This window comes from Chryseobacterium endalhagicum (assembly GCF_016745235.1).
In the GTDB taxonomy this organism is placed as follows: domain Bacteria; phylum Bacteroidota; class Bacteroidia; order Flavobacteriales; family Weeksellaceae; genus Chryseobacterium; species Chryseobacterium endalhagicum.
Window position 1 is genome coordinate 403699 of sequence record NZ_JAELVM010000002.1, and the last position, 810797, is coordinate 1214495.

Sequence of the window (810797 nt, forward strand, 5' to 3'; positions counted from 1 at the left end):
GGGCCAGTTGAAGAAAGACAGAGATACCGCTTCTCTAGGTTTGGGGGTAATGTATCAGAATTACTTTACAAATACTCCTTTAGCGACAAAAACCCTATATGACCTTGTAGATGTAAAACCTGAGGAAAAAGTAATGCTTCAGGCTCTGTATGAAATATTTGCAATGAATTATCTGAAGAATCCGCAGGCTTCGGAAAGAGCCAAACAGATTCTTCTGACGGATTATCCTTATACCTCGTATGCAGAATTTGCAAGAAATCCTAAGAACAATTCATTCGTAAAATCATCTGAGGATGTAGAAAACGAATACAAAAAAGCATACGCCCTGTATGAATCCGAGAAATTCGGGGAGAGCAGGGATATTATAGACCAGACGGTTCAGAAGTTTCCTAAAGACGCACTAATTCCTAAATTCCATTTGCTGAATGCTTTTAATACGGGAAAAACAAGCGGAAAAGAAGTCATGATCCTTCAACTTGAACAGATCGCACTGAATTATTCCAAAACCCCTGAAGGCATCAAGGCCAAAGAAATGCTGAACTACCTGAAAAGTGAACTTTCATTCCAGGCCACAGACAATAAAGGAAATGCCGTTCCCCAACAGCCGGGAGCGCCTGTACAGCCCGTACAGAACCAAAATAACGGTATTCCCCAGAACCCGCCTGTAAATGATAAAAACAATCAGCTGCAGCAGTTCATTCAGGATGCACAGCCTGATAAAAAATCGGATAGCAAACAGAAGAGGCTGGAAAAACCGAAACAAAGAATTCCTGACGCTCCTGAACCGTCTAAATAAAATAAAAAAGCGAAGATTATTCTTCGCTTTTCTTTTTCTTTACTCCGTGGAAATCCTTGAGATAAAATGGTTCAAAATAGGCAATGTCTTCAAAATCTTTCTGACCTATCTTTTCAACCGTTTTTTTGATCAGGTATTGGGCAGAAGGGTAGATATCATCCCTGAAATCTGCATCAGGAAGGCTCAGAATCTCCTTTGCTTTCTTCGCTCCGTCTCCCACAAAAATTACTTTTTTATCTTTAAATTCTTCAAAAGAAGTTTCATCTAAAATTTTAGCCTCGGTGGCAGATAGTTCTTTTCCTGTATTTCCGTCGTAAACGGCCGTATAAACCTCCATTCTCCTCGCATCGATCAATGGCACTATAAAGTCGTAGTTCTTTCCCAGAAAAGGCTCTATCATGCTTTCCAGGGAATTCACAGCGGTAAGCGGTACTTTAAGGCCGTAGCAGAAACCTTTTGCGGATGCCGCTCCGATTCTCAGTCCGGTATAAGAACCCGGTCCTTTTCCTAATGAAACAGCCTCAATATCCTTCATGGTAAGGCCTGCCCCTTCCAATGCCCATTCTACATAGGTATGAAGACTTTCAGACTGTTTGTAGTTGTCTGAAACTTCTTCACAAAGGCATAAAAGCTTTTCATCATCTGAAACAGCTACAGAGCAGTTTTTGGAGGAGGTTTCCAGATATAATATTTTCATTTTCTTATTTTAAGCTAATCTGCAAAATCGCGGAAAGGCAAAATTGCTTTAAATTCATGCAAATTTATGGCTTTATTTCGACACTCTGCCTGCTCCAGAGTTTCCATCCGCTATTCTTTTTTATCCAGATCTCCAGCAAAGCCAGATTCATTTCAAAATCCTGGTTTTTATAGGTTCCCGCGACTTTTATTTTCCTTCTGATGCTGGCTGTATTTTTATATTTTTTGAATTCGGAAAGCTCTGTCTGATGAATATCCTTGTAGATCACCTTTTTGGATGAAAAATCTTTTTTGAAATCTTCAAAGTTCTGAACCCAGCCGTTGGAGTGCCCAAAAGACACATCCGGAGCCAGCATTTCAACGATCTTTTCATCATTCTGCTGTAAATAATGATCCAGAGTTTTAATACTTTCAAACAGCTTACCTTCTTTTTGAAAAGTCTCTGCATTCTGGGCATTCCAGAAAGTAAATGAAAGCAGCAGGAAGAAAAGGGATAGCTTTTTCACCTTATTTTCTGTAAATGGTTCTCGGCTCGCTCTGGGCACTCGGATAAATGGTCATATCTGAAACCATAACGTGCTTCGGAGCATTCACACAGTAAGCGATGGCATCTGCAATATCTTCCGCCTTCAAAGCATCATATCCGGCGTATACCGTAGCAGCTCTTTCACTGTCTCCTTTGAACCTTACCAGAGAGAAATCTGTTTCCACGGCACCGGGCTGGATATTGGTTACCTTGATCCCAAATTCTGTAAGCTCAAGGCGCATTCCGTCTGAAATTACATCAACTGCTTTTTTAGTTGCACAGTATACCGTTCCGTTGGCATAAGTTTGTCTTGCTGCCACTGAACTAATGTTTACAATATGTCCTGTATGACGGCCTTTCATGGATGGAATAATCATTTTGGATACATAGAGAAGTCCTTTTACATTTCCATCTATCATAGAATCCCAATCATCTGACTTTCCGGAAGAAAGAGGATCCAATCCGTGAGCATTCCCTGCATTATTGATTAAAACGTCGATATTCTTCCATTCTTCAGGAAGAGAATTGATGGCGCTCTCAACTTCTTCAAGATTCCTTACATCAAATATCAAACTAAATATTTCGGTATATTGAGAAAGCTCAGCTTTTAAAGATTCCAGAACTTCATTTCTTCTTCCACAGATGATTACCCTGTTTCCCTGTCTGGCTAAAAGTTCTGCTGTAGATTTTCCTATTCCGGACGTGGCTCCGGTGATGAGTATTGTTTTCATAATTTCTTTTTAATGTAGCAATGTATCAGTCTACCAATGTAACAATAACAAGATTCTGCATTTCAGCATTGTTATACTGGTACATTATCAAATTGGTACATTTTAATTAGTTTGCGTCTAAAGCTTCAAAAGCGTCGGTTATATGTTCAATAATCAACTTCTTTTTATCATCAGGAAGAACGGAGATAATATCAAATCTTACTTCATTATTCCTGTTAAACTCTTCAAGATAATGGTTGGCCGCGGAAACAATAGATTTGATCTTCGTTTTGGTAACGGCTTCCTGAGGCAGCATAAAAGCATCCGTAGAGCGGGCTTTTACTTCCACAACGATCAGCAGATTATCTTTTTCAGCAATAATATCGATCTCAGCTTTTTGAAAACGGAAGTTCCTGACTAAGATTGTATAGCCATTTTTCGATAGAAAATCTACCGCTAAATCTTCTGCTATTTTTCCAAAATCATTATGACCTGCCATTTTTTTGAGTTTAAGAGTGGAGCGTTTGAGGGTTGGAGCGTGTGTATTATTTTATATATTAAAACTCAATCTTAACCTTATCCTTAACCTGCATTTTCACTGTTCCGCCAATGATCAAAGGACTGTTATCTTTAATATGGCCATTCGGAAACCCGAAAACGGCTGGGAACTTATATTTTGAAATCCGGTCCGAGATCAGTTTATAGGCAAATTCATCGAAGCTTTCTTCGTAGCTTTTATTCTCTTTTTCATCGCCCATATTGGTCATTCCACCGATGATCAGTCCTTTTATTTTTTTGAAAACACCGGCTAATTCCAAACTCATGATCATACGGTCCAGGGCATAAAAGTTTTCCCCGATATCTTCAATGAATAAGATTTTATCTTTGAAGTCAAAAGAATATGGGGTTCCCAAAAGCGCATAGATCAGGGCTAAATTACCTCCCACCAGCTCGCCTTCAATATTCCCTTTCTTATTCAATTCGTGAGGTTTTAAAGCATATTTTGGAGCTTTTCCTTTTAAGATATCAAAGATCAGGTCATAGCTCTCATCCGTTACCCCGAAACTTGATGTTTTCATCGTCTGTCCGTGGATAGAAGCAAACCCTTTCTTTAACAAATAGCTTTGAATAACCGTATTATCAGAGTAGCCGATATACCATTTAGGATTTTCTGTAAAGTTTTTCAGTTTTAAATGCTGAATCAGATGCTGGCATCCGTAGCCTCCTCTGGAAGCCCAGACTGCCGAAATATCCTTATCATTTAAAGCCCAGTTGATATCTTTTAATCTTTCCTGTTCTGTTCCTGCATAATTATACCCGTTTGAATATCTGGTATAGAGATGTTCGCCCAATACCGGCTCAAAACCTCTGTTTTTAATCATTTCTATTCCCTTTTCAAGTTGGGAAACATCTACAGCTCCGGCAGGGGAGATCACAGCTATTTTCGCTCCTTTTTTAAGAGCTTTTGGAAAGATCATTTTTTTCATTCTGTTTTTTGTCCTGTTTTTTGATACTTGATTTCTTTTTTCTCAGCTTCTTCTAGACGCCTGTCGAACTGGTTAAATTTCTTATAGCTCTGCAGGAAAATAAAGAAACTGAAAACAATAAGAATCCCGCCTACAACCCTTCTGATCTGGTTGGCGAGTTTCTGGGTAAGTTTATCGTGAAATTGTTTGGCAAGGAAAATTTTGGCGAGATCGATACATAAATACGTAGCGATTACTATCCCTATGTAGAGCAGGAAACTGCTGGTATCAGGGTACTGGTTCCGTACGGAGATCACCGTTACCAGCCAGAAAAGAATCACGCCTACATTTAAAAGATTGAAGAAAAAACCATTAAAAAACGTTTTGATATAGTTTTGGCCAATGATTCTTTCTTCACCGGGCATATGCATTTTGGTCTTGGTGACCATCATGACAATCCCGTATACAAAAATAAGGATAGAGGTGATCCTGTAAAATCCGGGATGCTTGTCTATCAGGGTTACAATATCTGCACTTGCATAATACGCAGCAACAATGCATAAAAGATCTGCCGTAATGACTCCAAGGTCCAGTGCCAGAGCATGTCTTGGGCCGCGTGAGAAACTGGTTTCAATTAAAAGGAAAAAAATAGGTCCTATAAAAACCAGGCTCAGCATAAATCCTAAGACAACGGCAGAAAGTACAAGTTCAAACATTCAGTAGTATTTTAAATGAAAAAAATTCATCCCATTTATACAAAGTTATACTTTATGATTTAATTAATCAACAATCTTAAAGTCCAACTGCTTCTGAATAAGGTTTGCTTTTACTACTTTGATCTGAACCTGATCTCCCAGCTGATATCTTTTTCCGGTTCTGTTTCCATACACCGCATGGGTTTTTCCGTCATAGGAATAAGAATCATCTACAAGATCTCTCAATTTGATCAGACCTTCTGCACCATTTTCAGGGATCTCCACCCAGAATCCAAATTCTGCAACACCTGAAATCACACCGCTGAAGGTTTCCCCAAGATGTTTCTCCATAAACTTCACCTGCATGAACTTAATGGAATCTCTTTCTGCATCGGCAGCAAGTCTTTCCATAGCACTGCAGTGTTTCGCTTTGTCTTCCAGCTCTTGCTTGCTCGGTGATTTGCCTCCATCAAGATAATGCTGTAAAAGACGGTGGGCAAGAAGGTCAGGATAACGTCTGATAGGAGAGGTAAAGTGGCTGTAGTACTCAAAACCTAAACCATAGTGGCCGATAGGTTCTGTAGAATACACTGCTTTGCTCATACTTCTCATGGCCAGCGTTTCAATCATATTTTCTTCTCCTTTACCTTTCACATCATGCAAAAGATTATTCAGAGATTCTGCTACTTTTTTAGTGTTGTCCAGATTCATTTTATACCCGAATGTGGATACAAAATCTCTCAAAGCTTCCAGTTTTGCCGGGTCCGGATCATCGTGCACCCTGTAAATAAAGGTATTATTTGAAATACTTCCTTTCTGGGTCAATGATACAAATTCGGACACTTTTTTATTGGCTAAAAGCATGAATTCTTCGATCAGGTGGTTGGAATCTTTGCTTATTTTAAAGTAAACGCCAATAGGTTCACTATTTTCATCCAGATTGAATCTTACTTCACTTCTGTCAAAAGTAATCGCTCCGTTTCTGATACGCTGTTCACGCATGATTTTGGCCAGCTTATCCAGGGTATTGATTTCTTCTGCAAGATCTCCCTCTCCCGTTTCTATACGTTCCTGGGCTTCTTCATAAGTAAATCTTCTGTCTGAATGAATCACTGTTCTTCCGAACCACTGTTTCTGGATCTCCGCATTGTCATTCAGCTGGAATACTGCTGAGAATGTATATTTATCTTCATTCGGACGTAGGGAGCAGACATCGTTACTCAAAACTTCCGGAAGCATGGGAACCACACGGTCTACAAGATATACGGAAGTTGCTCTTTTGTAAGCTTCATCGTCCAGGATTGTTCCCGGAACCACATAATGGGAAACATCTGCAATGTGAACCCCGATTTCCCAGTTTCCGTTTTCCAGTTTTCTTATGGAAAGGGCATCATCAAAATCTTTCGCATCCTTAGGGTCGATGGTGAATGTACAGATATCACGCATATCCCAGCGTTTTGCCGCTTCTTCATCCGTAATTCTTCTGTCTATTTTATCTGCATCCAGTTCCACTTCCTGTGGAAACTCATAAGGAAGACCATATTCTGCAAGAATAGAGTGGATCTCAGTTTCATGTTCACCCGGAGCACCCAATACTTGGATGATTTCTCCTTCAGGATTTTTGTCTCCCGGCTTCCATTCTGTCATTTTCACAATCACTTTATCACCGTTTTCAGCACCTCCGAATTTATTTCTTGGAATAAAAATATCCGTATTGATTGATTTTTTATCACAGACTACAAATCCAAAATCTTTGTGGGTAACCAGCTGAAATGTTCCTACAAACTCCGTTCTTGTTCTTTCAAGAACTTCCAATACAGAACCTTCCAGTTTCTTCCCTTTGAAGTGGTAGGTAATGATCAGAACTTTATCGCCCTGAAGCGCATCTTTCACATTTTTGGAATGAATAAAGATGTCATCTTCTACGCCTTCTACACTTACATAAGCGTTACCGGACTGGTTAAAATCAATCGTTCCTGTCAGGGTTCCTGCAATTTTCAGATTGACGATATATTTTCCTTTTTCCACTTCTTTGATCTTCTCAGAACCCTGAAGCTTGTGAAGCGCCTGGATCACCTGCTCTCTCTGACGTGGATTCTTATAATCTATTCCGTCTGCGATCTGCTTATAATTATAGATCTTCGACGCATTAGCATTCATGAAACGCAGGATCTGTCTTCCGATCTCTATCAGTTTCTGATCGTTTTTATGACTTATATATTTACCTTTTCTTGGCATTTTAATATTATTTAATTGTTATTAATTGTAATAATCTGAATCTGAAATTTAAGTAACTCCTCAATCTTTATGTTTAAGATTTTTTCAGGAGCTCTGTTTTAATTTAGGATCTGAATCCTGTTTCAGAAAGTATATTATTACATCTTTTTTAAGTCTGCATTCATTCAGCTGCAGAGCTTTGACCTTTCAGTTTTACATTTCTTTATTAGTCCTACAGCATCAATTTTCCTTCCAAATTATTTACAATGGAAACCTTAGTCTGTATAAAATTACTATAAATATGGAGAAGAGGGGAGAAAAACCTTTTATTAAATATCTTTTAAATATTTCAGGCCTGGTATGGAAATAATAGAATGGTAATTTCTATTAGCTGATGCAAATGTACAAAATAAAAAATAAATAAGGCCCGTAATTTGATTTACAGGCCTTTATATATTTAGCATACAGCAATTTTATCTACTCTGTTCTGGTGTCTGCCACCTTCAAAGTCTGTGGACAGGAACTTTTCAGCAATTTCTATCGCTACCTCTTTAGAGATAAATCTTGCCGGCATGGAGATCATATTCGCGTCATTGTGCTGTCTCGCCAGTACCGCAATCTCCGGCATCCAGCAAAGTGCACATCTGATCTTCTGATGTTTGTTTGCCGTAATCTGAACCCCGTTTCCGCTTCCGCAGATCAATATTCCCAGCTCGTTCTCTCCGTTTTCCACAGAGGTTGCAGCAGGGTGTACAAAGTCCGGATAATCCACACTGTCTGTGGAAAACGTGCCAAAATCCTGAACATCAAATCGTTCTGAAAGAAAGTTCTTAACAATCTCCTTATACTCATAGCCTGCATGGTCTGCAGCAATAGCTATTTTTCTTTTCATAATACTTCTATTAGGTCTTTTTAGATTTTATTTCATGACAAAGGTAAGAATAATAACAAAGTCTGTGAATTGTTCGGGAGTAAATTGTGAAAAGCTATGTGAATAAGTGTGGAAAACTTTTCCCAACTTTCTATTTTTAAAGATGAATTTATTTCGTAATGGGAAATAGGTTTGAAAATTTTAACCACAATTTTCAAAATCTTTTCTCCACTTAATCCAAAGTTTTTCCATAAAAAAATTACTAATAACGGGTTTGTGGGAAAGTTACTCACATCTGTTGGTAAGTCTGTGAAAAAGCAGATTTACAATATTTTACAATGTGAATTAAATATGAATTGAATAAAAATTATTTGTTACCAATTATTTCATTAAAACTTATCCCCGAAACTAACAATACTCAACAACAACTACATTATTCTTTTTTTTAAAGAGAGAAGAATTGTTGATTAGTGGGTGATTGGGGTTGGGGAAAGTTTTCCCAAAACTTTTGTTTTAATGGTTCCGTTCAAAATGTTTAAAAGCTTACATTTGTGAAACGAAAATTCAAGGATACTTATGAAAACAATCAATGATTTCAATTTTAAAGACAAGAAGGCTCTGGTAAGAGTGGACTTTAATGTTCCGCAGGATGATCAGCTTAAGGTGAGCGACAATACAAGAATCACAGCTGTGAAACCTACGGTTGAAAAAATTCTTAATGACGGAGGTTCTGTGATCTTAATGACGCATCTGGGAAGGCCGAAAGGGGAGGTGAAAGATGAGTTTTCTCTTAAGCATATCGTAGATGAAGTTTCCAGCGTTCTTGGAAAGGAAGTGAAGTTTGTAGACGAATGTATCGGAGAGAAGGCAGAAAAGGCCGCTTCTGAGCTTCAGCCGGGAGAAATCTTATTGCTGGAGAACCTGCGTTTTCATAACGAAGAGGAAAAAGGGGATGAAGGATTTGCACAGCAGCTGGCCAAGCTTGGTGACGCTTATGTGAATGACGCTTTTGGTACAGCACACAGAGCACATGCCTCCACCGCTGTGATTGCCAATTATTTTGAATCAACTAAATTTTTCGGTTTATTGATGGCTAAAGAGCTTCAGGCTATTGAAAAAGTTTTGAAAAAAGGTGAAAAGCCTGTAACTGCGATACTTGGAGGTTCAAAAGTTTCAACTAAAATTACCATTATAGAAAATATCCTTCCTGCCATCGATAATCTGATCATTGGAGGCGGTATGGCATTCACTTTTATTAAGGCTTTAGGCGGTAAAATTGGAAATTCATTGGTAGAAGAGGATAAGCTTCCTTTAGCTCTTGAAATTTTAGGAAAAGCAAAAGAAAATAAAGTGAAAGTATATCTTCCTTCTGATGCTATCATTGCGGAAGCTTTCAATAATGATGCAGAAAGAAAAGAAGCGGATATCTATGCAATTCCTGAAGGATGGATGGGACTGGACGCCGGACATAAATCAAGAGATCAGTTCAACGATGTTTTGCTAAATTCTAGAACGATTCTTTGGAATGGACCTATCGGAGTTTTTGAAATGTCAAACTTTGCAGGAGGTACTGTTGCTTTGGGAGAGAGTATTGCTGAAGCTACAAAATTAGGTGCTTTCTCTTTAGTAGGAGGAGGAGACAGTGTTGCTTTCGTAAAGCAGTTCGGTTATGATGACAAAGTGAGTTATGTTTCTACCGGAGGGGGAGCGATGCTTGAAAGTCTTGAAGGACTGGAGCTTCCTGGAGTTGCTGCTATTAATAAATAATTATACATTATATAAAAAGTAAAATGCCCATCTTGCGAAAAAGATGGGCATTCTTATTTTAGTTATGGTTAATTAACATAGGCTACATAAGCTTCTTTAACTACACCTCCTAAGTACTGGTTTTTTGCAAAAAATGTATAATCTATCCAGAAATATCCATTATCCGCCCACGCAGAACCCCAAGAATTTTGTATCTTGAAAGCCTGTTTATTATCATCATAGCCTACGACACATATAGCGTGTCCACCAAGAACTTTGCCTGAACGTTTTTTCAATATCCATCCTGTATTTTTAAGATTTTTGAATTCTTCATCTACCGTAATACCTATGACTATTGGAAGATTTGCACTTAAAAGGTTTTTAATGTTTGTAATATTTGAATTACTTACTGTTGACCAGCTTACTAGTTTATGGCTACTTGCAGCATTTTTTTGAGAAACACTAGGTTGAGTACTACATTCAGTATCATTGTAAGGCATTTCTGTTAAGCTGCAGACACCTTGATTTTTGATTAGTTTCAATCCATCACTTGTATAGGATCCATTTGCGCAAGCACCCTGCTTGATTTGATTGTACACATATTCAGGACTTCTTGGTTGTGTTACTCCTTTAAAATTAGATTCCAAAATACTGGTTGCTGCATAGGCTGTTGCCCATGCAACACAGGATCCTTCATTTCCTTGATCTCCGATAGCTGGCTGACCGCTTACAAAATAACTTGATGGTAATACTTTGGAAGTATTTCCTTTATACTTTGTTATTAAAGCATCTACATCTGCTTTTTCAAAAGAAGAGTAGGTAGATTCATCAACAAAATTGGCACCCAGGGAACCAATAGACTGAGCTTCTTGATTTGGCTGTTGATTATCTATTTCTTCATCATTTTTTGAACATGAAGCTAATGAGAGCATTACTAATGCCATTGAAATAATTTTTAAATTTTTCATAAATTGTTTTTTGTTTGGTTTAACATTAGTAAAAATACAGTTATTTGGGTTGTTTGCAATAGTATTCGTAAAATAATCGATTATCGTTTGTTTATTTGTTTTAATTTATTTAATTTATTTATTATATATTTAGTTTTGTATTATTTTTTTTTGTTTTTTTTAATTTTACATGAAATGGGTGGTTTTTAAAGTTTAATAATCATAGAATTATTTTTGTTTTTAATTTTAGAGAGAATGGAGTAGGGTTATTTTATTTTTTGTCAGTTTCAACTTTTATATCATAGCTTAAATATCAAAAATAAAACCCGGGAAAATTCTCCGGGTTTTTGTTTTTTATGTTGAAATAGGTGAAAATTGGCCTTCAGAAATGGCTCAAAAATCGATTTTCTATCTTTTTTCGATAATGTATATCAAACTTGAAAATTCGTTGGAAAAAAGCGCCTTTACGTTAGAAATCGTTCCGTAGATGACCGCTTTCAGCCAAAAAAGAGGCGATTTTTTGTATTTTTCGCTCAACATGGAGATGTAAAATGAATCAAGGACCAATGGTTTGATTTTTCTCATTTTCCAATCGGGTTTCTTTGAAATTAAATTTTCCATACCATTTTTAGAGAAATGATAAATATGTCTCGGTACATCGTAGGCTGCCCAATATTCTTTGTAATGTTTTGCATCATAGGAGGTAGGGTTGGGAACGGCAATAATGAGAAGTCCTTTGTCTTTTAATTTCCCGTGAAATATTTCGAGCATTTCATCCTGGTTCTCTACATGTTCAAAAACATGCCATAAAGTAATAGCATCCAGACTTTGATCTGGAATGTTTTGTATAGTATCGAGAACCTGTGCTTTGGTTATTTTACTAAGTGCAGCTTTTCTGGCATCGGCATCAGGTTCAAAACCAAAAGTCTCAAAATCATTTTCAATATACTTTACAAATTCTCCTGCACCGCATCCGTAATCCAGAACTTTGGCTCCTTTTTTTATCCTGTCTGCCAAAATATTTTTCTTGTACTGCAGATTAAAGGACTGTAAGAATTTATAAAGTTTTTCTTTAAAACTTCCGGAATCCTGATGGTGGGAAATGTAATCTTCGCTTTCATAATATCTGGAAATATTGGATGGAATAGGGGAGGTTTTAAAAACTCCTTTTGTCTCCGTTTCTTTTATTTCAAATATTTCCTGTGAAAGAAAATGATCCTTTATTCTCATTTGAATTGATATCTTGATATTTTAAAAATAAAGTATTCAGTGATTATTTTTAACGCACATAAATACCTTAATTTTTGCTTTTAATTTACAAATGTTTCACGTGAAACATTTTTGATTTAACGCCCTAAATAGACCAGTAAAACGTTTATATCAGCCGGAGAAACACCACTGATTCTACCCGCCTGAGCAATAGTTTTCGGTCTTACATTAGACATTTTCTGTTTTGCTTCTGCAGAAAGGCTGGAAAGGCTTTTATAATCAAAGTCTTCCGGAATTTTTATGTTTTCCAAACGGTTAAGCTTAGCTACATTCTCCTTTTCTTTTTCTATATAACCTTTATACTTGATATTGATTTCTGCCTGTTCTCTGATTTCATCATCATATTTGGATGAAAATTCTTTGATTGCCTCAATTTCGTCAAGCTTTTCTAATGTGATATTAGGTCTTGTAAGGAATTGTGCTGCTTTATAAGCCTGATCTACCGGATTGCTTTCTGATTTTTCAAGAATAGGATTGATCATTCCAGGTTTTAAAGAAGTTTCTCTTAAAAATCCTTCAAGTTCCTGACTTTCAGATACTTTGGTTTCTACTTTTCTTAATCTGTCTTCTTTAGCTAATCCTAAATCAAATGCTTTTTTCGTCAGTCTGATATCGGCATTATCCTGTCTCAGTAATAATCTGTATTCTGCACGGGATGTGAACATTCTGTAAGGCTCTTCAGTTCCTTTTGTAATCAGATCATCAATCAGTACGCCGATATAGGCTTCATCTCTGTTTAAGATGAAATCTTCTTTTTCATGAACCTTATTATGAGCATTGATACCGGCAATTAATCCCTGTCCCGCTGCTTCTTCATATCCTGTGGTTCCGTTAATCTGGCCCGCGAAATATAAATTATCAATTAATTTGGTTTCTAAAGTATGTTTTAGCTGGGTAGGAGGGAAGTAATCATACTCAATAGCATAGCCCGGACGGAAAACTTTTACATTTTCAAATCCTGGAATCTGTTTCATTGCTTTGATCTGTACATCTTCCGGAAGCGAAGAACTGAAGCCGTTTACATAGATTTCAACAGTTTTCCAGCCTTCGGGTTCTACGAAAAGCTGATGTCTTGTTCTTTCTGCAAAACGGTTGATTTTATCTTCAATACTAGGGCAGTATCTTGGTCCTAAACTTTGAATGGTTCCGTTGAACATTGGGCTTCTGTCAAAACCTTCGCGTAAAATATCGTGTACTGTTTCGTTGGTATATACAATGTGACAGCTTAACTGTTTTGTTAATTTAGGCGTATCCGTGTAGCTGAACTTCTGAGGTTTTTCATCTCCTTTCTGTTCTTCCATTTTAGAATAATCAAGGCTTCTTCCGTCTACACGGGGAGGAGTTCCTGTTTTCATTCTTCCTGCTTCGAAACCTAAACTTACCAATTGTTCTGTAATTCCGAATGCTCTGGGTTCGCCCATTCTTCCGCCGCCTAATTGTTTATCTCCAACGTGGATTAATCCGTTAAGAAATGTACCGTTGGTAAGAACTACGGATTTAGCTTTTATTTCAATTCCTAAAGAAGTAACCACTCCGGTTACCTTATTATTTTCTACAATAAGCTGCTTCACCATATCCTGAAAGAAATCAAGATTGGGTGTATTTTCTAATGCCAATCTCCATTCTTCTGCAAAAAGCATTCTGTCATTTTGAGTTCTTGGAGACCACATCGCTGGTCCTTTTGAAAGGTTGAGCATTTTGAACTGAATGGCAGATTTGTCAGCTATAATTCCGGAGTATCCTCCCATAGCATCAATCTCTCTTACGATCTGTCCTTTTGCGATTCCTCCCATTGCCGGGTTGCAGCTCATCTGTCCGATGGTCTGCATATTCATTGTAACAAGCAGGGTTTTTGAACCAAGATTGGCCGCTGCGGCTGCAGCTTCACAACCTGCATGTCCGGCACCTACTACGATTACGTCATATATTTCTGAAATCATTTTCTATTGCTTATTTAAAGCCTTTAATATTACTATTTTCCATGAATGTTTCACGTGAAACATTTTTAGAGAATGCGCTACAGGTGAGCTTTCATTGTGGCTATGATTGAACACTTTACGGATTGCCCTTTAAGTGATTCTTCAATTTGCTAAGGGTTTGATTCCTTAAATTTAGCCAGGTATACATCTTCCATTCTGCGCATCTCTTTCTCTTCTTCTTCCGTCTTATCCTTGTATCCTGCGAGGTGAAGAATACCATGGGCAAGCACCCTTTTTAATTCTTCTTCGTAATCTCTGGATAGAGTAGAAGCGTTGTCCGAAATTCGCTGCAAAGATACGAAAATCTCCCCGCTTATTGTTTTCCCTTTTACATAATCGAAAGTGATGATATCGGTATAATAATCATGCTGCAGATAATCCTGATTGATCTTCAAAAGATATTCGTCATCGCAGAAAATATAATTGATTTCGCCTATTTTTTTTCCTTCTGAAAGAATGATATCTTCCAGCCATTTTTGATAATCTGTGTTTACAGATTCCTGTAAGTTTTCGTAAAAGAATTGTATCATTGTATTAAAACCAGTGTCCTAAAATAACACTGAATATGCCTTTTTGATTGTTTTTAAGTGAGTGGCTGAAGTTGACTTTAATCTGCCCGAAAGGAGATTTGTACCCTGCCGTCAATCCTACTGAGCTAAAATTTACTTTAACCGCATCTTCAAAGTTAATATCATCTGAGAGATTGGCAAAGCTGAAATTTCCGCTTAAAAAGTAGTTTTTATTGAATTTAAACTGAACATCATTAGAAATCAGGACGACATTATTGGTGTTGAGCTGGGCAAAATAGAAACCTCCGAAGCTTTTAAAATTAACCAGATTCTGTTCAAAGATACCACCAAGTCTGTACTGGTAAAATTCCGGAAGATTATCGCCGATTGTGATTCCACCGTACAAGTTCAGACGGTAGGTGAATTGCTTCGACAGGGGAATATTAAGCCTGATATCTGCTTTCACCTGTATAATCCTTTTTTCAACCTCGGATTTTAAAAGATCGACCACTTTTCCTTCTGCATTGATGTAAATACCTCTGGAAGGGAAGTCTTTGTCATTTTGAGTATCGCTCTTCAGGAATACATATGGATTAAGGAAACGCATGTATCTTTTATTTAAACCATTGATTTCAGCTCCGAAATAATCATGGCTGATCCCGCCTCCGATGGCAAATTTATCTCTCCATACAGACTGTATAAAGGCTTCATTCCTGAACCATTCCCATTTATCTACTACATTATTGTCAATATTCTTAATATCAAAGCTCATCCCCGAAGAATAGATCCCGAAGCCCGGAATATAGCCGTTATCGATAAAATAGTTCAGATAATATCTTGGTTTATCACCTACCACCACATCAAGCGATAGATTTGAATTTTTAAATAGAAGGCGCTTTCCTGAATAATTCAGCAGCAATCCCGTTTTGAAGACTTCATCATAATGCAGTCCGACCTTTAAAAAATGGCGGGCTTCATCTTCAGTGACATAAAGTTTGAGATAATTCGCATTATTTTCCGGAATAATGTCATAATTGATGAAACGGTAATTATTGGTGGCAACCAGTTTATCTATTTTTTTATTAATAGAACCGTAAGTCTGCATAGAAGGGAGGCGGAGTCCCATTTTCCCAAGAACGTAGTTTTTACCGTAAATACGGCCTCCATCTAAGGAAATGCTGTCAATCTTATATACGTTGGAATATATTGGATTTATGCGCTCTCTAAGACGGTCAAATGACCGTTTCGGGAGCTGATCGAGTATTTGGGTGTATTTCATCCCTTCCACATAGCCGCTGTCCAGAATTTTCTTCTTTTCATCGTAGCTGGTGGCGGTCATGCCTTTCAGGTTTGGTTTAATGTTGATGTCCGTGTATTTGTACTGTTTTCGGGTATCTCTTTTGATTCCGAAATCAATAACCTGGTTAAGAATTGAAATAATATTGCTTAAATCCTCTCTTTTCGATAAATCCTGGTTAAGATCCACCCCGATGACGATATCGATTCCTTTGTCCTTTAACGGCTTTGAAGGATAATTTACCGTCATGGCACCGTCAATATAAATACTGTCGCCAATTTTTACAGGATCCATCAGGGAAGGGAAGGCGGAACTGGCCATAATGGACTGTACCAGATCTCCCTTCTCGAAAATTTCCATATTGCCGCTTTCCAGATTGGTAGCTACACACATAAATGGAATGGGCAGTTTGGAAAAATCATCAATATTGGAAACATTTTTGAAAAGCTCTTTCAGAAGATAAACATTTCTCTGGCCTGAGCTGATAGAAGAGGGAAGGGATATTTTTCCGTTTTTTAAAGGGATGGATAAAAGATATTTATCTACGGATTTATTGAAGAAAGAAGTTTCCTGTCTGGATTTCGGATCCATAATCAGGGAATAGAAATCCGTATCCATGACAATCTTCTCTATTTCTTTTCCCGAATACCCGGATGCATACAGTCCGCCTACAATGGCGCCCATACTGGTTCCGGAAATATAATCGACTTTTACTCCCAGGGAATCCAACACTTTCAGTACTCCGACATGTGAAAATCCCTTGGCACCGCCACCGGCAAGTGAAAGACCGATTCTTGGATTTTTTGGTATGACGAGATCCTTTTTCACTTGGGAATGGATCATCAGAAGTTGGAATACGAAGAGAAGGATCAGGAGTTTTCTCATAGCTAGTCTTTTATATAAATCCGTTTCACCCGGGGCGAAATGGAGGTTAACACTTCATAGGTTATGGTTTTGCAGTAGCCTGCGAATTCTTTTAAACTTGGTTTTGCATTAAAAACGGTGACGGTATCACCTTCTTTTACATTGGGGATGTGGTCTATATTAATCATCATCATGTCCATGCAGATATTTCCGACAATAGGAGCTAATGTTTTGTTGATGCCTACATTTCCCACCTGATTTCCGATCAGTCTTGGAATTCCATCTGCATAGCCTACGGGAATCGTAGCGATCTTCGCGGAATGATCAGGTTTGTATTTTCTGCTGTAGCCTACAGATTCTCCGGTTGCTACAGTAGATATCTGTGAAATTACGGTTTTAAAACTAACTACAGACTGCAGCTGCTTCTGTATTTCACTATTTGGTGATTCTCCAAGCATTCCTATTCCGATTCTTACCATATCATACTGATGCTTTGTGTAGCTGGTAATTCCGGAAGAATTGAGAATATGGCGGATAGGAGTGTAGCCCAGTTTTTCAATCAGATCGCAGGAATTTTTTTCAAAAGTTTCGATCTGCATCAAAGTGAATTCCCTTTCTCCAGGTACATCAGAAGAAGATAAATGACTGAAAAGACTTTGAACTCTTAAGTTTTTCTGTTTTAAAGTGTCAGCGAGCTGATCCAGTTCAAAATCTTTAAAACCAAGACGGTGCATTCCCGTTTCAAGCTTGATGTGAACAGGATATTTTTTATCATTCCCTGATTTCTGTAGAGCTTCATAGAATAATTCCAAAACCCTGAAACTGTAAATTTCCGGCTCTAAATTATATTCTATGATGGTTTCATAACTGTGCTGCTCAGGATTCATCACCACAATAGGAGTGGTGATTCCTTTTTTTCGCAGTTCCACACCTTCGTCTGCATAGGCCACACCAAGATAATCAATATGGTGATGCTGCAGGAATTCGGAAACTTCGTAACTGCCCAGTCCATAAGCGTTCGCCTTGACCATGGCCATCATTTTTGTTCCCGGTTTCAGTACGGATTTATGATAATTGATATTATGGAGTATCGCATTCAGATTGACTTCCAGAACGGTATCATGCTTTCGGAGTTCAAGAATATCTTTCAGTTTTTCAATCTCAAATTTCCTTGCTCCTTTAAGCAGAATAATCTGATTTTCAATTTCTGTAAGATGTTTACTGTCAATTAATTCCTGAGTATTGACGAAAGTAGAAGTTTTAGCATTAAATAATTCACTAAACTTTGATATTTCATCGCCGATCAGGAAGACAGAATCAAATTTCTGGTCGTTTACCAGCTCAGAAACTTCCTCATAAAGTTCCTGAGAATTGGAATTTACCCCTACAATATCCGTTAATACTAAGGATTTCTTAGATTTTTTATATTCATTTAAAAACTGAAGAGCAGTTTTCAGGGAGTCCAGATCCAGGTTAAAAGAATCGTTGATCACGATATTATTTTTGATTCCTTCAATCGCTTCCAGACGCATTTCCACGGCTTTCAGAGAATTCACCTTATCGATGATCTTCTGATTATCAATATTCAGTTCCTTCAAAACGGTGATCAAAGCCAGAGCATTCGTTAAAGTTGCTTCGTCCCGCTGATGAACAGGAAAGGAAATTTCTTCATCAAAATAAACAACCGTGATCTTTTCATCCTTAGAAACACCTTCTTTGATGAAGACCTGATTGTTGTTTTTAAGACCGTAGGAAATTAATTTTTTACCTGAATACAGGTCCTGTATTTTTTTGTCTACCAATGAGTTGTCACCATTGTAAATAACGGTTTCAGAATTCTTAAAAAGCTTGATTTTTTCATTAATAAGCTCTTCCTCAGATTCAAAGTTCGCGGCATGGGCATTTCCGATATGAGTCAGCAGGCCGATCCGGGGATGGAATATATTTTCCAGTTTTTCCATTTCGTGCGGCTTTGAAATTCCCACCTCAAAAATTCCAAGCTCATGCGAGCTGTTGATTTGAAGTAGAGAGAGGGGAAGGCCGATCTGAGAATTAAAACTCTTCGGACTTTTTACTGTTGGAAATTCATTCCAAAGGCATTGGTAAAGCCATTCTTTTAAAATCGTTTTTCCATTGCTGCCTGTAATTCCTACAGACTTCAGATGGGAATTTTCGAAATGGTATTTTGCCAGCTTCTGAAGAAATTCAACCGAATTCTCTACAAGGACCCATGTTATATTTTCAAACTGCGGATGCTGATGCTCTGAAATGATCACACCAATACCGCGATCTATGGCAGATTCAATGAATTTCTCACCGGAATTTTTGTGCGTATTGATCGCTATAAATGCCGTATTCTTCGTTGAATAAATAATCCTGCTGTCGAACGCTATATTTCTGATCACTAAATCATAATCACCAATGACTTCTGCACCGGTGATTTCTGCAATTTGTTTTACTGTATAATTCATTGATACCTCCTGCTTATTTTGAATAAACGGCCCATCAGCCATTTTACCTTTCTAAAAACTGTTTATTTTTTCTTCTTTAAAAGCACTTCGTCTATAAAAACACGGCGGCTTACTGCCTCATAGCTTTCAGTTTCACCCAGTTCTACCAGATTATTTCCCTGAGAAATCCTCATGGAATAGTTGGCCAGGTTACCCGTTCTCTTGCAAATAGCATGCACTTTTGTAACGTATTCCGCGGTAGCCATCAGGTTGGGCATCGGCCCGAAAGGACGTCCCAGAAAATCCATATCCAGTCCGGCTACCACCACTCTCACGCCGCTGTTGGCAAGCTGGTTGGCGATATCTACAATGCTTTCGTCAAAAAACTGTGCTTCATCTATTCCCACTACATCGCAGTTAGAAGCCAGCAGAAGGATCTCATTAGGATTGTCTACTGCTGTACTGCGGATTTTGTTCTGATTATGAGAAACCACGTCCTCTTCAGAATATCGTGTATCCAGTCTCGGTTTAAAAATTTCCACGTTCTGTCCCGCCATTTCTGCTCTGCGCAATCTTCGGATCAGCTCTTCGGTTTTTCCCGAGAACATAGAGCCACAAATAACTTCCATCCAACCACTTTGTTTGGAATGATTAATTGTATTTTCTAAAAACATTTGTTAAATTAGCCGTATATTTTTAAGATCAAAAGTAAGCAATTTTAATAAGATTCTTATTATGCAGAACATCCAAGATTTAAAGGAAAAAATTTTTTTTGAATCCAAAAATATCATCGATATTTTGGAGAAAATAAACAATGTAGACGAATTACTTTCCAAGCAGGATCTTGTAGATGAGCTTGCGAACAGGATCTCTTTTTTAAGGCTTCTGGAGAAAAATATAGAGTATTTTGTGACGGATCATTCGCCGCAGAATTCAGAAAATCAGTTTGTTTCCCTAAGTTCGGACGACGGGCATGAATCGCATCATGAAGTAACGGAAGAAGAAGCGATCTTCAATAATGAGTTTAATGAGATCGATGAAAATGAAGGTGAAAATTTTGCTGCAACATCAGTAGAGGAGGAGGAAAAATTCAACCATCAGCTTGATGAGATCGTGGAAAATGAATTCCATGAAAATATAGTAAGCTTTGCCGAAGAAAACTTTGGTCAGGATCAGGATAAAAGTGTTCAGGCACAGGCGTTGGATAACGTTACCGAAGAAGAAGTGGTTTTCAATAACCAGCTGAATGAAATTGATGAGAATGAATCTTTCAATCCTGCTGAAAAAGTATTAAGCTTCGTAGATGAAGAAAGAATTCTTGCCGATGCCGAGCCGGATAACGATGAAGATCTTAATGAAGATTTATTCGTTGATGAAGTAACCGAAGAAGAAGCTGTTTTTAATAACCAACTCAATGAAATTGATGAAGATGAAGACAAGGTTTCACATGAAACAGACTATGCTGTAACTGATCTTGAAAGCAAAGAACCTGAGTCTCCGGTAAAAGAACAGACGGAAAGAATTCCAAGTATTTTTGATACGGAAATGCTGGAAGATGAAATCCTGATTGAGGAAAACGAAGAACAGTTTGTAGTATCCAATGCTGCGATAGAGCAGGGAGAAATGCTTACCGAAACATCCAATGTGGAAAGCATCCTAAGCGAAATAAAACACGATTTTCCTTCGGAAGAAAAAGAAACAATCCTTGCTGAAGTACACGACAGAAGAAAAATCGTGGAAATAGACAAACCTCTTCCCGAGACAGAAAAAGAAAAGCCTGCTTCCGATGAAAGCTTTGAAGATCTGGATGCTTACCAGCAGGAGAAAAAAATAAAACTGGCCAATATCAAAGGATTGAAGGCTGTGCAGACCCTTTTTGATGATGATCCTCTGGAAAGAGAGATCCCTAAGGAAAAGCCTGCTTCTGAAGTAAAAGAAGAAACGGGAAGCATTCTGAAAACAAACATCCCTACCAACTTCATGGAGGCTGATAAGGTAAAACCTGAGTTCAGGCTGGATCTTAATGACAGGATAGCCTTTTCAAAAATGCTGTTTGGAGGAAGCCAGTCCGATCTTAACGAGACGGTTTCCCGACTGAACGGATTCAGAAATCTGGAAGAAGCCAAAGAATATCTCAGCGATCTTTATTATGAAAGAAAGTGGAGTAAAGTAGATGAATATGCCCAGAGACTCTGGATATTGGTAGAAAATAAATTTTTATAATTTTGAGCGGAATCTTATATTTTGTTCCCACACCGGTCGGGAACTTAGAAGATATGACCTTCAGGGCCATTAAAGTCCTTAAGGAAGTTGATTATATTTTATGTGAAGACACGAGGACTTCAGGAATACTTTTGAAGCATTACGAGATCTCAAAACCCTTAAAATCCTATCACCTTCACAACGAGCACCAAGCCACTGAAAAAGTGATCGGTGATCTTAAAAACGGGCAGAATATTGCCATCATTACCGATGCAGGAACTCCCGGAATTTCAGATCCCGGCTATCTTTTAGCCAAAGCAGGATCTGATAACAACATCGAAATGATCTGCCTTCCCGGGGCAACGGCCTTAATTCCGGCACTTGTAGTTTCCGGGCTTCCCAATAACGAGTTTCTGTTTGCAGGATTCCTTCCGCAGAAAAAAGGAAGACAGACAAAGCTGAAACAGCTGGCAGAAGAGAAAAAAACCATTGTTTTGTACGAAAGTCCGCATAAGATCAATACTACATTGGAGCAGATCAAGGAATTCTTCGGGGAAGAAACCAAAGCCAGCCTGAGCAGGGAAATTTCCAAAAAATTTGAAGAAACCAAGCGCGGGACTATCAACGAATTAATTGAATTTTCCAAAAGCAAGACTTTAAAGGGAGAAATTGTTCTTATCGTAAATAATTCTATTTAAAATTCATTGAGAAATCTAGTTTTCGCACTGTGTTCATCAGTGTGTATGGCCCAGACCAACCAATATACCAAGATTCTTCTGTCGAAAAAGACAGGCATGAATGTTCATTCCTATTCAGAAGGATACGGAACAGCCTACGATTCCAAAAGCAATAAAGGAAGTATTGTAGATTCACTGGGCAATATTACGTTTGAATCTGCCGGCAGCATTTCGCATATTTTCAAAAACCGGTTCATTCTCACTTCCAGGGAATCTCCATCCAAAACCAAATCTGCCATCATTGATGAGAAAGGGAATCAGGTGCTTCCTTTTGAGAACCAGAGTTTTAATACTCCATGGCTGAGTGAAGAGCGGATCATCTCTTCAAAAGAAGGGAAAGAAGCGGTTTATGACTATAATGGAAAGGAGATTATTCCTTATTCGGATCAGATTCATTTTGCGGGAAAAAACCGTTTTTTTGTGTTGAATGATAAAGTCTGGAGTTTATATGATCTGGATGGAAAAAAAGTCAGTACGAGGGAATTTAAAGAAGATTATCCGTTTGAGAATGGCAGGGCTTTGATCATCAATGAAGATCATCAGAGTGAAATCATTGGGAAAGACGGGCAGACACTGCATAAATTTTCAACCCAGATCTACAGTTTAGCTTCTTATCCATATCTCATCACGAAAAATAAAATAACCGGCAAATACGGGCTCGTTGATACTAATGAAAACCTTCTTGCTGAGGAGATTTTTGATGATGCCGCACCGGAATATTTTGGCGCTAAAGAATACGTTTATCTCAGAAAAAAAGGAAAGGCAACTATTTTTAACAAAAAAGACGGCAAGCTTTATCCGAACAGTTTTAAATATTTAACGCCTTTATTTAATGATCTTTTCAGCGTTTACAGTGACAAATCAAAGAAAAGCGGTATTGTAAATCTTCAGGGAGAAATTATTGTTCCCCAGGAATATGATTTTATTCAGAATTTCAGCATTTCAGGGAAGGATTTTATTTATCTTAAAAATGAGAAAGAGGAAAAATTTCTGGATAAAGGCCTGAAGAATATTCTGGAGGAGAACACACAGATCATCGCTTTTTATCCCGATCAGCTGATTATAAAAAAACAGGAGAATTATTACACGTTTTCCGTAACGGACGGATCTGTTTCGGTGATGAAGGATATTGTTTCCATCAAAGAACAGGAGCCGCATTTCTTCAATATTTTCAATCTGTATTCCAAACCTGTGGTGTGCAGAAACAGCAGTAATCTGTACGGAATAATGGATGAGAAAGGGAAGGAGATTGTTCCTTTTATCTATGATGATATTATTGCATTTGAGAACTCGGAAAATGAAATTGTAGTAAAGAAACAGGACAGGTATGGCGTTTCAAATTTTCAGAATGAACCTCTGAAAGATATTATTTATGATAAATATTTCTGGCAGAAGGAAGTTCTGAGACTGGATAAGGACAAAAAAACTGATATTCTTTACTTTACGAGATTCAGGAATAAGGGCAGCCGTCTTTAGAATATGATAAAAAACAGAGAAAAAGTTTAACTAATTTAATGATTTGGAATGCATTGAATAACAATTTATAATATCTTTGCGGACTGCTTAATTAGTATAAAATTAAATATGCTAAATTGCCGTTTTTTAAAAGACGGAAGTATTTACTAAGAATATAATTATCAAGAGATATGATGAAACTATTAGAAGGAAAAGTAGCACTTATTACCGGAGCTACAAGAGGAATCGGAAAGAAAATCGCTGAAATGTACGCTGAACAGGGTGCAAAAGTAGCATTTACCTATGCCGGCTCTGTAGAAAAAGCTCAGGCATTGGAAGCGGCTTTAAGTTCTGTAACCCAGATCAAAGGATATCAGTCTGATGCATCAGATTATGACGCAGCTCAAAAGTTAATTGATGATGTAATGGCAGAGTTCGGAAAAATTGATATTCTGATCAACAATGCGGGAATCACAAGAGACAACCTGCTGTTGAGAATGACCAAAGAAGACTGGGATCAGGTAATGAGAATCAATCTGGATTCTGTATTTAACCTTACCAAAGCGGTGATCAAGCCGATGATGAAAGCTAAATCAGGATCTATTATCAATATGACCTCTGTAGTGGGAATCAGCGGGAACCCCGGACAGTCCAATTACGCAGCTTCCAAGGCCGGAGTGATCGGATTCACAAAATCTATCGCACTGGAATTAGGATCAAGAAATATCAGATGTAACGCTATTGCACCAGGATTCACTGAAACTGAAATGACTGCCGATCTGGATGAAAAAACACTTCAGGCATGGAGAGACAGAATTCCTATGAAGAGAGCAGGGCAAACCAGTGATGTTGCCAATGCCTGCATATTCCTGGGAAGCGAGATGGCCTCTTACATTACAGGACAAACCCTGAACGTAGACGGCGGAATGCTGACTTAAGATAAACTTATTAAAGATCTTTGTTATTTTTAAACCAGAAGAATTTAAGTAATGAAGTAAAGTTGAGATCAATCATTCTGATTTTTAAGGCTTTGGTTCTTAAATCAAAACTCAGTTTAATAATCTTAAAAACTTCAATGCTCTTAATGGTTCAAAAATAAGTTCTATAAATCAAAGCCTGCTGTACAATAGCTGTACAGCAGGCTTTTTATAAAGTTCAAAAAAATCTGCCCAATCTGCAAAATCAGCGTGAGCTTCAATTCTTTAGTCTTTGAAAATCTGGTTTTCCTGCTCCTGAACCCTGATGAAAGTAGTTCTCTTAGATAGTTCTTTCAGTTTGGAAGCCCCTACATACGTACACGTAGAACGTACGCCTCCCAAAATATCTTTCACGGTATCTGAAACAGGTCCTTTGTAAGCCGCCTTTACGGTTTTTCCTTCTGAAGCACGGTATTCTGCCACTCCTCCGGAATGCTTATCCATCGCTGTTTTTGAGCTCATACCATAAAACAGCCGGTATTTTTTACCGTTTTCTTCAATCATTTCGCCGCCACTTTCATCATGTCCGGCAAACATACCGCCCAGCATCACGAAATCTGCGCCTCCGCCAAAAGCTTTAGCGACATCTCCGGGAACCTTACAGCCTCCGTCCGCAATAATGTGGCCGCCTAAACCGTGTGCAGCATCAGAGCATTCAATAATAGCTGAAAGCTGAGGATATCCGACACCCGTTTTTACCCTGGTTGTACATACAGACCCGGGCCCGATGCCTACTTTGATAATATCTGCACCTACAAGAAGGAGTTCTTCCACCATTTCTCCGGTCACTACATTCCCTGCCATGATGATCTTATCCGGGAAATTGGCCCTTGCTTTCTTCACAAATCCAACGAAATGCTCAGAATAACCATTCGCTACATCTATGCAGAGAAACTCAATTTTTGGGTGCTTTTCGAGGATCAGTCTGAGTTTTTCCTCATCAGCTTTCCCGGTACCTGTACTTAAAGCGATATATTGATAGATGCTTTCAGGCTGGCTGTCCAGAAACCGGCTCCATTCATCAGGAGTATAATGTTTGTGAACTGCCGTAATGATCTTGTCTTTGGCCAGTTCTACCGCCATTTCAAAAGTTCCTACCGTATCCATATTGGCTGCGATCAAGGGAACACCGCTCCATTTCTTTTTGGTATGCCTGAATGTGAATTCTCTTTCGAGATTTACTTCCGAACGGGATTTTAATGTAGAACGTTTGGGACGGAACATTACATCCTTGAATCCAAGCTTTATATCATATTCTATTCTCATAATCTGGAAAAAATTAATAAGAATAAATGTAGGGAAAAGTTTCAAGGGAAAAACGAAAACGGAAGGTTTTATAGATTTTTTAACCTGGAGGTTGAAAAGGGTTTGGAAGAGGGAAGCGGGGAGAGGGAAGTTCCGGGAGGATTCAGAATAAATAGCTCACATTTCTTACAAATTTCTACCACTATAAATCATACAATAAAACATAATCATCTGTGAAAATCTGTGGTTTTATACTCCTTATTTCCCACCGATTTTTCATATAGTACAGATGTTTGCATAATTTTTTTGCATTATTATTCAGTAGGAACGGGCTTTAGCCCGTTTAAAATTTTAACAGCATGAAAAAGGCTTTAGCCAAAATCTGAAATTTACCGCATTATTTCTCCACAGATGCCTCAGATTTTAATTTTTTTTGAAACATTAAGAGCATTGAAGTTTTTAAGATCATTAAGCAGAGCTTCGCTTTTAAGGATTAGGGCTAAAAAAATCTTTAGATTTTCTCTTAACTATCCTTACCTCCTTCATAACTCTTAATGTTTCAAAAAATATACGCAATCATCTGTGAAAATCTGCGAAATCTGTGGTTAAAAGAAAATACAAAACCACAAAAGGCACAAAAGTTTTTAAACACTTTAATTATTTTTAAGTTTAAAGTATTGAGAATAAAGAAGTACACCTAAATTTAAAAAAAATCAGAGATTTTATGATATGATTTGAAACATTAAGAGCATTGAAGTTTTTAAGATCATTAAGCAGAGCTTCGCTTTTAAGGATTAGGGCTAAAAAAATCTTTAGATTTTCTCTTAACTATCCTTACCTCCTTCATAGTTCTTAATGTTTCAAAAAAATATACGCAATCATCCGTGAAAATCTGTGTAATCAGTGGTTAAAAAGAAAAGAATCAAAATATAAAATGAAAAAGGCGGAAAAATCAACTTTTCACGCCCCATAAATTTATTTTTCCTCTATGCATAAAGCCGAGCTTTTCATACAGTATTTTAGCCCCGGTATTGCTTTCCGCCACATGAAGGAAAGGTGTTTTCCCGTCCTCAAAGATCTTCCCGGAAACAAAAGCCACCAGCTGTTTGGCCAGGCCTTTTCCAAGATGATCCGTATCCGTGATCACAGCGCTTACCTCCGTCATATCATTCATCTGCATTCTTTCCCCTGTAACTGCTGCTAATTTTCCGTCTTTAAAAATCCCGAAATAACGCCCCAGCTCAGGAGTTCTGGCCTTAAAATAATACGGATAGAACTTCATTACAAATGCCATAAGCTCTTTCTGATTTTCTTCTTTCAGCTCCACAATTTCCTCTGTAAGATCAATCTGAACAGGGGTTTCCAGAACATACTGATCGCACACTAGCCTGGATAGGTCCGTTTTAAAATCTCCCAGATCAGGTTTTGCACCGAAAATCAGAAAGTCATTGCAGATTTTAGCGTATTCTGTGATGGCTTTTTCTGTGGAAAGCTCTGCCGCACCGCCAAAAGAGGCGACTTCAGGGTTATAAAATTTCGTGTCCCCAAAATTGAAGCAGAACTTTTCATGATATTCATTAAGTGAATGATAAACAGGATTGTCTAGCTTTTCGTACATCAGTCAAAATTCATTACTTCCTCCAGGGTTTTCATGTATTCGTAAGCGGTAAGATCGAACTTTACAGGAACAATGGAAATATATCCGTTGGCCAGTGCCGTTTCATCAGCATCTTCAGATTCATCCATATTGTTGAAATATCCCGTCAGCCAGTAGTATTTTTTTCCGTGCGGATTCACTCTTTCGTCAAAGCTTTCTTCCCATTTTGCATTGGCCTGTTTGCAGACTTTTATGCCTTTTATTTCCCCTGTGGTAAGTTTAGGAATATTGACGTTCAGTACAATTCCTTTAGGCATAGGGTTTTCAAGGGTTCTTCTTACAATATTCTGAATGTGTTCCTTTGCCTGGGTGAAATCTGCCTCCCAGCTGAAATCCAGCAGTGAAAATCCAATCGCAGGAATGCCTTCCACACCCGCTTCTACAGCTGCAGACATAGTCCCGGAGTAAATCACATTGATCGAAGAATTCGCCCCATGATTGATCCCGGAAACCACAATATCGGGTCTTCTTGTCAGGATCTTATCCAGAGCCATCTTTACACAGTCTACAGGCGTTCCGCTGCATGAAAAATCCGTTTGCGGGCCGTCAAGCGTTACTTCTTCGTAGCTTAAGGTAGAATTAATGGTAATGGCGTGGCCTTTTCCACTTTGGGGAGAGTTGGGTGCAACGACGATAACATCTCCTATTTCGTTCATAAATTGTATAAGGTTTCTGATACCAGGTGCTGTGATCCCATCGTCATTAGTTACCAGAATAAGCGGTCTTTCCATAAAAAGTTTAATTTTAAAAGGTATTTTGGCTTCAATTGCCGTTTGAAAACTCCTCTTTTGTCTATCCGGACAATGAAGAAAAAGTTTCCACACCTCAAATTTAGCTAAAAAGTTTTGAAGATAAATGCAATTCAAAAAATATAAGTTGGGCCTGAATATCCTTTTGGAAATTCTGTAATTTTCTGAATGATAAGAACTTTTCAGCAAATCAAATTGGACTTTGCAACAATGTATAATATCATTTCATTGCAGAAATTTGTATCATTAAATTAAAAAAATGAAAACACAGAATAATAAAGAATTTATACTTTTCACCGCAGGTTCGGATTTTGTGGCTTTGCACAAATTTAAATGCCAACAAAAACATGGAGAATTTTATCAATAAAAAAAGTAATCGCGTTGAGTTAACCGTCATTAATCCTACTGAAAAATAAATATATTTAATCCTATCAAAAACTTACCAGAAATATTGGAAGTAAAACATAAACCTGATGAAAAGATTTAAAAGGATAACAAAAGGAGTAATAGTCTTTCTTTTATGCATAATGGCAGTATTGGCAGTCGTTACTTATTTTTATATGAAACAGCCTCAGTTCGGGGCTTTACCGGAAGGAGAAAGATTAGAAAGGATAAAAAAATCTGCTCATTATAAAGACGGAAAATTCAGAAATCTTGTAGAAAAACCAACGCTGTCGGAAGGTTACAGCTTCACGGGAGAAATCTGGGAAGCCATTACCAAAAAATTTCCAAGAACAGAACCGGTGGATGTACTGCCATCGGTAAAAACTGACCTGAAAGCTATTTCAAGGGACAGAAATGTGATCGTCTGGTTTGGGCATTCATCCTTCTTTTTACAGGTTAATGGAGTCCGGATTCTGGTAGATCCGGTCTTCAGCGGACGGATTTTTCCACTTCCCGGAAAACCGGATGCCTACAAAGGAACAGATATTTACTCTGTTGAAGACATGCCGGAGATCGATTATATGCTGCTTTCCCACGATCATTATGATCATCTGGATTATGAAACCGCAAAAGCTTTGCAGCCAAAGGTAAAATATGTGGTCTGCGGTCTGGGTGCCGGAGCCCATTACGAAAAATGGGGCTATACCGGACAACAGATTATTGAAAAAGACTGGGGAGAGCAGGTAGATGTGAAACCGGGCTTCACGATCTTTGCAGAAAATACCCATCATGAGAGTGGAAGAGGATTTAAAGGTTCTCAGGCTTTGTGGCTTTCATTTTACATACAGTCGCCGGGAATGAATGTGTATTACAGCGGAGACGGCGGGTACAGCAGCCGTTTTAAAGAGATTGCTGAAAAGCATCCGCCGATTGACTGGGCAATTATGGAATGCGGCCAGTACAACAAAGCATGGCAATCTGTACACGAGCTGCCCGAAGAAGTGGCAAAGGCTACTGCAGAACTGAAAGCCAAAAATCTGCTTCCGGTACATCATTCCAAATTCACACTCGGAAAACATCCATGGGACGAACCTTTGAAAGAAATTACCAGATATTCCCAGGATAAAAATTACAGACTGGCTACCCCGATGATCGGAGAAGTGGTTAATCTGGACGACAGCACGCAGGTTTTCAAACAGTGGTGGAAAAATATAAAATAACAGATCGTGGAGTTATTTAAAATAATGCTCTTTTGCGTTGGCTTAAAGGATGAGTAACCATTTGATTATTAATTAGGTATTTAGAATTTTAATAAATCAATGATACCACGTCCGGCTGCTTTTAGTAAAAAACATTTAAAACTAGTCGATAATTGTAAATAAGGTATTAAATTTGATAGTTTGTAACAGCGAATTATTTGCTGCTACTAATTGTAGTATATATTTAAAAAAAATCAATAAATAAAGACAGTTTATGTGGAAAAATTTCAAACTGAATAAATTTTTACTCCTAATTCCATTGACAAGTCTAATGTTTTGTTTCAACTCGCCAAAGAATGATGACGAAAAGATGCAGACGATCATGGTGAGCGTAAAGAATACACTTTCTTATTTACATTACAGCCCGAAACCTATCAATGATGCCTATTCAAAGGATGTTTACAAGCACTATTTTGAACTGGTGGATCCGGCTAAAAGATACTTTCTCCAGTCTGATATGGACGAATTCAGCAAGCATGAAACAAAGCTTGATGACTACATCAGCCAGGGAGATCTTATATTTTATAAAACAACCATTGACAGGCTTTATCAAAGGGTAGATGAGATCGATAAAATTACCCAGGATATTTTCAGCAAGCCTATCAATCTTCAGGAAGATGAAACCTATGTTTTTGAACCTAAGCTGAAAAAAGCGCCTCTGAATAAGCAGGAACAGTACAATGAATGGAGAAAATACATTAAATACTACATTCTGCAGGAAATAGAATCCATGAACAGCAAAGAAGAAGCTCAAAAAGAGAAGAAAGATTCTGTTCAGAAATACAAATTAAAGGATACTATTAAACTTCAGGTGCTTACTCAGGATCAGAAGGTTAAGAAAGCCACTGATGAAGTGAAAGACCTTGTAAAAGATACCTTTACCCGATTCAAAAAGAGAAAGAAAATGGATTGGTTTACGGTTTATATGAATGCCTATACAGAAGTATTCGATCCGCATACCAACTATTATTCTCCAAAGGATAAGGAAGATTTTGATACCCAGTTTACAGGAAAAGTAATCGGTATCGGAGCGATCATTCAGGAGAAAAAAGGAAACCTTTATCTGGGGGCTCTTACGATAGGTGCTCCGGCATGGAAATCTAAGCAGCTGAGTGAAGGAGATAAAATTTTAAAAGTAAAATCCAAGCCTAAAGATGACGCTGTAAATGTGGTAGGAATGCTTTCTGATGAAGCCGTAAGACTGATCAGAGGTGAAAAAGGAACTCCGGTAACATTAACGGTTCAGAAAAAAGACGGAACCATTAAAGACGTAACGATGATCCGTGAAGAAGTAGCTATTGAAGATACTTTTGCAAGAAGTATCGTAGTGAACTCCCCGAATGGAAAGAAATACGGATTTATCAACCTTCCAAGCTTCAACGCTGATTTTGAGAATGCTAAAGGAAGAAATGCTTCTGATGATATTAAAGCAGAAATCATTAAGCTTAAAGAACAGAATATTGAAGGAATCGTTTTAGATCTAAGAAATAACGGAGGAGGATCGCTGACGGAAGTTGGGGATATCATGGGACTTTTCATGGATGCCGGACCTTACGTACAGGTGAAAGACGGAAACGGAAAAATCCAGACCTTAAAAAATAAAAATGAAACCCCTATCTGGACTGGTCCGTTGGTGATTATGCAGAACGAGCTTTCGGCATCAGCGTCTGAGATCCTTGCGGGTGTAATGCAGGATTATGGAAGAGCAATGATCATTGGTTCTCCGCAGTCTTTCGGAAAAGGAACCGTACAGACTTTTGTAGACCTGAACAGATTCTTAAATACAGAAGATGATTTCGGATCTTTAAAACTGACGATTCAGAAGTTCTACAGGGTAACCGGTGAATCTACTCAGAGAAAAGGGATTGTTTCAGATATTCAGATGAAAGACTTCTTTACCTATGCAGAAGTAGGAGAACGATATGATGATTTTGCATTGGCTTGGGACAAGATTCCAGGGACAAAATTCGAGAAACTGAATTATTTCAACATTCAGGCGCTTGAAAAAGCAAGTGCCGACAGAATGTCTAAAAACAGCAATTATCAGCTTCTTCTGGAATCTGCACAATGGAGAGAAAAACTGGATAAAGAGGAAAGCATTACGCTTAACATCAATAAATTCAATGAACTGATGAAGCAGAGAAAAACTCAGATCGAGAAGTTCAAAGCTTTAACCAAATTTGAGAACGGTCTTAAGTTCATGATGTATCCAAGTGAGCTTGAAAGAGAGAAAAAAGACGAAGCTTTCAAGAAAAAATCCGAAATGTGGATCAAAAACCTTAAAAAAGATCCATACCTGCAGGAAGCCATGAATATCGTTTCCGATATGGGAACAAAATCATAAAACAAAAAACCGCTGATGAAAATCAGCGGTTTTTTTATTTCAGTCAACGAAGAGAATATACAAATAAGTTTCCATATTTGGAAACTTATTTGTATATTTGGGAAAAACACAATGAGATATTTTGAGACCATTTTTTTAGAAGAGGTCATGGATTTTCTGGACAGCCTCGATAAAAAATCAGTAAGAAAAATAATTTACAATATTGATTTGGCTGAACAGACGAATGATCCGCGGCTCTTTAAAAAACTGAGTGGAGAGATCTGGGAATTCAGAACAAAATATTCAGGAAATCAATACAGATTACTGGCATTTTGGGATAAAAGGAATAACGAAAATACCATAGTAATTGCTACCCATGCATTTATTAAAAAAGACAGTAAAGTCCCAAAGAAAGAATTGGAAAAAGCAGAAAAAACAAGAGAAAAATATCTGAAATAGTTATGGCAAAGAGAGAAACCAAAAAATATACTCTGGCTGATATAAAAGATCGTTACATCGGCAAAGAAGAAAGTGAAGAGAGACAACAATACGAATATGAACTTAGAATGGATGTATTGGGACATCTCATAAAAGCTGCACGGAAAGAAAGAAAACTTACCCAGCTTGAACTGGGAGAATTGGTTGGAGTACAAAAAGCTCAGATCTCCAAAATCGAAAATAACATAACGAATGCGACAATCGCTACGGTATTAAAAATATTTGATGCTCTGGATGCAGATCTTAAGTTCAGTGTAAAGCTGGAAGGAAAAAATTTAGAAGCAGAATTACATTAAAAAAGAAAAAAGGAGCCGAATGCGGCTCCTTTTTTATGTAAAATTGTTGTGAACGTTCCTTTATTTTATCTCCACACATCCCACTCTTCCTCCGGCATTTCCGGTCGGCTGGGTATGGAAATCATCGGCTGCGGCATGTACAATAAGACCTTTTCCGATAATATTTTTAGATTCATCTGTACAGCTAAGACACCATTTCGTGGTTTTGAAAGTCAGTACAGCTTTTCCGCCTGCATCAGCAGTAAGGTTTCCTATATCTCCCATATGGAAGTGCTCCGCGCCCCATTTTCCGTGGTCGTCTTTCGCAGGATTCCAGTGTCCGCCTGTAGAAGTTCCATCCGCGGCAGAACAGTCTCCTTTTTCATGGATATGTACAGCATGGATACCGGGAGTAAGATTCGTTACCTCAAGTTTCATAACGACCTCGTCTCCTTTCTGGGTGAACTTTGCCGTTCCGCCCGTTTGCGTTCCACTCTTAGCGTTAACAGAGTACGTTTTTGTAGTGCAGCACGAAGCTGCTAAAAATGCACAACCCGCCAGTAATGCTAATGTTTGTCCTTTCATTTTTAAATGATTTAAAGTGATATTTACGATAAATTTATAAAACATTTTCCGAAAGACTTTATGATTTCAATCCTTTTTTCCAAAACAGCAACATATGACAAGTGAAATATAGCGGATCTTGATACCTTTACCGATTATCATTCATTAAAAATGGAAGAACATAAAAAAAGAATCATAAAAGCAATCAGATATATTGATCATCACCTTGATGCGGATCTTTCCCTGGAAAATATTTCAGAAATAGCCATGTATTCTCCCTTCCATTTTCACAGGATTTTTAAGCTCATTACCCGCGAAACCCTCCAGAACTATATCATCAGGAAGAAAATTGAAAAAAGTGCCTTTTACCTGGCTGTAAAGAAAGAAATGGAGATCAAAGAGATTTATCTGGATCTTGGGTTCTCTAATCATTCCGTTTTCAGCAAAACCTTTAAAAAATACTATGGAATGCCGCCTTCTGCCTTCAGGAATTCTGCTCCGGAAACCTTTCACAGGATTTTACAGATAGACCGCAAGAACGGACAAACGGATACCGTTTTCAGCCAGTACATTTGCCATGTAGAAAACCTGTTAAACTGGACAAAAATGAATTTAAAAATTGAAGTAAAAGAACTGCCGGAAATGAATCTTGCAGCAGTAATGAGCCTCGGTCTTGCTCAAGTGGAGCCTTCTTATAATCTCCTGATAGAATGGGCAGAAAAGAAACAATTATTTCCAGCACAAAACGTCAAAATGATCTCCGTCTATCATGACAGCTTTAAAGTAACACCGCCTGATAAGGTCAGAATCCATGCGTGCATGCTTCTGGATGAAAAGCTTAATGGGCAAAATGGGTTGATTTTCTCAGAAACCATTGATGCCGGAAAGTTTATCGCGGGAAGAGGAGAAGTGACCCTTCAGGACTTTGAACAATGCTGGGTATCCCTGTTTTTATGGATGAATGAACACCATTATTCCATGAGAAAAGCATTCCCGTTTGAAATCTATCATTCCAATTTTAAAGAACATCCGGAAGGTAAAATGATCGTGGATTTCTGTATCCCGGTTCATTAATTTCCCCATTCAGCAGCCAAAGTATGCCTTTCAGTAAAATTTATTTTAAAGAAAGGCATATTCCGTATTATTTTTGATCCGAAAATTAACCCCATGAAAACACAAGGAAAAAAGCTTTTATTACTGATCTCTTTTTTGACCTTTATTGCAGGATATTCGCAGGTAAAGATCTCAGGAAAAGTCACTTTTAAAAGCAAAGGCATCAACGAAATCAATGTCACCTTAAAAGACACTTATGATGGCGCAACAACCGATGCACAGGGAAACTTCTCTTTTGAAACATCAGAGAAAGGAAACCATATCCTGACCTTTACCCATCCGAAATATCAGGATGTAGAAAAAGCAATTGTTATTGACAATCAGAATATTAATATCAACGCAGAACTTAAAGAACAGATCAGCGAGATCGATGCGGTAGTCGTTTCTGCAGGTTCCATAGAGGCAAGTGATAAGAAAAGAGCTACAGCTTTGTTAACGCCAATTGATATTTACACCACAGCAGGCGCAGACGGACAGATCTCTTCAGCCTTAAATTATCTTCCCGGCGTTCAGAAAGTAGGAGAGTCGGAAGGTCTTTTCATCCGGGGAGGAACAGGAACGGAAGCCAAGATTTTTATGGATGGAAGCTTAATTAACAACTATTTCTCGAACTCAGTTCCGGGAATTGCAGGAAGAGACCGCTTCAACACATCTCTTTTCAAAGGAAATATTTTTTCAAGCGGAGGATATTCTGCTTTGTATGGTCAGGCGCTTTCAGGGGCACTGATGTTGGAAAGCGTGGATCTTCCGGACCAGAGTTCTTATGATTTTGGAATTTCACCCATCTTTTTGAGTGCCGGATTTCAGAAACTGGGAGAAGACAAAAATCACTCTTTTGGGGCTACTTTGGGCTATTCACTGCTGAGCCTTATGCAGAATGTTTTTAATTTTAATACGGATTTTATTGATGCTCCGCAGGGTTTAAACGGTGATTTTAACTTTAGAATTAAAACAAAATCAGGCGGATTTTTCAAATATTACGGAATGTATGACTCCAACAAAATGGGGGTAAAAACGGAAAGCCTGGAACCGGAATATGATTTTGCACTGATAAGACTGAAAGGGAAAAATACCTACCATAATCTCTCTTTTAAACAGAAATTCGGGAAATACCTGCTGAATGCCGGAACTTCTTATTCCTACAACAGATCCGATCTTAATTTTTCGAAAGAAGTCAATGATAAAGAGTCAGATCCATCCCAGCTTTTAACGGAAGGGAATTATATTAATTTTAAAGCTGTTTTAGAGCGGAAGATAAATAAAATAAGTGCGGTAAGAGCCGGTTTTGAACTGAATAACACCAATGAAAAACTGAATTTTACAGAAGTACAAAAGAATTATCAAGACCTGATTTCTTCAGTGTTTGCAGAAACAGATCTGGGTTTCAGTAATGCATTGTCTGCAAAAGTAGGGGTAAGGGCAGAGCACTCATCCTTTTTAGGAAAAAGCAATATCGCCCCGCGTTTTGCACTGGCTTACCGTCTGGCCAAAGACTGGACCTCTTCTCTGGCGTACGGATTGTTTTATCAGAATCCTGAAAGCAGATACATCAATGGACCGGCAGATCTGGATTTTCAGAAATCGCAGCATTATATTTTTCAGGTTCAAAGAGCATCAGAAGGAAGAAGCCTGCGTTTTGAAGCCTTTTATAAAAAATATGACCAGTTGATTAAGACATTCAATATCACGCCGGATAATCAGCAGAATCAGCAGATACAGACTGCTTTGAACAACAGCGGTTATGGATACGCCAAAGGGTTGGAGCTTTTCTGGAGAGATAAAAAGACCTTTGAAAATATAGATTACTGGATCAGCTATTCATTTCTTGATTCCAAAAGAGATTTTACCAATTATCCTGTAAGCCTGAAGCCGAATTTTGCATCTGCACATACCCTTTCTGCCGTGGCCAAAAGATTTATTCCGGAATGGAAACTTGGGGTCAACTTATCCTACACCTATGCAAAAGGACGTCCTTACTACGATATTGCCACGAAAACGGAGAACAGCAGGGTGATCAATTACATCAGAAATGAAGGAACGCTGAAAGATTATAATGCCTTAAATATCAGTTTCAATTACCTTCCGAACCTTGGAAAGAAAGATGCGAAAGCGTTTACCGTTCTTGTTCTCAGCATTTCCAATGTGTTAGGATCTAAAAATGTCTACGGCTACAATTTCTCAATGGATGGAACGAGAAGCTCATCAGTCGTTCCACCGGTCAATACCTTTGTATTTGTGGGAGCCTTCATCAGCTTTGGAGTAGACAGGACCCAGGATGCCATCAACAATAATTTATAAAAATAACAGAGGATTGTTCCAAAATATATAACTTCGAACCGATAATAAACTAACTTCAAAAAATTGATATAATGAAAAAATACCTATTAAGTTTTGCTTTAGCTTTTATGAGCTTAACAGCTTTCGCACAGGCAGATTACGAAAAAGTAATGACCGAAAAGATCGCAAAAACGGAAACATGTAAAACCCCGGAAGAATTCCAGACTCTGGCCAATGATTTCCAGAGAATCGGGAGCAAAGAAAGTTCAAAGTGGCTTCCTCCGTACTACGCTGCATTCTCTCAGATTCAGAAAGGGAGACTCATGATGAGAAACGGAAATATGCAGGCTCTGGATGAAATTGCCGGAGAAGCGGACAAATATCTGGCTTCGGCTCAAAATCTTGCGGGAGCGGACAATGCAGAGATTCACTTACTGAGAAAAATGGCAGCTTCTTTAAGAATGATGGTCAATCCGGCTCAGCGTTATATGACAGACGGAGCTAAGGCTACAGAAGAAATGGCTATTGCCGAAAAACTGGATCCATCTAATCCGAGAGTGGCACTGATCAAAGCGGAAGATATTTATTTTACCCCTGAACAGTATGGCGGAAGTAAAACCAAAGGCCTGGAAATGTTCAAAGAGGCGGTTAAAAAGTTTGATAATTACAAACCGAAATCAGCTTTAGACCCGAACTGGGGAAGAGCGGAAGCGGAATATTTCATGAGTATGCCGGCAAAATAACAAGAAACATCAACCTTCCTTAGCCGGAAGGTTTTTTTATTCCATTCGGGAAGGAAAATCAGCCTCTCAGTAAAAAATAATTTTCGATACCTTTAATAAAAACTAATTTTGAGCCAAGAAATCTGATCATGAAACGTAAGGGATTTATAATTTTACTCTGGGTATCGCTGGGAACGGCACTGTTTTTCTTTTTGTTTTTTACAAAAGAGAAGAACTTCCATAATTTTCTGATCACGCTGATGATCTCTACCATGTATTCCTTTGTTCTCGGCTTCGGAAATGCCCTGATCAACGACTTTCTCAACAAGAAGTTTCCCTGGTCCGAAACCAGAGGAATAAGAGCTGTTTTAAGCGTTGTATCTATTATTATCGGGAATTTTATCCTGGTTTATTTCTGTAACTATATGAATTATGTAGTGATCCAGAAAGTGGCAACCGCCGAAACTTTTTTTTCCAAGGAATACGGAACCACCAATTGGTTTATGATCAATATTGCTCTTCTGATATCCGCATTTCTCCATGCCAAAAGTTTTATGGAGGAGCTGAAAAAAACATCCAGAAAGGAAGTGGTGGAGCAGAAGCTGATCGCAAAATCTGCCAATGCCCAGTTTGAAAGCCTTAAAAACCAGCTGGACCCGCATTTTCTTTTTAATTCTTTAAATGTACTGAGTTCTCTGATTGATGAAAATCCTAATCAGGCGCAGAAGTTTACCGCTTCAATGTCAAAGATTTACAGGTATGTACTTGAACAGAAAGATAAAGAGCTGGTCACGGTAGAAGATGAGATCGAATTTGCAAAAACGTATTGTGATCTTTTAAAAACAAGATTCGAAGACAGCGTAGATTTTATTTTTGATGTAAAAAAAGAAGATTACAGGCGATATGTTGTGCCATTGTCCCTTCAACTTTTGCTGGAAAACTGTATCAAGCACAATTTTGCTACCTCTTCAAAACCGCTGGTCATTAAAATATTTTCAGATCAGGATACGCTGTGCATTGAAAATAACCTTCAGGCAAGAGAGCAGATGAAAGAAAGCGCAGGAATAGGTCTCGCCAATATTGTGCAGCGGTATGCTTTACTGACCAAAAAGAATGTTTTCATTGAAAAATCTGAGGATTATTTTAAAGTAAAAGTTCCGATCCTATCTGATAAGCCTAGCAGTATCAACGTGAAAGCTGATAGCGACGACGGGTCTTATGAGAATGCTAAAAAAAGGGTAAAAGAACTCAAAAGCTTCTACGGAAACCTGATTTCATACTGTACAGTGATCCCGTTTTTGATCATTGTGAACCTCCTGACGTCACCAAACAACCTTTGGTTCTATTTTCCTATGCTGGGATGGGGAGTTGGGGTTGCGTCCCATGCATTTCAGGTTTTCGGTGTTGGAGAATCCTGGAAAGAGAGAAAGATCCGTGAAATAATGGACAAACAAAAAAACAGAAAATAATGGAAACTTATGACGAAAACGACATCCGCTACCAGCAGGCCAAAAGGCAGGTTGAACGGCTGAGAGGATTTTACGCCCACTTATTTACTTATGTTGCGGTGAATGCCATGATTGTTCTCTACAATTATAATGAATTAGAGCCCGGAGAAAGCTATTTTCAGTTCAAAAACTTCTTTACGGCTACGTTCTGGGGGATTGGGCTGGTTGCACACGCGATAGTCGCTTTTTTACCGAATCTGAGCTTCATTAAAAATTGGGAGGAAAAAGAGATCAGGAGGTTGATGGAGAAGAAGGCGCGGAAAAGCAAAAAAGCAAAATAGAAAAGTCAAAATGGCTTCCGTCCAAAATATTTTCGCCTGACAGCACAACTAAAAACCAAAACATATGACCTCTTTACAAATTCTTTTCTTCATCTCAATGGCCGCCTGGTTTCTCACAGAAATCTTCTATAAAAACATGCTGAAATCCGGAAAAGAAGATAAAAAAGATAAGGATAAATCAACACTGAATATTTTATGGATGGCGATCCCGTTTTCCATTGCAGCTTCAGTAGCAGTATCTTATATGACGACATTTCCCATGACTGATGAAACCTGGATTTTATATGCAGGTGAAGTTCTTATTTTAACCGGGATTATTTTCAGATTTATCATCATCAGATCTCTGGGGAAATATTTTACCGTAGATGTGACGATCAAGCAGGATCATAAGATCAAGAAAGAGGGATTTTACAAATACGTAAGACATCCGTCCTATACATTTTCCCTTTTAACCTCCTTAGGATTAGGACTGTATCTCAATAACTGGCTGTCACTGCTTCTGGCTTTCCTGCCGCCGTTCTTAGCTTTTCTGTACCGGATTAAAATTGAGGAACAGGCTCTTGTGGAACAATTCGGGGCAGAGTATCTGGAATACAGAAAAAAAACAAAAAAACTCATCCCATTTTTATACTGATTACAAGACTTTACTATAAACCCTTTTCTAGTACAATCATCTGCGAAAATCTGTGGAATCCGTGGTGAAAAAAAACCACAAAAGCCACAAAAGTTTTTTACACTTTAGTTATTTTAAGTTTAAAAGGATTGTAAATAAGAAGTACACTTAAGTTTTAAAAAAATCAGAGATTGTTATGATGATATTTGAAACATTAAGTAATATTAAGTTTTTAAGATCAATAAGTTGAGCTTCGTTTTTAGAACCAGAGCTTAGAATAAATCTTTAGATTTTGTCTTAACAATCCTTATCTCCTTCACAAAACTTAATGTTTCAAAAAAATATCCTCAATCATCCGCGAAATCCGTGAGATCTGCGGGAAATAAAAACCTGTTGGTTCTTCGCAAAGGCGCAAGATTATTCTAAATACTATCTGTTTTAAGGCGCGAGGATTTTATCTGCGATAAAATTGAATGCTGTTAAATTTTCCAGCCTTAAAAGTTTAGCTAAAGCCTTTGATTTTCTTGAGCCTTAGCGTTTCTCCAAAAAAACAAAAACCATTAAACCATACTTTTTACCATTCAGCAATCATAATCTACGGTTCGGTCATATAAAGTTGAAAGAGGGCATATTTCTAAGTTACCTTTGATTCAACAAAATGACAAACTCATCTTTATAAAATAAAAATTATGGAAACTACATCATTCAACAAAGAAGCACACGCTTACAGAAAAGCATCAAGAAGAGTAAAAGAGTTGAAAGGATTCTACGGAAACCTTACTTCATACTGCCTGGTTATCCCGTTTTTAGTGGTACTGAACCTTATCACATCGCCTCAGCACCTATGGTTTTACTGGCCTATGCTGGGATGGGGAGTAGGAATTGTAGCGCATGGGATCAGCGTTTTCGGGATCGGAAAAGAATGGGAAGAAAGAAAGATCAGAGAGCTTATGGATGAGGACAGAAAAAATACAAAAACTTTATAATAACTTAAAAACACTTTATTAATCATGGATTACAACAGCGCACAGGAAAGAGTGAACCAACTTAAGAAATTCTATAAAAACCTTATGTGGTTCGGAATCGTAGCCGGAATTATATTTTTTGATGATATTTTCGACGAAGGGAAAATTAATTTCTCATTGTTTGACGGATCCATTATTCTGATGATATGGGGAATCATCTTAACCATAAAAGCGGTAAAACTGTTCCTATTTGATTCAGAATGGGAAAAGGATATTATTGAAAGAGAAATGAGAAAAGGGAAAAAGAATATTGATTTTTAATCTGACCGTTTTTTATCTATTTTTATTCCGGACTAAAACTGTAACTCAATGATCAAAACTGTCATTATCGAAGATGAAAAACCTGCTTCAAGGAAACTGGAAAGAATGCTGAGTAATTTCCCTGAAATAGAGGTAGTTGCTAAAATTGAATCCGTAGAAGAAGGTGTGGCCTGGTTTTCTGAAAATGAACATCCGCAGCTCATCTTTTCTGACATTGTTCTGGGGGACGGCCTGTCTTTCGATATCTTTGAAAAAATACCGACCAAGGGATTCATCATTTATACCACTGCTTTTGACCAGTATACGCTGAAAGCATTTAAGCTGAACAGCATTGATTATCTTCTAAAACCTATTCTGGAGGAAGATCTTTCCGGAGCGGTTGAAAAATTTAAATCCTTTATACCTGCCAATAATATGACGGGTTCGGAGGATATCAAGCAACTGATCAGAAAGGAAAAATCTACACTTTCCAGGGTTTTGGTTAAGATCGGGTACAATCTGAAAATTGTACAGACACATGAAATAAGCTGCTTCTTCAGTGAAAATAAGATTGTTTATCTTCAGACGGAAGACCGTATTTATCCTTCAGATTTCACTTTGGACGAGCTGGAAGACGTTCTGGATGAAAAGAAATTTTTCCGCGTAAACAGACAGTTTATCATCAATTCAGATTACATCAGCAATATCCATACATCACCGTATTACAAAGTGGATATGGTATTCCAGCCGAAAGAAGAAATCACAGTCAGCCGTGACCGCGTGAAGGATTTTAAAGAATGGCTGGTGGGCTAGGGAGATAGATTTTAGATGTCAGACATCAGACGTCAGATTTCAGACAGTCAGTTACGAGGTGGGTTGGCAATGGTGACTTCGGGAGCCTCAGCCACCATATATTTGTCGTTCATTTAATAACTTCAAATTTACACCCCAAACTCTCAAACTCAAAAACCCGAAACATCGCACCCCGCATCCCGGAACTCATCACTCATAATTTATCACTCATCACTTTCCAAAACCTCGAACCGGAACTACCTGTAATCTATCCTGTTAGACTCTGTGTCTTCAAGCTGTTTTATAATAGATTTCGGAATCTCATCGCTGTCGATCGGGAAGCTGATGGAGTCAGAAATAAATGTTTTCCGGTCTGCTTTCTGGAAAATCTCGAACAGGGCAATAGGCTCCTGATTAAAACTGATACATGTACTTATAAAATGCACCTCATGGAGCTTATATTCTGGATTTTTAAGCTTTTCCTTGAGATCTTTTATCCTTGAGATAAAATGCCGCTGCCGGATGAAGGTATTGCTGTTCATAATGATGAATACATAATCCGAATACGCTGTTACTTTGCCGAAATACTTGTGATGGTCGCCGCCGCTTCGCTCGATGAAATATTCTCCTGTGGTTTCAGATTTGTAGATCTCCATGGCAGAACGCCAGATACGCTCTTCCCCGGCCTTAAGCGGAGTTTCAGGAAGATTTCTGTTATAAGAATACCAGCAGCCTGCCAAACGGTCTAAAAGAGCTGTATTCTGCTTCACATTATTCATGTCTATTCTAAGATCATTGAAATTGAATGATTCCGTGTTGGAATTAATAAAATCAATATAATTGGAGTAGCCTAAAACTTTGACAATCTGACTTAATTTTGCGAGATTGGGCCTGCTCAATACAGCATTTTCATTCTGATGAAATCTTTTTAGCTTATTGATAATCAGATGTTCATAAAGGTAATTGGAGCCCAGCAAATCAGGTTCTTTTTTTATTCCCTTCTCAGCATAATCATTCCCGATCAGTTCATTAAGCTCTGCACTGATGTATGACCATTCCGTCTTTGTAACATCTTCCCAGCGGTTCTTCTTCAGAAAGTGCTGGCTTAGGAAATTCATCAGTTTCTCGAGATGAAGAATATCTTCTTTTTTCATTCCATTAATTTGTAAGACTAATATAAGATTTTTATACATCCAAATGAGATTTAAGAAAGACTTTTATATTTTAAAATCAAATGATATTTGAGTAGAAAAATAAAAGTTAACACAATGGAAACAACAATCTTATTAAAAGACGAAATCCTTTGGAAACGAATTCAGAATTTTTCATTGGATGCTTCAGATGCTGCCTTTCCTTTTTCTAAAAAGCTGGCCAAAGAAGAGCGTTGGACTTTGGATTTTACCCAAAAAGCGATCCAGGAGTACAAAAAATTTATCTATCTCTGCTGTATGCTTCCCAATGGCGCTTCTCCAAGCGAAACAGTAGATAAAGTATGGCATATGCACTTAATTTACACCCAGAACTACTGGGAAGAATTCTGCCCCAATATCTTAAAACGAAATCTTCATCACCATCCTTCAAAAGGAGGCGTTTCTGAGAAAAAGAAACATCAGGACTGGCATCATGACACCTTGCATCATTATAAGGAAATCTTTCAGCAGGAGGCACCGGAAGATATCTGGAAAGATCGGATAAAGAAAAATGATCAGCTGACGTTCTGGAAAAAGGGACTTAAATTCCTTGCACTGGGCTGTCTCTTATTTCTGGTGTATTCCTGCTCAGGAGGGATTTTAGGAGGGGTGATCATCACTATTTCATGGATCATTGGCTTCTTCGTCTTCATGGGCTTTATATCATGGATTTTCGGAGGAAATATCAACAAAGAGCAGGATAAAAATGTCAGCAGCAATTCCGATGGAGGCTCAGGCTGCAGCAGCGGCTCCAGTTGTGGAGGCGGTGGCAGCTGTGGAGGCGGATGCGGAGGAGGTTGTGGCGGATGCGGAGGTTAAAAAATAAAAACTATGAAAAAAATATTGTTCTACTCAGTCCCGGTAATAATAAGCATAATCTGGCTTATTCTTACCCAGCAGACCTGTAACCCGATCTCAATCAAAGGTCCTGAATTCCTGAAGTTTTATTTAATTCTTGTGCTGGGTTTCTATGCTTCGGTAATGATTCTGAAATCTTTTAAAGAAAACAGTTCCAAGATAATCCTTTACTTTATGATTCTCATTCTTTTGCTGGGCATTGTAAAACTGATAAAAGGGTTAATCATAGGAAAGCCGGTCGGATATCTTGTTATGATATTGATGGTCGAAGGCATTATCCTTCTATGGCAAGCAGGTTTACCATCCAATACCAAACATAAGCAGATTTAAAAACAATACCATGACCAGGAAATTCACAGAAGTTGAGAAAAATATTTTATACAAAAATATTCCTTTGCAGAAGCAGGGCCATGCCGTAGGATGGGAAACGGTTTTGTTTATTATCCTGACTATACTCATGTTTGGGTTTGGAATTAAAATAATCCTGTTTGATTATAATCCGTTTTTTGATGATGAAAAAGAGACTCTGGGCTCTTTTCTCTATTTTATGGCGGCGTTTATTCCTATAGGTGCCGGATCTTTTGTAAGCGTTGCGGTTTTATTTATGCTCGTAAAAAATATGATTTTGTATCCGAAATATGGAAAATATGCAGTGGAAAAGTCATTTGATGTGGCAGAGATTGAGATTATTCAGGGAAAAGGATCCGAAGATTTTATCATCCGGATTTTCAATACCGGATGCGGGAAAACAGAAATAAAAATCGATCTGAAGATCGCCGTAGAATCCTCTTTAAAAGATAATTTTCTCAACGAAATTGAAAAATACAGAGTCAAAGATTCTGAAAACATCCATATTCCGTTCATGAAAGTCCTTCATATTCTTGAAACGAAACCGTTTTCAGGAATGGTATATTTAAAATTAAGTGATTTTTCTACCGATACGAAACTGGATTCCAGCCAGCTGATCTATTCTTACGATGTCTTTTTCAAAACAAAATATAATGTAGTCTCCAGTTTGAAAACAAAGGAACCTCTTTTTATAAATTTCTACGGAGATCATTTTGAAAAAGAAATCAATTTTACAATGAACGATGTGGAAAGTAAAATAACCTACTATTTTATTGAAGATCATTTGCTTTAAATAGTGCTGTCTTGGCTGATCCAGACCAAAAACAGACCAAAAAATAACCCCAAAACAAATGCTTCGGGGTTTATTGATATAATTAAAATGATCTAATTTTTCTGTTTTTCATTGTTATATCTGCGGATCATCGCCGAAGTTACAACAGCAAAAATAAGGGATAATGCAATGCTTGTACTTTCCTGATGTACAATGACCTGATAAAGATTAAAGCCAAAAACGGCACCTGCAAAAGCTATTAAAATTTGATTCACAAAAGCATACTGGTTTTTTGAAGTCGTTTTCATAGTGATATTTTTTATTGTTATTTACTGAGTAAGTCTAACAAGTCAAAATACGTTACAGAAAACTTTCAAAATTTTTTATTTATGAAATCACGCCGCTTCCAATCAGCTCTTCACCGATATACCAGGCGGCAAACTGTCCTTCTGCAATGGCAGACTGAGGCTGATCAAACTCAATATAAGATGCATCCTCAAACTGGTAAATAACCGCTTTTTCCAAGGCCTGTCTGTATCTGAACCTGGCCATTACTTCCATTGATGTTCCGTTTTCCAGTTTCATATCTTCACGCACCCAATGTACTTCTGAAGCATCCATTTTCAGGGCTTTTTTGTGCAGTCCCGGAGAACTGTGGCCTTCACCCACAAAAATAATGTTGTTTTCCATGTCTCTGGAGATGATAAAACAGCTTTCTTTATGGCCTCCTATACCAAGCCCTTTGCTTTGTCCGATCGTGAAAAACTGGGCACCCTGATGCTTTCCGATCACTTTTCCGTCGGATTTTTTATAATTGATTTTCCTTGATAAAAATTCCAGTTCTTCCTGTTTTGAAGAAAATTCAGGCTTTTCCACTGAAAATAGCGGAGAATCTTTGAAAATTTCCACAATTTCTCCTTCTTTGGGAACCAGCTGCTGCTGCAAAAACTGGGGAAGACTTACCTTTCCGATGAAGCACAGTCCCTGAGAATCTTTTTTATCAGCCGTCACAAGCCCGATTTCTTTTGCAATTTCCCTTACCTGCGGCTTGGTGAGTGCACCAATTGGGAATAACGCTTTTGATAACTGATCCTGGCTCAGCTGACAAAGGAAATAAGACTGGTCTTTATTGTTGTCTTTTCCGGCCAGAAGATGGAAAATTTCCTTTCCGTTTTCGTCAAATGTTGAGTTCACCTGTGCATAATGTCCTGTGGCCACTTTATCAGCGCCCAAAGACATGGCTGTCTTCATGAAAACATCAAATTTAACTTCTCTGTTGCATAAAACATCAGGATTCGGAGTTCTTCCTTTCTGATATTCATCGAACATATAATCTACGATGCGCTCTTTGTAAAGCTCACTCATATCGATCACCTGAAAAGGAATTCCCAGCTTCTGGGCTACCATCAGGGCATCATTGCTGTCCTCAATCCACGGACATTCATCTTCAAGCGTCACCGAAGCATCATTCCAGTTTCTCATAAACAAAGCCACCACTTCATGGCCTTGCTGTTGCAGCAAATATGCTGTAACACTGGAGTCTACACCTCCGGATAATCCTACTACTACTTTCATTGTATTTCAATTTTACGAAACTCTTAACGGGAGTTCTTAGTTTGACCCGGCAAAAATACAACTAAATAAATTCGTAAAAAAACCATAATTTTAAGCATCGATAAAAACAATATTAATATGAAAAAGTTTATTATTCCTTTATTTATACTGATTTCGGGATCCCTATTTTCTCAGGTTTCAATTGGTGCTTCACCGGAAAATAACAACCGCTGGACTTTCGGAGGGGGAATCGGAGTGGGCTTCGGAAGCCAGAGCTCTTTTTATTTACAGGCTTCTCCCAGAGTAGGTTACAAGCTTACTGAAGACCTTGAAGGAGGGGTCGTGGGAAGTGTTTCCTGGCAGACTTCAGATTACTACCGTTCAACCATGTTTGGGGTGGGACCGTTTCTGAATTATTATATCGCAAGAACTTTTTATGTAAGTGCAAACTTCCAGCATTATTTTATCAATTATAAAGACAAATATTACGATTATAAAATGAATGAGGAGGAAAGTGCTTTATACCTTGGAGGTGGCTATATGCAGAGAATCGGGAATAATTCTTTTATGCAGCTGGGATTGATGTATAATGTGCTTTGGAAAGAGAACTCCAGTATATTCTCCAGCGGTCTCGTTCCGAATATAGGCTTTGTAGTAGGGCTTTAACTTTTATTTCCCACGGATCTCACGGATTTACACAGATAATTGCGTTTTATTTATGCAGATATTTATTTCAATGATATTATGCTAAATTTCCTGCTGGAGATAGCGGGCATTAATCTGTGGTTAAAATAAAAATATCAATAGGAACGGGCTTTAGCCCGTTTTATTTTTGCCTATATTCGGAACGGCTTTAGCCAAAACCTTAGAAAAACAAAAAAAGCACCGGAATTTCCGGTGCTTTCATTATAATGATATTATTTGTTTAAGACTGAGAAGATTTTTCAATCGTTTTCTTCGGCTTTGAAGTCTTTCCGATCAGTCCGTCTTTAGTTTCATTGAGATCAAGAACCACAGTTTCTCCTTCATTCAATTGCTTGTTCACCAGCATTTCTGCCAATAAGTCTTCAATATATTTCTGGATCGCTCTTTTCAATGGTCTTGCTCCGAAATCTTTATCCCATCCTTTTTCAGAAATAAAGTTTTTCGCATCTTCAGTTAAATCTACTTTATATCCTAATTTTTCAAGTCGGCCATAAAGTTTGTTCAGTTCGATGTCAATAATTCTCTTGATATCATCCTGTACAAGAGAGTTGAAGATCACAATATCGTCAATTCTGTTTAAGAATTCCGGGGCAAATGCTTTTTTAAGGGCATTTTCAATTGTACTTCTTGCTCTTGTATCTGAAGTTGTTTTCTTCGCTGAAGTTCCGAAACCTACACCATCTCCGAAGTCTTTAAGATCTCTTGTTCCGATGTTTGAAGTAAGGATGATAATCGTATTTCTAAAGTCGATTTTTCTTCCTAAACTGTCTGTAACGTGACCTTCATCCAGAATCTGCAACAGGATATTGAATACATCAGGGTGAGCTTTCTCGATCTCATCCAGAAGAACCACAGCATAAGGTTTTCTTCTTACCGCTTCCGTTAATTGTCCGCCTTCTTCGTATCCTACGTATCCCGGAGGCGCACCAACCAATCTTGAAACCGCAAATTTTTCCATGTATTCACTCATGTCAATTCGGATCAGAGACTCATCAGATTCGAAAAGCTCTCTTGCCATTACTTTGGCAAGCTCGGTTTTACCAACCCCGGTGGTTCCAAGGAAGATAAAGGTACCAATTGGACGGTTCGGATCTTTAAGACCAGCTCTGTTTCTCTGAATGGCTTTCACCACTTTCTTCACAGCGTCTTCCTGACCGATTACTTTTCCGTTCAGTTTATCATCCATCTGAGCGAGTTTATCAAGCTCATTTTTACCGACTTTGGTTACCGGAACGCCGCTCATCATAGAAACCACTTCCGCTACATTTTCTTCCGTTACGGTTTCTTTTTTCTCTTTTACATCTTTATCCCACTTATCCTGGGCAGCATTCAGTTCCATCTGAAGACGTTCTTCTTCATCTTTCAGCTTTCTGGCTTCAAGATAATCCTGAGCTTTTACGGCTTTCTGCTTCATTTCTTTGATATCCTCGATTTTTTTCTCAAAATCAATGATCTCAGTAGGAACTTTCATATTCTTGATATACACCCTTGAACCTGCTTCATCCATGGCATCAATAGCCTTGTCCGGTAAGAAACGGTCTGTAATATATCTCGATGTCAGGTTCACACACGCCAGAATTGCTTCCGGAGTATACACTACATTGTGGTGCTCTTCATACTTATCTTTAATCTGGTTCAGGATCTGAATGGTTTCCTCAATATTGGTAGGTTCTACCATTACTTTCTGGAATCTTCTTTCCAAAGCGCCGTCCTTCTCGATGTACTGACGGTACTCATCCAGCGTAGTAGCCCCGATGCATTGAATTTCACCTCTTGCCAGGGCCGGTTTGAACATATTGGATGCATCCAGACTTCCTGTAGAACTTCCTGCACCTACAATGGTGTGAAGCTCATCAATGAACAGGATGACATCTCTGTTTTTCTCCAGCTCCGTCATGATGGCCTTCATTCTTTCTTCAAACTGACCACGGTATTTCGTTCCGGCCACTAAACTGGCCAGATCCAGTGTGATCACACGTTTTCCGTAAAGAACTCTGGACACTTTCTTCTGCTGAATTCTTAAAGCCAGTCCTTCTGCAATGGCAGATTTACCAACTCCCGGTTCACCAATAAGAAGAGGGTTGTTTTTCTTTCTTCGTGATAAGATCTGAGAAACACGTTCAATTTCTTTTTCACGGCCAATTACAGGATCCAGTTTTCCGTCTCTTGCCAAAGAAGTCAGGTCCCTGCCAAAGTTATCCAGTGTAGGAGTTTTACTTTTTGCAGAACCCAGATTTCCGGAAGGCTTCCTCATCTGCTCAAATTCCTCTCTGTCATCGTCATCATCATAAGCACTGTTTTGTGGTGCCTGCCCGGAATTTTTAAGCATCGTCTGGTATTCTTTTGAAACTCCTTCATAATCGATGTCGTAAGCTCCCAGAATATTTGAAGTAGGGTCCTCATATTTATAAAGAATGCCTAAAAGCAGATGAACGGTATTAATTTCATTGCTTTTATACTGTCTGCATTCCAGTTCTGCACGCTTGATGGCATGATCTGCCATCTTCGTGAAGGAAATATTGGTAACCTCTTCAGAAATAGGATTTAGACTCGCTGTATTTAAAGTTTCAATTTTTCTTCTGATTTGTGTTAAATCCGCATTAAGGTTTTGAAGGATTTCTTTTGCAGAGTTTTCTGTTTTTATAATACCTAAAAGTAGATGTTCTGTATTGAGAAATTCACTTTTCAGCCTTTTAGCTTCGCTTTTGCTTTGTTTGAACACCTGGCTCAAACCTTGTGAAAACTTATAGTCCATAATATATCTCATTAGAATAAAAAGCAACAGCGCCATTTATTCATTATCTAAATTACAAATATTTTACCAAAAATCAATTAATGACTTTATGGCAGAAAAAATTTTATTATCTTATTGAAAATGATTAAGTTTGTGATCCTTTAAAATTTTCCCATGAATCCCGAAATTACTACTTATATCGGATATTCCGCTTCAGTTTTCATTGTACTGAGCTTCATACTGAAAGATATAAGAAAAATCAGAATTGTCAATATGATAGGCTGTATCTGCTTTGTCATTTATGGCATTTTTAATGGTTTGCTGTGGCCGGTTATCATTCCGAACGGACTGATCTGCCTTATTCAGGTCTATCATTTGCTGGCTGGAAAGAAAGCATAATGAGGAAAAAGATCATTACCTCTGCTTTCAGTAATTTATATACGGATCAGCGTATAGAAAAGGTTTGCCGGACCCTTTATGAGAACGGATATCAGCTCGAACTGATTGGTAATGACTGGAATGGCGCAGAAAATATGGAACGGCCTTACCCATTTTCCAGAATACATTTAATCTCTAAAAGTTTAAAGACCGCTTATTTTGAATTTAACTGGAAGCTGTATCAGCAGTTAAAAAAGAAAGCGGATCAGCATACTATTCTTCATGCCAATGATATAGATGCGCTGCTTCCCAATTATCTGATCGCTAAAAAACTGAATATTCCTTTGGTTTTTGACAGTCATGAAATTTTTTCAGAAATGCCTGCAATTCAAGGCAAAATGTCACAAAAATTGTGGAGATCACTAGAAAAAAAGATTGTTCCCCAGATAAAATTGATGATCACGGCAAGCGAAAGCTATGCAAAATGGTTCCAAAAGAAGTACGGAGTACATCCTGTTGTGGTCCAAAATGCACAGAGAAAGCTGGATTTTGAGATGCAGATTCCTGATAATAACCCAAAAATATTTTTATATCAGGGAGCGATTAATCCTTTCCGGGGGATTGATAAGGCTATTCTGGCGATGCATCATCTTGACGGGGTGATTTTAAAAATAGCAGGGGACGGGCCCAGAAAAAAAGAATATGAAGATCTTGTCATTAAAGAAAACCTTGAACAGAAAGTACAGTTTTTAGGAAAATTAAAACCGGATGATCTGAGGAATATTACATTAACGGCCGATGCCGGAATGAGTATCGAAGAAAATGGAGGCGACAGCTACCTGTATTCACTTCCAAACAAGGTTCTGGACTGTATCCAATGCCGGGTTCCGCTGGTACTTTCGGATCTTCCGGAGATGCGGAACATCAAAAATCAGTTTGATATAGGAGAGATTATTAAAGATCATCAGCCGGAAAATATTGCACAAGCAGTAAAAAAAGTTTTGAGCAAGGGGAGAACGGGCTATCTGGAAGAACTTGAAAAAGCCTCGGAATTTCTCTGCTGGGAAAATGAGGAAATAAAACTGCTGAAAGTTTTTGAAAAAGCATCAGAATAAATAATCTTTACAAAAATGGTTATCTTTGCATTAAAATTTGTTAAAAAACATGACCATTAAGGAAAAACAGCAGGATATAATCGACGAATTTGCGTTTCTTGATGACTGGGAACAGAAGTATGAATACATTATAGATCTTGGGAAAGAGCTGAAGGGCCTTCCTGAGGACAGAAAGACAGATGATAATCTAATCAAGGGCTGCCAGAGTAAAGTTTGGATTGATGCCGAATTCAAAGAGGGTAAGCTTTTTTTTGATGCCGACTCGGATGGAATTCTTCCCAAAGGAATTGTTTCTCTGTTGGTAAGTATTTACAGCGGTCATTCTACACAGGAAATTCTGGATTCTGATTTTGAATTCATCGGAGAAATAGGACTTCAGGAATTTCTTTCGCCGTCCAGAGCAAACGGATTAATGGCGATGACCAAACAAATCAAGTTTTACGCAGTTGCCTACCAGCTAAAATCTTAGCCGTGACCAGAATTTTAGCATATCGTTTTTCAGCTTTCGGCGATGTCGCAATGACGGCTCCTGTCTTCAGAGAATTTCTGGAGCAAAATCCTGATGTGGAAATTGTCATGGTTTCCAGAAAGAATTTTGAGGGCTTATTTGCTGATATTCCGAATGTTACATTTAAAGGAATTAATCTTGATGAATATAAAGGCTTCTTCGGACTGAGAAGACTGGCCAATGAACTGATCAAGGAATTTAATCCGGATCTTATAGCGAATCTCCACGATGTGATCCGGACCAAAATCCTGGATAAAATCTACAGAAGAAAAGGGCTGAAAGTTTTTAAGATAAACAAAGGAAAAGAAGAAAAAGAAGAACTTACGGACGTCTGGAATCTTCATAAAGTACAGCTAAAGAAAACGGTTGAGCGCTATGCCGATGTTTTCAGGGCAATGGGCTTCAAAGTTGAACTTTCTCACAAACTGAGACCTGTTACTGCACAAAAATCAGGAATTGGTCTGGCTCCTTTTGCACAGCACAAAGGAAAAATGCTTCCTTTGGAAAAATCTTATGAGCTGGCCAGAATTTTAGCACAGAAATATACCATATACTTTTTCGGAGGCGGGAAGAAAGAGACGGAAACCCTGGAAAAATGGGCCAGTGAAATTCCGAATACCGAAAGTCTTTCCGGAAAATTAAACCTTTCCGAAGAGCTCCGTAAAATCTCAGAGCTGGAATTAATGATCTCTATGGATTCTGCCAATATGCACCTTGCAAGCCTTATGGGAACCCGCTGTGTATCGGTTTGGGGAGCAACGCATCCGTTTGCCGGATTTTTAGGCTTTGGCCAGAGTGAAGATGATGTGGTTCAGGTGAAAGACCTTACCTGCAGGCCATGTTCTGTTTTTGGGGACAAGGAATGCTACCGTGGGGACTGGGCGTGTCTTGAAGAACTGAGTGTCCGGAAGATTGTTGAAAAAATCCAATTATAATGTTGCTGTCAGTATGTATTCCTGTATACAATTTTGATGTCCGCGGACTTGTTTCCGATTTAAAAAAGGAGATCGGAAGTAATGGAATCGATGCTGAGATTATTTTGATTGATGATGCCTCGGATGAAAGCTATAAAAACAGTCATCAAATTCTTCAAAATGAGGTTAAAAACTTCATTTTTCTTGAAAAAAACATCGGAAGATCCAGAATACGGAATCTTTTTCAAAAATACGCATCCGGGAAATATCTGCTTTTTCTGGATTGTGATGGGAAAATTACTTCAAAAAATTTCCTGAAAAATTATACAGACTTTATTCAGAAACATCCTGAAACCGATGCTATTTATGGCGGAAGAAATGTTTCGGCATCTGCACCGGATGATGAACATTATCTAAGATGGAAGTTTTCTGTTGAACGGGAGAATCTGCCGCTTGATTTCCGTTTGAATAAACCTTATTTAAGTTTTCAGACCAATAATTTTGTCATCAAAAAAGAGGTTTTTGAAAAAGTGTATTTCAATCCTGCTTTTCAAAAATATGGGTATGAAGATCTTCTTTTTGCCATGGATCTGAAATCTGAAAAAATAAAAATTGACCATATTGACAACCCAATACTGAATAACGATCTGGAAACCAACAGTATTTATCTTGGTAAGGTAGGGGAGTCTGTAGAAAGCCTGGCTGCCATGCTGAAAGATAAAAATCTGGCGGCAAAACTATCAGAAGTAAAATTGGTGCGTCTCTACAATAAACTTCTTTTTAAGCCTTTATTTGGATTGTTTTTAGGGGATCTGACTTTGGAGACCTTAAAGAGAAAATTATCAATGAGAGGGGTTAATTTGTGGTATCTTGATCTGTATAAGCTGGGGCTTCTTCTGAAAAATATGAAATAATATTCTTTTTTGTATTCTGATATATTCAAACAAAAAAATCTCCCAGTTTCCTGAGAGATTTTGTGGGCCCTGAGGGATTCGAACCCCCGACCCTCTGGGTGTAAACCAGATGCTCTGAACCAACTGAGCTAAGAGCCCTGAAATTTTTTTAAAGGCTTCAGTATCCTTTTTTGTGGGTCCTGAGGGATTCGAACCCCCGACCCTCTGGGTGTAAACCAGATGCTCTGAACCAACTGAGCTAAGAACCCTCTATACTTATATTCTCGTTTAGAGTGGTGCAAATATACGACTTATTCGGAAAACTCCAAATTTTTTTCTAAAAATTCTCCAACTACAAAGTTACTTCCGCCTATAAAAATCATTTCTTCGTTTGTACATCGCTCTTTTGCAGAAAGATACGCTTCCTGTACAGAATTGAAAATTTTATAGGAAATTTTTGCTTCCTGGAGCAGATTTTCATAATCTTCCGGATGTCTTCCCCTATGGATGGAGGGTTTTGCAAAATAAAATTCGGAATTTTCAGGAAGAAGAGTCATCACTTCATCAATCTTTTTATCATTCACAAATCCCAGAATAACGTGCTTGTGACGGTCAATGGAATTCAGCTGTGAAAATACATACTCAAGTCCGGCCTGATTGTGCCCGGTATCGCAGATTGTAAGCGGATCTTTTGAAAATTCAAACCAGCGGCCGATAAAGCCTGTATTTTGATGAACATGCAGCAGTCCTTTTTCAACATTTTCATCAGAAACAGAAACGTTTAATTTTCTTAATTGCTCAATCAATGCCAGCACAACCCGGATGTTTTTCTGCTGGTAATTTCCTTTCAGATCAGAAACAAGACTGGTGCTGATTGCTGTAGCGTTGATAAAAGGAGCATTTTCAACAGCCGCTTTCTGTATGATGATATTTTTTACCGAATCATTTTCGTCTCCGGAAATTACCGGAACAGAAGGTTTGATGATCCCTGCTTTTTCTGCCGCAATCTGCTCAATAGTATCTCCTAAAACATTCTGATGGTCCAGCTGTACATTGGTGATAGCAGCAACGAGAGGTGTAATGATATTCGTTGAATCCAGTCTTCCTCCAAGTCCTACTTCAATGATGGCAAAATCTACCTCTTGCTGGTAAAAATATTCAAAAGCCATGATGGTGGTAAACTCAAAAAAGGAAGGAAGGATATCTTCGGGAAGGGTTTTTAGTTTCCGGATAAAATTAAAAACAAAGTCTTTATCACAGTTTTTTCCGTTCACTTTGATTCTTTCGGTAAAATCTATCAGGTGCGGAGAATTGTACAGACCTACTTTATAGCCAGCTTCCTGAAGTACGGATGCCAGCATATTACTGGAAGACCCTTTTCCGTTCGTTCCTCCAATGTGGATGCATTGTATCTTTTCCTGGGGATTTCCAAAGAAGTCACAAAGTTTTGTAATATTGTCTAATCCCGGTTTATAGGCCTTCAGGCCATCGATCTGATAGTTGGGAGCCTGCACGAACAGCCAGTCTACAGCTTCCTGATATTGTCCATTTGTCATGATGCAAAATTCATAAAAGTTTTTTAAAAAGAAATATTAATTTTTAAAACTGTAACTTTTTTATATTTGGCTCGTCTAATATTGAAAATTATTAATATGAAAAAAGTTTGGATTATCGTTTTTGGATTAAGTTGTCTGGGACTAAGCGCTCAGAAAAAATGGTCCTTAAGAGAATGTGTAGACTATGCGGTAGAGCATAATCTCCAGGTCATCCAAAATCAATACTCTAAACAGATCCAGGATTCTAACCTAAAAATGGCCAGAAAAGAATATCTGCCTTCTGTATCAGCCGGAATGTCCAACTCTGTGAGTTTCGGGCAGCTTCCATTGGGTACGGGAAGTATCAGGAATGACAGGTTCAATAACAGTGCGAACGTGGGAACAGATGTTCTGATTTACAATAACGGAAGACTGGAAAAAAACATCAGAAAGATTCAGTTTGATGTAGAAGCCAGCCAATATGATATAGAAACCATCAAAAATGATATTTCTCTTCAGATTGCACAGCAGTACCTTACGGTTCTCCTGAATAAGGAAATTGTAAAGATCTCGCAAAGTGCTGTAGAAAATGCCCAGAAACAATACGACAGGGCAAAAATAACTACTCAGGTAGGAACTACTGCACAGACGATTCTTGCCGAGGCTGAAGCAGCACTGGCAAGGGAAAAGCAAAACCTTAAAACCGCAGAGATCAATGTAGGAAGAGCTTTATTTGCTATCGTTCAGCTTTTACAGCTTCCTGAATATAAAGGATTTGATGTAGAAGATGTGGCGGTAGGAGAAACACTGCCTTCCCAGCTTAAATCCGTTGATGATGTTCTGGCTACGGCTTATGAGAACCAGCCGCAGATAAAAGCCGCAGAAAGCAGAATCCACTCTGCTGAAGCGCAGACGGAAGTAACCAGAACTGGATTCTGGCCGACATTGACCGCAAGCGCAGGCCTTTCTTCGTTCTATAACAATATGCTTAATAAAAGCTATGACCAGCTGGGGAATATTGTGAATGATCCCTCTTTTTTCCGGCAGTATAAAGATAATTTCGGACAGAATGTAGGGCTTTCCCTGAACGTACCTATTTTCAATAAAGGAATTACAAGATTGCAGGTAGAGCAGTCTAAAATTAACCAGAGTGTGGCCAAAAATACGTTGGAGCAGCAGAAAAATACGGTAAGACAGAATGTTCAGAAAGCCCAGTTTGATGCTGATGCCAATTATGAAACATTCCTTTCTGCAGTGGAAACGGAGAAAAGTACGAAACTCGCCTTGGAATTTGCTGATAAGAGCTATACAGCAGGAAGGTCTACGATCTATGATGTGAATGTCGCCCGAAATAATTATGCAAATGCTCAGGGATCAGTGGCTCAGGCAAAATATAATTATCTTTTCAGTCTTAAACTGCTGAATTTCTATTCGGGAATTCCATTAACTTTGTAAAATGTCTATTCAGTCATTAGAAAAATACTTACCTCAAAATACATTAAAATACCTAAGGGTTTGGTTTGCAGATTACTTTATTCACATTAAAGTTACACGCAGCCGCAATTCCAAACTGGGAGATTACAGAAAACTTCCTGATAACTCCCATGAAATAACGGTGAATTCAACATTGACTCCGCCGCTTTTTTTCTTTGTGCTTACGCATGAGCTGGCTCATCTGATCGCCTTTGAAAAATACGGACGGAGAATATCGCCGCATGGCAACGAATGGAAAGAAACCTTCAGAAATATGCTTCTGGAAAGTATTGAAATCTATGACGAAGATCTGAGGCCCATCATCATCCGGTTTTCAAAATCTCCGAAAGCCAATTTCATGGCCAGCCCGGATCTTGTAAGATATTTTCATACTGAGAAAGAAGACGATAGACTGAATTTTATAGAAGAACTTCAAAAAGGAGAATTTTTTATATATCGGAACGAGAAGTATTTATTAGAAGGTCTGATTAAAAAAAACTATCTTTGTAAGAATCTGGCTACGGGAAGGAAGTATTCTTTCAAGCCTCTGGCTAGGGTTGAAAAATGTAGGCAAGAATGTTAAAATCAGATAGATACTGTGTTATTATGGCAGGAGGAATCGGGAGCCGGTTCTGGCCTATGAGTACACAGAAATTTCCAAAACAGTTTCAGGATATTTTAGGAACCGGGCGTACGATGATTCAGCAGACTTATGACAGAATCAGCCGTATCATTCCTAAAGAGCAGATATTCGTCATCACGAATAAAGAATACGTTGCGCTTTCCCACCAGCAGCTTCCGGAAATTCCTGAAGAAAATATTGTGGGCGAACCTCTGATGAAAAATACAGCGGCTTGTAATCTGTATATGGCCAACAAGATTGCTGAGATTAATCCGGATGCAACCATGGTTGTACTTCCGGCAGATCATTTGATCTTAAAAGAAGATATATTCCTGGAGAAAGTAGAACTTGCTTTCGATCTTGCAGCGAAGAATGATTATCTGGTAACCCTGGGAATTACGCCTACAAGGCCTGATACCGGATACGGATACATTCAGTTTGTAGAAAAGAAAGGTTCAGATTATTTCAAAGTAAAAACCTTTACGGAAAAACCCATCCTTGAAATCGCTCAGAGCTTCCTGGAAAGTGGGGATTTCCTGTGGAATGCAGGGATATTTATCTGGAATGTGAAAAGTATCCACCATGCATTTGAGCTTTATCTTCCGGAGATGATGCAGCATTTCATGGCCTGCGAATATAATTCTGCAAAGGAAAACAGCTGCATCGAAACGATCTACCCAAAGGTTCAGAAAATTTCTATCGACAACGGAATCCTTGAAAAAGCAAAAAATGTGTACGTAATTCCATCGGATCTGGGTTGGAGTGACCTGGGAACATGGACTTCGGTATATGAAAATACAGAAAAAGATAAAGATGGAAATGCCGTAAAACTGAAGCATTTCCTGAATTACAATTCTAAAGGAAATATTATCCGCCTGAAAAACAATAACAAGGCTGTTATCATCGACGGACTTGAAGATTTTATTGTGGTAGACACGGATAAAGCACTGCTGATATGTCCCAGAGACAACGATCAGCTGATCAAAGACTATGTTCTTGAGCTGAAAAGTTTCAAGAAAGGAGATAAATTCATGTAAAATAGGGGTATCTTTCTACTGATTTTTGAATTATGATGAAAACCGCCATACGATCTGCAACGCTTATATTTCTTCTTCTGGGATTCTTAGGATACGCTCAGAAAAAGAAAAATTTTTCCGGTATTCCCAATATCTTACAGCAGATTATTCCCAATGACAGGGTAGATTCCTGGGTGCTGGTTCATAACAGCTACGGAAAAAATCAGGAGATTAAAATATCAGGGGGGAAAACGGATTATGTTCCACAGTTTTCAGGATTTGATCTGTTTCCGGAAGAGGACAGCTTTTACTACATCGCATATGCTGCAGGGGGAAAAATAAACTATGTTACAGATCTTGAAGGTCTCAGGAAGTTTGTAGGGAAAGCAGACAATGCAGAAGAAGCGGCGATCATACTGACTGCTGACGGATATATGGTAGATGAGGAATTTAAGGATGTTGCAGGAAATTATTATGAAGATGCAGCCCATTATTATCTTGATCTGGGAAAGCTTACTTCCAAAGAATGTCCTTACCAGAAAACGCATTTTACTTTAACGGTAAATAAGGCTACAGGCGCTGTTTCCAATGCAAAGGACAACGGCACCTATATTGAGCTTTACAATAAAAAATGCCCCAATAATCCACGGCTTTTAAAAATTCAGAAAAAAGAAGAACCAAAAGATGAGCCTAAAAAACCAGCCAAACGAAAATAACGTTTACGAAACAGAACGACTGATCCTTCAGCCGATGTCTCCGGAAGACAAAGACTTTATTTTTGATCTTTACAACAGACCCAGCTTTATCAAATACATTGGAGACCGTAATATCAAATCGGTTGCTGATGCGGAGAACTATATCAGAAACAGGTTTATGGAGCAGTTCGAAAGATTAGGCTACGGAAACTTCCTGGTGGTTACTAAAGATACGGGTGAAAAAATAGGAGGTGTAGGAATCTTTGAAAGGGAAGGACTGGATGTGGTGGATATAGGATTTTCCCTGCTGGAAGAATTTGAAGGCAAAGGATATGCCTATGAAGCAGCCCTGAAAGTAAAATCGATTGGGATGGACAAATTTGGACTGAAAAAGATCTCTGCCATCACTTCAAAAGATAATTTCCCTTCCCAGAAACTGATTCAGAAACTAGGACTTGAATTCAAACACTACGTTACTCTTCCGGATGATGATGAAGAGCTGATGTATTTTGAAACGAAATAAATTTTAGTCTCGGAAGTCCGAAGCCGGAAGAGAGAAGCTATTGAGATCGACGTATAGCTGCAACACCAACTTTATCGTTTTTTAAGTCTACGTTATCATAGTCTATGATGACCCTTTAAAATAATGCCCGATGGTACTTCCATCATCGCTCTTCCGGCTTCCAACCCTTTAACCTATCCCTCCAGAATCTGTTCTGCCGCTGTTTTGGACGTTACCTTCTCTATCACTCTTGTGCAGATCCCTTTTTCATCAAAAATAAAGGTGGTTCTTACAATGCCCATATAGGTTTTTCCGAATGTTTTCTTTTCCTGCCACACCCCGAATTTCTCAATCACATCGTGGTTTTCGTCGGCAATAAGGTCATAAGGAAATGCAAATTTACTGTGAAAGTTCTTCTGCTTCTTTACCGTGTCTCCGCTTACGCCAAGCAGCTGGAATCCGGCTTTTTTAAGCTTCGTATAGTTGTCGCTCAGGTTGCAGGCTTCCACGGTACAGGTAGGCGTATTGGCCTGAGGGTAAAAGAACACGACTAATTTCTTTCCGATCAGCTTTGATGAGGTTACGGTTTCCCTGTCCTGATTTGTTCCTTCAAATTCAGGTAATTTATCTCCAACTTTCAGCATAATGATTTAATTTTGTTCAAATTTAATGGTTACATGACAAAAAAGCAAAGAGCGGAGCTCGTTCAGATAGAATTGGATAAATTATATCCTACCACACCCATTCCGCTGGATCATACCGATCCTTACACCCTTATGGTAGCTGTCGCACTTTCTGCACAGACCACGGATAAAAAAGTAAACCAGGTAACTCCCGATCTTTTCGCTGTGGCAGGAACTCCGCAAAGAATGGCCAAACTTGAAGAATTTCAGATCAAAGAACTGATCAAAGAAATCGGGCTTTCCAATACCAAGGCTAAAAACCTTAAAAGAATGGCTGAACTTTTACTGGAAAGACATGACGGTATTGTTCCCCAGACCTATGAAGAACTGGAAGCACTGCCGGGAGTAGGTCATAAAACGGCTTCTGTGGTAATGAGCCAGGGCTTTGGATTTCCTGCTTTTCCGGTGGATACGCACATTCACAGGCTGATGACACTGTGGAAGCTTACTTCCGGGAAAAACGTCGTGGAAACCGAGAAAGATGCTAAAGCCATATTTCCTGAAGAAGTCTGGAACAAGCTTCACCTGCAGATTATTTTCTACGGAAGAGAGTATTCCCCGGCGAGAGGGAAAGGAGAGAAGGATTTCATTACTAAAATGCTGTTCGAAAAATAGGTAAAGAAAGTCAGATATCCAGCAGCCTTCTGTGATAATTAATCTGTCCGAGATGATAATCCAGATGCGTGATCAGATGGATCAGAAAGTATCCGGTCGTCATTTTATCTTCAAAAACAACAAGAGGATATTCTTTTTCGAGGTCTTCTGGAGTGAGCCGGCTGAGAACCTGATCAACCATTGTCGTGGTGGCTTCTGCCATGGCTAAAAGTTCAGTTTGGGGAATATCTTTCAGTGAAAACTCCAGCTCCCTGTTTCTGACATAGCCGGTTTTTCCCAGTTCTGCCCCAATAAAGTGGTTAAGATTTCCAACCAGATGAAGGCAGAGATTGCCCGCAGAATTGGCGATATTCTGATCTGTTTTCCAGATTGCTTCTTCATTCCGGTAAGAGGCTATTTCTGCTTTTAACTTATTTAAATCTCTGCTGTAGAGAGATCTCAGGCTTTCTATGATCATATTAATTGGATTAAATTAGATAAAAAAAGATGGGACATTAAAATTAATCATCCCATCTCTATTATTTTTATTTTTTTTAAATAAATTATTTCTGATTCTTCGCCCAAAGCTCCATCTTCCTGTTCAGAACATCAAGAGGAAGGCATCCCTGGCTTAAGATTTCATCATGGAAACTCGCCAGATTGAATTTACTTCCAAGCTGTTTCTGATACTGATCTCTCAACTCACGGATTCTTAAAGACCCTATTTTATAGCCTAAAGCCTGGCCAGGCATGGCCATATATCGTTCCACTTCAGCCGTAGCACTGGCTTCATCATAGGAAATATTGCTCAGGAAATATTTTATCGCTTCTTCTCTGCTCATGGTTCCGGTATGAATTCCTGTATCAACCACCAGTCTTACCGCTCTCAGCATCTGATCACTCAGATAACCCATTTTCTGGTAAGGATCTGTATAAAGACCAAACTCTGGCCCTAAGGTTTCACAATAATGCGCCCAGCCTTCGCCATACGCTCCGAACCAGCCAAATCTCATGAATTTCGGAAGTTTTGTATTCTCCTGCTGCAGGGAAACCTGATAATGGTGTCCCGGAATAGCCTCATGAAGGAAAAGAGACTCCATTCCGGAAGTTACATTGAACTGGGAAGGATCAGGAAGAGGCATATAGAATATTCCCGGTCTTTTTCCGTCCGGAGTTCCCTGGATATATTCTGCACTGGCGCTTGCTTCTCTGAATTTTTCCGTCTGTCTGATCTCAAACTTGGTTTTTGGCGTCACGCTGAACATCGTTTTCAGCTTCGGGGTGATCTTCGCCAGGATCCCGTTGAAACCGTTCAGAACCTCTTTAGAAGTCTTGTAAGGCATTGCTTTAGGATCTGTTTTCACAAAATTGATGAACTCTTCAAGGGTTCCTGAAAATCCTAACTGCTGTTTTACTTTTTCCATTTCGGCGCGGAGCATAGCCACCTGCTGCTGTCCGATCTTATTGATCTCTTCAGGGGTCTTCTTGGTGGTTGTCCAGCTTTTTGCGTAATATCTGTAAATTTCGTTTCCGTTTGGAAGGCTGCTGTAACCGTCTGTTTCTCTAGCTTTTGGTAGATATTCTTTCTCTAAAAATGTTCCCATTTTGGTATAGGCAGGAATGATCTTTTTGGTGATCGTTTCTGCATATAATGCTGAAAATTTATCTTTCTGGGCTTTTGTAAAGTCTTTCGGGAACTTTTTTATTGGACCGTAGAAAATATTTTTGTCCATGTCCGTGGTCGTGATCTCTTCCGCTTTCATCTGAGGAATCATTTTGATCACCAGTTTCTTAGGAAGAACCACTTTATTGTTGATCCCTTCCCGGAAATTGTCTGCTGCAGCATTCATCCAGTCCGGAAATTTCTCCATTCTCTTCAGCCAGTCGCTGTAGTCTTTTTCTGTTTTGAAAGGCTGGCTTCCTTCTCCGCTCCCATACAGCGGGAAATTCAGAGGAAGACCTCCGAACTGGGTAAAAGGAATGTATTCAGGGTGATAGGCGTAGGCCTCAATTTTATCTTTTAAAGTATAATCCAGGACATCGTAAACCACTTTATCTTCATCTGAAAGAGCTTTATAGTCAACGCTTTCCAGCTGCTTCTGCACAGAATTGTAAAAGGCGATCTCTCCGGAAATAAAATCCTTGTCGATATTGATCGGAAGCTGGTCGTTATATCTTATATCTCCCTGAGAAGTAGCCTCTAAAGGATACAGTTTAAGATACTGCTCATAATAATTGGCTGCAATAGAATCCAGATTCGTTGGAGTCACCTTCGTGAGCGGGGAATCAGATTTTTTGCAGGAAGCCAGGCCAATCACCAGTCCTACGGCTAAAATACCTTTTGATACAATATTTTTCATTTTCAGAATCTTTATAACAGCAAAAGTAAGTATTATTGCATATACAGAATAATCAATCATAATGATTTAAAAAAATAATTTTGAAAATATTTTCAACTTTGAATCAATTTTTTATCTTTGTCTAAAACGTTTAACAATCATATTATTACAGCTCTTTTTTAAGAAATAATGAAAGGGATTTTAAAAATTTACCATCCGGAGGAGACCCTAAAATACAATATTAGAAATACTTATTGTAAAGCGGTCTACAGCAACCAGCAACATTTTTTAGAGGTTGAAATTATAACGGATGACAGTTTGGATCATGTAGATGATGATTCATTACAGTACAACTTTCCGCAGCTTTCACTTGAAATTTTTGATTTTCCTATTGAATCAAAAGAAATCGAGGGAAAAACCATTAAGATCAGCGATTCTGATGAAGAAACCTACACAGAAGTAGACTTATTCGATGATGATGATGCCTTTATCTATGATAATGAACTTCTCTTTGAGAAAAACGAAGAAGGTGAGCTTCAGGTGATCTGGAAAGGAACAATCGACGATTTCTATACAGGATCCGATACGCCGATCCCATTCCGTTTAAAATGCGAATTTAAGCAGGACGATATCAATATAGACGAGGACTAACCGTTTCTCATCATTTTTGTATCAGATTTCTTTTCAAATTTACTTTTGGAAAGAAATTTGCTGTCTTCCAATCATAACAAACTTTAAGTTGTTTTTAAGCATTTTTTAAGAGAGCAATTCATAATATTCCACTACATTTGTCGTTAAATTTTTATAAAAATTCACATTAATGCTGTTAACGGAACTTACTCAGATTTTATTTGCACAAATTACTGCACCGGCAGTGGCAACAGACGATTTAGAATTTTCATTTTGGAAGATTATGTTCCATGGAGGAGCTTTCGCCAAAATAGTAATGTTTATTGTTTTAGCGTTAGGGGTGTTTTCACTATACCTGTTTTTTGAACGTTTTTTCTTTATTAAAAGGCTGACGTCTAAAACAGACTCCAATTTCATGGAAAATATTCAGGATTTTATCAAAGAAGGAAAGATAGAATCCGCAGCAGATTACTGCAAAAGACAGAACTCCCCGGAAGGAAGAATTCTGGAGAAAGGAATTTCCCGACTGGGAAGACCGGTTTCTGATATTGTAAGTGCCATGGAATCCCAGGCGCAGGTAGAAGTAGCCAATATGGAGAAAAACCTGAACCTTCTGGCGGTAGTGCCAAGTATTGCACCAATGCTGGGGCTTTTGGGGACGGTTATCGGGATGATTATTGCGTTCTTTAACCTTTCGCATGCGACAGGGTCTTTCTCACCAAAGACACTTTCAGAAGGTATTTATACCGCATTGGGACAGACGGCGGTAGGTTTGGCAGTGGCTATTCCTGCTAACTTTTTCTACAATATCCTTTTAACAAGAATTGACAGATTTGTACTGAAAGCTCAGAATATGTCCGGAGAATTTTTAGACCTGATCAATAAACCTTTATAATCTTTTTTATGAAATCGTATGGAGCGGTTCCATCTGACCATTAAAAAAAAGTAAAAAGAAACAGATGAAAATTCAAAGAAGAAATAAAGCGAATCCCGAATTCAGTCTGGCCGCGATGACCGATGTTATCCTGCTGATGCTGATATTCTTTATGATCACTTCATCGGCCGCCAATCAGAGCGCGATTGATGTAAAGTTGCCAAAAGCGGGAGCGGTAGAAGATAATATTCCCAATCCGCTGACGGTAAGTATCAAGCCGGACGGATCTTATTTTGTAGATGATAATCCGGTTACCAGAGAACAGCTGGAATCCATAATCGTCAGTAAATTAACAGGGCAGACGAATAAATCTTTTACCATTCGTGCAGATGAAAATACAATGCATAAAGATGTTGTCTTTGTGATGGAGATTGCCGAAAAGAATAAATTTAATATTGCCATTGCAACCGTTAAAGATAAATAATGCCTCCGGTTTTGCCGGAAAGAATCATTTTTAAGATGAAAAGTTATTCAGTAAACAAAAACGAACAAAACAGAGATAGGATAAAAAGTGCAGTGCTTTCTATCCTTATCTGGTCTGGAATTTTGCTTTTTGTTTTTTTATATAAACTGAAACCTGAACTGGATAAAGAACCGGAAGTAATGACTACAATGCTTGTTAATTTCGGGGACAACAGGAATGGGAACGGTATTGAAGAACCGGCAGACCAGCCCGGAAGTCTGGCCGCTGCTACGGAAGAAGTAACGCCCGAGCCGGCCGAAACACCGGTTCCTGAAACCAAAACGGTCATAAAACCAGAGCCAGAACCGGAACCGAAGAAAACCGAGGTAAAAGAAAAGGTGATTACAGGAAACAATTCCAAAACCAGCGTTCCTAAGAAAGAAGAATCCAAAAAGACCAATAATAAAGCGGCCACCAGCACAAGTGCCTCAAAAAGCACTAAAAAATCCGGAGCCACAACGGCTAATTCCAAAACCGGAAACGGTGACGGAAAAGGAACTGCAGCCATCGGAAACCTGATCAGGGGAAGAGGAACAAAAGCCGGAAGTCAGGGAACAGGCACAGGAATAGGAAATGCAGGAGATCCTTTGGGCGGTGATGGAAACGGCGACAGCAAAGTAGGAATCGACAGAAAGCTGACAGGATATATTCCCGGAACCATGGGCAGAGGCGGATCGCAGCCATCCCACAGCTGTACCGCAGGCGGATCTATCACCATTGCTTACACAGTAGACAAAGCAGGGAATGTAGTTTCTGCACGAAGAGCGGGAGGCGTTTCAGATCCGTGTGTAGCCTCTACATCGGTAGCCTGGGTAAAAAAATATGTGAAAGCTGAAAAAGCAAGCACATCCTCCACCGGATCTTATAAAATTACCTTCTAAACAGACAAAAGCACTTTATTCAAGTGCTTTTTTTATTTCATTAATTCTGTTGATCACGGGTAATGCGAAAATACCGCTGGTCTGGAGATAGAGTTCGTAGAACGTTTTTGCCTTATCAAGGAAATCATTGTTCTGAGCCTGCCTGCCTGTAAAGTAGAAAAGGTTACCCAGCATTTCATAATAATCTTTGTGGTCCCTTTCCTGTCTTTCGTTGACGATTTCTATAATTTCTTCTTTTGTTTTTAAGGAAAGGGTCGTAAAGTCAAATTTGAAAATATCTTTCATCAAAGACTCAAAGTCCAATTCTTTCTGCATTAAACTTTCTTCAGGTTTGTCTAAAATCAGTTTTTCTAATGCTTGAGTTAACTGGCGTATTAATCTTAGGGTGAATTCTTTATCTGTGATCATTTTTTTTGTTTAAAGTTTAAGGTTCGATGTTTAAAGTTAACGGTGGCTTCGGGAGCCTCAGCCACCCGGAAGATTTAGTCGTGGCTTTTTAGTATGTCCTATTATTTGATATTTTTATTTAGCTCGTTTATTGATGCGGCGTTTGGTGGCTGAGGTTCTCGAAGCCACCAAACCTCTGTACAATTTAAGCAAAAAACAAATACGCGAGCGCAATAGAAGTAATAACCCCTACCAAATCTGCCAGAAGCATGGCAATTACCGTGTATCTGGTATTCTTTACGGCTACGGCTCCAAAGTATACTGCAATGACGTAGAACGTCGTATCTGAGCTTCCCTGAAGAACTGCGGCTAATTTCCCCTGGAAACTGTCTGCCCCGAATGTAGCCATGGTATCCACCATCATTCCTCTGGCTCCTGATCCGGAAAGAGGCTTGATGAGTGCGGTAGGAAGGCCGTCTACAAATCTTGGGTCAAATCCGGCAGTATTGGCGACCCATTTCATGCCGTCAATGATCACGTCAAAAACGCCGGAAGTTCTCAGCAATGAGATGGCTATCAGCATTCCTACCAGATAAGGGATGATTTTCACGCAGGTGGTAAATCCTTCTTTGGCGCCGTCGATGAAAGCATCAAATACATTGATTTTCTTATAAACCGCACCAAGAACAATGGCTAAAAAGATAAAGAGAATCAGTCCGTTACTTAAAATTTTACTGAAAGTATCCAGTTCATCTTTGCTTAATTTGGTCAAATACAAGACAAGCAAAGCAATAACAGCGGAAATTCCTCCTACATAAGCAATGACTACCGGACGCAGCAGATTGATCTTCTGATACAATGAAACGATGATCATTGCGGCTAAAGTGGCTGCAAATGTGGCGATCATGCACGGAAGGAAAATATCGGTCGGTGTTTTTGAACCCATAGAAGCCCTGATGGCGATGATAGACACCGGAATAAGTGTCATTCCGCCGGCGTGAAGACACAGAAACATAATCTGTGAATTGCTGGCGGTATCTTTATTGGGATTTAAAGTCTGTAAACTTTCCATTGCCTTTAAACCGAATGGAGTAGCGGCATTGTCAAGCCCCAGAAGGTTCGCACTGAAATTCATCAGCATATGTCCGAAAGCCGGATGGTTTTTAGGAATATCGGGAAATAATTTCGAGAAAAAAGGCTGGATAAAACGGCTTAAAAGATTAATTCCGCCCGCTTTTTCAGCGATACTCATGAATCCCATGAACAGGGTCATGATTCCGATCAGGCCAATACAGATTTTTACGGCGGTTTCGGAGGTTCCGATAACACCGTCTGCTTCCTGAACCCGGTAAACTTTTACGTTTTGTTTTAAAGAATCTGTTTTGTAATGAATCCTGCTGTCTGCAAAATCATTTTTTTTCATCAGGCTGTCCCTTACTACCGGGGTAAGGGCATTCATCGGCTGTGAAGCAACCTGAACCGTGTCACCGCCTTTTCCTACCACCATATCATTAAAGATGGTTTTGTAGTGGTCTGACGAAATGTATTTAATACTGGCAATGGCAATGGCGATAATGATAAAAGCCGACCAAATTCTGCTGAGGACCATTTAATTTTATTTTGGATTTTAAATGTAGTGAAAATTACTAAAAGTGTATGGAAAAAGAGGGACAGACAAAAGCAGGAATTTTATTTAAGATTTCCTCCCATACAGCTTTGGGTTTTACTTTGCCATTTTCTTTAATCTGTTTGCTGTTTCCGGCTTAATTTCCCCTGAATAGTTGAGCTGTGATACATCCTTGTTTGTGAGAAGGTTGTAGAAAATGCAGGCATTGAAAAATGCACCCGTTTTATTGGGATGGCTATCATCTTCCAACAGTTCAATATCCGGATATTTTGTCATGACTTCATAAAATTTTTCGCTGTTTTTAGATTGAATTAAATCATTTTTGGATGCCAGTAAGCTGTAGCCTTCAGAAATTAATTTTTGATGCTGCACAGGATCTTTAATCACTGGTGAACAGGATGTTGATCCGGGAACTAGTTTTGATGGATAGCAGTATTCCTGCGGATAATTTTTCTTCCCTGCCCATGTGCTGAATACTATAAATTTACAGGCCGGATTGGAAACTAATTTCTTTATGGTTTGTATGGCATGATCGATATCCTGATCTCTGTATTCCGGAATTAAAACATTCACTGTTCCGGTCTGCATAATAATTACATCCCAGTTTCTTTCCGCAATCATTTTCTCTGTTTCTGTAGTTTCGGAGCCGGTCTTTTCCCGAACATTGATCCCGTTTTCATTCCGGGAGACAATGATATGTTCAAGATGATCCGACAAAGACATTCCTGGAAAAGTACTTTGATAGATCTTAAAATTCTGATCGGTTTCGTTCAATAGGGCTTGAAGCATTTTTGGCATATCATGAAAATAGGTTAAACTATTTCCAATAAAAAGAACATTTGTTTCTTTGCCAGTTCTTAAATTTTGAGATTTACAGAATGAAGAACAAAGTATAAGTATTACGATCAGTGTATGCCTCATAACATGATGATTTAATGCTCAATATAAATATTTTGTGAGTACGGGCTATACATCTTATGAAGATTAAATAACATAAACGTCCTGCATTACTCTGTAGAAATATTGTTATTTTTCATCCAGATAAACAAGATGCCCCTTAAAATCATCGTCTAAGCTTTTTAACACCTTTGCATCATCCATCTTTTTGGCCAGGCTGTCGATGAAAAAGTTCTTCTCAAAAAACTGGCGGTGGATTCCCGGAAGAAGTTCCATGAAATATTCCATGCCTATTTTATTGTTGTGAAGATCCATTTTGGTTTCCAAAGGTTCGTTGGGGAAAAGCTCTTCATGCATGTCTGTCAGTCTTTTGCAGAAGTCCAGTGCTTTTTGGGGCGAAGAGACCTTGCAGCAGTACATCATAATGAAACAGCACCATAAAGCATGTCTGAATGCATTTCCAATCCCGTTGTTGGACGCTGTTTTGGGGAATTTTTTCTGCGCGATGGCAAAGGCCTGTACCGTGGCATGAAAGCTCAGTATGGCAAAAAGAGGATGGGGAAGGAGCAGTGACAAAAGACGCATGATCTTTTTCAGGCTCATGCTTCGGATGGTATTAAAAAATATCTTAAAAGTCCTCATAAATAAAAATCTCTCCCTAATTAGAGAGAGATTGTATAGTGTTTGTTACAGATCTTATGCTTTTACAGCTAATAAATTAACTGTTTTGGCTACTGTATCTTTAATTTCAGTTCTTTTTACGATGAAATCTACAAATCCTTTTTCCTGTAAGAATTCAGAGGTCTGGAAGCCTTCCGGAAGATCTCTTCCGATCGTTTCACGGATTACTCTTGGCCCGGCAAAACCGATCAATGCTCCCGGCTCAGCCATGATAATATCTGCTGTCATCGCAAAAGAAGCGGTAATTCCTCCAAAAGTAGGGTCACACAGATAAGCGATGTAAAGAAGTCCTGCTTCAGAAAGCTGGGCAAGTTTAGCCTGTACTTTGGCAAGCTGCATCAGAGAGTAGGTGGCTTCCTGCATTCTCGCTCCTCCGGACTGACAGATGATCATGTACGGAAGTTTATTGGCGATACAGTAATCTACAGCTCTTCTGATTTTTTCACCCATTACAGAACCTAAAGAACCACCGATGAAAGCGAAATCCATACATGAAACCACCATTTCAGTTCCTTTTACGGTTCCTACTGCATTTCTGATAGAGTCTGTAAGTTTTGTCTTGGCTTTTACTTCCTTTAAACGGTCTTTATAAGGTTTTGTATCCTTGAAATTCAAGATATCAATACTTTCAACATTGGCATCCAGTTCAGTGAATTTACCTTCGTCAAAAAGGATCTCAAAAAATTCTGCACTTCCTATTCTTACATGAAATCCGTCTTCAGGAGAAACGTAGCTGTTTCTTCTCAGTTCATCATGCTCCACGACTTTTCCTGATGGAGTCTGATGCCAAAGACCTTTGGGAACATCCTTTTTTTCATCAGTAGAGGTGGTAATGTTTTTTGCTTTTCTTTTAAACCAGTCGAATGCCATTTTGTTTGTATTAATGTATCATGTAAAAGGTAAAATGTATAAAGCCAAAAGCATTAAATCTATTTTGTACTTTATACATTCTACTTTTTACAAAAAATTATTTAAGTGTATTTACGTTATTTAAGTCTTCAAACGCCTGAACCAGTCTTGTAGAGAAAGTTTCCTCACCTTTTCTTACCCAAACTCTTGGATCGTAGAATTTTTTGTTCGGTTTTTCTTCTCCTTCCGGGTTTCCGATCTGAGCTCTTAAATAATCGATATTGTTAACCATATAATCTCTAACCCCTTCCGTGTAAGCGAACTGAAGGTCAGTATCAATATTCATTTTAATTACTCCGTAGTCGATAGCTTCTCTGATCTCTTCTAAAGTAGATCCTGAACCTCCGTGGAATACAAAGTTAATCGGCTTGTCAGCTGTTCCGAATTTCTCCTGAATGAATTTCTGAGAGTTGTCAAGGATTTTCGGGGTAAGAACCACGTTTCCTGGTTTGTAAACTCCGTGTACGTTACCGAATGCCGCAGCAATCGTAAAGTTTTCAGAAATAGCTTTTAATTTTTCATACGTATAAGCTACATCTTCCGGCTGTGTATATAGTTTTGAGTTGTCAACGTCTGAGTTGTCTACACCGTCTTCTTCACCACCTGTAACTCCGATTTCCACTTCAAGCGTCATTTTAAGCTTAGCCATTCTTTCGAAATACTGGGAAGAGATTTCAATGTTTTCCTCCAAAGGCTCCTCAGAAAGGTCAAGCATGTGAGAAGAATAAAGTGATTTTCCGGTTTGTCTGAAGAATTCTTCGTTAGCATCCATCAGTCCGTCTATCCAAGGCAGTAATTTCTTAGCGCAGTGGTCTGTGTGTAAAATTACAGTAGCTCCGTAAGCTTCTGCCAGCGTGTGGATGTGTTTTGCTCCGGCGATAGCTCCTAAAATAGCTGATTTCTGGCCGTCGTTATTCAATCCTTTTCCTGCGTTGAAAGCAGCTCCGCCGTTTGAAAACTGGATGATTACAGGAGAGTTTAGTTTCGCTGCGGTTTCCATTACAGCATTTACATTGCTTGAACCAATTACGTTTACTGCAGGCAGTGCAAATTTGTTTTCTTTAGCATACTGAAAAATATCAGTAACTAATTGACCTGTGGCAACTCCTGCCGGAAAAATTCTGCTCATGTTTTACTTTTTATTTTAAATTATTAGGCGTTTTTAAAATTCCTGTAAAGGTAATCATTTTTGAGGAATTACTAATTTCTTTTGTCCCTGCCCCAAAGCAGCTTCTGACGGATCGTTTCGTAGAAGCTTAAGTGGTTCGGCTGAACCAGAAGGATCTGAAAATCGGCCTTTTTGATGATAATTTCTTTGTAGGTTTCTATATGAACCAGTCTCGAGTCCAGTGAAAGAGAATATTGAGGCACTCTGCTCTCCACTTTAAATTTTATTTCTACCCTGTCATTCACTACCAAAGGTCTCACATTCAGGTTGTGGGGAGCGATAGGCGTAATGACGAAATTTTCGTTGTTCGGAGAAATAATCGGTCCGCCACAGCTTAATGAATAAGCCGTAGATCCTGTAGGGGTGGAAACAATAACGCCGTCTCCCCAGAAAACATTCAGAAACTCATCGTTGATATAAGAGTCTACAGTAATCATGGAAGTCGTTTCTTTTCTTGAAACGGTTACGTCATTCAACGCGTAAGGGAAAAAATCGCCGGATCTTGGTGAAACCACTTCAATCACAGCACGCCGGCTTGTTTTCACATCTCCTTTCAGAATGGCATCGAGTTCTTTGAAAGCTTCTTCTTTGGTAAAGCTGGCCAGAAATCCTAATCTTCCGGTATTTACCCCTACAATCGGGATCTCAAGGTCTTCAATGAAAGTCAGGGAATTTACGATGGTTCCATCGCCCCCGAAAGTAAAAAAAAGATCTACTTCCTTATCCAGAAGGTCCTGTTTGCTGTTGAAGGTTTCAAATATTTTTGAGAACTGAAGAGCTTCGGCCATTTCATCATACAGAACAGATTTTACGCCCCGGGTTTCAAGTTCTGAAATAAACTTGCTTAAATATAAAAAAGTATCGAGGTCTTTTTTCTGAGAATATATGGCTGCCTTCATGTTATATTTCTATGAATTTTTGGAAAAATCCGAACCGGTCATTAAACAGGTCTGATTTTTCATCAGAATAGTATTTTTGAACAATCCTGTAATCGTACCGGTCAAAAGTAGCGTCTATCGAGGACAGATTTTCATTGCTGATCTTAATGGTCACCTGAATGACTTCGTCTGACATTAAAGTGATGAATCCACCGTAGAATTTCGAGTTATTGCTTTCTACGATATTGGCGATCTCCGTCATCGAATATCTCCTGGTAGGCGTTTCTACCGTAAGGATAGCTCCGCTTTCTGAAAATAGAGGATACCGGGAAAGATTCTGAAAAATATCTTCACAGGTGATATAGCCCAGATACTTTTCATTTTTGTTGATCACCGGGATCACATTGGCGTTAAAAGTATAGAACAGACGGATGCTGTCCATAATATTATTGTCTTCCAGAATGGCGAAACGCTCGATCTGGTGTTCAAGATCTTTTAAGGTGCCTTCCCCTTCATACAGGAAATCTTCAGCGATGGCTCCGTAGAAATGATGGGATTTTTTAATGAAAATATGGGAATATCCAAAGTCATCTAATGTATTCCTAGCTGATTCTATGGAGTCAGTCAGGCTAAAACATGGAAAGTCTTTTGAGATATAATCCTTGATAAACATTGTGCTAATTTATAAAAAATTAAACGAAACTTTTCTCCAAAACATCACTTTTTTTCCGGAAAAATAAAAAAAATGATGTTAAAATTTGTTTGTAAAGAAAAAAAAGGTACCTTTGTCGCCTTTCATTTTTACTTTTTATTAGATTTATTTCAAACTGCACTGTCTTTTAAGGACATATGCAGTTTTTTTATTTTAGGGCTTTGGCAAACTCCCACATCACAATTCCTCCGCATACGCTTACATTCAGAGAGTGCTTGGTTCCCAGCTGCGGAATCTCAAGAAATGTATCGATATTGGGAAGCGCCTCATCACTTATTCCTTCCACTTCATTTCCTAAAATCAATGCATATTTCTTTGATTTGTCTATGCTGAAATCAGTAATCATCACACTGTCTGTGGTCTGTTCGATTCCTATGATCTCATAGCCGCGGCTTTTATAATCACTGATGGCTGTATTGATGTCGCTTTCGTGGCCCCAGTCCACACTTTCTGTAGCGCCCAGTGCTGCTTTATGGATCTCGCGGTGAGGGGGTTGCGGCGTAATACCGCAAAGAATAATTTTTTCGATCAGAAAAGCATCCGCCGTTCTGAAAGATGCCCCTACATTATGCATGCTTCTGAGATTGTCTAAAATAATGACCAATGGAATTTTCTCAACTTTCTTAAATGTTTCTACATCTATTCTGTTCAGTTCTTCCAGTTTTAATTTCTGTACCAATTGTTTTATTTTGTTGAGATTAATTTTCCGTCTCTGTAGATTTCCGTTTTTTCAACGCCTCCGTCTTCACGGTAATGAACCCGGGTTCCGTTCCACTTATCGTTCGCGAATTCTGTTTCACGCTGTACTTTTCCTGATGGGTAAAGGGCTTTCCATTTTCCTACAGCCAGTCCGTTGTCATACTGTCCGATCTGTTTTACAGATTTTCCGTCTTCATGATACAGCTTGGTTTCACCATGCAGTTTGCCCATTCTGTAATTGGAAACTTCAGTTATTTTTCCTGCAGGAGAGTAAAAAGTAGCGAGCGAGCTGTCATCATATACATTTTTCTCTCCATTTCTGAAGGTTTCTTTGGAGGTCAGAACGCCATTTCTGTCATAATAAGACCATTCTTTTGCTTTATGGCCTTTTTTATTTTCCCCTTTAGCCTGTACCTTCCCGTTATCATAATAATAGACCGCTTCTCCTTCTATTTTCCCCTTTTTCCATTCCACGACCTGTTTTACCTGTCCGTTTTCGTAGAAATCTTTACAGGATCCCTCCTGAAGTCCGTCTTTATATCCGCATGGTTTTTGCGCTAAGGCCCACGATGTTGCGGAAAACAATAGCAGAAAAATGTATTTCATAGATTTTTTTATTTCAAATATAAGTATTTTGCTATTTTTGAAATAAAAATATCACATGAAAAAAATATCCGCTTTACTGCTGTTGGTATTCGCTTTTGTATTTTCAAAGGCACAGAATACCTATTATCCGCAGGCTTTTTTTGATAAGAAAATGGCCAGGGAGATGCTTAGTTTCGGAAATTCTACCATAGAAGGAGTGGCTTCTACCAAACAGAAAAACAATTGGGGGATCAAACCTTTACTGGGAGCAAAACATTATGCACCCAAAGGAACGGTAGTGATGCTTTTTCCTGTAACGTCTTATTTTGATGAGTTTTACAGCATGAGGAGAAAGTATGAGAACAAAAAAACCACTGTGTATATGTCTGAAGATGCATTTAAATACAGATTAGAAGCTTTAACAGACGATTATGGACGGTTTAAATTCGAAAAATTAAAACCCGGAAAATACTATCTGGAAACCATTGTGAATTTTACAGCAACGGCCAGCTACCAGCAGCAGACCGGAAGATCCGATGCGTATAACGGATATGGCGGTTATATGTATTCCACGCCGATATACAGTACGTTTTTCTACGGATATTCCGCAGCAAACAGGGAAAGTAAATTTGTAGAAATAAAACAGGACGGAGAAATAAAAGAAATCAACCTTTAAGGTTGATTTTTTACTTTTTCAGACCCATGATCTGATGGACGCTTTTTTCAATATTCTGAGCCAGCGCTTCCATCGGAATATCATTTTCATCATTGTTGAAAGGGTCTTCAATTTCTTCAGCAATCAGTTCCAGACTCATCAATACGTAATAAACAAATACGGTAAGCGGGATCATCAGAAGTCCGATGGTAATAACGTAGGCGACAGGCAGCGCCATGACATATAAAATAATGAATTTCTTTACAAAAGACGAGTAAGAATAGGGGATAGGTGTATTTTTAATTCTCTCGCAGCCTCCGCATACATCCAGAAACCCGGATAGCTGGGTGTCAAGATAAAGCATTTCAATATCCGATATCTTTCCTTCCTTTTTCAGCTGGTTCAGTTTATGGGTCAAAAGAATGACAATTTCACTGGGGCCATGATGTTTAAGAGACTTTTCAATTTCGGAATAATCTTCATCCAAAGCCAGCCTTGTAGACTCCTGGGAAAGATGTTTGGCCAGGAAATGCGGGAAATATTTTAAATACCGGGCGATCTGCTCAGCATTTTGACGGTCGTCACCCAAAATAGCATTAATCTTTACAGCGAAATTCCGGGTGTCGTTCACCAGTTTTCCCCAAAGTTTTCGTCCTTCCCACCATCGGTCATAAGCCGTATTCGTCCTGAAAACCAGTAACAGAGAAAGCACAAAACCCAGCAGGGAATGGATCATTCCTACATTGCTCACGCCTGATTTTGTGGTAAGATGGAGATATTCCACTTCCAGATACTGGATACCCCACGAATACAGTCCCACAAGGATCATTGTTGGAAAAAGGATCTTCATCGTATCGCTTTGGTGCATACTGAAAAGGATCTTCAGGAAATGTTTCGTGTTATAGGCTCTCATAAATCGGCTTGGTCTTACAAATATAATTTTTTCATTTGAGCCATGCTTTATCTGGAAGCTTAAAATAATTTTAAAAAATGGCGAAAAGGCTGATGGCTGAATTTGAAAGAGGTTCAATAATTAAGTTTCTTGAAAATCTTTTATCTTTTTGTAGTTTATTATTTTTTTCACCACAGATTTCGCGGATTTTCACAGATGATTGTGCCTATTTTTTTGAAACATTAAGATCTGTGAAGGAGATAAGGAAAGTTAAGAGAAAATCTAAAGATTCTTTTAGCTCTGTTTCTTAAAGCGAAGCTCAGCTTAATAATCTTAAAATCTTAATCTCTCTTAATGGTTCAAGTATTATCTATAAAAATCTCCGATTTTTAGCCTTATGTGTACTTCTTATTCTCAATATTTTAAACTAAAAAAAACTAAAGTGTTTAAAAACTTTTGTCCCTTTTGTGGTTTAAATCATTCTCCCGAAGTCCCGTTACCATTTTTTAATTTTCCCAGATTTCAAAAAAACACTATTTTTATTTCACACTAAATAATAAATTAAGATGATCCTCGAAAACGTAGATGTAGTCCACGATATCAGTAAAGAAGATTTTCAAAAGAATTATTTCAAAAAACATAAGCCGCTTTTGATTAAAAATTTTGCGGCCCGATGGGATGCATTCGACAAATGGAACCTGGCATACATCCGTGAAAAGGCAGGCGATCAGGATGTTCCTTTATACGACAATAAACCAGCCGATGCTTCCAAAAGCTCAGATGCCCCGGTGACGAATATGAAAATGAAAGAATATATAGACAGGATCAAAAGCGGACCTTCCGATCTTCGTATTTTCTTCTACATCATTACAGACAGGCTTCCGGAACTGCTGAAAAACTTCACGTATCCAGACCTGGGAATTAAATTTTTTAAAAGGCTCCCGACTCTTTTCTTCGGGGGAAGTGAAGCACATGTTTTAATGCATTATGATGTGGATCTCGGGGATTTTCTTCATATCCATTTTGAAGGTAAAAAAAGAATACTGCTATTCGACCAGAAACAATCTGCGTTCTTATATAAAGTACCGCTTTCTGTTCATACCGTTTACGATATAGATTATGAAAACCCGGATTACGAAAAGTTTCCGGCTTTACAGTACGCGAAAGGTTACGAGATTTTCATGGAGCACGGAGATGCACTGTTTATTCCGGGAGCATTCTGGCATTTCAACAGATATCTTGAGCCTGGTTTTTCACTGTCATTAAGAGCGCTTCCAAACAAACCGAATGTGTTTGCCAATATGCTGTATCATGTTTTCATCATGAGGTATACAGATAAACTTCTGCGTAAGCTTTTTAAAGCTAAGTGGGTGAATTACAAGCAGAAGTGGGCGTATGAGAAAGGGGCGGAGGCTTTTGAAAAGAAGAGAAAACCGGAAAAGATGTAAGTGGCAGGAAGCCTGAAGAGGGAGGCTGGAAGTTACTTTCTCTCCTGGTACTTCTTGCTGTGATTGTCATTCAAGATGATAAATGTTGGAAAGACAAACGCTAAAAAAGTTAATTAAGAAAATATTCAGTAGTTCCGCCGAACTTCCGACACCCATCTTCCATCTTATTCATTAATAAGTCCAAAAATCTTGGCATCCACAAATTTCCCTTTTTCAAAAAAATAATCACGCAGAATTCCTTCATCTTTAAAGTTTAAAGAATGTAAAAGTTTCTCCGAAGCAATATTCGCAGGATCTGTAAAGGCATCAATACGGTGAAGTCTCATGCTTTCGAATCCATAGATAAGAATAGGAAGAATCGCTTCTTTCATATAGGAATTCCTCCAGAATTTGGGATTCAGTTCATAGCCGATCTCTGCCCGGAAATGTTCAGGAAACCAGTTGTGGTATCCGCAGGTTCCTATGACCTTTTTTTCAGATTTCAGTTCCAGTGCCCAGCGGAATCCTTTTCCTTTCTCGAATTCATTATTAAAATATTTGATGATATTTTGGGCATCTTCCAATGTTTTGAAGGTTTCGAGGTCATAATATTCCATCACCTGATCCTGAGAAAAATATTCGAAGAGATCTTCTGCATCATGGGAATTCAACTGTCTTAAAATAAGTCTTTCAGTTTCTAAAACCGGGTAGATCATAGATTTTATTTTACTGAAAAATACGATAAATATTTTGTTCTGAACAGCATAAGTTAGCTGAACTAAAGTTAAGAAGTGTGAATAGTGAATTTTGCTTCGCAAGTGAATAGTGAATTTTTTGAGTAGATGTGAGATTTTTAGGCTCAGGCGCGGGCTAAGATTGAAAAATATCAATGGACAATTTTGCTTTGCAGGTGAAATGTGAAAGCCCTCTAACTCAAAGATCAGATTCAAATAACTCATCACTCATAATTTATAACTCGTCACTTCCCGAAACTTCAAACTCCTCAATCTTAATTTTCTTAACCTGAACTCAGGTTATTTTAATTAAATTTGGGGCTCATTTTTTATTATGGCTAAAACGAAGAAGGAAACTCCGCTCATGACGCAGTACAATACCATCAAGGCAAAATACCCTGATGCGTTGCTGCTGTTCCGGGTTGGGGATTTTTATGAAACTTTTGGACAGGATGCGGTGAAAACATCCCAGATCCTTGGTATTGTTCTTACCAAAAGGGCTAATGGAGAAGGCCATATAGAGCTGGCTGGCTTCCCGCACCATTCGGTAGATTCCTATCTTCCGAAACTGGTAAGAGCAGGAATGAGAGTCGCCATCTGCGATCAGCTGGAAGACCCCAAAATGGTGAAAGGTATCGTAAAAAGAGGTGTTACAGAGCTTGTAACTCCCGGGGTAACGTTTAATGACCAGGTGCTTAATTCAAAAAAGAATAATTTCCTTCTATCCCTTCATAAAGAAAAAGAAAAGTACGGAATTGCTCTGGTAGATGTTTCTACCGGTGAATTTCTGGTAAGCGAGGGAAATCTGGATAAAATCCTTCATATTATTACCACTTTTGATCCGAGCGAAATTGTATTTCAGAGAAGTGTTCAATTGCCGGAACAGCTAAAAAATAAAAGTGCCTTTAAGCTTGAAGACTGGGCTTTCCAGTATAATTTTGCTTACGAAAAACTGACCTCACATTTTAAAACCAAGTCTTTAAAAGGTTTTGGAATTGAAAATCTTCCGTTGGCCATTACCGCTGCCGGAGCTATTTTCGCTTACCTTGTGGAAGATACCCACCACAATCTGCTTGCTCATATCACCAAGCTTCAGATTATTCCTCAGGAAGATTATCTGATGATGGATAATTTTACCCTGAGAAACCTTGAAATCGTTTATCCAAGCAATCCACAAGGGAAATCTCTTTTGGATATCATTGATAAAACCTCTACCCCAATGGGAGGGAGGCTGTTGAGGAGAAGAATTATTCTTCCCTTAAAATCTGTGGACGAGATCATGAGAAGGCTTTCCCTGATTGATTTTCTGAATGAAAACGACCAGCTGAAATATGAAATCTGCCAATTGTTGAAATCTATTTCCGATCTGGACCGTCTGATGGGGAAACTGGCCGCAGAAAAAATATCCCCGAAAGAATTAGGATATCTGCGCCAAAGTTTGATCAATATTCATCAGATTAAAGCGTTACTTCATCCGCATGCCGATGTGATGGCCTGGCTGGAGCCTTTATTTGATATGGATGAGCTGATTAAATTTTTACAAAATCATCTGAATGAAGAGCTTCCGGTGAATATTTCAAAGGGGAATATCATTAAACAAGGTATTTCTGAAGAGCTGGACAGGCTGAGAGGTCTTCAGAACAAAGGCCGCGGCTTCCTGGATGAAATGTGTCAGAGAGAAATTGAACGAACAGGAATTTCAAGCCTTAAAATTGATTTTAATAACGTTTTCGGGTATTATATAGAAGTAAGAAATGCTCATAAAGATAAAGTTCCGGCTGACTGGCTGAGAAAGCAGACCCTCGTGAATGCAGAACGCTATATTACCGAAGAGCTGAAAGAATACGAAAGCCAGATCTTAGGCGCTGAAGAGAAAATAAGCGTGCTGGAAAACGAACTCTACAGAAACGTCTGTGCTGAAACCATGGTTTATATGGACCAGATTCAGGGAAATTCCAATATTATTGCACAGCTTGATGTAGCTGCCGGACTTTCCGAACTGGCTGTTTCTGAAAGCTATACGAAGCCTGTTCTTAATCAGGGTTATGCGATAGATTTAAAAGAAGCAAGACATCCGATTATTGAAAACGCACTTCCGTTAGGAGAAAAATACATTCCGAATGATATCTTTTTAGATAAAGATTCCCAGCAGATCATCATGGTTACGGGGCCGAACATGGCCGGTAAATCTGCAATTCTTCGTCAAACCGCTATTGTGTGTCTTCTGGCTCAGATCGGAAGCTTTGTGCCTGCAAAATATGCTGAAATAGGAGTTTTGGATAAGATTTTCACAAGAGTGGGAGCGACGGATAATATTTCTGCCGGAGAATCGACTTTCATGGTGGAAATGAATGAAGCTGCAAATATTCTGAACAATATTTCTGAACGCAGCCTGATCCTTTTAGATGAAATCGGCCGTGGAACGTCCACATACGACGGGGTTTCCATCGCCTGGGCTATCGCAGAATACCTTCACCAGCATCCTACACAGGCCAAAACCCTTTTCGCAACCCATTATCACGAGCTGAACGAAATGACCGTGAATTTTGAAAGGGTAAAGAACTTCCATGTTTCCATCCAGGAAAATAAAGGAAATATCATCTTCCTGAGGAAGCTTGTTCCGGGCGGCAGTGAGCACAGCTTTGGTATTCATGTGGCTAAACTGGCGGGAATGCCTGTAAAAGTGGTCAACAGAGCCAATGAGATCCTGAAAACCCTTGAAGCAAGCCGCTCACAGACCAGCAGTACTTCGGAAAGCATTAAAAGGGTGACCGAAGAAAATATGCAGCTTTCTTTTTTCCAGCTGGACGATCCTGTTCTGGAAAATATCCGGGAAGAGCTGACGAAAATAGACATCAATACATTGACCCCGATAGAAGCTTTAATGAAGCTGAATTCGATAAAAAAAATGATTGGAGGGTAGTTTTTGGTTAGGTTGGAGAGTTTTGGGAAGTTATGAGTTATAAATGATGAGTTATGAGTGATGAGTTTTGGGGTGCGGGTTTGGGATTGTCTGAAATCTGATGTCTTGTGTCTGATATCTCTCCAGAAATTCACCTTTCCCAATCTCAGTCTTAACCTAATATCTTAAACCGAGCTCAGGTTATTCTACATTGAAGTTGAAGGAAACAGGAAATGAAACTAAAGAATTCACCCGCATTCCTTTTCTTTGTGCAGGTTTCCAGCGGGTTTTTATTTTTTCCAGTGCGGTTTTCATCTCTGCTTTAAGATTATTGCTTGCCGTCTGAACAAAAATATCTGCTATCTTTCCTGTATCGTTAATGATGATGTAAACGGTTCCCCAATGAATAAAATCTGTCAGATTATAAGGGTCCACTGTTTCATAAATCTTTTGTTTTAAGGCTTTTATACCACCCGGAAATTCTGCCGGCTGATCGGGTTGAAAGACAACTTTTTCTAAATTCATTTTCCCTACAACATCCTTTGGCGCATCATGTACAGAAACTCCTTTATAGGGATCCGGAAGTTTTCTGTCTGCAGGATAGCCCGGAGCAGGAGGAAGTTGAGAGGTATTGTCTGTACTGGTCTCCTGGCTTTTTATGAAAATGTGAAAGCAGGCAAAAAGTAAAATAAAAGTTTTATTCATTTTTTAATTTGATGTAAAATAAAGAAAAAATTTGATTAAAAATAGATACGGGTTGGAGAGTTGGAGGGTTTTAGAGTTTTCGGGTTTTGAAAAGTTATAAGTTATAAATGATGAGTTTTAAGTTACTGGTATTGGGTTGTCTGAAATCTGATGTCTGAAATCTGCTCAGAAATTTACTATTCACATGACAATTGACGTTCCCCAATCTCAGCCTTAACCTAGAGATCTGATGTCTTGTCTCTCATATCTCCCTCCAAAATTCACCTTTCCCGATCTCAGATAAAGTCATTCTGAAGCATAAAAAAATGACTGAAATGGATTCCAGTCATTGAGTTTTAGTATGGTGATTAACAGCAGTAGCCGTCTTTGCCTCTTGGGCCGATGATCATGAAATGGCTGGGTACCCCTCTGAGTTTACACAGGCCTTCAGCACATGAAGCACCTCCGTTGATTTCCTTTAGCTCTTTTTTCGTGAGCTTTCTGCTTTGAATGTTAGAATTTTTCATACATTTTTAGATTAATGGTGATCAATTCTTAACAGCACGGTCCGTCCTGAATTCCATATACTCCGTATTGCTCTTCACCTGTTGCCGGGTCAAAGCAGCTCACCACTCTTGGGCACACTGGTCTTGCTCCACCGCTGATGTTCTTTAGCTCTTTTTTAGTCAGCTTTTTAAGCTGAATGTTTGATTTTTTCATAATAATTTTGTTTTGATTGTATGCTAATTTACATTTAATTTCTTATAATTCAATAGATTGTGATTAATAAAATAGTGTTAAAATTCTCATTGATATTTGGAGGGAACGAAATTGAATAAGGATTGATACAGATAGAAAAGTACTCTTTGTTGAGGTTTTCAGCTTCAATTAAAGCCTGTTTTTTCTAAATAATAAAAAGCATTTAACTATTTCCCCGGCTTTTTATCCAACCCAATACCAGATAAGAGTCCATTCCGGATTTAAATGATAATTAATGACTATTTTTGAATATGAAGAATGTATTGACCCTATTAACTGTATTTCTGTGTTTTACGGCGTTTACTGCCCAGCAGACAGATGTGCCATCCATGAAATATGAAGACCTTGAAAAACGTATTCAGAAGGAGAGTGATAAGCTGCTGGTCGTTAATTTCTGGTCTACCACCTGTGCGCCATGCGTGAAAGAACTTCCGGATTTTATGGAGATCAATAATAAATTTAAGGATCATCCGAAATATAAAATGATCCTCGTTTCCCTGGACAGGCTGGTGGATAAGCCAAGGGTAATGAAGTTTATCAAAAATAAAAATCTTACTGCAGAAGTCATTTTACTGGACGATATCAAAAGAATGAACACCTGGATTCCAAGATTTGAGAAAAACTGGGACGGGAATATCCCGGTAACAATTTTCTATAAAAACGGCGAAAAAGTACATTTCAACGATGGCGAAATGAGTAAAGAAGACCTGGAAAAGACAATCAACAATAACTTACAATAAAATAAATATGAAAAACCTGAAAATTTTAATGGCGGTATTCATTGCCGGGCTGGGATTGTTAAGCTTCACAGCAGCAGATCATGATAAGAACAACCCTCAGAAAGTAAATGCTTCCGCCCCTGCAAAAGGATATGAAGTAGGCGATGCAGCCGCAGATTTTAAGCTGAAAAATATTGACGGAAAAATGGTTTCTTTAAGTGATTTTAAAAGTGCCAGAGGATTTATCGTGGTCTTCACCTGCAACCACTGTCCGTATGCCAAAAAGTATGAGGACAGAATCGTGGAACTGGATAAGAAATTCAAAGATCAGGGCTATCCGGTCATTGCGGTGAATCCCAATGATCCTAATGTACAGCCCGAAGACGGCTACAAGCAGATGATAGAAAGAGCCAAACAAAAAGGCTTCACCTTTCCTTATCTTGTGGATGAAGGACAAAAGATCTATCCGCTTTACGGAGCTACTAAAACACCCCACGTTTTTGTCCTGCAGAAAGAAAACGGAAAGAATATCGTGAAATACATCGGAGCGATCGACAATAACTACGAAAACCCGAATGATGTCTCCGAATATTATGTTCAGGATGCCGTAAACGCCCTGATCAAAGGAGAATCCGTAAAAATGACAAAAACAGTAGCTATAGGATGCACCATAAAAGTTAAGAAATAATATCTTTGCTTTACAGTTTATAAAAAATCGGTGTTCCTGGAATACCGATTTTTTATGACCGAAAATTGAATGAGATTGTATTTATTCAATAGGAGCGGGCTTTAGCCCGCGTACGCTTGAACAATAACCAGCCGCCATACGGCTTTAGCCAAAACATAAAAAAGCATGGAATTTAAATTCAGCCTGAAATATCTTCTTCTCACGATCTTTATTTTCCTCATAGAAGTCCTGATCGCCACAAAACTGGCACATATCTTCTTTATAAGAGCCTATCTCGGAGATGTTATTGTCGTGATGCTTCTTTATACTTTTGTCAGAACTTTTATCAAAATACATGATGAAAAACTGATCCTGGGCATCCTGATATTTTCATGCCTGGTGGAGTTTGCCCAATATTTTAAGGTCGCAGAAAAACTGGGTTTCCGTCCCGGAGACCTGATGTATACCGTAATCGGAAATTCTTTTTCGTGGATTGATATTCTGTGCTATGCTGCCGGATGCTTACTGCTTTTCATCGGGGTAAAGCTTAATTCCGGAAAAAACCGTCAGACTATTGCAGACTAAATACCAAAGGCTGCCTCATTAGGCTTCGGACTTTTTTACCATCCTGCTCTGCCGGAATCCATTGCGTTTTGATCATTTTCAACGCTCTGAGGAATTCATCTTTCACCATTTTATATTCATAGGATTCGATCTTGATGTCTACCATATTTCCGTCCGTATCTACCATAAAAGAGGCCACTGCTTTTGCTTTCATGATCTCTGCTTTTACTAGGGGAGAGGTTCTGAAATTTTTTAAAATCTCCGCTACAAAAGCTTTGTGCCCGCCGGGAAATTCAGCGGGTTTTTCGGGTGTTTTTTTTATGACTGCCGATGGATCGGGCCCGGGAATGATAGTAGAGTCTCTCTGGGCAGCAACAGATGCAGCCCAGAATATTAAAACAAAGAAAATATACTTTTTCATACCCTAAAAATTATCTTCCGAAACTGTCATACTTATCTTCCGCATACTTGATAAAACGGTTCAGCAATGCTACGTTGTCCTTTTCCATTGGAGAAAGCTCCTTATCAACATTCCTGGAAACAGGAATATACCAGTCCGTCTGTTCAAAGAAATACCGGTAGGTTTCCTTTTTAAAAGAGTAGCCGTGTCTGGCAAAAACAGAATTCTTAATGATCTCAAGATCTATTTTTCTTAAATTTTTAAGTTCCTTTTCCGTCAGTTTTTGTTTGGAAGCATTCAGTTCAAAAATAGCTTCCGAAGCCACTCTGTTTTTAGAGGTTGTATAGCTTTCCGTTTTTCCGGTTTCCTCATCGGTGTATTTTTCTACAAAATCCTTCGGATTGGACCAGTCCACAAGATCTGAATCCTTATCCAGCATAAAATTCGGATTGTATACGAATTCCTTTTTTGAAAGTTTTATGGTTTTTAAAGGTGATTTTACTGCTGTTTTATTGAAAGCATTCCATTTTCCGGTGATGCTGTCGCCGCTTAATTTTACTTCAAACCTGCCGTCTGTTTTATCATTTCCCGGTTCGTCCAGAACAAAAGATTTTGTGCTTTCATTGAAGATCCCTCTGAACGGGCGCTGATTTCCATTCACAATGCTCTGTCCGTATACACTGTCTTTCGTAATTCGGTTGATCTTAAGCGAAATTCTCTTGTTGATACTCGCGTCATATTCAGAACCGTCGGTTTCATCCACCATCTTTTCCATGCCGGCAAAATCCCCGGAATAGATGCCGTAATATTCTTTGTAAATCTCCGGAACGACCACTGAATCTTTTTTGGCAACCGTAGAGTCTTTTCCTGTTTCGGTCATCTTTCCGTCCTTCTTACAGCTCAGAAGAGAAACTGCCAGTAAGGAAGCAAGGGTGTAATTTAGAATTTTCATAGATGTTTTTTTGTAATTAAGTATTCAATTAAAAGGATATTGGGAATCCAGCCCAGCCATGCAATGATTTGGTAGACATCCATAGGATTGGGATGGAATAAATATACGATAATAACTTTCCAGATGCGCAAAGTGAGTGCAGATAAAGTGAGTGCAAAGCTTCGCCACATCCACTGCTTATGTTCTTTGAAGCGTTTTTGTCTTGCAGCAGCATAGGCTTTATACGTGGTGAACCACCAAAGTGATCCTAAAATAACGAATGAAATTTTAGATAAAAAACCTCCGTTGGCAAAAAATCCCATATAAATTCCGGAAGGAGCCGCCAGAATCAGAATCAAAAAAATATAGATCTTACCCATATTTTTATGAAAGTTCTTTATGCTGAAATCCTTTCGCAGGATAGCCAGAAAACCGGAAAGCAGGACAAAAATACTGGTGTACACATGCGTGTAGAAAAAAGGGAGATATTCCGGCCTGTCCTGAACTTCCGTCTGCTTGATCATCAGAAAACTCACATTCGGATTAAAAGGAACATATTCCAGCGTAATTTTAAGCATCAGCCAAAAAAAATATCCGAACCCAATAACCAAAAGGGTTTTTAATAAAATGGGAATATGTTTTTTGGCGGTAAACATTTTTATTTATTCAAAAGTAACAGCAAAAGGGATAGTATACTTTGCCTCCACAGGTGTGCCTTGCTGTGTTGAAGGGTTCCATTTTGGTTTTATAGATCGTATGGCTCTTTCCACTTCTTTGTTAAAACTTTCATTTTCTCCCGTTACAACAAGGTTTTCTACTTCACCTTTAAGGTTGATTGAAAATGCTGCTTTAGACTCTATTCTTCCCTTTGCGCCTTTTATCCGGTCTATTCTTATTTTTTGGCCAACTGCTTTTCTAAACCCTCCGAAGCCTCCAGGATATTCTGCAGGTTTATCAGTCTGTTCTGTCTGAGAGGATTTCACAGTTTCCTGTGTCTGCGAAAATGCTGCTGCAGATAGAAAAAGCAGAGCAAATACGGTTATTTTTTTCATATTTCTAAATGATTTAAATGTTGTGAAATAAGCCACGCTTCACTCCAGCATGCCTGAAAATTAAAACCACCCGTCACCGCATCGATGTTCAGGACTTCTCCGGCAATGTGAAAATTAGGGAGAAGTTTTGAGGACATGTTTTTGAAATTAATTTCCTTTAAATCAATACCTCCGGCGGTCACAAACTCGTCTTTAAAAGTAGATTTTCCACTTACTTTCAGTTTTTTACTGCAGAGATTTTCAAGAATTTTCTGCATTTCTTTTCCTGAAATATTGGAGATCTGCTTATTAAGATCAATCTGTGAAACATCCAATACTTTCTGCCAGAACCGGTTGGTAATGTCGAAGATCTTCGCCTGTCCGATCGTCTTTTTGGGATTTGACTGTTTAAAATTCTGAAAGCTTTCTTCAGCCTCGTCCATAGATTTTGAGATAAAATTCACTTCAATTTCAAACTGATATTTTAATTTGGCCAGATTCACCGCTTCCCACGCTGAAATTTTCAAAACTGCAGGCCCTGAAAGTCCCCAGTGCGTAATCAGTAAAGGTCCGCTTTCCTCCGTTTTTAATGAAGGAATGGAAACCTCTGCATTTTCAAAGCTGGTTCCGGGCATATCCTTCAGCAGCTCATCTTTTATATTGAATGTAAAAAGCGACGGCACAAGATCAACGATTTTATGACCCAGATTTTCAACGATCTTCAGTGATTTTGGAGAACTTCCCGTGGTATACACAATATAATCTGCCTGAAAATCTCCCAGACTGGTCTTAACAAGGTATTTTTCATCCTGTTTTTCAATGTCTTTAACGGAGCATTTTGTTTTAACTTCTGCTTTTTTATTCTGAATTTCAGTCAGGAGCGTATTGATAATGGTCTGTGAAGAATTGCTTTCCGGAAATATCCGGTTATCATTCTCTATTTTCAGAGGAACATTTCGCTGGTCAAACCAATCCATGGTATCTCCCGGCTGAAATCGGGTGAAAACGCTCAGCAATTCCTTATTTCCCCTTGGATAAAACTGAACCAGCTCCCTTGGATCAAAACACGCGTGGGTCACATTGCAGCGGCCGCCACCTGAAATTTTTACCTTCTGAAGTACATCCGAGTTCTGTTCCAGGATGGTGATTTTATATTTTTTTTCGTCAAGATTCGATGCGCAGAAAAAGCCCGCAGCACCGCCTCCGATAATGATGATCTGTTTCATGTAATTGTAATCCTATGCTGAAGATTATTTTTTCAAAAGTACAATTTTTATAAACCATCTTATTTGAGTAATTTTGAAGAATATAATTTTTGAACTTTAAAGTTTAGATTATTAACCACAAAAGAGACAAAAGTTTTTAACGCCTTAGCTATTTTTAAGTGAAATATAGGGCGCATAGAAAGAACACATATGTTTTTTGAAAATCTTAGATTTTCTTCTTATGTGAACTTCAATGCAGCTTGATGATCAGCTTGGTTTATTCTAAAATGTCAATCTCTTTTGTGACTTTTGTAGTTGAGAAATGAAAAGAACTTTATAAAAGCATATTTAAAACGTATTTAAATGATTTTTTACCATAAATTCGAAGTACGCTGGAGTGATCTTGATGCCAACAAGCACTTAGCCAATTCATCATATGTACAGTACTGTGCGCAGTCCAGAATGGCCTTTATGACCAAAGAAAAAATGGGGGTTACGCAGTTGAGCCGATGGGGAATCGGGCCTGTGATCATGCATGAAAGATATTCTTTTTTCAAGGAGATCTATGCAGATCAGACGGTTATCGTGAGCCTTGAAATTGATGGCTGTTCAGAAGATTCTTCCATCTACAGGTTTGTTCATAAATTCTATACGCCGGACGGAGTACACTGTGCCACCGCAGAAGCTACGGGAGTATGGATCGATATGATGCTGAGAAAAATGACCACTCCGCCGGATGATGTGATAGAAGCCATGAACAAATACAAGAGCCCTGAAACCATCGTGATGACCAGGGATGATTTCAAAAAACTTCCTTTCCGTCCGGATAATGTAGACCCGGCAGAATTTAATAAATAGTTAAAGGTTCAAGGTTTAAAGTTCAAGGGTTGATGTTTACAGACATGGATACTTTTTAAACCGGGCGTTTTACAAAAAAAGAAAAATTATGTTTGAAGATAAATCACAGGAACTGACCCCGATTTCCAAATTAGGAGAATTCGGTCTGATAAAACATTTGACGGAGCATTTTCCGCTTTCCAACGAGTCTTCAGAGCTTGGGGTGGGAGATGATGCAGCGGTTATCAATCCCGGAAACAAAAAAGTGGTGCTTACCACGGATGTTCTTGCAGAAGGGGTACATTTTAATTTAGGATATGTTCCTTTAAAACATTTAGGCTACAAAGCGGTTGTGGTTAACCTCAGCGATATTGCGGCTATGAATGCGGTTCCTACACAAATTCTGGTTTCTCTTGCTGTTTCCAGCCGTTTTCCGGTGGAAGCCCTGGAAGAGATCTATTCAGGAATTCAGGCTGCATGTGCAAGATATAAAGTAGATCTTATCGGAGGAGATACTACAAGTTCCAATTCCGGACTGGTAATGAGCATCACGGCTGTAGGAATTGAGAATGATGAAAATATTGTAAAAAGAAGCGGTGCCAAACTAAATGATCTTCTGGTAGTAACCGGAGATCTTGGTGGGGCTTATATGGGGCTTCAGATCCTTGAAAGAGAGCATGCCGTTTTTCTGGCCGACCCGAATATGCAGCCGGAAATGGAAGGCTATGACTATATCCTTGAAAGACAGCTGAAACCTGAAGCAAGAACGGACATTAAAACCATTCTGGAAGAATTGGATATCAAACCGACTTCCATGATCGATATTTCTGACGGTCTGGCTTCTGAGATTCTTCACCTTTCTGACCAGTCAAAAACAGGATTCAGACTGTATGAAGAGAAAATCCCGATGGATAGTTTGACAATCTCCACAGCAGATGAAATGAATCTTAACCCGGTAATGACGGCATTAAGTGGTGGTGAAGATTATGAATTGCTGTTCACCATTTCTCCGAACGATTTTGATAAAATTAAAAACCATCCTGATTTCACGATCATTGGTCACGCCGTAGACAGTGAAGAAGGAAATTATATGGTGGCAAGAGGCTCCAATCAGCTTGTTCCCCTTACGGCACAGGGCTGGGATGCTTTCTTGGGTAACCAGAACGGATAAAATTATATTTAATTTTGAATATTGTAGAAAACCGCAGCATCTTTTTTGCTGTGGTTTTTGTTTAGTGCTATTAGTAAAAGAAGCCAATGAATTCAACAGAAAAAAACATCCCCGTCCATCATCTGACCTCCGAACAGTTTCAGCTGATGACTCTGGATTCCGGGCATCCTGAGAATTTTAATGATGTTCACCGGCATAATTTCTTTGAGATCATATGGTTTAACAAAGTTCCCGAAAACAGCAGCCTGGAGCTGGATTTTGAGCATCATTCCCTCAAAAATAACCAGATCTGCATCATTGCACCGGGACAGGTTTTCAATATGAAACTTAATGGTGAAAAAGGCTATGTGCTGGCCATCAGCAGAGAGATATTTAAAGAAGTCTGCGATATAGAAACCATCCTAACAGGAGGAACGTGTCCTTTTTCTTTAGATCCTCAAAGCGCAGAAACCTGCAGCACCCTTATCTCGCTGATGGAACAGGAATATAAAGGGATATTGAGAATAGATTTATTAAAAACTTACCTGAGGGCATTCTGTATCATCATCACAGAACAGATCAATCCGCAGGATTCCTCAATTAATGACAGACAACGCATCCAAAAATTGGTTAGTCTCATTGAAGAATATTATACCGTTGAAAAGGATACCGGTTTCTATGCAGATCAGATCAAAATAAGCACACATCACCTCAATGATATTGTCCGCCTTTCAAGAGGAACAACCGTGAAAAAGATGATTGCCCAAAGACTAGTGCTCGAAGCCAAAAGAGAGCTTAGCTTTGGGGCTTTAACCGTAAAGGAAATTGCTTTTAAACTGGGGTTCAGTGATGCTTCTTACTTCTCACGCTTCTTCAAAAAGCATACGGGTCAGAATCCTGATGGGTTTAAAGTGTGAATGGTTTCGCGATTCGGGTTCCGGGGTTTCGTGATTGGGGGATGCCGGATCAGATTTTAGATTGAGGAAGGTGAATAGTCAATTCTGCTTCGCAGGTGAATGGTGAATGTGAATAGTTTCGTGATTCGTGATTCGGGTTCCGGGTTTCGTGATTGGGATGCCGGATCAGATTTTAGATTGAGATTAAGGAAGGTGAATAGTCAATTCTGCTTCGCAAGTGAAAGGTGAATTTAAATTATAAGAATCAAGAACCAAGATGCCAGAAGTCAGGTAGATATGAACTCAATAACCAGCAACTAAACTCTCCAACTCTTCTCTTACCCACAAGCCATCTTAGAACTCTTATCCCGAAACACGCACCTCCGCATCTCGAAACTCGTACCTCGAATCCCCGCACCTCGAATCCACATCCTCAGTTTGTGCTGGTGTTCCTTCACTTCCTGTATTGAAAAATACTGTTTTTTGACGGAATTTTGCTGCGAGAAAAACATCCCCGCGGATTGTTTATGGACAGACCTTTTTTATGAGAAATTTAAGTATTGTAGTGTTTATTCTGGCACTGCTAAACACCCTGGAATCATTAAGTATAGACCTTTATCTGCCGGCTTTTCCAAGTATGGCTAAGATTTTCCAGACGGATATCGGGCATATTCAGATCTCAATTTCCGTATTCTTTGCGGGTTTTGCATTTGGACAGCTGCTTTGGGGACCTTTATCTGATAAAACGGGACGGAAACCGATGCTGTATTCCGGACTTTTGCTTTTCATCATCGGCGCTACAGCAATATTTTTTACGGAGAACATCTATGTATTGTGGGCTATGCGTTTTCTGCAGGCCTTCGGAGGAAGTGCGGGTATTGTGATTGGCCGTGCTATTGTGATCGATCTTTATGACCGGCAGAAATCTGTCGCTATCTTTTCCCAGCAGTCCCAGATCAGCGGTATTGCGCCGATTATAGCACCTCTTTTAGGAAGTGTATTCCTTAATTTCTGGGGCTGGAACAGTTCATTTGCTTTTCTGACTGTTCTGGGACTTTTAACATTGTTCATGGTATATCAATACGTTCCGGAAACCCATACCAAAGCAAAAATTGCCGAGCATGCAGAAGAAGGAAAAGGGTTAAAGGATCATTTAAAAACTATTCTTTCCAATAAAGAATTCATCAGCAGTACCATGATCGGAAGCATCGCATTTGCTTCCCTGATCATCTATATTTCCAATGCCCCGTTTTTGTTTATGAAGCTTCACAGCTTTTCCAGCGGAGTTTTCAGTCTGATATTCGGATTTAATTCATTAGCACTCATCACAGCAGCCTATCTTACCCCTAAATTAGTCAAAAGAATAAGCGATACAAAGCTTTTACTGGCCGCTACAGTTCTGCTGCTGGTGGTCTGCAGCCTGCATGTCCTGATCGCTGCTTCCGATTTATCTGTAGCCCTGGAAATTATAATGCTGTATCTTTCTTTGCTGGCTATAGGAATTCTGTTCCCGATTACCTCAGCCCACGCTTTATCACCTTTTAAGGAAGGACGGGGTACCGCAGCTGCTGTGATGGGTTTTATGCAATTGATGGTTACTTTTATACTTTCAGGACTGGCAGGGTTTATAGAGGCGGATTCCATTATGCCGATGGTTATTCTGCGTGCAGGGATTGCTTTAATTGCCGTTGGGTTTGCGTACCGCTCATTTACGAATAAAAAGGGGACTATAGAATTGGAGAGCCCCAAAGGGGCGATTTAGCCAAAGAATTGGATGAAATCCTATTCTTTTATCATTTTTACATCATCCCGTCATTTCCCCTTTTGGTCATATCATTCCGGCACTTAATCAAGTAATTTTTGTTGACGGGCTCCAAAGGTATCTCTTTGCATAAAATTTAAATTATGAAGAGAAATCTTTTGGCAGCTGCATGCTGTCTGCTTGGATATGGAATCAGTGCCCAGTCAGGAATATCAGGAGAATTGAAGACCGAATACATCCCTTTTTCCAGTTACATCCGCCCGGAAGACAGCGTAAAAACAAATTCAAAAAGTAATTTTAAAAGGGCAGACCTTAACCTCAGCATTCCCATCTCAATGAAAAAGGATAGCAGCGGAAGGGTAAAGGCCTGGGCATTGCTGCTCAGCGGATCTTATGCGAAAATGAACCATAAAGATTATGAAAAACAGCTGTTTCCTGATCAGATGCTGAATGCACAGGCCGGAATCCAGCACATGAGACCTCTGGGAAAGAAATGGAGCATGATGATGACCGCCTCAGTAGGAGTGTATACAGATCTGGAGCAAATAAGTTCCGACGATATTCTGGGGCAGGGCGGTGTTTTGTTTATCAGACATTTCAATCCGAATCTGGCTCTTGGAGGAGGTCCTGTACTCACAACGGCTTTTGGAGTCCCTATGATATTGCCTTGGATCTATTTCGACTGGAAAACCCACGGAAAAATTAAGTTTAATATCAATTTCCCGGAAGGAATGGAAGCTGGCTATCTGTTTTCGGACAAATTTGCTTTAAAGGCAGTAGTAAACCTCAGCGGAATGACGGTAGAAAGAAATAAAGACGGAAAATCCATGCTGCTGGGCTACCAGCAGATCACAGCGGGAATCAGGCCTGAATTAAAACTGAATGATAAGCTCAGCCTCCGGCTTACAGGAGGAACGGCTCTGCTGAGAAGTTTCAGTGAAAACGACAGGAAGATCAAAAGTATTTTTAAAGACAAAAAAATCGCTGATCCCAAATTTGCCAGCACATTTTATGCAGCCGTATCATTGAGGTGGAATTTGCCGTAATGGTAAGGATGGAGGATGGGAGCGGGAAGATGGAGGTTATTGAAGTTGTTAAGAACAATTTTATGTTTTTTTTATTTAAATCTACAAGGATATTTATAATCAATTGTCTACAAGTTAATAATTGTCGGATAGTAACCTCCATCTTCCCGCTCCCATCCTCCATCCTTACAAAATAGTTTCCCTCTTCCTTCCTATTTACTAATAAGCTTCTTATACACCACCTGATTCAGCAGTTCCTCCTTTCTTGTACGGGAAATAGGAAGTTCTGTTTTGTTGATGAACAGACGTCCGCCCGAAATCATATCGATGTGGGTAATATTGATCAGGAAAGATTTATGAATTCTGAAAAAATGTTCTGACGGCAGAGATTCTTCAATCGCCTTCATGGTTTGATGAATGACAAGGGATTTATCTTTAAAGTGAAGTTTCGTATAATTCTGCATACTTTCAATATACAGGATATCTACCCAGGAAACTTTGACGAAGGTATCGGACTGTCTTACATACAGAAAGGGATCGTCAAAAGGGGAATTCTTCTTTAGCTTTTCAGCGACAATAAACTGCTGCTGGGCCTTGTTCACCGCCTGATAAAAACGATTGAACGCAATAGGTTTCAGAAGATAATCCACCACCTGAAGCCGGTAGCCTTCCAGCGCATATTCCGAATAGGCCGTTGTGAGAATGGATAAAGGCGGATTTTCAAGCTGCTCCAGAAATTCAAGGCCGTTTAAATAAGGCATGTTGATATCCAGAAAAAGAAGATCAATTTCCTTTTCTTTCACTATAGCATCTGCTTCCAGTGCTGTAGCGCAGGTTCCTTCCACAGTTAAGAAATCGATCTGGTCTGCCAGCTCTTTAAGGTGGAATCTTGCCAGAGGTTCATCATCGATGATCAGGCATTTCATTTTGGGAATATTATGACTCATGGTTATCAGATAATTGTAACGTTAAACTTACTTTATACACCTCATCACCGGATTCAATCTTAAGCTCATGAGCATCCGGATACTGAAGTTTTAACCGCTTTTGTACATTTTGAAGGCCGATTCCGCCGGAGCCTTCCTTTTTTGGATATCCGGCAACATTGGAGTAGCAGTTTTCAACATTAAATAAAAGGAAACCGTCTTTTTCCAGGCAGGAAATTTTTACATATCCTTTATGTCCGGGAAGCCTGCATACATACTTAAATGCATTTTCTATGAATGGAGCCAGCAGGAGAGGAGCAATGAATGATTTTTTATTTTCAATATTCCAGTCTGAACTTACTTCCAGCTCATTCCCCCATCTTAATTTTTCCACTTCCACCAGATTCCGGAGATGCTCAATATCCTTATCCAGAGGAACCAGATTCTGGCTGCAGTGATAGAGCTGATAGCGAAGAATATCTGAAAATTTAAGCAGCAGATAATCGGCTAATTTCGTATCTGTTCTCATTAAAATATGAATATGATTCAGAATATTAAAAACCACGTGAGGATTGATCTGGTCCTGTAATAATTTCAATTGATTTTCCAGATGAGCTTGTTGAAGCAGGATATGATCCCGTTCTATTCTTCCGTGTTCCTGATAAAATTTAATACCGCATGCAGATCCGTTAATAAGAAAAGAAGCCGGCAGCGCAAGATAGAAGCCTTTCCACAAAAAAGGAAGATGATCTACAAAATCGGCGGGAAGCTGATTCTTTGAATTGACTTCAATATAGGTGAAGATCAAAGAATAAATAAAGCTCAGTAAAAGAATAACTCCGGTAGCCTGAATTAGAAAAGTCTTCATCTTTTTTGACCGTAATGCTTTGGGAAGAAGTCTTGTGGTGAGAAAATGAGTAAAAAGAAAAGAAGTAATGAGAAGCGCGATCGTCTGAAGCAGAGCTGAGGTTTTGTCGGATCCTGCCTGGAAATTGATATATACCGCAGCGGAAAAAACAAGCCAGAAAATCGCCACAAAAATATGTTCTCTTAAAATAAAAGGTTTTGTCATGGAGAAGGGTAAGTGAATTTATAAAAAATTAGAAACTGCAGGGCGCAGTTTCTAATACGTAAAGATAATTTAAGTTTTTAGAATAAGAAGTATCCTATCCCAAGGCTAAAGCTATGCGGCTTAGACTTAAATTCCTTGCTGATGCTTGAAAGACCTGTTTCGTAGCGGAGATCTGCCGTAAAGTTTTTATAATCTACTCCAATACCTCCCGTAACCCCGATATTGGATTTATCAAATTTTTTAAATCCGTCCTGAAGCGCCTGTGAGGTAGATAGATTATTCTTAAAAGTATAGCTGTAAACCCCTCCGGCAAAAGCTCTGACATTGAAATCTTTTGTATTGATGAATTTGTAACCAATAACTACAGGAATATCAATGGAATTCCAGGTCAGTTTTGGCGAGCTTCCGTCTTTCTGGCTGTAAGACGTCTTTCTTTTGTTGAATAATGCTTCTCCCTGCACATAAAGGCTGCCGAGATCCATCCGGGTCATGATTCCTCCCTGATAGCCCAAACCGTATTTCCCTTCCAATGCCGAAGATTCCGTTGAGGTTTTTGTAAAATTTGCCCCTCCCTTAATCCCGATATGAAAAGCCGGGGTTTGCTGTGCTTTCGTTTCCACCGAGCAGGTAATGCATAATAAAAATGAGCTTAGTGCTAAAATCTGTTTCATAAATTGCTGTAATAATTTGCTGCAAAACAACAACTATGAAGCAGACGGGAAAACTTTATTTGATGAACGGCAGGGATGCTTTGACAAGGACCTGTTTTTAACTGAAAGAAAATAAAAAACCGGGAGTATTATCTTCCGGTTGATTGTATTAAAAAGGTTCCTCTTCACAAATAGTTGGCGGAATACATCCTCCACCACCCGGATTCCCGCCACCGCCGACGGCAATACATTTTCCCGGGCTGCCATCTTCATACATTTCACAGCCCTTTCCGAAAGAACAATCACAGTCTGTCCTGCAATCAGCGGAATCGCCGTTCATATGGCAGCCATTTATTCCTCCGCCAAGAATCACAGAAAGATTCTTTCTTGAAATTTTCTTAATGTTTCTCATAATAATTTGATCTTAAAAGTTAGTAATCTGGTATTTACGTAAATATAACAAAAAAATAAATCATTTCATCAGGAAGAGAAATATGTTGAAAGTAAGGCGTAAAAGCCAGAACTGAAAACATTTAAGAAATAAAAAAACCGCTGTTTTCACAACGGTTTTTATTATTATGGTTTACTGAAATTTAACTGTAAAGGAAGACTGACCACAGAAAGAACGGGTCTGCCGTTTGATTCCGCAGGTTTCCACTTGCCTTTATTCTTAATCCGGTAAAAAGCTGCTTCTATAAAGGCGTTCACATCTTCATTATTACCTTTTACCCTTGCATTAGAAACATTTCCTTTAGAATCCAGGGTGAATTTCAATGTTATCTTATAAGGATTAACTGCAAAATTAAGGAAAGAAAGATCAACCGCTTCGTTTAAAAGCTTTTGAAAAGACGCCTTTCCGGTCTCATATTCAGCTTCTTTAGTGATTTTTGGAGCCATAGGAGGCGGTACATCTGTTATTGCCTTCTTTTCCTCTTCAGCAATTTTTTCCAGAGCATCTTTATAGGCTGATATTTTTTCTTCCGTAAGAAGCCATTCCTGCTTGGTTCTCTCATCATTAGGCTTCGGATATTTCTTATACAGTGATTTTACTTTTCTTTCATACTTCGAATCGGCTTTCTGAAATTCAGATACCTGTGCGCTGCTGAAAGCAAAAACCAAAATACATGCTAATGCCGAAAGTCTTTTCATCAGGATTAAATTAAGCTTTTACAATATTGATGATCACTGCCGTTGCCTGTTCCATGCTTTCAAGAGCTACGTACTCGTAAGGTCCGTGGAAGTTCATTCCTCCCGCAAAAATATTGGGGCACGGAAGTCCCATATAAGACAGCTGAGCGCCGTCTGTTCCTCCTCTAATCGCCTTGATTTTAGGCTCAATTCCAGCTTCTTTCATCGCTTTTGCAGCAAGGTCAATGATGTGCATTTTTCCTTCAAACTGCTGCTTCATGTTTCTGTACTGTTCTTTGATCTCCACTTCCGCCGTTCCTTCACCATGTTTCTGGTTGAATTCCGCTACTTTTTCTTCTAAGAATTTTTTTCTCGCCTCATATTTTTCTTCGTCATGATCGCGGATGATATACTGAAGTTTTGCCTCTGAAATATCAGCAGTGATGTCCATTAAATGATAAAACCCATCAAATCCTTTAGTCGTAGCCGGAGTTTCATTCGCCGGAAGCAATTGTACAAATTCTGCTGCCAGAAGGCCTGCATTGACCATTTTTCCGTAAGCATAACCCGGGTGAACACTCAGTCCGTGGATTTTTACCACGGCTCCTGCTGCATTAAAGTTCTCATACTCAAGTTCTCCAACTTCACTTCCGTCCATAGTATAAGCCCATTCAGCACCGAATTTTGCCACATCAAATTTATGTGCTCCTCTGCCGATTTCCTCATCAGGCGTAAATCCTACAGCAATTCTTCCGTGCTTGATGTCCGGATTGGCGATAAGATATTCTGCTGCCGTTACAATTTCTGCGCATCCTGCCTTATCATCAGCTCCTAGAAGCGTGTTTCCGTCAGTAGTGATCAGTGTTTGGCCGATATATTTTTTTAAACTTTCAAATTTTGAAGGAGATAGAGTAAATCCTGTCGTCTGATTAAGTAAAAGATCACTTCCGTCATAGTTTTCCCAAACCTGCGGCTTTACGTTTTCGCCGCTGAAATCCGGAGAAGTATCGTAATGCGAGATAAAACCTATCGTAGGTCTGTCATTATTCTCTAAATTGGAAGGGACATATCCCATAATATAACCATTGTCATCAATAGAAACATCTTCCAGGCCTATCGTTTTCAATTCTTCAGCAATATATTTTGCAATATCCCACTGTCTGGGAGTAGAAGGTGTAGTTTCACTTTCTGCATCGCTGGTTGAGTATATTTTTACATAGGCAAGAAAACGGTTCAGTAATTTCTCTTTCCACATCTGGTTAAATTCTATTGCGCTCATGAATTTTAAATTTCAACAAATATACAATGTAAATTTTCAAATCCGGACGTTAAAGCATATTTTCAAGGGACGGCGCTTATGTATTTTTTTAATCTGAATCAGCAATTTCATTAATCAAATAAATTGTTATAACTTGCATGAATTATGATGTCCAAACGTTGCAAATATGCTTTGAAAGCAATGATCAGACTGGCAAGAAACTACAATCAGGGATTTTTGTCAACCGCTATTATTGCACAGGATGAGAATATTTCCAAAAAGTTTTTAGAACAGATTCTTCTTGAATTAAAAAGAGCCAAACTCGTGAACAGCAAACAGGGAAATGCCGGAGGATATTATCTCCTGAAATCTCCTGATGATGTTTCACTGGCCGATATTTACCGTATTTTCGAGGGTCCGATCGCTCTGACTCCCTGTATTTCATTAAACTTTTACGAACCTTGCGACGACTGTGTGGATGAAGCTACCTGCTATCTCAGAAATGAACTGATGATCGTAAGAGAAAAAACCAGGAAAAGCATGATGGAAGCTACCCTTACTTCCTTTATAAAAAACAGCTGAAATTTTTTTTAATTTTTATATCCTAGTAATTTGGTAGGATAAGTGGGATTTATATATATTTGCAGGAATAAAATTCATTTTGAAATGGAAAACAGTCTGAAAATAGAATATGAAAACCTGCTGGAAGAGGCCTCAGAAGCCACTTTCGGGACGGATTATTTGCAGAAGTTATCTGACAGATTTCCAGGCGGGCTGATCTTTTCTACCAGCTTCAGTTATGAAGATCAGGTAGTAACCCATCTGATAAAGAACCTGGATATTGATTTATTTACACTGGATACCGGAAGACTTTTTGAGCAGACCTATGAAACCTGGACCTCATCCAGGGCTTTCTTCAAAAAGAATATAAAAGCCTACTATCCTGATCCCGAAGCCCTGCAGAAACTGGTCTCGGAAAACGGTCCGGATTCCTTCTATCAATCTGTAGAAAAAAGAAAAGCATGCTGCAATATCCGGAAAGTAGAGCCTTTAAAAAAAGCACTTAAGGGTTATAAAGTATGGATAACAGGACTACGCTCAGAACATTCCGCGGGAAGAGGGCAGATGCCGCAGCTGGAATGGGACCCGGATCATCAGATTATTAAATTCCATCCCATCCTTCACTGGACGACTCAGCAGGTGGCAGAATATGTTCAGAACCATCATTTGCCCTATAATTATCTTCATAAAAAAGGATTTGTAAGCATCGGATGCGAGCCCTGTACAAGAGCCATCAAAGAAGGGGAAGATTTCAGAGCGGGCCGCTGGTGGTGGGAAGATGCAGATAAAAAAGAATGCGGCTTACACGTTCATCAATAAAAAAATACAAATATGTCAGAATATCATTTAAATTATTTAGATCAGTTAGAATCAGAATCCATCTATATTCTGAGGGAAGTGGCAGGACAGTTTGAGCGCCCGGCTTTACTGTTCAGCGGCGGAAAAGACAGCATTGTGCTGGCCCATCTTGCCGCAAAAGCATTTCCCCATGGAAAAATTCCTTTCACCTTTGTTCATGTAGATACAGGACATAATTTTCCGGAGGTTTTACACTTCAGGGATCAGTTAACCCAAGAGCTGAATGTGGATCTGGTCGTAAGAAAAGTGGAAGACACCATTCAGAAAAGAAAGCTTACAGAGCCCAAGGGAAAATTTCCAAGCCGGAACTGGCTGCAGACCTTTACCCTGCTGGATACCATTGAAGAATTTGAATTTGATGCATGCATCGGGGGAGCGCGTAGAGATGAAGAAAAAGCCCGGGCAAAAGAAAGAATATTTTCTGTAAGAGATGAATTCGGACAGTGGGATCCCAAACTGCAGCGTCCTGAGCTTTGGAATATTTTCAATGGAAAAATCCATAAAGGAGAAAATGTAAGAGTTTTCCCGATCAGCAACTGGACCGAGCTTGATGTCTGGAATTATATCAGAAGAGAAAAAATTGAGCTGCCATCTATTTACTTTTCGCATGAAAGAGAAGTCGTAGACCTCAACGGGCAGTGGATCGCGAATTCAGAATTTGCCGTATTGGAAGAAAGCGATACCGTAACGACAAAACGAATCCGATACCGGACCGTAGGCGACATGACCTGTACCGCAGCCGTAGAATCTGAAGCAGCCACAGTGGATAGAGTCATAGAAGAGATCGTGGCCACCAGGATTTCAGAACGGGGCGAAACCAGGATTGACGACCGTGTTACCGAAGCCGCAATGGAAGACCGGAAAAAAGGAGGCTACTTCTGATAAGTAATGAGCGATGAGTAATCAGCAATAATAAAATGCAAACCTGTTACTCATTACCAATTACTTATTACTCATCATTTATCACTCATAACTTATAACTAAAAAAAGTCGTGGATATACTAAGATTAATAACAGCAGGAAGCGTAGATGACGGTAAAAGTACCCTCATTGGAAGACTGCTTTACGATAGCAAGAGCATTTTGCAGGATCAGCTGGAAGTGCTTGAGAAACATTCTAAAAACAAAAATGAAGACGGTGTAGATCTGGCGCTGCTAACGGACGGGCTTCGTGCAGAAAGAGAACAGGGAATCACCATTGATGTCGCCTACAGGTACTTTTCGACATCCAGAAGAAAATTCATTATCGCAGATGCTCCGGGACATGTTCAGTATACAAGAAATATGATTACCGGAGCCTCAAATTCTGACCTGATGATCATCCTGATCGATGCCCGTAAAGGAGTTATTGAGCAGACAAGGAGACATTCCATTATCGCTTCATTGCTGAAACTGAAAAAAGTAGCTGTTGCCATCAACAAAATGGATATGGTAGACTATTCGGAAAATGTGTTTGAAACAATAAAGGAGAATTATTCCAAAATTGCCGGAGAGCTGGGGCTGGATGATGTTACTTATTTCCCGATTTCTGCATTGAAAGGAGATAATATCGTTTCCCTTTCAACTGTTACTGATTGGTACAAAGGAAGTTCACTCCTCGAATATCTGGAAGAAGTACAGATTGACAGGGAGCAGAACAGTGGCAGCCGTTTTCAGGTGCAGTATGTGATCCGTCCTCAGACAGAGGAATTACATGATTACAGAGGTTATGCAGGCCCAATCGTAAGCGGCAGTTTCCGGAAAGGAAATAAGATCGCCATTCTTCCTGCCGGAGTTATTACAGAAATTTCTTCCATAGAAGTTAATGGTGCTGAGGTTCAGGAAGCTTTTGAAGGGCAGCCGGCCGTTATCCAGATTAAAGATGATATAGATATCAGCAGGGGAGATTTCTTTACTTCAGCAGAAGAACTTCCCAAAGTTGAAAAAGAAATAGAGGTTTTACTGTGCTGGCTGGATCAGAAAGGTCTTCAACCGGGCAATAAATACGTGTTGCAGCACCACAGCAGACAGTTGAAAGCTGTAGTAAAGCAGGTAGACTACAAGATTGATGTCAATACCCTGGAAAAAGAGTCAGCAGACGAAGGAATTAATCTCAATGAGATTGCAAAAGTAACGATACGGACAGCTCAGCCTTTGGTATTCGATGATTTTATAAGCAATAAGAAAACAGGATCGGCCATTTTAGTGGATGAAACATCCAATGCGACGGTGGCAGCATGTATAATTCAGTAGATCATGGCAGTTTCAGATTATTTTATTAACCGGGTCCTTGAAAAAAAGAACAGCAATTCCGCGGGCTTCTTTGATAAAACGAAAATGGAAGATTTCGTCAGAGAGTTGTACAGTGTCTTGTTTCTTTCTCAGGAAATCAATACAGAAAATCATCTTCAGCATGAGTTTGAACAATTGGATAAGCTTCTTTTGAATTTGATTAAAAGTACAACACAGGATGAGGTCGCAGCTGAAAAACAGACAGAAGATTTCTTTCTCACGCTGCCGGATATTTATAGTAAACTGATCCTGGATGCCGAGTCTATATTGGAATTTGACCCGGCTACGGAATCTTTGGAAGAGATTCTTCTTTCCTATCCCGGTTTTTTTGCTACGTATGTTTATAGAATCTCGCATCAGCTTTGGATTCAGAATATAAAAACACTGCCGCGCGTCATCTCGGAATACGGACATAGCAGAACAGGAATAGATATTCATCCCGGAGCCGTCATTGGAGAACATTTCTTTATTGACCATGGAACAGGAATCGTGATAGGTGAGACCACTCATATCGGGAATCATGTGAAAATATACCAGGGAGTAACGCTGGGTGCTTTGAATGTTTCAAAAGATAAGGCCAATGAGAAAAGGCATCCTAATATTGAAGATCACGTCATTATTTATTCAGGAGCAACGATTTTGGGAGGCAGTACAACCATAGGCAGAGACAGCATCATTGGAGGAAATGTCTGGATCACACAGAATGTCCCGCCCAATTCTCTGGTCTATAACAAAAGTGAAATAAGAATAAAAGACAACGGGCCGCTCCCGGAATCTTTAACATTTGTAATATAACATATAAATATAAACCATTAAGGTTTTTTTAGATTTTAAGAAAATTAAGCAGTTGATTAATGAACCAATTCTCAAAGCATATCCGCAGATATTCTCTCTTAATAATCTTAACAACTTACTACATCTTAATGGTTTAAATAAAAAGCAATGTTTTAATAGATCATGGCTTTTATCATATAAATAAAAAACAACAACATAAAATTGAGTCGGTATGAAGTTCCAGAACACATTAGAAACCATCGGAAATACCCCGGTCGTAAAAATTAATAAACTTTTCGGTACAGAACACGAGGTTTGGATCAAACTTGAAAAATCCAATCCCGGAGGAAGCATCAAAGACAGAATCGCTTTATCCATGATCGGGGATGCAGAAGCTAAAGGTCTTTTAAACAAAGACAGCATTATTATAGAGCCAACCAGCGGAAATACCGGAATTGGACTGGCTTTGGTTGCTGCCGTAAAAAATTACAAGCTGATTCTCGTGATGCCCGAAAGTATGAGTCTGGAACGCCGCAAAATTATGGAATCATACGGTGCAGAATTCGTTCTCACTCCCAGAGAAAAGGGAATGAAAGGCGCCATTGAAAAAGCAGAAGAATTGGCTCAGCAAACCCCGAATTCATGGATCCCGAGACAATTTGATAACCCTGCCAATGTGAAGGTGCATGTAGAAACCACCGCTCAGGAAATTCTGAAAGATTTTCCGGAAGGATTGGATTACTTGATCACCGGCGTTGGAACCGGAGGCCACATCACAGGTATTGCAAAAGTTCTTAAGCAACAGTTTCCCAACATCAAAGTCATTGCTGTTGAACCGGAATTATCACCCGTTCTTAGCGGTGGTGCTCCCGCGCCGCATCCGTTGCAGGGCTTAGGGGCAGGATTTGTCCCTTCCATTCTGGATACCTCTGTTTTAGATGAGATTGTTCAGATCGGAAAAGAAGAAGCTTTCGAATACACAAAAGAGGCCGCCAAAAAAGAAGGACTTTTCGTTGGAATTTCTACCGGAGCCGCTTTGGCTGCAGTAGCAAAAAAATTACCGGAAATTCCTGCCGGATCGAGCATTTTGACTGTAAATTATGATACAGGCGAAAGATACCTGTCCATAGAAGGACTTTTCTAGACGTCACTAATAAAAAGATTAAAAATGAAACAAAATAGCAATTCGCCACGGGTTTTCCTCGTAGGCGCAGGGCCCGGCGACCCTGATCTGATCACGGTAAAAGCGGTAAAAGCCATCGCTGCCGCCGATGTGATCTTATGTGACCGTCTTGTAAGTCCTGAAATAATAGAACGTTACGCCAGCCAAAAGGCCGAAATTGTATATGTGGGAAAAGAATGCAGTAAAAACGCTTCCACACCGCAGTCCCGGATCAATACATTAATCGTTGATTATGCTCTACAGGGAAAAACTGTGGTCAGGCTTAAAGGTGGAGATATTTCCTTTTTTTCCAATGTTCTGGACGAATTGAAGGCCCTGAAACAGCATCAGATACCATTTGAAATTGTGCCGGGAATCACAGCGGCTTCAGGAGCAGCAGCCTATGCAGGAATACCTTTAACAGCTAGAGGTTATGCAACATCAGTCCGCTTTCTGACGTATTACAAAACCGAAATTCTCAGCAATGATTACTGGAAAGAGCTAGGAACCTCAGAAGATACCCTTGTTTTTTATATGTCCAAAGGAAATCTGAACGGATTGGTAGATCAGTTTTTGTCAGTAGGAAAAACCGAGGGTAAAAAGATTGCCGTCATTGAACAGGCTACCACCCCTTACCAGAAAGTGTACACCGCTTCCCTGGAAGATTTTCATGAAAAATTAGGGAATAAAGACTTTGTCTCTCCATCATTGGTGGTGATCGGAAAAGTAGTGAACCTGCATGAAGAGTTTTCCTGGCTGCAGGAGCCTATACAGGAAGGGATTTATTTCAAATCTGTAACGAACGGAACCTTAGTGTCAAACCCTCAAAATATATTTGAATATGCTGTCTGAAACTAAATTAAATGCCTTAAAAGAAATATCCGGCAGCTTCTCCAGAGATGAAGCCGTTTGGGCCAGTGGTTTTCTCGCGGGTATTGCCGGTTCATCCGCTGCAGTACAGGATGCTGTTTCTCCGGCTGTTCATTCCGAATCTGTTTCTGCTAAAAAAATTACCCTTGCTTACGGAACCGAAACGGGCAACAGTAAAAAACTGGCCGTAGAACTTGCCGGAATTATCAAGAAAAAAGGCGTGCAGGTGAAGCTGGCAGATCTTTCCCAGTATAAACCGAAGGATCTTTTGAAAGAAGACCTTTTCTTCATTATTATCAGCACACAGGGAGAAGGAGAACCTCCGATCCTTGCTAAGAAATTTTATGATCATCTTCATGAAAATGACCCGGATCTCAATCATCTGAAATTTGGAGTTCTGGCGTTGGGAGATACCAGCTATCCGTTGTTCTGCAAAACAGGAGAAGATGTAGATTTCCGTCTTGAAGTACTGGGTGCCCAGAGAATTATTCCTTTAAAAAAATGTGATATTGATTACGAGCAGGACTCCCACAACTGGGCGGAACATATTTTAAATGTGGTCGGTAAAACAGCAGAAAACAGTCAGAAAAGCACGACAGCACCAAAGGTTTCCACAGGAAGAAAAAGATATCAGGGAAAAATTTCCACCATTATTAACCTGAATGATATTGAATCTGATAAAGAAACCTATCACATCGAAATAGAAACCGAAGAACCTCTTGTCTACAGTCCTGGAGATGCGTTAGGGGTGATCGCTTTCAACCCAAAAACAGAAGTGGAGGAAATCATTGCTTTAACCGGAATTGATGCCCAAAAGCAGATTGCAGCTTCAAAAATTACAGCCAGTGCAGAAGAACTGCTGTATAAACATTTGAACATCAGTTATCTCCTTAAATCTACAGTGGCTCAGTACGCACAAATCACAGGACAGTCTATTCCTGAAGTGCGTTTAAGCCTTCTTGACCTGCTGCGGATCTATCCCGTAAAAAGTGCAGAAGAATTTGAACAGGTGATCAGTATTTTAACAGGTCAGTCACCCCGTTTATATTCCATTTCTTCATCACTGGAAGCCCACGGAAATACTGAAATTCATATTACCGTAGCCAAATCTGAATTTCTGATCAGCGATAAAAAGCAGAATGGACTGTGCAGTGGCTTTCTCTCGGCATTTAATGAGGGAGAAGACCTTGAGTTTTACATTCAGGAAGCCAAACATTTCAGACTTCCGAATCAGGATAAGGACATCATCATGATCGGTCCGGGAACAGGGATTGCGCCTTTCAGATCTTTCCTCTACGAAAGGGATGCTGTGGGTGCAGAAGGAAGAAACTGGCTCTTTTTCGGGGACCGGAACTTTGTCTCAGATTTTCTTTACCAGGCTGAGCTTCAGGATTTCCTGAAAACAGGAACACTTACCCATCTTGATCTTGCCTTTTCCAGAGATACGGCAGAAAAAATATACGTACAGCACAGGCTTGAACAGAAAGCACAGGAATTCTACCATTGGCTGGAAGGAGGAGCATCACTTTACATCTGCGGAGCCAAAGAGCCTATGAGCAAAGATGTGGAAAAAACAATTCTGAACATTCTTCAGGATAAGGGAAAACATTCTCCGGAAGAGGCTCTGGTTTATCTTGAAGAACTGGAGCTCAGCGGCAGATACGTAAAAGATGTGTATTAAATCATAAATGGATAAAAATGACAGATAAGAATAACCTTTCCCCGGTTGAAAGGATAAAAACAGGCAGCAACGGCCTCAGGGGAACCTTAAAGGAAAGCCTTTTGGACGATTTTACCGGAGCCATCAGGGAAGATGACCAGACCCTCATCAAGTTTCACGGAATGTACCAGCAGGATGACAGGGACAGACGCGAAGAAAGGGTAAGAAAAAAACTGGAATGGCTGTATTCCTACATGATCCGCCTCAGACTTCCGGGAGGTTTTTTAACCCCTGAACAATGGGTTGGGCTCAATGACATTGCCGAAGATCACTCTACGGGAGTCATTAAAATAACCACGCGCCAGACCATTCAGCTGCATGGAATTTTAAAATCGCATGTAAAACCTACGATTCAGAGTTTCAATCTTCAGCATCTGGATTCTATTGCAGCGTGCGGGGATGTGAACCGGAATGTAACCTGTACTTCCAATCCTTCCGAATCGCCACTGCACCAGGAAGCTTTTGAGCTGGCAGGAAAGATCAGTGAAATGTGTCTGCCGAAAACAAAATCCTATTACGACCTGTGGATTGATGATGAATTGGTTGTAGACAGAAAGTCAGAGGAAGATCCTTTGTATCAGGACAGATATCTGCCGAGAAAACTGAAAATAGGGATTGCGGTTCCGCCTAATAATGATGTGGATGTTTTTATTAATGATATTGCCCTGATTGCCATCATAGAAGGTGATAAAATTGTAGGCTACAATATCGCTGCAGGCGGCGGACTTGGTGCTACCCACGGCAATGAATCTACGTACGCCCGTCTGGCATCCGTTTTAGGTTTTGTGGATACGGAAGAAAAAGTACTGAAAGCAGTATATGAAATTATTACAGTACAGCGCGATTTCGGAAACAGAAGTGACCGGAAATTATCGAGATTAAAATATACGATAGATAAACTGGGCATCGAAGGCTACAGAACAGAAGTGGAGAAAAGATGCGGTTTCAGCTTCGAACCTGCCTGGGAATTTAAGTTTGAACAGAGAAAAGACCGTTACGGATGGACGCAGAATCACGAGGGGAAATGGTTTTATACCTTATTTGTAGAACACGGAAGAGTGCTGGATATAGAAGGTTATCCTTTAAAATCAGGTCTTTTGAAAATTGCAGAGACCGGAAAAGTGACTTTCCGTTTTACGTGTAATCAAAACCTGATCCTGGCTGATATTTCAGAAAACGATAAAGCTGAAATTGAGGCTCTACTGAAAGAATCAGGAATTTCCGGATATACGGATGAGGCCAGTGCCCTGCGTAAAAACTCTGTGGCCTGTGTTGCCTTGAATACATGTTCACTGGCATTGGCGGAGGCTCAGCGCTATTTACCATCATTAGTCACTAAAATAGAACCTGTTCTTGAAAAATACGGACTTCAGAATGATGATATTACCATCAGAATGACGGGCTGTCCCAATGGCTGCGGAAGATCTCCCAATGCCGAAATAGGATTCGTGGGAACGGCTTATGGCAAATATAATCTCCATATCGGGGGCGACAGGCTGGGAATGCGCCTGAACACAAAATTTAAAGAAAACATAGGCGAAGAAGAGATTCTGCAGACCCTTGATAAACTTTTCGGGATTTATTCAGAACAGAAAAAACCGGAAGAAACATTCGGAGATTTCTCCTACCGCTATTTACAAACCATACCATAAAAATATGATTAACCTCCTTTACAGGCAGAAAAATGCCAGAAAACATTACCGGAATCTTTTAGGGATACGAATGTGTATGTGCTGTTCATTAATAGACGACGCATAAATCATTTTTAAACCCTAAATTTTTATACAAGTGAAATCCATATACCCCAAATCTTATCAACAGAAAATATATCTTATTCCTTTTCTGACCCTTTTTTTCACGGGCTTTTTACAGGCTCAGCAACTTATTGAAGTCAGTGGAGTTATAAAACACACAGATACTCAGAAAGGAATTGCCGGAGTGCAGATCCAGGTCGAAAAAACTCAGGATACAGCCATCACCGATCAGGAAGGAAGTTTTAAATTGAGAACAAGAGTGAAGATTCCCTTCAGAATTGTCATCAACAAAGAGGGATTTGCAGAGCAGACCACTGAAATCCTTTCGCTGTCCAATAAAATTTCAATAGACCTGAATCCTCAGAATACCATCATCAATGAGGTGGTTGTTTCAGCATCGCGTGTTCCTGAGAAAATCATGAAATCACCGATTGCTATTGAAAAGATTGATATCAAAACCATCCGGGAAAGCCCGGCTGCCACTTTCTACGAAACCCTGGAAAATGTAAAAGGACTGCAGCTTTTAACCTCAAGCCTTACTTTAAAAGTTCCCAACTCCAGAGGGTTCAATTCTCCGAATAACTTCCGCTTTATGCAGCTGGTGGATGGCGTGGACGTACAGTCTGCCACACTCGGTGTTCCGCTTGGAAATGCTATTGGCCCTACAGAACTGGATATCCAGTCGATGGAAATTACACCCGGTGCCGCTTCCGCCCTTTACGGGATGAATGCAGTTAACGGATTGGCGAGTCTCCAGACAAAAGATCCGTTTACTTCCGAAGGCGTAAGTCTTTATTTCAGAGGTGGCGTAAACCATGTGGATAATGTGAATCATAAAACAGCTGCGTTGGGAGAAAGTGCGGTCAGAATTGCAAAAGTCATCAATAAAAACTTTGCTGTAAAGGTCAATGCTTCGTATTTCAGCGGCGTTGACTGGATCTCGGACAACCGTACAGATCAGAATTCCAATCCATTGATCACCGCCAATCCCAATTTTCCTTTGGCCAACAATCCTGCTGAAGATCTCTGGAACAAATACGGGGACGAAAGGAATAACCGGACATCCGTTAAGGTGAATTATAATGGAAAACCAACCACATTTAATGTTTCAAGGACAGGATATTATGAAAAAGATCTGGTAAGCCCGGAAGTGAAAAATATAAAATTTGATGCCGGATTGTATTACCGCTTCGGAGACCAGTGGAGAACTTCCTATGTTTACCGTTATGGCCTTCTGGACGGAACTTTTCAGAGAGGAAATAAAATCCGCCTGCAGAATGCCACCGTTCAGAATCATAAAGTGGAACTTACAGGGAAAGAATTGACATTCAGAGCGTATATGTCGATAGAGAACACAGGAGATTCTTATAACCTGAAACCTCTGGCAGATAATCTTGACCTTACGAACCTTTCCAATACGAACTGGAAAAATATATTTCAAACTACCTTACAGGACCGTCTTAATTCCGGAGTGAACCTGAATGATGCTTTTATTTTAGCCAGAAAGGAAGCAGACAGGAACAGAGCCGTTCCCGGAACAGCCGCTTTTGAACAGTTAAAAAATACAATCATCGGGATCAACAACTGGGATTCTGCCAATTCGGGAATTGCAGGAGCTCCGGCGACCGGAGGGGCAAAACTGGATCAGAGATCACGCTTTTATCAGGGTGAGATTACTTACGATTTCAGCAGATTCATTAAAGTATTCAGCCTGCTGGCGGGAGCAGATTACCGTCTTTACAGCATCACGCCGGACGGAAACAATTTTGTTGATTTCGGGAGACCTGTCACGGAAAGAAATATTCCTTTGAGTGACGGGACTTTCGGGAAAAATGTGATCTATCAGAAATATGGAGCATTTGCCCAGCTTACCAAACTTTTTTTCAATGATAAACTGAAGGTGAATCTGGCATTGCGTGCCGACAGAAACCCGGAATTTGAAACCAAATTCAATCCGCGCATAAGTCTTGTATATTCTCCAGTTAATCAGCATAATTTCAGGGTGTCTTTTCAGAACGGATACCGTTTTCCTTCCTTATTTGAAGCTTTATCTTTTGTGAATAACGGAAACGTAAGAAGAGTAGGAGGACTTTCTATGGCGAATGAAGGACTGGGTTACCTTGAAAACTCTTATACGCTGGCTTCTATCGATCAGTTTATAGGCGCGGTGAACAGAGATGTGGATGGAGGACTCGGCCAGAATCAGGCCGCTTTGAAAAACAGAAATCTTTTAGCCGCAGCCAATCTGCCTAAATTACAGCCTGAAAAGGTAAATTCCTTTGAAATAGGCTACAAATCTGCCTTTTTTAACAGCAAACTGGTCATCGACTGGGATTTTTACTACAATGTCTACGAAGGTTTTCTTGGGCAGGTAGAAGTGGCTGTCCCTAAAAACGAAAATATAGGGAGCGATAACGCTGTTTTGGCGATGCTCGACAGAAGCAAGCAGGACCGCTACAGGGTGTATACCAACAGCAACAGTATCTACAAAAGTTTAGGAACGTCTTTAGGAATCCGCTATAATCTGGTGAAGAATTATAATGTGAATGTGAACGTATCCTATAATGATCTGATCTCTACCAATACTTCTGATCTCTTTATCACAGCCTTCAATACCCCTAAATGGGCGGTCAACCTTAGTGTTGGAAACAGGGAGGTTATCAAAAATATCGGTTTTACTGTAGCGGCAAGATGGCAGAACAGCTTTTTATGGGAAAGCCCGCTGGCTTCGGGAAATATTCCGGCTTATTATACCATTGATGCGCAGGCAACATGGAGAATTCCTGAAATAAAGGCAAGTGTGAAGATCGGAGCAACCAATCTTCTTAACCGCCGGTATCTTCAGTATGCAGCAGGTCCCGAGATCGGAGGACTGTATTATTTAGCTTTTACCTACGATTTAAAACTCTGAAAACAATGAGCAATACGTTATATCCCATATTTTTAAAACTCGAGGAATTATCTGTGCTCATCATTGGAGGCGGAAATATTGCTTTGGAAAAACTGCAGTCTGTTCTGGGAAATTCTCCCAGGGCCCGTATTAAGCTGGTCGCCAAAGAGATTAACGATCAGGTTAAAGATTTAAAACAAAATTATCCCAATCTCACCCTTCATGAAAGATCATATACGGATAATGATTTTAACAGTGCTGATATTGCCATCGTAGCCGTAAATGATATTATTCTGGCTGAGCAGATCCGCAGCAGGGCCCATCAGAATAATACATTGGTGAATATTGCTGACAAACCGGGTTTGTGCGATTTCTATCTGGGGTCAATCGTCAGAAAAGGAGATCTTAAAATTGCGGTTTCTACCAATGGAAAATCCCCGACGGTTGCCAAAAGACTGCGTGAAATCTTAACGGAAATCATTCCTGATGAAGAAATGGACGGGCTTCTGAACAATATGCAGCATATCAGAAATCAACTGCAGGGAGATTTTACCCACAAAGTAAAAGAACTGAACAGGCTGACCACGCAATATCTCGGCGAAAAAGAAACCGGGCCCGCAGAAACCAAACTGGAAATGGAAAAGCTGATCAGCATCACCAAAGCAGTCCAGCGGAGGGCCAATATCTATCTGGGAATTATTGGAGTTCTGACGCTGATCGGGATTTTGGCATTAATTATCTATCAGTTCAATCTGTCCGGAGATATCCAGAGCTTTCTCAGTAAAGACGGATACATTTTTTACTGGATGCTGCTGGCCGGGTTCCTGGCTGAGATTGTTGCCGGATCAATGGGGATGGGATATGGCGTTATCTGTACCACCATTTTGCTTTTACTCAATGTGCCGCCGTCTGTTGTCAGTGCAAGCATCCATTCAGCAGAGTCTTTCACATCAGCTGCGGGGAGTATCAGTCATTACAAGCTGGGAAATGTCAATAAAAAAATGGTATGGGTTTTATTTCCTGTGGCAGCAGTAGGTGCTTTTATCGGAGCATTTGCCCTGTCGCATTTCGGAGAACATTATGCACATATTGTAAAGCCAATCATTGCCTGTTATACCCTTTATTTAGGCATTAATATTCTTAGGAACGCTTTTAGTAGAAAAGAAAAAAGATCAGTCAACAGGCTGCCCAGAAAAAGAACGAATCTCAGAATACTGGGATTGGTGGGAGGATTCATAGATTCTTTTGCAGGCGGAGGATGGGGTCCGCTGGTTACCGGAACACTGATCAAGGAAGGGAGAACGCCGAGGTATGTGGTAGGCAGCTCTACGATGGCTAAATTTTTACTGACCATTGTAAGTGCTCTGACCTTTATTTTTACCATCGGGATTCATCACTGGAATATCGTGCTCGGTCTTCTTCTCGGAGGTGTTTTTACCGCTCCTTTTTCAGCCATGTTTACTTCGCGGCTGCCGGCTAAGAAAATGTTTGCAGTAGTAGGTTTCGTGGTGATTATAATGAGCCTTATTACCATCGTAAAATCATTGGCATAGATCTTCCTTCAGGAATGTTTTTTTATGTAAAGCATCAGAATTGTTTTCCTGAATACCGGATCCGGGGCCGCATATCAGTTATCGAAATTTTAAATCGGATATAAATCTTTGAAAATCAAAATAATGATAGATTTGTAAGGTTCAGATGTAAATTGTTTAGTTTTATTATATTTGAGAAAATCAAAAAGTAAAAATGTTTCTAACAGAATGTCCTAGAGATGCCATGCAGGGTTGGGGTGAATTTATCCCTACCAGCCAAAAAATAGATTACATCAACTCTCTGATGGAAGTTGGTTTCGATGTACTGGACTGTCTGAGTTTTGTTTCCCCGAAAGCAATTCCACAGATGGCTGACTCTGCTGAGGTGGCCGAAAATATTGATAAATCTTTATCCGATACAAAAGTCTCTGCCATTATCGGGAATTACAGAGGCGCAGAGAAAGCACTGAAACATCAGACTGTAGATATTCTGGGCTTTCCGTTTTCTATTTCGGAAACATTTCAGCACAGGAATACCAATAAAAACCAGGAAGAAGCTTTTGAAGAAATCATCAGGATGCTTGAACTCGTTAAAAGTGAAGGAAAACAGCTGAATATCTATTTCTCCATGGCGTTCGGAAATCCTTACGGAGAAATGTGGAAATGGGAAGATGTGGATTTCTGGGCAAAAAGATTTTCAGAGATCGGAGTGAAAGATGTCCTGCTTTCTGATACTACGGGAGTGGCAACTCCTGAAACCATTGCGCTTTTGTTTGAAAAAATCCCGTCTAAATACCCGGAGATCAATTTCGGAGGGCATTTCCATAACCGTTACGAAGATTCCTACTCAAAATTGAAAGCGGCGTATGATAAAGGCTGCAGAAGATTCGACAGTGCGATTAAAGGAATCGGAGGATGTCCTATGGCGAAAGATGATCTGGTAGGAAATATGCCTACAGAACAGGTAATCAACTTTATGAGCGTAGAAAAAGCAGAGCATAAGCTTAATCTGCTGAATTTTGAAAGCTCTTATAATAAAGCAAAGGATATTTTTCATTTTTAGTAAAAATTCTATCGCAGATCGGGGAGAAAGCAGATGGAGCTATTCTTAAATATTAAAAATCTGCATCATCCGCCAAATCTGCGCGAACAACAATATCAATAGGAGCGGGTTTTAACCCGCTTTCTATATATTAAAACCTCATCCGGCTTTAGCCAAAACCTATTATTTAATTTCAAATACCAACACCATGTCACCAATCATCTCACCATCCGAATTAAAAGAAATTTTCCGGAATCCGGACCTCATCATCCTTGATGCCAGAGCAGGAAAAGATATGCGTCAGAATTATCTTGATCATCACATCAAAGGCGCCCGTTTTATAGACCTGGATAAAGACCTCGCAGAAATCGGGGACGATGCCGCTTTTGGAGGCAGACATCCGCTTCCGGAGATTCAAAAATTTGCACAAACACTGGCTGAATTTGGTATTTCCGAAAGTTCGCACCTTGTTATTTATGATGATAAAAACGGAGCCAATGCAGCGGCAAGAGCATGGTGGATGCTGAGATCGTTCGGATTGAAGAATGTTCAGGTTTTGGATGGAGGAATTCAGTCTGCTGAAAAACAGGGAATAGAATTTTCATCCGGTGATGAGACCTTTGAAAAAGAAGGAGTAATTAAAAAAGACCATTGGCTTCTTCCGGTTAAAAGCCTGGAAGGTGTTGAAAATGAATTAACAGGCCGTTCTTCTACCGTTGTGGATGTAAGAGATGCCTACCGCTATAAAGGAGAATCTGAACCGATTGATCTGGTGGCCGGACATATTCCCGGAGCCATCAATATTCCTTTTTCAGAAAATCTGGATGAAAAAGGGAACTTCCTGAAGCCTGAAGTTTTAAAAGAAAAATATCAGAAGCTTTTAAAAGACAACCCCCAGCATTTAATCATCCATTGCGGATCGGGCGTTACGGCTTGTCACACTATTTTAGCTTTGGATTATGCCGGTTTCCCGATTCCTGATCTGTATGTAGGTTCGTGGAGCGAATGGAGCAGGAGGGAAGGAAAAGAAATTGCGAAAGAGAGTTAAGGGAGGAAGCTGGAAGAGGGAGGCTGGAAGTTACTGTTGGTCTTATTATTTCAGGTAGCCTTATCTTAAAATTTTTGTCATTTATTACAATGTTTTATTTAAATTTATGATGACTTCTTTTTTGCTCTCGCAGATTATGCAAATAGAGCCGATTAATAAATATAAAATCTGCTGCATCTGATTGATCTGCGTGAAATTTTAAAACATGTGAGATGTATCCATTTCCTTCATCAGAATCAATGAAATTGATTCCGCCTTTGCTTCCCTTTATAAAACATTATAATAATTTTCTTTGCGTTAAAAAATGAATTTGTATAAACAGAAAAACCCGGAAATTTTCCGGGTTTTATATTGTACTTGATAGGAAAGACAGTTTTATTTGGGGGCAGAGTGATTTATGAGATCCAAAACCTCCATCCTCCTGCTTCCCTCTTCCTTTTTTCATTTAAAGCATTCCCAACTCGAATTTCGCTTCTTCACTCATCATATCCTTGTTCCAGCTTGGCTCGAAAGTAAGCTCTAAATCTACGCTTTTTACGCCTTCTACTTCTCCTACCTTATCTTTTACTTCCTGTGGCAGGGATTCTGCAACCGGACAGTTCGGGGTAGTAAGGGTCATTATAATTTTTACATCGCCGTCTTCGGAGATCTGAACATCATAAATAAGGCCCAATTCGTAAATGTCAACCGGAATTTCCGGGTCGTAAACGGATTTTAAGACCGTAATGATTTCCTCACCAATGTCAGCAATTTGATCGTCTGTAAATTTCATTTTTTAATCTAGATTGATATTCCTTTTCAACAAATCTTCCTGGCGCATCCGCCGGAAAACATTTGCCAAAGTTAAGACATCTTTTTCACAATAGTCTACAATTCGCTGCAAGTCTTTTTCTATGTAGTAGATTGATGAAACCATTGAGCCGTCTATATCATCCTTTGGAGTAGGAATTCCGAAGACATGAGCCAGCAGTTCAAGGGAAACAAAACTTTTATAATCCCCGAATTTCCAAAGCTCCATCGTATCAATATGCGGAATTTCCCAGGGCTTTTTTCCAAACATCTGGAACGGAACCGGAGGCTGCATCCCATTGATCAGATACCGTCTTGCGATCCACGGAAAATCAAATTCCTTTCCGTTGTGGGCGCAGAGGATTACATTGTTCAATCTCGGACTGTTGAAAATCTCACCGAACTCCTGAAGCATTTTTTTCTCATCGTGACCCGAAAAGCTTTTAATTTTTAAAGTCTCATTCTTCTCTACCATTCCGATGGTGATGCAGATAATCTTTCCGAATTCAGCCATAATGCCGGCACGGTCATAGAACTCTTCAGCCGTTACGTCTTCCTTTCTCTGAAATCTTGTTTTTTTATCCCAGAGTTTCTGTTCGGCTTCAGGCAGGTCGTTCCATGAGCCTGATCCCGGAACGGTCTCAATATCAAGAAATAAGATTTTTTCTAATGGAATGTGCTGTATCATATGTGTTTGGTTTTTATCCTATCGGCATTCCGTTTTTTACCGGAAGTGAGGGCGTTAAAAGAGTAACATCTTTTTTATCTTCGCCATAAACTCCCATGACAAGGCATTCACTGAAGAAATTGGCGATCTGTTTTTTGGGAAAGTTCACAACGGCCATTACCTGTTTTCCGATCAGTTCTTCTTTTCTGTAAAGAGAAGTGATCTGTGCGGAGGATTTTTTAATGCCAAGATCCCCGAAATCTATTTCCAGCTGGTAAGACGGATTTCTTGCTTTCTCAAAATCGGTAACTGAAATGATGGTTCCGCACCGTAAGTCTATTTTTTCAAAGTCTGCCCAGGATATTTCTGGTTTTATGGTCATGATAATGAATTGATTAAGTGTTCTACTTCTGTTTTTTCTGTTGCATATTTCTGCTGCAGTTCGGATCCTTCGCCCATTCTTTTATAATATTCCAAAGCTTTGTTGCCGAAGAATTTTTTATGAAAATCCGAAACTTCCGGAACCTGGGGGAAAACTTTATGGAAAAGCATTTCAGAATAGGCCTGGAATTCCCTTTCGTTTTTATCTTCCACAACCTGTCCTGGAGCCTTCTGGCGCACATGAAGCATTTCGTGGGCTACCATATTCAGAACAAGATTAAGGTCGAAATCAAATAAATTCCTTGGGATCATTACTTTCTGCGGACCTCCTAATTCTCCTTCAGCTGTCAGAAGCATTGAAGTAGGCGAGAGCTCTTCCCGGAATCCGAATCCGGCAAAATTTTCATGTTCCAGTTCAAAGGAATGGATTAAATATTTCGCGGCATCCAGGATCTGATCGTGTTCTTTGTAAGCCTCCAGGTGCAGATTGATCTGTTCAAAATTCATTCAGAATATGTTTTAAACAAATGTATTAAAATATTTGTAGTGCCGGCTTCATAAAAATGGAATTTTGATGATGATTTATCCTTTCAGATCTCCTTATGACAAGATATTTGAAAGAGCTGTTTGGCAGGAATTTGTTGATTATTAAAGAATGAAATAATTAAGAAAATCTGGACCATGTATTTTTTTTAAATCAGGACTGGAGTTTTTTAAAATTTAGGATATATTTTAGTGCGAAAAATGAAAAAAATACTTTTACTTTTAGCGGAAGGCTTCGAATTTTTGAAGCGAGTGTTTATATTGATGTTTTTGGATGGAACTTAATAGACGGAGATGGAAATACTAAACTTTATACCTGCGCTTTAAGAAAGGAAATAAACAGCACATTTAACCAGAAGCTTATTGTAGATTTTCTGGTGGATGAAATAAAAGCTGTTGATTATGATGCCATAGCAATTCCCGGTGGTTTTGAAGAATACGGTTTTTACTCTGATGCATTTGATCCTCAGTTTACATCCATTATCAAAAAATTCTATGAAGAGGAAAAAATTATTTCTTCAATTTGTACCGGTGCATTTCCTATCGCTAAAAGTGGAATTCTTAATCATAAAAAGGGGACAACCTATAATCTTAACCCTTTGAGACAGCAGATGCTTGCAGATTTAGGGGTAAATGTTGTCAACCAGCCAATTGTCGAGTCCGATCGAATTACAACCTCATGGAATCCTTCTACAGCTTTAGATGTTGCATTTAAACTGCTTACTGATTTAACGGGCGAAGAAAATACAGTTTCTATAAAAACAAAAATGGGGTTTTTAAGTTAATTATAAATTTTTAGTAGTATTTGATGAATAATAAAGTGCAGAATCTAATTGCAGCTCAGGAGAAGGCAGAGCATTTATTCAGGGAAATAGAATCCAGAGAGCTGATCAGGGGAGGCATCTCCGAGCGTGAATTGAATAAAAATATATATGAACTTGCCTATGAACTTTTTGGAATAAAAAAGTACTGGCATAAAAGAATTGTAAGAGGTGGCAGTAACACATTGTTTCCTTACGATGAAAATCCACCTGATCTGATTTTACAGCCTGATGATATATTATTTTTAGATTTCGGACCTGTTTTTGAAGATTGGGAAGCGGATATCGGCAAAACATATGTATTGGGAAATGATGCCAACAAGCTGAAACTTCAAAAAGATGCCGAGGAAGCCTGGAAAGAAGGGCGAGATTTCTATATCCGGAATCAGGATGAACTGACGGGAGCAGATTTTTATTATTACACAGCCGATCTGGCGAAAAAATATGGCTGGGAATATGGAAATGAACATTGCGGACATTTAATAGGAAACTTTCCCCATGAAAGGATACAGGGTAATGAAATACAGAATTATATTCATCCCGACAATTTAAAAAAGATGAAAGATCCTGATGATAACGGAGAAGAAAGATTTTGGATATATGAGCTACATTTTGTGGATAGAAATTTAAAAATTGGAAGTTTTTTCGAAAAGCTGCTTCACTGATTCTGCCTGCCGGCGTATCAATTTGGGGATCTTCGCTTTCCTATTTGACCTTATTCAAAAACAGATATATGGTTATGGAGTAATACAGCCTTAAGAATTATATCTTAAGGCTGCTTAAACTTTTTTAGAGAAAAGAGTTTCCGGAAAATTAGCAGTTTAGAGTTGCAAAACTGATGTTGTATGACATTATTTATCATTTTTCTTTGCAATCTTTTCGGATAATAAAAGAATCTCTTTATTTATTAAATCTGCATTTTCTTTTTTCGTAATGATAGTACCATGACTTGCATTCATAATCATTTGTTTTCCATTAGAAGAGAGTTCTTTTAGTTCTTTCTGCATATCGAACCATAATTGAACTTGTTTTTCAGGATCTATTCCATCTTTTCTGTATCTCTCTTTTTGGGATTCTTTATACTGTTCTGTAGCAGTAAACACCAAGACCGGTAATGAATCCAAATCCTTTGCTTTGCCTGCCCGCATCAGTACTTTATTAGTTAATTCATTCTCTCTTAGAAACATACGGTAAACTGCTCCGGAATTAGAAGTCAGTGATCGTGAACGGCTATGCAGTTCTTTGGGTAAACCATCACCTTGATACACAGCCTTACTGATTGTATTATTATAAACACCCAAAATACCTAAATCTGCAAGTACAGATCCTATTTTTAAAAATTTTGCCTGTTCTTTGGGAACCAATTCTTTTTGAGCTAACCGCTTCCATTGTTCAGGATGACTTGAATCTATGAAAACAATTCCTTCAACTTCGTTTGGATAAAGATCCCTGAATATCCTATTATAAGGCCCTCCCATAGAATGACCTACCAAAATATAAGGTGGTTTTTCGCCGATTTTTTCTAATAATTCATGAAGCTGATGGGCATAAAACTCAGGAGATATGTCGGCATTATTACTCGATTCACTAAACCATTTCCCATCTCTGTCATAACGTATCACTCTCGTTTTATCTTTTAAACCTTCTGCCAGCCAATGCAGCATATCTGTATTGCTGTGTGCACCCGCTTCAATAATAATGGTAGGTAAAGATTTCTTTTCTCCTTCCACTCTTACATGAATATTGGTGCCATTAACATTCACTAATTTACCCGGAGGAACTGGTTTTGAGCTAAATAATCGGTAACATCCTCCCAAAAACAATAATAATATGAGAATTCCGAGTATAAGTTTACCAATAAACTTAAATGTTTTTAAAATTAATTTCATAGTTATTTTTAAATTTCATAGAACGTTTTGGGGCTTGTCCATTGCTTTTTAGAGCGTACTTTTGTTGGCACCCCAAATTTACGCTTTGCGCTAATATTATAGGCAGTTGATGTTAAATAATCATATAAAAAGAGCCCGACTTTTCAGCCAGGCTCTTCCGTAAAGATAATAAATTGGTTAAGGATGTTCGTTTTTAGCTCTGATGACAAGATTCACCAGATCTGAGCCGCCACTCGCGAAATTCTCGCTTGAATTATGGGCACTTTGTGTAGCAACGGCATAAGGCTTACCATCCCAGTACGCCCAGAACGGACCACCGCTTTGTCCAGGCCAGATATCAGCTTTGTGGCTCATGCTTTCGTTATCGTCGGCACTCCAGAAATCACCGTCTAAAGCAATATCTGTTTGATAAGTTGGTCTCTGACCACCGGTTAAATCTCCGGGATAACCGGCATGAGTCCAATACGGCTTACCGTCCCATGCATCGGTGTAGGATTTTGCACCCAGCCAGCCTATATTGTCTCCCATACGTCGGTCCAGAACGATTACGACATAGTCATATTGAATTTCCGTAGAATCAATGGTTGGTCCGGCTACTTTATATTTGTAATAAGTAAGTGTTCCCCATGCGCTTCCGTAAGGAGCACTTCCGTTGTAATACATTGGGGTGAATTTTAACCAGCCTGTTGTGTTATTCGCTTTCCAGTCTACGATATGGGCACAGGTAAGGAGATGTCTCGGACCGATCATCACGCCGCTTCCTGAGCCTAGTGCGCTTTCCACTTTTCCTACGCATCGCCACGGATAAGCCGTAGAGTTATATACCTTTCTCTGATCTGCACCAAAGATGGTTTTCATTCCTTCAGCACTTAAAAAAGAATCTCTTTCAATGAATTTAGGTTTACGGTCTTTTTTGGGCTCCAGCTTCGGCTGGTATTCGAAATCCGCATGAGTAGGGTAGAAATAGTCGGTTTCCAGTGCTTTTGCTGCTTCTGACTTTTCATTGGCAGGCATTCCGATGCTTTTCATTCCCTTAGGATAAGATCGTCCGTCAATGACTTCCATTTCAGGACCCTGGCTGGCTTGCTTTTCAGCATTGGTCAGTTTTTCAGTTGATTTTGCTTTTACGGTTTTAAGTTTTGATACTTCTTCGGCCGTCATGGGTTGATTACTTTCAGTTTTAGACATGATTGTTTAGTTTTTGTCAGTTTTTCCTACTCTTTGGATGGCTTTTCGGATTCCGCCAGTGATTTTTATAAAAATATTTTCTGAGAAAATTCTGTGGTGATGCTTTCTGTCTGGTTAATTTGTGCTGCTCCCATCGCTGCCAGTGCTATGGCAATCTGTTTGTCAAGGGTTTTTCGGACAATATTTCCATTGGTAGCACGCAGTATTTTACAGAAGTGATAGGTGAAGTAGCCTCTTATCTGGCCATTCATATTACCCTCCATGGATACCTGATTGTCTTTTGAGGCGGCCCATAAAGTATGATTCATTCCCACAACAGGAACTAATGCTTTCGTTATTCCCGTTGACTTTTTAGCGCTTTTAGAAGATGGCATTTCAGAAGCATACGTCATGTAAAATTCATCTTCCAGCATAGGAGGAATGAAACGCGGAGCTTCGTAAGAAAGTTCTAAGTCCAGTCCCAGATCCATTTTTCGGGTTCCCGTTCCTGAATGACAGCAGTCGAAAATAACTTCCAGATTCACTCCGGCTTTCAGTTTACTCAGGACGGCTTTGAAATCATCATCGCGGATCACTCCGGCACTGGCATAATCGTGCGGGCAGATGGCTTCATCCAGACCGTCTACTTCCAGATCAGCGCCTATATTGGCCACTCTTGTTCCGTGTCCTGAATAATAAAAGACCAGAGAATCTCCTTTTACACTGCTGTTAACGAGTGATTTAAGGTAATTTAATATATTTGCTCTTGTGGCATTCTGATTGGTCAGAATTTTAATTTTTGCAGGGCTGAAACCGCAGATCACCAAGGTGTTGGCCATATCACGGGCATCATTCACACAGCCGTTTAAATCCGGTCCGCCTGATCCTATCGGAGCATAATCGTTGATTCCTACTATTAATGCTTTTTTCATTTCTATTAGTTTTTAAAATGGTCCCTACTCTGTTGTGGCTTTTCGGGTTCGGCCTTCATGGGTTATTGTTACAGAACAAAATTCCATAATTCAACAGCGCGAAAACAGAGGGAAAGGACTGATTGTGTGGTAGGTAAAACACCCTTTTTTAGTTGTATGAATTTTTAACCACGGATTTGCACAGATGATTGCGTTAATGTTTCTATGTATTTTGTGAGTGAACATTTACTTATCGCAAGGAATCATTTAGGAAGTGCATAATTTTAAAGAATACAAAGAGTTCGGCTGCGTCGCTGATGAAGCCGCCGGATAAAACGCCCGCTTAGTCAAATCAATGAAATTGATTCCTTCTTTGCTCTCCTTGATTATGCAGGATTAAAATCGGACTTTGCGTTAAAAAAATGTGCATTCTTTTCTCATCAATATTTGCCCTTTTATCTATGATACCAACGCAAAGGAAAACGCAAAAAAAACCGGTAAATTGTAAAAATCTACCGGATGAATAATTGAGTTATAATGGTTTTGGACTTTATTAGTTTAAAAGAAAAAAGAAGATCAGCACAAGTCGTGTTTTAGGGCGAAAAGAACCAGCCCGACCCTGTTTTTTACTTCCAGTTTTAGGAAAACAGAATCTCTGTATCCATCAATGGTTTTGGGACTGAGGAACATTTTATCCGCTATTTCTTTGTAAGTAAGCTCGCTGCAGGCCCACTTGATAAATTCTTTTTCCCTGTCTTTTAATTCTGAAAGAAGGGAAGCCGTTTTTACATCTTCTGTTTTTACTTTCAATAATTTCTGGGCTACAAAATCAGTATAAAAACTTCCTTTGTCAAATACCGTATCGATCGCCTGAAACAGAATGGAGGGCTGCATATCTTTCAGGAGATAGCCTTTTGCACCTGCCTTCAGCATTTTAATGAGGACTTTTTCGTCATCTTCCATGGTGAGGGCAATTACTTTTATACCGGGATGATGCTCGGTAAGCCATTCAGTGGTTTCTATACCGTTTTTATAAGGCATATTGATGTCCATCAGAACCACAGCCGGTAATTCAGGAGCTTTTTCCAAAGCGGCAATAAAATCTTCTCCGTTGGGATGATTCATGATTACGCTGTACTGCGGGTTCTCCATGATCATATTTTCCAGTGCTTTGGACATTAAAGTATGGTCGTCTACAATGGCTATGGGAATCGTTTTCATATCGTGTGTTTATAATAAGTTATGGAAGTCTTTGTTCCTTTATCAAGCTCAGACTGGATGGAGAATGCGGCGTGGATAAGCTTTGCCCGCAGTTCCATATTTTTCAGTCCTGAACCGTCCTGTATCTTGCTGGTATTGAAACCTTTTCCGTTATCTGAAATATTAATCCTTAATGTATTCTGATCATCTTCCAGTTGTATGGTCACCTTTTTAGCCCTGGAATGCTTTAGAATGTTATTAATGCTTTCCTGAATAATCCGGAAGAGAATTAAACCGTGTTTGGGTGAGATGTCAATATCCTGTTTCTGAGTGATCAGATCTATTGTTAATAATTTTAATTTCTGTATCCGGCGTACTTCCCGTTCTATAGATTCTACCAGCCCGAAATGAATAATCTGTTCGGTGATCAGGGTTTTGGATAAATTTCTGATGTCCTGGATGCATTCTCCCAGCAGTTCGCTCAGCTCGTTAAGCTCTTCCTTTTCTGAATCTTTGAGTTTGGCAATGAGTTGATTTTGTCTCAGGCGAACAACGGAAAGCTTTTGGCCTACATCATCATGAAGTTCCTGACCGATATAATTAAGGGTCTGCTCTTTTATTTCGACCTGTGAGGTGGCGAGCTCTTTTTCAAACCTCATGTCTTTTTCCTTTTGCTCAAGCAGGAGCGTTGTTTTCTTTTTAATGAAGACCACATAGATGAAGATCATGGTAAGAACAACGATGAGCAGTGTGATGGTAAAAGTAATAACCAAATTATTTTCTTCCATAGTTTAAAGTGGTATTTATTTCCGGCTCTCCTGCTTGTTCCAGATTAGGCCCAGCATGAGAATTCCGTTACTGATCAGATTCAGCATAAATAAAATGAAGAAATAGATATTCTGAGAAACGGTTGTCCTGAAATATAAAATAGGAATGCTTCCAATAAAAAGGATCAGCAGGGCTACCGAAATCCAAAAGGGCAGATAATTATTGAGATCCAGAATCTTATCAGAATTAAAAGTTTGATATAAAAACAGGATAATGGAAAACAGTAACAGCAGAATATCCACATACAGCAGATTAAATGAAAAATGATGTAAGAGATCATCCTCAATATAAAACCTCACCCCAATATTAATCAGAAAAATGATCAAAATAGCCAGCTGCATTTTTTTAAGAACCGGCAGATAGATCAACTGGAAGAAATACAGCAAATACAGAAAAAAGACAACCATTAATAAGCCGATCACAAAGAATATCTCTGTAGATTTATCGGTTGCTTTAAAATAGAAATAGCAGAAAATATCGATCAGAGAAAGGACAAAATATCCCAGGATAAAAAAGAAATTCTCTTTTCCTATTTTACTGAATTTCAATGCCATTACAATCATTACCGCAATGGATATGACAGACGTTATCTGCTTCCCGATTTCTATATTCCAGTTCATGGCTTTGTGTTTTTTATCGCATTCCGGCTGTGGAAACGTTCGGTGGAGGAGCCAGATTGGTCATATTCAACAGTTCCATGTCTTTTACGTCCGTATTTTCATCCGGAGATCTCATTGATCGGGACATGGTCTCTGTATTTTCTTTCTTCGGATTTTGGGAAGTGGGTACCAGAAATATGGTTTGGTAGCCGGCATATTCCGGTTTTGCCATTTTACCTTTAGGATGGTTTAGAGGATATTTTCCCATATAAATTCTGATTCCCGGATTTTTCATGTGCTGTTTTTTGGCTGTTTCTTTTACATAGTGAAGATAGCCTTCCAGATCTTCCACAGAAAACCAGTACCAGCGGGAATCCGGCTGTCCGTCCCTGTATTTGGTAAGGATCATATTGTTGGTCCTGGAATATTCATCATAGAGTACGCGGCCTTCACGGGGGCTGATCAGTTTTCTTTTATAGCTGTCACTCACAGGGGGTTCGGAGCAGCGTGTGCAGCTTAGCATGCAGAAACTTAAAATAAGTACAGCAAAAAGCCAACTTAGATTTTTGAATAGAGAAGTAGTTTTCATTGGTAAAGGTTTTTTAATTTTATAAAACAAAATTAGATAACTGTTTAACTTTACAAAAGGGGGAAAACACTGTTTTTACGTTTAATAAATTTACAACTTTTTGTTTTGAATTTCAGTGAGATATGAGTTTTTGTTAGAATGTTGGTCTGTAAAGGGAGCTATGAGGAAATCAAGATGTAATTTCAAACAGAGGTTGACCCTGTAAACATTCGCAAGGTTTGTTCCCGGCACAGCTATCTTTATTTCCCTTAAGCCATAAGCCCGGCCCGGAAATTTCCGGGCCGGACTTATGAAATCAGGCGTAAGATTTACTTTATATACTTAAAATATCCGTATTTCTAACTGATAACTAAATGTTTAGTTCACAACAGCTTTTTTGTCGTTTCCTGTTATTAAAACCTTCTTTAAACTGTCTGAAAACAGCACCAATCCTGCGGCCATCATGATAATGTCTTTTAAAACCAGCCGCCCGGCTCCGGACAGATAGGGAAATCCAAAATGTGGAGTAGGAAGGTCGCCTCCCAAATCAGGAATATACACTTCGGGAGTCGTGATTAGGAAAGAGAGGGTTACAAAAGACATGAGAAACGTTAAAACTCCACCCAGAGCTCCAATCTTCGGAAACCAGATGCCAAGAAGAACCAGAATACCAATAATGATGATCATGGTTCCTAATCCATAGGAAAAGGTATACGTTCCGTTTTCCGTGTGCCAGCCGATGTTTTTCTTTATTGTTTTTCCTTCCGGGTTTTTATAGAGGGTATATTCTGAAACCATCTTCTGATCTTCATTCAATACTTTTTTACCGGCATTTTTATAGAAAAAACTCATGAAAGGGCTGTTGGCGACAAACGGAACAATTCCGTCAGCTTCATACTGAAAAGCCTTTAATCCTCCAATCCAGACCATCACGATGAATATGGAAATTCTCAGAAAATTCAGTGCATAAGAATCGAGTTTAACGAGCGCGCTGAGCATTTTGTTGTTCTGCATAAGATTTATTTTTCACAAAGGTATCCCGAAGCAGAATGGATAAAAATAGAGATATCAGGACATTACATGGATATTTTAGCCACGATGGAAATGCCGACTTTCTCCCGGTACTTTTTGGGTGAGCATCCTACAGATTTTTTAAAATACCGGCTGAAATAAAACTCATCATTAAATCCTAAGTCTGAAGCAATTTCCTTTACAGAACGGTACGTGAGATGGAGAAGCTTTTTTGATTCCAGAGTAATTCTTTCATTAATAAGCTGGCTCGGTGTTTTATTAAATTCCTTTTTTACGGCTTTGCTCAGCGTATTATTGGTAATATTAAGTTTTCCGCTGTAAAACGACAGTTCTTTTTCTTCTTTAAAATGAAGTTCCAGCAGCTTTTGAAATTCAGAAGCATTTTTATTGGGAATCCTTGAACCGGACGGCAGATCATCCGGATTTCCGCTTTTCTCCTTACTGCAAATAGCAAGTATCAGCTGGATATAGGTCTTGATGATGGATTCTGAGAAAAGATGTTTTTCAGAAAGCTCATGCCGGATATGCTCTAAAATACCGAGAATATAGCTGTAGTTCGCCTCACTGAGCTGTATGCTTGGGTTTAAATAGATATTATTGAACAAAAGTCCATTGCATGCGACTTCCTCTTTGTGGTACTCAATGCAGTAATAATCACCGTGAAAAGAAAGAATAAAGATTTCATCATCAGTATCTGATACCAACTTTAATTTTTGATACGGGCTAAGAAAAAGGACTGTAAAGTTTTCATAAGAATAATTGATCTGATCCACCGAAAATACTCCCGAACCTTTCAATAAAACCACGCAGTAATTCTCCGTATTAAAATCTGAAGGAAAACCTGACACATGATAGGATTGTATTGATACTGACATGGAATAAATATACGGAATATTCAGGATTTAACCGGATGATAATGATCAATTCCTTTATTCGGCGGGTTGGTAAGGACTGAAAATAGAATTGGAAAAATAATTCAGAATATATTTTCACACGTCAAGTTCTGTCGCTTCCGGCTCTGATATTTGCTTCAAGAAAACACACAATGAAAATCGACTTTAAAACACGGGGTGGACATCCTTTGCCGGAAACCACCTAAAAAAACAAGGCTCAAAACTGAAGGATGACGCAATGACTTCAATCGATACAAAAAACCAAAAAAATCACAAAAAATGAACAACATTGAAAACAATGCTGCCGGATTGCCGGCGGAAAATACACCGTCTCAGACACTATTCAGATTTGTAAGCTTAAGAAGCCCGCAGCTGTCTGATGAAAAAGAACAGGGTAAAAGGTTTATCCTTGCTCCGCAACAATTAAAAGATGACGACACCTTTTACAGACCGGTAGTAAGTGCTGTAGGCGCAAAACACAGAAAACGTCTTGAATGTGCAGCGGCATTCGCAAACAACCCAAAATGTATTTCTCCCGGCCCGAATAGTACCTATACCAGGGAGAGATTTAAAGTAATTTATGCAAAAGATTATCAGTTTGCAGTTTGGCTGGCAAGAAATAAAGAGACCTGTACTTACGATGAATTTACGGATAAGAAGTCTGAAATATATGGTAATCAGCTTTTTCCAACGCCTGAATCTGTTGATCTTTGGAATAACCTGATCTACCAGGTAATTGCCCAAAAGGATTTTTATGTCAAAGAAATGATGGTACAGATTCTTTTGGTACAACATGCATTTTCTGCAGCCAATGAAAAAGAGTTAAAACAATTACTCAATGCTAAAGTAGTCCTTCCAAAAGAATTAATGCTGGATGAAACGGATCCTTCAGGAGCTCAGACTCTTACAAAAGCGGCGGCAAGCGAGTTTACAGAAAGCTTTCCTACCGAGGAAATGAAAAAGCAGCAGCTTGTTTCCAAAGAAAAAGTAAAATTGGGACGTTATGAAAGCCTTGCCAAAAATTTTTCTCTTTTGGAAAAAAAGTACAGGGATGAATACCAAAAAGAATACGACATCCGGTTTGAAGAACATCAGCTGAGAATTGCTCCCATTATTCAAAAATATAATGATGATGTAGCAGCCAACAGAGCAAAATACTGCCCGGTAAGAGTTCCCGGTGAAGCTTATGATCCGAAAGATCCCTGCCAGCAAATTCCGAAAGTACCCGAACCTGTACTCCCTAAAATAGACTTCAGCTTTCGTCCTGAAATAGAAGCCGAATACCTTGTAAGTGTATTGAAACCTGAAAATCTGGACACTTTACTGGAGATTCTTAAGTTTGATTTTCAGCCCTCATTAAATCAGGAACGTGCAGCCGGTAGTGAAGTATCAGATCTTAATCAATTGCTGGAAGGAAGAAACACGTTTTCTGAGATCAATACACTGATTACCGAATCAACTGAACAGACCAACAGGGTGATTGCAGAAAATACTGAAACCGATACCGAAGTTTATACAAGCGTAGGAGGAGTTATTGTTCCTGTGGCAAAAGCAGCCGCTGCACCATTTACTTATCAGCTTTGCCCGGCAGATCTCTACAGATTTTATGGTCTTGATCTGTCTATAAGTGTCCCGGATGCTTCCTGGGATGTTTCGGGAGTATATCATGAGCTGACTTCCAATGTAGGAACCAAAACAGGAAGTTCTTTCGTAAAATCCAGAAATGGAAATATAATTTTCCTGAACAGTCTTTTAGGACAGGGAGTGGATTTCTCAGAATATGAAGGGGCATCTTTTTATATTAAGATTTATTTTACGAATGGAAGGGTAGCAGAATTTAAAGTGCCGAGAATTACCATAAAATCATGTGTTTCTTCCACATTTGAACTTCAGCCTGAAGACACTGGAAACCCACCGGTTGTTATTGATGACGAGCAGAACTTTATTCCTTCCGGATTTGGATTTAAACAGATCGGAATTGCAGATTATTTAAAGGTTGAGCAGAGTACTCATGCTTATGTAGAAGGCGAGGTAGCACATATTGAGAATATCATGGCAAGAGAGTACCGTGAGAAATCTACCCGAAAACTTAGAAGAAGCGAAAATACAACCACTTCATCTTCGGATACGGAAAGAGAACAGCTTTCTGATACCACTACCGCGAACCGTTTTGAAATGCAGTCTGAAGTTTCTAAAATTTTGCAGGAAGCCAATGACTTTTCAGGCTTTGCCAACGCAAACTTTAGCATTGGAGGATCGTATTCCATGAGTTTAGGCGCAAACTATGCCAACCACCGTTCAAAAGATGAAAGTACCAGACAGGCGGTTACCCAGGCTCAGGACATTACAGCAAGAGCGATGGACCGAATTGTAACTAAAGTTCATGAAGAAAGAATCGAAAAGATTATGGATGAATTCGAGGAAAACAATTCACACGGATTCGACAACAGAAAAGGCGATAAAAATGTAGTAGGAGTTTACCGATGGGTAGATAAGCTGATGAAGAACCAGATTTACAACTACGGAAAGCGTATGATGTTTGAATTCATGGTTCCGGAACCTGCAAAACTTCATTTATTGGGAATGACCTCTCAGAAAAATCCGGATCAGGTGAATTTAATTAAACCGGAAGACCCAAGAACATCATCAGTCATGCCGATGAAAAACTACGGAGATCTTAGTACGGATGCTGTTTTGAAATACTGGGTATCAAGGTACAATGTTGAAGTGCCTGAAAAACCGGTGGAAACGTACAGCATTGGAAAATCATTAAGTGGTCAGTTTACAGGTGATAACAGTGCGATTCAGCATGCTGCTTTTAAAGATGAAATTCAGATTCCGGACGGTTATGTAGCGGTAAGTGGTCTGGCGGGATATAGTGCCGCAGGAGACAGCAGCGAATCTGCAATGTGTATTATGATAGGAGATCAGGATTTCTTCCTTCATGGTTTCTGGTCACAGTTAAGATTTCACACAAGAAAACCTTTTGCTAAGCCTTATTCAAAAACAGTCCCTATTTCGGCTACTTTTTATGAGATTTTCTCAGGATCAGCGAACTGTCTTGTCGATCTTCAATTGACGCAGGAAGCTAAAGATGCCTGGTATCAGAAAGTATTTAAAGCCATTATGGATGCGTATGAAGATGCAATGGTAGAATATAACAATAAACTGACTGAAGAAAAAAATAAAGCAGTAGAGATCAAAGGAGCCAATCCTGCATTCTACCGCCAGATTGAAAATACCATTTTACGTAAAAACTGTATTTCTTACATGGCAGACAGGGCGCCAGGCTCTACCCACGGATATGGTCTGGAAGGATTAACCAGCGGTTCTTCTTTCAGCAGTTATGAAACGGTTTTAAATGCCAATTTGGATAAATATACGGCTTTTGTGAAGTTTATGGAGCAGGCTTTTGAATGGGAAAACCTTTCATACAACCTTTACCCATATTACTGGGGAAATAAACAGAATTGGCTGAACCTTTATCAGTCTGAGGATACTGATCCGTTGTTCAGAGCTTTCATGCAGAGCGGAATGGCAAGAGTAATTGTAACAGTCCGTCCGGGGTTTGAAGAAGTTGTACAATTCTATCTGGCCACAGGAAAAATCTGGAATGGCGGGGAGGTTCCTGTCATCGGGGACGAGCTTTACTTGTCAATTGCTGATGAAATGAAAGAACCAAAAGGCCTGAAGCAAGGAAAAGCATGGATCACAAGGCTTCCTACCGCTCTGAATATCCTTCAGGCAGAAAGTATCGGGCTAAAAGTAAGACATGCGCTGCCTTTCAGTACAGAGGACCCGGAAGAGTTTGAAGTGCCTTCTGAAGTGATTACAGAGGAGAAATTCAATTTTGAACCCAATACGAATCTTCTGGGTGTTCAGGAACCTGCAACATCTGTTGCGAAAGTAATTTCCGGGGATTGGCAGCAAATCAATTAATCACAATTAAATAAAAACAACAAATATGTCTACTATAGGAAAAATTATTAGAGTAAATGCATTACCTCCGCAAGGAGAAAGAGAAACCAATGTGATTTACCAAGTAGCTGCACCCGGTGCAGCTACTTATACAGACTATGCCATTGATGAAAATGGTGATATGAAAACACCCGCTACAGATCCTTCTGCTCAGGATCTTAAGGACAGCCTCGTTAAAATTTCTGATGTGGATCTGCTGGCAGAAGGATTTTCGAACCAGGCAGAATTCAATAAATACATGAATGAAGATCTGGATCAAAAGCTGAATATTCCGGTGGCTGACGGAAATGCTCAGAACTTTACAAAAGTTATAGGTTTGGATGCTAGCGGCAACACGGCAAAACTGCCTGCCGGGGATCTGGGGAAAAATGTTGCCAACTCCTCTCTGACTACAGTGTCCGGTGCCGGATTGACCTTAGGGGCAAACTGGTCGCTGAATACTTCAGGGCTTTATTATTCAATTACAGGATTGAGTGATGCTTCCAATGATTCCACCTTCAATACATTCTTATGTCAGGACTCTTCGGACCGTGTAAGAAAAACCAACGGAAAGAATATTCTTTTACAGCTTCCGAATGTTTTAACAGCAGCAGAAAAAGAGCAGTTCGGTCTGGCGTGGAGTAATCAGTACAGCAATGGATCTCTTAATGTATATTCCATCACCCCTTCTGTCTTTAAGCATGAACACACGGTAAAATATCTTGTGCTGCAAGGATTGAATTTAAATGTAAATCCTGTAAACACTTCAGTAAAATTTATACCACAGGAAAATCAATTGGGAGTTGGAGAAATTGATTGTTTAGGTTTTCAGACTTTTGCTGATGGAAAATCTATGGTGGTTACGGTATATGGAGATGCTCTTTCTGCCGGCCAGAGTTATAATATTGTGATCAGGACTTCAACGCCTATTGTTCAGGTGCATCGTACAACAAGTCTTGTTACCGTTTCATCTTCTTCCAGCAACTTTAATCTGAGTTCTATTGTGTGGTCAAAAAAGATCTATAATAATGCTGTTAATGATGGAGTATTTGGAAATGCAGGAGCTGGTCAGTATCAGAGTAATTCAAGTGTAAAAGCATATGCTAATGAAGCTACAATAATATCTGCTCTTAAATCTTCAAAAATTATAGAAGCCAATCAGGATTTTTATTTAAGTTTTGATGTTAGTGTAAATTTTGGACTTCCAGGCAGTACTATTCCATATCATTCTATTGGCTTGATGCTTAGTTCTACGCCATTGGATCTGTTAAATCTTAATATCGCAAGTTTAAGAGTCGTAGGAAGACAGGATTCATGGGGACGACAGGTCTATTTAGATAATAGTTCAATTGTACAGGCACAAGCTCCAGTAAATCCCGAAACCTTTAATTATACAATTATGAGAAGGGGGTCGGTGGTATATTTTGTTCTTGCAAGAAATGGAACAGTTCTCAATTACTCTAAAAGTATTTCAACAGATGCGCTTTCATTTGCCATGTTCAATACCAATATGAGCGTAAGCGCTAACATATCCTTCAATATCACAGAATTAGTCCTTTTTTAAATTTAAAATCACAACAATTATGAATCAACATTTAATAATACCGGAAAACATTAAGGAAATACTTAATAGCATTGAAAATACATCATTAAACCTGGCAGAATTGCCGCTCCAGGCACATCCAAAGCTTCCCCAATTCGAAAGAAGTATCCGGGTGCTGGATATTGACGCCAAGTCTAAACAGCAGTTTATCAGCTTCAGTTATGAACAGGTGCTGAAAGATAATGAAACCGGTGAAGAAATCAACATTGCTCTTCCTGCACCGCAGTGGGTAATCTATAGGGAAACATGGAGCTATCTCCGGGATAATTCCGGCGAATCCATTGAGCTGCCTCTGACAGAACCTGTAGATAGTATGGTTTCAGATAAGGTGAAAGTTCCCAGTTATCAGTATATGCTTTGGCTGCTGAAAAACAATAAAGTGGGCTTTACAGAGCTCCTGGCTTCTTATCTGAGTGAGTTTGTGAAAACCCATAAAGAAGAACTGGACAAGCTTTCCTGAAAAGGATAAATTGATGGCAGAGCGTAATGCTCTGCCTTTTTAAACACTTAAAAAAACATAAAATGGGTTTAGAAATATTAAACAATCCCTTATCAGGAAATTCTTTGAATTCCTTTTTAAAGGGTGACTCTGAGAAATTTCCCGGCTCTTCTTTTCCTGTTTTGGCTTCTCCTCCCGAACTTAAACAGCTTACGGCAAAACAGATTGCGAATACCTACTATAACGGGAAACCGGTATTGGAGGGCAATGGTTTTCAGATTTATTCGGATGAGCCTGTATTTGGTGGAGATATAGAAGAGATTGTTGTTTATAAAAGCAGATTCAGCCAGACGATTGGAGGAATTGATGTTGTTCTTTTTGCGAGTAAAAATGGAGCATTTCTTCTTCAGCGTTATATGGAGGCCCTACCAGACAGTAAACAGCTGATTCTTTTTCTGGAAATTAATGATGGGTATAATTACAGCACAGTAATGCGCGCTGTGGCAGGAGCAGATCTTACAAACAATAAAGAAGTACCGTTCAATGATATACTTACTTTTACAAGAAAGCATGAGGTTACAGTTCCTCCAAAAGCACTTGAAAGCCTTATAAAAAATGGAATTTATAGAAATAAAGTGAGCTTCGTCAGTTGGCTTTTGGGTTTAAAAGATGCCAGTGTAGGTCAGATATTTACCTTTTTTAAACAGGAAATATTAGAAGGGGCCGCCAACTTTTTTATAGAAGGTATTGCAGAAAATATAGAAAAGTTAAGGATTTCTGAAAATGGCTGGAATCCGGATGTAAAAGAAGGAGAGTATGATCCCGCTTTTATTCCTGATGTGCTTTTTAACGATCTTAAAAAATTTTATGAGCATCAAAGTTCGAGTAATCCATACGAAAATCTGGAAGGACAAAAGAAAATAAATACCAGAATTGTAAAAACCTTATTTGAAAAAGTAGATGGCATTAAAGCAGACTTTATTAATCTGCTGGCTAATGCTGAACATTTTTTTCCGGCTTTTATCTTTAAAAAAATAAAACAGTCAGTCAATCTGTTTTTCAACCAGATTGATAAGATAGAACAATTTCTGATTGATCCTCTTACCGGGATACAGCATATTATCTACAGAAGTTATCAGTCAGCTAATGCTTTTCTTTGTGGAATTTACAACAGTCTTATTGATATTATTGCCGGAATTTTTTCAATCATCGGATTTATTTTCAAAGCAGTGGCAGCAATGGATAAAGTGAATGACCGTAAAGTTGAATATGGGGAAATGTTCCTTGAGCTGATGGAAGATCTGATGGAAGGAATTATGAAGTTTGACTATGCAGATTTTTTTAAGCAGTGCATTATATTCCAGATTAAAACAGACTTCCGCCTGATAAAATGGGTAGAAGAAAAAGTGCCCCAGTTTACTATGGAAAAAGCCGCTTATTATTATGGTTACATTATTGGAATTATTATAGATCTTATTGTAGAGACACTTCTTACTGGTGGTGCTGCAGCGGTGGCAAAGCTTGCCCGGACTGTAGAAAGTTTTATCTTAAATCCTCTGGAAAAGATCTCCAAAGCAGTCACACAGGCCGGAAATTTTATGACGAGAATTCTGGAATTCATCAGCATGCTCCTCCGCGAATTTAAAAAAGGCACAAAAGAAATTTTTTCTAAATTAGGGAAAGTTTTAGATGAAGTCTTTGGCTTTGGTGATGAAGTGGCTGATCATGCTTTGACACCTGTGGAGAGAAGGGTGAAGGATAAGAAAAGAGTTCAGCAGGAAAGAATCGATAGAAAGAATGATGTTGAAAGAAAGAAACAAATAAAACAGAACAAAAAACGTTTTGAAGACTTTAAAGAGAAATGGGAAGGCAGATCAATTCTGGAACTAAGTAAAACAGAAATTGCAAATGCATTGAAGGGATATACAGAACAGGCTAATAAGGTAGCAAAGCTAATTGAGGAAGGAAAGATGAAATTTCAAATTTTAGAAGACGTGGAGTTTGAAAAAATGTTAATGCACTCTGGTGATACATTAGAGGAAGCTAGAGGAACAGCTGCTTTTTGTATTGATGATAAAACTTTTTATCGCGCATCTACACCAGCAGAAAATTTACTCAGTGAGTTTGTTCATGAAGGAACGCATGCCTTAGATCATTTTGAAGATTTTGTTGGAGATACATATCAATGGGAAAAACGTGCTTTTTTCCACGAAAGAGCTTTTCAAGAAGCAGTCGGTCTTGAGAAAGATTTTGATACGATCAGAGAAATGTTAGATTTTATTTATGTAAATTATTAAAAAATATACAATGAATATAGTTATTAAAGAATTACTAGATGAAATGATTCAATACAGGAAAGAAAGAAAGGCTATTAAATATTTACAAAAAGCCTTTGACGAAATGGGAGATGGAGAAATCTATTTTCCAATAGGTTATCTACTATCCTGGCATAAAGGTTATTTTTTTGGAGCTGAAAAGCCAGATATGTTTGAAATAGATAATGGAGCTGAATATCAAAGGAATGTAGAATTATTTGAAAGATGCCCAGAATTAAACGATATATTTTCAGTACATAAAGATCATATCGGCTGGTCTTCAGAGCTTTCCATGGAAGAACGAGATGAGATAAGAAATTATATTAACGAAAATTATACTGTACAAATTCGAATCAGAAGAGATGCCAGATTAAAGAATAAGTAAAATGCTGTTTACTAACTGTTTGCTAAAAGGAGGTTTTCTGGTCTAATATATTATTGAAACTTTGATGGAACATATTTTACCACTCAATCCAACTATAGAAAAGATGAGTAATACTGAGCTGGAGAAGAATTTTGTAAAGAAACCAGTTATTTTGGGCAGGCAAAACTACTATCCAGTATTTGCTAAAAGGATAAATGAGTTTAAAGATCTTCTTTTTTCCGAATTAATTGATATTAATAATATTAATGATTTTGTGATGGGGAACATAACCACTGCATGGTTGATTGCCATTGCAATATTAGACTATTCTGATAATGATTTTTATAAAACAGAAATGGTTGCATTAATTAAACAGAATTGGGATGATAAAAATTTAGAAAGTTTTCTGAAATATATTAAAAACGAAGAAAATTTTATAAAATATTTTAAATAACTTCAATTGCTTCTCAAGAATGATTTTTTGTTTATTTTTAATAAAAAATGATGAAAATTAAAGTTTTAGATTATTTTATCATTAATAAATCTAAACCCAACCAAAAAAACATCTTAGATGTCCATATAATAGAAGAAGGTCTTCTCATCAATAAGAATTTCATTAATAACGAAAAAAAACTATCTTTTGTTATTAGATCTGTAGGACATATAAACCCTTCTGTTGAGAATTATTATCCGGTAACTGTAGAAATAGATGCGGGTAATGATCTAAAAGATTACAAAGATCTGATTTTTACAGATTCTTTATAACGCAGAATATACTCTTGAAAATTAAAACTTCAAAAAACCAGCCGCCGCGAAACCTCACGGCGGCTGGTTACAATATAATAAACAACTCAAGATTCTCCTTAAAACAGATAAATAGCTGAATGCAGCTATTTATCTTACCAATGTACCAAAAAACTTATATGAGAAAAAACTAATGATTACTTGGCGGTATATGTAAAGTTCTTATTGATGTTCTGGCCGGCAGTTACCGTTGTATTTTCTACATTGGTTTCTACATTTCCGTTCATTTCTGTTTTATAGCTTAAGGAAATCGGGGCTCCGTCATGATTAAAGACGCTCACTCTCAAACTTCCGAAATTATAAGGTTTTACTGTTTCAAAGACATAGGTTTTGGTAGGGCCGGTAAAATCTGTGACATCCAGAAGAATATCATCTTCATTGCCCTGTGTGGTTCCGTTTACTTTCCATACAGGGGCTCCGTACTGGCTGGCATCATGGTTCCCGGCATTTACGGCAATATCCACCTGATCATTGGAATCAGCTCCGTTTACCGTTACAGTAACCTTCATGAGTGATTTTGCTGAAGAAGAATCGTTGTCATCGTCCTTGCTGCATGCTGTAAAAATACTTCCCAGTGAAGAAGTAATTAAAAGACCGAAAATAATTTGTTTTGCGTTGGGTGTTCTAAAATTCATGTTTTGTGAAAATTTCTTGGCAACAAATCTAAAGCAGGGAGAAGGGCAGTCCAATACAGAGAAATGAGGATTTTTGTCTACCCATATTTAGGTACATAAGCAGTTATTATTACTTTTTATGTGAATTTTATACTCATAATATCAGTGTGTTATGTAATTTTGTTTTAATTTTTTTCAAATTTCATGCAAGATTTTCCATAAAACGGGTTTTATAGATGAGTACTCACTATAATTAATGTTTAATGTTAAAAAAATAATGAAATGAAGAATTTAATTGTACTTAAAGTTATTACTGTGGTTTTGGCTGTATCAATCATCTTTTCCCTGTTCTCATGCATGAATGAGGACAGGATAGATGTACCGCCTGTAAAGCTCGAAGATATTAATGGGAACTACAGAGGAAGACTGATTACGGTACAGGGAGATCTCAGAAATGAAAAAGTGATAGACTTTAAAGTAAAAAAAGACAGTCTTACATTTCAGGAGTTTCCGGTTAAAGAAATTGTAGAGAAAGTAGTGAGCGATCCGGTAAAAGTACAGGCTGCGCTTACTGCCATGGGAAAGATCAAATATAAAATGAATTATACTTCGGTTTTAAATGCTGATAAAAATTGGGTTGAACTTACTTTTGCTCCCAAAACGCTGGAGCTTCAGATTCCGGTAGATGGAGTGATTAAGAAAACATTAGTTACCATGGAGCCAAAGCAGAAAGGTTATTTTGTAGGATTGGATTATACCCTTAGGTTTGTTTTCGCTGCAGAAAAAATTACTGTGAACGGAACAGAGCTTACTCCTTTTGAGCCTATTACTTATAATTTCCCTTATTGCGTAAAAATTAATTAATACAAAATGGCAGGAATAGATGGTGTTTCCCCGGATGCGGTCTATTTTTGCTTTATAAATGGAATCGGTTGCTAAAAAGCCGGGACTTTTCATACATGGAAGAAAACAAGGAGCAGATTTTGATCAGACGCCTTCTCACGAAGGAAGAAGCTGCCTGGAAAGAACTTTTCGGAACTTATTCCGGAAGTCTTGCCGGGGTCTGTACCCGTTATCTTCCCGGAAAAGATGATGTGCATGATGTTCTGCAAAACAGCTTTATCAAAATGTTCCGGTCCATAGAAACATTTGAATACAGAGGAGCAGGCTCACTCAAAGCCTGGATGATGAGGATTAGCATAAATGAAGCTTTAAAACATATAAAACAGAATTCCGGCATGACCACAGATGCAGACGTGGACGAATTTCCGGATATTGCTAATGATGAGGAGCCTGATCTTGAAGAAATTTCACAGGATGCCATTATGAAAATGATACATTCTCTTCCTGATGGCTACAGAACTGTTTTTAACCTGTTTGTATTTGAAAAGAAAAGCCATAAAGAGATTGCCGGGCTTTTAGGGATCGCAGAAAACTCTTCCGCCTCCCAGTTTCACAGGGCAAAAGGACTGCTTGCCCGGAAAATTAAAGAATATAAAATGTCAAAAGAAGCACAATATGAATAATCAGTGGTTAAATGATCTGCACAGGAAAATGGAAGACCACGAAGAGGATATTCCGGATGGGCTGTGGGATGATATTAAAAATGAGCTTTTTTCAGAAGAGGAAAAATCCGGGATGATAGTGGGAATGATGTCTGAAAACGATGAAAAAGAAACCGGGAAAATTATTTCTGAGAACCGCGGAAGATCCCTTCTGTACCGCATCAGTGGAATTGCGGCCGCTGTAGTGATGCTGTTCTTTACCGGAAAAATGCTGCTGGATATGAATGCTGAGAAAAAAGACCCGCTGATTACAAAAAGAGCCCAAAATGAAAATGACAATAAAAATAATGACTCAAAAGCTACAGAATCTTTAAAGCCGTCAAAGACAGATATTGCAGAATCTGCAAATACAGAATCAGGAGATCAATACAGCGGTCAGGGAAATATACTGCCGGAAAAAATTACTGTTGATAAGCTATTTAAAAATGTCTTCGGTAAAGAAATCATTGATCATAACAGGATATTAGAATCCACAACGAAAGAAAAAAGTTCGGAACTTTTAACGAAAGAACAGCCTTCTGTTTACACTCCGGCTCCTTCTGTAAATGAAAATCCGTGGGTGGAAGAAAAGAAGAAAACAGAAGAAATTTTTAATAATACAGAAGATCATCTTCCGGAAATATATGCCGCTAATAACCCTCAAAAGACTTCCGGAAAAAAGCCCAGAAAATGGATGCTGAGCATGCTTACAGGAAACGTTTCTTCCAACTCACCTGAACAAAAATTTCCGGGCTATACCTCCATGAGTGGAAGTCCTATGGCTTTCAGTGATTTTTGGAGCGCCACTACCGAAACGAATCCGCTTACGGAGGTCCTTCTGGCCAACCAGAGCAAAGAAGTGGAAGCGAGAATAAGACATAAAATTCCGGTCACTTTTGGGCTGTCTATGTATTACAGTCTTGGAAAAAAATGGGGAATAGGAACAGGGGTAAATTATACCAAGCTTATATCTGAGCTTCATTCCGGAAGCAATTCCAATTATATCAAAGGCGAGCAAAGCATTCATTATATAGGAATTCCGGTGCAGGTTAATTATAATATTATTCAGAAAGGACGCTTTACAGGATACGTAACCGGTGGAGTACTTGCCGAAAAAGCAGTGGCAGGGAAGCTTACCACGAAATATATAGTAAATGATGTGGTCCAGGAAACCCAGGAAGAGAAGATCAATATCAAGCCTGTCCAGTTTTCAGTTAATTCTGCAGTAGGACTTCAGATGAAAATTATTGATAAGATCGGGGTATATGCAGAACCGGGAATCGGGTATCATTTCAAAAACGAAAGCGAGCTTAATACCATTTATAAAGAAAAACCATTAAACTTTAATATGAAGTTCGGAATCAGGGTGTTACTGGACTAAAAGTTTTACATAAAAACCAAATCAAACCATAAAATATTTAAATATGAAACCAAAACTAATTTTTTTGGCTGTTCTTTTCATGGCCTTTCTGAATCTAAAAGCACAGTGTAATCCCACCATTACCAGCCCCAGACTTGGGGTGCAGTTTGCTGATAAGATCGTCTTCTGCAACAGCGAAACGGAAACCCTTTCCACTCAAACCTTCGGAAGCTACCAGTGGTATAAACAGGAATGGACATGGCAGACCCCAAATACCAATCCCTGGGTTGCTGTTCAGGGAGCGACTTCACAAACATTAACCATCAATGGAACGGATGATCAGCTGTACTATTTTAAAGTAGCCGTTACCCAAGGAGATTGTATCGCAGAAAGTCCTGCGGTGATGGCAGACGGATTTGCCTATGCGCTTCCAGCAATGATCAGTACCATGACTCCCGGAACTTTCGAAGTGGTAGGGCAGGGAGAGCTTAATGTATGTAACGGAGCCTCTGTAAAATTCGATGATGCCTTTCCTGTCCTGTATGGAAAGCACGTCTGGTACCGGTGTGCTCCCAATAGTCCGCCGCCTTCTCCAGGAGATCCTTGTGTGATTAATGGGGTGACAGGAGACACTTATATTGCCACCCAATCCGGAGAATACGGATTTTACGCATGCACCGAATATTGCCCGGACCAGTGTGAATTTTTAGGAACCGGAAACTTTGTGAAAGTGAATTTCGGCAACTGGGCATTCTGCAATCTTGGGACTGATGAAACAAAACCCAAGGACAACAGCCTCAAAATTTATCCGAATCCTACCGCACAGTTCCTTTATATCGGAAAAGAGTCGGATAAGGTGTACAAGGAGATTTCCATTATCGATATGTCCGGAAAAAGAGCTCTTCAAAAAAGCAATCACCGTTTTAATGAACCGTTGGATGTGAGTGCACTGGTTCCCGGGAATTACATCATTGTTTCCACAGATTCCGAAGGAAATACCTATAAGAATAAGTTCATAAAGAAATAAATAATATCCATCCTGAGTTAGTTTTTTTTAATCGCTGATAAGCCGGTACAGAGTGTGTCTGTACCGGTTTGTCTTTTTTGTGGATTTTTTTTCAAAAACTTACCTGGAATCATAAAAACATAAGTTTTAAAACGGATTTTTTGAAAAAATATATTATTTACTTTTACAAAAAACACAATCATGCTGGTAAAAATTTACGGGAGCGCAATCCACGGGGTTGCCGCGCAGACCATTACCATTGAAGTCAATGTAGATACCGGAGGAGTAGGCTACCATCTTGTGGGGCTTCCCGATAATGCCATTAAAGAAAGCAGTTACAGAATCTCTGTGGCATTGAGAAATGTAGGTTTTAAAATCCCGGGAAAGAAAATTACCATCAATATGGCGCCCGCAGATCTTCGCAAAGAAGGGGCGGCATACGATCTCAGCATAGCCATTGGAATTCTGGCAGCCTCAGACCAGATCCTCGCAGAAAATATTCAGAGCTATATCATCATGGGTGAGCTGTCGCTGGATGGCAGCCTTCAGCCCATAAAAGGAGTGCTTCCTATTGCTATTCAGGCACGGGAAGAAGGCTTTAAAGGCATTATCCTGCCCATGCAGAATACCCGTGAAGCTGCTATCGTAGACAATCTTGAAGTGTACGGAGCAGAAAATATAAAAGAAGTTATCGATTTTTTTAACGAAGGGAAACCTATTAAAAGGATAGAACTCGATACCAGAAAAGAATTTCAGCAGAAAATGAATGATTTCCCATTTGATTTTTCTGAGGTTAAAGGCCAGGAAACGGCAAAAAGAGCGATGGAAGTAGCGGCGGCCGGCGGACATAACATTATTTTGATCGGCCCTCCCGGTAGCGGAAAAACAATGCTGGCCAAAAGAGTTCCCGGAATTCTGCCTCCTTTGACCCTGAAAGAAGCTCTGGAAACTACAAAAATCCATTCCGTAGCAGGTAAAATGGGAGCGGAAACATCACTCATGACGGTGAGACCTTTTCGTTCCCCGCATCATACTATTTCAGATGTTGCTTTGGTAGGAGGGGGAAGCTATCCACAGCCCGGCGAAATTTCTCTGGCTCACAACGGAGTTTTGTTTCTGGATGAAATGCCGGAATTTAAAAGAACCGTTCTGGAAGTTATGAGGCAGCCGCTTGAAGACCGCGAAGTAACCATTTCCAGAGCCAGGTTTACCGTAAATTATCCTGCGAGCTTTATGCTCATCGCTTCCATGAATCCCAGTCCCAGCGGATTTTTCCCTGATGATCCGGGCAACACCTCATCTGTGTATGAAATGCAGCGGTATATGAATAAACTTTCAGGTCCTTTATTAGATAGAATTGATATTCATATTGAGGTTCAGAAGGTTGAATTTGAACAGTTGACGGAAAAAAGAAAAGGAGAAAAAAGTTCAGAGATCAGGGACCGTGTGTTGAAAGCTCGCAGCATTCAGAATGAACGCTATAAAGATCTTAATATCAGTTATAATGCCCAGATCGGGCCAAAAGAAATTGAAAAATTCTGCGCTCTGGATGATACTTCATTTAATCTCATCAAGATGGCTATGGAGAAACTTAATCTTTCGGCCAGAGCCTACGACCGTATTTTAAAAGTGGCCAGAACAGCTGCTGATCTGGAAGGAACCGAAAATATCCTTTCGCATCATATTTCAGAAGCTATACAGTACAGAAGCCTGGACCGGGAATTCTGGAATGTTTGATTTCGATATTCTCAAAAATAATAATTTAAGATTTCATTTTTTATTAAATTGGAAAATACTTTTTATTTCCACATTTATAAAATTGAAATGACCTTAATTCACTTTGCTATAAGTCAAAAGATAAAAATTAATCCACAGTTCTAATTCTCAGTGACGGGAAAAATTTAAGCATTGTTAGTCTTCATTGTTAAATATTATGTTAAATTTGATTACCAAATTTTTAAAAATATTGCATTATGAAAGAAAAATTAATCAATACGACTTAGTGCTTTCATCTTTAACAGCAAAGACAAAGAATGAATTCTATTTTTTGTTAGGGATCCTGTAATAGACTGTTTTTTCAAATAGGTCTAGAGTTCTGCTATAACGCAGATCATCGGAATTGATCATCAAACCAAACCAAAAAAAACTAATATGCCAAATACAACATCAACGCCATCGGGCCAGCCCGTTGGTTTACCCGTCCTTTTGTCTCCTGAAGACAGAGAAAAAATGCTCAACGAGTTCAATACAACCAATTGGGTGTACTCCAAAGAAGAAACACTGCTTTCTCTTTTCAAAAAACAGACGCTTCTCCATCCGGATCATCCGGCTGCAATTTATCGGCATCTCCAGATCAGCTACAGAGAACTTGATGAGAAAAGTAATCAGCTGGCCAATATCCTGCTTCAGAAAGGAATAAAAGAAGGAATGTTTGTTCCCGTATGGCTGGACCGTTCATTAGAGTGGCTGGTTGCTATCCTCGGAATTGTAAAGACCGGAGCAGCCTATGTGCCTATTGATCCGTCTTATCCCGTAAAGCGTGTAGAATTTATTCTTGCAGACACCTCAGCTGAAATCCTGATTACTGATACTACACGAGGAAATTCATTAACAACAGGGATTAGCACAGAAATTTTTAATCCGGATCAGGAAAATCTTTCCCAAGCCTCCCCGGAACAGCCTCATATTACTTTGCATCAGGATGCATTAGCTTATACAATTTACACTTCGGGGTCCACCGGAACTCCGAAAGGGGTTATGATTACCCATCACAGCATTCAGCATCTGGTGACCTGGCACAACCAGTATTTTCATGTTGATCAAACCTCACGCCTTACTCTTGTTGCAGGACTGGCCTTCGACATCTCAGTCTGGGAAACCTGGTCGGCATTGGCGGCTGGTGCAATACTTTTTATCGCAGACAATGAAGACCGGACTGGAGGGCAGGAACTTGTGAATTTTTTCCGTAAAAACAGAATTACACACGGATTTGTTCCCTCTGTTCTTGTTCCTTCTTTTGTTGAAAAATCTCAAAGCAGCAACGATCTTACGCTGAGGTACCTTTTTACCGGTGGTGAAAAGCTTAAACCCGTCCTGACAAGCGAATTAAACTATGAATTGATTGATTATTACGGCCCTACAGAGTGTACGGTGTATGCAACTTTCAAAAAAGTGAAAGATGTAAACGGACAATATGTGTCTTCAATCGGGAGACCCGTTGCCAATGCAAAGGCTTATATTTTAAGCGAACATCAGGAATTGCTGCCCGTGGGAGCTACCGGAGAACTGTACATTGGAGGAAATCTTCTGGCTAAAGGATATCTTAATAATGAAGAACTTACAGCGTCCAGATTTGTTCACAATCCATTCAGGGAAAATGAAAAGCTGTACCGTACCGGAGACCTTGCCCGCTGGAAACCGGATGGAGAGATTGAGTTTTTAGGAAGAATAGACAATCAGGTGAAAATTCGTGGTTTCCGGATAGAACTGGGCGAAATCGAACGCACGCTTATACGTCTGGAAGGCATACACGAAGCGGCAGTAATTACCAATGATCATGAAGGAAGCAATAAATATATAGCAGCTTTTATTGTCCCAAAACCAAGTGAAAAAATAGATACAGCCAGGGTAAGACAGCAGCTGAAAGAAGAACTGCCGGGCTATATGATTCCCGCTCAGATCATCAGTATTGAGAAAATACCTCTTACTGCCAACGGAAAAACAGATAACCATTTCCTGAAGGAGCTTGCCGGCAAAGAAGCGAAAGAACTCATCGCTACAGAGCCACCGACCAACGAAACGGAAAGGATTATTGCAGACATCTGGGCAGAGGAATTGGGACGCCCGGTGATTAATATTACAGACAATTTCTTTGATATTGGCGGAAATTCACTTCTTGTGGCTATCGTTGCTACAGAATTGAATTCGAAATTTGAGACGAAGGTTTACATGCGGGATATTTACCAGTTTCCTGTGCTTAAGCAGCTCGCCGATGAATTGATTTCCAGAGCAAAAAAAGTCCGTGAAGCTCTTCCTGAAGAAGATGTGGAACCTTATGTTGCCTTGCAGCAGGATGTTTATCTGGCTCCGGGAACCGTTTTTGCAGGAGGTTTTGATCCGAAGCAGCTGGAAAATCCTAAAGCTATATTTTTAACAGGCGTAACGGGATTTGTAGGAATTCATCTGCTTCAGGAGCTTCTCGATACAACCCAGGCGGATATTTACTGTCTTGTGCGGGCTCAGGATGAATTTCATGCTATTGAGAAAATAGACCGTTGTTATCATCAGTTTCATATCGTCCGGAATGAAGCACAAAAACCACGGATTATTCCTGTGATAGGAGATTTGTCGCTTCCGTCGTTAGGTCTTTCTGACGAAAAGTTTAAAAGCCTGGCAGGTATGCTGGATCTTATTTATCATTCAGGCAGCTCCGTTAATTTTATTGAGCCCTATTCCTATATGAAAGCCCCGAATGTGGAAGGATTAAGAGAAATTATAAAACTCGCAGGTGCAGAAAGAACCAAATGTCTGGCCCTGCTGTCTACTATTTCCGTTTATAGCTGGGGACATGTATTCACGGGGAAAAAAGTGATGCTGGAAAGTGATGATATTGGGCAGAATCTGATGTCTGTAAGTAAAGACATCGGTTATGTAAGAAGTAAATGGGTGATGGAAGCTGTGGCAGATCTCGCGGCTAAAGAAGGTCTTCCTTTGATCACCTATCGTCTCGGTTATGCCATGTGTCACAGTGAAACAGGTGCCAGTGCACCTTATCAATGGTGGTCCGGACTGGTGAAAAACTGTGTTGAATTTAAATCTTATCCTTTATTGAAAGAATTAAGGGAAGGATTGATCACGGTAGATTATATGACGAGATCCATGGCCCATATCACAAAGAATAAAGAGGCAGTCGGTAAAAAATTCAACCTCATCGCAAGGCCTGAAACCAATCTCACCCTGGAAAATTTCTTCGACCTTCTGAAGAAATACTATCCGTTTACATTGGAAGGCCTTCCGTATAAAGAATGGAGAAAACAGTGGGAAGATGACAGCAGAAACCGTCTCTATCCGCTTACCAGCCTGTTTAAGGATAATATGCATGAAGGACTTTCCACGGTAGAACTCTATCAGGACACTTATGTCTGGGATTGCTCGAACGTTATTCAGTTTCTGGAAAATTCCGGAATTGAGGAGCCGGTATTTGATAAGAAAATGCTGGATTCTTATCTGAAATACTTAGGAATTGAAGCCATATAGTCCTTGTTTTTAGCATAAATACCAGACAGCGGAACTGTCTGGTATTTTAATGAATTGAATCTGAATGCTTTTCTGGATACTAATCAACCGTTACTTTTATAATATTCTGTACTGCAGGAACCGGGAATACATTTCCAACTTTAGCGATAGCTTTATTTTCACTCTGCGGTGTGCCTCCGAATAAAGCCTGTCTGTTTCCTGCTCCGGGATATTGGTCCACACCCGTTCCGGAATCAAAAAGTGAGGTTTTTGAGGTAAGATCGCCTTTTGTATTGGCATCAATGCTTTGTTCATTAGCATAAAACCAGTCATTGGAAAAACCAAACATCGTTACATAAGCTATTTTATCTCCGGGTGCAGCTGTAAACTGAGTCATAACCTTGCTTCCCGGAGCTACAGGTGCATTGCCTGCAATATAAACTCCCTTAACGTTCGGTAATGTTTTAAGGCTGTTCTGAAGTTTTGAAACATTTCCCATCTGAGCAATTTCTTTTAAGCCTTTTCCTGCGTCCGTTTGTCCCAACTCGTATACAGGATTCTTATCACCACTATAAACAACAACCAAAGCAGGGGAGAGCCCCGTCATAATCCCTGTGTTTGCATTAAGTTTAGTCACCATTTTATTGATATTTCCCATTTGAGCAATATCTGTAATTTCAGGATTTGACAAAGTATTTGCTGTGAAAAAAGGAGTGCTGTTCAGAAGCTGCATTCCGTTATAATTTGAAACAGCCCATACTCCTGGCGAAAATGGAGTTTCGTTGGCTGTTCCTCCGGAATTATTGCTGATGGTTAAAGTAAATTCTGAAGACACCTCATTATAGGAAAGATTCAGTTTCATCAGCTGGGAAGCATTCACATTCGGAACGGGAGCAATAAGGTTGCTTTCCGGCAGCCCGGTAGTATTGTTTTTTGTTCCGTTGTCCCACAATAAAACCTCTGAAGAAACATCTCCCGTGATGGCATTTCCATTATTGTCAAAAAGCTTAATTCCGGGTTGCTTAGAGGCAAAAAACCAGTCTTTAGAGGCGCCATACATGGTTGCGAACATCAGCGATTGTGCTTTTCCTGCACTGAATGTAATGGAAACCGACTGCCCCGGTAAAATCACTGGATTTCCTGTCCCCTGAAAACTTCCGCTTTGAACAAAATCTTTTGCTGCAGTTACATTTTCAAAGGTAATGGTTCTTTGGACAGAACTGCTTCCCATCATCATATCATCATCGTCACTGCAAGAAGTAAGGATAAAAGCAGCTGCAATTCCTAATGCCAGTGACGCTGTTTTGAATACTGTTTTTTTCATAAATAAAATTTTTGTTATTATTATTTGTTACATAACTACTGTCGGGAAGGTTGGTAAATCCTGACAGGAATTTATTCATTTTATTTTAACTGATTGAAAATCAGTTAATTTGTTTTTTGTCTGGAATTTTATTAAATCTATTTTTACATTTTTTATATAATGATTGGTAAGTGATTAAAAATCAGGCTGTAATTTTATTATGTAATAAATTATTTCTACATTTAGAGAAATAAAGCGTTACCCGAAAAGCTTACAGAGTAGGGATCACAGAATTAATAACTACATATGAAAAATCTAAAAAAATTAACAAGAGAAAACATGAGATCTGTAAATGGTGGATTTGCATGCTACTGCGGCAGCGTGTATAAAGGAGAATATACATCCGTTTCGGCATGTGCCAGTGCGTGTGGAGTAAGTACAGGAACTACGACGACTACCAACCCGTCTCCAACGACGACCACTACACCATCTACATCTGTATTTACAAAGTAACTAAAAAGAAATACTTTTTTTAAACTGCCCTTAGCTTAGCTTTGGGCAGTTTTTATATTAGCAATAAATTATAATACGTCGGGTTTTGTCGTTGTGGCGGGTGATATTTGCAGTATAGATAGATAAGTAGGAAACTGGCCATCAATACTTTTTATCCTATCTGAAATCAAAAATCAAAATATGAATACAACAGACGAAATTATTTTATTGACAGACGAATTTACCGGATTGGAATATTCGTGGAGAAAAACAGGTGTTGCAGATAGCACAGTAAATAATGTATTAACTAAGAATATTGGAACATATAAATATGAAAGAATATTCGAAGTGGCAGATGTAAGATGGTGGGGGATAAAAGGAGATGGTACTGATGAAAGTGCCACTTTGAATCAGGTGTTTTCAGATATTAAAGACAATAAGAAGGTAAATGAAGTTGCATTTTACGGACTGGAGAAAGTTTTAATAAATTCAACCATTAATATTCAGCGTGGCGATCTTATTATTGATGGTAAAAATTGCTTTATCTCAAGTACCCATGAGACGGATGTTCTTTTATTTAATATTGACAATACAAAAGATATTTATAAAGCTAATAACATTCACATTAAAAACTTCCTGACAAGTAATGTTCCGGAGGCTCAGACATTTCTTAAAGCAAAAGAAAGCCATTATTTAAGAGTTACAGATTGTCGATTTGACGGAATGAAACTTGGATTTGATTTGGAAGAATGCTACTTCACGAAATTAAACGCTATTTATTTTCATGGAACGCATCAGGCATTTAAGTTTTATAAAGCAACAAATGCTTTCAACGTTACAAACGTGAAAATACATGGCGGCGGAATTCCATCAGAAATTATTAATACAACTACCGGCGGAAATATTTCAGGATGTAGTTTTGAGGATGCTTCAGGACGTCTGCTAATAGACAGAAGTTTCGGGATTAATATTACCGGAAACTACTTCGAAGGGCATAATGAAAACAAAGTAGATACGTATATTAAACTCAGTTTAAGTGCAAGATATGAAAATGTAGCGGGGATTAATATTGCCGGAAATTTATTTTATACCGGAGCTATGCAGGCGATTAAATTAGATAATGTAGCCGGTATTTCCATCACCGGAAATTATATCGGAACATTGCATGCTCTTAATTTGAGTGGAAACGGTGATTCTACCCAAAGAAATATCAACTACAGTGGTAACGCATGGAGATATTCTCCTTCCCTTCAGGTGGGAATACCGGTAACACAGGCTTCCGAATACATAGGTGAGTATGATGGAGGAAGAGCAAATGCTTCCCCGGAATGGAATGTGCCGGTTATCTTTACCCCACAGGCTTTTCATGCCAGATTTTTTGAAGATGGAGATCATCAGCTTGCCGCGACTGCAATTGATGCTGTTACAACAGCCAATTATATGACGCATACCTGGCAGACTAATGGTCAAAAGACAGAAGCTTATCTGAATGGATCTGTAAATTTACTTCAGAAAAAATACTTTAATGCCAGCGAAGCTAATGCAATTCCAATTGAGCCTTTTGGTTTTGGAAGCACCTTAGGAACTTTAATGCTTCAAAACGATTCCGGGCAGTTTGCTATGTTTTTATGGCAGAGGAATATCAGCACGAATATTAATAAAGGATATTTTAAACAGGTTGTAAACGACCTGGGCGTTACAGTTGTTCATGATAATGGGCAAATTACCATTACGAATGGAGGTACACCACAATATCTTAAGGCAGAATTGAAAGTATAAATCATTGAAGGAGTTTGAACATTCAAGCTCCTTTTTTTACTTCAATAATCTACTTGATATCATTGAATTGAAAATATTTTAAGACTGCCCAAGGCAAAAGCTACGGGCAGTTTTATTTTAATACTTTGTAAGCGGTTTATTTATGAAAATGAAATTAATTGGCATGAAATTGATGAATACTTTTTAATTTTATACCACACCAATACTATATGGAAGAAGCCTATGAATATCTGAAAGCCAATTTCGAAATCACAGAAGCTGATTGGGAAATTATAGCCTCAAAAATGGTCGAAAAGAGGTTTAAGAAAAAAGATATTCTCCTTGCGCCGGGAGAACAGGAAAATGTACTTTCGTTTTTATCTAAAGGAATGCTGAGGTTTTTTATTCCTACAGGAGAAGACAAAGACAATGATATCACGTATGATTTTATGTTCGAAAAAAAGTTTTTTGCCGCAGATGAATCTTTTTTAACCAGAACTCCTTCGCTTTACGGGATAGAAGCCTTGTCGGATATCGTTCTTTACAGATTTACTTATGAAGATCTTCAGGATATTTATGCAAAAACGGGAACAGCAGACCGTATTGGAAGAATTGCCCATGAAAGGCTGTTTCTTGAAAGATCCCACAGATTATATACATTCCTGAGGTTCTCTGCAAAAGAAAGGTATGAAAATCTGGTAAAGGAAAACCCTGCATTGATTCAGGAGATTCCACAAAAATATATTGCTTCTTACCTGGGAATAACTCCACAGGCGCTGAGCAGAATCAGAAGACAAATTTATTAACATTTGTTCATTGCCTGCTTCTAAATGTCGGCCTATTTTTGTCCCGATTTTTTAAACAACAAAAATAAAAAGACACACATGACACTTTTAAAACACTTTGGATTTTATTTATTTTTTATCAGCACGACTACATTAGCACAAGTAGGGATCAGTACTCCCAATCCACAAGGAACCTTCCATGTAGATGGCAACAAAAACAATTCTCAGTCTGGAATTCCTTCTGCTGACCAGATGGCCGACGACTTCGTTGTAACCAAAACGGGAAATGTAGGAGTAGGAACACTGTCTCCATCTGTAAAACTGGACATATCCACATCTGGTACTCCTGCGTCTCCTGTTGCAGGCATTAAAATCACGGACGGTCAGCAGGGAAAGAGCAAGGTTCTTACTTCTGATGAGAATGGAGTAGGTTCATGGAAAAGGCAAAGCCTGGAACTTGTGGTAGGAACAATGGGAGCCGGATACAATCTTCATTTTGTATCTGACTTCTTCTATAGCCAAACAGGGTCCAGCATCACACTTCCACCGGGAAAATGGCTTGTTACGGTGAATCTTTTAGCCGTAAACAATCAAAATGCTGTTTTGGATGCGGATGATTATATCTGGTTCAGATCAACTTTTTCAGATTCGCAGCTTACGGCAAGCAAAAGCCCTGATATTATAGGTACGGCCGATAAGGTGAGCGGAATGTTACAGGGACCTGTTCCTGCCAATGCTTTAAAATATAATATTGCCAATGGACAGGTTGTTATCAATAATCAGTCTCAAACGGCTAAAACCTATTGGCTGATTGTTGGTACTGCAGAAGTAATCGGAAGCCCAAATCCTTCAGTTTATCTGGATCGTTTAGGCGGATCCACCTGGGGCGAAAATATTATTTCAGCGGTACCGATACAGTAAAAACACATTGATCAGAAAAAATTTATTGCCTAAGGGGATTTAGAGATTATCTAAATTCCCTTTTTTCCGTTCAGGATCATTTCTATCATCTTAATCTTTCTGTTCTCTCTGGTTTCAGATTTCTTGGCTTCCTCTATCCAGCGGATATATTCCTTTCTGTGGGTATAGCTCATGGCTTCAAAAAGTTTTTTCGCCTCGGGATTTTCATTAAAAACCAATGCAACATCTTCTGCAATTTCAACCGTTCTTTCTTCTTTGTCCTCAATAAGAGAAACAAAAACCTCATCACCGAAGTTTTTCCCAAGTTGTTTCCGCACCTCCTGTGTAAGGCCCAAAATATGACAGGCGGACTTCATTTTAGCAAGGCTTCCGCGGTATTCCACTTTTTGATCAAATGTAGCTTTAATTTTCACCTGGCCTTTTTTATTGAACAGCTCTTCTGTAGAAAACGGAAATTCTACAAAAGCCGCATTCATGTCACCGTTCTGCTTTATAATTCCGGTGAATTCTATTCCTTTGTTCATAGTAATGATTGAATACTCAAAAATAAAAAAACCGTGAATGCAAATTCACGGTTTTCAAAAATATATCAGAGAAGATTATTTTTTCTTTTTGGTTTTCTTAGGCAATTCAGTAGTCCCCGAATTTTTAGTCTTTGTATCAGCAGGAGTGTTTTCTCCTCTTACAAGCTTCAATTCGTCGATCAGTCTTCTTGCCCCTGCATATTTGTCAATAGTCCAAAGAACGAAACGTACATCTACGTTGATCGTTTTCTGCCACTCCTGCTCAAATACGATATCACCGCTTAATGCCTCGCTGTTTCCATCGAATGCAATACCGATAAGGTTTCCGTCCCCGTCAATTACAGGAGAACCGGAGTTACCACCCGTAATATCATTGTTCGAAAGGAAGTTTACAGGCATATATCCTGCAGCATCAGCATACTGACCGAAATCTTTAAGGTTATAAAGGTCGATCACTCTTTGTGGAAGATCAAATTCCTCATCACCTTTCTTGTATTTTCCTACAAGACCAGTCATATCAGTATAATAGTTATCCGTAACACCGAAGTAGTTTCTGTCTGTTCTCACAGGAAGTTTATCTACAGTTCCGTAAGTTAATCTCATCGTAGAGTTAGCATCCGGGTAGAATTTTTTCTCAGGCATAGCTTTCATTAATCCTGCAAGGAAAAGACGGTTGTTTTTGTTGAAGTTATCATCAACTTTAGCATATCTTTCCATGCTCATTTTTTGATCAGCAACAATTCCGTTGGCGATTTTCCAAAGTGCATCCGCATCCAGTTTTAATGGATCAGGATTCAGTAAGAAATTCGTAGCAGAAGTTTTGTTGGCGAAAATTGAAGAATAAGCTACGTTAGAAAGAGTTTTAGAATCTAATCCTAAAATAGTAGCAGATGCAACATCCTTATTGGTCACTCTTGATTGGTAAAGACCAGCCATAGAAGCCAGCATTTCCCCTTCCAGAGATGGATTGAAGTTTTCATAAGCCGCTTTGATCGCCGCTTCTGTTTTAGCTTTCATCGCCAATCTTCCCTGCATATCCTGAGCAGCATACGCTTTAAGAACAGATCCAACTTGTAGGGCAAGAGTTACATATTTTGCATTTCTTGAGAACTGTGAAGCATAGTTTCTTTCAACATTTCTCTCAGAAACCTGCTTGTAGTAAGCGCCAATGTCTTCTAAAATACCGTCGTATTCAGTATTTCCTGGCATTGCAGACCATTTTCTGTATGTATCTTCAATCTTCTGCTTGTCAGTGATTGTTCCGTTTTTCTCAACCGCATCAATAGTTCCCTGTCTGTTTTTCCAGTAGTTGGCTACAGAAGCATATTGAGACGCATAGTTAAGCTGAGTGGCTTTATCCTTGTCCATATACTTCTTCATAACATCCATAGCCAGTTTCGAAGCTTCTACCCAAGCCGGATAGTCTTTACCTACCATCTGCTGGATTCCGTACGATGTAAGGTAACGGTTCGTTCTTCCCGGGTATCCTAAGATCATAGAGAAATCTCCAGGCTTGATTCCTTTAAGGGAAACAGGAAGGAAGTGCTTAGGCTTCAATGGAACGTTTCCTGGAGCATATTCTGCAGGATTTCCTGCTGCATCTCCATATACTCTGAATACCGTGAAGTCAGCAGTATGTCTCGGCCATTCCCAGTTATCCGTATCACCACCGAATTTACCCAATGATGAAGGAGGTGCCCCTACCAATCTGATGTCTTTGTAATCCTGGTATACGAAATAGTAGAATTCATTTCCGTTGAAGAAATCTCTTACCACTACAGTATATTTTCCGTTTTCAGAGTTTTCAGTCTGGATGGCTTTTGTTTCAGCATCAATAACTGCTTTTCTCTCTGCTCCGGTCATATTGTTGTTTAGCTTGGAATTGATTCTCTGCGTAGCATCATCCATTCTTACTAAAAATCTTACATAAAGATCTTTTGCATTGAATTCATCCTTCTGCTTCATAGCCCAGAATCCGTTCTTCAGATAATCTTTTTCCGGAGTGGAAGCTGCAGCTACAGCACCGTAACCACAGTGGTGGTTTGTGAAAATAAGTCCTTTATCAGAAACAATTTCCCCGGTACAGAAGCCTCCGAAGCTTACAATAGCATCTTTTAAGCTTGAATTGTTTACCGAATAAATTTCTTCAGGTGTCAGATGCAGTCCTTCTTTTTGCATATCGACCCCGTTAAGTCTTTTGATGAGCATTAACAGCCACATCCCCTCATCCGCCCTCATCTGAGCAAAGCCCAATAAGAAAGTGAACAGTAGAAATAGTCTTTTCATTTTATAAAATAATTTTTGTGTCGCTAATTTACTAATTTTTACGATATTCTGTCCCGGAATGGTATGAAAATGGGTGGATAATTCACATGAAAAAAATACTTGTAGCATTTTTTGCAATTTTACTTTTAGGAACCATTGCCGGATGTTCATCTGTTCCGGAAAAAAATCCGGCGCTTCAAAGACAGTGGATGCTCGTAGCTTTCGGGAATTTCTCCAAAGAAGAACTGATTAAAAATAAGGCTGAGATCAACCTGACAGGGGTAATAGATAAAGGCAAAATTAAAGGGAGTGCCCACATGGGCTGCAATAATATGTTCTTTACTTCCGAGTTTAAAAAAGGCGGGAAAGTGCAGATTTCCGGAGTCGGAAGTACCTTGAAAGCTTGTCAGAATATGGAGCTGGAAACAGAATTCGGTCAAAAGTTTGATAAAATGACCAGTTATTCCATACAAGGGCATTTTCTCACATTGTCTGATGACAGCGGGAATTCTATGAAATTTGTTGCTGCTGACTGGGATTAAGAAGCTATTTTGAATTAAATCTATTACAAAGCGCTAAACCTTATAGGTTTTTAAAACCTATAAGGTTTGAAGGACTCAATAAGAACAATAAAAATATTATCCTAAAAAAGAAAAAAGTCCGCACTGAGCGGACTTTCTGCTTGAAATCTGGTTGCGTTATCAGTTTTTTGGGATTGTTTTCTTTATTTCCTGCAGGGTTGCCGTATTGGGCAGGCCTGTGACATTGCTATTTGTGTTCCTAGAATGCGATGCTGTACGGGATGCTGCCTGTCTGTTGGGAATAGACGCTTTTATTTCAGCTAAAGTAGCAGTATTGGGCAGCAGTTTCCCTGAGTTATTATTTGAATTGGATGCGGGGGCTTTGGTTTGCTGTTTTTTCACCTCAAGTCCCTGTTCTGAAGCCAGAGTGGTTACATTCTGCTTTTTGGGAGCGTTCTCCTGGGCTGTTTTTGCCAGTTGGGCTTCCTGTTCTCTGAGCTGCTTCACGACCTGGGCCTGATCTTCAGATTCCTGGGCTTTCCTGTTTTCCTGGGCATAAATAGATACACTCAGTACTAAAAATGCGATGGTATATAGTGATTTCATGATAGTTTATTTAATGTTGACCAATACTTTAATTTTACCGGTGGAATTCTGATCATAATCCTGAAGAGCCTTTCCGATCACCTGTCCGATTTTTACTTTTCTAGGATTTGCTCTCATGGCAGTTCCCGGTTTCGATGAGGTAACCAGAAGATCCCCTCTTTTAATCTTTCCGCCTTCCAGACAAACTTTTGTAGGAATGACACCAATGACACCCATCGGAACCTTTCCTGATAGATCAGCATCAATATTTTCTTCCGTTAAAAGAACGCCGGGTTTTGTAGCGTAAACTCCTGCTACAAGGGTAGAATAAGGCTTGGATGATTTCTCTACCGTACGGTCGGAATCTGTGGAGATGATTAAAATATCACCAGGCTCATATTCCGAAGAATTTCCTTCCACATCAAATACTTCCGCTACGTCGGCACCACTGTTTTGAGTTCCGCCATTGAAGAAACCTCTTCCCGCTTTATTGATACGGGCTACATTGACTGAGGCACTCTGATAGACCGAAATATTTCCTGATGGGCCCTGATGGTTGACAAGCAGGGTAGATCCGGTACCAGTCGTCGTTACATGAACCACCGGCTGCCCGTTGGCATTATTGAAGTTGGCGAATCTTCCCGCTTTACCTGTACCGAAATTCGGGATAAAGCCTGAAATGGCATTTCCGTTTCCATCACATGATGCTTCCACACCATCACCGGTACCACCGGCATTGGCTGTGATACCATTTCCGTTTCCGTCTGTAAGCGCAAGTAAAGCCGGACCGTTACCACTGGCATTGGAAGAATAAAACAGACCTGCATATCCTCCTGTTCCTGATGACAGCCCATAAATACCCGCAGTACCGAAGTTGGCAAACATGGAATTCACTTCCCCTTTTACTGCCGGAGAAGTACCTGTAGTACGGTTGACCATAAAGTTACCTGCAGTACCATTCCCGACAGTTTTCACAGAAATTACATCGTTCTCATTATCTTCATTAAAAATTTCGAATCTTCCTGCACGTCCTTCGGAAAAGGTTGGAACCCACGCATAAATGGCATTTCCCGCACCATCCACATTGGTTTCAACACCGTTTCCGTCTTTTCCTGCATTGGCAGTGATGGCATTTCCGTTTCCATCAGTTAAAGCAATTAATGAAGCTCCGTTTCCGGCAGGGTTTGATGCGTAAAATAAACCTGCCCGTCCTCCTGTTCCGGACGAAATTCCAAAAATACCTGCAGCTCCGAAGTTTCCGAATATGGTATTCACTTCACCTCTTACTGCAGCGCCGACACTGTTTGTATTATCCACTAAGAAAGAAGCAGCGTTACCCTGGGTATTATCCGGAATATTTCCGTTACCGTTGGTTTCTACCTCAAATACATTGTTGATTTCATTGGTTGCATTAAAGTTTTCAAAACGTCCTGCACGGCCTTTACTGTTGTTTAATCCTACCTGTCCTAAAACCCCGACACCTGTTCCGGTTGCATTCGTAGCAACAAAGCCTCTCACCCCATAACCTCCGCCATCATTTCTTCCTACTACCGCTCCGGCTATATCACTGGTTGTTCTTCCTACTACTGCTTCACCGGCTCCGTTATTGTCTCCTATAATACCTGCAGAAGTCTGCGCAGAGGTGATACCATGAACCGCAAAACCGCTGCCTGTCGAGCTGATAACCCCGGCCCCGTTTCCGGAAGAGGAAACATTAATGACCGTTCCGTTTCCAACCGTATTGGCATTAAGTACACTATTATTGTTGGCATTATTGAAAATGGACATACTTGCTGCAACCCCATTGTTACTGGTTGCGGTAAGACCTGTTCCTGTATTACTGTTGGCATATACCCCGGTTCCATTTGCTGATGAATTTCCGTACACTCCGAGACCGTTGGGAGTAACCCCGTAAACGCCCCATCCGCTTCCGTTCTGGCTTCCCCAGACACCGACCCCTAATCCTCCGGTTCCGTTATTGATCCCGCGGACACCGCTGGAAAATCCTCCGGGTGATACGCTGTTGACAATTCCTCTTACCGAAGCGATGCTGGAGGTGGTGGTATTGTTGACTCCTTCCACAGAAGTTCCGTCACCATCATTGATCAGTGAGAACAGCGTAGAGGCATTATTGACGGTATTGGTGTAGGGAATGGTGAAGTTTCCTCCCGTTCCTCCCGCAGATTTGGCATACATGGCGTAAGGAACACTGAGTAGCTGGCTTGTTCCTGCTATCGTGTAATTGGTACCGCCCGCAGGGTCAGTTTCAGTTTTTAAATAATAGCTTCCAACCGGCCAGTCTATGGCAGCAAAAGTTCCTGACAGTACAGTTCCTGTTCCTATTTCCATGCTGATAAGCCCGTTGGCATTTGTATTTCCGGTCAGTCTTTCAGAATAGACCAGTGTTCCGGCAGGAGAGCCCTGGAGAACACTTACTTTTACAGCAATGGCCTGATTGGTTAGCAGCTGTCCGGAGCCGTTTCTCATGACGGCCTGGTAGCTCATTTTTTCCGGAGCCTGCGCATGACCCATAAATAGGCCCAGCATGATCCCCAGGGAGAGTAATATTTTTTTCATGGCGTTATTTTTTTATGACTTTAAATGTTTTTAGGTTTTCCCCGTTCTGGTTGAGCCTGATAATATAGACTGCTGAAGGAAGAGAGGACAGATCAAGCTCAGATTTTGACTGTGAGATCACGTCTTTTTTTATCATTTTCCCTTGAGCGTCAAACAATTGGTATTCCGATCCTTTATAGGGAGCTGAGGTAAAATCTATGTACAGATAATCTCTGGTAGGATTCGGATAAAGTAAAATACCTTCCTGTGCTGTTACGGTTTCATTCGTAGAAAGTGTGGTGATTTCGTAGGCTTGTTGTACGCCTTCCAACACCTGAGAATTGGGTCCTTTGTACTGGTAGGCCGTTTGACCTACGCTGTAAGAAACCGAGCCGTTGCCTCCCAATGCATTTGTTCCTGTGGCCAGAACTGCCGACTGAGCGTTCAGCAGACTGACGGAAAAGGTAAACAGAATGAGAAAGAAGCAGTGAATAGATGTTCTTTTCATGAAAAATAGTTTTGTGGTTATTAATTGGTTATACAAGTTTTCAAGTGAAAATTTGTGAACACTAAATTACCACATATCGACACCGGATAGGAGGAAAATAGACTAACGGTAAAAAAAATCGACCAACGGCATTTTATCGGAAAAATGTTGGTACTCAGGGATTAAGGGTCAAGGAAAGAGAGGCTTTCTTTGTACGTCCGGCCAATAGGAAGCCTGATCTGGTGAATCAGCTCTATCTCATGGCTGCTTTTGCTGCGGATGAAATGGCGGGGTACGGCATAGCTGCGGTGTATTCTGATGAAAGAGTCGAAGAAGCTTTTATGAAGCAGGTTTCCAATGGAATCCAGAATACAGTGTTTTTTCTCGTGGGTAACGAGTCTTGTATAATCTTTTAAAGCTTCCAGATAAAGAATATCTGTAAGTCTGACTTGTGAAGTATTGCCGTTTTCTTTGATTTTAATACAGTTTTCGCCGAGGAGAGCATCAAAGCAGTCGCATTTTTCCTTCATTTCGAAGAAATTGAAAACTTTCTCGATCGAGTGGTGGAACCGTGCTGCGTTAAGAGGTTTGGTGACAAAATCAAGGGCGTCAATGACAAAAGCTTCCGCCGCCAGATCCGGGTGGCTGCTTACAAAGATGCACGCCGGAATTTTGCAGGCCAGCTTCCGGAATTCCAGCCCGCTCATGCCTGGGAGTTTGGCTTCGCAGATGAGAAGATCTATCGGGAATTCAAGGTAAGGGACAGCCTTTTCCGCCGAATTGAAAGACGCAATAATTTCAATATTATCATACTGTCTGATGTGATGCTGAAGAACAAGCCTGTCCAGCTCATCATCATCAATGATCATACATTTAATACGGGAATTCATGATTTCGGTGTTAGTTTTTACAGGATTTACAATTTTTATTGTTTATTTTTTATAAATCTGCTTCATAAAGTTATTAATTTTTTGCAAAATAAAAGTTATGTCAACTTAAATTAACATTAAAAAATACTGAAGATTGAAAAATGGTTTTGTTTTTTTTCTGAAAATTGGTATCTTGTGAAAATCACAAACATAGACAGAAATTAATGCTAGATAAGAAAGAACATAGTTACGAAAAAGCAGTTTTAGTGGGTGTTATTACACAACATCAGGATGAGGATAAGCTTACGGAATATATGGATGAACTGGAATTTTTGGCCTTCACTGCTGGTGCAACGGTTCAAAAGAGGTTTACTCAGAAACTCACCCAGCCGGATTCCAAAACCTTTATCGGAAGTGGAAAAGCACAGGAAATAAAAGAATATGTAAAGGAAAACGAGATCGGAACCGTCATTTTTGATGATGAGCTGTCTCCTTCCCAGCTGAAGAATCTTGAAAGAGAGATGGAAGTGAAAATCCTGGACAGGACGAACCTTATCCTTGATATTTTTGCCCAGAGAGCACAGACTTCCTATGCGAGAACTCAGGTGGAACTGGCCCAATATCAATATCTTTTACCACGTCTGACAAGGATGTGGACCCACCTTGAGCGCCAGAAAGGGGGAATCGGGATGAGAGGTCCCGGAGAAACGGAAATTGAAACTGACCGCCGTATCATCCGCGACAGGATTTCCCTGTTAAAAGATAAACTGAAAACCATCGACAGACAGATGGCTACCCAAAGAAATAACCGTGGAAAAGTAGTGCGTGCCGCTTTGGTAGGATATACCAACGTTGGAAAATCTACCCTGATGAACGCGCTTTCCAAATCTGAGGTTTTTGCGGAAAACAAATTATTTGCTACCCTAGATACGACTGTGAGAAAAGTAGTGATCGGAAATTTACCGTTTCTGCTTACGGATACGGTTGGTTTTATCAGAAAACTTCCTACACAGCTTGTAGAATCTTTTAAATCTACACTGGATGAAGTGCGTGAGGCAGATCTGCTTATTCACGTTGCCGATATTTCCCATGAAAGCTTTGAAGATCAGGTAGAATCCGTGAATCAGACTTTAATGGAGATCAATGCCCATCAGAAACCGATGATCATGATCTTTAATAAAATTGATGATTTCAGCTACGATAAAAAAGACGAAGATGATCTGACGCCGTCTACCAAAAAGAATATTTCTCTGGAAGAATGGAAGAAGACATGGATGGGGAAATCTAAATATCCTACCGTTTTTATTTCGGCTTTAACGAAGGAAAACTTCCCGGAAATGAAGAAAATGATTTACGATGAGGTGATGAAAATCCATATCTCCAGATTCCCGTATAATGATTTCCTTTTCGAATATTTCGATAACGACGAAGAAGAAGAAAACAACGATTAATGAAGTGTCATTTCGTTCTGTTCATGGTTTTATTTTCGGTTTTTGGGTTCAGCCAGAAATCAAAAGTCGATTTGAAAAGCATTGAAAAAAGTCTTACAGATCCTAATTCTCCATACAAATATGAGAAGCTGATCTTTAAGTACAAAGGATACCCGAAATCCCTTGACAGTATTGAAGCACAGTATCTTTACTACGGAAGAAATTTCAGAGATGATAAGGTTTCTACGGCGGATGACAGCTTTAAAAACCTGGCGGAAGCATTTAAACAGGAAAATTTTGAGGAATGCATCAAACAGGGCAAGGTTCTTTACGGAAAAGATCCTACGAATCTGGATGTTCTTCTTGTGCTGCTCAGAGCATACGACTCCCAGAAAGACGGAAGCAATTTTATGCATCACCTGAGCCAGTTTCGAACGCTTACTGAAGGGATGAAAAATTCGGGGGACGGAACTTCTGAGAAAACCGCTTATCTGGTGAATTCTGTAGGAGACGAGTATATTCTGCTGAATATCCTCAATATCGGGAAAGATTATGTGAGAGGATCCCAACCCACCAAAGACGGAATGTTTGATATCTGGGAAAAAGACGGGCGTAAGCTGTACATTAAAATACTTTATTTAGACTTATAAATTAATTAAAAAAACACTTAGTGGAGTTATATTATTCATTTTCAGCCTTAATAGTATTGGCATCAATTTTTGCGTATCTCAATTACAGATTTCTTAAACTTCCGAGTACCATCGGGATCATGGTGATTGCCATTGTGGTTTCCATTTTTCTGGTGATGTTTGGGGAAACAGTGCTGCCAAGAACTTTCGGACACCTGAACAAATTAATGAACAGTATAGACTTTACGGAGGTGTTGATGGGAGCCATGCTTAATTTCCTGCTCTTTGCAGGAGGAATCCATATTAACATCAATGACCTGAAGGAACAGTTCCGGCCGGTCCTTATTTTTTCCACGGCAGGAGTCGTGATTTCTACGTTTGTGGTAGGATTCGGGATGTTTTATCTGCTGCCGTTTTTAGGAATCAAGCTGCCGTTTATCTACTGTCTGGTTTTCGGAGCGCTTATTTCGCCTACAGATCCTGTAGCGGTTTTGAGTATCCTGAAACAGGCCAATGTTTCCAAATCACTTGAGACAAAAGTGGCCGGAGAGTCTCTTTTCAATGACGGTATGGCGGTAGTGGTATTTACAGTGGTTTTACAGCTGGCTGTCGGTAAGGAAGTGGATCTTGGGGTTGAAAGTATCGGCCTCCTCCTGATGAAAGAAGCAGGCGGAGGAATTCTGCTTGGGGTATTACTGGGATGGATCACCTCAAGGCTGATGCGTGAAGTGGATGATTATATTATCTCCGTTCTGGTAACGCTTTCTGTGGTAATGGGCGGATATCTTATCGCCAGACAGATGCATATTTCAGGACCGTTGACGATGGTTGCCGCAGGTTTATTCATGGGTAATTTCAATGTCAGGTTTAAAATGAAATCCGTTACTCAGGATTATCTGATTAAATTCTGGGAGCTGATTGACGAAATTCTCAATGCCGTATTATTCCTGTTCATCGGGTTTGAGCTATTGATGATTAAAGATTTAAAACATTTTATGGTTCCCGGTCTTCTGGCCATTGCCGTTGTTTTAATTGCGCGTCTGGTTTCAATCTGGGTACCTACCAGATTTATGTCCATGAGAACAAGATTCAGTCCGCAGACGGTAAAAGTTCTGGTCTGGGGAGGAATCCGCGGGGGTGTTTCCATTGCTTTGGCGATGTCCATTCCTAAAAGTGAATACAGTGAAATTATCCTGAGCATCACTTACTGCGTAGTCGTTTTCTCGATAATTGTTCAGGGACTTACCATTGCTAAAGTTGCCAATCCGAAAGCCATTGCAAAAGAAGAGGAAGCGCAGGAGGGTATTGTGGCAGATGAGCATGCTTAATTATAAATAAAAAACACAACACAAGTTAATATGAATAAGTTATTTCAGATTATTTTTATTCTGAGCTTTGGGTCATATTTTTCTCAGATCAATGTTGAGGAAATTAAAAAGAATGTCACAGAGAACCCTCAGGAATACAATACTTATTTAGAGACCTTCAAAAAGGATCCGGAAAGCCTTACCCAGCAGCAGATGAATTTGCTTTATTACGGGAGCCGTTTTATGAGCTCCGGTAATGAAATGTCAGATTATAATGATGATTACAAAGAAATCTGGAGAATTGCAGAAAAGAAACCTTCAAAAAGTAAAGCTCAGAAAATTCTGGCCAAAGCTGAGGCTGCCTATTCAAAAGACCCGTTGAATAAATTTATATTGAGCCATATGGCACATATTTACGATGCTTTAGATGATAAGACCAGAAATGAGCTGGCTGTGACCCAGTATAATGCTATAATTAATACCATTAACAGAAGCGGGGACGGGAATTCAGAGGATTCACCTATCTGTGTGATCTGGCCTGGGGATGTTACTTCCCAGATTGATAATTTGAGAGGCTATGGAACTGCTGCAGATTTTAAACAGAATATGAAGTTTTTGCCGGATGGAAGTATGCTTACTGTTTATTCTATGGGAGCTAAAAAAATATTTGTGAAACTTGTAGGAGGATTCAGATGAAAGGAATAATCAAAGAAATACAAGAAGCATTAGCCGTGTTGTCTATCCCGGAAAAAGCGGCATTTTTTCCTAAATTCTTTAAAACGGGGAAAGGAGAATATGGCGAAGGAGACTTGTTTTTAGGCGTAAAAGTTCCGGATCAGCGATTGGTGGCTAAAGAATATTATTCAAAAATAAGCCTTCAGGACCTGAGCACTCTGCTGTCTTCAAAATATCATGAGCACAGGCTTACCGCACTTTTCATGCTGATTTCCAGGTTTGAAAAAACGAAGGATAAAGCAGTGAAAGAAGAGATCATCCAGTTTTATCTGGACCATCTTCCGTATGTGAATAACTGGGATCTTGTGGATTCGAGCTGTTACAAAATTCTTGGCAGATATGCTTTTGAAAACGGTAAAGAAGAGCTGTTGAGAAACCTTTCGGATTCTGAAGAAATGTGGCATAAGAGAATTGCCGTAGTTGGGACCATGCATTATGTGAAAAAGGGTTCGTTTGAGCTTACTAAAGAATTTGTCACCAAAAACCTCTTCCATACTCATGACCTGATGCACAAGGCCAATGGCTGGCTGCTGCGGGAAATGGGTGAGAAAAATGAAGCAGAGCTGATCTCTTTTCTGAATAAACATTACCACGAAATGCCGCGAACCAGCCTGAGATACGCCATTGAAAAACTGGACGAAGAAGTAAGGCAGGATTATCTGAAAGGCAGGATTTAAAAAAATAGCTGTTTTCAGTGAAATAACGGACTTCATAAAGTATTTTCAACCGGAATTAAGTAGTTTTGTGTTTTAAAACTCAATTATGAAAAATTTTATGAAGCTGTTGGTACTGCTTCTGCCTTTGTTGCTGCTGAGCAGCTGTTTTGATATTTTAGATAAAGTGAATGTCAAAGCTGATGGAAGCGGGGAGTATACCCTTATCCTTAACGCGAGTAAAAGCAAAACAAGGCTGGCTTCTATTTCAAAAATGGAGACCATCAACGGAAAAAAAGTTCCCAAAAAGGCTGAAATTGAAGATAAAATCAATGAAGCATCCAGAATATTCAAAGGCACACCCGGAATCACCAATGTGAAAACTTCAATGGATTTTGATAATTACATCCTTAAACTGAGCTGTAATTTTAAGAAAATCGAAAATATCAACGCCGGTCTGGAACAGCTTAAAGCCAAAAATATCCTTGGAAAAATGATTCCAACCCAGATCTACAGCCAGAATCTTCAGAAAAAATCATTTACCAGAAATAAGGTCAATACTTTCAAAGCGGATTACGACAAAATGGGAAAGGCAGACAAAGAGGTCTTTAACAATGCAAAGTATACCTCCGTGATGCAGTTTGAAAATACTGTAAAATCCCAGACAAACAGCGCTTATGTGCTGGCCCCGAATAAAAAAGCAGTCAAGCTGGAAGCGGAAATTCTGGATCTTATCTTTCAGAAGAAACAACTACAAAACACCCTATTATTTCAATAATTTTAACACTCAACCATGAAATCTATAGTAAAAAAAACACAAACAATTGCCTTCATACTTTTTGGTTTTATGCTTGCTTTTGCTCAAAACAGCATGAAAATCCCAAACGATGTCGTATTTTATATGGAGATCAACGGGAAGCAGCTTAACCAAAAGATCAACTGGCAGAAGCTTAATCCTTTATTGCATGAATTAAGCAAGAAAAACAAAGAAAATTCTTCATGGAATGATTATTCCAAGACGGGAATTAAATATGATGCCACGCAATATCACTACGCGAGCTTTAACGATTCCATACAGACTTATACAACGCATTTTATCATCGATAACAAAGCGAAGTTTCAGGAATTCATCAATTCTACCAAGAAAAAAGGATTAGAAATTTCCCAGAAAAAAAACTACTCTTATGTGGATATAGATGATGATGTTTTTGTAGCATGGAACAACGACCGTGCGGTTTTAAGCATGGTGAATTATACCAAGCCGTACAAAGATCTCCTGACTGAGGAAAATGTAGACAGTATTGCTGCTGTAGCCGACAGTGCCGTTGCAGCTATTGTAGACAGTGCTTATGTGACCGAACCGGAGCTGCCTTTTGATTATAAGGAAGAAATCGTGATGCTGAAAGACGAGATCAAATATTTAAAAGAGAGCATCAAGGAAAATAATAAGGAAATTACAAGGATCCAGAAGGACATCAAATACCTGGAGAAACACCATAAATATCCAAAGGAAAACGTAGATACGCAGCATTCTGAGGGGGAAACCGAAATGTATCCGCAGGAAGAGGAGTATGCAGAAGCGGAAATAGATTCATCATACCAGAAAGAACTGGATTCTATACGCAGAGAAGATTTCAAAATTGTAAAGAAAATTGCAGAAGGAAGATTTGATCAGTATTTCAGCTCTAGTCTGGAAATTGAAGTTCCTAAAGCAATGCTCACATTCAGAGATCCGAATTCTGATGCATATGTCTACACATATTACGGAAAGCTTATGAACGACGGGATTTACGGGAAAATGATGAAGCGTTTTGAGTTTGGGCAGTTTTTCAGAAATGCCTATGATTCCAATTCGTACTACAACTTATATTTTGATAAGGATAAAGTAAAGCTGGTGAACAATTACCAGCATAAAAATTCAGAAACCCAGAAAACAATTTCATCCGTTTATAAAGGAAAGAAAAACAAAAAGCTGGCGGCATTGATCAATGACAAAAGTGTGGGTTATTATGTGATGAACGTCAACGGGTCAAAATGTTTTGACATGATGTACAACCTGCTTCAGGATTCCGGAGACGGCGAGTACAAAAAAGAAATGGAACTGATGATGGAAACCATGAAGATCATTCTTGATGAAGAAGCCATTACCAAAATAGCTCCAGGAAACGGAATTTTTGTTCTGAATGAATTGAAATCCAAACAGGTAGAATACACCGACTACGAATATGATGAAAACTACAATGAGAAGGAAGTGAAGAAAACCAAAGATGTAGCCGTTCCTAATTTTACCTTTGCTTTTGCTACGGAAAATGAAGGTTACTGGAACCGTGTTTTCAATGTATTGTCTACCAACAAACATTTATCGAAAAATTTCTCAAAAGCCGGAAACATTTACTCTTTTAAAGACGAAAAAGGAGACGGGTATATGGATCAGCTGTATTTTGTGGTAAAAGACGGGATTGTTTATCTTACAAGTTCTACAGACAACCTTTCGGCTCAGAGCCAGTCGGATGTTTCCAAGCAGTGGGCAAAAGATTCATCTAAATATCCGTTGTCAGGAAGACTGGATGTTCAGAAACTTTTAATTGGTTTAGAGAAGGAATTTAAAACACCTTCAGAGCGAAAATCACTGGATCTGTTCAGAAAAAATGTAGGGGAAATGTACTACAGAACAGAGGTGAAAGGCGACAGCGTAGAAACGGAAATTGATTATAAAATTAAAAACTCTTCCGAAAACAGTCTGATGTATTTCTTCGATCTGTTTGATGAGATCTATAAAATCAATGAAGCAGAAAAAAAGCCTCAAATCCTATAAATGAACAAAAAGAAACTTATTGTCCCGTTAATTCTTTTACTCGCCGCTGCGGTATGGTTTGTGTTTTTTTATAAGAACAAAACATTGAAATTTGTTCCTGAAAATGCAGATGCAGTCGTTTTAATTGATGTAAAAAAATTAACGAGACAATATATTTCAAGCCTGATTACCCATCCTTCCAGGTGGTCGGGAAGCAAAACAAAAGATCAAAAAACCGTTTCGTTAAAAGATTCAGGGATCAGAATTCCGGATTTCTTACAGGTTTTCCACCTGAAAAATACAAGGTTTTCCGAATGGTACACCGTGCTTGAGCTTAAGAATGCGGAGAAATTCTCAGCTTATTTAAAAAGCCATCAGTTCGTCAGCAAAGGCGAAAATATCTTCCAAAAAGACCAGATTTTTGTTAAAATTGAAGGTGAATACTGTATGGTGGGAACCTCAGCTTTAGCTTTTAACAAGATCAGTCAGCAGCTATTTCAATCTTCTGAAAAAAATACACTGAATGCAGAACAGTTTATCCATAACTCCTTAGGAAGTATTTCTTTTATTTCCGGAAAGAGCATTCAAAGCTTTTCCATTGATTTGAAAAAGGACGAAATAGAGATAAAGAATACGGGCAACCCACAAAATTTAACCTCAATAGATTCTAAACTGCAGCAGAAAAATTTCTTTTTAGACGCAGAATTAGATGCAGAAAACATCAGAAATTACACATCTCTTTTTAATAAAAGCATTGGAGACTCTTCCGGGATCAGTTATTTTAAAGCCGCAGCAGATATAGAACAGGTGAATGATACCATCATTAGCTATGAGTATGATGATAATTTTAATGAAGTGGAAAAAAAGACCTTTCAGAAAATTATCCAGCCTAACTATGTGATGGACCTTCAAACCGCTGCTCCGGAAAAAACGTGGGCGTATTTTCAGCATAAAAAATGGATCAACGATCAGAATCAGTTCACCGCGATCCCTTTCCAGCCTAACCGTATTGATAAAAGCAATGAAGGAATTACCGTGAAATCTACCAGAAAGCCGATATCATTATCCCCGAAAATTAAAGAAAACTATATTCTGATCAGGAACAATCCTTTATTGCTGAATTCTTTAAGCAGTTTATCGCCGGCAGAGAAAAGAATTATCTCAGACGTAGAATATATTTATTACGGAAATAAAGCCCGGACGTACTGGCTGAAAATTAAAGCAAAGAAAGGGACGCTGCCTTTAATTTTAAGATGGTAAATTTGCAGAAACCGTATTAAAGACAGACTGCTCATGGCCTTATCTGATATTGCATTACTGAAATCCATCACACACTATTTTCTACATCTGGTTTTTCCGGTTTTCATTGCATTGGTGTTTTTCCGCAAAAACTGGAAAAAGGCGTATCTTATTATGCTGGCCACCATGCTGGTAGATCTGGATCATATTTTTGCCAATCCTGTTTTTGATCCTTCAAGAAATAGTATAGGTTTTCATATTTTGCATTCCTATTATGCTATTGCGGTGTATTTTTTGCTGCTGTTTTTTAAAGGAAATATCAGAATTGCAGCCATTGGTCTTTTGTTTCATATGCTGACGGATTTTCTGGATTTTAACCTGTGGCCTCACTAAGGGGAAGGAAGATGGAGGAGGGAAGCTGGAAGTTAATATTGGGTTTCAAGATCAATTAATGCCATAATAAGTAATAAAGCAGGATTTAAAAGAATAAAAATAGGGGAGTAGCTGTCATTTCCGACTTCAATAACCTCCCTCTTCGTGCTTCTGGCTTCCTTCCTTATTACATTAAAATATCATTAATATTTTCTTTTGATATTTCAAATTTCATAGATTTTTTGTATTTTGTAGACACTTTATGAGATTAAAAGAACTTTTACATTATACGTATATTTTCCCTGTTCTGGCAGTGGGGTATTACTTTTCCGGCCTGATGGGCGGTGGAGTTATCAATGACATTATTGCAGGGCTTCTGCTCACCGGAAGTGTTTTATCCGCAGTGCATCACGCAGAAGTGGTGGCTCATAAAGTAGGGGAGCCGTTCGGAACCATTATTCTTGCCCTTTGTATCACCATTATTGAAGTCGCACTCATCATCTCACTCATGGTGGCCGGCGGAGATCAGGCGATCACGCTGGCAAGAGATACCGTTTTTGCTGCCGTCATGATTATTCTTAACGGAATTCTGGGGATCTGTATCCTCGTGGGTGGTGTGAAATACCATGAACAGTTCTTCGCAAGAACTTCTGCAACCACCTATCTGGTAAGTATTGTTTCCATTCTGGTGCTTACCCTTGTTCTTCCCAATTTTACTTCAAGTGTCAACGGGCCATTTTATAACGAAGCCCAGCTTATATTTATTTCCATTGCCTGTCTTGTGATCTACGGAGTTTTCCTGATGGTACAGACGGTGCGTCACAGAAGCTATTTTATTGTTCCTGATGAACATCCCGAAGAACATTATATTCCTTCCCTGAATAAAACGCTGATAAGTTTTGGCTTTCTCGTTGTATGTCTGATTATTGTCGTTTTAATGGCTAAAGGTCTTTCCGGAACCATTGAAGGCATGGTACAGAGTATTGGAGCGCCGAAATCTTTGGTTGGGGTTATTATTGCGGGAGTTGTACTGCTTCCCGAGGGTGTGGCAGCCATCCGTGCGGCAAGAAGCAACCAGATACAGTCCAGTTTGAATCTGGCATTGGGATCTGCATTGGCGAGTATCGGACTCACGATTCCGGCGGTATCTACCGTTTGTATTGTGTATGATATTCCTCTGGTATTGGGACTTGATAAAAAAGATATTATCCTGCTTTCGCTATCCGTATTTATTGTGATGCTCTCTTTAAGCCGCGGAAAAACAAATATTCTCTATGGAACGGTCTTATTGGTGAATCTTGCTGCTTACATTTTCACGGTCATTGTTCCTTAATTAGATTCTAGAAGTTAGATGTTAGAAATTAGAAGTTAGAAAAAGTCAGCTTTTCTGGAGTTTCCGTTTTTTAATCCAAAATCTATAACTCGAATCCAAAATCTCGTATCCCGCATCTCGAAAACCCGCATTCCGAAACTCTCAACCCCAAAACACTCCGACTCTCAAACTTATATCACAGTCTCCTCGCCAGCTCCATTTTAAACGCCATCAGCTTGGCAATATTCTCAGATTTGTAAATAGCGGTGTCCGCATTTTCTCCTGCGAAATTTTCCTCGATAGTGGTTCTCCACAGCTTTAGCCATTGGTCAAAATGCTTTTGCTCCATAGCCTGGATTTCGTTGATGGGAAAATGGACGCCCATAGGATTTCCTTTATAGCTCATCTGCCCGAAAAGAATAGATTCCCAGAATGAATACATTTTCGGGAGGTGCTTGTCCCAGTCTACTTTGGCTACATCATTAAAGAAAAAACCAATCGTCTCATCTTTAACGACTTTAGCGTAAAATGAATTAACGAGATGCTCAATATCCTCTCTTGATTCCAATTTTTTCATACCTCAAATGTAGTGCAAAATCAAATTAAAAATTCAATCGGCAGCTTGATAAATTTCATAATCAAAAGCTATTTATAATCAAAAGTTAAATCGTATACAGGGATTAAATTGTTGATAATCAATCTGTGTCTGGGCATTAATTTTCCTGACGAATTCTACGTTCATCCATTGAATATTGTTATTTGATTTGATCTGAATATTTCTCAGAATTGAATTTCCAGAGCGTTTTCCGATTTACGGACAGAGGAATTTCATTTTTCAGTTTAAAACGGATGGTATAAACCACAGAGAAACCAACGGTTAAGAATCTGCAAATATTAGCACCCCATGATCCTATTACCGTATCATCGAAATTAAAGACCATCCAAATCAGATTCATAAAAGAATGAAGAATAATGGGCACCCAAAGATTGAAATTCCATTCCGTATAAAGCCATGCATACAGGATAGAAGCCAGGAAAGTGAGGGTGAAAATTTCTATGAGATCAATCATCTGCGTTCCCTGATAAAGGTGTCCCAATGCAAAAATAAATGAAGCCACCGCTACCGAGGGCACAAATCCTAATCTGACAAACCTAAACAGAATTCCAAAGATGAAAGCCCTATAGATGATCTCTTCAAACAATCCGGCCAGAAAGCTTTTGGCAAAGAGATTGGCAGGATCTATCTGAATATTCAGCTTACTGAAAAGGAGTCCGTACAAAGCCATGGGAAGGATAAACAATAAGGAAAGCCCAATTCCTTTTACCAGGCCGCGCGGATGAAGACCGATGGTCTCAAACATGTTTTTACCGGCTATGATCCGCAGTGAAATCAACAACGGAATAACAGCCAGAACATACACCAGAAAATAAGACAGCAGCGGAAATCGGATATACCCATCGAAAAACTTCATAATGGTTTCGAAATGATATGACACCACGGAATACAAGGCGTACGAAAATATCGGAATAAGAAATAATGTAATGCTGTTTTTCATAGGGGACATTTGAACAAGAAAGATAAAAAGATTATCACAATGATCAATGCATATCAAGAGCCTTTCTCAGGATATCATCATTATTATTAAGGAAGCTTTCAATATCGGGTTCCATTTCCAGATCCGGGGGGATTCCCTGTCTTTGTGTGGAATTTCTGTCTAAGACAATTCTGTACAACGGAATTTTCACCTCTACTTTGGTTTTCGGCAGTGTTACTGTGGGAAATGCCCCGCCATTGTTACCGTTGTATCCTCCGGAAGGTCTGCTTCCTATAATCTTTACATTCTCCAGTTTTCTTTTTAAAATGGTCACGCACATGGTGGATGAAGATGCGGTACCTTCGTCTGTAAGGATCTTTACCGATTTTATAGTATTGTCTTTTAAAGGTTTGTATCGGTACATATACGCTCTTGTATCTGCATCAATTTTTTTTGATGTAAAGATATTTTCAAAAGTATACTTTACTTTAGACAGGGCGAAATACAGCTTTCCTTTTGTATTTAAATAGCTGAAAAGATCACTTTTTCTATAGTCAATATCATATCCGATAGGCTCAGAGACAAGATTCTGACACAGAAACATGGCAGATCTCATACTGCCTCCTAAGTTTCCCCTCAAATCAATGATCAGATCTTCCGTATTATTTTCTTTAAAAAATCTAAATGCTTTTCTGAAGAATCTTTTTGACGGGCCATCGAAGCCTGAAATTTTAAGTATCCCGGTTTTCCCCGCCATCTGCACACTGTTTGTCCCCAGCGATACTGTTGAAGAAGTTTTCGCTTTGGCGGGTAAGGCGGTATCAGTTCTTTCCGGCAGCGGAACTTTTTGAAGATCAAAAGTTCCCGCCCCGGTCAGAACAGTAATGGTATCATTTTTCGCAAAGTACTCTTCCAAGAGAACAGAAAAATTCCTTATAAAAAAATATTCTCCAAAACCGCTTCCTCCTCCATCAGTTCCCATCATTTGATTGAGATTACTAAAAATATTTTCGATGGGAATATTGTTAATGCTAATGATTTTGCTGCCTATCCATTTTTTGTCAGCTCCCGCAGTAATGAAAAAGCCATTATTTTTCATCACTTCCAAAGTCAATCTATTTTCGGGTGCCAGCCGTGGTTTTGTAACTCCGGTATGGATACAACCCAGCTTATAAAATATTTTCCCAAGAATAATTCTATACCGGAAAAATGATATCGAATCTGTCTGAATGTCTTTTTGTGCGGCAGAAATAATCTCAGAAATTTCCGGGCCGTCCAGATGATCATTGTATAAAGGATGAGACCTAATAACGGTTTCAAAATAGTTCAGATCATGAAGAACATCTTTTTTTGCATAGGTTTGCGCTGGAATCATTTGCATAAAAAAAATTAAAAAGCAAAATAAAACGGTATTCCGGACAGAGAAATTCAGCTTTTTTGCAGCCGTATTACTCATTTTTACAGCTGCAGCTTTGAATAATCTTATTGGCCACTACAGAACCTCCCCAGGTAGGGTAAATATTCGTCAGTCTTTTTACTTCTCCCAAATCTTCTGCAAAGTATTTATTGGCCAGGAAAAGTTCTTTACACAAATCCGGATATTTGGATTTAAGGAATTGGGCCATTCCTTCTTTGAATAAGGTATTCAGGAATAGTGCTCTGGGATTGTTGTTTATTTTTATAGCCGTTTCAAATGCACTGTTCACTTCTCCGGAATACTGCGGACCGTTTTTCATAGGATCCATACTTACAGCTGATAAAAACAAGAACCCTTTTAATGCATAAGCCTCGCTTTTCTCTTTGTTATTCTTGCTCATATCAATCAGCTGGCCGATATTTTGGGAACAGAAACTGAAAATATTATTTTTTTCTTCTTCACTTTTGCTGTCTCTCAGGATCAGCAGTTTAAAGTAAATAAGATAATATTTAGCGCCCCAGTCATTCTTATATTTGCTGCTGAGTCTCTCCATCATCTGCGATTCTTTACGAAGAGATTCCACAGAATATTCTTTTTCCAGATTTTCAAGAGATTTCAGGACTACCTCCTGAGTTTCTTTTTCGATGGATGAATTTTGTGCATGTACAGCCGTACCTGCAAAAATTAAAAACAGGATAAGATAAATTCGTGTTTTCATTATTTTAGATTTATTGTTATTGAGTTGTTTGCTTTCACCGTAAATGAGGCTTCTTCAAATTTCGGAGGGCCAAATGATCCCCTTGCATTCTGAGAGAATCCGTAAGGTTCAAGAGGTATTCCGAGGAAATTTTTATCCAGCTTGCCATCCGCGTTTTCATCAAGGTAGGCAGACAGGGAAATAGATTTTCCCACCTCCAGATCTTTGATCACAAAATGTTTTTTGCTTCCGTTATAATTGGTTTTGAACCGGGCAACCGCAGTCTGGAGAAATTTTTCTGAATTATCATACACGGCAATATACAGTGTCCCTTTTTTAGACTCAGAAGTGGTAAAAGAAATAGATACATTTTTCTTCTGCTGGGAATGACTGAAGTTAAAAATTAAAATACATAAAAAAATGAGCTGTTTCATGTTCTTGTTTTTTTGATATTAAACGATCAGCGATCGGGTTATTTTTATAAATCTTTCACTTTATCTTTGGTTGATTTGGAACCTCCGATGGTGTAAAACACACCCAGGAAGTAGAATCTGTCGGATACCGGAAGAATCATCTGCTCCTGGCGCATTCCGTTGCTCTGCAAATCTCCGTAGTTATATCCTGCTATATTTTTGAAATTAAATATATTGGAAACGGATCCATGGATATAAAATTTATTTGAAAACAGATAGGTAAGATTCAGATTTACAGAATTATATGGTTTTATTCTTGAGTTCTGAAATCCGTCTTTGCTGTTCGGGTTGGTATAAGGTTCACCGCTGGAAAATAAATAAGATAACCCTACCATACTGTTGACTGCATTCAGCCAGAACTGTGTATTGACTGTAAGGTTATGCCTGGAATAAAAAGGCGGCGTAGCCAGCGTTGGATAATTCTGATAGTCTCTTTTGGAATTCAGATAGGTGTAAGATATTCTGTAATCAAAATTATTGAAAGTCTTTTTGTCATAGAAGAACACATCCACTCCTTCTGCATATCCGTACCCGTCATTGTTAAAATTAATAGGCTGTCTTGAATTTGGTGCATAGACGAATTTGGTCAGGTCACTGTATTTTTTCTTAAACGCATCTACAAAAATAGTCCTGTTGTTTTTTTCATAGTAAATGTTCACCCCATACTGCTCTGCTCTTTCGCTTTTAAGGTTGCTCTTGAAATCGAAGACAAGGTCTCCGTTGCGCGGGCTTTGATAATACTGCCCGTAGTACAGGGAATACTTGATTCCGTTCGGACTTTTGTATTCTCCCCTGATTCTCGGAGAGATTTTCACATCTTTTGTATAGGAATAATAATCCTGTCTGATTCCTGCATTCAAAGAAAATCCTTTTTTGAATTTATAGGAATTTTCAGAAAAGAAGGCAATAACATTGTTGTCGATGGATCTGTCCAGCCTGTTTTTGGTATTATTTCCGTCAGCATAGTCTATAAAATAATGTACGTTAATAAATTCCACCCCAAATGTGCTGTTCAGGTTCTTTACAGGCGTGAAAGAAAGCTGGGATTTAATGTGTAACATGTTATTATCCACCTTGGATCTGTCGTTCTCGGAGAATATTCCCGCAATATTCCTTTTATTGAAATTGTAGGCTATCCCGGAAAAAAACTTCACCTTATCCAGATTCAGATTAATGGTCTGGTTGGAATAGATGTTTCCTTCGTACAATACGGTATTAACCATATTATTTGAAATGGCAATGTCATCTCTCTGATAATCGAAGGTCGTGTAATCAAACCGGTTATATGATTTTATATATCCGTTTTTGATCTTATAGGTAGCTGCCAGTTCACCGCCTGTCATATTATAATCTTTATTCCAGTGATATCTTGAAGGAAACACAGCTCTGTACGGCTTCAGGTTCAGGTATTCTACCTTAGTCATCAAGGTAAGGTTATCATTGATTTTATTGGTCATAGACACATCTGCTCCAACGCTTTTTACAGACATTTCAAGCTCCTTATCTACGTCATTAGATTTGGTGTTGAGTGATAAAATACTCGACAGCGCCTGTCCATATTCTGAGGAAAATCCGGATGTTGCAAAAGAAACACCGCTGAAAATCATCGGGGAAAAACGGCTTCTCGCAGGAATACTTGGCCCTGCGGTTCCAAACGGGCTGCTCATGAGCATGTTGTTGATCATTACTGCAGATTCATTTTGGTCACCTCCTCTTACGAATAATCTTCCGTCATTAGGGTTAAGCTGTACTCCCGGATAGGATTTAATTACAGCAGCCATTACGTCTCCCAGGGAATTAGGGGTCAGGATAAGGTCCAGAGGACTCAATGCAGACAGCTGCCCGTCGCCGTTTTTTTTCCCTTTGATAATGCTTATGCCTTCTATTCCGGTGGTCCGGCCTTTATACAAAGTGGTCTTGCCCAGATTCATTTCACCCGGTTTTACTTTGTATTCTTCTTCTCCATGATCGTAACCATCTTTCTGAAAAATGATTTTAAACTGACCCAGTTTGTCCGACTCTGCTTCAAAAGCAAAAACACCTTTCTGATCAGAAGAAGTTCCGAAGAGGGTTCCGTCTATAAAAATATTTACGTTTTCAATAGGTTTATTGTATTCATCTACAACAACACCTGAAATATGGGTTTGTGCATAATAACAGTTCTGTATAAAAACCATTATTATCAATAATTTCTTAAACATATCTATTGGTTTTTCAGAAGGGTAAACTGTTCATGGCTTACAGGATATACATTGTAACACAGCCTGTCGAACAGGTAAGCATTATCATCTATTTTAAAAACCGCAAAATGGCCGCTTTCAATATCTTTTTTCCCAAGTTGAAGAATATCTATGGTCTGATCCTTATTCAGAAGAATATCATTTGAAAGATATTTGTGAAGGTAGAACCAGGCTTCCCACTGATTCGGGTATTTTTTGATGTACTTTTCGAAATGGGAATAAATCTGCCGGATTGTTCTGTCTGCAAAATCATCGATATTTACGGTACTTTCTACAGGAATCTCTTCAAAGAAATGAACATGCGGATGAAGCTTATCTTCCGAATAATAAGTGATGAAAGGCACTATCGGTGTTTTTGTAAAGTAAGCGATTTTGGCCAGCCCGGTCCGCGAATAAAGATGATCTGCCAGGAAATCTACTTTAATGGTTTTTTCTTTATTGTATACCCCTTTATAACCTGAGTTTCCGTCCAGATAGGCATATAATGAATAGCCTTTTTTGATCAGCTGGGATATTTCTATCACCGTATTGGCTTTTTCTACATTGATGACCTTAAGGCTGTTGGTCACCTGGAACATTTTACAGAAACGTTCGTTGATTTCCAAAATTGTTTTTGCCTGTTTGTTATAGGTATTTTCATCAACAATCAGGGCAATTTTATCAATTCCGTTCAGAATCAGAACACTGATGGCCGCTTTGCAGAATCCCAGATGGCAGGTAATGTATATTTTAGGCTCGGGATCCATTTCAGAATCCAGATTTTTTCCTACCTGATCAGAAAACTGCTGAATTTCTGTAAGATCAAATTCTCTCAGCCTCATGGTCGTTATAATATCCAGATAAAGCTCCCAGTGGTCTTCTTTTGGGATTTCAGGCATAAAACGGCTTAAATTGGCGGACATAAAGTGAAAATCCTTCGTCTGTTCCTCTTCTCTCTTTTTGATCTCCTTCTGTGCAGTGACTTCTTTTATAGATTTCCTTACTTCGTATACCCGGTTTATATTATTGTTCATGGTGCAGTGTTTTTTTTATTATCTCTATTGCTTTTGGGTTATTGTTAAGGGTAAAATGTCCAAAATCTTCATATTCTTTAAAATGACAGGACGGATATATCCTTAATATTTTTTTTCTGTACTCTTTTTTCAGGGTGACATCCTGTTTTCCCACAATGACCAGGGGACGTAATCTTTTATTCACGATCTGAGTGGTTTCCGTAAGGTGCCTCAGCTGTTTGATAATCACCTCTCTAAGATTGTTTCTCTTCACATAAAACAGAAACATAATAGCCAGAAACGGGTTTTCTTTTCTTTCTTTTTCCGTGTAACAGTATTCTATCAGTTTCACCGAAAATTCGTTCAGATCTTTACGTAAAATTTCCGCAAGGGAACGGTAATACCGTAAATCTTCTTCTTCTACGTTGGGCGGTGTACCAATGAGAATCAGGTTTTTGATGTCATAGATCTCAGCCAGATACATAGCGACTTTACCGCCGTAGCTGCAGCCGATGAGGAAGGTTTCTTTTTGCTCAAGCTGTTCAAGTTCGGTTTTCAGATTTTCCACGAGCTTTGAAAAAAGATCTTCCGGTGCTGTTTTGTTATCCAGATATCCGGGGTAATCGATCAAAACCAGTTCATATCCTTCAAATTCTTCTTTTACATGCACAGTATCTGTCCAGTAAGAGCTATCCATTCCCATCGGATTCAGAAAGACAATCCTTTTTGCCTGGTGGCGGTTGTATCTTTCTTTAATCAGCATTTTTCCGGATGCTATTAATCAGATCGAACATCATCTGACAAACGATCTGCGGAGACTGGTCGTTGCTGTCCGGATATACCTCAACAATATCGCAGCCTACGATGTCTTTATCTGTGAGAATATCACGGATCAGTTTCTGGCACTCATCAAAGGTTAATCCATTAATAACCGGTGTAGACGTATTATTAAAGAAAGCAGGATCCAGTACATCAAAATCAAAAGTCACGTAGAATTTTTTATCTGCCGGTATATTGGCTAGCGGAAGGTTGTTTTTCAGGGCCTTTTTTATTTCGTGTGCCCAGATGATGGTTTGCTTTTCATTTGAACTCTGACGGTTATTCACAAGACCGCGGATCCCGAATTGAAATGCATGCTTTAGCCCATCCTCAAAACATTTTGTCATAAAGTTCCCGTGATGATGTACCGTATCGGTATTTCTGATGGTATCGTAGCTGGAGGTGTAGGTATCTGTATGGGCATCAAAGTGCAATACGCAAAGATCATCCCCATATTTATCTATAGCTCCTTTGATAAGCGGATAGCTTATTGAATGATCTCCTCCGATAAAGAAAGGAACCAGATGTTCTTTTTTGAAACAGGTTCTGGAAATTTCATAGATCTTTTCGTACATAAAGCCCGGGGATTCGTGGGTATTGAAAAATATATTTCCGAAGTCGAAAAGTTCTCCCTCTTTTATGGCGGTCATCAGCTGAAGATAGTCTTCATGCGTTCCTCCGAAAACATCCGGTTTTACCTGCGAAGCCGAAGACAGGTCCAGGCCGTATTTTTTAGTATACGCCCGTAAAGAATTGGCTAGCTGAGAAGACTGAATATTTTCTTTGTTCCCGATTCCAAGGGGCACGCCGATGAAGCCAAATGATTTTTTCGCAAGAGGAGCAGCCATGCTTTTATACGGAAGACTGAACAAATGAGGAGTATGCGGTGTGATTTGGGTAACGATATCTTTGTAGTTGTTATCCAGAACAATATAGCTTTTGGCCGTGAGTGTTTTCAGGATACCGCCCAGATCATCATTGATGTCTTCGAATCTTTCTTCCAGTTCACGGTAGGGCTTTGGCATTTTCAGGAAATCTATAATTTCAAAAATACGGTCTCCGCAAAGGAGCTTCTCGCCGGTAATGGAATTCACCAATTTATTTTCTTCTTTATGAACGTATGGATTGGTATGGAGTGTTTTCATATCAGTATATTTTTGATCTTACGGTTTTGTATAATGTTTTAAGAAGTTTGGTAAAATAGATCAGAAGCAGGGTCAGAATTGCAAATTTGTAGACCAGCTTAAGGATAGAACAGGCATCCATATTTCCTACTTTAAGAATACTTCCGAACGTATTGACATAAGTTCCCAGGAAATTGATAATCGCCAGAGCCAGCATTACATTAACGCCTACTTTGAGCACTGAATAAATAATAAGCGGCGGGCTATAGGGATTCATGTATTTCCGTTCATCTTCAATAAAGAAAGAGGAAAGAGGACTGATGATCTTTTTCATCCAGAATCTGATGCACATCTGGTATTTTTTACTGAGATTAGGCAGATTGAACAGATCACTGTAAAGCCAGTAACCGTCAAACTTGAAAAACGGAAATAAATTAACAAGCATCGTAATTCCGTTGATAATAAATACATTGTGCAGCACATGCAGAACCTGATCATTAAGATCTAAATAGGTATAAGAGCAAAACAGCAGTACCCCCAATATGGACTGGAAGAAAATTCCTCCCAGATTCACCACTATCCTTTTATATCGGCTTAATGCCCACACATTCGTTACATCTGCATAAAAAACAGGAAATATAAGGTAGAGGCCAAAGCCTATTGAATAGGTTTTCTGTTTAAAGAACTGTGTTGCAGTAACATGCCCCAGCTCATGGATGATAAGGATAAAAAATAAGCAGAGATAGGTGACAAAGTATACGCCCAGGGTATTGGTACAGTACTCTCCGTTCATATCATGCTGCGGCAAAAATGCCAGTTTATAGAGATTGAACAGAAGAAAGACTACCAGAACCGGCCAGAATACATAAGGTTTGATCAGGAATCTTAGGGCATCTGCTATTTTCTTGTAATGTTTCGGAAAAAGGAGATCTACTTTGTACCACATAAAAGAAAGGTTATTGGCTTTTTCTTTTTTGAGCAACGGAGTTACAATATCCGTTATACTTTTCTGAAGCTCTTCCGGAGTTGAGGTAATTTCATGCTCTTGGTGAAGCAGCTTACTGATTTCATCAAAAGTATGTCCTTCCTTCACCTTCAGAAAGATGGTATAGGTTACTTCATTTATTTCGTAGTATTTCTCGTTGATAATCAACAGATATCTCCCGTTATCTTTTATGATATCAAAATCACTTGTATTCATGTAATCAACAACTAAAATTTAAGTCTGAATTTTTGTATGGCTATGTGATCCTGGCATTATATAAGTGATTATCTTATGAATCACAGGTCACTCAAAACTTTCTATCCGAAGTTTTTTCTTTCAATCTTATTCTCTCTATCACCTGTTATGATGAGGTACTGATGGTAAAAAATGTAAGACGGAGCTTCAGCCCCGCCTTACAATAGAGAGGTCTTAAATAACTGATGCTTCTAGTCTAACATCTGCTCTGTTTCCATTGCATCTGTCAACATCCAAAGAAACAACAGAAGTTTCGAATCTTTCTTCCAGCTCAACGATAGAGATAGAGTTAGTTAAATTCTTGTTTTCCATGAGAATTGAATTTTAAGGGTTAATATTTAATTTTTTTTAATTAGGAACGACTTTCGTCAGGTCTTCAATTACTTTAGTACTGAAGCTTCCAATCTTACATCTGCTCTGTTATCGTTGCATCTGTCGATATCTAAAGAAACAACCGAAGTTTCGAATCTTTCTTCCAGCTCAACGATAGAGATAGAGTTAGATAAATTCTTGTTTTCCATGAGAATTTAAATTTTAAGGGTTAATACCAGTTTTTTTTAATCAGAAGATTATGATCATCTTAAACAACAGATGCCTCCAATCTTACATCTGCTGTGTTACGGCTGCATCTTTCAGCATCCAGAGAAACAACAGAAGTTTCGAATCTTTCTTCCAGCTCAACGATAGAGATAGAATTAGATAAATTCTTGTTTTCCATGAGAATTTAAATTTTAAGGGTTAATACCAGTTTTTTTAATCAGAAGATGATGGTCATCTTAAAGAACAGAAGCTTCTAATCTTACATCTGCTGTGTTACGGCTGCATCTTTCAGCATCCAGAGAAACAACAGAAGTTTCGAATCTTTCTTCCAGCTCAACGATAGAGATAGAATTAGTTAAATTTTTGTTTTTCATAAGAAATTAAATTTAAATGGGGTTAATAATATTTTTAGAACCAAACACGACTTGCAATAAGTCCTTCAATGATTAAATTGATAGCATATCTATATCCGTCCCATGCTTAAAAAGCATAGAGAAATACAATTCCTGAAATATAAATGAGGGGCGTTTCTGTCTGCAGAAACATTGAATTTTGAATTCCTTCCTCAGCGTAATGAACACACTGAATCTTTTCTGGAAGGAAAGGGTAAGAAAAGCAGTTCCGGTTTAGTCTTCAACCTTCTCTTCTATCAGATTTCCTTTTTCTATTACCAGATCCGCCAGGGAATTAATGTTCATAAAGGTCTGCTCATTAAATTCCGAAGGATCTATATTGTACTTTTCAGACAGCACGGTGGCTATTTCCAGTACAACCAGCGAATCCTGGATGATTCCGCTTTCCGGATCGTCTTCACTCCCGAAAAGGCTTTTTTCGTTGTCTATCTGATCCGGTGTAAGGTCCAGCTTCAACACATCAATGATAATCTCTTTAATTTCTTTTTTGATTAAATCTGTTTCCATATTCTTAATTTTTTTTTAATATTAAACTTGTCATACATCCACCGAATGCAAATGAATTAGAGATGGCTGTATTGATTTTTTCTTTTATAGCTTTGCGGGGGATCACCACATTTTCAGGGGTATCTATGATGATGTGATCATCCGGAAGTAAATTGGGCGGAACAAACGAATTGTTCATGGCCAGTATGGTGAGGGCTGCTTCCATGGCTCCGGCAGCTCCCAGGCAATGCCCGGTCTGGCTTTTTGTAGAACTGATGAACAGGGTGTCTTTTTTATCTCCCTGATCCAGCAGCCTGCCGATTCCGAGAAGTTCACTCCCGTCATTAGTAGGTGTTGCGGTGCCGTGGGCATTGATGTAATCTACCTCATTGATGGTGATTCCTCCTCTCTGCAGAGCGCCATCCATGCAATTGTACACTGTACTTCCATCTGCTTTTAAAGCGGTAGGATGATGGGCCTCATTCATAAAATAATAAGATAGAACTTCTGCATAGATTTCTTTATTGTTTTCTACGGCATGATCGTAATCTTCAAGAATCAAAAATACAGAGCCGTCCCCAAGCATCAGCCCGTCCCTTGTTTTGGAAAAAGGGGTACAGTATGTTTTAGACAGGGCATGAAGGCAGTTGAATCCTGAAAAAGCGAGTTCTGAAAAAATATCAACTCCTCCTGCTATCACTGTTTTATATTTTCCGGTTTTTATAAGATCCAGCCCTCTCCCGATAGAATTGGCGCTGGCCGAACAGGCAGTGGAAATGGTAGAAGACTGGCCCCTGATTCCAAAATACTTGCAAATATCCCCGGTAATGGTCTGCACAGAATGAGATGACAGAGAGAGCAGATCATGAGTAAGCTCACGAGTCTCGATAAATTCTTTATAGTATTCTGTAAAACTATGTCCGGAGCCAATTGATGAGCCAACTACCAGGGCAGCATTCTTCAGATCTTCCTTTGTAAGTCCCGCGTCTTCCACAGCCTCATTGATACTGTGAACAGCACAGCTGAACTGAATGGTCTTGTCATCTTTTGAAATTTCACTCAGGTATTCCTGATCTATACAGAAGGCTGTATCATTTCTGTAAAACTTATGATTGACATCAAACCGCTCTATATTTCTTGTACAAAGCTCGTTATCCGTCAGAGCATTAATGTGGTCTTCCTTGTTCTTTCCTAAAGAACTCAGCATTCCGATCCCTGTAACTACAACTCTTTTTTTATTCATTTCGCTCATATGGTCATAATAAATAGATTACTTACCCGTCTTAATTTTATCCTGTAATACCGCCGTCTACAATGATTTCCTGCCCGGTAAGGTATTCCGGAGAAGAACTTCCCAGATAGTAGGTAACATCCGCAATTTCTTCCGGCATTCCCATTCTTTTATAGATGCTGTTGTCTATTCTCATCTTCAGGTATTTTTCCGGAACATCATCTGTGCTTTCCGTACTTACGAAGCCCGGTGCCACAGAGTTCACAATAATTCCCATGCTTCCCACTTCTTTTACAATGGATTTCGAGAAACCTATGATGGCGCCTTTCGAGGCCGCATAAGGTGAATGTCCCGGGTTGCCTTTTGTTCCTGCAATAGAAGTGATGTTTACAATACGCCCTCCTTTGTTGCGGATAAATATGGGCAGTACTTCCCTCACTGCGTTTACTACTGACATCAGATTCATGCCCAGTATTTCCTGGAAATAATCATTGCTGCAGAACATAAAAGGTTTCAGTTTTCCGTGGCCGCCTACGTTATTGATTAAGGCTGATACAGAAGAAAATTCTTCTTTGTTCTCTTTAAAAAGTCTTTTAACATCTGCTGCATCTGCCATATCACACTTGTAGCTTTTGGCTGGTGGGCAGCTGTAGTTCTCATTAATATGGTCTACGAGCTCAAGGGCTTCTTTGTCACTGTTCTTATAGGTAAATAACACCTCACATCCTTCCTGAGCAAATTTCAGGGCTATGCTTTTTCCTATTCCTCTGGATCCGCCAGATATCAGTACTTTTTTTGCTGTCATTGGTATTTTTTTAATAGTAAAACTGTATTATTTCCGCCTAATGAATAGTTGTGGACCAGTGTAAAGCTGCTCTCGTGGTCCGGAGATACCCCCAGTGAAATATTATTGGGAATATCTTCTACACTTACATATTCCAACGGTCTGTAAGGTTCGGTAACAAACGGAGCGATAACATTCAGGTTGCTGAAACCTGACATTCCTTCTCCCAAAAGCAATTTGATATTGCTGTAATTGAATTTGTAAGGAAGCGGTTTTAATGCCATAAATTCATATTTTTTTATTTGCCACGGGAGACACGATGTACCCTGTATATTAATGGAGGCTTCTTCTTTGATCTCGTTGTCCTGCAATATTTTCTCTATATTGAACTCAAGCTGTTCCGCATCTCTTTCGAAAATGGTATACGAGGAGGTAGAGTCCATATAAGATTGATAATCCAGTATTTCACCATATATTTTGGCATTTCTCGCCAGGGCGGATTCCAGTGTTTCTATCACAACAAATCCGGCGGATTCACTGAAAATATTTTTATTGTCTGCATTAATGAGGTCTTCCTGCATAGAATCACTGCTGGCTTCCACTGCTTTCTTTTTCTTTTCGAGATTAAAAAGGGTAAGCTCCTTAATCTCATCCACGCCTCCGCATACTACAATATCGCAATGTTCATTTCTGATGAGGTCTATTCCGTATACCACACTTTCTTCTCCGTAGACGAAAGAACTTGGTCCTTTTATTTTAAATGCTCTTGAAACGTCTCCCAAAACACTGTTGGATGTTGCTTTAGAAAAATTAAACGGGCTGAGCCTGTCCGGTCCCTTCGTAAAAAGGGTGGTCAGAAAGTTCTGGATCTCAGCACTGGGTCCCAGCGTATTGGTGATGATTAATCCTGTATTTTCCAGCAGTTCACTTTCGTATAAATCCGCATCGTGCAGGGCATTGATGCAGGCTTTCATGGCAATACTTGAAAGCTGATTAGGAAACGGGGCCTTCATAGGCAGATATTTACTGATATCTATCGTCGGGATCTGTCCGAAATAAATATCTCCTATGTCATACGTGGTCCAGGAATGGCCACCTGAAAATGAGAAAGCCTTATTGGATATGCTGTCTGCAAAATCCTGGTTCTCCAATCCTTTTGGAGTAACGGCTCCCCAACCTGTAATAACGATTCTCTTTTCCAAAATTCTATTATTTTAAAACTAACTCTGCCAGGCAGACTACTTTATCTTCTAAAATCACTTCACATTCAAAGGTGTAAAAACCCATAATGATGGTCTTTAACTTTGCGGAGATCCTTAATCTTTGTTCCGGGTACACTTCATGGTTAAATGTTGTGTTTTTAATTTTTATAGCTCTACCAAGAATGGCACCCGGAACTTTTGAATATTCAAGATTAAGGCGAATAAATAATCCACAAGTCTGAAACATTGTTTCTACCAGTATAACTCCCGGAGTTATCGGGTTTCCTTCAAAATGTCCTTTAAAAAAATAGCTGTCTTCTTTGAAAAATGCCTCTGAAATCAGATGGGTATTGGGTTCAAACTCAACTATTTTTTCTACCAGCAGCATGGGCGGCCTATGCGGCAATAGTTGCGAAGGCGAAGGAAAATTTTTCATATATATAATGGTATTAATTTTTTATGTTTTTATTTTTTATGACAAACTGCACAGGCATACTCATCATCAATATTTATCTCTTCAAAATACACCGATCCGATGTCTATCTCACTTTGGTAAGCGGTGCTCAGTTTCAGTTGTAACAATTTTACCAATGCTTCCAGCTTTACCCAGTCATTCACATTATACACCGGTATGATATGGGCATAAAGTCTGTTTATAAAAGGGTAACACTTCTCACTGATTTCTCTTTTCCATTCAATGTCTATCCCTATTGGTTTCCGGGAAACGGCACAGATCACCAGGTGACGGGAATGGGAAATACTTATATAATATTCCGAGTCTTTAATAAAAGGTTCTCCGTTTCTTCCTTTTTCAATAATGATTTTCTTTCCGAAAAAAGAATTCGCTAAATCCTCTGCAACCCCATTTTTTGTTTCGTCTGCATACGTATATAAGAGGTGAATATCATTTGGTAAACTGATGACTTTCATTGTGCAGCATTACTTCAATATTGCTCAGCATTCCGGAATCCATACGGGGTGATAAAATGGAGCTGAAATCGGTATTGGGAAATTCTCTTTTGGAATTCACCACCAAATTAATGGACAGCCGGTCATTTTTCATCGCCGTATTCACTTTAAGAAGGCTTGGAATGTTATTAAAGAACAAATCCTGTATTTCAAAATCCCAAATCTTAAACGGACTAAAGTAATCCGAGTTCCTTCCGATGATATAAAATTTATCGTTTTCTATGTATACCAGATCTGAGGTCAGTACTTTGCTCAGGTCTCCGGTATATTCGTTACCATTCAGATACCCGTTAAATACCGAAGGGGTATTGATGGTAAGACTGTAAATATCCTTCTGATGGTATGTGGTAACAAAAGCCTCTTTTTCCAGGGAGATATTTTCCAGAGGAACGCCCAGATAATTCGGTTCAAAATCTTCTTTTTCCGAATAGCTTATCTTATAGGTAGCCACTCTTGGCCCTGCTTCTGATGTCCCATAAGTTTTGTAGTAGGAAGGAACAGGAAAATGTCCTGTAAATTTCAGAAAACATGTTTTTCCTACATAACCTCCTCCTATACTTATAAATTCCAAAGTTTTTCCTGCATTGCCAAGCTTCACATTGTAGGCCAGTAAAGTCCTCAGAAGTGTTGGCGTAATAAAAAAATTGGTCACATTGTATTTTTCGATATACGAAACCAAATTCAGTGCAATAAATTTGTAAGAGGACAGAATGAGGTTTCCTCCTGACAGCAGATGCGAAAGGAACTGCGCTACCAAAGCATATGAATAATACAACGGAAGACATACAATACTGGTGTGGCCGCTGTTTATTCCCAAAGAATTCACATTCGATCTGATATTCTGCAATATACTGTCCGAAGAATGCATAATATATTTTCTGATCTTTGTGGTTCCGGAGCTTGACAATACCACAGAGGTATTTTTAAGCGGCTGGTCCATATAATCATTCCTTATTAATATATTCCCGTATGGACTTTTGTGTATGTCATGCTCAAAATCAAAGGGTATGCAGGAATTATCCTGTGTAATGATTGCATAAAAGAAAGGAATTCCTTCCAGATTTTCTTTTGTGCATTCAATCAGAAGCGCACAGCCTCCTTTCTTCAGGATCAATAAATAAAGGATAATTAAATTTACTGTATTACCCTGATAATCGATCACAAACAGCTTGTCTTCAAAATCAGTCTCTGAAAAATTCTTTTCCAAAGATTCAACTTCCAATAATATTTCAGAATACGACATCTTCTTATTATTAAAATCAAGAATCCAGGAACCTGAATGGGTCAGCAGGCTGTTATGAATTTCATTCCACAGAGATCTCATCACCCCAGTTTTTGTAGTACGTTAGTAATAAACTGCTTATACTCGCTGCTGAAAGGTTTCTGTTCAAGCGTTACAGCCTGCTCTTCCAGTTCTTTTCTGTCGTGAAGGATATTTTGGGAAAAACCCAGTCCCTTTGGAATATTACTTTCGATAAGGTATCTCAGAAATACTGCTTCATATCTGTTTTCTGCATCTGCACTTTCTACTGCAGACATGATCTCTTTATTGAAAGTGGCCAGATACTGTATCTTTTTCAGCGGACTGATTACGGTCTTCGCTCTGTACGCATTGGCTACAGCATTAAATGAAGCATTTAAGCAGTTACCTTTATCCAGGCTTTCCGCTGAAGCAATAAATTTTTTGATTTCTTTTTTATTGCCTTCTCTACAATTCATTAATAGATCTCTGATCATACGTAGATATTTTAAAATTAGACATCTTTTACTTACACCGGGTGATTGGTCATTTGATATTTTCCTGAAAAAGAACATTTATCATTAAAGGAGGTTTTCAAATTTTCCGGAACAACTGTATTGATTTTTACAGTTTAGGGATCACCTATGCTGAGTTGCATTTTATATTTTTAAGTTTCCGTGTTGTTTCGATTTGGAAAAGAAAAAATATTTGTGTGTTTCTCTGAGACAAACTTAGATAAGAATCGAACTCAAAAAAAACAATTGATGACAGGATTTATAAATTCACGCTATGGATTTATAAATCTTTAAATTTTAAAATGTTGAATTACAATGAATTGTGTAATAAATGCGAAAATTAAGATGCGATTGCGTTTTCGATCTCTTTGATGTAAATTGAAGGCGTTGTACCTGTCTTTTTTTTGAATGCAGCCGAAAAAGCCTGGACATTATTATAGCCTAATTCATCTGCAATGGCAGGAAGTTTATAAGATCTGAGCTTTTTGTCCTCCAATAACCTCTCTGAAACATAGTCTATACGCAGATCATTCAGATAAGTAGTGAAGTTTTTTCCCTGTTGGGTATTAATTACTTCAGATAAATAGGCCGTATTGGTCTTTATGGTTTTTGCCAGACTGGCCAGCGTAATGCCTTTTTTAAGGAAATGTCCCTTGGATTCGAATGTATTCAGGTCTTTCAGAATAGATTTTGTAACGTCTTCAGATAAACTATTCCCGGATCTGTCCTTCATTTCAACCAAAATCTCCTCTATTTCTTCTGCTTCCTCCATCTCTTCCTCTTCTTCCTCTATCTGTGGCAGAATTTCTTCCCTGACGATTTCATGTTTCTGATTTTCAGATGATTCCATGTGCTTTTTTTCAATGGAATGAATTAAATCCTGAGCTATTTTTCTATACTCCTTCTCGGTTTTCTTGGATTTATAGTACAGGTAAATAAATAGGATAAGAATTAATATAAGTACACTGATAGAGGCGTAAAGACCTGTTTTATTATTATTCAGATCATTAATAATATTCTCTTTTTCCCGCAGAAGATTGGGAGTGTCATATTTCTTAGGAAGTTCCGTAGACAGGTATTTAAACTGCTCATCAAGCTTTTTATCCACCTTTAAGAACCGGTCTATATAATAAAGCTGTTTCTGTGTATCATTATTCTCCTTATAATAATCAATAAGAAAGGTATATACATCCCTCAGATCCGGGAATGTAATATTGGTTTTCTCTACATTGGTATCCAGTTTAGTGAAATATTCTACTGTTTTCTTTTTATCATTCAGCCCTTCATAAGACTTCCCCAGGCTGTAAAGGACATAGTTGGCATTATTATCCTCAATGCTGGAGAAATAATCATAAGATTTTGAAAACTCTTTAATGGCCTCTTCGTATTTTTTCTGTTTTAAATAAGAAAATCCTGACAGATATAAATACTGATTAACGCTATACTTGTTATGGCTCTTCGCAGAATAGTCCAGTCCTTCTTTAATCAGCACATTTACAGAATCAAGATGATCACTTTCTATATAGCAGTTAATCAGGTTGATACGTGTCTGATTGTGCTCGCTTTCGGAAAGTTCTTTGGAATCATAATAGTGTCTGAACATCTTGGCTGCTTCCACATTGCGCCCGATATGGCTGTTGATATACGCAATATTAAGATTGGCATAGGCAATAAGTTTCTGATCTTTTTGCTTCTGGGCATGTTTTAAGCTTATAATATAGTTGTCCAGAGCTGCTTTGAGGTTATCATTTTTATAGTACAAATTCCCTTTCATCCTGTAAGCAATAGCTTCATAGGTGCTTTCCTCAGCATTTTTCGTAACAATAAAAACACTGTCTATATACTTCATGGCCTGCGGAAAATCTTCATTAAAATGGACCAGAATATATCCTTCTGCCATCTGAAGATTATTTCGTTCAAGCTTTGCTTTCTGTAAATAATATTTTGCAATGATCTTAGACTCCTGGATTTTACCATTTTCATCATAATCATTAAACTTCTTTTTCAGCTCAGCATAGCCGAATCGTTTCAAAGAGTCGGTTAATTGTTTCTGAGCGCAAAAAAAATTTGCTGAAAGCAATAAAAGAGTAAATATCAGTCTCATCACAGTAGTAGTTTTATGCAAATTTACATATTTCTTATTCAAAAAACCAGGATTGAAAAAAAAACAAACAAGGTGCGCAATTAATTGAAAATAAATTAATTACAAAATTTAAAAACATCATGAATTTATAAATCTATACTATACAGAGATGGTTGGTTTAAAAAATATTCTTTTATTTGCTAACAGATTACTAAAAATAAATTTCTAATGAAAAAACAAGACAAACAAGAGAAAAAACTATCGTTAAAAAAAGTGCAAATCATGAAAATTAACGATATGAGAATGATCAACGGAGGAGACAGCTACCACTATGGTGCGGGTATAAATTGTGGAGATGACGAGCCTCTTCCTACTCCTTTAAGACATACCTTTGTAAAATAACGTTACTATTTTATGAAGTATTCAATATTTATCATTATTTGTTCTTTTTCTGCTTCTCTATATGCCCAAAAAAACAACCCTGCTCCGTCTAAGCCTTCTACAGATGACTATTTCGGAACCAAGATTGTGGATGAATACAGAAATCTGGAAAATCTGGAAGACCCTCAAACCCTCAACTGGATGAAAACTCAGACGGACTATACCAATGCCGCGCTGGATCTGATTCCCAAAAGAAATTATTTTTCAGCAAAAATGCTTGAATTTGATCAGAGGCAGGGATACTCCATATCCAATATGAAAATAACAGATAATGGTAAATATTTTTATTTAAAAAAGAACAGCAACGAAAAAGTTGCAAAACTATACTATCGTAAAGGAATCTCAGGAAAAGAAGAATTGCTTTACGACCCTTCCCAATATAAGAAGTCGGAAAAAAATCATGAATTTGTCATTAATTACCTGAATCCAAGCTGGGATGGCAGTAAAGTAGCCATCTCATTAGCAGAGAAAGGGCAGGAACTGGCAGAAGCCATCATTATGGATGTTGATAAAAAATACATTCATCCGGAAATTATCACTCAGATTGAACCTGTAAGTGCAGGAGGAATCAAGTGGCTGGATGACAACAGTGGATTTATCTATCTCCACTACAGTACTACAGACTCTAAATCACTCGATTTTTATAAAAATACAAGAACCGTTTTATATAAAATCGGGACTGATCCTAAAAATATAACTGATCTTTTCTCTTCCAAAAACAATCCGGATCTGAACATCACAGAAGATATGTTTCCCATGATCCTGGATTTTGATAAAGATGACCGATACTACATCGGTATGCTGGTAGATTACAATACGTACAGAAAAACATACATCATCTCTAAAAAAGATCTTTTAAGCGGGAAAAAGAACTGGAAACCTTTTTCAGATCCGGAAGATAAAACCAAATCATTAGAAGAGTCCAACAATGATGTCTTCTTTTTATCGAGCTATAATTCTTCTCTTAACAGTCTTTGTAAAACCAGTATCAGCGACCCCCGGTTCAAAAATCCGGAAGTTCTGATCCCTGAAAAAAAGGATGAGATCATTAAAAGCTATAGAATTACCAAAGACGGTATCTATTATACCACAACCAAAAACGGGGTGGAAGCCAAATTACATTTACTGAATAACGGAAAGGATACGGAAATTCAACTTCCTTACTCATCCGGAAGTGTAGCTCTGCAATCCAAAGGGCAGAACTTTGCTGATATCTGGGTGATTTGTTCCGGTTGGGCGAATGATAACCAAAGATTCAGGTATGATCTGAAAACCAATACTTTTAAACCGGAAGATCTTACACCGGGTACAGAATATCCTGAGTTCAAGAATATTGTTGTGAAAGAGGTTACCGTAAAATCAAGAGATGGTGAAGAGATTCCCGTTTCCCTGATCTATAATAAGAACATTAAAAAAGACGGTAAAAATCTCACTATGATAGACAGCTACGGGTCCTACGGATATTCCATTAATCCTTTCTTTGCGAAAAAATATCTGTTATGGATCAGTCAGGGAGGAATGGTAGCAGTAGCACACGTAAGAGGAGGTTCGGAAAAAGGTGAAAAATGGCGACTGGCAGGCTATAAGGAAACCAAGCCCAATACCTGGAAAGACCTGATAGACTGTACAGAGTTCTTAATTAATGAAAAATATACATCAAAAGATAAAGTAGCACTTTGGGGAGCCAGCGCAGGAGGAATTACTGTAGGAAGAGCCATGACCGAAAGACCGGATCTTTTTAAAGTTGTAGTCGCGGAAGTAGGGGTTATGAACCCTCTGAGAGATGAAACCACTCCCAATGCACAGCCTAAAGAATTCGGGACAGTAAAGGACCCTAAAGAATTTAAAGCTCTTCTGGAAATGGATTCTTACCATCATCTGGAAAAAGGAGTAAAATATCCCGCTACTTTTATTACAGGCGGAATCAATGACCAGAGAGTTACCGTGTGGGAACCTGTGAAATTTGCGGCTGCATTATCGGCTGCCAGCACTTCAGGCCTTCCGGTGATGTTAAAAATAGATTATGAAGGAGGCCATGCAGGGAATGTTCCTGCAGCACACCGCTATGCCAACATAGGAGATATGTTTGCCTTCGCTTTGTGGCAGCTGGGCCACCCGGATTATCAGCCAAAACAAAATACAAAAAAGTAAATGTCCCATTTTCCTTATCTTTTTTTTGACGAATTTGTAGTTCGTACCCCTTTGTTTTCATGTACGGATTTCCGTACATATATGGGAAAAGATGAGATTCCGGAAATCACATTAAAAAAAATATATGCCGATCCTGTTTTTCAGGAAGCTATTTATCTGGCTTCTCCTTTCCTGCATGGAGAGCTGGTGAAATGGCTCAGCACAGAACATCCATACGATGCAAAAGAAGAACAGAAACTAAGAAATACCCTGCTGAAATATTTTTGCCGTATAAGTACACGCAGTACTCCGTTCGGATTGTTCTCCGGTGTTGGCCAGGGTAAATTTTCAGCATCACCAGATTCATTGGGTAAGGAAAACATTTCCTCAGCTTCATTATCAGGGGATTGGTTGAGAGACACCAAACTGGATATGCATTTTCTGGTTTCCCTCGCTCAGCATTTTGTAAAAACCAGGGAAATAAGAGACCAGCTGCTGTTTTATCCTAATAACAGTATGTATAAAATCGGGAACAAGATCCGTTATATAGAATATCAATATACTCAGGGGAAAAGAGATTATATCATATCATCCGCTCCGCTTTCAGAAGAACTGCAGCAGGTCCTGAAATTTTCCCGATCCGGAAAAACCATACACGAGATTGCACAGATCCTGATTAATGAAGAAATAAGCGGAGAGGAAGCGGCAGAATTTATTGAAGAACTTGTTGATAATCAATTACTGGTAAGCCAGCTGGAACCGAATGTATCGGGGGGCGATTTTATGGATCTGTTAATTTCAGCTTTAACAAAAATACATGCCGGCGATGCTGCCACTATTCTGAAGAACATTAAAGATAAGCTGGAGAAACTGGATCTCCATATCGGAAATCCAGCCACTCTTTATGCTGAAACGGAAGATCTAATCAGATCCTTTGATACGGTGTACGACAGGAAGTTTCTTTTTCAGACGGATCTCTATTCTAAAAATGAGTTCTTCCTTTCCCCACACTGGAAAAAGGAACTGAAAAAAGGGATCTGTTTTTTAAATAAAATCACATTACCTCAAACGGAAACTACCTTTCAAAAATTCAAACAGGCATTTTCCGAACGGTTTGAGGCAGAGGAAGTGCCTCTCCTGTATGTTCTGGACGCAGAAGTAGGAATAGGATACAGACAGGGTGTTTCTGCAAAAGGTCTTCATCCTTATTTGAATGACCTGAAACTTCCCGCCTCTTCCAAAAAGCAAAACCGCAGCATTCATTTTAATTCCGTTCTTACTATTCTGAACGAAAAGCTGCAGGATGCCTTAGTGTTTCAGCATGAAAAAATTGAATTATCTGATCAGGATTTTGACTCCTTTGAGGAAAACTGGGATGATCTGCCAGATACTCAATCTTTTTTAACAGAAATAATTTCAGAAGATCATCGGGAAAAATTATTTATCAACAGCAGTACCACATGCAGTGCTGCTAATTTTTTGGGAAGATTTCATTCGGAAAAATCCGGGATTCGGAATTTAGCAAAAGCTATTGCCCACAAGGAAAATGAGCTGAATTCCGACTCGATTCTTGCGGAAATCATTCACCTGCCGGAAGCCAGAATAGGCAATATCATCCGGAGACCATCATTACGGGAGTATGAAATTCCGTACTTAGCGCAGTCTGATCTACCTGCGGACCAGCAGATTTCAGTGGATGACCTGTATATTTCGCTGAAAAATGATCAAATTGTTTTGCGCTCCAAAAGGTTGAATAAAGAAGTAAAACCTTATCTCACCAATGCCCATAATTATGCTTTTGAGACGCTTCCTGTCTACCATTTTTTATCTGATCTGTATTCTCAGAATGTCAGGACCGGGCTTTACTTTGATTGGGGCGGGCTGGAGGACATCTACCGGTTTTTGCCAAGAGTGGAATACGGGAATATCATCCTTGCAAAGGCCAGATGGAAAATAACGGACAAGGATATTTTGCATCTGCTTCCTATAATTTCGGATAAAAATCATTTTTTAGCTGAATTAACAAAATGGAGAACCCAAATGAAAATACCGGCATGGATACAGTGGGCGCACTTTGACAATACGCTGGCTCTGCATCTGGACAATTATGATATGGCTCAAATGTTCATACAGATTGTCAAAAGTGAAAAATCATTGGCTGTGGAGGAGTTTTTATACCACGAAACTCATGATCATAAGCAGGAATTCATCTTTTCGCTGTATAAAGCTGAAGCCTTAAAAAAACCGGGAGCATGATGAAGAGAAAATTTATTCCCGGCACTGAATGGCTGTATCTGAAAATATATACCGGCATAAAAACGGCTGATATTATTCTGGAGGAAGCCATAACTTCTCTCACCGAAGCTCTTCAGGATAGAAAACTGATTTCAGAATGGTTCTTTATCCGGTATCTGGATCCGAAACCTCACATCCGGTTAAGATTCAGACTCCACAGCGTCAAAGACTGTAATTGCGTGACTGAACTGATCAACGAAGCTTTACAGGATTATCTGGAAAGTGGCGAGATTTCATTAATAGTACACGATACCTATACAAGAGAAATCGAGCGTTATGGAGAAAATACAATGGAAGATGCTGAAAAATTATTTCATAGCAACAGTGAGCTTTCTTTGCAGTGCCTTCATTTTGACGATGAACAAAAAATCATTATCAGCCTTTTTCTGATCGATACCTACTTAACAACACTAGGAATGGATATTCAGGAAAAACTGGACTGGATCAAAGATTTCAACGAAGACTTTAAAGCTGAATTTAATGCGGATAAAGCTCTTAACAGCCAGCTTGATAAAAAATACCGGGAATGGAAACCTCAATTTCTGAATTTTAATTTCTCCGATGAATACGTAAATGAAAGAGAATTTATTATTTTAAACATTGAAAAAGACCGGGCTGTATTAGAAAATATTCAACACCACAACAAAAACCAATCTCTGGGAATGCCTCTGAGAATATTTTTCCAAAGTATTTTCCATCTGAATATCAACAGGCTTTTCGTTTCCAACCAAAGAGTATTTGAAATGATTATCTACGATTACCTGCTAAGATATTATAAAACAAATTTTTGGTTAAGTAAATAAATTATGTAACCCGAACTCAGGTTAAATTTATAGTTAAATAATCCTATAATTTAAAAATAAAGAATCCATCTCATGAATAATAATGAGATGGATTGTTTTTAGAGGGTTATAATTGTCACTCAAAATGAAAAGCTGTTCAGAAAATCAACTCAGACTAAAGATTTATTTTATATTTTTTTAACCAGACTTTATCAAAAGCTTTTGATAAATTTCATGAAAACAATATTTTATCTTTGCAGAGGGAAAGCAAAAGTGAATTGGCTTACGGATTAAAATCAATACTATAAACAATGGCTAGAGGCTTCAGACAGAAGATTCGTCAGAAAAACACGGAGAACAGCGGATTCGGGAGTAATGCTTCCGGAAGATTCATCAATAGGGACGGCCTTCCGAATGTCAAGCGGAAAGGGGTAAATGTATTCAACAGGTTGAGCTGGTATCACACGATGCTGAATCTGTCAACCTTCCGTTTCCTGTCTTATCTGGTAGTTGCCTATATTCTTGTCAATCTGGTATTTGCGCTGGTTTACTATCTGATCGGGGTGGAACATCTTACCGGAATTGATAAAAGTGACCCTCTGAACGAATTTATTGACGTGTTTTTCTTCAGCTCCCAGACCTTTACCACGGTGGGTTACGGCAGAATTGCTCCTGTAGGGTTTTTAGCAAGTCTTGTAGCTACTTTTGAAGCTTTTCTTGGATTGCTTACCTTTGCCATTGCAACAGGACTTTTTTACGGAAGATTCTCAAGGCCGAGGGCATATTTAAGGTTCTCTGATATTGCGGTAATTGCTCCGTTCAAAGAATCAAGGGCTTTGATGTTCAGGCTGGCTCCCTTTAAAAATAATGCACTTACAGATGCGGAGGTGATTGTTTCAACAGCTATTGAAGTGATTGAAAACGGAGTGCCGAAAAGTAATTTTTATTCTTTAAAAACCCATTTAAATAAGATCAATACCCTGGCACTGAACTGGACGGTTGTTCATGAGATCAAAGAAGATTCACCGTTTTATGGTTTTTCTGAAGATGATTTTAAAAATACGGATATTGAGATTATTGTCCAGATCCGGGCATTTGATGAAGTATTTTCCAATACGGTGGTGCAGAGGTCGTCCTATGTCTCCTCGGAAATTGTTTACGGGGCTAGATTTGTCCCGATGTATTATCCTGATCAGCAAGATCTTACCACCGTTTTGGATCTGGATAAAATTAATGAATATCAAAAAGCAGAGCTTCCGGTTAAGACCGGAAATCATCAATAAATGAATTTAGATCTTTATAAAAAGCAGGCTTTACAAAAGCAGAAGGAACATAAAAAATTTCTGGACGGATTAAAAAAGAAGCCGCCCAAAAACCTCGATTATGTCGTTCAGGAAACCCACGATGAAGTTTTCGAGGAAGTAGACTGCCTCCAGTGCGCCAATTGCTGTAAAACCACCGGACCTTTATACACCGAAAAAGATATTGAACGTATTTCGAAGCACCTGCGGATGAAGCAGGCCGATTTTGAAGCGAAATTTTTAAGAGTGGACGAAGACAATGATAAGGTACTGCAGAATCTTCCCTGTTTTTTTCTCAACAATGACAATACCTGTTCTATTTATGAAGTCCGGCCTAAAGCATGCCGTGAATATCCGCATACGGACCGCAAAAAGATCTATCAGATCAATCATCTCATGCTGAAAAATACCGTGATTTGCCCCGCCGCTTATGAATTTGTAGAAAAGATGATGAAGAATATTTCCAGATAAATCAAAGCTGGTAAAATTTCTTAAATAATTATAAAGTACGTTAAATAAGACTTTTACGCATAATTTATTAAAAAGGCTGTCGTTTAATTTAAACAACCATTTAAAAATATTGCATTATGAAAAAGTTAATCTTAACTGCCGCGTTTACTTTAGTCGGCGTGATTGCAGTCTCTGCTCAGGCACAGACGCAAACCCAGAAACCAGCCGAAACTCCTAGTAACACGACCACTCCAACCCAGCAGCAGAATACACAGACAAGTACTCCTGCAGAGGCTCAGAAACAGAACACCTCCACAACTACAACAGCGACTGTAAGCACTACAGCCACGCCGGCCACGAATGTTGAATCAACAACAACTGTGGATCCGGGGACTACAGACGCTACAAAGCCTTCTGATGCTACTAAAGCAGAAAAAAAGGCTAAGAAAAAGGCAAAGTCATCTAAGTAAATATTGAACAAAGCAGAAAGGGAGTCCTGGAACGAAAGTTTCAGGATTTTTTTTGACTCATTAATTGAAGTACCAATCAGTATATTATTTACGTATATTTCGGATGTAAATATATGTCCGGATCACTGGGACTAAGCTGATTTATTCAATGAAAAGACTAAACCCTTCTCTTAAGTATAATTTACTAATAGGCGTTTTCCTTAGTATATGGCTTTTTATTTTTGCTTTTTTTATAAGACCGTTTGACGATGGAACCATTAGTTTTAAGGTATGGATCATTATCAGTATTGGATTTAGCGTCATTGCATTGCTGTGTTATGGAGTCATTGCTTTCCTGCAGAAATGGGTTTACAGGAAACTGGGAAAATGGAACATCGGATTTGAATTATTGAGTATTGTTTCTTTTCAATTCCTTTTTTGGATTGTGACTTATGCTTTTTATAAAAGCCCGGCCTTGAATGGAGGATATGTTTTTTTTCAGTTTTTAGAGATTATCATTCTTAAATCAGCTTTGATTTCTACCCCCATCATTGTTTTGGCAAGGATCTATGCTGTGTCCTTAATTCCTGCGCAAGATGACACCATCATTATCAGAGGAGAAAATAAACTGGATATTTTAAAAATTAAAAGAAATGAACTGATCTGTGTTTCCAATTCTCAGAATTATGTTGAGATTTTCTTTGTAGAGGGAAACGAAGTAAAAGTAAAGCTCATTCGGAGCACGCTTAAAAAGATTCAGAATGATTTTGATTTTTTGGTTCAAATCCATCGCTCACATCTGATCAATCCGTCTCATTTTAAAGCATGGAAAAATGCGGACACCATTTCTCTTACTCAAATTGAGCTTCCTGTTTCTAAAAATTACAGAGAACATTTGTTATCCCTGTAATTTCCGTACCTAAAACCGCGTATTTCATACCTAACCCTTCATATCACCTTGTTGAAAGGTGTTTTTGTTTTTATTTTGCCTTCCAGATAAGAATAAATAGTATATGAAAAAGCTTTGGATCAGGAGAATCTTATGGTCATCTCTAATCGGTTTGGGTATCGTTATCTGTGGTTTTTTATGGGCAGATCATGAACTCAATAAAGTCCTGGGTAAATCTACCCGGGTTATTGATCTTTCTTCACTTATTAAGCCATCACCATTGGTACAGATAAGAAATGTCAATGTCCTTTCAGAAGACTGCACCCATTTTATGAACAATCAGGATGTCCTCATTAAGGATGGGATCATTCTTCAGCTAGGCACCAATCAACCGGTGAATAAGGGAGCTTCCATTATTGATGGTACAGGGAAGTATCTTATTCCGGGGCTTGTAGACAGTCATGTTCATGTAAAAGAAAGTAAGAATGACTTGTTTTTATATCTGGCTAATGGGGTTACCTACATCAGGGAAATGGCCGGGCAGCCGGTGATCTTAGAATGGCGGAAAGCAATCCGGAAAAGCGGCTTGGGACCGAGGATGTTTGTCGCTTCGCCACCCATATTTAGTGAGGCTGGGGTAGCGGGTTATTATTATGGCTGGACAAGGCATTCCGTCAATTATTCCAATAAAAAGGCTGCGTACCAAGCCATAAAGAAAATAAAAAAACAGGGGTATGATGCTATTAAGATGTACGGTTTTGTCAATCCGGAAATGTTTGAAACAACAATACAAATTGCTGATGAAAATAATATACCGGTTATTGGGCATATACCGATGGTTAATTTGGACGCCTTTTTTCCTTCAGGCCAGAAAGAAGTAGCTCATATTGAAGAAATAACCGTTAAGACAATTGATGAATTCGGAAAATCAATTTCTAAAAATCCCGCAGAATATCTCCGTTTTCTGAAAATACGGTCACATCAGATCGCTAAGAAACTAAAAGAAAATAAGGTAAATGTTACTTCAACCGTTTGGTTATGTGAAAGCTTTTTAGCCCAGCGGTTTGACTTAAAGTCTAAACTTAAAGAAATAGATTTGAAATATGCTAATCCTAAAATTATTGAAGGAACGGGATTGTATAAAATGGGGTGGTTACCCGGTAAAAATGGGTATGAATATGATGGAAAAGACACTCCTGAAGCAAAAAAATTATCGCTGACATTCTGGAAGACCTATGTGGAAGCGATTCATATCATGACCAAAGCATTGGTAGATCATCATGTCCCTGTTATGGCCGGAACAGATGCTAATGTTGCCACGGCTGTTCCCGGGTTTTCTCTTCATAATGAACTGGAGTCTTTATCTAAATCCGGAATGACCAATTCACAGGCCATTTATTCTGCTACAGTGGAGCCTGGTCTATGGATGAAAAGTAAGACAGGGAAGATCAAAACAGGGTATCATTCAGATTTGGTGCTGCTTGCTAAGAATCCATTGAATGATATCAGAAATACAAAGACTATTGAGTATGTGTTTTTTAACAATCATGTCATCAACAAAACTCAAATTAAAATGATTCTGAAAAGCATTGAGGATGCCAATAATGAAAACCGGAATATAGAGATTGGTGAATACTTAAAGTGAAAATATTCATGACTATCTTTAAAGGCTTTCTTCACCCTGTAAAAATAAAAAAGCGCTGTACACAGACAGCGCTTTCTCCTTTCACTTTTTACTTTTTTCCCATTATCCCGGGAACAGGCTGTATCAAAAAAGGTCGGGAGTACTCCCAACCTTTGTTTATCTTTATACTACTCCCTGAGCCAGCATTGCTTCTGCTACTTTCACGAAGCCGGCGATATTGGCTCCTTTCACGTAGTTTACATAGCCGTCCTCATCTTTTCCGTAGTCTCTGCAAGCTTTGTGGATTCCGATCATGATCTCTTTCAGTCTTGCGTCAACCTCTTCAGAAGTCCAGTTAAGACGGATAGAGTTCTGTGTCATCTCAAGACCTGAAGTGGCAACACCTCCTGCGTTGGAAGCTTTACCAGGCGAGAATAGAACTTTGTTGTCTAAGAAATAGTTGATCGCATCCAGTGTAGAAGGCATATTAGCCGCCTCAGTTACACAAAGACATCCGTTTTCAACCAGGATTTTAGCATCTTCAAGATCCAGCTCATTTTGAGTGGCTGAAGGGAATGCTACATCACATTTTACACTCCAAGGACGTTTTCCTGCGTGGAATTCTGCAGAAGGATATTTTTTAGCATAATCCTCAGCTCTGTTGTTTCCTGAAGATCTCAATTCCAATAGGTAATCGATCTTTTCACCGCTGATTCCGTCTTTGTCGTAGATATATCCATCAGGACCGGATACTGTAACAACCTTAGCACCAAGCTCAGTTGCTTTTTTGATAACTCCCCAGGCTACGTTTCCGAAACCTGAAACCGTTACGATTTTATCTTTAAAGTCCTGTCCGATTGTCTTAAGCATCTGCTCTGCGAAGTATACCACACCGTATCCTGTAGCTTCAGGACGGATCAGGGATCCTCCGTAAGCAAGACCTTTTCCTGTAAGTACTCCGGTAAATTCGTTTCTGATTTTTTTGTATTGTCCGAAAAGATATCCGATTTCTCTGGCTCCTACACCAATGTCTCCTGCAGGTACATCTGTTTCAGGACCGATATGCTTGCATAATTCAGTCATGAAAGCCTGGCAGAAACGCATTACTTCCATATCAGATTTTCCTTGCGGATCGAAATCTGAACCTCCTTTTCCTCCACCCATCGGAAGAGTCGTTAATGAGTTTTTAAATACCTGCTCGAAAGCTAAGAATTTAAGAACAGAAAGGTTTACAGTAGGATGGAAACGGATTCCTCCTTTGTATGGTCCGATTGCAGAGTTCATTTGAATTCTGAAACCTCTGTTTACCTGTATCTCTCCTTTATCATCAACCCATGGAACTCTGAAGATAATGATTCTTTCAGCTTCAGCCATTCTCTCTAGAAGCTTCATTCCTGTATATTCCTTTTTGGTCATAATAAACGGAATTACAGTCACAGCTACTTCTTTTACGGCTTGTAAAAATTCTGGTTCATTAGGATTTTTTGCTTCAATCTTGGCAATAAACTCCTGGATTTTCTGGTCAATATTATATTGTTCCATATATTAGGGTTGAATATTATTGTCAACAAATTTAATTTTTTTTTCAAGATTCACAATACTCTATTTCAACATTGCTAAAAATTAAATAATAATGTTTCGAAATATTATTAAATTGATAATTTATGATCAATTTTTGTTAAAAATTAAAAGTTAGCTCTCAATTGATGCAATATTAAGAAATCGTTAATTCTTAAATTGCGGTAAATTGCCTCCCGGAAAATGATTTTACTTTCCCTAAAAGCTCCAATTCCAAAATTACCGGAAGAATTTTGTAGGAAGCGGTTGAAATAATCTGTGCCAGATCATCCAGAGACACCTGAGGATGAGCCTTGATGGCAAGATAAATTATTTCTTGATTTTCAGTAAGTTGCAGGTTTGTTTCACTGTAAGGAAACAGCTCTGCCGCTTTCTCTTTTGAATGATTAAATCCCAGTGAATCTATAAGATCTTTTACGGTAGAAACGGAAGATGCTTTGTTTTGGAAAATCAGCTGGTTACAGCCCTGGCTGTATGGATCGGTGATCTTTCCGGGCAGCGCAAAAACCTCACGGTTATAGTCATTGGCAAATGATGCGGTACTTACAGATCCGCCTCCAAATCCGGTTTCCACCACAATGGTTGAAGGAGATATTCCGGCAATAATCCTGTTTCTCTGGATGAAATTTTCGCGGTCCGGTTTCCGGGAAGAATTGAATTCTGTAAACAATGCGCCACCTTCCTCCAGTATTTTTTCCGACAGTTTTTTGTTTTTGGAAGGATAGAGCGTGTGAAATCCATGAGCAAGGACGGCTGCGGTTGGTATCTTATGATGAATAGACTGTTCGTGAACTTCCTTATCTACTCCAAGAGCTAATCCGCTGACAGATATGAATTTGGAAGACTTTGAGGATTCAAAGAAATCTCCAATGAACTGCTTGCCGTAAGAAGTCATATTCCGGGTGCCTACAATACTTATTTTTGGTAAAGAATCGTCAAAATTGCCTTTTTGATAAAGAATGGCCGGAGCATCATCACATTCATTCAGCAGAGACGGAATTTCCTTTAAATGTCTGAGATTGATCCGGATATGGTTCTTTTCACAAAACCTGATTTCCTTTTCTGCAAATTTCAGATATTCATCATTTCCGATGTCCGCCACTGTTTTTCTGCCGATGCCTTCCGCTTTGCTATATTCTTTTTTTGCTCTTTTCCAGGCTTCTTCAGCACTTCCGAAGGTTCGTACGAGTTTATGAAAATTAATGTCGCCAATCAGGCTGCATTCGCGCAGGGCAATGGCATAGAGGTATTCTTCCGGGATCATTTGTGTTTTTTTTCAAATGTAATAAAATAATCCAAGTTGAATAAGGTTTGGAAGCTTGAGTTTAGAGTTTGGTTGCTGGTTGACAGTTGCTGGTTCTAACCCCGAAACGCGCATCCCGCACCTTTAAAACCTCCTGCTTTATTTCCTCCTCAACTCATCCAGACGGTCCCAGATGTCATCTCTTTTTTTGTAGGGAAGTTCCAGGAAGTCATCAGGGTGGTTTTCTTTATATTCCTGCCATAGTTTATCGTCTTTTTCGCTGTAGTAGTTGGGAAATTCCCAGATGTACTTTTTTTTTCTTTCTCCTACATTTTTAAAGGCGAAAGCAATAATACTTCCTACTACAGCCCCCGAAAGGTGAGCCTGCCATGAGATTTTGCTCGGTTCCTGAAGATTATAGAACAGCTCTTCCGGGAACATTCCCCAGATCAAGCTTCCATAATATAAAACAACAAGCAGTGATATTGTGAGAAGCTTCATATTCCATTTAAAAACTCCGCTGAAGAACAGGAAGAAGGCAAGAACGTACACGATTCCGCTGGCCCCGATCGTGCAGGTATAGGTATAATCGCCGGTGAGAATATCAATGGGTGGAAGCATCCAAAGCAGCAAACCAGTCGCCAGCCAGCCGATTATAAAAACTTTATTGGCAACCAAAGGGTAGAACTGATATAAAAGGAACAGCAGAACGGCTACCGGAATGGAATTGCTAATGATATGATCCATATTTCCATGCAGAAGGGGAGAAGTAACAATGCCGAGCAGGCCTTCCGGTAAAAGAGGAATAATGGCCCCGAAACAGCTTTGAAAAAAGCCCATCGTCTGCAGTAAGAACCCCAGCCACATCGCGGAAAGCATCAGCAATGGGGTGATAACAGCTCTTTTGGAAATTATATTTTTAAACATGTGGAGGGTACGTCAAATCAAAAGCCAATGATAAATTTCGGAAAATTTGTCGATGAATTCATAGAAGGGGCAATTATTTTAGGACAAAAGGTTTCAATTTTATAATGCCTTGCTTAAGATTTTGACACTGAATGTATTAAAGTGGCTTGTTTTTGGCTTATTGAAGATCATTTTGATGATTTAAGGTTTTTTATCATCCAATCATGGGGTTTAAAAAAATTATATTAATATTTTTGTAATGAAAATCATGTAAAATAATGAAGAAGTTTTTATTGATTCTTTCCCTTTCTATAGGGATTTATGCAAGTGCACAGGAAGAATTGAAAAAAGATTCAGTAGTCGTAGATACTGTAAAATACTGGTCCGTACTGGGAAAAAATACTTTAATGATTAATCAGGCTGCCTTTTCTAACTGGGTAGGCGGTGGAGCAAACAACGTAGGCTGGCTTGCCGGGATTAATTACAATCTTACCTATGAAAAAGATAATGATCTCTGGGAAAATATTATTGTCCTGGATTACGGGCAGAATGATACCAAAGGTCTGGGCGTAAGGAAAACACAGGATGTAATCAATGTTTCCACCAATTACGGGCGTAAATTTTCCAAAAGCTGGTATTTCTCCCTGGGAGCCGGAATACAGTCTCAGTTTGCTGCCGGATATGAAGACGGGAATAACCCTGCTGCGAAAAAAATCTCCAATTTTATGGCTCCCGGCTATCTCAACCTCGGTATGGGTATTACGTACAGGCCTAATGATAATCTTACAGTAACCATGCGGCCTACCAACGGACGATGGACTTTTGTTCTGGATAAAGATCTTCAGCTTGCCGGAAATTACGGTTTGAAAAATGACGGCGACACTTCACTCTTACAGTTTGGTTTCCTGGGAACGGCCATGTATAAGGTGAAATTAATGGAGAATGTTAATATTACCAATACCGCTTCCGTATTCTCCAATTATCTGGATCATCCGGAAAGACTTGTTCTTGCATATGGAGCAGTTCTGAACTTTAAAGTCAATAAATTTATCTCATCCAATATCACGCTGGATCTGCTTTATGATCATAATCAGATTCAGAAAACCCAGCTGAAGCAGACCCTTGGGATAGGTTTTGCTTACCTTCTGAATAACGGGGTAAAACGATCTGACCGGAAAGACAGCCAGTGGTGGATCAAAAAATAGATAACACGCTTTACATCAATACAAAATCACTTCCATGCGGAGTGATTTTTTTTTATTAATTAGAATAATGATTTTAAATAATATGGTCGCAATTATATGTTTTTATTCTTTTAATTTTTAAAATAACTTTAATATTTGAATCAAAAAGAAATAATTTTAATATATCATAAATCTGTGATTAGTTTTTTACCAAAAAATATATGTATATTTTTGTTACGAAAAATCCTTACTTATGAAAAAACTTTTATTTGCCCTTTCCATCTCATGTGGAATAAGCACAATGGCTCAGGAAGCCAAACCGGATGCTGCTGCTACAGATACGGTAAAAGCATGGTCTATTCAGGGACAAAACACATTAATGCTCAATCAGGCGGCGTTCTCAAACTGGGTCGGTGGTGGAGCCAATAATGTGGGCTGGCTTGCCGGGGTTAATTACAATCTTACCTATGAAAAAGGCAAAGACCTTTGGGAAAACATTATTATTCTGGGGTACGGACAGAATAATACAAAGGGAATCGGGACCAGAAAAACGCAGGATGTGATCAATCTGTCTACAAATTACGGGCGTGAATTTGCAAAAAGCTGGTATCTTTCAGGAGGTATCGGGCTTCAGACTCAGTTCGCCGGTGGTTATGAAGATGGTAATAATCCTGATGCGAAAAAGATTTCCAATTTTATGGCTCCGGGATACCTTAATGTTGGGGTTGGGGTTACCTACCGCCCGGATGACAATCTTACTGTGACGCTCCGTCCGGCCAATGCCAGAGTAACTTTTGTTCTGGATGAAGATCTTCAGACGGCAGGAACTTATGGATTGAAAAACAATGGAGATTCTTCCCTGTTCCAATTCGGTTTCCTGGGAACGGCAATATACAAGATCAAGATTATGGAGAACATCAACCTGACCAATACGGCGTCTGTATTTTCAAACTATCTTGATAAACCGGATCATTTGGTACTTGGATACAGCGGAATTCTTAATATGAAGATCAATAAATTTATTTCAACGAATATCACTTTGGATCTGATGTACGATCACAATCAGATTCAAAAGACACAGCTTAAACAGACTCTGGGAGTTGGATTCGCTTACAATATTGATAACGGGAAGAAACGTTCTGATAAAAAAGAGAACCAGTCCTGGCTGAAGTAATTAGAGGATTGAAAGATGGGGGAGGGAAGATGGAAGTTATTACCAACTTTATAGTAACTTATAAAGCTTCGGGATGCGGGTTTCGGGGTTAGAACCAGCAACCCAATTCTCAAACCCAAAAACTCTCTGACTCTCAAACTTGTATCTTCGGACTTCTATTCCAATAAAAAAGCACTTCAGGAAGAAGTGCTTTTTTGGGTATCAATTTATATTAGTCTTAAAATTCTATATCCACCTGAAGCTTTTCAGCTAAAAGTTTAGAGATTTTTTCTTTAAGCGGTTCTATGTCAATGTTTTGCATTGCATCGTTAGCAAAAGCATATAAAAGTAATGCCTGAGCTTCTTTTTTGGAAATTCCTCTTGCTCTTAAATAGAACAGGGCATCTTCATTCAATTGGCCTACTGTACAGCCGTGAGAACATTTTACATCATCTGCAAAGATCTCCAACTGAGGTTTGGTGTCAATAGTAGCCCCTTCACTTAGCAATACATTGTTATTCTGCTGATAAGCATTGGTTTTCTGAGCAATTTTATTCACAAAAACCTTTCCGTTGAATACTCCGTGAGCATTACCATCGAAAATACCTTTGTAATTCTGGTAGCTTTCACAGTTCGGGAAATTGTGGTGAACAGCCGTATGGTGATCCACCAGCTGATCTTTTCCAATGATTGTGATTCCGTTCATAAATGAATTGATATTGCTTCCGTTATGAATGAAATCCAGGTTGTTTCTTATCAGTTTTCCACCGAAAGAGAACGTATTTACAGTGGTTAAGCTGTCTTTTTCCTGTCTTGCAAAAGTACTGTCGATAAGGTACGACGTATTGTTGTCATTCTGAAGCTTGTGCCAGTCTGCTTTCGCATTGGGATAAGTGAAGATTTCCGTCACAGAATTCGTAAGCACATACGTACTGTCGAAATTGTGGTGGCTCTCTATCACCTCTACTTTAGCTCCCTCTTCTACAATCAGCAGGTTTCTGGTATTGTAGAATGTATTTTCTTCCTGATTCTGAGAAATATAAAAAACGTGGATCGGTTTTTCGATCACTACATTTTTTGGAACCTTCAAAAAGAACCCGTATTTGCAGTAAGCAAGGTTCAGGTTGGTAAAAGCCGTTTCCTGAGAAGCAATAGTATTGAAATATTTTTCAAATACTTCTCTGTGTTTCTCATCATTCAACGCATAGTTGAAAGAAAGGAATTCTACATTCTCGATAGAAACTTTTGAAAGCTCTTTATGAAGCTGGCCATTTACAAAAACGATCCAGTCAAAATTTTCTTCGCCCAAATGAAGCTGATCCAGCTGTTCTTTGGTGATATTATGACTTTCTTTAGGGAAAAAATTATAGTTTTTCTCTGTGATCTCTTTGATGCTGGTATATTTATATTCTTCGTCTTTTTTAGTCGGAAAACCTAAGTTTTCGAACTTTTGAAGAGCAGTTTTTCTTTCTCCATCCAGAAACCTGTGACGAAGACTCTCCAAAAATTCACCGTGATTGTCAATAATCTGATCGTATAAAGCCATTACTGATATTTCGGCCATCACACCTTATTTTATATATTTAAAAATAATAATATTTATTGCGGTTTTTCCGCATATTCAGACAGAATTGATAAAATTCCTCCTGAAAAATTCTTCTTAGTTAAGAAGCCAGTCGTACCCTTTTTCTTCAAGTTCCAGAGCCAGGGATTTGTCACCGGTTTTGATGATCTTTCCGTTAGCAAGAACGTGAACGAAGTCAGGCTGGATATAGTTAAGCAATCTCTGATAGTGGGTAATCAAAAGAACTGCGTTTCCTTCGTTTTTAAATGCGTTTACACCATCTGCAACAATTCTAAGTGCATCGATGTCCAATCCTGAATCTGTTTCATCCAGAATAGCCAGTTTCGGGTTAAGCATCATCATCTGGAAAATTTCGTTTCTTTTCTTTTCACCTCCGGAGAATCCTTCGTTCAGTGATCTTGAAAGGAAATCTTTTTTTATACCTAGTTGCTCGGATTTTTCACGGATAAGAGCAAGCATTTCTTTTGCCGGCATTTCTGCAAGTCCGTTTGCTTTTCTTGTTTCGTTTAATGCAGCCTTGATAAAGTTGGTTACAGAAACCCCCGGAATTTCTACCGGATACTGGAAAGAAAGGAATATCCCTTTGTGAGCTCTGTCTTCAGGAGCATCCTCGATGATATTCTCACCTCTGAAAATAATTTCCCCGTCCGTCACTTCATACTCTTCTTTTCCGGCAATTACAGAAGAAAGAGTAGATTTTCCAGCTCCGTTAGGTCCCATGATCGCGTGAACTTCACCCGGCTTTATTTCAAGATTAATACCTTTTAAAATTTCTGCGCCGTCTTCAATTTTGGCGTGCAAGTTTTTTATCTCTAACATATATTTTAGTTTATCACAAGGCTAGACTAAGATTTTTTTAATCTCCTTTGCTTTTATAAGATAAACAAAGGCGCTAACGCTTATCAATGAAATACTATTTATCAATTTTAATCTAAAACTTATCAAGACCGTTTGCTATTCTCATTACACCATTTTTAAAAAGGCGTGAGTTGAAATTAATCAACATTCCTAGTTTATAGTTCCCTAATCTTAAATAATTTTTCAATTGTGCTGCATGAAAATTGTTTAGACTTTCAACGGATTTAAGCTCTAAAACAACTTTGTTTTCAATCAATAAATCCATTTTAAAGGCATTTTCCAACAGCAACTCTTCGTATTGAATGTTTAAAGACTTTTGCCTTTCAACTTCAACTCCTATTTTTTTAAGTTCATAAAAAAGACATTCCTCATAAATGCTTTCAAATAAGCCTACTCCTAACTTTCTATGAACCTTCAAGCCATTTTCAAAGACAATCTTTGAAATTTCATTTTCGGTCATTTGTGTAATTTTTCGCAAAGATACATAAGTTAATGGGAGAAACTTCACCATTTAAACTTTGTATTGCTTTCCTAAGCGTTAGCGCCTTTGTTTATCTTTAAATAAATAATACGCTGTTAAAAAACTTAGTCTAGCCTTGCGATAAATAAAATTACCCCACTGAACCCTCAAGAGAAATCTCCAGTAATTTCTGAGCTTCGATAGCAAATTCCATTGGAAGTTTATTCAATACTTCTTTACTGAAACCGTTTACAATCAATGCGATTGCTCTTTCTGTATCAATTCCTCTCTGATTACAGTAGAAAATCTGGTCTTCACCGATTTTTGAAGTGGTAGCTTCGTGTTCCAGCTGTGCCGTAGGGTCTTTGATTTCAATATAAGGGAAAGTGTGTGCTCCGCATTCATTACCCATCAATAGAGAATCGCACTGGGAGAAGTTTCTTGCTCCTTTTGCAGAAGGCATTACTTTTACCTGGCCTCTATATGAATTCTGAGATTTTCCTGCAGAAATTCCTTTTGAAATAATGGTTGATTTGGTATTCTTTCCGATGTGGATCATTTTAGTTCCCGTATCTGCATACTGGTGATTGTTGGTCACCGCGATAGAGTAGAACTCACCAATTGAATTATCCCCTTTCAATATACAAGACGGGTATTTCCAGGTTACAGCAGAACCTGTTTCCACCTGAGTCCATGAGATTTTTGCATTTCTCTCGCACAATCCTCTTTTGGTTACAAAATTGAAAACACCTCCTTTTCCTTCTTCATTTCCCGGATACCAATTCTGTACGGTTGAATATTTGATCTCAGCACCATCCATTGCGATAAGTTCCACAACAGCTGCGTGAAGCTGGTTTTCATCTCTTGATGGGGCTGTACATCCCTCAAGATAAGAAACATAACTTCCTTCATCTGCAATAACAAGTGTTCTTTCAAACTGTCCTGTTCCTGCCTGGTTGATACGGAAGTAAGTGGAAAGTTCCATCGGGCATCTTACGCCTTTTGGAATATAGCAGAAACTTCCGTCAGAGAATACCGCGGAATTCAGTGCTGAATAAAAATTATCTCCTCTCGGAACTACTTTTCCAAGATATTTTCTTACTAAATCAGGATGATTTTTAATGGCTTCCGAAATAGAACAGAAAATAATTCCTTTTTCCATTAAGGTATCCTGGAAAGTGGTTTTTACAGAAACTGAATCTATTACGATATCCACAGCAACTCCGGAAAGTCTTTTCTGCTCTTCGATATTGATACCCAGTTTCGCAAAAGTTTTCAATAATTCAGGGTCTACCTCATCAAGGCTTTCCAGTTCCGGCTTCGATTTTGGCGCAGCATAGTAACGGATTGCCTGAAAGTCTGGCTTTTCATATTTAATGTTAGCCCATGTAGGTTCTGTCATTTTCAGCCAGATTCTGAAAGACTCCAGACGCCATTCCGTCATCCATTCCGGTTCCTCTTTTTTCGCAGAGATCGCACGGACAATATCCTCGTTTAAACCGATAGGAAAGTCTTCATAGTCTATCTTCGTTTCCCACCCGAATTCATATTTTTTATTTTCTAGATCGACTCTTAAATCGTCTTCAGTATATTTACTCATTGTTTTTTTGATTTCAGATATCAGACTTCAGATCTCAGAAACAAATCTGACATCTCTGTCTAATGTCTTTTCTATAAAGAAAAACTCTCTCCACAACCACACGTTCTGGATGCATTAGGATTGTTGAAAACAAACCCCTTTCCGTTTAATCCTCCTGAATATTCAAGGATTGTTCCTGCTAAATAAAGGATAGATTTTTTCTCAACAATAATTTTCACATCATTGTCTTCAAAAATTTGATCTGTGTCTGTTTTTTGATTGTCAAATCCCAAAACATACTCTAAACCAGAACATCCTCCACTTTTTACCCCTACTCTTATATAATCTTCAGCAGGGTTGAAACCATCTTCCGCCATAAGCTGGATGGCTTTTGCCTTTGCTTGATCTGATACTTTTATCATTGTATTTATTTAGAATGATTTAATGATGCAAAAATACGTACAATAATTAGGAAATAAAAATCGGGAATTTTATTTTATCGATTTTTATTATTGATGGCTTAACTTTGGTAACCTTTTGAAATCCAAACAATAAATTTATTCTACAATGAAAAAAATTGGCATCATTGCTTTAGCGCTGTTTATGCAGCATATTTCTGCCCAGAACAACCGGTTTGTTTATCAGGTAACAATGAAACCTGATGCGGAAAATAAAAGTGATATTAAAACTGAAAATACTTATTTAGATATATCCGCAGAAAAATCTCTTTTTTATTCTGAAAACAGATACAAGAGGGATTCTATTTTGCAGAAAGCTTTCCAGGGGGGTGGCGGAAGAGCCTCTGTGAGCAGGGAGCAGATGGAGGGAATGAGGAGCAACATCAACTATTCTGTTGAAAAGGATATGGCCAGCCAGAAGACGTATTTTAAGGACAGGATCGGAAGAGATGTTTATGTTTATGAGGAAGACCGTCCCCTGAACTGGAGCATGTCTTCTGAAACAACGAAGATCGGTGATTATAAAGTTCAGAAAGCCACAACGGATTTTGCCGGGAGAAAATGGACGGCCTGGTTTACTACAGATCTGCCTTATCAGGATGGACCGTATAAATTCAAAGGACTTCCGGGACTGATTGTTAAAGTGGAAGATGATAAAGGGGATTATTCTTTTGATCTGATGAAGAACTATAAAATTGCCGAGATTGTTACACTGAATCAGTTTGGAAATATCTTGAAGGTAAAAAGAGCAGAGTACGTGAAACAACAGGAAAAATATAAAAAAGATCCTATGTCATTCATGCAGGGTGGCGGTGGCGGTTTTCCTGCACCTCCAAGGGCTAATGGCGGCAGAGGAGGAAATCAGAATCCTGCCGAGATGAGAAAAAGAGTGGAAGAACGGGCTAAAGAAGAGGCTAAGAAAAACAGCAATCCGATAGAATTACCATAAAATTAAAACCCCTGAAGAACTTCTTCAGGGGTTTTAATTTTTATAAAAAGATTATTTTAAAAGCTGGTTGAAAGTATCTCCCTGCTTAATATCTCCTGTATTGTAGCCTTTCATAAACCATTCTTTACGCTGGGCAGATGAGCCGTGGGTAAAGCTTTCCTGGTTTACGTAGCCCTGTGATTTTTTCTGAATATTATCATCACCAACGGCTTCGGCAGCTTCTATAGCAGACTCGATGTCTCCGGGTTCCAAAAACTTTTCTCTGCTGTCCGTCTGTCTGGACCATACTCCGGCATAAAAATCAGCCTGAAGTTCTGTGGCAACAGAAACTTTATTCATATCTGCTTCAGAATATCTTCCGCTTCTTCTCAATGCATCTACTTTTTGAGTGGTTCCCAAAAGTGTCTGTACATGGTGACCCATTTCGTGGGCCATTACATAAGCTATGGAAAACTCTGTAACCTTTGCGCCAAACCGCTCCTGCAGGTCTTTAAAAAAGCTCATATCCATATATACCTTCTGATCGGCCGGGCAGTAGAACGGGCCCATAGCTGCCTGAGCGGGGCCACATCCGGATTGCGTGGCATCTTCAAATAAGACAACGACAGCCGGCTGATACCTCATTCCGTTTTCGGCAAAAATTTTGGTCCAGGTCTGTTCATTTTCAGCAGTAATCATGCTTACAAATTCCTTGATTTTGAGCTCATTGGCATTTAATTGTCTCTGTTCGGTAGGGGCAGAACTACCGCCTCCGGAAGACAGTAAAGATGACGGATCTCCGCCTAAAAAGAATATAATTGCAGCGATGATCAGGGTTCCCAATCCTCCTCCTACAATCGCGCCACCGCCTCCGCCGCCAGTTCCACGCCTGTCGTCTACGTTGTCGCTTCTATCGTCTGTCCATTTCATAGTAAATTTATTTTTTGCCTTGTAAATTTAAAATAATATCATTACTAAATTACTACTTTTGTGAAAAATTACTGCCCGCGTGAAAAAAATTAAACTTTGCCTTTTATCAGTTGGAATATTGGCATTTACAGCATGTAAAAAAGAAAAAGAAGATGAAGTAAACAATGTAGACAAGAGTGGTTCTGTGGAAACTGTGCTTTCTGTTGAGCACCTTGATACTGCAGATGTTCTCATCACTAAACACAAGATCTGGAAGAATAAAAAACTTTTTAAAGAGATCGTTAAAAAAGATACTATCCCGAGTTTGGGAGATACACTTGTAGGAGGTGAGGATAATGACGGCAACAGCCATATCGCCAAAACGAAAAAAGACTATGAATTTTTTATAACGGTTCAATAATGAAAAAGTCCAGTTCTATAAAATTACTTTTCGTAACAGGAGTATTGGCGGCCTGTTCCCAGGAAAAACCAAAAGATCAGAAAGAAAAGAAAGTCTATATGAGGTCTGATACTACGGCTTCATACACCAGATCACACGGCTTTTTGGCCGGAGTGCTTTTGTATCATGCTTTCAGGCCGTATGGGGCTTACAGCTACGGATCTTATCAAAAGGCCGGTTATTACAGCGATGCAATAAGCACGAAGTCCAATGTAGGAAGGAATAATTACAAAGGAAATGTCGTAAGGGGAGAGTTGGGAAGAAGTGGTTTCAGTGCATCATCATAATTATGGAAAGAATTCAGTCACAGTTCAGAAAAAACTGGCAGCATAAACTTGAAAATCTTGGGTTCGGTTATCATTCCCTGGATGGTCTCTATTGGGATGAAAGTCACTATTACCAGTTAACTACAGAAGAAATTAATACCATAGAAAGTGCAACTGCTGAACTTTGGCAGATGTGCCTGGAAGCAGTGGATTATATTATTGAAAAAAATCTTTGGGAAAAATTCAATATTCCTGAATGGTTCAGAAATTATATCATCGCAAGCTGGGAAGAAGATCATCCTTCTATCTACGGCAGGTTCGATTTTGGTTTTGATGGGAAAAACTTAAAGCTGCTGGAATTTAATGCAGATACACCTACTTCATTGTATGAAGGATCTGTGATCCAGTGGTATTGGCTTCAGGAATTATTCCCCTATAAAGATCAGTTCAATTCTATTCATGAGAAACTGGTGGGATATTGGAAGCACCTTAAAAATTACATGAATCCGCATCATATTTATTTTGCTTCTCTTACCAATATTGAAGATGTTACCAATGTGGAATATATGCGGGACTGTGCCTCCCAGGCGGGTTTTGATACGGAATTTATTCCTGTGCAGGATATTGGCTGGGCTGATGATGTTTCAGAATTCATTGCAGGAGACCGCTCAGTGATGGAGTATATTTTCAAACTTTATCCTTATGAATGGATCCTTGCGGACGGTTTTGGTGAAAAACTGGTGAAAAATGGCTTCAGGTCCCAATGGATTGAGCCTGCATGGAAAATTTTACTTTCGTCCAAAGCGATTCTGCCCGTTCTCTGGGAAATGTATCCCGGACATCCGTATCTGCTGGAATCTTATTTTGAACCTAAGCATCTGAAAGATTTTGCTAAAAAACCCATTTATTCAAGAGAAGGAGCGAATGTGATTCTTCATAAAAATAATATTCCGGTGGAGGAAAATGACGGGATTTATGGTAAAGAAGGCTTTATCTACCAGCAATTATTTGACCTTCCTGATTTTGACGGAAATTATCCGGTGATAGGAAGTTGGGTGATCGGCCAGGAACCTGCCGGTATTGGGATCAGAGAAAGTGTTCATCTGATCACCAATAACCAAAGCCGTTTTGTTCCCCACCTTATCGGTTAAGTTTCTTTTCTTTAAGCCAGAATGAAGTGGACTGGTAAGCGGAAACAGCGTCATTGACCAGTTTCTGATCCGGAGTTTTTACCAGCTTTTCATCATAATACAGCTTAAATTCAGGAGCCAGATTGCTGGGCTGTAGATTCAGGGTATATTGTTTCACCTTTTTAACCGGTGAAATAATTGTTAAGCGTCCGTCTTTTAGAAACCCAAGATCCTGATAAGTGGCGATATAAGCTTTAGGCTGGAATTCTTTTTTGAAAACATCCTGACCCAGGAATTTAGATTGATAGCTGAAATTCAGCAGTCCAAATAATGTAGGCATGACATCGATCTGGGACATCAGCTTGTCAAATTTCTGAGGCTGAATGAAATCTTCAGAGAAAATCATGGCCGGAATTCTGTATTTGTCTGCCGGAAGTTCGGTTTTTCCTGCGCTGGAAGCACAATGGTCTGCAATGATCACAAAGACTGTGTTTTTATACCAGTCCTGCTTTTTAGCCATGGCAAAGAACTTTCTAAGGGAATAATCGGTATACTTTACACCTCCGTCACGCGATTTTGCGGTTCCGGGGATATCAATTTTTCCTTCAGGATAAGTGAAAGGTCTGTGGTTGGAAACCGTCATCCAGTGATTGAAAAAAGGTTTTCCGGTTTTGGCCTCGGAATTCATCGTCTGAATGGCTTTTTTAGCCATATCTTCATCAGCAACACCCCAAACATTGGCAAAGGTGATTTCTTCCGGTTTAAAGTTGTTTCGGTCTACAATATCATAGCCGTTTCCAGCAAAGAAATCCTGCATATTGTCGAAATAGCTGTATCCTCCATATAAGAATTTTACATCGTAGCCTTTGGATTTGAATACACTTCCTGTAGTAAATTTATTTTTGTTGTCGTCTCTTTTGATGATGCTTTCTCCCGCTGTAGGAGGAATACAAAGCGTTAATGCTTCAAGACCCCTTACCGTTCTGTTTCCGGTTGCATACAGATTGGTAAACATCAGTGAGCGGCTTGCAAGGCTGTCCAGGAAAGGCGTGATTTTCTTTTCTCCGCCATAAAGGGCCATAAAATCGGCAGATAAACTTTCAATAGAGATAAGAACTACATTTTTCTTAAGTTCCGGCTGGTCCGCAACTACATTTCTTGGTAATGAAGGATCGGAATACTGGCTTAAAAAGTTCTTTTCTGCCAGTTGTTGGTTGATCTGCGGATAAAACTGGAAATAATCTAATTCATTGTGCGTAAAAGCCCAGTAGAATTTGGGAAGCCCGTTGTCTTCAATCTCATCGGCAAAAACATTGTCAGATCTGATCTGCATTAACGAGGATATCCCGAAAAGACTAATTCCTGAAAGAACGATAAAAGTTCCCAGAAGCATCATCTTCTGTTTAAAATTGGGAAGTTCTAAGAGTTCACCTTTTGTCTTTTTATAAATGAACCAGGTCACCGCTAAAGTAACGATCAGGATTGCAGAAAACAAAGGGATCACGGGATAGCTTTCCATGATGTTGCCGATTACCTCGTTGGTGTATATCAGGTAATCTACAGCAATGAAGTTATAGCGTACTCCAAATTCATTATAGAAGAAATATTCACTTACAGCATTGAAGATGATAAGAAGAACATATAGCAAAAGCGTGATGAAATACAGCGTGTTGCGGATTCTGATTCTTTTTGATGGAAGAAAGAGCATCAAGCCAAAGAAAACAGTCTTTATACCGACAAATGCAAGGGCTACTTCCGTAATAGAACCTCCATACTGATCAAATATATTGTTTGGGATGAGCAGAATGTACAGGAAAAACAGTACCAAAGCTCCAAAAATAATATATCCGTAAGGTTTATTGTACTTGGAATCTGACAGGAATAAAAAGTAAACGGCCAATACTGTACTGGCCAGCGTAAATACAAAAATATCATTCAGCAGACCGATGGACAGGACTTTAATAATTTCAAGGGCACCAAAGCTGGAGGTGGTAATAGGGTGGAATAGAAAAACGATCCGTATGATCAGTGAAATGATCAGATAGAAAATCCCTACATATAGGAATGGTTTTATTTTGCCTTGAAACATGTACAATAAATCTAAGTTAATTCGCGCAAAGATAGTTTTTGTATACAACTTTTAGAGAAAAAAAGTAGAAATATGATATTTCTTATATTTTTTTTGAATTATTATTGAAGATTTAACGTATTCCGTAATTTGAATAAGAAGGTTTAAAATGATGATTGAACGCAGGATATCAATAAAAAAGGACTATTAAAAAATAGTCCTGTATACTGTTAAGATGTATTAAAGGTTAAGAGTGTCCGAAACCGATATTTCCCTTTTTGTCCGAAAGTTTTCTTTTGAAATCAATCATTCTCAGGGCTGTTACGGCTGCTTCTACGCCTTTATTGCCTAAATCTCCGCCGCTTCTTGCGATAGACTGCTCTTTGTTGTCATCTGTTAATACACAGAAAATGGTCGGTGTATCTGTCAGTACGTTGCAGTCTTTGATTCCCTGGGCCACTCCTGCGCTTACAAAGTCGAAATGAGGGGTTTCGCCACGGATGATGCATCCGATAGAAATTACAGCATCATACTTTCTTTCTTTGCACAGCTGCATGCTGGCATAGGTAAGTTCAAAAGCACCCGGAACCGGGAATAGTTTTATATTTTCTGGTTTTACGCCTTCTTTTTCAAGAATTTCCAAAGCTGCATCACGAAGATTGTAAGTCACAAAATCATTCCACTCAGAAAAAACAATGCCGATAGAAAAATCTTCGGCATTGGTTATATGAAGTGGCTTGTAATCGGAAAGATTAACTGTTGCCATTTATTAAAAGTATTTAGTCATTTCAATATAAGAATCAGACATTCCGTTGTCGTAGTCCTGATATTTCTCGTCAATTGCAGAGAAGTATTTTTTAGCTTCTGCATTTTTCTTTAATCCTATTGCGACAATACCTGCTTTTCTTGTGAAATAGTAAGCCGTATAAGGATCGTTTGAAGCCGTTGACGCTTTGTCTAATAAAGCTAAAGCCTCATCATTTTTGTTAAGACCTGATTTTGCATCTGCCATAGCACCATATTTCAAGGCTACTAAAGTTTTGTTGTCAGATGAAAATTTGTCTAAAAGATCGTAAGCTTCCTGGAATTTTCCTTCCTTGAATTTCAATAAACCTGCGTTATAAGCAGCAAGTTCACCCACTTTCGTTCCTGAATAGTCATTATATGTTCCTACAAAACCTGGATTTGCAGCAGATTTTCCGCCTAAAGCTTCTTTATCTTTACCTTCCGTCTGGTTTTTCTGAGCAGCAAGGAAACCTTTTACAGCTTCAACGTTCTTAGGAGCCACAACAAACTGTTTGTATGCGAAGAATCCTAAAACACCCAAAACCAAAACTCCGAATATAATACCCAATTGCTTTGAATATTTTTCAAGGAATCTTTCAGTGTTTAAAGCCTCTCTGTCAAGGTCTTTAAAGAACTCAACCGTTTCTTTACCTTCTTGCTCATTCTGAGCATTCTTACCCAATTTTGCCATATATTTTTAAAAATTGAAATGCAAATTTAATTGTTTCTGAATGATTTACAAAATACTTTGAAGTATTATTGCGAAAATGTTGCGAATTGTCAAGTGTTCATGATAAAAACGCTTCGGCTCCGCTCAGCGTGACATCTCTAATCCTATTGTTTTTACAGTTTCAGAAGCTTGTCACCTTGAGCGGAGCCGAATGTTATATTTTAATTTCAGGAAATTTAATATTCGAGGATATTATAGATTTCTGCCCCGAATTTCTCTAATTTCTGATCACCGTTCAGGTCTTTTAAGCCGATCAGGAAACTGAACTGGGCTACTGCTGCGCCTTGTTTTTCCACAAGTTTGGCTGCCGCTTCTGTAGTTCCTCCTGTGGCCAGAAGATCATCATGGATCAGGATTCTCTGTCCTTTTTTGATCTGCCCTTCACGGGTTTCTATTTCTGCGCTTCCGTATTCCAGATCGTATTTTTCTGAAACTATCGGAGGAGGAAGTTTTCCTTTTTTACGAATAAGGATGAAAGGAACTTCCAGGGCAACTGCAATGGCAATTCCGAAAAGATAGCCCCGGCTTTCTATGCCGCAAACGGCATCTATTTTTCCTTTGCTGAAGGCTACAAGATCTGCAATGACATCTTCATACAGTTTCGGGTCCAGGAAAATAGGTGAAATATCTTTAAACTGAATTCCCGGAATAGGAAAGTCAGGAAAGTTTTCAATAGTTTCTTCCAGTCTTTTGATCAGTTCTTGTGAAGCCATTAAGGGTTTATTTTATAGCTGGAAATTTTCCAGTCTCCGTTTACATTTTTAAGCCCGAAAGTTACTTTTAAAGAAGTGGTTTTTCCGTTCTTATCCGTTACATCATAAGTAGCATTTACACTTGCTCCGCTTGGATTGGATGCATTGGTGGTAATGTTTTTTACGCTTACATTTTTCACAGACCCGAATCCTGAAGTAGGATTGGAGAAGGATTCGTAGCTTCCCCAGCTTGGATTGCTGGAGGTGTCATATGCCGCTTTAAGGTTTTGAGAGCTTACACTGCTCAGGAATTTACTTACTGTATTTTTAGGATCTGCAGCCGGCTGTTTTGGCGCTGCAGGTGTCGTTGTCGTTACGCTTGGGTCTGTAGATGTAGCAGGGGGTACTGTAGGATTATTTGGATCAATTACAGCATTTGGATCCTGTGTTACAGCGGTAGAATCTGTTTTTGGCGGAGCAGGCACTTTCAAAGCTGACGGATTTACATCAAGCCCGATTTTAGACATTTTGAATGTCTTTGCCGTAGTTTTTACTGAAACTGTGATATCTATTTTGTTGTCTACCACTTTAGCAGCAGGAATGGAAGAGAATTTTAAATTGAATCCCTTAAAGTTATTATCCTGCATCAGGTTTTTCGCGGTAGAAAGCTTTACTCCGTTGCTGAACACTTCTAAAGTTGCCTCTAAACCGGCACCGGTAAATGAAACAGGCTTTCCTGAAGCATCTACAAGTCTCGGAACGATCTGGATGGCTGTAGGAGCCCCGTTTCCGTCGTCTCCGGTAGGATTGGCGATAATGCTCAATGAACTTGCTTTTACATCATTGGCATCGGTTTCTTTCGCTTTATCGTCCCCGAAGATATTCATTTCTCCAAGAGATGGCGGAGAGGTACTGGCCCATTCGATACCGTTTTTCTGAGCGACTTCATCAGCCAGAGTAAGGATTTCAGGAACTTTTTTTCCGTCAATAAGCTTTCCAAGGGCTTTCAGTTCTTCTACATCACCATCTGCTTCTACCCCGAACGTCTTTAAAATATAAAGCGCCTCATTGAATTTGATCTGTTTAATAGTCGAAAGGCTTGAAGTCATGTCATTGATACTTGACTGCAGCGTTTTAGTATTCGTAGCATCTACATGATCCTTCCTGCATGCCGTAAAAAGCAACAGACTGAGAACAAGTAGAAAAGAAAACTTTTTCATTTTATTTTGTTTGCTACAAATTTAATAAAACCTTTAATAATACTAAGTTTTTATTTTTCTTTTGTTCACTTTCAGACTCTGTTGATTGTCAGGTTGATATAGATGCTGTAGTTATTTTGATTAATTGGTTTGGATAAATATTTAATTTTTGGTTTTATTTTCCTGCTCTTTCAGATCATCTTTGAAAAACGAACTGAAAATGGTCTGCATATTAGGAAAAGAAGGCTCTTTCCAGAACTGGGTTTTATAATTGCTGTTGTCTTTGTTGAATTTCACCTTTTCTATATCATTTTCATTGCTGAAACTGAATTCTGTAACATGGAAGTTATTGTATGAAATAATCTGATTATAGTTAGGCTCACTTTTATGCTTAAGCTTTACGAAGACCACCTCGTTATATTCTAAAAAATCTTTCAGGCTTTTTTCGGAATCTTTTTCAAAAGACATATTGAGAATGGTTCTGATATCATAAAACCGGTAACCGAATAGAGAGAATTCTTTTTCCTGAAGGGCAGCTCCGGTTACTTCTATCTGATCTTTCCGGTCCCCTTTTAATTCTTTAATGACATTCCATTTTTCTTTATACTCTTCAGGGTTGCCCACATGTTTAAGTTTTGGAAGTACCAATGAACTGCTGGTATCCCACGATGAAACCACTTTTTTTTCATTTTTGGCATCTACTAATTTAAATACCCGGTACTGTTCAATATTAGCGCTTTTCAGCTTTTTTGTTTTATTATCAAATACGTAGGTTATAATTCCATCCGTGTAGCTGTTCAATTTGTTATTCAGTGTCACGTAGGCATTGAAATTTCCTTTAATGTGAATGTATTTCGCAGGTTTTGAATTCTTAATCACCACGGTTTCTATTTCTTTAACCTGATCATTAATTTTAATGACATCCTGATTGAGTTCTGCATAAGTAAGAAGTGCAATGGGGAAATTATTATAAACGAGCTGGAACTTCTCCTGCTCGGGTGAGATGGACTGTTTCTCAATTTTGCCATCAATATCAGAAAAGGCAAGAATACTTCCGTCTTTTCCGAAAACGGATACTTTGGGAAGAGGCTTGTTGGTCTGCTCAGAAATAAAAGTAATGGTCTGCGCCTGCATAAAGCTGAACAGAAGAATGAACAGGGTGGAGAGAAGAATATTTCGTTTCATAGTATATTTTGTTTAGTTGATTTGATTTGTAAAATAAAGACCTATCTATTCTAAAGACACATAAAGTTTGAAATGGTTGCCTGAAGGTTAAAAAATTTCACCTTTATGCAAAAAAAAGACTGATCATTACAATCAGTCTTTTTTATTTTATATCTGTTACAGTTCCTTAGAAAGGATACTCATAAATTTCAGATTCGTGAAGGTAAGGGTTACCTGTAGGGATCAGTTTAAGTTTAGACAATGCTGTCAATACTGTGAACATGAACAATCCAACTACGAAAAGGATGGCTCCTAATACCAGGATGAATACTTCAGGAGTTTTCCAGTATGGACCTACCGTTCCCGGCATTACCATGTTGAAATAATCCAGAATGTGTCCTAAAATAACCACTACAGCCATAATCGTTACTACTTTGTAGTTTCTCTTGATGCTGCTGCTCACTAATACCAATAGCGGTAAAAGGAAGTTTACAATCAGCATTGGAAGGAACGTAGGAGAGTAGTGCTGGAATCTTCCGAAGAAGTAGTTCACCTCTTCCGGTACGTTCGCATACCAGTAAAGCATGAACTGTGCAAACCAGGTATACGTCCAAAGCATACTTGTAGCGAAAAGGAATACTCCTAAATCGTGCAGGTGATTATCATTGAACTGAGGTAGGAATCCGTTTTTCTTAAGATATACACTTAGTAAAATGATTACAGCGATACCACTTGAAAGGCAGCTAACCATTGAATACCAGATGTACATGGTAGAGTACCAGTGAGGGTCAATAGACATCAACCAGTCCCAAGCCCATGCTGCAGAAGCAAATCCGAAGAAGGCGATATATCCTACTGCCCATCTGTAAAGGAATTGATATTCTACTTTAGATTTTGTTTCGTCTACTTTCTTAGACTGTGCTTTCAGTTTCCATGCAAAGAATGAAGCTCCCAATACATAGATTAATGTTCTGATTGCATAGAAAGGAATATTCAAGAATCTTTTCTTTTCAAATAAGATCACATCAAAATGAGCAGAGTTCGGATCTGTTAAATCCGGATCCATCCAATGGAATAAGTGACCCTGGTGGAAAATATTCAATAGCATTAATATAATCAGAATAGCACCTCCGTAAGGGATGTAAGAAGCAATAGCTTCCATTACTCTTGTAATAATAATAGGCCAACCTGCGTGGGCAGCATGCTGAATACAATAAAAGAATAATACAGCACAACTAACTCCAAAGAAAAATACTGCTACAAAGTGCAGCGCAGCCAACGGCTGGTTGTGAACCTGAAGCTCAGCGTGCTCTAAATGAGACGCGTGGTCCTGAGGTCCTATCATTTCACTTGAGTGTGTAGGGGCAGTATGACCGGCAGCATGAACTGCTTCCATCATATGCTCTATTTTCTCAGTAGTAAGGCCTTTGTTCATAAAGAAACCTATAGCAAATAGAACTAAACCTACAACAAGAAGGATTATAGAAGTTGATTTTAATTTTGGTGAAAAACTATACATTTCTTTTCTTATTTTTTAGTTTCGGTAGTAGTCTCAGTTGCTGCTGCGGCTGGTGTAGCGGCAGCTGTTGTAGCTGCTGCAGGTGCTGCTGCTGCTTTTTTGAAAGCACTCATCACATACATTGCTACTCTCCATCTGTCACCTGCATTAAGCTGGCCAGCATAAGATCCCATTGCATTTCTACCGTTAGTTAATACATAATGAACAGATCCTACAGTAAGTTCTCTGTCGGCATAGTTTGGTACACCGGAGAAAGCTCCTGTCTGTACAATTGGTCCTTGTCCATCACCTCCTGTTCCGTGACATGCAGCACAGGTTTTATCGAATAACATTTTTCCTCTTTCAATATCTTTAGCTGCGTTGGCAGGATTCAAAGGAGAAGTGGTCATTGTTTTCGAAGCGTCATATCCGGCGTTGTACTCGTCAACATTTCTTGGAAGTAATCCTTCTTCAAAAATACCGTCTTTATTCTGTGCAACGGATCCTTCTACGGGAGCAAGACCTGTTGCAAAACTATTTTTAACGAAAGCAGGGATTTCATTTTCATGATCTGAATAAGCATCCTGAGCTTTCATCAATGGATCGTAAGCTACCGGAAAATACATATCCGGGAAATATACCAATGGTGCATTTTCTTTTGGTCCGCAAGAATTAAGTAAAACCGTTGCTAAACCTAAAATAGCTGTAATTTTTAATACATTCTTTTTCATTTTAAGCGTCTTTTACAGTTATTTCTTCAACTCCAGTTTCAATAAGTAACTGTTTTACAGATTCTACGTCTTCAGTTACAAATTCCATAAGGAATTTATCATCAGTAGTTCTTGGATCTGGGTTCTGAGCCGGAGCGCCCGGATACATTTTGTTTCTAACCAAGAAAGTTAAAGACATCATGTGAGCAGCACAGAATACCATCAATTCAAACATAGGTACCACGAATGCAGGCATGTTGTGTGCCCAGTCAAAAGCTGGTTTACCACCAATATTCTGAGGCCAGTCATGATTCATTACGTACCATGTTACCGTAGCACCGATGGTTACTCCGTAAAGTGCATAGAAGAACGCAGCATCAGAAATTCTGGTTTTCTTTAACCCTAAAGCTTTGTCAAGTCCGTGAACCGGAAACGGAGTATACACTTCGTTTATCGCAATTCCTTTATCGTTGAATGCCTTAACGCCGTTCATTAAATCGTCGTCGTCCGCATAAAGTCCGTATACAATTTTAGTGGTGCTCATCTCCTTCTTTTGCTTTATAAGTTTCACCTGAAATTTTCAGAATCGATTTTAATTCAGCCTGTGCAATTACAGGGAACGTTCTTGCGTATAGTAAGAATAATACAGAGAAGAATCCGATTGTTCCTAAATATACACCCACATCAATGATCGTTGGCTTAAACATAGTCCATGATCCTGGTAAGTAATCTCTTGAAAGGTTGATAACGATGATATCAAAACGTTCAAACCACATACCGATGTTGATGATCAATGCTACGATGAACGTCCAGATGATATTGGTTCTTGCTCTCTTGAACCAGAATGATGCAGGCACCACAAGGTTACAGATGATCAATGACCAGAAAGCCCACCAGTAAGGTCCTACTGCAGCACCCGGTGAAAGGTACGTAAAGTCTTCAAATCTTGATCCGGAATACCATCCGATGAAATATTCAGTAGCATAAGCTACAGTTACCATACCTCCTGTAAGAACGATTACGATGTTCATAATTTCAATATGATACATTGTGATATAGTCTTCCAGGTGACAAACTTTTCTTGCAATTAACAATAGAGTCTGTACCATCGCGAATCCTGAGAAGATCGCACCGGCTACGAAGTAAGGAGGGTAGATTGTAGAGTGCCATCCTTTAATAACCGACGTTGCGAAGTCAAATGATACCGTGGTGTGTACCGAGAATACAAGTGGAGTAGCCAAACCTGCAAGAACCAAAGAAAGCTCTTCGAATCTCTGCCAGTGTTTTGCTTTACCACCCCAGCCGAAAGCAAGGAATGTATAAATTTTCTTAGTCCAAGGCGTTTTCGCTCTGTCTCTGATCATTGCAAAGTCAGGGATTAGTCCCATGAACCAGAATACTGTTGATACTGAGAAATACGTTGAGATCGCGAATACGTCCCAAAGTAGAGGAGAGTTGAAGTTCCCCCAAAGAGAACCGAACTGGTTTGGTAAAGGGAATACCCAATATCCTACCCAAACTCTACCCATGTGGATTACAGGGAAGATCGCTGCCTGTACAACCGCAAAGATCGTCATCGCCTCTGCAGATCTGTTTACAGACATTCTCCAACGCTGTCTAAATAATAATAATACTGCGGAGATAAGTGTTCCGGCGTGACCGATACCTACCCACCATACGAAGTTGGTAATATCCCAACCCCAGTTAATAGTTCTGTTAAGCCCCCATGCTCCAATACCTGTCCCGATAGTGTAGGCGATACAGCCGAATCCGTATAGAAATAGAACTAAGGCTGCGTATAGTGAAATCCACCATAATTTACCTGCTCTTTCTTCGATAGGTCGTGCGATATCTTCCGTAATATCGTGATAAGTTTTGTGACCAATAATTAGAGGTTCCCTTATCGGAGCTTCGTAATGTCCTGACATTTTTTACCTATTTATTATTTAAACTTTATTTTTCTACTCTGTTTCTTACTTTAGTGTGATAGAACACGTTTGGTTTGGTTCCGATCTCTTCAAGTAAATAATATCTTCTGTTGCTGGAATATAATTCTCTCACTTCAGATTCTTTGTCATTCATGTCTCCGAACGTCATTGCTCCGGTAGAACAAGCAGCAGCACATGCACAAGAGTTCTTGAATTCAGTGTCTGTTACTTTTCTGTTCTCTCTCTTAGCTGCTAAAATAGTAGCCTGAGTTTCCTGGATACACATTGAACATTTCTCCATTACCCCTCTGGTTCTTACAACCACGTCAGGGTTTAGTACCATTCTTCCTAAATCATTGTTCATGTTGAAATCGAACTTATCATTCAGGTTATACGTAAACCAGTTGAAACGTCTTACTTTGTACGGACAGTTGTTTGCACAATATCTGGTACCGATACATCTGTTGTAAGCCATGTGGTTCTGACCCTGCTTACCGTGTGAAGTAGCCGCTACCGGACATACTGTTTCACATGGAGCGTGGTTACAGTGCTGACACATTACTGGTTGGAAGATTACGTCCGGATTGTCTGCAGGGTGGTTTAATGCACCTCCGTCTCCGAATGCAGTACCATACAATTCAGGTACAGCCATTCCTTCTTTCAATCCTTCGTATACTTCTACTTTCTGTCTAGAAGAATAGTAACGGTCAATTCTTAACCAGTACATATCTCTTGACATTCTGATCTCTTCTTTACCTACAACAGGAACGTTGTTTTCTGCCTGACAAGCAATGATACATGCTCCACAACCAGTACAAGAGTTCAAGTCGATTGATAAGTTGAAGTGAGGTCCGTCTGTATCATCGAAAGCATCCCATAGGTCAATCTTTCTAGCCGGAAGAGCTCCACTGATCGTATGATATTCCAAAGGCTTATTCCATCCTTTATGTTCGTCATCGAAAGCTACGTTGATGAATTCAGCTAAAGGAACTTCCTTCGCGATTTCATAACGTCCCATTAATGTATTCTGAAGCTGGATCCCTGCAAATTCGTGGTCTTCTCCTGTTTTTTCGATCTTAACTCCTGAAACTGCAAGGTTAGAACCGTCAAATAGCGGATAAGCGTTTACTCCTGTATCAGCAGTAGTTCCTGAATCTTTTTTACCATATCCAAGCGCAAGACCTACAGATCCTTCTGCCTGTCCAGGCTGAATGAATACCGGAACGTCTTTTATGGTTACTCCGTTTACCGTAAGGTTTACGATAGAACCATCCAGCTGCATTCTCGCATTAAGATCGTTGTCAATCGCAAACTTCTCAGCATCTTTTGGAGAAATAGTCAGATAGTTATCCCAAGACATTCTGGTAATTGGATCTGGTAATTCCTGAAGCCAAGGGTTGTTGGCCTGAGTACCGTCACCCATTGAAGGCTTGGTGTATAATACTAATTCTAATTCAGAAGCTTTAAAGTTACCTAGTTCAGCAAGAGCCTGGGCAGCATTTCCTCCTGTGTAAGATAATGCAGTTGCATTATTTGAAGTCGTGATACCGTTATATAGAGCTTTGTTGAAAGAAGTTCCTCCTAAGATAGAAGCAGCACTTCCTTTCAGATAGTCATAATAATTGTTGGCAGCGTTGTTTTTACCATTCTTCCAAACCAATAGAGATTCTTCAATCTGTCTTGATTTGTAGATCTTCTGGATCGTAGGCTGCATCAATGAATATACTCCTGTCTGAGGCTCAATATCACCCCAAGACTCCAGCCAGTTAGCTACAGGAATTACAGCTTTCGCTGCTTTGTACATTTCATTTTTCTTATCAGCAACAGCTACTACACAAGCTACTTTTGAAAGAGACTTTTTGAAGTCTTCTCCTTTCGGATGAGAATAGATAGGGTCTACATTGTTCGCGATCAATACGCCAACCTGACCTGCATTTACCCATCCTAAGAATTCCTGGTATCTTGCTTTGTCAAATTCTTTCAGGAAGTTTGCCTTACCTGTGAAAGCTACTGAACCTAATTTTTGGTTGATAAGGTGTGCTAAAACCTGTGCTGCTTTGGAACCGTCTGCAAGAACAACAGCTTTGCTGCCTTTTGCTTTAAGTTCAGCTGCAATTTCAGAAGCGGTCTTATCTGAAGTACCACCACCTACAACTGCATTGTAAACTTCAACTAATGTTTTGTTTACTGCACTTGGCTTTAATCTGTATCTTGAGTCAGCATTCGCACCGGTTAATGACATGTTAGCTTCCACCTGAATGTGTCTCAACATGTTTGGTCCCGGCTTTCTTGCTGCTGCGTAAGATGTTTCTAAGCTAGCTCCGTTGTAATCTCCTAAGAAATCAGCCTGGAAAGAAACTACCAATTCTGAACCTTTAAGGTCATAAACCGGTAATGCTCTCTGTCCGAATACTTCCTGAGCTGCATCTAATGCTGCAGAGTGAGGATACGCATCGTAAGTTACCAGTTCAGCGGTAGGATATTTAGCTTTGAATTCAGCAAATAATTTTTTGAAAGTAGGGGAAGGGAAAGAGTGTGACAAAAGCACGATCTTTTTACCTGCTGCACTGGCATCTGCCAGACCTTTAAGAACAAAACTGTCTACTTTATCGAAAGTTTCGTCTTTTCCGTCAAGTTTAGGCTGCTTTACTTTATCGTTATCATAAAGAGAAAGTACACTTGCCTGCGCTCTTGCATTGGTAGTCCCTAAATCACCCGCTGCCGGGTTTGGATCTATTTTGATAGGTCTTCCTTCACGGGTCTTTACTAATACGCTGGCGAAGTCGAATCCGTCAAAATAAGTTGAAGCGTAATAGTTTGGAACCCCCGGAATAATGTCATGCGGCTTTACCACATAAGGAATCGTTTTGATCACCGGTGCTTCACAGGCAGCCAGTGTTACAGCTGCTGTAGAGAATCCTAATATTTTTAAGAAATCTCTTCTTGAAGTACTGGATCCGTTCTGTTCAGCATCTCCAAGGAAATCTTCTACCGGAATTTCTTCCTGAAACTCTTTCTGAGCCAGCTTATTATTTAAAGCCGGATCTCTAAGTTCATGAATACTTCTAAATTGTATTTTGTTTGAAGCCATTTATACTTCTAATTTTTTAGTTATTAATAATGACATTTACCACACTCAAGACCTCCAATTGCATCTACCGTGATTTTTCCGCCATCCTGAGGATATTGTTTTTTCAACTTGTCGTGTAGATTCTTGAAGTATTCTTTATTATAACCGTTGTTCATATCAACCTCAGTAGTTCTGTGGCACTCGATACACCATCCCATAGTGAAGTCATTGGCCATCTGAACAACATTCATTGTGTCAATTTTTCCGTGACAAGCTTTACATACAACATCAATTTTGTTGTTTGGATTCTTTTTGTTGAAAGAATTGATGATCGCCTGTTCACCTGCAACTACGTGCTGAGAGTGGTTGAAGTACACGAAGTCTGGCATGTTGTGGATTCTTGTCCATTCTACCGGTTGTGTTTTTCCGGTGTACTGCTGTTTTTCAGGATCCCATCCTGTAGCAGCATAGATCTTCTTGATCTCACCATCGTAGAATGCTTTATCTTTTCCTGGCTCCATGTAGTGGTCTGCGTTGTATTCAGAAATGGTTCTGTGACAGTTCATACAAACGTTCATAGAAGGAATCTCAGATACTTTACCATACTTGGCACTTGAGTGACAAAGCTGACAGTCTATTTTCTGTTCTCCAGCGTGGATTTTGTGCGAGAAGTAGATAGGCTGCTCAGGCTTATACCCTTTGTAAACCCCGATCCACATGATCCAGTTCCATACTCCGTAAGCAGCAAGAAGGGCAAGGATACCCAATGCAGCTTTACCGATGTAGTGGTACTTCTCGTAAATTTCGCTGAAAGATTTAACTCTTGTTTCGTTAAGCCCTGCTAAGTCTTCAGATTGACCTAATTTCACTAATTGTCTTAGTTTAATTAAGATCCAAACCAATAAACCTGCAATGGCAATAAGTGAAATAATAACAACGCTTGTGGTTGTATTATTTGCCGGAGCGGCTACTGCCGCATCTGTTGCTGCGTCTTTTTTAGGATCTGCAGCAGGCTCAGGTGCCGGAGGATTAGTTGTGTAAGCTAAAATATCGTCAATATCCTTCTCCGTAAGGTTCGGGAACTGCAACATTTCAGTCTTGTTGTATTTTTCAAAAATCTCATTGGCGTATTTATCCCCAGAAGCTCTCAGAGCTTTGTTGTCTTTGATCCACTTGTGAAGCCAATCTTTGTCTACACCGCCTTCTGTCTTTACTCGTTCTACAACCCCCTTCAGAGGTGGTCCTATTACTTGTTTGTCCAGCGCGTGACATGCAGTACAATTCGCTTTGAAAAGTTTCTCTCCGTTTTTAGGATCGCCGTCTTGCCCGTAAATTGAAGCACTGGTTGATAGCAATAGTCCTATCGCGATCAACGTTTGTTTATAATGCTTTCTCCAACTAATCATTTAAATTATCTTATGTTAGTAAAATATTGAATCAATCAATTCCGCAAAAATAATATTTTTAACAGGAATTTAACGGTATATGGAAAAGGGAAAATATCATTTACGTTTAATTTGTATTGATTCTAAATAGTGTTGTTTGGTATAATTTTTTAATTTTAATAGATTTGCAGAAACAAGTTTAAATGAGAAATTTAATCAAAATATTTTCAATCGTATCTTTATTTGGGTTTTATAGTGTTGAAGCCCAACAGGTTGTTAAAAAAGATACACTGTCCGGTACAGAGCTTATCATGACGATGGATTCTAAAGTAAGTGCTGCTTTGGAAGGAGTGGAAGACAAATGTTCCAGAACTACAGGCAATACCTCAGTAAGAGAAAATAATACAGACAGTGGAATTGTGACCGCTCCAAAGCCTCCAAAGATTTACGTTCCGAGCCGCGAGCTTAGTAATGCAGAGATTTGCAGAAAAAATCCGAGAATCTTAGGGTTTAAGATCCAGATCACGACGGTAAAAAGCAATGAAGAAGCGAATGAAGTAAAAGCTTACTTCAGAAAAAGATTCCCTAACCTGAAAGTGGAAACGGATGCTTCTTTAAGACCTAATTACAAAATATTGGCGGGAAGTTATTTTACGAAGCAAAGTGCCAGCTCAGATCTGTCAAAAATCAGAGAATACTTTAAATCTGCGGTTGCGGTACAGTATAGAATTTTCTGTTCTGAAGCGAAATAAAAAACGATCAAAATATAAAAGTAAAGCCGAGAATTTTCTCGGCTTTTTTATTGATAATACTTCTCAAGAAACATAAAGAAATCTGACATTCTGTACAGATTATTGGTCAGCAGAAAAACAAATAGAATTCCCATAGTTACTGTTAAAAATGACAGCATTTTGGGCTTTGACCTGTAGCTGTAAAACAGCCATCCCAGAAGCAGCGGATATACAAAAACAAAGTGTCCGCCGTAAATGTAGGAGGTATGCAGTCCGAATCTCATGATGCAGTGGATCACGATATCCACAGCGAATGAAACGGCCAGAACCTGCACCAGCTTATTCTTGAAATTTTTAAAATAACTCCACAAAATCAATGTCAGTAATACGATGACAAAAGCATAGCAAAATGAAGAAGAATAAGGCTCCATTAAAAGGCCTTTGAAGTTAAAACCTTTCATATTATGTTTGTCCGTTGTCATGAAACTCGGAAAGAGAATGCTTCCCCCGAAAAAGTAAGAAAGCATCATGTCCCAGTCCGGTATGGATTCTACATTGGAGAACTTTTCATACTGCTGATTGGTTTTTGAAAAGATGTTTTCATACTTGAAATCAATTCTCAGGAGATAGAGAAATACGAAACATGCGGTAGTAAGCATCACACGAAAAGCTGCATTTCCAAATTTTTTCCAGCTTCTGAAGAAATCTTTTTCAAATAAAACCGGAATAAAAACCTTAACCAGGTTCGTTATGGTAAGTCCGCCGACCGTAATTCCGGCAAGAGCTAATGCAGATCCGGGGATTTTTTCCTCCTTTTTAAGCTTTACAGCGGCATAATAATTATAGATACTTAACAAAAGTAAGGTGTAGGTGAAGTTTTCCGGAGTAAAGGAAAGGATTATACTTGTAGAAAAAAGGCCAAAAAACAAAATGATCAGAATGCTGATCTGAAGCGGCAGCCTGATTATATTTCGGAGGTATTTGAAAATCTGAACCATACACAGGCTGATGGCCAGGTTGCTGAGCCACGCCAGGGTAAGTCTGAAGATGACATCCATTTTTCCACCCGAAACCCAGAGAGAGAATTCCCGGACCCAATTGAAGAAATAGTAGGCCAGAGGATGTCTTTCAAAGCTTCCGCCGGTCATTACAATGGCTTTATTGTCAAAACTGAAGTAAGCATCCCATGGAATTCTGCTGTCAAAAATAATCCTGTAGTGAAAAGCGATGTATGATCCTAAGATTCCATAACAGATCAGAAAGAACAGAAAAATGGCCAGCTCCGGATAAGAAGCGGGAAATACCTGTTTTAAAATGGCAATAAGTTTTGTTTTAATAAAAGACACGTGTCAGTTTTTTGCAAAAGTAAAATAAAAAACTCACCGGATCCGGTGAGTTTTAAAGATTATTATCATGCGGTTATTGCTTGACTATTTTCTCAACAGCAGAGGTGTTGTCGTTAAATTCTGCCTTGATGATATAAGTTCCTTTTGGTAAAGCGGAAATATCTGCTTTTTCAGACTCTGTTTTTGCAACCGTTTTTCCGGACATATCCATAACAGAAATTACTTTTACTTTTTTATCTGTTTTGATATTGATTTCTCCTTTAGTTGGATTCGGATAGAAGTTTGTTGTTTTTGCTTTTGAGGAAACTTCATTTGTAGCCAGTACACCGGTAGCTGTGATTTTTACATCGTCAAGCATAAACATGTACTGGTCTGAAGACATGTACTGGAATCCTACTCTTATAGTCTGTCCTGCATAAGCATCTAAATTGATAGTGACTTGTTGCCATGCAGCAAAAGGGGCTGTTAATGTTGTCGGTGATGAAACAATAGTGAAATTAGCAGCCGCAGTTGGGTTGCCACTTCCTGTATAAACTCCTACTTTATAGCTTTCAGTAAAGCTTGGTGACAAAGCTTTTACCCAGAAAGTCAAAATGTTTGCACTTGTACCCAAAGTAACAGCAGGGGTGATTAGCCAATCATTGTTAGCGGTTGCTCCTCCGGTAGTAGACGGAACACCGGCCCACGATACAGCACATTTTTGGCCGGCATGCGGACTGAAATTTCTAATTTCTTCATCAGCAGCAGTTGAAGTTGCATTGTTAGTTGCATTGCTGGCACTAAGATTGAAAATTTGAAAAGCCATTGCTGCTCCTCTATTTGTCCAGTTTGCAGTCCAGGAAGGGGATGTAGTGCCTCCAATTACGGGACCTCCTCCAGTATAAGTATTTAGGCCGTCTAAGTCTAAAGTACGCCAGTTTCCAAAGCCTGAAATAGCAAAATTGGTATAAGATTCAAAACCTTCATCTAATAATACTGTTTGTGCATGTGTCGTCGCTCCGGTAAGTATTAAGCTTAAAGAAAAGAGAATTTTTTTCATAATAATATTTTTTCTAAAAGTAGTGAAAAATTATTACTACAATATAAAAAATGCATCTAAATTGTTTAAAGTGTGTATTTTATCTATCAGGAACTGCAGGATAATGTAGAACAGCCAGTGGTGTCATCATAAGCTGATGGCCTCTTTGCGGAAAATTCAGGGTACAATTCCTGATATGGATTTTCCAGGGCGCGGGTGAGTTTTTCCAGCATTTCAGTTTTACCCATACTGATCTCCTCAATGCATTCGTATAGAAGATAATTCCTCAGGGTAAACTTTGGATTGGAACGGTTCATAAGCGCTGATGACTCTTCTTTTGAGATGGTATTGAGAGTAAGCCTTGCCTCATGTTTTTTTGCAAAATCACCAAGCTTTTTCAGTCTTTCATCATTTAAACCAACGTAAGATGCATTTTCAAAAAGGGTTTTAAGATCACTGTCAGAATTTAGTTTTTCCAGCTGATTAAAAAACAGCGTATAGTCGAACTGTAATTCCTGCATCAGTCCCTGCCAGTTGGTAAAGAACTCCTCGTCACTTTCCAGAAGCTCTTCAAACCCAAATTTTCGGCAAAGCACCTTGTCATGGGCTTCCCAGAAGTAAGTTCCGTATTGATTTAAGGTGTCTTCCAGAAATTTTTCATCTTTAATCAACGGATGAAGAGCATTCGCAAGCTGCCACAGATTCCACTGTGAGATTTGGCCCTGTTGACCAAATGCATATCTTCTTCCCGGAAGATCTGTCGTATTGGGCGTGAAATTAAGATCATATTCATCCATCATGGAATAAGGGCCGTAATCTATGGTCAGTCCCAAAACAGACATATTATCCGTATTCATTACACCGTGAACAAATCCTACCCGGAACCATTCAGTCATCAGATCGGCTGTTCTGGTGCATATTTTTTCAAAGAAGTCTTTATATTTCTGAATTCCGTCTGTTGTGATTTCCGGATAATAATTTTCAATGGTAAAATCGGCCAGGTCTTCCAGCGTGTTGTATTCTCTTTGAGCTGAAAGCAGTTCAAAATGCCCGAAACGGAGAAAACTTTCTGCTGTTCTGATCACTACAGCGCCTTTTTCCAGCTGAGGATTTCCATTATACATCATGTCTCTCACCACATCTTCGCCTGTAAAAGCTAAACTTAAGGCTCTGGTGGTAGGAACTCCAAGGTGGTACATGGCTTCACTCATCAGGTATTCCCGCACGGAAGATCTCAGTACGGCTCTTCCGTCTGCATGTCTTGAATAGGGCGTTGCACCGGCGCCTTTCCATTGTATTTCTGTCTTTTTACCGTCTTTATTGATGATTTCTCCGGCTATTATTGCCCTTCCGTCTCCAAGCTGGCCTGCCCAGTTTCCAAACTGATGTCCTGCGTAGGCTGTAGCATAGGTTTTTACATTGTCAGGGAGGTTGTTTCCAACGAGAAAATCCAGGTCTTTGTCTTCATATCGTCCAAGGCCTGTTTCCTCAGCCAGAGCTTGGTTAAAAGCAATTAGCTTCGGGCCGTCAAAACCTGCGGGCTTTACGGTGGCAAATAAAACTTTTGGGGTGTTTCTCTGTACCGTGTTGCCGGAAAGGTCCCCTGGAAATATATCGGTGAAAGGCTGTCTGATCTGTTCAATATTCATAGATCAAAGGTATTAATTATAAAAGAAAAGACCTTCCAAATTATTGAAAGGTCTTGTGTATTTCTAAAAGAGAATTTATTTATTGAAATCTACCTCATCGGTGGAGTGGAGATTGTCATTGATATTTTCTTCTTTTTTGTCTGTATTGCTTTTAGGTGTCGGATCTGCCGGTCTTGGGTTTTTGATCTCGTCAATCGTTTGAAGCCCTCCGTCGTCTCCGTAGCCTTCTCCTAAGCCTTTAAGATTGGAGCATCCGTCTTTCCAGTCTGATGGGCGGGTGAATTTATCATCCGGAGTAATTCCCAGAGATTTATCTGCCCAGACTTTCTTCATGAAGATCGCCCAGATCGGTAATGCCATTTTCGCACCCTGACCTTCACCGGTTCCAAAGAAGTGGGTGGCTCTGTCTTCCCAGCCTACCCAGGCTCCTGTTGCCAGTTTAGGCGTGATTCCCATAAACCAACCATCGGAGTTGTTCTGTGTAGTACCTGTTTTAGCAGCAATTTCCACACCTTTTGAAATTCCTCTTCTTCCTAATTCTCCGGAAGCTGTACCGTATTGTGCTACCCCTTTCATCAGTTCGATCATGGTGTAGGCATACATTGGGTTCATTACTTCTTTCGGCTCTACATTTACTTCTTTGATTACTCTTCCGTTGGCATCCTCAATTCTCCAGACCATTTCCGGTTTATTGTAGTTTCCATAGTTGGCAAAAGTACTGTAGGCACCAAGCATTTCGTAAATCGTAATATCTGATGAACCTAAGGCAATCGTATTGTTTCTCGGAATATCTTCTGTAACGCCTAAGTCTCTTGCAGTCTGGATAACAGCGTCTACGCCTGTCATTTCAATAAGACGGGCAGCTACCGGGTTCTGAGAGTGTGCCAAAGCATCTTTTAAGGTCAGCATTCCGCCTCTTCCCGGAACATGCCATCCTTTGTGATCATAAGTTCCGTTAGAAACCGTTGAACATGGCGTCATACCCAGTTTCATAATAGCCGTGGCATATACGAAAGGCTTGAATGTAGATCCTACCTGTCTTTTCCCCTGTTTGATATGGTCATACTGGAAATGCTGCCAGTCTATACCACCTACCCATGCCTTGATCTCGCCACTTCCGGGAACCATAGACATCAAACCTGCCTGCGCAATCTGTTTGTGGTATCTGATAGAGTCCCATGGAGACATTTCAACCTCTTCTTCTCCGGCCCATGTAAAACGTGAAGTTTTGATAGGCTTGTGGAATTCAAGTAAAATAGAGTCTTCAGAAACACCAGCTGCTTTCAGTTGTTTGTAACGTCCGGTTCTCTTCATCGCCTGGGTCATTACACTGGTCACCTGTTTGTCTGTCAGGTAGTAGAAAGGTCTGTTTTTTCTGCCTCTCTGCTCAGCATCGAATCTTTTCTGAAGGTCTGTTAAATGTTCCTTGATAGACTGTTCTGCATACTTCTGCATTTTAGAATCAAGGGTTACATATATTTTTAAACCGTCTTTGTATAGGTTAAGTTTCTTGCCGTTTTCTTTTTCGTAATCCTGAAGATACTTGTCAATTTCTTTTCTTAAATAGAATTTGTAGTAAGCAGAGTAATCGTCATTGATATTTTTGATCGGATGATAATCTACCTCAATAGCAGTACCGATCGCTTTTTCATACGTTCCCTGATCTATATATCCGGTTTCAAGCATCTGCTGCAAAACAACATCTCTTCTTCGCTTGGCACGTTCCGGATTTCTCATCGGGTTATTGGCAATCGGGGCTTCCAGCATGGCTACAAAAACCGCTGCTTCAGGAAGGGTAAGTTCGGCAGTTGTTTTATTGAAATAAATTTTGGAAGCCATTTCAATACCGTTCGCATTATACGTAAAATCGAACTTATTGAAATATAATGTGATAATTTCTTCCTTTGTATACCGCTTTTCAAGGCTTACGGCAACGGACCATTCCTTTAATTTCTGAATAACCCTTTTGATAGGGTTTTTAGAAGGCTCTTTGGTGAACAATAATTTAGCAAGCTGCTGCGTAATTGTTGAACCTCCACCTCGGTCACCACCATAACGTACGGCTCTCAGGATAGACTTTAAATCGATCCCGGAGTGCTCTTTAAAACGCTCATCTTCTTTAGCCTGTAAAGCATAGATAAGATAAGGTGGCAGCTGTTTGTAAGTAATAGGTTGGGTCTTTTCTTTTTCAAACTTTCCAAGTAAAACACCGTCCGATGAAATGATTTCAGAAGCCACATAAATATCAGGATTCTCAAGTTCCTTTACATCCGGCATTTCGCCAAGAAAGCCCTGGGAAACGGCAAAGAAAAGTCCTGAGATACCTAAAACGACTGCAATGAGCCCGATCCAAATAAATCTAACCCATTTTTTCCAGGAGGTATTCTTTTTTTTGGGCGGAAGAGGGAAGGTTTTTCCCTTGTTTCCTGCGTTTTGTCTGTTGTCTTCCATTGATGGTTACGGTTTAGCCGTTTCTAGTTTTACTCCAACGTCTTCAATTCCCGGAAGGTTGTCATTCCTCATCGCCTGGATCAGGCTGATTTCATACTTTCCCTTGCCCGGAAATTTATAGTTCATTCTATACTGAAATAATGCTTCCTTCGTCTCACCAAAACCTGTACCAAGCCATTCGCCGTTTGGTTTTGCCAGTACATAATTCAGGGTGTCTGTTTCCTTCTTTTTGTTCTGCAGATTGGTGAAGTTTACAATAAACCTTATATTGCTGTAAGGATAGCTGTTGTTATTTCTTACAACAAATATAATATTTTTAGGATTCTGCGGATCTGAAACTTCAAGATTAAATTTTTGCTCACTTTTCTTATTCCATTTGTTATTCACGGAATTCATGATGACATTTTCTTCCTGGGAAGACTGGCAGCCGAAGAAAAGGATAAGAGATAATAATCCTAAAATTTTACGCATTTTTATCTTTTTTTGGAGGGTATTTCTTTTTAAAGTTCTTCTTATTCGGGTTCTGCTGTTTTTTCTCAGGATCAGAAGAGGCATCAGCTTTTTCCGTCTGTGCTTTTGGCTGCGGCTTAGGCTGTTGTTTTTGTGGGGGTCTCTGCTGATTTCCGGAGTTGGCATTTGGGTTTTCCTGTCTCTCAGATCTATCAGTCCTTTCCGGACGTTCAGATCTCTCAGGTCTGTTTTTCTTTGGCCCCTGTCCTTGTTGTCCCTGTCCTTGTCCGTTGTTGTTGGGTCTGTTTTGATTTTGGTTTCTGTTCCTGTTGTTGCCTCTGTTCTTCTTTTCGAACCGGTCCACATTGTTTTCCTGGATCAGATCGATGGTTTGAATAGGGGATTCAGGCTGCTTAAGATCTTCCAGCGGAAGAATCTTTTCACCTCTTTTGTTTTTTGAAATTAATTTCTTAACAAGTTCAATATCAAAATCATACCATGCCATGGAACTGTCTACATACGCAAACCACATTTTCTTTTTGAAAACGTCTATTTTGATGCAGAAGGCTCTTCCTTTTTCCGTATCAAGCATTGTTGATGAAGAAGGGAAGTTGCTCAGTGCATCAAGATAACTGTCCAGTTCATAGTTAAGACAGCATTTCAGCTTACCGCATTGTCCTGCAAGTTTTTGCGGGTTGATGCTCAGCTGCTGGTATCGGGCAACATTGGTATTCACAGATCTGAAATCTGTAAGCCATGTAGAACAGCAGAGTTCTCTTCCGCATGATCCTATACCTCCTACTTTTGCGGCTTCCTGTCTGAACCCGATCTGTTTCATATCGATCTTGGTTCTGAAAGCGCCTGCATATTCTTTAATCAACTGTCTGAAATCCACCCGGTTATCAGCAGTGTAATAAAAAGTGATCTTTGAAGAGTCTCCCTGGTATTCCACATCGGTGACCTTCATTTCAAGACCTATTCTATGGGCGATCTTTCTTGCTTCAAGCTTTACGCCGTCTTCTTTTTTCCGGGCTTCCTGCCAGACTTCGAGGTCTTTCTGGTTGGCCTGTCTGTATATTTTGAGTAGAGATTCTTCAGGAAATTTTTTCTTTTTCATCTGAATCTTTACTAATTCTCCGGTGAGGCTTACTACGCCTACATCGTGCCCCGGGCTTGATTCTACTGTTACTACGCTACCTATATGTAAAGGAATATTGTTTACATTTTTATAAAACGATTTTCTGTCATTTTTAAATCTAACTTCCACAAAATCACACCTGTTCGATGAGGGATTGTTGATGTTGGAAAGCCAGTCGAAAACACTTAATTTATAACTATTACCGCAGGTATTTACACTTTCACAGCCATTCGCGGTTTTTTTAGGTCCGCAAGAATGTGCAGAATCGCCGGATGTTTTGCATCCACAACTCATATAACTATTTTTTATAATCCTGCAAATTTATGTAAATTTATCTTTACGCAATTCTAAAATACTTAAATATTCAATATCACTGTTGTTTAACATTAAACGTGAAAAATGTAAAGGATTGTAAAAGCTGATAAGTAACTAGGTAAGATATCTTTAGGCTGAAGTATTTCTAAAGTGTTATTTTAAACATAATTTTCTTTTGGGATATTGTTTAAAATATTAAGAAATATTAACAGGTGTATCTAAAATAATTTTATATTTGGGTTATATAATAAACAGTCTATGAAAAAAATATTAGTATCAACTGCTTTATTGGCGGGTGTTTTATCTTATGCGGGAGGCTTCAGGGTATCTCTGCAGGGAGTGAAACAATTGGCCATGGCACATACTAGTGCTCATGCCGAAGATGCAAGTGTGGCATTCTTTAACCCGGCGGGTATGTCATTCATTCCTTCAAAACTGAGTATAGTGGCAGGAGGATTCGGGGCAAGTAATAAAGTTACTTTCCAAAATCTGAATACTTTGCAGAGTACAGAAACAGATAACCCTATGGGAACTCCGTTATATGCTGCGGTTGCCTATAAACCACTAGAAAACCTTTCCGTTGGTTTCAGTTTTTCTACGCCTTTCGGAAGTACAATCGAGTGGCCAGGTCAGTGGGAAGGAAAAGAAATGGTACAGAAACTGGAGCTTAAGAGCTTTTATTTTCAGCCGATGGTTTCTGTAAAGCTGGCACCATGGATGTCATTCGGGGCAAGCTACATCTACGCAAAAGGGAAAGTAGACTGGGATAAGGCTGTAACCCAGTTCGGCGGAGAATTAAATATCAAAGACGAAAAAGCAAGCGGAAGCGGGTACGGATTCGGATTCTATTTCAGACCTGATCCGAAATTGGATGTAAGTATCGCTTACCGTTCCCCAATAGATATGAAGGCTAAAAAAGGAACGGCTACGTTCAAATTCCCTTCAGCATCTATCTATCCATTATTGGGACTTGATCCGGCTACAGGACAGGATAAATTTACAGCAACTCTTCCTTTGGTAGAAGAATATACTATTGGTTTAACTTATAAAGTAACTCCGAAATGGTTAATTTCAGCTGACTTTAACTACCACGGATGGGAAAGATACAGCAAGCTGACTCTGGATTTTGCAAGTGCACCAGTGGGTAATCAGGCAGATCCTACTATATTGGTATCTCCTAAAAACTTCAGAAATTCCAAAACATTCAGACTGGGAACTCAGTACGCATTCACAGATATGATCTTCGGACGTCTTGGGGCTTACTACGACGAATCTCCGTATACTGACGACAACTTCATTCCGGAAACGCCTTCATTCAATACTTACGTAATCACCGGAGGGGTTGGGTTTAAACTGAAGCAGTTCGGAGTGGATATAGCCGGAGGATATGCACTTCCTCAGGCCAGAGATGTGAAGAATGCCAGCCTTGGTTTCTACGGACAGGCAAAAGCTCAGGCGTTCTACCTTGGTTTAGGTTTATCGTACAACCCTTTTTAATTGAAAGACTATGAAAAAAATTATAATATCTACACTTGCCGTTTCTGCACTTCTTTTTACAACAAGTTGTGAGAATGATTTCGACACTGATGTAAAAGATATCCAGGTGACCAAAGGAGATGCAGACTTTACCAGATATGTGTCTCTTGGAAACTCGCTTACTTCAGGATACAGAGACGGAGCGCTTTATATAGACGGGCAGAATGAGTCTTATCCTTCCATGATTGCACAGCAGATGAAATTAGTGGGCGGAGGTGATTTCAAGCAGCCTTTAATGGCAGATAACAACGGAGGACTGATCCTTAATACGCTTGTTGGTCCTATGCAGATTGCTAATACCAAGCTATTTATCAATGGCTTTATCGATGGGGCGCCGGATCTGAAATATGCCAACAATAATACGGCAACAACTTTAACCAATACAGTATTGGCAGGTCCTTTTAATAACTTAGGAGTTCCGGGAGCTAAGGTTGCTCACCTACTGGCCGACGGCTATGGAAATGTACTGAACGTAGCTGCAAAAACAGCTAACCCGTACTTCGTGAGATTTGCTTCAGAGCCGACTACATCTGTAATTAAAGATTTTAAAAAGCAAAATCCGACATTCTTCTCCTTATGGATTGGAAATAATGATGCTTTGCTATACGCTTTGGCAGGTGCAGACAGCTCAGCTGAAACCTTAACGCCGCCAGCTCAGTTTACATTATACTATAATACCCTGATTAATGAAATTGCAAGTACCAACGCAAAAGGGGTAATCGCGAATATTCCTAGTGTAACTTCTATCCCGGCATTAACGACAATTCCGGTTAATCCTTTAACAGCATCTGTATTAGGAGGTGGAAACGTAACGGCAGGAAACGCAACGATTGATGCATTGAATGCTCAGCTTTACGGTCCGTTGAATCAAATATTAACTGCACTTGGAGCGGGAGACAGAATTAAACCGCTTTCAAAAACGGAAGCCAATCCTCTTTTGATTAAGGATGAAAATCTACCATCATTAGGCGTGCAGATCACTGCTGCGGCTACCGCTTCAGGAAATCCTACGTTAATGGCTCTTGCCGCTTATCTTGGTGCTACTTACGGACAGGCCAGACAGGCAAAAACAGGGGATCTTGTTCCATTAACAACCAAAGCGGAGATCGGAAAACCGGAAACACTTCCTCCTGGAATTCCTGCTGCTCTTGGGGCAAGAGGAGTTGCTTATCCGTTTGCTGACAAATATGTACTTACAGCAACTGAAGCTACAGAAATCAATACAGCAATTAGTGCTTATAACGTAGCGATTCAGGCTGCCGCCACTGCAAAAGGATATGCTTTTGTGGATGCCAATAAGAAAATGGGTGAGCTGGGTGCTCAGTCAGGAATTTCTTTTGACGGGGTAAGATATACCGCTAAATTTGTTACAGGTGGTGCTTTCTCTTTAGATGGAGTTCACCTTACAGGAAGAGGGTATGCCGTTATTGCCAATGAATTTATCAAATCAATCAACGCAACCTATAGATCCAACTTACCACAGGTAGATCCTAACAAATATTCGGGGATAAAATTCCCTTAATCATACAGGAAAATAAAAACTTAGAAACCACAAGAGTAATTCTTGTGGTTTTTTTTTAAATTTGCAAAATCTTTAAAAAGTAAAAATGGCCGATCAGTTAAGTTATCTATTTTGTACAAGAACCAGCAGGGACTTGGCAGAAAAAATTGCCCAATATTATGGGAAAGAGTTAGGAAAAATCAACTTTCAGGAGTTCAGCGACGGGGAATTTGAGCCTGTTCTGGATGAATCTGTAAGAGGAGGAAGAGTTTTCCTGATTGGATCTACCTTCCCGCCAGCAGACAATCTATTAGAGCTTCTATTGATGATTGATGCAGCGAAAAGAGCTTCCGCAAAAAGCATTACCGTTGTAATTCCTTACTTCGGACTTGCAAGACAGGACAGAAAAGACAAACCGAGAGCTCCGATAGGCGCAAAACTGGTTGCTAATCTGTTAACTGCTGCAGGAGCAACAAGAGTAATGACTATGGATCTTCACGCAGACCAGATTCAGGGATTCTTTGAAATTCCGGTAGATCATCTGTATGCTTCTACTATTTTCGTAGACCATATCAAATCTCTGAACTTAGATAACCTTACGATTGCTTCTCCGGATATGGGAGGTGCAAAAAGAGCGAAAAACTATGCAGGACACTTAGGTGCTGAAGTAGTAATTGCTTACAAAGAAAGAAAAAAGGCAAATGTGGTAGAGGAAATGTTCCTTATCGGGGATGTAGTCGGTAAAAATGTAATCCTTATCGATGACATGATTGATACGGCGGGAACCCTTTGCAAAGCGGCAGAAATCCTTATAGAAAAAGGCGCAAAATCTGTAAGAGCAATGGCCACTCACGGAGTCCTTTCAGGAAAGGCTTACGATAATATTGAGAACTCAAAATTATTGGAAGTTATTGTAACTGACTCAATTCCTGTTAAAAATAATTTGTCAACTAAAATAAAAGTGCTATCTTGCGCCCCATTATTTGCGGACGTTATGAAGATGGTTCATGAGCACCAATCAATTAGCAGTAAGTTTGTTATTTAATTGATTTTTAGCGGATTGCAAATTAAAATTGAACAATTTTTTAAATTTTTTATAAATGAAATCTATTACAATTCAAGGTACAAAAAGAGAAAGCGTGGGCAAAAAGTCTACAAAAGCTTTACGTGATGCTGAATTAGTTCCTTGTGTTGTTTATGGAGGTGAAGCACCTTTAAACTTCTCTGCTGAAGAGAAAGCTTTCAAAGGTTTAGTATACACTCCTGAAGCACACACGGTATCTATTGAACTAGACGGAAAAACTATTCCTGCAGTTCTTCAGGATATTCAGTTCCACCCAATTACGGACAAAATTTTACACGTAGACTTCTACCAGTTATCTGACGATAAGCCAGTAATTATGGAAGTTCCTGTAAGAATTACCGGACGTTCTAAAGGTGTTGTGGCTGGTGGTGTTTTACGTCAGTCTTTCAGAAAATTAAAAGTGAAAGCTATTCCTGCTAACTTACCTGATGAGGTAGTTGTAGATGTTACTCCATTGAAAATTGGTAACAAAATCTATGTTGGAGGAATCAAAGCTGAAGGATATTCTTTCGTACACCCTGACAATGCAGTTGTAGTAGCTGTTAAGATGTCTAGAAATGCAATGAAAGGTGGTGCAGCAGCAGAAGATGACGATGAAGAAGAAGTTGTAGCAGAAGAAGGAGCAGCTCCGGCAGCAGAAGAAACTGCAGCAGAATAATATTTGCTTATTCAAACAACAATATAAAACCTGTCAATGTATTGGCAGGTTTTTATTTTTTAGTAAAAAGGGCAAAACAACGAAAAGGCTGAAAGGCAATAAGCAAATCCGCTGTTTTACCCTTTTGCCTTTTCACAATTCTATTCTCAGAAAAAAGACGTAAATTTGAAGTGTTCTAAATAAGAGCGATCTAATTTAAAATTTTAATAAATGTTTGACATTCAGGAAGTAAGAAGTCAGTTTACGATATTAAACCGCGAAGTGAATGGTAAGCCCTTGGTTTACTTAGATAATGCAGCCACATCCCAGAAACCGGATTCTGTTTTGAAGATCTGGAATGAATACTATACCCAGCTTAATGCCAATGTTCACAGAGGAATCCATACATTAAGCCAGCTGGCTACCGAAGAAATGGAGCTTTCCAGAAGGAAAATCCAGAAGTTCATCAATGCTGAGCATGATTTTGAAGTTATATTTACAAAAGGAACTACAGAAGGTCTGAACCTCATCGCCTATATTCTGACGCAGAAGCTGAAAAAGGACGATGAAATCATTATTTCCTATCTGGAGCATCATTCCAATATCGTTCCATGGCAGTTGCTGTGTGAAAGAACCGGAGCAAAGCTTAGAGTAATTCCGATTGATGAAAACGGTATTCTTCAATTGAATTATCTGGATGAATTTTTAAGTGAAAAGACAAAAGTTGTTGCTGTAAATCAGGTTTCCAATGCATTGGGAATTGTGAATCCGATAGATGAGATTATTGCTAAGACAAGACAGCATTCGGATGCTTACATCGTGATTGATGGGGCGCAGTCTGCTCCTCATTTTGAGATCGATGTACAGAAAATGGACTGTGATTTCTTCGTGTTCTCCGGTCATAAAATGTATGCACCGATGGGAGCCGGAATTCTATACGGAAAACAGGCCATTCTGGAAGAGCTTCCGCCGTTTCATGGAGGAGGGGAAATGATCGCAACATGTTCTTTCGACGGAACTACTTATGCGGGACTTCCTTTTAAATATGAAGCCGGAACCCCAAATGTAGGAGGGAATATCGCCCTGGGTGCAGCAGTTGATTTTATTGATGCCATTGGAAGACAGAACATTCAGAATCATGAAAATGCATTGCTGGATTATGCCCAGAGAAAACTTCTGGAACTGGACAATATAAAGATCTACGGCGAAAAAGCAAAGAGAACAGGCGTGGTTTCCTTTAACCTGGAAGGGGTGGGAATATCTTCCGATGTTGGGATGATCCTTGATAAAATGGGCATTGCCGTAAGAACCGGACATCACTGTACGCAGCCTATCATGGACTTCTTCAATATAGCCGGAACGGTAAGAGCCAGTTTTGCGGTTTACAATACCTTTGAAGAAATAGACAGGCTTGTAGAGGGCGTTAAGAAAGCCCAGAAAATGCTTGGATAAAATATAAAAAATAGAAAAAGCAGCTGATCTGATCAGCTGCTTTTTTATTGGTGCTTATTCCCAGGGAATACAGTAACATTTTCCGTCGATGATGACCTGATAATATCCAATGGCACATTCCAGACAGATTTCACCTCCCGCGAAAACTGTTTTCATTTTTTCTTTGTTCAGTTTTTTCATAATAATTGTTTTTAATGTATTGGTAATCAAATGTAAATATAAATTCTTTACGAAAGAAAATTATATTTCAATACAAAATAGTTGCATGTAGAAGGTTTCCCATAGCTGTATTACTTTCATGTTAAAATATTATGTTAAATGTTGATTTCTGATGAATATTAATTATTAATTTTGAAGAAACTAATAAACGATCTTTATCATGAAAACAATACTATTTTTTTCACTCATCGCTTGTGGAATTATTAATGCGCAGGTATTTTCTGAAGACTTTAACGGAGCGGTGATGCCCGCAGGATGGACGGTTAATAATCCGGATACTGCCTTTAACTGGGGCGTTGGGTCCACTAGTGGTTTTGCCTCATTTCCAAGCGGGGCAGCCTTTTTTGATGATGATAATGCCGGGCCCAGCGGGATCAATACCAATGCAAGATTAGTATCTCCGGTGATCAACCTTACTGCCGTTTCAAACCCTAAGCTGTCATTTAAATACGCCAATCAGATTTATATGCTTAATTCTACATTAAAGGTTGAGGTCTTTAACGGAACATCATGGGTGCAGGTATTTACATCTTCGGGAGCATCCGGAAACTGGACTATTGATCTTAGTACACTGAACTATGTACTTGCAGGATATGTTCAGGCAAGCAGTATCAATCTGACTCCTTATGCCAATGCTAATTTTCAGTTAAGGTTCGTCTATGACGATGTTGGAGATTATTCGTTTGGAGTAGCGGTGGATGATGTTGTCATTACATCAGGAGTACTGGCGGTTTCCGAAGTTTCGTCTGCCGAGAAAATGAAGGTCTATCCCAATCCTGTAAAAAATAATCTGTATATCAATTCAGATCAACTGAAATCCGATTCCAATATCACGGTGCTTGATATGTCCGGCAGAGAGGTTAAGAAGTTCGCCGGACTGCGTGATGGATATGATCTTTCAGACCTGCCTAAAGGAAATTATTTAATCGTGGTTGATAATAAAAAAGAAATTATAAGTAAAAAAATAACCAAAGAATAAACTGATAAAGCCTCCACTCCGGAGGCTTTTTTATTATGCAAAGCTCACTATTTAAAATGGTTATAAATAATAGATTCTGCCAATCTTTCAAATAGCAATTTTTGTGAGCGGGAGTTATTGTTCTTGAAGTAATTTTGTCCTGTCTAAATTTAATTTAATGGAATTAATTGAAAAATTGAACTGGAGATTTGCAACGAAAGCAATGAACGGTCAGAAAGTACCACAGGAAAAAGTGGATAAAATATTGGAAGCCGCAAGACTGGCACCTACTTCCAGCGGGCTTCAGCCTTTTGAAATCATTGTGATTACCAATCAGGATGTAAAAGAGCAGATCAAACCGCATGCTTGGAACCAACCACAGATTACGGATTGTTCGCACCTTTTGGTGTTTGCCGCATGGGATAATTATACGGAAGAAAGAATCAACACTATGTTCGATCTTACCAACAAAATCAGAGGTTTTGAAAATGAAGGCTGGGAAAACTACAGACAGATGCTGCTGAGCACTTATCCTCAGAGATCTGCTGAAGAAAACGCTATTCATGCCGCTAAACAGGCTTATATCTCTTTCAGTGCAGCGATCATTGCAGCTGCTTTTGAAGGTGTGGATTCTACTCCCATGGAAGGGTTTTCCCCTGAAGCGGTAGACGAAATTTTAAACCTGAAAGAAAAAGGGTTGAAGAGCGTTTTATTACTCCCAATCGGGTACAGAGATTCAGAATCAGACTGGTTGGTGAATCTTACCAAAGTGAGAAAATCAAAAGAAGACTTTATAACTGAAGTGAACTAATCACTCATTTTTTTCTTGTAAAAAGCCCCCTTCAATACAGATTGAAAGGGGCTTTATTTTTGATATAATTTAATGTATCTTATTTTGTCTAAACCTCATAGGTTTCAAAAACCTATGAGGTTTAAATTTGTACCTGTCTGTTTAACGAAAATCTAAGATTTTCAAAACCTATGTGATATTCTTATTCACAAAGCATGTTCTTAATCAACTAAGTGTTAAAAACTTTTGCTCCTTTTGTGGTTAAAAACTAGTTATTTGGTTTCCAGTCCACAACCGCCCTGATAAACGCCTCCGCATTCTCAACAGGAATATTCGGAAGAATTCCATGACCCAGATTGGCGATATATCTGTCTTTTCCAAAACGGTTGATCATCTCAGTCACCATCTTCTTAATCGTTTCCGGAGTAGAGTGAAGTCTTGCAGGATCAAAATTCCCCTGAAGCGTCATCGTATGATTCGTTAACGTTCTTGCGAATTCCGGCGTAATCGTCCAGTCCACACCCAAAGCCGAAGCTTTAGACATCGTCATATCTTCAAGGGCAAACCAGCATCCTTTTCCAAATACTACTACATGCGTCAGAGGGCTTAATGCCTCAACGATCTGGTTGATGTACTGCCATGAGAATTCCTGATAATCTGTAGGAGAAAGCATTCCTCCCCATGAATCGAAAACCTGTACTGCAGAAACTCCTTTTTCCACTTTTCTTTTTAAATAGGCGATCGTGGTATCCGTAATTTTCTGAAGCAGTAAATGAGCCGCTTCAGGCTGCTGGAAACAGAAAGATTTTGCAATATCAAAAGCTTTACTTCCTTTTCCTTCAATACAATAGCACAGGATCGTCCAAGGAGAACCTGCAAAACCGATCAACGGAATTTCGTTGTCTAATTTAATTAGGGTAAGCTCAATGGCATCAAAAACGTATCCTAAAGTATCATCCACATCAGGAACAATCACATTCTGAACCTGTTCCATTGTTCTGATCGGATTGTCCAGCCACGGACCTACATTTTCTTTCATTTTAAAATCAATTCCCATGGCCTGTGGAACCACCAGAATATCAGAGAACAGAATGGCTGCATCCAACGGAAATCTTCTGATCGGCTGTACCGTAATTTCTGAAGCCAGCTCAGGCGTCTGGCATCTGGTGAAGAAATCATATTTGTCGCGCAGCGCAATGAATTCCGGCAGATATCTTCCGGCCTGTCTCATCATCCATACCGGCGGTCTTTCTACAGTTTCTCCGCGGAGTGCTTTTAAATATAAGTCGTTTTTAATCATAATTTATTTAAACTAATACGGCCGTTCCCGACACTCATTATTTTTACCAGCCAATGTGCAGCTGCTTAAAGTTCCTTTTTAATCAATCCGAAAACAGAAGCCAGATTATTTTCCTCTGAGGTAAAGATCTCTGTGGAAGTGTGTTTTCTCAGCTCACCCGAGGTGGTTTCACCGATGGAAAAAATCTTCATTCCTTCTAAAGAATTGAGTTTTGCAAAACTACGAACTCCGCTTGGACTAAAAAAGACTGCAGCATGATATTTTTCAGGTACGGCAGGGTAGAGTTCTTCCGTTCTGTAGACCGTGATCTTTTTGTAGCTGATATTCTGCAGAGGAAGGGTTTTATCCAAAACATCAATGGCCAGGTTGCCGCAGAAATGAAGAAACTGTTCGTGCTGGCAGTTTCCGATGATAAACTTCGAAAGGGTGTCGGCATTTTTCAGCACTTTAAACGTTCCGAAACCATATTTTCTCAGTTCCCGTTTCGTTTTTTCGCCGACGCAGTATATCTTGTTGTAATTTTTTGCCGTAAAATCTTCGTTAGGCTTGAACTGATTCCCGAAGAAAGAACTTACTCCGTTGACACTTGTAAAGATCAGTGAATAGTTTTTTAAATCAAATGCAGGTATTTTGATAGCTTCCGTTCTGATCACCTCAATACATTCCGCCGAAATATCCGATCCCAGTTCTTTGGATAGCAAGGTGGCGTCTATGATTTTGGTCAATAGAATTTTCATTCGATTAGGGTTTATCTTTTAAATGCAGATCAGTAACCAGCAGTCTTACTTTTTTCATGAAATCTTTTCCCGGATCCTCTTTCGCTGTAAAATAGTTCGGATCCGTTTCTTTCCAAAGCTTCGAACCTCTGAAAGCTCCGTATTCCGAGTGCCCGATCAGATATTCTATATTGTATTTCTTAGTTAAATACCGTACCAGCTGGGCATTTGCCGAAACCTGCTTTTCTGTAAGCGGCTGGCTCTTGCTTCCAATATTTTCAATACCGATCGCACAATAATTAAGTCCGATGGTGTGTCTGGCAAACATATTGGGCTCCATAAGCTGGTAAATGGTTCCGTCCCTGTCTACAATAAACTGTGAGGAAACATTTAAGGTGCTCTGCTTTTTTAAAACATTTCTGGCAGATTCCAGATGGGTTTTATTAAAATACTTATAATTCGTTTCTACCGTTCCGCCGGCCGTGTAATGCAATACAATTATTTTGGGCGAAATAGCAGGTGAACTCTGTACTATATTATAATGACTTTTAAGGTACTCTAAGCTTAAACGTATTCTTTCCTGTGAATAGTCTATCGGTTTGCTGATTATTTTAAATTCGCCGGTCTGCGCTTTCGTATAGCATGCAATCAATACACATAAAGCATAGATAAGATTTTTCATAAATGCAGTTTATTTCTGGTATTGATAATGTCCGGTGACGGTATATTTGAAAAGAACATCTTCCAAAACCTGTCCGCCTCCGATATTGTGTACAATCATATATCTTTTGCCGTCAGCAGATTTTTTATTCACAACCAATCCGATATGGGTAAGATTTCCCGGTAAAATCCATGTCACAATATCTCCCGGAACATACAGCGCAGGATTGGTTTCAATAGATTTTACTTTTCCGAATTTTGAAAAAAAGACGGCTAGATTCGGAACTCTTCTGTGGTCAATATTGGTATCAGGCTTTTTTAATCCCCAGGTTTTCGGATATTTTGAAAAATTTTTCGCCATATCTTCATGAACTTCTTTCTGAAGATCAATGCCCAGCTTTCTGTACGCCCGTATAATCACATCCGTACAGACTCCTTTACCGGCTGGAACATCTCCGCCAGGATATTTGATCACAAAATAGGTCGGATCATATTGAACGCTGCTGTCTATTAATCCCAATGCAGAGTCAGAAAGCTGAAGCGCAAACTTGCCCTGCGCATTTCCAAGAAATACACAAAAAGTAAATGCGAATAAAAAAAAGTATTTTTTCACTGTCCTGAAATTGAGAATTAATAAGATAAACCTGCTTACAGATTCTTAGTACGAATTTTTGATTTCAGTCATCAGCTCTTTCCCTCCGTTTTCAAGAACGATTTTAGCGAATTTCTCGCCAAAATTCTCCGTCTCGTTATAATCGAAGCTCTCATCGGTAGCAATGCAGTTTTTGCCATCCAGTGAGCAGAGTGCGGCTTTGAAACGGATCTGGTTCTCGATGATTTCAGCATAAGCTCCGATTGGGGCAGTACATCCGCCTTCCAGTGTGCTCAGGAAATTTCTTTCGATCTCTACACAGATCTGGGTTTTCTTATGATTGATCTGGCTCAGGATTTCATTGATCTCAGTTTTGTCAGAATGTCCTGCAACAGCAATTACGCCCTGGGAAGCAGCCGGGATCATTAAGGGAAGCATTTCATAATCAATGTCCATTTTCATCCTCTTGATTCCTGCCAGCGATAGGATCGTAGCATCAAAATCTCCATCTTCCAGTTTCTGAAGACGCGTCTGGATATTTCCACGGATATCGGAAAATTCAGCATGAGGATAATTTTTTAGCCAGAAGGCTCTTCTTCTGAGACTGCTGGTAGCCAGTTTCAGCTCATGGAACTCTTTATTTCGGGCAGATTCTTTGCGGATCAGTACGTCCTGAGGAAAATCTCTTTCCAGATAAGCAACGATCTCAATATGCTGAGGAAGTTGGGTAGGAACATCTTTTAAAGAATGTACGGCAATATCAATTTCGTCATTCAGTAAAGCCACATCAAGGTCTCTTGTGAAAACCCCGGTGATCCCTAAAGAATAAAGCGGCTGATTCAGGTTCTTATCGCCCGAAGATACGATAGGAACTATTTCCGTTAAATAATTGCGGTTTTGAAGGTGCCTCGCAACCTCCCTTGCCTGCCAAAGTGCAAGTGCGGAATTTCTTGTTCCGATTCTAATGCTTTTCATTGAATTCGTTGTTTGGTTGTTCAACTAATATTTCGTGCATTAATTTACTAATTTCTTCGGCTTTTAAAGGATTGTCTATGATAAATTTTGCAAAACGGTTGGTGATTTTCTGGATCATTTTGTCAGAAAGCTCCATGTCCGTGATGTTTATGTATTTATTTTTTCTGTAAAAATTATGCATTTCATTACGTTCCATATTCTTCAGAACGGCTTTGAAATGGTGGATATTGGGTGCCAGCTTTCTTTTTTTCTCCCATTCCAGAAACTCTTTCATCAGTTCTTTGATGATTTTTTCAGCTTTTGGTATTTCTTTTTCCCTTTGCTGAATGGTTTCCTGGATCTGTTTGGAAAGTTCATCCACATCAATTAAAGTTACATTTTCATTCTCTGTAACGTCTTTTTCAACGTTGTGGGGAATAGAAAGATCTATAACCAGGGTTTCTTTTCCGTTCGGGAAGTGAGATTTATTGATGATAGGGTGTTTGGCTCCCGTGGCAACGATCAGAATGTCCGTATTTTTTAATTCCCGGTCAAAATCAGAATAATCAACATGAGGAATACTGTATTTCTGGGAAATCTTTTCAGCTTTCTCCTGGGTTCTGTTCGCGATTTTAATTTTAGGCTGGTAAACATGCTTCACCAGGTTTTCAACCGTATTCTGCCCGATTTCGCCTACACCCAGAAGAAGAATGTTCTTTTCAGTGATTTTTTTCTGGCTGTTCAGGATATAATGAACCGCCGCGTAAGACACAGAAGCGGCTCCGTTGGAAATTCCGGTTTCATTTTTAATTCTTTTCGAAATCTGTATGGCTGCATTGATGGCTCTTTCCAGGTAAGGATTGGAATTCTGTCTTTCTTTTTTAAAACGGCTGTATGCTTTTTTGATCTGTCCGATGATCTCAAAATCCCCGATAATCTGGCTTTCAAGTCCGGCAGCTACCCTGAAAAGATGAATCAAAGCTTCCTCTTTGGTAAGGATATTTGCAAACTGGAGGAAGTCCGTAAGCTGGACTCCGATGGTTTTACAGTATTCTTCCGCAACCAGCAGATAATTGGGTGAAGTGGTATAGATCTCCGTTCTGTTACATGTGGATACCACAAATGCATCCCCTAAATCCACATTGTGAATCCGGGTAACAAAGTTTTTGATGTTGTCATCAAAGAATGCAAATTTTCCTCTCGTTTCTACATCGGCCTTCTCGTAGCTGATGGAAAGCACAGCAAAATTCGATGTTTGGTGGATGTTGGAATGTTGTAACATAAGCAGTCGCAAATTTACGTTTTTTTTAATTAATCACCCTCTGATAATGTATATGATAATTATCGTGAAAAACTATGGTCATACAGCAGAAATTTCCATAAGGTGACAGGCGGAGAAAGCAAATAAAGCTCAGTTTGCATCCTGTAAATTTGCCAATTAGCTGATCTGTTTTTTCAGCCTTCTTTGCCCTTTTGGCTATTCGCAATTTTGCGGTCTCATTACTCCATTAATTTTAGTTTAAATCAGGCTCCGTAAATGATTAAATCAAAAGTTAGTATAAGATTATAAATTTTAATAAAATTTTAACCAAATTATATGTACGTTAAATTTCTTTGGTAGTCTTAAATTTATATCTTTGTAAACTTAAAATCAGAAGAGAAATATGAGTTTATTTGATATGTTTACGCAAGAAATTGCGATAGACCTTGGTACTGCCAATACCCTTATCATCCATAATAATAAAATTGTTATAGATCAGCCGTCAATTGTTGCAATTGAACGTTCTACGGGTAGACCCATTGCTGTTGGTGAGCAGGCTAAGCATATGCAGGGTAAAACTCATGAGGATATCAAAACAATCCGTCCATTGAAAGATGGGGTGATTGCAGATTTCCACGCTTCTGAACACATGATCAAGGAATTCATCAAAAAGATCCCGGGGATTAAAGGAAGATTTATTCAGCCTGCCCTGAGAATCGTGATCTGTATCCCTTCCGGTATTACTGAAGTTGAAAAAAGAGCGGTAAGAGATTCTGCTCAGAAAGTCAATGCAAAAGAGGTAAGACTGATCTACGAACCAATGGCTGCGGCAATTGGAGTTGGGATTGACGTACAGAAGCCTGAAGGAAATATGATCATCGACATAGGTGGTGGTACTACGGAAATTGCTGTTGTAGCGTTAGGAGGTATCGTATGTGATAAATCTGTGAAAATTGCAGGTGACGTATTTACTAATGATATTGCATATTACTTAAGAACTCACCACAACCTTTACATCGGAGAGAGAACGGCAGAAAGAATCAAAATTGAAGTGGGTTCTGCGGTAGAAGATCTTGATGTAGACATTGAAGATATCCCGGTACAGGGCAGAGACCTTATCACAGGGAAGCCAAAAGAAATTATGGTGGGTTATAAAGAGATTGCCCGTGCATTAGACAAATCGATTATCAGAATTGAAGATGCCGTAATGGAAACACTTTCTCTTACACCGCCGGAACTGGCTGCTGATATTTATAAAACAGGTATCTATCTTGCTGGAGGAGGTGCTTTATTGAGAGGTCTTGCGGACAGACTGCACAAAAAAACCGGTCTTCCTGTATTTGTTGCAGAAGATCCGTTGAGAGCTGTGGTTCGCGGAACAGGTATTGCGCTTAAGAATATGGATAAATTCAATTTCTTAATTAAATAATTTTAACTTTTTACGACTATATATCTGAATGGGATTTTTGCTGAGATTATTTTCGAAGAATGCTCTTTTTGTCTTCTTTATATTCCTGCAGATTATTGCTCTGGTTCTGATATTCTCTAAAAACGCCATGCAGAAATCATGGATCGCAGGCCAGTCGGCCGCATTGAATTCATGGATTTCGGGGTATATAGATGAGGGAGTTTCCTATCTGAAGCTGAAACAGATCAACGAAGATCTTGTGGCTCAGAATAAATCTTTAATGCTTCAGCTTTATGGCAAGGAAGGAGCAAAGAATCCGTCATTCAGAAAAGTTCACGATACATTGGGCGGCGGCCAGATCTATACTTTCGTAGATGGCGAGATCGTATTTAACAGTATCAACAGACGAAATAACTACTTTACCATTAACCGCGGCCGCAGAGACGGTGTTTTCCCTCAGATGGGGGTAATGGCGCCTAAAGGGATCGCGGGAATTGTCATTAATTCAACAGACAGCTATGCTTTGGTTCAGTCTGTCCTGAGTGTCAATAAAATCAGAATCAACGCTGCATTAAAGAATTCCGGGTATTTCGGAACTTTAACGTGGAATGGCGATAATTCCAGGGTGATGCATCTTGCAGACATTCCTAAATATGTTGCTTTAAAAGTGGGCGACACCGTTGTTACCGATGGGAAATCAGCGATTTTCCCTAAAGGCGTAATGATTGGAACCATCGCAGGATATTCCGTAGACAATAAAACCGGATTCTGGGATATTTCAGTAGAATTGAGCGAGAAAATGGGTGCTTTAAGCAAGGTATTCGTTGTGAAAAACCTTAAAAAAGCAGAGGTACAGAGAATTCAGGATACATTACAGACCGTCATAAAAAAAGAAAATGATTAGCAGGACTTTATTTACCGATATATTGATCATGATCTTCCTGGTTGCATTACAGATTTTTGTATTGAACAGGATTACCATTTTCGGGAAATATACACCGGTTCTTTATCCGGTATTCGTCATGTTTTATCCTTTCTTCAGAAATAAGTATCAGTTTTTAGCTTTAAGCTTTTTAATAGGACTTTCCGTAGATGCATTCCTCTATTCATGGGGAATCAATGCTTTTGCAACAACGCTGATCGCTTATTTCAGAACGTTGATCTTCAGGACTTCCACAGATACTTCCACAGACTTTTTCTCTTTTCAGTCCCTTCAGTGGGCGCAGTTTTTGCTGTTTCTGTTTTCAAGTATCTTTCTGCATCAGCTTTTAGTGCAGTACATCGAATTTTTTAAATTTAGCCGGTTTTTTGAAATATTACTTAATGTAGTGATCACAAGTATAATTTCCTTTATATTTATAGTGGTTTACGCATTAATATTTAAAATCAAACAAAAAGTTTGAACACACGTTATTTAAAAATCTTTTCTGCCCTCGTAGTTATCGCCCTTATATTTGTGGCGAGACTTGCGTATTTACAACTGTTTACGGATCGTTATGCCTTAAATGCAGCCAATACTTCCATTAAAATTGAATACGTTATCCCACAGAGAGGAGTCGTCTTCGACAGAAATGGAAAGATCCTGGTAGGAAACCAACCGGCGTACGAAATTTCCTTTACACAGGCTTTGATGAAACCTGACTTTGATACCCTTGGATTCTGCAACCTTATGCAGATCAATAAGGCTGATTTTATCAAAAGAATCAGTATCATCAAAAAAGAAAAATATTACTCCAAGCTGACTCCGATGACTTTTCTGAAGGACCTCAGCAGGGAAGATATTGCAAGGGTTCAGGAAATTATTTTCAAGTATCCTGCATTCAGCATTGTTTCCAGACCTCAGCGCCAGTATGAAGTGGGCACTTCCGGAAACCTTTTAGGCTATACCAGTGAGGTGAACGAAAGAGAAATAAAAAAAGATTCTGCCTATTACCTTCCCGGCGATTTTATCGGTAAAACCGGAGTGGAGAAATCTTATGAGAAAGATCTTCGCGGGGTAAAAGGGATGAAGTATATTCAAAAGGATATTAAACTCCGGAATATCGGTTCCTACAAAAACGGAACATTAGACAAAGATGTTATTACCGGGAAAGATATTACCCTGACCATTGATTATGATCTTCAGAGGATGGCAGAAGAAATGCTGGTAGGAAAACACGGAGCCATTGTAGCCATAGACCCGAATAACGGCGAAATCCTGACCATGGCCACCGGCCCGGATATTGATCCGAATCTGTTTACAGGTCCGTACAAGTCAAAAAACCTGTACGCATTATCAAAAGACACCTTATACGAAAATAAACCTACGTTTGACCGGTCTGTTCAGGCAGCTTATCCTCCGGGTTCTACCTTCAAATTACTGACTGCTTTGGCAGGTATGCAGATGGGTGTAATGGATGAGAACACCATTTTCCCGTGTGGAGGAGGTTTCTATTATAAAGGATTAAGAATTAAAGGACACGGTGGAGCTGATCCCCTGATTCCTTCGATCCAGGTTTCCAGTAACTGTTATTTCTCACATGCTTTCATTGCCATCATGAACAAATATCCGGGCGACCCTTCCAAAGGGGTTGATGAATGGAAAAAAATCATGAGCAGCTTTGGAGTAGGAGAATATCTGAATAATGATATTGCTGTAGGTTCGCCGGGAAGAATTCCTTCAGGTAAATTTTACGAAAAACGAAGCGGGAAGAAAAACTGGAGCCCTGACTATACCATGAACGGTTCTATCTTCAATGGAATGGGACAGGGAGATGTTCTGGTAACGCCTCTTCAATTGGCCAATTATGTGGCTGCCATTGCCAATAAAGGATGGTTTTACACGCCTCATATCGTTAAATCTATTGATGGGAAGCCTAATCCCGATCCGAGATTTAAAACAAAACATAAGACCCTTGTAGATCCTAAGCACTTTGAACCCGTATTGAAAGGGATGGAAGCCGTGGTATTAAGAGGTACTGCAAGAAGTCTGAAATCCAATGACTTTACCCAGCTTGCGAAAACAGGTACGGCTCAGGTTCCTCAGGGAAAGGATAACTCAATCTTTGTATTGATTGCTCCGGCAGATAAACCAAGAATTGTAGTTGCTGCCGTTATGGAACATGCCGGATTCGGAGCTACATGGGCAGGACCAGCCTGTACGGTAATTGCTGAAAAATACATCACCGGAGATCTGAAGAGAGAAAATCTCTACAAAAAGATGACCGGAGCCAGCTTTATGCCTGAATATAAAAGACAGTGGGTGGCGGATCTGAAACGTAAAGGATTATACAAAGATCCTAAAGAAGATTCTGTAAAGCTGAAAAGAAAACAGGACAGCCTGAATTTTATCAAAGAGCAGAAAATAAAGCTGCAGAAAAAAATAGAGGAAGAAACAAAGAACAACGCTAAAAATAAAAAGGTAAAGCAATGAAATGGGCAGAAGGAATAGATAAACTGGGCCTCGGGCTGTATTTCCTGCTTTGCATCTTTGCAATCGCAAATATCTACAGTGTTGACCAGAAGTTGGGAGAAAAACAATTGATTTTCTTCTGTATTTCTCTGTTTGTCGGGCTTATTATCTTTGTGGGGAGAAGTAAGTTCTTCGAGAATATGTCCGGAATTATTTACATCGGCGGTGTTCTGCTTCTGATTGGTCTTTTCCCGTTTGGAAAGGAAATTCTGGGGCAGAAAAACTGGTACAAATTCGGGAGCTTTACCATGCAGCCGGTAGAATTTGCCAAAATAGGAACAGCACTTATGCTGGCCAACTATGTTTCCGGACCGGATTTTAATTTAAAGGTTAAAAAATCACTTTGGACTGTATTGGCTATTATCGGAATTCCTGCCGCAGTGGTTCTGATGATTCCGGATGTGGGCTCTATGCTTGTATTCATCGCATTTTTTATTGCTTTATACAGAGAGGGCTTAAATGGTCTTCTTTTCGGGGTAGGATTTATTTTTGCCGGAGTCTTTTTGGTCTCTCTTGCCATACCTCCGTTGTATGTGGCGTTGGCTGTAGTGATCATTGCAGGGCTTTTAATCGCCATGAATTATCACAGGATGTCCTGGGATGTCATTTCTATCGCAGGGATTTCAGGGTCCATTCTTCTGCTTTGCGGATTGGCTTTCGGTTCGCCTTATATTTTAGAGAAGCTTCCTAAGCACCAGAGAGAAAGAATTGAGGTTCTTTACAAAGGAGAAAAAGCATTCAGAGATACCTCCGGGTACAACTTATTATACTCAAAAACAGCTATAGGTTCCGGCGGACTCTTAGGAAAAGGATACCGCGAAGGATCTGTAACACAGGGAAAATTTGTTCCGGAGCAGGAAACCGATTATATATTCTGTACCGTAGGGGAAGAATGGGGATTTGTAGGAAGCGCCGTTCTGATCTTATGCTACATGATATTTATCGGCCGGATCTACTATCTCGCAGAACAGCAGAAATCTACCTTTAACCGGGTATTCGGGTATTGTTTTGCGTCTATCCTCATGATGCACTTTACCATCAATTTAGGGATGGTTATGGGGCTTTTCCCGACCGTTGGGATTCCGCTTCCGTATTTCAGTTATGGAGGAAGCTCGCTCCTTGCCTTTTCTATGATGACTTTTATTTTCTTTAAACTGAATTATTCGGATAAGAACAGCCTTGTATAACTTTTTTGAAATAGTTATCAAAAGTGTTTTAAATTAAAAGTCTCCAAAATCTTTTACGATACATATACACTATCTAAATAAGGATCAATAATGAAACATGCCCATATTTCAGACCAGGACTTCCAGCATATAAATCATTCAGAACAACCTTTTGAAAAAGGCGAATATGAAAACTGCACCTTCAGAAACAGCAGCTTTGAATATGCAGATCTCTCTGATTTCAGTTTTACAGGCTGTGAATTCATCGGTTGTAATCTGAGTATGGCCAAACTGGTAAAAACCTCTTTTCAGGATACTGTTTTCAAAGAATGTAAAATGTTTGGGCTCCAGTTCAGTGAATGCAATCCCTTCGGTCTTTCATTCAGATTTGATGAATGTCTGTTGAATAATGTGGTATTCTACAAAACCTCCGTTAAGAAGACGGTATTTAAAAATTCCAGATTAATAGAGACGGATTTTGCAGAATGCGATCTGTCCAATTCCATGTTTTCCGGCTGTGATCTTTCCGGCGCCATTTTCGACCGGACAAACCTTGAAAAAACAGATTTCAGGACTTCCTTTAATTATTCAATAGATCCTGCTTTAAATAGGCTTAGAAAGGCTAAATTTTCACTTTCAGAAGTACACGGACTGTTGTATAAGCTCGACATTGAAATAGATAGGAATTAGAGGTTAGAAGCTAGAGATTAGAAATTAGATGATGGAGGACGGGAAACCTCTTTTGCTTATATAATTTAAATTCAATGGGGGCGGGCTTTAGCCCGTCTTCTGCATTTAGATTGGGTAGACTGGAAAAAGAGTTGTTTCATTGATTTACTACTCTGAAACCTATCCTGGAATATTCGATAGGGGTGGGCTTTAGCCCGCCTTCATATGATAGAGTCTCAAAAAAGGCTTTAGCCAAAACCTATTCTTTCAATGATATCAATTCAATTCATGTTCAGAAATAAAAAAACCATCAGATATCTGATGGCTTCATTATTTAAATCAATTATTTAAAATTAAAAACTTGTCGCTGTGGATGGAGTAGAAGAAGCTAAGTTGTTATAAGCATCTCCGTTCTCGTTGATCACTCTTTTTGCAAACCTGAATTTCGGTCCCCAATAGGAATCATTCAGCGATGAGATCATTACCCCTTTTGAAGTGGCTGCATGGATGAATTTGATTTCACCTTCCTCAGTAACACTTTCTACGATACCTACGTGAGAGATTCTTCTTCCGTGTGAAAAGAAAATCAAATCTCCTTTCTGAAGCTCACCTTTATCAATGCTTTCTCCTTCCTGAGCCTGAGAAGCTGCTACTCTTGGTAAGCTAAGCCCTGCTGCTGCTCCGAATACAGAAAGAACGAAAGCTGAACAATCAATACCTCTTCTGGTCATCCCTCCGTATCTGTAAGGAGTCCCAAGGTAAGTTTCAGCTTCTGTAAGGATATTGTCGATCGTTTTATTGTATTTGACTGCTTTTGCAATCTCAGAATTCTTAATGGCTTTTTTCGCGCTGGCGATAGATGCTGCCTTTTCAGCTAGAAAAGAATCGATAAGTCTTTGCTTATCCTGCTCCATTTTCTTATTGTCAATAGAAGCTAGTTTGGCATCTGTTTTGTATTCTTTAGCGTAAGTTGCTGGTTGTGAAACTACATAATTTGTAGCGCATGATTGAACTGAAACTGTAGACACTAAAGCAACTAAATAAAACAAAACTCTTTTCTTCATATATATTTGATTATCCGTGTTAAAAGGAATATTTATTTTCACAAAGCATTACAAAAGTAGAGATTCCGGCCAAAAGACCCCTGATATGATTATTGTCAGGTTCTTTATTTAACACATTTTAACATATTATTTAAGTATGTTAAAGAAAAACAAACCGCAACCGCCTATTTTTGGTGAGTCTGCGGTTTTTTTTATTAAGATTCTTTAACAAAATAAATCGCCTATCCTTTATTAATCGGATTTTGTGATTTACAACTCCAATTTTCACTGCTGTTAATAAACCAAAAAAACTCCCCGGAAAACCGGGGAGTTTAACTAATATGGAACTTTACAGATGTTATTTTGTAAATAACATTTCTCTATATTTAGTCATTGGCCAAAGCTCATCATCAACCATCATTTCAAGATTGTCAGAGGCTTCTCTGATACCTTCGAATAAAGGAATTACTTTGGTGCAGTATGCTTCTGCCTGCTTCTGACTATTGGATACAGCCTTCGCTGCTTCTCTTGCTTTAATAAGATCTTCAACGCCCAGTTTAATTTTGGAAACGTTTTCAGAGATATTGGTGATTAAGCTCATTTGCTCTTTCGCCAACGTTTTGAATTCTTTATCCCCGAATATTTCTTTAAGACCTTTTACGTTCTCGATCAGTCTGTTCTGATAATTTAAAGCAGAAGGAATGATGTGGTTTCTTGCGATATCACTTAAAACTCTTGCTTCAATATCAATAACAGTAGAATATTTTTCAAGTTTAATTTCATTTCTGGCTTCAACCTCTCTGTGGGTGAATACGCCGATCTCTTCATAAAGATCAAGGAATTTCTTATCCATTTCCTGCTTAAGAGCTTCCGGAGTGGTTTTTAAGTTGTTTAAACCTCTCTTTTTAGCTTCTTTTGCCCAGTCATCAGAATATCCGTCTCCTTCAAACATAATGTTTTTACACTGCTTGATGTATTCTCTTAATACATTGAAGATCGCTTCATCTTTCTTAAGGCCTGTTTCGATAAGGGCGTCTACTTCTTTTTTGAAATCGTTCAGCTGTTTTGCAGCGATCGTGTTCATTACAGTCATAGATTCTGCACAGTTCGCAGAAGATCCTACCGCTCTGATCTCAAATTTATTTCCTGTAAATGCAAATGGGGAAGTTCTGTTTCTATCCGTGTTATCTAAAAGGATTTCAGGAATTTTTCCAACTACATTTAATTTTAGATCTGTTTTCTCATCCGGAGAAAGTTTTCCTTCCGTTACCTTTTCCAGTTCTTCCAATACTCTGAACAGCTGGCTTCCGATGAATACGGAAATAATGGCAGGTGGCGCTTCATTAGCCCCTAATCTGTGGTCGTTGCTTGCTGATGCGATACTTGCTCTTAAAAGATCAGCATATTCGTGAACAGCTTTAATAGTATTAACGAAGAATGTTAAGAACTGTAAGTTTTTCTTAGGATTTTTTCCCGGGCTTAATAGGTTTTCACCTGTATCTGTTGCTAAAGACCAGTTGTTGTGCTTTCCGCTTCCGTTTACGCCTGCGAATGGTTTTTCGTGGAATAAAATATGGAAATGGTGCTTGTGAGCAATTCTTGCCATGATGTCCATCAATAAAGAGTTGTGGTCTACAGCCACGTTCACTTCTTCGAACATTGGAGCAAGCTCAAACTGGTTAGGAGCTACTTCATTATGTCTTGTTGTTACCGGAATTCCCAGTTTCATACACTCAATTTCCAGCTCCTTCATAAAGTTCATTACCCTTGTCGGGATAGAACCGAAATAGTGGTCATCCAGCTGCTGTCCTTTAGCAGGAGAGTGGCCTAATAAAGTCTTTCCTGTTAAAACAAGATCCGGACGGGATTGGTATAATGCGGAGTCAACTAAGAAATATTCCTGCTCCCACCCTAGAGTAGGCGTTACTTTTGTTACGTTTTTGTCAAAATACTGCATTACATTCGTTGCAGCTTCATCTACAGCATTCAAAGCTCTTAAAAGAGGGGCTTTATAATCTAAAGTTTCTCCTGTATAAGAGATAAAGATAGAAGGAATACAAAGAGTAGTTCCCATGATGAATGCAGGAGAAGTAGGATCCCATGCGGTATAACCTCTTGCTTCGAAAGTGTTTCTGATTCCTCCGTTCGGGAAAGAAGAAGCATCCGGTTCCTGCTGGATCAGTAGGTTTCCGCTGAATCTTTCAATAGCTCTGCCTCCTTCAATTGGAGTGAAGAAAGAGTCGTGCTTTTCTGCAGTAGTTCCTGTTAAAGGCTGAAACCAGTGTGTGTAGTGCGTGGCACCTTTGCTCATTGCCCAGTCTTTCATAGCTACCGCTACCTGGTCTGCAATATGTCTCTGGATTTTAGTTCCTTTCTTAATAGCATCCATAATAGACTGGAAGGCTTCTTTAGTCAGGTATTCTCTCATGGTTTCTTCTGAGAAAACATTCTGGCAGAATAATTCTGACAATTTTCCAGGTACCTCAACAGAATTATCTCTTCTGAAGTCCTTAAATGGTAAAGTTTCTAACGCTTTGAATCTTAAAGTTGACATAATAAGGTTAATTTTTACAGGGCAAATTTACAAAAAAAATGAATTCAAAATATTTTTACCCTAAAAAATATAGGGGTATGTCTGAAATTTTTAAAATATAAACTGTGGTTTAACTTTTTATTACGGGGGTGCTGGTAGATTGTATTTCAAATTTACCCTTTATTGAAGCATCATGAATATATTTTGCATGATCCACTTTAGAAAGCATGAAGATACAAATTTAAACCGCTTGTTAAAAGATACTTAAAATAAGTTGAGCCGAGATTTTGTATATTTGTGTGAAATTTATTTTATGACAAATTCTAGAGCTAGAGAAACAACGGAAGCAATTGAAAGATTGTATATTTCTATGAGACACCTCTTTTACAGAGGTTTTTTTAAACCTGCCGGTGTTTCTGGAGAAAGTATCAGAAGTTTGTTGAAGACTATCAATCCAGAGATTTATGGTACCATGAATATTCCGAATAAATTGGAATTAAATGGTTTGATGTACGTTTTAGACAGACTTCCTGAAGGAATTGAAGAATGTGCTTTTATTCATCTTACATCAGATGAGGGCTTTGATAAAGGAAGTTTCGAACCTATTGTACCTAAAAAGAGAAGAAGAAACTGCTATAGAATAGACGAACACCAGATGAATATTGAAGTTCTTTTGGGGCGTTCCGAAATTTATGATATCCTTACCCACCTTACCTTCTTATTTATAGAAGCCGATAAAGTGAGAAATCTGGCTTTCATTCAGGATGAAAACTGGAAACCGACACGTGCTTTTAAAATCATCGAAGAAGTAGTAAAAGGGGAAAAGAAATTCAGCAGAAAAGAAAAAGAAGTGGCTTTGATTCATTTGTCTTCTTTAATAGGAAGAACTTTTGAAGAGACATTGAATGCTTACAATTCTTTCGGGGATGACAGTAACCCGGACCGACTGTTCAAGATCATCTACAACTTAGGAAAAGTAAGCCTTGAAGATGCCAAGCAGACCAGAGAAAGAGAAATTCATTTCAGTGCTATATTAAAGGAAAGAGTAGGGCATCACTATTTCGGTGAGAAATGGGCCAATAAAGTGAAAGATGTTTTATTCGAAAACGATCTTCATATGCGTCCGCTGCACATTATTTCCGCCAATATGCACTCTGTGAAAAATATGCTGTACGGGAATGATGCTTTAAAGAAAAAAGACAATAAGGAAGTAGATTATAAGCTGTACGGAGATATCTCAGATAAAAAAGAACTTCGCGACAAAGTTTCAAAATATGCTTTGGAGGAAGGCATGATCTATATTAATGATAAGAGCGGAAGTAATATTGATGTTCAGATCATTGATTTAAGCAAAACAGACCTTAAAAACACGCCATTCAGCGGTGCAAAATACAACGGAGACGATGTGATTATGGTTTTCGACTACGCTTTCGGAGAACAGGCCTATGAGGTCATGGACGAATTGCTGAGACCCTACGAGCACAAAGGAGAAGTCTATATGATGAAAGTGAAATCCGTTTCTATCATGGGGAAAGCCGGTATTCTTGCAGGCGGAAAAGGAGATATTATGATTCCTACTTCTCACATCTTTGAAGGAACAGCAGATAACTATCCTTTCGAAAACGCTTTGAAACTGGATGATTTTAAAGATGACGAGCTGAAAGCATTTGAAGGACCGATGATTACCGTATTGGGAACATCACTTCAGAACAGGGATATCCTTTCTTATTTTATGAACACTTCATGGAAAGCCATTGGTCTTGAAATGGAAGGGGCACATTATCAGAAAGCCATTCAGGTAGCCTCCAAGATCAGACACCATATTGCACCGGATCTGTTCGTGTGTTACGCATACTATGCTTCGGATAATCCTTTGGAAACGGGAAGTACTCTTTCTTCAGGAGGTTTAGGACTTACAGGCGTAAAACCTACCTATCTGATCACGTTAAGAATCCTTGAAAAGATTTTACAAAGCGGAAAAAAAGAAATTCCGGCTAAAAAATAATTTGATTTTTCAATCCTATGGAAACCTCAGGTGTATTTTACATTTGAGGTTTTTTTATTTAATAATCTAACCTGAGTTGAGGATAAGAAGTTGGGATTAAAAGGCAGGAAGCTGGAAGCTGGAAATTACTATTGGGCAATAATATTAAACTGCTGCCTTTAAATTTGTTGAAACTGCTTCAAAAATTAATAAAAGCCTCGTTGTATTTCTGTCTTTGGACTTCAGTAACTTCCCTCTTCCGGCTTCAAACTTCCTTACCAGTTAATCTATTCAATTTTATAATATTGGGCGAACCATTTGTCAAACGGTTGTTTGTATTTTTCCTGGGCAGAAGTGATTATTTCGTCTGGATTTTGGGTTTGGTCTAAACCGTAATTTTCCTTTAGCCATTTCAAAAACTTGTTCAGATCTCTGCTTTCTACATCATCTGTATCTTTGTAAAAGTAAGCTTGTTCAAATTCAACTGAGATTTCCTTGTCAAATGTGATCAGATGAATGAGCTGCAGAATATTTTCAGCCACGATATGCGTTCCTCCCTCATCACCGAATACCACAACAGGCATTTCATTAATGGGTTTTGCGGTTCCATCATTCCAGATTGCATAAAAAGAGCCCGTACCATTTGCCTGTGCAAAAGGAAACAGTTGATCCAGAAATGCGGGATCTTCACTCCAGCTTTTAAGGCCTGATTTATCATCAACCATAACAGCAAACCCCTGTGAGTAAAATTCGGCAGCTGAAATATGGGTTTGAAACTCAATCAGCTTTTCTAATTCGGCTGGGATTGCTTTTAAACCCCAGTTTTCTTTGAATTCTTTGATATCCATATTTTTATATGTTGGTTTGTTCTGCAGTTGCTGTGAGGAATCAGTAAGTTTTTCCTGCGTATTTTTTGAGCGTTTGCCATCATCTTTATTTTTCTGTTCCGAACAGCCCAATAAAGTTAAGATCGTTGTCATTCCTGTAATTATTAAAGTTCTTATCATTGGTTTGCTGTATTTTAGCGGTTAACTTTAATCCTTTTCTATGAATTGAAATTACTAAAATAACATGAGTTCGGGATAAGATTGTTTGTAAATATCCTGCGCGGTCATATTATTTTTAACGCGATATCCGCAAAGCTCTGTTAATTCTTTTATTTTCCGGTCGCAAAAGACACTCTGTTAAGCAATGCCTGCGTGCTGTTTTTGCTGAGTAAAAAGTCCTTGCGAATATTTTTTCAGGTTTAATTAAAAACATTTTGTGATCGTAGCGTTTAAAGTTATTTAATTTTATAACCTGATTTGATTATCTTTCCTTGTAAAAATTAAAAACAATGAGCTCATCATCACAACTTGCAAAAAGATTCAGGGAAGTCCTGCTGGATGGCCTCTGGATCGCGAACACGAATTTTAAAGACCAGCTTTCAGGGGTATCCTGGCAACTGGCTGTCACAAAAGTAGACTCTTTAAATACCATTGCCGTGCTTACTTATCACATCGGGTACTACATAGCCGGAGTTGTGAATGTACTGGAAGGAGGGGATCTTGAAATTAAAGACAAGTTCAGCTTTGATCTTCCCCCAATTGAATCTCAGGAGCAGTGGGAGGCCCTCTTAAATAAGCTCTGGACAGATTCGGAAAAATTTGCATCATTGATTGAGGAACTGCCTGATAACAAGCTGGATGAGGTTTTTGTTGATGAAAAATACGGAACCTACCAAAGAAATATAGACGGCATGATTGAGCATGCTTACTATCATTTAGGGCAGATCACTTTAATTAAGAAAATGTTGACCCATCCATAATTTTAAACACAACTGCCACAAATGTTTTTCACGAATATCAAATAAGCCATGTCAAGGTTTTAAACCTTGACATGGCTTCCAGGAAAATATCTTCACGAATCATTAGTGTGTAAAATGGTGCAATAATTTGCGTCATTTGTGTTTAAAAATCTGCAACAGCAAACTTAACCATCAGAATGAAAACCCATCTAAAGTCATAACCCATCAAAAACGCTTAAAATAGCTTCATATTTGAGGGTTTTATATAAATTACCTACCTTTAAAAAAAATAAATTTTAAATGAGAAAATCGGCTGCAATCCTTTTTGCGTTTATCATTTCACAGTTTCAGGCTCAGCAGGGAGCTTATTATCAGCAGGCTGCAAAGTACAAGATGGATATTGACGTTAATGCTGAAAAATTTACCTACCAGGGAAACCAGACTTTAGAATACACCAACAATTCACCGGATGAGCTGAATGTCGTGTATTTTCATTTGTACTGGAATGCCTTTAAGCCTAATTCAATGATGGACCAGAGAGTGGGCGGACAGGGAAAAAATGGAGATTCCAGATTGCAGAAAGAGGGAGTTTCAAGACTGGCCTCTATTCCGAAAGATCAGGAAGGCGCACAAAACATCCACTGGATTAAGCAGAATGGAAAAGAACTGAAGTTTGAGATTCAGGAAACCATTATGAAAGTTTATCTGGCAGAGCCGATTAAGCCTAACTCAACCACTACTTTTACGCTGGATTGGGACGCTGTGATTCCTCAGCAGATCAGAAGAAGCGGAAGAAATAACAGTGAAGGAGTGGATATGACCATGACGCAATGGTACCCGAAAATTGCAGAGTACGACTATGACGGATGGGCTACTTTTGATTATGTCGGAAGAGAGTTTCATGCACCGTTCTCAGATTTTGATGTGACCATTAAGATCAATAAAGATTATGTAGTAGGAGCAGGAGGAATTCTTGAGAACCCGGCCGAAGTAAAAGGCTATGATGCCGCTGCAAAAATTAAAGCAGATAAAAATAAAAAAGCCGTTTGGAGATGGACAGCGAAAAATATGCTGGATTTCGCATGGAGCGCAGACAGGGATTATGTAGTAAAAAGCTTTGATGTTCCTGAAGGTCCGAAAGTATTCCTTGTTTACCAGCAGAACGATAAAACAAAAGTTTGGGAAGAAGCCCAGCCTTATGTAACCAAATATTTCCAGATCATGAACAGCCGTTTCGGAAAATATGTATACCCGACGTATGCATTTATCCAGGGCGGAGACGGTGGCATGGAATACGGAATGTGTACCATGATCCTTGGGGAAGCTAGAGATATGAAAGGGCTGATGGGGCTGATGGCTCATGAAGGAGCACACTCCTGGTATCAGCAGATGCTGGCGACCAACGAATCCGTACGCCCATGGATGGATGAAGGATTTACAAGCTATGCCGAAAGTTATGTAATGTATCAGCTTTTTCCGGAAGAGCTTCCAAACCCTTTTGCCCATAGTGTAGAGGCTTACAGAAACTTCGTGAAAAAAGGTATTGAAGAACCGGCAGTATGGTTTGGAGATCATCATGATAACGGAACTTCTTATAGCTTTGCTTCCTATGTAAAAGGTGAATTGTACCTTGTACAGCTGGGTTACATTATGGGTGAGCAGAATCTTGCCGAAACCTTAAAGCAGTATTATGATCAATGGCATATGAAACATCCGTCTGACAGGGATTTCCTTCATATTGCTCAGAAAGTATCCGGAATGGATCTGAAATGGTTCCACAATTACTGGATCAACACGACAAAAACCATTGATTACGGAATCAAAGATGTGAAGTACGAAGCAAAATCTACCACCATTACTTTAGTTAAAAACGGACAGGTTCCGATGCCAATAGATTTCAATGTACTGACCGCAGATAAAAAGGTCGTTACCTATCAGATTCCATTGAATATGACTCATACCTGGAAGGGAAAAGATCTTTACGGAGATTTTAAAACAATGCCTTACTGGCCATGGACTCAGAAAGAATATACCCTTACGATTCCGTATACAAAAGCTCAGCTTTCTGTTTTAGGCATAGATTTCAGCCAGAGAATGGCAGATGTGAATATGGCGGATAATATTGTAGAAGTGAAATAATGACTCGGGTTTCGGGATTCGAGATGCGGGTTTGAGAGTCGGAGTGTTTTAGGGTTTGAGAGTTTTGAGATGCATATTTATATTTAAGATCTAGTGCTTGAAATCTCATATTGTCCCAAAAATTCACCATTCACTTGTGAAGCAAAATTCACCATTGACATTCTTTAATCTAATAAAAAACAATCCCGCAGAAATTTTCCGCGGGATTTTTATTTGTATTGAAATCTTCTAAGTTTTCAGGTCTGAAATCTAACGTCTGAAATCTGATATCTTGAAAAACCTTCACCATTCACTTGCGAAGCAAAATTCACTATTCACAAACCTTCCAAAAAAATCTGAAATCTGATGTCTGAAATCTGACGTCTAAACCCCACCTACTTAATCCCAAACTGCTGCACCATCCAATGATTCGGATGATTCTTGACAAGATCATTCCTTAACACCTCATCCTTTGTATTAAGATAGCTGTATACTTTTAAAGGAACCGAATCCGGATATTCTTTTAATCCCTGATCTACAGCTGCTTTGGCTTCCTGCTTTTTTCCTGCTCCGTCGAAAGCTTCGCTTTTGTAGACATAGATGATAGCGGGAACTTTTCCGTAGATCTCTTGGGTTTCATTTTCCAGTAAATTCAGGGCTTCAATCTGGAATCCGGTATCAGGTGCTTTCCCGGCCATGGAAGTCCGGCTGATATGCTGCTGGTACATTAAGAAAAGCAGGAGGATATGAAGGTTTTTGGTATCTGGATTTGAGGCTGTTTTTTCAATTCTCTGAACGGTTTCAGGAGTCATTTCATCTTTTTCTGCCTGAAGATTTTTATTATAGAATTCATCAAGGAGATCATAAACAGTCCTGTCATTCTTATCAATCTTTGAATCCTGCTTTATTTTCAGGAATATATCTTTGACCTGATTTCCGGTTTGGGCAAACGTATTCAGGCCAATACAAAGGAACAGGATGAAGATTAATTTTTTCATGGAAGAAGGATAAAATATTTTCAGTTTTTAAAGATAATTAATTGTTTTAATCTATCCAATCGGAGTTTTAAATTTTCAACGGGAAAAATAAAATTATTCCATGGAAGATATTTTATAGCCGGAGCTGTAATGATTATCCCACAGGCAAGCTAAGCAGAGCATAAAGAATTCTTCAAAATAATGCAGATATTGTGTGTTTTTGATCATAAAGCCTTATTTTTACATCTGTTTTTTAACCCAGACAAGCTTAAAAAATTAATGAATTCAATCGTAATCAACGTAGGGAACAGCAATATCAGATTCGGACTTTTTAACGGAGATAACTGTGATATTTCATGGGTGATCAATACAAAGCCCTACAGAACCGTAGATGAGCTTTATGTACAGGTTTTGATGCTGTACCAGACTTATAAAGTTGAACCAAAGGAAATCAGTAAAGTGATTATAGGATCAGTGGTACCGCAGCTTACCAAAGTGATCAGTTCCGCAATCAAGAAGATCCATGGGATTTTGCCGGTGATCGTAGACCGGTCTACCCCTTCGGGAGTTCAGGCCAAATCCAAACAGATGGGAACGGATATTTATGCCAACCTGGTAGCCGCCCACAATCTTTATCCGAACCAGAAGAAGATTGTCATTGATTTTGGAACGGCACTTACGGCAAGCTGTGTCACAGAAACCGGAGAAACACTTGGAGTGATTATTGCTCCGGGAATTGTAACCTCTTTAAACTCCCTGATCAGCCAGACTGCACAGCTTCCCGATATAGAATTGAAAAAACCCAAGTCTGTATTAGGTCTTGACACCGTAACCTGTATGCAGAGCGGTATGGTATACGGATTTCTGGGAATGGTAGAAGGTTTTATAGACCGCATCAACGATGAGGTGAATGACGAATGTTTTGTTGTTGCAACAGGCGGCGTTTCACATATCTACAAGCCTCTGACTGAAAAAATTCACGTGATGGACAGGCTGCATACACTGAAAGGATTGTATTTCCTGGGGAAAGATTTGTAGGTTAAGGTTAAGGTTAAGGTTAAGGTTAAGGTGGCCTTTCGGATGGATTAAAAAGGTTCTGTAGACAAAATAAGAGATCATGAGACGATTAAAGGAATTTCCAAGAATTGAAACTGAAAGACTGATCCTGTCAGAGCTTAAAGAGGGTGATATTCCTGTTGTGACCGGATATCTTCAGGATAAAATTTTCTCAGATCTTACCTCCAATATTCCTTATCCTTACAGTGAAAAACATGCTGAATTCTGGCTGAAAATGTCGGCAGAAGCTTTCGAAAACAATACCGGATTTACTTTTGCCATCCGTAATAAAGAAGAGCAGATTATAGGAGCAATCGGCCTTCATGATCGTGGAGACGACAAAGCAGAGCTGGGGTATTGGATGGGAAAACCGTTCTGGAACAAAGGATACGTTACTGAGGCTGCCGGAGCGCTTATTGATTTTGGGTTTCGTGAACTCGGGATTAATAAAATTTATGCCACATACTTCCTCCACAACCCGGCTTCCGGAAGAATTATGGAGAAAACAGGTATGGAGCGGGAAGCCCTGCTGAAACAGCATCTCAAAAAAGGGGACGAATACTTTGATATTATGATGTATTCTGTTTTTAAAAATAAGAGATGATTTAACTTTTCGGGGAAGAAGGGATCAAATTCCAAAATACTTCCATGAAAACAATTTCCTCTTTTCTCGCTTTACTGATAAGCATTTCTGTTTTTTCACAAACCAAACTCATCGCTTTTAAAAGTCACAGCGGACATGCTGAATACTTTGATAAAGCCATTTCAGAAGATCTTTTCGATGCTAATTTTTCAAATCTCGGAATAGTTCCGAAAAGGTTTGTAACAGATGCAAAGCTGGATTCTGTAATCATTCTGAATGACGAAGAAAGCATTCTGGTAACAAGTTCGGCAAGCAGAATAATGGTGAATAATGAAAAAAGAGAATGGCAGCCGGGAAGAGAAACGGTACGCAAGCATCCGCTTTTTTCCAAAAAGAATATTGACAGTGTAAAAACTGTTCTGAAAAGAGACTACCATTTTATCAATGATATGGACAGCGTTGTTTTTGTAGAATACGACAAGCAAAATAAATCCTATAAAGAGATCAAACCTTCCACGGCAAAACCAAAGAAAGGAAAATCAGACAAAACACGGGGCGGACTTCTGCTTGGGGTGCTGATGATTTCCGGAGTTTCGGGATTTTACAGCTGGAAAAGGAATAAAAAAAATAATGAGAAGTAGGCTGGCTGCAGGTGTAGGAATGTTCTTCCTGCTTTTTATGCTGTTTTTTCCATTAGATTTCCTGGGGGATTTCCAGAAAGAAATATCATCATTCTTATTTGGAGATCTTACAGGCTGGATAGTGAAACAGGTTTTTCAAGCAGATCACGCCAGAATAGATTTTTCTTCGGACAGTCTTTCCATGCTTGTTCTGGTCATACTTTTACTAATTATTTCAGTATTCATTACGGCATTAATTAAAGAAAAACATCTTCCAAAACTTCTTTACTTTTCTAAAGAAATAGCGGTTTTATATATTGCCGTGGTCCTGCTGAAGTATGGATTGGATAAAATTTTTAAAGCCCAGTTTTATCTTCCCGAGCCCAATATCCTCTATTCCCGTTTCGGAAATTTGGATAAAGACATCCTGTTTTGGAGTACGATGGGAACATCCCGGTTGTATTCGATATCCATGGGTGTATTTGAGCTTTTAGCAGCATTGTTGATCCTTTTCCGTATAACCAGAACGCTGGGATTATTGATCTCTGTAGGAATTGTGATTAACATTCTTTTCATCAATCTTGGATTTGATATTTCGGTTAAATTCTTTTCATTGATCTTATTGTGTATGGCTGTTTTTGGATTAAAAGATGAGTGGATTCCGCTGTACCGGTTTTTAATCTTAAAACAGAAAATCCAGCTTCAGGAAAATACGGAACCGTCTGTAAAGCTTCTTCCGGTTTGGATCTTTTTTAAAACCGCTTTTGTTGGAACTTCGCTGGTGATGATCCTTTTTCCTTATATAAATTCAGGAAATTATAATGATGATCTCAGTGAACGGCCTTTGCTTCACGGGGCTTTTAAAAATGCAGATAAAAATTCAGATCTTCAGTATATTTTCTTTCACAGGAATCATTATGTGATCCTGATGGATAAAGATGAAAAGACCAGGGATTTCCATTACAGCTCAGGTTCAAAGGATCATCTTATTCTGGAAGATTACGGTGGGCGGAAAACCAACGTCCGTTTTTCATATCAGAAAAAAGACAGCCTTCTCACACTCCGTTTTGGAACATCTGTGATTGTAGCCAGGGAAGAGAACTGGAGAAAAATGAACGCATTACGTCCTCTTTTTCATTCCACGATAGAAAATTCTGAATAACTTATCTTTTGCTTTTAAAAAACGCCTTTACGATTGCTGAGCATTCATTTTCCATAACGCCGGTAATTATTTCTGTTTTTGGATGCAGAGACAGATGTTTGTTGATAAATCCTCTCTGCTCATCTCTGGCACCGATCACTACTTTAGAAACCTGCGCCCACGAAAGAGCTCCGGAACACATCACACAAGGTTCCATGGTGACATAAAGGGTACAGTTGATCAGGTATTTTCCACCCAGAAAATTGGCGGCTGAGGTGATGGCCTGCATTTCTGCATGGGCAGTCACATCATTTAATGTTTCGGTGAGATTGTGAGCCCTGGCAATAATCCGGTTATTGGAAACCACTATACATCCGATAGGAACCTCATCTTTTTCAAGTGCGGCTTCTGCTTCCTGCAAAGCCATTTTCATGTAATATTCGTCGGTAAACATCAGTCCTGAAGCGTTAAAGTGAGCGGAAGCCTGAAGCGGGACCGTACCATATTTCCTTTGGCTATGGCGGGAGAAAATTTATCAGGAATGGAGTAGATGGCAATTTCAGCCTGTCTGTTAAACGTAAAATTATCACCTTCAGCCTGTACATTGCTGATACTTCCGTCCTTTTCTATCATGAATATCACATTGGCTTTTACAGTCTTGGTTTCTGTGTAAACTCCGCCTGTGTAGAAAAGTCCCGCCACTTCTTTTTTCAACATTTCCATTCCGCCTGGATATTCTGCCGGCTTTTCAAGAATTGAAGTGTTTACGGGAAGGAGGGCTGGATTATTTTCATTTTTTTTGATAAACTGAAGGTCTTCAAGGTTCCTTACCTTTAAAAGTGCTCCTATCATGGCTACATTTTCAATGCTGTCCATCTTTTTCATGAAAAAAAGGAAGTCATTTTTTACGGCAGCTTTTTTTACGAGATTGGGTTCTGCGTCAAATTTCTTTTTGAATTCTGTATTCAGCATGCTCCTGTGCTGGTTGTAATAGTTTTTTACCTGCCGGAACTCCTCCTTCTGCTGGGAAAAGCAAAAAGAAGACAGGAGGCTGAATATGCACAATATTAAAGCTTTCAAAAGAGTATATTTATGTAAATGTAATCAAAAAATATGAGCTTTTCACACTTAATATCAGCTTTCAAGATAGCGGTTCAGGGATTCCTGAAGATGGGTTCTGATGTCATCAACTAAACCTTTAGGTTCCAGGACGGTTACTTCTTTTCCATAAGATAAAATCTCCTGCATAAAGTCATAAGTAGGGTGGAGAAAGAACTCGAAATAGATTTCGTCCGGAGTTTCCTTGGTTTCTTTCTGAGACTGGTGAAGCGGGAAACTTCTGATGTATTCTCCCTGGTGCCTGCTGCATTTCATAACGATATTCTGAGGCCTCTGCTCTGCAAGATTCATGACGCCAAATGCATTTTTGAAATGTTCCCTGAAATTATAATTATACTTTTCCCGGAACTTATTGTCGCTTACATCCAGATAATTTACCCTGTCCAAACCGAATGATTTCAGAACTTTGTCCTTAGTGTCAATGGCAATAAGGTACCATCTGTCCTTGGATTCCTTTAAAGCCAGCGGATGAACCTTCCGGGAAGTCATTATTTTGTTTTTGTAGTTGTAATGTTCGAAACTTACCACTCTTTTATTACGGATGGCGAAGAAAAGATCATAGAAATGCTCTATTCCGGTAGGTTTGCGGCTTTCGAAAAAGATAAAATCTGAAAAATCCGGATGAAGGTTCAGGGCATTGCTTACCTGGAAAGATTCCAGTAATTTCTGGTTGTATTCATCCACTTCCATGATGGGGCGGCTTTCAATATAATACCGGTTATCGCCTTTCTTTTTGTTGTGAATGGAAAGATTAAAAAGATCGGAAATCTCACGGATATCCCTTTGCAGCGTGCGGATCGAGTAGCTCTTGATTCCTGCATCCTGAAATTCGAAAGAATTGAGAAGATAGTCCTCCAGCTGGGAATAGGTAGCCGGAGAACTTTCTAATCTTTTGATAATTAAGGCATATCTTGTCAGATAAAAATCTTTTTTCATTCGTCTATAATTTTGCTGCAGCACCGCTGCGTTTCATGGTAAAATTTTATAAGACAAATATATAGGCTTAATGCGACAAAACGTGTCGTGTTTTAATTTTTTAGACTACTTTTTACTTTATTTTTTGATGTCTGGAAAGTTGGAAATAGATATCTTTACAAAAAGCCGCAACGATAGCTGCGGCTAATAAAATTAAATATTATTTAGGAATTAATGGAATGCCAGGATTATCTTTTATGATTTGTTTAATGAGCTGATCATAAACAGCATCTCCTTTTGCCCTGCTATATCCTACTTTAAATTTTTTTGAATAATAGATTTGGTATTCACTAATTTTCTTTGCCTGTTCAGGAGTCAGAACAGCAGTTCTGTCAACAAGTTCATATACTTTTGCTCCTATACTGTAGAGCCAAATGTCTTGTTTTGTAACCGTAATCTTATTTGAAGAAGTATTGATATACGACCATCCGTTGGGATTTATCCACGAATCTCCTGTGGTCAGAAAACAATTCAGGATCGATCCGAAATTGATTACAAAAGGATTATTTACCGGAAAATGTCTGCTGATTTCAATTTGCGTAAAATTTGAGTTGGCAAAAATCTTTATTTTTTTATCTGTCATTTTTGCCATTTCATATAAATATTCCTTATCATCAGCCTCGTTACAGGCTATGGAAAAGAAAGAAAAATTATCTTGGATTGTATTTAATAACAAACGCAGACTCAGGTAAGACTTAACATGTCTCAGTTCGTAAGTTCCACTATGTAGTTTGTCACATTCCTTTCTGAAATCTTCAAAATATTTATCATCAAGTTCCGTAATATCTTTCTTATCCATTTTTTTATAAACCTCTCCCAAAACCTGGAAGTCCTGGTAATGAAGAATTACTTTTATAGCATCTCTTACAGTATGATCTGAGTAAGTATTACCATGATGAACTATAGCAATATTCTTGAATTTATATTTCTTGGCAAGCTCTGCAAAACTGTCATAATTGGCAAAAGAAGGAATGTGTCTCACCAGCCAGATGTTGTTGTGAGTATCATCAAATTGATCTTTTCCATCAGATTCTAATACAATGAGTAAATTTTTCCCTGTTTTTTTGATTTGTTGTTCCAAATCGTCTACATCCGGTCTCTCCCTGTCAAGTCGTTCTTTTCGTTTCTCCCGTTCCTCATCGGCAAGTGTTTTCGCACCATAAACTCCTATAGGTCTGTAATTATACATGATTTTTAATTTAATTGGTTAAAAAAAACCGGCGGTCTTTTACAACCGCCAATTTTGAATTATTTAAAAATTGTTGTCAGTTCCTTAGGTAAGGTCGAGGTATCTCCACCATGCTGAAGCTTTATGTTAGCAAGCTTGAAAGCACTCTTTGTTTCCAGTTCCTTCGGATTCTCACAGTTTTTCGGATCATCTTCAGGGAACAATGGAAGTGCCTGTTCTACTTCAAGTCCTACAGACTGCGCCTGAAGAATCGTTAAAGTGGTAGGGATTCTCGTGATCCAGTATTTACCCTGAGCTTCTCCGGTTGGCTTTCTCAGTTCGTCTACGATAGACATGTATAAAGGATCTCCGATTACAGGAACTTCGCCTCCGTTCCAGATTTTTCCGGTACTCATGAAGAACTGTACAGCATCTTCAAAACCTGGTTTCACGGTTACGATTACTCTGGCCATACCTGCCTGAAGGAAGTTTCTGAACAACGGATCTACACTTTGCGTAAGATACATTTCCTGCCATCTTTTTCTGTCTGCCCAGTAATACGGGTAGAACGTATAATCCATGATGCTCCATTCAAATGCCTGTTCCATGAACTTCGCTAAAGCGGTGTACTGCTCAAGGTTTTCGCTCAGGATCACTTTGAAATCGCTCATCTGGCTTCCGGACGTAAATGACTGTCCTAAAGTATTAAGATAATCCTGCAGAAGGTACGCGATACAGTTGTGCTTCAGAATTACAGATTCCATTTCACGGTAGAAGTTCCCCAACTTTTCTTTGTTGGCTTCTTCCTCTTCTTTTGCTTTGTCCTGTAGTTCCTTCTGTTTTTCAAGGAAAACAGCGTAAGCTTCGTCATACGCTTTGATGATGGCTGTAAAATTCTCCTGGATCCATGATTTCATGAATGCCTGGGAAAGTTTACAGGTAATTTCGAAGGCAATATTCACAGAGTCGATATTGATACATCTGTAGGCAAAATCGTAAGAACCGGTTACGTTCTGAGGCGTGAAATAGGCAGTTTCGTCAATGGAAGTTCCACCAGTAGAGAAAGGAACCATTCCTCCCGCAAAGTTGCTGGTATAAAGTGTACTTGTTCCTCTTCTGTTTCTTTCGAAGCCATAGAACATTTTTACACTGCTTGCTTCGTAGTTCACAGGAATATCAATGGTTCTGTGTCTGTATTCCTCGTTTCCGTTTACTTTTTCCCACTGTTTTCCTAAAATAAGGTTGATCGGGGATTTCGGAAGTTCAGTAAGTTTCACATTATAAATATTAGCCCAGTATTCGATCTGATCTTTGGTGGCCACCTGAGCACTTGCCATGCCCCATGGTTTTTCGGCTTTTCTCGGATCAGCCGGAGCTGTTAATGTGTCTGCTTTAGAAACTGCAGTCGCCAGAGTGTGAAGTCTTGCCGGTTCCGGGATCATGAATTCGAACATGGTACGCTTACCGTAATTGTAGATCTGGTTTTTCATTTTTTTATCTACCCATCTGTATACTCCGGTAATGTGCTGAGGATTTTCCTGGCTGGCCTGGCCTCTGTTGTCAAATTCGTGAACGTTGGTTTCCGTATATTCCTTGATGATCTTCTGAACACGCTCTTTATTGATCTTCGTAAGGACACGTTCCATAGCACGTTCTGTAATTTCCTGGGATTTTTTCACCGCCTGTTTCGTACTGTCCTGTTGTGACGTATTGTTGGCGTAGCTTCCCCCAATTTCGTATTTAATCACTTCCGTATCGTACGTGAACTTTGTGGTGGCAGTGATGTTCTGCTCCTTCTTAAGCTCCTGAGCGATCTCCGTCTGCATTTCATTTCTGTCTGCCCTTGTTGTATCAGAAAGCTTTTCACTTTCTATAGATTCCGAAGTGGTATCCGTGATTTCGGAATAATCTCTTGCTACAGAAGACTTGTGGCGCAGCTCACTGGCCATTACATTCTCAATGTTGGAAACTTCTCCCGGAACATATGCATGAACGCTTTGCTCTACTTTAAGATAATCTGCAATACCCAATCTCTTCACACCGAAGTGTTTCGGTATAAAGGTTCCTGGCTTAGGATTTTCGATTCCTCCGCCCGGATTTCCGGTTTCATCTTTAATATCTTCTACATACAGTACATCAGTATAAGCCTGATTAGGTTCTACTCCCGAAAGATCAAGAGAAGCCTCTTTACCGTTGTTGAAATAGATTTTAATCTGAATATTTCGGATGTATTTACTGAATTTCCCCACCATAACGGAAGCCAGAGTCACCTTACTGTCTACAACTTCGATATTGTTATAGCTTTCCTCAAAACTACCTACATCCGAGATGATAGATAACTTAGCTGAAGCCATTCCCCATGCTGAACTTTCCGCCTGATAATAGAAGGTAAGATAAGCCGGGCTGCCGGAGAAAATACTTCCCTGAGGCGTTGCCTTTAAATAATACGATCTTGGCGTTACCTTAGCCGCATATTGTGTAAAAGAATCTGCTACAGGAACAAGAACGCCCCCAAGACTCGCAAAAGTCTGCTCCTGAACAGGTGTTTTGTTATAAAGGGCCTGAGACTTTTCAGTGTGCTCTTCATCAATTTTGTCAAAAACTTCAGGATACGTATCGAATTCATCGGTAATGGAAACTACTGCTTCTCCCAGCTGAAGTCTTCTGTCAGATACTACATTGATTGATGTAAAGTCAAAACCGTCTTCAGGCTTTTGCCCGCTGGATAATACTGTAAATTTGTCAACGAAGATTTTCAAAGAATCCAGTGAAAGCATTGCCTTGAAATCTCCGAAATTGATCTCATCCTTATACGTGAACACAAAAGGAGGAATAGAAGGCTCTTCAAGCGTTGCATACAAAGCATTGATCTGTTCTTCGGTCATGCCTTCTTTGATCTGGGCCTGAATGTCTCTCAGCTGGTTTCTGTATCTGTCCAGGGCTGGCTGATTGGCTGCAAGATATTCCTTGTAGGCTTCATCATAAGCTTTGTTTCTTGCTTTCTGATACACTTTCTGTACTTTCTCCAGTTCAGCTTTCAGCTTGTTTAAACCATCTTTTTCAAGGTTAAGGTTGGTGAGTTCAAGGATCTTTTCTCCTTCGGCTTTCAGCTGCTCTTTGGCAGGAACAGAAAGAGTAGCTTTACTCATATTAATAGCATCTTTCCCGATAGCCGATTTTCCTACCGTGAACGGCTGTGTTGTATTGGGATTTACTGAACCGGTACTTTCTCCTTCATAGCCATCTCCGAAAAATTTCATCGGAAGGACCACTCTGGCTTCACGGGCTTTTGCTTTAAGATCGGAACCATTAATTTTTACCAGTTCTTCTGTAGAAGGGAGAGCACATACATAGCCGAAATGAAGTGCTTTTAAAATATGAGCCACCGCTTCTTTAACATAAAAATTATTCTGGGAAGCTGTCTGGTACATCAGGTTGTCCCATAAAACGCTCAGCTGTTCAGGAGTAGTTGTTTCATAAGCATTGATGGCATTGCTTTCTTCAAAAGGTGAAAGCTCTTCCTGTTTTGAAATTTTTCTGCCTATTTTCAAAGCTTCTGCAAAAATTCCTTCTTCCACTTTAAGCTCCGTTTCGAAACCGGCATTGTTGAAGGATTTTGAAGCACGTTCCATCGCCTGGAACTTATTCAGTGCCGAATCAGCAGGATTGATATAAGAATCGAAGTAGCTGGTTAAACCTTTTTGAGGTCTGTGGATGAAACCTAAGTTCTTGCCTTTGGTTTCAGTTAATTGAGGATTTCTAAGGCTTACAAATCTGAAAAGAGTTTGTGAAGCATTGTTGGTTGTGTCGTTTGTTGCCATTTTAATAATTGTGTGTTGTTGTGTTGTTAATCAGTTTTTTTGGTGTATTCCAGGGTGATCGTAAAGGAATTGATCCTGGAATAATCATAATCAGGGTCCTTCACGAATTCAATTTTGATGAGTTTGGGTTCTACCGTAATGAAAATCTGGGTTCTCCATTGGTTGCCTGCGAATGCCGTATCAAAAGCCCACCATTCGGTAAACATTTCATTGGAAACGATGGTTTCGATGTCCGGAATCTCTCTTGCGAGATCAATCTCTCCGTTTCTTGGAATCTGGTCGAAAAACAGTGTTCTTTTGTAAACCGGCTTGCCATTGATCCAGGTTCCCTCAGTCCTTACTTCTTCTCTGGAATAAGACATTTTCTTGTCTACATACTGCTTCTGGATATAATCGTTGGCTTCCGCATAATCGCCGAAATATTGCTCACTTGAAAGTCCTCTGGGTCTTCCTAAAGAAGATATATGACTGATCATAACAGGCCCTTCCTGATCGGAACCTATCACAATTCCTTTCATATCCCGGCCATTGTAATAAGCAAGAGTTGTTCTTTCACGTTCCATAGCCAGCTGGGAAGAATGCCCGGATACATATAATGCATCATTTGAAAGATCAATTCTGGTCATCACTACATTCTGATCGCTGATTGCGGATGAAAGCGTCATTCCTTCAGGGAAGAATCCTATTTCGCTCCTTACTCCAGTCTCCCTGTTATTTCGGTAGATCAGGTTGTTTTCTTCCGGAAGCTCAGTCATCAGTTCAAGGTTTCCTGAAACTGGCTTGCCCGGGTCTGTTCCTGTTAAGGGGATGTAAGATCCTGTAAAGGCTGATTTCGTTTCCCATCCGATGGTTCCGTCATCTTTCGCCACAAGATTTCTGCTGAAATTAAGATTGGCTGCCGGAAGATTAGAGACGATCAGTCCCGAAGTTTTAATATTCCCTGCTACCTCAAGCATTTCCGAAGGATTCTGCGTTCCAAGCCCTGTTTTATCATTACTGTGATAGATGCCGCTGCTTGTAAGACTGGATCCGTTCCAGTAAGGAATATTGTAAGATTGCAGATTTAGCTTGGAATAACCGGGAATATCCCCGTTTTGGGCAATAATATAAAATCCGGTTCCGCCCTGTGGCCTGTTAAGCTTAGTATTTAAAGCATCTTTCAGTCCGCTGATGTTATCCTGAGCAATGCTTTCCTCTTTATGCCAGTAAGAATCCTGCCATTCCCAGAACTGTTCCTGAGTAGGAATATCTCCGTTCTCGAAATATTGTTTTATTTCCTGTTTTGTTTTCATTTTCGTTGTTTTTGATTTTTTTACATATCGAAGATTAAAGTTCCGCCGGTAACCCTTGTGTTTGCTCCAAATGCATCAGAATAATATTGCGTGGCTTTGTCCAGCAGTACAGAGGATAAATCCGGGTTAAAATTGAAGGCATTAGGCCTGATCAGGGTAACGCTTGGGGGTACGTACAATGATGTAAGTTTATTATAGGCAAAGGCAGAATCCTTGATTTCTTTGACCCCTGGTGAGATCGTTAATGAAGTCAGAGAAGTGCCCATAAATGCCCGTTCACCAATAGTGGCAACCTGTTCAGTGATTGTTACTGATTTTAATGCATTATTGCTGAAAGCATCAGCTCCGATACTGAGCACACTGTTGGCAAGGATCACCTCCGAGATTCCTGTATTGCTGGCAAACATATCCGGAATATGTAATGTTCCCGGCTTTATAAATAATCTGCGGACCTGTAAATGAGCCAGGGAAGCATTTCCTGCTTCGTCAATTTCAGCATAAAAATCATTGACGCGGGGAAGGCCGTTTTCCAGACCGGCAATTTTTGCCATTTCTATTTTCTCGTCCTTGTGCCAGTAAGAGTCCATCCATTCCCAGAAATGTTCCTGGCTTGGCCTGTCTCCGTTCTCGAACTTGAGCCTTAATTCTTGTTTTGTTTTCATAATAAAAACGATGTGATTTGTTTAGGTTAATTAATAGGTTGTGTTGGGAAGAGTCTGTGCCCAGAGCTCTTTAAGGTTTTTTGTTTTTAAAAGTGGAATTGATGCCCACCTGTGCATTACATGTTGTGATTCATTTTCATTGTTTTTTTAGTTAATTTTCAGACATAGTTCCGGCTGTCCGGCATTTTGTGAATGATGGATTCAAAGGTGTATGTGAAAGATGATGGGATGGTGTCCGGTGTCTTGATTTGGTGTTTCAAAGATAATTCCGGACAGCGTCAGAACTTGTCGTGTTTAGAATTTATTTAGTATATATTTTCTTCAGGAAGGCCGTTTTCAAAATCTTCTTTGAAGAAATTTTCAATGTCGTTGAGATAGTTTTCATAGTCCATCTCTGCATGTTCGATGTCGCTCCATTCTATTGTATAGAGATCCTCATCGAAAAGTATATCTGGATTGTGATTGGGTGTTTCCATGTTCTGTGTTTTAAGGTTGAGGTTATGTTTTGAACATATTTCTGGCTGTCCAGCATTGATAAATGTAGAATTCAAAGGCTTTTTAAAATTTTTAGGATTGTTATTTTGTGTCTTTGTTTATACTCCAAAAGTAGTGGGAGAAGACGACAAAACTTGACGTGTTTTAAAAACTTTTTATAGTTTTTAATATTAGCTTTTTAGCTTATATGGGTCCTTTATAAGGCAAATAGCTTATATTTTGTTTCTGATCAGTTTTTGTACAATCTGATTCAGTGTTTCCCTGTTATCATCAATATAGCTCAGGCCTGCCTGGATCAGGTTTTCTATATTGGATCTTCTTACATTATCCATCCCCGGAGATGCATTTTTTAATGATGGATTCAGCCGGTAATAGTTTTTCTGGTTCCGCTGCCCCAAAGTCTGAAACATCTGGCACAGCTGATAATCCACAGTTTCCGCATTCGCAGACATTAAGATATCAATGATAGGATTTACCCAGCCGATTTTCCCCGACTTCTGCAGTTTCCTGAAAGAATAAGGCCTGGCTTCAATACCTGTTCCGATAGAAACAATAATCATATCATTGACTCCCGGATGATTGGCTTTCTGATGATTCTTCAGTACTTCCGCAAACGGAATTTTTCTGGCTTCCGCATAAGCGCATAATGCAGGATTGTTCGCAAACATACCGCCGTCAATCAGGCTGAAGATCTGCCCGTACATGGATTTGATCTGTACCGGACTGAAGTAGGTAGGGGCCGCTGAGGTCGCTCTGCAGATATCTTTTACATAAAAATTATCTGTGCTCAGATTGGCTTCCCAGGAATTAAAAAGCTTCGCTCTTCTGTTTTCAATGTCATAACTGGTTATTAAGCATGGTTTTATAAATTCTTTAAGTTCAAGAGTTCCAAAAAAGTCATTCAAATTTTTTTCAAGAGCTTCCTGAGGGATTTTTTCATTAAGAAGGCCAAACGGATTGACCAGCTTTTCCCAAAAAGAAACCTGAAAGATGTCGCCGCCCTTTTCAGCGTATAATTCCAATCCTTTCTGGATAGAATATTTCGCTTTTCGGTGTTCATCGGGACATAGAATAATAGAAGCAATCAGTCCGCCTGTGCTGCTTCCGGCTACCAGATCAAAATAATCTCCGAGTTTGGCTCCCGGATTATCATGATACTGAAGCTGTTCTTCTATGTAGCGGAGAATAATGCAGGTGATGATACCTCTTATTCCGCCCCCGTCCAAAGAAAGAATGGTTGTCTTTTTCATGTGATGTTTTGTTGGTTTTTAAAAGAAAAACTCAGGTCCTGAGACAACTAAAACCAACTCTCGGCCTGTAAAAGCAGATGCTGGTTTTAGTATTTGAGATCTCAGTTAACTAACATTTTCTTATAAAACAAAGGTAGGCCGGGGAAGCGACAGAACTTGTCGTATTATAATTATTTTCAAATAAAAGAGAATTAAAATAGGATATAATTCTGCTTATCCCTGGGCATCCTGGATAGCGTTCGCCAGGCAGTTTTCACCAGTCCTTTTTTTGTCTGGATAGTCTTTTTTTCAAAGTGCGGAAGGTCTTTGAAGGTCTTCCAGTTTCCGCCCCAGTCCCAGCCATGTCTTGCAAAAATCTTTACACATTCATACCAGTCTGCGACCTGATCATTATCCCAGTCTTTTGCCGTGTCCCAGCTCGCTGTTTTTCCGTCGATCATCAGGCAGATGTCAACTGCAAGTCCATAGTTGTGGATACTTTGTCCGGCCTTCGCATTCGTTACCTTTTTTCCCGAAGTAATTCTTCCGATGGCGTACAGCTTTTCCTGTTCCTCGAAAGATCTCAGACCCTGGGTAATTCTTACTTTCGCTCTTCCCGTAAGGGCTTCGTCACATTCTTTGATTATTTGCTGTACTTCATCCCTCACAGAAGGGTGGAGTTTCTCGATTCTTTGTAATGTTATCTTGTCCATGATGTTTATTGTTACTACAGCAAAATTATAGATAGGCAGCGACGGAACTTGACGTATTTAATTAATTTTTTTAATGAATAAAGGCTAAACCCCGATGGCAAAAGACATTTTTAAGATTCTTTAAATTAAGTTCAAATAGGATCATAAAAAATATATGCAGGAAAAACCATTTGACTGTATATTTGTAAAAAACATGCTCATTACGATTAAAAAATTGAATGGGTACTTGATAAAAAACACAATATTTCAATGCATACTATTTTACCTTTTTTCCTGGCGATGATAGCCGCTATCGTTCTGCTGAATATGTGGGCAACCAAACTGAAAATTGCCTACCCGATCCTGCTGGTTGTATTTGGACTGCTCGTAAGCTTTGTTCCCGGCCTTCCTGTAGTGAAGATAGATCCGGACCTTATTTTCTTTATATTTTTGCCGCCGTTGCTTTTTGAAGCTTCCTGGACCATTTCTTTTAAAGAGATGAAAAGATGGTGGCGGATTATCGGAAGTTTTGCTTTTCTGGTCGTTTTCTTTACGGCACTTTCAGTAGCGGTGGCCGCTAATTATTTTATTCCAGGGTTTACCATTGCATTAGGCTTTTTATTAGGTGGAATTGTTTCTCCGCCCGATGCCGTGAGTACCGGTGCCATCATGAAATTTGTAAAGATCCCGAAAACAACTTCCTCTATTTTAGAAGGCGAAAGCCTTTTGAATGATGCCTCTTCCCTTATTATTTTCCGTTTTGCACTCATTGCGGTGGGAACAGGACAGTTTGTGTGGCAGGAAGCTTCCCTGAGTTTTTTATGGATGGTAATCGGCGGTGCGGGAATCGGGCTGCTGTTGGGGTGGATTTTTGTTCAGGCTCATAAAAGGCTTCCTACCGATGCTCCTTCAGATATTGCGCTTACGTTTGTGGAACCTTACCTCATGTACTGGGTGGCGGAACAGATGCATTGCTCTGGTGTGCTGGCTGTAGTATGTGGAGGTTTATTTATGTCTACGAGACGTCTGGTTTTCCTCAACAGTGCCAGCAGGATAAAAGGTCTTAGCGTATGGGAAAGCGTTGTTTTTATTCTGAATGGAATAGTTTTCCTGCTTATCGGTCTGGAACTTCCGGAAATTGTAGGAGGGCTGCGTTCCGAAGGAATCCCGTTGGGAACCGCTATTAAATATGGAGTATGGGTAACCCTTGTTCTCATATTGGCCCGGATCATCAGTGCCTATGCTGCCATGATGGCTACCCTGATCTTCAGGCCAAGTGTGGCTCCGCGCGCATCCACCAGAAGGAGAAGTCTTTTGATGCCTCTTTTTCTCGGATGGACCGGAATGCGGGGGGTGGTCTCTCTGGCGGCAGCGCTGGCTATTCCTCTTACGCTTGAAAACGGAATGCCTTTTCCCAACAGGAATTTAATCCTCTTTATCACATTCGTGGTCATCCTGCTTACCTTGCTGGTTCAGGGGCTTACCTTGCCTTATTTCATCAATAAAGGGCATGCCTTCCAGGATTTTATGAATGAAGATGAGGAAGAAAAGACCAGACAGAAAATAAAATACGAACTGAAGCAACACGTTTATCATTTTCTGAAAACAAAACATGAAAACGAACTTCAGGGCCATGCCGGAATAGAAAGAATGCTGAAGCACTGGGAAGAAAAAACAAAAGCCAATGACGACGGCTGGATGAATGAAAAAAATAAAGTAATTTTTGTTGAAATGCTCGAAAGTCAGAGGCAGTATCTTTCAGAGCTGAATAAAGATGTGAGCATCAATGAAGAAGTGATCCGCCAGCACTTATACCAGATCGATCTGGAAGAAGAACGGTTAAAAATGATCTGAAACAGATGAATTCAGGGCAGGCAATTTATACGGTTAATGCGACAAAACGTGACGTGTTTGAAATAAATTAACTGTATAATATTCAATGTGTTAATTGTAATGTTAATTTTAAATTTAAAGAGAATAATTGTTTTTAAAGATGTAATTTTGCTTTAAAATTATCATTATTCTGCCATGTATGCGTTAGTAGACTGCAACAACTTTTTTGTTTCCTGCGAGAGAACTCTGGACCCGTCCCTCGAAGGAAAACCCGTTGTGGTACTTTCCAATAATGACGGCTGTGTGGTATCCAGAAGCAAAGAAGCCAAAGACCTTGGTATTCCTATGGCAGCTCCTGCATTTAAGTATAAAAATCTTTTCAGAGAGCACGATGTAAAAAGTTTCTCTGCCAAATTTGAACTCTATAATTACAAAAGCCAGCGGGTTATTGATATTTCAAAATCCTATGTCCTGGAATATGAAATTTACAGCATTGACGAGCTTTTCCTGGAACTTTCTGGCTTTAAATATGTAGATCTCCGCGAGTACTGCCTCAAGATCAAAAATGAAATCCAGGTTCTGGAAAATATTCCCGTAAGCATCGGAATTGCACCCACCAAAACCCTTTGTAAAGTAGCCAACAGAATCGTAAAAGAATTTCCTGATCAATTTAACGGGGTTTATACCCTTGATACCCCTGAAAAAATTGAAAAGGCCCTGAAATGGCTCCACATAGGCGACGTCTGGGGAATAGGGCGCAGGCTTGCTGCCAAAATGCATGACAGCGGTGTTTATAAAGCCTGGGACCTTCTTCAGAAACCTGAAATGTGGGTACGGAAGATTATGGGAATTCACGGAGTAAGGATGATCAATGAGCTGAAAGGAATCCGCCAGCTGGAACTGGATGCACCATCTCCTAAAAAGTCAATTGCCGTTACCCGGAGCTTTATGGAAATGCTTACCAAAAAAGAAGACGTCAGAGAACGTGTGGAAACTTTTGGAATGTATTGTTCCGAAAAACTCCGCAAGCAGAATACCTGCTGCAGGATGATCACCGTTTTTGTCCAGACCAACCGTTTCAGAAAAGACCTTCCGGAATACAGAAATGCAAGAACAATGATCCTTCCCAATCCCACCAATTCCTCTATTCTCATAGGCAGGGTGGTGAACGAGCTTTTTGATGCTATTTACCGGGACGGGTTCCATTATAAAAAGGCAGGCGTTATCGTCAATGATTTCGTTCCTGAAAATGAAAGACTCATCAGCCTCTTTGAAGAAGATACCCAAAACCAGCATCTCCCTGTGATGAAAGCAATGGATGCCATGAATAAAAAATTTGGAAAAGATAAAGTGCGTCTCGGAAGTATGAGCGGGAAAAATACATTCGGGCGGGCCAGACTTTCTCCGGAGTATGAGGCGTTCTTAAAAAATAATACACTTCCTGAAGCAAATTTCCGATTTCATTAAATGGTGACTTTTCCGCATTGATAGGTACGTACTACTTCACTACTTCTTTTGGTTTTAATGGACTTGTAGTATATATGTAGAAGCTGATTTTTGCCCATTCTACTGTATAAATTCTACTTTTAGTGTCCAATTAAAATAAAGCAAGTAATTGATATGAAAAGAAAAATTGTACTTATTTGTGCATTGGCGGGTTCTGTTTCCGGTTTTGCACAGAGATGGACTCCTGTATCACAGAAGACCTCTCAGATAAGAAAGGAAGTTGAGGTAAAACAATCGTATCAGGTAGATTTGTCTACTTTAAGAAACCTTTTAAAAGATGCAGTTGAAACAGGAAATGGTGCGCGTCCTGTAATTATTTCCTTACCGACAGCGGAGGGGAAAATTGAAAAATTTGCGGTATACAGCAATCCTGTCATGGAAAAATCCATAACAGACAGGTATCAGCTGGGATCGTATGTAGGAGTAGGAATTGATGATCCTTCTAAATATGTAAGATTCAGTACAGCTCCTGCGGAAATGCAGTCCATGATTATTAAAGACGGAGTGTTCCAGTTTATTGAGCCTATTACTGCGGACAAACAAACCTATGGCGTATTCTATAAATCGAAAGGGGAAGGAGGAATACATGGCTTTGAATGCGGTGTTGAAGAACATGATCTTAATGACATCAAAAAATTAGCGGAAAACGGTAAAAAACAGCTTTCCAATGTAGGAATTACCCAAAGACCTACCAATACAAGATACAGAACCTTCAGAATGGCCATGGCTGCGACCGGAGAATACACCCAGTTTCACGGGGGTAACGTAGCAGGAGCCACTACAGCCATTAATAATACGATGACCAGAATCAATGGTGTTTTTGAAAAAGATTTCGGAGCCCACTTTATTGTTCAGGATCTTCCGGGAATTATCTATACAGATCCTGCCAACGATTTTTATATTCCTCAGGCGGCTCAGGGTGATCCGTCTCTTAATTTACAGCTTCAAAGATTGCTGACTACTGAGGTTCAGAGTGCCAATTATGATATCGGACACGTATTTCACAGAAATGCAGGCGGAAGCAGAAACGGAAATGCCGGAGGAATAGGGATTGTATGTACAAATCCTGCTGATAATAATGATTCGGAATCTAAAGGAGCTGCTTTTTCCATGAGCCCGGATCCGGTAGGAGAGGTTTTCGACCTGATGGCAGCTCACGAAATGGGACACCAGCTGGGAGCCAATCATACCTTCTCGATGAGAACGGAAGGCAGCGGCGCGAATGTAGAACCTTGGGGCGGGACAACCATTATGGGCTACCCGGGAATCACTCAGGATAATATCCAGAACAATATGGACGGATATTTCCATTACAAATCCATTTCGCAGGTATTGGATAATCTGGAAAGCAAACCTAACTGTGGTGTGGCCCAGCAAATAGTAAACAATACAGCACCTGCCATTACGCCGCTTGCCAATTATTCCATTCCGAAAGGAACGGCTTATTATCTTGATGCAGCGGTTGTGGATGCTGAGAATGATGCGTTCAACTATACCTGGGAGCAGTACAACAGTGTAGGAGACCAAAACTCAATATCAGGAGACAGCGGCTGGGGATATAATAATGAAGGAGCCATCTCAAGATCATTACCGGGAACTGAAACCAGCAGAAGGTATTTCCCTAAACTGGCAAGCGTAATGAATGGTGTATTGACCGATACCCAGGGATGGGAAACCGTTTCCTATATTCCGAGAGTACTGAATTATGCCGTGACCGTAAGAGATCAGAATGCACAAAGACCTATGACTTCTACAGCAGAAAACGTAGTGACCGTAGGAAATGACGGACCTTTCAAATTCAATGGACTTACCACGTCTTCAGTTTTATACAATAATTTAGAGAACACGATTTATTGGGATGCAGCCAACACCAATGCCGCTCCATATAACGTAGCCAATGTAAAAATTGATTACACCACAAATAACGGAACCACCTGGACAGATCTGGTAGCATCTACACCAAATACAGGAAGTTATGCTGTTCAGATGCCTGCCAACCTGAACGGAGCCGTTAAGCTGAGAATATCTGCGCTTAATAATATTTTCTATGCTGTTTCACCTGCAATCAATGTGGCAGCGGGCCCTACTTCTGCCGGAGCTGCACCAACCGGTGTTTCGGCAATAAATACAGAAATTTTCAAAACGACAGCCAGAGTATCCTGGAATAAAGTTTCCGGAGCCACCTATTCCATCAACTACAGAAAAACAGGAGCTGCGAACTGGTCCAATATAACAAGCACAACCAATTCTGTCGTATTGAATGCTCTTGAAGATGAAAGCAATTATGAAGCACAGATAGCAGCGGTGGTGAACAGTGTGCCGGGAACATTCTCCAACAATTACACGTTTAAAACCAAAGGATTAACAAGCGCAGATTACTGTCTGATGACGACCGGAGGAAGCGGGGGCCAGTTCAATAGTGGTCTTATCAGGCTGACTTTATCTAATTTAAACTATACATTCACAGGAATGGACGTGTACAGAACCTACCGTGATTTTAGTGAAGATGCAACCAAAATTATTAACCTGACAGAAGGTGTTCAGTATACGGCCAATTTCAGAAACCTTGGAGGAGGGAACTTTAATGACTGGCTGGAAATCTGGATAGATTATAACAGAAACGGAGCTTTTGAAGATGCTGAGAAAGTAGCTTCCAGCAGCGGTGTTCCGGTTTATGTGGCGAATGCCGGTGCGTATCTGCGTGACGGAAATGTAACGTTTACAGTTCCTGCGGGAGTGTATTCGGCAGATAAAACCTTGAGAATGAGAGTAGCAAGTACGTTCTTTAATGCAGCAAGCGGACCATGCGGAAGCCCGGCAATTCCTGTAAACGGAGGCGTTCTTTCCGTTGGGTCATTCAGAGACTTCTCTGTAAGAATTGCGGATACTAATGCTCTTGCCGCCAAAGATGTAGTAAAAACTCCAAACGCTGAAATATCCATTTACCCGAATCCGGCCGATACTTTTGTTGAGATTAGAAACCTGAAGGAAAGTGCAGACTATAAGATCCACGATGCATCAGGAAGACTGGCTCAGGAGGGAACGGTACAGAACCAGAAAATTAATGTAGCCGGATTAATGAAAGGTTTGTATATCCTTACTTTAAAAACCAAGGAAGGAGTAAACAGTGTAAAACTGATCAAGAAATAATAATCAGACTCATAGAATAACTTTTAATAAAAAGTAATTCAGATTAAAACTGAGAACTTACTGAGATCAGTAGTTTCAATTTTAATATATTTTTTCAACGCTAGTTACATAGTGAGATTTAGTGAAGCAGCCCTTTGGGGCTGTTTTTTTATGCAGAAAAAGGGAATTTATAAAGCTTATTTTTCTGATTTATATTGGAATTCCGAATTTTGGTAGAGTTTAAATTCATGTAAGTGTTACATTTTCAGTTAGTTGTTGTTTTGTGGGTTTTTAGCCTGTTGTACGGGCAGTCCATTTGAATTTATCTTTGCAGAAGAATTTTTCAGATTCTAAAAACCACAAATTACATGAAAAAATTAAACACATTGATGAAAAGTGTAGTGGCTGGAGGATGTTTTTTATTCAACTTTACCAACGCTCAGGTTGGAATCAATACATCAAATCCTCAGACCGGACTTCATATGGATGGAGCCAAAGACAATCCGCTTTCCACCATCCCGACTGCTGCCCAGGCGGCCAACGATGTAGTATTTACCGCCAACGGTGAAATAGGAATAGGAACGCTGAGTCCATCCGTAAAAATAGATGCAAGATCGGCCACTAATGCAGACAATGCCGTAGGGATAGGAGAAACTACGCAGACAGCTTCTGCAGCAGGTTCCGGAGCGATGAGGTACAATCCGCTGAATGGCGGAAAAATGCAGTATTCGGATGGAGTGGTGTGGCAGGACCTTATCTCTTCCCCTACAAAAGCAGTTGTTGTAGCCAATATCAAAGCGGCCAATTTTGCCATTAAAGTACCTTACCAGGTTTCAACCGGAATCTCAGGATGGACAGAAATTTCCGATCCCACGGCCAACTTTATTCCCTCAACAGGCATCTTTACAGCACCGCGAACCGGAGTCTATCTGGTTGCATTTACCTACGATTTTGTAAGAATTCCTATTGTTTCAGGCTACTTTTCTGAAGCCAGATATGTGGTGAACGGAAATACAGTCGTTAAAAAATGTGTAAAATCTTTTTCAAATACCTCTAAACAGGCACAGGTGGCAGGTTCATGCGTTGCCGGAGTTCAGCTCAATAAAGGCGATACTTTTCAGCCGCATATTTACCAGTCGGTATATAACAGCGGAAGCTTAAGTCTCCGGACGGATCTTACCCCGGCAAGTAACGATTATGGTTTTGTGAATCTTTCCATTGTAGAACAGTAACCCATTTGATATGAAAAAAAGATTAGCATTGATTGTAATGATCACCGGAAGTTGTTTCATTAAAGCACAGATAGGAATTAATATGTCTGCTCCTGAAGCCATTCTTCATGTAGACGGTCAGAAAAATACAGCACCCGCAGTTCCATCCAGCTATTATGATGATGTAGTCGTAACATCCTCTGGAAATATGGGTGTAGGAACAAAAACACCGAAAACCAGATTGGATTTACGTTCTGAGGAACATCTGAATGCCCTTGGTCTCGGAGGAACATCACAAACAGCCTCTGCGGCAAAAGCAGGAGCGATGAGGTATAATTCAGGGACACAGGATCTGAGCTATTCCAATGGAACGGCCTGGGTTCCGCTGGCTCACAAAGCGCCCAATGATTTTGTGGACGCTGAAAACGCTTCGGTACAGTCTTTTACCAGCGGAACACAGGCTGCGGTAACTAACTGGACCAAAAAAACAGATGTCAACGGAAGTTTTAATTCCGGAACGGGGACCTTTGTAGCATCGAAAACCGGAATTTATATTGTTGCTTTCACATTTTCACTCGCATCGGGCACTATTGCCAACGATTCGCGCTATGAAACACTGATTCAGACCAATTCTGCCTCTTCAGCCACGAATAAGGTCTTCAAATGCGTAGGAAGTTATCCGGGAACCAATACGCTGTCCAACCGTGTTGCAGGAAACTGTTCCGGAATTTTCAATCTGAACCAGGGAGACCAGATCACGGTAAGTCTGAACCAGGCTTTAGGAACAGCAAAAACATTAGACACAGATGCCTCACTCACCTCTTTAAGTATTTTCGGACTATAAAAAAACACGAATGATGAAAAAGAAATACCTGCTGATGATCTCAGCCTTAATTTTTAACTGCACTTATTCGCAAATCGGGATCAATACCCCAAATCCGAGAGGGATTCTTCATGCCGACGGGCAGAAAGACAATCCCGTCTCAGGAACCTCATTTACACCGGCTCAGCAGGTGAATGACGTTCTGATCACCAATACAGGAAGGGTAGGAGCCGGAACCCACAGCCCGGCTGTAAAGGTAGATGCAAGAAATTCCGGGAACGGAGCCATTGGTTTTGGAACCTCTTCACTTACTGTGGCAGTGGCAGAAGAAGGAGCCGTCCGCTACAATACCGGAATGGAATACTCCAACGGAAATGAGTGGCTTCCGATGCTTACCGCTCAGCCCACGGTTAACAAGGTCATCGTTATTGCTGCCAAAACAGACAATTCTGTAAAGCTTGTTTCCCCTTCAGTAGCGGCTACCACGGGTTTACAGAATCGTCAGAGTAATTATCTGGTAGGATGGACCAAAGTTTTTGAAAGTAATTCAGGGAGTGCTTTTAATGCATCAACGGGAATTTTTACAGCCCCTCGTAATGGGGTTTATGTAGCTTCTTTTACAACAGATTTAGCTCCTCTGGCCATCAATTATACCGCAGATCCTTTAAACCCGATTCAGATAGAAGCGATCTGGCAGCTGTATGATAACACAACGGGAGTGCTGGCCGCCAATATTGTAAACACCGTGAAATGTGTCAATACCATGTCCTCCAACAGCAACGGAAATATAGATGCGGGAAGCAATTGTACGGCCTCTTTCTATATGACGGCGGGACAAAGGCTGATGCCTTATATCTGGTTTAATTTAAACAGCCTTAATACGGCAGGTTTCTCCCTGAACAACACCGGGGGATATAATAACCTGACCATCGCAGAGCAGTAATCAGGATATATCTTCCAATGCCTTGATGAACGCAGAAGGATGTATTCCCGTGATTTTTTTAAATTCAAGAGAGAATGCGCTATGGGAAGAATATCCCGTGATTTCTGCGAGATGATTAATTTTATATTTACGATACTGAGGGTCATTTTTTAATTTATCTACCATGTAATTGATCCTTAGGTGATTGATGTACTGATTGAAATTAAATTTTTTGTGTTTTTTAATGACCGCAGATAAGTATTTGGTATTCACATTAAAGGCATTGGATAGATTATAACGCGAAATATTTTTGTTATTAAAATCAAGGCTTTCCTCAAAAGTCTTTAATCCGTTTAAAATATGTTCCTCTGTTTCAGGGGAAATTTTAATATCCGGAACCGCAGCGCTTTCCGCCTGATCTTCAATTTCCTGCGGATCTTCTTCATAGGCAACCGGAGTGATTCCCTGCCTGTAGATTTCGGCAACCGCTTTCTTATGCTTTTTTCTGAGACTGATGAGGTAAAAAATAATTCCTCCCAATACCAGAAGCAGAGCAGTACAGACTGCAATCAGTCCTTTGGAAAGACTGTGGCTCTCGGTGAGCCGGCGGTCAAAATTTTCCTCTTTCTGAGTAAGGGTTTTATTGACAGCCATTTTCTGATTGTAGGCAATGCTGTCCTTTAATTCAAGGTTTTTTAATTTGTATTTCTGAACATTCTGAGCATCACCCAACTGCTGATAAGCTTCCTCCAGGTTTCGGGTAATTTCTATTTCCTTTTCGTGAAACCCAAATTGGCTGGCCAGTTTTAAAGCTTTCTGATAATAGACAACCGCACTGTCCGGCTTGTTTTGCTGCGAAAAAGAAAACCCGATGTCATGAAGAATTCCCGATCTCAGATAATGATTGTCAATCCCAACCAGCGCGAGAGCTTTGGTTAAAAAAGCCTGGCTTTCATCAAATTTCCTGATTTCAGCCAAAGTATAGCCCAGATTGGTATAGGCAGAAACCAACAGCTCATTCCGCCTCGCAATATTCCTGATCTGCTGGAATTCACGGACCGCATTTTTGGAATACAGTTCCTTCTTCTGATATTCTTTCTGGTTAAAAAGGATCAGAAAAGAATTATAGATCATGCCTTTCAGTTCATGACCTTCGTCCGAATTTTCGTTTTTTATTTCGGATAAGCCTTTATTCAGACTTTGGGAAGCCTCTTTTAAAAGTCCCAGCTTCGCATACTGTGTTCCCTGCATCCTGTAGGCGAGGGCCTTTCCTGTCGCATAATTGTTTTCCGAAGAAATTTTCAGGGCTTTGTCTGCAAAATCAAGTGTTCCTTTTGCATCAGACTTTAAATACCGGTTGAAAGACTTCAGATAGTAAGCTTTAGCCAGATAATCCGGTTGTTTTTTTCTCTGTGCAGAATCTATAATGGTATTGAGAACAATTTCAGAACTGTCCGGGTTTTTAGAAGAAAGGGACCGGGCGTATTTATATTGATTCTCAAAATCAAAGTGTTGAGAAAATATGAAATTCGATAATGTAAGTAAGAGAAAGAATATAATTTTTTTCTCCATCAGGGTTTGTTGTGTTTATTTTTTTTGGTATTTCCAGTGTCTGGCTTTTCCCTCAGCTAACCATTCCAAAGACTGTTCCATTCTTTTACTTCTGGTGGCTTCCGTTTTTGCTTCCGTGATCCAGTTGATGTATTCCTTCCTGAAAGACGGAGAACCTTTTTCAAAAACAGCTGATGCCTCTTTATTTTTATTCAGGGCAGCCTGGAAATCATCCGGAACCTCTGTTTCCACTTTTGATGGAGCTGCTTTTTTCATGGTCACACCCATATCGGTAAGTTCCATGGCTTCTTTAATCATTTTTTTAAGCTGAACTTTGGACGGAAGATCTTCCATTTTAGTAAGCTTGCCTAAACTGAACATCGAGCTTTCTTCCGCGGTTGTTTCCAATTCCTTTAAAGTTTTCATTTCCCCATGTAACCAGAATCCGAGGCTGCAATACTGCTTGAAAGAAGTAACCGAACAAAGAATTTTTCCTTTGTACATGAAAGCGGGAAATTTCCACTTTATTGCTTCTTCCGCTTCGGGGCAGACTTCATGAACGGTTTCACGGAGATAAGTTAGAATAGGCTGTGCAAAATCAGGAGATTTATCAATGTATTCATCAACCTGTATATTATATTTTTCCATAGTTTTTTACTGAAAGAATGATACGGTTTCATTGACCAGGAATTTTACCTGATCGGGCCTTCCCCTGTCATTTTTAGGGTTATTGCTGTAGCTTCCGGTTCTTACAATCACCATCTGGTGCTCAGGAATCATGATGATATACTGGCCCTGAAGTCCCAGAAAATAATAATGTTTCACCGGATTGTCATGATTGATCCAAAGCCCCATTCCATAGATTTCTTTGGATTTTTCTGTAGGAGTCCGCATCTTTTCGATAAAATCGAGGTTGAGAATTTGTTTTTCACCTACTTTTCCATCATCTAAAAAAAGCTGCCCCAGCTTCGCATAATCTCTCGCATTAGAGTGAATACAGCAGTATGTTTTTTCCATTCCATGATTGTCGGTGCTCCATGATGCATTTTGTTCCATTCCCAGCGGGATCCAGAATTTTTCTGATAGATAACCGGCAAGTGTCTGGTTCAGTGCTTTTTTTAACGCAAATCCGAGAAGCTGCGTAGATCCGCTCTGGTACTCAAACCGGGTACCGGGTTGTTCTTTAAACCTTCTTGAAAATACGGTTTTTAACAGATTGGTGCCATAATAGGCCTTTGCATTCGGAAGAAAGGGATTATTATAATCTTCATCCCAGTCAAGTCCCGCTTCCATTTGGGCCAGATTTTTAAGGGTCACCTCACTTCCGAACGGTTTGTCTTTGAATTCAGGATAAAATTCAGAAAACTTTTCATCAATATCCGGGATAATGCCTTCTTCCAAAGCTTTTCCCAGCAGCATTACCGTAACAGCCTTTGCCATGGAGAAAGAATTGGTGTGAGAAAGCTGGTTGTAGCCGTCCCAATACTGTTCATGAAGAATTTTTCCTTTTTTGATCACTACAAAAGCAGCAGTTTTGGAATGTTTTAAATTGTCAATGATATTCTCCGGCAGTTCCCTGTGATTGTATTCAGGATCTTCCGTCCACAGTTCGGGTTCTTCTGTAGCAATGAGGTTTCCCGGAAAAAGTATTCCGTCATCAATGTAGGCACTTGATTTTCCTTTGAGGTAGGTTTTGGAAATTCCGCTGAATAAATAGTCGTATCCCAAAAGATAAACTGCAGCTATACCTGCGGCAGCACCGCCTATTATATATTTTAATGCCTTCATATGCTTATGAATATCAGTCTTAAACAAATTTAAAATAATTTTGATAAGAAAATAAGAATGGAAGGGTAAATAAACTATTTTTGCGATTAATGATGAAAAATATGACCAGAAAACTCATGGCACTGGTGTGTTTCATTTTTTCAGTGACGGGAGCTGCTCAGACCTATAAAATGATAGACACCGCAGACTATTTACAGAGAAAAGAATTTTTGAAAACTTTTACCGGAAATAATGAAGTCTTTATTAAAAAACTGAGATCGCAGTATTCCGGAAAAACGGGTTCGGAACTCTCTAAAATTTACAAAGAATTCGGAACCGATTTTGAAAAGCAGGTGAAAAACAAAGATTTTATTTTCAAGTCTGAATTTGAAACCGAAATAAAAGATCTCATCAGCCGCCTCAGAAAAAACAATCCCAAGATTCCTCAGGATCTGAAAATTCTTGTAGCCAGAGATAATACACCCAACGCGTACTGCCTTGCGGACGGAACTTTCGTGATCAATATGGGCTTGTACAACTGGCTCAGGAGTGAAGACCAGATTGCCGCAGTCATCACCCATGAGCTGGGACATAAGATTGATGAGCACTCCCTGAAAACATTTCTAAGCATCATTGAGCAGGATCAGCTGGATAAAGTAACGGTCCAGAACCTGAAAGAAACCACGGTGAAACGCAGCCAGACCCAAAACCAGAAAGCATTTGACATCCTGAAAAACCGCGCCTATAAAAAAGGAGTGGAAAGAAGGCAGCAGGAAATGCAGGCGGATTCGCTGGGCTATGTGATCTTTAAAAGCAGTGATTTTAAGAAGAATGAATTTGTAAATGCGCTTCAGCGGCTGCAGGATTTTGATACCATTTCACCCCGCGAACTGAAGATAGAAACGTATAAAAAACTCTTTGATCTTCCTAAGAAAGCTTTCAATGAAAAATGGATGAAGAAGGAGGATTTCTCCCTGTATAATTATAATTTCTACAAAGAAAAACTGGATAAAGATTCCCTGGCATCCCATCCCGAAATGTCCAGAAGAATTGAGAAACTTAAAAAAATATTCCCTGAACTTAAACCATCGGCAGAGCCGGATAAACCTTCTGAGACCTTTACAACATTAAAGAAAATGGCCAGAATGGAAATTCTTCCCAATTATTTCCACTCCGAGGATTACGGCCTGGGAATCTATGTATCTATGCAGTTTCTGCAGGACGGTGAGGAAGAAAAATATTATAAAGGCTGGCTGGGCAAATGCTTTTCAAAAATATATGAAGCCCGGAAAAATTATAACCTGAACCGTTATCTGGACCGGATAGAACCTAAAAATCAAAGTGAAAGCTACCAGCAGTTCCTGAACTTTATGTGGAACCTGAGTCTGGATGACATAAAAAATATCGCCGACTTTTACCAAAGCAGCTACCAACTAAAAGAATCCTGATGCATCATCAGGATTCTTATTTTTTTTCTAGTAATTCAGTTTTTCCAAACGGATCTTATTGAATTTTTCTTTTTCGTTGTACTCGCGCAGCAAAATGTAACCTTCTTTTCCTACGTAGGGCGTAACCGCATAGTTATCTTTTTCAGAAATAGGAATGATCTCCTGATTGAATTTTCCATCGATTACCGTATTGATGAAAAGGTTCCACTTTTTCTGCTTCGTTACTTCGTCTTTCTGATAGTCGCGGTAGAAGAACACAACGTCCTTTCCGCCGTTGAGGTATTGAGAGAAAAGATAATCGCTGTTGACCCATTTCGTTTTTTCCTTTTCAAAAACCTTTACATTTTTGATCTTGAAGTCTTTATCGGTGTAAATGTAAACCAGATCAGTCGTTTTGGGAGCATTGTACTGCCCGGCAGGCTTGTATTTTTCGGTAAGGATACCCACGCTTCCGTCGTTCATAAAATACATATCCTTTGTCTGAAGCATGTAGCCGCTTTCTACCATTCCGCTGGCATTGATTTTAGGAAGGAATGAGGCGAAATCCGGTTTGAAATTGATTTCCTTCGTATCTACGGTAAAATCAGATTTATTAACCATCATTCTTGCGTAGCCGATATAATCATATTTGGCAAAATTTCTTCCCAGTAAAACAATTTTGTCGTCAAATGTCTTATCATTGTCAAGCGTTTCTCCATATCCAAGAGAAAAACTGTCGATGAGGTCTATCGTTGTGTCGGAAAGTCCTGTGATGGGCTTATTGGAGGCTTCCTTGCCTGTTTTCATATCGATTGCTACGAGGCTGAATGTTTTTTTATCATCATCCGCCTTTTTCATGATGCAGTACATATAATTTTCATCCCTTTCCAGAACAGATAGGGTGGAAAATACCTTTTTGCTTCCTTCCGTATTATAATTATACCTCCAGAGTTCCTTTTTATTATCATCAAATTTAATGATGCTGTTGCTGTTCACATACTTTCCGTAATCCTTGTATTCTATAGCAAAATAACCGCCTTCCTTTACTTCTCCTACAGCAGAAACATAGTTGTAGCCTTTTTCTTTTTTCTCCTCACGGTTTTCCTTGCGCTGTGCCTTCCAGTTTTTAGGCTCATTGATCTCTTTGAAAGTTCCGTCTTCAAGATAATCATAGTATACTTTTCGTTTAATGGTATTGGTTTTCGGATCTATCACCATAGAAACGGGCGTGAAGACCTCTCTGCTTTTTACCAGAGAATAATCCATCATAGAAGGGCGTAAAATGATCTGCCCCTTAAAATCAACATAGCCGCGGTAGGAAGCTGCGGTGATATCTCCTTCAAATTCTTTGTTGGCAACGGGGTTAAGGTTTTTATCCAGGATTACATATTCGAATTTCTTGGTTCTGTCGCCTGTTTTTCCGTAAGAATAGAGCGATACATAGCCGTAAAGATTGTCTTTGTCATCAAACAGGGCATTCATTCCCACATGATCGCCGGCAGCAAGAGTGGTAAGATCCTGAGTCTGGGAATAGGCAAACATCTGAACCAGCCCGAATACCAGTACACTGAGTTTTTTCATACTTATTATTTTTTGCCAAAAATAGCAAATTAAGGCATACGTCAGGAAAGTTTCGTTTTCTTTATGAATATTTCAATTGAAGAGCGAAAAGTAAGATGTTTTATTTAATGAAAAATAATGTATTTACTGAGATTTGTAAGAAGGAAAAAACCTTATAGGTCTCCAAGACCTATAAGGTTTGTATGATGAATATTAATAGAAAGAATCTGCATTATCTGCCCAATCAGCGTGAATTAAAAAAAATCCCACAGATTTCACGGATTACACGAATTTTTACAAAATAATTCTATCATTTATGCAATAAAAAAGCCCCGGATAACCAGGGCTTTGATCTATAGTTTAGAAAGTAAATTTCTGAAATTTGTTTTCTCGTCGATGATTCTTCTCAAATCAGAAACAGCCACTCTTTCCTGCTTCATCGTATCTCTGTCTCTTATCGTTACCGTGTGATCCGTTAATGAATCATGGTCAATCGTGATACAGTAAGGCGTACCGATGGCATCCTGTCTTCTGTAACGTTTTCCGATGGCATCTTTTTCTTCGTAGAACAGGTTGAAATCATATTTCAGGTCATTGAAGATCTTTTCAGCATATTCAGCCAGACCGTCTCTTTTCATTAATGGAAGAATTGCAGCTTTGATTGGTGCTAAAGCCGGTGGTAAGGATAAAACTGTTCTTTCAGATCCGTCTTCCAGTACTTCATCTTTCAGACAGTGGGAGAAGATCGAAAGGAATAATCTGTCCAGACCTACTGAAGTTTCCACTACATAAGGAACGTAGTTTTCATTTCTTTCAGGATCAAAGAACTGAAGTTTTCTTCCTGAGAATTCTTCATGCGCTTTCAAGTCGAAATCCGTTCTGGAGTGAATACCTTCCAATTCCTTAAATCCAAACGGGAAGTTGAATTCAATATCAGCTGCTGCATTGGCATAATGAGCCAGTTTCTCATGATCGTGGAATCTGTAGTTTTCATTACCCAGACCTAAAGCCAAGTGCCAGTTCAGACGTTTCTGTTTCCAGTTTTCGTAGAATTCAAGTTCTGTTCCCGGAGCTACAAAAAACTGCATTTCCATTTGCTCGAATTCACGCATTCTGAAGATAAACTGTCTTGCAACAATCTCGTTTCTGAATGCCTTACCGATTTGTGCAATACCGAAAGGGAGCTTATGACGTGAAGTTTTCTGAACATTTAAAAAGTTAACGAAGATCCCCTGAGCGGTTTCGGGTCTCAGATAAAGATCCATCGCGCTGTCGGCAGAAGCTCCTAATTTTGTTCCGAACATCAGGTTGAACTGTCTTACTTCCGTCCAGTTTTTAGAACCTGTATCCGGATCAGCAATTTCCAGCTCTTCAATTAAAGCTTTTACGTCAGCAAGATTTTCAGTTTCTAAGGATTTTGCCAATCTTGAAAGAATAGCTTCTCTTTTGGCTCTGTATTCAAGAATCTTTGGGTTGGTAGCTTCAAACTGAGCCTTGTCAAAAGACTCACCGAATCTTTTCGCTGCCTTTTCAATTTCCTTATTTTCTTTATCTTCAATTTTAGCGCAGTAATCTTCTACCAAAACGTCTGCTCTGAAACGTTTTTTAGAATCCTTATTGTCAATCAATGGATCATTGAAAGCGTCTACGTGGCCTGATGCCTTCCATGTGGTAGGGTGCATAAGGATCGCGGAATCAATACCTACAATATTTTCGTTAAGCTGTACCATAGCTTTCCACCAGTACTGTTTGATATTGTTTTTTAATTCGGCACCGTTCTGTCCATAATCATAAACAGCGGATAAACCGTCATAGATCTCACTGGAAGGGAAAATAAAACCATATTCTTTAGCGTGAGAAATCACTTTCTTGAAAACATCTTCTTGCTTTGCCATAATTTTTTTACGTCTGATGTGCAAAAATATGAATTTGGATTCCAAATTCATGAAATTCAATAAAAAAAGAGTGTATTAACAGAAAAAACAGATATTCATCTGAGTAACGTTACTCAAAATTCAACCTGTTGATTCCTTCTTTATCATCTTAAAACGTAAGTTAAATGATAAAATTTTTCAATTTAAAGACTCTCGCAGACCAAAGAGATTACGTGGATTTTAGAAACTGTAAGTAATCCCAATACTGTTTCCACTAAGATCAAGTTTATACGAAGTTGTTTTCGTTTCGTCTGTACCGCCAGCCTGATTCTGCGTGTTGATCGCCTTCTTCATATTCTTCCCTGAGCTTATCGCAAAAGGAATTCCTATTCCGATAGCTCCCAGACCGATTCCTACCAATCCCCAGCCGCTTTTATCTTTTTGTTTATAAGCAACACCGTTATGATACGCCGTTTTCGTCCTGAATATTTGTTTAGCCAGCCCAAAACCTACAAAACCTCCGCCTATAGCTCCAAAAATTTGCGCCACAGTACCGTTGGTGTTCGCTTTTTTAATGTAGCTCAAAGCTTCAGGGTTGGTAAATACCTTTTTGTATTCCGAGAACTTGAATTTCTGATCTCCTTTGATAAAAAATTCACGATTGTTCTTCCCAAGTTTAAGAGAATCTGAAACCTGCGCAGAGGTCGAAATAAAGAAAAAGGCCATGAATAAAGCCGAAAATAATATTTTCATAGAGTATTTTTTTCCGCGAAAATAGAAAAATAAAACAAATAACCGCAAAACGTGATGCCATTTTCAGGAGCCGGGAACCTGCTTTCGCTACTCGCTCTTTTTTCTTTTTGTCGCGGCGGCGGAGCCGCCGCGACAAAAAGAAAAAAGGAGCTCAAACATGTCGCTCAATCAGGGCTAAATCGGTCAAAAATATCTACTTTTGCCCCATGTTAGAAATTCTGTATCGCGACGAACATATTATTGCCATCAACAAACCCAGCGGATTGCTGGTGCATAAATCTTTTTATGCGGGAGAAGCCGATACCTATGCTATTCAGGAATTGAGAAACCAGATTGGGCAAAAAGTGTTTCCTGTACATCGGTTAGACCGGAAAACTTCGGGGGTTCTGCTGTTTACTTTAGATAAAGATACCCTTAGAATCATGAGCGAGCAGTTTGCATCACGCGAAGTGGAAAAGAAATATCTGGCCATTCTTCGTGGCTGGACAAAAGAAGAGGAAACGATTGATTATGATTTAGTGAATGAAAATGAAGTCAGGCAAAATGCGGTTACATATTATCACCGTCTGCAAACTTCAGAAATAGATCTTCCTTTTTTAAAACATCAGACTTCAAGATATTGTTTAGTAGAAGCCATTCCTGAAACGGGAAGATTCCATCAGTTGAGAAAACATTTTAAACATATTCTGCATCCTATTTTAGGCTGTCGTAAACATGGCTGCAATAAACAAAATAAATTGTGGCTTCAAACATTTGGCATCACCAAAATGACGCTTCACGCCCATCAATTAATTTTCAATCATCCTGTCACCAGCGAAAAAATGATCGTGAACGCTACTGTTGATGAAGAGTTTAAAAGAGTAGGAGCTATTTTAAATTTTGATTTGAGTTCCTATTCTTAATTTTAAATGCAAAGATTTATTATTCGAAACTTTAATTTTAGAAAAACAAAGGCAAAATAATTTGCTGCGCGAAGCTTGACAACACAGCTTCATCAAATCAACTTGTTGATTAACCCTTTGCCCACTCAAAATACTACATTTTAAATTAAAATCTCTGCGTAAAAAATCTCTCGCTGATCGAGCAGATTACACAGATATCATCATTAGTGTCATTTGTGAAAACCATTAGTGATATTGGTGTTTAAACAATCTTTACCATCAATCAAATAACACTGTTTTGAAGATTCATAAAGCTTTCATATTCAGGCTTATTAAAACATTTTGATAAAATATCATAAGGTAACCGGACATTAATTTAAAATTGAGTATTTTTGTAAAACTTTTTTTCAATGTACAAAAGTATCATCAGACCCATTCTCTTCAGATTTGATCCCGAGGAAGTTCATCATTTTACATTTTCAATGCTTAAAAATTTTGGATTTCTTACCAAACTATTTTTTCCTAAACCTATTGAAGACAAGCGTCTGGAAAGAGAAGTTTTCGGATTGAAATTTAAAAATCCCGTAGGACTGGCTGCCGGTTTTGATAAAAATGCAGTACTTTTTAATGAATTAGGAGATTTAGGATTCGGATTTGTAGAAATCGGAACCGTAACGCCAAGAGCACAGGCAGGAAATCCTAAGAAAAGATTGTTCCGTCTCATTGAAGATGGCGGAATTATCAACAGAATGGGGTTCAACAACGATGGTCTCGAAGCTGCCATTGAAAAACTAAAAGCGAACAAAGGAAAAATAATCATCGGTGGAAACATCGGAAAAAATACCGATACAAAACCGGAAAACTATACCCAGGATTATCTGGACTGCTTTGAAGGCCTTCACCCTCACGTAGATTATTTTGTACTGAATGTAAGCTGTCCGAATGTAGGAAGCCACGCCAAATTGGAAGACGTTGAATATCTTCGAGAATTAATTACAGAAGTTAAAAAAATCAATCAGTCGAAAGCGGTACAGAAACCTATATTGCTGAAAATTGCTCCGGATCTTAATAACAACCAGCTGGATGAAATTATTGAACTGATTGCAGAAACAAAAATTGACGGTATCGTAGTTTCAAATACTTCAGTGAACCGAGAAGGCTTAAAAACTTCGCCAGAGACTCTGGCAGAAATCGGAAACGGAGGATTGAGCGGAAAACCGATCCGTGAAAGAAGTACAAAAATGATCAAATACCTTTCCGATAAAAGCAACAGAGCTTTCCCAATCATTGGAGTAGGGGGAATTCATTCTGCAAAAGATGCTGTTGAGAAACTGGATGCCGGAGCCACACTGATCCAGTTATACACCGGATTTATTTATGAAGGGCCGGAACTGATCAATGACATCAATAAAGAACTTTTAAAAAGAGCCAGCAGGCTTCCGAGATAAAATAATAAGAGAGTTTTAAAGCTCTCTTTTTTATTTTGATTTTACCACAGAAGCATTTTTTATATCCACGGTAAGACTGTACGCAGGAGTAGACGAGGATTTATTGATTTTATACTTTAAAATTTTCCGGTCCTGAGATTTTGTCTCAGTGGTATCATAAATGTTTTCCAGACAGCTTTCTGTGAGGAATTCTTCATAGTTTTTGTAATTCCAGTCTTTGGTAAAATACAGAACCCTGTAACCTTTTTCCCCTTCACTGGCCCCGCATCTTCCGCACGCATTAAAATTCGACGAATGCTCAAAATACAGTAAAACCCTATTGCCGTTTTCTCCGGAAGCATAGGAGATCAGCTGGTTTCCACCATGTTTATTAATGAAATCAAACGTATTGATCTTTTTATTGTTCGGTAAGATGAGGTAATTGTTATAACGGTAAATCATAGTATTACCGGTCAATAATTTCGCCGGCTGGACTTTTTTATCCAGATAAAAATTTCCCGAAATGGTATTCTCCTTGGGATGATCCTGATCAAATACAATATATTCCTTTGGAGATAATGCTTCTGCAATTTCAGCAGTTTTTTCCACCTTTTGAGGAGATGTGATCTGATCTTTCAGCAGCTCAGTATTCTTCTTCTGTTTGTTCCCAAAATGATACAGATACAGTTTTCCGTAATCATAAACACCTGTCAGAGGAATTTTCTTCTGGTATTTATCATAAGAATACCATCCCTCCACGAAATACTGATACAGGCTGCAGTCAGCGATTCCTGCGAAGTAAAGTTGCATGGTAACAGGCATTCCGGCGATCTCTCCTTTGAAGATCTGTGAGGAATCTTTCACAGCTTTTAATTCAACTTTCTGGCAGAAACAGAGCACAAAAAAAGGGAAGAATACAAGGGTTAATAGTTTTTTCATGGTTGGTTTAGAATAGTTTTTAAAGGAAAAAATTGGCGATGGTGTAGATAATCAGCCCTACCAGTCCGCCAACGAGTGTTCCGTTCACCCTGATAAACTGAAGATCTTTCCCGACTTCCAGCTCCAGTTTTTCACTCAGTTCTTTGCCCTGCCAGTTGCCTACGGTTGAACTGATGAGGTTTCCGAACTGATGGGTGTTTTTAAGGATATATTTGTAGGCGGTCACCCGTACCCAATGATCAATTTTATTCTGAAGATTTTCGTCTGTTTTTAAATTTTGGGAAAATTCATTCAGATTTTTTGTAAGATAGTTTTTAAGAGAAGACTGTTCGTCCTGAAGCTCGCTCATCAGTGTTTTTTTGATGGAAGCCCAGATATCGCTGGAGTATTCATCCAGCTTATCACTTTTCAAAAGTCCGTTTTTAATGGTTTTAAATTCATCATTCCATTTAGGGTCTTCTTTCAGGTCTGTGGAGAATTCCTGGATCTTTCGGGTGATCAGATTCCGGATTTCATGCTCCGGATCTTCTTCTATTTCCCTGAAAAAATCTGAAAGTCCGCTGGCAATTTTGTCTGCAATTTTATTATCTACAAAAGACGGAATGAATGAATAACTCCCTTTTTCAACCCGTTCTTTGATCATTTCATCGTTTTCGATAATATATTCCTTGATCTGCTTGGAAAGGTTGGTAACGATCCTCTGGTGGTCATTTTTTTCCAGAATATAGCTGATTCCGTTTCCAACCACTTTATTAAGCTGAATATCATCCGTCATTTCAGATACTTTCTTGCTGATGAACTGGCTTACCGAAGTATCATCCAGCTTATTCAGAATGTCCAGAACAATATCCGAAAGGTTCCTGATCAGGATGTCCTGGCTTTTTTCCTTGCCAAGCCATTCCCCTACAAAATTGGAGACTTTAAGCTTCTGGATATAAGGACGGATATTCTGCGGCGAAAGAAAATTGCTTACCACAAAGCTGCCGAGGTTATCACCCAGCCTCTGTTTGCTGTTTTCAATAAGATTGGTGTGCGGAATAGGAAGCCCGAGCGGATGCCGGAACAAAGCCGTTACTGCGAACCAGTCTGCAAGCGCTCCCACCATTGCCGCTTCAGAAAATGCCCGTACATACCCGACCCAGTGGGAAGGATTGGTCTTCTGAAGTAAGGTGGTACCAATAAAAATAATGGCCATCAGAACGAATAATCCTGTGGCGAACATTTTATATTTTCTCAGCTGTTTTCTTTTTGCTTCATCATTCATATTCTCAAATTTACTAAATTTGGTTGTGAAGTCTAATATTTAATATTGAACCACAAAAATCACAAAAGAATTAAAATCCTTAAGCTCTTACAAGCGAAAATTTTATTACAAAAAGTTGACATAAATTTTAGAAATCTTTGATTCAATGCTTATGTGAACTTCTTATTTTCAAAGTGGTACGCTTTTTTAACTCAAGTGTTCTTAAGTGTTAAAAATCTTTTGTCTCTTTTGTGGTTTTAATTTTTAAGCCTAATTTAAATTAATCTTATGGAAAATAAAGAAGCAAAAAACAATCCATACTATTCCAGAACGGATACCGCCAAAATTGATGTTTCCAACGAAGAATGGAAAAAAATCCTCGCTCCTGATTTATATGCGATATCCAGAGAAGCCGCCACAGAAAGAGCTTTTACAGGAAAATATAATGAATTCGATGAAATGGGAGATTATTATTGTGCCGTATGTGGAAATCACCTGTTCCGCTCCACTTCAAAATTCTCCAGCAGCTGCGGATGGCCAAGTTTCTTTGAGGCAGATAAAGAAGGGGTTTATTACAAAAGAGACACGGCTTACGGAATGGAAAGGGTAGAGGTACTTTGCAAGCGATGTGATTCCCATCTGGGCCATGTTTTTGATGACGGTCCGAAGCCTACAGGACTGCGTTATTGTATGAATTCCATAAGCCTTGAATTTGTTGCAGATTCGGAGAAATAGCAGCCTTTAATTCACAAAATCAGGACGTTAAAGTTTCTTAAATTCAGTTAAACTTTGTGGACTTATAAGGGTCTGGTAATTATGTTTTTATAATTTTGCCTCACTAATTTTGAATTTAATAGTATTGGATGAGAGGAATTTATAGTGTATTAGGCCTTGTTTATATGGTCACGACGTCATTCTATCTTTCGCCGGAAAAGGCAGTAAAAGTTGGGAATGTCCACACAACAAAAATTGAAAAAGCAGCAGACACGAAATCTGAGAAGGCAGCTGGTACGGCATCTTCATCAGAAGAATTGTACAAATCAATTCAATTTGATCCTGAACATGAATTGAACTACGAAGTATTCTCAAAAGCATTAACAGGATTTGAAAATCTAAAGAAAGCAGGATTGCTCAACCAGGACTCGCATTTATTGACTATCTGCGATTTTTCTATGTCTTCGAATACAAAAAGACTTTGGGTAATTGATACCAACGAGAAAAAAGTACTGTTCAATTCACTGGTAGCACACGGAAAAAATACAGGCGAAGAATTTGCGACGAATTTTTCTAACACGGAAAGTTCGCTGCAGAGCAGCCTTGGATTTTATATCACGGATGCCACTTACCAGGGAGACAACGGATATTCTCTGAAATTGCTGGGAATGGATAAAGGGTTTAATGATTCAGCCTACAGAAGAGCGATCGTAATGCACGGAGCAGATTATGTAAGCGATGAATTTGCATCTATGCACAAAAGAATCGGAAGAAGCTGGGGATGTCCCGCCGTGCCGAGAGCATTGACACAGCCCATCATTAATACCATAAAAGGGCGAAACTGCCTTTTCATCTATTATCCCGATCAGAAATACCTTTCTTCTTCGGAATGGCTGAGATCTTGATTTAGATTGATAACTGTATAAAAATAGTGTAATTTGAAAAGGACAAGTGATTCTGTACCTGCCATAAGGTTGCTTAATAATTCCGATGGGACAAGTACTTTCGAAATAGGAAAAATTCCTACTTTGAAGCAGATGAACACAAAAGCTTTTTGGATAAGTACTACTACTGAAGAATGGGAAAAAGAAGTGCATACAGCCCCGAGAAAGCAATATGTAGTAACGTTAAAAGGAAAGATCCGGTTTAAGGTAAGTAATGGTTCCACATTTCATATCGAACCTGGAATTATCCTTTTGGCAGAAGATGTAGAAGGCGAGGGGCATAGTTGGGAAATAGAAGAAGGAGAAAAATGGGAAAGATTATATATTCCAATGGCAGACAATGCGGATGATTTTTTTATACAGAATTCTGAGTAAGAATCTGTAATCTAAAGAAAGTGATAAGCTTTTTATTAAGAAAGGTAAAAGCAAAAAGCAGTCAATTTTGACTGCTTTTTGTTGTTATTTAAACTGAATTCGGTTATTGATTTTGGGTTTTTATCCTTGTCAAGGTTCAAAACCTTGACAAGGATAGCTGCTCAGATATAAATTTGCTTTTTTGCCAAAAAAATAAACGATAATTTTGAATTGTGTTTAATACTTTGGCTGTTCACTAATTTAATCTGTTTCAAATGCTGAGCAGTCATGATGCTGTTTCTGAAAAAATAAATCCCTGTACCAAACAGCACAGGGATTTAGAATTATATCATTTAAATACTATCTGAATTTCTTGAAAACCAAAGTCGCATTATGTCCTCCAAATCCAAAGGCATTACTCAATGCAAAATTAATCTCCTTTTCTTTCGCTTCTCCGAAAATAATATTCACATCCTTAGGAATGCTTTCATCAATATGGTGAAGATTAATGGTGGGAGGAATAATTCCCTTTTCCACAGCTTTAATGGAAAGAATGGCTTCCGCTGCACCTGCCGCACCTAATAAATGTCCGGTCATGGATTTTGTAGCACTGATATCAAGATTTTTGTTTCCACCGAATAATTTACTGATGGCTTTTAATTCCACAAGATCTCCCAGCGGAGTAGACGTAGCATGAGGATTAAGATAATCAAGATCTTCTATATTGGCTCCTGCTTCCTTCATAGCCAGCTGCATCGCTTTAATGGCACTCACTCCATCCGGATGAGGTGCCGTCATGTGATAAGCATCTGCGGTCATAGCAGCGCCTGCCAGTTCAGCATAAATTTTAGCGCCTCTTGCTTTGGCATGCTCATATTCTTCAAGGATTAGTGCTCCTGCACCTTCACCCATCACGAAACCATCTCTGTCTGCATCGTAAGGACGGCTTGCTGTAGCATAATCATCATTTCTGGTAGACATGGCTTTCATAACCGAGAAACCGCCGATAGAAGCAGGCGTAATAGCTGCCTCAGAACCACCGCTGATAATCACTTTTGCTTTTCCGAGACGGATATAATTGAAAGCATCCATTAATGCTGTATTTCCTGTAGCACAGGCTGAAATAGTGGTATAATTGATCCCCTGCAGACCGAATTTCATGGAAATCATTCCTGAAGCCATATTGGCGATAAATTTAGGAACGAAAAACGGATTGAACTTTGGTGTTCCGTCTCCATCTGCAAAATTCATGACTTCTCCTTCAAATGTGACCATTCCGCCCTGTCCGGTTCCCCAGATTACTCCGGTATCAAAAGGATCCATTTTTTCTAAATCTAATCCTGAATCCTGGATCGCCTCAGTGGAGGCATACATCGCATATTGTGAAAATAAGTCGCTTCTTTTTATTTCGTTGTGGGTCAGATGGACTTTCGGATCAAAGTTTTTCACCTCACAGGCAAAGTGTACCTTAAATTTCTCCGAATCAAAATGGGTAATTAATCCTGCTCCGCTGACTCCGTTAATACTGTTTTGCCAAAATTCTTCGACATTATTCCCCAAAGGCGTCACAGCGCCCAGTCCTGTAATGACAACTCTTTTCATATCTAGTTATTAATTTTGAATAGATTAGAGGTTCCTCTGGCAATCAGTTTTGTTTTATCTGCGTTCCATATCTCGCATTGCGCATTCACAAACTGCCTTCCTCTTTTTATAATTTTCGTTTCGGCTACAATATTATCATTTTCTTTTGCAGTTGAAAAATAATCAATGACATTATTGATGGTTGTGATGAAAGAATTTTCATTTAATGAGAACATAGTGGCTCCAATGATATCATCAACGATGGCCGCTGTTACACCGCCATGAAGATTTCCAATAGGGTTCAGCCACTCTGGTCTTACCGTATACTGAAATTCCAGATGCCCTTCCTCTGCAGAAAGAACAATGGGATTGAGCCATTTCATAAAAGGGGATGGAGACTGGTCGAATTCCCTTCCGATGAATTGCTGCAGTTGTGCTAATCTGTCCATATCTTTTTTATTTTTCTAAAATCATCGTTACTCCCTGTCCGCGGGCGGCACAAATAGAGATAAATCCTTTTCCGCTGCCTTTTTCGTGGAGTAATTTGGCCAGGGTTCCGATAATTCTTCCTCCTGTGGCTGCAAAAGGATGGGCTGCTGCGAGACTTCCGCCTTTTACATTCAGTTTATCCCTGTCAATTTTTCCCAACGCTTTTTCAAGTCCGAATTTTTTAGCCAGATCATCGTTTTCCCAGATCTTGATCGTTGCGAGAACCTGTGCTGCAAAGGCTTCGTGAATTTCGTAATAATCGAAATCTTCCAGGCTCATTCCTGCTTTCTTCAGCATTCTGTCTGCGGCAAAAACGGGAGCCAGCAATAGGTTTTGTTTGTTTTCAACATATTCTATTCCTGCTAGTTCGGAAAAAGTGATGTAGGCCAGAATGGGAAGACCATTGGCATGAGCCCATTCTTCACTGGCCAGCAATACCGAAGAAGCCCCATCCGTAAATGGCGTTGAATTTCCGGCCGTAAGCGTTCCGTTCTCTTTATCAAAAGCAGGTTTCAATTGGGAAAGCTTTTCAAGGCTGGTATCCCTGCGGAAATTATTGTCCTGATTTAAACCAAATGCAGGAATAATCATATCATCAAAGAATCCTTCATCATAAGCTTTGGCCATATTCCTGTGGCTTTTGAAAGCCAGCTCGTCCTGTTCTTCACGGGGAATCTCATAATATTTAGCTGTGATTTCCGTATGTCCGCCCATAACCAGACCTGTTTTCGGCTCCTGTCCTTTGTAGGGAACCGGCATCCAGTCTTTCAGTTTTGGGCTTAAAAGCTGCTTTAATTTTCCAAATACTGATTTCTCTTTATTGGCTTTTAACAAGGCTTTTCGAAGTCTCGGCGCAGATTCAAACGGAATGTTGCTCATGGCTTCAACACCGCAGGCAATACCGCTCTCAATTTGTCCTAAAGCAATTTTATTCCCGATATAAACAGCGGCTTCAATCCCGGTATCACAGGCCTGTTGAAGATCGCATGCAGGAGTAGCAGGATCCAGAGCTGTGTTCATTACGGATTCCCGGATGAGGTTGCTTTCCGAAATATGTTTGATAACTGCACCGCCAGCCACTTCACCAAGGAGTTTTCCCTGCAGATGGTATTTGTTGATAAGTCCGTTAAGAGAAGCCACCAGAAGTTCCTGATTATCCAGATCTGCATAGGCTGTATTTACCCTTGCAAAAGGAATTCTGCTGTATCCTACGATAGCCACTTTTTTTGTTTCCATAATTGAAAAATTTATGAGGAAAGTATTTTTAATTCTTTATCGATCATGAATACGATTCTGTCCAGGGCACAATGAAGATATTGATCATCTCCTGTTGTTTTGGACAGCAGTATGCCGCCTTCTACAAGCATAATGAAGAGCGATCCGTACTGATCTGCATCTCTATCCTGATGTATTTCTCCGTTTTTCTGTCCATCAATGATCACGAAAGTTATTTTTTTGATCCAGCCTTTAAAAGATTCGGTGACCTGCTTTTTCAGATCAGGAAAAGTATCATCCGCTTCCGTGGCTGCATTCATCAGAGGACAGCCTCCGTTTTCAAAGACTGCTTTCCAGTTCTTTCTGTAAAAACTGACGAAAGCATACAGTTTGTCTATCGTAGTGGGAAACTCTTCGCTTAAAGACCTCGTCATGTTTTTTACAAGCAGACTGGCATTGTATTTATAGACCTCAAGGGCAACTTCGTCTTTATTCTCAAAATTCCCATAAATGCTTCCTTTGGTAAGGCCTGTAGCTTCCGTGATGTCGGATAAAGACGTAGACGTATAGCCTTTGGTATTAAACAAAGAAGCTGTTTTCTCAATGATGAACTGTTTGGTCTTTTCTGCTTTCGACATTTAAGGATCTAATTTCTATGCAAATATACGAAAAATATACCGATTGGTATATTTTATTTTAAAACGGTCTGCCTTGCCTTAACAAATAAGTTGTTGAAAAGGCTCTACCACAAAAGGAACAAAAGTTTTAAGACACTTAAGTTAATATGAAGTTTAAAATCATTTGGTTAAAGAAGATCACTTAAGTTTTTTGAAAATCTCTGATTGTCTTGAATTATGGGATTTCTAATTAAATCTGTGAAATCAGCGTGATCTGCGGGAAACACTTTTCTGCTTAATGTGAAAATTTCAGATAAAATGTTTTCACCAAAAAAATAAACCATTAAGATTTTTTAAGCAGTGAAGAATAGTTAAGAATCCGCCAGCGGATATAAGAAATTGTAGTTAAAAATATCATTTGATATTCCCTTAACCTTTATTGATCACTTAAAAAAACTTAATGGTTCAATAAGAATTTTGCTGTTATTGAGCTAAAGTAGCATTCAAAGTAATTTCAAAGTTGAAAGCCGCACTCACCGGACATCCTTCCTCTGCAATTTTTGCATATTTCTGAAATTCCTCATCTGAGATTCCCGGTACTTTTGCAGTAAGTGTCAGTTCAGATTTCGTAATTTTTCCGATGCTTGGGTCCAGGGTGATTACGGATGATGTTTTTAATTCTTCCGGTGTAAAGCCAGCCTGGGAAAGTTCAGCGCTTAGCTTCATCGTGAAACATCCCGCGTGTGCTGCTGCCAATAATTCTTCAGGGTTTGTTCCTACACCGTCAGCAAAACGGCTGTTGAAAGAATACTGGGTTTCGTTTAAAGTAGTGCTTTGAGTGGTTAAATGTCCTTTACCTTCTTTGATAGTACCGTTCCAAACGGCTGTTGCGTTACGTCTCATAATGTTTGATTTTTTGTTATTGTTAATATATTGATTTTGATGATACAAAGATATAATGGCTGCAGGGCGGATTCAATAGATAAAAAGGATTAAATATTGTACTTTTTTCCCGAAGTGTAATTTTTTTTGAAATTGTAAGGAGTGTTTCCTGTTTTATTGCTGAAAAGCCTGTTAAAATAAGCGGGATCTTCATAGCCAAGGTCGTAGGCAATTTCTTTAACGGGTTTGTCTGTGTAAAAAAGGAGCCTTTTGGCTTCCAGTAAAATTCTGTTGATGATCAGCTGGTTGGGAGATTCCAGATTAAGGTTTTTAAACTTGTGGGTTAATGTTTTTGGAGCTATGTGAAGGAGTTCTGCATATTCGGCGACATTATGTTTTTCTCTGAAATGAATTTCCAGATAGCGGCTAAAATCTCTGAAAACATCCAGTTCGTTGCCGGGAATTTTGATGGTGCTATTTTCAAGATGCTGTTTTTTCCAGTTTCTGGTCGCCCGGATGATGATCTGTTTCACATAGGTTCTGATCATTTCTTCAGCAGAAGAATCTTTCCACTCCAGTTCATCTTTTATATGCTGGAATAAATTTTTAATGTCGGAAGTTTCTTTGTCGCTCAATTCTACAAAAGGAATTTCGAATACATTATGGAAAAGAAGTCCGTCACAAGCTACTTCTTTGTCGTGAATCTGGATGCAGTAAAAATCCCGGTTGTAATACAGCAGCATGGCTTCCTCTTTCCCTTTTTCGATCTTCAGATGCTGGCTGGTGAGAAAGAAGAGGGAAGGTTTAGACACTTTATAATGATTAAAATCTACGGTAAGTTCATAGCCTTCCGGGATAAAAAGGATCTTGATATCAGATCTGAACTGAGTTCCGTTAACGGCCTCCAAATTTTTTTCGGAGAATATTTCAAATCCCAGTTTTTTATAGTGATCTTCAAAAATCAGCTGCCCGTGCATAGTATTACTTTAGTTTAAAGGTACAAAAAAGAAAGTTTTGACCATATTAATAAATGGAATACATATCTTTAAAAGATGGTTTTTATTAAATAGTCAGGCCTTTTATTATCCATAATAGGGTTTATTTTACTTTTCGATTTCAATTTTTAATCAAAATCACAGAAAAAATAAAAATTATATATTAGTTGATTGGTTTTTTATCAATTTTGTAAAACATACCGTATTGAATTATAAACTTAATTTCTTCAAAGATTAGATGAGCAAGCTAGAGAATATTTTGAGAGAAATAACTCCATTATCTCCCGAGGACAGTTTTCTTGTATTCGACAGGATAAAGACATCTTTTGATTTTCCATATCATTATCATCCGGAAATCGAGATCAATTTTATCATCAAAGGAAAGGGATACCGGAGATTGATCGGGGATCACACAGGAGAGATCGGCGATATTGAACTGGTTTTGGTAGGCCCGAATCTGCCACACTGCTGGGCAAACTATAAGTGTAAGAACAAAAAGACCCACGAGATCACCGTACAGTTCAACCAGGATTTTTTTAACCAGTCTATGATGGATAAGAATATTCTGAAACCGATCAGCAATCTGATGAAGGAATCAATACGGGGAATATTATTTTCGCAGGAAACGGCGGAAAAGCTAAAGGATTCTTTTCTGAATTTATCCAAAATGAGCAGCTTTGAATCATTCATTGAGATCATGAAGATTCTGAATGAACTGGCTGTTGCTGAAGATAAAACCCTTCTGTCCTCTTACAGCATAGAGCTCGAAACCTTTGCCGATAATGATAAAATGAAGATCGTGCATGATTTTGTCCATAAGAATTTTGAAAGTAAAATCACACTCCATGATGCCGCTTCACTGATCAATATGAGCAGTGTAACGTTCAACAGGTTTATCAAAAAAAGAACAGGAAAAACGTTTGTGAATTATCTGAACGAAATCAGGATCAGTTATGCCGCAAGATGGCTGATGGAAAAGAACCTGACCGTTTTTGAAACTGCTTTTGAAGCTGGTTTTAATAATATTGCAAACTTCAATAAAGTTTTTAAATCTATCAAAAAAACAACACCTACCGAATTTAAAGAACTTTTTAAAGGCGTAAAAAAAATCGAGTAATATTTTTATTTTGAACTTATTGCTTAATGATATGATCCGGATCAATTGATCCGGATTTTTTAATAAATACAGGGGCAGGTTTTGATCAATAAGTGTTAAAAATGTACTATAAATACTCAATATAAATAAAAGTTCGAATCCTTATACCGTCCTGCAAATCAATGAGTAATCACGGGGCTGTGAAAAGACCTGAAAAAATAATATCGTTTTATGATAAAATAACATTATATCTGACTGTTAACAAAATTTAGATTTGCTAATATGAATTAAATCTTAACAAAACTTTAATTATTTGATGCAAATATTGCAGAAAAATGAAGATAAATCTCGTTTTAAAAACTAAACAATATTTAGAGTGATGTAATTGATTCTCAAATAAATCTTAATAAAACTAACCTTATGAGAAAAACTGTTATACCGGTTTTATTAGCTATTTCCTTATCCGCCTACGCACAGGAAACAAAACAGGCAGATACTGCTAAAACAACCAAGATAGAAGAGGTGGTTGTTACTTCTTTGGGGATAAAAAGGCAGGCGCGTTCCCTTACGTACTCCAGCCAGCAGATCGGTGGGGATGAATTGACAGAAGTAAAAACACCCAATCTTTTAAATTCAATCAACGGAAAGGTTTCCAACGTACAGATTAACAAGACCAATGGTGGGGTTGGTGGATCGGTGAGGGTTGTTATGAGGGGTGATAAATCAACAAGAAACAGCCAGCCATTATATGTTATTGATGGTATCCCTATTATTAATAACACAAAAGGGCCAAATGTTGATTTTTTTGCATCGATGCCTGATACAGGAGATGTATTAAGTTCCATTAATCCTGAAGATATTGAAAGTATTAATTTCCTAAAAGGTGCGTCAGCTGCAGCTTTGTATGGTGGTGCAGGAGGAAATGGAGCAGTACTGATTGTTACCAAAAAAGGAAAAGCTGGAAGAAGTAGAATATCTTATAACACAAGTTTGACTCTTGATAAGGCCTACAGCCTTCCCGAACTACAGCACAGCTATCTGCAGAGTATTCCTTACGATCCTGCAAATGGGCAAACCGGTTCTCAGCAGAGTTGGGGAGTAAAAGGAGCTTCAAAAGACTATCTTAAAGATTTTTTACAGACGGGAGCTACCTGGGTTAACAACGTTTCCTTTCAATCAGGAAATGAAAAATCCAACAATTTCTTCTCTATAGGAAATACGACGAATAAAGGAATTATTCCAACATCAGTATTTGATCAGTATAATATTAATTTCAGGAATTCAAGTAAATTTCTGGATGATAAGCTGACCTTAGATGCCAATTTTATGGGATCTTTGCAGAACGGTAAAAACAGACTGACTCCGGGTTCTTATTACTCACCATTGGTAAATCTATACTGGCTGCCCAGAGGTGTTGATTTTGATCAGTTCAGTGGTTCAAATTATTCTTATCTAAACAGCAGCAGGTTGCTTCCTGCTCAAAACTGGTGGGCAATAAAGCCGGACGGAAGTTTTAGTGTAGAATCTCAAAATCCATATTGGATTCTTAATCAAAACCCGGTTACAACAAAGAATAAAAATCTTTACAGTGCTGCTACGCTAAGCTATCAGTTGAATCCTTGGTTATCTGCAAGAGTAAGAGGAAATTATAGTTATACTACGTCAGATAGCCAGCGAAATGTGGCTGTATATTCTCTACCTGTATTATTAGGTGGAAATGATAATGGTAAACTTTATAAAGATGTTGTGGAGACTTCCTCTACTTATGGTGATGCATTGTTAATAGGAAGTCCAAAAATCACGGATGATATTTCTTTAGATTTTACTGTGGGAGGAAGTATTAATACCCAAAGGTATACATCAAGCAGTATTGAAAATAATCTTTTAGTAACGGCTAATCTTTTCACACTGAATAATTTGCAGTGGCCGGGTCAGAATGGGAACGGGATCAGCTATTTGCAGTACAGTACAAAAAAACAGGTGCAGTCTGTTTTTGCAAGTGCCAATATCGGATATAAAAAATTCTTATACCTTGATGTAACATTTAGAAACGACTGGGACTCCAGTTTGGCTAGTGCCAGCCAAAAATCATTTGACTATGAATCGGTAGGGGTAAATGCCATTATATCAGAAATTTTTAATCTTCCAAAATCTATTAATTTTTGGAAAATAAGAGGTTCTTACGCAAAAGTTGGGTTAGGTTTACCTCCTGCTTTTTTAACCAGTTCACAAGTGTATCAGGTAAATGCAGGTACTGTGATCAATCCTGTTTCGTCTCCTGTGACTAATCCTGCCTTTTCAGACCTTTTTCCTAAGCCTGAACTTAATGAAACGTTTGAAACGGGTACTGAGCTAAGGCTTTTTGATAATCGTTTAACTTTTGATTTTACGTATTACAACTCAATTGTATCAAATCAGTTGCTGCAAGCCATTGAAATCTCCTCTAACTTAGGATTTGGAACAGGACGATTTGACATCAATGCAGGTAAGATTCAGAATAAAGGTTTCGAATCCAGTTTATCTTATAAAATATTTGGTGGAGAGAAATTCGGATGGACAACAACTATCAACGCATCTGCAAATAAAAACGTAATTAAGGAGCTATTTCCTTCCAGTTTAAAGCTGTCGAGTGATAAAACATTTGTGCTTGCAGGTGGTGGATATAACAGACTGAAAGTAGGAGGCTCGTTTGGGGATATTTACGGATCAGTATTCAAAAGAGACGGAGAAGGCAGAATAATTGTGGATGCAGATGGCGTACCATTAAGAGATGAAAACCAGGTTCAATATCTTGGGAATCCAAATCCTAAATTTATTCTTGGTTTCAACAACTCATTTAACATCGGGAAATTAGGAATCAGCTTCCTGATTGATGGTAAATTTGGAGGTAAGGTATTGGGATATACCCAAGCTAAAAATGATCAGTTCGGAGTAAGTCAGGCAACAGCAGATGCCCGTGATAATGGAGGAGTAAGCATTCCAAATGCAGTTTATGAAAACGGAACGCCTTACACGGGATTAACTGACGCTGAAAAATACTATTCAAAAGTATCAGGATCTATTGATGAGCCATATATGTATAAAGCTACAGCAGTACGTCTGAGACAGGCTTCCATTTCATATACCTTTGATGTTCGTTCAAAATATATGGAAAATGCGACAGTAAGTTTGATCGGAAGCAATCTGTTCTTCCTGTACAAAGATGCTCCATTTGATCCTGAGCAAGTATCCGGAGTTAATCCTGGAGGTGTAGGAATCGATATGTTTGGAATGCCAATTACCAGATCAGTTGGTCTATCATTAAAAGCTAACTTCTAATTTTAACAAAATGAAAATATCTCATATTAAAACGATATCATTCAGTGCCATTATGCTGTTTTCTGCTTTAGGCTGCACGAGTGAATTTGATAAATATAATCAGGAGTACATCGGAGGGCCTGAAAATTTTAATGCCGATTTTACCCAGATAGTAAATCCGTTAAAATTGATGCAGAGAAATCAGCAGAGCTCTACCAATTGGATCTATCAGCTGCAAACCAACCTGAATGCAGACATGTTTAGCGGTTTATTCAGCACAGCAACGCCATATAACGGAGGAAGAAATAACACGACCTATTTTATTATGGATGGCTGGAATGAAAGAATCATGATGACACAGCTGGAGGATGTTTTTGATAAATCAAAAGCTATCAATACTGTGATACAAAAAAACTATCCTGGTATTAACTTCAAGGCATCACTTGCTCTGACTAAAATTCTTAAAGTAATTTCTGCCAGTAAAGTATCAGATGCCCATGGCCCGATTATTTACAGTAAGTTTGAGACGCCGAATTCTGCGGGGATCACTGATTTTGATTCACAACAGGAAGCGTATAACAATTTTATCACAGATCTGACCTCTGCTATATCAGACCTGCAGCAAACTCCGGGTGTAGAAGATAAGGCGGTCATCACTAAATCAGATCTTATGTATGGGGGAAGTCTTGTAAACTGGGCAAAATTGGCCAATTCTTTAAAGTTAAGATTTGCTATGAGAATCAGTTATGCTGATCCTGCTAAATCAAGACTTTATGCAGAACAGGCTTTAGCTTCTCCTGTAGGATTTATTGATGAAAACTCTTCAAATGCTCTGATTAATTATGGAGGGGCTTCTCCTCTCAGCGATATTATTTACTCGTGGGGAGATTGTAAAATCGGAGCTCCGTTAATGGCATATATGAATGGGTTTAATGACCCTAGAAGGTCAGCTTATGCTAAACCTGCTACCGACCCTACTGTAGCCGGACAATACATTGGAATAAGACAGGGTGTAGACATGGGTGGAAGCAAAGACCGTTATGGAGACTTTTCCCAGCCGATTGCTGCATCTGCTAATGGAGACTATTTTTCCAATAGTAACGGTAAAAATAAAATATTTACTGCTGCAGAAATCTGGTTCCTAAAAGCGGAAGCAGCTATCAGAGGCTACGCAGGAGCGGGCGATGCAGGAACAAATTATAACAAAGGTATCGAAATGTCATTTGCAGAATGGGGGAAAAGCGCAGCGTATGCAGCATACGTGGCAGATGCTACTTCCAAGGAAGCTCCTTATATTGATACTAAAAATGCTTCAAACAGTATTTTAGCGGGAAGCCCGATGCTAAGTACCATTACAATCAAATGGAATGATGGTGATAATTTCGAAAGAAAATTAGAAAGAATCATGACCCAGAAATGGATCGCTATTTATCCTGACGGGGCAGAGGCTTGGGCAGAGCAGAGAAGAACGGGATACCCGATTATTTTCAAAAATGTTCTGAACGACAGCCAGGGAACCATCAGTACAGATGCGATGATCAGAAGAATTCCTATCCCAACCAAATACAGAAACAATACCCTGAACTATGCACAAGCCTTACAATATCTTGGAGGCCCGGACACAGGAGGTACCAAGCTATGGTGGGATAAAAAATAATAATTTTAAGCAGACATTAAAAGATAAAGAGGCCATCTCAAAAGTTAGATTTAATTTGGTTTTTTTCATTCCGGCCGGAGAAATCTCACATAAACACTTGTTTTAGGATTCTTCAATTTTAGTTTCGTTTCAATAAAGGAATGATGCTTTTGGGTGGCCCTCTTTTCTTTAGTATTTTAGTTTGAATATGGGAAACAACAGCTCTGAAACTCGTTTGGTAAAGCCGATCTTCTGGATATCAACATTATATTTTGCAATGGGAATTCCCTTTGTAACCATTAATGCGGTTTCAGGGATTATGTATAAAGATATGGGGATTTCAGATTCCAAGATTACATTCTGGACCGCTCTGATTATGTTTTCCTGGACCTTAAAGCCTCTTTGGAGTCCTTTTCTGGAGATCTATAAAACAAAAAAGTTCTTTGTCGTAGCCACTCAGTTTGCCATAGGAATTCTGTTCGCTCTGATTGCATTAAGCCTACCGATGCCTGATTTTTTCAAGTACAGCATCGCTCTTTTTGCCGTTGTGGCATTTTGCGGAGCTACTCATGACATTGCTGCGGACGGAACTTATATCAATTTTTTAACAAACAAAGAACAGGCAAAATATATTGGATGGCAGGGAGCTTTTTATAACCTGGCCAAGATCATAAGCAGCGGGGTTCTGGTTTATTTCGCGGGAGTTTTGGAGAAAACAAAAGGAGTGACTAATGCCTGGATGATCATCATGGGAATTTACGGCCTTCTGTTTTTTGCTCTGGCAGTGTATCATTATGCTGTTTTACCCAAAGAAAATAAACAGGAAAAGCAGACCCAAAAAGCGGGCAATGTCCGTAAAGAACTGCTGGAGGTCATCACTTCTTTCTTCAAAAAAAAGAATATTATGTGGGCTGTGCTCTTCATTATTCTCTACCGTTTTGCAGAAGGATTTGCCATCAAAATTGCACCTCTGTTTTTCAAGGCGCCAAGAACTTCCGGAGGACTTGGATTATCCACATCAGAGATTGGACTTATTTACGGAACATACGGTTCAGCGGCATTTATTCTGGGATCTGTTTTAGCAGGTTATTTTATCGCTGCGAGAGGACTGAAAAGATCATTGATCTGGCTGTGCTCTGCCTTTAATATTCCGTTTGTAGTCTATGCATTGCTGGCTTATTTCCAGCCTACAGAACTGCTTCCGGTAGGTGTTGCGGTTGTCGTGGAATATTTCGGCTATGGGTTCGGATTTGTAGGTCTGATGCTTTATATCATGCAGCAGATTGCACCCGGCGAGCACAAAACAGCTCATTACGCATTTGCCACAGGCATTATGAACCTCGGGGTCATGATTCCCGGAATGTTCAGCGGGATGATCAGCGACTGGGTGGGCTACAAAATGTTCTTCATCTGGGTTCTGATCGCTACCATACCTGCTTTTATAGTCACATGGCTTGTTCCGTTTTCCTATCCTGAAAAACTAAAAGAAGACTAAATCATTCATTAAACATATTAAACAAAAAGTAAAAAAATACTTTATGACATTTCAACCAGCAAAGATCCCTTGGCAGGATCGTCCGGAAGGCGGCCATGATATTATGTGGCGTTACTCTGCAAATCCGATCATCAACAGATACGCGATCCCTACATCCAACAGCATTTTCAACAGTGCAGTGGTTCCTTTTGAGGATGGTTTCGCGGGCGTTTTCCGCTGCGATAACAAAGCGGTACAGATGAATATTTTTGCAGGTTTCAGTAAGGATGGGATCAATTGGGAGATCAATCATGACCCTATTGATATGAAGGCCGGAAATACCGAAATGATAGAATCGGATTATAAATATGACCCCCGTGTTGCCTTTATAGAAGACCGTTACTGGATTACATGGTGCAACGGTTATAACGGACCTACCATCGGAATTGCCTATACATTTGATTTTAAAGAATTCTTTCAGTGCGAAAATGCATTCCTGCCCTTCAACAGAAACGGCGTTCTTTTCCCTGAAAAAATAGACGGTAAATATGCCATGCTGAGCAGACCGAGCGATAACGGACATACCCCTTTCGGAGATATCTACATCAGCTACAGTCCGGATATGAAATATTGGGGCGAGCACAGATGTGTCATGAAAGTGTCGCCGTTTGAAGACAGCGCGTGGCAGTGTACGAAAATAGGAGCGGGACCTGTTCCTATAAGAACGGAAGAAGGCTGGCTGCTTTTCTATCACGGAGTAATCAATACCTGCAGAGGATTCAGATATTCTATGGGAGCAGCACTGCTTGATCTTGAAGATCCGTCTAAAGTACTGTACCGTACAAAGCCGTATCTGCTGGCTCCTGCAGAACTGTATGAGCTTACAGGAGATATTCCGAATGTGGTTTTCCCATGTGCAGCACTTTCCGAAGGAGATAAAGTGACTGTTTACTATGGCGCCGCAGATACCGTGGTGGCCATGGCATTTGGATATATTTCAGAAATTATTGATTTTATGAAAAACAATTCGCTTTAAACGGATTGAAAACTAAGAAAATAGGTTGGCAGAATTTATTTTCCCGTTCGTTGAAACCCATGCCAGGGCTTTTATATTGTTGAATAAACCCTTATCTTGAAGAATTTTTAAGATTTCCGTATTATGATTATGAAAAAAGAACTTCTTGTATTTTTATTAGTTACCCTGTTTTCAACCGGAGGAAATGCCCAGAAGCAAAAAGGCGACGTCCTTTCCTGGGTAGACCCTTTCATTGGAACAGGAGGGCATGGTCATACATTTCCGGGAGCCACCACACCGTTCGGAATGATCCAGCTCAGTCCGGATCAGAATACCAAAAGCGGTGACTGGGACTGGTGCTCCGGATACCATTACAGCAGTAAAACCATCATGGGTTTCAGCCATAACCACCTGAGTGGAACAGGCTGGGCAGATCTTGGAGATATCCTGGTGATGCCGACAACCGGGAAAATAAAGATGCTTCCGGGCTCAGAAGACAAACCGGAAAGCGGCTACCGCTCAACATTCACTCACGAAAAAGAAACCGCATCGCCGGGATATTATTCTGTGATGCTGGACAGCTATGGAATTAAAGCTGAGCTTACGGCTTCTCCAAGAGTAGGATTTCATAAATATACCTTTCCAAAGACTGAAGAGGCTAACGTGATCATAGATCCTATGAATAAGATCTTCGGAAATATTTACCACACACTCGTAAGTATTGAAGGAAACAACAAGATCAAAGGCTACTGCTACAGCAATGGCTGGGGCGGAAAAAGATTCGCTTATTTCGTGATGGAATTTTCTAAACCTTTTAAATCTTACGGAACCTATTCAGAAGGGAAAATAAAAGAAAACGAAAAAATTGCATTGGCCAAAGATGCAAAAGCATTTGTAAGGTTTTCTACAGAAGAAAATGAAAGCATTGAAGTAAAAGTTTCCCTGTCTCCCGTAAGTACAGAAGGCGCACAGCAAAACTTTGATGCAGAAGCAACGAATGTAGATTTTGCCAAAGCTAAAGAAACAGCCCAGAATACCTGGAGAGACCTGATCAACAGATTCCAGGTGACAGGCGGAACGGATGACCAGAGAAAAATTTTCTACACCGGAGTCTATCACACCTTTATTGCTCCCAATTTGTATATGGATACCAACGGAGATTATGTCGCCGCTCAGGAAAATATGAATACCAAATGGTTTACCAATTACAGCACCTATTCCTACTGGGATGGTTTCAGGGCTACACACCCGCTGCTGACCATTATGGATCAGAAACATACCAAAGAATTTGCGAACTCCCTGATCAGCAGGTTTACAGACCGCAAAGATCATATGCCGATCTGGGAACTCTGCGGATATGATAATTTCTGTATGCTCGGATATCACAGTGTATCAGTAATCTGGGATGCTATTTCCAAAGGAGTACCGGGAATTGATCACGAAAAAGCTTTTGCAGCCATGAAAGATGCTTCTTTAACGGACAAAATGAGCAGCAGCGATGGCGGCGGAGGGCTTAATGATTATATTAAATTAGGCTATACACCATCAGAAAACGGAGCTTCAGTTTCTGCAACACTGGAATACGCCTATGATGACTGGTGCATCCAGCAGCTTGCCGAAAAACTGGGCAAAAAAGAAGAAGCAGAAGTGTATAAGAAACGTTCTATGAGCTTCCTTAATACATTCAACAAAGAAAATAACCATTTCTGGCCAAGACAGAAAAACGGGGAATTTATTCCTGATTTTAAATTAAATGACTGGAAAAAACTGCAGCCGCACTGGGTTTCCGGAAATATCTGGGCGTATGACTTCTTTGTTCCTCACCAGATTGATGAAATGATGAATCTGTACGGCGGAAAGAAAGGCTTTGAAGAAAAGCTGGATAAAACCTTTACCGAAGCTTTAAAAATGGAAGGCGAGCAGCATGTGGATATTTCAGGATTTATTGGGTCTTTAGGATTTGGTGACGAGCCGGGGCATCATGTTCCTTACCTGTATAATTATGCGGGAAGTCCTTACAAAACCCAGAAAATGGTGAAATTCATCCGCGACAATATGTACGCTGCAAAACCGGACGGAATTGTAAACAACGAAGACTGCGGCCAGATGTCTGCCTGGTATATTTTCTCATCACTAGGATTTTATCCTGTGACACCGGGAAAACCTGTATACGCGATCGGGGCGCCTCAATTCCCGAAAGTGGCTTTAAAGCTTGAAAACGGAAAAACCTTTACAGTAACTGCTGATAAAATCTCAGATAAAAACATTTATGTACAGAAAATGTTCCTGAACGGGAAAGAATTCAAAAGCTGGGAGATCAGTCACAGCGATATCATGAATGGCGGAGAACTGAAATTCGTAATGGGAAGCAAGCCTGTAAAATAAATCAATAAAAAAATAACGAAACAAAAAGTATAATGGAAAGGAGAAATTTTATAAAGACAAGTGCACTGGCCGGAGCGGGACTGCTGTTTACCCAAAATGTTTTTGCAAAAACACTGGGTGCAGAAGATTTCCCGGTGGTACGTGTTCCAAAAGATAAAAGACATTTTACCAGTGAAGCCGTAGAAAGTGCGATTGCCGCTTTTAAAAAGAAAGTAAAAAATAAAGAACTTGTCTGGTTATTCGAAAACTGTTTCCCCAATACATTAGATACTACTGTTTTTTATAAAGAAACCAACGGAACTCCGGATACCTACGTTATTACGGGAGACATCGATGCCATGTGGCTTCGTGACAGCTCTGCACAGGTTTTCCCTTATCTGCAGTTCTCTAAGAAAGACGAAAAACTACATCAGCTGATCTCAGGAGTGATTCACAAACAGACGGAATTCATCCTGAAAGATCCATATGCCAATGCTTTTTATAACGACGAAAATAAAATAAGCAAATGGAAAGAATACGATCACACAGATATGAAACCCGGTATTCACGAAAGAAAGTGGGAAATAGATTCACTGTGCTATCCTATCCGTCTTGCTTACCATTTCTGGAAAACAACGGGTGATACCAAACCGTTCGACAGCAGCTGGCTGCAGGGAATTAAACTGACTTTGCAGACGTTTAAAGAACAGCAGAGAAAAACAGACCTTGGACCTTACAAGTTCGAGCGTACCACAGCCTGGGCTACCGATGGAATTCCAATGGGAGGCTACGGTTACCCAACCAATCCTGTGGGACTGATCAATTCTATGTTCCGTCCGAGTGATGATGCTACGATCTACGCTTTTCTGATTCCTTCCAATCTGTTCGCTGTAGTAAGCTTACGCCAGGCAGCAGAGATGGTTTCAAAGATCAAAAACGAGCAGGTACTGGCCCAGCAGCTTAACAGTCTGGCTGATGAGGTAGATGGTGCCATTAAGAAATACGGAATTTATGATCATCCTGAATACGGAAAAATTTATGCTTTTGAAACCAATGGATTCGGAAGCTACAACCTGATGGATGATGCCAACTGCCCGAGCCTGCTTGGATTACCTTATCTGGGCGCAGTGAAAGCAGATGATCCGGTTTACGTGAATACCAGAAAATATGTCTGGTCAAAAGATAATCCATTCTTTTTCAAAGGAAAGCTGGCTGAAGGAATTGGCGGTCCCCATATTGGTCTTGATATGATCTGGCCGATGAGTATCATCATGAAAGCCCTTACTTCCAATGACAAGAAAGAGATCAAATGGTGCATAGACACTTTACAGAAAACCCATGGAGGAACCGGATTCATGCACGAATCTTTCCACAAGGACAACGATAAGAAATTTACCAGAGAATGGTTTGCGTGGGCCAACACGCTGTTTGGAGAACTGTTATGGGAGACCTTTAACAAGAATCCTGACCTGCTGACTTAAGGTTATTACCGTATAACACCAAATACAAAACGTAATGGAAAAGAACAAAACTTTTACGCCTGTAGAACAGTCATTTTTAAATGATGTTCCACGCAACAATAAGGTAAATGTTCCCTATATCGTTGTAGATAACTTTCCAAATTTAGGGATGCTTACAGCCCTGCGCTTCCTGGAGTGGGTTCATGAAAACCCGGCCGGAGTCATCAGTCTTCCTACGGGTAAAACGCCGGAATATTTTATTTTCTGGACGAAACATATCCTTGAAAACTGGGACAGCGAAAGCATCCTTGAACTGAGGAATAGGCATGGATTGATGTTTCAGGATAAACCTTCACTGGCAGATCTTTATTTTGTTCAGATTGATGAATTTTATCCGATACAGTCGTCGCAGGCGAACAGCTTTTACCATTACGTCAACAAATATTATATAGAAGGTTTTGGACTCAAACGTGAAAATGCACTTTTGATCAATTCCAATGAAATTCCTTTAGCAGAAGGCAGGAATTTTGAAGAAATTTTCCCAGATAATAAAGTAAATCAGGAACTGAGATACCGCGAAGCACAGAATGCTCTTGAAAAACTACAGAAAGAATCTATTTTCTTAATTGATAACTGGTGCTCGGAATATGAGGAGAAGATCCGCGGATTGGGAGGAATAGGTTTTTTTCTGGGCGGAATAGGTCCCGATGGGCATATCGCTTTCAATATTAAAGGTTCCGATCCGTACTCTACCACACGGCTTACCTCCACCAATTTTGAAACCCAGGCGGTGGCAGCAGGAGATCTCGGAGGGATCGAAATTTCAAAGGAAAGGCTGGTGATTACCATTGGTCTGGAAACCATTACCCATAACAAAAACGCCGTAGCCATTATTTTCGCGGCAGGAGAAGCAAAAGCTCCCGTGATCAAAAATGCGCTTGAGCTTCCGCCATCCAACCTGTATCCGGCCTCTGTTCTTGCAGGGCTTCCGAATGGAAGATTCTACATCACATTGGGAGCGGCAGGGATGCTGAATGATTATATTGATGATTACTACCGTTCCGGCACCTGGTCACAGGAAAAAACAGACAAAGCCGTCATGTCCCTGACCCGCAAACTGAATAAATATGCGGAACATCTGACATTGGATGATCTCAGAGAAGATCAGTATACACAGCTTATTCCCGGTCTTGACGAACATACCGTTCAATCTGTCATTGATTCCATTAACGGAAAAATCAAAAAAGGAACAGAAAGACTCAGCAGCGAAGTTTTTTACCATACCGGACCGCATCATGATGATATTTCCTTAGGGTTGCTGCCTTACATCCACTATCAGTCGCGTAATGAGACCAATGCATCCCATTATTCGGTTCTTACCTCAGGATTTACGGCGGTTACCAATAAATTTCTGATAAAAATTCTGAACGATACCCTTTCTTTTGTGAAGAAAGACGAAATAGAAATGCTTCAGTACCCGGATTTTTTTGAGGCAGGCTATAAAAATAAAAAAGATAAAGACGTTTACCATTACCTGATCAATATTGCCTCTGGAAATGCTTACGAAAGATCGAGAGCCGTTTCCCACAGAATGGTAAGGAATATTGTGGAGCTCTGGACCCTTAAAAACAGACAGGATCTGGAAATCAGGATCAGCGAAATCATCACTGCCGTGAATTTCAGCTATGACGGGCAAAACCCTGAGCCGAAGATCCAGACCTTAAAAGGAATGATCCGTGAATATGAAGAAGAGCTGGTATGGGCCCACTTCGGAGTGAGAACCAAAAATGTTCATCATTTGAGACTTGGATTCTATACCGGAGCAATTTTTACCGAGAAACCCAACCGGGAAAGAGATGTGATCCCAATCCTCAAACAGCTGCGGGACATCAATCCTACCGTAATCAGCCTGGCATTTGATCCCGAAGGCAGCGGTCCCGACACCCATTACAAAGTTCTGCAGGCGATAGCTGAAGCTGTAAGAGAATGGGGCAAGGAAAAAGATCTTTCAAATATTAAAATCTGGGGGTACAGAAATGTTTGGTACCAGTTTAATGCAGCGGATGTTACCCATATTTTCCCCGTATCGCTGAACGCCATGAGTACCATGGATGAAAGCTTTACCAACAGCTACATGAGCCAGGTGGATGCTTCGTTCCCAAGCTACCGTTACGATGGAAAATTCAGTCATCTTTCCATTCAGACGTGGGTAGAGCAGCTGAAAGATGTTCAGTTGGTTTTAGGAAAACCTTATTTCTACGACAATGAAAGTCCGCGTCTCAGGGCAACCCATGGTCTGCTCTTTTTCAAAGAAATGGATGTGGAAGAATTTTTGAAATCGGCCCGCGAGCTGGAAAAGTCAACGGAAGGAGCGTTCTAGTCTGTATTTATACTGCCAATTTAAATTTCAAAGATGAATTTTAGATAGTACCAAAAAACAACACTTTAAAAAAACGATATGAAAAAAGCCATTACTCTTTTGATCGTAATGATCATCCATGCCATGCCTGTGCTTCATGCGCAGCAGCTTAGTCCTACGGGAATTTGCTATGTGGAAGTAAACAACAACAACCTCCTGAACGCGGGATCGTACAAATTGCAGACGTCCGGAAAGTATTTATTCAATGTCGTCAATATTTTTGCGGCGAATATCAATTACGATACCAGCCGCAGCAGACCTTACCTGTACTGTAACAATAACGTTACGAAAGTACTGACCAATGCAGACACTTACATAAAGCCGCTTCAGGCCAAAGGAATGAAGGTAGTGCTTACCATTCTGGGAAATCATCAGGGTGCCGGCCTTTGTAACTTTCCGACCCGTGAAGCAGCCAAAGATTTTGCTCAGCAGCTTGCCCATACGGTCAATACCTATGGTCTTGACGGGATTGATTTTGATGATGAATATTCAGATTACGGACAAAACGGGACCGGCCAGCCAAATGCCAGTTCTTTCGTAATGCTTGTACAGGAATTAAAGGCTTTACTGCCTAATAAACTGATCACATTCTACTATTACGGACCTGCGGCTTCCAGACTTTCCTGGAACGGTCTAAGGGTAGGAGATTATGTAAACCACAGCTGGAATGCAAACTATGGAACTTTTTCAGCACCGAATGTTCCGCCGCTTACCAATGCACAAATCTCTCCTGCAGCGGTATGGATGGGAAATACTTCAAATTCTACGACCACAAGCCTGGCGACGCAGACAAAGAACGGCGGTTACGGAGTGTTCATGTGGTATGATCTTCACGGAACCAATGAAACATCACAGCTTTCAGCAGGAACGCAGACTTTATACGGAGAACAGACGGTTTTAAGCACACCTTTACAATCCTGGACGCAGGGAACCAATTGCGATGCACCGATAGGGTTGTATACCAGCAATCTTACAGGAACAAGCGCCAAATTAAACTGGTCGGCAGTAGGAACCAATACGTATGATATAGATTATAAAACAGCAGCTTCTACAACATGGACGAATGCTGTAACGGCTACAACCACCACTTCAGTGACTATATCGGGATTAACCGCCGGTACAGAATATGACTGGAGAATCAGAACGAACTGCAGTGTAAAAAGTACGTATATTTTCGCTCCAAGATTCAAAAGTGAAACACCAACGACACCTACTGGTTCTACTTCACTTTCTCTGGATGGAAGCAGTGAATCCGGTGCGGCAGGAAACCTTAACTTAAGCGGATCTGCACTGTCTTTTGAAGGCTGGATCAAACCATCGTCTTTCAAATCCGGTTTTCCCTACATCTCTTCAATTATAGGAACAGAGGTAAGTACAGGAAATTCTGCTCTTTTGCGTTTAGGTGATGCCAGTCTTGCGAATAACAAACTTCAGTTCGTAATCAGCATTAACAATACATCACAGAAACTAGCGGGTACTACGGCATTAAATGCCAATACATGGTATCATGTTGCTGCTACCTATGACGGTTCTGCCATGAAAATTTATATCAATGGTGTTCTTGATGCCAGCAGATCTCAAACGGGAAACATTACTTCCAATGGAGCGTTTAATGTAGGTTATGCCTACGATAGTTCCCGTAATTTTCAGGGAAAGATAGATGAGTTCAGAGTTTGGAAAAAAGCACTGACTCAGACGGAAATCAGCCAGAATATGTGTAATGTAACCGTTCCGGCTACTTCTCTTTCGGCCTACTGGAAATTTAATGAAGGCAGCGGGTCATCTGTTCAGGACAGTTCTGGAAATGGGGTTACACTTAGTCTTACAGGAGTTGATGCTTCCAATTGGGGAACAGACTTACCTTGTGCAACGGGCACTCAAAAAATGGCTGGCGCAAGAACTCAGAAAGCGACAGGTCTTGAAGAAGTAACCGCTGAAAAGCAGATAAAATTATACCCGAATCCTTTAAGCACCTCTTCACCTCTTACCATTTCTATTCCTGAAGAATACAGCAATGGAAAATTAACGGTGTATCATTTTAACGGAGGTCTTGTAGAAACAAAAACATTGAAGGCAGGAAATAATCAGTATGATTTTTCCTGGCTGACGATGGGGAATTATATCCTGCAGTTTGAATCTCAGAACGGAGCTTTGAAACAGACAGAAAAATTAATTGTAAAATAAAACATTCGGTCACCGGGCCGGAGGCCCGGTGACCGAAATTAAAACTATACTATGAAAAGAAAATCTATCCTTGCTGCCCTGACTTTACTGGTCCTCCAGGGGGTAACTATGCTCAAAGCACAGCAGCTTAATCCTGTGGGAATATGCTATGTGGAAGTGAATAACAACAATATGCTGAATGTGGGATCTTACACCCTTCAGAATACAAACAGACAGCTTTTTGATGTGGCAATTATCTTTGCCGCCAATATCAATTATGATGTTTCCAAAAACAGAGCCTATATTTCCAGCAATAATAATGTGACGAAAGTATTGAATGATGTCAACACCTACGTCCGTCCGTTACAGCAAAAAGGAATTAAAGTCCTTCTGGATATCCTTGGAAACCACCAGGGAGCGGGAATTTCCAATTTTCCTACCAGAGAAGCCGCCCGTGACTTTGCTTTACAGATCGCTCATACCGTATATACCTATGGTTTGGATGGAGTAGACCTTGATGATGAGTACGCAGGATATGGAAACAACGGGACAGGCCAGCCAAACAGCAGCTCTTTCGTTATGCTTTTACAGGAGCTTAAACTGGCCATGCCGGATAAGCTGATTACTTTTTATTATTTAGGACCTGCTACTTCAAGACAAAGCTATAACGGAGATATGGCAGGAAATTATATCGACTACAGCTGGAATGCCTATTATGGTACTTATAGTGCACCTTCCGTACCGCCTCTTCCTAATGCTAAACTTTCTGCGGCGGCTACATGGATAAAAAACAGCAATCCTCAATCGACCTCTGTGGCAACTCTTTCCACTTTAGCCACCAACACCATAAATGATGGGTACGGAGTGTTTATGTGGTATGATCTTAATGGCGTGGATAATGCAAGTTATTTGAGTACAGGATCCAATATTCTTTACAATGAAAACACCCAGCTTACAGGCTCTTTGTATTCCTGGAGCCAGGGAACAGCGTGTGATCCGCCTCTTGGACTTGAAGCTGCTAATCTTACCGGAACTTCAGCTACATTGAAATGGACTTCAAACAGTTCTGTAACCTATAATATTGATTATAAACCAGCCAGTTCGACAACGTGGACGAATGCATCCAGTAATTATTCAGGAAACAGTATTGTCATCAACGGTTTGACCGCCAATACACAATACGACTGGAGAATACAGACCAATTGTTCTGCCACCCTTACAAGTACGTATTTATTTGCCCCAAGATTCAATTCGGGAAACGGCTGTGCAATGCCGTCCGGCCTGAAATCTGAAAGTTTTCTGGGAACTACGACCAAAGTTTCCTGGGATGCGGTAGCAAGCGCTTCTTCATACAATTTACAGTATAAAACAGCGGCTGCAACAACCTGGACGGATGTTCCGAATATTTCTACGAACTCTTACACATTACCGGGCCTGACCGAAAACACCAATTATGTATGGAAAGTACAGGCAGTCTGCAGTGCAGCAACTACCAGTGCATACAGCGCAGAAACGCCTTTTAACAGTGGGTTTGCTCCTGTTCAAAGTCCCGGTGCAAGATCCCTTTCTTTCAACGGAAGCAGCCATTATCTGAATGCGGGACAGTTTAATTTAAGCGGGAATGCTCTAAGTTTTGAAGGATGGGTAAAAGTAAATGCCTTTAAAACAGGCTTTCCCTATATTTCATCGGTGATGGGTATCGAGGTAGGAGACAGCAATTCTGCAATCCTCAGATTCGGAGACGGAAACCTTGCGAATAATAAGCTGCAGTTCATTCTAAGTTTCGGATCGGCACAGGTAAAACTTAATGCTGCTACAGGATTAAACACCAATACATGGTATCACATCGCGGCTACTTACGACGGAGCATCAATGAAGCTTTATATCAATGGTAACCTTGACGCAAGTGTAGCAGCAACAGGAAATTTTACGGCCAACGGAATTCTCTATCTGGCCAGAAACTATGATAACTCCCGTACCCTTAACGGATTCCTGGATGAATTCAGAGTTTGGAAAAGAGCACTTACAGCCACAGAAATCCTTGCCAACAACTGTAATGTAGCTCCTAATGCTGCAGGTCTTGAAGCCAACTGGAAAATGAACGAAGGCAGCGGAAACGGTGCTTTGGATGCTACGGCAAACACGCACTTTGCTACGCTGATCAATATGTCTGCCACCAACTGGAAAACAGACATAGCCTGTGCTGCGGCACTATCTACACAGGATCTTGCTTCTGCAAAAGAAAATGTAAATCAGGTATACCCAAATCCTGTGAAAAAAGGAAATAATATCCATTTTAAGATCAATGACAGTTCTGCCGGAGAGATCGTTTTGTATGATAGGACAGGAAAGTTAGTCATGAACCAGAAAATTGATAAAAAAGATATGATCATCAGTACCCAGAAACTAGCTGCAGGAACCTATGTTTATACCATAAACTCAAAGGATAATACAGTGAAATCTTCCGGAAAACTGATCGTAGAATAAAAACTTAATCCTCAGTGGACAATAAAAAGTAGAAATAAATTAGGGGATTTTATGATGGGCAGACAGGGGGCGGTTCCGCTTTCTTGTCTGTCTGTTTTAATAGAAAAAATTATAGTTTAGATCTTAGAACGATGCTCGTCTGATATCTGATGTCTGACATCTGGTATCTGACTAAAGAAAAAATATCATAGAATAATGCAAAATATAGTAGGAATAGACATTGGGGGTTCGCATATTACCATGGCTCAGGTAGATCCGGAAAAGCGGGAGATTATTGCTTCCACGTATGTAAGAGAACATGTAGATTCATTCGGAGACCGGGAACATATTTTTTCTGCCTGGATCTCTGCGATTGAAAAAGTAACTAAAGGATTGGTGAAAGAAGATCTTCTCATAGGTATTGCAATGCCCGGCCCTTTTGATTACGAAAACGGGATCTCACTCATGCAGCAGGGGAAATTTATTGATATCTACAATGTCAATATTAAGGAGGAACTGGCGAAAAGACTGTCCGTTTCAGTTTCCCGGATTCATTTTGTGAATGATGCCGGAGCTTTTCTTGAAGGTGAAGTTTTTGGAGGCTGTGTGCAGGATTATGAAAAGATTTTCGGGGTTACTCTCGGGACAGGATTGGGATCTGCTTTTTATAACGGAGAAACAGCTTCAGATGAGGATCTTTGGGATTCCCCGTTTAAAGATTCTATCTGTGAAGATTATCTGGCGACACGGTGGTTTGTGAATCATTTTGCAGCTTTAACCGGTAAAACAATCACCGGAACCAAAGACCTGCTGGATCAGCCACAAGAGATACAGTCCAGAATCTTCGATGACTATGCAGATTCTTTTGCAGAATTTATTGTAAAATATGTGATGAACTACAATCCGGAAGTTCTGGTTATAGGCGGGAACATTGCAAAAGTGTATCCCTATTTTAAAAAGAGGTTAAATCAGCATTTAACAGAGCATAAAATCGACCTTCCTATTAAAATTTCCGCTATTTTTGAAGATGCGGCCATCCTTGGTGCTGCAGGATATGCGTTGAAGAAAGCCAGGATCAATTTAACAAAATGATATCATGAAGTCTCTATTTTCAAGTTTTTTTATTGTATTAAATATCTTTGCATTGGGGCAGGGAATTTCTCCCGCAGATTATGTAAATCCTTTAATGGGAACCCAGTCCAAACCTTCCTTATCCAATGGAAATACCTATCCGGCGATAGGCCTTCCGTGGGGAATGAACCTGTGGACACCGCAAACGGGTAAAATGGGTGACGGATGGGCTTACACCTACGATGCAGACAAAATAAAAGGGTTCAAGCAAACCCATCAGCCATCTCCCTGGATGAATGATTACGGCGCTTTTGCCATCATGCCGGGAGTGGGAAAGCTGAAATTTAAGGAGGAAGACCGTGCCAGCTGGTTCAGCCACAAAGCAGAAGTGGCAAAACCTTACAGCTACAGTGTTTATCTGGCGGATATCAATGTGACGGCAGAATTGACACCTACTGAAAGAGCCGCTTTTTTCAAATTTGATTTTCCCAAAACAGACAGCGCATACATTGTTGTGGACGCTTTAAATAAAGGATCTTACATCAAAATTCTTCCTAAAGAAAGAAAAATTTTAGGCTATACCACTAAATATTCCAGAGGGAAATACGACAATTTCAAAAATTATTTTGTCATTCAGTTTGATAAAGATTTTGATGTGACGACTACCTGGAAGGACAGTGTTTTTGTCAAAAACCAGTTGGAAATAACCAGCGACCATGCAGGAGCAGTTGTTGGATTTAAACTGAAAAATAAAGAAAGTGTGTATGCAAGAACAGCTTCCTCGTTCATCAGCTTTGAACAGGCAGAACTGAACCTGAAAAGAGAAATCGGAGGTAGAAACTTTGAACAGGTAAAAACTGAAGCTAAAAATATCTGGAACAAAACGCTGGGCCGTATTGAAGTGAAAGGCGGAACCGATCAGCAGATGAGAACCTTTTATTCCTCGCTGTACAGAACACTTTTCTTTCCTCAGAAATTATACGAAATCGATGCCCAGAACAAAATAAAACACTGGAGTCCTTACAACGGAAAGATCCTGGACGGAAGAATGTTCGCCGGAACCGGATTCTGGGATACATTCCGTGCCTTATATCCTTTCCTGAACCTTGTGTACCCGAGCATCAATGTAGAAATGCAGGAAGGTCTTGCCAATACCTTTAAAGAAGGAGGATTCCTGCCGGAATGGAGCAGTCCCGGATATTCCGATATCATGATCGGGAACAATTCCGCTTCAGTAGTTGCCGATGCTTATTTAAAAGGACTTCGCGGTTATGATATTGAAACCCTTTGGCAGGCTGTAAAACATGGAGCGAATAACGAAGGACCTATTGATGCAGTAGGCCGTAGAGGTGTAGAATATTACAATACACTGGGCTACGTTCCTTACGATGTGAAAATCAATGAAAATGCAGCCAGAACCCTGGAATATGCTTACGATGATTTTGCGATCTATCAGCTGGGAAAAGCACTGGGAAAACCGGCTTCCGAAATTGATATTTATAAAAAAAGAGCTTACAATTATAAAAATGTATTCGATCCTGAAACGGGTCTGATGCGTGGTAAAAACAAAGACGGAAAATTCCAGTCACCATTCAATCCTTTTAAATGGGGCGATGCTTTTACAGAAGGAAACAGCTGGCATTATACCTGGTCGGTTTTCCAGGATATCGACGGTTTAGCGAAATTAATGGGTGGCAAAAAGAAATTCGAGGCCAAGCTGGATGAGGTTTTCTCACTTCCGCCTGTATTCGACGACAGTTATTACGGAAGTGTGATCCATGAAATCAGAGAAATGCAGATTATGAATATGGGTCAGTATGCCCACGGAAACCAGCCGATTCAGCATATGATTTACCTGTACAACTACGCAGGAGCCCCGTACAAAACACAGTACTGGGCAAGACAGGTGATGGATAAGCTGTATTATGCAACACCGGACGGATATTGCGGAGATGAAGACAACGGCCAGACTTCCGCCTGGTATGTATTTTCAGCCTTAGGATTTTATCCTGTGACGCCGGCTACCGATCAGTATGTTCTGGGAGCACCGCTTTTCAAGGAAGCGATTATTCATCTGGAAAACGGTAAGAAAATTGAAATAAAAGCACTGGAAAACAGTGCAGACAATTTATATGTGAAATCATTAAACGTAAACCTTCGGTCTTATACCAAAAACTGGCTGAGCCACAAAGAACTGATGAATGGAGCCGTTCTGGAATTCAACATGGACAGCAAGCCGAATAAGGAAAGAGGGTCACAGGAAAAAGATTTTCCATATTCAATGTCAAAAGAATAAACAGACAAACTTTATATTTGAAAATAATTTAGAAAAGGAACAGAACTTATGAGTGCAGAGAAAACAGAAATATTCGATAAAGTAGAAAAAATGCTGGGGGAGCAGGGGTTTAGCATTGCCGCAAAAGACAGCACCAGACCCTGGGGCGGATTCTTCGTGATCGATGAAAACCAGGCGCAGGATTTTGCCAATCAGTATTTTGACGGAATTGGTGTGGAAAGCCTTAAAATAGGTGGAAAACTAAGTCCGAAGATCCTTCTTGTTGCTCCAAATGCCCGTTTGAGCTGGCAATACCATCACCGAAGAGCAGAGATCTGGCAGGTAGTGGAAGGTACAGTGGGCATCAAAACAAGCAATACGGATGAAGAAGGTGAACTGAAAGAATATCACCCAACAGATCAGATCAAGCTTCAGCAGGGAGAAAGACACCGGCTGATCGGTTTAGACGGCTGGGGTGTTGTCGCAGAGATCTGGCAGCATACGGACGCTTCTCATCCGTCAGATGAAGATGATATTGTAAGAGTACAGGATGATTTCGGAAGATAATTATCGGGAAAAATAAAAAAAGACTGTTTGGGAAAACAGTCTTTTTGTTTGTGTCAAATAACCAAAAAATCAAGTCAAATTCTTTATATATTTGTGTTTTTAGGTCTTCAAGGAGTTCTTGAGGTTATCTGGACACCGATATTTTGTTTCATCATTTTTGTTCTTGTAAACTTCCCATTTGGAATAATTATAAGTATTCTTATTGGTTAATTTTACTGGTACAAAGTAACAACATTCTAAAGTAAAATTTCTCACAAAGAGGATCGATATATATCGATGAAACTTAGATGTTTATCTATGAGAATATTGTTGTTAGATCCTTTTTCTGTAGGATTGAGCGTTGTCAGTTCATCCTGGAAATACATATGCCCAAATATGACCATAATATCATTAACAAAAAAAGAGACTGTTTTTGAGTCAGTCTCTTTGATTTGTTCAAATCTGTAGTGCAAAAAATCAACTTTGCGTGGTAAAAAAACTAGAAAGTTACATCCAGTCCCACATAAAAATTAGCCTTCATAATAGGCGCATACACCATTCCGCCATCAAAATAATTTCCAAAAGGATTTCTGAAATCCACAATGGCATTCTTCTGATAATAAGAAGTAAGGTTTTCCCCTCCTACATAAGCTCTGATCTTTTTATTGAAATTCCTTGAAATCTGTGCATTCAGTACGGCATAAGATTCAGAATAAACCGGAAGCTGGAATTCAGCCGGGTTGCCTGAAGTATTCGGAAGCCTTTGTTTTCCTACCCAGTTCAGAGTGGTATCAAAGCTCCAGAATCCTCCTTTATCGTTTTTATTCGTTGCATAGGCAAGATTCACAAAACCTCTGTGCTTGGCCATGAATGGAACCTCTCTTCTGCCGTCGATATAATCTGCCTGTACATCATAATATTTATAAGCCAGTCTTACATCAAAGTTCTTAAAAGGTGTAAAATCCCACTGGGTCTGGAAAGAGTTCGCAAAAGATTTTCCTTCCAGATTATAAAAGGTAAGCTGCTGTGGTGAGCGGTCCAGATCCACAAGAACCTGATCCTGGAAATCTGTTCTGAAAAAATCTGCAACGATCGAAGATTTTCTTCCGAAAAGTTTAAATTCCTGCTGTAAGCTGACTCCGTAATTCCATGCGATCTCCGGCTTTAAACCATAAATATCTCCACCGTTCTGAAGAATCTGAATGTTTCTGTTGGACGCAAAATACTGCTGGTTTTCTGCAAAAACATTGGCCGTTCTGAATCCTCTGCCCGCAGAAAGTCGTAAGATCGTCTGAGGCGTGAAATCATACTTGAAATTAACTCTCGGAGTAAACTGGGTTCCTGCAAGATTATGGAAATCTGCTCTGGCTCCTGCGACTAAAGTATATTTTAGCCCAGTCAATGTATATTCTGCAAAAATACCCGGAACGATCTCGTTTCTCTTCATATCATCCGTTAAATATGTTTCCTCGTAGCCGTCATACAAAAAGCTGGCTCCGGCCTTGTACTTGTGATTGGTATTCCCGATGATGCTTTCAAAAATTAAATTGGAATAATACGTATGCTGTTTTCCGGCATAATTTCTCAGTCCGAAAAAGCTGTCCTGCTGGTGATACACATATTGGTTCATCCAGCCTAAGCTCTGATAAGGCTTTCCTTTAAATACGTATCCTGTTTTATTCCAAACCTGAAATCTGGAAATATCAATTCCGACACCGTAGGCTCCCTGCTCGTCCTGAGGAAGCTTTTTATCAAAACCTATCTGTCCGGCCGTTCTCTCATCCTTGATGAAATTAATCCCGAAATGAGACCCGAATCCTGATTTTTCAAGATCATTATAATTAAGGAGATAAGCTGCATTAATCTGCGTTCCTTTCGGTCGGTCCAGGAAAGTATCGTCATTCATATCCGTATCCCCGAAAGTTCCGTTTCCATGCAGTAAAAAGGTCTGAGACCATTTATCGTTGATAGGAGAGACGCTTGTGATATTGGCTTCCGCTCTTCCGTTGAAATCCGCAAAAATATTTAATGAAGTTTCAGGTTCTTTAGCGTTTTTCAGAAGCTCTGTATTGATTTGTCCTGTGATGCTTTCATAACCGTTGGTTACAGTACTTCCTCCTTTGGTCAGCTGAATGCTTTCAATCCATCTTCCGGGAATGAAATTCAGTCCATAGGCAGAAGCAAGACCTCTGATCTCCGGGAGAAGTTCCTTCGTTAAACTGGTGTATTTCTGATCCAGCCCCAGCATTTTAAGCTGTTTGGTTCCTGTAACGGCATTGCTGAAAGAAACATCTACCGTGGCATTCGTTTCAAAACTTTCAGAAAGGTTGCAGCAGGCGGCTTTCAATAGTTCTTTTTTGTCGATATTAAAAACCAGTCCGGCTTCTTTTTTACTCAAAGCTGTGGCTGCTTTAGATCCCGTAACCACTACGCCGTCGATCTTTTTTTCGTGCTGCTCATGGTTTTCGGAAGTGGCTTCAGGCTGGGTTTCCTGATGCTCTGCATGTTTTGTCTCTTCTGTAAAGTGAACTTTTGGATTCGCTTCTCCAAAAGCAATATCCCTGTCGTACAGGCAGCATCCGGGAAGGTTTTTGTAAACTGCATCCGTGGTTTTATACTTTTCGTTGTCATGACCCGCATCGGCAATAGCTTTCAAAATTTTATCCGATGAGGTTTTTGAAGGATCAAAATGTAAGATAACGGTCTGCTTTTCTGCGCTCCATTCCGCTGAATCTGCGCCGGCTGTTTTGGCTGCTTTTTCAATTCTGGCTTTACAGGATTCGCAGTTGCCTTTTACATAAAACTCATTGTCTTTTCTTGCCTGATGCTGATGAGCTTCTGCCGCAGCAGGCTGAAGATCTCTTTCATAATGGCAGCATCCCGGAAGACCTTTGTAGGTTTCGTCGTTAGATTTAAATTTTTCGTTGTCGTGGCCAGCGTCTGCTACTTTCTTTAGGATTTCGTCTGTAGAAGTTTTAGAATCGGTTTCAAAAGTTAAAGTCTGCAGATCAACAGAATAAACCGCGGTTTTTGCGCCCGCTTTTTTGGCGGCAGTTTCTATTCTTGATTTACACATTTCACAGTTTCCTTTAACTTTAAACTGGTTCTTTGAAAGGTTTTGAGCTGATATAAACTGTACGGACAGAAGCATGAGACCAAGAATGATCTTGGAAATATATAATTTCATTTTGTTTAAAAAAGTTTAGATTAATTAAAAACGGTCCATTACAATGTATAACGGACTCTGAATGTTGTTATTAACCTATTTTAGGCGGCTGCCAGATTTCTTTTAAACGGTCTGAAAGATAAGGTGCTGAATATTGGAACTGAGGATTCTTACTGGCTTTGTAGTAAGACAGTTCCAGATGTAAATTCTTTGAAAACGGGGTTTCAATATAAGTAAAACAGGTGATGCAGGTCGAGCAGCAGTCGTCATTGCATGAAGAATGCTCTTTGTCATCCTTACTGTCTTTTGAGCTGTGATCTTTGCAGCAGTCACTTTTTTCTGACTTGGCTTTACAGCAGCTTTCCTGTGTGGTTTGTGAAAATAAGCTGTCTTTAGGAACTAAGAAAATTCCTAAACAAAATACAATGGCAAGTATATGAAACAGCTTCATCTCTGCAAAAATACGAAATTAAGACAAAGGATCACCAACTTTTAACGCACAATTGTGCCAAGGCTCTCCGTGAGCAGGGTTCAGTTTTGGTTTTGGACCTGTTGGAGCTGGTGCTGTTACCGGACCGGGAACGTTTTGTGCACTTTGAACAGGTTGTGGTGCAGGTGCAGGTGCTGGTACTGGTTTGCTGTTTAAGGGCTGACCTACCGCAATATCACATCTGTGGCCGGGCTGTCCATGAGGAGGATTCATGCCGGGAGCGGTTTTAGCCGGCTGTCCGGTTTTATCGATCTGTATTTTTCCGGCTGACATGGAATTGGCATCTAGCTTAATGGCATTGTTCGGGTTTTGGCCGGGAGCCGTCTGGATAGCTGTAGGGCTTACATTAAGAGGCTGTCCCACCGGGATATCACATCTGTGGCCAGGCTGTCCGTGCGGAGGATTCTTTATTCCCGGAACATTAGAGGAAATAGGAGCCGGGGTTGGATTGGATTGTACACCTGCCTGTTCCATCAGAGCTGTTTTAGACGTTGTATTAACGGCCACATTGGGCTGCTGAACTCCGGCATCTTCTTTTAAATAAGTAGCTTTTTCGTCTTTATTACATGAAACAGCTAATAAGGAAATGGCAATAACGCCTAAGAATGTATTTTTCATATCCAATCGGTATGAAACAAAATTAGCAAAACATTTTTAATTGTTTTGCTAATTTTATATTTATAATCAGTATTCGGGCTTAATTTTTAACCAAAAGTCTGAATCCTTCTCCGTGAACGTTGATAATTTCCAATCCTTCATCGTCTTTTAACAGCTTACGAAGCTTCGCGATATACACGTCCATACTTCTTGCGGTAAAATAATTTTCTTTCTTCCAGATTTTTCTCAAAGCAAGATCTCTCGGCATGAAATCATTTCTGTGGATACAAAGAAGTTTTAACAGTTCGTTTTCTTTTGGAGAAAGTTTGTACTCTTTGTCACCTACTTTCAATTGTCTCAGCATGGAATCGAAGAAGATATTGCTGATTTTGAACTGCTCCTGCTCTTCATTTTCCAAAGTAGAGCTTCTCTGCAGGATCGCTTTGATCTTATACAAAAGAAGTTCCGTATCAAACGGCTTGGTAATATAGTCGTCTGCACCCAGCTGATAACCTTTCAGGATATCTTCTCTCATATTTCTTGCGGTAAGGAATATGATAGGTGTGTTTTTATCGATTTTTTTTACGTCTTCCGCTAATGAAAATCCGTCTTTTTTTGGCATCATGACATCGAAAATGCAGATGTCAAATTCATTTTCTGTAAATTCTTTTAAACCCTGTTCCCCGTCTGTAGCAAGGGTTACCTCAAAGTTGTTGATCGTAAGATAATCCTTCAGCACTGCTCCAAAACTCTGATCGTCTTCTACTAATAATATTCTGTTGCTCATGATTTTAATAATTAAAAATTAATGATTAAAAATTAAGAATGAACGTTCTCACTCTATCTTCCTATATTTTGTTATTTGGTTTCTATATTTATCATTTATGATTTAGCTCATCGGCAGCTTTATCGTAAACGTACTTCCATTATCCTTGTGGGAGTCTACAATAATCTGTCCTTTATGCAGCTCTACAATTTTCTTCACGTAGGAAAGTCCCAGACCTTGGCCTTTTACATTGTGGATATTCCCGGTTTCTTCTCTGAAAAATTTTTCAAAGATCTTCGTCTTGTTCTGGGTTTCCATTCCCATTCCTTTATCAGAGATTTCGATGACATACAAATGTCCTTCATTTCTTGTCTTTACATGAATTTCCGGTGCTTCCGGTGAATATTTGTTGGCATTATCCAGTAAATTCACCAGCATATTGGAAATGTGGAATTCATCTATTTTAAAGGTGTAATGGGTCGCATTGAATTCCTGGGTCAGCGATCCGTTTCTCTGCTGTACAATAAGATTGAAAGATTCTGTCGTTCTTTTGATCAGCTCCCGTACATTAGTTTCCTTTAAAAACAGCTTCACTTCATTTCTTTCAAGCTTGGACATATTCAGAACATTTTCCACCTGCTTTTTCATTCTTAAATTTTCCTGCTTGATCAGCTCCGAATAATATTTTACCTTATCCGGGTTGGTGGCAATTTTGTCATTCGCCAAAGAATCCGTCGCCACAGAAATGGTCGCCAGAGGAGTTTTAAACTCGTGAGACATATTGTTGATAAAGTCTGTCTTCACTTCCGCCAGCTTTTTCTGCCTCATCATATAATTAATGGAAATAATATAAATTCCCAGAATGGTAAGCAATGAAAGGAATGTTCCCAGCAGCATCGGCCAGTTGTTCATCGCCAGAGAGTATTCTTTTTTAGGAAAAACCAAAGCCAGACTATATAAAGTCCGGTCCTTTGTATCCGTGAAAAGAGGATAGGAATACGTATTGTTGTCTTTTTTTTCTTTATATACTTTATTGACGACGCTTGTGAGCTTATTGTTCTTATCTGTAATTCCGTACCCGAATTTTGCAGAAATTCCTCTTATTTTTAATTCTTTTGCAATGACGGAATCCAGAATTTTATCATCTACTCTTTTTGTTATAGGTAAATTATTGCCATAAATTTTAGCAAATTCTTTTATGGTGTAATCTCCATTTTCAATATCGGTATTGATTTCTGTAGTCAGCTGTTCCGGCCTGGTAGTATCCCTTTTTACTTTGTAGGCAGCTTCATCGCTGTAAAGCGTGGTCCATTTTATAGAATCTCCTCTTTGGGAAATAGGAAGCTGTGTTTTTTCAATGATATTTTTAGAATAAATAATCTGTCTCTGGGTTCCGGAATCTTCAACCTGTTGAATGGTCGTCATAGAAGGCTGCTTACTGTTCGCAATAATATTATTCCGGAAATTTTTATTGTTTTCATTCATGTATTTTTCCACCTCAATTTCTGAAACACTTTTAGCGGTGCTTTCCAGGGCAGTATATACTTTGTTTGAAAAATCTTGTTCAAGAGCTCCGTAATAACCCTTCAGCCAATAAAATTGGAGCGTCACAAAAACAATCAGTGAGATTGTCATAAACACCGAAATTATTGGGATGAATTTATTATTCATTATTTGATTTTATATATATTGGGAAAAATGAATGTTAAAATTAATTATTTTAAGACTTGATAAACAAAAAACGAGCCAAAAAATTGTTTAATTTCTCTTAAAAGTGAGTTTTTTAACAAATATTTATGAATTTTAAATTACTTGTCCTATGGAAAGACCTCTAAATTGATTAAATGAGTAGCTTTGATAAAAATAATTACTTATGGAATCTAATATCGTTTTCAACAAAGATTTTGATGCAAGCACAGTGTATGTCATGAAAATTTATGATGCTGATGTCTCAAAAGTGTGGGATTATTTTACCAAATCTGAATTATTGGATCAATGGTGGGCTCCGAAGCCGTGGAAATGTGAAACAGTGAAGCAGGATTTTAGCGAAGGCGGAATCTGGCACTATGCCATGGTAGGTCCTGACGGCGAAAAAATGTATGGACAGGTAACCTATGGCGAGATCATGGAGCACCGCAGCTTCGACGGGGTAGATGCTTTTTGTGATGAAAAAGGGGATATCAATGAAGATTTTGCGCAGGCTAAATGGTTATTCGGGTTTACAGGAGTGGAAGAGGGAACAAAGTTGACCATTAATATTCACTTTCCTGATCCGGAATCTATGAAGAAGCAGTTGGAGATGGGCTTTGAAGAGGGGTTCAAGATGGGACTGAGCCAGCTGGAGGATTTGATTTGATAATTTGCTGATGAGTTAATGGGTTGATGTGGTGATGTGATGATTCGTTGATTTGCCAATTAGATGATGTGATAGTTTGTTGATTCTAAAGTGTTTTTTAGGTTTTGGCTAAAGCCTCATCGAGGTTTCACAAAAAAAAGACGGGCTTTAGCCCGTCCCTATTGAATTTTATATGCGTATGTGCATTTGAAATTAATAATATGATTGCTCTGAGTGATCGTTCCTGAGAAGCCCTAGATTTGTACCAATGCACATCATCCTAATTACCACATCAACCCATTAACTCATCAGCAAATCATCGCATCAACCCATCATCACATCAAATCAACTCTTCCTCCTGAAAATACTGAATAATCGCTTTTTTCATCAGAAGAGACTGTTCGTTGGGTCTTAATTCCGGAAGTTCTTCCAGTTTGTCATATTGTGGCCATCCGTCTTCGTAGTGGGTAAATTTATAGTACCCAAAAGGTTCCAGCAGTCTGCATACCGCGATGTGGATCAAATTTACTTTGTCTTCTTTTGTATATTTTTGTTGGCCGCTTCCTAGTTCCTGTAGTCCGATCAGAAATAAAAGGGTTTCAATCGGAGGATTTTTTTCGGTGTCGAAATTATCTATAAAGAACTGTTCTATTTTTTGCCAGTAATCGGACTCGTTCATAATGTTTGTCATTTACTTTCTTCAGCTTTTTTTGCATCTTCTTCTCTTGCTTTTTCAAGAAGCTGTTGCAGTTTTTTTTCTTGCTTTTCTTTAAAAATTTCCCGCTTTTCTGCCTTTCGGATTTTATCCTTTTGTATTAGATAATAAACAATAACTATTGCAAGGAATGTTAATAATAACATAATTTTATTTTTAAAGTTGAAGAAAAAATTAAAATTTATTTTTTGTCAATCTTTAACAGAAACGCATATTCCAGTGCATCTTCTTTCAATGATTCAAATCTTCCACTTGCCCCGCCGTGGCCTGAGCTCATATCGGTTTTGAATAATAAAAGATTGCTGTCGGTTTTCATCTCTCTCAGTTTTGCCGTCCATTTTGCCGGCTCCCAATACTGAACCTGCGAATCGTGAAGGCCTGTTGTGATGAGCATATGAGGATAGTCTTTCGCTTCTACATTATCGTAAGGAGAATATTCTTTCATGTACTGATAATATTCCTTGTCGTTCGGATTTCCCCATTCGTCGTATTCTCCGGTTGTTAATGGGATGGTTTCGTCCAGCATTGTGGTAACGACATCTACAAATGGAACCTGTGCTACAATCCCGTGGAAAAGGGAAGGTTCATAATTGATAACAGCGCCTACCAGAAGACCGCCGGCACTTCCGCCCATTGCAAACATATGTCTGGAAGATGTATAATTTTCTTTGATCAAATGTTTTCCGGCATCGATGAAATCAAAGAATGTATTTTTCTTAAACAGCATTTTTCCGTCTTCATACCATTCTCTGCCCAGGTATTCCCCGCCGCGGATATGCGCAATGGCGTAAATAAACCCTCTGTCTAAAATAGAAAGCCTTACATTGGAGAAACTGGCATCTACCGTATGTCCATAACTTCCATAGCCGTATAAAAGGAGTGGGGTATCTGTTGATTTTTTGGTGTCTTTATGATAAACCAGTGAGATTGGAATTCTGGTTTCACCGTCTCTGGATTCTGCCCAGATTCTTTCCGAGATATAATTTTCCGGAAGGAAATTTCCACCCAGAACTTCCTGCTGTTTCAGAAGCTGAGTTGTTTTCTCCTTCATATTATACTCGTACGTTGAGCTTGGCTGGGTCAGGGAAGTGTAGCCATAACGGAGAACCTCGGTATCAAATTCCATATTGATCCCGATGTATGTTGTATAGGTTGGATCAGAAAAAGGAAGATAATAGGCTTCCTGAGTCTTTTCATCAATGATTTTAATCTGCAGAAGTCCTTCCTCTCTTTCCTCAAGAACAAGATAGTCTCTGAAAATTTCAAAACCTTCCAGCAGTACTTCTGCACGGTGTGGAATAACGTCTACCCAGTTTTCCATTCCGCAGTTTTCAATTTTTGTTTTTACGATCTTGAAATTGATGGCGTCATCTGCATTGGTGATGATATAAAATTCATCTTCAAAATGTTCCACCGAATATTCCAGGTCATCAATTCTTGGCTGAATAATCGTCCATTCAGCAAAAACATTGTTGGAAGGAATAAATCTGTGTTCATCAGAAATCGTACTGGAGCTTGCGATGAAAATGTATTCCATGGATTTTGTCTTGAAAACATTCACATCAAAAGTATCATCCTCTTCATGGAAAATCAGGACATCTTCTGAAGAATCTGTTCCCAGCTTATGACGGTACACCTGGAAAGCACGCAGACTTTCGTCTTTTCTGATATAAAAAACATGTTCATTATCATTGGCCCAGACTGCTTTTCCGGTAGTATTCAGAATCTGATCCGAGAAAACTTCTCCCGTTTCCAGATCTTTAAAATTGATCGTGTAAATTCTGCGGCTTACATTATCCGAGGAAAAAGAAACCAGTTTGTTATTCGGAGAAACAGCAACGCTTCCCACTTCAAAATAGGTTTCACCTTCTGCCAGTATATTGACGTCAACAATAATTTCTTCTACATTGTCAAGGCTTTTATGTTTTCTGCAGAAGATAGGATATTCTTTTCCTTCTTCATAGCGTACAATATACCAGTAGCCGTTAAAAAAATAAGGAAGCGACTCGTCATCCTTTTTATAGCGGGCTTTCATCTCTTCGAAAAGCTCTTCCTGAAAAGCTTCCGTATCCTTCATCATGAATTCTTCATAGGCATTCTCTTCTTCAAGATATTGTATCACTTCCGGGTTTTCCCTTTCGTTAAGCCAGAAGTAATTATCAGTTCTTCTGTCGCCGTGTATTTCTAGTATTTTTTCTATTTTTTTTGCCTGTGGAGCTTTCATCCGGATATTTTAAATTTTGATTGGGTGTGATGAAAAGTGTTCTTCTGTTTTTTCCTCTTTTGAAAGTGGTTTACAGAAACGTTTCATTCAATATTAATTCTTGTTCAAATTTAGTTAAAAAAAAGCCATCTTTCCTGAATTGAAAAGACGGCCGTTTTTATGTTAAATATTAAAGACTATTTATGAAGGGCTTTAATATACTTTTCAAGTGCCATGGTCATGGATGGAGTTTCCTTTGTAGGAGCCATCAGGTCTACTTTTAGCCCTGCTTCTTCCGCAGCTGCCAATGTGGTATTTCCGAAAACACCGATCTTGGTTTCCTCCTGTTTGAAGTCTGGGAAATTCTGCTGTAGGGATTTGATCCCCTGCGGGCTGAAAAAGATAAGCATATCATAATCCTTAGCCTTGATATCCGTCAGGTCGCTGCATACAGTTCTGTACATGATCGCTCTTGTCCAGTCTACATTAGCAGTTTCCATTGTTTTTACGATATCCGGGCTTAAGACATCTGAAGATGGCAGAAGGTATTTTTCAGTCGGGAATTTCTTAAACAGAGGCAGAAGGTCTGCGAAGTTTTTCTCCCCAAAGCTGATCTTTCTCTTTCTATAAACAATATGTTTCTGAAGATAGTTGGCAATCGCCTCAGACTGGCAGATGTATCTCATCGTATCCGGAACCGCAAAACGCAGCTCTTCGGCAAGTCTGAAGTAATGGTCTATCGCATTTTTGCTGGTGAAAATAATTCCAGTAAACTGCGTAAGATCTATCTTCTGTGTTCTTAGTTCTTTGTTGTCAACTCCTTCGACGTGGATGAAAGGACGGAAATCAATCTTTATTTTTTCCTTCTTTGCTATATCCAGATATGGAGAAGACTCACTAGGCGCTGGTTGAGAAACCAATATAGACTTTATTCTCATCATTGACTTTTATTAAAAAAATAACAACTTCCAAAGCAGCAATAAAGGTGCAATTTGGAGGGTGCAAATATACAAAAATTTATAATACCATTTTTCGGGTAGGATGTTGTTTTTATGAAACAAATAGAAGAAAATCTTGAAAACCCCGACAAATGCGAAGAAGTAGAAATAGTAGAAAAATATTTTATTTCTGTCCACGGGGAAATAATAGTGGGTTACACACAAAATTATCAGCAAAAATGAAAGGATGAAGTAGAATTTTGTGGAGGTGAAATAGAAAATAGTCCATTTTTTACCGTCCCCAATGCTTTGGTAAAATAAAAAGCCCAGTGCCGATTTTGTTATGTAAAAAAATAAAACAGCCAGAAATGTATACCCGAATTTATTAAGCTGATAGCCCATAACCTGAAGATCGCTGATGGATTTCGGGACAATCGGGATATACTGTGAAATGAGAACAGACAAAGTAAGCGCCGTTACACATGAAGTAATGATCCAGCTGGGAAGGTTATTGCTCGCATCAAAATATTTCTGAAGCAGGAAATCTTTCAGGCTTGCATCTCTTTCTATAATATTCATCATGAAAACATACAGAAATACGCATCCTATCAATATAAAGATCACCCAGTCATTATTCTCGGGTATCCTTACGTGGTTTATAAAATTTTGTGATAACGGCAAAGGAATATTTTTTGCAAAATTATAGATTATTTTGTATAAAATAAAAAGGTTAAATAACTTATCTTTGCAAACTGAAATGAAAAAACTCGTCATCATCCCTACCTACAACGAAAAGGAAAATATTGAAAATATTATTTCCGCGGTTTTTGCATTGGAAGATGACTTTCATGTTCTGGTGGTGGATGACACTTCGCCGGATGGAACAGCTGAGATTGTAAGGGGTCTTCAAAAGAGATTTCCTCATTACCTGCACCTGTCCGTAAGACATGTAAAAGATGGTCTTGGAAAGGCTTATATCCACGGATTTAAATGGGCTATCGAAAATAAATACGATTATATTTTTGAAATGGATGCCGATTTCTCCCACAATCCCAATGATCTTCCCAAGCTTTTTGAAGCCTGTCTGAATGCGGATATGGCCATCGGATCACGATATTCAAAAGGAGTAAATGTAGTGAACTGGCCCATGGGCAGAGTGCTGCTTTCTTATTTTGCATCCAAATATGTAAGATTTATTTTAGGACTTCCAATTCATGATACCACGGCAGGATTTGTATGCTTCTCAAGGAAAGTTCTTGAAGAAATAGGACTGGATAATGTAAAACTTAAAGGCTACGGCTTTCAGATCGAAATGAAATTCAGAGCTTTTAAAAAAGGTTTCAGAATTGTAGAAGTTCCTATTATATTTACAAACAGAATTTTAGGAGAAAGCAAAATGAACGGTGGCATTATTCATGAAGCTGTATTTGGAGTATTAAATTTAAAATGGAAATCAATCATCAACAGATTATGAAAAAACTGATCTTCATTTTCGTTATGCTGTGCATGTTCTCATGTGGTGATTATGTGGACAAGCCCAAAAACCTGATCGAACCGGATGCCATGGCTGAGATCCTGGCTGATCTTGCTATTGCAGACCAGTCCATTATGGAGTATCAGAACAAAAATCTGGAAGCAGGAACAAGATTTGTGCTTAAATCCCATAAAGTAAAATCGGAAGATTTTATTGAAAGCTTCAAATATTATGTCGTTAAAGACAAAATGAAAGATATTGCTGACGACGCACAGAAAATAATTGTAAAAAAAGATCCCAAGGCGGATCAGTATATAAAAGATAAACTGAAAAACAAGGGAGACGTACCTTTTTTAAAAAGATAATTATGTTGCAGAAACGTGTTCTGTCCACAAAAACAGAACCGCTGATGAGAGAATTAAAAGAATATACGGATGAAATTTTTTAATATAGAAAAAACCTCTGAAGGAAAAGCAAGAGCCGGAGAACTTATTACCGACCACGGAAAGATCCAGACGCCCATCTTTATGCCTGTAGGAACTGTAGCAAGTGTGAAAACAGTTCATCAGAGAGAATTAAAAGAAGACATTAAAGCTCAGATTATTCTGGGTAATACATACCACCTGTATCTTCGTCCCACGATGGACACGATGCAGGAAGCAGGAGGACTGCATAAATTTATGAACTGGGATCTGCCTATCCTTACCGATTCAGGAGGGTTTCAGGTGTTTTCTCTTTCCAAAAGCAGAAAAATGTCCGAGGAAGGAGTGAAGTTCAAATCCCATATCGACGGAAGTTATCACATGTTCACCCCCGAAAAATCTATGGAAATCCAGCGACAGATCGGTGCGGATATTTTCATGGCTTTTGACGAATGTACCCCTTATCCTTGCGAATACAACCAGGCTAAAACATCCATGGAGCTTACCCACAGGTGGCTGAAAAGATGTATTGACTGGACTGAGGAAAATAAAGAAATTTACGGTCATAAGCAGAGACTTTTCCCGATTGTACAGGGTTCTACCTATTCGGATCTCAGAAAAATTTCTGCAGAAGTGATTTCAGAGGCCGGAGCAGAAGGAAATGCGATTGGCGGGCTTTCAGTAGGAGAGCCTGAAGAAGAAATGTACAGAATCACTGATGAAGTGACGGATATTCTTCCAAAAGATAAACCAAGATACCTGATGGGGGTAGGAACGCCCTGGAATATCCTTGAATCTATCGGTTTGGGAATTGATATGATGGACTGTGTAATGCCGACCAGAAATGCCCGAAATGCAATGCTTTTCACATGGCAGGGTGTGATGAATATGAAAAATGAAAAATGGAAGCAGGACTTTTCACCTCTTGACGAATTTGGAACAAGTTATGTGGACAAAGAATATTCAAAGGCTTATCTTCGTCATTTATTTGTGTCAAAAGAATATCTTGCCAAGCAGATTGCATCAGTACACAACCTTGCTTTTTACCTAGACCTTGTAAAAGTGGCTAGGGAACATATTGTGGCAGGTGATTTCTATGAGTGGAAAAAATCCATAGTGCCGGTTCTGAGACAGAGACTTTAAAATAAAGAAAGATCATGATCAAAATTGTAGACGGGTATATCATCAAAAAATATCTTGGAACATTCAGTTTCATGCTGATATTGTTGTCTATAGTGGTGCTGGTGATTGATGTACAGCAGAAGATTCCGAGGATAGAAAATGCAAAAGCTCTCGATCCGAAGCTGAATCTGATGTATTTCCTGATCCATTTTTATCCGTTCTGGATTATCAATCTCGTGGTGACGTTCCTGGCGATCCTGGTATTTATTTCCGTGATTTATTTTACATCCAGGATGGCAAACAATACGGAAATTGTAGCGATCATCAGTAGTGGTGCCAGTTTCCACAGGTTTGCAAAACCCTATCTCTATACATCACTTTTTATTGCTGCCATATCGCTTGTGGTGAACCATATGGTGCTTCCATGGGCCAATATCAAGAAAAATGAACTGGAAGCATATACTTATAATGCGGCCAACAAAGAAAAGATTCTGGGAACAGGGCCTGCATCTGCACAGTTCAGCAAAACAGAATATATCTTCGTAAATTCCTGGAACAGAAGAGAAACGAGAGGTTCAGGATTTGTCTATCAGAAATACGACAAAGCCAGAAAAATGGTGTACGAATTAAAAGCTTCCGAAGTATACTGGGATAAAGCTAAAAAACAGTTCACCCTCACCAATTATCTCGAGAAAACCATCAATAAGGATAATACGGAAAAGCTGGCCAATGGTGTCGAAATGAGGAAAAGCTACGGACATTCTCCGGAAGAGCTCTTCCCCAACGAACTTCTTGGACAGAACAAAACCACACCGGAACTTATAAAATTCATAGAAAGGGAAAAAGACAGAGGAAACAGCAACCTGAATTCTTACCTTAATGAATTTCACCAGAGAACCGCAATGCCGGTGGCTATTATTATTCTGACGTTTCTCGCGCTTTCTCTGGCTTCCCAGAAAAAAAGAGGAGGTCTTGGAGTCAATCTGGCTATAGGGATTTCCCTTGCGTTTGTTTTCGTTTTCTCCTTTGAAGCATTAAAAGTGGTTTCCGAGAACAAAAGCTTATCGCCCGCAGTTGCCATGTGGCTTCCCAATATGGTTTTCTTCCCGCTAACCCTGTATCTGTACCTGAAAAGAGCGAATCAGTAAAGGAGTTTGATCTCTTTGTGATAAAACGGTTTTAAACCGTCTCTTTCGAGCTCTATCCAGAGTTCTCCCTTTTCGTCTGCATTCCGGATAATGCCATTTTGTCTCTCTTTTTCAATTTCGAAGACAGAGATCTCATCTTTGCGGAATAAATTCAGGTTAAATAAGTCAATGATTTCCTGTTCGGACGGCATGTTTTTCAGTTTTTCTGAAAGATATTCATGGAGATTCAGTACAAAATCATCCAGGTCAAAAACCTTTCCTGTGAGCGTCAGGAGTGATCCTGCGTGCGATATTTCATTAAATTTATCCTGCAGGACATTGAACCCTGCACCTATAATGAAATAATTATTTTGGTTAATTTTTTTCTTTTCTATTAAAATCCCGACGATTTTTTTATTTTTAAGGATCATATCATTCGGCCATTTTATTTTCACGTCATGATCAGTCAAATTGGCAAGGAAGTTCCGGATCAGCACTGCGGTATAGTAATTGAATATAAAATCAGAGAGTACAAAACTTTCAGCCTTTACCGCCAGCGTGTATGCAATGTTTTTTCCGGCTGCCGCTGCCCATGTATTTCCGTATTGCCCGCGGCCTTTGGTTTGGTTGTATGTAGAGAGCCCAATAAAATCTGAATTTTCATAAAGTAAAAACTTTGAAATTTCGTCATTAGTAGAAGAGCACTCTTTTAAGTGGAATAATTGGGTCATTTAAGAAAACTTTAAGACTTTAAAGGGCTAAAAGTAAGGCTAAAGTAAAAGAAAAACAATAAATTTGCAGATTATAGATATTTTAATGAATAAAACAGCAGAAAAGCAGGCACTAATAGATAAAATTGTTGAAGCCATACAGGACGTAAAAGGAGAAGATATCATGATTTTTGATCTTTCAAAAATTGAGAATTCTGTGGCCGAAACTTTCATTATTTGCAGCGGAAACTCCAATACACAGGTTTCTGCACTGGCAGGAAGTGTCGAGAAAAAAGTAAGAAACGATCTTAAAGACAGACCTTGGCACGTAGAAGGTACAGAAAACTCCATGTGGGTTTTGGTAGATTACGTGACGGTGGTAGTGCATATCTTCCAGAAAGAAGTACGTGAGTACTATGATATTGAAGAACTTTGGGGAGATGCAGCCATTACCAAAATAGAATATGAATTTTAAATTTTAAAAAGTATAAATGAACAATAAAGGATTCAACTGGTTTTTTCCAATTGCAATCGTAGCTCTTTTGTTATTTTTCGGCTCCAATTTTTTAGGGGGCGACAGTGCAAAGTCTATTGATGAGGATGCTTTCTTCAGGGAAATGCAGGCAGGAAAGGTCCAAAACGTTATCATATACAAAGACACAGAGAAGGCTGATGTTTTCCTTACAAAAGCAGCAAAGACAGCAATGGTTAATAAAACAACCAACCCAAGCAATCCTCTTTCTGCATTCGAGATGACTCCAAAAGCAGATTTTTCTGTAAAATACGGAGATCTTCAACTTTTCCTTCAAAAATTCGATCAGATTAAAGCAGCTGATGCTAAAATCGCAACGACGAAAGATTACGGAGCCGGTAAAAATCCTTTCATGGATATCCTGGTTTCGGCCCTGATATGGATTGCTATCTTAGGACTTTTCTACTTCCTTCTTTTCAGAAAGATGGGTGGAGGCGGAGGCCCTGGAGGACAGATCTTCTCTATCGGAAAATCCAAAGCGAAGCTTTTTGACGAAAAAGAAAGAATTCAGGTAACATTTAAAGATGTTGCAGGTCTTGAAGGAGCTAAAGAAGAAGTACAGGAAGTGGTAGATTTCCTTAAGAATTCTGAGAAATACACAAAACTGGGTGGTAAAATCCCTAAAGGTGTACTATTGGTAGGTCCTCCGGGAACCGGTAAAACCTTACTGGCGAAAGCCGTTGCAGGAGAAGCCAAAGTACCGTTCTTCTCACTTTCAGGTTCAGATTTCGTAGAAATGTTCGTTGGAGTAGGTGCTTCCAGAGTGAGAGATCTTTTTGCCCAGGCAAAAGCCAAATCTCCGGCAATTATCTTCATCGATGAGATTGACGCGATCGGACGTGCAAGAGGAAAGAATAATTTCTCAGGCGGAAACGACGAAAGAGAAAATACCCTGAACCAGCTTCTTACGGAAATGGACGGTTTTGGAACAGATGTGAACGTTATCGTAATGGCTGCTACCAACAGAGCGGATATCCTGGATAAAGCTTTAATGAGAGCCGGACGTTTTGACCGTTCCATCTATGTAGATCTTCCTGAATTACACGAAAGAAGAGAAATATTTGATGTTCACCTGAAAAAAATCAAGCTTGATGATACGGTTGACAGAGATTTCCTTGCCAAGCAAACCCCTGGATTCAGTGGAGCAGATATCGCGAATGTGTGTAACGAAGCAGCACTTATTGCAGCTAGAAACAGCCACACTTCCGTTACAAAACAGGATTTCCTTGATGCGGTAGACCGAATCATCGGAGGTCTTGAAAAGAAAAATATGGCCATAAAACCATCTGAAAAGAGGAGAGTGGCTTATCATGAAGCAGGTCACGCTACGATTTCATGGCTGGTAGAACATGCAGCACCACTTTTAAAGGTAACGATTGTTCCGAGAGGACGTTCTTTAGGTGCAGCCTGGTATCTTCCGGAAGAAAGACAGCTTACCACTACTGAACAAATGCTGGACGAATTGTGTGCAACATTGGGAGGTAGAGCAGCAGAGCAGGTTATTTTTAACAATATTTCAACCGGGGCATTATCTGATCTTGAATCAGTAACGAAAAGAGCGCAGGCTATGGTTACTGTTTACGGGTTGAGTCCTAACATCGGAAATATTTCTTATTATGACAGCTCAGGACAGTCTGAGTACTCTTTCGGGAAGCCTTATTCTGAAGAAACAGCGACGAAGATTGATGCAGAGATCAAATCGATTATCGAAAATCAATACGAAAGAGCTGTAAGGATTCTTGCTGAGAACAAAGATAAACTTGATGCTCTGGCGAATAAACTTTTAGAAAAAGAAGTTATTTTCCGTGAAGATCTTGAAGATATATTCGGTAAAAGAGCGTGGGATCCTGAATTAACAGAAAGACCTGTTACCAGCACGATTTCTACGGCAAAAGAGCCGGATGAGCAGATCATTATTAAAGACAAGGAAGAAGAAAGTGAAATTCAGGCTCCGGAAAGCCCGACTCAACTATAAAATACTTCCAAAACATATTAAAAAAAACCTGACAGTCTTAGAATTGTCAGGTTTTTTCATATTTAAAGGCGGTTTTTTAGCATCTATTGTAATTTATTTCTATTTTTGTATAAAGTTGACTAAAAATAAATTAAGTTGAATTTATTCAAGAGGATTGTAAACAAACTTACCAACCAGCCTGAGGAAGAAGAAAAACAGAGTCTGGAAAAGCTCGGGGATTCGCTGAAAAATGCAGATCTCGACTATAAGTTTGCGCAATTATTTACGCATTCAGGGGGATTTTTTAATTATTGTGCGGATGAAGCGGAAGCTCTACAGACTTTAAATCAGATTGTCAAAATAGAAGGGATCAGTAATGTATTCTGCTGGGACAAGGAACTTCAGAACTTTCTGAATGTGGTAAAGATACCATACACTTCAGAAATGGACCCTTCCAATGATACTGCTTTCATCACCTGCGAGTATCTTATTGCCTACGACGGGCGGATCATGCTTTCGCACAACAACATCCTGCACTATCATTCTTCAAGACTTCCGGGTAAGATCATTATCATGGCCAATGTTTCACAGATCGTGAACAACCTGAATGATGCAATGGGTAAAATAAAAAGAAACGGAAATATCAAAAACCTTACTTCCATCAGTGGAGGGAAGTCAAGTTTAGATACTTCCTCCAATACAAATACAAAACTGTTTTTATTGCTGCTTGAAGATTAAGCATCAACTTATAAATTTTACATCTTGGACAAAAACCTTATTCAGAGAACCATTTCCGGGCTTGTTTACGTTGCCGTTATCATTCTTTGCACTACGCCGCTGGGAGCCCAGCTCATCAACAGTATCCATCCGGACCTTATCAAACAGGAATATCTGTATCACGGGCTGATCAGTCTTTTACTGCTTGTGGGGGCATGGGAATGTATCAAGATCATGAAATTCGGGAAAGGCTATGAGAAATGGATCGTACTCCCGCTTGTGGTTTTTATTTATTACGTTTTTTCCAAAAGATACTTCAACCACGATTTCTTTTTTGATTTCAGGCTGAATGAAATACTGGCCATTGTTCTGATTGTGATTGCAGTGGTGACTTTATTCAAATATCCCAACGAACTTTATTACGACAGCGGAAAGCTGATTTTTACAGTGATCTACGTGGCACTGCCTTTCAGCTTTGCCCTTGGTCTGCCTAAATTTTCCAGCTATGAAGGAACATTCTCGCTGGAAGTTCTTTTCCTGTTCATCCTGATCTGGAGCAGTGATACCTTTGCTTACCTTACCGGAAAATTTTTCGGAAAACATAAAATGGCCCCCAAAATCTCTCCAAAGAAAACCTGGGAAGGGTATGCGGGAGGAGTAGTCCTTACCTTGGTTTTATCCTACTTTATACAGCATTACCAGCCTGAGCTTCGCGGCAACTGGATGGTGGTAGGTTTCCTGGTGGCGGCATTTGCACCGTTGGGCGATCTGGTAGAAAGCCAGCTTAAAAGAAATTTCGGCGTGAAAGACAGCGGAAACATCATTCCGGGGCACGGTGGAGTGCTGGACAGACTGGACAGTTTTTTAATTTGTGTTCCTGTCGTATATTTGTACTTTATTTTAGAAAAATTTATTTAATCTCATGAAATTACATAAGGAGTCAAAAGGAACGATTACCGTAGCAACAATACTTTTTATCATCATCAGTGTGTTGGCTATCTATTTTCTTAAAATGTGGTCGTTGCTGATCATTATGCCCTTACTGATTGTTTACAGTCTGGTATTTTGGTTTTTCAGGGTTCCGGACCGTGATATTCTTGAACACAGGGAAAACGTGATCGCTCCGGTAGATGGAAAAGTAGTAATGATCAAAGAAGTGGAGGAAACGGAATTCATTAAAGGGAAAGCCATTCAGGTATCTATCTTTATGTCACCGCTTAATGTTCACATCTGCAGATATCCGGTTTCCGGAAAAGTGATCTACAAAAAATACCATCCCGGGAAATATCTGGTAGCATGGCATGAAAAATCATCTACAGAGAATGAAAGAACAACCGTTGCTGTAGAAACACCGACTAATCATCAGGTGGTTTTCAGACAGATCGCAGGATATGTGGCCAGAAGGATTGTTTTCTACTGTAATGAAGGAGATCAGGCGAAGGCCGGACATGAATTCGGGTTTATTAAATTCGGTTCAAGAATGGACGTATTTCTGCCTTTAGATACAGAAATCATCTGCAAGATCGGGGATATTACCAAAGGAGGTCTTGATGTGATCGCCAGAATGAAAGATTAAGAATACAAACATTCAAATAAAAGATAAGGAGAAATTAAGTTTTCTCCTTTTTTTGTTTCCTTATTTCTGCCGCCGAAATTGAGTTTTTACACGCACGAGTGCTATTGCGTATTTGTTCTTTTGGTATTCACTTCAGATGATCAATAATTTTGTCTGTTCCATAGACTCGCAAACCGGTCTGGAAGAAAAGGGATTTTGTAAGGTTTTATTTATTGCATACTAATTTTTTGTTTCTGAAATTAATTTAATATTTAATGGAAACTATTTTTGCGTAAATATGCTTAGGAATTATACAGATTTATTTGGCCTTCAAATAGCATAATACCTTATTAAAAAACACACCTCTTCACACTTCATTATTCCTAGAATAGCAGACAAATCAACCGTTCTGCGGCTTTACTATATGTCTTAATGAATATTAATATGAATTCAGACCGCTCTGATTGTGTCAAAGGCAACCTGAGCATTGATAGTACAAAAACATAAAAAAACAGAAGTAAGATGATTTTTAAATTTTTCTTTAAAATGGTCAGCGATGAAGTTGAAAGAATTGATAATGAATATGAACGTAATTATCTCAACCTGATTAACAGGTATCTGTTATTTCTTTTCCTGCTGTTTCTTTTCTACTCGGTTTTTATCATCATTTTTTTCGGCGATGCGGTGATATCTACATTTCTGACCCTGACTACCTTTGTATGGTTTTTCCTTATGGTGCTCAAAGGTAAAACCGGCAGGTACAGAAAACGCCTGAAAGCAATTGTTGTTTTTGTCTTTATTTTACTGGTGTTTATCGTGAGCTTTTTTCATATTTACACCTTCAAAAACGCCGGTGTGGAATATTTTTATTTTTCACTGCTGTTTGCCATCCCGTTCTTTTTCAATTATAAAGAAGAGTCTCTGAAGATCCTGTGGGTGGCTTTTATCATCAGCATTAATTTTATTGCCTGTCTGTATTTTGACTTTGATTTTATGCCTAAAAGCAGATTCTTTGAAGAAGGAGATTTCAAAACAGTCAAGCTGCTCAATATTTTATTCTCCATTATCTCGTTTCTGATGGATATTTCTTTTATTACCCAAAAAGACGATCTCATTTATGGGCTTATTGAAGATACAAAGCTGAAAAGTTCTACGATAGAAGATTTACAGAAAACCAATACAGGCCTTCTTAAACAGCAGATGCTGATCAATCATCTTACAGAAGAAAATATCCGGGAGATCTATAATCTTGCTGAAAATAACTCGCCTATGTTTTTTGAAAAATTTCAGGTGTTTTTTCCGCATTTTATTCCTGAAGTTCTGGCGATTAATTCCAACCTTATTCATTCCGAGCTGTATTTCTGTGCACTGATGAAAATTGATTTTGATACCAAGAAAATCGCACAGTGTACGAACAGCAGTATCAGGGCAGTAGAAAGTAAAAAATACCGGATCAGGAAGAAACTCAATATCCCATCTGAAATGAATATCAACAGTTTTATTCTCAAGATATAATTTTTTACGGCAGTGCGTAGTATTACGTACCGGTATCATCTTTTAATTCAGGTTGTTGTTGATAGATTTGTTTTCAAAAACGATGGAAAATGAATTTAAAAAAAATACACATAGGAAGCCTGGTGAAATCAAAGGTTGATGAACACTCAATGCCTGTTGAAAGAATTATGAAATTTTTCAGCTGTACGGAAGAGGAAATCGGAGAGATGTATTCGCAGGAAAGCATGGATACGCTGAAACTGCTCAGATGGAGCAAACTTCTGAGCTTTGATTTTTTCAGAATTTATACAGGCCATCTGGTGCTTTATTCGCCGCCGACAAGAAAAGATAAGGCTGTAAAGGTGGGGAATTCAAAGATTGAGTTCAGAAAAAGCATTTATACAGAGGAAGTAAAGAATTTTGTATTGAACAAAATCAAAACAGGGAAGCTTACCAGCGGAGAAGTAGTGGCGAGATACAGGATCCCGAAGACAACCCTTTATAAATGGATGAAAAAACAATAAAAAATGGCGGACTACAGACTTATTTATACAGATATTATTGCAGAGCTGTTTCCTGAGAAAGCAGATGATCCAAAAATAAAAAACAGACTGGATAATCTCAATACAACAGTTGATATTTTAAAAATGAACGTGTTGGTTTTTGGACAACCGGAATATGCTGTGGAGTTTAAAAATCAAAGACTTCGCTCCTATGATGAAGGATCGGTTCGTGAAATTCTTTCGTATCAGAACAAAAATAAACTGACCAATACGGAAACAGCCAATCATTTCAAGATCAGCAGGAATACCATTGCAAAATGGAAGGCTGTTTTCAAAGTATGATTATTTGTTTAAAACACGATTGATTATGAGTTTTAATACGCGCGCGTAGTATTGCGTAGACGATTGTACAGGAACATGAAGAGGCGTATGATATTTTTGCGTTGGATGAAAAGGCCAATTTAAAAATAACAATCATAATTATTTCGAAATGATGAAAACAAATTCTACAACAGCAAAAATCAAAGTACTGCTTATCGCTTTACTGCTGACTTTTGGACAGTTCTATTCACAAACTCATAACGGGGCAGTAGGAATCAATACCACTTCACCTAATCCCAATTCGGTGCTGGATGTGATTTCAGGCAATAATAATAAGGGAATACTTATTCCGCGTCTCACCGAAGCACAGAGAGATGCCATAACAATTAATAAACCTCAGGACGATGGACTGACGATTTATAATACTACAGAAGACTGTTTCAACTATTGGAGTCTGGCAGATGACGAATGGAAAAGCGTCTGCGGGCAGCTTGGAAAAGCCGTTTTTACCATAGACTGTTCTGCTGCGAAAGCAATGGGAACTTATGTGAAAGGAAGAGATTTAACGGCTTCAAATTATCTGAGTATCTCAGTGAATGTAACCAAAATCGGGAATTACACGATTTCCGGGACTACTCCCAACGGATATAATTTTTATGGTACAGGAACTTTTCTGAATACAGGAATTCAGACGATACGGATTGCAGGGCAGGGGAATCCTCTCAATATTCAGACAGATACGGTATCCCTGAATGCCAACGGAACTGATGTTACCTGTACTCCGCCGGTTTCTGTTACCGTTTTAAGCCCTGCAGGAACGTTTACCATGAGTTGCGGCAGTGCAACGGTAAATGGAGTGTATAAAGTAGGAACAGCTCTTGGAGCTTCCAATACAATCACCCTTCCGGTGAATGTTTCTTCATTGGGAAGTTATACTGTGACATCCAATACCGTAGACGGAATTTCGTTCAGCGGTTCCGGAACATTTACAGCCACGGGAAACCAGAATATTACTTTAAGCGGAACAGGAACCCCAACTTCCACTTCTGTAAAAACACTTACCCTTACTTCAGACAGCCAGGGCGGAGTTTCTACTACCTGTGCCGTGAATGTCATCGTAGTGATTCCTAAGAAAACAGTGCTGCATATTGGGCTGGAAACCGCTTACGGATACAGCGCCTTCACCGGACCTTCCAGAAGTCTGATGGATTCTCCGACCAATTTCGGGACTACGGCTTCCAGCATTGTAAAATATGAAGGTTTTACCCATACATCTCTTGGAAACTCACCATCTTCAGCAGCGCTTCAGACAGCACTGAACGCAAAGCCGGATATTGTGATCATTGGATATAATTACACTCCGAATGCTACAGATGCAGGTTATATTGCTTCCTACCTTAATAAAAAAGGGATTGTTATTGCGCTTACCGATGATACCGGAACCGCACAGAATTTATTCAGGGGGATATTTTCAGATCCTACGATTTCAGCATCCAATGGAGCGGGAGCAGGATCGGTTTATGCACTTTCCAATACAGATGATCCTGTGTTGAATGGTCCTTTCGGCGATGTACGCGGAAAAAACTGGGGTGAAGATGCCTCCACTACAGTTGGAATGTCGGGTCTTACAAGCGGATTTATTCCTTACAGTTATGCACAGCCCATTAACAGTACCACGGCAAGAACCGGAATTTCAGGTTTAAGAAGCAGCAGCGTGAATTTTATATGGTTTGGTGACGGAGGTTTCTTAAGTAATGAAAATGCCAACGGAAATCCCTATTCAAGCAATACCATTGAACCTTTCGTAGCACCAAGCTCAGGCGGATATTTCCCTGTTCAGAAAGCGACGTATGGATACGCAGGAAATGGGTATTCCACAGGAGGAATGCAGGTGCAGAATTCTATACTGTTTGCGAATATGATCGCATGGGCTATTAAGCAGGCAGAATTCAGCGGAATTAATACACAGTGATGAAAAAACGTTTTTAAAAGATAGCTTCGGCATGGTGAAACCATGCCGAAGCTTTTATTTTATATACTGTTTAACCTCTTCTGTAAGGCTTAAAATAGTTTCTACAGGCAGATCCTCTTCCATATCGATCAGAAGGATTTTAAATTTTTTTCTGCCGTCCTGAATCAGCAGGGGATGATCAAGCCTGTCCCCATGATAAAAACTTACGTAATGCTGTTTGTACTTTTTGCTGTAATAGAGATAACACAGCATTTTCTTTTTATACTTGAAAAAAGGAAGCCCGAAGCTTAAAGTTTCCGTAATATGTTCCGTATCAGATTCAAGGATCTTTTTGCGTAAAAACAAAAGAGTACTTCTTTCAGGCTCATCGATTCTGTAGAAGTACTCTTGTATAGGATTCATTTCAAAGAATTTAATTCAGTAAATGATTAGTCGAAATTTTGGAGTTCCACCAGTTTGTGGTACATTCCTTTCTTAGCGATCAGGTCGTGGTGTGTTCCCTGTTCCACTACGATTCCTTTCTCCATAACTACGATCCAGTCTGCTTTCTGAATGGTTGAAAGTCTGTGGGCAATCACCAGGGAAGTTCTGTTTTCCATCATTTTATCCAGCGCATCCTGAACAAATCTTTCAGATTCAGTATCCAGGGCAGAAGTGGCTTCATCCAGAATCATCACCGGAGGATTTTTCAGTACCGCTCTGGCGATAGAAACTCTCTGTTTCTGGCCGCCGGAAAGTTTATTTCCATCATCTCCGATATTGGCATCATATCCGTCAGGAAGATTGGTAATAAAAGAATCGGCGTTGGCAATTTTGGCAGCCTCCACTACCTCTTCTTTGGTAGCATCAGGTTTACCCATCAGGATGTTATTGTAAACCGAATCATTGAACAATACGGATTCCTGAGTCACCATTCCAAGTAGCTGGCGGTATTCTTTCAGTTTTAAATGTTTGATATCAACGCCATCAATTAAAATTTGTCCCTCATTCACATCATAGAATCTTGCTAAAAGGTTGGCGATCGTGGTTTTTCCACTTCCGCTCTGTCCTACAAGGGCTATCGTTTTTCCTTTTGGAATGATCAGTGAGAAATTTTTAAGGATGACATTGTCTTTATCGTAATAGAATCCAATGTTTTTGAATTCAATCTGGCTGCCAAGGGTAGCGATGGAAACCGGTTCTGCAATTTCTTCCACCTTTAAATCATAGTCAAGAACTTCAGCTACTCTTTCCAAACTTGCCATACCTCCCTGAATGGAAGAGATCGCGCTGGAAAGCTTTTTAGCAGGGTCAAGGATCTGGAAAAACATTCCGATGAACACCAGGAAAGCCTGAGGTTTCATAGTCTGCTCCTCTAAAATCTGTGTTCCGGCATACCATGTAATGATCAGAATGGTGATAGACCCGAGAAATTCGCTCATAGGAGACGCCAGTTCTCGTCTTCTGCTCATATCGATGGCATATTTCTGCCAGTTGTTCGTGGTTTCGTTGAATCTGTTCTTAAGGATTTTATCTGCATTGAAGATCTTGATCACCTTAGACGATTTCAATGTTTCGTCTACCAGTGAGAAAAGATTTCCAAGTTCTGCCTGAGCAAAATGAGCCTGTTTTTTTAAGCTTTTTCCGGTCCACGAAATCAGCCAGCCCATAATCGGGAAAACAAGCAGTGAGAACAAAGTAAGCTGCGGAGACAGTAAGAATAACGCAATCAGTGAAGAGATAATCATAAACGGAGCATTGATAATATCTACCAAAACGCCCATAATTCCGCCTTCTACACCACCGATGTCATTAGAAATCCTGGACATCATATCTCCCTTTCTCTGCTCTGTAAAGAATGATACAGGAAGCTGGAGGAATTTATTGTACATCGCAGTACGAAGATCCCTGGTAATCCCTACACGGTAATTCACCAAAAGGAAAGACCCGATGTATCTGAAAATATTTCTTAATAAGAATGAAACTCCCGTAATGGCACAAAGAACAGCTAATACATACACAGCACCGTGCTGCTCAATCTGGATCTGTACAAAATAGTACGCTTTATCTTTTATATAATTGAAATAATCGCCGAAAGCTCCGCTCCATACCGGTTCTTTTGCCTGTTTTTCAATCGTACCGAACATTAATCCCAAAATAGGAAGCATGGTTCCTACCGATAAGATATTAAGTAAGGAGTACAGAATATTGAAAAACATACTTCCGAAAAGGTATTTTTGATGCGGTTTCGCGAAATAAAGTATTCTTTGTAATGGTTTCATTCAATGAAAAATTGGATAGCAAAATTACGTAAAATTAAAGGAAAAGACGTTCTTAATCCTGTTTTACTTTAATTAATATGTTTCAATCGGTCCCGTTTTGTTACAAACGTTTGTTTAATTTTATATCATTAAAGGAATGTAGGCTAAAGAAAAAACCGCCATTCCGGCGGTTTTGATGATTATATTTCTTTAAAATTTTACTTTGTCATTATATTTCGGAGCAAAATTCTGAGGATTTAATTTTTCAAGAGTTTTTCCAACATTGTTGATAATACCCGTTAAATTATCAAAATCCACAACACTCACGTCATCACTTTCATTATGATAATGAGAAGCTTTCGTCATATCCACAGTAGAGAATGAATGGGCAATGATTTTCTTCTTCACAAAACTTACATTATCTGATCTGTAGAATAATTTTTGTGCAGCGTAAGGATCCGGATTTATTTTTAAACCGTTTGCTGCGTATTTGTTGAAAAGTTCATCAAAATCAGAAAACTCGTCACCCGTCATAAAAAGGGCATTTTTTCCGAACTGGGATTCCGTAGCCACCATTTCAAAATTGAAAAGCGCAGTCATATTATTATAAATCTTATCCAGACTGGCATCCGTAGAAATGGCTCTTGAGCCCAGCATTCCTTTTTCTTCACCGTTGAAAGCCATGAAAACCATTGAGAATTCAGGCTTTTTATTTTTGAAATAATCAGCGATACCTGCTAAAGTGGCAATTCCGCTCGCATCATCATCAGCGCCGTTGTAAATATTGTCTCCGGTTTTGTTGCTCGTTCCGATATGATCGAAATGGCCTGAGAATCCCAGATATTTATCCGTTTTTCCCTTTTTGATCCCGCAAACGTTATACACTTTCTTCCCTTCATATTCGAAAGGAATCAGATAAGAGTTTCCGGTACAGTATTCCAGATTGTTCTCTTTAAAAAGCTTGGCAATATATTCTGCAGCCTTGTCGTTTTCCGGAGTTCCGATCTCGCGGCCTTTCATTTCGTCCGAAGCCAACGTGGAAAGGATAGTGGTTACTCTTTCTTTTGAAACTTCCTGTGCGAATGTAAATACGGAGCAGAACGACAGGGCAAGGTAGGTGAGTTTTTTCATTTTTTGATACTATTTTAAAAGATCAGTCGTATTCTTAACGGAAATGTTGCATGAAATGGTATAAAATTAATTGGCCGAGCTTACATTTAAAAACTTTTGTAGTTTATATTTTCTTATCTCCCGCAGATTTCTCAGATGACACAGATTCTAATAAAAGCTTTTTAAAACATTGAGAATAAGATGATTTTTTTAAGCTGTCAATCTTAAAGCGAAGCTAAACTTAATATTCTAAAGAACTTAATCAATCTTAATGTTTAAAATTAACTTAATTTATAAATCAATGTATGTTCTGATTATGGCATAAAAAAACAGCTCCTTTCGGAACTGTTCTCACTCAAAAAATCGTTGTAAGGCTATCGAAGTCGGTCTACAGATTTCACGAGCCTCTCATCTCTGCGGATCGATACGTTTGCAATAAGCAGACATATCACCGCGATTAATGGGAAAATCGGCTCAATACCCTTCTCAGGAATTTGAATTCCTCCGGATAAGTTTAGTAACCAGTACGCCAATACACCAATCAACAAAGCGTTTATAATGATGCTGATGGTATTCAGCAAAATTTGTCTTTTCCTGTTTTTAAAACTGAAAATACTCAATGCTCCTGCCAGAACAAGGGCAATACAGCTGATATCAATCACCGGAATATTGCCGAAAACAGCAACATCCTGCCCCGTAATGAAAAGGAAAACAGCAGCCAAAACTGCCAAAAGAGTCCATATAGTCTGTATTCTCTGTAACATTGATTATTAAATACCTGGCAAAAATAACATAAATTTTGCACAATTCAAAAATTAGTGTAGATTTGCATTATACATATGTACTTGAAAACAAAAGTCACCGGACTTACTTTTCTTACTCACAATTAATTACATTTTTACATTAAGTATGTTTAACATAGAAACGTTAAGGTCAAAATCCGTAACGGAACTGACTAAAATCTTAAAAGATTTAGGCGTTAAAGTTGCTAGAAACAGCAATGATAATGATAAGATCTTTGCCGTTCTTGACTTTCAGGCTTCTAACCCTAAAGTTGCAAAAGATTATTTCAACGCCACAGAAACCAGTATGAATACTGAAGAAACACCGGCAGACAAACCTGCCAAGGCTCCTGTAAAAAAAGCAGCGCCTAAAAGACAACCTGCCAAACCGAAAGCAGAAGCCAAGGCTCCGGCAGAAGAAAAACCACAAACGGAGGAAAAAATTCAAGTGCCGGCTGCTGAAGAAATAAAGCAGGAAGAGCCAAAAGCTGAAACAGTTTCTGCCCCTGAAGAAAGCAGTGCTGCACAAGCCAAGAAAAAAAGAAAAAGAGTGGTTTCCAACACAGCCAATACAGAAACTCCTCAGGAAAGAGCAGAAGCTCCCAAAAACACACCACCACAAGAATCTGCACCGTCAGAAGAAAAGCCGAACAACCCTCAACCTCAGGCCAGATCCCAACAAAAAGGACACAACAATCCGCAGAACAGCGGAAACCAGCATAAAAACCAAAATCAGCACCAGAACCAGAATCCGAATCAAAACCAGCACAGACAAAATGCTGAAAGGACTGAGGAGCATACTGAGCACAGAAAAGAGTTCAGTTTTGATGGTATGGTAAGCATTGAAGGGGTTTTAGAGATCCTTCCGGACAACTACGGATTCCTTCGTTCATCAGATTTCAGTTATATTTCTTCTCCTGATGATGTGTATGTATCTACCGCACAGATCAGAAATTTCGGTCTGAAAACCGGAGATACCGTTAAAGGAATTGTAAGACTTCCGAAAGAAGGCGAAAAATATTTTTCTTTACTAAAACCTACAGAAGTAAACGGACGTGATCTTGCGTTCATTAAAGATCGTGTTGCTTTTGAATATTTAACGCCGCTTTTCCCTGAAGAGAAATTTAACCTGGCAGGAAATAATTCTACAATGTCTACGAGAATTGTGGATCTTTTCGCGCCTATCGGGAAAGGGCAGAGAGCAATGATCGTTGCCCAGCCTAAAACGGGTAAAACGATGCTGCTTAAAGATATTGCCAACTCTATTGCCGCCAATCATCCTGAAGTATATATGATGGTCCTTCTGATCGACGAACGTCCTGAAGAGGTTACCGATATGGAAAGAAGTGTCAATGCAGAAGTTATAGCTTCTACATTTGATGAAGCCGCTGATAAGCACGTAAAAGTGGCGAACCTTGTTTTAGCAAAGGCTCAGAGAATGGTAGAATGCGGACATGATGTGGTGATCCTTCTGGATTCTATCACGAGATTGGCCAGAGCCTATAATACCGTTACTCCGGCATCAGGAAAAGTACTTTCCGGTGGGGTAGATGCTAACGCGCTTCACAAGCCGAAGAGATTTTTCGGGGCAGCCAGAAAGATTGAAGGCGGTGGATCTTTAACGATCATCGCTACTGCATTGATTGATACCGGTTCTAAAATGGACGAAGTGATCTTTGAAGAATTCAAAGGTACGGGTAACATGGAACTTCAGCTGGACAGAAAAATTGCGAACAGAAGAATTTATCCTGCCATTGATCTTGTATCTTCAAGCACACGTAGAGATGACCTTCTTCTGGACGAAGTGACTTCCCAGAGAATGTGGATCTTCAGAAAATACCTTTCTGAAATGAATCCTGTAGAAGCCATGGAATTTGTAAATAAAAACATCAGAGGAACTTTAAATAATGAAGAATTCCTGATGTCTATGAATAAATAGATTAATTTAATTGTTTGTTAAAAAAAGCACGGGGATCGTTGATCTTCGTGCTTTTTATTTGGGCTTGAGAGGTTTTAGGGTTGGAGTGTATTAGGGTTTGAGAGTGGGAGAGTTTGAGCGTTGGAGAGTTTTAGAGTTTTAGGGTTTGAGAGTGGAGAGTTTGAGAGTTGGAGAGTTTTAAGTTTTGTAAGTTGAGATTTTTATCAATTAAGAATAACTTGGAGGTGTATTTTAGACGATGATAACCTCCCTCTTCCGGCTTCCCTCTCCCTTCCTATAAAAATTAATTCATTCTAAATCAATATATCAATGTTAAAGATTTATTAAAGTAATCCCCAGTTTTTGATTATCGCTTAAATATTGGCTAAATTTGACTATAACATTAAAAATAAAAATTATGTCATTTGAATTACCTAAATTAGGATATGCATACGATGCATTGGAGCCTACTATTGATGCAAAAACAATGGAAATTCACCATACAAAACATCACCAGGCTTATATTGACAATCTAAATAAAGCAATCGAAGGAACTGAATTGGCAGGAAAAACGATCGAAGAGATCTGCCAGACAGGAACTGATAAGCCAGCAGTAAGAAACAATGGTGGAGGACACTTTAACCACTCTTTATTCTGGGAAATTTTAACTCCGGGTGGAAGCAATGAGCCTGTAGGAAACGTAAAAGCAGCGATCGAAGCTTACGGAGGTCTTGAAAAATTCAAAACTGATTTTTCTGAAGCCGCTAAAACAAGATTCGGTTCAGGATGGGCGTGGTTAGTGAAAAATGCAGACGGTTCCGTATCTGTTTCTTCTACTCCAAACCAGGATAACCCGTTAATGCCTGTGGCAGACGTGAAAGGAACTCCGGTTCTTGGATTAGACGTTTGGGAGCACGCTTACTATCTGAACTACCAAAACAGAAGACCTGACTATGTAGCAGCGTTCTTCAGCGTAGTAAACTGGGATAAAGTAGAGGAATTATTCAACAAATAATTTTCAGCTATTATAAAAGTAAATAGGCCGTCTCAAAAAGTGAGGCGGTCTTTTTTTGAATAATTTCAACGCAAAGTTTCATACTATTTCTCCTAATTTTAAGGTAAGCAAAGAGGTGTGGCTGCGCCACTGAATAAGCGGACGTTTTATCCACACGCTTCATCGAATCAATTGAAATTGATTCTCTACTTTGCATTCCTAAAATATAAAGTATGATCTTCAAACTTTGCGTCTGATAAAACGGCTCCTTTTGACGGCAACCTTTGGATTTGTGAATTATTTCTGGGAAGCTTTTTAGACAGGCTCTTTTTTATTATACAATCTTAATCCTCTCAATTATTTTTTTGAAATCTATCTGAAAGCATCACTGCCGGAAAGGCCGTTCATTTTCAGTCCATACCTCCAGCTCACGTAAGCAAAAACCTGGTAAAGCTTATATTCAAACTTAATCCCGTAGTTTTCCCTCGGGCTGTAATCTATACCGGATTCTATAATATTCCGGTATTTTCCTGAATTGTAGTAAGAATTCCATTCACTGACAAGAAATGCATTTTTTGTTTTCAGATAAGATTCTGAATACTGGCTGATTGGTTTGGCTACTGCATTCAGAAAATAATCGAACTGGGTATCGATTACGGTAATGTCCCACTCGCCGTCTTCATTTTTAGACGGCTTCATTTCTGACTTTTCTTCATCTTTCTTGGTGTTATCCTGGGAAAAACAACTGAAAGGAATAAAGGCGAAGAAAAATACTATAATAAGATTTTTCATAACATAGAGTATTGATATAAAAAAAGCACTCAAAATGAGTGCCTAAGTTGATTTTTTATGGTTCTTTCTGAAGAATAACAAATGCAGGAAAGTGATCACTGTATCCTCCTGTAAACTGATCCCCGTTCCAGGATCTGAAAGGATAGCCTTTGTAATTCCCTTCCTTATTCACTAAATAAGGGGGAGCAAAGATCTCAGCTTTGTAAACCGAATAGTCTTTAGTCACCTGATCAGAAATTAAATTCTTCGAAACAATAATCTGGTCAAACAGGTTAGGCGCATCCTGATAGGCCAGTGAAGCAATTCCTTTCTTATATAAAGGATACATAAGATTCAGATAAGGAGTGGTTTCGTTCAGGTCTTTCGGGCTTGCCACGGCTTTTAAATGATTCTTCAGACTTGCACTTACAGGATCATCATTAAAATCTCCCATTGCAAAAAGCTTGGTAGACGGATCTGCTGTTCTGATGCTATCCATCTGCTGTTTCAGTAAAGCGGCCGCAGCATTTCTTTTGGGTAATGAAACGGCTTCACCACCTCTTCTTGAAGGCCAGTGATTCATAAAGAAAGCTACTTTTTCATTGTCAAGGAAACCTGTTACCACTAAAATATCTCTGGTATATTCTCTTTTTCCGTCATCCCCGAAAACTTTCAGTTCCTTCTTTAAAGAGTTGGTTACGGTGAATCTTCTTTTCTGATAAATCAAAGCCACATCTATCCCTCTGTAGTCATAAGAATTGTAATGCACGATTCCGTAATCATATTTGGCAAGAACAGGCTGCTTGACAAGATCTTCAATCACCTGTCTGTTTTCTACTTCGATAAGCCCTACCACGGCAGGAGCTGTCTTAGTGTATTGTGCGCCCAGTTCGGCAATTACTTTTGCTTCGTTAGCCAGTTTTGCCTTATAGATTTTAGTATTATAATTTTTAGCACTACCCGGGGTAAATTCGTCTGCTCCGCTTTGGTATCTTACTGCTTTTTTACCCTTTAGCGCGCCGTCACTCCACGGGCCGTCATGTTTCTCTGCCTCTAAAAAACGGATGGAGTCAATGGGAATGCTTCTGTGGAAAGCCGGATTACGGATGTCTTTGGTTCCGTCTATATAATCAGCAGAACGGATGGTGTCCCAAAGGTTTTCTACATTCAAAAAGCCAACAGCAGCCACCTTTCTAAGTTTCCCCTGCTGTGCAAAAGCCATTACCGAAAAAATAACAGCCATAAAACTCATCAATCTTTTCATCCTCTTGAGTATTAAAATTAATTAAACGACAAATTTACCCCTTTTTTAATTCAAGCCATTTTAAATATTTGTAAATTTAAGACAATATAAAACAACTCTCTTACTTAATGAATCTTAAAAGAATGCAATGTTAAGAAAAAATAATGTTAAAAAAATTGGGAATTCCAAATTTTGATTAAATTTGTGCCCCCAACTTTTAAAACGTTGAAAATTAAGAAGAAAAGTATTAAAAAAAAATAATATACTCATGATTAAAAAATTATCATTGGTCTCTTTATTTACTTTACTTCCTGCTTCATTCTATTTCGCGCAGACTACTGTGTTTGCGTATCTTAAGGATGCCGAAGGAAAGCCTGTTGAAAGGGCAGAAGTAGATCTTAAAGGGAGTGAGAATGATGTAACGGCTGACAAAATTGGATACTTCCAGTTTGTAGACCTGCAGCCGGGCCATTATCAAATTATGATTACGAAACCAAACTTCGAAACCAAAATGATGGAGTTTGACGTAGCAGATGAGAAAAGAAAGGATTTAGGGACTATTACCCTATATTCTGCTCTTACGAACGCAGACCAGGGCTTGGCAATTATTGATAATGATGGTGATGATGAAGACAGCAACAGCGGTCAGGCATCAACTGTAGGTTTGCTGCAGTCCTCACAGGATATCTTCAGCAGAATTGCGGCGTTTGATTTAGGGTTTTACTGGTTCCGCCCTCGTGGAATCGATGGAAGATTTGGAGAAACTATGCTTAATGGTGTCTCTATGATCAAGTCTGATAATGGTAATGTTGATTTTGGTAATTGGGGCGGTCTGAATGAGATTACCAGATATCCGGAAATTGCATCCAACCATTCTCCGTCTGAGTACGCTTTTGGTGGAAACAGCTCTGTTGTTTACAAAAATACCAAAGCCAGTGAGTATAGAAAAGGATTCCAGTTTACCCAATCGCTTACCAACAGAAATTATAGAAACAGAACCTCTTTGCGTTATAGTTCAGGAATGAACAGTAAAGGATGGGCGTTTACTGTTATGGGAGCAAGAAGATGGGCTGAAGAAGGAATTCAGGAAGGAACTTTCTATGATGCTTATGGAACCTATTTAGGGATTGAGAAAAAGTTTAGTGACAAGCATACCATGACATTCAACTTTATAGGTGCGCCCTACAGAAGATCTACCTCCAGCCCAAGTACTCAGGAAGTATATAATTACAGAGGAGTGCATTATAATTCTTACTGGGGCTATCAGGACGGAGAACAGAGAAGTGAAAGGGTAAGAAAAGGTTTTCAGCCGATATTCCAGATTCAGGATTTCTGGAAAATAAACAAGAACTCTTCACTTTGGACTTCAGTCTCTTATCAATTCGGAAAAGATAAAGGATCCCGTTTGGATTGGCAGAATGTGCAGAATCCATCTCCTACCTATTATAGAAACCTTCCAAGTTATTATGATTCTTTAGATCCTAATGCATCAGTACAAAACGCTGATGGGTCTATGACTACGGCTCAGGATGCTTATAGAACATCTTTAGCGGCCTGGCAGTCGGGAGATCCTAATGTTACACAGCTGAATTGGGACAGATTATACAGAAGAAATATGCAGCAGCCTGCTGGCAACTATTATGGTCAGTTTGGAAAAAGAGCATTATATTATCTTGTGAACGATGTAAGTGATGATAAAATCTGGAATGCTGCTACTCACTTTATACACAATTTTAATGATACCACTAAGTTCTTACTCAACGTGTCTTATCAGAATTACCGTTCTGAACAGTATAGAGAGGTAAATGATCTTCTGGGTGCAGATTTTGTACTGAACCGAGATCCGTTTGCCGCTACAAATCAGCCTGGAAAATCTGGATTATTTAATGAAGGTGAAGAAAATGTAACTAAAAAAGTAGGCGATAGAATGGGCTACGAATACATTTTTAGAAGACAGGAAGTAAAAGTAAATCCGGGTGTGAAATTCTCAACGGGGGCTTTTGACGTATTTGTTTCTGCAATGGCAGGATATTCCTCTTCCAGCAGAGAAGGTTTATCAAGACATTATTTATATAAAGATTCTTATGGAAAAGGATCTGATTACAACTATTGGAACTACGGTCTGAAAGGACAGGCTATTTATAGGCTGAACGGAAGAAATTTCTTGGTATATAACGGAGCTTATTATTCTCAGGCACCTTATCTTGAAGATTTATTTATCAACCCGCGTGTAAATGGTTCCACAGCTCCTAATGTGAAGAACATGGTGGTCAATGCGAATGACCTTAGCTATGTTATTTCTACCCCTTTCTTAAAATTAAGATTAACAGGATATCTTGTTGATACAGATAATGAAACAACTGTTCAGAGATTCTTTGCCGATGGAATTCAGTTAAATAATTCCGATGACCAGGGTGATCAGACTATTGTTCAGAGTGCTTTCGTTACTCAGGTAATGACTGATGTGAAAAAAAGGAACATGGGATTGGAACTAGGTGTGGATTTAAAAGTACTTCCTACATTATCTCTCCAGGCTCTGGCGAGTTTAGGACAGTATACCTATAAAAATGATCCGACTACTTATTTCGCTTCTGATGCTACCGGAACTTTCTCAAACGGACTTTCTTACATCAATTTAGGAAAAGCCTATATCAATAATTACCGTCAGGGAGGAACACCACAGCAAGCCTTTTCATTAGGTTTCAGATACAATAACCCTAAATATTGGTGGGTAGGAGGTAACTGGAATTATTTTGATGAAAATTATCTTGATCCATCTGCTTTAATCAGAACAGAGAGTTTCATCCAGAATAATAATTCCGGTACACCATATTCTAATTTAACGGAGTCTGAACTTAGAAGAGTATTAGAACCTACAAGATTACCTTCTTCCTTCTTCCTTAATGTGAATGCAGGTAAATCATGGGTGATAGGTAAATATTATGTTCTGATTTCCGGTACCGTTAATAATATTTTAAATAACAGAAAATATATTACAGGAGGATTTGAGCAAACCAGAAATGCAAAATTCCCTGACTTCGTTCAGGATACGGACAGAGAATTTACCTTGTTTGGGCCTAAATACTGGTATACTCAGGGAAGATCTTATTTCGTAAATCTTCAATTTAGATTCTAATAACTACTAACTACAATTAAAATTATTTAAGATGAATAATATAAAGAAATACTTAAGTTTAGTAACGGGGATTGCATTTGCGGCAATTTCTATTACATCTTGTGTGCAGAAAGATGATTGGGAGACTCCGCCTATTAAATGTGAAAATAAATTTCCGGAACCTACGATCACAATGGCTGCTTTTAAAGCGCAGGCTCCTGCTTCAGGCTTCATTTATATCGGTACAGATCAGATTTTTGACGGATATGTGGTTTCCTCTGATGAAAGTGGAAATTTTTATAAAACGATTTCTTTCCAGGATAAACCTGAAAATCCAACTGCCGGGCTTCAGATTGAAGTGGACAGAGCAAGTAATTATGCAGATTTTCCGGTGGGGGCACACATTAGAATTAATGCCAAAGGTTTAAGACTGGGTCTGGACAGAGGAGCGGTAAAAATAGGTTCGGTGGATCCTATTTATCCTATCGGAAGAATTCCCGGAGCTTTAGTAAGCAGATATGTTGCTGGTGTTTGTAATGGCAGCGGACTTGATATTGCAACTTTAAAGCCGACAGAATTGGCTACCCTGAAAATAGCTCAGGACGAGAAATACATCAATACTTTAGTAAAAGTACCTAATGTACAGTTTTCAGCGGGAGAAATAGGGAAGAAATATATTGATTATGTGGCTGGGGCCGGTGTAGATACGGACAGAGGGATCGTAGATCAGGCTGGTAATGCAACCGTAATCAGAAACTCAGGATTTTCTACTTTTGGTTCTACATTAATTCCTGAAGGCAAAGGAGATCTTACTTTTGTGGTAAACCGTTACAATAGCTCATGGCAGATGCTGATCAGAAATCTTAAAGATGTAAACTTTACCGGAAAAAGATTCTTTTTCGAGGGCTTCGATGGAAATCTTGCAGATAACTGGGATGCTGTAAGTGTCGTGGGAGCGCAGGTTTGGAATATCCAGCAGTTTGGAAACCCAAAACCTTGTGTGGTAATGAATGGATTTGCAGGAACCAACCAAGTAAATGAAGACTGGTTGATTTCCAAGCCAATTTCTTTGAACGGATTTACTTCTGCCGTTTTATCTTTCGAAACAGACGTAAGGTATGCCGGAAATGTTCTTGAAGTTTTTGTAACAGATACTTATACAGGAGATCCTACCACAACGGCATGGACGCCTTTGTCAGCAACTATGGACCCAAACAATGCAGCATTCAATACCTGGACCAATTCAGGAGATATCAGTCTGAATGCTTTTGTAAACAAAAGTGTCCGTATTGCATTTAAATATACTTCTACAACAACAGGGGCTGCTACATGGGAGCTTGATAATGTAAAAGTTGTTGGTAACTAGTAATGATCAATACATCATATAATGGGCTGTCTTTTAAAGGCAGCCTTTTTTATGCAGAACTAATGAAGTGAACTTTGTGTGCCATGCTGAGCACATTATTGATCAATTAAAGGAAAAGCCAGTATTTGATGAGTATCCGGACGATTTTATTATAGATGAAATAGAATCAAATACTTTTTTGTAGACTTCCGGGTTTTAAAATAAAATGACTTTCATAAAGAATAGATTTTGTAATCAGAATAAAACAAAAAAAACCACCGCATCTGCAGTGGTTTATATTTTAAAAATTATTCTGTTTAGAACGAAACTTCATTCACTTCCTTGCCTCGCTGGAAATTCATTACTTTAAGGTTTCCTTTATAAGCAATACTTACCACGTTGCTCTGCTTAGGAAAAGCGCTTAAAAGAATCGTATTTTTAATCTTTAAGGTATTGATGTCCGACACTCCTCCGGTTTCAAAATATACCCATACCGTTTCTCCGCTTACCTGACTTCCGGTGAAGGTTATAGTTTTCGGAGAGCCATTGACATACACATCAAAATTATTATTTACATATTTTTTAACCTCTGCTTCAAATCCTGCTGTATTAGGATTGATTTTGATAGCATCAGAAATATGGTTGGTATTTATTTTTGTGGTAAACTTCAATGTCTTACTTCCATCTATATAATCCACTTTTGTCATTGAAGAGAAAAAGTCTACATACATAAAACTCATTAACACAAAAAATGTTAAAATTCCTGATATATATAAAAGTTTTTTCATCTTAATTAATAGATTTACAATCATACTTGCTTTATATAGGTCACAAATAATATGCCAATTAGAAATTTACATTCACAGAATACTTATCGTAAAATGCTTTAATGTGGGCAACTGCTTCATCAGCCGTATCTACCACACGGTATAAGTCAAGATCATCGTCTGCAATCATCCCTTCTTTTAACAGTGTTGCCTTGAACCAGTCCAGCAGTCCGCCCCAGAATTCACTTCCTACGAGAACAATAGGGAATTTGCCTATTTTATTGGTCTGGATAAGGGTCATCGCTTCCGTAAGTTCATCCAGGGTGCCGAAACCTCCCGGCATCACTACGAATCCCTGAGAATATTTTACAAACATTACTTTTCTCACGAAGAAGTAATCGAAGTTCATAGAATAAGATTTATTGATGTACGGGTTAAAATGCTGTTCAAACGGCAGATCAATATTCAGCCCGATAGATCTTCCCTGTGCATTGAAAGCGCCTTTATTTCCGGCTTCCATGATGCCTGGTCCGCCTCCGGTAATGATCCCGAAGCCCAGTTTGGTGATCTTTTCGGCAATCTCTACGGCCATTTCGTAATATTTACTGTCAGGCTTTAGTCTTGCAGAACCAAATATAGATACGCAAGGCCCTATTTTAGCCAGCTTTTCATAACCATCTACAAATTCAGCCATCACTTTGAAAACCATCCAGCTGTCTTTGGTAATGGTTTCGTCCCAGGTTTTCTGTCTGAGACTGTTGTGAAGCTTTGTTTCGTTAATATCAAGGGCAGGATTTACCAAACTTTCATCCCTTGTTCCATCCATTTCCATTGCAAAAATTATTTAAAATGTTTTTCGGCCTCTATTACGGATTCCGGTCTTCCCACATCTACCAGAATACTGTCGTGCACAAATCCGTGAATATGCTCAGTCTGCATCAGGTCCAGATATTCCTCCATAACAGAAAATTTGCCGGTTCTCTTTATTTTTTCAAAGATAACAGGGTTGATACAGTGAACGCCGCTGAAGGCAAGAGCTTTAAAGCCTTTATTAAATTCTGCGAGCCTCTGTTCTCCCGACTGTACATTAAGCCAGCCTCTCAAAACCAGATCATCATTGAACAAAAGTTTTCTTGAACTGTCTCTGTCTGAAACCGCTAAAGTAGCAAAATCTTTTATCTTTTGATGATATTCAACAAAGGCGTTGATATTGATATCCGTTAAAATATCAGCGTTCATGATCAGAAAATCTTCCCCGTGATCGAGGAACTTTCTAGCAAAAATCAAGCCGCCACCGGTTTCCAGCAGTTCATTGGTCTCATCCGAGATTTCAATGTTGCATCCGAAATTACTGTTTTTATTTAAAAATTCAACAATCTGATTTCCAAAATGATGGATATTGATCACAAAATCTTTTATTCCGAAGCTTTTCAGATAATTGATATTTCTTTCCAGAAGCGGTATGCCGTTCACTTTGGCCAGCGCTTTCGGATGATGGTCTGTAAACGGTTTCAGCCTTGTGCCTTTTCCGGCTGCGAAAATTAAAGCCTTCATATAGTATAGGTAATGAGTGATAAATAATGAGTAATTTCAGGAGTTGATGAATAAGTAAACCATATTACTTACTGCTCATTACCCATTGCTGATGTTCAGTTGGTGCTGTTCATCGTGGTGAAGGCTTATTTCTATACCTTCAGGATATTTTTCCTTGATGAATTGAGCAATTTTGATGGCAGAATATACAGATCTGTGCTGTCCTCCTGTACATCCGAAACTGATCTGAAGGTCTTCAAAGCCTCTTTCCAGATAGTTGTCGATGTTGATAGAGATAATGGATTTTACCAGTTCCAGGAACTTAGGCATCTCGGTATTGGTTTCAAGATATTCCTGAACGCCGATGTCATTTCCAGTCTGGGTCTTGTATTCTTCAATTCTTCCGGGATTCAAAATTCCTCTGCAGTCGAAGGTAAAGCCTCCGCCATTTCCTGAATGGTCCTTGGGAATGCCTCCTTTCTTATATGAAAAACTGTGTATGTCGATGTGTAGCATTGTTCTTTGTTTCTTTATTTGTTTTATTTAAACCATTAAGATTCTTTGGTTATGATATAAAAGCCTTCGACTCCGCTCAGGCTGACATTGCTAATACTATATGTTAATTTGTAAGTTGTCAGCCTGAGCGGAGTCGAAGGCTAACTTTTCAAGATAGTATTAATTTTAAGTTTCACGTCTTCTGAAGACAATTGCCCGATCACTTTTTTCAGTTCCGGATAATCCTCCATTTGTTCCCACGCTGCGGCAAATTCTGTGATATTCTTAATTCCTTTTTCCAGACTGGCCATAAAATGCTGCTTCCTTTGGATCAGACCTCTGAAGCCATATGCTCCCAGTACCTGCAGGAATCTCATCATCTGAACAGGTTTTACCGAATTTTTTAGTTGTTTTTTAATGTCTTCATTTTCAAATTGTCCGATATAGTATTCGAGCATTTCTTTTTTGAAATTTTCCGGAAAATCAGCTTTGGCCTGGAAAAGAAAGGAGATCACATCATACATCAGTGGACCTTTCATGGCAGACTGATAATCTATAAACGAAACTTTACGATCTTCATTCACCATAATGTTCCTTGCCTGGAAATCACGGATCATAATTCCTTTAGGTTCCAGGTTTTCAATGAGCACTGCGATTTGTTTGAATTCTTTAAGCAGTACAGATTTGCGGTATTCCAGTTCCAGGACATCAGCGACGAAGTTTTTGAAATAGTACAGATCATGAATCACAGGAAGTTCATCATAACATTCATATTCAAATGTTTTTGAGAAGTCAATTTTTCCCTGGGTTCCGATCTGAAGCTGGAAAAGTTGTTCCAGCGTTTGCTTTACCAATAATTGTACATCAGGAGACAGCCCATTTCGGGTAATAACTTCTGAAAGCGTTTCTGCTCCAAGGAATTCCTGCACATACATTTTCCTGTCATCTGAGACCGCAAAAATTTCAGGGGTATTCAGGCCCAGTTCAGAGAATATTTCAGAATAATAGAGAAAACTTTCGTTCTCGGGAATATTTTCATTGCTGGTGATAATGTATTTTCCTGAGTCGGTTTGTGCAAGGAAATTGACCCTCGCCGAACCGCTTTGAGCCAAAGTAATGAACTCAGAAGATTTTTCACCGAGATGTTTTTCAAAAAATCGTTTTGCGTTTTCGGAAGTCATAATATGAAAACAAATATACTAATTTTTTGAGTTGGAGGATTTTTGGGTTTCGGGGTACGGGATTCGGGGTGTGGGATCCGGGTTTGAGAGTTTCGGGGTTCGGGGTACGAGATGCAGGAGTCGGGGTTGTAGTAAGTCTTAAATCTGGTGTCTGAAATCTGACATCTAAAATCTAAATCAAACATTTCATACCATAAGTTTCAGCCTAATTTTTATCTTTGCATCATGCTAAAGGATTTTAAACCAGTTTTAAACATTTTGCTGAGGTTCATCGTGATCTATCTGGTGCTCCTTTTTGCGTATCAGTTTTACCTGAACGGAAGTAAGGCTGGCGGGTTGGATCCTTTTTCCAGACTGATTGCTGATCAGGTTGCTGCTATCCAGAAAGGGATTGGATATCCTACATTGCTGTATGATGATGTGAAAAATGAGCAGGTGTGGTTTTATGTAAAGAAAGTATATGTGGCAAGAATGGTGGAAGGCTGTAATGCTGTTTCTATAATGATCCTGTTTATCGCTTTTGTATTTGCATTTTATAAAGGAGCTAAAACATTTGCTTTTGCGCTGGCGGGCCTTGTTTTGCTGTATATTATAAACCTTCTCCGGATTATAGGCTTAAATATAGTGATGATAGATTATATGGACTATGGAAAAATGTTTCACGATTTTATTTTTCCGGCAGTAATCTATGGAACGGTGGTTGTTCTCTGGCTGGTCTGGATTAAATTCTTTGCTTTAAAAAATGAAAACTCTTAACTGGCTTCTCGTTATAGCAGGTATCTGCGGTCTTATCAGTATACGGATTCTGGAAGACAAAATTTTCTATGATCCCTTTCTGGGCTATTTCCATGAAGCGAATAAAAATATCGCATATCCGGCATTTGAATGGGGGAAATTAATAGCCAGCCATTTTTTCAGATTTATCCTGAATCTTATCTTTTCATGCCTGATTATTCAATGTCTTTTTAAAAACAGGCAATGGACGGTTCAGGGCGCCTTTTTAATTACAATTATCTTTATCATTACGTTCCCGATCTATCTTTACTGTATCTATGACCGGTTTGATATAGGCTATCTTTTTTCGTTTTATATGAGAAGGTTTGTGATCCAGCCACTGACCCTTCTTTTGATTGTTCCGATGTTTTATTACAGAAAGCAGTTGGAAAAAAATAAGTAAATTTTAGTGTCTGATAAAGTTCCGGGATGCGAGTTTCGTGGTCCGAACTGGCAACTAAGACACTGGTGGCTTCGGGAGCCTCAGCCGCCAGATATGAGTCGTTTATTAAATATTTTCAGATTCATCCCGGATTCTTGAAATTCGCACCCTAAAACCTGCACCTCGAAACTCTCAAACACACCCAGTATCTCGAACCCCGAACCTCGAGCCTCTCAAACCTAATCTGCGGTATGTTTATCCACACTCGTTACATTTTCCGGCGTCCACTGTACTCTTTTTACAAAATCTTTTTCGCGGACGGGGCAGTTCTGGATCTGGCAGACAGAGCACGATACAGGTTTGCAGTCATCCATATGGAAGTTAAATTCTACACTTCTCTTGGTGTTTTTGGCTAAAACGATGATCATTTTTTCCATTTCGTTATGAGCATCACGCAGGCTGTAATACCACGGCAGAGTAATATGGGCATCGATGTGAAGATTGGCTCCGAACTGCTGGATTTTCATATTGTGAACGTCTATCCATTCTGTTCTTCTGTTTTCTTCAAGAACCCTGATAATCTGGTTCAGAAGATCAGGATCCTGCTCATCCATAATGCCGCTTAAAGATTTTCTGACGATCTTATAACCTACAAAGATGATGTAGAGTCCAAAAACAAGGGCGACCACAGAATCCAGCCAGTAGATCTTAGTAAAGTAGACGATCACCAAACTGATCACCACACCTAATGTTGTCACCGTATCAGACTGCAGGTGTTTACCTGAAGAGACAAGGACCAGTGAGTTTTCTGCCTGACCTTTTTTGATGGAAATATAGCCCAGTAGATAATTAATCACAGCCGTTGCCGCAATAATCCAGATTCCAAGATCTATTTTACTCAGAGTCTTTCCTACGATAAGGCTGTTGACACCTTCATAGATGATCATAATCCCTGCAATGGCGATCAAGGCTCCTTCGATACCGGAAGTCACAAATTCCACTTTTCCGTGGCCGTAAGGGTGGTCGTCGTCTTTAGGTTTTGCAGCAAGATGAAGAGAGTAGAGGCCCATGAAGGCACTGATGACATTCACGATGCTTTCCATGGCATCAGAAAATACAGCATCGGAATTGGTGAGCTTCCAGGCAATGATTTTTCCGATGAATAAAATCACTCCGAAAGCTGCAATAAGCTTCTGAAACCCGATCTTGTCTTTAGGGGTAATGGTTTTTTTATTTTCCATAGTTTGATAAAAAAAAGAATCTCAATTCTGAGACTCTTTTTTATTTTGTTAGTTTAAACTAAGTTGTTGGCTGCTAAGTATTCTGCAATCTGTACAGCGTTCGTTGCGGCTCCTTTTCGCAGATTGTCTGCTACGATCCAGAGATTCAGCGTTTTGGGCTGTGAAAGATCCCGTCTTATCCTGCCGACGAAAACTTCGTCTTTACCTTCGGAGTACAGCGGCATTGGATATTCGTTGTTTTTTACGTTGTCCATTACTATTACGCCCGGGGTTTCGGATAGGATTTTTCTTACTTCATCAAGGTCAAACTCGTTTTCAAATTCAATATTCACGCTTTCTGAGTGTCCTCCCTGAACAGGCACTCTCACTGCAGTAGCGGTAAGATTGAAGGTATCGTCACCTAAAATTTTCTTAGGTTCTTTCATCAATTTAATCTCTTCTTTCGTGTAATCATCATCACTGAATACATCACAATGAGGAAGAGCGTTTTTGAAAATCTGATAAGGATATACTTTATCTACATTTTCATCTCCGTTTATTTCACCATTTAACTGATCCACGGCAGCTTTTCCTGTTCCCGTCACAGACTGGTATGTGGAAACAACCACTCTTTTCAGATCATATTTTTTGTTCAAAGGTCCTAAAACCATTACTAATTGAATAGTAGAACAGTTCGGGTTGGCAATGATCTTATCTTCTTTGGTCAGAACATTGGCATTGATTTCAGGAACCACCAATTTTTTGTCAGGATCCATTCTCCATGCTGAAGAATTGTCGATCACGGTAGTTCCGGCTGCTGCAAATAGAGGGGCAAATTCAAGAGAAGTAGATCCTCCGGCAGAGAAAATGGCAATATCCGGTTTGGCAGCTATAGCGTCTTTCATGCTTACAATCGTAAATTCTTCCTGTTTATACTTCACCTTCTTGCCTACAGATCTTTCGGATGCTACCGGAATTAATTCTGTTACAGGGAAGTTTCTCTCCTCCAAAACTTTAAGCATAACTTGTCCAACCATTCCTGTTGAACCGACTACAGCTACTTTCATTGATTTAATTAAAAATTTAAGGTTAAACTATTACAAAGTTATCAACTCATCATTGATACCTTGCCATTTTATTTTTTAAGCCCCAAAAACTTTCGTCCAAGGGAACGCGAATGCAAATAAACCTACCGCAATAAGACCCATGATCACAATTCCTAAAGAAATAGTATCATTGGATTTTACTTTTTTATTGATGATGGTCATCAATACGGCTGCGATCAACATAGAGAACGGGTGCTCCACATACTGGAATCTTAGATCAGCATTTTTCATTACAGATCCCATATCCAGGCCTTTTGTGAAATTAATCACCAACATAATGATCCCTATTAAAAACTGAACATGGAAAAAGATCATCGTAAAGAGTGTTATCTTCTTCAAAAATTTGTTCACTTTACCACTGAAGCCGAACATTGTCGCCAAAAGAGCAATAATAAATAATAAGGCCAAAAGAAGTTCGACATACGCGAATCCTCTGTGTGCACTAAGCAAAATCTTGTAAAAATCCATATTCAATTTTTTCTATTTTTCTAGACACAAATATAGCAAAAATCCCGGCGAAAAGCCGGGATAGATATTTATAAAATCTAATATTGTGATGTTATTAGAATCTGTAAGAAATAGATGCAGCCCATGTTCTTCCAAATCCGAAAAATACCTGGTTAGAAGAATCTAAACCTTTGTAGAAATTGGATGGATTGTTGATATAAGCATCATATTGCTGTTGAGCAGAAGACGTTACAACACCAGCTCCATTTTTGATATCTTTAAAATCACCAAGTTCTTTAACGTGGTTAGAAGATTTACCATCAGAAATATAAGTTGTATCTAGCAAGTTATAAACGTTACCTGTTACAATAAGTCTGTTTCCATTATTAAGATTAAATGTATAAGATAATCCTAAATCAAAAAGGTTATAGCTAGGCATTTTCAAAGCACCTTTCTCAGCTGCTTTAGGAATCACACCATTGTTGATAATGAAATTCTGGTCAATGTTAAATGTTCCGTACAAGTTATCTGCGTATCTCCAAGTACTAAATACGCTAAGGTTTTTAACTGGCTTTAATGTAAATCCTAAAGCAGCAGTAGTTTGTGCAGCATCAGCAACTTTAACTCCATCTAATGCAAGTTGTACTGAATTGCTGGTTGCGTTAGGAACATCTGTTAATGGAAGGTTGTTATCGTCAAATAACTCTCCTGTAGGATTATTTTTGTACTTCCAGTTACCAATTGATAGCATACCATTGAATTCTAAGTAATCTGTAACTTTATAGAATGCTTCAAATTCCATCCCCATGTGAACTTCCTGTACACCAAGTAAGTTTGCATAAGCTCTTGTCTGGTTATTAGGGTTTGATGGAGTAGGTGTTGGAATATTAATATTGGTTACTCTTTGGAATCTATCTTTCCAGGTAGTGTAATATAGGTTTACATTAGCTCTGAATGCAGAACTTCTGAATCCATATCCTAATTCTGCAGAAGCAATTTTTTCATTCTGAAGGTTAGAATTTAATACCTGTTGGTTATTAGGATATACAGCATAGTTATTAGGCTGCTTAGAGTAATAACCCATGTTAGCAAACACGTTATGCTGCTCGTTGATATTATAGTTAATACCAGCTTTTACGTTATATCCCCAAATTCCTTTAAATCCAGTTTTAGTATTAACTACTTGGTTCTGTTGTTTTGTAACACCATCCACAATCCAGTTGTCAATTCTCTGGAACTGCTGGTTGGAAAGTGATCCTTGTACGAAAGCAGAAATTGCATCATTAGAATACTCCAATTGTCCAAAAGTTCCAAGCCACAATACTTCTCCGTTAAAGTTTCTACTAGCGATTTGTGAATCATCCTTGATCGCTTTTACAAAAGGATTAGCAGAAGGCTTAGGATCGTAAGACTGTGTAACGGTATAATATGGTGCAGCGTTCAGGTTGCTGTTTTCACGATATTCCTTATTCCCCAGGAATCCTGAGATAACTCCAGGGTGGTATCCATAGTAATATCTACCGTCTAAACCTGCAGAGAAATTCCAGTTGGAATTGATTTTATGCTGGAAGTTGGTTAGGAAACCATACCAGTCGTGAGAGTTAATGTGTGATCTTCTTACAAGACCATTATTTCTTGTTGCTATACCTGGAGTTGGGTTAGCTGGAGCAGCTGTACCGGCAGCATTTGTAAAGTCCGCAATTGCAGTACCTTGATTCCATGCATAGATATCATCCCATCTGATTAAACCATCGGAATTTTTAAGTTTAGCACTGTTGATATTGTTACCATTGATGCTACCAAGGAAACCTGTTCCTCCACCTCTTCCCCAAGAAGCATATAATACAGTTGATAATTTAGATTTTTCTGAAATATTCCAATCCCAGTTAATAGATGCTACAGGCTTACTGTAGAAGTTAACAGATTGAGAATAAGTTTCTCCTTGAAGATATCCCCAGTTTGGGTTGTATCTTCTGTTTGGTTCTCCATCCTCACCATATTTAATATAGTCAGAAATTCTACTTTGGTAATTTTGCATGTGCCATTGTGGAGCACCTGTAAAAGTAAATTGGAAATCGTGTTTTTTATTTGGCTGGTAACCTAAAGCAAAATAATAGTTATATGATTCAAAATCAGTTCCGTCAACATACATTGCACCTGCCGTTCTTGACATTAAGAATGAAGTGGACCATCCGTTTGCTGATTTACCAGTGTTATATGAGAATAATGTCTTAAGGTATCCGTCATTACCAAGACCTACCGTAACATTTCCTTCTCTCTTTTTGTCTGCTGCTCTTGTCAATACGTTAATTGTACCTCCAATAGATGCAATAGCTAATTTAGAAGAACCTAAACCTCTTTGAACCTGCATTGCAGAAGTTACATCAGAAAGCCCCGCCCAGTTTGACCAATAAACAGCTCCGGATTCCATATCATTTACCGGTACACCGTTGATCATTACAGCAGTGTTGTTCATATCAAATCCACGAACGTTAACTCTACCGTCTCCAAATCCACCGCCGCCTTTAGTTGCATAAATAGATGGGGTAGTATTTAGGATTTCAGGAAATTCCTGATTTCCTAATCTTTCAACAATCTGAGCTTCTTTAATTGTTGAAACTGCTACCGGCGTTTTTCTATCTTTAGCGATATCGGCAACACCAGTTAATACAACTTGTTCAATGTCATTGGATGTTGTTTTCACTGTATCCTGAACTTGTTGAGCATAATAAACACTAGCTGTAGATAATGTAATTACTACGGATAGCATCGATTTGTTGATTAATTTCATAATCGTGAGTAATAGTTAGATTTAATTTTCTGCAAAATTCGCGAAATAAAATTTAACTAATATTAACTGTATGTTAATTTTTACTCAATCTTAATAAGATTTAACTTGTTGATTTTCAGTTTTATAAACAAAAATTGAATTTTCACATGAAGAAAATCATATTATTGAGTTTTTAACAAACAGGGGCTGTTTTTATTAAAAATACAACGCTATTTCACGGCTTTGAGACTCAAATCGATATTTTCTGCCGAGTGGGTAAGGGCTCCTGCAGAGATGTAGGTGACGCCGGTTGCGGCAATTTCCTTTAACATATCTCGGGTAATTCCGCCTGAAGCTTCAGACTCACATGAGCCGTTAATCATTTCAACAGCCTGCTTCATCATACTGACATTCATATTGTCCAGCATGATTCTGTCTACTTTTGCTTTGATGGCTTCTTTAACTTCTTCCAGGTTTCTGGTTTCAACCTCGATCTTTAGTTTCTTTTTATTCTTTTTAACGTAATCTTTTGCCATTTTTACGGCATTCGTAATACTTCCATTATAATCGATATGATTATCTTTTAGCATGATCATGTCATACAAACCGTATCTGTGGTTCGTTCCGCCGCCTATGGCAACAGCCCATTTTTCACATACTCTGAAATTAGGAGTAGTTTTTCGCGTATCTAAAAGTTTGGTCTTGCTTCCTACCAGTCGGGAATCCCAGTCGTAGGTAAGGGTCGCGATACCGCTCATTCTCTGCATGCAGTTCAGGATAAGCCGTTCTGTGGAAAGAATAGATCTTGCACTTCCGGTTACGGTTAAAGCTACATCGCCCACTTTCGCTGCTGCTCCGTCTTTGATGAAAACTTCAACTTTCAGATTTTTATCGAAAGTTTTAAAAATAATTTCAGCCAGCTCAACACCTGCCAGAATACAGTCCTGTTTTACCAGAAGCTTAGCACTCTGCTTCAGATCAGCGGGAATCGTAGAAAGGGTAGAGTGGTCACCATCCTGAATGTCTTCTTCCAGGGCGTTTTTGATGAATGTTTTTAATGCTTTATCTGTAGCGTAGCTTGGTCTTTTCATTTTTAAATGCTTTTAGGCTAGATCTTTATTATAGAATGCACCCTTGTTTACCGTCATTTCCATAGACTGGGTAATGATGAGGTGGGCAACGGTTGTCAGGTTTCTCAGTTCAGAGAGCTGAGGAGAAAGAATGGAGTAGTGGTAAATTTCATCAACAGCTGCTGCAATTTCCTGGTGTTTCTGAAGAGCCATATTCAAACGTCTGTTGCTTCGGACAATACCTACCAGGTCGCTCATCATTTCCTGAAGCTGCTTTCTGAGGTAGCTCACAATCACCATTTCATCCATGATCTTCATTCCTTCTTCATTCCATTCCGGAACGGCTTTCAGGTCATCGAAGTTGAAATTATTTTCATTGAGAAGAGCGACGGTTTTTATCGCGGCATTGTGTCCGAAAACCAAACCTTCGAGTAAGGAATTGGAGGCAAGCCTGTTCGCGCCATGCAGTCCGGAATTGGTACATTCTCCCACCGCAAAAAGGTTTTTAATGGAAGACTGTCCGTCCCTGTCTACTTCTATACCGCCCATTAAATAATGGCAGGCCGGTACTATGGGAATAAGCTGGGTAAAAGGATCAATTCCTTCTTCTTTACATTTTTTATAAATATTCGGGAAATGTTCCAGGAATCTTTCCTGGTCCATATCGCGGCAGTCAAGTCCGGCATACTCGTCTCCGGAAATTTTCATTTCATTGTCGATGGCTCTGGCTACAATATCCCTTGAGGCTAATTCTTCACGCTCATCATATTTATGCATGAATTTTTCACCTTTCTTGGTTCTTAATTTAGCACCGTCTCCACGAACGGCTTCGGAAATCAGGAAAAGCATTCCGTTAATCTTACTGTATAATGCAGTGGGATGGAACTGGTAGTACTGCATATTGGAAACCTTGCCTTTTGCACGGGCTACGAAAGCAATTCCGTCTCCGGTAGCAATGGTAGGATTGGTTGTATTCTTATAAACATGGCCTGCGCCGCCTGTAGCCACTAATGTTATTTTGGAGGTGATCTTTTTAATCGTTTTAGATTTTTCATCTAAGATATAAGCGCCGTAGCAATTGATTTCGCCCTGGCTTACTTCTTTCCCCGGAACATGGTGCTGGGTGATGATATCAATCACATAATGATGGTCAAGAATCTCGATATTCGGGCTGCTGTTGGCTGTTTCAAGAAGGGCTCTTTCGATTTCGAATCCTGTAATGTCTTTGTGGTGAACAATTCTGTTTTCAGTATGTCCGCCTTCTCTTCCTAAAGCGAATTCTCCGTTTTTCATATCGAAATTGGCTCCCCATTCTACTATCTCATTGAATCTTGTAGGGGCTTCCCTTACCACCATTTCTACTACATCGCGTTTGTTTTCTCCGTCTCCGGCGCGCATGGTATCTTCGATATGCTTTTCGAAATTATCGTTTTTAAAGTCGGTGACCACGGCCAGTCCGCCCTGTGCATATTTAGTATTGCTTTCGTCTTCGTCAGATTTTGTTACGATGATGATTTTGGCATCAGGGAGCTGTTCAGAAACTTTAATGGCATAGGAAAGTCCCGAAATGCCGGAACCAATTACTAATACATCCGCTTTTATCATAGGCTTGGTTTAGGTACGACTGTTTAAATAATTAAATAAATTTAAACAATTTTTCGTTTGGTTTTCTTACTTTTTTCATGTGTTGAAAAGCATCCTCCTCAGAACGGTAGCCTAAAGCCAGTGTTACCGTTACTTTCTCTGTGTCAGGATTGATGCTGAGGATCTCTTCGATGAGGTCCTGCCGGAAGCCTTCCATAGGGCAGGAGTCTATACTTTCAATAGCAGCAGCATACATCATATTGGCCAGTACGATATAGGATTGTTTTTCTGCCCAGTTAAAAATTTCCTCCTGTGTTTTTTGAGTGATGTGCTGATTAATGCTTTTTTTGAAAAGATCAAGCTTCTCAAGAGGCGTTTCCCTTACTTCGGAAATATGATTAAAGTAACCGTGAATATAATTATCCTCGATGGTTTTCTTCGAAATAATAACGATAAGGTGCGAGCACGTGGAAATCTGGGATGGATTATAGAAAGCCGGAATTAATTTCTGTTTCATTTCCTCACTTTCCACCACCAGAATTTTGTACGGCTGAAGTCCAAGCGAACTCGCAGACAGCTTTCCTGACTCAAGGATGTTGTGCAGAGTGTCCTGAGGAATAATCTCGTGATTAAATTTTTTCACAGAATATCTTCTGCTTAAAGCTTCCAAATAATTCATAGGACAAATTTAAGAATTGAATGCGAATAAAGTGTGTTTATAATGAAATATCTCCCATAATGCAAAGCAAAAAAAGATCACTCCAAATTTGGAGTGATCCCGGTATTAAAAAAAATAATCAATTTAAATTTATTCTCGGTTCTTCACCATGATCCAGCCTGAGAACTTGATAGGGGTATTCTTGCTGTTGTTCTCATTCCATGTGATAGAATACCAGTAGTTTCCTGTAGGAACTTTTCTGCTTCCGTTCGCGGTGCCATCCCAGGTATACTTGTTGGATTTGTCGGCCTGGAACAGTTTGTATCCATATCTGTCGAAGATTCCGATTTCCAGATTCTGTTTATTGGCAAGCGCTGAATAATCAATAGCATCATTTACGCCGTCCCCGTTCGGAGTGATCACATTGATCAGATTAGGAACAGTGATGTTGATTTGAATAGGCTCACAATCGTAGCTGTCTTTTACATATACTTTAGCCTCTCCTCTGGCAACATTAGGGAATATGTTAGAATCCTGCCACTGTACATTATCCATTGAATACTGGTAAGGCGGCGTTCCTCCGTTGACAAAAACAGTTACGGTGCTTCCTGAAATGTCAATGCTGGTCACTACCGGCTGTTCCGAAGCATATACTTTTACCGTCTGCAGTGCAATACAGTCTCCGGTTTTCAGTTTCACCCAGTAAGTGCCTACACCTACATTGTTGATCGCCTGTGTTGTTGCTCCCGTGCTCCATTCGTAACCGTTGAAACCAGGCCCGGCATCCAATGTGGTTTTGTCCTCAATACAGATGATTTTGTCTTGAAGTACGCTGGAAAGGACAGGCGCCATTACAGTAAGCGTCACTTTTGCAATGGAATAACAGCCCTGCGCATTGAACACTTTTACATATACAACTCCGCTTGGGGCTTCGTAAGTAAGGAAATTCAGAATTTCATTCGTTCCGTTGATCGCATCTGTCAGTGATTTGTAATATTTTTTAGTTGCTCCCGTTACCGTGGTTACTGCAGCATTGCTCAGATTGAATGAACCTAAGGAATGATTGCTTTCAAGGAAACAGGATCTTAGAGAAGCATCAGTGACTACAACGACAGGGTGGTGGTTCAGGGTAACTTTTGCTATGCTTATACATCCCTGAGGAGTGGTTACTTCTGCAAATAATACGGCTGCTCCTGAAGCATACGCTGTAGGGTTAGGAATCTGGTTGATTCCTGCATTCAGGTCTGCCATGGTGTTATAGAACTTATAAGTACAGCCCGGCACTGTTGTCAGAGCAGCAGTGGTAAGATCAAATGTTGCCGTACCCGCATTATTGTTATTACATCCCGTAAGTGTAGCGTCCGTCGCAGCAAATGGTGTAGGATTCAGCTGTATGACACCGTCTCCGTTATCGCAGAGTGTGGAAGTTGGATCTTTAATTACCACTTTAATGGTCGTATTCCCTGAATAGACAAAGCTGGCAGGGTTGGCAATCGGTGTTGAACTTCCCAGCACATAATAAGTGAATAAATAGTTGGCCGGATTATTAACGAACTGGTTATTGAAAGATGTTAAATCCACAGTTCCTGTACCCGTTGTAGGGTTGGTACATACAAATGGAGTAACGGTAGCGTTTAGAATAGGAACTTTATCCACAAAAACTCTTACATTCTTGATCGAGTGTCTTGCACTTGCCCCTCCGGTAGCTGCCGAAAACCCGAAATATCCCTGAGACATTCCGATAGCTGCTCCAGATGGAGCGAATGACTGGTCTGCAATAAGCACCCCGTCAATTCTTATTTTAATAATCCAGTTGGTAGGATTGGTAAGATCGGTTTCTCCGTTTACTTCTACATGTTTATAAAGAGGTCCTACGAAAGGCTGTGAACCGTTAAGATCCGGAGAGTGAAATGTACTTCCCGGGGTCATATTGTATTCAATATTGTTTCCGGCGGTATTATTGGTTCCGTAAAGAACATGTACTTTACTCATCTGGCCTTCGGTGGTATTGTTGAAGATGTCAAATCCTACCATAAGCCCGGATGCATTCCCTGGAATTCCAAGTCCGCCTCCGGAAACGAATCCAGTAGGAGGATTGGCAAGGTACCAGAACGTAAAGCCGTCTCCTCTTCCGAACTGCGTAGTTCCGTTACCATCAATTCTAAAATCAAATTCTACTTTCCATTTGTCACAATAGCTTAATGTGATGGGAGTAGCCAGTTTTATGGCACCGTACAAACCGGTGTTATCTGTGGTAAGACGAATGAAATCATTATCCACGGCTGCATTGGAAACAAGGTCCCAGCCTGTGGTATTTACAGGGTTTCCCAAAAGCTGATAAGTCTGGGAAAACAGCTGCCCTGAAAAGCCGAATAAAAAAGTTAAACAATAAATGAGTAGTTTTTTTTTCATGAATGAAGGGGTTTGTGGTTATCGATATAAATATATTTATTTTGATTCAGGTTATATAATGAATAATTGTCAATTGTTTAGTTTAAATTGTCAATTTCAAATTGTTTTTTAATGATTAGTATTAATTGTTGAAAATGATTATAATTTTTTCTTGTATTGAATAAAAAAATCAATTGTTATTCTTCTTTTGATTGATATTATTAAAAAAATCACTCCATTTTTGGAGTGATTTTTAGTGAGAAGTTAGTCTCTGTTTTTTACCAATACCCATCCGGAATATTTTGTGGCGGTATTGTTTTTATCGTTTTCATTCCATGAGATAGAATACCAGTAGGTTCCTGTCAGGATTTTTTTGCCTGAAGCAGTTCCGTCCCATGTGAAGTTTCTCATTTTGTTGGCCTCATACAGTTTGTTACCGTATCTGTCGTACACTATAAACACAAGATTTTTCTTGTAAGCCAATGCAGAATAATCAATGAAGTCATTCACGTTGTCTCCGTTAGGGGTAATTGCATTGATCAGATTTGGAACCGTGATTTGTACTTCAACAGGCGTACAGTTGTAAAAATCTTTAACATATACTTTATGCTCTCCTCTGCTAAGTCCTGTGAATGTATTTGAATCCTGCCAGTCGGTTCCGTTCAGGGAGTATCTGTACGGTGGTGTACCTCCGGAAACATTTACGGTTACTGTAGTATTATTAATGTCAATACTTGTAACCACAGGATTGGCGGACGCGATAACTTTTACCAGCTGTGTCGTAATACAGTCCCCTGTCTTTAATTTTACCCAGTATAGTCCCACGCCAACGTTCTGGATAGAAGAAGTTGTAGCTCCTGTGATCCATTCGTAGCCGTCAAAGCCCGGGCCTGCATCAAGATTGGTGATTCCGTCAATACATACTATTTTGTCTTTTAAAACTGATGAATATACAGGCGGCAGTACCACAAGATTTACTTTAGCGATGGCAAAACAGCCATTGGAATCGGTTACCTTTACATAGATGGCAGTGCTTACCGACATGTATTGGGAAGGATTTACAATTTCATTGGTTCCGCTTAATGCATCAGCAGTGCTTAGATAATATTTTTTTGTAAACCCGCTGGTAAGGGTAGTCACGTTCGCAGTCGTAAGATCAAATACCGCATTGCTGATATTATCCTGAATAAAGCATGATCTCAGCGTATCGTCTCTTACCGGAGTTTCAGGGAAGAATGTCAGGGTAATTTTTGCTGTACCCGTACATCCTAGTGGAGTGGTCACTTTTACATATACAATTCCGGGAACAGAAGTGTAGGCAGCAGGATTCGTGATTTCGTTGGTGCCTGCATTCAGGTCATCCAATGTTTTGTAATATTTTTTTGTGGCACCCAGTACATCCGTTACATTCGCGGAATTAAGGTTGAATACCCCTTTCCCCAGTTTATTGTTATTACAGGTTGTTAAAGTTTTATCCAGAAGGGTAAGCGGAGCCAGTACAAGCTGTATCTTGCCGTCCGGGTTATCACATAATATGCCTGCATTATCCTTTACAATAACTGTTACCGTGGTATTTGCATTGAACTGGAAGGCTGTAGGATTGGCAATTGGTGTTCCTCCCTGAACATAGGTGAATGTATAATTTGAAGGTGTAGCTACAAACTGAGAATTGAACGTCGTTAAATTCACTGTTGCAAATCCTGTGGTAGGATTCGGACAGAAAGATTGCGTTGCTGTAGGCTGTAAAATAGGTACTTTATCCGTATAGATTTTTACATTTTTAATGGAATGTCTTGATCTTGCACCTCCCGTAGAAGATGAAAACCCAAAATATCCTACAGTCATTGCCGCTGATGTTCCGGATGGAGCAAAAGACTGATTGCAGATTAAAGTACCGTCAAGTGTTATTTTTACAATCCAGTTGGCAGGATTGGCTGGGTCAATTTCTGCTGTTACTTCAACGTGTTTATAGGTAGTTCCCTGAAAAGGTTGAGTAGTATTCAGATCGGGTGAATGGAAAGAAGACCCCGGAACATTGAAGAATTCTACATTATTGTTGTCTGTTGTATTGGGTACCTGTCCGTAAGCAACATGTACCTTGCTCATTGTATTGGAGGTCGTATTGTTGTAAGTGTCGAATCCTACAATAAAACCAACCGCATTCTGGGAAACCCCAATACCTGAACCTAATACACTGGCTACTGGCGGATTGGCCAGATACCAGAATGCGATCCCATCTCCGTTGTAATTTTGGTTGGAATCCATCCTGAAATCAAATTCAACCCTCCATTTATTGCAATATTTTAAATTTATCGGGTCATTCAGTCTGATAGAGCCGGATTTGTCGTTGGAATCCGGGGTAAGCTGAATAAAATCACCCATAACCTGAGCAGGAGAGACCATAGTCCATCCTGTAGTATTAACCGGATTTCCGGTGAGCTGATAAGTCTGAGAAAACATTCCTCCCGACAGAAAAATCAGAAAGAAAGAAATATAAGACAATAAATATTTATTCATTGAATTGGGATTACTTTTAATTAGATGCTGTAAATATATTAAATCCCAAGCAATTAATGTGTATTTAATGTTAATTTTACTAAAAATGATAGTAATATTTCAACAAATGATAGGTTAAATCAGAAAATGTCGTATGTAATGCGTATCAATTTAGATTGATTAAAAAAGAGAGTTTTCTTCCAGTCCTTCAAAGTAGGTGTCGATCTCAAGATCGGATGAAGCTGCTGCTGCTACGGCAAGCTTGTCGCAAAGCTCATTTTCAAAATGTCCCGCATGGCCTTTTATCCAGTGCATTTGGGGTGTATGCTTATTGTACATTTCGATGAATCTTTTCCAGAGATCAGGATTTTTTACATTTTTCCATCCTCTTTTGATCCATCCCGCAATCCATTTTTGGTTCACGGCGTCCGCTACATATTTGCTGTCTGTATAAATGTGGATTTCGTTCTCCGAAGATTTTAGTTTTTCCATGGCAGTAATGACGGCCAGGAGCTCCATTCTGTTATTGGTGGTTTTCCTGAAACCTTTGGAAAATGTCTTCTGATAATTCTTTTCGGGAACGCGCATGAGAATTCCATAACCTCCTTTTCCGGGATTTCCGCTGCATGCACCGTCAGTGTATATTTCTATTCTCAAGTTCTGATAGGATAAAACGAGTATAAAAATACTCCGCTGTTATTTAAATTTAAAATGGGTCCGCTTAGAACGGGAAATCATCATCGTCATCAAAATCATTCATGGAAGATCCTGAAAGTTTTGAGCTGTCCGGAAGGTCAAATGCTGCACCCGGCTGGATCGTTGTTTTAATCTTGTCAAATCCGCTTGGCTCATTGGAGCCGAAATTGGAAGGATAACCGCCCATTCCACCATCCAATGCTGCTTCAATATCCCCGAATTTTGCAAAATGTTTTAAGAATGATAATCTTACATCCGCTGTAGCACCGTTTCTGTGTTTTGCGATAATCAGCTCAGCCTGGTTCTCTGTAGGAGTTTCCTGGCCTTCTTCATCATTATCCCACACGGCAATCTTATAGTATTCAGGTCTGAAGATAAATGATACGATATCCGCATCCTGCTCAATCGCTCCGGATTCCCTAAGGTCAGAAAGCTGAGGTCTTTTTCCGGGACGTGCCTCCACACTTCGCGATAGCTGCGAAAGGGCAATAACAGGGACGTTAAGTTCTTTAGCAATGGCTTTTAATGAACGTGAGATCATGGAAATCTCCTGTTCACGGTTTCCAACTCCTTTTCCTCCGCCGCCTGCGGTCATCAGCTGAAGGTAATCCACCATGATCAGTCTTACCCCGTGCTGCATAACCAGTCTCCGGCATTTTGCACGGAAGTCGAATATCGAAAGGGAAGGCGTTTCATCGATGAAAAGAGGCGCGTTTTCCAGTTCGGATACGTTGGAGAACAGTCTCTGCCATTCCTCGTCATCCAAAGTTCCTTTTCTCAGTTTTTCGGAAGAAATTTTTGTTTCGGAAGCAATCATCCTGGTGATCAGCTGTACGGATGCCATCTCCAGAGAAAAGAGCACCATCGGGATTTTGTGGCCTACCGCAATATTTCTGGCCATGGACAGAAGGAATGCCGTTTTTCCCATCGCGGGACGGGCTGCTATAATGATGAGGTCGGAATTCTGCCAGCCTCCGGTTTCTTTGTCAATATCTCTGAATCCTGAAGGAACTCCTGAAAGTCCTTCTTTATCTTTTAGAGATTTAATAGTGTCAATAGCCTGCTTTACCAAAGAATTGGCTGTGTCGAATCCTTTTTTGATCGTTCCGTTGGTGATCTCAAAGAAGGACTGTTCGGCCTTGTCCAGAAGTTCAAATACATCGGTAGATTCTTTATACGAAGAATCAATAACATTGGCGGAAACATTGATGAGACTTCTTAAAATATATTTTTCAAGAATGACACGTACGTGGTATTCAATATGGGCAGATGAGCTTACTCCCATAGTAAGGTCGATGATATAATGATCACCGCCCGCAAGGTTTAATTTATCTTCTTTTTTTAATTCCTGAATAATCGTCATCAGATCCACAGGATGGTTTCCCTCATACAACTTTAAAATTGTGGAAAAAATTACCTGATGTCTGGGATCGTAAAATACTTCCGGAGTAAGAAGGTCAATGGAATGGTCAAGTCCCTTTTTATCAATCAAAAAAGTTCCTATTACCAGTCTTTCAAAATCTACAGCATTGGGAGGCATTTTTCCATCCGCAATAGACAGCTCTCTTGCAAAGTTTCCGTGTGTAAGGGATGATAATGTTTCTTTCTGCGCCATGATGCAAAGATAGTTTATTTACAAAAAATAATTAAAAAATAGTAACTAACAAGTTATCAGCAAACCTCTGTAAGACATAATGGACAGAAAGCAAAAGAATGTTAGTAAAAAATGCGGGGCTCAAAAATAGAAAATTTTCAATAAGTAATGTACTGTCTCGTTAAAATAATGCATAAAAAAAGACTGTCAGTTGTGACAGCCTTTTTTATAGGGTAAGAATAAGTTTATTCTTTATTCTTTAACAGTATCCATCCTGAATATTTCGTTTCGGTACTGTTCTTATCGTTTTCATTCCATGAGATCGTGTACCAGTAAGTTCCTGTAGGAAGTTTCTTGCCTGAAGCAGTTCCGTCCCATTTGTAATCTCTTATTTTGTTAGCTTCGTAAAGCTTGTTTCCATATCTGTCATACACGATAAATACAAGGTTTTTCTTATAAGATAGGGCAGAATAGTCGATTTCGTCATTCACCTTATCTCCGTTCGGAGTGATCGCGTTGATCAGGTTAGGAACGGTTACTGTGATCTGTGTAGGGTTACAGTTGTAAGAATCCTTCAGGAATATTTTGTTTTCTCCTCTAGGAAGACCGCTGAAGGTATTCGTCGCCTGCCAGTTAACACCATCAATTGAATACATATAAGGAGGAGTTCCGCCCGAAGCATTCACTGTGATTGTATTGTTGCTGATGTCTACACTTGAGATCACCGGCTGCTTGGAAGCATAAACGGTTACATTCTGAAGGGTGAAGCATTCTCCTGTTTTTAGTTTTACCCAATAAGCACCTATTCCTACGTTGTTGATCGCTTGTGTGGTTTCACCCGTGCTCCATTCGTATCCGTCAAATCCAGGACCTGCATCCAATGTAGTTTTAGCTTCTGCACAAATTGTTTTGTCTTTTAAAACTTTAGAGCTTACCGGAGGCATAACCACTAATGTGATTTTAGCAATGTCGTAGCATTGGTTGGCATTGGTTACTCTCACAAAAACTTCAGAGTTTGCCGCAAGATACATGGCCGGATTAGGAATCGGGTTAGTTTCTGCCTTGGCATCATCCAGCGTTTTGTAGAATTTCTTGGTCTGGCCTGCTACAGCTCCCACTTCAGCCTGGGTAAGATCAAACATAGCATGAGTGATATCGTTTTCAATATAACATCTCTCCACGACAACATCTCTTAAAGTTACCACCGGATGGAATGACAGAGTAATATTGGCAATGGCAGTACATCCAAATTCAGAAATTACTTTAGCATATACTGTTTTCGGAGCCGAAATATACACTGTAGGATTGGTGATTTCGTTCGTATCAGCATTCAGATCTGCAAGAGTAGGATAATATTTTTTCGTACCGCCTGTAAAAACGTCGGCGGTCGTCAGATCAAATTTTCCGGTTCCCTCGCCGTCATTGTTACATGCAAAGATCGTTGCATTTTTTACGGTTATACTGGCGTCTACAAAATTGAATTTCCCGCTTATAAAGCATTTGTTGACCACGTTGTTAGGGTCGTCAGGATCCAGATATCGGATTCTGTAGTAATAGTCAGTTGTTGCATTTACGGTTGCAATGGTTAAAGGATCATCTCCCGTCACCACATCATTAAGGTTGTCATGGTAAGTAACCTGGAAGTTAGGATTGTTACCGTTAATAATCCCGGCAGTAAGCGTGTTAAAGTTAAACTGAGAAGGCAGTCCGCACACCATAATCGTTGTTGGGTCTGTTGGTTCAGCACCCGGGATTCCCGGCGGAATAAATGGATTGGGTGCCAGGGTAGGATTATTGAACGCAGAGCTCAGCGTAGCTGTACCACCCCATATCAGTCTGAAACCGTCATCAGAGCTCTCGAAGTTATCTACAATAAGATAATAGGTTTGTCCGGCTGTTACGTTCATATAAGGGCTCCATTCTCCCACGTTTCCTGCGGTTCCGGTGCCATTAGGTGTTCCGGGAGGTGCTATGGTCAGGCTCAATCCGGTGTCTCCGTTAGGAACTCTACCTGCGTAGTTACATCGTACTGGCGTTACAAAAGTACCATTCGTATTTAAAGAAGCACATCCATTAGTAGTAGGGCCGTATACTGCAAAATCGTAATCATCCGTGTTAACGTTAGGATCGATTGTAAATGACAGTGTCCCGGATGTTGCTATTGTAAAAGTATACCATACGGAGTAATTTTCATCTCTGCCCAGGCATCCGTTTGCAGATAGGTTCTCCTCAATATTCCCATGTCCGTCAGGAGTATAGAAAATATCTGAGTTTCCACAGAGTGGAATGGCCGAACCACAGTCAGATTGTGCATAAAACACCTGCGTGATCAGTAAAATTAAAAGAAGTAATGTTTTTTTCATGTTTAAATGATTTTCGTGAAACAAGATTTGAATAAAACAAAAGTTATCAGCATTTATGTTAAAAAAAACCGCCCCGGAGAGCGGTTTTTTAGAGTTTAAAAGAGATTATTCTCTATTTTTTACCATTACCCATCCTGAGAACTTGAATGGTGTATTCTTTTTATCATTTTCATTCCATGTTACAGAATACCAGTAAGTTCCTGTAGGAATCTTTTTACCGGCCACGGTTCCGTCCCATTTGTATCCGTTTGATTTATCAGCCTGGTGGATTTTGGTTCCATATCTGTCAAAGACACTGAATATAAGACCGTTTTTCCCTGAAAGAGCTGAATAATCAATCACATCATTTACCCCGTCTCCGTTTGGAGTGATCACGTTAATAAGGTTAGGAACAACCACTGTGATCTCAATCGGTTCGCAGTCATAAGCATCTTTTACATAGACCTGATGATCTCCTCTGGAAAGATTGGTGAATACATTTGAATCCTGCCAGTTGATATTATCCAGAGAGTATTTGTATTCCGGAGCTCCTCCGATCACATTCACTGTGATGGTATTGTTTGAAATATCAATATTAGAAACTACAGGCTGCTCGGAAGCATATACTTTTACCTGCTGTAATGCGATACAGTCTCCGGTTTTCAGTTTAACCCAGTACGTTCCTACCGCTACATTATTGATAGACTGTGTAGTTGCTCCTGTGCTCCATTCGTAACCGTTGAATCCAGGTCCTGCATCCAATGTGGTCTTATCTTCAATACAGATGATCTTATCCTGAAGAACACTTGAATAAACAGGGGCAAGTACCGTTAATGTTACCTTGGCAACGGAATAACATCCCTGTGCATTGGATACTTTTACATACACTACACCGGTTGGTGCATCATAGGTTAAGAAATTCAGAATCTCATTGGTTCCGCTTACTGCATCAGCCAGAGATTTATAATATTTTTTAGTAGCGCCTACAACCGTTGTAACTAATGCATTGCTCAGATTGAATGTTCCTATTGAAGGATTTCCTTCATGGAAACAAGCTCTTAAAGAAGAGTCATTTACTGTAACCAAAGGATGGAATTTCAGCGTAATTTCAGCCGTAGCAGTACATCCGAATTCATTCGTTGCCTTTACAAAGATTTTTCCTTCCGCAGATACAAACTGATAGATGGATGGACTTGTAATTTCATTGGTCCCTGCATTCAGGTCAAACATAGTAGGGTAGTACTTTAAAACATGCGCCGGAAGGGCTCCGATCGCAGCTGTCGTAAGATCAAATACTGATGTTCCCGAATAGTTGTTGCTGCAATTCGTCAGCGTGGCATTATTTAAAGTAAAACTGGCGTCCTTGAATTTGAACTTTCCTGTAATGAAACAGCCGTTCATTGGGTTCGTCGGATTGGCAGGGTCCTGATAAACAATTCTGTAATAATAAACTGTTGTAAGGTTTGCTATTTCACTGACAACAGGATTTCCTCCTGTGATGGCGTCATTCGTATTTTTATGATATGTTACTTTGAAATTCGCACTATTCCCATTAATAATTCCGTTGCTTAGCGAAGTGAAGTTAAACTGGGTCGTAGGTGAACATACCATTACTTCATTTGGATCTGCAGGGTTAGCTGCCGGAAGTCCCGGGGTCACAAAAGGAAACGGTGCTAATGCAGGATCGTTGAATGCAGAACTTAAACTTGCAGTTCCTGTCCAGTTAAGAGAGAATCCATCCGGAGAACTTCTGAAGTTATCCACAATAAGATAATACGTTTCACCAGCCTGAACGACCATGTGAGGGCTCCATTCATTATTATTTCCTGCGTTTCCGTTGGTATTCGGCGGTGGCGGAGGAGGGATGGTTAATGATAAACCTGTATTTCCTGTAGTTGTACCACCGTAGTAATTACATCTAAGCGGTGTTACAAAAATATTGTTGTTGTGCAGAGAAGTACAGCCGTTGGTAGTAGGGCCATACACTGCGAAATCGTAGTCATCACTATTAACGTTAGGGTCAATAGTAAAAGCCAGCGTTCCTGATGTAGCTGCTGTAAAAGAATACCACACGGAAAAATGCTCATTGGCGGTGTCACTCAGACAAGAATTCGCACCAATGCCCTCCAGGATATTTCCCGGTCCGGCTGGGGTATAGGAAATATCTGAATTTCCGCAGATAGATATTGCACTAATACAGTCTGATTGAGCATATAAGATGCGCGAGCAGATGATTAGAAAAACGAGTAATGCTTTTTTCATAAAGGGGGATTTAAAAAAGACAAATATAAAAAATTATTAAAGTTAAATTAAAGTTTTTGTGATATATTTAATAGAATCAGCATATTATTGTCTAATAATTCATTTTCCTCAGCTTGGGATTTGTACCAGCCACGAGAAGAGCAACGAGTACCGTCATGCTTCCCCCAAACACCACAGACCGCACTACGCCTAATAATTTTGCCATCAGTCCGCTTTCAAACTGCCCCATTTCATTGCTGGACATGATGAATATAGAATTCACGCTCAGTACACGCCCTCTGATATGATCCGGAGTTTTAAGCTGGACAATAGTTCCGCGGATCACCACAGAAATACCGTCAAGCATTCCGCTCATCACCAGGAATATAAACGACAACCAGTATAGTTTAGACAGTCCGAAACCAATGATGCAGAGCCCGAATCCTGCCACCACAGCCAGAAGAATTTTTCCTTGATTCTTTCTTAAAGGAACCAGAGCGAGAATTGTGATGATACACATAGACCCTATATCAGAAGCCGCATTCAGCAGTCCGAAACCTTCCGCACCCGCATCTAGAATATCCGTAGCAAATACCGGAATCATAGCTACCGCACCCCCGAACAGAACCGCAAACATATCAAGGCATAAAGCCCCAAGAATTTCTTTTGTTTTAAAAATATAGGAAATTCCTTCACGCATGCTTTCCATAACTTTTACATTCTCCTTTTTGTGTTCCGAATGCTGCTGTTTAAGCTGCCAGAAAAATAATGATGCAATAAATATCAATGAAATAATCACAATGAGGGTCCATTTTACCCCGAAGTAACCAATAAGGAGCCCGCCGGCCGCATGCCCGCATACCGAAGAGATAAGAAATGCAGCCTGATTAAGCGTTATCGCGTTCGGTAAATTTTCTTTCTTTACAATTTTAGGAATCATAGAAGGAACGATAGGCCCGATAAAAGCTCTCGCAATTCCCGTGAAAAAAATAACCCCATAGATGTAATAAGTGATCTCGTGTCCGTTGAAATGCATCTCCACATTGAAAAAAGCAGGAATCAGAAGCAGACCGATCAGGAAGATATAAGCATAATTACAGATCAGCAGCAGCCTCTTTTTTTCATTCATATCAATTACATGACCCGCATACAAAGCACAGCTTACCGCCGGAATTACCTCTGAAAGCCCGATCAGGCCTATGGAAAACGGATCTTTTGTTAATTGATATACCCACCATCCCAATAAAGTAGCAAGCATTCTGAAGGCTAAAACAATAAAAAATCTTCCCGTAAGAAGATTCCTGAATTCAACATTTTGCAATGTTTTTAACGGCGTAAAAGAAATCATGCACAAAAATAGCCCTAAAAATTCATTTAGGGCCGTTTATATACTGTTTTTTCAAATGATAAATCAAATAGGTGCCGAAAGATAAAATCTATTTTAGTCGGCTCTCAGTGAGCTGATCACAATAGCCGCAACACCTGCTGCTCCAATCACGGTAGCACCTGCTGTTACTCTTGCTTTGGATCTGTCTTTTACCGCAGCCACATTAGCTTTTGGAATTATCACCTCCGTACTGTCTTTTTTACCGGCAGTTCCGATAAGGTTTTCACCGTCGGTATTTCGGAATAGCATCTTTTGTTTTGGAGAACCATCTTTCATGGTAACAACATATATTTTTCCAGCTTGAAGATTAGAATAATTATTTTTTGAAACGTCCTCGCTGTACTTTGTGGTAGCGCAGGATGAAATCACAAATAAAGATGTTAGTAAAGATGATTTTAAAAGTACAGATGCTCTCATTATTATTTTTTATTTTTCCAAATTTATAATTTTTTTCGAATATATGTTTTTTGAATTGAAAAAATATCTTTAAAGTTTGTAAATTTCTAATAGATCTGCAATTTTTCTGTCGTTCGCAAGTCTCGGTGTTTTGTTCTGCCCGCCCAGTTTACCCTGAGATTTTGCATACTCATGGAAAGCATTCTTTTTCAGTCCCGTGATCTGAAGCTGCTGAAGAATATTTCCTGTAATGAGGTCATCATAGTAAGTATTTCTCTCACGAAGCTGTTGGTCCAGTTCATTTCTGAATGATTCTAAATTTTCAGGTTCCTTTTCAAATTCTATCAGCCATTCATGATATGGAAGGCCTTCCGTAGGATTAACCTGAGGGGCAAGATGAAATTCTGTGATCTGGGCCGGATGTTTTTCCAGAGTGGCTTTCATCGCTTCCTCCACCTCAAAAGCAATCACATGTTCCCCAAAAGCTGAGGTGAAATGCTTAGTCCTTCCGCTTACCAGAATCCGGAAGGGATCTTTATCGATAAACCTTACCACATCTCCTATTGAATAAGCCCACAAACCGGAATTCGTTGTCAGGATCAGAGCATAATCTTTGTTGAGCTCCACCTCTTTTAACGTTAATCTTGATGCTCCGGGCTTGCCATATTCTTCCAGTGGAATAAATTCATAGAAAATTCCATGATGGGTTAAAAGAAGAAGCCCTTCTTTGGTATAGTCATCCTGGAATGCAAAAAAGCCTTCAGATGCAGGAAATGTCTGGATAATATCAACTTTTCCACCCAGCAGATCCTCCATTTTATCCCGGTAAGGTTCATAATTTACGCCTCCGGTAACCAGCAGCTGCAGATTAGGGAAAAGCTGTTTGATCTTTTTGCCATATTTTTCCGTAAGTTTTTCAAAATACATCACTAGCCACGGCGGAATCCCTGAAATCAGGGTCATATTTTCATGTTCCGTTTCTTCAATGATTTTATCCACTTTGGCTTCCCAATCCTCCATAACGTTTGTTTCCCAGCTTGGAAGACGGTTTTTCTGAAGATAAGCAGGGATATGATGTGCCACAATTCCGGAAAGGCGGCCGGTTTTTATCCCGAAAACCTCTTCCATCTCAGGACTTCCCTGAAGAAAGATCATTTTTCCGTTCACGAAATCCGCATTGTTTTTCTGGGCGATATAATGAAATAAGGCACTTTGAGCTCCCGCGATCTGAAACGGCATCCCTTCTTTTGAAATAGGAATATATTTTGAACCTGAAGTGGTGCCGGAAGTCTTGGCAAAATATTCAGGCGTTTCAGTCCAGAGAATATTGGCCTGCCCTTTCTTTACCCTTTCTATATAAGGTTTTAAATCTTCGTAATCGGCAACGGGTACTTTTTCCTGGAATTCTTTTACAGATTGAATGTTTTCAAAATCATGCTCCCTTCCGAACAGGGTTTTCTGAGCCGTTTTTACCAAATAAAGTAAAAGAGCCTCCTGATTTTTCTCTGAGTTTTTTTTGAATTCCGCGGTTTTCTGAACATGTTTTTTTGCCCAGACCAGCGCCGCATTTTTCTTGAAGAAATTTAACATGCCTCAAATTTATAAATAAGTATACAATATGAAATCATTTTCATCAGGATATGCCACAAAAAAACCGGCGAATGAGTTTCACCGGTTCTTCGAAATTTGATTATGAAAATAACAACTATATGTTAAAGTTTACTTGTTTTCCTTGTACCTCTTGTCTGGAGTGCCGTCTTTTTTCAGCTTTTTGTTGTCTTTGTATCTTTTATCCGGCGTTCCGTCCTTTTTCATTTTGGCTGCGGGTTTGGCGGTTTTGGCTTCAGGAGCTTTTACAGCTGTTTTCGTAGTATGATGAGGGGCTGCAGGACTTGCAGGAGCAGTCTGCTGGGCGGTGGCAAATCCTAGTCCTATGGCTAGTGATAGTGCTGTTAATAATTTTTTCATGAGGTGTACTGTTTGTTTTTTGTTATGTAAAGGTATACAAAAAACGGGCTGAAAATCTTCTGTTTACAACCTTAACTAAAGTTTATTACTGCTTAAAAAAAACTTAAAACCACCTGCCGTGAAATAAAAAAGCCTGCTCTCATTTTTGAGACCAGGCTTTTAATATAGGTAAGATAGTTGATTTTAACGTGTACAGTTGGCTGTCCAGGTTTTACCATCCTTATTATAAAGGATTTTCAGATCATTGTTATCAATTCTGATATAAGAAGTAGCTGTACCTCCTACCATAACAAGAACATTGTCTCCCTGCTGCTGGAATTCAACCCCGTTAAGATCCGGAATACCGTTCGAGAATGCGAAGTTGTATTTTGTACCGCTCGCAATTTTTGTTACAAAAACACTTCCGTTATCTGTACTGTTATTGGTAGATCCGTCGTTGTAAGAAATACTTCCTTTATACGTTCCTGCGAAGAAATCATTGTTTACAGGGTCATCATCCTTACTGCATGAGGCAAAAGATAATGTGGTGACAAACACCAGCATTAAAATTCCTAAAATTCTGATTGCTTTTTTCATAATATTATTTCTTTAAAAAGTTTGATAAGGTGGAATTTCCAAACACTATGCCATGCGGTAAAATCGTTATTTATTTAACTTTTAATTAAATAAATTGGTAAAAAATTAAGATTTGGGTATTTATTAGTTAATTTATTTGAGTTTTTGATAAATTACACTTTCTTCCAAAAGAAAAATATATCCTTATCTTTGTGATAAGCAAACGGTTTCGGAACACTCCCGAAATCGCTTTTGTCGTTTATACCCTTATTATTTATGCAGCTAAAACCCATTCACGAAAAGTTTCTTCCCGATCTGCTACAAAAGGAATTTGGCAAAGAGATTTTTACCCAGTTAGAAAATAACCAGCATATTTCTGTGAAAGGAAGCGCAGGTTCGTCGGTTTCCATATTTGTTGCCGAGCTTTTTCTGACTCAAAAGAAAACCATTCTTTATCTGGTAGACGACAAAGAGGATGCCCTGTATGCCAATACGGAGATGGAAGATCTGCTTGGAAAAGATAAGGTGCTGTATTTTCCGGCGACCCATCTTGAACCTTATCAGGTGGAGAAAACACAGAATGCCAATCTGGTTCTTCGTACAGAGGTTTTAAATAAGATCAATTCCGGGAAATCACCCAAAGTTATTGTGGCCTATGCCGGAGCTTTATCCGAAAAGGTATTGAAAAAAGAAGATTTCAAAGCGATTTCGCATCATATAAAAGTAGGCGACCAGCTGGATTTTGATTTTGTGGATGAGCTTCTGAATCATTATAATTTCCAGCAGGCAGATTTCGTTTCCGAGCCCGGAGAATTTTCAGTCCGTGGCGGAATTGTGGATGTGTTCTCATATTCCCACGAAAAACCATACCGTCTTACCTTTTTTGGAAATGAAGTGGAAAGCATTAAAACCTTTGATATAGAAACGCAGCTTTCCGTAGATAAGGTAAAGGACTTTCAGCTGGTTTCCAATATGAATTTTTCAGTAACGGGAACCCGTGTTTCCCTGTTGCAGCTTCTGCCGAAAGAAAGCTTTGTGGTTTCAAGAAACGGTGCTGTAGGTATGCAGAAAATGAGAAGCTTTTACGAAAGATCACTCGAAAAATATAAGACTTTAAATAAAGATATTGCCCACAGAACGCCTCAGGAGCTTTTTATTTCCGATCAGGACTTTTTATTTGATTTTAAGAAATTTAAAACAATAGATTTTGCAGGGATTGCCATTGAAGGACTGAAGGAGATTAAAGAAATAAAAGCAGAGCAGCTTCCACAGCCTTCTTTCCATAAAAACTTTGAACTGCTGATAGAAGACCTTGAAGAAAAGCAGAACGATGGTTTTGATACCTGGATCTCTTTTTCAACGGAAAAACAAAAGGAAAGACTGGAATCTATATTTGAAGAACTGGAGCATCAGCTGCCTTTTAAAAGCTTCAAATCTGAACTCCATGAAGGGTTTGTTGACAACGGCCATAAAATTCTGGTCTATACAGATCACCAGATCTTCGACCGTTATCAGAGATATAAAGCCAAAAATACCTTTGCAAAATCCGAACAGCTTACTCTGAAAGATCTGATGTCTCTGAAAATTGGGGATTATATTGCCCATATTGATCACGGAATCGGAAAATTTATGGGCCTTGTGAAAGTGAATAATGACGGAAAAGTACAGGAATGTTTTAAGCTGACGTATAAAAATGGTGACTTATTATATGTAAGCATCCATTCACTTCATAAAATTTCGAAATTTAACGGTCCGGACGGAAAAGAGGTTGTTTTAAGCAAGCTGGGCTCTCCGGCATGGAAATCATTGAAACAGAAAACGAAAGCAAAAGTAAAACAGATTGCCTTCGACCTTATAAGACTGTACGCGGAAAGGAAAACCGCAAAAGGCTTCTCATATACCCCGGATTCCTATCTGCAGAATGAGCTGGAAGCCAGTTTTATTTACGAAGATACACCGGATCAGGAAAAAGCAACCATTGACGTGAAAAAGGATATGGAGGCAGATACGGTAATGGACAGACTGGTTTGCGGCGATGTAGGATTCGGTAAAACGGAAGTGGCAATTCGTGCGGCATTCAAGGCGGCTACTGATGGAAAACAGGTCGCTGTACTGGTTCCTACCACAATTCTTGCATTTCAGCATTACAGAAGTTTCAAGGAAAGGCTGAAAGATTTTCCGGTGAATGTTTCTTACGTCAACAGATTCAGAACGGCCAAGCAGAAAGCGGAAGCCCTGGATGGTCTTAAAAACGGAAAAGTAGATATTATTATAGGAACGCACCAGCTGGTAAGCAGCTCAGTGAAATTCAAAGATCTGGGATTGCTGATCATAGATGAGGAACATAAATTCGGCGTTTCCGTGAAAGACAAGCTGAAAACCCTCAAAAATAACGTGGATACGCTTACGTTGACCGCTACACCCATTCCGAGAACGCTTCAGTTTTCCCTGATGGCAGCAAGAGACCTTTCCGTAATCAAAACACCGCCACCAAACAGGCAGCCTGTAGATACCCAATTAATAGGTTTTAATGAAGAAATTCTCAGAGATGCGGTTTCTTATGAACTTCAGAGGGATGGGCAGGTGTATTTTATTAATAACAGAATTGAAAATCTTAAAGATATTGCCGGGCTTATCCAGAGACTGGTTCCGGATGCAAGAGTGATCACAGGCCACGGACAAATGGAAGGCAAGCAGCTGGAAAAAAATGTCCTTGATTTTATGGAAGGCAAATACGACGTTCTTGTTTCTACGACCATCGTTGAAAGTGGGGTAGACGTGCCTAATGCCAATACCATATTTATCAATGATGCACAGAGATTTGGAATGGCAGACCTTCACCAGATGAGGGGAAGGGTAGGACGAAGCAACAGGAAAGCGTTCTGTTACCTGATCACGCCTCCGTATGATATGATGACTTCCGATGCCAGAAAACGTCTTGAAGCCATTGAGCAGTTTTCTGATCTCGGAAGCGGTTTCCAGATTGCCATGAAAGATCTTGAGATCCGGGGTGCGGGAGATCTTCTTGGAGCAGAACAAAGCGGATTTATCAATGAAATGGGCTTCGAGACTTATCAGAAACTGATGCAGGAAGCTCTGGAGGAATTGAAAGATGATGCGGATTTCGAAAACTTATTTGATAATGAAGAGGACAGACAGAAGCTTTTCAAATCTGTCAAGGATGTGAATATTGATACGGATCTCGAGCTGATGCTTCCGGATTTCTATATTTCAAATACGGAAGAAAGGTTGCTGCTGTATCAGAAAATTGCTGAAATTGATAATGAAAAAGATCTTCATAAGTTTGAACTGGAACTGATCGACCGTTTTGGAGCCTTGCCGAAAGAAGCTGTGAACTTATTGAAAAGCGTTGCCCTGAAATGGCTGGCAGCAGACATCGGTTTTGAAAAGATTGTCATGAAAAACGGAATCTTCCTGGGCTACTTCCCGGCGAATCCGCAGGATAAGTTTTATCAGACGGACCGATTCAGACATATCATCAGTTATTTAACCCAAAATCCGTCAGAAGCACAGCTTAAAGAGAAAGTTGGAAAAGAAGGAAACCTGCTGATGATGAGAAAAGAAAAAGTGAAAAATGTAGATGAGGTGAATGTGCTTTTGAAAACAATTATCGGACATAATTAAAAAGAAGCTCTTTTTTTGATCTGAAATATTTTTTTCTTTCCCACAGATTTAGCAGATTACACAGGTCTGATAGGGATGGAAATATTCAATAGGAACGGGCTTTAGCCCGTTTTCAGCATATTGTCAAAAGGAAAGGCTTTAGCCAAAACCTGAAATCATCATTATTGTTTCTACCGTCTTCATAAATTATCAGATTACGCAGATCTGATAAGGATGGAAATATTCAATAGGAACGGGCTTTAGCCCGTTTTCAACATATTATCAAATGGAAAGGCTTTAGCCAAAACCTGAAATCATCATTATTGTTTCTACCGTCTTCATAAATTATCAGATTACACAGATCTGATAAGAATCGAAATATTCAATAGGAATAAGACTGTCTCAAAAATGAGACGGTCTTTTTTTTGCGAAAATAAGTAGACTTAAAATCAGAAAAATAAGTTTGTAGAGGGCTTTGGAAGCACTTGGAAATCACAATATAATGATAAAAAATTATGCTGTATCTGCGGCTGTGGTTGGGTTTGAAAGACGTCTGTATTTAAAAACAGTAAAAAAAGAACCGATTTGTAGTAATAATTCTACTTTTTCGTACAATTAATTCTATAACGTAATTGCTTTATTTTTACGTGTTTAAAGGGTTGTAAATGGTTTTTTATGTTTTAAATTCATATCTTTGCAGCCCTAATTATGAAAAGAATTATCTATTGCAGCGCAGCCGGGCTTTTATCGCTCTGTATGAACGCGCAGGTGGGAATTGGAACTACTTCTCCTAAATCTACTCTCGATGTCAACGGGAAAACCACCTTAAGAAAAGAACTTAGAGTAGGCGGCACATCTACCCAGGCTGGAAATGCGGGGTTGAACGGCCAGGTGTTGGTTTCTCAGGGAGAAGGTTTGCCTCCTGTCTGGAAATCATTGAATGTTTCCTTTATGGAAGAGGGGCAGTACAAGCTGATCAATTCTTACCTGTCATCGGACCAGGTGGGTATATCAGCGCTTTCAGCCGGTATTCCGGATGATGATGTGTACAAGAACAATGTAGGAGATGAGATTACGGATGTTTCGAAAGGAGTGTGGTCTAAGATCACAGGACTTGAGAACAATATTATTATCAAAAACGGTAGAAACAGACTTACTTATCAGTTCCAGACGGGTGTTGAGATGAAAGCTCCGGCTTCAGGAACTTCACAGTCTGTAACGTTTACCTGCGGTGTTTTCAGAAATGGAAAACTGGTGGCGGTACGTCCTGATAAAGTGATGTCCAATAACAATACAGAAAAAGCCGGAATTCAGGATTACATCTTTACACTGAATTATACGGAACAAAATGTTCCTGTGGGCCCGCAGAAACTTGAAGTGGCCTGCCGTAAGATTAATACTTCTAATGTAAACTCACAGTTTACGATAGGAAGGAATGTTTCCGATACCAATACGGTTTCCAATGCATTTACGCTTGAATCTGTGATGAAGATAGATGTTATTGAGTACGTAACTTATAAAAGCAATTAATTGATGAAAAATATTATATCGATCCTGTTTTTTATAGCAGGACTGTCTCTTTCTGCTCAGGTGGGAATCAATACGGATGCCCCGCAAGCCAAACTGGATGTCAACGGTGATATCAATTTAAGAAACAAAATTGTTGTTCTGAACGTTACAGACAACACTCTTTCTCAGGGAAATAACGACCAGATTCTTGTTTCACAGGGAGAAGGGTATCCACCGATATGGAAATCCCTGCGTATCCCGGAATATGAACCGAATAAATTTTATTTGATCTTCAATAACTCGTTTTCGGACAAAACCGGAGTGAGATTTACGAACAGCGAGCACTCTACTATCACAGCCAAGAACACAGCCTTTACAAGAGGGGCGGATATTTCCAGTCTTCCGGGTTTCAAGAAAATCGGGGGGCTTTCACAACCGATCAGTGTGTTTAGTTCGGACAGTAAAACCTATTTCCAGTTTGAGACGGTAGTACAGGCCAATCTTCCGGCAAACGGAACCACGGATATTTCCATAGATTATGCCTGTGGTATTTTTGTAGATAACAAGCTGGTGAATTTAAGACAGAGAAACCTGAAAGCAAGCAGCGCGGCAAGTACATTCATTACCCATAACCAGATTGGAGTGGTTTCCAATCTTTCCCCGGGACAGCATAATGTAAGTGTGGCCTGTTCAAGATTAGGATCATACAGAACGGGAAGCGATGTGGTACTGGCCATCGGAATCTATGCAGATTCCAACATCAACAGCTTTATTTCCCAGTCTTCTTTAAAGGTGGATGTGTACGAAATTCCTCAGGTATTTAACCCTATTATCAATTAATCAGGACATGAAAAAAATTATTATCATAAAATCTTTGTTGCTGGCAGTCTTGACTAATGCTCAGGTGGGCGTTAATACAGCTAACCCTGTGAATATGCTTGATGTAAACGGAGATTTGAGCGTAAGAAAAGAAATCAGAACCGGAGGAACCAATCTCCTCAGAGGATCTGCCGGAGCGGCCGGAACCATTCTTCATAACAATGCTGAAATGAATACCAATGACTGGAAGAGCGTGAAAATTGCAGACGGGCAGGGAAGTATGTCGGTATTCTCGCTGAATACGGTATCGGACCAGACCGGAGCTATTTTTACAACACCCAACGGATTGACGGAACCTTATACAGAAGGTACCACGATTTCATCCGCATGGACTGTTCTGCCGGGAACCAATGATACTTTTTCCATCACCAATAGTTCGAATAAAGTAGCTTTTACTTTTCAGACAACGGCGCAGAAAACCGGAAATTCCAATAATTCATCAGGTTTTGCCTGCGGTATTTTTGTGGATAATGCGCTAAGGGCGGTGAGAACGGATGTTGTGCTGGGGTCGGAGGGAAGTTATAAAATCTTCAACCTTAATGCTACGCTTACTAATCTTAACCCTAAGAATAACTATGCCGTAAAGGTAGCCTGTACCAAAAGGAATCTGAATTCAGGGAAGCTGGGAATAGGAACCGCAGTAAACGCAACCTTTCTGAACAACGAAATGTCTCAGTCTGTTTTAACAACGTCTGTACTGCAGCCGTATTAATTTTGAAAACAGATCATTCTCATAGACCTAAAAGCTTCATGTTTTTAGGTTTTTTTTGCAAAAAGATACAGATCGTTATTGATTTGTTGAATAAGTGAATGTTTTCATCGAAAAAATGAATTATATTTGTAAACTCACTAAAATATTTTTTCATGGGAAAAAACTATCTTTTTAAAATCGTGGCCGGAGTGTTTTTCGGACTTATGGTTTCATGTGACAATTCTTCTTCAGATCAATTCGAGCCGAGTGCCAACAATGGCGGAAATGACGGAAATCCAGCGGCTCCTGCAAGAGTTCTGGAAAAAATCACGCTGAATGGTACCGTTCAGGAGGAATATACAGTGAATGGAACTGTATTTCATAATGGAAGGCTGAGAGATGCAGGAACCAATAACTATTACACAGGTACTGTAACCTACATCAACGAGAAAATTGGTAAAATAAAATTTTTAGGAACCCTGACCGGAAGTACTGCTTACGATTTCAGCGTAACTGTAGATAGCAAAGGCAATGTATACAGTGGTACCTGTACAGCTACAGCAACCGATCCCCTGAATTCTTTCGTAAGTGATTATGTATTTACCTATGACGCCACAGGGAAAAAACTTGTGAAAATCTTAGAAAAAAGAAAAGTAGCTGGAAATACGGCATACAGTCAGTTCACGGAAACTACTTTTACCTATAATGGGGAAAATATCTTCAAAGCAAGCTCTGCTAAAGGAACACTTACCGCAACGGGAGCCCCAAATATGGCTACAGCTAAGCTGACGGTGTACAGCTATCAGAACTATGATTCTAAAGTGAATCCGTTCTCTACGCTTCCTAAAGCTTTCTTTACCACATGGAGCCTGCTGCGTCCTGAGAATTTCTACAGACTGTCTCCCAATAATCCTACTTCAGTGTTTGTAATGCCTCCGGCACCGGCATCTGGAGTGAATACACCGATGACGTATGTGTATGATGCCTTTAATTATCCGGTTTCGGACAAGGATCAGGCGCTTAAATATACCTACAGAAATTTGTAAGTCATTAATTATCGGTTTTATCGGAATATAAATAAAAACATAACTTTTATTCAGAAAAAAGTTATATTTGTCAAAAAATAAACAATTACCTGGAAATGAAACAACTTTTCTACATTATTTTATTAATAGCAGGGTTCTCTTCAATACATTCTTGTAAAGATATGGTGGATAATGATGGAGATCCATTATTAGACCTTAATGAAACTGAGGGATTAACAGGGCCTAGAGCATTGTACAGAGAAATTACAGATAAAGATACATTAGCAGAATATCACTACAGCGGGCTTTTGGTAACGAAAGTATTGACGCCGAAGGGATCCGTAACGGATATCTCTTACAGCGGAGACAAAGTAAGTGAGGTTAATTTTAAAGGATTCTTAGACTTAGACGGGGACGGAACGATAGACGAAGACAGTGTGACGTATACTCAACTGTTTACCTACGGGCCAAACGGAAGATTAGATAAAATTTCCGAAAACCGCTCAGTGTTCAGAAGAACTCCACCGGTACCTCCGGCTACTACGCCTGGTCCTTTTGTTCTTCTTAGAAAAGCAAAATCACTTTACGAATTAACGTATGATGCTTCTACTGCAAAAATGAGTTCCGTTATTATGCGAAACGGACCTGATGTTTCAGGGACACCTTTTGCCTTTACAGATTTTTCTAAATCAGAATATACCTATTTAGGAGATAATGTTTCTAAAGTATTAAGAGAATACGGACCTGTGACAGGACCTGTAAACGCACCTGTATACGGAAGACCTACGACAAAACTGGCGTACGATTTTTATGAGTACGATACTCAGATCAGTCCATTTACATTAATTCCATCGGCTTATAAGATTTCAAGACTTTTCTCTACTGAAGCCAATGACAGAGAAAGCCATATCTTATCTCCAAACAATCCTAAAAAAGCATCTGTAACAGATCTTATGCCTCCAATTCCGGTTCCGGTTATCAGAATCACAAACTATAACTACGATCCGCAGACGTATATGAGAAAAGGTTTTGGAATCAACTACATTTACAAACCTCTGTAAAAAGATTTTTTAAAATATACAGGCCCGATCTTCATAAGATTGGGCTTTTTTATTTTTTATCCCTTAATTTTGCAAAAAATTTCTCAATGAAATATTTAATAGTCGGTCTTGGAAACAAAGGCCCGGAATACGAAAATACACGTCACAATATAGGATTTAAAGTTGCCGAGAAAATAGCAGAAACGCTTGAAGCCCCATTTAAGACTGCCAATTTTGGCTGGATGGCAGAAGGAAAACATAAAGGAAGAAAAGTCTTCATCCTGAAACCGGATACATACATGAATCTTTCTGGAAATGCGGTAAGGTTCTGGATGCAGAAAGAAAATATCCCGTTGGAAAATGTACTCATCATTACCGATGATCTTGCCCTTCCGTTCGGTACCCTGAGAATGAAAATGAAAGGCTCGGATGCCGGCCACAACGGACTGAAAAGCATCAATGAAATGCTGCAGACACAAAACTATGCCAGACTCCGCTTCGGAATCTCCGCAGATTTTTCACAGGGCCGCCAGGTAGATTATGTATTGGGAACATGGAATGAAGAGGAAACTGAAAAGCTGGGCGAAAGAATTGAGAAGTTTTCTAAAGCCAGCCTGTCTTTTGTTTTTGCGGGAATCGGGAATACCATGTCTGCCTTCAACGGAAAGTAATTAACCTGAGAATAGAATACCCTTGACAGGATTCAAAGCCTTGCCAAGGGTATCAATAGGAAGTTTTTCAACCTCCCTCATTCATCTACAGTCTATAATCTTAACTTCTTAAACCGGAACCAGGTTATAATGTATAATTGTTTTTGGTAGGGAAGAGTATATTATGGATTTTCCCGAAACAATTCACCTTTTTTTTTCATCATTATCGCTCTTGCGTGAGTAAAAAGAAGCAATAATTCCTAATACGAAAACGAATTTTAATAAACGTTCCATAATTTTAATTTTTTAACCTGCTGATTTTCTATCAGAATCCATAACTGATTCCGGCGGTAACAATTCCCTTATTTCCATATCCGACTTCGGCAAATCCTGCCAGTTTTTTGCCCACCCTTAATCCCGCAGGGCTTACCTGATACGCAAAACCAACTTTGCTGTCTTTGGAAGTCTGGCCGTTTTTACGCTCCGTTGATGAAGTAAGGTTAACACCTGCCGCTGCCGATCCATAAAAATTCAACCAAGGGGTTTTGATATAGGAATACTCTACTACCGGCATGGCGATAAACACGTGCTGTGTTTTTTTGATATCCCCCATTTTGGTTGTAGCAGCTGCTTTCTGTCCGAAGGTTTGTTCTGATTTCATGTACCCCAAATCACCCCCAACCTTAAGACGGTCTGTAATCTGGTTGCGGTAGCCCAATCCAAAAACGCCGAGCTGTTTGCTGTCTTTTTGGACATAAGCATTTGCATCGGGCACTATTGCGGATACAATCGCGTTTGCAAAACCGCCCAAAACTTCATCCTTTAATTTTAAGGAGCTGCCTTCACTATAACCGATACGTATTTCATGTTTGCCGGTTTGTGCTTTTACTGTAGCTGAGAATATTAAACCTGTTGCGATAATAATAATTGATTTTTTCATTTTTTAAATGTTTATAATTTTTTGCTAAACTTCTCCAGCATTTTCTTAGCTGGCTTCCCTTTAAATACGCACAAAAAATAAATACCCCTATGCCACCCTAAAAAAAATAAAATTCCGGTAATGAAAAATTAATTATCTTTCCAGATCATACATGTAACCTTGTTGCATCTGTCAAAATATGGAAAAAGAGATACAGAATTTCAAAGCGCTCTATTACCAGTATTATCAGCCGCTTTGTAACCACGCTTTTAAATATCTTTCCGACCGGGATGAAAGTGAGGATGTGGTACAGGAGGTACTCATCCGCTTTTGGGAGCTTAAAAAGGAAATGCCAAACGACCTTGCCACGCGGAATTATCTGTTTGCCGCTGTGCGCAACCGGAGTATTTCTGTCCTCCGCCAAAAAAACAACATCAGGTTTGTTCCTATTGATGGGCACGATGTTGAAGTTACAGAAGATATTAACAAAGAGCAGGAGGGGGAAAATATTTCCTTACTGATAGAAAGAGCTTTTGATGACCTTTCGCCCAAATGTGCCGAGGTTTTTAAGCTCAGCCGTATTGAGAAATTAAAATATGCCGAAATTGCAGCGCATTTAGGCATATCCGTAAAAACCGTTGAAAACCAAATGGGCAAAGCCATTAAACATATGCGGGATTTCATTGACAAAAATCCACTGTTTTCCATTTTTTTCATGCTTTATATTTTGTATGAATACGTAGGGGTTTTTGTGGATAATACGTTTTATAAATGAAGACAATAACATGGATACAGAACAAATAAATATATTGCTGGCCAGGCATTTCGCAGGCGAGACTACAAAGGAACAGGAACTGGTCCTGGAAAAATGGATTGCAGACCACCGTGAAGAATATGTGGCCCTGAAAATCCTCTGGGCGGATACCCATGAGGTCTCCAGTCCACAATTATTTCCTGTAGACAAAGCATGGGAGAAAACAATGCAGCAGATACGTCCGGGTGTAGCAGATAAAGGGCGCGCATGGGGAAAACAGTCCAATTATTGGATTGCTGCTGCATCGGTAGTTTTAGTAATGGTTTCAGGTTTATTGTATTACTTCAACAGCTCGGTTACGGTGAATACCATGGCCAACGAAATTAAAAAAGTTTCACTTAACGATGGCTCAATAGTTACCCTTAATGGCAGCTCCCGAATAACTTATCCAAGGTATTTTTCGGCAAACCGCGATATAACGCTTACCGGTGAGGCTTATTTTGAAGTAAAACGGGATGTAAAGCATCCTTTCAGGGTAAAGTCCAACCGGTTGTTGGTTCAGGTTTTAGGGACTACTTTCCTTGTTAAAAATTCCGGAAAGGTCCAGCATGTATTGGTAAACAGCGGAAAAGTGGCTGTAAAGGATGAGCAAAGTGGCCAGTCTACGGTTCTGACTGCCAACCAGGCGGTTTCTGTTTCCAACGGGACAATACTAAAGAAGCCTGCCAATGAAAATGATCTTGCCTGGAAGAGCGGAAAACTCAATTTTAAAGATGTGCCGTTAAAACAGGTTTTTACTGCACTGGAAGATTATTATCATATTTCAATAGTTGTTGAAAATGGCTACGAAGGCTCATGCTTATTAACATCACAGTATGACCGCCAGCCGCCTGAGAAAGTTTTTGAAGAACTAAGCCGTATTTTTGGTTTTACCTACAAAATCTCAGACAAAAAGGTAACCGTATCCGGGATCACATGCGAAAAACAATAGTCAAAGCAGCCATATTGTGTTACCTGCTGATTGTTTGTTTTTGCAGCTGCCTTTTTGCACAGGCAAAGGAAGGCCTGCTAAATAAAGAAGTCTACATCACCACCGAAAACGGAACCCTAGGAAGCTATCTTTCAGAAATTGCGGGGCAGGGCATTCCCTTATCCTATAGCAGTAACCAGCTTGGATTGACGCAAAAAATTAAACTCAAAAAAGGCAGGTACAAAATCTCCACCCTGCTGTCCATGCTCCTGGCCAAAGAACCCGTGCGTTTTGAAGACCGGGGAAATAAAATATTACTGTATCCGGTACAGGTACAACCTGCCCGGAATTTTAAGCTCAGTGGTTTTGTATATATGCAGAACAGTCTTGAGGCGCTTCCTTATGCGACTTTAAAAGCGCCACTCAATAACATCGCTGTCAAAGCAAACGATTATGGTTTTTACAGTCTGGAACTGAAACCGGGTACCTATATTATTGAAGTCAGTCATATCGGTTATCCACCGCAGGTAGATACCATTCACCTAAAAAGTGATCAGGTACATGATTTCCATTTAAAAGGGGAAATACAATTGGAAGAGGTAAAAATATTGAGCAGGCAAAATTCTTTCAGGGATCCGCATGCGGTAAATTTAAAAGAAAACCCGGCCCTGCCTTTCACCCTGGGACAGCAGGATCCGTTAAAAGCCTTACAGTTCAGGGCGGGTGTTTCCGGTGGTATGGCCAGTGGAAGCATGAACGTAAGGGGTGGCAGCTCAGATCAGAACCTGGTTTTGCTGGACGGCGCGCCGGTATATAACTATAACCATTTTACCGGGCTCCTTTCCATTTTTAATCCTGATATTGTTAAGCACATCGATTTTTATAAAGGCTCTTTTCCATCGCGCTATGAAGGGCGGCTATCATCCGTAATCGATATCAAAACAAAAGAAGGCAATATGCAGGAGTATCACGGGGCTGCAAACCTTGGGCTTCTCACCAATTCAGTCATGTTTGAGGGGCCAATCGTAAAAAACAAGGTTTCTTTTATCGCGAGTGCGCGGCGGAGCTGGATCGATGGCCTTATCGGTCTTTTGGACAAAGGTCCATCAGATTTTAAGTATTATCTCTATGATGTAAACGTTAAACTGAATTACAGGATTGATTCAACCAGCCGGGTTTATCTTTCCTCTTATCTGGGCAGCGACCGGTTTAGCTTGGGCATATCCGGTGAAAACCATCCGGATTTTACGCTCGATTGGGGAAACAAACTGATTTCAGCCCGGTGGAACAAGGTTCATAACAGCAGGCTTTTTCAAAACAGTACCTTATTGTTCAGCAATTACAGCAACCTGGTACAGGATGGTGGGGCAACAGGAACGGAACAATTCAACAGGATCACCGATGTAGGCATTGATAATGACTTAACCTACCAGTGGAACAACAACCTGCAGAGTTTTATTGGGTTTAGGGTAAATTTTACAAAGTTCAGCGCTGCCGTATCCGATTTTTATCCTGAACCTGTACCGGATGTAGAAACACAGAGATCTGTGCACTTAAAGTTTTATTCGGACAATGATATCAGCCTTTCGGATAAGCTGAAACTAAAAGCGGGACTGCATTACACCTCGTTTTTGGTGAAAAACAAAACCTATCATTCTTTCCAGCCGCGTACCGCAATTTCTTATGACCTGAATACATCCAGCCGTTTTTTTGTGGCCTACTCCTTTATGGCCCAGTTTTACCATCAGATCAGTTTGAGCGGGATATCCATTCCCAATGAATTCCGTGCGCCCAGCAATAAGGACCTGCCACCCGAAGAGGCCATTATTTTCGAGTTGGGTTACCGCCGTTCATTTTCTGCCGGGGGAGGGATCAGTATTGAGCTTTACCGAAAGAATTTCAATAATATTTTAATGTACAGGCTGGATGAAAACTATATGCCCGTTGATGAGACTGCGCCCTGGCCGGACAGGATCATTTCCGGTAAAGGGTATAGCCAGGGCTTAGAAATAGAATATAAACAAAAATTAAACTGGCTGAGCTTACAGGCCAATTACACACTGAGTAAAACTGTTTATTCTTCTGCACAGATAAATGAAGGCAAACCATTTAAGGCCCCGACTGATTTAAGAAACCAGGTCACCTTTATGGCAACAGCTAACCTGGGCAAACGGTGGAGTATTTCGGGTGTATTTAATTACAGTACGGGAAAGTCTATTACCGTCCCACAGTATACGTTGGTGGATATTGGTGATGGACTGGCCGGTAAGAACAGGTTAGAGAATTTTGACGGGTATGAGCCAGAACCCAATAACTATAAACTTCCGGATAATTATAATCTTGATCTTGGAGCGGCGTATTCCAAAACATACCGCTCTAACAGGCAGGGAGTACTGCGCTTTGGGATAAACAATGTCATTGGCAATCCTGCTCCCCTGTTCGTCAATGCAGAAATCGAAGATAACCGGTTTCAGGTCTATCAAACCAACGCCATTAAGATTTTGCCCTATATTGGCTATTCTTTTAAATTTTAGGATTCTTTTGTGGATGATTGTTTCTTTCATTTTCCATGGAAAACGAACCGGATAAACGTGAAAATCCTAAGAATCCGGAGATCTGAAGTTCATTCTTTAAAGATGGTCCGTCCTTTAAATAATTTCGCATAAAAAGAGACTGGCCTTTCGGGCCAGCCTCTGGAGTATACTTTAAAAATCAATTTCCAATCTAACTATAACATGATTTTTTATGTATGTGCAATAAAATATGCAGATTTTTATCTTATAACCAGGTTACAACGCCGGTTTCAACGTCATAATTGGCTCCGACAATTTTAATCTTACCTTCATCCTCAAGCTTTTTAAGCGTTGAACTTTGGGTACGGATATCTTCGATGGCACTTTTTACGTTCTGCTGATTCAGTCTTTCCAGAAGAGCACTGTTTTTTGATGAACGCTCTTCGCCTTCTTCAATGATTTCTTTGATGATAGGATCAAAATGATCGATCAAATGGTTGAGGTTATCCATTCCCATTCCCTGAATCTGTGCTGCGTCCAGACCCCCTTTTAATGCACCGCATTTCGTGTGTCCTAAAACAACAACAAGCTTGGAACCTGCAACGTTACAGCCAAATTCCATAGAACCTAAAATATCCTGATTAACAAAATTACCGGCAATTCTAATACTGAAAACATCTCCTAATCCCTGATCAAAGATAAGTTCTGCAGAAGTACGGCTGTCTATACAGCTTAACACTACGGCAAAAGGCCACTGACCTTCACGTGTTGCATTTACCTGTTCCAAAAGATCTCTGTTTGCCTTTAGATTGTTAACAAATCTCTGGTTTCCGTCTTTTAAGAACTCTAATGCTTTTTCAGGAGTGATGGTAGATTGAGTTTCGTGTGTATGTGCTTTCATATGATTGATTTATTCTTTTTAAAATTAAAAAATTATTGTGAAATGAGCTTACATAGCTCTTCTGTGGGTGATCAGGATGTGAGAATCCTCATCGGTTTCATAGTCTTTGTATGAAGTTTTGAAGCCTAAAAGCTCCACGTTAATATCTTCCTCTTTTGCCCTGATGTTGGCGAAATCCTGGATCATTTCCAGTACGTCCGTGGCAATATAAGAAGTTCCTCTTGCATCAATGGTCACGGTAGAGTTGGACTTGATGTTTTTCAATGTCTTTTTAATGGCGGCTTTATTCAGGAAAGAAACTTCCTCGGCAAGCTTGATATTAATTCCGTCTGCATCATCCAGCTTTTCTCTGCTCAGGTAATAAGCACGTTTCATATTTCCCTGAAGGATATAGAATACCGAAATGGCAAGACCAATACCCACCCCTTTAAGAAGGTCGGTTGCTACTACCGCTACTACGGTTGCCACAAACGGGATAAACTGGAATTTACCCAGATGCCAGAAATGTTTGAACGTAGCAGGTTTTGCCAGTTTATATCCTACCAGGATCAGTACTGCGGCAAGAGTGGCAAGCGGGATTAAATTAAGGATAAACGGAATAGTCAGTACACATACCAGAAGCAGTACACCGTGAATCATAGCAGACATTTTTGAAGTGGCCCCGGCGTTGGCGTTGGCAGAACTTCTTACCACTACAGAAGTCATCGGCAGTCCTCCGATAAATGAGCTGATCAGGTTTCCGATTCCCTGGGCTTTAAGCTCAAGATTGGTATCCGTAATTCTTCTCTGGCTGTCTAATCTGTCCGAAGCTTCAATACAAAGCAGCGTTTCAATAGAAGCTACAATGGCAATGGTTGCTCCCACTATCCATACCTTAGGATTGGTGAATCCTCCAAAATCAGGCATCGTAACAAGATTTTTGAAATCATCCAAAGACTTAGGAACAGGCAGTGAAACAAGATGCTGTGTGCTGATGGTCAGAGAGCTTCCGGAAAGTTTAAACAATTCATTTAAAAGGATTCCTGCTACAACGGCTACCAATGCTCCCGGCAGCATTTTCATTCTTTTTAAAGCCGGAATTTTGTCCCAGGCGATAAGTATAGCTACGGAAACCAATGTTACTACAATAGCTCCCGGATGTATGGCTCCGAATAATTCTGAAAAGTAACCGAAATTCAGACCGTTATCAAAGATAGATTCATGCCCTTCATAATCTTTATCGAATCCCATGGCATGAGGAATCTGTTTTAAAATAATAATGATACCGATAGCGGCAAGCATCCCCTCAATAACATTGTTCGGGAAATAATTGGAAATACTTCCGGCTCTGATGAACCCAAGAATTAGCTGGATAAGACCTGCAATAATCCCTGCGCAAAGGAAAAGCTCGAAAGCGCCCAGATCTGTAATAGCTGTTAAAACAATAGCTGTAAGCCCTGCTGCCGGACCGGATACTGATATATTTGAATTACTTAAAAATCCTACCACTAATCCGCCTACGATACCTGCGATCACCCCGGACAATGGCGGTGCGCCTGATGCTAAAGCGATTCCAAGACATAACGGAAGCGCTACTAAGAATACAACGAGTCCTGAAGGGAAATTCTCCTTGATTCCTCCTATAAATGATGTTTTTTTCATGTTGTTTTTGAAAAATACTATAACCGACTGATCTATGCTTAGATAATCAATTATAAAAGATTGGAAATTTAATTTTAAAGCACGCGTATCCGATATCAGTTTTGATATGAATACTATAAAAAAATCTAACTATACTTAAAAATTAAGCTTCCGGAGGCGGAGAAAATATGGTCAGTAAGGGTGACAGATGAAAGGAATCGTCTATCAGTTCAAAGGAAATACCCTGAAGATCAGGTTCGGAAAACTTCACGTAATCGAAGACATCCAGAGTTTTCGGAATTGTTTTTTCGTATACAATAAAAGAGGATGGGTGGGAGTGAGGCTCTTCTTCGTTGATGATTACATTGGTCCTTGCGATATCCCAGCCTGCAACAGCAGCAATGCCAGGCAGCGCTGTGAAGTTTAGGAAAAAGGTCAATACAATAATACTCCAGAATTTCATCTTACATTCATTTTAGAAAAACTAATCTGTTTTTCTGCTCATTACCCAGTCAGAACTTGTAAGGTTGTAGATTTTCTGGATGTCTTTCAGAATTTTCTCGAAATCGATCTCCAAATCAATGATCTTACCCGTTCTAAGGTCAAATACCCAGCCGTGTACAATAGGATACTCTTCTACGATATATCTTTCCTGTACGCAGGCCATTTTAATAACGTTGATGCACTGCTCCTGAACATTAAGCTCTACAAGTCTGTCATAACGCTTGCCCTCATCATTGATAGCATCCAGTTCAGCCTGATGCAGTCTGTAAACGTCGCGGATGTTTCTCAGCCATGGATTTAACAATCCCAGGTCCTGAGGAGTCATCGCCGCTTTTACGCCACCGCAGTTGTAATGCCCGCATACGATGATGTGTTTTACTTTCAGATGTTCTACGGCATATTGAATAACTGCTGTGGAACTCATGTCTAAAGTATTGACAACATTCGCGATGTTTCTGTGGACAAAAACTTCTCCAGGTTTTGCACCCATAAGCTCTTCCGCTGTAGCTCTGCTGTCCGAACACCCGATGTATAAATAATCAGGATTCTGGGTTTTTGCAAGCTCATGAAAGAATTCAGGATTGTCTGAAACTTTGGATTCTACCCATTTTCTGTTGTTTTCAAAAATAATTTCGTACGATTGTGACATAATTTTAAAAAATTTAAAAAGGTTTACAATTATTTATTTCGTTTAAATTATTTTCGAATTCAATAGATTAAATCAATAATCATGCAAAAATATAATTTTTGCCGAAAAGGCAGACAGTTTTAACAAAGTTTAATATTAAAATATGCTTAAAATCATGTTTAAAACGTCTGTTCCATACTGTTTCTCTACAAATTTGTCTGAAAAACTGATAATTCAAACTTAAAATGGCCATATAAAATTACAAACTATAAATGATAAAATTCAAATTACAGATTAAAATATTCTTAATTCTGCAAAAAAACCGCCTCAAAACTGAGACGGTTTAAATATTACATGGATGTTGTTATTATTCTTTAATAATTTTCACTACGGTTTCAGAATCATTAATTCTTACCAGATAAGCTCCGGAAATTAATGAAGAAAGATCAGTATGACCGTTTTCAAATTTCCCTGTTTTTATCATCTGGCCGGACAAATTGTAAATCTGGTAATAGTAGTCTTTAGACTTGTCATTTCCTTTGATGTACAGCATGCTTTTTACAGGATTCGGGAAGAATTCCAGTTTGTTCTGAACTACTTTTTCCTCAATCACTGCTTTAGCCAGAATATTTTTGGCTTTGGCAAGAGCATTCGGAGGTACAGGAATGGCATCCGGCTCATATCTTCCGATTTCATTTCCATTGGCATCGTACTTAATTTCTGCACAACGGCAGGACATTGCCGCCTGAGGACGGAAACCGAACGTTGGCGTTAAATAATAGAGCCCTGTGTTAGCATTAGCCGTTTGTTTAAATAACATTCCTACAGAAGTACCACCGCTTCCCTGATGAGCTGAGGTCCAGATACCTGAATACTGGAAGGTCTTTAAACCTGATCCTGCAGCATAGGGAAGGACAGAGGCATCCATTGTATTACCTCCGTTAAAGCCTCTTATACCCATGTTTGGGAATAATCCTATGTTGTATTCCGGTCTGTTTAATGTATATCCGTAAGCAACGGTTCCTTTTCCGGAAAAATAAGCATACAGAGTACCGCCTACATAATTATATTTGGCAGGATCATAGGTTTCATATTTCACTACTGCGGCTATTTGCCCCGGATCTATACCATAGGCTGTATTAAACTGCGCATTATAGAACCATGGCGTATTTCCTTTTGAAATAAAATTCCCAAGAATAATTCCGGTAGAAACGCTTTCAAGATCTGCTACTCTCCAGCCTGCGGGACAAGGGTCGTATGAAGATTTTTCGGTTGCATGTCCCCATCTTTCCGGCATATTTCCATTCTCGTCAGAAACCCAGTCTGCTTTTGCAGCATCGGTCTGATACAGATAATTAAGAGGATTATTAACAGAATATTTGACTACTTTCTTAAGTTTATCTGCTTTTGAATCTCCTGCCGTAACATTTGCATTTGAAGCATCCGAATAGGTAGTATACGGTTTGGTATATGAACTTAAATATTCCGATTCAGGCATATTATCCGTATAAGGTATTGCTCCGGTAGTAGCATTGGCGGGATTATTTTGTCTGAATACATTGTACGTTGCGTATGGTTTGGTTCCATAATAGTAATAAGACCATCCCGGATTGTAAAATACTGGCAGCGGATCTTTTCTTCCCCATTGGTAATGCAGACCGCCACTTTCACTGATTTGAGCTAATCTGGCCATTACAGCAGGATTTCCTGTCGGAAAACTACCTGTAGCGGGAGCCGCCAGACCTGATGCAAATACGGAACCGGAAGGTTCGAAAATATGTTCATTGACTAATTTTTCCTTAGCGCCCAGATCCCTGTCCATAAAGGTGGTTTTCATCGGAACTCCGGCACTGGTCATAGGATCTTTAAACTGATCATTGGCAGGGATAACTCCGCCATTTCCGGCGTTTTCAGGATCCACATCGTAAGTAGTGATGACAGATTTTGGCGCCCAGATATGCCAGCTCCATAATGCCGGATCGTTATGTTTATTGGCCGTCCAGCTTCCGCTTCCTGCATGAAAAGCCACTACCGCATTTCCAGCCTGATTCTGGTTTAAGGTAACTTTTAATATAGCCGTATCTATTGAACCGTCTATAATTTCCATTTTTTGGATCAGGTTCTTATTATTGGTCCAGACTACAGATGATGATTTGATACTTTCAGCAGGGAAAGAAAAATCTGTACTCAAGTGAAGCTTGTACATGGCGTATGCCTTTCTCAGAGGAATTTCAATGATCCTGTCGTTGTCTTTGTTGGAATCAACTTTATTCCCATTTGGATTAGGCGTTACCAGTGCAGGATTGGTGTATTCTACATAACTGTTGGGTAATCTGGTCCATGATTTTAAAGTTTCGGTAGTGTAAACTTCGTTGGCAGAAGCTACAAATTCCGTTTCAAATACTTTTGGCATAAAAGAAGCATTCGGGTCATAGATACAACGAACGCCGCCGCCGCCGATATAAGCGCTGCTGGAGAATCTGTGCCATCCCGGTCTTGGTTTTGAACCGCTCAGCGGATCTGAAATCAAGGTGAGACCTGCAGCACTAAATGAAGGGTAACGTACCTGGTTGATGATTTCAGAAGCGGTCATGAATGTAGTGGTCATTAATCCACCATCTGCACTCTGATCCTGGAAATTAATAACCGGCGTGATCCAGCCTGCTCCATATTTTAAAGGACTTGTTGTATTGGGATACCCTTCATAATTACCATTAATAGGGAACTTACCTAAATTCATTCCTGAAACTCCTGAGAAATCAAATCCAAACTGAGGATAAACTTTTATTCCTGGATAATCCGGATTTAAAGTTGTCGCATTGAATTCCGGATCAATTGTATTTCCTGTATGTTTTCCCCATGGGCTGTATTTGTTTTCATCAGGCATTGGGGTTCCGGAATTTCTTCCTCCTGAAAAATAGCTTGAAGGGACTCGCCAGTTGCACGGACATGGGTCATAAGGAGATTTCAAGGCGTATCTTGTACTCGCTTCTCCAACAACCGGATCATCCATATCCGAATAATTCCCCTGACGGGTATCTCCCCAAAGATCCCACGCGATAATATTTTCGCGGTACGGAGGAACAAATTTTTTGTATTTTTCCTTTGAAAACCATGTGGTGATTCCCACCTGTGTCCAGCTGTCATTACTGTTTTGTCTCAAGAAGTCTTCCCCGTCATTAAGCAATGCTTCTCCTTTTTTAGCCACATAAATAGGCGTTGCAATAAAGTTGATCGGGTTTTGAACAGAGAACCTGATATTTCCGTTAGGGGTGTCCGTACCTGTATTGATCTGAGCAGAGTATTTATTTCCTCTTACCCTTATAAATTTAGACTGGAAAGCCGGATCTGTATAGTTTAAATTAATTTCTCCGGTAATGGGATAAAGGCTTAAGTCCTTCAGTCCAAATGATGGGAACGGGTCTTTTCTGCCCCACTGATACTGAAGTCCGGCGGATTTATGCCATTCGTTTCCTACAAAGTTCGCACTTGTAGCACCCAGGTTTCTGTCCATCCATTTCCAATTGGTCACCGTATTTCCTTCCTTATCTTTTTCAAAACCGTGATGGTAATTGCTTCCGTTGATTCCAGGATCATCAGTAGCCCATACGTGCCATGTCCAGTAGATTTTGTTATCAACTTTATATGAAATAACGGCATTACCTTCTTTTATTTTGTTGATCATTACTTTGATTTTGGCATCTTCTCCTGTACCTTCCAAAGTAACGGATTTGATAAGCCCCGGTTCGTCCTCCCAGTACAATCCTGCTTTGGCAAGACCCTGCTGAGAGATAGGAGTATAATTACCATTGTCATCCTTCATAAACTCGCCGCCTTTTGCCCACATTTCATAGGCTTTTTTTACAGGAATATAAAGACCGTCTACAGCAGCATTGGTTTTAGGATCCTTGCCGGTGAAGATATAACTGTTCGGAGCTTTGGTCCAGTCTGCAAAATCAGATTCGGCCCCTGAATTGAGGGCAAAACAGGTAACCGGGCAGTCCTCTGTGACTGTATTTCCGAAAATGCCCACATATTTGATGAATTTATTGATCTCGCTTTCGATATCTATTAAAGGTCTTGACGGACCGTTCCATCCAGGGACTACCTTTTTGTTTCTGATCGCCCCGACACCATATAATGATGCCTGAGAAGTATTACTTAATGAAAAGTTTTCAGAACCAGGACCTCTTTGTTTGTTATTAAGAGGAGGATATCCAAAATCATTGGCTACATTATAGTTGCTCATCGCTGAAAGAGAAATATACTGTCCGTTGCCTTTATAAACTCTTAATCCTGTGACTTTACTGATCACTATAACAACAGGCTGCTGGTTCGTGAAAACATCTCCCAGCTTCTCATTGATGTAATTGTAAAGATTATAATACCTGTTAAGAAGAGAATTAGGATTGGTAAAATCCAGATATCCTCTTCCCCAGGGCTCTCCTCCTTCTTCAGGAGGCAAAAACCAGTTGCTGAAGTTGATGAAAAAACTTTCGTTTGAAAATTTTCCGGCAAACATATACACCGGATCATGATAAGAGAACTCAAAAGGACTGAACTCACTGTTCTGATAAATGAATTTCTGAGAACTGGCTATAGTCTCAAGATTATTAGGGTTCGTAATATTAACGACCGGTGAGCTGACATTGGAATTGTCTAATGCGGCATTTCCCTGAAAAGACAGCACAATATCATCCAGTTTTCTGGCCAGATGCTGGGAAGTTACCCTGTCTTTGACTCCTGAAACCGTTCCATTTGGATTGTATACAACCGTTCCGTTTTTTTTAGGGGTAAACAGGATGGTGTACTGGTTCTCATCCAGGTCACAGTTGGCATACACATAATTTGATTGTTTGTAATGACTCACTGTTTTGTTCCAGGTTACAGAATTCCAGTTGGTAATACTGGCATCTGAACTTAATTCGATCTTGACTGAATGACTGTTCAGAGCCGATTGCGGCAACTCGAATTGAGCGGTAAGTTCTTCATTATAGTCATAGTTTCCTGCAAAAGTTTTACACCATAAAGAGACCCAGTTATTTTGGGCATCTTTGTACTTTACGGTAACTTTTACATCTCCTGCGGTATTGGGCTTCTGAAAGTTCCCTTTGAGAACCACCAATCCTTTTTCATTCACATTTTGCGGAATGACAATAAGAGGATCCAGGTCATAGACACTTGGCGGGAGAGGTGTCCTGTGCTTGAATCCAATACTCGTCTCATGATGCCAGGGGACAGTTGCGGTCCTTGCATAGGCATGAGATGATGCAATACAGAATACTGCAGCAAAAATCTTGAATGTCGATTTTTTTTTCATACGTATAAAAATTAAAAGTGTGTTTTATGGAAAATACACTGAATAGCCGCAGAAGAACCGGGAAATAAATAGGGCTCGAATTTCAATATATAAAAGCTGTTTCGGTTCCCAACCTGGGAACGGAATATGGAATTTTACCCTAAATAAAACATTTACGGTCTCCGGTGTTCTGCTATACCAATGATTTTAAAAAGATCCCTGAAGATTTTGAATGATCAGGATGGATGGGGAATGAGACAGCATAGAAAGCCGCATCATGCGTGAAAAGTAAATTTTTTTTCATGTTGGTGTGTTTCAAAATTATTGTGTTGTTTTTTTATAATGATTAAAAATTTTAACTAAAAGTTTTATTTTTTAAAAATTACTATAACAAAATTCAACAAAATAATTTTTTCCCACAATAGAGAGAATGACTTTTTTGATGAAAAACAATGAATATAGAAATAAATCTATAAAAAGTGTCTTAAATTTTATTATTGATGTAAGCTTCTGTAGCTCTTTCGGTTGAGTGAATGGTTGCCGGGTTTCCCATGACAACAGAATTGGCAGGAACATCAAAATTAACGTAGGAATTGGGAGCGATCAGAACATTGTTTCCAATAGTGATACCGCCTACAATAACAGCATTGGCTCCAATCCATACTTCATCACCAATCGTAGGAAAGCCCTGAAGTTTTCCGCGGTTCTGCTGGCCGATCGTTACGCCCTGCGCCATATTGCAGTTTTTCCCGATTCTGGCTTTCGGATTGATCACCAGACTTCCCCAGTGTCCCAGATAAAAACCTTCCCCGATCTCAGTTTCCGGATAAATCTGGTAGCCGTATTTGATCTGATAATGTCTGAGAACCAGTTTCCAGAATATTCCCAGAACAGGTTTTTGGTAATATTTCTGGGTTTTTCTCAAAACATAGATAAAATGAAGGTTCGGATTGATACATTTTTTCCAGATCTCAAATGAAGAGAGCCATTTTCCGCTTTCCCTGTAAAAATCCTTTTGTATAAGTGTATAACCCATTTTAAATCGTTTTATAATTCATCAATGATTTCCTGAAGATGTGCTACAGATTTCTGAAGAACAAATGGAAGGTCTGCCGCAGCGATCTCATTTTCGTAACGGGCGGTAAGTTCTTTGTCTGAAAGGAATTTTTTCATCCCTTCGTAAATTCCTTCCTCTGAATTGGGCGTGATCAGTCCTAATTTTCCGTCCTGAAGAAGATCCCTGATCCCGGAAACATCGGTAGAGACCACCGGTTTATTAAGGATAAGTGTTTCTGCAATAATGGTGGGAAAACCTTCGTGTCGGGAAGACATCACATAGAAATCTGCCTTTTTCAAATAAGGATAAGGATTGCTTCTGAAGCCGAGCATTTTTACTGTTTCCTGAAGTTCCAGTTCGTTAAGTTTTGCCAGGGTCTTTTCAAATTCGAAACCGTCACCGATAATAATGATCTGGTGTTTCAGCCCTTCATCGATCAGTTTTTTGTGAACATCAAGAAGCCTGTCGTAGCCTTTCTGCGGATAAACGGTCCCAATGGTAATAAACGTGGGAATATCGTTGGAGAAAGGATAATCATCGATTGCTGTATTGGCTTTTTTTAAAGTGTCTTCTTTATCAATCGGATTGAAGATTTTAATAACGGACTGCTTCTCCTGGTCACTTTTAGCCGCCTTCTGCATTTCCTCCTTCAGTTTATTGGAAATAACCAGTATTCTGTCAAATTTAAATAGCTGCCTGATAACATCCGGTGTGTATTCTTTAAGATTAAAAATATCGTTCTGGATCCAGATGATTTTTTTGGAATCTTTCTGCGGGCTGGACAGCAGTTCCCTGTACATACCGTGAATGGCTGCTATTTCTACATCGTATTTTTTATTTTTCAGAATAAATGTATAAAGTAGGGCAGGAAACCACAAAAACATTTTCTGATACAGCACTCTGAATGCTTTCACCGGAATTTCGTGAGGTCTGTTGGTCGTGATCATTTCTCCTTTCAAAAGATGATGAAGCTTCACCCATGACGGAACTTCTTTGATGTACATCCCTGTGTACAGATTGATCAGCAGATCCACCTCATATTTATCTTCCGGAAGGTTTTTAAGGAAATTGACAAGAACTTTTTCTGCCCCTCCATGTCGCAGGGAGCCGATACGTATTAGGATTTTCTTTTTTGCAGACATTATTTCACAGGTTTATAACGGTGGGGAAGATGCTCCTTGATATAGGCTTCTAATTGGGGTCTGTCTGCTTCAAGCTCTCTTGGATACATCACATTATTTTTTAAAGCTTTGTCTCCGTATTCTTCAATGGTGCAGATGAATTTTGCAGGAACTCCGGCGTAAACACTTCCCGGAGGCATAGAGGTGGTCAGAATAGATCCCGCACCCAAAACACAGTTGTCGCCCATTTCTACCCCCAGCATAATGATGGTATCTGCGCCTATCAGGCACTGTCTGCCGATTTTTATTCTTCCAAATGCTCTTACATCTTTATATTTTTCAAAGAAATGAAGGGCATTGTAGCCTCCGTCGTGATTGATGAACCTTACATTATTGGAAAATGTGGTTTCGTCCCCTATTTCAATTAAAAAAGGTTCGGTTCCAAATTCCGGAACCTCTACAAAACGCACATTCTTACCTACCTTCAACCCTTTTGCAAGATTGACCTTAAGATAAATTTTTTGTATCATCAAATGATAAGTGGTATGAATTTTTAATAGGATACGGAAGAGAAGAATCATCATTTAGGTAATTTGCTGTTTTATTTAATTTTACAAAGAAAAAGAATTTATATGATAAAAGTTTCCAAAATAGAATATTATTTGCCCGAAAAAATTCTGACCAATGAGGATCTTGAGAAAGAATTTCCGGAGTGGAATTCAGATAGAATTCAAGAAAAAATAGGGATCAGACAGCGCCATATTTCATCAGAAAACGAGACGGTTCTGGAGCTTGCTGTAAAGTCTTCGGAGAAGCTTTTCACCGGCTATGACAGGAGCGAAATAGATTTTGTGCTCTTCTGCACCCAAAGTCCGGATTATTTTCTGCCTACAACAGCCTGTATTCTTCAGGACAGATTGGGGTTGAGGAAGAATATCGGAGCGGTGGATTTTAATTTGGGCTGTTCGGGTTTCGTGTATGGACTGGCTTTTGCTAAAGGATTAGTAGCCGGCGGTGTGGCAGAAAGTATTTTACTGGTCACATCGGAAACCTATACGAAGCATATTCATCCGGATGATAAGGCTAACCGGAGCATATTTGGAGACGCTTCTGCTTCGGTGATTATAGAGAAGGATGAAAATGCGGCAGCTTATCAGTTCTGTCTGGGAACAGACGGAAGCGGCGCCGAGAATCTGATGGTAAAGAAAGGAGCTTTCAAAACGGATTTTGAACTGAATCCCGGGCATGATTTTGCTCCGGAAAACCTATATATGAACGGCCCTGAAATTTTCAATTTTACGATTGAGAATATTCCGGGACTGGTAAAAGAAACATTGGAAAAGAATGGACTGACGATGGATGATATCGATCATTTTGTATTCCATCAGGCCAATGCTTTTATGCTGAATTATTTAAGGAAGAAAACCAAAATACCCGCAGAAAAATTCTATATCAATATGGAAAATACGGGAAATACAGTTTCTGCAACCATTCCGATCGCTTTGAAAGATATGATGGATCAGGGTGTGTTGAAAGAGGGAGATAAGGTATTGATGGCCGGTTTTGGAGTAGGGTACTCATGGGGAGCAACCGTGCTGGATTTTTAAAAAATATGTACAAGCCAAAATAAATTTATATGAAGACAGCCATTTTTTTAGAGAAATTACAGGAAGAACTGGAAGAACGCGAAAAACTAACCGTTGAAACCAATTTAAGAGAACTTGAAAATTATGATTCAATCAGTTTACTCTCCGTTATTGCATTGGTAGATGAAAATTTCGATAATAAAATTGATACAAAGGATTTTAAAGATATAGAAACCGTTTCTGATCTGATGAATATTATTGGAAGAGAAAACTTCGAAGATTAAATCATTTTCTTAAGTAAAAGAAAAGCCGCTTTTTCAGATTGAAAAAGCGGCTTTTTTATGATAAAAAGGAGCCGTCTGATCTAAAGATCTAGGCATTTTCCTTATTTTGATTCTGGCGGTGGAGATCTTCAATGATTTCTTCCACGGCATTAAAGATTTTCTGGTTATCAAACTGTTCTTCTATCGTTTCCAGATTTTTTCTGATCTTCGCAACCAGTTCGGGATCCGTTAAAAAGGTCTTCATGGCGGCATACATCTCATTCGTGTCATAGTTGATGAGGTAGCCTGTTTCCCTGTCTTTGATCATAATTCCTACATCACCGGTATCGGTAGCAATGATAGGCTTCTGAAGGATTAATGCTTCAGCAATCACCAGCGGCCATGCTTCAGATTGGGAAGAGAGAATAAAATAATCGGCGTTTTTAATATACGGATAAGGATTCATCCTGTTGCCGCTTAAAATAAAGGTATTCTGCACATTGTTCACACGGATCTGCTCCGTAAGATTCTGCATCTCTTCACCGCTTCCCACCACGATAACCGTGTGATGAAAACCTTCGTCAATAAGCTTTTTATGAGCGTCAATAAGTTTATGGTATCCTTTTCTGTCGTGAAGGCGTCCCACGGAAACAAAAACAGGTCCTTCCGGAAAAGGTTCAATCTTTTCTTCTGCTTTTAATTTAATTTCTTCAATGGGAATCGCGTTGATCACTACACTTTCCTCAGGATATTTCAGTTCCGGATAATACTGGTGCATCATATCCTTGATTTTCGCAGAACAGTAGATCATATGATCAAACTGCGGAAAACTTTTAAGAATATCCGGAACCAGAGGCTGTAGTTTGGGAACATTAATTTCCGAGTGAAACCATCCTATTTTTTTTGAAGCCGGATTGCTGGAGTTAATGACAGATGAAAAGGTGGAATAGCTGGGAGCAATCTCAATATCAAATTTTTTATTTCCTAAAATACGGTCGGATATTTTATGGTCTTTCAGCATACGGGAAAGCTTGATTTTCCTGCGGATCAGCTGCAGTTTGTGAATCAGTGGGTTTTTGGAAAAATCTTCCTTACCGTCTGCTAAATATAATTTTTTAACATGTTTTGGAAATTCATTTCTCAGTTCACCCTGATTCAGGTTCAGGCAGACCGTGATGTCAAATTTTTCGGGATTGAGATTATTGACCATACTGAGAACCACTTTTTCCACACCGCCCATTTCCATAAAACGGTGTCTGAAGAGAACTTTTATTTTCTTATTTTGTGTTGACATTTTACCTGAAAAATTTTTGTAAAGTAATGAAGATTTTTCTTTTTATCCTATACGGAATTGAATTCTGATACTCCAAAAGGTTAAAAATTTCCTTCTGACCGGGATAAATTTCGGGAATTTTTTTTCCGTGAATGCTTTTAAGGTTTCTTCTTTTCATGGCATTAAAAACCACCCGGGAAAAGTATTCATAAGCCTTTACTTTGTTTTCATTCTGAGAGATGCCTGCGCTATGCGCTCTGTAAAGATAATTGGTTTCGTTGATAAAATGCACATTCCCCTTTTCGTACATTTTCAGGTAAAGGTCCTGATCTTCAGCTATCCTGAGGCTGGAATCCATCTTTTCTGTCTGCTCATAAATATCCTTTCTGAACGTCACAAAATGAGCGATCTGAACAGGATAATTAAAGAAATACCGGTCTCCGTTCTGAACCTGCATTGCTGATCTGAAGGGAGCAATAGGTTTAAGATTCCGATCACAGCTCATAAAACGTGAATAGGTAAGTACAACCTTTTTGTTGTGGGTAAACACCTGTACCGCTTTTTCAATGGCGCAAGGAAGAATGGCATCGTCCGGATCTACAAATCCGCAGATGTCTCCCGAAGCTAAATCAATGAGTTTGCTTTTGGTAACGCCTACACCGCAGTTTTGTTCATTTTCAAAAAATTTAAATCTGGTGTCTCCCGCAATAAGCGCCTGTACACGTTTTTTCTCTTCATAAGAAGATGCGTCGTCCAGAATGACTGCTTCCCAATCCGTATAGCTTTGAGACAATAGGGATTCATAGCAATCTCCGAAGAATGCCGCATTGTTGTAATGGGCAATAAGTACCGAGAATTTCATTCTGATTACAGGGGTCTGTGTACGAGGTCCTGTTTATTGATCACCTGCGTATTGGCAGGGATATCTTTGTAGATGGTGCAGCCAGCGCCAATAATGCAGTTGTCACCAATCGTAACACCTTTCAGAACCGTTACGTTGCTGCCAAGCCAGCAGTTGCTGCCTATTTTAATCGGAGCTTTTGTAAATGTTGATGAATGAACTTTGAATGCAGGAGAGGTTTCGTAAGCGTGATTATGATCATAAAGCTTAACATTCTCACCAAATAAAGTGTTTTCTCCTATGGAAATGTGCTCCAGACAGTTGATCGAGCAAAAATTATTCATAAAAAAACGGTCCCCAATCTCCAGAGTAGCTTCTTTCGTCACCAGAATACAGCAGTAATTTCTGAATTCTACCGATTTTCCGATGCTTACCTTTTTTAAATCTTTATCAAGAACAAAGCGGCCTCCAACACCCAGTCTGATATTTTCAAAAAATACCCTACTGTGTTTTTTTAATAGAGAGAGCTGCTGCCTTCTGTAAATTTTTTCAAGAAAATTATAGAACATATTAACAGATTTATTTTATTCATTTGTAGAACAAATATAATTTGTTTTTTACATATTTAACAGGGAAATGGTTTTATTTTTCTCTGTAATAGTGTGTTTTAAATGAATTGGTTGAAAAATTCTCTATTTTTAGTTTGTTTTTATGTTATTTTTCTTATGATTCTTTTAATAAGCGTATTTTGTTTTTCAAAGATAAAATTGGGAAGATTATCAATGCTTTCACTGTCTTTTTTATAAAGCATACGGATCTGCCTTCTTTTCAGCGTATCCGCTAATACGAGATGCCAGTTTTTATGAAGTTTTTCTTTCTTTTTTTTATCCTGGGAAACTCCTTTCTGATGAATTCTGTAGAGATAGAGCGGTTTTTTTATGTAAAAGAAACTCCCTTTTTCATAAAGTTTCAGGTATAAATCCTGATCCACCGATGAACTGATGTTTTCATTTATCCCTTCGGTTGTATCGTAAACTGCTTTTTTAAAGGTAAAGAAATGAGCCACTTCAAAATTGATATTAAAAAAATCAGGGTCCCCGTTTTTTATTTTCCGGGAATAAGGGAATAATTTCTCAATGGTAAGATTTTCATCGCAGACATAAAATTGAGAGTAGGTGGCCGCTATCTTTTCCCGGGCATATATTTTTACAGATTCTTCCAGAGCATCAAGTGTTAAGGCATCATCAGGGTCCAGAAAGCCACAGATATCTCCGGTCGCCAGTTCTGCACATCTTCTTTTGGTGTATCCGGTTCCTTTGTTAATTTCATTTTCATAAAGGAAAAAGCGGTCGTCACCGGCAATCATTTCTCTTAACGTATTTTTTTCAGATTCGGCAGAGCAGTCATCCACTATAATCACTTCCCAGTTTTTATAGGTTTGTTGCAAAATGCTGTCAAAGCACTGTTTAAGAAATGCCCCATTGTTGTAATGAGCAATTAATATCGAAAACTTCATCCTCCTTATTTAAAAAATTGAGCTTTATTAATCATTTAATATTCAAAGCAATGTACATAAAGCAGCCGTTCTGGAGTCTCAAAAAAGATGCCGGAATGTATATTTTTAAACTTTTATTTTGTGTTTTTAGAAAATACACGCTGAATTTTCTATTTTTAAAAAAAATATTATGCAATATGCGTTAATTGTGTGAATGTACGTATATTAAATGATTCCGGTCAATAGAAACCGGAAAAAATAATATTAATTTTCATCCTTATAAAAACACAAAATGGGTGAAATAACAAGAATTTTCAAAACATTGATAGGGTATCTGAAACGCCCCGGTCTTTATCCGGAACTGGGCCGGAAAATTATTAAAAATACTGTAAACAGAGGGAATGCTTTCAAAGGAAAGGACAAAACAAATTCCTGGGCAGCACAAAAAGCGGTTTCCCAGAAAGGTGCTGTTTTTATGTTATTCGGACTTGACATAGAGGCATTCCGTTCTGATTATGCTGATGTTCTGAAAACAGCAGAACAAAGAGAAAGGGAATGTCCGATAAAAATGGGTGGTCCAGGAGCACTGGAACTGCTGTACTATGCCTGTGAATTTACCAATGCAAAGCATGTCGTGGAAACAGGCGTGGCTTATGGCTGGTCTTCGCTGGCATCACTGCTGTCTCTTTCGAAAAGAGGCGGAACTCTGTACAGCTCAGATATGCCGTATCTGGCTCAGGATGGTGATCAGTATGTAGGATGTGTAGTGCCCCAAAATCTTAAAACAGGCTGGAAATTATTCAGGTTTGCGGATAAGGAATCACTGCCGAAGATCTTTGCTGAAAACGCTGTCTTTGACGTTCTTCATTACGATTCGGATAAGAGCTATAACGGAAGAATGTGGGCCTACGAAGTGCTTTACCAGCATTTGAAAAAAGGAGGAGTATTTATCAGTGATGATATAGGTGATAATTCTGCTTACCAGGATTTTTGTGAGAAAAACAACATAGAAACAAGGGTAATAGGATATGAAGGTAAATATATCGGTGTTTTTGTCAAATAAACCTGAGACGGATTAATACATAAACAAAACTTTTTTATTTTTGCAAACTCAGGGCTTTGTATGTAAAGGTCCTGAGCTTTCATATTCAATAAATTGTAATGGCTGTCAGGCAGCTCCCATGAATGAAGATAAGTCAGATAACATTTACCCGGTTTATTGCTGCTATAGCCATCGTGATTTCGCATTTTAACAAGGACATGTTTTTGTATAAGATAGATTATATTTCAAACATCTTTTTAGAGGCCAATGTAGGGGTGAGCTATTTCTTTATTCTTTCCGGTTTTATTATGATTGTGGCCTACCACAAGAAAGAAAAAATAGGATATATAGATTATTACAAAAACAGGTTTGCACGGATCTTTCCATTGTATGTGCTGGGACTCTTGCTTTATCTGGTGACAAAATATGCCAATTTCAGTATTCCTGCAGCAGTTTTGTACTTGCTTGGGCTTCAAAGCTGGATTCCTGGTAAGGTGATGATCCTGAATTTTCCGGGATGGTCTATTTCCGTTGAATTTTTGTTCTATCTTATCTTCCCGGTCCTTTACAATTATTTCTACTCCAAAAAAAATAAAAGCATCTGGATCGTAGCTATTCTATTATGGGTGGTGACTCAGGTATTTTCTCATCTTTACGAAGCTTCGTCATATTATGAAGGGCTCCACACAAAAAGTCAGCAGTTCCTGTATTATTTTCCGCTGATGCATGTGAATGAATTTCTGGTTGGGAATCTCGCGGGTTTGTTTTTTATTACTAATTTTAAGCAGAAGAATTATGATATTCCCATCATCCTGATCTTTTTGGCGATCCTGCTGGCTTTGATTTTTGTTCCGCTTTTTTATCATAACGGGCTTATGGCAGTGCTTTTTATTCCGCTTATTGTTTTAATATCATGGAATAATGGTTTTCTAACGAAATTATTTTCCTTAAAACCTTTAGAATACCTGGGCGAAGCAAGCTATGCAATTTATATTACCCATATTCCCGTTCTTTATATTTTAAGGGAGATTATACAATGGAAATGGAAGACGATGGACACTGACGGTAAATTCTGGATTTACATGGCTGTTCTCATTCCTGTCTCGATGCTGTTCTACCAGTTTATTGAAAAACCGATGCGGAATTATATAAAAAAAATAAATATCAGATAAAATCTTTATTTTTGTACCAAGACAAACACAATGATAATAAATACAAGCGTTTCCAAAACATACAGTTTTACTACAGATAGAGTGCTGCATGACCATTATAGAAAGAATAGAAAAGAGCTGACAGAACTGGAAACCGGTACATTAGGATTTTAATAAAATAAAAGAGTTTATGTACAAAACGTTTTCCGAACTGAAAAAAGAACTCCGCAGGGATACTACTCAGCTTAAGAAGATCAAAGTAGCATTATTAGGGGATACTGCCACGCAGTTTCTCAATATTGCACTGAGAGGAACGGCCATCAATGAAGGTTTTGAGGTGGAAGTTTTTGAAGCTGATTTTGGTCAGATTTCAAGACAGATCCTGGATCCTTCCTCTGAGTATTATGAGTTTAATGCAGATTATACCATCATCTTTGAATCTTCCCACAAATTACTAAGCCAATATTATAAATCCTACGATACACAAACTGCTTTTGCGGAAAATAAAATTTCCAATATAGAGGAGCTGTACCGTACCATTCAGAGCAGAACCAAAAGCAGGGTAATCTATTGCAATTTTCCGGGAATCAATAACCAGGTTTTTGGAAATTTTTCCAATAAAGTAGAATCTTCTTTTGTTTTTCAGCTGAATAAGCTCAATTATTTGCTGACTGCACAGCTTGCTATAAGTAACGATAATTTCTTCATCGCAGATCTTCATTCAATTCAGAATAAATGGGGACGCAATTTCATGTTCTCACCCAGCATTTATGTGAATACTGAAATGGTGCTGTCTCTGGACGCGCTGCCCATTGTAGCCCATCATATCACAGGAATTATCTCTTCTCTGGAAGGAAAGTTTAAGAAATGCCTGATCCTTGATCTCGATAATACAACCTGGGGCGGGATCATTGGAGACGATGGTCTGGAAAAGATCCAGATTGGAAGCCTTGGAATAGGGAAAGCATTTACAGAATTTCAGTATTGGGTAAAAGCACTTCAGAAAAGAGGGGTTATTCTGGCGGTCTGCAGTAAAAATGATGAAGATAAAGCCAGAGAGCCTTTTGAAAAACACCCTGATATGGTCCTTAAAATGGAAGATATTGCTGTTTTTGTGGCGAATTGGGATAATAAAGCCGATAATATCAGGAAAATTCAAAGCATTCTGAATATCGGGTTCGATTCTATGGTATTCCTGGATGATAATCCTTTTGAACGGAATATTGTACGGGAAAATCTTCCTGAAGTCTGTGTTCCTGAACTGCCGGAAGATCCTGCAGAATATCTGGAATATCTGTACAGCCTGAATCTTTTCGAAACCGCCAGTTTCTCAGAAAATGATGCGGAAAGAACCAAACAGTATCAGGTGGAAGCCCAAAGAGCAGTAGACCTCGACAGTTTTACCAATGTGGAGGATTTCCTGAAAAGTATGGCGATGACCTCGGATGTAAAATCTTTCGACAGTTTTTCAAAACCGAGAGTTTCCCAGCTGACACAACGTTCCAATCAGTTTAATCTGAGAACGGTAAGATATACGGAACAGGATGTGGACAACCTGATCAAATCCGATGATCACTACACATTGTCTTTCACACTGGAAGATAAATACGGAGACAACGGCCTGATCTGCGTGATTGTTCTGGAGAAAAAAGCCCCGGAAACACTCTTTATCGATACATGGCTCATGAGCTGCCGTGTTCTGAAAAGAGGAATGGAAGACTTTACCCTGAACACCATCATTGACACCGCGAAGAAAAACGGCTATAAATATGTAGTGGGAGAATATCTTCCGACTGCCAAAAACCAGATGGTAAAAGACCATTATGAAAGATTAGGGTTCTCCCAACAGGATCAGAAATGGGTTCTGGATGTGGACACCTATCAATCCAAACAAGTATACATTAACACTAAATAATTATTCCCATATAACATTATGAACAAAGATGAAATTTTAGCTAAGCTGACAGGTATTTTCCATGACGAACTGGATAATGATGCCATTGTATTAAGTTTTGAAACCACTGCAGATGATATTGAAGAGTGGGATTCCCTTTCTCATATCCAGCTGATTGTAGCGGTGGAGAAAGCTTTTGGAGTACGTTTTACCTCTTCAGAAATCCAGAGCTGGAATAATGTAGGAGAAATGATAGACTGTATACTTGCAAAATAATGGTACTTCAGGAAAACCAGGCATTTAAGCATCAGTTCAGGGTAGATGACCATGTTTACAATGGTTTTATCTCTGTGTTTGAGGACCGGAATGTGCTGCATACCGATGAGGAATTTGCAAAGAATAAAGGTTTTCAGTCCAAAGTGATGCACGGAAATATCCTGAACGGTTTTCTTTCCTACTTTATCGGAGAGCTGCTTCCTACAGATGATGTAATGATCCTTTCACAGACCATCAATTTTAAAAATCCGGTGTATCTGAATGATGTTTTAAATTTTGAAGCCGTAATCACAGATCAGTCGGAGGCTGTCCGCGTGAATACTTTTGCCTTTAAATTCATCAATGAAAATCTTAAAACAGTAGCCTCAGGTAAAATTCAAATCAAAGAATTCTAATGAAAAAAGTGGTATTGACCGGAGGTTCATCCGGAATTGGTAAAGAAATTAATCTTTTTCTACTGGAAAAAGGATATCAAGTATTGTTTACCTACTGCCATTCCGAAGCTCCGGCAAAGGAAATAGAGCACAGGTTTCCCAATGCAAAATCTTTTCAGATCGATTTCAATTCAGGAGACCAGATGAATGCCTTTCAGACTGAAATAGAAGCTTTTGATCCTGATATTCTGATTAATAACTATTACAGCGGAAGTTTTATCGATACCTATTTCCATAAAACAGAAGCGGAGAAAATCCTTGAAGATTTTAAAAATAATGTGATTCCGGCTCTTGAAGTGACGCAGAAATGCATCAATATTTTCAGGAAAAAAAAGCTGGGAAGAATTATCAACATCCTTTCCTCTTCAATGGTTGCCCCGGCTATGGGAACTTCCGTTTATAATTCCAACAAAGCTTACCTTCTTCAGATGAGCAAAAGCTGGGCAGTGGAAAATGTAAAATTCGGGATTACCTGTAATTCTGTTTCCCCGTCTTTTATTCCTACTGATTTTCATAAAGATATGGATGACAGAATGAAGGAGATGATTATTTCCGGATACCCGCTGAAAGATAAACTTGAAGGCGGCGATGTAGCCAATATCATCGAGCTCTGCATCAACGGCGGAAAACATTTCAACGGAAATCATCTTTTTGTAGATGCCTCCCATTATTAATGAGATTGTAAATAAAAATCAATGCAGTTCACATCTATTGCCTTTTTTCTTTTCTTTACGGTAGTTTTTGGCCTTTACTGGTGGGTCGGCAGGAAGAATCTGAAACTTCAGAATATGTTGCTGCTGGCGGCTAGCTATGTTTTTTACGGTTTTTGGGACTGGAGATTTCTGGCACTTCTGGCCGGAAGTTCTGCCGTAGCTTATTATTTAGGACAGAAAATTGGCGAAAGTCAGGGACGGGCGAAGAAAATTTATATCAATTCAGGTTTAATTCTGGCGATAGGAACCTTATTTTATTTTAAATATTTTGGATTTTTTATCGACTCTTTTGCTGATTTGTTTGCTATTCAAAACAAACTTACCCTTTCCATTATTTTACCGTTAGGGATCAGTTTTTATACCTTTAGAATCGTCAGTTATTTTCTTGATATTAAAAACAATAAGCTGAAACCGGAAACTGATGTTCTTGCATTTTTCAATTATGTGGCTTTCTTTCCGAGTATGACCTCAGGCCCGATTGATAAAGGAGGTTTGCTGCTTCCCCAGCTGAAAAAAGAAAGAATTTTCACAGAAGAGGCAGGAGCAGATGCGGTAAGACAGATTCTTTACGGAGCATTTAAAAAATTGGTGGTAGCCAACAGCATTACCCCGATAACACAGTCTATTTTTCAAAACTATGAAACCCTCTCAGGAAGTACGGTCGCATTCGGAGCTATCCTTTTTCTGTTCGAGCTGTATGCTGACTTTTCAGGATATTCTGATATGGCCGTTGGGTTCGCAAGGTTACTTGGATTTAAAATCACCAAAAACTTTGCATTTCCCCTGTTTGCGCAGAATATTGCGGAATATTGGAGAAAATGGCACATTTCGCTCACTTCATGGCTTACAGAATATGTTTTTACCCCTTTGGTGATTCAGTTCAGGGATTATGGCAAAAGAGGACTTATTGCAGCTATTATTCTGAATTTTATACTGATTGGCGCATGGCACGGGCCGAGACTTACCTTTGTATTGTTCGGGCTGCTTCACGGGCTTTATTATATTCCTCTTATTGTAAAGGATAAGCTTAACAAAAAGAAAAAGTTTTCAGGGAATTTTCCTACCATTAAAGAGCTTGGGAATATACTTCTGACCTTGGTTATGGTATGTTTTGCACTTGTACTTTTTGCAGCACCTGATCTGAAAGCTGCTCTGGGAATGTACGGAAGGATCTTCAGTTTTTCCTTATTTTCAGTTCCGCAGTTTATGAAGATCAAGGTTCTGGGTTTAATTGGTATTCTGATTGTCATCGACTGGCTTAATAAAGACCAGGAACACGGACTGGAGATCAAAAGATTGAATCCTTTTATCAGACGAGCTTTCTATGTTTTTCTGATCTTTATGATCATGTACTACGGCGTATTTTCTAATGGAAACTATATCTATGAACAGTTTTAATTATGGGAAAGTTTTTATTTAAAATATCATTATACATCATTGGAGTAGCCGGCGTACTGCTGCTTCTGGGCTCTTATGCAGATGGGAATACGGATGACAACTACATGCATTTTGCTGTGGAAAAACCTCACAATATTATTCTGGGAGATTCCAGAAGTGTGCAGGGAATTGTACCTGATGTGCTGAAAACCAGGCTGTCCGTTCCCTTTGACAATTTTTCATTGAATATCGTTGAATCCCCTTATGGAGAGGTTTATCTGAAAGGTTTAAAAAGAAAACTGGCTTGTGATACTAAAAACGGAATTTTCATCCTTACCGTAAGTCCCTGGAACCTTGCGCTGACCAGCGGAATAAAGAAAAAAGAAGACTTTCCGGAAGCCCATTCTCCGCTCAATAACATGTACTTTTACGATAAGTCGCCCAATTATGAATACCTGATCAGAAATTATAACAAAAGCTGGTTCAGAATATATCTTGACAGGGAAGAAGCGGGAAAATCTAATACCTATCTCCATAAAGACGGCTGGATGGAAGTGAATGTAGATATGAATAAAGATTCTGTGGCTGCGAGAGCTGCCGTGAAAATAAAAGAATACAAGGCCGTGCTGAATACTTACAGCCTGTCTCAGGAACGGTTGAAAGCCATCAATGAAATCATAGATTATTTGCAGCCCAAAGGAACGGTATATCTCGTAAGAATCCCGACCTCTCAAGGCATGGTGGATCTTGAAAATGAAAGGTTTCCTGAATTCAATACTGTCATAAAGGATCTTTCAAAGAAGAAACATGTGAAATACTACGATTTTTCCGGAAGAAGTGATGACTATCTGTACACCGATGGAAACCATATGTACAGAGAATCTGGAAAGATGCTTACTTCACAGATTGCAGATTCCATCCAATCGGAACAGAAAAGATTAAAATAATCTAATAAGGTCAGGAGGCTTGATGCTGGAAGAGGGAAGTTACTGAAGTCTGAAAGCAGAATACAGTACCCTTTGATTAGATTTTAAGATTGTTTCATCAAAATGAACGGAAGCCGATGGAAATTATTGGCTAAGACTAACTTCCAGCCTCCTTCTTCCGCCTTCCCGCCTTTATTTACCCGAACTCAGCTAAATAAATCCTTCCTGAAGTTAATATTATAAAGTCCCGAACGGATACTTTTATAATCTGTCAGCCCGTATTTCAGGATCATTCCCCACTTTTTCATAACAGGGGCGTTACCAATCTGAAAGCTTCTGTACATCCTGTTGATATGCAGTTTTACGTTATCCGGCATATTCTCACCGGCAGCCCAGTTGTCGAGCTCTTTCCATAAAAGAACCCTGGTACTGGCAGGCTTTATTTTTTTTGAATCCACCTGGGTAATCCTGTTATTTTCGTGTACCCCACGCATTCCTACTGCCTGATCTAAAATTCCGGGATAAAGATCAAGATAAAAAGAAAGTCTGATGATAAATTCACTGTCCTGGTGAAGTCTTAAAGTTGTTCTGAACAGAATTTTCATCTTTTTCATTAACGGTTCCCTGCGGACTGTAAGGGAGTCAATGCTGAAAAGCCCGAAGCTGCCGAGCATATAGATCTGACCTGGAAAAACATCTTTTGGGCCATGTTTTTTGTATACGGTTGTCAATCTGTCCCCGAAAACAGGGTAGTACTGCTCTTTTGCTTTCTCAGAATAGTAATGCACTCCCAATGCTCCATAAACACCTTCTACCTCCGGGTTTTTAAAAAGTTCTCTTTCTGCGTCAAACCTGTTGGGAAGATAATAATCATCTGCATCCAGAAATGCGATAAAGTCTCCGGTGGCGTTTTCTATCCCCAGATTTCTGCTGGGACCTGCTCCGTGATTGCCTTTGTCAGGATGCTGGAAAAGCTTCACTTTTGGATGCTTTTCGGCAAGCTGGCAGCATACCTCCAAAGCGTTATCAGGAGATTTGTCTTCTACAAGGATCACTTCATACACTTCATCAAACTGAAGCGCTGATTCTACAGCCTGCGAAACAAATTTTTCAGCATTGTAAACCGGGATAATTACTGATATCTTCATTTTGGAACGATTAATAAATCTTAGTGTTTATAATTTAATGTATTCTGAATTTTTACTGTTATCATTCAGCTTCACGAATGCGTATAAGTGAACCTGTATTTTGTTTTCAGAATCTTTGGATCTTTAACAATTGCTGCCAATAAAGCAGCTGTTTTTGAAAATCCTTTTTTTGTAGACAGCTCAAAAGCTTTTTTCTGTAAAGCGATATGCTGCATGGCATCACGGTCGGGTTTGTTTTTGTTCGACCAGTCATACAGGGAGTTCCATAAAAGAAACTGTCTCTGGTTATACTGTGGTGAATATTTGACGATCTTGGTAATCCGGTTGTCATCATGAACGCCTCTCACAGCGATAGGCTGATCTATGATTCCAGATTTTAAATGACAGTGGAACGCCAGTTTAATGATAAAGTCAGAATCCTGATGAACCCTGAGTGTTTCGTTGAACTTTAGATTGTTTTTCTGTAATGCAGACTTTCTTACAGTCAGTGTATTCAGATGGAAAAATGTACCGAAAGTTTTAGTTGTTAAACCTAAAAGCCCTCTGAATACTTCTTTTCCCTCAGCAGGATAGTTCACTGTCGTCAGGGAGACGTTCGTAAATTTGGATTGAAATTCCTGCTTCCCTTTTTCAGTTAAATACTCAACGGTGATGGCTCCGAAAACCCCATCAATAGTAGGATTCTCAAATGCTTTTTTCTCTATATCAAACCTGTTGGGAAGATAGTAATCATCTGCATCCAGAAATGCTATAAAATTTCCGGTGGATTTTTCTATCCCAAGGTTTCTGGTGGCAGCAGCACCGTGATTTCCCTGATCCGGATGCTGGAACAGCTTTACTTTTGAATGCTGCTCCGCCAGTTTCCGGCAGATTTCCAGTGAATGGTCTGTAGACTTATCTTCAACCAGAATAATTTCTTTTACCTCTTCAAATGGCAGTGCAGATGCCACAGATTTTTCTAAAAACGCTGAAGCGTTGTATACCGGTATGATTACAGAAATATCAGTCATTACAGTACGGCTTGGTTGTTATGAGCCCAAAGAGCCAGCTGAAGAAGATTCCAGTGTTTATTATCTTTGACAAGGAATTTCTGGGCAGCATCAAAATCAATATAATTGAAAATTTTCTGATCGCGGTTTTTCAGAAGATCATCCGAAAGTTTAGCGATATTATCCTCGGCAAACCAGCTTTTCACACTCATCCCGAATCCCTGTTTATGACGTTTTCTGATGGTTTCCGTCCAGTAAGATCCCATGGCTTCACGAAGGATAATTTTGTCATTATCATCCGTCAGTTTCAGCTGCTCCGGGAGCTGGATGCAAAACTCGGCAAAGTCCAGATCAAGGAAAGGCGTTCTTACTTCCAGTGAATTTGCCATGGCCATACGATCAGATTTTACCATCATATTCCCAGGAACATAGTGTTCAAGATCCACTCTCATAATATCATTCAGAGAGTCGGGATCGGGGGTAAAGCTGTACTCCTGTTTGTAATCAGATAAAAGCCCGAGTCTGTTTCTTTCTTCTTTATTAAAATCATTCCTTACAAAATTCAGGTGAAAATCCAGAATGGAAGCATATTTTAAATTCTGCTGGGTAACGAAAGAAGTCTGTCTCGCCTTTTGATATAATTTTAAACCAAACTGGGCAATGATATTCTTGTAGCTGAAATGGTTTTTTAATTTATTTTCAACGGTATAAAAATGATACCCTCCGAAAAGTTCGTCACCCACATCTCCGGAAAGCGCAACGGTGAGACTTTTCTTTGCATTTCTGCAGATCTCATAATGCGGCAGGTATGAAGTGTCGGCAAAAGGTTCATCCAGAAACGGAGATATTTTCAGCAGAGATTCTGCCAGATCACCTTTCTGCTCGTGTACTTCGCGGTGGTTGGTCTTATATTTATCTGCAATTTCTTTTGCGAATTTAAGCTCACTGTCTTTGTGATCATATCCAAAACTGATGGTGGTCTGATGAGGCAGAAATTCATCCACCAAAGCCACAATAGAAGAAGAATCGAGGCCTCCGCTCAGGAAACTTCCAACTTCCACATCGGCAATAAGCTGTTTTTTAACTGCATTTTTCAGCAGATACATAAATTCTTCCTTAGCATCAGATAAACTTAAAACCCTGTCTTTTGCCGGAAGGCTGTAATATCTTGAAACGGTAATTTTCCCCTCTTTCCAGATCAGCTGGTGAGCCGGCGGTAAGGTAAAAATATTGCTGTAAATACTTTGATAGGAACTTACATAACCGTACTGCAGATAATGGGACAGAGCGTCCGTATTTACTTTTGGCTGGATGAGTCCTGAAGCCAGAATAGCTTTAATCTCCGACGCGAAAATAAATTCATTGTTATTTCCGATAGCGTAATAAAAAGGTTTTTCTCCAAAACGATCTCTTGCACAAAAAAGCTCCTGCTTTTGGTTGTCCCAGATAGCAAAAGCAAACATTCCCGGAAGATCATGGATGAGGTTTTCCTGTTTGCGCTGATACATCGCCAGGATCACTTCGGTATCTGAACCTCCGTGATAAGGATATTCCGCATAATTTTTTTTAATATCCTGATATCCGTAGATCTCTCCGTTCAGAACAATACATTCATTTTTTGTATTGGAGAACATAGGCTGCTTACCGTTATCAGACAGATCTATAATGGAAAGTCTGCGGTGGCCCAAGGCAGCATTGTCATAAAACTCGAAATGCGAAGAATCCGGTCCACGGTGTATCATGGAATCCGTCATTTTCTGGATTTCTTCGTGATAATTTCTGGCATTATTAGCGATGATTCCGGCTATTCCACACATGTTTTATTTTTTTTGAAAATTGGAGGGAAGGTATAAAGTAAACCTTCCTGCTTTTACTACTTTATATTTTTCAGGATGATCCACGAATTTCAAAGGTACAATTTCTCTTTCGAGGAAAGGATAGTCGTTACTTTCGAGATAAATGAAATCATCTGGTGTTTTACCTACTTTTTTTATGATGAACCTTACATAGTCTTTGAGCGCAAAATAATAATAGATAGGCGGGCGGGCATCTAAAATATACAGATAACCTACCAAGTGATTGCTGGAATAGATTACATTAGGCTGGTTCTGAAGATACGGGCGAAGATCATCGATATCTTTTTTCCTTTCTTTATCCAAATACAGATCATGTCCGTTTATTTTCACTTTTGAAGTCTGCTCCAGGTAAACAAAATCTTTCCAGCCTTTATCATACAGGAAAAGGGGATAAACAACCACGGTATAGGTAAAAAAGGCCAGGTAAATCAAATACGCCCTGAAGTTGTATATAGAGATCACTACAATATTAATAACCAGGAAATAATAGATCTGATACATGGCTCCTCTGATGTAAAAATAAAAACCGGACCCAAAGGCAAGCCCAAATGGTAAAAGTACCAATGCAATACAAAGCGTTTTCTTTTCTAAAGAAATATTTTCTGCAATATAAAACCGGTATAAAAGCAATCCTGTGTATACATACAGAAGAAAAAGATTGAAATAGAAAGAGGATATTATTACGACTGCAATACCTGCATAAAGAAGAAGCTTATCTATATTTTCTTTCTGTACTTTCTTTTTTCTCAGGAAAAAGATGGTTAGAGATAAAGGAATAAAAATAAAGCCAACGACCTGTGCAAGCCAGATTATATAGAAGCGCTTGGGATGCTGCTTGGGATGAAACTCTTTATATATTTTGATGTATTCAAACTGTTTTATAAAGACAGACAGATCTTCGATAAAAGTAAAATAAAAAAGAATGCCCGCTGTTATCCCCGTAAAGAATAAGTAAATAACGGGTTTGTTTTTTTTCCAAAAATTAATAAGAAGGAATAAGATTATTGGGATCACGGTAATAGAATGCGGAATCCCGTTAAACAGTAAAATTCCCATAAAAAATCCTGAACAAATCAATAGCCACTTTTTATGGTATATCAGAAAGAAAACGATCATGGATAATGCAAGATTGGTGAGAATTGTATTACCATGATACTGGTTGAGAATGACTATTGTTCCCTGCCAGGTTAAAAAATTAATAGCTGTTCCCAGAAAACCGAATAAAATAGGGTGAATTTTAAGTTTATAATATTTTGAAATGCTATAGAACAGTAAAAAAGACGAAGAATTTAAAAGTAGAAAAGTAATGATCCGAAAATGGTAAATATTGTCGGTATAAAAGACTTTAAAAATTCTGAAATAATTCGTGGAATCTACTGTAAGAACATTTTTTGAATCCTTGAAATGGAATAAATAAAAGGCTTCGTCGTTCATCACGAGACCTTTATTAAAATTGGAATAAACTAAATATCCCATCATCAATGAGGAAATAATAAATAGAATCCCTGCCAGATTCCAGTATTTAATTCTGTCCATACTATTTTTTTTCTGCATGAATACTAAATCCTGATGCCACATTTTTGCTCATCGGATAATATTGTAATAAGACGTCTAAAAATTTGATCGGAAAAGTCAGAACCATAAACAGCAGGTACAGAATGGTATGGAGAGGCTTTATCCCAAATGAGAAAACAAGGGCAAACCATTCCTGTACTACCCACAACATCCCGGAAGTAGGGCCAATGGGTTTCAGGTTTAAAATTTTAAATTCTTTAAACTGATGTTTCATGCCTTCATAAGTAAATCTTTGAAAATCATATGGTGAGGCATGGAATGGCTGCATAAACGGAATAAAACAGTAAATTTTTCCGCCTGGTTTCAGAATCCTGTGGATTTCTGCAATCACTTTCTGAGGATTCGGGACGTGTTCAAGCACAGCAATATTGATGATGTAATCAACAGAATTGTCCTTAAATGGAATATTTTCGATATCACAGATGATATCCACATTTTCATAAGGAAGTAAATCTACATTCAGGAGATCTTCTCCAAGATCTGAACTTCCGCTTCCCAGGTTCAGGGCAACAACATTTTTTCCTTTAATCTCATTTTTGATGATCTTTCTGATGTCAAAAAGAGGCTGAGGATAAACGGGGCTTATAAATTCTATAAGCAGATTATAAAATTTCCCGAATTTTTTTAATTTATATTTTATTTTATCAAGAAAGTCTGTTACAACTTCTTCCTGAACAGGAACAAAAATATATTTCCCATTCTTTTCCTGAAATTTATCTTTAAATAATTCTGTATCGATTTTTTTCATCCTTAAAAGGTCCTAATAATGTTATTAATTTTTGCTGTTGCTTATCGCTCAGTTTAATATAATGGAAGTCTTACCAGACCTTCTTCAAATGGTCAGAGTTTTTTCTCATTAAATTCACTTTTGTGAAGATACAGATCATTAAAAATCGTTGTGACTGTATATCATTATGAATGTAAAATATGTTGCTGGTAGTCTATCAAATCAAAATATCCTTTCCAGGAAATAGAATTGGATTGATGGATAAATATTTTATTCATGGCTATTTGCTATTATTTCTTCATCAATGATGTAAACAGGTCTGTCTTTGACCTCGTCAAAAGTTTTCCCCACATACAGTCCTACAATACCAACACAGCAGATTATAGCGCCGGAGAGAAACCATATTGATAAAATGAGTGAGCTGTATCCGGGTTCGGTTATTTTTCCGCGAAGTGTTTGGATTAAGAAAAATATAGCTACAAATACGGAGAGTACAGATATAGCCCCTCCAAATCCTACACATACTTTCAGGGGTTTATTGGAAAAGGAGACAATAATATTAAATGCTAAAGAAAAAAGTTTAGTAAAACTGTAGTTACTTTTGCCTTCCATCCTTTCATTGTGCTCCACACTTATTTCATAACGGTTATATCCAACCCAGTTTACAAAAAGAGAAAATGCTTTAATGTAATCGTTGATATTGAGTATACTGTTGATAACTTTTCTGTGATAAATTCCAAAGTTGGCCACCTCTTCATTCACCTTCATATCTGTCAGATAATTAAAGGTACGGATAAAGTATTGGGAGGTTAATCTTTTTATTACATTATCTTTTCTTTCTTTTCTTTTAGCCTGCACCAGATCGTAACCTTCAAGAGCCTTTTTGTAAAGCTTCTCGATTTCTTTGGGCTGATCCTGGAGATCACAGTCCATTACCACTATCCATTCACCAGTAGCCTTGCTTAAACCAGCCATAATAGCAGGATGCTGTCCGAAGTTTCTGCTTAATCTGAATATTTTCATATGGGCATTGTTTTCAGCAAGATCTTTCATGACTTTCCAGGAATTATCCGGACTTCTGTCGTCTACAAGAATAATTTCATATTTTTCTCCTATCCTGGACATTACAGCGTTGATCTCTGAGACCAATAAAGGAAGTGTTTTTTCTGCGCGGTAAACGGGACTTATAATACTGATCATTTGTGGAATAAATTTTTTCAAATATACTAATATTTACAACTCCGGGTGAATACTTATTGTTTTCCGGATGTTAGAATTACCTTATTCTCGTTTGTAAATACATAGATATTTCTATTAAAGATGAAAGGTTTTAAATTATCGTAGTTTTCCTGTGATATAATAAGAGGATATTTCGTCATCTTATACGGATTGGAATTGTAATCCGACTGCCGTTTGATAGGTGACGGAAAATTGGTGAGCCACCCAAAAAATATATATTTTCTTTCCGGATTTTCAAAAGCTTTTCTGGAAATTAAATAATGATTGGAGGTAGGGTCTGCCAGGTACATCTTATCTTCCGGAAGCTGGCTTTCAATCTTCTGAATGTAGTGTAATTTTTTGTTGGCAAAATAAGTATTTTTACTGGTATCCCTGATTTGAAACAGTAAAAGTACAGACGTCAGTGCAATTAATGAAACCGATAATGTCCGGGATTCATTAATATTCAGAGACCTGACATACAGAAACAGCAAGCAGAAAAGAGTAGAATAGAGGATCCTGTATTGTACAATATTAGAATATCTAACGGTAATGTAGATCATCAGGATATGAAGAACAACAGCAAGTGCAATTTGGAATCTGCGTGTAGCCAGACTGACTGTTAACAGTACTGCAATTGCAATGAAATAGGCTTCTACATTTGAATAGGCAGACATTAATGTCTGGCTTACGGGAACCTGATTTTCTTTTCCGTAAGATGCCATTTTATTTAAAGTTTCTTCGCTGAGGGTTTCTGTGAATATATAATTTTTTAAAAGGGTACGGTCTTCAATATTTAATTTAAACTCTTTGATAATATTTTCGTCGTCAATATTGATATTCGGATTATTGGTAACCGATCCACGGGCTTTATTATAGGCAATATAGCTGCTCCAATCAGGATTGTTTTTATAGCTCAATTGATTGACCAGAAAAGATATCCCAATTAACACGCCTCCAATCAGTGCTACTTTAAAGCTGAGCTTTTTATTCAGCGGAAATAAAAAGACCATGAAAAAAATGGGATAGGTGAAAAAAAACATTTCAAATCTGACTAATGACGATAGAAGCATCAGCAGAATTGATAAAGCAAGCAGCCTCTTATTGTTGTCTGTAAGTCCATATAGCTGCGTAATTACCGCAGAAATGGCCAGGAATCCGGAAACATAGCTAAACTGAAACCTTGATAAAAAGTATAGCAGACTTAGATTGAATAAGGTTAAAACAAATCTTTTGCCCTGGGTTTCATATTTTATAATACAATATAAGTTTGAAAAAAATGCTGTGATGAACAGAGCAGCCTGCAGGAGTGAATACCACTCAATACCCGAAAAATAAGTATAAAAAAACTTCAGAACAGAACCGATAATGATATTAATAAATACCAGATGAGATTCCGGCTGCCCGGTTAAATATCCGCTCGCAATAAACTTCATGATCACGTCATCATTTTGCTCGAAAATTATAGAAGAGAAAATAAAATAAGACAGTAAAAAAATGATGCTTATTATAAAACAGGCGCTCGGAGAAAACAGGATCCGGATACTGGTTTTTAACAATTCTTTTTTTAACATGGAGCTATAGATAAGTGATAAATAATTTGTTAATGTATTCTTCCGGAGAGAAATGATCAAAAAAAGCTTTTGTACTTTCTTCGAAATTGATGTTGTAGTAAGCGCCTTCGTTCGTTACTTCACATACTGCTTTCTTCCCGAGGTGTTTTTCCAGAGGAGCAATTACTTCTTCAAGAGAAAACTGATAGGGATAAACCAGATTGAAGACCGTATTTTCTATCGAATCTATATGCTGGCTGATAAACAGGGCAATATCATTCACTCCAATGAATACTCTTCTCGCATTGCTGTGAATCTGGATTTTTTTACCGGTTTCAATAGCATTGTTAAGAAAATTAATCAGTGTATTCATATTTCCACCTTTTCCTACGGCATTACCGACTCTGAAAATGGCGTATTGATCACAATTTTCAGAGATCATTTTTTCAATATTCAGCTTATGAAGCACATAGGGGCTTTTCGTTTTTGAAGAATCATAAATACTGCATGTTGAAAAATAAATCAATTTTTTTTCAGGAAATTTTTCAATAATAGAGTGCAGGAGGTCAATCTCTCTTTCGAATTCAGAGGTTCTGGTTTCCAAAGAATTAGAAACCCCTGATGCAAAAAAGATCAGGTCTTCACGGTCAAAATCTCTTACAGCATTTGCTAAAACACCATTTCCAATAATCATCTGTATATTTTTTTCAAAGTGTGTATAATATCTTTTATGGGAACTTATAAAAGATATCAATAAAATAATTTTTATAATTTGTTTTTCAATGCAAAATATCTGTATCTGGTTTTAAGAAGTTTAGGATTCGTCAATGAATATAATGCATATGAAATATATTGATTCAAGCCTGATTTTGAAGCTACTTTTGCGCTCAGATATTTCAGTTTAAATAATTCCAGCGCTTCTCCCGGCATTTCCTGCTGCTTCCTTGCCCAGGTGAATAAGGAATAAAATAATTTTTCCTGATTGCGGTAATAGGCCTTCGATTTGTTCGGAACGGATGAGCAGGTATTGTTTTCATGTCCTGTTCTCATCGCAACAGCCTGATCTATAAATCCTGACTTCAGATGGCAGTGATAAGAAAGCTTTATGATAAAATCTCTGTCCTCATGCATTTTCATGCTTTCATTAAGTCTTAATTTAGACTTATCAATTGCTGATTTCCTTAATGTAGTGGCAATCAGTGAAAAGAAAGTCCCGAATGCAAGATTCATCTGGGATAATCCATAAAAAACCTCCATTCCTTCTGCATGATGACGAACCGTAGTTAATCCGGTGTCATTGATGACGGACAGATATTTCTTTTTTCCTTCTTCTGTTATGAATTCTACGCCTATAGCTCCGAAAACACCATCAATTTCCGGATTTTTTAAATATTCTCTCTCTGCATCGAAACGGTTAGGCAAATAATAATCATCCGCATCCAGAAACGCAATAAATTCCTGTGAAGCCAAATCCATACCGAGATTACGCGTTGCGGAAACGCCGTGGTTTTTTTTGTCCGGATGCTGAACCAACTTTACCCTATCATACTGCTCCGAAATCTTTTTGGAGATTTCCAGAGAACCGTCGGTAGAACAGTCATCTATCAATAAAACTTCTTTTACTTCGGGAAACTGCAGAACGGAATTCACTGCTTTTTCTATAAAAGCCGCTGCGTTGTATACGGGTATGATTACAGATATTGTCATTAAGGAAAATTAATAGGTATTTTCATCTTTAAAAACTTCAAGATACTGTCTGCCATATCTTCTGTCCGGTTCCATATAGTTTCCTTCCGCCCATTCATTCCAGGATTTGATGAAGATAAGTCTTTCTTCTTCTGGTTTATCTTTCACCATATCTAATGAATATTTTACATGCTCTCTGAAAAGTGCCGGATTGGAATCATGAAGGACAAGCGTTTTCCCTTTACTTCTCGGAGAATGATCCCAGTTCGGGAACAAAGTAGGAATTACATTTTTGTTCCTGGATTCTTCGCCCAATAAAACTTTTATGGCGTCCCTGTATTCATATCTTGGAATATCTGTAGCATATTTTTTTAGCTTATATTCCAGCTTTTCTTTTAGGGTAAGGGTAGGTTTGGGCAGCTGTCGCTGTACTTCATTCATACGGACTACATTCACGGCATCCAGGCCTAAATCTAAAATTTCCTGATATCTTCTGTAATCAAAGAGATGGCCTACGAAATAAATACCTTCCAGACCGTTTTCTTTAGCCAGTTGAGTCCACAGATCTAAAAATGCTTTCACATCAGGAATATCAAAGGCCTTATAAATCACAAAAAGAGGCTTATTATTTACCCTGATATAGCGGCTGTCTTTAAACGCAGGCAACAGCTCATAAAAATGAGCGGTATAATCTTCCACCCCGGGATAAGTTTGCTGTGCCAGTATCTGATTGTCAAGACCATGCCATACTCCTTTCCAGGTTTCATTGGCCCAGGCCACGCAGAAAGGGAAATCGGGCTTCTTGCTTTCCACAACTTCTTTGAAAACTTTCTCTAAAATTCTTTTGCCATTTCCAAACCAGTAATGCCAGTAGCAGAATCCTTCAATACCATGTTCTCTTGCCAGATCAGCCTGCAGCTCACGGACATCCGGAACACGCAGGTCATAAAACCCTAATTCACTGGGTAAGTTAGGTTGATGATGACCCGGGAATAATGGTTTTGCTTTGGTGACATTCGTCCATTCTGTAAAGCCTTTTTCCCACCACTCATCATTTTCCGGAATAGGATAGAATTGGGGAAGGTAGAAAGCTATGGTTCTGGATTTTGTTTTCATTCACTCGTTTTTTGTAAATTATCTAATGTTTTGATCAGCTTTGCAGGAATCCCGGCAATCACTGAATTTTTCGGGAAGCTTTTATTAACCACAGAATTGGCTCCAATAATTGAATTTTCGCCAATGGTGACGCCGGGTAATATACAGACTCCTTCTCCTATCCATACATTATCTTCAATGATAACAGGACCTTTGGATGACAGAGGTCTTTTGGCGGGAACCAGCCCGAGATCTTCCGCACTTATATTTCCATGGTAATGATCTGAAATATAAATTCGGCTGGCCATCAATACATTATTACCAATGCTGATCTTGTCTATGGCTCCAATGTGAACGTCGGAATTAAAGCTCACGTTATTCCCGATATGAATTTCCGGCTGGAAAGATTTTCCCTGAAATTGGTCCCATGCTTCAAGCCTCAGATTAAATAATGAGCTGAAGTTATCACCAATACTTATATGTTTTGGATTTTTGATCCAATACATCTCGGGAAGGCTTGAATTTTTTCCGAACGCTTTGAAATGAGTTTTTCCCCAATTGTTATTCTGCTGCTGTTTATATTTTTTATACGCTTCAGAATGCAAAACTCCGAATAAAAATCTGATGATATGTTTTTTTATAAAGCTCATATTTTTTATATCTGACTTTCCAATGATGAAAAATATTCATGGATCAGACTGTTAATGCTTTTTTGTTCCGATTCTTCAAGTTCATAATAGAAAGGAAGTCTTAGCAGACAATCTGTAAAATGATCTGAGTTGGGAATATCAACAGGTGAGTTGTCTTTCAAAAAGAATTCACTTTTGTTCAGGCTTAAATAATGAAATACAGGATGAATATCTTTTGCTTTTAAGTACTGAATCAGAGAAGATCTTTCTTCATAGCTTCTGCAGATTACATAAAACATATGGGCATTATTCGTAGCGTAAGAAGGGATTTCAGGGAGTTTTATAAAACCTTTTTCCTGCAATGGCATTAAATTGCTGTAATATTGTTCCCAGATTCTGATTCTTTTTTGCTGTATAATGTCGAGGTTTTCAAGCTGTGCATACAGGAAGGCAGAAAGTATTTCTGAGGGAAGAAATGAAGATCCGAGATCTACCCAGCCATATTTATTGACCTCACCTCTGAAAAATGCACTTCTGTTTGTTCCTTTTTCACGGATGATCTCTGCACGCGTGTTGTATGTGGGGTTATTGATTACGAGTATTCCTCCTTCTCCCGAAATGATATTTTTAGTTTCATGGAAAGAAAAAGCAGCAAAATCACCAATGGAACCCAATGCTTTTTTGGTTCCGTCGGAAAAGGTGTAATAGCTGTCGATGGCCTGTGCTGCATCTTCCACTACAAAAAGGTTATGCTTTTTGGCCAAATTCATGATCTTTTCCATATCACAGGCAACACCAGCGTAATGTACGGGAACAATGACTTTTGTTTTTTCGGTGATATGCTTTTCTATTTCTACAGGGTCCATATTCGGATTGTCTGAATATGAATCTACAAAAACTATTTTTGCCCCGCGCAAAACGAAAGCATTGGCCGATGAAACGAAGGTATAACTGGGAACAATGACTTCATCTCCCTGCTGAATATCACACAATATAGCAGCCATTTCCAGTGCATCAGTACATGAGGTAGTAAGTAATACTTTTTGAAAACCAAATTTTTCTTCAAAAAAAGCATGGCATTTCTTTGTGAAAATTCCATCTCCTGAAATTTTACCGCTTTTTACCGCTTCTTCAATATATTTAAGTTCGTTTCCTACTATAAATGGTTTATTAAATGGGATCATAGTGTTTTAAATTTTGAGTGTTTAATTAATCAGTTTTAAGATGTTAGAATAATTATTATTTTAGTTTCCTACCGCACAAATCTTACGGGATTTCCTACATAGAGTCCTGCCGTATCAATATCTTTAATAATAACGGCACCGCCTCCGGTCTGGGTTTGGGCAGTTACCGTAATATTATCTATAATTGTTGAATTAATACCTATAATACATTGCTCCTGAACATTTACAAAGCCTGCTATGGCAACAGACGGAGATAGAAAAGAATGCTTCCCTATAACAGAATCATGAGCGATAGTACATGAAATGTTTACGAGTACATTTTCTTCAATCCTTACATGTTGATCAATGGCACAACGGGGATATATGACAGATCCCGGCCCAATTACTGCTGATGAATCTATGTAGCAGGATGAATGTATAAATGTGTGAAACGGAACTTTGCCATCAAGTTTCTGAAACAATTCCTTTTTTGCATTAAGGTGTTTATAACCGATTGCTATCAGAATAGCATCAAATGCTCCCTGCTGATACTTAGTGATCACATCATTATTCCCTCCAATAACGGGGATTTGGTTGATAATAGTGTTCAGAGGCTGAAATTCATCAAAGAATGCAACCACTCTGTCACTGGAATCCTGATGGATGTGATAAGCAATTTGCTGTCCTAAATGACCGGATCCTATGATAGCAATTCGTTTCATGTTCTTTATAAATTTATATTATATAGCTTGTAATTGATGTAAGAAGTATATTTAAAATTTACATCAATTTTTTCATTCTAAAATTATTTTATGGTCTGACTGGTAAATCAGATAACCGGATCTGTCGTTGCTTGACTGGGCAGGTTTGAGCTGATCCGATAAAATTTCCTTTCTAACGATATAGGTTTCTTCCTGATTGCTTTTAATGACTGGAAGCAGAAATTCTGTTTCTTCAGATAAAAAATAAACCCCTGAATACGCCTTTGAATGAATGCTTTCAGGAAGTGTGTATTGATTTAATGCAATATCTAATACGGCCTGCAGATAATCAAAGCCTGTTGATAGCTGAACAAGATCAGAACCGATGAAATCTCCTCCCATGCGGCTTCCGATTTCTATGGGATAAATTTTCCCGTCTTCTGTAATCATCAGTTCTATATGAGAGGCTCCATTTTCTACCTTTGTGGCATTCAGAATCTGATAACTGATATCCTGGATGTTTTTTTTGATTTCTTCAGAAAATCCAGTGGGCTGGTGGTGTGCAAGCTCCACAAAATAAGGCTCTTCGGTTATCTCTTTATCTGTTATGGTAATAATTAGGTGTTTCCCCTTGTAACTTATGGTTTCTACACTTACTTCCCGCCCTTTGATGAACTCTTCTGCTACACAGGTTTTAGAAAAAGAGAATTTTATAGCATCTTCTATTGCTTTTTCACACTCTTCTGTAGAATTCACTTTTATGACTCCCAGACTTCCTGAACGGTCAGAAGGTTTTATGATTAAAGGATAAGTGAACGATTCAAAATCTTTTACATTGAATTCTGAAACGGTGACGGATTGTGGAGAGTTTATATGGTTTTCTTTAAAGCATTTTCTCATTAATGATTTATTGGTAGTCAGTAATGAACACTCAATGCTGTTTCCGGACAATCCCATATTATCGGCCACATAGGCTATCGTGGGGATGCATATATCTGTAGCAATGGTAAGTATACCATCAATCCCTATTTGTCTGCATTCTTTAAGAATAGCTTCTTGCTCCAGAACAGAAATATCATAGAAATAATCAGCAATATCTTTACAAACTGCCTTTCCGTCGTCCCATGCAAAACAATGAACTTCCAATCCGTTCTCTTTTGCTTTCTGAACCAGAGGCAGCTGTAAATAGCTGGCTCCTAATATTGCAATTTTCTTTGTCATTTAATTTCTAAAATTTTGGTGAAAATTTCTTTGGCGTATTCGTAGGATGAAAACTCCTGAACCTGTTGTACTGCATTTTTTGAGAAAACAGCATATTCGTTTTTATTCAGTTCAAGTATCTTTTTAATTCCTTCCGCTAATTGTTGAGTGTCTTTCATGGCTGCTTTATATCCGTTGTAATCATTTATGACCATGTTTGTAAGAATGCCGGTATCAAAACCTACAACGGGAGTTCCACAGGCCAGGGCCTCTGAAACCATCATTGGTCCGGAGTCCTCAATAGATGAGTTTACAAAAACGTCAGTGGCCTGGTATAATAATGATAATAGCCTGTAATCTTTGATGTAATCTATTTTCTGCTTTTTAAAAGTAACCCTGTCAAATTCTTTGTTGATGCTGTGGGAAACAACCAAAAGATTTATTTTTTTCTTCAATTCTTCCGGAAGCTGCTGGTCCAGCAGTTCTAAGGCTTCAATAAGATATTTAAATCCTTTTCGGGGGTCATCCATGTTCTGTGCTCCAGTGAGGATGTAGAAATTATCTTCTTCTAAGGAAAAAATACTTTTAGCAATGCTTTTATTTTTATCATTAAGAAGCTGGGTATCTATTAAACTGTTAATATTATAGATGACTTTCTGATCCCTGTAAATTCTTGATTTTTTTGCCTGCTCCAGTGTTAAGCCGGAACCTGCTATAATCTGGAAAGAAGCATGTTTTGAATTCTGATATTTCTTTTCCAAATTATCTTTTGCAACATGTTTCTGGGATTCATCCGGAATAGCCGGGCAATGATCACAGCTGTTCATATATCCTTCACATCCCCATGAGAAATGGCATCCACCTGTAAAGTGGTTCATATCCACTGTGATGTTGTATATTTTAGACTGCGTGGCTTTGTGGATATTTAAAAGATCAGTACTGTTAAGAAAACCAATGGTCATACCCGTGAAAATATAGTCCGGTACAAAACCCACAGATTTCAGGAGGCTGTCTACGTTGATATTTTCAGCAATTTCATCTTTGCTTAAAAAGGAATACTTACTGTCTGTTGTCAGTTTCTTTTTAGCAGCTGCTTCAGATTGGAGATTCGTGAATTTTGACTTTATCCGTCGCAGTATTTTCTCTGTTAAAGATGAGATTTTAGTAGCCGGAGAATGTTGTATATGAATATAAGGTTTTATAAAGTCATCGGTTTTTGTTTTGCTCTTTACACACATTACTACTTCGTGTCCCATATTTTTAAAAATATGAGCCACTTTGTACATAGCTTCGTATGCGCCGTTCACATCACCGGTGGATAAAACTAATATTTTCTTCATAATTACATCCATATCACCGGAGGATGAATGATTCCATTATCCGTATCTCCGGTAAGAAAGTTTTCATGACCTGTTTCAACAATATTGATCTGCATACCTCCCTTAATATAGTCATAAAGTTCTACTCCGGGAGTATCCAGAGCCACAGAAAGAATATACGTATTCGGAATGAGCCTATTGCCTTCAATTTGTATGGATAAGCTATTTTCATGCAGATCTCCAAATGTTTTTCTTGTAATAAATATGACATTTTCAAATTTATCCAGAATGGCAATATTGATACGGACCCCTTTTTCAACCGATCTGTTAATATAATCTATACTGACGTTGATGTCGTCGGTATGGCTAAATTCCCTTGTTTCAATATTCTGACTATTGGTAATTTTAATATTGTGAATCTGGGCCTTTTTACTCAGATCTTCAATGTATTTGAACTCAGAATTGGGAGATAATTCGTTGATGATATAATTTTCCAGAACCTTACTGATGCCACCCTGATCTACAAGCTGGCCGTTTCTCATCAGGATACCGGATGTACATAATTGTTTAACGGCGGCCATATTGTGGCTTACAAATAAAATGGTACGCCCTTCTCCCTTGGTAACATCACCCATTTTCCCAAGACATTTTTTCTGAAAATCGGCATCTCCCACCGCCAAAACTTCATCTACAATCAGGATTTCAGATTCAAGGTGTGCGGCTACGGCAAATGCAAGGCGTACGTACATTCCCGAAGAATATCTTTTTACAGGGGTATCAATATATCTTTCTACTCCTGAAAAGGCAACAATTTCATCAAATTTTCGGGCAATTTCTTTTCTTGTCATTCCCAGGATAGCACCGTTGAGGTACACATTCTCACGTCCCGTCATTTCAGGATGGAAACCTGTTCCTACTTCCAGTAAAGAAGCAATTCTTCCATTGGTATAAATTTTTCCGGTGGTAGGTTTGGTCACCTTACTCAGGATTTTCAGCAAAGTGGATTTTCCGGCTCCATTTCTGCCGATGATTCCCACTGCACTTCCTTGTTCTATTTCAAAGTTGATGTCGCGGAGTGACCATACATATTCCGAATTTCCTTTCGTTGTTCTGTCATTGGTTTCACCTATTTTTAAATAGGGATCTTCTTTGCCTCTTACTTTGTGCCAGAATCTGTTTAAATCGTGAGATAATGTCCCTGTTCCGACTTGTCCAAGACGGTACTGTTTTGATATGTTTTCTGCTTTTAAAGCCAGCATATTTTTAATTGTAATTTAAAATTAATAAAAAATCAGAGCTCTTTTATACAGTGTCCATAAAAGTTTTTTCAACCTTGTTGAAAGCAACAATGCCTATCATCAGCAGAACTAAAATGATCACTGAACTGATTCCCAGCATTGCCGGAGAAAAATCTCCCACACCAAGCCAGGCAAATTTAAAGCATTCAAAAATACCCGTCAGCGGATTGTAATAAGCTACATCCCGGAAAATACCTCGTAGTGCAGATACCGGATAGATTACGGGAGTTGCATACATGTATAAACTGATTCCGAATCCAAGCAGCATGCTGAGGTCTTTATATTTTGTAGTAAGTGACGAAAAAATCATTCCAACTCCCAGGGCGAAAAGTGCCATGAGAAGGATCAGAAAAGGGGTTGCCAAAATCCAGATGTTTGGATGGGCTTCTCCTTTAAAATAATAATATGCCCAGCCTAAAATGAATAAAATAAACTGTACTCCAAACCGCATAAGATTGGATAATACAATAGACAGGGGAGTTACAAGTCTCGGAAAATAAACTTTTCCGAAAATTCCGGCATTTCCTGAAAATGTGTAAGAGGTTGCGAGTAGGGATGTGGAGAAATAATTCCAGAGGGTTACACCAGCCAGATAGAACAAAAGAGGAGGTGCACCGTCTGTAGGAAGTTTGGCGATTCTCCCAAATACGATCAGGTACACGATCGTCGTTAAAATTGGGTTGATGAAAAACCAGACAGGTCCTAGTATAGTTTGCTTAAAGCTGGAAACAAAATCTCTTTTAATAAACATGTATACCAAATCTTTATACTTCCATACTTCTTTAAGTTTTAAATCAAATAAAGAATGGTTGGCATCAATCGTTTCCGTCCACTTTTGCTGTGGGTCATTCATTTGTGTAAGTTTTTGCAAATTTAAAATATTTAATTATCATTCAACTTTTTCATTTAGTGAATTATTATTCACATAAAACCGAAAACAAGAACTAATATATTAATATTTGTTATTATGAACAAGGAACTATCAGCTATAAAGCCAATAGCCCCTGAAATTTATAATAAGTTTTGTTGTTTGTTAACAAATTATTTAGAATTCATACTTCTGCTTCCGTTGATCTGAGGGAAAATCGTAACGGCGCTGAAAGTAGTCATCCTTTGATATTAAAATTCGTTAACGGCTTTGATAATAGCCTGAATTTCTTCTTCTTCCAAAACAGAAGATATAGGAAGACTCAGTACTTCTTCATGCATTTTTTCAGTAATAGGAAACGAAAGATCTCCGTATTCCTTATACGCTTCCTGCTTATGAGGCGGAATAGGATAGTGGATAATGGTACTGATCCCTTTTTCCGTTAAATAAGCCTGAAGCTCATCCCTTTTTTCAGTTCTGATCACAAAGACATGCCATACATGTTCATTTTCGTCCGCCGGATTTTCAGGAAGGATAATCTTTGGATTATTGATTTCTGCGATGAATCTTTTGGCAATTTCTCTTCTGGTTCCGTTTTCGTGGCCGATGTATTTCAGTTTTACATCTAAAACCGCAGCCTGAATTTCATCAAGCCTTGAGTTTAAGCCTTTATAAATATTCACATACTTCTGGTTTGAACCGTAATTGGCTATGGCACGGATGGCTTCAAACAATTCCTTATCGTTTGTAGTTACAGCTCCCGCATCACCTAACGCACCAAGATTTTTCCCGGGATAAAAGCTGAATCCTGCCGCATCACCAAGGTTTCCTGATTTAATGCCGTTCCATTCTGCCCCGATGGCCTGTGCATTATCTTCTACGATCTTTAAGTTATGCTTTTGAGCTATATTTTTAAGCTCCTCTGAAAAAACGATTCTTCCCTGAAGGTGAACAATCAGGATCGCTTTTGTTTTTGGAGTGAGTTTTTCTTCAATTTTTGAAATGTCAATATTGTACGTATTGGCATCCGGTTCTACAAATACAGGAATCAGTCCATTGTCTGATAAAGCCAGAACAGATGCAATATACGTGTTGGCCGGTACCAGAACTTCATCACCGGCTTTCATGAATCCCAGTTCAATATAAGCTCGGAAAATAAGACGAAGGGCGTCCAGTCCGTTGGCAACTCCCAGAGCGTATTCTGAGCCGATATATGATGCCAGGTTGGTTTCAAAATTTTTAAGTTCACTTCCCAACAGATACCATCCGCTACGGAAAACACTTAAAAGCTTGCTTTCAATTTCCTCCTGATGCTGTAAATTGACCTTTTGGAGATCAAGGAATTTTATCATAATACTATTATTTTTACGCTCAATTATTTTTTTCTTAAACAGACTGCTCCCCAGGAATATCCTACACCAAAACCAACAAGCATTACATTTTTGGAATCTCTTGTGGTGAATGAATTTTTAAAGGCAATGGGAATGGTGGAAGATACGGTGTTGCCGTAATCCAGCATATCGATGACGAAATGCTCCTGCGGAATATTGATCCTTTTTCTTAAAAAATCCAGCATGAAGGTATTGGCCTGATGGAAAATAAAGGTGTCAACATCACTTTTTTCAAATCCGTTGAGTTTTAAGTTTTCTTCTACAAGGCCGGGAATGGCTTTGGACGTGAAATCAAAAATCTTGGGACCGTTCATATGAAGGTAGTTGTCTTTATCTTCTTTGTCATCGGTCTTTTTATTTCTGGCAGCACCGTTTTTAACGATGAGGTTTTTAGCACCTTCTCCGTCTGTTCCTACCGAAAACTTCAGGATCTCAAAATCTCCGTCTGCAGAGATCAGGGTAGCGGTGGCCGCGTCCCCAAAAAGACTGATATTTCCCTTGTCTCCTTCATGAATATGTTTTGAATAGGTTTCTGCAGTAATCAGAACCACATTCTTCATCATTTTAGCATCTACAAGAGCATTAGCCAGAGATAATCCGTAAATATAGCCCGAGCATCCCTGATTGATATCTATAGCGCCGCAGCTGGTATTTAAACCTGCCATGGACTGAACGATACACGCGGTAGCCGGAAGGAAATAATCCGGGCTCTGGGTACAGACAATCAGGTAATCTATTGTAGATTTATCAATCCCGTATTCCTCAGCGAGTCTATTGAGTGCTTTTACAGCAATGTCTGAGGTAAATTCATCATCTCCGGTGATATTCCTGTTTCTGATCCCTATTTTTTCAAGAATCTTATCACTGTCCCAGTCAGGGAATTTTTCCGAAATTTCCTCGTTGGAAATAACCTTTTCAGGAATATAGGTTGAAATATGTTTTATAAAAGCCATTGTTTATTATTTATTGTTTTTTCGCAACAATAAAAGAATAAAGTTCGTTGATATCTTTGAATGAAGTAATCTGTTCAGGTTCAATATCTACGCCGTATTCATCTTCTATCATTACTTTTATAACCATTGCGGTAAGAGAATCCCAGTAGCTTTCCTGGCTGTACGCTGTTTCAGGTTCTATTACGGTATCTGTATTTTCCAGTTGTCCCTGGAAGTTTTTGATAAATTCGTTGATTGACATAAGATTATATTTTAAATTTTTTAAGGATATCCGGAAGTATTCTGTTAAACGTTTCTTTTTTTAACAGATAAAAATTATTTTCCTCATCAGTACGGATCAGTTCCGGCTGAAAAAGTTTGTGATAACTGTTGACGGAAGTATTCTGTTTTCGGACTTCAAACTGGATGGTGTCGAAATTCAATTCATTCAGAACAAAATCTTTCACGGCAACATCCACTTTTATTGAGTTTTTAACATTCGAATACTCCGGTTTGGAAACCCAGCTTCCTATTTCGGGCAGCCCGGAATCTATTTTGTACACTCTGTACGTCGCAAAATCTTCATTGTCGTCAGATGCGATAAAATAATACTCCTTTTGCTGCTGTTCACGCTCTTTATAGTTCGTGATCCATTGTTTCTGTGCCTCTACATCAGGAGAAGTCTTTGAAATAAATCTGGATTTTTTTTCATTATTTCTGATCGACACGATAAATTCTGCATCGTCGGTTTCAACAAATCTTAGTTTTATTCCTTTATAATCAATTAGCATTTTCTGTTATTTATATTAAAAACCTTTATAAAAAGTCTGAAAATTTATTGTTGACCCACTGCTTCTTTAAAACTTTCAAAATCTCTGAAATAGTCTGCCTCATCATAGATCTCTGAAGCCAGACACAGCAGCACCGCGTTGTGTGAAAACTGAATATCTCTCCATACCAGTTTGGGAATATATAAACCTTTTGTAGGATGGTCCAGCGTAAAAGTTTCTTTGTTGCCGTCTTTGTCCTCCGTATTGAAAATAATAGTTCCGGATACGGCGAATATCATCTGCTGCAGCTCCTTATGGGCATGTCCTCCTCTTGTCACATCGTGAGGTGTGTAGTACGTCCAGTAAACACGCTGTATCTCAAAAGGAACATTCTTCTGTGTTTCGGCTATGGTAATATAGCCCAGCTGGGATGATCCTATTTTATCGAAGGTGATGATTTGTGGTGTATTGTATTCCATTAATGTTTCTAAATAATTCTTTAAAGTCCCCAAAGTTAATTATAAAATTACTATCGTAAAGAATCTGTTCATATTGTGTACCATCGAATAAAAATCCACATCAGAAATTTACGGCAGATGATGAGAAACACAAGGTGGGTTTATATGAAAAAAACTATTGACTCTGAAGCCAATAGTTTTACAATTTATAATACAATAATATTATTTTTTAACAAGCTTCTTCAAGTATTCACCATAGCCGCTTTTGCCATATTTCTCAGCAGTTTCCAGCAGTTTTTCCTCGTTGATGAATTTATTTCTGAAAGCAATTTCCTCAATGCATCCAATCTTGAAGCCCTGTCTTTTTTCAATAACGCTCACAAATTCGGAAGCGTCATTCAGGGAATCAAAAGTTCCGGTGTCCAGCCATGCTGTTCCTCTGTCCAGAACGCCTACTTCAAGTTTTCCTCTGCTTAAATACACATTGTTCACATCCGTAATTTCCAGCTCGCCTCTTGCAGAAGGCTGGATGTTTTTAGCAATTTCCACCACTTCATTATCATAAAAATAAAGTCCGGGAACTGCATAGTTTGATTTTGGCTGTAAAGGTTTTTCTTCAATAGATATGGCCTTGAAATCATCGTCAAATTCTACAACACCATATCGTTCCGGGTCCGAAACATGGTAAGCGAAAACTACACCGCCGTCAGGATTGGTTTTGTTTTTCAGCAGGGTGCCCATTTCAGATCCGTAGAAAATATTATCACCCAATACCAATGCGGCAGGGTCGTTTCCGATAAAATTTTCGCCCAGGATGAAAGCCTGCGCAAGCCCGTCTGGACTTGGTTGTACCACATATTCTATATTGCATCCTATCTGAGACCCGTCACCCAGAAGTTTGATAAACCCGGGTTGGTCGTGTGGTGTGGTAATGATCAGAATATCTTTGATTCCTGCCAGCAGTAAAGTGGAAAGAGGATAATAGATCATGGGTTTGTCATAAACAGGCATCAGCTGCTTGCTTACGGCAATGGTAAGAGGGTAAAGTCTGGTTCCGGATCCTCCGGCTAATATGATTCCTTTCATTTTTGTTTGTTTATGTTTTCTATGGCGTAGCTCATTTGATTCTTAATATTCAGATCAATGACCGGGCTCATTAAGAGGATAGAGTTGTCTTTTGTGAGTTTGCCGTTTAAGCCTTTGTAGAATTGGATCAATGCTTTTAAATTTTCCTCCGGGATAAAGGAAAGAGCGCTCTGTAATGAAAATCTTAATTTTTCAAAGTCAAAATGATCTATAATGGAGCGGGCCTGTTCTTCTGTAAACAGTTCCTTTGGAGGATCTGCATCATAGTCAAATCTTCTGCCGTCAAGATAATCCTTGGCATAGTTAATCAGTGCTTCCTTGTAATGGGAAACCTCCATGAATTCATTGATGAGCTTTTGTTGGGTTACATTAGCCGTTGCAGGAGGTGGAGGTACCTGCGCCTCTGCCAGAGAGAAAAACACGAAGGAAAACAACAGAAGAATGTGCTTCATGATGATCTTAATTGTACTGATTTTCGTAATATTTCTGGTAGTCGCCGCTGGTTACATTTTCCAGCCACTCCTTGTTTTCAAGGTACCAGTCAATGGTTTTTCCTAAGCCTTCCTCGAACGTTACAGACGGTTTCCAACCTAAATTTTTATTCAGTTTATCTGCGTCGATAGCATAACGTTTATCGTGACCAGGTCTGTCTTTTACGAATGTGATCAGCTTTTCAGAATACCCTTCCGGTTTTCCAAGTTTGGCATCCATCTGTTTGATAAGTTCTTTAACAAGGTCAATATTCTGCCACTCGTTGAAGCCGCCGATATTGTAGGTTTCACCCGTTTTTGCTTCATTAAAGATCTGATGGATGGCTCTTGCGTGATCTATCACAAACAGCCAGTCTCTCGTATATTTTCCATCTCCGTAAATAGGCAATGGTTTTTCATTAATAATATTGGAAATGCAAAGAGGGATCAACTTTTCAGGGAAATGGTTCGGCCCGTAGTTGTTGGAACAGTTGGAAACAATGAACGGCATTCCGTACGTATTTCCGTAAGCTCTTACCAAATGGTCGGAAGCAGCTTTTGATGCGGAATAGGGTGACTGCGGATCATAAGCGGTCGTTTCCAGGAAAAATCCTGTTTCGCCAAGACTTCCGTATACTTCGTCTGTAGAAACATGGTAGAATAAATTTGTTCTTTTCTCAGCCGGGAATCTGCCGTGCGTGTGATTCGGGTTTAAAGTCCAGAATTCCTTGCATAAATTAAGAAGATTGGCGGTTCCGTTTACATTCGTATTGATAAACGCCATCGGATCGGTGATGCTTCTGTCTACATGGCTTTCTGCAGCCAGATGCACTACAGCATCAGGATTATATTTTTCGAAAACCCTTCTTAATTCTTCCGGTTTTGTAATGTCTGCCTTTTCGAAAACGTAATTGGGTTCATTTTCAATGTCCTTCAGGTTTTCTAAATTTCCTGCATAAGTAAGAGCATCAAGATTAATGATGGTAGCCTCTGGGTTGTTTTTTACAAACTCCCTTACAACATGAGAACCTATGAATCCGGCTCCTCCGGTAATAATTATATTTTTCATCTATTAATTTTCTATGGTCTTTCTTCCTATACTTTTATAATGGAATCCATTCTGTTCAGGGATTTCCAGCGGGTACATATTTCTTCCGTCGAAAATGACTTTATTTTTCATTTTCTTTGCCATCAGTTCAAAGTTAGGGTTTTTGAACTCAGGCCATTCCGTAGCAATGAATAAGGCATCTGCATCTTCAAGAGCATCGTACATTCCTTTTGCATACTGAATCTTGTCACCGATAAGTTTCTGTACATTATTTTCCGCCACAGCATCATACGCAGCAATTTCTGCACCCTTTTCCAATAACAGGGCAATATTGTCCAGAGAAGAGGCTTCGCGGATGTCATCTGTATTGGCTTTAAAAGCAAGTCCCCACATCGCAATTTTCTTTCCTTTGATGCTTCCACCGAAATATTTTTCAATTTCTGAAACCAGAATCACTTTCTGAGCCGTATTTACTTTCTCCGTTGCTTCAAGGATCTGGAAGTTGAAATCTTCCTGTATTCCTGATTTTATAAGAGCTTTTACATCCTTAGGGAAACAGCTTCCGCCATATCCGATTCCCGGAAACAGAAATCTGTGGCCAATACGGTCATCACTACCCATTCCTAATCTTACTTTATCTACATCAGCACCTACTTTTTCACAGTAATTCGCAATTTCATTCATGAATGTGATTTTCACGGCCAGAAATGAATTCGCTGCATATTTTGTAAGTTCCGATGATTTTTCATCCATAAAGATAATAGGAATTCCTGTATTCGTAAATGGCTGGTAAATTTTAGCCATAATGTTCTGGGCTTTTTCGGAGCTGGCTCCTACCACTACTCTGGAAGGATTCATGGAATCTTCCACGGCAAAACCTTCTCTTAAAAATTCAGGATTGGAAACTACATCAAACGGAATGTTTGTTTTGGAAGCAATTACTTCTCTTACTTTGTCAGCAGTTCCTACCGGAACGGTACTTTTATTGACAATGACTTTATATTCCGTCATCATTTCACCAATATTATTGGCTACCTGAATAACGTATGAAAGATCTGCAGAACCGTCTTCCCCCGGAGGAGTAGGCAGCGCCAGATAAATCACTTCGCTTTTGTCCAAAGCTTCTTTAAGATTGGTGGTGAAAAATAATCTTTCAGATTGAATGTTTCTCAAAAACATTTCTTCAAGGTTCGGCTCATAGATGGGAACTACGCCGTTTTTCATACCTTCTACTTTCTTTTCATCAATGTCAACACAGTATACTGAATTGCCAAGTTCTGCCAGGGTAGTACCTGTTACCAGCCCTACATAACCTGTTCCTACAATTGTTATATTCAAAATGTCTGTTTTTAAATTCGTAGACAAAAATAATAAAAATACTTTCACCCGCTTCTTTAATTTACTTTAACCTGAGTTTGAAGGTGTAAAGATGTTGGATTTCAGATGCCGGGCATGAGGATTTTAGGTTAAGGTTAAGGTTAAGGTTAAGGTTAAGGTTAAGGTTAAGGTTAAGGTTGAGAAATGGGAATGATGAATTAAGATGTTAGATATCAGATTTCAGACATGAGAGATTTGAATTCAATAATGTGCGAGTTAATAATGATCAATGCGATTTAACCTGTAACAGAAAAAAATAACTCGTTACTCTATCCCTCTCCAACTCTCAAACTCTCGAACCCCGTATCCCGTAACTTCCAGACCCATTATCTTAATCTCCTTCACCCTGATCAAATAACTTTAATAAAAAATAGGGTATTTACTTGATAACGAAGTAGATTTTGCTTTTTTAGAAAAAATGCGTATATTTGCAGTGGATTTACAGGAAAAAATGGGAAGGCTTCGGAAGAAAGCCTTTTTTCGTACTGGTAAATCAAGACAATTAATGTATGGAGTTTAGAAAAAGAATTGAAGAATTATTAAACGAATTCCTTGAAAACAGGGAAGATTTGTTTCTTGTAGATCTGAAAATTTCTGCAGGAGATGATATTACTGTAATTCTGGATGGTGACAACGGGGTGACCCTTCAGGACTGCCTGGATGCAAGCCGTGCCATAGAATTTAATATGGATCGTGAAGAACATGATTTTAGTCTTCAGGTAATGTCCGCAGGACTGAGTGAGCCTCTTTCAGCTCCCAGACAGTTCAGGAAAAATATCGGGCGGGAGATTGAAGTGATGCTGAGTGATGATACCAGAATTGAAGCCGAGCTTGCCAAAGTGGATGACGAGAAGATCACACTTATTTTACGCTACCGGAAACCGAAAGATATCGGAAAAGGTAAAGTGGATGTGGAGGAGGAAAAGGAAATTCCTTACTCTGAGATAAAAAAAGCGTTAGTAGTAATTAAATTTTAAAAGAAAAAAAGAATAGATGGATAATATAGCGTTGATTGAATCCTTTGGTGATTTTAAAGACGAAAAAGGGATCAGTAAGATTGATCTTATGGCAATTATTGAAGATTCACTGAAGACCCTTTTGAGAAAAAGATTTGATTCAGATGATCATTTTGATGTAATTGTGAACCCTGATAAAGGAGATTTTCAGATATTTTTAAATAAAACGATTGTAGAGGACGAAATGTCTGAAGATGATGATCTGGAAATCGAGCTTTCTGAAGCAAAGAAAATTGATCCTACTTTTGAAGTAGGGGAAGACTTTACCATGGAAATTCCGGTTGCCCAATTGGGAAGAAGGAATATCCTTACCTTAAAGCAGATCCTGGCTACAAAACTTCAGGAGCATAATAATGCAATGCTTTATGAGCAGTTCAGAGACAAGATCGGGGAAATTGTAATTGGAGAAATTCACCACATCCGTCACAAGCATGTGATCCTATTGGATGATGAGGGGAACGAATTCATTTTGCCAAAAGAAAACCAGATCCCGTCCGACTTCTTTAAAAAGGGCGAAAATATCAGAGCTATTGTTGAAACAGTAGATTTTAAAGGTTCAAAGCCGCAGATTATTATTTCCAGAACTGCACCTAAATTCCTTGAGAAATTATTAGAGCTGGAAATTCCTGAAATCCAGGATGGAACGATTATGCTGAAAAAAGTAGTAAGAATTCCTGGTGAGAAGGCGAAGATCGCAGTAGATGCTTATGATGACAGAATAGATCCTGTGGGAGCCTGTGTGGGGGTGAAGGGATCAAGAATTCACGGCGTTGTAAGAGAGTTGAGAAATGAAAACATCGATGTTATTCAGTGGTCTAAAAACCCTGAAATTTTAGTTAAGAGAGCTTTAGGAAATGTTACCATCAACAAAATTGACATCAACGAGGATGCAAGCTATGCCTTAGTGTATACTCCTGTTGAAGAGATTTCCAAAGTAATCGGGAAACAGGGGCAGAATATCAGACTGGCTTCGTGGTTAACGGGATATGAAATTGATGTATACAGAGAGTCCAGTGAGGATGACGATGTTGAATTAAGAGAATTTAATGATGATATCGAGCAGTGGATTTTGGATGAATTTAGAAAAGTAGGACTTACTACTGCAAAATCAGTATTGGATAAGGATACCGAAAGTCTTTTAAATATGGTAGATCTTGAAGAAGAAACTATCGAAGATGTAAAACGTATTCTAAGAGAAGAATTTGAAGATTAAGATTTTTATAAATTTTAATAAAACAGTAAAAAAGAAATACTTTAATTTTAAGAATTAAAAAACAGTAAATAATATAGATGCCAAAAATAAGATTAAATAAAGCGGTTAAGGAATTCAACATTTCGATGTCCAGATTAGTAGAATTTTTACAGTCAAAGGATTTCGAGGTTGAAAACAATCCTAACGCTCAATTAGAAGAAGCGGCATATTCTGCATTGGAGGCTGAGTTTGCCAAAGACGGTGAACAGCGAAAGGCTTCCCATGAGGTGGTGATCACGAAAGTTCCGGAAGAAAAACTGGAAATTGAAGAAAAGAAAACCCCTGAAGTAATAAGAGCTAAAGCAAACAAACCAGAAACCAGAATTTTAGGCAAAATAGATCTTGAGCCTAAAACTCCTGAAGTGGAAGAGGTACCTGCAGCAGTAACCCCTGCACCAGTGCCCGTGGCAGAACCGGTTGAAGAGAAGAAGGAAGAAGTGGTGGCTGAACCAGAAGTGAAAGCTGCTCCCGAAAAGCAGGAATTCAAAGTTCTGGACAAAATAGATCTGTCCCAAATAGAATCTAGAAATAGACCTGTAAAAAAAGATAAACCCAAAATGGAGGAGAAAAAAGAAGAGGAAAAACCGGCAGAACCTGTGAAAGAAACTCCAAAGCAGCCCGAGCCTGTTGCTGAAAAACCAGCAGTGCCTCAAACACCAGCTGAGCCTGAATCTCAGGAACCTCAGAAAATAGAAACTGTTTATCAGAAACTGGATGGTCCTAAGATCGTTGGTGAAAAGATAGATTTAACGCAGTTTGCACCAAAACCCGGTTCTGGCGCCAAGAAAAAAAGAAAGAGAATTGAAAAACCAGGCGGCCCGGGTCAACAGGGACAAGGGAACAATCAAAACTCCGGAAACAATAATAATAACCAAGGTGGCCAAAACCGTCCTCAGGGACAAGGGGGTCCAGGTGGAAACCGTCCGCAAGGTCAGGGAGGTCCTGGAGGAAACCGTCCGCCGGGTCAAGGTGGCCAGGGTGGTAACCGTTTTGGAAACAACCAGGGGAACCGTCCGCCAGGTCAGGGAGGTGGATTCAAAAAAGGTCCGGGTGCTGGAAACAACAGACCGGGGCAAAGAACCATGCCTGTAGAACTTACAGATGAGCAGGTTAAAAACCAGATCAAGGAAACCCTTGAAAAACTGACTAACAAAGGAGGTAAATCTAAATCTGCGAAACACAGAAAAGATAAAAGAACCTACCGTAGAGAGCAGGACGAACGCCAGCAGGAAATTGATGCGCAGGACAGAACATTAAAAGTAACCGAATTCATCACAGTAGGTGAATTGGCCAGCTTAATGAATGTTTCGCCTACAGAAGTTATCTCTGCTTGTTTCTCTCTTGGAGTAATGGTAACCATGAACCAAAGACTGGAAGCTGATACCTTATTATTGGTAGCGGATGAGTTTGGTTATAAAATTGAATTCTCAGATGCTGATCTTGAAGAAGTAGATGCTGAAGAAGATATGGATACTGAGGAGGATCTTTCTCCTAGAGCACCAATTGTAACGGTAATGGGTCACGTTGACCACGGTAAAACATCATTGCTTGACTACGTTAGAAAAACGAATGTTATTGCAGGTGAATCCGGAGGTATTACCCAGCACATTGGAGCTTACAATGTAAAATTAGAAAACGGACAGAGAATTACATTCTTAGATACACCAGGTCACGAAGCGTTTACCGCGATGAGAGCCAGAGGTGCTCAGATCACCGATATCGCAATTATTGTAATTGCAGCGGATGATGATGTAATGCCGCAAACGAGAGAAGCTATTTCTCACGCACAGGCTGCAGGAGTACCAATGATCATTGCATTGAACAAAGTGGACAGACCAAATGCTAACCCGGATAATATCCGTCAGCAGCTTTCCGGTATGAATATTCTTGTAGAAGAATGGGGAGGAAATGTTCAGGCGCAGGAAATTTCTGCAAAGTTTGGTAACAATATGGATGTCCTGTTGGAGAAAGTATTGCTTCAGGCAGAAATGCTTGATCTGAAAGCCAATCCGGACAGAGCAGCACAAGGTGTTGTAATTGAAGCTTCATTGGATAAAGGAAGAGGATATGTGGCTACAATGCTGGTTCAGACAGGAACATTAAGAGTTGGAGATTATGTAGTAGCTGGTAAAAACCACGGTAAGGTAAAAGCAATGCTTGATGAAAGAGGCAGAAACCTTAAAGAAGCTGGTCCTTCAATTCCTGTTACTATTTTAGGTCTGGATGGAGCACCTACGGCTGGTGATAAGTTTAAAGTATATTCAGATGAAAGTGAAGCTAAAACAATTGCCAACAAGAGAGAGCAGTTACAAAGAGAACTTTCAATCAGAACGAAAAAACATACAACGCTTGAAGAACTTGGAAGAAGAATCGCATTAGGAGAGTTCAAGGAATTGAATATTATCCTTAAAGGTGACGTGGATGGTTCCGTAGAGGCATTATCCGATCAGTTACAGAGATTATCTACAGCAGAGATCAATGTAAACATCCTTCATAAAGGTGTTGGACAGATCACTGAATCTGACGTTAACCTAGCAACTGCTTCTGATGCTATTATCATCGGATTTAACGTAAGAGCAGGGGCTAATGCTAAAGATCTTGCTGAGAAAGAAGAGATCGAGATCAGAACATATTCCGTAATCTATGCTGCTATTGACGAAGTTAAAGAAGCAATGGAAGGAATGCTTTCTCCTGAAATAAAAGAACAGGTAGTAGGTAACGTTGAGATCAGAGAAGTATTCAAAATCTCTAAAGTAGGAACTATTGCAGGATGTATGGTTCTTTCCGGAAAAGTTACGAGAAGCTCTAAAGTAAGAGTGCTGAGAGACGGTATCGTTAAGTTTGACGGAGAGCTGGAAAGCTTAAAACGTTTCAAAGATGATGTAAGAGAAGTAACAAAAGGTTACGAATGTGGTCTGAATCTGAAAGGTTACAACGATATTGAAATCGGAGATATTCTTGAGGTTTACGAAGAAGTAGCCGTTAAGAAAAAACTTAAATAATAGTTTTTAATCTATAACTACAAACCCACTTTTTTATAAAAGTGGGTTTTTTTGTGGTTTTATTCTAGTGGTCTGCTGGTCAGCTTTTTTTGAAATTATTAAGGAGATTCAATTTATTTAACGTCTGTTATGAAAATAGGATGTAATTAATTGAAAATTTTGTTAATAATACAATATTAAACATCTTACAAGGATGTCATTTATATCCGTAACGATAGAAAGTATATAATTTGGATAAGCGATTGGTGAGATGATATTTTTAGGACTGGAGAACTCCTGATTTATAAGAGAAATGCAGGGATTAAAAAGAAAATATACTGCAGGCGTATTGGTATTAAATACATGAAAATCATTTTTTTATGAAATGATTTTCGCGATATAATTTTTTTTCTTTAATTTATAATAATTCTAAATAATATTTTTTGCATTGGCGATAAATTGTTAAAAAAAATAACATGGGTGTAAAAAAAATATTTTATGCAAATAAAGGTGTATATAATTGTTTAATCTGTATTATATCACGGAATAGTTAAAAACAATTTATAAAAGAATCATATTGCTTATGTAAGTGGTATACTTGTGAGTGTTAATATTTATTAACATATTTGCGAATTAAATATATTAAAATTTGTTAATATGAATGTTAAACTACGTGTATTAACGGCTGGGGTTCTGTTCTTCACAGGCCAAGCCTTAATGGCCCAAAACACTACGAAAAAAGATACCGCATCGGTAAAAGATATCGAAGAAGTAGTGATTGTAGGGTATAGTGCTGTTCCAAAAGATACCTATGTTGGTACAGCTTCTAAAGTTGATGCTAAATCAATAGATGCTAAGAGTGTTTCTACAGTTTCTCAGGCATTAGCTGGGGAATCTGCGGGTGTGACTGTTATCAACGGATCTGGTCAGCCTGGTACAGAAGCTACAATTAGAATTAGAGGTTTTGGATCAGTTAATGGGAACAGAAACCCATTATATGTTGTTGATGGTATGCCTTATACTGGTAACGTATCTGCAATCAACCCGGATGACATTGCTTCAATGGTTATCCTTAAAGATGCAACTGCTACGTCTATTTATGGTGCAAGAGGTGCTAATGGTGTTGTTGTTATTAATACTAAAAAAGGTAGAGCAAATCATTCAGTAGTTCAGATTGAATCTAAAGTAGGTTTCAACATGAACTTACTTCCTAGATATGATGTAATCAGATCTCCTGAGCAATATACGGAGTTAAGCTGGGAAGCACTTTACAATCAAGCTAAGTTGGGAGGTAGTGCAGCTCCTGGTACCGCAGCAAACAATGCATTATTTGGTGCTGGAGGTATAAAGGCTAATTACAACATGTGGAATGCTCCTGGGAATCAGTTAATTGATCCTTCAACAGGTAAATTCCGTGCTGGTGTTTCAAGAATTTATGATCCGGAGAACTGGGAAGATTATGCATTCCAGACTTCAATGAGAACTGAGAACAACTTTACAATCAGTGGAGGTGAAGGAAAAACAACTTATTATACAAATATTGGATATTTGAATGATAAAGGGTATTCAATCAACTCTGACTTTGAAAGATATACAGGACGTTTAAATGTTTCTCACCAGGCAAAACCTTGGTTAAAAGGAGACTTTAATATCGGTTATTCATACTCAAAAGCAAACAGAAACGGACAAACAAGTGATTCAGGAAGTATTTTCTGGTTCGTAGATAACTTGCCGTCAATCTATCCGTTATTCTTAAGAGATGCAGCTGGAAACAAAGTTGCAGATCCATATTACGGAGGTTACCAGTATGATTACGGTGATGAGAACGGTAGAGGATTTGGTGCTTTCACCAACGCTGTTGCTGATGCTACCTATAACCTGAACAAGACTTATAAGCATGAATTAAATGCAAACAGTTTCTGGAAAGCTGATATTACTAAGTTCTTAAGTTTCGAAACAAGAATCGGAGGGCAGTACTATAACAGCAGCAATGACCAGTTGGATAACCCATACTATGGAAATGCAGCAAGTCAGAACGGATACATCTCTAAAGTGAAAACTGAATTGATGGCTTGGAACTGGCTTCAGTTAGTTAGATTCAACAAGAAATTTGGAGATCACTCTGTGCATGCATTTGCAGCTCACGAAAGCAACTCTTGGGAAAGAAAATATCTAAGTGCAGGAAGACCAAATATCGTTAACTATATCCCTGAATTAAACCAGGCGGTAGGTGAAGCTTTAACGTCATCTTACATCTGGAATTATCAGCTTGAAAGTTACTTTGGGCAGTTAGATTATAACTATCAGGGTAAATATTTTGTTACCGGAACACTTAGAAGAGACGGTTCTTCAAGATTCTTAAATAACAGATGGGGTACTTTCGCATCCGTTGGAGCATCTTGGTTAGCGTCTAAAGAAAAATTCTTAGAAGGTAACAAATATCTTTCATATTTAAAAGTAAAAGCAAGTTACGGTAGTGTAGGTGATCAGGGAGGAGATACTGTAGGTACAAATTTCTATAACGGATACAGAGTTTACCCAATTGATAACTTCATGGGACTTCCGGCTGCTTATTATCAGTCTCCGGCTTATCCAAACCTTTCTTGGGAAAGAACAACTACTGCTCAGGCGGGATTAGAGATGGCTTTCTTTAAAAATAAAGCAATTGAATTAAACGTTGATTACTTTAACAAGAAAACAACGGATCTTATCTTTAATCAGAGTGTTGCTAACTCAAGTGGTAACTTAACTCAAACAGTTAATGATGGTATTCTTGTTAACAGAGGTTTAGAATTCGATTTAAAAGCTCACATTATCAACAAGAAAGATTTCTATCTTGATTTTGGAGTTAACGGTTTGTTACTTAAAAATGAGCTAACTGAAATGCCTATTGATTTATCTTCATCAACAGGTGCTGATAAAATCATTGACACTTCTTTAGCTGGATTCGGTAGATCTGCAGGACACTCAATATATGATTTCTATATGAGAGACTGGGCTGGTGTAAACCATGCAACAGGTGCTGGACAATGGTTCGTTAACTGGGTAGATTCGAATGGTAACGGTATAATGGATGCTAATGAAAACATTACAAACTTAGCAGAATATACTCATAACAACCCTAACGCTACTATTCAGGAAGGTATTACTGAAAACTATGCATTAGCTACTCAAAGATATATTGGTAAGTCAGCGCTTCCTGATATCAGTGGTGCATTCAACCTTAATTTCGGATTTAAGTCTTGGGAATTGGGAGTTCAGTTCTTATATAGCTTAGGAGGATACGGATATGATTCTAAATATGCCGCTTTAATGGGTAACGGTGTTGCTGGTGGAAACAACTGGCATACAGATATGCTTGGAAGATGGAATGAATCAAACACTGCATCTGATATTCCAAGATTATCATCTAACCGTGCAGGAGACAGAAACTACGCGTCTCTATCAAGCAGATTTATTACAAGCACAGATTACCTGGCTTTAAATAACATCAGATTGTCTTACAACATACCTAAGCAATATCTTGATCAATTGGGTATTACAGGATTAACTCTATCTGTAACCGGAGATAATCTTTGGATTAAAACAGCTAGAAAAGGATACAATCCTTTGGTTTCTGAAGTTGGTTCATCTAGTCAGTATAACTATGCACCATTATCAACTATCACGTTCGGAGCCAAAATTAACTTTTAAAATTTAAGAAAATGAAAAGAATTATAGTATTAGCATCTATGGGGCTGTCATTATTAATGACTACCACATCTTGCCAGGAAGAGTTTTTGGATGCGGCTCCTACTGAAACGGCTCCTTCTGCTACACCACAGCAGAAACTGAACGGGATCTATATCATGGCGGTGCAGACTGGTACAGGAGGAACAAATCTTGACCATGACGATTTTGGACAAAAAAGTTATGATATCTATGGAGATATGCTATCTTGTGATATGGCTCTTGAAGGAGTAACTTACGGATGGTATACCGGAATTGCAAGTACTGATGATCAGGTAAATGCTACAAGTGCTACAACATTAAAAGCTTGGAGATATTACTACAAAGTAATCAATGCTGCCAATGATGTAATTAAAGATCTTGGAGGTAATGATGCTGTGCCTACTTCTGATGAAGATAAGCAAATGATGGGGCAGGCAAAAACATTAAGAGCAAATGCTTACTTCTATCTGTTGCAGTATTTTACGCCAGGATTTGATGCTACAGCACCAGCTATTCCTATGTATACTTCTCCGGATTCTCCGGCTGCTCCTAAATCTACACAGCAGCAGGTATATAACTTAATCATTGATGACCTTACAAAATCTATTGATTATTTAGCTGACTTTCAAAGAGCTAATAAAGGTATGGTTGATGAGAGTATTGCTAAAGGTATATTAGCCTATGCTTATGCAGCTATGGGAAGAAATGCAGAAGCTGCAGTTCTTGCAAAGTCTGTGATTAACGACTATGGATACCCTCTTACGACTAAAGCACAGTTGGTATGGAATGCAGATACAGGTCTTCAGGGAGGTTTCAACGACCTTAACACGAAGAGCTGGATGTGGGGCTTTGACATTGCTGTTGTAAATGGATTAGACCTAGTAAGCTGGTGGGGGCAAGTGGACAGATTCACTTATAGCTACGCATCTGTTGGTGATTATAAAGGAATTGATAAAAACCTATATAACTCTATCAGTGCTACTGACAATAGAAAAACTCAGTTCCAGTTTAGCGTTTTGATTCCTACTAACAAATTCTACGATCCTAAGAGAGTTGTTCAGGGACAAAGACAGGTAACTACTGACTATATCTATATGAGAGTTGATGAATTCTATTTACTTGCAGCTGAGACTTTAGCGAAGAGTGGACAGGAAGCTGAAGCTAAAACAATTATGAAAAAATTGTTAGATGTAAGATATATAGATCCTACACCTACTCCGGTTCCTGGAGCTAACCCTACTGTTGCAGCACTAATTGATCCGCTTTCTGGTACAGCTCTTCAACAGGAGATCTACAAGCAGACAAGAATCGAGCTTTGGGGTGAAGGTAAATCTTACCTGGCACTTAAGAGAAACAGAGCTACAGTAACAAGAGGAGATAACCATTTCTATTTGAAAAACGTAACGATCCCATATAACGATCCAAGAATGTATTTCAAAATTCCTCAGAGAGAGATTGATGACAATCCAAACTTTTAATAATGATAAAGGGGCCTTTAAGGTCCCTTTTTTTTATTAAATTTGTCACAGATTTTTTAAAATGAGAAACTTCATAATTATTATATTTTTTCTTCTTGGATTTCATAGTTTATCAGGACAGATCTTCCAGGCTACAAAATTAGAGGGCGAAAAGAAATCCTCAGACACCCTCGTCATAGACACCGGCAAAAAAGATTCCCTGAAAATCTTTAAACCTACCATTAATGATTATCTCTATCAGACCCAGTTCTCTGAAAAGAAAATTTTTGATACGGTGCTTACTTTTGATAAGACCCATATTTTTTCCCAGTATAACAATACAGACAATTTCGGGAGAGCTCAGGTAGCCAATATAGGGGCAGGGTTCAATCCCTTGTCTTATGAGGTGAATCCCGAGCAGAATCTGTCTTTACTGCCTTCCAACAAAGCATACATGATCATAGGGGCTGACGACGTGAAATATTACGACGTCAAGACACCTACAGCAACCTTCGTCTATCATACAGCTATGAAGAACGGGGCTGCCCTGAATTCTACCTATACACAGAATATCGGGAAGAGATTCAATTTTGCAATTAATTATATGGGGCTGCGTTCCCAGGGGTTTTATAGAAACTCTTTGGCTTCTAATAATAATACGTTGTTTTCAGGGCATTATACTTCCAAAAGCGGGAACTATGAATTATTTGCCCATTATCTTCACCAGAATGTCAACAATCAGGAAAGTGGAGGGATCACAGAAGATGAACTGTTTCAGAACGGCGACAGCAATTATAAAAACAGACAGAATGCTCAGGTCCAGCTCGCTTCGTCGAGTTCTCAGTATTCTTACAGAAGATATTATCTGAGCCATCAGTTTACACCCTTTAATTCAGAAAAATTTCCGTTCAGCATAAGACATACCCTTTCTCATCAGGGAAACAAATATTTTTACAACCAGGGATCAGTAGAGCCTTATTGGTTTGATAATGTTTCAGAACTGACGAACGGATTTCCGCTGACTACAAAAAAATATTCAGACAACTTCAGCAATACCGTAAGCCTTGTTTTTAACAATGAGAAATTCAAGCTGGATGGAGGAGTACGCTACCAGATGCTGAAATTTGGAGTAAGAGATTTAGCGACGGTAAACGGAACAGCTTTACCTGGCGAGCTTAAAGAAAACAGAATCGGAGCCGTAGGAAATCTTCAGATTAAACTTTGGGATAAATTCCAGCTGAAATCCTTTTTGGAGTTTTCAAACGGAAGCCAGTTCGGAAGTTATCTGAGAACAGCCAACAGTGTAAAGTTTGAGCCTGTGAAAGATTATTTTGTCAATGCAAAAGTCAATTTCCAGAGTGCTTACCCTTCCTTTAATTACCTTTTAAATACATCCGTTTACAATAAATTCAATTATTATCTGGAAAACGCGAAAAACCAGACCGTAACTGAAATTGGCGGAAGCGTTAATCTGAAATGGTTTAAAACAGAGATTTTTGCCAATTATTTCAGAATAGATAACTACACTTATTTCAACAGTGACAGTGCGCCTGTACAAAGCGGCAGCCCGCTCAATATTTCCCAGATTGGAGGTGATGCCACCTTCAGCTTCGGAAAATTCCACCTGAATACAAGACTGCAATTCCAGAATGCTTTGACAAATAAGGAGCTTCTTCCTATGCCAAGCTTCATCGGAAGAGCCAATTTCTTCTTCCAGAGCAAGGCTTTTAAAGACGCGGCAGAGCTTCAGATGGGTGTGAAGGTGTATTATTTCTCAAAATTTGCTTCAAGAGAATATTTCCCGATCTTAAACGAATATATCCTTCCAAGAGCAGACTCATTCTCCATAGGAGGACAGCCTATCGCCGATCTTTATATCAATATGAAGGTGAAAAAAATGTTCTTCTATGTTGAAGGGCAGCAGATAGGAACCGTTATTTCCAACAACAAAGCGTACGCATTTCCACATTATCCGGTGTATGATTTCAGGTTAAACATTGGAATTGTGTGGTATTTGTTCAACTAAAAGCCAAACAGAGTTGAAAACAATAAACAAATTATCATTTAACGATATAGAAAGCATTCCTCAGCTGGTAAAAGATTTTCTGAACCAGAAAATTGAGGGATTTGAAAACAATACCTTCTCTTTAGACCACTTTAAAGAGCAGATTCATTTCAAGCAGGATTCTTTTACATCAGATCAGAGACAGATCTTATCCCATGTACTCGATGAGCAGCTTTCAGGCCTCACCCTTTCTTCCAAGCAGAAAGAGAATCTGGAAAATCTCAGACAGCAGAATACATTCACCATTACTACCGGACATCAGCTCAATCTTTTTTCCGGCCCTGTTTTCTTTGTCTATAAAATTTTACAGACGATTAAGACGTGCAGCTATCTGAAGGAAAACTTCCCGGACTTCAATTTTGTTCCGGTGTATTGGATGGCTTCGGAAGATCACGATTTTGCAGAGATCAATCATTTTAAGACCGAAAATAATTATTACGAGATCAATGAAAAATCCGGAGGTCCTGTAGGAAGGATCACCATCAATGATGCCTTCTTTATTTCAGAATTTGAAAAGGAATTTAAAGATTCTGTATTCGGGACAGAGCTTATCCTGATGATGAAAGAGGCGTACAAAGTAGGAAATACATTGACAGATGCTATTAAAATCCTCGTGAACAGACTTTTTTCTGAATTCGGCCTTCTCATTATGGATGGAGATTCCAAAGAGCTGAAAAACCAGATCAAAGATATTTTTAAAGATGAACTGCTGAACTTCAGCTTACAGAAAAACTCAAAAGAAAAAGTAGATTTTCTGACGAAGAAATACGGAAAAGTGCAGGTTAATCCACGAGAAATTAATCTTTTCTACCTTTCTGAAACCAGAGACCGTATCGATTTTGACGGGGAGAAATATACCATTGTAGATACTGATAAAACCTTCACCCGGGAAGACATTCTCAACGAATTGGAAAGCCATCCCGAAAAATTTAGTCCAAATGCTCTTATGCGTCCTGTTTATCAGGAAAAAGTACTTCCTAATCTGGCTTATATAGGCGGAAACGCAGAAATCATGTACTGGCTGGAACTTAAAGATTATTTTGAATCCCTTCATATTCCCTTCCCGATTCTGATTCCAAGGAATTCTATGCTTTTCATCAAAGAAAAAACGGTTGGGAAAATTGAAAAACTGGATTTGAACATTCAGGATTTCTTCGGAAACTTTACAGCCCTCACCAATCAGAAAATTTTAAAAGACAGCAGCGTATTATCAATGCTTCAAGATAAAGAACTTCTTTTGGAAAAATGCTTTTCAGAACTGAAAGCTATTGCAGAAACCACCGAACGTTCCTTTGGAAATATGGTGAAAGCAGAAGAAGTAAGACAGCTGAAATCATTCAAAAGAATGAAAAAAAGACTGCTGCATGCAGAGAAAATAAAACAGGGCGAACTGCTTGAAAGACTGGAAAAATTATTTTTAGATGTCCATCCTTCAAAAACATGGCAGGAAAGAGTCTACAACTTTAGTGTATTCTTTTCAGATTACGGCTATTCGTGGCTTGAAAATTGTTGGGAGGAAATGGTGGTTCAAGAATCAAAATTAATAATTGTTGCCATTTAATTTTAAAGAAGTATTTTTGTAAATTATAATTATCGAGTATGATAAAGAGGTTTTTTATTCTGTCCAGTTTATGTATGGTTTTGGGTGTATCTGCCCAAAGCTCACACACCGTTGTAAAAGGAGACAATCCATATAATATTGCAAAAAAATACGGGATAACTGTAGATGAATTGTTAAAGCTGAACCCAAAATACAAAGACGGTAAGCTGGCCATAGGAGACGTTGTGACGGTAAAGGCTGAAAAGCATACACCAGCGCCGGTTTCCAAGCCTGCAGTCGTTGAAAAGGCAAAGCCAAACTATGGAGGTGTTCAGGTGGGAAAAATTATTCTGCAGCCTAAACAGACTATTTACGGAATTACAAAACAATACCGTATCTCTGAAACAGACCTCAGAAAACTGAATCCGGATCTGGATAACCAGAGAAAAATAGGAGACGAGATCACCTTGCCGCTTGAAAGTATCAAAAAATATGGTGGAGATCAGCAGGCAGTTCCTGTGGTGGCTACTAAGCCGGTGGAAACTCATACTGATACCCACGCAGCTGTTCAGACAGAAGGGGAAGCCTATGTGATCCAGTCGAAAGATAATTACTACAGAATTACAAAACAGTTTGGAATCAGCCAGCAGGATCTTTATGCCTTAAATCCGGGATTGGAAGAAAAAGGATTAAAGCCCGGCGAAACCATCAAAGTAAAAAAATCAAATACGGAAACTGCGGCTGAGCCCGTAAATCCGAAAACTAAAATAGATTCAGGGAACGAAAGATCTTCCACTACGTCTGCGGCTACAACGGCTACAGCAGATGATTACGTAACCTATACCGTTCAGCAGGGAGATACCGTGTTCTCCATTGTTAATAAGTTCGGGGTTTCCATCGATGAATTAATCGCATTGAACCCGGATCTTTCAAAAGGACTGAAATCAGGAATGGTTTTGAAGATCAGAAAGCAGGATCCTGTGTATGTAAAGAAAAGCGGAGATGCATTAAGCGTTGTGCTGATGCTGCCTTTCGGGTACAGTACCAACGAAACCCAGTACAGAGCTATGGCCATGGACTTCCTTACCGGAGCTAAACTGGCGATCGAAAGAAATGCAAGAGGCGGCCAGAAACTGGACATTAAAATTGTAGATTCAGGAAATGAAGCTTCATTTAAAAACTCAATGTCGCAGATCAATCCGGAAAATACAGATTTGATCATCGGCCCGTTCTTTAAATCAAACGTTATTGACGTTCTTGACTTTACAAAAAATCAGAAAATTCCTGTAGTGGCGCCATTTGCCAACTCCCCGGAATTATATAATTACAGCAACCTGATCATTGTTGAAACCAACGATCAGACCTATGCCGACAAAATTGTAGAAGAAGTAAAAACAGTATATTCCGATCAGAAAATCTATGTGGTAGCAGACAGCAAAAAAGAAATTGCCAGCTACATCAAAGGAGGTCTGGAAAAAGCCGTTAAAAATCCAAATATCATTATCGTGAATTCTCCGGCAGAAATCCAGCTTGATCAGAATATGATGACAGGCCAGTCTGCTCCGGTTATTACGATTCTTGCCAGTGATAATGACGCTGCAGGTGAGGCTTTTGCCAACAAAATGATCGCGCTTTCCAAAGAAGTTCAGGGGGTAAAAGCATTCAGTATGTACTATTCTCCGGTTTTCGAAAAGAAAGTGGATGAATTAAGCCAGGCAAGTCTTGTGTATCTGATGGACAGAAAGATCAATACCGACGGAAATTTTGAAAAAGAAATCCTCGCAGCATACAAAAGCAAGTACTGCAAAACACCTCCGAAATATGCTATCGTTGGTTTTGATGTGGTGAATGATATGCTGACCAGAGAAAACAAAAAAGGAGAAATCTTTAAACAGATGAATAAAGTGCAGACCCAGCTTGCCACCAAGTTTGAGTTTGTAAAATCTAAAGCAAACGGAGCTTACGTAAACACCGGATACCGTGTGATTCGATTAGTTCCCTAAATGATTTATGCCTTTTTAAAGGAATATTTTTAACATTATCTTTATATTTGCATAATATTTAAATCAATACATGAAAGCACTTGTATTTCCTGGGCAGGGTTCTCAGTTCGTAGGAATGGGAAAAGAATTGTACGATTCTAGAAAAGACATTAAGGACTTAATGGAATCTGCCAATGAAATTTTAGGTTTCGATATTCTTTCGTTGATGTTCAACGGGACGGATGCAGATCTTAAGAAAACAGAGGTTACCCAGCCTTCCATATTTATACATTCAGTAGCTGCTTTAAAAGCAGTGAACGGTCTTGGAGCCGAAATGGTTGCAGGACACTCTTTAGGAGAATTTTCAGCTTTGGTTGCCAATGGAGTTTTATCCTTTGACGACGGTCTGAAACTGGTATCCGAAAGAGCAAAAGCCATGCAGGAAGCCTGTGATGCCAATCCAAGCTCTATGGCGGCTATTTTAGGTCTAGAGGATGCTAAAGTAGAAGAGATCTGTGCACAGATCAGCGGAATCGTGGTTCCGGCAAACTACAACTGCCCTGGGCAGCTGGTAATTTCAGGAGAAACATCTGCTGTAGAAGAAGCTTGCATTAAACTTAAAGAAGCGGGTGCGAAAAGAGCATTACTGCTTCCGGTAAACGGAGCATTCCACTCACCATTGATGCAGCCGGCGCAGGAAAGACTTGCCGCAGCCATAGAGAAAACAAAATTCAGAAACGCTACAATTCCTGTATATCAGAATATTACAACTACAGCGATTACAAATCCTGAAGAAATTAAACAAAACCTTATTGCACAGCTTACAGGTCCTGTAAAATGGACGCAGTCTGTTCAAAATATGATTAAAGACGGTGCTACCAATTTCATTGAAGTAGGACCTGGAAAAACACTTCAGGGATTAATCAAAAAAATTGATTCTTCTGTAGATGTCGCCTCTGCAATCTAAAAATTAAAAATATGAGCGGAATATTTTCACCGGGAAAGCTTATGCTTACTTCAGAATATTTCGCGATAGACGGAGCTCTTGTCCTGGCGGTACCTACCAAGCTTGGACAAGAGTTTTTTTTTGAAGAAAAAGAAGATGGAAAATCCCTGATATTCTGGGAAGCTTACCATCAAAATACATTATGGCTCACGGCTGTCATCGACTATAAGAACTGGCAGATTCTGGAAACCAATATTCTTTCAAGCGCTGAATTCATTCTCAAAACCTTAAAAAATGTTCAGCAGCTTTCTGAAATCAGATTCAAAAACAACAATACCTGTTATTTAAAGACCAATCTTCAGTTTCCCGCCGATTACGGACTTGGAAGCAGTTCCACTTTAATGAACAACCTTGCCGAATGGGCAGAAATCAATCCTTTTCAACTGAATTCAATCAGTTTAGGAGGAAGCGGCTATGATATTGCCGTTGCAAAAGAAAAATCGGCAGTACTTTTTCGGAGCAAACCTGAGGTAGCTTATGAAAAAGTAAATTTCAGTCCGGCATTCAAAAATGAACTGATTTTTATTCATTTAAATCAGAAACAGGACAGCAGGGAAGGGATCAGTTTTTACAAGTCAAAAATCAAGTCTCAAAAACTGGTGGATGAATTTTCGGAAATCACAAAAAAAGTTTTGTTATGCAGTGAATTGGAAAAATTTTCTGCACTGATGATGATTCATGAACAAAAAATTTCGAATTTTCTTGAAATTCCCACAGTTAAAGAACGATTTTTTGCAGATTGCCCTGTTTTTGTTAAAAGTTTGGGGGCATGGGGTGGAGATTTTGTGATGAGCACTAAATTTGACGGCTATAAGGACTATTTTTGGGGAAAAGGTTTTAAGACCGTTTTTGAATGGTCTGATATAATTAATTTATAATCAATAATTTACAATCCTTTATTTTTATTTGTCATTCTGACTTATATCATTATATTTAAACCACCTTTAACAAATAATTAATATTAATTTTGTTGAACCCAATAAAGAAATAGAAAATATAAGTAAAATGAAACACGCTAAAATCATCCAGGATTTAGAAAAATTAGGGATTAAAGGAAATTATGAAGTAGTCTATAACCCATCTTACGAAGAGTTATATCAGGCTGAAGTAGCTCCTGAAAATCAAGGCTTTGAGACAGCTGAGCTTACAGAATCCGGTGCAGTATCAGTAAAAACTGGAATTTTCACAGGTCGTTCACCTAAAGACAGATACATAGTTCAGGATGATGTTACGAGAGACACAATTTTCTGGGATGGGAAAGTAAACCTTCCTACTACAGCGGAAAATTTTGATTCTTGTAAAGGATTAGTGCTGGACCAGCTTTCTGATGCTAAGAAAATTTATGTAGTTGATGCCTTTTGTGGTACCAACACAGATACAAGACTAAAAGTAAGGTTCATCGTTGAAGTAGCGTGGCAGGCGCATTTCGTTACTAATATGTTCATCCGTCCGTCCCATTATGAACTTGAAAACTTCGGTACGCCGGATTTCACAGTAATCAATGGTTCAAAAACAACAAACCCGAACTGGGAAGCTCAGGGATTAAACTCTGAGAATTTCATTATGTTCAACCTTACTGAAAAACTACAGATCATCGGAGGTACATGGTACGGCGGTGAAATGAAGAAAGGGATGTTTGCGATGATGAATTACTACCTTCCATTAAAAGGAATGGCTTCCATGCACTGTTCTGCCAACGTAGGTGAGGATGGTGATGTAGCTCTTTTCTTTGGTCTTTCAGGAACAGGAAAAACTACTTTATCTGCAGATCCTAAGAGATTCCTTATCGGTGACGATGAGCATGGCTGGGATAACAACGGAGTATTCAACTATGAAGGAGGATGCTATGCTAAAGTAATTGACCTTTCAGAAGAAAAAGAACCGGATATTTTCAGAGCGATCAAAAGAGATGCGCTTCTTGAAAACGTAGTGGTAAACAACGGAATTGCCGACTATAAAGACGGGTCTATCACAGAAAATACAAGAGTATCTTACCCAATTTACCATATCAACAAGATTGTTCTTCCTTCAAAGGCCGGACATGCTAAGAAGATCGTTTATCTTTCTGCTGATGCATTCGGGGTATTGCCTCCGGTTTCTATTTTAGATGAAAACCAGGCACAATACCACTTCCTGTGCGGATATACGTCCAAGCTGGCGGGTACAGAAAGAGGAATCACTGAGCCTGAACCATCCTTCTCTCCTGCATTCGGAGAAGCTTTCCTTACCCTTCACCCAACAATGTACTCTAAAACATTGATCGGAAAAATGAAGGAGCACGGTGCTAAAGCTTATCTTGTTAATACAGGTTGGAACGGAACCGGAAATAGAATCTCTCTGAAAGATACAAGAGCGATTATCGATGCCATCATTGACGGATCTATCGAAAATGCTCCTAAAACTCAGGTTCCTATCATGAACCTTGAAATTCCAACTCAGCTTCCAAATGTTTCTGAAGGTATCCTTGATCCTAGAGAAACGTACAGCAATGCTGGAGAATGGGAAGAAAAAGCAAAAGATCTTGCAGCAAGATATATCAAAAACTTTGAACAGTACTGCGATACTGAAGAAGGGAAGAAGCTAATCGCTTCAGGACCTCAGCTTCAGCAGCAGACTACTTAATAAATAAAAGCCTCATCATCGATGAGGCTTTTTTTATTATCCTTTTTTAGAACTTAATCTTAGTTTAGAAGATTTGCCTATTAAGTAAAAAGCAATCATCTGTGTAAATCTGTGAAATCTGTGGTTAATGAATCTAGGATTTTAAGCTCAATAAAGCCAACCTGTATCCATCCATTCCAAAACCTGACAATACCGCATCGGTATTCGCAGCCGTTACAGATTTCTGGCGGAATTCTTCCCTTTTGTAAATATTACTGATATGAACCTCGATTTTAGGCTTTCTGATATTCTTTAGACAGTCCGCAATCGCGTACGAATAATGCGTATAGGCTCCGGGATTGATCACAAGAGCATCAAAATTATCCTCCTGCAATCTGTTGATAATTTCTCCTTCGATATTCGACTGATAATAATTCAGCTCATGAGAAGTGAATTCTGATCTCAGTTGCTCCAGGCAGGATTCCATGGAAGCGCTGCCGTAGATTTCAGGTTCTCTTGTGCCCAAAAGGTTCAGGTTGGGGCCGTTTACGATTAAAACTTTCATTCTATAAATTTATAAAGTTTAGCCTTATTCCCCATATTTTTTTTGAATTAATTGAGATTTTACTGTATTGTATTATCTGCAATGATATTTATCATGTTTAAGAATTTGATAACGTCGTAACTGTCTGTTTTAGGGTGTTTTTAATTGGTTTTTAAGTTAATTTTTGATAATATCATGTAAAAAATATTAAAGTCTACTTGTTTTATAGACTAATTGTTTTTAGATTTGCAGACATATTTCGATCGGCTTATAAAGAAAGATGGAGGGAACTGACCCTGTGAAATCTTAACAACCTGCCCCAGCGCAAGGTGTTACATTCAGCCTTTAAAGGAAAAATAAGCATTTGGTTTATCGTACTGAACGATGCCCTTTGCTGTCTTTTCTGCAAAGGGTTAATTTTTTAATATATGATAAACAAAATTGATTATGGTTGGTAAAAATTTAATTAATCCTAAAATTTGGATACCTTCAGCAGCTGTATTTTTCCTTGGAATCATCAGCGTTCATGCACAGGAAGCAAAGCCGAAAAAAGATACCATCAATGAAAAGGAAATTGATGAAGTAGTAGTAATCGCTTATGGTAAAGCAAAAAGGACAAGTTATACAGGTTCCGTAGCCACCATTTCAAGCGAAAAGATCAATAACAGACCTGTTACCAATATTACAAAAGCATTGGAAGGGCAGGTGCCCGGTGTTCAGGCAGTAAGTGCTTCAGGACAGCCAGGCTCTACGGCTTCAGTAAGAATCAGGGGAGTGGGCTCTATCAGTGCATCCAGTGACCCTCTGTATGTAGTGGATGGAATTCCCTTTGACGGAAATATAAATTCCATAAGCCCGAATGATATTGAATCCATCAGTGTTTTGAAAGATGCCACGGCCAGTTCATTATACGGTTCAAGAGGTGCGAACGGAATCATTATCATTACCACGAAATCCGGTAAGAAAGGAGAATCCAGGGTTAATTTTAATATCAGCCAGGGATTTTCCAGCAGAGCCGTAAAAGATTATAAGCAGGTAAGCACCGATGAATATTTCCAGCTGTACTGGGAAGCGTTAAGAAACGGATATAAATCCGGACAGATCAATTCGCAGCAGGCCGCGCAGATGGCGAGTGATAACCTGACCACTGCTTTGGGAATCAATCCTTACGGAGCCGGTTTCCCGAATCCTGTAGGGACAGACGGAAAGCTTGTTCCCGGTGCAAAAGCTTTATGGAATGATGACTGGAGAGATATTCTTCAGAGAACAGCTTCCAGAAGCCAGGTAGATTTTGATATCAGCGGCGGAAGTGAAAAAAGCAACTATTTCTTTTCCCTGGGGTATCTTGACGATAAGGGAATCGCGATAGAATCAGGATTTCAGAAATTTGCAACCAGATTAAAAGTCAATTCAGAAGTAAAGAAATGGCTGAACGCGGGAGTGAATTTAAGCTATACCAACAGTATTCAGAATGCACCGCCGTCTTCAGATTCAAGAACTGATAATATCATCAATGCAGCAAGGGTAATTCCTTCTTTCTATCCTTATTACGAAAGAAATGCTGACGGCAGCTACAGATACGATGCAGACGGAAACAGGATTTATGATTTTGGGAAATACAGGCCTACAAGCGCATTACAGAACCAGAATGCAGCGGCTACACTGCCTTTGGATAAGAATGAAAATAAAGAGGATAACTTCTCGGGAAAAGGATTTTTAGATTTTACTTTCCTGCCGGAACTAAAATTTAAAACCAGCTTTTCGGTTGATTTAGTGAACTACAATGGGCATTACTACTCGAATCCGCTTATCGGGCAGGGAAGTGAAACCGGCGGTTCGGTTACAAAATCAAACAGCAGAACACTTTCCTATACGACGAGTAATATTCTGACGTATGATAAGAAATTCGGGAAACATCATCTGAATGTTTTGGGAGGTCAGGAATTCTACAAGTACGATTATCAGACTATTTCAGGTTCAAGAAGCCAGTTTTCGCTTCCTTACTATTATGAACCGGATGCAGCAGCCTTATTGGGAAGTTTCAGCGGAAACAGTGACAAATTTTCCCTGTTGAGTTTTCTTGGAAGAGCTGAGTATGATTTCAATAATACCTACTTCTTATCCGTATCGGGAAGGGCAGACGGGTCTTCAAGATTCTTTGCAGATAACCGATGGGGGAAATTCTGGTCAGTGGGAGGATCATGGAAGGCTTCCAATGAGGAATTTATCAAGAATCTGAATGTCTTCAACCAATTGACACTGCGTGCGAGTTATGGAGGGCAGGGGAATGATAAATTAAGAAGGCCCAACGGCTCTTCACTTTATTATGCTTACCAGGAATTATATAAATTTTACAATAATCTGGGAGAGCCTGGAACCGTTCTTGAAAAAGTACAGACGAATGATGTGAAATGGGAGACCAATCTTAACCTGAATGTTGGGGTGGAATTTGCTGTTCTAAACAACAGGATTAAAGGTAACGTAGAATATTTTAAACGTAAAAGTCAGGATCTTCTGTTTAATATGCCGGTTGCGCCATCACTGGGAATCAGTGATTTCCCTTTCAACGTTGGAACGATACAGAATACTGGTTTTGAATTCTCATTATTCACCACACCGATTAAAAATGATGATTTCCAATGGAATATAGATGTGAATCTGAGCACTCTGAAAAATAAAATTACAAAACTTCCGAAAGGACCTGTAGTAACCGGAACAAAACGTCTGGAAGTAGGCGGTTCTATTTATGATTTTTATCTTCAGGAGTGGAAAGGCGTAGATCCTTCAAACGGAAAGCCTTTATGGAGATACATCTATCAGGATGCAAACGGAAATACAGTAGACGGAACGACTTCCGAATATGCCAAAGCAACAAGAACTTTCCAGGGATCTGCACTGCCTAAAGTAACAGGAGGCGTGACTACGAGTGTAACTTATAAAAACTTTGATTTTTCCGGATTACTGACTTTCAGCATCGGTGGAAAAATCCTGGATACAGATTATACGTCACTGATGTCTAACGGAAATGCGGGAGGCCGCGCATGGAGCGCAGAAATGCTGAACAGATGGACGCCGGAAAACCCGAATACAGATGTTCCTGCATTGAGTACCACAACGAATAACTGGAATTCTTCTTCTTCAAGATTTTTATATTCCGGAACGTATGCAAGGCTTAAAAATGTGAGCCTGGGGTATACACTTCCGTCCGATTATTTTGAAAAACTGGGACTGAAGAAATTCAGGATTTATGTTCAGGCAGAAAACCTTCTGACTTTCTACAAACATAAAGGAATGGATCCGGAACAGGCATTGGATGGAACTACATATTACAGATATCCTGCTATGAGAACGATCACTTTTGGCCTTCAGGCAACTCTTTAACCCTTTAAATCTGAAACAATGAAAAAATTAAAATATATATCTTTTGCCCTGATTGCCCTTTGGTCTCTAACCAGCTGTGCAAATGAACTGGAAACAGCTCCCACGGATCAGGCCAGCGGTGAAGAAGTTTTCAAAACGGCAGAAAGTGCTGAAACGGTAATCAATGGAGCATGGGCGAAGTTGAATGATGACGGACCAACGTATGCCAATCTCGGGTATTCCACGGTTTTAAGAACCAGTGATGCCATGGGAAGCGATGTGGCAATCCTTGGAAATAAATACGGTTTCCCCTCTGCCTATGCTTTTACGGAAATGATCAACAATACGGTTTCCCGTCCGCAGTTTATATGGTTCACCCTGTATTCAACCATTAATAATATGAATAATGTGATTGCCCGTATTGATCAGACAGAAGGCAGTCAGGAAAAGAAAAACCAGGTAAAAGGACAGGCTAAAGCATTGAGGGCTTTCTGTTATCTGAATCTGGCCAGTTTCTACCAATTCAGTTATCTGAAGGACAGAACAGCGCTTACGGCTCCAATTTATACGGAACCTTCAACCATCAGTTCTGTTCCAAAGAAAAGAGCAAGTCTTGAGGAAATTTATACTTTGATTAAAAGCGACCTTACGGAAGCAGATAATTTATTGACCAATTATACAAGAAACAATAAAGACAAGATCAACAAAGCTGTAGTGAACGGACTTTTGGCCAGAACCTATTTGAATACCGGAGAATGGAGTAAAGCTGCTGCTGCGGCAAAAATCGCCAGAACCGGATATCCTTTAATGACTGCTGAAAAATATAAGGAAGGTTTCAATGATATCAGCAACGGAGAATGGATCTGGGGACATGGTCAGACTCAGGAACAATCCGGTGCGAGCTATGCATTTCACTATCTGGATGTGTCATCTTCCGGAAGTTACTACTACAGTTTTATGGCCGATCCTTTTTTCAAAAATTTGTTTGATGCCAATGACATCAGATCCCAGCTGTTTCAATGGGATGGGCTTCCCGGGAGAGAGGGACTGTTGAGATATTCCAAGTTTAAATTTAAAACAGGTCTTATCGCAGATATTGTATTAATGAGAGCCTCGGAAATGTACCTGATTGAAGCTGAAGCAGAAGCCAGAAACGGCAATGCTACAAACGCAGTAACCGTCTTAAACGAATTGAAAACAGCCAGAAATGCCAATCCTTACAGTGGATCTCTTTCCCAGAATGATGTGATCGCAGAAGTTCTGATCGAAAGAAGAAAAGAACTTTTCGGAGAAGGATTCTCCCTTTCAGATATCATCAGAACACAGGGGACTGTAGCAAGAAAACCCTATGTAGATGCCAACGGGCAGCCTATTAAAGTGCAAATCACCACTCCGGACGGAACCGTAAAAACCGTAAACGGAAGAGGACATTCCGTCTTTAATTTCCCGGATCAGACGGCTTTTGCCCCGAACAGCAGGTATTATCTGTTCAGTATTCCGCAGAAGGAGATTGAGAACAATCCTAACCTGTAATTATTTATTTAGATTTGATTTTTTTAAGCCATCGTGTAGTGCGGTGGTTTTTTCACGAATAATCCCCCGAGCTTTCGGGGGATTATTGTGTGTTGCAACTTTTTAGATGAACGTGATTATTTTATTCTACGTGAAGTAAATATGGTGAATTACATAATGTTGTCATTAATAATCAATTTTTATGTGGCTGGAAATTAGTAATGAATCTGTATAATGTGGTTATCTTTTGATATTTCTTTTTTATTAAATCAGTAATCATATAATTTTGGAGAGTTATCCATATATAGCTTTATGAAATCTGTCAGAGAATTAGTAATAGGTTTAAAAAAGTCTTTTTCAGGAATAATTCCAATAATGTAATCTTTATCATTTATGACTTCAACACCGTACCACCAGCTTTTCTGCATATATTCTGCAAATAAAAAATAACGTTCTTTATTTTTTAGCTCAGAATCCTGAAATTCGCAACTGAGTGGGAGAATTGCTTCTAATGGATATAGCAAAAAACCTTCTTCGTCTGTTTCATTAGGATAAAGTGTTTCCATGCCATTCAGTTGTGAATAAAATTCCACAAAGTCATCAGGTAAATGGAGACCATTATTCTTTTGAAATTCTTCAATCTCTTGTTTTGACTTTGAAGATGTCAGAATATTTTGTTTTCTCCAAAATTTAGTTAATTCAATCAACATTTGTTTTAAACTATTTATTTCCATAAATGTAATATTTTCTCCATTAATTCCTTTCGATGCATTAACTGAGTATTCTTTAATTTATCACCTCCTTTTATAAGAGCATTGGAATATTTACTCAATTGATCTTGAACCCAGTGTTTTGTAAGGCCTTGTTTGGCCCAGCTTTTTACTTGTGACCTTGTTAAGTTTTTAGTAACGTTAATTGTTTGTTCTACTGCTTTGGCACTTTGACTTTCTCCCCATCCTATTATTCGGCCAAAATCTGCAGATTTCATTACAACTTGAGGGGTTGTTCCTCTTGATAAAGCTCCAATTCCTCTACCAGCAACTTTTGCTACAACTCCCCCTGCCAAATATCCTGCTGCTGTGTTCACATATGTTGTCATTATACGCTCTTCGGTAGGATTATATGGCTGATGTTCTACCCAAAAATCTGAATCTCCGCCGAAAAAAGAATTTATTATATTTCCAACTTCTGCAGGCAGATTGCTCCTGTCAGCATAATATCTCCTTCCTCTTATTTTAACAATTCTGCCTCCCGGACCATCACCTTCCTGATCATCACTATAAATATCTTCAGGAGAAATAATATATCTATATCCAGCGTCAACCATGCGTGTTGAAGTTACTTTATTATCAAATATATTAGTTTTATAGGATATTCCACCTATCATTCCCCCAAGGAAATTAGATCCTTTAAATGCTGAATTTAAGCCTCCTGATACAATTCCCGGCAAAAAGCTTTTAATTGCCCCTGCATTATTAGCGATATTTCCTAATGCTCCGGAAACAGCAGCCCCTCCTATAGCTCCTCCTAATACTGAACTCCATGTTTTTTCCCAATTCCATTTTCCAGGATTCCATGAACCATTGGCCTGAACTCCATTGAGATATCCACCCACTAAAGTTCCTGCTAAGAACAGCCAGAACTCTCCATCAGGATCACTGTACATGAGTGGATTATTCATCACATACCCATACTTATTATAATTCTGGGTATTTGTAGGATCTTGTATGTTCTCATCAGCATTTAAGAACCTTCTTAGTAATGGATCATACAATCTTCCGTTCATGTGGATGATACTTATCTCTGTAAAATGTTCGTGGCTCGTATATCCTCTTTCCAATAATAACACAGTATTGTCAATGATATTTTTATCTGTGATAGTGGCTCCGCTTGCTATTTGTAAATGAGTGAAATTACCCCACGCATCAAAATGTCTTTGCTCCAGCTTGTTTCCGACTTCATCACTAATAGCTAAGATACTTCCTATATAATCTTTATGCAAGAATTTGTAAGAACCACTAGTTTCATCATAATTCTTAAAGTAAATGATATTACTTTCATACGAAGTTGCTCCAATATACAAAGTATGCTTTTCTTTTCCGGTAACATTATCTTTTACAACCTCAAAACTTCCATCTTCACTGTAGAATTTGTTGAATTTACCCTCTCCGTCAGTGCTGAAATTTCCACCATATGTTACCTTTTGTCTCATATTCGTTAAACCGTATTGGAAAGCTACATCTCCTTTTTCTCCGTCAATGAATACAGGGTCATTGTTTTCGTTAAAAATAATAGTTTGTACCAAATCATTGTTGTAATTCTGAGTTCCTGTTGCGTTTAATGTCATTCCAGTCGGCTGATAAATCTTAGCAGGGTTCTCATACTTCATTGTTCCCACCTGGTCATTCTCTGTGATTCTTCCTTTAATATCATAAATATTTTGAGAATTCTGTCCAGTCTTAGGGTTTGTCCAGCTGGTTAACCTGTTGTTCGTATCATAATTAAATGACTCAATAATATTAAAACCACCCAAAGTTTTCCTTAGATTAAGTTCATTTTTAATAGCATCGAAGGTATACTGGATATTTAGAATCCCCTGAACAGGAGAAATATGTTCAATTTCTTTTAAGAAGCCGGTTGCATCATTATATAAATTAGTAATATCTGATGCTCCTAATTTAGCTTTTAAAACCTGCCCTCTGGCATTAGTATCCTTTAATTCCCATAATACTTTTCCAGAATTTTTATCTTTTATCTGGTGCAGCTCACCATTCCATGTATTATATACATTTTCTAAAATAACTTTTGAAAGAATACCGGAAGAATACAACTGTTTCTCATAATTGATAACCCTTCCCCTATCGTCATAAGTAATTCCTTTCTGTATAAAATACTTTCCATTACTGCTTTCAGAAGATGATATTAATCGTCCGCGTGGATCATATACCAGATTTGAACTGTATGATTTACCTTTTGATGTTCCGGATTTTGAGGTAATCCTCCCTTTATTGTCATAGATAAAAGAAATTATTTTATCCGTCGTTTGTCCACCATCCACCGTAGAAAGTTCTTTTTGCGAAATCAACTGCCCTAAATTATTATAAGTATACTCTTTAGTTCCTTTTGGACTTATTATCTTTTTAGGCTGCCCGAAACCATCATATTCGTATTTATAAATACCATTTGACGGATCATTGTATTCAGATTTTCTGCCCCAGACATCAAACTTTGTGGTTACTGTATTTTCACCGTACTTTGCCTGAATTTGCTCTCCTGTTGCATTATAGGAAAACTCAATTGTACCTCCTTTATCAGTACTTGAAACTAGATTTTCTAATGCGTCAGTTGTTTTTGAAGTTATCCTTTGATTGCCGTTTTCCTCTTCCTCTGTTGTTGTCAATCCGGAAACTGAAGTTTTAACCTTTTTACCATTAAATGAAGTCGAAGTAACAATTGCTGGAAAAACAGTATCATCATATTTTATAATATTCCAAAGGTTTGCACTTTGCCCTTCAAAATATGGTTCAGATTCTTGAATTTTTCTTCCCAGAATATCATATTGAATCTCTTTGGACACGTACTTATCTTGTCCAAAAGCTTTTGTTGAAGACTTATATACCTGCCCTAATTTATTAATGTATTTTTTAGAAACATTTCCATCCGGATCATACTGGATAGTAGTAATATTTGCATTACTATCTCTTATATACTGATAGGTCGTCATCCCTTCCAGATTAGATTTAGATGTCAGTAGCTTTCCCCACTCGTCATAAGTGTTAGTAATAGTATTTTGAAGTGGATCTGTTTGGGTTAGGATTTGTCCAAAATCATTATAGATAAAGGTAGTTACCAATCCTAAATGATCTGTGGTATGAGCAATAAATCTTCCTTTTGCTTCGTACTCGCTTTTGATAGTTTGGGTCTGCGCATCAGTACTGTTGCTTACCATCTTTTCAGTTATATTACCAAAATCATCATAGCCGTAAGTTTCCAATAAGAAACCTGTATTATCCCGGTTCCATTTTTTAATGGTTTTTATCCGGTTACTTTCATATGTATATTCTTCTTTTCCTGATTTTGTATCACCATATGCCTGAACTACTTCAGTTTTGGATTTTGGACGGCCTATATAGTAATTAGTGCCTGTTCCAGATGCATTGTTATTATATGTATAGGTTGAAGTCGTTACTGCGTAGGAAGAATTGATCTTCGAGATACTTTCTGCCGGAAGATAATATTCGCCATAAGTAACTGTACTTTCAGCAATTGTACCTGTTATGAAATCTTTTTCTTTACTTATTTTTGGAACAATGGCCGTGACTACCTTATCTTTTTCAGCATCCGGTACACTTGCTATTACCTGACCGTTTAAAATTTTATCAATCTGATGTATTGTCGATTCAAAGCTCAGTAGCTGGGTATTATTTTCAGAAACATCAGCCGGAAATATTTTAGTGTCATCATTCGTTCTTATGGACCATTTTTTTACAGTAATCGCATCATTCAATGGATCATTTTCTACACCTGTCCATACCTTTGTGTTTTCAAATCCATCGGTATACCATGAGCTTCTGGCTGTTTTTCTGAAACAGATCATTCCTCTTCCCAAGATATTTGAAGTAAGCCCCCTGTACCTGAAATCCTGTTTTAGTATTTTATTGGGTGCTACGGTCTTTGTTATTCCTGAAACCACATACATTCTTGTGGATTGGTTTATTTCGATATAGGGATAATTCTCTGTTTTAGTACTGTCATATAATCCCGGATTTTTATTTTTATCAAGTTCCTTATAAACAATCTCAGTGGTAATTCCAGCCTGTGATATAGTTTTAATCCGGCCTTCCATTGAAATATCATAGTACGGGTGCGATGCCACTATTTGTCTCATATTAGGGCCACCGGGATTATCTCCGGATATTGAAGTGGCAGATATCAGCATAAACCTTTTCCCAAGCATAGCTCCTGTCCATTGGTCAACTGGTAAACCTATCAGATCATTCTCGTTGACAGCTAGCTCTGCATTAATATTGTTTTCATTTAAATACATGGTGATATTACCGGGATAAGGCTGGCTATTGCTTGAGGTTGGATTTTGTCCTCCTCCAAAAGGTGCCAGAATCTTAACCCAATGATCTTTCCTCCTTGTATATTTAACTCCCAAATTGCTATCTTGAATGAATTCTTTGTAATACTCCCTGCCTGATTCAAGAAGTATCAGCTCAGTCTTTCCATCATTATTAATATCATAAGCTACAAAAGTTGTGGGACTAAGGATATTGATGTTACCTGAGCTCGTATTTACTGTACGGGTTCTTCTATGCCGCTCAAAAACTTTGGTATCTTCTACAAAGCCCTTTCCTTTTGAGGTATATATATACCAGATCGCTGATGTAGCAGCTGTAGGCATCATGAGATCACTCAGGCCGTCTCCGTTATAATCACCTACCAGACCGTCATCCCACGACCCTTTTATCGTTTCATTATCGGTGGAATTAAAAGCAGATATGCTAGACTCGTATTGACCCTGAGTGTTTTTTTGAAAGGTAATGAGCAGGGGCTTACCAGCCGAATCTATTTTTAGAAAATCAAATGCGCCGTCACCATTAAAATCCCCACCTCTATATTTCAAGAAAATATCTTCATCACTATTTCCATAAAGTTCAATAGGGTAGTACCAGCTGTTACTTTGAAGTGGCTCATCTGGATTTACAGCATAATATCTTATATAACTTTCACATTCAGAGGGCAGTTTTCCCGTACCAGGATCAAGAGGATTAATAACCTGACATTCTCTATCATTAAGCTGTAGTATAAGCTCACTTAACCCGTCACCATTAAAATCAACATTTTTTAAACCAACAATTGTTGTTCTGGTTCCATTTTGAGTGGTTCCGGAGGAATTATCGTAATCTGCATTGGGAATAATTTTTCTCAAATCCAATGTTAGAATATTATCCGTGGAAACGATGTATAATGATACTTCCAAATCATTTTTTGAAGTTGCCGGATTTAATACCTTTTTGTATGACGCGAATCCCTGCCTGTTATAAATAACATTATTTTTTTTGAAATTTGTAGGAACCGCATTTTTTATTTCATCTAAGCCCACCGAATTTCCAAGATATATAGGATTTATAAAGCTCTCAAAATAATTAAGAGTGTAAAAATCTTTATATAAATATACTCCTATCTGAGGCACTTTAGATGATGTTGCGGAGTGGTATCTTATTAAATCCAACTTTCCATCACCATCAAAATCACCCATTATATCCTGTTGATCATTAGTTTTGATTGAACCTGTACTAGTCCAGGTTCTGATGTTGGGATTAGGTATGTCCATTGACTTTTCATAAGTAAAAGACGCAGGGTTGGCTTCCTCATTTTTGTTGTTTAGAACAATTATTTTCTCTAAATATCGATAAGCAGTTTCCTGAAGATCTTTTTTATAAGTGATTTTATATTTTTTATATTGCTTGCTGTCAGTAGAAACCACAATAGATTCAAGCAGCTTTGACTGTGAAAACAGGTTTCCTTTGATGTAGGCTGTTTCAGGCATTGGCCTGGCAACAAAAATAAAATCAATTTTATTGAAATGCGGTGTGTTTTTGGTTTCGTTTCCTCCCCACTCAATGGAGCTGATCACTGAGACGTTTCCATCCACAGTATAGCTATAGGTAATATAATTCCCATTAATGTCTCGGGACTTTACAATATTATAGTCTATGGGAGTTCTGGCTGTACTGCTTCCCGTAGCTGTAGCCCCGTACCATACTTGGGATCCGTCTGGAGAAGTGACCTCCCAATATTCTGGACCCTGCCATGTTTGCCCATTGACTGCTCCAACAGATTTAATTTTAATATTGGAGTACTTCTCTGTCTGATATTCTGCACCATCTTTTCCATATTCTCCAGATTTTAATATTAACCTTTGTCCATTAAAGCTGTAATAATCTGAGTAATCAAGTTGTACTCCTTTCGTAATCCCATCCTTTTCGAGATTTTTTCCAACTCTTGAGATGGCTGTTAAACCAGAAATATTCCAACCATAACCCACAAGGCCATTGCCCGCTCCACTGACATAAACAAGGCTGATATTAGGAATCATGTTCTTAACGCCAGGAGGAAGGTCAACATCTAACGTGTATTGAAGTTGCCCTGACTGAGTTACCTCTATATTCCCCTTAGTATCATGAAATTTTTTGTCTTGCGGAGCTGTCGTTCCACTTGGATTATTGGCGCCAGCATTGGAATCTGTAGGTCCTCCTCCCGGATTTTCGGTTCCGGGCCCTATCTTGGCCACAAAAGGATTGGTTGTCCCCGAAGAAGCTTTAAAGCCGGGTGCAAGTACCACGGTTTGCGGATCCTGAACCGTCCGTGATGTACTTTCTGTCTGGTAAAGTATAGTTTGCGAAAAACCAATTACTGAGCACAAAGACAGTAAAAATGATAATATAATTTTCATATTTGTATAGTATTGAGTGATCGAAAGATTAAAGAAGAATACCCTCTTTTTCAATCTTTCAATGCTTTAATCTTTAAATTCTCTGATTTCTATCTTTTTGTAACATTTCTACCAAAGACTCTTCCGTCTTTCAGCGTAAAACGCAAAATGTAAACGCCCCAGTCATAACCGGTCATATTAATCTTCAGTTGACGGTTCAGCCCTGGAATATTCTGTTGCTGGAATTTCCAGTGTACGGTGCTGTGCTGATATAGTGAAACTGATTCTATAAGTTGGTCTGCTTCTTCAGTCCAGTCGATGGTAAGAACATCATTGACAGGTACAGGATAAAGCCTGATCTGCTTCCAGAAAGTTTTTTCATCCATTGCAACTGGCTGTTGCAGAGAAGCTACGGTTGCAGTTTCTTTTTTTGCGGTTTCAGTAGGAGCTGTTTTTCCTGCCGCATTTGGACCTCTGTATCTTTGGTTTCCGGCTTCGTCATATTTAAAATATACTTCAGTTTGGGAGAAACCGAAGAAGCCGATCAATAAGGAAAAGATCGAAAGTAATTTTTTTTTCATGAGTGTTTTATTTTTTTTCAGAGAGAAGCTTTTCTACCTGTTGCTCAAGTTTTTCCAGCTTTTCAGATTGTGTTTTTAATTTTTTATTCTGCTCAATAGAATACAGGGTAAGCTCTTCTATCTTCTGTAAAAGTTTGATTTGAAATTGCCCGATATTGACTCCTTCTTTTTTCATTATATCTGCTGAAGCAATTTCAGGAAGGTGTTTTTTTTCTTTGATATGTTTTTCCACATCTTCAAGTTTTGGAAGGGTATAATTCTCATCAAAAACAAAATCGGCCGTTGGGGTAAGAGTTACTTTTACTTCTTTTGCTTCAAATTTTCCATTTAGCAAAGCATTTCCATTTTCCCCATTGATTAAAAATGATTTGTCCCATTCCCAGTTTGTGTCGGCCGAATTTCTTGGGGCGATATATAATGATTTTCTATTATCGTCGGGAGTGTGAAATACCCATGAATTACTGCCACCACTGATAATATCTCTAAATCTGGAATCACCATTTACATCAAGTTTCCAAACAGGATCATGGGTTCCTATTCCTACATTTCCATTGCGTAATAATTGCAATATACCCGCAGTAGTTTGAAGCCTGATACCACCATACCAATTAATATCCAATCCATCTGAACCTGATACAGCATAATGGGTGATGTGGTAATTAACAGGATCTCCATTTCCATATAATTTGTCAAAAGGAATGTCTTGAGAAAAGAGCGTTCCAAATATAAATGATCCAATAATTGTTAAGTTTTTTTTCATAATATGATATAATTTTTTTGTTTAAATTGTTTGTAGTTTCATAATAAATCAGTTTAGGATTTAATATGCATCTTCTCATTATTAGTTTCAGGCTTACTTATCAGAAAAAATAAAACTAGGCTCTGATAATTTATAAGCAATCATATGGCAAAAATGCTTTGACTTTAGAGAAAGTTTATAAGTGTTGAAATGAGTTGGTTAAGCTGGATGTTTTTTCACTTTGTGATGATGTTTTTTTGCAAAAATAGATTTTATTAAGTTTAAATAAAATAGATATTGATATAAATTATTTATGCTCATATATATTAAGGATTTGTACAGGATAATTAGAAGTTAATTAATTAAATTGTGTTCTTCAGCTTAAAATATAAAGTATAAAAGGCAGGGCTTAAACAAATAATATTCACGTATTATCCTGTTTTTTATTTGCAAAACCTTCCGGCTTTTACTTCCTTTTTTTATAATACACCAAAGAATCAAACGTCCGCATAAACCTCATCATTCTTTTACTTTTGTCTTCGTTTATTTTCTCCTTTTCACCGATGAAATAATTGTAGTGTATGGATAGAATCCTTTTATTGGTTCTAATTCTGAAAGTTTTAGGCTGAGATATTGAATTGTTTCTCTCGCCGATATCTGAATCGTCATTCAGGGTATAGATCTGATTTTTGTCAAAGCTTTTTGCCAGAATATCCCAGTCTTGGTCAGAAAACCGGATCTTAAAAGTGTCTGTTTTGGATTTTTCAGTATAGCTGATGCTTTCGTATACCACAATACCCTTAGCTGTTGAAACAAATCTGGTAAAATCAGTAGATGAAATATCTCTGCCTTCCAGCTGCTCTTTTTGCGTACAGGAAAATAGTATGGATGACAGGGCACAGATAAGTAATCTTCTCACTTCTATTTTTACTTTTTTTAAAGGAATTAATACCTTCTCTTTGATATTCTTGATTCCCAAAAATATAAAAAAAGTATCGCATACCTGAAAAACTGATAGAATGTAAAGAATATATTAATTGAGCTTTATACGCTTTCCATTTTAGAAAAAAACTTTACCTTTGTCAATATGAACCTGTTAAGATGGATACTTGCATTCTATTTCATGGCATTGTCACTGATGCCCTGTGAAGATGTGCACCGTTCTTCAGGAAAGGCAGATATCAAACTGTCGTTCAATATTCAGGAATCCCATTCAAAAGATCAGGGTGATATCTGTTCACCGCTCTGTACCTGCAGCTGCTGTCAGATGACTGTGTCTTCTTTCAAAATGGATCCCTTACTGGAAATCCCGAACCACGTTCAGGCCTATTTTTCAAAGAAAATTCTTTTTCAGAAAAACAATTTCGCTTACCAGATGTACGATCATATCTGGCAGCCCCCTAAAATTTAATTTTTATTGATTATTAGAAAGTTAAGCTTTCTATTCATTTGAACTTTGCAATACCATTGCAGAGGTCTTCGTGATATTTTTGCAACGGCATTATCGCCGTATGCATTGATTACCAATAAAAATTAAATACAGATCGTGTTAGATAAAATCATAAAATTCAGTATCAAAAACAAGGTGGTTGTAGGTATTATGACCCTGCTTTTGATCATCTGGGGAGTATGGAGCGCTACCAGGCTTCCCATAGATGCCGTACCTGATATTACCAACAATCAGGTGCAGATCATCACCGCATGTCCCACACTGGCGGGGCAGGAGGTGGAGCAGCTTGTTACTTTCCCTATAGAACAGAGTATTGCCAATGTTCCGGATATCCAGGAAACCAGAAGTATTTCCAGGTTCGGGCTTTCCGTGATCACAGTAGTGTTCAAAGAAAATGTAGATGTATATTTTGCCAGACAGCTCATCAACGAACAGCTGAAACTGGCAGTAGAAGAAATTCCAAAAGGAGTAGGAACACCCGAGCTGGCACCCGTAAGTACTGGTTTGGGAGAAGTATACCAGTACATCCTCCATCCCAAAAAAGGCAGCGAAAAGAAATATTCAGCCAAAGAACTCCGCACCATGCAGGACTGGATTGTCCGCAGACAGTTGAACGGAACACCGGGCGTGGCAGAGATCAACAGCTTCGGAGGCGAATTGAAACAATATGAAGTAGGTGTAAATCCGGACCGTCTTAAAGCAATGGGCGTAAGCATCTCGGATATTTTTACAGCCCTGGAAAAAAATAACCAGAACACTGGAGGAGCATATATCGACAAAAAGCCGAATGCTTATTTTATCCGAGGGATAGGTTTCGTTACTTCACTGGAGGATATCAAAAATATTTCCGTGAAAAATGAGACCGGAAGTGTTCCGATATTTATAAAAGACGTGGCAGATGTCCGTTTTGGAAGCGCGGTGCGTTATGGAGCTTTGACGTATAACGGAAAAGTAGATGCTGTTGGAGGAGTGGTCATGATGCTAAAAGGAGCCAACAGTAACGATGTCGTAAATAGCATCAAAGCTAAAATTCCTACCATTCAGAAATCTCTTCCCGATGATGTGGTAATAGAACCGTTTCTGGACAGGACCGATCTCGTAGGAAGAGCCATCAATACAGTAGAAAAAAACCTGATAGAAGGAGCACTGATCGTTATTTTCGTGCTTGTTGTATTTCTTGGAAACCTCAGAGCAGGCCTTATCGTGGCATCCGCTATTCCATTGTCACTTCTTTTTGCTTTGGGAATGATGAATGTCTTCGGGGTAAGTGCCAATCTGATGAGCCTTGGAGCCATAGATTTCGGATTGATTGTGGATGGAGCCGTCATCATTGTAGAAGCCACTTTACATCATCTGGGAGTAAGAAAATCCTTGCGGACCCTTACACAGAGCGAAATGGATGAGGAAGTCTTTCTTTCGGCATCAAAGATCAGAAGCAGTGCAGCGTTCGGGGAAATTATTATCCTGATCGTTTATATACCAATTCTGACATTAGCCGGAGTAGAAGGGAAAATGTTTACACCAATGGCTAAAACTGTAGGGTTTGCCATTCTGGGCGCTTTAATCCTTTCCCTGACCTATATTCCGATGATGAGTGCCTTGTTTTTGTCTAAAAAGATCTCGCACAAAGAGACTTTCTCAGATAAAATGATGAATTTCCTTCAGAAGATCTATCAGCCATTATTGCAGAAAGCGGTTAAAGTAAAATATATCATTGTATCGGTAACCATTTTAGTTTTTGCCGTCAGTGCCTTCATTTTCAGTAAAATGGGCGGTGAATTTATTCCGCAGCTGCAGGAAGGGGATTATGCTTTCCACTGTATTCTGCCACAGGGAAGTTCACTCAGCCAGAGTATAGAAACCTCCATGCAGGCTTCCAGAATTATCAAAAGTTTTGATGAGGTGAAAATGGTGGTCGGGAAAACCGGTTCCGCTGAGGTTCCTACCGATCCGATGCCGCCTGAAGCCACCGACCTGATTGTGGTGCTGAAACCGCAAAGCGAATGGAAATCAAAAAAATCGTACACTGAACTGGCGGATGAGATCAGTGAGAAATTAGAAACTATCCCTGGTGTGTTTTTTGAAAAGAACCAGCCGATCCAGATGCGTTTCAATGAGCTGATGACCGGGATCAGACAGGATGTAGCCGTTAAAATCTTTGGAGAAAACCTCGATTCATTGTCTATCTATGCAGACAAGGTGGGGAAAATTATTCAGACGGTAGACGGAGCCACTGCACCTCAGATTGAAAGAGTAAGCGGCCTGCCGCAGATCAACGTAGAGTACGACAGAACAAGAATGGCCAATTACGGATTAAATATAGAAGATGTGAATAATGCCGTAAGTACAGCCTTTGCAGGAAAAGCAACCGGACAGGTTTTTGAAAATGAAAGACGTTTCGATCTTGTAGTCCGTCTCGACAGTCTTCACAGAACCAATATTGATGATGTGAATAATTTAATGATTGCAACAGCCACGGGAGCACAGATTCCGCTTTCCCAGGTGGCCAATGTAAGCTATAAATTAGGACCGGCACAGATCAGCCGTGAACAAGGAAAAAGAAGGATTGTAATCGGTTTTAATGTAAAAGACCGTGATGTACAAAGCGTGGTACAGGATATTCAGGCTAAACTGGACAAACAGATCAAATTACCTTCGGGGTATTACTTCACCTATGGCGGACAGTTTGAAAATCTTCAGGAAGCCAGCAAGCGTCTGATGATCGCGGTTCCGGTGTCCCTGTTCCTGATCTTTTTGCTTTTATATTTCACCTTCCATTCATTCAAGCAGGCAGCGTTGATCTTTACAGCTATTCCGATGAGTGCCATTGGAGGCGTTTTCGCCTTGCTGTTAAGAGATATGCCGTTCAGTATCAGTGCCGGAATCGGGTTTATTGCCCTTTTCGGAGTGGCGGTGCTCAACGGGATTGTTTTGATCGGAACTTTTAATCAATTGGAAAAAGACGGCGAAACGGATGTCCTGAAAAGAGTATATGAAGGAACAAAAACCAGATTAAGACCCGTATTGATGACGGCAACAGTCGCTTCATTAGGGTTCTTACCGATGGCGATTTCCACAGGAGCCGGAGCAGAAGTACAGAAGCCATTGGCAACCGTTGTGATCGGAGGATTGATCACTGCTACCTTCCTTACCTTGTTTGTTCTGCCGATGCTTTATATCATTTTTAATACAAAGATTCCACGAAAGATGAATAAGATCAAACCCATCACTACGGTTATTGTTCTTGGATTTCTGATGTTCGGACAGACATTTAAGGCCCAGACCCGGCAGATTTCTGTAGATCAGGCAGTAGAAATGGCAGCGGAAAATAATCTGGTTTTAAAATCAAAAGATTTGAATATAAAATCAGCAGAAGCCCTCAAAGGAACGGCAAAAGAACTTCCCAAGCTGAATTTTGAAGCGCAGCTGGGGCAGTACAACAGCCCGAAGTTTGACCAGTCATTTTCCCTTTCGCAGAGCATCCCTTTCCCGACACTTTTTAAAGCAAGGCGGGAATTGATTGCCGAAAATATCAAAACCCGCCAGATTGATAAAGAAGTTTCTGCCAATGAACTTACCAGACAGGTCCGTACCTATTATTATCAGATAGAATACCTTCAGTACAATAAATCCAAACTGAAAGAGCTGGACAGCCTGTATCAGGATTTTATCAGAATTGCAACGGTAAGATTTAAAGCGGGTGACATCAAGAAGATTGAAATTAATACAGCAGAAACCCAGAAAGGCGAGATCAGCCTGCTGCTGAACCAGAATGAAGTCTATTTAAGCAATGCCTATAAAAATTTAAAGACCTTACTGAATACTTCCGAAGATTTTGAAGTTCCGTTTAAAAGTGATTACGAACCTTTGAAAACAGAAAATATTCTGGACAGTACCTCCGTGGCCAATAATCCTACGGTAAAAGCTTTCTATCATGAGATGGAGATCGCAGAAAAGAATAAGAATGTGGAAAAATCCCAGGGACTTCCGGAATTCAGTCTTGGGCTCACAAGCCAGTCACTGATCGGTTTCCATACCAAAAACGGACAGGAGAAATTTTATAACGCAGGGGACAGGTTCAATTCTTTCTCGGTAGGTGTTGCCATTCCTCTGACATTCGGAGCTACAAAAGCAAGAATGAAATCTCTGGAATATGAAAAGCAGGCCGCAGAAACCAGTGCAAAAATGCAGCAGAAACAGCTTTCAGCACAATTGGAAAATGCTTTTGGACAGTATAACCAGGATATCCAGCAGTACGATTATTATGTAGGACAGGCCATTCCCAATGCTGAAAAAATTGTAAAAGCAGCACAGCTGGGCTACAAAACAGGAGAAATATCCTATGTAGAATATCTTTTTGCCCTGCAGACTGCCACCAATATCCAGCTGAAATATTTAGAATCTATCCAGCAGGTCAACCAATCTGTAGTTACCATTAATTCAATCATCAATAAATAACATGAAAATAAAGCAAAATATCATATATCTTACACTCACGGCCCTGTTGATCATAAGCTGTGGAAAGAAAGAAGCCACCGCACAAAAAGCCGAAGTGAAAACTGAACTGGACGAAAACACTCATGAAGAGGGTCCTCAAACCATTGCTTCATTAACGGAGGAACAGATAAAATCTGTGGGGATCTCTCTGGGACCGGTGGAAATGAAAGAACTTACCTCTACCATCAAAGCAAACGGAATTCTGAGTGTTCCGAATAACAATAAAGCCACAGTCACTTCCCTCTACGGCGGGATTATCAAAACCCTTACCGTTCAGATCGGAAGCATCGTGAAAAAAGGACAGGTAATTGCCACCATTGCCAACCCGGAGTTTATCCAGCTGCAGGAAGATTATCTCACAACAAACAGTAGAATTACCTATGCAGAACAGGAATACAGAAGACAGAAAGAACTTTTCGATAATGATGCAGGAGCAAAGAAAAACCTTCAGAGTTCAGATGCAGAACTTCGGACATTAAGAACCCGCAGAGCCTCTCTTTTAAGACAGCTTCAGATGATGGGAATAAGCCCCGGGAAAGTAAATAACTCCAATATGAGATCCGGTCTTGTCATTACAGCACCTATCAGCGGAACCATCAGCAGTATTTCAGCGCAGATCGGGAGCTATGTAGATATTTCATCACCGGTGGCGGAAATTATTGATAACAATTCCATTCACCTGGACCTGCAGGTTTTTGAAAAAGATCTTCCAAAAATGAGAGTCGGGCAGATTGTTCACTTCAAACTGACCAATAATCCCGAAACAGAATATGATGCAATGGTTTACAGTGTAGGATCTTCCTTTGAGAACGAAAGCAAAACGATTTCTGTGCATGGTACCGTGACCGGAAATAAAGCAGGCCTCATTGATGGAATGAACATCACCGGAATTGTTAGTCTGGATAAAAATACCACACCCGCCGTTCCGAACGAAGCCATTGTAGAAGCCGACGGAAAATATTATGTTTTCATTCAGACGGATAAAAAGCAGGAAGAGCATGCAGAAGAGGAAGCTCCTGCGGATGGCAAAAAAAATGAAGAAGGCCCTAAGCACGAAGAAAAGACCATCAATTTTGAAAAGGTAGAAGTGATAAAAGGAACTTCAGATATGGGATACACGGCAATTACCCCTGTAAAAGGAATTCCTGCCGGTGCTAAAATAGTAGTGAAGGGAGCGTTTTTCGTGAATGCAAAGCTTGTTAACTCCGGTGGACACGAACATTAATAATCCGGACAAAATAACAGAATATGGCTTTAAAAGAAGAGCTTGAAAAACAGGGAAACTGGCTGTTTAAGTACAGAAGTATCCTGCCGGTTGGTATTTTGTTCGTGGGATTGGTGGTTTTTATTGAAACGAATCTGCAGCAGACGATCACGGACTGTACCGTTTACTATGAATTCTTTTGCCTGCTGGTGAGTCTTACAGGCTTAGGAATCAGAATATATACAGTGGGACATACCCCGAAAAACACTTCAGGAAGAAACACAGTAGAAGGACAGGTTGCAGACACCCTTAACACAACAGGAATATACAGCGTGGTAAGGCATCCGCTGTATCTGGGGAACTTCTTTATGTGGCTGGGACCCGCGCTGCTCACGGAAAGTATATGGTTCATCATGTCTTTTGTGCTGTTCTACTGGATATATTATGAAAGGATTATGTATGCCGAAGAACAGTTCCTCGAAAGAAAATTTGGAACAGTTTATAAAGAATGGGCAGATAAAGTGCCGGTTTTTATTCCTAAATTAGAGATGTTTACCACAAGCAGTCTGTCATTCAGTATAAAAAAGGTAATCAGGAAGGAGAAAAATGGGCTTTTTGCTGTTTTTTTAATTTTTATGGTTTTTGATTTGGTAGGAGAGTTGATTAAGCGGCACACCCATTACAATATACTTTTTGTGATTGGATGTCTTTTGACCATGGTAACTTATATCGTACTTAAAATCATTAAAAAAAGAACCTCATATCTGGAAAATAACAGATAAAACTTAATAAAAATTTGAGTTATGCTGCTAAACAAGAAAATATCCATCTGGTATTTCATTCGTGAAATAAGATCCCAGATCGTGTTTATGGCCATATTTGCCGTAGCCATCGGACTGCTGGACCTTCTCCCGTGGTTTCGTAAAATATCCCTTCCTCTCAATATTCCGGCTCTTTTAGGAACAGCCGTATCATTGCTGCTTGCGTTCCGGACTTCCCAGTCCTACGAAAGATGGTGGGAGGCTAGAACCGTCTGGGGAGCAATAGTCAATGATTCCAGAACCCTGATGAGGTTGGTGATCCAGTTTTATCCTGCAGGAGATCACAGGATCATAAAGGATTTTGCAGAAAGACAGATCATCTGGACCTATGCACTCGGTGAATCTCTTAGAAAGCAGCCTTTTTCAGATCAAGTTCAAAAGTATCTGGATGAGCATCACATCAAAGCCGCAAACATTCCGAATGCGCTTTTGGATGCCCATTCCGGACAGCTCAGAGAAACGGCTTCTTCAAGAGAACTAACGGATTTTCAGCAGATGCAGCTGAATGATATCATCACCAGGCTCTGCGACAGCATGGGGAAATGTGAAAGACTGAAAAATACGGTTTTTCCAAGGTCCTACAGCATATTGCTGCATACCCTGATCTATGTTTTTGCTGCCATACTTCCGTTTGGATTGGATGATGCTCAGCTTGCGGTGGAGATTATCATTACTTTCCTCGTTCCGGTGATGTTTCTTGCCATAGAAAAAACGTCAATCATTATGCAGGATCCTTTTGAGAACGGACCGGTAGATACACCAGTCACCTCATTGGCTCAGACCATTGAGATTAATATCAGACAGATGGCAGGAGAGCAGAACGTTCCTGCCAAAAAAGAAAATCCTTTATACTACGAAATGTAACAGATTCAAAATTTAAAAAATGATGAACGAAACCAAAATACAAACCGCTTCACCAGCCAGCAGACACAAAAAGAATCTGCTTATCGTGCTGTGTTTAAGCGGAACCTATATGATCGCCGAAGTCATTGGCGGTATCGTTACCCAAAGTCTGGCCCTGCTGGCCGATGCAGCCCATATGCTGACCGATGTCGTTGGGTTGTTCTTAGCATTCATTGCTATAAAAATTGGAGAACGGAAAGCAGACCCCGGGAAAACATTTGGCTATTACCGCACCGAAATACTGGCCGCGGTTATCAATGCTGTTATATTGCTGGGGATTTCCCTTTATGTGCTTTATGAAGCGTATCAGCGTTTTCAGGATCCTCCGGCTGTTCAGAGCAAAACCATGCTTATTGTAGCCGGAATAGGACTTGTCGTGAATATTGTAGGAATGATGATTCTCCGGAAAGATTCAGATGGCAGCCTCAATATGAAAGGTGCTTATTTTGAAGTCCTTTCAGATATGCTGACTTCCATTGGCGTGATGATTGCCGGAGTGATTATGCTCACAACCGGCTGGTATTATGCAGACCCAATTATTTCCGCAGCCATCGGGCTTTTAATATTCCCGAGAACATGGCGCTTATTGAAAGAAGCCGTGAACGTATTGCTGGAAGGAACACCGAAAGACGTAGATATTCACCAGCTGCGCCAGTCACTGGAAAAGGTTTCCGGCGTGAAAAATGTTCATGATCTTCATGTCTGGTCATTGACATCCAGTGTAAATGCGATGAGTGCACACATTGTTAAAGACAATGGTACTGCCCAGAACCAGCTGCTAAAAATATTAACAGAGGTAACCACTTCCAGTTTCAAGATCAGCCATACCACTTTTCAGATCGAAGAAGAAGGCTACGAAGAACAGGAAGTACACCTTTAAAATCAATCCAACTCATGAAAAAAGATATAGAAAATAAGCTTATTGATAAAAACACCAAGCCTACCAGCATGAGGATCCTGGTGTATGATTTTTTGAGTACCCAGGATGCGGCGCTGTCCCTTTCTGAAGTGGAAAACCATTTCGACAATGCAGACCGGACAACTATTTACCGAACCCTGAAAACCTTTGAAGAAAAAGGAATTGTCCACAGTATTCAGGAAAATACCACCACAAAATACAAATTATGCGATGACGGCTGCGATGAAAAGACCCATAAAGACTGGCATCTGCACTTTTACTGTAAAATATGCAGGCAGACTACCTGCAGAGAAGATATTTCCTTTCCGGAAAACGTTCAGACCAGCTTCAGAATTGATGAAATAAGACTTTTTGCAAAAGGAATCTGCGAAAACTGTCTGGAAAGTTTGCAATAGCATTGCATTCGGTTTAACCCTAATTTTACATAAAAATAGTACTTATGGAAGAATGTTGTAGCACAAAACCTAAAAATAAAGAACCTCACAAACATGATCATTCCGAAGGAGACGGACACGATCACTCCCATGATACCGGCGACAAAACTGTATTTCAGATGTTTCTCCCGGCCATTATATCTTTCCTGCTGTTGCTGGTAGGAATAGCATTGGATAATTATATCAAAACAGAATGGTTCACAGGCTGGGTACGCTTAGTATGGTACCTGGCAGCCTATGCTCCCGTTGGTTTTCCGGTTTTAAAGGAAGCCTTTGAAAGCATCAGACAGGGAGATGTATTCTCCGAGTTTTTCCTGATGGGAATTGCCACTGTAGGAGCCTTCGTGATCGGTGAATATCCGGAAGGGGTTGCCGTAATGCTGTTCTATTCGGTAGGAGAAGTATTCCAGGGAATGGCTGTTTCAAGAGCCAAAGGGAACATCAAAGCATTGCTGGATCAGCGTCCGGATGAGGTAACGATCATCGAAGGCAGCCAGCCTAAAACCATTAAAGCAAAAGAAGCCGGAATAGGAGATATTATCCAGCTGAAGCCGGGTGAAAAACTGGCGCTGGATGGTGAACTGATCACAGCATCAGCTTCATTCAATACCGCTGCGCTGACTGGTGAAAGCAAACCGGACACCAAAGAAAAAGGAGAAGCTGTACTGGCCGGAATGATCAATATGAACAGCATAGCTCTTGTAAAAGTAAATACGGCGTATGAAGACAGCAAGCTCAGTAAGATATTGGAGCTGGTACAGAATGCCACCGCACAAAAAGCCCCGACTGAACTCTTCATCCGGAAATTTGCCAAGGTCTACACCCCAATTGTGGTTTTTCTGGCCATAGGAATATGTCTTCTGCCTTACTTTTTTGTAGACGATTATGTCTTCAGAGACTGGCTGTACAGAGCGTTGATCTTCCTGGTGATTTCATGTCCATGCGCATTGGTGATCTCTATTCCGTTGGGATATTTTGGAGGAATCGGTGCTGCGAGCCGAAACGGGATTCTGTTTAAAGGAAGCAATTTCCTGGACAGTATTGCAGAAATTCAGAATGTGGTGATGGATAAAACCGGAACCATGACAGAAGGCGTTTTCAAAGTACAGGAAGTAAGCATTAAGCAAGATTTCAATAAAGAAGAGATCCTGAAATTGGTGAATGCCCTTGAAAGCAAAAGTACCCACCCTGTTGCTACAGCCATTCACAATTATGCAGGAGAGATTGATCATTCCATTCCGCTGGAAAACGTTGAGGAAATCGCAGGACATGGCCTGAAAGCAACAGTGAATGGAAAAGAGCTTCTGGTAGGGAACTTCAAGCTGATGGATAAATTCAATATCAGCTACGATATCAACCACGCCAATATTGTCTACACGCTTATTGCAGTAGCTTATGATAAAAAGTTTGCAGGTTATATCACCATTGCAGACAGCATAAAGGCGGATGCCAAAGAAACGGTTGATCATCTGCACCGGATGGGCGTAAAAGCAACCATGCTAAGCGGGGATAAAGGAACGGTTGTAAAATATGTAGCTGATCAGCTGGGCATCGACAGTGCTTTTGGAGACCTTTTGCCGGAAGATAAAGTCAATAAAGTAAAAGAAATCAAGGCGAAAAACCAAACCGTAGCCTTTGTAGGCGATGGCGTAAACGATGCTCCGGTAGTTGCCCTCAGCGACGTAGGAATTGCCATGGGCGGACTTGGAAGTGATGCTACCATAGAAACAGCAGATGTCGTTATTCAGGATGATAAACCCAGCAAAATCCCAATGGCCATCAATATCGGTAAACAGACCAAGAAGATCGTATGGCAGAATATTATTTTAGCCTTTGCCGTAAAAGCAGTCGTCCTGATACTCGGAGCCGGAGGTCTCGCCACCATGTGGGAAGCTGTATTTGCGGATGTAGGCGTAGCGCTGTTAGCCATTTTAAATGCAGTGAGGATCCAGAGAATGAAGTTTAGTTAGGAGCAGATGGGTAATAGGTGGCGGGTTGCAGGTAGCGGATATCGGATGATAGATTTTTAGGATGCAGGAAATAGCAGTCCATTATTAGCAGCATAAAATTTTATCTCCGATAAAATCCTTGCGCCTTAAAACGTTTTTTTAGAATAAAACTTGCGCCTTTGCGATAAAAACATTAAGATCATTCTTTTAAAAATAAAAACATCCAACCTTATAGGATTTCAAAACCTATGAGGTTTTTTTATGTAAAAAAATCAGCAAGATCTGCGAAATCAGCGGGAAAAAATCAGGCTTTGAATCATTAAGAAGAATAACAATCAACCTCATAGGTTTCTAAAACCTATGAGGTTTTCACCGTAGAACAAAATATCCGAAATAAAGAGAAGAAATTGCCATTACACCACAATACAATTTATCTTCCCTAATCCCTAATCCCTAATCCCTAATCCCTAATCCCTAATCCCTAATCCAAAAATAATAATGACATTCATCATAATATCATCCATAAACACAAATTGAGTAGTATATTTGTAACACAGAACTGATCATTGAGATTTTTTATTTCCATATTCATCATTTTTACCATAGCATTACGCCCTGTTTTGCCATTGGTGAATTATGCTGTCAACTATGATTATATTGTAAAAAACCTTTGTGAGAACAGAAATGTACCTCAGTCAACGTGTAAAGGGAAATGTTACGTCAGCAAGGAGCTGGCAAAAACGGAAAAACAGTCCGGCAATTCGCAGGTCATCAAAATATCTGTACTGGATGTATTTCTTTCTCATGAGACGCTTGCATTTTCAGATCATCAGTTTTTTGATCCGGAATCCCGGTCTGCAGATTCAGATTATTTATTTGATCATACTTCAGACTATTTCTCACGGATATTCCATCCTCCCTTATCGTAAATTTTATTTTAAACTAGATCTTTAGTTTGTTTTAACTGCTGCACAATTGTCTTTTATGACCAATGGGAATACTTCTGTAAGTTTCCGGGATAAAGAAGGTTTTGCGAAGTTGAGGTTTAAAACAATCACAGCTCATATTAAATTTAGTTTAAAAACCGCATCATTTTCGTTCAATACTATTATCAATTTCAATTTTAAATTAAAATGAAATCAAAAATTATTTTAACGGCATTATTGTCAGTTTCATTATTCGCATGTGCCCAGGAAACCCCTAAAGTAAAGCATAAAAAGAGTACTTCGTCATCAAAGTCCAATGTAGCAAAAGTGAAATTTGCCAACGCAGAAGACCCGATCTGTCATATGAAAACAGAAGATGATATGAAAGATACCGTGGTGTATAAAAATAAAACGTATGGTTTTTGCAGTACCTACTGTAAAGACGAATTCAAAAAAAATCCTGAAAAGTATGTCCAGAAATAAAAAGACAGGTAACGGAGCAAAAAGAAAAGTGATCATTCCGATTGTGATTTTTGCCTTGCTTTTTCTGGGAATAGGGATAGGAATGGGGTATTTTAAAAAGAACCTGTATACCGTGATGAAGGTTCCTGATTTTGAACTCACCGACCAGAATAATAAGAAAATCACCAATAAAGATATGCTGGGAAAAGTATATCTCGTAGAATTTTTCTTCAGCAGATGCCCTACGATTTGTCCTGTGATGAACCGGAATATGAGATTTATTGAAGATCAGGTGAACAGCCCTGAATTCGGGATTATTTCAATAAGCATAGATCCGGAGAATGATACTCCGGCTGCCTTGAAAGAGCATGCCAAAAGTGTAGGTGCAAAATCTCCCGACTGGCATTTTCTTACCGGAGACAGAGATTATATCGGAAAGCTGGCGGATCAGTTCAACATTTATGTGGGGGATAAGGAAGACGACAGCGAAAGCCTTAACCACAGCGGAATGATTGCCCTTGTGGATAAAGAAGGAAATATCCGGTGCAGGTATAATAAAGACAATATGCCGATCCTTTATTATTCAGGATTGAATTATGAAGACCCTGAAGGAAAAACGCCCAAACTGAACGGGAAATACCATCCGGACAGAGAAATATTGATCGAGGATATTAAGAAATTATTGAAATAGAGTAGGGAAAGGAAGATGGAAGAATGAAGCTGGAAGTTAATGATGAGGATAATGATGGATGATGGTCATTAATGTAATGATTGAAAGACAAATGAAATTGAGATCATGGAGTAGAAGAGTCTTTATGCAGAAGCTAATGACGGGATAATGATCGATGGAATTCATGAATGCAGATGGTTAAAAAGATGAGATGAAGAAGTATCAATGAAGGATAGTCATCTTCAGACAGAAATGTCTTCGTGCTTCCATCCTCCTGCTTCCCTTCTATAAGTAAAAAAATATTGTTAAACCATAAAAACAAAACGTTATGAAGATTTTGAAAATTGCAGCTTTAAGTGCCGTATTTGCCGCACAGTTTGCTTTTGCGCAGTTTAAGCAGACTCCGCTTCCGTATGCTTATAATGCGCTGGAAGGTTCGGTAGATGCACAAACTATGGAAATTCATTATTCAAAGCACGCTGCAGCTTATGTTGCCAACTTGAATAAAGCCATTGCCGGAACGCCACAGGAGAAGCAGAGCCTGTTTCAGATCCTTTCGGGGGTGTCCAAACTTACCCCGGCAGTAAGAAATAATGCGGGCGGACATTACAACCACGAGCTTTTCTGGACTGTTCTTACGCCTGTGAAAGATACAAAGCCATCTGAAAAACTGGCAAAAGCGATCAATGAAACTTTCGGAAGCATGGATGCGTTCAAAGAAAAGATCAGCAAAGCCGGTGCAGACCGTTTCGGTTCCGGATGGGCGTGGCTTTCTGTGGATAAGAACGGAAAACTGTTTGTTTCATCAACAGGCAATCAGGATAATCCATTGATGGATGTAGTGGAAGAAAAAGGAACTCCGATCCTGGGAATTGATGTATGGGAGCATGCCTATTATCTTAAATACCAGAACAAGAGAGCAGATTATCTGACTGCGATCTGGAATGTGCTTAACTGGAAAGAGGTAAGCAGAAGATATGATGAAGCGGTAACCAAAAAATAACAGATGAATTTAATTTGCAGCATATTCCTCACGTTGTATATGGTGTTCAGACCTCTGATCCCATTGATGGAGTATGCTGTAAATTATGATTATATTTCCACGACACTCTGTGTCAATAAAAGCAAGCCTGAGCTTCACTGCAACGGGAAATGCTATGTAAGCAAAGAACTTGCAAAGACAAATGATTCTGATTCTTCGCCTTTAAACAAAACTAAAAACTCAGGACAAAAGGTCCTTGATATCTGTACACTTCCGGAGATTGCGGTAGTACAGAAAGCAGAAAAATTCTTTTCTTCAGATTTTAGTTTTCTCTATGAAACAGCTTATTCTTTTCTGTTTCTGAAATATATTTTCAAGCCACCGGTTTTTTAAGCCAGATTTTTACCATTTACAAAACCACAGGGAGCAAAAAACGTTTTCCCGGCATTTGAGTGCTTTATACTTTAATGGAAATCAAAAATTTTCAACAAAGCTTAAGGGGTTTCTCTGTGTCGTTTTCAATACATTTTCAATAACTAAAGTGTCAAAACTTTTGCGCCTTTTGTGGTAAAAAACTGAATGTTCATCCATTCAAAAGCATTTCTATTTTAAAAATTCAACTTAAAAAATCAACATGAAAATTTATAAATTTTTATCATTATTCTTTATTGCCATTACTTTATTCACCATATCATCCTGCCGGAACAGTGATGATGACGATCCCCAGGATACTGCAACAGGAAACCTTCAGATTAAATTTGAAAACGGATTCAATAATCTGGGGAATATTGTGTTGAATCAAACGGTACAAACCTCTGCTGCAGGGCAGAAGCATAAATTCTCAACCCTGAAATACGTGATCAGCAATATCACCCTGATTGACGAGAGCGGGAATGAATTCAAATACAATGAAAATAATCCGGATAAAGGAGCTTTCATTATAGATCAGGCCGATGCGGTGGCCGGAGTCATTTATATTGATCTGAACGGAATTCCGAAAAACAATTACAAAAAAGTGAAATTCGGGCTCGGGATCAGTCAGCAGGCATATCTGCTGGGGATGGACGGGCAGGCAGAATTCTGGACAAAAGCCAAACAGAAAGGGATGTCGTGGTCGTGGGCCGCAGGATATGTCTTTGTAAAGCTGGAAGGGAAATACGGAACAGGAACAGCTGATACGGAATTTATGAACCATACCGGAAATATGGGCAATGTGACCGCCAATCATACTCCGGATCTTTACCGGGAAATTACGTTGAATCTTCCCACTACAGCCAGAGTAACAGCTCAGGTAAGACCTTCGATCCACATTCTTGCAGATCTTAATCAGTTTCTGAGCGGCAGCAAAGCCCTTACTCTGGATACTGCCAATAATATGATGATGGGATCAGGCCAGCATCTGGTGGATGTTACCAATAACCTTACTGCGATGTTTAAAGTAGATCATGTACACAATGATTAGGGTTTTCTTAAAAACAGTACTGGTGGTCATGAGTTTTTTGAGCTGGATTTCCTGTGCCGATGAGGTGATCCAGCCTCTGGAAAAAGACGAAGCCTATCGTCTGGAATTTCCGTCTTATTTCCCTGAAATGACTTTCGATGCATCGGGAAATCCTGTGACCAAAAATGGTGTGGAACTGGGTAGGAAACTATTTTACGAAGGAAGATTATCCAGAAACAATACCATATCATGCGGGTTCTGCCATATCCAGGAAAATGCTTTTACCCATCATGGTCACAATGTAAGCCATGGCGTGGATGACAGAATTGGAATCAGGAATGCGCCGCCTATTCAGAATATGGCTTTTTTGAAGCGGTATATGTGGGATGGCGTTATTCACAACCTGAACGAGCAGGCTATTATCCCGATTACAGATGTGAATGAAATGGACAGTTCAATGCCTGAAGTGATTTCTAAATTAAAAGATGACCAGAAATATAAAAAGCTTTTCATGGCGGCCTATGGTGATGAGAATATTACGGGAGAAAGGATATTAAAAGCCCTTTCGCAGTTTATGGTGAGCATGATCTCGGCAGATTCGAAATATGACAGATTCAGACAGGGAAAAGAAAATCTTACTCCTGAAGAATCCCAGGGAATGGCTCTTTTCCAGCAGAAATGTACTGCCTGCCACAGTGGGGAATTGTTTACCGATGAAAGCTTCAGAAATACGGGAATGTATTACAATGACCAGTTCAAAGATGCCGGACGGTACCGGGTAACCCTGGATCAGAAGGACTGGATGAAGTTCCGTGTTCCGAGTCTCAGAAATGTGGAATATACGAAACCTTATATGCACGACGGAAGATTTTATACGCTGGAAGCCGTGCTGAATTTCTATTCAGACAGCGTTGAGGATAATCCGAACCTGGATCCGCAACTGAAACAGAACGGCCATATCGGAATAGCCATGAATACTCAGGAAAAGCAGTTGATCATTGCCTTTCTGAAAACCCTGTCCGATAAAAATTTTATTTCCAATCCAAAATTTGCAGAATGAGAATCACGAAGAACATGAACAAGATAATTTTTATACTCAGCCTGGCTTTATCAGTAATAGGGCAGGCCAAACCAATCAACGACAGTATTTATATCGCAGATGAAATCAGCAGACTGGTTCTGGATGACTGCGATGCATGCGGATGTGCTGCAGGCAACGGTTCTTCCGGCTTTGAGTCTTTGCTTAATCCCCAGTTTATAGGCATTAAATACTTTGCCCAGCATTATAAAGCCAGGGAAAATATGTTTGTCAAAGACCTTACCCAGGACCAGTATTTCAATACCCTACAGGTCTGGGGAAAAATTCCGGTGACGAAGAACCTGAGTGTATACGCCAGTCTGCCGTTCCATTTTCATGAAAAGAAAACTATGCAGGGAGATATCAATATCAATGGCATTGGAGATCTGAACCTGATGGGTATTTACCGGCTGATCAGTTCCAAAGATAGTGTTCACCAGCTCAACGGAGGTTTGGGCGTAAAAGTTCCTCTGGGCAGGTTTGATGAAAAAGGAGTTTCCGGTGTCAACCCCAGTTTTCAGTTGGGAACGGGAAGCTGGGATTATCAGGCGGCCGTTAACTATAAATTTCAAAAGAATAAGCTGGCTGTGCTGGTCAATACGGACTACACCATAAAAACGGAAAACAAAAAGAAATACCGTTTTGGAAACCAATGGAATTACGCAGCAACAGGATTTTATCAGATTGCAGGAAATGAAAAAACAATTTTTTCTGCCAAAGCCGGACTTCAGGGGGAAGTATATAATGAAAACAAGCAGTTTGATGAAGCATTACCCAGAACAGCAGGAAGTGCTTTGTACGGAAAGCTGGGTTTTGAAGCTTCCTATAAAAAATTCAGTCTGGGTGGAGAAGTGATGCTGCCGGCCTATTCCAATCTGGCGGGCGGTGATATTGAAGCGAAATCAAGGTTCAGTATTTTTTTCAATTTTGGAATTTAAAGAACTGGTGGCTTCGGGAGCCTCAGCCACCAAATATGGGTTATTCAATGCTCATTATTAATAGAAATATTGTACTCTTAATTATAATTTCTAAAAACTGGTGGCTGAGGTTCTCGAAGCCACCAGTTTTACTATATCAATCAACAAACCTGCTCTTTTCATAGTGTTGAGAATTAATTTATTATGCCGTGTATTGCATCTGTCAATAATTTTCTATCTTTGCCGAAATCTGGTGCGCTGTAAAAAGCACTTAAAAGGGAATCCGGTGAAAATCCGGAACAGACCCGCTGCTGTAAGCTCCATATCAAAGTTTTTGAAGATTATATCCACTGTTTTTTTTAATGGGAAGGATTTCAAAAATGGAGTAAGTCAGAAGACCTGCCGGAGGATGAACGTTTGATGCTTTCGTGGAATAAAGCTTAGGACAACAATAACTTTGTGCAGGATCAGCTGTGCTTTGTTGTTGCTATCTTATACCTATATCCATTAGCAGGCATCATTATTCTAAATGAGCTAATGGTCGGAAAATTTACAGTTTCACGCATTCAGAAAGGAGTTGTCATATTGTTTGTGATAGCCTCGCAATTTATATACTCACAATCCAGAGATACCATTACGGAGACAACAATTCTCCCCATTCAGATTTCCAGAAAAAATTTTAAAGAAATTCTTCCTGCCCAGATTCTTTCAGGAGAACAGCTGGAAAGACTTAACAGTCAGTCGGTAGCAGATGCTTTACGGTACTTTTCAGGCGTTCAGATCAAAGATTACGGTGGTATGGGCGGGCTGAAAACGGTGAATATCCGGAGTATGGGAAGCCAGCATGTAGGCGTATTTTACGATGGAATTCAGCTTGGAAATGCTCAGAACGGAGTGGTGGATCTTGGAAAGTTCTCGCTCGATGATATTGAAGCGATCTCTATCTACAACGGTCAGAAAAGTGAAATTTTCCAGCCGGCAAGAGATTTCGGATCATCAGGTTCTATTTATCTGCAGCCTAAAATTCCGGTTTTTAAGGGAGGTCAGAAAACCAATATAGCGGTGAGGCTGAAATTAGGTTCCATCAGTTTATTCAATCCTTCGTTCCGTCTGGAGCAGAAGATTTCAGATAAGGTTTCAGCAACTTTCAGCTCGGAATTTGTACAGAGTGATGGTTTGTATAAGTATAAATACGAGAAGAAGAATTCCGACGGCTCGGTAGCGAATGATACCATTGCCAGAAGATATGATTCCTACATCCGCGCCAAACGGTTTGAAACCAGTCTTAACGGAACAATCAATGATGGAAGCTGGAGCGTCCGCGGGTACGGATATATTTCCGACCGGGGAATTCCTACCGCAGTTGTGAATAATGATTTTGGCCCGAAAGGACAGCAGATGCTGGATGAAAATTACTTTGTACAGGCTTCTTTCAGGAAAAAGCTCTTCCCGAAATTGGAAACCCAGGTTAAAGCCAAATTTGCGTATGACTATTCCCGGTTTTTAGATACGGTGAATGTAGCGACAACCGTTCTTCCCATAGATAATACCTATGTTCAGAGAGAGCTGTATTTTTCATCATCCAATATTTATTCTATTAACCCGAATTGGGATGTAAGTGCAAGTTTTGACTTTCAGTACAATAATCTTGATGCAAGTCTGAGGGATTTTTCTTTTCCCACCCGCTATACTTCATTATTGGCTTTTGCCACTACTTACCAATGGAACAGGTTCAAATTCCTGGGAAGTGTTCTCGGAACTTTTGTTCATGAAAATGTAGAAAAAAATGCCAAATCTCCTGATAAAACAGAGTGGACACCTTCCGCGTTTCTAAGCTACCAGCCCTTCGAATCAAAAGAATTTACCGTCAGGGCTTTTTATAAAAGAGTTTTCAGGATGCCGACTTTCAATGATCTGTATTACACCATGATCGGGAATACTATGCTGAAGCCTGAATACACCAGTCAGTATGATGCGGGTTTTACGTATCAGAAACTTTATGACCACAAAGTATTTAAAGGAATTTATCTGAAAGTGGACGGATATTATAATGAGGTGGAAGATAAGATCGTAGCGGTTCCTACCACCAATTTATTCCGGTGGATGATGACGAATCTGGGTGACGTGAAGATTTTTGGTGCAGACGTGAATGTACAGGCTGAATTTGATATCAATAAAGTTAAACTGAAACCTCTGGTAAGCTACACCTATCAAAGAGCCGGAGATTATACCGATAAAAAAGAGGATTATTACGGCGATCAGATTCCTTATGTGCCATGGCATGCCGTGACCTTTACCATGATGGCGGATTACAGAGACTGGAGCTTCAATTACAGTTTTATGTACACGGGAGAACGCTATGATGCACAGCTGAACAATATCAGAGCCAATTATCTTCAGCCATGGTACACCCATGATTTATCTGTTCAGAAGAAATTCAACTGGAATTCCCACCAGTTCAAGGCCAGTTTTGAGGTGAATAACCTCCTGGATCAACATTACGACGTGGTAAGGAATTATCCGATGCCCGGAAGAAATTTTAAACTTATTGTAAGCTTTACATTATGAAAAAACTCAACTTTTGCCTGCTCGCTTTTACCATTTTCTTTCTGTTCTCATGCCGGACAGATGATTATGTAGTACCCTCGGAAAAAGACGAGGTGAGCACAGGAGAAGACACGCCTATCAAAGGTTTTTATCTTCTGAATGAAGGAAATATGGGCAGCAATAAATGTACGCTCGATTATTTCGATTATGCGACCGGAACTTACCACAGAAATATTTATGCAGAAATCAATCCGAATGTGGTCAAAGAGCTTGGTGACGTAGGAAACGACATTATGATCTATGGAAGCAAAATGTACGTGATCGTTAATGTTTCCAATAAAATTGAAGTACTGGATGCTAAAACGGCAAAACGCATCAAAACCATACAGCTTCAGAACTGCCGCTATATGACTTTTAAAGGAAACAAAGTATATGCAAGCAGCTATGCAGGACCTGTAGAACTGAATCCTGATTCTCCGCCGGGAAAAGTGGTGGAAATTGATACCACTTCACTTACTATTGAAAGGCAGGCTGTGGTAGGCTATCAGCCGGAAGAGATGGAAATTATAGGAAACCAGCTTTTTGTAGCGAATTCCGGAGGCTATATGTTCCCGAATTATGACAAAACGGTTTCTGTGGTTGACCTGAACAGCTTTACGCAGACAAAGAAAATAGATGTGGCGATTAATCTCCACCGCCTTCAGAAAGATAATTACGGAGATCTGTATGTGAGCTCCAGAGGAGATTATTACAATATTCCGTCAAGTCTTTTTGTCGTAGATGCAGCGACCGGAGCTGTGAAAAAAGACTTTCATGTGGCCGTAAGCGGAATGACGATCGTGAATGACAAGCTGTATTACTACGGCAATGAATTTAATTACAATACACATTCATACGTCAAGACCTTCGGGATTATTGATGTAAAGACAGAACAGGTGATTGCCACTAAAATTATTGACCAGCAGTATGCTGATGAGATCAAAGCACCTTACGGAATTGCTGTGAACCCTTATACAGAAGATATCTATATCACGGATGCCAGAAATTACGTAACCACCGGATATGTATACTGTTTTGATAAAGCCGGAAAATTCAAGTGGAAAACCGAAGGCGGAAATATCCCTGCTCATTTTACTTTTTTATATAAATAATCAGACAAGAAATGGAAAGAAAAACAATACATATTATAAAAACCGTCCTTTTCTCTTCAGTTTTATTAGGAACGGCAGCCTGTAAAAGTGACAGTGAAGATGGAGCAGAAGAAGTGGTTTTTCCGGCAGAAGTTCTTAAGGAATCTTATACGATTGACCGTCTTAAGCTTTTAAATATTGATCCGAAAATTGCGGGGCAGTTGACCTGGAGCATCAATGATTCTATTATCTCTGATCAATTACAGCTGGATTTTGTGAGCCCGAATGCCAAAACCTATCCTTTGACCTTAAAGGTAGAAGTAAAAGGAGTGGTGAAAATTTACAAATCAACAATCATTGTCAATAAGGAGGCAGCGCCTTACAGCAAATATATCACCAACGTTTTTGAATTCCGTCCGGCAGTAGGACAGTTTACCAACGAGGTTCCGGAATATGTCAACGGAAATACGGAAGCGGATATGCTCCTGAGAGCAAAGGAATCACTGGTAGGAGGAAATTCCACGATGATCACGCTTGGAGGTTTCGGAGGTTACGTCTCTTTTGGATTTGACCATACCATTCCTAATCTTGACGGAAGAGATTTCAAGATATTGGGGAATGCATTCTGGGGAAATAATGCCAATGCAGCCAGAACCGGATCCTGTGAGCCCGGAATTATCATGGTAGGCTACGACAAAAATAAAAACGGCAAACCAGATGAAGATGAATGGTACGAAATTGCCGGCAGCGAATATTTTAAAAATTCAACCACTAAAAATTACAGCATAACATACTTCAAACCCAATGAAAATAAGCCCCCCGTTCCCGGAAGTGAGTTTTGGCAGACTGATGTGGAGTACATCAAATGGCAGGATAATTTTGGGAATTCTGGATTTAAAACTAAAAACACCTTCCATGCACAAAGCTATTATCCTTTATGGCTCCAGAATGCTTCTTACAGCCTGACCGGAACCAGATTGAAGGATAATTTTTACGACCAGAGCGGAACGGGGAATTATTGGGTGGGAACGTCTTACGATTACGGCTATGCAGATAATGCACCGAACAACGATGAGGCTTCCAATATTGATATTTCGTGGGCGGTAGATAAAAGCGGGAAATATGTAAAGCTTCCCGGCATCGATTTTATCAAGGTGTACACGGGAATTAACCAGGAAGCAGGATGGCTCGGAGAAGTTTCTACCGAGGTGGCAGGAGCTTATGATCTGCATTTTAATTAATCATACAGACAAAATTTAATACAATAAATCAAAAAATGAAAAAGTTTTACCTTTTTACCGTACTGTTTCTGTTCGCGTTCTTTGCGAATGCACAGATAAAAGTACAGGGCGTGCCCAGAAGTGACATTCAGGGGACGAGCAGCAATCAGCTGAATACAACAGTAACCAGCACGATCAACTTCTCTGACATCCAGTATTGGGTGGGAAGCGGGACCAACGAAGCGGCTTTCGTGGTACAGTGGAATGACAGCAAAAATCCTGATGCTCTGGTATGGGGATTCAGATGGAACGGTAACGCTACAGGAGAAGATATGCTGAAAGCAATTGCTCAGGCAGATCAGCGTTTTTTCACACTGCTTTATCCGGGCACGCAGTTCGGAACAGCAGTAGGAGGGATGGGCTTTGACCTGAACGGGCAGAATACGAACGCGCTTTACAAAAACGGAAATACAACATATCCTCTTTATCCGGTAGGTGGTATTGTGAATACTACAGCCTATGATTTTGACAATTATACGGCTGCGGATGCCGCAGATCATTGGGGAGCAGGATGGTACAACGGATATTGGTCGTACTGGGTAAAAGATCCTACTGATGCTGATTTCGGATATTCAGGAGTTGGAGCTACTTCCCGTGTCCTTCAGAATGGTTCATATGATGTATGGAATTTTAATGCTGGAATGGCCAGTTTCCCTATTTCCCCTACATTGACACCGGTTTCAGCTTATATGGCATCTACGAATTTCACGAACGGTTATTTTATGGTGAACGAAGAATGGTTCGGACATACCAACGGTTCGGTAAATTTCATAGGAAACAACGGACAGATCAATTACCGTGTTTACAGCAACGCGAATAACAACCATGCTTTCGGGGCAACTACACAATATGGAACGATCTATGGAGATAAATTCTATTTTATTTCAAAACAGGCTGCAGACGGCGGTGACACTCAATATACGCCTGGCGGAAGATTGGTTGTTGCCAATGCACAGACGATGCAGAAAATTGCCGGATTCAATGATATTGGTGGCGGTGACGGAAGATCATTTGTAGGAGTTAATGAAAATAAAGGATATATCGGAGCTTCCAACGGAGTTTACATCTTTAATATTGCAACGCTTCAGGTTGGAAGTGCAGTTGCCGGAACAGGTGGAGGCGGCCAGTATGCAGGCCAGATCGGAAACATGATCCGTTCTTCCAAATATGTATTTGCCGTGAAGCAGTCTGCAGGAATTTTAGTGATAGATCCGGCTACCGATACTTTGGTGAGCACCATCCCAGGAGCCTTCCATTCTATTGTTCAGGCAAAAGACGGAAGCATCTGGGCAATTCAGGATCAAAAACTGGTGAACATTCATCCTACAACTTTTGCAACAACTCCATATAATATTCCTACGACTAAATATCTGGGTTCATGGGGTGCATGGAACGCAGGAAGTTTCTCTGCGAGCAGCAAACAGAATGCTTTATACTGGATCAATTCAATAAGCTCTTGGGCTTCAGGAACACAGATTGTAAAATTTGATGTCACTACAAAAACATTCAACGAAACTTTTGCCGCAATTCCTGGTCAAACCGGAACTTACAAACAGATTCCATACGGTGCAGGTCTTCGCGTAAACCCAACGACTGACGAGCTGATCCTGAATACTACGGAAAGCGGTTATGGAGCACACTACCAGAAAAACTGGATTCATACCTATAACACCAGCGGAACGCTTACGAATACAAAGGTTCTTAATGATTATTACTGGTTCCCGGCGTTAGCAGTGTTCCCGGATAATACGCTTCCAACCGTGAACAGTACTTTCCCGTCACAGGTGAATGTAAATACAGCATCTACTATTGATCTGAAAACAGTAGTTTCTGACGAGGACAACCTTTCCTCAGCTATTGTAAAAGCAATTAAATCAAATTCAAATCCAGCAGCTGTTTCTGCCGTGATTAATGATAATGATGAATTGGTACTGACTCCGGTAGCTTCAGGAATCGCTAATATCGTGATCAGCTTTAACTCTAACGGAAAAGTAGTTGAGAAAACGGTAACCGTAAACAGTACAGCTTCTACGTTAGCGACTGCAGAAGTGAAGAAAATAGAATTCAGCATCTATCCAAATCCGGTAACAGATATTCTGACCATCAAAACCCAGGAGAAAATCCTAAACGTTTCTGTTTATGATGCTTCCGGTAAAACGGTCAATACACAACTGAACAACGGCCAGATTAATGTAAGTGCGCTTCCAAACGGAGTGTATATTCTGAAGGCTGTGACGGATAAAGCAGTGTATCAGCAGAAATTGATCAAAAAATAGTTTTCACAGTCTATTTATTTCAATGAATCGGCGGCCCGAACGGGCCGCCGATTTTTTTGTTCCTGTAAGAAGTGTTTAAAAAGAGGCTGTCTAGAAAGCTTTCCGGAAATAATCCCCGAAACTTTTGGATTCGGGGATTATTTTTGTTGTTTATTCTTTAAGACTGGTTTCCGGCAAAAGGAGTAATTTTATTAAACGCAAAGTTTAAAGATTATACTTTGTATTTTAGGAATGCAAAGTAGAGAATCAATTGAAATTGATTCGATGAAGCGTGTGGATAAAACGTCCGCTTATTCAGTGGCGAAGCCACATCTCTTTGCTTACCTTGAAATCAGGAGATATAGTATGAAACTTTGCGTTGAAATTATTCGAAAAAAAGACCGCCTCACTTTTTGAGACGGTCTGATAAAGCAATCTATTATTTAATTGGTAATTCTGATCTTACGGGTATACGTCTTTTTGTCTTTCGTTTCCACAGTCAGGATATAAATTCCTTCAGGTTGTGGAGTAGAAAGCTCAAAAGTATTGGATCTTAGAGTCGAACGGTGAACTTCTTTTCCGGAAGTATTTCTCAGGCTAACCTCAGATCCTTCCAATGGAACAGTACCTCCAAGAGTGATCTGTCCGCCTTTGCTGTAAGCCATAATGGTAGCAAGAGGATCCTGGTAGGCGTAATACACTCTGAATCCGCCACCCAGACTTAATACACCACCGCTCAGTCTTATTTTAACGGCGTTATATGAGCTGGCAGGAACAAGTTCAATGGTTGCTCTGGCAGGATTGTCTGCAAGTTTCAGTAAACTTCCGGTGACCATCTGGCTGTCATTGTTAGCTGTTGTCCCGCTAAACGTTTCTATGTAGACACCGCTTAAAAGCTGAACCGTCAGAGGGATGTTATTTGTACCGATCCCGATGACAAGTTTGGTATTGGTTCTCACTTCCGGGAATCTCAGGGTCTGTTCAACGCCACCCAATAAAACAGTTCCCATCACCATGGTAGAATAATTGTCTTCATTATCTCCCACGGCATTCAGGGGATTCTGCACGGCGCATCCCAGGCATACTCCATATACATTGGAAAGCTGGTCATGGGCATAGATTCTGCTTTGTGCTTCGGTGTTGTTCGATTGAAATAAAAATCCTAGAAATAACGCGGCCTGAAAAAGGCGGCTCTTTGAAAGTAGAATAGATTTCATACTGTAGAGATTTTTGGTTAATGTTTTACCCAAATTTAAGCATAAAAGTATATGTCTGCAATATTATCTCTAATAAATGTGAATTACTTAATATTCTTTATAATGTAAGAACAGGAAGTTAACAGTCAACTTTTTTTAATTCTACTTTTTCAGATTATTTCTTTCTTCCCTTAATATTCGGTAGGAAAGCGGTTATAATTCCCATAAGGGGTAAAAACGCACAGATTTTAAATACATATTCAATACTGGTATCATCAGCTAAGGCTCCCAGCACGGCAGAGCCAATTCCACCCATTCCAAACATAAATCCAAAGAATAAACCGGCAACCAGCCCAATTTTATTCGGCATAAGGTCTGTAGCATACACCAGAATGGCAGAAAAGGCAGAAGCGATAATCAACCCGATTAAAACTGCAAATACCACAGTCCAGACTAATGAAAGATACGGAAGACAAAGTGTAAAAGGAGCGGCTCCTAGTATCGAAGCCCATATGATTTTCTTTCTTCCATATTTATCACCCAGTTTTCCACCCAGAAGGGTTCCGATAGCTACGGCTGCAAGAAACATAAATAAATACAGCTGGGAATCTTTTACCGAAATATGAAATTTGTCGATAAGGAAGAAGGTAAAATAATTCGTCATGGACGCCAGATAAATATACTTGGAAAATACCAGGGCAAGCAAGACAATCACGGAAAATATAACCTTTTTACGGGACAGTTCTATCGTGATAATATTGTCCGGATGCTTCGCTGACTTTTTTAAAGATAGTCTTTCAGCATACCAGTTTCCTATCCTCCATAATAATATAATTCCTATGAAAGCAGCAATCGCAAAAAGAGCTACATAGCCTTGACCTAGCGGAAGGACAATCAGAGCAACCAGAAGAGGACCAATAGCGCTGCCGGAATTTCCTCCTACCTGAAAGATGGACTGGGCAAGACCTTTCTGTCCGCCGGATGCCAGCTGAGCCACTCTCGATGCTTCAGGATGGAAAATAGAAGAGCCCATACCAATTAAGGCAACCGCTAAAAGAATCATATAATACTGATGGGCCGATGCCAGTAATAATAACCCGGCCATTGATAATCCCATTCCTATGGCCAGAGATCTTGGATTGGGCCTTTTATCCGTATAAATGCCTACAAATGGCTGCAGAATAGAAGCCGTAAGCTGAAAGACCAGCGTAATGATTCCGATCTGGGCAAAGGACAGGCTGAATTCACCCTTCAGAATAGGGTACAGCGAAGGAATGGTAGATTGGATCAGGTCATTTAAAAAATGTGAAAAGCTGATCATAAATAAGATTGGGTAAACAATTGTATTCGTGTCAATTGTTTTCGTCTGCACGTTTTCCATGGATGTAAGGTTTAAATTCATCGTATCATCTGATGAATTTGATTAAAAAATTTTAATAGACTTTATCAACGATCATCTGGGCAATGCGGGCTGCATTTTCCGGATCTTTATTTTCAATGCTCTTGTAAAGTTCGGTATGGATCTTTTGAGAAAGCCTGAAAGAATCTGTATTGTTGTTATGGCTGATTTCAAAGGTTCTCAGAATATGGGTACTCGTTATCTTATAAATTTCTTTCAAAAGACTGTTGCCACAGGCTTCAGCAATCGATATGTGAAAATTAATATCAGCCTGATAACATTCTGCGGCCTTATTTTCTGCTGCCAGTTTATCCCTCAGATCAAGAAAGTTTTTAATGGTCTGCAATTCTTTTTCACTACGGGATACTGCCGCTCTTGCCGCAATTTTTGAATCCAGCAGAGAACGGACTTCATATACATCTTCAATTTCAGCTTTGGTGATCTGGGTTTCCAGAGATTCCTGTACATTTTTAGAAGTCACAAATGTTCCTACACCTTGCTGAACGCTGAGAACTCCTTTGATTGATAAAATTTTAATAGCTTCACGGATGCTGGAACGTCCAACGCCATAGATCTTCATCAGCTCCGGTTCAATCGGCAGTTTATCGCCAATCACATATTCTTCAGCGAGAATTCCCTGAATAAGTCTGTCCGCGACTTCCTGTGCTAATGTTTTTCTTTGAATCTGCATAACATCTTATCATCTGATGAATGCAAAGGTATAACATTTTTTTTAATGTCTCATGAAAATTGTGTAAAGATTATAGGGACAAAAGAGAGACTTTACTTAAAATCCCTCTTTGCTGGTTAATCTGAGTTCGGGATAAGGTATTTTCGTTTTTATAAGACGGTAAGGAAGTTTGAAGCTGGAAGAGGGAAGTTATTGAAGTCCAAAGGCAGAAATGCATTGCGGTTTTATTAATTTTTTGAATCCGCTTCAACAGATTTAAAGGCAGTTATTTAATATTTTTGTCCAATAATAACTTCCAGCCTCTAGCTTCCCGCTTCCGGCCTTTTAATCTTAACTTCTTATCCCGAACTCAGGTTGGTTATATTTCCTTATTCAATAGTACTGAGAATCTGGAAAATTTCCTGTTTTGACTGTTCAAAAATTTCGCCTCCGAATTCTTCATTATCCAATGAAATTACTGTGACATCTTTCACGCCCATGATTCCGAAAATAAATTTTAAATAGGAGGTCTGGAAATTCATATGTCCGTTTTTCTCGCCCTCTCCATAGCCGGTATCGCCTCTGCTTGAAAGTATGAACAGCTTTTTATTTTCCAGCAGTCCTACATACTCTCCGTCAGGTTTTCCGGACCGGAACTTCCAGGTTTCATTGATCCTCATTATCTGATCAATATAAGCTTTCAGGCTGCTGGGAATAGACCAGTTGTACATAGGAGAGCCGATGACATAGATGTCATTTTCCTTTAACTCCTTGATCAGTTCATTGCTGAGTTGTAAAGCTTCCCGGTTTTCTGCATTTTGATTTTCCGGTTTGGTGAAGGCTCCCGCAATCCATTTTTCATTAATGGGTTCAATAATTTCCAGGCCAGCTTCTCTGAAAGTAAAATGATCCTGCGGATGTTTGCTTTTCCAATGATCAACAAATGACCGGGTCAGTTTTCTGCTGTATGATCTTTCATTTCTGATGCTGGCATTAATAATCAATAATTTGTTCATCTCTTTAAATTTATTAAATCAAAGGTCTGAACTTAAAAAATGAAAGATATTGATCTAGTTCAATGAAAATTATTTTTCTTCCGGATTCTGCTTAAAAATTCTGCTGAAATTCCCAGGTAGGAGGCAATCAGGTACTGTGGTATTTTGGCGGCAATTTGTGGATAGTTTTGTAAAAAATCAAGATAGCGGTGTTCCGCATTATAAATATGACTGTAGATGATTCTTTTTTGCAGGGCACCCAGATAGCTTTCTAAAATAATGCGGAAATACCTTTCCAGCGAAGGAATCTGCTCCAGCATTTTTTGAAATGAATGAAAATTGATCTGTAAAAGCTCTGTTTTTTCCAAAGCCTGGATATTGTAGATGGAAGGTTCCTGTTTACGGAAACTGTCCAGATCGGTTGCCCACCAGTCATCTACCGCGAAATAAAGAATCTCCTCATTACCGCTGTCTTCATTGATGCAGAATGCTTTTAATGTTCCGGAAATAATATAATTGTCCGTACGGCAGATCTCGCCGTTTCTCAATAGATAATCACCTTTCTCTAAAGTTTTTTGTGACCAGAAGGTGGTGAAAAGTGTCTGTTCATCCTTTGTGAGGACGATGTGCTTTGAAATGGTATCAATTAATTTTTGCAAATTGTTCAATCCTGTTGTCGTTAAGTGAATGTATGTAAATTTAACGAAAAAGGGCCGTAAGACACACTTCTGAAAACAAAAATAGGAAAAGCAATTAAATTACTTTTCCTATTAGTAGCCCGTAGGGGAATCGAACCCCTCTTACCAGAATGAAAATCTGAGGTCCTAACCGATAGACGAACGGGCCATCTACCAAACTGTAAATAATATCTACAGGGTTAGTTTTTTTGTTTTTATAAGTTTCAACTCTTATTAATCACCTCGGTTAGTAGCAGTGATTAAGTTTTGTAGCCCGTAGGGGAATCGAACCCCTCTTACCAGAATGAAAATCTGAGGTCCTAACCGATAGACGAACGGGCCAACTATGCTATTACGCTAATTTATTAACGTGCTTTGTTAATTTGCTTTTCAAGTTAGCTGCTTTGTTTTTGTGGATAATATTTTTCTTAGCTAATTTATCCAATAAAGCGATAACTTTTGGCAGTTGCTCTGTTGCAGCAGCTTTGTTCTCCTCATTTCTCAAAACTTTTAATGCTGTTCTAGCAGTTTTGTGATAGTATCTGTTACGAACTTTTCTAACTTCGTTCTGTCTAATTCTCTTTAATGCTGATTTATGATTTGCCATATCGTTCAAATGTGAGTGCAAAACTATAAACTTTTTTCCAATCTGCCAAATTTATTTTTAAAATTTTTCAATTTTCTTCTGACAGGTATTTTCTGAGTTTATCTATTGCTTGTTCTATTTTTAAATTCTCTTGTTCTCGTTCTATTTTCTTGATCGTACTGCTTAGCATGATCATCGCATTGTTCCATTCTCCAGTCGTATTGGTGAAGATAAGTCCATCAATTGTTACTTCAAAAGCGACCCTTTCCCCGGTCCTGTAAAGTCTGAAACTTATTTTATCATCCCTGCCTGTAATCCCGTCTTCATTGATTTGTAAATCGTAACTTTTTGGGTTAGAGTGGATTCTTTTAAAAAGAAGTTTAGCTTCTTGTATCTTTAAATCCGGCATGATATAAAATTTGGTAGCCTATAGGAGAATCGAACTCCTGTTGCAAGGATGAAAACCTTGAGTCCTAACCACTAGACGAATAGGCCAAATTTTGAGGTTGCAAAAGTAATGATTAACTTTTTAACTTCAAAATTATTTTATAAATTATTTAAAAACTTTTTGAATAATCGTATTCTTGATTCCTTTGGTTTCAAGCTCTTTTTGAAGCTTTACAGCATCCTCCAAAGTAAATACTTTACCATAGGTGTAATAGAACACACCATTCTCCTTATTTCGCTCTACATCCTTAAGAGTCTGGAGAATAAATGAGTTCCCGTTCAGCTTTTCACCCGTATATACCTCAATGGTATAGAAGCCGGTCAGCAGTTTTTGGTTAGGCATAAATCCTACCGCATAAGCATTTCTGAAGCCTGCATCTTTAGCCGTTTTCAGATTGATGTCTTTTATGGAAGCCATATTGGTCACCCCATAGTAATACTTGTACTGTCCGTTATCTTTGATAGGAAGAATGTAGTTCAGGCCTTTTAATGCCGGATCTCCGTCATTGTATTTGGTAGGCGAGCTCAGCAATAAAATTCTGAAATCATTTTTCAGCGGAGATTCCGCAGGTTTTTCAGGTTCCGGTTTTTTAGTGGTGGCGTAAGAGCCTCCGGTTTTTCTGTCAATTGCTTTTTTATAGTCAATGATCGCATTGTAGATACTTTCTGCAATTTCATCCTGGCCCTTTTCAGAGGCTAAATAATGACTTTCCTCGGGATGGTTGATGAATCCGGTTTCTATCAGTACGGAAGGCATCGCATTCATACGCAGAACGTGCAGGTTTTTCTGGAAAACACCTCTCGAAAATCTTTTATCCTTGTTCACGAAGTTACCTTCTACCAATCCCCCAAGCAGCAAGCTGGATTCCAGATATTTATTCTGCTGGAGTTTCAGAGCGATAAGAGATTCCGGAGAACTTGGGTTGTAGGAACCGAAGGTCTGTTTATCTTTTTCATCAAGAAAAATTACATCATTCTCTCTTTTGGCTACTTCAAGGTTTTCGTCATTCTGGTTCGGTCCCTGTACATAAGTTTCCGTTCCGTAAGCGGTAGGCCGTTGTGAAGAGTTACAGTGAATGGAGACAAAAAGATCAGCTTTGCTTCTGTTCGCAAGGTTGGTTCTGTCTGAAAGTGATGGGTACTCGTCGAATTTTCGGGTGTATATGACTTTGAAATCTCTGTTTTTTTCCAACATGGCCCCTATTTTTAACGTAACGGCCAGCGTAACATCCTTCTCGGCAACTCTTCCAATATCGGCATAGGATCTGTTCGCTCCATGGTCACTTCCCCCATGACCAGCATCTAAAACGATCGTAAACTTCTTCTGAGAGAAAATTAAAGTGCTGGAAAGAATAAGGAGAAATGATAAAATTATTTTAAAATTTTGGTTGTGCATCTTACAGTTTTAAAAATTATATTAATTTTGAGCCTTAATTATATAGAATAAAATTGGCCAAAACCGTCCTCAAAAATATATTACAAATTTTAATTATCCTAATTTTTAACAATTTTTTAGCACAGAAAACGCCTGAAAAATTGCCTAAAAATGTGGTTAATGATACTATTTCCAAAAAGGATACCATAGTTGTAAAAAAGGAATCTTTAGAAGATATTCTCCACACAAAAGCTGATGATCAGCGAAGAGACGTTCCTAAAAAAATGACTTTTCTGATCAAAAATGCCCAGGTAAAATACCAGGATATGCAGATTGATGCAGATTATATCTCGATTGATGATGAAAAAAATCTGATCTACGCCCGTGGAAAACAGGATTCCCTTGGAAAGATTATTGAACCCGTAATTACAACGCAGGCGGGGAAAAAATATGAAACCAACGAGTTCAGCTACAATACAAAAACAAGGCAGGCTATAGCGTTTAATGCCAGAACAGAAGAAAGCGAAGGGGTAATTACCGCGCAGAAAACCAAAAAGTATAACGATTCCGTCTTTGCGATGAGGAATGCGGATTATACGACCGATGAATATTATATCAAGAAAAAAGATACAGCGTCCGATTATTTTATGCGGGCTTCCAATATTAAGCTGATCAAGACCAAAGAAAAATCTCAGATCGTTACTGGGCCCATCCAGATGTATATCGAAAGGGTTCCTACGCCTCTGATCCTTCCGTTTGCCATCCTTCCGTTTTCAGACAAAAGGGCTGCGGGTATCCTGATCCCGAGTTTCGGGGAAAGGGAAGATGTAGGGTTTTTCCTCAACGGGCTGGGGTATTATCAGCCGATCGGTGAACATTTTGACCTTAAAGTGCTTGCTGACATTTATACCAAAGGAAGCTGGAATGTCCGGCCACAAATGAACTACCTCAAGAAGTACCGGTATTCCGGAACCTTTACGGCAGATGTAGGAACCATGGTAAGAGGAATCAAAGGGCTGGATGACTACAGCAGAAACAGCACCTACAGAATTGCATGGACGCATACGCAGGATACAAAGGCGAATCCTTTCCTGACGTTCAGTGCTTCGGTAGATATTGTAAGTACGAAGTTTTACAACAACAACCTGAACAATAATTATATTTTCAATCAGAATGTCCTGAATACCCAGCAGAATTCAGCGGTAACCATTACCAAAAGATTCCTGAAGCTGCCGGTTACGATTACAGGAACGGCTTCTTATGCACAGAATTTTGCAACAGGCCTTGCAGATCTCCGTCTTCCGCAGATGAATGTGGCGATCAACCAGTTTTATTTATTTGGCTCTAAAACGGGTGTAAGACAGGGACTGCTTGAAAACATCACGGTAAATACAGGATTTAACCTGACCAACTTTGTGAGCACTCAGGAAAATGAGCTTTTCACCAATGCGATGTGGGATAAAATGCAGACGGGACTTAAAAACAATATTTCCTTAGGAACGAATACCACGGTAGCGAAATACTTCACATTCAGCTTAAGTGCGAACGTTGATAATGCCTTAACCACCAAAACCCTTAAGAAATATTATGATCCTGTAAAGAATGCGGACGTAGAGGAGATCCAGAAAAATGTTGCAGGATATTCTACTTTCTCCTCATCGGCAAGTCTTCAGACGACGCTTTTCGGAATGCTGAAATTTAAAAAAGGTGCTGCGGTAGAAGCTGTGAGACATATGATGACGCCAAGTCTTAGCTTTACCTATTCTCCGGATTTCTCCAGCCCAGGTTTTGGATACTATAAAAATTATTATAATGCAGAAGGCGCTTTAACTCCTTATTCTATTTTTGAAAAAGGAATTGTGGGAAGCCCGTCAAGCGGTGTGGTGGGTGCTTTAGGTTTTAATATCGGGAACAATATTGAAATGAAGGTGAAATCTAAAAGTGATTCTACAGGCGTGAAGAAAATCAAGATATTTGAATCTCTTAACTTATCAGGAAATTACAATTTTGCAGCGAAAACCCATCCATGGTCTGTATTTAGTATTAGCGGACAGTCTTCTTTCTTTAACAATAAATTAAGTGTAAATACAAGCCTTGCCCTGGAACCTTATAAAATTATTTTTGCTCCGGGAGCTACCACAGGGGTAAGAACAGAACAGTTCGGGCATTTCAGTGTACAGGGATTCAATGTGCAGCTTTCTTATCCTTTGAGCAGCGAGCTTTTTGGAGAAAAAACAGATTATGCTAAGAAATATCCGGCAAAAGGAGAAGTCCGAAACGAAAATTATTATTTTGATGATGATAATTATGCCCATTTCGATCAGGCCTGGACTTTAAATATCAATGCAAACTATGCTTACTCAAAAGGATTATCGGCACTTGGCAATAAAATTGCTTCTATAGGTCTGGACGGGAGTATTAAGCTTACCCCGTACTGGAATATCAACGGAAGTACGCATTTTGACCTTGTGACTAAAGATCTGGCTTATACAAGAATAGGGTTCTCAAGAGATCAGCGAAGTTTTACCATCAACTTTAACTGGGTACCTTTCGGACAGTATAAAGTATATGACTTCTTTATCGGGATCAAAGCCAATATCCTGAGCGATGCCCTGAAGTATAAGGACAGAAGTTTTACACAGCCTAATGCACCTTTCTAATATCAGATTGACAATTGTTAATATAAATTTTATATTTGCAACCGGAATACATTCAAATGAAATCACTACCGGTGATAACATATGATCTTTAAATAAAAATAAATATCCATTATGAAACAAATAATCAACACAGTTAATGCACCTGCAGCAATCGGGCCTTATTCACAAGCAAATATGGCTAACGGAGTTTTGTATATTTCCGGACAGATTCCTGTGGATCCTGCAACTGGTAAATTGGTAGAAGGAATTGAGAAAGAAACGCACCAGGTAATGAAAAACCTTGAGGCTGTTCTTACTGAAGCGGGAATGACTTTCAAAAATGTTGTAAAAGCCAGCATCTTCCTGAAGAGCATGGATGATTTTGCGGTGATGAATGATATTTATGCTTCCTATCTGGATGCGGACAGCTATCCGGCCCGTGAGACCGTACAGGTTTCTTGTCTGCCAAAAAATGTTGATATAGAAATTTCTATGATTGCACATCAGGATTAATGAATTTTATAAGAAATACAATTGCGGTTATCGTAGGTCTTGGTATCGCCGGACTTATCATTACTCTTGGTATAAGGGCTTTTCCGCAATGGATCACTTTCGATGCTTTTGCTCCTTTTGAGCATTGGCAGAGGTTTCTTTTCAGCATGAAGGACGATAATGCATTTTTCGGGTTTCTGCTGTTTATTTCCGGTCTGGGAACTACCATTGGAGGTGTGGCTACGGCATTGATCGTAAAGTATGCTAAAGTGGCATATGCAATCCTGATCGGCTTTATTATGCTTTTCATAGCCATGCTGGATGTTATTGTATTTCCTTATCATCCTACATTCTATAAGATCTCTATTTTCCTTACTTTCTTCCCGTTTTCGTGGATAGGAGGGAAGATTGTAGAAGTCATTTATGAGCGGAATAAGAAAAAGAAAATCGCTGAGAAAATGAACAAATCCAAATAAAGGAGGCTCTCTAAAAAGCTTCCAAAGAATAATCCCCGAATCCAAAAGCTTCGGGGATTATTTTTGTTGTTGATTCTAAGATATGTTTTGTTGGAATAGTGCAAAGGCGCAAATTTTATGACAAAAATACGTTGTAAGATGCAAAGATTTTATCTCCGATAAAAATTGAGTACCGCCGTCATTGCGAGGAGCAAAGCGACGAAGCAATCTCATCATTATCATTGCCATTATCATCATCCTTGCTGAAAATCTCAGATTTTCTTGCGCCTTAAATATTCGCAAAGCAATAGAGCCCTTGCGCCGTTGCGATTCCCAACAAAGCATCACAACAAGCAAAAAGCTTCTATTTTCTTCGATTGAAAATCGCAAAGGCGTAAATATTATGACAAAACAAAAACAGGCCGTCTCAGTTTTGAGACAGCCTGTTTTGTTGATATGAAAAGACTATTAGTCTGTAGTTCTATTAAGGCATTTTGAATCCTTTGGTATAGATTCTTCCATAATCGTCCACAAATTTCACCTGCACATTCCCCTGGTATTTATCCAGGATCTTTTCTACATCTTTCTGTGAATTTACCGGTTTACCGTTGATTTCTATAATAATGTAATTGTCTACGATACCAATCTTGGCCATTTCACTTCCTTCATTTACATTTTTAGCCACTACACCACTGTTTAATCCGTATTCAGTTTTGAACTTTTCATTTAACGGATCAAAGTCTGCACCTATTTTTTCAGTGACGCTTAAATCGTCTTTCGTTCGGGTTGTAGTTCCTCCGTTCTGATCTTTAAGGGTTACTGTAGTCGTATTTTCCTTACCGTTTCTGCTATACGTTACCTGAACTTTATCGCCCGGACGCTTACTTCCGATAGACATGGAAAGATCAGCGAAATCGGTAATGGCATACGTATCTATTTTCGTAATGATGTCTCCTTTTTTCAGACCTGCATCTTCAGCACCGCTCTTGTCTCCAAAACCTGTTACATACACTCCGGATCCGGATTTAATAGTCGTTTTGTTCTGCTTATTGTACGCAGCTACCTGCATGTCATTGGAAAGGTCTAAGGATGAAACGCCTAAGAATCCTCTCTGTACAATTCCGAATTTCTTGATATCCTCAACAATTTTTCTGGCTAGGTTGGCAGGAACGGCAAATCCGTATCCCTGATAATACCCTGTTGTAGACTGGATTGCTGAGTTGATCCCGATAAGATCCCCGTTCACATTCACAAGTGCGCCTCCGGAGTTACCTGGATTAATCGCTGCATCCGTCTGGATAAAGCTTTCAATAGGGTTGGTTGCTTTTCCCTGGCCTCCAAGGATTCCGATTCCTCTTCCTTTTGCAGAAACAATACCTGCTGTTACTGTAGAATTTAATCCCAGTGGATTTCCTACGGCAAGTACCCATTGTCCTACTTCAATATTGTCAGAATTAGCGAAGTTCAGATAAGGAAGTCCTTTTTCTTCTATTTTAAGTAAAGAAATGTCTGTATTGGGATCTGTTCCTACAAGAGTTGCTATATAAGATTTCTTGTTGCTTAAAACAACTTCCAGCTTATTCGCTCCTGCCACCACGTGGTTATTGGAAATGATGTATCCGTCCGGCGAAATGATTACCCCGGATCCCATTCCTGAAGGCATATTGTCCGGAACTTGCTGCTTCTGTCTCTGCTGGCCCCTTCCTCCTCCGAAAGGATCTCCGAAGAAGAAATCAAACAGGTCTTGCTCCGAAGCTCTGCTTGTAGATCTGCTCTGATAATTTTTAATGGTAACTACAGCGGGAACGGTGGTTTTTGATGCCTTTACGAAATCGTCACCTACAGTTCCGGTATTCATTCCTACGAATGATGCATTGGGAGTAGCTGCTGTGAAATAAGACTGGTCTCCGTTATTGGAATGCTCACCGAAATATTTTAATGTCCCAACGGTAGTAGCTCCTGAGACAACTCCAACTACTGCAAATGGTAATAGTTTTTTTAAAGTACTCTTCATTGTATATCTTTCTTTTTTTATTTATTGACTTTTTTGTTTTAGCGTAAACAAATTTAATGCTAAATAAGTATGCAATTAGCATGCTGTGTTTCAATTTTAACTAAAATTTAACGGCTATTATGGCATTTTATGTATTATGTCATAATCTTAAATGCATCATTAACAAAACTTAAAAAAATATTAAAGAAAAAATGTCACATGAACAGTTGATAAATGACATAATGCCACGTAGAAGTTACGATAATTAATTCAAATATATTCACTCACTGCTCATTGGGATGTAGAGGTGCATTCAATTTAAAAATGATTATATTTGCAAAAATTTTTCTCACTTAAAACGTTTATAGCATGCAACTGTATAACACCTTAAGCGCAGAAGAAAGAGCTCAACTTATTGATGAAGCCGGTAAGGAACGCCTTACATTGTCTTTCTATGCGTATGCCAAAATTGAAGATCCCAAAAAATTTCGCGACGAATTATTTATAGCCTGGAACGCACTGGATGCGCTTGGCCGTATTTATGTTGCCCATGAAGGAATTAATGCTCAGATGAGCGTTCCTGCGGATCAGTTTGAGGCTTTTCGGGATACGCTGGAAGTATACGACTTTATGAAGGGAATCCGCTTGAATGTGGCCGTAGATCAGGACAATCACTCTTTTTTAAAATTAACCATAAAGGTCAGAAATAAAATCGTTGCTGACGGTTTGAACGATGATACTTTTGATGTAACCAATAAAGGAATTCACTTAAAGGCACAGGAATTCAATTCAATGCTTGAAGATCCGAATACCATTGTTGTGGATTTCAGAAACCACTACGAAAGTGAAGTAGGGCATTTTGAAGGAGCCATTACGCCGGACGTGGAAAACTTCAGAGAAAGCTTACCTATTATCAATGAGCAGCTGCAGGATTTTAAAGAAGATAAAAACCTGCTGATGTATTGTACCGGCGGAATCCGTTGCGAAAAAGCCAGTGCTTATTTTAAACATCAGGGCTTTAAAAACGTATTCCAGTTAGAAGGCGGAATCATTGAATATACCCGACAGATCAAAGAAGAAGGCATAGAAAGTAAGTTTATCGGTAAAAACTTTGTATTTGACCATAGATTAGGAGAAAGAATCACAGACGATATTATTTCGCAGTGCCACCAGTGTGGAAAACCTTGTGATAACCACACCAACTGTTCCAACGACGCCTGTCATTTATTGTTCATTCAGTGTGACGAATGTAAAGCTGCGATGGAAAACTGCTGTTCTACGGAATGTCTGGAAACCATCCATCTGCCTTTGGAAGAGCAGCTGAAACTAAGAAAAGGGCTTCAGGTTGGCAATAAAGTGTTCAGAAAAGGAAAATCAGATGCTTTAAAATTCAAAAATTCAGGCGATTTACCTGATAAACCTTTAGCAAAAGCAGAAACGAAAAATATCCGTCAGAAAATATCCGTTAAGAAAGTTTTAATCGGAAAAGCTGAACATTACTATTCCAAATCAAAAATCGGACAGTTCCTGATTGAAAACAAAGAACTTTCAGTAGGAGACAAGGTTTTGATTTCAGGTCCTACAACGGGTGATCAGGAATTGATCATGACTGAAATTTTCGCCAACGGAGGTCCGTGTGAAACAGCTGCAATCGGAGATCAGATCACATTTGAAATTCCATTCAGAGTGCGTCTGTCCGATAAACTGTATAAAATTACAGATCCTTCCGAAAACGCTTAAATCCATTAAGTTATGCTAAAAGCTGAACTTAGAAAAAAATATATGCAGAAAAGAAAAGCCTTGTCAAGTGATGAGGCTTTCCTGTTATCTGAAAAAATTCTGGATCATTTTCTGGATTATTTTAAACCTGAAAAAGGGCAGAAGGTGCATGTTTTTATCCCGATTGAAAAGTTTAAAGAAATTAACACCGGAATTTTTATTGACGCTTTTTTACAGAATAACATTCGTGTTTTTGTACCTAAAGTAGTGGCAGATGATCTGATCTCTGTGGAAATTAACAAAGACACAGCTTTTGAAACCAGCGGATGGGGGATTTCAGAACCTATCTCTAATGAAGATTCAGGAGAGCTTCATTTTGATTATGTGATCACTCCTTTGCTGTACAGCGATGCTGAAGGCAACAGGATAGGCTATGGAAAAGGTTTCTATGATGCGTTTTTCCAAAGTATTTCCGGGGCTTCCAAAAAAATTGGGGTCAATTATTTCAGTCCTGATGAAAAGATCGATGATGTCTGGGAAAATGATATTCCGTTAGATTATCTCGTTACGCCCACTGAAGTACTGTCTTTCTTTAAAGGTGAAGAATAGAAATCTAAGAAATAAAATTTAAATTCCTTCTTAATCATAGGAGTTGAAAGCAGAATATACTGAGCATTCTTCTCAAAAGTTCCCAGAGATTTATTTTTTGAATCAAAATATTCCAGATTGAATTTTGCATAATCCAAAGTGTCTTTTTTATAGAATTCTTTATAAACACTCAGGTTGTTTACTTTCACAGATTTTACTTTCAGGCTGTCCAGCTCTTTAAACAGCTTTTTGAACGTCAGTGAATCCGGTTTGTGGAAATAGCTCTGCATTTGGGAATAAATAACGGTGTCTATCTCTGTGTCTTTGTTTCCGGAAAGATATAAAGTAGAAAGATCAAGGAGTTCCTGTACTTTCTGTTTCGTAATGGAGTTAATCGCCTGCATACTGTCCATCTGAACGGCAGGATAGCTTTTTATATTCGTGCTGTTTCTCAGTTTATCCAGATCGCTTACTTCGGTTTTTTTATTATTGCAGGAAACAAATGCTAAAAAAAGTACTGCGAAAATTAAAAACTTATTTATTCTCTTCATCTGTGGATGCGATTTTAAATTTAATAGATACTATTTTTCCTTTACTGTCTTTTTTCATTTCAATGACGGTAAGGTTTTTCAGAGAGGTCGTAGGGGTGGTTACCAACGTAATATATTTTTGCTTGTCAAGCCTTTCAATACCATAGGTTTTATTGTCGTACACCTGATAAATGATCGCGCTGTTGCTGATCAGGTTCTCCAGTTGATTCCTTTTCTGTTTGATCAGGGCCAGCTGTTCTTCCGGGTTGCCGCCTTTTACGTCTTTCGTTGAGAAATAATAGGCTGCCATCTTATAATCGTCCGGTTTCAGCTCGATCATTTCCTCGTCCGGGGCATTTTCCAGATTTCTGTTGACTTCCAGATACTCATAGAAAGGCGCACTGATCTGCATTTTTATGTTTTTGTCCTTGGTAGAGTAGTAAAAGCACTGGCCCGGTTTTATTTTAAACAAAAGCGGGGATTCATTTTCTTTAATCACTCTTATCTCAAGGGTATTGATCACGGAAACGCCGCGGTCTTTATCCGTAAAGCAGTATTTATAAGTTTTGGAAAAAATTTCATCCTTAAAACCCAGAACTCCGGTAATGGCAATTAAAATAGAGGTAACAATGGCCCAGGCATTCTTTTTGAAGAAATTTTTTCTTACTGGTGCCGGTTGTATTTCTATTGGAGTTGGGATTGTTGGTTTTTGCGTATTATATTGATTATCAGTATTTGATTTTTGTAAATCAGTGTTTTCATGAGGCTGATATTCAATTTTTTTAGCCGGAATTTCAGTTTTTGGAAGTTCCGGTGCCGAAGACACTGTTTTTTCAAGTTCCTGGATTTCTTCTTCCTCAATTTCTTCATTTTCAACGAGTAATTCTCCCGCAAAAAGATGCTGTTTCTTGAATTCGTACCATGAATCGTATCCCGCATAGATACTCAATATATTGAGCATATCTATTCTCGGTAATTTGGTAACGGGTGAAGTTTTGAAATAGGTGTAAAACGACTTTTCACTGATGTTGCCTTTCGCTTTTTTGCGCAGGTCTTCCTGGAAATATATAATATCTATCCCCTTCCATTTTGAAATATCATCATGAGAAGGAGTAGATTCTTTTAAATATTCGGTCTGAACGTCTTTTTTCAGCTGTTCAAAATGCAATAGATCTAAATCTGTCAATTTTTATAAAATAATTAAATTGTTGATTATCAGCTTTATTTATTTGTAAAACTATTTTACAAATGTATTACAATTATTTTTCATAAACAACTTTTGTATCTGGTCTACCTTTGTCTTGTTCAAATAACAGAACAGAAGAAAATTTATAAAAACAATATTAACAAAATTAAATTTAATTTATTATGAAAAAGTCATTATTCGTAGCTGCTATCGCTGCAATCTCTCTAGTTGCTTGTAAAAAAACTGAAGCTACTTCTACTGAAGGAACAACTGATTCTGCTGCTGCTAACGTAGCTGATTCTGCTGCTACAGTTACTGATTCTGCTGCTAAAGTAATCGATTCTGCTGCAACTACTGCTGTAGAAGCTACTAAAGATGCTGCTGCTGCTACAACTGCTGCTGGTGCTGATGCTGCTAAAGCTACAACTGAAGCTGCTGCTGACGCTGCTAAAGGTGCTGCTGATGCTGCTAAAGGTGCTGCAAAAGATGCTGCTAAAGAAGTTAAAGACGCTGCTAAGAAATAATTCTAGCAATAGCTTAACAATAAAAGAACCGTTTCACCCTGTGAGACGGTTTTTTTATGTCTTTATATTTTGCAGGCTAGCAGATACATTGAATAAAGAAGTCTACAACCGATTGTTCGGCTTTAAAAACTTCCATCTTCCAGCCTCAAACTTCCTGCCCTTTATACTATCCTTTCTTCTGTCTCAGCGATTCATAGCACGTAATAGCCACTGCATTACTTAAATTCAGAGAATCAATACTTCCTGCCATCGGAATCAGAGTGTTTTTTCCCTTTCCGATCCAGAAATCACTCAATCCCGAATGTTCCGTTCCGAATAATACAGCAGAACGCTGCGTAAAATCTCTTTTGTAAAGATCTTCTGCAGTCTCATCCATAAGGGTGGTGTAGATATTGAAATTATATTTTTGCAGAAAATCCAGGGTTTCAGTATTCTCAGCATCATATACTTCCATTCCGAACAGGCAGCCCACGCTTGATCTGATCACATTAGGATTATAAAAATCAGCTTTTCCGTCCGCAACAATAAGCGCATCAATACCAAAAGCTTCACAGCTTCTCAGAATAGCCCCAAGATTACCTGGTTTTTCAACGCCTTCCACAATGATGATCGTAGCGTTTTCTTTGGGAATAAATGCTGACAGCTGCTTTTCCTGGGTTTTATAGACACCTATGATGCCTTCCGAACTTCCCCTGTAGGCAATTTTTTCGTATACTTTTTCGCTTACGTAATGAATTTTAGCTTCCGGCAGCTTTCCTTTGAAAATATTTTCACAAATAAAAAATTCTACAGGTTCAAAATCATAGGCTAAAGCTCTTTCATTTTCCTGCTGGCCTTCTACCACAAAAACTTTTGATTTTTTACGGAACCTGTTATCAGCCAGTAGTTTGGTGATGTTTTTTATTTTATCGTTTTGAAAACTTTCTATCAACATGCTGCAAAATTATGGAAAATATGTGATTAGGCAGGTTTAGTTTTAATGAAAAGGATTTTTCCGGTGATCTGAAACGGAATTTTGCCTTCATATTTTTTATAGATAATAATGGCTATAATCAGCAGAATGGATAAAATCTTAAATGAATTTCCGAACAGATTTCCGGTAACATTTTCCGAGATATTAAAAATTTCCCAATACAGATTCATAAAAAGATGAAGAAATATGGCCGTCCAAAGATTAAAATTCATCTCAAAATAAACCCATGAGAAAAATACCGAGCCCAAAAATGTGATGAGAAATATCTCAATAAGCTCAGTTAAACTGCTTCCCTGGTATAAATGAACCTGTGCAAAGAGTAATGACCCGAATAAGGCAGAACTGATAAATCCAAGTCCGGTAAATCTGTACAAAACCCCGATGAGGAAGGCTCTGAAAATAATTTCTTCAAAAAATGCGGATGAAACGGTATTGATGAACAGGGATTGAAAATCTATTTTGTCTGTCAGATTAAAATTGATGAAATACCCTATAAGCATTGGAAGCGTACCTATGAAAGCTACGGAAAAACCTTTCAGGACCGACTTATTAATAGAAAAAAGATCAGTAATATTCTTTTTTGGAAATAAAATTTTCAGCGTAAGGATTAAGGGAATCAAGGTGACGGAATAGGCTGCGACATGGGCAATGGCTTTGCTTCCGGTGAGTCCTTTCACAAAACTCTGAGTGATTTTGAAACCATAAAGATCAAGGAAATAGTAAGCGGAAAATCCTAAAATAAAGATAAAAAAGAAGCGGATGGTTTTGTTCATTGTGATAAATTTTGAACAAAATTGCAGGTTGATTCCGGCTCTGACAAATTAAAGTGATGAATGACAAAGAAAAAGTGACGGATCACAAATCGGAGGTCTTTAAGTCTTTTAGCTTAGGGATAATTAGTGAAATAAAGCTTCTGGAAACGGGAATTTCAAAATCAATTTCATGAAGAAACAGCCGGTAGCCCTGTGCATTTCCTTTAAGACTTTTGACCTGATTTAAATTAACGATATAAGACCGGTGGCATCTTTTGATACCATCCGTCTGAACCTGATTCAAAAGACTGGAAAGGCTGATCCTGATCAGCATTTTTTTCAACGTATCATTTTCCATAAAATACACGGAACAGTAATTCTCCATCGACTGTGCACAGATGAAATGGCTCTCATGAATCTGCAGATTTGTAGTATTGGCAGAGATATTCAAAGTTGTACTGAGCTCATGATCTGTTGGGTGATGATTGGCCAGCTGCTTTGATACCTGATCCGCTGTTTTTTCGTGAATTCTTTTTAAATAAATATACCTTGACAATACATAGATCGTGGAAATTGGAATTCCCAGCGCCAGACAGTACAGAAACATATAAAGAAAGTTGCTGAAGCTCAGTTTGACATGACTGATAAACAAAGTATTGTAAAAATAAGAGAGGATGGAAGCTAAAAAGATAATTCCGATCAATTTCAGTAATTCAAAGCCTATGTTCCAGTCTTTGAAGCGGATGATACAAAGGTCGGCAACAAAGAAAGCTCCTCCAAAGATCAGGGAATAGGGGAAAAGCAGTAGAAATTTATACTGATGATGAAAGCTTTCTGTTCCAAAAGGCTGAAAAACAATCAGGAAAATATAGAATAAGAGGCCTGCAACCATTGACGAAACCAGAATCTCTTTATAAGAATCAGATTTGGGATACGAATAAGCTGCAAAGGAAAACATACGGATCGTTTTTAAAATCTAGGTTTCCGGATCAGCCTGAGTTTCAGGCTTAGATTTCAGAAGCATCAGACTTCCTATAAACACAGCTCCACAACTCGCCAGCCACAGATAATATCCCGGACCGTAAGAAGTAATAGGCGATTTATGCCCGGCTTCATTCACGGTAATTTCAGTTTCAGTGAAATAATAAAGGGCTGCGGCTACAGAAAGCAACCCTAAAAAAGCAGCGATCTTCGGCTGTTTTACCAGTAGAAAAATCCAAGAGAAAAGAAGAATAGGATTGGCAATCCACGACGTTCCGTCTCCCGAAAGATCGGCCCATCCCAATAAAAAACAGGCTAAACCGTACATTTCACTGCCCTTTTGTGTAAATACTGCGGGCAGAGCCAGAGAAGTCACAAAAAGAACGATACTGATGAGTAAAATGATACGGCTTTTTTTCATGATCTTAATTTTCTGTTTCTAAAAAATTACTGTTGTCAATAAGGCTTTGTGGCAGATCTTTTTTGTTTTTAATACCCAGCGATTTCAATTTCTGCGTCTGAATCACCAGATTGTCATTTCCTGTAGAAAGCTGCTTGTAGGCTTCGTTATAAACATTTTTAGCCTGATCAAGATTCTTTCCTACTTTTTCCAGATTATCCACAAACCCTACAAACTTATCATACAGTTTGGCTCCGCGATCAGCAATTTCCATCGAGTTTCTGTTCTGGTATTCCCGTTTCCAAAGGTCTGCGATCAGTTTCAGAGAAGTGATCAGGTTGCTTGGGTTCAGCAGAAGGATTCTTCTTTCATAGGCGTAATTCCACAGATCCTGATCTGCCTGCATTGCTGCAATATAAGCAGGTTCACTTGGGATAAACATCATCACAAAATCCAGCGACTTTCCGTAATCATCATATGCTTTCTGGCTCAATTGTGTAATATGGTTTTTGATAGAACCCAAATGCTGGTTGAGCTTCATCACATAAACATCCTGATCGGTTTCATCCACCAGTTCCGTAAAAGCCGTCAGGGATACTTTGGAATCAATGATCACATTTCTTTCATCCGGATATTTTACAACGGCATCGGGACGCATTTTTTTTCCTGAGAATTCAGAGAACAGGGCTTTATTGTCTTCATCACGAAGTTCGTGTTCAAGGAAATATTCTCTTCCTTTTACCAATCCTGATTTTTCAAGGATGCTTTCAAGGATCATTTCGCCCCAGTTTCCCTGGGTTTTGCTTTCTCCTTTCAAGGCTCTCGTCAGTTTTTTGGCATCTTCGGAGATCTGCTGATTAAGCTCTGCCAGCTCTTTTACTTTTTCTGCTAGGGAAAAACGTTCTTTATTTTCTTTTTCGTAGGCTTCATTCACGCGGTTTTTAAGGTCTGTGATCTTTTCCTGGAAAGGTTCAAGAATCGTTTTTAAATTATTCTGGTTTAAAGTCGTGAACTTTTCAGTTTTTTCTTCAAGGATTTTATTTGCCAGGTTTTCAAACTGCAGTTTTGATTCTTCCTGAATTTTGGTAATTTCTTCCTTCTGGGTATCAAGAGACTGCTGAAGTCCGTCATTTTTAGCAGAAAGCTCGGAATTTTTAGCAAAAATATGCTGCTTTTCCGAAATCAGATTTTCAATTTGGGTGGTCTGTTTTGAATTAAGCTGTTTCTGTTCCAGAAATTGGGAATTCAGTGAACTGTGCTCTGCCGAAATTTTAGCATATTCATTTTTCAGATCATTCAGTAAGTCGGTCTGCTGCTGATTCTGTTCTTTTTCTCTTTCAATATTCTGATTCAGTTCCTGAACTTTAAGATTAAGATTTTCCAGATCCGAATGGTTTTTAATCTGCAGATTATTCAGTTCATCATAAGAACTTCTCGGAACCATTGATGATTTTAAGGCAAAATATAAAATCACGGCGCCCAGAACTCCACCGGCAATAAATCCAATAATTAAATAGGTCATCTCCATGTTTCAAAATTACAAAAGAAAAATTAATTTATGTTTGAAAATAATGGTCTGAAGCTGGAAGAGGAAAGCTGGAAGTTACTATTGAACTTAATTTTAATATACCCGAAAAAATTAAAACGAAAAGATAAAAAAAACTAATAAGATTGCAGGAGAGTTGCACGCCGCCGTCCAGTAACTTCCATCCTCCAAACTTCCATCCTTTAACCTCCCTTCGTTCCTGATAAAATTTCTATATTCTTCACGATATCATTGCTCTCACATTTTTTCAGTTCCTTAGTCAGGGCTGGGGCCAGTATTTTCGGGTTTAAGATCTGTGATGCCACTTTAGCCGCTGCGTAATCTACAATATGAATTACAGATTCTCTCAGGAAATTAGGGGTGTTGGAGGCAATGACAGCCGTAGCCCAGGAAGTTTCCCGTGCTTTGGAAATGGCAAAATCCAGGACGGCATTATCTTTCCCGTTGGAAATCTTATCGATGAGATCTACCGGATAGCAGATCTTGTTCAGAGAATCCTGAACCTGCTGATTGATGGAGGCAATGACATTGTTGATATTCTCAAAATCCTTTTTAAGCGGATTGATTTTCCGGTAAGGCATTATGCTGGCCGCTGAAATTCCCAGATCCAGATTGATATGGGCGTTCATTCCTAAAAAAATATGCTGTAAGATCAGAAGGTTTTTATTTTTGGCTGCTTCAAATGCGATGTACCACGACTGGGTGCATTTTTTTCCTTTGATGTAGTTTTCCCATGCTTGAAGATAGCGTTGGGCAAAAGCAATATCGAGCAGGATCATCCGTGGATTGTCTTCAAATTTTTTCTGTTGAATCCCTTTCAATACCTGTGCCGTCATAATGCGGTACGTGCAGGCAAAATATCCGGCCGGGCTTTGGTTTTCTTTGCACCGGATGATGATCTCATCCAGTTTTTTCAGGACTTCTTCTATGGTTTTCATGATGTTTTTAGTTTCCTTAAATATAATAAAAACCTTTGATCAGTGGTGTATTGCTTTGGAAACGAATAGAGTGATCTTTTTAATAATGAAAAAGTGAGCCCGAAAGCTCACTTTATTTTTGTGGATTAAATTATGGATTGATGATAATTGGGTCTGGAAAAGGCTCAAGGACCAATGGTTTGCACATTGCGGCCGGTTCGCATCTGTCCCCCATGCATACAAAATTAGTCATCGTAGTGGTGCCGTCAGGACATCTGATTAAGGCTTCACCCGGGCATCCTCCGGGGCATGGTGCAGGATATAAACGTCCACCGCCGAATACATCTTTCAGCTCTGTTCTTGATAGCTTTGTTTTTTTCATGAAATTAAGTTTTAATGGTTTTAATTTGTATAATATTGAAAATGAACCCCTAAGATAATAAAAAATAAATCACTACGCGGTTACATAGTGATTTATTTAAGTTGTATTGAATATTTATCAGTTTCTATCTATCTATCTATCAGATAACCTTCTTTTCATTTTTTGGATTTTCTTATGCAATGTTTGTAAAATCTGAGAAAGTCTCTGGTGAATATTGTCAGGCTACTTTATTTAAATTTTTGTGATTTTGAAATACTAAATTCAATCAACCATTTCAAAATACTTTCATCACCATCAACAGCTTTTTTTAGAATAGATGCTAGTTCATTACTCTTTTCTAGTGGAACAACATAATCGAATATTGAAGACATTGTTTGTAATGTAGCTTGAGTCCAATCCCCTTCAACGATTATTACACCAATAACTTTCTTGTGTTTTCCTTTCCAATTGATTGCGGAAAACATCTTGTCTTTTGCATAAAGGGAGGCGTGTCTGCTTGATGATTTTCTAACTTCAATAAAAGCTATAGGGTCTTTCTCATTAGGAACTACAAAATCGGCGCGATTATCATATACTACACCAGTAAGTCTACTATAATCACCCTCACGTAAATATGGAACTTGCGCTCTTGTCAAAGCATTTGCAACAACTTGTTCAAATAATACTCTTCCGACTAAATCTCGAACTATTCCTTCGATAGTAATTTCTAATCTTTGAAGTGTAATATTTTTATCTACTGTTTTTTTTATTATTTGATCTGTTAATAATTCAGATATTTTTTTTGCTCCAGGTTTAGAAATTCGAGTATCGGATATACTCCCTACTTTTTTTATAAGTTGTGCCCTGCTGTAACCAAGTAAATTTTGAAATATGGGTAACATTTCGGGATTGTCCAATATTATTTGCTCATTAAACTTCTTAAATCCAGATGTTACATTGTTTGCTCCATTATATAATTCTATTACATATTCACGAACAATTTTATAAACTCCATAAGTTACTGCATTTTCAATGTCGAATTTTAATGCTGATTTTCTTTTATATTCATTTATTAAATATTCTTTATAATCTGACCGAAGAAAATCTATTGTAGTACCAATACCATAAGCAAACATTTCAGCAAATTCTTTATTATTGAATATCTCCGTTTTTAATTCCTTAAATGAATTTGTTTGATTTATTAAATCTAGATATATATTAATTTCTGTATTTATAGCTGTTGTTGCTTTAGAGTAAATTGTTTCCATTAGTTTTTGTTTTTTTACCAATTATATGATACTCACCTAAAGCCTCTTTAGCTCCGTCTCTTTTTGATAGGATCCATCTATGACCTCTTTTCCTCATCCATTTTATTTCAACATCATTAAACCCGATATTTTCCATTAATTCTTTGGTATGCTCATGTGTCTTAATATGAACACCATATAGAGCTGCATCAGCAACTACCCAATGCACAACACCATTAAATTTTAAAGTTCTATATAATTCTTTAAGTACTGAATTTATCTGCTGGTAATATGGCAACACAAGATAATCATATTCTTTTTTTCCTGCTCTTACTTCCCGTTCATTTCTTAATTCACAAATTATCTCTTCTAATTTTTTAACTAATGCTGTAGGTAATTCTGATTTAATTGAATTTTGGTACTGGGCATCTTTTTTACCTTTTAACGCTGTTGTTGTATTTGTAATTAATTTATTTCTTACTTTTTCTGAAATATCTGCCCATGAATCGGCCCAGCCTAGCAAATATAATTGTAGCCGTGTCATTTCAGCATAATCGAAATTATTTAGATAAGGCGGAGAAGTAATACAAACTCCTAAGCTTTCATCTTCAAAAACCTCCAATGATTCACAGCTCTGATGAAATGTATCTGTAATTGGTTGAGATTGCCAATGATTAATGTACCAATCACTTTCAATATCTTCTCTAAATATTTGCTCAGTCTTGACCATAGCATCTTCAAATGAAATGCTTTTTTTTTTGGAATCAGGAGCCTTGTAGATTCCATCGGTTTGAGCAGTACAAGTAAACTCACTAGCTTTTAAGAAAATATTAATTCCCAATGGCTTCAGCCTATCATCAAGATTATTTAGTTGGTAAGAAGCAAATCTGATTTTTTCTTGCTCAGATTTTAAAAACATCTTATCAATATATTTCTGTGCCGAATCAGACCAAATTATTTTTTCTGTTTTTATATTTAATAGGTCAATTATTTTATCTAAATCCTTGGGCGAAAAATTACTAAGTTTAGAAAAAGCTAGATTATAAAATAATTTATGAGCTTCTGTTCCTACTCCTTTAAATCCTTGATTTTTGGCTGCAACGAGAGTAGTTCCGCAACCTAAAAAAGGATCAATTACAATATCCAAATCTTTATCTCTTCCTTTTAAACATTGTTCTACGAACTCTATTGAAAAGCCTGCGATAAAATTTGCCCATCTCTGAATTCTGTTTTCAGAGCTTAGGGTATTGGTAGGAAGTTTGTCTTGTCTTATATTCCTATTTTTTAAACCTTTTGTACTTATTTCTACTTCCATATATTTTTCAGCATATCATTAACAAATGTCTAAATTTGAAATGTTTATTGATTTTTTTTTAGTTCTTTTTTTATAATTTGCGCTCATTAGAATGTAGACGCTAAGTTGATATTAGCTATCTTCTTATCTTATAAAGGCATTAGATTGTTTTAAATGTGTAAATGAAAAAGGAATTTAATGAAGTCTTACTCTTTCAATATTTTTTACAAAAGTGCGAATTTAAATTGTATTCTTAAAATCTCTTTATTCAATTTATCTTGATACAGGTTTAGTTTATATAAGATCCTGCTCTGAAAATTTACTGTAAAACCCCATTTCTACGGATTTTCCTGCGAAATCTCTCCATGATGTTTCAGGTATAGCGGCAGTGCTGCAGATCCATACCATGGGAAAATTTCATAACTGAAAACTCCGGCCTGAACTGCCGGATCGGTTTTTACCCATTGTTCAACTTCTTCTTTGGATTTGGTATTGAAAATAAACATCCCGCGGTAGTTCTCTTTATTCTTTTCCAAAAATGGTCCGGCCACTAAAATCTTTCCTTCATCAGCCAGTTTCCCGATATTGGTCATATGACCTTTCATCAGTTCGCCCATTTTAGCTTTGTCCTCTATTTTTGCAGTGCCTGTGGTCAGCATAACAATCGTGTAGGCTTTCATACCATATTTGTCCGCTCCAAGGGAAGTGGCGAGTTCCTGGTTGAATTTTGGTTTCTCTGCTTTTTTCTCCTGTGCGAAAGATAAAGCTCCCGCCAGAAGACTAAGGGATAAATAAATTTTTAGTTTCATAGTTTTAATGTATTTATAAATCTTTTATCTGAAATCTGATGTCTGATGTCTGGTGTCTGGTGTTTGGTGTCTGAAATCTGAAATCTAATCTTTAATTCTCAAAAACTCCTTCGCCAGTTCAATCATCTTTGGATCACCGGTGTATTTTCCGTGTTCGTCTGAAAGTTTTACCGTTGGAATCCATTCTTTGTTTGGTGCCTGTACGCCGATTAGTTTCATCACGATATTCATAGGTTTTAAGCCGACGTCATTGGTGAGATTTGTACCGATCCCGAATGAAACCCCGATCTTTCCTTTACAGTAATTGGTGATTTCTTCTACTTTTTCCAGATTCAGGGCATCGGAGAAAATGATGTATTTAAATAAAGGATTGATCCCGTTGTTTTTATAGTGAGCTATTGTTTTGTCGGCAAATTCCAACGGATCACCGCTGTCATGGCGTACACCGTCGAATAGTTTTGCGAATTTTTTGTCAAACTGCTGAAAGAAAACATCCGTAGTGTAAGTGTCTGAAAGTGCAACTCCAAGATCACCTCTGTAAACATCTACCCAATGTTCCAGTGCCATTTCATTGGCCATTTTGAATCCATATTCCGCGGCGTGGAACATAAACCATTCGTGGGCATGGGTTCCGATTGGCTTTACTCCGAATTTCATGGCGAAATGAACATTGGAGCTTCCGATAAACGTTGATTCTTTATTTTGGGTTAAAGCTTCCATAACCAGATTCTGTACTTTATAGGAATGTCTTCTTCTGGTCCCGAATTCTGCGAAATTTACCCCAAGTTTAGCCAATGAATCTGCCTTTTCAAGGGTTCTGTTCATCACCACTTCATTGGAATCCCTTTCCATATGGTTCATTTCATAATGCAGTTCACTGATCAAGGCAAGAAGGGGAACTTCCCAAAGGATGGTTCTGTACCAAAGTCCTTCCACCGTTACGGAAAGCTCAGTGCCTTCCTGATGGATTTTCACCTCAGACGGGTCATAATGGTAGCCTTCTAAAAAGTCGAGATAGGGAAGGTCTATATAAGGACAGGTTCTTGCCATGAATTTTTTTTCATCCTTGGTCAGTTTCAGTTCTGCCATTTTGTTCACCGCTTCTTTTAAAGCTGCGGCAAAGCCTTCCGGAAACTGGTGCTTTCCTCTGTTGATGAATTCATATTTTACAATAGAACTTGGGAATAGTTTTACCACTGCGTTCTGCATGGTTATTTTATAGAAATCGTTATCCAGAATAGAGTTTAATCGAACGTCGTACATAATATGTGTAATTTTAACGCAAATATAGTCATTTAAAATAAAAATCGTCTAAATGTAAGACGATTTTTTTATAAATCAGCTGATTTTTGCCGGTTACTTTCCTAAGTAAGAGTTGTACATCCATACTTCTTTTTCCTGTTCCGTGATGTAGTCGCTCATCTGGGAATTGGTTCCTTCATCTCCTGCTGCATCTGTGATATCCAGAAGTTCTCTCTGTAAATCAATGACTACCTTAAATGAGCTCAGGATAAGCTCAACACTTTTGGTACCATCCGATACTTCTTTGGTCTCTTTAATGGTAGACACTTTCAGATAATCTGAATAGTTGTGGGCAGGTGTTGCTCCCAAAGTCAGTATTCTTTCTGCAATCTCGTCAATCTTCAGAACCAGGCTGTTGTACAGTTCCTCAAACTTCGGATGCAGCGTAAAAAACTGTTCTCCTTTAATGTTCCAGTGTGAACCTCTTGTATTCTGGTAAAATATGGAATAATTGGCTAAAAGGATATTCAATTTTTCTGAAATGTTTTTACAGTCAGCTTCTTTTAAGCCGATAATGCTTGCATTTTTCATACGTTTATTTTTTATGTTAACAAATTTAGAAAATATTATGCCGAAAGGCTTTTAAAGTCAATAGAAGATAACTATAAGAAAATTTTTAAAAACAGTTTGGAAGTATTAATATTGCAGTCGGATGAAAAGTTTACGAATCACAGCGGCGGTGTTTTTTGGGATATGTTTTTTATATATCCTGATCATGCTGTCTCAGACGGAAAATAATTTCACCTATATATTAGATGATGCGTATATTCATCTGGCCATGGCTAAGAATTTTGCATTGCACGGAGTGTGGGGAGTAACGGAATATGCTTTTTCATCTTCTTCATCCTCTCCGTTTTTTACCTTTATTTTAAGCGGCCTGATCTTTATTTTTGGGGATTATCAGCTTATTCCACTGATTTTTAATCTGGGATGCTCATTTCTTATCGTCTATTTTCTCAACAGATACTATTCCGATTTTTTTAAATTGAACAGATCTGTTATTCTGGCGTGTATTTTCACCCTTCTTTTTGCATCTGTTCATCTTCTTGTCTTTTCCGGAATGGAGCATGTGCTGCAGGTTTTAATTGTCGTCATCAATGTCTGTTCTTTTGAAAAATGGAGAAGATCTGATTTTAAAAATTCATTGTATTCCGGATGGTTTTATGGCAGTATTGCGCTGCTTGGGCTGATCAGGTTTGAAAGCATGTTCTATTTTCTGGCGCTGGCTTTTGTTTTCCTGCTCCTGAAAAAGTTTAAGCAGAGTGCTGTTCTGCTGCTATTCGGCTTTCTTCCTGTTTTGATCTTTGGCTATCTTACCTATCAGAAAACAGGATACTTTTTCCCGAATTCTGTAATGGTGAAGGGAACTAAATTTGACCTTGCCGGAAATTATTTCATACAGATCAAAAATATTTTGCTCTTCAAAATACTATTAAGACCTTATTTCTATTTCGCGGGTCTGCTTCCTCTATGCTTTGCCGCGTTTTTGATTTTTAAGGATTATAAAAAAAAGCTGGACTTTCATCCTGTTATTTTAAATAATTTTCTTCCGGTAGCTTTAAGTATTGCTTTGTTCATTCAGGGAGCTTTGGGGCAGTATACCAATTTCTATAGGTATGAGGCCTATCTGCTGGCGGCCTTTGCGATGGTTGTTATTCCTAAGATAAAAGATCTTTTTATTAACAGACATTTTTTATTGAAAGCCAATAGGATCACTGCTCTTCTTGTGCTGTTGACGTCTATGGTACTGGTTCTTAAAATGGTTCTTGTCAGTATTCTGATTGTAACAGGAAGCCGGAATGTCTATGAGCAGCAGATCCAGTCCGCAAGATTTCTGGAAAAATATTACAATAATTCCAAAGTCGCCGCTAATGATATAGGTGCTGTCTGCTATTTTACCGATATTCATTTGTTGGATGTTGCCGGACTTGGTTCAAAAGAGGTGGTTCCTTTTAAAATAAAGAAAAAAGGACTTAATGATCAGTTTGAATTCTTCTTAAAAGACTACACAACTCAAAACCATTACGATTTGGCTATTGTTTATGAAGAATGGCTGGAAGGCCATATTCCTGAAAACTGGAAAAAAGCGGCAGTTCTTGAAATTAAAGGCTGGAATGCTGTTCTGGGATTGAAAAAAGTAACGGTCTATTCTATAAATCCAGACCTTCATGAATCTTTAAAACAGAATGTGAAAAACTTTCAATGGAATAAAAATGTGACTGTCCGGATGGCAGAGTAAATTTTATAATTATTTAATATACTGCCCGTTCATAAAAAAGGCTTTCTTTATTTTTCATTTTTCTCAATGGATATCGGGGATCCGTAATTCCGTCTTTTTGAAACATCTTCTTTTTGCTGTAAGTGTTTGATTTTAATTTTTATGCAAGTGTTTGCAGATTAAAAAATTATTACTATTTTTGCACCCTAAAATAAAAAGCAATTAAATGCCTACTATTCAACAATTAGTAAGAAAAGGAAGAGCCACGCTTGCCAAGAAGAGCAAATCGGCTGCCCTAGATTCTTGTCCACAAAGACGTGGTGTATGTACGAGAGTATATACTACTACACCTAAGAAACCTAACTCTGCACTTAGAAAAGTTGCAAGGGTAAGACTTTCTAACGGTAAAGAAGTGAATGCCTATATCCCGGGCGAAGGACACAATCTACAGGAGCACTCGATAGTATTGGTTAGAGGCGGAAGGGTGAAAGACCTACCGGGAGTACGTTACCACATCGTAAGAGGTGCATTAGACACTGCAGGTGTAAATGGAAGAACTCAGAGAAGATCTAAGTACGGAGCTAAGAGACCTAAACCAGGACAAGCAGCTGCTGCTCCTGCAAAAGGAAAGAAAAAATAATCATTAAATAAGGTACAGAAGCAATGAGAAAGACAAAAGCGAAAAAAAGACCGTTGTTACCAGATCCGAAGTTTAATGATCAATTGGTAACGAGATTCGTAAACAACCTAATGCTTGACGGTAAGAAGTCAATTGCATTCAAAATTTTCTATGATGCATTAGATATCGTAGAAACTAAAAAAGGAGAAACTGAGAAAACAGCCCTTGAAATCTGGAAAGATGCATTAACAAACGTTATGCCTCACGTAGAAGTACGTTCCAGAAGAGTAGGTGGAGCTAACTTCCAGATCCCTATGCCAATCAGAGCTGACAGAAAAATTTCTATGGCTATGAAATGGTTAATTAGCTATTCTAAAAAGAGAAATGATAAGTCTATGGCTTTGAAATTAGCTAATGAAGTAGTAGCTGCTTCAAGAGAAGAAGGTGCTGCATTCAAAAAGAAGAGTGATACTCACAAAATGGCGGAAGCTAACAAAGCGTTTTCACACTTTAAATTCTAATCTGAAATGGGAAGAGATCTTAAATTTACAAGAAATATCGGTATTGCTGCGCATATTGATGCCGGTAAAACTACCACTACAGAAAGGATTTTATTCTATACTGGGGTAAACCACAAGATTGGTGAAGTTCACGATGGTGCTTCTACAATGGACTGGATGGAGCAGGAAGCAGAAAGAGGTATTACTATTACTTCTGCTGCAACTACTTGTTCTTGGAACTTTCCAACTGATCAGGGGAAACCTCTTGCTGATACAAAACCTTACCACTTCAATATCATCGATACACCGGGACACGTTGACTTCACAGTAGAAGTAAACAGATCTCTTAGAGTATTGGATGGATTGGTATTCTTATTCTCTGCCGTAGATGGAGTAGAGCCTCAGTCTGAAACAAACTGGAGACTTGCTGACAACTACAAAGTGGCAAGAATGGGATTCGTAAACAAAATGGACAGACAGGGTGCTGACTTCTTGAACGTTGTAAAACAAGTAAAAGAAATGTTAGGATCTAATGCAGTTCCAATCGTTTTACCAATCGGTGCTGAAGAAGATTTCAAAGGGGTTGTAGACTTAATTAAAAACAGAGCGATCATCTGGGATGAAGCTGGACAAGGTGCTACTTTCGAGGTAGTTCCAATTCCTGAAGACATGAAAGATGAAGTTCTAGAATATAGAGAGAAATTAGTAGAAGCTGTTTCTGAATATGACGAAACTTTGATGGAGAAATTCTTCGAAGATCCGGATTCAATTACAGAAGAAGAAATCAATGCTGCATTGAGAGCTGCTACTATCGATTTATCTATTATCCCAATGACTTGTGGTTCTTCATTCAAAAATAAAGGAGTACAGTTTATGTTGGATGCAGTATGTAAATACCTTCCTTCTCCATTGGATAAAGACGATATCAAAGGTACTGACCCAAGAACTGACGCTGAAATCACAAGAAAACCATCTGTAGACGAGCCTTTCTCTGCTCTTGCATTTAAGATTGCTACTGACCCGTTCGTGGGAAGATTAGCATTCTTCAGAGCATACTCAGGAAGACTGGATGCAGGTTCTTATATCTTGAACACCCGTTCAGGAGATAAAGAAAGAATCTCAAGAATCTACCAGATGCACGCTAACAAGCAGAATCCTGTAGAATATATTGAAGCAGGTGATATTGGTGCTGCGGTAGGTTTCAAATCTATCAAAACCGGTGATACAATGTGTGACGAGAAAAACCCAATCGTTCTTGAATCGATGGTTTTCCCTGATCCGGTAATTGGTATCGCTGTTGAGCCTAAAACTAAAGCTGACCAGGATAAAATGGGTAACGCTCTAGCTAAATTAGCTGAAGAAGATCCTACATTTACGGTTAGAACTGACGAAGCTTCTGGACAAACGATTATCTCTGGTATGGGTGAGCTTCACCTTGATATCATCGTAGATCGTATGAGAAGAGAATTCAAAGTTGAAGTAAACCAGGGACAGCCTCAGGTAGAATACAAAGAAAACTTAACAAAAGTTGCCAGCCACAGAGAAGTTTACAAAAAGCAGTCTGGTGGTAAAGGTAAATTTGCTGATATTGTATTTGAACTAGGACCAGCTGACGAAGGTAAGATTGGTTTAGAATTCATCAACGAGATCAAAGGTGGTAACGTTCCTAGAGAATTTGTTCCTGCTATTGAAAAAGGCTTTAAAGCTGCAATGAAGAACGGTCCTTTGGCTGGTTTCGAAGTTGAAGGTATTAAAGTTACTCTTAAGGATGGATCTTTCCACGCGGTGGATTCTGATGCACTTTCTTTTGAATTAGCTGCTAAATTAGGATTTAAAGAAGCGGGACGTGCTGCTAAGCCGGTAATTATGGAGCCTATTATGAAACTGGAAGTTGTAACTCCGGAAGAATATATGGGTAACATCATTGGTGACCTTAACAAAAGAAGAGGTACAATCAGTGGACAAGAAGAAAAGAACGGTGCTGTTGTAATCAAAGGTTCTGTTCCACTTTCTGAAATGTTTGGATATGTAACGACTCTAAGAACACTTTCATCAGGAAGAGCTACTTCTTCTATGGAATTAGAGAAGTATCAGGCTACTCCACAAAACGTTGCTGAAGAAATCATAGCTAAAGCAAAAGGTTAATTTTTTAAATTAGAAAAATGTCACAAAGAATCAGAATAAAACTAAAATCTTACGATTACAACTTGGTAGACAAGTCTGCTGAGAAAATCGTAAAAACGGTAAAGGCTACTGGTGCTGTTGTAAACGGTCCAATTCCATTGCCTACTAATAAGAGAATCTTCACAGTGTTGAGATCTCCGCACGTAAACAAGAAGGCAAGAGAGCAGTTCCAGTTATCAGCTCACAAGAGACTGATGGATATCTACTCTTCTTCTTCTAAAACTGTTGATGCTCTAATGAAATTAGAACTTCCTTCAGGAGTAGACGTTGAAATTAAAGTGTGATAATTGCATACTTTGCAATGATTATAGAATCCGTTCCTTTTTAGGGACGGATTTTTTTGTGTTTTATCTATTTCACTTCCCACACCCATAATGTTAATTTTTTCCTGATACATTTATAATAGGAGGAGATCTTTATATCCTCCCTACTGCATCTGTAGGCTCATTGATATTCTGATAATGATTACTCAAATCAAGGTGAGATATATCACTTTGAATCATTTATTTAGAATCAATAAAAATAATAATTTTGCAAAAAAGTTATCAGATGAATAAAGTAGTATCCTTTTCTCTGCTTGTATTGGGTGGGGTTTTTGTAAACGCACAGCAAGTGAATGATTCTATTAAAAAATCAAAAGAGATTGATGAAGTAGAGTTATTTGGTGAAAAAAAGAAACAGCCGGAAGGGCTTGAAGCCATTACCAGGCTGCCTTTAAAAACCAGAGACCAGATCCAGAGTATTTCCGTGATCTCCTATAAAGTAATTGAAGATCTTGGAGGATTAACAGTAACAGATGTTGCTAAAAATATCCCGGGAGTTACCCAGTTCGGAAGCTACGGAGGTACCAGAGAAAGTATGTCCATAAGAGGTTACCGTGGAGTTCCTGTTTTGAAAAACGGGGTTCAGATGGATTCGGATTTCCGTACAGCAGCCATGATTACAGATATGCAGGGTGTGGAAAGTATCCAGGTGATTAAAGGTTCTGCTGCCGTAACGCAGGGAATCGGGGACGGGCTTGGTTCTGCAGGTGGAGTAATCAATGTAGTAACCAAAGTTCCTAAATTCATCAATCAAACCAATGTAGGGTTCAGATATGGAAGCTGGGACTTTTACAGACCGACGGTAGATTTCCAGAGAGTACTGGATTCTCAGGGTAAAATAGCCGTGAGATTAAATGCAGCTTATCAGGATAACAACAGCTTCAGAAGATTCATCAATACAGACCGTATTTATGTAAATCCATCCATTGCCATCCGTCCTGATGACAAGACGGAAATTGTGGTTGAAATGGATTATATGCACAATAATACTACACCGGACAGAGGAACGGTAAACCTTGCGAAAGGAGATGTGGAAGCCATTTACAAAATGCCGGACAGAAAGTTTCTGGGCTTTGCTTCAGATAATGCGAAAACCGAGACATTCAATTTCTCTACTACAGTATCAAGAAAGCTTACCGACAAGTTAAAGTTAAGAGCATCCTATATGAGTTCTTCTTACCAGTCTGAGATTACCGGCGCGGCTTTGGCTCCTGTGAATAGAAACAATCCGAATGAATTACGTGACAGAACACTGACCAGATCAGACAGAGAAGATTTGAATAAAGTTTTCCAGTTTGACTTTATCGGGGCAGATGTGATGACCGGTTTTATGAAGCATACCTTCCAGGCCGGATTTGACTGGAAAGAATCTAATGTTACAACAACATCCTATAAAGCCAAAACAGTAGACAGAATTAATGTTTTGAATGATATCAATAATGTTCTGCCTTCAAATATCGATCCGGATAACTTTAGCCTGATTGATAAAAATCCGGTAGTGAATGCTGTAGCTCCTACCATGGGATTAATGGCTCAGGATGTTATTACTTTCAATAAATATATCAAAGCTCACTTAGGTGTTCGTTACAGCCAGTTAATTGGTTCTGATAAGGAAAAAGATTTTGCATGGAACCCATCATTGGGAATTATGATTTCTCCTGTTGAAAACATGAATATTTTTGGATCTTACACAAGTACAACATCCTTGAGAAGTTCAAATAATGCATTACTTGGAGGCGGTACTGTTGGAGCATCTACCACAAAACAGTGGGAAGCCGGAATAAAATCTGACTGGTTGAATGAAAGACTAAGATTCAATGTAACCTTCTTTGATATCAATACCGATAATTTATCTTATGAATTGTTGAAAGACGGAAACAGTACAGGAATTTATGCAATGGCCGGAGAGTTAAGAAGAAAAGGAATGGAAATCGAATTGATCGGAAAAATCCTTCCTAATCTACAGGTAATGACCGGATGGGCTTATGTAGATGCTCAATATCAGGATAGTCCTTCGTTTGTCAATGGTTCGGCACCTATCAATACACCTAAACATTCTGCTAATGCATGGCTGAATTATAAATTTAATGAAGGAGCGCTGACAGGACTTGATGTAGGAGCTGGTATCTACTACGTAGGAAACAGACCTGTTGATGATTATAAACAAATCTATACCAATGCAGAGAATGGCCACGTAAACGGAACCCAGCCAGGTGAAAGACCTTTCAATATGCCGGAATATACTACCGTTGACGCTCAGATTGGCTATACCTTCAAAAATGGAATGGGACTGAGAGGTTTCTTCAACAACATTTTTGATACGGTAGGGTATAATTCTTACTTCAGAGGCGGCTATATCGATCAGATCCAGCCAAGAAACTTTGCGGTACAGGTAAATTATAAATTCTAATTATCAAAATCATTTATTATGAAAAGTATAAAAACAGTATTCCTAGCCCTGGCTCTTGGTGCAATATTCACTGCATGTTCCGGAGATAAGAAGAAAGGCATTGATTATAACCAGTTCAAAACTGAAGTTCAGCTTACCCCGGATCAGGTGAAAAGCTTTGACGAGATCACGAAAAAATACCAGGATCTTCAGGAGCAGAACTTCGAGGCTGCAAAAGCTCAGGGAGGAAATATGGACAGAGTGGCTCTTGGAATAAAAAATGAAGAACTGAGAGCGCAGCAGTCTCTTGAAATGGCAAAAGTTCTTGATGCTCCGCAAATGGAAAAATTCAACAAATTCGTTGATGAGAATTCAAGAAAAAGACCAAGATATGACAACGCCCTGCTTGAAAGAATCAAAACGGAAGGCCAGCTTTCAGAAGATGAATTCAAAGTGGTGAATGCAGCAAACGATGCATTTGAAAAAGCATTCAATGATGCCCATGATGTATACCACGGGAATAATGATCTTGCCAAAGAATACTGGGAAAAATTTGATGCCCAGAGAAAAGCGGCTATTCAGAAAGCACTTACCCCGGAGCATTATGCTAAATTTGAAGAGATCGTAAAAGACATTCAATTCAAAGGAAGAAAATAAACAATTAGACATTCATATCAAATTTTAATTAGAGAACATTAAGGCAGTACTCCTGTCTTAATGTTTTTGCTGTTAAGTGAATGATGCCGGAAATTGAAATGTCAATGGTGAATTTTTGCTTCGCAAGTGAATGGTGAATTTTTACAACGACGACTTTCAGTTGTAAGTATGAAACCCCGGAACCCGGAAACCCGCAACAGAAAAAATGTCAATGGTGAATTTTGCTTCGCAGGTGAATGGTGAATTTTTACAACAACGCTTTTCAGTTGTAAGTATGGAATCCCGAAACCCGCACCCCGCAACAAACAATGTCAATAGTGAATATTGCTCCGCAAGTGAATGGTGAATTTTTACAACAACGCTTTTCAGTTGTAAGTATGGAATCCCGAAACCCGCACCCCGCAACAGAAAAATGTCAATAGTGAATATTGCTCCGCAAGTGAATGGTGACTTCGAACCCCTCAGCCACCACCTCCAACACGTATCTCACATCGCGCAACTAACAACCAGCAACCAGCAACTTTCAACCTTCCACCCCAAAACCCGAAACCCGCACCCCGAAACTCAATGAAACCACTATTTAAAAGTCTCTATCGGAAAAGAAGAAAAAATGAATCCTTCATTAAATATCTGATGTGGATCATCCATCTTTGGCTGGGCTTGCTGTCGAGTATCATTGTATTCGTAATGTGTCTTACCGGATGTCTGTATGCTTTCAAAAATCAGATCATTGATCTTTACAACAGGGATAAGGTATATATCAATTCAAGCCCGGGAGCTTCACAAAGTCCGGACCGGATTCAGGTTGCATTACTCAAAGAAGGGAAAGAACTTACGGCAATGCTTATTCCCGAAAGTAAAAACAGGAGCTATGTGGTTTCCTACCGGGAAAATAATTTAGATAAAAGTTCATACTACAATCCATATACAGGAAAAATTCTCGGACAGGCAGATACGGGAGCGAATCGTTTTTTTGAAGTGGTTCTCGATATCCACAGAAACCTGATGATGGGAAATGCCGGAAGACAGATCGTAGGAGCATCTGTACTCATATTCTGCCTGCTTCTTATTTCCGGACTGATCCTTTGGCTGCCTAAAAAACTGAAGTTCCTGAAACAGGGTCTGACCGTAAAGTTCAAAGCAAAATTTCAGCGGGTGAATTACGATCTTCACAATACACTGGGTTTTTATACTTTCCTGATACTCTTTTTCATAGCGGTTACGGGATTGTATGTGACGTATCCATGGGTGAAGAATGCGCTTATCATAAGTCTGGGTGGTTCCTCCATTAACCAGATTGCTGAAGAAAAAAATGACGATGCCTTCGGAGGACTTCTTGAAGATATGCTTCAGAAGCAGGATGAAAAAAAGGATCTGAAAAATACGGCTTCCGCTTCCATAGACAAAATCCTGGAACTTGCCGATAAACAGCTTCCTTATACGGCTGTGACCAGTATAGAACTCCCGAATAAAGAAAATCCGAGATATGTAGTCATTAAAACGAATACCCAGAATTTCCTTGGAATGATGCTTCCGGATGAAGTTACTTTTGATAAGACCGGAGTTTTTAAAACCAAAGAATTATTTTCAGACCAGCCATTGAACAAACAGTTTACGGCTTTGGCAAAACCACTCCATACCGGAGAAATCATGGGACTGCCAAGTATTATTCTGTATTTCATCGTTTCACTTATTGGGTGCTCTTTACCCGTGACCGGATTCCTGATCTGGTGGCACAGGTTTAGGAAAACGAAGTGAGAATGGGTAAGGATGTCAGGATGCTGGGAGAGGGAAGTTTATTGAAGACGAAGCCATAACTTGTCTTCCTTTTGAACTACTTTATTAGGTTCCTGATTTTAGTATATTAATAGGATAAAAATCTGCATAATCCGCCCAATCCGCGCGAGATAAAGAAAACCAATCTGAACACTTCCTTCAAAAAGACAACCATAGCCTCACCGCGAAATACTAGCTCCCATCTTCAGACTTCCATCCTCCATCCCGGAATTATCCCAACTTTCTTACTCCCGGTTCAAGTTAATTCAATACATTTAATCATTAAAAGAATCAACGCTATGAGCCACAAGAACAACAATCTGTTTGAAAAATTTTCAGACTGGGCCACTAAATTCACCGGAAGTTCATATGCATTTATCGGAGCGGTGCTTGTTGTACTGGTGTGGGCCGTTTCAGGACCCGTTTTTGACTATTCCGAAACCTGGCAGCTCGTGATCAATACAGGAACTACCATTATTACTTTCCTGATGGTGTTTTTAATTCAGAAAGCACAAAACAAAGATTCAAAAGCTATACAGATTAAACTGAATGAGCTGATTGCCGCACACGAAAAAGCCAGTAACCGGATTGTAGACATTGAAGATCTCACTGAAAAAGAACTGGATCAGCTTCATCACTATTACGAAGAATTGGCCAGATTTGCCAAAGAAGATGCAGATATCCATACTTCCCATTCCATAGATGCAGCCCAGCGGAATCAGGATTACAAATATGAATTCTTTAAACGGAAACACGAAGAATGGCTTCAGAAAAAGGAACAAAAAAAGGAATCGCAATGATTCCTTTTTTTATTAGTATATAATTGTTGAAATTATTTTCTCAGAAAATACCCGAAATAGCTGCAGCTTCCTGACAGTCCTTTCATCGTTTCCGTATCTGAATACTGGGATTTCAGTTGCGCAAAATACGTTCTGTATTTTTCATTTCTGATGTTGTCCAGTTCAGTCTGATGCGCCTTCTCCTTTTCAGAATACTGCGGATCCGAATAATTAATGGTCGCTGTATTTTTCGCTTCGTACTGGTAATATTTACCCTGTTCTGCGCTGGCCATCTGGAAAAGAACCCTTGCTCTTTGCTCCTTGTCCTTTGAAAGTTTCAGCGTTTTTTGATAATAATTGATTGCCAGATCGAAATTGTCCGGTTCAATATAAGTAGTATAAAGGAAGTTTTTATAATAATACTTGTAAGGATTTTTTCGGTCCGTGTTCCAGAAATCATACTTTCCGCCGTTGCTGTTGTCGATGTCCATTACAAACAACTGACGGTAATATCCTAAGCTGGAAGTATTGTATAAAAGGTTTCCGATCAGCTGGCTGGCTTTAGCTGCTTTTTCATCAGCTCCCGCACTGATCTTTTTAAGCTGGATCAAAGCATCCGTCAGTTCCAGTTTGTTCATGCTGGCTTTAATGAAAGGGAAGGCAGAATAGTCTTCAGCTTCCATACTTTCCGTTTCCGCACTTCCGAAACTTTCCCATACGTTATGCCCGAAAACAAGGTTCGAAATATCCTTGAATCCGTTATATTCGCCGGCTGCATATTGTTTAGCCGTGATCTTTTCACCCTTATCGGTCCATTCATAATTAGTCCTTGGAATTCCGGCAAAGCCCTGAGCTTTTTCATAATAAGATTTCGCTTTTTCAAAATCAGCCTGTCTCATCGCTCTGTCACCATAAATCATGCTGAAGAAGGCATCAATATTTCCTACACTGTCCATGTTTTTAGCAATGATCTGCTGTTCAAACTGGGTTTTGTTAGGCTTTCTGTAGAAATCCTCAACGCTTTTTACCAGACTTGAATTTGGGTTGTACTGAAGATCAGACAGCTTGTTGCTCATCAGGAACGATTTTCCGTCTTCCCCCTGAAGGAAATAGCGGTTCGCCAGAACATCTTTAAGGAAATCCGCCGTAGAAGGTGCTTCACCGTAATAATCGTAATTCTCCGTGTTGGTGCTGTCTTTTTTTACTTCTTTTTTGATGAAATAGTCACTGTAGTTTTTCATTAAATGATCCTCGTATTCCGCGTCTATTTTAGGATGGGAAACAATATCATTCAGGACTTTCATTCTTTTTATTTCTTCCAGATATTCAGGATTCGTAGTTTTGATCTCGTCCAGAATTTCAGCGCTGGCTTCATAGTCTTTTTTCAGGAATTTAAGATAAGCATCGGCGATCTGCCAGTATTCATCCTTTGATACTTTCTTGGTTTTCTCCGTGAACTTTTCCAGGTCATCCAGATAATCTTTGGTCTTATCATCATAGCCGTAGCCAGATTCCGTGTAGAAAGGAATTCTGTCCGGATTGTTCAGCAGCTCATCATTGCTGCGGTCGGCTTTATCCCCATTGGTGCTGTCCGATTTAGAACCTCCGAAAAGGTTTTTAAAGAATCTTACGATCTTTTGCCAGAACGAAAGTTTCTCCTCTTTTTTTACTTCTGTGGTTGTCGTTTTTGAATCTGCAGAACCGGTATCTTTATTGTGATCATCCGTATTTCCTTTTCGCATATACACATTGTCTGAGGCATCGGAAGTATAATAATAAATCGGAAGATAGCTTCTTTCCAGTTCATTGATGCTTCTTACCGCCATCACTTTCAGGATCTCAGAATCAGGGTTGATGTCGTACATTTTTTCCATGATGGGAATAGGATTCGAGAACCCTTCGTAGCCTAGCAGGAAATAAGCCATGTTCTTTTCATCGCTCGTGCCTGCCCGCTTCATGATATTGCTGAAAGAAGCCGTATCCGAAAGCTTCATCGATACAAAGGCAGATTCCTTACGGTCTTTACTGTTCATAAAAACCTGGAAGAAATTCCAGTTCGCGTCAGCGTTCATCTCTTTCCCCCTCTGAGCTCCCGCCAGCTGATCAAGGGCCATAAAGTATACTGTCCCTTTCTGCTTGATGGGTTCTATATAAGTTTTGAAAGCTTCCAGTGCGGCATCATAATTTCTGGTGTAATGGTTGAAACGGACCAGCTGATATCCGTAACGCTGTTTGATCTCCGGATTTCTTGTAGCGTTGTACAGAGACGTCAGAGCATTGACTGTTTTTGCATAATCAATGGAAGTGGCATTCACATCGCTTGAAGGACCATTCCCGTAAAAGGAATCCTTACTTTCCACATAATTAATGCTCATGTAAGGTTCCAGATACTTGGCTTCAATTAAATAATCGATGCCTTCTTTGTATTTCTGATAAAATCCAGTTCCCAGTTTCTGCAGCAGAGGATTGGAAGGACGGCCGTTTTTCAGCGCATTAAGATCATCCATGCTGATCTTGTAGACCAGGTTTTCAGTTTCTGCGTAGTTCAGCTGGTTATTGAAAAACTTTTTCCAGGTTTCAATATTGTCATCAGGAATCTGCATTCCTTTATAGTCACCATAAAACCTGTTGGAATAGGTAAGCAGGAAAGGGAGATAAGATTTATCCTTGATGATGCTCTGCGTAAACAGGTTGAAATATTCATAATCGGGGTCTGACCACGCGCACGCGTCAGATTTTGTATAAAAAAGCGATAGAACCGCCAGTGAAAGAATATACTTTTTCATATAGTTGGAGGGTGTTTTTATTTTAAATTAATGAATCAATAAATTCAAAGCTTTAATGCCTTGATGTATTTTTCAGCAGGATTTAAATGCTGCTTAATGTGCTCAATCTGCAGGAGATAAATCGTTAGAAATCCCGGTTGCTTACAAATTTACTATCTAATTGATAATAAATTACATTAAAATGCGGGATTTTTTTCTCGAGGAAACCCGTTACATCCTGCAGCTGTTCCTGCGATATTTCTTCAACCTTTATCCTGAAGCCTTTGTTTAAATAATTCCCGAAATAGAAACCGTCCTTCATAATTTCCACCTCATTATCTGTAATTTTTTTGAATCCTGGATTCTGAAGATCCTTTTTAGATAAAGCGTTGATCAATTTGTGCTTTTCAAGGTGATTCGTTACGATTCCCCACGAATAGATCGGCAGTGCGACTTCAATTTTTTTAATGGGATAATTCTCAAGTCCGGAAAGATAGCTTTTTAAAACGGTCACATCCAGAATCGAGTTTTTATTGGAATTTTCCAGCGGCGAGGAAGTAGAGTAGCACATCAGATACACTTTTTCTACCGGCGGAATTCCGGTCTGGCTTTTATCTTTCACCTGATGAAGACGCAGAGTACAGGTAATTTCTTTTCCCGAGACCTTTTTCAGTTCCCTTAAGAATTTAAAATAATCATCCCTTGTTCCTGCGGTCCAGTCACAGTCGATCTGAATTTCATTACTGATATTCAGTTTATAATCGTTTGCTTTCTTTTGAACCAGGTCATGAACGCTTTTCGCAAGAAACCGGATTTCTTCTGCGGAGATACGGTACATGGACTGATTCGTGATAAAAACTGTAGGAACAATTTTCTTTTCCGTCCGGAAGCTTTGATCTTTTGTAATGACAGCAACCGGCTGAAATTTTCCGGCAGACTTATCGATGTCGAAGAATCTGGTATACAGAAACGGAACGGAAGCCTTATCCAGAGCTTTTTTCTCGTTGTGATCCAGCTTAAGATGTGTTTTCCAGTAATAAAAAGTATAAGGATGACTTTCTTTCCTGCCACAGGAGACCATGACAAGCAGAATGAAGAGGATCTTTAATGCTCTCATCGTTTATACAGTTCGCTTTCGCAGGTACAGATATCCTGTGTGGCACTTTCCATGCTGGAGCAGCAGTCTTCAGATTTTTGGATATTTCCGTCTTTGTCTGTAAGGTAGATATGATCCTTATCGAATTTTACGAAAAAATTTTCTTTATATTTTTTGAACACCACTTTCATGACTTTCGGATTGTATTTTCCGGCATTCATTTCTTCGGTAGTTTCAGTTCCGTCTGCCTGGTTCACCTGAACAAATCCGAAGTGAACATCTCCGTTTTTCTTTACATCCAGATAATAATGCGGCGTTCCGGATCCACTGAAGCCCTGAACAATATCGAAACTCCTGTATCCGGTAAAAGGAGCCTTTGTCTGTGCAAAAGACAAAACACTGATGCATAAGATCACTAAGCTGAAAATATTTTTCATATATTTTTTTTCAAAAGTAAAACTATTTAAGCAAAAATTAAACCGTAAAAACCCGGTGATTGGAGGTTTGAGGGAATAATGAAGAAAAGAATTTTTAAACCGCAAAAGTCACAAAAGTTTTTTTACACTTTAGTTATTTTAAGGGGCAAGCTTTATGAATAAAAAGTACACTTAAGTTTTATGAAAATCTTCGATTTTCGTCTTACGTGAACTTACTGTTTTCTGGGTCGTTAAACTTTTAAAAACTAATGTGTTCTTAAGTGTTTAAATAAATCAAAAACTTTTGTGCCTTTTGTGGTTGAATTCTTTCCATCAGTACAAAGACAGAAAAACCATTCCAAAACGGAATGGTCTTATATAATTAAGTTAAAAATTCAGATTAGAATACCGTGGCCGCCAATTGAATTCTTGCGTATTTATTGGAAGGATTCCACATCGCCATCATAGAAACCGGAAGACTGTAATGATCCGTGATCTTAATGGTTTTGCCGGCTTTTACGCCTACATTCACAATATCGAAGCTGTTTTTCCCGTTTCCGTAAAGGAAATTCCTGTCGTTCAGGGCAAATCCTGCGCCTACAAAAGCGTCCAGATTGACCTTCTGCCCGGAAATCACCGGATAACTTGCCTGGATATAGGTAGAATATTTATTCTTTTTATAGCTGCCGTCGGCTTCCAGAACTACTTCACCTGCATTGGCTCCTCCGTACAGCATGATATCAGCTTCAATATTAAGCGGAAAAGCAGGTCCGAACGTATAATTGGTCCTAAGGTCGATAATGTGGGCCGTTCTTCTCTGGGAATAGCTGAAAATATCATCTGCAGCTACAGCCGTATTAATGTTCCTGGAATTATACAGATCCCACAGTCCAATATAAAAACGGTTATGGGAATACTGGATATAATAGTTGATCTCTTTATAATGAGTCCCGTCTTTATCATCAGCCAGTGCCGAAGCTCCCCAGATCCCAATCTTCCATTTCTTTTCAGCATCCAGCGCATAGGAGAGATTTCCCATCACTACGGGTTTGTCTGTAATGATCAATCCTCTCCACAAATGGTTGTTTTGAATATTGGCTGTAAAATCCAGTCTGTTATTTTCCTTCGCGTCCTGGTTCTCCTGAGAGAATAGCTTTCCTGTGCCTAAAATCATCAGGCATGCAATTTTTAAAAATTTCATCGGGTATTTTTAATGTATTATTCCAAATAGAACTGCTGCGATAATACTGCCCACGATAGGGCCTGCAACAGGAATCCAGGCATAGCTCCAGTCGCTGCCGCCTTTTACAGGAAGCAGGGAATGCATGATCCTCGGAGCAAGATCTCTGGCAGGATTGATGGCATAGCCGGTTGTTCCGCCAAGTGATAAACCGATGGCCCAAACCAGTAAGGTAACAGGAAGAGCGCCTACAGAACCGAGTCCTACTTTTGCAGTCGGGTCGGCATTCAGTGAAATACTCGGATCTGAAAAATGAAAGATAACAAAGACCAGTACAAAAGTTCCGATAATTTCACTGATCAGATTGGAAAATGTATTCCTGATCGCGGGTCCGGTGCTGAAACATGCCAGTTTAGCGCCTTCATCTTCCGTAATAGCGAAATGATCTTTGTTGAACAGCCAGACAAGGAAAGCACCAAGCATTCCGCCAAGCATCTGTGCTGCAATATAAGTGGGAACCAGGTCCCATGAAAACTTCCCTGCAGCAGCCAGACCGATGGTTACGGCCGGATTCAGATGGGCGCCGCTTGCCGGGCCTGCCACGGTAACTCCTACGAAAACAGCCAGCGCCCAGGCCGTCGTAATGACGATCCATCCTGAATTGTTTCCTTTGGTATCTTTTAAGACAACATTGGCTACAACGCCGTTGCCTAGTAGTATAAGAAGCATTGTTCCTGTAAGTTCTGCGATAAATGGGGTCATGAGTAGTTTTTTTAGTTAGGAGTTAATCTTCGATCCAGTTTTGAGAACGGGTGACCGCTTTTTTCCAGAAATGGATCATCTTATCCGCTTTTTCCTTGTCTACTTTTGGGTGGAAATCCTCGTCTACAACCCATTGAGACTGGATCTCATTGATGTCTTTCCAGTACCCGACAGCTAAACCTGCAAGATAAGCTGCGCCTAAAGCAGTGGTTTCGAGCGTTTTCGGCCTCGTGATTTTAAAACCAAAAAGATCTGACTGTATCTGCATCAGAAGATCGCTTGCAGAAGCACCTCCGTCTACTCTCAGTTCAAGACTTGGTCTTCCGGAATCTGCTTCCATGGCTTTTACAATATCATATACCTGAAATGCAATTCCTTCCAGAGTAGCTCTTGCGATATGTCCGTTAGTAGTTCCGCGGGTTACTCCTACGATAGTTCCTCTGGCATACTGATCCCAGTAAGGGGCACCCAGTCCTGTTAATGCAGGAACGAAATAAACACCTCCGTTATCTTCAACGCTTGCCGCAAGATCGTTCACTTCTTCGGAAGTATGGATAAGTTTAAGCCCGTCTCTCAGCCACTGTATCGCTGCACCGCCCACAAATACGCTTCCTTCCAGTGCGTAATTCACTTCGCCATTGATTTTCCATGCAACTGTTGTCAGAAGATTGTTTTTAGAAGAAACGGCTTCTTTTCCGGTGTTCATTAATAAGAAGCATCCTGTTCCGTACGTATTTTTTACCATTCCCGGAGTAATGCACATCTGTCCGAATAAAGCAGCCTGCTGGTCGCCTGCAATTCCTGCAATCGGAATTTTGGTGGAAAACAGAGTGGTGGCTGTCTCGCCGTAGATTTCGCTGCTCTGTTTCACTTCAGGAAGTACAGATCTAGGAATATCAAATAAATCCAGAAGATCCTGATCCCATTCTAAGGTGTGGATATTAAGAAGCATGGTTCTGCTCGCGTTGGAAACGTCCGTGATGAACATTTTTCCGCGGGTAAGTTTCCATACCAGCCAGGTATCAACGGTTCCGAAACATATTTTCCCTTCTGCCGCTTTTTCTCTTGCGCCTTCTACGTTATCCAGAATCCATTTCAGTTTGGTCGCTGAAAAATAAGCATCCAGTACAAGTCCGGTTTTCTCTTTGATGGTGTCGGTGTGGCCCTGTTCTTTTAATTCATCACAATACTTGGCGGTTCTTCTGTCCTGCCATACGATAGCATTGTAAATAGGTTCACCGGTTTCTTTGTCCCACACTATGGTGGTTTCACGTTGATTGGTAATCCCGATGGCGGCTACTTCCAGTCCGGAAATGCCAGCTTTGGCGATGATCTCGGCGGCCACTGATATCTGTGACGACCATATTTCATTGGGATCGTGTTCTACCCAGCCCGGGGTAGGGAAGATCTGTTCAAAATTTTTCTGGGAGATGTATTCTATAGCTCCGCTGTGATTGAATAAAATGGCTCTGGAGGATGTTGTCCCCTGGTCCAGAGCGAGAATCAGTTTTTCCTTCATACTGCAAATTTTTAGTTATGAGTAATAGTTTTGGGAGTGTAAGGAGTTAACAAATATCCTTTTGCTAATTCAATAAATTCTTTTTCCTGTTCGTTGGCCCATTCCTGGGAGTGTCCTTTTTCTTTGGCGATAAGCTGTGCAATAGTATGAGCACTGTCGATAGCAGCTCTTGCATCTAAAAATAAAAGACGGACTCTTCGGGCGAGAATATCCTCTATGGTTTCTGCCATTTCATATCTTATGGCCCAAACCGCTTCTGCGATAGTAAAAGCGTGGTCCGGATGTATTTTTTGAGCATATTCAGGGTTGCTGCCCTGTAATGATTTTATAGCCGGAATATCTGATCCGTAAACATACAGATGGTTGGTACGGTCTACAAGCTCAGCTTTCATATTCCCGTGGATAGAAAGGTTTTCCGTTTGAGAAGGTCCTCCGTTCAGATGAAGGATTTCTACTGCCTTGTCAACGGTGTCCTGCGCCATTTTACGGTAAGTGGTCCATTTTCCACCGATAATGGAAACCAAACCTGTATCGGAAGCAATAACCTTATGGCTTCGGGAAACTTCTTTAGTGCTTTTTCCTCCTTCTTTTGGAGCGGCAAGCGGTCTCAGACCTGCGAACATTGATTTTACATCTTCTCTCGTCGGTTTTTTGGCTAAATATTGTCTGGCCGTATTTAAAACGAAATTAATTTCAGATTCCAGAGCGTGTGGTTCAAAGCTCGGGCTTTCTAAAAGGGTATCTGTAGTTCCCACCAATGCTCTGTCGTGCCATGGAACAACAAAAAGAACCCTGCCGTCTGAAGTTTTCGGGATCATGATGGCATCGTCGCTTTTCAGGAAAGATTTATCCAGAACCAAATGGATGCCCTGGCTTGGAACAACATATTTACCATGTTTGGGATTATTCATATTCAGGATATCATTCGTGAATACACCTGTTGCATTGATCACCGCTTTTGCACGAAGCTCATACTGCTGGTTGGAAAACTGATCTTCTGCCTTCACCCCGTTTATTTTTCCGGATTCATTTTTCAGAAGTCCGGTTACTTTCATATAATTAACAGCACTTCCTCCTTTTTCAATAAGAGTCTGGGTTAAATTAATGGCGAGTCGGGCATCATCAAACTGTCCGTCCTGATACACGACACCGCTTGCGAGGTTGTGCTGTTCAATGGTCGGAAGCTTTTCAACGGTTTTGGCTTTACTGATGTATTTTGTTTTCCCCAGGCTGAGTTTTCCGGCAAGGAAATCATAGATGGACAGTCCTATCTTATAATAGATTCCTCCCCACCAGGTATAGTTGGGAATAATGAATGATTGGTTCTTTACTACATGTGCTGCATTCTGGGCAAGCAGTCCTCTTTCTTTCAGGGCTTCTTTTACAAGGCCTACATCGCCCTGGGCAAGGTATCTTACACCGCCGTGTACCAGCTTGGTGCTTCGGCTGGATGTTGCTTTTGCAAAATCATGGGATTCCAGAAGAAGGGTTTTGAATCCTCTGCTGGCTGCATCCAATGCTGATCCTAAACCGCTGGCGCCACCACCAATGACGATAAAGTCCCATTCCTGGATACTTGTTAATTTACTGATTTCTTCGTTTCGTTTCATAAATGTTTCGTTTATGTTTCGTTTTCAAATGTATAAATTAAAAATGAAACTAAAAAGAAAATAAATGAAATTTTAACGGTCTCGAAAAAAAATGGTATTTTTGATGAAAGAATCAGAATGGAAAAGTTAATACCAAGGCATAACGACATATTAAAGGAGCTGGATGAAAAAGGGCATGTTCTTGTACAGGATCTGTGTGAGAAGTTCAATGTTTCGTCAGTTACGGTCCGAAAGGATCTGAATTATCTCGAAAGCCTGGGGCTTCTTTTCCGAAACCATGGAGGAGCAAGCAAGCATATAAGGTATGCTTACGAAAGAAATGTGGATGAAAAGGAAAATATCAATGTGGAGGCCAAACAGAATATTGCCAAGGCGGCTTTACAATTGATTCAGGAGAATGACTGCATTATTCTCGCTTCAGGAACCACGATGCATTATCTTGCGAGGATGCTGGTGAACTTTGGCCCGCTTACGGTTCTTACGTCTTCTTTAAGAGTAGCGATAGAGCTTTGCAATAATCCTAATATTAATATTATACAGCTGGGCGGAGAAGTCCGTAAAAGTTCTACTTCCATAGTAGGTTCCATTTCTGAAGGAATTCTGAAACAGTTTTCATGTAACAAACTTTTTCTGGGTGTGGATGGAATTGATATTGATTTCGGGATCAGTACATCGAATGCTGCAGAAGCACATTTGAATCAGCTTATGATAGAATGTTCCGAAAAAGTGGTGATTCTTGGGGATTCCTCGAAACTGAACAAAAAAGGTTTTGGAAAGATTGCGCCTTTGGATAAGGTGGATTATCTTATTACGGATGCTGATATCTGTGAAGAGAACAGAGTGGCACTGGAAGAAAAAGGGGTTACGGTTATTGTAAAATAAACTTCTTTTCAATTTATTTTTCAAAATCCAAAATAATTTCGCTGAAAATTTCGTCCGAATTTTTTCAAAATCATCTAATTGATTAAAAATCAAAATATTTTACCTGAAATATTTGTCAGTTCTAAAAATATTCATAAATTTGCACACTCCATTTTAGGGGCGTAGTATGCCTATATCAAAAGTAGAAATTACTTCAGACCTCCTAAATATGTAGGAATTAGAAAGATAAATTTTATTATAATATAAACAATGTCAGGTATTATTGGTAAAAAAATCGGTATGACGTCTTTGTTTAACGAAGAAGGAAAAAACATTCCTTGTACAGTTATTCAGGCTGGTCCATGCTCGGTTTTACAGGTCAGAACCATAGAAAAGGACGGCTACAAGTCAGTTCAGTTAGGTTTCGATGACAAGAGTGAAAAGAACGTAGGTAAAGCGTTAGCTGGCCATTTCAAAAAGGCTGGTTCTGCTCCAAAAGCTAAGTTGGTAGAATTCTACAGAGAATTCGTAGACGAAGTGAAAGTAGGAGAAGAAGTAAAAGTTGATTTATTCTCTGAAGGAGAATTTGTTGACGTAACAGGAACTTCAAAAGGTAAAGGTTTCCAGGGTGTTGTTAAAAGACATGGCTTTGGAGGTGTAATGCAAGCTACTCATGGTCAGCACAACAGACTTAGAGCTCCAGGTTCTATCGGTGCTGGATCTGATCCTTCGAGAGTATTCAAAGGAATGAGAATGGCGGGTAGAATGGGAGGTAAGCAGGTAACTGTACAAAACCTTCAGGTATTAAAAGTGGATCAAGAACAAAATCTTTTAGTAGTAAAAGGTGCTGTTCCGGGAGCTAAAAATTCTTATGTAATTATCAGAAAATGGAACTAGTAGTATTAAATACATCAGGAAAAGAGACCGGAAGAAAAGTAACTCTAGACGAAACAGTATTCGGAATTGAGCCAAATCAGCACGCGGTTTACTTAGAAGTTAAACAGTACCTTGCTGCACAAAGACAAGGGACTCATAAAGCAAAAGAAAGAAGCGAAATTACTGCTTCTACTAAAAAGCTTAAGAAGCAAAAAGGATCTGGTTCTGCTAGATATGGTGATATCAAATCTCCAACTTTCAGAGGTGGAGGTAGAGTATTCGGACCAAAACCAAGAGACTACAGATTCAAATTGAACAAAGCTCTTAAGAGATTGGCTAAAAAATCTGTTCTTTCTCAGAAATTGAGAGACAACAGCATTAAAGTATTAGAGGCTTTCAATTTCGAAACTCCTAAAACTAAAGAGTTTATCAACATCAATAACGCTTTAGGATTCGAAGGTAAAAAATCTCTTTACATTTTAGATGAAGCAAACAAGAATGTTTATTTGTCTTCAAGAAACCTACCTAAGACTAAAGTTCTTACTTACAACGAAATTAGTTCTTATGACCTAATCAATGCAGGTGAGATCGTATTCTTAGAAGGTGCTATCGAGAAATTCCAAGAAAATTTAAAGAAATAAATCATGTCACTTATTATTAAACCAGTTATCTCAGAAAAGGCTAATTACCTTACAGATTTAAGAGGTTCTTATTCTTTCTTAGTAGATCCTAAGGCTAATAAGATCCAGATTAAAAAAGCTGTTGAAGCAGCTTACGGTGTAAAAGTAGCAGACGTTAATACAATGATTTATGCTCCGAAGGTTTCTTCAAAGTACACTAAAAAAGGTCTTCAAGTAGGAAAGACAAACAAATTGAAAAAAGCGGTAATCAAACTTGCTGAAGGTGAGGTTATCGATATTTTTGCTGTAAATTAATTATTAATTATAAATAATAGTAATGTCTGTTAGAAAATTAAAACCTATCACCCCAGGACAGAGATTCAGAATTGTAAACAATTTTGAGGAAATTACTACCAACAAACCAGAGAAATCTCTAACAGTTGGTATTAGTAAGTCAGGTGGACGTAACCAAACTGGTAAAATGACCATGCGTTACACCGGAGGTGGACACAAAAAGAAATACAGAATTATCGACTTCAAAAGAAACAAGCATGACGTTGAAGCAACGGTTAAGACTGTAGAATATGATCCAAACAGAACTGCATTTATCGCTTTATTAGAATACGCAGATGGAGAGAAGAGATACATCATCGCTCCAAACGGTATCAAAGTAGATCAGAAAGTAGTTTCAGGAGAAAGCGTAGAACCGAATGTAGGGAACGCAATGAAATTGAAAAACATTCCATTGGGTACTGTAATTTCTTGTGTTGAAATGAAGCCTGGACAAGGTGCTATTTTAGCAAGAAGTGCTGGTTCTTCAGCTCAATTAACTTCAAGAGACGGAAAATATGCCATCATCAAATTGCCTTCAGGAGAATCTAGAATGATCCTTACTGAGTGTTATGCAATGATTGGATCTGTTTCTAACTCTGATCATCAGTTAACTGTTTCAGGTAAGGCTGGTAGAAGCAGATGGTTAGGTAGAAGACCTAGAACTAGACCGGTAGTAATGAACCCTGTAGATCACCCAATGGGAGGTGGTGAAGGACGTTCTTCTGGAGGTCACCCAAGATCTAGAAACGGTAAGCCGGCTAAAGGTTACAAAACTAGAAAGAAAAACAAAGTGTCTAACCGTTACATCGTATCTAAAAGAAAATAATTATGGCAAGATCACTTAAAAAAGGACCATTCATTCATCATACTTTAGATAAGAAGGTTCAGACAAACATAGAGTCTGGTAAGAAGACAGTTATTAAAACTTGGTCTAGAGCATCGATGATCTCTCCGGACTTCGTAGGACAAACTATTGCAGTACACAACGGGAAATCTTTTATCCCGGTTTATGTTACAGAAAACATGGTAGGTCACAAGTTAGGCGAATTTTCTCCAACAAGATCTTTCAGAGGTCATGGTGGTAACAAAAACAAAGGAAGCAGATAATCATGGGATCAAGAAAACAAGATAGTTCAATCGCAAGAAAAGAAGCTAACAAAGACGTTGTAAAAGCTTCATTAAATGACTGCCCATCATCTCCAAGAAAAATGAGATTAGTTGCTGATATCATTAGAGGAGAGCAGGTAGATAAAGCTCTTTATATCCTAAAATATTCTAAGAAGGATGCATCTAACAAGTTAGAGAAATTACTTCTTTCTGCTATGGCAAACTGGCAGACTAAAAATGAAGGTGCTGATATTGAAGAAGCAAACCTTATCATTAAAGAAATCTTCGTGGATAGTGCAAGACAATTGAAGAGACTAAGACCAGCTCCGCAAGGTAGAGGGTATAGAATCAGAAAAAGATCTAACCACGTTACATTAATCTTAGGTAATAAAGAAAATTAATCAAGGTATGGGACAGAAGACAAATCCAATTGGTAACAGATTAGGTATCATCAGAGGATGGGATTCTAACTGGTTTGGCGGAAACGATTATGGAGACAGAATCGCGGAAGACTACAAAATCAGAAGATACCTTGAAGCTAGATTATCTAAAGGTGGTATTTCAAAAATTTATATTGAAAGAACACTGAAATTAGTAACAGTGACAATCACTACTGCAAGACCGGGACTTATCATCGGTAAAGGAGGTCAGGAAGTTGATAAATTGAAAGAAGAATTGAAGAAACTTACAGGTAAGGATATTCAAATCAACATTTTCGAAATCAAAAGACCTGAACTTGACGCAGTATTAGTGGCTGACAGCATCTCTAAGCAGATCGAAAACAGAATTTCTTACAGAAGAGCTGTTAAAATGGCGATGGCAAGTACAATGAGAATGGGTGCTGAAGGTATCAAAGTTCAAATCTCTGGTAGATTGAACGGAGCTGAAATGGCAAGAAGCGAATCTTTCAAAGAAGGAAGAATCCCATTGTCTACTTTCAGAGCTGATATCGATTATCACTGGGCTGAAGCTCACACTACTTATGGTAGACTAGGAGTGAAAGTTTGGATCATGAAAGGAGAAGTTTACGGTAAAAGAGAACTTGCTCCACTAGTGGGACAACAGAAGAAAGGAGGTCCTTCAGGAGGCGGAAACAGAGGAGACAGAGACAACAGAAGACCTAGAAAAAATAACAATAATAACAATAATAATTAAAAATTTTAGGTTAGAAATTTTGAATTTTAAATTACCGTTACTTTTTTAAAATATAAAAAATCTAAAATCTAAAATCTAAAATCTAAAATTTAGAAATTATGTTACAACCAAAAAGAACCAAATTCCGTAGAGTTCACAAGATGAAGATGAAGGGGATTGCTCAAAGAGGTAATCAACTGGCTTACGGAACATTTGGAATCAAAGCTATAGAAGGTGCTTGGATCACTGCAAGACAAATCGAAGCTGCCCGTATCGCTGCGACGAGATATATGAAGAGAGAAGGTCAGCTATGGATCAAAATCTTCCCGGATAAGCCTATTACCAAGAAACCAGCCGAAGTACGTATGGGTAAAGGTAAAGGTGCTGTGGAATATTGGGTAGCTGTAGTAAAACCAGGTAAGATCATGTTCGAAATCGGTGGAGTATCTTACGAAATCGCTAAAGAAGCTTTAAGACTTGCAGCTCAGAAATTACCGGTAGTTACTAAATTCGTAGTTGCTAACGATTTTGTTAAACCTCTATAATCTTTGATACAATGAAACAAGCTGATATTAAAAATTTAAGCGCGGGTGATATTCAGGCAAAACTTGCTGAATTGACAACTCAATATTCAAAACTGAAATTGGCTCACAAGATCAGTCCAATTGAAAACCCGATTCAAATCAGAGATTTGAGAAGAACAATCGCTAGATTAAACACTGAGTTAACCACTAAACAACAATAAGATTTTCATACATTATGGAAAGAAACTTAAGAAAAGAAAGAATCGGAATAGTTTCCAGCAATAAAATGGAAAAGACCATTGTTGTAAGTGAGACTACGAGAGTGAAACACCCGATGTACGGTAAATTCGTTTTGAAAACGAAAAAATATACTGCACACGACGAGAACAACGAATGCACAGAAGGCGATACAGTTCTTATCCAGGAAACTAGACCTTTGAGCAAGAGCAAGAGATGGAGATTAGTAAGAATCATTGAAAAAGCTAAGTAATAATGTTACAAACAGAATCAAGATTAAAAGTTGCTGATAACACAGGTGCAAAAGAAGTACTAGTTATCAGAGTTCTGGGAGGAACCAGAAGAAGATATGCTTCAGTTGGTGATAAAATCGTTGTTACTATCAAGGATTCTACGCCATCAGGAAATGCTAAAAAAGGTCAGGTATCTAAAGCTGTAGTAGTAAGAACTAAAAAAGCAGTTAGAAGAAAAGATGGTTCATACATCAAATTCGAAGACAATGCTTGTGTATTACTAAACGCAGCGGGAGAAATGAGAGGAACACGTGTTTTCGGACCGGTTGCTCGTGAGTTGAGAGACAAAGAATATATGAAAATCATTTCATTAGCTCCTGAAGTACTTTAATTTTTAAAATTTTTAAAAGAAAATGTCAAAGTTAAAAATAAAAAGAGGAGATAACGTCATCATTACTACTGGTAAGAAAGATATCAAAGGTAAAACAGGTGAAGTTATTGAAGTGATCAAAAAAGAAGGAAAAGACCCTAGAGTTATTGTTGCAGGACTTAACATCGTTAAAAAACACGTTAAGCCTTCAGCTTCTAACCCTCAAGGTGGAATCACTGAAAAAGAAGCTTCTATTCATATCTCAAACGTGGCTTTAGTTGGTAAAGACGGAAAAGCTATCAAAATCGGTTATAAAATCGATGGAGATAAGAAAGTAAGAATCAATAGAAAAACGGGTGAAACTTTATAATTTGAATTAACACATGGAATTTATAGCAAGACCCAAAAATATTTACAAAGAGAAAATTGTTCCTGCAATGATGGAAGAATTTGGGTACAAATCTGTAATGCAGGTACCTAAATTGGAAAAAATCATCCTATCTCAAGGATTAGGTGATGCCACTGCAGACAAGAAAATCATTGATTACGCTGTAGAAGAATTAACAATGATTACCGGCCAGAAAGCAGTAGGTACTATCTCTAAGAAAGACGAAGCGGCTTTCAAATTGAGAAAAGGTATGCCTGTAGGTGCTAAAGTAACATTGAGAGCTCATAAAATGTATGAATTCTTAGACAGACTTACTTCTTCTGCTTTACCACGTATCAGAGATTTCTCTGGTATCAAGGCAGACGGGTTCGATGGTAGAGGTAATTACAACTTAGGTATTACTGAGCAGATTATCTTCCCTGAAATCGTAATTGACAAAGTGAAAAAAATCCAGGGGATGGACATCACTTTCGTAACAAGTGCGAAAACAGATAAAGAAGCGAAAGCTTTATTAACTCACTTCGGTTTACCATTTAAAAAGAACTAAGAAATGGCTAAAGAATCAATGAAAGCGCGTGAGCGCAAAAGAGAAGCACTAGTTGCTAAATACGCTGACAAAAGAAAAGCTTTAAAAGAAGCTGGTGATTATGAAGGACTTCAGAAATTACCTAAAAACGCTTCTCCTGTAAGATTACACAACAGATGTAAACTAACAGGAAGACCTAGAGGATACATGAGAACGTTTGGTATTTCCAGAGTAACTTTCAGAGAAATGGCAAATAACGGTCTTATCCCAGGTGTAAGAAAAGCCAGTTGGTAATAATTACTAATTAATCGGGACGATTAAGTTGTTCAGATACTAAAGATCAAAAATATCAGACCTAAGATTTTCTGAAGTCTGATATTTTACTCTTCAAGTCTTTGCAAAACTGATTGTCTTTAACCAATAATTTTAAAATAGAAAAATGGTAACAGATCCAATTTCAGATTTCCTAACAAGAGTAAGGAACGCACAAAGCGCAGGCCACAAAGTGGTGGAAATTCCTGCATCGAAAATCAAAAAGGAGATTACTAAGATCTTATTTGATCAAGGGTATATCTTAAACTACAAGTTTGAAGATAGCGCTGTTCAAGGTACGATCAAAATCGCTTTAAAGTATGACAAGCAAACTAACAAACCGGCTATTAAATCTATCCAGAGAGCTTCTAGACCAGGTTTAAGACAGTACAAAGGTTCTACAGAACTTCCAAGAGTACTGAACGGTTTGGGTATAGCTGTTATCTCTACTTCTAAAGGAGTAATGACTGACAAGAAAGCTAGAGAAGAAAAAGTAGGCGGTGAAGTAATCTGCTATGTTTATTAATTTTTAATCAGAGGAAAATGTCAAGAATTGGTAAAGCAATTATAACAATTCCAGCTGGAATTACAGTCACTGAAAATAACGGTGTTGTAACAGTTAAAGGTCCTAAAGGAGAACTTTCTCAGGAGCTTACAGCAGGAATTACTTTAGAACAGAAAGATGGCGAGCTTAATGTAAACAGACCATCTGATTCTAAGCAGCACAAAGCGCTTCACGGTTTATACAGAGCGTTGATCAACAACATGATTGTTGGTGTTGAAAAAGGTTTCGAGAAGAAACTAGAACTAGTAGGGGTAGGATATAGAGCTTCACACACAGGTCAAAAACTTGAGTTAGCTTTAGGATTCTCTCACGGTATCGTATTAGAACTTCCAAGCGAAGTAAAATTAGATACATTGACTGAAAAAGGTAAAAACCCAATTATTACTTTAACGTCTCATGACAAGCAACTTCTAGGAATGGTTACTGCTAAGATCCGTTCTTTCAGAAAGCCTGAGCCATACAAAGGAAAAGGTGTTAAATTCGTAGGAGAAATTGTTAGACGTAAAGCTGGTAAATCTGCTTAATAAATTATAAGTATTATGGCATTAAGTAAATTAGAAAAAAGAATAAGAATCAAAAGAAGAGTAAGAGGGAAAATCTCTGGTTCTTCTGAATTGCCAAGATTATCTGTATATAAAAGTAATAAGGAAATTTACGCTCAGTTAATCGATGATAAAAATGGTACAACTTTAGTTTCCGCTTCTTCAAGAGAGAAAGGTGTTGACGCTAATGGTACTAAGACTGAAGTTTCTGCTGCTGTAGGTAAAGCTATCGCTGCCAAAGCTGTTGCTGCAGGAATCGAAAGTATTGTATTTGACAGAAACGGATTCGTTTACCACGGTAGAGTGAAAGCTCTTGCTGATGGAGCGAGAGAAGGTGGACTTAAATTCTAATCATAAAAATTTCGGAAAATATGTTAGGACTAGATAATATAGAAAGAGTAAAACCGGGAGGATTAGAATTAAAAGATCGTCTCGTAGCTGTTAACAGAGTAACAAAGGTAACCAAAGGAGGTAGAGCTTTCGGATTTTCTGCTATCGTAGTAGTAGGTAACGAAGACGGAGTAATCGGTCACGGTCTTGGAAAATCTAAAGAAGTAGCTTCTGCAATTGCTAAAGCTGTTGAAGACGCTAAGAAAAACCTTGTGAAAGTTCCTGTAATGAACCACACAATTCCTCACCAGACTACTGCCAGATACGGTGGTGCAGATATCTTCTTAAGACCTGCTTCTCACGGTACAGGACTTATCGCCGGTGGTGCGGTAAGAGCGGTATTGGAATCTGCTGGTATCCATGACATCCTTTCAAAATCTAAAGGATCTTCTAACCCTCACAACGTGGTGAAAGCTACTTTCAAAGCGTTATTGGATATCAGAAGACCTGAAGAGGTGGCAAGAATGAGAGGAGTTTCTCTAAGTAAAGTGTTTAACGGTTAATATTAGAACAATGGCAACAATCAAAGTAAAGCAAGTAAGAAGCGCTATTGGAAGAACAAAAACCCAAAAGAGAACGCTTGAAGCATTAGGATTTAAGAAACTTCACCAAGTTGTAGAACACGAAGCTACTCCTTCTATCTTAGGAATGATAGCTGCAGTTAGTCATTTACTTGAAGTTCAAAAATAATTTTTAACAAAAGAAATTAAAATGAATTTAAATAACATAAAACCTGCTGCAGGATCTACTTTCAATTCAAAAAGAATTGGTAGAGGTCAGGGTACAGGAAAAGGAGGTACTGCTACGAAAGGACATAAAGGTCAGAAAGCTAGAGCTGGTTATTCTCAGAAAATCGGTTTCGAAGGTGGACAGATGCCTTTACAAAGGAGATTACCTAAATTCGGTTTCAAAAACGTAAACAGAAAAGAGTTTAGAGGAGTAAACCTTGATACCATCCAAATTTTAATCGAGAACAAATCCATCACTGGAGATATCACGAAAGAAGTTTTGATCGAGAACGGTTTAGTTTCTAAAAACGAATTAGTGAAAATTATGGGTAGAGGAGAATTGAAATCTGCGGTTTCAATCTCTGCTGACAAGTTCACTAAATCTGCTGAAGAGCTTATTGCTAAAGCAGGTGGAAAAGCAATTACCTTATAATACTTACTAATGAAAGAATTTATACAAACACTCAAAAATATTTGGAGCCTAAAGGAATTAAGAGATAAAATTCTCTTTACGTTAGGTATTATCCTTGTGTATAGATTCGCATCTTATATCTCGCTTCCCGCAATTAACCTTGCAGAAGTGGGAGATCTCTTAGAGCATTATAAAAATCAAGGCGGTAACAAGCAAGGAGCAGGTCTCCTTGGCTTGCTTTCGTCGTTTACGGGGGGAGCTTTCAGCCACGCTTCCGTAATGGCGTTGGGAATCATGCCTTATATTTCTGCTTCTATTATTGTTCAGTTGATGGGAATGGCTATTCCTTATCTTCAGAAACTTCAGAAGGATGGAGAGTCAGGTAGAAATACATTGAATCAAATTACAAGATGGTTAACTATCGGAGTTTGTTTAGTACAGGCACCTTCTTATTTAACTTCTATTACTCAATTATTCTTACCATATGCTCAGTTCTCTTCTGCATACTATGTAGAGCCAAATTCTATCATGTTCTGGTTACCAAGTATTGTTATCCTGGTTGCCGGTTCAGTATTCGCAATGTGGTTGGGTGAGAAAATCACCGACAAAGGTATCGGAAACGGTATCTCTATCCTTATTATGGTGGGGATCCTTTCAAGATTACCGGAAGCATTCGTTCAGGAAATGGCCGTGCAGAACGGAAAAGGAGGGATGGGATCAATCATGATCCTTATTGAAGTAATTTTCTGGATGTTGGTGGTTCTTTTAGCAGTGGTATTATCCGTTGCTGTCAGAAAAATCCCTATCCAGTATGTAAGCAGAGCTCAAGCAAGAGGAGGTGTAAACAGAAATCTTATGCAGGGAGCAAGACAATGGATCCCATTGAAAGTGAATGCTGCTGGTGTAATGCCGATTATCTTTGCTCAGGCATTGATGTTCGTACCAGGATTATTGACCAAATTCGATGAATCCAATACTTTTCTTGCAGGTTTCAAGAATGTTTTTAGCTGGCAGTACAATGTATTGTTCGCGCTATTAATTATTATCTTCTCATTTTTCTATACTGCAATTACAATTCCGGTAAACCAAATGGCTGATGATTTGAAGAGAAATGGAGGTTTAGTACCGAAAGTAAGACCCGGTAAAGAGACAGCTGACTATTTAGATGATATTTTATCAAAAATTACCTTGCCAGGTGCAATATTTTTGTCTATCTTTGCAGTCCTTCCAGCAATAGTGCATGGAAGCTTTGTTCAGACAGATGCGTTTGCCCTATTTTTCGGGGGAACATCACTATTGATTATGGTGGGCGTAATTTTAGATACAGTTCAACAGATTAATACATATCTGCTGAACCATCACTATGATGGCTTAATGCAGTCTAAATTGTCAAGAACGACTGGATATTAATTTATGGCAAAACAAAAACATATTGAACAAGACGGCGTTATCACGGAAGCACTTTCGAACGCCCAGTTCCGTGTAGAGCTGGAGAATGGGCATATACTTATTGCGCATATTTCCGGTAAAATGAGAATGCATTATATTAAACTTTTACCTGGAGACAAGGTAAAACTGGAAATGTCTCCCTATGATTTAACGAAAGGGAGAATTACATTTAGATATTAAACAAATGCCAAATGGAATACCTGTTCCATTTGGCTCTTGTTGAAAAATAAATACTATCAAAATGAAATCGAAAGATTCCATTGGCCAGTAAAAAAAATAAATATTTCAAATGAAAGTTAGAGCATCAATTAAAAAAAGAAGTGCTGATTGCAAGATTGTACGCAGAAAAGGTGTACTGTTTGTAATCAACAAAAAGAACCCAAAATTTAAACAAAGACAAGGCTAACATTAAATTATGGCGAGAATTGCAGGTATTGATTTACCAAAAAACAAAAGAGGTGTTATCGGTTTAACTTACATCTACGGAGTTGGAAGAAGTACTTCTTCCGAAATCCTTAAAGCTGCCGGTATCAGCGAAGACAAGAAAGTCAACGAATGGAATGACGATGAATTGGCTGCAATCAGAACCTATATCTCTGAAAACGTAAAAGTAGAAGGAGAATTGAGATCTGAAGTGCAATTGAACATCAAGAGATTGATGGACATAGGATGCCAACGAGGAATACGTCACAGACTAGGACTACCTTTAAGAGGCCAGAGAACGAAAAACAACTCTAGAACCCGTAAAGGAAAGAGAAAAACTGTTGCTAACAAGAAAAAGGCAAGTAAATAATCGTTAGGAATTATGGCAAAACAAACTAAAGTAGTTAAAAAAAGAAAAGTAAAAGTTGAAGCTATTGGTGAAGCGCATATTCAGGCTTCTTTCAATAACATCATCATTTCTTTAACAAATAAAAACGGAGAAGTTATCTCTTGGGCATCTGCCGGTAAAATGGGTTTCAGAGGTTCTAAAAAGAATACTCCATTTGCTGCTCAAATGGCAGCTGAAAATTGCTCTAATGTTGCTCACGAAGCTGGATTAAGAAGAGTAAAGGTGTATGTGAAAGGTCCTGGTGCAGGTAGAGAATCTGCAATCAGAACAATCCACAATTCAGGAATTGAAGTTAGCGAAATCATTGATGTGACGCCTATGCCGCACAATGGTTGTAGACCACCGAAAAGAAGAAGAGTTTAATTTTTAGAATTTACCCATTATGGCAAGATATATTGGACCTAAAACTAAGATTGCTAGAAAGTTTGGTGCTGCAATCTACGGAGATGATAAAAACTTCGAAAAAAGAAAAAACCAACCGCCAGGACAACATGGTCCTAACAAAAGAAGAGGTGCTAAGAAATCTGAATACGCAATTCAGTTGGCTGAAAAGCAAAAAGCTAAATATACTTATGGTATTTTAGAAAGACAGTTTGCTAACTTATTCGAAAAAGCACACAGAAGCAAAGGAGTAACAGGTGAAGTTCTATTACAGCTTTGTGAATCAAGATTGGATAACGTAGTATACAGATTAGGTTTTGCTAAAACAAGATCTGCTGCTAGACAGTTAACTTCTCACAGACACATCACTGTGAATGGTGAGATCCTTAACATTCCTTCTTATTTAGTAAAAGCAGGTGATGTGATCGCTGTAAGAGAGAAATCTAAATCTCTTGAGGTTGTTACTGATTCATTAGCTTCCAAAGCTAATTATGAGTGGTTACAATTCAACGATGAGAAGAAAGAAGGTACTTTCGTTTCTGCTCCTGAAAGAATCCAGATTCCGGAGGACATCAAGGAACAGCTTATCGTCGAACTTTACTCTAAATAATTTTTTAATCAAATTTTTGCTCAACCCAATAATATGGCAATTTTACAATTCATAAAACCCGATAAAGTAATTTTACTTAACTCTGATGAATTTAAAGGTCAATTCGAATTCAGACCTCTAGAACCAGGTTTCGGGCTTACAATCGGTAATGCTTTGAGAAGAGTGTTGCTTTCTTCTCTGGAAGGATACGCTATTTCATCTATCAAAATAGAAGGTGTAGAGCACGAATTTTCAACTATTCCAGGAGTAATCGAAGATGTTACCGAAATTATTCTTAACCTTAAGCAGGTAAGATTAAAAGCTTCAGCAGAAGGCCAGGCCAACGAGCAGGTAGTTGCTAAAGTTTCAGGTCAGACGGTTATTACTGCTGGTGATTTAGGAAAGTCTATCAACGGATTTGAGGTGTTGAACCCGGATCTTTTGATCTGCAACCTAAACAGTGATGTAACTTTCGAAATTACTTTCAATATTGAAAAAGGTAGAGGATATGTTCCTTCAGAACAGAATAAGTCAAACAATGCTCCTGTAGGAACTATTGCTATTGACTCTATTTTCACGCCAATTAAGAAAGTACAATACAGCATTGAAAATTATCGTGTAGAGCAAAAAACAGACTACGAAAAACTTGTATTAGATATAGAAACTGATGGTTCCATCAGTCCTCAAAATGCTTTAACTGAAGCTTCCAAGATATTAATTTATCACTTCATGCTGTTCTCTGATGAGAGAATCACGCTTGAAACTGAAGCTGTAAAAGCATCTATCCAGTACGATGAAGAAACACTTCACACAAGACAACTTCTTAAGTCTAAACTAGCAGATATGGATCTTTCCGTAAGAGCCCTTAACTGTCTGAAAGCAGCTGAAGTAGAAACTCTTGGAGAATTGGTTTCTTACAGTAAGTCTGATTTGATGAAATTCAGAAATTTTGGTAAAAAATCTTTGACAGAACTAGAAGAATTAGTGCATTCAAAAGGTCTTAACTTCGGTTTCGACGTTGCAAAATATAAGTTAGACGCTGATAAATAATTAATAATGAGACACGGTAAAAAATTCAATCACTTAGGAAGAACAGCTTCTCACAGAAGCGCTTTACTTTCTAATATGGCTTGTTCTCTAATTGAGCATAAAAGAATCAACACTACTGTAGCTAAAGCGAAAGCTTTAAGAGTATATGTTGAGCCTCTATTAACAAAAGCAAAAGAAGATACTACACACAACAGAAGAATAGTATTCTCTTACCTTCAAAATAAATTTGCGGTTGCTGAATTATTCAGAACTGTAGCTCCGAAAATCGCTGAAAGAAACGGTGGTTATACAAGAATCATTAAGACAGGTTTCAGACCAGGTGATGCTGCTGATATGGCTCTTATCGAATTGGTAGATTTCAACGAGCTTTACAACCCGAATGCAGAGGAGAAAAAAGCTACAAGAAGAAGCAGAAGATCAACTGCTACTACTAAAAAAGCTGAAGCAGTAGTTGCTGAAGCTCCTGTAGTAGAAGAAAAAGTAGAAGAAGCTAAAGCTGACACTACTGAAGAAAAAACTGAAGAATAATATTCATTCAGATATATATAAAAAGCCATCCGATCCGGATGGCTTTTTTATTGTTTGTAGTTTAAAAAATTATGCTATTAAAATTGTAATGCTGAAGATTTTAAATGTTTTTCTTATTTCTCTTTTGATATTTGAGTTGTTTTTTATTTTGTATCCCTATTAATTGTAATCTTTCTAATGATGGTTTAAGTTTGGAATATCAATAATGGCAAAATATTTAAAACATATAAATAATGAAAAATCTTAAAAAAATTTCGAAAGAAAAATTGAAAAACCTGAAAGGAGGTGAAGGTAAAGCCTGCTATTGCACAGGAGATAATGGAACTGTTTTTATGGGCTATACTGCCACTGCTGAAGGTTGTTATTATGCATGTACCAAAAGCCTTTCACTTCAGCCAAACTAATAGCAATTAACGATCATATGTACAATTTGTTTTTTTTATTATTAATATCTCTAGTATCTGGGCAAAGCTATCGTTTTGTATACGAATATAAAATGATTCCGGATACCACTAGAAAAGACTCTTTGGTAATAAATTACATGAATCTTGACAGTGATGGAAAGAAATCTTTTTTTTATAATAGTACAAAATACGAAGCAGATTCTACATACAACAGCAGCAAAGATTTTGGAGCTATTCTTAAAACTGAAAGATATGATCATAATTTAATTTATGTTGTAGAAAAGGATTATTCGTTACAAGAGATAAAGTTTTATACAAAATTTGCAAGTGCAGGTCTGGTAATGATTGATAGTGAAATTCCCAAATGGAAATTAGAAAAAGAATTTGAGAAAATTAATAACATGAATTGCCAAAAAGCAAGTTTGAAAAATTATAAGGGGAGAGATTGGGAAGCCTGGTTTACAGCTTATCCTTTAAGTGATGGACCATATAAATTTTATGGGCTACCCGGGCTTATAATACAATTGAGTGATAGTAAAAAAGAACATATTTTTAACTTAATTAAAACTAAAAAAATTCATTCTGTTTTTTCACTTTTACCCAAAAACAGTAAAGTAGTAACTCAGATGGAATATGAGAAATTAATAAAAAATAAAAATTTTAATTTTGATCGCGATGTTGAAAGTTTTACAGCAGATGTAAAAGCTGGCAAAGTAGGAGTTATTATGAAAAACGGATACGCTGCCGATTTTAATTATAACGATTTAAAAAAAAGTAGTAAAACGGGTAAAATAGATGATGAAATTGCAAAAAGACTAAAGGCTACAAGTAATCCTATTGAGATAAGTGCGGATTAAAAAACAAAAACTGCTCAGGAACCTGAACAGTTTTTTTATGCTGAATAACCCGTATTCCAAACTCCGATTAAATCTTCGTTCTCTTCAACTCAATCACATTATTTCCCTGTTCAAGGTGCAGGCTGTCTCCCTTCACTCTTGCAGTCATATCATCTTTTTTGTAGATCGTTTCACCATCCTTGGTTTCCGTTTTTGGAAGTGTGAACGTCTTTTTGTTGCTGGTAATGGCAACGTTGCTGTCCTCTGGATCATTTTTGAATACTACCTTCACCAGAGATCCGTCTGTTGCTTTATAAACGAAATCTGTTTTTGTTACTCTTTTCCCGTTCACTTCAATCGTTGAGGAGCTTTGGGTTGCAGAATCAATTTTACCATTGCTATCTGTGATCACAGTTTCAGAGCTATCCGTTTTAAGTACGCTTTTGTTTCCGCTTTCACCTGATTTTTTACAGCTGATAACAGTTATTGCAAGTACGGCATTCAGTACGATGAGACTTTTTTTCATGATTTTTTAAGTTTAATATGGAGCTTAAATTTTATTCTTTAATTTTACAAAAATCATGCTATAATATGAAATCTTTCTGTCATTATTTATACATAATTATTTTCTTTTTCACGGTTAATGTAATGCATTCTCAGAAAAGGAATTTTGAAATCAAGGACAGCCATTTTTTATTGAATGGAAAACCTTTTACCATCTATTCCGGAGAGATGCATTATCCAAGAGTTCCGTCAGAATATTGGAAGCACCGGCTGCAAATGATGAAAGCTATGGGACTCAATACCGTCACCACCTATGTTTTTTGGAATTATCACGAAGAATCGCCAGGAAAATGGAGCTTTTCAGGGGAAAAAGATTTGAAAAAGTTTATTAAAACAGCACAGGAAGTAGGTTTGTATGTGATTATCCGTCCGGGGCCATATGTTTGTGCAGAATGGGAATTCGGCGGGTACCCGTGGTGGCTGCAGAAAAATAAGAATTTAGAAATAAGAACAGATAATGAGGCTTTTTTGAAGCAGTGCGAAAGCTATATCAATGAATTGGCGAAACAGATTATTCCCCTGCAGATTAATAATGGCGGCCCGGTTATTATGGTTCAGGCTGAAAATGAATTCGGGTCTTATGTTGCCCAACGGAAAGATATCTCATTGGAACAGCACAGAACATACAGCCATAAAATAAAAGATTTGCTGGTGAAATCAGGATTATCCGTTCCTTTTTTTACATCAGATGGCAGCTCTTTGTTTAAAGGAGGTTCCATTGATGGTGCTTTGCCCACAGCTAACGGAGAAAGTGATATCGAAGTGCTGAAAAAAGTAATCAATGAATACCATGGGGGTAAAGGTCCGTACATGGTGGCAGAATATTATCCCGGCTGGCTTGATCACTGGGCAGAACCCTTTCCTAAAGTTTCTACCGAAGAGGTTGTGAAACAATCTGAGCTGTATATCAAAAATGGCGTTTCTTTCAATTATTATATGATTCACGGAGGAACGAATTTTGGTTTTACCAGCGGAGCCAATTACGATAAAGATCATGATATCCAGCCGGACATGACAAGCTACGATTATGATGCACCTATCACGGAAGCTGGCTGGGCAACTCCGAAATACAATGCTTTAAGAAAAATATTTCAGAAAATTAATAAGGAAAAGCTTCCTGAAGTCCCAAAAGCTCCCAAAATAATCACTTTTAAAAACATACAGTTTTCCAAAACGGCTGCTTTATTTGATCTGATTAAAAAGCAAAGCCCGGTCAAGGCAGACCAACCCCGGACTTTTGAAGATCTTGGTTTGGGGCATGGTTATGTTCTTTACCGCAGAAAATTTGAAAAAAACGAAAAGGGAAAGCTTGAAATAAAAGGGTTGAGAGATTACGCTAATATTTATGTAAACGGAGTCTGGAAAGGCGAACTGAACCGTTATTATAAAAAATATGATCTGGATATTGACATCAGATCGGGAGACGTTCTGGATATCCTTGTCGAAAATATGGGAAGGATCAATTATGGAGCACAAATTGTTCATAACCTCAAAGGAATTATAAGTCCTGTAACCATCAGTGAGAAAGAAATTGTCCGGAATTGGGAAATGTTTCCTTTACCCTTTGATAAAATGCCTGAGATTACGGCAAATTCAAAATCTATAGCTTTAAAAACACCGGTTATAAAAGAAGCTCATTTCCATCTTAATGAGACCGGAGATACTTTTCTTGATATGAGAAACTTCGGAAAAGGAATTGTTTTTGTGAACGGAAGGAATATAGGACGATACTGGAGTAAAGTAGGGCCGCAGTTAACGCTTTATGTTCCCGGGGTCTGGCTGAAGAAAGGGAAAAATACCATTCAGGTTTTTGAACAGATCAATGATCAAGATATTCAGGAAATAAGCAGTATTGATACACCTATTCTTGATCAGCTTGTAAAATAAGTTTTTATTCTAACCCTTACTCAACACATATGCGTCTCTGTTTTTCAGGGACGTTTTTATTTTATGGTTAAGAAAGGATAAGTTTAAAATTAACCTGAGTTCAGGATAAGGCATTTTCGTTTATATAATAGGGACAGGAAGTCAGAGGTTGGAAGAGGGAAGGTATTGAAGTCCAAAGCAAATACATCGCTGCTGTTTTTAATTATTTTTTTAATCTGCTTCAACAAATTTAAAGGCAGCTGTTGAATAGTATTGTCTGGAAGTAACTTCCATCCTCCCTCTTCCAGCTTCCTGCCCTTTAGTCTTAACTTCTTATCCCGGATTTTTAAATTAATATTAATTGTTTTTGAATTGACTGATAAAATCTAAAAAAAATGTTAAATTTAATGGTAATAAAAACAAACCAATAACCCTGAACTCAAGTCTTTAAATTACACAAAAGTGTAATTGTTTCCGCCTTGTTTTCTACCGAAATTTGTCTTAAACAAAAAAACAATGAGCATTTCCATAGCCATAGTAGAAGACGAAAAGAACTACAACAATGCGTTGAAGAAGGTTATCAATTATCAGGATGATATGAGGGTGGCTGCCCAGTTCTTCGACGGGAATGATGCCCTGAAAAATCTTCCCGCTATTGCCCCGGATGTTGTCATGATGGATATTCAGCTGCAGGATATGCTCGGCATAGAAATCATCGAAAAACTCAGAAAAGATATGCCGAAAACGCAGTTCATCATGTGTACCAGCTTTGAAGATGATGAAAAGATTTTCAATTCCCTGAAAGCCGGAGCTATGGGCTACCTGATCAAAGGAGAAAGTATGGAGAGGATCCTGTCTTCCATCCGTGATGTCTACAACGGAGGTGCACCCATGAGTCTTTCCATAGCACGAAGAGTATTAAGCCACTTCGAAAAAAAGCTCCCGGAAACCAAAGACTTTGATGACCTTACCGAGCGCGAAAAGGAAATTCTTGAGCTTCTTTCACAGGGACTTCTTTACAAAGAAATTGCCGATAAGAAATTCATCAGCATTGATACCGTAAAAAAACATGTAGGAAATATCTACCGAAAGCTGCACGTGAGCAATAAGGTAGAAGCTATAAATAAATTTAACCATTTTAAAAACTAAAAAACTAAAAGCTATGGAAACATTAGAAGAAGATTTCAATTGCTCAGTGGAAGCATTTATCATTTCTTTAGAAAAATCTGGAGAAATAGACGATTTAAATAATAAAGAACATCTTACTGAATATGAGATGCGTGTGAAGAAATATATTAATGATAGAAGTATGAAATATGCTTTTACAGATCCTATAAAAGATAGTAAATTTTCCACGGACAGAGCGAATTTTATTAGTCTTTTACCAGGAATACAGTCTCCATTATCTGTTAACTTTAATATGTTTGAAACGCTTGTTACAGATCATTTAGGTGCAGGCTATGTCGATATGAAGATATCTTTTATGGAACTACCTTCATTAGAAATCACTAAAATTTTGGAAGCAGCACCACAGGAAAGCGAAGCTTTAGCAAGCCGTGAAGGTCATCTGTATGCAGTAGTTTCTTTTATAGCTGATGCTTCGTCTGATCTGCTGGATGCCACATATGCTGTGTTTAATGTATCCCAGCCTTATCATATCCCCTCAGCTAATCTGAACACTTATTGCATAAATTTTCAGGCTAGTGCTTTGGGAATAAGAATTAGAAATGCTTCTACGAGTAATTATGTTCCATGCTGCCAAAAATATGATCTCCGCAAGGTGAAGAAGTACACTGACAGAATAAGACAATATCTAGGAGGCTGTAAAGAAAAGACTGTAGAAAATATTGATTTTGAATTGTGTTTTGGAGAGAGAAAACATGTTACACGTGGAACGATACAATCTTTTTATTTGGCTTCAATACCTTCAGATAACACCAAGGCGCAGTTGACAGCCCATTTTCCTTATTATGATCAGGGCAGTCTGGAACCATAAAAATGTTGATAACTATTTACTATATTATCTCTTTTATTGTTTTAATAAAAGCAGCCATAGTTTTGGGGAGAAAAAAGTTTTCTTCCCAAGACTATTTCTTTTTTTTCCTGCTTATTAATTTTGGAGTGGATTTTTTTTCGGAACTGAATATTATTAGTTCCAAATCTATCCAGTATAATTATTTGAATTTATTCAATATTCTTTACTTTACCTGTTTTTATTATTTGAATGTGAAAAGCAGAAAAATGGTTATCGGAATGATTACCATTACTTTGATTGGAATACTTTTTAATCCCGGACTATTTTATTTAGATAAATATAGCTTAAGTTTTGCCATTCTTTATTGCATTACCAATATTATACAGGTGCTCTATTGGTGTGGTTATAAATTAAACAATATCAACGAATCTAAAATTACAGATGATCCGGTTTTCTGGATATCATCTTCTATACTTTTATGGAGCTGTTTTTTTATTTTTAGAACTACACCGATGTATCTGCTGAATGAAATAGATAAACCATTTCTGCATTTACTGAAACAGCTGCTGAATGTAATTAATATTATCAGCAGCATATTATTTTATATAGCTTTACACAAATACAATATGATGAACAAAAAATGAAATCTTTACCGTCCGAAATAAAACTTATTTTTTTAATTGCATTGCTTTTGGTGATACTTTTGGCTGCTTTTACAATTTTTGTAGTCTTAATGTACAATAGAAAGCAACTTTTATATTTTAAAGAACAACAGCTCAATGAAGCAGAACACCAAAATCAGCTCCTCCAGAAAGAACTCGAAAAGCAGAGATCCATTGAGATAGAAAGAGAACGCATTTCCCACGACATGCATGATGACCTTGGAGCCGGAATTTCAGCACTGAAACTCCAGGCAGAATTCTTAAAACAGAAAGCTGATAATGATGATCTGCAGAATGATATCGATGAACTTCTGAAAACCTCGGAAGAAATGAACCTTTCCATGCGCGAAATGCTGTGGAGTCTGAACTCAGGAAATGATACCCTTGGAAGTTTTATAGATTATGCCATACAATATGCGGATAACTTTTTGAAAAAAACCAAAATAAAACTCTGGTCCGAAAGCGTAGATATTATTTCAGATACTTCAATTTCCACAGAAATGAGACGGAATATGTTCTTGTGCCTTAAAGAAAGCCTGAACAATGCCTACAAGCACAGCCAGTCCAGTCAGCTGAGGCTCTCATTTACTCAGACAGGTAAAGAATTTGTAATGAGGGTTTCAGATAATGGAATAGGGATTAATAGCGAAAAACCGGAAGGAAACGGTCTCAGGAACATGAAGCGTCGTATGCAGGAGCAGAACGGTGTATGTCATATTTTCTCTGAAGGGGTAGGGACAGAGGTTGTTTTCAGTATTTTACTTTTTAAAAAATGTTTATAAGGCATCACTGAAAACAGGTCTCTGTATTCACCTTTTATGTCTTAAAAAAGAATTTAAAACCACGACAACTGTGGATACTCTTATCAAAAATTTTATTTACATTTGAAAGTAAACCCCAAAACAGATAATATGGAAGCACAAATTGTATCAAGAGATCTAAGCAATCATAAAATAAGCTTGGATTTGATGACAAAAATGAGGAATGCATTTTTAGAATCTGATTTAGTACAAAGTGAGAGTCTGAATAAGAATTTTTCTCTATCTCAGAAGTGCCTCGAATTTATTAAGTCACATAAGGAATGTGAAGAACTTATTTTAGAACTTACTGAAATCAAAGGAGAGATAGAACTTTTAGTGAGTTTAGATAGAAAATCTGAAATTAGGTATAGTTTATTTAATGTAGCATTTCCGGTAGAAATCCAGAACAATGAATATAATATTTATAAGGAAAATTTTGAAAAAAATATTTCTGTAACATTAGATAATTTTATTTTTGGAGCAACTCACGGCTTAAAAAATAGAAATACAAGAAAAATTTTTCTTCCCAGAGACCTTTTCATAAATGATGCTCAGGTAGTATTATTACCCGCATTAGTTACTCTTTTTGATATGGGAGATGAGTATGAGTTAAAATATTTTCAACAACTTACTTATATTATCAATATAAAACCTAATAATACCTTTGAGATGGAAGAATGGTTTGATCGGAATGGGTTATGTCCTCCGGGTTGTTAATATTATCCATAGAGATGAAGCAGAATGTGTTTTATGTCTAAAGGGTCAGGAACGGAAGTCGTTTTCCGGATTTTATTGTAGAAAAAGAAAATAATTATAGAGCCAGCATCACTGAAAAGTGGTGCTTTTTTGTTTCTATAATCACCCCTTTGTGTAATTGACATGCTTCTTTTTAAAGCTGAAATTTGAATCATAAAACTAATAGCCATGAAAACTAAAAAAGATCAATTAGCAAGAATTATAAACACACAGGCCCAACTGCTCAATTTCAAAATTATGGAACTGCAGATGAGCAGTGCTATATCTGCTGCACAGGAGAGCGACAGCAGATATGTTGCCGCTAAAAATTTAAGGCTTCCCTCTGATGAATCTCCAGTCACTGTCTCAATTTATTTTGGAGGAGAAGGACAAGCCGGAACTTCTACTTTTAAAATATTGAGAACCAATCAGCCTAGTAAATCTATTAAAGTATCAACAGATAATATTTTAATAGGAACGTGTAATGAACTGATCGGGAATGTTCTGAGCATAGAATCCATGATACAGGATCTAAGCACAGATAGTGATAAAACGATTCTGACTGTAAAGATCAGACAAAATGGAACAATTATTTATAATGACACACACACTTCTGAAGTGAAGAATCAAGGGGAAGTTTCGTCATATACACATCATATTACCTTCTATTAAAAAAACATCATGAAAACACTAAAATTGAGTTTTGTATTAATACTTCTGGTATTTCATCATTTTTGTTCTGCACAGGAAGAAAAAGGAATTGATCTGGATGTATTAAGAGCTCAGGCATCTCCAGGAGCTAACCTTTTAGGAATTGCCAATTCTGATATTGAAAAGCCTACAGATCTGAAAAGTATAATGGTTTCCTTAAGAGAAGGGACAAGTAATTTTTCCAGTCTGCCGACTTCATTTGCGATTGACCTGGCCCCCTTTAAACTGAGTGGGAAATATCAGGATTTAAGAACCGATTCCAACTTTTTGACAACATTTAAACAGACATTTGTGACTTCCCTTGCTTTTAAAGGGATAGCAGAAGATGAAGAACAGAATATTGAAGAAAAATCGAGGCTGGGCTTTGGGATAAAGTTCTCTATTAAAAGAGGGAAGTATAGTGATGAGACTATGAAAGGCCTGGAGAAAATTCATGAAGTCCACAAAATCTTACAAAAACAAAGAATTGATAGTAGTGAAAGAGATCCAGAATTAGAAGAACTTGATAGGATTAACAGCTCTCTATTGCAGAAAAAAATACTTTTGGAAGATGCCGGTAAAAAAGATACCCCGGAATATAAATATTTAGAAAAACTACTCGAAGAGATTGAAGTCAAAATAAAGGATTATCATAAAAATAAAAAAGATGATAAAGAGAAAATACAGCAAATAACAAAAATAGCTCAGGATATTAAATTAGAGCGCTACGGCTATTTTCTCGACATGTCAATGGGAACGGTATTAGATTTTAGAAATAATAAATTTAATAATACACAAATTACCAAAATGGGAGCTTGGCTTACCGGTGGTTATAACTGGGAGAAGCATCCTTCAACCCTGATTTTCATGGCAAGATATTTATACAATCCTGAAACGCCGTTAGCAAACCCTGAACTGAAAAAAGAAAATCTGCATACTTTGGATATGGGGTCCAGACTTGTATTCAAACTGTTTGATGAAAAATTTCTTTTGAGTGGAGAGTGTATCTACAGAAGTATTTTAAATAAATCCGATTTTGAATCGTCCTGGAAATACCTCCTTAATTTTGAATACGAACTGGCGAAAAACCAAAGACTCACTTTCTCGTTCGGAAGGAATTTTGAGGGAGAATATGAGAAAAAAGGAAATCTCATCGTTGCACTCAATTTATTGGTGGGATTAGGTAAATTTAAATTGTAACACAGACAGGTAATTAAATATATTTCCAGATTCTCCAAATTATAAAAAACTTTGGAGAATTTTTGATTTATTACCAAATATTAAAGCCCACTTTTTTCATCAGGTTAGTTTTTTCATTAAATTTGTGATCAAGTATAATTATTAATAAAACAGCCTGAAGCGATCGCGGATGGGTTAAAACTAAACAATATGAGTGCAATTTCTTTCATAGAAGCGAGACAAATTTTGGATTCCAGAGGTAATCCTACCATTGAAGTAGATGTATTTACGGAAAGCGGAGCCATGGGACGTGCTGCGGTACCTTCAGGGGCATCTACAGGTGAACATGAGGCAGTGGAATTACGTGACGGTGGTTCGGATTATATGGGAAAAGGAGTCCTGAAAGCTGTTGAAAATGTAAAAGAAGTCATTGCAGAAAACTTAATCGGGCAGCCGGTTTTTGAGCAAAACTTTATCGATCAGATTATGATTGATCTTGATGGAACTCCGAACAAGGGAAACCTGGGTGCTAATGCAATTTTAGGCGTTTCTTTGGCTGTAGCCAGAGCTGCTGCTGCTGAATTAAGAATGCCTTTGTATAAATATGTAGGAGGAGTGAATGCCAATACACTTCCTGTTCCTATGATGAATGTAATCAATGGTGGTTCTCACTCCGATGCCCCTATTGCATTCCAAGAGTTTATGATCATGCCGGTAAAGGCGGATTCTTTTTCTCACGCCTTAAGAAAAGGAACTGAGATTTTCCACAACCTGAAATCTATTCTTCATTCAAGAGGTCTTTCTACTGCGGTAGGAGACGAAGGAGGTTTTGCTCCTACTTTCAAAGGAACTGAAGATGCATTGGATACTTTGCTTCAGGCTATTGAAAAAGCAGGGTATAAGCCGGGTGATGACATCATGTTGGCTCTTGACTGTGCGGCTTCAGAATTTTACAAAGACGGAATTTACGATTACAGAAAATTCCAGACTGCTGATGCAGCTCAATTCTCCAGCAGCGAGCAGGTTTCTTACCTTGCTGAATTAGCAGCTAAATACCCTATCATCTCTATCGAAGACGGAATGCAGGAAAATGACTGGGAAGGTTGGAAAATGCTTACCGATAAAATCGGAGACAGAGTACAGCTTGTAGGGGACGATTTATTCGTAACCAATGTAGAAAGACTGTCAAGAGGAGTAAAAGAAGGTATCGCCAATTCCATCCTTGTAAAAGTAAACCAGATTGGTTCTCTTACAGAAACAATGGATGCTGTACAGATGGCTCAGAATAACAAATTCACTTCAGTAATGTCTCACAGGTCCGGAGAAACTGAAGATTCTACGATTGCAGATCTGGCAGTAGCAATGAACTGCGGACAGATCAAAACAGGATCGGCTTCAAGATCAGACAGAATGGCGAAATACAACCAACTGTTGAGAATTGAAGAGGCTTTGGGTGATACGGCTTTTTTCCCAGGTTTAGATGCATTTAAAATCAAAAGATAATTGAATTTATAAATAACGGCAAGCGATAATTTTTGTTTGCCGTATTTTATAATTAGTAGTATATTTAGAAACAAAATAAATAAATAATGTCAGACAACAAAGTAATATTGAATTACGACGGTAATTCATATGAATATCCAATCGTGGATAGTACTATCGGAGACAGAGGGATTGATATTTCGAAATTAAGAGACCAGACAGGTTTAATCACTCTGGATTTAGGTTACAAAAACACAGGAGCTACCCTTAGCGACATCACTTACTTAGACGGAGATAAAGGAGAATTATTCTACAGAGGTTATCCAATCGAACAGATTGCTGAGAAATCTAACTTCACAGAAGTAATGTATCTTTTATTACATGGGGAATTACCTAATAAGGACCAATTCAGTTCTTTCAACAACAATATCAAAAAATATAACTTTATAGCAGAGGAGATGAAAAAAATCATCGATGCTTTCCCTCGTTCTGCTCACCCTATGGGAGTTTTATCTTCTTTAACTTCCGCTTTAACTGCTTTTAACCCTAAAGCCGTTAACGTAAACTCTAAAGAAGAAATGGACCACGCTGCAGAATTGATGATTGCTAAGTTCTCTCACCTTTGCGCATGGACCTACAGAAAAACTCAGGGTCTTCCGCTTAACCACGGAGACAACAGCCTGAACTACGTAGAAAACTTCTACAAAATGGCTTTCAGATTACCAAACGAAGAATTTGAAGTTAATCCGGTTATTGTAGATGCTCTTGATAAATTATTAATCCTTCACGCTGACCACGAGCAAAACTGTTCTACTTCTACTGTAAGAATGGTAGGTTCAGCTCACACAGGTCTTTTCGCTTCTATTTCTGCGGGTGTTTCTGCACTTTGGGGTCCTCTTCACGGAGGGGCTAACCAGGCTGTAATCGAAATGCTTGAATTGATCGAAAAAGATGGTGGAGACGTTAACAAGTGGGTAGCTAAAGCAAAAGATAAAAACGACAGCTTCCGTCTAATGGGCTTCGGACACAGAGTTTACAAAAACTTTGACCCAAGAGCGAAGATCATTAAAAAAGCAGCTGATGATATCCTTAACGCACTAGGTATTCAGGATAAAGCCCTTGACATTGCTATGCAGTTGGAAAGAGTAGCTCTTGAAGACGAATACTTCGTAGAAAGAAAACTATATCCAAACGTAGATTTCTATTCAGGTATTATCTACAGAGCGTTAGGAATTCCTACAGAAATGTTCACCGTAATGTTTGCATTAGGAAGACTACCGGGATGGATTTCTCAGTGGAAAGAAATGAGAATCAAAGGAGATCCTATCGGAAGACCAAGACAGGTTTACCAGGGGGCTCAGAAAAGAGACTATATTGATATTACAAACAGATAATCCCTGTTTTTATCATAAACAAAATCCCAAAGCTTGCTTTGGGATTTTTTATTGTTATTTTTATCATGAGATTCAATAGGAATGGGCTTTAGCCCATTTACTTAATAAATCAAAAATCCACTGGCTTTAGCCTAAACATGATATGAAGATTTATTGATTAAACGGAGAGTTAATAACGCTGTAAAGTACAAAAAAACCTGCTTGAGAAAGCAGGTAGTAATTATTCGTTATGGGCAAACGCAGTTTCCACAAGTCCAGATTCTGCAGCTTCCGTCGTCATTCCACTCGCAGCAGTATCTCGGTCTGTTGATGCCACCTCCTACGATTGCTTTTTGTTGTTCTCTTCCTAATTTTTGTGCATTTTTCAGCACTGGATTTTTCTTGTTCATGATTTTGATTTTTTGATGTTAATAGTAAAGTTTAATTTTATAATTCAGCTGAAATTATATCACTAATATAGGAATTTATTTTTAATTCTAATCAAATATTATGTTTGTATGTAGATGGAAAATAGGAGGTTGTAGATGAATTGGCAGGATGGTTTTTATTGGAAATAATAAAAAAATAAACCCTGCTTGCAAAAACAGAGCTTATTTTTTATGATGAATACTGATCGACTCGCTTAAACTGGTTTGAGAGTGATCTGATAGAGAACATGTGTGCCTGAATGGATTGCTTTTAGTCGTATGTTGGCGTGTGGCAATGATACATTTATTTCATTTCCATTATTGGCAGATAATATCTGTGCATCATTGAAAGTATACACAAATGCAATAGGAAATCCAGTTGTATCACCCCATATAACCTTTAAATGAAACAGTTCAAATGACTGAGATTTATTCGGATTGGGAGTTGGAGCCAAGAGGTAAGCAACCGTTGCACTATTAGCAATATGATTACTTACAAGAACAGGAGTTGTCTGACTAGAGGGAACTGGAGCGTAAATAAAGTTATGCCGATTATAGTCCGCTTCTACTTTTATAGATATAGGCGCAGGATTTAAATTACCTGTCTGTCCGACGTATTTAACGCTAAAAGAATTCTGGGCAAATAAACTGGTTACTGATACCACTGTCAATAAAACAGTTAATAAAAAGGTAAGGTTTTTCTTCATAATAATAAGATTTAAAATTAATTAATACTGCTAATGTAGTAGTCACCAGAAAGTAAAACCAGTTATATTAAGTAAGCGCGTATACTTTAGCAATAAGCGCGTGCAGCCAAATTATAAGTGAGTATCGCATGGTGGTATTTTCTGCATTTATTGTATTATGCGGATAAAATAACTGTAAATAAAACCTTCCTTAGAGTAACCGGAATATCGGATAAAATTATGTGGATAAAGCAATTCAAAAGTTTTCCAGATAGAGACCTTTACCTATATTTGTAGTATTGCATAAATCTTTATGAGACTAAACATTAAAAACGAAACGGGCAGGCTGAAATCAGTTGTTCTAGGCCAGCCTAATTCAATGGGAGCCGTTCCCACACTGGAGGAAAGCTATGACGCCAAGTCCTATTACTCCATCGAACACAATATGTATCCTAAAGAAGAGGATATCATCAACGAAATGAATGCCTTTGAAGCGGTATTGAAAAAATATGATGTAGAAGTACTTCGCCCAAGCATTATTAAAGATTACAATCAGGTTTTTTCTAGAGATGTGGCTTTTGTGATCGACGATAAAATGATCATTTCAAACGTGATCGCAGACCGGGCAGACGAGCAGGATGCCTATAAAAAAGTTTTTGAAAAAGTAGCGTGGAGAAAAATCATCAACCTTCCGGAAACAGCCCACATTGAAGGCGGAGACGTAATCGTATGGGATGATTTCCTTTTTATAGGAACGTGCTTCAGTGAAGATTACAGAAACTATAAAACAGCAAGAACCAACGAATACGCTATTGAGATTTTAAAAGAATACTTTCCGAAGAAGAGAATCATTGATCTTGAATTGAAGAAAAATGACAAAATTCCATTTGAAGGAATCTTACATCTGGACTGTACATTCAATCCGGTAGGGAAGGACAAGTGCCTGATTTATAAAAACGGATTTGTAGATGAAAGCGATTACCGCCTGATCATTGATATTTTCGGGGAAGAAAACTGTTTCCATCTTAATGATGAGGAAATGTTTGAAATGTTCCCGAATATTTTCTCCATTTCTCCCGAAGTTGTGGTATCAGACAAAACATTCACAAGAATGAACAACCACCTGAGAAACGAATGGGGAATGACCGTAGAAGAAATTCCTTACAGAGAAATCTCCAAAATGGGAGGATTGTTGAGATGCTCTACAATGCCATTGGTACGAGAGTAATTGAGTCGGAGAGTTGTAGAGTGAGAGTGTTGGTGAGAGTTTAAATGTATTTTTAATCTTAAATAATCAAATTATGTCAGTGATTAAATTTCATCAGGACTTAAAAGTTTTTCAAAAATCTTTTGAAACGGCACAGGAAATTTATGAACTCTCAAAATCCTTTCCTAAAGAAGAACTCTATTCTCTTACCGATCAGATCAGAAGATCATCAAGATCAGTCTCAGCTAATATTAGTGAGGCGTGGGGAAAAAGAAAATATGAAAGATCCTTTATTGCGAAGCTAACAGATTCTGAAGGCGAAGCAAGAGAAACCCAAACCTGGCTTCAGTTTGCTCTGGCTTGTGAGTATATCAATGATGAACAGTTTGGAAAATTACATAATGAATATAATCAAATCATAGGAATGTTAGTTATTATGATAGGGCAATCAGAAAAATGGTGTTCATTTTCGTCACTCAATAAAGAGGATGATCATTTGTATCACGACTGATATACTCTCAAACGCTCATACACTAACACCCTCAAACTTATACATAATGCAGACAACAGATACCGTATTAATGATAGAGCCGATTGCATTCGGTTATAACGCTGAAACAGCAAAAAACAATTATTTTCAGATTGAACAGAAAGATCTGGATGTTCAGTCTAAAGCTTTGGCAGAATTCAACACTTTTGTGGGAAAACTTAGAAGCAAGGGAATTAATGTGATCACCATAAAAGATACCCTGGACCCTCATACACCGGATTCTATCTTCCCGAATAACTGGGTGAGCTTCCACAAAGACGGAAAAGTGGTTCTTTATCCTATGTTTGCTTCCAACAGAAGAGTGGAAAGAAGAGAAGATATTCTTGAAAGCATCGAAAATCAGGGATTTCAGGTGGCAGAAATTGATGACTGGTCATTTTCTGAAACGCAGGGACATTTCCTGGAAGGAACGGGAAGTATGATCTTCGACCACGATAATAAAATTGCTTACGGTTCCGTTTCCTTGAGGCTTGATGAAAATTTGTTCAGAGAATTCTGCAAAAAATATGACTTTACGCCCGTAGTTTTCCATTCTTACCAGACGGTAGGAACAGAAAGGCTGCCTATTTACCACACCAACGTGATGATGTGTGTTGCAGACAAATTTGTGGTCATCTGCCTTGATTGTATCGATGAGGAACTGGAAAGAGAAAAAGTTATTGAAACCATTAAAAACTCAGGCAAAGAAATCATTGAAATTTCAGAAGAGCAGATGCAGCAGTTTGCCGGGAATATGCTTCAGGTTCAGAATAAAGATGGGGAGAAGTTTTTGGTGATGAGCCAGACGGCTTACCAGTCTTTAGATCCGGAGCAGGTGGCAGCTATAGAAAAATACTGTGAGATTATTTATTCAGACCTGAATACCATTGAAGTCAATGGTGGAGGAAGCGCAAGATGTATGCTTGCTGAGGTTTTCCTACCAAAAAAATAAAAAAAATTCTTCGGGAATTAGCCATGGTGTGAGTCTATTATTTTTTAAAATTATCGAAATTAGGATCTTCCATCATCTTCATCTAATTCTTGTCCTGAATTCAGTTTAAATTATATTTCCGGCCCTGTCTCAGAGCCGGAATTTTTTTTGCCCCGTTTCATTTATTCAAATTGAGACAAAAGACAAAAAAGTTACTTAAATTTGTTCCTTAAGCTAAAATTATGAAGATGCAGCAGTATTTTTTATCATTCGCTGTTCTGTTGGGCATATTCGTTGGAGCCCAGCAGAAAACATTTTGTAACCCAATCAACATCGATTATGGCTATACGCCTTTCGAAGTATTTTCCAAACAAGGGAAGCACCGTGCTACAGCAGATCCGGTGATCGTTAATTTTAAAAATAAATTATTCCTTTTCTCTACCAATCAGGAAGGATACTGGTACAGTGATGATATGCTGGACTGGAAATTTGTGAAAAGAAAATTTCTCAGAGACAATAAATACATCCATGATCTGAATGCTCCGGCGGTTTGGGCCATGAAAGATACACTCTACGTGTACGGATCTACCTGGGAACAGGATTTCCCGATCTGGAAAAGTACCAATCCTACCAAAGATGACTGGAAAATTGCAGTGGATACCCTGAAAGTTGGAGCCTGGGATCCGGCATTCCATTATGATGAAGATAAAAATAAACTTTATCTGTACTGGGGTTCCAGTAATGAATGGCCGCTGCTGGGAACTGAAGTGAAAGTGAAAAACCTGCAGTCAGAAGGATTTACAAAACCTATTATCAGGCTCAAGCCTGAGGACCATGGCTGGGAAAGATTTGGAGAATATAATGACAATGTTTTCCTGCAGCCGTTTGTAGAAGGAGCCTGGATGACTAAACATAACGGGAAATACTATATGCAGTACGGAGCTCCTGCCACAGAGTTCAGCGGATACTCTGACGGAGTGTATGTCAGCAAAAATCCTCTCGAAGGGTTCGAATACCAGCAGCACAATCCCTTTTCCTATAAACCCGGAGGTTTTGCAAGAGGAGCGGGGCATGGAGCCACTTTTGAAGATAATTATAAAAACTGGTGGCACGTTTCAACGATTTTTATTTCCACTAAAAATAATTTCGAGCGCAGGCTTGGGATCTGGCCGGCAGGGTTTGATAAAGACGATGTAATGTACACCAATACGGCTTATGGAGATTACCCGACCTTCCTTCCTCAATTTGCACAGGGGAAAGATTTCTCAAAAGGTCTTTTTGCGGGCTGGATGCTTCTGAATTACAATAAACCCGTTCAGGTTTCCTCTACTTTAGGAGGATACCAGCCGAATCTGGCGGTAGATGAAGACATCAAAACATATTGGAGTGCCAAAACCGGAAATTCCGGAGAATGGTTCCAGACTGATTTGGGAGAAATTTCCACCATTAATGCCATTCAGATCAATTATGCCGATCAGGATGCCGAATTTATGGGTAAAACACTGGGCAAAATGCATCAGTATAAAATCTACGGGTCCAATGACGGAAAGAAATGGACCGTTGTTGTGGATAAAAGCAAAAACACCAAAGATGTTCCGCACGATTATGTAGAGTTTGAAAAACCGGCTAAGGCAAGATTCCTGAAAATGGAAAACCTGAAAATGCCTACCGGAAAATTTGCGTTAAGCGGTTTCAGGGTATTCGGGAAAGGAGCGGGAGAAAAGCCTAAGAAAGTGGAAGGATTCGTTCCTTTACGGGCAGAACCTAAGAAGTTCGGTGAAAGAAGAAGCATCTGGATGAAATGGCAGCAGAACCAGGACGCAGATGGATACGTGATCTATTGGGGAAAATCTCCTGATAAATTATACGGAAGCATCATGGTGTACGGAAAGAATGAATATTTCTTCACAGGAGCCGACAGAGCCGATGCATACTACTTCCAGATTGAAGCTTTCAATGCGAATGGACTTTCGGAAAGAACGGAGGCTGTAAAATCGGAATAAGAATATAGATAAAAGATAAAAGATAAAAGATAAAAGATAAAAGATAAAAGATAATTTTGCCATATCAGTCTGATCTGTATGAGCTCTCAGAACTTTAAATCAGAATAGAAATAAACGCTTTGAAATTTTTCAGGGCGTTTATTTTTTATCAATCCGTTTCAGGAAAGCTTCTATTTTCTTGATCAGGAATTCATCATTCGGAGCTTTGTCCCAGTCCAGATGCCCGCCATTGAATTCATAAGTATTGTGTAAGACTTTATATTGAGTGAAAGCAGCATTTAATGTTTTCATTTGTGATAAAGGAATCACCCGGTCCCTGTTGCCATAATAAGAAAGAGTAGGAGCAGAAAGAGAATCGATCCAGCTGACCGGGCTTGCCAATGTTGTGGCAGACATTCCGGCGGGAACAGATTTAGGGTCTACCAGATAGTTTTTAACGAAAGAATAATCCTGAAAGGTTTCAAATCCGGGATCGGAAAGATCAGAAGGTCCTACAATATTCACGACAGCTTTTACCCTTTTTTGAGTGTCAAAATGATAAGCGTACATCATAGAAAGGTGTCCTCCTGCACTATTGCCGAAAACGATCAGCCGCGGGCTGTAGTTGAGTTTTTTCTCCAGATAGCGTACGGCATATTCAATATCATCCGTTTGGTTGGGAATACCGTTTTTTGTTGAGGTAGCCAGCCTGTAATTGATATTCGCAAAAATATGATCCGGGAATTTCTGCATCATGGAAAGCGTAAAAAAAGTAAGCTGTGACTTATCGCCGCGACGCCAGCCTCCACCGTGAATCATGATAAAAGCCTCTCTTTTTTTTGAGGTTTGCTGATGAGGTATATAAAGATCCATCACCTGTTCAGAATCACTTCCATACTGGATATTTTCTTCCTTTTCAAAGCTGATGTCTTTAGCCAGCGTCACATTCTTTTCCCTGCATCCGGTCCAGAGAAAGCATATGGAGAGAAAATATAAAAAGGGTACGATATTTTTGTTCATCATCATAAAGATAGAAAACCCGCCGGAAATTCCGGCGGGTTTCACCACAAAAATAATTGAATATGAAGAATGATAGTTCTTATCTTGTTCTGCTTTTGATATCATCCGATGCCCCTTCAATGTCCCTTACTTTTTTCACTTTCTGGTTTCCGAAGTTATACGTAAGGCTTACCATGACACTTCTTCTGTACTGGTCGTTGCGGATATAGTTATAATTTCCGTTCGGCTGGTAATCTTCAATTTCTACCACATTGGTTTTTAAGACATCATTAAGATTTACGGCAAAAGTCCAGTCGTTCCAGTTTTTCTTGATGCTTAGATCCAGGCTCATCAGGTTTTTCAGCATTCCCAGTTCAATCTGCTGCTTGTCTACAAAGAAATAATTGACACCCAGGAACCATGTTTTCTTTTTATCCAGACGGAGCGTATTGTTGCTGGTCACAATCAAACTGGTTGATTTTACATTATTGGTATACACCAGCGCTTTTCCATCTCTGTCTACGAAGGTTTCTCCTGTGGTAGGGTCTTCAGCGAGAGATCCATCGTTGATATTGTGCTGAATTCCGGCATTGAAGTTCAACGTTAAATATTGTTTGAAGAAAGTCTTCTGAATTCCAACCATTGCGGACATCTCCTGCTTGTCACCGAAATTCGTTCTGATATAACGTAAAACACTTTGCTTACTGATTGTTCCGTCCGATGCTTTCGTAAATCCCTGTAAAGGAACCTGTGTGATCTGGTCTTTGAAATAAGAATGATTCAAAATCAGGAAGTATGAATTTTTATACATATACGTCAACTCCTGATTGTAAGTGGATGATGCCTTTACAAAAGGGTTGTTTTGGGTATAATTCACTTCCGTAATATAATTTCTTACCGGATTCAGTTCCCAGAAACTCGGTCTTCTCATTCTGCTTGAGAATGAATAAGAGATATTGTTCTTATCATTAATAGCATAATTAAAGCTTAAGTACGGTAAAAAGTTGTTGTAATCCCTTTCAATGGTCTGGTGCTTTTGAGGCTCCGAAGTGTTTTTAGGATTGTAGCTGTCTGCGGTTCCCAAACTGTTGGTGATCTCATATCTCGCTCCTATTTTTCCGGAAAATTTATCAGAGAATTTCTTTTCTAAAGTCAGATAAAAACCATAGATATTTTCGTCATAAATAAAATGGTTGGTTTCAGGGCTTACTGCTATTCCTGTTAAATCCTGGTTATTATTGTAGATATAATCATACGTCAGATTTTTGGTGTCGTTATCCGTTTTTGTTTTGTTGAAATTCCCGCCAACGGAAAGGGTAAAGTCATTTTTAAATTTCTGGATATAATCTACTGTTCCCGAGAAATTGTTGATAATTTGCGGAATATCCTGGATAATGGTTTTTCCTGTTCTTGAAAAATCACTCCAATTGGTTTTTCCGGGAAGCATGGTATTGTTATTGGAAAGCTGGAATCTTTTGTAAATAAGATACGCAGCATTTACATTCAGCTTACTTCCCAGGGAATCCAGTTTGGCTTCATAGTTTAAGTTCACCGAGTTGTTGTAATTCCGGGCATCTTCCCTGTTTTTTGTTCTGGTATAGGAGGTTTCTGTAACTCCTTTATCATTCGTTAAAGCCAGTGTATTAAACAAATCGATTGTAGAATTGTAGCTTCTGTTCGCCCAGGAATTCCATGAAAGGGCTAAATTGTTCTTTTCATTCAGCTGATAATCAATATTTAAATAACCGCCGATGTTTTTGTTCGGATCATCAATATCGCCTACCGATTCATTTTTCAGCTGATCCGTTCCGTTTCTTAAAATATAGCTCTGAGGCTGGATATTTTCACCACCATTCAGATTGCCACTGATTCCCAGTTTGTCTTTTCTGTAGTTGACGGAGAAACTCGCCTGGCTTGAATTGTATTTATTCTGAGTATTGGACATCCGCATGTTTCCACTCGTACCGTCACTCATTTTTTTCTTTAAAACAATGTTAATAATTCCGTCCGAAGATTCCACCTGAAATTCACTTCCGGGAACTGTGATCACTTCAATTTTCTGAATGTTTTCAGCCGGAGTATTTTTCAGGAACTGAGCCAGCGATTCAGCGTCCATATTGGTTTTTCTACCGTTGATATAGATCAGGGCATTGTTTTTCCCTACAATCTTTAATGTTTTATCATCTGTTGAAGAAAGAAGCGGGGTCTGCTTCAGCAGGTCAAATGTTGTATTTCCTTTTGCTACAGGAGATGCTGCCACATCATATACAAAACGGTCGCTTTGTTTTTTGAAAACCTGTTTTGTTATAGTGATTCCTTCTATGGATTTCGTTTTTACCGTATCGGATTTTTTTTCCTGAGCAAAAACTACGCTTCCTGAGATGGCTGCTGCAAGTATGATTATCTTTTTCATGAGTTCCTTATTTAAGTGTGGTTGTGAATGGGGTAGTAGTTGTATTTTTCTATCTTTCTTAAGTTCTTGATTTGATGGCATCGTTGGCAGATTTTATTTCTCTGGCCTTTTTCAGTTTCTGGTTTCCAAAATTGTAGGTTACCCCGATGTTCAGAAGTCTTGGATATTCGAAGTTGACCACATTATTGTAACTTCCGTTAGGCTGTACCCCTTCAATGCGGTTGAAGTTCTGATTGAATACATCATATACTTCCGCTACAAACGTCCAGTTACCCATAATTTTCTTTAAACTGATATCAAGGCTTTGTCTTACTCCAAGCGTTCCGCTTTCAATTTTTACTTTGCTTCCGTAATAGTAATTCACTCCCAGGAACCAGTCTTTATTTGAAGAAAGACGGACGGTATTGTTGATATTACCGGAGATATTAAAGTTTTTGAAGTTGATCACATAAGGTTCCACAACTTCTGTCTGGTCCGCTACCGGAACCGAAGTAGGATCTTCCGTTACCGAACCTTTATAGATATTGTAACCCAGGTTGACAGAATAATTGGTTGTCCAGATGTCTTTGAACCAGGATTTGTTCATGCCTAACGTCAGTCCAAACTGTTTGTTGTCACCGTAATTTGTTCTGATGTATCTTAAGAATTTTCTGGTAACAATAACCGTGTTTCCATTTTCATCTTTTTCCGGACCCGTTACCGTTCCCTGTAATGGAATCTGGTTGGAAGCATCCTTTACATAATTAAAGCTCAGATTGGCAAAAAATGCATTTTTGTACATATAGCTGAGTTCCTGATTGTAGTATTTCGAAGCCAGTACGAAAGGATTATTCTGCGTATAGTTATTAGGCGTGAAATACGTTCTTGATGGATTCAGCTCCCAGAATCTCGGTCTTCTGATTCTGCTCGAGAAGCTATAGGTAAGATTGTGATCTGAATTAATGGCATAATTTAAATTCAGATAAGGAAGCAGATTGTTATAATTTCTGTCGAAACTTGTTTTACCAATAATCTCACCGCTGCTTCGGGTCATTTCATAACGGGTTCCTATTTTCCCTGACAACTTTTCGCTTAGCTTTCTTTCATACGTAAGATAGGCACCCAGGATTCTTTCCTTGTAAATGAAATGATTGGTCTGATTTTCATTATTGATGATCACGCCATTTTCAATATCATCCTGTCTCGTATCATTGTCCGTATTCGTATGGTTGTAGCTTACTCCCATCAGCCATGTGCTGCCTTTAGCGGTCTTTTTCAGATAGTCGATATTTGCAGCATAATTGTTAATGATCTGAGGAACCGACTGCTGCAGCGCACTGTACTTGTTTTTCTTATCATTATTTAAAGGAAAGCTTTCATTTGTACTCATTTTATCCCTGTTGAACCATAAGTAAGAAACATTAGAGGTAAGCTTGCTGCCGATAGAATCCGTTTTGATTTCATAGTTCAGATTGAAAGAGTGGTTTCTTGTCTGTGCGTTTTCAGTGTTTACAGTTCTGTTGACAAGAGCACCGTTCTGCCAGTTCGTTACATCAAGAATTGAATTGAAACTCTTGTTATACCTCATGTTGTAGGTAAATCCTAAACTGTGGTTCTTATTCAATTCATAATCAATATTTACGCTTCCGCCCACATTTTTATTAGGATCTGAATTGAATCCGAAAGACTCATTTCTGAAAGTAGAATCTCCGTTGGATAGAGTATATCGTTCGCGGTCTGTCCAGCTTCCCGTATTGAAATTGGAGTTTACCGACCATTTGTTTTTTCTGAAATTGAATGAAGCTCCCGCGGAAGGATTGTTGTAATAAGTCTGCTCATTGTTCATTTTCAACGTTCCGTTGTAGCCGTCACTTTTCTTCTTTTTCATCACAATATTGATCACCCCTTCATTGGATTCTACCTGGAATTCGCTTCCCGGAGTAGTGATCACTTCAATTTTCTGGATATCTTCAGATGGCGTTCCCTTCAGCATTTCTATCAATGCTTCCGCATCCATATTCGTTTTTTTATTGTTGATGTAAATAACCACATCGGATTTTCCCATGATCTTCAGCGATTTTCCGTCGATGCTTGAGATCATTGGAGTCTGTTTCAAAAGATTGAAGGTATTCGTTCCCTTGGCAATAGGAGAAGAAGCTACATCATAAATGAAACGGTCACTTTGCTTTTTGAAAACCTGCTTCTTGATATTGACAGCTTCAATGTTTTTTACTTTCAGGGTATCTTTTGACTGCTGGGCAGCGGCCAGTCCGCTGAAAAATAGGGCGGCAATAAAGATTTGAGTTTTCATGATTATTATTTTTTAGTTGTTTAATAGCTTGTATGATTGATTATTTAACATTACAAAGATATGTAATAAAAACAGTATCATGCAATACAAAGTACTTAAAATATTTTTATTATTAATTTAACTAATTGATTTACAGTGTGTAAAATTTTAAATTAAAAATTCAACTTCTATTGACTTTCTACCTAATTAGACAATTAAAGGTTAAATTTTGTTACATCGTGGGTTAAAAATTAATTCAGAATTAAAAAATTGATGATGAAAAGTTGAATAAAAGATGAAGATGTGTATTTTATGATTAATTTAGAGTAAACTAAAAATTAATACCATATGAGAAAAATTTATCCTCTATTGTTATTAATGCTATTAATATTTTCATGTAAAAATGAAACATTTATAGACATTGATGACAATCCTTCAATCCCTGAGTCCAATTTTAATTTTGGAAGTACAGTACAAAGAAATTTTCAGGGAATAGTACTTGATACCGGCGGAAATCCTGTAAGCGGAGCAACGGTAACCATCGGATCAGCCACGGTTCAAACCAATTTTAAAGGTTTTTTTACGTTTAAAAATGCCAGTGTGAAAGAAAACTTCGCGCTTGTGAAAGTAACAAAATCAGGATTTGTAGATGGCTCAAGAGTGATGGTGCCAACAAGTGGAATCAACCGTGTGAATATTATGATGATTCCTGCCACAACTACGACAAGCATTAATTCAGGAACTTCTTCTACCGTATCTTTACCCAACGGAACAAAAGTGAAATTTGACGGAAGTTTCAAAGATGCAAGCGGTAATGCCTACAGCGGAAGTGTAAATGTTGCTTTATATAATCTGGCCTCATCCAATCAGTATCTGACGGAATTAATGCCCGGCTCTCTTCTGGCAACCAATTCCGGCGGAAACGCAAGAATTATGGAAACCTTCGGAATGGTTCATGTTCAGCTTACCGGAAGTTCAGGACAGAAATTACAGATTGCCAACGGGCATACCGCTGAAATGACGGTTCCTATTGACGCAGCGCAAGCATCAGGCTCTCCCAATACCATTCCGCTCTGGTCTTATGATGAAAATACAGGAATGTGGAACGAAGAAGGATCTGCAACCAAGGTTGGGAATACCTATGTAGGAACAGTAAGCCATTTCTCCTGGTGGAACTGCGATGCACAGTTTCCGCAGGCCATCCTGAAAGTAACCGTGAAAAATCCGGCAGGACTGCCAATGGTGAATACAAAGGTGAGTTTGAAAAGAAGCAGCCAGACCTACGAAACATACGGAATGACAGATAATCTGGGTACTGTTACAGGAATTATCCCTGCCAATGAAACCCTGATCCTTAAAGTGTATGATATTTGTAACACCGTGGTCCACACCACAAATGTAGCTCCGGTAGCAGTGGGAACTACCATGACGCTACCTGATATTACAGTAACTTCTACAGGAAATCAGTATGTCATACAGGGGAATTTAAGAACCTGTGCCAATGCCGATGTTACAGATGGGTATGTACTTTTAAGGCCTGCTGCAGGTACCAATTATTTCCAGTACCAATCGATTCCGGTAAGCAGTACGGGTAATTTTTCATTTAATGTTTACTCCTGTACAGCCAATCCACAGTTTATTCTGGAAGGGTATGATTATACCAATCTGCAGACTTCAGGGGAAATTCCTTTTACAGCCAATTTACCGGTGATGAATTTCACCAATGTTTCAGTCTGTAATTCAATCAGTGAATTTATCAGCTATAAAATTGATAGCCAGAATGTAAAATATGTGCTGGGCGGTATCTATGCCCAATGGTCCGGTCTTACTTCCACTTCTCCGAATATGCCGGCAAAACAATTGCGGATTAATTCTACATCACCTGCCGGGAATTCTTTCTTTATGAACCAGAATAATATGCTTGGAGTTCCGGGAAGTTTTACTACAGATTATACTTTTGAGTTTTCCGGAGGATATTTCACCCCAACTACAGGAAACGTCGTGGTTCAGGTCACTAATTTCGGAGCGGTAGGAGCGTATATTGATTTTACGGTAAACGGAACGTATACCGATACTAGCGGAAATCATACTTTCACCGCCAATGGTCATGTCATCAGAGATCTTTAATGATTTATAACTCATAACTCATAACTCATAATTCATAACTCAAAAAAAAAGGACCGCAATGGTCCTTTTTTTATCATACTGTTATTCTCTGTCGAAGCGGGCTAATTTTTTGTCTATCCAGATCGTGGCAAAAGGGAAAAATGCCGCAATTAATGCGAACACGCTATCTTCATCATCCCAGTCATATATTTTTCTTATCGCGGGTACAAATATCAGGTATAAAGTAAAGAAAAAACCGTGAATGCTTCCAATAGTACTGATGTACACAATTGGGAAAACACCTTCCGGATCAATACGTATCCACGTCATTGCTGTGAAAAGGAAAAACCATGAAACAGCTTCTGCCAGACAGATCTGCTTAAACCATCTGATTACTTTTTCCTGAGGATATTTTGAGAAAATTTTTTCGAGAAATTCCATGTCTTAAGATATAAATTGAAAAGGAGCCGTATCAGAATCTAACTTCTAATTTCTAGCCTCTAATTTCTTATGTACAAAATTACTTATAAAAACTGCTTCCGTCCAAATATTCAAAAACTTCCGGCGGGAGCATAGGACGTACATTTTTTCCTTCTTTGATCATATTTCTGATCTCTGTGGCAGAAAGTTCAATAACGGGTGCTTTGATCATGGAAATATTCTCATGCTGCAGATATTCCGAATCTTTCTTTTCCCCTTCAAAAACCCTTGGGTACACAATAATATGATGATTCTTGATCAGGATATCAGAGTTTTTCCATTTATGAAGGCTGTCCAGATTATCTTCACCCATGATTAGGCTGAAAGAATAATCGGGATATTTCTCGTGAAGATAGGTCAGGGTGTCGATCGTATAACTTGGTTTTGGAAGTGAAAACTCTACGTTGGAAGCTCTCATTTTAGGATAGCTTTTTACCGCGAGCTGTACCATATCCAGCCTGTTGTGATCTTTCAGAAGTGATTTTTTATCTTTAAAAGGGTTCTGTGGACTTACGACAAACCATAATTCATCCATATCAGAATTTTCCAGAATATAATTAGCCAGAATAAGATGTCCGATGTGGATCGGATTGAAAGAACCGAAAAATAAGCCGATTTTTTTCATAAGGTGTTAGGGCTTAGGTTGAAGGGATTAGGGACTAGGGTTGGATTGTAATTTTGTAATAATAGCGTTGAGCATTTTTGCTATTTCAGAAGCTTTATTACTTAATTCTTGAAAATCTTCAAGACTTATGTAGTCCAGGTTTCTTGAAATAATGAGCTGTGTTTCAAGTTCTGCACAGCTTCCGCGGGCAATCTTTAAAAACTGAAGATAATCTAAGGTTGACCTTCGGGAGTGGCCTTCTGCAATATTGGACGGAATAGAAACTGAGGAACGTCGGATCTGGCTGGTAAGAGAATAGATTTCTTCTTTGGGGAAATTCTTCGTACATATATAAATTTCAGTAACAAAATTTACTGATTTCTGCCATACCAATAATTCCTTGTAATTCCCCATAGTGTTAATCCCTAATCCCTATTTCCTGATTCCTAATCCCTGAACTTCACATCCTTAATATTCAAATAATGGGTTACATTGCCTTTCCAGTGGTTTTCTTCCAGTGTGAAAGCAAGATCGAAGTTTTTATTTTTGAAATCTTCGGCATGCTGTCCCAGCTTAAAACCTACACATTCGATGTTTCGGCCGGTAGATTCCTGTTTGATGTAAAATTTCAGGTGGTTGTTATCTTTCCCCATCGTTTTTACATAACCGGATAATTTCTGGTTGGTAAGGGTCAGGATAGGTTTCATATTGTGGGGACCGAAAGGCGCCAGTTTTCTGTGGAAATTAATAAACTCCCTGTTGATTTCATCAACTTTTATCTCAGAATCAATCGTAACGGAAGGTTCCTGCTGATGTTCCTGAATCTTCTCTGAAACAATCTGTTCAAATTTTATCTTGAAAGCTTCAAATTTATCCTTTTCCATGGAAAGCCCTGCCGCAGCATGATGTCCCCCGAATTTAAGGAAATATTCAGAACACATATCCAATGCTTCATGAACGTCAAAATCAGAAACAGATCTTGCCGAAGCCACCATTTCTCCGTTGTTCCCGTCTGTGAATACCAGAGTCGGTTTATAATAGGTTTCGATAAGCCTTGAGGCTACAATACCGATCACGCCCTTGTTCCAGTCCGGATGATATACGATTGTGGAATGTTTGCTCTGCTGCTGGGATTCAATGATCTGATTCAGTGCTGAAAGGGTAGAATTCATATCGAGTTCGCGTCTTTCATCATTCAGATTCATAATGTCGCCAACAATCTGATTCGCATGTTTCAGATTATCGGAAACCATGAGTTCCACAGCTGCTTTTCCGTGGGAAATCCTTCCTGCTGCATTGATCTTCGGTGCAATTTCAAAAACAATATTTGAAATTTCGAAGTGCGACAGCTTATCTTCTGGAATTAATAGTCTTAATCCAAGGTTTCTTGTTTTTCTGAGAACTTTAAGCCCCATTTTAGCAAGTACCCTGTTTTCTCCTGTCATGGAAACAATATCCGCGGCGATGGAAATAGCGAGAAGATCGGTAAGCTCAAATAATTCGGCTTCCGGAATTTTATAGATGGTATTCAGTCCCTGGCACAGCTTAAAGCCGACACCGCATCCTGAAAGCTCTTTAAATGGATATCTGCAGTCATTTCTTTTCGGATCCAGAACAGCCGCAGCATTCGGGATCTCGTCACCCGGAAGGTGGTGGTCGCAGATGATAAAATCAATTCCCTTTTCCTGGGCATAGTTGATCATGTCGATAGCTTTGATACCGCAGTCTAAAGCAATGATCAGTGAAAAGCCGTTTTCTTTGGCAAAATCAATACCTTCTGTAGAAATTCCGTATCCTTCGGAATTCCTGTCAGGGATATAATAGTCTAAATATTTTTTCTCAACAATTTTGCTGAGGTATAAGTACATCACGGCAACTGCCGTAGTTCCGTCTACATCGTAATCTCCGTAGACCAGTATTTTTTCTCCGTTTTCAATAGCAGTGGCAATACGCTCTACAGCTTTCTGCATATCTGCCATTAAGAACGGGCTGTGTATATCGTTGAGGTTAGGTTTGAAGAATTCTCTGGCCTTTTGATAATTGTCAATTCCCCTTAAAACGAGGAGTTTAGATTCAAAAGTACCAAAACCAAGTGACGAACTTAATCTGTCCACAACTTCCTCGTCGGGCTCGGGCTTGTAAATCCATTTCTGACTCATTTCACAAAAATAAGGAAAAAAAACAGCATTTTGAAATGAATAAGGATGAACTTGACTTACTGATTGTTAAAAAAAATATCTATCTTCGCGGTCCAAATCAAAATGACTATGAAAAGAATTATCGTTTGCCTTTTATTCTTAGGCACAGTGAATGCTGTATCAGCACAGAAAATTAATCTTGGAAAAGCGGCCGGCGTTGTTTCGAAAGGAGCAAAAGCCCTTACTTTTACCAATGAGGATGCTATTAAACTGTCAAAGGAATCTGTAGACTGGATGGACAAGAACAATCCGGTTGCAGGACCTAAAGATCCTTATACAGTACGACTGAACAAGCTTTTCGGAAAACACAAATCTCAGGACGGGCTTGCACTGAACTATAAAGTGTACAAAGTAAAAGATATCAATGCTTTTGCCTGTGCAGACGGAAGTGTGCGTGTATTCTCTTCGTTAATGGATATCATGACGGATGATGAAATACTGGCGGTAATCGGTCACGAGATCGGTCATGTGAAAAATCAGGATACTAAAGATGCTATTAAATCTGCTTATATGAAAGCGGCGGCTTTGGATGCGGCATCATCTGCATCAGGAACTGTAGCGGCTTTAAATGAAAGCCAGGTAGGAAAGATGGCCAATGATTTCCTTGATGCTTCACACAGCAAAAAGCAGGAGTCTCAGGCAGATACTTATTCTTATGACTTTATGAAAGCGAATAACTACAATGTTGTAGGAGCCTATTCTGCATTCAAAAAGTTAGCTTTACTTTCAGAAGGAAGTACACAGACTGGTTTTGAAAAAATGTTTAACTCTCACCCTGACAGCGAAAAAAGAGCTCAGGCTATTAAGAAGAGAGCAGAAAAAGACGGCTTATGGAAAGATCCGGGAACAATTGCTATTCCAAAAACAAAGCTTACGAAATAATATAATTTATATTTAAAATAAAAAATACCCTCAATGACTTTGAGGGTATTTTTTTATCCATAATTCCGGCTCATCACTCAGGGCAACACTTACTTGAATAATAGCTACACTTACTAGTTGATCATTATTTGTTTTGAATGAAATGTCTAAGTTCGTTCCCTTAAACATACACAATGAAAACAAAATTATTATTTCTGGTTTTCCTGGTAGCCTTACTGGGAATGCAGGCTCAGGTTGTATCTTTTCCTGACGCCGCTTTTAAAGCAAAATTATTAACATCATCTCCGGGTAATTCAATTGCCAAAAATCTGTCCGGAAATTATTTTTCTATAGATGCCAACAGCGACGGAGAAATACAGCTGAATGAGGCTGCTATGGTTGGAGAAATAGAGATTATTGATCCGGATACAGATATTGCCATTCATGATTATGAAGGTATTTTATCATTTACGAATCTTAAAAGTTTAACAATTGATTACTGGAATGTACCTGCCAATACTTTTACTATTTCCGGCCTAAATTCTTTACAGGATTTAGATATTAAATTTGAAAATTATGATCCTGGAAACATCAGTTTGGACAGTTGTCCGCAGCTTAAAAAGGTGAAAATTTATGGGATTGTCCTGAGTACGCTTAGTAATAATCCGCTCATTGAAGATTTATCCATCAGCAGTATGTCTATGTCCTCAGCTACAATGAATTCCATTGCAAGCCTGAGCCATCTGAAAAATTTAGAATTATTGGATTTTGTAGACTTAATATCCGGTTTATCATTAAATTTAAGCGGTCACCCTGATTTACTGAGCTTAAAAGTTATAAATACCAGTCTGGCCAATATTGATGTATCAGGCTGTCCCTCGCTGCACACGATAACTTTGAATCCGGCAGATCCGCTTACCTTTAATTTTATTCCTACTGTAAACATTAATTCCAGTAACTGCCCGAATCTGGTCAATTATTTTGTAGGCGAAGACTCAGATATTTCTACCCATATTATTTCAAACAATTGTCCGGGACTGGTTCATTTTACGTCTCATCATGGTGACCTGTCATTATCTTTGAATGACTGTGTGAATTTAGAAACGATTGATGTAAAAAACCTGAGGAGTCTTTCAGTAAATAACGATGTAAATCTGAATTCAATTAAAGCACTTCGGTTCAGGGGAACTGCTTTGAATTTGTCTGACAGTGGTCTGCAAAATTTAAAACATCTTGAAATCAGCTATATTCACCCTTTTTTTCCAAGTATCAATGAGCATGGTGATCTAACGTCTTTAAATGTACAGGGAATTACAAGCTTGGAAGAAGTGCTCTGTTCCAATCATCAGATCACCAACCTGAATATTGCAGGCTGTACCAGTTTACGTACACTGGATTGTAGCGGAAATCAGCTTTCCGGGCTGGATGTGAGCGGGCAGACCAATCTTGAGGACTTATATTGTGGAAATAATCTGCTTACCTCATTGCTGTTGAAAAACGGGAGAAATGAAACGGTTGATTTTTCCGGTAATCCTGATTTGCAGTATGTTTGCTGTGATGATGCCCAAATGGCCAATATACAGGCTCTTGTTGATGATTATGCCTACCCTAATTGTGTGGTCAACAGCAGCTGTGCTCTTGTGCTCGCCAATAATGATATATTCAAACCAATGAATGATAATTCCGTCAAAATATATCCAATCCCTGCAAAAGAGGAAGTTACCATAGAAGCAGCTTTCAATGTTCATGCAATAGAGTTCTATGATGGACAAGGGAAAATTATTCAAAAACAGGTTTGTAATTCCAAAACTGTAAAGGTTCATATAGGAAGCATTCCTTCCGGGGTTTACTATTTAAAAATAAATACAGAGAAAGGAGTCCTGATGAAAAAAATGATCAAAAACTAATGTTATCATCATAAAAAAAATCCCTCTCAGCTTATTGAGAGGGATTTTTTTTATTTGAATGTATGGTTTAAGAATACATTTTTTCTTTTAATTCCTTTACTTTTTTGTCAGCAAGATATTCATCGTAAGTCATTTCTCTGTCGATGATTCCTGTTGGAGTCAGTTCAATGATCCTGTTACAGACCGTCTGAAGCATTTCGTGGTCATGAGAAGCCAGTAAAAGATTTCCTTTGAAGTTAGACAATGAGTTGTTCAACGTTGTGATACTTTCAAGGTCTAAGTGGTTGGTAGGTTCATCTAATAAAAGAATGTTGGCTTTCTGAAGCATCATTCTACTGAACATACATCTCATTTTTTCACCTCCTGAAAGTACTTTACAGGATTTTAAAGCTTCATCACCAGAGAAAAGCATTCTACCCAGGAATCCTCTTACGAATTCTTCGTGACGCTCTTCATCATTTTTAGTGAATTGTCTCAACCAGTCAACCAGGCTTAAATCTTCCTGGAAGAAGTTGGTATTATCCAAAGGCATGTGAGATTGGTTAGTCGTAACTCCCCAGGCCACTGTTCCTTTGTCTGCCTCTACATTTCCAGCCAGGATTTCGAAAAATTCTGTGATGGCTAAAGAGTTTTTAGAGATTACAGCTACTTTATCTCCTTTTTTAAGATTTAAATCAATGTTTGAGAATAATAATTCCCCGTCTTTTGTTTTTTCAAGACCTTTTACATCCAGAATCTGATCTCCTGCTTCTCTTTCCATTTCGAAAATAATGGCAGGGTATCTTCTTGAAGATGGTTTAATATCATCGATGTTCAGTTTGTCGATCATTTTCTTTCTTGCGGTAGCCTGTTTCGCTTTTGCAACGTTGGAGCTGAATCTTGCGATGAAGTCCTGAAGTTCTTTCTTCTTTTCTTCGGCTTTCTTATTAGCCTGAGCTCTCTGTCTTGTGGCCAGCTGGGAAGCCTGGTACCAGAAAGAGTAGTTACCTGTGTAAAGGTTAAGTTTCGCATAATCTAAATCTCCGATATGCGTACAAACCGTATCCAGGAAGTGACGGTCGTGAGAAACCACAATAACCGTGTTTTCATAATCAGCAAGGAAGTCCTCCAGCCATGAGATCGTCTCAATGTCCAGGTCATTCGTAGGTTCATCCAGAATCAATACATCAGGATTTCCGAAAAGTGCCTGAGCCAAAAGAACCTTTACCTTGTCCTTGTTCTCAAGTTCACCCATCATCTGCCAGTGCATATCATCTTTGATCCCTACGTTTGAAAGCATAGTCTGTGCATCAGACTCAGCAGTCCATCCGCCCATTTCGTCATAGATTACACCCAGTTCGCCCGCTTTGATTCCGTCTTCATCAGAAAAGTCTTCTTTAGCATATAAAGAATCCATTTCTTCTTTTATTTCGTATAATTTCTTATTTCCTCTTAAAACAGCCTCAAGAACAGTAAATTGATCGTAAGCAAAGTGATCCTGCTCCAAAACTGACATTCTTTTCCCCGGCTCCAAAGATACATGCCCTGTAGTAGGATCCTGCTTTCCTGTTAATATTTTAAGGAATGTAGATTTCCCCGCACCGTTTGCTCCGATAATCCCGTAGCAGTTTCCTTTGGTAAACATAATATTTACCTCGTCAAAAAGAACTCTTTTCCCGAATTGTAAAGATAAGTTAGATACTGTTAACATATAGTTTTGTAAATTTGGCGCAAAAATACGAAAAGAATTTGGGTATTTCGTAATAATGTAATAGTCAAGTTTTTAAATATAAGGTATTTTTTCCTATATTTCCTTAACCAAATAATAGGGAAGAGTCCCAAAGGGACGATTTAATAAAGAATTGGGTACAACCCAATGAATATAATCACACGTAATATATTTAGATAGTATATCACGGTAATCGCGAATTTTTACAATGAAGATCGAAAAAACAGTCAGTATATTAAACAGAAGAGCCCGTTTTGAATATGAAATCCTTGAAGAATATGAAGCCGGGATGGTTTTAACGGGTACGGAAATAAAATCTTTACGTTCATCCAAAGCATCCATCACAGAATCCTTCTGTCAGTTTATTGATGGGGAGTTATACATTATTAATATGATGATTGATGAGTATAAATTGGGAACTTTTTATAATCACAAAACAAAAAGGGAACGGAAATTGCTGTTGCACAAAAAAGAATTGCAGAAACTTGAAAAAAAGTTAAAGGATGCAGGGAACACAATTATACCTCTTAAATTATATATCACAGACAAGGGTAAAGCAAAGGTGCTCATTGCCCTTGCCAGAGGGAAAAAACTCTTTGATAAAAGGGAGGCGATAAAAGATAGAGAAAATAAACGTAACCTGGACAGAATATTAAAGAAAAGTTAAAAATCATTCAAAAAACTTTGTATATAAAGAAAAATTATATTTATTTTGCATTATCAATTATTTAATCATTTAATTCTATGAAAAATCTAAAATTAGGAATTTCAGCATTGGCGCTTACTGTTGCCTCTACTGTGTTCGCGCAGACTACCAACAATCCGTGGTTGATCGGGGTTGGTGCTCATGCGGAAAACCACAAGGCACAGAGAGATAACTTCAGTAATACGTTCTCTGCTAATAATCTAACGAAGAGAATGTTCAATATGAACAATTTCTCTATTACACCTCCATTATCTAAATTAACAGTTGCTAGAAACATCGGTAAAGGTTTAGTTATTGACTGGCAGACTTCCGTAGGTAATGTAGACAATAAGAGATTTAACATGGGGAAAGAATTTTTCCTAATGACAGGTCTTGGTTTCCAGGCTAAAGCAGCTGGTCTTTTATGGAATGAAGAATCTTGGTTCGATCCATATTTGAGAGTTGGTGCTAACTACCTAAGACATGACTATACTGCTCTTACATTCCCAAGAAATAGCTACGATGGTGTTGCTGTTTCCAACGGAGATGGTGGTAACGAAAACGGTAAAGCTAACCACTTTACAGTATCAACAGGTGCTGGTGCTAACTTCTGGGTAACTAAGAACTTCGGTCTTGGTGTTCAGGGTGATTATGTATCAACTCCAGGTGATAAATCTACAGTTGCTAACTTTTGGCAAGCTTCTGCATCAATCTTATTCAGATTTGGTAACAGAGACAGAGATAAGGATGGTATCCTAGATAAAGATGACCTTTGTCCAGATACTCCTGGTTTACCAGAATTCCAAGGATGTCCTGATACTGACGGTGACGGAGTTCCAGATAAAGACGATCAATGTCCAGAAGTAGCTGGTCCAGTTGAAAACAACGGTTGTCCTTGGCCAGATACAGACGGTGATGGTGTTATCGATAAAGATGATGCTTGTCCTACTGTTGCAGGTCCTGCAGAAAACAAAGGTTGTCCTTGGCCAGATACAGACAATGACGGAATCCTAGACAAAGATGACGCTTGTCCTACTGTTCCAGGTCTTCCAGAATACAACGGATGTCCTAAGCCTAAGAAGCAAACTGCTATTGAAACAACAGAAGCCCTTAAAGGTATCTTCTTTGACTTCAACAAAGCGACTATCAGACCAGAATCTAGTGCTAAACTAGATAACGCTGCTAAGATCATCAAAACTGACGGAGGTAACTATTTAGTTGAAGGTCAAACTGATGCTAAAGGAGCTGCTGCTTACAACTTGAAACTATCTAGAGAAAGAGCTGCTTCTGTAGTTGCTGCTTTAGAAGCTAGAGGTGTTGATGCTAACTCTCTTAAATCAATCGGAGTTGGTGAAACTAAAGCTACAGTTTCTGAAAAAGCTTCTGACGCTGACAGACAAGCTGACAGAAAAGTAGTTGTAACTGCTGTTGAAGATGCTAACGAGTGGAACGCAATCGCTAAGAAAGATTACGCTGATGCTCCAGTTAAGAAAGCAGTAGCTAAGAAAAAAGCTCCGGCTAAGAAAAAAGCTGCAGCTAAAAAGAAAAAATAATTAATTTTTCTAAATAATAAATACCTCCGATTATTCGGGGGTATTTTTTTTTTGTTGACTTTTAGTTAATTTTGTTGAAATTTAAAAATTAAAATGGGAAGAGCATTTGAATATAGAAAAGCTTCTAAAATGGCCAGATGGGATAAAATGGCCAAAACGTTCTCTAAAATAGGTAAAGATATTGCGCTGGCAGTAAAAGCCGGAGGAACAGATCCTGAAGCCAATCCGGCTTTAAGAAGATGTATCCAGAATGCCAAGGGTGCCAATATGCCGAAAGACAATGTAGAAAGAGCCATCAAAAAAGCAAGTGGTGCTGATGCTGAAAACTATGAAGAAGTTACTTACGAAGGATATGGACAGGGTGGTGTTGCTTTTTTCGTTGAATGTACAACCAACAACACAACCAGAACTGTAGCCAATGTAAGAGCAATCTTCAATAAGTTTGATGGAAACCTTGGAAAGAATGGTGAGCTGGCTTTCATCTTCGACAGAAAAGGAATCTTCAACCTGGATTTGTCTCAGATAAAAATGGATTGGGATGATTTTGAAATGGAAATGATTGACGGTGGTGCTGAAGATGTAGAAAAAGATGAAGAAGAAGTGATGATCACAACGGCTTTTGAAGATTTCGGATCATTATCACATAAACTAGACGAACTGGGAATTGAAGCGAAAAGTGCAGAACTTCAGAGAATTCCGAATAACATCAAGGAAGTAAATGCAGAGCAGTTCAAAGCCAATATGAAAATGCTTGAACGTTTTGAAGACGATGATGATGTACAAAACGTTTACCACAATATGGAGATCACAGAAGAGTTGATGAACTCGCTGTAAAAAATAATATAGCATTCATATACAGTTAACTTTCAATTAGTTTCTTTGTATAAAACTATGAAAAGAAACGTTGAATTAGTTGTCATATCGGATGTGCACTTGGGAACTTATGGATGTAAGGCTAAAGAGCTGTTGCGGTATCTCAATTCTATCCAACCTAAAACATTGGTTTTAAACGGTGATATTATTGATATCTGGCAGTTTAAAAAGTCTTACTTCCCTAAACCTCATTTGAAAGTGATCAAAAAGATCCTTTCACTGGCTACCAAAAATACGCAGGTCTATTATATTACAGGAAACCACGATGAGATGTTCCGTAAGTTCACGGATTTTGAACTGGGAAAACTGAAAGTCTGCAACAAAATCTGTCTGGATATTGATCAGAAGAAGACCTGGATATTTCATGGAGATGTTTTCGATGCATCCGTGCAGCATTCCAAATGGATTGCTAAGCTTGGAGGAAAAGGGTACGATCTGTTGATTGCCATCAATAATTTAGTCAATTGGTTTCTTGAGAAAATGGGCAGAGAGAAATATTCATTCTCCAAAAAGATCAAGAATAATGTAAAGAAGGCGGTAAAGTACATCGGGGATTTTGAGCTTACGGCTTCCGAGCTGGCTATAGACAATCATTATGATTATGTCATCTGCGGTCACATTCATCAGCCTCAGATCCGGGAGGTCATTACCAAAAAAGGATCCTGTACCTACCTGAATTCCGGAGATTGGATAGAAAATCTGTCTGCTCTTGAATATCATGATAAAGAATGGAAAATATTCTATTATGATGAGCACAAAGATACGCTTAAAGATGACGAAGCAGAAGAAATCCAGGATATGGACAGCTCTGAACTTCTGAAAATAGTAACTAATTTTTCTTAAATGAAAATACTGTATGCATTTCAAGGGACCGGAAACGGACATGTTGCCAGAGCCCAGGAAATTATCCCTCTCCTTAAAAAACATGCTTCGGTTGACACACTGATCAGCGGTCATCAGTCACAGTTAAAGGCTGATTTTGACATTAACTTCCAATACCGGGGCATTTCTCTTCTTTATAACAAAACAGGCGGTTTATCCTATCGCAAAACTTTTACTGAAAATAAATTCCTTGAAGCCGTAAGAACAATTAAGGAACTTGAACTTTCGCAATACGATCTGATCATTAATGATTATGAGCCTTTAACAGGCTGGGCAGGCAAACTGAAAAAACTTCCGATGATTGAACTCAGTCATCAGGCTTCCATGAGTTTTGCGGAAACCCCAAAGCCCGAAAAGAAAGATTTTCTGGGCGAACTGATCCTGAAATACTATGTTCCCAGCGAAAGAAAGATTGGGTTTCATTTTGAAAATTACCATCCTCAGATCAAAAAACCTGTGATCAGGAAAAAGATCCGAAATCTGAATCCCGACAAAAAAGGATACTATCTTGTATATCTTCCGAGTTTTGCCGATGAGAATATCATCAAAGTGCTGAAACAGATTCCCGTTCAGTGGAAAGTGTTTTCAAAACACAGCAAAGTACAGGTCAAAGTAAAAAACGTGGAGGTTTTTCCTATTGACGAGATACAATACCTGAAGTATTTTGAAAGCTGCGACGGTATTTTATGCAATGCCGGATTTGAAAGCCCTGCCGAAGCACTCTTCATGGATAAAAAACTGTTTGTAATCCCTATTCATAACCAATATGAACAGGAATGCAATGCTGCTGCCTTAAACCTGATGGGAATTCCGAATTCCAAAGTATTAAATCTGCAGGAGATCATGGAGTGGGTGGCTTCAGATCATCACCTCAGAGTAGATTACCCGGATGATATCGAACAGATTCTTGTGAATGAGGTATTAATTCTTTAGAAGAATATCATCTACATCACTCATTCTGGTCATCACAGCTCTTGCATAGGAACAATGCGGATAGACGTTCCATTTATTTTCCCTGGCAAATTTTATAGCTTCTTCTACCAGAAATTTCCCCATACCGCGTCCTTCAAATTCCGGATGTACCAGGACGAAAGAAATAATCAGTTTATGGTCTTCAGGAAAAATTGTATAGGTAAGTCTTCCGACTTCTTTAATGTCATTATTTAGGGTAAGAACACCGCCGTTTCCGGATTTATTATTTTCAAATTTCATAATTTCAAACCTTTGTTTTAAAGATACAAAAATTGCACCGAGAGAGAGTATTGGTAATGAAGAGTGAAAAGTTAAGAGTGAAAAGTGAATTGTCAATTGTGAATTTGCTTCGCAGTCAATTTTAAATTTGTTGGATCTGAAGATTTTCCCGTACTTAATCAATTGACCATTGACTATTCACTTGCGCAGCAAGATTGACATTCTTCACTCTTCATTTTTCACTCTTAACTCTTAACTCCTCACTATTCCTTCCCCGTATAATAATTATAATCCTTGATCACCACATTGATAAACTGTCTTTCCGTCATTGTTTTCGGATCTATTTCCAGTTTTAAAATACTTTTGATCTTATCGGAAAGCTTGCTGATGATCTGGCGGTCGTCTACTTTAAGCGCTTTGGTGTAATTGTCTTTGATGATTCTCATATCATTATCGCTTAAGGCAATCACCTGAGGAAATGATGGAACATAATCTTCCTTGATGTTTTCAAGAATGGTATGGGAAATATTGATGTTGTTTTTTAAAGAAATAACTGCGGTGCCGGAAGCGATGTCGCCTAAACGCTGATTGTTTTTAGAAACGATCATAGAAATCAACCCGATGACTCCTGCTGCGGAAGTATCAATCAGTCTGAAGACCCATCGGATCATATAATCTCCGAAGCTGGCCTGATAGCCGTCAATTTTTACCACCCGGATTTTCATCAGTTTTTTTCCGGGAGTCTGTCCTTCCATAAGGCTTTCCAGGACTACGGGATAAATGTAAACGGGAAATGTAAGGACAATATAAACAGCCATGACAGACCATTGGTCAAGCCCTGCCAATAAATACCCGAGATCAAAAACATTGAAGAAAAGATAGAATACAATGACCACGTAAGCCACCTTGATCAGCAGATCAATAATGAAGGCAAGCATTCTTTCTCCAACACTCGCAATATTAAAGTTAATATTTACATTTTGGGAGGTATTTATCGCAATTTGAGACATATTTTTTATTATTTTAGCCTTACAATTATGAGAGAAGTTTATTTCATTAAACAAAATAAAGAAAAATGGTTGGGAATTGAACAGGTTATTCAAGGGAAAATAAAAAAAAATCCGGATGACCTGTCTTCGCTGTATATCAACCTGATCAATGATCTTTCATTTGCACAGACCTATTACCCGAAAAGTAATACCACAGTATACCTGAATCATCTCTCTTCGCAGATATTTCAAAAGATTTACAAGACGAAAAGAGTAGAGGAAAACAGGCTGCTTTACTTTTTCAGGACAGAAGTTCCCCTGCTGGTCTACGAATACAGGAGGTATCTCATGTATGCCTTTTTATTCTTTATCCTTTTTACTTCAATAGGCGTACTGTCCGGAATTTATGATAAAGGTTTTGCGAATATCATTCTTGGAGAAAGCTATGTGAACGAAACCATTGAAAATATTAAAAAAGGTAATGCTGTAGGGGTTTACCAGAGCGGTTCCACCTGGGGAAGTACCATAGGGATCATTTTTAATAATATCGGAGTAGGTGCGAAATTGTATATTTACGGAATTGCAGGAGGAGTAGGAACTTTGTACGCGCTTCTTTCCAACAGTGTGATGCTTGGATCTTTCCAGTACTTTTTCTATGATTATGGCGCCTTGAAAGACAGTGCAAGAGGAATCTGGCTTCACGGTGTTTTTGAGATCTTTGCGATGGTTGTGGAAGCTATGTGCGGACTTATTTTGGGAGCAAGTATTCTGTTTCCAAAAACTTTTTCAAGGTTTAATTCCTTTAAAACAGGTTTCAAAGACTCCTTTAAAATTTTTCTGAGCACCATTCCTTTTACCATTTGTGCGGGAATTATCGAAGGATATGTTACCAGACATGCCCTGACAATGCCACTTGTGGTTAATTTATCGATTATCATTACGTCATTGACCATTATAGGATATTATTATTTTATTTATCCTTCAGTGGTTTATAAAAGAACTAATAACAACACCCATGATGCAGTTTTATAAAAAAAGAGAATTCGGAGCTTTCATCAGTGACAGCTTTAATTTTTTCAAATTATACGGAAAAAATTATTTCAAAAACTATATCCTGATCAACGGGCTGCTGCTGATTTTAGCAACAGTCGTGGTGATTTTTGGGTTCCGGGAAATTTTCGGACAGCTTGTAGGTTCCAACGTCAGCGGGGAAACTTATTATTTTGAAAGATACTTTTCAGAAAATGCAGGAATGCTTATTGTGGCCGGTTTGATCGTTTTTATTCTCTTCGCTCTTCTGGCGATTGTCAACTATCTCTATCCTGTTTTCTACATGAAAAGAATAGCTGCCGGAGCTCAGAAAATAAAAACAGATGAGATTCTGGGTGATTTTAAGGACAATGCGGGAAGAATTTTGAAATTGTGCATCGGAATGCTGGTTATCGTACTTCCGGTAACCATGATCCTTCTGGGGTTTTCTTATCTGTTACTGCTGATTATCATTGGATTTTTTCTTATCCTACTGGTTTATCCCACAGTATTTAATGTTTCAGCGTTTCTGATGTATGATTATTTTAATACAAAGAGAGGATTTATAGAAAGTTTAAGTTATTCCATGAGATCCCAGTTCTCTTATCCGAACGGAAATGAAAAGTCTCCGTACTGGAAATATTGGGGGGCATCCATCATCATGTTTATCATTATGTACATGATTACTTCTGTATTTACCTTTGTTCCGATGATGTTTATGTATGGATCACTGCTTACCTCAACGCCTGATGGAAACTTTGAGGAAAATCCTTTCGCAGGAACAGCAGGTATTATTTTCTTTATATTCTACGGAATTTCAATGCTTGCGTCATTGTTACTTTCCAATCTGATGTATATCAATGCAGGTTTAATGTACTACGACAGCAGAACAGATCTTCACCAGAAAATTGAGCTTGAAGAAATAGAAACCATCGGTATCAATGAATAAATTCCTTTTTTTTCTGCTGGTTATTTTCTCCATTGGTCCTGTGCATGCGCAGGATGACAGTGAGGCTGCCACTGTGGAAGAATATATGGTGGATTCTTTGGGGACGGGACACTACAGAAATATGCTCCGGGCAGATTCTGTACTGCTTCAATATCCGGTTTCTGAAAATACAGTGTATCCCAAAAAGTTCAAAGAAAATATTAAGTCCAGATATAAAGGAAATGATTTTGATTACTCGGTTTCCAGGCCCAGAGAATCTTTTTTCCAAAAACTGATGCGGAGGATTGATAAGATCCTGCAGAGTATTTTTGGGGAAACAGTGTTTACAAATTCTGCGAAAATCACTATGGCTCTGATTCGTCTTTTTGCCATTATTCTCGTAGGGTTTCTCCTTTATTTTATCATTAAATATTTAATGGGTAAAGATGGAAATCTCTTCTTTGGACGGAAAAATAAAAAAGTGGATATCAATGCTGAAGAGCTTCATGAGAATATCCATGAAATCAATTTTCCGGAAAGCATTGCAAAATTTGAACGGGAAGGAGATTACCGCTCGGCAGTCCGGTATCAGTTCCTTTTTGTCCTGAAAAAACTGAGTGACAAAAAACAAATCAACTGGAATCCTGAAAAAACGAATAAAGATTATGCGGGTGAGCTTAAAGACAGTCATTTAAAAGATGAATTTGCCGGGCTTTCCTATATCTTCGATTATGTTTGGTATGGAGAATTCAAGATCGATGAGCAGGCTTACCTGAAATTTAAAAACCAATACCAGGCATTTAAACCTTAATTCCATTTAACCATGAAAAAGACTTTCAAAATATATGCTGTAATATTCATCGTTGTGATGCTTATTCTGGCGTTGCTTGAAGTCAATAAAAAAGAAACGGTTAGCTGGCGCAAGAATTTCGATGTTAATGAAAAGTCTCCTTTCGGCCTGTTCGTCTTTAATAATGAGGCAAAGGATTTATTTAAAAACAACCTGAAAAAAACAGAAGAAGCTCCTTATGATTACTATAGCCAGCGCAAAAAAGAAGCGCACAATATTGTAGTCATTCAGAATGAACTGGATAAAGAATCCTGGAAAAAAATCCTCGATCAGGTATCCGATGGTTCTGATGCCTTAATTCTGTCCAATAAAGTTCCTAAAGACGTTTCAGACAGTATCGGCTACTACGATTCAGATATTTCTTTTGCTGAGCAGAATGTATTGAAACTTACGGACAAACAGTATCAGAATGATTTCATTCAACTGGATAAATTTCCTTCGGGTAAAGGATTTTCCTATATCAAACCCAAAGTAGAAGTATTGGGTAAAACTGTAGAGAAAAATAATTCGGACCAGGCCAATTTTATTAAAACAAAATTTGGAAAAGGAAATATCTACATTCACTGCGAACCGCTTTTTCTCACCAATTATTATCTTTTAAAGCCCGGGAATCAGAAATATGCACAGGATGTTTTTTCGTATCTTCAGGATAGGGAAACAATATGGTTTGTGAAAAAGAATACAAAAATGTCACGTTTCTTTATGAGATTCGTGCTGTCTAATCCGGCACTGAAATATGCGTGGTGGGTATTCTTAGGCGGACTTGTACTGTTTATTTTCTTTAATACAAAAAGAAAACAGAGAATTGTCCCTGTTTTGGAGCCTTTGAGAAATACCTCGCTGGATTTTGTTAAAAGCATTGGAAATCTCTATCTTCAGGAAGGCGATTTTCATGATATGATGGCTAAAAAAGGTCAGTATTTCCTGAATAAGATCAGAATGGATCTTTTGATTGATACCCAGCATCTGGACGCAGATTTTGCCAATAAACTTCAACTGAAAACCGGAAAACCAATGGAAATGATCAGTGAAGCCATTGCCCTCATCAAAAAAGGCCAGGATCCTTACGCCAATGTGATGAAAGAAGACCTCATCAGAATGAATAAACTTCTTGATGAGATCATGGGATAAATTTATTAATGTAACAATGTAACAATGGAGATTGATAAACGGCCGGATTTTATACACGGTCATATTAATACAAATAAAGAGTCCCAAAGGGACGATTTAACAAAGATCGGATGCAATCCGATTAAATAAAATGTAAATAAAACACAAAACAAACCAACAAAAAAATAAAATCGGTCAAAACCCGATACAAAACATACCCATAAAAACCAAAGACATAAAATTATGGAAAACCTTGAAAATGAAAATGCAGAACCTCAAAGTTCTATCAATCTAAATAAAAAAGAAGATCAGTTTCAGTCGAGAATTGATATGATCGAGCTACGTGCCAGTCTTGACAAAGTGAAAACCGAAATTGGCAAGGTCATCGTAGGACAGGAAAGCATGATCGAACATCTTATTGCGGCCCTTTTGTCGAACGGACATGTTTTGATTGAAGGCGTTCCGGGGGTGGCAAAAACCATTACGGCAAAGCTTTTGGCGAAAACAATAGATGTAGGTTTCAGCAGGATCCAGTTTACGCCCGATCTTATGCCTTCGGACATTTTGGGGACATCTGTTTTCAATGTGAAAAATTCTGAATTTGAATTTAAAAAAGGTCCTATATTCTCCAGTTTTATCCTGATTGATGAGATCAACAGATCACCGGCGAAAACCCAGGCCGCTTTGTTTGAAGTGATGGAAGAAAGACAGATCACAATGGACGGAATCCGCTATATTATGGATGAACCTTTCCTTGTGGTAGCTACCCAAAATCCTATAGAACATGAAGGAACTTACAGACTTCCGGAAGCCCAGCTCGACCGTTTCCTGTTCAAAATCAATGTAGGATATCCAAACCTTGAGCAGGAAGTGATGATCATTAAAAACCAGCACGAAAGTAAAAAAGAAGATAAAACGGAAGGGGTAAACAAGGTTATTACCGCCGAACAGCTGAAAAGTTATCAGCATCTTGTCAAAGAAATCATTGTAGAAGCACAATTGATGGAATACATTGCGAAAATTATTGTCAATACCAGAGAAAACCAATTCTTATATCTTGGGGCCTCTCCAAGGGCTTCCCTGGCATTGCTCACCGCATCCAAATCCTTTGCCGCTTTAAGAGGGCGTGATTTTGTGACCCCTGAGGACATTAAAGAAGCAAGTTATGCCGTATTAAGACACAGAGTAATCGTTTCCCCGGAACGCGAAATGGAAGGCCTTACCGCCGATGAAATTATCCGCCAGATATTGGAGGGAATAGAAATTCCTAGATAGATTGCAGGGATTAGGATTTAGGGATTAGAGAATACCCCTAAGCCCTGAATCCTACTTCCTAATCCCTTAAAAAATGAAAAACCTATACATCAATACCCGATTTTTCTTTTCGCTCATAGGAGTGGGGATCGTGTATGTCCTTGCATTTTTCTTTCCGTTTCTGATGTGGGTGGCGCACAGTATCCTGTTGGGATGTTTTCTGGCGGCAATGGTAGATTATCTGTTTCTTTTTAATCCGAAGAATGCCGTACTTGCCCAAAGAATACTTCCTGAAAAACTGTCCAATGGAGATGAGAATTTTGTAAAGATTGATATTAAAAATAATTACAGTTTTAAGATCAGAACCAAAATTATTGATGAAATTCCGTTTCAGTTCCAGAAAAGAGATTTCCTGATCACAAAAGATATTGAATCCGGAAGAAATACCTTTTTCCAATACAGCCTTGAACCTAAAGAAAGGGGAGAGTACAGTTTTGGAAACCTGAATATATATGCCTCTTCACCATTAGGATTTATTTCCAAAAGATTTAATTTCCAGAAAGACGCCATACTGCCTGCTTACCCGTCCTTTGTTCATCTTAGAAAATATGAGCTTATGGCGCTGCAGAGCGAATTTATGCTTGGTGGAATCAAAAAGATCAGAAAACTGGGCCATACCATGGAATTTGAACAGATCAAAGAATATGTTCCCGGCGATGACATCAGAACCATCAACTGGAAGGCAACTTCCAAGACAAACCGTTTGATGGTTAATCAGTTTCAGGATGAAAAATCACAAAGAATTTTTATTCTGATCGATAAAGGAAGGACGATGAAAATGCCTTTTAACGGGCTGAGTCTTCTGGATTACTCGATCAACGCTGCCATGGCGCTTTCCCACATTATTCTGAAGAAAGGAGATCGGGCCGGGATGATGACGTTCTCTAAAAAGACGGAAAACAAAGTAGCGGCTGAGAATAAATCAGGGCAGCTGAAAAAGATCTCAGAAGCTTTGTACAATATTAAAACAGACTTTTTTGAAAGTGACTTTAACCGCCTGTATCAGGATGTAAAATACTCTTTAAACCAGCGAAGTCTGGTGCTCCTTTTTACTAATTTTGAAACACTGGACGGATTAAACCGGCAGTTGAAATACCTTCGAGGTATTGCTAAAAACCATTTGCTGGTAGTTGTATTTTTCAAAAATTCAGAACTGCAGACCCTGATTCAGAAGAATCCTGAAAATATGCAGGAAATTTATGACGAGATCGTTGCTGAAAAATTTGAATTTGAAAAGAAACTCATCATCCAGGAACTGAGAAAGTATGGGATTTATACCGTTTATACCCTGCCTGAAAATTTAAATATTGACGTTATCAATAAATACCTTGAGATAAAAGCGAGAGGAATTTTATAATTTTGCAGGAAGATTTAATCCAATTTCTCTACCGTTCATGATCGGAACCGGAGAATCAAATAATAAAATTTAAAATGAAAATAACATTAAACAGAATCAACGACGACTTCCTATTTGAATGTACCAATTCTCAGGGAAATTCAATTCTTCTTGACAATACTTCACAACCGGGAGCCAAAGGAGTTTCTCCTATGGAAAGCGTATTGATGGCTGTTGCAGGATGCAGCGGAATTGATGTAGTGTCTATTCTGAAAAAGCAGCGTCAGGAAATCACTGGTTTTCAGGCGGAAGTTGAAGGCGAAAGGGTTCAGGTAGAAGATGCAAAACCCTTTAAATCTATTAAGGTTAAATTTCTTCTCGAAGGAAATATTGATCCCAAAAAAGCATTAAAAGCAGCTGAGCTGTCTTTTGAAAAATACTGTTCCGTATCCAAAACTCTGGAACCTAATGTAGAGATCGGGTATGAAGTTCTTGTGAACGGAGAAAAGATCTGAAAACGTTAATAAAATAATAAAGCCGGATAGAGATATCCGGCTTTTGTTTACCATTAAGAAACGGTAAAAGAGCAGCTCACGGCTTCGCCGTGAGCTGCCTCAAGAAAAAGATGAAAAAAAGATTAGTTCTTGATCACTTTTTTCATAAAACTGGCTTTTTCAGTAAATACTTTAAAATAGTAGACTCCTGAAGCTGCCGTATGAAGAGATATTTTTGTTTTTTCAGTATTGATTCCAATCTGTTTTTGAATGATTCTTCCCTGAATGTCATATATTTCCACAGATTTTATCTTTGAATCAGATTCTATGTTGACATCTCCTTTGGTAGGATTTGGATAAACATGTACGCCGGATTTTCCGTCAGATTCCAGGGTCTGAAGTACGGTTCCGCCAATCACGGTCACGGCTTCATTGGTGGCAACAGGGAAATTATAATCAAAATAAATATGAGCTTTTGCGCTTACGCTGTCACCTGATGCAAGACTATTCTTAGTTTTGATCTTAAGGATAATATTACCGTGGGCAGAAGCCGCAAGATTGATGTTTTTCATCATAAACTCCGCCTTATTGTCTATGATCTTTGTATACGTCCCGTGCGAAGTATGCTGCAGCTGTAATGAAGGAACATTAAAATCATTCGGATCAATATCCATTTCCACAACAATATGGGTAGCTGGTGCATTTCCGGTATTTTCAAAATTGATGATATAATGAAGATCTTTACCGGTCATGGAAACAGGAATCTGGCTGCCTTCCATACAGGTGATATCATTAGGGTCGAATGATCCCGTTACGGTCTGATTATAATTAAAGCTGTTATCCGCCGGATTGGCATCTCCCGATACCGGAGTTACAGAAGCAGTAAAATTAAGCTGGTCACCAATATTGACAGGGTTTGTCGCATGCATAGGAGGGTTGATATTGAATGTAATTTCAGAAGCCGTATTGGAATAAGGCTTTAAGTTGGTGAAATTGAACGTCACCTGATTCCCCGAAACCGAAGAAGGCAGTGACGAAGACATGAAATTCATTTTTGAATTGTTAAATGTAACGGTTGTGCTTCCTGAAAGAGACGTATTGCCTTTATTTCTCCAGATTACTTTATAAACAGCATCAAAACCGGGTCTGGCATCAGTAACCGGAGCAAAAACCACTTCCAGATCCTTTATATTCCCGTTTCTGGTGACACATATGTCCTGCATGGAAACAGTATTGTTATTCACAAAATTAACGTTGAAAGCAGATGGCGTCACCGTGTAAAGGGCAGGGTTTTCAGGTTCTGCTGTCACGGTTATATTTCCTGTCTGCGTATATAAATTATAGCTGCCGTCAGTTTTCACAAAAGTTTCCTCTGTAGTGGTTCCGTTGCTGACTTTTATTTTCATGTGTTCAAAAACAGCATCGCCGGCATCGCAGCCATTATTGTTATCATCAAATTTTACAGTTCCGGTGATTGTATTATAGTTTCCTCCCGGCACAAAATTGCAGTAATCATTTACATTGCAGACGATTCCTTCCATAGCAAGGCTGTCTTCTATAGCTGTTATCTGTGAAGTGTCACAGCAGATGTATTGTAGAGCAGAATTGTATGGGAAAGAAAAATATTCATTCTTCCCGTTTTTTGCAAAAATCTTTTCTATTGATTGGGATTCAAGGAGAACCATTTCCAGATTTGTACAGTTATTTACATTGAATGTTTTTGTAAATATACCATCGTTTGCAAAAGGTAATCCGATACCGAAATAGGCCATATCAGCATATACTTCCGAAATATTTCTTATTTTCAAATGCCCGCTGAAATCCACGTCCGTTATTTTATTTCTACCCATGATCAGAGAATCCAGATTGGGGAAATTATGGATGTTAAGGTCAGTCAGGTTATTGCTTAAAACACTTAAATTTTTAAGATTTGCAGATGTTCCTGTGATGCTGTTCAGTTTATTATAGGCGGCATCAAGAGAAATAACACTTGGGATACTGGCTGTATTTAAACTCGTAAACTGATTTCCTGTAATCTTTAAGGTCTTTAAATTAACCGTATTGGTAAAGTCAAATGATGTCAGATCATTCCGTACAGCTTTTACGGTTTCAAGGTTTGATGCATTTTTTAACTTCAGTTCAGTCAGTTTATTATAACTTACATCTACCGACTGTAGTGCATTACAGTCTTCAATATTTAAATTGGCTAAATTCCAGTTAACAGGAACACTGCTGCCCATAAAAGGACCATGCTGGAATTGCTGAAGGCTTGGGCAGTTTTTAATGGTTACATTTTTTAAACCTTGCTGTCCTTCAAATGAAACTCCCGTAAGCAAAGGACAGTTCTGGATATTGACAGACTGCAAGAACTGAGATGTAAAATCAGGTTGCGGAGAATAATTCTGAAAATCCTGATATTGAAGGCTGGCGCTTACCGATTCAAGCTTAGGTAAGCCGTTAATGCTAAGCTGCGTCATCATGTGGTTTCCCAAACCAAGTGCTTTGAGCTGTGAATTACCGGAAATATTCAGCGATTCAAGCGGACCGAAGAAATTGGTATAATAAGCAGGATAATAGCCCGGACTTCCAAGATAAAGATGTTCCAGGTTTACCGCATCTGTGGCATCAAAAGAGCTGTATCCGTAACCAAGAATATTAATGTTTTTCAGTGCAGGACAATTGGCCGTTTGAAATGGGACCGTTAAAGTGCTTCCGGTCAGATTATTTAATTTAATTTGATTCAGAACAGGGCAGTTATTAACGCTGAGAGCCCCTAAATCGGAGCTGCATTCTATGGTCTGTAAATTAAGACAGTTGTTAGCTGAAAGACTGGATATTTTTATATTTCCGTTAAAATTCAAATTGATAAACAGAGGACAGTAGCTGATATCCAGAAGCCCCAAAGATGAGGGATTGGCTGTAGAACTGCCATTATTGACCAAATGAAGGGTATCTAAGAAATTACAATGACTTAAATTCAGTTCTGCTAAACTTACATCTGTGATATTTACTTCCTTTAATGATTGATGATAACTTAAATTGAGAACAGGATTATTTGAATTATTAAATAAAAAATCTCCACTTAAACTCAGCTTTTCAAGATAACCGGAAGCCGCAATAGTGGTAAGTATATCCTGAACCGGAGTGCCGTATGAAAGCATGATATCAACATTTTTCAAAGAAGGGACACCGGAGAATACCTGAATAGGAATTCCCCTGATTTTAAAATTTTTAAGATTGGAACAGTTGCTGACCGAAGCATTGCCCGGATCAGAATTGTTAAATGAAATATCCAGATTCTCCAGGACATTTAAATTGGAAATACCAAGTCCCGAAGCCGGCGTATTCCAGTAATCAATTTTGATGCTTTTTGCATTCACAAAAGATAAAATTCCCTGATAGTTTTGGATAGGGTCAGTATCATTAAGATTGGACTCGGGATAAATAATTTCTAATGCGCTTACCTGGCTGGCCTCGCTTTGCTCTATTTGGCCGTTACCATTGGCATCAATCGAAAAGTAGTTTCCAGACAGATCTTTGGCAACAGTGTTGGAAGGTGATGACGACAAAAGTCTGGCCCTGAAATAAGCATCAGGAATGCTGATTGTCTGTGCTTTTATTCCCAGGCTGAGCAACAGGAAAGAAAGCAAACAAAATAATTTTGTTTTCATGGAAAAGTGTGTGTTTTAAATTGGGTTCTTCACCGCATGTGAAAATCTGTTCTGATCAACAGTTCAGAAGTAATTATAAAATGCAGGAAGTAGTATTAGCTTTTAAACAGGGTTTTTCAGAAGTGAAAAACGGTTGAAGTTTGAGATACAGACCATATGCTTTGGTGGTCTTCTTCTCAATTCCTGATAAAAGTACCAGGAAAACAGATAGGAAATTTATTTTCATTTTGTGTGTGTTTCTTGGGACTAAGGTAGATAAAAAAACAAATACAACGATTTTACATAATATTTTTTATTAAAATTTCATTTTTAAATAAAAAAACCTCTGGTAAAAGAGGTTTTATGTTTATACAGTTAATCTAGGTTTCATCAGCTTGGCAACTGTTGCCGTCCATCCGGTCTGATGGGAAGCTCCCACGCCGCGGCCATTGTCGCCATGGAAATATTCAAAGAAAGTAATATAATCCTTAAAATGTTCATCATAATTAAACTTTGGATTTCCCCCGTTGAAAGGTCTTTGCCCATGTTCATCCTTTAAAAATAAAGAACATAATCTGCGGCTGATATTCTGGGCTACTTCATCCAGGTTTTTCTTCTCGCCGCTTCCGGTTGGGAATTCCACTTTTAAGCTGTTGCCATAGTAGAAATGGAAGCGCTGTAAACTTTCAACGATCAGGAAGTTGATCGGGAACCAGATCGGACCGCGCCAGTTGCTGTTTCCTCCAAACATACGGCTGTCACTTTCTGCAGGTGTATAATACACCACGTTTTCCGTACCGTGAACAGAGAAAACAAAAGGATTTTCCTCATAAACTTTTGACATCGCACGGATTCCGTATGAGCTTAAAAATTCCTTCTCATCCAGCATTCTGGTCAGTACCTTTGTCAGTCTGTTTTTACGCAGAATGCTCATCAGGTGTTTTCTGCCCTGTCCTTCCTCATCCCAGTGAGAAACCAGCTTCGTCAGCTCAGGCTTATTTTTTAAAACCCATTCCATTCTTGCCTGGAAATTCGGCATTTTATCTAATAATTTGTGATCGATAATCTCTACGGCAAACATCGGGATCAATCCGACAATACTTCTTAATTTTAAAGAAACACTGTCTCCGTTGCCCAGCTGAAGCACATCGTAGAAAAAGCCGTCCTCCTCATTCCATAATCCGTCTTTACCATCTCCAAGATTTTCCATAGCTTCCGCGATATACAGATAATGCTCAAAAAACTTGATGGCCATATCTTCGTACACCTGGTAATACTGGGCCAGTTCCATAGCGATCCGCATCATATTAAGGGCATACATCGCCATCCAGCTGGTTCCGTCTGCCTGTTCAAGATGCTGTCCGTCTTTAAGTTCCATATTCCGGTCAAAAGCACCGATATTATCGAGCCCCAGGAAACCGCCGCCAAAAATATTGTTCCCGCTTTTATCCTTACGGTTCACCCACCAGGTAAAATTCAGGAGAAGCTTCTGAAATACCTTTTCCAGGAATAACAGGTCAGGTTTGCCGTTCTGCTTTTCATCAATTTTAAAAACGCGGAAGCAGGACCATGCGTGTACAGGTGGATTTACATCGCTCAGGTTCCATTCATAGGCTGGAAGCTGTCCGTTGGGATGCATATACCATTCCTTCGTCAGCAGAAGAAGCTGTCCTTTAGCAAATTCACCGTCAATAATCGAGAAGGGTACACAGTGAAACGCAAGATCCCATGTAGCATACCACGGATATTCCCATTTATCGGGCATGGAAATAATATCCTTATTGTGAAGGTGGTTCCATTCCGTATTTCTTACATAATCATTGAAATTTCTCGGAGCTTCATGGTTCGGATCACCTTTCAGCCATTTTCCTACGTTATAATGATAGAATTGTTTATTCCATAAAAGTCCTGCAAAAGCCTGTCTCTGCACATTCCTTTCATCTTCATTGGTGGTTTCACTCTGGATTTCGTGATAGAATTCGTCCGCTTCGGAAGTTCTGGCATTGAAGATTTCATCAAACCTTTCAAAAGGCTCATCAATTTCCTCCGGACAAAGCCTGAAATCAAAAGTCTTGGACTGTCCCGCTCCAATGATCTCATCAATAATAAAAGAAGCTTTGGTTCCTCTTTTTTCAGGATTTACCGTATTGCTTCCGTAAATAATGTGATCATTGATACCATCTTTAAAATAAGTGTTTCCCGGATAAGGAGCACCGTATAATTTAGGACTGTTCGTTTCATTATCGCAGAAAGCAGTTTTAGCCCCCAGATTTCTCGAATAAAGCTTTTTGATCGAGATGCTGTCGTGGTTAATATCAATGCATCCATCGAAAGAAGCATTCATCTGGGCTTTATACGTATTATAGCCCCATTTCCAGTTGTTTCTGAACCATGCGGTGGGAGCAATCACAATCGGGGCATTCTGCTGGCTTCTGTTATGAACTGTTATTCGCGCTAAAATATCATTATGATCGGCTTTACAGTATTCAATGAAAATATCGAAGTACTCATCATTGTCAAAAATTCCGGTATCAAAGATTTCATATTCCGGTTCCTTCTTGCTTCGTCTCCCGTTTTCCGCCACAAGATCATCGTACGGAAATGAGTTGATCGGATATTTATACACCATTTTCATATAGCTGTGCGTAGGTGTATTATCCAGGTAATAAAAAATCTCTTTAATATCCTCTCCATGATTTCCCTGGGGATTGCTCAGTCCAAAGAAACGTTCTTTTATGATTTTATCTTGTCTGTTCCAAAATGAAAAAGCGAAACAGAAAATCTGTTTCACATCAGAGATTCCTGCGATGCCTTCCTCTCCCCAACGGTAAGCGTAGCTTTCCGCATTATTGTGGTTGGCGTAGTGCCAGGCATTTCCGTTTGGGCTGTAGTCTTCACGGACATTTCCCCACTGACGGTTGCTGACGTATGGCCCCCAGTTTTTCCATTTTGTATCTTGTAATCTTTCTTTTTCAGCAGTCATATCTCATCATTTTTTCAGTACGAAGGTAGTTTTTTTGAAAAATAATTCCAATTCCTTCTATCTGAATAATTCTTAACACACCTCTGAAACACTTGTAATTACGGGCTTTTTAAAGATTAAATATTTTTTATTGTAAAAATTAAAAGAAAACCCTTATCTTTGCCGTGCGTTCATTCAAATATTGAAAATGTTATCAAGAAAGGTTGAGGGATTAGACCCTATGAAACCTTAGCAACCCTTTGTGCAAGCAGAGAAGGTGCTACGTTCTACCAATTTATTTTGGACAGATAACTCACTGAAGTTCTTTTCAGCCATTTCCTGTGGCATTTTCAATTGTATTAAAATAATAGAATTGAAAACAGAACTAAACTATATTAATCTTTCGTATCAAACCCGTTCCCAAAAGGAATATCATATCCCGTTGACTTATCAGATCTTCGGGAAAGACCTGTTTACAGCTCCCATTATACTGATCAATCATGCTTTAACCGGAAATTCAAATGTTTCCGGAGAAAAAGGCTGGTGGAAACAGCTAATTGGTGAAAATCAGGTGATCGATACGCATAAATATACAGTTCTGTGTTTCAATATCCCCGGAAACGGATATGATGATTTTTTAATTGACGAATACGAAGACTTCACCCCTTCAGAGATAGCAGAAATATTCCTGAAAGGTCTTGAAGCTTTACATATCAAAAAACTGTACGCCATTATCGGAGGTTCTCTTGGAGGTGGAATTGGCTGGGAAATGCTGGCTAAGCAACCAAAGCTTGCGGAAATTTTTATCCCTATTGCCTGCGACCTCAGAACACACGACTGGCTTCATGCCCAGTGCCTGGTTCAGAAATTTCTGTTGAGCGGAAACGATGAACCTTTGCAGAAAGCAAGAATACACGCCATGCTGTGTTACAGAACACCCCAATCTTTAAATGACAGATTTCAAAACAGATATCATAAAGATAATCAGCGCTTAGAATCAGAAGACTGGCTGGTTTATCACGGAAATTCATTAAACGAAAGGTTTAGTTTAGGATCATATAAACTGATGAACCATCTTCTGATGAATATCAATACTGAAGAATCTCAACTGGAAAATATCACTGCACGAATGCACCTGATCGCTGTAGATACCGACCTGTTTTTCCCGGCTTCAGAAATCCGAATGTGCTTTGAAAAGCTGAAAGAAAAAAAGAAAGAGGTTTTCTATCATGAAATACAGTCAATTCACGGGCACGATGCCTTCTTAATGGAATACAAACAATTAAATACTATCATAAAAAATATTTTGTAGAATGAGAAATGCTAACGAAATAAAGTTTTTAAAAAACAGATCAATTATTAAATTCGAAGGGGAAGATTTCTTAGGTGAAATCGGGATCGACGGAAGAATTTTTAAAGCGCTTACTTTAGCGAGAATCAGTGTAGGAGTAATCTCCCAGCAGGCTATTGAAAATGGAATCTCCATTCTGGTTAATGAAGCGGATGCAGAAAAAGCCGTTGCCTGTCTGATTGATGAATTTGAAGCAGAAAGAAGATCGGGAAAAGTTTCCCAGATTTACAGTATCAATAATGTTTCCGTACTGGGGTTTGTAGCGGAAGACTTTAATAAAGTATTGGCTGAACTGGCCAGGAATAATGTTTTCCCATTGCTTTTAAACCAGGTTTCAGGAGAAAACAGAGTTAATATTGTAGTTACTTCGTCTCAGGATGAAAAAACGAAAAATGTTATTGAGTCTGAAATTTTCAAAAAGCCTAAAACCGTTCATCTGGCCATTATCGGACATGGAAATGTTGGAAAAACATTAATAGAGCAGGTTTTAAGATCTTCCGAAGAAATTAAAAGACGCAAGAAGATCGATCTTAAAGTTGTGGCCGTAGCCAATTCAAGAAAAATTGCGTTCAATAAAAAAGGTTTTAATGCAGACTGGAATGATGAGGTTTCAGTGGCGGAGCATCCGTCAAGCGTAGAAGAATTAATCAACTTCTCAAAAGAAAATCAGCTGGAAAATCTGATTGTAGTAGATAATACCGCCAGTAAAGATTTTGTGAAAAATTATCATGCACTGGCTGAAAATGGTTTTGACCTGGTTTCTTCCAACAAGATCTTCAACACGCTTCCTATCGAAGAATACCGTAAACTAAGATATACGTTGAGTAAAAACAACAGACGTTACTTATATGAAACCAACGTTGGTGCGGGACTTCCGTTAATTGATACCATCAAATTACTTCACCTGTCAGGAGAAAATATTACAAGAATCAAAGGGGTTTTCTCCGGAACATTGAGCTATGTTTTCAATAATTTTTCTTTGAGAGACGATAAGTTTTCCACAATTGTCAACGAAGCTTTGGAAAAAGGCTACACAGAACCAGACCCAAGAGAAGATTTATCAGGAAATGATGTCGCTAGAAAACTGTTGATTCTGGCTAGGGAGCTGGATTTAATCAATGAATTTGACGATATCAACATTCAGAATCTGGTTCCTGAAAGTTTACTTTCTGTTTCAAAATCAGAATTCCTTTCAAGATTAGACGAACTGGATGAAGAATATCAGAAAATCAAGGAAAACCAGGAGCCGGGTCACGTTTTAAGATATGTCGGGGATTTACATGGAGATTTACAAAAAGATAAAGGCGAGCTTGACGTGAAACTGGTTTCCGTTCCGGGAAGTTCCGCATTAGGACAGCTTAAAGGCTCAGATTCAATCTTCGAGATTTACACGGAAAGCTATGGTGAAAACCCGATCGTGATCATGGGTGCCGGAGCCGGAGCTCAGGTGACCGCAAGAGGTGTTTTCGGCGATATTTTAAGAGTAAGTGAAACGAAATAATATTAATAACAATGTAACAATGTAACAATGTAACAATGTAACAATGTAACAATGTAACAATGTAACAATGGATATTAATAAATTTCAAAACAATACTCTACGACATTAAAAAAGTGAGTCCCAAAGGGACGATTTAACAAAGGATAGGATGAAATCCTATCTTATTATAAAACCCACCCCAAAAAAACGTAATTATTATTTTTTATATAACGCACCAATGGCTCTCCATCATTAAACACCACACAAACCATTGCTGCCCTATTAAATTAAAACTATATGGAAAATTTTGAAACTTCCGCTATAAGAACCCAGACTGAAAGATCTCAGTTTGACGAGCATTCCACGCCGTTATACCTTACATCCAGTTTTATTTTTCAGGATGCAGAGGACATGAGAGCCAGTTTTGCCGAAGAAAAAGATAAAAACCTCTACAGCCGTTTTTCCAACCCGAATATAACTGAATTTACAGATAAGATCGTAAAAATGGAAGGCGCAGAAGCAGGATATGCATTTGCAACCGGGATGGCGGCCATCTATTCCACATTTGCCACTTTATTGGATGCAGGCGATCATATTGTAAGCTGTCAGTCGGTTTTCGGATCTACCCATACGCTGTTTACCAAGTATTTCCCGAAATGGAATATTGAAACGTCTTACTTTAAGGCAGAAGATGCTGAAAATGTAGAACAGTACATTAAGCCTAATACAAAGATCCTATACCTTGAAACACCTACTAATCCGGCTATTGAAATTCTGGATCTTGAGTTTTTCGGACAGATTGCAAAAAAGCATAACCTTATATTTATTGTAGATAATTGTTTTGCAACACCTTATCTTCAGCAGCCGATTAAGTATGGTGCAGATGTTGTTGTACATTCTGCAACGAAACTTATTGACGGACAGGGAAGAGTATTAGGTGGAGTAGCCGTAGGAAAAGCCGATCTGATCAGAGAAATTTACCTTTTTGCAAGAAATACCGGACCAGCAATGTCGCCTTTCAACGCCTGGGTGCTTTCAAAAAGTCTTGAGACACTTGCGATCAGGGTTGAAAAACATTGTGAAAATGCATTAAAAGTAGCAGAATTTTTAGAAAACCACCCAAATGTAGAGCTTGTAAAATATCCGTTCTTAAAATCTCATCCGAGCTATGAAATTGCCAAAAAGCAGATGAAATTAGGAGGGAATATTGTAGCCTTTGAAATTAAAGGAGGTATAGAAGGCGGAAGAAACTTCCTGGACAAAATAAAATTGTGCTCACTTTCAGCCAACCTTGGAGATACCAGAACAATTGTAACACACCCTGCATCAACTACGCATTCAAAACTGACAGATGAAGAAAGAAACGAAGTAGGAATTACAGCAGGCTTAGTGCGTTGTTCCGTAGGTTTAGAAAATGTAGAAGATGTCATTGCAGATTTGAAACAGGCTTTGGATTAAAATTCTGGGAATAGCTTGATTCAACTCAAAATAAGCCTTGTCAAGATTTTAAACCTTGACAAGGCTTGGTAAGTTTGAATAAACAAAGAGTCCCAACGGGACGATTTACCAAAGGATAGGATGAAAATCCTATCGATCAAAATAATAAGAAATCATATGAAGAATTCAGAACAATTATACAAAGCCATATCAGAGAGAATTTTAATTCTCGACGGTGCCATGGGAACCATGCTTCAGCGTTACAAGTTCGAAGAAGAAGATTACCGCGGAGAGCGTTTCAAAGATTGGGAACATCCGGTAAAAGGAAATAACGACCTTCTTTCCCTTACTCAGCCTCAGGCCATTGAAGAGGTTCATAGAAAATACCTGGAAGCGGGAGCAGATATTCTCGAAACCAATACGTTTTCCGGAACTACCATTGCTATGGCAGATTATCATATGGAAGATCTCGTGTATGAACTGAACTATGAATCAGCGAAAATTGCCAGAAAAGTTTGTGATGAATTTACAGCTCAAAATCCGGATAAGCCAAGATTCGTGGCAGGTTCTATCGGACCTACCAACAGAACGGCAAGTTTAAGTCCGGATGTAAATGATCCAGGATACAGAGCTATTACCTTTGAAGAATTAAGAGCGGCTTACAAACAGCAGTGTGAAGCTTTACTCGACGGAGGTTCAGATATTCTTCTGGTAGAAACCATTTTCGATACACTGAATGCAAAAGCAGCTTTATTTGCCATTGATGAACTTCAGGATGAAAGGAATATTAAAATTCCGATCATGGTTTCCGGAACCATTACCGATGCGTCAGGGAGAACACTGAGCGGCCAGACTGCCGAAGCTTTCCTGATCTCAGTTTCACATTTAAATTTATTAAGCGTAGGATTTAACTGCGCTTTAGGAGCAGATCAGCTGACCCCTTATCTGGAGACACTGGCCCATAACTCAGAATTTTATGTTTCTGCTTACCCGAATGCCGGACTTCCCAATGCCTTCGGAAAATATGATGAGACGCCTGAAGATATGGCGCGGCAGATCAAAGAATATGTGGAAAAAGGATTGATTAATATTATCGGCGGATGCTGTGGAACAACACCCGATCATATAAAAGCTATTGCAGACTTGGTAGCACAATATCCACCAAGAAAAACGAAAGAGTTTGTATAATCAGGCTGTTTTTAATTAAAACAAAAAATAGAAGCTGGCTTATAAAAAGTTTCCGCTGTTTACAACCTGAAGCAGAGCTATAGATCTGCCGGGACCAAATACGGACAGTGCCTATTATAATTTAGCAGAATAAAAAATTAATGAAATATTTAAGATTATCAGGCCTTGAGCCTCTTATCATAACGCCGGAAAGTAATTTCATCAATGTTGGTGAAAGGACAAACGTTGCCGGTTCCAAAAAGTTTTTAAGATTAATAAAAGAAGAAAAATTCGGTGAAGCACTGGATATTGCCCGTCATCAGGTTGAAGGCGGTGCACAGATTCTTGATGTCAATTTCGATGACGGATTGATCGACGGAAAAGCTTCCATGATCAAATTTTTAAATTTAATTGCTTCCGAACCGGATATTTCCAGAATTCCTTTGATGATCGACTCCTCGAAATGGGAGATCTTAGAAGCGGGACTTCAGGTGGCACAGGGAAAATGTGTCGTGAACTCTATCAGTTTAAAAGAAGGAGAAGAAGAATTTATCAGTCACGCAAAAGCCATCAAAAGATATGGTGCTGCCATGATTGTTATGGCATTTGATGAGGTGGGGCAGGCCGATACTTACGAGCGTAGAATAGAAATTTCAAAACGGTCTTATGATATTCTGGTCAATCAGCTCAATTTCCCCGCAGAAGATATTATTTTCGATTTAAATATTTTCCCTGTGGCAACAGGAATGGACGAGCACCGGAGAAATGCCATTGACTTTATCGAAGCCACAAGATGGGTCCGTCAGAATCTTCCGTATGCATCCGTGAGTGGTGGTGTAAGCAACGTTTCTTTTTCCTTCCGTGGCAATGATACCGTAAGAGAAGCCATGCACTCGGTTTTCCTGTATCACGCCATTCAGGCAGGAATGAATATGGGAATTGTAAACCCTGCAATGCTTGAGGTTTATGATGAAATTAATAAAGAGCTTCTTGGGCTTGTGGAAGATGTTATTCTTGACAAAAGAGAAGATGCCACAGAAAGATTGCTGGATTACTCCGAAAAACATAAATCGGTCAAAAAAGAAAAAGTTGAAGATTTAGAATGGAGAACAAAACCTTTGCAGGACAGAATCACCCATGCTCTGGTAAAAGGAATCGACCGTTTTATTGAAGAAGATGTGGAAGAGGCAAGACAGCAGGCGGCAAAGCCATTACACGTTATTGAAATTAATTTAATGACCGGAATGGGCGTGGTCGGAGATTTATTCGGAAGCGGAAAAATGTTCTTACCTCAGGTGGTAAAATCGGCTAGGGTAATGAAAAAAGCGGTGGCTTATTTACAGCCCTTTATTGAAGCGGAAAAAGATGGCTCAAGACCGGCCAACGGAAAGATTTTGATGGCAACGGTAAAAGGTGATGTTCACGATATCGGTAAAAATATTGTAAGCGTTGTTTTAGGTTGTAATAACTATGAAATTGTTGATCTGGGTGTAATGGTTCCTGCTGAAAAAATTATTCAGACTGCGATTGCTGAAAAGGTAGATGTTATTGGATTGAGCGGTTTGATCACACCAAGTTTGGATGAAATGGTGTATATCGCTCAGGAATTAGAAAGACAAAACCTTGATTTTCCTTTATTGATTGGTGGTGCTACCACTTCCAAAGCACATACCGCTGTGAAAATCGATTTAAAATATAAAAATGCAGTCGTTCACGTGAATGATGCTTCCAGAGCGGTGAATGTGGTAAGTTCGCTTTTAGGGGACAGAAATAAAGAATATGTTTCAGAACTTAAAGATGAATACTCCGATTTCCGTGAGAAATTCCTGAACAGACAGGTGGATAAAGATTATGTTTCCATTCAGGAGGCTAGACAAAGTCATTTCACAATCGACTGGGAAAACGAAGAAATTTTTACACCGAATCAGTTAGGCGTAACTGTATTTGAAGATCAGGATCTGAGAGAACTGCTTCCGTTTATCGATTGGTCGCCGTTTTTCAGAAGCTGGGACCTTCACGGAAAATATCCGAATATTTTTGAAGATAAAGTCGTAGGAGAGCAGGCAAAGGAATTATTTAAAGATGCCCAGGTAATTTTAAATAAAATTCTCGATGAAAAAAGACTGCAGGCAAAAGCCATCTTCGGAATCTTCAAAGCGAATTCCAATGAAACGGATGATATTTTGATTTTTAATGAAAATAATGAAGAACAGGCCAGATTCCTGACCTTAAGACAGCAGGCACAGCGTTCCAAAGGAAAAGAATATTTAGCATTAAGTGACTTCATCGCTCCGCAGACTTCCGGAAAGACGGATTATGTAGGCGCTTTCTGCGTAACTACCGGTTTCGGAACAGACGAATTCGCTGAGGAATATGAAAAAGCCAACGATGATTATAATGCCATCATGGTAAAAGCCCTTGCCGACAGATTTGCTGAAGCCTACGCCGAATTTTTACACAAAAAAGTAAGAACAGAATATTGGGGCTATGCCAATCAGGAAAACCTGAGCAATGAAGACCTTATCGCTGAAAAATACAAAGGGATCCGTCCCGCTCCAGGCTATCCTGCATGTCCTGACCATCTGGAAAAGAAAACCATCTGGGATCTTTTAAAAGTAGAAGAAAATACTGGGGTTTTCCTTACAGAAAGTCTGGCGATGTTTCCTACGGCTGCCGTTTCCGGATATTATTTCGGAAGTCCGCATGCGAAGTATTTCGGTCTGGGAAAAATTACTGAAGATCAGCTTAAAGATTATGCAAAAAGAAGAGGTTGCTCAATTGATGAAGCCAGAAGATGGTTATCTCCGAATTTAGCTTAAAATGTTAATGATTTTGACTTACCGGTTGATGACAGCCGGCCACTGATAAACCAGCAGCTTGCAACAAAAGAAAATAACTAAACTATACAATGAAGATCACTGAACACATAAAAAACGCAAACGGGAAAACTTTATTCTCCTTAGAAGTGGTTCCGCCCCAGAAAGGCATAGGAATCGAAGATCTGTACACAAATATAGATCCGCTTATGGAGTTTAAGCCGCCATTTATTGATGTCACCACTTCCAGGGAAGAATACATTTATATTGACAAAGGAAACGGGCTTATGGAGCGCCGTATTACCAGAATGCGTCCCGGAACGCTTGGAATATGTGCCGCAATTCAGCATAAATACAATGTGGATACCGTTCCCCATCTGTTGTGTGGAGGCTTCACCAAAGAAGAAACAGAATACCTTTTGGTAGACTGTATGTATTTGGGGATAGACAATATTATGGCTTTGAGAGGAGATGCGATGAAAGGGCATCAGTATTTTGAGCCTACCCCGGGAGGACATGCCAGTGCGATGGATCTTGTTCACCAGATCAATGACCTGGGAAGAGGAAAGTATCTTCATAATGACGAAAAGGCTTCCGATGAGCTTAATAAGTTCTGCATAGGAGTAGCAGGCTATCCGGAGAAGCATATGGAAGCACCTTCCATGAATTACGACCTGAAATGGCTCAAAGAAAAAGTAGATGCCGGAGCAGATTATATCGTTACCCAGATGTTTTTTGATAATAAAAGATTTATTGAATTTGTTCAGAAAGCAAGGGAAATGGGAATTACAGTCCCTATTATCCCGGGAATAAAACCTATTGCCACCAAAAAACATCTGAAAATTCTTCCGCAGGTATTCAAAATAGATCTTCCTGAAGAGCTGATCAGCGAAGTGGAAAATGCTAAAAACAACGAAGCTGTAAAACAGATCGGAGTGGAATGGGCCATTAACCAATGCAGGGAACTGCTGGATTTTGGAGTTCCCGTTCTTCACTTTTACTCCATGGGGAAAAGTGATAATATTAAAAAAGTAGCCGGAGAGCTATTCTAATAGAGTATTTAATGAAAGGAGCCCTGCTGATCAACAGCAGGGTTTTTTATTTACAGGATAGGATGTCTTTCAAATTCTTTCGTTCGGTCAAATAAATACCGGTAGGTGGTCAGTTTTCTAGTCACTGTGGTATCCAGACTTTCCGCTATTTTGATCATTTTAGGATTGAAATCTCCGATCCATTGAAGTTCAGTAGTTTTAAAATCCGTATGTTTTCTCAGATGCTGTGTTCCTTCCCAGATCATATAACCGTCTATACCTTTCTTTTGCCATTCCGGAATAACGCCGAAAACAAGACCTACCATTTTCTCATTCTTCCTGAATTTTTTTATCCACAGAAACCTGAGTTTTTCCACAATTCCGAATTTCCCGTTCAGATATTTAAACCATTGGTTCACATCCGGAAGATTCATCCACATTGCAATCGGTTTTTCATTTTCATAGACAAACCAAGAGATATGTTCGTTGATAATCGGCTTCATGGTGTTGAACATTTTCAGTACTTTTGCTTCTTCCAGCTGCTTGCCTTCCCCATGGCAGGCCCAGGCCTGATTGTAGATATCCGTAAAATCTTTTGCGAACTTCGGCAGATTATTCTTTTTCATCGGCCTTGCAGAGATCGCCGGATTTCTACTGTGCTTCGTATGCATTAAAGTAAAAACCCTTGAAACATCTGCAAAAATGGGTCTCGAAAAACAAAGCTGTTCAAAATACATTTTAAAGCCGTAGTTTTCAAAAAGTGCTTTATAATAAGGGAAATTATAGTTCATGCCGAATAAAGGCTCCTCAAAACCTTCCGTCAGAAGCCCCCAGAATTTATCCCGTTCTCCAAAATTGATGGGACCGTCCATAGCTTCCATGCCTCTTTCCTTAAGCCAATCTACGCAGTGATCAAAGATAAAATCAGCTGTTTTCTGGTCATTGATACAGTCGAAAAAACCGATTCCTCCCGTAGGCTGTTCCTGCTGGCAGCTGGCAGAGACGAAAACGGCCACTTTTCCTACCGTTTCATTCTGTTTGTTTTTAAATAAAAATCGGGTGCATTCTCCTTCCGTGAAGAATTTATTTTTTTCAGGATCAAAAATCTCTTCGATATCCTGGTTTCGTGGTCTGATGTAATTCTTGTCGCGCCGGTAAAGCTGGGCGGGAAATTCTAAAAAGTCCTTTTTCTGTTTTTTGTTCTGTACTTCTTCGACAATAATCATAGGCTAAGTTGAGAATGGACAATGTTTTTCGTTCAAATTGAAATCGATGAACAGATTTTATCCGTATTTTTGTTGCAAATTAAATAAAAATGGTTGATTTTACCGATAACGACGATGATATTTTCACTGGAAAAGAACATACGCCTATTAGGAAAGATGCATTTGATAAATCGCCACAGGAAAAAATAGAAAAGATCACCGAACTTTTTGGTGAAATTATGGAAACACTGGGGATGGATATGACGGATGATTCTTTAAAGGATTCCCCAAGGCGTGTGGCCAAAATGTATGTAAATGAAATTTTTGGAGGACTTCTTCCGGAAAATAAACCCGGAATTTCCACTTTTTCCAATAAATATAAATACCGCCAGATGCTGGTGGAAAAAGATATCACTGTGTATTCTTTCTGCGAGCACCACTTTCTGCCGATCATCGGAAGAGCCCACGTAGCCTATATTTCAAACGGTGAAGTGATCGGGCTTTCCAAGATCAACAGGATTGTGGATTATTATGCAAAAAGACCGCAGGTTCAGGAAAGACTGACGATGCAGATTGTAGATGCTTTAAAGGAAGCATTGGGGACAAAAGATGTAGCATGCATCATTGATGCGAAGCACCTTTGCGTAAACTGCAGAGGAATAAAAGATACGGCAAGTTCTACCATCACGGCAGAATTGAGCGGTATTTTCAGAACCAATCCTATCACAAGACAGGAATTCTTACATTATGTGGGAAGTCACGCGAAATTAGATTATTAGTAAACAGATGAACTACCAGATCCTTAAAAATATTGTTGATGCCGAGCTTCAGAAATTTGAAACCATTTCTGACGAAGATTGGAATAATAAAATTTCACCCGGAAAATGGTCGAAAAAAGAAATCTTAGGGCATCTTTGTGACAGTGCACTCAGCAATATCAGACGATTTGTGGTCACTCTGTATAAGGAAAATGATAATATTGTATATGACCAGGATTTCTGGGTAAAAGCACAGAATTATCAGAATATTCCGGTTTCAGAGATCATCGGTCTTTGGAAATCTTTGAATTTTCAGATTGTGCATACCGTGGAAAATATTCCGGATGAAGCTTTACAGAGAACCTGCGATACTACAAAAACGGTTCCTCAGACTTTTACGCTGGAATATATTATCCAGGATTATATTGACCATCTGCAGTATCATTTAAAAGCAATTTAACAAATTTAAAAAAGTATAAATCTTACTAGCATCATAGAAAAAAATTAATTGATGTTGATCAAAAACAAATTATGAAAAATTTATTAAAGTGCCTTCTGGCTTTTACATCTCTTATATTCTTGGCAGGATGTAGTAACGATGATAAGGATGAAAATGTTAACCAACCCCAAAAAAGAATTACCAGATATTTTTCTTTTTCTCCCCCTTCCACTTCTAAAGATGAAAAGTGGGTATACAACTATAAAGAAAGGCTTATTGAGGTTGTAGATGATAAAACTAAAACAGTCTTTATCTATGATGAAAATGAGAGGGTTACAAAAGCTATAAGATATTTAACCTTACTTCCGGAATTTCCTCCAGATTCTATATTGTTTCATTACAATGCTGGTGAGATTATTATACAGCAAGGTTCTACGAGGAATAAATATATTTTAAACGATCAAGGGCAACCGATTCAGCTGCTTAGACAATCTCCTAACAGCGGGGAATATTATCTTCAGAAAAGTTTCACTTACCAGAACGGTAATATGATTAAAGAAGAATATGATAATGTGAAAATTGAAATTGCATATGATAATAATAAAAATATTTTAGCTGATTATCCTATTGGTGTAAGATTATGGGCATCCATTAAATCTCCAGATTCAAATTTTTTTGCATTTACGAGTAAAAATAATGTTGTCAGCAGGAAATATAGTATTGGAGAGTTATTGTCAGAAACAATTTATCAGTTGACCTATGATAAAGATGGCTACATTTTAAAAAGCGAAAGCATATTTGGATCTGAAGGATTTGTATACTAAAAAAATAGATATACTTACACCTATTAATTTATTCTGAAAAGTGATAGTTAGCTTTGGAATAACTTTAAGTTGTTATATTTAAGTAACCTTTAATAAATTTGCAGAATGGTCATATTTAAAAAAGTTTCAAATAAAATTTTTCTCACAACAATTATTTGTTGTGGATAGAATTATTTTAACTAATTTTTAAATCCTTTAATCATTCAATCTTTTAATTTAAAAAAATGCAATTAAAACTATACAACTCCTTAACCGGAGAAAAAGAAATATTTAAACCTATTTTAGAAGGAAACGTTGGGATGTACGTCTGCGGTCCTACCGTGTACAGCAATGTGCACCTGGGGAATGTAAGAACCTTCCTTTCCTTCGATTTTATCTACCGTACCCTGATGCATTTGGGGTATAAAGTAAGATATGTAAGAAACATCACCGATGCTGGCCACCTTACTGATGACGGAAATGTGGATAACGACAGATTCGTGAAGCAGACCCGTCTTGAAAAGCTGGAGCCTATGGAAATCGTACAGAAATATACGGTGGATTTTCATAAAGTTCTGGAAATGTTCAACCTGCTTCCTCCCAATATCGAACCTACGGCAACCGGTCATATTGTAGAGCAGATTGAGCTTACGCAGAAGCTTATTGACAGAGGTTTCGCCTACGAAAGCAACGGCTCTGTGTATTTCGATGTTCTGGAATACAATAAAAGAGGACTGAACTACGGGGAGCTTTCAAAACGTAATATCGAAGAACTTTTTGCCAATACCCGCGATCTTGACGGTCAGGGAGAAAAGAAAAACCCACAGGATTTTGCCTTGTGGAAAAAAGCCTCTCCCGCACACATTATGAGATGGAATTCCCCTTGGGGCGAAGGTTTCCCGGGATGGCATCTTGAATGTACTGCCATGAGCACGAAATATCTGGGCGAAAAATTTGATATCCACGGTGGCGGAATGGACCTGAAATTCCCACACCACGAATGTGAAATCGCTCAGGGAAAAGCCTGCAATGATATTGCTCCGGTTAATTACTGGATGCATGCCAATATGCTGACAATGAATTCCCAGCGTATGAGTAAATCTACAGGAAATTATATCCTTCCGATGCAGCTGGTGACCGGAGAAAATGACTTCTTTGAAAAATCTTTCCACCCGTCTATTGTACGTTTCTGCTTCCTGCAGGCCCATTACAGAAGCGTATTGGATATTTCCAATGATGCGATGATCGCCAGTGAAAAAGGTTTCATCAGATTAATGGAAGCCGTTAAAGTATTAAACAACATCACTCCGGATAACGGAAAACAATCTGAATTTAATCTTCAGGAGTGGAAAAATAAATGTTATGATGCCTTAAATGATGACTTCAATTCTCCGATTCTGATTGCTCATTTATTTGAAGCCGTGAAATATATTTTCGCTTTGAATGACGGAAAAGAGACGATCTCTTCCGAAGATCTTGAAGACCTGAAATCTACATTGAATGCATTCATTTATGATGTTTTAGGACTTCAGAACATTGAAGAAAACAATAATGAAAAGCTGGATCAGACTTTGAAAGTCTTAATAGAGCTTAGAAACCAGGCAAGAAAATCAAAAAACTTCGATCTTTCAGACCAGATCAGAGACAAGCTTCTTGCTGAAGGGATTGAATTGAAAGACGGCAGAGACGGAACCACTTACGTTTTGAATTAACCGCAAAAATAAATAGTACAGCTCCCGCAGCTCTCGTAGATTCTACAGATCATATCATAAAAATCTGTTGTGATCTGTGTGATCTGCGGGAGTTTTTTTATGCTCATTTCTTATTATTTTGTAATCTCTCGCAGATGTAGCGGATATAGCAGATTTAATCCGAAAGCCTTACTCATGTCGGTGGAGCGGCAATCTTAGCTCCTTTAAATTATACAGAGCAATACTCAATCTTATCGTTTACAAAACACAAATTCCACTAATGTTTCCCACAAATAACACAAATGTTGCAGCCCTTCAATAGTGACATTTGTGAAGATATTTGCGTTATTCGTATTTAAAAAAGCAACCAGATTATCATAATTTCAACGTTTAGATTAAATGATTGTAAATATTATGTAAATACTAATGATTTTTTGTGATTCAATCTGTAAATTATGTAACTTTAGTCTACTAAAATGATTACGAATCTAAATTCTACATTGTATGAAAAAACATTTATTCCCTCTTTTTCTGCTTGTGTTTGGTGCGAACGCCCAGGCACAGCAGGATTTTTTTGCAATTGCCGGAAAAGACACTTCCGGCATAGTGTTCAGTGATTTCCGGGTCATGGATGCTGCCAGCGGAGCTTCCGGAGAGAAGATTTTCTCTGCAGATGCCTCAGCCAGAGTATTTTCCCAGGAAAGGAAAGGCGCTGTATCAGAGGATAAAAACTCCTATAACCATTCTCAGGCAGTTACCATGGCTGCACTTGCTTACGATCCTTCCAATAACAATCTGGTCTACATGCCCATGTTTTCGTCCAATATTTACATTTTAAATCCAAAGACGAAGGAAATCACATTGGTAGAAAATATGGTAGCCAGAGTCACTTCCTGTGATATTAGTTCCCACATCACAAGAATGGCAACAGGGTATGACGGAAATATCTATGCGATGAACAATGCCGGAACCCAGCTGCTGCAGATCAGCAGAAAAGGCGGCCAGTATACAGTCAGTGACCTTGGAATTGTGAAAGATGATGTTTCTAACGGTAAAAATTCATTTACAGCTATTGAAACAGGTTTCGGAGGTGATATGATTGCGGATGCGGAAAATAATTTCTATGTTTTTTCAGCATCAGGAAATGTATTCAAAATCATCGCAAAAGAACTGAAAGCAAAATTCGTCGGAAAGATCTCAGGAATTCCTGACAATTATTCCGTAAATGGCTCTGCCGTCAATGCCCAAGGAAAAGTAGTGATTGCCAGTGCTAAAGGAGACGGTTTGTACGAAGTAGATTTAAGTACATTGCAGGCGAAACCTCTTCCAGGTCAGGAAAAGCCACATATTTATGATCTGGCAAGCAAATATTTTGCAAATGACAGAACTTCTGCAAACGCATTGGCTAATATTGATATTTATCCAACCAGGGTAGATGAACATTTTATCAATGTCAGCGTCAATGATAAAGCTGTAAAAGGAAATCTGAAACTTAATGTTTTTGATATGGCCGGAAAAAATATCCTGAAAGAAAGTTTGCAGGTGAAAGACGGATCATTAAATCAGCAGGTGTATCTTAAATCCCTGATCACGGGAGCTTATATTGTAAATGTTACCAATGAATCCGGTAAAATACTGTTGAACAAAAAAATTCTGGTGACGGAATAAGAAGTTTCAATCAGGAATACAAATTTCTATTAACTCCGATTAAAAATAAAAACCTTTTCAACATGTTTTGGAAAGGTTTTTTAATGATTATTTGATCTTGAATAAGTTTTATTTTTCGATATTAAAATGTATTTTTATCAAAAAATATAGATGAAGCTATACTTTAATGTAGGATATAATGCAAAGGCCGGACAGAATCTGCAGCTGTTGATTGTAGATGATGAAGGTGCTGCTGTTCAGGCCCATACTCTGTTTTATGCAGAAAACGGGAGTTGGAAATGCGAAGTGGATTATTTCTCAAAATCAATTTCATACCGATATCAGCTTGCAGACGAAAAAGGAAATATTCTGAGAGAAGAATTTGTTCCGCATCATCTTAACTTCTCCCATAATTATAAGGAGTTTATTATTTTCGATGAATGGAATAACAAGAATTTCCCGGAGAACTATCTCAATAACAAGATTCTTTATAATAAGCTTAATCAGTTTGTTCCCGAGAAAGCTGCTATTTTAAAAAAACATACCCATTTATTCAGGCTCGAAGCTCCGGTTTATAATCCGGACTGGAAGATTGTCATGTTCGGAAGTACAGCTTCTTTAGGAGGCTGGAACTATGAAAATGTCATCCACCTTTCACAGACGGATTTTGGGATCTGGGAAGCTTCCGTGGAAATTCCTGAAAATGAATTTATTCAGTTCAAATATTGCATTTACGATATTAAACAAGGAAAAGTCATTGATGTAGAATCCGGCGAGAACAGATTTACTGTGGCCAATCCACTCAAAGATGTTCTTCAGATGGTCTCCAATCATTATTTCAAGTTCAAATCTTACCAGATGTACCACGATGCCGGAGTGGCGGTTCCCGTATTTTCTTTAAGAAGCGAAAATGGATTTGGAGTTGGAGAATTTTCCGATCTTAAAAACCTTGCGGACTGGACGAAGGAAACCAATCTGGGAATTATCCAGATCCTTCCGATCAATGATACCACGGCCAATTATTCGTGGACCGATTCTTATCCTTACGCGGCCGTTTCAGTCTATGCACTGCATCCGCAGTATATTTCACTGGAAAACCTGAGCTTTCCTTTACCGGAAGATTTAGTTTCAGAATACCAGGCTGAAAAAGAAGCATTAAACGCTCTGGACCTGATCGATTATGAAAAAGTAATCGCAGGGAAATGGAAGTTTCTGAAAGCTGTTTTCAGTGCAGAAAAAGAAAAGATTTACAAAGACAGGAATTTCAAAAAATTTATAAAAGATAATGAGCACTGGCTGGTTCCCTATGCTGCATTCTGTGTGCTAAGAGACAAGTACAAAACTCCGAATTTTAACGAGTGGAAAACCCACAAAAAATATATTGCCGGAAAAATTGCACCGTTTTTTAGTGTAAAAAGCAAAGATTACGACGCCTCTATGCTTCATGCATGGGTACAGTATCAGCTTCACATCCAGCTTAAAGATACTGTAGATTATACCCACAGTTTAGGCGTTTCGCTGAAAGGCGATCTGCCGATTGGTATTTACAGACATTCCGTAGAAGCATGGACTGAACCTGAACTTTTTGGAATGGATTTCCAGGCTGGCGCACCGCCTGATCAGTTTACAGAGCTTGGTCAGAACTGGGAGTTCCCGACGTACAATTGGGAAGCCATGAAAGCGGATGACTACCGCTGGTGGAAAAACAGATTCAAAGCTCTTGAGCAGTATTTTGATGCCATGAGGATCGACCATATCTTAGGATTTTTCAGAATATGGAGAATGCCTGTCTCTGCTACACAGGGGATTTTAGGCTACTTTTATCCTGCAGTCCCAATTGTTTTGGATGAATTTAAAGCAAGACATATTCCTTTTGATTTCAACCGGTACTGCAAGCCTTTCATCAATGACAGAATTCTATGGAACTATTTTGGCGAAGAAAGCAGTAAAGCCCTTGAATTTATTACCAATAATAATGACGGAAGCTATTCATTTAAGGAAGAATTTGATACCCAAAGAAAACTAGTCGATTTTTTCAAAAAGAACCCGAAAGGTCCTATCGAAGAAAAGCTGGTTTCTCTGTGTGCGAATGTTCTGTTCCTCACCGAAGAAAGAAACGGGGAAACCGTTTACCACCCAAGATTTAATATATATAATACAGATTCCTATAAATACCTTCCTGAGTGGGAGCAAAAAGCAATCTATGATCTCTACCACGATTATTTCTTCAGAAGACAGGATCATCTGTGGTACGAAAAAGCAATGGAAAAGCTTCCGGTTATTCTGAATGCCACGAAAATGCTGATCTGCGGAGAAGATCTGGGAATGGTTCCTGCCTGCGTTCCAATCGTGATGGACGAACTGGCGATTATTGCATTAAAAGTACAGCGTATGCCTTCCGATAATATTCCGTTCTACAATCCTAAAAAAGCGGAGTATATGAATGTGGTGACCGCCTCTTCCCACGACAGCTCTACATTGAGACAGTGGTGGAAGGAAGATCCTGCACTGACTCAGAAATATTTCAACCAGCAGCTGATCCAGTATGGAAAGGCTCCGGCAGAAATGGATGCTCATCTGGCTGAAATTATTATGAAGCAGCATCTTTACAATGAAGCCATGCTGGCTGTTTTCCCGATCCAGGAATTCCTGGCGACTGATGCTGAGCTTACCAATCCGCAGATGGACAATGAAAGAATCAATAATCCTGCAGTTTTTCCACACTACTGGCGATACAGGATGCATCTGAAGCTTGAGGACCTGAAGGGAAAGAAAACCTTCAATGAAAAAATTGCTTCCTGGATAAAAGATAGCGGGAGAATGTAAATTTAACATTTGATTATCAATTAGTTAATTATAATTTAAAAGAAGTTTAATCTTAGGATTTAACTTCTTTTTTTTATTTACATCCAAAAGATAGAATAGAGATATTCTGCTATACACTAACCAATTAACGACTATAGAGATGAAAAAAATACTTTTTGGACTTGCTTTGGGACTGGCAGCTTTGACTTCCGCCCAGCAGTATCCGAATAACGGATGGGGAGACGACGGGTATTATCAGAATGGAGATGACTATTATAATGATGAAGACGACAGAAATTATTTCCCGGACGATTATTATTACAACTATCCGCAGGACTATTATCCAGGCGAATACTATCAGGGATATTACAATGATTACAGAAACAGTATTTCCAATATCAACTGGAATGTTTTCTTCCGTGAGAACAGGCTGAACAGATGGCAGATTGACCAGATCCTAAGCCTTAACAACCTGTACGTAAGTTTTTCTAACTGGAATAATTTCTATAGATACAACCCGGACAGATGGTATTACGACAGATTTTATGCGCTGGAAAGAATTATGGGGCCAAGAGTGTTCGTAGTTTTCAGAAATAATTACTACCGCGGAGCAAGCCCGGTTGTTTACTTCCAGAATTACAGAAGAACCTATTATGTGCCCAGATATGCAGTAATGCCCAGATACAGAAATGTAAACATCAATGTGTACAGGGTAGACAGATCAAGATTCAGAAGAATGGATAATCCAACCTTCAATGTGATCAGAACCGACAGATCGAATAGCGGATTCAGAGGACCGGTAAAAGACGGCAGCAATTCAGGAGGTTTCAGAGGCCAGGCCGGTAACGACAGAAGATCTGAAAATTCAGGAGGTTTCCGCAGCGAAAACAATGGTGTAAGAAATAATGGCGGCGGTTTCAGAGGAAATTCTGAGAATAACGGAAACAGAGGACTTGGAAATAACGGAGGTTTCAGAGGAAGCGGGGAAGTAAAGAGGGAGAATACTCCAAGAAGAGAAAATAACAGCGGAGGCTTCAGAGGAAATGGCGGAAGCTCCAGATCTGAAAGCCAGCCTTCAAGATCAAACAGCAACAGAGGTAACAATGGAGGTGGTTTCAGAGGCAGCTTGGTAAGCAACAAATAATTTTCATATATTATATTTAAGTGGTGTGAAGGACAGGTTTTAGGATCTGTCCTTTTTTATTTTTAAATTTTATTATTTTGATATTTAAATTTAACATTTTTTATGAATAATTGCATTTAACTTCTGTTTTGATTCATAATCAAAAATATGTATAACAATTAATTAAATATTTTTTAAGATGAAAAAATTAGTTTTAGCAATAGCATTTATCGGAATAGGAGGTTTTGCCATGGCGCAACAAACAACAACTCCACAGGACAAAGAAGCAAGAAGAGCAGAGATGCATCAGAAAATGGAACAGAAGCATCAGAAGCACCTTGAGCAGATGCAGAAAGATCTTAATCTGAACGACGCTCAGGTAGCCCAGATCAAAAGTCTTCATGAAACAAGAAAGGCCGAAATGAAAGCGGATTTTGAAAAGAATAAAGTAGCAAGACAGGCCAAAATGGAAGACATGAAATCTAAAAGAAGTCAGATGGATGCCGATATGAAAAAGATTCTGACTCCTGATCAGTATGATAAATGGCAGGCTGACAGAAAGGCTAAAATGGAGCAGAGAAAGGTAGCAATGAAGGATAGAAAAATGATGAAAAAGCCTATGAACACTGCTGCTCCGGAGGCTAAATAACAGGTCGTAATTTTGATTTTTTAATGTGTGAAGGACGGATTTATTTCCGTCCTTTGTGTATTAATTTTCATTAAAACTTTTGATTTCGGGCTTTTATTCCTTATTTTTGACTATAAATTTATACTTATGATCAGCGAAAAAATTGCAACGTTAATTAACGAACAGATAGCTCACGAACAATACGCCGCACAATATTATCTTTCAATGTCTGCATGGTTTTCAGGAAAAGACCTTGACGGAATTGCGAACTATTTCAGAGTTCAGAGCAAAGAAGAATTGATGCACGCAGATAAAATGTTTGATTTCTTAAATGACGTAGGAGGAGAGATCATCATCGGAGAAATTGCAAAACCTCCGCACGAGTTCGAAAATGCTACAGATATTTTCGAAAAAGCATTGGAGCACGAGAAAAAAGTAACCAGAAGCATTTTCAATATTGTGAAAAATGCTAACGATGAAGGAGACTTCGCCACAACTTCTTTCCTTCAGTGGTTTATTAACGAGCAGGTAGAAGAAGAAGCAAGTGCTTCCCAGTACGTAACAAAGATTAAGATGGTGTGCGACAACCCGTCTGCATTATATCTTTTCGATCAGGAATTATCTCAGAGAGTTTTTACACCTGATCCTACAGCTTAATTAAAATTATATTGTAAAAATAAGCCCGGCCGTTCGGAGAACGGCCGGGCTTATTTATTTTAATCAGGAAGTTATCCACAAAAAACCGGATAATTTCTTCTGGTTATTCATAATATATAAAATTTCCTATTGGCTAAATACCTTTGGTAGTAGTTGTTCTGAAGGATTTTTAAGTTATCCACAGTTCTTTGTGGAAAACTCTGTGGATAAATAATTTTACCGGCTACAGATAAATAAGCTGGGTCTTTAAGACCTTTTTACCCAAACCTTCCAGGATGTTTTTATATCTTTCAATCTGGCGCTCATCTTTTTCTTTCTGTTCCCCCGTTTTAAAGTCTACGATCATATAACCTTCTTCACTTTTAAGAAGACGGTCCGGGCGTACAATATGGCTTTGACCTCTTTCAGAAATCATAATATCTTTTTCATTGATCACTTCCCACTTCTCATCAAAGAATTCCGAATATTTCCGGATGATCTGAATTAAGGTTTCCTCGATCTCATTTTTCTCATCCAAAGTGATCTGTCCGTCCAGAACATAGCTTTCCAGAACTTTAGCCGTATCTTTTTCCGTATTGATTTTCGACAGCAATTCATGGACGAAAAGCCCGATTCTTACCTTTTCATTTCTTACCTGATAGTTTTTGGAAGGTGTCGCAATCTTGATCGAAGACCTGTTCTCATTAATGTTTTTAAGATTTTGAATATCCTTTGTCTTAAATAATGAGGTTTTATCCTTTGAATGCTTCCTCAGCATTTCAAGACGGACTTCATACAGGTCGAATTCATCAGCTCCTTCCGTATTTTTTCCGTTAAAAAACTCCAGAAGTTCCAGATTATTGGACGTTTTATTCGCTTTCTGCAGATAGAAAAACAATTGCTCAACAGGCCGGGTGGTTGCCACATACTGAAGGCATAACCGGTCGATGAGGTTTTTATAAGCATTTTTTTTGTTGAAAAACTCTATTTCTTCATCATACACTTCAAGGTTTTTGCTGAACTGGTTGATGTTCACGGATTTCAGGGCATCATTATTACTGGTATCGAACCAGTTGGTAAATTCACTGTCCCGGTTCTTATTCATCATCGGAATAAACACAATCGGGAACTCCAGCCCTTTGGATTTGTGGATCGTCATGATCTGTACGGCATCAATATTTTCCGAAGCCTGAATAGTGTATCCCGAAGCCTCTTCATCCCAGTATTTTAAAAACTCTTTCGTGCTGGCTCCGGCATTCTGCGTAAAATTGAAAAGCATTTCAAGGAAGTTCAGAAGAAAATCCGTTTCCTTATTCTCTACAGCGAATTCATTGATATAATATTCCACAAAATTATACAGGTTGAATCTTGGAAAATTGTCCTGTTTCAGCTTCAGGGAATATTTATTCTGGATAAACTGTAGAATTTCCTCATGCGTTTCTATCTCTAGGATTTCATTCATTTCCAGCGTAAAATCTGCCATGTGGATTCTCCCCAGCGTATTCAGATAATACATCATCATGATCAGATTCGGCTGATTCTTGGGATTGATTTCCCAGCGCAGAAACTCAATAACAGATTTTAATGTATTCGAAAGTTCCAGTGTCAGACCTTTGTCCGAAATCGTTTTGATATTGGTTTCCTCTCCGCGGTATTTCACTTTCAGATTTCCCAGTTTCTGAGAATAGCTGAAAATATCAAAATTTCCACGGCATAAGATGGTAATATCAGAAAATTTGAAACCATTATCCAGGCTTTCCTGAATATCCTTCCGCATCTTTTCAGAAGTATCATTGTAAAAATCTTCGTTCGTAAGATTCTCGATCAGGCTTACTTTTACCCGTCCTTCAATCTGTGATTTCGGGTTCTGCTCAGCATCTTCCCCGAAAATATTGCGGTGCTCTTCCATCAGATCTTCCGAATGGTAGCGGTACAGTTCATTATTAAACTGAACAATATTTTTAGCACTCCGCCAGTTATCTTTCAATACCAGAAGATCAGCTTCTTTAGGAGAAAATTCCTTCTTGTTGATAATATCCAGCATCAGCTTGCTTTCGCCGCCACGGAATCTGTAAATACTCTGTTTCGGGTCGCCTACAAGTGTGAAAGACGTATTTTCCGTAGAAACACTATGGTCCCGGAGCGGAACGAAATTCTGCCACTGCAGCTCCGAAGTATCCTGAAACTCATCAAAGAAATAATGCTGAAACTGTGAACCTACCTTCTCATAAATAAAGGCCGACGGCTCATTTTTAAGATTTTCATTGATCAGGATATTAAATTTGGAAAGCAAAACAAGATCATTTTCCTCTTCAATTTTCTTTAATTCGTCCTGAATATCTTTATTCACCTTCAGCGGAAGAAGAGCGGAAAGAATTTTTTCCTTCTTCTGGGTTTCAATATACAGAAGAATCAGCCGCATCCTGTTGTCCAGAAGCTGATCCAGAATCTCAAAAATATCAGGTTCCTTACTTTTTGATTTTGACGAAGCCCCTTTTCGGTAATTATTGACCACCGACTCTTCAAGCGTGGTCGGAAACGGAAATCCAGGTCTTTTCTGATGATAAAAATCCTGAACTTTGGTGAAAAATCCTCCGATCCCGTTTTTACCCTGTGCAAAATCTTCGATCTCAATATTTCTGGACCTGAATAGCTCGATAGATTGTACGGCAAGCTCTGCAGACTGCTTTTTATTCTGTACGATTTCCTTTCTGAGCGTATTTTTTATCTGCTCATAATTCGTATCATCAAAACTCTTATTGCTTTTCAGATGTTCGTAATGAATGTCTTTTACAAATTCCTTGGCAGAATCATAAAGGTTTTTATTAAGATTGATTCTCTCATTGTTTTCCAGGCTGTAATCCACATAATCCATGAAAGAATTCGAGATGCTTTCATTCTCGCCAATCTGGTCGAGCATTTTATCCACAGCTTCGATCAGAAAAGGTTCCGCCTCGATTTCAAGATTAAAATTCTTCGCTAAACCCAGTTCGTACGAAAAGCTTCTTACCAGCCTTGAATTAAAACGGTCAATCGTCCCGATATTTAACGTTGAATAATTGTGAAGTACGTAATCCAGCAGTTTTTTTGAACGGATATGAAGCTCATCAATCGTAATTTTCAAACCGTCCGCTTCAAAGGCTTTCTGAATGTTTTTAAGATCGCTGTTTTCAGCAAAATTATCCGCAGAAAAATTTCCCAGCCAGGACAAAATCCTTTCCTTCATTTCATTGGCTGCTTTGTTGGTAAAAGTAAGCGCGAGAATATTCCGGATAGATTGCTGCTGGTTAGGATAGCGGAGACAGATCATCAGAAGCCTCTGAACAAGGGCATATGTTTTCCCTGAACCGGCTGAAGCATTGATGACTGTATAAGAATTTTGCATTGCTGAATTTAGAATTGAGACTGCAAGTTAGCTAAATTTTAAGTGAAATTTTAACAATTAGGAGGGGTGATTTAACAGTTTGCTGAGCAAAAATCAAAAAGAAATCCTAAAACGCGTTAACTGTGGTTAAACTTGTGATTTAATTTAAAAATAATTTTAGATTTGCTTCATAAAAAACTGTCCGTGAAACTTAAACTATTCTTTTTTTTAACTACTCTTTTTTTCATTAATACCCATGCCCAAAGTTATATTTTTGGGAAAGTCGTTTCAGAAGACAGCTCCGAAATGCCTGATGTTACCGTGATCAATATCAGAACGGATGAGATGACAGTAACCAACCGGGACGGGCATTTCATGGTTTCAGGAAGGGCAGGAGATGAGCTCCGGTTTGTAAAGGCGGGCTATGAACGTCTGGTGAAAAAAGTTTCCGGCGAAAATATAGCATCATCCTTAAATGTAACTTTATCAAGAGAAACGATACTCATTCCGGAAGTAGAGGTTAAAAAAGGACTTACCGGTGATCTGAAAATTGATTCCAAAAATCTTAACAGACCTAAAAAAGTAGAAAAGCTGACAAAAGATATAGACCGTTACATTGCACAAAAATCTGATCCCCGGATCCTTGCTGCAAAACCCGGAGAATTTGTACAGCCGAAAGGACAGGGTTTTTCTATTGGAAAAGTTAAAAATAAATGGGATGATATTGATCTGACGGCTTATTTGAGAACAGCGCTTGGAGAGGAATATTTCACAGATCTTAAAATTGATCAATCTCAGATTGACCATTTTATCAGTTATGTTCTGGCTGGCGGCTTCGAAAGAAAAAGTATTTTGAAATACGGTTTCTGCAGCGATGCGGATCTCAACAGATTTCAGCGGTTTGTTCTGACCAGAGTTTCCTCGTACCGTGCTCCACAGACTCAAAGATAAACACAGATGAGAACTTATATTAAACAAAGTCTATACGCAGTTCCGTTTTTTGTTTCTGCAGAAATGTTTTCCCAGCAGCAGATCACAGGATTGATAACAGATCGCAGCAACAGCAATATAAATTCGGTTTTGGTTATTAATGTGACTAACCTGAAAAGCGTCCTGAGTGATACTTCCGGAAAGTTTAGCATAGAAGCATCCGAAAATGATGAGCTGAGGTTTGTAAAAGAGGGCTATTACCGTTTCGATAAAAAAATAAAGGGTAATGATTTCAGTGCTCCTTTAATGATAAGCCTTGAAAAAGCAGAAATTGAAATTCCTGAAGTAAAAATAACCTTTAAGCCTTCCGGAAATCTGGAAAGGGACAGTAAAAATCTGAGTGAATCCAGAAAACTGATGGCTTTAAAATCTGACATGGAGGAATATATGAAAAGCCCATTAAATGAGGCTCTTCCGGATAATTCAATATCCAAAACCTTTAAACAGGATTATAATACGGGACAGGTCAGTCTTTTAGGAGTTCTGGATGCTGCTGTAGGCTTGTTTAAAAAAGCAACAGAACTTAAAATAACGAAAGCCAATTATACCGAAACACAGGACTTTCTAAGAAGAGTTAAAACAGAAGCAGATCTGCAGTTCCTTAAAAAATACGGGATGGATGAAGAACAGATCGATCATTTTTTAATCTATGCCAATAATACCCGCATGATGGCGAAGAAGTACAGAAAGAATTTTAAAATTGATGTCGTGGAGTTTGAGCTGAGAGTTGCTTTTGCGGAATATAAAAAGACCCATAAGGACAATATTTAATTAAAAGGAAGAATGAATTTAACGTGGAGAAATATGAGTATGGGTGGCTGGAAGAAATTTTCATTTCTTCTTATTTTCGCGTTCAGTCATTTCTTCGCACAGCAGGTTTTCACAGGCCAGATCATTGATGACAGCGGAGATAACTTAAGCTCAGTTGTTGTGATCAATATGTCTACCGATCAGAAAACGCTTTCCAATTCCTTTGGGATGTTCTCTATGGCAGCTTCTCCCAATGACGAACTGAGATTTGTAAAAGAAGACTTCATGAGAGTTTCTGTGAGGGTTCCGGCCAATGGATTCAATTCACAGCTTTTGGTCAGAATGAATCCGATACCGAGAGATGTAGGCGAAGTAAAAATTACTAAAAAGCCCACCGGAAATCTGGAAACGGATTCCAGACTGGCAGCAAAAGTAGATAAAGGAGAAATCGTAAAGCAGGCAGTAGGTTTACCAGAGCCCGTGGGTAAAATGAGGGAGAAACCTGCGGAAGTGAAAAAAGTGCTTTTACCCATCCTTTTAGGAAGTCTGGATGTACAGGGAACTTATGATTTGATCAGCGGAAAAGCCAGGCGCCAGAAAAGACAGTACAGATATGACGATTTGCAGGAACATATTGAATGGGTAAGGAACAGGGTAGACAATGATTATTTTACGGAAGCGGGAATTCCGGAGGAAAGAATTTCAGAGTTTATACAATATGCCTTTGAGGTCAAGCCTCAGGTCCGCACCTATGTAAAAGCAAAAAATTTAGCAGGAGCCCTTTTAAGAATGGAAGAAACCATGCCTGTATATCTGGAAAGGCTGAAAACGAGCAAAATACAGAAATAGCATTCTGAAAATTCGGAATGAAAATTGATGTACTTTTCCCTGAAAACCAATAACATTACAATTTGTATGAATAAAAATATTATTGCAGTAGCAGTAGGAGCTCTCGGATTTGTCCTTGGGCTTGGCTTTTTGGGGAATGCCATCAAAAACAGAAATAAATCTGAGAATACCATTTCGGTTACAGGATTGGGAACCAAACAGTTTACTTCCGACCTGATTACGTGGTCCGGGAGTTTTTCCAAAAATAATTCCGACCTGAAAGCGGCTTATGATGAACTGGCTATCGACAGAAAGGTGATCAACGATTATCTTGTTTCAAAAGGAATTAAGCAAAGCGAGATCGTATTTTCTTCTGTAGATATTCAAAAGCAGTTTAGAAGTTACAATGACGCTAACGGAAATTATGTACAGGGTGAATTCTCAGGCTATAACCTTACGCAAAAAGTTTCCATTGAAAGCAAAGAGGTGGTGAAAATTGAGAACCTGTCAAGAAATATTACAGAGATCATCAATCGCGGGATTGAGTTTACATCTTCGGCGCCTTCTTATTTTTATACCAAACTGGCCACTGTAAAGCAGGAAATGATCGCCAGTGCGACGAAAGATGCTAAAGAAAGAGCAGAAAAAATCGCTGAAAATTCAGGAAGCAGTCTGGGAAATCTTAAAAAAGCAACCATGGGAGTCATTCAGATTACAGAACCGAATTCCAATGAAGATTATTCCTACGGCGGTACCTTCAATACTTCCTCCAAGGAAAAAGAAGCGAATATCACCATTAAACTGGAATATCAAGTCAATTAATTAATAGGCTATCCACAAAATTCAACAGCTTTATCACCGCAATCATCTGTGAAAATCTGTGTCATCTGTGGTTAAAAAGTTACCACAAAAGTCACAAAAGTTTTAATATTTAAGTGATTTGAAGTTAAGTGCTTTATGAATAAGAAGTACACCTAAGTTTAAAAAAAATCAAAGATTTTTAGGATAAATCATATTCACAATCATCTGTGAAAACCTGTGTCATCTGCGGTTAAAAATTTACCACAAAAGTCACAAAAGTTTTTAACATTTAAGTGATTTGAAGTTAAGAGCTTTACGAATAAGAAGTATACCTAAGTTTAAAAAAATCAAAGATTTTTATGGTAAATAATAAACACAATCATCTGTGAAAATCTGTGCCATCTGTGGTTAAATAATCTCTCGCAGATGCAGCCGATCATGCAGATAAAAAAAAACCGCCGGAAATTTCCGGCGGTTTCTATATTTTAATGATAAACAGTATCATAAATTTCTTCTTTTACAGTCTTCAGATTTTCAGGGGTGTAATTGGCCAGCAGCCATAAATCCAGTGGCTTTTTTCCTTCCCCGTAACTCGGCTGTACATACATTTCATCAATCAGGGTAAACCCGTTTTTCTGATAGAAAGAATAGCGTCTTTTTGCATCTTCACCCAAATGATCCGGCTCTATTTCCAGAATAATTCTCGGATAATTTTTAAACAGATATCCGGTAATATGCGATCCCAGTTTCTGGCTTCTGAATGCCTCAAAAACCTCAAAATGTTCTACAAAAACATAAGAACTCAGTTCCCAGATGATGAGGTAGCCCACACTCTGCGACTCATGAAGTACAGAAATTACTTTCACATGAGGGTTGGAAAATAAGGCGGTAAATTGGTTCCAGTCCCTTTGTTCATCAGCGGGAAACGTGCTGGTATAAGACGTATAGATTTCCTGAACTCTATAATCGTCAGCAGAAGTGATCGGTAAAAATTCCATAATTATAAATCAAAAACACTGGGTCTTCTTGTAATAAAAATATCTTTGATCCAAAGCGTGAATGCCAGGCCAAGGTAGATTAAAAAGAAAAAACCGGCGGTAGCAAAAGTGGAATAGATAAAGAAGATCCTTAATTTAGACACAGGGATCCCCAGTTTGGCTCCCGTTCTTGTAAGAACACCGAACCATTCTCTTTCCATTTTGTGGCGGATATTATCAAACATTTGAAGATTCTTTTAAAAGTTTAAATCCAATACCGCAATTTAAGCAATTTTTTTTCTACCTATCCGATTCGTGATAAATAAATTGATCTTGATCAGGTCTTCGGTATTTTACAGAGATTAATCAAGCTCTATGCTATAGATCACACTGATAATTTTCCACTGGCCATTGACTTTTGCCAGCTGCCAGAATTCCTTGCCGTAATTGGTCACCCTGTTATCCAAAAGAAAAGAATAATCACAGGTAACTGAGCCGATAACATCATCGTTTTCAATATGTACATTTTTAAACAATTCATCCTGATTACCTTTATCCAAAAGAAACAGATGGAAATCCTGAATTTTTTTTGTGAATAGATTGGACGGATTTGATGTTTTATTTTTCAGCCTTTTCTGCTGGGTTTTATCTTTAATTACAGCAGTCCAGTTAAAAGAATTTTTTGTAAATAAAGCCTTAAAAGCTGTGGTATCCTTGTTAATAATATGTTGTCTGACCTCCTTTACAAGGTTTTGAATTTCATTTTTTTGTTGTGTATATTCCTGTGCCCGACAAATAAATGTAAGCAGAACAAAAAATACTACGCTCATGTTTTTCATAGGATTTTATTTTTTAAGAATGAATTTTGAAAAACAGATCAGGTTTATGATCAGAAATAAAACCTTTTCCACCATTTTTTTCTGTAAATATTCAAATAAATCCATGGGGTTTAAGAACGTGATGACGAACGGACACTGATCCGATGTAGAAAGTACTGTTGTTGATTTAAATATAAAATCAGGCTATACAATGTAATGAGGTCTATTGTGAAAATATCAGCTGTCCAAAGACTGTTTTAACAGATTAAATCCTATACTGCAGTTGAGACATTTCTTTTCTGTACATAAATTGTTATAATGATAAATCAGGCTTTGGCTTTCCAATGCATTTTTCACCGGAAGTCCCAGTTTTTTCCATCCGGCGGTTACCGTATTTTTTTCGGCTGTACTTTTTTTGTATAAATCCAGTATTTCATCCGTAATCTCTTCGCGGTGGTATTTGTGATAGGTATATTTTAATGGTAAAACAGTATTGAGAATAATAAGTTCAATAAATTCTCTGCTTAATAATTTGGGCTGGTATTTTGAAATATTCCCGAAATTGAAATGGAAATCCCAATATGCTGAAGCTTTTATTGGTGCAAAAACTTCGTAGAGTTCATCTATATTCTCTGCTTTGATAATTTTCGAAAACAGATTCTGGTGTCTGTAATAAAGATCTGCCAGCTGGGAAAGGCGGATCGTAGGGAAGTTGGGAGGTCTCAATCTCAAAAATTTAGGACGGATTATCAGATCAGGAATACCGAACTTTTTTCTGATAAATTCAAATTCTCTTTTCCAGATGGTCATTTGTGTGTCTTTCGGATGATCCAGCCAGTCTGAAATTCCAAATAAGAGAGCCTCCAGCTGAAATTCGTTCTGACGGATTCTGTTGATAACTGTAAAATCCACGGACTCTGCAATCTGTCTGAAAATATGCGCATTCACCTTTAATCCGAAAGAGTAGGCCAAGCTGTGGAAAAGGACCGCTTCAAAATCATTTTTGTATTGTTCCAGGCTTTTTTCAAGTTCAAGAGATTTTTCATCCAGCTTTTTAAGAACATTGGCTTCATGAAAATTAACGGGTATTTTATCCGCTTTAAAGATGTTTTCGCAGGGAATAAACTGAGTTCCGTTGATCAGCTTTTCATATTTCCAGAGAATATTTTGGTCAATATAATTTTTCAGTTCCAGAGTCGGAACATTTTTAGAGTTGAGGTCGCTGATTTCTGCATCATTTTGATAGACTGCATGAAGAATAATATTCTGGTAATTGGGATCCTGGGAATGATTGTGAAAAACCCAGTCCGAAGTACGGATGTGGAGTTCTATATGTCCGGCAATCATCACTCCTTTTATTTTAATTTTTGCATTCAGGAAATCCGGTCCCGCATCTTTATTCCATTTTCCAAAATGGATAATTTCAACAGAATTTCCTTCAATGTCCTTGAAGTCATAATTTTTGAAAACTTTATAGTTCCAGAGATATTGAAGCAGTTTTTCTGTCATAAGTGTCATGATAAATATAAAGGAAACTCCATATTTTTATCAACACTTTTAGTAAATTTTCCGGCACTGTTCTACATAATTCCGTTTACGTAGAAATCCATTTTTTAAAATTAGAATTTGTATTTTTCTCCTTCACTTTTATGAAGATTTAGGATAAAAAATTAAACGCCTTTTGTAATCATACAAAAGGCGTTTGAAAAGATATATTTTGTTATTTAAAATTAAGCTTTCGTCAGCTCGCCTTTAAAATTCTCTATCGTTGTCCGGTACATTTCTTCATAGATAGGGAGAATGTTTTTCAGATCAAATTTAATAGCCTGATCTTTTGCATTCATCTTCATGGTAGCTAAAAGTTCCTCATTACTCAGAATTTTGATCGTATAGTTGCTCATCGCTTCTACATTTCCGATCTCTGCTAAAAATCCTGTTTCGCCCTGGATGTTCACTTCAGGAATTCCTCCTGCATTGGAACTGATCACCGGAGTATAGGCTGCCATTGCTTCAAGGGCTGCAAGACCGAAACTTTCCTGCTCGGATGGAAGTAAAAATACATCCGAAAGCTGTAAGATCTTATACAAATCATTAACTTTTCCCAGCAGACGGATCTTGGAGATAAGTTCAGGATTTTCTTCCAGAAACTGGTTGACTTTTTCCATATCCGGTCCTTCCCCGATAATAATCAGCTTTGATTTTACTTTTTTCTCCACATTTTTGAAGATCTGCAGAACTTCATCCACACGTTTTACAGGACGAAGGTTAGAAACGTGGATCAGTATTTTCTCATCCGGATTGGCAAATTGCGTTCTCTGGCATTCCGTACAGTCATCAAATTCAGAATTATCAATAAAATTGGTGATCACCTGAATTTCCTTTTTAATATTGAAAAACTGCAGGGTATCTTTTTTCAGACTTTCAGACACCGAAGTAATGGCATCGGACTGGTTGATTGAAAACTCCACAGCATGCTTATAGCTCGGATGCTGGCCTACAAGGGTAATATCCGTTCCGTGAAGGGTTGTAACCAGCGGAATATCATTATTGTCTTCCTTAAGCATCTGTTTGGCTGTAAAAGCTGCATAGGCGTAAGGAATAGCGTAATGCGCGTGCAGAAGATCCAGCTTATAAAGATTCACGACACGATAGATCATGGAACTTAAAGCAATATCATAAGGCTGATACTGGAAAAGAGGATAGGTCTGTACATTCACCCGGTGGAAAAAGATATTCGGGTTCGTAATGTCTAATCTTGCCGGGAGTGCGGAACTTATAAAGTGTACTTCGTAGCCTTTATTGGCCAGGGACATTCCCAGCTCTGTTGCTACGATTCCGCTTCCTCCGTATGTTGGATAGCAAAGTATGCCTATTTTCATTAGATTATTGTTGTTTTGATGTTGTAAAAACTGTTGAGTTCACATGGGGAGCAGAAACCGGGATTAAATCAATTCCCATACCTGCTTTAAGCTGGTCATTGACGGAAACTGGCAGTCTGCCCCATATTTTTGTTTTTCCGTTAAGTGCAGCTGCCGCCGCTGTCATCGAATCGTCATTGTTTTCATACGATACTAAAACAGTGGAAACTTTGGAAATATCTATGTCTTTCAAAGCATATGCGCTTCCGAAAACATTTAGAATAACGTTCTGATTTTTGGTAAGATCAGCAAGAACTTTCTTCGATTCTGCTGAAATTTTGTAAGGTTTGTAGGCTGTTGAATTATCTTTGTGGAATCCTGCGATTACAGTAGAACCTGCAGGAATGGTGCTGATTTCACTAGCTTTTTTAATAATTACATTCGAACCTAGCTGGTTGGCAAAAGTCTGATAAGGAGCTTCCTCCATTGGAACATAATATACCTGCTTTCCTGCAATAGGAAGTAATTTCTGATCGTCTTTCAGTAAAGTAAGAGCATTGGCATAAAGATCCTGTACCAGTATTTTGTGGGAATCATTGTTCAGATCACTGTTGATATTCTCAGGATTTTTAGGACTGTATGTATCCAGGCCTAAGAAATATTTTGTCAGTAGAATTTTCTTTACACTTTCTTCCACTCTGGACTGAGAAATTTCTCCTTTTTCAATAGATTTCTGAATTAATTTTTTCCCTTCAGAAACTCCCTGTGAGAAAAGCATGATATCATTTCCGGCCTTAAAAGCCAAGGCATCCAGTTCGCCGGGTTTGTATTTATTGGCTACAGCGCCCATATTAAGGGCATCGGTGATGATTAATCCTTTATAACCCAGTTTATCTTTTAATAAACCAGTAATAATATTTTTAGATACGGAAGCGGGAATTCCTTTTCCGGATTCAAGGCTTGGAACATATAAGTGAGCCACCATTACGCCGCCGATTCCTTTGTCCATTAATGCTTTGAACGGTGCCAGCTCAACGGTATTCAATCGCTCCAGGCTGTGCGAAACAACCGGAAGATCAAGATGCGAATCTGTGCTGGTGTCTCCATGCCCGGGAAAATGTTTGATAGCAGCCAGAATAGTATTGTCCTGAAGTCCGTTGGAATAAGACAGAGCAGAGCTGATGACGTTTTCTACCTCCGAGCCAAAACTTCTGTTTCCGATAATAGGATTGTTTGGGTTGGTGTTGACGTCAACTACCGGGGCAAAATCCCAGTTGATTCCCATTCTGTGGCAGTCTTCTGCAATTTTAGAAGACATTTTGTAGATCAGGTCTTTATCCTGAATCGCACCAAGGGTCATTGCCCATGGAAATTTATGAGCTGTGGCAATTCTCTGAAACAGCCCCCATTCAGCATCCATGCCGATCATCATCGGGATTTTAGATTTTTGCTGGAATTCATTCACCAGATTAATTTCTCTGGCCGCATCATCCTGCATCAAGATCAATCCTCCGATCTTATCATTCACCACAATATTTCTAATCTGGTTAATATAATCTTCTCCTTTGTTCGTGTAAAGTGCTACAATAAACAATTGGCCCAGCTTTTCGTCCTGAGAAAGAGATCTATAGGTTTTGTCTACCCATCGGTGGGCCTTTTTCAGGTCGTCTTTAGAAAGGTTCTTGGGCTGGTACTGAGCTTTGGCTGTAAAGCTTATTAATGAAAAAACAAAGAGGGAAGTATATAGCAATTTCTTCATGATCTTTTGAATAAGAACAAAAATACAATTAAAAAAATGATGAAAACAAAGTTTTTGCAACTTTTGGTATATGATTTGAATACGCTTTATAAATAATAACTAAACTTTCTAAAAATGAAAAAAATACTTCTATTTTTATTCCTGGGTGCTGTAGGCTTTACGGCTTATAGCTGTGACAATGACGATGATGTTGTACAACAGGGTGTGGATTATGATACAATTGCTCAAATGAAAGATATTACAGGAACGTTTTCTAGTACCGGTAACTATACTATTAATCAGGGGCTTAGTATTCCAAGTACTGATGTGGTTTTGGTTTATAGATTGGTTGGAGGTAACGCTTGGCAGCAGATCCCAAAATCTGTTTATTTGCCTGATGTAGGTGGTAAACCTGTAAACAGAGTATTTGATTATAATTTTGTTTTTAATTCTTCAAATGTACAGATCAGAATTGATGACCAGAATTTTAATCTTCCTTCAGATCTTACATCTGCAGAAATTACTGAATATTTAAATAATCAAACGTTCAGAATTGTACTTGTTCCTGCTAATGCTTCAGGTGTAGGCGGTGCTAAAAGCAAGCAAGCACCAGTAGATTACAGCGATTACAATGCAGTAGTTAAGTATTATAATCTTGACGAATCTAAGGTGCAGGTAATAAAAAAGTAAATTAAGTAATAAATATCTTTTCAGTTTTTTATAATTAAAAAAGCTCCGGTGAGAAATCCCGGAGCTTTTGATTTTATATCCTGAAATTCTGTTTTGAAGAAAAATAAAAGTTTAATTTTATCACCAGAATAAGAACATAACCTTGATGAAAAATATATATCCAAAACTTTTACTGATTCTGCCTTTATCTCTGTTATCGTGTACCGAGGTAACGGACGAGGTGATAAACAACATCCATCAAAATAATGCGCAGGAAAACTATACCTCTCCTTTTATGGGGAAATGGGTGGGCACCTATTCAGGAGATGCAATCAGCGGGACTTTGATTTTAAATGTAAGTAAAAGCGGAAGCATTGAAGTAACAAGGGCCGAGAACGGGGCAGTAGGGGAAGTATACTATACCAGCCTTCAGGGACCGAGTGGGGCTTTAAATCCTGCACCTTCTCCAAAAGGTTTTATTTTATACGGAAGTTTATATACCAAGTCCGGAACCTGGAATTTTAAACATTGGAGTGGCAGCTGGTCTGTAGCCAAACAATAGCTGAATTACTGAATAACATATAATATAAAAGCTCCGGAGAATTTCCGAAGCTTTTTATGTTTATCTAATTGTCATTATCATCGAGTAAATGACCAAAGAAATCTTTTTTCGTCTGTAGATAGCCCTTACTTATTTCATTGGCAGGAATCTGTAAAGGAATCCTTGAATTAAGATGAATATTGCTGTCTACAACGTATTTTACTTTTTCAGGGTTGTTGGTTAAAAGATTGATGTCTTTTACATCCAAAAGATTAAGAATCTCAATAGCCACCCCAAAATTTCTGTCATCGGCAGGAAGTCCCAGTTCCAGGTTTGCCTGTACCGTGTCGAGCCCTTTTTCCTGAAGCGAATAGGCTTTCAGTTTATTGATGATCCCGATATTCCTTCCTTCCTGGCGGAGGTATACAATAATGCCTCCGTTTTCGTGGGTATATTTCATTGCGGCATCCAATTGCTGCCCGCATTCACATTTTTTTGAATGGAAAACTTCTCCTGTAATGCATTCTGAATGGAAACGTACGTTCACCGGCTTTGAGAAATCTGTATTTTCTGCAATGATGGCCATGTGCGGCATCCAGTCGTTTTCGTTTTCGGAGAAAGCGATCATTCGGAAAGAGCCGTGTTCTGTGGGAACATTGGCCTCTGCCTGAACTTTAATCATTAATAGTGGTTAGTTTTTTAATTTCCCTTTAAAGAATTTTCAATCACAGAGATATTGGTTTTTAAACGGACCAGGTATCTGTTGAGAACTTCATCATCATCTTTATTAAGCTGCTGTCTGAGTTTTTGAATTTTCTTATAAGATTTTTCGAAGCTTTTAACTGCTCTGTTCTTTCCCGCTGAGTTGTTGGCATCAATGGCATATAAATAATTCTGAAGGCTGTATTTCAAGCTCGTCACTTCTTCATTTAAACCATTGTTCTTAAACTTGGGAAAAGTAGAAATCAGATTTGAAATTTCAGAAGCATTTACATTTTCTTTAATATTGATATCAAATCCTTTTTTTGCCCCTCTGTCGGAATCAGAACCTTTTGTTTCGCTATAAAAATTATTAGACAACGGAGAAAGATTAAGCTTTTCCGTTGCGCAGGAAGTTATGATTAGTAGTAGTACTCCAAAAAAAAATAGTTTTCTCATTTCTGTTGCCCCTTTTGATAGAGGATCGGGTTAAGACTATCATCGTTATACATTTTCATTTGTTTGTATACTTTCATCTTAACATTACCGTATTCAATATCAGTAAGCAACTGATCTATAGAAGTTGATAGGTCTTCTTTCTGAGTAAGCAGCACATCCAGTTTTGCCTGGCAATTGGCGCGGTGCTCTTCAGAAGCGGATTCTCTATTGGCTTCTAACGACATATGATAAACCTTTAATGCAAGAATTGATAACCTGTCTACTGCCCAAGCGGGAGTTTCTGTATTGATTTTTGCATCAGGTCTAGGAGTTATATTTTCAAACTTTGTAAGGAACCAGCTGTCGATAAATTCTACCAGATCTGTTCTTTTCTGGTTGGAAGCATCAATTGTTCTCTTCAACTGAAGAGCTTCAGCGGGATCAATATTTTCATCTCTAATAATATCTTCTAAATGCCATTGAACGGTATCAATCCAGTTCTTTGCATACAAAATCCGTTCCAAACTGTCTTTTTCGAACGGGTTATTAATTAGAGTGTTAACGTCATCGGACACGTGATAGTCTTCAATAGATTGATTGAAAACTTTCCATGCAGTCTCAGTAAAATTCATTAATTCTGAGGAATTTTTAGTTGCTGGTAGTGTTATTATTATCGGCAGAAGGGGCTTTTTTTTCAGCGCCCGGTTTGTCTTCTTCCTTCACTGCATCTTTAAATTCTTTGATTCCTGAACCAACTCCTCTCATTAATTCCGGAATTTTCTTTCCTCCAAAAAGCAATACCAAAAGTATAGCTACGATAAGGATGTGCTGCCAAGATAAGGCAAGTATTGTTAGTGTGTTCATCTCTTAAGATTTTTGCAAAGTTAAGCTTTTTTTAATATGAAATCCAACCTAATGGGTCAACTGGTGTATTTCCGTTCCATACCTGGAAATCAAGAGTGTAAGAGCCATCGAAATCCTGAGCAACTGTACCTACCGGAGTACCGGAAGAAACCTGCTGACCTTTGGAGACGCTTACATTTCCTAAATTAGAATAAATCGTGAAATAGTTTCCGTGTTTCACCATAACGGTTTTTGTTCCGTCGCTGTTTGCCAATACCGAAGAGACTGATCCCGGATATACAGATTTTGCACGTGTACCGGAAGGCACAGCTATTTTAATTCCTGTATTTTCTTCAACAATATTTTTGAAAACCGGGTGTGGCTGTCTTCCGAATCGGTGGGTAATCTGTCCTGCTCTGTCTGCAGGATATCCAAGTCGTCCTCTGCTGTCTGCAAAGCTGCTTCCCGTGGTTGTGGTAACACCATAACTGGTCATAGCTTTGGTTTCTGCAGCTTTCTTCTCTTCTTCTTTTTTCTTGTTCAGTGCGGCTTCTGCAGCTCTTGCGGCAATAAGTTTGTCAGAGGCTTCTTTTGCTCTTACGTTCGCTTCATCAGAGGCTTTTTTAGCGGCTACTCTTCTGGCTTCGTCTTTTGCACTGGCTTCAGCTCTTGCAGCTTCTTCGTTACGTTTTTTCTCTTCTTCAGCTCTTTTCGCCGCGAGATCGGCGGCTTTTTTGGCTTCTATTTCAGCGAGTTTTCTTTCTCTTTCCAGGGCTTCTGCTCTGGCTTTGGCTTCTGCTTCAATTCTTGCTTTTTCTCTTTCAGCAATCAGCTTGGCCATACGTATTTTTTCAGCTTCTGCCTTTCTTCTGGCTTCTTCTTCAGCTTTTGCTATTCTGATCTCTTCAGCGATAATCGCACGGATCTGTCCTTCTAAAGCTTTAGATTGGGTTTGTTTCTGCTTAAGTTCAGCAGTAAGTATGGTTTCATTCTTTTTGAAATCTGCAACCAGCTGTTCCTTCTGTGCTCTTTCTGCATTGATGGTCACAAGATCTTTCTGCTGGTTCGCCAGTAGATTCTCTTTTTCTCTTGCGGAGTTCTGCTTCTGGGCAATGGATTTTTTGATCTGGGCCGCAGCATTACTGATTTCTGCTGCCTTTTTATCCTGATAGTCCGCGTACTGTTTCAGATACTGGACTCTTCTTATGGCTTCCCCTAAATTTTTGGAGGAAAGGATGAAGGTTACTTTGTTCTGTACCCCTTTGTTTTTGTATGCATTAACCAAAACCTCGGCGTAGTTCTTTCTGAGAACGGCCAGTTCTTTGTTCTGACGGTTGATTTCCAGCTGACGCAGGTAGATCTCATCCTCAATAAATCTTTTTTCTTTCTGGGTATTGGTATATACTTTTTCTCTCAACGTCAGTTTTTTATTAACGTTGGTAAGATAGGCTACCGAAAGTTTAGATTCGCTTTTGGTTTTTGCTAAATCTGAATTTATCTGTATAATTTGTTTTTTAAGATCGGCATTCTGTTTCTGAAGCTGTTCCTTGTTCTGCTGTCCCTGATGCAGGCCGAACAGTAGAATACCTATTAAAAAGCTAAATTTTTTAATCATTTAATCTCAATTTTCTTATAACTGGATGGTACAGAATAAGGTGTTTCCATCCTCGAAAAGTCAAATTTCGTGTTTTCCAGTAAAATTTGGCTAGATTTTGAGCCTTTTATAATTATTTTAACATTTTTTGGAAGGCGGATTCCGTTGTATTCATTCCAGTTGCTGTAAGAGATTTCCAGTTCGTCTGCAGATAAAACATCCTTTAAATTCACACTCAGCAGATCATAGTTGGTATCATAATTCAGAGCAATTTTATACTCTCTGGTTTTCTCATCCGTAACAATTTTCTGATTGTTGTTGGAAACCATTTTAAAGCCCTGTGCATTCTGGGTCAGCGTGAACTGGGAATCACTGATCTTCACAAAAGTTCTCCCCATTAATATTTTTTCCAGCGATTTATAATCAATGAAATTAACATTCAGGAGGTTGTTCAGATAATCAAAATCCGAATCGATGTAGGTTCTGCTGGTTTTGTCCTGTCCTTTGATCCCTTCCGGAGTAGCGATGCCTCTTGCCACATTAAATAAAAGGGCCTGAAGGTTCATCCATACCTTTTTATCATTCTCAATATAGATCGTGGCATCAAGGGTTGGAATAAAGCTTCCTGTTTCCACGTTCACTTTACTGCTGATCTTAACCTGATCGAATTTCAAAGGAACCACCACATGCTCGTAGAAGGTAAACTTGTCCCTTACCGGCTCATTGGCATCTTTGGGATTTCTGTTGTCATCAGCTACTGCAGTGCTGTCCTGCGTGTTGCCTCTGTTATTTTTAGCGGCATTTCTTGTTTTACAGGAAGATAATGTAAGCAATAAGAGAAGTATCGGGATCCAGTTTTTCATGTGTGTATATCTTTCGATTAAAAAAATACGCTGCAATATTAACGCCAAACCACACAAATAACATTGTGTGGTCTGGAGGTATCTTGTTTTATATTAAATATTTCTGATCTTATTTAGATAAAAAATCCAAAACGGAATAATCACCTAAAGAGATCTCTCTGGCCACTCCAAAATACTGGGCAGAATTCCCGATCATAGAGTTGGAAAGATTTCCGTGATTGATCCTTGTGTTTTCCTGGATCAGGGAATTCTCAATATTGGAATTCACGATGGTGGTATTGTTCCCCAATGAAACCCCCGGGCCGATTTTTGAATTGGAGATCTTTACATTTTCCCCGATAAAGCATGGCTGAATGATCAGTGAATTTTCAATAACTGCAGATGCAGGATAATTTTGCATTTCTTCTTTTTCGTACGCAAGAATCTTGCTGTTGGTTTCTACGGTAGCGTTTTTGTTTCCGCAGTCCATCCAGTCGTTTACTTTTCCTAAGCTGAATTTTGCTCCCTTTGCTCTAAGGTTTTCAAGGGCCGTTGTCAACTGATATTCGCCGCCATTTTTTATATTATTGTCCATAATATAATTGATTTCGCTCATCAGCTTTTCAGCACTGTTGAAATAATAAATCCCGATGATGGCAAGATCTGAAACGAAAGTCTGAGGTTTCTCCACGAAATCTGTAATAAAACCGTAGTTATCAAGTTTTACCACTCCGAAAGCGGAAGGATCTTCTACACTTTTCACCCAGATCACCCCGTCTGAATTTTTATCCAGCTGGAAATCTGCACGGAAAAGAGTATCTGCAAAAGCAATCACCACATCTCCCTGCATGGAATCTTCAGCACATTTAATAGCGTGTGCCGTTCCAAGAGGATCTGTCTGATAGTAGATACTTCCTTTTGCTCCCAGCTTTTCAGCGATCTGCAGTAAAGATTTTTCAATCTCCGGTCCGAAATCCCCAATGATAAATGCTACTTCTTCAATATTTTCCCCTGCTACTTTAGCAATATCTTCTACCAGTCTCTGTACGATAGGTTTTCCTGCAATAGGAATAAGTGGTTTTGGAACAGTCAGTGTATGTGGACGTAATCTGGAACCGCGTCCAGCCATTGGAACAATTATTTTCATAGATTATATGATACTGTTTATTTTGTTAGTGTTTACTTTTGATTAGGTTAAAGGTAATAATTTAGACCAATGTTAGGCGTAATATTTATCATCTTTATAAACTTGTGTTTAATTTTTTTTTAAGAACTCAATGATAGCAAATTAAGGGCCATAATTTAAGATCTTTTCATTATTTTCGATACAATGGCTTTTTCTTTATAAGCTACGAGGGCAATAAAGAGAAGCAGAAATAAATTTCCTACCACATAATTGGTACGGAAGAAGTAAAAAGATACCAGCGAGCACGTAATGGTAAAGAAAAGATACAGTGCTATTTTTCCTGTATTATAATGAATCGGGTACTGTTTTTGTCCCCAGACGTACGAAATAACCATCATGGACATAAAGGTGATCAATGCAGCCATGGCACTTGCCCAGTATCCGTATTCCGGGATAAAGAAGAAGTTGATCCCAATCGTAATACACGCCCCGATTACTGAAATGTATAAGCCAACCCTTGTCTGATCCGATAATTTATACCAGATAGAAAGATTAAGGTATATGCCTAAGAACAGCGCTCCCAGCATCACAAACGGGATGATTTCAATGCCTTCATAATACAGCGGGTTGCTCAGGTATTTTTCCGAGATCCACTGAAGGTTCACCATGAGGCCCATATAGATAATGCAGCTGCAAATGACGAAAACATCCATCAGGACAGCGTAGGTTTTATGTGAATCTTTATTCTTGAAACTTGAAAAGAAATAGGGCTCTATTCCCAGCTGATAAGCCTGTCGGAATACGGTGATAAAGGTTGCTATTTTATAAACGGCTCCATATACTCCGATCTGGTGGCGTGCTTCGTCCGGCGGAAGCAGGTATTTCAGAAACTGTCTGTCAAGCGTCTGGTTGACAATTCCGGCCAACCCTGCGATCATTACGGGCCAGGAATAGTTCATGATTCTTTTCCACAAATTAAAATCAAATTTGGAAATACTGAAGCTGAAGAATTCTTTCCCCACGATCAATAGCGTAATGATGCTTTGTACCAGATTGGCGATAAAAACATAGCCTACACCTAATTGCGGATCATATTTTAACCCCAGAATTCCCTCAGGATGTTTTGGAAGCCATTTGATGAAAAATACAACCAGTAAAAAGTAAACCACAGATCCGGCTACTTTGGAGAACATATATTTGAAAGCCTTTCCCTGAAGCCTTAATATAGCAGATGGAATCGTAGAAAAAGCATCCAGAGACAATATAAACAGGAATATCACAAGATAGTTGACCTGATCCGGCGTTTCAAATGCTATGGCAAGCTCGTTTCTGAAGACATACCCCAGACCAAGATAGATCAAAGCAATACTGATGATACTTATTGAGCATGTGGAAATCAGTGTTTTTTTGTCAATGCTTTCTTCCTGGGCAAATCTGAAAAATGAAGTTTCCATACCATGGGTAAGCAATACAGTGATCACTCCGGCGATGGAATACCAGTCCACAAAAGGGGACGAAGCGGCCGGCCCGAAAGCCTTCGTAACGATTGGTGCAATGATGAACGGGAAAATACGGACTAATACTGAACTAAGCCCGTATACGGCGGTCTGACCAAATAACTTCTTATACAAATTCGAAAATTTTATGCAAATGTAAATATTTAGAAATTGATTTATAATCTGTAACATTAAAATTCATTCATAAACCTTAATTTTGCTGTTGATTAGAAGCTAGAAACCAGAGGTTAGAAATTAGTGGTGAAGATCGTATAGTTCACCTGTAATTTGTAATTCAGGATTTTCTAACTTCTAATTTCTAACATCTAATTTCTAAAAAGTAAATGAAGACCTTAATTAAAAATGTAAAAATCGTCAACGAAGGCCAGATCTTCGAAAGCGATATCTTAATAGAAAATGACCTGATTTCTAAAATAGAAGCTTCCATTTCCGATGAGGCAGACCAGATCATTGACGGTGCCGGAAAATATCTTCTGCCGGGTGTCATAGACGATCAGGTGCATTTCAGAGATCCGGGACTGACGCATAAAGGGGATATTGAAACGGAATCCAGAGCAGCTATTGCAGGAGGAATCACCAGCTTTATCGATCAGCCGAATACGGTACCCAATGCAGTTACACAGGAATTATTAGCCGATAAATATGAAATCGGGGCTCAGAAAGCATATGCCAACTACGGTTTTATGATGGGCGGAACCAATGATAATCTGGAGGAAGTTCTAAAAACAAATCCGAGAAATGTTCCGGGAATTAAGTTATTCTTAGGTTCTTCTACCGGAAATATGCTGGTTGACAATCCAGAAACCCTTGAAAATATTTTCAGCAGTACAAAAATGCTGATCGCCGTTCACTGTGAAGATGAAGCAACAATACGCGCCAATACCCAGCAATACCTTGATGAATATGGAGAGGATATTCCTGTAAAATTTCATCACCTGATCAGAAGCGAAGAAGCCTGTTATAAATCTTCTTCAAAAGCAATTGAATTAGCTGAAAAAACAGGAGCGAGACTTCACGTTTTCCACCTTTCAACTGCCAAAGAAATGGAACTTTTCAGAAATGATATTCCATTGAAAGATAAAAAAATTACCGCTGAAGTATGCGTTCATCACCTGACATTTACCAATGAAGATTATGAAACCAAAGGCTCTCTGATCAAATGGAATCCTGCTGTAAAAACTCAGAAAGATAAAGACGCACTTTGGGAAGCACTTCTGGATGACAGAATTGATGTCATTGCCACAGACCATGCGCCGCACACTGCTGAAGAAAAACAGAATGTATACACAAAATGTCCTTCCGGTGCTCCTTTGGTACAGCATTCATTACCTGTGATGTTGGAAAATTACCATCAGGGAAAAATTTCCCTGGAAAAAATTGTTGAAAAAATGAGCCACAATCCTGCCATACTTTTCAGAGTGGAGAAAAGAGGATTCGTGAGAGAAGGCTACAAGGCAGATCTTGTTTTGGTTGATCTAAATGCCGACTGGACCGTAGCGAAAGACAATCTTCTTTACAAATGCGGGTGGAGTCCTTTAGAAGGCATGAACCTGCATTCTAAGATAACCCAGACTTTTGTGAATGGACATCTGGTTTATGACAATGGAAAAATTGCAGAAGAGAAATTCGGGGAAAGACTTCTTTTTGAAGTAGCAGAATAGTAAGATTAAAATCAAAATAATAAAAGGGCAAATAAAACTATTTGCCCTTTTTGTTTTTATAAGTGGAGATGAAACCACCCCGTCAAAAATTCTTTGAATTTTCGCCACCCCTTCATGCGAGGGGAATTTTTTGTCCGTTTAATAACGGGCATTCATCAATATAAAAATCTATGATTTTTAAAACTTATGTGATCTTCTTATTCGAAAAGCATTCGACTTAAAATAACTTAAGTGTTCAAAATCTTTTGCCACTTTTGTGGTTAATAATTTTTTTTAACCACAGATTTCTCAGATGTACACAGATGATTGTGGATATTTGTGCCAATTATTTGTGGTATTCGTGTTTGAAATATAAAAAAATATTCTTCGGCTTTAGCATCTCTATCAATTCTATCAATTGATGATTATACGATGGATGTTTTATTCAATAGGAGCGGGCTTTAGCCCGCTTTATTCATAGTGAAAGTTCCACGGCTTTAGCCAAAACTTATTTCTTCGGCTTAGAACTCATAGAGAATGTAAGTTTTCCACCAGCCATAATTTCAGAATGTTTTAGGGTAAAATTCTTAATTTCCTTACCATTAAGCAATATCTTTTCCACATACACATTCTTCGGGCTTTGATTGATGGCTTCAATTTCAAAAGTTTTTCCGTTTTCAAGATTCAGAACCGCATGGTCTACGGCAGGACTTCCAACCGCATAATCTTCAGATCCCGGAGCCACAGGATAAAACCCGAGTGAGCTTAAGATATACCACGCACTCATCTGTCCGGCATCGTCGTTTCCTCCCAAACCATCCGGTGTGGCTTTATACTGCATCTCTAAAATCCGGCGGATCTGTGCCTGCGTTTTCCATGGCTGCCCGGCCCAGTTATAAAAATAGGCAACATGGTGAGCGGGTTCATTGCCATGAACATAGCCCCCGATAATTCCTTCGCGGGTAATATCTTCCGTATCGGCAAAAAACTCGTCGGGAAGATGCATCGTGAACAATTCATCCAGTTTTGATGCAAATTTTTTCTTTCCACCCATCATCTGCATTAGTCCATCCGGATTTTGGGGAACAAAAAAGCTGTAATTCCACGAATTTCCTTCGATGAAGCCCTGGCCATGGGTACTCAGAACGTCAAAATCTTTTTTGAAGCTTCCATCCGCCAGTCTTGGCCGCATAAATCCGGCTTTAGGATCAAAATTATTTTTCCAGTTTTCAGAACGCTTGATAAATTGATTATAGATTTCCGTTTCACCTAAATGTTTTGCCAGCTGGGCAATCGCCCAATCGTCATAAGCATATTCCAGAGTATTGGAAACCGAAGTTCCGTTTTTCTCAGCAGGAATATAGCCCATATCCATATAATAGCCGATGCCTTCGTAATCTCTTTTATTCGCTGTGGCGATGCAGGCTTTTAAAACATCTTTCGGATCACCCGTATAATTTCCTTTGATCACAGCATCTGCAGCAACACTTACACTGTGATAACCGCTCATACACCAGTTGTCATTCGCATAATGGGACCAGATCGGAAGCATTTTCATGGAAAACTGATCATAATGAGCCATCATGGATTTCACCATATCATTATTACGCTTTGGCTGTATAATATTGAAGAAAGGATGCAGGGCACGGTAAGTGTCCCAGATCGAGAAAGTCGTGTAGTTAGTGAATCCTTCTGCTTTGTGAACATTCTGGTCCAGACCTTTATACTCTCCGTTGATGTCCATATAAGTGGTAGGACTGATGAAAGTATGATACATTGCCGTATAAAAATTCGTCTTTTCCGTATCAGAACCTTTGATCACGATTTTATTCAGTTCCTTATTCCAGTTTTCCTGGGCTTTGGCTTTTATCTGGTCAAACGATTGGCCTCCGGTTTCTTTTTCAAGGTTTTCCAGAGCATTGGTCTGGCTTATGGGAGATATAGCCAGTTTTACTTCTACCGCTTCATTTTCTTCCGTATCAAAATCAAAAAACATTTTCAGATTTTTTCCTGCGATCTCCGGGAAATTTTTGGTTTGGTCAAATTTTCGCCAGAACCCTCTGTACACCTGAGGGCCGTCAAAGTTTTTCTGACCGTATGATTTAAAAGGTTTTGAAAACTTCATGGCAAAATAAACCGTTCTCGTTCTTGCCCAGCCGTTGGTCTGACGGTATCCTGTGACCGTACCGTCATTTTCCACACGAACATAAGTCCATACATTCTTGCCCTCATAATTATAAATTCCGGCTGTAAGGTCTAAAATAATATGTGCCTGATCAGATTTTGGAAATGTATAGCGGTGAACGCCCGTTCTTGTGGATGCCGTAAGTTCTGCCAGAATATGGTGGTCATCCAGTTTTACTTTATAATATCCGGCTTCTGCTTTTTCATTTTCGTGGGAAAAACGGCTTCTGTAACCACTTTCAGGATGGGAGGCTGTTCCCGGGTTCAGCTGCAGTTTTCCTACAGTCGGCATGATCAGAAAATCTCCGAGATCGGAATGTCCCGTTCCACTGAAATGGGTAGAGCTGAAACCTACGATTGTTTTATCTTCATAGCGGTATCCTGCACAGTATTTATATACCTCACCGTTATATTTTCCGTTCAGTTCATAGGAAATAGTATCCGTCTCCGGACTCAGCTGTACGGCTCCAAACGGAACAGTGGCTCCGGGATAAGTGTGCCCCATTTTTTCCGTGCCGATTAACGGATTGACGTATTGTATTAATTTTTCAAATTTTTGAGCTTTAAGATTTAAACCGAAAAATAAAAGAAATAGAAAAACAGTTGTTCTGTGATTTTTCATTAATGGAATATTTTCAAAGGTTAAAATTAATTAAAAATCAAAAAATAATCATTTACTGCTTATAATTTAACATAAACCATATATTGGCTTTCGCTGTATTTCTTCAATAAGCGAAGCGCCATTGTTTATCCTAAAAACATCCACAAAGAAATCACCTTTGTTTATCCTTGCGATTAACAGAGCCAGTAATGTATTTAGAAAATTTCCACCATTTATTTATCCTTTTTCAGAAAACCGGAAACCTATCCCATGCAGATTTTCGATCAGAATATTCTGCTCATCGGCGAGCACCTTCCGCAGCCTGGAAATAAATACGTCCAGACTCCGCCCCATAAAATAATCATCATCTCCCCAGATGGCCTTCAGAATATCCTGCCTTTTCAGGACTGTGTTTTTGTGGTGGATAAAGTATAACAGCAATTCAGATTCCCGCTGGGTAAGGGTAATTCTGTTTTCTATAGTCTGAAGCGTGTAGTTTTTCGGATCGAAATCATATTTTCCGACTTTGTATTTTGGCGGTGAGGGATCTGTTTTTTTTGTGCGTTTCAGGAAAACTTCAATTTTCAGGATCAGTTCTTCTATACTGAAAGGCTTGACCAGATAATCATCCGCGCCTATTTTCAGACCTTTGATCCGGTCTTCTTTCAAAGCTTTGGCAGAAATAAAGATAATAGGAATTTCAGAGTTTTTATTGCGGATTTGCTGAGCGACTTCAAACCCGTTCAGTTCCGGCATCATAATGTCCAGCAGGCAGATATCGAAATTTTGGTTGTTGAATGCATCCAGTGCGGATTTCCCATCCGAATAGCAGTTGATGTCATAATAACTTTCCAGGCTGTCCTGAATCAGGAAAGCTATTGTTTCGTCATCTTCTGCGTATAAAATTTTAGATTTCTCCATACATTCACATTATTACTTAGACGGGAAAAAGAGTGTTGTGGTAATGCCTTTGTCTGTATTATTTTCAACAGAAATTTTCCAGTTATGCTGCTGTACCACTTTTTTTACATAAAATAATCCCAGTCCGAAACCATTGATTTTCTCCGTTTTTTTGGTGCTTACCCGGTAAAATTTCTCAAAAATATGAGGAATATTTTTAGCAGGAATACCCATTCCGTTGTCTTTAAACTTTAAATATAATCCTTTTGAATCTTTGTAGGATGAAATTACAATATCCGGTTTTGTTTCACAATACTTAATGGAGTTATCCAGAAGGTTGTAAACAATGTTCGTAAAGTGAAATTCATCAGCCATAATGGAGGAACTTCCGTCAATATCCACATGAATGCTGAGGTTTTCATTCTTTTGCCTGATGCTGTCTGCAATTTCCTGAATAAAAGGAAGAAGCATGATCTTCTGAGGTTTCAAAGACAGTCCGGCAGAATCATTTTTCGCAATATTCAGTATTTTTTCAATATGGCTGTTCAGCTTATAACTTTGATTGATGATAATGGAAGTGTAGGTTTGCAGCCTGGAATTTTCCTGTATCAGATCCTGTTTATTGAGTGCTTCCGATGCTAAGAGTATCGAAGATAGCGGAGTTTTAAACTCATGGGTCATATTGTTGATGAAATCCCGCTGCAGTTCAGTGAATTTTTTCTGCTGAATAATCGTATAGATAGAATAAACATACACCAGGAGGATAATAATCAATGCAGCTGTAAGGATATACCAAAACCTTAACGAGCTGATCAGATAAGTAGCTTTATCAGGAAACCGGATGGAAAAATAATAGATCAGGTTTTTATGCTTGGGGAAATTAATCACCTTATTGCTGGGAGCTTCCTGATGGGTGGAAATATACTTCCCATACACCATTTTATCGCTGTGGCAGTTGTATAAAGCATAAGCGTAGTTGGTATTGATCTGGAAACGGGTGAATTCGGTTTTCAGATAATGTTCCAGAACCACAGGATGAAACTCATTATTGATATTAACCACATAATAATCGTTGGAAATTACCTGTACCGGGTTCTCAGTATAAGAAGTTTTTCCTCCCGATAATTTTTCAGCCACTTCCAGTAAAGCAATATTTACTTTCTGATTGAATTTTTCATCTTCAAGACGGTAAGCCTGCCGGGTCCAGAGAAGCTGGGCTATTAAAATTCCGATAATAGCAATGAACCCCAGCGTTATAATAATATTGAGCTTTTTTATTTTCATTTCCTGAAACAATATTATCCAAAAATATCTATTAATCTTTTATCATTAACAACTCGTTAACAAATGTTTGATACCGGTTAACAAGTTGTAATAGCCTTCTGCTTTACATTTGTTATATCAAAAAAAGATAAACAGTTTTAACTCAATAAAATTTATACTCATGAAAAATTTAAAAATCACAGCTCTTTTAGCCGTTTTGGCGTTCTCTCCGTTTTATGCCAATGTATTTCCAGCTGAAGGCACTCCTGTTGTAGCAAAGATTGCAGACGGCGTTAAATGGAAATCTGAATCTATAGATGTGGGAAATATTCCTCAGGGAAAACCGAAACTGATCAGATTTGAATTTACCAATACAAGTTCAAAGCCTATCGTTATCGAAAATGTAGCACCATCATGCGGATGCACAACAGCTGACTATACTAAAACTCCGATCCTTCCCGGTAAAAAAGGATTTGTAGAAGCAAGTTACAATGCAGCGGCTGCAGGAGCATTCATGAAAACAGTAAATGTGACCACAAGCGAAAGCAAAACCCCTAAAACTCTTTCTTTCAAAGGAATAGTTGTTTCATAATTATAATCTTGTAATAAAAGGAAACCGTTTCACAGCCCGTGAGGCGGTTTTTTTGTAAGCGGCAGATAAAACACACGCTTAATCGAATCAATGTAATTGATTCTCTTCTTTGCTTTCCTTAAATATGCAGCTTCAGAATGGATCTTTGCGTTAAAATCTCCCACAGATCCCGCGAATTACACAGATTTTTTCGCTTATCAGATTAGTGTTATCTGTGAATTCATTCGTGAAATTTGTGTTTAAAAAATATTTTCAATCAAAATCATCTTTGCTAAAATCTCCCACAGATCACGCGAATTACACAGATTTTTCGCTTATCAGATTAGTGTTATCTGTGGATTCATTCGTGAAATTTGTGTTTAAAAAAATATTTCGAATCAAAATCATCTTTGCTAAAATCTCCCGCAGATCACGCGAATTACACAGATTTTTTTACCTGTCAGATTAGTGTTATCTGTGGATTTATTCGTTAAATTTGCGTTTAAAAAATATTTCTAATCAAGATCATCTTTGCTAAAATCTCCCGCAGATCCCGCGAATTACACAGATTTTTTCGTCTATCAGATTAGTGTTATCCGTGAATTCATTCGTGAAATTTGTGTTTAAAAAATATTTCTAATCAAGATCATCTTTGCTAAAATCTCCCGCAGATCCCGCGAATTACACAGATTTTTCGCTTATCAGATTAGTGTTATCTGTGAATTCATTCGTGAAATTTGTGTTTAAAAAATATTTCGAATCAAAATCATCTTTAAGTTGTTACTGTTTTTTATCGATGATTTTTAAACAGAGAAAAGAGAATAGCTATTTATAACATTATTATTTATCCCATTATTTTAAATGGCATGAATTCAATATTTAGTATTTTTAGGAAAAAATAAAATTATATGAATTTATATACACAACCGATGTTGCGCGAAGGGGCATTGAAAGATAAAGTAGCCATTGTTACAGGAGGAGGAAGCGGTCTTGGAAAAGCAATGACCAAATATTTCCTGGAGCTGGGGGCCAAAGTTGTCATTACTTCCCGTAATCTGGAGAAGCTGCAGGCTACTGCTAAAGAACTGGAAGATGAAACGGGCGGAAAAGTTCTTTCCGTGGCTTGTGATGTAAGAAACTGGGATGAGGTGGAAGCTATGAAAGAAGCGGCACTGAAAGAATTCGGAAGAATTGATATCCTGTTGAACAATGCTGCCGGAAACTTTATCTCGCCTACAGAAAGATTAACGCATTCGGCTTTTGATTCTATTTTGGATATTGTTTTGAAAGGAACAAAGAACTGTACGCTTTCCGTTGGAAAACACTGGATTGATTCTAAAACTCCGGGAACTGTTCTGAATATTGTCACTACCTACGCCTGGACAGGATCAGCTTATGTGGTTCCTTCCGCATGTGCAAAGGCAGGGGTTCTGGCCATGACCAGATCGCTTGCGGTAGAATGGGCAAAATACGGAATCCGTTTTAACGCAATTGCTCCGGGGCCTTTCCCTACAAAAGGAGCCTGGGACAGACTGCTTCCGGGAGACCTTCAGGAAAAATTTGATATGAAGAAAAAAGTGCCTTTAAGAAGGGTAGGAGAACATCAGGAACTGGCGAATCTTGCTGCTTATCTGGTGTCAGACTACTCAGCGTATATGAATGGTGAGGTGGTAACCATAGACGGAGGCGAGTGGCTTCAGGGAGCCGGAGAATTCAATATGCTTGAAGATATTCCCAAAGAAATGTGGGATGCGCTTGAAGCGATGATCAAATCAAAAAAATCAAACTAAATTTTTGATTTCAACATTAAGGCATTTAGATTATTGCCCCTAAAGATTAATTAAGAATATCTTCGATATTTTAAGCCTGGAGCTTCATTTTTACCACAGGCAAATTCTTAAAAGATCTTGAACAAAGCAATGCACTCAACTTCTTAATGTTTAAAAAATGAAAATTTGAATGAGCTTTCAACAACTTACCATAAATAAAAAAATAAAAAAATCCCGGTCTTGTAACGATTCCGGGATTTTTTATAACTTATCATGAAATTTTTTAAACTTTTCCAAAATGAATTATAAACTTCCAGGTCTTGTTGCTGCAGCAGCAATCTTCCTGTTTTCGGGGTCTGCCTTAGCCCAGGAAACTCCGAAATACAGTTATGTTGAGGCATTCAAACCTTTCTTTTATCCGCAAACCGGAACCGAAACACGTTCTGCAAGCGGGCAGCCGGGGCATGCGTATTGGCAGAATTCTGCAGATTACAACCTGAATGTAAGTCTTAATGAAGCCAAAAACGAAATCACAGGAACTGCTGAAATCACCTATACCAATAACAGCCCGGATCAGATGGGCTTTCTGTGGCTCCAGCTGGATCAAAATTTATTTGAAAAAGATTCCAGAGGAAATGCTGTAGTTCCGCCGGCGGGAAGCAGAAACGGAGCTCATGGAGAAAACCTGGACGGAGGGTATAAAATTAAATCTGTCACGCTGGATGGTAAAGAAGTTAAATATACCGTTACCGATACCAGAATGCAGATCGATCTTCCAAAAGAGCTCAAAGCTAAAGGAGGGGTTGCCAGGATCAAAATTGATTATTCCTTTATCTCTCCGGAATACGGATCGGACCGAATGGGCGTGCAGAAAACAAAGAATGGCAAGATATTTACCATGGCACAATGGTATCCAAGGATGTGCGTGTATGATGATGTGATGGGCTGGAATACCCTTCCTTACGTGGGAGCCTCGGAATTTTATCTTGAATACGGAAATATCACCGCGAATATTACCGTTCCTTCCAACCATTATGTAGTGGCATCAGGAGAGCTGCAGAATTACAAAGACGTTTACAGCAAAGAAGAAAACAACCGTTGGGAACAGGCCAGAAACAGTGATAAAACGGTCATGATCCGTCCTGAATCTGAGATTGGAAAAAATCAGGCTTCCGGAACCAAAACATGGAAATTTAAAATAGATCAGACCCGTGATTTTGCATGGGCATCGTCACCGGCGTTTATTCTGGATGCGGCAAAAATTAATCTTCCGAGCGGTAAAAAATCTGTTGCGATATCAGCCTATCCGGCAGAAAGCGGTGGAGAAAAGGCCTGGGGAAGATCTACAGAGTATACAAAAGCAGCGATTGAACATTATTCTGAAAAATGGTATGAATACACCTATCCGGCCGCTACCAATGTAGCTGGAAACGAAGGCGGGATGGAGTATCCCGGAATTGTATTCTGTCATATGGATTCTGCTGGCGAAGATCTTTGGGGCGTTACGGATCACGAATTCGGGCACAACTGGTTTCCGATGATCGTAGGTTCCAATGAAAGACTGTTTGCATGGATGGATGAAGGGTTCAATACCTTTATCAACGAATTGTCTACAAAAGCTTTCAACAACGGGGAATATTACAGCAAGAAAAGTATTGCCAGAAGCGGAAGCTTTATGATGGGGGATAATATTGAGCCTATTATGGTAGGTCCGGATAATATGAAGGAAAGAAGCATAGGCGTTTTGGCTTACTTTAAACCGGGAATCGGACTTCAGATCTTGAGAGAAACCATTCTTGGTCCGGAGAAATTTGACAAAGCTTTTAAAACCTATATCAACCGGTGGGCTTTCAAACATCCTACGCCTTGGGATTTCTTCCATACGATGGAAAATGTCTCCGGTGAAGAGCTGAACTGGTTCTGGAGAGGCTGGTTTATCAATAAATGGAAAATTGACCAGTCCGTTAAAGAGGTGAAATATGTTAATGGTGATTTTAAAAACGGAGCTCAGATCACAGTTGAAAACCTTGGACAGCTTCCAATGCCTACGACGGTTCAGGTGACATTTAAGGACGGAGCAAAACAGACCGTTAAAATACCTGTTGAGGTTTGGAAACGTAATACGGAATGGCTGCTTAAATTAGATTCAAATAAAGAGATCGGCGGAGTGACCCTGGATCCGGACGGAATGGTTCCTGATGTGAATATGACCAATAATATCTGGCCATCAGCAGAGAAAAAACCAATCGATAAGATCAATACAAAAGATTTTACGGGAACCTACGGTATCAAGAGTGATCCTATCAAACTGGTCTTTTCAGACAAAAACGGACAGCTTTATCTGAAGGCAGGAGCTCAGCAGGAATTTCCCCTGAACTATACAGGCGGCAATGAATTTACTTTTGAAGAAGCTGCTATCGTGCTGTTGTTCAGTAAAGACAAAAAGACGGTTACCTTTAAACAGGGCGGAAGAGAATATGTATTTACGAAAGAATAAAATACAGTTTTAACTGATACTAAAAAACCGGAACTTCAGATTGGAGTTCCGGTTTTTTGTTGGGAAGAAAGATGGAAAGGAAGAGGGATGATGGAAGCTGGAAGTACTATCCGACCTTCATTTCAATATTACAGAAAAACTTTAAACCTTAAACTTTGAACCTTGAACTTTGAATCTTGAACATTAGTAAAACCAAACTCCACTAGTTCTTTCCACTGCTTTAACTTCCCTCCTCAGACTTCCCTCCTAACAAATTAACAATAATGTATCCCCTCTCGGCAGGATATCCTATTTTTGTGATACTAATTTAAAATTATGATTATGAATTTCAGATTTTCAATCGTATCCCTGCTGCTTTTTGCATTAGGATTTTCGCAGGATCTAAAAGTGATGAGTTTCAATATCAGGCTGCAGGTGACTTCAGACAAAGAAAATGCATGGACAGAAAGAAAACAGGATGCGGTGGATTTATTAAATTATTATCACCCCGACTATTTCGGCGTTCAGGAAGCACTTCCCGAGCAGATGAAAGATATCAAAGCCGGGCTTAAAAACTATGATTATGTAGGAGTGGGAAGAGATGACGGAAAAGAAAAAGGAGAGTTTTCCGCTATTTTTTATGATACCAGCAGACTTCAGATCGTGAAATCCGGGACATTCTGGCTTTCGAAAACCCCGGAAGTTCCTTCAAAAGGATGGGATGCAGCGCTCAACAGGATCTGTACCTATGCGTTTTTTAAAGATAAAAAATCGAAGAAAGAATTTCTGGCCATGAACATTCACTTTGACCATATCGGAAATGTAGCCAGAGTAAAATCCTCTGAACTTATTCTGAAAAAGATCAAAGAGATGAATCCTAAAAACCTTCCGGTAACTTTAACCGGAGACTTTAATTTAACAGAAGATTCAGAGCCGATAAAAATACTTTCGCAGAATCTGAATGACAGCTTTTATCATTCGGAAACAAAACCCTACGGACCGAAGGGAACATTTACAGCTTTCAACGTGAATGAAATTCCAAAAGACCGTATTGATTATATTTTCGTGAAAGGTTTTAAAATAAAGTCCCAGAGACACATCAATGACAGAAGGGAAAACCTGCTCTATCCGTCGGATCATTTTCCGGTATTGGCAGAGCTTTCTTATTAATTAGTTTGAGGTCCTTCGGGATAGAAAATAAGGTTAAGGGATTGGAAGATGGAAGATGGAAGTTGATATTGGAAACTCATTAAATCGGTTACCTTAAAATTTGATAAAGTAATTTTAAAGGATAAATAAAGCCGGGTTGTTGTTCTATCTTCGGATCTCTTAACTTCCATCCCCCAGCTTCAGACTTCCTGACTTGATTTCTGATCAATTTGTTGGGAAATCAACTTCAAATCCAATTCCTCTCAGGGATTGGATTTTTATTTTGGAGTCAGCCAGAAAATATTTCCTCAGTCTGCTGATAAAGACATCCAGGCTTCTTCCTGTAAAATAATCATTCGTTTCCCAGATGTTATCCAGGATATCATCCCTTTTGATCATGGTGTGGTTATGTTTCAAAAGATAGAGCAGAAGTTCCTGTTCGCGGATGGTAAGGCGTACATTTCCCTCAGGATGGGAAAGCAGGAGTTTCTCTGTATCCAAAGAATATTCTCCGATCCTGATTTGTAAAGTTGCGGCAGGCTGGGTTCTTTTAAGAATATTTCTGATTCTTAAAACCAGTTCCTCCGGATCACAAGGCTTGGCGATATAATCATCAGCTCCGATCTTCAGGCCCATCAAACGGTCTATTTTCTGGTTTTTGGCAGTCAGAAAAAGTAAAGGGAAGTTGGTTTTCTCTTTTAAAATCATTTTGGCTAAAGAAAAACCGTCAATAGAAGGCATCATAATATCCAGAATGCCGAGATGGAAAGGGAAATCTGTACTTAAAAGACCTACAATTTCTTCAGGATTCTGAAACCACACCACTTCAAAATCCTCCAGTTCAAGATACTGCTTCAGGATCATCCCGAAATCCGGGTCGTCTTCTGCCAAAAGGATCTTAGTTTTCATAAGGAATGGTTATTTTAAAAGTAGTTCCGGATTGAGGACGGCTGGAAACCTCTATTGTTCCACGGTATTTCGTTACGATTTTTTTGACAAAATAAAGCCCCAGTCCCAGCCCTTTTGTATTATGAATATTATTAGACTGTATCCTGTAAAATTTTTCAAAAATATGATCAAGTTCCTTTTTCTCAATGCCGCAGCCGTTGTCGCTGATCTCTATTTTAAGGGTTTGAAGGGAATTATTGATATTGATTTTCACATCGGAAGCTCCGTATTTTACACTGTTTTCACAAATGTTTTTAATCAGGGTTTCCATAAGATACTGATCAAAAGGAAGTTCTTCTGAGACTTGATTAGATAAATCAAAATGGGTTTGGGGATAAGTGAAGGCCAGATCCTGCACAAAAAATGTCCAGTTTTCCGGTTGTATCGAAAGAATTTCCTCAGATGTTTCGTCTTTGTGGAGCTGAAGCATCAGGTTTTCAAGACGGTTGATCTGCCGGTCGATGAGGGGCAGCGTTTCAGGATTCCATTCCTTTTTTAATGTTTTTGAAGCTATTTTTAAAGTAGCAATCGGCGTTTTGAACTCATGGGAAATATTATCCACAACGGTGTGGAGAACTTCTACCTGTTTCTGCTGCCGGGCTAAATTTTTAACGGTAAAAATATAAAGGAGCAGAACGCTGGCAAGAATGGCGATACAACAGATGGTCAGCAGTGAAAGCTCTTTAAATACAATTGTTTTAATATTCAGAATCTCAAAACCGGTATTGCTTTTTACCAGAAAAGAATCGTTTCTGACGGAATTGTCGTCTGTAGTGGTTGATTTTGATGAGGTTTCCCATTTGCCTGTATTGGAAATTTTAGAATTCGTAACCTTGTTTCTGGTTTCGTACAGGGTGATCGGCTGATCAATCAGGTGGGTGCTGTCAGGAATGTAGATGATAGAAATGTATTCTGTTTTTGTGGCAATTTTATAGCCTTCTTTTTTGAAACTGGCATCTACATAGTCACTGAGATGCTTTTCATTGTCCTTCCTGTTTCTTTTAAAATATTCCAGAAAATCTTTTTTACTGATCTTTTTATCATGATATTGGATTAAGATCTTCTGAATAGTATCATCTGTCCGGCTTTTCATACCACCCAGATCTTCCAGTCTGTCGGTATAGTTGGTGAGTCTTGAATGAACAGTCCTGTAGATTTCCCGTTCCTTTACCTGATAGGTCTTATACATAAAGTAAACCTGTATCCCGAGCAGAAGCAGGAACAGGGAGGCGAAAAGAGCGATAAGGTATTTGCTTTTGGACATCATCTGAAACAAAGATAAAACTTTAGGCTTTCCCTTTTGGGCATTAACCCATCATTAACCTTCCGTTAACCGAAATTCTCTCTTCAAATCCTGAATTTTGAGCCGTTAAGCAGAAAACATTCATGCTTTCCAAATTGATTATGTATAAAATTTTTCTTTTTCTATTATTTCCTGTATTTCTGTCTGCTCAAACGAATGTCGTGAAGGGTTCAGTAACAGATGCCGGGAATGGAAAAGTATCTTCCGCGGATATCACTGTTTATAATTTAAAAAATGAACTGATAAAAACATTGAAAACAGATGAAAACGGTCATTTCAGTTTAGAAGGAATTGCAGTTGATTCCATAAAAATTGCGGTAAAAAAAGCAGATTATGCTCCGTTTGAAAGAATAGTGGGTCTGCAAAAGGAGAAAGAACTTTTAAAAATCATTCTTAAAAAAGAAACCCAGGAAATAGAAGCCGTCGTGATGACGAAACAGAAACCTGTAGTCACCAGAAAAGTGGACCGCCTGGAATTCAATGTGGAAAACAGTAATATTTCTTCACTCAATGCATGGGAGATCTTAAAGAAAACCCCCAACGTCACCATCAATAATGATGTGATTGCTGTGAAAGGAGGGACCGGAATTCTGGTGACCATTAATGATAAAAAAGTAATGCTTACAGGAGAAGAGCTTAAAAATTTTCTTGAAAACACCCAGGGAGACGAAATCAAATCTGTAGAAGTGATTACCAATCCGCCTGCAAAATATGAAGCATCCGGCAGCGCTGTTCTGAATATAATCATCAAGAAAAATAAGATCGAAGGCTACCGTGGAATTGTTTCCTCAAAATACGTTCAGACCCAATATGCAAAAGGAGTTGCAGGCATATCACAATATTATAAAAAAGACAAACTTTCATTAATGGGAAGCTATTACAGAGGTTTTGGAACCTATTACCGGGAAGGAACAGACTATGTGAATTACCAGGAAAGCCAGACCAGATGGGTGAGTACCATGAACCGAAAAGATAAAAATAATGCACAGAATACGGTTAATTTCAATGCGGAATATGAAATTGACAGCCTGACGAATTTAAGTCTGAATTACTCAGGATACTTCAGTCCGAAGTCTTTTGGAACTTGTGTGGTGCCTACGCTGATCTACAACAGTCAGAATATTATTGAGTCTGATTATACCACGATTAATGACCATCAGTCCAGAACGATCAACAATTCACTGAGTTTTCAGATCGACCGGAAACTGAACAAGAAAAGCAGTCTTTCATGGATCAGCTATTTTACCGGAAATAATGTGGATAAATACCAAAATGTGCTTACTCATCTGAATTTTGCAGGACAAACACCAAAGGATGATAATTTTTTTACCCAGAATAAAGCCGATGTCAAATTATATTCCACGCAGGCAGATTATCAGTGGAAAGGTGAAAAAGTAGAGCTGGAATCCGGGGCAAAATACAGTTTTGTAAAAACGAAAAGCGGTCTGGATTTTTCAGACAATGAAAACGGAAACTTGCAGCTGCGGCCTGAGAAAAGCAGTATATTTGATTATAAGGAACATAATTTTGCAGTCTATTCTTCATTAGCTTATCATCTTGGAAAATGGAATTTTAAAGGCGGCCTCCGGGCTGAAATGACCGATCTGGAAGGTGTAGTTTCCGAACCTTATGAACAGAATAAAAATAATTACTGGAGCCTTTTCCCGACATTTTATGCGCAGTACACCACAGAAAACAAACACGAATTTGGATTTTCTTACGGAAAAAGAATCAGCCGTCCATCTTACTCATGGCTGAATCCTGCAAAATCTTACTATAATTTATTTTCTTACTATCAGGGAGATCCGAAACTGAAAGCCACGATTATTCATAATCTCAATCTTACCTATTCCTGGAAAGGCTGGAATCTCGATCTGTACTACCGGAAAGAAATTTATCCGTCTATGGAAATTTCATATCAGGAACCGAGTACCAATAACCTGATCTATTATTTTACCAATATTGAAAAAGGGCAGGCTTTCGGAGCAAGTCTGTACAAGAGTTTCCAGATTAAACCCTGGTGGACCCTGATCCTTTCTGAAAATCTGGAGCACAACGAAAATTATTTCAAAGGAACCGATGATCTCCTGTATAAAAATAAAGTGTGGAATTGGGTATCCAATATTTCAACCGCCTTTACACTGGATAAAAGCAGCGACTGGAAAATTGAGGCCGGACACAAATACTATTCACCCGGGATACAGGGAACTTTTACCATTTCCAGCGCATGGTCTGCTTATTTTGTCATGAACCGTAAATTTTTCAGAAAAAAACTGGAAGCCTCTCTGATTTTTAACGACATTTTCAGAACAATGGGGCAGAAAGTGAGTACAAAATATGCCAATCAGGACAACTACTTCCTGGATTACAGTGATGACCGGAGTTTTACACTTTCACTGAAATTCAATTTTGGAAATCAGTCGGTGAAGAATGCCAGAACGATTAAGAAAACGGATGAGCAGGATAGGTTGTGATCGGGTTTCGGGGTGGGAGAGTCGGAGAGTTTTAGGGTTTGAGAGTGGGTGGGTTATAAATGATGAGTGATTAGTTCCGGGATGCGGGTTTGAGAGTTGGATTGTTTTCGGGGGGCTGGTTGACAGTTGCTAGTTCACGGGTTGAGCTTTTTTAGATTGTCAATCCTGAAATATTGAATAAACGACAACAATCTGGTGTCTGAGGTTCCCGAAGCCACCGGATATTTGTTACGGGGTGCGAGAGTTTGAAAGTATGAATCCTGAAATATTGAATAAACGACAACTATCTGGTGTCTGAGGCTCCCGAAGCCACCAGTAGTAAATATCTGAAATCTTAAAGAAAATATAAAATCAATAGCCATAAAACATTATTATAAAAAGAAATGACAGTTGCTTTCACATTTTTCCTAATTTTGAGACTTATTTTTAAAAATTAGAGATATGAAACGATTTCTTTATGCCCTGACAGTAGCTGTTTCCATGCAGCAGATTTCTGCCCAGGAATTATATATGCCGAGAAACATTAAAAAAGCCTACGAAAAAGGAACCCGCGATATTTCCGGGGCACCGGGCAAAAACTATTGGCAGAATAAAGGAATTTACAATGTTGACGTGAAAGTGGATGCGGTAAGTAAAACCGTTTCAGGAAAAGAAACCATCTCATACAGCAATAACAGCCCAGGTGAATTGAAAGAACTGGCCATCAGATTCGTGAATAACCTTCACAAACCGCAGTCGCCGAGATCCGGAACTGTTTCAAAAGATTTCCTGTCTTCAGGCCTTCATATTAAGTCCTTTATCGTAAACGGAGAAAAATATACCGTGAACAGTGATGACTGGGGAACCGTAGAAAAAGTAAAACTGAATAAACCTCTTAAAGCAGGAGCCAGAGCCGAAGTGAAAATAGAATGGGATTATCCTCTTTCCGTACAAAGCGGAAGGGAAGGGCAGATAGATCCCGAAACCTTTTACGTGGCCTATTCTTTCCCGAGGATTTCCGTTTATGATGATTATAACGGCTGGGATATGCTGCCTCATTCGGACAGACAGGAGTTTTACAATGATTTTAATGACTACAATTTTGCCATCACCGCTCCTAAGAACTTCGTAGTATGGGCTACCGGGGATTTTCTGAATCCTGATGCGGTACTTCAGCCGGAATATCTGAAAAGGTATAAATCTTCCCTGAAAAGCGATAAAATATTGCATATTGCATCCGAACAGGAAATGAAATCCGGAAAAGTAACCAAACCGAATAAATGGAATGTCTGGAAATTCAAAGCCAGCCACATCACAGATTTCTGTTTTGCATTGAGCAACCATTATGCATGGGATGCATCCAGTGTTCAGCTGAAAACAAAAAGAGCAAGCGTTCAGGCAGCTTATAAAGCTGGAGCGAAAGATTTTGAACAATATGTAGGATGGATGCGTTACAATCTGGACTGGTTCTCAAAGAAATGGCCGGGTGTAGAATATCCTTATAATGTAATGACGGCTGTTCAGGGATATGCAGATATGGAATATCCAATGATGATCAACGATACGAGTATTCCGGATGACCTTCGTGACGCCAGACTTACGGCAGATCATGAGATTGCTCACACCTATTTCCCATTTTATATGGGAATTAATGAAACCCGTTATGCTTTTATGGACGAAGGCTGGGCCACAACACTGGAATACCTGATTGGCATTGATGAAAATGGTGAAGCCCCGGCGAAGGAGTTCTATAAAAATTTCCGTGTTAAAAAATGGATTAACGATCCTTCTGCGGAACAGGATCAGCCCATCATTACAATGAGTACGCAGGTAAGCGGAGCGGGATACGGAAACAATTCCTATGTGAAGGCTTCCCTGTCTTACCTTGCCTTAAAAGATTATCTGGGGGATGATTTGTTTAAAAAAGCATTACTGCATTATATGGACAACTGGAACGGAAAGCATCCGGTGCCGTGGGATTATTTTAATTCGATGAATACGGGTTCAGGAAAAAATCTCAACTGGTTCTTTCAAAACTGGTTCTACACCAATAATTATATTGATTTAAAAATCACCGGAGCTTCACAGCTTAATGATCTTCTGACGGTCAATATAGATAATGTAGGCGGATTTGCGATTCCTTTTGATGCCGTTCTGAATTATGAAGACGGATCTGTTGAAAAACTACACTTTTCCCCGTCATTATGGGAAAAAGACCAAAAGCATGCAGATCTTGCGGTTCCTATTAAAAAGAAAGTGAAATCTGTCACTCTGGATGGAGATATCTTCATGGATTATACGCCGGAAAACAATACGAAATCGTTATAAAATAAAAAGCCTGAACTTCTGTTCAGGCTTTTTTATTGAAATTAATGTGAATATTAATAAAGTCTCAATCCGGATCTGGCTCCGTTAGACGCCAATACCGACTGTACTCTTGTCTTTTGTCCTGCAGAGAACATGAACATAGCAGCATCATCTACATAATCCATATAATTCATAAACATTACAGATCTCTGAACCCCGCTGCACGTGTTATATAGCGGATAGGAAGGTTTTCCATAATTCGCGGTAGTCTGTGTAGGTGTATCTGAAACCTGGTCGTTACCACAGTTCGCATCACCCCAGATATGTCTCAGGTTTAAATAATGTCCCACTTCGTGTGTAGCAGTTCTGCCCAGGTTGAAAGGAGCGGAAGCTCCGGTTTTTCCAAAGTAAGGTGCTGCGATGGCTACACCGTCATTCCATAATCCTGCAGATTCAGGGAATGTGGCATATCCAAGGATGGTTCTTCCCTGGCTGGTCATTTTCCCAACAATCCAGATGTTTAAGTAATTGGCAGGAGTGGTAGCATCAATGCCGCCTTTTGAAGCTTTCTTCATATCATCGTTGGTTGCCCAGCTTGATTTGCTCGTTGACTTTCTTACCGTATTCACCAATCTGAATTTTACCTGCGTATTGCCGGCTCCTGCTGGCAGGAATTCAGATGGAATTTTATTGATGTCTGTGTTTGTTCCGCCAAAGTCGGCATTCAGAACGCTGATCTGTTCTGCGATTCTTGCATCAGAAACATTTTCTGCCGCTGTTTTATAGAGTACATTCACAACCACCGGAATTTCGATGCTTCCGTCCGGAAGAACTTTTCCAACTTTTAAATCATTAGCAAATTTTTCTGTGTTTGCTTCCAGAGTTGCAAATCTTTGTCTGAGTTCTGCATTGCCTTGTAAAGCCTCTTGTCTTACTTCTTCAGATGCACAGCCTCTTTTTGCCAGATCAGAGGATGAAATTTCGTCGTTCGCAGGGTTTTCATTTTGATTAGAAATGTTGTCGCTGTTACAGGCTGACATGAAGCTTAGTACGATTGCGCCAAATAGTAGTTTTTTCATAAGTTTTTTTTAAGTTTAAGAAGATGAATTTAAAATATTAAATAGTATTACACAATAGTATTTTTAATATTTTATTAAATTAATCACATTATTGTTTGTTAATTGTTATGTTTATCATATTAAATTATTTAAATATATGATATTATGTTAATTTGAGATTATGGGTAATCATAAATACTTTTTATTTTAATTCCATTAGAAAAAAACAGCCCGAACATTCATTCAGGCTATTTCTTTATTTGAAAAATTAATATGGTGTGTACTTATCTTAATCCTGCTCTTGGACCAGCAGCGGCAACTACTGCCTGCATTCTTGTTTTTTGGTTCGCAGAGAACATAAACATTGCTTTATCATCCACATAATCCATGTAGTTCATGAACATTTGAGAACGGCTTACTCCTCCGCAAACTCTGTTTAAAGGATAAGATGGAGTTCCGTAGTTAGGGCCAGGAGAAGTCGGTGTGTCGTTAGAATAATCGGTCTGACATCCCGTATTGGAAGATCCCCAAAGGTGAGGAAGGTTTAGGTAGTGTCCCACTTCGTGAGTTACTGTTCTTCCTAAATTAAACGGTGCGGAAGCTCCTGTTTTTCCAATATACTGATAACCTATCACAAGACCGTCATACCATAATCCCGCAGATTCAGGATAGTATGCGTACCCAAGAGTTCCGGGTTGGTTGTCCTCATCCAGAATGGAATTAACAACCCAGATATTCATATTTTTGGTTGGATCAGTAGCATTGATACCTCCGGTTGTGGATTTCTTCATTTCCTCAAGATCAGATCTCCAGGCTGTTTTTGAGCTCTGCTTACGGTTGGTTGCTACCAGTTTGAAACTGATTTTTACATTACCGGCAGCAGAAGACTGAAATGCTGCAGGGATTTTATTAATGTCAGAATTGGTTGCTCCGTAATCTGCATTCAGCACTGCAATTTGTTCTGCAATTCTGGCATCGGAAACATTTTGGCCGGAAGTGTTATAGATGACATTGAAAACTACCGGGATTTCAACCGTTCCGTCTGGAAGAACTTTACCCATCTGAAGGTCTCTTGTGAAATTTTCAGCCTGCAGCTCATTTGCCTCAAATCGGGCTCTTAGTGCAGGGTCTTTTTGAAGGGCTTTTTCTCTGATGTGGTCTGAAGGGCAGGATCTCTTGGAAGCGGTAAGGTTGGCAGAAGCGCCTGATTCCTGAGAAATCTCCTCCTGGTTGGAAATATTATCACTGTTACATGCTGACATGAAGCTCAGAACGAGAGCTCCGAATAATAGTTTTTTCATAATATACTGTAAATGGTTTGGTCTCCAAATTTATATTATAAAAAATTAATACGCAAAACATTTTGAAAAATATTTAAATATTTTTCATCTAATACCTATTCTTGTTGAATATTATTTACTAAATATTGAATTTAGTTGAATTTTAATCATATCACTATTGAGTGTTTAAATATTTTATTTTATAAGTTGATTTTATTTAAAATAATTATTTAAAATATCAAAATTGATTAAAATTTTTAATGTGAATTTTATTTTTGAGTCTAACCTGCAAAACCGTTTTTAATAGCGAAAACAGCAAGGCCTACACGGGTTTTCAGATCCAGTTTGTCGCACAGCTGGTCGCGGTAGCTTTCTACGGTTCTCGGACTGCAGCACATTTTATCTGCAATTTCTTTGTAACTCAGCTCAGTGACAGTATATTTCAGGAATTCTCTTTCTCGGTCTGAAATTCTTACTGCATTTTCACCTTCTTTATCCTTGTTGAGATTAGAGAATATAATTTTTGAAGCCCATTCCGGATAGAAAAAACCGTCTGCATTGAGCTTTGTTAATGCGGTCTCCAGATCTTTTGGGTGCGTGTTTTTTAACAGATATCCTTTTGCTCCGTTTTTGATCATTTTAATGACACTGTTGTCGTCGCCCTGCATACTTAATGCCATCACTTTGATTTCCGGGTGGTTTTTCGTCAGCCAGGCGGCTGTTTCAAATCCATCCATGATGGGCATACTGATGTCCAATAGAATGATGTCTGGAATTTTAGCATCATTTTCGAACTTATCAATCAGGTCTTTGCCGTTTTCGCATCCGTAAATTACTTCGAAATCATTAAAATTATCAATGATTCCTTCCAATGCTTTGGCGATAAGGACGTGGTCGTCAACAATTACGATGGTTTTTTTCATGGCTGTTTCTTTAAAATAATATTGAGTTCGGTTCCTGTGTTTTCGTGGCTCTCAAAACTGAAATCAGCGCCTATGATGGCGGCTCTGTTTTTCATATTCGTAAGGCCGATACCGTTGGATTTTACTTTGCTGTTGTCGAATCCGGTTCCGTCGTCCTTCAGATTGAGTTCCCAAAGGATGTCTTCGGAAGTGTTCAGATTGATGAAGATATTCTTGCAGTTGGCGTGTTTGATGCTGTTCTGAATGAATTCCTGTGTGATTCTTAAAAGTACGTTTTTGTGGACAAATCCCAGATCCAGTTGCTTGAAATTATGTTCAAAAGTCACTTTGCATCTTTTGAAAGTGTTGGTGTTGTCTACCTCTTCCTGAATCAAAGTTACGATTTCCTTTTGGTTTATATTATCGTCTGTCAGTGTTTTTGAAAGGCTTCTGAGGTCCTGCAGAGACTGGTTGATAATCTGTGAAACCTGATCTATTCTTTCGCTGACCTCAGGAACCCGGTTTTCGTAAAGAAGCTGCTGGGTATACAGGCTGACTAAGGTGAGTTTCTGGCCGATATTATCATGAAGTTCCCGGCCTATCTGCTGCATGGTAGCCTGCTGAATTTCAAGCTGGGTTGCCAGAAGTTCCCGCTTGTGAATTTCGTTCTTGACTTCAATTTCGTTCAGGTATTCTTTTTTACGCTGCTGGTATTTCCTGATGTAAACTATTATCGCGGATACAAACAGCACAAAGAATATATTGAATAAAATTAATACGATGATGAGCTCTGTTTTCCCCATATAAATGAAATTGAGAATAATAGATACATGATAATTCCTGACATGAGAAAATAGGAAAAATAAATGTCATGAAGTTCCCTGTATTCCTTGATAAGATTAAAGAAGGTCCAGAATGGCAGTGTTCCTATGTAAAATAACGTAACTCCCAGGTTGATATAAAACATTTTATTCCTGCTGAAGTTCAGGATTTCAGAAGAATTAATCTGTTTGTAATATTCCATAATCACTAGTACCATTAAGAGCAGGCATCCCACTGTATAATTAAAGGATAAAATAATCTTTTTGGTGATGAAGAAGAATTCACTGGATACAAATGACAGTAAATACAACAGGGACATGGCATAGAAAAGCTTTGGCTTACCCAGTGATTTTGCAGCATAAAGCCAATAGAAGAAAAGGAATTCAAGAGGAATGACAAAAAAATTATAAAATTTCTGCTTATTGTAGTCTATGACTAAGTCTCCCCATTTTCCCATCAATTCAGACAGAAACATGATAATAAGATAAATAGAGAAATACTTCCAATATCCTTCCTTATTACTGCGGTTATAATAAATAACCGATATAAGGGCAGCGAGTCCTTCTGCCCAGATCATAGAATCCTGGAGTAATTTCTGAAATTCTGTCATTGTTTAGTATATGGTAAGATGTGTTTATGTATTAAGGAAATTGCTCTGTTTTTGGGCTTTCCGGTGGAGATAACACTCCATGGTTTTCTGCGATAGTATCTGGCTTTAGCTCTGTTGGTCCTTTTTTAGTTTTAGCTGCCATTGCTAATACTGATCCGTCGGTTGAAGGGCAGAAATCATAATGAAGCATTTCACCATTTTCATCCTCTTTTTTCAAAGTAGGAATCATAACCAGGGTGTGTCTTTCTGCATATTCTTTTTCTACAGGATGGCTTTCCATAATAGCCCAGTCTTCAGCTTTTGGATAAGCGGCATAGTAGAATCTGATCCCCAAATGATCTTCAGGAACATCAGGGTTTACTTTTTTGGCTTCGTTTTCTATCGTGGCAATGAAATTTTTCAGTTTAGGAAGGTCAAACCATATGGAGTGGGAGTCGGTAATTCCTAATTCCTTGTTGACTGCCTGCATCTGGTGGTTTCTGTAATTTGAAATTAACTTCTGAACAAGATCTGTAGCAATGGTGTTTGCACCTGAAAGGGCTTCAGGTGAATCAGCCTCTAAAGTAGGTTTTGTTTTCATAACGTTAGTTTTATAAAAGAATGTTAGTTAGTAGCGCAAATTTCGTAAAATTTTATGTTAAAACGCATGTGTTTTTTCCCCTTAATTCTCCGTGTTTTTACGGATTGTATAAAACTTGAAAAAAAATAAGTCTCCAAAATTAATCGGAGACTTAATATACTAAAATTTGATAATGTGCTTACAGTATTCTCAATCCGGCTCTTGGTCCGTTAGCAGAAATAGAGGCCTGCATTCTGTCGTTTTGTTTTTTGGTAAACATGAACAGTGTTGTTTCATCAGAATAATCCATATAGTTCATGAACATAGTGGAACGGGATACACCGCCGCAGGTTTCCATTTTAGGATAAGACGGAACACCTCTGTGAAGAGTGATCTGCTGTGGCGTGTCATCTACGAAATCGTTTCCACAGTTGGCATCACCCCAGATATGTCTAAGGTTCAGATAATGTCCTACTTCGTGTACTGTTACTCTTCCTTTGTTATGAGTAGCTACCGGTCCGCCTTCACCTACATACTCGTCCATCATAACAACGCCGTCATTCCAAAGTCCTGCAGATTCAGGGAAAGTGGCGTACCCAAGTACGTATCCGGTTTGGTAAGGCATATAGTTTACTACCCAGATGTTCAGGTATTTGGTAGGGTCTGTAGCATTGATTCCTCCTGTAGAGGTTTTCTTCATATTATCATTAGGAGCCCAGTTGGAAGTAGTGGTAGATTTTCTGTTGATCTGAGCCAGTCTGAATTTAATCTTCGTGTCTCCTGCATTTAAAGGCTGGAATGCAGAAGGAATGTTGGAAACATTAGCGTGAGTTGAAGCGAAAGCTTTGTTCAGTACATCGATCTGTGAGTTGATTCTCGCATCAGATACATTATTTGTTGAATTGGTGTAAAGAACATTGAAGATCACCGGGATTTCAACACTTCCATCCGGAAGAACCTTGCCCATCTTTTTCTGTTCGATGAATTCGGCGGTGTTGTTCTCTATCTGCATCATACGCTGTGCTGCATCCGGATTTTCTGAAAGGAACTTTTGTCTTACTACATCCGAGCCGCAAATGGCGCCGTCTTTAGCAAGTGCTGTGGATTGATCCTGAATTGGATTTTCTGCGGTAGGATTTTCTGTTTCATTGTTACACGAAACAAAAAGAGTAATCAATACTCCTAATACTGCTTTTTTCATAAAATTGATATTTTGTGGTTTGGTGTATCACAAATGTATGAAAAATATGTATTGGTTATATATTATTTAATATTTTAACATTATTTATGTTAAAATAAGTATTTTATTGTAATTTAAATTATTCTTTATTTTTTAATTTTTATTGAAAATTTTTCACATTCTATTTAAAAAAATAATATGAAACACATGAGATTAAAATTTACCATGAAAAAAATAATTTCACCCAAAAGACAAAAAAACCGGAAAAATAATTCTCCGGTTGGTGTTCTTATTAAATGCATGGATATCTTTTCGGGTCTCTGCAGATGTATCCGGTGGAACAGCACAGGCCAGGCGGGCAGTTCATATCAATATCACATTCTGTAATCACAGCTGCCACACCGCCGCTGATTTTCTTTAAATCATTTCTTTTTAACTTTTTCATATCATGATTTTATGGATTAATCAATAAGGCTGGGACGGCATTCAATTTGCCCGCAGTTAATGTTTATCTGTGAACAATGTTCTGTGGCACAGGTTCCGCTGGTAGAGCCATCAGGGTAAATTAATATATTGCAGCTGCAGTCAATTTTTCCTCCCAAAATGGTTTTTAATGAACTTCTTTTTAGTTTTTTCATGTTGATTTTGTTTTAGTTAGTAATTTATTTGGTTCTATAAATATACAAATATTTCACTATGATTGGATAATTTTAGGCATTCAAAAAAAATAAGTGATGCAGATTGGGCTGCACCACTTACTTACAAAAATAATATATATGAAAAAAACTACTTTATTGGTCTGTCGGTCTGAAAACCAAACCTGTTTCTTCGAAATAATCTAAAGTGATTCTGTCGCCATCATTCACCGTTCCTGCAAGAATCTCTCTGGATAATTTATTTAAAACTTCCTGCTGGATCACTCTTTTCAGAGGTCTTGCTCCGAAAGAAGGATCATATCCTTTATTCATCAGGTAATCTACCGCATCCTGAGTAGCGGTCATGATAATGTTTCGTTTCGCAAGCATATCATTATAACCTCTCAACTGATACTGAACAATTTTTCCGATCTCTTTTTTATTCAAAGGCTGGAAGAGTACCACTTCATCAATTCTGTTCAGGAATTCCGGACGCAGCGTCTGTTTCAGAAGATCAAACACTTCATCTTTTGTTTTATCCACAATCTCGGCCTGATTTTCATCCGTAATATTTTCAAAATTCTCCTGAATCAGATGGGAGCCTAAATTGGAAGTCATGATAATAATCGAGTTCTTAAAGTTCACCACACGTCCTTTATTATCTGTCAGACGTCCGTCATCCAATACCTGAAGTAAGGTGTTGAAAACATCCGGATGCGCTTTTTCAATTTCGTCCAGAAGAACCACAGAATAAGGTCTTCTTCTTACCGCTTCCGTCAGCTGTCCGCCTTCATCATAACCCACATATCCCGGAGGAGCTCCTACCAGTCTGGAAACACTGTGTCTTTCCTGGTACTCACTCATATCGATCCTTGTCATATTATTCTCATCATCGAATAAATATTCCGCTAAAGCCTTGGCAAGCTCAGTTTTCCCCACACCCGTTGTTCCTAAGAATAAGAAAGATCCGATGGGTTTTTTATCATCGCTTAATCCTGCTCTGTTTCTTCTGATCGCATCCGCAACCGCTCCGATCGCTTCATCCTGTCCTACGACACGGTGGTGAAGTTCACCTTCAAGATTCAGCAGCTTCTCTCTTTCCGACTGGATAAGCTTGGTAACAGGAATTCCTGTCCATTTCGCGATCACTTCAGAAATATTTTCAGAAGTCACTTCCTCTTTAATTAATTCATTCTGATGGTTTTGCATCTCCAGTTCGAGTTTCTGCAAAGCATCTTCCTTTTCTTTTATTTTTCCGTACTGAATTTCTGCAACTTTCGCATAATCACCGGCTCTTGAGGCTTTTTCTGCTTCCAGTTTTAAAGATTCAATATCTTTTTTAATCTGTGTTAAATCCTCAGATTTTTGTTTCTCCTTCAGCCATTTTGCATTGATCTCATTCCTTTCCTCAGAAATCTTGGCAATATCTTCCTTCACATGATCGATCTTGGTTTGGTTGCCTTCTCTAGAGATCGCGGCCAGCTCAATTTCCAGCTGCATTAATCTTCTGTCCAGCACATCAAGTTCTTCCGGTTTTGAATTGATCTCCATTCTCAACTTGGCGGAAGCCTCATCGATAAGGTCAATCGCTTTATCCGGTAAAAAACGGTCTGAAATATATCTTTGGGACATTTCCACGGCAGCAATAATCGCTTCATCTTTGATTCTTACTTTGTGGTGGGCCTCATATTTATCTTTAATTCCACGTAGGATAGAAATAGCGGATTCCGTATCCGGTTCTTCCACCATTACTTTCTGGAAACGTCTTTCCAGTGCCTTATCTTTTTCAAAATATTTTTGATATTCATTTAAAGTAGTGGCACCGATCGCTCTTAATTCTCCTCTTGCCAAAGCAGGTTTCAGGATATTGGCTGCGTCCATGGCACCTTCACCGCCTCCGGCACCTACCAGAGTGTGGATCTCGTCGATGAACAGGATGATCTGTCCTTCAGATTTGATCACTTCATTCACTACAGATTTAAGACGCTCCTCAAATTCTCCCTTATATTTTGCACCTGCAATCAACGCCCCCATATCCAGTGAGTAAAGCGTTTTGTCCATCAGGTTTTCAGGAATATCTCCCGAAATAATACGGTGTGCGATACCTTCAGCGATCGCTGTTTTACCTACACCCGGTTCCCCGATCAGGATAGGGTTGTTTTTTGTTCTTCTCGAAAGGATCTGAAGCACTCTTCTGATTTCCTCATCACGCCCGATTACGGGATCCAGTTTTCCTTCCGCTGCTAATTCATTGAAGTTCTTAGCATATTTATTTAAGGATTGATAAGTCTCTTCCGAACTTGCAGAAGTAGCCTTGCTTCCTTTTCTTAATTCTTTGATGGCGCCTTCCAAAAGACTTTTGGTGACTCCCATGTCCTTCAGCATCTTGGATACCTCAGAACTGGTTTCCAGTAAAGACAGCCATAAGTGCTCGATGGTTACATACTCATCACCCATCTTTTTAGCCACATTCGGGGCATCAAGCAAAACTTTGTTAGCTGACTGCGAAAGATAAATATTGCCTCCCTGTACTTTTGGAAGATTCTCAATATTTTCACGGTTGCGTTCCCGTACTAAAGTGGCATCTGCTTCAGATTTTTTTAATAGGAAAGGCGATATATTTTCATCTACCTGAAAAAGTCCTTCAAGTATATGTTGAGGTTCGATACTTTGATTGCCAAATTCCAGAGCGGTCTGCTGAGCGGCCTGGATGGCTTCCTGTGATTTTACTGTATATTGGTTTAAGTTCATATGTTGTATTTTTGGTATTCAGATTTAAGACATCAGATTTCAGACCATAAGTCTTGATTTAATATTAATTTTTCAATGCAATATCTGAAGTCTGACGTCCTTCAATCTTGTTCAATTATTTAATCGGTTACTCTACCGCAAAAAGTATTCAATTATTGAATTTATAAAAAATATGGACAAAATTTCCGAAATACCTATTTTTGTAATCAAATTCACTTGACAAAATTTCCGATTCTGATAGATTTGTATTAAAATAATGGAATAACCGTCACATTGAAGAAAAAAATGGTAACCCTTTAAAACCTAAAATAGGTTAGCAAAAGAAAATTCCCGCTTGCGTGTTTAAAATCATAAGGTTAAATTAAAAATATTAATTGAGAATAATTACTTTTGCATTTTACCAGATGGAACTTAAAGAAAAACAAAGGAAAATTTTAGATGTAGCAGTAGAGCTTTTTAAAGAGAAAGGCTATATGGGCAGCTCGGTGCGCGACCTGGCCACTAAGCTAAATATAAAAGCTGCATCACTGTACGCTCATATCCGTTCAAAAGAAGAGATTCTGGAGTGGATCTGCTTTGGAATAGCACAGGAATTTTTCGATGAGCTTCAGGAGGTGAAAAATACGGACATTGCTCCGAAACACAAACTGAATCTGTTTCTGGATAAACATTTATCAGTGGTTCTCCAAAACCGTGACGTTACTCACATATATTCCAATGAATGGCGACACCTTGAAGAAAGGCTTCCTGAATTTATTGAACTGAGAAAAAATTACCAGGAAGAAGTGGAGCAGCTTATTTCTGAGATCTACACCGCTGAAAACTGGGAACTGAAGTCACCTACCTTTACCACGAGATTCATTCTGCATACCCTTAATAATTCTTATTTCTGGTTCAAAAGAAATACCGAATCCACCACTGAAATTACCGATGAAATCAGGGAAAAGCTCCTGTATGGCTTACTAGGAAATCAAAAGCAATAATTTTACCACATAAGGAACAAAAGTTTTTAAATAACTTCAGTTTAATTTTAAGCTGAATGTTTTAGTGCTGAAAACGTTTTTTTTATCCTTGGCAAGGTTTTAAACCTTGCCAAGGATATTGAGGAATGAAGCGACCTAATATTTGCTCTCTTCTAAGTATGAGCTATGATTAAGGTATATTTACTGAAAAAAACTTATTGTTTCCACCTAGAGGCTTCTCTCATAACTTAAATATTTGGTCCTGTTTACGGGTGAAATAACTCATTGTTTCACTGCTTGGTTATTTAGAATCATTCAAAATATGACAAAAGTCATAATAATTTGGTCAGATGTGAAAATCTTTTTAAATTTACACCTAACAAATGTTAGTTAGTTAGGATATGGATTTTTCAGTTGAATATTTAAAGCTCGACCAGTTGAGACAGCTTCAGTCTGGCCGATTGACAGATCTGGTCGGTTATCTTGAAGAGAGATCGGAATTTTATAGAGGAAAATTGAATGAAGCAGGAATATCTCCACAAGATATAAGGTCGATCGAAGATATTACGAAACTTCCAATTACTTATAAACAGGATTTGAGGGACCATTACCCGTTCGGATTATTTACAGTTCCGAAGAATGAGCTGCAAAGGATTCACTGTTCCAGCGGAACTACGGGAAAGCCTACAGTAGTGGGATACACGAAAGAAGATGTAGATCTTTTCAGTGAAGTGGTGGCAAGATCGTTATATGCGGCGGGAGCAAGACCGGGAATGCAGCTGCACAATGCCTACGGATATGGAATTTTTACCGGAGGATTAGGACTTCATTACGGTGCAGAAAAACTTGGGATGAGTGTTCTTCCGATTTCAGGAGGAATGACCGCCAGACAGGTGGATCTTATTATAGATTTTAAGCCCGAAGTGATCTGCTGCTCACCATCATATGCTTTAACGATTGCAGATGAATTTACAAAACGTGGAATTTCCGCTGAAGAAATCAGTCTGAAATATGCCGTATTGGGTTCTGAACCGTGGACTGAGATTATCAGAAGCCACATTGAGGAAAGACTGGGTCTTCATGCCACCAATATCTACGGATTAAGTGAGATCATTGGCCCGGGAGTATCCATGGAGGATTTTGAGGAAAAAGGAGGTTCTTACATTTGGGAAGATCATTTTTATCCTGAAATTTTAGATCCGGTAACAAAACAGCCGGTTCCGTTCGGGGAAGAAGGAGTCCTGGTGATTACTACCTTAACGAAGAAAGCAATGCCGCTATTACGTTACTGGACGAATGATATCACAAGCCTTTACTATGATGAGAATGCAAAAAGAACCATGGTAAAGATGAGACCCATCAAAGGAAGAACAGACGATATGCTGATTGTAAGAGGGGTAAATGTATACCCGAGCCAGATTGAAGAAGCATTCTCCCACGTAAAAGGAGTAGTTCCGAATTACTATCTGACGCCAATTGAAAAGGAACAGATGTGTGTGGCATTAGATATCGATGTGGAAATTGATGACGAATGGGTGAAAACACAAAAAATAGATGCTGATACCGATGATTATTTTAATTTTGTCGGCAGCTTTGGAAAAAACATAGAAAACGAAATAAAAAAGAGAGTAGGAATTACGACCAAAGTGAAAATTCATGCTCAGGACAGCCTGCCGAAGTGCGAAGGCGGAAAAATTAATAGAATACTTAAAAAATAATGAATTCATTTTACAAACTTAAAACGGTAAAAGTTCAGAAAGATACTCCTGATGCGGTAAACGTAGCAGTAGAAATACCTGAGGAGCTGAAGGATAAATTCAGGTTCAAGCAGGGACAGTATCTTAATTTCCGTATGATGATCGACGGGAATGAGGAAAGACGTTCTTACTCTATCTGCAATGCCCCGAGCGAAAAAAGCAATACACTGGAAGTACTGGTAAAGCTTTTGGAAGGCGGAAAAGTTTCAGGGTATTTCAATGAACATCTTCATATGGACGAACTGCTGGAAGTAATGCCTCCAATGGGCGGTTTCAATACTTCTTACCATCCTACCAATGTGAAAACCTATGTAGGTTTGGCAGCGGGAAGCGGTATCAGCCCGGTTTTATCCAATATTAAGGAAAGTCTTTATCAGGAGCCGAACAGCTGCGCTTATCTTTTCTACAGCAACAGAAGTATGAATCATGTGATGAAAAGAGCTGAGATTGATAAGCTGGTAGAGCATTTCAACGGAAGACTGAAAGTCATTTACCTGGTCAGCCGCGAAAAGCATGAAGACCCTGTATTTGAAGGAAGAATTTCTGCTGAAAAACTGGAGCTTCTGTTTGACAGATATACCGATATTGATGTAAAAGAAGCGACTTATTTTATCTGCGGACCTGCAGAAATGATCAAAGGGATCGCAGATTATTTAAAGAAAGACAAAAAAGTTCCTGCCATCCAGGTGCTGTTTGAATACTTTACAGCTCCTGACGAAGAAAATTCGGAGGAAATGAGTGATGAGTTCAAAGCCATCGCCAATATAGAAAGTATGGTAACGGTGATCATTGACGATGATGAATATTCGTTCCACCTGAATTCCAAAAAAGAGAGTATCTTAGATAAAGCATTAAAAGACAATCTTCCCGTGCCATTTGCATGCAAAGGAGGAGTGTGCTGTACGTGTAAAGCCGAAGTTCTGGAAGGAGAAGTTTTCATGGAGAAAAATTTCGCGCTTACCGAAGACGAAGTAGCCAGAGGTTACGTTCTGACGTGTCAATGTCACCCGACAACGAATGTGGTGATGCTTAATTATGATGTGTAAAAATTAATGTAACAATCTAATAGTTTACCAGTGTAACAATCATTGGTACATTGTTAAACTGATACATTGCTAAATTGAAAATTATGGATTTAGAAAAATTTGTTCAATACGTTCACGACGAAAATAAAGTGGAACCAAAAGATGTAATGCCGGATGATTACAGAAAGCTCTTGGTTCGTCAGATTTCACAGCACGCACATTCTGAGATTGTCGGAATGCTGCCGGAAGCCAACTGGGTTTCCAGAGCACCTTCATTGAGAAGAAAAATGGCTCTTTTAGCTAAGGTTCAGGATGAAGCAGGTCACGGGTTATACCTGTATTCTGCAACCGAAACCTTAGGAAACGGAACCATCAGAGCAGACAGAGATGCTACTTACGAAGATATGTTAGAGGGTAAAGCAAAATACTCAAGTATTTTCAACTATCCTACATTGAGCTGGGCTGATATCGGTGCGATCGGCTGGTTGGTAGATGGTGCAGCCATTATGAACCAGGTGATGCTGATGGGGAATTCTTATGGACCTTATTCAAGAGCGATGGTGAAAATCTGTAAAGAAGAATCTTTCCACCAAAGACAAGGCTACGAAATTCTGATGGCACTTTGCCGTGGAACAAAACAGCAGAAAGAAATGGCTCAGGCTTCGCTAAACCGTTTCTGGTGGCCGGCTCTAATGATGTTCGGTCCTAATGACGACAGCTCGCCTAACTCTAAAATCTCAATGAATTACAGAGTGAAAAGAGAAAGCAACGACAGTCTTCGTCAGAGATTTATCGACGTTACCGTTTCTCAGGCTGAATTCCTTGGTTTAACCGTTCCGGATAAAGATCTGAAGTGGAATGAGGAAAGGCAGCATTACGATTTCGGAGAACTTCCTTGGGATGAATTCATGGAAATCTTAAAAGGAAACGGACCTGCAAACAAAAAGCGTATCGAAACCAAAAGAAAAGCTCAAAGAGAGAATTCCTGGGTAAAAGTGGCGGCAGTAGCTTTTGCAGAAAAACAACAAAAAGAAGTAATATAATAATGTAACAATATACCAATGTAAAAATGTAACAATCATTGTCATGCTGAGCTTGTCGAAGCATCTCATTGGTAAACTGTTACACTGATACATTGTTAAATTTAGAATTTGACTATGGCAAATTTAGATATGTGGGAAGTGTTTATTCAGACTAAACCGGGATTATCTCACAAACACGTAGGAATAGTACAGGCACCAACAGCAGAAATGGCCCTGCAAAACGCAAGAGACGTCTACACCAGAAGAAAAGAAGGAACTTCCGTTTGGGTGGTTCCAAGTAAATATATCGTGACTTCAGAAGGAGTAGACAAGGAAGCTTTCTTTGATCCGGCAGATGACAAATTATACCGTCACCCGACGTTCTATGAAATTCCTAATGATGTAAAAAATATGTAATAAAGAAGTTAGAAGTTAGATTCTGGAATTTAGTCTAATTTCTAACCTCTAATTTCTAAATTCTATAAAAATGAATCCACTATATAATTATTTATTAAAGTTTGCTGATGACAGCTTCATCATGGGACAAAGACTGTCTGCATGGTGCGGCGAAGGTCCTTATCTGGAGGAAGATATTGCCTTGACAAACATCGCATTGGACGAACTCGGGCAGGCCAATAACTTTTATGTGTATGCATCAAGAGTTGCCGACAACGGTAAAAGTGAAGACGATTTAGCATTCCTAAGATACGAGCACGAATATGTGAATGCCCACTGGGTGGAACTTCCTAATGAAGATTACGCACAGACCATTCTTAAGGTATATGTTTTCTCTGTTTATCAGAAATTAATGTACGCAGCACTTTCAAATTCCGCTGATGAAGAACTTGCTGCTTTGGCTCAGAAATCTTTGAAAGAAGTAAGATACCATTACACCCACGCTTCTTCCTGGATGAAAATTTTCGCTCAGGGAACAGAGGAAAGCCGCGAACGTCTGGTAAAAGCTATTCAGAATATTTGGGAATATACCAAAGGATTATTCGCGAAAGTAGAAGGTGAGGATGATTTAATTGCTTTAAACATCGCTCCTGATGTTGACGAATTATACAAAGAATTTGTAGCCATTACCACTAAAGATTTCCAGGAATACGGATTGGAATTCCCGGAAAATCCATTTATGCAGCCAAAATCAAGAACAGGATATCATACAGAATATTTCGGATTTATTCTTTGTGAACTTCAATATATGCAGAGAGCTTATCCGGGATGTACCTGGTAGATGATATACCAATGAATCAATGTACCAGTGTAGCAATAATTGTTACATTGATACACTGTTAAATCGTTAGATTAAAATTTTGAATAATTTATTAAACATACTATCCCAGGTTCCCGATCCCGAAATTCCGGTGATCAATGTTGTGGAATTAGGTATTGTAAGAGAGGCAAAAGTTACCGGTGAAAATACCTGCGAAGTAACCATTACGCCCACTTACTCTGCTTGTCCAGCCATGTTCACTATTGAGGAAGATATCACGAAGATTATGAAGGAAAACGGCTGGAATGCCAAAGTGGTAACCAAAATGTTTCCGATATGGACAACAGACTGGTTAACGGATGAAGCGAGAGAAAAACTTCGTATTTACGGAATTACACCTCCTGAAAAAGGAGCGGACGAACATCACATCGGGAAACCGAAAAAATGTCCGAGATGTGGCTCTATGAACTCAAAACAGATCAGCAGATTTGGATCTACCTTGTGTAAAGCCTCTTATCAATGCTTAGACTGTCTGGAGCCGTTTGATTATTTTAAATGCCACTGATTAATGTAACAATGGATCAATGTACCAGTTTACCAATGCCGGAATAATTGTTACACTGGTACATTGATACATTGCTAGATTATTTGATGTTATGCAGAACTATTGATTATTACATTGTAAAACTGTTAGAATGTTACATGAGAAGGATTGCCACATTATTTTATATTGTTAAATTAGAGCAGTGTAAATTTTTAATTCTTTAATCAACTAATTTTTAAATTTTAAACCATGTATACACAACTTGATATTGAAACGCATTTTGACGGAAAACTGAAAATTGCTTACCTCAATCAGCCGGAAACCATGAACGCGCTTACAAAACCATCTTTATCAGATCTGAAAGATTTTATTAAAGAGTGCAGCGAAGACCCAACAGTAAGATGTGTGGCACTTTCAGGGAGAGGAAGAGCTTTCTGCTCCGGTCAGAATCTGGATGATGCTTTCGTACAGGGTAACGAACACCATGATAACGATATCATCAGAAAAATTGTAGTGGATTACTACAATCCTCTGGTAACAGAAATCACGCGTTGTAAAAAACCTGTTGTGGCATTGGTAAACGGCCCTGCAGTAGGAGCAGGTGCGATGCTGGCATTAATCTGTGACTTTGTTTTGGCAGTAGATAAATCTTATTTTTCTCAGGCTTTCTCAAATATCGGATTGATTCCTGATACGGGCGGAACTTATTTCCTTCCAAAATTATTGGGAAGACAGTTAGCCAATTATTTAGCATTTACGGGTAAAAAATTATCTGCAGAAGAAGCTAAATCTTACGGTTTGGTGGCTGAAGTATTTACAGAGGAAGAATTTGCTCCAAAATCTATGGAGATTCTTGGTAAAATGTCAAATATGCCGACTGCCGCTCTTAAATTAACCAAAAAAGCATTTGCTCAGTCTTACAACAATACATTGAAAGAGCAGCTTGAACTGGAAGGTGATCTACAGCAGGAAGCCGCAGAAACAGAAGATTTCATAGAAGGAGTAAACGCCTTTTTACAGAAAAGAAAACCTGATTATAAAGGAAAATAAATTATAGAAGCTAGAGATTAGAAGTTAGATATTAGTAAGTATGGAACCTAACTTCTAACTTCTGGTTTCTAATATCTATAAAAAATGAAAAATATTGGAATTATTGGGGCAGGAACCATGGGTGTAGGAATTGCTCAGGTGGCTGCAACAGCGGGATGCAAGGTCGTTTTATTCGATGCCAATGCGCCGCAGATTGATAAAGCATTATCAGGCTTGGAGAAAACCCTTCAGAAATTAGTGGAAAAAGCTAAAATTTCTCAGGAAAAAGCCACAGAAATCAGAAATAATATCGTTAAAGGTGAAGCTTTACAGGATTTGAAAGACTCAGATCTTGTCATAGAAGCCATCATCGAAAACAAAGACATAAAAACCAAAGTATTTACAGAACTTGAAACCTACGTTTCCGAGGACTGTATTATCGGTTCCAACACATCGTCCATTTCTATCACCTCTCTTGGTGCGGAATTAAAGAAGCCTGAGCGTTTCATTGGAATTCACTTTTTCAATCCGGCTCCATTGATGCCTTTGGTTGAGGTGATTCCATCTTTATTAACAGAAAAATCTTTAGCGGAAAAAATGTATAACCTCATGAAAGAATGGGGTAAAATTCCTGTTATAGCCAAAGATATTCCCGGATTTATCGTCAACAGGATTGCACGTCCTTACTACGGGGAAGGTTTGAGAATTGTTGAAGAAAATATCGCAACACCGGAACAGGTAGACGAAGCCATGAAAACATTGGGGAACTTTAAAATGGGCCCTTTTGAATTGATGGATTTAATTGGAGTTGATGTGAATTTTTCAGTAACCACAACGGTTTACAAAGACTATTTCTACGATCCGAAATACAAACCCTCTCTTCTTCAACAAAGAATGTCGGAAGCTAAACTTCACGGCAGAAAAACAGGCAAAGGATTTTATGATTATGCCGAAGGAGCAGAAAAACCTGTTGCTCAGAAAGACGAAGCATTATATCAGCAGATCTTTTTAAGAATCATTTCCATGCTGATCAATGAAGCCGTAGAAGCCAAAAGATTAGGCGTTGCCAACGATGAAGATATCGAGCTGGCCATGCAGAAAGGAGTAAACTATCCAAAAGGATTACTGGCATGGGGAAAAGAAATCGGGTATTCAAAAATCTCCGAAACCCTGCAAAACCTTTACGAAGAATATCAGGAAGAAAGATACAGACAAAGTCCTTTACTTCGTAAAATGTAACAATATAAAAATGTACCGGTGTAACAATGAGTATAGAGTCTTTATTATAAAAGCGGGGAGTCCCGAAGGGACGACTTACCATAGAATCGGATACAATCCGATTTATGTAAAAGAAATGGTTACATCGATAAATTAAAGAATTATGAATCCAAGGCAAGTTGCAGATTATATGTTCAATCAGGATTATTTCTCCCAGTGGATGAATATCAAAATGATTGAAGTCAAAGAAAATTATTGTTTACTGGAAATGCCCATCAAGAAAGATATGATCAATGGGCTGAAAACCGTTCATGGAGGGGTTACATTTGCTTTTGCAGATTCTGCACTGGCATTTTCGTCCAACAGTACCGGAGATGCAGCCGTTGCCCTGAACTGTATCATCAATTTTACCAGAGCGGGAAAAGAAGGTGACGTTTTCAGAGCAGAGAGCATACTGGTGAATGATACCAGAAAAACAGCCGTTTACGACATTAAAATTACCAATCAAAACAATGATTTGATCGCGAAATTCGTCGGAACGGTCTATAAAATCGGAAAAAAAGTAACTGAACTATAAACTAAATGTACCAATTTGAAAATGTACCAATGTACCAATCCAATTGTTACATTGTTAAACTGATACATTGTTAAATTAATAAAAATGAACAACGTATACATCATAGACTACGTAAGAACTCCAATTTCAAAACTGCAGGGTGGATTATCAGAAGTAAGAGCCGATGATCTGGCGGCAGTAGTCATCAAAGAAGTTATGGCCAGAAATCCTGAAGTGCCTGCTGAGGAAATTGAGGATGTTATTTTCGGATGTGCCAACCAGGCAGGAGAGGATAACCGTAACGTAGCCCGTATGGCTCTTTTGCTGGCCGGACTTCCTTACAAAATAGGCGGAGAGACGGTTAACAGACTTTGTGCTTCCGGAATGTCGGCGGTAGCTAATGCTTTCCGTTCCATTGCTGCAGGAGAAGGTGAAATTTATATTGCGGGTGGAGTAGAACATATGACGCGTTCTCCTTACGTAATGTCTAAGCCGGGTGCCGCTTTCGGAAGAGACAGCCAAATGTTTGATACCACTTTCGGATGGCGTTTTGTGAATCCGAAGATGAAAGAAATGTACGGAGTAGACGGAATGGGAGAGACCGCTGAAAACCTTGCGGATATCCATCAAATCAGCAGAGAGGATCAGGATAAATTTGCTCTTTGGTCCCAGCAGAAAGCAACAAAGGCTCAGCAAAGCGGAAGACTGGCGGAAGAAATTGTAAAAGTTGAGATTCCACAGAAAAAAGGCGAACCTAAAATTTTTGATCAGGATGAATTCATCAAGCCGACATCTTCTATGGAAGGTCTAGGAAAACTTCGTCCGGCTTTCAGAAAAGAAGGAACGGTAACTGCCGGAAATGCTTCAGGAATGAACGATGGAGCAGCTGCTCTTATCCTTGCCAGTGAAGAAGCGGTAAAAAAATATGGTTTAAAACCAAAAGCGAAGATCTTAGGGTCTGCCGTAGCTGGTGTAGAACCCAGAATCATGGGAATCGGACCTGTAGAAGCTACCCGGAAATTATTGAAGAGATTAAATCTTTCTCTTGAAGATATGGACATCATCGAATTGAATGAAGCATTTGCAGCACAGGCATTGGCTGTGACCAGAAGTTTAGGCTTAAAAGATGATGATTCAAGAATAAATCCAAACGGCGGGGCTATTGCAATCGGGCATCCGCTTGGAGTTTCAGGAGCAAGAATCGTAGGTTCTGCTGCCATGGAACTGGAAAAACAGAATAAGAAATATGCATTGTGTACCCTTTGTATCGGTGTCGGACAGGGGTATGCAATGGTCATTGAAAAAGTATAACTTTTTCAATAATGTAACAATATAAAAATGTATCAATGTAACAATTCCTTCTATGCCGAGGTTGTCGAAGCATTTCAATTGGTAAACTGTTAGATTGATACATTGTTAATTTAAATTTTTAACAAAAATTTTATGAACATCTACTCATACCACGGTATCCGTCCCATCATCAAGCCCTCTGCCTATATTCATCCGCAGGCGGTAATCATCGGGAATGTAGAGATCGGCGAAGAAGTATACATCGGTCCAAATGCGGTGATCCGTGGCGACTGGGGGAAAATTATCATTAAAGATGGTGCGAATGTTCAGGAAAACTGTACCCTTCACGTATTCCCGAATATAGAAACCATTCTGGAAGAGTCGGCTCATATTGGGCATGGCGCGATCATCCATTCGGGGCATATCGGTAAAAACTGTCTTGTGGGAATGAATTCCGTAGTGATGGATAAAGCCGTTATCGGTGATGAATGCATTATCGGGGCTTTAGCTTTTGTTCCTGCAAACTTTACATGCGAACCCAGAAAACTGATTGTAGGAAGCCCTGCCAAGATCATCCGTGATGTTTCAGATGAAATGATCCATTGGAAAACAGAAGGAACCAAGCTCTATCAGCAGCTGGCAAGAGAAGGAAAAGAAGCAATTCTTCCGTGTGAACCGTTCTCGCAATATGTGGAACAGACCGCTACCAAAACTGTGGATTACAGCATCTGGGCGGATTTAAAATAAACTTTTAAACCTTATTCAAAACTGATAAGGTTTTATGATACAATGAAAACGAATATGATCAAAAAGATGCTCATTGCCTGTAGTATGCTGTTTGCTTTTCAATTCATGGTTTTAGCCCAGAATGAGAAAGTAAAACCGTTGACTATCGGGGAGGTCAGAACACTCAAGTCTAAGATCTTAAATGAAGACAGAATTCTAAATATTTATCTGCCACAAGGTTTTGATAAAGCAAAATCATACCCGGTGATCTATCTGCTGGATGGCTCAATGAACGAAGACTTTATCCATGTTTCGGGATTAGTACAGTTCTTTAACCAAATGTATGCAATGCCGGAAACCATCGTAGTAGGAATCGCCAATATCGACAGAAAACGCGATTTTACCTTTCATACCGATCTGAAGGATTTACAGCAGGATTATCCTACAACAGGACATTCGGATAAGTTTATTGATTTTCTGGAGAAAGAATTACTCCCTTATGTAGGAAGCCAGTACAAAACAACAGAAAAATATATATTCGGACAGTCGCTGGGTGGTCTTTTGGCGACAGAAATTCTGTTCAAAAAGCCGGAAATGTTCAATAACTATTTTATCATCAGCCCAAGTTTATGGTGGGATGATCAAAGTTTATTGAAACAGGCTCCGCAATTGCTTTCCAAAAGCCCGGATACGAAGAAATTTGTCTATGTTTCAGTAGGAAAAGACGAACATCCTGTGATGGTAAAAGACGCAGGAGATTTGTACGAAACGCTTAAAAAAGCAGGCAAAAAGAACTGGACTGTGGAATATAAAATGATGGAAACAGATAACCATGCCACCATCCTTCACAGAAGTTTGTATGAAGGTCTGGTAAAGTTGTTCCCGTATAAAGAACCCAAAAAATAATCAACCAAAAACGCGAGTATGAGATATCTATTGACAGCGGTTTTCTTTTCTGTTTTAATGAACGGCCAGAAAACCGGAGAAAAACCTCTCAATCTTGAACTCAAAAAAGAGCTTGCACAGATCTATAAAGATGATCAGATCTACCGTGAACTGATGCAGCCCAATATTACACCCGAAAGAAAAGCAGAGATCAGAAAAGAGAGAAACCTCTCTACAGAAGACGTGAGTACGGGGCTGATCAAATTGATGGACGATCAGGATCAGAAGAATCTGGTTAAAGTTGAAAAGATCATTGAAAAATATGGCTATCCAGGAAAATCTATGGTGGGTGAACCTGAAAATTATGCCGTATGGTATGTCATTCAGCATTCCCCCAAAATTGAAAAATATTTTCCTCTGATCAAAAAAGCAGCAGATGAAGAAGAACTGCCATTCAGACTTTATGCTATGATGCTGGATAGAAAGCTGGTCTATGAAAATAAAGAGCAGATCTATGGAACACAGATACGTTCGGTTTTTTCAACAAAAAACGGAAAAACGGAAACGCTGTCATTTGTATGGCCGATAAAAGATCCGGATCATGTCAATGAACTGAGAAAAAATTCCGGATTTGGCAGCACCATTGAAGATTACGCGAAAGGTGCAGGAGGCTTCGAATACAAAAAATATAGCTTGAAAGAAGCGGTAGACCTTCTTCAAAAAAAGAAATGACAGATCGTCTGAAGAAATACTGGTTTTTCCTGTTGATTGCGCTTATCGGGCTCAATTATGCAGGATTCCATTTTTTATGGGAATCAGTAGGTATTTCCGATGCTCTGGAACATGTGGAATCAGAAACCGTGATCCGGAAGCTGAAACAGAAAGACTTTTTCTATACCCTGTTTGCAGATGCAGTCCTGATTCTGGATTTTTCTATTGTTCTGCTGTTGCTGTTTATAGGTGGGAGAAAGATCATTCAGATTATTATTAAAAAATAATATAGAGTTAATAAAGAAAAATGGCCGGAACAGAGCATTTTGAGTCAGGATTTATTTATCACATATACTCGCATGCCAATGGGAAAGATTTACTTTTCCTGGAGGATAGCAATTATCAGTATTTTCTGGACAGACTTTTAAAATATATAGGCCCGATAGCAGACATTTATGCTTATTGTTTAATGCCAAACCATTTTCATTTATTATTAAGATTTAAGGATTTAATGAATGATGAGATTAGTAATGAACATCAATATTTAATGAAACCATTCAGTAACTTTCTGAATAGTTATGCTAAAGCTTACAATAAAAAGTATAGCAGGAAAGGAGCGCTTTTTCTTGATTTTCTGAAACGAAAGAAAGTTCAGGATGAGAAGTATCTGCTTAAATTATTGCATTACATTCATAATAATCCAATACATCACGGTTTTGTCAGTCAAGCTGAAAAATGGAAGTACTCATCATATAATTCATATTTAAATACAGAAAAACCGAGTAGTATTGAAAGAAGGGAAATTTTGAAATATTTCGATACGAAAGAAGATTTTCTGGGTTATCATAAATCTAATGTAGAATATGATTTTCTGGATTTAGAATAAACGCCCACAAACCTTATAGGTTTCAAAAACCTATAAGGTTTTAAAGAAAAAGTAGGATTTAAAGACATTAAAAAGAAATAAAAAGTTAAAAATATATGGAAAAACTAAAAAACTATATCTACGGAGAATGGGTAGAAGGTACCGGAAACGGAATCCCTTTATACAACGCTGTTACAGGAGAACAGGTGGCTGTTTCCGATACCGAAGGGCTGAATTTTGAACAGGCTCTTGACTACGGAAGAACAGTGGGCTATAAAAACCTTTCTTCAATGACGTTTTATGACAGAGGCGAGATGCTGAAAAAAGTGGCTCTGTACCTTTTGGAAAGAAAGAAAAAATATTACGAATTATCATATAAAACGGGAGCTACCCATGCAGATTCCTGGGTAGATATAGAAGGAGGTTTCGGTACTTTCTTTACCTATTCCGGACTGGCAAAAAGAATGCTTCCGAATACGCCATTCTGGGTGGATGGGGAAACTCAGAAAATCTCTGCTAACGGAACTTTTCTGGGAACTCACATTCTGACACCAAGTGAAGGAGTCTCTATCCAAATCAATGCCTATAACTTCCCGGTTTGGGGTATGTTGGAAAAACTGTCAACATCTTTACTGGCGGGTGTTCCATCTATTGTAAAGCCTTCTCCGTTCGGGTCTTATCTTACCAATGCTGTTTTTCAGGACATGATCGAAAGTGGTGTTCTTCCGGAAGGAGCACTTCAATTGGTTTGCGGTGAGCCTGGAAATATCCTGGATTATGTTCAGGATGGTGATTCCGTATTGTTCACAGGTTCTGCAACGACAGGTAGAAAATTGAAATCTCTGCCGTCAGTAGCTGGAAATGCAGTCCGTTTCAATATGGAAGCAGACTCTCTGAACTGTTCAATTTTAGGTTTGGATGCGAAACCGGGAACTCCGGAATTCGATCTGTTCATCAAAGAAGTACGTACTGAAATGACCACCAAAGCAGGTCAGAAATGTACGGCAATCAGAAGGATTATTGTTCCTGAGCACCTTGTCGGGGATGTTCAGAATGCTTTATCTAAAGCTTTAGACCAGACAAAGATCGGAAATCCGTTGAGCAGAGAAACCAGAATGGGATCACTGGTAGGAAGACAACAGTACGATGAGGTCGTTAGAAAAGTAAATATTTTAAAATCAGAAACTGAACTGGTTTATGATGGAAAACACGAACTTGTAGATGCTGATTATGATAACGGAGCATTTATGAGTCCTAAATTGTTCCTGAATGACAAACCTTTCGAAAAAAATATCTCTCACGATGTAGAAGCTTTCGGTCCGGTTTCTACCTTAATGCCTTACAAAGATGCCGAAGAAGCAGCAGCTCTTGCTAAAAGAGGAAAAGGAAGTTTGGTAGGATCTATTATTTCCCACGACGAAACTTTTATCGCAGAAACTTCATGGAAAATGGCTTCCCAGCACGGTAGAATTTTTGTGCTGAACAGAGATAACGCCAAAGAAAGTACAGGTCACGGTTCACCGCTTCCTACATTAATGCACGGAGGTCCGGGAAGAGCCGGAGGAGGTGAGGAAATGGGCGGACTGAACGGTCTTCATTTCTTCCTTCAGAAAACAGCGATTCAGGGTTCGCCGGATGTATTGACTGCTATTACGAAAGTATATCAGCAGGGTGCGGAGAAAAAATACTCGGACAAGCATCCGTTCCAGAAATATTTTGAAGATGTTGAGGTGGGGGATTCACTGGAAACTGCAGGAAGAACGGTTACCGACGCAGATATCGTTAATTTCTCAAACGTTTCATGGGATCATTTCTATGCCCATACCGATGCTACAAGCTTAACAGGAACTATTTTTGATAAAACGGTTGCACACGGATATTTTATCCTTTCTGCAGCAGCAGGGCTGTTTGTATCAGGGAAAAAAGGACCGGTTATCGCCAATTACGGACTGGAAAACTGTTCATTCTTTAAGCCCGTGTACGCAGGAGATACGATTACGGTGTATTTAACGGCAAAAGAAAAAATCAACAGAGGGGTAAAAGGAAGAAATATTCCTTCCGGTGTTGTAAAATGGCTGGTTGAGGTTGTTAACCAAAGAGATGAAATCGTTTGTGTAGCAACAATCCTGACATTGGTGGCAAAACATTCTCCTTTCATTGATCTGAATGTAAAAAATGTTCAGAAAATTGTAAACGGCTTAACGGAAAGTACATCTTCAAACTGGGGTAAAATTTCTCCTCAGCAAATGATCGAACACCTGGAACATGGAGTTCTGGTAAGTTTAGGCGAACCGGAAGCCGACAAATGTTTCACCCCGGAAGAACAGTTGGAGAAATGGCAGGATTCCCTTTATAACCACAGAAAAATGCCGAAAGATTTCCCTGCTCCATTCCTTGCTGAAGATGAGACTTTGCTGGAATTGAAATATAAAAATCTTGAAGCCGCCAAACAGTCGTTCCTTGAAACCCTGAAAAGATTTTCAATTTATTACAAAGAAAATCCACAGGCAGAACATATGAATTATGTGTTCGGAAAACTGAATAAAGAAATGTGGGAACTGATGCACAAAAAGCATTTTACACACCACTTTGAGCAGTTTGGATTGATTTAATTCAAAATAAAATATAAATTTATAATCCCTTTTGGTTTTTACTGAAAGGGATTTTTAATTACATGATGCCTTAAAATCACTACCTTTAATAGGCGAAATCCGAAAAGCATACAGAGTAGGAAACCATCAAAAACTATTTATCATGAAAAATTTGAAAAAACTTTCCCGAATTGAATTGAGATCTCTTAAAGGAGCCGGACCCATCTGGTCCTGTAATCCTAATCCTTGCCCCCGAGGCAGCTGCTGCCTGCCCGGAAGATGGCCTGATATTCCCAGAGCATGTTACATATGTGCGGATTCTTAAAATATAAATTTATACTCCCTTTTAGTTTTTACTGAAAGGGATTTTTTTAATTCTTAATCTTAAATCTGGATAAAGATGAAAAATATTAGTCGAAGAAAATTTTTTATTAAAAATGATAATTACTTTTACAGGACAATCAAAATCACACTTATTTAAGACAAAATATGGACCTACAATTTTTCAAAGACTTTGACTTTACAGACTTCTGGAACGAGAGCAGCTATTCCGTAAGAGATTATATCGAACCGTTTCCCGATGATGAACTTATTGCTTCCGTAGAAGAAGAGCTTGGCTACAAACTCCCGGCTTCTTATATTGAACTCATGAAACTGCAGAACGGCGGGTTGGTTGAGAAATCCTGCTTTCCTACATCAGAAGAGAATTCATGGGCGGATGATCATATTGCGATTACCGGAATTATGGGTATTGGAAGAGAGAAAACCTATTCCATCTGCGGAGAACTCGGAAGTCAGTTTATGATTGAAGAATGGGGCTATCCTGCAATCGGTATTTACATCTGCGACTGTCCTTCGGCGGGACATGATATGGTCTTGCTGGATTATTCCAATTGCGGAAAAGATGGCGAGCCGGAAGTGGTTCATATTGATCAGGAAAATGATTATAAAAAAATATTTCTCGCCAAAGACTTTGAAACTTTTATAAAAGGCCTGAAAGATGAAGATGAATTTGACGGTGAATAATTAAACAGCTATTTTTAAACTTTAAACTAAATCACAAAAAAATAAAACAATGAACGAAAGCTGGATGCAAAAATGGGAACAGGTAAAAGATATCCTTATATGTCCCGTGGATTTGGAAACCTATTTTACTTCAGATGAAATTATGGAGCAGAAAATGGAAGTAATGGAGATCGGGAATGTTTCCCTGCCATCCGGAAAAGTGATCGTAAGAGATCCTTTGGTATTTCTTAATGCAGGAGAGAAACCCTATTTCGTACAGGCTCCCAAAGGAGATTTTCCGGTAAAAATTGCAGTTGTAAAATCAGAAGAATGGGGAAATCGCTATGCTGCCGTAAAAGTTGAATTCACCAAAGAAAAACCTGTTCTGTACAGAGAGGCCTTGATCGGGATAGAAAATCTTGAAGATTTAAATGAAGGCGACTACTTTGGATTCATGGTAGATGCGGGATTGGGATGTATCACCGATGCAGAAGTGCTCCCTTATTTCGATAAGTTCCTTACCGAAGTGAATGTGGAAAATGTGTACGATGATTATTTTGCCGGAGAGTTTGCCCAGAGTTACAAAGAGCATCCGGAAAATCAGAGAGAGCTGGGAGACTGGATCAATTGGAAGATTCCCAATACAGAGTATCATATTCCCATGTTTGCAAGCGGTTTCGGAGACGGAGGTTACCCTGTTTATTTCGCATACGATGAAAAAGAAGAAATCTGCGGACTGTATATCCAGTTTATCGATATAGAACTGGCATTGTCTGATGATGAAGACGAAGAGGATGAATAAAACATTTGCAGATCAAGTTATAGAATTCAATAAAAACCTTCAGTTTTCAGGAGATCTTCCTGATGGTTTTGAAGTGATGAATCCGTATTTGGACAATCCGGAAACGATGACGGTCATGGAGGAATTTTATCAGAAATATTATAATGATCAGAACCTTAGAAAATTCATGATAGGAATCAATCCCAGCCGGCATGGGGCAGGAGTGACGGGTGTGCCGTTTACCGATACCAAAAGGCTGGAAAGCGTCTGCGGAATTAAAATGCAGTCGGCTCATACCCATGAAATTTCCTCAGTTTTTATGTATGATATGATTGCTGAATATGGCGGTGCAGACGAGTTTTACAAAGATGTTTATATCAATTCACCTTTTCCGCTGGCCATTGTAAGAAAAACAAAAACCGGCTGGCTGAACGCGAATTATTATGATGATAAAAAACTCTTTGAAGCGGTAAAAGATTTTATGATTGATTCCTTGAAGAAGCATATCAGCCTGGGGGTGGATACTTCCGAAGTATTTGTTCTCGGCAAAAAGAATTCAGAATTTATTTCGGCACTGAATAAAGACGCCCAACTATTTGAAACCATGACCGTTCTTGAACATCCAAGATATATCCAACAGTACAAAACAAAAGAAAAACAGCTGTACATCGACAAATATATTTTAGCATTGAAAAAATAGCTGTTAATTGCATCACTGAACAATCACCATGACTATTTTTCCTACCTACACAAAATTTAAATACAGCTGGCGCGCTTATCAGAAGAGATTTCTGGATGATCTTGACGGGTTCCTTACCGATCGGCATCTGCACGTCACTGCACCTCCCGGCTCCGGAAAAACAGTTTTAGGACTGGAAGTTATGCTGAGACTCAATCAACCAACACTTATTGTTGCCCCAACCTTAGCCGTCAAAAATCAATGGGTACAGAGATTCTGCGAACTTTTTCTTGACACAGAAACAGTACCGGACTGGATATCCACAAATATCAAAAATCCCGGACTCATTACCGTAACCACTTACCAGGGAATTCACGCAGCATCAGGCATTCCGGATGACGATGAAACGGAGGTTGATAAAAAATCATCCAGGGTTTCCTTAGCTGAAATTATCAAGAAACTGCAGAAGCAGAAAGTGAAAACCTTTATTTTTGATGAAGCTCATCACCTGAAAAATGCATGGTGGAGAAGCTTAATGGAATTGAAAGCAGCGATAGAACCTACTGTTGTATCCCTTACCGCAACACCTCCTTTTGATGTTTCCGGTGCCGAATGGCAGAAATACATGCAGCTGAACGGTCCCATTGATACAGAGATTTCCGTTCCGGAATTAATGATTGAAGGCGATCTTTGTCCGCATCAGGATTTGGTGTATTTTACGTTGCCATCCTATGAGGAACAAAAGAAAATAGAACATTATCATACACAGGCTGCAGCTTTTTTTAAAGAAATTGAGAACGATGATATTCTTCTCAACGCATTGGAACAGCATCCTGTTTACCAGAAACCCATGGATCACCTGGATTGGATCTATGAAAATATCTCCTCCTATACTTCAGGGCTCATCTATCTTCATTTCAGGAAAAAAGAAATTTCTGAGATTCATTTTGAGATCATTGGTGATCAGCATCAGTATATTCCCGAATTTGATTTTTTCTGGTTCGAAGAACTTCTCGACTTTTATCTGATCGTAGATGAAGTGAATTTCAAAAACGAAGAAGATCACCGTACCGCTTTAGGAAACAGATTAAGAAGACAGGGATTCCTGGAAAAAAAGACCATTAGTTTTTTCAACAATAAAAATTTAAGCCAGATCCTCAATTCCAGCATTGGAAAACTTGAAGGCATCAAAGACATTGTGGAATTTGAATTTTCTGTTTTGAAAGAAGATTTGAAAATGGTGATCCTTACCGACTTTATAAAAAAAGAGTACCTTTCCACCGATACTGAAAATAATCTCCATCTGAATGAAATTGGAGCCATTCCTATTTTTGAAAAGCTGAGACGTGAGAATGCCCAGAATAAAAAAATTGGCGTTCTGACGGGAAGTATTGTCATCATTCCGTTATCTGCAAAGGAAAAGATGAATGAGCTGTGTACAAGAAAAGAAATATCAGGACTATCATTTTCTCTTGTTACATACGATAAAGACTATATCCAGATCAATCTTACAGAACAGATCAAACATGATATTGTTCATATTATTACGGAAATTTTTCAACAGGGCTATATTCAGGTCTTGGTTGGCACAAAAGCTTTATTGGGTGAAGGTTGGGATGCTCCTAAAATGAATACACTGATCCTTGCCAGTTTTGTAAGCTCCTTTGTCCTTTCCAACCAGATGAGAGGAAGAGTGATAAGAATAGACAAGGACAATCTCCAAAAGACCGGAAATATATGGCATCTCGTATGTTTTGATCCACAGAGTGAGAATGGCGGCCAGGATATGGATATTGTGAAAAAGAGATTTAAAACCTTTGTGGGAATTTCAACCCACGATGAAACGTCCATTGAGAATAATTTTGAAAGACTCAATCTCAAAACCATTGAAAAAGAAGATCAGATTCCAATGATCAATCAGGAGAGTTTTTCCAGGGCTAAAAACAGGAAAGATCTCACACTGCGATGGAAATTAGCTTTAGATAAGGGAAATATTCTCGTCGAAGAAATTAAGGTTCCTTCCGGCGATCTTACCGAAGTGACCGATATGAAAATGACTTATCTCGGAAAAATGATTGCGGACCTTTCTAAAGTAATGATATCAATCGTTTTGCTATTTGGACAGGATCTTCTTCTGGGAATACTAAAGAATATGGAGGCGATAGATTCTGTTAAAAGCTTTTTCTGGGTGATGTTTCTCTTTGGAGGATTCGGATTTCTGACGTATGGTTTAAAATTTTACCGCGCATTGAGACAGTATCTCAAATATAAAAACGCGGCAGGACATATCGGACTCATAGGTGAAACTGTTTTGAAATGCCTGATCTATGAGAGAATTATTACCACTGCTCCCGAAAAGATGAAAGTGGTAAGCTCCGGGGCTAAAGGTGATATGTTCTGTTATCTGGATGGTGGAAGTCACTATGAGAAATCACAGTTTATTATGGTTTTGCAGGAGGTGATTTCCAAAATTGATAATCCCCGTTATCTGCTTAAACAGCAGGCTAAACTTTTCTTCAGGAAGAAATACATCTATTATCCTGTCCCTGAAGTTTTTGCCAAAAATAAAAAAAGTGCCGAGCTGTTCATGCAAACCTGGAGCGAAAGAATTGAAAAATCAGAATTGGTGTTTACCAGAACCATTGAAGGACGGCGTATTCTTTTACAGTTGAGGTTCCAATCCCTGTTAAAAAGAAATGCAAGGATAGAACATCTTCACAAATGGACCCGTTAAAAAACAAAAATTCCCTGATCGTTCAGGGAATTTATCATTTATGCATTAGAATCTTTTGCGACACAAATTACTTATGAAAATTTTTATTTTTTGATGATTTTGGAAGATTCTGATGGTGTTTTGAGGATATACACCCCATTCGGAAGCTCCGAAATATCAGCTTCATTGATTCCTTTCTTCATTTCAAGGTTTTTAAGCAGCTTACCATCCTGGCTGTAAATTTCAGCGGGTCCGCTCTCTTCCGTTTTAATGGATAGAGGCCCGTTGGTAGGATTAGGATAAATGCTCATTCCTTTTTGTGAAGAAGTGGCTTCGCTGGTCGCCAGTACGATACCTGAGTCTTTTACCCATGTAAAAGCATCAAGTCCTGCATACCGGTAGTTACCGCCTAAGGTAAGCCTAAGCTCATCAATAATGATATTTGAATAATTCTGACCGTTTAAGTTGGTAAGATCAATCAAAGTATAGCCATTTGATGAAGCCATGGTTGTTGTAAACCCTGTGGATTTTGTCTGTGTAAATTTTGTGACTCCATTAAGCCTTCCGGTAACCGTTAAAGTTCCCTGTACAGTCAGATCTAAATTAAGAGCAGACAGATACATCCAGAAACGGTTTACTTTAAACAGATTCGATGTGGTTTTGATGCTGAAAGACGGTGGTGATGCAGTGTCGTTCGAGTTATCAATATATCTGTTGTCATTAGCCGTTCCGTTCCATCCGGTACCAGGATAATTAGCCTGAATATCAAAAGTTCCTACATGAGAAATTATATTGAAGATCACTCCGTTATCCGTGAAACTTGGGCTCCCGTGGGATTCCGTTTCAAATTGCTCTGTACTGGTCTGTCCAAAAGAAAATAATGAAATGAACAGACTACAGATCGTTAAAAAAATAGTTCTTTTCATGATTTAGGTTTTAAAAATTAGATGATTAATCACGCGATGGATAGATACCCGATACGCAGATGATATAATTGAGCCCCAGATAAGGCGGCATATTGTTTACAGGAAGGTTCTGCCCTGTATAGGTAATAGACTTCGCATTGATGGCTGTGTCCGGATCAGTCTGTACAAAGCTTGGTATTGCAGTAAAGTCTCTTCCTACCTGATTTCCAGTGATGGCAATCGCTGTATTGGCAGCTGGAGCAGACACTGTAGAATTTGCGTTCGCTACTTTCAATTGAAAACCGCCTGCCATGCTTGGCATGTTTTGCTGAAGCAATGTATTCTGTTCTGTTCCGGCAATAATTCCCAAAGGATAAGATTTGTTGGAACTCATATTTCCGGCTCCTAAAGCCATACGCCCGATAAGATTAGGCAATGCGAAGGTAGTTATCCCGTCACCTCCATACGTTGTTCCCAATAAGGAAAATAGGGCAGAGTTTTGAGCAATGCTCAATATTCTTCCGTCACAGAACATCCAGCCTCTTGGTGCAAAATTTCCTGCAAATAGTTTTACAATTCCCATGTACTCGTCCATAATATTAGTTTTTTTCAGTTATTAAATTTTCCTACTCTCTTTTAGGCTTTTCAGATTCCGCCATTGATTGTTAGTTTTCTAAGCCAAAGGAACGATATAAAAAAAGGCAGTACTAGAGTAGAAAATACCAAATTGAGCAGTCCGTATTTATACGTAATGTCTGATGATTTTCTGAGGTGCAGAAAGGATTTAAACGATGAAAAGCCTGAGTTTTTTAGCGGAATAGTTTAATCAGTAATTTATGCGTCATTATTTCTCCGGAAGGGTGGTATTTAGTATTTTTGTAAGAATCCAATTAAAATAAAAATGAACGAATTTGTAGCATCAGAAATTAAAAACAATATCGCCGAAATTACCTTCGGAACCCCAAAAAGCAATTCGCTGCCGGGAGCAATTTTAGAAAAACTGGCCCAGACCATTTTAGAGGAAGGAGCTAAAGAGGAAGTAAAAGCCATTCTTGTAAAAAGCGAAGGTGAAAAAGCATTCTGCGCAGGCGCAAGTTTTGACGAACTTCTTGCCATTGAAGAATTAGAGGCATCCACAAAATTTTTCGGAGGTTTTGCTAAAGTTCTGAACGCCATGAGAAATTGTGGTAAAATAGTAGTGGTAAGAGTTCAGGGAAAAACTACCGGAGGCGGTGTAGGAATCGCTTGTGGTGCAGATTATTGTTTTGCTACGAAAGATTCTGCTTTGGCACTTACAGAAATAAATCTTGGAATTGGTCCTTTTGTAATCGGTCCTTATGTAGAAAGAAAGATAGGGAAGTCTCAGTTTTCCGCCATGGCTATTGATGCAGATTTCAGATCGGCAGAATGGGCAGAACAGCATAATGTTTACCATTCCGTATCCGAAAATATTCAGGAAATGGATTCGAAATTAGAAAAATTTATGCAGACACTGGCTTCCAGAAGCAGTGAGGCATTGGCTTTGATCAAAAAAGTATCCTGGGAAGGAACAGATCATTTTAATGAACTGATGCCGGCAAGAATTCATATGAGCGCCAGCCTAATTCTTGAAGATTCTGCTAAGAAAAATATTGAAGCGATTAAAGAGAAATTAAGAGCAAAATAATTTTTTATTTAACTAAAATAGAAGAGGTTATCCTAAAAGGTTAACCTCTTTTTTGATGTATTGATTTGATTTTTAATCAAAAAGAAATCCGCTTCAGTTACGAAGCGGATCTCTGCAGTTAATATGAATGTTGAATTAAAGTTCGTTTTGTTCTACTAAATTTTGAGATGCATTGATCTCTGCCTGAGGAATAAGCCATGTCCATCGCTTATCTCCGGCAGGAATAGTCATTAAATTATTAGTAACCGCAGACACATGGTTTGCACCAGTCCTGTCTAAAGGAAGATTTAATCTCTTCAGATCAAGAAATCTGAAACCTTCTCCCCAAAGTTCTAATCTTCTGCTGTTTAAAATTTCATTAATATAAGCCTGCCCTGTAGTGGTAGCTCCAGCATATGATGGGTTCCTGTTTTGTGTAAACTCATTAAATACAATTTTAGAGTCTGCCTCTTTATTATCTTTGGCCAACGCCTCAGCTTCGATTAGATACATCTCTGCAGCTCTCATAAATGGAATGTCACCTAAGCTTGTATTGTTATCAACAGTTCCTGATGCATTTACAGAAAGGAATTTCTGAGATGTATAAGGGAATTTACTGTACGTAGAAGGCAATGCAAGTGCAGTATGTGCTCCTGTAGGATCAATAACCTGTGTTCTCACATCGGTTGTTGGAAACTGTGCGTATAATAAATTGTTGACAACTTTAGGAGCCTGTCTGATCTGTCCTGAATTATAATTTCTGGACATATAGCCCATAAAATTTCCAAAGAAGTCGGTTGTGGCATCAATTGGTTTATAGCCCCATACCCATTCAGAGTTAGAGTAACTGTTAAAACCTGATTTATACTGAGTATTGTTCATCAGTGCAAATCCTTGTCTTGCTTCTTTTGCATATAAGGCAGCGTTAGCATATTTTCCCTGTACTAAAGCTACTCTTGCCATTAGCCCTCGAACAACATTCGCATTAAAGTGAGATTTATCCGATCTGGTTTTACCATTTAGGAAACCATAAGCCTGTGCAAAATCTGAATTTATTAAAGCATAAACCTCTTCTAAAGATGCTCTGGGAATAGGGTTGAAAGAATCATCCAATCTAAGTGGTACGCCAGGTTGAGAATTTGTAGCTCCTGCCACATATCTTTTTGCATAGATCTGGGCTAGCATAAAATAGCAATACCCTCTGAATGCATAAGCTTCCCCCAATACTTTATCCTTGAGCGTCTGATCCCCCGGAACATTAGGAGCTGCCTTTATGATAATGTTTGCAATTCTTATCTGCCCATAGAAAAAATCGTATGGATAAAATAAATTTGTAGAAGTAGCATTGGCATTATCCAGCCATCGCAGGGTAGTTACAAACCATCCGTTACCTGTAGTAGGGAAAACTAAATCATCTCCCATTACATCCATATAAATCAATATTCCGGTGGCACCATTCTGCCCCTGGCTGCTGTTTTGCCTGTAATACATATTTCTATGCATTCCATTAATTGTAATACTTAAGTTATCCAGACTTGAGGTTACCAAAAGCTCACTAGCTGCGGTAGTTGGGTCTTTCTCAAGATCATCTCTGTCACAGGATGATAGAATGCTTAATATGGAAAGTCCGGAAATTAGAAGCGCTTTATTTGTAATGAATTTCATTTTGATAATTTTAAAAAGTTGTACTTAAACCGAAAGTAATTATTCTCGAAGGTGAATATCTGTTAGTGACTGTACCATTAAATGTAGAGTAGGGCTCTAAGCCTTTTCTTTTGCTGGTCACCCAAAGGTTTTCTCCACTCACGAATAATTTTAAGCTGCTTATTCCTACACTTTTTACAATGTCAGGATTAAAGCTATACCCTATTGAAGCATTTCTCAACATGAGATAACTGGCATCTACCAGCCATCTTGATGAAGCAGAGTTTGAAGCAGCTGCTGTAGATGAGTTTAGAGCCGGTACATCCGTGATCTGTCCAGGAGTGGTCCAACGATTATAAATATCAGTATGCGATGCTCCGCCCTGAGGAAAAGCATCCATTAAACTTGCATAGTTAGTATCATATATTTTTCCTCCAAACTGGTAATTAAATGATGCGGAAAGTTCCCAGTTTTTAAAATTAAAGGTAGTTGAAAAATTTCCAAAGAAATCAGGAATTGCTGATCCATGATATTCATATTTAGCTTTATTCTGATTGGTGGTAACCAGAACACCATTGACGGTTCTTACATCTGCTGCTGTAGAACCAGGGAATAAATCCTGATCTAAGACGAATAGAGGGGCACCATCAGAAGGATCCACTCCGTACCATGATCTTAACCAAAAAGCATATAAGTCTTTACCTACCGTTAGTTTTTTAGTGCCAGTAATAAATTCGGCTTGAGAAAGGGCAGTAATCTCATTCTTATAAGAGGTTCCGTAGGCTGATACTGTCCATTTCATGTTTTGATTCTTGATGATATCTGCACTCAAAGTAATTTCATACCCTTTATTTACCATGTTGCCAACATTTCTGTCAATGCTATTGCCCGGAATACCTGCATTTACAGGAGGTTGAAAAGGGAAAATTAACCCTTTTGTTTCAGAATTATAATATTCTACTGTACCACGTATTCTTTTATTCAATAATTCAAATTCTAAAGCAACATCAGATTGCGCCTTAGTTTCCCATGTAATTAACGGATCACCTACATTAGTAAGCAAAATCCCTGGCTCCGTACCATTGTTATACCCTAAAGAAAATAAGGTTTGATAAGCGTAATTCGTATCTAACGCGTCGTTACCTACTTCTCCGTAAGAACCTCTTAGCTTTAAGAAATTGACAAATTTATTATCCTGAAGGAAGTTTTCTTTTGAAATCACCCATCCGGCACCTGCTGACCAGAATGACTGCCATCTTACGTCTGTGGCAAAACGGGAAGAACCATCCCATCTTACCGAGCCTTCTAAAAGATACTTTTCATTATAATTATAGTTCAACCTTGTAAACCAACTTTCTTTAGTTCTTTCTCTAAGATGCGAAGTAAGGGTGTTGTTATCTACAAAGTTTCCAAACTCGTAGAAATTATCCAATACCTGATTTCGCTTATAACCATAGAGGTAATCTTGTTTTAAATCAAAATTTTCATGTCCCGCAAGAAGGGTTACATCATGTCCTCCCAATTTTTTATTATAGGTTAATACCTGGTTCCACGTAAAATCTCTGGTCAGATACATGGTTCTGGAAGCAGAACCAATTCCCAAAGCATCCCCGATGAGTCTGTTTCCATAGGTTTTGTTTAATGTTCCTCTGAAGTTATATGCCGCATTGGTTCGGAACATCAATTCCGGTAAAATTTTAAATTCTGCATATACATTAGACTGAAGGTTGTATGAATTAGTTTTATCATCATTTAATAATGTTTCCCAGATAATATTTCTACCTGCGGCGGCATCAACACCGCGTAAAGAACCATCATCATACAGGACATCTCCATTCACATCGTACATTCTCTCTCCCGTAACTGGGTTATGTCGATATGGACTATAGATTGGGCCCATACCACGTGTCCATGCATAAGGATTTATATAAGCGGAATTGTTGTCTGCTCCGTTAACGGCTAAGCCTTGACTTGTAATAACGCCATTTAAGCTAGTTCCGATTTTAAACCAGTCTTTAACTTGAGAATCTGCATTGATCCTTAAATTAAGACGCTCAAAACTGGACTTCACAATATATCCTTTTTCATTGGTGTAGCCTAGTGAACTGAACAATGTACTTTTATCATTTCCACCGGAAAAACTGATGCTATGGTCTTGTCTTATGCCTACACCAATAATCGGAGCGGCCCAGTCAAAATCATTGTAACGCAGCTTAGCCGAAGAATTAAGCATTCCATCAACAACCAACTGATTATCCGGAACATCATAAACATTTGTTCTTACGTTTCCGGAAATTAAATTATTAGTTGCCCATAAGTTTGAGGCAGCGAGACTTTCAGTTGGGTTGGTTAATCTTCTCCCATTACGCATGGCTTCCCAAGCAAGCACATAATAATCTGCAGTTCCTACTCTATCATATTCCTGAACAAATCTGCTTACAATACCTGTATTTGAATTAAGGGTAAATCTTGATGAATTTTTCTTACCTCTCTTGGTGGTTACCATAATAACACCATTAGCCGCACTTGAACCATATAGAGCAGTTGATGACGCATCTTTCAAAACATTTATAGTTTCAATGTCGTTTGGATTTAATGAATTTAAATCTCCTGGAAAAGGAACTCCATCAACAATTAAAAGGGGTTCGTTTGAAACAAGGTAAGAACCTGTTCCTCTGATTCTTATTGATGAACCTTCACCTGGCTGACCTGTACCTGCGGCAATCTGAATACCTGCTCCAGCTCCATCCAATGCTTGTAAAACATTGGAAATAGGGCGGTTTTCTATTTTAGCTGCGTCTACCTGGATATTTGATCCGGTAATCGTTCCTTTTTTCTGTTTACCATAGGCAACAATTACTACTTCATCAATGTCTTTAGTCTTCGTCGAATCTTTCTGTGCAGTTACAGCTTGGGCCGTAAAAAAAACTACTGCAGTAGATAGAATTTTTAGTTTCACATTCATATTAACAAAATTTAATAAATAATTGGTACAAATATGTTGGTTTTTTTTAATATAACAATAGTGTTTTAGTTAAAATATTAAATTTTTGTTAAAAATTATATTTTTTAGTTAAAATGGTTAATTTGAAATTTATCTTTTTGAAAATTATAGAATATTTTTAATTGTATTTTTAATTATGATGTATATTTTTAATTATAGAGAAAATGATCTAGATAAAAAGTAAATAGTTTGCATTAATAAAAGACAAAAAATGAAGTGATTACATTTAAAATTTTTTGAAAAATAATTGGTCGGTTAAAAAATAATTATAACTTTGTAATTCAAAGTTCTTTTTATGGATTCGAAAAACTATCACGAAGACTTATCCCACATCCGTTCCATGATGGAGCGGTCTTCCAGATTTATTTCATTGAGCGGACTGTCCGGAGTTTTTGCCGGTCTTGCAGCATTGATTGGTGCTGGGTATGTGTATTGTGCTTTCCAACGCGAAGGAATTAATTATCTTGACGGAGACAGAAACTTTTTTGGCCCCGCATTGGTCAGAGAACTTGTTATTACCGGAATTGTGATTTTGGTAACAGCTATTTTGAGCGGCTATATTTTTACTGCAAATAAAAGCAGAAAGAAAGGGCTGAAAATCTGGGATGCCACCACCAAACGTCTGCTCGTAACATTTGCCGTTCCATTGGTTACAGGAGGAATTTTTTGCCTTGCACTTCTTTTTCATCATCTTTTTGTATGGATTGCTCCGGCCACATTGATTTTTTACGGAATTGCGCTCGTGAATGCAGAAAGATATACTTTAACGGATATTAAATACCTTGGATATTGCCAGATCATATTAGGACTTATTTCACTGTTCTTCTTGGGCTGGGGACTTCTGTTCTGGACTATTGGTTTCGGAGTTCTTCATATTGTGTATGGCCTGATTATGCATAAAAAATATAAATAAAGACTAAATTTGCAGGATTTTGGAAATAACTTCTCAAAGCTCTGCAGCACTCACTCATTATGATTAATATAAATCAACTCAATAAAGAATTCGAAAGCCGTGTAAGATTGGGTATTATGTCCGTTCTTATGGTCAATGACTGGGTTGATTTTTCTGAAATGAAAGCCCTGCTGGAAATTACAGACGGTAATATGGCGAGCCACAGCAATGCGTTGGAAAAAGCAGGATATATTGAAGTAAAAAAAGAATTTGTCGGCAAAAAACCGAAAACCTCTTACAGGGTTACCCAGAGTGGGAGACAGGCTTTTAATGAGCATTTGGATGCCTTGGAAAAATTATTGGGGAGATAAACCCTATATTTTTTTGAAAATTAACTTTGAAATACAAAGTACTTTATAAAATAAAAATAAATATTATGATGACACAAAAACAAACAACATTCACGATTTACGCACTTCCATTGGTTTTACTGTGTGTTCCATTAGTTGGGAATATCATTTCCAGTGAGGTCAATTGGTCACCTTCAGATTTTCTGATTGCGGGAATTTTACTTTTTGCCACTGCTTTTCTGGTCAATCTTGTGAGAAGTAAAATCAAAAAACAAAGTTGGAAAATTTTAATCTGTGCTGTCATTGTACTGGTTCTTGCTTTGACCTGGATTGAATTGGCAGTAGGCATTTTCGGAAGTCCGTTTGCCGGAAATTAAATGATTATTTCAAATCATACAGGTTTCAATCATGACAAGAAAAACTTTCATTAAAAGACTGGCGCAGCTTTCAGTAATAGGTGCTTTTCCTGCGTTGTATTCCTGGCAGGTAGAGCCTTTTTGGGTGGAATTTGTCCAGAGAAAACTTCCGGTTAAAAATTTACCAGGAACATTGGAAGGAAAAATACTGATGCAGATCTCGGATCTTCACGTGGGAGACCGTTTCGATTGGAATTTCCTGATCGATTCCTTCAGAAAAGCTCAGCAGTTCAATCCTGATTTTGTGGTCTACACCGGAGATTTTGTGAATCACGGAACTGAAAAGGATCAGGAAGATCTGAAAAAAGTAATGGAGGCGGCGGTTCACGGAAAACTGGCGACTTTCGGGATATTGGGAAACCATGATTATGGTAAAAACTGGGAAGATACCGGATGCGCCGAAAGAGTATGCAATACGCTTGAAAATTGTGGAATTACGATGCTTAAAAACAGCAGCATAGAAACTTCCGGCTTGAATTTTATAGGTTTTGAAGATTTATGGTCACCTAATTTTTATCCGGCCGAAGTGATGAAAACTTATGATCCTTCCAAAGCCAATATCGTCCTCTGTCATAATCCGGATGCCTGCGACAAGGATATCTGGAACGGTTACCAGGGTTGGATTTTAAGCGGGCATACACATGGCGGACAATGCAGAATACCGGGAATTATCACACCCGTTCTCCCTGTAGAAAACAAAAAATATATATCAGGGGAAATAGATCTTCAGGATGGCAGAATGCTGTACATCAACAGAGCTATCGGCCACTCTTTCCAGGTCAGGTTTATGGTACGTCCGGAAATTACAGTTTTTACATTAACTCAAGCTTAATATATTCTATGAAAGATCATGAAATTATTAGCATTGGGAAAATAGTGTTCGGACTATGCTTTTTACTGGGAAATATTGTGTTTACAGGATATTTTATAAGTAAAAGTGATTGGTTTCTAGAATTTGGAATTTTTGTTTTTTTCTATGGAATACTGGCTAACCTTTTTGCAGTTACGGGACTCCTTTTATATGGTTTTACTTACAGCTTGAAAATGGCGGTCTGTTTAAAAGCCATCGGCTTGATCCTGTTTAATATTCCCCTTGGCTTTCTTTACGTAATACTAGGAATTAATTTAATATTTAAATAATACATTATGAAAAAAGTACGTGTTCGCTTTCTGCTTTTTGTCTACGATAAAACCCAGAAACTTTACAGGAAATATTTTAAAAAGAAAAAAAGACAGTGGCAGTTCAATGAAGAGCAGCTGCTGCAGTTCAAAGAAGACTCTCTGGGAAGAAAGCTTGGAGAATTTTATAAGAAGCACGGATTTTCTATGATCCCCAAAATGGAAAACCACGACGTTCATCACCTGATTACCGGATGCGGAACTCAGTTTGAAGACGAGATTGCCATGCAGTACCTGCTTTTGGGAAATGGTAAACTCAATGCGCATCTTTTGGCGGCTGTGGTTCTGGGAACCCTCATTCTTCCGGAATATCTCAAGCTGTATATGAAAGCTTACAGAAAAGGGCAGAGCATGAGGCCTTTCTATCACTGGGACTTCGAAAGCCTGCTGTGGCAGAATTTTGACCACCTGAATGATTATATTAAGCAGAAGGAAACAGCAGTATTGTATTAATAACAGGTCATGAAAAAAACACGGTACAGTACACTGGGATGGAATACATTTCTGATCTCTTTTGTATCAGGAACTTTACTTTTATTGGGCTATCTGATAACAAAAGCAGACTTTCTGATCATATCCGGGTTTTATTTTGTCCTCATCGCAGCGGTGGTTAATTTACTTATTCTGTTTTATGAGCTTTTAGAATTCCTGACGAATATTCCTGATAAGAAATCCTCCGGACGCTCTGTATTGCTGCTCCTGATTAACATTCCCGTCACCATGCTCTATATGTATATCGTCTTCAGCCTGGATCCCTAGATTTTCTGTTAAAAATCATTCTTATACACCTTAAAACCTTAAGTCTTCTTAACGGGCTAAGATTCCTAATCTCTAAATTTCTCAACCTCTTAATCCTAAAATTATGAAAACACATCACTATATATTTCTTACAGCCGTCCTATTTGTCATCGTCTTCTATGACCAGGACATCGGCATGAATCTGGGAATCCTGAGTATCGTTTATGCGCTGCTGACGCTGTTCAAAACTCCTGAAAAAAACAGGACAAGAACTTTTCTGATACTTTTTGTTACCAATGTCTTGTCGGCTATTGCTTTTATCTGGTACAGGGATTTCCCGTCTCTGCTGGCGGTTGTAAGCTCCATTCTGCTGCTGGGCTACCGCTCAAGAAACAGGAAGCTGAAAATACTCTTCCTGATCCCGGTTTTTATCATTAACAGCTTTACTTCAATTTTCCGGTTTTTCTCTTTTGATGCCTGGCTTCCGAAGAGAAATATCTCCGGAGTATGGCAGAAAACATTGGCATTCATTATTATTCCGCTGGTCTTTATCTCCATATTCTTTGGAATTTATTCTGCGGGAAGTGATCATTTTGCTGCTCTTTTCCGGGACTATGAACTGGATGTCAATATCTGGCAGGTGATCTGTCTTTCGGTACTTGGATTCTTTATAGCATTCAATTACTGGAACTATGCCGTGGAAAGATTTATTTATAAAAAGAATCATTTGCTGGATGACGATTTTAATGAAGCAAACAAGACCCAGAAAGCAACCTATTCTTTCCTTGATCTGGAGGCAGAAAGAACCAGCGGGGTGATTTCTTTTATCTGCCTGAATATTTTACTGGTATTTTTCATTATCACCTACAATTATGAACAGTTTTATGAAGTTTCAAAAACTCCCGTTCAGCTTTCGGAAGAAACCCACGAAAGGGTCAATGCAGTGATCATGTCCATCGTAATGGCGGTTCTGGTGATTATGTTCTATTTCAAATCAGGATTTAATTTTGATCCGAAAGCCAAACTCATGAAAATGCTGGCAAGAATCTGGATCATTCTGAATGCTGTCCTCGTAGTCTCAGCCGCCGTAAAAAACTACGAATATATCATCAGTTACGGCTTTACCTATAAAAGGCTGGGCGTATTTGCCTTTCTTCTTCTGTCCCTGATAGGGCTGGCTCTTACTTTTATTAAAATTCAGAAGAAAAAAAGAAATGCATTCCTTTTCAATAGAATGACCTGGTATTTTTATGGAACAATTTTGGCTTGCAGTTATATCAACTGGGGCGGAATAATAACCTCCCAGAATATGAAACGTAAAGATTTTGCAGTGGCCTATCATCTGGAACAGGTCAATTTCAGCGAAAGAGATCTGCTAAGGTATGCCGGTGAAAAAAACGATCTGCAGCTTAAAAAGAAAGTACTGGAAAAAGTGAAAGAAGAAAAATCAAAACCTTTCCTTTCAAAAATTCTTTACTATGAAACATTAAAAGAGTAATTATTATGAAAAAGTCCTTATTGTTAATTCCATTGATTATTATTTCCTGTAAAAAAGAACCGAACGTAACGGAAACGCCAAACAGAGATTCTGCCGTGGTTACAGAAATGCCGGATACAGCCGTGAACACAGACTCTGCTGCATTAAGAAAACAAGATTCAATCATTAACAATGCTCCTGTCACCAAACAAGTACTGAGAAAAGGAGTGATGAGAACCGAAAAAGACGGCCAGATCATCAGAACAGCAGATGCATCCCAGCTTCCTTTCACCCTGGGAGAAGAATTTACAAAAGATGGCCAGGAACTTATTTTAAAACTGACCCATTATGACAAACCCAATATTAAAGCCAGTATTTCAACCAACGAAAAAGACTTTAATATCAGATTCAACCAGATCAAACTTCCTAACGGTGATTATGACGGTCCTTTCGGAAGGGAAATTACCTACGAGACCAAAGGAACCGGAGAAGTATGGCTGATCATTGGGAAGAGCAATATGGCTTCAGGAAATACGAAAGGAAATTTTAATGTAAGTGTAGAATAAATTTTACCCATTTGGTATAATTTCTGCAAACTCAATCCTAAAGTTTAAAAGTTATGAAAAATATATTTTTAATGACAGCGGCAGTTTCTGCAATCGTAGTAAGTTGTGGAACCGTACAGTCGCTGGTTCAGAATACATTCCCTTATACCGCCAGTGTATTGGTGTCTACGGGAGTGCCGGCAGATAAAGAAGTTTCTTCCACATCTACCGCTACGAATGTACAGACCTGGTTTGGAGGAAACAACAATGCGAAAATCAAAGATGTAAGGATTTCTGATGCCAAAATTTCTGTAGTTTCCCCGTCTGGAGGAAATTTAAGCGCCATTAAATCCGTGAAAGTATACGTTTCATCCAGCGGAACAGGAGAAAAGCTTGTGGCATCACGTTCCAATATAACCACAGATTCTTCCAGCTTAAATCTGGATCTGAATGATACAGGATATCTGGATGAGGTGGTGAAAAGTTCAGGACTTACCGTAAGAACAGTTTATGAACTGAAAAATCAGACGACTTCAGATATGAATCTGAAAATAGCACTTAATTTCAACAGTGTTCCTGCAAAATAATTTTTGCCCACATTAAAATAAACGGCTGCCCTGAAAAAGGCGGCCTTTTTTATACTCTTGTTGTAATGGTACGGGTGCGATACTATTCTGATAGCTGGTTCAGTACCTCCATTGCCTTTTCAGTATCATTTTTATTAACGAAAATATGATCATGAAAATAAGCGGCTACTACATTACAGCTGATTCCATTGTCAGAAAGAGCTTTTGAAAAAGCAGCCGTTAAACCCACTGCCTCAAGAGACGAATGTACAGTCAGCGTGATCCACGACATGACCACAGAATATTCCAGATTATATTGATCTGCAGCTTCTTTTTTAAGAATCAGTGTACCTCCTTCCTCTTCCCTGAAAAACATTTCAATACTGTTGAGATCAAAATCTCCTGTATTTTTGATGGTGCAAAAAACATAATCGCCGGTATTATGTTGAGGTTTCATACTTTTTAAAAGCTTTTGCAAATCCTTTTCTCCGCTCATTGTTATTTATATTAAAAAGATAACAAGATACACCTATTTTGCAGTTTTTAAAACTAAAATGAGGCGACCCAAATCCGGATCACCTCATTATAAATTTTAAAGACTGATAACGTTTCGGGATGCGGGTTTCGATTTTCAAACCAGCAACTATCAACCAGCAACTCAACTATCAAACCCTTAACCCGAATTCACGTTAAATACCTCTGAATGTATTGATTTTAATGTTTGGTGAATTTCTCAACCACTCTTCGCTGTCCTTCCGTAATATTGATGATGTACTGTCCTGGAAGAAGATCCGAAGTGCTTATCTTTTCATCAGGCAAAACAGATCCTTTTCTGATGGTTCTTCCCTGCATATTGATCATCTCAAAATCCAGTTTTTTACCATCTGTGCTGTGAATAGTGACATATTGGGTAACAGGATTCGGATAGATTTTAATTTCCAAAGGAAGCGGAACTTCTGCTTTTTTATTTTTAAGGAAGAAAGTGCTTTCCAGCTGTAGGATGGCATTCTTTACATTAGGAAGAGGGCCTATCTTCTGATTGGTCACCGTGCCGCCCTGTGGAATTCCTGTAGAGATCAGAAGGTTTTTCATGGCTGCAGGGGTAAGGTTCTGTCCTGTATTCTGTTTGTAAAAAGACTGGATCAGTGTGGCTGCAGAAGCGACAACCGGAGTTGCAGAACTGGTTCCGCTAAAGTAATTGTAAGTTCTGTTATTATCATTGTCATACTTCTGATACGAACCATATCCGGCCGCAAGAACACTGCTGCCCCAACCCTGAACATCCACGCGGTTTCCGTAGGTACTGAAGCTTAATTTAGAGTGTGTGGTATTGGGAGATCCGGCACCTACTATAATGGCGCCGCTGTTTCCTCTTGCAAGATAAGAGGCATAAAAAGGATCATCCAGGTTCTGATTTCCGTTTCCGGCGGCTGCAATGATGATAATTCCCGAATCCGTTGCTGCTTTGGTTAAATCCCAGATCACACTGTCATATTCTGCAGGGCAGTATTGGCCGTCTTTTCCGCCGGTCTGCATTTCATACAGGATAATATCGCCTGTCTGAGAAGCGTTAATAGATCTGCTTACAGCGGAAGCCCTGTTGTATCCTACAGTCGTCCATTCCATATAACCTATGATTTGTGAAGCGCTGTATGCTCCTCCGGAAAGTCCGATATTGTCTTTCACGGAACCTAAAATACTTGCCACAGCCGTTCCGTGGTCACGGTAGTTATTATTAGCTAATCCTGAATTTGGACTGTAACCCGTTTCCAGCTGGATAGAATTCTGATTGGAAAGCATTTCGTGGGTTTTGTAAAAGCCGTATTCTACATCACGGATGCGGATGTTCTGACCTGTAATTCCTCTGGACCAGGCATATTTTGCATTAATCCCCGGATTATCGTTGAGGTACGTCTGCAGACTTTCCAGATCGGGAGTTGTGACAAATGCTTTAACGAAAGGAGGTTCAACAGGAGTGCTGCTCATGACGGAAACATATTCTACCTCCGGGAATCTTTCAAGGGTACGCGCCAGTTTTTCTGCGTCCTCAGAGCTTTGTGAAGCTACGTCTACCTTAAAAATCCGTCTTAGTTTTTCAACAGATTCCCCGGAGTTGCCAATGGCTTTGCTGCTCCTGATCATCTCATCAATTTTTTGATCTGTAAAACCGAGATCGTTAATAAATGAAATGCCCTTGGTCTTTACAAATTCTGCCAGCTCCGGATTTTTGCTGAAAGCTGTTTTTTCAGAATTAATGTTTTTCGAAAAGCAGACATAGATGTTGGAATTTAACCGGTCTGCTTTGCCGGACGGGTTTTGTCCGAAAGAAATTGAAAAGCTTAGAATAAGCAATAGAGAGAAAAGTCTAATTTTTGTTCTCATAATATTTTATTAAGTGGTTGTTTACCAAATATATAATTTTATGAGAAATAAAATCGTATAAAAATAAATTAAATCATTGTTTTGTGATTTTTATATTACGAAAATGCGTTATAGTGAGGTTTTTCAAAATTTCAAAAACAGGGTTTAATCAATGTATTTCAGTTGAAGAAGGATTCTCCTGATCGGTCCCGTAATAAACATATTGTTGTTCGTAAGCCATACAATGGAAATGTTTTTCTCCGGAATCATGATGAGGTGGGATTTGAAGCCTCCCTGATCTCCTGCATGCTCTATGACATTGACCGTTTCTTCGGTTTTAGTATCTGCATAAAAGCCTTTATGGACAAACCAGGTTCCGGTATGATACACCGGTTTTTCTCCTTTCCAGTCAGGTGCATTATACAAAGTTTCAGATTGTTTAATAACAGAACAGTCGCTGAATTTACACTCATTGATTGCCGTGATGTATTTTTTCAGATCATCAATAGAGCTCCATACGCCTCCGTTTCCGGCAGCCGGAAAAGTAGGGCATTCGCCGTAATCATATTCCTGATATACTTTATTCCTTAAAACATAGCCGTGTGCTACATTTTTATCAGGAAAGCTGCCATCTGTGATGCGGCTGTTTTTCATACCGGAAGGGGCGAATATATTTTGGGCAATGAAACGCTGCCATTTCATTCCGCTGGTTTTTTCAATAACCAGTGCCAGCCCGTTATAAGCCGGATTGGAATAATTGAATTTCGTTCCCGGCTCAAATTCCAGGGAGTCCGCAGAAAGTAAAGGTTTAAAATTTTCTTCATCCTTCGCGGTAAGATAAAAAATACTGTCTTTATCTATCTTTCTGAGATCCGGAATTCCTGAAGTATGAGTGAGAAGATGATGGAGCTTAATTTTAGAGGCCATCTCTTTATTCTTAAAATCAGGAAAGAATTTCAGAATAGAATCATCCGTTGATAGTTTCTTTTGGTCCTGAAGCATCAGAATTCCGTAAGACACAAAAGTCTTGGTTATGGAACCCAGGTTGGATACCGTTTTGCTGGTAAATTTCTCCCCGGTTTTCACATCAGCCAGCCCGAATGAATGTTCATACAAAACCTTATTTCCCTGCTGGATCAAGATGGCGCCGCCGGGTTCATTGGCTTTGAATAACTGTGAAAATACAGAATCCATTTTGGTTTTTAAAAGTGCTTTTCGGTCCTGTGCGTGGCCTGTGAAAAATATATTGACACTTAATAAAAATGCCGGGATTAATTTAAAATGAGAACTCATGAACGATATCTGGGAGATTGGTTGTATAATTTTACTGTTTAGCTTTTTGTAATGGAATCCATAACGATGGTTACCGGGCCGTCATTGATCAGGGAGACTTTCATGTCTGCCCCAAAAATTCCGCTTTCTGTCTTCAGTCCTGATTTCGCTATTTCTTCTTTAAAATAATCAAAAAGAGGAATGGCCTTGTCCGGTTTTGCCGCTTTGATGAAAGAAGGGCGGTTGCCTTTTTTATAATCTGCAATCAGGGTAAACTGGCTGATGCATAGGATCTCTCCCGAAATATCTTTTACGGAAAGATTAAGTTTGTCATCTTCATCGCCAAATATCCTGAGATTTAAGACTTTCTGAACCAGCCAGTCTGCATCCGTTTTTTCGTCATTTTCATCAATACCTGTAAGGAGCATCAGTCCTTTTCCAATTTCACCTACAACCTTTCCATCTACCTTTACACTGGCTTCAGATACCCTCTGGATAACAATTTTCATTAGAAGTAAATATTTAAAGTTTTAGTGGCCGGATCGTAATTGTTGGGATACGTTTTAGGAGGCAGGGAAGTGGCTGCACCGGATTCCGGCTGTCCTGATCTCAGAATCCATCTTGTGTTGTCCTGCGGGCATAGAATACTGATGTTGTCTTTCACTTCAAGGGTAGTATTGGGACCCGGGCAGATATGCGGTGCATTTCTGTCGTAGGCTTTAAAGTTGTCTCCCACGCGGACTACAATCAGACCTCTGGTCCCGGACTGCTGCTCGTTCACATAAATCCAGCCTCCGTCGAAGGTGAGATTATAATAGGCGGGCAGGTTCAGGTTTAAAGTTACATTAATGGGATTGCTTGGAAAACAGTTCACGGTATCTTCTCTGCTTCCGCATGAGTTTATGGTTAAATTACTGAAAATCAGCAATGTTAAAATAGATAAGATTGAAAAAGTTTTTTTCATTTCAATTTAAATTTTTATATATTTGTAAAAGTTAAACGATTATAACACGTAAAACATTGTCCGGCAAATGTCGGATTATTTTTTTATACCAAAACTAAATTTTGAAAATTATGGCAAGCTATGTAACAAAGGTGGGACAAGAGAAAATGAAAGCTGAGCTGGAACAGTTAGAAACTGTGGAAAGACCAAAAATTACCCAGCAGATTGCAGAAGCGAGAGATAAAGGAGATTTATCTGAAAATGCTGAATATGATGCTGCTAAAGAAGCTCAGGGTATGCTTGAAATGAGAATTTCCAAGCTTAAAGATACTATCGCAAACTCTAAGATCATAGATGAAAGTCAATTAGATACTTCAAAGGTTTCCATTCTTACTACGGTAAAACTTAAAAACAATGCGACTAATCAGGAGCAGGTGTTTACATTGGTGCCGGATAACGAAAGTGACCTTAAAACAGGGAAAATTTCTGTGAATACCCCTATCGCAAAAGGATTGCTTGGAAAAGTAATTGGCGAAACTGCAGATATCACACTGCCGAACGGAAACAAACTGTCTTTCGAAGTATTGGAGATTACCCTGTAATCTGAAATTTCCGGAAACAATCTTCTAATTTCTAACCTCTAACCATCTAACTTCTAAAAAAATGAGCAGTATATTCACAAAGATCATCAACGGAGACATTCCCTCATACAAAATCGCTGAGGATGATAACTTCATCGCATTTCTTGATGCAATGCCTTTAGTGAAAGGACATACATTGGTCATCCCTAAAAAAGAAGTTGATTTGATCTTTGATCTGGAAAGTGAAGAATATAAAAACCTTTGGGGATTTGCCCAGCAGGTCGCCAAAAAGGTGAAAAGTGCAGTACCCTGCGTAAGAGTGGGTGTAGCTGTTGTAGGACTTGAAGTGCCTCATGCCCATATCCATCTTATTCCCTTAAACAAGGTGGAAGACATGAACTTCAGAAATGAAAGACTAAAATTAACAGACGAAGAATATAAAGAGATCCAAAACTCAATTATTAATTCTTAAAAAGCATAAAATCGTAAAAAAGAAATTTTTTACGATTTTCTTTAACATTATTATATAGTATGAATTCAAACCAGTGTTCTTTCTGCGGCAGAAAAAGAAATGAAGTACAGATGCTTATTTCCGGGCAGAGTGGCTTTATCTGCGAAAACTGCATCGAACAGGCGCACGTTATTGTAAAAGACAGCGTTTCGAAAACAGTTTCCTCACCTGCAGAAAGTATAGACGAACTAAAAAAACCGAAAGAGATCAAAGAATTCCTGAACCAGTATGTAATTGGACAGGATCAGGCAAAAAAGCAGCTTTCGATCGCGGTATACAATCATTATAAAAGACTGCTTCACGCCCAGGACGAAAACAGGGAAGTGGAACTGGAAAAATCAAACATCATCATGATTGGTGAAACCGGTACAGGAAAAACCCTTCTTGCGAAAACCATCGCAAGAGAACTTAATGTTCCTTTTTGTATCGTGGATGCTACCATTCTTACAGAGGCCGGCTATGTAGGAGAAGATGTGGAAAGTATTCTTTCGAGACTGCTGATGGTGGCAGATTATGATGTGGAAAAGGCAGAAAGAGGAATTGTATTTATTGATGAAATAGATAAGATTGCAAGAAAATCGGATAACCCGAGTATCACCAGAGATGTTTCCGGAGAAGGCGTACAGCAGGGATTGCTGAAACTTCTGGAAGGAAGCATTGTGAATGTTCCGCCTCAGGGGGGAAGAAAACATCCGGATCAGAAATATATCCAGGTGAATACCCAGAACATCCTGTTTATTGCAGGGGGTGCTTTTGATGGAATCAAAGATATCATCGAAAGAAGAATGAACAAGCAGGCTATCGGATTCAGTTCTGAAAAAATCAATAAAGTGGGTGAAGAGGATTATGTATTAACCAATATTAATGCAATTGACCTTCGTACATTTGGACTGATTCCTGAACTTTTGGGCAGATTCCCGATCATTACTTACCTGGATAAACTGGATAAGGAGACCATGGTAAGAATTATGAAAGAGCCTAAAAACTCTATCATCAATCAGTTTATTGAACTGTTCAAAATGGATGGCACGAATTTGGTTTTCACAGACGGCGCTGTCGAAAAGATAGTAGAAGAAACCATTGAAAAAGGATTGGGAGCCAGAGGGTTAAGAGGAACCACTGAAAAAGTTCTGGAAGACTATATGTTTTCAATTGGAGAGGAGAAAGAAATTATATTAACGGAGGATAATATTTTTGTTAATAAATAAAATATTTTTTTTTCTTTAAAAAAAAATCTTACCTTTGCGGGTGAAGATTGTATTAACACACAAATAATTTATACAATGAGAAAAAGTTTATTTGCTATAGGTCTTTTAGCAATTAGTTACTCTGTTCAGGCGCAGGTACTATGTCACGTTGACACTAATGCTAATATGTATGTGAGCGAAGGCACCCTTGTTTATAGTGGTGGAGGTGTACAGACAAGAGGTAATGGTCTCCTGGATGTGCATGGAAACGTCATGGTTGTAGGTGCGACCGGAGATGCTCTTAAAACGATTACTACTACCGGTGGAGATAAAACCGATGGTGGAAATATTGTTTTAAGAATGAATACTCCAGCCACTTATGCCACATCTACTTACGGACAACTTTACGTTGATGGCTTAGCCCAAGGTAATGTTACAGGTATCGTAAGTAAAGAATATAGAAATGCCAAACATGGTGAGGGTAATTTCTATCAACAAATGGCTTTGCCTTTCAATGGTAAAGTATTATCATCTCTTTCAGCGGAACTCAACAAAACTTTCAGCAGCACCAGATATTCCAAAAATGAAATATTATATTGGAATAATGCTACTGTGGTAAGTGAGACCAAACCGATTGCAAGTGCCACTACTGTTCCTTATGGCTACTATATGCTGGGATCACTGAATAATAATCTTGATCTTAGTAATCCTCCGGGGGCCGGTGGAGTTTACACTGTAAATGGTAGTCCGTTTTCTACTTTACCTGTCGCTAATTTAGTGAATGCAGGTAACGGGATTAATTTCGGACCGAACGGTACTTACAAAAACTCATACAATGAAAGATATAATACATATCTGTATGATCAGTTTGAAGATACTACCACTCCATGGGCAGGTTCTTACGGAAAGAATATCTATGAATTTGGAAACCCGTTTCTGACCAACTTAGATTTATCGAAAATTGGATATCTTGAAGGTGGTACAGTTACTGATGGCAATGCCATTAATAACATTTGGGCTGTTCAGTATTCACCGGGAACCGTACAGTACGTTAATAACGTAGGAAGTGAATTTACGAATGCTCTGACTATGACATTTGACGAAACTACCCACATTCCGGTAGGAGATGTTAATAATCTGATGGTAAAACCAATGGGTGTTTTTATTATGAAATTGAGGAATAATAATCCTCAGACATTAGATTTTAACACACTTAGAAGATTTAACAATACAGCAAGAGTAGATGGTACAAGCTATAGTGTTACAGCCAATAAGTCTGCTAACGCGAATAAGTCTGTAACTGCAACTATAAAGCAATTAGGAGTAATTGGTCTGGATGCTAGCGGTAAAGAAGTATCAAGGGTGTATTATGTGGTTTCTCCACATGCTACTACCGGGCATCAGGTTTCTACTGCTACAACAATTCAGGCTGCTACGGATTCCAGTAACAAGATTGTTACCTATGAAGAAGGCTTGAACGGTGGCGAAGATCCTAACTACACTGCACAATATCAGTTATACATTAACGAAGCTAACGAAAGTAATTTCTTAGGAAAAAACGTACTAATGTATAATTTTGATTACAATACGCCAGGACAAAAAATAGTATCCTATAAATTTGAGATCAGAGAAAATGCTGAAATGCTTACTGCAGGAACGCATCAGTTATCTTCTGGAAAAGGATTCTACTACAAAGCTTCTAACGGTACAGTACAGCAGGCAAAACAGGGAGTTGTAATTCCTGTAAGCTCACAGTCTTATAACCTGTATTATGGTGAACCAAGCAATGTAGTACTGGCAACTAATGACGAAACTAAGTCATTCTCCAAAACAATGATTGTATATAACCCTGCGGTTAGTAATTATATCGTTAGATTTGATCCAAGTTGGAAAAAAGCAGATATCGAAGTTTATGATATGAGTGGTAAACTTATTATCTCTAAGAAAGCAGTTGATGCATCACGCGATTTCGTAATTGAACTTAATGATTCAGTGAAAAGCTCGTATGTTGTAAAAGTGGTTTCTGATAAAGGAGTAATTGTTAACACCAAAATCTTAAAATAATATGAAAACTATCAATAAACTAGTATCAGCTCTTTTTCTTTTTATCGTATCATTTGCGTACGCAGATGAAATTCCTCCCGCGCCAGGTACCGCATCGAAAAATGGTATTGGAGGTGGAGGCCCCGGAGCACCGGCATCACCAATTGACATGTATGTTATTCTGCTGTCTGTTGTAGCCATTGCACTTATTTTATTCTATACAAGAAAATTGAAGAGCCAAAAAGCCTAAAATTTTATTAAAATAACATTAAACTCTCTGATTAGTCAGAGAGTTTTTTTATTTTTACTCTATGAAAAAGATATATATATTATCTGCAGTATTAGCTGCATTTTCCCTGCAGGCACAGTTTACGGTTACAGTCCAGACTCCTGCCGAATTTAAAGATCAGGACGCTATTCTATATACATTAAACGGTTCAAAAGATATCATTGCTACCAAAGAGCAAAGCAAGAACAATACGTGGACCTTTAAGTATCCCAGCCATTATATGGGGATGATGAAAGTATATTTTCCGGGTTCAAATAATGCGGTAACTTTTATTTCTGAGAATAAAAATGTAAGCATAAAGCTGGATATTCAGAATAATAAGGTAAAAGATGTAGTATATCTTGACGAAGCCAATGATCTCATGAACAAACAGCAGGAAGGTTCCCAGAAAAAGGAGCTTATTCTTCCGGCGTTGGCGCAGATCAAAGAATACTATAAAGATAACACAGAGTTCGGAAAAGCCCTGAAAGAAGAAATAGGAAGGCTTTCCGGAACAAGCAATGGTATTGATGCTGCACAGCACCCGTTCATTTCTTATTATAATACCAATTACAGTAAGTTTTTATCCAATTCAGCCAATTCAGCGACGCCGGATAAAAAAGTCAGTCAGGATGATATTATCAACTTCCTGGATAAGTCCAATGATATGCTTGAATCATCATCTCTTTTGAGACCTGTCCTGATTTTATTCCTTAATAATGGCGGCAATACAAATGTTGCGGGTTCAGTAGATGCTTTGTTGGACCGTTTAAAAGTTGAAACACCAAGAGGGCAGACTGTTTTGTCTGAACTGATAGATGTTTTTGACGGTTACGGAATGGATGAATTTAAAACCAAATATCTTACCCTTGCCAAAAACCTGAAATGTACCATTAATGAAAGGCTGGCGAGTACGATAAAATCCAATGCGAACGTTGAAATGGGAGCTGCATTTCCTAACATTAAATTCCAGTCTCCGGCCAATACATCTGCCAAGTCATTATACGATGTAAAAGCGGATAAAAAGGTTGTTGTTTTCTGGTCATCCACATGCTCTCACTGTGAAAGCGAACTGCCTCAGCTTCTAGCGAAGTATAATGATTTTAAAGCTAAAAATATCCAGATCGTAGGGCTATCTTTAGATACGGATAAAGCGGCATATACCCAGAAAATTGCTGCGTTCCCTTGGGTCAATGATTCTGAATTAAGAGGATGGAACAGCAGTTATGTAGAAACCTACAATGTTCATGCAACTCCTACGTATTTTATTTTAGATGCTAACAATAAGATTATCAATAAACCAGACCATGTTGGCGATGTTTTGGAATATTTTAAGCTAAAATAATTTTGGTGGTAAACAAATATTTTCTATATTTGCACCACCAAAACGGCGAGGTAGCTCAGTTGGTTAGAGCGCAGGATTCATAACCCTGAGGTCACGGGTTCAATTCCCGTCTTCGCTACAACACAAAGGAAAGTAATACAGATTACTTTCCTTTTTTTATTTTATGAACCCGCCATTACATATTATTACATATTTCAAATTCCTGAATTAAAAACGTATCACTCTAAGTTTTGGTGATCCGCCATTCTGATTTTACATTTCCTTTGAAACCCGATATTAAAATTTTGAATGATAATTAACCTGAGTTCGGGATCATACATTTTTATTTGATAATAAGGTAAGAAAGTTTGAAACCGGAAGAGGGAAGTTATTGAAGTCCAAAGGCAGCAATACACCGCGGTTTTATTAATTTTTTTGAATCCGCTTCAACCAATTTAAAGGCAGCTGTTTAATATTATTGTCTGGAAGTAGCTTCCAGCCTCTAGCCTCTGGCTTCCATCCTTTAATTTCACACAAAAGGGAAAATTACGTAGAAATACGTAACCGTTTTTTCTGTCATATCTATAGATTTGTGATGAACATACAACCTGCTTTTCTAAGCAGTAATGTTCATAAAAAACTTTATAATAACCAGAAATCAAAAAATTAATTCTATGGCTAAGTTTACAAGAAAAAACGCATGGGATCAGAACGGGACTTTTGAAAATCCGGATCTTTTATGGTATGCAAAAGCGGTAGGCGTGATGCAGTCTCGTGCTTTAAATGACGAAAACAGCTGGTGGTTTTTTGCAGCAATGCATGGTGAGCAGATGGGAGGAGAAAAATTTCCGAACTGGAATGTTCTTCCCGGACCTCCAAATGTTCCTACAAGCCCATTGCCTGACCAGAATATTATAGATAAATATTGGAATCAGTGTCAGCATCAGAGCTGGTATTTTGCACCATGGCATCGCGGCTATCTTATTGCCCTTGAAGAACAGATCCGTCAGGCAGTGATCAGCCTGGGTGGTCCTGCGGATTGGGCGCTTCCATACTGGAATTATCTGGGATCCGGTGATCAGTATAAGATCCCGCCGGCTTTCACAGAGAAAACCCTTCCGGACGGAACCCTGAATCCTTTATACGTAACGGCCAGATATGGTCCGAAAAGCGATGGAAACATTTATGTTGAAATTCCGCCACTGTCAGAAGCCTGCCAGGGAAATACAATCTATACGGGAAGCAATTCTGCAACCTCAAAACCCGGCTATGGGGGACCGGAAACCCGGTTTTCACACGATGGAAACGTAAGCGGAAATCTTGAAAGCAATCCTCATAATCTGGTACACGTTCAGGTAGGAGGACATGATGGGCTGATGTCTGATCCGGATTCGGCAGGACTCGATCCTATTTTCTACCTGCATCACTGTAATATAGACAGAATGTGGGCTGCCTGGAATGTCACGAATCATAATCCAATTAACCCGCTTTGGCTTGGAGGGCCGGCCTTGTACGGGGAAAGAGAATTTATAATGCCTTTACCGGATAATAATGCCTGGGTTTATACGCCGGGAGAAATGACCAGTCTGGATAAGCTTGATTATACTTATGATGATCTTGCCCCTACAACAGCTCCGTTAGTGGAAAAAACACTTTCTCAGAGATTAACTAAATTAGGAGCAAAATCTATAGACACCGAAAATTTACAAGAACAAAATATGGATCTGGGAGACAACTCGGAACTTGTTGGTGCCAATGCAGGACAGGTTCAAATAGACGGATCAGGAGCCAAAACCACAGTTCGGCTGGAAAGCAGCTCCTGGAAGAATGTACCAAACAGCCTGATGAAAGCCTCTGTGTCCAATTTACCGGATCAGGTTTATCTTCAGCTGGAAAATGTGAAAGGAACCAGGGATGCCAATATCCTGAATGTTTCAGTGAATCATCAGCTTGCGGGGCATATTTCACTTTTCGGATTGCGGAATGCTTCTGACAAAAATGGTCATAATGGTGGAAACGGGCTTACTTTTATCCTCAATATTACAGATATTATTGATAACCTTTTTATTAATAATGAGCTTGATATTAATTCCCTGGACGTGACGATTCTGCCAGATAGCGTAATGCCTACAGATGAAAAGATCACAGTAGGCCGCGTAAGTATCTATCGTGAAGCTCAGCAGTTATGAAAACCTCGAAAAGGATCAGTTATTCAATAAGCATAACGATTCTTGCGGTAAGTGCTGTGTTCTGGATCATCCTGCTGTTTAATCCGGGAGGGATTATGACGGTCAAGCATTGTCATATGACCCTTCAGGGAGCGTCAAAAGCATCACTTCAAATGATGCTGAAGATGAATCCTGTTTCGGATCTGATGATGGGATGGACGCTTATGGTATTGGCGATGATGCTACCCAAGCTCATTGCTCCGGTTCAGTATATTTATGGCCGCAGTTTTAAAAACCGCCGGTTCTGGTCGGCCCTGCTTTTTATTTTCGGATATACGGCAGTGTGGATCGTGGTTGGATTTTTTATGAATGCATTGATTGTAGGGTTAAATCTGGTAATGCCTAATTCTTTTATTCCTGCAATAGGAGTGGGGATCATTGCTGCTATCTGGCAGTTCTCTCCGGTCAAACAACGCTGTCTGAACCGGGGTCATGATCATATTCCATTGGCTGCTTTTGGCCCGGAAGCCAATCGTGATGCTGTCATGTTCGGAATGATGCACGGAATCTGGTGTGTAGGAGCAGGATGGGCGCTGATGCTCTTTCCTATGCTGCTGCCGGCAGGGCATAACCTGGCGATGATTGTGGTGACTTTCATAATGATCAGTGAACATATGGAACATCCGAGATTTCCCAGATGGCATTTTAGCTTTCGGCTGAAACTGCTGCATATCATCATTGCCCGGACGAGAACCAACCTGAAAACAGCACTGAACTTGAACTGAATACTTTTGTTTTCTACTATATTCTACTTTCACCGTACTTATTGATGAATCTAAATAAGGGTGAGAAACTACCGTACTGAAAAGTGCGGTAGTTTTGTATTTAACCTGATTTCATTTACTGGAGAATTTACGGCTTTATTTTTTTCTTTACCCAAGGGTATTCTGGTTTAAGTATAAACTTTGAAAAATAAAAATGCGTAGAAATACGTAAAGAATTTCAAAGGATAATATCTAGCTTTGAGTATCAGATTTACATTTCAGGTAAGCACAGGAAATATGAATTTCCACTTTACCCATTGAAAACAGACCTTCACTGTACCTTTTAGTACTGATCTATTTTAAGACTGTAATCATTACAGGATTACACCTGCTTCATAAAAACTATACCCTGTTAAAAAAATTAAAGCCATGACAAAATTTGACACCCCTGCCTATCAGGCAGAAAAAGACTTCAAGGATTATCCGGATCTGAAAAACCAGATAGAAAATGCCTGGAGCAATTATGTAAAATACTGCACCGTTAATTCGCAGATGGGAAATCCCTGGTCCAGCACCTATGACCATCCAAGAAGCTGGTATTTCAATCCTCTTGTAACCCCGGTGGTACCCGTTAAGAATAATACCGTTCCCATACAGTGGGGTGCTTTTCCTAACAGAATCAACTATTATTTCACCACTTTGTTTATTGATAGCTTTGGAAAAGCTGATGCTCCGGATAAACTGCATGAACTTGCCGATATCGGCCCTGGTGCTTTCAGTAAAAAATACGGCATTGCACTGGCTGTCGCTAAAAAACCATGTGACCCGACCAATACAGAAACGAAACCATTCGGACCTTCCGGGCCCAGAGGATGGCAGGATGAATATTGTGAATGGGCGGTTACAAGAGATGCAGACGGAGATATCATCGCGGTAGATTTCACCCATGAAAATCCTGAATACTGGTTCCATATGTGGAAAGTGTCTCCCGATATGGTGGTTTCCCTGTATCAGGAAATCCTGAATAACCCAAATGTACAGCAAGAAGATCTTTATCTGCTGGATGAGAATGGTAACCCTGTGATCGTCAGAGAAACCGGACAGCCTGCCTATAACCCGATCAATAAGTGGAATAATGGTCCATCAGCGACAAACGAAGGTGGTGGAGCCGTACATCTTACAAGCCCGCCCAATTCATTAGGAGCCGAGATCTATCTTGGAGCAGCTGCCACCATTTTAAGAGTTGATGATAAAGGAAATGTAATTACAGATCCTAATCAGCTGATCTGTGCAGCACAGTATGGGCAGATCTACAGAAACAGTGACCCGCGAATCGGGCAGAATGTGAATTCTTTGGTGTACAATAATAAGCTGAAAATATCATTAACGAATCCAATTGCATTGTACGGCCAGCTGCCGGATTTCACTCAGTTTAAAATGCCGGATTCAGCGGAAGGATACAAAATAGAAGACTGCTACAAAATTATCAGAGGAACAGATACCAATCCCGGATCTACCTTTTATCCGTTCAATATGATCCTTCATTCCAGATTTGAGGCTCCTGCCGGCGCTAAGTTCAAGCTTAGCGAAATTTCGGTTAAAGGATCACTGATCAGATGGGGTTCCCAGATTGCTGATACCTTCAAAGTACAGCTTGCAGGAACAGGAATTCCCGGAGGTGGAGATACACCTCAGAAATACCCGGCAGTCGGAGATCCGGAAGTTACACTGCCAAGCGTGCAGTATGTTCTGGATAATAACCTGCTTCAGGCCAGTCTTTACAACAGGCTGAATACATTTTCCAATCTGACTTCATGCATTACACAGGTGGAAGCCGGAATCACAACCAGCGGAATTGCTATCCTGACGAGTGATGCGAATAAAGAAACCGGATTTGATTTCGGAGCAGGAATCAGCGTGTCCGTCACCGATTATCAGGATCTGGGGAATGATAATCAGCTGTTCATTGTGGATATAACGGTTCATTCTGCTGCGGTATTGGGAGAAAAACCGCTTGCTTTGTTCAATAATGCATCAGATCCTAAATATTCTATTGCAGGAGTATTGGAAGTGGTCGCACCGGGTTCCCTGCCAAAATTGAACGTTACGCCTAATCATAAACTGCTTTCCGATCAGCAGATCAAGCAGGTTCAAAAAATGTTGAAATGAGAACGCTTTTAATTTCCTTTTTTCTATTGAGTTTAATTGCAATTTCATGTGAATCCGGAAAAAAGGACAAAAAATTAAACTCCAGGGTGGGATTTTCACAGGAGCTGGCAGATTTTGACTGCGGAGCTTTCTGCGATCCCCCTTCCGTGAGCTATCAGCTGCCTGATGATTCTACCTGCGGACACAGTTCTCAGAACGTACTGAACTGTTTTGCATGGAAAAATTTTCTGGCGCTGAACTGGAAAGCTTCAGATCAGAGAGGACTTCCGGATACCACTGCCGTAGCAGCAGATTACGGGATGCCGGGAGATTACAGCCCGACCGTATGGGAGAGTTATTTAAGTATTGATGATGTATTTACCGCCAGCCAGCCGAAAACCTGGAATCTTAAAAGCAAAAACGGCTATATCAAATACATCAATGAGATCAATAAATTTACAGATATCAATGCCACTCTTCCCAAGCCGAAGCTGAGAGCCATGCTGGGAGGAAATGTAGACGAGATCATGCAGGCAAAAGGAGCGTGGCTGACGGATCAGAGTGGGAATATCGTCTGGTATGAGATCAGAATGAACAGCATTGAAAGTGATTTTGTACGGTCAAATAAGCTGTACAATTCCGACAACCTGAATGCTTTTGCAGCAAAAAATCAAGGTGTATGGCTGCCGATGGAATCTATTGAGATCAAAGCTGCTTGGAGAATTATACCGGAGGACCAGCTGGGATCACTGAAGAATTTTTACAAGATTTCTAAAGCGATGGTTCCTGAAATTAAAGGTTTTGATCAAAACAAACAACCGATCTACGGCAAATATTCACCAAAATACCTTGGATTGGTAGGGCTTCATATTATCAGGAAGACGAATCAGTCGCCGCAATTTACATGGATGACGTTTGAACATGTAAACAATGCACCCACAGAAGGGCAGGTAGATCCAGCCGTTAAATATTGCTTTTATAATCCCAAAAGCAAAGACAAACCGAACCAGTCTCCGGTCCCAGGCCAGGATAGTTTAAATACACCGGTTCAGGTAGTCCGTATTGCGGATAATGCGATATCGGCAGACATCCAGCAGCTGAACAAACAGATTCAGAGCATGATCAAAACCAGTAACCCTAAATCGGTATGGCAATATTATCAGCTGGTGAATGTACAGTGGCCGGAAAATCCAATTCAGGATGCGAATAACAATAAAACCGCTCCGCTGATGGATGGAGGCATTACCCCGAATAATATTGCTAATGTTACGATGGAAACCTATATCCAGGAAAAACAGTGCATGGACTGCCACAAGAATGCATCCGTGGGAGCTCAGAAATACCCTACCGATTACAGCTTTATATTTTTAAAGGCTAAACCCGGAAAGTAAGAGATAAAAATTGCTATTTGATTTCATAAAAGAGAAAACCGCAGCTTGTAACAGCCGCGGTTTTCCTGATATGTTTAAGAGTATAGATTAACTCTGATACCCCAGTAATTTCCTGATTTGGTAGAAGAATCTCTCAATAAGACGGAGATCCTGCGTCACGATTTCTGCATTTCCTCTAAGCTCTTTATCAAAAGTAAGGGTTTTGTTGTAGCTTGTTTTTAATCCTTTTGGAAGCACAATATCTACATAATAATTTCCTTTGTCATCAGGAATAAGCGAAATATTCTGAACTTTTCCTTCCACAATTCCATATTCCTGGAAACGGTAATTGTCAAGTTTGATCAGTACTTTCTGACCTGTAGTCACTTTTCCTGAGTTTACGGTAGGAACAGACATTCTGCCTACCAGCTTTTCCTTGTTTGTAGGAAGAATAGAAAGGATAGGCTCTGCCATCTTTACAAACTGATTTTCCCCGAAAAACTGCTGGAAACTGGCCATCCCGTCTGTAGAAGAGATCACAAGATAATTCTGCTCCCATTGTTTTAGTGATTTACGAAGCTGTTCAAAAAGCTGTAAAGTCTGGGAAGAATAGGTGATCTTATCTTTTTCGGTATTAATGGCGGTTCCGCTTTTCGTTTTATTCAGATTGGAAATCCCTTCATCCATCTGCGAGATAGAAATATTAAGGTTTTCAAGATTCTGCTGGGCCTGAAGGAATTTTATTTTTTCATTTTCAAGTTCCACGGAAGCAATCACGCCCTGGTTGAACAATTCCTGGGATCTCTGATAGCTTTTCTTTGATAGTTCATATTTGGCCAATTCAAGGCTTTTCTGCTGTTTTAAGGTGGCAATCCTTACTCTGTATTCAGAGATACTCTGGTTGGCGGCTATATTTTCCGGTGCATACGGCTGAAGCCTTGTGAAAAGTTCTTCATCCTGAAAAGCTTTTGCAAAACTGTTGTAATCTCCCTGCAGTTCTCCAAGTTTAAATCTTGAAGTTGTTGCGATCGGGAAATTTTGCAGCTGTTGGGGAGAAACAGAATCCATCAGTTTCTTCAGTTCCAGAACATCTTTATAATTGGCTGTGGACTGCATAACCATCAATACATCGTTTTTCTTTACCTCCTGATGATCTTTAATGAAGATTTTCTCAATCTTTGAGCTGGTTCTGGCTTCTATTTTTTCAGGCGGATTCTGTGAAGTAACGACAACGGGAGCTGCAACAAATTCCGGATACTTTATGATATAGCTCATCGCAAGGATAAGCAGAAGTATAATTAATATGACACTGTTTCCCCAGCGTATCATCCAATGAGGAGGCTGGGTAAGAATGTCCTGAACGCTTTCAGAGCGGAGTTCTATGTTATCTAAAATATCTTTTGACATCGTATAAAAAAATTAAAATCTATGAAGATTTAATACCATTTCTGGTCATTAAATCTATACAGTTTGCGGAATTGATGCTCTGTGAGCTATTGTACATAATACAATTTTTTGAATATCAGCAACCCTCAAGAAGAAAGTTGCTGATAAGTACATCTTAAGCGTGATATGCTTTCCCGTCCTTATACTCTGCAATTTGCAGGTGAGAAAAAGCTAGGGTGAACACAAGCGGTCATTTTTTCACACCATGCTAAACCACAGTCACATTGAAAAGGAGTTCCTATTTCAGGTGGATTTTCCGGAAAATAATCTCCGCAGATTCTTCCTCCTCCGTTCAATGATCTAAGGTCGGTTCTTGTTAGTTTTTTCAGATTTTTCATAGTAATATAATTTTAGTTATTCCTACTCTGTAAGCTTTTCGGATATCGCTTTATGATTTTGTTTAATTTGTTCAGATTAACTTCCTAATTCCAGCTGATTCTTCACCAGTCTGTAGTATTCTCCTTTTAAAGAGACCAGTTCGGCGTGGTTGCCTTCCTCTACTACTTTACCTTTGTCCAGAACTATAATTTTGTCAGCATGCTTCACCGTTGATAATCTGTGGGCAATAACAATAGCGGTTTTACCTTTAAAGAACTGTTCAAGGTTTTCCATGATCACTTTTTCGTTATTGGCATCCAAAGCTGAAGTTGCTTCATCAAAAAAGATGAATTCAGGAGATTTGTAAACGGCTCTGGCGATGAAAAGCCTTTGCTTCTGGCCGCCGCTGACCCCAACACCTTCGTTTCCGATTTTGGTATTATAGCTCAACGGAAGACTTTCTATGAATTCTTTGATATTGGCGATCTCTACCGCGCGTCTTAATTTGCTTTTGTCCACATGATCTTCTCCTACCGCAATATTATTCGCGATGGTATCATTGAATACATAGCCTTCCTGCATCACCACTCCGCAATGATCTCTCCAGAATCTCGGAGAAATACTTCTCAGCTGCGTATTCCCAAGTTTGATATCTCCGGAATTGGGTTCGTAGAATTTCATCAGAAGTTTTAAAAGGGTAGTTTTTCCACTTCCGCTGGCGCCTACAATAGCTGTAGTCTTCTGATAAGGAATACTGAGACTGAGATCTTCAAATACCGGAACATCAGATCCGATGTATCTGAAAGATATATTACTCACCTCAATATCTTTTTGCGGAATTTCACCCGCATATTGTTCATTAACGTCTTCTTCGTCTTCTTTATCGTGGATTTCTCCTAATCTTTCCAGGGAAATCTTGGCATCCTGAGTCTGCTTAATGAAATCGATAAGCTGCAGCAGCGGACTATTCAACTGCCCGATGATGTACTGTACCGAAAGCATCATCCCCAGGGTAAGGTTTCCGCTCAGTACCAGTTTGGCAGAAAGGAAACTTACCAGAATATCCTTCATCTGGTTAATGAAATTTCCTCCTACAGACTGCCACTGTTCCAGGGAAAGAGATTTTATTCTGATCTTGAATAATTTCACCTGCAGGAATTCCCAGTCCCAGCGTTTCTGCTTTTCTGCGTTATGCATTTTAATCTCCTGCATCCCGTTGATAAGCTCGATAACTTTACTCTGTTCCTGTGAAACCTGAGAGAATCTTTTATAATCCAGCTCTTTTCTTTTATTAAGGAAAAAGCTGATCCATCCGATATACAAGGCCGCTCCCACAAGGTAAACGATAAACAGCCTGTAATCATAAAACAAAAGAACAATACTGAAGATAATCAGGTTGACCAGTGAAAACAGGGTGTTTAAAGAGGAACTTGTCAAAAGCTGCTCAATTCTGTGGTGGTCATTGATCCTCTGCATGATATCACCCGTCATTCTTGTATCGAAAAAGCTTATCGGAAGCCTCATCAGTTTGATAAAGAAGTCAGAGATAATCGAAATATTGATCCTCGCAGAAAGGTGGAGAAGAATCCAGCTCCGGATCACTTCAATACCCATTCTTCCCAGAAACAGCATGATCTGGGCAAGAAGGACTACATAAATGAAGTTGAGATCCTGGTTCTGTATCCCGACGTCTACAATACTCTGGGTAAGGAACGGGAAAATAAGCGAAAGTAAACTTCCTGCCAAAAGTCCTACAGCAAGCTGAATAACAAGCGATTTGTATTTCAGCAGGTATTTGGAGAGGAAAGAGAAGCTGGCCTTACTTTCCGTAGCATCAAATTCTGTCTGGAAAAATGCCGGCGTAGTTTCAAGAATCAGGGCAATCCCTTCTTCCGTATTCTCGTTGGCATTTTCACCGATCCATAATTTGATAAATTCTTCGCGATTATAGGTGATCAGTCCGTAGCTCGGATCTGAAATATAGACTTTATTCTGTTTATCAATTTTATATACAACAACGAAGTGGTTCTTGTTCCAATGTACAATACAAGGGAATGGAACTTCTTCTGCAAGGGTATTAAAATCAATCTGGACTCCAAGGGAACGGAATCCTAAGTTTTCTGATGCATCGCTAAGCCCTAAAAGGCTGCTTCCTTCACGTGTAGTTTCAGAAAGGGTACGAATCTGCTGCAGGGAGATACTTCTGCCGTAATATTTACTTACAATTCTAAGGCAGGTAGGGCCGCAGTCTTTAGCATCCGGCTGTTTATAAAAGGGAAATTTCTTCAAAATTAATACTCATTATAAAATGCCGTCACAACAGGACGACATTTTTGCTTTATTCATTGTGGTCTTTACTGGTCATTGGCTAATAATAGCACCGTTTGCTGTCTGTTTATAACGTTTGTAGAATGTATGAATGTTCTGCAAACTATTTTCATTTACCCGAAAATAGGGTCAATACAAAGAGAAGGCTTGCAACGTGTTCCGCTCATGCACATAGGAGTACATCCTTCCAGACAGATTACTTCCAGACGGTTGTTGCAGTACCATCCGCCCATACCATCACTGACAGGTGCGCCATAACCTCCTGTAATTTGTTTTAAATTTTCTCTTGATACTTTCTTCAAATTGTTCATAGCGGTATTTAGTTTTCTTGTTTTCCTGGTCTTTCAAAGATTTCGGAATCTGTTTTTATTTTTTCCTAAGATAGTGAATTTTTAAATGCTGCAAAGATTTCTTACTGAAAGTCCTCATCTTCCATTAATTCATCAACAAAAAACCAAATATCTTCACGGTCATACTTGTCCGGGAACTGATATCCGTTCAGAATGAAAATCGGGGTAAAGTTCAGTCCGGCGATGCTGTTATCCTTCGTCATTTCAATAAATGGAGTAAGATCTTCCGCTGCAGATGATCCTGATAATGAAACGATTTTGTTTTCATCTTTTGTCTCAAACCACAGTTCAACGGCTTTCAAAAACTCTTTTTGAGGCTTGTTGTGATATATATGATTAAATGCAGACAGTAGTTTGGTGTATTTTTCATCAGCTCTTTCCGGAGAATAGTTGAAACGGATCTGTACGGAAATATCATCCGGATATTTTTCAAGAAGTCCTTCCATGATTTTGTGGCCGTCTTTACAAAAACCGCAATAAGGATTGGATACAATAGATAAACGCAGTTTGGAATCCTTGCTTCCCAATGAAAAAGTTTCTGTGTTCTGAAATTCTATTTTTTCATTTTCTAAAAGCTGGCTTTTGAAAAGTTCGTAGTTTCTTTTAAACCTAAGATTTTTTGCATTTGATTTCTGAAGTGTTTCTTTCTGGGTAAGGATGTTGCTGAAATACAAAACAGCACAAAAGATCAGAATCCATAAAACAGCAGTCAGTAAAAGCATTCCTACGCTAAGTATCGTGTTCTGGAAGAATAGGATGCTCAGCACCAGCTGTCCTGCAAGAATGGAAATGATCAGAAGACAAACCCTGCAGAACGCTTTTTCCACGAAAGCCTGAATGTATAATGAATAGGCAATAGCCAGTACAGAAACGAAGGTGAATCCTTTTACAATATACGCTGTAGCAGGAAGGAAAAGTCCTAAAACAGCAAGTCCGATAAAATAGATTAAGGAAAAATCAGAGAATTTCAACCCTAAAATACTTGTTTTATCCTGTTTGATGATCTTATCACATGAATTGGTCGTCTGTTTTGCTGAAGTATCTCCACAAATACTCCCGATTACCGTAGATGTATTCCCGAATTTCTGGTTGAAAATCTCCATGGAAATATACACCCCAGCCAGAGAAAGAACATTGAAAAGAGCTTCAGGGATGGTTTGTGTGAAGAAAGAATATCCAAGAATAATGGCGAACACAAGATACAGAAGCGGCTGGAAATTAAAAGCGGCCTTATTTTCTGCGTTTTCTGTTTTTTCAAAAAGAAGGACAAAATCTGTGGATTTTTTATGAAGTTCTTCCTTATTAAGTGTTTTGGCTTTTTCCGAATACACTGAATAACCGGCTCCCGATTTCTTTACCAGAGAAAAGGAGTTATCCACGATTGCGATAAATTCTTCCGGCAGTTCATCCCAATATTCCTTATCAAGTTCATAAGCATCATTTTTTACGCCCATAAAGTTTAAAGTATCACTAAAAGCAAGGGCAGAAGGGTAGTTCGGGTGAGAATTGAACTGGAAAGAAAATTCCTGTTTATCGAGTTTTAAGTAGTTAATTAGTTTATCGAAAATCATAGTAATATTTTTAACTAAAATACGCAGATGTTTTAAAAAAACAAGTTTTTTTTCTTTTGTTAGTGATATACTATTGTTAAATACCTGATTTTGTGTAAATATTATTGTGTTTTTTGATTTGTATAGTAAAAAAATAAGTTGATTTGATAATTAAATTGAATGAAAAAGAACTTAATGCGGATACTGTATAGCGTCAGAAAGTTTCTTAAGAAGAACCTTCCACAATGGTAATGACTTTTTCCGGCAATCCACCCTAATATTCTTTATCCAATTCATAAGCATCTTTTCTTAAGACTAAAAAATTAAGAGTATAGCTGAATGCCAAAGCTGAAGGATAATTTGGATGAATTGAACTGGAAATAAAATTCTTGTTTGTCGGGCTTGAAGCAATCTATAAGACGATCGAGATTCGTATGATAATTTTGTGTTTATAAATTATTAGGAAGATAATAATTAATTTTTAAGTAAGTCAAGTTCGATAATATTATTGTCTTTTTTTAAGTCTTCAAGCGCCACATTTTCAAATTGGCGAAAAATTTCATTTCCGGAGTGAAAAACACCGTTAGCATCTGTTTGGTCTGGAAAAGCACCAACTGAACCTGCCATCGGATTTTTTCTGAAATTTTTATAGATTTTTACATATTTTGGATAAGTAATTTTCAGATCTTTAAAATTATTCACGTAAGGATAATTGAAGTCGCCTTTTGTGGCTTTTATTCCTTTTAATTCAAAACTGTGGCTTTTGTGAACATCCTCTATTTTAAGTATCAATCCTGGAAGTCCAAAAAATTTATACGGACCACTTTGTATCGGAATCTCTTTTGCAAACCATGCAATCCACCTTCTGCCTCCAAACTCTGTAGTTGCTTTTTGCACAGCATACCCTAAAATATGATTAAACTCCGCAAGTATATTCCATTTTAAATCTATATTCTGGCTAACTGAATATCTATAAGGTTCAAGAGATGTAATAAATTCAATTTTTTGAGTATTAATATCTCTAACGACTCTATCTTTATTCATTTTTTTGTTAAAAGGCATGGAGAAGATTCCTTTTTTTAAATCTGCATTCATTGTTGAATCTGATTTGTGCTTTTCAAAACTATAGAATTCTGATTTATCATGACCAATATTCAAAACCATTATTTCTTTCTCTAAATTTTTCACGGTAGAATCAGGAATAGATTTGTATTCATAGAAAAATTGTTTGTTTTGACCAAAAATATTAATTGATATAAAAATAAGAATTATGATTTTAGTTGTATTCATTATATTTTTTTATTTAAAACAAAAGGCTGTCAAATGATTATTCAACAGCCCCAATGATTTTTGTCGATTTTAACAAGCTCTTAAAAAATAACCTGATGGACAATTGCTGCCAATACTACATGCACCGCAAGTATATAGATCAGAGCAACATTTATAAGTGCCTTCTCCTTCACTATATTCCTCGTCAACCGTTGATCCTAAACCTTTCAGATTTTTCAATTCTTTTCTTGAAAGCTTTTTTAAATTTTTCATAATAAATTTATTTTCATTTTGTGTCAGTATTGACATTTCAAAACTAAAAATAAATACATCACATATATAAGAAATAATTTGCGATTTTTTGGCAATTTTTTTTGCAATGTTTGAGCATATTTTGCGTATTCTTGCTTTAAACATAAATGATATGATTCAGGAAAAATTAAGAAATCTGAGAAAGCAAAAAGGCTTGTCTCAGGTAATGATGGCAAAAATATTATCAACAGATACTTCCAATTACTCCCGTAAAGAGCGTGGTGAAACCAGAATTCATGACGATGAATGGAGAAAACTTGCGAATGCTTTAGAAGTTCCGGTAGAAATGATAAAAGAGAATGATAATAACTTTACTTCCCTGCATGATAAACAGACATCGAAAGATTCTGAAACAGAGGGAAATGTAAATTATTATATGCCAGGTTTTGTGATTGACAGTTTACGGGAATATATTATTTTACTTAAAGAAGAGAATAATGTATTAAAAAGTAAGTTAGAAGAATTAAAGACTAAAATACGATAATATATTTTTTATAGACTGCTCTAAAATAGACAGTCTTTTTTTTCGAAGAATTTTGAGATAAAAAGTAGTTTTCAAACTGGCAAAATCTGAAAATAAGGAAAATCTCAGGTGTTTTGGAAAAGGATTTTTTTGACGGATAAAATTTGAATTCCTTTTTTTGACTTTTTTACCTCTATTTTGAAAATAACTCTAATTTTTCGATTCAGAAAAAATACGCAAAATAAGAATGTTTTATCTTTAAACAAATGTTTAATTTTATAAGAGTATAATAGGTGAAATAAAATTTAAATGATGAATTTGGAGAGAATTGGTTATTTCGGTGAATTTATAATTCTCAATGGTGAACTCAAAAAAACTTAAAAAATCATAAATTTTTCTTAAAGTTTGAAAAAAGGGTAAAAATGTTTTTGTAGTTATAAAATATATTGTACTTTTACATCGCCTTGAATGAGGGAACAAGTCAAGGTAATAAATTTTTTTTCATCATTTGTGTTTTTAGAATCGTATCGCCTGATACGATTCTTTTTTTTTGTTTATTACTTTTCGTAATTCAAAAGGAGATCAATAAAGTAAGAATAAGTAACCGCACCTTCCTGCTGGTTGCTTTTTAAGAACAGGTTATTCGTAAACCCGAAGAAATCATCCAGCCAGCCCTGATGTCTGAGGATAAAACTTCTTTCATATAACCGGTCTCTTTTCATGGCAGGAGAATAGCCGTTTAGCACAGATTTCACAAATTCCGGATCTTCTTCTACAATAAACCTTAAAAGGCTTTTTAATGTAAAATATTCAGTGCTGTATTTCAGTTCCGGATTTTTAGCACGGATGCCAATCAGGTAGCCTACAAAATTAGCTTCCTGTTCTCTGGCGAAACCAAGCTGGTGAGAGCTTTCATGAGCAGATGTAAAAGGAATCAGAGTGTGGGGAAGCCTGGAGTTATACTGTGCTTCCGCTGTAAAAGGATTGTAGTAACCCAGTATTCCTGTAAAATTCATTACATTTTTAAAAAGGCTGGGTTTAAAAGAATTGATCTGCGGAGCTTTTTTACCGGAGATGTATTTGGGCAAGAGAGCCTGCTGCTGAAGAATTTCCTTCTGGATCGAGGTAAGATCGGTGATTATAAATATTCCGTTTTTATCTTCATGTACAGATGCTCTGGTCGTTTTGCACCGTTCGAGATACCGTAAGGCCAGTTCCTTTGCTCTGCCAATTTCCGGATCTTTCTGGCTTAACAATTTTTTAATAACCGGAGTCTGGAAATACAGCATTCCCCAAAAGATCTGATAGATAAAGTAAAAGATATTAATGGTCATTAAAAGCTTTAAGAGGCCATTATTTCTGCTTTTCTTTCTAAAACATAGAATAATACAGTACAAAAGAAAAACGCCCAATACAATATACATAAGATCTCCAAAGGAAAAGGGAATCCAGCTGAAAAGCAGCTGATGGATTTTTTTCTGCCATTCAAAGAAAAGCTCAAATAAAGAAATCATCACACCCAGCTTCGAGAAGCCATAGAACAAAAGAAATTGGGCAAGTAATACACCTGCCCAAAATCTTTTTTTATATATTGTTTTTCCAGTATTAATGTCCACTGCCTTTTGATATTTTGTCCAGATCAATACCCTGAGATTTTAAGATCCCTGTTACACGGATTGCATAGAACGCAAGATAAGCAAAACAGATAACACCTACTACATAACTCATATGAATAGTCGTTAAATCAGCAATATATCCCTGAATTAAACTTACAATACCTCCACCCATAATCATCATAATCAGTAATCCGGAGCCCTGGTTGGTGTGCTTACCAAGACCGTTGATCGCAAGAGCAAAAATACAAGGCCAAAGCGTAGAACAGAATAGCCCGACACTGGTAAAGGCATACACAGATACCATTCCTGAGGTAAACATTCCGATCAGTAAAGCCGCGATACCCGCTACAGAGAAGATTAAAAGCATTCTTGCCGGGTTTCCTTTACTCATGATATCACAGATGATCATTACAATAATAACAGCGCCGTAAACATAGAACGGAGAAAGGTCGTGCTTGGCAATAGCATTAACCAGTAAGAATACACCAAATGCCAGGTAAGGAGCCAGGAATCTTAAGATCTTTTTGAATCCCGCATTCAGGTCAAAGGCTTCTACAGCACCTGTCCAACGGCCAATCATCAATGAAGCCCAGTACAATGAAATATAAGGAGCCACATCTTTTGTTTCAAAACCTAAGCTTTTTTCCATATAAGCAGGAAGGTTACTCGCTGTAGAAACTTCTACGCCTACATAGACAAAAATCGCGATCATACCCATCACCAATTGAGGGTACTGAAAAGCTGATGTTTTGTGATCTCCCGGAACTGCATCATCCGTATCCTTTGTATTGGTAGGAGTGATGGCCGGAAGAGAGGAGAATTTAAGCATGATGGCTACTAATACGAATGCCGCACCAAGCATAAGATAAGGAATCTTTACACTCTCAATGCTTGCTTCCGTATTGGCTGCCGAAGCAGACCCGAAAATAGCAAATGATACAAGAAGCGGCCCGATGGTCGTTCCCAGGTTGTTAATCCCTCCCGCCATGGTCAGTCTTTGAGATCCTGTTTCAGTAGGACCTACTTCTATGGCCAGTGGATTGGCAACAATCTGCTGTAAAGAGAACCCGAGACCTACAATAAAGAGTCCGGAGATCATTAAAGGAAACGATGCCATATTAGCTGCCGGATAAAACAGTAAAGTTCCAGCCGCAGAAATAAGGAGGCCTAAAATTAAGCCGTTTTTGTAACCTATTTTGTTAATCAAATCCTGTTTCAAACCTTTTGAAACCGCCATATAAATCAGGGAACCTACTGTGTAAGCCACGTAGAAACAGATCTGTACGAGCATACTTTCAGTTTGGGATAATTTAAAGGCTTTTTGGAAAACCGGGATCAGAATATCGTTACTTGCCGCAACGAATCCCCAGAAAAAGAACACAGTAACCAGAGGAATAAACTGTCCCCAATTGGTTTGTTTAGAATAATTTGACATGTTTGTTAAAAATTTCGCAAACAAATATAACTATTTCTTTTAAATAGAGTGTTCCAGCAATGTTTTTTTTATTTCATTATAAGCCTCTGTTTTTAGGTCTCTTGGAGAATCGGAAGGCTGAATGATTCCGTTGAAATATACCTTTACGCGTCCTGGATAGCCTTTTGAGCTGTCGAAAGGGAAAATTTCCTTAAGGCCTATAAAAGTATACACGGCAATCGGGGAGTGGTGTTTTGAAGATAAAGTGAATGCCCCGTCCTTAAATTCGTCCAGGATAATGGAAGTATCATCCGGTACGCCGCCTTCGGGAAATATGGCAATGCTGTTGCCCTCTTCCATTTTTTCAGCGCATCTTCTGTAGACGTCTGCACGGCTTCTCGCACTGCCCCGGTCTACCATCACACATATCCTTTTATATATGGTACCGAAAATCGGGATTTTTACCAATTCCTTTTTACCTACAAAACAAATGGGATGGTGCGGCATCAGGATGCAGGTAAGCATAATATCCATGATGGAGGTATGATTCGAAATGAAAACATACGGCTTGCTTTTATCTTTTTTATCGTCGGAAAGGTGGGTAAGATCATATCTCAGGCCCATACCGTAAAACATTCCGAAACACCAGATACGGATGAATTTGTAAGCGTATTTGTAATGCTTTTTGCTGAATGATAAAATATAGACCGGAATTCCTAAGGTAACCGTTAAGACAAATGCCAGTAGCAGCAGCCAGAATCTCCAGAGGTAATTTAAAATTTTTGTCACTGCTTAACCGTTAAAAATTACTTTCTTTTTTACTGAATAATTAAGAATGGAAACCAGAAGGATCGCCGCGATCTTACTGATCATTTCCGGGCTTAAGGTATAAAAAATTAAATTGATATTGTCCTTAAATATAAAGCTATAGAAAATCTGGAAGAATGCTAAGCTTAATAAGGTAGAAACAAAAGAAACCCCCATGAAATAAACAAATTCTTTTCTTTTGGAGTGTTTTCCTCTTTCAAAAACAAACCAGATGCTCAGGAAGTAATTCGTAATGATCCCACAGCATGTAGAGAAAATATTACTTAAAGGATAATGAATACCGTGAAAATTGGTTTCTCCGGAGAAAAAATGCGGGAGATAGGTACTGAATGCCTTGAAGCTTCCAATTTCTACAATGGCACTGAGCCCGCCGGCTATAATGAAGAACAAAACCTGTTTCTGGCGTATTAGTAATTCTCTCATTCAATATATATGAAAGTGCAAATTTATAATTATATGTTAATAATGTAAGAATAAAAGATTATTTTAAAATGAAATAATTGGGCATCTCATTGATTTACAATTTGATATTGCTTTGTTTAATGGCTGTGGATGCCGGAATGAGACACAAAAGAATATAAAACCCGGCGTCTTTCCGAAATCTTTTATGACATCAAAATGTCCTGAAAATTAATTTATAATGAATATAAAAACAGACCGTCAAAATAAAAATCCCGGTACCATAAAGGGCTGGCGGTGGTTTGAAAAAATCACTGCTGAAATATTGTGATAAGCATATGTTAAACAATGAAAAAAGTTGTTAAATTTTTTTTTTGAATCAAAATAATTTCTAAATTTAGTATTCAGAATGATGTAACCAAAACCTGATAATAAATTCATTTTCAACTTCTTGTGTTGATGGTTTTTTCTATCTTGTAATGTGCGGTATAACGCATACTACCTTAATTTTTACGACCCAACTTATAACAATATTTGTATGAAAAGTCAAAACAAATACAGAAAATTCCAGCTTCAGCAAAAAAATATTGAGGCTCTTGAGAGAGAAAATTCCCGCTTCAAAAGAGTGTATTCAGAGTATGAAAATATGGCAGACGAACTGTGGAATCTTGAAAATTCCACCAACGAACCTGTGCCCGATGATTTTATTAACGCCATCATGCTTCAGAGTTCCTATCTGGAAGACGAAATCGAAGACTGGCTTTTAAAGTTCAACAGTCAAAAAACTGATATAAAACAGTAGAAGCTTCCGTTCTGTTTTTAAACGCTATTTGAAGATAAATTCATAATTTAGCATCCTTAAACTAAAATGTAATATATGGTTGCTATTGTGGATAGTGGTTCTACCAAGTCAGATTGGGTGATCCTTGATGATTTCAAAAAAGTGTTTTTAAAGACAGAAACCATCGGCTTTAATCCCAATTTTATCAACAGAGAACTTATTGTTCCTGAAATAGAAAAAAACAGCAGCCTTATATTGGTTAAAAATTCTATTACGAAGATCTTTTTTTATGGTTCAGGATGCGGTGTGAAAAAAAACTGTGAAACCATAGAAGAAGAATTGAGAAAAATATTCACAAAAGCTGATATGGTGGTGAGAGAAGATCTCATGGCCGCAGCTTATGCTGCCTACAGTGGAAAACCTGCTGTAGTCTGTATTTTGGGAACAGGATCCAATTCATGCTATTTCGACGGTAAAGACATTAAAATAGAACTTCCTTCACTGGGGTTTCTCATGGGCGACGAAGGAAGCGGAAGTGCCATTGGAAAACAGCTGGTGCGAAGATATTTCATGAAAAAACTGCCGGAAGATCTTCATGCAGAATTTGACCGTAATTACGGACTGAAAATAGAAGATGCCTTGAAAAATATGTATCACAGTCCGAGACCTAATGCCTGGCTGGCAGATTTCAACAAATTTGTTATCGAAAGAAAGGATCATCCTTACTTTAAAAATATGGTATATGAAGAAATGAAAAACTTCTTCGAGTATCAGGTTATTCCTTATAAAGAATCAAAAGAAGCCGAGATCAATTTCATCGGCTCTATCGCCTATTATTATGAAGAGACCCTTCGTGCTGTTGCGGAAGAGTTTCATTTAAATGTAGGACACGTTGTTCAGAAACCTATCGAAAGTTTAGTAGACTACCATATTAAGTATATACTTTAATAAAAAACAAAATTCTATGTCAAGTAAAACCCACCGCGACGAAAAGAACTTTAATCAGGCCGCGTTAGATTATCATAAAGCCGAACCTAAAGGAAAGATCGAAGTTATTCCTTCGAAGCCTCACTCTTCTCAAAGAGATTTATCATTGGCATACTCACCAGGTGTGGCAGTTCCTTGTATGGAGATCCACGATAAGCCGGAAACCGTTTACGACTATACAGGAAAAGGAAACCTGGTAGCGGTAATTTCTAACGGAACGGCTGTTTTAGGTCTTGGTGATATCGGAGCAGAAGCTTCAAAACCGGTAATGGAAGGAAAAGGTCTTTTATTCAAGATCTTTGCAGATATCAATGTTTTTGATATTGAAATCAATGAAAAGGATCCGGACAAATTTATCCAGATTGTAAAAGGGATTGCGCCTACATTCGGAGGAATCAACCTTGAAGATATTAAAGCACCTGAAGCATTTTATATTGAACAGAAGCTTAAAGAAGAGCTTGATATTCCTTTGATGCATGATGATCAGCACGGTACAGCCATTATTTCTGCTGCTGCCCTGATCAATGCTTTGCAGATTGCAGATAAGAACATCGGAGAAGTAAAAATGGTTGTGAACGGAGCAGGAGCTGCTGCGATTGCCTGTACCAACTTGTATATTTCTTTAGGACTGAAGAGAGAAAATGTCCTGATGTGCGACAGTAAAGGAGTAATCAATCATAAAAGAGAGAATCTTACCCCTGAAAAAATAGACTTTATTGCCAATACCGATATCGAGACGCTGGAAGATGCCGTAAAAGGTTCAGATGTTTTCATTGGTTTATCCAAAGGAAATGTAATGACGCCTGAAATGCTTTCCGGCATGAATGAAAATCCTATCGTTTTTGCATTGGCCAATCCGGACCCTGAGATTGCTTACGACCTTGCCCTTGAAACCCGCAAAGACGTGATCATGGCAACCGGAAGAAGTGACTATCCTAACCAGGTGAACAATGTACTGGGATTCCCTTACATTTTCCGTGGTGCTCTGGATGTTCAGGCCACTGGTATTAATGAAGAAATGAAGCTGGCTGCCGTACACGCTATCGCAGATCTTGCCAAAGAACCGGTGCCGGAAGCGGTAATCCTGGCATATAATGTTCAGAATTTACAGTTTGGAAGAGAATATTTCATTCCGAAACCATTTGATAACAGACTGATCACCAAAGTATCCAGTGCCGTAGCAAAAGCAGCTATTGAAAGCGGTATTGCCGGAAAAGCTATCGCAGATTTCGATGAGTACGAAAATCAGCTGCTGGACAGAATGGGAAGAGACGAGAAGCTGGTAAGAATGATGCAGAGCCGTGCCAAGTCTAATCCGAAGAGAATCACATTAGGAAATGCTGAAGAATATAATGTATTGAAAGCAGCACAGATTCTTTACGAAGAAGGAATTGCTTTCCCGAGTCTTTTAGGGGATAAAAAATACATCAAAGAGCAGATGGAGCGTTTCGGAATCAATCTGGATGTTCCGATTATTGATCCAAGTGATGACGATCAGAAAGAAAACAGAAAAAGATACAGAGAAACCCTTTGGAAACTTCGTCAGAGAAAAGGGATGAACGAGTACAAAGCGAAAAGATATGTGCGCCAGAGAGATTATTTCGGTCCATTGATGTTAAGACATGGAGATACGGACGGGTTGATCGTTGGTTTTTCTAAAAACTATACGTCAGTGCTTCGTCCTGTTTTGGAAGTGATTGAAAAAGATAAAGGCGTAGATAAAGTAGCGGCTATGATGATGATCCTTTCAGAAAAGAAGCCTATTTTCTTTGCGGATACTTCCATCAACCAGAATCCTACGGCAGAAGACCTTGTGAATATTGCTAAAATGGCAGAGATCACCGTGAAATCTTTTGCTATAGAACCTAGAATTGCCATGCTTGGTTTCGAAAACTTTGCAGCCATTTCCGATACTTCCAAAAAAGTAGCCAAAGCAGTAAGCATCCTTCATGAGAAATATCCTAAAATGGTAGTGGATGGTGAAATCCAGCCGGATTTTGCGATGAATGCAGACCATTTAAGTGATTATCCATTCTCAAAACTGGGAACCACACCTGCCAATACCTTCATTTTCCCGAATCTTGAAAGTGCCAACCTTTCTTATAAGATCATCAGAGGAATGAAAGTAGCCCAGGTAATAGGGCCAATCCTGATGGGACTGAAGCAGCCGGTACACGTTTTACAGATGCGTTCAAGCGTAGATGAAATTGTAAACCTGGCTACTGTAGCGGTCCTTGACGCTCAGAGAAGAGAGAAGAAATAAACAGTTATCTGTTATATATAATAGAAAAGGCCGTTTTTACAACTGTAAAAACGGCCTTTTCTATGTTTTGTCTCTGAGCTTTCCCCCGGAGGTGTAGTTTTTTAATGATAAATTGGTTTTGGTGATCTTACTTCGTGCTAAGACTGAGATCAGCTTGCTTCAGAATTTTTCAGTTTATTGTTCTCTTCTATGAGATCCCTGTTTTCCTGCTCCAGTTTTTCGATGTATTTTTTTTGGGTTTCCAGAATAAAAGTGGGAATATTAGCGTAGCCCATATGATCCGAAGGAATGATTCCCGGATGGGAAGATGGTTTCACACCATGACCTCTTATATCTCCAGGCGAAACACCAAGTGCCCTGGCCAGTTTTTCCCATTCATCGTGATAAATTTTTACTTCCCCTCTTTCCTTGCGGGAATAGTTTGAAGCATCTGTACCTAATATTTTCCCCATCTGCACTTGTGAGAAACCCAGTTGCTTTCTCAGTTTTTTTAATCTTTCGTGTGTCTCCATTCTTAATGTTTTATACAAATGTGCAGATTTTAAGAATTATTTACAAGGAATTTGCATAAAAAATGCATATTATTTCTTTATCATGTGATTTGTTTGTTTGTATATTGTACCTGTCAATAGTGACCAAAATTAAACTAAATTTTAACTTATGAAAAAATTAGAAAACCTAAGAGGAAAAAAATTGGGTAACATGAAAAGCATTCTTGCCGGGCAAAAAGGATTAGAGTCAGGAGTTGGTCTTACAGGTCCATGTGGTGGAACTGGTACAGACAGTGATCCGCACGTATTGGAAACGCTTACACTGATCAAAGGTGGAGGTGGTACTAATGACGGATGTGACTAGTCACCTGATTTTTAAGGAAAAAAAATTAAAGACTCTTTATACTCTAAAGAGTCTTCCTTTATCTATTAATCTGCAAAAAAAATATGATTCTGATTTTATCAACCCCGAATGATGATGATTCCAATATCGTCATGGAGCATCTTACCATGCTTGGGGAAAAATTTATAAGAATAAATGATCTGGATTTATTCAATGGAAATACAAAAATGCACTACGAACTGTCACCGGAACCTAAACTCTTTGTAGAAAATATTTTTTTTGGAAGGATAGACTTATCAGATATAAAATGCGTGTGGTACAGAAAATTCGGCTTCTTTGATAAATTCAAAAAAAAGTTCAGAGGCGAAACGAATGTGGAAATGCTGGAATATCTGAAACTGGAATATACAGCTACATTAGATCTCTTTTTTGATTTTCTGAAGGACAAAAAATGGCTTAATAATTATATAAGCGTCAAAAAATTAAATAAAATAAGTATGCTTATCGCTTCTCAGAAAATAGGTTTAAGCATCCCAAAAACCAATATCACCAATCATACAGATTCATTAAACCAGGATGAATCCTACATCACCAAATCCATAAAAGACGGAACCGTAATTGACGTAGGAGAAAAGACCTTCTTTTTTCTGACCAAAGAAGTGAATTCTAAGACCATGGCCCGCTATGACCATTTCTTTCCAAGCTTATTTCAGGAAAAAATAAACAAAGAATATGAGCTCCGGATTTTTCATTTAAATGGAAAAAACTATCCCATGGCCATTTTTTCCCAAAGGGACAGGCAGACGGGAGTGGATTACAGGCATTACAACTACAGCAAACCGAACAGGATGATTCCTTATGCTTTACCGAAAGATATAGATGAAAAGATATGCCGCCTGATGAAAGATCTGGGTCTGGATACAGGATCACTGGATATCATAAAAGGGACGGACGGGGAGTATTATTTTTTGGAAGTAAACCCTTCGGGGCAGTTCAGAATGACAGCGCTGCCATGTAATTATAACCTTCATTATGAGGTGGCATGCACTTTAAAAAAAATGAATACATGAAAAAAACATTATTAAAAGAAATTGGATATGAGAAAAAGAAAGAGCTGCTTCCGGTCATTTTTTCTCACACAGAACCTATGGATATCAAAAAAATAAAAAGAGACCGTCCGTTCAGAATGGTTGATACCGCTATTCATCAGTCAGAAATCTATTGTTTAAGAATATATAAAGATGGAATCAACATATCTACAGAATAATAAGGAAAAATATATCCACGTATTTTCATGCTGTGTCCCTGTTAAAGGCCATGAAAGAGGTGCCATCTATGATCTTCAGAGAGAGGAAATTGAACTGGTGCCCAATACAATGATCGATTTTCTGGATTATATAAAAAATAGAAAATTAAGCGATGTCCTGAAAGAATTTGAATCTGATAAGATCGCTAAACAATATCTTGGTTTTTTGGAAAAGAACGAATTTGTTTTTTATTCAAACACTGTTTTTTTCCCGGAGCTTGAGGAAAAAAGCATCAATGAAGATACTTCAACGATTCAGTTTATGACCATTATGCTGTCCGGTTTCATCAGTGAACATCTGGATACAATCATCAGAAACATCAGTGCGCTGGGAGTGAAAAGACTGCATTTTCATATCAATGATCAGAACTGCATGGAAAAAATACATCATATTCTGGATATCCTGGTACATTCAAGAGTTACGAATGTCTCGTTTTCAATTCCCCATCAGAAAATTAATAAAAAACTATACGGCAACAACCGCTTAAAGACCTTATATTTATTCAATGCTCCTAAAGAAAAAATAGAGAGTAATAATGAAGTGACTACGATCTCTATAAAGATTAGTGATGCTGCCATGTTTCTGCCTAAATTCAGTATTAAAACAGTAGATATTAATTCCTCTGCATACAATATTGCAAGAAATTATAACCTGTCATTATACAAAACAGTATTCGTGGATGAACTTGGGAACATTAAATTGAATATAAATGATCAGCTGAGCTACGGAAATATTACGGATTCACTTGAAGAAATAAAAAACAAAACGGTCCGGGACCTTTCCGGGATCTGGAATATTAAAAAAGAGGAGATTGCGCCATGCAATATCTGTGAATTCAGATTATGCTGTTCAGCAGCGTATATCCCTTATAAAACTGACAAAGGGTATGCTGTGGACTGTAATTATAATCCCTATCAGGCAGAATTAAACTAGATAAAAAATGAATAAAAAACTGATTTCATGGTTAGGATTGATCCTTCTGAGCTTTATGATACAGAGCTGTAAGAATTATTACTATCTGAAACATACGCCGGCGGTTGATAATGAAGATCGGAACCCGGTTTATGATCTGAAATTCGGTAAAGAAAGTATGCAGTTTACGACTTTCGCCGATTATCAGGTGAATATGATTAATAAGAAATATATTTTCTTTGCCACAAAAGACGTTAACCAGGTTCTTAAAACAAACTTCAGCAAGCCTTTCACGGAACAGTTCATGTTTATGTATACCAAAATGAGCATTTACAACAATCTCCTTGGTTTCTACTACGAAGGCGCATCATTGGAAGAGGTGAAGCAGGCTTACGGCAGAAATCCGGATGCAGATATGGGAAATGGAGTTTTGTATGCCTATGATTCCGGAAAATTCCATGTTGTGGATATTTACAAAAAAACGGATAATGGGGTGATAAGGTTTATTAATATGAGCAATCCTGATGAAAAAGATCCCCCAAATAAAAAATTCCACCTTGAAATTCGAAATCTTTTCTTTGGACTGAACAGGCAACTGTGGGAGAAAAATGCGGATGGCTTTTAATATCCTGTAAAAGAAATTGATATGGTTGAAAGCATCAGCAACATTCTGAAATATCTTCAGAAGAAAAATATTCACCTGGACAGAAAAGAATTTTCATTCCAGATCAATTCCCATCCCGCATTTCCGAGCCTGCTTTCCATAGTGAGCGCTCTGAACGTGAACTATGTCTCCAACTTCGCAGTAGAAATAGATAACTCCGAGATAGATGAACTGCCGGATGATTTCATGACCTTCATAACTGTTGCAGATAACGAACAGGAACTTGCTTTTGTTGAAAAAACGAATCAGGACTTTCTGATCAATGGAAAATATAAAGTGAATGAAAAAGACTTTCTTTCAAGCTGGAATAATATCGTTGTTTTGATTGATGAAGACCAGTCGGCACTTAAAAAAAAGGCAGACGGAAGGTATAAACTTTTGCTGGCCGGGATTTTTGTTTTGATTGTACTGATCTATATCTATTTTCAAATCAGCCTGCATTCATTTATCTTTCTCTTTTTATCATTGTGCGGCTTTTTTCTTGCGGTGGTTTCATTAAGAAAAGTATTTGGAATAGAAAGCCCGGTGGTAGATAAAGTCTGCTCCGGCACGTATACCGACTGCTCGCTTTCGGGTGATAAAACAACAGGCTTTGTTTCACACTTTGGAAACTTTAGCCTCGTTTACTTTTTAGTAAATGTCATAAGTCTTCTGTTTCTTTGTAATAGCGGGAGCGAGGCTGTTTTTTTTACCATCCAGAAAACATTGCTCATCATTATTCTTCCTGTCATAGGATATTCCCTTTTTTATCAGCTGTTCAAAATTAAAAAAGTATGCCCTTTATGCATTGGAATCATCATTATTCTGCTTTTACAAACCTATATTTTACTGATGTGATATGAATTTGGAACCTTTTATCCCTTTCGTTTTATATGGTATTTTCTATCTTGCTGTTTTAATCTTATGGTGGCAGATCAGGAATTATTTAAAGCAAAAGGAAGAACTGAAAACCCAGCTTATAAGAAAAAACAGAACGGTCCGGAACTACGAGGTCTTTATTAATACCTTAAACACACAGGAGAAAATAGAACTGCCGGAGCCGGTAATGATCCTGGGAAACGAAGAAAGTGATCTGGAACTGACCATTTTTACCAGTCTTTACTGTGAAATGTGTCAGGAGATCTGCGAAACGGTGAACAAAATTATCTTTGCTTATGAAGAAGAAATAAAGATAAATATCTTTTTCAAAAAACAGCCCGGGGAAGATAAAAACCGTTTTCTGTATATACTGCACAATATTTTTCTGGTTCAGGGAACTCAAGAGTTTTTAAAAGCTCTGAATTTTTGGTTTGAAAATAAAAATCTTGCGCCGTGGACCATCACTGCAGCATATAATATGGAGGAAAACAGTAAGAAATTCACGTCCTCCAATGAATGGTTTGCCCAAAACAATATTATGGCGACCCCTTCTGTTTTTATAAACGGGCACATCTTTCCCCATGAATTTGAAAAAGAAGACTTATATTACCACATAGAAGGAATTATTGAAAATAAAGAATAAAATGAGGCACTGTAAAAAAGTAATAACATTTGTGTTTTTCTTCGTCATTCAGAATATATATTCTCAGGATATGAGAATAAATTATGACATGATTTATAAAGAAGATTCCCTGAGTACAGAAACTGCTGCCAAGAAAATGGTGCTGCTGGTTCAGAATGGAGAATCAAAGTTTTTTACCGAAAAACAATATGAGGTAGATTCTCTCAGAGCTTCGGGATTTAAAGGATTTGCTGTAGGAGACCCCGGCTTTTATGTCATCAAAAATAAACAGAACACAAGCTCAAAATACTATTTTCTGCTTCGGGACGTTTACAGAATCACCGAGCCTGTACAACTGAACTGGAAAATAGAAAAAGAAACGGCTAAAAAATACGGCTACACCTGCCAGAAAGCCACTGTAGATTATAAAGGCAGAAAATGGGAGGCGTGGTTCACTCAGGAGATCCCCGTTCAGGAAGGTCCGTACATTTTTAAAGGCCTGCCGGGTCTCATTGTCTATATGAAAGATGCTGCAGGTTCCTATGAATTTTCCTTTACAGCCCTTAAAAAAAGCTTTTATAAAATGGAACTGGAGAATATCAGTCCAAAACCTCTGGACATTTCTGTAGCCAATCTCAAAAAGGTTTTTATAGACTATTATAATGATCCGTTCAGGGAAATGAAGTCCGGAAATGTGAAGGCGAAATTCAAGGATGAGAAAGGAAATGACATAGTGCCGGATTTTAAAGAAATGACAAAAAATCAGCAGAATTCGCTCAAAAAAAATAACAATCCGATAGAATTGTCAGAGGCAATTAAATATCCATAACGATTAAAAGTAATTTATTTTAACCTTCAATGCTGATGTTGAAGGTTTAATTTTTATATTTGGGAGTTTTAAAAATTAATAATGATATTTTCCTTACAAGGTAGCGTTCAAGAACTTACGCCTGCCTACGCAGTAATCAATGTACAAGGAGTTGGTTACTATGTAGGTATCAGTTTGATGACCTCCCAGGCCCTGGCCCTGAATAAGCCGGCATTCTTATTTACTCAGCAGATCATTCGCGAAGATGCTCATCTTCTCTTTGGATTTAACACTCGTTCAGAAAAAGAAATGTTCAATCTGTTAATAAGCGTTAACGGAGTTGGAGCAGTTTCAGCACTTATACTGCTATCCACTTTAAGCCTTGAAGAGATCGCTTCGGCTATCCTTTCCAAGAACAGCGCACTCATTCAAAAAGCAAAGGGAATAGGTGCCAAAACTGCAGAGAGAATCATCGTGGATTTGAAGGATAAAGTCCAAAAATTCAGCGTTGGAGAGGAAAATATTTCTGCTTTTGTGGATAATAAAGTCAAGGAAGAATCGTTATCTGCATTAGAAGTTTTAGGAATCCCGAAACGAATGAGCGAGAAGATTGCAGACAGAATGATGAAACAGAATCCGGAGATTTCCGTAGAAGAATTGGTAAAACAAATTTTAAAAAACATTTAACATTTGGTGGCGAATAACAAGCATCTCAAAATACTATTGTTCCTGTCGTTCCTATGTATGTCAGTAAATACCTTTGCCCAGCAGGTACGGGATACTGCCATCATAAAGAAAGATTACAAACTGGCCGACCCCACGAGGTATGAGGCCTTTTATGACATCAAAACAGGAATGTATTACGTGTATCCCAAAATTGGAAATACATTCACAGGACCTCCCACTGCGATGTCTCCTGAAGAGTATAAAGAATTTATGCTCGCAACCCAGTCAAGAGCTTATTATAAGGAAAAATCTGATAAATACAACCTTCTTTTCAGAAGAGACAGATCTGACGCCCGGAAGAAAGGGCTTATTCCGTCTCTGATGATCAACAACAGGCTGTTTGAAACCATCTTCGGAAGCAATAAAATTGAGATCATTCCTTCAGGATATGCCTCACTGGATTTTGCAGGACTGTATCAGAAGATTGATAACCCGCTTATCCTTCCTCAGAACAGAACCAGCTTCACCTTTGATATCGATCAGAGAATACAGCTCGGTTTATTGGGAAAAGTAGGGGAAAACCTTCAGCTAAAAGCCAATTACGATACCCAGAGCGGTTTTGCATTTGAAAACAGAATGAACCTCGTATGGCAGGCAAAAGGAAGCTGGAAAGACCTTCAGACCAAAGGTTTGGGCGAGGTAGATAAACCAAGCGCAGGAGGAGAAGATAAAATCATTAAAAGAATAGAATTCGGTAACGTGAACATGCCGCTTTCTACCAGCCTTATCCGTGGCTCACAGTCATTGTTTGGGGTGAAAACGGAATTCCAGCTAGGAAAGACCTACGGAACAGTAGTTCTCTCCCAGCAGCAGGGGGAAGCCAGAAACATTGTCGTACAGGGTGGTGGGGTGATGAATAACTTTAAAGTTAATGCTATTGACTACGAAGATAACCAGCACTTCTTCCTGGGACATTACTTCCTGGACCGTTATGACAATTCATTACTTAATTATCCACAGATCAATTCCACGGTCAACATCACCAGATTGGAAGTCTGGGTATTGGATCAGGGGAACAGTAACCTGGCTTACCAGAAAAGTATTGTTGGGATCAGGGATCTTGGGGAAGGAGCTGCCGGACTGCCGGATAACTCCCAGAACGGATTGTACCAGTCTATTAATGCGGCTATCGGACCGAGAGAAGCCGGTAAAAATTATGCTACAACCTTTCAGGGACAGATGTTCCCGGGAAGTACACAGCCGTATGATAACGGTGAACAGTTCATCTTTAATACAAAAGCAAGAAGGCTGAATACCAATGAGTATACATTGCAGCCTCAGTTAGGATATATTTCATTAAACCAGAAGCTGAACGAGAACCAGCTTTTAGCCGTTTCTTACTCTTATACGGACGGAACCAATAAAGTGTATAAAGTAGGGGAATTCTCCGAAGAAAGTCCGGTATTGGTAACTAAAGTTCTTAGAGTAAACAACAAAGTGAATACCCAGTCTCCGATGTGGGACCTGATGATGAAGAACATCTATTCTTTGGATGCAGGCCAGGTAGCGCAGGACGGGTTTATTCTTAATGTTTTCTACAGAGATCCTAAAACCGGAGGTAAAGTAAATTATCTTCCGGGTACTTCTGTTCAGGATAAAAACTTATTGAAATTATTCAATTGGGACCGTCTGAATATGAACGGTGATATCCAGGCCAGCAGCGGGGTAATGGGAGACGGTATCTTTGACTTTGTCAACGGAATCACCATCCGCCCGGAAACAGGAAGGATCATCTTTACCAAAGTAAAACCTTTCGGAGCCTTTATGCAGAGTCAGGTAGGGAGTAATGATCCGCAGTTTGTCTTCAACGATCTGTATACGCAGCAGAAACAGGTGGCTTCTGCCAGTAACCTTGCACAGCGTTACACCATCGAAGGACGTTATAAAGGAACACAGGGGCAGGGAATTTCTCTTGGAGCTGTAAACGTACCGCAGGGATCTGTAAAAGTGTCTGCAAACGGTGTTCAGCTGACGGAGGGAGTAGATTATACCGTAGATTATATGCTTGGAACGGTAACGATTATCAATGAAAACGTTAAACAGTCCGGACAGGCGATCAATATCTCATTAGAAAACCAGCTGACATTTAATACCCAGAGAAAAAGATTCTTAGGTTTAAATCTAGAAAGAAGATTCAGCGAAAACTTTATATTGGGTGGAACCGTTGTCAACTATTCCGAATCTCCGCTTACCCAAAAGGTAAACTATGGCCAGGAAGCAGTGAACAATACCATGGCCGGGATCAATATGATGTACAACAATCAGGTTCCTTTCCTGACGAGATTGACCGATAAGATTCCATTTGTAAATACCGAAGCACCATCCAACCTGAACTTTAAAATGGAAGCAGCCTATTTGCTTCCGGGCCTTAACAAAGGAACAAATGATCAGTCCTACGTTGACGACTTCGAACAGACTACTTCTAAAATATCATTAAAAGAACCGGCAGCATGGAGCTTAGCTTCAAGACCGGAGAAAAACCTTGCCGCACCATTCAATGGGGCACCGGCTGACGATGCTACAACAAGTGGTTACGGAAGAGGTCTTCTTTCATGGTATAACATTGACCCGAGATTCTGGGGAGTAGGCGGAAGAGCGCCTGCGGGAATTACGGCACAATCCGTTTCCAATCACGCATCCAGAAGGGTTCAGTACTCTGAAATTTATAATAACAGAGATTTTGTAGCGGGTGAACAGACTTTCACCAATACTTTAGACATATCTTATTATCCTCAGGAAAAAGGTCCATATAACGTCAATCCAGGCTCTGAAGCTGCCTCTTCAAGATGGGCGGGGATCATGAGACCGGTGAGTGTTTCCAACTTCGTGAATTCAAATATTGAATACGTTGAATTCTGGATGATGGACCCTTATGCGGATGGAAATACTTTGGGAGACAGAGCGAGGCTTTTGCTTCAGTTAGGAAACGTGTCGGAAGACATTCTGAAAGACGGAAAGATGCAGTATGAAAACGGTCTTCCAACACCAGGTGCACCTTCTACAACAACGACATCTAATTGGGGAATACAGCCAAAACAGCCACCTATCCTCTATGCATTCTCCAGTGAAGGAGATGACAGAAGAGCTCAGGACTCTGGATATGATGGTTTAAGCTCCGATCAGGAAGCGATGAGATTCGGGAATACATTCGTAAACCCGGTGACCAACCTTGCTGACCCTGCAGTAGATGACTTCGTATTCTTTATGTCTGATAAATTTACAGGCGGCCAGGCAGCGTCTCTTGTTCAGAGATATAAATATTTCAGAAATCCGGAAGGAAACTCTCAGGCCAATTCACTGGAAGTGGCATCGCAGACTCCGGACGCAGAAGATATCAACAAGGATTATAACCTTGACCAGACAGAAAGCTACAACGAATATATTGTTAGACTTGATAGACCAAACCTTGTATTAGGAAAGAACAATATTGTGGATGAAAAAATTGTAAAGGCTACTTTCCAGAACGGACAGACTTCAGATGTAAAATGGTTCCTGTTCAGAATTCCGGTTTCAAAATATGCAGAGCCTGAAGCAGAAGGTGAAAAAAATCCATCAGTTCTTAACAACGTAAGGTTTGCAAGATTAATGATGACCGGGTTTGAAAATACATCCACTTTAAGATTCGGGACCATGGACCTTGTAAGATCTGACTGGAGAAAATATCCTAAAAATATTGCAGTATTTTCACAACCTATAGCAGATCCGGCTACTACTGAAGGAGGTCTGGAAGTGAATACCACCAATCTTGAAGTTGGAAGTGTAAATATTGAAGAAAATGCACTGAATCAACCACCATATGTATTGCCTCCGGGTATTGACAGACAAGTGTTAAGCGGAAATGCTGGTGCACAGAGACAAAACGAGGCATCCCTGTATATGAAAGTAAACGATCTTGTAAGCGGTGAGGCAAGGGGGGTATTCAAGAATACAACTCTGGATATGAGAAGATATAAAAAACTAAAACTTTTTGTACATGCTCATAACCCGAACATCAGAGAACCTGGGGCAGGTGATATAGATCGTAAAACTAAATTCTTTATCCGTTTCGGTAGTGACGCTACAGACAACTATTATGAGTATGAAGCTTCCCTGAAGTTAACTGAAGGTACAGCGACTGCACCAATGGACATCTGGCCGTTTGAAAATGAAGTTGATTTGGAAATCCAGAATTTGGTAGATGCTAAAATAAGAAGAGATAAAAACAGCCCAGATAAAATAGCACAGAGAATAATGGATCCGAACTTTGAACTTGGACCCAATTTTAAAAGAATATATATCAAAGGCCGTCCAAGTTTAGGGAACGTGACTACCATTATGATCGGTATCAGAAACGGTAACGAAAGGGGAGATCCACAGACTTCTCTTAACCGGATTCTTTGGGTAAACGAAATCCGTCTTTCCGAAATTGAAAATGACGGCGGTTATGCAGGAAATGCAAGTTTAAACTTTAACCTTGGAGATTTTGCGACCATCAATACGAATGCATCGTATACCTCAGTAGGTTTTGGAAATATAGATTCAAAACCGGCGGAAAGAAATCAGTCTACACAGTCAGCGTTCAGTATCAATACAGCGGTGAATGTAGATAAATTCCTTCCTGAAAAAAGTGGAATGAAGATTCCTTTAAACTATTCTTATTCACAAACGATTGAGGATCCGAAATACAATCCTCTGGATACCGATGTGGAGTTCAGCAAAGCTGCCAATAAAGAACAGCTGAAGAAAGTAGCAAGAACTTACACACAGCAGAGAAGCATCGGGGTGGTGAACATGCATAAAGAAAGAATGAACCCTAATAAGAAACCTAAATTTTATGATATTGAGAACGTTTCTGTAACAGCGGTTTATAACGATGACTATTTCAGAGACATCTATACCTCTAAAAACTACAGACAATATCTGAGAGGGTATGTAGATTATAACTATACATTCAAGCCGTGGGTAATTAAGCCTTTCAACAAAATGATCAGCGATACGGCGAAATCTGCGAAGTATCTGAAATGGGTGAAAGAATTCAATTTCAATCCTGTTCCTACAAGGCTATCTTTCAGAACGGAAATAGACAGGAATTACAATGAGCTTGAATTCCGGAATGTGGAAGCAATCCTTAGCGGAAATACGGGCGACAGTTTTGCGGCTATTAAAAACAGAAACTTCTTCTTCGGATGGCAGTATGGTTTAGGATTCAACTTTACAAAATCATTAAAGCTTGAAATCAATTCTGCCACAAGAACCCTTAACGATAATGTAGATGTTAATGGGATGAATGATAAATCCATCTTTGGAAACGTATTCAGAGCGGGTAGACCGGTATTGTACAACCACAGGGTACAGGTGAACTACAAACTTCCGTTCCAGTATCTTCCGTATCTGGATTTCATTGATGCAGAAGTTGGTTATGGACTTACCTACAACTGGAATGCAAGATCTACGGCACTCCTTTCAAGTCCGGAAGGAAGCTTAGGTTCAGTAGGACAGAATACAAACGTGATTCAGGCTACAGCTACGGCAGATATTCCGAAGTTCTTCGGGCAGTTTAAATATTTCAAAAATATCTCCGCAAAACTGCAGAAGCGTAAGCAGGAAATAGATTCCCTGAATAATGTATACACTCAGCAGTGGGAGAAGAAAAGATACAGATACAAGAAGTACAAATTCAAGAATAGACTAACGGTGCTTCAGAGTACAGCTTTCTTACTGACATCATTCAAACAGCTGGATATTAATTATTCTGAAAATAACGGAACTGTGCTTCCTGGATTACTTTCAGCACCAAATATGTATGGCTACGGACAGACATTGGGTGGTCCTACCATCGGATTCCTTTTCGGATCGCAGGCTGATATCAGAAGAACCGTACTCGAAAACGGATGGGTGAGTGATTCGCCTTATATGACGGACCCTTATATCAAGATGTCCACCAGGGAATTGAGGGCCAATCTACAGATCGTTCCGATGAATGATTTCAGGATCGACCTGAGCGCCCTGCATAATTATAACCGAAACTTCTCTCAGACCGGATTCAATAACCGGAATAATCTGGGAACAGCCAATCATGATTATGCATTTGCAAATGACCAGGTGACCTATTCCAATTCTGTGATGCTTCTTAAAACATCGTTCAAAGAAACCCAGGCTGTTTATCAGGCCATCAGGGAAAATGCAATGGCCCTTTCCCAGCAGTTGGGTATGGGAGAAGTCCTGAATAGTGACGGATTTGCAGATCATTACAGTATTGCGAATGCCTATGTATTGATTCCTGCGTTCAGAGCTGCAGTAGAAGGGAAGTCTGTTAAGCAGATGGGTAATGCCAGAAAAGCCGGACTGCCTATTCCAAACTGGAAGCTTACCTATTCAGGTTTGAGAAATGTTCCGATCATCAATGGACAGTTCTCTAAATTTGATATCCTTCATGGCTATACGGCGACCTATACCGCAACAGGAATCCAGTCAAGTATTGATTACTTTAACAGAATTTCAGGCGGAAATGCATTTGATGTTAATAATGATTACATCAATCCATTTACATTCTCGCAGGTGGGTTATGTAGAATCCTTCTCACCGCTTATCGGGATTGATATTACCATGAGAAATAATATGCAGTTCGGAATTCAGTACAACAAAAACAGAATGTTGCTGCTTGGATTGGTTAACCATACCCTTACAGAAGATTCCAACACGGAATATGTAGTGAGGCTGGGGTATATCGTTAAGAACTTCAGATTGGGAATGGCTAATACAAGAGGATCAAGAGGAAAAGGAAGTGACCTTAACATCAGAGGAGATATTTCATTAAGAGACAGCAAAACCTCTATTATGAATATCCTGCTGAATGATTCGCAGATCACTGGAGGGCAAAAACTCATGAATATCAAGCTTTCTGCAGACTACAATGTTTCAGAAAATCTGAACCTTAGAGTGTTCTATGAGCAAATGACTTCCAAGTATAAAATATCGACGGCATTCCCGCTGTCTACCATCAGAGCCGGTCTGTCTGCCACGTTTACATTCGGAGACTCAGGCGGCGGTTTCTAGAAAAAAAATAACATATAATTTCTAAAATAAAAATCCCTTTCTTTTGTAGAAAGGGATTTTAGTTTTAATTCACTATATATAGAATCTGTGAATTTAAAACTGTAAATTGCATCAATTAATTTTTGAACTATGAAAAAAATATTATTGAGTTTTGGACTTTTTTCATTTGGGATCATATTTTCTCAAGATATCCCTTTTGACAAGCTTTACGGGAATTCGGATCCTGTTCATTATTATCTGGGTCATTATCCTGTATCAAATTCAGATGGATTGGATATTAATTGGTACGGAGGAATAAAATTGCAGACATCTGCAGGGGTAGGGATACAATTATTAAATACCGGAGATGTAGGTATAGGAACTTCAACTCCTAATCAAAAATTGGATGTTTTGGGCAGTATCTTAGCGGGAGCAACACAAGCTACAGAAGGAATAAATGCTTTTGCCGTTCGCTACGGAAATGGTTCGCTAAATAATTGGGGATCTTTAAGAAGTTCTGCCTCAAGTTATATGAGTTTTGGTGTCAAAGCAGACAGCAGCACTGGAAATGGATGGCTATCGAGTAATGAGACCTTAAATTTTTCGAAAGTTGCCATGACATTAAGTGATGAAGGGGTAAAGTTTCTAACCTCCCCACAGCAATTCATTCCAATAAACTCACCAGTAACAATGACTGAAGTGATGAAAATATCTCCTAATGGAAATGCTTTGTTGCAAGGTAAGTTTGAAGCAAAAGAATTAAAGGTAACACTAACACCTACAGCTGATTTTGTTTTTGATAAAAAATATAATCTCCCCAAACTTGAAGAGGTAGAAAGACATATTAAGGAAAAAAAGCATCTTCCTGAAATTGCCTCTGCTGCCCAGATGGAAAAAGAAGGAGTTAATGTTGGAGAGTTTCAAATTAAGCTTCTTCAGAAGATTGAAGAACTTACATTGTATAGTATTGAGCAGAATAAGCAGCTTAAAAAACTTCAGGAGGATAATAAAATGCTTTTGGAAGAGGTTAAGAAACTAAAGACTAATAAACAGTAATTTGGCTATGAATAAAATTAAATATACTTTATTTTTATTTTTGCTTCTAGGTAGCTTTCTTAAAAGTCAAGTAGGAGATAATGGATATCCATTTTTATACGGAAAATTATCCTCTGAACGTCGTATTACTGCTAGACAAGAATATAAAAACTCTTCGGGAATCTCTATTCCCTTATCACAATTAAAAGATAATATTAAAATTTTTGAAACTGATGGATTTAGTAATCAACAAATCATAAAGGAAGTTTCTGATTTAACAGATGAAGCTTATATAAATCAAAATATTTATGGTAAATCATTTAAGAGAGAAATTAATATAACAGATGATAATAATAGGATTGAGTATGATGGAAGATATTATTATTTATATAAGGTTAAGTCATCGGATGCTAAAGCCCTACAGCTTTATTTTAAAAAATATCTTTTAACAAAGGATAGTAAACTTTTCTTTTATGCTGATAATGGGTTTATTCTAGGAGAGTTTAATCATAAAAATAATCCGAATGCACAAAATAAGGGATTAGAATTTGGAATACAACCCATACCTGGAAATACATTCTTTATCGAACTTTCTTATCCTAAAAGTAGTAATGATAAACCATTGCTTATTACTGAAAAACTTATTCATTCTTTTACAGATTTTTATGGCGGGGCTTATGGAACTGCAGGTAATTGTCATAAGAATGTAGCATGTGTATTTACCGGCTTTGACAATAAGTCAAGAAATATAAAATCTGTGGGTTTGATGTTATATCCAATATATGAATCGGGTACAAATACACATAAATATTCAGCAAGTTGCTCCGGAAACCTCATGAACAATACTGTTCAAAATGGAGAACCTTATTTTTTGACTGCCGCACATTGTATAGGATATGAAGCCGCAAATAATAATATAAACTGGAATACAGAACTAATCTCTTTATTTAATTATGAAGCTTTAACCTGCACAAGCAATGGCTCTGATGCTCCTAATTCATTGTCCAATAATTCCGTTTTAGGTTGTACGTTATTGACGCAAAGTCCTGCTAATTCTTTAGATTATGCTTTAATAAAACTTAATGCAACTGCAGCTGCTTTGTCTCAGTATAAAGTTTGTTATGCTGGCTGGGATAATAATCCGAACTCTTATTCGGTAAATCCTACTAATACATATGGAGTACATCATCCCAAAGGTGATGTGAAAAAAATTTCTTTAGTTCAGGAAATATATCCAGTCATGAGTAATCAACCAATACTACAATCAGGATTACTGGGATATTTTGGTGTTCCGTGGCCATTAAATTCACAGGGAACATTCTTACAAAACTCGTGGAGAGATGCCATTGTAGAGAAGGGATCATCGGGATCTCCATTATTTAACAGTTTTGATAGATTAATAGGATCTTTATCAACCGGTCCTGATCCAAATGTTTTTAATTGTACTAATCCAAATGTTAATAGTTCTAATGATAATAAACTATATACATATTACTCAAGATTTTCTAATAATTATTATACAATGTCTCCATGGCTAAACCCTAATGGAACAAATGTACAATCTATAGGACCATATTGTCCTAATTATTCTATTCAGATTGGTGCCCCAATTATAGTAAATCCAGGAGGTAATCCTCAGCCGACAATTTGGGAAGAAGAACCTATTGATATAAACGGTGAAAAAGTTCATCCGGCCAATACATGGGGGAAAAAAATTTATTTGAAAGAATTTGGTGGATCTGGTAATTATCAACAACAGATAGATATGAATTTTAATTACTATAGATCAGTCATAGCCCCTAACAAAAAAACATTTGCTATAAGTGAAAACATATATGATATATACCCTACTAATATAAATTATTTTTTATCTAATCTGCAACTTTGGGGAATATATAAAGTAACTGATTGTAATAAAATTAAGTATATAAAGCCAGCAAAAATAACAATAAAGAATCCTGGAATTGGACAGATTCATGATTGTATGGTAGATGTTGTCGGGGTTAGTGATAATAGAGTTCATATTCTCATTGAAGAATGGAGACATAATGCAGCAGGCAATGTGTATAAAACATATGAAATACAATCCTATAAAATAATAAATAACGAACTCATATTTGAAAGCTATAAAACACTTTTTTATAATCAGCAGGGTCTTACTATTGGAAAATATTATGATTTTGATAATGAACACTTAATGTTGCTTGTAAGTCAAAATTCAATTAATAAAATATATTCATGTTTCTTTAATGAACAGAATGCTGGGTGGCAAATAGATACAAATCCATTACCAGCTGGATCTTTTGCTGGTTATGGTGTATTTACAAAAATAGTTGGGGACAAAGTTTTTATGCAACAGTCAGGAGAAAATAAAATTAATATTTATAACCTTGCTTCGAACTCTGCTATGCTTACATTGCAAGCATCACTGTCAAATCCTTTTTTATCAATTCCTGGTGGAAATGGTCAATATGATCCTTTATATATACTTAAAATATCAAATGATACATATAACATTATTTATAAAAATACTAATGGAACAGGTTCTTTTGAACTTATGCAGGTAAATTTATCTAATAATAATGCCACTTCTTCTCATATTGTAATGCCTGCAGCCTTTAAAAACATGTATTCTAGTAATGGCTCTAATTTTATTATGAAAAATGATGAAATTATTAGTTTAAGTAAATTAAACTTTATAGCTTCTCCGAGTAGTGAATATGGCAATTATTATTATGTAAATTTTAAAAAGACTGGTAATGGAAATTGGATTAAGGATAAAATGACACAGTTGAAATGGAAGGAGGTAGTAGGATTCGATAGCAAGTATATAATCAGTTCTGATGATTATTACGGAAATGATGTTAAACGTAGAATTTTCAGTATAAGAGAAGTAGATTATTTAGCTCATCCTTATATAACTTATAATGATCAGACATTTTATACAGCTGCCTATCACCGTCCAAAAAAATTGGATAATTATTATTTTAGTAATGGGATTGTTGTAAATGGAAAAGAAGTATTTAAAAATTTGGCAGGTGCCAACCTTAATAAATTTCTATATAGATCTCCTAATCTAGGATATGATTTTAATGCCACAACATATGATACAAAAACAGTAATTTTAGATAATAAAACACAACAATTGACAGGAAATAAAGATGTATCTATATATGGAAAATATTCTGTTATTATGAAACCTGGTTTTAATATTTCAGCGGCAGCTGGTACGGAATTTCATGCAATCGCACAAGAACCTTTACCTATTGATATACCAAATTGCTCCCTTACGTTTGATGATATGCTTAATCCTAAAATAACAGAAACACCAAACGAAACAATATATCTTAAACAAGCCGGAGGAAAACTAGAAAATCAGGCTTATTATGGAGAGATCATTTTAAATGATGATGATGCAAATCAGCAGATAATGATAGATAGGGTAGTTAGAATTTATCCAAATCCTACCAAAGATCTTCTCAATATTGATTTCAATGGTAAAAATTTCAAAACAGTTGAAGTATATTCAATGGAAGCAAAAAAACTTATAACCCTTGATGTATCTTCAAAGAATAAGATTGAGATTAATTTATCGCAGTATCCATCAGGAGTTTATATGGTTAACTTAATTGATTCAAATGGAAAAAAGTATCCTAACAAAATTATAAAAAAGTAATAATTAAAACATAGGAATCGCTGCTCATGCAGCGATTTTTTATTTTGAATCCAAAATTTGATTAAGATATTCATTACCTCTTTGAACCTTTTATTATTTTGAATACATTTGTACAAAATAAAAATTAAAATGAATACACCATCAGAATTAAAGTACACGAAAGATCACGAATGGATCAAGATTGAAGGTAATGTTGCTACAATCGGTATTACAGACTTCGCACAGGGAGAACTTGGCGATATCGTATACGTAGATGTAGATACTGTAGATGACGATCTTGAAGGTGGAGCTGTTTTCGGAAGTGTAGAAGCGGTAAAGACTGTTTCAGATTTATTCCTGCCTATCGCTGGAAAAGTTATTGAGTTTAATTCAGAATTGGAAGATCAGCCGGAACTGTTAAATACAGATCCTTATGGAAACGGATGGATCATTAAATTAGAACTTGCTGATGGTGCAGATCATTCAGAACTGCTTACTGCAGAAGAATATCAGGCTATCATTGGATAAGGTTTCAAAAATATTCAGTAAGATTTTGCCCATTTACTGGGCATTTCTTACTTATATGCTCCTCAAGCCGGGTGAAGAGAACCAGGAATATTGGTTTATGTTCTCCGGGATTGACAAAGTTTTGCATGTGAGCATATTTGCGATGCTGGGTTTCTCCTTCATTGCTGCTTTTCCCAAAATCAAATTTTCATACTTCTTTCAGATCATCCTTATATATGCCTTCCTTACAGAAATCTTTCAGGAAGAGATGGGATTAGGCAGATCCATGGAATCTTTAGATATTGTAGCAGATACTATCGGATGCCTGATTGGGTACTATATATATAAGGCATTAATCAAACGCTTTTTCTAAAACAGATCCTATATTTATTATATTGTCTCACGAAGCAATATGTAATTAGTTTACTTATCTTCAGAAAAGATATTCACTAGAAGCGGGCTTCAGCCCGTTTACAACAACGCAGAATAGAAAAGGCTTCAGCCAAAACATAGACTCCAATATTTTTCCCATATCATTTTCAAGCCATCATAAAAAGAATTTGCTCAATCAGCTAGATCAGCGATAGGTATTAAAATATAAAGCTCGGTGCTATCCGTGGGATCTGTGGGAAAATCATTCTTCCACTCTAGTAACGCTGTTTTACCATAAGTTGATTATTAATAGAAATTAGTTCACTTATTCTATTAATTGATCAGCTTCCAAATATTCAGAAAGATGGAACTTCTACCTTCGTATTTCCTTGCTAAAGTTTACGTCTTTGTTTATCTTAACTTCTCATCCTGGAAATATTCTTTGTCTGCCTTTGTGGTTATACTATCCATCAATAAATATCCAGTGGCAATTCCTAAAGATG

Annotated in this window: 730 protein-coding genes, 6 tRNA genes and 3 riboswitches (1 of these 739 running past the window's edge); of the genes, 388 read left to right on the forward strand and 348 right to left on the reverse strand. The window is 38.8% G+C overall.

The annotated features are described in order from the left end of the window. On the forward strand, window positions 1-796 hold the end of the coding sequence (gene porW, locus JET18_RS12105) for a type IX secretion system periplasmic lipoprotein PorW/SprE (RefSeq protein WP_202091355.1). The gene continues 1766 nt to the left of window position 1, outside the view; 796 of the gene's 2562 nt are visible here — the last part of the coding sequence; its start codon lies beyond the left edge, outside the window; it ends in the stop codon at window positions 794-796. Window positions 797-812: 16 nt separating this feature from the next. Here the strand turns inward: porW and tsaB are convergent, their stop codons facing one another. From tsaB to rpiB, 8 genes are all read right to left on the reverse strand, one after another. Continuing rightward, entirely contained in the window at window positions 813-1493 is a 681-nt protein-coding gene (tsaB, locus tag JET18_RS12110; protein WP_202091356.1) for a tRNA (adenosine(37)-N6)-threonylcarbamoyltransferase complex dimerization subunit type 1 TsaB, read from the reverse strand. 64 nt (window positions 1494-1557) lie between these two features. Continuing rightward, on the reverse strand, window positions 1558-1998 hold the full coding sequence (locus tag JET18_RS12115) for a nuclear transport factor 2 family protein (protein WP_202091357.1): 441 nt from the start codon (window positions 1996-1998) through the stop codon (window positions 1558-1560). Window position 1999: 1 nt separating this feature from the next. Further along, complete coding sequence (locus tag JET18_RS12120) at window positions 2000-2749, reverse strand: SDR family NAD(P)-dependent oxidoreductase (RefSeq protein ID WP_202091358.1); 750 nt, start codon at window positions 2747-2749, stop codon at window positions 2000-2002. Window positions 2750-2855: 106 nt separating this feature from the next. Beyond that, window positions 2856-3227 (reverse strand): YraN family protein, encoded by a 372-nt coding sequence (locus JET18_RS12125; RefSeq protein WP_202091360.1) that lies wholly within the window; start codon window positions 3225-3227, stop codon window positions 2856-2858. Window positions 3228-3285: 58 nt separating this feature from the next. Continuing rightward, complete coding sequence (locus JET18_RS12130; protein WP_202091361.1) at window positions 3286-4215, reverse strand: S66 peptidase family protein; 930 nt, start codon at window positions 4213-4215, stop codon at window positions 3286-3288. Then, the gene (locus JET18_RS12135) at window positions 4212-4910 is read right to left on the reverse strand and encodes a LysE family translocator (protein ID WP_202091362.1); all 699 of its coding nucleotides are present in this window, start codon (window positions 4908-4910) and stop codon (window positions 4212-4214) included. Before JET18_RS12135 ends, JET18_RS12130 begins: the two co-directional genes overlap by 4 nt. Before the next feature lie 63 nt (window positions 4911-4973). After that, window positions 4974-7127: a ribonuclease R gene (gene rnr, locus JET18_RS12140; RefSeq protein ID WP_202091363.1), complete on the reverse strand. Its 2154-nt coding sequence runs from the start codon at window positions 7125-7127 to the stop codon at window positions 4974-4976. 436 nt (window positions 7128-7563) lie between these two features. Continuing rightward, complete coding sequence (gene rpiB / locus JET18_RS12145; protein ID WP_202091364.1) at window positions 7564-7998, reverse strand: ribose 5-phosphate isomerase B; 435 nt, start codon at window positions 7996-7998, stop codon at window positions 7564-7566. Window positions 7999-8553: 555 nt separating this feature from the next. Here rpiB and JET18_RS12150 point away from each other — a divergent pair. Then, entirely contained in the window at window positions 8554-9744 is a 1191-nt protein-coding gene (locus tag JET18_RS12150; RefSeq protein WP_202091366.1) for a phosphoglycerate kinase, read from the forward strand. 68 nt (window positions 9745-9812) lie between these two features. Here JET18_RS12150 and JET18_RS12155 read toward each other — a convergent pair whose 3' ends face one another. The 7 genes from JET18_RS12155 to JET18_RS12185 form a co-directional block, all read right to left on the reverse strand. Then, window positions 9813-10691 carry a C1 family peptidase gene (locus tag JET18_RS12155; RefSeq protein ID WP_202091368.1) on the reverse strand — a complete coding sequence of 293 codons (879 nt, stop codon included), beginning with the start codon at window positions 10689-10691 and terminating at the stop codon, window positions 9813-9815. A gap of 387 nt (window positions 10692-11078) precedes the next feature. Beyond that, window positions 11079-11900 (reverse strand): class I SAM-dependent methyltransferase, encoded by an 822-nt coding sequence (locus JET18_RS12160; RefSeq protein ID WP_202091371.1) that lies wholly within the window; start codon window positions 11898-11900, stop codon window positions 11079-11081. 116 nt (window positions 11901-12016) lie between these two features. Beyond that, complete coding sequence (gene mnmG, locus JET18_RS12165) at window positions 12017-13879, reverse strand: tRNA uridine-5-carboxymethylaminomethyl(34) synthesis enzyme MnmG (protein WP_202091373.1); 1863 nt, start codon at window positions 13877-13879, stop codon at window positions 12017-12019. Between the two features lie 149 nt (window positions 13880-14028). Further along, a complete protein-coding gene (gene ybeY, locus JET18_RS12170) occupies window positions 14029-14448 on the reverse strand; it encodes an rRNA maturation RNase YbeY (protein ID WP_202091375.1) in 420 nt (139 codons plus the stop codon). 4 nt (window positions 14449-14452) lie between these two features. Beyond that, entirely contained in the window at window positions 14453-16609 is a 2157-nt protein-coding gene (locus JET18_RS12175) for a patatin-like phospholipase family protein (protein ID WP_202091377.1), read from the reverse strand. A 2-nt stretch (window positions 16610-16611) separates the two neighbouring features. After that, a complete protein-coding gene (locus JET18_RS12180) occupies window positions 16612-19059 on the reverse strand; it encodes a bifunctional UDP-N-acetylmuramoyl-tripeptide:D-alanyl-D-alanine ligase/alanine racemase (protein ID WP_202091379.1) in 2448 nt (815 codons plus the stop codon). A 62-nt stretch (window positions 19060-19121) separates the two neighbouring features. Beyond that, window positions 19122-19712: a thymidine kinase gene (locus JET18_RS12185; RefSeq protein ID WP_034701111.1), complete on the reverse strand. Its 591-nt coding sequence runs from the start codon at window positions 19710-19712 to the stop codon at window positions 19122-19124. Window positions 19713-19773: 61 nt separating this feature from the next. On the opposite strand from JET18_RS12185, the gene JET18_RS12190 reads away from it, so the two are divergent. The 4 genes from JET18_RS12190 to fabG all read left to right on the forward strand — a co-directional run bounded on the left by JET18_RS12190 (window position 19774) and on the right by fabG (window position 24370). Then, window positions 19774-21261, forward strand: coding sequence for a hypothetical protein (locus JET18_RS12190; RefSeq protein WP_202091381.1), 1488 nt, complete (start codon window positions 19774-19776; stop codon window positions 21259-21261). A gap of 2 nt (window positions 21262-21263) precedes the next feature. Beyond that, window positions 21264-21938, forward strand: coding sequence for a 16S rRNA (cytidine(1402)-2'-O)-methyltransferase (gene rsmI / locus JET18_RS12195; RefSeq protein WP_202091383.1), 675 nt, complete (start codon window positions 21264-21266; stop codon window positions 21936-21938). A 6-nt stretch (window positions 21939-21944) separates the two neighbouring features. Next, complete coding sequence (locus tag JET18_RS12200) at window positions 21945-23453, forward strand: WG repeat-containing protein (RefSeq protein WP_202091385.1); 1509 nt, start codon at window positions 21945-21947, stop codon at window positions 23451-23453. 173 nt (window positions 23454-23626) lie between these two features. Next, entirely contained in the window at window positions 23627-24370 is a 744-nt protein-coding gene (fabG, locus tag JET18_RS12205) for a 3-oxoacyl-[acyl-carrier-protein] reductase (RefSeq protein ID WP_202092562.1), read from the forward strand. A 264-nt stretch (window positions 24371-24634) separates the two neighbouring features. Here fabG and JET18_RS12210 read toward each other — a convergent pair whose 3' ends face one another. The 3 genes from JET18_RS12210 to surE form a co-directional block, all read right to left on the reverse strand. Then, complete coding sequence (locus JET18_RS12210; RefSeq protein WP_202091386.1) at window positions 24635-25675, reverse strand: GMP reductase; 1041 nt, start codon at window positions 25673-25675, stop codon at window positions 24635-24637. A gap of 931 nt (window positions 25676-26606) precedes the next feature. Beyond that, the gene (locus JET18_RS12215) at window positions 26607-27272 is read right to left on the reverse strand and encodes a GNAT family N-acetyltransferase (protein WP_202091387.1); all 666 of its coding nucleotides are present in this window, start codon (window positions 27270-27272) and stop codon (window positions 26607-26609) included. Beyond that, window positions 27272-28042, reverse strand: coding sequence for a 5'/3'-nucleotidase SurE (gene surE / locus JET18_RS12220; protein WP_202091388.1), 771 nt, complete (start codon window positions 28040-28042; stop codon window positions 27272-27274). The genes JET18_RS12215 and surE overlap by 1 nt, the downstream gene beginning before the upstream one ends. A gap of 491 nt (window positions 28043-28533) precedes the next feature. Here surE and JET18_RS12225 point away from each other — a divergent pair, with 491 nt between their 5' ends. The 4 genes from JET18_RS12225 (at window position 28534) to JET18_RS12240 (ending at window position 32820) form a co-directional block, all read left to right on the forward strand. After that, window positions 28534-29664, forward strand: coding sequence for an MBL fold metallo-hydrolase (locus tag JET18_RS12225; RefSeq protein ID WP_202091389.1), 1131 nt, complete (start codon window positions 28534-28536; stop codon window positions 29662-29664). 253 nt (window positions 29665-29917) lie between these two features. Further along, complete coding sequence (locus JET18_RS12230; RefSeq protein WP_202091390.1) at window positions 29918-32047, forward strand: carboxy terminal-processing peptidase; 2130 nt, start codon at window positions 29918-29920, stop codon at window positions 32045-32047. A gap of 111 nt (window positions 32048-32158) precedes the next feature. After that, window positions 32159-32485 carry a type II toxin-antitoxin system RelE/ParE family toxin gene (locus JET18_RS12235; RefSeq protein WP_202091391.1) on the forward strand — a complete coding sequence of 109 codons (327 nt, stop codon included), beginning with the start codon at window positions 32159-32161 and terminating at the stop codon, window positions 32483-32485. 2 nt (window positions 32486-32487) lie between these two features. Beyond that, a complete protein-coding gene (locus tag JET18_RS12240; protein WP_202091393.1) occupies window positions 32488-32820 on the forward strand; it encodes a helix-turn-helix domain-containing protein in 333 nt (110 codons plus the stop codon). Between the two features lie 60 nt (window positions 32821-32880). On the opposite strand, the gene JET18_RS12245 is transcribed toward JET18_RS12240, so the two are convergent. Continuing rightward, window positions 32881-33384 (reverse strand): superoxide dismutase family protein, encoded by a 504-nt coding sequence (locus tag JET18_RS12245; protein ID WP_202091395.1) that lies wholly within the window; start codon window positions 33382-33384, stop codon window positions 32881-32883. Window positions 33385-33534: 150 nt separating this feature from the next. Here JET18_RS12245 and JET18_RS12250 point away from each other — a divergent pair, with 150 nt between their 5' ends. The 9 genes from JET18_RS12250 to JET18_RS12290 all read left to right on the forward strand — a co-directional run bounded on the left by JET18_RS12250 (window position 33535) and on the right by JET18_RS12290 (window position 41955). Next, the gene (locus JET18_RS12250) at window positions 33535-34437 is read left to right on the forward strand and encodes an AraC family transcriptional regulator (RefSeq protein WP_202091397.1); all 903 of its coding nucleotides are present in this window, start codon (window positions 33535-33537) and stop codon (window positions 34435-34437) included. A gap of 93 nt (window positions 34438-34530) precedes the next feature. Continuing rightward, window positions 34531-36774 (forward strand): TonB-dependent receptor, encoded by a 2244-nt coding sequence (locus JET18_RS12255; protein ID WP_202091399.1) that lies wholly within the window; start codon window positions 34531-34533, stop codon window positions 36772-36774. Window positions 36775-36845: 71 nt separating this feature from the next. Then, window positions 36846-37496 carry a hypothetical protein gene (locus tag JET18_RS12260; RefSeq protein WP_202091400.1) on the forward strand — a complete coding sequence of 217 codons (651 nt, stop codon included), beginning with the start codon at window positions 36846-36848 and terminating at the stop codon, window positions 37494-37496. A gap of 128 nt (window positions 37497-37624) precedes the next feature. Next, entirely contained in the window at window positions 37625-38944 is a 1320-nt protein-coding gene (locus JET18_RS12265) for a 2TM domain-containing protein (protein WP_202091403.1), read from the forward strand. Next, window positions 38944-39264, forward strand: a complete 321-nt coding sequence (locus JET18_RS12270; RefSeq protein ID WP_202091405.1) for a 2TM domain-containing protein — start codon at window positions 38944-38946, stop codon at window positions 39262-39264. The genes JET18_RS12265 and JET18_RS12270 overlap by 1 nt, the downstream gene beginning before the upstream one ends. 64 nt (window positions 39265-39328) lie before the next feature. Further along, a complete protein-coding gene (locus tag JET18_RS12275) occupies window positions 39329-39898 on the forward strand; it encodes a methyltransferase family protein (RefSeq protein WP_202091407.1) in 570 nt (189 codons plus the stop codon). Between the two features lie 668 nt (window positions 39899-40566). After that, window positions 40567-40863 (forward strand): 2TM domain-containing protein, encoded by a 297-nt coding sequence (locus tag JET18_RS12280; protein ID WP_202091409.1) that lies wholly within the window; start codon window positions 40567-40569, stop codon window positions 40861-40863. 24 nt (window positions 40864-40887) lie between these two features. Continuing rightward, window positions 40888-41163, forward strand: coding sequence for a 2TM domain-containing protein (locus JET18_RS12285; protein WP_202091411.1), 276 nt, complete (start codon window positions 40888-40890; stop codon window positions 41161-41163). A gap of 48 nt (window positions 41164-41211) precedes the next feature. After that, window positions 41212-41955, forward strand: a complete 744-nt coding sequence (locus JET18_RS12290) for a LytR/AlgR family response regulator transcription factor (protein ID WP_202091413.1) — start codon at window positions 41212-41214, stop codon at window positions 41953-41955. A 236-nt stretch (window positions 41956-42191) separates the two neighbouring features. On the opposite strand, the gene JET18_RS12295 is transcribed toward JET18_RS12290, so the two are convergent. Next, complete coding sequence (locus tag JET18_RS12295) at window positions 42192-43088, reverse strand: hypothetical protein (RefSeq protein WP_202091415.1); 897 nt, start codon at window positions 43086-43088, stop codon at window positions 42192-42194. A 114-nt stretch (window positions 43089-43202) separates the two neighbouring features. Here JET18_RS12295 and JET18_RS12300 point away from each other — a divergent pair, with 114 nt between their 5' ends. From JET18_RS12300 to JET18_RS12310, 3 genes are read left to right on the forward strand one after another with little or no spacing between them, the layout of a single operon-like run. Continuing rightward, on the forward strand, window positions 43203-43943 hold the full coding sequence (locus JET18_RS12300; protein WP_202091417.1) for a glycine-rich domain-containing protein: 741 nt from the start codon (window positions 43203-43205) through the stop codon (window positions 43941-43943). A 12-nt stretch (window positions 43944-43955) separates the two neighbouring features. After that, window positions 43956-44312 carry a DUF2207 domain-containing protein gene (locus JET18_RS12305; RefSeq protein ID WP_202091420.1) on the forward strand — a complete coding sequence of 119 codons (357 nt, stop codon included), beginning with the start codon at window positions 43956-43958 and terminating at the stop codon, window positions 44310-44312. Between the two features lie 10 nt (window positions 44313-44322). Next, entirely contained in the window at window positions 44323-45123 is an 801-nt protein-coding gene (locus JET18_RS12310) for a hypothetical protein (RefSeq protein WP_202091422.1), read from the forward strand. A gap of 92 nt (window positions 45124-45215) precedes the next feature. Here the strand turns inward: JET18_RS12310 and JET18_RS12315 are convergent, their stop codons facing one another. Together JET18_RS12315 and mnmA are read right to left on the reverse strand one after the other, a co-directional pair. Beyond that, complete coding sequence (locus tag JET18_RS12315; protein ID WP_202091424.1) at window positions 45216-45410, reverse strand: hypothetical protein; 195 nt, start codon at window positions 45408-45410, stop codon at window positions 45216-45218. Between the two features lie 79 nt (window positions 45411-45489). Then, entirely contained in the window at window positions 45490-46677 is a 1188-nt protein-coding gene (gene mnmA / locus JET18_RS12320) for a tRNA 2-thiouridine(34) synthase MnmA (protein WP_202091426.1), read from the reverse strand. A gap of 117 nt (window positions 46678-46794) precedes the next feature. Here mnmA and JET18_RS12325 point away from each other — a divergent pair, with 117 nt between their 5' ends. Next, window positions 46795-47322: a hypothetical protein gene (locus JET18_RS12325; RefSeq protein WP_202091427.1), complete on the forward strand. Its 528-nt coding sequence runs from the start codon at window positions 46795-46797 to the stop codon at window positions 47320-47322. 259 nt (window positions 47323-47581) lie between these two features. On the opposite strand, the gene JET18_RS12330 is transcribed toward JET18_RS12325, so the two are convergent. After that, window positions 47582-50116 carry an ATP-dependent Clp protease ATP-binding subunit gene (locus JET18_RS12330; protein WP_202091429.1) on the reverse strand — a complete coding sequence of 845 codons (2535 nt, stop codon included), beginning with the start codon at window positions 50114-50116 and terminating at the stop codon, window positions 47582-47584. Window positions 50117-50269: 153 nt separating this feature from the next. Here JET18_RS12330 and JET18_RS12335 point away from each other — a divergent pair, with 153 nt between their 5' ends. From JET18_RS12335 to JET18_RS12355, 5 genes are read left to right on the forward strand one after another with little or no spacing between them, the layout of a single operon-like run. Beyond that, a complete protein-coding gene (locus JET18_RS12335; protein ID WP_202091431.1) occupies window positions 50270-50494 on the forward strand; it encodes a uroporphyrinogen decarboxylase in 225 nt (74 codons plus the stop codon). Further along, the gene (locus JET18_RS12340) at window positions 50494-51588 is read left to right on the forward strand and encodes a glycosyltransferase family 4 protein (protein ID WP_202091433.1); all 1095 of its coding nucleotides are present in this window, start codon (window positions 50494-50496) and stop codon (window positions 51586-51588) included. Before JET18_RS12335 ends, JET18_RS12340 begins: the two co-directional genes overlap by 1 nt. A 49-nt stretch (window positions 51589-51637) precedes the next feature. After that, window positions 51638-52057, forward strand: coding sequence for a SufE family protein (locus tag JET18_RS12345; RefSeq protein WP_202091435.1), 420 nt, complete (start codon window positions 51638-51640; stop codon window positions 52055-52057). Between the two features lie 2 nt (window positions 52058-52059). Then, the gene (locus JET18_RS12350; protein ID WP_317193255.1) at window positions 52060-53031 is read left to right on the forward strand and encodes a glycosyltransferase family 9 protein; all 972 of its coding nucleotides are present in this window, start codon (window positions 52060-52062) and stop codon (window positions 53029-53031) included. Then, window positions 53031-53924 (forward strand): glycosyltransferase family 2 protein, encoded by an 894-nt coding sequence (locus tag JET18_RS12355; protein ID WP_228728544.1) that lies wholly within the window; start codon window positions 53031-53033, stop codon window positions 53922-53924. Before JET18_RS12350 ends, JET18_RS12355 begins: the two co-directional genes overlap by 1 nt. 63 nt (window positions 53925-53987) lie before the next feature. Here the strand turns inward: JET18_RS12355 and JET18_RS12360 are convergent. From JET18_RS12360 to JET18_RS12370, 3 genes are all read right to left on the reverse strand, one after another. Next, window positions 53988-54062 (reverse strand) — tRNA-Val (locus JET18_RS12360). 35 nt (window positions 54063-54097) lie between these two features. Next, window positions 54098-54172, reverse strand: a tRNA-Val gene (locus JET18_RS12365). Window positions 54173-54214: 42 nt separating this feature from the next. Next, a complete protein-coding gene (locus tag JET18_RS12370) occupies window positions 54215-55459 on the reverse strand; it encodes a bifunctional folylpolyglutamate synthase/dihydrofolate synthase (protein WP_202091437.1) in 1245 nt (414 codons plus the stop codon). Between the two features lie 96 nt (window positions 55460-55555). On the opposite strand from JET18_RS12370, the gene JET18_RS12375 reads away from it, so the two are divergent. Genes JET18_RS12375 through JET18_RS12395 form a run of 5 tightly spaced genes read left to right on the forward strand, consistent with a single transcriptional unit; the run spans window position 55556 to window position 59767 of the window. Continuing rightward, entirely contained in the window at window positions 55556-56893 is a 1338-nt protein-coding gene (locus JET18_RS12375; protein ID WP_202091439.1) for a TolC family protein, read from the forward strand. A gap of 1 nt (window position 56894) precedes the next feature. Then, window positions 56895-57494: a SprT-like domain-containing protein gene (locus tag JET18_RS12380; RefSeq protein ID WP_202091441.1), complete on the forward strand. Its 600-nt coding sequence runs from the start codon at window positions 56895-56897 to the stop codon at window positions 57492-57494. Further along, on the forward strand, window positions 57488-58570 hold the full coding sequence (locus tag JET18_RS12385; RefSeq protein ID WP_228728545.1) for a mannose-1-phosphate guanylyltransferase: 1083 nt from the start codon (window positions 57488-57490) through the stop codon (window positions 58568-58570). Before JET18_RS12380 ends, JET18_RS12385 begins: the two co-directional genes overlap by 7 nt. Before the next feature lie 32 nt (window positions 58571-58602). Then, complete coding sequence (locus tag JET18_RS12390) at window positions 58603-59265, forward strand: hypothetical protein (RefSeq protein WP_202091443.1); 663 nt, start codon at window positions 58603-58605, stop codon at window positions 59263-59265. Then, the gene (locus JET18_RS12395) at window positions 59234-59767 is read left to right on the forward strand and encodes a GNAT family N-acetyltransferase (protein WP_202091445.1); all 534 of its coding nucleotides are present in this window, start codon (window positions 59234-59236) and stop codon (window positions 59765-59767) included. The genes JET18_RS12390 and JET18_RS12395 overlap by 32 nt, the downstream gene beginning before the upstream one ends. A gap of 173 nt (window positions 59768-59940) precedes the next feature. Here the strand turns inward: JET18_RS12395 and bcp are convergent, their stop codons facing one another. Then, window positions 59941-60390 carry a thioredoxin-dependent thiol peroxidase gene (bcp, locus tag JET18_RS12400; protein WP_202091447.1) on the reverse strand — a complete coding sequence of 150 codons (450 nt, stop codon included), beginning with the start codon at window positions 60388-60390 and terminating at the stop codon, window positions 59941-59943. 33 nt (window positions 60391-60423) lie between these two features. Here bcp and JET18_RS12405 point away from each other — a divergent pair, with 33 nt between their 5' ends. Beyond that, the gene (locus tag JET18_RS12405; RefSeq protein WP_202091449.1) at window positions 60424-61044 is read left to right on the forward strand and encodes an endonuclease III domain-containing protein; all 621 of its coding nucleotides are present in this window, start codon (window positions 60424-60426) and stop codon (window positions 61042-61044) included. Between the two features lie 10 nt (window positions 61045-61054). On the opposite strand, the gene JET18_RS12410 is transcribed toward JET18_RS12405, so the two are convergent. Beyond that, window positions 61055-61501 carry a DinB family protein gene (locus tag JET18_RS12410; protein ID WP_202091451.1) on the reverse strand — a complete coding sequence of 149 codons (447 nt, stop codon included), beginning with the start codon at window positions 61499-61501 and terminating at the stop codon, window positions 61055-61057. 85 nt (window positions 61502-61586) lie between these two features. Beyond that, window positions 61587-63383: a DUF885 domain-containing protein gene (locus JET18_RS12415; RefSeq protein ID WP_202091453.1), complete on the reverse strand. Its 1797-nt coding sequence runs from the start codon at window positions 63381-63383 to the stop codon at window positions 61587-61589. A 168-nt stretch (window positions 63384-63551) separates the two neighbouring features. Between JET18_RS12415 and JET18_RS12420 the strand changes: the two genes are divergently transcribed. The 4 genes from JET18_RS12420 (at window position 63552) to JET18_RS12435 (ending at window position 66270) form a co-directional block, all read left to right on the forward strand. Then, window positions 63552-64013 (forward strand): hypothetical protein, encoded by a 462-nt coding sequence (locus tag JET18_RS12420; protein WP_202091455.1) that lies wholly within the window; start codon window positions 63552-63554, stop codon window positions 64011-64013. Between the two features lie 169 nt (window positions 64014-64182). Beyond that, window positions 64183-64887 (forward strand): MotA/TolQ/ExbB proton channel family protein, encoded by a 705-nt coding sequence (locus JET18_RS12425; protein ID WP_202091457.1) that lies wholly within the window; start codon window positions 64183-64185, stop codon window positions 64885-64887. Between the two features lie 64 nt (window positions 64888-64951). Continuing rightward, window positions 64952-65350 carry an ExbD/TolR family protein gene (locus JET18_RS12430; protein ID WP_202091459.1) on the forward strand — a complete coding sequence of 133 codons (399 nt, stop codon included), beginning with the start codon at window positions 64952-64954 and terminating at the stop codon, window positions 65348-65350. A 35-nt stretch (window positions 65351-65385) separates the two neighbouring features. Then, complete coding sequence (locus JET18_RS12435) at window positions 65386-66270, forward strand: ferric siderophore ABC transporter substrate-binding protein (RefSeq protein ID WP_202091461.1); 885 nt, start codon at window positions 65386-65388, stop codon at window positions 66268-66270. A gap of 15 nt (window positions 66271-66285) precedes the next feature. Here JET18_RS12435 and JET18_RS12440 read toward each other — a convergent pair whose 3' ends face one another. The 10 genes from JET18_RS12440 to JET18_RS12485 form a co-directional block, all read right to left on the reverse strand. Then, entirely contained in the window at window positions 66286-66678 is a 393-nt protein-coding gene (locus JET18_RS12440; protein WP_202091463.1) for a hypothetical protein, read from the reverse strand. 184 nt (window positions 66679-66862) lie between these two features. Further along, window positions 66863-68266 (reverse strand): nucleoside recognition domain-containing protein, encoded by a 1404-nt coding sequence (locus JET18_RS12445; protein WP_202091465.1) that lies wholly within the window; start codon window positions 68264-68266, stop codon window positions 66863-66865. Between the two features lie 114 nt (window positions 68267-68380). After that, entirely contained in the window at window positions 68381-69205 is an 825-nt protein-coding gene (locus tag JET18_RS12450) for a DUF4886 domain-containing protein (protein WP_202091467.1), read from the reverse strand. A gap of 105 nt (window positions 69206-69310) precedes the next feature. After that, on the reverse strand, window positions 69311-69823 hold the full coding sequence (locus JET18_RS12455) for a DUF6973 domain-containing protein (protein WP_202091469.1): 513 nt from the start codon (window positions 69821-69823) through the stop codon (window positions 69311-69313). A 54-nt stretch (window positions 69824-69877) separates the two neighbouring features. Further along, window positions 69878-70732 carry an acetyl-CoA carboxylase, carboxyltransferase subunit beta gene (gene accD / locus JET18_RS12460; RefSeq protein WP_202091471.1) on the reverse strand — a complete coding sequence of 285 codons (855 nt, stop codon included), beginning with the start codon at window positions 70730-70732 and terminating at the stop codon, window positions 69878-69880. A gap of 97 nt (window positions 70733-70829) precedes the next feature. Then, window positions 70830-71900, reverse strand: coding sequence for a class II fructose-bisphosphate aldolase (gene fbaA / locus JET18_RS12465; protein WP_202091473.1), 1071 nt, complete (start codon window positions 71898-71900; stop codon window positions 70830-70832). Between the two features lie 71 nt (window positions 71901-71971). Next, window positions 71972-72838: an NAD kinase gene (locus tag JET18_RS12470; RefSeq protein WP_202091475.1), complete on the reverse strand. Its 867-nt coding sequence runs from the start codon at window positions 72836-72838 to the stop codon at window positions 71972-71974. Between the two features lies 1 nt (window position 72839). Further along, on the reverse strand, window positions 72840-73490 hold the full coding sequence (locus tag JET18_RS12475; protein WP_202091477.1) for a CBS domain-containing protein: 651 nt from the start codon (window positions 73488-73490) through the stop codon (window positions 72840-72842). 187 nt (window positions 73491-73677) lie between these two features. After that, on the reverse strand, window positions 73678-74208 hold the full coding sequence (locus tag JET18_RS12480; protein ID WP_090026261.1) for an RNA methyltransferase: 531 nt from the start codon (window positions 74206-74208) through the stop codon (window positions 73678-73680). Between the two features lie 5 nt (window positions 74209-74213). Beyond that, window positions 74214-74834 (reverse strand): toxin-antitoxin system YwqK family antitoxin, encoded by a 621-nt coding sequence (locus JET18_RS12485; RefSeq protein WP_202091479.1) that lies wholly within the window; start codon window positions 74832-74834, stop codon window positions 74214-74216. A gap of 55 nt (window positions 74835-74889) precedes the next feature. Here JET18_RS12485 and JET18_RS12490 point away from each other — a divergent pair, with 55 nt between their 5' ends. Then, window positions 74890-75489: a hypothetical protein gene (locus tag JET18_RS12490; RefSeq protein ID WP_202091481.1), complete on the forward strand. Its 600-nt coding sequence runs from the start codon at window positions 74890-74892 to the stop codon at window positions 75487-75489. Window positions 75490-75499: 10 nt separating this feature from the next. On the opposite strand, the gene JET18_RS12495 is transcribed toward JET18_RS12490, so the two are convergent. Beyond that, on the reverse strand, window positions 75500-76381 hold the full coding sequence (locus tag JET18_RS12495; protein ID WP_202091483.1) for a bestrophin family protein: 882 nt from the start codon (window positions 76379-76381) through the stop codon (window positions 75500-75502). A gap of 545 nt (window positions 76382-76926) precedes the next feature. On the opposite strand from JET18_RS12495, the gene JET18_RS12500 reads away from it, so the two are divergent. Beyond that, on the forward strand, window positions 76927-77808 hold the full coding sequence (locus tag JET18_RS12500) for a cupin-like domain-containing protein (protein ID WP_202091485.1): 882 nt from the start codon (window positions 76927-76929) through the stop codon (window positions 77806-77808). A 164-nt stretch (window positions 77809-77972) separates the two neighbouring features. On the opposite strand, the gene JET18_RS12505 is transcribed toward JET18_RS12500, so the two are convergent. Continuing rightward, window positions 77973-78503, reverse strand: a complete 531-nt coding sequence (locus JET18_RS12505; RefSeq protein WP_202091487.1) for a GNAT family N-acetyltransferase — start codon at window positions 78501-78503, stop codon at window positions 77973-77975. A 352-nt stretch (window positions 78504-78855) separates the two neighbouring features. On the opposite strand from JET18_RS12505, the gene mutS reads away from it, so the two are divergent. Continuing rightward, window positions 78856-81444 carry a DNA mismatch repair protein MutS gene (mutS, locus tag JET18_RS12510; RefSeq protein ID WP_202091490.1) on the forward strand — a complete coding sequence of 863 codons (2589 nt, stop codon included), beginning with the start codon at window positions 78856-78858 and terminating at the stop codon, window positions 81442-81444. A 180-nt stretch (window positions 81445-81624) separates the two neighbouring features. On the opposite strand, the gene JET18_RS12515 is transcribed toward mutS, so the two are convergent. The 3 genes from JET18_RS12515 to JET18_RS12525 all read right to left on the reverse strand — a co-directional run bounded on the left by JET18_RS12515 (window position 81625) and on the right by JET18_RS12525 (window position 82827). Next, window positions 81625-82128 carry a hypothetical protein gene (locus tag JET18_RS12515; protein WP_202091492.1) on the reverse strand — a complete coding sequence of 168 codons (504 nt, stop codon included), beginning with the start codon at window positions 82126-82128 and terminating at the stop codon, window positions 81625-81627. A gap of 347 nt (window positions 82129-82475) precedes the next feature. Then, on the reverse strand, window positions 82476-82634 hold the full coding sequence (locus JET18_RS12520; RefSeq protein WP_117590619.1) for a bacteriocin: 159 nt from the start codon (window positions 82632-82634) through the stop codon (window positions 82476-82478). 28 nt (window positions 82635-82662) lie between these two features. Next, window positions 82663-82827, reverse strand: coding sequence for a bacteriocin (locus JET18_RS12525; RefSeq protein ID WP_202091494.1), 165 nt, complete (start codon window positions 82825-82827; stop codon window positions 82663-82665). Between the two features lie 290 nt (window positions 82828-83117). Here JET18_RS12525 and JET18_RS12530 point away from each other — a divergent pair, with 290 nt between their 5' ends. From JET18_RS12530 to JET18_RS12540, 3 genes are all read left to right on the forward strand, one after another. After that, entirely contained in the window at window positions 83118-83606 is a 489-nt protein-coding gene (locus tag JET18_RS12530; RefSeq protein WP_202091496.1) for a TlpA family protein disulfide reductase, read from the forward strand. A 7-nt stretch (window positions 83607-83613) separates the two neighbouring features. Continuing rightward, complete coding sequence (locus JET18_RS12535; RefSeq protein ID WP_202091497.1) at window positions 83614-84273, forward strand: thioredoxin family protein; 660 nt, start codon at window positions 83614-83616, stop codon at window positions 84271-84273. A gap of 165 nt (window positions 84274-84438) precedes the next feature. After that, window positions 84439-84837 carry a ribosomal maturation YjgA family protein gene (locus JET18_RS12540; RefSeq protein WP_202091499.1) on the forward strand — a complete coding sequence of 133 codons (399 nt, stop codon included), beginning with the start codon at window positions 84439-84441 and terminating at the stop codon, window positions 84835-84837. On the opposite strand, the gene JET18_RS12545 is transcribed toward JET18_RS12540, so the two are convergent. The 5 genes from JET18_RS12545 to JET18_RS12565 are packed head-to-tail and all read right to left on the reverse strand — an operon-like array spanning window position 84824 to window position 88404. Then, window positions 84824-85237: an energy transducer TonB gene (locus JET18_RS12545; protein ID WP_202091501.1), complete on the reverse strand. Its 414-nt coding sequence runs from the start codon at window positions 85235-85237 to the stop codon at window positions 84824-84826. The genes JET18_RS12540 and JET18_RS12545 overlap by 14 nt on opposite strands. Before the next feature lie 10 nt (window positions 85238-85247). Next, entirely contained in the window at window positions 85248-86168 is a 921-nt protein-coding gene (locus JET18_RS12550; RefSeq protein ID WP_202091503.1) for a YARHG domain-containing protein, read from the reverse strand. Next, window positions 86165-86803: a DUF2306 domain-containing protein gene (locus JET18_RS12555; RefSeq protein ID WP_202091505.1), complete on the reverse strand. Its 639-nt coding sequence runs from the start codon at window positions 86801-86803 to the stop codon at window positions 86165-86167. The genes JET18_RS12550 and JET18_RS12555 overlap by 4 nt, the downstream gene beginning before the upstream one ends. Before the next feature lie 6 nt (window positions 86804-86809). Further along, window positions 86810-87199, reverse strand: a complete 390-nt coding sequence (locus JET18_RS12560; RefSeq protein ID WP_202091507.1) for an energy transducer TonB — start codon at window positions 87197-87199, stop codon at window positions 86810-86812. Beyond that, window positions 87196-88404, reverse strand: a complete 1209-nt coding sequence (locus JET18_RS12565; RefSeq protein ID WP_202091509.1) for a BaiN/RdsA family NAD(P)/FAD-dependent oxidoreductase — start codon at window positions 88402-88404, stop codon at window positions 87196-87198. Before JET18_RS12565 ends, JET18_RS12560 begins: the two co-directional genes overlap by 4 nt. A gap of 342 nt (window positions 88405-88746) precedes the next feature. Between JET18_RS12565 and JET18_RS12570 the strand changes: the two genes are divergently transcribed. The 5 genes from JET18_RS12570 (at window position 88747) to JET18_RS12590 (ending at window position 94074) form a co-directional block, all read left to right on the forward strand. Next, window positions 88747-89241 (forward strand): acyl-CoA thioesterase, encoded by a 495-nt coding sequence (locus JET18_RS12570; RefSeq protein WP_202091511.1) that lies wholly within the window; start codon window positions 88747-88749, stop codon window positions 89239-89241. An 88-nt stretch (window positions 89242-89329) separates the two neighbouring features. Next, window positions 89330-90391 carry a thiamine-phosphate kinase gene (thiL, locus tag JET18_RS12575; protein ID WP_202091513.1) on the forward strand — a complete coding sequence of 354 codons (1062 nt, stop codon included), beginning with the start codon at window positions 89330-89332 and terminating at the stop codon, window positions 90389-90391. An 86-nt stretch (window positions 90392-90477) separates the two neighbouring features. After that, on the forward strand, window positions 90478-91287 hold the full coding sequence (locus JET18_RS12580) for a helix-turn-helix domain-containing protein (RefSeq protein ID WP_202091515.1): 810 nt from the start codon (window positions 90478-90480) through the stop codon (window positions 91285-91287). Between the two features lie 523 nt (window positions 91288-91810). Then, window positions 91811-93028: a multidrug effflux MFS transporter gene (locus JET18_RS12585; RefSeq protein WP_202091517.1), complete on the forward strand. Its 1218-nt coding sequence runs from the start codon at window positions 91811-91813 to the stop codon at window positions 93026-93028. A 143-nt stretch (window positions 93029-93171) separates the two neighbouring features. Further along, window positions 93172-94074: a DUF6268 family outer membrane beta-barrel protein gene (locus tag JET18_RS12590; RefSeq protein ID WP_202091519.1), complete on the forward strand. Its 903-nt coding sequence runs from the start codon at window positions 93172-93174 to the stop codon at window positions 94072-94074. Between the two features lie 191 nt (window positions 94075-94265). Here the strand turns inward: JET18_RS12590 and JET18_RS12595 are convergent, their stop codons facing one another. The 6 genes from JET18_RS12595 to pepT form a co-directional block, all read right to left on the reverse strand. Continuing rightward, window positions 94266-95000 (reverse strand): LytR/AlgR family response regulator transcription factor, encoded by a 735-nt coding sequence (locus JET18_RS12595; protein ID WP_202091522.1) that lies wholly within the window; start codon window positions 94998-95000, stop codon window positions 94266-94268. Beyond that, the gene (locus tag JET18_RS12600) at window positions 94990-96051 is read right to left on the reverse strand and encodes a sensor histidine kinase (RefSeq protein ID WP_202091524.1); all 1062 of its coding nucleotides are present in this window, start codon (window positions 96049-96051) and stop codon (window positions 94990-94992) included. The genes JET18_RS12595 and JET18_RS12600 overlap by 11 nt, the downstream gene beginning before the upstream one ends. Before the next feature lie 77 nt (window positions 96052-96128). Then, the gene (locus JET18_RS12605) at window positions 96129-96722 is read right to left on the reverse strand and encodes a porin family protein (protein WP_202091526.1); all 594 of its coding nucleotides are present in this window, start codon (window positions 96720-96722) and stop codon (window positions 96129-96131) included. A gap of 148 nt (window positions 96723-96870) precedes the next feature. After that, complete coding sequence (locus JET18_RS12610; protein ID WP_202091528.1) at window positions 96871-97113, reverse strand: hypothetical protein; 243 nt, start codon at window positions 97111-97113, stop codon at window positions 96871-96873. Window positions 97114-97277: 164 nt separating this feature from the next. Beyond that, window positions 97278-97850 (reverse strand): energy transducer TonB, encoded by a 573-nt coding sequence (locus tag JET18_RS12615; RefSeq protein ID WP_202091530.1) that lies wholly within the window; start codon window positions 97848-97850, stop codon window positions 97278-97280. Window positions 97851-97860: 10 nt separating this feature from the next. Then, window positions 97861-99108, reverse strand: a complete 1248-nt coding sequence (gene pepT, locus JET18_RS12620) for a peptidase T (protein WP_202091532.1) — start codon at window positions 99106-99108, stop codon at window positions 97861-97863. Window positions 99109-99252: 144 nt separating this feature from the next. On the opposite strand from pepT, the gene JET18_RS12625 reads away from it, so the two are divergent. The 13 genes from JET18_RS12625 (at window position 99253) to JET18_RS12685 (ending at window position 115568) form a co-directional block, all read left to right on the forward strand. Then, window positions 99253-99669 carry an RrF2 family transcriptional regulator gene (locus tag JET18_RS12625; RefSeq protein ID WP_202091534.1) on the forward strand — a complete coding sequence of 139 codons (417 nt, stop codon included), beginning with the start codon at window positions 99253-99255 and terminating at the stop codon, window positions 99667-99669. A gap of 84 nt (window positions 99670-99753) precedes the next feature. Further along, window positions 99754-100467, forward strand: a complete 714-nt coding sequence (locus tag JET18_RS12630) for a phosphoadenylyl-sulfate reductase (RefSeq protein ID WP_202091536.1) — start codon at window positions 99754-99756, stop codon at window positions 100465-100467. Window positions 100468-100479: 12 nt separating this feature from the next. Further along, complete coding sequence (cysD, locus tag JET18_RS12635; protein WP_202091538.1) at window positions 100480-101388, forward strand: sulfate adenylyltransferase subunit CysD; 909 nt, start codon at window positions 100480-100482, stop codon at window positions 101386-101388. A 110-nt stretch (window positions 101389-101498) separates the two neighbouring features. After that, window positions 101499-102737: a sulfate adenylyltransferase subunit 1 gene (locus JET18_RS12640; protein ID WP_202091540.1), complete on the forward strand. Its 1239-nt coding sequence runs from the start codon at window positions 101499-101501 to the stop codon at window positions 102735-102737. After that, window positions 102738-103571 carry a serine O-acetyltransferase EpsC gene (gene epsC / locus JET18_RS12645; RefSeq protein ID WP_317193265.1) on the forward strand — a complete coding sequence of 278 codons (834 nt, stop codon included), beginning with the start codon at window positions 102738-102740 and terminating at the stop codon, window positions 103569-103571. A gap of 211 nt (window positions 103572-103782) precedes the next feature. Further along, window positions 103783-104694, forward strand: coding sequence for a cysteine synthase A (gene cysK / locus JET18_RS12650; protein WP_202091544.1), 912 nt, complete (start codon window positions 103783-103785; stop codon window positions 104692-104694). Window positions 104695-104718: 24 nt separating this feature from the next. Further along, window positions 104719-105564 carry a uroporphyrinogen-III C-methyltransferase gene (gene cobA / locus JET18_RS12655; RefSeq protein ID WP_202091547.1) on the forward strand — a complete coding sequence of 282 codons (846 nt, stop codon included), beginning with the start codon at window positions 104719-104721 and terminating at the stop codon, window positions 105562-105564. Then, window positions 105554-107263: a diflavin oxidoreductase gene (locus JET18_RS12660; RefSeq protein WP_202091549.1), complete on the forward strand. Its 1710-nt coding sequence runs from the start codon at window positions 105554-105556 to the stop codon at window positions 107261-107263. The genes cobA and JET18_RS12660 overlap by 11 nt, the downstream gene beginning before the upstream one ends. 17 nt (window positions 107264-107280) lie before the next feature. Further along, on the forward strand, window positions 107281-108954 hold the full coding sequence (locus JET18_RS12665; protein ID WP_202091551.1) for an NADPH-dependent assimilatory sulfite reductase hemoprotein subunit: 1674 nt from the start codon (window positions 107281-107283) through the stop codon (window positions 108952-108954). A 136-nt stretch (window positions 108955-109090) separates the two neighbouring features. Next, a complete protein-coding gene (locus JET18_RS12670) occupies window positions 109091-111967 on the forward strand; it encodes a TonB-dependent receptor (RefSeq protein WP_202091553.1) in 2877 nt (958 codons plus the stop codon). A gap of 5 nt (window positions 111968-111972) precedes the next feature. Further along, window positions 111973-113499: a TSUP family transporter gene (locus JET18_RS12675; RefSeq protein WP_202091555.1), complete on the forward strand. Its 1527-nt coding sequence runs from the start codon at window positions 111973-111975 to the stop codon at window positions 113497-113499. A 193-nt stretch (window positions 113500-113692) separates the two neighbouring features. Then, window positions 113693-114541, forward strand: a complete 849-nt coding sequence (locus JET18_RS12680) for a hydroxymethylglutaryl-CoA lyase (protein WP_202091557.1) — start codon at window positions 113693-113695, stop codon at window positions 114539-114541. 187 nt (window positions 114542-114728) lie between these two features. Next, entirely contained in the window at window positions 114729-115568 is an 840-nt protein-coding gene (locus JET18_RS12685; protein ID WP_202091559.1) for a sulfurtransferase, read from the forward strand. Window positions 115569-116013: 445 nt separating this feature from the next. Here the strand turns inward: JET18_RS12685 and JET18_RS12690 are convergent, their stop codons facing one another. Genes JET18_RS12690 through JET18_RS12705 form a run of 4 tightly spaced genes read right to left on the reverse strand, consistent with a single transcriptional unit; the run spans window position 116014 to window position 117912 of the window. After that, entirely contained in the window at window positions 116014-116340 is a 327-nt protein-coding gene (locus JET18_RS12690; protein WP_202091561.1) for an SUF system Fe-S cluster assembly protein, read from the reverse strand. Window positions 116341-116343: 3 nt separating this feature from the next. Then, the gene (locus tag JET18_RS12695) at window positions 116344-117045 is read right to left on the reverse strand and encodes a 3'-5' exonuclease (protein ID WP_202091563.1); all 702 of its coding nucleotides are present in this window, start codon (window positions 117043-117045) and stop codon (window positions 116344-116346) included. A 13-nt stretch (window positions 117046-117058) separates the two neighbouring features. Further along, window positions 117059-117406, reverse strand: a complete 348-nt coding sequence (locus JET18_RS12700) for a tRNA-binding protein (RefSeq protein WP_202091572.1) — start codon at window positions 117404-117406, stop codon at window positions 117059-117061. Next, window positions 117403-117912 carry a hypothetical protein gene (locus tag JET18_RS12705; RefSeq protein WP_202091574.1) on the reverse strand — a complete coding sequence of 170 codons (510 nt, stop codon included), beginning with the start codon at window positions 117910-117912 and terminating at the stop codon, window positions 117403-117405. The genes JET18_RS12700 and JET18_RS12705 overlap by 4 nt, the downstream gene beginning before the upstream one ends. Window positions 117913-118283: 371 nt before the next feature. Between JET18_RS12705 and JET18_RS12710 the strand changes: the two genes are divergently transcribed. Together JET18_RS12710 and JET18_RS12715 are read left to right on the forward strand one after the other, a co-directional pair. Further along, window positions 118284-118733: a DJ-1/PfpI family protein gene (locus tag JET18_RS12710; protein ID WP_317193266.1), complete on the forward strand. Its 450-nt coding sequence runs from the start codon at window positions 118284-118286 to the stop codon at window positions 118731-118733. 23 nt (window positions 118734-118756) lie between these two features. Further along, a complete protein-coding gene (locus JET18_RS12715) occupies window positions 118757-119434 on the forward strand; it encodes a M24 family metallopeptidase (protein ID WP_202091576.1) in 678 nt (225 codons plus the stop codon). Between the two features lie 186 nt (window positions 119435-119620). Here the strand turns inward: JET18_RS12715 and JET18_RS12720 are convergent, their stop codons facing one another. The 9 genes from JET18_RS12720 to JET18_RS12760 all read right to left on the reverse strand — a co-directional run bounded on the left by JET18_RS12720 (window position 119621) and on the right by JET18_RS12760 (window position 127838). Continuing rightward, entirely contained in the window at window positions 119621-120658 is a 1038-nt protein-coding gene (locus JET18_RS12720; RefSeq protein ID WP_202091578.1) for an alpha/beta fold hydrolase, read from the reverse strand. Between the two features lie 177 nt (window positions 120659-120835). Beyond that, complete coding sequence (locus JET18_RS12725) at window positions 120836-121846, reverse strand: trypsin-like serine peptidase (RefSeq protein ID WP_202091580.1); 1011 nt, start codon at window positions 121844-121846, stop codon at window positions 120836-120838. A 65-nt stretch (window positions 121847-121911) separates the two neighbouring features. Further along, a complete protein-coding gene (locus tag JET18_RS12730) occupies window positions 121912-122757 on the reverse strand; it encodes a caspase family protein (protein ID WP_202091582.1) in 846 nt (281 codons plus the stop codon). 555 nt (window positions 122758-123312) lie between these two features. Further along, on the reverse strand, window positions 123313-123957 hold the full coding sequence (locus JET18_RS12735) for a response regulator transcription factor (protein ID WP_202091584.1): 645 nt from the start codon (window positions 123955-123957) through the stop codon (window positions 123313-123315). Beyond that, window positions 123954-124724 carry a sensor histidine kinase gene (locus JET18_RS12740; protein ID WP_202091586.1) on the reverse strand — a complete coding sequence of 257 codons (771 nt, stop codon included), beginning with the start codon at window positions 124722-124724 and terminating at the stop codon, window positions 123954-123956. The genes JET18_RS12735 and JET18_RS12740 overlap by 4 nt, the downstream gene beginning before the upstream one ends. Before the next feature lie 15 nt (window positions 124725-124739). Next, window positions 124740-125384 (reverse strand): hypothetical protein, encoded by a 645-nt coding sequence (locus tag JET18_RS12745; protein ID WP_202091588.1) that lies wholly within the window; start codon window positions 125382-125384, stop codon window positions 124740-124742. A gap of 13 nt (window positions 125385-125397) precedes the next feature. Next, the gene (locus tag JET18_RS12750) at window positions 125398-125952 is read right to left on the reverse strand and encodes a hypothetical protein (RefSeq protein ID WP_202091590.1); all 555 of its coding nucleotides are present in this window, start codon (window positions 125950-125952) and stop codon (window positions 125398-125400) included. A gap of 357 nt (window positions 125953-126309) precedes the next feature. Next, window positions 126310-126945, reverse strand: coding sequence for a DUF417 family protein (locus JET18_RS12755; RefSeq protein WP_202091592.1), 636 nt, complete (start codon window positions 126943-126945; stop codon window positions 126310-126312). Between the two features lie 62 nt (window positions 126946-127007). Continuing rightward, window positions 127008-127838, reverse strand: coding sequence for an AraC family transcriptional regulator (locus JET18_RS12760; RefSeq protein WP_202091594.1), 831 nt, complete (start codon window positions 127836-127838; stop codon window positions 127008-127010). Window positions 127839-128135: 297 nt separating this feature from the next. Between JET18_RS12760 and JET18_RS12765 the strand changes: the two genes are divergently transcribed. From JET18_RS12765 to JET18_RS12795, 7 genes are all read left to right on the forward strand, one after another. Then, on the forward strand, window positions 128136-131795 hold the full coding sequence (locus JET18_RS12765; protein ID WP_202091596.1) for a hypothetical protein: 3660 nt from the start codon (window positions 128136-128138) through the stop codon (window positions 131793-131795). A gap of 25 nt (window positions 131796-131820) precedes the next feature. Then, entirely contained in the window at window positions 131821-133377 is a 1557-nt protein-coding gene (locus tag JET18_RS12770; protein WP_202091598.1) for a hypothetical protein, read from the forward strand. 19 nt (window positions 133378-133396) lie between these two features. Further along, complete coding sequence (locus tag JET18_RS12775; RefSeq protein WP_202091600.1) at window positions 133397-133876, forward strand: hypothetical protein; 480 nt, start codon at window positions 133397-133399, stop codon at window positions 133874-133876. A 62-nt stretch (window positions 133877-133938) separates the two neighbouring features. Beyond that, window positions 133939-136152: a hypothetical protein gene (locus JET18_RS12780; RefSeq protein WP_202091602.1), complete on the forward strand. Its 2214-nt coding sequence runs from the start codon at window positions 133939-133941 to the stop codon at window positions 136150-136152. 10 nt (window positions 136153-136162) lie between these two features. Continuing rightward, a complete protein-coding gene (locus JET18_RS12785; protein WP_202091604.1) occupies window positions 136163-136555 on the forward strand; it encodes a hypothetical protein in 393 nt (130 codons plus the stop codon). 64 nt (window positions 136556-136619) lie between these two features. Further along, window positions 136620-136988 (forward strand): hypothetical protein, encoded by a 369-nt coding sequence (locus JET18_RS12790; protein WP_202091606.1) that lies wholly within the window; start codon window positions 136620-136622, stop codon window positions 136986-136988. 47 nt (window positions 136989-137035) lie between these two features. Continuing rightward, window positions 137036-137299, forward strand: a complete 264-nt coding sequence (locus JET18_RS12795; RefSeq protein ID WP_202091608.1) for a hypothetical protein — start codon at window positions 137036-137038, stop codon at window positions 137297-137299. A gap of 176 nt (window positions 137300-137475) precedes the next feature. Here JET18_RS12795 and JET18_RS12800 read toward each other — a convergent pair whose 3' ends face one another. Further along, entirely contained in the window at window positions 137476-137973 is a 498-nt protein-coding gene (locus JET18_RS12800; protein WP_202091610.1) for a hypothetical protein, read from the reverse strand. A 261-nt stretch (window positions 137974-138234) separates the two neighbouring features. Here JET18_RS12800 and JET18_RS12805 point away from each other — a divergent pair, with 261 nt between their 5' ends. The 6 genes from JET18_RS12805 (at window position 138235) to JET18_RS12830 (ending at window position 147118) form a co-directional block, all read left to right on the forward strand. Then, window positions 138235-138816 (forward strand): DUF4840 domain-containing protein, encoded by a 582-nt coding sequence (locus JET18_RS12805; protein ID WP_202091612.1) that lies wholly within the window; start codon window positions 138235-138237, stop codon window positions 138814-138816. 95 nt (window positions 138817-138911) lie between these two features. After that, window positions 138912-139478 carry an RNA polymerase sigma factor gene (locus JET18_RS12810; RefSeq protein WP_202091614.1) on the forward strand — a complete coding sequence of 189 codons (567 nt, stop codon included), beginning with the start codon at window positions 138912-138914 and terminating at the stop codon, window positions 139476-139478. Further along, window positions 139471-140877, forward strand: coding sequence for an outer membrane beta-barrel protein (locus tag JET18_RS12815; RefSeq protein ID WP_202091616.1), 1407 nt, complete (start codon window positions 139471-139473; stop codon window positions 140875-140877). The genes JET18_RS12810 and JET18_RS12815 overlap by 8 nt, the downstream gene beginning before the upstream one ends. Before the next feature lie 43 nt (window positions 140878-140920). Beyond that, complete coding sequence (locus tag JET18_RS12820; protein ID WP_202091618.1) at window positions 140921-141883, forward strand: T9SS type A sorting domain-containing protein; 963 nt, start codon at window positions 140921-140923, stop codon at window positions 141881-141883. Window positions 141884-142063: 180 nt separating this feature from the next. Next, window positions 142064-143599 carry a YifB family Mg chelatase-like AAA ATPase gene (locus JET18_RS12825; protein WP_202091621.1) on the forward strand — a complete coding sequence of 512 codons (1536 nt, stop codon included), beginning with the start codon at window positions 142064-142066 and terminating at the stop codon, window positions 143597-143599. A 414-nt stretch (window positions 143600-144013) separates the two neighbouring features. Then, complete coding sequence (locus JET18_RS12830) at window positions 144014-147118, forward strand: non-ribosomal peptide synthetase family protein (RefSeq protein WP_202091624.1); 3105 nt, start codon at window positions 144014-144016, stop codon at window positions 147116-147118. A gap of 79 nt (window positions 147119-147197) precedes the next feature. On the opposite strand, the gene JET18_RS12835 is transcribed toward JET18_RS12830, so the two are convergent. Then, window positions 147198-148421: a spondin domain-containing protein gene (locus JET18_RS12835; RefSeq protein ID WP_202091626.1), complete on the reverse strand. Its 1224-nt coding sequence runs from the start codon at window positions 148419-148421 to the stop codon at window positions 147198-147200. A gap of 285 nt (window positions 148422-148706) precedes the next feature. Between JET18_RS12835 and JET18_RS12840 the strand changes: the two genes are divergently transcribed. From JET18_RS12840 to JET18_RS12855, 4 genes are all read left to right on the forward strand, one after another. Further along, window positions 148707-148913, forward strand: coding sequence for a bacteriocin-like protein (locus JET18_RS12840; RefSeq protein ID WP_202091628.1), 207 nt, complete (start codon window positions 148707-148709; stop codon window positions 148911-148913). A 180-nt stretch (window positions 148914-149093) separates the two neighbouring features. After that, complete coding sequence (locus tag JET18_RS12845) at window positions 149094-150671, forward strand: hypothetical protein (protein ID WP_202091630.1); 1578 nt, start codon at window positions 149094-149096, stop codon at window positions 150669-150671. Window positions 150672-150880: 209 nt separating this feature from the next. After that, window positions 150881-151456: a Crp/Fnr family transcriptional regulator gene (locus tag JET18_RS12850; RefSeq protein ID WP_202091632.1), complete on the forward strand. Its 576-nt coding sequence runs from the start codon at window positions 150881-150883 to the stop codon at window positions 151454-151456. 78 nt (window positions 151457-151534) lie between these two features. Further along, a complete protein-coding gene (locus tag JET18_RS12855; RefSeq protein WP_202091634.1) occupies window positions 151535-152356 on the forward strand; it encodes a hypothetical protein in 822 nt (273 codons plus the stop codon). Between the two features lie 50 nt (window positions 152357-152406). Here the strand turns inward: JET18_RS12855 and JET18_RS12860 are convergent, their stop codons facing one another. Together JET18_RS12860 and JET18_RS12865 are read right to left on the reverse strand one after the other, a co-directional pair. Next, a complete protein-coding gene (locus JET18_RS12860) occupies window positions 152407-152880 on the reverse strand; it encodes a YdeI/OmpD-associated family protein (protein ID WP_202091636.1) in 474 nt (157 codons plus the stop codon). 75 nt (window positions 152881-152955) lie between these two features. After that, window positions 152956-155166, reverse strand: coding sequence for a S46 family peptidase (locus JET18_RS12865; RefSeq protein WP_202091638.1), 2211 nt, complete (start codon window positions 155164-155166; stop codon window positions 152956-152958). Window positions 155167-155252: 86 nt separating this feature from the next. Here JET18_RS12865 and JET18_RS12870 point away from each other — a divergent pair, with 86 nt between their 5' ends. Beyond that, the gene (locus JET18_RS12870; RefSeq protein ID WP_202091640.1) at window positions 155253-155687 is read left to right on the forward strand and encodes an META domain-containing protein; all 435 of its coding nucleotides are present in this window, start codon (window positions 155253-155255) and stop codon (window positions 155685-155687) included. Between the two features lie 159 nt (window positions 155688-155846). On the opposite strand, the gene JET18_RS12875 is transcribed toward JET18_RS12870, so the two are convergent. The 4 genes from JET18_RS12875 to JET18_RS12890 all read right to left on the reverse strand — a co-directional run bounded on the left by JET18_RS12875 (window position 155847) and on the right by JET18_RS12890 (window position 160184). Continuing rightward, the gene (locus JET18_RS12875; RefSeq protein WP_202091642.1) at window positions 155847-156272 is read right to left on the reverse strand and encodes a hypothetical protein; all 426 of its coding nucleotides are present in this window, start codon (window positions 156270-156272) and stop codon (window positions 155847-155849) included. A 6-nt stretch (window positions 156273-156278) separates the two neighbouring features. Beyond that, window positions 156279-158828: a beta strand repeat-containing protein gene (locus JET18_RS12880; protein ID WP_202091645.1), complete on the reverse strand. Its 2550-nt coding sequence runs from the start codon at window positions 158826-158828 to the stop codon at window positions 156279-156281. A gap of 4 nt (window positions 158829-158832) precedes the next feature. Continuing rightward, window positions 158833-159315: a T9SS type A sorting domain-containing protein gene (locus tag JET18_RS12885; protein ID WP_202091647.1), complete on the reverse strand. Its 483-nt coding sequence runs from the start codon at window positions 159313-159315 to the stop codon at window positions 158833-158835. 161 nt (window positions 159316-159476) lie between these two features. Next, the gene (locus JET18_RS12890; RefSeq protein ID WP_202091649.1) at window positions 159477-160184 is read right to left on the reverse strand and encodes a LytR/AlgR family response regulator transcription factor; all 708 of its coding nucleotides are present in this window, start codon (window positions 160182-160184) and stop codon (window positions 159477-159479) included. Between the two features lie 203 nt (window positions 160185-160387). Here JET18_RS12890 and hflX point away from each other — a divergent pair, with 203 nt between their 5' ends. The 10 genes from hflX to JET18_RS12940 all read left to right on the forward strand — a co-directional run bounded on the left by hflX (window position 160388) and on the right by JET18_RS12940 (window position 170655). After that, window positions 160388-161614, forward strand: coding sequence for a GTPase HflX (gene hflX / locus JET18_RS12895; RefSeq protein ID WP_202091650.1), 1227 nt, complete (start codon window positions 160388-160390; stop codon window positions 161612-161614). Beyond that, window positions 161614-162243: a DUF4919 domain-containing protein gene (locus tag JET18_RS12900; RefSeq protein ID WP_202091651.1), complete on the forward strand. Its 630-nt coding sequence runs from the start codon at window positions 161614-161616 to the stop codon at window positions 162241-162243. Before hflX ends, JET18_RS12900 begins: the two co-directional genes overlap by 1 nt. Window positions 162244-162263: 20 nt before the next feature. After that, entirely contained in the window at window positions 162264-163550 is a 1287-nt protein-coding gene (locus tag JET18_RS12905; protein WP_202091652.1) for a cation:proton antiporter, read from the forward strand. Window positions 163551-163580: 30 nt separating this feature from the next. Then, window positions 163581-164225 carry a DUF4919 domain-containing protein gene (locus JET18_RS12910; RefSeq protein ID WP_202091653.1) on the forward strand — a complete coding sequence of 215 codons (645 nt, stop codon included), beginning with the start codon at window positions 163581-163583 and terminating at the stop codon, window positions 164223-164225. After that, window positions 164222-164941, forward strand: coding sequence for a DNA alkylation repair protein (locus JET18_RS12915; protein ID WP_202091655.1), 720 nt, complete (start codon window positions 164222-164224; stop codon window positions 164939-164941). Before JET18_RS12910 ends, JET18_RS12915 begins: the two co-directional genes overlap by 4 nt. An 85-nt stretch (window positions 164942-165026) precedes the next feature. After that, window positions 165027-165695: a hypothetical protein gene (locus JET18_RS12920; RefSeq protein WP_202091657.1), complete on the forward strand. Its 669-nt coding sequence runs from the start codon at window positions 165027-165029 to the stop codon at window positions 165693-165695. A 93-nt stretch (window positions 165696-165788) separates the two neighbouring features. Continuing rightward, window positions 165789-167732 (forward strand): hypothetical protein, encoded by a 1944-nt coding sequence (locus tag JET18_RS12925; protein ID WP_228728547.1) that lies wholly within the window; start codon window positions 165789-165791, stop codon window positions 167730-167732. Then, window positions 167733-168971 carry a hypothetical protein gene (locus JET18_RS12930; protein ID WP_202091661.1) on the forward strand — a complete coding sequence of 413 codons (1239 nt, stop codon included), beginning with the start codon at window positions 167733-167735 and terminating at the stop codon, window positions 168969-168971. A gap of 33 nt (window positions 168972-169004) precedes the next feature. Beyond that, window positions 169005-169343, forward strand: coding sequence for a DUF6122 family protein (locus JET18_RS12935; protein WP_202091663.1), 339 nt, complete (start codon window positions 169005-169007; stop codon window positions 169341-169343). A 241-nt stretch (window positions 169344-169584) separates the two neighbouring features. After that, window positions 169585-170655, forward strand: a complete 1071-nt coding sequence (locus JET18_RS12940) for a calcium:proton antiporter (protein WP_202091665.1) — start codon at window positions 169585-169587, stop codon at window positions 170653-170655. 175 nt (window positions 170656-170830) lie between these two features. Here JET18_RS12940 and JET18_RS12945 read toward each other — a convergent pair whose 3' ends face one another. The 23 genes from JET18_RS12945 to JET18_RS13055 all read right to left on the reverse strand — a co-directional run bounded on the left by JET18_RS12945 (window position 170831) and on the right by JET18_RS13055 (window position 190583). Next, entirely contained in the window at window positions 170831-171211 is a 381-nt protein-coding gene (locus JET18_RS12945) for a group III truncated hemoglobin (RefSeq protein ID WP_202091667.1), read from the reverse strand. A gap of 178 nt (window positions 171212-171389) precedes the next feature. Further along, entirely contained in the window at window positions 171390-172190 is an 801-nt protein-coding gene (locus tag JET18_RS12950) for a CPBP family intramembrane glutamic endopeptidase (protein WP_202091669.1), read from the reverse strand. Window positions 172191-172233: 43 nt separating this feature from the next. After that, window positions 172234-173550 carry a S41 family peptidase gene (locus JET18_RS12955; protein WP_202091671.1) on the reverse strand — a complete coding sequence of 439 codons (1317 nt, stop codon included), beginning with the start codon at window positions 173548-173550 and terminating at the stop codon, window positions 172234-172236. A 67-nt stretch (window positions 173551-173617) separates the two neighbouring features. Beyond that, window positions 173618-174304 carry a hypothetical protein gene (locus tag JET18_RS12960; protein ID WP_202091673.1) on the reverse strand — a complete coding sequence of 229 codons (687 nt, stop codon included), beginning with the start codon at window positions 174302-174304 and terminating at the stop codon, window positions 173618-173620. Then, window positions 174304-174717 (reverse strand): DUF2141 domain-containing protein, encoded by a 414-nt coding sequence (locus tag JET18_RS12965; RefSeq protein WP_202091675.1) that lies wholly within the window; start codon window positions 174715-174717, stop codon window positions 174304-174306. Before JET18_RS12965 ends, JET18_RS12960 begins: the two co-directional genes overlap by 1 nt. A gap of 44 nt (window positions 174718-174761) precedes the next feature. Further along, entirely contained in the window at window positions 174762-176957 is a 2196-nt protein-coding gene (locus JET18_RS12970) for a TonB-dependent receptor (protein WP_202091677.1), read from the reverse strand. Window positions 176958-176959: 2 nt separating this feature from the next. Next, window positions 176960-178009 (reverse strand): LpxL/LpxP family acyltransferase, encoded by a 1050-nt coding sequence (locus JET18_RS12975; RefSeq protein ID WP_202091679.1) that lies wholly within the window; start codon window positions 178007-178009, stop codon window positions 176960-176962. After that, a complete protein-coding gene (locus JET18_RS12980; RefSeq protein WP_202091681.1) occupies window positions 177999-178751 on the reverse strand; it encodes an alpha/beta fold hydrolase in 753 nt (250 codons plus the stop codon). Before JET18_RS12980 ends, JET18_RS12975 begins: the two co-directional genes overlap by 11 nt. Further along, the gene (locus JET18_RS12985; protein ID WP_202091683.1) at window positions 178741-179952 is read right to left on the reverse strand and encodes an arginase family protein; all 1212 of its coding nucleotides are present in this window, start codon (window positions 179950-179952) and stop codon (window positions 178741-178743) included. Before JET18_RS12985 ends, JET18_RS12980 begins: the two co-directional genes overlap by 11 nt. A gap of 1 nt (window position 179953) precedes the next feature. After that, window positions 179954-181132, reverse strand: coding sequence for a M50 family metallopeptidase (locus JET18_RS12990; protein ID WP_202091685.1), 1179 nt, complete (start codon window positions 181130-181132; stop codon window positions 179954-179956). A 213-nt stretch (window positions 181133-181345) separates the two neighbouring features. Beyond that, entirely contained in the window at window positions 181346-181483 is a 138-nt protein-coding gene (locus tag JET18_RS12995) for a hypothetical protein (protein ID WP_202091688.1), read from the reverse strand. 68 nt (window positions 181484-181551) lie between these two features. Beyond that, a complete protein-coding gene (locus JET18_RS13000) occupies window positions 181552-181692 on the reverse strand; it encodes a hypothetical protein (RefSeq protein WP_202091690.1) in 141 nt (46 codons plus the stop codon). A 59-nt stretch (window positions 181693-181751) separates the two neighbouring features. Continuing rightward, complete coding sequence (locus JET18_RS13005) at window positions 181752-181889, reverse strand: hypothetical protein (RefSeq protein WP_202091692.1); 138 nt, start codon at window positions 181887-181889, stop codon at window positions 181752-181754. Window positions 181890-181947: 58 nt separating this feature from the next. Continuing rightward, on the reverse strand, window positions 181948-182085 hold the full coding sequence (locus JET18_RS13010; protein WP_202091694.1) for a hypothetical protein: 138 nt from the start codon (window positions 182083-182085) through the stop codon (window positions 181948-181950). 252 nt (window positions 182086-182337) lie between these two features. Beyond that, complete coding sequence (locus JET18_RS13015; RefSeq protein WP_048505070.1) at window positions 182338-182631, reverse strand: acyl carrier protein; 294 nt, start codon at window positions 182629-182631, stop codon at window positions 182338-182340. Between the two features lie 4 nt (window positions 182632-182635). Then, window positions 182636-183853 (reverse strand): beta-ketoacyl-[acyl-carrier-protein] synthase family protein, encoded by a 1218-nt coding sequence (locus JET18_RS13020; RefSeq protein WP_202091696.1) that lies wholly within the window; start codon window positions 183851-183853, stop codon window positions 182636-182638. A 46-nt stretch (window positions 183854-183899) separates the two neighbouring features. After that, a complete protein-coding gene (locus JET18_RS13025; RefSeq protein ID WP_202091698.1) occupies window positions 183900-184646 on the reverse strand; it encodes an SDR family NAD(P)-dependent oxidoreductase in 747 nt (248 codons plus the stop codon). Next, on the reverse strand, window positions 184643-185827 hold the full coding sequence (locus JET18_RS13030) for a beta-ketoacyl synthase N-terminal-like domain-containing protein (RefSeq protein ID WP_202091700.1): 1185 nt from the start codon (window positions 185825-185827) through the stop codon (window positions 184643-184645). Before JET18_RS13030 ends, JET18_RS13025 begins: the two co-directional genes overlap by 4 nt. A gap of 7 nt (window positions 185828-185834) precedes the next feature. After that, window positions 185835-186263, reverse strand: coding sequence for a 3-hydroxyacyl-ACP dehydratase FabZ family protein (locus JET18_RS13035; protein WP_083997320.1), 429 nt, complete (start codon window positions 186261-186263; stop codon window positions 185835-185837). A 29-nt stretch (window positions 186264-186292) separates the two neighbouring features. Beyond that, entirely contained in the window at window positions 186293-186757 is a 465-nt protein-coding gene (locus JET18_RS13040; RefSeq protein WP_202091702.1) for a 4'-phosphopantetheinyl transferase family protein, read from the reverse strand. After that, complete coding sequence (locus tag JET18_RS13045) at window positions 186732-188120, reverse strand: AMP-binding protein (RefSeq protein ID WP_202091704.1); 1389 nt, start codon at window positions 188118-188120, stop codon at window positions 186732-186734. Before JET18_RS13045 ends, JET18_RS13040 begins: the two co-directional genes overlap by 26 nt. Further along, window positions 188120-188533 (reverse strand): hypothetical protein, encoded by a 414-nt coding sequence (locus tag JET18_RS13050; RefSeq protein WP_202091706.1) that lies wholly within the window; start codon window positions 188531-188533, stop codon window positions 188120-188122. Before JET18_RS13050 ends, JET18_RS13045 begins: the two co-directional genes overlap by 1 nt. Window positions 188534-188891: 358 nt before the next feature. Next, a complete protein-coding gene (locus tag JET18_RS13055; protein WP_202091708.1) occupies window positions 188892-190583 on the reverse strand; it encodes an AraC family transcriptional regulator in 1692 nt (563 codons plus the stop codon). A 465-nt stretch (window positions 190584-191048) separates the two neighbouring features. Between JET18_RS13055 and JET18_RS13060 the strand changes: the two genes are divergently transcribed. From JET18_RS13060 to JET18_RS13095, 8 genes are all read left to right on the forward strand, one after another. Next, complete coding sequence (locus JET18_RS13060; RefSeq protein WP_202091710.1) at window positions 191049-193226, forward strand: prolyl oligopeptidase family serine peptidase; 2178 nt, start codon at window positions 191049-191051, stop codon at window positions 193224-193226. Beyond that, window positions 193227-195461: a lantibiotic dehydratase family protein gene (locus tag JET18_RS13065; RefSeq protein ID WP_202091712.1), complete on the forward strand. Its 2235-nt coding sequence runs from the start codon at window positions 193227-193229 to the stop codon at window positions 195459-195461. Continuing rightward, window positions 195458-196303, forward strand: a complete 846-nt coding sequence (locus tag JET18_RS13070) for a thiopeptide-type bacteriocin biosynthesis protein (protein WP_202091715.1) — start codon at window positions 195458-195460, stop codon at window positions 196301-196303. Before JET18_RS13065 ends, JET18_RS13070 begins: the two co-directional genes overlap by 4 nt. A gap of 290 nt (window positions 196304-196593) precedes the next feature. After that, entirely contained in the window at window positions 196594-197565 is a 972-nt protein-coding gene (locus JET18_RS13075) for an ion channel (RefSeq protein WP_202091717.1), read from the forward strand. Next, window positions 197566-198054, forward strand: coding sequence for a YkgJ family cysteine cluster protein (locus JET18_RS13080; protein WP_202091719.1), 489 nt, complete (start codon window positions 197566-197568; stop codon window positions 198052-198054). Window positions 198055-198170: 116 nt separating this feature from the next. Further along, on the forward strand, window positions 198171-198503 hold the full coding sequence (locus tag JET18_RS13085) for a hypothetical protein (RefSeq protein ID WP_202091721.1): 333 nt from the start codon (window positions 198171-198173) through the stop codon (window positions 198501-198503). A gap of 148 nt (window positions 198504-198651) precedes the next feature. Next, window positions 198652-199392 (forward strand): LytTR family DNA-binding domain-containing protein, encoded by a 741-nt coding sequence (locus tag JET18_RS13090; protein WP_202091723.1) that lies wholly within the window; start codon window positions 198652-198654, stop codon window positions 199390-199392. Window positions 199393-199495: 103 nt separating this feature from the next. After that, a complete protein-coding gene (locus JET18_RS13095) occupies window positions 199496-201016 on the forward strand; it encodes an amidohydrolase family protein (protein WP_202091725.1) in 1521 nt (506 codons plus the stop codon). A 162-nt stretch (window positions 201017-201178) separates the two neighbouring features. Here the strand turns inward: JET18_RS13095 and gdhA are convergent, their stop codons facing one another. From gdhA to JET18_RS13110, 3 genes are all read right to left on the reverse strand, one after another. Further along, window positions 201179-202537 carry an NADP-specific glutamate dehydrogenase gene (gdhA, locus tag JET18_RS13100; RefSeq protein WP_202091727.1) on the reverse strand — a complete coding sequence of 453 codons (1359 nt, stop codon included), beginning with the start codon at window positions 202535-202537 and terminating at the stop codon, window positions 201179-201181. Between the two features lie 190 nt (window positions 202538-202727). Continuing rightward, on the reverse strand, window positions 202728-203837 hold the full coding sequence (gene dprA, locus JET18_RS13105; protein ID WP_202091729.1) for a DNA-processing protein DprA: 1110 nt from the start codon (window positions 203835-203837) through the stop codon (window positions 202728-202730). A gap of 138 nt (window positions 203838-203975) precedes the next feature. Next, window positions 203976-204743: a rhomboid family intramembrane serine protease gene (locus tag JET18_RS13110; protein WP_202091731.1), complete on the reverse strand. Its 768-nt coding sequence runs from the start codon at window positions 204741-204743 to the stop codon at window positions 203976-203978. Between the two features lie 257 nt (window positions 204744-205000). Between JET18_RS13110 and JET18_RS13115 the strand changes: the two genes are divergently transcribed. Continuing rightward, window positions 205001-205927: a DUF3078 domain-containing protein gene (locus JET18_RS13115; RefSeq protein ID WP_202091733.1), complete on the forward strand. Its 927-nt coding sequence runs from the start codon at window positions 205001-205003 to the stop codon at window positions 205925-205927. 232 nt (window positions 205928-206159) lie between these two features. Then, on the forward strand, window positions 206160-207080 hold the full coding sequence (locus tag JET18_RS13120; RefSeq protein ID WP_202091734.1) for a DUF3078 domain-containing protein: 921 nt from the start codon (window positions 206160-206162) through the stop codon (window positions 207078-207080). A 217-nt stretch (window positions 207081-207297) separates the two neighbouring features. On the opposite strand, the gene sufD is transcribed toward JET18_RS13120, so the two are convergent. From sufD to JET18_RS13145, 5 genes are all read right to left on the reverse strand, one after another. Continuing rightward, window positions 207298-208605 carry a Fe-S cluster assembly protein SufD gene (gene sufD, locus JET18_RS13125; protein ID WP_202092570.1) on the reverse strand — a complete coding sequence of 436 codons (1308 nt, stop codon included), beginning with the start codon at window positions 208603-208605 and terminating at the stop codon, window positions 207298-207300. Between the two features lie 114 nt (window positions 208606-208719). Continuing rightward, window positions 208720-209463, reverse strand: a complete 744-nt coding sequence (sufC, locus tag JET18_RS13130) for a Fe-S cluster assembly ATPase SufC (RefSeq protein WP_202091735.1) — start codon at window positions 209461-209463, stop codon at window positions 208720-208722. 112 nt (window positions 209464-209575) lie between these two features. After that, window positions 209576-209962, reverse strand: coding sequence for a GxxExxY protein (locus JET18_RS13135; RefSeq protein ID WP_202091736.1), 387 nt, complete (start codon window positions 209960-209962; stop codon window positions 209576-209578). Between the two features lie 151 nt (window positions 209963-210113). After that, window positions 210114-211562 (reverse strand): Fe-S cluster assembly protein SufB, encoded by a 1449-nt coding sequence (gene sufB, locus JET18_RS13140; protein WP_202091737.1) that lies wholly within the window; start codon window positions 211560-211562, stop codon window positions 210114-210116. Window positions 211563-211633: 71 nt separating this feature from the next. Next, complete coding sequence (locus JET18_RS13145; RefSeq protein ID WP_202091738.1) at window positions 211634-211963, reverse strand: HesB/IscA family protein; 330 nt, start codon at window positions 211961-211963, stop codon at window positions 211634-211636. A gap of 145 nt (window positions 211964-212108) precedes the next feature. Between JET18_RS13145 and JET18_RS13150 the strand changes: the two genes are divergently transcribed. Then, window positions 212109-212948: a GLPGLI family protein gene (locus JET18_RS13150; RefSeq protein ID WP_202091739.1), complete on the forward strand. Its 840-nt coding sequence runs from the start codon at window positions 212109-212111 to the stop codon at window positions 212946-212948. Window positions 212949-212999: 51 nt separating this feature from the next. Here the strand turns inward: JET18_RS13150 and ypfJ are convergent, their stop codons facing one another. Continuing rightward, window positions 213000-213857 (reverse strand): KPN_02809 family neutral zinc metallopeptidase, encoded by an 858-nt coding sequence (ypfJ, locus tag JET18_RS13155; protein ID WP_202091741.1) that lies wholly within the window; start codon window positions 213855-213857, stop codon window positions 213000-213002. 79 nt (window positions 213858-213936) lie between these two features. Between ypfJ and JET18_RS13160 the strand changes: the two genes are divergently transcribed. Genes JET18_RS13160 through JET18_RS13170 form a run of 3 tightly spaced genes read left to right on the forward strand, consistent with a single transcriptional unit; the run spans window position 213937 to window position 215713 of the window. Then, window positions 213937-214257 carry a hypothetical protein gene (locus JET18_RS13160; RefSeq protein ID WP_202091743.1) on the forward strand — a complete coding sequence of 107 codons (321 nt, stop codon included), beginning with the start codon at window positions 213937-213939 and terminating at the stop codon, window positions 214255-214257. Beyond that, a complete protein-coding gene (locus tag JET18_RS13165) occupies window positions 214257-214583 on the forward strand; it encodes a hypothetical protein (RefSeq protein ID WP_202091746.1) in 327 nt (108 codons plus the stop codon). Before JET18_RS13160 ends, JET18_RS13165 begins: the two co-directional genes overlap by 1 nt. Window positions 214584-214585: 2 nt before the next feature. Then, window positions 214586-215713, forward strand: coding sequence for a glutathionylspermidine synthase family protein (locus JET18_RS13170; RefSeq protein WP_202091748.1), 1128 nt, complete (start codon window positions 214586-214588; stop codon window positions 215711-215713). Here the strand turns inward: JET18_RS13170 and JET18_RS13175 are convergent. The 12 genes from JET18_RS13175 to JET18_RS13230 all read right to left on the reverse strand — a co-directional run bounded on the left by JET18_RS13175 (window position 215703) and on the right by JET18_RS13230 (window position 230943). After that, window positions 215703-217781 carry an LTA synthase family protein gene (locus JET18_RS13175; RefSeq protein WP_202091750.1) on the reverse strand — a complete coding sequence of 693 codons (2079 nt, stop codon included), beginning with the start codon at window positions 217779-217781 and terminating at the stop codon, window positions 215703-215705. The genes JET18_RS13170 and JET18_RS13175 overlap by 11 nt on opposite strands. A gap of 226 nt (window positions 217782-218007) precedes the next feature. After that, the gene (ribH, locus tag JET18_RS13180; RefSeq protein ID WP_202091752.1) at window positions 218008-218526 is read right to left on the reverse strand and encodes a 6,7-dimethyl-8-ribityllumazine synthase; all 519 of its coding nucleotides are present in this window, start codon (window positions 218524-218526) and stop codon (window positions 218008-218010) included. Window positions 218527-218529: 3 nt separating this feature from the next. Beyond that, window positions 218530-219237, reverse strand: coding sequence for a YfgM family protein (locus JET18_RS13185; protein ID WP_202091755.1), 708 nt, complete (start codon window positions 219235-219237; stop codon window positions 218530-218532). A 215-nt stretch (window positions 219238-219452) separates the two neighbouring features. Further along, entirely contained in the window at window positions 219453-219989 is a 537-nt protein-coding gene (locus JET18_RS13190) for an adenine phosphoribosyltransferase (protein ID WP_202091757.1), read from the reverse strand. Further along, window positions 219989-221188, reverse strand: a complete 1200-nt coding sequence (locus JET18_RS13195) for a hypothetical protein (protein WP_202091758.1) — start codon at window positions 221186-221188, stop codon at window positions 219989-219991. The genes JET18_RS13190 and JET18_RS13195 overlap by 1 nt, the downstream gene beginning before the upstream one ends. A 141-nt stretch (window positions 221189-221329) precedes the next feature. Next, the gene (locus tag JET18_RS13200; protein WP_202091760.1) at window positions 221330-222352 is read right to left on the reverse strand and encodes a hypothetical protein; all 1023 of its coding nucleotides are present in this window, start codon (window positions 222350-222352) and stop codon (window positions 221330-221332) included. 166 nt (window positions 222353-222518) lie between these two features. Further along, entirely contained in the window at window positions 222519-223850 is a 1332-nt protein-coding gene (locus tag JET18_RS13205) for a quinol:cytochrome C oxidoreductase (RefSeq protein ID WP_202091762.1), read from the reverse strand. A gap of 8 nt (window positions 223851-223858) precedes the next feature. Continuing rightward, on the reverse strand, window positions 223859-224560 hold the full coding sequence (locus JET18_RS13210; protein ID WP_202091764.1) for a c-type cytochrome: 702 nt from the start codon (window positions 224558-224560) through the stop codon (window positions 223859-223861). 1 nt (window position 224561) lies between these two features. Next, window positions 224562-225083: a DUF3341 domain-containing protein gene (locus JET18_RS13215; protein ID WP_034724188.1), complete on the reverse strand. Its 522-nt coding sequence runs from the start codon at window positions 225081-225083 to the stop codon at window positions 224562-224564. Further along, window positions 225070-226467, reverse strand: coding sequence for an NrfD/PsrC family molybdoenzyme membrane anchor subunit (nrfD, locus tag JET18_RS13220; protein ID WP_202091766.1), 1398 nt, complete (start codon window positions 226465-226467; stop codon window positions 225070-225072). The genes JET18_RS13215 and nrfD overlap by 14 nt, the downstream gene beginning before the upstream one ends. 25 nt (window positions 226468-226492) lie before the next feature. After that, window positions 226493-229558, reverse strand: coding sequence for a TAT-variant-translocated molybdopterin oxidoreductase (locus tag JET18_RS13225; RefSeq protein WP_202091768.1), 3066 nt, complete (start codon window positions 229556-229558; stop codon window positions 226493-226495). Between the two features lie 23 nt (window positions 229559-229581). Then, window positions 229582-230943, reverse strand: a complete 1362-nt coding sequence (locus JET18_RS13230; RefSeq protein ID WP_202091770.1) for a c-type cytochrome — start codon at window positions 230941-230943, stop codon at window positions 229582-229584. Between the two features lie 182 nt (window positions 230944-231125). On the opposite strand from JET18_RS13230, the gene JET18_RS13235 reads away from it, so the two are divergent. Next, the gene (locus JET18_RS13235) at window positions 231126-231674 is read left to right on the forward strand and encodes an SPOR domain-containing protein (RefSeq protein WP_202091772.1); all 549 of its coding nucleotides are present in this window, start codon (window positions 231126-231128) and stop codon (window positions 231672-231674) included. Window positions 231675-231721: 47 nt separating this feature from the next. Here JET18_RS13235 and JET18_RS13240 read toward each other — a convergent pair whose 3' ends face one another. The 6 genes from JET18_RS13240 to JET18_RS13265 form a co-directional block, all read right to left on the reverse strand. Continuing rightward, window positions 231722-232999 (reverse strand): DUF6080 domain-containing protein, encoded by a 1278-nt coding sequence (locus tag JET18_RS13240; RefSeq protein WP_317193256.1) that lies wholly within the window; start codon window positions 232997-232999, stop codon window positions 231722-231724. Window positions 233000-233072: 73 nt separating this feature from the next. Beyond that, window positions 233073-234038 (reverse strand): T9SS-dependent choice-of-anchor J family protein, encoded by a 966-nt coding sequence (locus JET18_RS13245; RefSeq protein ID WP_202091774.1) that lies wholly within the window; start codon window positions 234036-234038, stop codon window positions 233073-233075. An 86-nt stretch (window positions 234039-234124) separates the two neighbouring features. Further along, window positions 234125-235666 (reverse strand): protein adenylyltransferase SelO, encoded by a 1542-nt coding sequence (locus JET18_RS13250; RefSeq protein WP_202091776.1) that lies wholly within the window; start codon window positions 235664-235666, stop codon window positions 234125-234127. 75 nt (window positions 235667-235741) lie between these two features. Continuing rightward, window positions 235742-238117 (reverse strand): penicillin-binding protein 1A, encoded by a 2376-nt coding sequence (locus JET18_RS13255; protein WP_202091778.1) that lies wholly within the window; start codon window positions 238115-238117, stop codon window positions 235742-235744. A 6-nt stretch (window positions 238118-238123) separates the two neighbouring features. Next, window positions 238124-238588, reverse strand: coding sequence for a gliding motility lipoprotein GldH (locus tag JET18_RS13260; protein WP_202091780.1), 465 nt, complete (start codon window positions 238586-238588; stop codon window positions 238124-238126). Beyond that, entirely contained in the window at window positions 238581-239999 is a 1419-nt protein-coding gene (locus JET18_RS13265) for a PSP1 domain-containing protein (protein ID WP_202091782.1), read from the reverse strand. Before JET18_RS13265 ends, JET18_RS13260 begins: the two co-directional genes overlap by 8 nt. Window positions 240000-240278: 279 nt before the next feature. Here JET18_RS13265 and JET18_RS13270 point away from each other — a divergent pair, with 279 nt between their 5' ends. The 5 genes from JET18_RS13270 to JET18_RS13290 all read left to right on the forward strand — a co-directional run bounded on the left by JET18_RS13270 (window position 240279) and on the right by JET18_RS13290 (window position 246230). Then, the gene (locus JET18_RS13270; protein WP_202091784.1) at window positions 240279-241517 is read left to right on the forward strand and encodes an OmpP1/FadL family transporter; all 1239 of its coding nucleotides are present in this window, start codon (window positions 240279-240281) and stop codon (window positions 241515-241517) included. Window positions 241518-241527: 10 nt separating this feature from the next. Continuing rightward, window positions 241528-243078: an SGNH/GDSL hydrolase family protein gene (locus JET18_RS13275; protein ID WP_202091786.1), complete on the forward strand. Its 1551-nt coding sequence runs from the start codon at window positions 241528-241530 to the stop codon at window positions 243076-243078. 85 nt (window positions 243079-243163) lie between these two features. Further along, complete coding sequence (locus JET18_RS13280) at window positions 243164-244102, forward strand: ribose-phosphate pyrophosphokinase (RefSeq protein ID WP_202091788.1); 939 nt, start codon at window positions 243164-243166, stop codon at window positions 244100-244102. A 55-nt stretch (window positions 244103-244157) separates the two neighbouring features. Continuing rightward, on the forward strand, window positions 244158-244799 hold the full coding sequence (locus JET18_RS13285) for a 50S ribosomal protein L25/general stress protein Ctc (protein WP_202091790.1): 642 nt from the start codon (window positions 244158-244160) through the stop codon (window positions 244797-244799). A 210-nt stretch (window positions 244800-245009) separates the two neighbouring features. Continuing rightward, window positions 245010-246230: a cysteine desulfurase gene (locus tag JET18_RS13290; RefSeq protein ID WP_202091792.1), complete on the forward strand. Its 1221-nt coding sequence runs from the start codon at window positions 245010-245012 to the stop codon at window positions 246228-246230. A gap of 54 nt (window positions 246231-246284) precedes the next feature. Here the strand turns inward: JET18_RS13290 and JET18_RS13295 are convergent, their stop codons facing one another. Continuing rightward, entirely contained in the window at window positions 246285-246410 is a 126-nt protein-coding gene (locus JET18_RS13295; RefSeq protein WP_202091794.1) for a GNAT family acetyltransferase, read from the reverse strand. A gap of 199 nt (window positions 246411-246609) precedes the next feature. On the opposite strand from JET18_RS13295, the gene JET18_RS13300 reads away from it, so the two are divergent. Together JET18_RS13300 and JET18_RS13305 are read left to right on the forward strand one after the other, a co-directional pair. Beyond that, window positions 246610-247428 carry a T9SS-dependent choice-of-anchor J family protein gene (locus tag JET18_RS13300; RefSeq protein WP_202091796.1) on the forward strand — a complete coding sequence of 273 codons (819 nt, stop codon included), beginning with the start codon at window positions 246610-246612 and terminating at the stop codon, window positions 247426-247428. A 157-nt stretch (window positions 247429-247585) separates the two neighbouring features. Next, the gene (locus tag JET18_RS13305; protein ID WP_202091798.1) at window positions 247586-248218 is read left to right on the forward strand and encodes an NAD(P)H-dependent oxidoreductase; all 633 of its coding nucleotides are present in this window, start codon (window positions 247586-247588) and stop codon (window positions 248216-248218) included. A 247-nt stretch (window positions 248219-248465) separates the two neighbouring features. On the opposite strand, the gene hemE is transcribed toward JET18_RS13305, so the two are convergent. From hemE to hemA, 6 genes are all read right to left on the reverse strand, one after another. Then, window positions 248466-249497, reverse strand: coding sequence for a uroporphyrinogen decarboxylase (gene hemE / locus JET18_RS13310; RefSeq protein WP_034724166.1), 1032 nt, complete (start codon window positions 249495-249497; stop codon window positions 248466-248468). 65 nt (window positions 249498-249562) lie between these two features. After that, the gene (locus tag JET18_RS13315; RefSeq protein ID WP_202091801.1) at window positions 249563-250234 is read right to left on the reverse strand and encodes a uroporphyrinogen-III synthase; all 672 of its coding nucleotides are present in this window, start codon (window positions 250232-250234) and stop codon (window positions 249563-249565) included. Window positions 250235-250238: 4 nt separating this feature from the next. After that, window positions 250239-250895, reverse strand: coding sequence for a peptidoglycan recognition protein family protein (locus JET18_RS13320; RefSeq protein ID WP_202091803.1), 657 nt, complete (start codon window positions 250893-250895; stop codon window positions 250239-250241). Window positions 250896-250904: 9 nt separating this feature from the next. After that, window positions 250905-251486 (reverse strand): DUF1287 domain-containing protein, encoded by a 582-nt coding sequence (locus JET18_RS13325; RefSeq protein WP_202091805.1) that lies wholly within the window; start codon window positions 251484-251486, stop codon window positions 250905-250907. Window positions 251487-251531: 45 nt separating this feature from the next. After that, on the reverse strand, window positions 251532-252440 hold the full coding sequence (hemC, locus tag JET18_RS13330; protein WP_202091806.1) for a hydroxymethylbilane synthase: 909 nt from the start codon (window positions 252438-252440) through the stop codon (window positions 251532-251534). After that, on the reverse strand, window positions 252427-253701 hold the full coding sequence (gene hemA, locus JET18_RS13335) for a glutamyl-tRNA reductase (RefSeq protein WP_202091807.1): 1275 nt from the start codon (window positions 253699-253701) through the stop codon (window positions 252427-252429). The genes hemC and hemA overlap by 14 nt, the downstream gene beginning before the upstream one ends. Before the next feature lie 382 nt (window positions 253702-254083). Here hemA and JET18_RS13340 point away from each other — a divergent pair, with 382 nt between their 5' ends. From JET18_RS13340 to JET18_RS13365, 6 genes are all read left to right on the forward strand, one after another. After that, entirely contained in the window at window positions 254084-255109 is a 1026-nt protein-coding gene (locus JET18_RS13340) for a rod shape-determining protein (protein ID WP_034700899.1), read from the forward strand. 28 nt (window positions 255110-255137) lie between these two features. Further along, on the forward strand, window positions 255138-255992 hold the full coding sequence (gene mreC, locus JET18_RS13345) for a rod shape-determining protein MreC (protein ID WP_202091808.1): 855 nt from the start codon (window positions 255138-255140) through the stop codon (window positions 255990-255992). Beyond that, window positions 255985-256491, forward strand: a complete 507-nt coding sequence (locus JET18_RS13350) for a hypothetical protein (RefSeq protein ID WP_034724152.1) — start codon at window positions 255985-255987, stop codon at window positions 256489-256491. Before mreC ends, JET18_RS13350 begins: the two co-directional genes overlap by 8 nt. After that, the gene (locus JET18_RS13355; RefSeq protein ID WP_202091809.1) at window positions 256488-258500 is read left to right on the forward strand and encodes a penicillin-binding transpeptidase domain-containing protein; all 2013 of its coding nucleotides are present in this window, start codon (window positions 256488-256490) and stop codon (window positions 258498-258500) included. Before JET18_RS13350 ends, JET18_RS13355 begins: the two co-directional genes overlap by 4 nt. Further along, window positions 258497-259726, forward strand: coding sequence for a rod shape-determining protein RodA (gene rodA / locus JET18_RS13360; protein ID WP_202091810.1), 1230 nt, complete (start codon window positions 258497-258499; stop codon window positions 259724-259726). Before JET18_RS13355 ends, rodA begins: the two co-directional genes overlap by 4 nt. A 90-nt stretch (window positions 259727-259816) precedes the next feature. After that, window positions 259817-260395: a pentapeptide repeat-containing protein gene (locus tag JET18_RS13365; RefSeq protein ID WP_202091811.1), complete on the forward strand. Its 579-nt coding sequence runs from the start codon at window positions 259817-259819 to the stop codon at window positions 260393-260395. Between the two features lie 332 nt (window positions 260396-260727). On the opposite strand, the gene JET18_RS13370 is transcribed toward JET18_RS13365, so the two are convergent. Further along, the gene (locus JET18_RS13370) at window positions 260728-261438 is read right to left on the reverse strand and encodes a C40 family peptidase (RefSeq protein ID WP_202091813.1); all 711 of its coding nucleotides are present in this window, start codon (window positions 261436-261438) and stop codon (window positions 260728-260730) included. Window positions 261439-261775: 337 nt separating this feature from the next. Further along, window positions 261776-263971, reverse strand: coding sequence for a glutamine synthetase III family protein (locus JET18_RS13375; protein WP_202091815.1), 2196 nt, complete (start codon window positions 263969-263971; stop codon window positions 261776-261778). A gap of 292 nt (window positions 263972-264263) precedes the next feature. On the opposite strand from JET18_RS13375, the gene JET18_RS13380 reads away from it, so the two are divergent. After that, a complete protein-coding gene (locus JET18_RS13380; protein WP_202091817.1) occupies window positions 264264-265955 on the forward strand; it encodes a DUF6909 family protein in 1692 nt (563 codons plus the stop codon). A gap of 266 nt (window positions 265956-266221) precedes the next feature. Here the strand turns inward: JET18_RS13380 and JET18_RS13385 are convergent, their stop codons facing one another. Then, complete coding sequence (locus tag JET18_RS13385) at window positions 266222-266914, reverse strand: hypothetical protein (protein WP_202091818.1); 693 nt, start codon at window positions 266912-266914, stop codon at window positions 266222-266224. 356 nt (window positions 266915-267270) lie between these two features. On the opposite strand from JET18_RS13385, the gene JET18_RS13390 reads away from it, so the two are divergent. Together JET18_RS13390 and JET18_RS13395 are read left to right on the forward strand one after the other, a co-directional pair. After that, a complete protein-coding gene (locus JET18_RS13390; protein ID WP_202091819.1) occupies window positions 267271-267741 on the forward strand; it encodes a DinB family protein in 471 nt (156 codons plus the stop codon). Between the two features lie 279 nt (window positions 267742-268020). Then, entirely contained in the window at window positions 268021-269859 is a 1839-nt protein-coding gene (locus tag JET18_RS13395; RefSeq protein WP_202091820.1) for a M1 family metallopeptidase, read from the forward strand. Window positions 269860-270233: 374 nt separating this feature from the next. Here the strand turns inward: JET18_RS13395 and JET18_RS13400 are convergent, their stop codons facing one another. After that, the gene (locus JET18_RS13400) at window positions 270234-270836 is read right to left on the reverse strand and encodes a hypothetical protein (protein WP_202091822.1); all 603 of its coding nucleotides are present in this window, start codon (window positions 270834-270836) and stop codon (window positions 270234-270236) included. Between the two features lie 258 nt (window positions 270837-271094). Between JET18_RS13400 and JET18_RS13405 the strand changes: the two genes are divergently transcribed. The 4 genes from JET18_RS13405 (at window position 271095) to JET18_RS13420 (ending at window position 274236) form a co-directional block, all read left to right on the forward strand. Continuing rightward, window positions 271095-271853 carry a type III pantothenate kinase gene (locus tag JET18_RS13405; protein WP_202091824.1) on the forward strand — a complete coding sequence of 253 codons (759 nt, stop codon included), beginning with the start codon at window positions 271095-271097 and terminating at the stop codon, window positions 271851-271853. Between the two features lie 79 nt (window positions 271854-271932). Further along, window positions 271933-272475 carry a GNAT family N-acetyltransferase gene (locus tag JET18_RS13410; RefSeq protein WP_202091826.1) on the forward strand — a complete coding sequence of 181 codons (543 nt, stop codon included), beginning with the start codon at window positions 271933-271935 and terminating at the stop codon, window positions 272473-272475. A 44-nt stretch (window positions 272476-272519) separates the two neighbouring features. Further along, entirely contained in the window at window positions 272520-273095 is a 576-nt protein-coding gene (locus JET18_RS13415; RefSeq protein WP_202091828.1) for a hypothetical protein, read from the forward strand. Beyond that, complete coding sequence (locus JET18_RS13420; protein WP_202091830.1) at window positions 273085-274236, forward strand: hypothetical protein; 1152 nt, start codon at window positions 273085-273087, stop codon at window positions 274234-274236. Before JET18_RS13415 ends, JET18_RS13420 begins: the two co-directional genes overlap by 11 nt. A gap of 1 nt (window position 274237) precedes the next feature. Here JET18_RS13420 and JET18_RS13425 read toward each other — a convergent pair whose 3' ends face one another. From JET18_RS13425 to JET18_RS13470, 10 genes are all read right to left on the reverse strand, one after another. Further along, a complete protein-coding gene (locus JET18_RS13425) occupies window positions 274238-274669 on the reverse strand; it encodes a nucleoside deaminase (protein ID WP_202091833.1) in 432 nt (143 codons plus the stop codon). Next, complete coding sequence (locus JET18_RS13430) at window positions 274669-275295, reverse strand: hypothetical protein (RefSeq protein WP_228728548.1); 627 nt, start codon at window positions 275293-275295, stop codon at window positions 274669-274671. Before JET18_RS13430 ends, JET18_RS13425 begins: the two co-directional genes overlap by 1 nt. Before the next feature lie 54 nt (window positions 275296-275349). Further along, complete coding sequence (locus JET18_RS13435; RefSeq protein WP_202091835.1) at window positions 275350-276270, reverse strand: helix-turn-helix transcriptional regulator; 921 nt, start codon at window positions 276268-276270, stop codon at window positions 275350-275352. A 199-nt stretch (window positions 276271-276469) separates the two neighbouring features. Continuing rightward, complete coding sequence (locus JET18_RS13440; protein ID WP_202091837.1) at window positions 276470-277498, reverse strand: hypothetical protein; 1029 nt, start codon at window positions 277496-277498, stop codon at window positions 276470-276472. Window positions 277499-277557: 59 nt separating this feature from the next. Beyond that, window positions 277558-281298 (reverse strand): hypothetical protein, encoded by a 3741-nt coding sequence (locus JET18_RS13445; RefSeq protein ID WP_202091839.1) that lies wholly within the window; start codon window positions 281296-281298, stop codon window positions 277558-277560. Window positions 281299-281324: 26 nt separating this feature from the next. Continuing rightward, complete coding sequence (locus JET18_RS13450) at window positions 281325-282590, reverse strand: hypothetical protein (RefSeq protein ID WP_202092594.1); 1266 nt, start codon at window positions 282588-282590, stop codon at window positions 281325-281327. Between the two features lie 20 nt (window positions 282591-282610). Continuing rightward, the gene (locus JET18_RS13455; protein ID WP_202091841.1) at window positions 282611-283252 is read right to left on the reverse strand and encodes a leucine-rich repeat domain-containing protein; all 642 of its coding nucleotides are present in this window, start codon (window positions 283250-283252) and stop codon (window positions 282611-282613) included. Window positions 283253-283557: 305 nt separating this feature from the next. After that, window positions 283558-283728, reverse strand: coding sequence for a hypothetical protein (locus JET18_RS13460; protein WP_202091843.1), 171 nt, complete (start codon window positions 283726-283728; stop codon window positions 283558-283560). 231 nt (window positions 283729-283959) lie between these two features. Continuing rightward, on the reverse strand, window positions 283960-284997 hold the full coding sequence (locus JET18_RS13465; RefSeq protein ID WP_202091845.1) for a patatin-like phospholipase family protein: 1038 nt from the start codon (window positions 284995-284997) through the stop codon (window positions 283960-283962). Between the two features lie 191 nt (window positions 284998-285188). Next, window positions 285189-285689, reverse strand: coding sequence for a M15 family metallopeptidase (locus JET18_RS13470; protein ID WP_202091848.1), 501 nt, complete (start codon window positions 285687-285689; stop codon window positions 285189-285191). Window positions 285690-285938: 249 nt separating this feature from the next. Here JET18_RS13470 and JET18_RS13475 point away from each other — a divergent pair, with 249 nt between their 5' ends. The 6 genes from JET18_RS13475 (at window position 285939) to JET18_RS13500 (ending at window position 295113) form a co-directional block, all read left to right on the forward strand. Then, entirely contained in the window at window positions 285939-287522 is a 1584-nt protein-coding gene (locus tag JET18_RS13475) for a Na+/H+ antiporter (protein ID WP_202091850.1), read from the forward strand. A 174-nt stretch (window positions 287523-287696) separates the two neighbouring features. Further along, entirely contained in the window at window positions 287697-288968 is a 1272-nt protein-coding gene (locus JET18_RS13480; RefSeq protein WP_202091852.1) for a Y-family DNA polymerase, read from the forward strand. A 153-nt stretch (window positions 288969-289121) separates the two neighbouring features. Further along, window positions 289122-292157 carry a reprolysin-like metallopeptidase gene (locus JET18_RS13485; protein ID WP_202091854.1) on the forward strand — a complete coding sequence of 1012 codons (3036 nt, stop codon included), beginning with the start codon at window positions 289122-289124 and terminating at the stop codon, window positions 292155-292157. Between the two features lie 347 nt (window positions 292158-292504). Then, entirely contained in the window at window positions 292505-293368 is an 864-nt protein-coding gene (locus tag JET18_RS13490; protein WP_202091856.1) for a complement C1q domain-containing protein, read from the forward strand. A gap of 10 nt (window positions 293369-293378) precedes the next feature. Then, a complete protein-coding gene (locus tag JET18_RS13495; protein ID WP_202091858.1) occupies window positions 293379-294191 on the forward strand; it encodes a hypothetical protein in 813 nt (270 codons plus the stop codon). A 10-nt stretch (window positions 294192-294201) separates the two neighbouring features. Next, on the forward strand, window positions 294202-295113 hold the full coding sequence (locus JET18_RS13500; protein ID WP_202091859.1) for a hypothetical protein: 912 nt from the start codon (window positions 294202-294204) through the stop codon (window positions 295111-295113). Here JET18_RS13500 and JET18_RS13505 read toward each other — a convergent pair whose 3' ends face one another. From JET18_RS13505 to JET18_RS13515, 3 genes are read right to left on the reverse strand one after another with little or no spacing between them, the layout of a single operon-like run. Further along, the gene (locus tag JET18_RS13505; RefSeq protein WP_202091860.1) at window positions 295114-296664 is read right to left on the reverse strand and encodes a tetratricopeptide repeat protein; all 1551 of its coding nucleotides are present in this window, start codon (window positions 296662-296664) and stop codon (window positions 295114-295116) included. A gap of 15 nt (window positions 296665-296679) precedes the next feature. After that, entirely contained in the window at window positions 296680-297291 is a 612-nt protein-coding gene (locus tag JET18_RS13510; RefSeq protein WP_202091861.1) for a YdeI/OmpD-associated family protein, read from the reverse strand. 6 nt (window positions 297292-297297) lie between these two features. Continuing rightward, window positions 297298-298431, reverse strand: coding sequence for a serine hydrolase domain-containing protein (locus tag JET18_RS13515; RefSeq protein WP_202091862.1), 1134 nt, complete (start codon window positions 298429-298431; stop codon window positions 297298-297300). Window positions 298432-298532: 101 nt separating this feature from the next. Here JET18_RS13515 and JET18_RS13520 point away from each other — a divergent pair, with 101 nt between their 5' ends. After that, complete coding sequence (locus JET18_RS13520) at window positions 298533-299858, forward strand: M48 family metalloprotease (protein WP_228728549.1); 1326 nt, start codon at window positions 298533-298535, stop codon at window positions 299856-299858. Between the two features lie 27 nt (window positions 299859-299885). Here JET18_RS13520 and JET18_RS13525 read toward each other — a convergent pair whose 3' ends face one another. The 3 genes from JET18_RS13525 to JET18_RS13535 all read right to left on the reverse strand — a co-directional run bounded on the left by JET18_RS13525 (window position 299886) and on the right by JET18_RS13535 (window position 304024). Beyond that, window positions 299886-301418, reverse strand: a complete 1533-nt coding sequence (locus JET18_RS13525) for a hypothetical protein (protein ID WP_202091863.1) — start codon at window positions 301416-301418, stop codon at window positions 299886-299888. Between the two features lie 332 nt (window positions 301419-301750). Next, complete coding sequence (locus JET18_RS13530; RefSeq protein WP_202091865.1) at window positions 301751-303292, reverse strand: glycine--tRNA ligase; 1542 nt, start codon at window positions 303290-303292, stop codon at window positions 301751-301753. 219 nt (window positions 303293-303511) lie between these two features. Further along, complete coding sequence (locus tag JET18_RS13535; protein WP_202091867.1) at window positions 303512-304024, reverse strand: hypothetical protein; 513 nt, start codon at window positions 304022-304024, stop codon at window positions 303512-303514. A gap of 206 nt (window positions 304025-304230) precedes the next feature. Here JET18_RS13535 and JET18_RS13540 point away from each other — a divergent pair, with 206 nt between their 5' ends. Both JET18_RS13540 and JET18_RS13545 read left to right on the forward strand, forming a co-directional pair. Next, window positions 304231-304926, forward strand: coding sequence for a pseudouridine synthase (locus tag JET18_RS13540; protein ID WP_202091869.1), 696 nt, complete (start codon window positions 304231-304233; stop codon window positions 304924-304926). A 389-nt stretch (window positions 304927-305315) separates the two neighbouring features. Next, window positions 305316-306353 carry a quinone-dependent dihydroorotate dehydrogenase gene (locus tag JET18_RS13545; protein ID WP_202091871.1) on the forward strand — a complete coding sequence of 346 codons (1038 nt, stop codon included), beginning with the start codon at window positions 305316-305318 and terminating at the stop codon, window positions 306351-306353. A gap of 30 nt (window positions 306354-306383) precedes the next feature. Here the strand turns inward: JET18_RS13545 and JET18_RS13550 are convergent, their stop codons facing one another. Continuing rightward, window positions 306384-307271: a hypothetical protein gene (locus JET18_RS13550; protein WP_202091873.1), complete on the reverse strand. Its 888-nt coding sequence runs from the start codon at window positions 307269-307271 to the stop codon at window positions 306384-306386. 19 nt (window positions 307272-307290) lie between these two features. Further along, the gene (locus JET18_RS13555) at window positions 307291-308535 is read right to left on the reverse strand and encodes a DUF445 domain-containing protein (protein ID WP_202091875.1); all 1245 of its coding nucleotides are present in this window, start codon (window positions 308533-308535) and stop codon (window positions 307291-307293) included. 267 nt (window positions 308536-308802) lie between these two features. Between JET18_RS13555 and msrB the strand changes: the two genes are divergently transcribed. The 3 genes from msrB to JET18_RS13570 all read left to right on the forward strand — a co-directional run bounded on the left by msrB (window position 308803) and on the right by JET18_RS13570 (window position 310547). Continuing rightward, on the forward strand, window positions 308803-309249 hold the full coding sequence (msrB, locus tag JET18_RS13560; protein ID WP_202091877.1) for a peptide-methionine (R)-S-oxide reductase MsrB: 447 nt from the start codon (window positions 308803-308805) through the stop codon (window positions 309247-309249). Window positions 309250-309377: 128 nt separating this feature from the next. Continuing rightward, window positions 309378-310133 carry a murein L,D-transpeptidase catalytic domain family protein gene (locus tag JET18_RS13565; RefSeq protein WP_202091880.1) on the forward strand — a complete coding sequence of 252 codons (756 nt, stop codon included), beginning with the start codon at window positions 309378-309380 and terminating at the stop codon, window positions 310131-310133. Between the two features lie 33 nt (window positions 310134-310166). Continuing rightward, on the forward strand, window positions 310167-310547 hold the full coding sequence (locus JET18_RS13570; RefSeq protein ID WP_202091882.1) for a cupin domain-containing protein: 381 nt from the start codon (window positions 310167-310169) through the stop codon (window positions 310545-310547). Window positions 310548-310886: 339 nt separating this feature from the next. On the opposite strand, the gene fabF is transcribed toward JET18_RS13570, so the two are convergent. From fabF to JET18_RS13600, 6 genes are all read right to left on the reverse strand, one after another. Further along, window positions 310887-312128, reverse strand: coding sequence for a beta-ketoacyl-ACP synthase II (fabF, locus tag JET18_RS13575; RefSeq protein WP_202091884.1), 1242 nt, complete (start codon window positions 312126-312128; stop codon window positions 310887-310889). A 2-nt stretch (window positions 312129-312130) separates the two neighbouring features. Continuing rightward, on the reverse strand, window positions 312131-312556 hold the full coding sequence (locus tag JET18_RS13580) for a PaaI family thioesterase (RefSeq protein WP_202091886.1): 426 nt from the start codon (window positions 312554-312556) through the stop codon (window positions 312131-312133). A 7-nt stretch (window positions 312557-312563) separates the two neighbouring features. After that, on the reverse strand, window positions 312564-313832 hold the full coding sequence (locus tag JET18_RS13585) for an acetyl-CoA C-acetyltransferase (protein ID WP_202091889.1): 1269 nt from the start codon (window positions 313830-313832) through the stop codon (window positions 312564-312566). Window positions 313833-313843: 11 nt separating this feature from the next. After that, window positions 313844-314449 carry a TetR/AcrR family transcriptional regulator gene (locus tag JET18_RS13590; protein WP_202091891.1) on the reverse strand — a complete coding sequence of 202 codons (606 nt, stop codon included), beginning with the start codon at window positions 314447-314449 and terminating at the stop codon, window positions 313844-313846. 462 nt (window positions 314450-314911) lie between these two features. Then, the gene (locus tag JET18_RS13595) at window positions 314912-315331 is read right to left on the reverse strand and encodes an OsmC family protein (protein ID WP_202091892.1); all 420 of its coding nucleotides are present in this window, start codon (window positions 315329-315331) and stop codon (window positions 314912-314914) included. Window positions 315332-315420: 89 nt separating this feature from the next. Continuing rightward, window positions 315421-316287 carry a helix-turn-helix domain-containing protein gene (locus JET18_RS13600; RefSeq protein WP_202091894.1) on the reverse strand — a complete coding sequence of 289 codons (867 nt, stop codon included), beginning with the start codon at window positions 316285-316287 and terminating at the stop codon, window positions 315421-315423. Between the two features lie 256 nt (window positions 316288-316543). Between JET18_RS13600 and JET18_RS13605 the strand changes: the two genes are divergently transcribed. The 13 genes from JET18_RS13605 (at window position 316544) to JET18_RS13665 (ending at window position 339608) form a co-directional block, all read left to right on the forward strand. Next, the gene (locus tag JET18_RS13605) at window positions 316544-317422 is read left to right on the forward strand and encodes an AraC family transcriptional regulator (RefSeq protein WP_202091897.1); all 879 of its coding nucleotides are present in this window, start codon (window positions 316544-316546) and stop codon (window positions 317420-317422) included. Window positions 317423-317821: 399 nt separating this feature from the next. Then, window positions 317822-320719, forward strand: a complete 2898-nt coding sequence (locus tag JET18_RS13610) for a SusC/RagA family TonB-linked outer membrane protein (RefSeq protein ID WP_202091899.1) — start codon at window positions 317822-317824, stop codon at window positions 320717-320719. 10 nt (window positions 320720-320729) lie between these two features. Beyond that, window positions 320730-322355, forward strand: a complete 1626-nt coding sequence (locus JET18_RS13615) for a SusD/RagB family nutrient-binding outer membrane lipoprotein (protein WP_202091901.1) — start codon at window positions 320730-320732, stop codon at window positions 322353-322355. Window positions 322356-322542: 187 nt separating this feature from the next. Continuing rightward, window positions 322543-323829: an MFS transporter gene (locus JET18_RS13620; protein ID WP_202091903.1), complete on the forward strand. Its 1287-nt coding sequence runs from the start codon at window positions 322543-322545 to the stop codon at window positions 323827-323829. 43 nt (window positions 323830-323872) lie between these two features. Further along, complete coding sequence (locus tag JET18_RS13625; protein WP_202091906.1) at window positions 323873-324844, forward strand: glycoside hydrolase family 130 protein; 972 nt, start codon at window positions 323873-323875, stop codon at window positions 324842-324844. Window positions 324845-324973: 129 nt separating this feature from the next. After that, entirely contained in the window at window positions 324974-327208 is a 2235-nt protein-coding gene (locus tag JET18_RS13630; protein WP_228728550.1) for a GH92 family glycosyl hydrolase, read from the forward strand. Window positions 327209-327240: 32 nt separating this feature from the next. Next, complete coding sequence (locus JET18_RS13635; RefSeq protein ID WP_202091910.1) at window positions 327241-328668, forward strand: glycoside hydrolase family 125 protein; 1428 nt, start codon at window positions 327241-327243, stop codon at window positions 328666-328668. A 34-nt stretch (window positions 328669-328702) separates the two neighbouring features. Then, window positions 328703-331027, forward strand: a complete 2325-nt coding sequence (locus JET18_RS13640) for a glucosamine-6-phosphate isomerase (protein WP_202091912.1) — start codon at window positions 328703-328705, stop codon at window positions 331025-331027. 78 nt (window positions 331028-331105) lie between these two features. Then, window positions 331106-333250 carry an endo-beta-N-acetylglucosaminidase H gene (locus JET18_RS13645; RefSeq protein ID WP_202091914.1) on the forward strand — a complete coding sequence of 715 codons (2145 nt, stop codon included), beginning with the start codon at window positions 331106-331108 and terminating at the stop codon, window positions 333248-333250. A 51-nt stretch (window positions 333251-333301) separates the two neighbouring features. After that, window positions 333302-335716, forward strand: coding sequence for an endo-beta-N-acetylglucosaminidase H (locus JET18_RS13650; RefSeq protein ID WP_202091916.1), 2415 nt, complete (start codon window positions 333302-333304; stop codon window positions 335714-335716). A 195-nt stretch (window positions 335717-335911) separates the two neighbouring features. After that, window positions 335912-336787 carry an ROK family protein gene (locus JET18_RS13655; RefSeq protein ID WP_202091917.1) on the forward strand — a complete coding sequence of 292 codons (876 nt, stop codon included), beginning with the start codon at window positions 335912-335914 and terminating at the stop codon, window positions 336785-336787. A 4-nt stretch (window positions 336788-336791) separates the two neighbouring features. Continuing rightward, complete coding sequence (locus JET18_RS13660) at window positions 336792-339062, forward strand: GH92 family glycosyl hydrolase (RefSeq protein WP_202091920.1); 2271 nt, start codon at window positions 336792-336794, stop codon at window positions 339060-339062. A gap of 48 nt (window positions 339063-339110) precedes the next feature. Continuing rightward, entirely contained in the window at window positions 339111-339608 is a 498-nt protein-coding gene (locus JET18_RS13665) for a cupin domain-containing protein (protein ID WP_202091922.1), read from the forward strand. A 478-nt stretch (window positions 339609-340086) separates the two neighbouring features. Here JET18_RS13665 and JET18_RS13670 read toward each other — a convergent pair whose 3' ends face one another. The 5 genes from JET18_RS13670 to JET18_RS13690 form a co-directional block, all read right to left on the reverse strand. Continuing rightward, a complete protein-coding gene (locus tag JET18_RS13670) occupies window positions 340087-342774 on the reverse strand; it encodes a TonB-dependent receptor domain-containing protein (RefSeq protein WP_202091924.1) in 2688 nt (895 codons plus the stop codon). Window positions 342775-342844: 70 nt separating this feature from the next. Beyond that, the gene (locus JET18_RS13675; protein WP_202091926.1) at window positions 342845-343204 is read right to left on the reverse strand and encodes a hypothetical protein; all 360 of its coding nucleotides are present in this window, start codon (window positions 343202-343204) and stop codon (window positions 342845-342847) included. A gap of 18 nt (window positions 343205-343222) precedes the next feature. After that, the gene (locus JET18_RS13680) at window positions 343223-343861 is read right to left on the reverse strand and encodes a hypothetical protein (protein ID WP_202091928.1); all 639 of its coding nucleotides are present in this window, start codon (window positions 343859-343861) and stop codon (window positions 343223-343225) included. A 79-nt stretch (window positions 343862-343940) separates the two neighbouring features. Beyond that, on the reverse strand, window positions 343941-344627 hold the full coding sequence (locus JET18_RS13685) for a response regulator transcription factor (protein WP_002982671.1): 687 nt from the start codon (window positions 344625-344627) through the stop codon (window positions 343941-343943). A gap of 102 nt (window positions 344628-344729) precedes the next feature. Further along, on the reverse strand, window positions 344730-346277 hold the full coding sequence (locus JET18_RS13690; RefSeq protein WP_202091930.1) for a sensor histidine kinase: 1548 nt from the start codon (window positions 346275-346277) through the stop codon (window positions 344730-344732). Between the two features lie 202 nt (window positions 346278-346479). On the opposite strand from JET18_RS13690, the gene JET18_RS13695 reads away from it, so the two are divergent. After that, entirely contained in the window at window positions 346480-346962 is a 483-nt protein-coding gene (locus tag JET18_RS13695) for an SRPBCC family protein (RefSeq protein ID WP_202091932.1), read from the forward strand. 319 nt (window positions 346963-347281) lie between these two features. Here JET18_RS13695 and JET18_RS13700 read toward each other — a convergent pair whose 3' ends face one another. From JET18_RS13700 to JET18_RS13720, 5 genes are all read right to left on the reverse strand, one after another. After that, window positions 347282-347632 (reverse strand): hypothetical protein, encoded by a 351-nt coding sequence (locus JET18_RS13700; RefSeq protein WP_394369518.1) that lies wholly within the window; start codon window positions 347630-347632, stop codon window positions 347282-347284. Next, the gene (locus tag JET18_RS13705; RefSeq protein ID WP_202091934.1) at window positions 347629-347802 is read right to left on the reverse strand and encodes a hypothetical protein; all 174 of its coding nucleotides are present in this window, start codon (window positions 347800-347802) and stop codon (window positions 347629-347631) included. Before JET18_RS13705 ends, JET18_RS13700 begins: the two co-directional genes overlap by 4 nt. Window positions 347803-347837: 35 nt before the next feature. Next, complete coding sequence (locus tag JET18_RS13710; protein WP_202091936.1) at window positions 347838-349880, reverse strand: S9 family peptidase; 2043 nt, start codon at window positions 349878-349880, stop codon at window positions 347838-347840. 176 nt (window positions 349881-350056) lie between these two features. After that, the gene (locus tag JET18_RS13715) at window positions 350057-350797 is read right to left on the reverse strand and encodes a uroporphyrinogen-III synthase (protein ID WP_202092575.1); all 741 of its coding nucleotides are present in this window, start codon (window positions 350795-350797) and stop codon (window positions 350057-350059) included. Window positions 350798-350809: 12 nt separating this feature from the next. Beyond that, window positions 350810-351478 carry a DUF4271 domain-containing protein gene (locus JET18_RS13720; RefSeq protein ID WP_202091937.1) on the reverse strand — a complete coding sequence of 223 codons (669 nt, stop codon included), beginning with the start codon at window positions 351476-351478 and terminating at the stop codon, window positions 350810-350812. 76 nt (window positions 351479-351554) lie between these two features. Here JET18_RS13720 and JET18_RS13725 point away from each other — a divergent pair, with 76 nt between their 5' ends. The 4 genes from JET18_RS13725 (at window position 351555) to JET18_RS13740 (ending at window position 354963) form a co-directional block, all read left to right on the forward strand. Next, on the forward strand, window positions 351555-352271 hold the full coding sequence (locus JET18_RS13725; RefSeq protein WP_202091938.1) for a polyprenol monophosphomannose synthase: 717 nt from the start codon (window positions 351555-351557) through the stop codon (window positions 352269-352271). Continuing rightward, the gene (locus JET18_RS13730; RefSeq protein WP_202091939.1) at window positions 352268-352636 is read left to right on the forward strand and encodes a DUF4296 domain-containing protein; all 369 of its coding nucleotides are present in this window, start codon (window positions 352268-352270) and stop codon (window positions 352634-352636) included. The genes JET18_RS13725 and JET18_RS13730 overlap by 4 nt, the downstream gene beginning before the upstream one ends. 69 nt (window positions 352637-352705) lie before the next feature. Beyond that, complete coding sequence (gene tgt / locus JET18_RS13735; RefSeq protein WP_202091940.1) at window positions 352706-353836, forward strand: tRNA guanosine(34) transglycosylase Tgt; 1131 nt, start codon at window positions 352706-352708, stop codon at window positions 353834-353836. A 17-nt stretch (window positions 353837-353853) separates the two neighbouring features. Then, window positions 353854-354963, forward strand: a complete 1110-nt coding sequence (locus JET18_RS13740; protein WP_202092577.1) for an LptF/LptG family permease — start codon at window positions 353854-353856, stop codon at window positions 354961-354963. On the opposite strand, the gene JET18_RS13745 is transcribed toward JET18_RS13740, so the two are convergent. Next, entirely contained in the window at window positions 354957-355673 is a 717-nt protein-coding gene (locus JET18_RS13745) for a biotin--[acetyl-CoA-carboxylase] ligase (RefSeq protein ID WP_202091941.1), read from the reverse strand. The two genes, JET18_RS13740 and JET18_RS13745, sit on opposite strands and share 7 nt — an antisense overlap. An 85-nt stretch (window positions 355674-355758) precedes the next feature. Here JET18_RS13745 and rsfS point away from each other — a divergent pair, with 85 nt between their 5' ends. The 9 genes from rsfS to JET18_RS13790 all read left to right on the forward strand — a co-directional run bounded on the left by rsfS (window position 355759) and on the right by JET18_RS13790 (window position 364700). Then, complete coding sequence (gene rsfS / locus JET18_RS13750; protein ID WP_111958808.1) at window positions 355759-356127, forward strand: ribosome silencing factor; 369 nt, start codon at window positions 355759-355761, stop codon at window positions 356125-356127. Window positions 356128-356143: 16 nt separating this feature from the next. After that, on the forward strand, window positions 356144-358159 hold the full coding sequence (gene ftsH, locus JET18_RS13755; RefSeq protein ID WP_202091944.1) for an ATP-dependent zinc metalloprotease FtsH: 2016 nt from the start codon (window positions 356144-356146) through the stop codon (window positions 358157-358159). Between the two features lie 135 nt (window positions 358160-358294). After that, on the forward strand, window positions 358295-358876 hold the full coding sequence (locus JET18_RS13760; protein WP_202091947.1) for an LUD domain-containing protein: 582 nt from the start codon (window positions 358295-358297) through the stop codon (window positions 358874-358876). Between the two features lie 24 nt (window positions 358877-358900). Continuing rightward, window positions 358901-359773 (forward strand): phosphatidate cytidylyltransferase, encoded by an 873-nt coding sequence (locus tag JET18_RS13765; RefSeq protein ID WP_202091949.1) that lies wholly within the window; start codon window positions 358901-358903, stop codon window positions 359771-359773. Window positions 359774-359777: 4 nt separating this feature from the next. Then, window positions 359778-360431, forward strand: coding sequence for a phosphatidylserine decarboxylase family protein (locus JET18_RS13770; RefSeq protein WP_202091951.1), 654 nt, complete (start codon window positions 359778-359780; stop codon window positions 360429-360431). A gap of 501 nt (window positions 360432-360932) precedes the next feature. Beyond that, window positions 360933-361925 carry a Two component regulator three Y domain-containing protein gene (locus tag JET18_RS13775; protein WP_202091953.1) on the forward strand — a complete coding sequence of 331 codons (993 nt, stop codon included), beginning with the start codon at window positions 360933-360935 and terminating at the stop codon, window positions 361923-361925. Between the two features lie 89 nt (window positions 361926-362014). Then, on the forward strand, window positions 362015-362428 hold the full coding sequence (locus JET18_RS13780) for a transposase (protein WP_202091955.1): 414 nt from the start codon (window positions 362015-362017) through the stop codon (window positions 362426-362428). Between the two features lie 3 nt (window positions 362429-362431). Next, complete coding sequence (locus tag JET18_RS13785) at window positions 362432-362749, forward strand: helix-turn-helix domain-containing protein (RefSeq protein ID WP_202091957.1); 318 nt, start codon at window positions 362432-362434, stop codon at window positions 362747-362749. A gap of 148 nt (window positions 362750-362897) precedes the next feature. After that, window positions 362898-364700 carry a hypothetical protein gene (locus JET18_RS13790; RefSeq protein WP_202091959.1) on the forward strand — a complete coding sequence of 601 codons (1803 nt, stop codon included), beginning with the start codon at window positions 362898-362900 and terminating at the stop codon, window positions 364698-364700. Window positions 364701-364754: 54 nt separating this feature from the next. Here the strand turns inward: JET18_RS13790 and JET18_RS13795 are convergent, their stop codons facing one another. The 4 genes from JET18_RS13795 to JET18_RS13810 all read right to left on the reverse strand — a co-directional run bounded on the left by JET18_RS13795 (window position 364755) and on the right by JET18_RS13810 (window position 368814). Beyond that, the gene (locus tag JET18_RS13795) at window positions 364755-365102 is read right to left on the reverse strand and encodes a DUF1801 domain-containing protein (RefSeq protein WP_202091960.1); all 348 of its coding nucleotides are present in this window, start codon (window positions 365100-365102) and stop codon (window positions 364755-364757) included. 26 nt (window positions 365103-365128) lie between these two features. After that, window positions 365129-366961 carry an ABC transporter ATP-binding protein gene (locus JET18_RS13800; protein WP_202091962.1) on the reverse strand — a complete coding sequence of 611 codons (1833 nt, stop codon included), beginning with the start codon at window positions 366959-366961 and terminating at the stop codon, window positions 365129-365131. Window positions 366962-367150: 189 nt separating this feature from the next. Beyond that, complete coding sequence (locus JET18_RS13805) at window positions 367151-368071, reverse strand: M28 family peptidase (protein ID WP_202091964.1); 921 nt, start codon at window positions 368069-368071, stop codon at window positions 367151-367153. A 353-nt stretch (window positions 368072-368424) separates the two neighbouring features. After that, a complete protein-coding gene (locus JET18_RS13810) occupies window positions 368425-368814 on the reverse strand; it encodes a DUF4293 family protein (protein ID WP_202091966.1) in 390 nt (129 codons plus the stop codon). 145 nt (window positions 368815-368959) lie between these two features. Between JET18_RS13810 and rho the strand changes: the two genes are divergently transcribed. After that, window positions 368960-370771, forward strand: a complete 1812-nt coding sequence (gene rho / locus JET18_RS13815) for a transcription termination factor Rho (protein ID WP_202091969.1) — start codon at window positions 368960-368962, stop codon at window positions 370769-370771. A gap of 397 nt (window positions 370772-371168) precedes the next feature. Further along, window positions 371169-371765 carry a superoxide dismutase gene (locus JET18_RS13820; RefSeq protein ID WP_062651314.1) on the forward strand — a complete coding sequence of 199 codons (597 nt, stop codon included), beginning with the start codon at window positions 371169-371171 and terminating at the stop codon, window positions 371763-371765. 351 nt (window positions 371766-372116) lie between these two features. On the opposite strand, the gene JET18_RS13825 is transcribed toward JET18_RS13820, so the two are convergent. Then, window positions 372117-372536 carry a DUF6146 family protein gene (locus tag JET18_RS13825; protein WP_202091972.1) on the reverse strand — a complete coding sequence of 140 codons (420 nt, stop codon included), beginning with the start codon at window positions 372534-372536 and terminating at the stop codon, window positions 372117-372119. Window positions 372537-372591: 55 nt separating this feature from the next. Next, window positions 372592-373779 (reverse strand): endonuclease/exonuclease/phosphatase family protein, encoded by a 1188-nt coding sequence (locus JET18_RS13830; protein ID WP_202091974.1) that lies wholly within the window; start codon window positions 373777-373779, stop codon window positions 372592-372594. Window positions 373780-374026: 247 nt separating this feature from the next. Between JET18_RS13830 and JET18_RS13835 the strand changes: the two genes are divergently transcribed. Both JET18_RS13835 and JET18_RS13840 read left to right on the forward strand, forming a co-directional pair. Then, on the forward strand, window positions 374027-376894 hold the full coding sequence (locus JET18_RS13835; RefSeq protein WP_202091976.1) for a carboxypeptidase-like regulatory domain-containing protein: 2868 nt from the start codon (window positions 374027-374029) through the stop codon (window positions 376892-376894). Window positions 376895-376925: 31 nt separating this feature from the next. Further along, the gene (locus JET18_RS13840; protein ID WP_202091978.1) at window positions 376926-378239 is read left to right on the forward strand and encodes a DUF5689 domain-containing protein; all 1314 of its coding nucleotides are present in this window, start codon (window positions 376926-376928) and stop codon (window positions 378237-378239) included. 296 nt (window positions 378240-378535) lie between these two features. Here JET18_RS13840 and JET18_RS13845 read toward each other — a convergent pair whose 3' ends face one another. The 5 genes from JET18_RS13845 to JET18_RS13865 all read right to left on the reverse strand — a co-directional run bounded on the left by JET18_RS13845 (window position 378536) and on the right by JET18_RS13865 (window position 382194). Next, the gene (locus JET18_RS13845) at window positions 378536-379006 is read right to left on the reverse strand and encodes a DUF6702 family protein (protein WP_228728552.1); all 471 of its coding nucleotides are present in this window, start codon (window positions 379004-379006) and stop codon (window positions 378536-378538) included. Window positions 379007-379064: 58 nt separating this feature from the next. After that, entirely contained in the window at window positions 379065-379817 is a 753-nt protein-coding gene (locus tag JET18_RS13850) for an LOG family protein (protein WP_202091982.1), read from the reverse strand. Window positions 379818-379825: 8 nt separating this feature from the next. After that, complete coding sequence (locus JET18_RS13855; protein ID WP_202091983.1) at window positions 379826-380539, reverse strand: nucleotidyltransferase family protein; 714 nt, start codon at window positions 380537-380539, stop codon at window positions 379826-379828. A gap of 78 nt (window positions 380540-380617) precedes the next feature. Then, on the reverse strand, window positions 380618-381034 hold the full coding sequence (locus JET18_RS13860; protein WP_202091984.1) for a RapZ C-terminal domain-containing protein: 417 nt from the start codon (window positions 381032-381034) through the stop codon (window positions 380618-380620). Between the two features lie 140 nt (window positions 381035-381174). Beyond that, a complete protein-coding gene (locus tag JET18_RS13865) occupies window positions 381175-382194 on the reverse strand; it encodes an aminoglycoside phosphotransferase family protein (RefSeq protein ID WP_202091985.1) in 1020 nt (339 codons plus the stop codon). 225 nt (window positions 382195-382419) lie between these two features. Between JET18_RS13865 and xrtF the strand changes: the two genes are divergently transcribed. Both xrtF and JET18_RS13875 read left to right on the forward strand, forming a co-directional pair. Continuing rightward, entirely contained in the window at window positions 382420-382950 is a 531-nt protein-coding gene (xrtF, locus tag JET18_RS13870) for an exosortase family protein XrtF (protein WP_202091986.1), read from the forward strand. Next, window positions 382937-383371 carry an exosortase F system-associated membrane protein gene (locus tag JET18_RS13875; protein ID WP_202091988.1) on the forward strand — a complete coding sequence of 145 codons (435 nt, stop codon included), beginning with the start codon at window positions 382937-382939 and terminating at the stop codon, window positions 383369-383371. The genes xrtF and JET18_RS13875 overlap by 14 nt, the downstream gene beginning before the upstream one ends. 218 nt (window positions 383372-383589) lie before the next feature. On the opposite strand, the gene JET18_RS13880 is transcribed toward JET18_RS13875, so the two are convergent. The 18 genes from JET18_RS13880 to JET18_RS13965 form a co-directional block, all read right to left on the reverse strand. Further along, a complete protein-coding gene (locus JET18_RS13880) occupies window positions 383590-384591 on the reverse strand; it encodes a cation diffusion facilitator family transporter (RefSeq protein WP_202091990.1) in 1002 nt (333 codons plus the stop codon). Window positions 384592-384644: 53 nt separating this feature from the next. Next, window positions 384645-385637: an aspartate-semialdehyde dehydrogenase gene (locus JET18_RS13885; protein ID WP_202091997.1), complete on the reverse strand. Its 993-nt coding sequence runs from the start codon at window positions 385635-385637 to the stop codon at window positions 384645-384647. A 75-nt stretch (window positions 385638-385712) separates the two neighbouring features. Further along, window positions 385713-386144, reverse strand: a complete 432-nt coding sequence (locus tag JET18_RS13890) for a hypothetical protein (protein ID WP_202091999.1) — start codon at window positions 386142-386144, stop codon at window positions 385713-385715. Between the two features lie 94 nt (window positions 386145-386238). Continuing rightward, window positions 386239-388914, reverse strand: coding sequence for a TonB-dependent receptor (locus JET18_RS13895; protein ID WP_202092001.1), 2676 nt, complete (start codon window positions 388912-388914; stop codon window positions 386239-386241). Window positions 388915-389123: 209 nt separating this feature from the next. Next, on the reverse strand, window positions 389124-389984 hold the full coding sequence (nadC, locus tag JET18_RS13900) for a carboxylating nicotinate-nucleotide diphosphorylase (RefSeq protein ID WP_202092002.1): 861 nt from the start codon (window positions 389982-389984) through the stop codon (window positions 389124-389126). Between the two features lie 12 nt (window positions 389985-389996). Further along, a complete protein-coding gene (nadB, locus tag JET18_RS13905) occupies window positions 389997-391568 on the reverse strand; it encodes an L-aspartate oxidase (protein ID WP_202092003.1) in 1572 nt (523 codons plus the stop codon). A gap of 31 nt (window positions 391569-391599) precedes the next feature. Then, a complete protein-coding gene (locus JET18_RS13910; RefSeq protein ID WP_202092004.1) occupies window positions 391600-392226 on the reverse strand; it encodes an NAD(P)H-dependent oxidoreductase in 627 nt (208 codons plus the stop codon). A gap of 129 nt (window positions 392227-392355) precedes the next feature. Beyond that, the gene (locus JET18_RS13915; protein ID WP_202092005.1) at window positions 392356-394617 is read right to left on the reverse strand and encodes a T9SS type B sorting domain-containing protein; all 2262 of its coding nucleotides are present in this window, start codon (window positions 394615-394617) and stop codon (window positions 392356-392358) included. Window positions 394618-394860: 243 nt separating this feature from the next. Beyond that, window positions 394861-397113, reverse strand: coding sequence for a T9SS type B sorting domain-containing protein (locus JET18_RS13920; RefSeq protein ID WP_202092006.1), 2253 nt, complete (start codon window positions 397111-397113; stop codon window positions 394861-394863). Window positions 397114-397272: 159 nt separating this feature from the next. Further along, on the reverse strand, window positions 397273-397749 hold the full coding sequence (gene rnhA / locus JET18_RS13925; protein WP_202092008.1) for a ribonuclease HI: 477 nt from the start codon (window positions 397747-397749) through the stop codon (window positions 397273-397275). 64 nt (window positions 397750-397813) lie between these two features. Then, window positions 397814-399403, reverse strand: a complete 1590-nt coding sequence (dnaB, locus tag JET18_RS13930; protein ID WP_202092010.1) for a replicative DNA helicase — start codon at window positions 399401-399403, stop codon at window positions 397814-397816. 224 nt (window positions 399404-399627) lie between these two features. After that, on the reverse strand, window positions 399628-401745 hold the full coding sequence (locus JET18_RS13935; protein ID WP_202092012.1) for a T9SS type B sorting domain-containing protein: 2118 nt from the start codon (window positions 401743-401745) through the stop codon (window positions 399628-399630). Window positions 401746-401850: 105 nt separating this feature from the next. Further along, a complete protein-coding gene (locus tag JET18_RS13940) occupies window positions 401851-403986 on the reverse strand; it encodes a T9SS type B sorting domain-containing protein (protein WP_202092013.1) in 2136 nt (711 codons plus the stop codon). Window positions 403987-404077: 91 nt separating this feature from the next. Next, a complete protein-coding gene (locus JET18_RS13945) occupies window positions 404078-405313 on the reverse strand; it encodes an MFS transporter (RefSeq protein ID WP_202092014.1) in 1236 nt (411 codons plus the stop codon). A gap of 93 nt (window positions 405314-405406) precedes the next feature. Continuing rightward, window positions 405407-405769 (reverse strand): hypothetical protein, encoded by a 363-nt coding sequence (locus tag JET18_RS13950; RefSeq protein ID WP_202092015.1) that lies wholly within the window; start codon window positions 405767-405769, stop codon window positions 405407-405409. Between the two features lie 69 nt (window positions 405770-405838). Continuing rightward, window positions 405839-407338 (reverse strand): GH3 auxin-responsive promoter family protein, encoded by a 1500-nt coding sequence (locus tag JET18_RS13955; protein ID WP_202092017.1) that lies wholly within the window; start codon window positions 407336-407338, stop codon window positions 405839-405841. Window positions 407339-407467: 129 nt separating this feature from the next. Next, on the reverse strand, window positions 407468-407716 hold the full coding sequence (locus JET18_RS13960) for a hypothetical protein (protein ID WP_202092019.1): 249 nt from the start codon (window positions 407714-407716) through the stop codon (window positions 407468-407470). Between the two features lie 183 nt (window positions 407717-407899). Continuing rightward, the gene (locus tag JET18_RS13965; protein WP_202092021.1) at window positions 407900-408292 is read right to left on the reverse strand and encodes a hypothetical protein; all 393 of its coding nucleotides are present in this window, start codon (window positions 408290-408292) and stop codon (window positions 407900-407902) included. Between the two features lie 255 nt (window positions 408293-408547). Here JET18_RS13965 and mfd point away from each other — a divergent pair, with 255 nt between their 5' ends. The 7 genes from mfd (at window position 408548) to pth (ending at window position 417710) form a co-directional block, all read left to right on the forward strand. Next, window positions 408548-411916, forward strand: a complete 3369-nt coding sequence (gene mfd / locus JET18_RS13970; protein WP_202092023.1) for a transcription-repair coupling factor — start codon at window positions 408548-408550, stop codon at window positions 411914-411916. A gap of 687 nt (window positions 411917-412603) precedes the next feature. Then, entirely contained in the window at window positions 412604-413425 is an 822-nt protein-coding gene (locus JET18_RS13975; RefSeq protein ID WP_202092024.1) for a hypothetical protein, read from the forward strand. A gap of 3 nt (window positions 413426-413428) precedes the next feature. Further along, on the forward strand, window positions 413429-414244 hold the full coding sequence (locus JET18_RS13980) for a hypothetical protein (protein WP_202092025.1): 816 nt from the start codon (window positions 413429-413431) through the stop codon (window positions 414242-414244). Window positions 414245-414251: 7 nt separating this feature from the next. Continuing rightward, window positions 414252-414995 (forward strand): hypothetical protein, encoded by a 744-nt coding sequence (locus JET18_RS13985; RefSeq protein WP_202092026.1) that lies wholly within the window; start codon window positions 414252-414254, stop codon window positions 414993-414995. 152 nt (window positions 414996-415147) lie between these two features. Beyond that, complete coding sequence (locus JET18_RS13990) at window positions 415148-416020, forward strand: hypothetical protein (RefSeq protein ID WP_202092027.1); 873 nt, start codon at window positions 415148-415150, stop codon at window positions 416018-416020. Window positions 416021-416115: 95 nt separating this feature from the next. Then, on the forward strand, window positions 416116-417060 hold the full coding sequence (locus JET18_RS13995) for a hypothetical protein (protein WP_202092029.1): 945 nt from the start codon (window positions 416116-416118) through the stop codon (window positions 417058-417060). Between the two features lie 86 nt (window positions 417061-417146). Then, window positions 417147-417710 (forward strand): aminoacyl-tRNA hydrolase, encoded by a 564-nt coding sequence (pth, locus tag JET18_RS14000; protein ID WP_202092031.1) that lies wholly within the window; start codon window positions 417147-417149, stop codon window positions 417708-417710. Between the two features lie 304 nt (window positions 417711-418014). Here pth and JET18_RS14005 read toward each other — a convergent pair whose 3' ends face one another. Beyond that, window positions 418015-418629 (reverse strand): porin family protein, encoded by a 615-nt coding sequence (locus JET18_RS14005; protein ID WP_202092033.1) that lies wholly within the window; start codon window positions 418627-418629, stop codon window positions 418015-418017. Between the two features lie 178 nt (window positions 418630-418807). Here JET18_RS14005 and JET18_RS14010 point away from each other — a divergent pair, with 178 nt between their 5' ends. From JET18_RS14010 to JET18_RS14020, 3 genes are read left to right on the forward strand one after another with little or no spacing between them, the layout of a single operon-like run. Beyond that, window positions 418808-419383 carry an RNA polymerase sigma-70 factor gene (locus tag JET18_RS14010; RefSeq protein ID WP_202092035.1) on the forward strand — a complete coding sequence of 192 codons (576 nt, stop codon included), beginning with the start codon at window positions 418808-418810 and terminating at the stop codon, window positions 419381-419383. Window positions 419384-419393: 10 nt separating this feature from the next. After that, on the forward strand, window positions 419394-420353 hold the full coding sequence (locus JET18_RS14015; RefSeq protein WP_202092037.1) for a FecR family protein: 960 nt from the start codon (window positions 419394-419396) through the stop codon (window positions 420351-420353). Continuing rightward, on the forward strand, window positions 420338-422866 hold the full coding sequence (locus JET18_RS14020; protein WP_202092040.1) for a TonB-dependent receptor: 2529 nt from the start codon (window positions 420338-420340) through the stop codon (window positions 422864-422866). Before JET18_RS14015 ends, JET18_RS14020 begins: the two co-directional genes overlap by 16 nt. On the opposite strand, the gene JET18_RS14025 is transcribed toward JET18_RS14020, so the two are convergent. From JET18_RS14025 to JET18_RS14065, 9 genes are all read right to left on the reverse strand, one after another. Then, window positions 422856-422996 carry a hypothetical protein gene (locus tag JET18_RS14025; protein ID WP_202092042.1) on the reverse strand — a complete coding sequence of 47 codons (141 nt, stop codon included), beginning with the start codon at window positions 422994-422996 and terminating at the stop codon, window positions 422856-422858. The two genes, JET18_RS14020 and JET18_RS14025, sit on opposite strands and share 11 nt — an antisense overlap. Window positions 422997-423110: 114 nt before the next feature. Then, the gene (locus tag JET18_RS14030; RefSeq protein WP_202092044.1) at window positions 423111-423746 is read right to left on the reverse strand and encodes a carbonic anhydrase; all 636 of its coding nucleotides are present in this window, start codon (window positions 423744-423746) and stop codon (window positions 423111-423113) included. A 48-nt stretch (window positions 423747-423794) separates the two neighbouring features. Further along, window positions 423795-425387 (reverse strand): SulP family inorganic anion transporter, encoded by a 1593-nt coding sequence (locus JET18_RS14035; protein WP_202092046.1) that lies wholly within the window; start codon window positions 425385-425387, stop codon window positions 423795-423797. Between the two features lie 142 nt (window positions 425388-425529). After that, the gene (locus JET18_RS14040; protein ID WP_202092048.1) at window positions 425530-425829 is read right to left on the reverse strand and encodes a hypothetical protein; all 300 of its coding nucleotides are present in this window, start codon (window positions 425827-425829) and stop codon (window positions 425530-425532) included. A 21-nt stretch (window positions 425830-425850) separates the two neighbouring features. Next, a complete protein-coding gene (locus JET18_RS14045) occupies window positions 425851-426519 on the reverse strand; it encodes a carbonic anhydrase (RefSeq protein ID WP_202092050.1) in 669 nt (222 codons plus the stop codon). Window positions 426520-426865: 346 nt separating this feature from the next. Beyond that, entirely contained in the window at window positions 426866-431818 is a 4953-nt protein-coding gene (locus JET18_RS14050) for a T9SS type A sorting domain-containing protein (protein ID WP_202092052.1), read from the reverse strand. Window positions 431819-432281: 463 nt separating this feature from the next. Further along, window positions 432282-432833 (reverse strand): serine O-acetyltransferase, encoded by a 552-nt coding sequence (locus JET18_RS14055; protein ID WP_202092054.1) that lies wholly within the window; start codon window positions 432831-432833, stop codon window positions 432282-432284. 11 nt (window positions 432834-432844) lie between these two features. After that, window positions 432845-433996: a glycosyltransferase gene (locus JET18_RS14060; protein WP_202092056.1), complete on the reverse strand. Its 1152-nt coding sequence runs from the start codon at window positions 433994-433996 to the stop codon at window positions 432845-432847. Further along, a complete protein-coding gene (locus JET18_RS14065) occupies window positions 433996-434505 on the reverse strand; it encodes an acyltransferase (RefSeq protein WP_228728553.1) in 510 nt (169 codons plus the stop codon). Before JET18_RS14065 ends, JET18_RS14060 begins: the two co-directional genes overlap by 1 nt. Before the next feature lie 102 nt (window positions 434506-434607). Here JET18_RS14065 and JET18_RS14070 point away from each other — a divergent pair, with 102 nt between their 5' ends. Together JET18_RS14070 and JET18_RS14075 are read left to right on the forward strand one after the other, a co-directional pair. Next, a complete protein-coding gene (locus JET18_RS14070) occupies window positions 434608-435582 on the forward strand; it encodes a ketoacyl-ACP synthase III (RefSeq protein ID WP_202092058.1) in 975 nt (324 codons plus the stop codon). Between the two features lie 29 nt (window positions 435583-435611). Further along, on the forward strand, window positions 435612-435845 hold the full coding sequence (locus tag JET18_RS14075) for a phosphopantetheine-binding protein (RefSeq protein WP_202092060.1): 234 nt from the start codon (window positions 435612-435614) through the stop codon (window positions 435843-435845). Window positions 435846-435933: 88 nt separating this feature from the next. Here JET18_RS14075 and JET18_RS14080 read toward each other — a convergent pair whose 3' ends face one another. From JET18_RS14080 to JET18_RS14095, 4 genes are all read right to left on the reverse strand, one after another. Continuing rightward, window positions 435934-437118: a glycosyltransferase gene (locus JET18_RS14080; RefSeq protein ID WP_202092062.1), complete on the reverse strand. Its 1185-nt coding sequence runs from the start codon at window positions 437116-437118 to the stop codon at window positions 435934-435936. A gap of 1 nt (window position 437119) precedes the next feature. After that, complete coding sequence (locus JET18_RS14085) at window positions 437120-437959, reverse strand: glycosyltransferase family 2 protein (protein ID WP_202092064.1); 840 nt, start codon at window positions 437957-437959, stop codon at window positions 437120-437122. 5 nt (window positions 437960-437964) lie between these two features. Next, complete coding sequence (locus tag JET18_RS14090; protein ID WP_202092067.1) at window positions 437965-438507, reverse strand: acyltransferase; 543 nt, start codon at window positions 438505-438507, stop codon at window positions 437965-437967. Between the two features lie 140 nt (window positions 438508-438647). Further along, window positions 438648-439454 carry a glycosyltransferase family 2 protein gene (locus JET18_RS14095; protein WP_202092070.1) on the reverse strand — a complete coding sequence of 269 codons (807 nt, stop codon included), beginning with the start codon at window positions 439452-439454 and terminating at the stop codon, window positions 438648-438650. A gap of 271 nt (window positions 439455-439725) precedes the next feature. Here JET18_RS14095 and JET18_RS14100 point away from each other — a divergent pair, with 271 nt between their 5' ends. The 9 genes from JET18_RS14100 (at window position 439726) to JET18_RS14135 (ending at window position 447267) form a co-directional block, all read left to right on the forward strand. Further along, window positions 439726-440496: a class I SAM-dependent methyltransferase gene (locus tag JET18_RS14100; RefSeq protein ID WP_202092072.1), complete on the forward strand. Its 771-nt coding sequence runs from the start codon at window positions 439726-439728 to the stop codon at window positions 440494-440496. 122 nt (window positions 440497-440618) lie between these two features. Further along, entirely contained in the window at window positions 440619-441647 is a 1029-nt protein-coding gene (locus JET18_RS14105) for an acyltransferase family protein (RefSeq protein WP_202092073.1), read from the forward strand. A gap of 30 nt (window positions 441648-441677) precedes the next feature. Beyond that, window positions 441678-441800, forward strand: coding sequence for a hypothetical protein (locus tag JET18_RS21955; protein ID WP_262896561.1), 123 nt, complete (start codon window positions 441678-441680; stop codon window positions 441798-441800). A 16-nt stretch (window positions 441801-441816) separates the two neighbouring features. Continuing rightward, window positions 441817-443541, forward strand: a complete 1725-nt coding sequence (locus JET18_RS14110) for an HAD-IIIC family phosphatase (protein WP_202092074.1) — start codon at window positions 441817-441819, stop codon at window positions 443539-443541. An 18-nt stretch (window positions 443542-443559) separates the two neighbouring features. Continuing rightward, entirely contained in the window at window positions 443560-443796 is a 237-nt protein-coding gene (locus JET18_RS14115; protein ID WP_202092075.1) for an acyl carrier protein, read from the forward strand. Beyond that, a complete protein-coding gene (locus JET18_RS14120; RefSeq protein WP_202092076.1) occupies window positions 443796-444191 on the forward strand; it encodes a MaoC/PaaZ C-terminal domain-containing protein in 396 nt (131 codons plus the stop codon). Before JET18_RS14115 ends, JET18_RS14120 begins: the two co-directional genes overlap by 1 nt. Continuing rightward, window positions 444191-444904, forward strand: a complete 714-nt coding sequence (locus tag JET18_RS14125) for an SDR family oxidoreductase (RefSeq protein ID WP_202092078.1) — start codon at window positions 444191-444193, stop codon at window positions 444902-444904. Before JET18_RS14120 ends, JET18_RS14125 begins: the two co-directional genes overlap by 1 nt. 21 nt (window positions 444905-444925) lie before the next feature. Continuing rightward, a complete protein-coding gene (locus tag JET18_RS14130; protein ID WP_202092079.1) occupies window positions 444926-446341 on the forward strand; it encodes an MBOAT family O-acyltransferase in 1416 nt (471 codons plus the stop codon). 2 nt (window positions 446342-446343) lie between these two features. Then, a complete protein-coding gene (locus JET18_RS14135; protein WP_202092080.1) occupies window positions 446344-447267 on the forward strand; it encodes an SGNH/GDSL hydrolase family protein in 924 nt (307 codons plus the stop codon). 185 nt (window positions 447268-447452) lie between these two features. Here the strand turns inward: JET18_RS14135 and JET18_RS14140 are convergent, their stop codons facing one another. From JET18_RS14140 to JET18_RS14265, 26 genes are all read right to left on the reverse strand, one after another. After that, the gene (locus JET18_RS14140; protein ID WP_202092081.1) at window positions 447453-448394 is read right to left on the reverse strand and encodes a glycosyltransferase family 2 protein; all 942 of its coding nucleotides are present in this window, start codon (window positions 448392-448394) and stop codon (window positions 447453-447455) included. Between the two features lie 71 nt (window positions 448395-448465). Then, window positions 448466-449404 carry a glycosyltransferase family 2 protein gene (locus JET18_RS14145; protein WP_202092082.1) on the reverse strand — a complete coding sequence of 313 codons (939 nt, stop codon included), beginning with the start codon at window positions 449402-449404 and terminating at the stop codon, window positions 448466-448468. After that, window positions 449404-451200: an asparagine synthase (glutamine-hydrolyzing) gene (gene asnB / locus JET18_RS14150; protein WP_202092084.1), complete on the reverse strand. Its 1797-nt coding sequence runs from the start codon at window positions 451198-451200 to the stop codon at window positions 449404-449406. The genes JET18_RS14145 and asnB overlap by 1 nt, the downstream gene beginning before the upstream one ends. 3 nt (window positions 451201-451203) lie before the next feature. Further along, entirely contained in the window at window positions 451204-452775 is a 1572-nt protein-coding gene (locus JET18_RS14155) for a hypothetical protein (RefSeq protein ID WP_202092086.1), read from the reverse strand. A 1-nt stretch (window position 452776) separates the two neighbouring features. Further along, window positions 452777-453562, reverse strand: a complete 786-nt coding sequence (locus tag JET18_RS14160; RefSeq protein ID WP_202092088.1) for a class I SAM-dependent methyltransferase — start codon at window positions 453560-453562, stop codon at window positions 452777-452779. A gap of 249 nt (window positions 453563-453811) precedes the next feature. Then, window positions 453812-454741 carry a glycosyltransferase family 2 protein gene (locus tag JET18_RS14165; RefSeq protein ID WP_202092090.1) on the reverse strand — a complete coding sequence of 310 codons (930 nt, stop codon included), beginning with the start codon at window positions 454739-454741 and terminating at the stop codon, window positions 453812-453814. A gap of 53 nt (window positions 454742-454794) precedes the next feature. Beyond that, window positions 454795-456195 carry a hypothetical protein gene (locus JET18_RS14170; RefSeq protein ID WP_202092091.1) on the reverse strand — a complete coding sequence of 467 codons (1401 nt, stop codon included), beginning with the start codon at window positions 456193-456195 and terminating at the stop codon, window positions 454795-454797. Between the two features lie 142 nt (window positions 456196-456337). Further along, window positions 456338-457006, reverse strand: coding sequence for an NAD-dependent epimerase/dehydratase family protein (locus JET18_RS14175; RefSeq protein ID WP_202092092.1), 669 nt, complete (start codon window positions 457004-457006; stop codon window positions 456338-456340). A gap of 71 nt (window positions 457007-457077) precedes the next feature. Further along, on the reverse strand, window positions 457078-458019 hold the full coding sequence (locus tag JET18_RS14180; protein WP_202092094.1) for a glycosyltransferase family 2 protein: 942 nt from the start codon (window positions 458017-458019) through the stop codon (window positions 457078-457080). A gap of 9 nt (window positions 458020-458028) precedes the next feature. Continuing rightward, window positions 458029-459114 carry a glycosyltransferase WbsX family protein gene (locus JET18_RS14185; protein WP_202092096.1) on the reverse strand — a complete coding sequence of 362 codons (1086 nt, stop codon included), beginning with the start codon at window positions 459112-459114 and terminating at the stop codon, window positions 458029-458031. Continuing rightward, window positions 459111-459743 carry a DapH/DapD/GlmU-related protein gene (locus tag JET18_RS21965; protein WP_202092098.1) on the reverse strand — a complete coding sequence of 211 codons (633 nt, stop codon included), beginning with the start codon at window positions 459741-459743 and terminating at the stop codon, window positions 459111-459113. Before JET18_RS21965 ends, JET18_RS14185 begins: the two co-directional genes overlap by 4 nt. A 5-nt stretch (window positions 459744-459748) precedes the next feature. Then, a complete protein-coding gene (gene rffA, locus JET18_RS14195; RefSeq protein WP_202092099.1) occupies window positions 459749-460906 on the reverse strand; it encodes a dTDP-4-amino-4,6-dideoxygalactose transaminase in 1158 nt (385 codons plus the stop codon). Between the two features lie 68 nt (window positions 460907-460974). Further along, entirely contained in the window at window positions 460975-461607 is a 633-nt protein-coding gene (locus JET18_RS14200; RefSeq protein ID WP_202092100.1) for an acetyltransferase, read from the reverse strand. Between the two features lie 72 nt (window positions 461608-461679). Then, window positions 461680-462807 (reverse strand): ATP-grasp domain-containing protein, encoded by a 1128-nt coding sequence (locus tag JET18_RS14205; protein ID WP_202092101.1) that lies wholly within the window; start codon window positions 462805-462807, stop codon window positions 461680-461682. Further along, on the reverse strand, window positions 462804-464126 hold the full coding sequence (locus JET18_RS14210; RefSeq protein WP_202092102.1) for a glycosyltransferase: 1323 nt from the start codon (window positions 464124-464126) through the stop codon (window positions 462804-462806). Before JET18_RS14210 ends, JET18_RS14205 begins: the two co-directional genes overlap by 4 nt. A gap of 2 nt (window positions 464127-464128) precedes the next feature. After that, complete coding sequence (locus JET18_RS14215; protein ID WP_202092104.1) at window positions 464129-465364, reverse strand: ABC transporter ATP-binding protein; 1236 nt, start codon at window positions 465362-465364, stop codon at window positions 464129-464131. Window positions 465365-465407: 43 nt separating this feature from the next. Then, a complete protein-coding gene (locus JET18_RS14220; protein ID WP_202092106.1) occupies window positions 465408-466256 on the reverse strand; it encodes an ABC transporter permease in 849 nt (282 codons plus the stop codon). A gap of 266 nt (window positions 466257-466522) precedes the next feature. Further along, a complete protein-coding gene (locus tag JET18_RS14225) occupies window positions 466523-467623 on the reverse strand; it encodes a DegT/DnrJ/EryC1/StrS family aminotransferase (RefSeq protein WP_202092108.1) in 1101 nt (366 codons plus the stop codon). Window positions 467624-467646: 23 nt separating this feature from the next. After that, window positions 467647-468615 carry a ketoacyl-ACP synthase III gene (locus JET18_RS14230; RefSeq protein ID WP_202092110.1) on the reverse strand — a complete coding sequence of 323 codons (969 nt, stop codon included), beginning with the start codon at window positions 468613-468615 and terminating at the stop codon, window positions 467647-467649. 10 nt (window positions 468616-468625) lie between these two features. After that, window positions 468626-468856 carry an acyl carrier protein gene (locus JET18_RS14235; protein WP_202092112.1) on the reverse strand — a complete coding sequence of 77 codons (231 nt, stop codon included), beginning with the start codon at window positions 468854-468856 and terminating at the stop codon, window positions 468626-468628. A gap of 4 nt (window positions 468857-468860) precedes the next feature. Continuing rightward, entirely contained in the window at window positions 468861-469385 is a 525-nt protein-coding gene (locus tag JET18_RS14240; protein WP_202092114.1) for a GNAT family N-acetyltransferase, read from the reverse strand. A gap of 44 nt (window positions 469386-469429) precedes the next feature. After that, window positions 469430-469843, reverse strand: coding sequence for a sugar 3,4-ketoisomerase (locus JET18_RS14245; RefSeq protein WP_202092116.1), 414 nt, complete (start codon window positions 469841-469843; stop codon window positions 469430-469432). A gap of 201 nt (window positions 469844-470044) precedes the next feature. Continuing rightward, a complete protein-coding gene (gene rfbA / locus JET18_RS14250; RefSeq protein WP_202092118.1) occupies window positions 470045-470908 on the reverse strand; it encodes a glucose-1-phosphate thymidylyltransferase RfbA in 864 nt (287 codons plus the stop codon). Beyond that, on the reverse strand, window positions 470905-471360 hold the full coding sequence (locus tag JET18_RS14255) for a hypothetical protein (RefSeq protein WP_202092120.1): 456 nt from the start codon (window positions 471358-471360) through the stop codon (window positions 470905-470907). The genes rfbA and JET18_RS14255 overlap by 4 nt, the downstream gene beginning before the upstream one ends. Window positions 471361-471367: 7 nt before the next feature. Next, complete coding sequence (rfbB, locus tag JET18_RS14260; protein WP_202092122.1) at window positions 471368-472447, reverse strand: dTDP-glucose 4,6-dehydratase; 1080 nt, start codon at window positions 472445-472447, stop codon at window positions 471368-471370. 3 nt (window positions 472448-472450) lie between these two features. Further along, complete coding sequence (locus JET18_RS14265; protein ID WP_202092124.1) at window positions 472451-473764, reverse strand: UDP-glucose dehydrogenase family protein; 1314 nt, start codon at window positions 473762-473764, stop codon at window positions 472451-472453. Between the two features lie 548 nt (window positions 473765-474312). On the opposite strand from JET18_RS14265, the gene rimP reads away from it, so the two are divergent. From rimP to pckA, 11 genes are all read left to right on the forward strand, one after another. After that, complete coding sequence (rimP, locus tag JET18_RS14270; protein WP_202092126.1) at window positions 474313-474780, forward strand: ribosome assembly cofactor RimP; 468 nt, start codon at window positions 474313-474315, stop codon at window positions 474778-474780. 16 nt (window positions 474781-474796) lie between these two features. Further along, window positions 474797-476032, forward strand: coding sequence for a transcription termination factor NusA (gene nusA / locus JET18_RS14275; RefSeq protein WP_080777708.1), 1236 nt, complete (start codon window positions 474797-474799; stop codon window positions 476030-476032). Window positions 476033-476109: 77 nt separating this feature from the next. Continuing rightward, complete coding sequence (gene infB, locus JET18_RS14280) at window positions 476110-479073, forward strand: translation initiation factor IF-2 (protein ID WP_202092128.1); 2964 nt, start codon at window positions 476110-476112, stop codon at window positions 479071-479073. Between the two features lie 636 nt (window positions 479074-479709). Further along, a complete protein-coding gene (locus tag JET18_RS14285) occupies window positions 479710-482745 on the forward strand; it encodes a SusC/RagA family TonB-linked outer membrane protein (protein WP_202092131.1) in 3036 nt (1011 codons plus the stop codon). An 11-nt stretch (window positions 482746-482756) separates the two neighbouring features. Next, the gene (locus JET18_RS14290) at window positions 482757-484241 is read left to right on the forward strand and encodes a RagB/SusD family nutrient uptake outer membrane protein (RefSeq protein ID WP_202092133.1); all 1485 of its coding nucleotides are present in this window, start codon (window positions 482757-482759) and stop codon (window positions 484239-484241) included. Between the two features lie 61 nt (window positions 484242-484302). Then, the gene (locus JET18_RS14295; RefSeq protein ID WP_202092135.1) at window positions 484303-486246 is read left to right on the forward strand and encodes a putative porin; all 1944 of its coding nucleotides are present in this window, start codon (window positions 484303-484305) and stop codon (window positions 486244-486246) included. Between the two features lie 13 nt (window positions 486247-486259). Beyond that, window positions 486260-487846 (forward strand): bacillithiol biosynthesis cysteine-adding enzyme BshC, encoded by a 1587-nt coding sequence (gene bshC, locus JET18_RS14300; RefSeq protein WP_202092137.1) that lies wholly within the window; start codon window positions 486260-486262, stop codon window positions 487844-487846. A 38-nt stretch (window positions 487847-487884) separates the two neighbouring features. After that, complete coding sequence (locus JET18_RS14305) at window positions 487885-489828, forward strand: amino acid ABC transporter substrate-binding protein (protein ID WP_202092139.1); 1944 nt, start codon at window positions 487885-487887, stop codon at window positions 489826-489828. Window positions 489829-489898: 70 nt separating this feature from the next. Continuing rightward, the gene (gene fabD, locus JET18_RS14310) at window positions 489899-490774 is read left to right on the forward strand and encodes an ACP S-malonyltransferase (RefSeq protein WP_202092141.1); all 876 of its coding nucleotides are present in this window, start codon (window positions 489899-489901) and stop codon (window positions 490772-490774) included. Window positions 490775-490785: 11 nt separating this feature from the next. Then, complete coding sequence (locus JET18_RS14315) at window positions 490786-491691, forward strand: GYDIA family GHMP kinase (protein WP_202092143.1); 906 nt, start codon at window positions 490786-490788, stop codon at window positions 491689-491691. A gap of 127 nt (window positions 491692-491818) precedes the next feature. After that, window positions 491819-493435, forward strand: coding sequence for a phosphoenolpyruvate carboxykinase (ATP) (gene pckA / locus JET18_RS14320; protein WP_202092146.1), 1617 nt, complete (start codon window positions 491819-491821; stop codon window positions 493433-493435). Window positions 493436-493568: 133 nt separating this feature from the next. Here pckA and JET18_RS14325 read toward each other — a convergent pair whose 3' ends face one another. Further along, window positions 493569-493979: a type II 3-dehydroquinate dehydratase gene (locus JET18_RS14325; RefSeq protein WP_202092148.1), complete on the reverse strand. Its 411-nt coding sequence runs from the start codon at window positions 493977-493979 to the stop codon at window positions 493569-493571. A 244-nt stretch (window positions 493980-494223) separates the two neighbouring features. After that, window positions 494224-494321: riboswitch (SAM riboswitch) on the forward strand. An 84-nt stretch (window positions 494322-494405) separates the two neighbouring features. Here JET18_RS14325 and JET18_RS14330 point away from each other — a divergent pair. Both JET18_RS14330 and JET18_RS14335 read left to right on the forward strand, forming a co-directional pair. Continuing rightward, window positions 494406-497339, forward strand: a complete 2934-nt coding sequence (locus JET18_RS14330; RefSeq protein ID WP_202092150.1) for a SusC/RagA family TonB-linked outer membrane protein — start codon at window positions 494406-494408, stop codon at window positions 497337-497339. A gap of 18 nt (window positions 497340-497357) precedes the next feature. After that, window positions 497358-498851, forward strand: a complete 1494-nt coding sequence (locus JET18_RS14335) for a RagB/SusD family nutrient uptake outer membrane protein (protein WP_202092152.1) — start codon at window positions 497358-497360, stop codon at window positions 498849-498851. Window positions 498852-499099: 248 nt separating this feature from the next. On the opposite strand, the gene JET18_RS14340 is transcribed toward JET18_RS14335, so the two are convergent. The 5 genes from JET18_RS14340 to JET18_RS14360 all read right to left on the reverse strand — a co-directional run bounded on the left by JET18_RS14340 (window position 499100) and on the right by JET18_RS14360 (window position 508510). Then, entirely contained in the window at window positions 499100-499564 is a 465-nt protein-coding gene (locus tag JET18_RS14340; protein WP_202092154.1) for an SMI1/KNR4 family protein, read from the reverse strand. Further along, complete coding sequence (locus tag JET18_RS14345; protein WP_202092156.1) at window positions 499555-506292, reverse strand: RHS repeat-associated core domain-containing protein; 6738 nt, start codon at window positions 506290-506292, stop codon at window positions 499555-499557. Before JET18_RS14345 ends, JET18_RS14340 begins: the two co-directional genes overlap by 10 nt. Before the next feature lie 89 nt (window positions 506293-506381). Next, window positions 506382-506852 carry a hypothetical protein gene (locus JET18_RS14350; RefSeq protein WP_202092158.1) on the reverse strand — a complete coding sequence of 157 codons (471 nt, stop codon included), beginning with the start codon at window positions 506850-506852 and terminating at the stop codon, window positions 506382-506384. 7 nt (window positions 506853-506859) lie between these two features. Further along, a complete protein-coding gene (locus JET18_RS21890; RefSeq protein ID WP_228728554.1) occupies window positions 506860-507612 on the reverse strand; it encodes a hypothetical protein in 753 nt (250 codons plus the stop codon). A gap of 445 nt (window positions 507613-508057) precedes the next feature. After that, on the reverse strand, window positions 508058-508510 hold the full coding sequence (locus JET18_RS14360) for a hypothetical protein (RefSeq protein ID WP_202092160.1): 453 nt from the start codon (window positions 508508-508510) through the stop codon (window positions 508058-508060). A 168-nt stretch (window positions 508511-508678) separates the two neighbouring features. Between JET18_RS14360 and JET18_RS14365 the strand changes: the two genes are divergently transcribed. From JET18_RS14365 to JET18_RS14460, 20 genes are all read left to right on the forward strand, one after another. Further along, a complete protein-coding gene (locus JET18_RS14365) occupies window positions 508679-509002 on the forward strand; it encodes a DUF6660 family protein (RefSeq protein WP_202092162.1) in 324 nt (107 codons plus the stop codon). 135 nt (window positions 509003-509137) lie between these two features. After that, the gene (locus JET18_RS14370) at window positions 509138-513499 is read left to right on the forward strand and encodes a CusA/CzcA family heavy metal efflux RND transporter (RefSeq protein WP_202092164.1); all 4362 of its coding nucleotides are present in this window, start codon (window positions 509138-509140) and stop codon (window positions 513497-513499) included. Between the two features lies 1 nt (window position 513500). After that, a complete protein-coding gene (locus JET18_RS14375; RefSeq protein ID WP_202092167.1) occupies window positions 513501-514763 on the forward strand; it encodes an efflux RND transporter periplasmic adaptor subunit in 1263 nt (420 codons plus the stop codon). A gap of 23 nt (window positions 514764-514786) precedes the next feature. Further along, a complete protein-coding gene (locus tag JET18_RS14380) occupies window positions 514787-515524 on the forward strand; it encodes a methyltransferase family protein (protein WP_202092169.1) in 738 nt (245 codons plus the stop codon). A gap of 21 nt (window positions 515525-515545) precedes the next feature. Further along, on the forward strand, window positions 515546-516427 hold the full coding sequence (locus tag JET18_RS14385) for a bestrophin family protein (protein ID WP_202092171.1): 882 nt from the start codon (window positions 515546-515548) through the stop codon (window positions 516425-516427). 22 nt (window positions 516428-516449) lie between these two features. Next, the gene (locus tag JET18_RS14390) at window positions 516450-517346 is read left to right on the forward strand and encodes a cation diffusion facilitator family transporter (RefSeq protein ID WP_202092580.1); all 897 of its coding nucleotides are present in this window, start codon (window positions 516450-516452) and stop codon (window positions 517344-517346) included. Between the two features lie 14 nt (window positions 517347-517360). Continuing rightward, the gene (locus JET18_RS14395; RefSeq protein ID WP_202092172.1) at window positions 517361-517780 is read left to right on the forward strand and encodes a Fur family transcriptional regulator; all 420 of its coding nucleotides are present in this window, start codon (window positions 517361-517363) and stop codon (window positions 517778-517780) included. Between the two features lie 44 nt (window positions 517781-517824). Beyond that, window positions 517825-519789, forward strand: a complete 1965-nt coding sequence (locus JET18_RS14400) for a heavy metal translocating P-type ATPase (RefSeq protein ID WP_202092173.1) — start codon at window positions 517825-517827, stop codon at window positions 519787-519789. Between the two features lie 545 nt (window positions 519790-520334). Beyond that, window positions 520335-520697: a hypothetical protein gene (locus tag JET18_RS14405; RefSeq protein WP_202092174.1), complete on the forward strand. Its 363-nt coding sequence runs from the start codon at window positions 520335-520337 to the stop codon at window positions 520695-520697. A 204-nt stretch (window positions 520698-520901) separates the two neighbouring features. Beyond that, window positions 520902-521177 carry a YHS domain-containing protein gene (locus tag JET18_RS14410; protein ID WP_202092175.1) on the forward strand — a complete coding sequence of 92 codons (276 nt, stop codon included), beginning with the start codon at window positions 520902-520904 and terminating at the stop codon, window positions 521175-521177. Then, a complete protein-coding gene (locus tag JET18_RS14415) occupies window positions 521164-521847 on the forward strand; it encodes an SCO family protein (protein ID WP_202092177.1) in 684 nt (227 codons plus the stop codon). The genes JET18_RS14410 and JET18_RS14415 overlap by 14 nt, the downstream gene beginning before the upstream one ends. Before the next feature lie 307 nt (window positions 521848-522154). Beyond that, window positions 522155-522829 carry a superoxide dismutase gene (locus tag JET18_RS14420; RefSeq protein ID WP_202092179.1) on the forward strand — a complete coding sequence of 225 codons (675 nt, stop codon included), beginning with the start codon at window positions 522155-522157 and terminating at the stop codon, window positions 522827-522829. Between the two features lie 3 nt (window positions 522830-522832). Further along, a complete protein-coding gene (locus tag JET18_RS14425; RefSeq protein ID WP_202092181.1) occupies window positions 522833-523201 on the forward strand; it encodes a hypothetical protein in 369 nt (122 codons plus the stop codon). A 241-nt stretch (window positions 523202-523442) separates the two neighbouring features. Beyond that, window positions 523443-524270, forward strand: coding sequence for an MbnP family protein (locus JET18_RS14430; RefSeq protein ID WP_202092183.1), 828 nt, complete (start codon window positions 523443-523445; stop codon window positions 524268-524270). Beyond that, window positions 524263-525309, forward strand: a complete 1047-nt coding sequence (locus tag JET18_RS14435; protein ID WP_202092582.1) for a cytochrome-c peroxidase — start codon at window positions 524263-524265, stop codon at window positions 525307-525309. Before JET18_RS14430 ends, JET18_RS14435 begins: the two co-directional genes overlap by 8 nt. Window positions 525310-525323: 14 nt before the next feature. Further along, a complete protein-coding gene (locus tag JET18_RS14440) occupies window positions 525324-526265 on the forward strand; it encodes a transporter (protein ID WP_202092184.1) in 942 nt (313 codons plus the stop codon). Between the two features lie 213 nt (window positions 526266-526478). Next, window positions 526479-526665, forward strand: a riboswitch (cobalamin riboswitch). Window positions 526666-526781: 116 nt separating this feature from the next. Beyond that, on the forward strand, window positions 526782-528812 hold the full coding sequence (locus tag JET18_RS14445; protein ID WP_202092185.1) for a TonB-dependent receptor plug domain-containing protein: 2031 nt from the start codon (window positions 526782-526784) through the stop codon (window positions 528810-528812). Then, on the forward strand, window positions 528809-529942 hold the full coding sequence (locus tag JET18_RS14450; RefSeq protein WP_202092186.1) for a YncE family protein: 1134 nt from the start codon (window positions 528809-528811) through the stop codon (window positions 529940-529942). Before JET18_RS14445 ends, JET18_RS14450 begins: the two co-directional genes overlap by 4 nt. A gap of 11 nt (window positions 529943-529953) precedes the next feature. Continuing rightward, the gene (locus JET18_RS14455; RefSeq protein WP_202092187.1) at window positions 529954-531162 is read left to right on the forward strand and encodes a cell surface protein; all 1209 of its coding nucleotides are present in this window, start codon (window positions 529954-529956) and stop codon (window positions 531160-531162) included. Between the two features lie 35 nt (window positions 531163-531197). Next, complete coding sequence (locus JET18_RS14460) at window positions 531198-533477, forward strand: T9SS type A sorting domain-containing protein (protein WP_202092189.1); 2280 nt, start codon at window positions 531198-531200, stop codon at window positions 533475-533477. A gap of 422 nt (window positions 533478-533899) precedes the next feature. Here the strand turns inward: JET18_RS14460 and JET18_RS14465 are convergent, their stop codons facing one another. The 11 genes from JET18_RS14465 to JET18_RS14515 form a co-directional block, all read right to left on the reverse strand. Continuing rightward, entirely contained in the window at window positions 533900-534673 is a 774-nt protein-coding gene (locus JET18_RS14465) for a T9SS type A sorting domain-containing protein (RefSeq protein ID WP_202092192.1), read from the reverse strand. 154 nt (window positions 534674-534827) lie between these two features. Further along, entirely contained in the window at window positions 534828-536054 is a 1227-nt protein-coding gene (locus JET18_RS14470) for an MFS transporter (protein ID WP_394369519.1), read from the reverse strand. Between the two features lie 31 nt (window positions 536055-536085). Next, entirely contained in the window at window positions 536086-536742 is a 657-nt protein-coding gene (locus JET18_RS14475) for a FadR/GntR family transcriptional regulator (RefSeq protein ID WP_202092194.1), read from the reverse strand. 368 nt (window positions 536743-537110) lie between these two features. Next, the gene (locus JET18_RS14480; RefSeq protein WP_202092196.1) at window positions 537111-537737 is read right to left on the reverse strand and encodes an FMN-dependent NADH-azoreductase; all 627 of its coding nucleotides are present in this window, start codon (window positions 537735-537737) and stop codon (window positions 537111-537113) included. A gap of 59 nt (window positions 537738-537796) precedes the next feature. Then, the gene (locus JET18_RS14485; RefSeq protein WP_202092198.1) at window positions 537797-538375 is read right to left on the reverse strand and encodes a Crp/Fnr family transcriptional regulator; all 579 of its coding nucleotides are present in this window, start codon (window positions 538373-538375) and stop codon (window positions 537797-537799) included. Window positions 538376-538490: 115 nt separating this feature from the next. Next, a tRNA-Glu gene (locus tag JET18_RS14490) sits at window positions 538491-538562 on the reverse strand. Window positions 538563-538663: 101 nt separating this feature from the next. Next, window positions 538664-538735 (reverse strand) — tRNA-Glu (locus JET18_RS14495). A gap of 10 nt (window positions 538736-538745) precedes the next feature. Continuing rightward, a complete protein-coding gene (gene rpsT / locus JET18_RS14500; protein WP_048501176.1) occupies window positions 538746-539000 on the reverse strand; it encodes a 30S ribosomal protein S20 in 255 nt (84 codons plus the stop codon). 67 nt (window positions 539001-539067) lie between these two features. Then, on the reverse strand, window positions 539068-539388 hold the full coding sequence (locus tag JET18_RS14505) for a hypothetical protein (RefSeq protein WP_202092200.1): 321 nt from the start codon (window positions 539386-539388) through the stop codon (window positions 539068-539070). A gap of 11 nt (window positions 539389-539399) precedes the next feature. Beyond that, window positions 539400-539474, reverse strand: a tRNA-Glu gene (locus JET18_RS14510). Window positions 539475-539532: 58 nt separating this feature from the next. Beyond that, a complete protein-coding gene (locus JET18_RS14515; protein ID WP_202092202.1) occupies window positions 539533-540822 on the reverse strand; it encodes an N-acetylmuramoyl-L-alanine amidase family protein in 1290 nt (429 codons plus the stop codon). A 53-nt stretch (window positions 540823-540875) separates the two neighbouring features. Between JET18_RS14515 and JET18_RS14520 the strand changes: the two genes are divergently transcribed. The 3 genes from JET18_RS14520 to JET18_RS14530 all read left to right on the forward strand — a co-directional run bounded on the left by JET18_RS14520 (window position 540876) and on the right by JET18_RS14530 (window position 544408). Further along, window positions 540876-543461 (forward strand): putative LPS assembly protein LptD, encoded by a 2586-nt coding sequence (locus JET18_RS14520; protein ID WP_202092204.1) that lies wholly within the window; start codon window positions 540876-540878, stop codon window positions 543459-543461. A gap of 111 nt (window positions 543462-543572) precedes the next feature. After that, entirely contained in the window at window positions 543573-543953 is a 381-nt protein-coding gene (locus tag JET18_RS14525) for a RidA family protein (protein WP_202092206.1), read from the forward strand. Next, a complete protein-coding gene (locus JET18_RS14530) occupies window positions 543953-544408 on the forward strand; it encodes a hypothetical protein (RefSeq protein WP_202092207.1) in 456 nt (151 codons plus the stop codon). Before JET18_RS14525 ends, JET18_RS14530 begins: the two co-directional genes overlap by 1 nt. Window positions 544409-544871: 463 nt before the next feature. Here the strand turns inward: JET18_RS14530 and JET18_RS14535 are convergent, their stop codons facing one another. Then, on the reverse strand, window positions 544872-546401 hold the full coding sequence (locus tag JET18_RS14535) for a trypsin-like peptidase domain-containing protein (protein WP_202092208.1): 1530 nt from the start codon (window positions 546399-546401) through the stop codon (window positions 544872-544874). A gap of 348 nt (window positions 546402-546749) precedes the next feature. On the opposite strand from JET18_RS14535, the gene trhO reads away from it, so the two are divergent. Together trhO and JET18_RS14545 are read left to right on the forward strand one after the other, a co-directional pair. Further along, a complete protein-coding gene (gene trhO, locus JET18_RS14540; protein WP_202092209.1) occupies window positions 546750-548120 on the forward strand; it encodes an oxygen-dependent tRNA uridine(34) hydroxylase TrhO in 1371 nt (456 codons plus the stop codon). A 12-nt stretch (window positions 548121-548132) separates the two neighbouring features. Beyond that, window positions 548133-548708 (forward strand): 5-formyltetrahydrofolate cyclo-ligase, encoded by a 576-nt coding sequence (locus tag JET18_RS14545; RefSeq protein ID WP_202092210.1) that lies wholly within the window; start codon window positions 548133-548135, stop codon window positions 548706-548708. On the opposite strand, the gene JET18_RS14550 is transcribed toward JET18_RS14545, so the two are convergent. Both JET18_RS14550 and JET18_RS14555 read right to left on the reverse strand, forming a co-directional pair. Beyond that, window positions 548657-549238 carry a hypothetical protein gene (locus tag JET18_RS14550; RefSeq protein WP_202092211.1) on the reverse strand — a complete coding sequence of 194 codons (582 nt, stop codon included), beginning with the start codon at window positions 549236-549238 and terminating at the stop codon, window positions 548657-548659. The two genes, JET18_RS14545 and JET18_RS14550, sit on opposite strands and share 52 nt — an antisense overlap. Next, window positions 549222-550403, reverse strand: coding sequence for a hypothetical protein (locus tag JET18_RS14555; RefSeq protein WP_202092213.1), 1182 nt, complete (start codon window positions 550401-550403; stop codon window positions 549222-549224). The genes JET18_RS14550 and JET18_RS14555 overlap by 17 nt, the downstream gene beginning before the upstream one ends. A 182-nt stretch (window positions 550404-550585) precedes the next feature. Here JET18_RS14555 and JET18_RS14560 point away from each other — a divergent pair, with 182 nt between their 5' ends. Beyond that, window positions 550586-550927, forward strand: a complete 342-nt coding sequence (locus JET18_RS14560) for a hypothetical protein (RefSeq protein WP_062650963.1) — start codon at window positions 550586-550588, stop codon at window positions 550925-550927. Window positions 550928-551093: 166 nt separating this feature from the next. Here JET18_RS14560 and JET18_RS14565 read toward each other — a convergent pair whose 3' ends face one another. The 12 genes from JET18_RS14565 to JET18_RS14620 form a co-directional block, all read right to left on the reverse strand. Continuing rightward, the gene (locus JET18_RS14565; RefSeq protein ID WP_202092215.1) at window positions 551094-551861 is read right to left on the reverse strand and encodes a TrmH family RNA methyltransferase; all 768 of its coding nucleotides are present in this window, start codon (window positions 551859-551861) and stop codon (window positions 551094-551096) included. A 26-nt stretch (window positions 551862-551887) separates the two neighbouring features. Then, window positions 551888-552673, reverse strand: a complete 786-nt coding sequence (locus JET18_RS14570) for a CPBP family intramembrane glutamic endopeptidase (protein WP_202092217.1) — start codon at window positions 552671-552673, stop codon at window positions 551888-551890. Between the two features lie 82 nt (window positions 552674-552755). Then, window positions 552756-553610, reverse strand: a complete 855-nt coding sequence (locus JET18_RS14575; RefSeq protein WP_202092219.1) for a LytTR family DNA-binding domain-containing protein — start codon at window positions 553608-553610, stop codon at window positions 552756-552758. 18 nt (window positions 553611-553628) lie between these two features. Then, window positions 553629-554054 carry a hypothetical protein gene (locus JET18_RS14580; RefSeq protein ID WP_202092221.1) on the reverse strand — a complete coding sequence of 142 codons (426 nt, stop codon included), beginning with the start codon at window positions 554052-554054 and terminating at the stop codon, window positions 553629-553631. A 4-nt stretch (window positions 554055-554058) separates the two neighbouring features. After that, window positions 554059-555561: a DNA recombination protein RmuC gene (gene rmuC / locus JET18_RS14585; RefSeq protein WP_394369520.1), complete on the reverse strand. Its 1503-nt coding sequence runs from the start codon at window positions 555559-555561 to the stop codon at window positions 554059-554061. Between the two features lie 200 nt (window positions 555562-555761). Then, the gene (locus JET18_RS14590) at window positions 555762-556517 is read right to left on the reverse strand and encodes a DUF5995 family protein (protein ID WP_202092224.1); all 756 of its coding nucleotides are present in this window, start codon (window positions 556515-556517) and stop codon (window positions 555762-555764) included. 130 nt (window positions 556518-556647) lie between these two features. Next, window positions 556648-556944: a TIGR04149 family rSAM-modified RiPP gene (locus JET18_RS14595; protein ID WP_317193267.1), complete on the reverse strand. Its 297-nt coding sequence runs from the start codon at window positions 556942-556944 to the stop codon at window positions 556648-556650. 161 nt (window positions 556945-557105) lie between these two features. Further along, window positions 557106-558125, reverse strand: a complete 1020-nt coding sequence (locus JET18_RS14600; RefSeq protein ID WP_202092228.1) for a hypothetical protein — start codon at window positions 558123-558125, stop codon at window positions 557106-557108. Further along, the gene (locus JET18_RS14605) at window positions 558106-559419 is read right to left on the reverse strand and encodes a DNA methyltransferase (RefSeq protein WP_202092230.1); all 1314 of its coding nucleotides are present in this window, start codon (window positions 559417-559419) and stop codon (window positions 558106-558108) included. Before JET18_RS14605 ends, JET18_RS14600 begins: the two co-directional genes overlap by 20 nt. Before the next feature lie 317 nt (window positions 559420-559736). Then, complete coding sequence (locus JET18_RS14610) at window positions 559737-560207, reverse strand: YciI family protein (protein WP_202092232.1); 471 nt, start codon at window positions 560205-560207, stop codon at window positions 559737-559739. A gap of 84 nt (window positions 560208-560291) precedes the next feature. Then, window positions 560292-561470: a nicotinate phosphoribosyltransferase gene (gene pncB / locus JET18_RS14615; RefSeq protein WP_202092234.1), complete on the reverse strand. Its 1179-nt coding sequence runs from the start codon at window positions 561468-561470 to the stop codon at window positions 560292-560294. Between the two features lie 93 nt (window positions 561471-561563). Then, on the reverse strand, window positions 561564-562040 hold the full coding sequence (locus JET18_RS14620; protein WP_202092236.1) for a Dps family protein: 477 nt from the start codon (window positions 562038-562040) through the stop codon (window positions 561564-561566). 121 nt (window positions 562041-562161) lie between these two features. Between JET18_RS14620 and JET18_RS14625 the strand changes: the two genes are divergently transcribed. The 9 genes from JET18_RS14625 (at window position 562162) to JET18_RS14665 (ending at window position 572975) form a co-directional block, all read left to right on the forward strand. Continuing rightward, window positions 562162-563748: an SAM-dependent methyltransferase gene (locus tag JET18_RS14625; protein WP_202092238.1), complete on the forward strand. Its 1587-nt coding sequence runs from the start codon at window positions 562162-562164 to the stop codon at window positions 563746-563748. Window positions 563749-563953: 205 nt separating this feature from the next. After that, on the forward strand, window positions 563954-564367 hold the full coding sequence (rpsL, locus tag JET18_RS14630) for a 30S ribosomal protein S12 (protein WP_002983146.1): 414 nt from the start codon (window positions 563954-563956) through the stop codon (window positions 564365-564367). Window positions 564368-564390: 23 nt separating this feature from the next. After that, a complete protein-coding gene (gene rpsG / locus JET18_RS14635; protein ID WP_034677991.1) occupies window positions 564391-564867 on the forward strand; it encodes a 30S ribosomal protein S7 in 477 nt (158 codons plus the stop codon). A gap of 6 nt (window positions 564868-564873) precedes the next feature. Continuing rightward, window positions 564874-566991, forward strand: a complete 2118-nt coding sequence (gene fusA, locus JET18_RS14640) for an elongation factor G (RefSeq protein ID WP_202092241.1) — start codon at window positions 564874-564876, stop codon at window positions 566989-566991. A 17-nt stretch (window positions 566992-567008) separates the two neighbouring features. Next, the gene (gene rpsJ, locus JET18_RS14645; protein WP_002661363.1) at window positions 567009-567314 is read left to right on the forward strand and encodes a 30S ribosomal protein S10; all 306 of its coding nucleotides are present in this window, start codon (window positions 567009-567011) and stop codon (window positions 567312-567314) included. Window positions 567315-567579: 265 nt separating this feature from the next. Next, a complete protein-coding gene (locus JET18_RS14650) occupies window positions 567580-569763 on the forward strand; it encodes a TonB-dependent siderophore receptor (protein WP_202092242.1) in 2184 nt (727 codons plus the stop codon). 18 nt (window positions 569764-569781) lie between these two features. Continuing rightward, the gene (locus JET18_RS14655) at window positions 569782-570399 is read left to right on the forward strand and encodes a hypothetical protein (protein ID WP_202092244.1); all 618 of its coding nucleotides are present in this window, start codon (window positions 569782-569784) and stop codon (window positions 570397-570399) included. A gap of 567 nt (window positions 570400-570966) precedes the next feature. After that, the gene (locus JET18_RS14660) at window positions 570967-572157 is read left to right on the forward strand and encodes a PepSY-associated TM helix domain-containing protein (RefSeq protein ID WP_202092246.1); all 1191 of its coding nucleotides are present in this window, start codon (window positions 570967-570969) and stop codon (window positions 572155-572157) included. A 317-nt stretch (window positions 572158-572474) separates the two neighbouring features. Beyond that, entirely contained in the window at window positions 572475-572975 is a 501-nt protein-coding gene (locus tag JET18_RS14665; protein ID WP_202092248.1) for a low affinity iron permease family protein, read from the forward strand. 32 nt (window positions 572976-573007) lie between these two features. On the opposite strand, the gene JET18_RS14670 is transcribed toward JET18_RS14665, so the two are convergent. From JET18_RS14670 to JET18_RS14700, 7 genes are all read right to left on the reverse strand, one after another. Continuing rightward, the gene (locus tag JET18_RS14670; RefSeq protein ID WP_202092250.1) at window positions 573008-575740 is read right to left on the reverse strand and encodes a hypothetical protein; all 2733 of its coding nucleotides are present in this window, start codon (window positions 575738-575740) and stop codon (window positions 573008-573010) included. A gap of 124 nt (window positions 575741-575864) precedes the next feature. Next, window positions 575865-576836: a hypothetical protein gene (locus JET18_RS14675; protein ID WP_202092252.1), complete on the reverse strand. Its 972-nt coding sequence runs from the start codon at window positions 576834-576836 to the stop codon at window positions 575865-575867. Continuing rightward, the gene (locus JET18_RS14680) at window positions 576833-577252 is read right to left on the reverse strand and encodes a hypothetical protein (RefSeq protein ID WP_202092254.1); all 420 of its coding nucleotides are present in this window, start codon (window positions 577250-577252) and stop codon (window positions 576833-576835) included. Before JET18_RS14680 ends, JET18_RS14675 begins: the two co-directional genes overlap by 4 nt. A 379-nt stretch (window positions 577253-577631) precedes the next feature. After that, window positions 577632-578405, reverse strand: coding sequence for a hypothetical protein (locus JET18_RS14685; RefSeq protein WP_202092586.1), 774 nt, complete (start codon window positions 578403-578405; stop codon window positions 577632-577634). Between the two features lie 36 nt (window positions 578406-578441). Then, window positions 578442-579173, reverse strand: a complete 732-nt coding sequence (locus tag JET18_RS14690) for an MIP/aquaporin family protein (protein WP_202092256.1) — start codon at window positions 579171-579173, stop codon at window positions 578442-578444. 22 nt (window positions 579174-579195) lie between these two features. Next, window positions 579196-580692, reverse strand: coding sequence for a glycerol kinase GlpK (gene glpK / locus JET18_RS14695; protein ID WP_202092258.1), 1497 nt, complete (start codon window positions 580690-580692; stop codon window positions 579196-579198). An 11-nt stretch (window positions 580693-580703) separates the two neighbouring features. Beyond that, window positions 580704-582302, reverse strand: a complete 1599-nt coding sequence (locus JET18_RS14700) for a glycerol-3-phosphate dehydrogenase/oxidase (protein ID WP_202092260.1) — start codon at window positions 582300-582302, stop codon at window positions 580704-580706. Window positions 582303-582419: 117 nt separating this feature from the next. Here JET18_RS14700 and JET18_RS14705 point away from each other — a divergent pair, with 117 nt between their 5' ends. From JET18_RS14705 to JET18_RS14855, 31 genes are all read left to right on the forward strand, one after another. Then, the gene (locus JET18_RS14705; protein ID WP_202092262.1) at window positions 582420-583184 is read left to right on the forward strand and encodes a DeoR/GlpR family DNA-binding transcription regulator; all 765 of its coding nucleotides are present in this window, start codon (window positions 582420-582422) and stop codon (window positions 583182-583184) included. Window positions 583185-583433: 249 nt separating this feature from the next. Further along, on the forward strand, window positions 583434-584060 hold the full coding sequence (rplC, locus tag JET18_RS14710) for a 50S ribosomal protein L3 (RefSeq protein WP_202092263.1): 627 nt from the start codon (window positions 583434-583436) through the stop codon (window positions 584058-584060). Next, on the forward strand, window positions 584051-584680 hold the full coding sequence (rplD, locus tag JET18_RS14715) for a 50S ribosomal protein L4 (RefSeq protein WP_039364048.1): 630 nt from the start codon (window positions 584051-584053) through the stop codon (window positions 584678-584680). Before rplC ends, rplD begins: the two co-directional genes overlap by 10 nt. Window positions 584681-584683: 3 nt before the next feature. Beyond that, the gene (gene rplW / locus JET18_RS14720; protein WP_202092264.1) at window positions 584684-584974 is read left to right on the forward strand and encodes a 50S ribosomal protein L23; all 291 of its coding nucleotides are present in this window, start codon (window positions 584684-584686) and stop codon (window positions 584972-584974) included. A 22-nt stretch (window positions 584975-584996) separates the two neighbouring features. Beyond that, window positions 584997-585818: a 50S ribosomal protein L2 gene (gene rplB, locus JET18_RS14725; protein ID WP_184164778.1), complete on the forward strand. Its 822-nt coding sequence runs from the start codon at window positions 584997-584999 to the stop codon at window positions 585816-585818. A 2-nt stretch (window positions 585819-585820) separates the two neighbouring features. Then, window positions 585821-586099, forward strand: coding sequence for a 30S ribosomal protein S19 (gene rpsS / locus JET18_RS14730; protein ID WP_034702850.1), 279 nt, complete (start codon window positions 585821-585823; stop codon window positions 586097-586099). A 2-nt stretch (window positions 586100-586101) separates the two neighbouring features. Then, window positions 586102-586500 carry a 50S ribosomal protein L22 gene (rplV, locus tag JET18_RS14735; protein WP_202092265.1) on the forward strand — a complete coding sequence of 133 codons (399 nt, stop codon included), beginning with the start codon at window positions 586102-586104 and terminating at the stop codon, window positions 586498-586500. Window positions 586501-586507: 7 nt separating this feature from the next. Beyond that, entirely contained in the window at window positions 586508-587254 is a 747-nt protein-coding gene (gene rpsC / locus JET18_RS14740; RefSeq protein WP_040993530.1) for a 30S ribosomal protein S3, read from the forward strand. A gap of 98 nt (window positions 587255-587352) precedes the next feature. Continuing rightward, window positions 587353-587778 carry a 50S ribosomal protein L16 gene (rplP, locus tag JET18_RS14745; protein ID WP_034738777.1) on the forward strand — a complete coding sequence of 142 codons (426 nt, stop codon included), beginning with the start codon at window positions 587353-587355 and terminating at the stop codon, window positions 587776-587778. A gap of 11 nt (window positions 587779-587789) precedes the next feature. Beyond that, complete coding sequence (gene rpmC, locus JET18_RS14750; protein WP_202092266.1) at window positions 587790-587978, forward strand: 50S ribosomal protein L29; 189 nt, start codon at window positions 587790-587792, stop codon at window positions 587976-587978. An 11-nt stretch (window positions 587979-587989) separates the two neighbouring features. Further along, entirely contained in the window at window positions 587990-588247 is a 258-nt protein-coding gene (rpsQ, locus tag JET18_RS14755) for a 30S ribosomal protein S17 (protein ID WP_053073319.1), read from the forward strand. Between the two features lie 2 nt (window positions 588248-588249). Beyond that, window positions 588250-588618, forward strand: a complete 369-nt coding sequence (gene rplN / locus JET18_RS14760; protein WP_007839504.1) for a 50S ribosomal protein L14 — start codon at window positions 588250-588252, stop codon at window positions 588616-588618. Between the two features lie 22 nt (window positions 588619-588640). After that, the gene (gene rplX, locus JET18_RS14765; protein WP_202092267.1) at window positions 588641-588967 is read left to right on the forward strand and encodes a 50S ribosomal protein L24; all 327 of its coding nucleotides are present in this window, start codon (window positions 588641-588643) and stop codon (window positions 588965-588967) included. A gap of 13 nt (window positions 588968-588980) precedes the next feature. Beyond that, on the forward strand, window positions 588981-589532 hold the full coding sequence (gene rplE / locus JET18_RS14770) for a 50S ribosomal protein L5 (protein ID WP_202092268.1): 552 nt from the start codon (window positions 588981-588983) through the stop codon (window positions 589530-589532). Between the two features lie 3 nt (window positions 589533-589535). After that, complete coding sequence (rpsN, locus tag JET18_RS14775; protein ID WP_047376574.1) at window positions 589536-589805, forward strand: 30S ribosomal protein S14; 270 nt, start codon at window positions 589536-589538, stop codon at window positions 589803-589805. 145 nt (window positions 589806-589950) lie between these two features. Further along, entirely contained in the window at window positions 589951-590349 is a 399-nt protein-coding gene (gene rpsH / locus JET18_RS14780; RefSeq protein ID WP_202092269.1) for a 30S ribosomal protein S8, read from the forward strand. A 17-nt stretch (window positions 590350-590366) separates the two neighbouring features. Then, entirely contained in the window at window positions 590367-590912 is a 546-nt protein-coding gene (rplF, locus tag JET18_RS14785; RefSeq protein ID WP_202092271.1) for a 50S ribosomal protein L6, read from the forward strand. A 15-nt stretch (window positions 590913-590927) separates the two neighbouring features. Further along, a complete protein-coding gene (gene rplR, locus JET18_RS14790) occupies window positions 590928-591281 on the forward strand; it encodes a 50S ribosomal protein L18 (RefSeq protein ID WP_202092273.1) in 354 nt (117 codons plus the stop codon). Window positions 591282-591301: 20 nt separating this feature from the next. Next, a complete protein-coding gene (gene rpsE, locus JET18_RS14795; RefSeq protein WP_202092275.1) occupies window positions 591302-591823 on the forward strand; it encodes a 30S ribosomal protein S5 in 522 nt (173 codons plus the stop codon). 10 nt (window positions 591824-591833) lie between these two features. Further along, a complete protein-coding gene (gene rpmD, locus JET18_RS14800) occupies window positions 591834-592010 on the forward strand; it encodes a 50S ribosomal protein L30 (RefSeq protein ID WP_007839493.1) in 177 nt (58 codons plus the stop codon). Between the two features lie 21 nt (window positions 592011-592031). Continuing rightward, window positions 592032-592481 carry a 50S ribosomal protein L15 gene (gene rplO, locus JET18_RS14805; RefSeq protein ID WP_202092277.1) on the forward strand — a complete coding sequence of 150 codons (450 nt, stop codon included), beginning with the start codon at window positions 592032-592034 and terminating at the stop codon, window positions 592479-592481. Between the two features lie 9 nt (window positions 592482-592490). Continuing rightward, window positions 592491-593870, forward strand: a complete 1380-nt coding sequence (gene secY, locus JET18_RS14810) for a preprotein translocase subunit SecY (protein WP_034725974.1) — start codon at window positions 592491-592493, stop codon at window positions 593868-593870. A gap of 3 nt (window positions 593871-593873) precedes the next feature. Next, window positions 593874-594089 (forward strand): translation initiation factor IF-1, encoded by a 216-nt coding sequence (infA, locus tag JET18_RS14815; RefSeq protein WP_034684855.1) that lies wholly within the window; start codon window positions 593874-593876, stop codon window positions 594087-594089. Window positions 594090-594198: 109 nt separating this feature from the next. After that, window positions 594199-594315, forward strand: coding sequence for a 50S ribosomal protein L36 (gene rpmJ / locus JET18_RS14820; RefSeq protein WP_007839480.1), 117 nt, complete (start codon window positions 594199-594201; stop codon window positions 594313-594315). Between the two features lie 9 nt (window positions 594316-594324). Beyond that, on the forward strand, window positions 594325-594702 hold the full coding sequence (gene rpsM / locus JET18_RS14825; RefSeq protein ID WP_002983260.1) for a 30S ribosomal protein S13: 378 nt from the start codon (window positions 594325-594327) through the stop codon (window positions 594700-594702). Window positions 594703-594714: 12 nt separating this feature from the next. Beyond that, window positions 594715-595104 (forward strand): 30S ribosomal protein S11, encoded by a 390-nt coding sequence (gene rpsK, locus JET18_RS14830; protein WP_050378499.1) that lies wholly within the window; start codon window positions 594715-594717, stop codon window positions 595102-595104. Between the two features lie 19 nt (window positions 595105-595123). Next, window positions 595124-595732, forward strand: a complete 609-nt coding sequence (gene rpsD, locus JET18_RS14835) for a 30S ribosomal protein S4 (protein WP_202092279.1) — start codon at window positions 595124-595126, stop codon at window positions 595730-595732. A 33-nt stretch (window positions 595733-595765) separates the two neighbouring features. Then, complete coding sequence (locus tag JET18_RS14840; protein ID WP_040993543.1) at window positions 595766-596761, forward strand: DNA-directed RNA polymerase subunit alpha; 996 nt, start codon at window positions 595766-595768, stop codon at window positions 596759-596761. 6 nt (window positions 596762-596767) lie between these two features. After that, window positions 596768-597289, forward strand: a complete 522-nt coding sequence (gene rplQ / locus JET18_RS14845) for a 50S ribosomal protein L17 (protein ID WP_202092281.1) — start codon at window positions 596768-596770, stop codon at window positions 597287-597289. A 233-nt stretch (window positions 597290-597522) separates the two neighbouring features. Continuing rightward, entirely contained in the window at window positions 597523-597693 is a 171-nt protein-coding gene (locus JET18_RS14850; protein ID WP_202092283.1) for a bacteriocin-like protein, read from the forward strand. Window positions 597694-597710: 17 nt separating this feature from the next. Further along, on the forward strand, window positions 597711-598550 hold the full coding sequence (locus JET18_RS14855; protein WP_202092286.1) for a GLPGLI family protein: 840 nt from the start codon (window positions 597711-597713) through the stop codon (window positions 598548-598550). A gap of 67 nt (window positions 598551-598617) precedes the next feature. On the opposite strand, the gene JET18_RS14860 is transcribed toward JET18_RS14855, so the two are convergent. After that, window positions 598618-599055, reverse strand: a complete 438-nt coding sequence (locus JET18_RS14860; RefSeq protein WP_202092288.1) for a hypothetical protein — start codon at window positions 599053-599055, stop codon at window positions 598618-598620. Window positions 599056-599120: 65 nt separating this feature from the next. On the opposite strand from JET18_RS14860, the gene JET18_RS14865 reads away from it, so the two are divergent. The 9 genes from JET18_RS14865 to JET18_RS14905 all read left to right on the forward strand — a co-directional run bounded on the left by JET18_RS14865 (window position 599121) and on the right by JET18_RS14905 (window position 609876). Then, complete coding sequence (locus tag JET18_RS14865) at window positions 599121-600980, forward strand: glycoside hydrolase family 35 protein (RefSeq protein WP_202092290.1); 1860 nt, start codon at window positions 599121-599123, stop codon at window positions 600978-600980. 495 nt (window positions 600981-601475) lie between these two features. Further along, the gene (locus JET18_RS14870) at window positions 601476-602108 is read left to right on the forward strand and encodes a response regulator (RefSeq protein ID WP_202092292.1); all 633 of its coding nucleotides are present in this window, start codon (window positions 601476-601478) and stop codon (window positions 602106-602108) included. A gap of 13 nt (window positions 602109-602121) precedes the next feature. Beyond that, entirely contained in the window at window positions 602122-602955 is an 834-nt protein-coding gene (locus tag JET18_RS14875) for a hypothetical protein (RefSeq protein ID WP_202092293.1), read from the forward strand. Window positions 602956-603574: 619 nt separating this feature from the next. Beyond that, window positions 603575-604378 (forward strand): sensor histidine kinase, encoded by an 804-nt coding sequence (locus tag JET18_RS14880; protein WP_202092294.1) that lies wholly within the window; start codon window positions 603575-603577, stop codon window positions 604376-604378. Between the two features lie 129 nt (window positions 604379-604507). Continuing rightward, entirely contained in the window at window positions 604508-605113 is a 606-nt protein-coding gene (locus tag JET18_RS14885) for a hypothetical protein (RefSeq protein WP_202092295.1), read from the forward strand. Window positions 605114-605320: 207 nt separating this feature from the next. Beyond that, complete coding sequence (locus JET18_RS14890; protein ID WP_202092296.1) at window positions 605321-605803, forward strand: hypothetical protein; 483 nt, start codon at window positions 605321-605323, stop codon at window positions 605801-605803. Between the two features lie 9 nt (window positions 605804-605812). After that, the gene (locus JET18_RS14895) at window positions 605813-607021 is read left to right on the forward strand and encodes a hypothetical protein (RefSeq protein ID WP_202092297.1); all 1209 of its coding nucleotides are present in this window, start codon (window positions 605813-605815) and stop codon (window positions 607019-607021) included. Window positions 607022-607210: 189 nt separating this feature from the next. After that, window positions 607211-608503 (forward strand): phosphopyruvate hydratase, encoded by a 1293-nt coding sequence (gene eno, locus JET18_RS14900; RefSeq protein WP_202092298.1) that lies wholly within the window; start codon window positions 607211-607213, stop codon window positions 608501-608503. 86 nt (window positions 608504-608589) lie between these two features. Then, on the forward strand, window positions 608590-609876 hold the full coding sequence (locus JET18_RS14905; protein WP_202092299.1) for a citrate synthase: 1287 nt from the start codon (window positions 608590-608592) through the stop codon (window positions 609874-609876). A gap of 227 nt (window positions 609877-610103) precedes the next feature. Here JET18_RS14905 and JET18_RS14910 read toward each other — a convergent pair whose 3' ends face one another. Both JET18_RS14910 and JET18_RS14915 read right to left on the reverse strand, forming a co-directional pair. Next, window positions 610104-610265 carry a hypothetical protein gene (locus tag JET18_RS14910; protein ID WP_202092301.1) on the reverse strand — a complete coding sequence of 54 codons (162 nt, stop codon included), beginning with the start codon at window positions 610263-610265 and terminating at the stop codon, window positions 610104-610106. 233 nt (window positions 610266-610498) lie between these two features. Further along, window positions 610499-610990: a hypothetical protein gene (locus JET18_RS14915; RefSeq protein ID WP_202092303.1), complete on the reverse strand. Its 492-nt coding sequence runs from the start codon at window positions 610988-610990 to the stop codon at window positions 610499-610501. Between the two features lie 292 nt (window positions 610991-611282). On the opposite strand from JET18_RS14915, the gene JET18_RS14920 reads away from it, so the two are divergent. From JET18_RS14920 to JET18_RS14935, 4 genes are all read left to right on the forward strand, one after another. Continuing rightward, window positions 611283-612197: a dimethylarginine dimethylaminohydrolase family protein gene (locus JET18_RS14920; RefSeq protein ID WP_202092306.1), complete on the forward strand. Its 915-nt coding sequence runs from the start codon at window positions 611283-611285 to the stop codon at window positions 612195-612197. Window positions 612198-612270: 73 nt separating this feature from the next. After that, a complete protein-coding gene (locus tag JET18_RS14925) occupies window positions 612271-612687 on the forward strand; it encodes a four helix bundle protein (protein ID WP_202092308.1) in 417 nt (138 codons plus the stop codon). A gap of 46 nt (window positions 612688-612733) precedes the next feature. Continuing rightward, window positions 612734-613657, forward strand: coding sequence for a citrulline utilization hydrolase CtlX (gene ctlX / locus JET18_RS14930; RefSeq protein ID WP_202092310.1), 924 nt, complete (start codon window positions 612734-612736; stop codon window positions 613655-613657). A gap of 227 nt (window positions 613658-613884) precedes the next feature. Beyond that, window positions 613885-615639, forward strand: a complete 1755-nt coding sequence (locus JET18_RS14935) for a discoidin domain-containing protein (protein WP_202092312.1) — start codon at window positions 613885-613887, stop codon at window positions 615637-615639. 138 nt (window positions 615640-615777) lie between these two features. Here JET18_RS14935 and JET18_RS14940 read toward each other — a convergent pair whose 3' ends face one another. The 3 genes from JET18_RS14940 to JET18_RS14950 are packed head-to-tail and all read right to left on the reverse strand — an operon-like array spanning window position 615778 to window position 621320. Next, a complete protein-coding gene (locus tag JET18_RS14940; protein ID WP_228728555.1) occupies window positions 615778-616743 on the reverse strand; it encodes an alpha/beta hydrolase in 966 nt (321 codons plus the stop codon). Continuing rightward, a complete protein-coding gene (locus JET18_RS14945; RefSeq protein ID WP_202092314.1) occupies window positions 616718-619030 on the reverse strand; it encodes a TonB-dependent receptor domain-containing protein in 2313 nt (770 codons plus the stop codon). Before JET18_RS14945 ends, JET18_RS14940 begins: the two co-directional genes overlap by 26 nt. A 58-nt stretch (window positions 619031-619088) precedes the next feature. Then, entirely contained in the window at window positions 619089-621320 is a 2232-nt protein-coding gene (locus JET18_RS14950; protein WP_202092315.1) for an outer membrane beta-barrel family protein, read from the reverse strand. A 327-nt stretch (window positions 621321-621647) separates the two neighbouring features. Here JET18_RS14950 and JET18_RS14955 point away from each other — a divergent pair, with 327 nt between their 5' ends. Then, window positions 621648-623426: a carboxypeptidase-like regulatory domain-containing protein gene (locus tag JET18_RS14955; protein WP_202092316.1), complete on the forward strand. Its 1779-nt coding sequence runs from the start codon at window positions 621648-621650 to the stop codon at window positions 623424-623426. Window positions 623427-623507: 81 nt separating this feature from the next. Here the strand turns inward: JET18_RS14955 and JET18_RS14960 are convergent, their stop codons facing one another. The 4 genes from JET18_RS14960 to recJ all read right to left on the reverse strand — a co-directional run bounded on the left by JET18_RS14960 (window position 623508) and on the right by recJ (window position 626648). Then, on the reverse strand, window positions 623508-623846 hold the full coding sequence (locus JET18_RS14960) for a DUF3817 domain-containing protein (RefSeq protein ID WP_202092317.1): 339 nt from the start codon (window positions 623844-623846) through the stop codon (window positions 623508-623510). Window positions 623847-623925: 79 nt separating this feature from the next. Then, window positions 623926-624510: a nicotinate (nicotinamide) nucleotide adenylyltransferase gene (gene nadD, locus JET18_RS14965; RefSeq protein ID WP_202092318.1), complete on the reverse strand. Its 585-nt coding sequence runs from the start codon at window positions 624508-624510 to the stop codon at window positions 623926-623928. A 27-nt stretch (window positions 624511-624537) separates the two neighbouring features. Continuing rightward, entirely contained in the window at window positions 624538-624903 is a 366-nt protein-coding gene (locus tag JET18_RS14970; protein ID WP_202092319.1) for a four helix bundle protein, read from the reverse strand. Window positions 624904-624935: 32 nt separating this feature from the next. Beyond that, complete coding sequence (gene recJ / locus JET18_RS14975) at window positions 624936-626648, reverse strand: single-stranded-DNA-specific exonuclease RecJ (RefSeq protein ID WP_202092320.1); 1713 nt, start codon at window positions 626646-626648, stop codon at window positions 624936-624938. A gap of 108 nt (window positions 626649-626756) precedes the next feature. Here recJ and JET18_RS14980 point away from each other — a divergent pair, with 108 nt between their 5' ends. Continuing rightward, window positions 626757-627569 (forward strand): M48 family metallopeptidase, encoded by an 813-nt coding sequence (locus tag JET18_RS14980; protein WP_202092321.1) that lies wholly within the window; start codon window positions 626757-626759, stop codon window positions 627567-627569. Between the two features lie 173 nt (window positions 627570-627742). Then, window positions 627743-629455, forward strand: coding sequence for a T9SS type A sorting domain-containing protein (locus JET18_RS14985; RefSeq protein ID WP_202092324.1), 1713 nt, complete (start codon window positions 627743-627745; stop codon window positions 629453-629455). A gap of 67 nt (window positions 629456-629522) precedes the next feature. On the opposite strand, the gene JET18_RS14990 is transcribed toward JET18_RS14985, so the two are convergent. Then, complete coding sequence (locus JET18_RS14990; protein WP_202092326.1) at window positions 629523-631145, reverse strand: ABC-F family ATP-binding cassette domain-containing protein; 1623 nt, start codon at window positions 631143-631145, stop codon at window positions 629523-629525. Between the two features lie 226 nt (window positions 631146-631371). Here JET18_RS14990 and smpB point away from each other — a divergent pair, with 226 nt between their 5' ends. The 5 genes from smpB (at window position 631372) to JET18_RS15015 (ending at window position 636089) form a co-directional block, all read left to right on the forward strand. Further along, a complete protein-coding gene (gene smpB / locus JET18_RS14995) occupies window positions 631372-631830 on the forward strand; it encodes an SsrA-binding protein SmpB (RefSeq protein WP_202092329.1) in 459 nt (152 codons plus the stop codon). A gap of 77 nt (window positions 631831-631907) precedes the next feature. Further along, entirely contained in the window at window positions 631908-633401 is a 1494-nt protein-coding gene (locus JET18_RS15000; RefSeq protein ID WP_202092330.1) for an OmpA family protein, read from the forward strand. A gap of 93 nt (window positions 633402-633494) precedes the next feature. After that, window positions 633495-634235: a YebC/PmpR family DNA-binding transcriptional regulator gene (locus JET18_RS15005; RefSeq protein WP_202092332.1), complete on the forward strand. Its 741-nt coding sequence runs from the start codon at window positions 633495-633497 to the stop codon at window positions 634233-634235. Window positions 634236-634292: 57 nt separating this feature from the next. Further along, window positions 634293-635117: a UDP-2,3-diacylglucosamine diphosphatase gene (locus JET18_RS15010; RefSeq protein ID WP_202092334.1), complete on the forward strand. Its 825-nt coding sequence runs from the start codon at window positions 634293-634295 to the stop codon at window positions 635115-635117. Continuing rightward, window positions 635118-636089 carry a glycosyltransferase family protein gene (locus JET18_RS15015; RefSeq protein WP_202092336.1) on the forward strand — a complete coding sequence of 324 codons (972 nt, stop codon included), beginning with the start codon at window positions 635118-635120 and terminating at the stop codon, window positions 636087-636089. On the opposite strand, the gene JET18_RS15020 is transcribed toward JET18_RS15015, so the two are convergent. Next, the gene (locus JET18_RS15020) at window positions 636078-636368 is read right to left on the reverse strand and encodes a GNAT family N-acetyltransferase (RefSeq protein WP_202092338.1); all 291 of its coding nucleotides are present in this window, start codon (window positions 636366-636368) and stop codon (window positions 636078-636080) included. The two genes, JET18_RS15015 and JET18_RS15020, sit on opposite strands and share 12 nt — an antisense overlap. A gap of 242 nt (window positions 636369-636610) precedes the next feature. Continuing rightward, window positions 636611-637357, reverse strand: a complete 747-nt coding sequence (locus JET18_RS15025; protein WP_202092340.1) for an RDD family protein — start codon at window positions 637355-637357, stop codon at window positions 636611-636613. Window positions 637358-637384: 27 nt separating this feature from the next. Here JET18_RS15025 and JET18_RS15030 point away from each other — a divergent pair, with 27 nt between their 5' ends. The 7 genes from JET18_RS15030 (at window position 637385) to JET18_RS15060 (ending at window position 644418) form a co-directional block, all read left to right on the forward strand. Then, entirely contained in the window at window positions 637385-638368 is a 984-nt protein-coding gene (locus JET18_RS15030; protein WP_202092342.1) for a stage II sporulation protein M, read from the forward strand. Beyond that, the gene (locus JET18_RS15035; RefSeq protein WP_202092344.1) at window positions 638352-639314 is read left to right on the forward strand and encodes a DUF4013 domain-containing protein; all 963 of its coding nucleotides are present in this window, start codon (window positions 638352-638354) and stop codon (window positions 639312-639314) included. Before JET18_RS15030 ends, JET18_RS15035 begins: the two co-directional genes overlap by 17 nt. Further along, entirely contained in the window at window positions 639307-640104 is a 798-nt protein-coding gene (locus tag JET18_RS15040; protein ID WP_202092346.1) for a DUF4129 domain-containing protein, read from the forward strand. The genes JET18_RS15035 and JET18_RS15040 overlap by 8 nt, the downstream gene beginning before the upstream one ends. Window positions 640105-640116: 12 nt before the next feature. Next, complete coding sequence (locus JET18_RS15045) at window positions 640117-641274, forward strand: DUF4350 domain-containing protein (RefSeq protein WP_202092347.1); 1158 nt, start codon at window positions 640117-640119, stop codon at window positions 641272-641274. Between the two features lie 222 nt (window positions 641275-641496). Further along, a complete protein-coding gene (locus JET18_RS15050; protein ID WP_202092348.1) occupies window positions 641497-642528 on the forward strand; it encodes an AAA family ATPase in 1032 nt (343 codons plus the stop codon). A 73-nt stretch (window positions 642529-642601) separates the two neighbouring features. Continuing rightward, window positions 642602-643924: a DUF58 domain-containing protein gene (locus tag JET18_RS15055; RefSeq protein WP_202092349.1), complete on the forward strand. Its 1323-nt coding sequence runs from the start codon at window positions 642602-642604 to the stop codon at window positions 643922-643924. Between the two features lie 74 nt (window positions 643925-643998). Beyond that, window positions 643999-644418 (forward strand): OsmC family protein, encoded by a 420-nt coding sequence (locus JET18_RS15060; RefSeq protein WP_202092350.1) that lies wholly within the window; start codon window positions 643999-644001, stop codon window positions 644416-644418. A 122-nt stretch (window positions 644419-644540) separates the two neighbouring features. On the opposite strand, the gene JET18_RS15065 is transcribed toward JET18_RS15060, so the two are convergent. Then, window positions 644541-648068, reverse strand: coding sequence for a DUF7619 domain-containing protein (locus JET18_RS15065; protein ID WP_202092351.1), 3528 nt, complete (start codon window positions 648066-648068; stop codon window positions 644541-644543). 346 nt (window positions 648069-648414) lie between these two features. Beyond that, window positions 648415-651030, reverse strand: a complete 2616-nt coding sequence (locus tag JET18_RS15070) for an MGH1-like glycoside hydrolase domain-containing protein (protein WP_202092352.1) — start codon at window positions 651028-651030, stop codon at window positions 648415-648417. A 187-nt stretch (window positions 651031-651217) separates the two neighbouring features. Further along, window positions 651218-651324: riboswitch (SAM riboswitch) on the forward strand. Window positions 651325-651382: 58 nt separating this feature from the next. Here JET18_RS15070 and JET18_RS15075 point away from each other — a divergent pair. From JET18_RS15075 to metF, 6 genes are all read left to right on the forward strand, one after another. Then, window positions 651383-652321, forward strand: coding sequence for an alpha/beta fold hydrolase (locus JET18_RS15075; protein ID WP_202092353.1), 939 nt, complete (start codon window positions 651383-651385; stop codon window positions 652319-652321). 1 nt (window position 652322) lies between these two features. Next, the gene (locus JET18_RS15080) at window positions 652323-653861 is read left to right on the forward strand and encodes an ACT domain-containing protein (RefSeq protein ID WP_202092354.1); all 1539 of its coding nucleotides are present in this window, start codon (window positions 652323-652325) and stop codon (window positions 653859-653861) included. Window positions 653862-654137: 276 nt separating this feature from the next. Further along, on the forward strand, window positions 654138-655298 hold the full coding sequence (locus tag JET18_RS15085) for an O-succinylhomoserine sulfhydrylase (protein WP_202092356.1): 1161 nt from the start codon (window positions 654138-654140) through the stop codon (window positions 655296-655298). Window positions 655299-655454: 156 nt separating this feature from the next. Then, window positions 655455-656465: a homocysteine S-methyltransferase family protein gene (locus JET18_RS15090; RefSeq protein WP_202092357.1), complete on the forward strand. Its 1011-nt coding sequence runs from the start codon at window positions 655455-655457 to the stop codon at window positions 656463-656465. Window positions 656466-656605: 140 nt separating this feature from the next. Beyond that, window positions 656606-659263 (forward strand): methionine synthase, encoded by a 2658-nt coding sequence (metH, locus tag JET18_RS15095; protein WP_202092358.1) that lies wholly within the window; start codon window positions 656606-656608, stop codon window positions 659261-659263. Between the two features lie 89 nt (window positions 659264-659352). Continuing rightward, complete coding sequence (gene metF, locus JET18_RS15100; RefSeq protein WP_202092359.1) at window positions 659353-660312, forward strand: methylenetetrahydrofolate reductase [NAD(P)H]; 960 nt, start codon at window positions 659353-659355, stop codon at window positions 660310-660312. A 50-nt stretch (window positions 660313-660362) separates the two neighbouring features. Here the strand turns inward: metF and JET18_RS15105 are convergent, their stop codons facing one another. Further along, entirely contained in the window at window positions 660363-661517 is a 1155-nt protein-coding gene (locus JET18_RS15105) for a hypothetical protein (RefSeq protein WP_202092360.1), read from the reverse strand. An 89-nt stretch (window positions 661518-661606) separates the two neighbouring features. Here JET18_RS15105 and folE point away from each other — a divergent pair, with 89 nt between their 5' ends. From folE to JET18_RS15150, 9 genes are all read left to right on the forward strand, one after another. Continuing rightward, a complete protein-coding gene (gene folE / locus JET18_RS15110; protein WP_047376638.1) occupies window positions 661607-662275 on the forward strand; it encodes a GTP cyclohydrolase I FolE in 669 nt (222 codons plus the stop codon). A 7-nt stretch (window positions 662276-662282) separates the two neighbouring features. Beyond that, complete coding sequence (locus JET18_RS15115; RefSeq protein WP_202092361.1) at window positions 662283-662714, forward strand: DinB family protein; 432 nt, start codon at window positions 662283-662285, stop codon at window positions 662712-662714. Between the two features lie 71 nt (window positions 662715-662785). After that, window positions 662786-663517, forward strand: coding sequence for a hypothetical protein (locus JET18_RS15120; protein WP_202092362.1), 732 nt, complete (start codon window positions 662786-662788; stop codon window positions 663515-663517). 224 nt (window positions 663518-663741) lie between these two features. Further along, a complete protein-coding gene (cysS, locus tag JET18_RS15125) occupies window positions 663742-665208 on the forward strand; it encodes a cysteine--tRNA ligase (protein WP_202092363.1) in 1467 nt (488 codons plus the stop codon). A gap of 483 nt (window positions 665209-665691) precedes the next feature. Continuing rightward, the gene (locus JET18_RS15130) at window positions 665692-666855 is read left to right on the forward strand and encodes a T9SS type A sorting domain-containing protein (RefSeq protein ID WP_202092365.1); all 1164 of its coding nucleotides are present in this window, start codon (window positions 665692-665694) and stop codon (window positions 666853-666855) included. A 150-nt stretch (window positions 666856-667005) separates the two neighbouring features. Further along, window positions 667006-669660 (forward strand): 4-alpha-glucanotransferase, encoded by a 2655-nt coding sequence (locus tag JET18_RS15135; protein WP_202092366.1) that lies wholly within the window; start codon window positions 667006-667008, stop codon window positions 669658-669660. Window positions 669661-669799: 139 nt separating this feature from the next. Then, window positions 669800-670783, forward strand: coding sequence for a hypothetical protein (locus JET18_RS15140; RefSeq protein WP_202092367.1), 984 nt, complete (start codon window positions 669800-669802; stop codon window positions 670781-670783). 178 nt (window positions 670784-670961) lie between these two features. Then, window positions 670962-671411 carry a hypothetical protein gene (locus tag JET18_RS15145; protein ID WP_202092368.1) on the forward strand — a complete coding sequence of 150 codons (450 nt, stop codon included), beginning with the start codon at window positions 670962-670964 and terminating at the stop codon, window positions 671409-671411. A gap of 126 nt (window positions 671412-671537) precedes the next feature. Then, a complete protein-coding gene (locus JET18_RS15150; RefSeq protein WP_202092369.1) occupies window positions 671538-672047 on the forward strand; it encodes a ferritin in 510 nt (169 codons plus the stop codon). Window positions 672048-672270: 223 nt separating this feature from the next. Here JET18_RS15150 and JET18_RS15155 read toward each other — a convergent pair whose 3' ends face one another. Further along, window positions 672271-675426 (reverse strand): UvrD-helicase domain-containing protein, encoded by a 3156-nt coding sequence (locus JET18_RS15155; RefSeq protein ID WP_394369523.1) that lies wholly within the window; start codon window positions 675424-675426, stop codon window positions 672271-672273. 168 nt (window positions 675427-675594) lie between these two features. Here JET18_RS15155 and JET18_RS15160 point away from each other — a divergent pair, with 168 nt between their 5' ends. The 4 genes from JET18_RS15160 to JET18_RS15175 all read left to right on the forward strand — a co-directional run bounded on the left by JET18_RS15160 (window position 675595) and on the right by JET18_RS15175 (window position 678780). Then, the gene (locus JET18_RS15160) at window positions 675595-676341 is read left to right on the forward strand and encodes a carboxypeptidase-like regulatory domain-containing protein (RefSeq protein WP_202092371.1); all 747 of its coding nucleotides are present in this window, start codon (window positions 675595-675597) and stop codon (window positions 676339-676341) included. A 6-nt stretch (window positions 676342-676347) separates the two neighbouring features. After that, window positions 676348-677151 (forward strand): hypothetical protein, encoded by an 804-nt coding sequence (locus tag JET18_RS15165; protein WP_202092372.1) that lies wholly within the window; start codon window positions 676348-676350, stop codon window positions 677149-677151. A gap of 12 nt (window positions 677152-677163) precedes the next feature. Then, a complete protein-coding gene (locus JET18_RS15170) occupies window positions 677164-677979 on the forward strand; it encodes a carboxypeptidase regulatory-like domain-containing protein (protein WP_228728556.1) in 816 nt (271 codons plus the stop codon). A 66-nt stretch (window positions 677980-678045) separates the two neighbouring features. Beyond that, window positions 678046-678780, forward strand: coding sequence for an SIMPL domain-containing protein (locus JET18_RS15175; RefSeq protein ID WP_202092373.1), 735 nt, complete (start codon window positions 678046-678048; stop codon window positions 678778-678780). Window positions 678781-679244: 464 nt separating this feature from the next. Here the strand turns inward: JET18_RS15175 and JET18_RS15180 are convergent, their stop codons facing one another. The 6 genes from JET18_RS15180 to JET18_RS15205 form a co-directional block, all read right to left on the reverse strand. Further along, window positions 679245-679757: a GNAT family protein gene (locus JET18_RS15180; RefSeq protein ID WP_202092374.1), complete on the reverse strand. Its 513-nt coding sequence runs from the start codon at window positions 679755-679757 to the stop codon at window positions 679245-679247. Window positions 679758-679759: 2 nt separating this feature from the next. Next, window positions 679760-679981: a PspC family transcriptional regulator gene (locus tag JET18_RS15185; RefSeq protein ID WP_034725857.1), complete on the reverse strand. Its 222-nt coding sequence runs from the start codon at window positions 679979-679981 to the stop codon at window positions 679760-679762. A gap of 117 nt (window positions 679982-680098) precedes the next feature. Beyond that, window positions 680099-680575: a hypothetical protein gene (locus JET18_RS15190; RefSeq protein ID WP_202092375.1), complete on the reverse strand. Its 477-nt coding sequence runs from the start codon at window positions 680573-680575 to the stop codon at window positions 680099-680101. 216 nt (window positions 680576-680791) lie between these two features. Next, window positions 680792-682063, reverse strand: coding sequence for a DUF2851 family protein (locus JET18_RS15195; RefSeq protein ID WP_202092376.1), 1272 nt, complete (start codon window positions 682061-682063; stop codon window positions 680792-680794). A gap of 221 nt (window positions 682064-682284) precedes the next feature. Continuing rightward, window positions 682285-683433 (reverse strand): N-acetyl-alpha-D-glucosaminyl L-malate synthase BshA, encoded by a 1149-nt coding sequence (gene bshA / locus JET18_RS15200; RefSeq protein WP_202092377.1) that lies wholly within the window; start codon window positions 683431-683433, stop codon window positions 682285-682287. A 4-nt stretch (window positions 683434-683437) separates the two neighbouring features. Continuing rightward, window positions 683438-685171, reverse strand: a complete 1734-nt coding sequence (locus JET18_RS15205; protein ID WP_202092379.1) for a glycoside hydrolase family 3 protein — start codon at window positions 685169-685171, stop codon at window positions 683438-683440. A 114-nt stretch (window positions 685172-685285) separates the two neighbouring features. Between JET18_RS15205 and JET18_RS15210 the strand changes: the two genes are divergently transcribed. Continuing rightward, window positions 685286-685840, forward strand: coding sequence for a hypothetical protein (locus JET18_RS15210; protein WP_202092381.1), 555 nt, complete (start codon window positions 685286-685288; stop codon window positions 685838-685840). A 145-nt stretch (window positions 685841-685985) separates the two neighbouring features. Then, a complete protein-coding gene (locus tag JET18_RS15215) occupies window positions 685986-686381 on the forward strand; it encodes a hypothetical protein (protein ID WP_202092383.1) in 396 nt (131 codons plus the stop codon). A 64-nt stretch (window positions 686382-686445) separates the two neighbouring features. Here the strand turns inward: JET18_RS15215 and ribA are convergent, their stop codons facing one another. From ribA to JET18_RS15255, 8 genes are all read right to left on the reverse strand, one after another. Further along, window positions 686446-687042: a GTP cyclohydrolase II gene (ribA, locus tag JET18_RS15220; RefSeq protein WP_202092385.1), complete on the reverse strand. Its 597-nt coding sequence runs from the start codon at window positions 687040-687042 to the stop codon at window positions 686446-686448. Between the two features lie 17 nt (window positions 687043-687059). Next, the gene (locus JET18_RS15225; RefSeq protein WP_202092387.1) at window positions 687060-687518 is read right to left on the reverse strand and encodes a hypothetical protein; all 459 of its coding nucleotides are present in this window, start codon (window positions 687516-687518) and stop codon (window positions 687060-687062) included. After that, a complete protein-coding gene (locus JET18_RS15230) occupies window positions 687515-688129 on the reverse strand; it encodes a DUF4254 domain-containing protein (protein ID WP_202092388.1) in 615 nt (204 codons plus the stop codon). Before JET18_RS15230 ends, JET18_RS15225 begins: the two co-directional genes overlap by 4 nt. Before the next feature lie 16 nt (window positions 688130-688145). Continuing rightward, window positions 688146-688361, reverse strand: coding sequence for a twin-arginine translocase TatA/TatE family subunit (locus JET18_RS15235; RefSeq protein ID WP_062650750.1), 216 nt, complete (start codon window positions 688359-688361; stop codon window positions 688146-688148). 31 nt (window positions 688362-688392) lie between these two features. Then, a complete protein-coding gene (locus JET18_RS15240; protein ID WP_202092389.1) occupies window positions 688393-689955 on the reverse strand; it encodes a M23 family metallopeptidase in 1563 nt (520 codons plus the stop codon). After that, window positions 689952-690797 (reverse strand): DUF4292 domain-containing protein, encoded by an 846-nt coding sequence (locus tag JET18_RS15245; RefSeq protein WP_202092390.1) that lies wholly within the window; start codon window positions 690795-690797, stop codon window positions 689952-689954. Before JET18_RS15245 ends, JET18_RS15240 begins: the two co-directional genes overlap by 4 nt. 109 nt (window positions 690798-690906) lie before the next feature. Next, the gene (locus JET18_RS15250; RefSeq protein WP_202092391.1) at window positions 690907-691923 is read right to left on the reverse strand and encodes a sugar phosphate nucleotidyltransferase; all 1017 of its coding nucleotides are present in this window, start codon (window positions 691921-691923) and stop codon (window positions 690907-690909) included. A gap of 155 nt (window positions 691924-692078) precedes the next feature. Further along, window positions 692079-693533 (reverse strand): lipopolysaccharide biosynthesis protein, encoded by a 1455-nt coding sequence (locus tag JET18_RS15255; protein WP_202092392.1) that lies wholly within the window; start codon window positions 693531-693533, stop codon window positions 692079-692081. Between the two features lie 209 nt (window positions 693534-693742). Between JET18_RS15255 and JET18_RS15260 the strand changes: the two genes are divergently transcribed. Continuing rightward, window positions 693743-695080: a dihydroorotase gene (locus tag JET18_RS15260; protein WP_202092393.1), complete on the forward strand. Its 1338-nt coding sequence runs from the start codon at window positions 693743-693745 to the stop codon at window positions 695078-695080. A gap of 487 nt (window positions 695081-695567) precedes the next feature. Here the strand turns inward: JET18_RS15260 and JET18_RS15265 are convergent, their stop codons facing one another. The 3 genes from JET18_RS15265 to JET18_RS15275 form a co-directional block, all read right to left on the reverse strand. Further along, entirely contained in the window at window positions 695568-697865 is a 2298-nt protein-coding gene (locus JET18_RS15265; RefSeq protein WP_202092394.1) for a GH92 family glycosyl hydrolase, read from the reverse strand. A 216-nt stretch (window positions 697866-698081) separates the two neighbouring features. After that, complete coding sequence (locus JET18_RS15270; protein ID WP_202092396.1) at window positions 698082-698765, reverse strand: response regulator transcription factor; 684 nt, start codon at window positions 698763-698765, stop codon at window positions 698082-698084. Window positions 698766-698777: 12 nt separating this feature from the next. Beyond that, complete coding sequence (locus JET18_RS15275; protein WP_202092397.1) at window positions 698778-700028, reverse strand: sensor histidine kinase; 1251 nt, start codon at window positions 700026-700028, stop codon at window positions 698778-698780. 160 nt (window positions 700029-700188) lie between these two features. On the opposite strand from JET18_RS15275, the gene JET18_RS15280 reads away from it, so the two are divergent. From JET18_RS15280 to JET18_RS15295, 4 genes are all read left to right on the forward strand, one after another. Continuing rightward, complete coding sequence (locus JET18_RS15280) at window positions 700189-700599, forward strand: DUF1573 domain-containing protein (protein ID WP_202092399.1); 411 nt, start codon at window positions 700189-700191, stop codon at window positions 700597-700599. 887 nt (window positions 700600-701486) lie between these two features. Continuing rightward, the gene (locus tag JET18_RS15285; RefSeq protein WP_202092401.1) at window positions 701487-702368 is read left to right on the forward strand and encodes an SDR family oxidoreductase; all 882 of its coding nucleotides are present in this window, start codon (window positions 701487-701489) and stop codon (window positions 702366-702368) included. A gap of 277 nt (window positions 702369-702645) precedes the next feature. Then, entirely contained in the window at window positions 702646-704844 is a 2199-nt protein-coding gene (locus JET18_RS15290) for a M1 family metallopeptidase (RefSeq protein WP_202092403.1), read from the forward strand. A gap of 321 nt (window positions 704845-705165) precedes the next feature. Then, on the forward strand, window positions 705166-705993 hold the full coding sequence (locus tag JET18_RS15295) for an endonuclease/exonuclease/phosphatase family protein (protein ID WP_202092404.1): 828 nt from the start codon (window positions 705166-705168) through the stop codon (window positions 705991-705993). 204 nt (window positions 705994-706197) lie between these two features. Here JET18_RS15295 and JET18_RS15300 read toward each other — a convergent pair whose 3' ends face one another. Continuing rightward, window positions 706198-706881: a response regulator transcription factor gene (locus JET18_RS15300; RefSeq protein ID WP_202092406.1), complete on the reverse strand. Its 684-nt coding sequence runs from the start codon at window positions 706879-706881 to the stop codon at window positions 706198-706200. Beyond that, on the reverse strand, window positions 706871-708187 hold the full coding sequence (locus JET18_RS15305) for a sensor histidine kinase (RefSeq protein ID WP_202092408.1): 1317 nt from the start codon (window positions 708185-708187) through the stop codon (window positions 706871-706873). Before JET18_RS15305 ends, JET18_RS15300 begins: the two co-directional genes overlap by 11 nt. Before the next feature lie 197 nt (window positions 708188-708384). On the opposite strand from JET18_RS15305, the gene JET18_RS15310 reads away from it, so the two are divergent. Both JET18_RS15310 and JET18_RS15315 read left to right on the forward strand, forming a co-directional pair. Next, window positions 708385-710697 carry an outer membrane beta-barrel family protein gene (locus JET18_RS15310; protein WP_317193261.1) on the forward strand — a complete coding sequence of 771 codons (2313 nt, stop codon included), beginning with the start codon at window positions 708385-708387 and terminating at the stop codon, window positions 710695-710697. A 441-nt stretch (window positions 710698-711138) separates the two neighbouring features. Beyond that, on the forward strand, window positions 711139-713004 hold the full coding sequence (locus JET18_RS15315; RefSeq protein ID WP_202092412.1) for a M1 family metallopeptidase: 1866 nt from the start codon (window positions 711139-711141) through the stop codon (window positions 713002-713004). Between the two features lie 53 nt (window positions 713005-713057). Here JET18_RS15315 and JET18_RS15320 read toward each other — a convergent pair whose 3' ends face one another. The 10 genes from JET18_RS15320 to clpB form a co-directional block, all read right to left on the reverse strand. After that, window positions 713058-714062, reverse strand: a complete 1005-nt coding sequence (locus JET18_RS15320; protein WP_202092414.1) for a zinc metalloprotease — start codon at window positions 714060-714062, stop codon at window positions 713058-713060. Between the two features lie 263 nt (window positions 714063-714325). Further along, window positions 714326-715342 carry a zinc metalloprotease gene (locus tag JET18_RS15325; RefSeq protein ID WP_202092416.1) on the reverse strand — a complete coding sequence of 339 codons (1017 nt, stop codon included), beginning with the start codon at window positions 715340-715342 and terminating at the stop codon, window positions 714326-714328. Between the two features lie 260 nt (window positions 715343-715602). After that, window positions 715603-716244, reverse strand: coding sequence for a response regulator transcription factor (locus tag JET18_RS15330; protein ID WP_202092417.1), 642 nt, complete (start codon window positions 716242-716244; stop codon window positions 715603-715605). Further along, window positions 716241-717026 (reverse strand): sensor histidine kinase, encoded by a 786-nt coding sequence (locus JET18_RS15335; protein ID WP_202092418.1) that lies wholly within the window; start codon window positions 717024-717026, stop codon window positions 716241-716243. Before JET18_RS15335 ends, JET18_RS15330 begins: the two co-directional genes overlap by 4 nt. Then, window positions 716996-717655 carry a hypothetical protein gene (locus JET18_RS15340; RefSeq protein WP_202092419.1) on the reverse strand — a complete coding sequence of 220 codons (660 nt, stop codon included), beginning with the start codon at window positions 717653-717655 and terminating at the stop codon, window positions 716996-716998. Before JET18_RS15340 ends, JET18_RS15335 begins: the two co-directional genes overlap by 31 nt. A 31-nt stretch (window positions 717656-717686) precedes the next feature. Beyond that, a complete protein-coding gene (locus JET18_RS15345; RefSeq protein ID WP_202092420.1) occupies window positions 717687-718235 on the reverse strand; it encodes a hypothetical protein in 549 nt (182 codons plus the stop codon). A 178-nt stretch (window positions 718236-718413) separates the two neighbouring features. Beyond that, window positions 718414-719415: a zinc metalloprotease gene (locus tag JET18_RS15350; protein WP_202092421.1), complete on the reverse strand. Its 1002-nt coding sequence runs from the start codon at window positions 719413-719415 to the stop codon at window positions 718414-718416. A 271-nt stretch (window positions 719416-719686) separates the two neighbouring features. Further along, window positions 719687-719839, reverse strand: coding sequence for a hypothetical protein (locus JET18_RS15355; RefSeq protein WP_202092422.1), 153 nt, complete (start codon window positions 719837-719839; stop codon window positions 719687-719689). Window positions 719840-719855: 16 nt separating this feature from the next. Continuing rightward, on the reverse strand, window positions 719856-720032 hold the full coding sequence (locus tag JET18_RS15360) for a hypothetical protein (protein WP_202092424.1): 177 nt from the start codon (window positions 720030-720032) through the stop codon (window positions 719856-719858). Window positions 720033-720185: 153 nt separating this feature from the next. Continuing rightward, window positions 720186-722780, reverse strand: a complete 2595-nt coding sequence (gene clpB / locus JET18_RS15365; protein ID WP_202092426.1) for an ATP-dependent chaperone ClpB — start codon at window positions 722778-722780, stop codon at window positions 720186-720188. A 374-nt stretch (window positions 722781-723154) separates the two neighbouring features. On the opposite strand from clpB, the gene JET18_RS15370 reads away from it, so the two are divergent. The 22 genes from JET18_RS15370 (at window position 723155) to JET18_RS15470 (ending at window position 744376) form a co-directional block, all read left to right on the forward strand. Beyond that, the gene (locus tag JET18_RS15370) at window positions 723155-723763 is read left to right on the forward strand and encodes a TetR/AcrR family transcriptional regulator (protein ID WP_228728557.1); all 609 of its coding nucleotides are present in this window, start codon (window positions 723155-723157) and stop codon (window positions 723761-723763) included. Window positions 723764-724143: 380 nt separating this feature from the next. Beyond that, complete coding sequence (locus tag JET18_RS15375) at window positions 724144-725460, forward strand: phenylacetate--CoA ligase family protein (protein WP_202092428.1); 1317 nt, start codon at window positions 724144-724146, stop codon at window positions 725458-725460. Continuing rightward, the gene (locus JET18_RS15380; RefSeq protein WP_202092430.1) at window positions 725460-726545 is read left to right on the forward strand and encodes a 2Fe-2S iron-sulfur cluster-binding protein; all 1086 of its coding nucleotides are present in this window, start codon (window positions 725460-725462) and stop codon (window positions 726543-726545) included. Before JET18_RS15375 ends, JET18_RS15380 begins: the two co-directional genes overlap by 1 nt. Before the next feature lie 83 nt (window positions 726546-726628). Beyond that, window positions 726629-727567 (forward strand): 1,2-phenylacetyl-CoA epoxidase subunit PaaA, encoded by a 939-nt coding sequence (gene paaA / locus JET18_RS15385; RefSeq protein ID WP_202092432.1) that lies wholly within the window; start codon window positions 726629-726631, stop codon window positions 727565-727567. 114 nt (window positions 727568-727681) lie between these two features. After that, entirely contained in the window at window positions 727682-727963 is a 282-nt protein-coding gene (gene paaB / locus JET18_RS15390; RefSeq protein ID WP_002981782.1) for a 1,2-phenylacetyl-CoA epoxidase subunit PaaB, read from the forward strand. 70 nt (window positions 727964-728033) lie between these two features. Next, window positions 728034-728783 (forward strand): 1,2-phenylacetyl-CoA epoxidase subunit PaaC, encoded by a 750-nt coding sequence (gene paaC, locus JET18_RS15395; protein ID WP_202092433.1) that lies wholly within the window; start codon window positions 728034-728036, stop codon window positions 728781-728783. A gap of 79 nt (window positions 728784-728862) precedes the next feature. Continuing rightward, window positions 728863-729327 carry a 1,2-phenylacetyl-CoA epoxidase subunit PaaD gene (paaD, locus tag JET18_RS15400; RefSeq protein ID WP_202092435.1) on the forward strand — a complete coding sequence of 155 codons (465 nt, stop codon included), beginning with the start codon at window positions 728863-728865 and terminating at the stop codon, window positions 729325-729327. Window positions 729328-729555: 228 nt separating this feature from the next. After that, on the forward strand, window positions 729556-730356 hold the full coding sequence (locus JET18_RS15405) for an enoyl-CoA hydratase/isomerase family protein (RefSeq protein WP_202092436.1): 801 nt from the start codon (window positions 729556-729558) through the stop codon (window positions 730354-730356). Window positions 730357-730440: 84 nt separating this feature from the next. Continuing rightward, window positions 730441-731574, forward strand: a complete 1134-nt coding sequence (locus JET18_RS15410; protein WP_202092437.1) for a 3-hydroxyacyl-CoA dehydrogenase NAD-binding domain-containing protein — start codon at window positions 730441-730443, stop codon at window positions 731572-731574. Window positions 731575-731716: 142 nt separating this feature from the next. Next, complete coding sequence (locus JET18_RS15415; RefSeq protein ID WP_202092438.1) at window positions 731717-732130, forward strand: PaaI family thioesterase; 414 nt, start codon at window positions 731717-731719, stop codon at window positions 732128-732130. A gap of 84 nt (window positions 732131-732214) precedes the next feature. After that, window positions 732215-733420, forward strand: a complete 1206-nt coding sequence (pcaF, locus tag JET18_RS15420) for a 3-oxoadipyl-CoA thiolase (protein ID WP_202092439.1) — start codon at window positions 732215-732217, stop codon at window positions 733418-733420. A 132-nt stretch (window positions 733421-733552) separates the two neighbouring features. Continuing rightward, window positions 733553-734146: an acyltransferase gene (locus JET18_RS15425; protein ID WP_202092440.1), complete on the forward strand. Its 594-nt coding sequence runs from the start codon at window positions 733553-733555 to the stop codon at window positions 734144-734146. Window positions 734147-734188: 42 nt separating this feature from the next. Continuing rightward, on the forward strand, window positions 734189-735031 hold the full coding sequence (locus tag JET18_RS15430; RefSeq protein WP_228728558.1) for an alpha/beta hydrolase: 843 nt from the start codon (window positions 734189-734191) through the stop codon (window positions 735029-735031). Window positions 735032-735049: 18 nt separating this feature from the next. Further along, a complete protein-coding gene (locus JET18_RS15435) occupies window positions 735050-735742 on the forward strand; it encodes a DUF6624 domain-containing protein (RefSeq protein ID WP_202092441.1) in 693 nt (230 codons plus the stop codon). Continuing rightward, window positions 735739-736008, forward strand: coding sequence for a hypothetical protein (locus tag JET18_RS15440; protein WP_202092442.1), 270 nt, complete (start codon window positions 735739-735741; stop codon window positions 736006-736008). The genes JET18_RS15435 and JET18_RS15440 overlap by 4 nt, the downstream gene beginning before the upstream one ends. 20 nt (window positions 736009-736028) lie before the next feature. Continuing rightward, complete coding sequence (locus JET18_RS15445) at window positions 736029-736607, forward strand: transposase (RefSeq protein WP_202092444.1); 579 nt, start codon at window positions 736029-736031, stop codon at window positions 736605-736607. 95 nt (window positions 736608-736702) lie between these two features. Then, the gene (gene paaZ / locus JET18_RS15450) at window positions 736703-739198 is read left to right on the forward strand and encodes a phenylacetic acid degradation bifunctional protein PaaZ (protein WP_202092446.1); all 2496 of its coding nucleotides are present in this window, start codon (window positions 736703-736705) and stop codon (window positions 739196-739198) included. A gap of 142 nt (window positions 739199-739340) precedes the next feature. Further along, entirely contained in the window at window positions 739341-739502 is a 162-nt protein-coding gene (locus JET18_RS22000; protein WP_449507492.1) for a bacteriocin-like protein, read from the forward strand. Between the two features lie 164 nt (window positions 739503-739666). Continuing rightward, window positions 739667-740203 carry an SMI1/KNR4 family protein gene (locus JET18_RS15455; protein WP_202092447.1) on the forward strand — a complete coding sequence of 179 codons (537 nt, stop codon included), beginning with the start codon at window positions 739667-739669 and terminating at the stop codon, window positions 740201-740203. Between the two features lie 49 nt (window positions 740204-740252). Next, window positions 740253-740984, forward strand: a complete 732-nt coding sequence (locus JET18_RS15460) for a DUF4241 domain-containing protein (RefSeq protein ID WP_202092448.1) — start codon at window positions 740253-740255, stop codon at window positions 740982-740984. Beyond that, window positions 740977-741663, forward strand: a complete 687-nt coding sequence (locus JET18_RS15465; protein WP_202092449.1) for an SMUG2 DNA glycosylase family protein — start codon at window positions 740977-740979, stop codon at window positions 741661-741663. Before JET18_RS15460 ends, JET18_RS15465 begins: the two co-directional genes overlap by 8 nt. A gap of 28 nt (window positions 741664-741691) precedes the next feature. Beyond that, entirely contained in the window at window positions 741692-744376 is a 2685-nt protein-coding gene (locus JET18_RS15470) for a DEAD/DEAH box helicase family protein (protein ID WP_202092450.1), read from the forward strand. Window positions 744377-744459: 83 nt separating this feature from the next. Here JET18_RS15470 and JET18_RS15475 read toward each other — a convergent pair whose 3' ends face one another. Further along, window positions 744460-745281 carry a T9SS type A sorting domain-containing protein gene (locus JET18_RS15475; RefSeq protein ID WP_202092451.1) on the reverse strand — a complete coding sequence of 274 codons (822 nt, stop codon included), beginning with the start codon at window positions 745279-745281 and terminating at the stop codon, window positions 744460-744462. 25 nt (window positions 745282-745306) lie between these two features. Then, a complete protein-coding gene (locus JET18_RS15480) occupies window positions 745307-745855 on the reverse strand; it encodes a phage tail protein (protein ID WP_202092452.1) in 549 nt (182 codons plus the stop codon). Window positions 745856-746161: 306 nt separating this feature from the next. Between JET18_RS15480 and JET18_RS15485 the strand changes: the two genes are divergently transcribed. After that, window positions 746162-746926: an enoyl-CoA hydratase/isomerase family protein gene (locus tag JET18_RS15485; protein ID WP_202092453.1), complete on the forward strand. Its 765-nt coding sequence runs from the start codon at window positions 746162-746164 to the stop codon at window positions 746924-746926. Window positions 746927-747061: 135 nt separating this feature from the next. Here the strand turns inward: JET18_RS15485 and JET18_RS15490 are convergent, their stop codons facing one another. Next, window positions 747062-748570: a RagB/SusD family nutrient uptake outer membrane protein gene (locus tag JET18_RS15490; protein ID WP_202092455.1), complete on the reverse strand. Its 1509-nt coding sequence runs from the start codon at window positions 748568-748570 to the stop codon at window positions 747062-747064. A 10-nt stretch (window positions 748571-748580) separates the two neighbouring features. Beyond that, a complete protein-coding gene (locus JET18_RS15495) occupies window positions 748581-751514 on the reverse strand; it encodes a SusC/RagA family TonB-linked outer membrane protein (RefSeq protein ID WP_202092457.1) in 2934 nt (977 codons plus the stop codon). A 334-nt stretch (window positions 751515-751848) separates the two neighbouring features. On the opposite strand from JET18_RS15495, the gene JET18_RS15500 reads away from it, so the two are divergent. The 9 genes from JET18_RS15500 (at window position 751849) to JET18_RS15540 (ending at window position 757737) form a co-directional block, all read left to right on the forward strand. Next, window positions 751849-752466, forward strand: a complete 618-nt coding sequence (locus JET18_RS15500; RefSeq protein WP_202092459.1) for a hypothetical protein — start codon at window positions 751849-751851, stop codon at window positions 752464-752466. A gap of 59 nt (window positions 752467-752525) precedes the next feature. After that, window positions 752526-752816 (forward strand): winged helix-turn-helix domain-containing protein, encoded by a 291-nt coding sequence (locus JET18_RS15505; RefSeq protein ID WP_202092460.1) that lies wholly within the window; start codon window positions 752526-752528, stop codon window positions 752814-752816. Between the two features lie 65 nt (window positions 752817-752881). Further along, window positions 752882-753172, forward strand: coding sequence for a hypothetical protein (locus JET18_RS15510; RefSeq protein ID WP_202092462.1), 291 nt, complete (start codon window positions 752882-752884; stop codon window positions 753170-753172). A 31-nt stretch (window positions 753173-753203) separates the two neighbouring features. Continuing rightward, window positions 753204-754043 carry a metallophosphoesterase gene (locus tag JET18_RS15515; protein WP_202092464.1) on the forward strand — a complete coding sequence of 280 codons (840 nt, stop codon included), beginning with the start codon at window positions 753204-753206 and terminating at the stop codon, window positions 754041-754043. Window positions 754044-754357: 314 nt separating this feature from the next. After that, a complete protein-coding gene (locus JET18_RS15520) occupies window positions 754358-754843 on the forward strand; it encodes a Coq4 family protein (protein ID WP_202092466.1) in 486 nt (161 codons plus the stop codon). A 9-nt stretch (window positions 754844-754852) separates the two neighbouring features. Further along, window positions 754853-755149: a hypothetical protein gene (locus tag JET18_RS15525; RefSeq protein WP_202092467.1), complete on the forward strand. Its 297-nt coding sequence runs from the start codon at window positions 754853-754855 to the stop codon at window positions 755147-755149. A gap of 103 nt (window positions 755150-755252) precedes the next feature. Next, window positions 755253-756626, forward strand: coding sequence for a DUF4153 domain-containing protein (locus tag JET18_RS15530; protein WP_202092468.1), 1374 nt, complete (start codon window positions 755253-755255; stop codon window positions 756624-756626). A gap of 5 nt (window positions 756627-756631) precedes the next feature. Further along, window positions 756632-757171: a hypothetical protein gene (locus JET18_RS15535; RefSeq protein WP_202092469.1), complete on the forward strand. Its 540-nt coding sequence runs from the start codon at window positions 756632-756634 to the stop codon at window positions 757169-757171. 53 nt (window positions 757172-757224) lie between these two features. Then, window positions 757225-757737 (forward strand): hypothetical protein, encoded by a 513-nt coding sequence (locus tag JET18_RS15540; RefSeq protein WP_202092470.1) that lies wholly within the window; start codon window positions 757225-757227, stop codon window positions 757735-757737. Window positions 757738-757819: 82 nt separating this feature from the next. Here the strand turns inward: JET18_RS15540 and JET18_RS15545 are convergent, their stop codons facing one another. The 5 genes from JET18_RS15545 to JET18_RS15565 form a co-directional block, all read right to left on the reverse strand. Beyond that, window positions 757820-758212, reverse strand: coding sequence for an ACT domain-containing protein (locus tag JET18_RS15545; RefSeq protein ID WP_202092471.1), 393 nt, complete (start codon window positions 758210-758212; stop codon window positions 757820-757822). A 218-nt stretch (window positions 758213-758430) separates the two neighbouring features. After that, window positions 758431-760098, reverse strand: a complete 1668-nt coding sequence (locus tag JET18_RS15550; protein ID WP_202092472.1) for a S8 family peptidase — start codon at window positions 760096-760098, stop codon at window positions 758431-758433. A gap of 144 nt (window positions 760099-760242) precedes the next feature. After that, a complete protein-coding gene (locus tag JET18_RS15555) occupies window positions 760243-761370 on the reverse strand; it encodes a serine hydrolase domain-containing protein (protein ID WP_202092473.1) in 1128 nt (375 codons plus the stop codon). A gap of 38 nt (window positions 761371-761408) precedes the next feature. After that, complete coding sequence (dtd, locus tag JET18_RS15560) at window positions 761409-761858, reverse strand: D-aminoacyl-tRNA deacylase (protein WP_202092475.1); 450 nt, start codon at window positions 761856-761858, stop codon at window positions 761409-761411. Then, window positions 761858-762313: a Rieske (2Fe-2S) protein gene (locus JET18_RS15565; RefSeq protein WP_202092477.1), complete on the reverse strand. Its 456-nt coding sequence runs from the start codon at window positions 762311-762313 to the stop codon at window positions 761858-761860. Before JET18_RS15565 ends, dtd begins: the two co-directional genes overlap by 1 nt. 110 nt (window positions 762314-762423) lie before the next feature. On the opposite strand from JET18_RS15565, the gene greA reads away from it, so the two are divergent. The 4 genes from greA to JET18_RS15585 all read left to right on the forward strand — a co-directional run bounded on the left by greA (window position 762424) and on the right by JET18_RS15585 (window position 766635). After that, window positions 762424-762894 carry a transcription elongation factor GreA gene (gene greA / locus JET18_RS15570; RefSeq protein WP_202092480.1) on the forward strand — a complete coding sequence of 157 codons (471 nt, stop codon included), beginning with the start codon at window positions 762424-762426 and terminating at the stop codon, window positions 762892-762894. Window positions 762895-762955: 61 nt separating this feature from the next. Further along, complete coding sequence (locus tag JET18_RS15575) at window positions 762956-763345, forward strand: HIT family protein (RefSeq protein ID WP_202092482.1); 390 nt, start codon at window positions 762956-762958, stop codon at window positions 763343-763345. Window positions 763346-763404: 59 nt separating this feature from the next. After that, window positions 763405-764592, forward strand: coding sequence for an ATP-dependent Clp protease ATP-binding subunit ClpX (gene clpX / locus JET18_RS15580; RefSeq protein WP_202092484.1), 1188 nt, complete (start codon window positions 763405-763407; stop codon window positions 764590-764592). 75 nt (window positions 764593-764667) lie between these two features. Further along, the gene (locus JET18_RS15585) at window positions 764668-766635 is read left to right on the forward strand and encodes a T9SS type A sorting domain-containing protein (RefSeq protein ID WP_202092486.1); all 1968 of its coding nucleotides are present in this window, start codon (window positions 764668-764670) and stop codon (window positions 766633-766635) included. Here the strand turns inward: JET18_RS15585 and JET18_RS15590 are convergent. Beyond that, window positions 766627-766815 (reverse strand): hypothetical protein, encoded by a 189-nt coding sequence (locus JET18_RS15590; protein WP_202092488.1) that lies wholly within the window; start codon window positions 766813-766815, stop codon window positions 766627-766629. The genes JET18_RS15585 and JET18_RS15590 overlap by 9 nt on opposite strands. A gap of 110 nt (window positions 766816-766925) precedes the next feature. Here JET18_RS15590 and JET18_RS15595 point away from each other — a divergent pair, with 110 nt between their 5' ends. From JET18_RS15595 to JET18_RS15620, 6 genes are all read left to right on the forward strand, one after another. Then, window positions 766926-768227 carry a peroxiredoxin family protein gene (locus JET18_RS15595; RefSeq protein WP_202092489.1) on the forward strand — a complete coding sequence of 434 codons (1302 nt, stop codon included), beginning with the start codon at window positions 766926-766928 and terminating at the stop codon, window positions 768225-768227. A gap of 44 nt (window positions 768228-768271) precedes the next feature. Next, window positions 768272-768345 (forward strand) — tRNA-Met (locus tag JET18_RS15600). A gap of 535 nt (window positions 768346-768880) precedes the next feature. Further along, window positions 768881-770395 carry a tyrosinase family protein gene (locus JET18_RS15605; protein ID WP_202092491.1) on the forward strand — a complete coding sequence of 505 codons (1515 nt, stop codon included), beginning with the start codon at window positions 768881-768883 and terminating at the stop codon, window positions 770393-770395. Then, window positions 770392-771159, forward strand: coding sequence for a copper chaperone (locus JET18_RS15610; protein WP_202092493.1), 768 nt, complete (start codon window positions 770392-770394; stop codon window positions 771157-771159). The genes JET18_RS15605 and JET18_RS15610 overlap by 4 nt, the downstream gene beginning before the upstream one ends. A 408-nt stretch (window positions 771160-771567) precedes the next feature. Then, window positions 771568-773307: a hypothetical protein gene (locus JET18_RS15615; protein ID WP_202092495.1), complete on the forward strand. Its 1740-nt coding sequence runs from the start codon at window positions 771568-771570 to the stop codon at window positions 773305-773307. Next, window positions 773304-774677, forward strand: a complete 1374-nt coding sequence (locus JET18_RS15620; protein WP_202092497.1) for a hypothetical protein — start codon at window positions 773304-773306, stop codon at window positions 774675-774677. The genes JET18_RS15615 and JET18_RS15620 overlap by 4 nt, the downstream gene beginning before the upstream one ends. Window positions 774678-774764: 87 nt before the next feature. On the opposite strand, the gene JET18_RS15625 is transcribed toward JET18_RS15620, so the two are convergent. From JET18_RS15625 to JET18_RS15655, 7 genes are all read right to left on the reverse strand, one after another. Further along, window positions 774765-776063 carry an HlyD family secretion protein gene (locus JET18_RS15625; protein ID WP_202092499.1) on the reverse strand — a complete coding sequence of 433 codons (1299 nt, stop codon included), beginning with the start codon at window positions 776061-776063 and terminating at the stop codon, window positions 774765-774767. A 179-nt stretch (window positions 776064-776242) separates the two neighbouring features. Beyond that, entirely contained in the window at window positions 776243-776440 is a 198-nt protein-coding gene (locus JET18_RS15630; protein WP_202092501.1) for a bacteriocin-like protein, read from the reverse strand. A gap of 76 nt (window positions 776441-776516) precedes the next feature. Further along, window positions 776517-778709 carry a peptidase domain-containing ABC transporter gene (locus JET18_RS15635; protein WP_202092503.1) on the reverse strand — a complete coding sequence of 731 codons (2193 nt, stop codon included), beginning with the start codon at window positions 778707-778709 and terminating at the stop codon, window positions 776517-776519. A 152-nt stretch (window positions 778710-778861) separates the two neighbouring features. Then, window positions 778862-779059 (reverse strand): bacteriocin-like protein, encoded by a 198-nt coding sequence (locus JET18_RS15640; protein WP_202092505.1) that lies wholly within the window; start codon window positions 779057-779059, stop codon window positions 778862-778864. 101 nt (window positions 779060-779160) lie between these two features. Beyond that, window positions 779161-780669, reverse strand: coding sequence for a vitamin K epoxide reductase family protein (locus JET18_RS15645; RefSeq protein WP_202092507.1), 1509 nt, complete (start codon window positions 780667-780669; stop codon window positions 779161-779163). A 453-nt stretch (window positions 780670-781122) separates the two neighbouring features. Then, entirely contained in the window at window positions 781123-781938 is an 816-nt protein-coding gene (locus tag JET18_RS15650; protein ID WP_202092509.1) for a GLPGLI family protein, read from the reverse strand. A 69-nt stretch (window positions 781939-782007) separates the two neighbouring features. After that, on the reverse strand, window positions 782008-782334 hold the full coding sequence (locus tag JET18_RS15655) for a bacteriocin-like protein (protein ID WP_202092511.1): 327 nt from the start codon (window positions 782332-782334) through the stop codon (window positions 782008-782010). 7 nt (window positions 782335-782341) lie between these two features. Between JET18_RS15655 and JET18_RS15660 the strand changes: the two genes are divergently transcribed. Next, window positions 782342-782713, forward strand: coding sequence for a helix-turn-helix domain-containing protein (locus JET18_RS15660; protein WP_202092513.1), 372 nt, complete (start codon window positions 782342-782344; stop codon window positions 782711-782713). A 536-nt stretch (window positions 782714-783249) separates the two neighbouring features. Here JET18_RS15660 and JET18_RS15665 read toward each other — a convergent pair. From JET18_RS15665 to JET18_RS15680, 4 genes are all read right to left on the reverse strand, one after another. Then, window positions 783250-784206, reverse strand: coding sequence for a DUF3810 domain-containing protein (locus tag JET18_RS15665; protein ID WP_202092515.1), 957 nt, complete (start codon window positions 784204-784206; stop codon window positions 783250-783252). Between the two features lie 91 nt (window positions 784207-784297). Then, window positions 784298-785743, reverse strand: a complete 1446-nt coding sequence (locus tag JET18_RS15670) for an MFS transporter (protein ID WP_202092517.1) — start codon at window positions 785741-785743, stop codon at window positions 784298-784300. Between the two features lie 39 nt (window positions 785744-785782). Beyond that, window positions 785783-786511 carry a lysophospholipid acyltransferase family protein gene (locus JET18_RS15675; RefSeq protein ID WP_202092519.1) on the reverse strand — a complete coding sequence of 243 codons (729 nt, stop codon included), beginning with the start codon at window positions 786509-786511 and terminating at the stop codon, window positions 785783-785785. A 3-nt stretch (window positions 786512-786514) separates the two neighbouring features. Continuing rightward, window positions 786515-786973, reverse strand: a complete 459-nt coding sequence (locus tag JET18_RS15680) for a GtrA family protein (RefSeq protein WP_202092521.1) — start codon at window positions 786971-786973, stop codon at window positions 786515-786517. Between the two features lie 514 nt (window positions 786974-787487). Between JET18_RS15680 and JET18_RS15685 the strand changes: the two genes are divergently transcribed. From JET18_RS15685 to JET18_RS15695, 3 genes are all read left to right on the forward strand, one after another. Next, complete coding sequence (locus JET18_RS15685) at window positions 787488-787751, forward strand: hypothetical protein (RefSeq protein ID WP_202092522.1); 264 nt, start codon at window positions 787488-787490, stop codon at window positions 787749-787751. A gap of 75 nt (window positions 787752-787826) precedes the next feature. Next, window positions 787827-788678 carry a BadF/BadG/BcrA/BcrD ATPase family protein gene (locus tag JET18_RS15690; protein ID WP_202092524.1) on the forward strand — a complete coding sequence of 284 codons (852 nt, stop codon included), beginning with the start codon at window positions 787827-787829 and terminating at the stop codon, window positions 788676-788678. A 16-nt stretch (window positions 788679-788694) separates the two neighbouring features. Further along, the gene (locus JET18_RS15695; RefSeq protein WP_202092525.1) at window positions 788695-790980 is read left to right on the forward strand and encodes an NADP-dependent malic enzyme; all 2286 of its coding nucleotides are present in this window, start codon (window positions 788695-788697) and stop codon (window positions 790978-790980) included. Window positions 790981-791129: 149 nt separating this feature from the next. Here the strand turns inward: JET18_RS15695 and JET18_RS15700 are convergent, their stop codons facing one another. Further along, window positions 791130-791492: a helix-turn-helix domain-containing protein gene (locus tag JET18_RS15700; RefSeq protein ID WP_202092526.1), complete on the reverse strand. Its 363-nt coding sequence runs from the start codon at window positions 791490-791492 to the stop codon at window positions 791130-791132. A gap of 148 nt (window positions 791493-791640) precedes the next feature. Here JET18_RS15700 and JET18_RS15705 point away from each other — a divergent pair, with 148 nt between their 5' ends. From JET18_RS15705 to JET18_RS15770, 14 genes are all read left to right on the forward strand, one after another. Then, window positions 791641-791835, forward strand: a complete 195-nt coding sequence (locus JET18_RS15705; RefSeq protein ID WP_202092527.1) for a hypothetical protein — start codon at window positions 791641-791643, stop codon at window positions 791833-791835. A gap of 83 nt (window positions 791836-791918) precedes the next feature. After that, entirely contained in the window at window positions 791919-792884 is a 966-nt protein-coding gene (gene gwsG / locus JET18_RS15710; RefSeq protein ID WP_202092528.1) for a grasp-with-spasm system ATP-grasp peptide maturase, read from the forward strand. Beyond that, window positions 792881-793081, forward strand: coding sequence for a hypothetical protein (locus JET18_RS15715; protein WP_202092529.1), 201 nt, complete (start codon window positions 792881-792883; stop codon window positions 793079-793081). Before gwsG ends, JET18_RS15715 begins: the two co-directional genes overlap by 4 nt. Continuing rightward, entirely contained in the window at window positions 793056-794054 is a 999-nt protein-coding gene (locus tag JET18_RS15720; protein ID WP_202092531.1) for a hypothetical protein, read from the forward strand. The genes JET18_RS15715 and JET18_RS15720 overlap by 26 nt, the downstream gene beginning before the upstream one ends. Window positions 794055-794061: 7 nt before the next feature. Next, the gene (locus JET18_RS15725) at window positions 794062-794658 is read left to right on the forward strand and encodes a hypothetical protein (protein ID WP_202092532.1); all 597 of its coding nucleotides are present in this window, start codon (window positions 794062-794064) and stop codon (window positions 794656-794658) included. A 21-nt stretch (window positions 794659-794679) separates the two neighbouring features. Further along, complete coding sequence (locus JET18_RS15730; protein ID WP_202092534.1) at window positions 794680-795534, forward strand: vitamin K epoxide reductase family protein; 855 nt, start codon at window positions 794680-794682, stop codon at window positions 795532-795534. 1 nt (window position 795535) lies between these two features. Beyond that, window positions 795536-796198, forward strand: a complete 663-nt coding sequence (locus JET18_RS15735) for a thioredoxin domain-containing protein (RefSeq protein WP_202092536.1) — start codon at window positions 795536-795538, stop codon at window positions 796196-796198. A gap of 1 nt (window position 796199) precedes the next feature. Beyond that, window positions 796200-797006, forward strand: coding sequence for a GLPGLI family protein (locus tag JET18_RS15740; protein ID WP_202092538.1), 807 nt, complete (start codon window positions 796200-796202; stop codon window positions 797004-797006). An 81-nt stretch (window positions 797007-797087) separates the two neighbouring features. Then, window positions 797088-797672 (forward strand): Holliday junction branch migration protein RuvA, encoded by a 585-nt coding sequence (gene ruvA / locus JET18_RS15745; protein WP_202092540.1) that lies wholly within the window; start codon window positions 797088-797090, stop codon window positions 797670-797672. Between the two features lie 57 nt (window positions 797673-797729). Next, window positions 797730-804746 carry a T9SS outer membrane translocon Sov/SprA gene (gene sov, locus JET18_RS15750; protein WP_202092542.1) on the forward strand — a complete coding sequence of 2339 codons (7017 nt, stop codon included), beginning with the start codon at window positions 797730-797732 and terminating at the stop codon, window positions 804744-804746. A gap of 129 nt (window positions 804747-804875) precedes the next feature. Further along, window positions 804876-805781 carry a hypothetical protein gene (locus tag JET18_RS21895; RefSeq protein ID WP_228728559.1) on the forward strand — a complete coding sequence of 302 codons (906 nt, stop codon included), beginning with the start codon at window positions 804876-804878 and terminating at the stop codon, window positions 805779-805781. Between the two features lie 7 nt (window positions 805782-805788). Beyond that, on the forward strand, window positions 805789-809436 hold the full coding sequence (locus JET18_RS15760) for a trypsin-like serine peptidase (RefSeq protein WP_202092544.1): 3648 nt from the start codon (window positions 805789-805791) through the stop codon (window positions 809434-809436). A 129-nt stretch (window positions 809437-809565) separates the two neighbouring features. After that, entirely contained in the window at window positions 809566-809943 is a 378-nt protein-coding gene (gcvH, locus tag JET18_RS15765) for a glycine cleavage system protein GcvH (protein WP_202092545.1), read from the forward strand. 25 nt (window positions 809944-809968) lie between these two features. Next, window positions 809969-810295 carry a VanZ family protein gene (locus tag JET18_RS15770; RefSeq protein WP_202092593.1) on the forward strand — a complete coding sequence of 109 codons (327 nt, stop codon included), beginning with the start codon at window positions 809969-809971 and terminating at the stop codon, window positions 810293-810295. The last annotated feature ends 502 nt before the right edge of the window (window positions 810296-810797 follow it).

What these genes read in the sequence shown, in the direction of transcription:
- tsaB (WP_202091356.1), bottom strand. Translation starts at nt 1,493, where the DNA reads ATGAAAATATTATATCTGGAAACCTCCTCCAAAAACTGCTCTGTAGCT.
- JET18_RS12120 (WP_202091358.1), bottom strand. Translation starts at nt 2,749, where the DNA reads ATGAAAACAATACTCATCACCGGAGCCACGTCCGGAATAGGAAAATCT.
- JET18_RS12125 (WP_202091360.1), bottom strand. Translation starts at nt 3,227, where the DNA reads ATGGCAGGTCATAATGATTTTGGAAAAATAGCAGAAGATTTAGCGGTA.
- JET18_RS12130 (WP_202091361.1), bottom strand. Translation starts at nt 4,215, where the DNA reads ATGAAAAAAATGATCTTTCCAAAAGCTCTTAAAAAAGGAGCGAAAATA.
- JET18_RS12135 (WP_202091362.1), bottom strand. Translation starts at nt 4,910, where the DNA reads ATGTTTGAACTTGTACTTTCTGCCGTTGTCTTAGGATTTATGCTGAGC.
- rnr (WP_202091363.1), bottom strand. Translation starts at nt 7,127, where the DNA reads ATGCCAAGAAAAGGTAAATATATAAGTCATAAAAACGATCAGAAACTG.
- rpiB (WP_202091364.1), bottom strand. Translation starts at nt 7,998, where the DNA reads ATGAAAAGAAAAATAGCTATTGCTGCAGACCATGCAGGCTATGAGTAT.
- JET18_RS12150 (WP_202091366.1), top strand. Translation starts at nt 8,554, where the DNA reads ATGAAAACAATCAATGATTTCAATTTTAAAGACAAGAAGGCTCTGGTA.
- JET18_RS12155 (WP_202091368.1), bottom strand. Translation starts at nt 10,691, where the DNA reads ATGAAAAATTTAAAAATTATTTCAATGGCATTAGTAATGCTCTCATTA.
- JET18_RS12160 (WP_202091371.1), bottom strand. Translation starts at nt 11,900, where the DNA reads ATGAGAATAAAGGATCATTTTCTTTCACAGGAAATATTTGAAATAAAA.
- mnmG (WP_202091373.1), bottom strand. Translation starts at nt 13,879, where the DNA reads ATGATTTCAGAAATATATGACGTAATCGTAGTAGGTGCCGGACATGCA.
- ybeY (WP_202091375.1), bottom strand. Translation starts at nt 14,448, where the DNA reads ATGATACAATTCTTTTACGAAAACTTACAGGAATCTGTAAACACAGAT.
- JET18_RS12175 (WP_202091377.1), bottom strand. Translation starts at nt 16,609, where the DNA reads ATGAGAAAACTCCTGATCCTTCTCTTCGTATTCCAACTTCTGATGATC.
- JET18_RS12180 (WP_202091379.1), bottom strand. Translation starts at nt 19,059, where the DNA reads ATGAATTATACAGTAAAACAAATTGCAGAAATCACCGGTGCAGAAGTC.
- JET18_RS12185 (WP_034701111.1), bottom strand. Translation starts at nt 19,712, where the DNA reads ATGTTTTTAGAAAATACAATTAATCATTCCAAACAAAGTGGTTGGATG.
- JET18_RS12190 (WP_202091381.1), top strand. Translation starts at nt 19,774, where the DNA reads ATGCAGAACATCCAAGATTTAAAGGAAAAAATTTTTTTTGAATCCAAA.
- fabG (WP_202092562.1), top strand. Translation starts at nt 23,627, where the DNA reads ATGAAACTATTAGAAGGAAAAGTAGCACTTATTACCGGAGCTACAAGA.
- JET18_RS12210 (WP_202091386.1), bottom strand. Translation starts at nt 25,675, where the DNA reads ATGAGAATAGAATATGATATAAAGCTTGGATTCAAGGATGTAATGTTC.
- JET18_RS12215 (WP_202091387.1), bottom strand. Translation starts at nt 27,272, where the DNA reads ATGTACGAAAAGCTAGACAATCCTGTTTATCATTCACTTAATGAATAT.
- surE (WP_202091388.1), bottom strand. Translation starts at nt 28,042, where the DNA reads ATGGAAAGACCGCTTATTCTGGTAACTAATGACGATGGGATCACAGCA.
- JET18_RS12225 (WP_202091389.1), top strand. Translation starts at nt 28,534, where the DNA reads ATGAAAAGATTTAAAAGGATAACAAAAGGAGTAATAGTCTTTCTTTTA.
- JET18_RS12230 (WP_202091390.1), top strand. Translation starts at nt 29,918, where the DNA reads ATGTGGAAAAATTTCAAACTGAATAAATTTTTACTCCTAATTCCATTG.
- JET18_RS12235 (WP_202091391.1), top strand. Translation starts at nt 32,159, where the DNA reads ATGAGATATTTTGAGACCATTTTTTTAGAAGAGGTCATGGATTTTCTG.
- JET18_RS12240 (WP_202091393.1), top strand. Translation starts at nt 32,488, where the DNA reads ATGGCAAAGAGAGAAACCAAAAAATATACTCTGGCTGATATAAAAGAT.
- JET18_RS12245 (WP_202091395.1), bottom strand. Translation starts at nt 33,384, where the DNA reads ATGAAAGGACAAACATTAGCATTACTGGCGGGTTGTGCATTTTTAGCA.
- JET18_RS12250 (WP_202091397.1), top strand. Translation starts at nt 33,535, where the DNA reads ATGGAAGAACATAAAAAAAGAATCATAAAAGCAATCAGATATATTGAT.
- JET18_RS12255 (WP_202091399.1), top strand. Translation starts at nt 34,531, where the DNA reads ATGAAAACACAAGGAAAAAAGCTTTTATTACTGATCTCTTTTTTGACC.
- JET18_RS12260 (WP_202091400.1), top strand. Translation starts at nt 36,846, where the DNA reads ATGAAAAAATACCTATTAAGTTTTGCTTTAGCTTTTATGAGCTTAACA.
- JET18_RS12265 (WP_202091403.1), top strand. Translation starts at nt 37,625, where the DNA reads ATGAAACGTAAGGGATTTATAATTTTACTCTGGGTATCGCTGGGAACG.
- JET18_RS12270 (WP_202091405.1), top strand. Translation starts at nt 38,944, where the DNA reads ATGGAAACTTATGACGAAAACGACATCCGCTACCAGCAGGCCAAAAGG.
- JET18_RS12275 (WP_202091407.1), top strand. Translation starts at nt 39,329, where the DNA reads ATGACCTCTTTACAAATTCTTTTCTTCATCTCAATGGCCGCCTGGTTT.
- JET18_RS12280 (WP_202091409.1), top strand. Translation starts at nt 40,567, where the DNA reads ATGGAAACTACATCATTCAACAAAGAAGCACACGCTTACAGAAAAGCA.
- JET18_RS12285 (WP_202091411.1), top strand. Translation starts at nt 40,888, where the DNA reads ATGGATTACAACAGCGCACAGGAAAGAGTGAACCAACTTAAGAAATTC.
- JET18_RS12290 (WP_202091413.1), top strand. Translation starts at nt 41,212, where the DNA reads ATGATCAAAACTGTCATTATCGAAGATGAAAAACCTGCTTCAAGGAAA.
- JET18_RS12295 (WP_202091415.1), bottom strand. Translation starts at nt 43,088, where the DNA reads ATGAAAAAAGAAGATATTCTTCATCTCGAGAAACTGATGAATTTCCTA.
- JET18_RS12300 (WP_202091417.1), top strand. Translation starts at nt 43,203, where the DNA reads ATGGAAACAACAATCTTATTAAAAGACGAAATCCTTTGGAAACGAATT.
- JET18_RS12305 (WP_202091420.1), top strand. Translation starts at nt 43,956, where the DNA reads ATGAAAAAAATATTGTTCTACTCAGTCCCGGTAATAATAAGCATAATC.
- JET18_RS12310 (WP_202091422.1), top strand. Translation starts at nt 44,323, where the DNA reads ATGACCAGGAAATTCACAGAAGTTGAGAAAAATATTTTATACAAAAAT.
- JET18_RS12315 (WP_202091424.1), bottom strand. Translation starts at nt 45,410, where the DNA reads ATGAAAACGACTTCAAAAAACCAGTATGCTTTTGTGAATCAAATTTTA.
- mnmA (WP_202091426.1), bottom strand. Translation starts at nt 46,677, where the DNA reads ATGAAAGTAGTAGTAGGATTATCCGGAGGTGTAGACTCCAGTGTTACA.
- JET18_RS12325 (WP_202091427.1), top strand. Translation starts at nt 46,795, where the DNA reads ATGAAAAAGTTTATTATTCCTTTATTTATACTGATTTCGGGATCCCTA.
- JET18_RS12330 (WP_202091429.1), bottom strand. Translation starts at nt 50,116, where the DNA reads ATGGACTATAAGTTTTCACAAGGTTTGAGCCAGGTGTTCAAACAAAGC.
- JET18_RS12335 (WP_202091431.1), top strand. Translation starts at nt 50,270, where the DNA reads ATGAATCCCGAAATTACTACTTATATCGGATATTCCGCTTCAGTTTTC.
- JET18_RS12340 (WP_202091433.1), top strand. Translation starts at nt 50,494, where the DNA reads ATGAGGAAAAAGATCATTACCTCTGCTTTCAGTAATTTATATACGGAT.
- JET18_RS12345 (WP_202091435.1), top strand. Translation starts at nt 51,638, where the DNA reads ATGACCATTAAGGAAAAACAGCAGGATATAATCGACGAATTTGCGTTT.
- JET18_RS12355 (WP_228728544.1), top strand. Translation starts at nt 53,031, where the DNA reads ATGTTGCTGTCAGTATGTATTCCTGTATACAATTTTGATGTCCGCGGA.
- JET18_RS12370 (WP_202091437.1), bottom strand. Translation starts at nt 55,459, where the DNA reads ATGACAAATGGACAATATCAGGAAGCTGTAGACTGGCTGTTCGTGCAG.
- JET18_RS12375 (WP_202091439.1), top strand. Translation starts at nt 55,556, where the DNA reads ATGAAAAAAGTTTGGATTATCGTTTTTGGATTAAGTTGTCTGGGACTA.
- JET18_RS12380 (WP_202091441.1), top strand. Translation starts at nt 56,895, where the DNA reads ATGTCTATTCAGTCATTAGAAAAATACTTACCTCAAAATACATTAAAA.
- JET18_RS12385 (WP_228728545.1), top strand. Translation starts at nt 57,488, where the DNA reads ATGTTAAAATCAGATAGATACTGTGTTATTATGGCAGGAGGAATCGGG.
- JET18_RS12390 (WP_202091443.1), top strand. Translation starts at nt 58,603, where the DNA reads ATGATGAAAACCGCCATACGATCTGCAACGCTTATATTTCTTCTTCTG.
- JET18_RS12395 (WP_202091445.1), top strand. Translation starts at nt 59,234, where the DNA reads ATGAGCCTAAAAAACCAGCCAAACGAAAATAACGTTTACGAAACAGAA.
- bcp (WP_202091447.1), bottom strand. Translation starts at nt 60,390, where the DNA reads ATGCTGAAAGTTGGAGATAAATTACCTGAATTTGAAGGAACAAATCAG.
- JET18_RS12405 (WP_202091449.1), top strand. Translation starts at nt 60,424, where the DNA reads ATGACAAAAAAGCAAAGAGCGGAGCTCGTTCAGATAGAATTGGATAAA.
- JET18_RS12410 (WP_202091451.1), bottom strand. Translation starts at nt 61,501, where the DNA reads ATGATCATAGAAAGCCTGAGATCTCTCTACAGCAGAGATTTAAATAAG.
- JET18_RS12415 (WP_202091453.1), bottom strand. Translation starts at nt 63,383, where the DNA reads ATGAAAAATATTGTATCAAAAGGTATTTTAGCCGTAGGACTGGTGATT.
- JET18_RS12420 (WP_202091455.1), top strand. Translation starts at nt 63,552, where the DNA reads ATGAAAGGGATTTTAAAAATTTACCATCCGGAGGAGACCCTAAAATAC.
- JET18_RS12425 (WP_202091457.1), top strand. Translation starts at nt 64,183, where the DNA reads ATGCTGTTAACGGAACTTACTCAGATTTTATTTGCACAAATTACTGCA.
- JET18_RS12430 (WP_202091459.1), top strand. Translation starts at nt 64,952, where the DNA reads ATGAAAATTCAAAGAAGAAATAAAGCGAATCCCGAATTCAGTCTGGCC.
- JET18_RS12435 (WP_202091461.1), top strand. Translation starts at nt 65,386, where the DNA reads ATGAAAAGTTATTCAGTAAACAAAAACGAACAAAACAGAGATAGGATA.
- JET18_RS12440 (WP_202091463.1), bottom strand. Translation starts at nt 66,678, where the DNA reads ATGATCACAGATAAAGAATTCACCCTAAGATTAATACGCCAGTTAACT.
- JET18_RS12445 (WP_202091465.1), bottom strand. Translation starts at nt 68,266, where the DNA reads ATGGTCCTCAGCAGAATTTGGTCGGCTTTTATCATTATCGCCATTGCC.
- JET18_RS12450 (WP_202091467.1), bottom strand. Translation starts at nt 69,205, where the DNA reads ATGAGGCATACACTGATCGTAATACTTATACTTTGTTCTTCATTCTGT.
- JET18_RS12455 (WP_202091469.1), bottom strand. Translation starts at nt 69,823, where the DNA reads ATGAGGACTTTTAAGATATTTTTTAATACCATCCGAAGCATGAGCCTG.
- accD (WP_202091471.1), bottom strand. Translation starts at nt 70,732, where the DNA reads ATGGCATTCGACTGGTTTAAAAGAAAAGCAAAAAACATTACCACCTCT.
- fbaA (WP_202091473.1), bottom strand. Translation starts at nt 71,900, where the DNA reads ATGAGCAGAATTTTTCCGGCAGGAGTTGCCACAGGTCAATTAGTTACT.
- JET18_RS12470 (WP_202091475.1), bottom strand. Translation starts at nt 72,838, where the DNA reads ATGAAGGCAGCCATATATTCTCAGAAAAAAGACCTCGATACTTTTTTA.
- JET18_RS12475 (WP_202091477.1), bottom strand. Translation starts at nt 73,490, where the DNA reads ATGTTTATCAAGGATTATATCTCAAAAGACTTTCCATGTTTTAGCCTG.
- JET18_RS12485 (WP_202091479.1), bottom strand. Translation starts at nt 74,834, where the DNA reads ATGAAATACATTTTTCTGCTATTGTTTTCCGCAACATCGTGGGCCTTA.
- JET18_RS12490 (WP_202091481.1), top strand. Translation starts at nt 74,890, where the DNA reads ATGAAAAAAATATCCGCTTTACTGCTGTTGGTATTCGCTTTTGTATTT.
- JET18_RS12495 (WP_202091483.1), bottom strand. Translation starts at nt 76,381, where the DNA reads ATGAGAGCCTATAACACGAAACATTTCCTGAAGATCCTTTTCAGTATG.
- JET18_RS12500 (WP_202091485.1), top strand. Translation starts at nt 76,927, where the DNA reads ATGATCCTCGAAAACGTAGATGTAGTCCACGATATCAGTAAAGAAGAT.
- JET18_RS12505 (WP_202091487.1), bottom strand. Translation starts at nt 78,503, where the DNA reads ATGATCTACCCGGTTTTAGAAACTGAAAGACTTATTTTAAGACAGTTG.
- mutS (WP_202091490.1), top strand. Translation starts at nt 78,856, where the DNA reads ATGGCTAAAACGAAGAAGGAAACTCCGCTCATGACGCAGTACAATACC.
- JET18_RS12515 (WP_202091492.1), bottom strand. Translation starts at nt 82,128, where the DNA reads ATGAATAAAACTTTTATTTTACTTTTTGCCTGCTTTCACATTTTCATA.
- JET18_RS12520 (WP_117590619.1), bottom strand. Translation starts at nt 82,634, where the DNA reads ATGAAAAATTCTAACATTCAAAGCAGAAAGCTCACGAAAAAAGAGCTA.
- JET18_RS12525 (WP_202091494.1), bottom strand. Translation starts at nt 82,827, where the DNA reads ATGAAAAAATCAAACATTCAGCTTAAAAAGCTGACTAAAAAAGAGCTA.
- JET18_RS12530 (WP_202091496.1), top strand. Translation starts at nt 83,118, where the DNA reads ATGAAGAATGTATTGACCCTATTAACTGTATTTCTGTGTTTTACGGCG.
- JET18_RS12535 (WP_202091497.1), top strand. Translation starts at nt 83,614, where the DNA reads ATGAAAAACCTGAAAATTTTAATGGCGGTATTCATTGCCGGGCTGGGA.
- JET18_RS12540 (WP_202091499.1), top strand. Translation starts at nt 84,439, where the DNA reads ATGGAATTTAAATTCAGCCTGAAATATCTTCTTCTCACGATCTTTATT.
- JET18_RS12545 (WP_202091501.1), bottom strand. Translation starts at nt 85,237, where the DNA reads ATGAAAAAGTATATTTTCTTTGTTTTAATATTCTGGGCTGCATCTGTT.
- JET18_RS12550 (WP_202091503.1), bottom strand. Translation starts at nt 86,168, where the DNA reads ATGAAAATTCTAAATTACACCCTTGCTTCCTTACTGGCAGTTTCTCTT.
- JET18_RS12555 (WP_202091505.1), bottom strand. Translation starts at nt 86,803, where the DNA reads ATGTTTACCGCCAAAAAACATATTCCCATTTTATTAAAAACCCTTTTG.
- JET18_RS12560 (WP_202091507.1), bottom strand. Translation starts at nt 87,199, where the DNA reads ATGAAAAAAATAACCGTATTTGCTCTGCTTTTTCTATCTGCAGCAGCA.
- JET18_RS12565 (WP_202091509.1), bottom strand. Translation starts at nt 88,404, where the DNA reads ATGAAACAGATCATCATTATCGGAGGCGGTGCTGCGGGCTTTTTCTGC.
- JET18_RS12570 (WP_202091511.1), top strand. Translation starts at nt 88,747, where the DNA reads ATGATTTTTTACCATAAATTCGAAGTACGCTGGAGTGATCTTGATGCC.
- thiL (WP_202091513.1), top strand. Translation starts at nt 89,330, where the DNA reads ATGTTTGAAGATAAATCACAGGAACTGACCCCGATTTCCAAATTAGGA.
- JET18_RS12580 (WP_202091515.1), top strand. Translation starts at nt 90,478, where the DNA reads ATGAATTCAACAGAAAAAAACATCCCCGTCCATCATCTGACCTCCGAA.
- JET18_RS12585 (WP_202091517.1), top strand. Translation starts at nt 91,811, where the DNA reads ATGAGAAATTTAAGTATTGTAGTGTTTATTCTGGCACTGCTAAACACC.
- JET18_RS12590 (WP_202091519.1), top strand. Translation starts at nt 93,172, where the DNA reads ATGAAGAGAAATCTTTTGGCAGCTGCATGCTGTCTGCTTGGATATGGA.
- JET18_RS12595 (WP_202091522.1), bottom strand. Translation starts at nt 95,000, where the DNA reads ATGAGTCATAATATTCCCAAAATGAAATGCCTGATCATCGATGATGAA.
- JET18_RS12600 (WP_202091524.1), bottom strand. Translation starts at nt 96,051, where the DNA reads ATGACAAAACCTTTTATTTTAAGAGAACATATTTTTGTGGCGATTTTC.
- JET18_RS12605 (WP_202091526.1), bottom strand. Translation starts at nt 96,722, where the DNA reads ATGAAACAGATTTTAGCACTAAGCTCATTTTTATTATGCATTACCTGC.
- JET18_RS12610 (WP_202091528.1), bottom strand. Translation starts at nt 97,113, where the DNA reads ATGAGAAACATTAAGAAAATTTCAAGAAAGAATCTTTCTGTGATTCTT.
- JET18_RS12615 (WP_202091530.1), bottom strand. Translation starts at nt 97,850, where the DNA reads ATGAAAAGACTTTCGGCATTAGCATGTATTTTGGTTTTTGCTTTCAGC.
- pepT (WP_202091532.1), bottom strand. Translation starts at nt 99,108, where the DNA reads ATGAGCGCAATAGAATTTAACCAGATGTGGAAAGAGAAATTACTGAAC.
- JET18_RS12625 (WP_202091534.1), top strand. Translation starts at nt 99,253, where the DNA reads ATGATGTCCAAACGTTGCAAATATGCTTTGAAAGCAATGATCAGACTG.
- JET18_RS12630 (WP_202091536.1), top strand. Translation starts at nt 99,754, where the DNA reads ATGGAAAACAGTCTGAAAATAGAATATGAAAACCTGCTGGAAGAGGCC.
- cysD (WP_202091538.1), top strand. Translation starts at nt 100,480, where the DNA reads ATGTCAGAATATCATTTAAATTATTTAGATCAGTTAGAATCAGAATCC.
- cysK (WP_202091544.1), top strand. Translation starts at nt 103,783, where the DNA reads ATGAAGTTCCAGAACACATTAGAAACCATCGGAAATACCCCGGTCGTA.
- cobA (WP_202091547.1), top strand. Translation starts at nt 104,719, where the DNA reads ATGAAACAAAATAGCAATTCGCCACGGGTTTTCCTCGTAGGCGCAGGG.
- JET18_RS12660 (WP_202091549.1), top strand. Translation starts at nt 105,554, where the DNA reads ATGCTGTCTGAAACTAAATTAAATGCCTTAAAAGAAATATCCGGCAGC.
- JET18_RS12665 (WP_202091551.1), top strand. Translation starts at nt 107,281, where the DNA reads ATGACAGATAAGAATAACCTTTCCCCGGTTGAAAGGATAAAAACAGGC.
- JET18_RS12675 (WP_202091555.1), top strand. Translation starts at nt 111,973, where the DNA reads ATGAGCAATACGTTATATCCCATATTTTTAAAACTCGAGGAATTATCT.
- JET18_RS12680 (WP_202091557.1), top strand. Translation starts at nt 113,693, where the DNA reads ATGTTTCTAACAGAATGTCCTAGAGATGCCATGCAGGGTTGGGGTGAA.
- JET18_RS12685 (WP_202091559.1), top strand. Translation starts at nt 114,729, where the DNA reads ATGTCACCAATCATCTCACCATCCGAATTAAAAGAAATTTTCCGGAAT.
- JET18_RS12690 (WP_202091561.1), bottom strand. Translation starts at nt 116,340, where the DNA reads ATGAAATTTACAGACGATCAAATTGCTGACATTGGTGAGGAAATCATT.
- JET18_RS12695 (WP_202091563.1), bottom strand. Translation starts at nt 117,045, where the DNA reads ATGATACAGCACATTCCATTAGAAAAAATCTTATTTCTTGATATTGAG.
- JET18_RS12700 (WP_202091572.1), bottom strand. Translation starts at nt 117,406, where the DNA reads ATGACCATAAAACCAGAAATATCCTGGGCAGACTTTGAAAAAATAGAC.
- JET18_RS12705 (WP_202091574.1), bottom strand. Translation starts at nt 117,912, where the DNA reads ATGAATTTTGAACAGATCAATCTGCACCTGGAGGCTTACAAAGAACAC.
- JET18_RS12715 (WP_202091576.1), top strand. Translation starts at nt 118,757, where the DNA reads ATGAATAATAAAGTGCAGAATCTAATTGCAGCTCAGGAGAAGGCAGAG.
- JET18_RS12720 (WP_202091578.1), bottom strand. Translation starts at nt 120,658, where the DNA reads ATGAAATTAATTTTAAAAACATTTAAGTTTATTGGTAAACTTATACTC.
- JET18_RS12725 (WP_202091580.1), bottom strand. Translation starts at nt 121,846, where the DNA reads ATGTCTAAAACTGAAAGTAATCAACCCATGACGGCCGAAGAAGTATCA.
- JET18_RS12730 (WP_202091582.1), bottom strand. Translation starts at nt 122,757, where the DNA reads ATGAAAAAAGCATTAATAGTAGGAATCAACGATTATGCTCCGATAGGA.
- JET18_RS12735 (WP_202091584.1), bottom strand. Translation starts at nt 123,957, where the DNA reads ATGAAAACGATTCCCATAGCCATTGTAGACGACCATACTTTAATGTCC.
- JET18_RS12740 (WP_202091586.1), bottom strand. Translation starts at nt 124,724, where the DNA reads ATGGAAGAAAATAATTTGGTTATTACTTTTACCATCACACTGCTCATC.
- JET18_RS12745 (WP_202091588.1), bottom strand. Translation starts at nt 125,384, where the DNA reads ATGAACTGGAATATAGAAATCGGGAAGCAGATAACGTCTGTCATATCC.
- JET18_RS12750 (WP_202091590.1), bottom strand. Translation starts at nt 125,952, where the DNA reads ATGAAAACTACTTCTCTATTCAAAAATCTAAGTTGGCTTTTTGCTGTA.
- JET18_RS12755 (WP_202091592.1), bottom strand. Translation starts at nt 126,945, where the DNA reads ATGCAGAACAACAAAATGCTCAGCGCGCTCGTTAAACTCGATTCTTAT.
- JET18_RS12760 (WP_202091594.1), bottom strand. Translation starts at nt 127,838, where the DNA reads ATGTCAGTATCAATACAATCCTATCATGTGTCAGGTTTTCCTTCAGAT.
- JET18_RS12765 (WP_202091596.1), top strand. Translation starts at nt 128,136, where the DNA reads ATGAACAACATTGAAAACAATGCTGCCGGATTGCCGGCGGAAAATACA.
- JET18_RS12770 (WP_202091598.1), top strand. Translation starts at nt 131,821, where the DNA reads ATGTCTACTATAGGAAAAATTATTAGAGTAAATGCATTACCTCCGCAA.
- JET18_RS12775 (WP_202091600.1), top strand. Translation starts at nt 133,397, where the DNA reads ATGAATCAACATTTAATAATACCGGAAAACATTAAGGAAATACTTAAT.
- JET18_RS12780 (WP_202091602.1), top strand. Translation starts at nt 133,939, where the DNA reads ATGGGTTTAGAAATATTAAACAATCCCTTATCAGGAAATTCTTTGAAT.
- JET18_RS12785 (WP_202091604.1), top strand. Translation starts at nt 136,163, where the DNA reads ATGAATATAGTTATTAAAGAATTACTAGATGAAATGATTCAATACAGG.
- JET18_RS12790 (WP_202091606.1), top strand. Translation starts at nt 136,620, where the DNA reads ATGGAACATATTTTACCACTCAATCCAACTATAGAAAAGATGAGTAAT.
- JET18_RS12795 (WP_202091608.1), top strand. Translation starts at nt 137,036, where the DNA reads ATGATGAAAATTAAAGTTTTAGATTATTTTATCATTAATAAATCTAAA.
- JET18_RS12800 (WP_202091610.1), bottom strand. Translation starts at nt 137,973, where the DNA reads ATGAATTTTAGAACACCCAACGCAAAACAAATTATTTTCGGTCTTTTA.
- JET18_RS12805 (WP_202091612.1), top strand. Translation starts at nt 138,235, where the DNA reads ATGAAGAATTTAATTGTACTTAAAGTTATTACTGTGGTTTTGGCTGTA.
- JET18_RS12810 (WP_202091614.1), top strand. Translation starts at nt 138,912, where the DNA reads ATGGAAGAAAACAAGGAGCAGATTTTGATCAGACGCCTTCTCACGAAG.
- JET18_RS12815 (WP_202091616.1), top strand. Translation starts at nt 139,471, where the DNA reads ATGAATAATCAGTGGTTAAATGATCTGCACAGGAAAATGGAAGACCAC.
- JET18_RS12820 (WP_202091618.1), top strand. Translation starts at nt 140,921, where the DNA reads ATGAAACCAAAACTAATTTTTTTGGCTGTTCTTTTCATGGCCTTTCTG.
- JET18_RS12825 (WP_202091621.1), top strand. Translation starts at nt 142,064, where the DNA reads ATGCTGGTAAAAATTTACGGGAGCGCAATCCACGGGGTTGCCGCGCAG.
- JET18_RS12830 (WP_202091624.1), top strand. Translation starts at nt 144,014, where the DNA reads ATGCCAAATACAACATCAACGCCATCGGGCCAGCCCGTTGGTTTACCC.
- JET18_RS12835 (WP_202091626.1), bottom strand. Translation starts at nt 148,421, where the DNA reads ATGAAAAAAACAGTATTCAAAACAGCGTCACTGGCATTAGGAATTGCA.
- JET18_RS12840 (WP_202091628.1), top strand. Translation starts at nt 148,707, where the DNA reads ATGAAAAATCTAAAAAAATTAACAAGAGAAAACATGAGATCTGTAAAT.
- JET18_RS12845 (WP_202091630.1), top strand. Translation starts at nt 149,094, where the DNA reads ATGAATACAACAGACGAAATTATTTTATTGACAGACGAATTTACCGGA.
- JET18_RS12850 (WP_202091632.1), top strand. Translation starts at nt 150,881, where the DNA reads ATGGAAGAAGCCTATGAATATCTGAAAGCCAATTTCGAAATCACAGAA.
- JET18_RS12855 (WP_202091634.1), top strand. Translation starts at nt 151,535, where the DNA reads ATGACACTTTTAAAACACTTTGGATTTTATTTATTTTTTATCAGCACG.
- JET18_RS12860 (WP_202091636.1), bottom strand. Translation starts at nt 152,880, where the DNA reads ATGAACAAAGGAATAGAATTCACCGGAATTATAAAGCAGAACGGTGAC.
- JET18_RS12865 (WP_202091638.1), bottom strand. Translation starts at nt 155,166, where the DNA reads ATGAAAAGACTATTTCTACTGTTCACTTTCTTATTGGGCTTTGCTCAG.
- JET18_RS12870 (WP_202091640.1), top strand. Translation starts at nt 155,253, where the DNA reads ATGAAAAAAATACTTGTAGCATTTTTTGCAATTTTACTTTTAGGAACC.
- JET18_RS12875 (WP_202091642.1), bottom strand. Translation starts at nt 156,272, where the DNA reads ATGAAATCACTATATACCATCGCATTTTTAGTACTGAGTGTATCTATT.
- JET18_RS12880 (WP_202091645.1), bottom strand. Translation starts at nt 158,828, where the DNA reads ATGAAAAAAATATTACTCTCCCTGGGGATCATGCTGGGCCTATTTATG.
- JET18_RS12885 (WP_202091647.1), bottom strand. Translation starts at nt 159,315, where the DNA reads ATGAAAAGAACATCTATTCACTGCTTCTTTCTCATTCTGTTTACCTTT.
- JET18_RS12890 (WP_202091649.1), bottom strand. Translation starts at nt 160,184, where the DNA reads ATGAATTCCCGTATTAAATGTATGATCATTGATGATGATGAGCTGGAC.
- hflX (WP_202091650.1), top strand. Translation starts at nt 160,388, where the DNA reads ATGCTAGATAAGAAAGAACATAGTTACGAAAAAGCAGTTTTAGTGGGT.
- JET18_RS12900 (WP_202091651.1), top strand. Translation starts at nt 161,614, where the DNA reads ATGAAGTGTCATTTCGTTCTGTTCATGGTTTTATTTTCGGTTTTTGGG.
- JET18_RS12910 (WP_202091653.1), top strand. Translation starts at nt 163,581, where the DNA reads ATGAATAAGTTATTTCAGATTATTTTTATTCTGAGCTTTGGGTCATAT.
- JET18_RS12915 (WP_202091655.1), top strand. Translation starts at nt 164,222, where the DNA reads ATGAAAGGAATAATCAAAGAAATACAAGAAGCATTAGCCGTGTTGTCT.
- JET18_RS12920 (WP_202091657.1), top strand. Translation starts at nt 165,027, where the DNA reads ATGAAAAATTTTATGAAGCTGTTGGTACTGCTTCTGCCTTTGTTGCTG.
- JET18_RS12925 (WP_228728547.1), top strand. Translation starts at nt 165,789, where the DNA reads ATGAAAATCCCAAACGATGTCGTATTTTATATGGAGATCAACGGGAAG.
- JET18_RS12930 (WP_202091661.1), top strand. Translation starts at nt 167,733, where the DNA reads ATGAACAAAAAGAAACTTATTGTCCCGTTAATTCTTTTACTCGCCGCT.
- JET18_RS12935 (WP_202091663.1), top strand. Translation starts at nt 169,005, where the DNA reads ATGGCCTTATCTGATATTGCATTACTGAAATCCATCACACACTATTTT.
- JET18_RS12940 (WP_202091665.1), top strand. Translation starts at nt 169,585, where the DNA reads ATGAGATTAAAAGAACTTTTACATTATACGTATATTTTCCCTGTTCTG.
- JET18_RS12945 (WP_202091667.1), bottom strand. Translation starts at nt 171,211, where the DNA reads ATGAAAAAATTGGAATCAAGAGAGGATATTGAGCATCTCGTTAATTCA.
- JET18_RS12950 (WP_202091669.1), bottom strand. Translation starts at nt 172,190, where the DNA reads ATGAAAAACAGCATTACATTATTTCTTATTCCGATATTTTCGTACGCC.
- JET18_RS12955 (WP_202091671.1), bottom strand. Translation starts at nt 173,550, where the DNA reads ATGCAAATGATTCCAGCGCAAACCTATGCAAAAAAAGATGTTCTTCAT.
- JET18_RS12960 (WP_202091673.1), bottom strand. Translation starts at nt 174,304, where the DNA reads ATGAAAACACGAATTTATCTTATCCTGTTTTTAATTTTTGCAGGTACG.
- JET18_RS12965 (WP_202091675.1), bottom strand. Translation starts at nt 174,717, where the DNA reads ATGAAACAGCTCATTTTTTTATGTATTTTAATTTTTAACTTCAGTCAT.
- JET18_RS12970 (WP_202091677.1), bottom strand. Translation starts at nt 176,957, where the DNA reads ATGTTTAAGAAATTATTGATAATAATGGTTTTTATACAGAACTGTTAT.
- JET18_RS12975 (WP_202091679.1), bottom strand. Translation starts at nt 178,009, where the DNA reads ATGAACAATAATATAAACCGGGTATACGAAGTAAGGAAATCTATAAAA.
- JET18_RS12980 (WP_202091681.1), bottom strand. Translation starts at nt 178,751, where the DNA reads ATGCTGATTAAAGAAAGATACAACCGCCACCAGGCAAAAAGGATTGTC.
- JET18_RS12985 (WP_202091683.1), bottom strand. Translation starts at nt 179,952, where the DNA reads ATGAAAACACTCCATACCAATCCATACGTTCATAAAGAAGAAAATAAA.
- JET18_RS12990 (WP_202091685.1), bottom strand. Translation starts at nt 181,132, where the DNA reads ATGAATACAAGTGATTTTGATATCATAAAAGATAACGGGAGATATCTG.
- JET18_RS12995 (WP_202091688.1), bottom strand. Translation starts at nt 181,483, where the DNA reads ATGGAAAACAAGAATTTAACTAACTCTATCTCTATCGTTGAGCTGGAA.
- JET18_RS13000 (WP_202091690.1), bottom strand. Translation starts at nt 181,692, where the DNA reads ATGGAAAACAAGAATTTATCTAACTCTATCTCTATCGTTGAGCTGGAA.
- JET18_RS13005 (WP_202091692.1), bottom strand. Translation starts at nt 181,889, where the DNA reads ATGGAAAACAAGAATTTATCTAATTCTATCTCTATCGTTGAGCTGGAA.
- JET18_RS13010 (WP_202091694.1), bottom strand. Translation starts at nt 182,085, where the DNA reads ATGAAAAACAAAAATTTAACTAATTCTATCTCTATCGTTGAGCTGGAA.
- JET18_RS13015 (WP_048505070.1), bottom strand. Translation starts at nt 182,631, where the DNA reads ATGGAAACAGATTTAATCAAAAAAGAAATTAAAGAGATTATCATTGAT.
- JET18_RS13020 (WP_202091696.1), bottom strand. Translation starts at nt 183,853, where the DNA reads ATGAATAAAAAAAGAGTTGTAGTTACAGGGATCGGAATGCTGAGTTCT.
- JET18_RS13025 (WP_202091698.1), bottom strand. Translation starts at nt 184,646, where the DNA reads ATGACAGCAAAAAAAGTACTGATATCTGGCGGATCCAGAGGAATAGGA.
- JET18_RS13035 (WP_083997320.1), bottom strand. Translation starts at nt 186,263, where the DNA reads ATGAAAAATTTTCCTTCGCCTTCGCAACTATTGCCGCATAGGCCGCCC.
- JET18_RS13040 (WP_202091702.1), bottom strand. Translation starts at nt 186,757, where the DNA reads ATGAAAGTCATCAGTTTACCAAATGATATTCACCTCTTATATACGTAT.
- JET18_RS13045 (WP_202091704.1), bottom strand. Translation starts at nt 188,120, where the DNA reads ATGAGATCTCTGTGGAATGAAATTCATAACAGCCTGCTGACCCATTCA.
- JET18_RS13050 (WP_202091706.1), bottom strand. Translation starts at nt 188,533, where the DNA reads ATGATCAGAGATCTATTAATGAATTGTAGAGAAGGCAATAAAAAAGAA.
- JET18_RS13060 (WP_202091710.1), top strand. Translation starts at nt 191,049, where the DNA reads ATGAAGTATTCAATATTTATCATTATTTGTTCTTTTTCTGCTTCTCTA.
- JET18_RS13065 (WP_202091712.1), top strand. Translation starts at nt 193,227, where the DNA reads ATGTCCCATTTTCCTTATCTTTTTTTTGACGAATTTGTAGTTCGTACC.
- JET18_RS13070 (WP_202091715.1), top strand. Translation starts at nt 195,458, where the DNA reads ATGATGAAGAGAAAATTTATTCCCGGCACTGAATGGCTGTATCTGAAA.
- JET18_RS13075 (WP_202091717.1), top strand. Translation starts at nt 196,594, where the DNA reads ATGGCTAGAGGCTTCAGACAGAAGATTCGTCAGAAAAACACGGAGAAC.
- JET18_RS13080 (WP_202091719.1), top strand. Translation starts at nt 197,566, where the DNA reads ATGAATTTAGATCTTTATAAAAAGCAGGCTTTACAAAAGCAGAAGGAA.
- JET18_RS13085 (WP_202091721.1), top strand. Translation starts at nt 198,171, where the DNA reads ATGAAAAAGTTAATCTTAACTGCCGCGTTTACTTTAGTCGGCGTGATT.
- JET18_RS13090 (WP_202091723.1), top strand. Translation starts at nt 198,652, where the DNA reads ATGAAAAGACTAAACCCTTCTCTTAAGTATAATTTACTAATAGGCGTT.
- JET18_RS13095 (WP_202091725.1), top strand. Translation starts at nt 199,496, where the DNA reads ATGAAAAAGCTTTGGATCAGGAGAATCTTATGGTCATCTCTAATCGGT.
- gdhA (WP_202091727.1), bottom strand. Translation starts at nt 202,537, where the DNA reads ATGGAACAATATAATATTGACCAGAAAATCCAGGAGTTTATTGCCAAG.
- dprA (WP_202091729.1), bottom strand. Translation starts at nt 203,837, where the DNA reads ATGATCCCGGAAGAATACCTCTATGCCATTGCCCTGCGCGAATGCAGC.
- JET18_RS13110 (WP_202091731.1), bottom strand. Translation starts at nt 204,743, where the DNA reads ATGTTTAAAAATATAATTTCCAAAAGAGCTGTTATCACCCCATTGCTG.
- JET18_RS13115 (WP_202091733.1), top strand. Translation starts at nt 205,001, where the DNA reads ATGAAGAAGTTTTTATTGATTCTTTCCCTTTCTATAGGGATTTATGCA.
- JET18_RS13120 (WP_202091734.1), top strand. Translation starts at nt 206,160, where the DNA reads ATGAAAAAACTTTTATTTGCCCTTTCCATCTCATGTGGAATAAGCACA.
- sufD (WP_202092570.1), bottom strand. Translation starts at nt 208,605, where the DNA reads ATGGCTTTATACGATCAGATTATTGACAATCACGGTGAATTTTTGGAG.
- sufC (WP_202091735.1), bottom strand. Translation starts at nt 209,463, where the DNA reads ATGTTAGAGATAAAAAACTTGCACGCCAAAATTGAAGACGGCGCAGAA.
- JET18_RS13135 (WP_202091736.1), bottom strand. Translation starts at nt 209,962, where the DNA reads ATGACCGAAAATGAAATTTCAAAGATTGTCTTTGAAAATGGCTTGAAG.
- sufB (WP_202091737.1), bottom strand. Translation starts at nt 211,562, where the DNA reads ATGAGTAAATATACTGAAGACGATTTAAGAGTCGATCTAGAAAATAAA.
- JET18_RS13145 (WP_202091738.1), bottom strand. Translation starts at nt 211,963, where the DNA reads ATGATAAAAGTATCAGATCAAGCAAAGGCAAAAGCCATCCAGCTTATG.
- JET18_RS13150 (WP_202091739.1), top strand. Translation starts at nt 212,109, where the DNA reads ATGAAAAAAATTGGCATCATTGCTTTAGCGCTGTTTATGCAGCATATT.
- ypfJ (WP_202091741.1), bottom strand. Translation starts at nt 213,857, where the DNA reads ATGAAATGGACAGACGATAGAAGCGACAACGTAGACGACAGGCGTGGA.
- JET18_RS13165 (WP_202091746.1), top strand. Translation starts at nt 214,257, where the DNA reads ATGAAAAAGTCCAGTTCTATAAAATTACTTTTCGTAACAGGAGTATTG.
- JET18_RS13170 (WP_202091748.1), top strand. Translation starts at nt 214,586, where the DNA reads ATGGAAAGAATTCAGTCACAGTTCAGAAAAAACTGGCAGCATAAACTT.
- JET18_RS13175 (WP_202091750.1), bottom strand. Translation starts at nt 217,781, where the DNA reads ATGTTTCAAGGCAAAATAAAACCATTCCTATATGTAGGGATTTTCTAT.
- ribH (WP_202091752.1), bottom strand. Translation starts at nt 218,526, where the DNA reads ATGGCAACAGTTAATCTTTCCGATTACAAGCCACTTCATATAACCAAT.
- JET18_RS13185 (WP_202091755.1), bottom strand. Translation starts at nt 219,237, where the DNA reads ATGGCAAAATTGGGTAAGAATGCTCAGAATGAGCAAGAAGGTAAAGAA.
- JET18_RS13190 (WP_202091757.1), bottom strand. Translation starts at nt 219,989, where the DNA reads ATGGCTTCACAAGAACTGATCAAAAGACTGGAAGAAACTATTGAAAAC.
- JET18_RS13195 (WP_202091758.1), bottom strand. Translation starts at nt 221,188, where the DNA reads ATGAAAAAGTTTTCTTTTCTACTTGTTCTCAGTCTGTTGCTTTTTACG.
- JET18_RS13200 (WP_202091760.1), bottom strand. Translation starts at nt 222,352, where the DNA reads ATGAAACGAAATATTCTTCTCTCCACCCTGTTCATTCTTCTGTTCAGC.
- JET18_RS13205 (WP_202091762.1), bottom strand. Translation starts at nt 223,850, where the DNA reads ATGTATAGTTTTTCACCAAAATTAAAATCAACTTCTATAATCCTTCTT.
- JET18_RS13210 (WP_202091764.1), bottom strand. Translation starts at nt 224,560, where the DNA reads ATGAAAAAGAATGTATTAAAAATTACAGCTATTTTAGGTTTAGCAACG.
- JET18_RS13215 (WP_034724188.1), bottom strand. Translation starts at nt 225,083, where the DNA reads ATGAGCACCACTAAAATTGTATACGGACTTTATGCGGACGACGACGAT.
- nrfD (WP_202091766.1), bottom strand. Translation starts at nt 226,467, where the DNA reads ATGTCAGGACATTACGAAGCTCCGATAAGGGAACCTCTAATTATTGGT.
- JET18_RS13225 (WP_202091768.1), bottom strand. Translation starts at nt 229,558, where the DNA reads ATGGCTTCAAACAAAATACAATTTAGAAGTATTCATGAACTTAGAGAT.
- JET18_RS13230 (WP_202091770.1), bottom strand. Translation starts at nt 230,943, where the DNA reads ATGATTAGTTGGAGAAAGCATTATAAACAAACGTTGATCGCGATAGGA.
- JET18_RS13235 (WP_202091772.1), top strand. Translation starts at nt 231,126, where the DNA reads ATGAGAAATTTAATCAAAATATTTTCAATCGTATCTTTATTTGGGTTT.
- JET18_RS13245 (WP_202091774.1), bottom strand. Translation starts at nt 234,038, where the DNA reads ATGAAAAAAATTCTCTTTTCTTTAAGCTTAATACTTACCGGAGCGACG.
- JET18_RS13250 (WP_202091776.1), bottom strand. Translation starts at nt 235,666, where the DNA reads ATGAATATTGAACAGATCAGACAGCCTTTCACCGATATATTTCCAGGG.
- JET18_RS13255 (WP_202091778.1), bottom strand. Translation starts at nt 238,117, where the DNA reads ATGGAAGACAACAGACAAAACGCAGGAAACAAGGGAAAAACCTTCCCT.
- JET18_RS13260 (WP_202091780.1), bottom strand. Translation starts at nt 238,588, where the DNA reads ATGCGTAAAATTTTAGGATTATTATCTCTTATCCTTTTCTTCGGCTGC.
- JET18_RS13265 (WP_202091782.1), bottom strand. Translation starts at nt 239,999, where the DNA reads ATGAGTTGTGGATGCAAAACATCCGGCGATTCTGCACATTCTTGCGGA.
- JET18_RS13270 (WP_202091784.1), top strand. Translation starts at nt 240,279, where the DNA reads ATGAAAAAAATATTAGTATCAACTGCTTTATTGGCGGGTGTTTTATCT.
- JET18_RS13275 (WP_202091786.1), top strand. Translation starts at nt 241,528, where the DNA reads ATGAAAAAAATTATAATATCTACACTTGCCGTTTCTGCACTTCTTTTT.
- JET18_RS13280 (WP_202091788.1), top strand. Translation starts at nt 243,164, where the DNA reads ATGGCCGATCAGTTAAGTTATCTATTTTGTACAAGAACCAGCAGGGAC.
- JET18_RS13285 (WP_202091790.1), top strand. Translation starts at nt 244,158, where the DNA reads ATGAAATCTATTACAATTCAAGGTACAAAAAGAGAAAGCGTGGGCAAA.
- JET18_RS13290 (WP_202091792.1), top strand. Translation starts at nt 245,010, where the DNA reads ATGTTTGACATTCAGGAAGTAAGAAGTCAGTTTACGATATTAAACCGC.
- JET18_RS13295 (WP_202091794.1), bottom strand. Translation starts at nt 246,410, where the DNA reads ATGAAAAAACTGAACAAAGAAAAAATGAAAACAGTTTTCGCGGGAGGT.
- JET18_RS13300 (WP_202091796.1), top strand. Translation starts at nt 246,610, where the DNA reads ATGAAAACAATACTATTTTTTTCACTCATCGCTTGTGGAATTATTAAT.
- JET18_RS13305 (WP_202091798.1), top strand. Translation starts at nt 247,586, where the DNA reads ATGGAATTAATTGAAAAATTGAACTGGAGATTTGCAACGAAAGCAATG.
- hemE (WP_034724166.1), bottom strand. Translation starts at nt 249,497, where the DNA reads ATGATTAAAAACGACTTATATTTAAAAGCACTCCGCGGAGAAACTGTA.
- JET18_RS13315 (WP_202091801.1), bottom strand. Translation starts at nt 250,234, where the DNA reads ATGAAAATTCTATTGACCAAAATCATAGACGCCACCTTGCTATCCAAA.
- JET18_RS13320 (WP_202091803.1), bottom strand. Translation starts at nt 250,895, where the DNA reads ATGAAAAATCTTATCTATGCTTTATGTGTATTGATTGCATGCTATACG.
- hemC (WP_202091806.1), bottom strand. Translation starts at nt 252,440, where the DNA reads ATGAAAAGCATTAGAATCGGAACAAGAAATTCCGCACTTGCACTTTGG.
- hemA (WP_202091807.1), bottom strand. Translation starts at nt 253,701, where the DNA reads ATGTTACAACATTCCAACATCCACCAAACATCGAATTTTGCTGTGCTT.
- JET18_RS13340 (WP_034700899.1), top strand. Translation starts at nt 254,084, where the DNA reads ATGAGTTTATTTGATATGTTTACGCAAGAAATTGCGATAGACCTTGGT.
- mreC (WP_202091808.1), top strand. Translation starts at nt 255,138, where the DNA reads ATGGGATTTTTGCTGAGATTATTTTCGAAGAATGCTCTTTTTGTCTTC.
- JET18_RS13350 (WP_034724152.1), top strand. Translation starts at nt 255,985, where the DNA reads ATGATTAGCAGGACTTTATTTACCGATATATTGATCATGATCTTCCTG.
- rodA (WP_202091810.1), top strand. Translation starts at nt 258,497, where the DNA reads ATGAAATGGGCAGAAGGAATAGATAAACTGGGCCTCGGGCTGTATTTC.
- JET18_RS13365 (WP_202091811.1), top strand. Translation starts at nt 259,817, where the DNA reads ATGAAACATGCCCATATTTCAGACCAGGACTTCCAGCATATAAATCAT.
- JET18_RS13370 (WP_202091813.1), bottom strand. Translation starts at nt 261,438, where the DNA reads ATGAAGAAAAGAGTTTTGTTTTATTTAGTTGCTTTAGTGTCTACAGTT.
- JET18_RS13375 (WP_202091815.1), bottom strand. Translation starts at nt 263,971, where the DNA reads ATGTCAACTTTAAGATTCAAAGCGTTAGAAACTTTACCATTTAAGGAC.
- JET18_RS13380 (WP_202091817.1), top strand. Translation starts at nt 264,264, where the DNA reads ATGACAAATTCTAGAGCTAGAGAAACAACGGAAGCAATTGAAAGATTG.
- JET18_RS13385 (WP_202091818.1), bottom strand. Translation starts at nt 266,914, where the DNA reads ATGACAACGATCTTAACTTTATTGGGCTGTTCGGAACAGAAAAATAAA.
- JET18_RS13390 (WP_202091819.1), top strand. Translation starts at nt 267,271, where the DNA reads ATGAGCTCATCATCACAACTTGCAAAAAGATTCAGGGAAGTCCTGCTG.
- JET18_RS13395 (WP_202091820.1), top strand. Translation starts at nt 268,021, where the DNA reads ATGAGAAAATCGGCTGCAATCCTTTTTGCGTTTATCATTTCACAGTTT.
- JET18_RS13400 (WP_202091822.1), bottom strand. Translation starts at nt 270,836, where the DNA reads ATGAAAAAATTAATCTTCATCCTGTTCCTTTGTATTGGCCTGAATACG.
- JET18_RS13405 (WP_202091824.1), top strand. Translation starts at nt 271,095, where the DNA reads ATGAATTCAATCGTAATCAACGTAGGGAACAGCAATATCAGATTCGGA.
- JET18_RS13410 (WP_202091826.1), top strand. Translation starts at nt 271,933, where the DNA reads ATGAGACGATTAAAGGAATTTCCAAGAATTGAAACTGAAAGACTGATC.
- JET18_RS13415 (WP_202091828.1), top strand. Translation starts at nt 272,520, where the DNA reads ATGAAAACAATTTCCTCTTTTCTCGCTTTACTGATAAGCATTTCTGTT.
- JET18_RS13420 (WP_202091830.1), top strand. Translation starts at nt 273,085, where the DNA reads ATGAGAAGTAGGCTGGCTGCAGGTGTAGGAATGTTCTTCCTGCTTTTT.
- JET18_RS13425 (WP_202091833.1), bottom strand. Translation starts at nt 274,669, where the DNA reads ATGTTTACCGACGAATATTACATGAAAATGGCTTTGCAGGAAGCAGAA.
- JET18_RS13435 (WP_202091835.1), bottom strand. Translation starts at nt 276,270, where the DNA reads ATGAAAAAAGATTTTTATCTGACAAGATATGCCTTAATTATCAAAAGA.
- JET18_RS13440 (WP_202091837.1), bottom strand. Translation starts at nt 277,498, where the DNA reads ATGTATAATTACAGACCTATAGGAGTTTATGGTGCGAAAACACTTGCC.
- JET18_RS13445 (WP_202091839.1), bottom strand. Translation starts at nt 281,298, where the DNA reads ATGGCAACAAACGACACAACCAACAATGCTTCACAAACTCTTTTCAGA.
- JET18_RS13450 (WP_202092594.1), bottom strand. Translation starts at nt 282,590, where the DNA reads ATGAAAACAAAACAGGAAATAAAACAATATTTCGAGAACGGAGATATT.
- JET18_RS13455 (WP_202091841.1), bottom strand. Translation starts at nt 283,252, where the DNA reads ATGAAAACAAAACAAGAATTAAGGCTCAAGTTCGAGAACGGAGACAGG.
- JET18_RS13460 (WP_202091843.1), bottom strand. Translation starts at nt 283,728, where the DNA reads ATGGAAACACCCAATCACAATCCAGATATACTTTTCGATGAGGATCTC.
- JET18_RS13465 (WP_202091845.1), bottom strand. Translation starts at nt 284,997, where the DNA reads ATGAAAAAGACAACCATTCTTTCTTTGGACGGGGGCGGAATAAGAGGT.
- JET18_RS13470 (WP_202091848.1), bottom strand. Translation starts at nt 285,689, where the DNA reads ATGGACAAGATAACATTACAAAGAATCGAGAAACTCCACCCTTCTGTG.
- JET18_RS13475 (WP_202091850.1), top strand. Translation starts at nt 285,939, where the DNA reads ATGCATACTATTTTACCTTTTTTCCTGGCGATGATAGCCGCTATCGTT.
- JET18_RS13480 (WP_202091852.1), top strand. Translation starts at nt 287,697, where the DNA reads ATGTATGCGTTAGTAGACTGCAACAACTTTTTTGTTTCCTGCGAGAGA.
- JET18_RS13485 (WP_202091854.1), top strand. Translation starts at nt 289,122, where the DNA reads ATGAAAAGAAAAATTGTACTTATTTGTGCATTGGCGGGTTCTGTTTCC.
- JET18_RS13490 (WP_202091856.1), top strand. Translation starts at nt 292,505, where the DNA reads ATGAAAAAATTAAACACATTGATGAAAAGTGTAGTGGCTGGAGGATGT.
- JET18_RS13495 (WP_202091858.1), top strand. Translation starts at nt 293,379, where the DNA reads ATGAAAAAAAGATTAGCATTGATTGTAATGATCACCGGAAGTTGTTTC.
- JET18_RS13500 (WP_202091859.1), top strand. Translation starts at nt 294,202, where the DNA reads ATGATGAAAAAGAAATACCTGCTGATGATCTCAGCCTTAATTTTTAAC.
- JET18_RS13505 (WP_202091860.1), bottom strand. Translation starts at nt 296,664, where the DNA reads ATGGAGAAAAAAATTATATTCTTTCTCTTACTTACATTATCGAATTTC.
- JET18_RS13510 (WP_202091861.1), bottom strand. Translation starts at nt 297,291, where the DNA reads ATGGAAAAATATAATATACAGGTTGATGAATACATTGATAAATCTCCT.
- JET18_RS13515 (WP_202091862.1), bottom strand. Translation starts at nt 298,431, where the DNA reads ATGAAGGCATTAAAATATATAATAGGCGGTGCTGCCGCAGGTATAGCT.
- JET18_RS13520 (WP_228728549.1), top strand. Translation starts at nt 298,533, where the DNA reads ATGACCAGAAAACTCATGGCACTGGTGTGTTTCATTTTTTCAGTGACG.
- JET18_RS13525 (WP_202091863.1), bottom strand. Translation starts at nt 301,418, where the DNA reads ATGAAAAAACTCAGTGTACTGGTATTCGGGCTGGTTCAGATGTTTGCC.
- JET18_RS13530 (WP_202091865.1), bottom strand. Translation starts at nt 303,292, where the DNA reads ATGGCAAAGCAAGAAGATGTTTTCAAGAAAGTGATTTCTCACGCTAAA.
- JET18_RS13535 (WP_202091867.1), bottom strand. Translation starts at nt 304,024, where the DNA reads ATGAAAATATTATTTTCGGCTTTATTCATGGCCTTTTTCTTTATTTCG.
- JET18_RS13540 (WP_202091869.1), top strand. Translation starts at nt 304,231, where the DNA reads ATGTTAGAAATTCTGTATCGCGACGAACATATTATTGCCATCAACAAA.
- JET18_RS13545 (WP_202091871.1), top strand. Translation starts at nt 305,316, where the DNA reads ATGTACAAAAGTATCATCAGACCCATTCTCTTCAGATTTGATCCCGAG.
- JET18_RS13550 (WP_202091873.1), bottom strand. Translation starts at nt 307,271, where the DNA reads ATGAAAAAACTATTAACCCTTGTATTCTTCCCTTTTTTTGTGCTCTGT.
- JET18_RS13555 (WP_202091875.1), bottom strand. Translation starts at nt 308,535, where the DNA reads ATGAATGATGAAGCAAAAAGAAAACAGCTGAGAAAATATAAAATGTTC.
- msrB (WP_202091877.1), top strand. Translation starts at nt 308,803, where the DNA reads ATGGAAAATAAAGAAGCAAAAAACAATCCATACTATTCCAGAACGGAT.
- JET18_RS13565 (WP_202091880.1), top strand. Translation starts at nt 309,378, where the DNA reads ATGAGAGGAATTTATAGTGTATTAGGCCTTGTTTATATGGTCACGACG.
- fabF (WP_202091884.1), bottom strand. Translation starts at nt 312,128, where the DNA reads ATGAAAAGAGTTGTCATTACAGGACTGGGCGCTGTGACGCCTTTGGGG.
- JET18_RS13580 (WP_202091886.1), bottom strand. Translation starts at nt 312,556, where the DNA reads ATGGACAGATTAGCACAACTGCAGCAATTCATCGGAAGGGAATTCGAC.
- JET18_RS13585 (WP_202091889.1), bottom strand. Translation starts at nt 313,832, where the DNA reads ATGGAAACAAAAAAAGTGGCTATCGTAGGATACAGCAGAATTCCTTTT.
- JET18_RS13590 (WP_202091891.1), bottom strand. Translation starts at nt 314,449, where the DNA reads ATGTCGAAAGCAGAAAAGACCAAACAGTTCATCATTGAGAAAACAGCT.
- JET18_RS13595 (WP_202091892.1), bottom strand. Translation starts at nt 315,331, where the DNA reads ATGAGACGTAACGCAACAGCCGTTTGGAACGGTACTATCAAAGAAGGT.
- JET18_RS13600 (WP_202091894.1), bottom strand. Translation starts at nt 316,287, where the DNA reads ATGCACGGGCAGCTGATTTTTGAAGATCACTATAAAAAACTGGGATTT.
- JET18_RS13605 (WP_202091897.1), top strand. Translation starts at nt 316,544, where the DNA reads ATGAGCAAGCTAGAGAATATTTTGAGAGAAATAACTCCATTATCTCCC.
- JET18_RS13610 (WP_202091899.1), top strand. Translation starts at nt 317,822, where the DNA reads ATGAGAAAAACTGTTATACCGGTTTTATTAGCTATTTCCTTATCCGCC.
- JET18_RS13615 (WP_202091901.1), top strand. Translation starts at nt 320,730, where the DNA reads ATGAAAATATCTCATATTAAAACGATATCATTCAGTGCCATTATGCTG.
- JET18_RS13620 (WP_202091903.1), top strand. Translation starts at nt 322,543, where the DNA reads ATGGGAAACAACAGCTCTGAAACTCGTTTGGTAAAGCCGATCTTCTGG.
- JET18_RS13625 (WP_202091906.1), top strand. Translation starts at nt 323,873, where the DNA reads ATGACATTTCAACCAGCAAAGATCCCTTGGCAGGATCGTCCGGAAGGC.
- JET18_RS13630 (WP_228728550.1), top strand. Translation starts at nt 324,974, where the DNA reads ATGAAAAAAGAACTTCTTGTATTTTTATTAGTTACCCTGTTTTCAACC.
- JET18_RS13635 (WP_202091910.1), top strand. Translation starts at nt 327,241, where the DNA reads ATGGAAAGGAGAAATTTTATAAAGACAAGTGCACTGGCCGGAGCGGGA.
- JET18_RS13640 (WP_202091912.1), top strand. Translation starts at nt 328,703, where the DNA reads ATGGAAAAGAACAAAACTTTTACGCCTGTAGAACAGTCATTTTTAAAT.
- JET18_RS13645 (WP_202091914.1), top strand. Translation starts at nt 331,106, where the DNA reads ATGAAAAAAGCCATTACTCTTTTGATCGTAATGATCATCCATGCCATG.
- JET18_RS13650 (WP_202091916.1), top strand. Translation starts at nt 333,302, where the DNA reads ATGAAAAGAAAATCTATCCTTGCTGCCCTGACTTTACTGGTCCTCCAG.
- JET18_RS13655 (WP_202091917.1), top strand. Translation starts at nt 335,912, where the DNA reads ATGCAAAATATAGTAGGAATAGACATTGGGGGTTCGCATATTACCATG.
- JET18_RS13660 (WP_202091920.1), top strand. Translation starts at nt 336,792, where the DNA reads ATGAAGTCTCTATTTTCAAGTTTTTTTATTGTATTAAATATCTTTGCA.
- JET18_RS13665 (WP_202091922.1), top strand. Translation starts at nt 339,111, where the DNA reads ATGAGTGCAGAGAAAACAGAAATATTCGATAAAGTAGAAAAAATGCTG.
- JET18_RS13670 (WP_202091924.1), bottom strand. Translation starts at nt 342,774, where the DNA reads ATGAAATTATATATTTCCAAGATCATTCTTGGTCTCATGCTTCTGTCC.
- JET18_RS13675 (WP_202091926.1), bottom strand. Translation starts at nt 343,204, where the DNA reads ATGAAGCTGTTTCATATACTTGCCATTGTATTTTGTTTAGGAATTTTC.
- JET18_RS13680 (WP_202091928.1), bottom strand. Translation starts at nt 343,861, where the DNA reads ATGAAAAATACATTCTTAGGCGTTATTGCCATTTCCTTATTAGCTGTT.
- JET18_RS13685 (WP_002982671.1), bottom strand. Translation starts at nt 344,627, where the DNA reads ATGAGCAACAGAATATTATTAGTAGAAGACGATCAGAGTTTTGGAGCA.
- JET18_RS13690 (WP_202091930.1), bottom strand. Translation starts at nt 346,277, where the DNA reads ATGAATAATAAATTCATCCCAATAATTTCGGTGTTTATGACAATCTCA.
- JET18_RS13695 (WP_202091932.1), top strand. Translation starts at nt 346,480, where the DNA reads ATGGAATCTAATATCGTTTTCAACAAAGATTTTGATGCAAGCACAGTG.
- JET18_RS13700 (WP_394369518.1), bottom strand. Translation starts at nt 347,632, where the DNA reads ATGACAAACATTATGAACGAGTCCGATTACTGGCAAAAAATAGAACAG.
- JET18_RS13705 (WP_202091934.1), bottom strand. Translation starts at nt 347,802, where the DNA reads ATGTTATTATTAACATTCCTTGCAATAGTTATTGTTTATTATCTAATA.
- JET18_RS13710 (WP_202091936.1), bottom strand. Translation starts at nt 349,880, where the DNA reads ATGAAAGCTCCACAGGCAAAAAAAATAGAAAAAATACTAGAAATACAC.
- JET18_RS13715 (WP_202092575.1), bottom strand. Translation starts at nt 350,797, where the DNA reads ATGAGAATAAAGTCTATATTGGTTTCTCAACCAGCGCCTAGTGAGTCT.
- JET18_RS13725 (WP_202091938.1), top strand. Translation starts at nt 351,555, where the DNA reads ATGAAAAAACTCGTCATCATCCCTACCTACAACGAAAAGGAAAATATT.
- JET18_RS13730 (WP_202091939.1), top strand. Translation starts at nt 352,268, where the DNA reads ATGAAAAAACTGATCTTCATTTTCGTTATGCTGTGCATGTTCTCATGT.
- tgt (WP_202091940.1), top strand. Translation starts at nt 352,706, where the DNA reads ATGAAATTTTTTAATATAGAAAAAACCTCTGAAGGAAAAGCAAGAGCC.
- JET18_RS13745 (WP_202091941.1), bottom strand. Translation starts at nt 355,673, where the DNA reads ATGACCCAATTATTCCACTTAAAAGAGTGCTCTTCTACTAATGACGAA.
- rsfS (WP_111958808.1), top strand. Translation starts at nt 355,759, where the DNA reads ATGAATAAAACAGCAGAAAAGCAGGCACTAATAGATAAAATTGTTGAA.
- ftsH (WP_202091944.1), top strand. Translation starts at nt 356,144, where the DNA reads ATGAACAATAAAGGATTCAACTGGTTTTTTCCAATTGCAATCGTAGCT.
- JET18_RS13770 (WP_202091951.1), top strand. Translation starts at nt 359,778, where the DNA reads ATGAAATTACATAAGGAGTCAAAAGGAACGATTACCGTAGCAACAATA.
- JET18_RS13775 (WP_202091953.1), top strand. Translation starts at nt 360,933, where the DNA reads ATGATTTTTAAATTTTTCTTTAAAATGGTCAGCGATGAAGTTGAAAGA.
- JET18_RS13780 (WP_202091955.1), top strand. Translation starts at nt 362,015, where the DNA reads ATGAATTTAAAAAAAATACACATAGGAAGCCTGGTGAAATCAAAGGTT.
- JET18_RS13785 (WP_202091957.1), top strand. Translation starts at nt 362,432, where the DNA reads ATGGCGGACTACAGACTTATTTATACAGATATTATTGCAGAGCTGTTT.
- JET18_RS13790 (WP_202091959.1), top strand. Translation starts at nt 362,898, where the DNA reads ATGATGAAAACAAATTCTACAACAGCAAAAATCAAAGTACTGCTTATC.
- JET18_RS13795 (WP_202091960.1), bottom strand. Translation starts at nt 365,102, where the DNA reads ATGAATCCTATACAAGAGTACTTCTACAGAATCGATGAGCCTGAAAGA.
- JET18_RS13800 (WP_202091962.1), bottom strand. Translation starts at nt 366,961, where the DNA reads ATGAAACCATTACAAAGAATACTTTATTTCGCGAAACCGCATCAAAAA.
- JET18_RS13805 (WP_202091964.1), bottom strand. Translation starts at nt 368,071, where the DNA reads ATGAAAAAACTCACCTACCTTGCCCTGTCGTTCTGCTCCGTATTTACA.
- JET18_RS13810 (WP_202091966.1), bottom strand. Translation starts at nt 368,814, where the DNA reads ATGTTACAGAGAATACAGACTATATGGACTCTTTTGGCAGTTTTGGCT.
- rho (WP_202091969.1), top strand. Translation starts at nt 368,960, where the DNA reads ATGTTTAACATAGAAACGTTAAGGTCAAAATCCGTAACGGAACTGACT.
- JET18_RS13820 (WP_062651314.1), top strand. Translation starts at nt 371,169, where the DNA reads ATGTCATTTGAATTACCTAAATTAGGATATGCATACGATGCATTGGAG.
- JET18_RS13825 (WP_202091972.1), bottom strand. Translation starts at nt 372,536, where the DNA reads ATGAAAAATCTTATTATAGTATTTTTCTTCGCCTTTATTCCTTTCAGT.
- JET18_RS13830 (WP_202091974.1), bottom strand. Translation starts at nt 373,779, where the DNA reads ATGAAAAGATTGATGAGTTTTATGGCTGTTATTTTTTCGGTAATGGCT.
- JET18_RS13835 (WP_202091976.1), top strand. Translation starts at nt 374,027, where the DNA reads ATGATTAAAAAATTATCATTGGTCTCTTTATTTACTTTACTTCCTGCT.
- JET18_RS13840 (WP_202091978.1), top strand. Translation starts at nt 376,926, where the DNA reads ATGAATAATATAAAGAAATACTTAAGTTTAGTAACGGGGATTGCATTT.
- JET18_RS13845 (WP_228728552.1), bottom strand. Translation starts at nt 379,006, where the DNA reads ATGAAAAAACTTTTATATATATCAGGAATTTTAACATTTTTTGTGTTA.
- JET18_RS13850 (WP_202091982.1), bottom strand. Translation starts at nt 379,817, where the DNA reads ATGGAAATGGATGGAACAAGGGATGAAAGTTTGGTAAATCCTGCCCTT.
- JET18_RS13855 (WP_202091983.1), bottom strand. Translation starts at nt 380,539, where the DNA reads ATGAAGGCTTTAATTTTCGCAGCCGGAAAAGGCACAAGGCTGAAACCG.
- JET18_RS13860 (WP_202091984.1), bottom strand. Translation starts at nt 381,034, where the DNA reads ATGCTACACATCGACATACACAGTTTTTCATATAAGAAAGGAGGCATT.
- JET18_RS13865 (WP_202091985.1), bottom strand. Translation starts at nt 382,194, where the DNA reads ATGACTTCCGAAAACGCAAAACGATTTTTTGAAAAACATCTCGGTGAA.
- xrtF (WP_202091986.1), top strand. Translation starts at nt 382,420, where the DNA reads ATGCTAAAGGATTTTAAACCAGTTTTAAACATTTTGCTGAGGTTCATC.
- JET18_RS13875 (WP_202091988.1), top strand. Translation starts at nt 382,937, where the DNA reads ATGAAAACTCTTAACTGGCTTCTCGTTATAGCAGGTATCTGCGGTCTT.
- JET18_RS13880 (WP_202091990.1), bottom strand. Translation starts at nt 384,591, where the DNA reads ATGGAAAATAAAAAAACCATTACCCCTAAAGACAAGATCGGGTTTCAG.
- JET18_RS13885 (WP_202091997.1), bottom strand. Translation starts at nt 385,637, where the DNA reads ATGAAAGTAGCTGTAGTCGGTTCAACAGGAATGGTTGGACAAGTTATG.
- JET18_RS13890 (WP_202091999.1), bottom strand. Translation starts at nt 386,144, where the DNA reads ATGGATTTTTACAAGATTTTGCTTAGTGCACACAGAGGATTCGCGTAT.
- JET18_RS13895 (WP_202092001.1), bottom strand. Translation starts at nt 388,914, where the DNA reads ATGAAATTAATCAACAAATCGATGCTATCCGTAGTAATTACATTATCT.
- nadC (WP_202092002.1), bottom strand. Translation starts at nt 389,984, where the DNA reads ATGAAAAGACCAAGCTACGCTACAGATAAAGCATTAAAAACATTCATC.
- nadB (WP_202092003.1), bottom strand. Translation starts at nt 391,568, where the DNA reads ATGATAAAAGCGGATGTATTAGTAATTGGTTCCGGCATTTCGGGACTT.
- JET18_RS13910 (WP_202092004.1), bottom strand. Translation starts at nt 392,226, where the DNA reads ATGAATTATTTGGAAGCTTTAAGCAGAAGATATTCTGTGAAAAAATTT.
- JET18_RS13915 (WP_202092005.1), bottom strand. Translation starts at nt 394,617, where the DNA reads ATGAAAAAAAAACTACTCATTTATTGTTTAACTTTTTTATTCGGCTTT.
- JET18_RS13920 (WP_202092006.1), bottom strand. Translation starts at nt 397,113, where the DNA reads ATGAATAAATATTTATTGTCTTATATTTCTTTCTTTCTGATTTTTCTG.
- dnaB (WP_202092010.1), bottom strand. Translation starts at nt 399,403, where the DNA reads ATGGCGCAGAAAGAAACATTATCATCCCTTACACACGGAAACTTTGCA.
- JET18_RS13935 (WP_202092012.1), bottom strand. Translation starts at nt 401,745, where the DNA reads ATGAAAAAAACATTACTTCTTTTAATTTTACTGATCACGCAGGTGTTT.
- JET18_RS13940 (WP_202092013.1), bottom strand. Translation starts at nt 403,986, where the DNA reads ATGAAAAAAGCATTACTCGTTTTTCTAATCATCTGCTCGCGCATCTTA.
- JET18_RS13945 (WP_202092014.1), bottom strand. Translation starts at nt 405,313, where the DNA reads ATGATTTCTTTTACGCCGTTAAAAACATTGCAAAATGTTGAATTCAGG.
- JET18_RS13950 (WP_202092015.1), bottom strand. Translation starts at nt 405,769, where the DNA reads ATGAGAGCATCTGTACTTTTAAAATCATCTTTACTAACATCTTTATTT.
- JET18_RS13955 (WP_202092017.1), bottom strand. Translation starts at nt 407,338, where the DNA reads ATGTTAAATTTCTTCAAGAAAAATGCGGCGCTGGTCTGGGCAAAAAAA.
- JET18_RS13960 (WP_202092019.1), bottom strand. Translation starts at nt 407,716, where the DNA reads ATGAAAAAATTATTAACAGCACTATCACTAGCCATAGGACTAGGATTT.
- JET18_RS13965 (WP_202092021.1), bottom strand. Translation starts at nt 408,292, where the DNA reads ATGAAAAAAGCAATCAGAATTTTAGGAATTTTAATGCTGGTGTTTGTC.
- mfd (WP_202092023.1), top strand. Translation starts at nt 408,548, where the DNA reads ATGCAGCTAAAACCCATTCACGAAAAGTTTCTTCCCGATCTGCTACAA.
- JET18_RS13975 (WP_202092024.1), top strand. Translation starts at nt 412,604, where the DNA reads ATGAAAAGAATTATCTATTGCAGCGCAGCCGGGCTTTTATCGCTCTGT.
- JET18_RS13980 (WP_202092025.1), top strand. Translation starts at nt 413,429, where the DNA reads ATGAAAAATATTATATCGATCCTGTTTTTTATAGCAGGACTGTCTCTT.
- JET18_RS13985 (WP_202092026.1), top strand. Translation starts at nt 414,252, where the DNA reads ATGAAAAAAATTATTATCATAAAATCTTTGTTGCTGGCAGTCTTGACT.
- JET18_RS13990 (WP_202092027.1), top strand. Translation starts at nt 415,148, where the DNA reads ATGGGAAAAAACTATCTTTTTAAAATCGTGGCCGGAGTGTTTTTCGGA.
- JET18_RS13995 (WP_202092029.1), top strand. Translation starts at nt 416,116, where the DNA reads ATGAAACAACTTTTCTACATTATTTTATTAATAGCAGGGTTCTCTTCA.
- pth (WP_202092031.1), top strand. Translation starts at nt 417,147, where the DNA reads ATGAAATATTTAATAGTCGGTCTTGGAAACAAAGGCCCGGAATACGAA.
- JET18_RS14005 (WP_202092033.1), bottom strand. Translation starts at nt 418,629, where the DNA reads ATGAAAAAATCAATTATTATTATCGCAACAGGTTTAATATTCTCAGCT.
- JET18_RS14010 (WP_202092035.1), top strand. Translation starts at nt 418,808, where the DNA reads ATGGAAAAAGAGATACAGAATTTCAAAGCGCTCTATTACCAGTATTAT.
- JET18_RS14015 (WP_202092037.1), top strand. Translation starts at nt 419,394, where the DNA reads ATGGATACAGAACAAATAAATATATTGCTGGCCAGGCATTTCGCAGGC.
- JET18_RS14020 (WP_202092040.1), top strand. Translation starts at nt 420,338, where the DNA reads ATGCGAAAAACAATAGTCAAAGCAGCCATATTGTGTTACCTGCTGATT.
- JET18_RS14025 (WP_202092042.1), bottom strand. Translation starts at nt 422,996, where the DNA reads ATGCGAAATTATTTAAAGGACGGACCATCTTTAAAGAATGAACTTCAG.
- JET18_RS14030 (WP_202092044.1), bottom strand. Translation starts at nt 423,746, where the DNA reads ATGAAAGCACATACACACGAAACTCAATCTACCATCACTCCTGAAAAA.
- JET18_RS14035 (WP_202092046.1), bottom strand. Translation starts at nt 425,387, where the DNA reads ATGAAAAAAACATCATTTATAGGAGGAATCAAGGAGAATTTCCCTTCA.
- JET18_RS14040 (WP_202092048.1), bottom strand. Translation starts at nt 425,829, where the DNA reads ATGAAATTCTGGAGTATTATTGTATTGACCTTTTTCCTAAACTTCACA.
- JET18_RS14045 (WP_202092050.1), bottom strand. Translation starts at nt 426,519, where the DNA reads ATGTCACAATCGTACGAAATTATTTTTGAAAACAACAGAAAATGGGTA.
- JET18_RS14050 (WP_202092052.1), bottom strand. Translation starts at nt 431,818, where the DNA reads ATGAAAAAAAAATCGACATTCAAGATTTTTGCTGCAGTATTCTGTATT.
- JET18_RS14055 (WP_202092054.1), bottom strand. Translation starts at nt 432,833, where the DNA reads ATGGGTTATACACTTATACAAAAGGATTTTTACAGGGAAAGCGGAAAA.
- JET18_RS14060 (WP_202092056.1), bottom strand. Translation starts at nt 433,996, where the DNA reads ATGTCTGCAAAAAAGAAAATCCTAATACGTATCGGCTCCCTGCGACAT.
- JET18_RS14065 (WP_228728553.1), bottom strand. Translation starts at nt 434,505, where the DNA reads ATGATACAAAAAATTTATCTTAAGGTCAATCTTGCAAAAGGGTTGAAG.
- JET18_RS14070 (WP_202092058.1), top strand. Translation starts at nt 434,608, where the DNA reads ATGATAAAAGTTTCCAAAATAGAATATTATTTGCCCGAAAAAATTCTG.
- JET18_RS14075 (WP_202092060.1), top strand. Translation starts at nt 435,612, where the DNA reads ATGAAGACAGCCATTTTTTTAGAGAAATTACAGGAAGAACTGGAAGAA.
- JET18_RS14080 (WP_202092062.1), bottom strand. Translation starts at nt 437,118, where the DNA reads ATGTCAACACAAAATAAGAAAATAAAAGTTCTCTTCAGACACCGTTTT.
- JET18_RS14085 (WP_202092064.1), bottom strand. Translation starts at nt 437,959, where the DNA reads ATGAAATTCTCGGTACTTATTGCCCATTACAACAATGCGGCATTCTTC.
- JET18_RS14090 (WP_202092067.1), bottom strand. Translation starts at nt 438,507, where the DNA reads ATGTTCTATAATTTTCTTGAAAAAATTTACAGAAGGCAGCAGCTCTCT.
- JET18_RS14095 (WP_202092070.1), bottom strand. Translation starts at nt 439,454, where the DNA reads ATGAAGTTTTCGATATTAATTGCTCATTACAACAATGGGGCATTTCTT.
- JET18_RS14100 (WP_202092072.1), top strand. Translation starts at nt 439,726, where the DNA reads ATGGGTGAAATAACAAGAATTTTCAAAACATTGATAGGGTATCTGAAA.
- JET18_RS14105 (WP_202092073.1), top strand. Translation starts at nt 440,619, where the DNA reads ATGAAGATAAGTCAGATAACATTTACCCGGTTTATTGCTGCTATAGCC.
- JET18_RS21955 (WP_262896561.1), top strand. Translation starts at nt 441,678, where the DNA reads ATGATAATAAATACAAGCGTTTCCAAAACATACAGTTTTACTACAGAT.
- JET18_RS14110 (WP_202092074.1), top strand. Translation starts at nt 441,817, where the DNA reads ATGTACAAAACGTTTTCCGAACTGAAAAAAGAACTCCGCAGGGATACT.
- JET18_RS14115 (WP_202092075.1), top strand. Translation starts at nt 443,560, where the DNA reads ATGAACAAAGATGAAATTTTAGCTAAGCTGACAGGTATTTTCCATGAC.
- JET18_RS14120 (WP_202092076.1), top strand. Translation starts at nt 443,796, where the DNA reads ATGGTACTTCAGGAAAACCAGGCATTTAAGCATCAGTTCAGGGTAGAT.
- JET18_RS14125 (WP_202092078.1), top strand. Translation starts at nt 444,191, where the DNA reads ATGAAAAAAGTGGTATTGACCGGAGGTTCATCCGGAATTGGTAAAGAA.
- JET18_RS14130 (WP_202092079.1), top strand. Translation starts at nt 444,926, where the DNA reads ATGCAGTTCACATCTATTGCCTTTTTTCTTTTCTTTACGGTAGTTTTT.
- JET18_RS14135 (WP_202092080.1), top strand. Translation starts at nt 446,344, where the DNA reads ATGGGAAAGTTTTTATTTAAAATATCATTATACATCATTGGAGTAGCC.
- JET18_RS14140 (WP_202092081.1), bottom strand. Translation starts at nt 448,394, where the DNA reads ATGAAGATATCAGTAATTATCCCGGTTTACAATGCTGAAAAATTTGTT.
- JET18_RS14145 (WP_202092082.1), bottom strand. Translation starts at nt 449,404, where the DNA reads ATGACTGATATTTCTGTAATCATACCGGTATACAACGCTTCAGCGTTT.
- asnB (WP_202092084.1), bottom strand. Translation starts at nt 451,200, where the DNA reads ATGTGTGGAATAGCCGGAATCATCGCTAATAATGCCAGAAATTATCAC.
- JET18_RS14155 (WP_202092086.1), bottom strand. Translation starts at nt 452,775, where the DNA reads ATGGACAGAATTAAATACTGGAATCTGGCAGGGATTCTATTTATTATT.
- JET18_RS14160 (WP_202092088.1), bottom strand. Translation starts at nt 453,562, where the DNA reads ATGAAAAAAATCGATACAGAATTATTTAAAGATAAATTTCAGGAAAAG.
- JET18_RS14165 (WP_202092090.1), bottom strand. Translation starts at nt 454,741, where the DNA reads ATGATCAGTATTATAAGTCCCGTTTACCGCGCAGAAAAAACACTTCCT.
- JET18_RS14170 (WP_202092091.1), bottom strand. Translation starts at nt 456,195, where the DNA reads ATGAAGTTTATTGCGAGCGGATATTTAACCGGGCAGCCGGAATCTCAT.
- JET18_RS14175 (WP_202092092.1), bottom strand. Translation starts at nt 457,006, where the DNA reads ATGATTATTGGAAATGGTGTTTTAGCAAATGCTGTAAGAGATTTTGAC.
- JET18_RS14180 (WP_202092094.1), bottom strand. Translation starts at nt 458,019, where the DNA reads ATGACAATATCTGTAATCATACCCGTATACAACGCAGCGGCTTTTATA.
- JET18_RS14185 (WP_202092096.1), bottom strand. Translation starts at nt 459,114, where the DNA reads ATGAAAACAAAATCCAGAACCATAGCTTTCTACCTTCCCCAATTCTAT.
- JET18_RS21965 (WP_202092098.1), bottom strand. Translation starts at nt 459,743, where the DNA reads ATGAGCTTTATAAAAAAACATATCATCAGATTTTTATTCGGAGTTTTG.
- rffA (WP_202092099.1), bottom strand. Translation starts at nt 460,906, where the DNA reads ATGATCCCATTTAATAAACCATTTATAGTAGGAAACGAACTTAAATAT.
- JET18_RS14200 (WP_202092100.1), bottom strand. Translation starts at nt 461,607, where the DNA reads ATGAAACGAATTGCTATCATAGGATCCGGTCATTTAGGACAGCAAATT.
- JET18_RS14205 (WP_202092101.1), bottom strand. Translation starts at nt 462,807, where the DNA reads ATGACAAAGAAAATTGCAATATTAGGAGCCAGCTATTTACAGCTGCCT.
- JET18_RS14210 (WP_202092102.1), bottom strand. Translation starts at nt 464,126, where the DNA reads ATGAAGAAAATATTAGTTTTATCCACCGGTGATGTGAACGGCGCATAC.
- JET18_RS14215 (WP_202092104.1), bottom strand. Translation starts at nt 465,364, where the DNA reads ATGCTGGCTTTAAAAGCAGAAAACATATCAAAACAGTACCGTCTTGGA.
- JET18_RS14220 (WP_202092106.1), bottom strand. Translation starts at nt 466,256, where the DNA reads ATGAATGACCCACAGCAAAAGTGGACGGAAACGATTGATGCCAACCAT.
- JET18_RS14225 (WP_202092108.1), bottom strand. Translation starts at nt 467,623, where the DNA reads ATGATAAAATTCCTTGATCTCCAAAAGGTCAATTTACAGCATCAGGAG.
- JET18_RS14230 (WP_202092110.1), bottom strand. Translation starts at nt 468,615, where the DNA reads ATGGCTTTTATAAAACATATTTCAACCTATATTCCTGAAAAGGTTATT.
- JET18_RS14235 (WP_202092112.1), bottom strand. Translation starts at nt 468,856, where the DNA reads ATGTCAATCAACGAATTTATCAAAAACTTCCAGGGACAACTGGAAAAT.
- JET18_RS14240 (WP_202092114.1), bottom strand. Translation starts at nt 469,385, where the DNA reads ATGCTAATTGATTATAAAGGAATAAAACTAAGATTTGTTGAAACCGAC.
- JET18_RS14245 (WP_202092116.1), bottom strand. Translation starts at nt 469,843, where the DNA reads ATGGAATACAATACACCACAAATCATCACCTTCGATAAAATAGGATCA.
- rfbA (WP_202092118.1), bottom strand. Translation starts at nt 470,908, where the DNA reads ATGAAAGGAATCATATTAGCCGGAGGATCCGGAACCAGACTTTACCCT.
- JET18_RS14255 (WP_202092120.1), bottom strand. Translation starts at nt 471,360, where the DNA reads ATGAAGCACATTCTTCTGTTGTTTTCCTTCGTGTTTTTCTCTCTGGCA.
- rfbB (WP_202092122.1), bottom strand. Translation starts at nt 472,447, where the DNA reads ATGAAAAATATAATTATTACCGGAGGAGCCGGATTCATAGGTTCTCAT.
- rimP (WP_202092126.1), top strand. Translation starts at nt 474,313, where the DNA reads ATGGAGTTTAGAAAAAGAATTGAAGAATTATTAAACGAATTCCTTGAA.
- nusA (WP_080777708.1), top strand. Translation starts at nt 474,797, where the DNA reads ATGGATAATATAGCGTTGATTGAATCCTTTGGTGATTTTAAAGACGAA.
- infB (WP_202092128.1), top strand. Translation starts at nt 476,110, where the DNA reads ATGCCAAAAATAAGATTAAATAAAGCGGTTAAGGAATTCAACATTTCG.
- JET18_RS14285 (WP_202092131.1), top strand. Translation starts at nt 479,710, where the DNA reads ATGAATGTTAAACTACGTGTATTAACGGCTGGGGTTCTGTTCTTCACA.
- JET18_RS14290 (WP_202092133.1), top strand. Translation starts at nt 482,757, where the DNA reads ATGAAAAGAATTATAGTATTAGCATCTATGGGGCTGTCATTATTAATG.
- JET18_RS14295 (WP_202092135.1), top strand. Translation starts at nt 484,303, where the DNA reads ATGAGAAACTTCATAATTATTATATTTTTTCTTCTTGGATTTCATAGT.
- JET18_RS14305 (WP_202092139.1), top strand. Translation starts at nt 487,885, where the DNA reads ATGATAAAGAGGTTTTTTATTCTGTCCAGTTTATGTATGGTTTTGGGT.
- fabD (WP_202092141.1), top strand. Translation starts at nt 489,899, where the DNA reads ATGAAAGCACTTGTATTTCCTGGGCAGGGTTCTCAGTTCGTAGGAATG.
- JET18_RS14315 (WP_202092143.1), top strand. Translation starts at nt 490,786, where the DNA reads ATGAGCGGAATATTTTCACCGGGAAAGCTTATGCTTACTTCAGAATAT.
- pckA (WP_202092146.1), top strand. Translation starts at nt 491,819, where the DNA reads ATGAAACACGCTAAAATCATCCAGGATTTAGAAAAATTAGGGATTAAA.
- JET18_RS14325 (WP_202092148.1), bottom strand. Translation starts at nt 493,979, where the DNA reads ATGAAAGTTTTAATCGTAAACGGCCCCAACCTGAACCTTTTGGGCACA.
- JET18_RS14330 (WP_202092150.1), top strand. Translation starts at nt 494,406, where the DNA reads ATGGTTGGTAAAAATTTAATTAATCCTAAAATTTGGATACCTTCAGCA.
- JET18_RS14335 (WP_202092152.1), top strand. Translation starts at nt 497,358, where the DNA reads ATGAAAAAATTAAAATATATATCTTTTGCCCTGATTGCCCTTTGGTCT.
- JET18_RS14340 (WP_202092154.1), bottom strand. Translation starts at nt 499,564, where the DNA reads ATGGAAATAAATAGTTTAAAACAAATGTTGATTGAATTAACTAAATTT.
- JET18_RS14345 (WP_202092156.1), bottom strand. Translation starts at nt 506,292, where the DNA reads ATGAAAATTATATTATCATTTTTACTGTCTTTGTGCTCAGTAATTGGT.
- JET18_RS14350 (WP_202092158.1), bottom strand. Translation starts at nt 506,852, where the DNA reads ATGAAAAAAAAATTACTTTCGATCTTTTCCTTATTGATCGGCTTCTTC.
- JET18_RS21890 (WP_228728554.1), bottom strand. Translation starts at nt 507,612, where the DNA reads ATGAAAAAAAACTTAACAATTATTGGATCATTTATATTTGGAACGCTC.
- JET18_RS14365 (WP_202092162.1), top strand. Translation starts at nt 508,679, where the DNA reads ATGAACCTGTTAAGATGGATACTTGCATTCTATTTCATGGCATTGTCA.
- JET18_RS14375 (WP_202092167.1), top strand. Translation starts at nt 513,501, where the DNA reads ATGAAAATAAAGCAAAATATCATATATCTTACACTCACGGCCCTGTTG.
- JET18_RS14380 (WP_202092169.1), top strand. Translation starts at nt 514,787, where the DNA reads ATGGCTTTAAAAGAAGAGCTTGAAAAACAGGGAAACTGGCTGTTTAAG.
- JET18_RS14385 (WP_202092171.1), top strand. Translation starts at nt 515,546, where the DNA reads ATGCTGCTAAACAAGAAAATATCCATCTGGTATTTCATTCGTGAAATA.
- JET18_RS14390 (WP_202092580.1), top strand. Translation starts at nt 516,450, where the DNA reads ATGAACGAAACCAAAATACAAACCGCTTCACCAGCCAGCAGACACAAA.
- JET18_RS14395 (WP_202092172.1), top strand. Translation starts at nt 517,361, where the DNA reads ATGAAAAAAGATATAGAAAATAAGCTTATTGATAAAAACACCAAGCCT.
- JET18_RS14400 (WP_202092173.1), top strand. Translation starts at nt 517,825, where the DNA reads ATGGAAGAATGTTGTAGCACAAAACCTAAAAATAAAGAACCTCACAAA.
- JET18_RS14410 (WP_202092175.1), top strand. Translation starts at nt 520,902, where the DNA reads ATGAAATCAAAAATTATTTTAACGGCATTATTGTCAGTTTCATTATTC.
- JET18_RS14415 (WP_202092177.1), top strand. Translation starts at nt 521,164, where the DNA reads ATGTCCAGAAATAAAAAGACAGGTAACGGAGCAAAAAGAAAAGTGATC.
- JET18_RS14420 (WP_202092179.1), top strand. Translation starts at nt 522,155, where the DNA reads ATGAAGATTTTGAAAATTGCAGCTTTAAGTGCCGTATTTGCCGCACAG.
- JET18_RS14425 (WP_202092181.1), top strand. Translation starts at nt 522,833, where the DNA reads ATGAATTTAATTTGCAGCATATTCCTCACGTTGTATATGGTGTTCAGA.
- JET18_RS14430 (WP_202092183.1), top strand. Translation starts at nt 523,443, where the DNA reads ATGAAAATTTATAAATTTTTATCATTATTCTTTATTGCCATTACTTTA.
- JET18_RS14435 (WP_202092582.1), top strand. Translation starts at nt 524,263, where the DNA reads ATGATTAGGGTTTTCTTAAAAACAGTACTGGTGGTCATGAGTTTTTTG.
- JET18_RS14440 (WP_202092184.1), top strand. Translation starts at nt 525,324, where the DNA reads ATGAACAAGATAATTTTTATACTCAGCCTGGCTTTATCAGTAATAGGG.
- JET18_RS14445 (WP_202092185.1), top strand. Translation starts at nt 526,782, where the DNA reads ATGGTCGGAAAATTTACAGTTTCACGCATTCAGAAAGGAGTTGTCATA.
- JET18_RS14450 (WP_202092186.1), top strand. Translation starts at nt 528,809, where the DNA reads ATGAAAAAACTCAACTTTTGCCTGCTCGCTTTTACCATTTTCTTTCTG.
- JET18_RS14455 (WP_202092187.1), top strand. Translation starts at nt 529,954, where the DNA reads ATGGAAAGAAAAACAATACATATTATAAAAACCGTCCTTTTCTCTTCA.
- JET18_RS14460 (WP_202092189.1), top strand. Translation starts at nt 531,198, where the DNA reads ATGAAAAAGTTTTACCTTTTTACCGTACTGTTTCTGTTCGCGTTCTTT.
- JET18_RS14465 (WP_202092192.1), bottom strand. Translation starts at nt 534,673, where the DNA reads ATGAAATCTATTCTACTTTCAAAGAGCCGCCTTTTTCAGGCCGCGTTA.
- JET18_RS14470 (WP_394369519.1), bottom strand. Translation starts at nt 536,054, where the DNA reads ATGAATTTAAACCTTACATCCATGGAAAACGTGCAGACGAAAACAATT.
- JET18_RS14475 (WP_202092194.1), bottom strand. Translation starts at nt 536,742, where the DNA reads ATGCAGATTCAAAGAAAAACATTAGCACAGGAAGTCGCGGACAGACTT.
- JET18_RS14480 (WP_202092196.1), bottom strand. Translation starts at nt 537,737, where the DNA reads ATGAACAAATTATTGATTATTAATGCCAGCATCAGAAATGAAAGATCA.
- rpsT (WP_048501176.1), bottom strand. Translation starts at nt 539,000, where the DNA reads ATGGCAAATCATAAATCAGCATTAAAGAGAATTAGACAGAACGAAGTT.
- JET18_RS14505 (WP_202092200.1), bottom strand. Translation starts at nt 539,388, where the DNA reads ATGCCGGATTTAAAGATACAAGAAGCTAAACTTCTTTTTAAAAGAATC.
- JET18_RS14515 (WP_202092202.1), bottom strand. Translation starts at nt 540,822, where the DNA reads ATGCACAACCAAAATTTTAAAATAATTTTATCATTTCTCCTTATTCTT.
- JET18_RS14525 (WP_202092206.1), top strand. Translation starts at nt 543,573, where the DNA reads ATGAAACAAATAATCAACACAGTTAATGCACCTGCAGCAATCGGGCCT.
- JET18_RS14530 (WP_202092207.1), top strand. Translation starts at nt 543,953, where the DNA reads ATGAATTTTATAAGAAATACAATTGCGGTTATCGTAGGTCTTGGTATC.
- JET18_RS14535 (WP_202092208.1), bottom strand. Translation starts at nt 546,401, where the DNA reads ATGAAGAGTACTTTAAAAAAACTATTACCATTTGCAGTAGTTGGAGTT.
- trhO (WP_202092209.1), top strand. Translation starts at nt 546,750, where the DNA reads ATGCAACTGTATAACACCTTAAGCGCAGAAGAAAGAGCTCAACTTATT.
- JET18_RS14545 (WP_202092210.1), top strand. Translation starts at nt 548,133, where the DNA reads ATGCTAAAAGCTGAACTTAGAAAAAAATATATGCAGAAAAGAAAAGCC.
- JET18_RS14550 (WP_202092211.1), bottom strand. Translation starts at nt 549,238, where the DNA reads ATGAAGAGAATAAATAAGTTTTTAATTTTCGCAGTACTTTTTTTAGCA.
- JET18_RS14560 (WP_062650963.1), top strand. Translation starts at nt 550,586, where the DNA reads ATGAAAAAGTCATTATTCGTAGCTGCTATCGCTGCAATCTCTCTAGTT.
- JET18_RS14565 (WP_202092215.1), bottom strand. Translation starts at nt 551,861, where the DNA reads ATGTTGATAGAAAGTTTTCAAAACGATAAAATAAAAAACATCACCAAA.
- JET18_RS14570 (WP_202092217.1), bottom strand. Translation starts at nt 552,673, where the DNA reads ATGAACAAAACCATCCGCTTCTTTTTTATCTTTATTTTAGGATTTTCC.
- JET18_RS14575 (WP_202092219.1), bottom strand. Translation starts at nt 553,610, where the DNA reads ATGTTTTCCTTTGCAGCTTATTCGTATCCCAAATCTGATTCTTATAAA.
- JET18_RS14580 (WP_202092221.1), bottom strand. Translation starts at nt 554,054, where the DNA reads ATGAAAAAAAGCCGTATCATTTTACTCATCAGTATCGTTCTTTTTGTG.
- rmuC (WP_394369520.1), bottom strand. Translation starts at nt 555,561, where the DNA reads ATGGAGATGACCTATTTAATTATTGGATTTATTGCCGGTGGAGTTCTG.
- JET18_RS14590 (WP_202092224.1), bottom strand. Translation starts at nt 556,517, where the DNA reads ATGAAAACCATAGAAGAAGTCCTGAAAAAACTGGATGAGATCATCATC.
- JET18_RS14600 (WP_202092228.1), bottom strand. Translation starts at nt 558,125, where the DNA reads ATGGAAACAATTTACTCTAAAGCAACAACAGCTATAAATACAGAAATT.
- JET18_RS14605 (WP_202092230.1), bottom strand. Translation starts at nt 559,419, where the DNA reads ATGGAAGTAGAAATAAGTACAAAAGGTTTAAAAAATAGGAATATAAGA.
- JET18_RS14610 (WP_202092232.1), bottom strand. Translation starts at nt 560,207, where the DNA reads ATGAAACTAAAAATTTATTTATCCCTTAGTCTTCTGGCGGGAGCTTTA.
- pncB (WP_202092234.1), bottom strand. Translation starts at nt 561,470, where the DNA reads ATGTACGACGTTCGATTAAACTCTATTCTGGATAACGATTTCTATAAA.
- JET18_RS14620 (WP_202092236.1), bottom strand. Translation starts at nt 562,040, where the DNA reads ATGAAAAATGCAAGCATTATCGGCTTAAAAGAAGCTGACTGTAAAAAC.
- JET18_RS14625 (WP_202092238.1), top strand. Translation starts at nt 562,162, where the DNA reads ATGAAAAGTTTACGAATCACAGCGGCGGTGTTTTTTGGGATATGTTTT.
- rpsL (WP_002983146.1), top strand. Translation starts at nt 563,954, where the DNA reads ATGCCTACTATTCAACAATTAGTAAGAAAAGGAAGAGCCACGCTTGCC.
- rpsG (WP_034677991.1), top strand. Translation starts at nt 564,391, where the DNA reads ATGAGAAAGACAAAAGCGAAAAAAAGACCGTTGTTACCAGATCCGAAG.
- fusA (WP_202092241.1), top strand. Translation starts at nt 564,874, where the DNA reads ATGGGAAGAGATCTTAAATTTACAAGAAATATCGGTATTGCTGCGCAT.
- rpsJ (WP_002661363.1), top strand. Translation starts at nt 567,009, where the DNA reads ATGTCACAAAGAATCAGAATAAAACTAAAATCTTACGATTACAACTTG.
- JET18_RS14650 (WP_202092242.1), top strand. Translation starts at nt 567,580, where the DNA reads ATGAATAAAGTAGTATCCTTTTCTCTGCTTGTATTGGGTGGGGTTTTT.
- JET18_RS14655 (WP_202092244.1), top strand. Translation starts at nt 569,782, where the DNA reads ATGAAAAGTATAAAAACAGTATTCCTAGCCCTGGCTCTTGGTGCAATA.
- JET18_RS14660 (WP_202092246.1), top strand. Translation starts at nt 570,967, where the DNA reads ATGAAACCACTATTTAAAAGTCTCTATCGGAAAAGAAGAAAAAATGAA.
- JET18_RS14665 (WP_202092248.1), top strand. Translation starts at nt 572,475, where the DNA reads ATGAGCCACAAGAACAACAATCTGTTTGAAAAATTTTCAGACTGGGCC.
- JET18_RS14670 (WP_202092250.1), bottom strand. Translation starts at nt 575,740, where the DNA reads ATGAAAAAGTATATTCTTTCACTGGCGGTTCTATCGCTTTTTTATACA.
- JET18_RS14675 (WP_202092252.1), bottom strand. Translation starts at nt 576,836, where the DNA reads ATGAGAGCATTAAAGATCCTCTTCATTCTGCTTGTCATGGTCTCCTGT.
- JET18_RS14680 (WP_202092254.1), bottom strand. Translation starts at nt 577,252, where the DNA reads ATGAAAAATATTTTCAGCTTAGTGATCTTATGCATCAGTGTTTTGTCT.
- JET18_RS14685 (WP_202092586.1), bottom strand. Translation starts at nt 578,405, where the DNA reads ATGATTTTAGGCACAGGAAAGCTATTCTCTCAGGAGAACCAGGACGCG.
- JET18_RS14690 (WP_202092256.1), bottom strand. Translation starts at nt 579,173, where the DNA reads ATGACCCCATTTATCGCAGAACTTACAGGAACAATGCTTCTTATACTA.
- glpK (WP_202092258.1), bottom strand. Translation starts at nt 580,692, where the DNA reads ATGAAGGAAAAACTGATTCTCGCTCTGGACCAGGGGACAACATCCTCC.
- JET18_RS14700 (WP_202092260.1), bottom strand. Translation starts at nt 582,302, where the DNA reads ATGAAACGAAACGAAGAAATCAGTAAATTAACAAGTATCCAGGAATGG.
- JET18_RS14705 (WP_202092262.1), top strand. Translation starts at nt 582,420, where the DNA reads ATGGAAAAGTTAATACCAAGGCATAACGACATATTAAAGGAGCTGGAT.
- rplC (WP_202092263.1), top strand. Translation starts at nt 583,434, where the DNA reads ATGTCAGGTATTATTGGTAAAAAAATCGGTATGACGTCTTTGTTTAAC.
- rplD (WP_039364048.1), top strand. Translation starts at nt 584,051, where the DNA reads ATGGAACTAGTAGTATTAAATACATCAGGAAAAGAGACCGGAAGAAAA.
- rplW (WP_202092264.1), top strand. Translation starts at nt 584,684, where the DNA reads ATGTCACTTATTATTAAACCAGTTATCTCAGAAAAGGCTAATTACCTT.
- rplB (WP_184164778.1), top strand. Translation starts at nt 584,997, where the DNA reads ATGTCTGTTAGAAAATTAAAACCTATCACCCCAGGACAGAGATTCAGA.
- rpsS (WP_034702850.1), top strand. Translation starts at nt 585,821, where the DNA reads ATGGCAAGATCACTTAAAAAAGGACCATTCATTCATCATACTTTAGAT.
- rplV (WP_202092265.1), top strand. Translation starts at nt 586,102, where the DNA reads ATGGGATCAAGAAAACAAGATAGTTCAATCGCAAGAAAAGAAGCTAAC.
- rpsC (WP_040993530.1), top strand. Translation starts at nt 586,508, where the DNA reads ATGGGACAGAAGACAAATCCAATTGGTAACAGATTAGGTATCATCAGA.
- rplP (WP_034738777.1), top strand. Translation starts at nt 587,353, where the DNA reads ATGTTACAACCAAAAAGAACCAAATTCCGTAGAGTTCACAAGATGAAG.
- rpmC (WP_202092266.1), top strand. Translation starts at nt 587,790, where the DNA reads ATGAAACAAGCTGATATTAAAAATTTAAGCGCGGGTGATATTCAGGCA.
- rplN (WP_007839504.1), top strand. Translation starts at nt 588,250, where the DNA reads ATGTTACAAACAGAATCAAGATTAAAAGTTGCTGATAACACAGGTGCA.
- rplX (WP_202092267.1), top strand. Translation starts at nt 588,641, where the DNA reads ATGTCAAAGTTAAAAATAAAAAGAGGAGATAACGTCATCATTACTACT.
- rplE (WP_202092268.1), top strand. Translation starts at nt 588,981, where the DNA reads ATGGAATTTATAGCAAGACCCAAAAATATTTACAAAGAGAAAATTGTT.
- rpsN (WP_047376574.1), top strand. Translation starts at nt 589,536, where the DNA reads ATGGCTAAAGAATCAATGAAAGCGCGTGAGCGCAAAAGAGAAGCACTA.
- rpsH (WP_202092269.1), top strand. Translation starts at nt 589,951, where the DNA reads ATGGTAACAGATCCAATTTCAGATTTCCTAACAAGAGTAAGGAACGCA.
- rplF (WP_202092271.1), top strand. Translation starts at nt 590,367, where the DNA reads ATGTCAAGAATTGGTAAAGCAATTATAACAATTCCAGCTGGAATTACA.
- rplR (WP_202092273.1), top strand. Translation starts at nt 590,928, where the DNA reads ATGGCATTAAGTAAATTAGAAAAAAGAATAAGAATCAAAAGAAGAGTA.
- rpsE (WP_202092275.1), top strand. Translation starts at nt 591,302, where the DNA reads ATGTTAGGACTAGATAATATAGAAAGAGTAAAACCGGGAGGATTAGAA.
- rpmD (WP_007839493.1), top strand. Translation starts at nt 591,834, where the DNA reads ATGGCAACAATCAAAGTAAAGCAAGTAAGAAGCGCTATTGGAAGAACA.
- rplO (WP_202092277.1), top strand. Translation starts at nt 592,032, where the DNA reads ATGAATTTAAATAACATAAAACCTGCTGCAGGATCTACTTTCAATTCA.
- secY (WP_034725974.1), top strand. Translation starts at nt 592,491, where the DNA reads ATGAAAGAATTTATACAAACACTCAAAAATATTTGGAGCCTAAAGGAA.
- infA (WP_034684855.1), top strand. Translation starts at nt 593,874, where the DNA reads ATGGCAAAACAAAAACATATTGAACAAGACGGCGTTATCACGGAAGCA.
- rpmJ (WP_007839480.1), top strand. Translation starts at nt 594,199, where the DNA reads ATGAAAGTTAGAGCATCAATTAAAAAAAGAAGTGCTGATTGCAAGATT.
- rpsM (WP_002983260.1), top strand. Translation starts at nt 594,325, where the DNA reads ATGGCGAGAATTGCAGGTATTGATTTACCAAAAAACAAAAGAGGTGTT.
- rpsK (WP_050378499.1), top strand. Translation starts at nt 594,715, where the DNA reads ATGGCAAAACAAACTAAAGTAGTTAAAAAAAGAAAAGTAAAAGTTGAA.
- rpsD (WP_202092279.1), top strand. Translation starts at nt 595,124, where the DNA reads ATGGCAAGATATATTGGACCTAAAACTAAGATTGCTAGAAAGTTTGGT.
- JET18_RS14840 (WP_040993543.1), top strand. Translation starts at nt 595,766, where the DNA reads ATGGCAATTTTACAATTCATAAAACCCGATAAAGTAATTTTACTTAAC.
- rplQ (WP_202092281.1), top strand. Translation starts at nt 596,768, where the DNA reads ATGAGACACGGTAAAAAATTCAATCACTTAGGAAGAACAGCTTCTCAC.
- JET18_RS14850 (WP_202092283.1), top strand. Translation starts at nt 597,523, where the DNA reads ATGAAAAATCTTAAAAAAATTTCGAAAGAAAAATTGAAAAACCTGAAA.
- JET18_RS14855 (WP_202092286.1), top strand. Translation starts at nt 597,711, where the DNA reads ATGTACAATTTGTTTTTTTTATTATTAATATCTCTAGTATCTGGGCAA.
- JET18_RS14860 (WP_202092288.1), bottom strand. Translation starts at nt 599,055, where the DNA reads ATGAAAAAAAGTCTCATCGTACTGAATGCCGTACTTGCAATAACTGTT.
- JET18_RS14865 (WP_202092290.1), top strand. Translation starts at nt 599,121, where the DNA reads ATGAAATCTTTCTGTCATTATTTATACATAATTATTTTCTTTTTCACG.
- JET18_RS14870 (WP_202092292.1), top strand. Translation starts at nt 601,476, where the DNA reads ATGAGCATTTCCATAGCCATAGTAGAAGACGAAAAGAACTACAACAAT.
- JET18_RS14875 (WP_202092293.1), top strand. Translation starts at nt 602,122, where the DNA reads ATGGAAACATTAGAAGAAGATTTCAATTGCTCAGTGGAAGCATTTATC.
- JET18_RS14880 (WP_202092294.1), top strand. Translation starts at nt 603,575, where the DNA reads ATGAAATCTTTACCGTCCGAAATAAAACTTATTTTTTTAATTGCATTG.
- JET18_RS14885 (WP_202092295.1), top strand. Translation starts at nt 604,508, where the DNA reads ATGGAAGCACAAATTGTATCAAGAGATCTAAGCAATCATAAAATAAGC.
- JET18_RS14890 (WP_202092296.1), top strand. Translation starts at nt 605,321, where the DNA reads ATGAAAACTAAAAAAGATCAATTAGCAAGAATTATAAACACACAGGCC.
- JET18_RS14895 (WP_202092297.1), top strand. Translation starts at nt 605,813, where the DNA reads ATGAAAACACTAAAATTGAGTTTTGTATTAATACTTCTGGTATTTCAT.
- eno (WP_202092298.1), top strand. Translation starts at nt 607,211, where the DNA reads ATGAGTGCAATTTCTTTCATAGAAGCGAGACAAATTTTGGATTCCAGA.
- JET18_RS14905 (WP_202092299.1), top strand. Translation starts at nt 608,590, where the DNA reads ATGTCAGACAACAAAGTAATATTGAATTACGACGGTAATTCATATGAA.
- JET18_RS14910 (WP_202092301.1), bottom strand. Translation starts at nt 610,265, where the DNA reads ATGAACAAGAAAAATCCAGTGCTGAAAAATGCACAAAAATTAGGAAGA.
- JET18_RS14915 (WP_202092303.1), bottom strand. Translation starts at nt 610,990, where the DNA reads ATGAAGAAAAACCTTACCTTTTTATTAACTGTTTTATTGACAGTGGTA.
- JET18_RS14920 (WP_202092306.1), top strand. Translation starts at nt 611,283, where the DNA reads ATGAGACTAAACATTAAAAACGAAACGGGCAGGCTGAAATCAGTTGTT.
- JET18_RS14925 (WP_202092308.1), top strand. Translation starts at nt 612,271, where the DNA reads ATGTCAGTGATTAAATTTCATCAGGACTTAAAAGTTTTTCAAAAATCT.
- ctlX (WP_202092310.1), top strand. Translation starts at nt 612,734, where the DNA reads ATGCAGACAACAGATACCGTATTAATGATAGAGCCGATTGCATTCGGT.
- JET18_RS14935 (WP_202092312.1), top strand. Translation starts at nt 613,885, where the DNA reads ATGCAGCAGTATTTTTTATCATTCGCTGTTCTGTTGGGCATATTCGTT.
- JET18_RS14940 (WP_228728555.1), bottom strand. Translation starts at nt 616,743, where the DNA reads ATGATATCAAAAGCAGAACAAGATAAGAACTATCATTCTTCATATTCA.
- JET18_RS14945 (WP_202092314.1), bottom strand. Translation starts at nt 619,030, where the DNA reads ATGAAAAAGATAATCATACTTGCAGCAGCCATCTCAGGAAGCGTAGTT.
- JET18_RS14950 (WP_202092315.1), bottom strand. Translation starts at nt 621,320, where the DNA reads ATGAAAACTCAAATCTTTATTGCCGCCCTATTTTTCAGCGGACTGGCC.
- JET18_RS14955 (WP_202092316.1), top strand. Translation starts at nt 621,648, where the DNA reads ATGAGAAAAATTTATCCTCTATTGTTATTAATGCTATTAATATTTTCA.
- JET18_RS14960 (WP_202092317.1), bottom strand. Translation starts at nt 623,846, where the DNA reads ATGGAATTTCTCGAAAAAATTTTCTCAAAATATCCTCAGGAAAAAGTA.
- nadD (WP_202092318.1), bottom strand. Translation starts at nt 624,510, where the DNA reads ATGAAAAAAATCGGCTTATTTTTCGGTTCTTTCAATCCGATCCACATC.
- JET18_RS14970 (WP_202092319.1), bottom strand. Translation starts at nt 624,903, where the DNA reads ATGGGGAATTACAAGGAATTATTGGTATGGCAGAAATCAGTAAATTTT.
- recJ (WP_202092320.1), bottom strand. Translation starts at nt 626,648, where the DNA reads ATGAGTCAGAAATGGATTTACAAGCCCGAGCCCGACGAGGAAGTTGTG.
- JET18_RS14980 (WP_202092321.1), top strand. Translation starts at nt 626,757, where the DNA reads ATGAAAAGAATTATCGTTTGCCTTTTATTCTTAGGCACAGTGAATGCT.
- JET18_RS14985 (WP_202092324.1), top strand. Translation starts at nt 627,743, where the DNA reads ATGAAAACAAAATTATTATTTCTGGTTTTCCTGGTAGCCTTACTGGGA.
- JET18_RS14990 (WP_202092326.1), bottom strand. Translation starts at nt 631,145, where the DNA reads ATGTTAACAGTATCTAACTTATCTTTACAATTCGGGAAAAGAGTTCTT.
- smpB (WP_202092329.1), top strand. Translation starts at nt 631,372, where the DNA reads ATGAAGATCGAAAAAACAGTCAGTATATTAAACAGAAGAGCCCGTTTT.
- JET18_RS15000 (WP_202092330.1), top strand. Translation starts at nt 631,908, where the DNA reads ATGAAAAATCTAAAATTAGGAATTTCAGCATTGGCGCTTACTGTTGCC.
- JET18_RS15005 (WP_202092332.1), top strand. Translation starts at nt 633,495, where the DNA reads ATGGGAAGAGCATTTGAATATAGAAAAGCTTCTAAAATGGCCAGATGG.
- JET18_RS15010 (WP_202092334.1), top strand. Translation starts at nt 634,293, where the DNA reads ATGAAAAGAAACGTTGAATTAGTTGTCATATCGGATGTGCACTTGGGA.
- JET18_RS15015 (WP_202092336.1), top strand. Translation starts at nt 635,118, where the DNA reads ATGAAAATACTGTATGCATTTCAAGGGACCGGAAACGGACATGTTGCC.
- JET18_RS15020 (WP_202092338.1), bottom strand. Translation starts at nt 636,368, where the DNA reads ATGAAATTTGAAAATAATAAATCCGGAAACGGCGGTGTTCTTACCCTA.
- JET18_RS15025 (WP_202092340.1), bottom strand. Translation starts at nt 637,357, where the DNA reads ATGTCTCAAATTGCGATAAATACCTCCCAAAATGTAAATATTAACTTT.
- JET18_RS15030 (WP_202092342.1), top strand. Translation starts at nt 637,385, where the DNA reads ATGAGAGAAGTTTATTTCATTAAACAAAATAAAGAAAAATGGTTGGGA.
- JET18_RS15035 (WP_202092344.1), top strand. Translation starts at nt 638,352, where the DNA reads ATGATGCAGTTTTATAAAAAAAGAGAATTCGGAGCTTTCATCAGTGAC.
- JET18_RS15040 (WP_202092346.1), top strand. Translation starts at nt 639,307, where the DNA reads ATGAATAAATTCCTTTTTTTTCTGCTGGTTATTTTCTCCATTGGTCCT.
- JET18_RS15045 (WP_202092347.1), top strand. Translation starts at nt 640,117, where the DNA reads ATGAAAAAGACTTTCAAAATATATGCTGTAATATTCATCGTTGTGATG.
- JET18_RS15050 (WP_202092348.1), top strand. Translation starts at nt 641,497, where the DNA reads ATGGAAAACCTTGAAAATGAAAATGCAGAACCTCAAAGTTCTATCAAT.
- JET18_RS15055 (WP_202092349.1), top strand. Translation starts at nt 642,602, where the DNA reads ATGAAAAACCTATACATCAATACCCGATTTTTCTTTTCGCTCATAGGA.
- JET18_RS15060 (WP_202092350.1), top strand. Translation starts at nt 643,999, where the DNA reads ATGAAAATAACATTAAACAGAATCAACGACGACTTCCTATTTGAATGT.
- JET18_RS15065 (WP_202092351.1), bottom strand. Translation starts at nt 648,068, where the DNA reads ATGAAAACAAAATTATTTTGTTTGCTTTCTTTCCTGTTGCTCAGCCTG.
- JET18_RS15070 (WP_202092352.1), bottom strand. Translation starts at nt 651,030, where the DNA reads ATGACTGCTGAAAAAGAAAGATTACAAGATACAAAATGGAAAAACTGG.
- JET18_RS15080 (WP_202092354.1), top strand. Translation starts at nt 652,323, where the DNA reads ATGAGAAATGCTAACGAAATAAAGTTTTTAAAAAACAGATCAATTATT.
- JET18_RS15085 (WP_202092356.1), top strand. Translation starts at nt 654,138, where the DNA reads ATGGAAAATTTTGAAACTTCCGCTATAAGAACCCAGACTGAAAGATCT.
- JET18_RS15090 (WP_202092357.1), top strand. Translation starts at nt 655,455, where the DNA reads ATGAAGAATTCAGAACAATTATACAAAGCCATATCAGAGAGAATTTTA.
- metH (WP_202092358.1), top strand. Translation starts at nt 656,606, where the DNA reads ATGAAATATTTAAGATTATCAGGCCTTGAGCCTCTTATCATAACGCCG.
- metF (WP_202092359.1), top strand. Translation starts at nt 659,353, where the DNA reads ATGAAGATCACTGAACACATAAAAAACGCAAACGGGAAAACTTTATTC.
- JET18_RS15105 (WP_202092360.1), bottom strand. Translation starts at nt 661,517, where the DNA reads ATGATTATTGTCGAAGAAGTACAGAACAAAAAACAGAAAAAGGACTTT.
- folE (WP_047376638.1), top strand. Translation starts at nt 661,607, where the DNA reads ATGGTTGATTTTACCGATAACGACGATGATATTTTCACTGGAAAAGAA.
- JET18_RS15115 (WP_202092361.1), top strand. Translation starts at nt 662,283, where the DNA reads ATGAACTACCAGATCCTTAAAAATATTGTTGATGCCGAGCTTCAGAAA.
- JET18_RS15120 (WP_202092362.1), top strand. Translation starts at nt 662,786, where the DNA reads ATGAAAAATTTATTAAAGTGCCTTCTGGCTTTTACATCTCTTATATTC.
- cysS (WP_202092363.1), top strand. Translation starts at nt 663,742, where the DNA reads ATGCAATTAAAACTATACAACTCCTTAACCGGAGAAAAAGAAATATTT.
- JET18_RS15130 (WP_202092365.1), top strand. Translation starts at nt 665,692, where the DNA reads ATGAAAAAACATTTATTCCCTCTTTTTCTGCTTGTGTTTGGTGCGAAC.
- JET18_RS15135 (WP_202092366.1), top strand. Translation starts at nt 667,006, where the DNA reads ATGAAGCTATACTTTAATGTAGGATATAATGCAAAGGCCGGACAGAAT.
- JET18_RS15140 (WP_202092367.1), top strand. Translation starts at nt 669,800, where the DNA reads ATGAAAAAAATACTTTTTGGACTTGCTTTGGGACTGGCAGCTTTGACT.
- JET18_RS15145 (WP_202092368.1), top strand. Translation starts at nt 670,962, where the DNA reads ATGAAAAAATTAGTTTTAGCAATAGCATTTATCGGAATAGGAGGTTTT.
- JET18_RS15150 (WP_202092369.1), top strand. Translation starts at nt 671,538, where the DNA reads ATGATCAGCGAAAAAATTGCAACGTTAATTAACGAACAGATAGCTCAC.
- JET18_RS15165 (WP_202092372.1), top strand. Translation starts at nt 676,348, where the DNA reads ATGAGAACTTATATTAAACAAAGTCTATACGCAGTTCCGTTTTTTGTT.
- JET18_RS15170 (WP_228728556.1), top strand. Translation starts at nt 677,164, where the DNA reads ATGAATTTAACGTGGAGAAATATGAGTATGGGTGGCTGGAAGAAATTT.
- JET18_RS15175 (WP_202092373.1), top strand. Translation starts at nt 678,046, where the DNA reads ATGAATAAAAATATTATTGCAGTAGCAGTAGGAGCTCTCGGATTTGTC.
- JET18_RS15180 (WP_202092374.1), bottom strand. Translation starts at nt 679,757, where the DNA reads ATGGAATTTTTACCGATCACTTCTGCTGACGATTATAGAGTTCAGGAA.
- JET18_RS15185 (WP_034725857.1), bottom strand. Translation starts at nt 679,981, where the DNA reads ATGTTTGATAATATCCGCCACAAAATGGAAAGAGAATGGTTCGGTGTT.
- JET18_RS15190 (WP_202092375.1), bottom strand. Translation starts at nt 680,575, where the DNA reads ATGAAAAACATGAGCGTAGTATTTTTTGTTCTGCTTACATTTATTTGT.
- JET18_RS15195 (WP_202092376.1), bottom strand. Translation starts at nt 682,063, where the DNA reads ATGACAGAAAAACTGCTTCAATATCTCTGGAACTATAAAGTTTTCAAA.
- bshA (WP_202092377.1), bottom strand. Translation starts at nt 683,433, where the DNA reads ATGAAAATAGGCATACTTTGCTATCCAACATACGGAGGAAGCGGAATC.
- JET18_RS15205 (WP_202092379.1), bottom strand. Translation starts at nt 685,171, where the DNA reads ATGAAGAAATTGCTATATACTTCCCTCTTTGTTTTTTCATTAATAAGC.
- JET18_RS15210 (WP_202092381.1), top strand. Translation starts at nt 685,286, where the DNA reads ATGAAAAAAATACTTCTATTTTTATTCCTGGGTGCTGTAGGCTTTACG.
- JET18_RS15215 (WP_202092383.1), top strand. Translation starts at nt 685,986, where the DNA reads ATGAAAAATATATATCCAAAACTTTTACTGATTCTGCCTTTATCTCTG.
- ribA (WP_202092385.1), bottom strand. Translation starts at nt 687,042, where the DNA reads ATGATTAAAGTTCAGGCAGAGGCCAATGTTCCCACAGAACACGGCTCT.
- JET18_RS15225 (WP_202092387.1), bottom strand. Translation starts at nt 687,518, where the DNA reads ATGAGAAAACTATTTTTTTTTGGAGTACTACTACTAATCATAACTTCC.
- JET18_RS15230 (WP_202092388.1), bottom strand. Translation starts at nt 688,129, where the DNA reads ATGAATTTTACTGAGACTGCATGGAAAGTTTTCAATCAATCTATTGAA.
- JET18_RS15235 (WP_062650750.1), bottom strand. Translation starts at nt 688,361, where the DNA reads ATGAACACACTAACAATACTTGCCTTATCTTGGCAGCACATCCTTATC.
- JET18_RS15240 (WP_202092389.1), bottom strand. Translation starts at nt 689,955, where the DNA reads ATGATTAAAAAATTTAGCTTTTTAATAGGTATTCTACTGTTCGGCCTG.
- JET18_RS15245 (WP_202092390.1), bottom strand. Translation starts at nt 690,797, where the DNA reads ATGAAAAACTGGATCCCGATACTTCTCTTATTGCTTACATTATCTTCC.
- JET18_RS15250 (WP_202092391.1), bottom strand. Translation starts at nt 691,923, where the DNA reads ATGAAAATAATTGTTCCAATGGCTGGACGCGGTTCCAGATTACGTCCA.
- JET18_RS15260 (WP_202092393.1), top strand. Translation starts at nt 693,743, where the DNA reads ATGAAGACCTTAATTAAAAATGTAAAAATCGTCAACGAAGGCCAGATC.
- JET18_RS15265 (WP_202092394.1), bottom strand. Translation starts at nt 697,865, where the DNA reads ATGAAAAATCACAGAACAACTGTTTTTCTATTTCTTTTATTTTTCGGT.
- JET18_RS15270 (WP_202092396.1), bottom strand. Translation starts at nt 698,765, where the DNA reads ATGGAGAAATCTAAAATTTTATACGCAGAAGATGACGAAACAATAGCT.
- JET18_RS15275 (WP_202092397.1), bottom strand. Translation starts at nt 700,028, where the DNA reads ATGAAAATAAAAAAGCTCAATATTATTATAACGCTGGGGTTCATTGCT.
- JET18_RS15280 (WP_202092399.1), top strand. Translation starts at nt 700,189, where the DNA reads ATGAAAAATTTAAAAATCACAGCTCTTTTAGCCGTTTTGGCGTTCTCT.
- JET18_RS15285 (WP_202092401.1), top strand. Translation starts at nt 701,487, where the DNA reads ATGAATTTATATACACAACCGATGTTGCGCGAAGGGGCATTGAAAGAT.
- JET18_RS15290 (WP_202092403.1), top strand. Translation starts at nt 702,646, where the DNA reads ATGAATTATAAACTTCCAGGTCTTGTTGCTGCAGCAGCAATCTTCCTG.
- JET18_RS15295 (WP_202092404.1), top strand. Translation starts at nt 705,166, where the DNA reads ATGAATTTCAGATTTTCAATCGTATCCCTGCTGCTTTTTGCATTAGGA.
- JET18_RS15300 (WP_202092406.1), bottom strand. Translation starts at nt 706,881, where the DNA reads ATGAAAACTAAGATCCTTTTGGCAGAAGACGACCCGGATTTCGGGATG.
- JET18_RS15305 (WP_202092408.1), bottom strand. Translation starts at nt 708,187, where the DNA reads ATGATGTCCAAAAGCAAATACCTTATCGCTCTTTTCGCCTCCCTGTTC.
- JET18_RS15315 (WP_202092412.1), top strand. Translation starts at nt 711,139, where the DNA reads ATGAAACGATTTCTTTATGCCCTGACAGTAGCTGTTTCCATGCAGCAG.
- JET18_RS15320 (WP_202092414.1), bottom strand. Translation starts at nt 714,062, where the DNA reads ATGAAAAAACTACTATTTGGCGCAATCGTACTAAGCTTCATGTCAGCC.
- JET18_RS15325 (WP_202092416.1), bottom strand. Translation starts at nt 715,342, where the DNA reads ATGAAAAAACTATTATTCGGAGCTCTCGTTCTGAGCTTCATGTCAGCA.
- JET18_RS15330 (WP_202092417.1), bottom strand. Translation starts at nt 716,244, where the DNA reads ATGAAAAAAACCATCGTAATTGTTGACGACCACGTCCTTATCGCCAAA.
- JET18_RS15335 (WP_202092418.1), bottom strand. Translation starts at nt 717,026, where the DNA reads ATGGGGAAAACAGAGCTCATCATCGTATTAATTTTATTCAATATATTC.
- JET18_RS15340 (WP_202092419.1), bottom strand. Translation starts at nt 717,655, where the DNA reads ATGACAGAATTTCAGAAATTACTCCAGGATTCTATGATCTGGGCAGAA.
- JET18_RS15345 (WP_202092420.1), bottom strand. Translation starts at nt 718,235, where the DNA reads ATGAAAACAAAACCTACTTTAGAGGCTGATTCACCTGAAGCCCTTTCA.
- JET18_RS15350 (WP_202092421.1), bottom strand. Translation starts at nt 719,415, where the DNA reads ATGAAAAAAGCAGTATTAGGAGTATTGATTACTCTTTTTGTTTCGTGT.
- JET18_RS15355 (WP_202092422.1), bottom strand. Translation starts at nt 719,839, where the DNA reads ATGAAAAAGTTAAAAAGAAATGATTTAAAGAAAATCAGCGGCGGTGTG.
- JET18_RS15360 (WP_202092424.1), bottom strand. Translation starts at nt 720,032, where the DNA reads ATGAAAAAACTAAAAAGAAGTTCATTAAAAACCATTTTGGGAGGAAAA.
- clpB (WP_202092426.1), bottom strand. Translation starts at nt 722,780, where the DNA reads ATGAACTTAAACCAATATACAGTAAAATCACAGGAAGCCATCCAGGCC.
- JET18_RS15375 (WP_202092428.1), top strand. Translation starts at nt 724,144, where the DNA reads ATGGATTTTTCAGTTGAATATTTAAAGCTCGACCAGTTGAGACAGCTT.
- JET18_RS15380 (WP_202092430.1), top strand. Translation starts at nt 725,460, where the DNA reads ATGAATTCATTTTACAAACTTAAAACGGTAAAAGTTCAGAAAGATACT.
- paaA (WP_202092432.1), top strand. Translation starts at nt 726,629, where the DNA reads ATGGATTTAGAAAAATTTGTTCAATACGTTCACGACGAAAATAAAGTG.
- paaB (WP_002981782.1), top strand. Translation starts at nt 727,682, where the DNA reads ATGGCAAATTTAGATATGTGGGAAGTGTTTATTCAGACTAAACCGGGA.
- paaC (WP_202092433.1), top strand. Translation starts at nt 728,034, where the DNA reads ATGAATCCACTATATAATTATTTATTAAAGTTTGCTGATGACAGCTTC.
- JET18_RS15405 (WP_202092436.1), top strand. Translation starts at nt 729,556, where the DNA reads ATGTATACACAACTTGATATTGAAACGCATTTTGACGGAAAACTGAAA.
- JET18_RS15410 (WP_202092437.1), top strand. Translation starts at nt 730,441, where the DNA reads ATGAAAAATATTGGAATTATTGGGGCAGGAACCATGGGTGTAGGAATT.
- JET18_RS15415 (WP_202092438.1), top strand. Translation starts at nt 731,717, where the DNA reads ATGAATCCAAGGCAAGTTGCAGATTATATGTTCAATCAGGATTATTTC.
- pcaF (WP_202092439.1), top strand. Translation starts at nt 732,215, where the DNA reads ATGAACAACGTATACATCATAGACTACGTAAGAACTCCAATTTCAAAA.
- JET18_RS15425 (WP_202092440.1), top strand. Translation starts at nt 733,553, where the DNA reads ATGAACATCTACTCATACCACGGTATCCGTCCCATCATCAAGCCCTCT.
- JET18_RS15430 (WP_228728558.1), top strand. Translation starts at nt 734,189, where the DNA reads ATGAAAACGAATATGATCAAAAAGATGCTCATTGCCTGTAGTATGCTG.
- JET18_RS15435 (WP_202092441.1), top strand. Translation starts at nt 735,050, where the DNA reads ATGAGATATCTATTGACAGCGGTTTTCTTTTCTGTTTTAATGAACGGC.
- JET18_RS15440 (WP_202092442.1), top strand. Translation starts at nt 735,739, where the DNA reads ATGACAGATCGTCTGAAGAAATACTGGTTTTTCCTGTTGATTGCGCTT.
- JET18_RS15445 (WP_202092444.1), top strand. Translation starts at nt 736,029, where the DNA reads ATGGCCGGAACAGAGCATTTTGAGTCAGGATTTATTTATCACATATAC.
- paaZ (WP_202092446.1), top strand. Translation starts at nt 736,703, where the DNA reads ATGGAAAAACTAAAAAACTATATCTACGGAGAATGGGTAGAAGGTACC.
- JET18_RS22000 (WP_449507492.1), top strand. Translation starts at nt 739,341, where the DNA reads ATGAAAAATTTGAAAAAACTTTCCCGAATTGAATTGAGATCTCTTAAA.
- JET18_RS15455 (WP_202092447.1), top strand. Translation starts at nt 739,667, where the DNA reads ATGGACCTACAATTTTTCAAAGACTTTGACTTTACAGACTTCTGGAAC.
- JET18_RS15460 (WP_202092448.1), top strand. Translation starts at nt 740,253, where the DNA reads ATGAACGAAAGCTGGATGCAAAAATGGGAACAGGTAAAAGATATCCTT.
- JET18_RS15465 (WP_202092449.1), top strand. Translation starts at nt 740,977, where the DNA reads ATGAATAAAACATTTGCAGATCAAGTTATAGAATTCAATAAAAACCTT.
- JET18_RS15470 (WP_202092450.1), top strand. Translation starts at nt 741,692, where the DNA reads ATGACTATTTTTCCTACCTACACAAAATTTAAATACAGCTGGCGCGCT.
- JET18_RS15475 (WP_202092451.1), bottom strand. Translation starts at nt 745,281, where the DNA reads ATGAAAAGAACTATTTTTTTAACGATCTGTAGTCTGTTCATTTCATTA.
- JET18_RS15480 (WP_202092452.1), bottom strand. Translation starts at nt 745,855, where the DNA reads ATGGACGAGTACATGGGAATTGTAAAACTATTTGCAGGAAATTTTGCA.
- JET18_RS15485 (WP_202092453.1), top strand. Translation starts at nt 746,162, where the DNA reads ATGAACGAATTTGTAGCATCAGAAATTAAAAACAATATCGCCGAAATT.
- JET18_RS15490 (WP_202092455.1), bottom strand. Translation starts at nt 748,570, where the DNA reads ATGAAATTCATTACAAATAAAGCGCTTCTAATTTCCGGACTTTCCATA.
- JET18_RS15495 (WP_202092457.1), bottom strand. Translation starts at nt 751,514, where the DNA reads ATGAATGTGAAACTAAAAATTCTATCTACTGCAGTAGTTTTTTTTACG.
- JET18_RS15500 (WP_202092459.1), top strand. Translation starts at nt 751,849, where the DNA reads ATGGATTCGAAAAACTATCACGAAGACTTATCCCACATCCGTTCCATG.
- JET18_RS15505 (WP_202092460.1), top strand. Translation starts at nt 752,526, where the DNA reads ATGATTAATATAAATCAACTCAATAAAGAATTCGAAAGCCGTGTAAGA.
- JET18_RS15510 (WP_202092462.1), top strand. Translation starts at nt 752,882, where the DNA reads ATGATGACACAAAAACAAACAACATTCACGATTTACGCACTTCCATTG.
- JET18_RS15515 (WP_202092464.1), top strand. Translation starts at nt 753,204, where the DNA reads ATGACAAGAAAAACTTTCATTAAAAGACTGGCGCAGCTTTCAGTAATA.
- JET18_RS15520 (WP_202092466.1), top strand. Translation starts at nt 754,358, where the DNA reads ATGAAAAAAGTACGTGTTCGCTTTCTGCTTTTTGTCTACGATAAAACC.
- JET18_RS15525 (WP_202092467.1), top strand. Translation starts at nt 754,853, where the DNA reads ATGAAAAAAACACGGTACAGTACACTGGGATGGAATACATTTCTGATC.
- JET18_RS15530 (WP_202092468.1), top strand. Translation starts at nt 755,253, where the DNA reads ATGAAAACACATCACTATATATTTCTTACAGCCGTCCTATTTGTCATC.
- JET18_RS15535 (WP_202092469.1), top strand. Translation starts at nt 756,632, where the DNA reads ATGAAAAAGTCCTTATTGTTAATTCCATTGATTATTATTTCCTGTAAA.
- JET18_RS15540 (WP_202092470.1), top strand. Translation starts at nt 757,225, where the DNA reads ATGAAAAATATATTTTTAATGACAGCGGCAGTTTCTGCAATCGTAGTA.
- JET18_RS15545 (WP_202092471.1), bottom strand. Translation starts at nt 758,212, where the DNA reads ATGAGCGGAGAAAAGGATTTGCAAAAGCTTTTAAAAAGTATGAAACCT.
- JET18_RS15550 (WP_202092472.1), bottom strand. Translation starts at nt 760,098, where the DNA reads ATGAGAACAAAAATTAGACTTTTCTCTCTATTGCTTATTCTAAGCTTT.
- JET18_RS15555 (WP_202092473.1), bottom strand. Translation starts at nt 761,370, where the DNA reads ATGAGTTCTCATTTTAAATTAATCCCGGCATTTTTATTAAGTGTCAAT.
- dtd (WP_202092475.1), bottom strand. Translation starts at nt 761,858, where the DNA reads ATGAAAATTGTTATCCAGAGGGTATCTGAAGCCAGTGTAAAGGTAGAT.
- JET18_RS15565 (WP_202092477.1), bottom strand. Translation starts at nt 762,313, where the DNA reads ATGAAAAAAACTTTTTCAATCTTATCTATTTTAACATTGCTGATTTTC.
- greA (WP_202092480.1), top strand. Translation starts at nt 762,424, where the DNA reads ATGGCAAGCTATGTAACAAAGGTGGGACAAGAGAAAATGAAAGCTGAG.
- JET18_RS15575 (WP_202092482.1), top strand. Translation starts at nt 762,956, where the DNA reads ATGAGCAGTATATTCACAAAGATCATCAACGGAGACATTCCCTCATAC.
- clpX (WP_202092484.1), top strand. Translation starts at nt 763,405, where the DNA reads ATGAATTCAAACCAGTGTTCTTTCTGCGGCAGAAAAAGAAATGAAGTA.
- JET18_RS15585 (WP_202092486.1), top strand. Translation starts at nt 764,668, where the DNA reads ATGAGAAAAAGTTTATTTGCTATAGGTCTTTTAGCAATTAGTTACTCT.
- JET18_RS15590 (WP_202092488.1), bottom strand. Translation starts at nt 766,815, where the DNA reads ATGGCTACAACAGACAGCAGAATAACATACATGTCAATTGGTGATGCC.
- JET18_RS15595 (WP_202092489.1), top strand. Translation starts at nt 766,926, where the DNA reads ATGAAAAAGATATATATATTATCTGCAGTATTAGCTGCATTTTCCCTG.
- JET18_RS15605 (WP_202092491.1), top strand. Translation starts at nt 768,881, where the DNA reads ATGGCTAAGTTTACAAGAAAAAACGCATGGGATCAGAACGGGACTTTT.
- JET18_RS15610 (WP_202092493.1), top strand. Translation starts at nt 770,392, where the DNA reads ATGAAAACCTCGAAAAGGATCAGTTATTCAATAAGCATAACGATTCTT.
- JET18_RS15615 (WP_202092495.1), top strand. Translation starts at nt 771,568, where the DNA reads ATGACAAAATTTGACACCCCTGCCTATCAGGCAGAAAAAGACTTCAAG.
- JET18_RS15620 (WP_202092497.1), top strand. Translation starts at nt 773,304, where the DNA reads ATGAGAACGCTTTTAATTTCCTTTTTTCTATTGAGTTTAATTGCAATT.
- JET18_RS15625 (WP_202092499.1), bottom strand. Translation starts at nt 776,063, where the DNA reads ATGTCAAAAGATATTTTAGATAACATAGAACTCCGCTCTGAAAGCGTT.
- JET18_RS15630 (WP_202092501.1), bottom strand. Translation starts at nt 776,440, where the DNA reads ATGAAAAATCTGAAAAAACTAACAAGAACCGACCTTAGATCATTGAAC.
- JET18_RS15640 (WP_202092505.1), bottom strand. Translation starts at nt 779,059, where the DNA reads ATGAACAATTTGAAGAAAGTATCAAGAGAAAATTTAAAACAAATTACA.
- JET18_RS15645 (WP_202092507.1), bottom strand. Translation starts at nt 780,669, where the DNA reads ATGATTTTCGATAAACTAATTAACTACTTAAAACTCGATAAACAGGAA.
- JET18_RS15650 (WP_202092509.1), bottom strand. Translation starts at nt 781,938, where the DNA reads ATGAATACAACTAAAATCATAATTCTTATTTTTATATCAATTAATATT.
- JET18_RS15655 (WP_202092511.1), bottom strand. Translation starts at nt 782,334, where the DNA reads ATGTTTAAAGCAAGAATACGCAAAATATGCTCAAACATTGCAAAAAAA.
- JET18_RS15660 (WP_202092513.1), top strand. Translation starts at nt 782,342, where the DNA reads ATGATTCAGGAAAAATTAAGAAATCTGAGAAAGCAAAAAGGCTTGTCT.
- JET18_RS15665 (WP_202092515.1), bottom strand. Translation starts at nt 784,206, where the DNA reads ATGATTTCTTTATTTGAGCTTTTCTTTGAATGGCAGAAAAAAATCCAT.
- JET18_RS15670 (WP_202092517.1), bottom strand. Translation starts at nt 785,743, where the DNA reads ATGTCAAATTATTCTAAACAAACCAATTGGGGACAGTTTATTCCTCTG.
- JET18_RS15680 (WP_202092521.1), bottom strand. Translation starts at nt 786,973, where the DNA reads ATGAGAGAATTACTAATACGCCAGAAACAGGTTTTGTTCTTCATTATA.
- JET18_RS15685 (WP_202092522.1), top strand. Translation starts at nt 787,488, where the DNA reads ATGAAAAGTCAAAACAAATACAGAAAATTCCAGCTTCAGCAAAAAAAT.
- JET18_RS15690 (WP_202092524.1), top strand. Translation starts at nt 787,827, where the DNA reads ATGGTTGCTATTGTGGATAGTGGTTCTACCAAGTCAGATTGGGTGATC.
- JET18_RS15695 (WP_202092525.1), top strand. Translation starts at nt 788,695, where the DNA reads ATGTCAAGTAAAACCCACCGCGACGAAAAGAACTTTAATCAGGCCGCG.
- JET18_RS15700 (WP_202092526.1), bottom strand. Translation starts at nt 791,492, where the DNA reads ATGGAGACACACGAAAGATTAAAAAAACTGAGAAAGCAACTGGGTTTC.
- JET18_RS15705 (WP_202092527.1), top strand. Translation starts at nt 791,641, where the DNA reads ATGAAAAAATTAGAAAACCTAAGAGGAAAAAAATTGGGTAACATGAAA.
- gwsG (WP_202092528.1), top strand. Translation starts at nt 791,919, where the DNA reads ATGATTCTGATTTTATCAACCCCGAATGATGATGATTCCAATATCGTC.
- JET18_RS15715 (WP_202092529.1), top strand. Translation starts at nt 792,881, where the DNA reads ATGAAAAAAACATTATTAAAAGAAATTGGATATGAGAAAAAGAAAGAG.
- JET18_RS15720 (WP_202092531.1), top strand. Translation starts at nt 793,056, where the DNA reads ATGGAATCAACATATCTACAGAATAATAAGGAAAAATATATCCACGTA.
- JET18_RS15725 (WP_202092532.1), top strand. Translation starts at nt 794,062, where the DNA reads ATGAATAAAAAACTGATTTCATGGTTAGGATTGATCCTTCTGAGCTTT.
- JET18_RS15730 (WP_202092534.1), top strand. Translation starts at nt 794,680, where the DNA reads ATGGTTGAAAGCATCAGCAACATTCTGAAATATCTTCAGAAGAAAAAT.
- JET18_RS15735 (WP_202092536.1), top strand. Translation starts at nt 795,536, where the DNA reads ATGAATTTGGAACCTTTTATCCCTTTCGTTTTATATGGTATTTTCTAT.
- JET18_RS15740 (WP_202092538.1), top strand. Translation starts at nt 796,200, where the DNA reads ATGAGGCACTGTAAAAAAGTAATAACATTTGTGTTTTTCTTCGTCATT.
- ruvA (WP_202092540.1), top strand. Translation starts at nt 797,088, where the DNA reads ATGATATTTTCCTTACAAGGTAGCGTTCAAGAACTTACGCCTGCCTAC.
- sov (WP_202092542.1), top strand. Translation starts at nt 797,730, where the DNA reads ATGTCAGTAAATACCTTTGCCCAGCAGGTACGGGATACTGCCATCATA.
- JET18_RS21895 (WP_228728559.1), top strand. Translation starts at nt 804,876, where the DNA reads ATGAAAAAAATATTATTGAGTTTTGGACTTTTTTCATTTGGGATCATA.
- JET18_RS15760 (WP_202092544.1), top strand. Translation starts at nt 805,789, where the DNA reads ATGAATAAAATTAAATATACTTTATTTTTATTTTTGCTTCTAGGTAGC.
- gcvH (WP_202092545.1), top strand. Translation starts at nt 809,566, where the DNA reads ATGAATACACCATCAGAATTAAAGTACACGAAAGATCACGAATGGATC.